Genomic DNA, 828,387 nt, shown 5'->3' with positions numbered 1-828,387 from the left:
CCTGATGCCTTCTGAACAGTGGAAAGGCATTATTGCCGTGAGCCGTGGCGGTCTGGTACCGGGCGCATTGCTGGCTCGTGAACTGGGTATTCGCCATGTCGATACCGTCTGCATCTCCAGCTATGATCACGATAACCAGCGCGAGCTGACCGTGCTGAAACGCGCTGAAGGCGACGGCGAAGGCTTTATCGTCATTGACGATCTGGTCGATACCGGCGGCACTGCCGTTGCGATCCGTGAAATGTATCCAAAAGCACATTTCGTCACCATCTTCGCCAAACCAGCTGGTCGTCCGCTGGTCAACGACTATGTTATCGACATCCCGCAGGATACCTGGATTGAACAGCCGTGGGATATGGGCGTGGTCTTCGTACCGCCGATTTCTGGCCGTTAATTACAGAACGAAATTATTTTTAACGCCCGGTGATGCCGGGCGTTGTTTTTTTAGCCTCCAGCGCGTTACAATGCCTCTATGTGACGTAATCATGGAGGCAGCGCGCAATGACCCAGGCGAATCTTAGCGAAACCCTGTTCAAACCTCGTTTCAAACACCCGGAAACGTCGACCCTTGTTCGTCGCTTCAACCCTGGCACTCAGCCTGCTGTGCAGTCCGCTCTGGACGGCAAAAACGTGCCGCACTGGTATCGCATGATTAACCGTCTGATGTGGATCTGGCGCGGCATTGATGCCCGTGAAATTCTCGACGTCCAGGCGCGCATCGTCATGAGCGAGGCCGACCGCACCGACGGCGATCTCTACGATACGGTCGTCGGCTATCGCGGTGGTAACTGGATTTACGAATGGGCGACGCAGGCGATGCTCTGGCAGCAAAAGGCCAACCAGGAGCAGGACCAGACCCTCAGCGGAAAGCACTGGCTCCACGCCGCCAACCTTTACAGCATCGCCGCCTATCCGCATCTGAAGGGCGACGATCTGGCGGAACAGGCGCAGGCGCTGGCAAACCGTGCGTATGAAGAAGCGGCCCAGCGTTTGCCGTGCAACGTGCGTGAACTGGAGTTCACCATTCCCGGCGGTGCGCCGGTCACCGGCTTTTTACACATGCCCCCTGGCGACGGCCCGTTCCCGACGTGATGATGTGCGGCGGGCTGGACTCCCTGCAGATTGATTATTTCAGCCTGTTTGAGCGCTACTTTGCACCAAAAGGGATCGCGATGCTGACGCTCGATATGCCGTCGATCGGGTTTTCCTCGAAGTGGAAGCTGACGCAGGACTCCAGCTTATTGCACCAGCATGCGTTAAAATCGCTCGAAAATATTCCCTGGGTGGACCACACCCGCGTGGCGGCATTGGCTTCCGGTTTGGCGCCAACGTCGCGGTACGCCTGGCATATCTGGAATCGTCGCGCCTGAAAGCGGGCCTGTCTTGGGCCGGTAGTTCATGCGCTGCTCAGCGATCCCACCCGTCAGGGGAGCGTGCCGGAGATGTATTTAGACGTGCTGGCGAGCCGCCTTGGCATGCATGATGCATCAGACGAAGCGCTGCGCGTTGAACTGAACCGTTATTCATTAAAGACCCAGGGCCTGCTGGGACGCCGCTGTCCGACGCCAATGCTGTCAGGTTTCTGGAAAAACGATCCTTTCAGCCCAGAAGAAGAGTCGCGTTTAATCACCTCGTCATCTTCCGATGGCAAGCTGCTCGAGATACCCTTCAGTCCGGTGTATCAGAATTTTGACAAAGCATTGAACGAGATTACACGCTGGATCACCAAGAGATTGTGTTAAGAGATTGCTAAATTTGACGGTTTGGTAAAACAGTGGCTTCACAAAAGGAGATCGCAATGACGTTACCGAGTGGACACCCGAAAAGTAGACTGATTAAGAAGTTCATGGCTCTTGGCCCGTATATTCGAGAAGAGCAGTGTGAAGAGAATCGCTTTTTTTTCGACTGCCTGGCTGTTTGCGTCAACGTGAAGCCTGCACCCGAAAAACGGGAGTTCTGGGCTGGTGGATGGAAATGAACGCGGAAGAGAAGCGTTTTACGTATAGCTATCACTTTGGCCTGTTTAACAAAGATGGCCACTGGGAAGCGACAACTATCAAGGACCAGGAAGTGATCGACCGCCTGGAGCTAACGCTGCGTGGATTCCACGACCGAGCGCGCGATCTGCTGGCGACCTTAGATTTAAAGCTCGAACCGGCTGATAATTTTACTAACCAGCTGGTCAAACTCTCCGCTTAACGCCTTTCCCGCAAAAAAGCGACAGACAATAAAAACCCGGCTGCTCTCGCGCCGGGTTTTTTTTCATTCATCGATATCAGAACTGGTAGGTCATACCCAGAGCGACGATATCATCGCTGCTCACGCCCAGTTTATTATCGTCATCAATCTGGTTGATTTTAATCAACAAACGCAGACATGTTTTTGTTGAAATAATAGGTCGCGCCGACGTCGATATATTTCACCAGATCTTCATCGCCGATGCCTTCAATATCCTTGCCTTTTGACTGGACATAGCCAAGGGACGGACGAAGACCGAAATCGAACTGATATTGTGCGACAACTTCGAAATTCTGCGCTTTATTCGCGAAACCACCGGAAATTGGCGTCATATTACGGGTTTCAGAATACATCGCCGCCAGGTAGATATCATTGGCGTCATATTTCAGACCGGTTGCCCAGGCTTCGGCTTTTTCGCCTTCACCGCGTGCCAGCAGGTTCTGTGCGTTGGTACGGTCAGAGTTGGTGTACGCACCGCTGACGGCGAAATCGCTGCCACCGAAATCATAGGTCAACGAGGTGCCGAAGCCGTCGCCGTTCTGTTTTTTCGCATCGCGGCCTTCGTTTTTGCCCTGATACTGCAGGGTCATGTCCAGGCCATCAATCACGCCGAAGAAGTCGGTGTTGCGGTAGGTGGCGAGGCCGGTGGCACGTTTGGTCATGAAGTTATCGGTCTGTGCCGACGAGTCGCCGCCGAATTCCGGGAACATATCAGTCCAGGCTTCCACGTCATACAGTGCGCCCAGGTTACGACCGTAGTCGAAGGAGCCGATATCTTTCAGCTTCAGACCGGCAAAGGCCAGTCGGGTTTTTTGCGTGGAATCACTCTCGGCTTTATTGCCGGAGAATTCTGCTTCCCAGCGGCCGTAACCGGTCAGCTGATCGTTAATTTGTGTTTCGCCTTTAAAGCCGAAACGGACATACGTCTGGTCGCCGTCTTTGGTATCATCATCACTCAGGTAGTGCATTGCTTTTACTTTGCCGTACACGTCCAGTTTATTTCCGTTCTTATTATAAACTTCAGCTGCGTGTACAGATGCGGAAGCCACAACGCCCATTACCACTAATGCCAGAGTGCTCTTTTTCATTTTCAATCCTGATGTTTTATAAAACGCGCTAATATTCGCTGAGCAATAAGATTCAGCTTATTACCCCGTGAAAAACAGGAAGGGTTTTATCGTCTGCGGGTGAACGTTTTATGACAAAGTAAGAATATGTTTAAAAAAGTCAGTTTTAATTTTTCAGTCATAAAACTGTCAAAATCTGCCGCTACGCTTCCTGATCCCGCGCAACAAAGTCGCGAGCTTTGTGCGCCAGCAGTTGGCAACGGCGCTGAGTCCTGTTAAAACGTCTGATTGACATCATTTTCCCTTATTGTTGAATGGCAGAGAATCATGAGTGACAGCCAGACGCTGGTGGTAAAACTCGGTACCAGTGTTTTAACAGGCGGATCGCGCCGCCTTAATCGCGCCCACATTGTTGAACTTGTCCGCCAGTGCGCACAGCTTCATGCCGCAGGTCATCGTATTGTGATTGTCACGTCAGGGGCGATTGCCGCCGGGCGCGAACATCTTGGCTACCCCGAACTCCCCGCCACCATCGCCTCTAAGCAGCTGCTGGCCGCGGTCGGGCAAAGCCGACTGATTCAACTGTGGGAACAGCTGTTCTCTATCTATGGTATTCACGTCGGGCAGATGCTTCTGACACGCGCCGACATGGAAGATCGTGAACGCTTCCTGAACGCGCGAGACACCCTGCGTGCGCTGCTGGATAACAACATCGTTCCGGTAATTAACGAGAACGATGCGGTGGCAACCGCTGAAATCAAAGTCGGCGATAACGATAATCTCTCTGCGCTGGCGGCGATTCTGGCCGGGGCAGACAAGCTGCTGCTGCTCACGGATCAGCAGGGGCTGTTTACCGCCGACCCGCGCAATAACCCGCAGGCGCAGCTGATTAAGGACGTTTACGGCATTGATGACGCGCTGCGTGCGATTGCCGGAGACAGCGTTTCCGGGCTGGGCACCGGCGGAATGGGCACCAAGCTGCAGGCCGCCGACGTGGCCTGCCGCGCGGGTATCGATACCATCATCGCAGCGGGCAGCCGTCCGGGCGTGATTGGCGACGTGATGGAAGGAATTTCCGTCGGCACCCGTTTCCACGCGCAGGCTTCTCCGCTGGAAAACCGCAAACGCTGGATTTTTGGCGCACCGCCAGCCGGTGAAATCACCGTCGATGAAGGGGCGACCGCCGCGATTCTGGAAAGAGGCAGCTCATTGCTTCCAAAAGGAATTAAAAGCGTGACAGGTAACTTCTCCCGTGGTGAAGTGATTCGTATCTGTAATCTTGAAGGTCGCGATATTGCCCACGGCGTCAGCCGCTACAACAGCGACGCGCTGCGCCGCATTGCCGGGCATCACTCACAGCAAATCGACGCCATCCTGGGCTATGAATACGGCCCGGTTGCAGTGCATCGTGACGATATGATCATTCGCTAAGGAGCCAATCATGCTGGAACAAATGGGCGCCGCTGCCAAAGCCGCCTCTTACAAACTGGCGCTCCTTTCCAGCCGCGAGAAAAACCGCGTTCTGGAAAAAATCGCTGATTATCTGGAAGCACAGTCTCAGCAGATCCTGCTCGCCAACGAACAGGATTTGGCCGACGCGCGTAACAATGGCCTGAGCGAGGCAATGCTCGACCGCCTGGCTCTGACGCCCGCACGTCTTAAAAGCATCGCGGATGACGTGCGCCAGGTCTGCAACCTCGCCGATCCGGTGGGGCAGGTGATCGACGGCGGGCTGCTCGACAGCGGCCTGCGCATCGAGCGTCGCCGCGTCCCACTCGGTGTGATCGGCGTGATTTATGAAGCGCGCCCGAACGTGACCGTCGACGTCGCCTCCCTGTGCCTGAAAACCGGTAACGCCGCCATTCTGCGCGGGGGTAAAGAGACGTGGCGAACCAACGCGGCCACCGTTAACGTCATTCAGCAGGCGCTGGAAGAGTGCGGCCTGCCAGCCGGTGCGGTACAGGCTATCGAAAGTCCGGATCGTGCGCTGGTGAATGAAATGCTGCGCATGGATAAATACATCGACATGCTGATCCCACGCGGTGGCGCGGGCCTGCACAAGCTGTGCCGCGAACAGTCGACCATTCCGGTGATCACCGGCGGGATTGGCGTGTGTCATATCGTGGTGGATGATAGTGCAGAGATCGCGCCTGCCCTGAAGATTATCGTCAACGCCAAAACCCAGCGCCCGAGTACCTGCAACACCGTTGAAACGCTGCTGGTGCATCAGGGTATCGCGCAGACGTTCTTACCTGCGCTGAGCAAGCAGATGGCCGAGAGCGGCGTGACGCTGCATGCAGATGAGAATGCGCTGGCGTTGTTGAAAGACGGCCCAGCGAAAGTGGAAGTGGTCAAAGCACAGCAGTATGACGACGAATATCTGTCACTGGATCTGAATGTGAAAGTGGTCGCCGATTTGGACGATGCTATCGCCCACATTCGCACCCACGGCACGCAGCACTCTGACGCGATTCTGACCCGCACCCTGCGCAACGCCGATCGGTTTATCAATGAAGTGGATTCTTCTGCGGTCTACGTGAATGCCTCAACGCGCTTCACCGACGGCGGCCAGTTTGGACTGGGCGCAGAGGTGGCAGTGAGCACGCAAAAACTGCACGCCCGTGGCCCGATGGGGCTGGAAGCGCTGACCACCTACAAGTGGATCGGCTTCGGCGATGATACGATTCGTGCGTAAATAAACGTGGGTGATGCAAAATTAGGCTTTTGATTCGCAAGGCTATTGACGCATCACCCCGTTAGTTTTAACCTTTTGCCCCGTGGTTACACTCGTAACCGGCCTCTCAGGGCCGATATAGCTCAGTTGGTAGAGCAGCGCATTCGTAATGCGAAGGTCGTAGGTTCGACTCCTATTATCGGCACCATGAAAATCAAGCAGTTACAACCTTACCTCTTCAGTAAAACTCTCTGATTTTCTTCTCGCGTACTTACTCGCGTACTTGTTTAGCATGATATAGCTTTCTCCAGCTGTTGCCTTTAACGATGCCCGATATCAGCATGGGAAAAATGTCGATAGATGAAAAAACATCCTCCCCAAAGTTGGGGGATGGATTGCTTCGTCCGTACCCATCTGTCTTAGACCCTTGACCTACATTTGCGTGGATGTGTTAGTTACCCTGATTTTTGCAGCATTAATTGGGTGCGATTTAATTAATGCGCTAAAAATGGAAATAAATGGACGGTATGCACAAGGTTGATAAGAAACGTGAGTATTTTATTTAACTTTTTATAAAGTATTTTTCTTTGCCTGTCTGTTTGGTGCTGGTATAAATCATCACGAAGCAAAACATATCCATCCAGGTTATTAGTAATCTCTATAGCCTATTGATACTCAAATGTTTTCGCTTGCCTGCCACCAATTGAGCTAACTTTTTCTCGCATCACTTTGTGATGGGGCTGTGCGCACCTTTGGTGGTCGCTTTTTAAACTAAGAGGATATTATGGCAGCAAAAATGACACCGTCTGGGAAAGTGATTGCACTGCATCAGCCGCAACGTTTAATCCGTATCGAGATGATGCTGCAATTACTGAATTGCAGCCGTACAACGCTATACCGCTGGGTCAAAGGTGGCGATTTTCCTGAGCCTCTAAAGCGTGGTGGACGAACGCTTGGTTGGCCTGCAAAACTTTATGAAGAGTGGCTTGAACGATTAAAGAACAAAGAAATGTCCTAAACCTGGTTTGGTCAACCTGTTGCTCGCTTGGTTATGGAACAAGATGAAACATAACATTCGTATATCGCCCAGCTTGATGCATTCTGAGACAAAATAAAAACCTTAAATATCAGTAACCCCTACGCCATTTTATGAAAGATAAAACTACGGTATTTAATAATATTAGCCCGGCTAAAAGCCCTTTCGATTATCCGCCTCAGGGTCAGTATTGTTTTGGTGATGTTTTATGGCCAGTACTTCCTGCAGAGCGAGATCAAGATGCGAATATCCTGAAAAGGATTTTTGAGACGATAGAACAAGCTTCTTTGCAAAGTAGTCGCTTTCTCGCTATACGCTATGATTTTCATTTGAAGGAATACTCTTCCGATAATAAAGCAATTAGCCGGTTTCATAGCTTAGTATTTCCCTGTTTATGGAAGAAATATCCGCGTTCATTTATCAGCTTTTTTTGGGTTCGTGAACAGGCTGAGTCCGATCCACAGCATTACCATTATCTACTCATGCTAAACGGCAATGTTGTAAAGCATTCTAAGAGAGTAAATCAGATAGTCATGGCGTGTTGGGAACAGGCAAATAGGGGGACCTGCTGGGTGCCAGATAACTGTTATTACTTAGTTAAGGATATCAGCTCCCATCGAGACTTACTGATGCGTACTAGCTATCTTGGCAAGAAGCGTACAAAAGAAACTATTGGTAAAGGAATCAAGCGGTTTGGTTGTGGCCTGCGAAAGCCTAAACCGACTAAACGTAAAGCTACAAACACAACAAGAATTGCTACTTTACCTTTAGTACCAAAGGAAAATACTGTCAATCAACTCGATGGAATGAATCGGTATCCCGGCTATCTGGATGCTTATTTTACAGGTGATGCTTCGCTGCTAATATACCATCAGCCACCAGCACACTCTGAGTTGTATGACCACACTAAATGGTGGAATCCACTTTCGCCGTTATGGGAAGGTCATAGAAGGAATTATTTGGCTGAGGTGATTATCACTGGTCTTAGCCTCTCACAATATGCGTACAAGTATCATCTTTCTACCAGCCGGGTATATGCCAATTTTAAACGAGTAGGAGGTCAAAGCTTAAAGATCATCCATTGGGCATGGCATCGTTATCGGTTTGCGCAAAGTAATAGTACATTGGATAATTATCTAAAAAATAACCGATTGCATCATAGAACCGCTAAAAGGCAGTTACAAAGGAAACCCATGAGTGAATTTTGGCGTGGTCATTTTGATAACTATTACCACCATTTCTGGCTGTACGGATGGAAAGTCACTGAGTATTGTCGGAAGTACAACCTCAATGCGAGCACTGCCCGTCGGTATCTGGTCGCTTTCCCATTTATAGGGATCATCGATCCGTTTGTTCTCCGTAGATGGCTCTAAGCAAAGAAGACTGGTTTTAGGAGAGTAGAATATCCGATAAATCAAACGACGAAGTTGTTTGGTAAAATAATTATAAAACAGAATGTTATCTTTGACTTATCAAACAGGTTAACGCTTCGTTGGTTATTAGTCATTTAAAATCAATTGATTACTTAGCATGGTGTTGTCGGATCATTTCATTTCGAAAGAGCTGCCGTATCACTGTGATGCATTTTAAAGCAATAGATGCCAGGAAAAGAAAAATGATCCGCTACTTCAGATGGCGACAATGATCCTGCATATACAGCGGCGTTAAGGTGCAATGGATCACTCCGTGGGATTAATTAAATCTTGAAGATGTCAGGTTAGTTGCAGAGTGTAGCCCCAAATGAGTCGGCATCTGCAGGATGCTGTCTGAACCTGAGCACCCGTTATTCGTATGCTGCCGAACCTGTAGTACGTGATACTGAACCACAGCAGCCACGAGTGGGTCAAATGAGCTGTGGCGGGAAAGGTGGGGTTTGTCTTGTGACATTATCCATGTAAAGGAAGAACTGGGGATAGTGCCTTGCAGCCCACCCCGCCGAAGTGGGTCCGATTAACGCAGACGCTCTATCTCTTTTTCCCAATGGTGGATAACTTCTTGTGCTCGCTGGTATCTAAACTTCAGCTCACTGGATTCTCTATCTGTATCAACTTGATTATAAAAATTCTGCTTAGCGTCAGCATCAAGGGCATTCCACATAATCGTAAATGATGCCCCCTGAGCCTCTGCCCGGCGTCTTTCAGCAAAGTTCCTTTCTGATCGCCTTGTTGCGTCCAAAAATTCGAATACTAAATTGAATGACACCAAAAAAGTTGTGATTATGACGGTTATAGGGGCGTTAAGCTTGAAGTAGTAGATAGCAACAGCATTAAGAGTAATTACGATCGCCGTATAAATAAGCGATATAATTAATGCCTTAGATAGTCTTCCCATGGGTTCCTGCGTTTAGCCTTTTCAATGAGTCAGATATTCTAGCGGGAGTAGCTGTGATCAGTTTATGTTAGCCACTACAATACGGCCAGTGTGCGGCTAACAATCTCTCTTGTGTCGAAAATTTAAAAAGTCATGTCCCTTTTAAAATGTCCTCAAAATCAGCGCTGCTTAGATCCGGTGCAGAGCATAACATATCCCTCGCCAATGCCCGGCGACGCTGAAGCAGTTCGTCCAGCGTTTCTTCAAACGTCGTGATTTCAGAGTCCATTACCGTCGGATAATACACATACACATCTTTTGTCTGGCCGATACGGTAAGCGCGGTCAGTTGCCTGATCTTCTTTTGCCGGATTCCAGCAGCGGGTGAAATGAATAACGTGGTTGGCTTTCTGAACGTTAACCCCAAACCCAACAGCGACAGTGGAGAGAATGATCACGCCAAAACCGGGTTGGGCCTGGAAATCATCAATCAATCTCTGGCGGCTATTCTGGCTCTGACTTTTAGTACTGGTATCGCCATTGATGATCACCGGACGGAAACCAAATCTCTGTTGAACAGCACGCTGTATTTCTCTCTGGAGATCGCGCAGCTCAGTAAAGATAATTACTTTGTCTTTGCTGGTGTGCTTAATTTCATCCAATGTTTTCAACATCCAGTTAAGCTTTGGCGACCCTTCCTGATAACGCGGCTCAGGGTTAACAACTGCCGGATGTGCACAAATGAGTTTAAGACGGTGTAATAACCCCAGCATTCCCGCACCGGCCTGCTGCATTCCCTCACTAAGTGCCTGCTGCTGTTGCCAGTTCGCTATCGAAGAAAGATAAAGTTGCTTTTGAGGACCAGAAAGCGGCAGCTGCTTACAGCTGACGACTTCGATTTTTTGCGGCAAATCACGCGCAACCTCTTCTTTCGTTCGACGTAATGTCTGGGGTTCAATGAGCGCTCGTAAGCTTTCAAGTCGCGCAGTATCACGACCCGCTTCGTTCTCAATAGGGCGAACATAGTTTTTGCCAAATTCATTGAGTGCCCCTAACAGACCAGGTTGAGCGAAATCAAAGAGGCTCCAGAGGTCTACAAGCGTGTTTTCGACAGGCGTGCCGGTACATGCCACTTTGAATCTTGCTTGTATCGCATTGGCTGCATGAGTGATTAATGCTGCCGGGTTCTTTATTTTTTGTGCCTCGTCGCAGACCATGATGGACCATGGCTGGCGGGCCAGTGAGAACTCCTGATCGCGAAGCGTTTCGTAGGTTGTCAGAATGATTTTCGCCTTACCCTGCCAGCCAGGTTTTAGCAAATTTTTGATTCCCTGAGACTGCAGATGAGCAGGAATAGCCTGTTTCGGGTATTTTACCGCTTTGATGGTGTCGCCATACAATTTCATCACCGAAATCCCAGAGGTGTAGAAGAAATTGTCGAGTTCGCGTTCCCAGTTATCCAAAAGAGAAACGGGGGCAACGATGAGGCTTGGTGCCTCGTCTGGGAATTTTTCAATGAACCAGACCAGGAAGCTCAGGATCTGCAGCGTTTTCCCCAGCCCCATATCATCCGCTAGCAGGCAACCTGCAGTTTCCTGAGGTGAACGAAGGAAAAGCTGCTGAAGCCAAGCCACCCCTTCACGCTGATGGTCTTTGAGTCGGATATGTTCTTTAAGGCTCAGAGGAATTTCAGGGTTAGCGTTACGTGCATTGAGAAGTGAATCGCGGCGCTGTTTGATGTAAGACACTTCATCAATGTTCTGTTCAATTTTGAGGACAGCCCGGGCGGCTATATCAACAGAACTATTCTCTGATTCCTGTGCTGCCTTTTGCTGTTTTTCCCAGTTCTTACTGAAGGTTTTCGCGGCATCCAGCGGCAACTCAGTATCATTCCAGGGGGAGATAATATGCGTTTCGCCAGTCGCTTCGGCCTGGGTTATTCTCTCCTGCAGTTCATCGAAATGTTGCAGGTTTTCAGGTTGCCAGTCCGTTAGCGTCTCCACCGAAAATGCGGAGAAATCGATGTCATCAGGAAGCCAGTTTTCGCTTTGCGCCTTGGTTAGCCAGGGAGAAGATATTTTTTCGAATTCACCGATGCCGATGACGCGATCGCCATATTTACCAAGATCCATGACATCGTTAAATTCTTTACCGTCAACCTCCTGTTGCCAACGCAACAACAGCGACTGGCAATCATGCCATTGTTGCTCAGTAAATTGGCTCAGTTCAAGCTCATAGCCCTGCCAGGATCCTGCTGGCATTTGTGCGGCAACACTTATCCCTAAGGCCTGAACAAATTTATCCAGTTCCCATGGCGCAGAGAAGAGGAATGACACCTCCGGTTGTGGCACCGGTGAGACAGGTTCCAGCACTAGCGTAATGTTCTCTATCTTATTCTCATCATTGATTTGGGGTTGAAGCCTAAAGTGATGAAAGAAAATATGGGCATCAAACAGTGCTTGTTCGTGTTCCTCGGGGGCAATAACACTGGCGGCATCTTCGCCCAGGAAAGTATAGGGGTTGCGAACAAAGGAAAGCGCTTCACTGCCGGCCACCCGACGACCTGGGATTGAGTGAATTGAATTCAGGACTTCTTTTACTTCGGGAGGGATGATGACATGGCTGAGTTCGCCGTTCTCCCCGGGTATACGATAGCTATCGTGAACCTGAGCGTTCTTATCAAAACTGCCGAGCCAGTTAGTGGGCTGGTCCTCGAAGTGTGGCTCAATCTCGATAACGGCAGTATCAGCAATCGTTGCCTTACGCAGGCGTAATGATAACGACGTCGGTTTGATAACGTGCGTCTTTTCTAAGTAGTCATCAAATTTTGCAGCAGCATGTTTTGCACATTTGCGAATAGCGGCCCATCCCAGCTGATTAGTGGTTTCGCCAGGCGTCTGAAGTTGCTGGGTACTAAGCTGCTCTATTGCCTGTAAGAGTGCCCAGTTTTCCTGCGATAACAGGTGCTGTTGATTTTCATAAGTAAAAATAGCGCCGGTACGACTGAAACGAATCGACTGGCGGGCAGAAATCGAAGTCCACTCCGCAATCCAGACACGAAAATCACTATCATTTAGCGCCCCTCGCGAACTCAGGCTTGCACGTAATGGTAATACCTCTGGGACGCCAATAAGAGGCAGGCTACTGGAGTGTTCCTCGTCTTCCACCAGGCGATACAAAGCATCCCAGCTCAATAACCAGCGGTCTGTAAGTGATATCAGATAGTCTTCTTCAGCCAGTTGCTCAAGCCAGGATGCCAGAGCCCAAAGCTCTGAGTCATCAACCAACGATTGTGGAAAACTGAGTCCGTTTTCCTCAATCTGGTACTGATTCTTCAGGTGGCGTTCTATCTGCTGACGGTTTCCCGTCAGTTTACTTAACAGGCGTTTCAGCATTATTTGATCCAATAGCGATGCGGTTCTTTGGTCACAGGGGCGAAACCGAGTCGAAGCAACTCTCTTTCTGTTGTGTCGTCAGCTGATTTGAGCTGAACGGACAGCACTCCACCTTTTTGTCGGTTATCGCTGACGATGCATGAGGTATTTTCAACCAGGCGCTGTATTGCTGTATCCCGCAATGGATTGATGATTTTGATGTCAGATACCGAGGCGGGTGAGGGCGCTTTGTTATCTACAAATTTGACGGGCTCTTCAGCCATCCAGCGGATACCCAGCTGACGTAATTCATCGTCATATTTCAGCATCCAGCCAGTGATTCGGGTCTTGTTGTACCCTTCGGCTCGTGGGGTATGTGGAAGACGAAGTACATTACGGTATTTATCTTTTAATTGGATATTAATATCCAATGAGTGTGACTCGGGGTTAAATGGAGCCTGACCCACCCGGTAGGCATACATCGCGTTCCCCGTCCCGGAAAATTCAACGAAAATGTAATCGTTAATTTGCATGATCATGGCGTTATCGAAACTACGCCCACCGCGCAGATGGCTCAATCTCCCACGATTCTCCTCGCGGAATTTCACAAAGTCGCTGCCACGATCTTGCCAGGCATCCGGTCCCATCACGATACGGGTAAATCCCATCTGGTTCGCGAAGCGTAGCCAATAGTGCAATCTGGCCTGGTCAACATCGCCATTGCCACGTAATAGCTCAAAGAAGTGCATCAGGTCTTGTTTTGCTAACCAGCCCCGCACCATCGCTGCGACGGGTTCAGAAACATACTGATGCCATTTGTTCTGTTGGCTTTTCAGCTGCGGGTTATCCCAGTATTCCAGTGCGGCCTGTTTCAGAGCGGAATGCGCTTGATCGCGATAGGTAGAATGGTAATAGCGGGTCAGCGTCGCCGTTATGATGTCATCGCGAAAACGTACCCACTGCGCCGCCAGGCCTAATAGCCAACTGATTTTGTCCAGATATTGCGGATCGTCCAGAGTATCAAGCTGCGCCAGCAACACCGTGAAAATACGCTTCCATAACCAGCTGCTATCGGGGATTTGCGCTATTTTTTCTAATGATGATAAAGAGTTACTCTCACCGGAAAGGAGCTGCTGGGATATCACACCGCCAGCTTGAGGCGTAAAAATGTCGTGATAAAACTCAATGGTTTTCATCCACGACTTTTCTCTGCGGATAGCGGCTTTTACTACGGGATACCCCTTGGCGATATGACCACGCAGCACACACCAGTGCGGGTTTATTTCTGGGGATTCGTGTTTATAGGCAAAATAACTTGAACAGAGTGCTGCCCAGTCCTTGCGTTTCAGTGTCCTGGATTCAATCTGTTTTTTGATAGCGCTGTCGACATGGGGAAAGAATGTATCATCCTCCAGTAATACTGGACTGTCAGGGTAGAGCGGATCGGTATCGGCGAGGCCATAAAACACCATCCGCCATTCACGTTCACTCAGTTCTTCCGCAAGACGAAAACGACGCAGGGCTGCCAGCCGCATTTCATGTGGGGGCGTGGGGATTTTCTCTGCTTTATCAAAGCGCTTTTCCATCTCATGGCCAGCAGAAGCCAGCGCGTGAAAATCATTGCGCAGATAATGATCCTCCTGCTGACTGGAGGACAGCTTAGCCGCAATGCGTTTTGCAAGAGAACTCAGCGCGGGCGTCATTGTGGCATTACCAGCTGGCAAACTTCTTTATTAACGACGGGAGGAAAATCCACCTCTTCGGCCCCATCACGTTTATCCTTCAGCCCAAAGAACTGCATGCGCAACTCAACGCGTCGACTGGCTTCTTTGCTTTCTTTCGCGTTATTAAACGAAACCCCACCGGCCAGGAAAAGCTTACGGATTTGGATCTGCTGCTCCGCTGAGATGCTGTTTTGCAAAGGGCTACGGCTATCGAGCAAACTGCACATTACCCATTCGGAACGTTGCAGCGAGAGGTGTAAATTGTAGAGATAGGAGCCGTCGGTATCGGTAAACCCTTCAATCACGATCTGCTTAAACCACTTTTTGCCTTCTTCGCTGTCAGAGGCCTCCAGCACCAGCGGAACGACATCTTGGAGTGCTTTTTGCCCTTCGGCATTCAGGAAAAAACGGTTGTGATCGAAACGACCCGCTTCCCCAAAGCTGATGCGGTTATCGTGGCAATCCACCACGATGGTTTTGTTCACGCTGCGGGCATGCAGCTCCAGACGCTCGCATAATCTGGCGATATCCTGCCCCCTGATTTTTTCCCCTTGCTCCGCGCGTTGAATACGCTGTGTAACGGAGCTCAGCGACGCGACCATCACCACCAGAAATAACACCATCATGGCGGTCATTAGATCGGCGTAAGAGATCCAGAAGGGCTTCTCAGCTTCATCACTGCGGCGCTTTTTAACGCCAAATGCATTCCCAAACATCAGCTGTCACCCCCTCAGGCACGCACGCGAGACAGAACGTCATCAAGCTCGCTGACGCTTTCTCCGATCTGTTCGACAGAGCCTGCAAGCAGATTAGAGGCTTTCGCCATTTCGACGTCCAGTTTGCCCAGCGTTTTATCCAGGCTGCGCGAAACACCTTCCGAGAAGTCTTCAAAGCCTTTGCCGAGCACGTCACTGACATTCTCCATGAAGGTCTGCGCTTCGCGGTTATAGCTCTGCAAGCGCTCTCCATGCTGTTTAAGATCGGTGATGAACTGGCTGCGGGTGGTTTGTTCAGACTGGGTATTTGCTGCGAGCAACTCCAGCATGGCAATGGATTTGCTGACAGCTTCACGATTGTTTCTGTAATCGGCTACTACCGAGGTGAGTTCGTTGGTGGCAAGCGAAAGCGATGAACCCGCCGATTGCGCTTTATTCAGTACGTCAGCCGTGAGGTGATTCGCTTCGGACACCTTATCGCCTGCATGCTCAAAGCGCTCGGCAGCGACACGCATTTTGTCCGCGCCGTTTTGCATATCCTGGATCTGGCGGTTGGTTTGTTCTGCGAGTTTGTTAAGTGTTTCAGTTGTACCCTGATGCTGGCTGGCAACGGTTTCAATCAACTGTTTGATCTGATCGTCTACTTCACTCATCACCTGCTGCGTCTGTTCGTGCAGGGACTGCTGATTAGCCTGCTGGTTTACTGATATTTGCTGCTGACCTTTATCAATCTGTCCAAACAAGCTACCTAACTGCTCACCGAGTGCTTCGACAGAAGTTGCCATTTTTTCCATTGTGGCACTTTGGCCCTGCTGTACTGAATTCTGAATGGCTTCAATAAAGGCAGACATATGCTCAGCCTGGGCTTTTTCCCGCGCTTCGCTGTCGGCAAACATTTTCTCAAGCTGGCGCGCCATGCGTTCGCCGGCACCTTCGCCTTCAGCGCCAATTTTGGCGACAGAGGACTGTAAGCTGGTAAGCATGTCATTCATGCCAGCCTGCATGGCCTGTTGGCCCGATTTCATTTCAGAAAGCAGTTGTTCAATTAACTGTGCGCTGCCCTGGCGGGAATCGTCGCTGACCTGACGCATATCCTGCAGCAGAGCGGAGAAGCCGCTTTGCATCGTCTGGATCGCGCCAACGGTTTGCCCCATCATTTCGTTGAGGTTGGTAAACTGCTGGCCAAAGGTGGTATCGAGCTTAGCCATAAATGCGGTCAGCACATCCTGCAGCATGTTCTGTACCATACCGCTTTGATCGCCGCTGGCGGTCTGAACTGCACCCGCAATTTTATCCAGCGGTGACTTCAGACTATTTTCGATTGCGCCGCTCACCTGGTCGGCAAACTGTGCGCCTGATTCACGGTAGGTGTTGCTCAATGTGTTCGCGAGACGTTCATTTTCAACTTTCTGGCTTTCAGCCAGATGCAGCAGCATGTCGCGAAGATCGGTAACCAGGCTCTCTTTCAGGTGGCGCGCCTGAGTGGCGCTTTCGTTGCTTGATTTCACCAGTGAGGCGAGATACTCCTCACCCACGCCGCTGTCATAGAGGGAATCAAGAGCTGCGGTGAATTGTTCCAGGTATTTGTAGCATTTCGCCAGATAAAATTTCTCTAGCCATGTGATTATGATTGAGAACCCAATCGCGAAAGCCGAGCCAAGGAAAGCATACAACACATCGTGCAGAAGGTTGTTGACGCTACTGGTGACCTGCTCCGGCGTGCTGGGGTCAAAATGGTTCAGCCCAATCATCAACCCATAGAACGTGCCGATAATCCCCACACCGGTCAGAATGCCGGGGAGATGCTTGAAGAATTCAGTGTTAAGCGGAATATCCACCAGCTGTTGTTCGGAGAAGTAGCTGGCACTGGGGGCAGTTGCGCGGATCCGCGCGATTTTTTCTTCGCTCCCCACGAGCTCACGCTGCAGGTGCAACGACTCCTCAAACTCGCTCCAGGCGTGTTTGAGTTCTGGCTGGATGAACAGGTTTTGCAAATGCTGAAGTTGCGCCTCTGGCTCATTCTTTTCAATGCTATTAATTGACTGTGTATATTTTTTCAGGCCGTTAACAATTTTCACCGCTCTGAAAAGATAAAACAGAATAAAGCAGAGAAAAGCAAAAGTGACGAGACCAATAACGGTTGCAGGCACCATAAAGGGCTGCACAGATGTCAGCGCCACTAAAATAGAATTAAGCCAGGACATAAGTTTCCCTGATATATTTTCAAAAATGACACGATAGAATTACCATCGACAACATTTCGATTACCTTTAATCAAAATTCACTTCGGTAATTCACTTCAGCAATAGGTGGTATGTCGTTCCGCAGTGTCCGGACAGGCCTGACGGTTCAGAGGATGAACGCGTGCATGAGGTCGAAGGGGCAATGCATACCAACGGAACGGCGGTTTAGTTTCCTATTATTCACCTCTCAAATGCAAACTTCTTTACGTTATGTCGTTTGTAATCATGACCGTTCCGGGTATGATTTTGCGAGTTACATTCCAATTTCGAATTGATGCCAGACTTTTCATTGCAAGCTGGCTGCGATCTCTGCCGAGGATTTTCATGAACAACGCCGAACAACAGTTCCTGAACGAGCTGGATAATAAATTCTGGAAGGCCGCCGACAAGCTGCGCGCCAATATGGATGCCGCCAACTACAAGCACGTGGTGCTGGGGCTTATCTTCCTGAAGTATGTATCCGATGCCTTTGAGGCTCGTCAGCAGGAGCTGATCACCCTGTTCCGCGATGTCGGCAACCCGGACAACATCTACGCCATGTCGCGCGACGGATACGACTCAGATGAAGAGTATGCGCAGGCAATTGCTGATGAACTGGAAGTCGAAGATTACTACACCGAGAAGAACATCTTCTGGGTGCCAAAAGCCGCGCGCTGGGACACGCTGAAAAACAAAGCCATGCTGCCGACCGGCACCGTGTTGTGGGTGGATGAAACCACCGGGAACGACGTCAAGCTGCGCTCTGTGTCCTGGCTGGTGGATAACGCGCTGGATGAAATCGAAAAAACTAACCCGAAACTGAAAGGTATTCTTGACCGCATCAGTCGCCATCTATTGGGTAACGAGGTCCTGACAGGGCTTATCAACATATTTTCTGATGCCAATTTCAGCAACCCGGAATATAACGGCGAAAAGCTCAACTTAAAGAGCAAAGATATTCTCGGCCACGTTTACGAATATTTCCTGGGGCAGTTCGCGCTGGCAGAAGGTAAGCAGGGCGGCCAGTATTACACGCCAAAAAGTATCGTCACCCTGATTGTTGAAATGCTGCAACCGTATAACGGGCGGGTGTATGACCCGGCGATGGGTTCCGGCGGGTTCTTTGTTTCCAGCGACCGCTTTATTGAAGAGCACGCGGGCGAGAAGCAGTACAACGCCGCCGAGCAGAAGCGCAATATCTCTGTTTACGGCCAGGAGTCCAACCCGACCACCTGGAAGCTGGCGGCAATGAATATGGCGATCCGGGGTATCGACTTTAACTTCGGCAGCAAAAACGCCGACACCCTGCTGGACGACCAGCACCCGGATCTGCGCGCTGACTTCGTGATGGCGAACCCGCCGTTCAACATGAAGGAGTGGTGGAACGCCAAGCTGGAAAACGACGTTCGCTGGAAATACGGCACACCGCCGCAGGGCAACGCCAACTTTGCGTGGATGCAGCACATGATCCACCACCTCGCGCCAAAAGGTTCGATGGCGCTGCTGCTGGCGAACGGTTCGATGAGCTCCAACACCAACAACGAAGGCGAAATCCGCCGTAACCTGATTGAAGCGGATCTGGTGGAATGTATGGTGGCGCTGCCAGGGCAACTGTTTACCAACACCCAAATCCCGGCCTGTATCTGGTTCCTGACCAAAGATAAATCCGGTGGCAACGGCAAAGCGCACCGTAAAGGTGAAGTGTTGTTTATCGATGCCCGCCAGATTGGCTATATGAAAGACCGCGTGCTGCGTGATTTCAGCCGCGAGGATATTGCCAAAATTGCTGAGACCTTCCATGCCTGGCAGACGGATAAAGAGTACGAAGACGAAGCCGGATTCTGTTTCTCGGCAACGCTTGAAGACATCCAGAAAAACGACTTTGTGCTTACTCCAGGGCGTTATGTTGGTGCCGCCGAGCAGGACGAAGATGATGAACCCTTTGCCGAGAAGATGGCACGACTGACTGCGCAGCTGAAAGAGCAGTTGGAAGAGAGCACGAAGCTGGAAGCACAGATTAAGGCGAATCTGGGGGGCTGGGTTATGAGTTCTAACTATAGAGATCAATGGGCTTCTGTTGGAGGCCATTTCCCTACTCACTGGCACTTCTTCAAACTTGAAGAACTCTTAGAAAACGCTAAAGGAATTGCTGTTGGAGTAATGTACCCCGGCGATCATACTGCAAAGGGTATTCCTCTAATTAAAGTTGGAGATGTTAAAGGTGGTTATATAGCATCGCAGCCAAGTTTTTTTATTAGTCCTGAAGTTGATGAGGAATACAAGCGTACTCGACTTAATGGAACAGAATTGTTAATTACGTTAGTTGGCAATCCTGGTGATTGTGTAGTTGTAGAACCACACATGGCAGGATGGAATGCAGCAAGGGCCTTGGCCGTTGTTCGTTTAAAAGATACTAATCTACGAGAATGGCTGAGATATATTTTGCTGAGTAAGCCAGCAAAACATCTTATCGATGCTCGTTTAAATACAACTGTTCAAAAGACTCTGAATTTAAAGGATATTAGAGAATTAGGAATCCCTATTCCTCCGAAGCATGAACGAGATGTGATCACCAAAATCATTTCGGCTATTGAACAAAAGACCATCGTAAACTCGGATACCAACCAAACCCTCGAACAAATGGCGCAAGCCCTGTTCAAAAGCTGGTTTGTAGATTTTGAACCGGTAAAAGCCAAAATCGCAGCGCTGGAAGCGGGCGGTTCGCAGGAAGAATCCACACTTGCGGCCATGACGGCGATTTCCGGGAAAGAGGCTGATGCGCTGGCGGTTTTTGAGCGTGAACACCCTGAGCAATATGCTGAGTTAAAAGCCACGGCAGAGTTGTTCCCGTCTGCGATGCAGGACAGTGAGTTGGGGAAGATTCCGGAAGGTTGGAACGTTTCAAATATAAAAGATAATGTTGATGTTAGAGATGGTACCCATGCTTCTCCAAAAGCAAGTGATTCGGGATATCATTTGGTAACATCAAAAAATATTACATCAGGATATCTTGATCGCCGTAGTTGTTATTATATTTCTGATGCGGATTATAATGATGTCAATAAAAGAAGTCGCGTATCTTGTGGTGATATTTTAATTAGCATGATAGGCACGGTTGGCGCTCTTTATTTTGTTGCTGAAAATAATGTCGACTACGCAATAAAAAATATTGGTCTTATACGAACGTCAGAGAGACATGACCTTCAGGCATTTATTTTCTATCATTTAAAAAGTAAGGAGGGCGCTAATTACATTCAGTCCAGATTGGCAGGGACCACTCAAAAATACCTTTCTCTTAAACAATTAAGAGAAATACCATTGGTCATGCCAACTCAGGATGTATTAGCAGCCTTCAATAAAAAAACATTTTTGCATGAAATTCATGCAAATCAAGAGATAGCTGAAACTCTTGCCAACATACGCGACACCCTCCTCCCCAAACTCCTCTCCGGTGAAATCACCCTGCCGGAAGCAGAGCAGGCGGTAAGCGAGGCGGAAAATGTATAAAGTCGATACGCCGACCAACAGTCTGCATTCCCTGCAAGAGGTGACGTTCAGTAGCCTCGGCTTTCGCGAGCGCGATCATTTGCAGGAGTGGCTGGCGAAAAATCCGCAGACGCTGACCAAAAAAGACGACAAAGAAGACGAACTGCTGATTATCCAGAAAGAGTTCGCTGGTTTTGACGACACCAAAGAGCGCCTCGATCTGCTTGCGCTCGATAAAAAAGGCAATCTGGTCATCATCGAAAACAAGCTCGATGACTCCGGGCGTGACGTGGTGTGGCAGGCCCTGAAATATGCCGGGTACTGCGCCAACCTGCGTCAGGAGAGCGTGGTAGAGATCTTCCAGCTCTATCTGGATCAGTACGATCCCAACGAGAACCGCCTAGCAGCAGACGTCATCGCCGAGTTTATAGGCTGGGAAAGCCTTAAAGAAGGGGTGCTCAACCGTAAAGGTACCCAGCGCGTCATTATGGTCGCGGCCAATTTCCGCAAAGAGGTCACCAATACCGCGCTGTGGCTGATGCAGTTTGGTATCCGCGCCCAGTGCTTCAAAGTGACCCCCTACCGTTTTGGTGAAGACGTGTTTGTCGATATCCGCCAGGTTATCCCAACCCCGGAAGCGGAGTCGTACATGATAGGCATGGCGCAGAAAGAGGCGGAAGAGCAGTCCACCTCCAGCAGTAGCGAACTGCAACAGCGTCATTATCTGCGCCGCGAATTCTGGACGATGGCGCTGGAAAAATTCCGCACCAGCCCCTGTACACTTTTTAATAACCGTGCCCCCTCAACCGATCACTGGCTGGCCGCCGGGTCGGGCGTCAGCGGCGTGCCGTTTGAGCTGATCTTTTCCCAGAAAGACGCTCGCGTGCAGCTCAATATTTCGCGCGGGGATGCGCTGGAAAACACCTGGTTATTTGAACGCCTGCAGGAACGCAAAACGCACATTGAATCGCTGTTTGGCGAGTCGCTCGACTGGCGTTTACTGCCAGAGCGAAAAAGCTGCCAGATCGTCTGTTCAAAGGCGTTTGACGGCGGCAATAAAGATGTCTGGCCTGCCATTATCGACTGGATGATGGATAGCATGAACCGTCTGGAAAAAGCGATCCGCCCGAGCCTGCTGGAACTGGCGATTGAGTTGAAACAGACCGGTATGATCACCGAGGGAGAGGAAGAGTAATGCTGAGCGAAGACGATTTAGAGCAGCAATGCCTGAAATGGTTTGCTGAACAGGACTGGGAAGTGCTGCACGGGCCAGATATCGCGCCGGATGGCGACAATCCGCTGCGTGCCTCATTCCATGATGTGTTTCTGCGCCCGGTGATACTGGAGCAGCTGCAAACCATCAACCCCCATCTCCCTGTTTCCGTGCTGGAAGAGGTGATACTGCGTATTACCCGCCCCGAAAGCCCGGATCTGGTCGTCAGCAATAAGGTCTTCCACCATCTGTTGCTCGACGGCGTGCCCGTTGAGTACAAACGTGAAGACAAGACGGTTCACGACAAAGCGCTGCTGATGGATTTTAACCATCCCGGCAATAACCGCTTTATGGTCGTGAACCAGGTAGCTATTCAGGGGATAAAGCAGGTTCGTCGCCCGGATATTATTGGCTGTATCAACGGCCTGCCGGTGGCGGTGATTGAGTTGAAAAGCCCGATTGATGCCAATGCCGATATCTGGGCTGCGTTTAACCAGCTGCAGACCTATAAAAACGAACTCAGCGACCTGTTTATCTGTAACGAAGCGCTGGTAGTGAGCGACGGGCAGAATGCGCGTATCGGCTCGCTGACCGTTGATGAAGAGCGCTTCCTGCCGTGGAAAACCGTGGCTAACGAAGACGACAAGCCGCAGTTTGACTGGCAGTTACAAACTGTCGTGAAGGGCTTCTTTAACCGTGCGCTTCTGCTCGATTACATTCGCTACTTTGTGCTGTTTGAATTTAACGGCAAACGGCTGATCAAGAAGATTGCCGCTTACCATCAGTTCCACGCGGTGCGTGAAGCCGTCGCGGCCACGATTGTGGCGTCGACCGGCAAACATCTGCCGCTGCGCAGTAATATTACCCCCGGCAGTAAAAAAGCAGGTGTGGTGTGGCATACCCAGGGCTCCGGCAAAAGTATCTCCATGTGCTGCTACGCCGGGAAGCTGCTGCAACAGGCGGAGATGAATAACCCGACCATTGTAGTGGTGACCGACCGCAACGATCTGGACGGGCAGCTCTACGCAACCTTCTGCCAGGCTCAGGATCTGCTGAAGCAAACGCCTTTACAGGCCAACGACCGCGACGAACTGCGCGAGCTGCTCAATGCCCGCGAATCTGGCGGCATCATCTTTACCACCGTGCAAAAGTTTGCGCCGCTGGACAACGAGCAGAGCCATCCGGCCCTCAACATGCGCAGCAATATTGTGGTGATTTCCGATGAAGCGCACCGCAGCCAGTATGGCCTGAGCGCCACGCTTGACCGTGAAACCGGGGTCTATAAATACGGCTACGCCAAACACATGCGCGACGCGCTGCCGAATGCGTCGTTTATGGGCTTCACCGGTACGCCAATTGCCTCTGAGGATAAAGATACCCGTGCCGTATTCGGCGATTACGTCTCTATCTACGATATTCAGGATGCGGTGGATGACGGCGCGACAGTGCCGATTTACTACGAATCCCGGCTGGCAAAACTCGACCTGAATCATGAGGAGCTGGAAACGCTCTCCGACCAGGTGGATGAACTGGTGGAAGATGAAGAGACGGGCCAGCAGGAGAAAACCAAAGGTGACTGGAGTCGTCTGGAAAAGCTGGTGGGTTCAGAGCCGCGTATCAAACAGGTAGCTGCCGATCTGGTTCAGCATTTTGAAACGCGCAACGCGGCCATGAACGGCAAGGCGATGATTGTCGCCATGAGCCGTAATATCTGCGTGAAGCTCTACGCTGCCATCACAGAAATCCGCCCGGACTGGCACAGCACGGATGTTGAGCAAGGCGCGATGAAAGTCATCATGACCGGTTCCGCGTCTGATGATAAGGATCTCCAGCCGCACATCTACAACAAACAGACCAAAAAACGTCTTGAAGCCCGCTTTAAAGATTTGAACGATCCGCTGAAGCTGGTGATTGTCCGTGATATGTGGCTGACCGGGTTCGATGCACCGTGCTGCCACACCATGTATATCGATAAACCGATGCGCGGCCATAACCTGATGCAGGCCATTGCGCGCGTTAACCGCGTGTTCCGGGATAAACCCGGCGGGCTGGTGGTGGATTACATTGGCATTGCCAACGAGCTGAAGCAGGCGCTGAAAACCTATACCGACTCAAAAGGGAAAGGGCAGACCACCGTGGATGCCCGGGAAGCCTTTGCCATTCTGCTGGAAAAAATCGACGTCATTCACGGGATGTTCGCACCTTCAGCGGGCAAACCAGGGTTTGATTACGCAGGATTCTCCCGCGATCCGTTGGCTTTCCTGCGAGAAGCGGTGAACTACATCCTTGGGCTTGATGACGGTAAAAAACGCTACCTCGACGTTTCACTGGCGATGAGTAAAGCCTGGTCACTTTGTAACACCCTGGACGAAGCAAAACCCCTGCAGGAAGAGTTCGCGTTTCTCTCTGCCGTCAGAGTGGGGCTTATCAAGCTGGATCCCAAGGAGAAATTTAGCCAGTCAGAAAAAAACTCCCTCTTGAGCAAGATTCTCGATAATGCCGTTGTTGCGACTGGCGTTGAGGATGTGTTTGCCCTGGCGGGATTAGATAAACCCAATATCGGGCTGCTGTCGGATGAATTCCTGGAAGAAGTGCGGGAAATGCCACAGCGTAATCTGGCGGTGGAACTGCTGGAAAAACTGATCAATGACGGCATTCATGCCCGTTCCGGTAATAATGTAGTGCAGCAAAAGAAATACTCCGACCGCCTGAAAGCCGTGCTGCTGAAATACAATAACCGGGCGATTGAAACCGCGCAGGTGATTGAAGAGCTGATCCAGATGGCGAAGGCGTTCCAGGAAGCGATGGCGCGCGATGATGCGCTCGGGCTGAACCCGGATGAAATCGCTTTCTATGATGCGCTGGCTGAAAACGAAAGCGCGGTGCGTGAACTGGGCGACGAGACTCTCAGAAAGCTGGCTATTGAGGTCACACGACAACTGCGTAAATCCACCACCGTAGACTGGCAGGTTCGTGAAAGCGTGCGTGCTCGATTACGTATTCTGGTGCGCCAGACGCTGCGTAAGTACAAGTACCCACCGGACAAAACACCGGGCGCCGTGGAACTGATTCTGAAGCAGGCGGAAGTGGTGTCGAACAGCTGGACGTCATAGCGACGTCCAACTTTTGATAGAGAGGGCAGAGTACCGCCCTCTGTTGTACCTGAAGAGTGAAAATAGTTCTGATTAAGCAGGCGAGGACCTCATTGCCAGGACTCAATGGCGGTGCTGAATGCTCCTTTTGATTCAGTTATTTTAAAACTTCTCCATTTACGATTTTTTCCATCAAGAATGAACAAATTGACCTCACAGTTGCAAAGTGAACAGAACCTCAGTACGCATCCATTGTATGATCTGTGGGGAATCCTTCGTCGGCGCTCAAATAAAATAACGCTTTCTGCGGGCCACCTGGCATTTAAACACCATGGTGTGAACGTGCAATTGTCGATCGATACCATCAGAAATATTAAGGTCAGACGCAGTTGGCTGTATTCTAATGTGTCTATTGGGGCAGATAGTGGAACCTATCGGCTTAATGGTTTCAATGTTCAGCAGCTCGAAATACTTATTCAAAAGATTCAACGTGCAGCGCTGGATATTTTTCAGCATAGCGCTGAGTGGCGGGAGCTACTTGAGGTTGTCGGACGCTATCAAAACGGTAATCACTATTTTTCTTCGTGGGAGTGGCGCGCTTTGTCACAGCTCACGTTGGTCAAAAAGCGTCTTTACGACCTTGATATTGATGCCGATTTTATTGCCCAGGAAAGCGATAACCCCATTGCGCAGCTGGCCCTGAAGTTATCAATGGACGATATTTCTGAATCGGGGCGACATCACTTTAACGAACGGGGCGTCCCGCAGCTAGTCTCATCGTATCAAACCTTTTTTGATAACATCGAATCACAACCCCTGAGTTCCCCTCAGCGTAAAGCTTGTGTCACGAATGAAGATCATACTTTAGTTGTTGCAGGTGCCGGGACGGGAAAAACGTCGACACTGATTGGGAAGGCAGGATATCTGTTGAAGGCTGGTTTAGCTCAGCCTGAAAATATCTTAATGCTGGCTTTTGGTAACAAGGCCGCGCGGGAAATGGCTGAACGTATTGCAGAGCGACTGCCGGAAAGTGGGGATAAATTAAAAGCGACTACCTTCCATGCGTTCGGCAATCGTATCGTCGCTCAAAGTGTTGGCATCAAACGTTCACTCACGCGCTTTGCTGAGCAAAATAATGAGCTACGACAATTTATTGAAGCGACTTTAGAAGCAGAAATAAGTCTCAGCGATGATTATAAAACCCAACTAGTTAAATATTTTGTTTGTTACAGTACACCTGGCCGTTGTGAATATGATTTCAATGCTATTGAAGAATATCATGAGTTTCTCCAAAGCTGCCGCCTGATCACCCTGACCGGGCAATGGGTTAAAAGTGTCGGCGAGTTACGGGTTGCGAACTATCTCTATTTGTATTCGGTTCCCTTTGCGTATGAGGCAAATTATGAGGTTAATACAGCAACCATAGAACGCCGCCAGTATAAGCCTGACTTCTACTTGCCAGTCAGTAAGACCTATATTGAATACCTTGGCGTAGATCGAGAGATGAGAACGGCCCCCTTTGTTGATCAGACCGCATATCTTGAAGGATTAGCCTGGAAGCGGAAACTGCATCAACAGCACAAAACCCGACTGGAAGAGTTATACAGCTACCAGTTGAGAGAAGGAACGCTGGAAGAAAATATCCTCGATTTACTTAATCGGGTGGAGGAGCCGCAGCATTTACGTGACACAGACACACTCCTGGATGAGCTTAAAAGCTCTGGTTCCTCGCCGTGGCAAGGCTTTATCGATTTGATGCTCCGTTTCCTTAGTCTTTTCAAGGAAGGGCAATTTTCGTTTTCAGATCTGCTGGCCTCACCCCAACGTATAGATACGGGGCGCACTCAGGCGTTTATTGCGTTATTTAAACCTGTCTACGATGCCTATGAAGCCCATCTCAAAGAGCAACAAGAAATGGACTTCAGCGATATGATCGCGGAAGCAACAACGGCACTTCAGGAAGGACAATTCCATCATCGCTATGACTATGTTCTGGTTGATGAGTTTCAGGATCTTTCGGGTGGGCGAGGGAAGTTGTTAAAGGCATTACTGGCCACCCGGGATAATATGCGGCTGTTTGCAGTAGGGGATGACTGGCAGGCTATTTATCGTTTCAATGGCTCAGACCTCCGCTTTTTTACCCGTTTTGATCATCAGTTTTCGCCTGCAAAAATGTTACCTCTGGACAAAAGTTATCGATTTAATAATCGTATTCATGAGCTCAGTTCCTCCTTTGTCACTCGCAACCCGGCGCAATTGAAGAAAGAGATCACGACGCATACCCAGGTGGAACATGCGGCCGTCCAACTCCTCGATATTCAGGAACAAATGGCTAATATCCACATTGCCGATCGTAACCAACGAAAAGCTGAGGCTTATCGTCAGCAAATCAGGAGAGCGCTCGCTCGTTGCCATCGCCGGGAAGTAAGGTTCAACAGTATCCGTCGCGCACCCGTCATGCTGATTGGTCGTTATCGTCTGGAAAATATGAGGGATCTTAAGGAGTTGGATCTGAAGGCGCTAATGTCCGAGTTTCCACTTCTTGATATTCAATACCAGACGGCGCATGCCAGTAAAGGCCTGGAAGCAAATTACGTGCTCCTGCTGGGGCTCGAAAAGGGGAGTTTTCCATCAGCCAAAGAAAATGATGAGTTGATAGACCTTCTTCTCCCGGAGCAAGAGCCATACCTGTTTGCCGAAGAGCGTCGGTTATTTTATGTCGCCGTTACTCGTGCCCGACACTATGTGTTTATGATCTTTGATAGCCAGAATACCTCAGCTTTCGTTGAGGAAATTGCAAAAATGGGTAAACAGCTCATTACGAAAAGTGATTCTCTTGAAGTCGGTCAATGGAGTTGTCCAGATTGTGAGTCCGGCTCCTTAACGGGCAAAGTGAGCCGCTATGATAAGAAATTCTATGTCTGCTCTCACTCACCAGCTTGTGATTACATGGCCAGTTCCTGCAAGCAATGCAGCTCACCGATGGTGATGCAAAATGGCATGCAAAGGGTATGTGCGAATCCCGAATGTCAGGAGATTGAAATTGTCTGTCGGCGCTGCGGTCTTGGCACCATGGTTAAGCGTAAGAACAAAGACGGCGGCGCTTTTTATGGCTGTAACCGATTTCGTCGGGATGAGGCAGACTGTTGTTATGAAAACATTACGAGCGAAGAGTTTGAGCGCAGAGTCGACACTGCAAAACGCCATGCAGCAATCATGCAGGAGAGATGATGAAATCTAAATATGATTGGATACGTAAAGCACAAAGATGTCTGCGGATGCTTTCAGAGCTGCATCGTCTTGGTTTTCAGCACCTCAGAGGGATGCCTTACTTCAATGCTCAGGGATTTAGATTCGCGATCGCCCCGCGACATTACTTTTCCGACAATGGTATTGCGATTCCAGCCGCGAAACTTTCAGATGAATTCGTCGCAATCACTGGCGCAGGTCACTATTTCAGCTGGACAGATACTGACGGTAATGATGCCCGTGCCTTGGCAGAAAAATTTATTACTCGTTTTCCTGATATCGCACTCGCTGGAAAAGGGCGTGATTGGGAGTATGCGGGCTGGCTATCAGAGCTCATTGGTTTTCTTGAACAGGGCGACATGATCCCAACCGTATGGTGGGAAGAAATGAACGGTCGGCCTGAGGATCTTTTAGCTCTGCCTGTCTGGGTCGAAGGGAAGGACAATATTGATTGGATAGGGGAGAGGTCTATTATTTCTCAAACGAATCCTCATTTCCCTTTGCCTGGCAAACCCGAGTCGTCCGGAAGTGAATGGTGGGGAAGGCAGCCCTATTGGACAGACGCCCTGCATGAGATGTCTCAAGCCATGCAGGATGGTGGCCGTCTGGTCACCATTGACGTAAAGAAAATTAGTGATCAGTTATTCATGGAGAATGGCCCTGCTTACAAGCTATTAAGCGCCATGAATTCTGTGTCGGAGCATGAAGGCTACGAGGGTTTTAAAGGCGCTCCCCGTCTTGTGTTGGCCTTGCTTTGGAAGCTGCAGGAAATGAGTGAGCAGCGAAACCGCTAAGATGAGTAAATAAGCAGTGCTGCCTGAAAGCACTGCTATAGTCATATTAATAAACAACACCAAAGTATTTTTCAGCACAAGACTGGCAACATGAGTTGCTCTGCATCCAACCGTTGATTTTGTACTGGCTACAGTGCTCGCACTGCCTGATATAGGTTTTTCTTTTCAACAGCTTTTTCACCTGTGCAGTGATTTGTTTCTCCGTCGCGTTTTCTGGCAGTCCGGCAAAAAGGATCTCAGTCGAAATTGGCCATTGGCCTTCCCAGTGGACATCTTTCACTTTGATAATAATTGGCTGACCGACGGTCATTTCGACGATTATGACATCGATTAGGCTTTCGGGAATTCCGTACATCTTTCTACCTCCTTTTCGTGTTACCTGGAATCAAATTGCACGGTAACAACGTTATCCTCACGATGTTGTTTATCCGCAGATACCTCGTGCTCCACAAATTCGCCCCACCTCATAAACAAGCCCTTAAGCTTCTCAGCCTGTTGGCCTACCTGGTAAGTACGTATCAATCTGTCTTTAGGCACATGGTTCAGAAGCAATTCGATGAGCCGTTCGGGTGCATCCAAATACTCAGCACAGCCCGTTGCTACGCTGCGTCGCAGATCATGAGGAGAGAATGCGGCGAGCTCACCAAGATATTTTTTACGCAGGCGCTCAAGTGCGCGGGTCACCGCATCCCCTGTAATCGCAAAACCGGGATTGCTGGTGGATTCAAAAACGAAAGCTCCTTCAGAGATGATCCTCTGCTTTTTCAGTATGGAAAGCGCCAAAGGATGCAGGGTAACGATGTGGCTTCTGCCATTTTTAGTTTCCGGGATTGTCCAACGGTCACCGCTAATTTGATCCCAACGCATCTCGCAGGCCTCAGAGCGGCGAACACCGGTCAGAATAATTAACCTTAAAGCATTGGCTACTGAAAGAGACAGCACCACACTTGCTGCAATTCCACGACCACCAGCAGCAATAGCACTTCCACCATTGGTTGCTTCTTCCAGCGCGGTCCATAACATTTTTAGCTCATCCTGGGGTAGCCAGCGCTCGCGTGGTTTGCCCATTGAAGCACCAAACATCGCGGGTTTAAGCAACCGAGCCGGATTATGATCGATAAGCCCTTCGAGGTTGGCGTGGTCGAGAGTCAGGTTAAGCAGTATGAGCCCTTTGCGGACACCTTCGGCACTGACCTTGCGCACATTGCTTAGATGAGCGAAAAGAAAAGAGCGGGATAAATCACAGACTCGAATTCGCCCTAGACCTTTCTCAAGATGGCGGCTGTATGTGCCTTTATAATCGGACAACGTACGCGGACTGATTGGCTTCGTGGCGATCCGAAATTCCAGCCACTTTTCCCATAGTTCGGAAAAAGTTAGCATTGTTTCATTGGCCTTTTTCTCTACAACGCGAGTATGGCGCGGATCGATTCCCTGTTTAACAAGTGCAATCGCTTCGGCGTGTGCTTCGCGAGCTTGGGCAAGTGACATTGCAGGGTATGAACCCAGCGTAATTTTGATCTGCTTACCGTTCAGATAAGGGCGATAAAGCCAGCTCTTTGTTTGGCTCCCAATTCTGGCCTCGACCGATAATCCCGGCCCCGCTTTAGATTGCACTTTAACGACGATTCGATTTTTGCCTTCCTCGGATTTCAGGCTGGCAACTTGTCGGTCTTGGGTGATTGTTTTTGGCTGTTCCATCTCATTCTCGCGTACTTGCTGGCGTACTTGTTTAGCATTGTATAGGGTGAAATGGGATGGAACAATTTAGAATAAAATAATGTACTATATTGTTGATATAGATAATGATTATTACCTTAAATGTAATGTAATGGAACATAATGAAAAATCAAAATTCTGGATTCGTAATGCGAAGGTCGTAGGTTCGACTCCTATTATCGGCACCATTCAAGCATCCTCCAAAATCTCAATCTAATTTCTGTAACCACTTCTCTTGGCGGATGGACGAACCTCGTGGCATTTCTTCGTCAGCAAAATATCCTTCAAATCTGTAGTCATAGGCTTTTCCTGCGTTCAGGTCCACGTTGCTACTATGCATCTCATTATCCCAAACGACTGGAACAAAACAGGATTAATGGCTCTATGTGTGTTTGTAGGTGAAAAAGTATCTTCCCAGCCCCACACCTCCTAACGCCCACGAACAACACCCGTAACTCAAGTAGTAAAAGACTGGCGTCGAGAGCTTTAAGCCCAAGCTAGAAATCAGCGATATCAAAATTATACCGCTGACATAAAAAGCGTTTAAACATCAAGTTTGCGGCCAGTCAGCCATTCCACCATCGCCGGGTCGCGGTGAGAGAAGAAGGCGCTGGTTGCGGTGTCGAGGGCAGCAATTTGCAGCATATCTTCAGAGCTGAGTTCAAAATCGAGAATGCTGATGTTTTCTTCCATACGTTCTTTGCGCACTGATTTCGCCAGTGAAACGATGCCCCGCTGGAAGATCCAACGCAGCACAACCTGACCCACGCTTTTGCCGTACTTCTGACCCATCGCGGTTAACACGGGGTGCTGGAAAAGGCCATTTCTCCCTTCTGCAAACGGTGCCCAGGCTTCCGGCTGAATGCCACGGCTTTGCATCCATGGAACGGCATGCAGCTGCTGGTTGAAGGGGTTAACTTCAATCTGGTTTACAGCAGGGGCCACTTTGTTGAAGGCGATAAGGTCGGCGAGTCTGTCAGGGTGGAAGTTACTCACGCCGATGGCGCGAATTTTACCGGCCTGCTGCAACTCTTCCATGGCCCGCCAGGCTCCATGCACATCGCCGTAAGGCTGGTGAATCAGATACAGGTCGACGTAATCAAGTTGCAGCCGATTCAGGGAGCGTTCGAACTGTGCTTTAGCGCCTTCGTAATGAGTATCCTGCAGCCACAGTTTGGTTGTGATAAAGAGTTCGTTACGTGCGATGCCGGTCTGTTTCAGCGCGTTCCCGACCTGAGTTTCATTCTGATAAGACGCGGCAGTATCGATCAGGCGATATCCCGTCTCGATGGCATCAATAACGGCTCTTTCGCATTCAGCAGCATCCGTCATCTGGAAGACACCAAAGCCCAGCAGGGGCATTTCAATACCGTTATTGAGTTTTACTGTTTGCATGACGTTATCCTTTAACTGTTGTGTTGGTTAAGCATAACGCAAACGTATTTATTCTATTAGAGGGATAATTAGCTAGGGTTTATTAGATGAATTCATTAATTGAATGGGTAGGGCCGTCCGCTTTGTGCCAGCAACATCACTGATACTGAAGGAGCAACGAGCACTCATTGAATACAGCGATATCGGCTCGATGTGCTGAGGGAAATAATCCTCTTTTTTTGTTCAATATAATATTTTTTACATGTCGCGCTATTTTCCACCTTGCGTCTTAAGTTTTAAGCTAATCATTATGAATTATTTATGAACGGGTTCGAACCCCTCACCTTGCCCGAAAGGTGATAATTTGTTAAATTATCCGCATTAGCGTCAAATACATTGAGTAGTAAACTGGCGCTAATTATAAAAAAATGAGTGATGGAGCCAAAATGAAGTATGCGTTTGCATTAATGTTGAGTATGGTATTGTCAGGTTGTACCGCAAATGATTGGATTGATGCTGCAAGTGGGATAATGCAGGCTAACGATCAACACGAAAAAGATTCAAGAAATCAGCGCATCAAAGACGCCAACAGGGCTGCAGGCTACTGATATCAAGGTGATTAAGACACTCCTCTTCTTGTATTTTCAACAGAAGAGGAATGGTATTCTAAGCAAATTTACTGACTAAATACTCCCTTCGCTCTCGCCTGTTGGCAGGAGATATAGCCATAATGTTTTCGCTTTCCATTCTTATCGAACGCCACATAAAAAGGCATCGTCTCTTCACCTTTCTTTAGCGTGTAATTAATGCAAGTCCCATTGATTTCTGGAACATTTATCTCACTGTCTGGTTTTCCACCTGCCGCAATAACTGAAGATTTTGTCGCATCAGCCGCATAGGTCGCTCGCACCAGAGGGTCATTATCAAATTTAATAAAACCGACACTGCAGGCCGTTAAAAAAGGAACAATTAAAATGGGTGTATAACGCATTGCATATCCTTGCAGAGAATATAATTACCTAAGAAACAAAATGACCAGGTCGATTTCTCTTGCCCGCCAAATTTACTTCGAAAAGATTATAAGAGCGTGACAGGAGGAAATACAATTACCGGCTATATAGTCACTGTATTTAATAGTTCTTTGTTAATCGTTTTAACCAGCAAAGGTAGCGACAAAATTTTTCTCTCAAAAAGGGTCTTATAAACGCTAATGCGCCGAAATGATGATGGGCTCTAACCTCATGACCGCTCATGCGTATTCCCCCTTACTGACTGACAGGTCATATCAGAAAATACAGAGCCTGACGGTCCCTACCGAACTTTGGGGTGTTGCAGCATTGTTAAATCTTCAGTAGGATCTTCGTTTTCGGAGAAGCACAATGTCAGTCACCGATGCCCTTCTGGCCTATACTCTTGCCGCCACGCTTTTGACGCTAACCCCCGGTCTCGACACCGCCTTGATCCTGCGAACCGCCGCGGCGGATGGCAGCAAAAAAGCCGTACACGTGGCACTGGGTATTGATACGGGCTGTTTTATCTGGGGCGCGCTGGTGGCGTTCGGGCTGGGAGCGTTACTGGCTGTTTCTGACGTGGCCTACTCGCTGCTGAAATGGTGCGGTGCGGCCTATCTTTGCTGGCTGGGGCTTCAGCTGCTGCTTCGTCCACGTCAGCAATTTACGCTCACCGCCGGGGAGAATGCGGGCAGTGGTAACGGCTTTATGCGCGGGATGCTCGGTAACGTGCTCAATCCGAAGATGGGCATTTTCTATGTCTCATTCCTTCCACAATTTATTCCCGCAGGGCATTCGCCCTTTGCCTGGACCTTTATGCTAGTTTCCATTCATGTGTTGATAGGCACGCTCTGGTCATTAACCCTGATTATCGCCACGGGCTATGCGTCTCGCGTGCTAAAAAAGCCGGCCGTGGTGAAGTGGATGGATAGAACCACCGGCGTGGTGTTTTTGCTGTTCGCCGCCAAACTGGCGATGAGTAAACGATAGGAAAGAACGGCACCAAAGGAAGTCTGCCAAAGGATTGGCAGGCTTTTGCGGCCGGTCTTCCCATCGGCGATAAATCTCCCTCGGTGTTCCAGTTCGGCATCTGTCTTCTGAATAAACCACAGCTCAGCAGGGGCATTTCAATAGATTACAGTTAGCGTGGCGTTTCCCTTAAACGGTTGGGTTGGAAAAGCCTAATGCGAACATGTTTACTGGAGTAGAGGCAAAATTAGCCAGGGCATATAAGTAAAATCCAGGGACAAACAGACATTCACTCGCACAAAATAATCTATCTTGTTGAAAATTATGTGATATTGATCCAGGGCAATGTCAACATTAGCAACTTAAGCTAAATTGTTATTCAAATTTGAACGAGCCTATATTGGTATTATGTTTTTAAGAGCTTTACTGTTTTGCCTTCTGTCATTCTCCTGCTTTGCAAACGCCTTAAATTTCTCCTCTACCTTTTTACAGCTTAATTGCCCACAACGGGGTCTGGTGGAAGTCATTCTTCACGTCTACGGTCACACGCAGGAAAGGTGGAAAGGAAACTTCGAAACGGGGGCCGGGCATAAACGCGCTGGTGATACCGAAATCATCCCTTTTGCGAATGGCGATACGCTTTTCCACTCAATATCCAGCGACTCATTTGGGTTTCAATACGCGGGCGAAGAGAAACTGTCCGTGTGCGCTAAAATTGATGAGCGCCCTGTTTATCCTTCATTTTAAAGGCAATCATTCATCCTGGCGCCTTGCTCGTTAAATCGGCAAGAGAGGTGCATCGATAGCCAGCGGTCATTTTGCGTTTAAACGATGCGGGAGCCAGGATGTTTAGCGCTGTAATTACTGGTCTGCCAGGTTACTTTTTGGGTTCAGTATGCGTTCCAGAAGCTTCCAGCCCAACTCTTTGCCCGTATGAAAGTTCTAACGTATTGCCGTCAGGGTCAGCGAAAAAGACAAAATATCCCACCGGATCACCAGCCTGAACCGGCTCTTTCCGCAACACACCCTCTGCTCGCGCCATCGCCACTTTTTGATCGATTGCTTCGATGCTTGAGCAAGCGACGCCAAGATGACCAAAACTTCCCAAAGGGGTATCAGTCACGACATCCGCCTGTACGAGGACCAGTGCAAATGGACGCGTTCGATCGCTGAGCCATGCCACCTGGCGTGCCTCTGGTACATCAGGCTCACGTCTGTGAACAACCTCCATTCCGGCGTAGCGGTGATAGAAATCAATACTCTTATCCAAATCCCTGACGACAAACGCCACGTGGGTAAATCCAACGTCCACCTGTTTCATAAACCGAGTCCTTCTGTCTGAGTTCCAGATAAGCATCTTAAAAGCTCAAGTTAGCTTCAGGTCAAGCCGGAAAGTGCTGTCTATTTACGCCATAAAATTGTGTTCGCACAGTGCGTCAAGCCAGATTTGCTGGGGAGGGGAGATGAGCAGGGGGAGGTGAGTGAGGATGCGTTCCCGGCGCGAACCACGGATGAGACGGTATTACGGGTTCGCGCCGGGGCAGTGTGTTTAATACTGCTTAATGACCATCAGGATCACACCAGGCATTCATTAACTGCACCAGGATGTATTTTAGCCCCAGCACAATGAGCAGGGAGAACAGAACTGTCACCACAATAATAGTCATCAGAAACTCCATGTAATCAGCTTTCTTCCCCAAAATCTTAGATCGTATTTTTCATTTGTCACGGTCCTGCAATCATTTTCCTTATCAGGGCGACACGAAGTATCCGTTCGGGTGCAGGAGCGGGTGATGCGCTGATATTTGTTGTTCAATTTTCGCTTCGTTTCAGGGGCAGAGGCTGATGACATCGTGTTATGGTCTTAATCGGGAGCGGTTCTGCGGTGTCCGGTTCGCGCGATGAGCGAACGGGCTGATAATGAGTCATGATGGGGAAAATGAATGATCAATGAATTGATTGCACTTTCTGCTATTGGTGTTGCTATTCTTTTTGGCGCAATGAGCCCGGGCATCAGCTTTCTTCTTGTTGCCCGCACGGCGATGTCCAGTTCGAGACGCGTGGCGTTATCTGTTGCGGCAGGTCTCGGTTTTGGGGCGCTTATATTTGCTGTCATAGCGTTAGCGGGCCTTCACACCCTGCTGACTTTGGTCCCCTCACTTTATACAGGCCTTAAAGTCGCCGGCGGATGTTATCTTTTATGGCTGGCGTTGAAAATTCTTCGTCGTCCTTCAAACCGCGTTATTGCTTCCACCGCGATAGATGAGGTCAGCGCCTCCAAAGCTTTTTTGACAGGCGTATTGACGCAAATCAGCAATCCTCATACTGCGCTGGTCTTTGCCAGTATCTTTTCCGCAGCCCTCAGCAAAAATATTCAGCCTGCTATGTACATCATCCTGCCCTTAATGGCATTCGTTATTGATGTGCTGTGGTATGCGATTGTCGCGTGCTTATTATCATCTGACGGGCCGCGTCTGGCTTACATTAAATACCGTAAATTTATAGATAAACTCAGCGGCGGTGTTATGGCCTTTCTGGGATTACGCCTGCTGCTAAAGTGAGTCAGACGATTTTCAGTCAATGGATGCGAGGAATTTAGTTCTGCTCCTCGCTTTCAGCAGAAATAGCAGCGATTCCTGTTGGCCATCTCGGATAAAGATGAATGCGTAAATATCATTACCATCAATCACTTGAATTGTCTGGGTGGTGCTGCAAGTCGTCACAGAGTTCTTGTAACTCATTGACCAGTCTTGCCACATGGAAACCGTCGCATACGGAGTGATGCACCTGAACGGCGAAAGGCAACAAGACTTTTCCATCTTGTTCGAAGTATTTTCCAAGCGTGAACATAGGGGCAAAAAAGTTCTTCATATTAGCCACATTGACGTTAAAGCTGGTAAAGGTTACCCAAGGAATACCGGATATGAAAAATATATTTTCCCGTGACTCTTCCTTAGGCCAATAAGCAGTATTATTACTGTACCGAGCCATGTCTTCTGAATATACTTTCTGGAAGTGATGAATATTGCCATCGTAGTGACTCCACAATGATGAAAAGGTCTCTGTTACATTATGGAAAATGGTATAGTTTGGATGAACTTCATCCCATACAATAAGCTCATTATCCTTCATCGCCATACGGAACTCCGGATGCCGATTTACGATTTTGGAAATGAGGAAAATCATCGTCGGATAAAATTTCCAGCCAGCCTCTTTAATATGTTTTAGCAACGCCGTAATGTCTAATTGAACAGTCTGATTAAAGGTCGATTGGGCGAAGGTCTGAAATATCTCAAAATGCTCCCTCCTTGCCCAACGAGATAAATCAACAGACGTATAATGTGGCGTTGTATTTTTCATCTTTTAACCTTTGATTCGCATTTATAAATAAGATGTTAGCATAAGATTTTTCGTCTATGAATGATGATTATGAGTCCCAAAACCTTTAGAGAACAAACGCATTTGCCACAGTCGTTCCTCCTTATACCGGAGCAAATAAAGGTGGAATATGTCAGAAGACCAGACCCGGTTGCGCAATCTTGTCGTGCTCTCCTGCCCGACAAATGTCGCAGGATTTCCGCCTGGCAGTAGCCTTCGTTGTGCCAGGAGATAGGGCGTGTCAGCTAGCCCTGCGGGGACAGGTCACTGAATGCACCTGTCGTTCAGCCAGAAAGTGCCGGAACTGCCATTGATAAAGGCTTTGTTGCGAGTGAGTCAGAAGTCAGGCAGACATTTTTTTCTCAATAATGTGGAATTTATCCAACAAACTGACAAACGTCAGGCTTGCATCAAAGCCCTCTCTCTTTACCACAACGCGGCCCTGGGCCTGCATGAAACACTAAGCATTAATATTTGTGTGGGTTTATTTGCGCTAACCAAACACATAGATTATTGTTTGTACAGACATGGTTAGATTTAATGCACTTAAAATAACAGTATCAACCTTGATTAATCATCACTAAACAACTAAAATTTCATAACGCATTGATTTTATGCATTAAATTATAATTTTCTTAATGCATTGTTATTCTCCAGACAGCATGTATAAATAGCATAATAACTAAATTATAATTCTTTTATATTTGACGGATGGGTAGATAAAATGAAGTTAATTGTCATGTTGTTCAGCTTAGTGATTGCGTCGCAGGCTATGGCGGGGGAGCTTCCCAAACCTACCGGGAAAGTCCTGTTAACCATGTCCGGTAATATCGAAAATACAAATGAAGAGGGCAAAGCCGTTTTTGATGTCGCCAGCCTTGAAAAGCTGGGTATGGTCAGTTTCCAGACCGCCTCTCCCTGGTACAATGGGCGCACAACCTTTACGGGTATTCCGCTGAAAAAACTCATGGATTACGTAGGCGCCAAAGGTTCTATCGTAAAGGTTACTGCACTTAATGACTACACCACCGTTATCCCTCTCAGTGACTTCCAAAAATACAATGTGATCCTTGCCTTAAAAATTAATGGCGAATACATGCGTGTTCGCGACAAAGGTCCGCTCTTCATCGTCTATCCCTATGACAGCGAACCTGAGCTGAATAATCAGGTGTTTTATTCAAGGTCAGCATGGCAGGTCAGCAAAATGAGCATTGAGTAGGATTTCAGAAGAACAACATGAACAGAATACTGGCTGCCATAATATTCTCTCTTTTTATATCTACAGGATATATCTCTTTTCTTGTGCACGAAAGACAGCAGGAATTGCAGAAACTGACGCACTACGCCAGTTCATGGTCTGCTGGACAGCTGGTCTCGGAGTATTATCGGTTCGAATCATGGCTCAGTCTTTACACTATTGATGAGTCGATGACACTCGACGATGTGCGCCTGCACCTCGATATTATGCTCAGCCAGAGTGATTTATTAAAGCAGGGAGATTTAGGGCAGTATATAAATAGCAATGAATCACTTCATGAGCTTGCTGTAAAACTCGACAATACCCTTAATTATCTGGATACACATCTTGAGACAATGACCCGTCCAGAACTCCAGAAATATCTAAGGGTAATGTATTCGCTTGATGGACCATTAAGCCGCCTTTCATCCGGTGCGTTGAACAAAGATCTGAATCTGATTAACAACGCCAACAGTAAAATTCAAACGCTGTACTCTATTTATTCAGCGATTTCTGTGCTGTTAATAATACTGAGTGCAATACTGGGTGTGCTGATTTTTTATCAAAATAGAAATATTCTCAAAGCTCATATTCAGGTTAAGAGTCTCGCTGGAGAGCTTCAGGAATCTAAAGAAAAACTGCAAATCCAGAATACCAAGCTGGAGTATGACGTCTATCATGACCCGCTCACAGAGCTGAGTAACAGACTGTTTTTCTGGGATAATTTAAACAAAACCATCAAGCTGGCAGACGCTAATAAAAGCTCCGTGACCGTGATGTTGTTTGATTTAGACCGATTCAAAGAGGTCAATGATACCTATGGTCATGATGCCGGTGATATGTTATTGCGTCTGATCGCTCAGCGACTTATTTCAATGGGGCTTCCGTCAGATATGCTGTATCGCTTAGGCGGGGATGAGTTTGCATTTCTCACGAGCGATCTGGCAGAAAGCCAGGCTGTTTCGATGGCGCAGAAAATATGTGATTGTATTAACCAGCCCTACACAATTTATAGCGCGGTTATAAATATAACCACCTGTGTGGGTATTGTTAACTCAGAAACTGAGCGTCGTTCCGACTATCTCTATAAATTTGCTGACCTGGCCCTTTATGAAGCAAAAAATGAAGGCGCTGGTAAGATTAAAGTCTTCCGCCAGCGCATGTTAGATAAGCTGCTGGAAAGCAGAACGCTTGAGCATGACATGGCGCTGGCGTTAGTGAATAAAGAATTCGTGGTTTATTATCAACCGATTGTGGATTCGTACAGTCGGGAAATTTACAGCTATGAAGCCCTTATTCGCTGGATGCATCCGCGAAAAGGTCTTTTATCGCCAGATACCTTTATTCCTGTTGCTGAAAAAACCGGAATGATTAGCGAGATGGGCAAATCGGTGCTTGAAATGGCCTGTCGGGAAGCGGCTTCCTGGGCTGTTCCGGTTAAAATTTCAGTAAACGTTTCTCCTGTGCAGCTCAGCAGCAAAACCTTTGCAGGAATAGTGATGTCTATCCTGAAAGAAACAGGGCTTGCGGCTGACCGTCTTGAGCTGGAAGTGACGGAGTCTTCTCTCTTTACCGACAACAATACGCCGCTGAATACGCTGAATAAGCTCAGAGCCCTGGGCGTGAAAATATCCATTGACGATTTTGGTACGGGCTACTCCTCTCTTTCCCGCCTGAGCCGACTTGCCTTTGATAAAATCAAAATAGACAAATCCTTTGTGAATTCGATATCCACACAGGGAGACGCCCTAAATATCATTAAACTCATCACCGGCATGGCGAAATCCCTCAGTATGAAAACGATTGCCGAGGGGGTTGAAACCCAGGAACAGCTGGAAAGTCTTCAGGCGCTGGGCTGCGATTTCGCACAAGGCTATCTGTTCAGTAAACCTCTGCCGTTTATCGCCGGAGAAATCAAAAACGGTGAATTCTCAAACGATCCTTCTACCCTGTTAAAGGCCCCGCATGGCTGAATAATCCCCATTGCGCGCGACCGTTCCTCGCGCTAAGCGGCCAGTCGCGTTCAACCGTTTTCCGCTGAGGCCAGTTCAATTTATACAACGGATGTTTGTATTGAGCCCTCAATAATGAGGGCTCAATGCTTCCTCTTTCTGATGCACTCATGCAGATCGTTTTCCTTAAGGAATTGACTGACAAAATCAGTGGAGGATGCACTGTTTTTCCGGCTTATTTCAGGGCACAAATCAGGCCGCATCTTCTGCAACGATGTCAATCTTTCCCCCTTTCCATCAAACAAAAAGTCTACAAAACTAGACATCTGTCGAATTTTCATCTTAAAGTCCCCCTCCGGGCACTAGACAAAACCATCGTCCGGTTATCAAATGGTTAAATAATATTTCGCTGGATGTAAAGAAGTGGCCCTGGAACTGAAAGGCCAGCAAACAATCCAGCGTTGACGTGCAACACGACACACCTCTTCGGGAGAACTATGCAATCCACTGTTAATCAAAAAGAAAGCCGAACTTTCTTCGGCCATCCTTACCCGCTTGGCTCGCTCTTCTTTACGGAAATGTGGGAGCGCTTCTCGTTCTACGGCATTCGTCCGTTACTGATTCTGTTTATGGCCGCGACCGTCTATGACGGTGGGATGGGGCTGGCGCGCGAAAATGCGTCGGCGATTGTCGGGATCTTCGCAGGCAGCATGTATCTGGCCGCGCTGCCGGGTGGCTGGCTTGCGGATAACTGGCTCGGGCAGCAGCGCGCCGTCTGGTACGGTTCGATTCTGATTGCGCTCGGCCATCTCTCCATCGCGCTCTCGGCTTTCATGGGCAACAACCTGTTCTTTATCGGCCTGATGTTTATCGTCCTCGGTTCCGGTTTGTTCAAAACCTGTATCTCAGTGATGGTCGGGACGCTCTACAAGAAAGGCGATGCGCGTCGTGACGGCGGTTTCTCGCTGTTCTACATGGGCATCAATATGGGTTCATTTATCGCGCCGCTGATCTCCGGCTGGTTGATTAAAACCCACGGCTGGCACTGGGGCTTCGGTATCGGCGGTATCGGGATGCTGGTGGCGCTGGTGATCTTCCGCCTGTTTGCCGTTCCTTCGATGAAACGCTACGACAGCGAAGTCGGTCTGGACTCCACCTGGAACAGCCCGGTGTCAAAGAAAAACGGCGTCGGCGCCTGGCTGCTGGCACTGGCGGTGGGTGTGGCGGTGATCGTCACGCTGATTGCTCAGGGCATCATTGTGATCAACCCGGTCGCGGTCGCCAGCATGCTGGTGTACGTGATTGCTATCTCGGTCGCGCTCTACTTTATCTGGCTGTTTGTCTTTGCCGGTCTGAACCGCAAAGAGCGTGCGCGCCTGCTGGTGTGTTTCATCCTGCTGGTTTCGGCGGCCTTCTTCTGGTCGGCGTTTGAGCAGAAACCGACCTCATTCAACCTGTTTGCGAACGACTACACCAACCGCATGATCGGCGATTTTGAAATCCCTGCCGTGTGGTTCCAGTCGATCAACGCCCTGTTTATCATCCTGCTGGCACCGGTCTTTAGCTGGGCCTGGCCGATGATGGCGCAAAAAGGTGTGCGTCCAAGCAGCATGACCAAGTTTGTTATCGGTATTCTGTGCGCAGCGGCGGGCTTTGGCCTGATGATGCTGGCGGCGCAGAACGTCCTCAGCAACGGCGGCGCGGGTGTCTCTCCGATGTGGCTGGTGGGCAGTATCCTGATGCTGACCCTCGGCGAACTGTGCCTTAGTCCGATTGGTCTGGCGACCATGACCCTGCTGGCCCCGGAAAGAATGCGCGGGCAAATGATGGGCCTGTGGTTCTGCGCCAGCGCCCTGGGTAACCTCGCGGCGGGCCTGATCGGTGGTCACGTGAAAGCCGATCAGCTGGATATGCTGCCGGACCTCTTCGCGCGCTGCTCCATCGCATTGCTGATTTGTGCCGCGGTCCTGGCGGTGCTGATTGTGCCGGTGCGTCGGATGCTGGAAAACGCGCAGACCAAAACAGAGTCAAAACCGGTGACCAACGCCTGATAAGCGATGAATTGAGTCCCAACAAACCGGCGCATCTGCGCCGGTTTTTTTGTTTTCAGCCCGCCGGGTAAGGTATAAACGTTCCAGAAACTTCTGAACACGAGACTCACGATGTCTGATGCCGCTGCCAAACATATCCTGACTATCTACGACACCCATGCCGATGCATTTGCGCGGTTACGTTCGCGTCATCTGATGGAAAAAGGCTGGCTCGATAAGTTTACCCGGCTGATCGGCGGCAAGGGGGCGATTCTAGATATCGGCTGCGGCAACGGGGTGCCGATAGCGGAACATTTTATCCGCCAGGGGTATCGACTGACGGGCGTTGATGGCGCGCCCGGCATGCTGGCGCGGGCGCAACAGGCGTTTCCCGATCAGCGCTGGCTGCATCAGGATATGCGCCAGATGGCGCTCAATGAGACCTTCGACGGGCTGCTCGCCTGGGACAGTTTTTTCCACCTCTCGCCTGACGATCAGCGTCAGATGTTCCCCATTTTTGCCCGCCACAGCCGCCCTGGCAGTGTGCTGATGTTCACCAGCGGCACGGACAACGGGATCGCCATGGGGGAGTTTGAAGGCGAGCCGCTGTATCACGCCAGCCTGTCGCCCGACGAATACCGGCAACGGCTGGCGGATAATGGTTTTGCGGTGATTGAGGTGATGTTTGAGGATCCGGCGTGCGGCGGGCACTCGGTCTGGCTGTGCCAGGCCCGGTAAGACTCACCCCGCCTCCAGCATCCCAAAGCTCACAATCCGCGATCTCCCCAGCTCTTTGGCGCGATACAGCGCCACGTCTGCCGCACGCAGCAGGTTGTCGCTCTGGGCGTGCTGCGGATAGCTGGCGATGCCGATCGACACATCGACCGGGCCAATCTCCGCCAGACCGTAGCGCAGCGCCAGGGCACGCACACCTTCGTAAATCTCCGTGGCGCAGGCGTGAGCACCTTCTTCGCCCGTGTCCGTCAGCAGTGCCAGAAACTCTTCGCCGCCGTAGCGGAAGGCGATGCCGTTGTCATGCACCGCACGCTGCACAATCGCCGCCACGCTTTTAATCACCTGATCGCCTGCCTCGTGGCCAAAGCGATCGTTAATACTTTTGAAATGATCGATGTCGATCATCAGGCAGCTTAACGGCTCGTTGTTGCGCATTGCCTGGCTCATCAGCGTCTGCATTTTGTCTTCAAGATGATGGCGGTTACGCAGGCCGGTTAAGGGATCGTAGAGCGCTTTTTCCAGCAGGGCGTCGCGCAGACGCTGGTTGGCGAGCGCCAGCCCGAGCGCTTCGGCCATCAGCTCAAGATAGGCGCGTGACGGGGTGGTTTCCGGAGTGATGTTCTGGAATGAGAGCAAACCGATGGCCTCGCCCTGAGCGATCAGCGGCACGCACAGCGACCGGTCCGCCGCCGATTCCGGCAGGTGATAGCAGGCGATATCCGGCTCACCGTTGACCGGCGGATGGCTCTGGCCGCGACGCACGGCCCAGCAATCATCAGGATGGAAGGGGGGATGTTTCTCCTCAGGCGTCAGCCACTGGGCGACACAGCGCATCTGCCACGGATCGCGATCGAGGATATACAGCTGCCCGCTAATGCCCGGCGCGATATTCGGCGCAAACAGCTGGGCGACGTTAATCACGTCGGTGAAATTCTCACAGCCCTGCAGCCGCTGCGTCATACGCGCCAGCAGTTCACGAATTGCCCAGTCCGCGTCGCGCTCTTTTTCCAGCTGCTGCCGCACCAGGCCGTTCTCGCGGAAAATGCGGATCGCCTGGGCCATATCGCCGATCTCATCGATCTGGCTAAAGTTAGGCGTCTCCACCGCGTAATCCTGCGATGCCAGGCGATGCACGACATCGCTCAGACGCACCACCGGGCGCAACACGCGGCGCTTTAAAATAAAGCCCATCACAAACAAAAAGAGCAGGGCGGTCAGGCCGACCATCACTTCTGACAGGGTGCGCAGAATGCGGGACTTTTTTGTCGCCTCTTCCACGGCGTTGTGGGCGCGGCGATCCAGCATCAGGCGGAATTGGTCGATCTGATTCTGCACCCGCTCCAGCTCCTGCTCGTAGGGCTTACTGTAGAGCAGAATCACGGCCTGTCTCTCATCGCCGCGCGCCATGCTGGCGAGCGCCGCCTGCTGCTCATCCTGCAACTCATCGACCACCTGTAACCCTTCATGCAGCAGCGCCAGCTCTTCGCCGGTCGCGCCGTTATCTTTGAGTCGGGAGAGCCGGTGCTCAATGGGCTTACGGGACTGATCTTTTTGCTGATAGTCCTTCAGGGCATCGGGATCTTTATTGATGACATACAGGCGTGCCAAATCCGACAGCGCCCAGGCATCCGTTTCGACCTCTTCGGTCAACTGATCAAATATCTGGCGCTGTTCAACGGCCTGTCGCTCGGCGTTATCGGCATTTGAGGCCAGCAGCATGACCACGCCGGAAGCGAGAGTCAGACACACCGTGACGCCGTAGGCCCAGTTGGTTATGGTGGCAATTCGCACCTGTTGGATCCTTTTCAGCCGTTAGTGGGATAGCGTTCTTGAAATTATAGGAAACGCCTGATTTGGCGTGACAAAAAAATGGCGGCCCGTGGCCGCCAGTCTGTTATTTATCGTCACGCTTTCACAAATCGGGAGGGTTTTTCCCCTCTTCGATGAACGCTTCGTCGATTTCGTCGACGTTCCCCGCGTGGTCGCGCCCGGAGAGCAAATTCCAGCAGGCGATAAACAGCGCGGCGACCAGCGGCCCGATGACAAATCCGTTGATGCCGTAAATCTCCATCCCGCCCAGGGTAGAGATCAGGATTAAATAGTCCGGCATTTTGGTGTCTTTTCCGACCAGCAGCGGACGCAGGATGTTATCCACCAGCCCGACGATGATCACGAAGAAGCCGACGATAAAGAACCCCTGCCACAGCTGCTGCGTGGCGAACAGGAAGATGGCGGCGGGCACCCAGATAATGGCCGAGCCGACGGCTGGGATGAGGGAGAGGAAGGCCATCAGCGCGCCCCACAGGACGCTGCCGTCGATACCGGCAATGTAAAAGGCGATCCCGCCCAGAATCCCCTGAACCACGGCCACCACGGCGGTGCCTTTAACGGTGGCGCGCGAGACGGCGGCGAATTTGGCGAACAGATGCTGTTTAACAAAATCGGACAGCGGCAGCGAATCGAGGATCTGGCGCACCAGATAAGGCCCGTCTTTGAGCAGGAAAAACAGCAAATAGATCATCACACCAAAGCTAATCGCAAAGCCAAACGTCCCTTTGCCGATTAAGAAGGCGCTGCCCGCCAGATATTGACCGCCCTTCAGCGCCACATCCGACAGCTTTTGCTGGATCTGGCTGGCGTTATCCAGGTTGTGTTCGACGAGGAAGTTCCGCGCCCAGTCCGGCAGGTGTGAAAACAGGCTCGCCACCACCTCCGGGAACTGCGGATTGGTGTGCTGGAGCTTGGTGTAAACCACGTTCAGCTCGATAGCCAGCGACGACAGGATCACGATCAGCGGCGTAAAGACGATCAGGCAGATCACCAGCAGCGTCAGCAGCGACGCCACACCGTTACGTTCACCCACCCATCCGCGCAGTTTGTTTTTCACCGGATGGAAAATGACCGCCAGGATTGACGCCCATAACACGGCAGAAAAGTAGGGTGCGAGAATATCGAAGAACGCCACTGAAACAATGGCGAGAATAAGAATGAAAAAACCTTTAGTCAGTCCGTTAAAGCGCATTAGCGAGTCCTGGTGGCTAAGAAACAGAGTCGACTATAGAACCCTTTGAGGGAATTACCAATTTTGTTACGGAGATCACCTTAACACCGGCGGTCGGGAAAACGCCGTGCGCCCGATAAAGCGCCCACGCATTACGCGTTTGATGAGATACGGGCCGCATTTGGCAACACCTTTATGTGTGAACTCCCCTCAGAACGTTACCACTTTCGACTGACCGAAGAAGTCAGCGCCCCGCGCCATGCTGTAAGTATCTGCTCTGTGGAGGTGCTTATGGCCTGGCGACCGATTCTCTACGTCATTCTCACTCATCACCCTCGTCTCAGCGCGCGCCGCGCCCGGCTGCGGCTGGTTCATGGCTAGCTTTTTGTTAACAATCACGGTATAACAAACCTTCTTTGGATGTTTAGATGTCCATACGTTTAGAAGGTAATATGCAAACAGAACAAGAAAATGGGCAGCTAAAGCGCACCATGAAAACCCGCCACCTGATTATGCTTTCGCTGGGTGGCGTGATTGGAACAGGGTTGTTTTTCAATACGGGTTACATCATTTCCACCACCGGTGCGGCCGGGACGCTGCTGGCGTATCTCATCGGCGCGCTGGTGGTATGGCTGGTAATGCAGTGCCTGGGGGAACTCTCCGTGGCGATGCCGGAAACCGGCGCGTTTCACGTTTATGCGGCGCGCTACCTCGGCCCGGCGACAGGGTATACGGTGGCGTGGCTCTACTGGCTCACCTGGACGGTCGCCCTCGGTTCGAGCTTTACCGCCGCAGGATTCTGTATGCAGTACTGGTTCCCGCAGGTTCCGGTATGGATCTGGTGCGTGGTCTTCTGCGCCGTCATTTTTGCCCTCAACGTCATCTCCACGCGCTTTTTCGCTGAAGGGGAATTCTGGTTCTCGCTGGTCAAAGTGATCACCATCATCGCCTTTATTATTCTGGGCGGGGCGGCTATTTTTGGTTTTATCCCGATGCAGGACGGCTCACCCGCGCCGGGGCTGACGAATATCACCGCAGAAGGTTGGTTCCCGCATGGCGGTCTGCCGATCCTGATGACGATGGTGGCGGTCAACTTTGCCTTTTCAGGGACGGAGCTTATCGGTATCGCGGCGGGCGAAACGCAGAACCCGCATAAAGTGATTCCGGTGGCGATCCGCACCACTATCGCGCGGTTAATCATTTTTTTTATCGGCACCGTGTTTGTGCTGGCGGCGCTGATCCCGATGCAGCAGGCTGGCGTTGAAAAAAGTCCGTTCGTGCTGGTGTTCGAGAAAGTCGGCATTCCCTATGCGGCGGATATTTTTAACTTCGTTATCCTGACGGCGATCCTCTCGGCGGCGAACTCCGGGCTGTATGCGTCGGGGCGCATGTTGTGGTCGCTCTCCAATGAAAAAACGCTGCCGCGCTGCTTTGCTCAGGTCAATAAAAACGGCGTCCCGCTGACGGCAATCTCCGTGAGTATGCTGGGTGGCGTTCTGGCGCTGTTCTCCAGCGTCATCGCGCCGGATACGGTGTTTGTCGCGCTCTCGGCTATTTCAGGTTTTGCGGTGGTGGCGGTGTGGATCAGCATCTGTGCGTCGCACTTTATGTTCCGCCGTCGCCATCTTCAGGCCGGGAAAGCGCTGGGCGATCTGCAGTATCGCGCGCCGTGGTATCCGCTGGTTCCGGTGCTGGGCTTTGTGCTGTGCCTGGTGGCCTGCGTCGGGCTGGCGTTTGATCCGACCCAGCGTATTGCCCTGTACTGCGGGCTGCCGTTTGTCGCCCTGTGTTATGGTGCCTACTACCTGACTCAAACCTCAAAAACCCAGGAGCCTGAACATGTCGCAGAATAATCCGCTTACCGCCCTCCTAGAAACACAGCCCTTTATCGTGCTGGACGGAGCGATGGCGACGGAACTGGAAGCGCGCGGTTGTCACCTTGCCGACAGCCTGTGGTCCGCCAAAGTGCTGGTGGAGAACCCGGAGCTGATCCGCGAAGTGCATCTCGATTATTTCCGCGCCGGCGCGCAGGTGGCGATTACCGCCAGCTATCAGGCGACGGCAGAAGGGTTTGCCGCACGCGGCTACGATGAAGCGCAATCCCGTGCGCTGATCGGCAAAAGCGTGGAGCTGGCGCGCAAGGCGCGTGAAGCCTGTCTGGCGGAAAACCCGCAGGCGGGCACGCTGCTGGTGGCCGGTTCCGTGGGGCCTTACGGCGCGTTTCTGGCGGACGGCTCAGAATATCGCGGGGATTACGTCCGAAGTGCTGCGGCGTTTACCGATTTTCACCGTTCGCGGGTGGAAGCCCTGCTGGATGCGGGGGCCGATCTGCTGGCCTGCGAAACGCTCCCCTCTTTTGCGGAGATCACCGCGCTGGCGGCGCTGCTGGAAAGCTATCCCCGCGCGAAAGCGTGGTTCTCGTTTACCCTGCGCGACAGCGAGCATCTGAGTGACGGCACACCGCTGCGAGAGGTAGTGGCTGCGCTGGCGGATAATCCGCAGATTGTGGCGCTGGGGATAAACTGTATTGCGCTGGAAAACACCACGGCGGCGCTTCAGTATCTGCACGCGCTGACGGATCTGCCGCTGGTTGTCTATCCGAATTCCGGTGAGCACTACGACGCGGTGAGCAAAACCTGGCACCATCACGGCGAAGCCTGTGAAACGCTGGCGGGGTATCTGCCGCAGTGGATTGCGGCAGGGGCAAAGCTGATTGGCGGGTGCTGTCGCACCACGCCGAAGGATATTGCTGAGCTTAAGGCTCTGCGCTAAGTATCGCCGGGTGGCGGCTTCGCCTGACCCGGCCTGTAAAACCCGCAGGCCCGGCACGCGTAACGCCGCCGGGCAAACTCACGCCGCGTCTGCCAGCACAAACATGCCGTACGGGTGGATCTCCAGGTAGTAATGGTCACCTTCGTTGGGCTGCAGACGCGTGGCGTTAACCTGCAGCAAAATCTCCTGCCCGTGCCACTCCACAATTACCTCGTACTGCGGCCCCATGTAGGCGACGTGACGAATAGTACAGCGCTGGCTGTCGTCTCCGCGTTCGCTCAGGGTGATGGCTTCCGGGCGCACGCCGACGGAGCCGGAACCTTCACGCGCAAAGTGCATCGGGCGCGGCAGACGATAGCCGTGGATCTCCACGTAATCGTCGCTAAAGCGGGCCGGGAACAGGTTTGCGTCGCCCATAAAGCTCGCCATAAAACGCGACGCGGGCTGGCGATAGAGATCCTGCGGCGAACCGATCTGCATAATATTGCCTTTGTTCATCACCAGCACCGTGTCCGACACCGCAAACGCCTCGCTCTGATCGTGCGTCACGTAGAGTGACGTGATATTGAACTGCTTTTGCAGCTCGCGAATTTTGTCGCGCATACTGCGGCGCAGGTTGGCGTCGAGGTTACTCAGCGGCTCATCAAACAGCAGCACTTTCGGTTTGAGGATCAGCGCGCGCGCGAGGGCCACGCGCTGCTGCTGGCCGCCGGAGATCTGATCGACATAGCGATCTTCAAACCCTTCCAGATCGACCATCGCCAGCGCCTCTTTCACCCGGGCTTTGGTTTCCGCGCGCGACACGCCGAGCATTTTCAGGCCGTAGCCGACGTTCTCCCCCAGCGACATATGCGGAAACAAGGCGTAAGACTGGAACACCATGCAGATATCACGCTGCTGGATGGAGCGATGAGTCACATCCTCGCCATCAATCAGAATCTGCCCTTCAGTCGGCTTTTCCAGCCCGGCGACCAGGCGCAGGACGGTGGTTTTCCCACAGCCGGACGGGCCGAGGAGCGTCACCATCTGTCCCTGCGGGATCGCCAGGTTGATGTTCTCGATAACGGTATTATTCCCGAAGCGCTTGGTGACATTGCGCAGTTCAACGAAATGTTTCTGAGTCATAGTTTTACGCCTGGTTTTTAGCTTTGGAACGGGAGGTACGCGCCTCACCGATCAGCCAGTCAAATAGGAAAATGATCGCCAGCATGACCACAATCAGGATTGAGCCGTAGGCAATCGCCACGCCGTATTCGCCGTCTTCCACGCGGTTCAAAATGTAGGCCGTGGCCACGCGGGTGTCTGGCGTGACGAGGAACACAATGGCGCTGACGGTAGTAATGGCACGCACGAAGCTGTAGATCAGCGCCGACAGAATCGCCGGGCGCAACAGCGGCAGCAGAATGTGGGTGATGGTGCGCAGGGAGCCCGCGCGCAGGCTAAGAGAGGCCTCATCGAGCGATTTGTCGATTTGCCCTAAGCCCGCAATCCCGGCGCGAATGCCGACCGGCACGTTACGCATCACCATCGAAATAATCACAATCGCCGCGGTGCCGGTGAGGTAAACCGGGGCGCTGTTAAAGGCCAGAATGTACGACACACCCGCCACCGTACCCGGCACAGCGAAGCACAGCATGGTGGTGAATTCGATGGTCTTTTTGCCTTTGAACTGCTGGCGCACGACGACCCAGGCGATCAGCAGACCAAAACCGGCGGTGATCGGCGCGGCGATCCCGGCGTAGAGCAGGGTATCGAGCAGTGAAGGCCATGCGCCGTCGCTCATGCCCTGGCCGAACAGCTTGATAAAGTTATCCAGCGTCAGGGTGTAATCCACGCCCCAGTTGACCGTAAAGCTGCCGTAGAAAATGCTGCCGTAAAGCAGGGCGTTAAAGGCGATCCACACCGTCAGCAGGGCGACCACGCTCCACACCAGCGTCACCGGCAGGGGCTGCACGTCGCCACGGTAGGATTTGCCGGAGACCGTGACGTACGAGCGCTTGCCGATCCACATATACTGAATGCAGAACACCAACAGGGAGAAGACCAGCAGGAACGCGCCGAGGGTGCTGGCGGCCTGATAATCGAGCTGCGAGCCGGTGATGTAGAAGTAGATTTGGGTGGCTAATACGTCGAAGTTACCGCCGAGCACCAGCGGGTTACTGAAGTCGGCCAGCGACTGGACGATGACGATCAAAAACGCGTTGGCGAGCGCCGGTTTCAGCAGCGGCACGAAGACGCCGTTAAAGGTCTGCCAGCGGCTGGCGCGCAGCGTATAGGAAGCCTCTTCCAGCGAGGGATGAATGGTTTTGATCGCGCCGTCGAGGATCATAAAAGCCATCGGGGTAAACGCCAGCACCTGCGCCAGCCAGATACCGGTGAAACCGTACAGCCAGTTGGTGTTGGTCAGGCCGAACCAGTCGACCATCAGCTCGGTGATGTAGCCGGAGCGGCCCATCATCAGCGTCACGCCTAAACCCACCACAAACGGCGGGGTGACGATCGGCAGGATCGAGAAGATGCGGCCAATGATGGCGCTGCGTTTCGCGATGCGGGTGGTGTAGATCGCCAGCACCAGCCCGAAGAAAGTACAGCCGATACCGACCGCAATCGACAGCAGCACGGAGTTGATAATCACCTGCACGATGTGCGCCTGGGACAGCACATTCATAAAGGCCAGCGGGGCGAACTCCCCGGCGTCGTTGGTGAACATCGGAATGAAAATCGCGATGCTCGGCCAGACGATAAAGATGCCGATCAGGGCCACAATGGTGATCAGCGAGCCAATCACAAAGCGGTCGCCGCCCAGCCACTCCAGACGCGTCAGCGCCAGGGTCATAATCGCGCCGAGAGCAACGAACAGCACAATGGTGGCGAAGCCTAATCCGCGTCCTTCCACCGTAGCGCTGACGACGATAAAGGCCATGCACAGCAGCGCCCAACCGGCGTCGAGATAGTGGCGGCTGCGCTGCTCGCGCTTCGCTTCGTTAAACGGCCGCACCAGCAGCAGGCTTGGCAGCAGATACCACAGCCAGCTGATATTGAAATGGGACCAGCTGTAGGCGTCGAGAATTTCCTCGCGCGTCGACTCCAGCAGGCCGTAATCGAGGCTCCAGCTCGGCAGCAGCGCAAACGCCAGCCAGCCGACTAAAACCCACAGGAATACCGCATCCCGTTTTTTGATGGGATGAAGAGCCAGTGTGTGTGACATAAGTTTTCCGGGTGTTGAGGAAAATGTTGGCCGGGTCACGCGCAGACGCCACCCGGCATTGACCACTTATCGCGGGCTTATTTACCCATCTTCACGTCGCTGACCCATTTGTTGATCAGCGCTTTGCGCACATCCGTTGAGCCGTACTTGTCCATGTCGTAGCTAATCAGCTTCAGATCGTCGAGTTTCAGGGAGTTCGGCGACGTCTCGGCGGTAGTGTTGGTCAGGATTTGGTAGGATTTGCCTTTCTTCCACGCCAGCTCCTGCGCCTCTTTTGACAGCACCCAGTCCACGAACAGCTTCGCGTTCTCTTCGTTACGCGCGCCTTTCAGAATGCTGACGCCGCCAATCTCATACCCGGTGCCTTCGCACGGTGAAATCAGCTCCAGCGGTGCGCCCTGTTCTTTTTCCAGCGAGTAGTCGTGCAGGAAACCAATGCCGATGGCCGTTTCACCGCGCGCGGCGTTACGCGCCGGGGCGATGCCGGATTTGGTGTACTGGGAGACATTGCCGTTGAGCTGTTTCAGGTAGTCAAACGCCTGATCTTCGCCCCACAGCTGCACGAAGGTTGCCAGCGCGGTATAGGCGGTGCCGGAGCTTTGCGGATCGGCGATCTGGATCTCGCCTTTGTATTCCGGTTTGGTCAGATCTTTCCAGCACTTCGGTACCGGCAGGTTTTTCTCTTTCAGGCGCTGGGTGTTGACGCCAAAGCCCAGAATACCGACGTAAACGGCAGAGGAGAGGTTGCCTTTGACCTTGGCGGGATCGCGGAATTTCTCCATGATCTGCTCAAGATTTTTTGATTTGTATGGCTGCAGCAGCCCCATTTCACCGGCCTGAGACTGAGGGTCCAGCGTGCCGCCGTACCAGACGTCTGCCTGTGGGTTTTTCTTCTCGGCATCGACTTTCGCCAGCGTACTGCCGGAGCCGTTGCGGATAAACGAGGTTTTGACGTCGTACTTATCGCCGAACGCTTTTGTTTCGACTTCGCACATTTCGTTAGTGGCGCTGCAATAGACCACCAGACGACCTTTGGCCTGTGCGGCACCGGTCAAGGTAGCCAGCGCGATCCCGGAAGCAATGAGGGTAGAGAGAAGCGTTGTTTTCATTATTCAGCCCTTTTAAGACGTTATGTGACTGCGAGAAGCGGTGATGCCCGACATCAGCAGCGGCATCAGTAATAAACCCATCAGTACGGCGGCGATGGAGAGCAAACTGAACATCCCCGACCAGCCGTAATGTTCAATAACCAGTGACAGCGGCCATCCGGCAAGCGACGCCCCCAGATAGGCAAAGACGCCGAGAAAACCGGTTATTGAGCCTGCCGCCTGCTTGTGTCCGCATTCGACGGCGGCAAGACCAATCAGCATTTGCGGCCCAAAGACAAAAAATCCGACCGCAAAAAAACAGATCGCCAGCAGGGCGTAGTGGTGAACCGGCGCCAGCCACAGTGCGGCGACAGAAACCATCAGGCCCAGCGTGAAGAGCAAAATCATCGGCGCACGTTGCCCGCTGAACAGAAGATCCGAGCCCCATCCGGCGAACAGCGCGCCGAGCAAACCGCCGACCTCAAACAGCATCACCGTCGCGTTGGCGCTGAGCAGATTGACGCCGTGGCTTTCCGAAAGCCAGATGTTCCCCCAGTCGTTCAGCGCGATGCGGATCAAATAGACCAGCACATAGGAGGCGCCGAGCAGCCAGATCATCGGGTTTTGCAGCATGGTGGTGCGTAACATCTGCCACAAACCCATCGGCGGACTTTGCTGCTCCTGGCGCAGCTCCAGCGGATCGTTGCGCCACTCCCCGACCGTTGGCAGACCCTCTTCCTGCGGTGTCCCCCGCAGTTGCGTGGTCAGCCAAATGCCGAGCACAATGCTGATAATCCCCGGTGTCAGCATCGCCGCCTGCCAGCCCCAGAGATGGGCGGCAAAGGCACATATCAGCGGAATAATCGCCCCACCGATGTTGATGGAGGTATTCCAGCATCCCCACCAGAAGCCGCGCTCGTTGCGCGAATACCAGTGAGTGAGCAGGCGCGCGCAGGGCGGCCAGCCCCATCCCTGAAAGAATCCATTCATCGTCCAGATGAAGAGCAGCAGGCCAAACGAATCGCTGAAGGTGAACAGCACGTTCAGCACGCCGGTGGCCAGCAGGCCGATCCCCATAAACGCCCGCTGTCCGTGGCGGTCATGCCACAGTCCGGCGGCAAATTTCGACAGACCGTAGCTCAGATAAAACAGCGATCCGATAAGCCCGATATCGCTTTTACTCAGCCCTAAATCCATCTGCAGGGCGGGCAGAACGTAATTGACGCTTTTACGCGTCAGGTAAAACGCCGCGTAGCCCACCACCATGCACAGCAACAAGCGTGGGCGCAGGGCCCGATAGCGTTGAGAAATCTGTTCAGCAGACAGTGCGTGCATGGCGTTCTCCGTTTGAGCTGACTGTAGGGAAGTGCAAGGCAAAAGGGATGAGAGAAAGTCTGGAGTGACTAAGACTTTTTCCTGGTTAGTGCGGTGTTTGTTGCAAAATTGTGGGCAGGTTAACAATTACGCGCGTGCCGCCCTGCGACTCAAGGGTAAATTCACCGCCCAGGGCGTGTACGCGCTCGCGCATGCCCTGAATACCAAAGCCGGGCGCATTGTCCGGTGCAATTCCGCTGCCGTTGTCCGTGACCTCCAGCAACAGGCGGCCATGGTGCTGGCGCAAGACGATCCGCACTTCGCTGGCGTCTGCGTGTTTGCTGACGTTATTCAGCAACTCCTGCAACAGGCGATAAAGGGTAAAGACCAGGGTTTCGTTTTGCGGCGGCGCGGCCAGCTGCCAGTCAAAACGGCAGTCGATGCCGCGCTCGGCGAAGGCGAATTCGTTCACCAGATGGTGCAGCGCCTCCTGAAGCGAGAGTTCATCCAGCACCGGCGGACGCAGCTGGCGCAACAGCTGGCGGGTCGAATGGTGGATGCGTCGCGCCAGCTCGTTGATCTGCCCGGCGGCTTCCACCGCCAGGGGGGTATCTCCCGCGCGTTTGACTAACTGGGACTGGATCTGAATCGCCGTGATGTTCTGGCCGATTTCGTCGTGCAGCTCGCGCGCCAGATGCTTGCGGGTATCTTCTTCCGTGTGGATCAGTTTTTCAGTCAGCGCCCGACGGGCCTGCAGCTCCGCTTCGAGCCTGCGGCGATAGTGATCGAGATTCAGTGCCAATTGCTGCTGACGGCTGATGGCGATCCCCAGCCCGATGCCCAGCAGGGACTGGGTGGCGAGAAAAATCTCCAGTTCCAGCAGGTCCGTAAACCCCACGCCCACCTGACGGGCAATGGTGATCATCATGCTGCCGAGCAGACCGGAGAGCACGCCGCCCTGCCAGCCAAATTTCCACGCCATCACCACGTTTGGCAGGAACACCACAATCAGCAGCAGGCGTTCCAGGGCGGGGGAGAGCACCATCTGAGTGCCGATCCCGATGATGAAAAACAGGCTGCACCAGATGATCAGCGACGTGCGCAGGGGCGGATTGGTCGTGTCCAGCCCGAGAAGATGGTAGCGATGCTGCTGGCGTAAAAACTCAAACACCAGATAGACGAACGGTGTCAGCAGCACGCCGCCGGTAAAAGAGGCCAGCCCCAGGAGCGTGGCGGGGCTTTGCAGAAACGGTGCGAGACACAGGGTTTGCAGCAGCGCGTTGACGCTCACCGCCGCAATCAGCAGCGACAGCCGCTGCCAGTACAGGGGAAAACGGTGCCAGTAGCGTTGCAGCGCGTAAGCACTGAGTAGCCCGAGGGGCGGCGCGGCCAGCATCAGATAGCTTGTCAGTAATTGCTCACTGTGCAGCCAGAGAATGGCGGCGAGCGTCGGCAATACCACGGCGGGCCAGAAACGGCGCGACAGGAGGATCAGCAGCGCCAGATAGACGCCCTGCGGCAGAAAAAGCACCGCCTGCTGGCCGTTGTGGGTGAGATAAAAACTGAGCGTCCACAGCATCAGCCAGCCGGTTCCCCAGGCCAGCATAATAAACAGGGAGAGAACAATGTGCCGCAGGGAGCGCCGCATTAGTGGCCCGTCAGCAGCTGATTGTCGAGAGCGAAATGCACCAGCTCAATGGTGCTGCTGCACTGCAATTTTCCCAGCACGTTGGCGCGGTGGACGTGAACCGTCTTATGGCTCAACTCGAGGGTAAAGGCGATGGCCTTGACGCTTTCGCCTTTTACCAGCAGGTCGAACACCTCCCGCTCACGCGGGGTGAGGACATCGAGCACTTTCGGCACCGGCTGGCCGCCACGCAGGGCTTTGACCGCGTCGGCGCAGAGATAGTGGCCGCCCATGCCGACGGAGCGCACCGCCTGCACCAGCTCTTCCGGGCCGCAGCGCTTGGTGAGATACCCGCTGGCTCCGGCGTCGAGCGCGCTTTGCACGAAAGCGGGTGTGTCATAGATGCTCAAAATGATGGCGCGAAACGTCGGGCGCTGCTGGCGCAGGCGCTTGAGCAGGCTAAGCCCGTTTTCATCGGGCATGGCGACATCCAGCACCGCGACGTCAATCTCGCTGTGGGTCAACGCCGACCAGGCGTCAGCCGCACTGCTGTACTGGCCTTCGACCACCAGGTCGTCCTCCAGATTTAACAGCTGCGCAAAACCCGACCGCACTACCACATGGTCATCCACCAGCACCACTTTGATCATTTCATCTACCCTGGCTGAATACTGGCTCTATGATGCCTGTCGCCACCCGGCTGGCAATCGTGTGCGCACGGATATGGAATGAATGTAACAAAATTGCAATAAAGACGTCGGGCGGCCAGTGCAGACGGAATGCTATCTGCACGAAATTCACTATCCTTTGCCACTTTTTTTCTAAAAACTGTTAGGAATTACAGATTCTTTTTTATTCCTTTATCAAAATTCCCGCGCCAGAAATACTGCTCCCATAACAAGAGAGGGGAACAGACATTATGGCAATTTCATCGCGTATAACATTACTCGGCGCACTGGCGCTGTGGGCATTTCAGGCGCAGGCGGTCGATGTGACCGTCGCGTATCAAACCTCCGCTGAACCGGCGAAAGTCGCGCAGGCGGACAACACCTTCGCCAAAGAGAGTGGGGCAAAGGTCGACTGGCGCAAGTTCGACAGCGGCGCGAGCATCGTGCGGGCGCTGGCGTCGGGTGATGTGCAGATCGGTAATCTCGGCTCAAGCCCGCTCGCCGTGGCGGCCAGCCAGCAGGTGCCGATTGAAGTGTTTCTTTTGGCCTCGCAGCTCGGCAATTCCGAAGCGCTGGTGGTGAAGAAAAATATCACTAAGCCCGAAGATCTGATCGGTAAACGCATCGCGGTGCCGTTTATCTCAACCACCCACTACAGCCTGCTGGCGGCCCTGAAACACTGGGGGATCAAGCCGGGTCAGGTGCAGATTCTGAACCTGCAGCCGCCGGCAATTATCGCCGCATGGCAGCGCGGGGATATTGACGGGGCCTATGTCTGGGCACCGGCAGTCAACGAACTGGAAAAAGACGGTACCGTGCTGACCGACTCGGAAAAAGTGGGTCAGTGGGGCGCGCCGACCCTGGACGTCTGGGTGGTGCGCAAGGATTTCGCCGAGAAACATCCTGAGGTGGTGAAAGCCTTCGCCAAAAGTGCCATCGACGCCCAACAGCCCTATATCGAAAATCCGGATGAGTGGCTGAAACAGCCTGCCAATCTGGAAAAACTCTCGCGCCTGAGCGGAGTGCCTGAATCCGACGTGCCGGGGCTGGTGAAGGGCAACACCTATCTGACGCCTGCGCAACAGGTGCAGCAGCTGTCCGGGCCGGTGAATAAAGCGATTGTCGATACCGCCGGGTTCCTCAAAGAGCAGGGCAAAGTGCCTGCGGTGGCGGCGGATTACAGCCAGTTCGTGACCGATCGTTTTGTGAAGTAACGGGAGGCCGTGATGCTGCAAATTACAAACCTGTCCGCCAGCTACGGCGGGAAACCTGCGCTGGACGATATCAATCTGACGCTGGATAGCGGTGAGCTGCTGGTGGTGCTTGGGCCATCCGGCTGCGGGAAAACCACGCTGCTCAATCTGATCGCCGGGTTTGTTCCGTATCAGCACGGCACCATTCACCTGGAAGGTAAACGTGTGGAAGGCCCCGGCGCCGAGCGCGGCGTGGTCTTTCAGAGCGAAGGGCTTCTGCCCTGGCGCAACGTGCAGGAGAACGTGGCCTTCGGTCTGCAATTAGCGGGAGCCGAGCGTGCCGGGCGTCTTGAGACGGCGCGCCAGATGCTGAAAAAAGTGGGGCTGGAAGGGGCGGAAAAACGCTTTATCTGGCAGCTCTCGGGCGGACAACGGCAGCGAGTCGGTATTGCCCGTGCGCTGGCAGCCAATCCGCAGCTGTTGCTGTTGGATGAGCCTTTTGGCGCGCTGGATGCTTTCACCCGCGAGCAGATGCAAACCCTGCTGCTGCGCCTGTGGCACGAAACGGGTAAGCAGGTGCTGCTGATTACGCATGATATCGAAGAGGCGGTGTTTATGGCCACCGAACTGGTGCTGCTGTCATCGGGACCGGGCCGCGTGCTGGAGCGCCTGCCGCTGGACTTTGCCCGCCGCTACGTGGCAGGGGAACCGGTGCGCAGCATCAAATCCGATCCGCACTTTATTGCTCAGCGCGAATACGTGTTGAGCCGTGTATTTGAGCAGCGGGAGGCGTTCTCATGAGCATTGTTTTTAGCGAAAAACGGGCCGGAAAACGTTTCACCCTCCGCTGGCCGTTTTCACGTCAGATCACCCTGAGCGCAGGCACCTTGCTGGTGTTGCTGGCGATATGGTGGGCGGTGGCGGCGCAGCAGTGGGTTAGCCCACTGTTTCTGCCCCCGCCGGGTCAGGTGTTGACGAAATTGGTCTCCATCGCCGGTCCGCAAGGCTTTATGGATGCGACCTTATGGCAGCATCTGGCGGCGAGCCTGGGGCGCATTCTGGTGGCGTTGCTGGCGGCGGTGACCGTCGGTATTCCGGTGGGGATTGCGATGGGGCTAAGCCCGACCGTACGCGGGATCCTCGATCCGCTGATTGAGCTTTATCGGCCGGTGCCGCCGCTGGCCTATCTGCCGCTGATGGTGATCTGGTTTGGTATCGGTGAGACCTCAAAGATCCTGCTGATCTATCTGGCCATTTTTGCCCCCGTCGCCATGTCGGCGCTGGCGGGGGTGAAGAGCGCCCAGCAGGTGCGGATCCGCGCGGCGCAGTCTCTGGGAGCCAGTCGCGCACAGGTGCTGTGGTTTGTGATTTTACCCGGCGCGCTGCCGGAGATTTTAACCGGCTTGCGCATTGGTTTAGGCGTGGGCTGGTCGACGCTGGTGGCGGCAGAGTTGATTGCCGCAACGCGCGGGCTTGGCTTTATGGTGCAGTCGGCAGGCGAATTTCTGGCGACGGATGTGGTGCTGGCAGGGATCGCGGTCATTGCCGTGATTGCCTTTAGTTTAGAACTGGGGCTGCGCGCGTTACAGCGTCGCCTGACGCCCTGGCATGGAGAGATACAATGAGTGAACGTCTGACCATTACCCCGCTGGGACCTTATATCGGCGCGCAGATTTCGGGCCTCGACGTGACGCGCCCCCTGAGTGATAACCAGTTTGAGCAGTTGTACCACGCGGTGCTGCGCCATCAGGTGGTCTTTCTGCGCGAGCAGGCGGTGACGCCGCAGCAGCAGCGCACTCTGGCACTCCGTTTTGGCGATCTCCATATTCACCCGGTCTATCCGCACGCGGAAGGGGTGGAAGAAATTATCGTGCTGGATACCCATAACGATAATCCGCCGGATAACGACAACTGGCACACAGACGTCACGTTTATCGAAACGCCGCCCGCCGGGGCGATTCTGGCGGCCAAGCTGCTGCCGGAAACCGGGGGCGATACTTTATGGACCAGCGGGATTGCCGCCTTCGAGGCGCTGTCGGCGCCGCTGAAACAGCTGCTGAGCGGTTTGCGGGCGGAGCACGATTTCAAGAAATCGTTCCAGGAATATAAGTACCGCAAAACGGAAGAGGAGCATCAGCGCTGGCAGGAGGCGGTCGCAAAACATCCGCCGCTGCTGCATCCGGTGGTGCGCACGCATCCGGTCACGGGCAAGCAGGCGCTGTTTGTGAACGAAGGCTTTACCACCCGAATTGTGGATCTGAGCGAGAAAGAGAGCGAGGCGCTGTTAGGGTTCCTGTTTGCACATGTGACGAAGCCGGAGTTCCAGGTGCGCTGGCGCTGGCAGCAAAACGATCTGGCGATCTGGGATAACCGCGTGACGCAGCATTACGCCAATGCTGATTATCTGCCGCAGCGCAGGATAATGCAGCGGGCGACGATATTGGGCGATAAGCCGTTTTATCGCGCGTCGTAATGGTACCGGGTAGCGCAACGCTTTCCTGCCCTGCGTTTTACAGGCCGGGTAGAGGAAGGCCGCCACCCGGCAAAAGCGTTAAAGATGGGCCTCAATATACCGCTGATACCGGTTCGCCTTCAGATAGCATAAATCCACCAGCACCAGCCCATCCACACAGTTGTTGAACGCCGGATCGCTGCCGAAATCGATAAACTGCACGCCGCCTGGCTCGCACAGTTCGGAATACTGTTTGTAGAGCGGGGGAATACCGCAGCCCAGATTCCCGAGCAGCGACTTGAGCTTTGTTAAATCCTCGACGTAATTCACGCCACCAAACTGCGCCAGTACATCAGGCAATGATGCCGGGTAGGGCTGGCGGGAGGCGGCCAACGGGTGACTGGCCGGGAACCACAGACGGTAAAACGCCACCAGCAGATCCCGTGCGGCGGGAGGCAGCCCACCGGAGATGGACACCGGGCCGAACAGATAGCGATATTGCGGGTAACGCGCCAGATAAGCCCCAATCCCTGACCATAGATAGTCCAGTCCACGGCGGCCCCAGTAGCGCGGCTGAATAAAGCTGCGGCCAAGCTCGATGCCGTGCTCCAGCACGTCCTGCATTTTGTCGTCGTAGTGAAACAGGCTGTAGCTGTACAGACCGTCAAGCCCATGATGCGCAAGCTGTTTTGCGGTGGGGATAAAGCGGTAGGCGCCGACAATTTCCAGCTCTTCGTCATCCCACAGGATCAGATGCAGATAATCATCGTCGTAGCTGTCGGTGTCGCGACGCTTACCGCTGCCCTCGTCCACGGCGCGAAAAGCGATCTCACGTAAACGCCCCAGTTCGCGCAGCAGGGGCGCGTCCTCTTGTCCGTCGCGTTGCCAGAGATAAATCCCTTTGCCATCGGCGGTTTTACCGAGGCATTCAGCCAGCGCCAGCTCGCGTTTTAGCGTGGCCCGATCTTCCGGGCGGGCGATAGCGCACTGGGTTTTGAACCTCCCCGGCAATCCCTTGCCAAGACGCATCACGTGCTGGCGGCATTGCTCGGCCATGTCACGGGGTGAAAGGGTTGAACTGGACCAGTGGCTCCAGGCAATCTGCTGGCCGATTTTTATCGGTAAGGTGCTGTGGCGGCGGCGGAACATCTGCTGCATTAACAGCAGCAGCGAAAGCGTCGGTGAGACCAGCGTGGAGGCATAAAACAGCAAACTGTTATGTGCCTGAATATGAACGGGCAGCAGCGGCGCGCGCAGTTTGCTGGCCAGTTTGATGAAGCCAGAATGCCACTTTTTATCGCGGATACCCTTGCGGGTCGGGCGTGAGACTTCGCCTGCCGGGAAAAAGATCAGCACACCTGCGTTTTGCAGGTGGTTTTCCATCTGCACTAGCGACGATTTCGCCGTTTTTCCGCCCATGTTGTCCACCGGGATAAACAGCGAGTTGAGGGGTTCGAGGTGCGTCAGCATTCGGTTGGTGACCACTTTCACATCGCGACGTACGCGGGAAACCGCATACAGCAGCGCCAGACCATCCAGCGTGCCGGTGGGGTGATTGGCAATAATAATCAGCGGGCCGTATTCGGGGATCTGTTCGAGGTCGCGTGCGCAGAGAGTGCAGAGAATATCCAGATGTTCCAGAATCTGCTCCACCATATCCAGCCCTTTCAGGTGGCGGTGTCGGGCGGCGAACTGCTGGAACTCGTCTTCGTAGAACAGCTTTTTTAACAGGCTTTTTTGCCAGGGGGCGGGCTTCGCCTGAGGCCAGAGATCGTCAAGAACGCTATCGAGACTGAACATGATGGTTTCTCCTGTCGTCTTGCCGAGACAGTAGAAGTACCCGATGTCGTTTGTATGGCAGTTTGATGAAGTTTCGTAGGGGCAGGAACAGGCCGGGCAGGGCGAAGCCGCCACCCGGCACATGGGCGAATTAACGCAGGATTTTCTTCTCGGCCAGATCCAGCGCGAAGTAGCTGAAGATCAGATCTGCGCCCGCGCGTTTGATCGCACCCAGGCTTTCGAGGATCACTTTCTCTTCATCGATCGCACCCGCTTGCGCGGCAAATTTGATCATCGCGTATTCGCCGCTCACCTGGTAGGCACCCAGCGGCAGCTCGGTACGCTCGCGGATGTCGCGCAGGATATCCAGGTAAGCCCCGGCTGGTTTGACCATCAGGCAATCGGCACCCTGGGCTTCGTCCAGCAGGGACTCGCGGATCGCTTCGCGGCGGTTGAGTGGGTTCATCTGATAGGTTTTGCGATCGCCCTTCAGCGCAGTGCCAGCCGCTTCGCGGAATGGGCCGTAGAACGATGAGGCGAATTTGGTGGAGTAGGACATGATCGCGGTATCGGTGAATCCAGCCGCGTCCAGCGCCTGGCGAATCGCCTGCACCTGACCGTCCATTGCCGCTGAAGGCGCAATGAAATCCGCGCCGGCTGCGGCAGCAACGACGGCCTGTTTGCCGAGGTTAATCAGGGTGGCATCGTTATCCACACCGTGATCGCAGAGCACACCGCAGTGGCCGTGAGAGGTGTATTCGCAGAAACAGGTGTCGGACATGACGATCATTTCCGGCACGGCCTCTTTGCAGATACGCGACATGCGCGCCACAAGGCCGTTTTCCTTCAGCGCATCACTGCCGGTGGCGTCCGTGTGGTGCGAGATCCCGAAGGTCATCACCGAGCGGATGCCCGCGTTGGCAATGCGCTCAATTTCTCGCGCCAGGTGTTTCTCCGGAATGCGCATTACGCCCGGCATGGCGTCGATGGCTTTGTAGTCATCGATCTCTTCTTCAACAAAAATCGGCAACACCAGATCGTTCAAACTGAGTGTTGTCTCTTCAAACATAGCGCGCAGCGCGGGGGATTTGCGCAGGCGACGGGGACGTGCAATTAAATCGGTCATGGGATGCCTGATGTCTGTAGAACAATAGCGCATATTGTACCTGAAATGACCGTTCGCTGTTTTACGAAAGTGGTGGTTTTGTTAGAAAAGCGGTGAGTAGTGCAGGGAAAAATGTTGCCAGCAGAGCAAGGGCATCCGGTTATTCTCTATTTGAAAGTAACCTGAGCAAAGCGTTTAATTTATTCATGATATTTCTTAGTGCTGCCATTCCTATTTTTATGACATATTTCATTGGGCATAAATATATTAATTAATATGGGTGAGATCGCATGTAATTCATTGTGTTTATGACGTTTTGATAATTTCTTATTTATATCCGCAGAACTCTTTTTGTTATTTGTCTGGATACGGACTTAATGGAATCATTCATTGAACCTTTTTGAAGTGAGGTCGCATAATTCCCACCGCACGATATTTAGTTGCACTTGTGTTTTTACGGACAAACTTGCTTACGTCCCTGAGGAGGGATTGACTCAATGCAAACATGGAAAAAGAAACTCGCCGTATCTCAAATTGCATTAGCCTGCACGCTGGCTATCGCTTCTCAGGCTAATGCTAAGGACATTTCCGGTACAACATATAATACCTTCGGCTATGACAACACGGTCTCTACCCCCTGGTTTGATGGGTATGCAGACTGGGGATATTCAGACGCCAGCCATGATGGCGATATTTATCCGGTCATCAATAAATCCACCGTGAATGGCGTTATTTCCACGTACTATCTGGACGATGGTGTGGGTGGTCGTGCCAATGCGCTGAGCATTTCAAACAGCACCATCAATGGAATGATCACCTCTGAGTGCAAGTCTGACACCTGCGCAGAGGGATTAGATGCGGACGGTACAACGCATTCTCAGTACGATCGTTTCAGCCTGACAGTAGATAATTCCACCATCAATGATACCTATGAGCATTATGCTTATGACGTTGTGAATGGTGATAAAACCGAAACCCATTATCTCGATACCTATGCCGCAGGTAATGCCATTACGCTGGACACTGAATCCGATATCGTTATCCAGAATAACTCCCACGTTGCGGGTATTACCCTAACTCAGGGTTATCAGCAGGTTGATAATACGCCTTATGATGACGGCGAAGGCGTAGCCAATAACAGCCATGTCTTTACGGATACGCTGGTGGTGAAAGATTCCGTGCTGACTTCGGGTGCCTACAGCGATCTGGGCACCAGCGGTTTCTATGGCCAAAGTGCGAAGCCAAGTGACTATGGCGAAACCAATGCCACAGCGGCGGACGATGCAGCGCTGATTGTTGCATCAAGCGGTGCAGACAACGCCATGCAGACTACCGCGACGTTTGATCACTCCACCGTTACTGGTGACATCCTGTTCTCCAGCACCTTCGATAACAACTTCTTCGAAAATGGCGATCCGGCGACGGATACGACAGATGATGGCGTCTATAACCCAACCACCAACGGCTGGGATGGCACCGATAAACTGGATGTGACCTTAACCAACGGCAGTAAGTGGGTTGGCGCAGCACAGTCCAGCGTTGAAGCTATCGGTACTGCACAGATGTACGGTCTGGGTTATACCGGCGTTGACTGGACTACGCTGTCACCAAATAGCATCTGGCCAGATTCAACCTACGATACTAACGCCCATGTCGCCGGTGAAGAGGTTTATCAGAGCGGCCTGTTTAACATCACTCTGGACAACGCGTCTGAGTGGGACACGCGTAAGCTCTCCAATATCGACACGCTGGCGGTGAAAAACCAGTCACAGGTCAATGTTGAAAACTCTGGGCTGCTGGCTGACAGCATCACCCTCACCAACGGGTCATCACTGAATATTGGCGATAGCGGTGGCGTGGCAACAAACAGTCTTTATCTCGACAGCTACAGCCAGGCTGCGCTGACGGAAGAGACCGCTGAGCTGTATGCCAACACCATTACCGTGGATAACGGTGCGGAACTGGCGCTTGGTCTGGGTCAGGTTGATACGCACAACATGGTGCTGACGGATGGCGGTGTGCTGAACGTGGCGAGCCGTGACTACGTGCTGAATTCCGACCTGAACAACGCTCGTTACGTTACCAACGATAAGAGCAAAGCCGATTACGACTACGGCGTGGTTGCGCTGAACTCCGACGGTCACCTGGCGGTGAACGGCGAAGCCGCAGGTAACTACAAAGTGCGTATCGACAATGCGACGGGTGCAGGTTCCATTGCTGACTATAAAGGCAATGAAGTCATTCGTGTCTATGACAACGATGCAGACACCCAGGCGACCTTCACCGCAGCCAACAAAGCCGATCTGGGCGCTTATACTTACCAGGCGCAGCAGCAGGGCGACAGCGTGGTGCTGCATCAGGAAGAGCTGACTGACTACGCGAACATGGCGCTCAGCATTCCTTCTGCAAATACCAATATCTGGAACCTGGAGCAGGATGCCGTGGGTAACCGTCTGACCAACAGCCGTCATGGCCTGGCAGACAAAGGCGGCGCGTGGGTGAGCTACTTCGGTGGCAACTTCGACGGCGATAACGGCGAAATCAGCTACGATCAGGATGTTAACGGCGTAATGGTCGGTCTGGACACGCAGATTGACGGCAATAACGCCAAATGGATCCTGGGTGGTGCAGCAGGCTTCGCGAAAGGCGACGTGAGCGATCATTCTGGTCAGGTTGATCAGGATAGCCAGACGGCGATGATCTACTCATCAGCGTACTTTGCTAACAATGTCTTTATTGATAGCTCACTGAGCTATACCCGCTTCAATAACGATCTCTCTGCCACCATGAGCAACGGCCAGTATGTGGACGGTAACACCACCACGGATGCCTGGGGCTTCGGTCTGAAACTGGGCTACGACTGGAAACCAAATACTTCTGGTTATGTCACGCCGTACGCCGCTGTGTCTGGGCTGTTCCAGTCTGGCGACGATTATCAGCTGAGCAACGACATGCGTATGGACGGTCAGTCCTACGACAGCATGCGTTATGAAGCAGGTATCGATGCGGGCTATACCTTCAACTACGGTGGCGAGCAGGCACTGACTCCGCACTTCACGCTGGCATACGTTTATGACGATGCAAGCAACGATGCGGATATCAACGGCGACAGCATCGACAACGGCGTGAAAGGGTCTGCTGTGCGTGTTGGCCTGGGCACTCAGTTCAGCTTCACCAAAAACTTCAGCACCTATACGGAAGCGAATTACCTTGGTGGCGGTGATGTTGACCAAAACTGGGGCGCAAACCTGGGTGTGAAATACACCTGGTAATGCCTGAATCGCGGGGAGGTTCCTCTCCCCGCGTTTTTAACTATAACGACAATAATGAAACAGCACCGATAAGTAAGGATAGCTTGAGGTCTGTATGAATCCTGATGCGAAACCCCTTTCTGAATTTAAACGGCTCGAGCAATGTCTGAAAGCCGAGAGCACACCCTTTAAAGCCTCTGCGCATAATATTATTTACCATGAATGCTTCGATAAAGAACAACATACCTTTGTCATACAGACGGGAATAGTGGCAATCCATCGTCGGCCCGACGATCTTCTCCTCGGAATAGTGACGACCCCTTTCATTCTTGGCCTCACGGCGGGAATGATGGAACACCAGCAGGAATATACGATGGTGGCACACTCATCCTGCAGCGGTTTTTATCTTCCGGCCGCCACAGCACGTCAACTTATTCAGCAATCTCATCTTTGGCATGACGCATTTTGCTGGCTGTCATGGATAAATCGAATATTAGAAAAGCGGGATATGCAGCTGGTCGGAAATAACTCCTACAGCCAGATTCGTGCCATGCTACTGGATATGGCGGAATGGGATGAAACACTGCGTTCTAAAATTGGTGTGATGAATCACATTCAGCGCAGTACGCGTATTTCGCGTTCCGTTGTGGCGGAGGTGTTGTCGGCTTTACGCCAGGGTAATTATATTAATATGAACCGGGGCAAACTGGTTAGCATCAACCGTTTGCCCGCAGAATATTAATTCGATCAGGATGCGGGAACGACCTGGGCTTTATTTCCGCTCAGTTCGGCCACCAGATTATTGATCCCATCACTCATATTGATAAACCGGGTATTTGGCGAGCGGGTGACGACCACGAACGCGCCGACATTTGACTGCGGAATCATCGCCATATAGGTGATGAATCCGCCGCCGCCGCCCGTTTTTTGAATAATACCCGGACGTCCATCTTTTGGAGCCATATAGACCCAGCCCATGCCCAGCGCATCGGCTTTGCCTGGGACATCCATGCCAATCACGCGATGAAGCTGATTGCGTTTATAAATCAGGGTCTGCATGCGATCGGCCTGATTGCTGCGGGCGTAGAAATCGGACGAGAGGAACTGCTGCATCCAGCGCATCATATCGCCGGGCGTGGAGTAAACCCCGCCGCTGCCAATCGCTGCCAGGGTGTTATTACACGGGCTTGCCCCTTTCTCCGCCACCATCAGGCGCTTGCACTGATCGGGAGACGGCGTAAAGGTGGTGTCTTTCATCCCCAAGGGCCGTGTGATCTGCTCTTCAAACAGCTGGGTATAAGGTTTTCCCGATGCCGTCGCCAGCGCATCGGCCAGCAGATCGAACGCCAGATTCGAATAGGCGGCCTGAGCACCAGGCGCGGATTTCAGTGTGGCGTTTGTCAGGTAGGTCCAGCGCTGTTCGCGCGTCGGCCAGACGAACACTGGGCGATGCGCCGCGCCGCCGGGCTGTTCACGCGGCAGGGCGCTGGTGTGCGTCGCCAGATTCACCAGCGTAATCGGTGTCCCTTGATAAGAAGGCACGCGCGACCCTGGTGGTGCGTATTTGCTTAAGGGATCGTTGAGTTTGACCACGCCCTGATCGAGCAGCTTCACCAGCATTTCGCTGGTCATTAGCTTGGTCAAAGAGGCAATGCGAATGACCGAATCAAGCTGTGGACGGACATTGCTGCCAGGACGCGTTTCACCAAAACTGCGAAACACACGCTGATTACCATCAATCACGACCAGCGCCATACCCGTTGCGCCACTGCCGTAATAGATAAGATTGGCGTAGCGGTCCGCGATATCAGAAGCGAAAACAGGTGCCGTCAGCGGCTGGGCAGCCTGGACAGACGTTAGGCTCACCGCACACAGCGCGGCGAAGGAAAGCAGACAACGTTTCAACGAAAAGCATCCATGAAGTGAATGAAAGAAGTAATGCGTATTTATACTACTAAACGGCCCGGTGCAAAGGGCCGAATTGCATAACGATAGCGGGAAAAACGTAACCACGGGTAAATAAGAACAATTTCGTTGCAATCAGTCTCCTGTTTTGTGACATCGGGCTTATGATAGGGGCTGGTATGACTCAATTCTTCGGAGACGGTGATGGCTGAAAAACGTGTGGTGATGGTGGTCGATATGCAGCAGGGCGTGTTTGCGACGCCTCGTATTCAACGCGAACAATGCGTTTCGCGAATCAATCAGCTTACGCACGCCGCCGATACGGTGATATTTATTCAGCACATCGAAGCGGGTGGACTGGAGGAGGGGAGCGAAGGTTTTGCGTTGCTGCCTGAACTGCATCAGCCAGCGGGGGCGTTTTATGTCACCAAAACCGCCTGCGATGCGTTCTATCGCACTCAGCTTGAGGCATTGTTAACAGAACACGGTATTCAGCAGTTCGTCATCTGCGGGTGTGCAACCGACTACTGCGTGGACACCACCCTCAAAAATGGCGTGAGCCGGGGCTATCACATCACGGTGGCGGAAGATGCGCATACCACCGCACATCGCCCGGCGGCCGAGGCGCAGGTGCTGATTAAGCACTATAACGAGGTCTGGGGCACCCTTAGCGCGCCGGGTAATGCGCCCACCGTGAAACTCACCGAAACAATTCTTGCCGGATGGCAGGCGAACTAACCTATAAACCACAGGTCTATTTTTTCTGCATGCGCCGGTGAGCGGCGCGTGGCGGGTTTTTCGTGTGGTATTTTGTTGAACACAGCAACGCCATAACAACAAGAAGGAAGCACCATGTTTAAGTCTTTTTTCCCAAAGCCGGGACCCTTTTTTCTCTCGGCGTTTATTTGGGCGCTGATCGCCGTCATTTTCTGGCAGGCGGGCGGCGGTGCGTGGATTGAGCGCATAACCGGCGCAACGGGCGATGTGCCTATCAGCGCGGCGCGCTTCTGGTCTCTCAGCTATCTGCTGTTTTACGCCTACTATGCGCTGTGCGTAGGGCTGTTTGCCCTGTTCTGGTTCAGCTATGCGCCGCATCGCTGGCAGTATTGGTCGATTCTCGGCACAGCGCTAATCATCTTTGTCACCTGGTTTTTGGTGGAGGTCGGCGTTGCGGTCAACGCCTGGTACGCGCCGTTCTACGATCTGATTCAGACCGCGCTCAGCTCCCCGCACAAAGTCACCATCAATCAGTTCTATCATGAAGTCGGGATTTTCCTCGGCATCGCGCTGATCGCCGTCATTATCGGTGTCATGAATAACTTCTTCGTCAGCCACTACGTCTTTCGCTGGCGTACCGCGATGAACGAACACTATATGGCGCACTGGCAGCAGCTGCGTCATATCGAGGGGGCCGCGCAGCGTGTGCAGGAAGATACGATGCGTTTTGCCTCCACGCTGGAAGATATGGGCGTGAGCTTTATCAACGCCATTATGACCCTCATCGCGTTTCTGCCGGTGCTCGTTACGCTCTCCGCGCACGTCCCGGAGCTGCCGATTGTCGGCCATCTGCCTTATGGTCTGGTGATTGCGGCCATCGTCTGGTCGCTGATGGGGACCGGGCTTCTGGCGGCGGTGGGGATAAAACTGCCGGGTCTGGAGTTCAAAAACCAGCGCGTGGAAGCCGCCTACCGTAAAGAGCTGGTCTACGGGGAAGATGACCCCGAACGCGCCTCACCGCCGACCGTTCGCGAGCTGTTTGGCGCGGTGCGTCGCAACTACTTCCGCCTCTATTTCCACTACATGTATTTCAACATCGCCCGCATCTTATATCTGCAGGTTGATAACGTTTTCGGTTTGTTCCTGCTGTTCCCGTCGATTGTCGCAGGTACGATTACGCTCGGTCTGATGACGCAGATCACCAACGTTTTCGGTCAGGTTCGCGGTTCGTTCCAGTATTTGATTGCATCATGGACTACGCTGGTTGAGCTGATGTCGATCTATAAGCGTCTGCGCAGTTTCGAACGCGAGCTGGACGACCAGAACTTGCAGGAAGTGACCAACACATTAGGTTAAAACAGGGAGTTGCTATGCCATTTGCCGTACCACGCGCGTTACCCTTATCACTGCTGGCCGCTCTCGTGCTGGCCGGATGCGCCGACAAAGGTGCCGCGCCGCTGAAAAAGGGCGAAAAGCCTGTTGATGTGGCAAGCGTGGTGCGTCAGAAGATGCCCGCCAGCGTCAAGGATCGCGACGACTGGGCAATCGTGCTGGCGAAAACCTTCAAGAGCCAGAAGATCGCCCCGACCGAGGAGAATATCTGCTCGGTGCTGGCGGTGGCGCAGCAAGAGTCCATGTACCAGACCGATCCGGCGGTGCCTGGGCTTAACAAAATTGCCTGGAAGGAGATAGACCGCCGGGCAGAAAAAATGCACATCCCGGTGTTCCTCGTCCACACGGCGCTCAAAATCACCTCGCCTAACGGCAAAAGCTACAGCGAGCGGCTGGATACGGTGAAAACCGAGAAACAGCTGAGCGCCATTTTCGATGATTTTATCGATATGGTGCCGATGGGGCAGAAGCTGTTTGGCTCGCTCAATCCGGTGCACACGGGCGGTCCGATGCAGGTCAGCATCGACTTTGCCGAGAAACATACCCGCGGCTATCCGTGGGAAATCGACGGCACGGTGCGCCAGGAGGTGTTTTCTCTGCGCGGAGGGCTGTGGTTCGGCACTTACCATCTCCTGAATTATCCCGCCAACTACAGCGCCCCACTGTATCGTTTTGCTGATTTCAACGCGGGCTGGTATGCCAGCCGTAACGCCGCTTTCCAGAATGCGGTAAACCGCGCGACGGGCGTGAAGCTGGCACTGGATGGCGATCTGATTGCTTACGGCAGCAGCGAGGCGGGCACAACCGAGCAGGCGGTGCGCAAACTGGCGATCAAACTGGACATGAGCAACAGCGAGATCCGCCGTCAGCTGGAGAAAGGGGACAGCCTGGCATTTGAGAAAACGGAACTTTATCAGCAGGTGTTTAAGCTGGCGGAGCAGAAGAGTGGCAACGCGTTGCCGAGAGAAGTTTTGCCGGGCATTCAGCTTGAAAGCCCGAAGATCACGCGCAATCTCACCACGGCGTGGTTCGCGAAACGCGTCGACGATCGTCGGGCTCACTGTATGTCACTGAACTAAACGTCAGTGATGACGGCGCCAGCGCAGCACCAGGGCTATCACGCCGAGGATGGCACAGCCTGCGAGAAACGGAATCAATCCGAAGATGGTGCTGACACCTAAACCAATTTCGACATGCGGTCGGCCTGTGTCCTGGACCTGCATCAGGTGTTCATAAACGCCCGGTGCATGCACCAGCATATTCAGAAGCTGTGACCCCGCCCAGAAACAGAACAGCACAAACAGGGCATAGGCGATGTTGCCGGACGTGGAGGTTCTCGGTTTTTTGCCACCAAAAATCGGCTTCGCCAATGTAAAGTCTGCCATAAAAACCTCCCCCTATTTCATTCTGGCAATGTGCCAGTCATACAAGGTGAGTCTGACAGGTCATAGCATTTGTCAATATCAGAATCGTGGTAATTTGGGCCAGGGAATGCTCCTGGTTTAGCAATTTATGTCTTACATCACATTTTGCTGACTTAAGTTAAATTGCGACGCATTTAAGAATTTCCGCATCCGCCACAGACCGCATGAGAAAACTGTGAGAGGATATCTTTTTATTCTGCCGGAGTTGCCATGAAGCTGTCTGCCAAACTACGCCGTGACTGGCATTATTACGCCTTTGCGATTGGCCTGATTTTTATTCTTAACGGTGTCGTTGGGCTGCTGGGATTTGAAGCGAAAGGCTGGCAAACCTATGCGGTAGGGCTGGTGACCTGGGTGATCAGTTTCTGGCTGGCGGGCTTTATTATCCGCCGTCGACCTGAAGAGCCGACGACGGAAACGGTCGAGAGCGCCGAAAAAGCGGATTAACCGTTTACGGAGCTTTTCAGGGCGCTGTCAGCAGCATGACGCTCCAGCGCCAGTTCGATCAGACGGGTGATCAAATCCGGATAACTGATACCGCTCGCCTGCCACAGTTTCGGGTACATGCTGATATTGGTAAAACCTGGCAGCGTATTGATTTCATTGATGATCACGTCATTCTCTGCCGTCAGGAACACGTCAACGCGCGCCATTCCGCCGCAGCCGAGTGCCTGATAGGCTTCAATCGCGATCGCGCGGATCTTGTCATTGATTTCCGGATCCAGCACCGCCGGGACCACTACCTGCGCCCCTTTATCATCGATGTATTTGGTGTCGTACGAGTAGAAATCACTGTTCAGCACCACTTCGCCACAGGTACTGGCTTGCGGGAAATCATTGCCCAGTACCGCGCACTCGATCTCGCGGCCTTTAATCCCTTGCTCAACCACCACTTTGTGGTCAAATTCAAACGCCAGACGCACGGCTTCGGTGAACTGTGCTTCGCTGGTCACTTTGCTAACGCCAACGGAAGAGCCCTGATTCGCCGGTTTTACGAAGAGCGGCAGGCCGAGCTGAGAAGTGATTTGGGCAAAGGTGTAGCGCTGGCGATTGGCGCGCGTGAGCGTCACAAAAGGCGCGATGTTCAGCCCGGCGTCACGCAGCAGGCGTTTGGTCACGTCTTTATCCATGCAAGCCGCAGAGCCAAGGACATCGGAGCCGACGAACGGCAGGTTCGCCATACGCAACATCCCTTGCAGGGAACCGTCTTCGCCCAGGGTGCCGTGTACAATCGGGAAAACCACGTCAATCTGCGACAGCGCTTGCGCATTCCCCGCGTTAATCAGCTGGCCCTGCACGACGCCCGGTACGGTGGCAACGCTGATCTCTGATGGATTCAGCGCGATATGCGCCGGATCGTCTGCGTTCAGCAGATACTGACTGGCATCGTTGACGTGCCACTGGCCCTGCTTATCAATACCCAGCAGTACGACATCAAAACGGCTCTTATCAATCGCATCAACGATATTTTTGGCCGACTGCAGCGACACTTCGTGTTCTGCCGATTTTCCCCCAAAAACAATTCCTACCCGCTGCTTCGCCATCTTCACTTTCTTCCAGTCTGACTCATCAAAGGCCATAACATACCACGATGTTCTGTGGGTTTCGCCGCCTTCTGCCATAATGTTTTGAGCTATTGACGAGGAGGGATTGTGCGAGGGAAAAGTGTGCTGGTTTGTCTGATTGTGGTGGGCGCGGCGGTGATGGGCTATCGCTGGCTGCCGTCGTATTACAACCCGTTTACCCCGCTTTCGCTCGACGATCCGCCGGGGAAAATCAGCCAGTTTAAGCTGCGTCGTTTGACGCCCGAAGCCTGTGTCAGTCTGCTGGAGCAGGCCAATCAAAAACAGCTCATCCAGACCCAGGCGCTGGCGAACAGTGCCGGAGAGTGCCCGCTCAACGGCGTCGTGCGGGTGCGCAGTTTCGGCCCGGTCTCCCTGAGCAGCAGCTTTATCGCCAGCTGCCCGCTGGCCCTGAGTTCCGCGCTGTTTATCCATCAAAAGGCCCGGCCGCTCACTCAGACGATGATGGGCAGCCCGTTGACGCGCGTGGAGCATCTCGGCAGCTTTGCCTGTCGCAATATCTACAACCGGCCTGATGCGCGTCGCAGCGAACATGCCAGCGCCGAAGCGCTCGATATCAGCGCGTTCCAGCTGGCAGACGGCGAGCGGGTGACGGTGCTGCGCGGCTGGCGCAACGACAAAACACAGCCCTGGCTGCGCGCGCTGCTGAGTGCCAGCTGCGATTACTACGGTAACGGGCTTGGGCCGGAGTATAACGCGGCGCACGCCAACCATTTTCACCTCGGAATGCGTGGTTTTGGCCTCTGCCGTTAAAGCATAATTCACCACCAAAAAGTGGATGATTTGTGACTTGTTTCACAAATATGATGACTGGGGAGATAAAACACCAAAGTTGTCGCTGCCGCACCTCTGGCGCTACGTGATGTGACGCAACTTGCTAATCTGTCGGCGAATTCGCCTAAAAATGAAGAGTTTGCCTGTTATGGAATCCTGGAAAGTCAACCTTATATCTGTCTGGTTTGGCTGTTTTTTCACCGGTCTTGCGATCAGCCAGATTTTGCCCTTCCTGCCGCTGTATGTCTCCCAGCTCGGCGTGTCGTCCCACGAAGCGCTGTCGATGTGGTCGGGTCTGACCTTCAGTATTACTTTCCTGGTTTCCGCCATTGTCTCGCCCATGTGGGGCAGCCTTGCGGATCGTAAAGGGCGCAAGCTGATGCTCCTGCGCGCCTCGCTGGGGATGGCGATCGCCATCCTGCTGCAGGCCTATGCCACTAACGTCTGGCAGCTCTTTCTCCTGCGCGGCCTGATGGGGCTGACGTCCGGTTATATTCCTAACGCGATGGCGCTGGTGGCGTCACAGGTTCCGCGCGAGCGCAGCGGCTGGGCGATCAGCACACTCTCCACCGCGCAAATCAGCGGCGTCATTGGCGGTCCGCTGATGGGCGGTTTTCTGGCTGACCACGTCGGCTTGCGCGCGGTGTTTTTCATCACCGCGATGCTGCTGGTGGTGAGTTTTCTGGTGACCTTGTTCCTCATTAAAGAGGGCGTGCGCCCGACGGTCAGCAAAGCCGATCGCCTGAGCGGTAAAGCGGTTTTTGCCACGCTGCCATACCCCGGCCTGATGATCAGCCTCTTTGTGACAACGCTGGTGATTCAGCTGTGCAACGGTTCCATCGGGCCGATTCTGGCGCTGTTTATCAAATCCATGGCGCCGGACAGCAACAATATTGCGTTCCTGAGCGGCATGATCGCCGCCGTGCCAGGCGTTTCCGCGCTGATCTCTGCCCCACGACTGGGTAAGCTCGGGGATCGTATCGGGACGGCGCGGATATTAATGGCGACCCTGATTATCGCCGTGGTGCTGTTTTTCGCGATGTCCTTCGTCACCTCGCCGTTCCAGCTCGGCGTGCTGCGCTTCCTGCTCGGATTTGCCGATGGGGCGATGCTGCCTGCGGTACAAACCCTACTGGTGAAATACTCAAGCGATCAGGTCACCGGACGTATCTTTGGTTATAACCAGTCATTTATGTATCTGGGGAATGTCGCAGGCCCGTTAATGGGCGCCACCGTTTCCGCGATGGCCGGATTCCGCTGGGTATTTGCCGCTACGGCAGTGGTGGTGTTGCTGAACGTTATCCAGCTCGCGATAGCATTACGCCGTCGCCGTCAGAAAATGGCGAATATCGCGAAGTAAAGAAGATATATTATGTATTAACTCAAAATAGGCGCTGTTATCAAAAATAATGGCGCCTGCTTTCTACTATTTTGCTGCCACGCAATCAGTTTTTATAATAGCAAAACGTTTCGCTGACGATAAATCATCGTTATTTGCGACATAGCGTGTTTTTTCATAAAGATAATACTTTTCGCCTCTTTGCAATAATCAACCGTAATGATACCGTCAGTAAAAACCTGATAAGGAAATAGCACGATGAAAAATCTCATTGCAGAGTTGCTGGTTAAGCTTGCCCAAAAGGAAGAAGAGTCAAAAGAACTGGTTGCCCAGGTTGAAGCGTTAGAAATCGTTGTCACGGCCCTTTTACGGCAAATGGCACAGACCGATCAGCAGGCGCTGATCCGAAGTATTGAGGGCGCGCTGGAGGATGCCAGGCCCGACTCTCAAGTGCCGATTCAGGATAGCGAAATGCTACAGCAATACGTAAAAAAGCTGTTGCGGCATCCTCGTAGTTAATCTGTCACAGAATCTAAAAACCTGTCATAGCATTGTCATAAGTTGTGCCTATAGTCGCTCTGTTTATTTTTATGTATTTGTACATGGAGAAATAAAGTGAAACAGAGCGCACTTTTCATCGCATTACTGCCTTTATTATTTACCCCTGCCATTTATGCCGACACTACGAATACCCAGGTGCTGGATAATCGCGCGGCTCAGGGAGATATCACGCAGCCGGGCGGCGCACGCCGTCTGTCAGAAGATCAAACCGAAGCGCTGCGTGCATCGCTAAATGATAAACCGGCTAAAAATATTATTTTGCTGATTGGTGATGGGATGGGCGATTCCGAAATCACCGCAGCGCGAAATTATGCCGAAGGGGCCGGCGGCTTTTTTAAAGGTATTGACGCATTGCCGTTGACCGGACAATACACCCACTACGCGCTGGATAAAAAAACCGGTAAGCCTGATTACGTGACCGACTCGGCGGCCTCCGCCACGGCGTGGACCACGGGCGTAAAAACCTATAACGGCGCGCTGGGCGTCGATATTCACGAAAAGGATCACCAGACCATTCTGGAGATGGCGAAGGCGGCTGGCCTTGCGACAGGTAACGTCTCAACGGCTGAACTGCAGGATGCAACGCCTGCGGCGCTGGTGGCGCATGTGACGTCGCGTAAATGCTACGGCCCGTCCGTGACCAGCGAAAAATGCCCGACCAATGCGCTGGAAAAGGGTGGCAAAGGCTCCATCACCGAACAGCTGCTGAATGTCCGCGCCGATGTGACGCTGGGCGGTGGGGCGAAAACGTTCGCGGAAACCGCGACGGCCGGGGAGTGGCAGGGCAAAACTCTTCGTGAACAGGCGCAGGCGCGGGGTTATCAGCTGGTGAGCGATGCCGCTTCACTGGCGGCGATCACCGAAGCGGGCCAGGACAAGCCGCTGCTCGGCCTGTTCTCAGACGGCAACATGCCGGTGCGCTGGGAAGGGCCAAAAGCCTCTTACCACGGCAACATCGACAAACCGGCGGTGACCTGCACGCCAAACCCGAAACGCGATGACAGCGTTCCGACGCTGGCACAGATGACCGACAAAGCCATCGCTTTGCTGAGCAAGGGGGAGAAGGGCTTCTTCCTGCAGGTTGAAGGCGCGTCGATTGATAAACAGGATCATGCGGCAAATCCGTGCGGTCAGATTGGCGAAACCGTCGATCTTGATGAAGCCGTGCAGAAAGCGCTGGCGTTCGCGAAGAAAGATGGCAACACCCTCGTGGTAGTGACCGCTGACCATGCGCACGCCAGCCAGATCGTGGCACCCGATACCAAAGCGCCTGGCCTGACTCAGGCGCTGAACACCAAAGACGGTGCGGTAATGGTGATGAGCTATGGCAACTCCGAAGGCGATTCCATGGAACATACCGGCACACAGCTGCGCATCGCGGCGTATGGCCCGCACGCGGCAAATGTGGTCGGGCTGACGGATCAAACGGATCTGTTCTACACCATGAAAGCCGCTCTTGGCCTGAAATAAAGCGATCGCCCGGCGGAAATCCCCTTCCGTCGGGTGGTATTTTTCCCGCCACGAACCAGACTTACTGTGAACCTTCACAAAAGGATGGTGTTATGAAACTGACTCTTACTGTAACCCTGCTCTCTTCTCTGCTCCTGATGTCTGTGGCGTCCGCCGCCGAAAAAACGCTCACTCCGCAGCAGCAACGGATGACCACCTGTAATCAACAGGCGACAGCCCAGACGCTGAAAGGCGATGCGCGTAAAACGTACATGAGCGATTGCCTGAAAAACAGTTCGTCGAAACCGGGCGAAAAGAGCCTCACGCCGCAGCAACAAAAGATGCGCGAATGTAACGGCCTGGCGACGCAGCAATCCCTGAAAGGGGAAGACCGCAGTAAATTTATGAGCGCCTGCCTGAAGAAATCCGCGTAGTCCTAACGGGTGAGCGGTGCCAGCGGCTCACCCGAAATTTCATACTTTCCCCACAACACCCGTCTCTATAATTTGGGAAATGTTTCAGAATGTTCCCAAAAATTATGAATGACGATAACTTTTACAATAAAGACGTCACGCGAGAAGAGTGGCCCCAGAACCTTTCTCAGGATGACCACCATCGTTCCGGAATCCGATTTGCCCGGCGGGTAAGACTGCCGCGGATGTTCGGGTTAGCGGCGATGTTTTTCCCCATCGCTGGTGCGCTGGTCGCTCAGTCTCCGCCTGGCCTCTGGTGGCTGGTGCTGGTGGGTTGGGCGTTTGTCTGGCCACATCTTGCCTGGCAGTTGGCTTACCGCGCCGCCGATCCGCGAGCCAGCGAAATAAAGAACCTGAAAGTCGATGCCATTATGGCGGGGATCTGGATGGGGCTGATGGGGCTGAATGTACTTCCCACGGCGGCACTGACAATAATGATAGGCATGAATCTGATGGGGGCAGGGGGCGTAAAATTGTTCACTGCTGGTGCAACCATGACGATTATTGCGGCCCTGATCACCCTGAAACTCACCGGCGTCTCTCCCACCTTTACCCTCTCTTCACAGGAACTCTGGCTGGCGCTGCCGGCGATGGTTCTCTACCCGATCTATTTTGCCTGGGTCAGCTATCAGACCGCCATCCGTCTGGCAGAGCACAAGCGCCGCCTGGAGCTGATGAGCACCCGCGACGGTATGACCGGCGTATTTAACCGGCGTCACTGGGAAATTTTATTGCGTAATGAATACGACACCTGTCGGCGCAGCCATCGCGAGGCGGCGATCCTGATTATCGATATCGATCATTTCAAGAGTATCAACGATACCTGGGGGCATGATGTGGGCGATGAGGCGATCATTGCCGTCACCCGACAATTGCAACTAGCGCTGCGCGCCGGGGATCTTATCGGGCGCTTCGGTGGTGACGAATTTGCGGTGATCATGAGCGGCACGCCAGCGGAGAGTGCCATTGCGGCCATGTCGCGTGTCCATGAGCGGCTGGCAACCTTAACGCTAGCCTGCGCGCCGCAGGTACGACTGCGGATAAGCGTTGGTGTGGCAACGTTAACGCCTGAATTTGGCCATTATCGCGAGTGGCTAAAAGCCGCCGATGTGGCGCTCTACAAAGCGAAAAATGCCGGACGCAACCGCACCGAAGTGGCAGCCTGACGCCCGGCGCGCGTCATCAGGATTTGCTGAGACTCTCTGATTTTTCCATGCACTTATTCATCGCTTCAATCACCGCCGAGCGGAATCCGCGCTCTTCGAGAACGCGCACGGCTTCAATGGTGGTGCCGCCCGGTGAACACACCATGTCTTTCAGTTCGCCTGGATGTTTACCTGTTTCCAGCACCATTTTGGCGGAGCCCATTACCGCCTGCGCGGCAAATTTGTAAGCCTGCGCGCGCGGCATCCCGCCGAGCACGGCGGCATCAGCCATCGCTTCAATAAACATGAACACATACGCAGGCGCGGAACCGCTGACGCCCACCACCGGATGGATCATCGATTCGGCAATCACTTCTGCTTCGCCAAAGCAGCGGAAAATGTTCAGCACATCCGCCACGTCTTCTGCTGTCACCAGCGCGTTAGGCGTCACGGAGGTCATTCCCGCATTGACCAGCGACGGCGTGTTTGGCATCGCGCGGACAATTTTTCGGTCGTGGCCCAGGGCGCGTGCCAGCTGATCGAGCGTCACGCCTGCCGCAATGGAGACCACCAGCGTGTCTTTGTTCAGGCTGGAGGTGATGTCGCTCAGCACTTTGATCATGATGTTAGGTTTAACGGCGCCAAAGACGATGTCGGCAATCTGTGCGACATCCTGTGCGCTTTCGGCAGCATTAATGCCGTATTCATCATGCAGCGCGGCAACTTTATCCGGTGACGGGGTATAGACCCAAATCTGCCCTGGCAATACCTGGCCGCTGGCAATCAGACCGCCGAGAATGGCTTTTCCCATATTGCCGCAGCCGATAAAACCGATTTTTTTGTCCATCACGTCTCTCCGTTATTATCCGTTGTGAGTTCTGATTTATAGCTTAACAACGAAAAGCAGGCGACAATAGCCACCAATGTCATCCAGGGGAGAAACTATGGCGATTTGGGTGGATGCGGATGCGTGTCCGAATGTCATTAAAGAGATTTTATTCCGCGCGGCTGAGCGCGTGCAGATGCCGCTAACGCTGGTGGCAAACCAGAATCTGCGTATTCCGCCGTCGAAATTTATCCGTTCAATGCGCGTTCCGGCCGGGTTTGACGTGGCGGATAACGAAATTGTGCGCCTGTGCAGCCCCGAGGATTTGGTGATTACTGCCGATATTCCTCTGGCGGCAGAGGTGTTGGAGAAGGGCGCAGCGGCGCTGAATCCGCGCGGTGAACGCTACTCACCGGCGACGATCCGCCAAAAACTGACCATGCGTGATTTTATGGATACCCTGCGGGCCAGCGGTGTGCAGACCGGTGGGCCGGATTCGCTCTTGCAGCGTGACCGCCAGCAGTTCGCCGCGGAGCTGGATAAATGGCTGCTGGAAGTGAAGCGCCGTACTGCGTAATGATAAGCATTGCTGTTTTGTGATATAGTGTGGCAACCGCAGGGTTGTCATCGCCTGGTGCTTTACAGTAAAGTTGACGTACCCGCTCATGCAATAATTTCTTTACAGAGAACAAGCGTTAAAAGCACGCCAGACGCTCTCTGTCATACAAACATAATCTTGTTGTAATCCTATTTTTACAGTTACCTTGCGTACTAGTTTAATGGTATTATTGCTCGTTTTTCGACATTACACACCGCAACCATGCGGTATCAAGGGGAACACCTGGCTATGACCCAACCCATCTTTTTAGTTGGCCCCCGTGGCTGTGGTAAAACGACTGTCGGCCTTGAACTGGCGCGTGTCAGTCAGAGCCAGTTTGTCGATACCGATCACTGGCTGCAAACTCAGGCCCGCCAGACCATTGCCGAGATTGTCGAAAAAGAAGGCTGGGAAAGTTTCCGCGCGCGTGAAAGCGACACGCTGGAAGCGGTAACCGCACCGTCGACCATCATTGCTACCGGCGGCGGCATTATCCTCGCAGAGCGTAATCGCCAGTTTATGCGCGAGAAAGGGATTGTGATTTACCTGTGCGCGCCCGTGTCTACGCTGGTGGAGCGCCTGGAAGCATTTCCGGAAGAGGGGCAACGCCCGACGCTGACCGGGAAACCAATCAGCGAAGAGGTGAGCGAGATCCTCGCCGAACGCGACGCCCTGTATCGCGAAGCGGCGCACCACGTGATCGACGCCGCACAGTCGCCGGAACAGGTCGTAAATCAGATTGTTACCGCCCTGCGTTTGGCTTGCGCCAGCTAGCAGGCGTCTATACTCATAGTTTAGCCGTTAAAAAAGGATGAACTATGCCAACCAGACCGCCATACCCACGTGAAGCGCGCATTGTCACTATTGAAAAAGGCACCGGTGCCCAAACCGTGACCTGGTATCAACTGCGTGCGGACCACCCAAAGCCGGACTCCCTGATCAGCGAACATGAAACTGAGCAGGAAGCGCTGGATGCCAAGCGCCGCTACGAAGATCCTGAAAAGTCCTGATACAAATCTGAAATCGATAACAACCGTGCCTGAATCACACTTTTAACTCAGCGTGAATGTTAAGTGGGGGTTAATATTTAGTTATTACAGTGAGATTCAGACCGGGCGTTGGATCTTTACATTTCGGTGTAGGGATATGCTGCTACGCTTTTGACCTGTTTAAGCTGAAACAAGAACCGCGCAGCGTATTGAGCTTGTGCCTGTATTATCGCAATGGTAGTGAAGAAAGGCGAAAACGATGAAGGCAACATTGGCGATCCTCACCATCGGGGTGGTCCCTGTCAGCGAAGTGTTACCGCTCTTAACTGAGCATGTCTCCGAACAGCAAATCACCCATCTTAGCCTGCTCGGCAAGATGAGTCGGGAAGAGGTCATGGAAGACTACGCACCTGCAGATAATGAGGTGACCCTGCCGACATTGTTAAGCGACGGTAAACTCGCGCATGTTTCACATCACAAAATCGAGCGTGCTTTACAGGGCGTGATCGAAGTGCTCGATAATCAAGGATATGACGTCATCCTGTTAATGAGCACCGCCCCGATTTCGGGTCTTATGGCGCGAAACGCTATCCTCCTTGAACCGATGCGGATTATCCCTCCGCTGGTGGCCTCGATTGTCGACGGGCATCAGGTCGGGGTAATTGTGCCGATTGCAGAGCTGCTGGAGAACCAGATAGCGAAGTGGAAAGTCCTGCAAAAACCGCCGCTGTTTGCGCTGGCAAACCCGATCTGGGATAGCGAAGCCAAACTGATATCGGCAGGACGTGAACTGCTGGAGCAGGGCGCCGACGTTTTGATGCTCGATTGTCTCGGTTTTCATCAGCGACATCGTGATTTGCTGCAAAAAGCCCTCGATGTACCGGTGCTGCTCTCAAACGTTCTGGTAACCCGTCTGGCGTCTGAATTACTGGCCTGATGATTTTGCGTGACAGGCACGGAGGATGGCCCCTATAGTGGATTTTTATCCAAAGACATAAGGGCCAGTTCATGCTTTCGAGTAACGAATACTTTTCCGGTAAAGTGAAATCCATTGGTTTTACCAGCAGCAGTACTGGCCGTGCCAGTGTGGGCGTTATGGCTGAAGGGGAATATACCTTTGGTACCGCAGAGCCTGAAGAGATGACGGTGATTAGCGGCGCGCTGAACGTGCTGTTGCCTGGCGAAACCGAATGGAAGGCGTACACCGCCGGAGAAGTCTTCAACGTCCCTGGCCACAGCGAGTTCAACCTGCAGGTTGCAGAGCCAACCTCTTATCTGTGCCGTTATCTGAAATAAAAAAAAGGCCGGGTAGCGTTGACGCTGACCCGGCCTGCTTTTCTGATTTGAGAATTTAGCGCTGCGCTTCGCCGCCTAAACCTTCCACCAGATTCTGAATCAATGCCGCCAGCTCACCCGTCATCAGGATAAAGTCCGCATCAAAACGCTGGGCGAAATCTTCACGATCGATATCTTCGTTTTGATCGCGCAACTCATCGCAGAACTTCAGACGCTTAATCGAGCCATCGTCGCACATCACGAACTGAATGCGCTGCTGCCAGTCGAGAGCCAGCTTGGTCACCAGTTTGCCGGCTTCGATATGGACTGCGATTTCGTCGCAGACCAGATCCTGCTTCTTCGCCCGGATCACGCCGCCATCTTCGAGGATCGCTTTTAGCTCGGCTTCGTCCAGCAGCTGGAAACCTTGCGCCGCGCTGCCGCTGCGAACCCATTCGGTGAGGGTCAGTTCAATCGGATTTTCCATCGCCAGCGGAACCACCGGCAGCGAGCCCAGGCTCTTACGCAGCAGAGCCAGCGTATCTTCTGCTTTCTTGGCGCTGGCGCAGTCCACCATGATCAGACCGTTCACGGTGTCGATCCACATCATGGTCTGGCTGAATCGGCTAAAGGCGCGAGGCAGCAGGGAGTGCAGCACTTCATCCTTCAGGGAATCTTTTTCCGTTTTTTTCAGCTTGCGGCCCTGTTCGGCCTCCAGCTTGAAGATCTTCGCTTCCAGCGCCTGCTTCACCACCGGTGACGGCAGGATTTTCTGTTCCTGGCGCGCGCAAAGAATGATTTGACCATTGGTTGTCGAGTGGGTCAGCGCATCGCTTTGAGAACCCATCGGAGAAACCCAACCGGTTTTTGCCATATCCTGGCTACCGCATGGGGTAAAGGTGTAAGCGGCTAACTGTTTTTCCATCTCTTCCGCACGCAGCGAAACGTCGCGGCTGAGACGGTAAACCATCAAATTTTTGAACCACAGCATGATAATTTCCACGGCCTTGTCGTTAAATCAGCGGGCATGATAACGAATTGTGGCAGTGCTTGCATTGCTAATCGGGTAGCCTGCTTCTACTCTGTTGATAATCAAAATAATGAGGAGAGTCCAGTGCGTATTGGTATTGATTTGGGCGGCACCAAAACAGAAGTCATTGCGCTGAGCGATCGCGGCGAGCAGCTCTTTAGACATCGTCTTCCGACGCCACGTGACGACTACCAGCAGACTATCGAAACCATCGCACAGCTGGTGGAAATGGCCGAAAAGACCACAGGGCAGACCGGCTCGGTTGGGATGGGGATTCCAGGCTCGATTTCGCCTTACACGGGCGTGGTAAAAAATGCGAACTCCACATGGCTCAACGGTCAGCCGTTTGATAAAGATCTGAGCGCGCGCCTGAACCGCGAAGTGCGGCTGGCAAATGACGCCAACTGCCTTGCTGTCTCCGAAGCGATTGACGGCGCGGCGGCGGGCGCACAGACCGTGTTTGCGGTCATTATCGGCACCGGCTGCGGCGCAGGCGTGGCTTTCAATGGTCGCGCCCATATCGGCGGCAACGGGACGGCGGGCGAGTGGGGGCACAATCCGCTGCCGTGGATGGACGAAGACGAACTGAAATACCGCGCCGAAGTACCATGCTATTGCGGCAAACAGGGGTGTATCGAAACCTTCATCTCCGGGACCGGATTTGCCACCGACTATCGTCGTCTGAGCGGACAACCGCTCAAGGGCAACGAAATTATGCGTCTGGTAGAAGAACAGGATGCGGTGGCCGAACTGGCGCTGAGCCGCTATGAAATGCGCCTGGCGAAATCCCTGGCGCACGTGGTGAACATTCTCGACCCGGATGTGATCGTGCTGGGCGGCGGGATGAGCAACGTCGACCGTATCTACACCACGGTTCCGCAGCTGGTGAAGCAGTGGGTGTTCGGCGGTGAATGCGAAACGCCGATCCGCAAAGCGGTACACGGTGATTCCAGCGGCGTGCGCGGCGCGGCGTGGTTGTGGCCTAACTGATCGTCCATAGTATTCTGCTGTGAAAAAGCCTGATGTAAATGTCAGGCTTTTTATTTTATCAGGAATGATAAGCGTTGCTGATAAATAGGTTTACATGGACTGTGTGTTTACATCGATATTGCATTTAAAGAAGATGAAATAATCTTTGCAGTGAACAGTCGCGGTGCTGGTCACTAGCATGCTTTTCTGCGATGGATTAACCGGAATAGAAACGGATTTTGACGTGCCGATATTGACACAGCCTTGTAATAAGAAAGCGGCAATCACCAACGAAATACAACCTGTTTTTTTCATTATAAGCCTCTCAAAATCTCAGTACGTTTTGCCTGGTATTCTTTGGTACTAATAAGTTTCTGAGACTTTAACTTATCCAGTTCTTCCAGTCGGGTTGCCACGGTTTCGTTGGCGGCAGGTGCTGGCGCTGCAACGGATGCCGTTGCGGGCACATTTTCCATCACCCCAACCGGCGTCATTTCTAGATTCACTTTGCAGGTGATAATAAACAGAATATCTTTGCAGCGTGCGGTGGCATTAGTATCAACAACAATATGATCGGCGCCGGGTTGTGGTGTGACCTGAATAGTTTTAGTGGTGGATACCGTTGCACAACCCGCCAGAGCAATCGGTAATAACACAGGAAGCAAATAGCGCATAAAGCCCTCAGTCAAATGTTGCTCCCGACCAGTGAATAATATCCACTGACCTGAATAAGCCAGATAATAAGAAACAAGAAATCAACCACAACGGAACGGTGGGTAATATGCGAGTTAGAAATATCTTATGGGAGCGAAAAACGTCGCCATAGGGTAAGTAATATTGAAAATGGATTTTTGATCACCGTCACACTTTTTGCGATTTGTCATCCCCTGACATAAAAGAATGGGGGCCGGAAAGCCCCCATTGATCGCGCTTACTCCACCGCAAAGGCTCTGTCTAACTTGCTGTAGCCCAGCCCGTTAATTTTCTTCACTTTGATCTGCACCGGTATGCGCTCTTTCATCGCCTCGACATGGCTGATGACGCCGATGGTTTTGCCCGTGGCGTTCAGGGCATCGAGCGCATCGAGCGCCGTATCCAGCGTTTCGCTGTCCAGCGTACCAAAGCCCTCATCAAGGAACAGGGAATCTATTCGCGTTTTATGGCTCACCAGATCTGACAGCGCCAGCGCCAGCGCAAGGCTTACCAGGAAACTCTCCCCGCCGGAGAGGGTGCGCGTATCGCGCACGGCGTCGGCCTGCCAGGTATCGACCACTTCCAGCTCCAGCGCATCGCTGGCCTTGCGTTGCAGCAGATAGCGCCCGTGCAGGCGGTTGAGCTGCTGGTTGGCCAGCCACACCAGATTGTCGAGGGTCAACCCCTGGGCAAATTTACGGAACCGGTCGCCGGTACTGGAACCGATCAGCGCGTTCAGATATCCCCAGTCATCCGCAAGACGCGCGGCCTCTTCAATCTGCTGCATCAAGCCCTGCTGATGAAGACGGTTATCGCTGTCCTGCTTCAGCTGCTGGCGGATCTCGCCCTGACGCGTCGTATTTTCGCGTAGCTGCTGTGCCAGTTGCTGTAATTGCGCCTGCAATGCCTGTACGTCCAAATCCTCCGGCAGCGCTTCCGGTTGCTTTTCCATATGCTCCAGACGCTGCTGATCCGCCTGTAAGGCCAGCGCAGAGGATTGCTGGAGCTGTTGTTCCAGCGTGTGTTTCAGCTGTTCCAGCTTGCGCACGGTATCGCCATCAAGCAGTGCGGAAAGGAACGCGGCTTCACTGGCAAAACTGCTCTCCTGAAGCGCAGTAGCAAACTGGGTTTGCAGCTGTGCCAGACGCTCGCGATCGCTCTGCTCCTGCTGTTGCAGGGTGGCGAGCTGGCTTTGCAGGGAGATGCAGTCGTTGTGAATATCGCGCCAGTTGTCGGGGACCGGCTCGTCCGCCGTTTCATCTTCGGATGCGGGCAGCGTGTCGAGAAGCGGCATCAGGGCGTTCATTTGTTCCTGAAGGGCCGTGAGCTGCTTCTGTTTTTCCTGCCACTCATTCGATTCGGTTTCACGCAGTGCCAGCCACGCGCTCTCTTCGCCCTCTTGCGGCGCGGTGAGAGCGAGCGGCATTAATGCGCTCAGCAAGGTCTGGCGCTGGGTATCAACCTGCTGCTGAATCTGGTGAATCTGCTGTTCCAGTTCGTTGAGCTGATTCTGCAAGGCCAGGCGTTGGCTGAGCTGATACAGCTGGCGCTCGTACTGCTCCTGCTCCTCCAGCCAGGGGGCAATATCTTCCTGAATGTTCAGGCTCGCCTTCAGTGACGCGCACACCGACTGCCACTCCTGTGTGAGCGCTTGCTCCTCCTGACTGATCGTCAGGGTCTCTGCGATTTCGCGCTCACGCTGGTCTATCAGCGCTTTCAGCTGTCCGCGCAGCAACAGTCCCTCTTCTTCAAGCCGTTTCACTTCGGCGTGCAGTTCATCGCGGCGACGTTGGTTAGCGCTAACCTCCAGCGCCTGATACTGCGCCACGGCAGGATGTTCGGTTGCACCGCACAGCGGGCAGGGTTTACCCGCCTCGAGGCTGGCGCGGTGCGCCTCCAGACCCTTGATTAGCGCTTCCTGTTCGCACAGGGTTTTCAAATCCAGATAGTGCTGGTTTTTCTCTTTGTACTGCTGGCGTCGCGCAGCCAGGGTTTGATCAAGCGTGGCCTGCGCGGCCAGGTCTTTTTCCTGCGTTGCCCGCATCTGTAACAGCCGTTTTTGCAGCGGCTGATAGCGGGCATGCAGTGTGGCGAGACGCTGACGCGTCGGGCGATACTGGACCTGATGCTCTAACGCCTGCGCGGTCTCTTCTGCGGATAGCGTCAGTGAAGTGAGCGGCAGCGCGGCCAGTTTTTGTTGCAGTTCAGTCAGACGCTTACCCAGCGCCACTGCCTGAGATTTATCCCGCTGCTGCTGGGTAAATAACGCACGCCAGCCGCCAATGTGCTGGCTCAACAGCCCGAAGTGGCTGTGTTCGTCGATCCAGCTGGCGAGCGATTTGTGCTGTGACTGGAGCCGCTCTGCCTCACGCATTGCGCCGTTACGGATCCGTGCCCGCTGCCCCTTGCGTGAAAGTAAGCGAGTATTTACTTCGGCAATCTGCTGCTGCGTGAGGGCGAGCGTTGACGCCTGCTCCTGCTGACGGTCCCAGAGCGGGCGCAGCGCCAGCGCAGGTTGTGCCTGCTGCAGTTTAAGCAGTTCCGGTTGGGCGTCGGCCTGTGCCTGTAACGCCTGTTGATGTGCCGATTGCGCACGTAGCTGTTCACGCGCCAGCTCTTCGCTGCGCACCAGCCACTGATGTTGTGCCTGGCGGTTTTGCTGTTCACTGAGCAGCGTTTTTTCTTCGTCAGTCAGTGCTTGCAAACCCTGATGGAGCTGCTGTTGCTGTTCTTCGCTCAGTAGCACCACGCCTGCCGCCTGCGCTTCGCGCATCTCCAGCTCGGTTCTTGCCGTTTTGTGTTTTTCAAACACCATGGCGGAGATTTGGCCGTAGATCTCGGTGCCGGTCAGCTCTTCCAGCAGCTCGGCGCGCTCTTTGGGTTTTGCATTTAAAAACGCCGCGAACTGCCCCTGGGAAAGAAGCATCGAACGGGTGAAACGGCCATAATCCAGCCCGGTCAGGGAGGCGGTAAGATCGAGTTTATCTTTCACCTTATCGGCGAGAATTTTGCCGTCTTCGCACCGGGCAAGCTCCACGCGCGGTGCCTGTAAGTTCCCGTCCGGCTGGTTACGGGCGCGGTTCTGGCTCCAGAATGCGCGATAGGTCACGCCTTTCACTTCGAACTCCACTTCGGCGAGGCACTCCGCCGTGTCGCGGGTCATGAGATCGTTTTGCGATTGCGACACCGTGTTCAGACGCGGCGTCTCGTGGTACAGCGCCAGGCAGATGGCATCGAGCAGGGTCGTTTTACCCGCACCGGTCGCGCCCGTTATAGCAAACAGGCCGTTGCTGGCAAACGGCTCGGCGGTGAAGTCGATTTTCCACTCGCCCTTCAGGGAGTTGAGGTTTTTCAGACGCAGGCTGAGAATTTTCATGCGTTGTTTTCCTCGTCATGCAGCGCGTGCAGGGTCTGGGTAAAGAGTTCGTTGAGGCGCGTGCGCTGTGCGTCGTCCAGCGCTTCCTGCGCCAGGCGGCGCTCAAATACCTCTTCCACGTTTAATTCGCTGAGGGTTTCGCGCTGCGCGCTTAAGAGAATTTTCTCGCGCTGTTCGCGGCTGCGGCGTACCAGCAACACCTCAACCGGCAGATCGTCGGTCAGGGTCTGAATTTTGCGCTGCATGTCGTGCAGATATTCATCGGTGCTGATTTCAATATCCAGCCAGACGGGAGGCGACTGTTCCACGCCGCGCCACTGTTCAAGTTGCGCAGAAATGGCGGCCAGATCGCCTTTGAGCATCGCCAGCGGTTGTGTCACCGGTACGGTTAACGTCTCGACCGCGCTCAGTTTGCCCTCGGCAAAACTCACCAGATGCACGCTTTTGCCTTTGCCGGTTTCATCAAAGCTGAGGGAGATCGGTGAGCCGCAGTAGCGGATATGCTCGCAGCCGCCAATGATCTGCGCGCGGTGAATGTGACCGAGCGCGATGTAATCCGCTGGCGGGAAATTCTGCGCCGGGAACGCATCCAGCGTACCAATATAAATTTCGCGTACCGCGTCACTTTTGCTGGCACCGACGGTGGTCAGATGCCCTGTAGCAATGACCGGCAGCGGCGCATCACCGCGCAGCGCACAGGCCTCGGCGTACTGCTGGTGATAATAGTCCGTGATGGCCTGCAGCAGATGCTGCTGTTTTTCGCCGCCGGAAAGCCCCGCCTGGCTCTGAACAATGTCACGCGGGCGTAAAAAAGGAATCGGGCAAAGCACGGCACCCGGCGTTCCGTCGCGTTTTTTGAGGATTTGCGGGGCATGTCCGGCGTTTGCCACTACAGTGGTATTCAGAAACGCAAGAATATCGCGGGATTCGTTGAGCGTGGCGACGGAATCGTGGTTGCCCGCGACGATCACCAGATGGCAGCCTGTTTGCTGCAGATTGACCACGAAGCGGTTATACAGCTCACGCGCATAGCTCGGCGGCGAGCCGGTATCAAAAATGTCCCCGGCAACGATGATCGCGTCCACCTCCTGCGACTGCGCCGTCTCCAGCAGCCAGTTCAGGAACGCTTCATGTTCGTCGGCGCGACTTTTGCTGTAAAAATTTTGCCCCAGATGCCAGTCCGAGGTGTGGAGTATGCGCATAACAGTTCCATGGCAAAAAAGGGTGAAGGGGATTATAAGCTTTCAGGGGCTGGAAAATAACCGCTGTAATAAAACAACAGTTTGCCATTCATGGTGGTAATGTTTTTCATAAATCTGTCATAAATCTGACGCATAATGGCGCCGCATTACAAACTGATACTTTAATAAGACAGGGCAAAGTATGGCGAGACGTATTCTGGTCGTAGAAGATGAAGCTCCGATTCGCGAAATGGTGTGCTTCGTGCTCGAACAAAATGGCTTCCAGCCGGTTGAGGCGGAAGATTATGACAGCGCGGTGAATCAACTCAACGAACCCTGGCCCGATTTGATTCTGCTTGACTGGATGTTGCCCGGCGGTTCTGGCCTGCAATTTATCAAGCACATTAAACGCGAAGCGATGACCCGCGATATCCCGGTGGTAATGTTGACGGCGCGCGGTGAAGAGGAAGATCGCGTGCGCGGTCTTGAGACCGGCGCGGATGATTACATCACCAAGCCGTTCTCGCCGAAAGAGCTGGTGGCGCGTATCAAAGCCGTCATGCGCCGTATTTCGCCGATGGCGGTGGAAGAGGTGATCGAAATGCAGGGGTTAAGCCTCGACCCGACCTCACATCGCGTGATGACCGGCGAAAACCCGCTGGATATGGGCCCGACAGAATTCAAACTTTTGCACTTCTTTATGACTCACCCGGAACGCGTCTACAGCCGTGAACAGTTGCTGAATAACGTCTGGGGGACTAACGTCTATGTCGAAGACAGGACGGTCGATGTCCACATTCGCCGCTTGCGTAAAGCGCTGGAACACAGCGGCCACGATCGTATGGTGCAGACGGTCCGCGGTACGGGTTATCGTTTTTCGACCCGTTTCTGAACAATGACAGGAGTGTGACGCGTGCTGGAACGTCTGTCATGGAAAAGGCTCGTTTTTGAACTGATCTTATGTTGTATTCCCGCCGCCATTCTGGGGGCGATTTTTGGTTATCTGCCGTGGTTTTTACTGGCGGCAGTGACCGGCCTGCTGGTCTGGCATTTCTGGAATTTACTGCGTCTCTCCTGGTGGCTGTGGGTCGATCGCAGCATGACGCCACCGCCCGGTAGCGGCAGCTGGGAGCCGTTGCTTTACGGCTTGCATCAGATGCAGATGCGAAATAAAAAGCGCCGTCGTGAGCTTGGAAGCCTGATCAAACGCTTTCGCAGCGGCGCCGAATCGCTGCCGGATGCGGTGATTTTGACCACCGAAGAAGGGACGATGTTCTGGTGTAATGGCCTGGCACAACAGCTGCTGGGGCTGCGCTGGCCGGACGATAACGGCCAGAATATCCTTAACCTCCTGCGTTATCCTGAATTCACCCTTTATTTGAAAAAACGCGACTTTACCCGCCCGCATAATCTGGTGCTGAACAATGGCCGTCATCTTGAGTTTCGCGTGATGCCGTACAGCGATCAGCAGTGGCTGATGGTGGCGCGCGATGTGACCCAGATGCACCAGCTCGAAGGGGCGCGGCGTAACTTCTTTGCTAACGTCAGCCACGAGCTGCGCACGCCGCTGACGGTGCTGCAGGGGTATCTGGAGATGATGCAGGAGCAGACGCTGGAGGGGGCGCCGCGGGAGAAAGCGCTGCACACCATGCGCGAGCAAACGCATCGCATGGAAGGGCTGGTGAAGCAACTGCTTACCCTGTCAAAAATTGAAGCGGCACCGACGCTGGCGATGAATGAAACCATCGACGTGCCGATGATGCTGCGGGTGGTTGAGCGGGAAGCCCAGACCCTGAGCCACAAAAGGCATCAGTTCACTTTTGAGCTGGACAGCAGTCTGAAGGTGCTCGGCAGCGAGGACGAACTGCGCAGCGCGATTTCAAACCTGGTCTATAACGCGGTGAACCATACGCCAGAGGGCACGCAGATTATTGTGCGCTGGCAGCGCGTCCCGACCGGGGCAGAGTTTAGCGTGGAGGACAACGGGCCGGGGATTGGACCGGAGCATATTCCGCGTCTGACCGAGCGTTTCTATCGCGTGGATAAAGCGCGTTCGCGGCAGACCGGCGGCAGCGGGCTGGGGCTGGCGATTGTTAAGCACGCCGTGAATCACCACGACAGCCGCCTTGATATTCAGAGTACGCCGGGCAAAGGCACGCGCTTCAGTTTTGTTATCCCGGAACGTTTAATTGCCAAAAAAAGTGCCTGACAGCGTGTGTGTCAGCCCTCCTTTCCACAGGCCAGCGTATGCTGGCCTGTTTGCTTTGCAGTCAAGCGAAACGTGAATGAATTTTATACGGCTGTTGCTTTTTTGTTCGCATGATTAGCCATGAGTTTTTCTTAACCTTAGAGGATTGTTCTGGTCTGAATTTTCATGCTGGCATATTGTTCTGGTTTTCAGATCCCTCCTTGCCTTTAAACGTTATAAGCGTTTAAATTGCGCCCCATATACTGTCATACCGACTGTATTTACGTGGTAAATCGAAAAACTATTCTTCGCCACGGCATGACGGGAGCATATCCCGCTGAAATTGAGTAAATTTTCCGCTGTATCGTCCCCTTTGGGATGGCGAAAATCTCAACGTTTTCAACACCACATCCACAGGCAGTAAGGTTCTATGACCCATCATTTAAAATCGCGTGACATCATCGCGCTGGGCTTTATGACTTTTGCGCTGTTCGTCGGCGCAGGTAACATCATTTTTCCTCCTATGGTTGGCCTGCAGGCGGGTGAACACGTCTGGACAGCGGCGATTGGCTTCCTGATTACTGCGGTTGGGCTTCCGGTTCTGACCGTGATCGCGCTGGCGAAAGTTGGCGGCGGCGTGGACAGCCTCAGCACCCCGATCGGTAAAGTGGCGGGCGTTCTGCTGGCAACCGTGTGCTATCTGGCGGTGGGTCCACTGTTTGCGACCCCGCGTACTGCAACGGTCTCCTTCGAAGTGGGGATTGCCCCCTGACCGGTGACGGCGCTCTGCCGCTGCTGATTTACAGCCTGGTCTACTTTGCGCTGGTGATTTTGGTCTCCCTCTATCCGGGCAAACTGCTGGATACCGTGGGTAACTTCCTCGCGCCAATGAAAATTCTGGCGCTGATCGTGCTGGCCGTTGCGGCCATCATGTGGCCCGCAGGCCCGATCAGCGAGTCGCTGGACGCCTACAAAACGGCGGCCTTCTCCAACGGCTTTGTGAACGGCTATCTGACCATGGACACCATGGGCGCGATGGTCTTTGGTATCGTCATCGTTAACGCCGCGCGCTCTCGCGGTGTGACCGAAGCGCGTCTGCTGACCCGCTACACCATCTGGGCTGGCCTGATGGCGGGCGTCGGTTTGACGCTGCTGTATCTGGCGCTGTTCCGTCTGGGCTCTGATAGCGCGACGCTGGTCGATCAAAACGCGAACGGTGCGGCGATCCTCCATGCCTACGTTCAGCACACCTTTGGCGGAGCGGGTAGCTTCCTGCTGGCGGTACTGATTTTCCTGGCCTGTCTGGTGACGGCTGTTGGCCTGACCTGCGCCTGTGCAGAGTTCTTCGCCCAGTATATTCCGCTGTCCTACCGCACCCTGGTGTTCATCCTCGGCGGCTTCTCAATGGCGGTTTCTAACCTTGGTCTGAGCCACCTGATTCAGGTCTCCATTCCTGTGCTGACCGCGATTTATCCGCCGTGTATCGTGCTGGTGGTGCTGAGCTTTACCCGTCCCTGGTGGAACAATTCGTCGCGAATTATTGCCCCAACGATGTTTATCAGCCTGCTTTTTGGTATCCTTGACGGGATTAAAGCATCCGCATTCGGTGGGATCCTGCCAGCCTGGACACAGCGTCTGCCGCTGTCAGAGCAAGGCCTGGCCTGGTTAATGCCGACCGTTGTCGCACTGGTTCTGGCTATTATCTGGGACCGTGCAGCAGGGCGTCAGGTGACTTCCAGCGCGCATTAATCAACGACAAATTGTTTAACCACGGGGCTTATGGCCCCGTGGTTTTTTGTTTTTTTCGAGTTGAATGGCAAGATTTAAATGGAAAGCACGAACAAACTCAAACGTGGGCTAAGTACCCGCCACATTCGTTTCATGGCGCTTGGCTCGGCAATCGGGACAGGCCTTTTTTATGGCTCGGCAGATGCCATCAAAATGGCCGGACCCAGCGTGCTGCTGGCGTACATTATCGGCGGCGTCGCGGCCTATATCATCATGCGCGCGCTGGGTGAAATGTCGGTACACAATCCGTCAGCCAGCTCTTTCTCGCGCTATGCCCAGGAAAACCTCGGCCCGCTGGCGGGCTACATTACCGGCTGGACCTACTGTTTCGAAATCCTGATCGTGGCGATAGCCGACGTGACGGCGTTCGGCATCTATATGGGCGTCTGGTTCCCGCTGGTGCCGCACTGGATCTGGGTGCTGAGCGTGGTGCTGATCATCTGCGCCATCAACCTGATGAGCGTGAAGGTCTTCGGTGAGCTGGAGTTCTGGTTCTCCTTCTTCAAAGTGGCGACGATTATCATCATGATTGTGGCGGGCTTTGGTATCATCATCTGGGGGATTGGCAACGGCGGGCAACCGACCGGCATCCACAACCTCTGGAGTAACGGCGGGTTCTTCAGCAACGGCTGGCTGGGGATGGTGATGTCGCTGCAGATGGTGATGTTTGCCTATGGCGGTATCGAAATTATCGGTATCACCGCGGGTGAGGCCAAAGATCCGGAGAAATCCATTCCGCGCGCCATCAACTCGGTGCCGATGCGTATCCTGGTGTTCTACGTGGGCACGCTGTTTGTGATTATGTCCATCTATCCATGGAATCAGGTCGGGACTAACGGCAGTCCGTTTGTGCTGACCTTCCAGCACCTGGGCATCGCCTTTGCCGCCAGTATCCTGAACTTTGTCGTGCTCACGGCGTCGTTCTCCGCCATTAACAGCGACGTTTTCGGCGTAGGGCGTATGCTGCACGGCATGGTAGAGCAGGGCAACGCGCCGAAAGTGTTTGCGAAAACCTCTCGTCGCGGCACGCCGTGGGTCACGGTGATGGTGATGACCGTCGCACTGCTGCTCTCGGTCTATCTGAACTACATCATGCCTGAAAACGTCTTCCTGGTGATTGCGTCTCTGGCGACCTTTGCGACGGTCTGGGTGTGGATCATGATTCTGATTTCGCAGATTGCGTTCCGCCGCCGTCTGCCACCGGAAGAGGTGAAAGCGCTGAAATTTAAAGTGCCGGGCGGCGTCGCGACCACGGTCGTTGGCCTGATTTTCCTGGTCTTTATCATCGGGCTGATTGGCTATCACCCGGACACCCGTATCTCCCTGTACGTGGGCTTTGCGTGGATTGTTCTGCTGCTGGTGGGATGGGCGTTTAAACGCCGCCGCGAGCGCCAGCTGGCCGAAGCGCAGTAACATAAAAATGCCGGGTGGCGCTCTGCTTACCCGGCAAACATGCTTTTCGCGATAAAACGCCTCCTCCCTCCACCTCCTCCCCCAATAAACCTTTTCATGATGAGTTATCCTCCACTACGCTGTGGCAAGGTGGCCTCAATTTCATCAAAGGGGATACGTGATGTTGAACGCCTGGCACCTTCCGGTTGCCCCATTTGTTAAGCAAAACAAAGACAACTTAGTGATTACGCTGTGGCTGACGGGAGAAAATCAGCCGGAGCGCGTCATGCTGCGCGCCGAAGTGGATAACGAAGAGACGGCGCTGTCTATGCATAAACAGCGCACGCAGCCGCAGCCGGGCGTCACCGCCTGGCGAGCCACCATTGATCTGTCCCAGGGCCAGCCGCGCCGTCGCTACAGCTTTAAGCTGCTGTGGAACAACCGCCAGCTGTGGTTCACCCCGCAGGGCTTTAGCCGTTTCCCACCCGCACGGCTGGAGCAGTTTGCCGTCGATTACCCGGACACCGGCCCGCACTGGGTGTACGACCAGGTCTTCTACCAGATCTTCCCTGACCGCTTTGCCCGCAGCCAGCAGCGCACGGCCGATCAGGATCAGGTCTATTTCCACCATGCGGCGGGCCACGACATTATCCGTAAAACCTGGGATGAGCCGCTGACAGCGCAGGCCGGCGGATCGACGTTTTACGGCGGCGATCTGGACGGGATCAGTGAAAAACTGCCGTACCTGAAAAAACTGGGGGTAACGGCGCTCTACCTCAATCCGGTGTTTAAAGCCCCGAGCGTGCATAAATACGATACGGAAGATTATCGCCACGTCGACGAGCAGTTTGGCGGCGACGAGGCGCTGCTGCGCCTGCGGGAGAACACGCACCGTGAAGGGATGCGCCTGATTCTCGACGGCGTGTTTAACCACAGCGGGGATTCCCACGCCTGGTTTGACCGCCACAATCGCGCCACGGGCGGCGCCTGTCACAATCCGGAATCTGCCCAGCGCGACTGGTACAGTTTTAACGAAGAGGGGCGGGCGCTCGACTGGCTGGGCTATCCGAGCCTGCCGAAACTCGATTTTCAGTCCCCGACGCTGGTTGACGAAATCTACGGCGGCGAAGACAGCATCGTGCGCCACTGGCTTAAAGCGCCGTGGAACATGGACGGCTGGCGTCTGGACGTGGTACATATGCTTGGTGAAGCGGGCGGCGCGCGGAACAATCTTCAGCACGTAACCGGCATTACCCAGGCGGCTAAGGCCGCGCAGCCTGAGGCCTTTGTGTTTGGCGAGCATTTTGGCGATGCGCGCCAGTGGTTACAGGCCGATGCGGAAGACGCGGCGATGAACTACCGTGGATTTACCTTCCCGGTATGGGGATTCCTCGCCAATACCGATATCTCTTACGATCCGCAGCACATCGATGCCCAGACCTGCATGGCGTGGATGAATAACTATCGCGCTAGCCTGTCCCATCAGCAGCAGCTGCGGATGTTCAATCAGCTCGACAGCCACGATACCGCGCGCTTTAAATCCCTGTTAGGTAAAGATGTGGCGCGCCTGCCGCTGGCGGTCACTTGGCTCTTTACCTGGCCGGGTGTGCCGTGCATCTACTACGGCGATGAAGTGGGGCTGGATGGCAACAACGATCCGTTCTGCCGCAAAACCTTCCCGTGGGAGAGTGAGAAACAGGACAAAAACCTGCTGGCGCTCTATCAGCGCCTGGCGAAACTGCGTAAACACAGCCAGGCGCTGCGCTACGGCGGCTGTCAGGTGGTCTATGCCCATGACAACGTGGTGGTGTTTGTCCGCGTCTATAACCAGCAGCGCGTGCTGGTGGCGATTAACCGCGGAGAGGCCTGTGAAGTGGTGCTGGACGACTCTCCGTTGCTCAATCTCCAGACCTGGTTACTGAAAGAGGGCAAAGGAGATATCCAGGAGGGCGTGCTGTCTCTGCCTGCCATTTCTGCCACGGTCTGGTTCGGTAATTAGCCCCTTTCTGCAACGGGCATACGCTGCCCGTTGCAGAATATTCCCCAAAGTCGTTCGGTTAAATTAAACAGAGCGGACAAATATCTTTAATATCCCGTCAATCAATTCTCGCTATACTCAATTTGCTTTATCAGTCAGGGCCCGACCACATATCGCACACATTTAGTTTTCTTTTAACGTATTGATTAAAAGGTACATTTATGTCTATCCGCGAACTGATTGACCCATCAAACTCCACGCTTATTTTTATTGATCACCAGCCGCAAATGTCGTTTGGCGTGGCGAATATTGACCGCCAACTCCTTAAGAATAATACGGTTGCACTGGCGAAAGCGGGCAAAATATTTGATGTGCCGGTTATCTACACCTCGGTCGAAACTAAAAGTTTTAGCGGTTATATCTGGCCGGAATTACTGGCTGTTCACCCGGACGTGAAACCGATTGAACGCACCTCGATGAACTCCTGGGAAGATGATGCGTTTGTTGCGGCAGTCAAAGCAACGGGCCGCAAAAAACTCATCATCTCGGCCCTGTGGACCGAAGTGTGCCTGACTTTCCCGGCGCTGATGGCGCTGGATGAGGGCTTCGAAGTCTATGTGGTAACTGACACCTCGGGCGGCACTTCCGTCGATGCTCATGAGCGTGCTATCGACCGTATGGTGCAGGCCGGTGCCGTTCCGGTGACCTGGCAGCAGGTACTGCTGGAGTACCAGCGCGACTGGTCTCGCAAAGAGACTTACGACGCGGTAATGGATCTGGTGCGTGAGCACAGCGGAGCGTACGGGATGGGCGTCGATTATGCCTATACCCTGGTTCACGGCGCGCCTGAGCGTAAAGCGTAAATCCCTCCCGGCGGGTTGATTGAACCCGCCATTTTCATCAGACCTGGATACTCTCATGGCGCAAAATTCACATGTGACGCTGGTGATCACCCATACCCTGCTGGCCGGACAGGCGGCGCGATACGAACAGTGGCTGGGCAAAATCATGCCCGTGGCCGCAGAATTTCCCGGACACCTCGGCGCGAACGTGATTCGCCCGACGGAAGGGCAAGATCTGTGGACGGTCATTATCCGCTTCGACACCCTCGAACACCTCTATGCCTGGACGCAGTCCGATACCCGTTCAGTGCTGGTCAAAGAGATTGAACCGCTGCTGGCCGAAGGGGACAAAACGGAAGTGCGCACCGAGGCCGCGTTCTGGTTTACGCCGCCGGAGACGCATGTGCGCAAGCCGAAACAGTGGAAACAGTTTCTGATGACGCTGATGGTGATTTTCCCCAGCACGCTCGTCGTACCGCAACTGACCGGCGCGCTGCTTCCAGGCCTGAAAGGGTCTTTATTCCTGCATTTGCTTAACGATGCTTGTGTGGTCGCGCTGGTGGTCTGGTTGTGGATGCCCATCGTGACCCGCCTGTTCGCCGGATGGCTGAAAAAAGCCTGATTCGGCTCAAAGGAGTACGTTATGTCTCAAACTGCCACACTGATCTTAACCAAAGGTCAGATCCACACCCTTGATCGTGAAAATCCGCTCGCTGAGGCGGTGGCCATTGCCAACGGCAAGATCCTCGCCACCGGCAACCACGACCGGGTGATGAGTTACGCCACCGAAGGGACGCAAATAGTTGATCTGAAAGGGAGCACGGTGATCCCCGGTCTCAACGATTCGCACCTGCACCTGATTCGCGGCGGGCTGAACTACAACCTTGAGCTGCGCTGGGAAGGCGTGCCGTCGCTGGCCGATGCCCTGCGGATGCTGAAAGAGCAGGCCGATCGCACCCCGACGCCACAGTGGGTGCGCGTAGTGGGCGGCTGGAGCGAATTTCAGTTTGCCGAACGGCGAATGCCGACGATCCAGGAGCTGAACGACGCGGCGCCGGACACACCGGTGTTTGTGCTGCATCTCTACGATCGTGCGCTGCTGAATCGCGCGGCGCTGAAAGCTGTCGGCTACACCAAAGAGACGCCAAACCCGCCGGGTGGTGAAATCGTCCGTGATAATAACGGCAACCCCACCGGGATGCTGATCGCCAAACCGAACGCGATGATCCTCTATTCCACGCTAGCGAAAGGGCCAAAACTGCCGCTGGAACAGCAGGTGAACTCGACGCGCCAGTTTATGCGTGAGCTTAACCGCTTAGGGTTAACCAGCGCGATTGATGCGGGTGGCGGCTTCCAGAATTACCCGGAAGATTACGAAATCATCGAAGAGCTGCACGCCAAAGAGCAGATGACGATTCGCATCGCCTATAACCTCTTTACCCAGCGGCCAAAGCAGGAGCTGGAAGATTTCGAACGCTGGACCGATATGCTCAAACCGGGACAAGGCACCGATTTCTATCGCGCCAACGGAGCGGGGGAAATGCTGGTCTTCTCGGCGGCGGATTTTGAAGATTTCCTGCAGCCGCGCCCGGATCTGCCTGAGGGGATGGAAGACGAGCTGGAGCGCGTGGTGCGTCATCTGGTAGAGCAGCGCTGGCCGTTCCGTCTTCACGCCACCTATGACGAATCTATCAGCCGGATGCTGGACGTGTTCGAAAAGGTGAACCGCGACATACCGTTTAACGGCCTGCACTGGTTCTTCGATCACGCGGAAACCATCACTGAGCGTAACATTGAGCGCGTAAAAGCGCTGGGCGGCGGGATTGCGGTGCAGCATCGCATGGCGTTCCAGGGCGAGTATTTTGTCGATCGTTACGGCAAAGAGGCGGTGAAACACACGCCGCCGGTCGCGAAAATGCTGGAGCTGGACGTGCCCGTGGGCTTAGGCACCGACGCTACCCGTGTGGCGAGCTATAACCCGTGGACGGCGCTGTACTGGCTGGTCTCCGGTCGCACCGTGGGCGGGCTGTCGATGTATGACGACAGTAACCGTCTGCCGCGTGATATCGCACTGGAATTGTGGACGGCAGGCAGCGCGTGGTTCTCCAGCGAGCAGGGCAAGAAAGGCCGCATCGTGGCTGGGCAGCTTGCGGATCTGGTGGTGCTATCGAAAGACTACTTCAGCGTGCCGGAAGAGGAGATCAAGGGCATCGAGTCGGTGCTGACGGTAGTGGATGGCAAAGTGGTGTACGCCGCCGGACAGTTTAGTCCGCTGTCGCCGCCGCCGATCCCGGTTCTGCCGGAGTGGTCGCCAGTGGTAAAAGTGCCGGGGCATTATCGCTCAGCGCCGCCAGTGGCCTCAAATGTCGGAGCGGTTGTGCAGATGCATCAGTGCATCGGCAGCTGCGGAGTGCATGGGCACCAGCACGGGATTGCACGCCAGTCGGGTATTCCGGTATCGGATGACCAGGCTTTCTGGGGCGTACTGGGCTGCTCGTGTTTCGCGTTTTAACCTGATGATGAGGCCGGGTGGGGCGAAGCTCACTCCCGGAACAGGGTTAAGAGAAAACAAAAAGGCTCGCCTAAGCGAGCCTTTTTTATCATCCGTGCCGATTACAGGCTGGAGACGTTTTCAGTCAGGTATTTAGCCACGCCGTCTGGAGACGCGTTCATGCCTTCTTTACCTTTTTCCCACTGAGCCGGGCACACTTCGCCGTGCTCTTCGTGGAACTGCAGCGCGTCAACCATACGCAGCATTTCGTCGATGTTACGACCCAGTGGCAGATCGTTCACTACCTGGTGACGCACGATACCGTTCGCGTCGATCAGGAAGGAGCCGCGCAGTGCAACGCCAGCGTCCGGATGTTCGATACCGTAAGCCTGCTGGATTTCGCGTTTGATGTCCGCAACCATTGCGTATTTCACTGCACCGATGCCGCCTTTGTCGACAGGGGTGTTACGCCATGCGTTGTGTACAAATTCGGAGTCGAAGGAAACACCCACAACTTCAACGCCACGTTTCTGGAACTCTTCGTAACGTTTGTCGAATGCGATCAGTTCAGACGGGCAAACGAAAGTGAAGTCCATTGGCCAGAAGAACAGAACGGTAGGTTTACCGTTGGTGTGCTGTTTGAAATTGAAGTTTTCAACGATTTCACCGTTGCCGAGAACGGCTGCAGCTGTAAAATCCGGAGCCGGACGAGTGACCAGAACCATGTGATTCTCCTGTAGTAACTAAGGTTATTTGGAACGCAACGCGGGCCAGTATAGAGAGTGTTCAGCATTAAGACAAAGAGGCGCTGACAATCGTTCAGCCAGTTTTTACCTATCAATCACACTTCTATTAAAGTTGTTTGTTTTTCGCCTGCGCCATCATGCGCGGATAGAACTGCCAGAAACGGGTCTCCAGCGCGTCGTAATGGGTGTCCAGATCCTGCCAGGAGTCGCGCAAGGCATCCAGCCGCGGACGGCGGCTCGCCATACCGTTCAGTACGCGCTGAATAAATTCCATCTCGCTGTAACGCTCAAGCCAGCGTTCGGACCAAAGATAGTCGTTCAGATTGACAAAGCGCGGCGGCGAGTCCGGGAGAATGAGCGCCACCTGCGAATGGGCATAGCGAACAAATTCCGGCAGCGGCAGCTCGGGTGAGAGCTGCGACCAGTGGCGTGAGAGAAAGTGATCCCACATCACATCCAGCGTAATCGGCGCCACACGCCGGGTTTCAGGGCGAAACCACGCCTTCGCTTCTGTCACTTCCGGCAGGTTATCGGTCAACACATCGATGCGACGATGCATGAAAATACCCTCCACTACCTCCTCGGAATAGTCGTCTGCTGGGTTGCCGCGAACAAAATCGGCCAGCAAATTGCCCGAAAGTGAGCTGTCGGCGAGGTGGGCGAGGTGCAGGTGTGCGAGAAAATTCATGCGTTTTGGTATCCGGATACGGCTAGTTGTTGCAGCAAAGAGGTGTGAGCACTAGACTAAGCCGCCTGTTTTTAAGTCACGAGTATAAGTCATGCGCGTCGCCGATTTCTCCTTTGAATTACCTGAATCCCTGATTGCCCACTATCCGCAGCCGGAGCGCAGTGGTTGCCGCTTGCTGTCGCTGGACGGGCCAACGGGCGCGCTGACGCACGGTACTTTCACCGATCTGCTCGATAAGCTCAACCCTGGCGATCTACTGGTCTTTAACAATACCCGCGTGATCCCGGCGCGTCTGTTTGGCCGCAAAGCCAGCGGTGGCAAGATTGAAGTGCTGGTCGAACGTATGCTCGATGACAAACGTATTCTGGCACATATTCGCGCCTCCAAAGCGCCGAAGCCGGGCGCTGAGCTGCTGCTGGGTGATGACGAAAGCATCAACGCCACCATGACGGCCCGTCACGGCGCGCTGTTTGAAGTCGAGTTTAACGACGAACGCCCGGTGCTGGATATTCTGAACGCCATCGGCCACATGCCGCTGCCGCCGTACATCGACCGCCCGGACGAAGACGCCGACCGCGAGCTGTACCAGACGGTCTACAGCGAAAAACCCGGCGCCGTTGCTGCACCGACTGCCGGTTTGCACTTTGATGAACCGCTGCTGGAAAAACTGCGCGAGAAAGGCATCGAGATGGCGTTTGTCACGCTGCACGTCGGCGCGGGGACGTTCCAGCCGGTGCGTGTGGATTCTATCGAAGACCACATCATGCACTCCGAATACGCGGAAGTGCCGCAAGAGGTGGTTGACGCTGTGCTCGCCGCCAAAGCGCGCAACAGTCGCGTGATTGCGGTCGGCACGACCTCCGTTCGTTCGCTGGAAAGCGCGGCGCAGGCGGCCAAAACCGACCTGATTGAGCCATTCTTTGGCGACACACAAATCTTTATTTACCCAGGCTATCAATACAAAGTGATCGATGCGCTGGTGACGAACTTCCATCTGCCTGAATCGACTTTGATTATGCTGGTGTCGGCGTTTGCCGGTTATCAGCATACAATGAACGCCTATAAGGCTGCGGTAGAACAAAATTATCGCTTTTTTAGCTACGGGGACGCGATGTTTATCACGTACAATCCGCAGGCTTTGAATGAGCGTGTCGGGGACTGATTCCGCGACACCGTATGAAAACGTCGGACTGTTTTTCTGACGCTGGAGAAAAAATGAAATTTGAACTCGATACCACCGACGGACGCGCGCGCCGTGGCCGCCTGGTGTTTGATCGCGGCGTGGTTGAAACGCCAGCCTTTATGCCTGTGGGCACCTACGGCACCGTAAAAGGGATGACGCCGGAAGAAGTTGAAGCGACCGGCGCACAGATTATCCTCGGTAACACCTTCCACCTGTGGCTGCGCCCAGGCCAGGAAGTGATGAAACTGCACGGCGATCTGCATGATTTCATGCAGTGGAAAGGTCCAATCCTGACCGACTCCGGCGGTTTCCAGGTGTTCAGCCTGGGTGATATCCGTAAAATCACCGAACAAGGCGTACACTTCCGTAACCCTATTAACGGCGATCCGATCTTCCTCGATCCTGAAAAATCCATGGAAATTCAGTACGATCTCGGCTCTGATATCGTGATGATCTTCGACGAATGCACGCCATATCCTGCAGACTGGGATTACGCGAAGCGTTCAATGGAGATGTCTCTGCGTTGGGCGAAGCGTAGCCGTGACCGTTTTGACGGGCTGGAAAACAAAAATGCGCTGTTCGGGATTATTCAGGGCAGCGTTTACGAAGATTTACGCGATATCTCTGTTAAAGGTCTGGTAGAGATAGGTTTTGATGGCTACGCTGTCGGCGGTTTGGCTGTGGGTGAGCCGAAGGAAGACATGCACCGTATTCTGGAGCATGTTTGCCCGCAAATCCCTGCGGATAAACCACGATACCTGATGGGCGTGGGTAAACCAGAAGATCTGGTTGAAGGTGTGCGCCGCGGCATCGATATGTTCGACTGCGTCATGCCAACCCGCAACGCGCGTAACGGACACCTGTTTGTTACCGACGGTGTGGTGAAAATCCGTAACGCGAAGCATAAAAATGACACCAGCACGCTGGATGCTGAGTGTGATTGTTATACCTGTCGTCACTATTCTCGCGCATATTTGTATCATCTTGATCGTTGCAATGAGATTTTAGGCGCGCGTCTCAATACCATTCATAACCTTCGTTATTATCAGCGTTTAATGGCTGGTTTACGTAAGGCTATCGAAGAGGGTAAATTAGAGAGCTTCGTGACTGATTTTTACCAACGCCAGGGTCGTGATGTTCCACCTTTGAACGTTGACTAATTTAATAATGAGGGAATTTGAATGAGCTTTTTTATTTCTGATGCGGTAGCAGCAACAGGCGCTCCGTCGCAGGGCAGCCCGATGTCTCTGATTCTGATGCTGGTGGTGTTTGGTCTGATCTTCTACTTCATGATCCTGCGCCCACAGCAGAAACGTACCAAAGAACACAAAAACCTGATGAACTCCATCGCAAAAGGCGATGAAGTGCTGACCAATGGCGGTCTGGTGGGTCGTGTGACGAAAGTGGCTGAAACTGGCTACATCTCTATCGCACTGAACGACACCACTGAAGTGGTTATCAAACGTGACTTCGTTGCTGCCGTACTGCCGAAAGGCACGATGAAGGCGCTGTAATCCAACTTTTCCCAAAGGGAACTGCCGTGTTAAACCGTTATCCTTTGTGGAAGTACATCATGCTGGTCGTCGTGATTATCGTCGGCCTGCTGTACGCACTTCCCAACCTGTATGGTGAGGATCCGGCCGTTCAAATCACTGGCGCGCGCGGTGTCGCCGCCAGTGAGCAAACGCTGATCCAGGTCCAGAAAACGTTACAAGAAGAAAAAATTACCGCTAAGTCTGTGGCACTGGAAGAGGGCGCAATTCTTGCTCGCTTCGACACCACCGACACGCAGCTCCGCGCACGTGAAGCGCTGATGGGCGTGCTGGGTGACAAATATGTCGTGGCGTTAAACCTTGCTCCTGCAACCCCGCGTTGGTTAGCCTCCATCAATGCAGAGCCGATGAAACTCGGTCTTGATCTGCGTGGCGGCGTTCACTTCCTGATGGAAGTGGATATGGATACCGCGCTCGGCAAGCTGCAGGAACAGAACATTGATAGCCTGCGCAGCGATCTGCGTGAAAAAAGCATTCCTTACACCACCGTGCGTAAGGAAGATAACTACGGTCTGAGCATCACCTTCCGTGACGCAACGGCTCGCGATCAGGCGGTCGATTATCTGGCTGCACGTCATCGCGATCTGGTGATTTCACGCCAGGGTAGCAATCAGCTGCGTGCCGTCATGACCGATACGCGTATGAGCGAAGCGCGCGAATATGCGGTTCAGCAAAACATCAATATCCTGCGTAACCGTGTGAACCAGCTGGGTGTTGCTGAGCCACTGGTACAGCGTCAGGGTGCTGACCGTATCGTGGTTGAGCTGCCAGGTATCCAGGATACCGCGCGCGCCAAAGAGATTTTGGGTGCGACAGCCACCCTGGAATTCCGCCTGGTGAACACCAACGTGGATCAATCCGCTGCGGCATCGGGTCGTGTTCCAGGTGACTCCGAAGTGAAACAGACACGTGAAGGTCAGCCGGTTGTGCTGTACAAACGCGTGATTCTGACCGGTGACCACATCACCGATTCCACTTCGAACCAGGATGAATACAACCAGCCACAGGTTAACATCTCGCTTGATAGCGCGGGTGGTAACATCATGTCCAACTTCACGAAAGATAACATCGGTAAACCGATGGCGACTCTGTTCGTGGAGTACAAAGACAGCGGTAAGAAAGATGCCAACGGTCGTGCGGTTCTGGTGAAAGAGGAAGAGGTGATTAACATCGCCAACATCCAGTCTCGCCTGGGCAACAGTTTCCGTATTACGGGCATCAACAACCCGAACGAAGCGCGTCAGCTCTCTCTGCTGCTGCGTGCCGGTGCGTTGATTGCGCCGATTCAGATTGTTGAAGAGCGTACTATCGGTCCAACGCTGGGTATGCAAAACATCACTCAGGGTCTGGAAGCCTGTCTGGCCGGTCTGGCGGTTTCAATCATCTTCATGCTCTTCTTCTATAAGAAGTTTGGCCTGATTGCGACTACCGCGCTGATTGCAAACCTGGTGCTGATCATCGGTATCATGTCCCTGCTGCCAGGGGCGACGCTGACCATGCCGGGTATTGCGGGTATCGTTCTAACCCTTGCGGTGGCGGTTGACGCCAACGTATTGATAAACGAGCGTATTAAAGAAGAACTGAGCAACGGTCGCTCCGTACAACAAGCGATCGATGAAGGCTATAAAGGCGCATTCAGCTCCATCTTCGATGCGAACGTGACAACACTGATTAAGGTTCTGATCCTGTATGCAGTGGGTACTGGCGCGATCAAAGGCTTTGCTATCACCACCGGTATCGGTGTGGCAACGTCAATGTTTACCGCTATTGTCGGCACCCGTGCCATCGTGAACCTGCTGTATGGCGGCAAGCGCGTCAAAAAGCTGTCTATCTGAGGAGTGCGTTGTGGCACAGGAATATACTGTTGAACAATTGAACCATGGCCGTAAAGTCTGGGACTTTATGCGCTGGGACTACTGGGCCTTCGGCATTTCAGGTTTCCTCCTGATTGTGTCTATCGCCATTATCGGTGTCCGTGGTTTTAACTGGGGTCTCGATTTCACCGGTGGTACGGTGATCGAAATTACCCTCGAAAAACCGGCTGATATGGACCAGATGCGTCTGGCGCTGCAGAAAGCGGGCTTCGAAGAGCCGCAGCTGCAGAACTTCGGCAGCAGCCGCGACATCATGGTGCGTATGCCTCCGGTTCACGATGCCAATGGCAGCCAGGAGCTGGGCAGCAAAGTCGTTAACGTGATTAACGAAGCGACCAGCCAGGATGCCACGGTTAAACGTATCGAATTCGTCGGCCCAAGCGTCGGGGCAGATCTGGCGCAGAATGGTGCGCTGGCACTGCTGGCCGCGCTGATCTCGATTCTGGTCTACGTTGGTTTCCGTTTCGAATGGCGTCTGGCGGCCGGTGTGGTTATCGCACTGGCGCACGACGTGGTTATCACCATGGGTGTGTTGTCTCTGTTCCATATTGAGGTTGACCTGACCATCGTGGCCTCGTTGATGTCGGTTATCGGTTACTCACTGAACGACAGCATCGTGGTATCTGACCGTATTCGTGAGAACTTCCGTAAGATCCGTCGCGGTACACCGTACGAAATCTTTAACGTTTCTCTGACCCAAACGCTGCACCGTACGTTGATCACATCCGGGACAACCTTGATGGTTATCCTGATGCTGTTCCTCTTCGGTGGCCCGATTCTGGAAGGCTTCTCGCTGACCATGCTGATCGGTGTGTCTATCGGTACGGCGTCTTCTATCTACGTCGCGTCCGCGCTGGCGTTGAAACTGGGCATGAAGCGTGAGCATCTGCTGCAGCAGAAAGTTGAAAAGGAAGGGGCGGATCAGCCGTCCATCCTGCCGTAACGGCAACAGCAATCTGATAACGGAATCCCGGTCGCAAGGCCGGGATTTTTTTATTACAGCTATCTCAAATTTGGTTACTCTCGCATTGTGAATCGCAATGACATGGAGTAATGCCGATGGTCACCCTTTCTTCCATTCCCCAGCCTGCCGTCTGGCATGGCGTGCCTTCTGTAACGTTGAGCGACGAAACCCTGCGTCAGCGAAAAGCCAGTGTACTGAGCAAGATGCAACAGCACGGGCTGGACGCGCTGATTGTCTACGCGGATAAAGAGCACGGCGGTAACTTCGAATATCTGACCGGTTTTATTCCCCGCTTTGAAGAGGCGCTACTGGTGCTGCAGGCTTCGGGGGAGGCGGTGCTGGTGCTGGGCAATGAAAACCTGAAGCTGGCCGCCCATGCACGGCTCACAAACCGGGTGATCCATGCTCCGTGGTTTTCGCTGCCCAATCAGCCGATGGATAACAAAAAACCGCTGCCGGAACTGCTGAAGGAAGCGGGCGTAACGGCAGGTAAAAAACTGGGGCTGGCGGGCTGGAAGCTGTTTACCGGCTCGGGCGACGATGTGCTTCAGATGTTTGATTTACCTGCTTTTATTGTCGATGCCATTCGCCTGGCGGGAGAGGGGACGGCGCAGCTGCGCAATGCCACGGGCATTTTTATCGATCCTGACGGCGGCGTGCGTACGGTCAACAACGCCAACGAACTGGCGCACTACGAATATGGTGCGAATCTGGCCTCAACGGCGATCCTCACGGCGTTAAATGCCATCGAACCCGGTAAAACCGAAAAACAGATCGCATCGCTGCTGGCGGCAGAAGGTCAGCCGAATAATGTCGTCACCATCGCCGCGACGGGCGACCGCTTTGCCTGGGCTAACCTATATCCCGGTGACAAAGTTATTCAGCGCGGTGATAAATTCTCCCTCACCACCAGCTACAAAGGTGGGCTGACCAGCAGAGCGGCGTATGTCGTGGCGAATGCGTCGGAGCTTGCGCCCGACGTCGCTGACTATCTCGATGTGGTGGCGAAACCCTATTTTTGTGCGGTTGTTGCCTGGCTTGAACATCTGCACATCGGGATGAAAGGCGGCGAGATCTATGACGTAATCGAGCGGATATTACCAAAAGCCGAGTATCACTGGCACCTGAATCCGGGGCATCTGGTGGCGGATGAAGAGTGGCTCTGTTCGCCCATTGGTCCCGGTTCGGCCGCGACCTTGAAAAGTGGAATGCTCCTGCAAATCGACATCATTCCGTCGAGAGCGGGATACGCCGGGGCAAGCATTGAAGATACCGTTGCGCTGGCGGATGTCACGCTGCGTCAGACGCTGGCAAGTGACTACCCCGCGCTCTGGCAGCGCATTGTGGCGCGTCGGGCATACATTGCCGAACACATCGGAATCAGGCTGCCGGATGAGGTGCTGCCGATGTCCAACACCGTCGGCTATTTACGTCCGTGGCTGCTGGATCAGGGCCGGGCGCTGGTCTGTAAATAACAAAAAAGCCAGCATTGCGCTGGCTTTTTGATGCCGGATGGCGGTTCGCTAATCCGGCCTGCGGCAGGATTAGAAGTTGTAACCTACAACCAGGTAACCACCCCAACCGGTAGAACGTACGCTGAAATCACCGTTACCGAAGTTCAGGCTCGCGTCGTCGTTCCACTGGCCACCGTTGTGCCAGTAACGAGCAACCACGGAGTAGTGCCAGTGATCGTAGTTCAGCGCCAGGATGTGGCTGGAGGCGATGGAGTCGTTGGTACGCGCTTTCTTACCGTTCAGGTCACGGAAGTCGTTGTCGCCCAAGTCTGAACCCCAGTCAAAGTTGGTGAAACCGATATAGCTCAGGTTACCGCCCCACAGCTGGGTAATTGGCACAAAGTATTTCACTTTGAAACGGTAGCCATCCCACTCGTTTTCGTTCGCGGCACCGTAGTTCTGCCACTGGTATTTGGCATACACGTTCATGGACAGGCTCATCGGCAGACCGGTGTCGATGTCAGTACCCAGACCCATGTACCAGGTGCTCTGACGGCCCGATGCGTTGCGGCCCATGTCGTAGATGTAGTTGTTCGCGACATACCACTCTTTGAACGGACCGAAGCTCAGGTCTGCGCCCGTCAGCTTGTCGATAGAGAAGCGCGGTTCGATTTCCATGAACAACGGAGAACCGTGGTTCCAGATACCTTTCGCATCGGTGTTACCACCGAAGAAGACCGGTGCATCGGCGTAACCGTAGAAATCAAACCAGTCTTTCTTGGCGAAAGCTTCGTACTCCAGATAGGTATCGTTGCGGATCTGTGGTCCGAAGCGGGTGTGGTAGCTACCAACCACGTTGACGCTCTGGTGCCACCAGTCGGAAACATATTCAGGTTTTGAATTTTCAGCTGCGTTGACAGCGAAAGAGGAAGACAGTGCCAGAACTGCACCGGCTGCTAATACTGTTTTTTTCATAATCATGCCACTGATTGAAAATCCCTTTCGGGATGTGAAAGATGCGCGAATTGCGTTTCTAAATATTTCGTGTTTCTGCGGAGCCTATTATAGGAATCCCTGCTCACAAAAATATGTGTTGTTTCACATATCTCTCATGCGCGTAATCGATTGCGTTCACGTTTGCGTACTTTAAACGGCGGGGATTGTAACGGCAATCATTTATCTTGCCAATGTTTCGGAATGTAAGAGAGAGCGGAACGCGGTAAACGTTCCGCTAAAGAGTGTTACTGGGCGGCAGGCTGAATATCGTGGATACGGATGAAACCTAACTGCTCTGGCGTGGTGCCGTTTAACTGCAGTGGGATATCGACATCGCTCGGTGCGAGCACGCTGGCAGGTGCGGTAATCAGCTGGTTTTGCACGTTAACCTCCTGATAGCTTTCGGTCGTTCCCTGCAGCTGGCCCCATTCGACCGTGCCGCTAAAGGCTGGCAGCGGATCGTTGGACTGGCCCTGGATGCGCAGGGTGGCGCGCGTGCCGTCGGCGTTAGGTGCCACATTGACCAGCGACATGCGCAGCGTACCAATTTGACTTTTCAACAGTGCAGGTGTGTTGGCGCCAGGCAACAGATAAACGCCGCTACTGGATTTCGCATTCAGGGCATTTTGCTGGGTGATTTTAACCGTTTCCTGGTTCAGCTTAGTCATCGCCGTGTTGAGCGTATTAACGCTCTGTTTCATCTGGCGAACTTCGCTTTGCTGTGCGCAGGCGCTAAGGGTGAAGAGGCTTCCCACCACGAGAATTCTTAGGTAACGTCTTGTCATTGCGTTTAATTCCTTGAAATAACGGATGTCCTAATGGTAGCCAGTAACTCGCCGTCAGGTATAGATCCTTTGTCTCAAAAGCGCTCTTCCTTTGTTGTCGGCCCAGTTCAGGGTAAAATAGAGTTCAGTTAACCAGATAGCCAGGACACCGTATGCATTGCCCATTCTGTTCCGCTGTGGATACCAAAGTAATCGACTCCCGTCTTGTAGGTGAAGGCTCCTCTGTCCGTCGTCGTCGGCAGTGTCTGGTCTGCAACGAACGTTTCACCACCTTCGAAGTGGCAGAGCTGGTGATGCCGCGCGTGGTGAAAAGTAACGATGTACGTGAGCCATTTAACGAAGAGAAGCTGCGCAGAGGGATGCTAAAAGCACTGGAAAAACGGCCAGTCAGCGCAGATGACGTCGAAATGGCGCTTAATCACATTAAATCGCATCTGCGTGGCACCGGCGAGCGCGAAGTGCCGAGCAAAATGATCGGCAACCTGGTGATGGAGCAGCTCAAAAAGCTCGATAAAGTGGCTTACATCCGCTTTGCTTCCGTCTATCGCAGCTTCGAAGACATCAAAGAGTTCGGCGAAGAGATCGCCCGCCTACAGGATTAAGCCCATGCAGGATGAGATTTACATGGCGCGAGCGATGAAACTCGCGCAGCGCGGACGCTTCACCACCCATCCCAATCCGAACGTGGGCTGCGTGATTGTCAAAGATGGCGTTGTTGTGGGCGAGGGTTTTCATTATCGCGCCGGTGAGCCGCATGCTGAAGTGCATGCGCTACGCATGGCGGGCGAAAAGGCCCGTGGCGCAACGGCCTATGTGACCCTTGAACCCTGCAGCCATCATGGCCGCACGCCGCCGTGCTGCGAAGCGTTAATTGCCGCAGGCGTGGCGCGCGTGGTGACCTCCATGCAGGACCCGAACCCGCAGGTGGCGGGGCGCGGTCTTTATCGCCTGCAGCAGGAGGGCATCGACGTCAGCCACGGGCTGATGATGAACGATGCTGAGGCGCTGAATAAGGGGTTTCTCAAGCGGATGCGGACCGGCTTTCCCTACATTCAGCTGAAGCTGGGCGCCTCTCTTGACGGTCGCACGGCGATGGCCAGCGGTGAAAGCCAGTGGATCACCTCCCCGCAGGCAAGGCGCGATGTGCAACGTCTGCGCGCGCAAAGCCATGCTATTCTCACCAGCAGTGAGACGGTGCTGGCAGACGATCCGGCGATGACCGTGCGTTGGGAAGAGCTTGATGCCGATACCCGGGCGCTCTATCCCGAGGAAAATCTGCGCCAGCCGCTGCGTATTGTGCTGGATCGTCAGAATCGCCTGACGCCCGAACACCGTATCGTGCAGCAGCCGGGTGAAACCTGGATTGCACGTACGCAAGAAGACAGTCGTGAATGGCCGAACGCGGTACGCAGCATTGTGGTGCCGGAGCATCACGGTCATATCGATTTGGTGGTGCTGATGATGCTGCTGGGTAAACAGCAGGTGAACAGCATCTGGGTCGAAGCCGGGCCTACGCTTGCCGGTGCGTTATTGCAGGCAGGGCTGGTGGATGAACTGATTGTCTACGTTGCGCCTAAACTGTTAGGTACCGATGCGCGTGGCCTGTTTGTGCTGCCCGGCCTTGAAAAACTGGCCGATGCGCCGCAACTCAAATTCAGCGAAATTCGGCAGGTTGGCCCCGACGTGTGCCTGCATTTAATCCCTGCGTGAGGCTTTCTGAAATAGAGAAGCAGTGCGCGAAGTATTATGATAAAATCCGCCCCCTGCGGGGCCAAATGAACCCGTAAAGGAAGAGTATGAATATTATTGAAGCTGCTGTTGCTACCCCGGACGCTCGCGTCGCCATCACTATTGCGCGTTTCAACAACTTCATCAACGAAAGCCTGCTGGACGGTGCGATTGACGCCCTGAAACGTATTGGCCAGGTTAAAGATGACAATATTACCGTTGTTTGGGTTCCAGGTGCCTACGAACTGCCGTTGGCAGCGGGCGCTTTGGCGAAAACCGGTAAATACGACGCGGTGATTGCGCTGGGTACGGTGATTCGTGGCGGTACTGCTCACTTCGAATACGTTGCGGGTGGTGCAAGCAATGGTCTGGCGCACGTGGCACAGGATGCTGAAATTCCTGTCGCATTCGGCGTACTGACTACTGAAAGTATTGAACAAGCCATCGAACGCGCTGGCACCAAAGCCGGTAACAAAGGTGCAGAAGCTGCACTGACCGCGCTTGAAATGATCAACGTATTGAAAGCCATTAAGGCCTGATTTTTTTGTAAGGGGAATTCCGTGAAACCTGCTGCTCGTCGCCGCGCCCGTGAGTGTGCCGTCCAGGCGCTCTACTCCTGGCAGTTGTCCCAGAACGACATCGCTGATGTTGAATACCAGTTCCTGGCGGAACAAGACGTCAAAGACGTTGACGTCCTGTACTTCCGTGAACTGCTGTCGGGAGTGGCGACTAATAGCGCGTATCTCGACGGTCTGATGAAGCCGTACCTGTCCCGTCTGCTTGAAGAGCTGGGCCAGGTTGAGAAAGCAGTGCTGCGCATTGCGCTGTTTGAGCTGTCTAAACGTCAGGATGTGCCATACAAAGTGGCCATCAATGAAGCTATCGAACTGGCAAAAACCTTCGGTGCTGAAGACAGCCACAAATTTGTGAATGGCGTGCTGGATAAAGCCGCACCTGCGATCCGTCCCCACAAAAAGTGATCCGCAAACCGGAGTTTCGCACTGCCGCCTGGCTGTGCGGCTCCGGTTTTTTTATTTTTATTTGCTGAGGCATAACGTATGGCATGCGGCGAATTCTCCCTGATTGCCCGTTATTTTGACCGCGTTCGTAGCTCCCGTCTTGATGTTGAAACGGGCATTGGCGACGACTGCGCACTTCTCAATATTCCCGAAAAACAGACCCTGGCAATCAGCACCGACACCTTAGTGTGCGGGCGCCATTTCCTGGCGGATATCGATCCGGCCGATCTGGCCTACAAAGCGCTGGCGGTGAACGTAAGCGATCTGGCGGCGATGGGCGCCGATCCGGCGTGGCTGACGCTGGCACTTACCTTGCCGAGCGTCGATGAAGCCTGGCTTGAAGCCTTCAGCGACGCGCTGTTTGAACAACTGAATTATTACGATATGCAGCTGATTGGCGGTGATACCACGGCCGGTCCGCTGTCGATGACGCTGGCGATCCACGGCTATGTACCAGTCGGACGCGCGCTAAAACGCTCGGGCGCGAAGCCGGGCGACTGGATTTATGTCACCGGTACGCCCGGCGACAGCGCGGCGGGGCTGGCGATTTTGCAGGATCGTTTAACCGTAAGCGACGCCGATGACGCAGCGTATCTGGTGAAGCGCCACCTGCGCCCAACCCCACGCATTCTGCACGGCCAGGCACTGCGCGAGCGCGCCAGCTCGGCGATCGACCTGTCTGACGGTTTGATTTCCGATCTCGGGCACATTCTTAAGGCAAGTGGCGTCGGGGCGCGAGTTGATCTCGATACCTTCCCGCTGTCAGAGCAGATGCGTAAACACGTCGAGCCTGAGCAGGCGCTGCGCTGGGCGCTTTCCGGCGGTGAAGATTACGAACTCTGCTTTACCGTCCCGGAGCTGAATCGCGGGACGCTGGATGTTGCGCTGGGCAATCTCGGTGCGCCGTTTACCTGTATCGGGCAGATTTTGCCTGAGAGCGAGGGGATGCAGTTTGTGCAAAATGGCACCCCTGTGACACTCGACTGGAAAGGGTACGATCACTTCGCGTGATGTCGTGCGGTTTGCTGCCGGGTCGCGCTGGGCTTCCCGGCTAACAAAATCACACGCACTGCAGGCCGGGTAAGGCGAAGCCGCCGCCCGGCTTTTTTTATTTAAATCCGACGACCGGATGTTGCTGATAGGGCGTTTCCAGCTCGGCAATCTGCTCCGGCGTCAGCGTCAAATCGACCGCATTCAGCAGTTCATCCAGCTGTTCTTCCCGCGACGTACCGATAATCGGTGCCGCCACTCCGCGTTTGCTCAGAAGCCACGCCAGCGCCACCTGCGCGCGGGTAGCCCCTGTCTCCTCGGCGATACCGGCCAGACGTTCGGCGATCAGCGCATCGCTCGCCTGGGTATCGTTATACAGATTTTTACCCACTTCATCGGAAACGGAGCGCGCGGTGGTTTCTCCCCACGGACGGGTTAAACGACCGCGTGCCAGCGGGCTCCACGGAATCACTGCCACGCCTTCCTGATAGCACAGCGGCAGCATGTCGCGCTCTTCTTCGCGATAGATCAGATTGTAGTGATCCTGCATAGTGACAAACCGCGCCCAGCCGTGCTGCTTCTGAAGATCCAGCGCTTCGGCAAACTGCGAGGCGTGCATTGACGACGCACCGATGTAGCGCGCTTTACCCGCTTTTACCACGTCGTCCAGCGCTTCAAGGGTCTCTTCTATCGGGGTGTTGTAGTCCCAACGGTGGATTTGCAGCAGATCGACATAATCCATGTTCAGGCGCTTCAGGCTGGCATCAATCGAACGCAGGATTTGCGCGCGGGACAACCCTTCAGTTAAATCGCCTGAGGGATAGTAAACCTTGGTGGCAACCACCACTTCGTCGCGACGGGTAAAATCACGTAGCGCGCGGCCCACAATCTCTTCGCTGCTGCCGTCGGAGTAGCTATTTGCCGTATCGAAGAAGTTAATGCCGCCGTCGAGGGCGTGTTTGATGATCAGGCGGCTGCTCTCTTCCGGCAGCGTCCAGGCATGGTTCCCCCGTTGAGGTTCGCCAAATGTCATACAGCCCAGACAAAGACGGGAAACCTTAAGATCTGTTTTTCCTAACGTGTTGTATTGCATGCTTCCACTCCTGCTGATTGCTTAAAATACTATCTTTAAGCATAGCAGGAGGGAAAAGAGGGGAGTTGTTACGCCAGCCAGCTGCGGATTTTCGCTTCAATTCCGGCAGCATCCAGGCCAATCGCCGCGCGGGCTTCGTCCTGAGTTCCTTGCGGAATAAAGTAGTCTGGCAGGCCGAGATTCAGCACCGGAACTGGCTTGCGATGTGCCATCAGCACTTCGTTCACGCCGCTGCCTGCGCCGCCCATAATGGCGTTCTCTTCCAGGGTGACCAGCGAATCGTGACGCGCCGCCATCTCCAGAATTAACGTTTCATCCAGCGGTTTAACAAAGCGCATATCCACCAGGGTCGCATTGAGCGATTCCGCGACTTTCGCCGCCTCTGGCATCAATGTACCGAAGTTGAGGATCGCCAGTTTTTCGCCGTGACGTTTAACGATGCCTTTCCCGATAGGTAATTTCGCCAGCGGTTCCAGCTCGACGCCCACGGCGTTGCCGCGCGGATAACGTACGGCGCTTGGGCCGTCCTGATAGTGATAGCCGGTAAAGAGCATCTGGCGGCATTCGTTCTCGTCGCTTGGCGTCATCACGATCATGTCCGGGATACAGCGCAGGAAGGAGAGATCAAACGCCCCCTGGTGCGTCTGCCCGTCGGCACCGACGATACCTGCACGATCGATAGCAAACAGCACCGGCAGCTTCTGAATAGCGACGTCGTGGATCACCTGATCGTAGGCGCGCTGCAGGAAAGTCGAGTAGATAGCCACAATCGGTTTATAGCCACCAATTGCCAGACCGGCTGCGAACGTCACCGCGTGCTGTTCGGCAATCGCCACGTCAAAATACTGGCCCGGGAATTTTTTGGAGAACTCCACCATGCCGGAGCCTTCACGCATGGCAGGCGTCACGGCCATCAGCTTGTTGTCTTTGGCCGCTGTTTCGCACAGCCAGTCGCCGAAAATTTTCGAATAACTTGGCATCCCGCCGCTGCTTTTTGGCAGACAGCCGCTGGTCGGATCGAATTTAGGCACGGCGTGGAAGGTGATCGGGTCTTTTTCCGCTGGCTCGTAGCCACGCCCTTTTTTAGTCATGATGTGCAGGAACTGCGGGCCTTTCAGGTCGCGCATATTCTTGAGCGTAGAGACCAGACCCAGCACATCATGCCCGTCAACCGGGCCAATGTAGTTAAAGCCCAGCTCTTCAAACAGGGTGCCGGGAACCACCATGCCTTTGATGTGCTCTTCGGTGCGTTTCAGCAGCTCTTTGATCGGTGGCACGCCGGAGAAGACTTTTTTACCGCCTTCACGCAGAGTGGAATAGAGTTTGCCGGAGAGCAGCTGCGCCAGGTGGTTGTTGAGCGCACCGACGTTTTCTGAGATCGACATTTCATTGTCGTTAAGGATCACCAGCATATCGGGCATGATATCGCCCGCGTGGTTCATCGCCTCAAACGCCATACCCGCCGTGATCGCACCATCGCCAATCACGCAGACGGTGCGACGCTGTTTGTTCTCTTTTTCCGCCGCCACGGCAATGCCGATACCCGCAGAAATTGATGTAGAAGAGTGGCCGACGCTTAAGACGTCGTACTCGCTCTCACCGCGCCAAGGGAACGGATGCAGCCCACCTTTCTGGCGGATGGTACCAATTTTATCGCGACGGCCGGTGAGAATTTTGTGCGGATAAGCCTGATGACCGACATCCCAGATCAGCTGGTCAAACGGGGTGTTGTAGACGTAGTGCAGCGCAACGGTCAGCTCCACCGTGCCAAGCCCGGAGGCGAAATGTCCGCTGGAACGACTCACGCTGTCGAGCAGGTAACGACGCAGTTCGTCGCTCAGCTTCGGCAGGCTCTCTTTCGGCAACAGACGTAACTCCTGGGTGGAGTCAACCAACGCCAGTGTCGGGTATTTGGCAATATCAAAACTCATCAAAGGCTCATCGAGATTTAGTATGTTTATTTATCACGCTGGATTATATAGTCCGCTAGCGCTTCCAGTGCCGAGGTATCAAGCGATTGTGCGGCCAGCAGATTCAGCGACTGGCGGGCATCATCGATCAGGTCCCGGGCTTTACGTTGGGCTTGCTCAAGGCCCAGCAGGGCGGGGTAGGTACTTTTGCCAAGCTGCTGGTCTGCACCCTGACGTTTTCCCAATATTGCAGTATCGCCCACCACATCCAGAATGTCATCCTGAACCTGGAAAGCCAGACCGATACTTTCGGCGTATCTGTCCAGAACGGGCAGGGCTTTACGCCCATGTTCACCCGCGCTCAGCGCGCCCAGGCGAACGGCTGCACGGATCAGCGCACCTGTTTTATGACGGTGAATGCGCTCAAGCTGTTCCAGATTAACCTGACGACCTTCCGCTTCCAGATCCAGCGCCTGACCACCGCACATACCAGCGATGCCGCTGGCCATCGCCAGCTCAGAAACCATCGCCAGACGGTCACGGTCGGCCACTTCAACCATCGGCGCATCGCTCAGAATAGAGAACGCCAGCGTCTGCAGAGCATCACCGGCCAGAATGGCGTTGGCTTCACCAAACTTGATATGGCAGGTCGGCTGGCCGCGACGTAAATCGTCGTCGTCCATCGCCGGTAAATCATCGTGGATCAGCGAGTAGGCATGAATGCACTCAACGGCGGCCGCTGGCGCATCCAGCGTGTCATTGCTGATGCCAAACATATTGCCCGTAGCATAGACGAGGAACGGGCGCAGACGCTTTCCACCTAAGAGTGCGCCATAGTGCATGGCTTCAACCAGTGGAGTGTTCTGAAAAGGCTGTGGTTCAATAAAACGACGCAGCGCGTCGTTGGCACGTTCCACACATTCCTGAAGCGCTTTGGCGAAATCCATTTACTCAGCGTCCGGTGTAAAAGGGGTTGTGGCGGCGTCTTCGCTATCGGACAGCAGAATTTGCACACGCTGTTCCGCCTGCTGCAATTTAACCTGCCCCTGGCGCGCAAGCTGCACGCCGCGTTCGAATTCATTGAGCGCGTCTTCCAGCGGCAGGTCGCCACTTTCCAGACGAGTCACAATTTGCTCCAGCTCACTCAGCGCAGTTTCGAAACTGGCTGGTGCGTCATTTTTCTTCGGCATAGTGAATGTAGACTCTCATATTTTCAGCCCCGTCATGGTAGCGGACTCGGGCGGATAAGCAAATAACGCGCAATGTGCACAGGAGCACCGCTATAGTGGTATACTTCCGCGCCTGGATGCAGCCACGGGTGTGGGCTGCTGTACTCTTTTCCATCACAAGCCTTTACGGGCTTGCCAACGAAACATTGCCGCCATGAAGTTTATCATTAAATTGTTCCCGGAAATCACCATCAAAAGCCAATCTGTGCGTTTGCGCTTTATTAAAATTCTGACCGGAAACATTCGTAACGTTTTAAAAAATTATGACGAAACCCTTGCCGTGGTTCGTCACTGGGATCACGTCGAAGTGCGCGCCAAGGACGAAAACAAGCGTCTGGATATTCGCGATGCGCTGACCCGCATTCCCGGTATTCACCATATTCTGGAAGTTGAGGACGTTCCGTTTACCTCACTGCACAATATTTTTGAACTGTCGCTTGCTCAGTACCGCGATCAGATCGAAGGCAAAACCTTCTGCGTGCGCGTAAAGCGTCGTGGTAAACATGAATTCAGCTCGATCGAAGCCGAACGTTATGTTGGCGGCGGTCTGAACCAGCACGTTGAAACGGCGCGCGTGAAGCTGACCAACCCGGAAGTGACCGTCAATCTGGAGATCGAAAACGATCGCCTGCTGCTGGTCAAAGGCCGCTACGAAGGGATTGGCGGGTATCCGATTGGGACGCAAGAAGATGTGCTGTCCCTGATTTCCGGTGGTTTCGATTCTGGCGTCTCCAGCTACATGCTGATGCGTCGCGGCTGCCGCGTGCATTACTGCTTCTTTAACCTGGGCGGTGCGGCGCACGAGATCGGCGTTCGTCAGGTCGCGCATTATCTGTGGAACCGTTTTGGCAGTTCCCACCGCGTGCGTTTTGTGGCGATCAACTTTGAGCCTGTGGTCGGCGAAATCCTCGAAAAAGTGGACGACGGCCAGATGGGTGTGGTGCTGAAACGCATGATGATGCGTGCGGCGTCGAAAGTGGCCGAGCGCTACGGCGTGCAGGCGCTGGTAACAGGCGAAGCCCTGGGCCAGGTCTCCAGCCAGACCCTGACCAACCTGCGTCTGATCGATAACGTCTCGGATACGCTGATCCTCCGTCCGCTGATCTCCCACGACAAAGAGCACATCATCGATCTGGCGCGCAAAATCGGTACGGAAGATTTTGCCCGTACCATGCCGGAATACTGCGGTGTGATCTCGAAAAGCCCGACCGTGAAAGCGGTGAAGGCGAAGATCGAAGCGGAAGAGCAAAACTTCGATTTCGAGATCCTCGAAAAAGTGGTTGCTGAAGCAACGAACGTTGATATCCGTGAAATTGCGCAGCAGACCGATCAGGACGTGGTGGAAGTGGAAACCGTAAGCGGATTCAGCGCCAACGACGTGATCGTGGATATCCGCGCCATCGACGAGCAGGATGCCAGCCCGCTGAGCGTGGAGGGCGTTGAAGTTGTCTCTCTGCCGTTCTACAAGCTGAGCACCAAGTTTGGCGATCTGGAGAAGGACAAAACCTATCTCCTGTGGTGCGAGCGTGGCGTAATGAGCCGCCTGCAGGCGCTCTACCTGCGCGAACAGGGCTTTACCAATGTGAAGGTATATCGCCCGTAAACAATGCCCTTCGGGGCGCGCTGCACGAACAGGCCGGGTAAGGCGAAGCCGCTACCCGGCTTTTTTATTTCCAAATTATGCGCCCATGGTAAAGTAACGATCCGTCAGGACGCCGCGAGGGTAGTATGCATAAATACCTGGAAATAAAAGAAAAGATAAAAAAGGATATTCTCGATCAGAAATATCGAATCGGAGAAAGTATTCCCTCCGAGCGCGATCTCGCCAGCGTGTATCACGTGACGCGGGTGACGGTACAAAAAGCGATGGCGAATCTGGTTCAGGAAGGGTATATCGAGCGCATTCATGGTAAAGGCATGTTTGTGCTGAAAAATACCGCCAGCAATATTTATATCCTCAACAATGAAAAGAGCGACAGCATTCTGGGGTTTTCTCGCGAATTCCAGGGGCGGGTCAAGGTCACCAGCCGCTTAATCACCTTCACGACTATTCAGGCCGATCCCTCACTAGCTCAACACCTTGAGATTAAGCCTGGCGACGACGTCTGGTTTATCCGCCGCGTGCGTCTTCTGGATGGGCAGCCGGTTTTGGTCGAAGACACCAATATTCCAGTGCAAACCATCGCGGTGATTCCACAGTCCGTTCTCGAAAAAGGATCGCTGTATGGCTATATCGAAGAGTACACCGGGAAAAAAATCAGCGATGCGGATTCGCTAATTGAAGCGGCGCTGTTCGACCGCGAGCTGGCTACGCTTCTGGATATTACACCGGGGCAAGCGATGCTGAAAATTACTGAAGTCACCCGCCTGAGTGATAAAAAAGCCTTTAACTATTCGATTAGCTATAACCGTGCGGATCTGTTTCGGGTTAAGAATCTACGCATTGAAAGATGACAGGCGCGAGCGCGCCTGTCGGAGCGTTTATAGCTGAGCTGCAGCGCCTTTATCTACCAGCATTTGCACCTGCGGATGGACTTTTAACAGGGTCGCCGGAATACTGGCGTCGATATCTGAGCGCAGAGTCTGCGCCACGATAGCGGCCTTTTTCTCACCGCTGGCCATCACAACCACTGACTTCGCCGCCAGAATCGTTTTCATCCCCAGAGAAATTCCCTGTTTCACGTCGCGCGCCTGGCCGAAATACTTCACGGAAACCGACTGGGTGACCTCATCCAGATCGACAACGTGACACTCCGTATCCTGTGCCGCGCCTGGCTCATTAAAGCCGATATGACCATTCATACCGATGCCGAGCACGATAATATCAATGCTTCCGTGGCCTGCGATGAAACGATCCACGCGGCGGCACTCCTGCTCAGGGTCGGTCGTTAGGCCGTCAAAGAAGCAGATTTGTTCATCTCGTAACGTCAGACGGCTAAAGAAATGCCCCCAGACCATCTCGCGACAGCTGCCCTTATCGGCTTTTCCCAGCCCCAGCCACTCATCGAGGCCGACAAACGCCGCGCGGGAAAAATCGACGTTGCCCTCTTCGCTGGCACGAACCAGAGCATCAAACACGCCCAGCGGCGTATCACCCCCGGCAATGCAGATCAGGGCATCCGGTTTGCGGGTGACGGTGTCGATCACGCGCTGGGCTACAGTGGCGCTGAGCGCCCGGTAATCTTCAACAATTTCAACGTTCATCGCAGTTCCTTAGCGTTTCGTGTATTGCGGCAAATAGGCGTGGTTCACTTCCAGATACTCATCGAGGATCTGCTCGGCAATGGCGGCGGAGGGCACGATGGGGTTGATGCTCAGCGCCAGCAGGGCGGTGGCATAATCTCCGGTGACGGCGGCCTCGACCGTCAGCTCTTCGTAGGCTTTGACACTCTGGATTAACCCGCGAATTTTCACCGGCAGTCTGCCGTAGGCCAGCGGATGGGCACCGTTTTTATCGATGACGGCATTGGTTTCCAGGGTGACGTGATCCGGCAGATCTGGCGTCGCGCCGTTATTCACTGTATTGACCACGTGCACTTCTTTTTTGTCGTTGAAAATCGAGCTGATGATCGAGCAGGCCGTGTCGGAGTACCACGCGCCGCCGCGCTGCTCCAGCTCTTTCGGCTTGTGGTTCAGGTTCGGGTCCTGGTACAGCTCAAACAGTTTGCGCTCGATTTCACGCGTTTGCTCACCGCGTGTGCCCTTATTTGCGGAATCGCGGATAGCCGTTTCCGTCATTTCGCGGGTCAGGAAGTAATACTTGAGATAGGAGATCGGATACATGTGCAGCGCGCGGGCAAAGCGTGCGGTAAAGCCGATATCCGGGATATTTTTCAGCGAATTATTGGCACTGCCAACGGCCAGTTTTTCGATAAAATCATCGGTACAATCGTCACCTTTCACGTAAATTTTATCGGCAAAGATCAGGTGGTTCAGGCCGATGATGCGCGCGTAGATATCCGCTTTGCGGACGTCGTAGGCTTTGGCGATGTCCATCATCATGCTGTTTGCACCGCTGCAGATCCCGATGGTCTTAATCGCAGAGTGACGAGTGATGGCTTCTGTCACAATGCCCGCCGGATTAGTGAAGTTGATAAGCCACGCGTTCGGACACCATTTTTCCATCGCTTTGCAGATATCCAGCAGCACAGGAATGGTGCGCTGGGCTTTCATAAAACCGCCTGGCCCGGTGGTTTCCTGGCCGAGCACGCCGTATTTCAGCGGGATTTTCTCATCGTTAATGCGCGCATCAAGGAAGCCGACGCGCAATTGAGTAGTGACGAAATCGGCATCTTTCAGAGCCGTTTCCCGATCCAGCGTCAGGTGAATGTTCATCGGAATACCCGCTTGCGCCACCATGCGCTGGGCGAGCTTGCCGACGATCTCCAGCTTCTCTCTCCCTTCTTCAATGTCCAGCAGGTAGAAATCGGTGACCGGCAGTTCGTCGTAGCGTTTGATAAATCCATCGATCAATTCCGGCGTATAGCTTGAGCCACCACCAATCGTGACAATTTTGAGCTTTTTCATCGTGAATCCTTTTTACAAGATGGGATCGGGGAGTTTTTCAGCTTCACGGCGCGAGTGTTCTTCCGCCGCTTCTGTTTCTAACTGTTTGCGTTCTGCAAGTTTGAAAAACGGCAGCCAGACGAGGGCTGAAATGGCAATGGTGCAGACTGACCAAATCACGGCAGGAATATTGCCTCCGGTGACAAACCAGGCCGCGAAAATAGGCGGCATAGTCCAGGGGATCTGCAGTACCGGGCGGCCAATAATGTCGAAATACATCAGCGCGTAAGTCGACGTACACAGAATCATCGGGGTTAAGGTAAAGGGGATCATCAGTAACGGGTTAAAGACAATCGGGCAGCCAAATATCACCGGCTCATTGATGCAAAATATTGCGGAGGGCAAAGAGAGTTTGCCGACCGATTTATACAGCTTGCTGCGCGAGCGCATCATCGCCATGACTAACCCAAGCGTCGCCCCGGTGCCGCCGAGACACATAAAGACGATATAAAACCCGTCGGCGGTGATGTGCGGAATAGGCTGGTGGTGTAAATAGGCCTGGGTATTTTCGGCGATGTATTTCAGGAAGATTGGTGCGGTGATACCGGAGAGCACGTTGTCGCCATGGATACCGCAACACCAGAGCAGTGAGATCAAAAAGATTAAGACCAGCATGCCGGGAAGCGATCCTAAGCCGGTGACCAGCGGGCTGAGAATAAGCGTAAAGAAATTATTAATATCGAAGTTAAGAATGACCCTAACGAACCAGATTAAGGTAATTGCCACTGCCGCCGGGATCAGGCTTGCGAAAGACTGGGCGACCGCAGGGGGAACGCCCTCGGGGAGTTTAATCACCACGTTATGATGAATAAAGAAACGGACAATTTGCACCGTCAGAATCGAGAGAATAATGGCGGAGAAAAGCCCGGCAGCTCCCAGGTTATCGACATTGAGCTGGTACTTATCGTTAAGCTGGGCCAGTAAAAAGACCACCATGGTGATGATGGCGCAGGTCAGGGCGTTGAGGCTGTACTCTTTCGCCAGGTTGTAGCTGATGCCGATGGCTGAAATCAGCCCGATGGCGCCGAAGGTCACGGCAACCGGTGCGCTGAGCTTCTCGGCGTAAGGGCCAAGCCAGTCGGTCCAGCCCGGAATCGGTAAATTCGCGAGGATCAGAAACAGACTGCCGGTAATGGTGAAGGGGAGCGTCAGGGCAATGCCGTTACGCACCGCCACCAGGATTTTGTTTTCACCGACGCGAATCAGGACAGGAATGACTCTGTTCTCAAGAAATGTAATCACATTGCTTACTCCAGAAGAGATTTCTGTTCTTCGCCATTCTTCATTTCCAGACCGCTTTAGTGGGCGAAGTGTTTAACTGGTATATGCCAGTTGAGGTGAGTTTTTCACGAAAGCCTGTGGCTGTCAAACAGGGGCCGAACGATGAGGGGAATCCATATCTCAATGAAATTACGCAGTTTTAATCACGGTGCACGGGCGTGATGAGAATCAGTGTCAGAAAGAAAGATAAGAATTGTGATTCCCGCCGCAATTATCAGCAGAGAAAATAAAGGCCGGCGCGATGGCCAGCCTGAGGGGGAAAACAGCGTCTATTTACGCTTCGTAGTAGTTATAAATCCCTGCGGCCATCACCAGCGAGGACGCGACCTCATAGGCTTTTTCTCGCCCAACAAGCAGATCGATAATCTTGAGTGCAAAATCAATCGAGGTCCCCGGCCCCTGGCTGGTCAGCAGGTTGACGCGCGGATCCCAGACCACCCGTTTATCGACCCACTGTCCCTCGGGGATGCGGTCTTTCAGCGCCGGGAAGCCGGTCATATTGCCGATGGGGAAGAGGTCATGGGGAACCAGTACGGTGGCTGCCGCAGCGCAAAGGGTGGCGACAATTCGCCCGGAGAGATGAAACTGGCGCACGGTTTCGACCAAAAGGGGGCTGTCACGAAAACACTCCGCTCCTTTCAGGCCGCCGGGCAGAACAATCACATCGAAATCGCCGTCCGCCACCTCGACCAGCGGTGCATCGGCCAGCAGCTTCACGCCGCGCGAGCAGACGATAGTCAGATTGCCATCGCTGGCGACGCTGGCGGTGGTGACGTTTATCCCGCCGCGAACCAGCAAATCAATGGTCGTGACTGCTTCTGTCTCTTCGCTACCAGGGGCGAGGCATACCAGTGCCGACGCGCTCATACTCACTCTCCTTACGTTTAACCAGGTCATACAGACGGATATTTTCCGGCACGTTGATACCATGTGCGCGGGCTCGTTTGAGCAGATAGCCGGTGATGTAGTCGATTTCTGTGTGCCGCTGTGCGCGCACATCCTGCAGCATCGATGAGATATTTTCAGCAGTGCTGTCGATAATCTGCTCGACGTAATAACGGATATCGTCTTCTGAGGTGTGGATGCCCTCACGCTCAATCACGGCCGCGACTTCAGCGCACAGGGCCGCCACTTCCTGCGGATGGTTTTTCAGTTCACCGTTCGGGCAGTCCAGAAGTGCCGTCAGCGGGTTGATCACGCAGTTGACCGCCAGTTTGCGCCACAGCTGTGGGCGAATGTTATTGTGCCAGGCCACGTCGGGCAGCACATGTTGCAGCACGTCGGCGAGATAGCTGTAATCGCCATCCTGCTCGCGCGCCGGTCCCATATGGGTGACGCCGCTTGCCACGTGGACGATGATATTACCGTCGCGACGGGCCGCATGGGTGGTGATCGCCATCAGCAGCGGTTGTGGGATGCTGTTGAGCTCTTCGAGGGTGCCCATGCCGTTATGCACCAGAAGAATGGGAGTGGTGCGGGGCAGGGTGTTCGCCAGCGCTCTGACGGCATCCGAGACCTGCCAGGCCTTAAGGGTAACCAGCAGCAGGTCGCTTTGCGCCAGGAAATCAGGATCGTTGGCGGTGAGCGATTCGTTAAAGATACTTCCATCTTCATCGATCAGGTTTACACTGCAATACGGCTGGGGGACGCGTAGCCAGCCTTGTACCTCGTGTCCATGTTTGCACAATGCGGTGAGCCAAAGCTGGCCCAGGGCTCCGCATCCGAGCACGGTAATTTTCATTGTTCCTCCTCACCTGCAACTGCGCCAGGCGTGTCGGTTAAGTATAGCGCCGTCAGCTAAGCTTCTGTTGAGTTATGCCTCGTTGCGGGTATTATGCAACGCAACAAAAGTAAAGGGAGAAGAAAAGATGCCATCTTTCGATATTGTTTCAGAAGTTGATATCCAGGAAGTCCGCAACGGTGTGGATAACGCCAGCCGTGAAGTTGAGTCACGTTTCGATTTTCGTGGTGTAGAGGCGAGTTTTGAGCTGAACGACGCGAATAAGACCATCAAGGTGCTGAGCGAGTCCGATTTCCAGGTCAATCAGTTACTGGATATTCTGCGTGCCAAGCTGTTAAAACGCGGCATTGAAGGGACGTCTCTGGATGTGCCGGAAGAGTTCGTGCACAGCGGCAAAACCTGGTTTGTTGAAGCCAAACTTAAGCAGGGTATTGAGAGCGCGATGCAGAAGAAAATCGTTAAGCTCATCAAAGACAGTAAGCTGAAAGTGCAGGCGCAAATTCAGGGCGAAGAGATTCGTGTCACCGGTAAAGCGCGCGACGATCTGCAGGCCGTTATGGCGCTGGTGCGCGGCGGCGACCTGGGACAGCCGTTCCAGTTTAAGAACTTCCGCGATTAAAAACGAAAATGCCCGGCAAGCCGGGCATTTTTTCAGGCTTTGATAGCCTGTTCCACTTCGAAGCGATTGGTGACTTTACTGTCGATTTTGACGTAAGCACTACGCTCTTCTGGGACGATCAGCACTTCGCTGACCCCTTCTGTTGTTTCCAGCCGCTGTTTCAGCGCGTCGCTTATCTCCACACCGTCCGGGATTTCCACCCGCAGGCTGCTTACGTAGCGCGGCTCTTTCATGGTGCTGGCAACCAGCAGCCAGACCATCGCCAGCAGCGCGCCGGCAAGAAACACGGTCTGCGAATCAAATAATCCGTCTACCCAGCCGCCGAACGAACCGCCGATGGCGACGCCCAAAAACTGGCTGGTGGAGTAAATGCCCATCGCCGTACCTTTGTATCCGGCTGGGGATTCTTTGCTGATTAACGATGGGAGCAGGGCTTCCATCAGGTTAAAGGCGAGGAAGAACAGCTGCACGCCCAGCACCAGCTCCCAGAAGTGCGGGCCGGATCCCCACAGCACAATTTCTGCGATTAATAACAGCGCCACACAGCCCAGGAAAACGCGCTTCATGCGGCGTTTTACTTCGGCGTAGATGATAAACGGCACCACGGAAACGAAGGAGATCAGCATCGTGACCAGATAAATCTTCCAGTGCTCCACCGCCGGGAATCCGGCTGCCGCCAGTTGGCCGGGGAGGGCCACGAAGGTGGACATCAACAGGATGTGCAGACACATGATGCCGAAGTTGAGCTTCAGCAAACGTGGTTCAACGATGACTTTACTGAAGCAGCCTTTCACCATGCCCGATTCACGGTTCAGAACGTGATTTTTACTGTCCGGCACCACCCAAATCGTTAGCGCAATGCCAATCGTCGCCAGCACGGCAATCATCCAGAAGAGGGCATTCAGGCCCAGCTTATGGGTAATGATCGGGCCAAGCACCATGGCAATAGCAAAGGTGACGCCAAAGCTGACGCCAATAAACGCCATCGCTTTGGTTCGGTTCTGTTCGCGGGTTAAATCCGAGAGCAGCGCCATTACGGCGGCGGCAATCGCCCCTGAGCCTTGCAGCGCACGGCCAAGAATAATGCCCCAAATGGAGTGTGACAGCGCGGCAATAATGCTGCCGAGGACAAAGATCAGCAGGCCGCCGACAATCAGTGGCTTACGGCCCACGCGATCGGAAAGCAGCCCGAAGGGGATCTGAAATATCGCCTGGGCCAGGCCGTAGATGCCAATTGCCAGACCAATTAACGCCTCGCTGGCGCCCTGAAGTGCCATACCATAGGTAGTCAGAACAGGCAGGACCATAAACATGCCAAGCATGCGCAGCGAGAAAACAGTCCCTAAACCCCAGGTTGCGCGCAGTTCGCCTGGTGTCATTTTATAATCGTTCATTACCACCTCTGTTCAAAAGCAGGCACTAGTGTAGGCGGGGTGTTAAGTGCGGTAAATAGGTGTTTGTTTAAGAGATATTACGGGGGCTAAACATTGCCGGTGGCGGCTTCATTTTACCCGGCCTGACGGTTACGCAGGCCTGTGCAAGCGGAGCGCGACAGGGCAAAAAAAAGCCGGGTTATCATCACCCGGCTTGTTCATATCAGCGTGCTTACCAGACGTAAGTCAGCAGATTGTGTGAATCAGGCACCATAAAGTCGACGGACATCATCACGGACAGGGAGGTGATAGCGACAATCGAGAACACAAACAGCTTACGTGCCCACACTTTATCGTCTTCCACTTTGTACCCGCGCAGCGCCATACCGAGCCACCAGACGCTCACCGCAGCAGCCACCACCAGATATTTGTATCCAGCGTAGCCTCCGAGAGAGAGCATCAGCGTCGCCACAGCGAAGGCGATGATGTACAGCGTGATGTGATTCTTGGCGACTGAAATACCTTTCACGACCGGCAGAACCGGGATGTTCGCTGCCTGATAATCCTTGAAGCGGAAAATCGCAATGGCGTAGGAGTGCGGCATCTGCCACAGGCTAAAGATAGCCAGCAGAATCAGCGCACCGCTGTCGAACTCGTTCGTGACGGCGCAGTAGCCAATCACCGGCGGCGCAGCGCCGGAGAGAGAACCAATCAGCGTACCGTAGACGGAGTGACGTTTCATATACAGGCTGTAGACGCCCACATACACCACGAAACCCATCACCCCCAGCCAGCAGGCCAGAGGGTTGGCACCAAACCACAGCAGCATAAAGCCAGCAAAGCCCAGCAAGGTGGCGTACACCAGCGAGACGGCAGGAGATATCAGGCCTTTGACAAGCACCCGATTCTTGGTCCTTTCCATCTTCCTGTCGATATCCATGTCGATGTAGTTGTTAAATACACAACCGGACGCAACCACCAGTGACACGCCAATCAACGTGGATGCGAAGAGGGTGTAGTCAATGCTGCCCTTAGAGGCCAACAGGAACCCTCCGATCACGGAGATCAGGTTGCCAAAGATGATGCCTGGTTTCGTTACTTGCAGGTATTGCTTAAACATACTCGCCGCTCTTAGTGAACCATCATGTTGTAGTTCAGGTTCCACATAATCCAGATGGAACCGACTACCAGGATAGCGATGATAATCACGGTAAAGATGAAGGCCGTCATGTTCCAGCCCTCATCGGATTTGGTGTTCATGTGCAGGAAGCAAACCAGATGCACCAGAATTTGCACCACAGCGGAGATCAGGACAGTGCCCAGAATCACCGTGTGAGAAGCCGTTCCGCTCATCACCATCCAGAACGGGAGCGCCGTCAGGATGATCGACAGGATGAAACCTGTCATATAGGTTTTCACGCTACCGTGGGAAGCGCCATGATCGTTAGTATGACTCATTACATCGCCCCCATCAGATAGACAACCGAGAACACGCAGATCCACACCACGTCCAGGAAGTGCCAGAACAGACTCAGGCACATGATACGGGTGCGGTTAGTATTGGTCAGGCCGCGACGATAAACCTGGAACATCAGCACCGCCATCCAGATCAGACCAGATGTTACGTGCAGACCGTGGGTCCCTACCAGTGCGAAGAACGCTGACAGGAAGCCACTGCGATCCGGGCCCATGCCTTCAGCAATCAGGTGATGGAATTCATAGAGCTCCATCCCGATAAATCCAGCACCAAACAACCAGGTCAACGCCAGCCAGGAGACAACCTGGCTCTTGTTGTTTTTGTACATGGCGATCGCCGCCATGCCGTAGGTGATGGAGCTGAACAGCAGCAGAGCGGTTTCAACCAGAACGAACGGCAGCTCGAAAATGTCCTTGCCAGTCGGGCCGCCCGCTGTGCCGTTCACCAGAACGGCATAGGTTGCGAACAGACAGCAGAACAGAATGCAGTCGCTCATCAGGTAGATCCAGAAGCCGAAGACTTTCATCGGCCCTGTATCGTGGTGCGCGTGGTCATGCGCATGGGCAGTTGGGTGCGCCAAAGTATCAGTTGCCATTTTTCAGCCCCGCTTTAGAAATCTCATCGAAATGCTGGTTTTCCAGTTTTTCGACTTCACGGACTGGTACGTAGTAGTCCACGTCCTCGTCAAAGCTCTTCACAATCCAGCTAATGATCACGCCAGCGAAGCTCGCGATCGCCAGCCACCAGATGTGCCAGATCATGGCGAAGCCAAATACCGTTGCGAAGGCGGCAATCACAATGCCCGCACCGCTGTTTTTCGGCATGTGGATCTCTTCGTAATGCTCAGGTTGCTTGTACGCTTCGCCTTTCTCTTTCATTTCCCAGAATGCGTCGCGCTCATGGATCTGCGGCACAATGGCAAAGTTATAGAACGGTGGCGGGGAAGAGGTTGCCCACTCCAGCGTACGGCCACCCCATGGGTCACCGGTCAGGTCACGGTTCTGCTCGCGGTCGCGAATAGAGACGTAGAACTGAATCAGCTGGCATGCGATACCCATTGCAATCAGTACCGCACCACAGGCTGCAACAACCAGCATTGGGTGGAACTGTGGATCAATCTGCTGGCTCAGGCGACGGGTCATACCCATGAAGCCGAGCACGTACAGCGGCATGAAGGCCACGAAGAAACCAACGATCCAGAGCCAGAACGCACGTTTGCCCCAGGTTTCGTTCAGCGTGAAGCCAAACGCTTTAGGCCACCAGTAAGTTACGCCAGCGAAGCAGCCGAAGACGACGCCGCCGATGATAACGTTATGGAAGTGCGCAATCAGGAACAGACTGTTGTGCAGAACGAAGTCAGCACCTGGTACCGCCAGCAGTACGCCGGTCATCCCACCTACAGAGAAGGTGACGATGAAGCCGATGGTCCACAGCATTGCTGAGTGGAACACGATACGGCCCTGATACATGGTGAACAGCCAGTTGAAGATCTTCACCCCGGTCGGGATGGCGATAATCATGGTGGTAATACCGAAGAAGGCGTTTACGTTCGCGCCCGCACCCATGGTGAAGAAGTGGTGCAGCCAAACGATGAACGACAGGACGGTAATACACACGGTTGCCCACACAAGTGAGGTATAACCAAACAGGCGTTTACGCGAGAAGGTCGCGGCGATTTCGGAGAACACACCGAAGACCGGCAGAACCAGGATGTACACTTCAGGGTGACCCCATGCCCAAATCAGGTTGATGTACATCATCATGTTGCCGCCCATATCATTCGTGAAGAAATGGGTGCCCAGATAACGATCCAGGGTCAGCAACGCGACGGTAACCGTCAGAATTGGGAAGGAGGCAATAATCAGGATGTTGGCGCACAGAGATGCCCAGGTAAATACCGGCATCTTGAACATGGTCATGCCAGGGGCACGCATCTTGATAATGGTCACGAAGAAGTTAATACCGGTCAGGGTCGTACCGATACCGGAGAGCTGAATCGCCCAAATCCAGTAATCGACGCCTACGCCTGGACTGTATTCAATTCCCGAAAGCGGAGGGTAAGCCAGCCAGCCGGTCTGTGCGAATTCGCCCACACCCAGTGACAGGTTAACCAGGATAACGCCGACAACCGTGAACCAGAAGCTCAGGTTGTTCAGGAACGGGAACGCTACGTCGCGCGCGCCGATTTGCAGCGGCACAACCACGTTCATCAGACCAATAACCAGCGGCATCGCCACGAAGAAGATCATAATCACGCCGTGCGCGGTAAAGATCTGGTCGTAGTGGTGCGGTGGCAGGAAGCCGGCCTCACCTGCCGAAGCAAGTGCCTGCTGGCTACGCATCATGATTGCATCGGCAAAGCCACGAATTAACATGACGATACCGACGATGCAGTACATGATACCGAGTTTTTTGTGGTCAACCGAAGTCAGCCACTCATTCCACAGGTAGCTCCACTTACCGAAGTAAGTGATCAGGCCCAGTAAGGCCGCGCCACCAATGATAATTGCAGCAATCGTAACCACGATAATCGGTTCATGGTACGGCACTGCATCCAGTGTCAATTTTCCGAACATTTTCTTCCTCGGCCCCTTAGTGAGAGGTTTCCGCGTGGCTCATGTCCATGCCTTCCATACCTTCGTGCGAGCTGTGCTCACCTTCTGGCTGAGTCATGTTCATGCTCTTCCCGTGGTCCATAAATTTGTTCACAACGTCTTTAAACAAATCAGGTTTCACGTTAGAGAAGTACTCCACCTTGTTGTATTCGCTAGGTGTTGCCACTTTCTCGAATGCCGCCATGTCAGACATGGTGTTAGTAGACTGTTTCGCTTTAGCGACCCACTGGTCGAAAGCGGCACGGTCCGGCGTCGCGATAGCTTTGAACTTCATACCTGAGAAGCCCGGGCCACTATAGCTGGCGGAGATACCGTCGTAGGTGCCTGCTTCATTCGCGATCAGGTGCAGGTTTGTCTGCATACCGGCCATCGCGTAGATCTGGCTGCCCAGACGCGGAATAAAGAAGGAGTTCATCACGGAGTTAGAAGTGACTTTGAACTGCACCGGAGTGTTCGCCGGGAAGGCGATTTCATTCACGGTAGCAATGCCCTGCTCCGGATAAATGAAGAACCATTTCCAGTCCATGGAGACCACTTCAATGGTAATCGGTTTTTCATCGTGAACCAGCGGTTTGCTCGGCTCAAGCGCGTGAGTGGTTTTCCATGTCAGCACGGCAAGGAACAGGATGATCAGGATAGGCACCGTCCAGACCACAGCTTCCACTTTATTGGAGTGTGACCAGTTAGGGCTATACTTCGCATCTTTATTGCTCGCACGGTACTTCCAGGCGAAACCAACTGCCATCAAAATGGCAGGAATAACGACAATCATCATCAGGCCGAAGGCCGTCAGAATCAGTGAACGTTGTTCCAGTCCAATCTGTCCTTTGGGGTCGAGAAGCGCAGAATCACAGCCACTGAGTAAAACAGTGCCTGCAAATAACGACAACCATCCCAAACTTTTATTGTATTTCCTAAGTGTCATTTAACGACCTCAATTCCACGGGGACCTGGTGGCGTTTAAAGTGTGGGGGCATTTTACGGGAAGGTTACATTACTGTAAACATCATTAGCCCTGTGTCAGGAAGGTGTTACCGGGTTCTGCCGCACGTGTCACATGTGTTGCAAATTATGTCTATTTTTAAGACAAAAGCCCGATGGTACGGGAGTTATAACGAAAGGGCTTACAAGGATACCGCAAACGGGGCAATTGGTATAACCATTGTTAAAAATAAACAATAAATTAACAAAAAAGCATCAATTAAAAGACAATTGAAATACGAAAATTTAATCTGCCAGAAGCTGAATCGTTTAACGAAAAATAGCGAAGCAGGGGAGGTTCCAATAATTTCCGGAACCTATCCAGCACAAAACAACAAATATTTTTTCTAGCCGAGGTCGGTTATTTCTCCGTTATAATTTCGTGTCGTTATTACCACGGTAAATAACCTTTCGGTTTTAGCTTCAGGTCAGCCGCGTTTTACGCAGTGCCATGAAATCGAGAAGACCCCCGGTGACAATCCCGATGACAGCAAGTAACCCGCCGACGTCCAGCAGGATCGCTTCAAACGGCAGTTCAAGCGCCGTGGAGGCGTTGATAATCAACAGGATCAGCCACAGCGCCAGCATCACACAGCCGACCAGCAACAGCCGCAGGGCAAAGCGATAAGCACCCTGATATTCCGTGCGCGGCATAAAGTGATCCGTCTTCTGGGTATATTCCAGCGTCTGTCGGCAGACGAGCAGCAATAATATTCCTGGGACCGCAGCAAAAACGGAGAACAGATAAAATGTCGGCCAGCCGTGCGCTTCGACAAACCAGCCTGCAATCGGCCCGACATACACACGGCCGACAGCGGATAGGGCTGAGAGCAGCGCAAACTGTGTCGCGGAAAACGACTTATTGCAGAGCGTCATTAACAGGGCGACAAATGCCGCTGTCCCCATCCCGCCGCACAGGTTTTCAAAGAACACGGCGGCAGCCATGCTGAACATCTGTTTATCGGTAATAGAGAGCAGCCAGTAACCGGCGTTGGAGACGCCCTGCAAAATGCCGAAAATCAGCAGGGCGCGGAACAGCGACAGACGCTGCATCAACACGCCGCCATACAGCGCGCCTAAAATGGTTGCAAACAGCCCCAGCGTTTTATTCACCACCCCGACTTCACCTGCATCAAACCCTACACCGCGAATCAGGAACGTGGTGGTCAGGCTCATGGCGAACGCATCGCCGAGCTTATAAAGGACAATCAGCAGTAAAATCAGCCAGGCGTTGTTGCGCCCGAAGAAGTCCCGCAGCGGTTCGGCGACGGCCTGTTCGAGCGTACGGGGAACCGGGATAACATCGCTCGGTTCAGGGGCGAAAAAGGTCGCAATAATGCACGGGATAAGCAGGGCGGCCATCAGCCAGTACATCCCCTGCCAGCCGAGATAGCGGTCGGCCAGCCACAGGGCTAACCCGCCGGACACCAGCATCCCCAGGCGGTAGCCCAGAACGCTAATCGCCGCGCCGGTCCCGCGCTCTTCTGCCGGTAGTACATCCGTTTTCCAGGCATCAAAAACGATATCCTGCGAGGCTGAACAGAAGGCGATCACCACCGCCAGGGCGGCCATCCAGCGTAATTGTGTTGACGGCTCCAGGAACCCCATTGCGGCGATCGCCAGCAACAGCAGAATCTGAGTCATCACCAGCCAGCCACGGCGTCTGCCGAGGAATGGCGGGGTATAGCGGTCCATCACCGGCGACCATAAAAACTTAAAGACATAGGCCTGGCCGACAAGGGAGAAGAAACCAATGGTTTTGAGATCGATATTCTCGACCGTCATCCAGGCCTGAAGCGTGCCGGAGGTGAGGGCGAGAGGTAAACCGGAGGCGAAACCAAGGATCAGCAATATCGCTGATTTTGGCTGCTGGAAAATGCGCAAGTAATGACTGGACATGTTTCTATATGACTGACCCGGCGAAGCGCCGGGTCAGTGTGCGGGATTAACGCGCGTTCTGCTTGATGAATTCGTGAATGCTGGTGTCCTGCGCCATATCGGCGATGGTATCCGTCAGCACGCTATTCACTGCGTTAGCAATGTTCTGGTTGGAGGCCTGGAAGGCACCTTCAACCGAGTAGCTTGCACGATAGTTTTTGTTCATCTTGTTGCCGTTCTTCGCGGTGGCGATGATGGCGATATCCGCTTTGGTGGAGATATTGTAACGCACGTTGCCCTGAGAAACGTCGGCATACAGATTGTTGACAATGATCTGCAGATCAACGGCACCGCTTGGGCCAACCATGTAACCGCGAGCGGTCATCTGTTTTTCGAGCACTTCCTGCAGCAGGAAGCGCAGGTCGCGGGAAGCGGTCAGCGTTACCTGTTGGTTGTCGCGAGTCACTTTTGCCAGCGCTTGATCCTGACGCTGATCGGCACCGTTGATACTCACGGTGACGCCCATCAGGCTCGGGTCCTGCTGTGGCAGGGTAATTTTTGGCGAAACGTCAATGGTGGTCGGCGGAGTGGCGCAACCAGCCAGCATGAAGAGAGCTACCAGCGGAAAGAAGAGTTTTTTTAACATTTCAGGTTCTCAACGGATCGTTAGCATATACAGAGAAAAATTGCCGCCATCATAACATCGCTAACGGCAAGGGGAAGTGGTCAACGCATGTAAATTCATCGTCTTGTCTGAAATCTGACCACCACTGACATTTTCTTTACTGCACCAGGGACAAAACGTATGAGGGAGACAGTGAACTTCATCCATTTGAATGAGGAAATCAGACGAAAGCTAAATATTTGTTGTCTTGATGTAATGGAAGCGGTAAAAGCGGCTAACATTTAAAGGGATGGGTGACATCTCAGCGTTGTCAGAGGAGTAATATCATGATGATACGTGAACAGATCGAAGAAAAACTAAGGACAGCGTTTAATCCCGTGTTCCTCGAAGTTGTCGATGAGAGCTACCGTCATAACGTGCCGGCCGGTTCTGAAAGCCATTTCAAAGTTGTACTGGTTAGCGACCGCTTCGTAGGGGAACGCTTCCTTAATCGTCACCGTATGATCTACGGAACGTTGACGGAAGAACTCTCCTCCACAGTGCATGCGCTGGCCCTTCATACCTACACCATTAAGGAGTGGGAAGGGTTGCAGGATACGATCTTCGCCTCACCACCTTGTCGGGGGCGGGAAGCATCGCGTAATCGATCCGGGTTGCAACCGCTGGAGTTTTTCCAGTATGTTGCATACAGAATGATGTCAAGACGGCCTGCGGGCCGTTTTGTTTTGTCTGCGTTTTGAACGTGTGGGGCGAATTTTAGGCCAAAAATAGCCTTAAATTGTGAAAAAAGCCGCAGCTAGATGCCCCAACCGTTCTCGACTCACCCAAGTGATGCCGCTATAATGCCGCGTCTTAATGAATGTCTTCGGGATGATTCTGGCGACAGGGAATGTGAATCTGCTAAATAGTGAGCATCCCGGTATTGCGAGACAAATTCAGAGTTGACCGAGCACTGTGATTTTTTTGAGGTAACAAGATGCAAGTTTCAGTTGAAACCACTCAAGGCCTTGGCCGCCGTGTAACGATTACTATCGCTGCTGACAGCATCGAAACTGCTGTGAAAAGCGAGCTGGTCAACGTAGCAAAAAAAGTACGTATTGACGGCTTCCGTAAGGGTAAAGTACCGATGAATGTCGTTGCTCAGCGTTATGGCGCTTCTGTTCGCCAGGACGTGCTGGGTGACCTGATGAGCCGCAACTTCATTGATGCCATCATCAAAGAAAAAATCAATCCAGCCGGCGCACCGAACTACGTTCCGGGCGAATACAAACTGGGCGAAGACTTCACCTACTCCGTAGAGTTCGAAGTTTACCCAGAAGTTGAGCTGAAGGGTCTGGACACCATCGAAGTTGAAAAACCAATCGTTGAAGTGACCGACACCGACGTTGACGGCATGCTGGATACTCTGCGTAAGCAGCAGGCGAACTGGAAAGACAAAGACGGCGCTGTTGAAGCAGAAGACCGTGTCACCATCGACTTCTCCGGCTCTGTAGACGGCGAAGAGTTCGAAGGCGGCAAAGCGACTGACTTCGTACTGGCGATGGGCCAGGGTCGTATGATCCCAGGCTTCGAAGACGGTATCAAAGGCCACAAAGCGGGCGAAGAGTTCACCATCGACGTGACCTTCCCGGAAGAATACCACGCTGAAAACCTGAAAGGTAAAGCAGCGAAGTTCGTTATCAACCTGAAGAAAGTTGAAGAGCGCGAACTGCCAGAACTGACTGAAGAGTTCATCAAACGTTTCGGCGTTGAAGATGGCTCCGTAGCCGGTCTGCGCGCAGAAGTGCGTAAAAACATGGAGCGCGAGCTGAACGGCGCCGTGCGTAACCGTGTGAAATCTCAGGCTATCGAAGGTCTGGTGAAAGCGAATGAAATCGACGTTCCTGCAGCACTGATTGACAGCGAAATCGACGTTCTGCGTCGCCAGGCTGCACAGCGCTTCGGTGGCAACCAGCAGCAAGCGCTGGAACTGCCTCGCGAACTGTTCGAAGAGCAGGCTAAACGCCGCGTTGTAGTCGGTCTGCTGCTGGGCGAAGTGATTCGTACCCACGAGCTGAAAGCTGACGAAGATCGCGTGAAAGGCCTGATCGAAGAGATGGCTTCTGCTTACGAAGATCCGCGTGAAGTGGTTGAGTTCTACGGCAGCAACAAAGAGCTGATGGACAACATGCGCAACGTAGCCCTGGAAGAGCAGGCTGTTGAAGCGGTTCTGGCTAAAGCAAAAGTGACTGAAAAAGCCACTTCTTTCAACGAACTGATGAACCAGCAGGCGTAATTCTGCCCCAACGGTTTAAAGTTTGAACAAAAACCCGTTGCCATTTGGTAACGGGTTTTTTTTATCGCAGTAATAGCCCAGGAAGAGTGCTAAAACGCCCTTTCAGTGTTAGCGTTACACCAAAAGATTGTTATGCTTGAAATATGGCGATGCCGTCCCCATAAGTGTGTAATCACGATGAATGAGACTGGCTGATAATCCGTCCATAAGGTTACAATCAGTACAGCAGGTATTTTCCAATTTTTATCCAGGAGACGGAAATGTCATACAGTGGCGAACGAGATAACTTTGCACCCCATATGGCTCTGGTGCCAATGGTTATTGAACAGACCTCTCGCGGTGAACGTTCTTTTGATATCTATTCCCGTCTGCTCAAGGAACGCGTTATCTTTCTGACCGGCCAGGTGGAAGACCATATGGCGAACCTGATCGTGGCGCAGATGCTGTTCCTGGAAGCGGAAAACCCGGAAAAAGACATTTACCTGTATATTAACTCCCCTGGCGGCGTGATCACTGCCGGGATGTCCATTTATGACACCATGCAGTTCATCAAGCCTGACGTCAGCACCATTTGTATGGGGCAGGCGGCATCGATGGGTGCGTTCCTGCTGACCGCAGGGGCAAAAGGCAAACGTTTCTGTCTGCCAAATTCCCGCGTGATGATTCACCAGCCGCTGGGCGGATACCAGGGACAGGCGACAGACATTGAAATTCATGCGCGTGAAATTCTGAAAGTGAAAGGGCGCATGAATGAACTTATGGCGCACCACACGGGTCAATCACTTGAGCAGATCGAGCGTGATACCGAGCGCGATCGCTTCCTCTCCGCATCAGAGGCAGTTGAGTACGGCTTAGTCGACTCCATTTTGACCCATCGTAATTGATGCCCACGGCGCGAGTGTGCCGCTATACTAAGGTAGGCGGCATTTTGCTTCACAGTAACTTGCGTCTGAGAATGGCATTTGCGTCGTCATGTGCGGCACAAAGAACTTAAAAAGAGGTTTGGACTCATGACAGATAAACGCAAAGATGGTTCGGGCAAACTGCTGTACTGCTCTTTTTGCGGCAAAAGCCAGCATGAAGTGCGAAAACTGATTGCCGGGCCGTCCGTGTATATCTGCGACGAATGTGTCGATTTATGTAACGACATTATCCGCGAAGAGATTAAAGAAGTAGCGCCTCATCGTGAGCGCAGCGCATTGCCGACTCCGCACGAGATCCGTCATCATCTTGATGATTACGTTATCGGCCAGGAACCGGCGAAAAAGGTGCTGGCAGTTGCAGTGTACAACCACTACAAACGTCTGCGTAACGGCGATACCAGCAATGGCGTTGAGCTTGGCAAAAGTAACATTTTGCTGATCGGCCCAACGGGTTCCGGTAAAACGCTGCTGGCCGAAACGCTGGCACGTCTGCTGGATGTTCCGTTCACCATGGCTGATGCTACCACGCTGACCGAAGCCGGTTACGTGGGTGAAGACGTAGAAAACATCATTCAGAAGCTGCTGCAGAAGTGTGACTACGACGTGCAGAAAGCCCAGCGCGGTATCGTATATATCGATGAGATCGACAAAATCTCTCGTAAATCCGATAACCCGTCCATCACCCGTGACGTATCGGGCGAAGGCGTGCAGCAGGCTCTCCTGAAGCTTATCGAAGGTACAGTTGCCGCCGTTCCACCGCAGGGTGGACGCAAACATCCGCAGCAGGAGTTCTTGCAGGTCGATACCTCTAAGATCCTGTTCATCTGCGGTGGCGCGTTCGCAGGGCTGGATAAAGTGATCGCCAACCGTGTTGAAACCGGCTCCGGCATTGGTTTTGGCGCGACGGTGAAAGCCAAGTCCGAGAAAGCGAACGAAGGCGAACTGCTGTCGCAGGTTGAGCCAGAAGATTTGATCAAGTTTGGTCTGATTCCTGAATTCATCGGTCGTCTGCCGGTAGTGGCAACGCTGAATGAGCTGAGTGAAGATGCGCTGATTCAGATCCTGAAAGAGCCGAAAAATGCGCTGACCAAGCAGTATCAGGCATTGTTCAATCTGGAAGGCGTGGATCTGGAGTTCCGTGACGAAGCGCTGGTCGCTATTGCGAAGAAAGCGATGGTCCGTAAAACGGGTGCGCGTGGTTTGCGCTCTATCGTTGAAGCGGCGCTGCTCGACACCATGTACGATTTACCGTCCATGGAAGATGTCGAAAAAGTGGTGATCGATGAATCCGTTATCAGCGGCCAATCTAAACCAATGCTGATGTATGGCAAACCGGAAGCCCAGCAGGCGTCTGGCGAATAATTAGCCAAATCATACAAGCAGTTAATCAAAAAGGGGGGATTTTATCTCCCCTTTTATTTTTCCTTATTCATAGCGTTGAATGTGTGGGAAACATCCCCATATACTGGTTACATGTTTATGGTTGTGTAACACAGTGACATGACCTGCTTACCTGGCGGACACTAAACTAAGAGAGAGCTCTATGAATCCTGAGCGTTCTGAACGCATTGAAATCCCCGTATTGCCGCTGCGCGATGTGGTGGTTTATCCGCACATGGTCATACCCTTATTTGTAGGGCGGGAAAAATCTATCCGTTGCCTTGAAGCCGCCATGGATCATGATAAGAAAATCATGCTGGTGGCGCAGAAAGAAGCATCAACGGATGAGCCGGGTGTAAACGATCTTTTCACCGTCGGGACCGTGGCCTCTATTTTGCAAATGCTGAAGCTGCCTGACGGCACCGTGAAGGTGCTGGTAGAGGGCTTGCAGCGTGCGCGTATCACTACGCTTTCTGATGATGGCGAACACTTCTCTGCCAAAGCGGAGTATCTTGAGTCGCCGCAGCTCGACGAGCGTGAGCAGGAAGTGCTGGTGCGCACGGCGATTAGCCAGTTTGAAGGCTATATCAAGCTGAACAAAAAAATCCCACCAGAAGTGCTGACGTCGCTCAATAGCATCGACGATCCTGCGCGTCTGGCGGACACCATCGCTGCACACATGCCGCTGAAGCTGGCTGATAAACAGTCCGTGCTGGAGATGTCCGACGTGAACGAGCGTCTGGAATATCTGATGGCGATGATGGAATCCGAAATCGATCTGCTGCAGGTTGAGAAACGCATTCGCAACCGCGTCAAAAAGCAGATGGAGAAATCCCAGCGCGAGTACTATCTGAACGAGCAAATGAAAGCCATTCAGAAAGAGCTCGGCGAGATGGACGACGCCCCAGACGAAAACGAAGCGCTGAAGCGTAAGATCGACGCGGCGAAAATGCCGAAAGAGGCAAAAGAGAAAGCTGAAGCAGAACTGCAGAAGCTGAAAATGATGTCTCCGATGTCGGCCGAAGCGACCGTGGTTCGCGGCTATATCGAATGGATGGTGCAGGTACCGTGGAATGCCCGTAGCAAGGTCAAAAAAGACCTGCGTCAGGCGCAAGAGATCCTCGATACCGACCACTACGGCCTTGAGCGCGTTAAAGACCGTATCCTTGAGTATCTTGCGGTTCAGAGCCGTGTGAACAAGCTGAAAGGCCCGATTCTTTGCCTGGTAGGGCCTCCTGGTGTGGGTAAAACCTCCCTAGGTCAGTCCATCGCCAAAGCTACCGGACGTAAATACATCCGTATGGCGCTCGGCGGCGTGCGTGATGAAGCGGAAATTCGCGGTCACCGTCGCACGTACATCGGCTCCATGCCGGGTAAACTGATTCAGAAAATGGCGAAAGTGGGCGTTAAAAACCCGCTGTTCCTGCTCGATGAGATCGACAAAATGTCTTCGGACATGCGTGGCGATCCGGCGTCTGCTCTGCTTGAAGTGTTAGATCCAGAACAGAACGTGGCGTTCAGCGATCACTATCTGGAAGTGGACTACGATCTCAGCGATGTGATGTTCGTAGCGACCTCCAACTCCATGAACATTCCGGCTCCGCTGCTGGATCGTATGGAAGTGATCCGTCTGTCCGGTTACACCGAAGACGAAAAACTGAACATTGCCAAGCGCCATCTGTTGTCGAAACAGATTGAGCGTAACGCGCTGAAAGAGAGCGAGATTACGGTCGACGACAGTGCGATTATCAGCATTATTCGTTACTACACTCGTGAAGCGGGCGTGCGTAGTCTTGAGCGTGAAATCTCTAAACTGTGTCGTAAGGCGGTTAAACAGCTTCTGCTGGATAAATCCCTGAAGCACATCGAGATCAACGGCGACAATCTGCACGAATATCTGGGCGTACAGCGCTTTGATTATGGCCGTGCCGATAACGAAAACCGCGTGGGCCAGGTGACCGGTCTGGCATGGACGGAAGTGGGCGGCGATCTGCTGACCATCGAAACCGCCTGTGTGCCAGGTAAAGGCAAGCTGACGTACACCGGTTCTCTGGGCGAAGTCATGCAGGAGTCCATTCAGGCAGCGCTGACCGTGGTCCGTGCGCGTGCGGAGAAGCTGGGTATTAATCCTGACTTCTACGAAAAACGTGACATTCACGTCCACGTTCCTGAAGGGGCTACGCCGAAAGACGGCCCAAGTGCCGGTATCGCGATGTGTACCGCGCTGGTCTCCTGTCTGACGGGTAACCCGGTGCGTGCTGATGTGGCGATGACGGGTGAGATCACGCTGCGTGGTCTGGTGCTGCCGATCGGTGGTTTGAAAGAAAAACTGCTGGCTGCACACCGCGGTGGTATTAAAACCGTATTGATCCCGCATGAGAACAAACGTGATCTGGAAGAGATTCCTGACAATGTTATCGCCGATCTGGATATCCATCCGGTGAAACGCATTGAGGAAGTTCTGAGCCTCGCGCTGCAGAATGAGCCCTCTGGAATGCAGGTCGTAACCGCAAAATAGTGACCTCGCGCAAAGAGCGCTAAGAAAAACAAGGCTGACAGGTGATTTCTCACTTGCCAGCCTTTTTTTGTATAGCTAATTTAGATTGCTGATTGGGTTAGCCATCAACAACGGGTGTTGTAAGGTCATGGCAGGCCTGATATAACTGCTGCGCGGTCGCGTCGTGAAGGATTCAGGCGCGATATAAATTATAAAGAGAGGAAGAGAACAGTGAATAAATCTCAACTGATTGACAAAATTGCTGCGGGTGCTGATATCTCTAAAGCTGCGGCTGGACGTGCGTTAGATGCATTAATTGCCTCTGTAACTGAATCTCTGCAATCCGGGGATGACGTTGCGCTGGTAGGTTTTGGTACTTTTGCTGTTAAAGAGCGTGCTGCCCGTACTGGCCGCAACCCTCAGACCGGTAAAGAGATCACCATCGCTGCCGCTAAAGTGCCAGGTTTCCGTGCAGGTAAAGCACTGAAAGACGCAGTAAACTGATCGCTTTCTCGTTCAAGGGAAGTTGAAAAGTACAAGGGCGCATCATTTGATGTGCCTTTTTTGTTTGTCCAGCGCGACTTTATGCGAGTTTATGCGCGTTGTGGGCTGACATTTACCCCGGTTTCTTGTCACAATACAACCTTACGCGCTGCGGTCAGGATTTTCCCCAGCGTGAGGTCACCAGTCACCTACAGCGGAGTGTGGTTTCACCATGATGGACAACTTACGCACGGCTGCTAACAGTCTCGTGCTCAAGATTATTTTCGGTATCATTATCGTGTCGTTTATTTTGACCGGTGTGAGTGGATACCTGATTGGCGGTAGTAGCAACTACGCCGCGAAAGTGAATGGCCAGGAAATCAGCCGCGGGCAGTTTGAAAATGCCTTTGCCGGGGAACGTAATCGCATGCAGCAACAGCTGGGCGAACAGTTCTCTGAGCTTGCAGCGAACGAAGGCTACATGAAAACCCTCCGTCAGCAGACCGTGAATCGTCTTATCGACGAAGCGCTGCTCGATCAGTATTCCCGACACCTGGGGCTGGGCATTAGCGATGAGCAGGTCAAAAAGGCCATTTTCGCGACTCAGGCTTTCCAGTCTAACGGTAAATTCGATAACTCCCGCTACACCGCCATCGTTAATCAGATGGGGATGACGCCGGATCAATACGCTCAGGCGCTGCGTAATCAGCTGACCACACAGCAACTGATTAACGCGGTAGTCGGTACCGATTTCATGCTTAAGGGCGAAACCGACGAGCTGGCAGCCCTGGTGGCTCAGCAGCGTGTCGTTCGCACCGCAACGATTGATGTCAACGCACTGGCGGCAAAACAGTCAGTCAGCGACGACGAGATCAAAGCCTACTACGAGCAGAACAAAAACAACTTCACCGCACCTGAGCAGTTCCGCGTGAGCTACATCAAGCTGGACGCCGCAGCGATGCCGGAAACAGCGTCTGACAGCGAAGTACAGTCTTACTACGACCAGCACCAGGATCAGTTCACTCAGGCGCAGCGTAACCGTTACAGCGTCATTCAGACCAAAACTGAAGCCGATGCTAAGGCGATTGTCGACGAGCTGGCTAAAGGCGCCGACTTTGCGACACTGGCGAAAACGAAATCCACCGACATCATCTCTGCGAAAAACGGCGGTGATATGGGCTGGCTGGAAGACGCTACTACGCCAGACGAGCTGAAAAACGCGGGCCTGAAAGAGAAAGGCCAGCTGTCCGGTGTGATCAAATCCTCTGTCGGTTTCCTGGTGGCGCGTCTGGATGATGTCCAGCCTGCGAAAACCAAACCGCTGGCTGACGTTCGCGATGATATCGCCGCGAAAGTGAAGCAAGAGAAAGCGCTGGATGCGTACTACGCGCTGCAGCAGAAAGTGAGCGACGCGGCGAGCAATGACAACGAATCTCTGGCGGGTGCTGAGCAGGCTGCTGGCGTGAAAGCCGTAGAAACAGGCTGGTTCGGTCACGACAACCTGCCTGAAGAGCTGAACTTCAAACCGGTTGCCGATGCCATCTTCAACGGTGGTCTGGTCGGTGAGAACGGTACGCCGGGCAGCAACTCTGACATCATCACCGTTGACGGCGATCGTGCGTTCGTTCTGCGTATTTCGGAGCATAAAGCCGAAACCATCAAACCGCTGGAGGCTGTGAAAGATCAGATTGCTACTCTGGTCAAACACAACAAAGCTGAACAGCAGGCGAAGCTGGATGCAGAAAAACTGCTGGCTGAGCTGAAAGCAGGTAAAGGTGATGCGGCGCTGAAAGCGGCGGGTCTGAGCTTCGGTGAGGCGAAAACCCTGAGCCGTACAGGTCAGGATCCGGTGAGCCAGGCGGCATTTGGTCTGAGCCTGCCTGCGAAAGACAAACCGAGCTTTGGTACGGCGTCTGACATGCAGGGCAACATCGTTCTGCTGGCGCTTGACGAAGTGAAAGCAGGCACCATGCCGGAAGAGCAGAAAAAAGCGATGGTTCAGGGGATCACCCAGAACAACGCCCAGATCGCTTTCGAAGCACTGATGAGCAACCTGCGCAAAGACGCTAAAATCAAGCTGGGCGATATCATCACGCAGCAGCAGTAATTACGGCGCTGCTCGCAGATTTTCGCAACGCACTGCAATATTTAAAGGCCGCTTACGCGGCCTTTTCCATTTCTGAAATCTGCTGTTTGTTGTTGTTTTTGAGGGCGGGTATTGTGGCTTCGCTGTCAACAAACAAGGAGAAAACAGCATGAAACATGGAATCAAAGCACTTTTAATGACGCTTGCGATCGCCACAACGGGGATGAGTTTTAGCGCACTGGCGGCGACACCGGCGGCGAAGGCGCATACTGTTGCGACGACGGCTGAAGCCACCACGCCGGACGCGGCAGCTTCCCAGCCTAAGGCGACAGCCAGCACTAAAGCGACCGACGACGAAGGTACCCGGGTAAGTATCAACTCTGCCTCGGCAGAGGATCTGGCGCGCGTCATGAATGGCGTTGGGCTGAAAAAAGCGCAGGCCATTGTCGGCTATCGTGACGAATACGGTCCGTTTAAAACCGTCGACGATCTGAAGCAGGTACCGGGGATCGGTAACGCGCTGGTTGAGCGCAACCTCACGCACCTGACACTGTAATCACACAATAACTTGCACAGTGGCAAAATTTTGCCAGGATAAAGAGGTCATACCAGTTATGACCTCTCATCCTATAACAATTTCAGGGCTAGTGCGCTATGCAGACTCAGATCAAAGTACGCGGTTACCATCTCGATGTTTACCAGCATGTGAATAATGCTCGTTATCTCGAATTCCTCGAAGAGGCTCGCTGGGACGGGCTGGAAAACAGCGAAAGCTTCCAGTGGCTCACGGCGCACAACATCGCTTTTGTGGTTGCCAATATCAATATCAACTACCGCCGTCCTGCGGTGCTGGGCGATCGCCTGACGGTGACGAGCCAGTTGCAGCAGTTAAATGGTAAAAGCGGCGTGTTGAGTCAGGTCGTGACGCTGGACCCGGAAGGGCAGGTGGTGGCTGATGCGCTGATTACCTTTGTCTGCATTGATTTAAAAACGCAGAAAGCGCTGCCGTTAGAAGGCGAGTTACGCGAGAAGCTGGATCTGTTAATCGAATAATATTGCGACCGGGTGAATGTCCTTCACCCGGCCGCGCCAGGGCTTATTTCACCCCGGTTTTTTTCTTCATCAGCGCCATCACTGCAGGCTTATCGGCCAGGTAATGATTCAGACCGTTGGCGCGCAGGTTACAGGCGGCACATTGCCCACAGCCGTCGCCTTTGATGCCGTTGTAGCAGGTCAGCGTTTCATTACGCACCAGATCCAGTTTGCCCCAGTAATCGGCTAACGCCCAGGTCTCGGCTTTATCGAGCCACATCAGCGGCGTTTCAAAGCGAATCTCTTTTGCCATACCCAGATCCACGGCGTGATTAAGCGCTTTCACGAACTCGTCGCGGCAATCCGGGTAGCCGGAAAAATCGGTTTCGCACACGCCGGTGATGATCGCCTCCGCTTTTACCTGGTAGGCATAAATCGCGGTGAGCGTCAGGAACAGGATGTTGCGGCCCGGTACAAAGGTATTGGGAATGCCGCTGGCATCAGGCTCATAGTCAGGGACAGGAATACTGTCGCGCGTCAGGCTGCTGACAGCCAGTTCGTTTAACAGCGTGACGTCCAGCACTTTATGCGCACGTGCGCCCAGTTTCAGCGCCAGTTCGCGGGCCACGTCGATTTCAGCGCGATGGCGCTGACCATAATCAAACGTCACACAATGCACTTCATCATATTGATGCAGGGCCTGAACCAGACAGGTGGTGGAATCCTGTCCTCCGCTGAACACGACGACGGCACGTTTCATAAATAGGTCTCAACAGTATCGGTAAAAACAATATGGTAACGTCTGGCACGCCTGGCGACCAGCTTCTTCACGCGTTCGGGGCAGGAAGCCAGGCCTGCGAAAAATCAAACCAGCCGCGGGTATTAAGGCGAATACCGTTCACTCCCGGCGGAGCGCTGATTTGATACTGATAGTTAAAGAGAGGCGTTAAAACCGCATTCTCCATCAGATGGGTGAAAATCGACTGCAAACCGCTGTGCCGCGTGTGCTCACTGACCTGCGTCTGTACCGCATCCAGCGTTGCCTGAAGATGAGCATACTGCGGTGCGCTGAGCAGATGCGGCCACAAGGTATCACAGCGCAACCACTGCTCAAGCGTATACCCCGGTGCTTCGCCGATCAGTCTGTCACCCATCATCAGATCCGCTTCGGCCAGATTGCCGCAGCCGTCCCAGGTTTTAGCATCATGGAAAATGACGTTGAGCGTACAACCCTGCTTTGCCAGATACTGTTTGAGCTGTTCAGCCATGGTGTGCAATTCAACGGGCAAATGGTAAATCAGGGTCAGCGTGTCGGGGAGAGGAACATCCCGCAACTGCGGCCATTCGGGAATGGTCCAGCCCGGCAGCAATTCGTGCGCGGGGTTAATCAGGTTTTCATCCAGTGGCAGGGTGTGCAGAAGCGTCGTGTGATGGATAATCGTGATGAGCCGCTGCGCCTGCCTTTTACTCAGGCGGCCACTCTGCTTCAGCGTGAGATAGCAAAAGCCAAGACTGGTGCTGCTGCTGACCAGACGCAGATTAGCCAGTTCGTCGGGCTGCCCTATCGCGATTTGTACCGGATGGCGACAGCTGGTGCCTAAATCCTGCTCAAACAGTTGCGGAGTGATCCAGTATTCAATGGCTTTGATCAACGGGTGGCTGAGATGGTATTGCTCATGGCTTTCCAGGCGCACCAGATCGGGTTCAAACACCGTTAACCGGAACGGGCCGCAGCCCGTCAGGGGACGCTCCGGATGGGCGAGACGGCTGCAATAACTGGCCAGACGATGCGCCAGCCAGTAATCAGGCTGATGCAATACAAAGGTCAGGCACTGAGGATGCGTTACCTCAACGTTCAGCACGCTGTTAAACAACCGTCGCAGGGCGGGGAGGGCAAAGAGTTCGAGCAGGCTCGCGCGCAGCTGTGCGGTTTCGACCTTATCGCCGTTGTGCCAGTGCAACGTCGAACGGATGTAAAAATGCCAGCGTAAGCCATCGGCTGACACTTCCCAGTGATGGGCAAGATCCCCGGCAGGTTCGCGGCTGTCGTCATCAAAGCGCGTCAGCCCGGAAAAGACCTGTCCGACCAGGTGCTGCTCCGCGCGTCCCGGCAAAAAGCCCGTATGGAGCGGATCAAGGGAACGGTAGTAGGGAATTCGCAGCGTGGGCGTATCGTTTTGCCACTGGCCGCCGAGGAAAGGGTGCAGCAAGGCGCGCAGCTCCGGTGCGGCCAGCTGCGCCAGCTCTAGCGCATCGTGCTGTTGTCCGCGCATCAGCGCCTGCTCCATCATCTCATTGCGCAGGCGGTCCGGGGTGACGTGAAAGGTTAATGTGCCGCGTTTGCCTCGCCCGGACTGTGCCCTCCAGCTCAGCCACCCAGCCTCCTGCGCCTGGCGCAACAGCGTACGCACGTGCCGCTCGCTGCAAAAGCAGCGTTCCGCCAGTTCCGCGACGGTAATTTGCTGCGGCTCACCGGCAGAGGGCTGCCAGAGGCGTTGAAACTGATTCAGTCTGTTGAGTTGACGCATCTTCGGTGCCCGTTGAAAAGTTAGTGCCAGTCATACGCCTGACAATGGTGACGCAGCAGATCCAGCAGTCGGCGCGCCGCGAACGTCAGCGGCGATTTTTGCGAATACAGCACGTGATACTCGGCCTGCGGAAGGCCGTCAATATTCAGCAGGCAGAGCTGATCCTGTAAACCGAACGGAGCCTGCATCGCACGCGCCACAATGGTCAGATAATCCGACTGTAACACCAGACTCAGCCCTGAGATCATCGAGTCCGTGCGCACGGGCGTTTCCGCCAGCTGTGGCAGAAAATCGTTCGCTGAAAGCCGAAGCTGCTGGTAATACCCCATATCGGTCTCCGGCAACACCCAGCGCGCATTTTGCAACGCATCGAAGGTGGTGGCCTGCGCCAGAGGATGGCCTTTGCGGGCAATAATGCCGAAGGAGGCATTGAACAGCGGCTCGCGCACGAGATCGTCCAGGGGTAAGCCTGGGCCTGCCGTCCCGACAGCGAAATCCAGTCGCCCCTCCCGCAGCGCGGGCAACAGCATCGAAAGCTGCCCCTCTTTCACCCGCAGCGTGGAGTGAGGAAGCTGCGTCCGGAAGGCGTCGTTTAGTGCCGGAAAGACCGTCAGGGCCAGCAGAGATGAAATGCCCATCGCCACCGCCCCCTGCGAAAACTGATCGATCTGGCGAATTTCATCGGCCGCTCGCTCCAGCTCCTCCAGAATAAACTGCATCCGCTGAGAAAAGGCCCGCCCGGTTTCCGTCAGCGTCATCCCCTGATTCCCGCGCACAATCAGCCGCGTCTCCAGAGTCTGTTCCAGTTCGCGCAGCGTTCTGCTGACCGCCGGTTGAGATTGCCCTAAGGCTCTGGCCGCACCGCGAATACTGCCGCTGCGGATAACCTGCTGGAAAACCTTCAGTTGCTGTAATTTCGGCAGATAGCGCAACCCGTACCCCTATCAGTAAAAAGTATCACCTGTACAAAAATTGTATCTTATGGCCGGGTGGCAAAGCTGCTAACGTCGAGGAAGAATCCACATAATCTGTTGTTGTTCAGTCTGTTATGTGATGCATGTCGCATTTTAATTTCACCTGTCGACAACTCTCTGGCGGGGTGATAACAAAAGGGATATCGGCTATGAAAAATCGTTTCCTGATGATCTTCCTGCTCTTTGTCGGTTATGTGGTGGTGTATCTCGACAAGACGGTGATGGGATTTGCGCTGTTGCCCATTGAACGTGAATTTGATCTTCGGCCTGAGCAGTTGGGTTATATCACCGGGATCTTCTTTCTCGCCTATTCCCTGTTTCAAATCCCCGCAGGCTGGCTGAACGATCGCTTTGGCTACAAGAAAGTGCTGAGCGTCTCACTCTGTCTGCTCGGCGGCTTCGCCCTGTGCTTTGGGATGCTGGGATTCGGCCTGGGGCTGCTGGTCACTTTTCGTTTTTTATCCGGGATCGGCCATTCCGGTTATCCCTGCTCCTGCGCCAAAGCGGTGGTCTCGAACTTCTCCCTGGAGAAGAGAACTTTCGCCCAGTCGATTTTGCTCTCCTCGGCCGGCTTCGCCATGACTGCCGGGCCGCTGATTGCGGTCTACAGCCTGAATTCCCTCGGCTGGCGCGGCTCTTTTTCGATCCTCGGTCTACTGGCCTTTGCGATTGCCGTCGCCATTATGCTGTGGGTGCCAAATCCGACGCCGGTCAAACCGCACACCGGCGCAGTCACAGGCTATCGTGAGCTGCTGAAAAATCCCATTGTGGTGCTGCTGTTTGTCGCGATCTTCTGCATCAACATTCCGTCCTACGGCCTGATGGCGTGGCTGCCGAAATATCTGGTGCAGCAGCGCGGAATGTCGCTGGATATTTCCGGGCTGGTGGTGGCCGCTGGAGGGCTGGGTATCTGGATCTCGTCGCTGGCGACGGGATGGCTGGTGGGGCGCTATATGCAGGGGAGGGAGCCAAAAGTGATTTTTTGCTGCGCGTTGCTAAGCGCAGTCTGCATCTGGCTGGTCTACACCTCCACTTCGGCGTTCACCGCCGGGCTGCTGCTGTTCTTTGGTTATGTTTTCCTGATGGCCGCTTTCGTGACCGTATTTACATTACCCATGAAACGATTGCCGCCGGAGGTGATGGGCGCGGCGATGGGGATTATCAACACCGGTGGGACGCTGGGCGGTTTTGTCGCCCCGATTGCAATGGGGTATTTGATTACCGTTAGTAGCGACTACCTCTCGACGTTTGTTTTTCTGGCGCTGGCAATGGTGGTTGCCGGGCTTGCCATGTTGCCGCTGGCGCTGAAAACGCGCCCCGCTTTGAGCGATGCGGCTTAACTGAGGAGACATGTGATGGCATTTACGATTGAAGCGATGCTGGCTGATGTGAAAGAGGACGTTTTGCGCTGGCGCAGACACATTCATGCTCATCCAGAGCTTTCATTTCAGGAGCATAAAACGGCGGACTATATTGCCGATGCGCTGGCCAGTTTTGGCGGTTTAACGCTGACGCGCCTGACGCCCAACAGCGTCATTGCCGATCTGAAAGGGGCGTATGACGGGCCATGCTATGCGCTGCGTGCCGATATTGACGCGCTGCCCATCCAGGAAGAGAACGACGAACCCTTTTGTTCGACGGTGCCGGGCGTGATGCATGCCTGCGGCCATGATGCGCATGCCGCCATGCTGCTCGGGGCGGCGAAAGTACTGACACAGTGTCAGTCGATGCTGCACGGCTCGGTGCGCTTTATCTTTCAGCACGCCGAAGAGGTGCCGCCGGGAGGCGCGCAGGAGCTGGTTGATCTCGGGGTGCTCGACGGGGTGGAAAAAATCTTCGGGCTGCACGTGATGCCGAATTTCCCGACGGGAGAAGTCGGGCTGAAAGAGGGCGTCTTCTGCGCCTCAACGGATAATTTTGATATCACCATTGTGGGCAAGGGCGGGCATGGCTCGATGCCGCATCTGTGCATTGATCCGGTGGTGATCGGCGCGGAAGTGGTGACGGCCCTGCAAAATGTGGTGTCACGTCGCACCGACCCGCTTCAGGTACCGGTCCTGACCATCGCCACCTTCCAGAGCGGAGAAAGCTATAACGTCATCCCGGAGCGCATCAAACTGGCGGGGACGTTGCGAACCCATCACGACAGCGTGCGTCAGCAGGTGCCACAGCAGATGGCGCAAATTATTGCGGGCATTACCGCCGCGCACGGCGCGCAGTTTACCCTGACCTGGACGCGGGGTTACGCCAGCGGCAATAACCATCCCGAGGCCTGTGCGATTGCCCGCAAAGTGATTCGCGCGACGCTCGGCGATCAGGCGCTGCGGGAGATTGCGCATCCCCTGTTCGGTGGCGAAGATTTCTCTTCCTATCAGCAAAAAGTACCGGGCTGCTTCCTGTTTATCGGCAGCGGCAATGAGCACATCGGGGCGACCTACGGCGTACATAATCCGCGCTTCCGTCTGGATGAAGCGGCGTTGCAGACGGGCGTCAGACTGCATGTCGGATTTATTCAGCACCTGCTTCTTAATCACGCCTGATTCTATCCCCCATCAAAACGCTGCACCCGCAGCGTTTTTTTACGCCTGTAGAAAACCCGGAACAATAATAATCATCTATTCACTATTACTTCCGTATATCGCGGGCAATACTGATACCCAGATTAACCCCATCACATTTTCGGAGTCATCATGGCGCGGCTTGCAGCATTTGATATGGACGGCACGCTCTTAATGCCGGATCACCGCTTAGGAGAGAAAACCCTGAGCACGCTGAAGCGGCTGCATGAGCGTGATATCACCCTGACGTTTGCCACGGGCCGTCATGTTCTGGAGATGCGCCACCTGCTCGGCAAACTGTCGATGGATGCTTTTCTCATCACCGGCAACGGTACGCGCATTCACTCGGTGGAAGGCGAAATGTTGCATCGTCAGGATCTGGACCCGGAAGTGGCAGATCTGGTGTTGCACAGCACCTGGGATACGCAGGCCAGTATTCACGTGTTTAACGACACCGGCTGGCTGACGGGCGAAGAGATCCCTGAACTGCTGAAAGCGCACGTCTACAGCGGTTTTCGCTACCAGCTGACGGATCTGCGCCGTATTCCTGCGCACTCGGTGACGAAAATCTGTTTCTGCGGCGATCACGACGATCTGTGCCGTCTGCGCATTCAGCTTAACGAAGCGTTAGGCGACCGTGCGAACCTGACCTTCTCGGCGGTGGAGTGTCTCGAAGTGCTGCCGGTGGGATGCAACAAAGGGTCTGCGCTGGCGGTCCTGAGCGACCACCTCGGTTTAACGATGCAGGATTGTATGGCATTTGGCGATGCCATGAACGACCGCGAAATGCTGGGCAGCGTAGGTCGCGGTGTGATTATGGGAAATGCGATGCCGCAGCTGATTGCTGAGCTGTCGCATCTCCCGGTTATCGGACATTGCCGTAACGAAGCGGTGTCCCATTTTTTGACTCATTGGCTGGATAAACCAAACCTCCCGTATTCCCCGAATAGTGAGACCCTTCCAGCAAGCCAGACGTCGATGTTTATCGGTCTGGCTTTTTTTATTTTGTCATCTGCGCTATTTGCGCTTTCCACGGCTCGATGTCGCCAATATTAGCTTTCACCCAGTCCGCGTTGTAGTAGGTGTCCAGATAGCGTTCTCCGCTGTCGCACAGCAGCGTGACGATAGAACCGGTCTTGCCCTCTTCGCGCATCCGTACGGCCAGCTGTAGCGCGCCCCACATGTTAGTCCCCGTGGAGGCCCCCACTTTACGGCCCAGCTGCGTTTCCAGCCAGTGAGCGGTGGCGACACTTGCCGCATCCGGCACACGCAGCATCTCATCGACCACATCAGGAATAAACGACGGCTCCACGCGCGGGCGGCCGATACCTTCGATTTTACTGCCCACCGGGCTGCGCAGACTGGCGTCACGGTTTTGCCAGTAGTCGAGGAACACGGAGTTTTGCGGGTCAACCACCATCAGTTTTGTATCGTAACCCTGGCAGCGAATATAGCGGCCAATGGTGGCAGAGGTCCCGCCGGTGCCCGCGCTCATCACGATGTATGACGGTTCCAGATGCGGTTCATTCTTCATCTGGCGGAAAATACTGTCGGCAATGTTGTTATTCCCGCGCCAGTCGGTTGCACGTTCGGCGAAGGTAAATTGATCCATGTAATGGCCGTTCAGCTCGCGGGCCAGCATTTCTGACGCGGCGTAGATCTCGCAGGCGCTTTCAACAAAATGACAGCGTCCGCCGTAAAACGCGATCTGCTCGATTTTGCGTTTTGCGGTGCAGGAGGGCATCACGGCGATAAACGGCAGGCCAAGCAGACGGGCGAAATAGGCCTCGGACACGGCAGTCGAACCCGACGATGACTCAATAATCGTGGTGCCCTCGTTGATCCAGCCGTTACACAGCCCATACAGAAAAAGCGAACGCGCCAGACGATGCTTCAGGCTGCCGGTTGGATGAGTGCTTTCATCTTTCAGGTAGAGCTGAATTCCGGAAAACCCCGGCAGGGCATGGCGGATAAGATGGGTGTCCGCCGAGCGCTGATAGTCGGCATTGATTTCGCTGATTGCGTGTTTGACCCAGGTGCTATTCATCGTGTGTATCCATTTGTCATTTTGTGCCTAGGATAACGAAAAGCACAGAAAAAATTGTTGCTATCTGGCCTTTAAAATAGAATGTCAGGAGAAAATTATTCTCTGTGAGGCGGGGTATGTTAGATAAAATTGACCGTAAGCTGCTCTCTCTGCTGCAAAAGGACTGCACCCTCTCTTTGCAGGCGCTCGCTGATGCCGTTAATCTGACCACCACACCCTGCTGGAAACGCCTAAAAAGACTGGAAGACGACGGCGTTTTGCTGGGCCGCGTGGCGCTGCTCGATCCCGAAAAACTGGGGCTTGGATTGACCGCGTTTGTTCTGATAAAAACGCAGCACCACAGCAGCGACTGGTACTGCCGGTTTGTCACCGAGGTTTCTGATATGCCCGAAGTGCTCGGTTTTTGGCGCATGGCAGGGGAATACGACTATCTGATGCGCGTGCAGGTGGCGGACATGAAACGCTATGACGACTTCTACAAACGGCTGGTCAACAGCGTGCCGGGCTTGTCGGATGTCACCTCAAGCTTCGCCATGGAACAGATTAAATACACCACCGCTTTACCCATTGAATAACTTCCAGGCCTTGCCGGAACAATACCTTCAGGAATTTACCGCGTGCGATTATTTGCTCAGTTAAGCTGGTACTTCCGCCGGGAGTGGCGACGCTATCTCGGCGCAGTGGCCCTGCTTATTATTATTGCCATTCTCCAGCTCATTCCGCCGAAAGTGGTGGGATATGTGGTGGACGGCGTCACAGAACAACATTACACCACCGCACGGGTGATGATGTGGATCGGCACGCTGGTCCTGACTGCGGTGATTGTCTACCTGCTGCGCTACGTCTGGCGCGTGCTGCTCTTCGGCGCGTCGTATCAGCTCGCCGTGGAGCTGCGCGAAGATTTTTATCGTCAGCTCAGCCGCCAGCATCCTGAATTCTACCTGCGCCATCGTACGGGCGATCTGATTGCACGCGCCACCAACGACGTGGATCGCGTGGTGTTTGCCGCCGGGGAAGGGGTGTTAACCCTGGTTGATTCGCTGGTGATGGGTTGCGCGGTGCTGATCGTAATGTCGACGCAAATCAGCTGGCAGCTCACCCTGCTGGCGCTGCTGCCAATGCCCATCATGGCGCTGGCCATCAACCGCTTCGGCGAACAGTTACACGAGCGCTTCAAGCTGGCCCAGGCGGCGTTCTCCTCTCTGAACGACAGAACGCAGGAGAGCATGACCAGCATCCGCATGATCAAAGCCTTTGGCCTTGAAGATCGCCAGTCGGCGCAGTTTGCCGCCGATGCCGCAGACACCGGCGCGAAAAACCTGCGCGTGGCGCGAATTGATGCGCGCTTTGACCCGACAATTTATATCGCCATTGGCACCGCCAATCTGCTGGCAATCGGCGGCGGGAGCTGGATGGTGGTTAACGGCTCCATGACCCTTGGTCAGCTGACCAGCTTCGCCATGTATCTCGGGCTGATGATCTGGCCGATGCTGGCGCTGGCGTGGATGTTTAATATCGTCGAACGCGGCAGCGCGGCGTACAGCCGTATTCGCGCGATGCTGGCGGAAGCACCGGTGGTGAACGACGGCAGCGAATCCGTGCCGGAAGGGCGCGGTGTGCTGGAGGTGGCGATTACGGCGTTTTCGTATCCGCAAACCGAACGCCCGACGCTGGAAAACGTCAACTTTACGCTGCGCCCAGGACAGATGCTGGGGATCTGCGGCCCAACCGGTGCCGGGAAAAGCACCGTGCTGTCGCTGATTCAGCGTCACTTTGATGTCACCCAGGGGGACATTCGTTTTCACGATATTCCCTTGACGCGCCTGCAGCTGGACGCCTGGCGCAGCCGCCTGGCGGTCGTCAGCCAGACGCCGTTTTTGTTCTCGGATACGGTTGCCAACAACATCGCGCTGGGCCATCCCACGGCGACGCAGGAAGAGATTGAGCACGTAGCGCGCCTGGCCAGCGTCCACGACGATATTCTGCGCCTGCCGCAGGGTTATGCCACCGAAGTGGGCGAGCGCGGCGTGATGCTGTCGGGCGGGCAAAAACAGCGTATTTCCATTGCGCGTGCGCTGCTGCTGAATGCCGAAATTCTGATCCTCGACGATGCGCTCTCCGCGGTCGATGGGCGCACGGAACACCAGATCCTGCATAACCTGCGTCAGTGGGGCGAAGGGCGGACGGTGATTATCAGCGCCCACCGTCTCTCGGCCCTGACGGAAGCAAACGAAATTCTGGTGATGCAGCACGGGCATATTGCCCAGCGCGGGCACCACGATCAGCTTGCGGAACAGCCCGGGTGGTATCGCGATATGCACCGCTATCAACAGCTGGAGGCGGCCCTGGACGATGCGCCAGATCTGAACGAGGAGGCCACCCATGCGTAAGTTTACCCAGCTGTGGCCGACCCTGAAACGCCTGCTGGCCTACGGTTCGCCGTGGCGAAAACCGCTCTCTATCGCGGTGGTGATGCTGTGGGTGGCGGCGATTGCCGAAGTCAGTGGCCCGCTGCTGATCAGCTATTTCATCGACAACATGGTCGCCAAAAGCTATCTGCCGCTGGGCCTGGTTGCCGGGCTGGGCGCGGCTTACGTCGGGCTTCAGCTGCTGGCGGCGTCGTTGCACTATGCTCAGTCGCTGCTGTTTAACCAGGCGGCGGTCGGCGTAGTGCAACAGCTGCGCACCGACGTGATGGATGCGGCCCTGCGCCAGCCCTTGAGCGAGTTTGATATCCAGCCCGTCGGCCAGGTGATCTCCCGCGTCACCAACGATACGGAAGTGATCCGCGACCTGTACGTGACCGTGGTCGCCACGGTGCTGCGCAGCGCCGCGCTCGTCGGCGCCATGCTGGTGGCAATGTTCAGCCTCGACTGGCGTATGGCGCTGGTGGCAATCACCATCTTCCCGGCGGTGCTGATCGTCATGGTGATTTACCAGCGTTACAGCACGCCGATTGTGCGTCGGGTTCGCGCCTATCTGGCAGATATCAATGACGGTTTTAACGAAGTCATCAACGGCATGAGCGTTATTCAGCAGTTCCGCCAGCAGGCACGTTTTGGCGAACGCATGGGTGAGGCGAGCCGCTCGCACTATATGGCGCGCATGCAAACCCTGCGTCTGGACGGTTTCCTCCTGCGTCCGCTGCTGAGCCTGTTTTCGGCGCTGGTGCTGTGCGGTCTGCTGATGCTGTTTGGTTTCGGCGCGGGCGGCACGATTGAAGTGGGTGTGCTGTACGCGTTTATCAGCTACCTCGGGCGTCTGAACGAGCCGCTGATCGAACTGACGACACAGCAATCCATTCTGCAGCAGGCGGTGGTCGCCGGTGAACGCGTCTTCGAGCTGATGGATCGTCCACGACAAACCTACGGCGACGACGAGCGCGAACTGAAAAGCGGCACGATCGAGATTGATCATGCCTCCTTTGCCTATCGCGAAGATCGTCTGGTGCTGCAGGACATTCATCTCGATATCCCGTCGCGCAGCTTTGTCGCGCTGGTGGGTCACACGGGCAGCGGTAAGAGTACCCTCGCCAGCCTGCTGATGGGGTATTACCCGCTTACGAGCGGTGAAATTCGTCTTGATGGCCGTCCGCTCTCCACCCTGAGCCACGACGTGCTGCGCAAGGGGATTGCGATGGTGCAGCAGGACCCGGTGGTGATGGCCGACTCCTTCTTTGCCAACGTCACTCTGGGCCGTCCGTTTAGTGAGGAACAGGTATGGGCGGTGCTGGAGAAAGTCCAGCTGGCAGATCTGGCACGCACCATGAGCGATGGGATTTACACAAAACTGGGCGAGCAGGGGAATAACCTCTCCGTGGGACAGAAGCAGCTGCTGGCGCTGGCGCGAGTCTTGATTGAAACGCCGCAGGTGCTCATTCTCGACGAAGCGACGGCCAGCATTGATTCCGGCACCGAGCAGGCCATTCAGCAGGCGCTGGCGGAAGTGCGGGAGAAGACCACGCTGGTGGTGATTGCGCACCGTCTGTCGACGATTGTTGATGCTGATACCATTCTGGTGCTGCATCGTGGGCAAGCCGTCGAGCGCGGCACGCATCGCGAGCTGCTGGAAGCGAAAGGACGTTACTGGCAAATGTACCAGCTGCAGCTGGCCGGAGAAGAGCTGGCCGCCAGCACGCGCGAAGAGGAGTCTCTGAGCGCCTGATGCACCAAAATTAAGCACCGCGCTAACAGGGATTTCTGTTGGTGCAAAAATGAAACGCACCATGCACTGTCATGGTGCGTTTTTTTTATCCATTTCTTCAGAAGAGCCATTTCCTGCCTTTGCCGCCTGATTTCTTCGCCTTTTCAAACTCTGGCACACCCCTTGCAATACCTCTGTTGTAAAACGCGGCCATTATCGAATTCTGACTGGAGAGGAACTATGAAGCTGGTTACGGTTGTCATCAAACCATTCAAACTCGAAGACGTTCGTGAAGCACTGTCTTCAATGGGGATTCAGGGACTGACGGTTACCGAAGTGAAAGGCTTTGGTCGTCAGAAGGGCCATGCGGAGCTTTATCGCGGAGCCGAATACAGCGTCAACTTCCTGCCTAAAGTGAAGATTGATGTGGCTATCGCTGACGATCAACTCGATGAGGTGATTGATGTGGTGAGCAAAGCGGCTTACACCGGAAAAATTGGCGACGGCAAAATTTTCGTTGCCGAATTGCAGCGCGTCATTCGCATCCGTACGGGCGAAGCTGACGAAGCTGCACTGTAAGTAACTCCTGGCACACAGTGATAGGGATCGAGAAAATGAAGAAAGCAACAATCAAAACAGCTCTGGGGTCTCTGGCACTGCTGCCGGGCCTGGCGATGGCGGCTCCTGCGGTAGCCGACAAGGCGGATAACGCCTTTATGATGATCTGCACCGCGCTGGTGCTGTTCATGACAATTCCGGGCATCGCGCTGTTTTACGGCGGTCTGATCCGCGGTAAGAACGTGCTGTCCATGCTGACGCAGGTCGCAGTGACTTTCGCGCTGGTCTGCGTCCTGTGGGTGGTTTACGGCTACTCGCTGGCCTTCGGCGAAGGCAACGCCTTCTTCGGCAACTTCAACTGGGCGATGCTGAAAAATATCCAGCTGACTGCCCTGATGGGGAGCTTCTATCAGTACATCCACGTGGCGTTCCAGGGTTCATTCGCCTGTATCACCGTCGGCCTGATCGTCGGCGCGCTGGCAGAACGTATTCGTTTCTCCGCCGTGCTGATCTTCGTGGTGGTGTGGCTGACGCTCTCTTATGTGCCGATTGCGCACATGGTCTGGGGCGGCGGTCTGTTGGCGTCTCACGGTGCGCTGGACTTCGCAGGCGGCACGGTGGTGCATATTAACGCTGCGGTTGCAGGACTGGTCGGGGCATACCTGATTGGCAAGCGTGTGGGCTTTGGCAAAGAGGCGTTTAAACCGCACAACCTGCCGATGGTCTTCACCGGTACGGCAATCCTCTATTTTGGCTGGTTCGGTTTCAACGCCGGTTCAGCAAGTGCTGCAAACGAAATCGCTGCGCTGGCCTTTGTGAACACCGTGGTAGCCACCGCAGGCGCAATCCTCTCCTGGGTGTTTGGTGAGTGGGTGGTACGCGGTAAACCATCCCTGCTGGGCGCCTGTTCCGGTGCGATTGCCGGTCTGGTTGGCATCACCCCGGCGTGTGGTTATGTCGGTGTCGGCGGCGCGCTGCTGATTGGTATCGTCGCCGGTCTGGCGGGTCTGTGGGGCGTAACGGCGCTGAAACGCGTTCTGCGTGTCGATGATCCTTGTGATGTGTTCGGTGTGCACGGCGTGTGCGGTATCGTTGGCTGCATCATGACCGGTATCTTCGCCGCGACGTCCCTCGGTGGCGTAGGCTACGCAGAAGGCGTGACCATGGGCCATCAGCTGCTGGTTCAGCTGGAAAGTATCGCCATCACTATCGTCTGGTCGGGTGTTGTGGCCTTCATCGGCTACAAACTGGCGGACATGACCGTTGGCCTGCGTGTACCGGAAGAGCAAGAGCGCGAAGGGCTGGATGTGAACAGCCACGGCGAGAATGCGTACAACGCCTGAGCAGATTGTGTTTCTCCTGTAGCAAAAAGCCTCCCGATGGGAGGCTTTATTTTTTCCCTCAGTCACGGTCCGTCACGAGAAGAGGGGCGAGGTGTGGGCTCAGATTAACCCCGGTTTCGCATTACCCCTTCCTGCACCGTAGAGGCAACCAGTACGCCCTCCTGCGTATAGAACTCACCGCGAACAAACCCGCGCGCGCTCGACGCCGACGTGCTTTCCACGCTGTACAGCAGCCATTCGTTCATGTCGAACGGACGATGGAACCACATGGAGTGGTCGATGGTCGCGACCTGCATCCCTTTTTCGAGGAAGCCCACGCCGTGCGGCTGCAGCGCCACCGGCAGGAAGTTGAAATCAGACGCATAGCCCAGAAGATACTGGTGAACGCGAAGATCCTGCGGCATTGCACCGTTGGCGCGGATCCACACCTGACGTTTTGGCTCGGCGATATGGCCTTTCATCGGGTTATGGAACTCGACCGGGCGGATTTCCAGCGGTTTATCGCACAGGAATTTCTCTTTCACCTGCGGCGGTAACAGATGCGCCAGCGCCCGGGCAATGTCCGTTTCCGATTTCAGTTCGTCCGGTGCCGGGGCAGGCGGCATCGTTTTTTGATGCTCATAGCCGCTTTCCGGTGCCTGGAATGACGCCGTCATATAAAAAATCGGTTTGCCATTCTGGATGGCCGCGACGCGGCGGGCGCTAAAACTGTTGCCGTCACGCAGCACTTCGACGTCATAGATTATCGGTTTTGCGCTGTCGCCAGGACGTAAAAAATAGCTGTGAAAAGAGTGCACCAGACGGTCTGCAGGCACGGTCTCTTTGGCGGCATACAGCGCCTGTCCCACCACCTGACCGCCGAAAACCTGGCGTAAGCCAAGGTCTTCGCTCTGCCCGCGAAAGAGTCCTTCTTCAATTTTTTCCAGATTCAGTAATGTCAGCAGATTGTTCAGTGCTTGACTCATAGTCGTCCTCAATAAAACGCCGTGGCGAAAGATAGGATGATTATAACGTAAAAAGGAGAGTGGTCCGATGGGTGCAATAATCTGAATAAGCGGCTGAAACCAGGCATATATAAGTGATATGTGCCACACTTAGTCACGTTATGTATTTGCTAACGACTCTTGGCGGGATCGATCCCGCTGGTGCATTGAAGATAAGGAGAACTCAATGAAACTCGTGCACATGCTTAGTGGTTTAGCGGTAGCGGTTGCTCTGTCTGCCTGTGCGGATAAAAGTGCCGACATCCAGACGCCAGCGCCAAACCCAAATGCCGCTGGAGCGACGACACAGCCAACCATGCAGCAACCTAACGTTTCCGGTACGGTGTGGATCCGCCAGAAAGTGGCCCTGCCACCGGACGCCGTATTAACGGTGACCCTGTCAGATGCTTCTCTGGCAGATGCGCCGTCTAAAGTGCTGTCGCAGAAAGCGGTACGTACCGAAGGGAAACAGTCACCGTTCAGCTTTGTGCTGCCGTTTAACCCGGCAGAAATCCAGCCGAACGCGCGTATCCTGCTGAGCGCAGCGATTACCGTGAACGACAAACTGGTGTTCATTACCGATACGGTACAGCCGGTGATCAACCAGGGCGGAACCAAAGCTGACCTGACGCTGGTTCCGGTTCAGCAGACTGCCGTGCCGTTACAGCAGGGCGGCGGTGCCGCGACGACGGTTCCGTCAACGTCGCCAACGCAGGTTAACCCGTCTTCTGCCGTGCCTGCACCGACACAGTACTAAGTCTGACCTTTGCCCTCTCCTTCGCGGGGAGGGCAGTTAATACACCCAGCGATACTTCTGCATATCAATCTTCCCTTTTCCTGACACCTGTACACCTTCAGACAGCAATGCCTGGCGCTGACGCTGCAAATCCGGCCCGGTCAGTGAAATTTCGCCCTGTCGATTTACCACCCGATACCAGGGCAGCGTACTCCCTTCCGGCAGACGTTTCAGCACGCCGCCGACCTGACGCGCCGCGCGCGGGGAACCGGCAAGCCTGGCGATATCACCATAGGTGGTGACATACCCTTCCGGAATCGAGGCCACAATTTGCCAGACCCGTTGGGGGAAAGAGTCATGTTCATCCATGGGCGCTCCTTTGGTAGGGTCATCGATTCTTCCGGAACAAGGGCGGGAAGTTCGGGTCTAATGTAGACAGGCATAATCGCGCAGTCCAGCGCAGATTTCATGCGGGGATGGGCATAATCTTGGATAAATTCCACAGTTTGCGCAATAAACCATCATCCGGTCGCGGTTAACTTGCAATTGCGATCCTGTGCAGGGATAATGCGCCAGCGCGTTGGGTAACAACGCTCTCAATGGGGGCTCTGTTGGTTCTCCCGCAACACTACTCTGTTTACCAGGTCAGATCCGGAAGGAAGCAGCCAAGGCAGATGACGTGTGTGCCGGGATGTAGCTGGCAGGGCCCCCACCCATTTCTGCCTCCCTGAAAAATTTCCCCCTTCAAAAATATTGCCCATGAATATAAAGGGGTTATGTAATATATCCTTCATTGCAATGAAATAATATTGTCATAAACCTGTAATAATAGACTGGCAAATTAATGTCGGGGTGTTTTTAATCCGTCATAAGCAAAAAATATATCAGTGGATTGCCCCGGTAACTTCGTGTATTAAATTAAATAACTTATTCCGAAGGGAAGTGATAAACATGGGCACTGCAGTCTTAAACGTAAAAATTGATGAAGCGCTAAAAGAGAGACTTCGTCATTATGCCGAAGCGAATAACGAGAATTTAAGCGTGACGACAGAAAAACTGCTGCTGCTGGCGTTTGAGGCAGTGGAAGAGGCGGGAGTAACGGAAGAGGATATTGATAATCAGCATACGGAAGAAGAGAGTGTGACTCCTTTTACTCCTAAAGAAATCAAAGGTCTACGCAAACTTCTGAAGAAGAGAAAATGAAACAACAACTGTCTACTGCCAACGACTACAAAGAGGCCTGCGATCTGCTTCGTTCAGGCTACGTAAAACACGTACGTCTTGGCTGGAATGTAGGAAGTGATGAGTTCTTTCGCATTGCGTCTGACTGGTGTGATACGGGCGCGAAAATAAAGAAAGAAGGAGAAAATTTCGTTATTTCTCTGAAAGGTTTTCCGATTCCTCCTCAGCACTGATGACAAACCTGTGAAAACTGCTGACTGCATCTAGTGCAGCCAGCAGTTTTTATTTCCCGCTGGTTATATTACGCCACGTTTTAAATAACGTTCACTTCTGTTCAGCGAGTTCCACAGCGGTTTAATTCGCAGTAGCGCGTTTTCCAGCTGCGCCGAATCCATTGAGAAAGGCACACGCAGATAGCGGTCAAACGCCCCGGAAAGCCCAAAGCGTGTGCCGGTGCCGAGATGAATTCCCAGCGTCTCCGCCCGCGCGCCGAGCTGCGTGGCGACCATCCCCGGCAGTTCCACCCAATAAGACAGCCCGCCCTCTGGCTCGTGAAAACGCCATTTCGGAAAATGCTCGCGCATTAACGCGCTGCAGCGATCGCGGCGTTCTGTCAGCATCTGCCGTCTTGCGGGCAGGAAAGTGGCGGCGTGCTCAATCAGCCACAGGGTGGCCAGCTGCTCCAGCAACGGCGATCCAAGATCGAGCGTATCGCGCGTCTGGGCCAGCGTGGCAATAGTGCGCGACGAGGCGCGGATCCAGCCCAGGCGTAATCCCCCCAGAAACTTTTGCCCGCCGAACCGAGGGTAATGACGTTGGCCTGCGGGTTAAATGCCGCCAGCGGCGGCGGGGGAGGCGCATCAAACCACAGGTCAACCATGGTCTCATCCACCACCAGCGTGGTGCGGGTTTGTGCGGCGATATCGGTGATGGTCTGGCGCGTGGCGATGTCCATGCAGCGCCCGGTGGGATTATGGAAATCCGGCATCAGGTACGCCAGTCGCGGCGCGGTTTGCGCCAGCGTCGCGGCAAAGCCATCCGTATCCCAGCCCGATTCCGGCAGCGCCACGCCAACAGGACGACAGGACGCGCCCTGGATTGCCGCAATCGCCAGCGGGTAAGTGGGATGATCCACCACCACCCGATCGCCTGGCCCGGTCAACATGCGCAGCACCAGCGCCAGGCCGCTGACCGCACCGTTGACCACCATGATTTCGTCTGCCCGCGTCGGCAGCCCGCGCGAGGAATAACGTGCGGCGATGGTTTCGCGCAGCTCCGGTAAGCCCAGCTGGTCATAACCCGTGTGTGAGAGATGTTGGGTCATGGCGGTGAGCGCGTGGGTATAAGCCTGGTGAATTTCCGGCCCGGCGCTGAGCGCGGCGGTTGAGAGGTCCAGCGCAGTGCTGATGGCCGCTCGCGTCGGGACGGCGTGGCTGTCCGGCAGAATAATGCGGGAGCCGCTGCCGTGGCGGCTCTCCAGATACCCGGCGTCGCGCAGGTGTGCCAGCGCGCTGGCAATCGTCGTGCGGCTCACGTTGAGCACCGTAGCCAGTTCGCGTTCACCGGGCAGGCGCGTATCGAGGGCCAGTCGGCCATCGAGAATCAACAGGCGCAGGGCGTCCGCCAGTTGTCGCCATAAAGGCGTGCGGGAGGAGGGCTGTTGCCAGTGGCCTAAGAGGCGCACCAGCGACTGGCTACCGAAGCGACGAGATGACATAAGCAGTCCACTATTTGAAAACTGGATATTAATCATAGAGCCATTTTCAGCCAGGATGAAAGCATAACTTTCTGGAGAACCATCATGCTGCGTCGCTTACTGCAACTTTACGTCGGACTGGGATTTTACGGGCTTTCTACGGCGATGTTTGTCCGCGCCGATCTCGGTGCCGATCCGTGGAACGTGTTCCATCTGGGCGTCGCCCGCATGCTGGCGATGGACATCGGCACGGTAATGATTTTGACCGGTGCGCTGGTGCTGCTGTTCTGGATCCCACTGCGTCAGCGCCCTGGCCTCGGCACTATCAGTAACGTCATTGTGATTGGTCTGGCGGCCGATGCGTCCCTGTCGCTGCTCCCGGAGATGAGTTCGCTGGTGGCGCGCAGCGCGCTGCTCATCTCCGCCGTGGTGGTCAATGCGCTGGCGACCGGAATGTACATCGGCGCAGGCTTTGGCTCCGGCCCGCGCGACGGCCTGATGACCGGCATTAACGCCCGCACGGGCTGGTCTGTGCGCAGCGTGCGTACGGCGATTGAAGTGTCGGTGTTGCTGATTGGTTGCGTGCTCGGCGGAACCTTTGGCGTGGGCACGGTCCTGTACGCGCTGGCTATCGGCCCGCTGATCCAGATCTGCCTGCCGTGGTTTCGTCAGAAGCCGCAGGTGACGCTGGTGCCAGAGCCGGAACGAATTGTTTAAACTGCGAAGCGCTCACATGCTTTACCCGCCGCGCTGTGCCAGAATACCGGCATCTCTCGCTACGATACGGAAAGCATGAAAGCCATCACTCTCTATGACGTTGCCCGCCTGGCGGGCGTTTCCTATCAGACGGTCTCCCGCGTAATAAACGACGCGGAGCACGTCTCCGCAAGGACCCGTGAAAAGGTGCAGCAGGCGATGGCTGAACTGCACTACGTCCCCAATCGCGGTGCGCAGCAATTGGCCGGAAAACGCACCCGCACGCTGGGGCTGATTACCACCGACCTGGCGCTGCATGCGCCCTCGCAAATCGCCTCTGCGGTAAAATCCCGCGCGGGTGAGTGCGGCGCAAGCGTGCTGATTTCGATGGTTGAGCATCCTGAGCGGTGCCAGGCGGCACTCCAGGAGTTACTGGCCCAGCGCGTGGAAGGCTTGCTGGTCAACGTTCCCCTCGACGATCCTCTCGCCGAACAGATTCGCCAGCTTGCCGCACCGGTGCCAGTGTTATTCTTCGACGTCTCCCCTGAAGCCAAAGTTCATCGCCTGGCCTTTGATGCGGAGCAGGGCGCTAAGCTTGGCGCTGAGCACCTGCTGTCGCTTGGGCACCGACGCATTGCCTTGCTCAGCGGGCCAGAGAGTTCCGTCTCGTCGCGCGCGCGTCTCGCGGGCTGGCAGGCGCGGCTGGCGCAGGACAATCTGGTTCCGTGCGCGATGGCCCATGGCGACTGGAGCGCGGCGTCAGGGTATGAAAAAGGTCATCAGCTACTGGCGGGTAGCGCTCTTCCTGATGCCATTCTGGTGGCGAACGATCAGATGGCCCTCGGCGTGATGCGCGCCTGTGCTGAAAAAGGGATAGCCGTACCGGGGCAGATGTCGGTGGTGGGATTTGATGATACCGCTGACAGCGCCTGGTTCTCCCCGCCGCTGACCACCATTCGCCAGGCGTTTCGCGTGGCCGGCGAGCGCAGCGTCGAGTGGCTCCTTTCCGGATCAACGGATGAACTCTGGCAAACGCAGCTTCCTGTCACGCTGGTGGAGCGCCACTCCAGCGCCCGTCACGCGCCCGATCAGGCCGATCGCGAAGCGCTGGCACAGCAGCTGAAATCCCTGGTGCTATTGGCTGAGCAACTGGCGCGGCACTGATCCTTTTGTGATCTGGCTCGCTTTGCCGTGGTCAGATCCTTTACCGATTTCTCTCACCAGGGCATTGTGACTTGAATTGTGAGCGCTTCGCAAAAGAGGTCATTATGTCTGTCGCATCCCCGCACTCTCTGCATTCTGTTTTAGCTCGTCGCGACTGGGAAAACCCCGGCGTCACTCAATGGCATCGGCTGGATGCCCACGCGCCGTTTCACAGCTGGCGCGATGAAACGCAGGCTCGCGATGAGCAGCCACCTTCGCACAAGCGGTTACTGAACGGCGACTGGCAGTTCCGCTTTTTCACGGCGCCAGAGCAGGTTCCTGAGCACTGGATAACAGAAGAGTGTGCAGAGGCTATCACCACGCCGGTGCCGTCAAACTGGCAGATGCAGGGCGTTGATACGCCGATCTACACCAACGTCACCTACCCGATCATCGTCAATCCCCCGTTTGTGCCCGCCGAGAACCCGACAGGTTGTTACTCGCTCACATTTGAGGTGGATGAAGAGTGGCTTAAGAGCGGACAAACGCGCATCGTTTTTGACGGTGTCAATTCGGCGTTTTATCTCTGGTGCAACGGCGAGTGGGTGGGGTATTCCCAGGACAGCCGCCTGCCGGCGGAGTTCGATCTCACGCCTGTACTGAAACCCGGCAGTAACCGCCTGGCGGTGCTGGTGTTGCGCTGGTGCGACGGGAGTTATCTGGAAGACCAGGATATGTGGCGGATGAGCGGGATTTTCCGCGACGTGTCGCTCCAGCATAAACCGGCCACTCACATTGCCGATTACCACTACGTCACCGAACTGAATGCGGATTACGATCGCGCAAAATTGCAGGTGGAAGTGGCCCTCGGCGGCGAGGCAGTGGCCGACAGCGAAGTGGTGCTGACGCTCTGGCAGGATGATGAACCGGTCGCGACGACGACTGCCCGACCAGGCTCTGCGATTGTTGATGAGCGCGGTAACTGGGCCGAGCGTTTACATGTCACTCTGCCGGTGGATCGCCCGGCGCTGTGGAGTGCGGAAACGCCTGCGCTTTATCGTCTGACGCTCGTTCTGCGTGACGGGCAGGGAAATCTGCTGGAAGTGGAGGCCTGCGATGTCGGTTTCCGCCGCGTGGAGATCAGCAATGGCCTGCTGAAAGTCAACGGTCAGCCGCTGCTGATCCGTGGGGTGAACCGCCACGAGCACCATCCCGAAAACGGCCAGGTGATGGATGAAGCGACCATGCGCCGCGATATCGAGCTGATGAAGCAGCATAACTTTAACGCCGTGCGCTGCTCCCATTACCCTAACCATCCGCTGTGGTATCGCCTGTGCGACCGCTACGGCCTGTATGTGGTGGACGAAGCGAATATTGAAACCCACGGCATGGTGCCGATGAGCCGTCTGGCGGACGATCCGCGCTGGCTACCTGCCATGAGCGAGCGCGTCACGCGCATGGTGCAGCGCGACCGCAATCATCCGTCGATCATCCTCTGGTCGCTGGGCAATGAGTCCGGCCACGGCGCCAATCACGATGCGCTCTATCGCTGGATCAAAACCACCGATCCGACGCGTCCAGTCCAGTATGAGGGCGGCGGGGCAAATACCGCCGCGACGGATATCGTCTGCCCGATGTACGCCCGCGTCGATCAGGATCAGCCGTTCCCGGCGGTGCCAAAATGGTCGATTAAAAAGTGGATCGGGATGCCGGACGAAACGCGTCCGCTGATCCTCTGCGAGTACGCCCACGCGATGGGCAACAGCTTTGGCGGGTTTGCCAAATACTGGCAGGCATTCCGCAGCCATCCGCGCCTGCAGGGCGGCTTCGTCTGGGACTGGGTGGATCAGGCGTTAACCAAAAAAGACGAAAATGGCCAGGCGTTCTGGGCCTACGGCGGTGATTTTGGCGATACGCCGAATGATCGTCAGTTTTGCCTGAACGGGCTGGTGTTCCCGGATCGCACGCCGCATCCGGCGCTGTTTGAAGCTCAGCGCGCCCAGCAATTTTTCACTTTCACGCTGGTGAGCTCTTCGCCGCTGGTGGTAGATGTGCACAGCGATTACCTGTTCCGCCACAGCGATAATGAATCCCTGCACTGGTGCATTATGCGTGACGGCGACGAGATGGCGAGCGGAGAGGTGCCGCTGTCCGTTGCGCCGCAAGGCACCCAGCGCATTGAAATGACTTTGCCTGAACTGGCCGCTGCGCCGGGCGAAGTCTGGCTGAATCTCGACGTTTTTCAGACCGCAGCAACCCGCTGGTCGCCCGCTAATCATCGCTGCGCCTGGGATCAATTCCCGCTGCCTGCGCCGTTGTCTGTGTCAGTGCCGGTTGCCGGACAGGTAAAACCGCAGCTGACGGTTAACGACGAAGTGCTGGAAGTGAGCCACCTGGATCAACGCTGGCATTTCGATCGCGCCAGCGGAAATCTGGTCCAGTGGTGGAACCGCGGTGCGCAAACACTGCGCTCGTCGCTCATCGACAACTTTACCCGGGCGCCGCTGGATAACGATATTGGCGTCAGCGAAGCGACGCGCATCGATCCGAATGCCTGGGTGGAACGCTGGAAAGCGGCGGGAATGTATAACCTCGCGCCGCGCGTGTTGCAGTGCGAAGGCGAGCAGCGTGCGCAGGAGGTGGCGATTACCACGCTTCATGCCTGGGAGTTTAACGGCAAAACGCTGTTCATTAGCCGGAAAGTCTGGACCATTGACAGCCACGGGGTGCTGCAAGGTGATGTGCAGATTCAGGTGGCAAGTGATATTCCACAACCGGCGCGCATTGGCCTGAGCTGCCAGCTGGCAGAGGCGTCGGCGTCCGTAAGCTGGCTGGGGCTCGGGCCGAATGAGAACTACCCGGACCGAAAACTGGCGGCGCGACAGGGGCGCTGGACGCTGCCGCTGGAGGCGCTGCACACGCCCTATATCTTCCCGACGGAAAACGGCCTGCGCTGCGATACCCGCGAGCTGACATTTGGCGCACACCAGTTGCAGGGCCATTTCCACTTTACGCTCAGCCGCTACAGTCAGCAGCAGCTGCGCGACACCACGCATCATCATCTGCTGATCGAGGAGCCGGGCTGCTGGCTGTCTCTCGACGCATTCCATATGGGCGTGGGCGGGGATGACTCGTGGAGTCCGAGCGTTTCGCCGGAGTTTATCCTCGCAGACCGTTCACTGCGTTACGCGTTTAGCTGGCGACAGGACTAAACTTAAATCCGTCAGAGGCGGCCACACCAGGTGGCCGCATGATCACTTCGGAGGTTTGACTCATGAAGTATGTTGATGGTTTTGTGGTCGCTGTTCCCGCGGAAAATAAGGAGGCTTATCGCGAGATGGCAGCAAAAGCGGCCCCGCTGTTTAAAGAATTTGGCGCGACACGGATCGTGGAGTGCTGGGCTGACGATGTTCCCGATGGAAAGCTCACCGATTTTCGCATGGCGGTGAAAGCGGAAGAGGGCGAAGAGGTCGTCTTTAGCTGGATTGAATATCCGTCAAAAGAGGTTCGCGATAAGGCGAACCAGCAGATGATGGCCGACCCGCGCATGAAAGAGTTCGGCGAGTCGATGCCCTTTGACGGTAAAAGGATGATCTACGGCGGATTTGCGCCGCTGCTGGATGAGTAATCCGTGCGCCCGGCGAGGCTCGCCGGGCATTACTCTGGATCGAGGTTATTCTCTGCCCACAGTATGAACTCAATTTTTGGCAAGGCCTTGCTGTACAACCAGCCCTGTCCGTACTGCACGCCGTGACGGCGCAGCCACTCAAGCTGTCCTTCTGTTTCAATCCCTTCGGCGACCATCGCCAGCTTCAGCGATTTAGCCATTTCGATAATGTGTGGCGTGACGTTTTTGTACTCCAGTGCGTCCACGAACGACTTGTCAATTTTCAGGATGTCCACGTCCAGATCCTGCAGATAGCTGAGGCTGGAGTAGCCGGTGCCAAAATCGTCGATATGAATCGGGTGGCCTGAGCGTCGGAAGCTGGCAATCGCGGGCGCGCTCACCTTCGGATCGGCAAATCCGCGCTCGGTCAGTTCAAGGGCAATCTGCTGCGGTGTGATCTGCCAGTGGTTCAGCAGGCGGCTAAGCAAGGGCGGCAATTCAGTGCAAAACAGATCGGCGGGAGAGAGGTTGATCGAAATATGCTGATCCGGATTGTGGCGCAGCCATTCGCCCATATCTTCAAACACTTTCTCGAACACCAGGCGGGTAAGTCTGGAGGTTAATCCGGTCTGTTCGGCCAGCGGAATAAAGATGTTCGGCGACAGCATACTGCCGTCCGGCTGCGGCCAGCGGACCAGGGCTTCTGCGCCGGTAATCTTACCCGTATCCAGCGCCACAATGGGCTGATAATGCACCACCAGTTCGCGGGCGTTGATCGCATCCAACAGGCGATAGCGTGGCGACTGCAAACGGCGCAACATGCGCAGGATAAACGCGGCGGCCAGTAAACTGATGAGCGCACCAAACGGGAACCAGAAAAGCAGCTGCTGGTGCCAGCTCGCTTTTAACGGTTTCAGGGAGGCCCAGGCGACCACGGCGTAGCGCAATTCCGGTACCTCTTTGACCACATACATGAAGCCATCATGCTGGAGACGCGTGAGATTCTGCGTATGGAGCTTTTTCCAGATCAGTGGGTCCAGCGGGTTGCTGCTGGCGAACACCCGATTACTGTCTTCGCCGACCAGCGCGGCATCAATCGGCCAGGAACCAAAGGGAATAACGTCAATCAGGGATGACGGGTCAATCACCACCATGTAGTGGCCTTTTCCCAGCATCAGCATGAAACGATTAACGTCCAGATCGTTTTGCGTCGTCAGCCAGGCGCGATAGCCATCGGCGGTGGTGCGCACAGGCGCAGGAAAAGGTACGGAGTTGCTGACCTGTTCAAGCGACGAGCAGATCGGCTTTTGGTCGACGACGTACATCACTTCCTGGACGTAACGCAGGGAGAACGCCACGCGGCGCATGTCGAGGAGATGTTCGTGACTGCAGGGCGTGCTTTGCAGGGGCTGGAGCTGTTTTAAGGCGGTTTTTCCCTGGCTTACGACTTTATCTGCACGAAGTAAGACGCGTGAGGAGTACCGGTCCAGCGCTTCGACGAAATTCTCTTCTGCCTGGCGGTGCGCCATCCAGACGCTCAGACAAATGGGGATCAGCACGGCAAAGATCAGAACACCAGTCACCAGACTGACCAGTTGGCGAGTTGTCATGCTAGGGTTTCCTTTCTGAGCCGCTGATTTACATTACCGCTGAATAATAATCTTATAGTATGCGGCAGAGTTTGATTTCATTCAGGTAAGGCTTATGAAAAAAAAAGAGTTTGTGACGCAAGATCTGCTGAGCAAAATTTACCAGGATACGACGCCCGGACCGCGTAAGCTGTCGCCGGAAAGACAGCTCGCCGAGGAGTACGGCGTGTCGCGTTTTACTATTCGCCAGGCGCTGGAAAAGCTGGTTAGCATCGGAGTGGTGCGGATTGTGCAGGGTTCGGGGATCTGGATCAACGAGCAGGCGCGCAATAACCCGCTGGTCTATAACTCGATCACGGAGAAACGCTTCGATCAGATCCGTTATCGGATGATCAGCCTGCATAAAACGCGCCCGGATCGCGCCGCGCAGCAGATTTTTGGGCTAGATGAGGAGAGTTTTATCTGGCACTTCTGCCGCCTGCGCTACGTCGATGATGCGCCGGTACAGCTGGAGATCTCCAGCATGCCGGTGGCGGATTTTCCCGATCTTAACCAGCAGGCGATTGAGCGATCGATTCAGCAGTACGTGCTGAGCAAAGGTTTCACCATTTCCCACATGCTGACCACCTATCGTGCAGTGAGCGTCAGCCGCGAACAGGCGGTGATTCTGGGCTGCAAGAAGGGCAGCCCGGCGATGCATATTAATAATCGCGGTATTCTCGACGGAGGACGCGTGTTCGAGGTGAGCGATATTATCGACATCAACTACACCTGTACTTACGTCATCCCCTACAACCGCGACAACTTAACCTGGCGGCAAAATCAGGGTGTATGAATCGCCCCATCGGGCAGGCGGCTCTGTGTCCACTCATGCGGGCGGTAGACAACCGGATGCGCCAGGGCCAGCTCCTCGTTGAAGCCCACGCCGATGCCGGCGTTGACAGGCGGATAGACAAATCCCTCTTTTGCCACCGGTGCGCCAGGGAAAACCGCATCCGTGGTTTGCGAACGGGGAATGAACTCCTGAATCGCCGCGTTATGCAGATGAATATTCAGATGGGTATTCACCGCCACGCCGATAGGCGTCATGTCGCCCGGCCCGTGCCACGCCAGACGCACGCCAAAGGCCTGACACAGATGTGCCAGTTTGATCGCCGGGGTGATGCCGCCGATCTGTGATACGTGACAACGGATGAAGTCGATACGACGATTGACGATCAGGTCGTGCCATTCTGCCGGGTTGTTGAACAATTCCCCCATCGCCAGCGGTACGCAGCTTTGCTGGCGCACCTGTTCAAGCCAGGCGCTCTGCTGCGGCGGCAAAATGTCTTCAATAAAATAGGGCTGGAACGGTTCGAGCAGTTTTGCCAGCTGAACGGCCTGCTGCGGGAACAGTCGCTCGTGGACGTCGTGTAAAATGTGCAGCTTCCAGCCATATTTTTCCCGCAGCGCGCGGAACATCTCGACGGTGTTCGCCATGTACTCCTGCTGATCGAACCAGGCGCCAGGCGTTGGATTATCCGGGGCGTGAATTGCCGAGGGCGTGCCGCCGTAAAAGCCAAGCTGACAGCGAATATGCCGGTAACCCTGCGCCAGCAGGGAATCCACGGAGGCGAACAGTTCTTCCAGCGTTTCGCCGCTGGCATGGCTGTAGGCGGGGATCGCGTCGCGGGATTTGCCGCCCAGCAGTTGATAGAGCGGCATGCCTGCCAGCTGGCCTTTGATGTCCCACAGCGCCATATCGACACCCGATATCGCATTGTTCATCACCGGGCCATTACGCCAGTAGGCGTTGACGTTCATCATCTGCCACAGATCTTCGATATTGTTCGCATCGCGACCAATGAGCAGCGGTTTGAGGTACTCATCCACCAGGGTTTTGACCGCCAGCGGACGCTGCTGAAAGGTGGCGCAGCCGTGGCCGGTGATCCCCTGGTCGGTGGTGACACGTACCGTCACCAGATTATGTCGGTCCGGGCGGGTAATAAAACATTCGATATTTTTAATCATCACAGGCGTCACGAAATAACTCCTTGGGGGCTCTGTGGGAATAGGTTATGGGGAATATCATCACCCTAAAAATGTTGGCGGGTAAACCGTTTTTTTGACTATTTATTTTGGTCAGTTATTTAACGGTAAAGTAATTAAAAAACATACCAATTTTAGATTGATGAGGGTTTTTAGGCTTTTGTTATGGCTAAGTGTGAGCGGAATCAAATTTTATTGGTTTGTTTTGTTGTGAGGGTTTAATTATCCTCATGGCAACATTAAAACGACAACAACATCCGGCAGGAGTCTTTATGGGGACGCAAGAAGCCATCAATAATATTATTCGTCTGGTCGGCGGCCAGGGGAATATAAATAAAGTCTGGCACTGCATGACGCGCTTACGCTTTGATCTGATTGACGATAATAAAGTCGATCAAAACGAGATTAAAAAACTGCCTGGCGTGCTGGGCGCGCAGCTGCAAAGCGATCAGTTTCAGGTGATTATCGGACCGAAGGTGAACAGCTGGTACGAGCAAATGCTCAGCGTGCTGGGCAATAACGACACCGCGACACCTGCGGCGACAAAAGGGCGTAAGAGCCTGGTGTCGCTGTTTATGGACACGGTGTCGGGCGTGTTTGGCCCGATCGTACCGGCGATTGCCGGGGCAGGGATGATCAAAGGTCTGCTGGCCGGGCTTATCGCCCTGAAAGTTGTTTCGGCGAAAAGCGACACGGTGATGGTGATCGATCTCATCGCCAGCGGCGTTTTTTACTTCCTGCCATTTTTCCTTGCCGTTTCGGCGGCGAAAATCTTTAAGACTAATGAATATCTGGCGGCGGCCGTTGCGGCCTGTCTGATGTATCCGTCGCTCATCGAAGCGGCGAAAGCGCTGGCCACGCATCAGGAGGGGGCGGTCAGCGCGATTTGGCTGCTGGATGTGATCCCGGTGTCGGTCTTTAACTATGCCTCCAGCGTGATCCCGGTGATTTTCTCTATTCTGGCTTTGAGCTACATCCACCGCTGGGTGGACAGCATCATGCCCGACGTACTGAAAACGGTCTTTACCCCGACGCTGACGCTGTTCCTCGGCGCACTGGCTGCGCTGGTGGTGATCGGGCCGATTGGCATCTGGCTCGGTAAAGGACTGGCGCTGTTTATCGAAGGCTTGTTTGGCGTGTCGGCGAGTTTCGCCGGGCTGGTGGTCGGCGCGATTCGTCCGGTGGCGATCCTCACCGGTATGCACCATGCAATGACGCCTATCGCGCTGCAAAACTTCAGCGATCGCGGCTACGACATGCTGATGCCAATGATGTTTATGGCTAACATGGCGATTGCCGGGGCGACCTTCGCAATCTGGCGTATCAGCCGCGATCGGCAGGAGCGCACCGTGACCTTATCTGCGGCCATTTCCGCTCTGCTCGGGATTACGGAACCGGCGCTGTTTGGGGTGCTGACGCGCTTCAAAAAAGCGTTTATCGCCGCCACCGTCGCCAGTTCTCTGGCCTCAGCGTTTATCGCGTTCTTTGGCGTTCGTCTCTACGGCTACATTCTGTCGAGCATTTTCAGCCTGCCGGCCTATATCGGGCCTTACTTTATCTTTGCGCTCTCGGGCGTGGTGATAGCGCTGGTGCTGTCGTTTGTCCTGACGACCATGCTGGTAGGGAAAGAACAGGCGGAAGAAAAGTAAGCTAAACCCTCGCCCGACGGCGGGGGTTGTTTTTTGTTCGCGACTCGGATACCATTTTGTTATGTTATAACAAAACATGACGAGATGACCATGAAAGCTGATATCCATCCGTACTACCGCACCGTCGTTTTCCACGACACCAGTGCGAACGAATATTTTAAAGTAGGTTCGACCATTAAGACCGACCGCGAAATCGAACTCGACGGCGAGACGTTTCCGTACATCACCATCGAGGTGTCATCGAAATCGCACCCGTATTACACCGGTAAGCAGAAAACCTTCTCGACCGAAGGCAGCGCGGCCCGTTTCCGTCAGCGTTTTGGCGGTTTCATTAATGCGAAACGAGGTTAATCATGCAGGTACTTAACTCGCTGCGCAGTGCAAAACAGCGCCATCCGGACTGTCAGATTGTTAAACGCAAAGGCCGCCTGTACGTGATCTGCAAAACGAATCCGCGGTTTAAAGCGGTGCAGGGACGTAAGAAAAGACGTTAGTTCTGTAGCATTCGCCAATTTTCCAGGGACTTTATCTGCTTGCCGTCGGCGCTGAAATTGTCGGCGGCAAGCCAGTTCTGAAAGGCGCGATTCCGCGTCTCCCACTCTTTATCTATGATTGAAAACCAGTCCGTATCGCGGTTGTGGCCTTTGGTCACCAGCGCCTGACGAAAACGCCCTTCATACTGAAATCCTAAGCGCAGCGCCGCGCGCCGTGATGGCTCATTAAGGCTGTTGCATTTCCACTCAACGCGACGATAGCCCAGCACCTCAAACACGTAGCGCATCAGTAAATACTGGGCTTCTGTGGACATCGGCGTGCGGCTCAGCAGGGGGGAGAAATGGACATGACCTACCTCCACCACGCCGTTTTTCGGATCGATGCGCATCAGCGCCAGCGTGCCGACGGGAGCCTGAGTCTGGTTGTCGATGACCGTGAAGTGAATCGGATCAGACAGCGCGCAGACGCTCTCGACCCACGCGGTAAACGCCTCTACGTTTGCATCCGGTTCACGCAACAGCCAGGTCCAGCTGCGGGTATCTTCCGCCAGATGGTATGCGGCGAACAGCGCGGCGGCGTGTTCCGGTCGTAGCGGCGTTAAGGTGCAATAGCGTCCGTTCAGCTCTACGCGCTCTGGATGCGGTCGCGGCTGCCAGTCGATTAGTTCATCGCCCACTGGCTGACCAAACTGGTTGAATTGATTCATCTTGATTCCCGTTGGCTTAAAGAGAGCCTCAGAGTAAGAAAAATGTGGCCCTGTAAAAAGGTCCACATGAGTGTGTTATGGTGGTACCACGGAGGGCGAGATGAACATTCCAGGCGACGACTTTTACACACTCATCACCCAGGCGCTGCAACGCCGTGGGGCAGAAACACTCCAGCGCACGCTGTATCGGGCATTGCGTGAGGCGATCCTGACCGGCAGATTGCAGGCCGACAGCCGGTTACCCGGCTCCCGTCTGATCGCCCAACAGTTAGCGATTTCGCGTAATACGGTGAACGGCGCACTGGAACAGCTGACGCTGGAAGGTTATCTGCTGCGCAACCGACAGGGTACGCGGGTGGCGCATCTCGCGCACAGTCACGCCGGGCAGTCATCGCAAGCGCTGGATATCACCCTTGCGCGCCGGGTGGGGAATCTTCCTGCGCCGACACCGCGTGGTACCCCGGTGCCCGCATTTACCCCCGGCACGCCTGCGATCAACTATTTCCCGCTGCCTCTGTGGCGGCGTCTGTACGATCGGGTTCTGCGAGAAGAGGGCAGTGCGCTGCTGGGCTACGGTTCACCGGCGGGTGAGCTTACGCTTCGTGAGGCGATTGCCCGTCATCTTGCGCTCTCGCGTGGCATCCAGTGTGACGCCAGCCAGATTGTGATCACCGAAGGGGCGCTGGAAGGCGTCAGTCTTTGTACCCAGCTGTTGAGTGAAACGGGGGATATTGCCTGGATTGAGGATCCGGGTTACGCCGGGGCGAAAAGCGTGTTTGCCAAATCGGGCCTGACGATGGTCGGTTTGCCCGTCGATGAAGAGGGCATGCGTCTGGAAACCCATGCGCACTCACCCAAACTGATATTCACCTCGCCGTCGCACCAGTTTCCCTACGGGAGCGTGTTAAGTATTAACCGGCGGCTGGCGCTGCTGGAGTTTGCCCGTCAGCACCATGCCTGGATTATCGAAGACGATTACGACAGCGAGTTTCGCTACAGCGGCGAACTGGTTCCGGCGATGATGGGGATGCAGGAGAACGCGCCGGTGGTGTATCTCGGGACGTTCAGTAAAACACTCTTTCCGTCGCTGCGTACCGGATTTATGGTGCTCCCGAAGGCGTTAGCCCGCGCTGCGCACCCGGCCATCGGCTCGCTGCTGCGCGGTGGGCATCGCGCCGAACAGCGCACCCTGGCGTTGTTTATCGAAGAGGGGCACTACGCGCGCCATCTTGCAGCGATGCGCAGGCTGTATCGCAAGCGCTACCGACAGCTACGCGAGGCGCTCGCCGCTGAACTGCACGTTCCACATCGGGTGCTGGCCGGTGAGGGCGGTATGCATCTGACCGTTGCTATTGATGGTGTGGATGATAAAGCGATTGTGCAGCAGGCAAGAGCCTTTCAGCTCGCACCGGCCGCCCTGAGCGGTTACTACCTTGATACAAACCAGGGACAAACCGGGCTGGTGCTGGGATACGGGAATACGTCAGCGTCGCAGTTTGCGCCTGGGATCAGGCGCTTGCAGACCCTGATTACGCAGTGGCAGGGCGAGAAAGGGTGAAGACGTCGTAGAACGACAGTTCACCTTTGGTGGAGATCATTTTCTGCAGTTTCGCCTTTTGCTCGTCTTCAACCTTTGGCGAATGCAAAATATTGCTGATCAGCTCCGACGGCACATAGCGCGTGTTGTACCACTCACCGTTATAGCAAACGCGGAAATCGAGCACATCGATATCTTCATAGCGATAGCGGGGATTAACGTCGAAAAAGAAAAAGCCGTTAAAGACGACGAAAAGCACCACCAGCAGCCAGACCGAGTCGATCAGCGTTTCTGAGAGCAGCATAACGACCAGCGTCGCCAGCAGTGCGGCATACATCGCCAGGAACAGGCCAGGGTGTTTACGGATAAAGCTAATGCTAAAGCGCGGGCGATTATCGCGCTTTTCGCGGGCATTCAGATCGTCGATGGTTTCAGTAAGCAGGCGCTGTATCTCTGTCATTTATAACCTTCATGAATTTTGCAAAATACAGGGGATCTGCCCATTTTAGGGGAGCGGTGGGGGTGAAAGAAGTAACAGTTATGGGCATAAAAACCATAACAGTTACCGGTTTCTGACTTAAAGCGTTTTGATGATCTTCGCCGGGTTACCCCCGACTACTACGTTACTCGGCACGTTTTTGGTGACCACCGCACCGGAAGCCACCACCACGTTATCGCCAATCGTGACGCCTGGGTTTATTACCGCGCGGCCACCGATCCACACATTATCACCGATGGTCACCGGTTTGCCTAATTCAGCGCCGCTGTTGCGTTCTGTGGCATCCAGGGGATGGGTGGCCGTGTAGATTTGCACGCCTGGTGCCAGCATACAGTTATCACCGATATGAATAGGGCAGACATCCAGCATCACGCAGTCGAAATTGGCGTAGAACGATTTACCGAGATAAATGTTATAGCCGTAATCGCAGCGAAAGCTTGGCTCGATATAGGCATCTTCTGCCTGGCCGAGAAGTTCCGTCAATATTGCCCGACGCTCAACTTTAGCATCGGGTTCCGTATGGTTATAACGATGAACCAGATGGCGCGCGCGCAGACGCTCTGCCCGCAATGTGTCATCAGAGGGGCGGTAAAGCTCACCGGCAATCATTTTCTGTTTTTCTTCACTCATGGGAAACCTCACGGGAATGGTCCTGACGCTACAGCGTAAAGAACCTCATCGTGAAAGGGAACGTTCCCATTAAGCTGATGTGATGATAATCACAACATTGTTGCCGACGTGCACGTTTGAAACGATGGGTCTGTTTGCCACGCAGGGATCGTATATCGAAAGGTGAATTCAGCGTAAGAAGGTAATGATATAACCTCAAAACAAAGCACTAGGTATTAACGGACAAATTTCCACACAGATACTGGGATTTTGTCATACAGTTTATTCATCGTTAACTCTGCAAGGCGGTGGTCGGCTGCTGAATAAAATACAGCCAGTTCATGATCGGGAAGTTCATATTTATTCTTTTCAATAACACGCTCCAGGGTGTCCAGTGACTGGCAGCGTCGCAAGCGCATCAAATAATCTGTCTTTGTTAATGGTTTATCAGACATAAATTCACCTTAGTAATTGTAATAATTTTAACATGAATGACTGACCGGGTTAGCTCTGCTCGCGTTGATGAAACAACGGAATAGGCGGTTTCCCGATTTACGCCATTTTTGCAAATCTTGTGTGTTAATGCCGTAACTGCTGAACAACATAAAGGTGTCGTCCAGATATTCATCAATTTGCTCAATCAATTTATTATCTTCATTGTACTTAATTTTATAATTAAGTGCGAAGGTTGCTATATGCTCTATGAGTTCATTTAGCTGCAAATTGATTGCGGAGGTCGGATCATTAACCCAGCCATGGTTACTTTCATCAAGATTGGCAAGGCAGTCATGGTACAAGGATTCGCAGAGAAATTTCAACTGCGCGATATCATGCCTTTTTGGCGAGTATTCGTCCATAGCGCATCCCCTTTTGAGTGATTCTTTACTCACCCGAGCAACGCTGTCGGGATGGATACAACTAGCTTACCTTAACGGGTGCTGTTTCCTGATGTCTTTAACTATAAGCCATGCTGATCAAGATTTCACCGCGCTATTACGAAAAATTACAATTAAAACGTTAGCCGCCGTTCGTCTCTGAATCTCCCTCATTCATAGTGTCAATTTTATCTAAATCATGGCAGAAATTTTGTCGGCTACCTTAGGATTCATCATGTTAGCTAAAACCTACACCTGAAATGTGGAATCCCAAATCTTCCTCATTACCTAAAACCGCCAGGAATAATCCTAATATCTTTAGGGCAAACGAAATAATTAAATAATTGCCGTAAGGATTAACGATGACTTTAAACAACAGAAGTTCAATGCGGTGACATAAAATAAATAAACGAACAATAAGCGTAATTTATGATTTTCGTCAGATAAAGAAAAAGGCCGCAATTTGCGGCCTTTTTAGCATGTGAAACCGGTATCAGTGATGATCTACTGAGTGACTGTGTTCCACATCTTCATTCTTGCGGCTAAAGCGGCGGCGTACCACCACGAAGAACACCGGAACGAAGAAGATAGCCAGTACGGTTGCGGTAATCATCCCGCCCATTACGCCGGTACCCACAGCGTTCTGCGCGCCGGAACCTGCACCGGTACTGATAACCAGCGGCATTACCCCGAGGATAAACGCCAGGGAGGTCATCAGGATTGGACGCAGACGCATACGTACCGCTTCCAGCGTGGCCTCAACGAGACCTTTGCCCTCTTTATCCATCAGATCTTTGGCGAATTCGACGATAAGTATCGCGTTCTTCGCCGACAAGCCAATGGTTGTCAGCAGGCCCACCTGGAAGTAAACGTCGTTGGTCAGGCCACGGAATGTCGCGGCCAGCAGCGCACCGATAACACCCAGTGGTACCACCAGCATGACGGAGAACGGAATCGACCAGCTCTCGTACAATGCTGCCAGACACAAGAACACCACAATCAGCGAGATGGCGTACAGGGCAGGGGCCTGGTTCCCGGACAGACGTTCCTGATAGGACATCCCCGTCCAGTCGTAGCCGATGCCGGAAGGCAGTTTCGCCGCCAGTTCTTCCATCAGGTTCATCGCTTCACCGGTACTTCTGCCTGGTGCCGCCTGACCAAGGATTTCCATCGATGGCAAGCCGTTGTAACGCTCCAGACGTGGTGAACCGTATTCCCAACGTGAAGTCGAGAAGGCGGAGAACGGAACCATCTGACCTTCGCTGCCACGCACATACCAGTTGTTGATATCGTTCGGCAACATACGGTACTGCGCTTCAGACATCACGTACACTTTCTTCACACGACCGCGGTCGATGAAGTCGTTGACGTAGCTACCGCCCCAGGCTGCGCCCAGTGTGGTATTGATGTCGCTGATAGACACGCCCAGTGCCTGTGCTTTTTCCTGGTCGATATCGATCTTATACTGCGGGGTATCTTCCAGGCCGTTAGGACGCACGCCGACCAGCAGATCAGGGTGTTTCGCCACTTCGCCAAACAGCTGGTTACGAGCCTGAGTCAGTTTCTCGTGACCCAAACCGCCCTGGTCGATCAGCTGGAAGTCGAAGCCGGTTGCCGTACCCAGTTCGACGATCGCTGGCAGGTTAAAGGCGAATACCATCGCATCTTTAATCTGCGAGAAGGTTCCCATCGCACGCCCGGTGATCGCTTCGACTTTGTTCTCATCGCCTGGACGCTCGCTCCAGTCTTTCAGAGAAACGAAGGCGATACCGGTGTTCTGACCACGACCCGCAAAGCCAAAGCCGTTAACCGCAAACACGGATTCAACGTTCGCTTTCTCTTTGGTGAGGTAGTAGTTGGTCACTTCATCCAGCACTTTCTGGGTACGTTCTTGCGAGGCACCCGCCGGAAGCTGTGCCATCGTCAGGAACACGCCCTGGTCTTCATCTGGCAGGAAAGAGCTTGGCAGACGAACGAACAGGAATGCCATGCCCACGACGATAATGATATAGAGCAGCAGATAACGACCAGTACTGCGCAGAATGTTGCCTACGCTGTCGGTGTAATGGTGCGTGCTCTTATCGAACATGCGGTTAAACCAGCCGAAGAAGCCTTTATGCTCGCCGTGGCCGCCTTTCTGAACAGGTTTCAGCATGGTGGCACAGAGGGCAGGGGTCAGAATCAACGCCACGAGAACCGACAGCGCCATTGCCGAAACAATGGTGATGGAGAACTGACGGTAAATCGCACCGGTTGACCCACCGAAGAAGGCCATCGGGATAAATACCGCAGACAGAACCATCGCGATGCCGACCAACGCGCCCTGGATCTGGCCCATGGATTTGCGCGTCGCTTCCTTCGGCGGCAGCCCCTCTTCGGCCATCACACGCTCGACGTTTTCGACCACCACGATGGCGTCATCCACGAGCAAGCCGATGGCGAGCACCATCCCGAACATCGTCAGGGTGTTTATCGAGAAGCCGAATATCGCCAGTATTGCAAAGGTCCCTAACAGTACGACCGGAACGGCGATGGTTGGAATCAGCGTCGCGCGGAAGTTTTGCAGGAACAGGTACATAACCAGGAACACCAGGATGATCGCTTCGACCAGCGTTTTCACCACTTCGTGAATAGAGATTTTAACGAACGGTGTGGTGTCATACGGGTAAACGATTTTCAGACCTGACGGGAAGAACGGCTCCATTTTCGCCAGTTCAGCACGGATCGCGGTCGCGGTATCCAGGGCGTTCGCACCGGTCGCCAGTTTAATCCCCAGACCGGAAGCCGGCTGGCCGTTAAACTTCGCCACGATGTCGTAGTTTTCACCGCCCAGCTCAACCTTCGCAACGTCGCGCAGGCGAACCTGAGAACCATCCTGATTGACCTTCAGCAGAATTTTGCTGAACTCATCGGCGGAGGTCAGACGGGTCTGCGCGATGATAGAGGCGTTCAACTGTTGCCCTTTCACCGGCGGTGTCCCGCCTAACTGACCGGCTGCAACCTGGGCGTTCTGCGCTTTAATCGCGCTAATCACGTCGACAGGGGTCAGCTGGAAGTTGTTCAGTTTGTTCGGGTCCATCCAGATACGCATCGCGTACTGGGAACCAAACAGCTGAACGTCACCCACACCTGAAGTACGACTGATGGCGTCCTTCATGTTGGCGCCCACGTAGTCGGAAATATCCTCCTGCGTCATGGTGCCGTTGGTGTTGATAACGCCGACAACCATCAGGAAGCTACTGGAGGATTTCTCCACGCTTACACCCTGCTGCTGGACTTCTTGCGGCAGTAACGGCATCGCCAGCTGCAGTTTGTTCTGCACCTGAACCTGCGCGATATCCGCATCCGTACCAGACTCGAAGGTCAGCGTGATCTGAACCGTACCGGTTGAGTCACTGTTGGAGGACATGTACATCAGGTTATCGATACCGTTCATGTTCTGTTCGATAACCTGAGTCACGGTGTCCTGCACCGTTTTTGCATCAGCCCCAGGATAGGTCGCGGTGATCGAAACTGCTGGCGGCGCAATCGTTGGATATTGCGCTACGGGCAGCTTCAGGATCGCCAGTCCCCCTGCAAGCATGATGATGATGGCGATCACCCACGCAAATATGGGGCGATCGATAAAGAAATTAGGCATGTCTTAACGGCTCCTGTTTAAGTTAAGACTTGGTTTGTTCTGACTGGCCACCGGCTGCGGCTTGTTGTTTATCGTCAGATTTGACTTCCTGCGCTTTCACCTGCGCGCCAGGACGTACTTTTTGCAAACCAGTGACAATCACGCGATCGCCATCTTTCAAACCGTCCGTCACCAGCCATTTGTCGCCAATCGCCTGCGTAGCAGTGATTTGACGCGTTTCGACTTTGTCATCCGCACCCACAACCAGCGCGCTGGCATCACCGCGTGGCGTACGTGTTACACCCTGCTGTGGCACCAGAAGTGCGGTTGGGTTGGTGCCTTCTTCAAGACGGGCACGCACGAACATACCTGGCAACAGCGTATGGTCAGGGTTCGGGAAGATTGCGCGTAAGGTGATAGAACCAGTGGTTTGATCGACGGTCACGTCAGAGAATTCCAGCGCGCCAGCCTGTGGGAATTTGATGCCATCGCTGGTCACCAGCTCCACTTTTGCTTTGCCGTTTTCTTGCTTCAGCGCACCGCTTGCCAGCTCTTGTTTCAGACGCAGGAAATCGTTGCTGGACTGCGTAACATCAACATAGATCGGATCAAGCTGCTGCACGGTAGCCAACGCGGTGGCCTGACCGTTCTGCACCAGCGCACCTTCGGTGACAGCTGATTTACCAATGCGACCGCTGATAGGGGAGGTCACTTTGGTGTACGCCAGGTTAATGCGTGCCGTTTCAACAGCGGCTTTTGCAGCGAGTACCGCAGCGTTAGCCTGTTGAGAATCGGCCAGCGCCGTGTCGTAATCCTGTTGGCTGATGTACTGCGTGCCGAGCAGCTTTTTATAACGGTTCAGGGTCACCTGAGAAATTTTGGCTGCCGCTTCGGCTTTCGCCAGGTCACCTTTCGCACTGTCGTACGAGGCCTGATAGGTTGCCGGATCAATCTGATACAGAGAAACACCCGCTTTGATATCACTACCCTCGGTGAAGTTACGTTTCAGGATAATGCCGCTAACCTGAGGACGAACTTCCGCAACGCGGTAAGCGCTTGTACGGCCTGGTAATTCTGTGGTGATTTGAAGAGGTTCAGTTTTCAGCGTAACGACACCGACTTCTGGCATCTGCTGTGCTCCTTGTTGAGCCTGTTTCTCATCACATCCTGTAAGCGCTAAGCCGCCTGAGAGCATCAGAACGATCGCCAGAGGCGTTAACCCTCTGTTTTTGTTCATATGTAAACCTCGAGTGTCCGATTTCAAATTGATCAATGGATCAAAAGTCCGCAAACCCATTGCTGCGTTTATATTATCGTCGTGCTATGGTACATACATTCATAAATGTATGTAAATCTGACTCCTGTAAATTCATTGACGTATGGCACGAAAAACCAAACAACAAGCGCTTGAGACACGTCAACACATCCTGGATGTGGCATTACGTCTGTTTTCGCAGCAGGGGGTTTCTTCAACCTCTCTGGCGCAGATTGCTCAGGCCGCTGGCGTCACACGGGGAGCGATTTACTGGCATTTCAAAAATAAGTCAGATTTATTCAGTGAAATTTGGGAGTTATCAGAATCCAGTATTACCGATCTTGAGACTGAGTATCGGGCAAAATTCCCTGACGATCCACTCTCAGTTCTGAGAGAAATTCTGGTCCATGTCCTTGAGGCGACGGTCATTGAAGAAAGACGCCGCCTGATGATGGAAATCATCTTCCATAAATGTGAGTTTGTCGGTGAAATGGCCGTAGTGCAACAGGCGCAGAGAAGCCTGTGTCTGGAGAGCTACGATCGCATCGAATATACTCTGAATCAATGCATTCAGGCGAATATGCTGCCGGAAAATTTACTCACCCGCCGCACCGCCATCCTGATGCGCAGCTATATCTCCGGGCTGATGGAAAACTGGCTGTTTGCCCCGCAGTCCTTTGACCTGAAACAAGAAGCACGCAGCTACGTCGCCATTTTGCTGGAGATGTGCCAGTTCTGCCCGACGCTGCGGATGGAGCCGGGCGCGCTGCCGGCCTGATCGGTACCAGGAATTCTCCTGGAGGATTGCCTTCGCGCTATTCTGCTTTCACCTGCCGTGATATCCTTCGCACCAGACTATTCCCGGTCATTTCTGACATCAAATTCATCACTATGCTGCACTACACTCGCTCGCAAAACCCTGTTTTTGTCCTGATCTTCGCCGTGCTTTTTTTCTTCACTACGGCTTCTGCCGTTTACGCTCGCGCTGAGAATAACAGCGACGGCCCGACGCGTGCGGATGTTCAGTCTCAGCTCGATACGCTGAACAAACAAAAAGAGCTGACCCCGCAGGAAAAACTGATTCAGGCCGATTTGACCGAGACGCTCGAAACCCTTGATAAAATTGAGCGCGTCAAAACCGAAACCGCCCAGCTGCGTCAGAAAGTGGCTGAAGCGCCGGAAAAAATGCGACAGGCGACCGCCGCGCTGAATGCCCTGAGCGACGTCGATAACGACGACGAAACCCGCAAAACCCTGGCCACGCTCTCGTTGCGCCAGCTTGAATCCCGCATGACTCAGGTGCTCGACGACCTGCAGACCGGGCAGAGCGATCTCGCCACTTACAACAGCCAGCTGGTCTCGCTGCAAACCCAGCCGGAGCGCGTGCAGAATGCCATGTACTCGGCCTCTCAGCAGCTCCAGCAGATCCGCAACCGCCTGAATGGCACCACGCTCGGCGAGGGGGCGCTGCGCCCGACTCAGCAAACGTTGCTGCTGGCCCAGCAGACGCTTCTCAATGCGCAGATTGACCAGCAGCGCAAAAGCCTTGAAGGCAATACCATTTTGCAGGATACGCTGCAAAAGCAACGGGATTATGTCACCGCCAATATTAATCGTCTGGAACACCAGCTCCAGCTCCTGCAGGAAGCGGTCAACAGTAAGCGCCTGACGCTAACCGAAAAAACCGCGCAGGAAGCCGTCTCGCCGGATGAAACCACCCGCATCCAGAACAACCCGCTAGTGAAGCAGGAGCTGGATGTGAACCATCAGCTCAGCCAGCGCCTGATTCAGGCTACCGAAAGCGGTAACTCGCTGGTTCAGCAAAATATCAAAGTGAAGAACTGGCTGGATCGCGCCCTGCAGGCCGAACGCAATATTAAAGAACAGATTGCGGTGCTCAAGGGCAGTCTGCTGTTATCGCGCATTCTGTATCAACAACAACAGACGCTGCCCTCCGCCGACGAGCTGGAAGACATGACCAACCGCATCGCGGATTTGCGTCTGGAGCAGTTTGAAATCAACCAGCAGCGTGATGCGCTTTTCCAGAGCGATGCGTTTGTCGCCAAAGTGGAAGAGGGCCATACCAGCGAAGTGAACGACGAAGTGCACGACGCGCTGCTGCAGGTGGTGGATATGCGCCGCGAGCTACTCGACCAGCTCAACAAACAGTTGGGCAACCAGCTGATGATGGCGATTAACCTGCAAATCAACCAGCAGCAGCTGGTGAGCGTGTCGAAAAGCCTGAAAGAGATCCTCACCCAGCAAATCTTCTGGGTTAACAGCAACAAACCGATGGACTGGGACTGGCTGAAGTCCTTCCCGGAGGCGCTGAAATCCCAGATTAAGAGCATGAAAATCACCGTGAACTGGGAGAAAGCCTGGCCTGCGGTAATGATTGCCTTCCTGGCCGGGCTGCCGCTGCTGCTAATTGCAGGGCTGATCCGCTGGCGTCTCGGCTGGCTCAAAAAATATCAGGCGAAGCTCGCCCATGAAGTCGGGCAACTGCGCAACGACAGCCAGCTCCATACGCCAAAAGCGATTCTTATCGATCTGATCCGCGCCCTGCCGGTATGCCTGTTTATTCTGGCGGCGGGGCTGATTCTGCTGACGATGCAGCTCAACATCAGCGATCTGCTGTGGGCGTTCAGTAAAAAACTGGCGCTATTCTGGTTGGTGTTTGGCCTGTGCTGGAAAGTGCTGGAAAAAGACGGGGTGGCGGTGCGTCACTTCTCAATGCCGGAGCAGCTCACCAGCCACTGGCGCCGCCAGATTGTGCGCGTGAGTCTGGCGCTGCTGCCGCTGCACTTCTGGTCCGTCGTGGCTGAACTTTCCCCGCTGCATCTGATGGATGACGTGCTGGGTCAGCTGGCGATTTTCCTCAACCTGCTGCTGATCGCCGTGCTGATGTGGCCGATGTGCCGCGACAGCTGGCGCGATAAAGAGTCGCATAATATTCGCCTGATCACCGTCACGGTGCTGGCGATTATTCCGCTGGCGCTGATGGTGCTCACCGCGACGGGCTATTTCTATACCACACTGCGCCTGTCGGGCCGCTGGATTGAAACCGTCTACCTGGTGATCCTCTGGAACCTGCTCTATCAGACAGTGCTGCGCGGGCTGAGCGTCGCGGCGCGCCGTATTGCCTATCGCCGTGCGCTGGCGCGTCGTCAGAATATGGTGAAGGAGGGCGCAGAAGGGGCGGAGCCGCAGGAAGAGCCGACTATCGCGCTGGAGCAGGTCAACCAGCAGACGTTGCGCATCACCATGCTGGTGATGGTGGCCCTGTTTGGCGTCATATTCTGGGCGATCTGGTCTGATTTAATCACCGTGTTTGCCTATCTCGACAGCATTACGCTGTGGCAATACAACGGCACCGAAGCCGGTGCGGCGGTGATGAAAAGCGTGACCATGGGCAGCCTGCTGTTCGCGCTGGTCTCATCGGTGGTGGCCTGGGCGTTAATTCGCAACTTACCGGGGCTGCTGGAAGTGCTGGTGCTGTCGCGCCTGAACATGCGCCAGGGCTCGTCTTATGCCATCACCACTATTCTCAACTATGTGATTCTGGTGGTCGGGGCGATGACCGTCTTCGGCTCGCTGGGCGTCTCATGGGATAAACTGCAGTGGCTGGCCGCCGCTCTGTCGGTGGGTCTGGGCTTTGGTTTGCAGGAGATCTTCGGTAACTTCGTCTCCGGTCTGATCATTCTGTTCGAACGCCCGGTGCGTATCGGCGATACGGTCACCATTGGCACGTTCTCCGGGACGGTCAGTAAGATTCGCATCCGCGCGACGACAATTACCGACTTCGATCGCAAAGAGGTGATCATCCCGAACAAAGCCTTCGTCACGGAACGTCTGATCAACTGGTCGCTCTCCGACACCATCACCCGCGTGGTGATCCGCCTCGGCGTGGCGTACGGATCGGATCTGGATAAAGTGAAAGAGGTGCTGCTGCGGGCCGCAACGGAACATCCGAAAGTCATGCACGATCCCGCGCCGTCCGTCTTCTTTACCACCTTCGGGGCGAGCACCCTGGATCACGAGCTGCGTTTATACGTGCGAGAGCTGCGCGATCGCAGCTATGCGGTGGACGAACTGAACCGCACCATCGATCGTCTGTGCCGTGAAAACGACATTAATATCGCCTTCAACCAGCTTGAAGTGCATCTGCGCAATGAGAAGGGCGACGAGCATACGGAAGTGAAGCGCGAGATGAAAGGCGACGATCCAACACCCGCCTGATCGAACGCCTTCTTTTTCAAGGAAGAGGGTCAGGGTGAGGGCGGTTGTCCCTCACTTTCCCTTCGAAATCGCGCCGCACAATCTCGAGTGCTTTCAGCACCGTCTCTGCCGGAAGATCATGATTTTCCAGCAGCATAATCAGATCGACGGCCAGTTTAATTTCGTCGGGGGCGTTTTCAAGCGACATGTTCAGCTCCATTTAGCGGGTCATACGCGCAATTACGCGCTCTATCTCATCCAGCGCCTGACGGCAGCGGGTGAGTCGTCCTTCCAGGGCGGAAATTTCCCGCATCAAACGCTGCTGCTCTTCCAGGGTTTCGCTCCCTTTCAGCTGCTGTTCGCGTTCGTTTTTCATCGCATAGAGACGACGTTCAAAATCCTGATGCTCCAGCCGCTTGCGCTGCCATTTTGCCGCGCCAGGCGAGGGCGTGTCCCACGCGCGAAGCGGCCAGGCGGTCATCTCCCGGTGCAGGGCAGTTATCTGTTCCACCAGATGTTCAGCCAGCCACGCCACCTGCTCGCGTTGCTGGCTCTCCACGGCGTGACGCAGCTCATCGAGATTATGTTGGGCTTCGTCGAGATAATCTTTTATCAACGTACTGCGTGTACGAAACAGCTGCCGGTCAAAGCGTGGTTTCAGCGTCGCGTGCTGCAATAGCGGTGATGCCTGCGCGCGCAGGGCAATCAGCTGATTTTGCAGCGTCTCTAAAAGCAAGGCTGTTTTCAATACGCTCTCCAGTGGTAAAGTAGCCGTTCAGTTTGATAACGATTCGCATTATGAAGCGTACTATTTTAATCATCATTGGCTGGCTTGCGGTAGTGCTGGGTACGCTTGGCGTGGTTTTGCCGCTGCTGCCCACGACGCCCTTTATTCTGCTGGCGGCCTGGTGTTTTGCCCGCTCGTCGCCGCGCTTTCATCAGTGGCTACTCTATCGCTCGTGGTTTGGCGGCTATCTGCGCCACTGGCAACAATACCGGGCGATGCCGCCTGGCGCAAAGCCTCGCGCAATTGCGGTGATCCTCGTGACCTTCGCCATTTCATTATGGCTGGTGAAGATGATGTGGGTGCGAATCCTGCTGCTGGTGATCCTCTCCTGTCTGCTTTTCTTTATGTGGCGAATCCCCGTCGTTGATGAAAAGCAACAAAAGCACTGAAGTGCAATGATGGCTGTTGCAATTATCCCGCGCAGCCAGTAAATTCGACCGTTTTCGAGCACAGGTGCGCCTGGTCAAAAGTTAAACACTTGTTACTTTGACCATCATGTTATGCGCGCCGTGAGTAACACCGTTTTTAACCAGGCATACATTTATGACCGCGACTGCGCAGCAGCTTGAATTTCTGAAAAACAGCATCAAAAGCATCCAGGACTATCCAAAACCTGGCATTCTTTTCCGTGATGTCACCAGCTTGCTGGAAGACCCGAAAGCGTACGCACTCAGCATTGAACTGCTGGTTGAGCGTTATAAAAACGCCGGGATCACCAAAGTAGTAGGGACGGAAGCGCGTGGCTTCCTGTTCGGCGCACCGGTTGCACTGGCAATGGGCGTGGGCTTTGTGCCGGTTCGTAAACCGCGCAAACTGCCGCGTGAAACCATTGCCGAGAGCTATGAGCTGGAGTACGGCACCGATCAGCTGGAAATTCACGTGGATGCGATCAAGCCGGGTGACAAAGTGCTGGTGGTGGACGATCTGCTGGCCACTGGCGGCACGATCGAAGCGACCGTGAAGCTGATCCGTCGTCTGGGTGGCGAAGTGACCGATGCGGCCTTCATCATCAATCTGTTCGATCTCGGCGGCGAACAGCGCCTGGAAAAACAGGGTATCACCAGCTACAGCCTGGTCCCTTTCCCGGGTCATTAATCCCTCATCCCGCAACCTCGCCCAATGGGTGAGGTTGTGTTAGCATTACCCCCCTGAATATCCACCTTCCAGCGTTGCAGAGCCTGCCCATGAGTTATCAGGTGTTAGCCCGAAAGTGGCGACCCCAAACCTTCGCTGACGTCGTCGGCCAGGAACATGTGCTGACCGCCCTGGCGAACGGTTTATCGCTAGGACGCATCCATCACGCGTATCTTTTCTCCGGCACGCGCGGCGTCGGTAAAACCTCTATTGCCCGTTTGCTGGCAAAAGGCCTCAACTGCGAAACCGGGATCACCGCCACACCCTGCGGTGTGTGTGATAACTGCCGGGAGATCGAGCAGGGGCGTTTTGTCGATCTCATCGAAATCGATGCCGCGTCGCGCACCAAGGTCGAAGATACCCGCGATCTGCTGGATAACGTGCAGTACGCGCCGGCGCGTGGTCGCTTCAAGGTCTATCTGATCGATGAAGTCCACATGCTGTCGCGCCACAGTTTTAACGCCCTGCTGAAAACGCTGGAAGAGCCGCCATCGCACGTTAAATTCCTGCTGGCGACGACCGATCCGCAAAAACTGCCGGTCACGATCCTGTCGCGCTGTCTGCAGTTCCATCTGAAGGCGCTCGACGTCGATCAGATCCGCGCGCAGCTCGAGCACATTCTCGATGAAGAGAAGATCACTCACGAACCGCGTGCGCTGCAACTGCTGGCCCGCGCGGCGGATGGCAGTCTGCGTGACGCATTAAGTCTGACCGATCAGGCGATTGCCAGCGGCGATGGCCAGCTCTCGACCGAGGCGGTGAGCACCATGCTCGGCACCCTCGACGACGATCAGGCCCTGTCGCTGATTGAAGCCATCATCGAAGCCAACGGCGAACGCGCCATGTCTCTGGTGAACGTCGCGGCCTCTCGCGGCGTGGAGTGGGAAGCACTGCTGGTCGAAATGCTGGCGCTGCTGCATCGCGTGGCAATGCTGCAACTTTCCCCGTCGGCGATCGGCGCGGACATGGCGACGATTGAACAGCGAATGCGTGAGCTTGCGCGCACGGTTCCACCGGCTGACGTACAGCTCTACTACCAGACGTTACTGATTGGCCGCAAAGAGCTGCCTTTCGCACCAGACCGCCGCATGGGCGTCGAAATGACGCTGCTGCGTGCGCTGGCGTTCCATCCGCGAATGCCGCTGCCCGAGCCTGAAGTGCCGCGACAATCCTACGCCCCCGTCGCACCGACGGCGGTGATGACGCCGCCACCGATGCCGCAGCACGCAGCGCCACCGCCTGGGCCGGACGTTCCGCTGCCGGATGCCACCAGTTCGGTGCTCGCCGCGCGCAGTCAGCTACAGCGTGCGCAGGGAGCAACCAAACCAAAAAAGAGTGAACCGGCAGCGCCAGGAAGAGCGCGGCCGGTTAACAACGCCGCACTCGAACGACTGGCATCGGTAACGGAGCGCGTCCAGTCGCGCCCGTCACCGTCGGCGCTCGAACAAAAAGCCCCGGCGAAGAAAGAGGCTTACCGCTGGAAAGCGACGACCATCACCGAAGAGGTAAAGGTAGAAGTCGCCACGCCAAAAGCGCTGAAGAAAGCGCTGGAGCATGATAAAACGCCGGAGCTTTCCGCGAAGCTTGCGGCGGAATCCCTTGAGCGTGACGCCTGGGCCGCTGAGGTCAGCCAGTTAAAGCTGCCGAAACTGGTCGAGCAGGTCGCGCTCAACGCCTGGAAAGAGCAGGACGGAAATCACATCCGTCTGCATCTGCGTCCGGGCCAGCGTCATCTTAATTCCGCCAGCGCACAACAGGTGCTGGCTGAGGCGCTCTCCACATTACAGGGCGCGCCGGTTGAATTGACTATCATTGAAGATGATAATCCGGCGATGCGCACGCCGCTGGAGTGGCGTCAGGCAATTTATGAAGAGAAGCTCGCGCAGGCGCGCGAGTCGATTATTGCGGATAACAACATCCAGACTCTGCGCCGTTTCTTCGACGCCGATCTGGATGAAGAGAGTATCCGTCCCATTTGACCGTGAGTCAGACTCCCGGTCGTTGTCCTTAACGTGACTACTTAAGAGAGAAGCCTATGTTTGGTGGTAAAGGCGGTCTGGGTAACCTGATGAAACAGGCCCAGCAGATGCAAGACAAAATGCAGAAAATGCAGGAAGAGATCGCACAGCTGGAAGTCACTGGCGAATCCGGTGCAGGTCTGGTCAAAGTGACCATCAACGGCGCGCATAACTGCCGTCGCGTGGAAATTGACCCAAGTCTGCTCGAAGACGACAAAGATATGCTGGAAGATCTGGTCGCTGCCGCATTTAACGATGCCGCGCGCCGTATCGACGAAACCCAGAAAGAGAAAATGGCCTCTGTCTCCTCCGGGATGCAGCTGCCGCCAGGCTTTAAGATGCCGTTCTGATGCAAACCAGTCCGCTGCTCACGCAGTTAATGGAAGCGTTGCGCTGCCTGCCGGGCGTTGGCCCGAAATCAGCGCAACGCATGGCGTTTACGCTTTTACAGCGCGACCGCAGCGGCGGGATGCGCCTGGCGCAGGCACTCACCCGCGCCATGTCGGAAATCGGTCACTGTGCGGACTGCCGTACCTTTACCGAGCAGGATGTGTGCAATATCTGTTCGAACCCGCGTCGTCAGGAAAACGGCCTGATTTGCGTGGTGGAGAGTCCGGCGGACATCTACGCCATAGAGCAAACCGGGCAGTTTTCGGGCCGCTATTTCGTGCTGATGGGCCATCTCTCTCCGCTGGATGGCATTGGCCCTGACGATATCGGTCTCGATCGCCTTGAGCAGCGTCTGGAATCCGAGACGTTGACCGAAGTGATCCTCGCCACCAACCCGACGGTGGAAGGCGAAGCGACCGCGAACTACATCGGTGAACTGTGCGCGCAGTACGGCGTGCAGGCCAGTCGAATCGCCCACGGCGTGCCGGTTGGCGGTGAGCTGGAAATGGTGGACGGCACCACGCTGTCTCACTCTCTGGCTGGGCGTCACAAGCTTATTTTCTGACCAAACGGAGGCTGGAACCCTGGCCTCCGCTTGAAATTCTTCCCCGCTATCCCCATCTCACTCTCAACGTGTTCAAACCCCATTAAATGGCATTGTTGAGGTCGATCTAGATGAAAGGACAAGAAACCCGTGGTTTCCAGTCAGAAGTAAAACAGCTTCTGCACCTGATGATCCATTCCCTGTATTCCAATAAAGAAATCTTCCTGCGTGAGCTTATCTCGAACGCCTCAGATGCGGCGGACAAACTGCGTTTTCGCGCGCTGTCCAACCCGGATCTGTATGAAGGTGACGGCGAGCTGCGCGTGCGCGTCTCTTTTGACAAAGAAAACCGCACCCTGACCATTGCCGACAACGGTATTGGTATGAACCGCGACGAGGTGATCGATCATCTCGGGACCATCGCGAAATCGGGCACCAAATCCTTCCTTGAGTCCATGGGCTCCGATCAGGCGAAAGACAGCCAGCTGATCGGCCAGTTCGGTGTGGGCTTCTACTCTGCCTTTATCGTGGCCGACAAAGTGACCGTGCGCACCCGTGCTGCGGGCGATAGCGCAGAAAACGGCGTGTTCTGGGAATCTCACGGTGAAGGTGAATACACCGTTGATGACATCACCAAAGCCGATCGCGGGACCGAGATCACCCTGCATCTGCGCGAAGGCGAAGACGATTTCCTGAATGACTGGCGCGTGCGCTCCATCATCGGCAAATACTCCGACCACATCGCGCTGCCGGTAGAGATCGAAAAAACCGAAGAAGTTGACGGCGAAACCGTAGTTTCATGGGAAAAAATTAACAAAGCCCAGGCGCTGTGGACGCGTAACAAGTCTGAGATTAAAGACGACGAATATAACGAATTCTACAAGCACATCGCCCACGACTTTACCGATCCGCTGACCTGGAGCCACAACCGCGTGGAAGGGAAGCAGGAGTACACCAGCCTGCTGTACATCCCGGCCCAGGCGCCGTGGGATATGTGGAACCGCGATCACAAGCACGGCCTGAAGCTGTACGTGCAGCGCGTGTTCATCATGGATGACGCCGAGCAGTTTATGCCGAACTACCTGCGCTTTGTGCGTGGCCTGATAGATTCCAACGATCTGCCGCTGAACGTCTCGCGTGAAATCCTGCAGGACAGCACCGTCACGCGTAACCTGCGTAACGCTCTGACCAAACGCTCCCTGCAGATGCTTGAGAAACTGGCGAAAGACGACGCTGAAAAATACCAGACCTTCTGGAAACAGTTCGGCCTGGTGCTGAAAGAAGGCCCGGCGGAAGATTCGTCGAACGTGGAAGCGATCGCCAAACTGCTGCGCTTTGCCTCTACGCACACCGACTCTTCCGAGCAGACGGTCTCTCTCGAAGAGTATGTGTCCCGCATGAAAGAAGGGCAGGAGAAGATCTACTACATCACCGCAGACAGCTATGCCGCCGCGAAGAGCAGCCCGCATCTGGAACTGCTGCGTAAGAAAGGCATCGAAGTCCTGCTGCTTTCCGACCGCATCGATGAGTGGATGATGAACTACCTGACCGAATTCGACGGTAAATCCTTCCAGTCCGTGGCGAAAGCTGACGAATCTATCGACAAGCTGGCGGATGAAGTGGACGAAACGGCGAAAGAGGCGGAAAAGGCGCTGGAGCCATTTGTTGAGCGTGTGAAAACCCTGCTGGGCGATCGCGTGAAAGAGGTACGTTTCACCCACCGTCTGACCGATACTCCGGCGATTGTGACCACCGATGCGGATGAAATGGGCACTCAGATGGCGAAACTGTTCGCCGCTGCGGGCCAGGCGATCCCGGAAGTGAAATACATCTTTGAACTGAACCCGGATCACCCGCTGGTGAAACGCGCGGCGGATACCCAGGACGAAACGCAGTTTAAAGAGTGGGTTGAGCTGCTGCTGGATCAATCCCTGCTGGCCGAGCGCGGCACGCTGGAAGATCCAAACCTGTTCATCAAACGTGTGAATGCGCTGTTGATGGCGTAATCACCCGGCCTCCCCTGGTCTTCTCCCTCTCCCCGAGGGAAAGGGCCAGGGTGAGGGCACCAAACCGCACTAACCTAAATAATCTCCCCCGTTAACCGTTTCAGCCGTCCCACCTTCCTTGAGCGATACCCGTTCTGATGGTATTGTTTAGCGCTTTTTGAAATATTGAACCAACTTTTGAGGGGATTTTCGCAATGCGTATTATTCTGCTTGGCGCTCCGGGCGCGGGTAAAGGAACTCAGGCTCAGTTCATCATGGAGAAATACGGTATTCCGCAAATCTCTACGGGTGACATGCTGCGTGCCGCTGTTAAATCTGGCTCCGAGCTGGGCAAACAAGCGAAAGACATTATGGACGCGGGCAAACTGGTGACTGATGAACTGGTTATCGCACTGGTAAAAGAACGCATCACTCAGGAAGATTGCCGCAACGGTTTCCTGCTGGACGGCTTCCCGCGTACTATTCCGCAGGCTGACGCCATGAAAGAAGCGGGCATCAACGTGGATTACGTTCTGGAATTCGACGTGCCTGACGAACTGATCGTTGACCGCATCATCGGTCGTCGCGTTCACGCTGCTTCCGGCCGCGTTTACCACATCAAATTCAATCCACCGAAAGTGGAAGGCAAAGACGACGTGACCGGCGAAGAGCTGACCACGCGTAAAGACGATCAGGAAGAGACCGTGCGTAAACGCCTGGTGGAATACCATCAGATGACCGCGCCACTGATCGGCTACTATTCGAAAGAAGCGCAGTCCGGTAACACCAAATACGCGAAAGTAGACGGCACCAAAGCCGTGGCTGACGTGCGCGCAGAGCTGGAAAAAATCCTCGGCTAATGTGCAATTTATCCGGCCTGCTTAGAATTCTGTAGGCCGGATAGGCGTTTACGCCATCCTCCGACAATCCCCGCTCCACCTATTGCTGCAATGGGTTCCGTTTCCCCGCTTTTCAGTTACAATCATTAGCTATTCAAATGGTTAAGAGGCGTGAATGAGTCAGGCGAAAACCGGCATCCTGCTTGCCAATCTGGGCACTCCAGAAGCACCTACCCCTGCGGCAGTTAAACGTTATCTGCGACAGTTTTTAAGCGACTCCCGCGTGGTGGATACGCCAAAATTGCTGTGGTGGCCGCTGTTGCGCGGTGTCATTCTGCCGATTCGTTCCCCCCGTGTGGCTAAGCTCTACCAGTCGGTGTGGATGGAAGAGGGCTCGCCGCTGATGGTCTACAGCCGTCGTCAGGAAAAAGCGCTGGCCGCCCGTTTACCGGATATGCCCGTCGCCCTCGGGATGAGCTACGGCAAACCGTCGCTGGAAAGCGCTGTCGACGAACTGCTTTCGCAGGACGTGGATCACATCGTGGTGCTGGCCCTCTATCCGCAATACTCCTGCTCGACGGTGGCCGCCGTCTGGGACGAACTGGCGCGCATTCTTGCCACCCGTCGCCGCATTCCAGGTATTACCTTTATCCGCGATTACGCCGAAAACGAGCTGTATATCGCGGCGCTGGTCAGCAGTGCGCGCGCCTCGTTTGAAAAACACGGCGAGCCGGATCTGCTGCTGCTCTCCTACCACGGTATTCCGCAGCGTTACGCCGACGAAGGCGATGACTATCCGCAGCGCTGTCGCGACACCACCCGCGAGCTGGTTTCTGCTCTTGGACTGCCGCCGGAAAAGGTGATGATGACCTTCCAGTCGCGCTTTGGCCGTGAGCCGTGGCTGACGCCATACACCGATGAAACGCTCAAAATGCTGGGCGAGAAGGGCGTGAAACATGTTCAGGTGATGTCGCCGGGCTTCTCGGCGGACTGCCTCGAAACCCTGGAGGAGATCGCGGTTCAAAACCGGGAGTTCTTCCTCGAAGCGGGCGGCACGAAGTATGAATATATTCCGGCACTTAACGACTCCCCGGAACATATTGAGATGATGGCGGCGCTGGTGACCGGCAGCCGCTAATCGCGCATTGGGCCGGGTTTGTGCTACCATTTCCGGCCCAATAGTCACTCGCAGCCCTGATCATGAAATTTCCCGGTAAACGCAAGTCCAAACACTATTTCCCCGTCAACGCCCGCGATCCGCTGCTGCAACAGATTCAGCCGGTCAAAGAAACTAACGCAGCCTGGGTGGTCGGTATCGATCAGACGCTGGTGGATATCGAAGCAAAAGTGGATGATGCGTTTGTCGCACGTTATGGGCTGAGTTCCGGGCATTCGCTGGTGATCGAAGATGATGTTGCCGAAGCCCTGTATCAGGAGCTGGTGCGCGAAAACCTGATCACGCATCAGTTTGCCGGTGGCACCATCGGCAATACCATGCACAACTATTCGGTGCTGGCCGATGACCGCTCCGTCTTACTGGGCGTCATGTGCCGTAATATCGAAATCGGTGGCTACGCCTACCGCTACCTCTGCAACACCTCCAGCCGTACCGATCTGAACTACCTGCAGGGCGTCGATGGCGCCATTGGCCGCTGCTTTACGCTGATCAGCGACGCCGGCGAGCGAACCTTTGCCATCAGCCCTGGGCACATGAACAAACTGCGCGCGGAAAGTATTCCGGAAGAGGTGATTGCCGGTGCCTCCGCGCTGGTGCTTACCTCCTATCTGGTGCGCTGCAAGCCCGGCGAACCGATGCCGGAAGCGACCATGAAGGCGGTGGAGTACGCGAAGAAATACAACGTGCCGGTGGTGCTGACGCTGGGCACCAAGTTTGTGATCGCCGATAACCCGGAGTGGTGGCAGGCGTTCCTGAAAGAGCACGTCTCGATTCTGGCGATGAACGAAGAAGAGGCTGAAGCTCTGACGGGTGAAAGCGACCCGCTGCTGGCCGCCGATAAGGCGCTGGACTGGGTAGACCTGGTGCTCTGCACCGCAGGCCCGATCGGGCTGTTTATGGCCGGGTTTACCGAAGAAGAGAACAAACGCAAAACCCAGCACCCGCTGCTACCGGGGGCGATTGCCGAGTTCAACCAGTACGAGTTCAGCCGCGCGATGCGCCACAAAGATTGCGTGAATCCGCTGCGTATTTTCTCGCACATTGCCCCGTATATGGGCGGACCCGAGAAGATCATGAACACCAATGGCGCAGGCGATGGCGCGCTGGCTGCCCTGCTGCACGACATCACTGCGAACGCCTATCATCGCACCAACGTCCCTAATTCGAGCAAACACCAGTTGAACTGGCTGACCTATTCGTCGCTGGCGCAGGTGTGTAAGTACGCGAACCGCGTGAGCTATCAAGTGCTGAATCAGCACTCCCCGCGCTTAACGCGTGGCTTGCCGGAACGGGAAGACAGTCTGGAAGAGTCGTACTGGGATCGTTGATGGTTTCCCTCGCCCTGACGGTGAGGGAAGAGTGTTCCCCCTCTCGCGTAGAGAGGGGGCAGAACGAAGACGTTTAACCCGTTACCGCCTCTTCAATTGGCGGCTTCTCGATCAATGTAATCATGGTATTGGCAATCTCACGTTCGCCCATCACCACCTGATTCGCCCCGCGTTCGGTAATGTATTCCACTTCATCGTCATAATGCGCGCGAGCAATGATCTCGATAGTCGGGCACTTCTCCCGTGCCTTGGTCACGATTTCACCCGCCTCGTAGCCGTTCGGAATGGTCAGCAGCAGCCAGCGCGCACAGTCCAGATGCGCCAGATTCATAATCTCTTCGTTCGCCGCATTACCCAGCACCGCGCGAATGCCGCGCGCGCGCAGCTCATCCACACGGGTGCGTGACGTTTCAATCACCACCAGCGGAATGCCCTGCGCCATCAGTTTCTCACCGAGCAGACTCCCGACGCGGCCAAAACCGACCAGCAGGGCGTGGTTGCAGATATCCACCGGGATTTGCTTCTCTTCTTCAATTGCTTCTTCCAGCGTCTGCTCTTCCAGCGTTTCGGTTTTATCGAGGTATTTCTCAAGCAGGGCAAACAGCACCGGGTTGAGCATAATGGAGAGGATCGCCCCCGCCAGCACCAGATTCTGCCCGGCCTGTGGCAGCAAGTTCAGCGCCATGCCGAGGCTTGCCAGGATAAAGGCAAATTCACCAATCTGCGCGAGGCTGGCGGCGATGGTGAGCGCGGTGCGCGGTGAGTGGCCGAACAGTCTGACCAGGCCGAATGCCACCACGGATTTACCGAAGATAATAATCGCCAGCGTGCCCAGCACGGCCAGCGGCTGCTCGATCAGGATTAGCGGATCAAACAGCATGCCGACGGAAACAAAGAACAGCACCGCAAACGCATCACGCAACGGCAGCGTATCGTGCGCCGCGCGGTGGCTCAGCTCGGATTCGTTCAGCACCATACCTGCGAAGAACGCACCCAGCGCAAAAGAGACGTCAAACAGCTCGACGGCGCCGAAGGCGATACCGAGCGCCAGGGCCAGCACCGACAGCGTAAACAGTTCGCGAGAGCCGGTTGCGGCGCTGCGGGAGAGGATCCACGGCACCAGACGGCGGCCCACCAGCATCATAATGGCGATAAAGGCGACCACTTTGCCGATGGTAATGCTCATATCCAGCGCCAGCGTGGCAAAGCCGACGTTATCTTGTTCAACCATACCGGCGACGGCAGGCAGCAGAACCAGCGTCAGGACCATCACCAGATCTTCAACAATCAGCCAGCCGATGGCGATTTGCCCGCGCTGGCTGTCTATCAGCTGCCTCTCCTCAAGCGCGCGCAGCAGCACCACGGTACTGGCGGTTGAGAGACACAGCCCGAATACAATACCGGTCATCAGCGACCAGCCAAGCAGAGCGGAAAGCGCCATCCCCAGCAACGTCGCCACGCCTATCTGGGCGATTGCGCCGGGTATGGCGATATGCTTTACCGCCATCAGATCCTTCAGGGAGAAGTGCAGGCCCACGCCGAACATCAGCAGAATCACGCCTAATTCCGCCAGTTCAGGAGCCAGTTTGGTATCCGCAACAAAACCCGGCGTAAACGGACCCGCCAGCACACCCGCTAATAAATAGCCCACGAGAGGAGAAATACGTAATTTGTTGGCAATCATGCCAAGGATAAAAGCGAGCACAAGTCCACCTACAATGGTGGTGATAAGCGGTGTGGCGTGATGCATTCCGTCTCCTTTCGTCGTGGGGTGTTCCATTTTTGGCGTAAAAACCAAAAAGCCGATTAATAGTTTATGACAATTTCGGCCATTATGTTTATGAATAATTGTTGAAATTTGAAGAAAACAGCAATAAGCGTTAAAAAAAGCAGATTAGGACAAATTACCGGAGGGATGAAGAGGAAAGCCTTATGGCAGTAGGTGAGAGGTGCGGCCAAAGTTTACTTTGACCGCAGAGAAACTACGCCTTATGGCGATAATCAGGCAGGAATATGGTCAGTATCCCCAGAAGTGGCAGGAAAGCACAGATTTTATAGACCAGGAAGATGCTCGTATGGTCTGCAACCAGCCCCAGCACAGCCGCACCAAGGCCTCCCATCCCAAACGCAAATCCGAAAAACAGCCCGGAAACCATGCCAATACGGCCCGGCATCAGCTCCTGAGCATACACCAGGATAGCGGAAAACGCGGACGCGAGAATAAAGCCAATGATCACGGTTAAAATCCCCGTCCATTCAAGACTTGCATAGGGTAAAACAAGGGTAAAAGGCGCTACGCCGAGGATAGAGCCCCAAATCACATATTTACGCCCAATTTTATCACCCACAGGGCCGCCAATGACGGTTCCCGCCGCAACCGCGAACAGGAAAGCAAACAGGTGGAACTGGGCGTTTTGCACCGATAATCCGAATTTCTCCATCAGATAAAAGGTGTAATAGCTACTGATGCTCGCCATATAGAAGTATTTCGAGAAAATCAGCACCAACAGGATACTCACCGCCAGGATGACCTTATCGCGCGGAAGCGGATTGATAATCACGGCTTTAGGTTTCCCCTTGTTTACCCGATGCTGAGCGGCGTACCAGCGGCTGATCTGGATCAGCACCACGATGGCCAGCAGCGCCGCGAGGACGAACCACGCAACGTTACCTTTCCCGTAGGGGGCAATGACCACGGCGGCCAGCAAAGGGCCGAGGGAGCTGCCAAAATTGCCGCCGACCTGGAACAGGGATTGCGCCAGCCCATGACGTCCACCTGAGGCCATACGCGCGACGCGCGAGGACTCCGGATGGAAGACCGACGAACCGGTACCCACCAGCGCCGCAGCCAGCAGCACCATCTCAAAGCTTCCTGCCAGTGCCAGCAGCACCAGCCCGCTCAGGGTAAAGCACATGCCAATAGGCAGCGACCACGGCATCGGATATTTATCCGTCCAGTAGCCGACTACCGGCTGGAGTAGGGACGACGCCATCTGGAAGGTCAGCGTAATCATCCCGATCTGCACGAAGGTTAATGAAAATTCTGACTGCAGCAGCGGATAGATCGCCAGAATCAGCGACTGAATCATATCGTTAAGCAGATGCGACAGACTGATGGCACCCAAAATACCAAATGCGGTGCGCGATTTCGGCGCGGACGCCGGGGTGCCCGTAACAGGCGGAGTCGATTCACTGATTGCCATAAATACCACGTCTATTATTAGGAGAAGTGCAGGATGTCATTATTATCCCGCTAACATACCTGTGCGCGAGATTTGAAGAAAGTCGCAATTCTGAAAACATATTTGTCTATTCTTCTTACTCATTGTAATTTTTGCGTTTGTCTTTTGGTCAGGGAGCGAGAATATGAAGTTAATGAAGCGAGGCGTCGCACTGGCGCTGATAGCCGCATGGGCGCTGGCAAGCCAGCCTGTGCAGGCGTACGAAAAAGATAAAACCTATAAAATAACCATTCTCCATACCAACGATCACCACGGCCATTTCTGGCGTAGCGAATACGGCGAGTACGGCCTGGCCGCACAAAAAACGCTGGTGGACGGTATTCGTAAAGAGGTGGCGGCTGAGGGCGGCAGCGTCCTGCTGCTGTCTGGCGGTGATATCAACACCGGCGTGCCGGAATCCGATTTGCAGGACGCCGAGCCGGATTTCCGCGGCATGAATTTAATCGGCTATGACGCGATGGCCGTCGGTAACCATGAGTTTGATAACCCGCTAACCGTTCTGCGCCAGCAGGAAAAATGGTCCAAATTCCCGTTCCTCTCGGCCAATATTTATCAGAAGAGTACCGGCGAGCGCCTGTTTAAACCCTGGGCCTTGTTCAAACGCGACGATCTGAAAATCGCGGTGATCGGGTTAACCACCGACGACACGGCGAAAATTGGTAATCCGGAATATTTCACGGATATCGAATTCCGCAAACCGGCTGACGAAGCGAAGCTGGTGATTCAGGAGTTGAATCAAAACGAAAAACCAGACGTGATTATCGCCACCACCCATATGGGGCACTACGACAACGGTGAGCACGGCTCGAACGCGCCTGGCGACGTAGAAATGGCCCGCAGCCTGCCAGCAGGCTCGCTGGCGATGATTGTGGGTGGTCACTCACAAAACCCGGTGTGCATGGCATCGGAGAATAAAAAGCAGGTTGATTACGTGCCGGGTACGCCGTGCGCACCGGATCGCCAGAACGGGATCTGGATTGTTCAGGCGCACGAGTGGGGCAAATACGTGGGGCGCGCAGATTTTGAATTCCGCAACGGCGAAATGAAAATGGTGCGCTACCAGCTGATCCCGGTGAACCTGAAGAAGAAAGTGACCTATGACGACGGGAAAAGTGAGCGCGTACTTTACACCCCGGAAATTGCTGAAAACGCCCAGATGCTGTCGTTGCTGACGCCATTCCAGAACAAAGGCAAAGCGCAGCTTGATGTGAAAATCGGTACGGTGAATGGCCGACTGGAAGGCGATCGCAGCAAGGTCCGCTTCGTGCAGACCAACATGGGCCGTCTGCTGCTGGCGGCACAAATGGCGCGCACCGGTGCTGATTTTGCCGTCATGAGCGGCGGCGGTGTGCGTGACTCCATCGACGGCGGCGATATTACCTACAAAGACGTGCTGAAGGTTCAGCCGTTCGGCAACATCGTGGTGTATGCGGACATGAGCGGAAAAGAGGTGATCGACTATCTGACCGCCGTTGCGCAAATGAAGCCGGACTCCGGGGCCTATCCGCAGTTTGCTAACGTTAGCTTTACGGCGAAAAATGGCACGCTTAACGATCTGAAAATCAAAGGTGAGCCGGTCGATCCCGCTAAAACCTACCGCATGGCAACATTAAGCTTTAACGCCACGGGCGGCGACGGGTATCCGCATATCGACAGCAAACCGGGCTACGTCAACACCGGCTTTATCGACGCCGAAGTGCTTAAGCAGTACATCCAGCAGAATTCTCCGCTGGATGTGAATGCCTACGAGCCGAAAGGCGAGGTGAGCTGGCAGTAACGGGCTATTTTGTTCGCCCTTTTTGAACTCGGGCAGTGCCAGGAATCCGTATGTACGATGTGTACGCGGGTTCCTGCGCTGTCCGGGTGTAGAGACTAAATTCACGCCTGAACGTTGGCCCGCTAAGCGGACAAGGCGTTTAATCCCGGCGCGCAATATCCGCGAACGTCGCATCCAGCATCTTCGCCAGATCGCCCGCCGCCAGCTCAATATCCAGCCCGCGCTTACCGCCGGAAATATAGATAGTGTCAAAGGTCTGCGACGGCGCATCAATCAATGTCGGCAGGCGTTTCTTCTGCCCGAGAGGGCTAATTCCACCCACCAGATAGCCGGTCGTGCGTTGCGCAACCATCGGATCGGCCATATCGACCTTTTTCGCGCCCAGCGCTTTGGCGACTTTCTTTAAATCCAGCTGACCGGCCACAGGCGTCACCGCCACGGCCAGGTGCTTCATATCACCGTTCACCGCCACTAGCAGCGTTTTATAGACCTGATCCGCGTTCAGGCCCAGCTTGCGCACCACTTCGTCACCAAAGTTTGTCTCACTGGGGTCGTGATCGTAGGTATGGATACGGAAAGGAATTTTGTTTTTTTCGAGTAATTTAACGGCGGGAGTCATAATGATCCTTCTTACCACAGACAATTTACGCGCCCAGCATACGCCTGACAGCTGTCTAAAAAATAGCACCATCTTGCGCAATAGTATTGGCAGTGATGGTTACTTTGAGCGACAATCGGCTCTGACCGAAGGTCTCCTTCGGCATAATAATAACGATGAAATTCCTCTTTGACGGGCCAATAGAAATATTGGCCATTTTTTTATTTCAACAATGACGGCAAATTCCCTTCGCCATACAAATGCAGCGCCCCCACGGCCACCACGTAACGGCCGGCGGGCAGAGCCTGCAACGTTTCTCGCCAGGCCTGATTGCGCTCATGCATCAGCACATCGTACAGCGATTCGCTGAAGGTCGAGGGCAATTCCAGCTTGCCGTTGGTCGGCGGCGTCTCCAGCCACCAGCTGATCATCATCTGCAACAGACGCGCGTTGGTGTGCCAGTGGGTGAGGGTATCATCCAGCAGCAGCAGGCCATCCTCAGGAAGCTGGCGCAAAAGAGCAACCTGACTGTCGGCGCCCTCCAGCTCAATAATGGCAAGATTACGCGCGCGCGCGGCGTTGAGGAGCTGGTAGTCGATACCGTACTCCCCGCGCAAACCCAGTCGTTGAGCCTGCGTCGCCTGCAACACCATGGCGATTTGCCACAGGGGCTGCGTTTCCAGAAGGGATAAAGAAAGCCCCAGCTCATAGGTCACACGTTCAAGCTCGGCGCGCTGCGATTCGTTGAGACGCTCGCTCAGCGGCGGCGGGATATCGAGATTGGCGAACGGCGATTCGCTGCCGGAAATATCGGCTTCGACGATCAGCGCATCGGCTTTGCGCAACAGTTGTACCAGTGCCGGTGGCAGGGGCGACATATCGCGCGTGCCCATATGTATACTGCCGACCAGGTGCAGATGCTGCCCGCCCGGGAGTGAAATATCCAGCCCCGGCCAGGGATAGCGGCGGGGAAACAAAGCGCGGAAGGTGGTTTTTATACGACTAAACAGACTCATACGCGCTCCATTGATGGAAAAGTTCATGCTAGCGCGTGGTGGCTGAAGGTGCAACTCCAGGCCGGGTTGGGCGAATCCGCCACCCGGCCTGCAGGTTTACTCTTTCGGTTTGAAGCGCAGCAACCGGTTCGCGTTGCTGACCACGGTTATGGACGAGAGCGCCATTGCTGCCCCGGCGACGACCGGGTTGAGCAAGGTGCCGGTCAGCGGCCACAGGATCCCGGCGGCAATCGGGATGCCAAATGCGTTGTAGATAAACGCACCGAGCAGATTTTGCTTCATGTTGCGCAGCGTGGCTTTCGAAATTGCCAGCGCATCGGCAACACCCATCAGGCTATGGCGCATCAGGGTAATCGCCGCCGTCTCAATCGCCACATCGCTCCCGCCGCCCATAGCGATGCCGACATCCGCCTGCGCCAGTGCGGGGGCGTCGTTTATGCCGTCGCCGACCATCGCCACCTGTCGGCCCTGACGTTGCAGTTTGATAATCGCATCGGCTTTGCCATCTGGCAGCACGCCCGCGATCACCTCATCGATACCTGCTTCTTTGGCAATGGCGTTGGCAGTGGTCGGGTTGTCGCCGGTGAGCATCACCAGACGATAGCCAGCCTGATGCAGACGTTTCAGCGCGGCCACGCTGTCGGCCCGCAGCGGATCGCGGATAGCGAACAGCGCTGCCGCTTTACCCTCGACCGCCAACAGCACCGGCGTAGCGCCCTGAGAGGCCTGGGCGGTTAATTCATCGTTCAGCGCAGCGGTATCAATGCCGTTTTCGTTGAGCAGTGCCTGATTACCAAGCAGCAGCGTGTGGCCATCGACTTCACCGCTGACCCCCAGCCCGCGCAGGGTGCGGAAGTTATTCACCTGCGGCAATGCTGCGTGACCAGCTTTCTCGAGAATCGCTCTCGCCAGCGGATGACTGGAGCCTTGCTCAAGCGCGGCGGCCAGACGTAAGGCATCTTCTTGCGTGACACCGACGGTTTTCACCGCCACGACCTGCGGTTTGCCTTCGGTGAGGGTGCCTGTTTTATCAAACACCAGCGTGTCGAGCGTACTGGCGCGCTGGAGGGCATCGGCGTCGCGAACCAACACACCAAACTCGGCGGCGCGACCAACGCCGGAAATAATCGACATCGGCGTCGCCAGTCCTAAAGCACATGGACAGGCGATGATCAGCACCGTGGTAGCGATGACCAGGGTGTAGACAATCTGCGGTGCCGGGCCAAAGACGTACCAGATGGCGGCGCTGAACAGCGCGATGCCGACCACCACGGGCACAAAAATGGCGGAAATTTTATCGGCGAGCTGACCGATCTCCGGCTTGCTGCTTTGCGCCTGGCGCACCATGCGAATGATGCGAGAAAGCGTCGTATGACTCCCGACAGCACTGGCGCGGAAAAGCACGCTGCCGTCCTGCACCACCGTACCGGCATGGACTGCATCACCGGCGGATTTTTGCTGCGGCACCGGTTCACCGGTCAGCATCGCTTCATCCAGCCAGGCTTCACCCTGAGTGATTTCACCGTCGACCGGCACGCGATCGCCTGTCGTTAAGCGCAGCGTCATGCCTGGCTGCACCTCGGCGAGCGGCAGGCTGATTTCACCCTCTTCCGTCACCACGCGGGCCGACGGTGGCGTGAGATCAAGCAGACGTTCCAGCGCTTTGGACGACCGCTGGCGCGCGCGCGCTTCAAGCATATGGCCTAAGTTGATCAGACCAATAATCATCGCGCTCGCTTCGTAATAGAGATGGCGTGCTTCCATCGGGAACCACTGCGGCCAGACGTTCACGCTCATGGAATAGAGCCACGCCGCGCCGGTGCCGAGGGCGACGAGTGTGTCCATCGTCGCGGTGCGGTTCTTGAGGCTCTTCCAGGCGCTGGTGTAGAAATGCCCACCGGCGAAGACCATCACACCAAGGGTGATCACACCAATCACCAGCCACAGCGTGCGGTTGTCGTCGGTGACCATCATGTTGTCGCCGAGCATTCCCCATACCATCACCGGAATACCGACCAGCAGGGCGACAATCGCCTGCCAGCGGAAGCGTTTCATGGTGGCGATGGCGGTCTCTTGCTGGCGTTCGCGGCGCTCGGCATCATCTTCAATGGCCTCTGCGCCGTAGCCGGCTTTTTCCACCGCCTGCACTAATTCTGCGGCTGACGCACTGCCCATAATCAGCGCAGTGCGTTCCGCGAGGTTTACCCGCGCCTGTGAGACGCCCGGTACCGCCTGCAACGCATTCTGTACGCGGGAGACGCAGCTGGCACAGCTCATGCCGTTGATCAGCAGCTGTTGGCTGTCGTCAATATCATGGGCTGCCGGAAGCTCAGAAGTGTCCGCTGTCAGTGCTTCCGACGGGGTTAATGACTCTGTCAGCGGATTAGCCTTTGGGTGGCTTAGCTCCGCCCCGTAACCTGCTTGTTTAACGGTATCGATCAGCGCGTCGGCGCTGGCGCTGCCAGTGACAACGGCGCTTTCAATCGTCACGTCTGCACTTTCAACGTCAGGACGTTGTTCGAGGCTCTCTTTGACACGTTTGACGCAGTGACCGCAGGTCAGGCCATCCAGCGTCAGGTTGATTGTGTGAGACATAGCAAAACTCCTGTATGATTATTCAGCCAACATACTCTTTCTAGAACAGTGTTATGAAGGTTAAACCTTCCATCAAGGGGAAGGTCAAGGGGGAAATGTGAATATCAGTGATGTGGCAAAAAAAACCGGGTTAACCAGCAAAGCGATTCGTTTTTACGAAGAGAAAGGGCTGGTCACGCCGCCGCTGCGCAGCGAAAACGGCTATCGCAGTTACACACAGCTGCACCTCGAAGAACTCACGCTTTTACGCCAGGCCCGGCAGGTGGGGTTTAACCTTGAAGAGTGCGGTGAACTGGTCCATCTGTTCAACGATCCTAAACGGCACAGCGCCGATGTGAAAAAGAGAACTCTGGAAAAGGTCGCGGAAATCGAGCGCCATATCCTGGAGCTGCAGGCGATGCGTGAACAGCTGCTCTCACTCGCCGAATCTTGTCCGGGGGATGACAGCGCCGACTGTCCGATTATTGATAATCTTTCCGGCTGCTGCCATCGTAAGGCCAGCGTTTAACGGGCTTTCACCCGAAGCGTAATGCCTTCAACCGCGATGACTTCAATGCGAGTCCCTGCCACGAGATCATCATCGGCTACCACTGGCCACGTGCTGTCACCGACGCGTACGTGTCCGCGCCCGTTAATTAACGTGGTATCCAGCGTATAGCGCTTACCCACCAGCTGTTGGCCGCGCTGATTTAGTGCGGCATCGGCAGGTTTTTGCTCGCGCACCTGGCGCGTTAGCCATCGATACCATAGCCAGGCGGCGACCAGCGTCAGCAGGGCGAAGAGGGCGCCTTGCCACTCCCAGCCAAAAGGTGCGATCCAGACCAGTAGCCCGGTGATGACCGCCGCGACGCCGCTCCAGAGCAGATACCCGTTGCCGCCCAGCATCTCAGCCGCCAGCAACAGCCCGCCCAGGCTGAGCCAGAAAACATGAGGGTGTGCTGCAATCATCTCAATCATTTTTTGCGCTCATCTCCGCTATTCTTGATAAGCTCCGCGATCCCGGCGATAGAGCCCATCAGGCTGCTGGCTTCCAGCGGCATCATCACCACTTTGCTATTGTTAGCGGAGCCAATTTTCTGCAGCGCATCGGTGTATTTCTGCGCCACGAAGTAGTTAATTGCCTGGATATCACCGGCCGCGATGGCCTCGGACACCATCTGGGTAGCGCGTGCTTCTGCCTCGGCGGAACGTTCACGGGCTTCTGCCTGTAAGAAGGCCGACTGGCGTTCCCCTTCGGCTTTCAGGATTTGCGACTGTTTCTCCCCTTCGGCTTTCAGGATCTCCGCCTGACGCACCCCTTCGGCCTCAAGAATGTATGCACGTTTGGTTCGCTCGGCTTTCATCTGGGCGTTCATCGACGAAATCAGTTCTGCCGGTGGGCGCACGTCGCGGATTTCGATACGGGTGACTTTAATCCCCCACGGATTGGTCGCTTCATCAACGATATGCAGCAGGCGCGTATTGATGTTGTCGCGCTGGGAGAGCATTTCGTCCAGCTCCATCGACCCCAGTACCGTACGGATGTTGGTCATGGTCAGGTTGATAATCGCCAGTTCCAGGTTGCTGACCTCATAGGCGGCTTTTGGCGCGTCGATCACCTGAATAAAGCAGACGGCGTCTATGGTGACGTTGGCGTTGTCTCGGGAGATGATCTCCTGGGAAGGGATATCCAGCACCTGTTCCATCATGTTGATTTTACGCCCAATACGATCCATGAACGGGACGATAAGACTCAGGCCTGGCTGTAGGGTGTTGGTGTAACGGCCGAAACGTTCGACCGTCCACTGATAGCCCTGGGGCACGATCTTTACGCCTGCCCCGACGATCACCAGCGCGACGAAAATAAGGATAGGGATGACGATCAACATGAAAACCTCCTGTTTTGCATTCCGTGGAGCAGCAAAAACTGCTCGTTTGTTGAACTTAAGTATATCGACTATTGCAGGGAAGTTCGCCTCCAATCCATTAACGTGGTTACAATATTGGAACGAAGCTGAATTAAAAAACGGGAAATAATATGAAGGATAATAATGCGCTTCTGGAACTCAGGAACGTGGGTTTTCGCGTGGGCGAAACCACGATATTGCAGCAGATTAGCTTCAACGTGCAGCCAGGGGAATTCAGGCTCATTACGGGCCCGTCTGGTTGCGGTAAAAGCACGTTGCTGAAGATTATCGCCTCACTCCTCAGCCCGACGGAAGGGCGAATTTTCTTTGAAGACAAGGACATCACGACACTCACACCCGAGCATTATCGCCAGCAGGTCTCCTACTGCGTGCAAACGCCCTCGCTGTTTGGTGAGACGGTGTACGACAATCTGATCTTCCCCTGGCAGATCCGCGATAAAGCCCCCGAACCGGAAAAATTCATTGCCGATCTGGCGCGTTTTAGTCTGCCAGCGGAAACTCTGACAAAGTCCGTAAACGAACTTTCCGGCGGTGAAAAGCAGCGCGTCTCGCTGATTCGTAATCTGCAGTTTCTGCCCAAAGTACTGCTGCTGGATGAAGTGACCAGCGCCCTCGACGAAAACAACAAACGCAACGTGAATGAGATCATTCATCGCTATGCCAAAGAGAACAACATTGCGGTGCTGTGGGTAACGCACGACGCCGGTGAGATTGCCCACGCAGATGAGGTGATTACCCTTCAGCCACAGGGCGGGAAGATGAAGGAGGAAAACCGTGAACGAGCATAATATTACCAACGAATCACTGGCGCTTTCGATGGTGCTGGTCCTGGTGGCGATTCTGGTCAGCCATCGAGAGAAGCTCGGTCTGGAAAAGGACATTGTGTGGAGCATTTGCCGGGCGGTCATTCAGCTGATTATCGTCGGCTATGTGCTGAAGTATATTTTCAACGTCAACCACGCGGTGCTGACGCTGCTGATGGTGCTGTTTATCTGCTTTAACGCCGCGTGGAATGCGCAAAAACGCAGTAAATACATCGACAAGGCCTTTATCTCTTCGTTTATCGCCATTACCACCGGCACGGCGCTGACGCTGGCAGTGCTGGTGCTGTCGGGATCGATTGAATTTTCCCCGATGCAGGTGATCCCGATTTCCGGGATGATTGCGGGTAACGCGATGGTGGCGGTGGGGTTGTGCTACAACAATCTCGGCCAGCGTTTTAGCAGCGAGCAGCAGCAGATCCAGGAGAAACTCAGCCTGGGAGCCACGCCAAAAACGGCGTCGGCGCGATTGATCCGTGAGAGTATACGATCGTCGCTGATCCCAACGGTCGATTCGGCGAAAACAGTTGGGCTGGTGAGTTTACCGGGAATGATGTCCGGGCTGATTTTTGCCGGTATCGATCCCGTGAAAGCGATTAAGTATCAGATTATGGTGACGTTTATGCTGCTCTCGACGGCCAGCCTGTCGACCATTATCGCCTGCTATTTAACCTATCGAAAATTCTACAACTCCCGCCATCAGCTGGTGGTGACGCAATTGAAAAAAGCAGAGTAACGCGTAGGTGTGTTGCCGGGCAGCATGTCGCTTGCCCGGCTTTCAGACTGGATTAGTAGAGCAGGGCGTAAAGCTGGCGGCGATACTTTGAGGCCAGCGCATCGCCGGTACCCAGTGCCGCCAGGATCTCCTGGAACATTTTACGCGCCTGGCCGTCAGCAGCTGCCAGATCCTTTTTCAGATGGCTAAACAGCAGCTCCAGCGCCTCTTCGTTACGCCCGACCTGATGAAGCTGTAACGCCAGCTGGCTGGCCAGCGCCGCATCGTCAGGGTTCTCGGCTACCTGCTGCTGCAACTGCTGGATTTCCGGCGTGTCAGCTGCCTGTTTCAGCAACTCAATTTGCGCTACCAGACCCTGATAACGGGTATCCTGATCCTGCAGCGGAATGGTTTTCAGCACCGCTTCAGCCTCTTCTGAACGATGCAGTTCAATCTGCGTCTGCGCCAGCAGCAGGCCAATCTGGCTGTCCTGGTTCGACATCTGCCACGCCTCTTTCAGCAGCGGCAGCGCTTCGTCGTGTTTGCCTTCCTGAATCAATGCCAGCGCCTGCTGCGCTTTCAACTCCTCTTCGCGCGGCAGCACTTTATCGAGCAGGGCGCGAACCGCCTCTTCGGGCTGCGGGCCCTGGAAGCCATCTACGGGCTGACCATTCTGGAACAGATAGACGGTTGGAATGGCACGCAGACCAAACTGGGAGGCCACCATCTGCTCGGCGTCGCAGTCCAGTTTTGCCAGCAGGAACTGACCGTTGTACTGCGCCGCCAAGCTTTCCAGCACCGGCGTCAGCTCCAGACAGTGCTGGCTGCGCTCGGACCAAAAATAGAACAGCACAGGTTTGGTCATCGACACTTCGAGTGTCTGGTGCAGGTTCGCTTCAGTGATGTTGACAATATTCTGTACGGACATACGGCATTCTCTTTTATCAATTTGACAAATACATGGGGGATGAGGAGCGTGGCTTCAACTCAACCGCGTAAAATTTTATCCATCATGCGCCCCGGCAGCAGACGTTTGAGCCAGCCCACGGCGTGGGTGACGAGGGTCACCGGGTAGCGTATTTTCGGGCGATCGCTTTCAAAAGCATGGCGCACTTTGGTGACAACTGCCTCTGGTCCGAGGGTAAAGCGTGCGGCAATGCCAGGGTTTTCGACCGGATTGTCGGACTGGGTTTGATTTACGTTTTCTGTGAAACGGGTGCGAATCGGGCCAGGCTCAATCAGGCTGACCTTTATACCGCTGTGGCGCAGCTCCATGCGTAAGGCATCTGACCAGGCCTCCAGCGCATATTTGCTGGCGGCGTACGCCCCACGGCCCGGCGTGGAGATCAGGCCCATCACCGACGAGGTCATCACAATGCGGCCTTCTCCGTGGGGCAGCATCGCAGGCAACAGCGCCATGGTCAGCTGGTGGATGCCAAAAAAGTTGGTGGAAAACTGCTGCTCAAGCTGCTCGCGCGAGATGGTTTGCAGCGGACCGTACACGCCAAAACCGGCGTTGTTAAACAGGCCGTACAGACGATTACCCGTGAGAGCGATCACCTCTGCGGCGGCGCGTTCAATGCTTTCTGGCGAGTCCAGATCCAGTAACACGCCCTGAAAACCTTTGCTGTTCATGCGTTCCACGTCTTCTTGTTTCCGGCATGCGGCGATTACCCAAAATCCCTGGCGCTTCAGTTCGAACGCGCTTTCAAGGCCAATTCCGCTGGAACATCCTGTAATTAAGACCGATTTTTGCATAACTTTACCTGTCAGGATCTCCGCTTAATTAAGAGTCATGTTTAACTAGAGGAGCCAGTCGAGTCGCCATCCAGTCTGCAATAAAGGGCTGGGCGTCGCGATTGGGGTGAATACCGTCATCCTGCATCCATTGCGGTTTCAGATAGACCTCCTCCATGAAAAATGGCAGCAGCGGAATATCGAATTCTTTGGCAAGCTTGGGATAGATGGCGCTAAAGGCCTCATTATAACGGCGTCCGTAGTTCGCAGGCAGACGAATTTGCATTAATAACGGCTGCGCGTTGGCGGCCTGAATATCCGTAATAATTTTGCGTAAGGTTTCTTCTGTCTGTTGCGGCTGGAATCCCCGCAGACCGTCGTTACCGCCCAGTTCGACCAGCACCCAGCGCGGTTGATGTTGTTTGAGCAAAGCAGGCAGACGCGCAAGCCCCTGCTGGGACGTATCGCCGCTGATGCTGGCATTCAGCACCGGCGTTTGGGTCTGCCACTTATCGTTGAGCAGCGCAGGCCAGGCGGCAGTGGCCGCCATCCGGTAGCCCGCACTCAGGCTGTCACCCAGCACCAGTAACGTGTCCGCCGCAGCGGCGCGAAAGGTCATCAGAATCAGAAACAGGAAGGGCAAATGCCAGCGGAAAACATTGTTGCAGTTCATCATCTTAAGAAGTCCGTCGGTCAGGGTGAGCACGAGCTATCCATCCTCACCGGAGTTGAACTCGTTGTCAAACGCGCTGAAACCATTGCGCTGATTGGTGAATCCGGTTCCGGTAAGTCCACCCTGCTGGCGATTCTGGCCGGGCTGGACGATGGCAGCAGCGGGGAGGTCAACCTGGTCGGTCAGCCGCTGCATAAGCTCGATGAAGAGGCGCGTGCGGCGCTGCGAGCAAAGCATATCGGCTTTGTGTTTCAGTCCTTCATGCTCATCCCGACCCTCAATGCGCTGGAAAACGTTGAGCTGCCGGGTCTGCTGCGCGGTGAAAACGCCAGTCAGAGCCGCAGCAGTGCAAAAGCGCTGCTGGAGCAGCTTGGGTTAGGCAAGCGTCTGGATCATCTTCCGGCGCAGCTTTCCGGTGGTGAACAGCAGCGTGTGGCACTGGCGCGGGCGTTCAACGGTCGCCCGGAGGTGCTGTTTGCCGATGAACCGACGGGGAATCTCGACCGGCAGACCGGCGATAAAATTGCCGATTTACTCTTCTCCCTCAACCGCGAGCACGGCACCACGCTGATTCTGGTCACCCACGATCCGCAGCTTGCCGCCCGCTGCGACAGACGTCTGCGTCTGGTTAACGGGCAATTGCAGGAGGAAGCATGATTGCACGTTGGTTCTGGCGCGAATGGCGCTCGCCCTCGCTGTTGATTGTCTGGCTGGCGCTGAGTCTGGCGGTGGCCTGCGTGCTGGCGCTCGGCAGCGTCAGCGATCGTATGGAAAAGGGCTTAAGTCAGCAAAGCCGCGAGTTTATGGCGGGCGACCGCACCCTGAGCAGCTCACGCGATGTGCCGCAGGCGTGGATCGATGAGGCGCGTAAACAGGGGCTGAAGGTCGGTCAGCAGTTGAGTTTCCAGACCATGACCTTCGCCGCTGATACGCCCCAGCTGGCGAGCGTGAAAGCGGTCGACGACATCTATCCCATGTACGGCGAGCTGCAAACCGAGCCGCCGGGCTTAAAACCGACGGCAGGCTCAGTGCTACTGGCCCCACGGCTGATGGCGCTGCTGAACCTGAAAACCGGCGACAGCATCGACGTGGGCGACGCCACGCTGAAAATCGCCGGGGAAGTGGTGCAGGAGCCGGATTCCGGCTTTAACCCCTTCCAGATGGCACCGCGTCTGCTGATGAATACCGCTGATGTGGCAAAAACCGGAGCCGTACAACCGGGCAGCCGCGTCACCTGGCGCTACAAATTTGGTGGCACGCCTGCGCAAATCGACGCCTACGAAAAGTGGCTGAAACCGCAGCTGAAACCGGAACATCGCTGGATTGGCATGGAGCAGGACGACGGCGCGCTGGGCAAATCCCTCGAACGCTCGCAGCAGTTTTTACTGCTCTCTGCGCTGCTGACCATGCTGCTGGCGGTTGCTGCCGTGGCGGTGGCGATGGGGCACTACTGCCGCAGCCGCTACGATCTGGTGGCGATCCTGAAAACCCTCGGCGCGGGCAGGGCGCAGCTGCGTAAGCTGATCGTCGGCCAGTGGCTGATGGTGCTGGCGTTGTCTGCTATCACCGGCGGGGCGATTGGGCTGCTGTTTGAAAAAGTGCTGATGATCCTGCTGAAACCGGTGCTGCCTGCCGCACTTCCGCCAGCCAGCCTGTGGCCGTGGCTGTGGGCCATGGGGGCGATGGTGGTGATTTCGCTGCTGGTGGGGCTGCGCCCTTATCGCCTGCTGCTGGCCACACAGCCGTTGCGGGTGCTGCGCAGGGATGTGGTCGCCAGCGTCTGGCCGCTGAAATTCTATCTGCCGGTTGTGGTGGCAGTGGTCGTGATGTTGCTCGCCTGGCTAATGGGCGGCAGCATGTTGCTGTGGGCGGTACTGGCCGGTGCCGTTGTGCTGGCGCTGCTGTGCGGCGTGCTGGGCTGGATGCTGCTGAACGTGCTGAAAGGGCTGACGCTGAAATCCCTGCCCGTGCGTCTGGCGGTGAATCGTCTGCTGCGCCAGCCGTGGTCCACCCTCAGCCAGCTGTCGGCATTTTCACTCTCCTTTATGCTGCTGGCGATGCTGCTGGTGCTGCGTGGCGATCTGCTTGACCGCTGGCAGCAGCAGCTCCCGCCGGAAAGCCCGAACTATTTCCTGATTAACATCGCGCCGGAGCAGGTCACGCCGCTGAAGGGGTTCCTGTCTGAGCATCAGATTGTGCCCGAGTCGTTCTATCCGATTGTCCGCGCGCGGCTGACGCAGATTAACGGCAAGCCGACGGAGGGGAATCAGGACGAGGCGCTTAACCGTGAGCTGAATCTGACCTGGCAGGACAAGCGTCCGGATCACAACCCGATTACCGCCGGAAACTGGCCGCCAAAAGCGGGTGAAGTGTCGATGGAAGAAGGGCTGGCTGCGCGGCTGAAAGTCGGTTTAGGGGATACGGTGACCTTCACTGGCGATACCCAGGACTTTAGCGCCAAAGTGACCAGTCTGCGTAAAGTAGACTGGGAAAGCCTGCGTCCGAACTTCTTCTTTATCTTCCCGTCCGGGGCGCTCGACGGGCAGCCGCAAAGCTGGCTGACCAGCTTCCGCTGGGAAAACGGCAATGGCATGCTGACGCAGCTGAACCGCGAGTTCCCGACGGTGAGCCTGCTGGATATTGGCGCGATCCTGAAACAGGTCGGCCAGGTGCTGGAGCAGGTAAGCCGTGCGCTGGAGGTCATGGTGGTGCTGGTCACCGCCTGCGGCCTATTGCTGCTGCTGGCGCAGGTGCAGGTGGGAATGCGACAGCGCCATCAGGAGCTGGTGGTGTACCGCACGCTCGGCGCGAGTAAATCCCTGCTGCGCACAACCCTGTGGTGCGAGTTTGCGCTGCTGGGGCTGGTGTCGGGACTGGTGGCGGCCATCGGTGCTGAAACCGCTCTGGCCGTGCTTCAGACCAAAGTCTTCGACTTCCCGTGGGAGCCGGACTGGAGGCTGTGGCTGATCCTTCCGGTCTCCGGCGCAGTGCTGCTCTCCTTGTGCGGCGGCTGGCTGGGAACGCGTCTGTTAAAAGGCAAAGCCCTGTTCCGTCAGTTTGCCAGTTAATTCCCTCACGTGATGATTACGCACCGGTTTATATACTGGTGTGTAATCATTTAGTAGCACAAATCGATAATACCCCCACTTTTAGCAGCACAAAACATTAAAAACCCAACACCACGGCTCGTTTAATTCCGGATATTATTTGTCTGCTAAATAATTAGCAGCGTGTCTATCAAGGAATAATAATGACCATAAAAAAAACAGCGCTGGCGGCAACGATCGGCGCGGCAGTGGCATTGGCGTCTTTCGCAGCACAAGCGGAAATCACCGTACTGAAACAAGATCCGCAGGCGGGCAACCCCCTGAGCCGTCTTAACTTCACCGTTGGCGGCAGTATTCGTCCTCAGTTCAACATGATGACGGGTGACGGCGACAAAGGTTCTTACAAGCGTAACGGCTTCGACGGCGGTACACGTTTCCGTTTCGCCGCAGATTACTACCTGTTCGATGACATCAGCTGGATAAGCTACTACGAGCTGGGTGTGAACATTCCGGCGCTGTTCGACTGGGATAATCACTACGCTGAAGGCGCGAACGACACCTCTCGCCGTATGCTCTACACCGGCCTGAAAAGCGATACCTGGGGTACGCTGACCTTCGGTCAACAGAACAGCGTCTATTACGATGTGGTGGGCGCGAAAACCGATATCTGGGACTACGACATGATCGGTCAGGCTCCGGGTAACGGCATCAACGGCGACTACGACGGCTCTTATCGTTCACGCAAAATGCTGAAATATAAGAAAACCGTGGGCGATGCCGATATCTACGCCTCCTACCTGTTTGAAGACGGTGAATACCTGCCGGGTAACGGCCTGCATTACAAACGTAAAGGCGGCGGTTCACTGGGTCTGGATTATCACCTGACTACCGACCTGACCTGGGGCGCGGCGTGGAACTATACCCGTGCGGATATGCGTAACCCGGACAACGGCGACAGCAAATCTTACGACCAGAATATCCTCGGTACGGCACTGAGCTGGACCCCGGACAACTGGACCTTCTCCGCAGGCGGCGGCTGGTATCAGAACTTCATGACCACCAAAAAAGTGTCCGTGAACGACTACTTTGCCGGTGATGCGTGGGGTATTGAATACTTCGCGGGCTACAAAATCCCGGTTGGCCAGTATGCGCTGAAATCTGTTCAGCCGTACGTGATGGGCGATCGTATTGAGTATGTGAATGGCCGCAACTACCAGCGCACCGATAATGGCGTGGGTGTGAGCTTCCAGCTGGATTACGGTTTCCGTGTTGATTACGAGCACGTCTTCACCTCCAGCACCGACGACCTGGGTGATATGAACCTGGTACGTCTGCGTTACGACTTCTAAGTCTGAACGTGTGGCCCCGGTGGCACGTTGCTACCGGGGCGACGAACTGTGCCGATCTCCCCGGTTATATACGCGCACGGTCTATCCTTTCCCATAAAACGCATATCCCAATTTCCTGCACATTCAACGACATATTCCGCAACATCATGAAATAATTTCAAGGACAGCCGCTTGTGATCTGTGTCATGTTAAACAGACTCTGCCCCGCATCGTACGGAGCATCACAACGTCACACCGCTTTGAAATGGAGATCTCATGGGAATTCGTCACACGTTTCGCGCCGCCGCCGGTGCGCTTTTGCTGCTCTGCGGTTTGCAGACCGCCCACGCTAACAGCGATCCGCACACCATTGTGTTTGGCGTCGCCCCAGGCCCTTACGGCGATATGGTGAAACAGGCCATTGCCCCCTCGTTGAAAGAGAAGGGCTACAAAGTCGTGGTGCGCGAATTCAGTGATTACGTGCAGCCAAATATGGCGCTCTCAAACGGCAGCATCGACGCTAACCTGTTCCAGCACTCGCTCTATTTTAATAAGTTCACGGCGGATAAAGGGCTGAAACTGACCAAATTACTCACCGTGCCGACCGCGGGAATGGGCTTTTACTCGCGCCAAATCAAGAGCCTGGATCAGCTTAAAAAGGGCGATATTGTGACCCTGTCAAACGACCCGACCAATCTCGCGCGCGGCCTGCGTTTCCTGCAGTCCCTGAAATTAATCACCATCAAAGACAACATCGATCCGACCAAAGCCTCTGAGCGCGATATTGCCAGCAACCCGAAAGGGCTGGTCTTCAAACCGCTGGAAGCCGCGCAGCTGCCGCGCACGCTTGATAGCGTCACGGCCTCGCTGGTGAACGGCAACTTTGCGATTGCCGCCGGGCTGGATCTCTCCAGCGCTCTGGCGCAGGAGCATCTCGATGAAAACCTGAAAAATATCATCGCCGTACGCACGGAAGATGCGGATAAACCCTTCGCGAAAGATATCGTGGCGGTGGTGCAGTCCCCGTCCTATCGCGCGGTGATCGACGATCCGAAAAACGTGTATACCGCTTTCCAGAAACCGGACTGGATGACGGCCGCAAAACCGTAATCGCGTAACCGATCGACAGGGCAGCCGAGTCTGCCCTTTTCGCATTTCTGAGGTAGTCATGATTGAGTTAGACAAGGTATGCGTCGACTTCCAGACAGGACGTGGACCTTCCACCCGTGCGGTTTCCGACGTCAGCCTGACGATTGCGGCGGGAGAGATTTTTGGCATTGTCGGCACCAGCGGCGCCGGGAAAAGCACGCTGCTGCGCACCCTTAATGCGCTCCAGCGCCCGAGCGCGGGCCGCGTGAATGTTAACGGCGTGGAGATTTCTGCCCTCGACGGCGTGAATCTGCGTAAAGCACGCCAGCGCATCGGTATGATTTTCCAGCATTTCAATTTAATGCATACCCGCACGGTGGCGCAGAACGTCGCGTTTAGCCTCAAAGCTGCCGGTTGGGTGCGCAGCAACATCGCCCCGCGTGTGGCGGAGATCCTCGCCCTGGTCGGGCTGACGGACAAAGCGAATCGCTATCTGGTGCAACTGAGCGGCGGGCAGAAATAGCGCGTGGGGATCGCCCGTGCGATTGCCAACCATCCTGACGTCCTGCTCTGCGACGAACCGACATCCGCGCTGGATCTGGAAACCTCGGCCACCATTCTGGCGCTGCTGAAGCAGATCAACCAGCAGATGGGGATCACGATCGTGCTGATCACCCATGAGATGAACGTGATCAAATCTATCTGCGATCGCGTGGCGGTGATGTCCGGCGGCGAAGTGGTGGAGCTGGGCGAGGTGTTTGACGTCTTTGCTCATCCGCAGCATCCGTTCACGCAGCAGCTGGTCTCCCATACTCTGAACCTGACCCTGCCGGAGCGGTTGCAGCAGCACCTGCCGGGGCAACTGCTGAAAATTCTGTTTATCGGTGATTCCGCCGAGCAGCCCGTGCTCTCGGATGTGGCGATCAAATTTGGCGTGGCGGTGAATATTCTGCACGGAAAAATCGAGTACATCGGTGAACGCGCGCTGGGGATTCTGGTGGTGCAGCTGACGGCGGATGACCCGTCCGTGGTGGCGTCTGCCGTGGAACATATTCGTCATCGTACAGCCCAGGTGGAGGTGATCCGTGGATGATTTAGTGGCCGATCTGGGCCTTGCGTTTAACGAAACCTTCCAGATGTTGAGCATCTCAACGGTGCTGGCGATAATTGGCGGCCTGCCGCTCGGCTTTTTAATTTTTGTCACCGACCGCCACCTGTTCTGGCAAAACCGCGCTGTCTATCTGGTGAGCTCCGTGCTGGTGAACATTATCCGTTCGGTACCGTTCGTGATCCTGCTGGTTCTGCTGCTGCCGTTGACGCAGCTGCTGCTCGGCAACACCATCGGTCCGATTGCGGCGTCGGTTCCGCTCTCCGTGGCGGCGATTGCGTTTTACGCCCGTCTGGTGGACAGCGCGCTACGAGAAGTGGACAAGGGGATCATCGAAGCGGCAGAAGCCTTTGGTGCCAGCCCGATGCGGATTATCTGCACTGTTTTACTGCCGGAAGCGAGCGCCGGGCTGCTGCGCGGCCTGACCATTACGCTGGTGAGCCTGATCGGTTACTCGGCGATGGCGGGAATTGTCGGCGGCGGTGGGGTAGGGGATCTGGCGATCCGCTACGGCTATTACCGTTACGAAACCCAGGTGATGGTTGTCACCGTGATCGCGCTGATCGTGCTGGTGCAGATTGTTCAGGTGCTGGGCGACTGGCTGGCGAAACGCGCCGATAAGCGCGATCGCCGTTAGAGAATCAGGCCGCCAGCCAGGCGGCCACCGCGTTAAATTCGCCCCGAAAGACAATTTTGTCGGCTTTTTTCGCCAGCTGAAAGCGGTACATCGGGTCGTAATAGTCATTGAGCAGTGGCGCAAGCCAGGAATAGTGCGCCTCGGTACGTCCGGTGCGCTGCTGCTCGATGAGCGCGGAATCAAGTAAGGCGCTGAACTCTGCAAACCGCTGTAACCCCAGACGGCGGCGGATGGCAAACAGACCGTGGTGCAGATAATCGGTGTACTCCTGCCAGCCTTTTTCTTCGCCGAATGCGGCTGAAAAATCCTGCCACATGTGCGCGAAATACTCCTCGCGCAGGCGTTCAAGACGAATATCAAAAGGATCGTCCACCACCACGATAGGCGATTCCGCCATGCGCTCGCGCAGACACTCCGGCAGATGGTTGGAGCCAATCATTCGGCCTTCGTCTTCCAGCACCCAGCGTGCGGCGTCCTTTTTCAGCAGCGCAACGGCCAGGTGATTTTCAAAACTGGCCTGCGACAGCTGGGCATTAAGCGTGCGGCCAAAGGATGAGCCGCGATGACGCGCCAGCCCCTCCAGGTCGATGCCCGACGCGTGCTGTTTAACCAGCAGCGTTTTGCCGCTGCCGGTACAGCCGCCAATCAGCACCATCGGCTTTTGCACCTGTTCGGCGGTGGCTTGGATCGCGGTCTGACGCAGGGCTTTGTAGCCGCCCACAATCAGCGGGTAATCAACGCCCACCGCGTTTAGCCACGCCTGGGCAATGTGCGAGCGCTGCCCGCCACGCGCGCAGCAGAGATAACCGCCAGGGTTAGCCAGGCAGGCGTCGCGCCAGGCGTTAATCCGCTCTTCCCGCGTGTCGCCGCTGACCAGACTATGGCCCAACGCCAGCGCGGCTTCTGGCCCCTGGCGTTTATAGCACGTGCCCACGGCGGCGCGTTCGTCGTCGGTCATCAGCGGCAGATTGAGCGCAGCAGGCATGGCGCCCTGGGTGAATTCGATCGGCGCGCGAACGTCGAGTAAAGGGGTATCGGCGGCAAGGATCGCGCGATAGTCCGTTCCATCGTTCATGAGAAGTCCTGAAGGAAACAAAACAGCAATAGGCGGGGATTTTACGCGCGTTGAAAGATGCCGGGGAAGGAAAAGATCAACTCCCCGGCATTTAGACCTTATTTGAGTTTGCTTTGCGCCCAGGCGATGCCGCTCGCGTACTCAGGTGGCAGCAGCGGAACCATCGCTTCGAGGGTGGCGCTCAGGCGGCCAGCGTCGTCATCGTTCAGATTGAGATGCCCGACTTTTCGGCCTTCGCGCACCTCTTTGTCGTACCAGTGCAGATGGACCAGCGGCAGTTTCAGCCAGTCATAATTCAGATCGGTACCGATGAGATTGATCATCACCGACGGGCTGTTCACCACCGGCTGCGGCAAAGGCAGATCGGTAATGGCGCGAAGATGCAGCTCAAACTGGCTGATAGAGGCGCCGTTTTGCGTCCAGTGGCCACTGTTATGCACGCGCGGGGCGAGTTCGTTGATCAGCAGACCGGCTGGTGTGATAAAGCACTCCATCGCCATGACGCCGACGTAGCCCAGCTCATGCATGATGGCTGAGAGCATATCTTCGGCCTGCGCCTGCTGAGCGGCGTTCGCCTGCGGGAACACCACGCTGGTGCGCAGAATGCCGTCCTGATGCAGGTTATGGGTCAGGGGATAAAACACCGTGCTGCCGTCATGGGCGCGCGCGCCAACCAGCGACACTTCGCCGCTAAAATTGATCCCCTGCTCGACGATACATTCGCCGTAGCACTCGTCCGGCAGCTCGGCGGTTTCGTTTGCACGCAAACGCCACTGGCCGCGCCCGTCGTAGCCGCCGGTGCGACGCTTCACGATCGCCAGCTCGCCGAGGGTCTCGAAGATAGCCGGCCATTCGCTTTTATCCGCCAGCAGTTGCCACGGGGCCGTCGCCAGGCCCAGCTTGTCGAACAGCTGTTTTTGCGTCAGTCGGTCAGCAATAATCGGGAACACATCGCGGTTCACGAAGGCGTTATGACGCGCCAGCTCGCGGGTTAACGCAGTTTCCGGCCAGCGCTCGATTTCAGCGGTGATAACGCTTTGCTGAAACGGCACGGCTTCCGGCTCAGCGTCCAGCCCGACGGGCCAGACGCTGATGCCCAGCGGCTCACCCGCCTGACGCAGCATTCGGCCCAGCTGACCGTTCCCGAGGACGCAGACTTGTTTCATGCCTCACCTCGCGGATCCGGATTCTCCAGCACCTCGTCGGTCTGGGCTTTACGCCACTCTGCCAGACGCTGATGCAGCTCTTTATCGTGTGTTGCCAGAATTTGTGCCGCCAGCAGTGCAGCGTTCGCAGCGCCCGCTTTGCCAATCGCCAGCGTACCGACCGGGATCCCGCGCGGCATCTGTACGATGGAATAGAGGCTGTCGACGCCGCTCAGGGCAGCACTTTGCACCGGCACACCCAGCACTGGCACCAGCGTTTTGGCGGCGATCATGCCTGGCAGATGTGCAGCACCGCCCGCACCGGCAATGATCACCTGATAGCCGTTCTCTTCTGCGCCTTCGGCGAAGCTGAACAGTTTATCGGGAGTACGGTGCGCGGAGACCACTTCAATATGATGTGGAACGTTCAGGATTTCGAAGATTTCGGCGGCAAACTGCATGGTAGCCCAGTCGCTTTTGGACCCCATCACGATGGCGACACGCGCCGGATTATTGCGGGAAGACATGCGTCTTAAAACTCCTGTGGGTGCGGAACACACTGCTTTGAGGGCACAGAGAATAGCATTAAATCACGAGCAGGAAAACGATTGCGTAGCGATGATTTCGGCAACAAAGAGAGGGGGATTAAAACGGGAAAGGGATCAGTTCTATACCGTCTGGTGTGACTTTTACCATCGAGCCTTCCGTATGCCACGCGCCTAACACGACGCGGTGCGCGGGCTCGCCGTTTGCGGATAGCGTGTGGACGTCCGGGCGATGGGTATGGCCGTGGATAAGCCATTGCACGCGATGTTTTTCCATCACCTCGATAACCGCCTGCGGATTCACATCCATGATGGAAAGGGATTTGCTGCTGTTGGCGGCTTTACTGCCTGCGCGCATTTTGGCAGCAATGCGGTTGCGGATAAACAGCGGCAGAGCGAGAAACAGGGTCTGAATCCATGGCGTATGGACTTTGGCGCGAAACGCCAGATAGCCGGTATCGTCGGTGCAGAGCGTGTCGCCGTGCATGATCAGCACCTGGCGACCGTAGAGATCGAGCACCTGTTCTTCCGGCAGCAGCGTCATGCCGCTTTCACGGGCAAAGCGTTTGCCAATCAGAAAATCGCGATTGCCGTGGATGAAGAAGCAGGGGACGCCGGAATCAACCAGCGCTTTGATGGCGGCGGCGATTTCACGGTGCAGAGGGTTGGGATCGTCGTCGCCAATCCAGGCTTCAAAGAGGTCGCCCAGAATGTAGAGCGCATCGGCAGAGCGGGCTTCGCCTTGTAAAAAACGCAGAAAACCGGCGGTGATCGCCGGTTCTTCTGTTTGCAGATGGAGGTCTGCAATAAAGAGTGTCGCCACCAATTACTCGCTGACGGTCACGCTGGTAATGATAACGTCTTCTTTAGGAACGTCCTGGTGCATACCGCTGCGGCCAGTTGCCACGCCTTTGATTTTCTCAACCACGTCCATGCCTTCAACCACTTCTGCGAATACGCAGTAGCCCCAGCCCTGCATGCTTTCGCCGGAGAAGTTCAGGAAGTCGTTGTCAGCCACGTTGATGAAGAACTGGGCAGTCGCTGAGTGTGGAGCCTGGGTACGCGCCATTGCCAGCGTACCACGGGTGTTTTTCAGACCGTTGTTCGCTTCGTTTTTGATCGCTTCTTTGGTTTCTTTCTGGTTCATGCCAGGTTCAAAACCGCCGCCCTGAATCATAAAGCCATTGATCACGCGGTGGAAAATAGTGTTGTTGTAGAAACCTTCGCGGCAGTAGTCCAGGAAGTTTTTAACTGTTTCAGGCGCTTTATCGTCAAAAGTTTTGATGACGATATCGCCATGATTAGTGTGGAAAGTAACCATTTTTGCATCCTGTTCCGGTATTGTGGTACGTCGACCTCTGTAAGGTCACAGATAAGAGGGCTGTTATAGCATAACCGTAAGACGGGATCATCTTGCATTGTGTGCTGATTCCGGTCTGAATTATGGGTATTATACAGACTTTATTATCCACACACGTCTACACGGAATCTTCGATGTTAAAAATCTTTAATACTCTGACGCGCCAAAAAGAGGAATTTAAACCTATCCATGCCGGGGAAGTCGGCATGTACGTGTGTGGTATCACTGTTTACGATCTCTGTCATATCGGTCATGGGCGTACTTTTGTCTCGTTCGACGTGGTCTCTCGCTACCTGCGTTTCCTGGGCTATACGCTCAAGTATGTGCGTAACATCACCGACATTGATGACAAAATCATTAAACGCGCTAATGAAAACGGTGAGAGTTTTGTCGCGCTGGTGGATCGCATGATCGCCGAGATGCACAAAGATTTTGATGCACTCAATATTCTGCGTCCGGACAGCGAGCCGCGTGCCACGCACCACATTCATGAAATTATCGATATCACCGAAAAGCTGATTGCTCGCGGTCACGCCTATGTTGCCGACAACGGCGATGTGATGTTCTCGGTGCCGACCGATCCGAACTACGGCCAGCTCTCTCGCCAGGATCTGGACCAGCTGCAGGCCGGTGCGCGCGTTGACGTCGTTGACGTGAAGCGCAACCCGATGGACTTCGTGCTGTGGAAAATGTCCAAAGCCGGTGAACCAAGCTGGCCATCCCCGTGGGGCGAAGGGCGTCCGGGCTGGCACATTGAGTGCTCGGCGATGAACTGCAAGCAGCTCGGCAAGCATTTTGATATTCACGGCGGCGGGTCGGATCTGATGTTCCCGCACCATGAAAACGAAATCGCTCAGTCCACCTGTGCTCACGGCGGCGAGTACGTGAACTACTGGATGCACTCCGGCATGGTGATGGTCGATCGCGAAAAGATGTCCAAATCACTGGGCAACTTCTTTACCGTGCGCGACGTGCTGAAATATTACGATGCGGAAACCGTTCGCTACTTCCTGATGTCCGGCCACTACCGCAGCCAGCTGAACTACAGCGAAGAAAACCTGAAACAGGCGCGTTCTGCGCTGGAGCGTCTGTACACTGCGCTGCGCGGCACCGACAAATCCGCCGCACCGGCAGGGGGCGATGCGTTCGAAGCACGCTTTATCGAGGTGATGAACGACGATTTCAACACCCCGGAAGCCTACTCGGTGCTGTTTGATATGGCGCGTGAAGTGAACCGCCTGAAAACAGAAGATATGGCTGCCGCGAACGCGCTGGCCGCTCATCTGCGTAAACTCTCTGCGGTGCTCGGCCTGCTGGAGCAAGAGCCGGAAGTGTTCCTGCAAAGCAGCGCACAGGCGGACGATGGCGAAGTGGCGGAAATTGAGGCGTTGATTAAAGCGCGTCTGGAAGCGCGTCAGGCGAAAGACTGGGCGGCTGCAGATGCGGCGCGTAATCGCCTGACAGAAATGGGGATTATCCTGGAAGATGGCCCGCAGGGCACCACTTGGCGTCGTAAGTAGGTCACTGTTACCCGGTCAATTCCGTAAAACAGTCAATAAAGCGCCCGACATGTTCGGGCGTTTTGCTATTTCTAGGCCGACTCCCGCGCAATCAGCTGCCCGGAAAGGGTGATCCGCTGCGTTTGCAGATCCGGCTCCTTCAGCTTGCGAATCATCAAACCGGCCGCCTGACGGCCTGTCTCTTCACTCGCCGACGACACATAGGTGAAGGACGGCGAGGTCAGATTCACATGAAGCATATCTTCAAACCCGACCAGCGCGACCTGCTGCGTCAGAAACACATCTTTCCCGACGGTACGCCCGACCTGATGAATCCCGGAAATCGAACCGATCATCGCATCCGGCGAATGGCACAGCAGGGCGGTGATGGTGTTGTTTTTTTCCAGCAGCTGACGGGTGATAAACCCCGCCGCCTGGGTATCGTCGCTACAGACCGGGGCGGACTCTTCGCGGTTTACCAGGCCGTATTGCGTCATCGCGCTGCGAAAACCGAGCAGGCGCTGCTCGCGGATCAGGCAGCCTTCCCGCCCGCCGATATAGGCGATATTACGATGCCCGCGCTCAATCAGATAACGGGTGGCGAGATTCGCCGCCTGGCGATTATCGCGCATCACCAGATTGCAGGTTTCATTCAGCAAGGACTGGGAGACCACGACCAGCGGTAACGGGCATTCGCGGATTTGCGCCGGAAGCGTGGAGGTTCGCGTATCGGACGCCAGATAGATCACCCCGGCGACGCCCTGCTGTTTAAACGAAAGCAGGCAGCGCTCAAGATGCTCGTGATCGTTAAGCGGCTGCCCGAGGAAAACCATATAGCCTTGCTTTTCCAGCTCCTGCACGATGCTCGCCATCACTTTGATGGAGAAACTGTCGCTGAAATCACGCAGGATCAGGCCGATAAGATTGGAGGTGTTGGCGCGAAGATTGGCGGCAGCGACGTTATGAATGTAGCCAAGCGTATTGATGGCAGCGTGGACTTTCTCAATCGTTGCCTCTGAGATTTTCCCTTTCTGACGTAACACCAGCGAGACGGTGGACACCGATACGCCTGCGTGTTTTGCGACATCAATAATGCTGACTTTCTTCAAACTCGCTCCCTGAAATTTCTCGATTATCAGCCAGATAAGACACGCCTCCCAGAGTACAGGAGACGTGCCGGTCCGGCATCTTATTATTTACCGATCATGGTGGACATGGTCTGGGCGATAAACTGTGCTCTGGCACCGAAAATCACCTGAATACCGTTATCGCCGACGAAGACGACGCCGCGCGCACCCAGACCGTTCAGCCCGTCTTTATCCACTTCATCACTCTTCGCCACTTCCAGACGCAGACGCGTGATACAGGAGCCGACGGAGTCGATGTTTTTCGCACCACCCAGCAGGCCGATGATTTCGGTCGCGATTTCGGTGTCGGTTTTGTCATCCGTGGTGGCGGTCACTTCCGTGCGGCCCGGCGTTTTGACGTCGAAACGGCGGATGACGAAGCGGAAGGTGAAGTAGTAGATCAGCGCCATAGGAATACCGATGATCACGGCGTTGAGGAAGTTAGTCTGATAGCCGTTGAACGACGGCAGGATACCAAACGAAATGTAGTCAATCAGGCCCGCAGAGAAGGATTTGGCGATGTGAGCGTGCAGAAGGTACATCGTCATGTAGGCCAGACCCGCCATAATAGCGTTAAAGACGTACAGGATTGGGGCCACGAAGATAAAGGTGAATTCCACCGGCTCGGTGATACCCGTCAGGAAGCAGGTTAACGCCGCCGAGAACAGAATACCGAAGGCGATTTTCTTATTCTTGGTGTGCGCTTCGTGATACATCGCCAGACAGGCCGCAGGCAGCGCGAACAGCATCAGCGGGAACTCGCCCTGCATGAATTTACCGGCGTTCTGGTAGGTGTCGCTGCTAAAGGATTTGGTCCCTTCTTCCAGCATTTTGAACCAGATTGTCTGATCGCCGTGGATCACCTGACCCGCCTGAGTGGTGTAATCGCCGAACGAGTACCAGAACGACGGATACCAGATGTGATGCAGGCCGAGCGGGATTAACGCACGTTCAACCAGACCAAAGATAAAGGTCGAGGCCGCCTGATTATCGCCGTTCACAATTACCGACAGGGCATCGATCCCCGCCTGAATATGCTGCCAGACATACGGCAGCAGCAAACCGAGAACGAATGACAGAAACGCAGTGGCGATGGCGACAAAACGTTTGCCGGAGAAGAAGCCGAGGAATTCCGGCAGCTGCATGGTGTGGAAGCGGTTATAACACCAGGCCGCAAGAATACCGCAGATAAGCCCGCCGAAAACGCCCATTTGCAGGGTCGGAATGCCCACCACCATGGCGTATTTCCCGCCCTGGGAGGCCATTTCCGGCGTAATGCTCAGAACGGTGCCGATGGTGATGTTAGTGACAAACACCGATACCGCCGCCGACAGGGCTGCGATCCCGGATTCAGATGCCAGGCCGACGGCAGAACCAATGGCGAACAACATCGGCAGGTTATCAAAAATAACCCCACCGGCGTTCATCATCAGCGGCATGTGGAATTTATCGCCGAAGGCTAACAGCAGGCCCGCAGCAGGAAGCAGTGAAATTGGCAGCATCAACGCGCGGCCAATCATCGATAACTTAGACAACGATTTAACAAACCCTGATATCAGACTCATGCTGATTTCCCCCGAGAAGCGCTTTGAGAGGCGCTGTTATTGTAAGTAGAACGTTTTAGTAGAACGTTCTACTTATCGTGAGAGAAGCCTGAAATTCGTGCAACTTAATTTTCACATTTCAACAAACGAAATAGTGATTCTTTGAAGTTGATCGAGAATTAACCGTTATGGTTGAGGGGAAATCAGGGAGCTGAGAGGGGGGGGAAATACCGGGCGGCAGAAATGCCTTACCCGGTCTACAAACACCAACCACGCGTCATTGGCCCGGCAAGCGAAGCGCCGCCGGGCCTTGAGCGACTCAGGCGGTAATGGTGATGCTCTGGTTTTCGAAGGTGACCGTCTGCCCTGCGACAATTTTGCAGCGCTTGCGGGTTTCAACCACGCCATCGACTTTAACCAGGCCGTTGGCGATGAAAATCTTCGCCTGTGCGCCGCTTTCGCTCCAGCCTTCCAGCTTCAGCAGATCGCACAGTTCAACGTGCGGGTGTTTACCTAATGAAAATGTTGCCATCTTACGCTTCCTCTGCGTCGTGATACTCAACGCATGCTTGCAATGTATTCTGAATCAGGGTTGCTACGGTCATTGGACCCACGCCACCCGGTACCGGTGTGATGTAAGACGCGCGCGCGGCGGCGTCTTCAAATACCACGTCACCCACCACTTTGCCGTTTTCCAGACGGTTAATACCCACGTCCACTACGATGGCGCCTTCTTTGATCCACTCGCCCGGAATAAAGCCCGGCTTACCGACCGCCACGATCAGCAGGTCGGCATTCTCGACGTGCTGACGCAGGTTTTTGGTAAAGCGGTGCGTCACGGTGGTGGTGCAACCGGCCAGCAGCAGCTCCATGCTCATCGGGCGGCCAACGATGTTGGATGCGCCAATCACCACGGCGTTCAGACCGTAGGTGTCGATGTTGTAGCGCTCCAGCAGCGTCACAATACCGCGCGGCGTACACGGACGCAGACGCGGTGCGCGCTGACACAGACGTCCGACGTTATACGGATGGAAACCGTCCACGTCTTTATCCGGTGCGATACGCTCCAGCACCTTCACGTTGTCGATGCCTGCAGGCAGCGGCAACTGCACCAGAATACCGTCGATCGCGTCGTCGGCATTCAGGGTGTCAATCAGCTCAAGCAGTTCTGCTTCGCTGGTGGTTTCCGGCAGATCGTAGGAACGGGAGACGAAGCCCACCTCTTCACATGCTTTACGTTTACTGCCGACATAAATTTGCGATGCCGGGTTGCTGCCAACCAGCACAACGGCTAACCCTGGAGCGCGTTTTCCGGCCGCTGTACGCGCCTTCACTTTTTCCGCGACCTCAGAGCGCACCTGCTGCGCAATCGTTTTACCGTCAATAATCTTTGCTGCCATCAGAGAGAGGATTCCGTCTGTAACGTTTGAAAGGGGGATTGCCTATATTTTGTCAGAAGCGAGGCCCGCTGTCAGTCACCCATTGAGAGATTTCCACAATCAGGCCCTAAACCCTGCTCATTGAATGGTCTTTTCCTAAGGGAAATTAGGATGTAGCCTGGAATTATCGCAGTGTTTTGACCTGTTTTAATATTTGTCCGTGGGCTACTTTGTTGCTTCCAAAATAAACTTTCAATTACGCAATTGAATGTGTTTTTTATTCCCGAATTAACCCGGGAAGGGCTTTTTACATTCCAAAGGAACAGATATGAAACTTAGCAATATTGCTTCTTCCGTCATTGCTTCGCTGGTATTGGTTGCGGGTGCAGCTCATGCAGCAGATCCCGTTTCCGTCAATGGCGGTACCGTTCACTTTAAAGGTGAATTAGTTAATGCGGCATGCGCAGTAAATACTGAATCTGCGGATCAGATCGTGACTCTGGGTCAATATCGTACCGCTAAATTCACGAAAGTGGGCGATACCACTTCTAATATTCCGTTCAACATTGAACTGAATGATTGCGATCCAGAAGTGGCTGCCACCGCTGCTGTTGCCTTCACCGGCCAGATTGATGCGACCGATAAAACCCTGCTGGCTGTAACCGCAGGCGATAACGACAACACGGCTAAAGGTGTTGGTATCGAGATTCTGGATAGCGCGTCCAGCACCCTGACACCAGACGGTGCAACCTTCTCCGCAGCGAAAACGCTGATCGCAGGGACCAACACCCTGAACTTCACCGCACGCTACAAATCGACTGCGGCAACCACTGAGCCTGGTCAGGCGAACGCGGACGCCACTTTCGTCTTGAAATACGAATAATCGGCTTTTCAGGGAAGACCGGGCCTCAGGGAAGAGGCCAGTTTGATCCACATCGAGGGCTAAGGATGACCAGAATTGGGCTTCTGTTTCTGCTGACGATTACTGCCGTACAGCCTGTGATGGCGCACCGCGTGGTGGTGGATGGCGGACGGGTACATCTCAAAGGTGAGCTGGTCAACGGCGGTTGCGCCGTGGCGCCCGAGAGTCAAAGCCTGCGCGTGGAGATGGGGCAGTATCGCACCAACGCCTTTCACGGTGTGGGCAGTTTTTCGACGGTGGATGTGCCTTTTACCCTGCGTCTGGTGGATTGCAGTGTGGATGTTTCCCGCACGGTCGGGATGATGTTTCAGGGCATTACGCCCGCTGAAGATCCGCAGGTTTTTCTGGCAACATCCCGTCCCGGCAACAGCCGCGTCAGTAGCGGGATTGGGCTGGCACTTTTTGATTCGCAGAAGCGACAGATTATTCCCAACGCCACCGCCAATAATATGCTGCCGATCGACACGCCCGAGCTGAACTTTCATTTCAGTGCGCGCTATCGGGCTATTTCAGAACACCTTGTGCCGGGCAATATTCAGTCGGATGTCTGGTTTACGTTGATTTATCCATAACGTCGTACACGCCTGCGAACTTAATAGTAAAGGTATTGTTGTGATGAACTCCTTAATAAAACCAGGACTGATCTTTTCGCTTATTTTGATGATGATTTCTCTGCCCGTTCAGGCATCCGGTGGGATTGCTCTGGGGGCGACGCGCGTGATTTATCCGGCCGACGCGAAACAGACATCGCTCGCGATCACGAACAGCAATAAACAAGAGCGCTATTTAATTAACGCGTGGATTGAAAACGATCGCGGGCAGAAAGAAAAAACCTTCGCGGTCACGCCGCCGCTGTTTGTCAGCGAACCCGACAGCGAGAACACGCTGCGCATTATCTATGCGGGGCCGCCGCTGCCAACGGACCGCGAATCCCTGTTTTACATGAACGTGAAGGCCATTCCTTCGGTGAACAAAGCCAACCTGGAAGGAAAAAACGTTCTGCAGCTGGCGATTCTGTCGCGTATCAAACTGTTTGTGCGACCAAAAAATCTGGCGATGCCGCCGGAAGAGGCGCTTTCGCAGCTGCACTTTGAACGCGCGGGCAACCACCTGAAAGTCAGCAATGCTTCACCCTATTACGTCACGCTGGTGAACCTGCAACTCGGCGGGAAGAAGCTGGAAAATATCATGATTGCGCCGAAAAATTCAGCCCAGCAGGCGCTACCTGACGGGGCCAGCGGCACGCTCTCCTGGCAGAGCGTGAATGATTACGGCGCGATTACTCCCGCGCGTCGCGTCAGTCTTTGAGCAGAGTCACAGTGATGAATCCTTCACGATGGCGTTACCGCCCGTGTGTGCTGGCCATAATGGCGGTGCTCTGCCCGGGGATAGCCTGGTCTGAGAACTATTTTAACCCCGCGTTTTTGTCCGATGACACGGCGGGCGTGGCGGATCTGTCGCGCTTTGAGCAGGGGCATCAGCAGGCGCCTGGCACCTATCGCGTGGATATCTGGCGTAACGATGAGTTTATCGGTACCCAGGATGTCCGCTTTGAGGCCGGGGATGAAAATACGCCTCCGGTCGCGGGCGGGCTGTCGCCGTGCATCACGCGCGCGATGCTGGACCGCTTTGGCGTCAACATCACTGCCTTCCCTGAACTTCTTAACGTGACCGGCGAAACCTGCGTTCCGCTGGCGACGGCGATCCCCGGCTCGGAGATTGGCTTCAATTTTGCCTCGCTGCGCCTGAACGTCAGCCTGCCGCAGGTGGCAATGCAGAACAGCGCGCGCGGCTATATTCCGCCGGATCAGTGGGACGAAGGCATACCGGCGCTGCTGCTGAACTACAGCTTCAGCGGCAACAAAGGCAATGACGCCGACAACAGCTACTACCTGAATCTGCAAAGCGGACTGAACTATGGCCCGTGGCGTCTGCGTAACAACGGTGCGTGGCGCTATACCGAGAGCAACGGGGAAAGCCATCGCGAGTGGCAGAACATCAGCACATCCGCCCAGCGGACAATCATTCCCCTGAAAAGCGAGCTGGTGGCTGGGGACAGCAACACCGGAAATGACGTGTTCGACAGCCTCGGTTTCCGCGGGCTGCGCATGTACTCCTCTGACAGCATGTACCCGGACAGCATGCAGGGCTACGCGCCGACCGTGCGCGGTATCGCCCGCACCCCGGCGAAAGTGGTGATCCGCCAGAACGGATATGTCATCTATCAGAGCTACGTGCAGGCAGGGGCATTTGCCATCAGCGATCTGAACCCGACGTCGTCGAGCGGCGACCTTGAGGTCACGGTTGAAGAGAAAGACGGCAACCCGCAGCGCTATACGGTGCCGTACTCCACGGTGCCGCTCTTACAGCGTGAAGGCCGCATGAAATACGATCTGGTGGCGGGGGATTACCGCAGCGGCAACGACGATCAGGACACGCCGTTCTTCACCCAGGGCACGCTGATTGCGGGGCTGAGCAATGGTTATACCCTGTATGGCGGCACCCAGCTCGCCTCGCGCTACAGCGCCATCGCGCTCGGTGCGGGGAAAAACTTTGGCGACTGGGGGGCGATTTCACTCGATGTCACCCAGGCGCGCAGCCAGCTGGCTGACGACAGTCGCCACGAAGGGCAATCTTTACGCTTCCTGTACGCCAAATCCCTGAACGGCTTCGGGACTAACTTCCAGCTGCTTGGCTATCGCTATTCAACCAAAGGGTTCTACACCCTGGATGACGTGGCGTGGAAAGCCATGGAAGGTTACCAGTACAGCGACAGCAAGGACGAGAATGGCGTGTCGGATGTGGTGAGTTATCACAATCTGACGTGGAACAAAAAAGGGCGCTTCCAGGTGAACATTTCCCAGTCGCTGGGGGATTACGGGTCGCTCTATGTGTCGGGCAGCGAGCAAACTTACTGGGGTACCAGCGATTCCAGCGTCTGGTATCAGCTGGGTTATGCCGGCGGCTGGCGAGGCGTGAGCTATTCCGTCTCCTGGTCGTGGAATCAGGCGGTGGGCATTGATGGCACAGACAAGCTGGCCTCGTTCAACGTGTCGGTTCCGTTCAGCCTGTTTACCCGTCACGGTTATCGCCGAGACAGCGCCTTCGATCGCGCCTACGCCACGGCCTCTGCCAGCCGCAACAGCAGCGGAGATACCACCTGGCAGACCGGCGTTAGCGGCACCTTGCTGGAAGATCGAAACCTGAACTACAGCGTGAGTCAGGGACACACCAGCACCAACGGTGCAAGCGGCAGCGCCAGCGCAAACTGGCAGGCCACCTACGGCACCTTCGGGGCCGGGTACAACTATTCCCGCGACCAGCACGATCTGAACTGGCAAATGTCAGGCGGCGTTGTAGGCCATGCGGACGGTGTGACCTTCAGCCAGCCGCTCGGGGATACCAACGTGCTAATCAAAGCGCCGGGCGCGTCCGGAGTGAATGTCGAAAACCAAACCGGTGTGAAAACCGACTGGCGGGGTTACGCCGTGATGCCTTACGCCACGGTCTATCGCTACAACCGCGTGGCGCTGGATACCAATACCATGAACAACAGTACCGATATTGAAAACAACGTCAGCAGCGTGGTGCCGACCAACGGTGCGCTGGTGCGTGCCAGCTTTGATACGCGCATTGGCGTTCGTGCGCTGCTGACCGTCATGCGCGGCAATCAGCCGTTGCCTTTTGGTGCCGTAGTGCGCGAAACCGGAAGCGGCGTCACCAGCATGGTGGGCGATGACGGGCAAATTTACCTCAGCGGGCTGCCGCTTAAAGGCGAGCTGCTGGTTCAGTGGGGCAACGGCGCCAGCGCCCAGTGCCACGCGCCGTACGTCCTGCCTGAAAAGAGCCTGCAACAGGCAATCACGATGAAGGAGATTCGCTGTGATTAAGAGTCGATACCTGATGGCCGCGCTGCTGGTAATGCTTCCTGTCACGCAGGCGCTGGCCACGGTTTGTACTAACGAAAACGGTGTGCCGACGGATATCTATTACGATCTGACGGATAAGTTTAATAGTTCCAATAACCAGATTGGGCAGATTGTCACGCTTGCGGAGAAATCCCAGTGGGTGGGGGTCAACGCGGTCTGCCCGAAAGGGACATCGGGCAACACCACCAAGCGCAGCTACGTGACCGATTTCCCGATCACCAGCACCATCGATGGCTACAAATATCTGAAGCTGAATGAGTATCTGGATGGCGCGATGAAGATCACCGACAGCTACTCCGGCGTGTTTTATCCGCCGCAGAATTTTATTCAGATGGGGAGCCACCCGAACGTCTCTAAAAATAAACCTTTCGGGGTGAAAGACTCGAATCTGGTGTTTCGCCTGAAGGTGACGCGGCGATTTATCAATATGGTGGAGATCCCGCGTCAGACGATGTTCCGGGTCTATGTTACGACCACCTCATCGGACCCGCTGACGACCCCGGTGTATACCATCAGCTACAGCGGAACCATTCAGGTGCCGCAAAGCTGTGCGATTAACGCCGGGAAGGTGGTGGAATTCGATTTTGGCGATATTGGCGCCTCGCAGTTTAGCCAGGCCGGGGCGGGAAATCGCCCGCAGAACGTCTCGCCTAAAACCCAGACCATCGCCATAAAATGCACTAACGTGGAGGCCAACGCCTACCTGACTATGCGAGTGGAAACGGAAAAAGTGTCCGGAAATGCGCTGGTTTCTGATAATCCTGATCTCGGTTTTATCGTCGCCAGCACGAACAATACGCCCCTGACGCCCAACAATCTCGCCAGCAAGATCCCGTTCCGCCTGGATGACAACGCCTCGGCAGTGGTTGGGATCACCGCCTGGCCGGTGAGCGTCACCGGGAATAAACCGAGCGAAGGGCGCTTCACCTCACGCGGCTATCTTCGCGTGGATTACGATTAAGGAGAGGGCGATGCGCATAGGGATTTTAGTTGCCGCTGTAGCCGTAGCCTTTATGCCTGTGAAAGGCGCGCTGGCGGCAAGCCCACTGGGCGAAATCAATATCGAACTGTACGGCAATATTATCGATTTTACCTGTGTGGCTGAGGGGAGCGACAGCGACAAATCGGTGACGCTGGGCACCTGGCCGACCAAACAGCTCAGCACCACGGGCAGCAGAACCCAGGCGATGCCGTTTACGCTGAAGCTGACCGGCTGCCCACCGGGTGCGGCGTCGATTACCTTTTCAGGAAAGACAGATCCGCAGGACCCAGAACTGCTGGCCTTAAACGATGCCAGCCAGGCGACGAATGTGGCGGTAGAAATACGCGATCGGGATAAAACGCGTCTGCCGTTACAGCAGGCGAGCCAGGATGTGGTGGTTGATGAGCAGGGAAATGCAGTTTTGAGTTTTTATGCGAATTATATCGCTACGGCAAATAATCCCCAGCCGGGGCGCGCAGATGCCGATGCGACCTTTATGATTAATTATAATTAAGCCTAAACACCCTCCCTGAAACTCACTGGAGTCTCAGGGAGGACTTTCAGATTAAAGCAGCTCGTGCGCTTTGGCATAATCAATCAGCTCTACAATAGTCTGCACACCTAATTTCGAGTAGATGTTGGACTTATGCGCACTAATTGTTTTGTTGCTAAGTAATAATTGCTGCGCGATTTCCTTGTTAGATAATCCATTGGCCAGATAACGCAAAACAGTCACCTCGCGGTTTGATAACGGCATGTCATTTATTGCTCCCCGGTGTGAGCCTTGATGATTTATAAAGCTCAGGGTCTCATAGGGAAAGAACGAATATCCAGAGAGCAACATTTCCACGGCGTTATAGATATCATTCAGATCTTTTCTTTTGCTCACAAATCCATTTGCACCTGCGCGCATGGCGCGGCCAGCGTAAAACGATTCTGATTTGGAAGACAAAAACAGAATTTTTATGTTGTCATCTAAGTTCTTGATTCTTTTTAGCAATGAAAACCCATCTGTGCCAGGTAATTCGATGTCGAGGATCACCAGATCGATAGGGTGATTGCGAATGTAGTCGAGTGCTTCATGGCTGTCTCCTGACTTGAGTTTAATCTCAATGCTTTTGTTTTTCTGGAGCAGGACTTCAATTGACATTCTGACGATAGGGTGCTCGTCAATAATGATGACGGATGCCGGTTTCATTTTTTATGCCTCAGGTTGTGAAAGCGCAATTGCAATCTGTGCAAAAGTGCCTGGTAAGCCGGAAGGATAATTCTGCAGATCCTTATACGGGGGTAATTCCCTGGAAAAAGCGTAAGCATCCTTGTTTGCATTCTGATAAAAAATGGCAGTAGCGCGTTGGCTTATTAATATTTTGGAAAGAGTAAAGGTATTTCTTATTCTCCTTTGGAACATGCTTATTATACCGTGTAAGTTTTCTCCGAAAAGCCTGTAAATTATTCAGGGTGTACTTATTAATATGATCTTCTGGAGACGGAAAGTGATTATTTTAAATTTGGGCTAAATCACCAGACATTCCTCTTAATGTGGATTATCCTATTTATGTAATTGCAAAAAATAATAGAATCCCCTCAATGTTAATTTAATGTTGCCATTTCACCCACGGTAAGCGGAATCTTCTGCGCCATCACGGCGGAAGATTTATTGCCGCTTTCCGCGCGAGACCTTCATTTGAAAGTGCTGTTCACCTTTCAGCAAAAAAAGCCGTCGATTGCAGAAGGATCTGCTGCCAGCAAGGGATAGCGTTTTTAGCGACTCATTGAATACTCACGTTTTTACATCGTTATCATCTTTTTAACGGATGAGATTAAAACTTAACTTCTGGATGAAAATGCTGTTTTTTGATCGCTACGCAGAGATTAACATCACGAGAAATCCTGGATTAGGAATAGTTGTAATCTTTGCATAAATGTTAATTTAAAACATAATTTTAATATTGTGCGTAAGTAATTTCTTAAAGGTCTTTAGGAATTAAGGGGTTATTCGGGAGAGGAGACAGAAAGGCGATGCAGCAGATGCAGTAATTCCTGACGATGGTTTAACCCTAATTTACTGAGAATTCGTCCCAGACGATAAACCACGCGGCTGTAAGGGCGCTGGCGAAAAAGCGCAATATTTCTTAGTGATTCCCCTGCGTCAGATATTGCAGGACAAACCACTCTTCTCTGGAAAAGTAGATGTGGCGATTATTCACGGGAGGGAGGGCGGTCGCTAACGCATGTTGCAGCGCCTGAGCCGGGAGCTGGCGCTCAAGCACATCAAAGGGACCGCTGGTTTTGCAAAACAGCCGGGCGTCATAATCATCAGCGCGTATCAGCAGGCTCACGGCAGTGTAGGGGGGATACAGAATGGCGCGCCGAAGCGTGGTGAGCATCTCCATCAGCGGCATCGTGCGGCTCTCCATATCGACAACCAGTCTGGCCGAGGGCCAGTTTTCCAGCGCGCTGAAGGCCGATTCGAGCGTGTCATATCCGCAGCAGTGTTTCAGGGGGGATGGGCCGTGCTGAATTCCTGCATGCAGGAAACGATCGTGGGTCACGAGAACGATAAAGGGGGCGTCGGGTCTGCGTGTCTGGTTGATGGATTGACTCAAATAAACAAGACGATCAAAAAAAGGGGCGCTGGAACGCGAATGTGAAAAACCCAGCGAATCGCTTCCTTTACGACGACGCCGATAGCGGCGTACGGTCATGCGCATAGATTCTCTCTCAGGCTAATGTCCTTTTTTCTTCAGACCAGCCTACAGACGGCCAGTAATATCCCTGACCGAATCCCGCTCCTGCCTGCAGCGCGTACTCCCGATCCCTGTTTGACTCAATACCTTCAATCAGCACATTGCTGGCGACCTGTGCGCAGAGATTTACCAGCTGGGCTAGCGCAGGCGAGCCTTTTTTTCGCCAGAACGCCATCTTATCGATCTTGACGCCACATAACGGTAAACGACAGCCTAAAAATGGACGAATAGAAGCCGTGTTTACGTCATCAAGCCAGAGATGGCATCCGCGTTCGACGAGCATCCACCAGTGGCGGGTTACGCGTTCACGCATGGGAGCCGGAAGTCTGAAGAGTGCGCTGGGTTCGACAATTTCAATATTCTGGCCGGCGTTAAGCAGCGGCAGGATTCGGGCGAAGGATTCTGGGTCACTCAATACGGTTATCGGCAGGTTGATAAAAAGGTTTTTAGCGTAAAGTGTGTTTTTTAACATGGCGAGCTGCAGTTCAAGCAGCCTAAGCGACTGTTTCACCGACTGTTGCTGAAAAAACGCTTCACTTTGCTCAGGGGAGGCGAGAAGGCTAAGCACTTCGCGCCCGACCACTCGCGAAGAGGAGAGAGCCACGATAGGCTCCAGCTTGATGCCGATAATCTCTGGCGAGACGCTACGCAGTGGGGGAAGATCGCATTCTGGCAAGCCGGAATGGTTAAGCGGGAATGGGGAGGTCACTACACTGTCCTGTTATCTTCCGGCTCCTCGGCGCCGGGATACCGGAGGCTAGTGTGAGAGCGATGGTCGGCAGAAAATACCAGGCGTTACTTAAACGGCGTTAAGCCTTTTCGTAGAGTCATCAAGTGGCAGAAAAATGAGAGGAATGTCGAAAAAACAGACGTATTGACGAGGGATAAACAGGGGGATGGTGAGAAGGCAGGCGATTGCGCTAAAAGGCATTGACTCACTAGCCATTGACCGTATAATTCCAGGCGTTTCACACCGCAAGTGCACGCTTCTCCGTGCGCCCTTAGCTCAGTTGGATAGAGCAACGGCCTTCTAAGCCGTAGGTCGTAGGTTCGAATCCTACAGGGCGTACCATTAAGTCACCGTTACTCACGCCATCACCACCTTAAGCAACTCCTCCACCGGTAGCGGTCGGCAAAAATAAAACCCCTGCAAGAAGTCGATCTGTTTAGCACGCAGATAGTTCGCCTGTACCTGTGTTTCCACCCCTTCGGCAATAATCTTTAGATGCATGTTTTTGGCCAGCGTAATCATGCAGTCCACGAGCCGTGTATCGGCACTGACGCCAATCTGGCTGATAAACATTTTATCGATCTTGATGAATTCCGGATTCAGGGCAGAAATGTATGACAGGTTCGAATAGCCGGTGCCAAAGTCATCCAGCGCGACAGAGATGTTGGCGCGCCGCAGGGCAGCAAACCAGTTGCTCAGCTGCGGGGTGAAATGCAGCGGGTGTCTCTCGGTGATTTCCATCACCACCTGACTCTGATTCGCGACGCATTTCTTTAACAGCTCGCAGGTGTCGATCTCGAAATTCGGATCGAGACAATTTTGCGCGCTGATATTAATGCAAATATAAGTTCCCACCGGGAAGTGCTGAATCGGGTGTTCGAGATCGGCAATCACCTGCTGGATAAGCTGATGGGTCAGCGAAATAATCAGGCCGTGTTGTTCTGCCAGCGGGATAAATACGTCGGGTGAAACATCGCCATAGGTGGGGTGCCGCCAGCGGGCGAGGACTTCGATGCCCGCGATTTTCCCGGTCTGCGCGTTGATAAACGGCTGATAAACAGGGGTGATTTGCTTTTGCGCGATGGCCGTTTTCAGGGTTTTCAACCCAGGCTGGGCGGGGATCGTTTTAAAGCGTGACAGACCGCGGATCAACGATGATCCCAGCCCGTTGAGAAACGTAGGATCTTTTTTAAGGGTGTTTTCCATAGGTCACTTTTATCGCGTTTTCGTCAGGCAAGCCGGGAAGGTTTACCTGACGAGAAGGGGGGAATCACAGGCTGGATTAGAATTTCACCCAGTCGTCCTGGTCGCTGACGCTCTCTTTTTTGCCGGGAGGGAGCGCAATAACATGCCCTTTGCCTGCCGGACGGCTCTCCTTAAGCTGGCGTGGGGTATTCGATACACGGAAGATCGACACCACCTTCTCTAGCTGCACGGCCTGATCTTCCAGCGAACTGGCCGCAGCGGAGGATTCTTCAACCAGCGCGGCGTTCTGCTGCGTAGTGGTATCCATCTCGGCCATCGCCTGCGCAATCTGCGAAATCCCACGGCTCTGTTCGTCCGTCGCGGTCGCGATTTCACTCATGATATCGCGCACCTGCGCCACCGATTTTTCAATTTTGAACATCGCGGCACCGGCGCCTTCCACCAGGTTAAAACCGGTATCGACGTGAACGGCGGATTCGTGGATCAGGTTCTCAATCTCTTTTGCTGACTGCGCGCTGCGTTGCGCCAGGGTGCGCACTTCGGCGGCGACGACTGCAAAACCTTTCCCCTGATCGCCCGCGCGTGCGGCTTCCACAGCGGCATTGAGCGCCAGAATGTTGGTCTGAAAAGCGATACTGTTAATCACCGTGGTGATCTCAGAAATGCGGTGCGAGCTGAGTCGCACATTTTTCATGGTATCGATCACTTTCTGGGAAATCAGGCTGCCTTCGCTGGCATTTTGCGACGCTTCTTCCGCCAGCAGGCGCGCCTGGTTAGCGTTTTCCGCATTCAGCGCGACGGTTGAGGTCAGCTCTTCCATGCTGGCTGCGGTCTCCACTACGGCAGCAGACTGCTGCTCGGTGCGTGATGACAAATCCATGTTGCCCGCGGCGATTTCCGTGGAGGAGCGGGCCACGCTTTCCACCCCTTCGCGCACGTCATTAATAATGCTTTTCAGGTTTTCGTTCATGGTTGAAACGGCCTGCATCAGCAGCCCAGGTTCGTCATGACGCGTGCTGGTCAACGTACTGGTGAGATCGCCTTTGGCGATTTGCTCTGCGACGCGCAAAGTTTCGTTTAGCGGACGGGTGATTGATGCGGTGATCCCCATTGCCAGCAGCAGGCCAAGGGCAATGCCAATGGCAGCCACAATGCTCATCTGCAGCCGGACGCCATCAACGGTCTCAACCACTTTCTGTTGCTGTCTGGCGAACATCGACTGAATAGTCTCAATCAGTGCCTCTGCTTTATCTGTCAGGGTTTCTGAGAGGGTCGATTGCTCTGCCCACACAACTTTGTAGTGGTCGAGTTCTGCAGCGATTGCCTGCATATCTTTAAGACTGTTGTTCAGCCAGGCGTTTTGATCTTCCGGCACAAACCGCAGCATCTCTGTTATCCCATTTTTGGCCGCGTCCAGACGCGTCAGGACGTTTTGTTTTGCCTCCTCCGTCGGGTGCTGCTTATAGAGAGAGACCTGGGAGTCAATATCGCTCAGGATGAAGGCCACCTGTGACGCAACCAGCGTCTGCTGTGGAGTTAACGCCGCGCTGCGGCTTAATTTCGATGCGATTTCAGAGTTATCGCACAGGGATTGCGTATTGAGTTTGCGCTCACTGTCCGTTTTTTCGCTCGCCGCTTTGGTAAACGGCGTCAGGGACGCGATGTAGTTTTTCACCGCAGCGTCCGTCTTATCCACGGAAACTTTTCCCTCAGGCGTCCAGGTGTAAGTTTCTAGCCGGGCGATCATATCCTGCATCGTCTGGGCGGCATCGTTGGTCTGATCGAGATACGCCTGGTCCTGCGTATACAGATAGTTCAGACGGGCCAGTCGCACGGCAGACAGTGCGTTAAACAGGCCGGTGGTATGTTCATTTTTCTCGACGCGATCCTGAATGCTCACCATCCCCAGCATTCCCGACAGCAGAATGGCCAGTGTCACCAATAAAATAGTCGAAAAGCCGAATAAGAGTTTTCGGCTGACTTTTAAATTTTGAAAACGATTCATTATACTCATCTATTTTTCCCGGGCCGGTTTTTACCGAGCGACAATATTTTTAGCTATGTTGCCATCATTAATGGAATGCAAAACATGAAACTGAAGAAGTAAAAAAAAGCCCTTTGCACTCAGGTACGAAGGGCAAAACCGCTGAGTTGACATCACTCACTCAGGGGATCAGACTTCTCCTCTTTTTTAACAGAGTGAGCAGGGAGTTCGCTCATTCTATAATATACGGGGACGACATCTTGGTAATTAATGATGTAACCATGCCCTCTAATATTGCGAATAAAGTCCTCGGGTAATCCAAGAAGATTCAGTTTGTTGTTCAGGTTATGGAGCACTTGCCATAAACGCTGGGTCGAAGGACTGAGGTTATTGTCCTCCCAGATCTTTTCGAACAACTCTTCTTTGGCGATGACTTTCTTACGACCATGTTCCAGCAGATATAGGAAAAGCCGTAACATCGTTTCGTTAAAATAGATTGATGCAAACGCCACACTTTTATCGTTGTGACTACCGGTAAGTCGGTACAGTCTGCGATTGGTAATATCGAAGTGAATTTCATCACCAATCATAAAGCCATATAGACGATAGCCCATCTCTTTATTCCTGCATTAGAGTCAACCTGACATACGCCGCTGGAAATACACTTTTCTAATAAACCATACATTTTATAAGGTGGATTATATGTATGCCGTTCGTGCTTTCCAATACACAACACTATGCGCTATAAGAAACCCTGTGTTGACGATTTGTTTATAGAGTTTCTATTTACATAAGTTGCATCTGTAGTGCTATGCACCTTGTTTTTTATGATTTCTGGAGATTAATGCTAAAAACGCGTAATGAATCAACCACTCAACATAAAGTCGCGAAGTTTTCTGGTTTTCAAGCATCAATGGCTGATTGTGAGTGTCGATGATCACGTTTCCTTCATCCATAGGTTTCCGATGCCACAACTTTAAGAATTGCCTGACAAAAACGTGAGTGAAGTTATATGATTTATACTGATTAAGAGGCTTAAGGCGCGAGCGAAGAGCGGTTTTTTGCATGAAGGTGTTTATTTCAACCTGCTGATATATAATAACTAAATTCTGAATCAGGTTTTCTATGTCAACTATCGATCGCACCATGAAAAAAGTGTACGTCATCAACGATACCTTGCTGTTTGAACCTGATTTGCGGCGCCTCGGTCCGCTGGACGGGTATCCCCAGAGGGCTACCACGCTTCATGGCCCGGTGAGCGAGTGCCTGCTTTTACTCCTGGAAAACAACAACCAGGTCGTGACGCAGCGGGTTCTGTTTGCCTCCATTTGGGAGAAACAGGGGGCGATTGTCAGTACCAATGCCCTTTACCAGACCATTTCCCAAATCCGCAAGGCGCTGAAATTTGCGGGGTTGGAAGAAAACATCATTAAGACCCTGCCTAAAGAGGGATTTAAGTCGATTGCCCAGCTGCGCGAAGGGGAACTGGACGAGTTTATTCGCCCGCAGACAACGGCGCTGGTTTCGGTTTTGCCCGAAGAATATCCCGTCGCAGAGGTTACGGCGGTAGCTGTTTCTGAGATGATTCGCAAACCCTCTTTTTTCCCGGCAAAGCTTGCCTATGGGGTGGCAGGCATTCTTTTTCTGCTCTCCTGCGCGATATCGTACTTTCTGATTAAAGAGGATAAGTCCTCTCTGACGCATTATCAGTCGGTGAGTCAATTTAACGGGTGTGACGTATATTCATCCTGGCGGGATAAAGAGAAAACCAGTGAAATGCTGGCGGGGCTGGCGAAACGCTATCCCATTCAGTGCAAACCCGGAGGGGTACTTTGGATGACCAGCAGTTTTTCGCAGCAGGCTCATTCGGTCATTATTTGCGACCGTCCGCTACAGGACAAAAATGCGCAGTGTGATTCCATTATTTACAGGCCGCAGAATTATGATGATGAATAAAATAACGCTGCGCTGGACGTTTATCGTTCTGGCCATTGCCGCACCCTTGCTTTATGCGTGGTATATTCATTACCAGCGTAATCACTTCAGCTGCGAAGCGCATGTAACGGTGGTAGACGATAATTATCTTCTTGACGTCATGATGGATTATTCATTTATGAACGGGGAGGGTAGCTATGCAACGTCTGGGGAATATACCCAGAAAGGCCAGCCACCTGTCGAAGTCAGTAATAAAATTGCGTTTAATTACTGGCGAGAAGCGGGGGATATTATTATGGTGTCCAGCGACACCAGTGGACGCCCAAAAAGAAATGAAGCCTTCAGGTTGGATGTCCCGGACTTTTTCCGTCTGCGCGATCGCGGCCTTAAAGTTCAGATAACGCCGGCGAACGCCTCCAGCTATTTCATTATCTACAGAAACGCCCCTGTTATTTATTGCGCAAAAGAGTAGATGCGGTGACCTAACGCTCTCTCATCCCTGCTTGTTTTATCTTGTTGCCCATTTTTACGCTTGATCATATAAAGATAATGAGTATAGTTCTCATTCTCTTTAGTGTTTGTGGGCAGCGACGGACGATTCCCGCATCAACAGTGAGCGCAGATCTCACACGGAACACTGAGTGTTAACGGTGGACTCTGCACTGGCCTCACAGCCTGTAAAACAACCTTAATCGCACAGCAGCATGCGACGCAGTTTCCCGCCTGATTCTCTTTTTGAACGGTAAAGGATGTTCCTGATGACAAAAAAATTGTCCGCGCTGGCGCTGCTTGTGGCTGCCTCTCTTTCCGGCTGCGCCGCGCAGCATGCCGCCAAACCTGCCCCTGAAGCCCACACCGCCGTAACCGCGCCTGCTGAAACCGGCGTGGTGAAGCGTGAACTGGCCGACGGCTTATACGAAATGGTGCTCAGTCCGAAAGGCGATGCGCTGTATGTCGCTAGCGCCGAAGGGTTTAAGGACGTGCAGGGCGGGGTGATCTACAAACTCGATCCCACTACGCTCAAAACCATTGGCCGCAGCCATACGGATCTGAAAAACTTTGCGCTGGCGATCTCCCCTGATGGCAGCACCGTCTATGCAACCAACTCGCTGGACGGCGGCATCAGCGCCATCAGCACCGCGGACGGCAAAGTGAAAAATCGTCTGCTGTTTACCGAGCGCAACAAAGAAGGGTTCCCGTACGGGGCGCGCCAGGTGCTGCTGCATGACGGCACCCTTTACATCGGCGGTGTCGCCGATCCGGCAGTGGTCTGGGTGGTGGATGCCGAAACGCTCAAGCTGAAAAAAACCATCAAAAATGCCGGGCAGTGGGTGACGGGGCTGCTGTGGTCTGAGCAGACTCAGCGCATATACGTGGCTAACGGCGGCGGCGAAATCCTGATTATCAATCCGCGCAACAATCGCATCGAAAAACGCTGGAAACCGCTCGGCGACAAACCGGCGCTGCTGCTTAACCTTGCAGAAGACAAGGCCACGGGTCGCCTGTTCGTGACCGATAACTCCAAAGCCAAAACCACACTGGTGCTGGATATCCATACCGGCGAAGTGATTAAGCAGCTCGATGTGGGCGATTCGCTGGCGGTGAAATTCAACGCTAAACGCAACGAGCTGTACATCACCCAGCGCGAAAGCGGAAAACTGCTGAGCCTGGATGCCACGACCTATGCCGTCAAACAGAGCTGGGATCTGCCTCCGAATCCAAACAGCCTGCTGCTGTCGGAAGATGGCCAGACGCTGTACGTCACCGTCAAACAGGCGTTCAACAAAGACCACTCCACGAACGGACCGGACAGCGTTGTCAGAATTTCACTGAAATAAACCTCTTATAAATTATCAGGCCCGGCGACGGGCCATTTTGCGCGTATGTTGAACGAGTTAATCATGAACAACACCAGAATGAACAAAACGCTGCTGGCGCTCGCCATCGGCGCGGTTACGCACTCCGCCTTTGCGGCGGATACTCCAAAAGAAGAGACCCTCGTGGTGCAGTCTGCGCCGGCCAGCGATTTCAAACCGGGCGGCGATCAGCTGGTGCCCGCCTTCCTTGACGGACAGGTCGCCAACGGTGGCCGGATGGGGATGCTCGGCCAGCAGAACGCGATGGACGTGCCTTTTAACATCATCAGCTACACCTCGAAGCTGGTGGAAGATCAGCAGGCCAAAACCATTGCCGATGTGGTCGCCAATGATGCGGGCGTGCAGTCGGTGCAGGGCTACGGCAACAGTGCGGAAAGCTATCGCATTCGCGGCCTGAAATTCGACGGCGACGACATGACTTTTGGCGGTCTCTCCGGCGTGCTGCCGCGTCAGGTGGTCGATACGCAGATGGTTGATCGTATTGAGATCTTCAAAGGCGCTAACTCCCTGATGAACGGTGCGGCAAGCTCCGGCGTCGGCGGGATGATCAACCTTGAGCCAAAACACGCGGGCGATACGCCGCAGGCCAAAATTGGCGTCGATTACACTTCTGATTCGCAGATTGGCACCACGCTGGACGCCGGTCGGCGCTTCGGGGAGAGTGACCAGTTTGGCGCACGCGTGAACCTGGTCCACCGCGAAGGCGAAGCACCTATCGCCAACGACCGCCGTCGCACGACGCTGCTCTCTACCGGGCTGGATTTCAAAGGCGACAACTTCCGCACCTCGCTGGACATGGGCTATCAGAAGAAAACTTTCCACGGCAGCGAAACGGGCGTCAACATTTCCGGGGTCGATTTCGTGCCGACGCCTCCGAAAAACGATCGTAACTACTCGCAGAAATGGGCCTACAGCAACATCGAAAACGAATTCGGCATGTGGCGCAGCGAGTATGACATCACCGATAGCTGGACGGCTTACACCGGGCTGGGCGCGCAGCACGCCCACGAAGAGGGGCTGTACAGCGGCGCAAAGCTGATGGATAAGAGCGGCAACGCCACGGCAACACGTCTGGATACCAATCGCATCAGCGACGCCGTGAGCGGCATGGCGGGCATTCGCGGTAACTTTGATACCGGTTTCGTGTCGCACAAGGTCAACGTGGGCTACTCCGCAATGACTAAAAACGAAAAAATCGCGTGGAAGATGTCGGCGGCAGCGGATAACCCGATCACCAACATCTATCACAATACCGGCGTGGATAAACCTGACAGCAGCAACTTCAATGGCTCCGGCGGTAATTACAGCGATCCGTTGACCAGCGGCCGCACCCGCACTCAGGGCTGGCTGCTCAGCGATACCCTTGGCGTACTCGACGACAAACTCTTGTTTACCGCTGGCGCGCGCCATCAAAAAGTGGTGATTCGCGGATACAACAAAATCACCGGTGCGGAAAACGACGCCGATGGCTTTGACGGCAGCCGCTGGATGCCAACTTACGGCGTGGTCTACAAACCGTGGGACGAACTTTCGCTCTACGCTAACCACACCGAAGCGCTGCAGCCGGGTAAAACCGCGCCAGACACCGCGACTAACTACGGGCAAAGCACCGGGATTGTTCACTCGAAGCAGAACGAAGTGGGCGTGAAAGCAGACTTCGGACGCGTGGGCGGCTCTTTGGCCCTTTTCGAAATCAAAATGCCGTCGGCGATCCTCGACAACGTGACCAAACACTACGGTCTGGATGCCGAGCAGCGTAACCGCGGCGTGGAGCTGAACGTGTTCGGCGAGCCGATGCTGGGAATGCGTCTGAACGCCAGCGCCACCTGGCTGCAGGCAGAAATGACCAAAACCAACAACGGGCTGAATCAGGGTAACAAGGTCATCGGCGTACCGAATTTCTATGCGGTGCTGGGTGCGGAATATGACATCAAACCGATCGACGGCCTGACGGCGACCGCGCGCGTGAACCACTCCGGCTCTCAGTACGCGGATCTGGCGAACAGCAAAAAACTCGACAGCTACACCACGCTGGATCTGGGCATGCGCTATCGCTTCGCGGTAAACCAGAACCAGAATCAAATGACCGTACGTGCCGGTATCGACAACGTGACGGACGAAAACTACTGGGCAAGCGTGGACGATTCCGGAACTTACCTGTTCCAGGGCGAGCCGCGTACCTTCAAAGTTTCCGTCGGCTACGAGTTCTAAGTTTTACCCTCGTTATCAGGGGCACGGATGCCCCATCCATTTCTTAAGCGTGCGCCAGCGCAAACGCAATTGCGGCGTGAACGGTCACGATCTGCGCGCGCGTACAGGCCTCTGGCGTGGTGCCGGGGCTGTCGGGATAAACTTCCGTGGTGGTGGTAAACGGAGCACCGGTAAGGGTGGCGCACAGATGATAGGCATGAATGTCATATTCCACCACGCCCTCGCTGACGACGATGAACTCCATCATTTTGCCATTCTCATCGGCAGGGGCGATATGGGTGACTTTCTTCACGGCGTCGATAATCGCCTGCTGGAAATCCAGGCGTGAATTCTGCGTATCGCTCACCAGATAGTAGCCATCGGGAATTGTCCCCGGCTCAAACGGCAGTCCGTCGCGCGCGGCCTTCGCCGGTCGGAACTCGCTCTCATCACTATCGGTGGTTTCGTGCAGATCAACGTGCAGCAGGAATTTGCCTTTCAGCGGGGCGGTTAACGCCATCAGCGCGCGGGCTTCTTCGCCTTCTCCTTGTGGCCAGAACTGGCGGTTGGTATCCACGGCTTCATAGGTCCAGCGAGTGATATGCTCGTAGGCCCACGGGCTAACGCACGGCACCACCAGTAGATTGATTTTCCCCGCATACTCATTCTGATACTCCGCCAGGAAGTTCAGCGCGCCCATCACACCACTGGTTTCGTACCCGTGAACACCGCCGGTAATCAGCGCGACGGGAAGGTTGTCGTCCCAGTCTTGTGACTTCACGGCCATCAGCGGGAAGGTCTGGTCGCCGTAGTGTAATTCGCCGTACTGACTCACGTCGTAGCGAGGCTTCAGGGCATTGATCGCGTCAAGCACGTCCGTCTGATAGCTGCGAAAACGCGTCTGGTTCTCGCGCCACTGCTGTTTTTCCGCCGCAGTCCATGGCTGGCCTGGCGTACCGATAAGGTAGAACTGTTTCTCAGTCATAGGTCACTCTGTCAGTGTAGGGTTCTCAACATCATACCCAGCCGCGCTTTTAAATTCATATGGGTATTTGAGCCGGGCCTGCAACTTGCTCCTGCTGACCCGAAGTGTTAAAAGGTGCCCCTTCCAATAAAAATACACAGGGGTCAGACGTGAAAGACGCGTCATCCGCTTCAGACAATGCGGTTTCTGAAGCCTCGTCGGAACAGACACCGACGCTGCAACGTGGTTTGCAAAATCGACATATTCAATTAATTGCCCTCGGCGGCGCGATTGGTACCGGACTGTTTCTCGGCATCGGGCCAGCGATTCAAATGGCCGGGCCTGCGGTACTGCTGGGATACGGCATTGCGGGCGTGATTGCCTTTCTGATTATGCGCCAGCTTGGTGAAATGGTCGTCGAAGAGCCGGTTTCTGGCTCTTTCGCCCACTTTGCTTACAAATACTGGGGGCCGTTTGCAGGCTTCCTGTCCGGCTGGAACTACTGGGTGATGTTCGTGCTGGTCGGCATGGCTGAACTCACCGCGGCTGGCATCTACATGCAGTACTGGCTGCCGGATGTCCCGACGTGGATCTGGGCCGCCGCCTTCTTCATTATTATCAACGCCGTAAACCTGGTGAACGTGCGTCTGTATGGCGAAACGGAATTCTGGTTCGCGCTGATCAAAGTGCTGGCGATTATCGGCATGATCGGCTTTGGCCTGTGGCTGCTCTTCTCCGGGCACGGGGGCGAGCGCGCGAACATCGATAACCTGTGGAAACACGGCGGTTTCCTCGCGACCGGCTGGAACGGGCTGATTATGTCCCTGGCGGTGATCATGTTCTCTTTTGGCGGGCTGGAGCTGATTGGGATCACGGCGGCAGAAGCGCGCGATCCGCACAAAAGTATTCCGAAAGCGGTCAACCAGGTGGTCTACCGTATTCTGCTGTTTTATATCGGTTCGCTGGTGGTTCTGCTGGCCCTCTACCCGTGGGTTGAGGTGAAATCCGATAGCAGCCCGTTTGTGATGATTTTCCATGATATGAACAGCAATCTGGTGGCATCGGCGCTGAACTTCGTCATTCTGGTGGCGTCGCTCTCGGTCTATAACAGCGGCGTCTACTCTAACAGCCGAATGCTGTTTGGCCTCTCCGTGCAGGGCAATGCGCCGAAGTTCTTAACGCGCGTCAGCCGTCGCGGGGTACCGGTCAATTCGCTGCTGCTCTCCGGGGGGATTACCTCGCTGGTGGTGCTGATCAACTATCTGCTGCCGAAAGAGGCCTTTGGCCTGCTGATGGCGCTGGTGGTGGCTACCCTGCTGCTGAACTGGATCATGATCTGCCTGGCGCACCTGCGTTTTCGTGCGGCGATGCGTCGTAAAGGGCGTGAGACGCAGTTCAAGGCGCTGCTCTACCCGGCGGGTAACTACCTGTGTATCGCGTTTCTCGGCATGATTCTGGTGCTGATGTGCACCATCGATGACATGCGTCTGTCGGCGTTCCTGCTGCCCGTGTGGGTGGTATTCTTGTTTGTGGCCTTTACCTTATCGCGCAGTAAAGCGCGCTAACAAAAAGCCCGCCGGCGGAGTCGCTGGCGGGCTTTCACATCATCTCATCAGAACAGATAACTCATACTCACTGAAACACTTCGCGGTTCGCCATACACCGCCGAGTCGTCGAGATACGAGTAATATTCCCGATCAAACAGATTGCTGACGTTGGCTTGTACCGCCAGCTGTTTGGTCAGCTGATACTTCGCGAACAGATCGACCAGCGGGTAGCTGCCCTGGTACAGGCGTTGGGTTTCGCCATCCGGCCCGGTCACGTCTTTATACACCCGGTTTTGCCAGTTCACGCCGCCGCCGACCGTCAGGTCCGGCAGTACCGGCACGCGATAGCGGCTGAAGAGTTTGAGCTGGGTCTGCGGTGCATAGCTGTTGAAGCGGCCATCCGTATCGGTGGCGACGTAGCGCGTGGCGCTGAAGGTCAGCTGCAGATCGTCGGTCACGGCGCCGTTCACTTCAAACTCGGCCCCTTTGCTCACCGCCCCTTTTGTTGCGCGATAGGCCTGCTCGCTGGAGCCGTTGACGAACTCTCCACTTATCGCCTCCGCCGCGTTTTCCTGCTCGATGCGGAATACCGCAACGTTGGTGCTCAGGCGACCGTCCATCCAGTCGGCTTTCAGGCCGGTTTCGTAGTTTTTGCCGGTCACCGGCGAGAGCCACGCGCCATCTTTGCTGCGCTTGGTCTGCGGCGCGAAAATCGAGGTGTAACTGGCGTACGCCGAAAGCGCGTCGGTGATATCGAACACCAGGCCGCCGTACGGGGTGGTGTTGTATTTACGCATATCGCCACTGCTGCCGTTAGTGCTGTACTGGGTGTAACGCGCGCCTAAAATCAGCGACAGGGGATCGGCCAGCGACAGGCGTGTCGCCGTGTAGGCTGATTTCTGACGCACGATGTCATCGGCGTTTTGATACCAGTCGCCCCACGCCGGTTCCGCCACGCTCCCATCCCAGTTGTTGTTAAAGATGCCCACGCTGTCCATCGGGCCATCCTTACTGAAGGTGGCGTTATGCTGGCGGCTGTAGCTGGCCCCGGCCATCAGCTGATGCTGGCGGCCAAGCAGTTCAAACGGGCCGCTGGCGTAGGAGTCAAAGGAGTCGAGGGTGCGTTTGCCGCGATCTTTGCTTCCCCAGCCGCTCGCGCCGTCGCCCGTGGTCGCGTCCGGATTGCCCATCACATAGAGCAGCGTATCGTTAAAGTTCTGCTCGCCGTGCGTGCCGTTGAAGCGCACCGACCAGCCGTTATCCCAGCTGTGGGAGAGGTTCGCGAACACCTTGCGGGATTCGATGGAATAGCCCGTCCAGTCCGCCGAGGTGTTGACGTTGCGATCGTAGTGGGTGCGCGAACCGTTGCTGTAGAGGCTCGGCAGGCCACCCCAGGTCGGGTTGGCGGTGTTGGTCTGCTGATAATCCCAGCCGAGTGAAAGGGTGGTGTGGTCCGTAAGATCCGCATCCATCACGCCGTAGAGAAATTTTTTGCGTTTACCGTAACGATCAAGCCAGCTGTCCTGATCCTGATAACCGGCGATCACCCGTCCGCGCAGGCTGCCGTCAGCGTTGAGCGGGGCAGAGAGATCGGCGACGTAGCGCTGCTTATTCCAGCTGCCATAGCTGGCGCTGACGTTGCCGGTCACGGTTTTGCTGTCGGCGCGTTTACGCACCATATTCACCGATGCCCCCGGATCGCCCGCACCGGTCATCAGGCCCGCTGCGCCGCGTACCACTTCGATACGATCGTAAATCGCCGTATCTTCCGTCGCATCGCCAAAGTTCCACGCGTCGCCCATGGACGTCGGGATGTCATCGTAGGAGAAGTTGGTGATCTCAAAGCCACGGGAGAAATAGTTCGAGCGCTCGCTGTCGATCTGCTGCGACGACACACCGGTGGCGTTGGTCAGCACCTCATCGATGTTTTGCAGGTCCTGATCCTTCATGCGCTGCTGCGTTACGACGCTCACCGACTGCGGGATATCGCGCGGGGCGAGCAACATTTTGGTCCCTGCGCGCGTGGTTTTAACCGCGTAATCCTGCTGCTCATCCACCGTGGTGTTTGCGTCGCCGTAAACCACCATCTCCTGTTCGCTTTTGTTCTCTGCCGCAAGCGCCGGGTGAACTACGGTCTGGATTGCCAGCGCGATAAGTGAAACCGCGAACGGTTTCGTGATTTCCTTGCCATTAAAAGAGGTCATGTTTCCTGTCCGGAAGAGTTGTTATGTGATTTTTTTTTTGAATGAGAATCGGAATCATAATTATTTAATGAATTAAGCGCAGACTAATTTATCGGGCAAATGTAACTAAATATGTAAATTCGGAGAAAGCGTGGGAGAAGGGGGCGGAAATTTAGATCGTGACCGTTCTCGCAGTTCTGTTTTGATCCGCAGGATCTTTATTTTGTAATCGATTACTTTTTATTTGACGAGGTTTGTAATCGATTACTTTTTAAGGGTGAGGCTTATCATGGTGTCAACAACTGAAAGTAGTGGAAAGGCGATAGCCCAGCATCGGCTGCTGGTGCCGCGGCTGTCGCTGATGATGTTCTTACAGTTTTTTATCTGGGGAAGCTGGTCGGTCACGCTCGGGCTGGTGATGACTCAGCACAACATGTCCCTGCTGATTGGCGATGCGTTCTCCGCAGGGCCCATTGCCTCGATTCTTTCGCCGTTTGTGCTCGGGATGCTGGTGGACCGCTTCTTCGCCTCGCAGAAGGTGATGGCAGTGATGCACCTCGCTGGCGCGGCGATTCTGTGGTTCGTGCCGGGGGCGCTGATCGCGGAAAACGGCGCGCTGCTGATCGGCCTGCTGTTTGGCTACACGCTCTGCTACATGCCGACGCTGGCGCTGACCAACAACATCGCGTTTCACAGCCTGGCGAACGTCGATAAAACTTTCCCGGTGGTGCGCGTCTTTGGCACCATCGGCTGGATTGTCGCCGGGATTTTCATCGGCGTGACGGGCGTGGCGTCGAGCGTGACCATTTTCCAGGTCGCGTCGGTAAGCTCCGTTCTGCTGGCGCTCTATAGCCTGACGTTGCCGCACACGCCAGCTCCGGCAAAAGGCATGCCCGTTGCCGTGCGCGATCTGTTCTGTGCGGATGCGTTCGCACTCCTGAAAACGCGCCATTTCTTTATCTTCTCCCTGTGCGCGATGCTGATCTCCGTTCCGCTGGGCACCTATTACGCGTACACCGCCTCCTACCTCGCCGACGCCGGTATCCGTGATGTCAGCACCGCCATGTCCTTCGGGCAGATGTCCGAGATCGTCTTTATGCTGGTCATCCCGCTGCTGTTCCGTCGCCTCGGGGTAAAATACATGCTGCTGATCGGCATGCTGGCGTGGTTTGTGCGTTACGCCTTCTTTGCTCTCGGCGTCAGCGAAGAGGGGCGCTTCCTGCTCTATCTCGGCATTTTGCTGCACGGCGTGTGCTATGACTTCTTCTTTGTCGTCGGCTTTATCTACACCGACCGCGTGGCGGGCGAAAAGGTAAAAGGCCAGGCCCAGAGTATGGTGGTGATGTTCACTTACGGCATCGGCATGCTGCTCGGCTCGCAGATTTCTGGCGCACTGTATAACAGCCTGGTGGCGGGGCAGGCCGTGCCGCAGGCGTGGGTCACATTCTGGTGGATCCCGGCGATAGCTGCCGCCGCGATCGCGCTGATTTTCCTTATCGCATTCAAATATGATGAAGATAAGGCGTAATTTTCTGGAGGTGTTATGAGGACGATTAAGGGACCGGGCATTTTTCTGTCGCAATTTATTGGCGAGCGTGCGCCGTTTAACTCCCTCGACGGGCTGGCGGGCTGGGCGGCAGCGAAAGGCTACAAAGCGCTGCAAATCCCCTGCAACCATCCACAGATTTTCGATCTGGAGCAGGCGGCGAACAGCCAGACCTACTGCGATGAGATCACCGGGATACTGGCCGGGCATGGGCTTGTCATCAGCGAATTGTCCACCCATCTGGAAGGGCAGCTTGTAGCGGTCAGTCCGGTCTACGGCGAGGCCTTTGACCACTTCGCGCCGCCTGCGGTACGCGGTAACGACGCGGCGCGCCAGGCGTGGGCAACCGCCAAAGTGAAACAGGCCGCTGCGGCGTCGGCGAAGCTCGGATTAACCGCCCACGCCACCTTTTCCGGTTCGCTGGCGTGGCCGTTTTTCTACCCGTGGCCGCCGCACAACGAGCAGCGGTTTCGCGATGCGTTTGCAGAGCTGGCACGCCACTGGCGCCCGATCCTCGACTACTTTGACGAGCACGGCGTCGATCTCTGTTTTGAGCTGCATCCGGGGGAGGATCTGCACGACGGCGTAACCTTCGAACGCTTCCTCGCGCTGGTCGACAACCATCCGCGCTGCAACATTCTCTACGATCCGAGCCACATGCTGCTGCAGCAGATGGATTACCTGACGTTTATCGATATCTATCACGCACGCATCAAGGCGTTTCACGTCAAAGACGCCGAGTTTCGCGCCAATGGACGCAGCGGCGTTTACGGCGGCTATCAGCCGTGGATTAACCGCGCCGGGCGTTTTCGCTCGCTGGGCGACGGGCAGATCGACTTCAACGGTATTTTCAGCAAGCTCACGCAGTACGATTACGACGGCTGGGCGGTGCTGGAGTGGGAGTGCTGCATGAAAGACGGCGACGTGGGGGCGAGCGAAGGCAGCGAGTTCATCCGCCGCCACATCATTCCGGTCTCTGGCCGCGCATTTGACGATTTCGCCGCTGGAGGCGCGCATGATTAACGTCGGGATCGTCGGCAGCGGCTTTATCGGCCCGGCGCATATCGAGGCCCTGCGTCGGCTGGGTGTTGTGCAGGTCGTCGCCCTGTGCGACGGCTCGCTTGAGCAGGCGCAGGAAAAGGCGCGGGCGCTGAATGTGCCGCATGCCTACGGCAGCGTGGACGAACTGCTTGCCCATCCGGGATTGCAGGTGGTTCACAACTGCACGCCCAACCACCTGCACGCGCAGATTAACCGGCAAATTCTGGGAGCGGCCAAACATGTGTTCTCTGAAAAGCCCCTGTGTATGACGCCGGAAGAGGCGCGGGAACTGGTGGAGCTGGCCGGGCGGGCGGGGGTGATCCACGGCGTGAGCTTTGTCTATCGCCACTTCGCGATGGTGCGCCAGGCGGCGAGCATGATGCGCGAGGGGAGCGTGGGGCGGCTGTTTGCCTCGCACGGCAGCTATTTGCAGGACTGGATGCTGCGGGAGACTGACTACAACTGGCGCGTCGATGCCGCTCTCGGCGGGGCCTCGCGGGCGGTGGCGGATATCGGTTCGCACTGGTGCGACACGGTGCAGTTTGCCACCGGACGACGCATTGTCGAGGTGATGGCCGATCTGTCGATCGTCTGGCCGACGCGCAAGGCAAACGTGGCGGGCAACCAGACCTTTACCCGCCAGGCCGACGCCGTGTATGCGGATAAAGCCGTCACGACGGAGGATTTTGGCTCGGTCCTGTTCCGCTTTGACGACGGCAGCAAAGGCAGTTTCAGCGTCTCGCAGGTCAGCGCCGGGCGCAAAAACCGCCTCAGTTTTGAAATCAACGGCAGCGAGCGTTCTGTGGCCTGGGATCAGGAAATTCCGCAGCAGCTGTGGATCGGGTATCGCGAGCAGGCAAATCAGACGTTGTCAGACGATCCGGGCCTGATGAACGCAGATGCCGCCGACAGCGCCCACTTCCCCGGCGGGCACATCGAAGGCTGGCCCGATGCGTTCAAGAATATGATGGCGCAGTTCTATCGTGCCGTGCAGGCAAATGCCCTGCCCGAGAAGCCACTTTTTGCGACCTTCCACGATGGCGCAAACGTGATGTATATCATTGATGCCATTGTTAAAAGCCACCAACAGCAGCGCTGGATACGCGTTGAGCGGTAACGTGCTGCCCGGTTCGCCGGGCAGCAAAATTATGTTAGCCTGATGAAAACGCTAACCGCAGGATGTGCCGTCGTTATGTCAATTCAGAAAATCGCTAAGCTCGCCGGTGTCTCGGTGGCGACCGTGTCGCGCGTGCTTAACAACAGCGACTCGGTGAAAGCGAAGAACCGCGAGCGCGTCTTGCAGGCGATTAAAGAGAGCAACTACCAGCCCAATCTGCTGGCGCGCCAGCTTCGTACCGCGCGCAGCTACATGATCCTCGTGATGGTCTCGAACATCGCCAACCCGTTCTGCGGCGAAGTGGTGAAAGGCATCGAAGAAGAGGCCGAGAAAAACGGCTACCGCATTTTACTGTGCAATTCCGGCTCGGATCTGCAACGGTCGCGCTCCGGCCTGAGCCTGCTGTCGGGCAAAATCGTCGACGGCATCATCACCATGGACGCGTTCTCGAAACTGCCGGAACTCTCCGCCCTCATCGGCAGTGCGCCCTGGGTGCAGTGCGCGGAATACGCCGACTCCGGCACCGTTTCCTGCGTGGGCATTAACGATGTGGACGCGTCGCAGCACGTGGTCAGCCAGCTGGCGGACGGCGGGCGTCGACGGATTGCGCTCATTAACCACGATCTCAGCTACAAATATGCCCGTCTGCGCGAGCGCGGCTACAAAAGCGTGCTGCATCTGCGCGATCTCGAGTATCAGGTGGTGGAGTATGCGAGCGATCTCAGCTCCAGCGCGGGCATGGCGGCAATGAACAAACTGCTGGCGAACAACCCGCCGGATGCGGTGTTTGCCGTATCGGACACCCTGGCAGCGGGTGCTTTGCGCGCCATCGAACAGGCCGGGCTGCGGGTTCCGCAGGACATCGCGGTGGTCGGTTTTGACGGCACGGAGCTGTCGGAGATGGTTTCCCCGCCGCTCAGTACCATTGAACAGCCGTCGCGGGATATCGGGCGCAAAGCGGTCGATCTGCTGCTGAATAAAATCGATAACCCGGATGCGCCGACGGAAAGGGTGATGATGGACTGGCGCTACGTGGCGCGCGCCAGTACCTGAGGGTTATTTCGCGAACGCGCCCGCCAGCGAGCGAATATCGTTCCCGGTGGGCGACTGATGAATTCGCAGGCCAAACTCTTCGACCACGGCGTAAATATGGTCGAAAATATCTGCCTGAATGGATTCATATTCCGCCCAAACCACGGTATTGGTAAACGCATATATCTCAATGGGTAAACCATTGGCGTCCGGTGCCAGCTGGCGCACCATCAGGGTCATATCTTTACGAATACGCGGATGGTTGCGAAGATATTCATTCAGGTACGCGCGGAATGTACCAATATTGGTCATTTTGCGCAGATTTAATACCGATTCCCCTTCACCATTTTCCTGATTCCAGAGATGAATTTCTTCGTGACGCGCCGCCATATAGGGCTTCAACAGTTTCGCCTGAATTAAACGCTGCTGCTCGTGCTCATCAAGAAAATGAATGCTGGTGGTATCAATGCTCAGGCTGCGCTTAATTCGGCGACCGCCGGAGGCTGACATGCCGCTCCAGTTTTTAAAGGAGTCCGATACCAGTGCCCAGGTAGGAATGGTGCTGATGGTGTTATCCCAGTTGCGCACTTTCACGGTGGTCAGGCCGATATCCGTCACCGCGCCATCCGCGCCGTATTTCGGCATCTCCAGCCAGTCGCCGAGCTTGAGCATGTCGTTCGCCGAGAGCTGAATACCGGCGACCAGGCCCAGAATCGGATCTTTAAAGACCAACATCAGTACCGCAGCCATCGCACCAAGACCGCTGATCAGAATCGCCGGAGACTGACCGATCAGCAGGGAGATCATCAGAATGCCGACGAGAATCGCACTCACTAATTTCACGCCCTGGAATATTCCTTTGAGCGGAAGCTGAGAGGCGGTTGCCAGCTTTTGCGACAAATTGAAGATCACATCTAATAACGAGAAGAAGGAGAGAAGGGCATAAACCATGACCCACAGTCGGGCGCAGGTGGTTAATATTTCAGCCGCTTCGCTGCCTTTTTGTAACCACAGCGCCGCCTGAACGTTGACGATTATCCCCTGAAGGGTAAAGGCCAGGCGGTGAAATAACTTATTCTGGGTAATGATTTGCAGCCACAAATGTGAGCTGGCCTGCGCCCGTTTTTCAAACAGACGCAGCACCACTTTGTGCAATATCAGATGGACAATAACGGCGGTGAGTAAAATGATGCCAAAGATTAACACCAGCGAAGTGGTGTGATTAATTTCAATTCCAAGCTCTTCAACCTGAGCAATTAATTCCTGCATAACGTCTCCTGAATATCCTCCTTTTATCATGACGGCTGCGTGTTTATTATGCAACCCGCGACGCTATGCAGGTGTTGTTATGACGCGGCAGGCAGCGGGCCGGCCTCCAGGCGGTGGCGCAACCACAGGGCAATGCCGCCAAGCGCCAGCATCATCACCACTTCAATACTCAGAAAACCGATCATCGCCTGCGGGTAATGGCCGCCGTTATGACGCGCAAAGGTCAGGAACAGGGTGCCAAGAATGGCGGGGCCGAGACCGAGTGTGGCCTGTTGCAGCGTGCTCAAGATTGCGCTTCCCGCGCCCGCGTCGCAGCTGCTGATATCGCGCATCCCAATCCGGTAAAAACTGTTGACGATCAGCGCCTGACCATAGCCAATCAGGATTGTGGCAGGGGCCAGCGTCAGCGCCGTATTTGCCTGGCCGAAGCGCCAGAAGGTGGCGATCAACAGCAGCAGGCCCGCGATCTGTACCGTCAGGCCGGTCATCAGAATGCGCCCCATGCTGTAGCGGGCAATCAGTTTTGGCGCGTACCAGGCGGAGACAAAATAGGCCACGCCGAGGGCGATAAAGCTATTTCCCGACTGCCACGGCGCCATCCCCAGCCCGGCCTGCATGGTCAGTGCCATGCAGAACATAAAGCCTGACCAGGCGCTGAAAAACAGCAGGGCGATCACCATCCCAAAGCGGATGCTGGTGAGTTTCAGTAAACGCGGGGGCAGCAGGGGATGTTCGCCGCGCTGCTGCTTACGCAACGCGCTGGCGCGCATCCACAGCATCAGCGGAACCACCGCGATCAGCGCCAGCTGCAACACCAGCGGCCAGTGGAGTTCCGGCCCGAGCGCCATCGGGAACAGCAGGCAGCACAGGATCACTGCCAGCAGGGTGGTTCCCTGCCAGTCGATGCGCGACGGCGTTTCGCGGCGAGTTTCCGGCACGTAGCGACGGCTCAGGGCCAGCACCAGCAGGCAAATCGGCACGTTGATAAAGAACGCGTTTCGCCAGCCCAGCCCGGCGATATCCGCCGACACCAGCCAGCCGCCGCCCATCTGGCCGACGATAAACGCAATTCCGCCGATGCCGCCAAACAGACTGATGGCTTTGGCGTGGGCCGTGCCTTTCAGGGTGACGTGCAGCGTGGCGAGGATCTGCGGCACGATCAGCGCCGCACCAGCGCCCTGCAATACGCGAGCGCCCAGCAGTTGCTCCACGCTTCCCGCCATGCCGCACAGCAGCGATGCCGCGCCAAAGGCGGCCACGCCCCACATAAACAGACGGCGGCGGCCAAGGTTATCGCCGAGCTTACTGCCCAGCGCGAGACAGACGGCGAAGGCCACGCCGTACAGTGCCACAATCAGCTCCAGCTCGGTGGCCGTGGCGTGCAGTGAGTGGGTGATCGAATCCAGCGCCACGTTGGTGATTGAGGTATCAATCAGCGGCAGCATCTGGCCTGTAAGCAGCAATATCAGGCCTGCGCGACCCGGTGAAACAACAGACGTATTCATGGTGACTCCATTGCGTCATTCAGCAGATGGACGTAGCATCGGTGATAATAAAAACGGGTACCAGTTCTTGCTTATACTGGTACTGGCACTACCACGCAGGTGGCCTTATGACGCTGATGACCGAACCCACTTCCTCTTTGCAGGACGACAACCGCAAGCAGCTTGGGGCCTTTTTACGCGCGCGCCGCGAAAGCCTCGATCCCCAGCGGCTGGGCCTGCCGCGCAGCGGTCGGCGCCGCACGCCGGGGTTGCGTCGCGAAGAGGTGGCGATGCTGGCGGATGTGGGGGTGACCTGGTACACCTGGCTTGAGCAGGGCAGGGACGTCAATCCCTCCAGCGCCGTCATGGTGGCGGTGGCGAAAGCCCTGCAGTGCACCGCCACGGAAACGCGCCATCTGTTTGTGCTGGCGGGGCTGCCGCCGGGCGAAGCGCCGCAGCAGACCGTGTGTGAGGGGATCAGCGAAGGCACGCGGCGTCTGCTGGATACGCTGATGCCGAAACCGGCCAGCATTCAGAAGCCGAACTTCGACATCGTGGCGTGGAACGACAGTTTTGGCCATCTGATGGGAGTGGATTTCAACGCCATTCCGCCGGAAGATCGTAACTGCATCTACCTCTTTCTCACCCATCCGGCGTGGCGCAGTCGACTCGGCAAACGCGATGACGTGTTGCCGATTTTCGTCTCCTACTTCCGCGCGGCAATGGCCGAGCATCGCGGCGAACCGCAGTGGGAAGCGCAGCTGGCGCGCTTCTTTGCCGTCTCCGCAGAGTTCGAGGCCCTGTGGCACCAGCGCTATGACGTGCGCGGCGTGGAAAATCAGCTGAAACTCTTTAGCCATCCGCAGCTGGGGGATTTTCAGCTTCAGCAGATGTACTGGTACTCCGCTCCGCGCAACGGCTCGCGGCTGCTGGTTTATCTCCCGGTGGACGACGCGGGCGAACATGCGCTCACGTGGCTGGCGGAACAGGCTGTTATACTCAACTAAATTTCACTCATTCAGGGACAGAACATGAACGTGACTCGCAAACAGGAACGCCTGCTGCGTCGGGCGCTCGTCGAATGGGAGCAGGAGGGCGCGCTCAGTGCCGATGAACACCAGCGGCTGGCGGGCACCCTCAAACGCGTGGCGATGGACTGGCAGCGACTCAGCCGTTACGCCTTCTGGACCGCACTGGCCTGCGTGATGATCGCCTTCGCCAGCCTGTTTGCTGACAGCGAGCTGATGGAACGTATCATCGCCTTTTTCTCCTTCTCTTTCGTTGCCCGCATCGGGCTGCCCGCCGTGCTGGCGGTGGCCTTTTATCTCTGGGGATTCAGCCGCCAGCGGCGAGAAACCCAGTGGCACTACAGCACGGAAGCAATTCTGTTTCTCGGCGTTCTCTTCACCGCCATTGCGCTCTGGCAGCTGGGCGAGCGGCTGGATAACGGCAGCGGGCATATCGCGCCGCTGTTCCTTGCGGGCTGCGTGGTTTACGGGCTGGTGGGCTTCTTTGGGCGCTCGGGGCTGGTGTGGCTCTTTTTCCTGCTGTCGCTCGGCAACTGGTTTGGGGCTGAAACCGGGTATATGTCTGGCTGGGGGGCCTACTGGCTGGGGATGAACTACCCGGTGCGGTTTATCTTCTTCGGCGGGGCGCTGCTGGCGCTGTGCTGGCTGCTGCGGGCGATGTTAATCAAACGTCACCTGTACACCACCAGTAAAGCGATGGGGCTGACGTACCTGTTTGTGGCCCTGTGGATCATGTCGATTTTTGGTAATTACGATATCGACAGCTGGTATGGCGTTACTCGCGCCGCGCTGCTGCCGTGGGCACTGCTTTTCGCCGTGGCCGCCATTGTCTGTATCTATATCAGCCTGAAAACCGACGACGGCATGCTGCGCGGTTTCGGCCTGACGTTTCTCGCCATCAACCTCTATACCCGCTATTTCGAATACTTCTGGGACGGGATGAATAAAGTGATTTTCTTCCTGATTCTGGCGGCGTCGCTGGCAGTGATTGGGCGTTATGCGGAGAGAATTTGGCACGCCGGAAACCAGCGTGCCCATGTCGATTAGCACTCAGTAATAATCGTGCTCAACGGCAGACGAGATTTTGGCAGAGCGGCGTTGAAATCTTCCACGCTGTGGTGGCCGACCGGCACAACGACCAGGCTGGTGAAGCCCTGCGCTTTCAGGCCGAACTCTTCGTCGAGGATGGCGGCGTCGAAACCTTCAATCGGCACCGCGTCCAGACCCAGCGCACCCACGCCCAGCAGGAAGTTACCGACGTTTAGGTAAACCTGTTTGGCCATCCACTGATCGTCATCTTTTAGATCGACGCGATGCATGTCGGCAAAGTAGCAGCGGCCCTTGTGGTTTGCGGCTTTCGCTTCTGGGGTCGCAAAACGCCCGTCGGCTTCTTCCTGATCCACGACGCGCTCCAGCCACGCATCGTCCATCGCGGTTTTTGCGCAGAAGACGACGACGTGGGACGCATCCAGCATTTTACGCTCGTTGAACACGTAAGTGCCTGCCGCTGATTTTGCCACGCGCGCTTTGCCCTCTTCGGTGCTGGCGACGATGAAATGCCACGGCTGTGAGTTGGTGCTGGACGGGCTGAACTGCAGCAGCGTTTTGATTTGTTCTGCCTGTTCTGCGGTCAACTTTTTGGTGGGATCAAATGCCTTGGTCGAGTGACGCTTCAGGGCAACTGAAATGATATCCATAACAACTCCTGGTCAATAAATTCGCCGTCTGCGGGCGAGAAAAGAGAGCAGATTACAAGGACTCACGGGAAAAGATAAGTGCCAGATATGCGCTTATACTGTTCGTCTGACATGAACAATCAGGCAGGGCGAATGCGCTTCTGATCTTTTATCGGCAGCTTATCTACCACCAGATTCCACGAGTCGAGAACCAAATCCGCCACCAGTTCTGGCGTGATATCGTCGGCTTCGTAGAGGGAGATCCAGTGCTTTTTGTTCAGATGATAGCCGGGTTCGATGCCGCGATAGATCTGCTGGTTGAGCAGTGATTTCTCCGGATCGGATTTCAGGCTGACATGCGCCCGCCCGTGGGCGACTGCCATCAGCATGAAGATCTTCCCGTTGATCTTAAACACGTCATATTCCGGGCCAAAGGGCCAGCAGTGCTCGGTAAAGGGCAATTCCAGCGCGACGCGTTTGGCGCAGGCCTGCAGGGATTTACTGTCCATTCACATCCTCGATGGCGAGCGCGCGCCACATGGATTCAAAGCCAAGGGATTTAAAATCACTCGCGCGGGACGGGTCGCGGGTGGCGAATTCCATCGTCGTTTCGGCAAGCGATAGGAAAATCGCATCGCCGAAGGTGCGAAACTCATCGGACATAAACACCTGGCGCACGGAGCGACGGCACAGCTCGTGCAGTTCCGGGAACATCTCATGCACCGCCTGTTCCGTTTCGGCGTTGATCTTTTCACTCACGCCGAGCTGGCGGATAGCGCCGTGGGCGACAGGGTTGCGAATCCCCCAGTCCACATAGCTGTTCCAGATATTGCGGGTATGTTCTTTCGGAGTGTTAATGGCGCGGTCCAGGTTTGCCAGCATGGTCTGGCAAAGATCCTGTTTCAGGTGCAGATAGAGGGCATTCAGCAGGTCGTCTTTAGTAGCAAAATAGCGAAACAGCGTGCCTTCAGCGACGCCCGCGTTACGGGCGATAAGCGCCGTCGATGCAGCAATCCCTGACTGCGCAAATGCAGCGGTTGCTGCCTCCAGTAACGCCTGTCTTTTATCTTCACTCTTCGGACGTGCCACTAAAATTCCCCTCCTGTCAATGTGTAAAACCCTGATTGAAACATGCTCTTTGCCACGCTGCAACGCGGAATGTCAAAGATCGAAAACGTCTTGACGACTTTATCATCATATCTATAATGAGTGCTTACTCACTCATAATCAAGTTCAACCCGCGCAAACCAACGGAAGGGGGCGCGTATTCGGGTCAGGATATGAAAAAGCCTCTTCTTCTTAGCGTGGTGTTTGTCATGATTATTGCTTCAGCGGCGAGTTTGCCGTTTGTGTTAAATGCCGGATTCGGTCAGCCGCCGCAGGGCGCACAGCTCAGTGAAGTGGAGGCCTCGCCACACTACCGCGACGGACAGTTCCACAATACGCTGCCGACGCCGGGCTACAACGGCGACAAAAATATGCTGGTGGCGATGTGGGAATTTCTGGTCAGCAAAACGGAAAACGCCCGTCCCGCTCAGCCGTTGCCGCTGGTGAAAACCGATCTGGCGGCGATTCCGCTGGAGCAGGAGACCCTGGTCTGGCTCGGGCATTCGTCGTGGTATCTGCAGCTGGCGGGCAAACGCATTCTGATTGATCCGGTCTTCAGCAGCTACGCCGCGCCGTTTTCGTTCCTCAACAAAGCCTTTGCCGGGGAATATCCGTGGCGCGCGGAAACGATGCCTGAGATCGACCTGCTGATCATCTCGCACGATCACTACGACCACCTTGATTACGCCACCATCAAGGCGCTGATGCCGAAGGTGAAGCGTGTGGTCACGCCGCTCGGCGTCGGGTCACATCTGCGCTACTGGGGAATGGACCCACAGATTATCGAAGAGCGCGACTGGAATCAGTCGGTGCGTATTAGCGATGAACTGACGGTACACGTGCTGCCCGCACGCCATTTCTCTGGTCGAGGGCTCAAACGCAATCAAACCCTGTGGGGCAGTTTTATGTTCGTCACGCCTGAGCAAAAGGTCTACTACAGCGGCGATTCTGGATACGGCCCGCACTTTAAAGCCATTGGTGAGCAGTTCGGCGAGGTCGATCTGGCGATCATGGAAAACGGACAGTACGACCAGGACTGGAAGTACATTCACATGTTGCCGGAAGAGACCGCGCAGGCCGCCGCCGATATCAACGCTAAAGCGGTGGTGCCGGGCCATTACGGACGCTTTGTGCTGGCAAAACACAGCTGGAACGACCCGGTAATTCAGCTGACGCGCGCAAGCCTGGATAAAAAGTATCGTCTGCTGACGCCGGAGCTGGGCGAGCCGGTCAGGGTGAATGATACGACGCAGCAATTTCGTGAGTGGTGGGAATAATGTTTAACCGACAAGCAGTAGAGGGGGAGAGCAGCATGACTATTTCCGCTCAGGTCATCGACACCATCGTTGAGTGGATCGACGACAATCTACATCAGCCGCTGCGCATTGAGGAGATCGCCCGTCACGCGGGGTACTCCAAATGGCATTTGCAGCGGTTGTTTATGCAGTACAAGGGTGAAAGCCTGGGGCGGTACATTCGCGAGCGCAAACTGCTGCTGGCAGCGCGGGATCTGCGCGAGTCCGACGAACGGGTGTATGACATCTGTCTGCGCTACGGGTTTGATTCCCAGCAGACATTTACGCGGATTTTTACCCGCACCTTTAATCAGCCGCCGGGTGCGTACCGCAAAGAGAATCACAGCCGCACGCATTAAAAGACGTGTGCGTTTGTATGCCGGGTGCGACGGTGCCGCCACCCGGCAATCGCTCACTACCAGCGATAATTCACCGTCGCCGTTACCGTACGACCAATCCCGTAGAAACACGCCGTATCGCTGGCGCAGGACGCCACATACTTGGTATCCGCCACGTTATTGACGTTGAACTGCACGCTGGCCCCTTTCAGGCTGCTGTTCAGCTCGCCCAGCTCATAGCTCATCATCGCGTCATACAGATCCACCGAGGCCACTTTGAAGGTGTTTTTCGCATCGCCATAGCTGGTGCCGATATAGCGCATCCCCACGCCCGCCGTCAGGCTTTTCAGCGCCCCGCCAGGCACGGTGTAGCTGGCGAAGGCCGACGCCATGTGCGCCGGAATACGCGCCGGGGTTTTGCCTTCGGTGCCTGCCACCGTGGTGCTCTGCGTGTCCGCATCGGTGTAGGTATACGACCCGATGAGGTTGATGCTCTCCATCAGCGTTGAGTGGATCTCGGCCTCCACCCCTTTGGAGCGCACTTCGCCCGCGTTTTCGAACCAGCCCTGGGCGCTGTTGTATGTCGCCACGTTGCTCTGGGTCAGATCGTACAGCGCCAGGGTCATCAGCGTGGAGTCGACCGGCTGATACTTCAGGCCGATTTCCGTCTGCTTGCCGGTCGTCGGTTTAAACGGTGCCACGCCCGGTGCACGGTTGGTTTGCAGGCTCGGCTCGAAGGAGGTGCTGTAGCTGACGTACGGCGAGAGACCAAAGTCGAACGCATACAGCAGCCCGGTGCGCCAGGTGAACTTGTTATCGTTCTGCTGGGTCGGCGCGCCGCCGGTGAAATCGGTGGTCCGCACTTCGGTCCAGTCGTAACGCCCGGACACCAGCCACTCCCAGTTATTCCAGCTCAGCTGATCCTGCAAATAGACGCCCATCTGGTCGAGGTTTTGCTGCTCGTCCGTCGCGGTGCTGAACGTGCTCTCATCGACGTTGATGCCATATACCGGCTTCGTCCAGTCGAGGTCATACTGTTTGCCCATCCCGCGTTCCAGCAACTGCTTATCTTTGCTGGTTTTGTAGTCCAGCCCGCCGAGCAGGGTGTGGCTCACATCGCCGGTAGTGAACAGGGATTCCAGCTGGTTATCGAGACCAAACTCGTTGGTGGTGCGCTCTTCATGCTGGGCGCGGCGGGTCAGCACCGTGCTGTCTGCCGCGCTGTTGGCGTACACCAGATAGCGATATTTCTGCTTGATCGAGGCGTAGCGGGCGTTCTGGCGGAAGGTGAGGTTATCGGCGAACTGATGTTCCAGCTCGTAGCCGATCATCGTCTGCTCGCGCCAGGACTGGTTGTAATCCGGATCGCTGACGTTAAAGTCGCGCGGAATGTAGCGCCCGTTGGCGCTGGTCACCGTGCCATAAGCGGGCAGGAAGTTGCGATAGCCCGCGTCAGGATCTTTCTGGTAGCTGGTCAGCAGGGTAAAGCGCGTCTGATCGTTAGGGTACCAGGTGATCGCCGGGGCAATCGCCATCCGCGTCTCTTTGTAATCCTCCACCTGGTTATGCTGCGTGCGGGCTATCCCGTTCACGCGATACAGCACGCGCCCATCGTCGGTGAGTGGGCCACCGAAATCAAACGCCCCTTCGGCGAGATCGTGATTGCCGGTGCGGAACTGCACGTTGTGGACAGGCTCACTGGTCGGACGCTTGCTGGTCATGCTGATCAGTCCGCCTGGGTTGACCTGACCAAACAGCACTGAGGCCGGGCCGCGCACCAGCTCGACGCGCTCCAGCAGCCACGGATCCATGGTGCCGGTTTGCGAGGAGGCCGTCGCGCCGTAGCTCAGCCCGTCGAGGAATTTCGGCACGTAGCTGAAGCCGCGCACGAACACTTCATCGTTACGGTTGGACGAGCCGCGGTATTCCGTAAACACCCCGGCGGAGTAGCGCAGGGCCTGTGACACGGACGTGACATCCAGCTGCTCCATCTGATCGCGCGTAATGACGGAAACCGACTGCGGCGTTTTCACAATATCGGCACTGGTTTTGGTCGCCGAAAGGGTTTTCGTCGCCACGATCCCCTTCACCGGAGCGGTCGGCTCCTGGCTGACACTCTGCGTGACCAGAAGCGTTTCTTCATTTGTTTCTGCCTGAGCCGCCACGCTGACGCTGGCCAGACTCAGCAACCAGAGTTGCATTATCTTATTATTTTTAAACATTTTTATTAAAATCCCTTAATTGCTATCGCCATAAAAACACCCTAATAACGGCTCAGATGATATTGCAAATTATTACCATTTGCATTAGCGTTGCTAGCAAATTTTGCAGGGGAACGAGTCGGTATGAAAAGGGCGTGGAGTGGGTTGCTGTTAGGGATAAGTACGCTGCCAGCACTGGCGGCAACGTGCGAGCATCCTTCCATTCAGGGGGAACAGAAAGGGAAATTCGATGCCAGCGGCGAGGTCTGTTTCGTCCTGCCCGCGCTCGATGAAAACTACGTTTCCGCGACGCTGAGCGGTGTAACCGATGCCAGGCTGCTGGACGGGCAAAACCGCCGTATTCGCACGCTGATTGAAAAGGGTCCCAGCGATGGCGAGCACTCACTGCTGTTTGCGCTGCCGGTGCAGCAGAGCACGTCTCTGGTGCTGCACGGGGAAGAGGGCAAGCCGTGGCGCTTTACGTGGCGGATGAAAGAGACGTCGCCACTCCCGCGCACGCAGATGCTCGAGCCAGAAAGCCCGACGCTGCAAACGCTGGCTAAAACGGTTGCTGCCGGTGGAGATACGCATGCGTTCTGGCAGGCGCAAATTCGGCAGGGAACGCCGATGGTGGAGCCGGTCGATGCCAGCCACAAGCGCGTGACGTTCTTATGGCGCGGCGCGCGGGATAACGTTTTTCTTCTCGGGTCGCCCGCAGGCGATCACGATCCGCTGTTTCGTCTTGGCAAAACCGACGTCTGGTTCCGCAGCTACGTGGTGCCGGCGGATACGATCATGCAGTACAAACTGGCACCGGACGTGCCGCGCGTGGAGGGCAGCGCACGCGATCAGCGCCGCGCCATTCTGGTGAGCGCGCAGGCCGATCCGCTCAATCCACAAACTTACGGCGATCAGCAGGCCGATCGCTGGAATCGCTATTCGCTGCTCGATCTCAGCCCCGCGCGCTACTGTTCTGCGCAGGCCGCCGCGCAGCCGCTTACCCATGGCTCGCTGACGCGCCAGCCGTTTACCAGTCATATCCTCGGTAACGCGCGGGAAGTGATGATTTACAAACCGCGCGGCGCACAGCCCGCACGCTGGACGCTGATCCTGTTCGACGGGCAGATTTACCAGGATGAGTACCATTTTGCCAATGTGCTCGACGGACTGATCGCCCGCCATCACCTGCCGCCGATCAACGTGGTGTTTATTGATAGCCTCGATCACGCCCGTCGCGGTAAAGAGCTGCCGCCGAATCCGAATTACGCCGATTTTATGGCGCAGGAGCTGCTGCCGTGGCTGCGCGGGCAGGGGATTGCGCTGCAACGGCAAAAGACGGTGCTGGGGGGATCAAGCTATGGCGGAATTGCGTCGTCCTGGGTGGCGCTGCGCTATCCGTATCTGTTCGGCAATGTGCTGAGTTTGTCGGGGTCGTACTGGTGGGCACCGAAAGAGGACGCGCCGGGCTGGCTCACGCGTCAGTATCAGCAGTCGCCAACGTATCCGATTCGCTTCTGGCTGCAGGCCGGGCGCTTCGAAACCTCCGGACCGGGCGGCGGGATCTATCGCAATACGGAAAAGTTTGAGCAGGTATTACGCGAGAAAGGCTATCGCGTGAGCTTCCATCCGTGGTCCAGCGGCCACGATTACGCGGCCTGGTGCGAAGCGCTGATCCACGGAATGCGCGATTTCACGGGGCTACGCGGTCAGTGAAAACCAGCGGCGCCAGATGAAACGCAGGACGAAAAATTCGATGGCGCCGAGCAGGATAAACCACAGACAGAACACCAGAGTGTAGAGCTGGTTCAGATCCATCAGATGAAACAGAGCGACCAGTTTCTGCGCCAGCGCCAGTCCGAATGATGGCGCGGGAAGCAGCAGGCAGGAGAGCAGCGCCATCAGCAAAATGCCTCCTGCCGTTAACAGCGATTCTAACGGGTGTTTCATATCAATGTTAATTGTCAGTTAAAAAAGTTATTGTCCGGCATCCTGCAACGTAAAGCAATATCATCCCGAAATTCACTTTCCTGATAAAAATAGAATAATTATTCCGGGAATATTCCTGATTTAATTAAACCTCGAATGAATGAATTCAATTATTCTGTGGTTATGTAAATAACTGTCATCATCAGGTGAATAATTTTACAAACGTATATGTGCTGTATCCAATTAACGTCGCAATAACAATGGCAACAACTATGTACAAAGCCAGGCGGCGCCCGCGATAAATCCCAAACATGCTCTCTCCTCGTTTAGATTGCGTTTAGAAATATTTTGTAAAAATCATCTCATCGAAATATTGAATGTGTGTTTTGAATAAGCCGGCGCTAATTATATTGCGGCAGAACAATTTACACCGCAAGAATTAACGCCATAAAAAATGAATTTAATAAAGCCAGAAAGGAATTCAGGCTTCCGTCCACCGGATATTGAAGGAATTGCATCAATGACCAAAAAGACTCACTCCCAGAATCGGCCATACCAGCAGACCATCGAGCAGGTACTGGCGCAAAAAAAGAGCCACGCCAACGGACTGGACCGTGCAGAAGCCCAGGCGCGTTTGCAGCAATATGGCCCAAATGCCCTGCCTGAGAAAAAAGGCAAACCGGCCTGGTTGCGTTTTCTCGCCCATTTTAATGACGTCCTGATTTATGTTCTTCTGGCCGCCGCCGTATTAACCGCTGTGATGGGTCACTGGGTGGACACGCTGGTGATTCTGGGCGTGGCGGTAATCAATGCCTTAATTGGTCATGTGCAGGAAAGTAATGCGGAGAAATCGCTGCAAAGTATTCGCAATATGCTCTCCAGCGATGCGCGTGTTATTCGTAACGGCGTCCATGAGACCATTCCAACCACGGATATTGTGCCGGGCGATATTATTGTCCTGCGCGCCGGGGATCGTATTCCGGCGGATATGCGTCTGATCGAGGCGCATAATTTACGCGTCGAAGAGGCGATTCTGACGGGTGAATCGACGGTAGTAGATAAACATACTCATCCGTTGCAGGGCGACTTATCGCTGGGTGACCGCACGAACCTGGTGTTCTCCGGCACCACCGTAAGCGCAGGTGGCGGTGTGGGCGTGGTTATCGCCACCGGCCAGGATACCGAGCTTGGTCACATCAACCAGATGATGGCCGGAATTGAAAAGCACCGTACGCCGCTGCTGGTGCAGATGGACAAGCTCGGCAAAGCGATCTTCGCCATTATTCTGGCGATGATGGCGGCGCTGTTTGTCTTCAGCCTGGTGTTCCGCGACATCCCAATGGGCGAGCTGCTGCTCTCTCTGATTAGCCTGGCGGTGGCCTCTGTACCGGAAGGTCTGCCAGCGATTATCTCGATTATCCTGTCGCTCGGCGTTCAGGCGATGGCGCGCAAAAAGGCGATTATTCGCAAGCTGCCAACCGTTGAAACCCTGGGGGCGATGACCGTGGTCTGCTCGGATAAAACCGGCACCCTGACCATGAACGAAATGACCGTTAAAGCAATTATCACCGCCGACTGCTGCTACCGCGTGGAAGGCAACAGCTACGAGCCAGTGGGCAACATCTATCTGGACGGCAGCAACGAGCCGGTGCACGTTCAGCAGGGCACGGTGCTGGAGCACTATCTGCGCACCATCGACCTGTGCAACGACAGCCAGATTATTCAGGACGAGCGCGGCCTGTGGGGTATCACCGGTGGGCCGACGGAAGGGGCGCTGAAAGTGCTGGCCGCCAAAGCCAATCTTGCGCCGGTCGTCACCAGCCTGATTAACAAAATTCCGTTCGACTCGCAGTACAAGTACATGAGCACCCACTACCAGATTGGCAGTGAGGAGCAGATCCTGGTCACCGGCGCGCCGGACGTGATTTTCGCCCTGTGCGACCAGCAGCAGACTCGCCACGGTGTCGACGCGTTTGACCGCGCCTGGTGGGAAACCGAGATGGAGCGTTATGCCAGCCAGGGGCTGCGCATGGTAGCTGCCGCGTACAAACCGGCGGCGGCCGACCAGCAGGGGCTGAGCCACGATGACCTGAACAACGGGCTGATTTTCCTCGGCATCGCCGGGATGATGGACCCGCCGCGTCCGGAGGCTATCGATGCCATCCACGCCTGTCAGCAGGCCGGTATCCGCGTGAAGATGATCACCGGCGACCACCCGCAGACCGCAATGAGCATCGGGCAGATGCTGGGGATCACCAACAGCGCGCAGGCTGTCACCGGCTATCAGCTGGAGAAGATGGACGACGCCGAGCTGGCGGATGCGGCGGTGGAGTACGACATCTTTGCGCGTACCAGCCCGGAGCATAAGCTGCGCCTGGTGAAAGCCCTGCAGGAGAAAGGTGAAATCGTCGGGATGACCGGCGACGGAGTGAACGATGCGCCCGCGCTGCGTCAGGCGGATGTCGGGATCGCCATGGGCATCAAAGGCACGGAAGTGACCAAAGAAGCCGCCGATATGGTTCTGACGGACGACAACTTCGCCACCATCGCCAGCTCGGTAAAAGAGGGGCGTCGCGTCTACGATAACCTGAAGAAAACGATTCTGTTCATTATGCCAACCAACCTGGCGCAGGGTCTGCTGATTGTGATTGCCCTGCTGGCGGGGAACATTATTCCGCTGACGCCGGTGCTGATTCTGTGGATGAACATGGCGACCTCCGCCACGCTCTCCTTCGGCCTGGCCTTTGAAGCCGCCGAGCGCAACATCATGAAGCGTCCGCCGCGTCAGACCGGTCAGCACGTGATGGATGCCTTCGCCGTCTGGCGCGTGGCCTTCGTCGGCACCATGATTGCGATTGCTGCCTTTGCGCTGGAAGCCTGGCTTGCGCCGCGCGGCCACAGCGCCGAGTTCATCCGCACCGTGCTGCTGCAGATGCTGGTGTGTGCGCAGTGGGTGTACATGATTAACTGCCGCAACAGCGATGGTTTCTCTCTGAACCGCGGTCTGCTGGCGAACAAAGGGATTTGGCTGGTAACGGGTGTGCTGTTCCTGCTGCAGCTGGCGATTATCTACCTGCCATTTATGCAGATGCTGTTCGGCACCGAAGCCCTGCCGCTGCGCTACTGGGGTGTTACCCTGGCGCTGGCTGGCGTGATGTTCTTCATCGTCGAAATTGAGAAGCGACTGACCCGCAGGTTCCGTAAGGCTGCATAACTTTTTGCCCTCACCCTCATCCTGACCTTCTCCACTGGAGCAGGCCAGGGTGAGGGAGACAATCACCTGAGGACTTCCCCATGAAATCCACCTTCCTGCGCACCGCTCTGGCGGTCGCACTTCTTTCCTGCACCCTGCAAACCGCTCTTGCCGCCGCCATTCCGGTGCGCGTCGCCAGCGTCGAGCAGACCACCCACGCCGCTGAGCGCCAGATCCCTGGCCGCATTGAGGCGATCCATACGGTAGAGCTGCGGGCGCGCACGGAAGGGGCGATTGCCAAAATCCATTTCCGCGACGGGCAGTACGTCAAACAGGGCGATCTGCTGTTCGAACTCGACGACGCGGAGCCGCGTGCGGCGGTGCGTCTGGCGCAGGCGGAAGTGAAAAGTGCCGAAGCCACCCTGCGCCAGGCGCAGCAGCAACTCACGCGTTTTCAAAGCCTGAAAACCGGCAACGCTATCAGCCGTAATGACGTCGACAATGCGCAGATGCAGCGCGACGTGGCCCGCGCGGCGCTGGAGCAGGCCAATGCCCGTCTCGAGGCGCGAAACGTCACCCTCGGTTTCACGCGGATAGTCTCACCCATCAACGGGCGTATGGGCCACAGCCGCTTCCATGTCGGCAGCGTAGTGAATCCATCGAGCGGCCCGCTGGTGGAGGTGGTGCAGCTTGACCCCATCCGCATTGCCTTCGCCCTGGAAGAGGGGGCATTTGCCGCGAAAGCCGGGCAGCATGCGGATATCACGGCGCTGAAACAGGCCTGGCTGGCGCAGATTCAGAACGGCGAGCAGCGTGAAAACGGCACCCTGACCTCGGTGGATAACCGTATCGATCCGCGCACCGCCAGCGTAATGCTGCGCGCCGAATTCGCCAATCCGCAGCACCGCCTGCTGCCGGGGGGCAACGTGAATGTCTGGCTGCGACCGCAGAGCGAGCAGGATTCGCTGGTGATCCCGGCGGCTGCGGTACAACAAAATGGCGACGGATTTTTCACCTGGGTAGTGAATGCCGACGGAAACGCTGAAAAACGCGCGCTCACGCTCGGCGGACAAATGGGCCAGCAGTTCACCGTGCAAAGCGGTGTTGAGGCGAATGAGCGCGTGGTCACCGACGGCGCGCCGCGACTGCAGCCCGGTGCTGCTGTCCAGATTCTGAATTAAGGAGCCACCATGCTGACGTTGTTTATCAAACGCCCGCGCTTTGCGATGGTGATTGCGCTGGTGATCACCTTGCTCGGGGCCATCGCCCTGAGGCTGATTCCGGTGGAGCAGTACCCGCAGATCACGCCGCCGGTGGTGAATGTGAGCGCCAGCTGGCCGGGTGCCAGCGCGGCAGATGTGGCAGAAGCCATCGCCACGCCGCTGGAAACCCAGCTTAACGGCGTGGATCACATGCTGTACATGGAATCGACCAGCTCCGATGAAGGCGCCTACAGCCTGAACATCACCTTTGCCGCAGGCACCGACCCGGATCTGGCGGCGATTGACGTGCAAAACCGCGTGGCGCAGGCTTTGGCGCAGTTGCCCGCTGAGGCGCAGCAAAACGGCGTCCAGGTGCGAAAACGCGCCACCAACCTGATGATGGGGGTAAGTCTTTACTCACCGGAAGGTACCCATTCGCCACTGTTTGTGAGCAACTACGCCAGCACTCAGGTGCGCGAAGCACTGGCACGCCTGCCGGGCGTCGGGCAGGTCCAGCTGTTTGGCGCGCGCGACTACAGCATGCGCATCTGGCTGCGTCCGGATCGTATGAACGCTCTCAACGTCACCACGGATGATGTGGCCCAGGCGCTGCACGAGCAGAACGTGCAGGGCGCGGCAGGCCAGGTGGGAACGCCGCCGGTCTTCAACGGGCAGCAGCAAACGCTCACTATCAACGGGCTGGGGCGTCTCAACGAAGCCGACGCCTTTGGCGATATCATTATTCGCGCCGGTGACATGGGGCAACTGGTGCGCCTGAAAGATGTGGCGACCATCGAGCTGGGATCGCGCAGTTACAGCTCTGGCGCGCAGCTGAACGGTCACGATTCTGCGTATTTAGGCATCTATCCGACGCCGTCGGCTAATGCCCTGCGCGTGGCCGAAGCGGTGCGCGGCGAGCTTGAGCGGCTCGCCACTCGCTTCCCGGCGGACCTGACCTGGGAAGTGAAGTTCGACACCACTGAGTTTGTGGCGGCGACCATCAAAGAGATTGGTGTCTCACTGGCCCTGACGCTGCTTGCCGTGGTGGTGGTGGTTTCCCTGTTTCTGCAAAGCTGGCGCGCGACGCTGATTGTGGTGCTGGCGATCCCGGTGTCGCTGATTGGCACCTTCGCGGTGCTCTACACGCTCGGCTATTCGGCGAACACCCTGAGTCTGTTCGCCATTATTCTGGCGCTCACCATGGTGGTGGATGACGCGATTGTGGTGGTCGAGAGCGTCGAAACGCTGATGGCGGAGGGGCAAAGCCGCACGGAGGCGACGGCCAACGCCCTGCGTCAGATTGCCGGGCCGGTGATCGCCACCACCCTGGTGCTGCTGGCGGTGTTCGTGCCGGTGGCGCTGCTGCCGGGAATTGTCGGCGAGCTGTATCGCCAGTTTGCGGTCACACTCTCCACCGCCGTAACCCTTTCAAGTATTGTGGCCCTGACGCTTACACCGGCGCTGTGCGCCTTATTGCTGCGCCCGCGCGTCGAACGTCCTGCGGCGATTTTCCGCGGCTTTAACCGGGCGCTGGATGCCACGCGGCAGGCTTACACCCGTCTGGTGGAGGTCTTTAACCGTCGCCCTGTGCTGGCACTGCTGGCGACCACCGGTGCGGCGGCCATCGTGGCGCTGAGTTTTACCGCCATGCCAAAAGGGTTCCTGCCGCAGGAAGATCAGGGCTACTTCTTCGCCAGCGTCCAGCTACCGGAGGCGGCATCCCTGGAGCGCACCGAAGCGGTGATGACGACGGCGCGCGAGCTGATTGCCGCCAATCCGGCGGTGGCGGATGTCATTCAGGTCTCGGGTTTTAATATTCTCAACGGCACCAGCGCCTCGAACGGCGGATTTATCTCGGTGATGCTGAAAGACTGGAGCGAGCGCCCGCCGCTCGACGAGGTGATGGGCGGGCTGCAACGTCAGCTGTTGGCCCTGCCGGAAGCGACTATCATGACCTTCGCGCCGCCGACGCTGCCGGGGCTGGGTAATGCCTCCGGGTTCGATCTGCGTATTCAGGCCCAGGCTGGGCAAAGCCCGGCGGAGCTGGAGCGCGTCACCCGCGAGGTGCTGGCGAAAGCCAACCAGCATCCGCAACTCACCCGCGTGTTTACCACCTGGAGCAGCAACGTACCGCAGCTGACCCTTGAGGTGGATCGCGAGCGCGCAGCACGTCTGGATGTGCCCGTGAGCCGCATCTTCAGCAGCCTGCAAACCGCCTTTGGCGGCACGCGCGCCGGGGATTTCAGCATTAATAATCGCGTTTACCATGTGGTGATGCAAAACGAGATGCAGTGGCGTGAGCGTGCGGAGCAGATCAGTGAGCTTTATGTGCGCAGCAATAACGGCGAGCGCGTGCGTCTGAGCAATCTGGTGACTATCACCCCGACCGTCGGTGCGCCGTTTGTGCAGCAGTACAACCAGTTCCCGTCGGTGTCGGTGAGCGGCTCAGCGGCGGCGGGCGTGAGCAGCAGCACGGCAATGGCGGCGATGGGCCAGTTGCTGAACGATACTCTGCCCGCCGGGTATGACTACGCGTGGAGCGGTATGTCGTATCAGGAGCAGCAGACGGGCAATCAGGCGATCTGGATTGTGCTGGCGGCGGTGGTGATGGCGTGGCTGTTCCTTGTGGCGCAGTACGAAAGCTGGACCTTGCCAGCAAGCGTGATGCTCTCGGTGCTGTTTGCCATCGGCGGCGCGCTGGTCTGGCTGTGGGTTGCGGGCTTTGCCAACGACGTGTACGTGCAGATTGGGCTGGTGTTGCTTATCGCCCTGGCGGCCAAAAACGCCATTCTGATCGTCGAGTTTGCCCGTGCGCGGCGCATCGACGGCATGGCGATTGTCGATGCCGCCCGCGAAGGGGCGTCGCGCCGCTTCCGCGCAGTCATGATGACCGCCGTGTCCTTTATTATCGGCGTACTGCCGATGATGCTGGCCTCCGGTGCGGGGGCGCAGAGCCGGCGCATCATCGGGACCACGGTGTTCAGCGGCATGCTGGTGGCGACCGTGGTCGGGATTGTCTTTATCCCGGCGCTGTTCGTGCTGTTCCAGCGTCTGCGCGAGTGGGGGCACTCACTTACGGGTGAGTAGTCCACAGCTCGCAGTGTTTTTGTACCAGCGAGGTCAGCGAACCGCCGTCGGCGATAAAATCCCGCATCCGCTGCGCCTCGCTTTTGCCCTGTTTTAACATCAGGGCAATTTCCGCAATCGCGCTTGTCGCGCCCACCTTATCGGCTGATGGCGCGACGCGCTCGAGCAGCCAGGCGATATCCTCGGCAATGGTTTTTTGTTCACCGCTGTTCACGTCGGTTAACATGCCATCCAGCCCATAGCGGCAGGCCTGAAAACGGTTGAAGTTATAGAGCAGGGCGTCCTGCGGCTGGTGCTTGTACGGACGTTCGGTTAGCAACCAGTGCGACGTCGCCTGAATCAGCCCGGCGATATTAATCGCGTGCGCCAGGGTCAGCGGTGTATCCATCACCCGCACCTCAACGGTGCCAAAATGCGGGCTGGGGCGGATGTCCCAGTGCAGATCTTTGATGCTGTCGATGGTGCTGGTATAGCTCAGGCGGCGAAACAGCCCTTCGAACTCCTGCCAGTTATTCACCCACGGCATTTTGCCGTTATCCGGAAACGCCGAGAAAATATTGAGCCGTGAGGAGGCGAATTGGGTATCGCTGCCCTGCATGTAAGGCGACGAGGCGGAGAGGGCAATAAAGTGCGGCACAAAGCGCGAAAGGCCATGCAGCAAGTAAATCGCCTCATCACCGTTCCGGCAGCCGACGTGAACATGCTGGCCGAAAACCGTCGCCTGCAAAATCAGGTAGCCAAACATCTCCAGCGTGCGGTTGTAGCGCTCGTCGTCGCACACCTCCTGACGCTGCCACTTCTGAAACGGATGCGTGCCGCCGCCGCAGATCTGAATATGCTGATCCGCCGCCGCGCGTAGGATCGCCTGTTGCATCGCGGAAAACTGCGCTGCCGCCTGATGAATGTCCTGGCACACGCCAGTGGCGATTTCGAGCATACTCTCGGTGATATCGTGTTTGACCTCACCGGCTTTGATATCGTTTTTTACGGCGGCAATCAGCGCCGAAGAGTCCTGGCTGAGATCGTACCCCGGCGGGTTCACCACCTGCAGTTCGAGTTCAATACCCAGCGTAAAAGGATCGGATACATGGAAGTCGGGTAGGGGCATGGCGTGCTCCGGTTGCGGGGATGAAATGAGTATAGACATCTCCTGCAAGCGGCGTGATTTGCGGCACTGATTAGGCCGATGCGGTGGCTATGCGTGAAATAGGGTAACCCGTAGCAGATGCCAGCGCGGCTACGCGTTTAAAAGACGGATTCCCATTTGGAGAGAGTGATTTGTAGAGCGATTCACGGGAAACCCCCGCGCGCTTCGCGACAGCAGTCATGCCTCCAGTGGCTTCAATAACGTGGCGTAGTGCCAGCATGAATGCCTCGTAACCCCCTTCTTCATCGATCTCAATTAATGCCTGGTGAAGATAGACAGGGGCAAATGCCGGATCGTCTTTCAGCAGTTGTACCATCGCATCATCGTGGAGAATGGATTTAGCCATTATTTCCTCTCATTACCTTGCTTTGTAGTCGTTAAGATAGATTAACGCAGTAGTAATATCGGCGTTTTGACTCTTCTTCGTCCCACACAACAACACCAGATTTACGCTGCCATCACTGGAGTCTGTTACATAACTAAAATACACCCGATACCCCGGCCCTTGAGCGATCCGCAACTCTGATATACCGTCGCGACACACTTTACAATCTCCGTAGTTGCCGGTTGCCATTCGGGCGATGCGTGTCGCTATCATGGCTTTGGCTATCGGGTCTTTGATACTGCGAAAGTACTCGTCAAAAGGGTTACGATCGTCAGCCGTTTTATAGTGCTTCACTATCGGCATGATTGTAGCCTGTGATTAACACTCATTTATTGTATCCTATAAGTTACGATTTACAAGATAAACGCCTTTACAGCAGATTCTATCTGCCCGGCACCTCGCGATAACATCATCAGTGTAATGGCGAGTAAAGCGATAACTACCTATTTTTTAAAGTTAATTTTCGGTTTGCGAGGCGCGTTCCAGAGAGGACACGCCGGTGGACGGTTACACCTTAACTGGCCAATTACGAAGCGGTACGTAGGCCCGTGCAAGCAACTTCCCCACCGGGCGATGGACTCGCATCCCACAAATTTATCGTCCAGACTTAACCCAAAGACGTAGTCTGCGCAGGCAATGTGCTTTACACTGCGCGCTGCAAAATTTGTGTTGATAAACGATTAATCAGGCGGTAATGGCGATGAACGGAACGATCACAACGTGGTTTAAAGATAAAGGCTTTGGATTTATCAAAGATGAAAACGGTGACAACCGGTATTTTCATGTGATCAAGGTTGCCAATCCTGAGCTGATTAAGAAAGACGCGGCGGTCACGTTTGAACCGACGACCAACAACAAAGGCTTGTCCGCGTATGCGGTGAAAGTGGTGCCGGAAAGCAAATACATTTATATCGCGGGCGAGCGTATTAAGCTGACGTCGATTAAATCTTTCCTGGTCTACAGCGAAGAAGTGCCTGCTGATTCGGGCATCGATAAAGAAAATGCGATCCTGTCCGTTGGCCTGCTGCTGAACAATATCCGTCCGAAATCTGCGGCGAAACCGGGTGAGATGCGCTCGGTGAAGAAACTGGCGATCACCACCTTCCAGGGGACGACGCTGATCTTCTCTGAAGATGAGATCGACATCGAGGCCACGGTGAAACTCCTCAAGTGATCCTGTGCCGAAATTCTGTGCCATTCATCAGCAGAATTTCGGCCTCACTCCTGCCTCAGTGCGCCGTGATGTACGGCTCCTTCACAAAATCGGTCAGCAGCCAGACCATATCATGCAGCAGCCCCGTTAACTCTTTTGCCACATTCGGTGGCAGAGTCCCTGCCAGAATAGCGTTCGTTAGCGCCTGAATGTAATCCAACAGCGTGGCGGTTTCTTGCCACAGATCCGGCACGTTTGAGCTGATTTTCTCGCCCTTAATCAGTTGCTCAATCAGGTACGGTGGAAGATCTTTATCGCACAGTTCGCGCAGCTGATTGAGCGCTTGCAGTAAACGCTCGCACAAGGCTTCGCGCGTTTTGCTGTCGTGGGTTTCGACCAGCACGCAGACAAATGAGGCGCAGAGATCGGCCACCTGGAATAAATCCGCCGTTTGCGGGAGCGGGGCGTTGAGAAGCTGCTGAATAACGCTTTCGTCAGATTGCGCGTAAAACAGGGTTGGGATAGTAGCCATTTGGCATCCTCATTATGCATGAAATAATTGACCACCCTGTAAGTCCCTGCGCTCAGGGAGGGGCAGCGCTGACGGAGGTAGGAATACCGTGCACAAAGAAAACGGCCAGCGTTTGCTGCTCCGCCAGCGCCACCGTAAGTTAACGGGGTATGCGCTGTCGCGAAAAAAATTATCGCTTTATGCCAACGGGTTCCTACGCCCGGTCGCGGATAAACCGCAACGCAGGCACTTTACGACCGAGGAAGGGCAAATAAAAGGCTAAACCCTGAGTTTCACAAGGTTACTTTTCGATTTGCGAGGCGCTTTCCAGAAAACACCTGTCGGGCGGTAGCCGGTCTGAAAGGGCAGACACTGGCCCACGTGAAACCTACCCCATCCGGTGCTCGCCGTTTCGCATCGCTTCACGATCAAAGACCCGTTGAATCTCGCCGTGCGCCATAAACGCCGCGCGGTCTGACATATGTGCAATCACATCCGCGTCGTGGCTCACCAGCAGATAGGTTATACCGTGCTGCTGTTTCAGGCGGTTCAGCAGATTCAGGATCTCCGCCTGCACCGACATATCCAGCGCCGAGGTTGGTTCGTCCAGCAGCAAGAGCTGGGGGCGCAGCAACAGGGCGCGGGCAATCGCCACACGCTGACGCTGGCCGCCAGACAGCTGATGCGGATAACGCTGGCCCGCGTCAGCCGACAGCCCCACCTGCTGTAACGCGTCGGCTACTTTCTCTGCAATCTGTGTTTCACCGTGAATTTTTAGCGGCTCTGTCAGCGTGCGTGAAAGGGTGTGATTGGGATGCAGGGACGCCCATGGATCCTGAAACACCATCTGCACGTTGCGCCGCAGCGCGCCGGTAAACCGGGCGTCGGGTTTCAGGTTTTCCCCGAGCAGCCTCACGTCGCCGCGCCACTGACGTTGTAGCCCGGCCAGCACGCGCAGAATGGTCGATTTTCCGCAGCCGGATTCCCCGATAAGACTGAAGGTTTCCCCTTTTTCGATGGCAAAGCTGGCCGACGATACCGCCGTTTTTTCGCCGAACGCCACCTGCAACTGACGGACATCAACGAGTGCCATGGCGTATCTCCTTGCGATCCAGCGTCGGTAACATTTGCCCATAGGTGCTGGCATCCGGGCGGCAGGTCCACAGCGTGCGGGTGTAGGGATGCGTGGCCTGCGGCAGTTCCCGCGCGGCCATCTCATCGACTTTTTCGCCCTGATACATCACCAGCACGCGGTCGCAATGTTCTGCCACCAGCGGTAAATCGTGACTAATCAGTAACATCGCCATCTGGCGCTCTTCGCACTGCTTCACCAGCAGTTCGAGGATTTGATTGCGCAGACGCGCGTCGAGGGCCGAGGTGGGTTCATCGGCAATCAGCACCTGCGGATTGTTGATGAGGGCAATGGCAATCATGACCCGCTGGCCCATCCCGCCGGAGAGTTCACCGGGATAGCGCGTCAGCACGCTCTGCTCCAGCCCGACGGCGTGGATAATGTCGCGAATACGCTCCTGCCGCTCCTTGCGGGAGAGAGACTGATGCAGCGTCAGCGACTCTTCGAGCTGCGCGGCGACGATTTTGGCCGGGTTGAGCGCATAGCGCGGGTCCTGAAGCACCATCGCAATGTCGTTGCCGCGAAGGCGCTGCCAGCCGCGATTATTCAGGGTCAGCAGATCGTGGCCCAGCACGTTAAGCTGCCGGGCACTGACCACGCCGGGCTTGCGCACCAGCCCCATCAGCGCCCTGGCCGACATGGATTTACCGGAGCCAGATTCGCCCACTAACGCCAGCCGTTCGTTGCCGAGGGTAAAACTCAGGTTGTTCACCACACGCGCGGCGGGGTAGTCGATATTCAGCGCATCGACGATAACGCGGGAGTCAGTCATGTTGCGGCTCCAGAATGTCGCGCAGGCCGTCGCCCAGCAGGTTAAACGCCAGGCTGGCGAACAGGATCGCGCCGCCAGGAATAGCGGCGATCCACCATTGATCGAAAATCACCTGCATGCCGTCGGCGATCATCGCGCCCCATTCGGCCATCGGCGGACGCGCGCCCAGACCCAGGAAGCCCAGCCCGGCGGCGGCCAGAATAATGCCCGCCAGATCCAGCGCCAGTCGCACTATCGCTGACGGCAGGCAGAGCGGCAGAATATGCCCAAGCAACAGACGCCCGCCGCGAATGCCCATCATCTCGGCAGCCGCCAGATAATCGCTGTGACGCAGACGCTGAATTTCACTCCGGGCCTGACGTGCATAGGCCGGCCAGGTGGTGAGCGCCAGCGCCAGCGCGCCGTTCACAAGGCCAGGGCCGAGCATGGCGACAAAGGCAAAGGCGAGGATCAGACGTGGCATCGACATCACCACGTCGGTAAAACGCATCAGCACACGCTCCAGCCAGCCGCCGTAGTAGCCGGACAAAATCCCGATCAGCAGCCCGGTGGGCAGGGTAATGATTGTCACCAGCGCCACCAGCCCAAGGGCGGGACGGCTGCCGTAGATCAGGCGTGAGAGCAGATCGCGCCCGAAACTGTCCGTGCCGAGCCAGTGCGTGGCGTTCGGTGCCTGCAGGCGTGCCGCCGCGTTCTGCCAGTTCGGATCGAGCGGAGCGAGCCACGGAGCAAACAGCGCGATCAGCAGCAACAGAACGATTGCGATAAGCCCGCAGAACGCAGCGGGAGAGCGGCGCAGTCGGCGCAGAAAAAGATAAAAAGGCATCAGCGCACCCTGGGGTCGGTGGCCCGCACAAGCAGGTCGGTCAGATTATTTATCAGCACAAAACAGACGCCAATCACCAGCGTACCGCCCATGATGGCGGTAGTATCGCCCGCGAATAACGCGGTGGTGAGATAGCGGCCAATGCCCGGCCATGAAAAGACGGTTTCGGTCAGCACTGCGCCTTCGAGCATGCTGGTGTAGGCCAGCGCGATTACCGTCAGTAGCGTGCTGCGAATATTGGGCAGCACGTGGCGCAGCAGAATCGCCATCTCTCCGGCACCTTTGGCGCGCGCGAGCAGGATGTACTCTTTGTTCATTTCGCTGAGGCACGCCGAGCGCGTCAGGCGGGTGATGCTCGCCAGGGAATAGTAGGCCAGCAGCAGCACCGGCAGCATCAGGTGGCTGAGGGCATTTTTAAACGCCTCGCGGTCTCCTGAAAGCCAGGTATCGATCAGCGCAAAACCGGTGCGCGGCTCCACGGTGTATTGCCAGATATCGTCCAACCGGCCCGGCCCGGCGCTCCATTGCAGCTTCGCGTAAAACAGCGCCAGCATGAGCAGCCCCAGCCAGAAAACAGGCACCGAGTTACCGAGCAGGGTGAGGGTGCGGATGATCAGATCCAGCGGTGAACCGGCAAAACGCGCACACAGCACTCCTGCAATAATTCCGAGCACGGAGCCGATAATCAGCGCCAGCGTGGCGAGTTCCAGCGTGGCGGGAAATGCGTGCAGCAGATCCTGCAATACCGGCTGTCCGGTGGCGCTGGCGGTGCCAAGATCGCCGTGAAACAGATTCAGCAGGTAATGCCAGAACTGCACCGGCAGGGGCTGATCCAGCCCGAGCTGGTGACGAACCTGATCGTACGTCGACTGGCTGGCGTGATCGCCGACGATCTGCAAGACACGATCGACGGGGGAAAATGCGGAGAGCGCAAACGTGACGAGCAGCAGCCCGAACAGCGTAAGGAGCAGGGTGAAAAGGCCCTGAACAACACGCATCACGTGGGAAGATAAAGGTGGCATGGAGAGAGCGTTATTCCTTTTGCCCGGTGGCGTTGTGCTGGCCGGGCCGACGTTTCACTGTGTTGTAGGCCGGGTGAGGCGAACCCCACCCGGCCATCAGGGCAGATTATTTAGTCACTTTATCGTACCAGACCATATCGGCATTCAGCCCTTGCTGGTACCCCTTCACATTATCGCGCACCACGATCTGGGTTTTGCCCTGATCGACAAACACGTACGGCGAATTATGCTGCAACTCCTGCTGCATTTTGGTGTACAGATCCAGGCGTTTTGCCGGATCGGGCTCGGCCACGGCGGCCAGCGTGGCTTTGGTCAGCTCGGGGATTTTCCAGCCGTTAAGACCGGCCACGGTGCTGGATTTCCCGTCGTTCCAGGCAAAGGCGCTGGCATTGGAGTGCGCATCGAAGTAATCCGGGATCCACAGGCGAATCGCCGCCTGGTGCTGTTTGGCGCGCACGCGCGCATACACCTGGCTGCCCGCAGCAGGCAGCAGATCCACCTTCACGCCGCCCTGGGCGAAGCTCGCCTGCATTGACTGCGCGATAGTGATAAACGGTGGTTTATTCTCCACGTCCAGCGTGAAGTGCGCGTCTTTAATACCCGCTTTGGCGAGGATCGCTTTCGCTTTGGCCGGATCGAATTTGAACGGATTATCTTCCAGTGCGCCCGGCAGCCCGACCGGCAGGAAGCTCTGATGCACAAAATACTGGCCCTTCAGCAGATCCTTAGTGATACCGTCGTAATCCACCAGCCAGCGCGACGCTTCCCAGAACGCCGGGTTGTTCAGCAGCGGGTTAGCGCTGTTTCCGGCGTTAAACACCAGGTAGTTCTGCTCGGCAGACGGGATGCTTAACACCTTCACACCCGCTTTGCCTTCCAGCGCGCTGATTTGGTCTGCGCCCAGATCGCGGGCCACATCTGCATCCCCCTGCTGAATCAGCAGACGGCGAGAGGCCGGGTCCGGGACGTTTTTAATAATGATGCTTTTGAGCTTCGGCGCGCCGCCAGGGGCGGTGTCGTTAGCTTCCAGCACGATGGCCTGATGCGGCTGGTAGACGCGCATTTTGTACGCGCCGCTGCCCGACGAGTGCATTTTCAGCCAGGTATTACCGAAGTCGTTGTCTTTCACATTCGCTGAAACCAGCTTTTCATCGACGATAGAGGCAATCGGCGTGGAGAGAATATTCAGCGCCACCGCCGGGCTGACGTCAGCCGTCCAGTGCAGTTGCAGCGTGTGGTCATCCACTTTTTTCAGCTGGCTGGCGATATTACCCGGCTCCCAGCCCAGCACGTTCAGAATAAAGGCCGGGGATTTGTTCAGGGTGATGGCGCGGGTGTAGGAGAAAATCACATCTTCCGGGCGCAGCGGGTTGCCGGAGGCAAATTTGGCGTCAGGCTTGAGTTTGATGGTCAGGGTTTTCGCTGCTGCGTCTGCTTCCCAGCTTTCCGCCAGAATCGGGGAAATTTTGGCCGGATTATCGCGGTCAGGCTGCACCAGACGCTGGTACAGGCTCGGCACGGTCTGGATGCTGGAAAGCTCGTTGGCTTCCGCGGGATCGAGGCTCACGATATCATCAAGCCCCTGAGCGACAACCAGCGTATTCGGCGGAGTAGCGGCGTTGGCGGCGGCTGACAGCGCGGCCAATACCAGTAACGGCAGCAGTTTTTTCGTCATAGCGATCCCTGAAAGAAAATGTGTTGTGATTGTTTTTGGCATCGCTACGTTAGGCCTGCCGTGAAAATCTTCAAAGTCTAAATTCTGCTTTGCTTATGCCATGGGGATATAACGCATGCAGATTGGCTATTAAGCGCTTTCCTTCACGCAGGGCTTTTCGCCTGCTTTTTGTCCTGATATAACAATTGCATTACATATCAGGGAGTCGCGGGCGTGCCGGAAATTAATCAACATGGTCAAGTCGTAAACGATATTGTTCCCCACTGGAAAGGCGCTTCGGTGTTGCGCCGAACGCCGCTGAACGGGCGATTCTGCCGTCTGGAGCCGCTGGACGCCACGCGGCACGCCGTGGATCTGTTTGACGCGTATGCTCTGGGCGATGACAGCGACTGGACCTGGCTTGCCAGCACACAGCCGGAGAGCGTCGACGCCACCGCGCACTGGCTGTTGGGCAAGGTGATGGACGATGCGCTGGTGCCTTACGCGGTCATTGATTTACGTTCAGAGCGTGCGGTTGGCGTGGTGAGTTATATGGCGATTGAGCGGCTGATGGGGTCGGTGGAGATCGGCCACGTGACCTGGTCGCGTAAGATGAAAAACTCTCCCATGGGAACGGAAACGGTCTGGCTGCTGCTGAAAAATGCCTTCGAACATCACTACCGCCGCGTGGAGTGGAAATGCGATTCGATGAATGTGGCGTCGCGGCGCGCGGCAGAGCGGCTGGGGTTTGTCTGGGAAGGGCGGCTGCGGCAAAAACTGATCCGCAAAGGGCGCAACCGCGACAGCGATATGCTTTCCATCATTAATACCGAGTGGCCGGAGCGCGACGCCGAACTGCGCGCGTGGCTGGCGGCGGAGAACTTCGACAGCGAAGGGCGCCAGATCCAGCGCCTGGAAGCGTTCAGGCAAGGAGTTGCGGAGGATATTCCCCGTTAAACTGCCCGGTCGGCTCCATGTAATTTTATGAAGAAATAAATAGCGGGTTTTGAAAGTAACAGGGAAGGCGGGTTAACGCTGAGGCGAATTATTCGCAGAGCAGCGTTATCACGCCAACGTTTTGCTGGCACCAGTGAAGGTGAAAAGCGTGGTTGTGCGAAAAACCGGCCAGCGGACGAGCCAGCGACAGGGTGAGCGTGCTGCGAGTCATCGCCGTCACGCAGGCGCTGTCAAAACCCATATAGGCGTTAACGCGCGGGAACAGGGCTTTAAACAGGCTCTCTTTGGCGCTGAAGACCAGCGTCAGGGCGAGGGCAAACGAATATCCCGCGCTCAGCAGAACACGCTTTTCCTGCTCGTTGATAATCCCGTCCTGAATCTCTACGGCTTCCTTTTCTGCAATCAGCGCTTCGCAGTCAATCCCCACCAGCGCGTTGTCGCGGCGCACCGCCAGCGCCAGCGCTTGGGTGCCGCTGTGAGAAATACTGCCCGCAAAACCGGTTGGCCACAGCGGTTCGCCGTTCACGCCGATACCGGGCACCGTGGTGATGCCAAAGGGCTGGAGCGCCTGGATGGCGGCGATGCGTCCGGCGAGGTGTTCCGCTTTGCGTTTGGCAGAGGCGTGGCTGAGGTCGGCGTGATGAGGCAGCCAGAGCAGATCGGCGTGATCAAAGGTGGAGGGATCGAAATCGATGCGGTGAAGCGAGACGCCGCCGAGTGTCAGCAGGCTGTGTGTGGTGTGCATCGGTCCCCCTGATAGAAAAAGCCCCCTTCGATGGAAGAGGGCATACAGTCTATCAGAAGTGGGTGTTAACGCTCATGTACCAGGTGCGACCCGGTTCGTTGTAGGTGTAAGCACCTGCACCGTACATGTACGCGCCCGTGGTGGCATTCCCGGTGGTCTGGGCATTACCTGCACGCCACTGGCGTTTGTCGAAGACGTTATCCACGCCGCCGGTCAGGCTGACGTATTTGGTTACGTCCCAGGTCGCGCTCAGGCCCACGATGCTGTACGGGCTGACTTCGTCTTTTTCAGACCCGCTCACCGGCTGGCCTTTGTAGTTGTATTTCTTCGGCTGCTGCTTGCCGTACCAGGTGAAGGTCGACTGCACCGACACATCCTGCTGTACCTGCCAGCTCAGGGTTGAGTTGAGCGTGTACTCTGGGATGATTGACAGACGATCGCCGGTCTCTTTGTTCTTACTTTGCAGCATGTAGGTGATGTTGTTGGTCCAGTTGACCGCATCCGTCACCGGCACGTTTAAGGAGCCTTCCAGCCCTTCTACGACGGCTTTCGGCACGTTTTCCCACTGGTAAATATCGGTGGAGACTTTGCCGGTAGAGGTCTGGCCGATTGGCGCATAGCCCGCTTCGATTTTGTCGCGATAGTCGTTACGGAACCAGGTTGCACCCGCCAGCCAGCCGTCGCGTTTCCACTCGAGGCCAATTTCTTTGTTGATGCTGGTTTCGGCTTTCAGATCGTCGTTACCCATCATGTAACAGCCGACGCCGTCACCGCTGGCGTAGCAGCCCTGGCCTTTGCTGTAGAGCAGGTAGTTCGGGTTGGTCTGGTACAGGCTCGGCGCTTTATACGCCCGGGCGATACCCATCTTCAGCGTGAAATCATCCCCCAGACCTTGCGACAGGTTCAGGGACGGGCTCCAGTTGTTACCCACGATAGTGTGATGATCGAAGCGCAGCGCCGGGGTCAGCATGGTGCTGTCGGTCAGCTCCATGTTGTTTTCGGCGAACAGGGAGAAGATCTCCGCCTTCGAATACGGGCTACGATCGTCGCTCATGCCAGGGATCGCGCCGCCCTGCTGGGTCTGGGAGTTAGAGGCGTAATCCTTCATGCGTTGCTGGTTCCACTCGGTCCCCAGAGTCAGGTTCTGGTTGACCAGGAAATCGAACGGCAGGTTAACTTCGCTGTGCAGGGTGACGTCGGAGAGATCCGTATCGGTAAATTTGTCGCTGTTGAACAGCCCTTCCAGACCGCCCGCCAGCCCTTCGCCGAGACGCGAGTTACGGGTGTGCTCGTATTGTGCCCAGTTGCTGGTGGTCACGCCGTTATCCCAGCCGCCGTTCCAGGTCACCGCCCAGTTCTGGCGATAAATACGGTTGGTCTCTTTGCCGTAATTCTTCTTCACCAGCCCGTTCGAGCTGTTGTCGTTGTTGGTGTTCTGGGTATCGCCCGCGTAGAGGTTATTCTGGCGGCTGTAGCCCGCTTCAAATTCCAGAGACTGCATTGGCGCGAAGTCCCAGCGCACCACGCCGTTGATATCTTTGTTTTCCACACCTTCACGACCGGCCGGCAGGGTATCGGCATACATTCCGGTACGGTCGGACTGATGGCCTTGGTTGATATCCCATGCGTCGGCCTGGGTTTTGTCCAGATTACCGAACATGCGGAAGCTGAAATCGCCGCCCAGCGGGCCGCTCAGGCTGAAGTTGGTGCGCTTGGTGGAGCCTTCGTCTTTATGCTCCGGCGCGTTCAGGTAGGTGTTCCACGAACCATGCCATTGGCTGTCGAATTTCTTGGTGATGATGTTCACCACGCCGCCCGCTGCGCCGTTACCGTAGCGCGCCGCCGCCGGGCCACGAATGACTTCGATGCGCTCGATCATCTCAGGCGGTACCCAGCCGGTGTCGCCGCGCGTATCACGCTCGCCGCGCCAGCCGAGACGGATGGAGTTACGGCTGGTGACGGGTTTGCCGTCGATCAGAATCAGGGTGTTTTCCGGGCCCATGCCACGAATATCAATCTGGCGGTTGTTACCGCGCTGACCGCTGGTGGAGTTACCGGTCAGGTTAACGCCTGGCATGGTACGAATGATTTCGGCCACGTCGCGAGCGGGAGGATTTTTACGAATTTCATCAGCCGTGATGGTTGAAACACCCGGCGCCTGCAGGTTTTGCTCGGCGGCGGTGATCACCATAGTATCTTCGTGCGCGGCACTGCTGGTGGTTTTGTCGTCTGCCATGGCTGGCATGGCCACGCCGTAAATCCCCAGATTGACCAGCAAGGCCAGGGAGTGAATCTTCTTATTCATTGTACGTCCTGCTTTTCGTTGCCGCGTCCCCTTGGCTCCATTCCCTAACGGGAGAGGAGGCGGCATGAATTATCACCGGCACGTTGCGTAAGCAGCCCTGTCCTCGAGCGCACACAATGCGTGGCATGGTTATTTTATGAGCGCGCTTCCCACAGCGCGGGCACTACGCTATTGCAAATGCAAATAGTTATCAATAATATTATCAATAATTTTTGTCATATAACAAAAAAGACGCGAAAAACATGAGGTTAAACGGGTGACGGCGCTAACAACGGGAAGTGATGCCTGGTGGCAGTCAAAAAAAGGGCCGGAAGCGGTCCGCGAAGGGGATAATTATCGTGTCACTTTCTGGTGGCGCGATCCCGGCGGAACGCAACTCACCTCGACGGTGCAGCGGGTGTGGATCTACATCACCGGCGTCACGGATCACCATCAAAATGCGCGTCCCCAGTCGCTCACGCGCCTTCCCGACACCGACGTCTGGCAGTGGCAGGGGGAATTCAGCCCTGAGTGGCGCGGCAGCTACTGTTTTATTCCCTCCGATAACGCCCAGGATTTCGACCAAACCGTCTTCACCGCCGACGCGCCCGATCGCATGGCGCTGCGTGAGGGCTGGCGCAAACTGCTGCCAAACGCGATTGCCGATCCGCTGAATGCCCAGAGCTGGCGCGGCGGACGCGGCCATCCGGTGTCGGCGCTGGAGATGCCGAATGCGCCCGTTCAGCCAGGCTGGAATCATCCCGAAACGCCATATTCTGCGCCGCACTGCATTCAGTGGCACAGCCCGCGTCTGGGGAATTCGCGCCGGGTGTGGATCTTCACCACGGGCGAGGAGCGCGTAGCCGAGCGCCCGCTGGCAATTCTCCTCGACGGCCAGTTTTGGGCCGAAAGTATGCCCGTCTGGCCCGCCCTAACGGCGCTGACAAACGAGGGGCAACTGCCTCCGGCGGTCTACGTGCTCATTGATGTGATCGACACCGCCCATCGCAGCCGCGAGCTGCCCTGCAACCCCGATTTCTGGCTGGCGGTGCAGGATGAATTACTCCCGCAGATTCACGCCATCGCGCCGTTCAGCCCACGAGCTGACCACACGGTCGTCGCCGGGCAAAGTTTTGGCGGCCTGTCCTCTCTGTACGCCGGGCTTAACTGGCCGCAGCGTTTTGGCTGCGTGCTCAGCCAGTCGGGCTCCTACTGGTGGCCGCATCGCGGCGCGCAGCAGGACGGGCTGCTTATCGAACAACTCAAAGCGGGTGAAAAATCCGCGCAAAATCTTCGCATCGTTCTTGAGGCGGGCCAGCGCGAGCCGCTGATTTTCCGGGCCAATCAGGCCATTTACGCCCAACTACAACACACACAGCAGTCGATTTTCTGGCGTCAGGTTGACGGCGGACATGATGCGCTTTGCTGGCGTGGCGGGCTGACGCAGGGGCTTATCACCCTCTGGCAGCCACTCATTCACTAACGCCAGGCAGGCGATTTTTTTCGACAGGAGTTTGGTATGGAATTCAGTAATCCCTTCGACAATCCGCAAGGGCAGTTCTCTGTGTTGCAAAACGAAAACGGTCAGTACAGCCTGTGGCCCGCGCAGTGCGCACAGCCTGCGGGCTGGCGTGAAGTGTGCGCCCCGCAATCCCAGGAGGCCTGCCAGCACTGGCTGGCAGAAAACTGGCAGACGCTGATCCCGTCCTTTTTTGCCGAGGAGAACGTATGAGCACGCATCTTCCTCTCGTGGCCGCCCAGCCGGGTATCTGGATGGCAGAACAGCTCTCCACGCTGCCTAATGCCTGGAGCGTGGCGCACTACGTTGAACTCAACGGCGAAATTAACGCGCCGCTGCTGGCGAAAGCGATTGTCGAAGGCATGATGCAGGCCGACACGCTGCGCACGCGCTTTAGCGAAGACAACGGCGAAGTGTGGCAGTGGATCGATGACGCCATGACGTTCGCCGAGCCGCAACGGGTCGATCTGCGCGACAGCGCCGATCCCCATGCCGCCGCCGTGGCGCTGATGGAGGCTGATCTTCAGCAAAACCTGCGCGTCGAGAGCGGCCAACCGCTGGCGTTTCAGTGCCTGATTCAGGTCGATAATCACCGCTGGTACTGGTATCAGCGCTATCACCACTTAGTGGTTGATGGCTTCAGTTTCCCGGCGATTACCCGCCAGATCGCCGCCATTTACGCAGCCTGGTCGAAAGGCGAGCCGACACCGCCAACGCCGTTCACACCTTTTGCCGAGGTGGTGGAAGAGTATCAGCGCTATCGCGACAGCGACGCTTTTCAGCGCGACGGCGCATTCTGGGCCGAGCAGCGTAAACAGCTACCGCCTCCTGTTTCGCTCTCCCCCGTGCCGCTGCCGGGGCGTGCTGCCACGACCGATATTTTACGTCTGAAGCTGGTCGCCGATCGTCGCGCGTTCAGCCAACTGACGGCCTCCTGCCCGCAGGTGCAGCGCACGGATCTGGCCCTCGCGCTGGTGGCCCTGTGGCTCGGGCGTTTAACCGGACGCATGGACTACGCGGCGGGCTTTATCTTTATGCGTCGCATGGGATCGGCGGCGCTCACCGCCACCGGCCCGGTGCTGAACGTGCTGCCGATGGCGGTTAACATTAACCCGCAGGACACGTTGCCGGAGCTGGCCCTGCGTCTGGCGAATCAGCTGAAAAAGATGCGCCGCCATCAGCGTTACGACGCCGAGCAGATTGTGCGCGACAGCGGCCGTGCCGCAGGAGACGAAGCCCTGTTTGGCCCGGTGCTGAACGTGAAGGTCTTTGATTATCAGCTGGATATTGATGGCGTTGAGGCCGTCACCCACACGCTGGCGACCGGCCCGGTGAACGATCTCGAACTGGCGCTGTTCCCGGACGAGCAGGGCGGTTTGAGCATTGAAATTCTGGCGAACAAACAGCGCTATGACCAGGCAACGCTCACCCGCCACGTGGCGCGCCTGAATGCGCTGCTGGCGCAGTTTGCCGCCAATCCGGCACTCGTCTGCGGCGAGGCGGAAACCGTCTCGGAAGCGGAGTATCAGCAGCTGGCGCAGATCAACGACACCGGCGTGATGCTCAAGGCGACCACCCTGAGCGCCCTGGTGGCGGAACAGGCGCGTAAAACGCCGGACGCCCCGGCGCTGGCGGATGCCCACCATGCGCTGAGCTATCATCAGATGCGCGAGCAGGTCATCGCGCTGGCGACGCTGCTGCGTGAACGCGGGGTTAAACCCGGTGACAGCGTGGCGGTGGCGTTGCCGCGCTCGGTCTTCCTGACTCTGGCGCTGCATGGGATTGTCGAGGCCGGAGCCGCCTGGCTGCCGCTCGATACGGGATATCCCGACGACCGCCTGCGGATGATGCTGGAAGATGCGCGCCCATCGCTGCTCATCACCACCGACGATCAGCTCCCGCGTTTTAGCGACGTGCCGGGCCTTGATAGCCTGTGCTACGACGCGCTACTGCCTGCGAGCGGCACTGAACCGCTGAATCTGAGCACGCCGGAACAGACCGCCTATATTATTTTCACCTCCGGTTCGACCGGACGTCCGAAAGGGGTGATGGTCGGGCAAACCGCCATCGTTAACCGCCTGCTTTGGATGCAAAACCACTACCCGCTGGACGCGCAGGATGTGGTCGCACAGAAAACGCCGTGCAGCTTTGACGTCTCCGTGTGGGAGTTCTGGTGGCCGTTTATTGCCGGGGCAAAACTGGTGATGGCCGAACCGGACGCCCACCGCGATCCGCTGGCGATGCAGCACTTCTTCGCCCACTACGGCGTGACCACCACGCACTTTGTGCCGTCGATGCTGGCGGCATTTGTCGCCTCGTTAACGCCGGAAAATGCGCATTGTTGCGCGAGTCTGAAGCAGGTGTTCTGCAGCGGGGAAGCGCTGCCGACAGATCTGTGCCGCGAGTGGGAAGTGCTCACGCACGCGCCGCTGCATAACCTCTATGGCCCGACGGAAGCGGCAGTGGACGTGAGCTGGTATCCGGCCTTTGGCGACGCGCTGGCGGCGGTGTCAGGCAACAGCGTGCCGATTGGTTTCCCGGTGTGGAATACCGGCCTGCGGATTCTGGACGCCATGATGCGCCCGGTGCCGTTCGGGGTGGCGGGCGATCTCTATCTGACGGGCATCCAGCTGGCGCAGGGCTATCTGGGCCGTCCGGATCTGACCGCCAGCCGATTTATCGCCGATCCTTTTGCGCCGGGCGAGCGGATGTATCGCACCGGTGATGTCGCCCGCTGGCTGGACAACGGCGCGGTGGAATACCTGGGGCGTAGCGACGATCAGCTCAAAATTCGCGGCCAGCGTATTGAGCTGGGTGAAATCGACCGCGCGATGCAGGCGCTGCCTGACGTGGCGCAGGCGGTGGCCCATGCCTGTGTCTTTAATCAGGCGGCCGCCACGGGTGGCGATGCGCGCCAGCTGGTGGGTTACGTCGTTTCCGAATCCGGCCTGCCGCTGGACCGCGAGGCCCTGCTCGAAGCACTGAAAGCGCAGCTTCCGCCGCACATGGTGCCGGTGGTGCTGCTGCAAATCAGCGAACTGCCCCTGAGTGCCAACGGGAAGCTCGATCGCAAAGCACTGCCGCTGCCGGAGTTAACCAGCAAAGCCTCGGGCCGCGCGCCGGAATCGGACACCGAAATGGCGGTTGCGCAGGCGTTCTCCGCGCTGCTCGGCTGCGAAGTGAATGATATCGAAGCGGATTTCTTTGCCCTCGGCGGCCACTCGCTGCTGGCTATGCGTCTCGCGGCGCAGCTCAGTCGTGCGTTCTCCCGCAAAGTCACGCCGGGGCAGATTATGGTCGCCTCGACGGTTAATCAGCTCAGCACGCTGCTGGAGTCGACCATCAGCGACGAGCAGGCTCAGCGTCTGGGGTACGAAACCCTCCTTCCGCTGCGCCAAAGTACGGGCCCGACGCTGTTTTGCTTCCATCCGGCGTCGGGTTTTGCCTGGCAGTTCAGCGTGCTGGCGCGCTACCTCAGCCCGCGCTGGTCAATTACCGGTATCCAGTCGCCAAGGCCAGATGGCCCTATGGCGCAGGGCGCGACGCTCGATGCGGTGATCGAACATCATCTGCAGACGCTACGCACCCAGCAGCCGAAGGGACCCTACTATCTGTTCGGGTACTCGCTCGGCGGAACGCTTGCGCAGGGTATCGCGGCACGTCTGCGTGAGCAGGGCGAAGCGGTGGCGTTCCTCGGCCTGCTGGATACCTGGCCGCCGGAGACGCAAAACTGGGCGGAAAAAGAGGCTAACGGGCTGGACCCGGAAGTGCTGGCAGAGATCGAACGCGAGCGCGAAGCGTTCATGGCGGCCCAGCAGGGGCAGGCGTCCGGCGAGCTGTTTAGCGCTATCGAAGGGAACTACGCCGATGCGGTGCGACTCCTGACCACGGCCCACAGTTCACGCTTTGACGGCAAAGCGACGCTGTTTGTCGCCGAACGCACGCGCACCATGGACCCGCAGCAGGCGTGGGCCCCATGGGTGAGTGAGCTGGAGGTCTATCGCCAGGATTGCGCCCACGTGGATATTATCTCTCCGCAGGCGTTTGAGCAGATTGGGCCGGTGTTGAAGGGTATTTTAGGGTAAGCACAGGTTTCTGCCCTCTTCTCAGGGAGAGGGCAGAAATGAGAGGAGTCAGACCGCGCGTTTCCCCAACGGTACCACCAGCGGCGTACCCGCCACCGGATCGTCAATAATCATGCAGCGCATGCCGTAAATCCGCTCGATAAGCTCCGGCGTGACAATCTCTTTCGGCGCTCCTTGCGCCACAATCTTCCCGTCGCGCAGGGCAATCAGGTGCGTGGCGTAGCGGCACGCCTGGTTGAGGTCGTGCAAAACTGCCGCGAGCGTATACCCCTGGGTGCGATTCAGATCGCTCAGCAGTTCCAGTAGATCAATCTGATGGCTGATGTCCAGCCAGGTAGTCGGTTCGTCGAGCAGCATGATCGCGGTTTCCTGCGCCAGCACCATCGCAATCCACGCGCGCTGCCGCTGGCCGCCGGACAGCGTATCGACACTCTGCGTCGCCAGATCCGTAATGCCTGTTGCCTGCATCGCACGCGCAACGGCCTCTTCATCCTCTTTGCGCCAGCGGGTAAACAGCGGCTGATGCGGATAGCGTCCGCGAGCCACCAGCTCGTGCACCGTAATATCCCCCGGCGTGGTGGCGTTTTGCGCCAGCAGACCAATCCGACGCGCGACCTCTTTGCTGGCAAAACTCTGGATCTGCTCGCCGTCGAGAAACACGCTGCCGTGCTGGGGCGTCATCAGGCGGCTCAGGGTACGCAGCAGGGTCGATTTTCCGCAGCCGTTCGGGCCGATAATCGCCGTGAAATGGCCGTCAGGAATCGAGACGCTCAGGTCGTCGACCACGATTTTTTTACCGTAGCCGAGGGTCAGTTTTTCGCCGCGCAAGCGGGAGGTGATGGCATTCATTTCTTGCGGGACTCCTGGACTAACAAGACGATGAGGTAAATCCCGCCAAGACTGACGGTCACCACGCCCACCGGAAGTTGATAAGGCATAAACAGCTGCTGGGCGCAAAGATCGGCGGCCAGTAAAAGTAATGCGCCGCACAGGGCTGCCTGGGTTACGCCCCAGCGCGCGGTGCCGCTGATGCGTCGCGCAATGTGCGGAGCGACCAGAGCAATAAACGAAATCGGGCCCGCGATGGCGGTGGAGGCGGCGGTTAATACCACGGCGACCAGCATCAGGGTCAGGCGCGAACGCTCCACGCTGACGCCCAGCGCACAGGCACTGTCATCGCCCATCTCCAGCAGCCGCATTCGGCGCACCAGCAGCCAGGCACAGATAAACATCAGGGCGATGATCGGCGTGGCGGGCAGGGTTTTGGCCCACGTCAGGCCGTTGAGCGAGCCGGCGTTCCACAGCCCCGCAGAGAGGGACGTTTCCATCGAGGCGTGCAGCAACAGCCAGGTGTTGAAGGCCATCAGCATGGCGCGAATGCCGATGCCGATAATGATCAGGCGGAAGGTTTCGATGCCGTTGCGCCAGGCGAGCGCCCAGACCAGCAGCGAGGTGAGAATACCGCCCGCCATCGCCGCGAACGCAATCGCCGTCAGATGCTGGCCAAACAGCACCATCGCCACCAGCACGCCGCTCCACGCCCCGGTGTTGAAGCCCATCACGTCCGGGCTGCCGAGCGGGTTACGCAGCAGAGACTGGAAAATTGCGCCGCTCACACCCAGCGCGGCGCCGACCAGAATTGCCATCATCACGCGCGGCAGACGCCACTCCGTCACCACCATGGTGATATTGCGCGGTGCGCTGCCGGTGAGGGCGTTAAACACCTGGCTGAAATCGAGGGTCACCGCGCCGCTGCGCAGGCTCCAGACGGCAATCAGCAGGCTGGCGGCCACCAGCAGCAGGCAGGAGAAAACTAAACGTCGGGACGGGGCCATCACAGGGCACCTCCGCGCTGGCGTCGAACCAGGAAAATCAGCACCGGCGCGCCAATAAATGCGCTGACCACCGAGACGCGCAGTTCGCCCGGTACCAGCACGCGGCCCAGAATATCGGCAAACAGCAGCAGCGTCGGCGTGGCGAGCAGCGTGACCGGCAGCAACCAGCGGTGATCGGACCCGACAATCCAGCGCGCCATGTGCGGCATCATCAGGCCAATAAAGGCAATCGGGCCGACGACCGCCGTTGCGCTGCCGCACAGCACGGTGATCGCCAGTAAACCGAGCAGCTGCGTACGCGCCACGCGGCTGCCGAGCGCGGTGGCGGTGTCTGTTCCGAGACTCAGGCTGTTCAGCGCCCGGCTGGAGAGCAGCGCGATGGCGGCGGCGATCAGCACCGGCAGCGTCACCACTTTCAGGGTTTGTAGCGTGCGAATATCCAGCGAACCGGCCTGCCAGAAGCGCAACTGATCCCAGACGTCCGGGTTGAGCAGGGCGATGCCGCTGGACAGACCTTCGAGTACCGCGCCGAGCGCCACGCCCGCCAGCGTCAGACGGACCGGGCTAAGCTGGCCGCCGCCCTGGCTGCCGGTAAAGGCCACCAGCAAGGACGCGGCGAGGGCGCCGCAGAAGGCCATCAGCAGTTGTTCGCCGGGGGAGGAAAAACCAAACAGCGCCGCGCCGAGGACGATAGCAAAACTGGCACCGGCGTTAACGCCGAGAATACCGGGGTCTGCGAGGGGATTGCGGGTCAGGGTTTGCATCAGCGCACCGGCGAGGCCAAGCGCCGCACCGGCCAGCAGCCCGGCAAGGGTGCGCGGCAGACGGGCGTCCAGCACAATAATGCAGTCTGCGCGTTGGCAGGTACCGGACAGGGCATCGACGATCGTGGATGCGGGCAGCGGTTTCGCGCCAACCAGCAGGCTGAGTGCAACAGCAAGAATGAGTAACAACAATAAAACGGGCACGGCAGCGGCGCGCACCGTCAAAGAGGAAGACGACATAGCAACATCCATGATTTGATAATGATAGTAATTATCGTTATCTATCTTATTTGGCTATGTTAGCATGTGCGGCCATGGAATTGGTAGAAAGTTAGACCACAAGGCCTTGTCATGAATCAAAAATCCTGGCTGCTCAACCTCAGCCTGCTGAAAACGCATCCGGCGTTTCGCGCCGTGTTTATCGCCCGTTTTATCTCCATTTTATCCCTTGGCCTGCTTGGCGTCGCCGTTCCGGTGCAGATCCAGGCCATGACTCACTCCAGCTGGCTGGTCGGGCTTTCCGTCACATTAACGGGCAGCGCAATGTTTATCGGCCTGATGGTCGGCGGCGTGCTGGCGGACCGCTACGAGCGTAAAAAACTGATCCTGCTGGCGCGCGGCACCTGCGGCGTGGGCTTCGTCGGGCTGTGCCTGAACGCCTTGCTCCCGGAGCCGTCGCTTATCGCCATTTACGCGTTAGGGCTGTGGGATGGATTCTTTGCCTCGCTGGGCGTGACGGCACTGCTGGCGGCGACGCCAGCGCTGGTTGGGCGTGAAAATCTGATGCAGGCCGGGGCGATCACGATGCTCACCGTGCGTCTGGGTTCGGTGATTTCGCCGATGGTCGGCGGCCTGCTGCTGGCGACCGGGAATGTTGCCTGGAACTACGGCCTGGCGGCGGCGGGGACCTTTATTACCACGCTCACCTTGCTGCGTCTGCCGCTGTTACCCCCTCCGCCGCAGCCGCGCGAACACCCGTTGAAGTCACTGATGGCGGCGATCCGTTTTCTGTTCAGCAATCCGCTGATTGGCGGGATTGCGCTCCTCGGCGGGCTGCTGACGATGGCGAGCGCGGTGCGCGTGCTTTATCCGGCGCTGGCGATAGAGTGGCAGATGAGCGCCTCGCAGATTGGCCTGCTGTACGCGGCAATCCCGCTCGGTGCGGCGTTTGGCGCCCTGACCAGCGGCAATCTGGCGCACAGCGCGCGGCCTGGTCTCATCATGTTGTCGGCGACGCTGGCATCGTTTATCGCCATCGCTTTCTTTAGCCTGATGCCATTCTGGGCGCTGGGCGTGGTGTGTCTGGCGCTGTTTGGCTGGCTGAGTGCGGTGAGTTCTTTGCTGCAATACACCCTGATTCAGACCCAGACGCCGGAAGGCATGCTCGGGCGGATCAATGGCCTGTGGACCGCGCAGAACGTGACGGGTGATGCAATTGGCGCGGCGATTTTAGGCGGGCTGGGGGTGATTATGACCCCGGTGGCGTCGGCGAGCAGCAGCGGTTTTGTGTTGGCCATCGTCGGGGTGATTTTATTGATGACGCTGGCAGAGTTACGCCGGTTCCGTCAGGAACCCGTTGTGATTGAAGAAGTATAAAATGCAGTGCCCGGTCAGGCGTAACCGCCACCGGGCACAACCGTCTTCGCTATTTGAATAACGTCTCTAAACGCTGCAACACCAGCATCGCACTGTAGTAATCCAGGCGGAAGGTCTCCGTGCCGAGCGCCCAGACGCGTTTGTTTTGCACCGCCGTCAGATGGGCCAGCAGCGGGTTAGCGTAAATCGCATCCACATCTTTCTGGTCACCCGCAAACAGGAACAACCCTTGTCCGTTCAGACCCGTCGCCAGGTTTTCACCGCCCAGCTGGATAATATCGTGGCGTTGGCCCTGGCTTTTGGATGTGTGTAGCCCGGCAGGCAGTTCAGCCAGCTGGAAGCCGAGCTGTTGCAGGAATTTCCCCTGCGCCGATTCGGTGGTCCACAGGTTCGCGCTGTGCGCAGCGGCGGTGTAGACGATGGCGTTTACCGGCTGTGGCGGCAGCTTCATTTTCTGTTTCACCTGCGCCAGCTGCGTGTCGAATTCCGCGATGCGGGCGGCAGCCTGCTTTTCCTGCCCGGTGATCGTGCCGAGCTGCGTCAGCAGTTCCTGCCAGCTTTTATCGTCGTAGTTAATCACCAGTGTCGGCGCGATAGCTGAAAGCTGATCGTACAGCGCGAGGGCCGAATCGCCGCCGGTAGCGCTGATCAGGATCAGATCCGGCATTTGCGCGGCCACGGCTTCTGCGCTCGGTTCGCCGATATAGAGGCGGGAGAGTTTGCGTGCTTTGGCGATATCGCCCCATTGGCGCATAAAGCCCTGCGCATCCGCCACGCGGTTGTTAGGGGTGGTGGCACCGCTGGCAATGACCGGCGCGTCAATCGCCAGCAGCGAGCCGGTGAGGGTCACGCTGGTGGAAACAATGCGGGTCGGTTTGCTTTCGAGGGTGTGCGTACCGTGGCTGTCGCTCACCTGGCGCGGCCAGTCGGCGGCGGTGGCTGAGGTTAGTCCTAAAACAAAAAGTCCTGCGAAAAGCAGGGTTTGACGACAAACGGCAGGGAGTTTCACAAAGCGGCATCCTGTTTTTGTTGAGGTTAATGCTTCTCATTTTCATGAATGCGCCGAAGGGATGCAAGCGATAGTCGCACAAGATGCGCTGTCGGCGGTTGACACCGTCGCGCTCTGCTATTAGGTTAGCCATCGAAAATATAAATGATAATTATTCGTACTGCGTTTATCATTTTTAAGGAGGATGATATGGATACGTCATTGGCTGAGGAAGTTCAGCACACCGCGACCACGCTGCAATCAGACAGCTTTTTCTTTATGTCGCCTTATCGCAGTTTTACCACGTCAGGCTGTTTTGCCCGTTTTTCTGAATCCGCCGTTGGCGGCGACGATCCGGCAGGTGCCTTCCAGCAAAAGCTGGCGCAGGCGTTTCAGCATGCCAAAGACAGCGGAATAAGCCACCCGATTATGGTCGGCGCTATTCCGTTCGATACCCGCAAACCGTCGTCACTGTTTATTCCGCAAAACTGGCAGACCTTTTCCCGCCCGGCGCGACAAAAATCCGCGCGTTATCTCCCAGGGGCGCAGGAGCTGTCCGTCACCCGACGCACCGAAATCCCCCTCAGCCCGTTTTTGAAGAGATGGTGGCCCGCGCCGCTGCGCTCACCGCTACGCCGCAGGTCAATAAAGTGGTGTTGTCGCGCCTGATTGATATCGCCGCTGACCAGAAGATTGACAGCGGGGCTCTGCTCGAGCGTCTGATCGCGCAGAACCCGGCGAGTTTTAACTTCCACGTGCCGCTCGAAGACGGCGGCGTGCTGCTGGGTGCAAGCCCGGAGCTGCTGCTGCGCAAAGAGGGGGCGCATTTTAGCTCGCTGCCGCTGGCCGGTTCCGCGCGTCGTCAGCCGGACGACATGCTGGATCGCGAAGCCGGTAACAAGCTGCTGGCCTCGGAAAAAGATCGCCACGAGCATGACCTGGTCACGCAGGCGATGAAAACCGTGCTCGAAAAACGCAGCCATCATCTGACCATGCCCTCTTCGCCGCAACTGGTGACGACGCCGACGCTCTGGCATCTGGCGACGCCGGTGGAGGGCGACGCGCACGACAACGAAAACGCCCTGACGCTGGCCTGCCTGCTGCACCCGACGCCCGCCCTGAGCGGTTTCCCGCATCAGGCGGCGAAACAGCTGATCGCGGAGCTGGAGCCGTTCGATCGCGAACTGTTTGGCGGCATCGTCGGCTGGTGCGACAGCGAAGGTAACGGCGAGTGGGTGGTGACGATCCGCTGCGCGCGCATTCATCAGAATTCTGTTCGCCTGTTCGCGGGCGCGGGCATTGTCCCGGCCTCTTCACCGGTCGGTGAGTGGCGCGAAACCGGGGTGAAACTCTCCACCATGCTGAACGTTTTTGGTCTGCACTGAGGAACCATCATGAGCATTCCCTTTACCCGCTGGCCCGAAGACTTTGCCCGGCGCTACCGCGAAAAAGGCTACTGGCAGGATCTGCCTCTGACCGATATTTTGACCCGCCACGCCGGGAGCGAGGCGACGGCGATTATCGACGGCGAGCGTCAGTACACTTATCGCCAGTTCCATCAGGCCGTCAACAATCTCGCCTCCGCGTTGCAGGCGCAGGGCGTGAAACGCGGTGAAACGGCGCTGGTGCAGCTCGGCAATGTCGCCGAGTTTTACGTCACCTTCTTCGCGCTGCTGCAGGTGGGCGTTGCGCCCGTAAATGCCCTGTTCAGCCATCAGCGCAGCGAACTGAACGCCTACGCCGCGCAGATTGAACCGGCGCTGCTGATTGCCGATCGCCAGCACGCGCTGTTCGCGGGCGATGAATTCCTGAATACCTTTGTCGATCAGCACCGCTCCGTGCGTGTGGTGTTGCTGCGTGGCGATACGGGCGAACATGCGCTTGAAGCTGCAATTGCGCGCCCGGCGGATAACTTTATCGCCAGCCCAACTCCGGCCGACGAAGTGGCCTTTTTCCAGCTCTCCGGCGGCAGTACCGGCACGCCGAAGCTCATCCCGCGCACGCACAACGATTACTACTACAGCATTCGTCGCAGCAACGAGATTTGCGCCATCAACAGCCAGACGCGCTACCTGAACGCGCTGCCTGCCGCGCATAACTACGCCATGAGTTCCCCCGGCTCCCTGGGCGTGTTCCTCGCGGGCGGCTGCGTGGTGCTGGCCACCGATCCGAGCGCCACACTCTGCTTCCCGCTGATCGAAAAACATCAGATTAACGTCACCTCGCTGGTGCCACCGGCGGTCAGCCTGTGGCTGCAGGCGATTGCCGAAGGGGCGGGCAATGCACAGCTCGCCTCGCTGGCGCTGCTGCAGGTGGGCGGGGCGCGTTTGTCTGCGACCCTTGCCGCACGTATTCCGGCGGAAATCGGCTGCCAGCTGCAGCAGGTGTTTGGCATGGCGGAAGGGCTGGTGAACTACACGGCGCTCGACGATTCCCCGGAAAAAATCATGAACACCCAGGGCCGTCCGATGTGTCCGGACGATGAAGTGTGGGTGGCCGATGAACAGGGCAATCCTCTGCCACGCGGCGAAGTGGGACGTCTGATGACGCGCGGGCCGTACACGTTCCGTGGCTATTTCAACAGCCCGGAGCACAACGCCAGCGCCTTTAACGCCGACGGTTTTTACTGCTCCGGCGATCTGATCGCCATCGATGAACAGGGTTACATCACCGTTCAGGGGCGCGAAAAAGATCAGATCAACCGTGGGGGCGAGAAGATTGCCGCCGAAGAGATCGAAAACCTGCTTCTGCGCCACGACGCGGTCATTCATGCGGCGCTTGTCAGCATGGAAGACAGCCTGCTCGGCGAGAAAAGCTGTGCGTATCTGGTGGTGAAAACCCCGCTGCGGGCGGTGGAGGTGCGGCGTTTCCTGCGTGAGCAGGGCGTGGCGGATTTCAAGCTGCCGGATCGTGTCGAAAGCGTGGATGCGCTGCCGCTGACGCCGGTAGGAAAAGTGGACAAGAAACAATTGCGCCTGTGGCTGGCCGAACGCGCCCAGGGCTGAGGAGTTAAAAATGGCAATTCCAAAATTAACCGGTTATGCGCTGCCAACGGCGGCCGATCTGCCAGACAACAAAGTGAGCTGGGCGTTTGAGCCGGAGCGCGCGGCGCTGCTGATCCACGATATGCAGGATTATTTCCTCAACTTCTGGGGCGATAACTGCCCGATGATGGAGCAAGTGGTGGCGAACATCGCCCAACTGCGCGATTACTGCAAAAAGCACAACATTCCGGTCTACTACACCGCGCAGCCGAAAGAGCAGAGCGATGAAGATCGCGCCCTGCTGAACGACATGTGGGGACCGGGCCTGACCCGTTCACCGGAGCAGCAGCGCATTGTCGCGGCGCTAACCCCGGATGAAGCCGATACGGTGCTGGTGAAATGGCGCTACAGCGCGTTCCACCGCTCGCCGCTGGAACAGATGCTCAAAGAGACGGGCCGCAATCAGCTGCTGATCACTGGTGTGTACGCGCACATCGGCTGTATGACGACCGCGACCGACGCTTTCATGCGCGATATCAAACCGTTCTTTATCGCGGATGCACTGGCCGATTTCAGCCGCGAAGAGCACCTGATGTCCCTCAAATACGTGGCGGGCCGAACCGGTCGCGTGGTGATGACTGACGAACTGCTGCCGTCCGTGCCGGCAAGCAAAGAGGCTCTGCGCGCCGTCGTGCTGCCGCTGCTTGATGAATCCGACGAGCCGATGGATGACGAAAACCTGATCGATTACGGTCTGGACTCCGTGCGCATGATGGCTCTCGCGGCTCGCTGGCGCAAAGTGCATGGCGATATCGACTTCGTGATGCTGGCGAAAAACCCGACCATTGATGCCTGGTGGGCGCTGCTTTCCCGCGAGGTGAAGTGATGGCCGGATTCGATTTTACCGGCAAAACCGTCTGGGTGACGGGGGCCGGAAAGGGCATCGGGTACGCCACGGCGCGGGCCTTCGTGGAGGCGGGGGCGCGGGTGACGGGTTTTGATCTCGCTTTTCCCGAGCAGGATTACCCGTTTGCCACTGAAGTGCTGAACGTGGCGGATGCTACCGAGGTGAACGAGGTTTGCGGGCGCGTGCTGGCGACCATCGATCGCCTCGACGTGCTGGTTAACGCGGCAGGGATTTTGCGCATGGGGGCGACGGATCAGCTCTCTCAGGACGACTGGCAGCAGACTTTTGCGGTTAACGTCGGTGGGGCGTTCAATCTGTTCCAGCAGACGATGGGCCAGTTCCGCCGTCAGCAGGGCGGGACGATTGTGACGGTCGCCTCTGACGCTGCGCACACGCCGCGCATCGGCATGAGCGCGTATGGCGCGTCGAAAGCGGCGCTGAAAAGCCTGGCCCTGACGGTCGGGCTGGAGCTGGCAGGCAGCGGCGTGCGCTGCAATATTGTCTCGCCTGGCTCGACGGATACGGACATGCAACGCACATTGTGGGTGAGCGACGACGCCGAGCAGCAGCGCATTCGTGGGTTTGGCGAGCAGTTTAAGCTCGGCATTCCGCTGGGTAAAATCGCGCGTCCCCATGAAATTGCCAACACCATTCTGTTCCTCGCCTCGGATCTGGCCAGCCACATCACGCTGCAGGATATCGTGGTGGATGGCGGCTCAACCCTGGGGGCGTAGATGATCTGGAAACGTCATTTGTCCCTCGAAGAGCTGAACGCCACCAGTCACAACACCATGGTGGCGCACCTCGGGATGGTTTACACGCGTATCGGTGACGACACGCTGGAAGCGGAAATGCCGGTGGATGCGCGAACGCATCAGCCGTTTGGTCTGCTGCACGGCGGGGCTTCGGCGGCGCTGGCGGAGACGCTCGGTTCAATGGCCGGTTTTCTGATGACCCGCGACGGGCAAAACGTGGTGGGTACGGAGCTGAACGCCACCCATCATCGCGCCGTGTCACAGGGCAAAGTGCGCGGTGTGTGTCAGCCGCTGCACCTCGGGCGTCAGAACCAAAGCTGGGAGATCGCGATCTTTGACGAGCAGGGGCGGCGCTGCTGTACCTGCCGGTTAAGTACGATGGTGCTCGGGTAATTTGGTTGCGTGGGATTGCCCGGTAAACGTACAGCCACCGGGCAATCTTCGTCTTACAGCATTGAAATCACCCGCTTTAACAGGCGAATGCGTGGCTCAATCGAGGCTTTATCCAGCCACTCGGCAGGGCTATGGAAACCGGCACCGATCGGCCCGAATCCGTCGAGAGTCGGAATGCCGAGCGCTGCCGTATGGTTAGCATCGCTGCCTCCGCCCACGGCCTGCCAGGTGATGTCGATTCCTTCCTCTTTGCCAGCCTTTTCCACCTGCTGCATCAGCACCTGAGTCGCTTCGCTGGCCGCCATCGCAGGCTTGTGATTAACGCGGTTAAGCGTGGTCGTCACTCCCTTCAGAAAACCGTTTTCGCACAGGGCGGTGAGCGCACGATGTACACGGGCGTCTTCGTCATTTTCCCAGAAACGCACATCAAGCTCCGCAACGGCGCTGTCCGCCACCACGTTTGCCGCGCTTCCGCCGTTGATCACCCCAACGTTGAGGGTGGTGCCGCGATCCCAGTCTGCCAGGGCATTGATGGCGATAACGCTGTTAGCGAGGGAGGTGATCGCCGAACGGCCTTTCTCCGGATCGTTCCCCGCGTGCGCCGCCACGCCGCTAAACGTCAGATGATATCCGGCCATCCCTTTACGGGCTTTCACCAGTGAGCCGTCGGCGCGGGCGGCTTCGCACACCAGCACGCAGCGGGCGCGTTTGGCCAGTCCGCCGATCCATTCGTGAGAGTAAACTGAGCCGGTCTCTTCGTCCGGATTCATCGCCACGGCAATGGAAAGGCGCGCTTTGTCGGCTGTATCCAGCTCGCGCATCGCCCACAGAATATTGAGTAACCCGCTTTTCATGTCCGAGACGCCCGGCCCGTACAGACGAGTATCATCCTCGCTCATCGGGCGCTCCGCGACGGTGCCCGGCGCAAAGACCGTATCCAGATGGCCCACCAGCAGGACATCCAGCTTTTCTGCGTCGGGTTTATTGCAGACCAGCACGCCCGGGCCGACCTGCTCACCAAGATTCACCCGCTCGGTGTGCCAGCCCTCCTGCTGCCACAGTGATTCCATAATGCCGGCAACGGTGGCAACGCCTGCCAGAGTCTGGGTCCCGCAGTCTACGTTCACCAGGGTTTTCAGTTCGTTGATGTAATGGTCAAGATTCATGGTTCCGTCCTGTTCAGAGAATAATGCGCATCAGCAGCATGGCTAAGAAGGCGTTGATGACCGAAATGGCAATCATCAGAGGAATGCGTTTGGCGCGGGTTCCGATCACGCCAAGAATGCGGCCCAGATACTGGACCTGAGAACCCATCAGATAGATGGCCGGGGCGAGAATTGCCAGATGTTCGCCGCTCAGAATACCTTTATCAAACAGGCCGATAGCGACACCAATACCGCCGCCCATCGACATCCAGCCGCCAATCAGCACTGCGGCCGCTTCACCCGGCAGGCCGAACAGGCCCATCAGCGGGGCGAAAATCATCCCCAGCCCTTTGAGTGCGCCGGTGATCTCCAGCGCTTTAATGATGATAAAAGCCATCACCACGTTCGGCAGGGTACTGCTGGTGGCGATGCTCCAGCCTTTACGCGCGCCCTCGACAAAAACATCGGTAATGACGGGATTGGATTGCGGTGCACTCATGAGGCTTCTCCTTCTGCCTGTTGGGCCACGGCGGCTTTGTTACCGGTGAGTAAGAGGATTAGGCGCAGGATGTTGGCGCCGACGATTTTCATGATGAACATCACGGCGACACAGGTGCCGATGGAGGTCGGGACGGCGGCGGTGCCGTCTATCGCGATCAGGGTGAATAAAATGGCGCCGGAGGAGAAGAAGTTGGTGATCATCGCCCCCGCCGAGAACTGGAACATCGCAAAGACGTCTTTCTCGTTTTCGCTGATTTGCCCTTCATCGGCGAGATTACGGGTGAGCGACGCGCCGACATCGGTGCTTTGCAGGCTGCCGATCAGCGCCAGTCCGGTGGTGCCCGGAATGCCAATCAGCGGGCGCAGCAGAGGCGTCAGCAGTTTACGCGCCGCCCGCAGCGCGCCGTAATGTTCCAGCACGTTGATCATGCCGAGTGCGAACATCACCGCCGGAATCAGCCCCAGCGCAAACAGAAACCCGTCCATCGCGCCGCTGCCGCCGGTACCGCGAAAGGCGCTGGTCGCCGTGGTCAGGGTACCGTCTTCGAGGCTGGCTTTGCTGACCACTTTGCCGAAAGCCCCGTTGAGCGTGGTGAAATCAAACACGCCGTACCACTCTTTTCCCCCTAACAGGCCGGAGAAGAAAACGGCGGCGAAAGCCAGCGCGAAATAGGCGCCTGGCCCTACCTTATAGTCCTGAGGTATTGAACTTTTCATATCCTTTTCCTTGTTAACGTGCGAATACACAAGGGTATTTTGTTGATTATTTGCTCAGATAAGATGATTCAAATCATTTCGACAGGGGGCTTTGCCAGGAAAAACCAAAAATGTGACGGGGGAGGAGAGAGGAAAACGCACGCAGAAGGCACGAAAGTGATCCGCTTAACACTGTGGCGTAAATATCTGGTTTGACCACACATTATTGCGTTTCAGAGTTGTTAAATTTTAAGCAGTGATCTAGAAACAAAATGTAACATCTCACTGTTTCACGCTAACGGACAACAACTATGAACAACTCAGGGAAATACCTCATCTGGGCAGTGCTCTCCGTTGTGGGCGCATTTGCTCTGGGCTATATCGCCCTCAACCGTGGTGAACAGATCAATGCGCTATGGATTGTCGTCGCTTCCGTCTGCATTTATCTGATCGCGTATCGTTTTTACGGGCGCTTTATTGCTGACAAAGTGTTGGCGGTAGATGGCACGCGCATGACACCTGCGGTTCGTCATAACGACGGGCTTGACTACGTCCCGACGGATAAAAAAGTGCTGTTCGGTCACCATTTTGCGGCGATTGCCGGGGCGGGGCCGCTCGTCGGGCCGGTGCTGGCGGCGCAGATGGGCTATCTCCCTGGGATGATCTGGATCCTCGCGGGCGTAGTGCTGGCCGGTGCGGTGCAGGATTTTATGGTGCTGTTCGTCTCGACCCGTCGCGACGGGCGCTCGCTCGGTGAGCTGGTGAAAGAGGAGATGGGCGCAACGGCCGGGGTGATCGCCCTGATCGCCACCTTTATGATCATGGTGATCATTCTGGCGGTGCTGGCGATGATCGTGGTGAAAGCCCTGACCCACAGCCCATGGGGAACGTACACCGTGGCCTTTACCATCCCGCTGGCGATTTTCATGGGGATCTACATTCGCTATATCCGCCCTGGGCGCATTGGCGAAGTGTCGGTGATTGGCCTGTTCTTCCTGGTCTTCGCGATTATCTCCGGCGGCTGGGTGGCGGAAAGCCCGACATGGGCGCCGTACTTTGATTTTACTGGCGTGCAGCTGACCTGGATGCTGGTGGGCTACGGTTTTGTGGCGGCGGTTCTGCCGGTCTGGCTGCTGCTGGCCCCGCGCGATTACCTCTCCACCTTCCTCAAAATCGGTACGATCGTGGGGCTGGCGATCGGGATTCTGATCATGCGCCCGACCCTGACGATGCCGGCGCTGACCAAATTTATCGACGGTACCGGCCCGGTCTGGACCGGTAACCTGTTCCCGTTCCTGTTTATCACTATCGCCTGTGGTGCCGTCTCGGGCTTCCATGCCCTGATCGCATCTGGCACCACGCCGAAGATGCTGGCCAATGAAAATCAGGCCTGCCTGATTGGCTACGGCGGTATGCTGATGGAGTCCTTCGTCGCGATTATGGCGCTGGTCTCTGCCTGCATTATCGATCCGGGCGTGTACTTTGCGATGAACAGCCCGATGGCGGTGCTGGCGCCGGCCGGAACCGTTGACGTGGTCGCCTCTGCGGCGCAGGTGGTGAGCGGCTGGGGCTTTGCGATTACGCCGGAAACCCTGACCCATATCGCTAACGAAGTCGGGGAGCAGTCGATTATCTCCCGTGCGGGTGGTGCGCCGACCCTGGCGGTGGGGATGGCCTATATTCTGCACGGCGCGCTCGGCGGGCTGATGGATGTGTCGTTCTGGTATCACTTCGCCATTCTGTTCGAGGCGCTGTTTATTCTAACGGCGGTGGATGCGGGGACGCGCGCGGCGCGCTTTATGCTGCAGGATCTGCTGGGGGTGATTTCGCCGAACCTTAAACGCACGGATTCGCTGCCCGCCAACCTGCTGGCAACGGCGCTGTGCGTGCTGGCGTGGGGTTACTTCCTCCATCAGGGGGTCGTCGATCCGCTCGGCGGGATCAATACCCTGTGGCCGCTGTTCGGTATCGCTAACCAGATGCTGGCAGGCATGGCGCTGATGCTCTGCGCGGTGGTGCTGTTCAAAATGAAGCGTCAGCGTTACGCGTGGGTGGCGCTGCTGCCAACGGCGTGGCTGCTGATCTGTACGCTCACCGCAGGCTGGCAGAAAGCGTTTAGCCCGGACAACAAAGTCGGCTTCCTCGCGATCGCCAATAAATTCCAGGCGATGATCGACAGCGGCAAGATCCCGGCGCAGTATACGGAGTCGCAACTGTCACAGCTGGTGTTTAACAACCGTCTGGATGCTGGGCTGACAATCTTCTTTATGGTGGTGGTTGTGGTGCTGGCGTTGTACTCTCTGAAGACCGCGCTGGCGGCACTGAAAGAAGACAAGCCGACCGCGAAAGAGACGCCATACGAGCCGATGCCAGAAAATCTGGATGAGATTGTGGTTCAGGCAAAAGGGGCACATTAATCATCATGCCGGGTGGGGCTTGCGCTCACCCGGCCTGCTATTTTCACCACTCCGGGAACCGAATCATGTTCGATACCTTATCCAAAGCAGGGAAATACCTCGGCCAGGCGGCCAAAATGATGATCGGCGTGCCGGACTATGACAATTATGTCGAGCATATGCGGGTTACGCATCCGGACCAGACGCCAATGACCTACGAGGAATTTTTCCGCGATCGTCAGGACGCCCGTTACGGCAGCAAAGGTGGGGCGAAGTGCTGTTAACCCTCTTTCGGGTGATACAGACTGATCTGCTCCTGCGTGCAGCCATAAATGGCCGCAAGTTTTTCACGCGTGCGCTTTTGCGGGCGTGAGTCGATCGCCTCGAGCTGTGAAACGGCAGACTGACTGATGCCCAGTTTGTCGGCAACGTCCTGTTGAGATAAGCCGCGCAAAATACGCCAGGCAGCCTGCAGACTGACATTTTCTTTATGCATCACGTCGCAGACATCACCCGGTAGCTCGACATCATCATAGGTATCGTGCTCACACTCGATATCTTCCAGATCGCTATCCCTCTCGTCATCGTTTTCCGACAGCTGTAAACACATGCGCGAATATTCATGCCAGGGGATCACCACAAACTGCGTTGTTCCTTCATCATCCTGAATTAGCTGAACAGCCATAGGGCACAATCTCCTCATGCAGATAAGTGGTTGAGGTTCTGCGTTTTTTGACCAACAAATCGATTTGAATCTACGCACTTTACACCCACATTTTTTATAAGGAAATAATAAGACTATTAGACAATTTCCGAATTTCTTATGGGCACTGTAAGGCACAGAATTTGCGGGTGAAAGAGGCAAAATAGATGGCTGCGAGGCCCCTCGCAAGCGCCTCCGTCAGGCGACAGAGGCGTGCAAAAAACCTGGAATCAGGCCGGCAAAAAAGTCTCAGGCATTGAGGCCGCCATCCACATCCAGACCGGTGCCAGAGATTTGTCCTGCCGCCGGGCTTGCCAGGAAGGTGACCGCCGCCGCGATATCTTCCGGCTGGCCGTAATGACCGATGGCGATCAGCTGGCGCTGAGAGTCGGCCTGCTCGCCATCTTCCGGGTTCATGTCGCTGTTGGTAGGGCCGGGATGGACCAGATTGACGGTGATGCCGCGCGGTCCCAGATCGCGGGCCAGACCTCGGGTCAGGGAGTTAAGCGCCGATTTCGTCATGGAATAGACTGCTATGCCCGGCTGGGCGACGCGGTTGGCGAGACAGCTGCCGATATTGATGATGCGCCCGCCGTCAGACAGATGGACCAGCGCGGCCTGAGTGGCGATCACCACGCCGCGAATGTTGACGTTGATAAGGGCATCAATGTCCGCCAGCGTCATGGACTCCAGAGGACCGCCGCGCGCAATCCCGGCGTTATTGACCAGAATATCCAGCCCACCGAGCGTGCGTGCCGCCTGCGTAACGGCATCCTGAATGGCCTCCGCGCTGGCGCTGTCTGCCTGAATGGCCTCGCTGTTTCGCCCCAGCGCCGCAATCTCTGCGGCGACGGCCTGGGCTTTATCAGCGGATTTTTCATACGTAATAACCACGTCGGCCCCGGCCTGAGCCAGGGATAGCGCGATGGCACGGCCCAAACCACGACTGGCGCCAGTAACCAGCGCCTTCTTACCCGTTAAATCGATCTGCATGATGACCTCGTTGCGAGAGTGGTGAGAATCATCATTAGGTATAGACGGTCGAAGCGATTAGCGGCTGAGGTTTTCCACCTTCACCAATGCGGCGTAAAGCGACTCGGGCGTAAGTGTCACCGGCAGAGAGTGAATCGACTCCACCGGGCGCAGCGTATGGGCGATCACCTTATCCAGTTCAGCGCGGTTGTTGATATCCACCTCCAGTTCGCGAAGGGTCGTTGGCAGATGAAAACGCTGATACGACGCAATTAACTGCGCGAGAACATCGTCCTGACCGAGCAGGGCGCTCTGCACCAGAATGCCGTAGGCCACTTTGGTGCCGTGGAGGAATTTTTCGGTCTGCGGCAGAACCGTTAAACCGTTATGCACCGCATGTGCAGCCGCCACGCGGGTATAGCGCTCGCCCAGCCCGCCAACCATCCCGCCACCGGCGATAATGGCGTCGACCACATCGCGAAATGCCTGGGTTTGTTCGCCGCGCGCCTGATCGGCCAGCGCCTGCTCGCTGCTCTCCAGCAGCACGTCGCGGATCGCCAGCGCGCCGTTAATGCCAAGCCGCACCGTCAGAGGCAGCGCTTCCGGTTTCGGTGCCAGCACCACCGCTTCGTACCATTTCGCCAGCGTATCGCCGATACCCGCCAGCAGGTATTCCGCCGGGGCGTTGAGGATGATCTGTGGCTCGACCAGCACCAGGAAGTTGGCGTCATCGAAAATCTCAAACTGAAGCGCCTGACCGGCGTCGTTGTACCACACGGACAGCGGCGTCCAGGCCGCGCAAGTGGCGGCGATAGTCGGAATGCCGACGAATGGCGCACCCAGACGACGCGCCACGGCTTTGACCGTGTCCATCACTGCGCCGCCGCCCACGCCGATCACCACGCTGACATCATCGCCCGCGTCATTCACCAGATGGGTGACATCGCGCTCGCTGCAGTGGCCTTTAAACAGCAGATGCTTCGCGCCTGCGGCGTGGAAGCTGTCAGGCAGGAACGGGCGGGCACCTTCGATGGCGCGTTCACCGTAAATCCACACCGCGCGGGACAGCTGTTCCGGGGTGAAGAAATCGCTCAGGCGCGCGAGGCTGCCGTTGTGGGAGAAATAGTTTGCCGGGCCGGGTACGACGCGAATATCAGTGTGACTCATGAGGGTGTCCTTTTTGCGAAGCGCTAACCCGATGTTATGTCTGGACATCCGGATGGCTAATAATATTTAGCTTTATCTTATGCCTTTTCTATCATTGCCAGTCAACCCGAGCTGTGAAAAATTCCATAAATCAAAATATTAAATAAGAAGGAATGACAGCGGATGGGTTCCAGTCGCCTTGAGATGCGCGGTATCAGCCTGGCCTTTTCCGGCTTTCAGGCATTGTCGCGCGTGGATTTCACCCTGACGGGCGGTTCTGTTCATGCGCTGACGGGGGCCAACGGGGCGGGGAAATCGACGCTGATGGCGGTGCTCTGCGGCACGCATGACCACTACGAGGGCGAAATCAGCATTAACAATCAGCCGGTGGCCATTCGTGAACCGCTGGACGCCAAGCTGCTGGGCATTCACCTGGTGCAGCAGGAGGTGGACGTGGCGCTGATCCCAGGCCTCAGTATCGCCGAAAACATTATGCTCGATAATCTGGCGCAGCCGGGCCATCGCTACCGCTGGCGCGCGATTCGCGAGCAGGCGCAGCAGGCCCTGGCGCAGCTGGATATCTCCCTTAATGTCCGTCGTTCCATCGATAGCTGCACCCTCGCCGAAAAGCAGCAAATTCTGCTGGCGCGGGCGTTGTCGCATCACTGCCGTTTTCTGATTCTGGATGAGCCGACCGCACCGCTGGACGCGCACGAAAGCGAGCGCCTGTTCGCGGTTGTCCGACGCCTGCAACAGCAGGGGATCGGCGTGGTGTTTATCTCCCATCGCATTCATGAGCTGAAAGCCATTTGCGACACCTTAACGGTGCTGCGCGACGGCAAGCTGATTGAGTCCGGGCCGATGGCGTCACTCTCCGGCGAAGACATCGTCGAGAAGATGCTCGGCCATGAGCTGAGTGATATTTATCCGCCTGCGCGACCGCCGCACAGTGATGAAACCTTGCTGCGCGTGGAAGGGCTGCACGACGAAGCGCTGCTAAAAGATATCTCCCTGCACCTGCGCAAGGGCGAAATTCTTGGCATTGCGGGGCTTGCCGGGGCGGGAAAAACCGAGCTGTGCAAAGCGCTGTTTGGCGCCTCGAAAAGCCGCGTCGATCGCGCAGAGCTGAACCATCAGCCGTGGCAGCCGCGCGATCCGGCGGATTCTGTACTGCGCGGGCTGGCGCTGGTGCCGGAAGAGCGGCGCAAAGAGGGCATTTTTATCGACGAGCCGGTGAGCATGAATCTGGCCGTTAGCGCAGATCACAGCTTCTCGCGCTGGAGCCTGTTTGGACATCGTCAGGCGTGGCGCTGGGCTGAGGAGGTGATCGCCCGCGTCGGTATTCGGGCGCGGGGCCGGGGCAGGTTTTACGTCGTCTGTCAGGCGGCAATCAGCAGAAAGTGGCGATTGGCAAATGGCTGCGCGGCAACGCCAGCGTACTGATTTTTGACGAGCCGACCAAAGGCGTGGACGTGAAGGCCAAAACCGATCTGTTCCAGCTGATTGATGGCCTGGCGCGCGAAGGCAAAGGGGTGATTTATGCCTCCGGCGAATTCGCCGAGCTGGTGGGGTTGTGCGACCGCATCTGCGTGCTGTGGGACGGGCGTATCGTGGCGGAAGTCGCCGGGGCGCAGGCCCGCGAAGAGACATTACTTTATTATTCAACCGGAGGTACGGCGTCGTGAGCAAGGCCCTTTCAGTGAATGCGACGGCGTCGGGCCGTCAGCAGTTTTTCGATTTTCTCTACAAATGGGGCATGTTGCTGACCGTTGTCGCGCTGGTGGCGATTTTTGGCATCGCATCGGACAACTTCCTCGATCCTTTTAACATCATCAATATTTTACGTTCCATCGCCATTGTGACAGTGATTGCCATCGGGGTGTCGATCTCCCTGACCGTCGGCGGGTTTGATCTCTCCGTAGGCTCGACGGCGTCGCTGGCCAATGCGCTGGTGATTTCACTCTTCGTCTGGCACGGCTTCGGCACCACCGAGTCGATTCTGATCACCCTGGCGCTCTGTACGCTGGTCGGGCTGTTTAACGCCTTCCTGATTGTCATCCTGCGGATTCCGGACATGCTGGCGACCCTCGCCAGTCTGTTTGTGATTCAGGGCGTGGCGATGACCTACAGCTACGGCGGATCGATTACCGAAAACATGGTGCTGCCGAGCGGCGACATGGCTGAAGGGACTATTCCGGCGGCGTTCGGGCTGCTCGGCCAGGTGCCGACCATTGTGATCATCATGCTGGTGGTGACGGCGCTGGCGCAGCTGGGCCTCTCCCTGACCACCCACGGACGACGCATGTACGCCATCGGCGGAAACCCGGAAGCGGCGCGTCTGTCTGGAATTCGCACCACGCGCTACAAAGTGGCGGCGTATGTGATTGCCTCTCTGCTGGCCGGGTTAGGCGGCATTTTGCTGGCGTCACGCATTGGATCTTCGCAGGTCAATGCGGGCGGCGGTTATCTGATGGACGCGGTAGCCGCGGCGTGGATTGGCTTCTCGCTGGCGGGTTCCGGTAAACCCAACGCGCTGGGAACCCTGGTGGGGGCGGTGATTTTAGGCGTGCTGTCGAACGGGCTGGTGATGCTCTCGGTTCCGTATTACGCCATGGACATTATAAAAGGGCTAGTGCTGGCAGTGGCACTGGCGATTACCTACATACAAAAACGTTAACAACACAATGGGATAACAGAATGAAAAAAATACCACTCTCTTTGATGGCGCTGGGGTTACTGACCGCGTTACCGGGTTACGCGGCCACCCCAGCACCCGTTCCGGCGGCGATTGCAAACCATGACGGTCCGATTCGTATCGCGGTGATCCGCAACCTTGGCTCCGACGACAACACCACGCAGTTTGTCTCGGGCGCGATTCAGGAAGGGAAAAAGCTCGGCTTTAAGGTCAGCACCTTTTTAAGCAACGGCGATGACGCCAAATTCCAGGATTTCGTCAACCAGGCTATCAGCCAGAAATATGACGGGATTATTCTCTCCCAGGGCCGCGATCCTTACTCCACGGCGCTGGTGAAAAAGGCCGTGGATGCCGGGATCAAAGTGGCGGTGTTTGATACGGCCGTCAACGGTGAGATTCCGGGCGTGACCGTCACTCAGCAGGATGATGCCTCCCTGACGAATCTCTCCTTCGGCCAGTTGGCGAAAGATTTCAACGGCAAAGCCAATATTATCAAGCTGTGGGTCGCGGGTTTTCCGCCGATGGAGCGCCGTCAGGCGGCGTACCAGGCGCTGCAAAAAGAGTATCCGGGCATCAAAGAGCTGGAGTCGATTGGTGCGGTGTCCTCTGACGTGCAGGGCGATACGGCGAACAAAGTGGGCGCGGTGCTGGCGAAGTACCCGAAAGGCCAAATCGATGCGATCTGGGGGACCTGGGATGCCTTCAGCCAGGGCGCTTACAAAGCGCTGAAAGAGAATGGTCGCACCGAGATCAAACTCTACAGCATCGATATTTCGAACCAGGATCTGCAGCTGATGCGTGAATCCGGCAGCCCGTGGAAAGTGAGCGTGGCGGTTGACCCGAAACTGATTGGTGCCACTAACGTGCGCCTGATCGCCAATAAAATCGCAGGTGAAACCACGCCAGCGACCTACGACTTTAAAGCGGCGGCAATTCCACAGGCACTGCTGGCGGCCCAGCCGGGTGCGGTCAATGTGGCATCACTCGGAAAAATCATTCCGGGCTGGGGCCAGACCGAAGATTTCGTCGCGCCGTGGTTTGCGACTCTGGAAGCGAAGAGCAAATAATATTGCCCGGTGGCGCTGCGCTAACCGGGCCTACGTTCTGTAGGCCGGAGAAGGCGTAGCCGCCATCCGGCAAAAGGAACGGATATGTCCTCTCAATTACCTACACCGGAATACAGCCGCAATATGCGGCTCATCGGTCACAGCGATCAGGGCGGTCGCCCGGACGGCGTTCAGCTGATGGTCCATCGCGGCTTTGCCTACATCGGGCATATGGTGTCGCAGGGCTTTTCCATCGTCGACGTACGCGACCCGAAAAATCCCAAAGCGGCGGGCTACGTGGCTGCGCCGCCGGGTACCTGGAATGTGCACCTGCAGGCCCATGACGATCTGTTACTGGTCATCAACGCCCGCGATCTGTTTGCCGACGCCCGTTTTGCCGATGAAAAGGTCTACTACACCCGCCAGGTAGGGCACACCGTCAGCGACGTGCAGGACAAAGGCTGGAGCGCAGGGCTGCGAATTTTTGATATCTCCACGCCGGACAAACCGCGTGAAATCAGCTTCTTGTCACTCGACGGGATCGGCATTCATCGCATCTGGTACGTCGGCGGGCGCTGGGCGTATGTCTCGGCGCTGATTGACGGCTTTACCGACTACATTTTCCTGACTATCGATCTTGCCGATCCGCGCAAACCGGAAGTGGCAGGCCGCTGGTGGCTGCCGGGGATGAATCAGGCGGCAGGCGAACAACCGGGCTGGCCGGAGGGCAAACGCTACGCGCTGCATCATGCGATCATCGCAGGCGATACCGCCTACGGCAGCTGGCGCGACGGCGGGCTGACCCTGCTGGATGTGAAGGACAGAACCCAGCCGAAGCTGATTAGCCATCGCAACTGGAGCCCGCCGTTTGGCGGTGGTACGCATACCGCGCTGCCGCTGCCCGACCGGGACCTGCTGGTGGTGCTGGACGAAGCGGTGCTCGATAACCAGGAGGACGGTGAAAAGTTGATCTGGCTGTTTGATATCCGCGAGCCGTCGAACCCGGTCAGTATCTCGACCTTCCCGCAGCCGGAAGAGACAGATTACGTGGCGAAAGGGGCGCACTTCGGGCCGCACAATCTGCATGAAAACCGACCCGGGAGTTTTATCAGTTCGACGCTGATATTCGCCACCTACCAGAATGCAGGCGTGCGCGCGTACGACATTTCGAATCCGTACCGCCCGGTGGAAACCGGCGCGCTGGTTCCGGCCGCGCCGGAAAAGATGATGGACACGCGCCCTCATCGCCCGCAGGTGATTCAGTCATGCGACGTGTTTGTGGATGCGCAGGGGATTATCTACAGCACGGATTACAACGGCGGGCTGTCGGTGATTGAGTATCTGGGATAGGTGTGACAGGCCGGGCAGGCGACATCGCCACCCGGCAAGAGTTACGGAATCAGCTGTACTGGCGAACACGCGCCACGAGTTCTTCGGCGCTGTCGATTCGGTCGGCAATCACAATCAACGCTCTGCCGAGCGTAATGGCGTGGCGCAGGCACTCGTGGCGCATTGCTTCGTCCGCAATGGTGTCGATATCCGCCACGTGCGACAGCCCAACGCTTCGGCGAATCAGCTCGGTGCCGCAAAAACCGATGGCATCGGTCCAGACCTTTTTCAGAAATTCCGACGCATAGCCCGGCACGCTCAGGGCCGCATCGCGGGTTTTTTCACGTGCCAGCGCCTGGAAACGTTCCGCGAAGGTGTTCCACAGCTCCTGAATATCCGTCAGGCGCTGCTCGCGGGCGGCAGCGGCATCGCGAATACCCAGATGGCCCGGCAGACCACAGAAGTTCAGCAGCAGATTGCCGATGGCGGTGCCGATATCAAAACCGATCGGCCCGTAATAGCCGAACTCGGCGTCAATCGCCTTCAGGCTGCCCTCTGCGACAAAAATCGAGCCGCTGTGAATATCGCCGTGCAGCAGCGCTTCGGCCTGCGAGAAGAAACGGTGCTTGAGCGAGGCGACGGCAATTTTCAGCCGATCGTCACTGCGCAGAGCGTCCACGTCCGCTTCCAGCGCCGCCGGATAGTTATTGCGCTCGTGGATCTGATACGGATCGTTAAAGAACAGATCCTCGGTGATCTCACACATTTCCGGGTTGATGTACTTCGCCACCTGCGCCTTTTTGACGTGCGGATGGAGGTAAAAATCGCTGGTGTGGAACAGGGTGTGAGCGAGATATTCCCCCAGCTGACGCGAAGCCTGCGGGTACCAGACGCCGCTAATCAGCTCGCCGCGCCAGATTTTATGGCTGGAGAGATCTTCCATCACCATCACCGCCAGCTCCGGGTCGTAATGGTGGATTTTGACCGTGTGCTGCGGGCTGTGCTGGTAGTGCTCGACCAGGGTTTGCGCTTCGAGGCGGGCGCGATCCAGCGTCAGTGGCCAGGACTCACCCACGCAGCGCACGTAAGGCAGCGCCTGCTTGACGATGATACGGCTGACGCCGTTGGCATCGAAAATTTTAAACACCAGATTGAGGTTGCCGTCGCCCACTTCCTGCGCCTCCACCAGCGATGATGGGTCATCAAGGCCGCCGAACTGCTTTGCATATTCCACGGCATCCTGGGCGGTAAAGGTACGGTATTGCGACATTGCCTGTTCCTCATCAGTTCTGGTAATAAAGACATTTAGACGTCTATACATCTGAATTTTATCCTGACACAATGTGATACAACAACGCAACAGAGAATTAACGACATGCAGACATTACAGACGACAAGCCTGCGGGTGGCGGGTAATCAGCTATTTATTCTCGACCAACAGGCGCTTCCGCAGGAGAAACGCTGGCTGGATGCCTCTACGGTAGAGGCGCTGGTCGGCCACATTCACGCGCTCAGAGTGCGCGGCGCGCCGTTGATTGGGCTGTCTGCGAGCCTTTTGCTGGCGCTGCTGGCCGAGGCAGGGAAAAGCCGCGACGAGCTGGCGTTGGCCCTCGACACTTTGCGGGCGTCACGCCCAACGGCCGTGAACCTGATGAACAATCTCGATCGCATGAAGCAGGCGCTGTGGCAGGAGGATTTTGTCCCTGCGCTGAGCGCTGAGGCCCTGCGTCTGATCGATGAGGACAAGCAGCTTTGCGATGCCATCGCCCGCGCCGGAAGCGAACTGGTGAAGCCTGGAAGCCGTCTGCTGACCCACTGCAATACCGGTGGGCTGGCGACTGCGGGCGTTGGTACGGCGCTGGGGGTGATTGCGGTTGCTCATCAGCAGGGAAAAATCGCCAGTGTCTGGGTGGATGAAACGCGCCCGCTGTTGCAGGGCGGCAGACTCACCGCCTGGGAACTGGGCGAATTGGGCGTGCCGTATCAGCTGATCACCGACTCTATGGCCGCCAGCCTGATGGCGAAAGGGCAGGTGGACGCAGTGTGGGTCGGGGCGGATCGCATTGCCGCCAACGGCGATGTGGCGAACAAAATCGGCACTTACTCACTGGCGGTACTGGCGAAATTCCACGGTATTCCCTTTTATGTTGCAGCACCGCAAACCACCCTGGACCCGAACTGTCCGAACGGCGATGCCATCCCTATTGAGCAGCGCGCGGCCAGCGAAGTAACGGGTGTTGCCGGGAGTTTTGGTGCGGTGCAGTGGGCACCGGAAGAGGCGAAAGTCTACAACCCGGCGTTTGACGTGACGCCTGCGGCGCTGATCAGCGGGTGGGTGCTGGATACGGGCGTGGTGTGGCCGGAAGCGGTGGCAAAAGGGGAATTCGCCTGAGAGCGGTTATCCTTTAGGGCATCCCCTTGGGAGGAAAGAAACGTGACCCGTGATTCTGCTTTAACGCTCGAACGGGTGAAGGATGGGGCATCGTGCTGGAGCGGCTGGTTGTTGATGCGAACGGACTGAAGCGCTAAAAGCGTCTACCGCTGTAAAAGCCGGGTCAGCGTTCGCGCCGCCCGGCAAAGCGCTTAAGCCAGTCGCGGATAGCCATCCGCGATTTCACTTCCCGTGAACTGCGCAATCCATCCTTCCGGGTTATCGAAAATGCGGATCGCGGTGAAGTTGGGTTCGGAACCCATATCAAACCAGTGCGGCGTGCCGGCGGGTACGGAGATGAGGTCATTTTTCTCGCACAGCACCTGGTACACCTGGTCTTCGATGTGCAGACAAAACAGACCAGCCCCCTCGACAAAGAAACGCACTTCATCTTCGCCGTGAGTATGTTCGTTGAGAAACTTCGCGCGCAGCGCCTCTTTCTGCGGGTTATCCGCGCGCAGGCTGATGACATCCCAGCTCTGATAGCCTTTCTCCGCCACCAGTTTATCGATCGCGTGCTGATACGCATTAATCACCGTTTCCGGTGCGGGATCGCGGCCTAAATCGCGGTCGGCTTCCCAGCGTTCAAAACGCACACCGCGGGCGTTGAGCTTTTCAGCGATATCACGGGCATCGGTGCTGTGCCACAGTGGGGCGCGGGTATCGGTGTCGGAATAAATGGTCAAAGCGCTCATGAAGGGATCTGCTCCGGATTAATCTCGTCGAATTGGTGTACCTGATGGTGGTGGCTCGCGCCATCGTCATCACCGCGAATCAGCTGCAGGGTACGAAAACCTGCCTGCTCAGCGGCGTCCAGCTCCTGGTGAATGTCCGAGAGGAACAGGATTTGCGACGGGGCGGCGCCGATCTGCGCGGCAATGGTGGTGTAGGACTGCACATCACGTTTCGCGCCCACGTGGGTATCGAAATAACCGCTGAACAGATGAGTAATATCACCTTCGTCGCTGTAGCCAAATAACAGTTTCTGCGCTGCGACAGAGCCAGAGGAATAAACATAGAGATCAATGCCTTGCGCTTTCCATTTTTCCAGCGCAGGCAAAACGTCCGGGTAGAGATGGCCCGTAAAATCGCCGTTGACGTATCCGTCCTGCCAGATGATCCCTTGCAGGGCCTTCAGGGCGGTGGATTTCCTGTCTTCATCCATAAACGTAAACAGGGTGTCGGTAAGCTCGCTGATGCTGGCGTGGGGGCCGGCGATTTCATCACGCAGATTGTCCAGAATGGATTTCACCGGTTCGGCGTACTGCTGGGCGGTGACAAACGCCGCCAGCCGCTCGCGCGCATAGGGGAATAGCACATTGTGGACAAAACGAATATCGCTGGTGGTCCCTTCAATATCCGTCACAATCGCGCGAATCATAATCTCTCCAGTTGTCGTAAACGCATTTCGCATTCAAATAAGAATTCAAGGCCTTCAAGGTGACGGCGGGCTTCGGCCACATCGCGTCCCCAGCAGGTTAAGCCATGACCGCGCAGAAGAAAACCATAATTAAGTGGGGTTTCCTGTGCGTAATGGGCGATTCGCGAGGCGAGGGCGTCAATATCCTGGTCGTTGTCGAACACCGGAATAACGAGGGTATCCAGATGGGTGGTCTGCCCGCTGAGGGATTTTTGCATCTCAAACCCGCTGATGCGCAGCTCGGCCGTTTTGGTCAGGCGCGACAGCACGGTGGCATTGACCGTATGCACGTGCAGCACCGCGTTGGCCTGTGGAAACAGGCGATAAATCAGCGTGTGCAAGCCCGTTTCCGCCGACGGTTTGCGCCCGGACGGCGCGCGGTTGGTGGCGATCTCCACTTGCAGGAAATCATCCGTTGTCAGGCTGCCCTTGTCTTTGCCAGATTCGCTCAGCCAGCACAGCGTGTCGTCCTGTCGCACGGACATGTTCCCGCCCGTCGCGGGGGCCCAGCCTTTGGCGCCAATCCAGCGGCAGGCGTCGACGAGTTGTGTGAGTTGCAGGTGGTCTGTCATTTTCCTTTACCCTCTCGGCAGGAATAATTATATGATTTAGACGTCTAAGCGTCTTGATTGCCAAAGACTAACATCGTGTTATAGTGGCAGCAACATAAGTATTACATGCAGGCACGACACAATGAGCAATAACCCGTTGATTCCGCAAAGCAAACTTCCCAATCTCGGTACCACCATCTTTACGCAGATGAGCGCGCTGGCCCAGGCGCATAACGCCATCAACCTTTCGCAGGGATTCCCTGACTTTGACGGCCCGACCTATCTGCAGGAGCGCCTGGCGCACCACGTGGCGCAAGGGGCCAATCAGTATGCGCCGATGACGGGCGCGCAGCCGCTGCGAGAGGCGATTGCCGATAAAACGGCTGAACTCTATGGCTACAAGCCGGACGCCAACAGTGAAGTGACGGTGACGGCGGGGGCGACAGAGGCGCTGTATGCGGCGATTACCGCGCTGGTGCGTACCGGTGATGAGGTGATTTGCTTCGATCCGAGCTACGACAGCTATGCGCCAGCCATTGAACTCTCCGGCGGCGTGGTCAAACGTGTTGCGCTTCAGCCGCCGCATTTTCGCCCCGACTGGCAGGCTTTCGCCGCGCTGCTGAGTGAGAATACCCGTCTGGTTATCCTTAATACGCCGCACAACCCGTCGGCGACCGTCTGGCGCAAAGCGGATTTCGCGGCGCTGTGGCAGGCGATTGCTGAACGTGAAATCTATGTGCTGAGCGACGAAGTCTACGAGCACATCTGTTTTGCATACGAGGGGCACGCCAGCGTGCTCGCCCATCCGCAGCTTCGCGAACGCGCCATCGCGGTGTCATCGTTTGGTAAAACCTATCACATGACCGGCTGGAAAGTGGGCTATTGCGTCGCGCCTGCGGCGATCAGCGCCGAGTTGCGTAAGGTGCATCAGTATCTGACGTTTGCCGTAAACACCCCTGCGCAGCTGGCGCTGGCGGATATGCTCCGCGCCGAACCAGAGCACTATCGTGAATTACCGGCGTTTTATCGCGCGCGACGGGATCGGTTTGTGAATGCGCTGAGCAACAGCCGGCTGGAAATTCTGCCGTGCGAAGGGACTTACTTCCTGCTGGCGGATTACAGCGCGATTTCCGATCTGGACGACGTCAGTTTTTGCCAGTGGCTGACCAAAGAGGCGGGCGTCGCCGCGATACCGCTGTCGGTATTTTGCGCCGACCCCTTCCCGCATAAACTGATTCGTCTCTGTTTTGCGAAGCAGGAATCGACGCTGTTAGCGGCGGCCGAGCGCCTGAACGCGCTGTGATTATTTAACGGTCCAGGCGTCTGAATAACGACGGTCTGCAAACAATTCCAGCAGGCCGTTGATCTGTTTCAGGCGCAGCACTTCGTCGCTGTCCATCCCAAGCTCCAGCCCGATTTTCTCATCGTCCCAGCCGAGCAACACCAGTTCCCGGACAATCTCCGACATCGAGTGGATTTGATGGCGCCCGCGCGCACGGTTGTGCCGAATGGTGGCGGCCATCCGGTCGAACTTCTCCTGCCGTTCTTTACGCAGGCAGGTGACGGGCAGATAGCCCTTCAACTGACGTTTTAACGCCGCCCGGTGGCTGCCAAGCTCACGCCGATGGAAACCGTCCACGATCTCGTAATTATGCGGGCCGTTTTCAGTGACCAGGATCGGCTGCGTAAAACCATCCAGCTCCAGCGATTTGCTGAGCAGGCGTTTTTCCGGCGGGGCCACGGTATTGGGGTTGTAATCGTTAGCGCTGATCTCTTCTTGTTTAATCCACAGTACGCAGTCGACGGGCTGTTCGTGAAAGGGGCTGAACTGGTGAATCGCCTGACGAAACGCGTTGATGGCCTCTATTTTCTTTTCTTCAGAAAGCGATTGCAGATAGTGCTCCATATCGTTAATTAATCGTTGTTGCATAAAATTCCCCACTGCTGGCGTTTGGTTTTCATTCGGTCACTGTAGCGCTGGTAATGCTTAGGTTTATTTGGGCTAAATGATAACGCCCGGCACCAATAATCATTATTAAGAAGTACTTTACAAATTCGCCGCCAGGAGGGAATGTCTTTTGAGCCAATATCCGCGTCCTGGGTATCCGGTATATTTTCCATGCCCTGTTTTTGATACCAGTGCAAATAGACGGCGATTTTGTTGCGATAATGTTCCGCCGTGGCGACAGGCATACTGTCGAGTAATAACAGGGCATATTCCTGCCAGCAAAGATGATCGGGTTTGAGAATTTTACGGTGGCCGTAAAAATGGTTGTCATGACCCGCGTATATGCCTCCGCTTCGCACACCGCTGACCCGCTCGCACATCGCCGCCCAGCGCTCCGGCTCCAGCACATGGTAGAGCCATAAGCCCTGGCGCTGCTCCGGGCCAAAGGGTTCGCAAATGCGCATATAGCGAAGTGGGACGCCCGCCTGGTACATCAGGTTGTACAGAGGGTTATAGCTGCAGCCGGTTTTGGCAAACCAGGTCCAGATATCGGCGGTTTTCCAGTCGTAGATGGGATACATATACCAGGCGTGGCCGCCGGGGGCGAAGGTGGTCCAGGGCTTGTCGTCCGCGAACCGCTGTTTGCGCGCGCTGGCGATACTCAGAAAGCGGTTATAGGACTCGTCAGCGCGAATGCCGATCAGCACCGCGGCAGGGCGTTTTTGCGCATACCAGTCGGAAAAGGCTCTGACGAACGATTCGAAGGTCATCCCTTGCTGATAGAAATCGAAATAGTGGGGATCGGTAATGGCGTCTTCCGGCGGCTGGCGGACCCAGTCGGAGCCCGGCTCCCAGCACTGCCACTCGGGCTGAAATTGTGACAGGGAGTTTTGCGTAGTGAGAGGCAATGCCACCCAGTAGAAGTGATCGATGACGTCGGAATAGTGCGCCCGCATGTTCTCGACATGTTCGATGGTGTAAGTAAATTGCGCCTCCCAGTCGATAAACAGAACGCTAATTTTCCGTTTCTGTTTACGCGCCCGCTGCGCCGTAAGATGCAACATAATGGTAGAATCTTTTCCACCGGAAAAAGAGACGCAGACTTTCGATAAGTTTTCGAGCGTCCAGTCGATTCTCTCTATTGCGGCGTCGAGAACATTCAGTTTAAGAGGATATTTATAGATGGACATAATCAATCTCTTTATGACTTTTTTTGCCATATCATTACTTCGTCGGGAATGACGTGGTGATAATAAAGCAATTCCCCTGCATGTAAAAAGAAAGTTGTCCTTAAATAAAATTTGATCGGGGAGTATCCCTGGTGTTTTGTGATAACACTCGGTTTTGTGCTGACTGAAATATTATGTTTCACAATATGCATTAAATAAAATACATTCATGAAAATGTTTCTGGCTATTAATAATAATTGGACTGCATGGGTTGCGGCGCATTAATAATAATTTTGTATTTTATAATGGGTAAATACAGCATCAAGGGCAAATTTATTTCCTCGCGAGAATAGAGGGGAGAAGGGCCGTCAACATCGTTATTCGGAAAAACCTATCACAGCCATAGACAGGAATGACCCGGTCGTGGATTGCTCAATGCCTGCCCGGGTGGTGTAATCGATACCGCTGTTACGACCTGACTCAGGTTCTGTAGAGCGCAACGCAACGCCAGCTCCGGCTGGCACTGAAGGTACCTACGGGGAATTCAGGTATCAGGGCCGCCCGTTGGGGCGGCCTTTTTACTTTTGGGCTACCCAACACCATTCACAACGTTGTCGGTTCGGGTTGTAAGGTATGACTGATTGATTTGATACGGCAAACGCATTAGCCCCATCAGTCAAAGTTCGTTACCTTACATCTCAACGAAAACACGGAGGAAGTACAGATGTCTTTGATTAACACTAAAATTAAACCTTTCAAAAACCAGGCGTTCAAAAACGGTGAATTCGTCGAAGTGACCGAGAAAGATACCGAAGGTCGCTGGAGCGTGTTCTTCTTCTATCCGGCAGATTTCACCTTCGTTTGCCCGACCGAACTGGGCGACGTAGCGGATCATTACGACGAACTGCAGAAACTGGGCGTGGACGTTTACTCTGTTTCTACCGACACCCACTTCACTCACAAAGCATGGCATGGCAGCTCTGAAACCATCGCGAAAATCAAATACGCGATGATTGGCGACCCGACTGGCGCCCTGACCCGTAACTTCGACAACATGCGTGAAGATGAAGGCCTGGCTGACCGCGCCACCTTCGTTGTTGACCCGCAGGGCATTATCCAGGCTATCGAAGTTACCGCTGAAGGTATCGGCCGTGATGCATCTGACCTGCTGCGTAAAATCAAAGCAGCACAGTACGTGGCGTCTCACCCAGGTGAAGTGTGCCCGGCTAAATGGAAAGAAGGCGAAGCGACGCTGGCGCCATCTCTGGACCTGGTCGGCAAGATCTAAATTTCCGTCGTCTTTCACGCCATAGCTGCGTTGGCGTCGCCTGCTTACCCCGGTCACTTACTTCAGTAAGTTCCCGGGGATTCACAGGCTAGCCGCCTTGCTCTGACGCGAAATACTTTGGAAATTGTTTCAGTTATGGGCGTGCCCACGCCCATTTCATTCCAGCACCATGATGCAAGTTGCATTCAGGCCGCCGTATAAGGCAGCTTGCATGATGACGTTTTAAGAGAGGGAAGAACAATGCTCGACACCAACATGAAAACCCAGCTCAAGGCCTACCTTGAGAAACTGACCAAACCTGTTGAGCTGATTGCCACGCTGGATGACGGCGCTAAATCGGCAGAAATCAAGGAACTGCTGGCGGAAATCGCCGAACTGTCACCAAAAGTGACCTTTAAAGAAGATAACAGCCTCGCGGTACGCAAGCCGTCATTCCTGATTACTAACCCAGGTTCTGACAAGGGGCCGCGCTTTGCCGGTTCTCCGCTGGGGCACGAATTTACCTCCCTGGTACTGGCGCTGCTGTGGACCGGTGGGCATCCGTCGAAAGAGGCACAGTCTCTGCTGGAGCAAATCAGCAACATCGACGGCGATTTTGAATTTGAAACCTATTACTCGCTCTCGTGCCATAACTGCCCGGACGTAGTCCAGGCGTTGAACCTGATGGCGGTGCTTAACCCACGCATCAAACATACGGCCATCGACGGCGGCGTGTTCCAGAACGAAATCACCGATCGCAACGTGATGGGTGTTCCGGCGGTATTCGTCAATGGTCAGGAGTTCGGCCAGGGGCGTATGACGCTGACGGAAATCGTCGCCAAAATTGATACCGGTGCCGAAAAACGTGCGGCGGAAGAGCTGAATAAACGCGATGTTTACGACGTGCTGATTGTCGGTTCCGGTCCGGCGGGTGCGGCGGCGGCGGTCTATTCTGCCCGTAAAGGCATTCGTACCGGCCTGATGGGTGAGCGTTTCGGTGGCCAGGTGCTCGACACCGTCGACATCGAAAACTACATCTCTGTCCCGAAAACCGAAGGTCAAAAGCTGGCGGGTGCCCTGAAAGCGCACGTTAGCGATTATGAAGTGGATGTGATTGATAGCCAAAGTGCCAGCAAACTGGTTCCGGCAGCGCAGGAAGGTGGCTTACACCAGATCGAAACGGCTTCCGGCGCGGTGCTGAAAGCGCGCAGCGTGATCATCGCCACCGGCGCGAAATGGCGCAACATGAACGTTCCTGGCGAAGATCAGTATCGCACCAAAGGCGTGACCTACTGCCCGCACTGCGACGGCCCGCTGTTTAAAGGTAAACGCGTGGCGGTGATTGGCGGCGGTAACTCCGGCGTTGAAGCGGCTATCGATCTGGCGGGTATTGTGGAACACGTTACCCTGCTGGAATTTGCCCCGGAAATGAAAGCCGATCAGGTACTGCAGGATAAAGTGCGCAGCCTGAAGAACGTCGATATCGTGCTGAACGCGCAGACGACGGAAGTGAAAGGCGATGGCAGCAAAGTGACCGGCCTTGAGTATCGCGACCGCGTCAGCGGCGATGTGCACAGCGTGCCGCTGTCAGGGATTTTCGTCCAGATTGGTCTGTTGCCAAACACCACCTGGCTGGAAGGCTCCGTTGAGCGTAACCGTATGGGCGAAATCATCATCGACGCCAAGTGTGAAACCAGCGTGAAGGGTGTCTTTGCGGCAGGCGACTGCACGACGGTGCCGTACAAACAGATTATCATCGCCACCGGCGAAGGGGCGAAAGCGTCATTAAGCTCGTTTGATTATCTGATTCGCACCAAAACAGCATAATAAAAGAAAGTAAGGCAGCACCTGCATCAGACAAAACCCCGCGCAAGCGGGGTTTTTCTTTTGGGCGTTAGCGAACGACCATCACCGGAATATGGGTGTGGCGAATCACGCTTGAGGCATTCGAGCCGAGCAGGTGGGTGCTGATGGACGGATTACGCGAGCCGATCACCACCACATCGGCTTTCAGTTCGTTCGCCATTTCATTGACCGCATCGCGAACGCTGCCGAAACGCACGTGGGTTTTAATCCGTGACGGGTCGAGGGTGAAATGGCCGACCATGGTTTGCAGCCGCGCTTCGGCTTCGTGCTGAAGATGCTCTTCAAAGCGGCGAACATCGGCTGCAAAGCGGTGCAGGCTCAGGCTGGCCGAACCGGGCAGGACGTGCAAGAGGTGAATCACGCCATCCTGCTGCGCCAGAAACTCAGCATGGCGGACGGCTTTGTCGCTCAGTTCCATTTCGAAAACATCAACCGGCATAATAATTGTCTGATACATACCCGTTTCTCCTTGTTTATAAACGCTCGATTCATTCAATCACAAAATAATATGGTTTTCTGATATCTGTCAGACACTTTTCATATCGTGGCGTTATTTGACGTTTCTTTGCGGAGTTGAGGCGGGGGTAAGGCTACCAGTGACGCTCAAGATATAGCACGGCCGTGACGATAATCGCCAGTAAAATTAAATAGATAAGAGAAATGACTTCTATCTCATCCATAGAAGACCCTGGGCCGTTGAAACGGATTAAGCCTGGATGAAGATAATTTTGGCTTCTATAGGAAATAAAGGTGATTTTACGGAAAGAGGATGCGGGTGCATCCTCTGGGAAACGCGGTTATGCGCTTATTCAGATGAGATTAACGAAGGTAATCGCCGGCCGCTTCTGGCTGGTAGAGCAGTTCCAGCACTTCCAGATGCGCGGAGGCGCCGCCCGGTAACTCCCAGTGAATGGTATCGCCGGTACGCAGGCCCAGCAGCGCGGCGCCGACGGGGGCGAGAACGGAAAGCTGCGTGCTGCTGTCGGTCATCTGCGCTGGATAGACCAGGGTGCGCGTGCGCTCATCGCCGGTGGTCAGATCGCGGAATTTCACCTGGCTGTTCATCGTCACGACGTCATGCGGCATGGTTTCCGGGGTACACATCTGTGCCCGGTCCAGCTCCGCATTCAGGGCGTCGGCAACCGGCAGTGAAGCAAACTCTGGTTTTTCCAGAAGGCGGTCGATACGTTCTGCGTCGAGTTCATTAATGATAATTGTGGGTCTGGACATTTATTACTCCATGTCGTTAATGCTGCGTGTACCGCAGAAACCAATCCAAAAGAAAACCCTCGCCGTCTGGCAGCGAGGGTTTTATCTGTTCTGATGATACTGGCTGTGCACGCAACTTTGAAGTGATCAATGTCACATTCGTTGCGCAGATGAATTTTATGATTGGAATGATTTCATCGCGGCTGCTGTACCGGGCCAAATCCCACGGCATAATGAGGTTCTGACTATTCACCGGAGAGCGTAATGTACTTTTATCAGCCTTCGCAGGGACATGGTTTACCGCACGATCCTCTGAACGCCATTATCGGCCCTCGGCCCATCGGCTGGATTGCCTCGCAGAATGCGTCGGGGCAAACCAATCTCGCACCCTACAGTTTCTTTAACTGTTTTAATTACCGTCCGCCCATTATTGGTTTTGCCAGCAGCGGCTGGAAGGACAGCGTGCGAAATATCGTCGAGACAAAAGAGTTTGTCTGGAACCTTGCCACACGTGAGCTCGCAGAGGCGATGAACGAAACCTCGGCCAGCCTTCCTCACGGAGAAGACGAATTTGCCTTTGCCGGGCTGACAAAAGCCGATAGCGCGCTGGTCAAAGTGCCGCGCGTGGCGGAAAGTCCGGTGAACTTTGAGTGCAGGCTGTCGCAATGTATCCAGTTGACTGGCGCAGATGGAACGGCCATCGATAGCTGGCTGGTACTGGGGGAAGTCGTCGGGATCCATATCGCCGAGTCGCTGCTGGAAGAGGGCATCTTCCAGACCGCAAAGGCCAACCCGATTCTGCGAGCGGGAGGCCCAACGGCTTACTATTCGATAAGCGAAGACCACCGCCTGGATCTGGTGCGCCCGGATGCGCGCAGGGGATAGTATGGCTGAGCGCCCCTTGCCCGCCGACCAGCAGTTTTTTGCCGACCTGTTGAGCGGTCTGGTACTCAATCCGCAGCAGCTGGGCCGCGTCTGGTTTGCGCATCGACCTGCCACGCTGCCTGCGGGCAGTGTGAGTATTGAGTGGCCACGGCTGGAGGTGGTGCTGCGTGGTGAATACGAGAACCGGCTTATCGCAGAGCAAAAGCTGATTGGGCAGGGGGATATGCTGTTTCTTCCCGCCCGTGCCGTGACGATGTCGACGTTTGAAAAGCCGGTCATGCTGCTGAGTATTGTCTTTGCCCCTTCCTGGCTTGGTCTGGCGTTTCACGACTCTCGTAGCGGGCAGACCGGGTATCCGCAGCGAAAAATAGAGTTGCCGCATCCGGAACGGGGCGAGCGCACGGCGATGCTGATGGCGCTGACTCATCTGAGCGCCTCGCCGCAGGACCAGGCCATTATTCAGCCCCTGACGCTGAGCGTATTGCACTGGTGCCGGAAGGTGGTTTCCACGAGGCCAGAGGCGGGTTTATCGCGCGGGGATTTTCTCTATCAGAGCATCTGCAACTGGGTACAGGAAAATTATGCCGGACCGGTAGCGCGTGAGAGCGTCGCCGCGCTGTTTACCATCACCCCTAATCATCTCTCCCGCCTGTTTTCGCAGCATGGAACCATGAGTTTTGTCGAGTATGTGCGCTGGGTGCGGATGGCAAAAGCGCGTACGATTTTACAGAAGTACCACCTGCCCGTGGGCGAAGTGGCGAAACGCTGCGGCTACCCTGACAGCGACTATTTTTGTCGACTGTTCCGGCGCCAGTTTGGCCTGACGCCGGGTGAGTACCGCGCACGTTTTCAGTAGTGGTCAGAAGCTGAGTTCAGCATTGAGCAAATCGAGGATCTGCTGCGGGGTATTTGCCGCAAACAAAGACTCGCGGAATGCTTTGTTCACCAGTTTTCGCGCCAGCTGAGAGAAGACTTTTACATGGTTTATCCCTTCCTGCGTGCCAAGCGTCAGCATAATCACCAGCTCCACCTCGCCCATATCTGACTCCCAGTCGATGGGCTTTTCCAGGCGTGCGATGCTAATGCTGGAGTGGCGTATCCACTGGGATTTGGTATGCGGAATGGCCACGCCGAAGCCCACGGCGGTGGTCACAATTTCTTCGCGCTGCCAGAGATCTTCTTCCAGCTCTAGCGGATTCTCCGTGCGCCCCTGAATAGCCAGATTGCCGCACAGAAACTGCAGAACCTGCTCCTTTGACGCGAGCGGTTCGTTCACCACGATATTCTCAAGCGCCAGCAGCGGGCGCGCAGGCTCTTGCGGTGTAAATTCGGCGAGCAGCGTCTCTATCTCCTCGGCGCTGCGGCATTCGCAGGCACTGTCGGCCAGCGCCTGGCAGGCACCGCTCTCAAGCTGGCGTAGCTGCGCTTTTACCGGCGGAATGCGCGGGCCGCTCATACTGAACTCATCAATCCCCAGCCCCAAAAGCAGTGGAAGATAGCGGCGTTCCCCGGCGAGTTCTCCGCAAATTCCCACCCATTTTCCGTGGCGGTGGGCGGTGGTAACAATCTGGCGCACCATGCGTAAAAATGAAGGCGTTATCGGATTATAGAGCGGCGACACGCGCGGGTTGTTGCGATCCACCGCGTAGAGATACTGGGTCATATCATTCGATCCGATGCTGAAAAAATCCACCTCATCGCAGAAGTGATCGATGATATAGCAGACCGAAGGTACCTCGACCATAATGCCCAGCGGCAGGTGGGAGGTATGGCGTAGCCCTTGTGCTTTCAGCGCTTCCTGCACGTTTCGCAACTCCTGTTTCACCCATAAAATCTGATCGAGGCTGTGCACCATGGGGATCATCAGCAGGGCGTTACCGCTCGCACCGGCCCGCAAAATGGCGCGCAGCTGCGTGCGAAAAAGATCGACAAACTCAGGGTAAATACGCACCGCGCGGTAGCCGAGAAACGGGTTCTCCTCTGGCGGAATATTGAGCCAGGGGATCTGCTTATCCCCGCCAATATCCATGGTGCGGAAGATGACCGGCTTGCCTTCGGCAGACAATAGCACCTGCTGGTAGGCTTCAAACTGCTCCTGCTCGTCCGGGGCGGCGTCGCGATCCATATACAGCATTTCTGTGCGAAACAGTCCTATGCCCTGCGCGCCATTGGCAAATGCGCCGGGTGCCTCCAGCGCGCTGCCGATATTGGCGGCGATCGCCACCGGGACATTATCCCGCGTCACAGCGGGAAGCCCGGCGTCTTTGATCTGCTGATGATGACGTTTGTCGGCAAGGCGCTGCGCCACGCTGTAGTACTGGCTTACGGCCTCGTCAGGGGCCACCACCAGCACGCTGCACACGCCGTCCAGAATCACCTGTTTGCCGATATCCGCAGCCAGCGATGCCACCGTGATCCCGCTCATCACCGGCACTGATGCCGCACGCGCCAGAATCAGGGTGTGCGAGGTGCGCCCGGTTTTCTCCAGGATCATCCCCTTAAGCTGGCGGGTGTCGAGGCTTAAAAACTGGCTGGGCGTGAGGTCTTCTGCCGCCAGAATGGTCGGCGTCTCGAGGGTAAAGGGGGTTGTTTGCTGAAGCTCAGGCCAGGTAATACTCAGCAGTTGTTCGCTGATGTCGCGGATATCGCTGACCCGCTCGCGAAGATAGTCACTGGCGGAAAGCGAGAGTTTGTCGCAGATCTGCTCCATATTGCGAATGATGGCATTCGCCAGGCTCAGGCGTTCTTCGACAATCAGACGACGGATATTCGCACCAAACTCGTCATCCTGAATAAGTGACAGATGGGCACTGATGATGGTTTTACTCTCGCCGTCAAGCCCACGCAGGCGCTGGTTGAGCTGTTCAGCGAGGGTCGCCAGGCTGTGCTCCAGACGCGTGATATCTTCCGGGCTTGCCGGACGCTGGCGATAGCGTTCGAGGTTATCGCTTTGCAAGCGGCGAAGGGTGCCCGAGCCAATGCCGCTGGCAAGCGTAATGGCCTCGCGTAAATGGGGATTGAGCCGCACCAGCGAGCGGGGAAGGGGATGCGCGATATGAGGTGCATCGCCCGACGGGATGCTGTCGCTATCGATAAACGCGACATTGAGATAATGCTCCAGCACACGTCTGGCCTGCTCTTCGTCGCTACCGTTGATTTCAAGCACACAGCTGTCGTTAAAGAGCGTACCGGTACTGATAAGCGCAAGCGAGCTTTTGGCATCCGCGTGGGTGTTCAGGCGCTTGTTGATAAAGCGGATGTCGCTGCGCCATGCGCTGCACTGCTCTTTCAGCGCCCAGGCCGGGCGAGCGTGCAGGCCGTTTGGCAACGGACAACAAAATTCAATCGATAACATGTTTACCTCCGTTCAACGTGAGATCAGCATCTGAAGTCCGTCAGATGATCCACGGTCTCACGATTCAGACGAGCCAGCAGGGCAACCAGCAGCTGGTGGGTATGGTCAATATCCTGGATGTCAGCAATGGATGCGGCACAATGACCGTGCCGGGTCGGCGGCCCGAGCACCACCGCCGGGACGCCGGTTCCGCAAAGATGGATTGCGCCTGCGTCGGTGCCGCCGTTGCTGAACATATCTTTTTGCAGCGCAATGCCCTGAGCCAGAGCCACCTCCTCAACGAAAGCGGTGAGCTTCGGCGGGGCAATGTGTGATTTGTCATACAGCACCAGCATGGGGCCGGCCCCCGTCTGACGGTGATTTGCTGAGCTGTAGTCGAAGTTTTTGGACCAGCAGGCGGTGTCCAGCACCAGGGCGAGGTCAGGATTCACGACCCTGCTTGCCGTCTGTCCGCCGCGCAGCCCGACCTCCTCGCTTGAGCTGGCAACCAGCCACACTTCACAGTCCAGCGGTATAGCGTGCAGCTCACGCAAAAGGGTAATCAGCAGATAGCAGCCGAGACGGTCGTCAAACGCTTTGCCCATCACCCGGCCGTGAGGAAGGGGCTGAAAAAGGGTGTCGAAAGTCACTCGATCGCCCGCATCAATGCCTGCCGCCAGCACCTCGTCGGCGCAGGCCGCCCCGATATCAACGCGCAAATTCTCTACCGTCTCGCCTTTCGTCTCGCCGTCCAGTAATCCGGGGATTTTCCGCCCGTCGCGCGTAGTGATTCTTACAGGCTGCAGAGTGCGGGCCATCATGCGGACATTGCCGACAGGCAACACCTCGATAGCCCCGTCTTTTGTCACGGAGCGCACAATAAAACCCACTTCATCCATATGGGCGCACACCATTACCTTCGGCCCGTCGCTGCGGTTGACGCGAATGAGCACCGAGCCTAGCCCGTCAAACCGGACCTCTTTCGCGTAACGTTGCGCTTCAGTCAGCAGGATATCGCGCACCTCTTGTTCAGAGGCGGCGATGGCATCTGCCTCACTCAGTTTGCGCAGAAGTTCTGTGTCCATTAACGTTCCCCTGTTGTCAGTAGCGTTTTGTCCATGGTGTAGAGAACCTCAGCGCCAGTGGGCGTCACCAGTACCACATCCTCAATACGCACCCCGCCCAGCCCGTCAAGGTAGATCCCCGGCTCAACGGTCAGCAGCATACCGGGCTGAAGCAGGGTGGTGTCGGTGGGAGAGAATCTCGGATTCTCATGCACATCGATACCAACCGCGTGCCCTGTGTTATGACCAAACTGCGGGCCGTACCCTGCGCGTTCGATAATTGTTCTGGCAGCAGTATCAACCTGGTGACAGGCGACGCCGGGGCGAATGGTGGCGATGGCGGCGAGCTGTGCCTCAAGCACCGTCTGATACACGCAATAGAGAGGATGGTCCTCAGGCTTCTGGCCGTGTCCGGCGACAAGGAATGTCCTCGTCATGTCCGAACAATATCCCTGGTGTTGGGCGCCAAAATCGAGAGTGACCATCTCTCCTGCGTTTATCACTTTGTCGGAGGCCTTACCATGCGGCAGCGCGCCGCGCGTTCCGCTGGCGACGATGGTATCGAAGGAGGGTTTATCTGCCCCCTGTTGCTTCATAAACCATTCCAGTTCCGCTGCCACCTCGCGCTCGCGCATACCGGACTGAATCACGCGACGAATATGCTGCGCCGCGCTATCAGCAATCCGGCAGGCCGCGCGAATCGAGGCGATCTCCTCAGCGGTTTTGATTTGCCGTAAGACGTCGAGGGAGATACTGCAAAGCTTCGCTTCCAGCGTATTGCGCCAGTGGGTTCCGGTCTGCCAGCTGACCTGTTCGCCTTCAAAACCCAGTGTGGCGATCCCTTCGCGGGCAATCAGCCGGTTCACTACCCTGGTGAGCGGGTTTTCTGCATCCAGCAGGTGCAGGTGATAGCCGCTCACACGGGAGGCGATGTCGCTGTAATAGCGAAAATCCGTCAGGATATGCGCGCTTTTATCTGTTATCAGAACAAAACCGGAACCGGTTGAAATACCCAGATGCGGCTGCTTGTTCTGGCGCGAGGAGATCAGCACGCCGTCCAGATTTTCAGCTGCAAGCCAGGCGCGCAGCCGTGTCAGTAATTCCATCTCATGACCTCGTTACAGCGTATCGACGGACAGTTTTCCGCGCTTATGCATATTGTTACGTATCAGCACCACCAGCAGGGCGGTAATCGTCGCGCCAACCAGAATGCTGAGCATGTAGGCTCCCAGGTTGGTAACCAGCGGCCATGCCCAGATAGCGGATTCCGGGAACCACTGCACGGCACCGAGCGCCGTTGCCGTCATCGCTCCGGCAATGGCGCCCACCATATAGGCCGGTAGGGTGGCGAGCGGGTTTTCCAGCAGGAAGGGAATTGCCCCTTCGCTGATACCCATGAACGCCAGAAACATTGCCGTTTTTCCCTGCGGGTAAAGCTGCGGGCTAAACAGACGTTTGCCGGTCAGTCGATGGTCGATTAACGTCGCCAGCCCCAGACCAATCGGCGGGATAACAATCGCGACGGCGCGGGAGGTGATCGGTAATACGTGATCGGTGGTTAGCCCAAGCCCGACAAATCCCGCCGCTTTGTTGATCGGCCCACCGAGATCAATGGCGGTCGCCGCCGCCATGCCGATGGCGTACATCATCGAGCCAGACTCGCCTGCAGCCAGCAACAGCGTGCGCATGCCTGCGTTCAGCCAGCCGCCAACAGGCGTAATGACGTAATACATCGCCAGCATCACAAACAGCGCGGAGAGAATTGGAATCAGAAAGGTGCTTTTAAACGCCAGCAGATACTGAGGAAGGTTAATTTTGTTGTTCAGCCATTTGACCAGATAGCCCGCCGCAATAGCGATAATCAACGCGCCAATAAAGGTAGATGGCACAGGTTTGGTGGCAAGCCAGGTGAGTTTTTCCGGGTCGAAATTTAGCACCAGCGTCGGCTGGGTGGAGACCAGCCCGCCGATAAAACCGGCCGGGAAGGCCAGCTTGCCGCCGATAGAGTTGGCGACAAAGGCAGAAAACATCGGGATCGCGAAGCTAAACAGCAGCCCGCCGAAGGATTCCGTCAGGTAACCAAACTTCAGCACCGACAGATTAAAACCCGTGAAGTGGCCGGAGTTCAGCGCATCCAGAATGCCGGTGTCTGGCGGGATCTCCAGCCAGACATAGGCGATGAGCTGCGAAATGGCGAGGATCACCCCGCCCATGATCAGCGTAGGTACCATGCGGGAAATTCCCGACATAATGTGCTGTGGAAGTTCTTTCCAGAAGGTATTGCCCGTTGCGGCGGGCGCGGGGGTGAGTGCGAGGGTATCGCCTTCGTGACCGTCCGACCGAACCGCACTGCGTTTTTTAATTGCCATAACCAGGACCCCTGAGGTGGAGGATTATTGTTGTTCTGCAGCAATCATTTCTTCGATTTCTTTCAGGGTTCCCGCCGCGTTTTTAATGGCGTCCTGAAGGGTAATTTCGTACACGTCCCGCGTTTCAAAGCGTTCGTTGTCTTCCGGGGTGATCGCGATGGCGTGAATAATAATGTCCGCCCCGGCGATATCCTGTGGCGTTAAGCGGTTCTGGATGCCATCCGCCCCCTGGGTTTCAATTTTGACTTCGTAGCCTGCTTCTACCGCGGCCTCTTCCAGCGCCTGAGCCGCCATAAAGGTATGTGCCAGACCCATCGGGCAGGCGCACAACGCAATCAGTTTTTTAGCCATGTGAACATTCTCCTGTAGATGACACCGCGATTATGGCGGGGAGGTTTCAGGGTTGTTTACCGGATAAATGATGCATTAGCTGGAGAGATGAGGCGTGAGATCAGAAGTGTGACGCTTATCGTCATATAAGGGAAAAGGATGAAACGCCGGGTGCGGGTGCCCCCGGCAGAAGATCAGTAGCCGACTTTATCAATGACAAACTGTTTGCCGCAGTTGCCAGGGTGCGGCTGGGGCGCAAACGACGCCGATGAGAGCGGCGCGTTGATGGTCGCGGCTTTGAGCGAAAGCTGCAGTTCGGTGAGATACGCCGGGTTATTGTTGCAGGTCAGCTTGACGGCTTTAACGGATTCTTTGCCCCAACTTTTGGCGACGGCCTCGTCAAAATCGCGGCGAGAAACCGTTTTGCCGTAATGATCAGCAAGGAATTTCCCCAGCGCGCTGCTTTTCACTTCCTGATTCATGCGCACCATAGTGCCAAAATAGGCGTCAGGATCGAACCCAAAGCAGACGCCGTGCTTGGCGTATTCATAGCGTTCCAGACAGGACTCTCCGCCCGCGCCCGGCATTACGCCGTTAAGTTTTGCGGCGGCTTCGAAGGAAAGCCCGGTTTCGGCAGCGGCGCATTTACGGCTGGCTCTGGCTTCTGGCATGTTGGGGACGGGGCGAGTGGCGCAGCCAAATCGCATCCAGCGGCGATCGTCCACCCCGCGCGAGGCGATAGATTTGGGCAGGCTCGGCCACAGGCCGTGAACCGTCAGAAAATCCGTTTTGGTTGTGCTCTCTTTTTGCAGGCGGCACTCGTCAGGCTCATTGCGGTTGCGGTCGTGCATGCTCTGGCAAAAACCGGTCTGCCAGGAGAGGGCAAGGACGTAGCGATCAAAATCGGCATATTGTGTGGCCTGAAGCGGCGCGGCATGTGCTGAGAAGGCGCACAGGGCAAGGGCGGTTGCACTGAACCGGATAACGATATCCTTCCTGAACATTTGAATTCCTGATGATTAAAGGGAAATTAATTCCAGGAACTTATTAAAGCACAAAAAGCGCCCGCAGGCGCTTTTTGTGCCCGACGACGCGGGCTGAGGGTAAGGCAGGGCTGGCTAGCGCAGTGTCACCAGGCCCATTCTTTTATCCCGCGACCGTACCCGGCACCAGGATTTCTGTTGCGATAATTACAATGACCAGGCCGACCAGTACCGGAACAGAGGTGCGTTTCACCACTTCGAACGGGGAGATTTTGGCCATACCGGCGACCGCAACCACCACGCCGGAAACCGGGGAGATAGTACGGCCCAGGTTGGAAGCCTGCAGCATTGGAATCGAAAGGTAGGCCGGGTTGATGCCGGACGAGTGAGCCAGTTTTGGAATCATCTCGACGAACGCATAGAACGGGGCGTTACCGGAGCCGGTCGTCATGGCGGCCAGCATCGTCAGGACAACCAGCACCAGCATCAGAATAATGCTGGCAGAGCCGAAGGAGGTGGCGATCGAGATCAGGCTCTGGATAAAGCCGATGGTGCTCAGGCCCTGGGCGAAAACGCCCGCCGCGACCAGCAGCATCACCACACCCGCAAAGGCGTCAGCCATCCCGCGATACGCCACTTCCAGGCCGGAGAACACTTTCTGAGTGTTAAAGCCGCGTACGAATTCCAGCACCGCCGCCAGCAGCATGCAGATCACCAGAATGGTAATAATGTGCAGCTGTGGGCCCCATTTACCATCGAAAATCAGTACGCCAATGATCGGCGTAAACGGCAGAATGGCGTAGAACGATGGCGCCGTGGTGGTGATTTCACTCACGTCCAGCATCTCGTGGCTGATGTTTTCTTTTTTATCGAGATACTTCTGCCAGAAATAGTGCGCAACCGCCATACCGATAATGGCGGCGATAGAGATCGGCAGGGTGGTTTTAAAGGCGAAATCAATCAGCGGCATTTCGGCGGCTTTTGCAGCCAATACCACGTCACCGGACGTTGGGGAGAGAATAATCGCGGCAGGGGAGGCGCAAATCGCCGCCGCGGCACCGCGGCTGATACCCACGTTCACCATCACCGGGAACAGCGTCGCCATCAGCAGAACGCCGAGACCGGTAGCGGAGGAGACCGCCAACGACATCAGGCACGCCACGAAATAGGCGGCAATCATCAGAATGTAGGGGGAGTTAATATATTGCAGCGGCTTTGAGGCCAGTTTGACAACCATATCATTGGCGCCGATATGGGTCATATACGCGGCGAAACCACACAGCATCATAATCATCATGCCGAGATCGCCACCGCGGCTCATCAGCAGAATTTTAATATATTCCACAATATCGGTGGCAGTATAACCGGTGCTGGTTTCGCTGGCCGGTAACACCTGGTGGCCCATTAGCGCACTAATAATAAGCAGCGTTAAACCGCCGACGAATAATACCCCGGTGGCGGAATAGCCTTTAATGATGTAGCGCGCAACGCCGACAATGACGACCACTCCGATGAGGAGTTCGATAACGGTAAGCATGGTTTCCCCTGTACGTGCGCTCCCCAGAGAGCACGGAAAATCAAAAAAATGAAGTGTTGAAATGTGCCGAATAAATGGGCAGTTCTTGCTGACTAAAATCAATAAAATGACTACTAAAACGGCCATCAACGATATTTTGCCACCACTACGTCATTTGTGTCACCACACTATTGACCGCAGCTATGATTATTATATGTCATTAAAATGATAATTAATTGTTGTGATATTTCGAAGGTTTTATCCGTGAAAGGATTAAGAACGTAAAACTATTTAAAATAGCTTTAATTTCAACACGCGCTGTTCTTATACTCGGCTTCCTTTTGCCACCCGACGACGCGAATATGCATGCCAGCTGGAGTTACCGCCTGCGCTTTCTGAAAAAACATCTGCTGATGTTTTTGTTCGCGTTCGGCTGGCTGCTGATTCAGAGCCAGGTCGCGGTTGCGTCCCATGATTGCTCCCTGAGCCCGCGCGGCGAAAGCGCCATGATCCAGCATATGGACATGATGACCACGCCGCTTCATCACGAGCTCAGCAACATTTCGCCTCTGTGTGAAAAACACTGCGTTCCGGATCAGGCGCAAAAAGATCCCGGGCAGGCGCAGGTGGTCGCGCTTCCTGCGACCATGACCATCACCTTAAATACCCCTTCATGCAGCGACGTTTCGCCGTCCGCATGGTCACTCACCCCTCCCGCAGCGGGGCCGCCGGCAACGATCCGTTTTTGCCGGTTCCGGGAATAGCTCTCTGTTAATTCGTTGAATTTATTTTTCTTTTACGATTAACAGGAGTTTTATCATGCGTGCAATTTTTGTCTCTGCGCTTACGGGCGTGCTGTTTTCCCTTATCTCTCTTTCCGTTCAGGCCACCGATCCGTCACCTGCAGCCCAACACTGGCAAGGCCAGGGCGTGGTTCAGGAGATCGCGCCACCCCAAATCATCCTCCAGCATCAGGCCATTCCTGAACTGCAGTGGCCCGCGATGACCATGCCATTTGTGCTGGCGAAAAGCGTGGATACCGCTTCGCTGAAGTCCGGCGATCGCGTCACCTTTACGCTCGAACGCGCGGGTGACGGCTTCCAGATTATCTCCCTGACGCCGCTGCGCTAAGGGAGGAGACCATGAAATATCAGACACTGAGCCTGTGGCTCGGTGGGGTGCTGCTCGGCTTTTTAAGCTCAGCGGTTCAGGCCCAGTCCTGGACGCTCGCGCAAACCCTGACCGAAGCCCAGCGCTATTCTGCGGAGCTTTCTGCCAGCCGCAACGAAGCGCAGGCGCTGGATATGATGGCGGATTCCGCTACTCAGCTGCCCGACCCTAAACTCAAATTCGGCATCGAAAACGTGCCGGTGCAGGGGAGTAATGACCAGCGGTTTACCCGCGAAGGGATGACGATGCAGCGCATTGGCATCATGCAAAGCTACGTGAGTGCGGAAAAGCGGGAGCGTAAATCGCAAACGTTACAGGCCCAGGCACGGGGTGTGGAGGCGAAGTCCGAGGCCATTCGCGCCGCGCTCCAGCGTGATACGGCGCAGGCGTGGCTCGATCTTGCGTTATCAAAGCAGGCACTCGCGACCGCCAAAAATCTGGTGAATGAAACCGAGCGTCAGCAGGGTGTGCAAAAGGCCAGCGTCGGCGCAGGAAGTGCATCGCCCGACAGCGTGCTCTCGCTGCAGATGACCCTAAGTGCGATGCGCGACAAAGTGACGCTCGCGAGCCGGGATGTTCAGCTGGCGCAAAGCCGCCTGTTCCAGCTCACCGGGCAAGCCATTACCGATGTGCAAGGCCCGCTGCCGCGCTATCAACGTTTACCCGCCGACGAAAAGACGCTGGAGGAGGCGATTGTCCGTCATCCGGAAGTGGAGGCCGCGCAGCGCGAGTCGGAAACGGCAAAAGCCCGCTCGGCCCAGTCGGCGATAGCGGCGATCCCCGACGTTGATGTGGAGGTGTTCTACGCCCATCGCGCCGAAGGGTATGACGATATGGCGGGCGTGATGTTTACCGTCGATCTGCCGCTGTTCCAGTCGCGCCGACAGGACAAGGACTATGCCGCCGAGGTGTCGCGATCGATGCAGGCCGTGGATCAGCTGACGTTGATTCAGCGAGAGCATGTCGCGCAGGTGCAGTCGCTGGTGGCGCAATACCAGGCCGCGCAGACCCTGTGGCAGCGCCAGCGCGATGACCTCCTGCCGCTCCAGCATCAACGGCTGGCGGTGCTGGCCGCACAGTACCGTTCCGGGCAGTCGGAACTCCCGGCGCTCCTTGAGGCACGTCGCAGCGTGCTCGACACCGAACTGGCTGCCAATCAGGCCGAGCGCGAGATGGCGCGGACCTGGGCGGCAATTCAATGGCTGATCCCGCAGGACATCACACAATGAAAATACTGACGTTAAGCGCAACCGCACTGGCCGTTTTGCTGGCTGCGGGCGGCGGCTATTACGCGGGGCAGCGCACGATGCATGCCGCTCCCGACGAGGCAAAACCGGCCGAGCGCAAAGTGCTCTACTGGTACGACCCGATGATGCCGGGTCAGCGTTTCGATAAGCCCGGAAAATCGCCTTTCATGGATATGGATCTGGTGCCGCGTTACGCCGACGAAGAGAAAGCGGCGACAGGCGTGGGGATCAGTGCCGAGCAGCAGCAAAACCTCGGGATGAAAACGGGCAAAGTGCAGAAGCGTGTGCTGGCGCAGCCTTTCTCGGCCTATGCGACGGTCTCGACCAATGAACGCAGCCTGACAATTTATCCGGCACCCGCAGCGGGCGTGATCGCAAAACTCTACGTGCGTGCGCAGCAGCAGCAGGTCAAAGCCGGTGAACCGCTGGCAGAGATCTGGGTTCCCCAGTGGACAACGGCGCAGCAGGAGTATCTGGCCGTACGTCAGCTCGGGGACGCGACGCTCACCCGCGCGGCGCGGGAGCGGCTGGCGCTGCAGTTTATGCCGGAAGAGACTATCCGCGCCGTCGAGCGCAGCGGGAAACCGCAAACCCGATTAACCCTGCGCGCCGACCGCGCCGGGTATGTCGTCAAGCTGGACGCGCGGGAAGGGGCGCAGGTGGCGGCCACCGCGCCATTATTTGAGATCGCCGCGCTGGATACGGTCTGGCTGGTTGTGGATTATCCGCAAACCCAGGCGCAATCCCTGACGGTCGGCAGCGAAATGAGTGCCACGTCCGAAAGCTGGCCGGGCGAGCGTTTTCACGGCACCGTCAGCGAACTGCTGCCGCAAATGGAAGCGACCACGCGCACGCTTCAGGCGCGAATCGTACTGGAAAACCCAGGCAATAAACTGAAGCCAGGCATGTTCCTGAATGTTTCTCGCGCAGAGCAAACGCGCGGTGCTGCGGTGCTTGCTGTCCCGGAAGAGGCGGTGATTAACAGCGGTGAATCGCAGCGTGTTTTACTGGCAACGGGCGATGGTTATTTCCGCCCGGTTAAGGTGACAACGGGAATGACGGCTGAAGGCTGGACCGAAATCACCTCTGGCGTGCAGGAGGGCGATACTGTGGTGACCTCCGGGCAATTCCTGATCGACTCGGAAGCGAGCCTGCGCAGCGCGCTGCCGGAGGTGACGCCATGATCGCCGCCGTCATTCGTGCTTCATTACGCAACCGGCTGCTGGTGATCCTCGCAGCCGCGATCATGGCTGGCTGGGGCTGGTGGGCGGTCCAGCGCGCGCCGCTGGACGCGCTGCCGGATCTCTCGGACGTGCAGGTGATCGTCAAAGCCAGCTATCCAGGCAAAGCGCCGCAGGTCATTGAGGATCAGGTGACCTGGCCGCTCACCACTTCGATGCTCTCCGTGCCGGGGCCAAAACCGTGCGCGGTTTTTCAATGTTTGGCGATGCCTATGTCTATGTGCTGTTCGAAGATGGCACCGATCTGTACTGGGCGCGCTCAAGGGTGCTGGAGTATCTGAGCCAGGTGCAGTCACAATTCCCGGCGGGGGTGAAAGTCTCTCTTGGGCCGGATGCGACAGGGGTCGGCTGGATTTATGAATATGCGTTGATCGACCGCACCGGCAAGCACAGCCTCGCCGATTTGCGGGCGCTGCAGGACTGGACCTTAAAGTTTGAGCTTAAAACCGTCCCCAACGTTTCGGAAGTCGCCAGCATCGGCGGCATGGTGCGCCAATATCAGATAGTGGCGTCGCCCGAAAAAATGCGTGCGCTGAATATTACTCACGGTCAGCTGGTGAGTGCCATTCAGGCGGCGAATAAGGAGAGCGGCGGCGCATTGCTGGAGATGGGGGAGGCAGAATACATGGTGCGCACCACCGGTTATCTGCGCTCGCTGGACGATTTCCGCAATGTGGTGCTCACGTCGCGTGACGGCAAACCGGTGCTGCTCAGCGATGTCGCGACGGTGAGCTACGGGCCAGAAATTCGTCGCGGAGTGGCGGAGCTGAACGGTGAAGGCGAAGTGGCGGGCGGCGTGGTGGTGATGCGTTACGGGCAAAATGCGCTGGAAACCATTCATGCTGTGAAAGATAAACTTCAGGCGCTGCAAAAAACGCTGCCGGAAGGGTGGAGATTGTGCCGGTTTACGATCGCTCAACGCTGATTGAAGAGTCGGTCAAAACCCTGACCCATAAACTGCTGGAAGAGTTTGCGGTCGTGGTGCTGGTGTGCGCGTTATTCCTCTTCCATTTCCGCTCGGCGCTGGTGGCGATCGTCTCGTTACCCTTAGGGATTCTGGGGGCGTTCGTGGTGATGCACTACCAGGGCATCAACGCCAATATTATGTCGCTGGGGGGATTGCGATTGCGATTGGCGCGATGGTCGATGCGGCGATTGTGATGATTGAAAACATGCACAAAGTGCTGGAGCAGTGGCGACACGATCATCCGGATCAGGAGCCTACCTCCGGCGATTACTGGCATCTGGCCGAGAGGGCAGCGGTCGAAGTGGGGCCGGCGCTGTTTTGCAGCCTGCTGATTATTACGCTGTCGTTCATCCCGGTCTTTTCCCTCGAAGCGCAGGAGGGCCGCATGTTCTCGCCGCTGGCTTTCACCAAAACCTGGTCGATGGCGGTGGCGGCTGGGCTTGGTATCACGCTGGTTCCGGTGCTGATGGGCTATTTCATTCGCGGCAAAATCCCGGATGAAAAGGCCAACCCAATAAACCGCTTTTTGATTCGGCTGTATGAGCCGCTGCTCGATAACGTTCTGCGCTTTCCCAAAACAACCCTGGCGCTGGCGCTGGTGCTTTTACTGGTGACGCTGTGGCCACTCAGTCGGCTGGGCAGCGAGTTTATGCCGCCGCTCAATGAGGGGGATCTGCTGTATATGCCGTCGACGCTGCCGGGCATTTCAGCGCGGGAGGCCAGTCGTCTGTTGCAGCAAACGGATCGGCTGATTAAGAGCGTTCCGGAAGTTGCGAGCGTGTTTGGTAAAGCCGGACGGGCGGATACGGCAACGGATCCGGCGCCGCTGACCATGATAGAAACCACGATCCACTTTAAGCCGCGCGACCAGTGGCGGCCTGGCATGACGCCTGAAAAACTGGTGGAGGAGCTGGATAAAACCGTCTCGGTCCCAGGTATTGCCAACGTCTGGGTGCCACCGATTCGTAACCGTCTGGACATGCTGGCGACGGGGATCAAGAGTCCGGTGGGGATTAAGGTGAACGGCAACAATATTGCCGATATCGAACGCGTCGCCGGGCAAATTGAGTCGATTGTGAAGCAGGTGCCGGGCGTGACGTCTGCGCTGGCGGAGCGGCTGGCGGGCGGGCGCTATGTCGATATTCGTATCGACCGGCAAAAAGCGGCGCGCTACGGTGTCTCCGTCGATGAGCTGCAGAGTATGGTCTCGACGCTGGTGGGCGGTGACAACATCGGAGAGGTGATTCAGGGGCGCGAGCGCTATCCCATCAACGTGCGCTATCCCCGCGATCTTAGGGATAACGTCGATAAGCTGCGGGTTCTGCCAGTAGTGACGGCAAACGGCAGCCAGATCGCGCTGGGGGAGCTGGCGGATATCCAGGTCACAGAAGGGCCGCCGATGCTGAAAAGCGAGAACGCACGGCTCTCGAACTGGATTTATGTCGACCTGCGCGGGCGGGATTTGAAGTCCGCTGTTGAAGAGATGCAGCAGCACGTCGCCGAACAGGTCACATTGCCGCAGGGTGTTTCTCTTTCGTGGTCCGGGCAATTTGAATATCTGGAACGCGCCACGGAAAAACTGAAACTGGTGCTTCCGGTTACGTTGATGATTATCTTTATTTTGTTGTGGCTGACGTTTAAGCGAATCGCGGATGTCTTATTAATAATGGGGACTTTGCCGTTTGCGCTTATAGGTGGCGTATGGCTGTTGTGGCTGCTGGGATATAATCTTTCCGTCGCGGGTGCTGTCGGATTTATAGCCCTCGCCGGGGTGGCTGCGGAATTCGGCGTTATTATGGTGCTGTATCTCAATCAGGCTCTGGATAAATATCCTGAGGGGGGAAACACGCAACTGATGCGTGCGATTCATGAAGGTGCAGTGCTGCGCTTGCGGCCAAAAGTGATGACGGTTGCCACGATCATGGCGGGATTGCTGCCCATCATGTGGGGCGGCGGAAGCGGCTCTGAGGTGATGCAGCGCATTGCAGCACCGATGATCGGCGGTATGGTCACAGCACCCTTATTATCCATGCTGGTTATTCCCGCTTTGTATAAATTGTTACATAAGCGTTAATTAATCTTTGCGCCCCGATTATTTCGGGGCGTTTTGTTGTTATTCACCAGGAATATTCCCACTTTTGAAAGTAAATAATTCGGATTAAGGGCGATGTTATTCAGTCTTCATTTAATTAATATTTGTTAAAATCGCCCCGAATACGAAAAATGGTAATTTCATTGTGACGATAAGAAATAATATTTTCCTGGTTATGTTGTTTGTTTTTGCTCAGCTCACCTTATCGGCTTCGGCGATGGCAGATGAGAAAGCGGCGGATAAAGGGTGGTTCTCAACCTTCACCGACAACGTAGCGCAGACCTGGAACGAACCTGAGCATTATGACCTGTATGTTCCGGCAATCACCTGGCACGCCCGTTTTGCTTACGACAAAGAGAAAACGGATCGTTACAACGAACGCCCGTGGGGCGCTGGTTTTGGTCAATCCCGCTGGGATGATAAAGGCAACTGGCACGGCCTGTACCTGATGGCGTTTAAAGACTCCTATAACAAATGGGAGCCGATTGGTGGTTACGGTTGGGAGAAGACCTGGCGTCCGCTGGCGGATGACAATTTCCACATGGGCCTGGGGTACACGGCGGGCTTTACGGCGCGTGATAACTGGAAATACATCCCGATACCCGTGCTGCTGCCGCTGGCGTCTATCGGCTACGGTCCGGCCACATTCCAGATGACCTATATTCCGGGTACCTACAACAACGGGAACGTTTACTTCGCCTGGATGCGCTTCCAGTTTTAACTGAAAAAAACCTGTCGATTGGCTGAAAAATGCACGCTTTTTGAATCGTAAAGCACAAACGGCCAGTCGATAAAATTAACGCGACTTTTGTCACTTTTTAACAAAGAACCGCTGGACAAAACGGCCCACAATTGTTGTACTGATACCCGACACAGCATTTGTGTCCATTTTTCATGTAAAGGTAATTTTGATGTCTAAGATTAAAGGTAACGTTAAGTGGTTTAATGAGTCCAAAGGATTCGGTTTCATTACTCCGGAAGATGGCAGCAAAGACGTGTTCGTACACTTCTCTGCAATCCAGACTAATGGTTTCAAAACCCTGGCTGAAGGCCAGCGCGTTGAGTTCGAAATCACTAACGGTGCCAAAGGTCCTTCTGCTGCTAACGTAACTGCTCTGTAATTCGAGCCGTTCAGCAAGAACTCCAAAACCCGCTCATTGAGCGGGTTTTTTTTGTGCTTTTTTAGAGCTAAAACAGATACATTTTCAGAAAGCTGGCGACGATAAGTACGCTCAGTAACATCATGCCTGCGCTCATCACTTTTTCTTTCATCTCATCACCCCTGGTCGATTTGTCGACAAGCGTGACAGAGAAAAATTAAGCTAACATTAATATGCCGGTGATTAGTGCGCGCTGGCGGCAGAAAATAACCAAAATGCGAGCGCGGTCATCGCAAACGAGCCGAGCATGTTGACGGCAATGTTTGTCAGTGCCCAGCCAAAACGCCCGTCCTGGAGCAGAAATACCACTTCAGCCGAGAAGGTGGAAAAGGTCGTTAACCCGCCGCAAAAACCGGTGGTGATCAATAATTTCCACATCGGATCGATGTGCGTCATGCGGTTAAACCACGCTAATCCCATACCAATGATAAACGCGCCGATCAGGTTCGCGGTGAGTGTACCCATCGGAATGGCCTGATGCATGGGGTTAAAACGCATGCTGAGAAACCATCGCGCAACGCTGCCCGTGCCGCCGCCAATAAATACGGCTAAAAGGAGTTGTAACACTGTCAATTCCTGCTATTGAATGAGTCAAAGTATTGAGTGTATCGCTAAGTGAAGCAGGGGGAAAATATGTATGTTGCGGTTGGGCAGTTCGCGGTTAGCCCATTCTGGGAGGAAAACGCCCGGCAGTGTGTCTCATTGATGGCACAAGCGGCGCGTCAGGGAGCCGCGCTGCTGGTTCTCCCGGAGGCGCTTCTGGCTCGTCATGATCAGGACCCGGACCTTTCGGTAAAGTCGGCGCAGCCCCTGGACGGCGGCTTTTTACAGCTGTTGCTGGATGAGAGCCAGCGCAACCGGCTCACCACGGTGCTGACGGTGCATGTCCCGACGACCGAGGGCAGGGCAGCCAATACCCTGGTCGTACTGCGCGAGGGGAAAATCATCGCGGATTACGCCAAGCTCCATCTCTATGATGCGTTTACTGTTCAGGAATCCCGCCTGGTTGATCCCGGCAGCCAGATCCCACCGCTGATAGACGTCGAGGGCATCAAGCTGGGGCTGATGACCTGCTACGATTTACGCTTCCCGGAGATGGCGCTGAACCTGGCGCTGGCGGGGGCGGAAGTCTTGGTGTTGCCCGCCGCGTGGGTCAGAGGGCCGCTCAAAGAGCATCACTGGGCGACGTTATTAACCGCACGTGCGCTGGACACCACCTGCTACATCGTTGCCGCCGGTGAGTGCGGTAATAAGAATATCGGCCAGAGCCGGATTGTTGATCCCCTGGGCGTGACGATTGCGGCAGCGGGTGAAGCGCCTGGCCTCTTCATGGCCGAGATAGATCCTGAGCGAATCGCGCAGGCGCGGCGGCAATTACCGGTTCTGACCAACCGACGGTTTGCGCCACCGCAATTAATGTGATGTTTTTTTCATCAGAGCTTGATTCACCTTGTTACAGATTGCTATTGTGTGCGCGCGTCGAATGTCCGTTAATAACATCAGGTTTTCTGGCGCTGTTTGCAGCCTGTTTTAAGTGAAGAAGGTATCTATGGGTGAGATTAGTATTACTAAACTGCTGGTGGTTGCGGCGCTGGTCGTCCTGCTGTTTGGTACCAAGAAGTTACGTACTCTGGGCGGAGACCTGGGTACAGCCATTAAAGGCTTCAAAAAAGCGATGAACGATGACGACACCACTGCTAAGAAAACGGCAGAGGGCGACGTCCCGGCTGAGAAGCTGTCGCACAAAGAGTAATGGCACTGTCCTTCCAGTTCTCTGGAAAGAAAAAAACCGGCGTAATAGCCGGTTTTTTTATGGGTGAAGTGTAATAAATTATTACTTCACTTCTTCGCCTTTCGCCTGCATATCCGCATGGTATGAAGAGCGAACGAATGGACCACAAGCCGCGTGGGTAAAGCCCATCGCCATCGCTTCGGCTTTCATTTCATCGAACTCATCCGGACTGACGTAGCGCTGTACCGGCAGGTGATGACGGCTAGGCTGCAGATACTGACCCAGGGTCAGCATCGTCACGCCATGGCGGCGCAGATCGCGCATCACTTCAATAATTTCGGCATTGGTTTCGCCCAGACCGACCATCAAGCCAGATTTGGTTGGAATGTGCGGATGCGCTTCTTTAAAGCGTTCCAGCAGCTTCAGTGACCAGTTGTAGTCTGCGCCCGGACGCACCTGACGGTAAACGCGCGGCACGTTTTCCAGGTTGTGGTTGAACACATCCGGTGGCGTGGCGGTAAGAATATCCAGCGCGCGATCCATACGACCACGGAAATCGGGCACCAGCGTTTCAATCTTAATGTTCGGGCTTTTCTCACGGATGGCGGTAATGCAATCTGCAAAGTGCTGCGCACCGCCGTCGCGGAGATCGTCACGGTCAACGGAGGTAATCACCACGTAACGCAATGCCATGTCGGCAATGGTCTGGGCCAGCTTCAGCGGCTCGTTGGCGTCAGGGGCGACCGGGCGACCGTGTGCCACGTCGCAGAACGGGCAGCGACGGGTGCAAATCGCGCCCAGAATCATGAAGGTGGCCGTACCGTGGTTGAAACATTCCGCAAGGTTCGGGCAAGACGCTTCTTCACAGACAGAGTGAAGGCCGTTCTTACGCATCGCCGCTTTGATACCCTGAATGCGTGACGAGTCAGCCGGAAGTTTGATTTTCATCCATTCCGGTTTTCTTAACAGCGCTTCGCGCTCCGTAACCACGTTTTTAACCGGGATAAGGGCCATTTTATCGGCGTCGCGGTACTTAACACCGCGTTCCATCACAATGGGTTTACTCATAGCGTGCGTGTTCCAGTTGCGAAATTCGAGGGAAAGCGTTTCAATTCAAGGGAATGTTGTATTTATCAACTATTTTTGAACGAACGACAGGCAGTATATCATTGATAAGGGCGATAAAGCAGCCTGTGAGGTCGCCAAATTGTAAAATAGTTGTTGTTTTGTGCCCTTTGTCCCCTGCGGGGCAGGGGCTTGCGCTGGAAGGGGCTTTAAAACGCCTGACGGATAATGTTAATCACGTTTTCCAGAACCGGGTCGCGCAGGCTCAGTTTATTGTAATGCAGCGCAATCTCAATAGATTCAGCATTTAGCGGCGCGTAGGGGATCTGTTCCAGCGGCCAGCACTGGCGCAGCAAGTTATAAAGGCGCGAAGGCATAATGGTGATCATGTCGCTGTTGCCCACCAGCGCCGCAATCGTAAACATATTGTAACTGCTGAAGTTCACCAGGCGATCCGGGAACAGTTCGTTAACGCGCTGGTGCAGCTGATTCAGGTTGTGCCCGTCATTCATGAACAGGGCGTACTCATATTCACGCAGATTTTCAGCCGTTGCCGTCTGGCTGAGGGCCGGATGATTTTTGCGACATACCAGCAGCAGCCCGTCGGCGTAAAGCACGCTGTGAGCCAGCGACCGTGCGCCAAAAGCATTGCTGTCGATAATCAGGTCAGTCTGGAACTGCGCGAGCTGGGTTTCCGTGTCGTTAACCGGAATATTGCGCAGCATCAGCTGCGGGGCTTCACGCTTAACCGCCTGATAGATAATCGGCAAGACCATCGCGCCGACGGAAGGCGACGTGCCTATCGTAATGGTGCGTTGTTTGTCATAGCTGCCAGTGAGATCCAGTGCACCGAGAATCGACTCCAGCCCCTGGCTGATGTACTCGTGAAGGTGCGTGGCGTAAGCGGTAGGGGTGACACCCTGACCTTTACGAATAAACAGCGGGTCAGGAAATATAGCGCGCAATTTCTGAATTGACTGGCTAATTGCTGAGGGGGTGAGATTAAGAATTTTCGCAGCATTAACGATACCCTTATGGACATATACGGCCTCAAAGATCGTCAATAAATTGAGGTCAATATTACGTAAAGTCCGAAAAACTTGCGGCTTGTCCTGACCGCCTGGCTCATTCAGTCGTTTAGCCGGTAAATTATTATAATCCACGCTGTCACTCCGTATTCATTCACAATATGAATGATAGTTGAATTTATATATTGTGCTTGTAGTGATTGGTAAAGTATTTTGTGGATGTCAATTGTTTAGGGAAATCAACTAACTGTGTAATTTTCAATCAAATGAAGGCCAGTTCGCAAGGTGGTATTCACGTACTGAAATTAAACGCAGCAAAATATGTGAACCTGCTCAAGCGCTTCGAAAATATAGAAACTATGGATTATTGTAAAGCGTAAATGCGGTAAATACGCGAAGGTCCATAAAATAAATGGACCATCATGTATAATATATTAAGCGGGAATATATTCGTGTGGTGGATTGTTTAGCAGCGCTAAAAGATTACTTACCAGCGACGGGCGAATAATATCTGGGGTGACATTTTCTACCCATTGGTGCATTTGGGTCATTTCCATTCCCGCATAACCACACGGATTGATGCGCAGGAAAGGCGAAAGATCCATATTGATATTGAGCGCAAGGCCGTGGAATGAGCAGCCCTTACGGATGCGCAACCCGAGCGAACAGATCTTCATCTCCCCGACATACACCCCCGGCGCATCGGCACGCGGATGGGCATCGATGCCGTATTCTGCCAGCGTATCCACTACGGTTTGCTCCAGCAGCGTGACCAGTTCGCGTACCCCGAGTTTGCGGCGTTTCAGATTCAGCAGGACATACATCACTTGCTGACCTGGTCCGTGGTAGGTCACTTGCCCGCCGCGATCGCTTTGAATAACCGGGATATCACCGGGAACCAGTACATGCTCTGCTTTACCTGCCTGCCCCTGGGTGAAAACCGGCAGGTGTTCGACCAGCCAGATCTCATCGGGCGTGTTGTCATCGCGTGAGTCAGTGAAATCATGCATAGCCTGAGAGACAGGCTCATAAGGTTGCAGCCCAAGATGGCGGACAAGAATTTTATCCTGATACAAAACAGCAACTCCGGGGGAGGTAGCGAGAAAAGGGTATGGGGAGTATATCACAGAGAGGGGAGCGGGTTACCCGGCAAAGCGGGTAACCACGAGGGGACTACAGCACCATACGGACGATTTCGATATTGCCGAGCTCTTCGTACAGGGTTTCGACCTGCTCAATATGCGTGGCAGTAATGGTGATGGAAACCGAGTGGTAGTTGCCCTTGCTGCTTGGTTTTACCGTCGGAGAGTAGTCACCCGGCGCATGGCGCTGTACCACTTCAACCACCTGGTCAACCAGCTCCGGCAACGCCTGACCCATTACTTTGTAAGTAAACGGGGTAGGGAATTCAAGCAGTTCGTTAAGTTTGGTTTTCATGTCAGCTCCGGCATTACATCAAAAAAATAATAACTCCCACGTGAAGGTGGGAGTTATCAGGATACCTAGTATATGGGGATCAAAATCACACTTTCAAGTGTTCAATTTTTAACCAAACCAGTGATGGAACATCAATTTAATGTAATCAATGATTTTGCCGAAGAAATTGCCTTCAGGAATTTCATCCAGCACCACCAGGGGACGCTGATCGATGGTTTTACCGTCGAGCTGGAAGTTGATGGTTCCCACCACCTGGTTCTTCTGCAGCGGCGCGTGAAGTTCGCTAGTGTTCAGCACGTAGCTGGCTTTCAGGTCTTTCATGCGACCACGAGGAATGGTCAGGTACAGATCTTTATCTACGCCCAGGGATGCGCGGTCGTTGTCGCCAAACCACACTGGCTCTGACGCAAATTCTTTACCGGCTTTCAGCGGATTCACGGTTTCGAAGAAACGGAAGCCCCAGGTCAGCAGTTTTTTACTTTCCGTTTCACGGCCTTTAAAGGTACGACCGCCCATCACCGCGGAGATCAGACGCATCTGGCCTTCAGTCGCGGAGGCCACCAGGTTGTAGCCTGCTTTATCCGTATGGCCGGTTTTGATGCCGTCGACGTTCAGGCTGTTATCCCACAGCAGACCGTTACGGTTGGTCTGGCGGATGCCGTTAAAGGTGAACTCTTTTTCTTTATAGATGGTGTATTCGTTCGGCACGTCACGAATCAGCGCCTGGCCAATCAGCGCCATATCACGTGCGGAGCTGTACTGACCGTCTGCGTCCAGGCCGTGTACGGTCTGGAAGTGGCTGTTTTTCAAGCCCAGCGCGGAAACGTAGCTGTTCATCAGGCCGACAAAGGCGTCCTGGCTACCGGCGGCGAAATCGGCCATGGCCACACAGGCGTCGTTACCGGACTGCAGGTTAATGCCACGGATCAGCTGAGAAACGGGAACCTGCATCCCTGGTTTCAGGAACATCAGAGAAGAGCCTTTAAACACCGGGTTACCGGTCGCCCAGGCATCGTTACCCACGGTGACCAGGTCAGTCTCTTTGAATTTACCCGCTTTCATCGCCTGGCCGATGACGTAGCTGGTCATCATTTTAGTCAGGCTCGCAGGGTCACGGCGCGAATCAGCGTTCTGTTCTGCCAGCACTTTGCCGGAGTTGTAGTCGATCAGGATGTAAGATTCCGCGTCAATTTGCGGAACGCCAGGGATCATGGTCTTGATATTCAGGTCATCGGCGTGAGCGGCTGAGAGAGCGGCTGCGCAAAGGGCCGTGGTCAGCGCCATGCGCTGCAAGAATCGAGCGGAGAGAGTGGTCTTCATGGTCAGAACTACGACATCCGTGATGGAATTAAAAAAAGTGCCTTACTATAGCAAATGCTATACAGGCAGGCATCCGACTTTCAGCATGAGATTGTGAACGTTGGTTACACAAACTGACAATTCGGATACCGCCGATTCATTACTTCGCAACAGCGATAAACGACTGTAACTGCGCTTCGTTTTGCAAACGCTGCTGCAACGACGCGGCCTGCGATTTGCTGGCAAAAGGCCCCATCTGGATACGCCAGACGGCACCGTTTTGTTCAACGCGGCCAGGTACGCCAAATTTCTGGCTCAGCTGCTGCTGATACTGCTGCGCACGCGCTTGATCGCTTACCGCACCGACCTGAACCACAAAATTGCCGCTGGCAGAAGTTGCCGCTGGCGGCGTCACCGCGGCAGGCGCGGTCACCGGCGCTGGCTGAGTGACAGGTGTGGCCGCAACGGGGGCTGGCGTTGGCTCACTGCCTTCCAGCACGCCGGAGGCCAGCGGTGTCGCTGCGCCCAGGAAACCGCTGCTGCTCACCGGTGCACCGGTGGAGTCGTCACTTTTCAGCGTATCGTTGCTGATGGCGCGCACATTATCCGGTGGCGTGGTGTCTTGCGGCAGGGAAGAGGCGCTCCCCATTCCACCGTTTAAATCCGGACGAGCGGGCAGGGCATAGGTCTGTTTGGCGACGGTCGTACACACGGTACCAGGGCCAGACAGCGTGCCGTCCTGCGCCACGATAATCGGATCGATGCGGACTTTAGTATTGTTGGAGGTATTCAGACGATCGGCTGCCGCGCGGGAGAGTGAAATCACGCGATCGTTACCGTAAGGGCCACGATCGTTAATGCGCACCACAATCATGCGGCCATTCGCCAGGTTAGTGACGCGCACATAGCTTGGGATAGGCAGCGTCGGGTGCGCGGCTGTGATCTGCGCCGGGTCGAAGGTCTCGCCAGAGGCGGTCAGGTTGCTGCCTGGCTCCGCGTCATAGATGGCGGCAAAACCGGCCTGACTGAAACGGGACGGGTCCTGAACGATCTTATAGCTCTTGCCGTCGCGTTCGTAATTCTGATTGGCGCCCGCGTTCAGCGGCTCATAAATCGGGTCCGCGCCACTGATTTCAACCACCGGACCGTTACAGACCGCAGGCTGCGGCGGCGCGATGGTTGCCTGTTGCTGACCATCATCACTTGAACAAGCTGCAAGTAAACTTGCTGCGATGCAGATACCCAGCCACTGCTTACGCATGGCGATCCCCTTATTTTTATACGCTTTTGGACAACATTTTTCTGTGGGTATGGATAGACATCACTATCCCAAACCCGGCCATCAACACGATCAGTGCCGAGCCTCCGTAACTCACCAGCGGTAATGGCACGCCTACAACCGGCAGAATCCCACTCACCATACCAATATTTACGAAGACATAAACGAATAAAATCAGCATCAAACCGCCTGCCATGACGCGACCGAAAGTGGTCTGCGCGCGCGCGGCGATCCACAGTCCACGCATGATCAGCAGGAGGTACAGGGCCAGCAAAATCAAAATACCGACCAGGCCAAGCTCTTCCGCCAGAACGGCGAAAATAAAGTCCGTATGGCGTTCCGGCAGGAACTCCAGCTGTGACTGTGTTCCGTGCAGCCAGCCTTTACCGCGCAAACCACCCGAGCCAATTGCAATCTTAGACTGAATAATATGATAGCCCGCGCCCAGCGGATCGGTTTCCGGATCGAGCAACATCATGACGCGCTGACGTTGATAGTCATGCATCAGGAAGAACCAAAGTATCGGGATAAAGGCGGCCACCAGCACCACCGCGATACCGATTAATCGCCAGCTCAAGCCAGACAGGAACAGCACGAACAGGCCGGAGAGCGCCACCAGAATCGACGTTCCCAGATCGGGCTGCGCCGCAACCAGCAGGGTCGGCAGGAAGATCAGCACCAGCGCGATGGCGGTATTTTTCAGCGACGGCGGACAGACGTCACGGTTGATAAAGCGTGCGACCATCAGCGGAACGGCGATTTTCGCAATCTCGGAGGGCTGGAAACGCACAATCCCGAGATCGAGCCAGCGCTGCGCACCTTTCGAAATCGCCCCGAATGCATCCACGGCGATTAGCAAAATAATACAGATAAAATAGAGGTAGGGCGCCCAGCCTTCATAGACGCGCGGCGGGATTTGCGCCATCACCACCATGATCACCAGGCCCATCGCGATCTGGCCAATCTTGCGCTCCATCATGCCAATATCCTGGCCGCTGGCGCTCCAGATTACGAGGGCGCTGTAGGTTAGCAATGCCAGCAGGATCAGCAGCATGGCCGGGTCGATGTGGATTTTGTCCCACAGCGATTTCTTATTTGGATTATCCGTCATGATTATTGGTCCTCCGCCGCAGAGGCGGCTGGGGTTTCAGCCGGCAGGTCGGTGTTGTTGTCGCCCAGCATAATGTGGTCGAGGATCTGGCGCATAATCGTACCTACCGCCGGACCAGCGCCGCCGTTTTCGAGAATAATCGCTACCGCCACCTGCGGCTTATCATAAGGCGCAAATGCGGTCATGAGTTTATGGTCACGCAGACGTTCAGCGATTTTATGCGCATTATAGGTTTCGTTGGCCTTCAGGCCGAAGACCTGTGCGGTACCGGATTTCGCCGCCACTTTATACGGTGCGCCCGCAAAATACTTATGCGCGGTGCCGTTTGGACGGTTGGCGACGCCGTACATCCCGTCTTTGGCGATTTCCCAGAAGCCGGAGTGGATATCACCCACCGGTGCTTCATGGGGCTGCGACCATGGAACCTGTTTGCCATCTTCGACGGTGCTCATCAGCAGGTGCGGTACTTTCACCACGCCGTCGTTGATGAGGATCATCATGGCTTTGTTCATCTGGATTGGCGTAGCGGTCCAGTAACCCTGGCCGATACCAACAGGAATGGTGTCGCCTTGATACCACGGCTTTTTAAAGCGTTTCAGCTTCCACTCGCGGGTTGGCATGTTCCCTGAGCGCTCTTCCGAGAGATCCACGCCCGTGTAGTGGCCGTAGCCAAATTTGCTCATCCACTCCGAGAGGCGGTCAATCCCCATGTCGTAGGCGACCTGATAGAAGAAGGTATCCGCCGACTCTTCCAGTGATTTGGTGACATTCAGGTGGCCGTGGCCCCATTTTTTCCAGTCACGATAGCGTTTTTCTGAGCCGGGCAACTGCCACCAGCCGGGGTCAAACAGGCTGGTATTGCGGTTGATCACGCCTGCGCTCAGGGCGGAGACGGCAACATACGGTTTGACCGTGGATGCTGGCGGATAGACGCCCTGGGTGGCGCGGTTCACCAGCGGAGTGTTCGGATCGTTCAACAGACCGGAATAGTCTTTGCTGGAGATGCCATCGACGAACAGGTTCGGATCGTAGCTTGGCATAGATACCAGTGCCAGAATGCCGCCGGTACGCGGATCGGTGACCACCACCGCTGCACGACTGCCTGCCAGCAGGGTTTCGATATACTGCTGGAGCTTAAGATCCAGCGTCAGATAGACGTCGTGACCGGCTTGCGGCGGCACCTCTTTCAGCTGGCGGATCACGCGGCCACGGTTGTTTACTTCAACCTCTTCGTAGCCCGTTTGTCCATGCAGCACGTCTTCGTAAAAGCGCTCAATGCCAAGCTTACCGATATCATGGGTAGCGGCGTAGTTTGCCAGTTTGCCGTCTTTGTCGAGACGATCGACGTCTTTATCGTTAATTTTGGAAACGTAGCCGATGACGTGAGTCAGCGCGGAGCCGTAAGGGTAGAATCGACGCTTATAGCCTTTGACCTCAACACCAGGGAAGCGGTACTGGTTCACCGCAAAGCGGGCGACCTGGACTTCCGTCAGATTGGTTTTCACGGCGATGGAGGTAAAGCGGTGCGAACGCGAACGCTCTTTTTTGAAGGCGGCGATATCGTCATCCGTGAGATCGACCACGCCTTTCAGCGCATCCAGCGTGTCCTGCACGTTATCGACTTTTTCCGGCATCATCTCGATTTGGTAGATGGTGCGGTTTAACGCCAGCGGCGTGCCGTTACGGTCGTAGATAATCCCGCGGCTGGGTGCGATGGGCACCAGCTTGATGCGGTTTTCGTTGGAGCGCGTTTGATAATCGGTGAAGCGGACGATTTGCAGATTGTAGAGGTTGGCGACGAGTACGCCAGACAGCAGCAAAATCCCGGTAAAAGCGACCAGCGCCCGGCGCACAAACAGCGCGGACTCAGCCGAATAGTCGCGAAAAGAATTCTGTAGTTTCATCCGCTGCTTAATTTGCCCTGGTCAATCATTACTCACGGTGATAAGGGTGGTTGGTAGTAATGCTCCACGCGCGATAGAGGCTTTCTGCGACCAGCACCCGAACAAGCGGGTGGGGCAGCGTCAGCGCGGAGAGGGACCAACTTTGTTCTGCGGCCGCTTTGCAGGCGGGGGACAACCCTTCCGGACCGCCAATCAACAGACTGACGTCGCGGCCATCCTGCTTCCAGCGCTCCAGTTCGTGCGCCAGCTGCGGCGTATCCCAGGGTTTGCCTGGGATATCGAGGGTTACAATGCGGTTCTTGCCAGCCGCTGCCAGCATTAACTCACCCTCTTTTTCGAGAATACGTTTGATATCCGCGTTCTTACCGCGCTTTCCTGCTGGGATCTCCACCAGTTCGAACGGCATGTCTTTGGGAAAACGGCGCAGATATTCAGTAAAACCCGTCTGTACCCAGTCCGGCATTTTTGTGCCGACGGCTACCAGTTGCAACTTCACGCATTAACCCCAGAGTTTTTCCAGCTCATACAGACGACGGCTCTCTTCCTGCATGACGTGGACGATCACATCGCCAAGGTCCACAACAACCCAGTCAGCAATGGCTTCGCCTTCTACGCCCAGCGGCATCAGGCCAGCTGCACGCGATTCCTGAACCACATGATCGGCAATAGAAGCAACATGACGTGTGGATGTGCCGGTGCAAATGATCATGCAGTCGGTGATACTGGATTTACCTTGAACGTCGATAGTGATGATGTCCTGACCTTTCAGGTCATCAATTTTGTCGATAACAAAATCCTGGAGTTCTTTACCCTGCAAGTTTTCCCCCTGGTGAGTGAAGTTGAGCAACGATTAAATGGATAGCCTGGCAGTATACCTTAACTGGCGGCTGTGTCGGGACAAATGTCACCTGACGGACTTTTAAAGGCGGGTATCATCCCATCCCCGGCCTGACAATGCATCGCCATTTTTGTAAAACAATTTCTATTTGGCAACGACTGGCAGGAAGTCAGGCTGCGGAGGATATCAGCCTGAAGAGGGCTGTCAATGGCGCGGCGGTGAATAACGCGAATTTTCGCGCTTCCCCTCATTCATCTGCGCTTTTCTGATACAACCCGTGTTGATGGATATAGTTGAGCACTGGCGCGGGCAGCATATCGTCGCAGGATAAATCCTGCTGAAGCCGTTCGCGAATCAGGGTGGCGGAGATATCAAACCACGGCGTCTCGGCCAGATAAATTTTACCGGCAGGCAGGGTGTGCAGATCTTCCACATCGTTTGTCAGATGGGTGTCCAGCCAGGCCTGATGCTGCTCTTCCTTCATGGTCAACGGATAACCCGGGCGACGGCAGACGATAAGATGGCTGTTTTGCAGAATGGTTTCGTATTGATGCCAGGAGGGGAAATTGAGCAAAGAGTCCTGGCCGATGATAAATCCCAGCGGTTGCGTCGGGCCGCGCTCAGCGCGCCACTCCTGCAACGTTTGCGAAGTATATGACGGCGTATCCCGGCGCAGTTCGCGCTCATCAAGTTGAAACAGCGGCTTATCGGCGATGGCCAGCGCCAGCATCTCTTTACGCTGTTCACTGGTCGCTTCAGGCTGCGGGCGGTGCGGGGGAACATTATTCGGCATGATGATCACGCGCTGCAGGCCAATCAGATTCGCCAGAATTTCGACCGGCTTCAGATGTCCATAATGGACCGGATCGAAGGTGCCGCCATACAACGCCTGTAAAGAACTCATATCAACCATCAATAAAGACGTCTGCCAGCGCCTTATGGCACAGCAGAAGGGAAAGACTTTCCAGCTCCGCCCAGACCGACTGACCGTAATCCTGCTTCAGCGTCAGTTCGGCGCGTGTCAGCAGATGCACTGCCTGACGAAGCTGCTCGGCGCTGAGGCGATTAACTGCCTCGGTGGTCATGGCGCGGCGGTTTTGCCAGACGCGATGTTTATCGAACAGGGCGCGCAGCGGCATGTTGGCCGACTGGCGTTTCAGGGTGTTGAGCAATAACAGTTCACGCTGCAGCGTACGCAGCAAAATCACCGGCTCACTACCTTCGAGCCGCAGCTGCTGCAAAATGTGCAGTGCGCGTTTGCTCTTGGCCGCCAGCAACGCATCGACCCAGTGGAAAGGGGTAAAGTGCGCCGCATCGTTCACCGCCTGTTCAACACGCGGTAACGTCAGTTTGCCGTCCGGCCACAGCAGTGACAGGCGATCCAGCGCCTGCGCCAGCGCCAGCAAATTGCCTTCATAGCAATAGCACAGCAGCTGATTGGCCGCGTCATCCAGCTGCAAATTGAGCTGCTTCGCCCGGACTGCCACCCACTTCGGCAGCTGCGCCTGTTCAGGGGTTTGGCAGGTCACCTGCACAGAATGGGCCGCGAGCTGCGTAAACCAGGCCGCATTTTCCTGCGCTTTGGTGAGTTTATTCCCGCGAACAATCAGCAGTAAATCGTTGTGCAGCAGGCTGACCAGCGTGGCGAGCTGTTCGTTAATCGCCGCATTCGGGCCATTTTCCGGCAGCTGGACCAAAATCGTCTGACGCGAGGCAAACAGGCTCATCGCCTGGCACAGGGAAAAGAGTGTCTGCCAGTCGGTGCTGTTGTCTATCTGGAAAGCGTGATGTTCATCGAAGCCCTGAGACGCGGCGACCTGGCGCACGGCATCCTGGCTTTCCTGAAGTAAAAGGGGATCGTTTCCGAGGAGCAGATACGCCGCGCGCAGCCCTTCATTGAGCTGCGCGCGGAGTTGTTCAGGATACAACCGAACCATTAGTTACCCAGCGTTCCGGTAACTTGCGGCGTGGTATCCAGTGGCACAGAGTGTTCCGTGCTGGTGTCTTTTGACGCCATCTGAATGCTTGGCAGTTTACGGATCAGCTGTTCCGCCGCCTTGTCGTACATTTCGTTGATGATAATTTGCTGCTCGGCATCTTTTGCCAGCGCAGTTTGTGGGTTATCAAAGAACGAACGGTAGACTTTGGTACTGATCGGGTAAATGTCTTTACCCGGCACCAGCACGGCAGCACTCACCGACATCACCATCTGGTATTCCGCCGTACGGCCATCCTGGAAGATGGACGCCGTGTCTTTGCTCAGCACGGAGCTCAATACACGGAACGATGGAACATCCTGACGCAATGTGCCTTTTTCGATCAGCTCAACGCCGTTAAGACGCAGCTGGTTACGAATGGCGCGGCTCAATGGGCCATTTGGATCCCCGGAATCGAAGATCATCGTTTTCATCTGAGGCGGCACTGCCGTGGTATTGCGCAGATGCCAGCCACAACCTGCGGTGACAAGCACCGCCAGAGATAAGAGTATTGTTGCCAGTTGTCGCACGTTTCCTCCCGCGCTTAGCCAACGACCAGATTCAGCAGTTTACCCGGTACATAGATCACTTTACGTACGGTAACGCCATCAAGGTACTTCGCAACCAGATGTTCCTGGCCTGCGCGTTCACGAACCTGTTCTTCCGTTGCATCGACGGCAACAGTAATTTTACCGCGCACTTTACCGTTAACCTGAACCACCACCAGCGTGGTGTTCTCAACCATAGCGGCTTCATCAGCAACCGGCCACGGTGCGTTATCGATATCGCCTTCACCTTTCAGCTCCTGCCACAAAGTAAAGCTGGCGTGAGGCGTGAACGGGTTCAGCATGCGAACAATAGCCAGCAGCGCTTCACGCATTAAGGCACGATCCTGCTCGCCTTCCTGCGGGGCTCTCGCCAGCTTGTTCATCAGTTCCATAATAGCCGCAATTGCGGTATTGAAGGTCTGACGACGACCAATATCATCGGTCACTTTTGCGATAGTTTTGTGAACATCACGACGCAGCGCCTGCTGATCTTCGCTCAGTGCCGCCACATTCAGTGCCGGAGCCTCACCCTGAGAGGTGTGCTCGTAAACCAGTTTCCAGACGCGTTTCAGGAAGCGGTTCGCGCCTTCTACGCCGGATTCCTGCCACTCCAGAGTCATATCCGCCGGAGACGCAAACATCATGAACAGACGCACGGTATCCGCGCCGTAGCGCTCTACCATGACCTGCGGGTCGATGCCGTTGTTTTTGGACTTCGACATTTTGCTCATGCCGGTATACACCAGCTCGTGGCCTGCCGCGTCTTTGGCTTTCACGATACGGCCTTTCTCGTCGCGCTCAACGATGGCGTCAACCGGGGAAACCCAGTTACGCTCGCCGTTTTCGCCGAGATAGTAGAACGCATCTGCCAGAACCATACCCTGACACAGCAGCTGTTTGGCTGGCTCATCAGAGTTCACCAGGCCCGCATCGCGCATCAGTTTGTGGAAGAAGCGGAAGTAGAGCAGGTGCATGATGGCGTGTTCGATACCGCCGATGTAGATATCCACCGGCAGCCAGTAGTTGGCCGCTTTGGCGTCCAGCATCCCTTCCTGATACTGCGGGCAAGTGTAGCGCGCGTAATACCAGGACGATTCCATAAAGGTATCGAAGGTGTCGGTTTCACGCAGGGCAGGCTGGCCGTTGACGGTGGTTTTTGCCCACTCAGGATCGGCTTTGATTGGGCTGCTGATCCCATCCATCACCACATCTTCCGGCAGGATCACCGGCAGCTGATCTTCAGGCGTTGGGATAACGGTACCGTCTTCCAGCGTCACCATAGGAATCGGTGCGCCCCAGTAACGCTGACGGGAAACACCCCAGTCGCGCAGACGATAGTTCACTTTACGCTCGCCCACGCCCAGCGCGGCCAGTTTGTCAGCGATAGCGTTGAAGCCCTCTTCGAAGCTCAGGCCGCTAAATTCGCCGGAGTTAAACAGGGTGCCTTTTTCAGTCAGCGCCTGCTCGGACAGATCCGGTTCAGAACCGTCGGCGGCCAGGATTACCGGCTTAATAGTCAGGCCGTATTTGGTCGCAAATTCGTAATCGCGCTGATCGTGGCCTGGAACCGCCATCACGGCACCGGTGCCGTATTCCATCAGCACGAAGTTAGCCGCCCAGACCGGGATTGCTTCACCGGTCAGCGGGTGAATGGCGTTAAAGCCCGTCGCGACGCCACGTTTCTCCATGGTCGCCATTTCGGCTTCGGCCACTTTGGTGTTGCGGCATTCGTCGATGAAAGCAGCCAGTTCAGGATTGGTCGCCGCCGCCTGCTGTGCCAGCGGGTGACCGGCAGCCACGGCCAGGTAGGTAGACCCCATGAAGGTGTCAGGGCGCGTGGTGTAAACCGTCAGTTTTTGATCGCTGTTCTGCACGTCAAAGGTGATTTCGACGCCTTCAGAACGGCCAATCCAGTTGCGCTGCATGGTTTTAACGGTATCTGGCCAGTGATCCAGAGTATCCAGGTCGCGCAGCAGTTCGTCGGCGTAAGCGGTGATTTTGATAAACCACTGAGGGATCTCTTTACGCTCAACTTTGGTGTCGCAGCGCCAGCAGCAGCCGTCGATTACCTGTTCGTTCGCGAGAACGGTCTGGTCGTTCGGGCACCAGTTAACGGCAGAAGTCTTTTTGTACACCAGGCCTTTTTTATACAGCTCGGTGAAGAATTTTTGCTCCCAGCGGTAGTATTCCGGGGTGCAGGTCGCCAGCTCGCGGCTCCAGTCGTAACCAAAGCCCAGCATTTTGAGCTGGTTTTTCATGTAGGCGATGTTGTCGTAAGTCCACGGCGCAGGAGCCGTGTTGTTTTTGACGGCCGCGCCTTCGGCTGGCAGACCAAACGCATCCCAGCCGATGGGCTGCAGCACGTTTTTGCCCAGCATACGCTGGTAGCGTGCAATCACATCACCGATGGTGTAGTTACGCACGTGGCCCATGTGTAGTCGACCAGAAGGATAGGGAAGCATCGACAGGCAGTAATACTTCTCTTTGCTCTCGTCTTCAGTGACTTCAAAGGTACGCTTCTCGTCCCAGTGTTGCTGGACTTTTGATTCTATCTCTTCCGGGCGGTATTGCTCTTGCATGGCAGCCAGTGGTCCTGTTCTCAATACAGCTACAAACGTAGCCAATGGATGTGGTATTTCAGATCCGCATAGCATAGCCCAAACGCCTGCGTCAAAACAGCCTTTCACGCAAATGCGTTAACGTCACGCGATGTGGCCCTGGCGACCGGTTCGTCCACCCAAAAGTGAGGGGCATCCATTTTTAGGCAGCAGGCTCGGCGCGCGTTTTATTATTCATATAGCGAGCGTAACTGGCGTTGACAATATAACTGACAGTAACCCGGTGTGAGTTGGTATCAGGTTTCATATTCAGATAATTGCCGCAGAGATTCGTTTTCTTTAATGTACTGAAAAGGCAGTAGATGAATTTTCTGGTCATGAAAAAACCATTCGCAATCGTAGCGTTGAATAATATCTCCAGGGTTAAAACAGATCCCGGAATCAGCGCGCACAATGGCATATTTTCCATTACTGAACATGACGCTGTGAATACAAAAAGGCTGGCAGGTTTCGCCAAGCCGTCGATTAGCTACAATATGACCTTCAATAAAAACAGCTTTCCTGGTTTTCATGATGATGGCCTCGGTTAAGGTTATCCTCCAATGCACCAGCATTCGGAGGGGCGGAAAAGTAATCCGCATGAGGGGCATTCAAGCACCGCATCCTTTCGCATCTTCCCCGCTTTTTGATCGGCCCTGTGGGAACAGACCGGGCAGGCCACGTGTACAGGCCGCTCTTTAAATTCCCGAAGGCCACTGGTATAGGACATAAATGAATACTCTTAAGGGTGGTTATTAATTATACGCTTTTATGCTGACGTTTACGGGTAATGTTTTCGGGCATTCATGGCGTAAAAGGGGACCGGGAATTCAGACAGGATTTATGATATAATACCCTTCCGTGAGAATTTTATAATGAAATCAGAAGACACCCTCGACTGGTACCCCGCACAATTACCGCCCGTCAAAATTATTTTAGGTGAAGCTGTCCTGGCTGTGGGTAAGCAGGGAAGGCCGATCAATACCCGAACGTTGCTCGAATATTTGCAAGTGATGCAAGCGCAGCAAAAAAAGCGGGATAATAAAATTGCGATGCAAACGGCAATTGATGTCCTCCGCGATAATCAGCGCATTAACGGCAGGTGTTAATGCGCCTGTTTTCAGAAATTAATTCTGAACAATCTCAACCGTATGAGATTGCCCATCCTTCATCAGCGGAATGCGGTCATCAGGCAGCATAACGCCATCAAGTCGTACCTGGTAGGCTTCATCACCCCGCGAAACCGTTATGTGATACTGACTATTCCCATGCTGATACGTCATGTTGAGTGACGGCCAGTCATGCGGTAACTGCGCATGTACGACAAAGGTTTCACCGTAGCGTTTTATCCCCAGCAACTCCTCTGTGAGCAGGCGATAGGCCCATCCCGCTGAACCGGTATACCAGCTCCAGCCCCCACGTCCGCTATGCGGCGCGACGCTGTAGACGTCGGCGCTCATGACGTAAGGCTCGGTTTTATACCGTTCAACGTCATCGGCCGTTAAAGCGTGGTTGATAGGATTGATCATCGACCACAGCTGCCACGCCCGCTCCGTATTGCCCATTCGGGCAAACGCCATCACCGCCCAGATCGCACCGTGGGTATATTGCCCGCCGTTTTCCCGCACGCCGGGCAGATAGCCCTGAATGTAGCCCGGATTCGGGCCGTGGCCATCGAACGGTGGCGTCAGCAGTTTGATAAGCCCGGCGTCGTTATCCACCAGCAGCTTATCCAGCGATTGCATCGCCCGCGCGCTGCGCACCGGATCGGCGGCTCCGGAGAGTACCGACCAGCTTTGGGCGATGGCATCAATTCGGCAGTCCTGAGAGGCCTTCGACCCCAGCGGTTCGCCGCCGTCAAAATAGCCGCGACGATACCACTCTCCATCCCAGCCGGAAGCCTCCAGGTTTTTCTGCAAACGTGAGGCTTGGGTGCGGCACAGTTCCGCTATCGTCCCGTCCTGACGCTGTTCAGCCAGATCCGCGAAGCGCTGCAAAATGTCGTACAGGAAGAACCCAAGCCAGACGCTTTCCCCTTTCCCCTCGATCCCGACCCGGTTCATTCCGTCATTCCAGTCGCCCGCGCCCATCAGCGGCAGACCGTGCTGTCCGAACTGCAAACCATGACGCAGGGCTTTCACGCAGTGCTGCCACAGCGTCTCTTCGACGGCGCTCACTATCGGCGTGTCGTAAACCGACTCTTCACCGGGCTGAAGCAGACGGCCTTCCAGATAAGGAATCTGTTGCTCAAGCACGCCGTTATCCCCGGTAGTCTCGACATAGTGACAAACCGCCAGCGGCAGCCAGAGATAATCATCCGAGCAGCGCGTGCGCACGCCGTTGCCGTGCGGTGGATGCCACCAGTGTTGCACGTCGCCCTCGATAAACTGCCGGGAAGCGCACAGCACAATCTGGTCCCGCAGGCGTTCAGGCGCGGCGTGGCTCAGGGCCAGCGTATCCTGGAGCTGATCGCGGAAACCAAATGCGCCGCCGGACTGATAGTACCCGCTGCGCGCCATCAGACGACAGGCCACCGTTTGATACAGCAGCCAGCCGTTGGTCAGCAGATTGACGGCACTGTCCGGGGTGTTGACCACGATGTTATCGAGCACGCTGTGCCAGTAACGGTGAACGTTGTTCAGCTCCTCGCGGGCGGCCTCTTCGTTGAGATAGCGATTGAGTAGCGTCTGCGCTTGCGCCGGATCGTCGCCCACTCCCAGCACAAAAATAAAGGTCTTGTGATCGCCGTCGATCACCGTGGCGGCCGATTGCACCGCGCCGCAAGGGTCCAGCCCGGCTCCGGTTTTATCCGACAGCCTGTGCAAGCGCATCGCCAGCGGATCGTGCAGGGAGCCGTTACGACCCAGAAACTCACGCCGATCGCCTGTCAGGGAGCAGTGGGCACCGCTGACCGCGAAAAATGCCGTACGGCCGCTGCCGTTGCCGCCGTAAAAGTTGTTCGCCATCACGCCGCAGCCGCCGTTGACGCTGGCCGCATGGGTCACAATATGGTGGGCCGACTGCGAGCGTGATTCACCCAGCGTCCAGGCCACGTATCCGGTGACGGAGAGTTTTCGTGTCCGCCCGGAGTTGTTGCTGAGCGTCAGGATCGCCAGTTTGACCGGCTCATGCTCGGCGACCAGCACCGTCAGCTCGCTGTCGATGCCGCTCTCCCGGTGGCCAAAGACGCTATAGCCGAACCCGTGGCGAGAGAGGTAATCCCCTTCACCGCGAAGCGGCAAGGTGGTCGGCGACCAGCACGCGCCGCTCTCTTCGTCGCGCAGGTAAAACACCTCTCCACCAGGGTCGCTGACGGGATCGTTTTCCCACGGCGTGATGCGATATTCATGGGCATTTTCATACCAGCTGTAGGCTTGCCCGGCCTCCGACAGCACGCTGCCGAAACGGGCATTGGCCAGCACATTTGACCAGGGGGCGGGCGTCGGGGCATTTTCCCGAAGGACAATCTGGTACTCGCGGCCATCCTGAGAAAAACCGCCGTGGCCGTTGAAATGCAGCAGTTGTCCCGTATCCGGCGTCCAGGGAATATGCTGAATAACGCCCGATCCGCCGTGCGCAATAAAGGGCGCAGGCACGGTTTTAAGGCTATGAATACGTTGATCCAGCTGTTCGTTCAATCCGCCTGCGCGATCGTCGAGATACAGGTGCGCGACGCTCATCAGCAGCAGTTTGTCCTCGGTGGAGAGATGTTCGCCGTTACGGACAAAAATCCCGCCCGATTTATCCAGCAGGCTCGCTTCTGAGCCGGCAAAAATCAGATCCATGATCTGATTTTGCAGCGCTTGCTGATAACCGCCGGGGCTTTCATTCAGGATCACCAGATCCACCGCCAGCCCTTTCAGCCGCCAGTAACGGTGCGCCTGAATCAGGGTGGTAATCGACAGAATGCTCTCTTCGCTGCTGATGCTGAGCAGCACAATCGGCAGATCGCCGGAAATCGCCCAGCCCCACAGGCCCGACTGGCCGCGTCGATTGCGGCTGAGGGTCTGGCTGTCGGCGCGCAACTCCTGGCACGGATACAGAATCGCACCGGCGAGCCGGTTAAACAGGGCGGCGTCATCTTCGTTGGCATTAATCTGGCGCAACACCACCAGGCTGTGCGACCAGGCAAGCTCAAAGACGCGGTCGGCGATCGGATGATCGCGATATTTTTCCAGCAGCGTCAGGCTCTGCTGGCGATTTTCGCTCACTCCATACAGGATATCGAAGGTGACCGGCTGGCCGGGTTGCAGGGTGATCGACTGGCGAATGGCCAGCACCGGGTCCAGCACCGAGCCAGAGGAGTTACTGAGCGGCCCGCTTTGTCCGATTGCCAGCGCATCTGCCGGATGCCTGCCGTGGCCAAGAAACGCCGCGCGGTCGGTTTCAAACGAGGCGCGAGGTTGACTGCTGCCCTGTACCACCATCATGTGGAACAACCAGGGACTTTTTTCATCCGGCGCGCGTGGACGTCGGTGGCACAGAATGGCGTTCTGAGCGGGCACCAGTTCAGTCTGGATAAACAGTTTGCTGAACGACGGATGCGCCAGATCGCTGTTCGCCGGTGCCAGCACCACTTCGGCGTAGGTCGTCAGCTCGATGGTGCGCGGCTGGCGGCCACGGTGCAGCAGCGTTACGCGCCGCAGTTCGATATCATCTTCCGGCGACACAACCACCTGAGTTTTCACACTCAGGGAGCCGAGCGTGCGCCGGAATTCCGCGCCCGCATCGGTAAAGATCACTTCGTCGCTGCTGTCCGCATCACCCATCGGCTGCCAGGTATTGCTCCAGATTTCGCCCGACTGCAGATCGCGGATATAACAGAACGCACCCCAGTTATCGCGGGTGGTATCGCTGCGCCAGCGGGTGAGGGCCAGATCGTTCCAGCGGCTGTAACTGCCGCCGGTGTGGGTCATCATCAGATGGTAATGACTGTTCGAGAGCAGCTGAACCTCAGGGATCAGGTTGTCCGGCGTGGTGAAAATCCTCGGCTCGTAGTGCACCGGTTTAACGCGCCCTTCGTGAGACTCAAAATGACGACGCGGGCTATAGAGATCGACCGCGTCCGGTACTCGTTCCTGCAACAGCAGGCTGGCAGACTGGAAGGCGGTGCTGGCCATAAACCGGTCGGCCATCGGCGCATCCAGCAGGACGTGCGCCAGCGCCTGAAACGCCATCCCCTGATGGTGCGCCATCCATGACTGCACCACCGCGTACAACTGTCCAGAGGCGAGACGCGACGGGGTGTAATCCAGCGCTTCATAAAAACCGAACTCCCCGCGCGCGCCGTTTTTTTCCAGACGGAGCAGGTTGTCACAGGCTTTTTGCGGCGCAATCATCAGCGCCAGCAGCGTGGCGTAAGGGGCGACGACCATATCGTCCGCCAGCCCACGACGCAGGCCGAGACCCGGCACGCCAAAGGCCTGATACTGATAGTTCTGTTGCACATCAAAGGCGTGATAGCCCGACTCCGACACGCCCCAGGGAACGCCGCGCTCTTTCCCCCAATGGATCTGGCGCATTACCGCCGACTGGCTCATCTCGTCCAGCAGGCTGCCGGGCCAGGTGGGCATCACCAGATTCGGCATCAGATATTCAAACATCGAACCGCTCCAGGACATCAGGGCGGTTTCGTTCTCAATGGTGGTAAACAGCCTGCCGAGCGCGTACCAGCTCTTCTGCGGCAGCTGGTTAGTGGCGATGGCGAGGAAACTGGTCAGACGAATTTCGGAGGGAAGCAGATCGTAGTGACTTTTATCCAGCATATTGCTGTCGCAGTTGTAGCCGATGCTGAGCAGGCTGGTCACTTCGCTGTAGAGGAACGTGAAATCCATCCGCGCATGCTCGTTCAGCCGCTGTTCCAGCTCGGTAATGATATTCAGGCGCATGCGTGCCAGGGTAATCGCCGAAGTGGAGGGCGTGCCTTCACCGCGGTGCGTCGCCTGAGCAAGCTCGCTCAAAGACGGCAGCGTCGGGGAGTCATAGGCGGGCGTTATCCAGCCCAGAAGATGCGACCATTCATGGCACAGCTGCACCAGCTGGCGCTGCAAATGCTCGATCCAGCGCAGAACCAGTTTGTCATCCTGATGGCACAGCGCCGTCAAATGGTTGCTTTGGGTACGCATCTGCTTCAGTTCGAGGTAAACCTGCGCCGGAGACAGGGCGTTAGCGTTCAGACAGTGTTTACGCAACAGCCGCAGCCCAGTCGGGGCGTGCTGTCCCCAGTGTTTTTCGAGGATACTCAGGGTATCGTTCAGCCCGGCCAGCACCTGCGTGCAGTTTAACACGGGCTGATTTCGCATGGCGGTCAGCCCTTCGCGCAGGGTCAGCAGGTGGCCCGCCATATTGCCGCTGTCGACGCTGGATACATAGCGCGGGCTAAGGGGCGCGAGGGTCTGGGTGTCGTACCAGTTATACAAATGCCCACGGAAATGCTCCATTTTATCCAGCGTGTCCAGGGTCAGCGTCACGCGCTGCAACACCTCGCCAATCGGCAGATAGCCAAAATCCCACGCCGTCAGGTTTGCCATCAACGAAAGGCCAATATTGGTCGGCGACGTTCGATGGGCAATCACAGGGTGGGGGATCTCCTGATAGTTATCCGGCGGCAGCCCGTTTTCTTTCGCGGTGGCAAAGGTTTCAAAAAAGGCCCAGATTTCGCGGCTCGTCTGGCGCAGCAGCAGCTTCTGTTCCTTGTTGGGGGAAAATGTCCGGCGGGCAGGCTGGCGGCTCATCCAGCTCAACAGCAGCGGTGTCAGGCACCACAGCAGGCTTAAGGGCAGCGCGATAAAGGAAAACATCGGCGCAATATGGGCGGTCAGGACGTTGAGAGCCACGCCGCAGGCGACATTCATCCACATCGCGCGATAAAAGCGGAGCGGTGAGGTTTTTGCCACATCGTCGTCTGGGCTGAAGCTGGCCCACTGGCTCAGATTGCGGTGGCTAAATCCCAGACGCCAGAACGTGACGGCAATAGCATACAGAGAATAGCCGGCCTCATGAGGCAGCGTCGCCACAGTCAGTCCGATGCGGGAAAGCCGCTTCAGGGCGCCGGAGGCGACCAGCAGCAGATGCTGCACAGTATGGCGCCGGGCAGGTTTATTGATCAGATCCCAGGCGACCGCCAGCCCGGTGGGCAAGAGCCACACCAGCGCCAGCACGCCCAGCCAGTAAAGGGGATTCGGCACCCACAGCAGGGTGCAAAACAGCAGCGCCAACAGGGATGGGGCAACCAGGCTACGGCGCAGGTTGTCGAATAATTTCCAGTACGACAGGGCGGACAGCGGGTTTTTATCGCGCGTGCCATCGGCTTTTCTGACGCGCGGTTTGAGCCAGTTCAGCAGTTGCCAGTCGCCGCGGATCCAACGGGTGCGGCGCGCGACATCTGAGAGATAGTTATTCGGGTACTGCTCATAGAGCAGCACTTCGCTTAACAGCCCCGAGCGGGCATAACACCCTTCCAGCAAATCGTGGCTGAGCACCAGGTTTTCCGGGCAGGTGTTTTGCGTGGCCTGCACAAAAATATCGACGTCGTAAATGCCTTTCCCGACGAAAGAGCCTTCGTTGAAAAGATCCTGATAGATATCGGAAGACATCATTGAATAGGGGTTATTCCCCGCAATGCTGCTGCACATGGCGGCATAGCGCCCTTGCCCGTTGCGGGGCATCTCTTCCGCCATGCCCGGTTGCAGAATGCCGTAGCCTTTGACCACCCGCTGGCGCGCGGCGTCATACTCTGGCCGGTTGAGTGGATGGGCCATGGTTGCGGCCAGCTTATGGGCGGTATCGCGCGGCAGAAGAGTGTCGCTGTCGAGCGTGATCACGTATTTGATCGGCGCCGGTCGCTGGTGGGCTGGCAGACCGGCGACGCTGGAAAACTGTTTATCGGGATGGCGTAACCAGCTGTTCAGCAGCGCCAGTTTTCCCCGTTTGCGTTCATAACCCATCCACACGCCCTGCTGTGGGTTCCATTCTGGGTTCCGGTGAAGCAGATAAAACAGCGGGCGGCTGGCCGGATAGCGGCGGTTGAGATCCTGAACGTGTGATATCGCCTGGTCGAGCAGGGCACTGTTTTGCGGTGAATATTCCTCTGCTGAATCGGCAAAATCGGTCAGGAGCGCGAAACAGAGATGATCGCTCTGATTGCCCAGCCAGCACACTTCCAGACGGGTGATGAGCTTGCTGATTCCGTCGGCGCTGGTGAGCAGGCAGGGGATGACCACCATCGTGGCTGACTCCGGCGGAATACCGCTGGAAAAGTCCATGCGCGGCAGCGGGCGCGGCGTACGAAAACGGGTCGTCGCTTCACTCAACAGGTCGCTGGCGAGCTGGCTGAGCACAATTATCAGCGGCAGTGCGAGGAGGATCAGCAGCCAGCCCATCCCCTGCTGCGCCGTGCGGTGCAGAATTTCAGCCGTCGCGGCGGTGGTCAACAGGCTCAGGCTGCCGAGCCATGACATCAGCGGAATCTGGTTGAAGCTGTGCCGCAGGCGAATCAGCCGCGACGCATCTGCCGTAAGCAGGATCTCCAGCTGCTGGCGGCCTTCGCCCTTCAGGTAATAGCCAATATGGGCGCCGGGTGTCTCGGGCGCATTTTCACTGGCAAGCGCCAGCACGCGGCGGGCAACTTCCGGCTCGCTAAAGCGGCTGTCTCGCGCCAGAACCTCAATGACGTGACGATAGTGATCGCGCGTATCGAAGTGCATCAGCGGATAAATGCCTGCCGGGTCCTGGCGCAACGTCTGCTCGACGACGCTCATGGCCTCGGCAAAATCCGCCCAGTTGGTTTCACTCAGCAAACGCAAGCCCGCGATGCTGTTGCTCACGGACAGCTGGCTGGCGGCTAACTGCTGGTTGAAGCGGTGGATCAGGGTATCGGTAGTGACTCCCTGTTCCGCCAGACGCTGTTCGACCCAGGTCAGCGGTAACGCCAGCATATTGCCGCGTCCCTGCAGACGGCGCACCAGCTCGGCGACAAACGCGCTGGTGAGCGGTGGGCTGGAGCGCGCCAGATCGGCGATCACCATGATCAGATCGGCGGGCGTGTTCTCCGCACATTCGAAAATGCGGGTGACCCAGCTATCCGCCAGATTGCGCTCCTGCTGGGCTTTAACCACGTCGATACTGACCCGGCGCAGATTCTCGATCAGCGCCAGGCGCAGCATGCCGGGCAGCGCCCAGACTTCGCCCAGCGTCAGCGGCGTTTCCTGCTGATAGGCGCTAATATAGCTGGTGAGGCTGGTGGCGTCCCAGCGCCCGTCGCCATGGGCAATCGCCTCGGCGGCAATGGCGTAAATTCGCGGGCAGTCATGAGGGGAGGCCAGCGCCGGAAGCCCTTTGCCGAAATTCTTCGGCAGATGCTGGCGCACGATGCGGATCTGCTCCTCAATCAGGTAGTAGTTGTCGAGCAGCCACTCACCGGCGGGCATTATCGTCGCTTTTTTACCGGCATTAAGGTCGTAGCAGTTTTGCGTAATGACTGCCTCGTTATCATCGAGGCGTTTGAGCAGGTAATAGGGCAGTTTGTCGGGCGACAGCTTGTGCGAACGCGCCAGTTTTTGACCGTAGCGCGCCATCTGCGCCGTCGAAAAAAGCTCGGCCTGCAGACTATTTTCTGGCACAGGCTCGTGCCCCTTCAGGGCAGAGACGTTGACAGGCGGAAGTGAACGGGAACGACTCCGCCACGATTTAAGGCTCATTTTCATAGGGTTGCTCTGGTGCGACATGAACGCGCAGGAGCAGTTGTGAAATCAGATCAGAAACGTTCTCTCAGGATGGGTGTGGGGCATCTTGGATTTAACAGCTGCTGGACTCTTACTTCAGTATAGAACACCGATGTTGCGCCAAAGGGCGCGCGTGCAATCAGCGTGGAGCAACAAACAGGGCTTTACAGCCGGGGCACAGCATGGCCTGTTTGAGACGAATTTTGGAGGTCGGGTGGGAGGACTTGAGGCCGCAGTGCGGGCAAGTCACGGTGGTGGTTGATGCGCCACCGATAAGCTTCATTGCGTAATCGAGAAGAGACATGATGATTAACCTTTCAATGAATGAGCTTCATCCTAGCACGAACTGTTCAAATACTGTGCACGGTATCGCATCACGCCTTTGCAGGAATTTACCCGGTCTGTGGTCGACCTGACAAAGCAGCGGCAAAATAAGGTCTATTATTAGAGACAGTTACTTACCCGGGAGGCGAAAGGATGAACAAGGTTGCTCAATTTTACCGCGAACTGGTTGCCACACTGACGGAACGCCTGCGTAACGGCGAACGTGATATTGATGCTCTTGTCGAGCAGGCGCGTGTTCGGGTTGTACAGACGGGTGAGTTGACGCGCACCGAAGTGGAAGAGGTGACGCGGGCCGTGCGCCGCGACCTTGAGGAGTTCGCGCGAAGCTACGAAGAGAGTCAAAACGACGTTACCGACAGCGTATTTATGCGGGTGATTAAAGAGAGTCTGTGGCAGGAGCTGGCAGATATCACCGATAAAACCCAGCTAGAGTGGCGCGAAGTGTTTCAGGATCTGAACCATCACGGCGTGTATCACAGCGGCGAGGTGGTTGGACTGGGCAATCTGGTCTGTGAAAACTGCCATTTCCATCTGGCGGTGTATACCCCGGACGTTCTGCCGCGCTGCCCGAAATGCGGCCATGACCAGTTCCAGAGACGGCCTTTCGAGCCGTAACATTAACGCCGGTGGCGCGACGTTTACCGGGCCTGCAAAACCGTAGGCCGGTTAATCGCAGCGCCGCCCGGCGCACTGATTAGGCGTAAAACTTCAGTCTCTCTGCCAGCAAATCTACAAACGCTTCCCGGTTGATATCCACCATCAGCGTGGTATTCGGCGTATTGCCCGTCAGGAAATAATAATCCACCACCGTCATGCCCTGAGTGTATTTCCCCTGGGTTTCAACTCCTACCCAACGATCAACGGTCGTGAAAATCTCCGGTTTCAGCAGCCAGGCGATGGTGCACGGATCGTGCAGCGGCGCGCCCTGGAAGCCCCATTTCTCGGTTTTGTGGTATTCCATAAAGAAGTCGAGCAGCTCAGCGACCGTGGTGGCAACAGGATTGCCAATTGCGCGAAAACGCGCGATATCTTCTGCCATGATCTGCGCCCGGTGGGTGACATCCAGACCGGCCATCACAATCGGGATGCCCGACTGGAAGACAATTTCTGCGGCTTCCGGATCGACGAAAATGTTGAACTCTGCCGCGGGCGTCCAGTTCCCCAGCCCCATCGCTCCACCCATGATCACAATCCGCGCGATTTTCGCGTGCAATTCCGGGTGGCTGTTGAGCAGCAGCGCCACGTTGGTTTGCGGGCCTGTCGCCACCAGCGTCACCGGCTCGTCGCTGTCTCGCAGTACGTTCGCCATCAGCTCAACCGCCGTGCAGTGTTGCGGTTCAAAGCCTGGTTCCGGCAGCGCCGGGCCGTCCAGCCCGCTCTCGCCGTGGACGTTATCGGCGATGATCAGATCGCGCATCAGCGGTTTCACCGCGCCGCCCGCCACCGGGATATCCATGCGATTGAGCAGGGTCAGCATGCGTAACACATTACGCAGGGTTTTGTCCGGGGTCTGATTTCCGGCGGAGGAGGTGACGGCTTTGAGGGCTAATTCCGGTGAGGCGAGGGCAAGGACAAGCGCGATAGCGTCATCATGACCAGGATCGCAATCGAGAATGATCGGCAGTGGCATAGGGTGCTCCATTTTTGGCGTTATTTTGTGACAAGGTTAACGCCGCAAGATGAAGCAGACGAGAAGAAGAGACCCAAAGCGTGAAGTGGTGCGCAATCCGAAGAGTGCGCACCCGGTTGATTAGTGCAGGATTTTGGCGAGGAAATCTTTAGCGCGATCGGATTGCGGGTTAGCGAAGAAGTCCTCTTTCGGCGAATCTTCGACAATTTTCCCTTCGTCCATAAAGATCACGCGGTTGGCCACTTTGCGGGCAAAGCCCATCTCGTGGGTCACCACCATCATGGTCATCCCTTCATGCGCCAGCTCTACCATCACATCCAGCACTTCGTTGATCATTTCCGGATCAAGCGCGGAGGTCGGTTCATCAAACAGCATGGCGATAGGATCCATGCACAGCGCGCGCGCAATCGCCACACGCTGCTGCTGACCACCGGAGAGCTGGGCCGGGAACTTATCGGCGTGAGCAGACAGCCCCACGCGTTCCAGCAGTTTTAAGCCTTTATCACGCGCCGCTTTTTTGTCGCGTTTAAGCACTTTTACCTGCGCCAGCGTCAGGTTCTCGATAATCGACAGGTGCGGGAACAGCTCAAAGTGCTGGAACACCATCCCGACGTGGGAACGCAGTTTCGCCAGATTGGTATTTTTGTCGTTCACCTTCGTGCCATCGACGACAATCTCGCCTTTCTGCACCGGTTCCAGGCCGTTGACGGTTTTAATCAACGTCGATTTACCGGAGCCAGACGGCCCGCATACCACAACCACTTCGCCTTTTTTCACTTCGGTGGAGCAGTCGGTCAGCACCTGAAAGTGCCCATACCATTTAGAAACATTTTTCAGGGAAATCATGAGACTGTCCTTTTCTTCAGCCAGGTAACCAACAGCGACGCGCTTAAACTAATTGCAAAATAAACTGCACCTGCGAACAGGATCATCTCAACCTGCGTACCGTCGCGTTCGCCGATAGTGGAGGCCGTACGGAAGAAGTCCGCGAGGCTCAGCACATACACAAGCGAGGTATCCTGGAAGAGAACGATGCCCTGCGTCAGCAGCAGCGGGACCATGGCGCGAAACGCCTGTGGCAGAATAATGAGCTTCATGGACTGCCAGTGGGTCATCCCCAGCGCCAGTGCTGCGCTCGATTGTCCGCGAGAGATGCTCTGAATACCCGCGCGAATAATTTCCGAATAGTACGCCGCCTCAAACATTGAGAACGCGACCATGGCAGAGATCAGGCGGATATCGGTTTTCGGCGACAGCCCCAGCACGTTTTGCAGCAGGCCGGGGACGATCAGATAAAACCACAGCAGCACCATCACCAGCGGAATGGAGCGGAAGACGTTGACGTAGGCGGTGGCGAACCAGGCGAAAGGCTTGAAGCTCGACAGGCGCATGACCGCCAAAATCGTGCCCCAGACAATACCAACCACGATCGCAATGGCGGTGATTTTTAAGGTAATAACCAGCCCGTCGAGCAGATAGGGCATGGCGGGAACAATGGAACTCCAGTCAAACTCGTACATTATTTGCCCCCCAGATTGCCCGGCAGGCGAGTTTTACGTTCAACCAGGTTCATCACCAGCATGATGAAAGCGTTAATCAGCACATAGGCCACGGTAATGGCGGTGAAAGATTCCCACGCGTGGGCGGAGTAATCCAGCAGCTTGCCTGCCTGCGCCGCCATATCGACCAGACCAATGGTGGAGGCGATGGCCGAGTTTTTCACCAGGTTCATCATCTCGGAGGTCATTGGCGGAACGATTACGCGATAAGCGTTTGGCAGCAGCACGTAGCGGTAGCTTTGCGGCAGCGTCAGGCCCATCGCCAGTGCGGCGTTCTTTTGCCCGCGCGGCAGCGACTGAATCGCGGCACGCACCTGCTCGCACACGCGCGCAGCGGTGAACAGGCCAAGGCAGAGCATCGAGGAGACAAAGAACTGAATATTCGGGTCCAGCTCAGATTTAAACCACATGCCGAGATTTTCCGGCAGCAGTTCAGGCACGACCAGATACCAGGTAAAGAACTGCACGATAAGCGGAACGTTACGGAACAGTTCGACGTACAGGGTACCCAGGGAAGAGAGAAAACGGTTCGGAACGGTACGTAAAATACCGAACAGGGAACCGACCAGGAAAGCGATTATCCAGGCCGTTATCGATAACGCAACGGTAACCTGAAAGCCGCTCCACAGCCAGCCAAGATAGGTGGTGTTGCCGAACGGGGCTTGTTGCAGAAAAATGCCCCAGTTCCAGTCTATTGACATAATAAACTCCAGAAAAAAAAGGGTAGCAGCGCTACCCTCGAAGATTGGTGAGAAGCTCAATGTTCGCGCTGAGTGGGGAACGACCACTCAACGTATAGTCTGTCCGCGCTTCCCGACAATCGAGAGGGCAGGAGATCCCGCCCCTTAATGGTTCTAATTAGTTAAGTGCTTTGTCATTTGGTTCTTTGAACAGGGCTTTCATGTCGTCAGACAGTTCAAAGTTCATGTTGAGATTTTTTGGTGGAATCGGGTTCTTGAACCACTTATCGAACCATTTTTCCGCTTCGCCGGAGGTCTGAACCTGAGCGATGGTGTCATCGATCAGCTTTTTGAAGCCCGCGTCGTCTTTACGCAGCATACAGCCGTATGCCTCTTTCGACTGCGCCGTGCCGACGATGTCCCAGTTGTCTGGTTTCTTCGCTTTTGCACGTTCGCCCGCCAGCAGCGCGTCATCCATCATGAATGCCACCGCGCGGCCGCTCTCCAGCGTACGGAAAGAGTCACCGTGGTCTTTCGCGCTGATGATGCGCATATCCAGTTTCTTCTCGTCGTTGAGCTTATGCAGCAGCACTTCAGAGGTGGTACCGGAGGTCACAACAACCGCTTTGCCTTTCAGGTCTGCGAAGTCTTTAATCTCGCCGCCTTTTTTGGTCAGCAGACGTGTACCGACTACGAAGATAGTGTCGGAGAAGGCCGCTTGTTTCTGACGTTCGAGGTTGTTGGTGGTGGAACCACACTCAAAATCGAAGGTGCCGTTTTGCAGCAGAGGAATACGGTTTTGCGACGTAATTGGAATCAGCTTCACCTGCAGGTCAGGTTTGTTGAGCTTTTTCTTGACCGCTTCTACGATCGCGTTGGAGTAGTCCTGAGAGTAGCCTACGACTTTTTGCGTGTTGTCGTAGTATGAGAACGGGACGGAAGATTCACGGTGGCCGACCACGATCACGCCATTTTTGGCAATCTTGTCGAGAGTGCTCCCGGCAGCCGGAGCGTCTTCAGCGTGAACGACGCCTGCGGACATCCCCATTACCAGCATTGCTGTGGCCAGTTTACGTAATTGCATACCCAACTCCTTTATTATCTGCGCCAATGACGCATTGATACCCATTGTGATGTTGTTATATCTCGCGCGATGCGAGTGCAGTGTTATGCAAGCTTGTTAACATTTAGTCTGGCTTAATGTAAAGATTTTGCTGCGTTATTGTTTATTTTTGCGAAGCGCGCCGCACCATTCAGAGGCAAAAATATCTGCCTGCACCGTTTCGGTGCTACCGATGAACTGCGGTGGTGCGCCAACGTTGCACGTTAAGCCAAACCACTGAATCTGTGATTTAACAAAGCAATAGGCGTGCCAGAAATGGGAGTCGAGGGGATTTGCCGGGTATCAGATGTGTCGTGCCAGGCCAGGCCTGGAAATGAGGGAATGAAGGCCCGGCAAGCGAAACGCCGCCGGGCACTGGGGGATTACTTACGACGCTGACGCAAACTCATTAACACAGCGCCAAAACCAAACAGAACCGTCAGGATCCACAGCGGCCAGTTGCCGGTACGAGCATACGGCGTGAGGCCGGAGGTTGGCGTGACGGTGGTTGTCAGCACGGCGCGTGTGAATTGCGGGATCATCGCCTGAATTTCACCCTGCGGACCAATCACAGCGGTAATGCCGTTATTGGTGCTGCGCAGCAGCGGACGGGCCAGCTCCAGGGAGCGCATGCGCGCCATCTGGAAGTGCTGCCACGGGCCAATCGACTTGCCAAACCAGGCATCGTTGGAGATGGTCAGCAGATAATCCGTATCGGGACGGAAGTTATCGCGCACCTGTTCGCCAAGGATGATTTCGTAACAGATCGCCGGGGTCAGCGCCAGGCCATGCGCATGAAGCTGCGGCTGGACATAAGGCCCACGGCTAAAGGACGACATTGGCAGATCGAAGAACGGCGCCAGCGGACGCAGAATCGTTTCCAGCGGTACAAACTCACCAAACGGAACCAGGTGGTTTTTGTTGTAACGATTCGCCGATTCGTAGCTGTACGGGTTGTCTTTGCCGAGCGTGATAATGGTGTTGTAGGTGTCGTAACGGTTCTGTTTGTTCAGACGCGCGTCGACAATCCCGGTGATCAGCGTGCTGTTCTTCGCGCGCAGCAGATCGTCCATCATGCTCAGGAAACGCTGCTGGTTGATCTCCAGATCGGGAATCGCAGACTCCGGCCAGATAATCAGGTCAGATTTGCCCATCTCTTTCTGCGTCGCATCGAGATAGATTTTCAGCGTATTGATCAGCTGGTTCTCATCCCACTTCAGCGACTGCGGAATATTGCCCTGTACCATCGACACCTGGGTCGCGCGCGCGGGCTCCAGAGTGAACCACTGGATAAAGCGCAGCGGGAAGGGAAGGGCGAACAGCACCACTGCCGCGACCAGCGGTTTCCAGTTGCGCTGCACCAGGGCCAGTACCAGCAGACCACTCACCACCATCAGCAGGAAGTTGATCGCCTCCACGCCCATCACCGGCGCCAGGCCTTTTAGCGGACCATCGATCTGGCTGTAGCCAAACTGCAGCCACGGGAAGCCGGTCAGCACCCAGCCGCGTAAAAACTCGGTGATTTGCCAGACCACGGGTGCCGCAATCGCCACGCGCAGCCAGCTGGTTTTCGGCCACAGGCGCGACAAAATCCCCGCGAAGAGACCGGTATACAGTGAGAGATACGCCGCCAGCAGCACCACCAGGAAGACGTTAACCGGGCCAGGCATACCGCCGAACTGGGCGATACTGACGTAAACCCAGTTAATGCCGGAGCCAAACAGGCCCAGACCCCAGAAGTAGCCGATGGCCGCAGCCTGAATCGGGCGGCGATTCAGCGTCAGCCCTTGTAACCCCATCAGTGAGAGGAGGGCGGCAGGCCAGATGTCATAAGGAGAAAAAGCCAGCGTTCCGCTGGCTCCGAGCAACAGCGCCAGCAGCAAACGGACGCGCTGGCGTTCAAGCAGTGGGGCAAATGCCATTTACATTAATCTTCCAGTTTTGGCACCGGGGAGTCGTCCGGCATTCTGACGTGAACCTGAATAATACGTCGGCTGTCGGCCATGGCGACCTTGAACTGGTAACCATCGATGTCAACGGACTCGCCGCGCGCCGGGAGATGGCCAAAGGCCTGCATCACCAGCCCGCCAATGGTATCCACCTCTTCATCGCTGAAGTGGGTGCCAAAGGTGTCGTTGAACTCTTCGATGGAGGCCAGCGCGCGCACGGTCCAGGTATGGCGGCTCAGCTGACGGAATTCGATATCGTCTTCTTCGTCGTACTCATCTTCGATTTCACCGACGATCAGTTCGAGAATATCTTCGATAGTCACAAGGCCGGAAACACCGCCAAATTCATCGATAACAATCGCCATGTGGTAGCGCTGGGAGCGGAACTCTTTCAGCATGCGGTCAACGCGCTTGCTTTCCGGGACCACCACCGCCTGGCGTAACACTTTTTCCATGCTGAAAGCTTCGGCATCGCTGCGCATAAACGGCAGCAGATCCTTGGCCATCAGAATCCCTTCAATGTGATCTTTGTCTTCGCTAATCACCGGGAAACGCGAGTGGGCTGATTCGATGATCACATCGAGGCACTCGTCCAGAGTCTGGTTGCGTTTCAGGGTAATCATCTGCGAGCGGGGGATCATAATATCGCGAACGCGCTGGTCGGCGATGTCCATGACCCCTTCGAGCATTTCGCGCGTATCTTCGTCGATAAGATCGTTCTGCCCGGAATCACGAATCAGCTCCAGGAGTTCATCACGGTTTTTCGGTTCGCCGTGGAACAGCTGGCTCAGAATGAGGGAGAAAAATCCCTTCTTACTGGTTGTCGTGTCGCTACTGTGTGAATTGTCGTCGCTCATGGCGTTTGTTAAGGGTTCTCTTGTGAGTTTAATGCGCGCCGCCGCAGGAAAGGTCCATATGCGGCGGCCTGATCGGTCAATAAAGCCTGATGCTTAACTGACTATTCTTTCTCGGCAATGTACGGATCCTCATAGCCCAGAGCAAGCATTATCTCTGTCTCGAGGGATTCCATCTCTTCCGCTTCTTCGTCTTCAATATGATCATAACCCAGCAGATGCAGACTGCCGTGGATAACCATATGCGCCCAGTGAGCGTCGAGCGGCTTTTGCTGCTCTTTCGCTTCCTGTTCAACCACCTGACGGCAGATAATCAGGTCGCCGAGCAGCGGCATTTCGATGCCCGGCGGCGCTTCAAACGGGAAAGAGAGCACGTTGGTCGGCTTATCTTTCCCGCGATAGGTCAGGTTCAGCTCGTGGCTCTCCGCTTCGTCGACCAGGCGAATCGTGACTTCTGACTCTTCCTGAAACTGCGGGATCACCGCATCCAGCCATGTTTGAAACTGACGCTCTTCCGGCAAACCGGAATTGTCTTCACAGGCTAGCTGTAAATCGAGGATCACCTGACTCATTTATTCTCATGCTCCTGGGCTTCGCGTTTTCGTTCCGCGGCCTGTTCTGCTTTACGTTTTTGTTCTGCTTCTTCCCACGCTTCATAGGCGTTGACGATGCGGGCGACCACCGGATGGCGCACCACGTCTTCACTGTTGAAGAAGTTGAAGCTAATTTCGTCTACTTCCGCCAACACTTCGATGGCGTGACGCAGACCGGATTTGGTGCTGCGCGGCAGGTCGATCTGGGTGATATCGCCGGTAATAACCGCTTTCGAGTTGAAGCCGATACGGGTCAGGAACATCTTCATCTGTTCGATGGTGGTGTTCTGGCTCTCATCGAGAATGATAAACGCATCGTTCAGCGTACGGCCGCGCATATAGGCGAGCGGGGCGACTTCGATGACGTTACGCTCGATCAGCTTTTCCACTTTCTCGAAGCCGAGCATTTCAAACAGGGCGTCATACAGCGGGCGCAGATACGGGTCTACTTTCTGGCTCAGATCGCCGGGCAGGAAGCCCAGTTTCTCACCGGCTTCAACCGCCGGGCGCGTCAGCAGGATACGACGAATATCCTGACGCTCCAGTGCATCGACGGCGGCGGCAACGGCCAGATAGGTTTTACCCGTCCCCGCCGGGCCAACGCCGAAGGTGATGTCATGGTCGAGAATATTGGCGATGTACTGCGCCTGGTTTGGCGTACGCGGCTTGATGACGCCACGCTTGGTTTTGATATTGATGGCCTTGCCGTAGTCCGGCACGCTTTCCGCGCTCTGCTCAAGCACTCGCGCTTCTTTAATGGCGAGGTGGATGTGCTCAGGCTCGATATCCTGAGTTTCGCCGCGCATCGGGGCGGTATCGACATACAGGCTTCGCAGAATATCCGCAGCGGCGTTGACGCAGATGGCGCGTCCGGTGAGTTTGAAGTGATTATCGCGACGATTGATTTCGATACCCAGACGTCGCTCCAGTTGTTTGATGTTGTCATCAAACGGCCCGCACAGGCTCAGCAGGCGAGCGTTGTCTGCTGGCTCCAGGGTAAGTTCACGCGTTTCTGTATTCAAACTGTTCCTCTTAATGTGTGTAGGGTCAGAGAGCAACGTGCCGAACTGACTTACAGACGAGTCGTCTTTACGAAATTATTCACGCCACAGTTTAAAGGCGCAAGCTTATGGTTGCATATTGGGGACGCAGAGGGGAAATACAAGGCCTGCCAGAGCGACAGGCCTGAATGGATCAAGGCTGGTAAACACCGACACCCAAATCGTTTTCTTTACGCGTGCGGGCAATAACAGACGCTGGCGTTTCGGCGACGCGCAGGCCCATTTCCGCTTCCGTACGCACCAGTTTGCCGCGCATGGAGTTGGTGAGCACTTCCTGGATTTCGATATCGACAAACTTACCGATCATGTCCGGAGTGCCTTCGAAGTTCACCACGCGGTTGTTCTCGGTACGCCCAGAGAGCTGCATCAGGCTCTTACGCGACGTGCCTTCCACCAGAATACGCTGCGTGGTGCCGAGCATACGGCGGCTCCAGGCGTTGACCTGCTGGTTGATACGCTCCTGCAGAATATAGAGACGCTGTTTTTTCTCCTCTTCCGGTACATCGTCCACCATATCGGCGGCTGGCGTGCCCGGACGCGCAGAGAAGATAAAGCTAAAGCTGGTGTCGAAATTGACTTCGCCAATCAGCTTCATAGTACGCGCGAAGTCGTCCGTGGTTTCGCCAGGGAAGCCGACGATAAAGTCGGAGCTAATCTGGATATCCGGGCGCGCTTCACGCAGCTTGCGGATGATGGCTTTGTACTCCAGCACCGTATGCGTGCGGCCCATCAGGTTCAGCACACGGTCAGAGCCGCACTGAACCGGCAGGTGCAGGAAGCTCACCAGCTCTGGTGTGTCGCGATAGACATCAATGATGTCATCGGTAAATTCGATCGGATGGCTGGTGGTAAAACGCACGCGGTCGATACCGTCGATGGCGGCAACCAGACGCAGCAGCTCGGCGAAGGTGCCCGTGGAGCCGTCGTAGTTTGCGCCACGCCAGGCGTTCACGTTCTGGCCGAGCAGGTTCACTTCACGCACGCCCTGGGCCGCCAGCTGGGCCACTTCAAACAGAATATCGTCGCAAGGGCGGCTGACCTCTTCACCGCGCGTGTAAGGCACGACGCAGTAGGTGCAGTATTTGTTGCAGCCTTCCATGATCGAGACGTAGGCACTTGGGCCATCGGCACGCGGCTCCGGCAGACGATCAAATTTCTCGATTTCCGGGAAACTGACGTCAACCACCGGGCTGCGATCGCCGCGCACTGAGTTGATCATCTCCGGCAGGCGATGAAGAGTCTGCGGGCCAAACACAATATCGACGTAATGGGCGCGTTGACGGATCAGCTTGCCCTCTTGCGAGGCCACGCAGCCCCCGACGCCGATAATCAGGTCCGGATTTTTCTTTTTGAGGAGTTTCCAGCGACCTAACAGGTGGAAGACTTTTTCCTGCGCTTTTTCACGGATTGAGCAGGTGTTAAGCAGCAGCACATCGGCTTCTTCTGCCACTTCAGTCAGTTGATACCCGTGGGTGGCATTCAGCAGATCGGCCATCTTCGATGAATCGTATTCGTTCATCTGACAGCCCCAGGTTTTTATATGGAGTTTTTTAGTCATCGACTTGCTCAGGCTCAGGATTGCAAGCCGCGTATTGTAATGCTTTGGTGGGGTTGTGACCAGTATGAAGGTTGGCTGCCTCAAGGGAGAAAAAATCCGGTAAACTTAAGGGATTCTCTTCAAAGGATTATTGACCATGACACTCCAGAAAACCGAAATCGCCGTGGTTGGCGGCGGGATGGTCGGCGGCGCACTGGCGCTGGGACTGGCACAACAGGGATTCCAGGTAACGGTGATCGAGCAGGCCGCTCCCCCCGAATTTGACGAGGCCCAGCAGCCGGACGTGCGGATCTCGGCGATCAGCGCCGCGTCGGTCGATCTGCTGCGCGGGCTTGGCGTGTGGGAGGCGATCCTCGCGATGCGCGCCCATCCGTATCGACGGCTGGAGACGTGGGAGTGGGAAACCGCGCATGTGACCTTTGACGCCGCTGAACTGAAGCTGCCGCTGCTGGGCTACATGGTGGAGAATAACGTTCTGCAGCTAGCCCTGTGGCAGGCGCTGGAGGCGCATGAGAACGTGACGCTGCGCGTTACGGATTCTCTGAAAGCGCTGCATCGCCATGAGGGCGGTTATTTGCTGGAGCTGGCTAACGGCGATGAACTGGCCGTGAAGCTGGTCGTGGGGGCCGACGGTGCGAATTCACAGGTGCGTCAGATGGCCGGGATTGGTATTCACGCCTGGCAGTATCAGCAATCTTGTATGCTGATTACCGTTAAATGTGAAAATGAGCCGGGCGACAGTACCTGGCAGCACTTTACCCCCAACGGCCCGCACGCCTTTTTACCGCTCTTTGGACACTGGGCGTCGCTGGTGTGGTACGACACGCCGGCGCGCATTCGCCAGCTGCAAAGTTTGTCGATGGATCAGCTGCAGCGCGAAATTGAAAAACACTTCCCGGCGCGTCTCGGCGTGGTGACGCCGGTGGCGGCGGGAGGATTCCCGTTAACCCGTCGTCACGCCCTGCAATATGCACAAGAAGGGCTGGCGCTGGTGGGGGATGCCGCGCATACCATTCATCCGCTGGCCGGGCAGGGCGTCAACCTGGGATATCGTGACGTCGAAGCGTTGTTATCGGTGATGAGCAGCGCGCGTGACCATGCGGAACCCTGGGCGAGTGCGGTTGTGCTGAAGCGCTACCAGACGCGTCGCATGGCGGATAACTTTTTGATGCAGTCGGGGATGGATCTGTTTTATGCGGGATTCAGCAACGATCTCGGCCCGGTGCGGATTCTGCGCAATGTGGGTCTGATGGCGGCCGAGCGAGCGGGCGGGTTGAAGCGTCAGGCATTGAAGTACGCATTAGGTCTGTAAGTTCTGTCTCCTCCCTCGTTGTTTTGAGGGAGGGGGATATCTCCAGAGCACAAAAACAAAAAAGCCCGCAGAGCGGGCTTTTTTGCTATTAAGTGGCTGGGGTACGAGGATTCGAACCTCGGAATGCTGGTATCAGAAACCAGAGCCTTACCGCTTGGCGATACCCCAACAGGGTGCGTTAAACAAACAACAATCTAACGACTTTTGAAATTGGCTGGGGTACGAGGATTCGAACCTCGGAATGCTGGTATCAGAAACCAGAGCCTTACCGCTTGGCGATACCCCAACAATTTTTTCTAGTTTATCGAAATAATCGATAAATTCCTAATTTGGTGGCTACGACGGGATTCGAACCTGTGACCCCATCATTATGAGTGATGTGCTCTAACCAACTGAGCTACGTAGCCAGACTGCTTTCTTCGATGGCTGGGGTACCTGGATTCGAACCAGGGAATGCCGGTATCAAAAACCGGTGCCTTACCGCTTGGCGATACCCCAATAACCGCGGAGAACCGCTAAATCGAAGAAGATGGCTGGGGTACCTGGATTCGAACCAGGGAATGCCGGTATCAAAAACCGGTGCCTTACCGCTTGGCGATACCCCATCCGTGCAACGCGGAACTGGAAATGGTGCGGGAGGCGAGACTTGAACTCGCACACCTTGCGGCGCCAGAACCTAAATCTGGTGCGTCTACCAATTTCGCCACTCCCGCAAAAAAAGATGGTGGCTACGACGGGATTCGAACCTGTGACCCCATCATTATGAGTGATGTGCTCTAACCAACTGAGCTACGTAGCCATCTTTTTTTCGCGTTACCTTATCGGCGTTGCGGGGCGCATTATGCGTATAGAGCTTTGCAGCGTCAATACCTTTTTCAACGAAAATGGCCGGATTGTGACTGTTTGGTTAGGTTGCGAACAGCGTGGCCGAATAATCGGCAATTATTGGTTATTAATCGTTTTTGTTCTGCAAAACACGAGGCATAAAAAAGGCCCCGAAGGGCCTGAGTACGATTCTGGCGGATTACTTATAGGCCGACTGGTGAACCCCTACCGCGCGTCCTGATGGATCGTTCATGGATTTGAACGATTCATCCCACTCGATGGCTTTCGCTGAAGAGCAGGCCACTGACGGGCCGCCAGGCACACACTCTGCCGCGCTTGCGACCGGGAAAAGTTCTTCGAAGATTTCACGGTACAGATACGCTTCTTTCGAGCCAGGCGTGTTGTACGGGAAGCGGAAGCTGGCGGTTTCCAGTTGTTGATCGGAAACCTGCTTCGCCGCCACCTCTTTCAGGGTGTCGATCCAGCTGTAGCCCACGCCGTCGGAGAACTGCTCTTTCTGACGCCATGCGACGCTTGCCGGCAGGTAAGATTCGAAACATTCACGCAGGATATGTTTCTCCATTTTACCGTTGCCGCACATTTTATCCTGCGGGTTGATGCGCATGGCCACGTCGAGGAATGATTTATCGAGGAACGGCACGCGGGCCTCCACACCCCAGGCGGACATCGCTTTGTTGGCGCGTGCGCAGTCAAACATATGCAGCGCCTGCAGTTTACGCACCGTCTCTTCGTGCAGCTCTTTGGCGTTTGGCGCTTTGTGGAAGTACAGATAACCGCCAAACACTTCGTCAGATCCTTCGCCCGACAGCACCATTTTAATGCCCATCGCTTTGATTTTACGCGACATCAGGTACATCGGGGTGGATGCGCGAATGGTGGTCACATCGTAGGTTTCGATGTGATAAATCACGTCGCGGATCGCGTCCAGACCTTCCTGCACGGTGAAGTGAATTTCATGGTGCACGGTACCCAGATGATTTGCCACTTCCTGCGCGGCTTTCAGATCCGGTGCACCTTCCAGGCCTACGGCGAAGGAGTGCAACTGCGGCCACCAGGCTTCAGAGCGCTCCCCGTCTTCCACGCGACGCGCAGCGAATTTTTTGGTGATCGCGGAAATCACGGAAGAGTCCAGACCGCCAGAAAGCAGCACGCCATAAGGCACGTCAGACATCAGGTGGCTTTTTACGGAATCTTCCAGCGCCTGACGCAGCGCGTTTTTGTCGGTGACGTTATCTTTCACCGCGTCGAAATCGAACCAGTCGCGCTGGTAATACTGACGGATTTCGCCGTCTTTGCTCCACAGGTAGCTGCCTGCCGGGAACTCTTTAATGGTGCGGCACACCGGGACCAGCGCTTTCATTTCAGAGGCGACGTAGAAGTTGCCGTGTTCGTCGTGACCCATATACAGCGGGATAATACCGATGTGGTCGCGGCCAATCAGATAGGCGTCTTTTTCGCTGTCATACAGTGCGAAGGCAAACATGCCTTGCAGATCGTCCAGGAATTCGGGTCCTTTTTCCTGATACAGGGCAAGGATGACTTCGCAGTCGGAACCCGTCTGGAACGCGTAGCGATCGCCGTATTCTGCGCGCAGCGCCTGATGGTTGTAGATTTCACCGTTAACGGCCAGCGCGTGAGTTTTTTTCTCGTTATACAGCGGCTGGGCACCGGCGTTGACATCAACAATCGACAGACGTTCGTGAGCCAGAATTGCTTTATCGCTTGCGTACACGCCGGACCAGTCCGGGCCGCGGTGACGCATCAGGCGAGAAAGCTCCAGTGCTTTTTTACGCAGTTCGCCCGCGTCAGTCTTGATATCCAGTACGCCAAAAATTGAACACATAACCTTCTCCGTTAACCCTGTTGCAGTGTGATGTTGCTTGCTTATGAAAATGCCGCAAAATACGGTGTGCGCGCAAGACTTTTACGGGCGAAAACGCAAATAACGCAACAGTCATTGTTGAATGTTGAAAAAAGAGTATGTCGTGAGCGGTTTTATTGATGATTATGCAATGAATGGCGTTTTTTATTAGATGGCGTTGCGTTTTTAAGGCCTGATAATGAGAAACCACGCTCAGCGGCGTGGTTTTTCGTCAGATAACGTCGATTTCAGCAACCGACGGGTAAATCCAGCTCGGCCTGAACGGCATGGCGTCAATGTCATCCAGGGTGGAGACGCCCGAGAGCACAAGGATCGTTTCAAGCCCGGCCTGGAAACCGGCCAGAATATCCGTACGCAGGTTATCGCCGACGATCACCGTTTGCTCGGAGTGGGCCTGCATTTTGTTGAGCGCCGCGCGCACAATCCACGGGCTAGGTTTGCCTACCACGAAAGGTTTACGGCCAGAGATTTTCTCGATGCCCGCGCAGAGCGCGCCGCACGCCGGGTAATATCCGCGCCCGTGGGTATCCGGGTTGGTGGCAATAAAGCGCGCGCCTGTTGCCACAAAATAGGCGGCTTTGTGCATCATTTCCCAGTTAAATGAACGGGTCTCACCCACGATGACGAAATCCGGGTTGACATCGGTGATGGTGAATCCGGCTTTATACAGCTCATGGATCAGCGCGCCTTCCCCGACCACGTAAGCCTTTTTCCCTTCCTGACGTTTCAGGAAGTCGGCGGTCGCCATTGCGGAGGTGTAAAACACGCTGTCCGGCACGTCGACACCGGCGGTGGCGAAGCGGTTGGCCAGATCCTGGCCGGTCTGCGACGGATAGTTAGTCAGCAGAACCAGCGGCATTCCCTTTTCCAGAATACGGTTCAGAAACTCAGCGGCACCGGGCACCGCAACGTTATCGTGCATCAGCACGCCGTCAATATCACAAATCACATTCTGAATGGTCATGGACTACCTGGCATCTCAAAAAAAGAAGGCGTAACTATAAAGGGCTGTTAGCTTTCCAGCAAACGCTGGAGCAGCAGACCGTTAAGCATGGCGCGTTTCACCAGCGCAAAAGCACCAATGGCGGAGCGGTGATCGAGCGTCGAGCGCACGACCGGCAGGTTCTGGCGGAAGGCTTTCAGCGCCTGAGTATTGATGCAGCCTTCGATGGCCGGAAGCAGCACTTTTTCCGCTTCGGTAATTTCACCGGCAATCACCACTTTTTGCGGATTAAACAGGTTGATTGCGATGGCGATGGTTTTACCCAAGTGGCGGCCGACCTGCTCAATCACTTCGCAGGCAAGGGCGTCGCCTTTGTTGGCCGCTTTGCAGATAGTGTTGATCTTGCAATCATCCAGGGTGATACGGCTCTGATAGCCCTGTTCAAGCAGATGACGCACCCGGTGTTCAATCGCTGCATTGGCCGCGACCGTTTCCAGACAACCGAAATTACCGCAGTGGCAGCGCTCGCCGAGGGGGTCGACCTGAATATGGCCAATCTCACCAACGTTGCCGTTACGGCCAATGAAAATGCGGCCGTTGGAGATGATCCCGGCCCCGGTACCGCGGTGTACGCGCACCAGAATAGAGTCTTCGCAATCCTGACTCGCACCAAAGTAGTGCTCCGCCAGCGCCAGGCTACGAATATCGTGGCCGACATAACAGGTGACGTTGAAACGTTTTTCCAGCGCGCCGACCAGCCCCCAGTTTTCGACCGGGATATGGGGCATATAGCGAATCACGCCGCTTTCCGGGTCGACCAGGCCTGGCAGGATCACTGAAATGGCGATCAGCTCGCGGATTTTACGCTGGCAGCTGTCAATAAACTGCGCGATGGTATTCAGCAGCGCATGTTCCAGCGTCTCCTGAGTTCGTTCGGGCAGGGGATAGTGCTCTTCCGCCACCACTTTGCTGCTCAGATCGTACAGGGTGAGCGTGGTATCGTGACGGCCAAGACGCACGCCGATGGCGTGGAAATTGCGAGTTTCGGTAATGATGGAGATGGCGCGGCGGCCCCCGGTGGAGGCCTGCTGATCGACTTCTTTGATCAATCCGCGCTCAATCAGCTGACGCGTGATTTTGGTCACACTGGCGGGGGCAAGCTGGCTCTGTTCGGCGATCTGAATACGCGAGATTGGACCATGCTGGTCAATCAGGCGATAAACAGCCGCACTATTGAGTTGTTTAACGAGGTCAACATTACCAATTTGAGCTTGTCCGCCAGATGTCATACTTTTACTTACTCAGTGACGACCTCGTTACCATTAACGATGGTCTTAATAATTTTATAATCGCGCGTGAAGGCGGTGAGGTTAGCCACCATGCCCGGTGCGATACCGCCCAGCTGTTTGTCCACGCCGATCGCGCGAGCCGGGTAGAGTGTTGCCATACGCAGCACTTCATCCAGCGCAATGCCGCAATGTTCAACCAGGTTACGAACCCCTTCGATCATCGTCAGCGCAGAGCCGCTCAGCGTTCCGTTCTCATCTACGCACAGTCCGTTGCGGTAGTATATTGTTTTACCAGCAAAAATGAACTGTTCAATATTTGCCCCTGCCGGTGCGGTAGCATCGGTGACCAGGCACAGCTTATCGCCTTTCAGGCGTTTCGCGTTGCGGATGTTGGTGTAATCCACATGCAGGCCATCAGCAATAATGCCACAGTAAACGTCCGGCTCATCAAGAATCGCACCGACCAGACCAGGTTCGCGGCCCGTAATGTACGGCATGGCATTATAAAGGTGGGTCGCAAAAGTAATGCCTGCGCGGAAACCGGTTTTCGCTTCGGCGAGTGTCGCATTGGAGTGGCCCGCAGAGACAACGATGCCTGCCGCCGCCAGTTTGCTGATCACATCCGGCCCGGTCATTTCCGGTGCCAGCGTGACTTTGGTGATCACATCGGCGTTAGCGCACATAAAGTCGACCAGCTCGGGGTCTGGCTTGCGCACGTAATTTGGGTTGTGGGTGCCTTTCTTCACAATGTTCAGCCAGGGACCTTCAAGGTGCAGACCCAGCGCCTGATGCGGGTATTTCGCCAGGTATTCACGCATCACGCGGATACCTTGCTTCATCAGGTTGTCATCGGAAGTAATCAGCGTTGGCAGATAGCTGGTGCAGCCTGATTTCTCATTGGCTTTCTGCATGATCTCCAGCGTTTCAACCGTGACCGCCTCTGGCGTGTCATTGAACTGCACGCCGCCGCAGCCGTTAAGCTGGACGTCGATAAAACCGGGGGAGATGATTGCTCCATTGAGTGAGCGCTGTTCGATCTCTGGCGGTAATTCAGCCTGCGGGCAGACACGTTCAATCAGGCCATTGGCGATAACAATCGCATGGTCATCCAGAATTTCATGGCCGGTATAAATCCGACCGTGGGTTAAAGCGTACATAACGACCCCCGGTTTAAAAAATCGACCGCCTCTCAGGGAAGAGGCGGCTCATCAATTACAGACCTTTAATGTTTTCAGCTTCTAACTCGTTGAAGTATTTCAGCGTCTTCACTTTCAGTTCCATGGTAGACGGCTCATCGCACACCACAACGGCTTTCGGATGCAGCTGCAGGCAGCTGATGGTCCACATGTGGTTAACGTTGCCTTCAACGGCAGCTTGCAGCGCTTGCGCTTTCACATTACCCAGCACCAGAATCATCACTTCTTCGGCATCCAGCAGGGTGCCCACGCCAACGGTCAGGGCGTATTTTGGCACCTGGCTTACGTCGCCATCAAAGAAGCGAGAGTTTGCCACGCGGGTGTCATGGGTCAGGGTTTTAATACGGGTGCGAGACGCCAGAGAAGAGGCCGGTTCGTTGAACGCGATGTGACCGTCGTTGCCCACGCCGCCCATGAACAGGTTGATTTTGCCATAAGAGCGGATTTTTTCTTCGTACTGGCGGCATTCTGCGTCAATATCAGGCGCGTTGCCATTCAGCAGGTTAATATTTTCAGCTGGGATATCAACGTGATCAAAGAAATTACGGTGCATGAAGCTATGGTAGCTCTCCGGATGCTCCTTCGGCAGGCCGACGTATTCGTCCATGTTGAAGGTGACAACGTGTTTGAAGCTAACCTGGCCTGATTTATGCATTTCGACCAGAGCTTTGTACGCGGTCAGTGGTGTGCCACCGGTTGGCAGACCCAGAACGAAAGGACGATCGGCAGTAGGTTTGAACGCGTTGATGCGGTTAACGATATGGCGTGCAGCCCATTTACCGACTTGTTCAGCAGTCGCCAGGGGAATCAGTCTCATTGTTCACCTCTAAAGTTAAAGTTAAAAAAAGTGGGCGGATGGCGCGCCTTGACCTGAAATAAGCGTAACCTGGATTACGCGAGGCAGGGGGCAATCCGACTTGATTTTTTGAATGATAAAATAAGTTTTCACTGTTAGCCAGCAAAAGGGAGGGTTAATAACGATATTTGGTGACAAAACTCACAAAAAGTATGCATTTAATTTGCGATACGAATTAATTTTTCACACACTCAGAATGCCAGTGATTCATCAACTGTATCGATAAGTTAGTGACACAATAAAAAACAGCTGAGAACGTGCCTTAAACGGGGTCTCATAGGGGGAAGCACAAGTGAGTATTCTAGGTTATTTACAAAAGGTTGGCCGCGCACTGATGGTGCCGGTCGCCACGCTGCCGGCGGCAGCAATTCTGATGGGTGTGGGTTACTGGATTGACCCGGTTAGCTGGGGTGGTGATAACGCGCTTGCGGCGCTGTTCATCAAGTCCGGTTCCGCCATCATCGACAATATGTCTGTACTATTCGCGATTGGTGTCGCTTATGGTATGTCCAAAGATAAAGACGGTGCAGCAGCACTGACCGGTTTTGTGGGCTTCCTCGTGTTGACCACACTCTGTTCTCCGGCCGCGGTTGCCATGATTCAGAAGATCCCGGTGGACCAGGTGCCTGCCGCGTTCGGTAAGATCAGCAACCAGTTCGTCGGTATCCTGGTGGGTATCATCTCTGCGGAACTGTACAACCGCTTCAGCGGCGTTGAGCTGCCGAAGGCGCTGTCGTTCTTCAGCGGTCGTCGTCTGGTGCCGATTCTGACCTCCTTCGTGATGATCGCCGTGGCGTTCATTCTGATGTACGTCTGGCCGGTGATCTTCGACGGTCTGGTGAACTTCGGTGAACACATCCAGAAACTCGGCTCTGCAGGGGCGGGTATCTACGCGTTCTTCAACCGTCTGCTGATTCCGGTCGGTCTGCACCACGCGCTGAACTCTGTGTTCTGGTTTGACGTTGCAGGTATTAACGATATCCCTAACTTCCTCGGCGGCGCACAGTCCATCGAAGCAGGTAAAGCGGTTGTCGGTATCACCGGTCGTTACCAGGCGGGCTTCTTCCCGATTATGATGTTCGGTCTGCCGGGTGCAGCGCTGGCCATCTACCACTGCGCACGTCCAGAGAACAAAGCAAAAGTTCTGGGTATCATGATGGCGGGCGCATTCGCGGCCTTCTTCACAGGTATCACCGAGCCGCTGGAATTCTCCTTCATGTTCGTGGCACCGGTTCTTTACGTTATCCACGCAGTGCTGACTGGTATCTCCGTATTCATCGCCGCATCGATGCACTGGATTGCAGGCTTCGGCTTCAGTGCAGGTCTGGTGGATATGGTTCTCTCTTCCCGTAACCCGCTGGCCACGCACTGGTGGATGCTGATCCCTCAGGGTCTGGTGTTCTTCGTGATTTACTACGTGGTGTTCCGCTTCACTATCACCAAATTCAACCTGATGACTCCGGGTCGCGAACTGGCTGTTGCCGGTAGCGAAGCAGATGGTCAGGACGTGAATGTGAGCGGTGACAAAGAGCAGGATGTTGCAGGTCTGGCGCGTCAGTACATCGCCGCTGTGGGCGGTTCTGACAACCTGACCGGTATCGACGCCTGTATCACGCGTCTGCGCCTCAGCGTCAAAGATTCTTCTCTGGTTAACGAAGCACTGGCAAAACGTCTCGGCGCATCCGGTGTGATTCGTCTGAACAAAACCAGCGTGCAGATTATTGTGGGCTTCGTGGCAGAAAAAATCGCTAACGCCATGAAAACCACTGGCCCGGTAGCCGCTTCTGAAGCTGCACCTGTCGCCGCTGCCCCCGCTGCTGCTAAACCGCAGGCTGTTCCTAACGCCACCACCATCGCCGCGCTGGTTTCTCCAGTCACCGGTGAAGTGGTTGCCCTGGAGCAGGTTCCTGACGAAGCATTCGCCAGCAAAGCTGTCGGCGACGGCGTAGCCGTGAAGCCAACGGAAAAAACCGTGGTCTCTCCAGCAGCCGGTACCATCGTGAAAATCTTCAACACGAACCATGCGTTCTGCCTCGAAACCGAGAAAGGCGCTGAGATCGTGGTCCACATGGGTATCGACACCGTTGCCCTGGGCGGTAAAGGCTTCACGCGTCTGGTCGAAGAGGGTGCCGAAGTGGTGGCAGGTCAGCCGATTCTGGAAATGGATCTGGACTTCCTGAACGCCAATGCGCGCTCCATGATCAGCCCGGTTGTTTGCAGCAATATCGACGACTTTAGCGGTCTGGTTCTCCAGGCGAAAGGTCAGGTTGTTGCCGGTCAAACGCCACTGTATGAGATTAAAGGCAAGTAATCGCTCCTGAGTAGAGTCATGCCTTAAGCGGCGGGGGATATCCTCCGCCGCTTTTTTTTGCAGCAATCCTCCCCAATATTCACCTCAAAGCCGTTTTTTGCATAACTAAAGGTTGTCACTACGTCCTGCTTATAAGATCATATGCCGTTATACGTTGTTTACGCTTTGAGGAATCCACGATGAGTGAGGCTGAAGCCCGCCCGAGTAACTTTATTCGCCAGATCATCGATGAAGATCTGGCCAGTGGTAAGCACACCACAGTTCATACCCGTTTCCCGCCGGAGCCAAACGGCTACCTGCATATTGGGCATGCGAAATCTATCTGTCTGAACTTCGGCATTGCGCAAGATTACCAGGGCCAGTGCAACCTGCGTTTCGATGACACCAACCCGGTAAAAGAAGACATCGAATACGTTGAGTCCATTAAGAACGACGTGCAATGGTTAGGCTTCAGCTGGTCTGGCGATATCTGCTACTCCTCGGACTATTTTGATCAACTGCACGCCTACGCGATTGAACTGATCAACAAAGGCCTGGCCTATGTTGATGAGCTGTCTGCAGATGAAATCCGCGAATACCGTGGCTCGCTGACTGCGCCGGGCAAAAACAGCCCGTTCCGCGATCGCAGCGTCGAAGAGAACCTCGCACTGTTCGAAAAAATGCGTGCCGGTGGCTTTGAGGAAGGTAAAGCCTGTCTGCGTGCGAAAATCGATATGGCATCTCCGTTCATCGTGATGCGCGATCCGGTGCTGTATCGCATTAAATTTGCCGAACACCACCAGACCGGCAATAAGTGGTGCATCTACCCGATGTACGACTTCACCCACTGCATCAGCGATGCGCTGGAAGGCATTACGCACTCTCTGTGTACGCTAGAATTCCAGGACAACCGTCGCTTGTACGACTGGGTGCTGGATAACATCACCATTCCTGTGCATCCGCGTCAGTACGAGTTCTCTCGTCTGAATCTTGAGTACACCGTGATGTCCAAGCGTAAGCTGAACCTGCTGGTGACCGACAAGCACGTTGAAGGCTGGGATGACCCGCGTATGCCGACCATCTCCGGTCTGCGTCGTCGCGGCTACACGGCGGCCTCTATTCGCGAGTTCATCAAACGTATCGGCGTGACCAAGCAGGACAACACCATTGAGATGGCCTCTCTGGAGTCCTGTATTCGCGAAGATCTGAACGAAAACGCCCCGCGCGCAATGGCGGTTATCGATCCCGTTAAACTGGTCATCGAAAACTACCCGCAGGGTGAAAGCGAGCAGGTCACTATGCCTAATCATCCGAGCAAGCCGGAAATGGGCAGCCGTGAAGTGCCGTTCAGCGCGGAGATTTGGATCGATCGCGCCGACTTCCGTGAAGAAGCGAACAAGCAGTACAAACGTCTGGTGCTGGGCAAAGAAGTTCGCCTGCGCAACGCGTACGTGATCAAAGCAGAGCGCGTAGAAAAAGACGCGGAAGGCAACATCACGACCATCTTCTGCACTTACGACGCCGAGACCCTGAGCAAGGATCCGGCGGACGGACGCAAAGTGAAGGGCGTCATTCACTGGGTCAGCGCGGCACACGCACTGCCGGTTGAAATTCGTCTTTACGATCGTCTGTTCAGCGTTCCTAATCCAGGCGCAGCAGAGGATTTCCTGGCGACCATCAACCAGGAATCATTGGTCATCAAACAGGGCTATGCAGAACCTTCCCTGAAAACGGCCGAAGCAGGCAAAGCGTATCAGTTCGAGCGTGAAGGTTACTTCTGCCTCGACAGCCGTTATGCAACCGCTACCAAACTGGTGTTTAACCGTACCGTCGGTTTGCGTGACACCTGGGCCAAGATTGGCGAGTAAGCCTGGTCAATGAGAGACAAACGCCGCATAACGCGGCGTTTTTTTTGCTTATCGATCATGCTTTTACTTTTCGCGTCTATTTTTAACATTAAAATTACACGTCAATGAGCTGCTACTTATTTTTTTTAATAAAGTTTCGCGTAACGTGAAATAAGCGAAATTAAAGTATGTAAGCGCTATCAATTATCATTACCTACTGAATTTAACCATTTTTTTCTGATTAAGCCTTGTCCCGAGTGATATGTTTCAAATCACTACCAATTATGTGCACTTCGTCATAATCCTGCATTTTGCCCACTGAAAAGCGTTGATAATTCGCGTCGCGAAAAATAGTCTAAAGGCGGTAGTTAATTCGAGGGTATTACAGACTACCCCTGACCATTTGGTCTTTTAGATTTTTCGCCGTTTAAGGCGCTTTTATTCGTCAAAGAGGAACAATCTATGCGTACGTTCAGTGGCAAACGTAGTGCGCTGGCGCTGGCTATCGCCGGTGTGACAGCAGTGTCGGGATTTATCGCGGCTCCGCAGGCTCAGGCAGCAGGCTTTATTGATGATTCAACGCTCACGGGCGGTATCTATTACTGGCAACGTGAGCGTGACCGCAAAGACGTCACCGAAGACAAATATAAAACTAACCTTTCTCACTCCACCTGGAACGCCAACCTGGATTTCCAGTCCGGTTATGCCGCTGATATGTTTGGCCTGGATATTGCCGCGTTTACTGCCATTGAAATGGCGGAAAACGGCGATAGCGCACACCCGAACGAAATCGCATTCTCCTCCAGTAATAAAGCTTACAAAGAAGACTGGTCGGGCGATAAGAGCGGTATCAGCCTGTATAAAGCGGCGGCCAAATTTAAATACGGTCCGGTATGGGCGCGCGGCGGTTATATTCAGCCAACTGGCCAGACTCTGTTAGCACCGCACTGGAGCTTCATGCCGGGTACTTACCAGGGCGCAGAAGCCGGGGCGAACTTTGATTACGGCGACGCTGGTGCGTTGAGCTTCTCGTATATGTGGACCAACGAGTACAAAGCGCCGTGGCACATCGAGATGGACAAGTTCTACCAGAACGATAAAAAGACGCGGGTGGAATATCTGCACTCACTCGGCGCGAAATATGACTTCAAAAATGATCTGGTACTGGAAGCGGCATTCGGTCAGGCAGAAGGCTACGTCGATCAGTACTTCGCCAAAGCCAGCTACAAATTCGATATCGTTGGCGGCCCGCTGACCACCAGCTATCAGTTCTACGGTACGCGCGACAAAGTCAGCGATGGCGGCGTAAACGATCTGTATGACGGCACCGCATGGCTGCAGGCACTGACCTTCGGCTACAAAATTGGTCAGGTAGATTTACGCCTCGAAGGAACTTACGTTAAAGCGGAAGGGCAGCAGGGCTACTTCCTGCAGCGTATGACGCCAACGTACGCCTCGTCTAACGGTCGTCTGGATATCTGGTGGGATAACCGTTCTGACTTCAACGCCGACGGCGAAAAAGCGCTCTTCTTCGGCGCGATGTATGACCTTAAAAACTGGAATCTGCCGGGCTGGGCGGTGGGCGCATCTTACGCCTACGCATGGGACGCGAAGCCAGCTGACATGGCGACGCCAGATGCCTACTACGATCCAAACTATCGTCTGAAAGAGTCTTCATACAGCCTGGATGCGATGTACACCCTGCAGGATGGTCGCGCCAAAGGCACCATGTTCAAACTGCACTTCACGCAATACGACAACCACTCCGATATTCCGAGCTACTCGGGCGGTTACGGCAACATCTTCCAGGATGAGCGTGACGTGAAATTCATGGTTATCGCACCTTTCACCATCTTCTGATGAACGATCTGGCGGGATTACTCCCGCCGGAATGGAGACCGACATGTTGAAGAAAATCGCATTCGTTGCTGTGTTGGCCGCAGGGCTGACCGCCTGCGCACAACCTCAGGCACAGAAAGAAGATTCTCGCCTGAAAGAGGCTTACAGCACCTGCATTAACACCGCTGAAGGCTCGCCGGAAAAAATCGAAGCCTGTCAGAGCGTACTGACGGTGCTGAAGAAAGAGAAAGCCCATGAGCAGTTCGCGACGCAGGAAAACATCCGCGTGATGGATTATCAGGCCTGCATTCAGGCGCGTAAAACCGGTAACGATCAGGAAGTGGCAAAACGTTGCGATCAGATCTGGAAAGAGATTCGCAGTAACAACACGACCACACCGTAAGCTAAAACGCATTTCATCTCAGGGGAACACGCCGTTCCCCTACATCACGCTAGGTAGATCTCTGTGTTGCCACTCCCACTCTTTCAGGATTTGTTGATTATTTTTATTTAGTGAAAAGCGTGCGCACTGGCATATTGTCACAAAAATGTGAGAGCACGTTCCCCAACAGATAAATTCTTCCTCCCATGTACAGGGGAAAGGATTAGTCTTCGAAACAGTCGAAATACTACGTACGGGTATCCCTTGAACAAGTGTCAACGGGATGCGTTTCCATTTTTACTATTTTTCGTCTCAACGGAGCGAGAACGACACCAGTGATTATTATTTCACCGCGAGAAACAGTGTTGGGTGTGGAATGCCGTGTCGGTAAAGTAGAGCACTCAATCAATGTCAATAACGGTACAGGACGCAGATAATCCAGCGCTTTAAGGTAATAGTGTTCTTCAATGTTATGCGACTTCCCTGCGATATCCTTTGTATTTTTGTTAAATAGATTAAGTACCCTACGTTATGAGGAAGAGTGTTACGGTAGTCAAAATATGCAACGTGAAAATTAACGAAAGGGTATTCTTTTAGTTTCAGATTGATAATTCTACAGCTTGTATTATAGACTTTATTTTCAAGGGTATTAAAGCACGGAAATATCTCTTTTGCTGACAAAATTACGTGGCTCCACACATTGTAAATATAAATGATTTATTACTAACTTATAAGTTTCCCTTTGTGTTGATGTATTTTTGCAGTGATTATTAGTCGTGGTTTCATTATTTGTATGAATAAATCAGGAAGATATTATGGCTCAACAGGGATTGAGATTTACGTTGAATATTGAGGGCTTGGCAGAAGAGGCGGTAGCTGTTGTCCGATTTGGCTTGCAACAAAAGTACTCTCAACCTTTTGTGCTGAACGTCGATATTGCCAGCAAGCTTGCTGATCTCACGGCTGTGAATTTTCTCGAAAAGAAGGCTGTGTTAACGATATTCCAGGGGGCCGAGGCACAGCGATATATTAGTGGAATTGTTACCAGCGTATCGCTTGGCGAGAACAACAATTGGCAGATGAGGTATCAACTGCGGATTTCCCCGCCCTTATGGCGCTGTGACCTTAGACAAAATTTCCGTATCTTTCAGCAGCAAGATATCCAGACTATTTCATCGCTACTATTGGCTGAGAATGAAGTGACTGACTGGACTCCTGTCTTCTATGAATCCCATCCCTCAAGAGAATTTTGCGTTCAGTATGGAGAATCGGACCTGGCGTTCTTAAACCGATTATGGTCCGAAGAAGGACTTTTTTATTATGACTGGCACGCCAATGGCGAGCCGAAGCAAAATATGGTCCTCACCGATGATATTGCAGGCACCGCAGCATTGGGAGAGATGCCTTTTAACCCAAACGCTGGATCGACGGAATGCATCAGTGAGTTTCGTTATCAGGCACAGATAAGACCATCCTCGGTAGAAATTCAGGACTACACATTCAAAGCACCCGGCTGGCAGGGGTATTACGGTCACAAGGGTGAGCATCTTAATGGGCAACATACGCAGTATGAGGTCTTTGATTATCCCGGTCGGTTCAAGGATGAGCAACACGGAGAAGATTTTGCTCGCTATCAAATAGAAGGTTGGCGACACAATGCTGAAATCGCCACAGGTCAAAGCAATTCGGCAAAGCTGTGGCCAGGAGTTCGCTTTACGCTTAGCGGTCATCCAGCGGCATCGTTAAATACTGAATGGCAGGTCGTTACAAGCCTTATAAACGGCGAACAGCCGCAGGCGGAACATGGCAGTCAGGGGCGGGGAACGACGATGAGCAATTATTTTAGTGTCATTCCAGCCGATCGAACCTGGCGGCCATTGCCGTTGGCAAAACCCCGAGTGGATGGCCCACAAAGCGCTTTTGTTACCGGTCCTGAAGGCGAAGAGATCTTTTGTGATGAACATGGGCGAGTACGGGTCCGGTTTCACTGGGATCGTTACAGTCCAGGTAATGAGGGTAGCTCGTGCTGGGTCAGAGTTTCACAGGCGTGGGCGGGGACAGGTTTTGGCAATCTGGCCATCCCACGTGTAGGTCAGGAAGTGATCGTCGATTTTCTGAATGGCGATCCTGACCAGCCTATCGTCATGGGACGAACTTATCATCAGGATAACCGCTCACCGGGAAGTTTGCCGGGCACAAAAACGCAGATGACCATTCGCTCAAAAACTTATAAAGGAAGTGGTTTTAATGAGCTGAAGTTCGAAGATGCGACGGGTAAAGAACAGGTCTATATCCATGCTCAAAAAGACATGGTCACCGAGGTTCTGCATGATCGAAACACTACGGTTAAAAATGATCATCAGGAAACTGTTTCTCATAACCAAAAGGTGAATGTAGGGCTCGGCCAGACAATTAGCGTCGGAAGCAAAAAAGAAGGCGGGCACGATCAGAGTCTTTTTATTACCCATGACCAGATCGTAAAGGTCGGCAACGATCAGACATTGACGGTTGGCAATGATCGACATATTCGTACCGGGAATGACGACCTGTTACAGGTGACTAATGATCGAAAAGTAACGGTTGAGGGGAAACAGGAACATAAAACAACCCGAGACCACATCTCCCTGGTACAAGGCCAAAAAAGTTTGACGGTCCAGGGGGATCTCGCCCAGAAGGTTGCCGGGGCGTTAGGGATCAGTGTAGCGGGAGATATTGTGCTGAAAAGCAGTGGGAGTATTAGCCTGCAAGCGGGAAATTCGTTTGTGGTTATCCATGCTGGTGGCGTCGATATTGTGGGCCCGAAGATTAATCTGAATGGAGGAGGTTGCCCGGGAAAGCCCGTTGAGCCGTTACAGCCTTCTGCCTTGACGGCTCAAAAGGAGGACTGGACTTCTCCAGACAATCAGCCTGGTGAGGATTCGCAGTTTGGTAATGCGGATAATTCTTCTGATGCAGGGAATAATGACGATACAAAATCAGACGAATATAGTTTGAGGTTCGCTTTGTCGGAAGATTTCGTTAGTAAACCTTATGTGTTAAAGGATAAAAATGGAAATACCCTTTCCCAAGGGGTTATTCCTGAAGATGGCCGTACACCAAGAATTAAATTCGATAAGCCAGATGAGTTAAATCTTACATTAGGAACTGTTGGATGGAATATGACTTCTCTGAATTCTGTTCCATCCTCTCAAGATAATCAAATTATAGAGTTTACTGAAGAGGAGTTAACGGCTCCTGATCCATGGTTTGACAAACTGGATACAAGTTATGGAGATTTTTTACCCGCAGATTTAGTCACTAAAATAATGGTTGGTGTTACAGGTGAAGAGTGATGCTTTTAAAGGAGATAAGATGCGTTCACTATTATTAGTGTTAGGATTATTTGTGATAGTCAGTGCTCATTCCACATGTCTTAAAATTGCAGATATCACTACGCTGACAGGTAAGTTGGTGATGAAAACCTATTCAGGACCTGATGACGTTCCGAAACCGTATAAAAGGTTCGTACTGGAATTAGACCGGCCATTGGATTGTGTAGTCGATATAGATGATACGTTTCCGGAATGGAATAAAGATGTTACGGTGATATTAACCACAGCAGCAATGTATGATGGTGTTCCAAAATATATAAATAAACATGTGTCGATAACAGGTGATGCTATTCTTGCCGATAATGCATATGATTTTACTGCGATTGTTATATTGTTAAGAGAAATTAATAACTATACTGAATTTGATAAGAAATGAAATCATGAAAAATATGAGTTTAAAATATAACGATGCTTCCCCAATGACTGATTTTATTACTGATGATAGCACACATTATTTACGAAGTGGAGGAACCATATGCTGGCGTTTCTTTAAGCCAAGTAATATAAGACCATAGAGATCGTCAATCAGTAATTCACTCAATACAGGGTAACATAATGACTAGAATTTCAATATTTTTTGTTTTATTAGTATGCTTATTTGTTCCTGGAGTGTCTATTGCTGGCTCTGCAGGAGGGTTATTTTTATTCATTATACCAATGGAATCGAACCTTTCTGAAAAAACTGTCATAGACAATTACTTCAAAAAAAACTATGGAGTCGATAATGCATTATCACCAACATGTGAGATTACATATCACAATAAAATTGAGCACGCCAGGCCAATGGTTGATGTTTTCTATTTGAAAACCCCAGTGAACGGTATCAATGAAACATTGTTAAGGAAATCAATTGAGAATGACAAAGACAAAAACAAACTAATGGTAGTTCTTAGCAAATTTAGAGATGACATAGTCTGGAATGGTTTTGATGCGATATTATTTTATAATAACGTTAATGATATCATTAATTTTTATAGTATATCTGCCATTTATAAAACAATGAATGTTCAAAATAGTTCGATTGCTGCTGCAGATGTCTTAGATGATAAGAAATTGGGCCAGGCAATATGTAAGGTTCTCGCTAAACTTCCTACACCAGCACCATAAAAAATTTCTTCTCTCTTATGTAAAATAAATGTGTAAAGCGGATAATTTAAATAAAATTTTCTTTGTAGTTAAATATATAATAAAATGGATACTCGCAAATTTCTTAAATCGAAATAGTCTTAACGCGTGAAGTACAAAATAAATTTATGGTTTATTTAGTGTGAATAATATGTGACATTTTTCAAGAGTCAAGCATGTAACATTATAGTTTACACAGTAGAAAATAACTCCCTATGCCCGGTTTTCATTCGAGATAATGGTATGCATCACGAATTAAGATGATAAATCGAAGTCTATGAAATTCAATGACCAAAGAATTTATTAATCATAAAGAGTTAACAAGCTTGATGTGATTTACAAATAATTTGTTATTTAAAATAATGGCTGGCGTTACAGGTGAAGAGTAATGACTTTAAAGGAGATAAGATGCGTTCACTATTACTGGTATTAGGATTATTTGTAGTATTTAGTGCTCATTCCACATGTCTTAAAATTGCAGATATCACTGCGATGAAAGGTACGTTGGTGATGAAAACTTATTCAGGCCCTGATGACGATACAAAACAGTATAAGAGGTTCGTACTTGAATTAGATAGGCCATTGGATTGTGTAGTCGATGTAGATGATACATTTTCTGAATGGAATAAAGATGTTACGGTGTTATTAACCGCAGAAAGAATGAATGATAAAGTTTCACAATATATAAATAAACACGTAGTTATATCAGGTGAGGCTATCCTTGCCGGAAGTGGATATCATTTTACAGCGATTGTGATGCTTTTAAGGGAAATAAGTAATTATGCTGAGGATGTTAAAAATGAAATTAAACGTGTGTGAGTAAAATCATGAGAAATATAAACGTAAACTATAACAATTCCTCACTAACAGCTGACTTTATCGCGGATGATGGCACACATTACTTAAGAAGTGGAGGTACTATTTGTTGGCGTTTCTTCAATCCAGGAAATATCAGACCTTCAAGAAGTTCGGTATGCGATTCCTTAAAAATTGGAGAGGGTAATACAAAAAGTGGGCCCTTTATGATTTTTCCAGATGATGCTACAGGATGGAAGGCGTTAAAGATGCTTCTGAAACTTACCTACAAAGATATGACTGTTAGGGATGTCATTTTCCGGTACTCTCCAAAACTAGATGGCAATAACCCTGCTGAATATGTAAAGAAAATATCTTTGAAAACAGGTATTCAACCTGATGAATATATCAGGGATTTAGATGACGTTACACTTGAGCGACTTATGGAAGCGATCAAGACTATGGAGGGGTATTACAATAACCAAGAAACACGCCGGGAACGGACCATCCCCACGACTAACATTCTGGTTTCAGATGGGAACACACCTATCGCTAATGAAAAATTAAAGGTAGTAATTGATAATAAGTCCTATGAGTGGTGCACCAATGATAATGGATATCTTCCGCCCATTGCCCATTTACCTGGACGAAGTGCATTAGATATTTTTTCCACAGGAGCAAACGGAAAAGAAGAAAAAGTGTACTCAGCGGTAGCAGGGCCCGCCAGTATAAGCCTACTGCTGATCAAAACGGGACAGGTATTTACTGCAAAAACAGGGGCTCATCAGGAAGGAGAGCGGGCAACAGAAGATTATATTGTAAAATCAGGTGATACCTTAAGTAAAATCGCAAGAAAATTTCACACAACGGTGAAACGAATCGCTGATTTGAATAGTATCTCAAATGTAGATGTCATCTCTGTCGGTCAAGAAATAAAGTTACCTGGTGGAATCAGTAAACCGCTTGCTGTAAAAAAACAGGCTTCCCAGGAACGTCCAAAAAAAATCCCTACCGGGACATCGGATAATGCTTACCCGCAGGCCAATGTCGGGAATGACTCCATTCAGGCACCGTGGATGGAAATCGCTATAAGAGAGGCGAAACAATGGCATGGGACAGGGGAGAGGAATATAGAAGATAATTATCATAAGCTCGCAGGTAGCCATGGTAAATTAACTAATACACCGTGGTGCGCCTCTTTTGTGACTTATTGTTTGGCTGAGGCTAACTATCTCCACGCGCGTGCAAACGCTCAATCATCACAATTTCCAGTAAATGAACCTGCACGATTTTATGAAATTAGTGAGCCTGTTTATGGCGCTATTATGGTAATGCGAAATTATAGTCAATCTACCAACAAATTTATTGGTAGTGGTCATATCTCTTTTGTCTATAGCCTAACCACATCGGGAAATATTGCAGCATTAGGAGGCAATCAGGGAGGAATTGATTTTGGCTACGGCACGATAAAACTTTCTGAATACCCTACGAATAAAAACAGTGCCGAGTTTGATTATAAATATCAGAAATTTTATAAATTTTACCTTCCTGTTGGGTATTATGATAATGAAAATAAATTAAGAATTATTGATGTTGATGAAGAAAATGCAACCAATTTTGGCATAGGAATTCAATCAAATAGCAATGAAGGTGGTGGATTATGATTAACAAAATCATTATATTTTTTATTTTAGTGATTAGTGTTTCTTATTCAAAACTGTCTATTTCTGGTGATCCTGGTGGTTTGTTTTTATATGTAATTTCTATGGAGTCTGATTTTAATGGTAAGTATTACATTGATAATTATTTTAGAAAACATTATGGATTAGATAATGAATTAGCCCCCTCATGTAAAATTTCTAGTGCTACAAGATCTTGGGAGGATCAACCAGCTGTCGATGTATATTACTTAAATAGCAAAATACCGGGGGTAGATAATGACCTATTAGAAAAGTCTATTGTAAACAAAAATTCAAGATCGAAATTAAGGAAACTTCTTGTTAATTTTAATGATAAAAGGATTCAGGGTGGTTTTGACGCAATACTATTTTATAAAATGAAAAATGCTGTTGTTTATTTTTACGGCTTGTCAGCTATTTATAAACCCGAACCACTGAAGAAATCGTCAATTGCTGTCAGAGATCTCTCGGATGAAACTAAGCTTGGAAATGCAATGTGTTTAGCGCTTGAAGGTCTCCCTACACCAGCACCATAGCAATTCGGTCAACTTAAGTTTGTCAATATTTTGGTTATGCTCAGGGTGCTCAGTAAATTCTTTAGCGAATAACCTAATGAATAGTGATCAATTAATTTGAATGATTTTTAAATGAATGCAGGTGAGTTATTAAGCTTTTTGGAGCGTGAAGAGTGTTTCCAGTGAACGAACCTGCACGACTTTATGAAATTAATGAGCGTGTTTATGGTGCTATTATGATAATGAGAGATTATTGTAAACCTACCAAACAATATATTGGTAGTGATTATATCACTTTTGTCGAGGGCCAAACTATGTCGGGAAATATTGCAGCACAAGTATGCAATCAGGGAGGAATTGATTTTGGCAACGGCACGATAAAACTTTCTGAATATCCTACGAGTAACAAAAGTGCCAAGTTTGATAATAAATATCAAAAATTTTATCATTTTTATCTTCCGGAGGGATACGCTGATAATGTTGCAGACTTGAACGTTATTAATATTGATGATGATAATGCTAAATTGTTTGGTATTGGTTAAAATCAGGTGAAAATGAAGGAGGTGGTTTGTGATGAATAAAAATATACTAAGGGTTCTTTTATTATTACTTTTTTCATACTCTAATATTTCTCTTGGCGGATCGCCAGGAGGCCTTATCTTATATGTTCACCCTTTATCTTCTGGATTAAAGTATAAAAAAGAAGTTGATGCATATTTTTATAAACACTATGGTGTGGATAATGAAAAGGCACCTTCTTGTAATGTGCGTTATAGTAATAGTACTCATGGCACATGGCCAGCTGTGGATGTCTTTTATCTTAAGAGGAGAGTTGATGAGATAAATGAGGCATTAATAGAGAATGCACTTAAAAACAAAAAGGAAAGGCGTAAATTGCGAGGAATTCTCTATAACTTTCGGGGAGAAAAAGTTAACTTTGGTTTTGATGGCATACTTATTTATGGGGAAACTGACGGAATCATCAGTTTTTATGGGGTGTCGTCTTTCTCCAAAAAAAATAGAGTGGTTGAGTCATCCCTTTCTGCCAATGATATAGCGGATGAAACGAAGTTAGGTTTGGCCTTATGCGGAATATTTTCTCGTCTTCCGGTTCCGGAAACCTAAATATTAAATACTAGAAATAACAATATATTGCAGCGAACAGCTTACAGAAGTGTATCGTCCAGGAAGAGATTTAAAGGAAAGTACTGAGTTGTTTTTGATGAAAAAAGACCACCTGTTGATGACAGGTGGTCTTTAACATTATATGAACCACAAATTATTTATCTGCAGTATCGTGTGCGTGCTCGTTTTCGCGGCAATCGCCTTCAGCACAATGACCATACAGGTACAGGCTATGGTTGGTCAGACGGATGCCATGTCGGGTGGCGATTTCACGTTGACGTGCTTCGATGGAGTCATCGCTGAATTCAATCACCTTGCCACAGTCGAGGCAGATCAGGTGATCGTGATGATGCTGTTGCGTCAGTTCAAAAACGGATTTACCGCCTTCGAAATTATGGCGGGTGACAATCCCGGCGTCATCGAACTGGTTCAGAACGCGGTATACGGTCGCCAGTCCAATCTCTTCGCCCATGTCGATCAGACGTTTGTATAAGTCTTCCGCACTGACGTGATGGTTGTCCGGCCCTTGCAGAACTTCCAGGATTTTTAAACGAGGAAGCGTAACTTTCAGGCCAGCCTTCTTTAATGCGGTATTGTTGTCAGTCATGCGGAATCTGTCCTGTTGCTAAACGATTCACTTCCTTAGAAGAAGTGACAGAAAATGCAGTTGGGATAATGCGTCTCATTATAGAACTGCCATGCCTAAATGAAAACTGCAAGTCTCAAGCAAAGTATGCTTATAAAAACGTGGTATCACCAACAAACTTGTTGGATGGCATCCACTTTAACCCGGGGACATTGTACAGGTATGAACACGAAAGTTAAAAATTTGTAGCAATTATTTTAATCGGTATTATCTATCAATGAGGTGCAACGTAGTCAGTTGCACCTCATCACTGCATTACGCGTTCAGGATGTCGTCGAGGTGCAGCTCTTCGCGGATCTGTTTTACCCACTTGTCGACGCGCTCAGCGGTCAGTTCTGGCTGACGGTCTTCGTCGATAGCCAGGCCGACAAAGTGGTCGTCATCCGCCAGGCCTTTAGAGGCTTCGAAATGATAACCCGCCGTTGGCCAGTGACCGACGATTGCCGCGCCGCGCGGTTCAATGATGTCGCGGATAGTGCCCAGTGCATCACAGAAGTATTCCGCGTAGTCTTCCTGGTCGCCGCAGCCGAAGAGGGCAACGAGTTTACCGTTGAAATCCACTTCTTCCAGCGTCGGGAAGAAATCATCCCAGTCACACTGTGCTTCGCCGTAGTACCAGGTTGGAATGCCAAGCAGCAGAATATCGTAACCTTCGAGATCCTCTTTGCTGCTCTTAGCAATGTCATGTACGTCGGCAACGTCTTTACCAAGCTGTTTTTGAATGTTTTTTGCGATGTTTTCGGTATTACCGGTATCGCTGCCGAAGAAAATGCCGATGATTGCCATGAGTGAAATAACCTCTTGAAACTTAATGGTATGGTGGCGCAAATTGTCCACGGATAAGGGCAATCATAGCAGAACAGGGAAGTCTGCGGAAACAGCTATCACGCGGGACTGCACTCTGTGCTACATGAAAGGGACAATTGAGGGGATTTTCAGACGATCACCTGGTGCTGCGCCATGCCTGAAGCTGTGCCATCAGCATCTCTTCAATCAGCTCGCTGCGGCTGATCTCGCGGGCATCGGCCAGTTCACTTAAGGCGTCGGCGGCCTCCGCGTTGAGTTTCAGCTCGACGCGTTTAAGCCCACGACTTTTGTCGCGTTTCAGCTGATTGCGCTTATTGATGCGCAACTGTTCATCACGCGAAAGCGGGTTGGTTTTTGGTCGTCCCGGTCGACGTTCAGTCGCGAACAGATCTAGTGTCGTGCGGTCCGTTTGTTCTTTGGCCATGATTCAGAGACTTCGGGGAAAACGAGCGGCCCTGCTATTGCCGGGGCGATGAGCGCGACATCATACATCACGGATACCTGCACGCCAACGACTGGTGGCCTGCGGGCAACCGGTCGCTGGCTTTTTAATCAAATCGCTTTATCAGAGAGATAGCGACGGATCGCCCGCAGCACGGCTTCGGGTTTTTCAGCGTGAACCCAGTGCCCGGCTCCGGCGATCACATGCGCACGCGCCTGTGGGAATTGCGCCAGCAGCGTATCGCGATAGGCGTCGGTGACGTACGGAGAATTGCCGCCGCGAATAAACAGGGTAGGGTGTGGCCAGGCCGGAACGGTCTGCCAGCCGACAATCTGAGGATACTGATCCCACAGCACCGGCACGTTAAAACGCCATGCGCCATCGACGAAAGATTTCAGCAGGAACTGCACCACGCCTTCTTCATCCAGATGTTCACGCATAATGGCTGCGGCCTGCTGACGTGTAGAAACGCCGGCCTCGGTCACGGCATTAATCGCCGCAAAGATTTCGTCGTGGCGACGCACGTCATAATCCACCGGGGCGACATCAATCACCACCAGCTGATCGATACGCTCCGGTGCCAGCGCCGTCAGGGCCATCACCGCTTTGCCGCCCATGGAATGGCCAATCAGCGTCGCTTTTTCAATCTGATTCGCATCGAGAGTATCCAGCAGATCCTGGGCCATCGCGCTATAAGTCATCTCCGGGCTGCGCTCGGAAAGCCCGTGGTTACGCATATCCACCTGCAAAATATCGCGATCGGCCACCAGATCGCGGGCCAGCACGCCCAGATTATCCAGGCTGCCAAAGAGGCCATGAACCAGTACGATGGGAGAATTATTGTTCGGCGATTGTGCAGATTGCGCTCGGCTATTCAATTTCATGGCAAAGTTCTTTTTTTACGTATGTCAGGTTAGGGTATTATGTTGACCATTCTGCCGCCCGGCTGCAAGGTTCCAGTTTAATCTGACTTTTGCCGCCACCCAGGTTTGACCCTATCCGCGGTTGGGATTAGCCCTTATAATCCCAACGACTTGTATTCAGATAAGATATTGCACTGGATTAAGATGAAAACAATCGAAGTTGATGATGAGCTCTATCAGTATATTGCCAGCCACACGCGACATATTGGCGAGAGTGCATCAGACATTTTACGGCGCATGCTGAAATTTTCCGCCGCCTCACAGCCTGCAACTCCGGTTTCTAAAGAGGTTCGTCAGCCAAATGTGGTCGCGGAAGCGAAAACTGTGGCGCCGGTGAAAGACAAAGTACGCGCGGTGCGTGAACTGCTGCTTTCCGACGAATACGCCGAGCAGAAAAAAGCGGTTAACCGCTTTATGCTGGTGCTGTCTACACTCTATTCACTGGATAACAAAGCGTTTGCTGAAGCCACTGATTCGCTTCATGGCCGTACCCGCGTTTACTTCGCGGGCGACGAACAGACGCTGCTTGCCAACGGCAATCAAACCAAACCTAAACATGTCCCTGGTACGCCGTACTGGGTGATCACCAATACCAACACCGGACGCAAATGCAGCATGGTCGAACACATCATGCAGTCGATGCAATTCCCGGCGGAATTGATTGAAAAGGTTTGCGGTACCATTTAACCCTTGCACAGGAAGGACCAGGCAATGGCAAATCACGATCGTGCGGGTCAGCCTGCACAACAAAGCGATTTGATTAACGTCGCTCAACTCACCGCGCAGTATTACGTACTGAAGCCGGAAGTGGGCAACGCAGAACACGCAGTGAAGTTTGGTACGTCTGGCCACCGCGGCAGCGCGGCGCGCCATAGCTTTAACGAACCGCATATTCTGGCCATTGCTCAGGCCATCGCGGAAGAGCGCGCTAAAAATGGCGTGACCGGTCCGTGCTATGTCGGGAAAGACACCCACGCGCTGTCCGAACCGGCGTTCATTTCCGTGCTGGAAGTTTTGGCAGCGAACGGTGTGGATGTCATCGTGCAGGAAGACAACGGCTTCACCCCGACGCCTGCGGTCTCAAACGCGATTCTGGTGCACAACAAAAAAGGTGGCGCGCAGGCTGACGGTATCGTCATCACCCCTTCGCACAACCCGCCGGACGATGGCGGTATCAAATACAATCCACCGAACGGTGGCCCGGCTGATACCAATGTCACCAAAGTGGTCGAAGACCGCGCCAACGCGCTGTTGGCTGACGGCCTGAAAGGCGTAAAACGTATCTCTCTGGATGCGGCGATGGCTTCCGGTCACGTGAAAGAGCTGGATCTGGTTCAGCCGTTCATCGAAGGGCTGGCCGATATCGTTGATATCGCCGCGATTCAGAAAGCGGGCCTGAAGCTGGGCGTGGATCCGCTCGGCGGTTCCGGTATCGAATACTGGAAGCGCATTGCCGAATTCTACAAGCTGGATCTGACTATCGTTAACGATCAGGTCGATCAGACGTTCCGCTTTATGCACCTCGATAAAGATGGCGCAATCCGCATGGACTGCTCCTCCGAGTGCGCAATGGCGGGTCTGCTGGCCCTGCGCGATAAATTCGATCTGGCCTTTGCCAACGACCCGGACTACGACCGCCACGGTATCGTTACTCCTGCGGGCCTGATGAATCCGAACCACTACCTGGCTGTGGCGATTAACTATCTGTTCCAGCATCGCCCACAGTGGGGCAAAGAGGTGGCTGTCGGTAAAACGCTGGTCTCCTCCGCGATGATTGACCGCGTGGTGAATGATTTAGGCCGTAAGCTGGTGGAAGTGCCAGTGGGCTTCAAATGGTTCGTTGACGGTCTGCACGACGGCAGCTTTGGTTTTGGCGGCGAAGAGAGCGCGGGTGCATCCTTCCTGCGTTTCGACGGTACGCCGTGGTCGACGGACAAAGACGGGATCATCATGTGCCTGCTGGCCGCGGAAATCACCGCCGTCACCGGCAAAAACCCGCAGGAGCACTACAACGAGCTGGCGGCTCGCTTTGGTGCGCCAAGCTATAACCGTATTCAGGCCGGTGCGACATCCGCTCAGAAAGCCGCGCTGTCTAAGCTCTCTCCAGAGATGGTGAGCGCTAACACGCTGGCGGGCGATCCGATCACCGCACGTCTGACGGCGGCACCTGGTAACGGTGCGTCAATCGGCGGTCTGAAAGTGATGACAGATAACGGCTGGTTCGCCGCGCGTCCGTCCGGTACGGAAGATGCGTACAAAATCTACTGCGAAAGCTTCCTCGGCGACGAACACCGTAAGCTGATCGAGAAAGAAGCGGTTGAAATTGTGAGTGAAGTGCTGAAGAACGCGTAAGTCTGCGGTCTGATCCCCTCAGCCGACAGGCGTGAGGAAAACATGAAAAACGGCAACCTCGGTTGCCGTTTTGCTTTTACCTCGCAGGCCCGGTGAGCAGTAATGCCCCCGGGCTTTTTTGTCGCTCTTAGCTGTGCTTATTCTTCAGCTCAAATCTTGGCGACACCAGACCGTACAGCGTCCAGCCCATAAACGTCACCATCGCCCCGTACAGCATCGCTTCCTGGCCGGAAGAGTAGAGCGCATAGAAGCTATATATCGCCCCAACCAGCGCCACGAAATTCGCAATCTTCGCTTTGCGGGGATCGACATTCGCCATTTTCTGAATAATCACCAGTGCGGCCATCGACAGAATGTACGGAATAATGTTGGTCACCACCGCCAGGTTCACCAGCACGTTGAACTGGCTGTTCAGCGACGGGCTAATGGTCATCAGCGACAACCCACTCTGGAAAATGACAATCGCCAGCATCCCCTGAATCGGTGCGTCGGACTTGCTAACGCGGGAGAATATTTTCGGGAAATATCCGGAGTCGGCAGAGGATTTAAACACCTGCGCGATGGTGAACTGCCAGCCGAGCAGCGAACCGCAGCAGGACATCACCATCAGGCCCATGATCACTTTCCCGACTTCCGGCGTGAACATCTGCGCAAACGCCAGGCCAAACGGCGCGGTCGAATTCGCCAGATCCATGTTCGGCACAATCCCGGCAATCACGTTGGTGGAGACGATGTAAATCACCGCAGCCCCAGCGTCCCGCCCAGTACCGCGATCGGCACGTTGCGTTCCGGGTTTTCCACCACCTCGGCGTTCGCACAGGCCGATTCCAGCCCAAGGAAAGCCCACAGCGTCATGGCGATTGAGGAACCGACCGCCGCGAAGAACGGCACGTGGTGCGGGTTCCAGGAGTTGGCGTACAGCGTCGGACTAAACCAGAACCAGCCGATAATGCACAGACCCACCACCGGGATGATTACCCCCAGACGGTGATACTGCTGATCTGCCCGGTGATACGGGCGCCGCCGAAGTTAGCGACGGTACACAGCCACAGCACGCCGATGGTCGCGATACCGATCTGCACCGGGCTCAGGGCGACGCCGAACAGCTCGGTGCCGTACCCGACCGCCGAAATCGCAATCGCGACGTTAGCGATCAGCAGCGACACACCGTAGGTATAGTTGGCCATAAAGTTGCCCGACTTGCCGAAGGCATACTCTGCGTAACCGCCCATCCCGCCGGACTTACGGCTGAACATCCCGCATTTGGCGAAAGCCCACGCCAACGCCATCGAGCCAACGGCGGTCACCAGCCAGGAGATAATTGAGATGGTACCGACTTCGGCGAGTTTGGTCGGGAGCATAATAATGCCCGAGCCCATCATATTGACCATGGTCAGGACGGTGAGCTGCACCACGCCCATCTTGTTGGATTTTTTACTCATAGTGTTTCCCCTTTCAGCAGCGCGGGCTGGGCGGCTGGCTGCTTAATCACGTAACAGCGAACCTGTTTGCGCCCGTCGCACTCTTCGACGTACACACCCTGGAGTTCCGGCGCGAAGCCCGGCAGAAGGTTAATCCCTTCTTCCAGCGCCGTGAAATAGCGCAGAACCGCGTCGCCCCACACTTCACCCGGCACCACGCACAGCACGCCCGGTGGGTAAGGGAGCGCGCCTTCCGCGGCAATACGGCCTTCTGCATCGCGCAGAGAGACCAGCTCCACTTCGCCGCGCAGATAGGCGTAGTTTGCCGCCTGCGGGTTCATTTTCACTTGCGGGAAATGCGCCTTGCGGAACATCTCTTTTTGCAGCTGTTTCACGTTGTGGCGGGCGTAAAGGTCATGCATCTCCTGGCAAATCTGGCGCAGAGAGTAACCGGCGTAGCGCTCAGAATGCTGCTTGTAGAGGGACGGCAGCACCTCTTTCAGCGGCGCATCGGTTTCCAGCAGTTTCTCGAAACGCACCAGTTGAGCGATCAGTTGCTGCAACTTGCCCATGTCCTCGGCAGGCGTCAGCAGGAACAGGATGGAGTTGAGATCGCATTTTTCCGGGACGATGCCGTTTTCGCGCAGGAAGTTAGCGAGGATGGTGGCCGGTACGCCGAAATCGTCGTATTCACCGGTACGGGCGTTGATGCCGGGCGTGGTCAGCAGGAGTTTGCACGGATCGATAAAATACTGATGCTCAGCGTAACCTTCGAAGGCATGCCAGTTTTCACCCGGCACAAAGTGGAAGAAGCGCAGATCCGTGGAGATCTCTGCCGTCGGCCAGCTTTCCCACAGCTTGCCATCTACTGTTTCAGGCACAAACGGGCGGATAAACTGGCAGTTTTGCAGGATCAGCTTGCGCGCTTCGATACCGTTCACCACGCAGTCCATCCACATGTTGCGGCCGCTCTGGCCCTCATGCATGCGGGCGTTAATGTCCAGCGCGGCAAACAGCGGATAAAACGGGCTGGTGGAGGCGTGCATCATGAAAGCGTTGTTCAGGCGTTTGTGCGGAACGTAGCGCTGCTGGCCTTTGATATGGCTGTCTTTTTTGTGGATCTGCGAAGTCTGAGAGAAGCCAGCCTGCTGCTTATGCACCGACTGAGTGACCAGAATCCCCGGATCGTTCTCGTTCAGCTCCAGCAGCAGCGGGGAGCAATCTGCCATCATGGGAATAAACTGCTCGTAGCCGACCCACGCCGAGTCAAACAGGATGTAGTCGCACAGATGACCAATCTTATCGACCACCTGACGGGCGTTGTAGATGGTGCCATCGTAGGTACCGAGCTGAATGACCGCCAGGCGGAACGGACGCTGATCGCGCATCCGGCCCGGAGCCACTTCGGCCACCAGCTCGCGCAGATAATTCTCTTCGAAGCAATGGGCGTCAATCCCGCCGATAAAGCCGTACGGGTTGCGAGCGGTTTCCAGATAGACCGGCGTTGCACCGGCCTGCAGCAGCGCGCCGTGATGGTTAGATTTATGGTTGTTACGGTCAAATAACACCAGATCGCCCGGCGTCAGCAGGGCGTTCAGCACCACTTTGTTGGACGACGACGTGCCGTTCAGCACGAAGTAGGTCTTATCGGCGTTGAACACTTTCGCCGCATGTTTTTGTGCCGTACAGGGCGCACCTTCGTGAATGAGCAGATCGCCCATCGCCACGTCGGCATTGCACAGGTCAGAGCGGAACAGCGTCTCGCCAAAGAAATCGACAAATTGATTACCGGCAGGGTGACGGCGGAAGAACTGACCGCCCTGATGCCCCGGGCAATCAAAGGCGCTGTTACCCTGTTTCACGTAATCTACCAGCGCGCGGAAGAACGGCGGGCGCAGCTGAGTTTCATACTTCAGCGCGGCGGCTTCCAGCTGGCGTCCGTAGAAATCGTTGCTGGTGTCGTTGCACTCAAATACGCCGTGAATGCGCGGTAAATATTCGGCCGGAACCATCTCTTCTTTATGAGTCGCGATAAATACCGGGATTCCAAAACCGGTGGCTTCTATTTCTTCAATGGTGCCATTAAAAATATCGCCGACGGCCAGTACTACGGCTGCCACATCAATATAATCGGTCGCACTGGCATCGACCATTTCCCGAGTGGTGGTGAAGCAGTCCGGGCAAGCACGGCTGGCAGCGATTTTTAGCATTTTCATATTTGTCTCTTTATTTTAGGCAATATTTGTCCTTCGACTTCGTATAAATAAGAAATCGAAATAGTCCGGAAAAAAAAGCAAAGAGGAGTCGCTGATAAAAAATCAGTGAATTGCTTTTTGATGAGTTAAATCCCAGGCCGTCCGGAAACGGAATAGACAGGATTTAAGGAAAAGGAGCGCAGCGCCCACAGGCAAATGCCTGTAAGTCAGGGTGTTTCAGGAAAACCTGTAAGCAGACGCGCCCTGGGTCGAAGGACTACCGGGCGTTGAAGAAGTGAAAGTCAAAGCTATTGCGGTGGGCGAACATCATAATATGCGTTGTTCGCCTTATATGCGGCATTAAACGATTATTGTTTTCCATGACTGTTTTTCCTTTCAGTAATTGAAAGCAAGGCCATTTTATCCATGAAAAGGCAGCAAACCGTGAAGAAGATCACCAATAACCGATTAAATCAGAAATAAATATTCGTTTTGCGTGAATAGAGCAGTGCATAACGCTGCTTTGTATTGATAATGTTAATACAATGTATTCCTTGTGTGTTTATTTAATTTAAAGAGGGCGGGAATACGTGTTTTCGTAATAATTAAAAAGGCAGAAATATGTTGTGCTAATTTAATTGAGTTAATTCTGAATGGTTATTCAAAGCATAAACCGATAACCGATACCGGTTTCAGTTAATAAATGGCGGGGGCGTGCGGGGTCAGCCTCAAGTTTTTGACGAAGGTGGCCCATATATATGCGTAAATAATGACTATGCTCAACGGCGTTCGGTCCCCAGACCTGATTAAGCAGCTGACGCTGGGTCAGCACTTTGCCGTGATTGTTAAGCAGCACGGCCAGCAGGCGAAACTCAATCGGGGTGAGGTGGATCTCTTGGGTACCGCGCAGAATTCGACGGGCAGGCAGATCGACCTGGATATCTGAAAAGGTAAACACCGGATCGGACGGCGTCGTCGCACTGTGGCGGCGCAGCGCCACGCGCAGGCGCGCCTGAAGTTCACCAATACCAAAAGGTTTGCTGAGATAGTCATCGGCCCCGGCGTCCAGCGCCGCAATTTTATCCGTCTCTTCGGCGCGGGCAGAGAGCACAATGATGGGCATTTGGCTCCACTGGCGCACTTCACGGATAAAATCGAGACCGTCGCCGTCGGGGAGGCCTAAATCGAGGATCACCAGGTCGGGTTTGCGGGTGGCCGCTTCGATAAGTCCCCGCTGTAATGTCCCGGCGTCATACACGCGCAAGCCGTCTCCCTCCAGCGCAGCGCGCAGGAAACGGCTAATGGCGAGTTCGTCTTCAACAATCAGGACGTTAATCACAAATCCTCGGGTAATTCATTCATTTCTGGCGGTACATCCAGCGGAAGTGTAACACAAAAACAGGCACCTCCTTCCGGTCGGTTGTGGGCGGTAATGGATCCGCCGTGCACATCGACAATCGCCTGACAGATGGCCAGCCCCAGCCCGACACCGGGAATGGCCGACTCTTTATTCCCGCGCGCAAACTTCTCAAAAATCGCGCTTTCCTGACCGAACGGAATGCCCGGCCCGTCGTCCCACACTTCAAGGCGCAGTGCCTGATGCGCGACGCCCGCCGTTAAACCAATCTCCGCTTTTGCGCCCGCGTATTTCGCCGCATTCTCCAGCAGATTAATCAGCACCCGCTCAAACAGCGGCCCGTCGACGTGGATCAGCGTGAGCGGTTCAGGCATGGCGAGGGTGATATGGCGACCGCCCAGCCCTGGCTCCAGCATTTGTAACGCGCTGCCGACCACCTCTTCCAGCGTCAGCCACTCTTTTTTAAGGTTAAACCCACCGGACTGAATACGCGCCATATCGAGCAAATTATTCACTAGCCGGGTGGTATTGAGCACGTGCTGGCGGATCTCGCTAGCCTGCAGAGCGTGAGGGGAATTCTCCGCCGCCAGATCGAGGGTCAGGATCTCCGACTGACCAAACAGCACCGTTAGCGGCGTGCGCAGATCGTGAGAGAGCGCCGCCAGCAGGGAGTTGCGAATACTTTCGCGCTCGCTCGCCAGCCGCGCCTGCTCTTCGCTGGTGGTCAGGGCCAGACGCTCCAGCGCGCTGGCAACCAGCAGGGTAAAGGTTTCCAGCAGACGCTGCTGTTCCGGGATCATCAGCTGTCGCAGATTCGACGGCTCAACAATCACCAGCCCCAGGGTTTTGTCGGCGCTGCGCAGGGGGAGAATCAGATAGGGCACGCCGGGCAGCGTATCGGTTCCGGCACCGGCGGGCAGCCCTTTGTCAAAACTCCAGCGGGCGATGGCTTCATCCCACGGCGTCATGCCGTTGGCGGAGGTGAGTGGGCGCAGTTTTCCGTGCTCGTCCGGGAGCAAAATCAGGCTGCTGGCCTGGAACGTGGAGCGAATAAACTGCTCGCTGGTCTGGACGATATCCAGCGGCGTGCGCCCGACGGCGAGCGATTTCGACATCTCATACAGATGGCGCGTGCGCTGTTCGCGGTAGCGGGCGATACGCGCCTGATAGCGCACGCCCGCGGTGAGATTACCAATCACCAGCCCGACGGTCAGCATCACGGCAAACGTCAGAATGTACTGCACATCCGACACCGCCAGCGTACCGCGCGGGGCGATGAAGAAGAGGTCAAAGCTGGCGACGTTAATGATCGTCGCCAGTACCGACGGCCAGCGCCCATAGAGCAAAGCCACCACCACCACACCGAGCAAATAGACCATCACCAGGTTGGCGGCGTCAAAGGCAATCAGCCATTGGCTTGCCACAATGGTTATCAGGGCGCAAAGCACCGTCGCCACCAGACAGCCTCTGAGCTGGATGCGCCATTTATCGCCAAAGCTGCGGGCGTCAGGCGTGCGGCTGGGAAGGGGGGCTGGTTTTTCGTCGAGTGCGACAATCACCAGATCCAGATCTGGCGCGCGTTTCGCCAGTTTGTCAGCGAAAGATTCGCGGCTGAACCAGCGGCGATGCTGACGACGCCCGATGACGATTTTGCCGAGATTATGTTCCCTGGCGTAGCGCAGGATGGCTTTATCTTCTGCCGGATCGGACAGGGTAGCGGTCTCCGCGCCTAACTCCTGGGCGAGGCGCAGGGCGCTGAGGATAGCGCGCCGCTGGTTTTCCGGCAGGGCGTGCAGGTGTGGGGTTTCGACGTAAACCGCATGCCAGGCGCTGCCGAATTTTGCCGCCAGTCGCGCAGCGGTACGCACCAGTTTCTCGTTGCCGCCGCTGTGCCCGATGCAGAGCAAAATAGCATCGCGGGTATGCCAGACGCGGTCCTGCCCCTGTCGGTCGCGCCAGGCGCGCATCTGATCGTCCACCCGATCGGCGGTGCGCCGCAGCGCCAGTTCGCGCAGGGCAATCAGGTTCCCTTTACGGAAAAAGTGCTCGATAGCGCGTTCGGCCTGCCCGGCGATATAGACTTTGCCCTCGTGCAGGCGCTGGCGCAGATCGTCCGGGGGGAGATCGACCAGCACCACTTCATCGGCGGAATCAAAAAAGGGATCGGGGACGGTTTCGCGCACCTGAATGCCGGTGACGCCGCTGACCACGTCGTTCAGGCTTTCCAGATGCTGCACGTTAACGGTGGTAAAGACGTCGATACCCGCTTCCAGCAGCTCTTCGACATCCTGCCAGCGCTTGGGGTGACGCGAGCCTGGCGCATTACTGTGCGCCAGTTCGTCCATCAGAATTAATGCCGGACGGCGGGCGAGGGCGGCGTCGAGATCAAACTCGGAGACCAGACGGCTACGATGGCTGATGCGACGTGCCGGCTGCGTCGCCAGCCCCTCCAGCAGCGCCGCCGTCTCTTTGCGCCCGTGGGTTTCCACCACGCCGATGAGAATATCCAGCCCCTGCGCCCGCAAACGCTGCGCCTCGGTTAGCATGGCGTAGGTTTTCCCGACGCCCGCGCAGGCGCCGAAAAACACTTTTAATTTGCCGCGATGCGCTTCAGCGGTCTGCTCAAGCAGCCGATCCGGATTCGGGCGCAGGGGCTCGTCGGTCATTTAGTTTTTCCTTAGCGCGTCCAGCGCCAGATTCAGCTCAACAATATTCACGACCGGCATGCCGATAAAGCTGACCAGCGGTTTTTGCGTGTGTTCAGCAACCAGTTTGCTGACCTGGTCGGTGGTCAGCCCGCGCGCGGCCGCCACGCGCGGGATTTGCCACGTCACAGCGGCGGGCGTCAGGCTATAATCCAGCCCGCTGGCCGAAGCGGTGACCAGTTCAACGGGCACCGTCGGGTTCGCCTGCGGGTTAGCCGCGCGCAGGGCGCTGACGCGTTCACTCACGGCTTTATCCAGTTCAGGATTACTTCCTGCCAGGTTGCTGCCACCCGATGCCATTGGATTATACGGGGTTTCAGCGGTGGCGGAAGGACGCCCCTGAAAGTAACGGGCATCGGTAAAATTCTGCCCAATCAGGCGCGAACCGCGGCTCTCACCGTTTTGCATAATCAGCGAGCCGTTGGCCTGATCCTTAAACCACCACTGGCCCAGCGCGGTGGTTACCAGCGGGTAAAGCCCACCGGTAATCAGCGACAGCAGAATAAACAGAAGTATAGCGGGACGTAACATAGTCATTTGATTTCTCTCTTAAACCAGTCCGAACAGGGTCAGTAACAGGTCGATAATTTTGATCCCGATAAAGGGCACCACTAATCCACCAAGACCATAAATCCACAGGTTGCGGCGCAGCATCGCGGCCGCCGTCAGCGGTTTATAGCTCACCCCTTTTAGCGCCAGCGGAATCAGGAAGACAATGATCAGGGCATTGAAAATCACGGCGCTGAGAATCGCCGACGCGGGCGAGTGCAGATGCATCACGTTCAGCGCGTTAAGCTGCGGATAGGTGGCAGCAAACGCGGCCGGGATAATGGCGAAATATTTCGCCACATCGTTGGCGATACTGAAGGTGGTGAGCGACCCGCGCGTCATCAGCATCTGTTTACCGATATGGACCACCTCGATAAGTTTGGTCGGGTTGGAGTCCAGATCGACCATGTTCCCCGCTTCTTTTGCCGCCTGGGTGCCGGAGTTCATCGCTACCGCCACGTCAGCCTGCGCCAGCGCCGGGGCGTCGTTGGTGCCGTCGCCGGTCATCGCCACCAGACGGCCTTCCGCCTGGTACTGGCGGATCAGCGCCAGCTTCGCTTCCGGCGTCGCTTCGGAGAGGAAATCGTCCACCCCCGCTTCGGCGGCAATGGCGGCAGCGGTAAGACGGTTATCCCCGGTGATCATCACCGTTTTGATCCCCATTTTGCGCAGCTGGGCAAAGCGTTCTTTGATACCGCCTTTGACGATATCTTTCAGGGCGATCACCCCCAGCACGTTAGCCCCTTCAGCGACCACCAGCGGGGTGGCACCCTGACGCGCCACGCTTTCCACCAGCTGATCGACCTGCGGGGGGAAGTGGCCGTTATTGGCTTCGATGTGGCGACGAATGGCGTCCACGGAGCCTTTACGGATCATGCGATCCTGAATATTAATTCCGCTCATCCGCGTCTGCGCCGTGAAGGGCACAAAGGTGGCGTGCAGGCTCTGCACGTCGCGCTGGCGCAGATTGAAGCGCTGTTTAGCCAGAATCACGATGCTGCGGCCTTCCGGCGTTTCATCCGCCAGCGAGGAGAGTTGCGCCGCATCGGCCAGCGTTTTCTCATCGACACCCGGCGCAGGCAAGAAGTCCGACGCCTGACGGTTGCCGAGAGTAATGGTCCCGGTTTTATCCAGCAGCAGCACGTCCACGTCGCCCGCCGCTTCGACCGCGCGGCCGCTGGTGGCAATCACGTTCGCGCCGAGCATCCGGCTCATCCCGGCCACGCCGATGGCCGACAGCAGACCGCCGATGGTGGTCGGGATCAGGCAGACCAGCAGGGCTACCAGCACCGTGACGCTCACCGCCGTGCCGCCGTAAGCGGAGAACGGCCACAGGGTGGCGGTCGCCAGCAGGAAGACGATGGTCAGGGCTACCAGCAAAATGGTGAGCGCGATTTCATTTGGCGTTTTGCGACGCTGCGCGCCTTCGACCATGGCGATCATCCGGTCGAGGAAGGTTTCGCCCGGATTGACGCTGCACTGGATCACCAGCCAGTCAGAGAGAATGCGCGTCCCGCCCGTGACCGAGGCAAAATCGCCGCCGGACTCACGGATCACCGGCGCGGACTCCCCGGTGATGGCGCTTTCGTCCACTGACGCGCCGCCTTCGATTACCTCCCCGTCGCAGGGGATAATATCGCCCGCTTCCACCAGCACCACGTCGCCTTTGCGCAGTTCATCGGCCGGGACGTGATCCATCTGTGCGCCGTATTTCGGTTCGCGCAATTTGCGGGCAAACGCAGTCTTTTTGACCCCTTTCAGGCTGTTGGCCTGCGCTTTGCTGCGGCCTTCCGCCAGCGCTTCGGCAAAGTTGGCGAACAGCACTGTAAACCACAGCCACAGGCTGATGGCCCCGGTAAACAGGGCGTCGCCCGTCAGGTGTCCGGTACTCATGGCGATGGCAAGCGCGGTGGTGACCACGCTGCCAATCCAGACGATAAACATCACCGGGTTGTGCCACTGCACGCGCGGGCTGAGTTTTTTCACCGCATCCATCAACGCCTGGCGAACCAGTGTCGGTTCTAAGAGGGCCAGTTGTTTACGACTCATGACTGATATCTCCGCTCTGTTAGCGTAAAGAAAGATGTTCCGCGACCGGGCCTAACGCGAGGGCGGGGATAAAGGTCAGGGCTCCGACCAGCAGGATGGTGCCAATCAGCAGGCCAATAAACAGCGCGCCGTGTGTCGGGAGCGTACCGGTTGAGGTGGGCTGAATTTTTTTACTCACCAGCGATCCGGCGATAGCCAGTACCGGCACGATCACCCCAAAGCGGCCCACGAACATGCAGAACGCCAGCAGGCAGTTCCAGAACGGAGAGTTGGCGCTTAATCCGGCAAAGGCGCTGCCGTTGTTGTTTGCCGCAGACGACACGGCGTAAAGCACTTCGCTAAAGCCGTGGATGCCTGGGTTGAAAATGCCGCTGCGCCCGGCCTCGGTCATTAGCGCCAGCGCGGTGCCCATCAGCACCAGCGCAGGGGTCACCAGGATGGCGAGGGCGGTCAGTTTCATTTCGCGCACATCGATTTTTTTACCCAGATACTCCGGCGTGCGGCCAATCATCAGCCCGGCGATAAACACCGCCAGCAGAACGAACAGCAGCATGCCGTACAGACCGGCACCGACGCCGCCGAAGACCACTTCGCCAATCTGCATCAGCCACAGAGGGATCATCCCGCCGAGGGCCGTGAAGGAGTCATGCATCCCGTTGACGGCGCCGCAGGAGGCCGCCGTTGTCACCACCGCGTACAGGCTGGTGGCGAGGATGCCGAAGCGGCTCTCTTTGCCTTCCATATTGATACTGCTGTCAGCGCCCAGCTGCAGGAAATGGCTGTTGCCGTGCCACTCCGCCCACATCACCAGCGCCGCGCAGACCACAAAGATAATCGACATCGCCCACAGCAACGTCCGGCCCTGACGGCGGTCATTTACCACATCACCAAAGGCGAAACAGAGCGCGGCGGGGATCAGGAAGATCGCCAGCATCTGCACGATATTAGTTAGCGCGGTCGGGTTCTCGAACGGATGCGAGGAGTTGGCGTTAAAGAAACCCCCGCCGTTGGTGCCCAGCATTTTGATCGCTTCCTGCGATGCCACTGGGCCCATCGGCAGCATCTGTTTCACGCCTTCAAGAGAGGTGTAAGACGAGTAGGGCAGCAGGTTTTGCAGGGTGCCTTGCTGAATAAAGAACAGGGCGATCAGCAGAGCAATCGGCAGCAGTAGCCACAGGGTAATGCGCGTGAGATCGACCCAGGCGTTGCCCAGAGTGCTGATTTTCTGGCGGGCGAAGGCGCGGATAAGAGCGAAGATCACCGCAATGCCGCTGGCGGCAGAGAGGAAGTTCTGCACCGTTAACCCCACCATCTGGCTGAAATAGCTGAGAGTGGTTTCACCGGCATACGACTGCCAGTTGGTGTTACTGACAAAGCTGACGGCGGTATTGAGCGCCAGATGCCACGACAGACCCGGCAGCTGTTGCGGGTTGAGGGGCAGAATGCCTTGCAGCATCAGCATCGCGAACAGCACCACCAGCCCGACGATATTCAGCAACACAATGGCGATCAGATACTGCCGCCAGTTCATCTCCTGGGTGTTGATCCCAAGTACGCGCCAGATCCCGTTTTCGACGCCCCCAATCACCGGCAGCGCGCCGCCGTTAATCATCCGCGCCAGCCAGCTTCCCAGCGGTCTTGCGAGCAGGAAAAGCACCAGCAGGAAGCTGGCGATCAGTAAAAATGCCTGGGCCACCATCAGAACGCCTCCGCATTAATCAGGGCATAAATCAGATAGCCCAACAACAGGAACACCAGCACGATGCCAGCAATCAGACCTGCACTCACAATTCACCTCCGGGTGACTTTTGTCGTTGTGCAAAAGGTAGGATTTATGGCGCAAAGATTTCGCAAAAATCAGCGGGGTGGGTGTAAAAAAAGTATAAAAATGACAAGACCCTGATTTAACTAATGGTAAGTATCTTGTTAACTTTTATGTAACTTAATTACAGGTGGAGTGTAAATATTCACTAAACGGATGAAAATAAGTGGTCGGATGAGTAGTAAAATTACAAACAAAGCGGTACTATTTTAGCCAGATAACCACTTTTGAAATTTCCGGATAACCTTTCCGGCCAGCTATAGGGGAGAAAATCATGGACCTGTATAAAGAGTTTCCAGCACATGTTGTCTTTTTACGTCGCACCTTCGCCGTAGTGGCCGGGATTGTGGCGCTGCCAGTGATGTTGTTCTGGAAAGACCGTGCACGTTTTTACAGCTATCTGCACCGCGTCTGGGCGAAAACCAGCGAGAAACCGGTATGGATGGACCAGGCCGAAAAAGCGACCTGCGATTTTTACTAACAAATAGCCACACAGCAATGTCGAACCGCCACAGCGATGTGGCGGTTTTTTTGTGTCCGTCGCTTTCCGCTCGCCCGCCGGGCAAAGGTTACACTTGCTCCTGTAACATAACTTAAACATTATAGAGTCAGATATCCCACGTTTAGGGATAGACGACGCGGTTTCGGCCTGCGGTCAGAAACGCTACGCTTAGGTTATGGACAATTATTCAGGAGTGTTATGACCACGCATCTGGTCTGGTTTCGCGCGGATCTGCGCCTTCATGACAACATCGCGCTCGCGGCCGCCTGCCGCTCTCAAGACGCCCGCGTGCTGGCCCTGTTTATCGCCACGCCCGAACAGTGGCGTGAGCACGGCATGGCCCCGCGACAGGCGGCATACCTGCGTGCGCATCTCAATGCCCTGCAGCAGGGGCTGGCGGAGAAGGGCATTCCACTGATTTATGAGGAAGTGAGCGACTTTGCCGCGCAGAGCGACAAAGTGCAGCAGGTCTGTGACGCGCACAACGTCACCCATCTTTTTTACAACTATCAGTACGAATTCAACGAGCAGCAGCGCGACCGACAGCTTGAAAACCGGCTTACTACGGTTGTGTGCCAGGGCTTTGACGACAGCGTGATGTTAGCGCCGGGCAGCGTCATGACCGGCAATCACGAGATGTATAAAGTCTTCACCCCGTTCAAAAATGCCTACCTGAAACGCCTGAAAGAGGGGCTTCCTGAGTGCGTCGCCGCGCCAGCGGCCCGAGGAGAGGCGCTGACCGTTTCTGCGGAGATCAACGTTGACTACCCTCAGCGCGATTTCGACTCGGACCACTTCCCACCGACCGAAAAGGCCGCGATTGCGCAGCTGCGCCAGTTCTGCAAACAGCAGGCCGCTGAGTATGAAGCACAGCGCGATTTTCCCGCCATCGAAGGCACCAGCCGTTTATCCGCCTGTCTGGCGTTGGGCGTGCTCTCCCCGCGTCAGTGTCTGCACCGCCTGCTGGCCGAACAGCCGCAGGCCCTCGACGGCGGGCCGGGGGCGGTATGGCTTAACGAGCTGATCTGGCGCGAATTCTACCGTCATTTGATGACGTATCATCCTGATTTATGTAAACATCGTCCCTTCATCCGCTGGACGGATAAGGTGCAGTGGCAACAGGATGACGCCCAGTTACAGGCGTGGCAAAACGGGCAGACGGGCTATCCGATAGTCGATGCGGCCATGCGTCAGCTTAACGAAACGGGGTGGATGCATAACCGCCTGCGGATGATCGTTGCCAGCTTCCTGGTGAAAGACCTGCTGATCGACTGGCGCGCCGGAGAGCGATATTTTATTTCTCAGCTGATCGACGGCGATCTGGCGGCCAATAACGGCGGCTGGCAGTGGGCGGCGTCGACCGGAACGGATGCCGCTCCCTATTTTCGTATTTTTAACCCGACAACCCAGGGACAACGATTTGACGCGACCGGCGAGTTTATCCGCCAGTGGCTACCTGAACTGGCCGACGTGCCGGGAAAATCGATCCATGAACCCTGGGTGTGGGCGGATAAAACGGGTGAAACCCTCGATTATCCGCGCCCGATTGTTGACCATAAACAGGCGCGAGTCGCCACACTGGCGGCCTATGAAGCCGCCCGCAAAGCGTAAGAGAGTAATGATGAAAAACAGCGAACTGGAAACCTTAATCAATGAAAAGCTGAACAGCGCCAGCTTCAGCGACTACGGCCCTAACGGCCTGCAGGTGGAAGGGCGTGAAACGGTGCAAAAGATTGTCACCGGCGTCACGGCGAGCCAGGCCCTGCTGGATGAAGCGGTGCGCCTGCAAGCGGATGCGGTGATCGTGCATCACGGCTATTTCTGGAAAAACGAAGCACCGATTATTCGCGGCATGAAGCGCAACCGCCTGAAAACCCTGCTGGCGAACGACATCAATCTGTACGGCTGGCACTTGCCGCTGGATGCGCACCCGGAGCTGGGCAATAACGTTCAGCTCGCTCAACTGCTCGGCATCACCGTGATGGGTGAAATCGAAGAGCTGCTGCCGTGGGGTGAGCTGTCCATGCCGGTTCCTGGCCTGGAACTTGCTTCCTGGATTGAAGCGCGTCTGGGCCGCCGTCCACTGTGGAGCGGTGATACCGGCCCGGATCTGGTGAAGCGCGTGGCGTGGTGTACCGGCGGCGGCCAGGGCTTTATCGACAATGCGGCGCGCTTTGGCGTCGATGCTTTTATTACCGGTGAAGTGTCCGAGCAGACCATTCACTCTGCCCGCGAGCAGGGGCTGCATTTCTACGCGGCAGGGCACCATGCCACCGAGCGCGGCGGCATCCGCGCCTTGAGCGAATGGCTGACGGAAAATACCGATCTCGACGTGACCTTTATCGATATTCCTAATCCTGCCTGATGAGAGGTGCGTAAGTGCAGCGAGCGCGTTGTTATTTATTAGGCGAAACGGCAGTGGTACTGGAGTTAGAGCCTCCGGTCACGATGACGACGCAAAAAAGGATCTGGCGCTTAACCCAGCGGCTGGGCGAAATCCCTGAAGTGGTCGAGGCCATTCCGGGGATGAACAACATTACCGTGGTGCTGCGCAATCCGCAGTCGGTGGCGCTGGACGCCATCGAGCGGTTGCAGCGCTGGTGGGAGGAGAGCGAGGCGCTGGAGCCGGAGTCGCGATTTATCGAGATCCCGGTGGTGTATGGCAACGCGGCTGGCCCGGATCTGGGCGATGTGGCGCGTCATGCGGGGCTGACGGAAAAGCAGGTCGTCGAGCTGCATGCCTCGGTGGACTACGTGGTGTGGTTCTTAGGGTTCCAGCCGGGTTTCCCGTATCTCGGCGGATTGCCAGAGCCGCTCCACACGCCCCGCCGGGGCGAGCCGCGCCTGATGGTCCCGGCCGGTTCCGTGGGAATTGGCGGGTCGCAGACCGGGGTTTATCCGCTCGCCTCGCCAGGGGGCTGGCAGCTTATCGGCCATACGTCCCAGGCGCTGTTTGATGCTAAACGCGAAGAGCCGGTGCTGTTGCGACCGGGCGATACCGTGCGGTTCGTGCCGCAGAAGGAGGGGGTATGTTGAAGGTGATTCGCGCGGGGTTATACACCTCGGTACAGGACGGCGGACGCACCGGGCTGCGCCAGTCCGGGGTCAGCTACTGCGGCGCGCTGGACAAACCGGCGTTGCAGATCGCCAACCTGTTGGTGGGCAACGATCCGAATGCCGCAGCGCTGGAGATCACCCTCGGGCAGTGCAGCTTTGAATTTGAACGTGACGGCTGGTTTGCCCTGACGGGCGCGGGCTGTGACGCGACGCTTGACGGCGCGGCGGTCTGGACCGGCTGGCGGCTGCAGGTGAAAGCGGGGCAGCGTCTGACGCTTCATCGCCCGACTCACGGTATGCGCAGCTATCTGGCGGTCGGCGGTGGGATAGACGTACCGGAAGTGATGAACTCGTTCAGCACCGATCTTAAAACGGGCATTGGCGGCTTTGAAGGGCGCCTGCTGAAGGATGGCGATAACCTGCCGCTGGGCAGCGAATCACGTCAATTTACCGACGCGCAGGGGGTGAAACAGCTCCTGTGGAGTAACCGCATTCGCGCCCTGCCCGGGCCGGAGTACCATGAGTTTGACCAGGCCTCGCAGGATGCCTTCTGGCGATTGCCGTGGCGGCTCAGCCCGCAGAGTAACCGCATGGGCTACCGTTTGCAGGGCCAGCAGCTGGCGCGTACCACCGACCGTGAAATGGTCTCCCACGGCCTGCTGCCGGGCGTTGTCCAGGTGCCACACAACGGCCAGCCGATTGTGCTGATGAATGATGCCCAGACCACCGGCGGTTATCCGCGTATCGCCTGCATCATCGAAGCTGATATGTACCATCTGGCGCAAATCCCGCTCGGACAGCCGATCCACTTTGTGCCCTGTACGCTGGAAGAGGCCCTCGACGCGCGCCGTGTGCAGCGGCAATTCATCGAACAACTGGCATGGAGGTTGAATGATCGTCGTTGATTTAAATGCGGATCTGGGTGAAGGCTGCGGGAGCGATGCCGAGCTACTGACGCTGGTGTCGTCGGCCAATATTGCCTGTGGCTTTCACGCCGGGGATGCGCAGACCATGCGCGAAAGCGTGCGAGGCGCGTTAAAAAACGGCGTGGCGATAGGTGCCCACCCGAGCTTTCCCGATCGGGAGAACTTCGGGCGCACGGCCATGAATCTGCCGCCGGAAACGGTTTACGCCCAAATGCTGTACCAGATTGGTGCGCTGGCGGCGATTGCCCGCGCCGAAGGGGGGCAACTGCGTCATGTAAAACCTCACGGAATGCTCTACAACCAGGCGGCAAAAGACGCACAGCTGGCTGACGCTATCGCCCGCGCGGTGCATGCGGTGGACGGCAATCTGATTCTGGTCGGGCTAGCGGGGAGCGAGCTGATCCGCGCCGGTGAGCGTTATAGCCTGGTGACCCGCGAAGAGGTGTTTGCCGATCGCGGCTATCGGGCCGACGGCAGCCTGGTGCCGCGCAGCGAGCCGGGGGCGCTGATTGCTGATGAAGAGCTGGCGCTGGCGCAAACTCTGGACATGGTGCAGCAGGGGCGGGTGAAAAGTACGAGCGGTGAATGGGCCTCTGTGCGCGCGCAGACGGTGTGCCTGCACGGAGACGGCGAACACGCGCTGGCGTTTGCCCGTCGCTTGCGCGCAGAATTTGAGTTAAATAATATAAAAATCAGTGCCTAAAGCACAAAACGCAAACACAACAAAACGCTATACAACAACAGGAAGGACAACATGGCAGAGACGCTTTCGCTCTGGCCACTCATCGGTATTGCGGTGATCGTGGTCGGGTTTATCTTACGTTTTAATCCGGTGCTGGTGGTGATTGTCGCCGGGATTGTCACCGGTGTGGCGGCGAATATGCCGGTCGCAACTATCCTCGAAAAGCTGGGCGAAGGGTTCCTGAATACCCGTAATCTGCCTTATATCCTGCTGATCCCGCTGGCCGTTATTGGCCTGCTGGAACGCCACGGGCTGAAAGAGCGCGCGCAGGCGTGGATTGCCAAAATCCACAGCGCCACCGCGGGGCGACTGCTGATTGTCTATCTGTTTGTGCGTGAAGCGACGGCGGCGATGGGGCTGACCAGCCTGGGCGGCCATCCGCAAATGGTGCGACCGCTGCTGGCTCCAATGGCGGAAGGGGCTGCGGAGAAAAAATACGGCGAACTGCCGGGCGCGGTGCGCTATCGCCTGAGGGCGATGTCGGCGGCGACGGACAACGTCGGGCTGTTCTTCGGTGAAGATATCTTTGTCGCCTTCGGGGCGATCATCTTTATGCATAACTTTATGCTGGAGTCCGGCGGAATTCAGACCGAGCCGCTGCACATTGCGCTGTGGGGCATTCCGACGGCAATCTGCGCCTTTATTATCCACGCCACCCGCCTGTGGCGACTGGACAAGCATCTTGAGCGCGAGCTGGCGAAAACCGCGCACACGCAGGGAGATGCCTAATGAATTTCCAGCAAAGTTATCTCTACTGGCTGGCAGGGCTGATCCTGCTGATCGTCGCCGTGATGTCGTTTCGCGATAAAGCGAACCCGCGTCGCATCACTACCGGCCTGTTCTGGGGTGTATACGGCCTGATTTTCCTGCTCGGTGACTGGACGTATCAGCTGGTGGGCGATAAGCGCACCGTGCATATTGCGGTCGGTCTGGCGGTGGTTGGGCTGGCGCTGATCGCCGGTTTTGGCGGCGTGCGTCTGGGCAGCTATCACCAGCGTAAACCCGAAGAGCGGGAGGCCAGCGCGAAGCGGCTCGGCAACCGTCTGTTCTATCCGGCGTTAGCCATTCCTGTGGTGACGGTGGTGGGCGTGCTGATGTTCAACCATGTGCCAGGATTGCAGGAAAATCTGTTCGGACCGGGTAACCATTCGACGCTGGTGACGCTGTTCTCAATGACCGCCGGGTCGCTGATTGGCCTCGCAATGGCGGTCAAAATGACGCACGAAAAAGTGCATCAGCCGTTGCAGGAGGCGCGCCGTCTGCTGGATTCCATCGGCTGGGCGTTTATCCTGCCGCAGATTCTGGCGACGCTGGGCCTGCTGTTTACCGCCGCTGGCGTGGGCGATGGCATCTCCTGGCTGACGAAAAGCTACCTGGCGGTGGACAGCCGCTTTATCGCCGTGGCGGTGTACACGATCGGCATGGCGCTGCTCACGATGGTGATGGGCAATGCGTTTGCGGCGTTCCCGATCGTGACGGCGGGGATCGGCATCCCGATCCTGGTGCTGCAGCATGGCGGTAACCCGGCGGTGATGGCGGCGATTGGCATGTTCTCCGGCTACTGCGGAACGCTGATGACGCCAATGGCGGCGAACTTCAACATCGTGCCCGCCGCGCTGCTGGAGCTGCCGGATAAAAATGCGGTAATCAAAGCGCAGGTGCCGACCGGCGTGCTGCTGCTGATTGCCAACGTGTTCCTGTTGTACTTCCTGATGTTCCTGTAAGGAGAGACGATGCGTAACGTTTTAGTCACCGGTTTTGAGCCGTTCGGCGGCGAGACCGTTAACCCTTCGTGGGAAGTGGTCAGGCAGCTTGAGGGGAGTATTATCGACAGCTGCCGCGTGGTGACGCGCCAGCTGCCCTGCGTTTTTGGTGAGTCGTTAAGCGTGCTAAATGCGGCTATCGATGAACTTGAACCAGCGGTGGTGATCGCGGTCGGACAGGCGGGCGGTCGTGTGGATGTGACCGTCGAGCGTGTCGCCATTAACGTGGACGACGCCAGGATTGCCGATAACCACGGCCAGCAGCCGATTGATGTGGCGATCGTCCCGGACGGTCCGGCGGCGTGGTTCAGTTCGCTGCCGATCAAAGCGATGGTGGCGGCGATGCGCGAGAAGGGGATCCCCGCCTCCGTTTCGCAGACGGCGGGCACCTTCGTCTGCAACCACGTCATGTACGGGCTGCTGCATAAAATCAGTGAAAAAACCGCTGTGAAGGGTGGATTTATCCATATTCCGTATCTGCCTGAACAGGCCGCAGCCCATCCGGGCGCACCGAGTATGGCGGCGCACACGGTGAAAGCGGCGCTGATCGTGGCGGTCGAAGTGGCCCTGCGCCAGACGTCTGATGTGAAAATCGTGGGCGGCGCGACGCACTAAACAAAGGACGATAAGATGCCAGAAGGTCCGGAGATCCGCCGCGCGGCGGATAGCCTGGAGGCGGCGATAAAGGGCAAACCACTGACCGATGCGTGGTTTGCTTTCCCTCAGTTAAAACCGTATGAAACGCAGTTGATCGGGCAAACCGTGACGCACATCGAGACGCGCGGCAAAGCGTTGCTTACCCATTTCAGCCATAACCTGACGTTATATAGCCACAACCAGCTTTATGGCGTCTGGCGAGTGATCAATGTGGGTGAGCAACCGCAAACCAATCGTGTCTTGCGCGTCAGATTGCAGACGGCGGAGAAGGCTATTTTGCTCTACAGCGCGTCGGATATCGAGATGTTAACGCCGGAGCAACTGCTCACTCACCCGTTCCTGCAACGGGTCGGGCCGGACGTGCTGGATATGCGCCTGACCGCAGAAACTGTGAAAGCGCGGCTGCTGTCGCCTGCCTTTCGCAACCGACAATTTTCCGGGCTGCTGCTCGATCAGGCGTTTCTCGCCGGGCTAGGTAACTATCTGCGCGTTGAAATTCTGTGGGAAGTGGGGCTGGCAGGTCAGCGAAAAGCGTCACAGCTCAATGAGAGACAGCTCGATGCGCTGTCTCATGCCTTGCTGGAGATCCCACGCCTCTCCTACAACACGCGCGGCGTGGTGGATGATAAAAAACATCACGGGGCGCTGTTCCGCTTTAAGGTGTTTCATCGGGAAGGAAAGCCGTGCGAGCGGTGTGGCGGGGCGATTGAACGAACGATGTTGTCGTCGCGACCGTTTTACTGGTGCCCGGCGTGCCAACAATAAAAACAAAACGGTAACCCGAAGGTTACCGTTTTTGGTATTAGCGTCCTCTCCAGTGTGAAGAAGATTAAGGTGCGGGCAGCAGGCCGCACCTCATCGCGCTTATTTGGTTTTCACATCAGACTTAAAATCACGCTGGTCGTAGCCGGTATACAGCTGACGCGGACGCGCGATTTTCATGCCTTCGCTGTGCATTTCGTTCCAGTGTGCAATCCAGCCGACGGTACGTGCCATCGCGAAGATCACGGTAAACATGGAAGACGGAATGCCCATCGCTTTCAGAATAATGCCAGAGTAGAAATCGACGTTCGGGTACAGTTTCTTCTCGATGAAGTACGGGTCGTTCAGCGCGATATGTTCCAGCTCCATCGCCACTTCCAGCAGATCATCTTTGGTGCCCAGCTCTTTCAGCACTTCGTGGCAGGTTTCACGCATCACGGTGGCGCGCGGGTCATAGTTTTTGTAAACACGGTGACCGAAGCCCATCAGGCGGAAGGAGTCGTTCTTATCTTTCGCACGACGCACGAACTCTGGAATGTGCTCAACGGAGCTGATCTCTTCCAGCATCTTCAGTGCTGCTTCGTTAGCACCACCGTGCGCCGGTCCCCACAGGGAGGCGATACCGGCAGCGATACAGGCGAACGGGTTCGCGCCTGAAGAGCCTGCGGTACGGACGGTGGAGGTCGATGCGTTCTGTTCGTGATCGGCGTGCAGGATCAGAATACGGTCCATGGCGCGCTCAAGCACCGGGTTAACCTCGTAGGTTTCGCACGGTGTGGAGAACATCATGTTCAGGAAGTTGCCTGAATAGGAGAGGTCGTTACGCGGGTAAACAAAGGGCTGGCCGATGGAGTATTTGTAACACATCGCCGCCATGGTTGGCATTTTGGACAGCAGACGGAACGCCGCGATATCGCGATGGCGTGGGTTATTCACGTCCAGAGAGTCGTGGTAGAACGCGGCCAGTGCGCCGGTAATCCCGCACATGACGGCCATCGGATGTGAATCACGACGGAATGCATGGAACAGACGGGTAATCTGCTCATGGATCATGGTGTGGCGGGTAACGGTAGTTCTGAACTCATCATATTGTTCCTGCGTCGGTTTTTCGCCGTTCAGCAGGATGTAGCACACTTCCAGATAGTTGGATTCGGTGGCTAACTGATCGATGGGGAAACCGCGGTGGAGCAGGATACCTTCGTCACCGTCGATGTAGGTGATTTTGGATTCGCAAGATGCGGTAGAGGTGAAACCAGGGTCAAAGGTGAATACTCCTTTGGAACCCAGTGTACGGATATCAATAACATCCTGACCGAGCGTGCCTTTTAGCACATCCAGTTCAATAGCAGTGTCACCGTTTAGGGTGAGCTTTGCCTTTGTATCAGCCATTTACGGTCTCCTTAGCGCCTTATGCTTAAGACCACGTTTTTACCAACTTGCTTTCAGCTGTTTATCACATCGTTACCGGTTTGTTATTTGGCTTACCGCTCAGCTCGCGAGGAGGAACCAGGGTACAGAGCTATGGCGCCTTGCAGGTAAACGTGTGAAAAATCAGAGAAACAACAGCAAATCAGTGTCTTCGCAGTCCGAATTATTCAAACCTGTATACCACTAATAACTGTCCTGATAACTTCGGTCAATACCATCACACTGTTACATAACTAAATCTCAGGTGAAAGAGAGACCTCATAACTTTTGCGCATTATATGCCTTTTCTGCTGTAGTTTGTAACAATAATGTTTAATCTTTGTCAAATCCGATGATTAAAATTTAAAATAATGTTGTTATCGTGACTCTGATCACTGTTCCGCATAAAACCCGACAAACTGTATGTAGGTTAATTGTAATGGTTTTGTGAACGACCTATACTGCCGCCAGGTCTCCGGAACACCCTGCAATCCCGAGCCACCCAGCGTTGTAACGTGTCGTTTTAGCATTTGGAAGCAATGTTTACCATGACGCGCAGTTATAGATATGGACGCTGCTTGACCCGCACGCAGACCGGAGGAAGGAAATCCCGTCGTCTTTCACGCTACAGGTGTGTTGGCTGCGTCAGGTCACCCCGGTCACACAGTTTACTGTGATGCAGGGGATTCCCGGACTTGCCGCCTTCCTGTAACGCGAATTCAAAGGGAATTATAAGAACAGCATGTGGGCGTTATTCATGATAAGAAATGTGAAAAAACAAAGACCTGTCAATCTGGATCTCAAAACGATCCGATTCCCCGTAACGGCAATAGCGTCCATTCTGCACCGTGTGTCCGGTGTGATCACGTTTGTGGCGGTCGGCATTCTGCTGTGGTTACTGGGTACCAGCCTCTCTTCTCCTGAAGGATTCCTCCAGGCCTCTGCCATTATGAGCAGCTTCTTCGTGAAATTTATCATGTGGGGCATTCTGACGGCGCTGGCATACCACGTTGTGGTAGGTGTTCGCCATCTGCTGATGGATTTTGGCTATCTGGAAGAAACCTTCGAAGCAGGTAAACGTTCTGCCAATATTTCATTTGTGATTACTGTCGTGCTTTCAATTCTTGCAGGAGTCCTCGTATGGTAAGCAACGCCTCCGCATTAGGACGCAACGGCGTACATGACTTCATTCTGGTCCGCGCTACTGCCATCGTCCTCACGCTTTACATCATCTACATGATCGGTTTCTTTGCGACCAGCGGCGAGCTGACGTGGGAAATCTGGAGCGGGTTCTTCGGATCTGCCTTCACCAAAGTGTTCACCCTGCTGGCTCTGTTCTCCATCCTTATTCATGCCTGGATTGGCATGTGGCAGGTGTTGACCGATTACGTTAAACCGTTAGGCGTTCGCTTGCCGCTGCAACTCCTGATTGTTGTGGCTCTGGTGGTTTACGTTATTTATGGATTTGTTGTGGTGTGGGGTGTGTGATGAAACTGCCAGTCAGAGAATTTGATGCTGTTGTGATTGGTGCCGGTGGCGCAGGTATGCGCGCGGCGCTGCAAATTTCCCAGAGCGGCCAGACCTGTGCGCTGCTCTCTAAAGTGTTCCCGACCCGTTCCCATACCGTGTCTGCGCAGGGTGGTATCACCGTCGCGCTCGGTAATACCCATGAAGATAACTGGGAATGGCATATGTATGACACGGTGAAAGGCTCCGATTACATCGGTGACCAGGACGCCATCGAATATATGTGTAAAACCGGCCCGGAAGCGATTCTGGAGCTAGACCATATGGGTCTGCCGTTCTCCCGCCTGGAAGATGGCACGATTTATCAGCGTCCGTTTGGCGGCCAGTCGAAAAACTTCGGCGGCGAGCAGGCGGCACGTACTGCGGCAGCGGCTGACCGTACCGGTCACGCGCTGTTGCACACCCTGTATCAGCAGAACCTCAAAAACCACACCACAATTTTCTCCGAGTGGTATGCGCTGGATCTGGTCAAAAACGAAGATGGCGCAGTGGTGGGTTGTACCGCGCTGTGCATCGAAACCGGTGAAGTGGTCTACTTCAAAGCCCGCGCGACCGTGCTGGCGACCGGCGGCGCAGGCCGTATTTACCAGTCCACCACCAATGCCCACATCAACACCGGTGACGGCGTTGGTATGGCGATCCGCGCAGGTGTGCCTGTGCAGGATATGGAAATGTGGCAGTTCCACCCGACCGGCATCGCCGGTGCGGGCGTTCTGGTTACCGAAGGCTGCCGTGGTGAAGGCGGTTATCTGCTGAACAAACACGGCGAGCGCTTCATGGAGCGTTATGCCCCGAATGCGAAAGACCTGGCGGGTCGTGACGTGGTGGCGCGTTCCATCATGATCGAAATCCGTGAAGGTCGCGGCTGCGACGGTCCGTGGGGCCCGCACGCGAAACTGAAACTGGATCACCTCGGTAAAGAAGTTCTGGAGTCCCGTCTGCCGGGCATCCTCGAACTGTCGCGCACCTTCGCGCACGTTGACCCGGTGAAAGAGCCGATTCCGGTTATCCCAACCTGCCACTATATGATGGGCGGTATTCCGACCAAAGTAACCGGTCAGGCGCTGACCGTGAACGAGAAGGGCGAAGACGTGGTGATTCCGGGTCTGTTCGCGGTTGGCGAAATCGCCTGCGTATCGGTCCACGGTGCTAACCGTCTGGGCGGCAACTCGCTGCTCGACCTGGTGGTGTTTGGTCGTGCGGTCGGTTTACATCTACAAGAGTCCATCGCCGAGCAGGGCGATCTGCGCGATGCCCGTGAATCGGATATCGAAGCCTCTCTCGAACGTCTCAACCGCTGGAACGGCAACCGTGATGGCGAAGATCCGGTCGAAATCCGTAAAGCGCTGCAAGAGTGTATGCAGCACAACTTCTCGGTATTCCGTGAAGGCGATGCGATGGCTAAAGGCCTTGAGCAGCTGAAAGCGATTCGTGAGCGTCTGAAAAATGCCCGTCTGGACGATACCTCCAGCGAGTTCAACACGCAGCGCGTCGAATGCCTTGAGCTGGATAACCTGATGGAAACTGCCTATGCAACGGCCGTCTCCGCAAACTTCCGCACCGAAAGCCGTGGCGCCCATAGCCGCTTCGACTTCCCGGATCGTGACGACGAAAACTGGCTGTGCCATTCCCTGTATCTGCCAGAGTCGGAATCTATGACGCGACGTCAAGTCAACATGGAACCGAAACTGCGTCCGGCGTTCCCGCCGAAGATTCGTACCTATTAATGCGGAGATAGGATAATGAAACTCGAATTCTCAGTTTATCGTTATAACCCGGATGTTGATGACGCTCCGCATATGCAGGATTACACCCTGGAAGCGGAAGAAGGTCGCGACATGATGCTGCTTGATGCGTTAATGCAGCTGAAAGAACAGGACCCAACACTGTCGTTTCGTCGTTCCTGCCGTGAAGGGGTTTGTGGCTCCGACGGCGTGAACATGAACGGCAAAAATGGCCTGGCCTGTATCACCCCGATTTCAGCGCTGCAGCGTTCAGGACAGAAAATTGTGATTCGTCCTCTGCCTGGCCTGCCGGTCGTTCGCGATTTGGTGGTGGACATGGGGCAATTCTATGCACAATATGAGAAGATTAAGCCTTACTTGTTGAATAATGGGCAAAATCCACCCGCTCGCGAGCATTTACAGTCGCCAGAGCAGCGTGAAAAACTCGATGGTCTGTATGAGTGTATTCTCTGTGCATGCTGTTCGACCTCTTGCCCGTCCTTCTGGTGGAACCCGGACAAGTTTATCGGCCCGGCTGGCCTGCTGGCCGCGTATCGCTTCCTGATTGACAGCCGCGATACCGAAACCGACAGTCGCCTTGAAGGATTAAGTGATGCTTTCAGCGTATTCCGCTGCCATAGCATCATGAACTGCGTCAGTGTATGTCCTAAGGGACTGAACCCGACGCGCGCCATCGGCCATATTAAGTCGATGCTGTTGCAGCGCAGTGCCTAAGTAATACCGCCGGATGGCGCTCCGCTTATCCGGCCTACTTTTATGTAGGCCAGTAAGCGGAACGCCACCGGGCAAAGAGACATTGTAGGAAACCTCTAAAAACTGCCCTGACAGGCAATAATTGAGGCGTTCAGAGCGAGACACGGTGCGGTTGACCGAAGTGGGTGAAAACCGCAACGACAGCGCCGCCTGAACGACGAAGATTATACAGACAGTTTTTAAAGGTTCCTTCGCGAGCCCAAGACAACATAAGAGCTCGCAGGTGAACCCCGGCACGTACACGAGGTGTGCGTGGTAGTTTCTACGGCGAAATAAGCATAAAAATGCTTAAGGGATCACGATGCAGAACGGCGCAATGAAAGCCTGGCTGGACTCTTCTTTCCTCTCTGGTGCAAACCAAAGCTGGATCGAACAGCTCTATGAAGACTTCTTAACCGATCCTGACTCAGTGGACGCTAACTGGCGTTCCATGTTCCAGCAGTTACCTGGCACTGGGGTCAAACCGGATCAATTCCATTCCAAAACACGTGATTATTTCCGTCGTCTGGCGAAGGATGCCTCACGTTACTCTTCCTCGATCTCTGACCCTGACACCAATGTGAAGCAGGTTAAAGTCCTGCAGCTCATCAATGCTTATCGCTTCCGTGGTCACCAGCATGCGAACCTCGATCCGCTGGGACTGTGGAAACAAGAACGTGTGGCGGATCTCGATCCGGCGTATCACGATCTGACCGAGGCAGATTTCCAGGAAAGCTTTAACGTCGGCTCTTTTGCCAGCGGCAAAGACACGATGAAGCTGGGAGAGCTGCTTGAGGCGCTCAAACAAACCTACTGCGGCTCCATCGGCGCAGAGTACATGCACATCACCTCCACGGACGAAAAACGCTGGATCCAGCAGCGCATTGAGTCGGTGACAGGCCACGCCAGCTTTAGCGTTGAAGAGAAAAAACGCTTCCTGAGCGAACTGACCGCAGCAGAAGGTCTGGAGCGTTACCTCGGTGCTAAATTCCCGGGTGCAAAACGCTTCTCCCTGGAAGGCGGCGATGCGTTAGTGCCGATGCTGAAAGAGCTGATCCGCCATGCGGGCAACAGCGGCACCCGTGAAGTGGTGCTGGGTATGGCGCACCGTGGGCGTCTGAACGTGCTGGTCAACGTGCTGGGTAAAAAACCGCAGGACCTGTTCGACGAATTCGCGGGCAAACATAAAGAACATCTCGGAACTGGCGACGTGAAGTACCACATGGGCTTCTCATCGGATATCGAAACGCAGGGCGGTCTGGTTCACCTGGCGCTGGCGTTTAACCCGTCGCACCTGGAAATCGTAAGCCCGGTGGTGATCGGTTCCGTGCGTGCGCGTCTGGATCGCCTGGACGAGCCAAGCAGCAACAAAGTGCTGCCAATCACCATTCACGGTGATGCGGCGGTAACCGGGCAGGGCGTCGTTCAGGAAACCCTGAACATGTCTAAAGCGCGTGGATACGAAGTGGGCGGTACCGTTCGCATCGTCATCAACAACCAGGTGGGCTTCACCACCTCGAACCCGTTGGATGCACGCTCTACGCCGTACTGTACTGACATCGGTAAAATGGTGCAGGCGCCAATCTTCCACGTGAACGCGGACGATCCGGAAGCTGTCGCTTTCGTTACCCGTCTGGCGCTGGACTTCCGTAACACCTTCAAACGCGATGTGTTCATCGACCTGTTCTGCTATCGCCGTCATGGCCATAACGAAGCGGACGAGCCGAGTGCAACCCAGCCGCTGATGTACCAGAAAATCAAAAAGCATCCGACGCCACGTAAGATCTACGCTGACAAACTGGAAGCCGACAAAATCGCGACCCTGGAAGATGCGACCGAGCTGGTTAATCTTTACCGCGATGCGCTGGATGCCGGTGAGTGCGTAGTGAAAGAGCTGCGTCCGATGAACATGCACTCCTTTACCTGGTCGCCGTACCTCAACCACGAGTGGGATGAGAGCTACCCGAACAAGGTCGAAATGAAGCGTCTGCAGGAGCTGGCTAAACGTATCAGCACGGTACCAGAAGCGATTGAAATGCAGTCCCGCGTGCAGAAAATCTACTCCGACCGTCAGTCAATGGCGTCCGGCGAGAAGCTGTTCGACTGGGGCGGCGCAGAGAATCTGGCGTACGCGACGCTGGTCGACGAAGGCATTCCGGTGCGTCTGTCCGGTGAAGATGCGGGCCGTGGGACCTTCTTCCACCGTCACGCGGTTATTCACAACCAGACCAACGGTTCAACGTACACCCCGCTGCAGCACGTGCATAACGGTCAGGGCCAGTTCAAGGTCTGGGACTCCGTGCTGTCCGAAGAAGCGGTACTGGCGTTTGAATATGGCTATGCCACCGCAGAGCCGCGCACCCTGACTATCTGGGAAGCGCAGTTCGGTGACTTCGCTAACGGTGCGCAGGTTGTTATCGACCAGTTCATCAGCTCCGGCGAGCAAAAATGGGGCCGTATGTGTGGGCTGGTGATGCTGCTGCCACACGGCTACGAAGGGCAGGGTCCGGAGCACTCCTCCGCGCGTCTGGAACGTTATCTGCAGCTCTGCGCTGAGCAGAACATGCAGGTCTGCGTGCCATCCACGCCAGCACAGGTTTACCACATGCTGCGTCGTCAGGCGCTGCGCGGTATGCGCCGTCCGCTGGTGGTGATGTCACCGAAATCTCTGCTGCGTCATCCGCTGGCGGTTTCCAGCCTGGATGAGCTGGCGAACGGGACCTTCCAGCCAGCGATTGGTGAGATTGACGAGCTGGATCCGCAGGCCGTGAAGCGCGTTGTGATGTGTTCTGGTAAGGTTTATTTCGACCTGCTGGAACAGCGCCGCAAGAAAGATCAGAAAGATGTCGCCATCGTGCGTATCGAGCAGCTTTATCCGTTCCCGCATCAGTCGGTGCAGGAAGCGTTGAAACCGTACGCACACGTGCATGATTTTGTCTGGTGCCAGGAAGAGCCGCTTAACCAGGGCGCATGGTACTGCAGCCAGCATCATTTCCGTGATGTGATTCCATTTGGGTCTGCCCTGCGTTACGCAGGTCGCCCGGCCTCCGCCTCTCCGGCGGTAGGGTATATGTCCGTTCACCAGAAGCAACAGCAAGATCTGGTGAATGACGCGCTGAACGTCGAATAATTTAAGGATACATAATGAGTAGCGTAGATATTCTTGTTCCCGACCTGCCTGAATCCGTCGCTGACGCCACGGTTGCGACCTGGCATAAAAAACCGGGCGATAGCGTTAAGCGCGATGAAGTGCTGGTAGAAATCGAAACTGACAAAGTGGTACTGGAAGTACCGGCATCGGCGGATGGCATTCTTGATGCAGTGCTGGAAGACGAAGGCACCACGGTGACCTCTCGCCAGATCCTCGGTCGCCTGCGTGAAGGCAACAGCGCGGGCAAAGAGTCCAGCGCCAAGTCTGAAAGCAAAGAGTCCACCCCGGCTCAGCGTCAGCAAGCGTCTCTGGAAGAGCAAACTAACGATGCACTCAGCCCGGCGATCCGTCGCCTGCTGGGTGAACACAATCTCGAAGCCAGCGCCATTAAAGGCACCGGTGTTGGCGGTCGTCTGACCCGTGAAGATGTGGAAAAACATCTGGCGAAAGCGCCTGCGAAAGAAGAAGCCAAAGCACCGGCGGCAGCCGCAGCAGCGCCTGCTGCACAGCCAGCGCTGGGCGCACGCAGTGAAAAACGCGTGCCGATGACGCGTCTGCGTAAGCGTGTGGCTGAGCGTCTGCTGGAAGCGAAAAACTCCACCGCGATGCTGACCACCTTCAACGAAGTCAACATGAAGCCAATCATGGATCTGCGTAAGCAGTACGGTGACGCGTTTGAAAAACGTCACGGTATCCGTCTGGGCTTTATGTCCTTCTACGTGAAAGCGGTTGTTGAAGCGCTGAAACGCTATCCGGAAGTGAATGCCTCTATCGATGGCGAAGATGTGGTCTACCACAACTACTTCGACGTCAGCATGGCGGTCTCCACGCCGCGCGGCCTGGTGACCCCGGTTCTGCGTGACGTTGATACCCTGGGCATGGCGGATATCGAGAAGAAAATCAAAGAGCTGGCGCTGAAAGGCCGTGACGGTAAGCTGACCGTTGAAGACCTGACCGGCGGTAACTTCACCATCACCAACGGTGGTGTGTTCGGTTCCCTGATGTCTACCCCAATCATCAACCCGCCGCAGAGCGCGATTCTGGGTATGCATGCCATCAAAGATCGCCCAATGGCGGTTGACGGTAAAGTGGAGATCCTGCCGATGATGTATCTGGCGCTCTCCTACGATCACCGTCTGATTGATGGTCGTGAATCTGTGGGTTATCTGGTGGCGATTAAAGAGCTGCTGGAAGATCCAACGCGTCTGCTGCTGGACGTGTAGTAGTTTTTGCCTCACCTGCCCTGTAGACCGGGCAAGCGTTGCGCTGCCGGTCTACAGGTTTGAAAAAAACGATTACCTGAAGGATGGATAGAACACATGAACTTACATGAATATCAGGCCAAACAGCTGTTTGCCCGGTATGGCTTACCGGCTCCGGTGGGTTATGCCTGTACTACCCCACGTGAAGCAGAAGAAGCCGCATCTAAAATCGGTTCCGGCCCTTGGGTAGTTAAGTGTCAGGTTCACGCTGGTGGCCGCGGTAAAGCGGGCGGTGTGAAGGTTGTGAAGAGCAAAGAAGAGATCCGCGCTTTTGCTGAACACTGGCTGGGCAAACGCCTGGTGACCTATCAGACAGATGCGAACGGCCAGCCGGTAAACCAGATCCTGGTTGAAGCAGCGACTGATATCGCAAAAGAGTTGTATCTCGGCGCGGTTGTAGACCGTAGCTCCCGTCGCGTGGTGTTCATGGCATCCACCGAAGGCGGCGTGGAAATCGAGAAAGTGGCTGAAGAGACGCCACACCTGATCCACAAAGTGGCTATCGATCCACTGGCAGGCCCTATGCCTTACCAGGGGCGCGAGCTGGCGTTCAAACTGGGTCTGGAAGGTAAACTGGTTCAACAGTTCACCAAGATCTTCATGGGCCTGGCGACGATCTTCCTGGAGCGCGATCTGGCGCTGATCGAAATCAACCCGCTGGTGATCACCACTCAGGGCGACCTGATCTGCCTCGACGGCAAACTGGGCGCTGACGGTAACGCACTGTTCCGCCAGTCCGATCTGCGTGAAATGCGCGATCAGTCTCAGGAAGATCCGCGTGAAGCGCAGGCTGCACAGTGGGAACTGAACTACGTTGCGCTGGATGGCAACATCGGCTGCATGGTTAACGGTGCGGGCCTGGCAATGGGCACCATGGACATCGTTAAACTGCACGGTGGCGAACCGGCTAACTTCCTTGACGTGGGCGGCGGCGCGACCAAAGAGCGCGTAACCGAAGCGTTCAAAATCATCCTCTCTGACGACAACGTGAAAGCCGTTCTGGTTAACATCTTCGGCGGTATCGTTCGTTGCGACCTGATCGCTGACGGTATCATCGGTGCGGTGGAAGAAGTGGGCGTGAACGTCCCGGTTGTGGTTCGTCTGGAAGGTAACAACGCTGAACTCGGCGCGAAAAAACTGGCTGACAGTGGCCTGAATATTATTGCAGCGAAAAGTCTGACGGATGCAGCTCAGCAGGTTGTTGCCGCAGTGGAGGGGAAATAATGTCCGTTTTGATTGATAAGAACACTAAAGTTATCTGCCAGGGCTTCACCGGAAGCCAGGGGACTTTCCACTCCGAACAAGCGATTGCTTACGGTACGCAGATGGTTGGCGGCGTGACGCCAGGCAAAGGCGGCACCACGCATCTGGGCCTGCCGGTGTTCAACACCGTGCGCGAAGCGGTAGAAGCGACGGGCGCAACCGCGACCGTGATCTACGTTCCGGCTCCGTTCTGCAAAGACTCTATTCTGGAAGCGATCGACGCAGGCATCAAACTGATCATCACCATTACTGAAGGCATCCCGACCCTGGACATGCTGACCGTAAAAGTGAAGCTGGATGAAGCGGGCGTTCGCATGATCGGGCCAAACTGCCCGGGCGTCATCACCCCAGGCGAATGCAAAATCGGCATCATGCCGGGCCACATTCACAAGCCAGGCAAAGTGGGCATCGTGTCTCGCTCCGGTACCCTGACCTATGAAGCAGTTAAGCAGACCACTGACTACGGTTTCGGCCAGTCCACCTGTGTGGGCATCGGCGGTGACCCGATCCCAGGCTCTAACTTCATCGATATCCTGAAACTGTTCCAGGAAGATCCGCAGACTGAAGCGATCGTGATGATCGGCGAAATCGGCGGTAGCGCGGAAGAAGAAGCTGCAGCTTACATCAAAGATCACGTCACCAAGCCGGTTGTTGGCTACATCGCGGGTGTGACGGCGCCAAAAGGCAAACGTATGGGCCACGCAGGCGCCATCATTGCCGGTGGTAAAGGCACAGCGGATGAGAAATTCGCCGCTCTGGAAGCCGCAGGTGTTAAAACCGTTCGCAGCCTGGCCGATATCGGCGAAGCGCTGAGCGCTATCATCAAGTAAATCCTCTCTGCTCTCCGCAAGGAGAGCTTTGACATAATAAATGTCCGTTTCGACATGGTTGGCCGCTGAAAAGCGGCCTTTTTTATGCCATTTATTTCTCGTTAAACCGTATACCGGCCAGGTTTTCAGTGTCGGCGTTTCGCTACCAGCGTGAAGTTGTAGTCGTCGCTATTGAATACGTTACGGCTGAACTCAAACACTCTGCCGTCTTTCAAAAACCCGCGAGAGACTTTTTCGAGGATCGGTTTTGCCGGATCGAGCGACAGGGCGGCGATCGCCTCTTCTGAAGGCATGACCGGCAACAGTTCCTGCTCGCTGCGATCGATAACCATCTTTTTGATCTGCTCAATATAGTGATATTTCGAGTTTTCCATCACCTCCCAGGTGAGGTCGGCAAACAGCGCCAGCGGCATCCAGGTCTCTTCCAGATTGACCGGTTTTTGCTTGATAAAGCGCACGCGTTTAACGTGCCAGACCTTGTCATCCGGGGCGAGCTGTAACTTTTCGGCAAGCCTTGCATCGGCTTTTATGACCTCAAACACTTTCACCTCGCTGTGGGTGTCGACGTTGCGGTCCGCCAGCTTTTCATAAAAACCGGTGAGCTGATAGATGTCGTAATTCACCCGCTCCTCTTTTACGTAAGAGCCGCTGCCCTGAATACTTTCAATAATCTGCTCTTCCGTCAGCCGCTTTAGGGCTTGCCTTATCGTCACGCGGCTGACACTGAACATCGCCTGAAGCGCTGATTCGGTGGGGAGCGCGTCACCCGGCTTCAGTTCGCCGCTGCTGATCTGTTCGCGCAAGGTGTCGGCGATCTGGCGGTACATCGGTTTCTGACTCATAAACGTCCGTTTTTGTATTGTTCAGGTAATACCATTCTTTTGAATTATGCCCTGAGTATTCGGATTGTAAATAATACAACAATAATACAAATTTAGCGGTTAAGTGAAAATGATCACATAAAGGTATCATCTGGTGTGCCAGAATCTGCCGTACATTAAAACGACAATTCTGTGAGGATCTGATGAACCTGACGACTCTGACTCATCCCCATGCAATCTTTCTGCATGCGCGATTTACCGATCGTGACGATGCGATCCGCCAGCTGGCACAGCGGCTGCACGATCTGGGAAAAATAGCCGATCCGGAGCGTTTTCTGGCTGATGTTTTACAGCGCGAAGCGCAGGGACCAACCGCGCTGGGTGAGGGGCTGGCGGTTCCGCACGGTAAAAGTGCGGCGGTGAACGAAGCGGCTTTTGCGGTCGCGACGCTGCGCAATCCGCTTGAGTGGGAGGGCGTTGATGGGCCTGAAAACGTCGAGCTGATTTTCCTGCTGGCGATCCCGCCTGCCGAAGCAGGGACCACGCACATGAAAGTGTTGACGGCGCTGACCACGCGTCTGGCCGATGATGTCTTGCGGGCACGTGTGATGGCGGCTGATACGCCCGACGCCCTGCTGGCCGCGCTGGACGAAGCACCCGAAGAGCAAACCGTGGCGCTGCTGTCAGATGCACCGACGATTGTTTGCGTCACGGCCTGCCCGGCGGGGATCGCGCACACGTATATGGCGGCGGAATACCTTGAGAAGGCCGGGCGCAAGCTTGGCGTCAATGTGATTGTCGAAAAGCAGGGGGCGAACGGCATTGAAGGGCGCTTAACGCCCCAGCAGCTCAAGGAGGCGAAGGCCTGCATTTTTGCCGCCGACGTGGCGATTAAAGATCATGAACGTTTTAACGGCATTCCTGCGCTGTCGGTCCCTGTGACCGAGCCGCTGCGCCACGCCGAAGCGCTGATCAATCAGGCGCTGGCCCTGAAAACTTCTGAGGTTCAACGGCAGCAACAACCCGACGCCGACGGGCGAAAAAGCCTGAAAGCGGAGCTGAAGCAGGCCTTGCTGAGCGGGATTTCGTTTGCCGTACCCTTGATCGTTGCAGGGGGCACGGTGCTGGCAGTGTCGGTATTACTGGCGCAAATGCTCGGTTTGCAGCACCTCTTCGATCAGGAGAATTCATGGCTGTGGATGTATCGCAAACTGGGCGGCGGGATGCTGGGCGTGTTGATGGTGCCGGTGCTCGCAGCCTATACCGCGTATTCGCTGGCAGATAAACCCGCGCTGGCCCCCGGTTTCGCGGCAGGACTTGCCGCCAACATGATTGGCTCCGGGTTTTTGGGCGCTATCGCCGGGGGTCTGATCGCGGGCTATCTGATGCGCTGGGTGAAAAATCACGTTCGTCTGAGCAATCGCTATAACGGTTTCCTGGTCTATTACCTCTATCCGGTGATAGGCACGCTCGGCGCCGGCAGCCTGATGCTGTTTGTGATCGGTGAGCCGGTAGCGTGGATCAATAACGCCCTGACTGCCTGGCTCAACGGACTGTCTGGCGCAAACGCGCTTCTGCTCGGCGCAATCCTCGGATTTATGTGCTCGTTCGATCTGGGCGGCCCGGTGAATAAAGCGGCCTACGCCTTTTGTCTGGGCGCGATGGCGAATGGGGTGTACGGCCCATACGCTATTTTTGCGTCGGTCAAAATGGTTTCTGCGTTTACCGTGACGGCCTCAACGCTCATCTCCCCGCGGCTGTTTAAACCTTTTGAAATCGAAACCGGAAAATCGACCTGGCTGCTGGGGCTGGCAGGGATCACCGAAGGGGCGATTCCGATGGCGATTGAAGATCCGCTGCGAGTGATTGGCTCGTTTGTGCTCGGCTCCCTGGTGACAGGCGCGATAGTCGGCGCGATGGGAATGGGGCTTTCCACTCCAGGGGCCGGAATTTTCTCCCTCTTTTTACTGCATCCCGCCGGACTGAGCGGCGTTGCGGCCGCAGCGGGCTGGTTTGGCGCCGCGCTGGTGGGGACCGCCATATCGACCAGCGTGCTGCTCCTTTGGCGGCGTCAGGCGGTAAAAAGCGGCAAATACATTCCCAATAGCATCATGCCTTAACTGGACAGGAAACGAAGATGAAAGCTGTATCTCGCGTTCACATCACGCCGCACATGCACTGGGACCGTGAGTGGTACTTCACCACCGAAGAGTCACGCATTTTGCTGGTCAATAATATGGAAGAGATCCTCACGCGCCTTGAGCAGGATGAGGAGTACAAATACTACGTGCTCGACGGGCAGACGGCGATTCTGGAAGATTATTTCGCGATAAAGCCGGAGAACAAAGCACGCGTCAAAGCGCTGGTGGAAGCCGGAAAGCTGATTATCGGGCCGTGGTACACCCAGACGGACACCACGATTGTTTCGGGCGAATCCATTGTGCGCAACCTGTTGTACGGAATGCGTGATTGCCTGGCCTTCGGCGAACCGATGAAAATTGGTTATTTGCCGGATTCCTTCGGCATGTCGGGTCAGCTTCCGCACATCTACAACGGGTTTGGCATCCATCGCGCGATGTTCTGGCGCGGCTGTTCTGAACGTCATGGCACCGACAAAACGGAGTTTTTGTGGCAGAGCAAAGACGGCAGCGAAGTGACGACACAGGTGCTGCCGCTGGGCTACGCGATTGGTAAGTACTTACCGGAGGACGAAGCCGGGCTGCGTAAACGGCTGGACAGTTATTTCGACGTGCTGGAAAACGCCTCGCTCACGAAAGAGATTTTGTTGCCGAACGGACACGACCAGATGCCGCTGCAGCAAAACATTTTTACGGTGATGAAGACGCTGCGGGAGATCTATCCCCAGCGGGAGTTTGTCATGAGCCGCTTCGAAGAGGTGTTTGCCCATATCGACGCTCATCGTGATGCGCTGGCGACGCTCAACGGCGAGTTTATCGACGGGAAATATATGCGCGTTCACCGGACCATCGGCTCCACGCGTATGGATATCAAAATGGCTCACGCCCGCATTGAGAACAAAATCGTCAATATTCTGGAGCCGCTCTCTACGTTGGCCTGGACGCTGGGCTTTGAGTATCACCATGGGCTGCTGGAGAAAATGTGGAAGGAGATTTTAAAGAATCACGCCCACGACAGCATCGGCTGCTGCTGTAGCGATAAAGTACACCGTGAGATCGCATCCCGTTTCGAGCTGGCGGAGGATATGGCCGACAATCTGATTCGTTTCACTTTACGTAAGATCGTCGACAACATGCCGCAAACGGATGAAGACAAACTGGTGCTGTTTAATCTTATGCCGTGGCCGCGCGAAGAGGTGGTCAATACTACCGTGCGCCTGCGCGCGAGCGCGTTCCGGCTGCTGGACGATAAAGGAAATGAAATTCCCTACTTTATCCGCGCCCGACGGGAGATCGATCCGGGCCTTATTGATCGGCAGATTGTGCATTATGGCAACTACGAGCCGTTTATGGAGTTTGATATCCAGCTGCGCCAGATTTTGCCTTCGATGGGTTATCGCACCCTTTATATCGAACCGCACGTCGCAGGAAAAATATTGCCGGGCCATGAGGCGACGACGGCGCTGCTGGAAAATGCTTTCTGGCAAATAGACCTGAATGATGACGGCACGCTGCGCCTGCGTGATAAAGACTCCGGCCTTATTTATGACCGCGTGCTGGAGATCGAAGAGAGTTCCGATGACGGGGACGAATACGACTATTCGCCGTCGCGGGAAGAGTGGCGGCTGACATCACGTGAGGCGCAGCATAGCGTCGAGGTGTTTCATGAAGCCTGGCAGAGCAGGGCGGTGATTCGAAGCCTTATGGCTATCCCGGCCAATCTGGCTGCGCGCTCTGCCCGCCGGCGAGACGGCCACCTGGGCATTGAAATTGAGGTCACGCTCAGCCATCACAGCCGACGTATCGACGTTGAGGTGCGCCTGGATAATCAGGCGGACGATCATCGGGTGCGGGTGCTCATTCCGACCCCCTTCAACACGGCAGAGGTGCTGGCAGACACCCAGTTTGGCTCGGTCGTCCGCCCCGTTCGTGATGAAGCGATGGACCGCTGGCAGGAAGAGGGCTGGAAAGAGGCACCGGTGCCGGTGTGGAACTTACTGAATTACGCTGTGTTACAGGAGGGGCGCCAGGGCATGGCGTTGTTCACCGAAGGATTACGCGAGTTTGAAATTGTCGGTGAGGAGAAGAAAACCTTTGCTCTGACGCTGCTGCGCGGCGTTGGGTTACTCGGAAAAGAGGATCTGTTATTACGCCCAGGCCGCCCCTCGGGAATAAAAATGCCGGTGCCAGATTCGCAGGTGAGGGGAGCGCTGCAGTGCCGTTTCAGCCTGTTTAACTTTTGCGGAACGCCTCTTAATGCGGGCGTTGCCCAGCAGGCCAGGGCCTGGCTGACGCCGATCCAGTGCTATAACAAAATCCCGTGGGATGCGATGAAGCTTAACAAAGCCAGCGTCGTCACTCCTGCGACCTACAGCTTATTGACCATGTCTCCCGTTGGCTGCCTGGTGGGGGCGTTGAAAAAAGCCGAAGATCGCGATGAGATTATCCTGCGGGTGTTCAATCCTTCCGAATCGGTTTGTTGTGATACCTCGTTCAGCTTCAGCCGTGAGATCAGCCGCTGTGCTGAAACGGGAATGGATGAAGAGATTCAGAAGGGCGATAGGGTCGTCAACGGGACGGCTGAAACCCTGCGGCCCTGCCAGTCCAGAACCTTTAGCATCAAACTTGCCTAAAAACCCGGCGAACGAATCAAAGGTCACATTTTTGTGACCTTTTCGTTTTCTAAATAGTCACGCCGTGGTGTTAATTTAAAGATTAATAAAAGTAAAATAGATGTTTCCGCTTCGACTGAAAACATCGCGATGGAAAGTCACGTTAAAGCAGCTATCCTTAAGTGTTTGTCAGTGAAAATGACCAGACGGCAAACAGCGTTAAAAAAAATCACTTCAATTTATTTTCATCTCTGTATTTGATAACCATCACCTTGCTTAAATCTACATGTCATTAACATTGATTTTACTATGGCTACTGCATTTAAACACCATTAACATAAAGTCGCGTTTTTGATTTAAATCAATGTTTAATGCTTGGAAAAACACCTCAAAAGGCGCTAAATTGTCGGCGATCAAACTGGCTGAAAATGTGTAAATTCGCTATATATTGATCACCGTCGTAAAACGTAAATCTCCTTCAATAAAAACCTGTTTATTGTAAGGGCTTTGCAGCGTATTATATTCGCGGGATCAATTAGAGTTTTTTCTTAACGTATTTGTAACCTTTCATCATGACTTTTTCCTCTAGTGAAGAAAATAAGTCACGACGAAGGGAACAGATAACTTTGTATTGGGGCATGTGTGTGAACCCGTCTCAGGGATTCACTCTCGGAGTCTTCATGCGATGAGCAAGGAGTCATGATGTTAGATATAGTCGAACTGTCGCGCTTACAGTTTGCCTTGACCGCGATGTACCACTTCCTTTTTGTGCCACTGACGCTCGGTATGGCGTTCCTGCTGGCCATCATGGAGACGGTCTACGTCCTTTCCGGCAAACAGATTTATAAAGATATGACCAAGTTCTGGGGCAAGTTGTTTGGTATCAACTTTGCACTGGGCGTGGCGACCGGCCTGACCATGGAGTTCCAGTTCGGGACTAACTGGTCTTACTATTCTCACTATGTTGGGGATATCTTCGGTGCGCCGCTGGCCATTGAAGGTCTGATGGCCTTCTTCCTCGAATCCACCTTTGTAGGTCTGTTCTTCTTCGGTTGGGACCGTCTGGGTAAAGTTCAGCACATGGCAGTGACCTGGCTGGTGGCCTTAGGCTCCAACCTGTCCGCACTGTGGATCCTGGTCGCTAACGGCTGGATGCAGAACCCGATCGCGTCTGATTTCAACTTTGAAACCATGCGTATGGAGATGGTCAGCTTTGCCGAGCTGGTCCTGAACCCGGTTGCTCAGGTGAAATTCGTTCACACTGTGGCCTCGGGTTATGTCTGCGGCGCGATGTTCGTTCTGGGCATCAGCTCCTACTATATGCTGCGCGGTCGTGACTTCGCTTTCGCCAAGCGCTCCTTTGCCATCGCGGCAAGCTTCGGTATGGCGGCAATCCTGTCTGTTATCGTGCTGGGTGATGAATCCGGTTACGAAATGGGTGACGTACAGAAAACCAAACTGGCGGCTATCGAAGCCGAATGGGAAACTCAGCCAGCTCCGGCGGCGTTTACCCTGTTTGGTATTCCTGACCAGGATGCGCAGGAAAACCGTTTTGCTATTCAAATCCCTTACGCCCTCGGCATCATCGCCACCCGTTCTGTTGATAAGCAGGTGACGGGCCTGAAAGATCTGATGGTGCAGCACGAAGAGCGTATCCGTAACGGTATGAAAGCGTACGGGCTGCTGGAGCAGCTGCGTTCAGGCTCTACCGATCAGGCTGTTCGCGATCAATTCAATGACGTGAAGAAAGACCTGGGTTACGGCCTGCTGCTGAAGCGTTATACCCCGAATGTGTCTGATGCGACTGAAGCACAGATTCAGCTGGCAACCAAAGACTCCATTCCACGCGTTGCGCCGCTGTACTTCGCGTTCCGTATCATGGTCGGTTGCGGCATCCTGATGCTTCTGATTATCGCGGCCTCCTTCTGGTCTGTGATTCGTAACCGTATCGGCCAGAAAAAATGGCTGCTTCGTACCGCGATGTACGGTATTCCATTGCCATGGATTGCTATCGAGTCCGGCTGGTTTGTTGCGGAGTATGGCCGTCAGCCATGGGCGATAGGTGAGGTGCTGCCAACGGCAGTGGCTAACTCATCCCTGACTGCGGGAGACCTGATTTTCTCCATGCTGCTGATTTGTGGTCTGTACACCCTGTTCCTGGTGGCCGAACTGTTCCTGATGTTCAAGTTCGCACGCCTTGGCCCGAGCAGCCTGAAAACCGGTCGCTATCACTACGAGCAGTCCAACGTGGCTACTCAGCCGGCACGCTAAGACAGGAGTCGTCAAATGATCGATTATGAAGTATTGCGTTTTATCTGGTGGCTGCTGGTCGGTATCTTACTGATTGGTTTTGCGGTCACGGACGGTTTCGACATGGGGGTGGGCATGCTCACCCGTTTCCTCGGTCGTAATGACACCGAGCGTCGAATCATGATCAACTCCATCGCCCCGCACTGGGACGGTAACCAGGTGTGGCTGATCACCGCGGGCGGCGCACTGTTTGCCGCCTGGCCGATGGTCTACGCGGCTGCGTTCTCCGGCTTCTATGTGGCGATGATTCTGGTGCTGGCATCCTTGTTCTTCCGTCCGGTCGGTTTTGACTACCGCTCGAAGATCGAAGATACCCGCTGGCGCAACATGTGGGACTGGGGCATCTTCATCGGTAGCTTCGTGCCACCGCTGGTGATTGGCGTGGCGTTCGGCAACCTGTTGCAGGGCGTTCCGTTCCACCTCGATGAGTATATGCGTCTGTACTACACCGGTAACTTCTTCCAGCTGCTGAACCCGTTTGGCCTGCTGGCGGGCGTGGTGAGTGTGGCGATGATCATTACTCAAGGTGCCACGTATCTGCAGATGCGTACGGTGGGTGAACTGCACCTGCGCTCCCGTGCCACCGCGCAGGTTGCGGCGCTGGTAACACTGGTCTGCTTCGCGCTGGCAGGTGTTTGGGTCGTATACGGTATTGATGGTTATGTGGTGACGTCTGCTATCAACCATGCTGCGCCGTCTAACCCGCTGACCAAAGAAGTTGCGCGTCAGGCAGGGGCATGGCTGGTGAACTTCAACAGCACTCCTGCGCTATGGGCTATCCCGGCTCTGGGTGTGTTGCTGCCGCTGCTGACGGTCCTGACCTCTCGTCTTGAGAAAGGCGCCTGGGCATTCGTGTTCTCTTCACTGACGCTGGCATGCATCATCCTGACTGCGGGCATTGCAATGTTCCCGTTCGTCATGCCATCCAGCACCATGATGAATGCGAGCCTGACCATGTGGGATGCGACGTCAAGCCAGTTGACGCTTAACCTGATGACGTATGTTGCTTGCGTGTTCGTACCGATTATCCTGCTCTACACCACCTGGTGTTACTGGAAAATGTTCGGTCGTATCACGAAAGAAGACATCGAAAGCAACACTCATTCCCTGTACTAAGTAAGGAGCTGAATATGTGGTATTTCGCATGGATTTTGGGGACGCTTCTTGCCTGTGCATTTGGTGTCATTACCGCGCTGGCGCTTGAGCATATCGAAGCGACCAAAACCGGTGAAGAAAAGCACTGATGATGAATGTTATCGCAAAGCTATATGCGGTAATGGACAAGCGCCCGCTAAGGGCGCTTTCCTTAGTGATGGCATTACTGCTGGCAGGCTGTATCTTCTGGGACCCGTCGCGCTTTGCGGCGAAGACGAGCGAACTGGAAATCTGGCATGGTTTCTTAATCATGTGGGCAGTTTGCGCGGGCGTCATTCACGGTGTGGGCTTTCGCCCGAAAGCCGTTCACTGGCAAGGCATTTTCTGCCCGCTGGTCGCTGATATTGTGCTTCTCGCCGGACTTGTTTTTTTCTTTAGCTGAATAAGAACTGTCCGTTAATCCTATGGGCTTACTCGAGCCCATAAAAATTTACTCTCCGTTTACTTTCCCCCATTCCAAACCATCATTCCCGCGCGTATAGTAGCGAAGTTTAAAAGCTCTAACTTTTGTTGCATTACCAGGATGTAAAGTGAATACAACGCTGTTTCGATGGCCGGTTAGGGTCTACTACGAAGATACCGATGCCGGGGGTGTGGTCTACCACGCCAGCTACGTTGCTTTTTATGAACGGGCACGCACTGAGATGCTGCGCCATCATCACTTCAGTCAGCAGGTTTTGTTGGCTGAGCGAGTTGCCTTCGTGGTACGCAAGATGACGCTGGAGTATTTTGCACCCGCCAGACTCGACGATATGCTCGAAGTCCAAACGGAAATAACATCAATGCGCGGGACCTCACTGGTTTTCACGCAGCGGATCGTCAACGCAGAGAACACAGTACTGAACGAAGCAGAAGTCCTGATTGTTTGTGTTGATCCACTCATCATGAAGCCTCGTGCGCTTCCTAAGTCTATTGTCGCGGAGTTTAAGCAGTGACTGACATGAATATCCTTGATTTGTTCCTGAAGGCTAGCCTTCTGGTTAAACTTATCATGTTGATTTTGATTGGTTTTTCAATCGCATCCTGGGCAATCATTATCCAGAGAACCCGTATTCTTAACGCTGCTGGCCGTGAAGCCGAAGCCTTTGAAGATAAATTCTGGTCTGGTATTGAGCTTTCTCGTTTGTATCAGGAAAGCCAGGGGCGCCGTGATAACCTTTCAGGCTCCGAACAAATTTTCTATAGCGGTTTCAAAGAGTTCGCTCGCCTCCATCGCGCAAATAATCATGCGCCTGAAGCGGTCGTTGAAGGGGCATCGCGTGCCATGCGCATCTCGATGAACCGTGAGCTGGAATCACTTGAAACACACATCCCGTTCCTTGGCACGGTAGGTTCCATCAGCCCGTATATCGGTCTGTTTGGTACCGTGTGGGGGATCATGCATGCCTTCATCGCACTGGGTGCGGTTAAACAGGCTACGCTGCAAATGGTTGCACCGGGCATCGCAGAAGCACTGATCGCGACCGCAATCGGTCTGTTCGCCGCAATTCCGGCAGTTATGGCGTATAACCGACTGAACCAGCGAGTGAACAAACTGGAACTGAACTACGACAACTTCATGGAAGAGTTCACTGCGATTCTGCACCGTCAGGCGTTTACCAGCACCGAGAGTAACAAGGGGTAAACCATGGCCAGAGCGCGTGGACGAAATCGTCGCGAACTTAAGTCCGAAATCAATATTGTACCGTTGCTGGACGTATTGTTGGTGCTGCTGCTGATCTTTATGGCGACAGCGCCAATCATCACCCAGAGCGTGGAAGTTGATCTGCCGGATGCGACAGAATCACAGGCGGTAAGCAGCAATGATGAACCTCCGGTTATCATTGAGGTTTCCGGCGTGGGGCAATATAGCGTTGTGGTAGAGAAAGATCGCATGGATCAGCTGCCGCCTGAGCAGGTTATTGCTGAAGCGCAGCGTCGCCTGACGTCGAATCCGAAAACGGTCTTCTTAATCGGTGGCGCCAAAGATGTGCCTTACGATGAAATAATTAAAGCGCTGAACTTGCTACATAGCGCGGGTGTTAAGTCGGTAGGCTTGATGACGCAACCGATTTAATTCTCTGCACAGTTTTTGGGAACCGATAGTGTCAAAGGCAACCGAACAAAACGACAAGCTTAAGCGAGCGATTATTATCTCCGCGGTGCTGCATGTGATTCTCTTTGCAGCGCTGATCTGGAGTTCGTTCGATGAGCATATTGACGCGTCAGCCGGCGGCGGTGGAGGCTCTTCCATCGACGCCGTCATGGTGGACCCAGGCGCGGTAGTGCAAAACTATAATCGTCAGCAACAGCAGCAGGCGAGTGCAAAACGGGCAGAAGAGCAGCGTGATAAACAGGCGCAACAGCAAGCCGAGGAGCTGCGTGAAAAGCAGGCCGCGGAGCAGGAGCGTCTGAAGCAGCTCGAGAAAGAACGTTTGCAGGCGCAAGAAGCGGCGAAGGAGCAGGCAGAACAGCAGAAGCAGGCTGAAGCTGCGGCCCAGAAAGCACAAGAGCAGCAAAAGCAGGCAGAAGAAGCGGCGGCCAAATCCGCTGCGGATGCCAAAGCAAAAGCGGACGCTCAGGCAAAACAAGCTGCTGACGCGGCGAAGAAAGCCGCTGCTGATGCTCAAAAAGTCGCAGAAGCGGAAGCCGCGAAGAAAGCCGCCGCCGACGCGCAGAAAAAAGCGGAAGCAGAAGCCGCCAAGAAAGCTGCTGCCGACGCACAGAAGAAAGCAGAAGCGGAAGCCGCGAAGAAAGCAGCCCAGGAAGCGGAGAAGAAAGCCGCTGCTGATGCTGCGAAGAAAGCGGCTGCAGCAGAGAAGGCCGCTGCTGAAAAAGCCGCCGCTGCTGAGAAGGCTGCGGCCGACAAAAAAGCCGCTGCCGCTGAAAAAGCTGCTGCAGATAAGAAAGCCGCTGCCGATAAAGCAGCAGCCGCTAAAGCCGCCGCAGCCAAAAAAGCGGCAGCAGAGAAAGCGTCGGCATCTGATGTTGACGACCTTTTCGGTGACCTGAGTTCAGGTAAGAATGCGCCGAAATCGGGCGGTGGGGCGAAAGGAAACGGCCAGCCAGCTAAAGACAGCGGAACGAGTGGGGCGAATGGTGGTGCATCGGGTGCGGACATCAGTGCTTACGCCTCGCAAATCCGTACTGCTATTCAGAGCCGTTTATACGGCGCTGATCTGTACGCCGGTAAATCTTGCGTCTTGCATATCAAGCTTGCGCCAGATGGACTGCTACTGGACGTAACCCAGGAAGGGGGCGATCCAGCGTTATGTCAGGCTGCTTTGACGGCTGCCAAAACGGCCAAAATTCCTAAACCGCCTTCACAGGCTGTTTATGAGAAGGTAAAAGATGCCAAACTGGACTTCAAACTGTGATGTTTTCCCGCTCAAAGTGGGAAATACAGGCTAAGGTTTGATGCTGGGGACGGGTAGTTTTGTCTATTTGAGTTTGTTAACATTCTGCTAAATTATCGTGGGTAACGTTACCCAGATAAGGGAGATATAATGAAGCAGGCATTACGTGTAGCAGTAAGTTTCTTTATGCTGTGGGCAGCCATGCTGCACGCAGAGGTACGCATCGAGATCACCCAAGGGGTGGACTCTGCGCGTCCAATTGGCGTTGTTCCGTTCCAGTGGGCTGGCCCTGGTGCTGCCCCTGAAGACGTTGGCGGCATTGTGGCGGCTGACTTGCGTAACAGCGGCAAATTCAATCCCTTAGATCGTTCTCGTTTGCCACAGCAGCCGGGTACCGCTCAGGAAGTTCAACCGGCAGCCTGGTCTGCGCTCGGTATTGATGCCGTGGTAGTGGGTCAAGTGACTCCAAATCCGGACGGTGGCTACACAGTGGCTTACCAGCTGGTTGATACTGGCGGCGCTCCAGGTACTGTTCTGGCGCAGAACTCGTATAAAGTGAACAAGCAGTGGCTTCGCTACGCGGGTCACACTGCGAGTGATGAAGTGTTCGAGAAGCTGACCGGTATTAAAGGTGCCTTCCGTACCCGTATCGCCTATGTGGTTCAGACCAACGGCGGCCAGTTCCCGTATGAACTGCGCGTCTCTGACTACGACGGCTACAACCAGTTCACCGTGCACCGTTCACCACAGCCGCTGATGTCTCCGGCCTGGTCTCCGGACGGTTCGAAACTTGCTTACGTGACCTTCGAAAGCGGTCGCTCTGCGCTGGTGATTCAGACTCTGTCCAACGGCGCTGTGCGTCAGGTTGCTTCGTTCCCGCGTCACAACGGTGCGCCAGCGTTCTCACCTGATGGGACTAAACTGGCATTTGCTCTGTCTAAAACAGGCAGCCTGAACCTGTACGTGATGGATATCGGCTCCGGCCAGATTCGCCAGGTCACAGATGGTCGCAGCAACAACACTGAACCTACCTGGTTCCCGGACAGCCAGAACCTGGCGTTCACGTCTGACCAGGCCGGTCGTCCTCAGGTGTACAAAGTCAATGTAAATGGCGGTGCACCGCAGCGCATCACCTGGGAAGGTTCACAGAACCAGGATTCTGATGTAAGCAGTGACGGTAAATTTATGGTAATGGTCAGCTCTGCTGGTGGCCAGCAGCACATTGCCAAACAAGATCTGGTAACGGGTGGCGTGCAAGTTCTGTCGTCAACGTTCCTGGATGAAACGCCGAGTCTGGCACCTAACGGCACGATGGTAATCTACAGCTCTTCTCAGGGGATGGGATCTGTGCTGAATCTGGTTTCTACAGATGGGCGTTTCAAAGCGCGTATTCCGGCAACTGATGGACAGGTAAAATCACCTGCCTGGTCGCCGTATCTGTAAATAATAATTAATTGATTACTAAAGGAATCATAGAAATGCAACTGAACAAAGTGCTGAAGGGGCTGATGATCGCTCTGCCTGTAATGGCAATCGCGGCGTGTTCTTCCAACAAGAATGCAAGCAACGACCAGAGCGGCGAAGGCATGATGGGTGCCGGCACTGGTATGGACGCTAACGGTAACGGCAATATGTCTTCTGAAGAGCAAGCGCGTCTTCAGATGCAGCAGCTGCAGCAGAACAACATTGTTTACTTCGATCTGGACAAGTATGACATCCGTTCTGACTTCGCTGCGATGCTGGATGCGCACGCAAACTTCCTGCGTAGCAACCCATCTTACAAAGTCACCGTAGAAGGTCATGCTGACGAACGTGGTACTCCTGAGTACAACATCTCCCTGGGTGAGCGTCGTGCGAACGCCGTTAAGATGTACCTGCAGGGTAAAGGCGTTTCTGCTGACCAGATCTCCATCGTTTCTTACGGTAAAGAAAAACCTGCAGTACTGGGTCATGACGAAGCGGCTTACTCCAAAAACCGTCGTGCCGTACTGGTTTACTAAGAGAATTGCATGAGCAGTAACTTCAGACATCAACTCTTGGGTCTGTCGTTACTGGTTGGAATAGCGGCCCCCTGGGCCGCTTTTGCTCAGGCACCAATCAGTAGTGTCGGCTCCGGCTCGGTCGAAGACCGTGTCACTCAACTCGAGCGTATTTCTAACGCTCACAGTCAGCTTTTAACCCAACTCCAGCAGCAGCTCTCTGATAACCAAAACGATATTGATTCTCTCCGTGGTCAGATCCAGGAAAGTCAGTATCAGTTGAATCAGGTTGTCGAGCGTCAGAAGCAGATCCTGTTGCAGATCGACGGCATGAGTAACGGCGGCGCTGCAGCGCAACCCGCGGCAGGCGATCAGAGCGGGGCGGCGACAGCCACTCCGGCACCGGCAGCAGATGCGTCAGCTTCGACAGGCGCGCCTGTACAGAGCGGTGACGCAAACACTGACTACAACGCAGCTATTGCCCTGGTGCAGGATAAATCGCGTCAGGACGATGCCATTGCGGCGTTTCAGAACTTCGTGAAAAAGTACCCTGACTCAACTTATCAGCCAAATGCGAATTATTGGCTTGGTCAGTTGAACTACAACAAGGGTAAAAAGGATGATGCGGCGTTTTATTTTGCCTCTGTGGTAAAAAATTACCCAAAATCGCCTAAAGCCCCTGATGCCATGTTTAAGGTCGGCGTCATCATGCAGGATAAAGGCGACAGCGCGAAAGCGAAGGCCGTTTATCAGCAGGTGGTCGCGAAGTACCCAGGCACCGAAGGTGCGAAACAAGCGCAAAAACGTCTTGGATCGATGGGTTGAGTGTCGCATGACCAGAAATCGCGTTATTTCTGGTCGTGCCGCCTGATTCGTAAGCAGTTAAGTGATCTTCGTCGAAATTTTTGTTGCGCTGAATTCTTAAATCAGTAATATATGCCGCCGTTGCCAAGGGATATCGAACAGCCCGAAAGCCGCGAAAAAAGTGGGTCGTTAGCTCAGTTGGTAGAGCAGTTGACTTTTAATCAATTGGTCGCAGGTTCGAATCCTGCACGACCCACCACTTAAGATTTTCCTGTAGTGCCCTGTAGTACGGCGTTGGGTGATTAGCTCAGTTGGTAGAGCACCTCCTTTACACGGAGGGGGTCGGCGGTTCGAGCCCGTCATCACCCACCATCGGGTCGTTAGCTCAGTTGGTAGAGCAGTTGACTTTTAATCAATTGGTCGCAGGTTCGAATCCTGCACGACCCACCAATACTACAAAATTCAGGCAACACCCGAATGGGTCGTTAGCTCAGTTGGTAGAGCAGTTGACTTTTAATCAATTGGTCGCAGGTTCGAATCCTGCACGACCCACCAGCCTGAATAAAAATTTGCAAGTCCCGAAAGGGGTCGTTAGCTCAGTTGGTAGAGCAGTTGACTTTTAATCAATTGGTCGCAGGTTCGAATCCTGCACGACCCACCAATGTAGAAAGGCGCCCTAAAGGCGCCTTTTTGCTATGTGCGATTCGGCAGGATTTTGATATGCGCGATTCGGCAGGATGAGAACCTGCTGCAGGTTCGGGTCGAACGCAGTGAGACACCGGAGCCGTTTGCGGCGACGGCCCGAAGGGCGAGCGAAACGAGTCATCCTGCACAACCCACCAGTGTAGAAAGGCGCCCTAAAGGCGCCTTTTTGCTATCCAAATATTGTGACTTTTTTCCCTCAACGCGCTATCTTGTTTAGTATACAAAACACAATTGTCGTACCTTTCGTTCATAACGCAAAAGAGAGACATTATTGTTAAGCCAGTAAAACGAGAAGCAATGATGAGCGTGATGTTTGATCCTGAAGCCGCAATCTATCCTTTCCCGCCTAAGCCCGTGCCTTTAAACCGGGACGAAAAACAGTTCTACCGTGAAAAAATAAAGCGCCTGCTGAAGGAGCGGGATGCGGTAATGGTCGCACATTACTACACCGATCCCGAAATCCAGCAACTGGCCGAAGAGACAGGCGGTTGTATCTCCGATTCTCTTGAAATGGCGCGCTTTGGTGCGAAACATCCAGCCTCGACGCTGCTGGTGGCTGGCGTTCGCTTTATGGGCGAGACGGCAAAGATCCTCAGCCCGGAAAAAACCATTCTGATGCCTACGCTCAATGCGGAGTGTTCTCTGGATTTAGGCTGTCCGATCGACGAATTCAGCGCGTTTTGCGATGCCCATCCGGACAGAACCGTCGTTGTTTACGCCAACACCTCCGCCGCTGTCAAAGCGCGTGCAGACTGGGTGGTCACCTCCAGTATCGCCGTTGAACTCATTGAGCATCTGGATAGTCTCGGGCAGAAGATCATCTGGGCGCCGGACAAACATCTGGGCAACTACGTGCAGAAGCAAACTGGCGCGGATGTGTTGTGCTGGCAGGGGGCGTGTATTGTGCACGACGAATTTAAAACTCAGGCGCTGGCACGCATGAAAGCCCTCTATCCTGACGCCGCGATCCTTGTCCACCCGGAGTCACCTCAGTCGGTAGTCGATATGGCTGATGCGGTGGGGTCCACCAGCCAGCTGATCAACGCCGCGAAAACTCTGCCGCAGCAGAAGCTGATCGTCGCTACCGATCGCGGCATCTTTTATAAGATGCAGCAGGCGGTTCCGGACAAAGAGCTGTTCGAAGCCCCAACAGCCGGAGAGGGCGCCACGTGCCGCAGCTGCGCGCATTGCCCGTGGATGGCGATGAATGGCCTGAAGGCGATTGCTGAAGGGCTGGAGTCAGGCGGTGCGGCACATGAGATCCATGTGGACGCTGCGTTGCGTGAGGGGCGTTAATTCCTCTTAACCGTATGCTCGATTTTGCGGCTACACTACGCTCCTGAGATGAGATAACGCGTATTAGTACGCTCTGGGGAAAAGATGGATTTTTTTAGCACGCAGAATATCCTGGTTCATATACCAATCGGGGCGGGCGGCTACGACCTGTCATGGATTGAAGCTATCGGCACCCTGGCGGGGCTGCTCTGCATTTGGCTCGCAAGTCTGGAGAAGATCAGCAACTACGCCTTCGGCCTGATTAACGTCACGCTGTTCGCGATTATCTTTTTCCAGATCCAGCTCTATGCCAGCCTGCTGTTGCAGCTCTTTTTCTTCGCCGCGAATATCTACGGCTGGTACGCATGGTCGCGGCAAAACAGCGCTCAGGAAGCGGAGCTACAGATTCGCTGGCTGACGCTGCCAAAAGCCATCGCCTGGCTCGCGGCCTGTGTCGTCGCCATTGGCCTGATGACGGTCTACATCAATCCGGTATTTGGATTCCTGACGCGCGTGGCAGTGTCGGTGATGTCCAGCCTGGGATTAAACGTCACTATGCCTGAACTGCAGCCCGATGCGTTCCCGTTCTGGGATTCCTGCATGATGGTGCTGTCGATCGCGGCGATGATTCTGATGACGCGTAAATACGTCGAGAACTGGCTGCTGTGGGTCATCATTAACGTGATAAGCGTGGTGATCTTCGCGTTGCAGGGCGTCTACGCCATGTCGCTGGAATATCTGCTCCTCACCTTTATCGCCCTGAACGGCAGCCGGATGTGGATTAACAGCGCGCGTCAGCGTGGCTCCCGCGCGCTATCCAGTTAATGGTGGTGATGGTGTGAATGGTCGGGCTGCGTCTCATTGAGATGGCAGTCCGGCCCGCTACAGGTCTGATACTCCATCTGAATAGTGGCGTGCGAAATCTCGTAGTGGTGCTCCAGGAAGTGCTGAATGCGACCCAGAAGTGCATCGTGGTCGTGCGGAGGGATCACCTGGACATGCAGGGTCATCACCGGTTTCTCGCCCACCAGCCAGACATGCACATGATGAACATCGCGCACTTCCGGAATATCCCGGCACAGCTTGCGCTTCAGCGCCGAAATATCCAGCGAAACGGGCGCACCCTCCAACAGTTCGTTCACACTCTCGCGTAACAATCCCCATGCACTGCGCAGCACCAGGCAGGAGACCAGCACCGACAAGATGGGGTCGATCGGTGTCCAGCCGGTGGAGATAATCACCAGTGCCGCCACAATCGCCCCGACCGAGCCCAGCAGATCGCCCAGCACGTGTAACGCGGCCGCGCGGACGTTGAGGTTTTTCTCTGCGCTACCGCGATGCAAAATCCAGAAGGCGAGGACATTGGCCAGCAGCCCGGCCACGGCAATCACCATCATCGTCATTCCGGCGACAGGCTGCGGATCGCGGAAGCGCTGGAACGCCTCCCAGACAATCAAAATCGTGATCACCACCAGCGCAATGGCATTGACGAAAGCGGCGAGGGTCGTGAGACGCAGCCAGCCGAAGGTGTGGCGCGCGTTAGGTGGACGGCGGGAAAACTGCACGGCGATCAGCGCAAACAGCAGCGCTGCGGCATCCGTAAGCATATGGCCCGCATCCGCCAGTAATGCCAGAGAGCCGGAAATCAGCCCGCCGATAACCTCGATAACCATAAACGTGGCTGTGACGCCGAAAGCCAGCATCAGACGTTTAGCGTTTTCGTCCCCTGGAGAGTGTGAATGCGAATGCGTGTGCGCCATGAACTCTGTCCTGATGAGTAATCATTCTAAGTGTAGATTTTTTAACATTTTGCACAAAAAAGAAAGGAGAGCCTTCGCTCTCCTTCATTTATCCGATCCGACTCGTATTACTGCGTTGTGCCATCGGTTTTGGTATCAACATCGTTGTTGATGCCGTTACCGGTTTCAACTTTCTTGTTGATGTCCGGACATTTTCCGTCTTTACACATCGAGTTTTTGTGAATTTCGTCCTTGGTCATCCCGTCATGATTCATGGTGCCCGAGTCGGTCCCGTTCGGGTGCAGCATGGTACCGCCGCTGGTTCCGCTGCCCGTGTTGATATTACTGTTATCAACATTGTTTGGCGCCACGTTCTGTTTGGCGTCCGGCGCGACCTGGCCTGCTGCAGCCGCAGCGTTCGCCTGGCCATTATTATCGGAACCCGTAGAATCTGCTGCAAGCGCTGCGCCGCTCGCCATGGTCAGGGTTGCTGTCAGGAAAAGGGTTGCCAGTTTAGTCATTTTCATCATGCTGCTCCTGTTCTGGTCGTTATTTGCTGGATAACTTCTTCCAACAGTGCATCCGCGAAATCAATCGCTGAGTGGTCAAAGATTCCATTATCTGAACTTATGTCAGGATGGAATCACGTTTAAATGCATAAACAGAGTGGTTACATTTAAAAAGTTTAGGGCAGATCTCGTTATTCGCTACTTTGTCGCGTTTTTTAGGGTAATTCCAGGAATTATCCGTGCGAAGTGTAAAAGCCCGTTTACACTTCCAGGCTGACAAGTTAGATTGAAAGGATTGCATTCATTACTAAAAATATGTCAGAGCCGGAACGATCATGAATTATCAGAACGACGATTTACGCATTAAAGAGATCAATGAGTTATTACCCCCTGTAGCGCTCCTTGAAAAATTTCCCGCCACGCAAAACGCTGCCAATACGGTTTCTCATGCCCGCAAAGCGATCCATAAGATCCTGAAAGGTAACGACGATCGCCTGCTGGTGGTGATTGGCCCTTGTTCCATTCACGATCCTGCGGCGGCAAAAGAGTACGCTGCGCGCCTGCTGACCCTGCGTGAAGAGCTGCAAGGTGAGCTGGAAATCGTCATGCGCGTCTATTTTGAAAAACCACGCACCACGGTGGGCTGGAAAGGGCTAATTAACGATCCGCACATGGATAACAGCTTCCAGATCAACGACGGGCTGCGCATCGCGCGCAAACTGCTGCTGGAAATTAACGACAGCGGATTACCGGCCGCAGGCGAGTTCCTGGACATGATCACCCCGCAATATCTGGCCGACCTGATGAGCTGGGGCGCGATTGGTGCGCGTACCACGGAATCTCAGGTTCACCGCGAACTGGCGTCGGGCCTCTCGTGCCCGGTCGGTTTCAAAAACGGTACCGATGGCACCATGAAAGTGGCGATCGATGCCATCAACGCCGCCGGTGCGCCGCACTGTTTCCTGTCGGTCACCAAATGGGGCCACTCAGCTATCGTCAACACCAGCGGGAATGGCGACTGCCATATCATTCTGCGTGGCGGTAAAGAGCCTAACTACAGCGCAAAACACGTCGCAGAAGTGAAATCGGGCCTCGAAAAAGCGGGTCTGTCACCGAATGTGATGATCGATTTCAGCCATGCCAACTCCAGCAAGCAGTTCAAAAAGCAGATGGAAGTGGGCGCGGACGTTTGCCAGCAGCTGGCTAACGGCGAGAAAGCCGTGATCGGCGTGATGATTGAAAGCCACCTGGTGGAAGGAAATCAGAGCCTGGAGAGCGGCGAGCCGCTGGTCTACGGGAAGAGTGTCACTGACGCCTGCATCGGCTGGGAAGATACGGACGCGATCCTGCGCCAGCTGGCAAACGCGGTTAAAGCGCGTCGCGGTTAATCCTTCTTAACCCAATAAAAAAGCGTGGATTGCTCCACGCTTTTTTTTATATCTGGCGAATCATTACTTCGCTTTACCCTGGTTTGCTACCGCCGCCGCTTTCGCTGCGATTTCGTCAGCGTTACCCAGATAGTAACGTTTGATTGGGTTGAAGTTCTCATCGAACTCATACACCAGCGGTACGCCCGTTGGGATGTTCAGTTCAAGGATTTCGTCTTCGCCCATCTTATCCAGGTATTTCACCAGCGCACGCAGGGAGTTACCGTGAGCGGCAACGATGACGCGCTCACCGCTTTTAATGCGCGGCAGAATGGTGTCGTTCCAGTAAGGCACAACGCGATCGATGGTCAGCGCCAGGCTTTCAGTCTGTGGCAGCTCAGCATCAGTCAGTTTCGCGTAACGCGGATCGTGGCCCGGATAACGCTCATCATCTTTGGTCAGCTCTGGTGGCGTTACCGCAAAACCACGACGCCACTGCTTAACCTGCTCGTCACCGTATTTTTCAGCGGTTTCAGCTTTGTTCAGCCCTTGCAGCGCACCGTAATGACGCTCGTTCAGCTTCCAGGATTTCTCAACCGGCAGCCAGGCCTGATCCAGTTCGTCCAGCACGTTCCACAGAGTGTGGATGGCACGTTTCAGCACAGAGGTATAAGCAAAATCGAAGCTGAAGCCTTCATCTTTCAACAGTTTACCTGCTGCTTTTGCTTCGCTTACGCCTTTCTCAGACAGATCAACATCATACCAACCGGTGAAGCGGTTTTCGTTGTTCCACTGGCTTTCGCCGTGGCGCACCAGGACCAGCTTAGTTACAGCCATATTGCACTCCTTAAGCTTATTGAATGATAACAATTCTCATTATATTGCCGTGATCGCTCAGGCGGCAACGCTTAACCCTAACCATAGCGAAAATAGTGGCCCAGTGTAAGATGCTTGTGAATTGAGGGTTATGATTTTGTCCGCGATCGACGCTATTTTCAGCAAGACGGACAAAAAAAGCCCTCAGCATGAGGGCCTGGCGGGATGTCGTTCGGGTGGCCGGGGAAACAACACGCCACTCAATATCGTTAACGGGCGAAAAACTGATAAACGGTCTCGCTCACATATTCCTGGCCCGGACGCAGAATGCAGTCAGGCTGCGGCCACTCGGCATGGTTAGGGCTGTCCGGCAGAAACTCACTTTCAAGCGCCATACCCTGCCAGTCGTGGTAATCGCCCTGTTCGCGCGCAGGCGTACCGCCGAGGTAGTTCCCGGAATAGAATTGCAGGGCGGGAGCGCTGGTATACACCGTCATTTGCAGCTTTTCGTCGGCGGACCACACCTGAGCGGCAGGATGGGTAGCATCTCCCTTCGCCTGCAGCAGGAATGCGTGGTCATACCCTTTCACGTTGCGCTGATGGTCGTCGCTCAGGAAATCCGTTGCGACGGTTTTCGCGCTGCGGAAATCAAAGCTGGTGCCCTCTACGGACTTCAGTCCTTCAAGAGGAATACCCATCGTATCGACCGGTAAATACGCATCGGCCAGGATCTGCAGTTTGTGATTGCGCACATCCGTCTGATCGCCGTCGAGATTGAAATAGGCGTGGTTGGTCAAATTGACCGGACAAGGCTGGTCGACCGTCGCACGGTATTCAATACTGATACGGTTATCGTCCGTCAGGCGGAAGAGGGCAGAGGCAGAAAGATTGCCGGGGAAGCCCTGATCGCCGTCGGCGGATTCCAGCGCAAACAGCACTTCGCTGTCATTCTGCTGCACGATACGCCAGCGGCGTTTGTCAAAACCTTCCATGCCACCGTGGAGCTGATTCTCGCCCTGGCTTGGCACTAAGGAATAGGTTTTACCGTCCAGAACGAAGCGGCTTTTGGCGATACGGTTAGCGTAGCGTCCGACAGAGGCGCCCAGGTAAGCCGCCTGGTTGACGTATTGTTCCGGCGATGCGCAGCCAAGCAGGGTCTCGCGCACGCTGCCGTCTGGCATGGGTACGCGGGCAGAGAGTAGCGTTGCGCCCCAGTCCATCACCGTTACCACCATTCCCCCGCTGTTACGCAGGGTCAGCAGGCGATACGGCAGACCGTCAGGGGCGAGGGTTGGCGTTTCGTTTAGCACTGTCCAGCTCCTTGGGTTGCTTTGCACACATAGAAAGTCTCTTTGATACCGGTTTTGGCTTCATACTGTTTCGCCACGGCATCCTGAACGGCGGGAACCAGCTCTTCCGGGATCAGCGCCACAATGCAGCCACCAAAACCGCCGCCGGTCATACGCACGCCGCCTTTCTCGCCGATGGTCGCTTTCACGATCTCAACCAGCGTATCAATTTGCGAAACCGTGATCTCGAAATCATCTCGCATGGAGGCGTGGGATTCCGCCATCAGTTCGCCGATGCGTTTCAGATCGCCTTTCTCCAGCGCAGAAGCTGCTTCCACGGTTCGGGCATTTTCGGTCAGAACGTGACGCACGCGTTTGGCCACGACCGGGTCCAGTTCGTGCGCAACTTTATTGAATTCGTTTAAAGAAACATCGCGCAGTTTAGGCTGCTGGAAGAAGCGCGCGCCGGTTTCACACTGCTCACGGCGGGTGTTGTACTCACTGCCGACCAGCGTGCGTTTGAAATTACTGTTGATAATCACCACCGCCGCGCCTTTCGGCAGGGAAACGGCTTTGGTGCCCAGCGTGCGGCAATCAATCAGCAGGGCATGTTCTTTTTTACCGAGCGCAGAAATTAGCTGGTCCATAATCCCGCAGTTACAGCCGACGAACTGGTTCTCCGCTTCCTGACCGTTGAGGGCGATTTGCGCCCCGTCCAGCGGCAGATGATAAAGCTGCTGGAAGACGGTGCCGACCGCCACTTCCAGAGAGGCAGAGGAACTCAGGCCAGCACCTTGCGGAACATTACCGGTGATCACCAGATCTGCGCCGCCGAAGTTTTTATTGCGCTTTTGCAGATGTTTAACCACCCCGCGCACGTAGTTTGACCACTGCTGGGTATCGTGAGCCACAATCGGCGCATCAAGGGAAAACTCGTCGATCTGATTGTCGTAATCGGCGGCAATCACCCGCACGTTGCGGTCGTCGCGTTTGGCGCAGCTGATGACGGTCTGATAATCGATCGCACAAGGCAGAACGAAACCATCGTTATAGTCGGTGTGCTCACCAATCAGATTGACGCGGCCAGGAGCCTGTATCGCGTGGGTGGCAGGGTAGCCGAATTTTTCAGCAAACAGGGATTGTGTTTTATCTTTCAGACTCATTTATTAGACTCCTGATTCGCGGTAGTGGACATCGCTGACGGCGCGCAGACGTTCTGCCGCCTGTTCTGCCGTCAGATCGCGCTGGGTTTCTGCCAGCATCTCATAGCCCACCATAAATTTACGCACCGTCGCGGAACGCAGTAGCGGCGGATAAAAATGGGCGTGTAACTGCCAGTGCTGATTCTCTTCGCCATTAAAGGGCGCGCCGTGCCAGCCCATGGAATAGGGGAAAGAGCACTGGAACAGATTGTCATAGCGACTGGTCAGTTTTTTCAGCGCCAGGGCCAGATCGTCACGCTCGGCATCGCTTAAATCGGTAATGCGCAGGACGTGGGCTTTTGGCAGCAGCAGCGTCTCGAACGGCCACGCCGCCCAGTATGGCACTACGGCGAGCCAGTGCTCGGTTTCAACGACCGTGCGGCTGCCGTCAGCCATCTCGCGCTGAACGTAATCCGCCAGCAGCGCTGACTGGTTTTCATCGTAATAAGCTTTTTGCAGACGATCTTCGCGCTCAACTTCATTTGGCAGGAAGCTGTTCGCCCACACCTGGCCATGTGGATGCGGGTTAGAGCAGCCCATCGCCGCCCCTTTGTTTTCAAAAACCTGCACCCACGGATAATCCTGTCCCAGCTCGGCGGTCTGCTGTTGCCAGGTGTTGATCACGTCGGTGAGGGCGCCGAGGCTCAGCTCCGGCAGCGTTTTGCTATGGTCCGGCGAGAAGCAGATCACCCGGCTGGTGCCGCGCGCGCTTTCGCAACGCATTAGCGGATCGTCACTTTCCGGGGCATCCGGCGTGTCGGTCATCAGGGCGGCAAAATCGTTGGTAAACACATACGTGCTCTGGTAATCCGGATTTTTATCGCCGGTGACGCGGGTATTCCCCGGACACAGGAAGCAGTCCGGGTCATGCTGAGGCAGCGTCTGTTTCGCCGGCGTCTCTTGCGCGCCTTGCCATGGGCGCTTCGCACGATGCGGAGAGACCAAAATCCATTGCCCGGTTAACGGGTTATAACGCCGATGCGGATGATCGACGGGGTTGAATTGCGTCATGTCGGATCCTTAATCCGGATAGCCCTGGGGATGGCGTGACTGCCAGTGCCAGGTATCCTGTGCCATTTCATCCAGTGTGCGCGTGACACGCCAGTTCAGCTCTTTGTCGGCTTTGGAGGCATCCGCCCAGTACGCGGGAAGATCGCCATCGCGGCGTGGCGCGAAGTGATACGCCACCGGTTTTCCGCAGGCTTTACTGAAGGCGTTAACCACGTCCAGCACGCTGCTGCCCACGCCAGCACCGAGGTTATAAATATGCACGCCGGGTTTATTCGCCAGCTGCTGCATCGCCGCCACGTGACCATCGGCCAAATCCATGACGTGAATGTAGTCGCGCACCCCGGTGCCATCTTCGGTCGGGTAGTCGTTGCCAAAAATTGCCAGCGAGTCGCGGCGGCCCACGGCCACCTGCGCGATGTAAGGCATCAGGTTATTCGGGATGCCCTGCGGATCTTCGCCCATATCGCCTGACGGATGTGCGCCAACCGGGTTGAAATAACGCAGCAGAGCGATGCTCCAGTCCGGCTGTGCTTTTTGCAGATCGGCCAGAATCTGTTCCACCATCAGCTTGCTTTTGCCGTACGGGCTTTGCGGCGTGCCGGTCGGGAAGCTTTCGACATAAGGAATTTTAGGCTGGTCGCCGTAGACGGTGGCCGATGAGCTGAAGATAAAGTTTTTCACGTTCGCGGCGCGCATCGCGGAGATCAGGCGCAGGGTACCGTTCACGTTGTTATCGTAGTATTCGAGAGGCTTAGCGACGGATTCGCCGACCGCTTTCAGGCCCGCGAAGTGAATCACCGTATCAATGGCGTGGTCGTGAAGGATTTCGGTCATCAGCGCTTCGTTGCGGATATCGCCTTCCACAAACGTGGGCTGTTTTCCGCCGAGGCGCTCAATGACGGGCAGCACGCTGCGCTTACTGTTGCACAGGTTGTCGAGGATGATGACATCATGGCCATTTTGCAGCAGTTGCACACAGGTATGACTTCCAATGTAACCGCTACCACCCGTTACCAGAACTCGCATATTTCGCTCCATTAGGCTTATGGTATGTAATAACCATAGCATAACAGAGACGTGAAAAGTGTGACATGGGATAAAATAGTGGAATCGGTTACACTGAATCACGCACGCGAATTTGTAATGAGATGGCCCATTATAAATCAAAGAGATAACAATGTATTACTGCAGGTTGTCTGAAAAAGAGGGGCACGCCCCTCTGAGAGAACGATCAGCGAATGCGGCTTAACTCATAGCGATAGTGCTCGCCGTCAGGAACAAACTCCAGCCGGTGGGTGATACAGGACGGCGCATCTTCCGCATGGTGGGAAACGAACAGCAGTTGTGTTTCGCCTTCGCTGATTAAAACGTCCACAAAGCGGCGTATCAGCTGGCGATTAAGCGGGTCGAGACCCTGCAGGGGTTCATCCAGAATCAGCACCGTAGGGTGCTTCACCAGCGCGCGGACGATCAGCGCCAGCCGCTGCTGTCCCCACGATAAACTGTGAAACGGCGCATCCGCCACGCGTTTATCCATCCCCAGAATATCCAGCCACTCCTGCGCCAGTTTGTGTTGTTTGTCAGAAACTGCCTGATAGATACCAATGGAGTCGAAATACCCCGACAAAATCACGTTTCGCACCGTGGTACTGACGCGGTAATCGAGGTGCAGGCTGCTGCTGACGTAGCCGATGTGTTTTTTGATATCCCAGATGGTTTCGCCACTGCCGCGACGACGGCCAAACAGCGTCAGATCGTTACTGTAACCCTGGGGATGATCGCCGGTAATCAGGCTGAGCAGCGTGGATTTCCCCGCGCCGTTGGGACCGGTGATCTGCCAGTGCTCGCCGGGGTTCACCGTCCAGCTCAGCCGATCGAGGATCGGGCGATCGTTATAAGAGACGGTACCGTTTTTCAGCTCGATGCGTGGCTGGTGGTTGTCCAGCAAATGCCGCGCCGAAGGGGCGTTTGGCTCGGGAAGTGCAATGCCGTCGAGTTTTTCGCTGTGCGCCAGCTGGGCGATCAGGGCCTGCTGAAGCAGCGCCTCTTTTTCGCCGGTTTCTGTCAGACAACAATCCGCCAGCACGCCCGCGTACTGCACAAAATCGGGGATCTCATCGAAACGGTTCAGAACCAGCACCAGGGTATAGCCCTGCTGATTCAGCGTCGCGAGCAAGGAGGCCAGCTGCGCGCGGGATTGCACATCCAGCCCGTCGAACGGCTCGTCGAGGATCAACAGATCCGGCTCGTTCATCAGCGCCTGGCAAAGCAGAGTTTTGCGCGTTTCTCCTGTCGAGAGGTACTTAAAGCGTCGCTCCAGCAGGCCAGTAATGCCGAAAAGTTCGGCCAGCTGCTGGCAGCGAGCAGCGTCTTTTCTTTCGTCCTGAATGATTTCTGCGGTGGTGCGGCCCGTATCCTCTTCGCCTGGGCTCAGCAGGTCGGTGTTATTGCGCTGCCACTCGTCGCTGACCAGTTTTTGCAGCTGTTCGAAGGACAGGCGCGTGATGCGGGTAAAACTGCACTGACGTTCGCCCTTAAGCAGGGTGAGCTCACCCGCAAGCGCGCGAGCCAGCGCGGACTTGCCGCTGCCGTTGGTGCCGACAAACGCCCAGCTTTCGCCGGCGCGCAAGTTGAGTTCGGGCAGTGAGAGAGTTCGTATGTCGCTAAGACGAAACGTGCCTTGCGAAATTTGCAATGATGACATGACTTATCCCATTTTTTGCAGCGATATGCATCAGGGATACTCACTGGCGGCAGGTTTGTCAACGCACTTAGCACAACGTGGCGATAATCACCCGGTCAGCATTAAAATATGCGGTGACGTCAGCGCCTTCCGATAAATCTTCTGCTTCGGCCAGCGGGACCGTGGCGCACAGCACTTGCCCGTCGGGCAGGGTCATAAGTACTTCGCTCTGTTCGTCGCCGCGCGCAATATGGCTGATCTTTCCGTGCAGCTGGTTATCGGCGTCTTGGGCCTGCTTTTCATCCAGCGTGATATTCACCCACGGCGCTTTCAGCAACACCAGCACTTCTTTGCCTTCGTCCAGCCCCAGTCGTTCGCCGCTCTGCGCGGTAATCGCCACTTTGAGCCGCGTCGTGCCGTCGGCCAGCAGAATATCCATGTGCTGCTGAACCTGGTCGCGATCGCGTGCGGTCACAGTGCCAAACCACTGGTTTCGCGCGCTGGTTTGCAGGGAGAAGCGGGAAATGGCGGCCAGCAGGCTGTCGAGGGGTAACGCGTCGTCATCGCTCAGGACGTCGAAGGCTTTTTGCTGGATCTGGGCCAGCAGATCGTAGAGCTGAATCAGGCGCTGGCCGTAGCGGGTTAGCATCGCGCCGCCGCCGCCCTTACCGCCGGTCGCCCGATCCACCAGCGTCTGTTCGCTCAGGCTGTTCATCTCATTGATGGCGTCCCAGGCACTTTTGTAGCTAATGCCCGCATTCTTTGCGCCCTGGCTAATTGAACCGGTTTGTTCTATCTGTTTAAGCAGGGCAATACGTCGCGGATCGGCGAAAAGCTTCTGCTGAAGTCGAAGGGTAAGGAGAATTTCGGCCTGCATAGACGGTGTCCTGGCAAAAAGCCTATTGTGACCCAATTGCCCGACAGCGCAAAGCCTACCGCACAAAAGGGGATGTTTTTCTGACTTTTCAGGTTAGAATACGCCATTCACAGTGTCTGGAGAAAACCATGTTAGAGTTGTTGAAAAGTCTGGTATTCGCCGTGATCATGGTACCCGTAGTGATGGCCATCATCCTCGGCGCCATCTACGGCCTGGGTGAAGTGTTCAACGTCTTTTCGAACATCGGTCACAAAGACCAGCCTAAAAAGCAGCATTAATTCCTCCCAAAACGCCCGGCCAGTCCGGGCGTTTTGCTCTCAAGTTTCTGCCTCTCCCGCCGATAGTAGTTTCAGAATCAGCTTTGTTTACCCCTTAAACGGTACGATTTAACGCTAGGTTATCCCTGCAGTTATCGTTATATTTGTCTGTATATAACGACACTCACAGGAGCTACAAATGGCACGTACATGGTTACGCCTTTTCGCAGGGGCAACACTGACACTTACCGTCGCCGGGCAGGTACTGGCTGACGAAGGGAAAATCACGGTCTTTGCGGCGGCGTCGCTGACCAACGCGATGCAGGACATTGCGGCGCAGTATAAAAAAGAGAAAAACGTCGATGTGGTTTCGTCGTTCGCTTCGTCTTCAACGCTGGCTCGCCAGATCGAAGCCGGTGCGCCTGCGGATCTGTTTATTTCTGCCGATCAGAAATGGATGGATTACGCGGTGGAGAAAAAATCGATCGATACGGCCACCCGTAAAACCCTGCTGGGTAACAGCCTGGTGGTGGTCGCGCCAAAAGCCAGCGCGCAGGGCGAGTTCACCATCAACAAAGAGACTAACTGGACCAGCCTGCTGAAAGACGGGCGTCTGGCGGTGGGCGATCCGGACCACGTTCCGGCAGGCATCTACGCGAAAGAAGCGCTGCAAAAACTGGGTGCGTGGGATACATTATCCCCGAAACTGGCTCCGGCTGAAGATGTGCGCGGCGCCCTGGCGCTGGTGGAGCGCAACGAAGCGCCGCTGGGGATTGTCTACGGTTCCGATGCGGTTGCCGGTAAAGGTGTGAAAGTGGTTGGGACCTTCCCGGAAGATTCGCACAAGAAAGTGGAATACCCGATCGCTATTGTTGATGGACATAAAAATGCGACGGTCAGCGCCTTTTACGACTATCTGAAAGGGCCTGAAGCGTCTGCCATCTTTAAACGTTACGGATTTACGACTCACTAATGATATTGACTGATCCTGAATGGCAGGCCGTGCTGCTGAGCCTTAAAGTCTCTTCCCTGGCAGTTGCCTTTAGTTTGCCCTTTGGGATCTTTTTTGCCTGGCTGCTGGTTCGCTGCCAGTTTCCGGGCAAAGCCCTGCTCGACAGTGTGCTTCATCTCCCTCTCGTGTTGCCGCCGGTGGTGGTTGGGTATTTATTGCTGATCGCGATGGGGCGACGCGGTTTTATCGGCCAGTGGCTGTATGACTGGTTCGGCCTGACGTTTGCGTTTAGCTGGCGCGGCGCGGTTCTGGCGGCGGCAGTGATGTCTTTCCCGCTGATGGTGCGTGCGATACGCCTGGCGCTGGAAGGGGTGGACATCAAGCTGGAGCAGGCGGCGCGTACTCTCGGTGCCGGGCGCTGGCGGGTGTTTTTCACCATTACGCTGCCCCTTACGTTGCCGGGAATTATCGTCGGTACGGTACTGGCGTTTGCCCGTTCTCTGGGTGAATTCGGCGCGACCATTACTTTTGTTTCAAACATCCCCGGCGAAACGCGGACCATTCCGTCGGCGATGTACACCCTGATTCAAACGCCGGGCGGGGAAGGGGCTGCCGCACGGCTGTGCATTATCTCCATTGTGCTGGCGCTGGTGTCGCTGCTGATTTCTGAATGGCTGGCGCGTCTGAGCCGCGAGCGGATGGGGAAATAATCATGCTGGAACTCAACTTTACTCAAACGCTCGGCAACCACTGTCTGGTGCTCAACGAAACGCTGCCCGCCAGCGGAATTACCGCCGTCTTTGGCGTTTCGGGCGCGGGAAAAACCTCGCTGATTAATGCCATCAGCGGGCTGACGCGCCCGCAAACCGGGCGGATCGCGCTGAACAATCGCGTGCTTCACGACGCGGAAAATAAGATCTACCTGGCCCCTGAAAAACGGCGCATCGGCTATGTGTTCCAGGACGCGCGCCTGTTTCCGCACTATAAAGTGCGCGGCAATCTGCGCTACGGCATGGCGAAAAGCATGGCCGGTCAGTTTGATAATCTGGTCACGCTGCTGGGCATTGAATCGCTGCTGGACCGGCTCCCGTCGTCGCTCTCCGGCGGTGAAAAACAGCGTGTGGCGATTGGTCGCGCGCTGTTAACCGCACCGGAACTCCTGCTGCTGGATGAGCCGCTGGCGTCGCTCGATCTGCCGCGTAAGCGCGAGTTGTTGCCTTATCTGCAACGCCTGGCGCGGGAAATTAACATTCCGATGCTCTACGTCAGCCACTCGCTGGACGAGATTCTGCATCTGGCGGACAACGTGCTGGTGCTGGAAAACGGCAGCGTGAAAGCCTTTGGGCCGCTGGAAGAGGTGTGGGGCAGCAGCGTGATGTATCCGTGGCTGCCGAAAGAGCAGCAGAGCAGCATCCTGAAGGTCAGCGTGCTGGAGCACCATCCGCACTACGCCATGACGGCGCTGGCGCTGGGCGATCAGCATCTGTGGGTCAATAAGATCGACAAGCCGCTGCAATCCGCGTTGCGTATTCGCATTCAGGCGTCGGATGTTTCTCTGGTACTTCAGCCGCCGTTGCAGACCAGTATTCGTAATATTTTGCGCGCGAAAGTGGCCCAGTGTGTGGATGATAACGGCCAGGTGGAAGTACAGCTGGAAGTGGGCAGCAGAAAGCTATGGGCGCGCATCAGCCCGTGGGCCAGGGATGAGCTTGGCATCAAACCTGGCCTGTGGCTTTACGCGCAGATCAAGAGTGTCTCGATCACCGCCTGATCACAGCAGATGGGTGTAAATGTACTGCGCGATGCTGTCGGTGGTGTTGTCGCCAATGACCACGTTGGCACGCGCTTTCACGGCATCGTCGGCATTGCCCATCGCCACGCCAGTGCCGGCAGCCTCCAGCATGCTGATGTCGTTGTAGTTATCCCCGAAAGCGATCACGTCTTTCATCGACCCGCCCTGAGATTCAACAAACTGCGTCAGGCGTTTGCCTTTGCTGTTGCCTTTACGCGCGATATCCACCTGATCGTGCCAGGACCATTCGCACTCCAGACCCAGCGTCTGCTCAACATGTTTCGCGAACGCGTTCAGCTTGTTCGTATCTTCGTCCGTCAGGGCAAATTTCCAGATAGCATCGACGTCGGCGGCCGCCTGGCGTAAAGATGACACCTGCGTAAAGACCGGACGCTGGGCCTCGGGCAGTGACAGCGCCCAGTTGCTGGTACGGATGACATGCCCGGTCGGGCGCTCATAGACCATGGCGTTATCCACGTACATCAGGCCGTGAATGGCGTGCTCATCCAGCAGATCAATCAGTTGTAACGCCTCAGTCACCGGCAGCGGATCGGACTCAAGAACCTTTTTTGCATGATAATCATACAAATAAGTGCCATTACAACAAATTGCAGGTGTATCTAACGCCAGTGCCTGATAAAAAGGATGAATGGCAACGTGATGTCGACCGGTAACAATCAGGAGTTGATATCCCGCTTCCTGAGCACGTTTCAGTGCTTCGAGCGAAGAGGGGAGCAGGGTTTTTTGCGGGGTTAACAGCGTACCGTCTAAATCCAGAGCAATCACACGCGAGGTCATTTGTTCTTCCGGGTTAATGTTGAATTATGGTCTTAGGGGATGGTACACCGAGAGGCGTGACCCACAAAATGCCAGGCTAAAATTCAGCATTCACCGTTAAAAAGTTAATCACTTTCACGCGCAGTGAGGAGAGGAGTATTCATGAAACAAACCGTTTATACCGCCAGTCCTGAGAGCCAGCAGATCCACGTCTGGCGTTTGAATGCGGAAGGCTCGCTCACGCTGGTGCAGGTTGTTGATGTGCCGGGACAGGTGCAACCGATGGTTGTCAGCCCGGATAAACGTTTTCTGTACGTAGGCGTGCGTCCTGAGTTTCGCGTGCTGGCCTACCGCATTGCACCGGACGATGGTGCCCTGACCTATACCGCCGAAGCGCCGCTCCCGGGCAGCCCGACGCACATCTCGACCGATCGCAAAGGCCAGTTCATCTTCAGCGGTTCTTACAATGCGGGCTGCGTGAGCGTCACGCGTCTGGAAGATGGCCTTCCGCGCGACACCGTGGAAGTGGTTGAAGGGCTGGAAGGCTGCCACTCGGCCAATATCTCTCCGGACAACCGCACGCTGTGGGTTCCGGCGCTGAAACAGGATCGAATCTGCCTGTTTACCTTGAGCGACGACGGCCATCTGGCTGCGCAGACTCCGGCGGAAATCACCACCGTTGAGGGCGCAGGCCCGCGCCACATGGTGTTCCACCCGAATCAGCAGTACGCCTATGTGGTGAATGAGCTAAACAGCTCTGTTGACGTGTGGGCACTGAACGATCCGAACGGCAAGATTGAACGCGTTCAGACCCTGGACATGATGCCGTCAGACTTTACCGACACCCGCTGGGCGGCGGATATTCACATCACCCCGGATGGTCGTCATCTGTACGCCTGCGACCGTACTTCAAGCCTGATTACCATTTTCAGTATCTCTGAAGATGGCAGCGTGCTGGCAATCGAAGGCTTCCAGCCAACCGAAACCCAGCCGCGCGGCTTTAATATTGATAACAGCGGTAAATTCCTGGTGGCGGCGGGGCAGAAATCCCACCACATCGCGCTGTATGAAATCAAAGGCGAGCAGGGCCTGCTGGAAGAGAAAGGCCGCTATGCCGTAGGCCAGGGCCCAATGTGGGTGGTGGTAAACGCGCACTAAGCGGCGTGAAACAAAAAACCTCGCATTTGCGAGGTTTTTTTATGCCCGGCGTTCGGGATTACTGCTTCGGCTCTGCAACCACTTTGCTGCCCAGACCGCGGTTGTTGTATTCCCACATGCGGTTGAAGTTAGCGTCGTTCAGGTTGCGCTGCACGTTTCCTTTATCATCCATCGCGCCGGTGTTACCGGAGTAAGGACGTTTGGAGATTGCCGCGTCGGCCCATGGTTTTGCCATGTTAAAGCCTTCGTTAATGACGCTGTCGCGGATCACGACCTGACCGTTGGTGGCAGAGTCGATGTCCAGCGAACGTCCCAGCTGCGCCACGCCGTCACCGGCTGCGGTAAAGCGGCTGTTAACGGCCAGGAAGCCGTAGAACATGTTGGACAGCGTTGCGGGTGCAAACACGTAACCTTCCTGCTGAGTACGGGAGTTCACCACGCGGAATTCGGTGTTATCAAACACCACTGCGCCGCGACCGGAGACGATATCCACATCACCTTCGATATAGCTGTTGGTCACCTGAGTACGGGTCAGACGGTTATTCTGCAGGGTGTTCTGCACACCGCTGTTGGTCACGAAGAAGGTGTTCTGACGACCCAGAATATTCACGTTGTTGATCTGAACTTTGTCGCCGTCAGTACGCAGCGCCACAGCCTGATGGTTACCCGCATCCACGCTGTCACCCAGGGTGTTCTGAATGGTCAGGTTCTGCAGTTGCAGGCCGTTGTTCTGCGACCAGAACACCGCCGAGCACATCATGCCGATAGTGGCGCTCTGCTTGCTCTGGCAGCTATCGAACATATACCACGCTGGTTTGCCCGGCATATATTTACCGGCCGGGTTCACCAGGTGACGCCAGGTGTTGCGGTCGATTTCAGAGTCGATCGCCAGACCGATTTTCACGTCAATCGCTTTATCACCGGTACCGTAAATCGTAATGCTGCCCGGTGCGGCGGGAACGTAGACCGTCCCTTCGTACTCGCCTGGCAGAATTGCGATGTACTGGCGTGATGCGCTGTGTTTCGTGATGGCAGCGTCAACGGCAGCCTGAATGCTGGTGTGCGTCACGCCCTGCGTGCCTGCCGGGCCAACCACGAAGTTAGGCTGCGCAGGAACGTTAATAGAAGAAGGCGTCCACGGTGCCGCGTTCGGGTCCATGGCAGTGTAATAATGTGCAGCGGTGAAGTTCTTCGCTTCGCCAGCAGACAGAATTGGGCGAGATGCCGTGCCTGGTGCGGCCTGCTCAGAGGGCAGCTGGTCAGGTGGCGTTGAGCTGCACGCTGACAGTGTCACGCCAAAGGCGAGTGCCAACGCCAGACGAGAAATCCTGGAAATGTTCAAGGGAAAGCTCCTTGCTTCGCGAGTCTTAACGGGATGATCGAAATAGCCTGCTTTTTTATACTAAGTTGAGCGAAACGGGAAGATGAAATACGAAAAAGTTGCATATTTCACCCGCGCCCGGCGGGGAAGTCGTCACAAATAAATAACAATTTCCGTAAAGCCGGTTGACACGGGCAAACGAATGAAAATAAATGTCTATACAACCCATGACAAGCGGAAGTCCTATGCATCAGCTTCATCCCGACGATCTTATCTGGCGTAACGCACGACTGGCGACCATGAACCCTGATGAACCCGCACCTTACGGCCTGCGTGACAACGCGGCTCTGGTGGTGCGCGGCGAGAGGATTGTGGCGATTATCCCTGAAACGGAGGTCCCAGCCACGCATGCTCATCAGGTCGATCTCGGGGGACGACTGGTCACGCCCGGTCTGATCGATTGTCACACCCATCTGGTGTTCGGTGGCGATCGCGCCGCAGAGTGGGAACAGCGTCTGAACGGCGTCTCTTATCAGACCATCAGCGCTCAGGGCGGCGGAATCAATGCGACCGTGGCTGCCACCCGCGAAAGCGATGAACCCTCATTACTGAAGCGGGCAGAACAGCGCCTGCATCGGCTGATGCAGGAAGGCGTCACCACCCTTGAGATCAAGTCAGGTTATGGCCTGAATGCGCAGACCGAAGAGAAAATGCTGCGCGTCGCCCAGACTCTGGCGCAAAGCCATCGGGTTGAAATCAGCCCAACGCTGCTCGCCGCTCACGCCGTACCCAAGGAGTACCGTCAGGATCCGGACGCTTATCTGACGCAGGTTTGCGAGCAGATCATGCCAACTCTCTGGCACGAAGGGCTGTTTGAAGCGGTGGACGTATTTTGCGAAAACGTCGGCTTCACGCTGTCGCAAACCGAACGGGTATTTCAAGCGGCCGCCGCGCTGGGCATTCCCGTCAAAGGCCATGTCGAACAGCTTTCCAGGCTGGGGGGCGCCGCATTAGTGAGCCGCTACCACGGCTGGTCCGCCGATCATATTGAGTATCTCGATGACGCGGGGGTCAACGCGATGGCGCACAGCGACACGGTCGCAGTGCTGCTACCCGGCGCGTTTTACTTCTTACAGGAACGTCAGCGTCCGCCTGTCGATCAGCTGCGTAAACAGGGCGTGCCGATGGCTGTCGCCACGGACTACAACCCCGGCACCAGCCCGTTTGCCAGCCTGCATCTGGCGATGAACATGGCCTGCGTGCAGTTTGGTTTAACGCCGGAAGAAGCATGGGCAGGCGTGACGCGTCACGCGGCACAGGCGCTGGGTCGGGGGGCCACCCACGGTCAGCTCAAGGCCGGTTTTGTCGCTGATTTCGTCATCTGGGATGCCGAGCGGCCGGTGGAAATGGTCTACGAGCCGGGGCGTAATCCGCTCTATCAGCGTGTGTTTCGAGGGAAAATATCATGACACTGTGGCGGCCAACGCCCGCTGATCTCTGGCAGGGGCGCGATGACAGCAGCGAAGCCAGCAACGCGCTGCGAATTTTTCAGACTATCGCCCAGACCGATCGTTTTGCGCCCCAAAGTTCAGGCATTGCGCTGTTAGGTTTCGAGTGTGATGCAGGCGTGCGGCGCAACCATGGGCGGACCGGTGCCGCGCAGGCGCCCGACGTATTGCGCAAAGCGCTGGCAAACATGGCCAGCCACAGCGGGCACGACACGCTGATCGATATGGGTACCATCGCCGTTGCGGGCGATCGGCTCGAAGATGCTCAGCGCGCGCTGAGTGATGCGGTGCTGGCCTGCCAACAGTCGGGTATGCGCACGCTGGTGTTTGGCGGCGGCCACGAAACGGCTTGGGCCCACGGTCGCGGAGTGCTGGATGCCTTTCCTCACGAACGCGTTGCGATTATCAATCTCGACGCGCACCTTGATCTCCGCAAGGCCGACCACGCCACATCAGGCACGCCGTTCCGCCAGCTCGCGCAGTATTGCGAGGCGCAGAACCGCGAATTTCAGTACGCCTGTCTGGGCGTCAGCCGGGCGGCGAATACGCAGGCGCTGTGGGACGAAGCGGCCCGCCTCAACGTGACGCTGGTGGAAGATCTCGATTTTCACCGGGAGGCGTTACCGGTGCTGGAAAGCGTCCTGGCGCAGGCCGACCGCGTCTATCTGACCATCGATCTCGACGTACTGCCTGCCGGTGAAATGCCTGCCGTCTCAGCCCCGGCGGCGCTCGGCGTGTCGGCCCTGGATATAATGCCGGTGATTGGCGAAATCTGTCGCAGCGGAAAACTGCAGGCAGTAGATTTGGTCGAGTTTAATCCGGTTTACGATCGCGACGGACAGGGCGCGCGGCTCGCGGCGCGTCTGGCCTGGCAAATTGCTCACTGGTGGGCATAAATCATTTTAAGGAGTAACAATGTTTTCACGCTCACCGAATCCGCCTTCCGGCGCGCCAGCCCCTTTCTACGAAAAGGTAAAACAGGCCATCAGCGAGAAGATCGCCACCGGCGTCTGGCAGCCGCACGACCGTATCCCTTCCGAGGCCGAACTGGTGGCGCAGTTTGGTTTCAGCCGTATGACCATCAACCGCGCACTGCGTGAACTCACGGATGAAGGGCTGCTGGTGCGTTTGCAGGGGGTGGGAACGTTCGTCGCCGAGCCGAAAGGGCAGTCGGCGCTGTTTGAAATCCGCAGCATTGCCGACGAGATCGCCTCGCGCAATCATCAGCACCACTGTGAAGTGCTGGTGCTTGAGGAGACACAGGCCAGTGCCGAGCAGGCGGTTGAGCTGAATGTCAAAGAGGGGGCGCGGATTTTCCACTCGGTGATGGTGCATTTCGAGAACGACGTTCCGGTGCAAATCGAGGATCGCTGCGTCAACGCCGAACGGGTGCCCGATTATCTTCAGCAGGATTATACCCAGACCACGCCCCACGCCTGGCTGTCGCAGGTCGCTCCGCTTACCGAGGGCGAACACATTGTCGAAGCGGTGCGTGCCACCCCGCAGGAGTGCGAAAGACTGCGCATTAAAGAGCACGACCCGTGCCTGCTGATCCGCCGCCGCACCTGGTCTTCCGGGCAGATTGTCTCGCACGCCAGACTGTTATTCCCCGGTTCCCGTTACCGGTTACAAGGCCACTTTATGTCATAGGTTTTCAAAGCGTGATAGCTAACACAATATAACAAAATTGTATCTTTATTGTTAAATCTGACCTTGTGCGTGGTTGTCTATACAAGTATATCTGTTTGTATCTTTCATCCCGTATGAGGACCACACAATGTCGTCAGGTAAATACCGTCAGCAGGATGTCCGCGCCCCGCGCGGCACCACGCTCACCGCCAAAAGCTGGCTCACCGAAGCGCCGCTGCGCATGTTGATGAACAACCTCGATCCCGACGTCGCCGAAAACCCTCACGAGCTGGTGGTGTACGGCGGCATCGGTCGTGCGGCGCGTAACTGGGAATGCTACGACGCCATTGTGGACGCGCTCACCAACCTCGAAATCGACGAAACCCTGCTGGTGCAATCCGGTAAACCGGTCGGGGTGTTCAAAACCCATAAGAATGCGCCACGGGTGCTGATTGCCAACTCAAACCTTGTTCCGCACTGGGCAACCTGGGAACACTTTAATGAGCTGGACGCCAAGGGGCTGGCGATGTACGGCCAGATGACTGCGGGCAGTTGGATCTACATTGGTAGCCAGGGCATCGTGCAGGGCACCTACGAAACCTTCGTCGAAGCCGGACGCCAGCACTATAACGGCTCCCTGAAAGGGCGCTGGGTACTGACCGCCGGACTGGGCGGCATGGGCGGCGCACAGCCGCTGGCAGCAACACTGGCGGGCGCCTGCTCCCTGAACATCGAATGTCAGCAGAGCCGCATCGATTTCCGCCTGCGCACCCGCTATGTCGATGAGCAGGCCGACAATCTCGATGACGCGCTGGCGCGCATTCAGAAATACACCGCCGAAGGCAAAACCGTGTCGATTGCTCTGTGCGGCAACGCGGCGGAGGTCGTTCCGGAACTGGTGGCGCGCGGCGTGCGCCCGGACCTGGTCACCGACCAGACCAGCGCCCACGATCCCCTCCACGGCTACCTGCCAAAAGGCTGGAGCTGGGAAGAGTACCAGCAAAAATCCCAAACCGACCCGGAAGGGACGGTGCTGGCCGCCAAACGCTCGATGGCTGAGCATGTGTCGGCGATGCTGGCGTTCAGCAAAATGGGCGTACCGACCTTCGACTACGGCAACAATATTCGCCAGATGGCGAAAGAGATGGGCGTGGAAAACGCGTTCGACTTCCCTGGTTTTGTCCCGGCCTATATCCGTCCGCTGTTCTGTCGCGGCATTGGCCCGTTCCGCTGGGTAGCGCTCTCGGGCGACCCGGAAGATATCTACAAAACTGACGCCAAAGTGAAAGCCATCGTCGCCGACGACGCGCACCTGCACCACTGGCTGGACATGGCGCGTGAACGCATCAACTTCCAGGGGCTGCCCGCGCGTATCTGCTGGGTGGGGCTGGAGTGGCGCCAAAAACTCGGCCTGGCCTTTAACGAAATGGTGCGCAGCGGCGAAGTCTCCGCGCCGATTGTGATTGGTCGAGACCACCTGGATTCCGGCTCAGTTGCCAGCCCAAACCGCGAAACCGAAGCCATGCAGGACGGCTCTGACGCGGTCTCTGACTGGCCGTTACTCAACGCCCTGCTGAATACCGCCAGCGGCGCGACCTGGGTTTCGCTACACCACGGCGGCGGCGTCGGGATGGGCTTCTCCCAACATGCGGGCATGGTGATTGTCTGCGACGGTACCGACGAAGCTGCCGCCCGCATCGCCCGCGTACTGCATAACGACCCGGCGACAGGCGTCATGCGCCATGCCGACGCGGGCTACGACATCGCGATTGACTGTGCGAAAGAGCAGGGGCTGAACCTGCCGATGGTCGCCGCCACACAAGGAAAACACTGATGAATGCACTGACTATTACGCCCGGCGCGCTGACCTTCGCTCACCTGCGCAGTGCCTGGCGCCACCCGGTTACGCTGACCCTGGATGAAAACGCCCATCAGGCGATCAACGACAGCGTCGCCTGCGTGGAAGCCATCGTCGCCGAAGATCGCACGGCCTATGGCATCAACACCGGTTTCGGCCTGCTGGCGCAGACGCGCATCGCCACGCACGATCTGGAAAACTTACAGCGCTCGCTGGTGCTGTCCCACGCGGCGGGGGTCGGCGAACCGCTGGATGACGAGATCGTCCGACTGATGATGGTGCTGAAAATTAACAGCCTGGCGCGCGGTTTCTCCGGTATCCGCCTGAGCGTGATTCAGGCGCTAATCGCTCTGGTCAACGCGCAGGTCTATCCGTGGATCCCGGCCAAAGGCTCGGTGGGCGCCTCGGGCGATCTGGCGCCGCTGGCGCACATGTCGTTGCTGCTCCTCGGCGAAGGCAAAGCACGCTGGCAGGGGCAATGGCTGCCCGCCAAAGAGGCGCTGCAAAAAGCCGGATTAACGCCAATTACTCTGGCGGCGAAAGAGGGGCTGGCCCTGCTGAACGGCACCCAGGCTTCCACAGCGTTCGCCCTGCGCGGTCTGTTCGAAGCTGAAGACCTGTTTGCCTCGGCAGTGGTGTGCGGTGCGCTGACCACGGAAGCCGTGCTCGGTTCGCGTCGTCCGTTTGATGCCCGTATCCATGAGGTGCGCGGCCAGCGCGGGCAAATTGATGCGGCGGCGATGTACCGTCATCTGCTGACCGACACCAGCGCAATTGCGGATTCGCACCATAACTGCGACAAAGTGCAGGACCCGTACTCCCTGCGCTGTCAGCCGCAGGTGATGGGCGCGTGTCTGACGCAAATTCGTCAGGCCGCCGACGTGCTGCTGGTGGAAGCGAACGCGGTTTCCGATAACCCTCTGGTGTTCGCCGAGCAGAATGATGTAGTGTCGGGCGGAAACTTCCACGCGGAGCCGGTGGCGATGGCTGCCGATAATCTGGCGCTGGCGATTGCCGAAATAGGTTCGCTCTCTGAGCGTCGTATCGCGCTGATGATGGATAAACACATGTCGCAACTGCCGCCATTCCTGGTGCGCAACGGCGGCGTAAATTCCGGGTTTATGATTGCGCAGGTGACGGCGGCGGCGCTGGCGAGCGAGAACAAAGCGCTGTCCCATCCGCACAGCGTGGACAGCCTGCCGACCTCTGCCAACCAGGAAGACCATGTCTCTATGGCGCCGGCGGCCGGGCGTCGTCTGTGGGAGATGGCCTACAATACGCGCGGCGTGATCGCGGTCGAGTGGCTTGCGGCGGTGCAGGGGATCGACCTGCGCGAAGGGCTGAAATCTAGTCCCCTGCTGGAGCAGGCGCGCCAGACGTTGCGAGAACACGTCACGCACTACGACGACGACCGTTTCTTTGCGCCGGATATTGATAAGGCGATGGAATTACTGAATGCGGGGAGCCTGGTGACGTTATTACCCGCGGTGCTGTAAAGCACAGCCCGGCAGCGCTGCGCTTGCCGGGTCTGTAAAACGACGTTTTCGTGATGAATGAACCGTACAGGCCGGGTGAGGCGACGCCGCCGCCCGGCTTTTTTACGAATACATCGCCGTAATCGACGCACTTCCCAGCGTGTGAAAATGCACGTTAAAGCCAACCATTGCGCCGCTCGCGCCTTCATCGACATCGATCTTCTCAACGTCCAGGGCATGAACGGTGAAAATATACCGGTGCGTCTCACCTTTTGGCGGCGCCGCGCCGCCATATCCCGCTTTGCCGAAATCGGTGCGGGTCTGAATGGCCCCTTCCGGCAATGCCGTTAAATCAGAGCCGGAGCCCTGCGGCAGCACGCGCGTGTCGGCGGGCAGGTTTGCGACAATCCAGTGCCACCAGCCGGAGCCGGTTGGCGCATCCGGGTCGTAGCAGGTGACGACAAAACTCTTCGTCCCCGGCGGAACATCATCCCAGGCCAGGTGCGGCGAAATATTATCGCCCTGATAACCCATGCCGTTAAACACGTGACGCTCGGGTAATTTTTCACCGTCGCGCAGATCCTGACTGATTATCTTCATGCGATTTCTCCGTACGTAGCCATGCAAAAAGTGTACTGCATAAAACAGCATACCGAAGCTAACGCGTTGGGTTAAATCGCAAAATGTGCGGGAATGTTAACAGCCTCATTCACCGCGCGGGTCAGCTTCTGCAGTTGCTCTGGGGTGATGATGTACGGCGGCATCAGGTAGATCAATTTACCGAACGGTCGCACCCACACGCCACGATCGACGAAGAAACGCTGCAATGCCGCCATGTTCACCGGATGGCGCGTTTCGACCACGCCAATTGCGCCCAGCACCCGCACGTCGGCCACGAACTCTGACTGCGCCGCGCTCGCCAGTTCACGCGTGAGTTGGGATTCAATCGCCGCAACCTGCGTCTGCCATTCGCCGCTTTCCAGAATAGCCAGACTTTCACTGGCGACCGTGCAGGCCAGCGGATTGCCCATAAACGTCGGGCCGTGCATAAAGCAGCCGGCTTCGCCGTCGCTGATGGTGTCGGCTACGTGACGGGTCGTGAGCGTTGCGGAGAGGGTCATGGTGCCGCCCGTCAGGGCTTTACCGAGGCACAAAATATCCGGGGCGATGTTCGCATGGTCGCAGGCAAAGAGCTTGCCGGTGCGGCCAAATCCAGTGGCGATTTCGTCGGCAATCAGCAGGATACCCTCCCGATCGCACATCTTTCGGATGCGTTTCAGCCACTCGGGATGATACATGCGCATTCCCCCCGCGCCCTGAACGACAGGCTCAAGGATCACGGCGGCAATCTCGTGGCGATGGGCGGCCATCAGACGGGCAAATCCGACCATATCCATTTCGTTCCACTCGCCGCCAAAACGGCTTTGCGGCGCCGGGGCGAACAGGTTTTCCGGCAGATAACCCTGCCACAGGCTGTGCATCGAGTTATCGGGATCGCAGACCGACATCGCGCCGAAGGTGTCGCCGTGATAGCCGTTGCGGAAAGTGAGGAAACGCTGGCGCGCCTCGCCTTTCGCCTGCCAGTACTGCAGCGCCATTTTCATCGCCACTTCCACCGCCACCGAACCGGAATCGGCGAGGAAAACGCATTCCAGCGCGTCCGGAGTCATGGAGACCAGCCGACGACACAACTCAATCGCCGGCTGATGGGTGATCCCGCCAAACATCACGTGGGACATCTGGTCAATTTGCGTTTTCATCGCCGCGTTCAGGCGCGGATGGTTGTACCCGTGGATGGTTGCCCACCAGGAGGACATCCCGTCGACCAGCGTTTCGCCGGTGGCCAGATGCAGTTCACACCCGTGCGCCGAGGCGACCGGATAAACGGGCAGCGGGCGGGTCATGGAGGTGTAGGGGTGCCAGATATGTTGCTTGTCGAAGGCGAGATCGTCCGGGGTCATAATCGACTTGTAAACCATTTTGAAAAGTTTTAGGTTTACAAGTATAAACCGAACCCACAATGAACTGAACCCCTTTTTGGAGAAGCCCGATGGCTAACCCTGTACGTTGGACAATGTCGCAAGTCACCGAATTATTTAATAAACCTTTCCTCGAACTGATGTTCGAAGCCCAGCAAATCCACCGCCAGCACTTCGATCCGCGCCATGTGCAGGTCAGCACGCTGCTGTCGATCAAAACCGGTGCCTGCCCGGAAGACTGCAAATATTGCCCACAAAGTGCGCGCTACAAAACCGGGCTGGAGGCCGAGCGGCTGATGGAAGTGGAGCAGGTGCTCGACTCGGCACGCAAGGCGAAAAACGCCGGTTCGACCCGCTTCTGCATGGGAGCCGCGTGGAAAAACCCGCACGACCGTGACATGCCGTATCTGGAGCAGATGGTGCAGGGCGTGAAAGCGATGGGGCTGGAAGCTTGCATGACGCTCGGTACGCTTAACGAAACGCAGGCGCAGCGCCTGTCGGCGGCGGGTCTGGACTACTACAACCATAACCTCGATACCTCGCCGGAATTCTACGGCAATATCATCACCACCCGCACCTACCAGGAGCGTCTCGATACGCTCGACAAGGTGCGCGACGCGGGGATTAAAGTCTGCTCCGGGGGGATCGTCGGCCTGGGTGAAACGGTAAAAGATCGCGCCGGTCTGCTATTGCAGCTGGCGAATTTGCCGACGCCGCCGGAAAGCGTGCCGATCAACATGCTGGTGAAGGTCAAAGGCACGCCGATGGCCGATAACGACGACGTGGATGCGTTTGATTTTATCCGCACGATTGCCGTCGCGCGCATCATGATGCCGACCTCGTTTGTGCGCCTCTCCGCAGGCCGTGAGCAGATGAGCGAGCAGACTCAGGCGATGTGCTTTATGGCGGGCGCAAACTCAATTTTCTACGGCTGCAAACTGCTGACCACGCCAAACCCGGAAGAGGACAAAGATGTCCAGCTGTTCCGCAAACTGGGGCTGAATCCGCATCAGACCGAGGTGTTGACGGGGGATAACGAGCAGCAGCACCAGCTGGAACAGCAACTTTTCAACGCCGACACCGAACAGTTCTACAACGCGGCAGCCCTATGACCTGGCAACACCGCATCGACGCCGCGCTGGAGGAACGCCGCGCGGCGGACGCATTTCGCTCGCGCTTGGCGGTCGAAAGCGGCGGGCGTTTTCTGACCCGCGAAACGCGCCGGTTCTGCAACTTTTCGAGCAACGATTATCTCGGCCTGAGCCAGCATCCGGCGATCATTCGTGCCTGGCAGCAGGGTGCGGAAACCTGGGGCGTCGGCAGCGGCGGGTCGGGGCATGTGACAGGCTATACCACCGCGCATCAGGCGCTGGAAGAGGCCCTTGCCGACTGGCTCGGCTATCCCCGCGCGCTGCTGTTTATCTCCGGTTTTGCCGCCAATCAGGCGCTGATTGCGGCCCTGATGGGAAAAGAGGATCGGATTGTCGCCGACCGCCTGAGCCACGCCTCCCTGCTCGAAGCGGCCAGCCTCAGCCCGGCGCAGCTGCGCCGGTTTGCCCATAACGACGCCGCCCAGCTCAACGCGCTGCTGGCAAAATCCTGCGACGGGCAACAGCTGGTGGTGACGGAAGGGGTCTTCAGCATGGATGGCGATTGCGCTCCGCTGGGTGAACTCCATGCCGCGGCACGCCAGCACAACGCCTGGATGCTGGTGGACGATGCCCACGGCGTTGGTGTGCTGGGCGCGGAAGGGCGCGGAAGTGCTGCCAGCCAGGCTGTCAAACCGGAGCTGCTGATTGTGACCTTCGGCAAAGGGTTTGGCATCAGCGGTGCGGCGGTGTTATGCAGCGAATCCGTCGCGGATTACCTGCTGCAATTCGCCCGCCATCTGATCTACAGCACCAGTATGCCGCCTGCGCAGGCCGTGGCGCTGCTGGAGGCACTGAGGGTTGTCCGCAGCGCAGAGGGCGAGCAGCGGCGAAACACTCTGGCTGCGCACATCCAGCGCTTTAGGGCGGGCGTGCGCGAGCTACCCTGGCAGATGACCGATTCGCAAAGTGCCATCCAGCCGCTGATTGTGGGCGAGAACAGCCGTGCCTTGCATCTGGCGCAGCAGCTTCGCGAGCGTGGCATGTGGGTGACGGCGATCCGCCCGCCAACCGTTCCGGCGGGTACCGCGCGATTACGCCTGACCCTGACGGCCGCACACCACACGCAGGATATTGATGATTTACTGGAGGCGCTGCATGACGCAGGTTAACAAGCAGGCCATCGCCTCTGCTTTCGGGCGGGCGGCGCAAAGTTATTCCCGACACGACGACCTGCAGCGCCGGAGCGCCCAGGGGCTGAAAACGCTGCTCGGCGAGGGGCGTTTCCACGCCGTGCTGGATGCAGGCTGCGGGCCTGGCGCAAACAGCCGTCTCTGGCGCGAGGCGGGCAGCCATGTGACGGCCCTCGACCTCTCCCCGCAAATGCTGGAACAGGCGCGCTACCAGCAGGCGGCCGATGATTATCTGGTGGGGGATATCGAGTCTATTCCGCTGCCGGACGCACAGTTTGACCTGGTCTGGAGCCATCTGGCGGTGCAGTGGTGCGCCAGTCTGCCGCAGGCGTTGCGCGAGCTGTATCGGGTCACGCGTCCCGGCGGCACGGTCGCCTTCACGACGCTGCTCGATAACTCTCTGCCGGAGCTGAATCAGGCCTGGCGTGCGGTGGATGAACGGCCGCACGCCAACCGTTTTTTACCGGAGCAGGCGGTGAACGACGCCCTCGCCGGGTGGCGCTACAGGGCCACCACGGAGGTCGTTACCCTCTCTTTCAGCGATGCCCTGAGCGCGATGCGCTCGCTGAAAGGGATTGGCGCCACCCATCTGCACGACGGACGGGCGCGAAAACCGCTCACGCGCGGCGAGCTAACGCAACTTGAGCTGGCGTGGCCGCGTGTGCGCGGGGAATTCCCGCTCTCTTATCAACTCTTTCATGGGATTATCGAACGTGACTGAACGCTATTTTGTCACCGGAACCGACACTGAAGTCGGTAAAACCGTCGCCAGCTCGGCGCTGTTGCAGGCAGCGCGTTTGCAGGGATTCATCACCGCCGGGTACAAACCGGTGGCCTCAGGCAGCGAGATAACGCCGGAAGGCTTGCGCAACTCCGACGCGCTGGCGCTGCAACGCCACAGCACGCTTGCACTGCCGTATCAGGCGGTGAATCCGTACACCTTCGCCGAGCCAACTTCTCCGCACATCATCAGCGCCGACGAGCAGCGTCCGATTGCGTTTTCGGTTCTCTCTGCGGGCCTGCGCGCGCTGGAGCAGCAGGCGGAATGGGTGCTGGTCGAAGGGGCTGGCGGCTGGTTTACGCCGCTCTCGGCGCATCAGACGTTTGCTGACTGGGTGCAGGAAGAACAGCTGCCGGTGATCCTGGTCGTGGGCGTTAAGCTTGGCTGTATCAACCACGCGATGCTCACCGCGCAAGCGATTCAGCAGGCCGGTTTACGCTTCGCAGGCTGGATCGCCAACGACGTGGTGGCCCCAGGTAAACGTCATCAGGAGTATCTTGCGACGCTGAAAAACGTGCTTTCTGCGCCGTTCCTCGGGGAGATCCCCTGGCTTGCTGAGGGCGCAGAGCAGGCCGAGACCGGGCAGTATCTCGATCTCAGCGTCTTGCATCCAGCGACATCCAGTGGGCGATAAGCTCATCATCCAGCTCGTTAACGTGGCCCTGAGCCACGTTACGCCCGCGATAGAGCACGCAAAAACGATCGGCCACCCGGCGAATAAACGACAGCTGCTGTTCCGCTAACAGCACCGTCATTCCCAGCTCCCGACTCAACCGCATCAGCAGCTGCCCAAGCCGGATGGCAAAGGTGCCTCCCGTGCCGTGCAGCGGCTCGTCCAGAATCAGCAGGCGAGGGCGGCAAATCAGCGCATTGGCCAGCGCCAGCTGGTACTGCTCGTCGGGTGACATCCCCGTCGCTCTGGCGTGACGCAGCGGCCAGAGCTGGGGAAACAGCTCGTAAATATCACTGCTCGCCGCCGCATCGGGCGCACCTTTGGCGCGCATGGCCACGTGCAGATTCTCCTCAACGGTGAGCTGCGAGAAAATACGCCGGTCCTGTGAGACATAGCCAATGCCCGGCATCGCGCACTGCTCAGGTGCAGCGCTGCTCAAATTGCACGGTGGCGCGCCCGCTTCATGCCAGATGATGGTGCCGCTCTCGATGGGCAACTGGCCGGTGATGCAGTTGATAAGCGTGGTTTTCCCCATACCCGGCAGCCCGATAACGCCTGTACACATCCCTGGCGGCAAATCCAGATCGACATTCCACAGCGTGTGCTGACTTCCATAGAACTGATTAACGGCGCGCAGACTTAGCATATTTCACTCCTTAAAACGCATGAGGGATGAGACGTCTCAGGATAATCTGCAAAACCCTTGCCATAACCGATGGCGTGGTTCGATATGCTGCACTTTTCAGATTTGGCTCACAGCCGTGAAAAGGGCGGGCTGTGCACAGAATGACGGAAATGTGATTAAGATCTCGCCAGTCGGTTATGCGCGGTGGGGCTGAATATCATCAAAAAAGAGCTATAAATATTTTTTACGGACATGCCCTTGGGAAAAACCGGGAATTTGCGGAGTCGCGGTCTGTACGGGCTGGAAGCACTTATCCACTATTCCTGTGGATAACCATGTGCATTAGAGTTAGAAAACCTGAGGCAAGCGAGAGAAGACGCGGCCTGCGCATGAATTGATGCGAAACGCGGCTTTAAGAAATATCTTCTATGAATTAACGAGTTAGACAAAAGCAATCATCGTCATGAAAGTGTCACTGACTGCCATAAAACTATCATTACGTGGCTTGACAAATGTTAAAAATAGAAATGTTCTGGGGATAACCGAACATTGCTGGTGTTTTATCTCGTCACAGCCTAAATTTTGGCCCCTTTCGCGCTCATCAGGCTGATGCTAATCCAGATATCCTTACACGCCACTGGTTTTACATCCAGTATTTATTACTGGCAAATTTGCCAGCCGCGAGTAAAATTACTCACCTGCCGCTTTTTCCGTCATCAGGTTGTCGCCCATGAGTAAATTGTTCAAACTGAATTCTGCTTTCCGTCCGTCTGGCGATCAGCCGGATGCGATCCGTCGCCTGAAAGAGGGGCTGGAAGACGGGCTGGCGCACCAGACCCTGCTGGGTGTGACCGGTTCGGGCAAAACCTTTACCGTTGCCAACGTGATTGCGGATCTGCAGCGCCCGACGATGGTGCTGGCGCCTAACAAAACGCTGGCGGCGCAGCTGTATGGCGAGATGAAAGAGTTCTTCCCGGAAAACGCCGTTGAGTATTTCGTCTCCTACTACGATTACTACCAGCCGGAAGCCTACGTACCCAGCTCAGACACCTTTATCGAGAAGGATGCTTCGGTCAACGAACATATCGAACAGATGCGTCTGTCGGCGACGAAAGCGCTGCTTGAGCGTCGGGATGTGATCGTGGTGGCGTCGGTCTCCGCCATCTATGGTCTGGGCGACCCGGACCTTTACCTCAAGATGATGCTGCACCTGACCATCGGGATGATTATCGATCAGCGCGCGATTTTACGCCGTCTGGCGGAGCTGCAGTATGCCCGTAACGACCAGGCGTTCCAGCGCGGTACTTTCCGCGTGCGCGGCGAAGTGATCGACATCTTCCCGGCAGAATCCGACGATCTGGCCCTGCGCGTTGAGCTGTTTGACGAGGAGGTCGAGCGTCTGTCGCTGTTTGATCCCCTGACTGGCCACGTTGAGTCGGTGATTCAGCGTTTTACCATCTACCCGAAAACCCACTACGTCACCCCGCGCGAGCGTATCGTGCAGGCGATGGAAGAGATCAAAGTGGAGCTGGCGGACCGCCGTAAGGTGCTTCTGGCTAATAACAAACTGCTCGAAGAGCAGCGCCTGAGCCAGCGTACGCAGTTCGATTTAGAGATGATGAATGAGCTGGGTTACTGCTCGGGCATTGAAAACTACTCGCGTTATCTCTCCGGGCGTGGTCCTGGCGAGGCACCGCCGACCCTGTTCGATTATCTCCCGGCTGACGGTCTGCTGGTGGTGGACGAATCTCACGTCACCATTCCGCAGATCGGCGGCATGTATCGCGGTGACCGCGCGCGAAAAGAGACGCTGGTGGAGTACGGTTTCCGTCTGCCGTCGGCGCTCGATAACCGCCCGATGAAATTTGAAGAGTTCGAGGCGCTGGCCCCGCAAACGATTTATGTGTCGGCCACGCCGGGGAACTACGAGCTGGAGAAATCCGGTGATGAAGTTATCGATCAGGTGGTGCGTCCAACGGGCCTGCTGGACCCTATTATCGAAGTTCGCCCGGTGGGAACGCAGGTGGACGATCTGCTCTCAGAGATCCGCGCTCGCGCATCGGTTAATGAGCGTGTGCTGGTCACCACGCTGACCAAACGTATGGCGGAAGACTTGACCGAATATCTGGAAGAGCACGGAGAGCGCGTGCGCTATCTGCACTCGGATATCGATACCGTTGAGCGTATGGAGATCATTCGCGATTTACGTCTTGGCGAGTTTGACGTGCTGGTGGGGATCAACCTGTTGCGAGAAGGTCTCGACATGCCGGAAGTGTCGCTGGTGGCGATTCTGGATGCCGACAAAGAGGGCTTCCTGCGTTCTGAGCGCTCCCTGATTCAGACCATTGGCCGCGCGGCGCGTAACATCAACGGGAAAGCGATTCTGTACGGTGACAAAATTACGGCGTCGATGGCGAAAGCGATCGGCGAAACGGAACGTCGTCGTGAGAAACAGCAGCAGTACAACGAAGAGCATGGCATCACCCCACAGGGGCTGAACAAGAAAGTGGTGGATATTCTGGCGCTGGGTCAGGGGATTGCGAAAACCAAAGGCCGCGGAAAAGCGCGTCATCCGGTTGAGGCTGATGCGGTGGAAGTGCTGCTGACACCGAAAGCGCTGCAGCAGAAAATCCACGAGCTGGAAGGGCAGATGATGCAGCATGCGCAGAATCTGGAGTTTGAAGAGGCGGCGCAGCTTCGCGATCAGCTGCATAAACTGCGCGATCTGTTTATCGCGGCGTCGTAACTCGCATTGCCGGGCGGCATTGCGTCTGCCCGGCTAACCGTTCGGATGCGTTGTCGGCCCGGTTAGCGTAACGCCACCGGGCGCAGTTCGGTTATCCCAACGCCTGAATCGCTTTTTCCAGCGCCAGGCGCAGCAAATGCCGGTCGTGGCGATATTTAATATCACTCGCTTCCAGCTCGGTCTGCACTACCACACGACCTTCCATTCCCGAAACATCCACCTTCGGCCCTACAACCACACCGTCGATAATTTTTTTACCGACGTACTGCTCCATCAGATTGAGTTTATCGGCAAGTGAAAGGCTGGCGGCGGCAGGGCTAAGCTCTTTCCCCAGATTACCGATATACACCATCGGCGCGGGTGTTCTGCGCAGCGCCTGAGCCAGCTCTTTTACCAGCAGCAGCGGCATCAGGCTGGTGTAAAAACTGCCAGGGCCGATGAGGATCAGATCCGCCTCGCTGATAGCTTCCACCGCTTCGCGCGTGGCAGGAACAGTAGGGTAGGTCATCAGCTCTTTGGGTGGGACTACCAGCTGGTCAATATTGACCTCGCCGTAAACTTCATGCCCTTCCATGTCGATCGCCATCAAATCGACCGGTTGTTCCGACATAGGAATCAGGAAAGCATCCACTTTCAGCAGATTTCGGATTAAATTGATCGCCTCAAGCGGGCGTACGCTCAGGTGATCCAGCGCCTTTAACATCAGATTTCCGAGGTTATGCCCGGAAAGTTCCCCGTTACCGCCAAAACGATACTCAAACATCGCCGATGCGACGCTTTGTTCGGTAATTAACTGGTTAAGACAGTTACGCATATCGCCCCAGGCGATACCGCCTTCTGAACGACGAATACGACCTGTTGAGCCACCGTTATCGGTGGTGGTCACGATCCCGGTGAGCCTGGAGCCCAGCGAGGATAATGACGACATAACCCGCCCCAGCCCATGCCCTCCGCCGAGAGCGACCACACGGTCAAGATCCGCAAAAGTGCGATTGCGCATACAGATTCCTTATGACATTTGATCCGCGTAACAGTAACCCAACTACCCCTAAAAGACGATGCCCGACCCCTGTCAAAATGACGTATATCAATGCGAAATATTGATTTTTACGTATTCTGTAGTGAAAGTGCACGATCAGGTCGCTATATATATAATTATATAGCGAAATCGGCGAATGGCGAAAGCGCCATTTCCGCGCTACTATCGGCATAACCCACGTTTTCAAATTTGAAAACATACACTCTAGCCCTGGCGCCTGTGTCACACGATATGGCGCCCTGGCCGTGACGGAAACGTCACCAGGGTACAGAAAGAAATGACTGTGCCTCCCGTACTGGAAAGGTGTACATGGCTTCTCAACTCACAGATGCTTTCGCGCGTAAGTTTTTCTATTTACGTCTGTCGATTACCGATGTGTGCAATTTTCGTTGCACCTATTGCCTGCCAGACGGCTACAAGCCGGGCAGCGTCACCAATAACGGATTTCTTTCCGTCGAGGAAGTGCGCCGCGTCACGCGTGCGTTTTCTGAGCTTGGCACGGAAAAAGTCCGTCTCACGGGTGGCGAACCCTCTCTGCGTCGTGATTTTCCCGACATCATCGCCGCCATTCGTGAAAACGAGAGCATTCGCCAAATCGCCGTCACAACCAATGGCTATCGCTTGGCCCGCGATGTGGCCCAGTGGCGCGATGCGGGTCTCACGGCCATCAATGTTAGCGTCGACAGCCTAGATGCGCGCCAGTTTCACGCCATCACCGGGCAGGATAAGTTTCGCCAGGTGATGGAGGGGATCGATGCGGCGTTCGAAGCCGGTTTCGACAAAGTCAAAGTCAATACGGTGCTGATGCGCGATGTAAACCATCACCAGCTCGACACCTTCCTCGCGTGGGTCAAACCCCGCCGCATTCAACTGCGTTTTATTGAGCTGATGGAGACGGGCGAGGGCAGTGACCTGTTCCGTCGTCATCATATCTCCGGCATGGTGCTGCGCGATGCGCTGCTAAAACGCGGCTGGATCCACCAGATTCGTCAACGCAGCGACGGCCCGGCGCAGGTCTTTTGTCACCCGGATTATGAAGGGGAAATTGGGCTTATCATGCCCTATGAGAAAGACTTCTGCGCCACCTGTAACCGTCTGCGCGTCTCGTCTGTGGGTAAGCTGCATCTGTGCCTGTTCGGCGACGGCGGCGTGGATCTTCGCGATCTGCTGGAAGACGATGCGCAGCAGGAGGCCCTCGAAGCGCGCATTTCTGCTGCTCTGACGCATAAAAAACAGACCCATTTCCTGCATCAGGGCGACACCGGGATTACACAAAACCTGTCTTACATCGGCGGGTAATCGGCTTAAAAGGAACCAGAAAATGAGTCAGGTCAGCGCTGAATTTATTCCGACGCGTATTGCTATTCTTACCGTTTCTGAACGTCGTGGTGAGGAGGATGACACCTCCGGCCACTGGCTGCGCGACGCCGCCCACGAGGCGGGGCACAGCATCATTGATAAAGCGATAGTGAAAGAGAATCGCTACGCCATTCGCGCTCAGGTCTCCCAGTGGATCGCCAGCGCAGAGGTGCAGGTGGTATTGATCACCGGCGGCACCGGTTTTACCGCAGGCGATCAGGCGCCAGAAGCGCTGCTGCCGCTCTTCGACCGCGAAATCCAGGGCTTTGGCGAAGTGTTCCGGATGCTCTCCTTTGAGGAGATCGGTACGTCCACGCTGCAGTCGCGCGCCGTGGCCGGGATCGCCAACAATACCCTGATTTTCGCCATGCCAGGCTCCACCAAAGCCTGCCGCACCGCATGGGAGAACATCATCGCTCCGCAGCTGGATGCCCGCACTCGTCCGTGTAATTTTCATCCTCATTTGAAGAAATAAGCTATGTCGCAATTGACCCACATTAACGCCGCTGGCGAAGCGCATATGGTGGATGTTTCCGCCAAGGCCGAAACGGTGCGTGAAGCGCGCGCCGAGGCTTTCGTAACCATGTTGCCAGAAACCCTGGCGATGATTATCGACGGCAGCCACCACAAGGGTGACGTTTTCGCTACCGCGCGTATCGCCGGAATTCAGGCCGCGAAACGTACCTGGGATCTTATCCCGCTGTGTCACCCGCTGATGCTCAGCAAGGTTGAAGTGAGCCTGCAGGCTGAGCCGGAGCACAACCGCGTGCGTATCGAGACGTTGTGCCGTCTGACCGGCAAAACAGGCGTCGAGATGGAAGCCTTAACGGCGGCGTCGGTTGCGGCGCTGACCATTTACGATATGTGCAAAGCGGTGCAGAAGGATATGGTGATTGGCCCGGTTCGTCTGCTGGCGAAAAGTGGCGGCAAATCCGGTGATTTCAGGGCGGACAATCATGATTAAAGTGCTTTTTTTTGCTCAGGTGCGAGAGCTTGTCAATACCGACAGCCTGACCCTCGAGATGCCGTTCGACAACGTCGAAGCCCTGCGTGCCCATCTGGCGGCGCAAGGCGATCGCTGGGCGCTGGCGCTTGAAGAGGGAAAACTGCTGGCGGCGGTGAATCAGACGCTGGTGGAGTTTTCCCATCCGCTTAACGCCGGTGACGAAGTGGCCTTTTTCCCGCCGGTCACAGGGGGTTAATCTTGGCTGACACGCGGATTATTGTTGGAGCGGAACGCTTCAATGTCGGCACGGAATACAGCTGGCTGGCCGAGCGCGACGAAGACGGAGCGGTGGTGACATTTACCGGTAAAGTCCGGAACCATAATCTGGGGGAGAGTGTGAGCGCGCTGACCCTCGAGTATTATCCGGGGATGACGGAAAAGTCGCTTGCCGCTATCGTGGAAGAGGCCCGTCAGCGCTGGCCACTTGGTCGTGTCACGGTGATTCACCGCGTCGGCGAAATGTGGCCTGGCGAAGAGATTGTCTTTGTTGGCGTCACCAGCTCGCATCGCGGTAGCGCGTTCGATGCCGGTGAATTTATTATGGATTATCTCAAAACCCGCGCGCCGTTCTGGAAGCGTGAAGCCACACCGGAAGGGGAACGCTGGGTGGAATCGCGTGACAGCGACAAGCAGGCTGCCAGCCGCTGGTAACCGGATGGCGCGGATGTGTTAATCTTAAAAGGTGTGCCCACTTAATCAGGAGTTATCATGGACCGATTTCCACGTTCGGATTCAATCGTTCAGCAGACGCGTAGCGGCCTGCAAACTTATATGGCGCAGGTGTACGGCTGGATGACCTGCGGCCTGCTGTTAACCGCGTTTATCGCGTGGTACGCAGCCAATACCCCCGAACTGATGATGTTTATCTTTTCCAGCAAAATCACCTTCTTTGGGCTGATTATCGCCCAGCTGGCGTTGGTTTTTGTGCTTTCCGGACTGGTGCAAAAGCTCAGTGCGGGCATGGCGACCACGCTGTTTATGCTCTATTCGGCGCTGACCGGCCTGACGCTCTCCAGTATTTTTATCGTCTACACCTACTCCTCTATCGCCAGCACCTTCGTGGTGGCCGGTGGGATGTTCGGTGCCATGAGCCTCTACGGCTACACCACCAAACGTGATTTGAGCGGTTTCGGCAATATGCTGTTTATGGCGCTTATCGGGATTGTGCTGGCGTCGCTGGTGAACTTCTGGCTGAAAAGCGAAGCGCTGATGTGGGCGGTGACCTACATTGGGGTGATTGTGTTTGTCGGCCTGACGGCGTATGACACTCAGAAGCTGAAAAACATCGGCGAGCAGATTGACGTGCGTGACAGCGGTAACCTGCGCAAATACGCCATTCTTGGCGCGTTAACGCTCTATCTGGACTTCATCAACCTGTTCCTGATGCTGCTGCGGATTTTCGGTAACCGCCGCTGATGGCTGTGCCCGGCGGCGCTTACGCCTGCCGGGCATGCAATTCGTCGTTTGGTCAGTGGACCGCCACCCGCATTTTGTTATTTCGCCATCGCTTTCTCATTCTTCGCCCGCAGCTTTTTCGCCCGACTCTCCAGAATCAAATAGCCGACCGTCGCCAGTGCCAGCGGCAGGAAGTAGTACAACATTCGATAGGCCAGCAGCGCCGCGATAATCGTGCCGTGCGACACGTGTTCCCCCGCCAGCAGGGCAATAAACACTGCTTCTAACACCCCGATTCCGGCCGGAATATGGACAATCACCCCGGCAATACTGCTCACCAGCAGCACGCCAAGCACGAAGAAATAGTTCACCTCTTCGCCAATCAGCAGCCAGATAATGGCCCCCATCACCATCCAGTTAGCGCTGGAGATCACCATCTGCACCAGCGCGAACTTCCACGATGGCAGCACCAGTTTCTGCCCTTTGACGGTCATATGACGGCGTTTAGCGAATGCGCAGGCCCAGAGATACGCCGCGATGATCAGCAGCAGGACGATGCCCAAAATCCGCAGCGTCGTTTCGTCGATATACCAGTGGGCCGGAAGCTGCACCACGCCAATGGTGAAAATCACCCCGCCGAGCAGGATATACCCGAGCCAGTTTGTGGTGATGCTTAGCGAGAAAATGCGCGTGATGGTACTGCCCGGCAGCCCGAGGCGCGAATAGAGGCGGTAGCGCATGCCGATGCCGCCCACCCAGGTGCTGAGGGTCAGGTTAAAGGCGTAGCAGATAAACGATACCAGCATGACCTGGCGTTTCGCCAGCTTATGCCCGCAGTAGGCGCGGCCCAGCAGGTCGTAGCAGCCGTAAATCAGATAGCTGACGATCACCAGCCCGACGGCGCTGAGCAGCACCAGCCGGTTGTAGTTGCGGATGACTTTCCACACCTCTTCCCAGTCAATTTTCTGCGCGTACACCACCAGCAGCACGGCAACAGCAATGAAAAACAGCCAGGTGAGAATGCGTTTAGCCAGCCGCCAGCGCGGATGTGATTTGCTCATTACGGTTTCACCCCTGAGTTTTCGGCTTCAACCCTGTCCTGGGTCTCCATTTCCGGCTGAACAGGCGCCGGCACCAGTGCGAGCTTGGGCGTATGAGCCGGCAGCCAGCCCACCAGCGCCGGGAAGTGGCGCAGGAAGTGGAACACCACCACGCTTTTGGTCAGATTCCACCAGGTGCGTTTCGGCACCATCGAATCATCTACTCGCACGCAATCGCGAGCGATAATGCCCGTAAGATTGTCGCGCAGGGTCTGGTTAAATGCGCGATCGTGGATGATCAGGTTAGCCTCCAGATTAAGGGACAGGCTCAGGGGATCGAGATTGCTGGAGCCAACGGTCGCCCAGTGATCGTCCATCAGCGCCACTTTTCCGTGCAGCGGGCGGCGGCGATACTCGTAAATCTGCACGCCACCTTTGACCAGATAGTCGTACAGCAGTCGCGCACCTACGGTGACAATCGGCATATCCGGCTCGCCCTGTACAATCAGTTTGACCCGCACCCCACGCCGTGCGGCATTGCGCATGGCATGCAGCAGACGGTAGCCGGGGAAGAAATAGGCGTTGGCGATGATCACTTCGCGCTTCGCATTGGCGAGCATCTTCAGATAGTGGCGTTCAATATCGTCCCGATGCTCGTCGTTATCGCGCCAGATAAACAGCGCCTGCGCCTCACCGGGCTGGCGGTTTTCTTCCGGGCGATGATGGCGTTTCCACCAGCGGCGCACCGCCGACTGCCCCGGCAGGTTTTCCAGCTCAAAGAGCAAGATATCCTGCACTACCGGGCCTTCGACTTTCACTGCATAATCCTGCTTCGCCTCCGGGCCGTAGTCGGACATGTGTTCGTCGGAGTAGTTGATCCCGCCCACGAACGCGACGTTGCCATCCACCACCACAATTTTGCGGTGCATCCGGCGAAAGACGTTGGTGCGCATGCCGAAGAGCGGCGGGCGCGGATCGTAATAGCGGAACACGACGCCTGCGGCGGTCAGCTCGTTGACGAAGCTGTCGCTGAGGTCGGGCGAACCGTAGCCGTCGAGCAGCACTTCGACTTTAACGCCGCGCTGAGCCGCGCGCAGCACGGCCTGATGGAGTTGACGGCCCACGTCGTCCTCGAACCAGATAAACGTTTCGAGAATAACTTTTTGCTCTGCCGCATCGAGGGCAGCAAAAACGGCGGGATAATACTCATCGCCATTTTCCAGCAGCGTAATTTGGTTACCTTCTCGCCATGAACTTTTCATAAGTGAATCTCCGCACTTAACGGGGCATGGTCAGACAGGTGACGCCAGCCGCGCAGCGCCAGGGTGCTCGGATGGCTGGCGTGGGCGTTTTTGACGTAAATGCGATCCAGGCGCAGCAGAGGAAAACTGACCGGGAAGGTGCGCGCCGGGCGGCCATGCGCCCGGGTAAAAATCTCATCCAGCCCGGAATCGGCCTTCAGCGGGCGGTTTGCGCGCTGTCGCCAGTCGTTAAAATCACCGGCGATAACCACCGGATCGTTATCCGGCAGCGAATTGACCCAGCGGGTCATCATCTGCAACTGTGCCTGACGGTGCGCTTCCCGCAGGCCGAGATGCACGCAGCCCACGTGAACCGGAAAGGCCAGATCCGGCGGTTTTATCCGACAGTAAAGCAGCCCGCGTTTTTCACTTTCTCCCACCGACACGTCGTGATTTTCATAATGTTCGATGGGAAAACGCGACAGCACCGCGTTGCCGTGGTGCCCTTCCGGGTAGACTGCGTTGCGGCCATAGGCATAGTCGCTCCACATGGTATCAGCCAGAAATTCGTAGTGGGTGGTGTCTGGCCAGTTCTCGACGTGCAGCGGGTGAATATCGTGCGCGCCCATCACTTCCTGCAGGCAGACGATATCCGCGCCGACGGTACGTACCGCGTCACGCAGCTCGGGTAAAATGAAGCGGCGGTTAAATGCCGTGAAGCCTTTGTGTGTGTTAATCGTCAAAATTTTGAGCGAAAAATGCCGGGTTTTTTGCGTCATATGCTCCTGCCAGCGTCACTATCCTGATGAAAATAAAGTGTAGTCGGCGTCACAAAAAGATGCGGTGTTACGGAATTTTCCGTAAAGTGCGGTACTCTGAACTAGCAGAGAAATATCCTTCAGGAGAGAAGCCATGAAGTGGCAACAACGCGTTCGTGTCGCAACTGGCCTCAGTTGCTGGCAGATAATGTTGCATTTACTGGTCGTGGCGGTACTGGTAATGGGCTGGAAGAGCGGCACGCTGGTGCATGTCGGCTTGGGATTATGTGCGATGTATGGCGTGACCGTGCTGTCGATGCTGTTTTTACAGCGTCACCACGACGCGCGCTGGCGTGAAGTGGGTGATGTGCTCGAAGAGCTCACCACCACCTGGTATTTTGGTGCAGCGTTAATCGTCCTGTGGCTACTGTCGCGGGTGCTGCATAACAACCTGCTGCTGGCCCTGGCGGGCCTGGTCATTCTGGCAGGACCCGCAGTGGTCTCATTGCTGACCAAAGAGAAAAAGCTAGGCGATATTGCGTCTAAACATCGCGTACGCCACTGAGCCTGTCGTGGCCGCTATGACCAGTAGCGGCCACAAACTTCCCCACACAATATCCAGACTCGCATCCTTCAGATAGATCTGCTTGGTGATATCGGTAAAGTGCCGAATCGGATTCACCCACGTCAGATCCTGTAGCCACACCGGCATATTCTCGACAGGCGAAACATACCCTGAGAGCAAAATCGCCGGCATCATAAAGACAAACACCCCGATAAATGCCTGCTGCTGCGTTGAGCAGAGCGCCGAAATCAACAGCCCGAATCCCACCAGCGACAGCCCATAAATCAGCATTGTGAAGTAAAACAGCGCCAGCGATCCGGCAAACGGAATTTGATACGCCCAGATACCGATCCCGAGCACAATACTGGCCTGGAAAGTGGCGACAATCAGCGCAGGCACGGCTTTGCCGACGAAAATCTGCCAGGTGGCGAGCGGGGAAACCAGTAGCTGATCCAGCGTCCCTTGTTCACGTTCGCGGGCGACGGAGAGCGACGTTACAATCATCACCCCAATGGTGGTGATCATCGCGATAAGCGACGGCACCACGAACCATTTGTAATCCAGGTTCGGGTTATACCAGTTGCGCACCACCAGCTCGCTGTTATTCGGCCTGGCTTTCCCCTCCATCAGCTCCTGCTGGTAATTCTTCACGACCTGCTGCAGGTAGTTGGCGGCGATTTGCGCACTGTTGGAGTTGCGCCCGTCGAGAATCAGCTGCATCGGCGCGGTTTGGGCATTATCCAGATTACGCGAAAAATCGGCCGGGAAACGCACCAGCAGCAGCGCCTTTTGCGTGTCGATGGTGGGCTGGATCTCCTGCGGACTTTTCAGCAGCAGCACATGGGTAAAGGCTTTGGCGCGGGCAAAACGCTGGGTCAGCTCCACGGAGTGTTTGCCGTTGTCTTCGTTGTAGACGGCGATGGTGGCGTTGGTCACTTCCAGCGTCGCGGCAAACGGAAACAGCAGAACCTGAATCAGCACCGGCAGGATCAGGATCGCGCGGGTTTGCGGTTCACGCAGCAGCGATTGCAGCTCTTTGCGAATTAATGTCCATAAGCGATGAAACATCGTGTCATCCTCGTGTCGGGTGGCGCTTCGCGACCCCGACCTACAAAATCACGTCGGCCCGGCAAGCCTCTCCACCGGACATGTTTTAGACGGCGTTTAATCCAGTCGCCGTTTCGTTTTCAACCACGTCAGGCCGATAAACATCACCGCCGACGCCATCAAAAACAGAATATTGACGATCAACACCGCCGGAATATTCCCCGCCAGGAACAGGCTTTGCAGCGTGTTCACAAAGTAGCGCGCCGGGATGATATAGGTCACCGCGCGGATAATGGCGGGCATACTGTCGATCTGGAAAATAAACCCGGACAGCATAATCGACGGCAGAAACGCCGCGTTCAGCGCCACCTGTGCGGCGTTAAACTGGTTGCGGGTGATGGTCGAAATCAACAGGCCCATGCCCAGGGTGCTGAGCAAAAACAGGCTGGTGATCAGGAACAGGAGAATCAGCGAGCCGCGATAGGGTACCTCAAGGATAAATACCGACACCAGCATACAGAGCAGCATCGCCAGCATGCCGAGGAAATAATAGGGGATGAGCTTGCACAGCAGCAGTTCCACGCGCGTCACTTCCGTGGATAGCAGGGCCTCCATGGTGCCGCGCTCCCATTCGCGGGCAATCACCAGCGAGGTGAGGATCGCGCCGATGACGGTCATGATTATCGTCACCGCGCCGGGGATAATAAAATGCTGGCTGATGGCGGCAGGGTTAAACCAGTAGCGGGTTTGCACGTCGATCAGCGGCTCAAACTTTTCGCCGCGATCTTCCGCTCGCTGCATCTGCCACAGCTGCCAGATCCCCTCGACATACCCCTGCACAAAATTGGCGGTGTTTGGCTCACTGCCGTCGGTGATCACCTGAATCGGTGCGTCGGTATTTGCCCGGGCCATATTGGCGGCAAAATCCACGGGGATCACCACCAGCCCACGAATTTTCCCGGCCTGCATCTTCTGGATCAGCGCCTCACGGTTATCGCTGATGGTGGCGTCGATGTAAGGCGAGCCGGTCATTGCATGGGTGAAATCGAGCGCTTCTTCGCTCTGCTGTTCCAGTAAAATCCCCACCCGCAGCTTGCTGGAGTCGAGGTTTATCCCGTAGCCAAAGATAAACAGCAGCAGCAGGGGGATCACCACCGCAATCAGCCAGCTGCTCGGGTCGCGCACGATCTGCCGCGTCTCTTTGACGCACAGAGCGCGCACCCGGCGCCAGGAAATCGCCTTAATGCTCATGGGCGTGCTCCTTATCCCAGTCGTTAATCAGGGTGATAAACGCTTGCTCCATGGTGGGATCGGGCTGCTCGTCGTCGGCCGCCTGGGCTTTTAAATCGTCCGGCGTGCCATGGGCAATCAGCTTGCCGCGATAGACCAGCCCGATGCGGTCGCAATACTCCGCTTCATCCATAAAGTGGGTCGTCACCATCACCGTGACGCCTTTCTCCACCATGCTGTTGATGTGCAGCCAGAACTCACGGCGGGTGAGGGGGTCGACGCCGGAGGTCGGTTCATCGAGAAACAGAATATCCGGCTCGTGCATCAGGGAGCAGGCCAGCGCCAGCCGCTGTTTAAAGCCGAGCGGCAGTTCGTCGGTGGCGTGCGAGGCAATATGGGTAAGACCAAAGGCATCGCTCATCCGGGCAATTTTTTCACTTTGCGCCCGCCCACGCAGGCCGTAGACCCCGGAGAAAAAGCGCAGATTCTGCTCGACGGTCAGATTGCTGTAGAGCGAGAATTTCTGCGCCATATAGCCCAGATGCTGACGGGCTTTGCCGGAGCTGACCTTCAGATCCATATCCAGCACCAGCGCTTTACCGGAGGTGGGCACCAGCAGGCCGCACATCATTTTAAAGGTGGTCGATTTCCCTGCACCGTTCGGCCCGAGCAGACCAAAAATTTCCCCGCGCTTCACGGCGAAATTGACGTTATCCGTCGCGGCGAAATCCCCGAACTTTTTGGTTAAGGATTTGGCTTCGATCACCGTCTCGCCGGGCGTACCCTCAACCGTATGCAGAATGGCCCCAGCGGCGACTCAGAGGTGCTGGCACCGCCAAGGAGGTCGATAAACGCATCCTCAAAGCGCGGGGCGGTCTCTTCTATCTCAATTTGCGGCATGCCCTGTGCCTGGCGGATATCGTCGGCGGTGGCCTCTTTTTTGAGGATCACGCGCACCGAACGCCCCTGAATCATGCCGTCGCTCACCTGCGGACATTTCAGTACCCGCTGCAACAGTTTGCGGTTTGTCTCATCGGGGCTGTGCAGGAGAAAACAGCGCCCGGACATCTGCTGCGTCAGCGCCGTCGGCTCGCCCTGATAGAGCAGTTCGCCTTCGTTCATCAGCAGGACGTCGCGGCACTGTTCGGCCTCGTCGAGATACGAGGTGCTCCAGAGGATCAGCATTCCGTCACCGGCCAGTTCGTGGACCATCTGCCACAGCTCGCGGCGAGAAATCGGGTCCACGCCGACGCCGGGTTCGTCCAGCAATAACACTTTCGGTTCGCCGACCAGGGTGCAGGCCAGCCCCAGTTTTTGCTTCATGCCGCCGGAGAGCTTACCGGCCAGCCGGTCGGTAAATGGCCCAAGCGAGGTAAATTCCAGCAAACGGGCGAAGGTTTTTTGCCGCGTTTCGCCCGTGACGCTGCGCAGATCGGCATACAGATTAAGGTTTTCCATCACCGTCAGATCTTCGTACAGGCCAAATTTCTGCGGCATATAGCCGAGCATCGCATGCAGTTCGCTGTCGTCTTTAATCGGGTCCAGCCCGAGGACTGAGGCCGTACCTTCGTCGGGTTTCAGCAATCCGGCGAGCATACGCATCAGCGTGGTTTTACCTGCGCCATCCGGCCCGACCAGCCCGGTGACATAGCCTTTTTGCAGGGTGCAATTAAGGGGTGCTACTGCGGGCTTATCCATGCCCGCAAAGCGTTTCACCAGATTATTGAGCTGGATAACCGCATCATTCATGTCGGTCCCCATCGTTGAATTTCACAGTAATTGGCATCCCCTGGCGCAGCGCGTCGTCAGCATCGGTCACAATAATGCGCAGGCGATAGACGAGGTCCGTGCGCAGGTCCGGGGTTTCAACGGTTTTTGGTGTGAACTCGGCGGTCGGAGAGACAAACCCGACTTTACCGTGATAGGGCTTATCGGGCCGCCCGTCGGTGTAGAGCAGCAGTTCGCGCCCTGGCTGGGCCTGATTCAGATTCGGTTCATCAATGTAGGCGCGCACCCATACCGGGCGGGTAAGGGAGAGCGTCAGAACGGTGCTGCCCGCGCTTAACATGCTGCCTGGCTCCACGGCGCGGGTCATCAGGGTGCCGTTGGACGGGGACACCAGCGTGGTGTCGTGCAGATCCAACTGCGCCTGCGCCAGCTGTGCCTGAGCCTGTTCGAGACTGGCTTTTGCCTGAGCGATATCCTGCGGACGGTTACCGGTGCGGTACTGGCTTAATTTGTCCTGGGCGGATTTCAGCGTGGCCTGGGCCTGATCGCGCGAGGAGCGGGCGTTTTCCAGATCGTTTGCGGAAATGGTGCGGCTTTTCCATAACCCCTGCTGGCGGTTGTAGAAGTTCTGCGCGTAATCAAACGCGGCCTGTGCCTGTTTAACGGCGGCTGCGGCCTGCGCGACCTCTTCATCGCGATAGCCCGCCAGCATCAGATCATATTGCGCCTGAGCCACGGACACGCTGGCTTTGGCCTGCATCAGCGCATTTTCGTACGGAGCTTTGTCCAGCTGGCCCAGCGTCTGCCCGGCGGTGATGGTATCGCCTTCGTCCACCGTGAGGGATTCCAGCCGCCCTCCGACGCGGAAGCTCATATTAAGAGTGCGGATATCCACGTTGCCGTAGAGCGTAAGACCGCGATCCTGCTGGCTCTGATACCACAGCCAGCCGCCGATCCCGGCTGCCAGTACAACGACCACCGCCAGTATGGCGACGACAGGTTTTTTCATGACTCCAGGCTCCTTTGCGTTAAACCTTGCAGGATCAGGTCGAGATGACAGGTGATGACCTGACTGATCTGCGCGGATTTATCCTCATCAAATTGTGTCCAGCCCGTGCGCAGCAGGATGGTTTCCCGGCCAAGGCGAAAAGCGAGCACTTCGCCGAGTAGCGCATGGGTATGCAAAATGGTCTGTGTGTCGCTCGCGTCGCGCCCGGTGTAGGCCGCAATCAGCTGCGTCAGGTGGGTGTGCATCGGCGCAATCACCTGATCGTGGACCCGCTGGTAGGCGGCGGTGGGCGAGAGCTGCTCCCGCGAAATAAACTTACTCAGATTCAGCGTGTCGTCGTGGGTGAGCAGGGCGATCATATTGTTGCAGGCGTTCAGGATAAGCGCGCGGATGGCGGCGCGATCCGGCGACGGCTCGCTAAGCAGCGCGGTGGCGGCGGCAACCTGTTCGTGAAAACGGCTGCCAATGAAATCGGCGATCCACTGGGCGCATGCGAGATACAAATCTTCCTTCGAACCAAAATAGTAGGTAATGGCAGCAATATTTTGCCCGGCCTGTGCGGCGATATCGCGGGTGGTGGCGTGCAGGCCATATTCGCCAAACTGGGCAAGTGCTGCGGCAATCAGCTGGCTTTTGGCCTGTTCACCTTTGGTGGTCGTCGGAGTTGGATTCATAGTGTCATTAAAAATTAATCAATCGATTGATTAAGATTATGTTTAAATTTTCACCTTGTCCAGTCGGGTGGAGCAATATTTTGTTGATGAATCCCGCCGGGATATTTTATGCGCCATGTCACAAAATCTGCTACACTCCGCTGCTTCGTGACATTGTGGTTTTTGTCCTACTCGTTTCGTCTTATCTCCCTGAAAACTACACCTGTGACGGTCGGGGCGGTTCGGAGTTTTTATGTCTTTTGATACCCTTGGCCTGAACCCGGAAATTCTGCGCGCTGTTGCAGAGCAGGGCTACGTTGAGCCAACCCCTATTCAGCAGCAGGCGATCCCTGCGGTGCTGGAAGGCCGTGACCTGATGGCCAGTGCCCAGACCGGCACCGGTAAAACGGCTGGCTTTACCCTGCCACTGCTGCAGCGTCTGGTTCAGAAAGAGCCTCACGCGAAGGGCCGTCGCCCGGTCCGTGCGCTGATCCTGACCCCCACCCGTGAACTCGCTGCGCAAATCGGCGAAAACGTCCGGGAATACAGCCGTTACCTCGACATCCGTTCGCTGGTGGTTTTCGGTGGTGTGAGCATTAATCCACAGATGATGAAACTGCGTAGCGGCGTTGACGTTTTAGTCGCCACGCCGGGCCGTCTGCTGGATCTGGAACATCAAAACGCGGTCAAACTGGATCAGGTTGAAATCCTGGTGCTGGATGAAGCAGACCGTATGCTGGATATGGGCTTTATCCACGATATTCGTCGCGTGCTGGCGAAACTGCCTGCACGTCGTCAGAACCTGCTGTTCTCCGCGACCTTCTCCGACGAGATCAAAGGGCTGGCGGAAAAACTGCTGCGTAATCCGCTGGAAATCGAAGTGGCGCGTCGCAACACCGCCTCTGAGCAGGTGACCCAGCACGTTCACTTCGTCGACAAGAAGCGTAAGCGGGAACTGCTGTCCCAGATGATTGGCGAAGGTAACTGGCAGCAGGTGCTGGTCTTTACCCGTACCAAACACGGTGCCAACCACCTGGCGGAACAGCTGAATAAAGATGGCATTCGCAGTGCAGCCATCCACGGCAACAAGAGCCAGGGGGCGCGTACCCGTGCGCTGGCCGATTTCAAATCGGGCGACATTCGCGTTCTGGTGGCAACGGATATCGCGGCGCGTGGCCTCGACATCGAAGAGCTGCCACACGTCGTGAACTATGAGCTGCCAAACGTTCCGGAAGATTATGTTCACCGTATTGGCCGTACTGGCCGTGCGGCGGCAACCGGTGAAGCGCTGTCTCTGGTTTGCGTCGATGAACACAAACTGCTGCATGACATCGAACGTCTGCTGAAAAAAGAGATCCCACGTATCGCCCTCGAAGGCTATGAAGTGGATGCTTCCATCAAAGCGGAGCCGATTCAGAACGGTCGCCAGCAGCGTGGCGGCGGTGGTCGAGGACAGGGCGGTGGTGGCCGAAGCCAGCAGCCGCGCCGTTCAGAAGGTGGCGCACCAAAAGCGGCAGGCAAACCGCCGCGCCGTACGGGTGACGCGAAACCCGCCGGGGAAAACCCATGGCGCAGCGGGGAAGCAAAACCCGCAGGCGAAGGCCAACGCCGACGCCGCCCGCGTAAACCTGCCTCCGCGCAGTAATCTGGAAGCCCGGCTCTAACGCCGGGCTTTTCTTTTTGCGACAACCCCGCGAACGTGCCACAATAGTGGCTGTTTATACAGTATTTCAGGTTTCCCGATGGCTTTAACCGCTGCGCTCAAAGCGCAAATTGCCGCCTGGTATAAGGCGCTGCAACAGCAGATCCCCGACTTTATTCCCCGAGCCCCGCAGCGGCAGATGATTGCCGATGTGGCGAAGACGCTCGCCGGGGACGACGGCCGGCATCTGGCGATCGAAGCACCCACCGGCGTCGGGAAAACCCTTTCCTATTTAATTCCTGGCATTGCCATCGCCCGCGAAGAGCAAAAAACGCTGGTGGTCAGCACCGCCAATGTGGCATTGCAGGATCAGATCTACAGCAAAGACTTACCGCTGCTGCGCAAAATTATCCCTGAGCTGCGGTTCACCGCCGCGTTTGGACGCGGGCGCTACGTGTGCCCACGCAATCTGTCGGGGCTTGCCAGTACCGAAGCGACCCAGCAGGATTTGCTGGCGTTTCTGGATGATGATCTCACCCCGAATAACAAAGCCGAGCAGGAGCTGTGCGCAACGCTGAAGGTCGATCTCGACGGCTATAAATGGGATGGTCTGCGCGATCACACGGATAAAGCCATCAGCGACGATCTGTGGCGTCGCCTGAGCACCGATAAAGCCAGCTGCCTGAATCGCAACTGCCATTACTACCGTGAATGTCCGTTCTTCGTTGCGCGTCGCGAAATCCAGGAGGCGGAAGTGGTGGTGGCTAACCATGCGCTGGTGATGGCGGCGCTGGAGAGCGAATCGGTCCTTCCCGATCCGAAAAACCTGCTGCTGGTTCTCGACGAAGGACACCATCTGCCGGACGTGGCGCGCGATGCTCTGGAGATGAGTGCGGAAATCACCGCGCCGTGGTTTCGCCTGCAGCTCGATCTGTTCTGTAAGCTGATTGCCACCTGCATGGAGCAGTTCCGCCCCAAAACCACGCCGCCCTTGGCGGTGCCTGAGCGGCTGAGCGCACACTGCGAAGAGATCTACGCCCTTATCGCCTCACTCAACACGATCCTCGATCTGTATCTTCCGGCCACCCAGGAAGCGGAGCATCGTTTTGCGATGGGTGAGCTGCCGGATGAGATCATGGAGATCTGCAAGCAGCTGGCGAAGCACCTGGAAAAGCTGCGTGGGCTGGCGGAGATGTTCCTCAACGATCTCAGTGAAAAAACCGGGACGCATGACGTAGTGCGCGTGCATCGCGTTTTGTTGCAGATGAATCGCGCATTGAGCATGTTTGAAAGCCAAAGCAAGCTGTGGCGGCTGGCGTCGATGGCGCAGGCCTCCGGCGCGCCGGTGACCAAATGGGCGACGCGGGAAGCCAAAGACGGGCAAATTCACCTCTTCTTCCACTGCGTGGGGATTCGCGTCAGCGATCAGCTGGAAAAGCTGATCTGGCGCAGCGTGCCGCACGTGGTGGTCACATCTGCGACGCTACGCTCCCTCAACAGCTTTTCGCGGTTGCAGGAGATGAGCGGTCTCAAAGAGAAAGCGGGCGACCGCTTTGTCTCGCTGGATTCCCCGTTTAACCACTGCGAGCAGGGCAAACTGGTGATCCCGAAAATGCAGCATGAGCCGCTGATGGAGCACGAAGAGCAGCATATTGCCGAGATGGCCGCCTATTTCCGCGAGCAGGTCGAAAGCAGGAAATACCCCGGCATGCTGGTGCTGTTTGCCAGTAATCGCGCGATGCAGCTGTTTTTAACCTATGTCACTGACCTGCGCTTATTGCTGCTGGTGCAGGGCGATCAGCCGCGCTACCGGCTGGTGGAAACCCACCGTAAACGCATTGATAACGGCGAGCGCAGCGTGCTGATCGGCCTGCAGTCCTTTGCAGAAGGGCTGGATTTGAAGGGCGACTACCTGACGCAGGTGCATATCCATAAAATCGCATTCCCGCCCATCGACAGCCCGGTGGTGATCACTGAAGGCGAGTGGCTGAAAAGCCTCAACCGCTATCCGTTCGAGGTGCAAAGCCTGCCTGCGGCATCATTTAACCTGATTCAGCAGGTGGGGCGACTGATTCGTAGCCACGGCTGCTGGGGCGAAATCGTCATTTATGACCGACGATTGCTGACCAAAAACTACGGCCAGCGCCTGCTTAACGCCTTACCGGTATTTCCTATCGAACAACCCGACGTACCGGAAGTGACAAAGCGGCCTACGAGCGTGGTGGCGGCGCGGAAAAAAGCGCCGGGTGCGAGACGACGAAGTCCCGGCAGAAAATAAGCAACACTATCGTTGATGGCTTTTTCAGGGCTATAGTGTGTCAATGATGTTGCCAGGAGAAATGTCGTGGATTATCGCAAAATTATCAAAGAGGTAGGGCGCGGGAAGAATCATGCCCGCGATCTGGATCAGGAAACCGCTCGCGCGCTCTACACCCACATGCTGAACGGCGATGTGCCGGAGCTGGAGATGGGCGGCATACTGATTGCCCTGCGCATTAAAGGCGAAGGAGAAGCAGAGATGCGCGGGTTTTATGAGGCGATGCAGGCGCAAACCTTCCGCCTGACGCCGCCTGTCGCCAAACCGATGCCGATTGTCATTCCCACCTATAACGGTGCGCGCAAACAGGCGAACCTGACGCCGCTGCTGGCGGTGCTGCTGAACAGACTCGGTTTCCCGGTCGTTGTGCACGGCGTCAGCGCCGATCCCACGCGCGTGCTGACTGAAACCATTTTTGAATTAATGGGCATTGCACCGACGCTTCATGCCGGACAGGCGCAGGCCAAACTCGAAGGCCATCATCCGGTCTATATTCCGGTGAGCGCGCTGTGCCCCCCTCTCGAAAAACAGCTGGATATGCGCTGGCGCATGGGCGTGCGTAACAGTGCTCATACGCTGGCGAAACTGGCGACGCCGTTTGAGGAAGATGCTGCGCTGCGTCTCTCCAGCGTCTCGCATCCGGAGTATGTCACTCGCGTGGCGGGCTTCTTCGCCGATATTGGCGGTAAAGGGCTGTTGATGCACGGCACCGAAGGCGAGGCGTATGCCAATCCGCAGCGCTGCCCGCAGATAACGCTTATCGACAAGCAGGGCACGCGCGTCGTGCTGGAGCGCGGTGAGGAGCCGGAAGGCGACGTCGTTCTGCCGACGGCAAAAGATGCTGAAACCACGGCTCGCTGGACCGAGCGTTGTCTGGCCGGGAGCGAACCGGTTCCGCACTCTCTGAAGCTACAGATGGCGTGCTGTTTGCTGGCGACGGGGGAGACGGATTCCGTCGAGGCTGGGCTTAAACGCGTGGCAGCGTTTTTCTAGGCAAAAAAAAGCCCGTCCGGTGAGGACGGGCAAACAAAGGGTAACAACAACAGGGTCAATGAGGGTTGGAGCAACTCGCCAGAGGGTATAGCGAGCGTGGAGCATAATTCGTTGGGTTATTTGTAGATAACCGCAGTACCGCTAAGTTTGTTGTTGGTGTTAGCAGAAGTGATGGTGTAACCACTTGCACCCGCAGCAGACGCTTTCTCAGCCAGTTTTGCTTCCAGACCATCCAGCGTGGTCGCGCCTTCAGCACTCACCACACCGATTTTATTCATGTTCTGCGCCTGAGCAGAAGTCACAGATTCCGCAGCGAACGCGCCAAATGACAGAGCAGACAGGGCAACAGCGGCAACAGCATATTTGATGGTTTTCATAGTTAATCTCTCGCAGGTTATTCTGTTAAGGGGACGATGTTTCGTCGATGTGATAAGTATCACGTTTTTTTGCGAAAGATAAAATCGAAGAGAATTGACAGCGTTGCTCAAAAAAATTGAATGACAAATAACTTATTGATTATTAATAAATTCAGAGCAGCGTTTTACAGTTCTTGTCGTTGCGCTTTACAGAGGGGGTAAAGAGGGCACGTTTTGCCACGCGGTCTTAAAAAAACCGTGAGCGTAAAGGTAACCGCTTGCGGCTTCGTTTAAGGTAAAGAAGAGTCAACGTAGCTGGCTGTCTTTCGATCCTCTGCGATTATATCCTGAATGTGAAGTGTTTTTTGAATCTTTACTCTGCTGGCATGCGATGCACAGCCTTACGCCTGGCATGGCTTTACGCCGCGCCTCTGGAATTATCTCCCCGCACTCTTCACACTCATACAGACTTTCACCCTGCGGTATCTCACCGCGAACGCGTGCGACAGCATCTTCAATTGTACTGTTGATCTGCTCGTTCACGGCATCGTCATTTGCCCAACCGGAAGCCATAGCTCTCTCCTGATGGAAGATAAACCCTCATAGAATGAATATGGGGTTGAAAAACGTACAGTCAAGAAAAGCGGGAAGAGAACTGCATCTTTTTAAACAGATGCAGTTCGTTGGGGGGAGACTATTTGTAGATGGTTGCTGTGCCAAACATACGATTGTCGCCGCTGGCGGATTCCACAACGAACCCTTTAGCCCCTTCCTGGCGGGCTTTCTCAGCCAGCTTATGCTGAAGATCGTCAAGATTCGCGGCGCCGGTTGCGGAGACTGTCCCTGCAGGACGTAGCTGGCTGGTATCGCTATCGGTCGTGAGCGGCTGAACGGACCAGGCGGGAAGCGAGGCGGTTGCGAGGGCTCCGGCAACAACGATGAGTGTCAGGTATTTTTTCATAATCACATCCTCTGAGTCTGAATGACAATGGGTGATTCAGATTAAGTTTAGAAGGATACGGAGTGTGATTTAGCGCAAAAATTTGATGGTGATCTGCTTATTTTTTGAACGATATAAATTGACAAATTATTGACAGATCATAGACATACAGGTTGCTGATTTTTGGCGATTTGTTGTGCCAGAAAGAGAGTTATTTACCGTTGGGTCATCAGAGGGTATCTTACGCCGCTGTGAAAAGGAGAATGCCATGACTGCCCAAAAGCCGGGATTACACCCGCGTAACCGCCATCGTAGCCGCTACGACATGAATGCACTGTGTCAAAGCTGCCCTCAACTGCAGGAATTTATCGTGCAGACCCCAGCGGGTGAACCCTCAGTTAATTTTGCCGACCCGCTGGCGGTAAAGGCGCTGAATAAGGCGCTTTTGGCCCATTTTTATGGCGTTGCGCAGTGGGACATTCCGGAAGGTTTTCTCTGTCCACCAGTGCCGGGACGCGCGGATTATATCCACCATCTCGCCGATTTGCTGGCGGAAGGCAATGGCGGTGAGATCCCGAAACAGGCGACGGTGTTAGATATCGGAACCGGTGCAAACCTGATTTACCCGCTGATTGGCGCGCATGAGTACGGCTGGCGTTTTACGGGCAGCGAAACGGGGCCGGAAGCCTTTGCCAGCGCCCAGGCGATCATCAATGGTAACGAGGGCTTAACCCGCGCCATCCGTTTGCGTCGCCAGAAAGATGCCTCCATGATTTTCAACGGCATCATTCATAAGAATGAAAACTACGATGCCACAATGTGTAATCCGCCGTTCCACGATTCGGCAGCCACCGCCCGCGCCGGTAGCGAGCGCAAGCGCCGCAATCTCGGCCAGGCGGAAGAGGGTGCGCTTAACTTCGGCGGCCAGCAGCACGAGCTGTGGTGCGAAGGGGGCGAAGTGGCCTTTATCGAGAAAATGATCGCCGAAAGTAAGCCGTTTGGCCGTCAGGTGAAATGGTTCACGACGCTGGTCTCTCGCGGCGATAACCTGCCGCCGCTCTACCGTGCACTGACTGACGTCGGCGCGGTGAAAGTGGTGAAAAAAGAGATGGCCCAGGGACAGAAGCAGAGCCGCTTCATCGCCTGGTCCTTTATGGATGACGTGAAACGCCGCCGACCCTTCTGATGCCTGTTGCCCGGTGGCGCTTGGCTGACCGGGCCTACAGGGTTGGCTCCTGCGGCGGCGGTGGTGACACCGGCGCGGGGAGCACCTGGTAGGTTTGCACCGGCGGTCGCACGTCGGCGATATCGAAGTGTTTCTTCACCATGCTGTCGAGGGCAAACCGCACCGTCCACTGCTTGAGCGGCTGGGTGGTGAACGAAACGCGCAGGGTAAAGGCGGTATTCGTCAGCCCGACAATCCCGGCAAACGACGGCTCACCGATCACCAGCCCGCGAATATCGTCCATCTCCATAAGCTCTTCAACCGCCGATTTCAGCGCCTGCTTCGCTTTATCCGCATCCTCATGCCGATCCACGTCGTAATTGGCCACCACCGACCCGATACCGCGCACAAAGTTGGCGAAGGTGGTAATCGATGACCACGGAATGATATGGTACGCGCCGGTGTCCTGGCGCACGCCCACGGAACGAATCGACATCCGCTCGACGGTGCCGGTTAACGGCCCAATCGTGACCAAATCGCCCGTATTCATCCCGTTCTCAAACTGAATAAAGATCCCGGTAATAATGTCTTTCACCAGGGTTTGCGACCCGAAGGAGATCGCCAGACCCAGCGCACCGGCACCTGCCAGCAGCGGAGCGATATTCACGCCGATTTCAGACAGCACAATCATGATGGTGATGGTACTGATGATCACCGCCAGTGCGTTGCGAAACAGAGTCAACAGCGTGCGTGCGCGAGCGCTGGGCAGTGGGCGGCCGTGAATATCGGACACCAGCCGATTTTCAATCAGGCTGGCGAGCAGCGTCCAGCCGATAGCCGAGAAGAACAGAATCAGCGCGATGCGAATTAAAATATCCACGGTTTTCTCGCCCGCGCCGTTGTGCATCCAGTTCCAGAAATCAAACAGACTCCAGGCGCTAAGCAGAAGCATCACGGCGATGCAGACGGTCAGGATACGCGCCACTTTCAGGGAGGCGGAGATCCAGCCATTCACCCGTTTTTGCAGTTCGGGATAATTTCGCTGTACCTGCGGGGAAAGGGTAATGGTTTTTGAGATCCAGCGTGAAAGCAGGCCGGAGACAAAGGCCGCGATGCCGATAATCGCCAGACTGTGGAAGGTGGCGCCCATCATAAATTTCAGGCTGTTACCCGGATCGAAGAGGGAGAAGAAGCACAGCACGATGAAATAGGCGCTTGCCAGCCAGTGCCACACCAGCGCGAACGCGCGGATAAACAGGCTGAAGAATGAGAGCGAGCGGTCCGCCAGGTGCAAAAGCCCGTTGGTAATCGCCTTTTTATTATGAAAAATCAGATACAGTGCCCAGACGGTAATCCCGAGCATGATCAGCACGTTTGCCAGGGCACCAATTTGCACGTTGACCTGATTCGAGATAATGGGTACCGCGACCAGCAGGCCGTAGCCAATCAGACCGCTTAGGATGCTCAGGCGTAGCGCCCAGTATTTGGCGCTTTCGTCATTGACGGTGAACGGGCGTAAATCCGGCACGCGCGGGCTAAATATCAGGCGTAACAGGGCTTTGAAGAACTCGATCAGGGCGAAGGCATTGAGGAAAAGGCTTTGCTGGAAGGCGATGGTTTGGCTTCCGGCATTTAGGTTATCGCTCAGTACCTGGCCCACAAACAGCGTCAGGGCCAGAATCAGTAAATCAATGACGAACGCGCCTGCAATCATGAGCGGCAGATGAAGCCAGCTGCTTTTCTCACGGTTTCTTCTGCGTCCCCACTCTCCCATTTTGCGGTATAGCGGCCACGCGCACAGCCGCGCCAGCCAGTAAAAAGCGAAGATCGCCCCGGCCAGCATCAGGAAGTGGCTGGCGGCGTTGCTGAATGTTTGTGGGTTGAAGGGTTTATGCGGGGAGCCAATCAGGTTGCGGTAGAGCTGTGCAAAGCGGGCGGAGAGGGCTTCGCCGTAATGCCGGCTGACGTCAGTCACATTCTCCAGCACGGTTTTTTCGCTTGTCACTTCAGGTGGCGTAATGCTGGGGACCGGCTCCTGCGGCGGCGTTTTCGCGACGGTGCGCAGCTGGTCGATCAGTTCTTTGCGCGAGGTGTCATTCTCCAGCACGTCGGCCAGCGCGCCATAGGCAGCTTTCTTTTGCTCAACGTCCGGCTCCGCAGCAGGCGTGTTCGACTGGGAGGCAGACGCGCCGGAGGTAACGCCCGGGAGGGTGACAGCCTGAGCGGGTGCACCGAACAGGCAAAGCAAAAGCAGCAGGATCCACGGCACGGCTTTCTCCGATGAAGAAAATGTTCAGCAAAATGATAAGTATAGATGGCAGGTGGGGGAGAGAAGTTTTTGGGAACAATCCGGCATAAAAAAGCCGGGCGACAGAGCCGCCCGGCTGGTGTGAAGCAACGGCGATGATTACGACACGTGCTGCAAGAATTCCTGCAGGCGCTGGCTAGGCGGGTTAGCAATCAGCTCTTGCGGATTACCGTCTTCCGCAATTCGCCCTTTATCAATGAAAATCAGCCGGGATGCCACTTTCTCGGCAAAGCCGATTTCATGGGTCACGATGACCATCGTCATCCCTTCTTCCGCCAGATCCTGCATAACCTTCAATACTTCGTGACGCAGTTCCGGATCGAGCGCGGAGGTTGGCTCATCGAACAGCATCATTTTCGGTTTTACTGCCAGCGCGCGGGCGATAGCCACACGCTGCTGCTGGCCGCCGGAGAGTTCGGACGGATAGTGGTGAGCACGCTCGGCAAGGCCGACTTTCGCCAGCAGCTCTTTTGCCAGCTTTTCAGCCGCCGCTTTGTTGGCACCGCGCACGCGCTGTGGACCAAACATCACGTTTTCCAGCGCCGTCAGGTGCGGGAACAGGTAGAACTGCTGGAACACCATACCCGCTTCCTGGCGAATCAGACGCTCGTCCACTTTCGGGTCGTTGACCTTCAGGCCATCAACGATCAGATCGCCGCTGGTGATCTCTTCAAGCTTGTTGATGCAGCGCAGCAGCGTCGATTTACCGGAACCTGACGGCCCGATAATGACGACAACTTCGCCCTGTTTGATGTCCAGATCGATGTTATGCAGCACCTGGGTTGGCCCAAAATGCTTGGAGACGTTTTTAAATTCAATCACAGGATTTTCATCCTTCTTTCAAGGCGACGCAGAACAAAGCTCAGCAGCAGCGTAATAATCAGGTAAACAACGGCCACAGCACTCCAGATTTCCAGTGCGCGGAAGTTACCGGCAATGATCTCCTGGCCCTGACGGGTCAACTCGGCCACGCCAATTACGATAAACAGCGAGGTGTCTTTAATACTGATGATCCACTGGTTACCGAGCGGCGGCAGCATACGGCGCAGCGCCAGCGGCAGGATCACGTGGCGGATGGTTTCGCGACGAGACAGCCCCAGCGCCAGACCCGCTTCGCTAAAGCCTTTATGAATCGACAGTACCGCGCCGCGCGTGATTTCCGCGATGTAGGCGCCGGAGTTGATCATAATGGTCACCACAGCGGCGCTGAACGGATCAATGCGCAGATCGGTGAAGGCCATTGGCAGGGCAAAGTAGATAAACATGACCTGGACGACGATAGGCGTTCCGCGGATCACTTCGATGAAAACCAGTGCGATGTGGTTTGCAATCCAGCCGCCGTAGGTGCGAGCGAAACCAGCCACGAGGCCGATAAACAACCCGCCAACCAGACCGAGGACCGAAATCCACAGGGTCATTTTGGCGCCTTCAAGCAAGAGAGGAATGGCAGGCCAGATGGCGCTCCAGTCAAACTGCATGATAATTTCCTGTTACCGTGGTTCTAAAAAGCAGGGGCGAAAGGTCGCCCCCGAGCGTACTTCTTCTTTTAAGAATAATTATTTTGGCTCAGTGCCGAACCATTTTTTGTAGATTTCGTTGTAGGTGCCGTTTTCACGCAGGGTTTTCAGCGCGCCGTTCACTTTGGTACGCAGATCGTCGCTGCCTTTCGGGAAGGCGATACCGTACTGCTGTGCTTCTAAAGACTCGCCAACCGCTTTGAATTTGCCGTTGCCCGCAGTTTTGATGAAGTACAGGATGTTTGGTGTGTCGTGCAGTACCGCGTCAGCGCGGTTGGTGCCCAGTTCCATGTAAGCGTTATCGATGTTCGGGAACTGACGCAGGTCTTTGGATTTGATGTTGGCTTTAGCGTAATCAACAGAGCCGGTGCCGCTTTTCACTGCAACCACTTTGCCGTCGAGATCTTTTACGCTTTTCACGTCGTTGTTATCAGCCTTAACCATCACCAGCAGGCCGCTTTTGTAGTAGCCGTCAGAGAAGTCGATCGCTTTTTTACGTGCGTCAGTGATGGTGATACCCGCCAGCGCAACGTCAACGTTTTTGGTTTGCAGTGCAGGGACGATACCGCTGAAGTCCATTGGCTTCAGGGTGTAATCAAGTTTAAGTTCCTTCGCGATAGCTGCCCATAGATCGACGTCAAAACCAACATACTGATCGCCCTGTTTGAATTCAAAGGGGACGAAGGCGGTGTCGGTTGCGACGATGAGTTTTTTATCTGCAGCGTGAGAGGACACGGCAAAAGCCAGGGTAAGTGCAGCCAGTGAAACTTTTAATACAGACTTCATAGCATTTCCTTTTATATCCACGGGGCGATCCCCTGCGAGAACAAACGGCTACATGAAAAAATCGTGCCAACATTGCAACTCATTGTTTTGCAAAGAGGATGATGTCATGTGTTGCACGGTAAACGGTGCAAACCGCTTTTGTTGCACCAAAATGGAGCGCTGTTTTGGTGCAGTCGGGTTTGCTTAGCCGACGGGTGGCTATTAAGCGCAGATAACGGCGATAAAACAATCTTTCGTTAACGATTTTGTGAGGTGATTATTACAACTAATTTACTTTTGCAGAAAGGGATAGCAAAAGTGTGCACCATAAACGTGCAAAACCCCCGCCGGGCGGCGAGGGTTTTATAGATAATTCGTATGGATTATTCGATGTTAGATTCGATAAACCACAGGAATTGATCCAGGTCGCGAGAAGCCGCGGTTAAGATATCTGCGGTGTCTTCGTCTTTGGTTTCGCCAATCGCTTTACGTACATCGTTCGCGACGATAGCGTAACGGTCAGCCAGCTCTTTCAGGTGATCCTGAACGGTGTGGATATCCAGCGGGTAGCTTTTCAGTGGCGTTTTGCTGTTAATCACCTGAGTGGTCCCCAGGGCAACACCGCCCAGCTGCACGGCACGTTCAGCCATGGTGTCCAGGTGGGTCACTAACGCAGTCCGGAAGCCATCCAGCATTTCATGAACGGCGATAAAGTTGGCGCCGCGCATATTCCAGTGGGCCTGTTTAGTGATCAACGACAGGTCAATGAACTGGATCACCTGGCGATTCAGCAGCTCAATCGTTGCTTTCTTATCGCTATCCGAGACATCGTTACGGGTATAAAGCAGATTAGACGCTTTCGTTTTAACCAGTTTAGCGGTACTCATAATCTCATATCCTCTTGATGTTTTATGTTCCAGGTAATTACCGGAAATAAGTATAGCACCGCTTTTATATTCTGCCGGGATGGCTGTGCCTATCGGTTTAATAGTGAAAGGGAAGGGGTTTGTATAACTCGTTGATATTAAGTGATTATGATTTATTTTATGCGGATGAGTCTTAATTACGCCCTCTTTTCATGGGCGACAGAGAATATTTCACCGTGATGACAAAATATGTAAGAAAATAAAACCAGGGGTAAGTTGGCCTCTATTCTGCATGGCTAAAAAAACCATGCAGAACAGGGAGCATTAATTGACGTCGATTTTCTTGATTTTGGTTTCAGGCCGCATGGTGAGCGTCGATCCCATTGACGCGGCAATAATTGAGCACAGCGCCAGCGTCTGAGTGAAGGTCAGGCTTTCTCCCAGGAAAACCATCCCCGACAGGGCGGCGAGCGCAGGTTCCATGCTCATTAGCGTGCCGAAAATGCGGGTTGGCAGGCGCGTCAGGGCAATCATTTCGAGCGAGTAGGGCAACGCGGTGGAGAGAACGGCGACCGCCAGACCTATCGGCAGAATGGACCACTGCCAGATGGATTCCGTTGCTTGCGCCATCCCAATCGGCACAAAGATGATCGCAGCGATGAGCGAGCCGAGCGCGACGGTGGCAGGGCCATGCTCTTCACCCGCACGCTGCCCGGTGAGGATATAGACCGCCCAGCAGGCTCCCGCACCGAGCGCCAGTGCGGCACCGGTTAAATCCACATGAGAGATGTTCTGCCCCAGCGGCAGCAGGAACCACAGGCCCAGCACGGCCAGCACCACCCAGACAAAATCGACGGGGCGACGGGAAGAGAAGAGCGCCACGGCCAGCGGGCCGGTGAACTCCAGCGCGACCGCGATGCCCAGCGGTACGGTCTGAATCGACAAATAGAACAGATAGTTCATTCCGCCGAGCGACAGCCCGTAAAAGAGCAGCGGCAGGCGTTGCTCTTTTTTAAATCTCAGCCGCCAGGGTTTAAAGATCACCACCAGAATTAAGGTACCCAGCGCAATACGTAGCGCCGTGACGCCAGGGGCGCCCACCAGTGGAAAAAGGGATTTTGCCAGTGATGCACCACTCTGAATGGACAGCATAGCGATGAGTATTACAACGATGGGCAACCAGACTGGCGCCTTGCGAGACATCCCAGGCATCCTTTCTCCTGTCAATTTGTGTCAAAGGGAGTAAAGGTCGCAGTGTAATTGAAATAATCAGGCAGCGGTTGAGACTTTGTTGAAAAAAAATGCCGCGAAATCCGTAGAATGAGCCACTATTGATGGATTAATAAGCTAAAAGATTAGGATTAATCTGGATGAATGTAATGGCGTTGACGCGCAAAATCAGCGTATAAATGTGGAAATTCAGTGTTTTTTGAACAAGATAGCTGACCTTTGAAATGTTCTGTTACATCAAAGGATCGGTTAGACAACACGAATCACAAAGAGTTTCACAAGATTTTTTGATATATTTAAAACTTACGGATTTACTTGAAGCACATTTGAGGTGGTTATGAAAAAAATTGCATGTCTTTCAGCACTGGCCGCTGTTCTGGCTGTTTCCGCAGGTACCGCTGTAGCTGCTACTTCCACTGTTACCGGTGGTTACGCTCAGAGCGATATGCAGGGCGTAGTAAACAAAGCTAACGGCTTCAACCTGAAGTACCGCTACGAGCAGGACAACAATCCGCTGGGCGTGATCGGTTCTTTCACTTACACCGAGAAAGATCGTTCTGAAGATGGCGCTTATAACAAAGCTCAGTACTACGGTGTTACCGCTGGTCCTGCTTTCCGCCTGAATGACTGGGCAAGCATCTACGGTGTTGTAGGTGTTGGCTACGGTAAATTCCAGCAGACTGAAAACGAAAGTCTGAACCGCACTGCTTCTACCAGCGACTACGGTTTCTCCTACGGCGCAGGTATGCAGTTCAACCCAATCGAAAACGTTGCTCTGGACTTCTCCTATGAGCAGAGCCGTATCCGCAACGTTGACGTTGGCACCTGGATCGCAGGCGTGGGTTACCGCTTCTAATCACTTCGGTGAGCCAGTAAAAAATCCGCCCAATGTGGCGGATTTTTTTTTGCCCTCTCCCAGTGGAAGAGGGTGCCAGACCGACGTCAGCTTACCTGCTTTTCACCTCAAAAACATCCGTGCCCAGATGGGTATACTCCACTTTCTGTAACTTGAAGTTGGTGATATAGACCGGCGGCGCTTTCTTGTTTGAAATGAACGAATAGCTGTTGGCGATCTCTTTTGCCGAAATTCCCGTCCATTGTGAGAAGAATTTCAGGAAATCATTGGCTGAACGACGCGCTTTGATGATGCGATGAGTTTTGTCATCGCTGGAGAGCACCATAAACGGCACCTGGAAGTTCTGCTGGAACTTATCGTCATGGGCCAGGTACTGCACCTCTTTGCCGCGCTCTTTAAACGCCAGACCGTGATCTGAGAAGTAGACCATCGAGAAACTGTCGCCGGTGTTGCGCAGCTGGGTATAGAGTTTACTCAGCAGATCGTCGGTTTGCGTCATGGTGTAGAGATAGCACGACGTCTCTTTCGACTGCACGAATTCCGCGTATTTCCCCTGAGTGCGATCGCAGGCCTGCGGGTGCGAGCCCATCAGATGCAGAACGATCAGCTGGGGCTGGGTGCGCTGGCTCGCGAAGACCTGCGACGTCATCTTCAGTAAGGCTTCGTCTTTGGTATTCTTATCGGCCTCAAAATCTCCGCTCTTCAGGAACTGCGCTTCGTCCGCACGTTTGGCAATGCTGGCGATGGCCGTGTCGTATTCACCGATCTGCCCCTGATTGGAGAACCACCAGGTCTGGAAACCGGCGCGGTTGGCCAGAGTCACGAAGTTATCCTGATACTGCGGTTTGCCATCGACCACACGGCTGAGCGTCAGGCCGAGCGATTTCTGCGTCGAGCCGCTTGCCGCGACATAATCGGTAAACAGGGTGCCGTTTACCGAGCTGGCAAACGGCGTGTTATCCCAGTGCCCGCCGAATGCGCCCAGCGCATCGCGGCGCGCGCTCTCGCCAATCACCACCACGTAGGTGTGATATTTCGGTTTGACCGCCAGCACGTTCCAGGTGTCTTTCATGTTCGACAGCTCCGCCATACGCGTCTGCTCATCGAGCACTTCTTTATTGTTCACCACAATATCTTTGACGAAGCGGAAAACCGGATAGCCGGTGTCTTTTAGCTTGAACACGCCACCCCACGCCAGGTTTTGCACCGGCGCGACAAAAAAGGTCGCCACGCCGATAACCAGGCACAGGTTTTCAATCATGCTCCACGGCTTTTTCTCCTGCGGTTTGCGGCGAACGGCAATCACCCCAAGAGCGAAAATAAACAGGCCGATGACGTAGCTGTACCACGGGAAGATCGTCAGGATCTCCGTGGACTCTTCCATATTGGTAGAGTGCAGCGCCAGCAGGGTGTTGAAGTTGGGGGCGCCGTACGCCTGACCAAACGGGTAGTACATCGCCGCGACGACCGAGCAGATCCCGACCACCACTTTTTGCGCACGCGGCGCGCTGCGCCACATCAAATGCAGCAGACAGGTAAAAGCGACGGCGTAGAGCAGGCTAAAGGGATAGCCCAGCGCAAAGTTAATGAGCAGCGATTGCAGAAAGTAGAATCCCGTCCACGGGCTTAAGGCCCGACTGCGGGTAATAAATGTTTCTTTCAGGGTTAAATTCATAGGTCACTATCATGAAAACGCCATGTGCTCACCCTGGCGTCGAGGGTCAAAGCCTGCCTGACAGTGCGTGGAGAGGGAATGAGGGTCCGCTTCAGCGAGCCGCAAATGGTGCAGGGCTGCAAGAAGATAGAGCCAGTCGGCATTCAGGTCAACAGTTGCTAAGAAGATGTTTTGCGAGAGGGATTACAAATCCGTAAAAAAGATCGGGAATTGAGGGCTAACAGGGCAGTTTGCGCGGAAAGTGTGACAGAAAAATGAAGCGGCGTACCGCGACGCCGCTTAGTGGGACGGTTTATCGTTTTGCTCTGATTTACCGTTAAACATATCGCACAGCATGTTCAACAGCATCAAGCGTACTTTAAAGGGAGAGTGGCTAAACACTTTCATACACCTCTTGAATTCGTTCATGTGACCTCCTGATTTCTGATCCCTTCGATCCGTGAAGGGTGACTGCATTACATACAGATATAGCACAGGCTATATTGTATAGCTATGGCTAATTCGTTAATTTTTTGTGCTTGTAGAGGGATCGTTTACACTGTGCGCTCAAGAAATATGACGCCAGGGGCGTCACCCACTGAGGAAGGACAATGAACCGTCGCGCAGGTAAGCCCATTACAAAAAAAAAGACGCAACTGGTGAATGTTGAAGAGCATGTTGAAGGGTTTCGTCAGGTGCGTGAGGCGCACCGTCGCGAGCTGATTGATGACTACGTCGAGCTGATTTCCGATCTCTTTCGTGAGGTCGGTGAAGCGCGTCAGGTGGACATGGCTGCGCGGCTTGGGGTGTCACAGCCTACGGTTGCCAAAATGTTAAAACGTCTGGCCTCGGTTGGGCTGATCGAAATGATCCCGTGGCGCGGCGTGTTTCTGACGCCAGAAGGGGAGAAACTGGCTCAGGAGAGCCGGGAGCGCCATCAGATCGTTGAAAACTTTTTACTGGTGCTCGGCGTGAGCGAAGACACGGCCCGTCGCGATTCGGAAGGGATTGAACACCACGTCAGCGAAGAAACGCTGGAGAAATTCCGCGAGTTCACGCGTAAATTTGGGTCCTCTGCTGAATGACCATTCCTGGACTGCGGGCACTCGCCCGCGATCGCTTTTTCCATCTTCTGCTATTGATTGGCCTTGGGCTGAGCTTTTTCGTCCCCTTTGCGCCTGCATCCTGGCCGGCGGCTATCGACTGGCACACCATTATTACCCTGAGCGGGCTGATGATGTTGACCAAAGGGGTGGAGCAGAGCGGCTACTTTGACGTCATCGGGCGCAAAATGGTGCGCCGCTTTGCCACCGAGCGCAAACTGTCGCTGTTTATGGTGCTCGCGGCGGCGCTGCTGTCGACCTTTCTGACTAACGATGTGGCGCTGTTTATTGTCGTGCCGCTGACCCTGACGTTACGCAAGCTGTGCGAGATCCCGGTTAACCGGCTGATCATCTTTGAAGCGCTGGCGGTTAACGCCGGATCGTTACTGACGCCAATTGGCAATCCGCAGAACATTTTGCTCTGGGGACGTTCCGGATTGTCCTTTGCGGCCTTCACCTGGCAAATGGCGCCGCTCGCGCTGGTGATGATGCTCTCTCTGCTGGTGGTCTGCTGGTTTGCTTTTCCGGCGAAACCGCTTCGCTATCACAGCAGTACCCAGGCCTCCCCGTGGAATGCGCGGCTGGTGTGGGGGTGTCTCGCCCTGTACATCATTTTCCTGACGGCCCTCGAACTTAAATATGCCCTCTGGGGCGCTCTGCTGGTGGCTGGCGGCTTCCTGCTGCTGGCACGGCGGGTGCTGATTAGCGTCGACTGGACGCTGCTGCTGGTCTTTATGGCGATGTTTATCGATGTGCATCTGCTGATCCAGCTGCCGGTATTGCAGGGCGCGTTGCACAGCGTGAGCGGACTCTCGCCGCTCGGCCTGTGGCTGACGGCCATCGGGTTATCGCAATTTATCAGCAATGTTCCCTCAACCATTCTGCTCATCAACTACGTGCCGCCAACGGTGCTGCTGGCCTGGGCTGTTAACGTCGGCGGTTTCGGGCTGCTGCCGGGATCGCTCGCCAATCTGATTGCGCTGCGTATGGCAAATAACCGCCGGATCTGGTGGCGATTCCACCTCTGGTCCCTGCCAATGCTGGTGTGGGCGGCCGCGGTCGGTTTCGGATTATTCCTTCTCATATAGTGCGCTAATTGTCAGCTTTTCCTGGCAAATGTATAGCAACGTCCTAACTTTAGTGAACGGCATAACTGTGATGCCGTTCACTGACAGGAACGTTGTTGGCATATGGCAGAGACAAACGAAAACGCTGAACAAAACGAAAGCGCAGATCAAAACGAAAAAAGCGAGCGCAAACGCCCGGGTAAAAAGCCTCTCATTATCCTTGGGATAGTAGTGGTGGTCATGGTTATCGTGGCGCTGGTGTGGTGGCTTCTGACCCGAAATGAAGAGACCACCGACGATGCGTTTACCGATGCAGACGTGGTGACTATTGCTCCGAAAGCGGCGGGCTACGTTACCGAACTGCGCGTGCGTGATAATCAGCGGGTGAAAAAGGGCGATCTGCTGGTCGTTATCGATCCGCGTGATACCACCGCTCAGCGCGATCAGGCGCAGGCGCAGTTAGGGCTGGCCGTGGCGCAGTTGCACCAGGCACAGGCCCAGTTGGCGCTCTCAAAAGTGCAATATCCGGCCCAGCGGGACGAAGCGAAAGCGCAGGTGCTGAAAGCGCAGGCGGATATGGCGAATGCGCAGGCTGAATATCGCCGTCAGCGCGGTGTCGATCCGCGCGCCACCACGCAACAAAGCATTGATTCTGCGAACGCCCAGCTGCGCAGCGCTCAGGCCGGTCTGGCCAGCGCCCAGGCACAGCTGGAAGTGGCGGAGCAGGTACAGCTCCAGATCCGCCAGCAGGAAACTAACGTCGAAGCGCGTGAACGCCAGGTCGATCAGGCGAAAGCTCAGCTCGAAACCGCCACACTGAATCTCTCTTACACCGAAGTGCGCGCCCCGTTTGATGGGTTTGTCACCAAACGTAACGTCCAGCCGGGTACCCTGGTGCAGGCCGGAACGGCGCTCTTTTCGCTGGTCTCACCGGATATTTGGGTAGTGGCGAACTTCAAAGAGTCGCAGCTTGAGCGTATGCGTCCGGGCAATAAAGTGGCGATCACCGTGGATGCCTGGCCGGACATGAAGCTGGAAGGGCATATCGACAGTATTCAGCAGGGGAGCGGTGCGCGTTTCTCGGCCTTCCCGGCGGAAAACGCTACCGGCAACTTTGTGAAAATCGTGCAGCGTGTTCCGGTGAAAATCGTGATCGACAAAGGGCTGGACCCGAACATGCCTCTGCCGCTGGGCCTCTCCGTTGAGCCGAAGGTCACGCTGGAATGACGGATCACAGCCACGACAACTGGCGGCCCGCCAGTAATCCCTGGGCGGTGGCGATTGTGGTCACGCTCGCGGTGTTTATGGAGATCCTTGATACCACCATCGTTAACGTGGCGCTGCCGCACGTGGCAGGCTCGCTCTCGGCAAGCTACGACGAGTCGACCTGGGTGCTCACCAGCTATCTGGTTGCCAACGGTATTGTGCTGCCCATCTCCGCGTTTCTGAGCCGGGTGTTTGGGCGCAAGCAGTTCTTCCTGATCTGTATTGTGATGTTCACCATCTGCTCCTTTCTGTGCGGTATCGCGACGGAGCTGTGGCAAATTATTCTGTTTCGCATCATGCAGGGCTTTTTTGGTGGCGGGCTTCAGCCAACGCAGCAGTCGGTGCTGCTCGATTACTTCAAACCCGAGGATCGCGGCAAAGCCTTTGGCCTGTCGTCGATTGCGATCATCGTCGCCCCGGTGCTGGGGCCGACGCTCGGCGGCTGGATCACCGATAACTACTCCTGGCGCTGGGTCTTTTTTATCAATATTCCCGTTGGGATCGTGACGGTACTGGCGATTTACCAACTGCTGGAAGATCCGCCCTGGGAGCGTAAATCCGAAGAGAAACTGAGCATCGACTGGACCGGGATTGGCCTTATCGCCCTGGGCCTCGGCTGCCTGCAGGTGATGCTCGATCGCGGCGAAGATGACGACTGGTTCTATTCAAACTTTATCCGCACCTTTGCGGTACTGACGCTTATTGGCATCATCGGCGCGATTTACTGGCTCCTGTATGCCAAAAAACCGGTGGTCGATCTGCGCTGCATGAAGGACAAAAACTTTGCCGTCGCCAGCCTCTTAATGGCCGGAATGGCGATGATTTTGTACGGCAGTTCGGTTGTGATCCCGCAGCTTGCCCAGCAGGATTTGGGTTACACCGCCACCTGGTCGGGGATGGTGCTCTCGCCCGGTGCAGTGCTGATTGTTCTGACCATTCCGCTGGTGTTAAAGCTGATGCCCGTCGTGCAGACGCGCTGGATCATCGCCTTTGGTTTTGCCTGTCTCGCGGTGTCGTTCTTCTGGTCGCGAACCCTGACGCCGGATATCGATTTCGAAACCCTGGTGCTGTTTCGTAGCGCCCAGTCGTTCGGGCTGGGGTTCCTGTTTGTTCCGCTCACCACCATTGCGTTTATTTCGATACCGAGGCGGCTTAACGCTGACGCCGCCGCGCTGTTCACCATGTTCCGTAACGTCGCGGGTTCGATTGGGATCTCGCTTTCCACCGCCGCAATCACGGAGCGTGCGCAGACGCACAGCGCGCATCTGGCCTATCACGCGTCGCCCTTTAACGAGCAGTTCCAGCTGGCGCTGCGGGAGTCGGCGCAGGCCATTCAGAACTTCACCACCCAGGTCGGCAATCCGCTGGATATCGCCACCGGACGCATGTACCAGACCATGATTGAACAGTCGCGCTTCCTGGCCTACGTGGACGTTTTCACGATCCTGAGCGCGGTGGCGCTAATACTGATCCCGTTTTGTTTGTTGCTCTCGCCGGTGAAAAGCGAGGGGAGTGCAGGAGCACATTGATGATGTACAGACGTTTATCCCCCTGTTTTTAATGCTGCTGTTAGCGGGGTGCGCCGTAGGGCCTGATTATCAGCCGCCCGCACCGCAGACGCCTACGACATGGAACGATCCTGGCGATGCGAGCGTGAAGTCACAAACGCAGAGCAGTGCGGTAAACCCGCGCTGGTGGAAAACGTTTGGCTCCCAGCAGCTCGACAGCCTGGTTGAGCGGGCGATTGCCGGAAACCTCTCGCTGCAGCAAACCGTCCTGCGCATCGCCGGTGCCCGCGAACAGATAAACCAGGCAGGCGGGGCGTTTTATCCCTCGGTGAACGGTAATCTGCAGGCGACCCGCCAGCAATTGGGGCTGGAGGGGGAGCTAAAATCGCATGGCGTTTACGATCAGCTGGATGACGTTGATCCCGATCTGAAAGGGGCGCTGGGGCCGCTCACCCAGCCGATAAATCTCTATCAGGGAAGTTTTGATGCCCAATGGGAACTCGATCTGTGGGGCAAAGTGCGCCGTCAGGTGGAAGGTGCCGAAGCCCAGCAGCGTGCGGCTATCGAACAGCGCAACGACGCCCTGGTCTCTCTGGAAGCGGAAGTGGCGCGGGCCTGGCTACAACTGCGCGGGGCGCAAAGCGTGATGGCGACGCTCAATACGCAAATTGAGAGCGCACAGCAAACGCTCGATCTGACGGAAAGCCGCCAGCGCGGCGGTCTGTCACCGCAGATGGACGTGGAGAACGCCCGCGCGCAGCTGGGCAATCTGGAAGCGCAGCTGCCGCAATATCAGGCCCAGGAGCGTCAGGCGATGAACGGTCTGGCGATTCTGCTGGGTAAACCGCCGGGTGCGCTGGACAGCGAGCTGCGTTCCGTCCAGCCGCTGCCCGCATTGCCTGACATTGTGCCGACAGGTATTCCGTCGACGCTCGCCCGTCGCCGCCCGGATGTGCGCGAGGCGGAGGCCAATCTTCACGCCGCGACGGCGCAAATTGGTGTCTCCGTTGCCGAGCTGTTCCCGAGCGTGTCGCTCTCCGGCCAGTTTGGCCTGCGCAACAGTGAAACCAACTGGCTCACCGACTGGAGCAGCCATTTCTATAGCGTCGGTCCGCAGGTGTCGATCCCGATTTTCCAGGGCGGACGACTGGTTTCGAGTGTCAAAGTGGCGCGCGCGCAGCAGGGCGCCGCCGTGCTCGACTATCGTCAGACGGTGCTCACCGCGCTCGGCGATGTGGAAAACGCGCTGGTGAGCTATCGCACGGACCAGCAGCGGGAAGCGGGCTTAGGCAAAACCATCGACGCACTGCAAAACGCGTTCGATCTGGCGAGCGACAGCTATCGTCAAGGGATCGCCAGCTTTATCGACGTGCTGGATGCTCAGCGCCAGCTGGCTCAGGCGCAGCAGCAGCGTGCGCAGTCGCAGGTGCAGAGTGCTCTCGATCTGGTGGCACTCTACAAGGCCCTCGGCGGAGGCTGGGAGCCGTATCAGCAGGTGAATTTGCCGGACTATTCGGTGTTTGGCGACGCCCCGCGCGGATAACGTTCAGAGGATTGGGCAAGAAACAAACAGGAACGCCACATTCGCGTTTTGCAGGCGCGGGGTATAACTGTCCGGCACCCATCAAACGAACATTGTGAGGAACGTCATATGCGTTATCAAAAACTGGGCAATACCGGTCTGTTTGTTTCTGAGCTTTGCCTTGGCACCATGACCTTCGGCGGGGAAGGTGGCATGTGGGGAAAAATCGGCCAGCTTCAGCAGAGCGATGCGGAAAAACTGGTTGGCCGTGCGCTGGATGCCGGAATTAACTTTATCGATACTGCGAACGTCTATTCAGAAGGGCGCTCGGAGGAGATCACCGGCCAGGCGCTGAAAAACCTCAAAATCCCGCGTGAAAACGTCGTTGTCGCCACCAAAGTGTTCGGTGAAACCGGCACCGCTGGCGTTAACTCACGCGGCAGTTCGCGCTATCACATCATCAGCAGCGTTAAAGAGAGCCTGCGCCGTATGCAGCTCGATCATATCGATCTCTATCAACTGCACGGTTTCGATCCGGCAACGCCGATCGAAGAGACGCTCTACGCCCTCGATAATCTGGTGCAACATGGCCATGTGCGCTACATCGGTGTCTCTAACTGGGCGGCATGGCAGATTGCGAAAGCACTGGGGATCTCCGAGCGTCTCGGGCTGGCGCGTTTTGCCTCGCTACAGGCGTACTACACCATTGCTGGGCGCGATCTGGAACGTGAACTGGTGCCGATGCTGCAAAGCGAAGGTGTCGGGCTGATGGTCTGGAGCCCGCTGGCGGGGGGTTACTGAGCGGCAAATACGGTCGTGACGGCCAGAGCGAGGCGGGTGGACGTCGTCTGGAATTCGATTTCCCGCCGGTGGAGAAAGAGCGCGCGTTCGACTGCGTGGACGTGATGCGCACCATAGCCGAAAGCAAAGGCATTTCAGTCGCGCAAATCGCGCTGGCGTGGCTGCTGAATCAGAAAGTGGTGAGCAGCGTTATCATCGGAGCCAAACGCGTGGATCAGCTGGATGACAACATCGCCGCAACGAATATTCGCCTGAGTGATGACGAACTGAAACAGCTCGACGCCGTTAGCGCACTGCCACGGGAATATCCGGGCTGGATGCTGGAGCGTCAGGGTGAATATCGCCAGAATCAATTGAAAGGGTAATGGCCATTATTCAGGCGGTACGGTGTTTATCTCGCATCTAATATCAACGAAGATGCTCGCAACGTCGGAGAAGTAAAAAGTGTCTGTATAAGGTTTACAATCAGACCTAACGAGATTGTTATCCGTACCCTCTGACTGATGTGAATCAATAAAGCCCCCTGTGGAGAGTCTCTGCAGGGGGCTTTTGCATGGCCAGGTTTTAACCCTGGTGGCAAAACTGTTTAAGGAGAGCGCCGACACAGCTGCCGGATTGATTTCTGCTGTAGAGTTGACAAACATAAGTCATTTATACTGGCGCGCTCACTATATAAAAGTGCTAAATAGTCATTTAGCAAAACTAAATAGTGATAACGCAGACATCAAAGCGTTAATATTTTACTATTGTAGATAAAGTTGTTTTGTCTAGTCCACATTCTTTCATTTTAGAAAGTGTTTCTCTAACCGTGGATGAATAAATATTCAGATTCATAAACAATGAAAATTAATCGATTGAAAAGCATTAATGCATACAGCGGGGGCGAATCAGTCTCGCCAGCGTTGGAATACCACTGTCACTCTCCTTGATATTTACCCATAGCCAGGCGCTGAGCCCTGTCTGGTACTCGTGGTAGTACAATTAACGCCCTGTATGCGATGTAAATTAAGTAGTTGAATGGTATGCCATTCGGTAGGCGTTTCCCCTCTGGTTTTAATGCTGCTGTAGGCTTCAGGACAGTGAAAATACAACGCAGCAAATGAATATTTACCGATGCCAGGGTATGGAGTGAGCGAGAGAAGTTGCCTGCTGTATGCAGGAAAGACTGACGTTCAGAGGAGTAACATAAATAGTTTACTGACCGCCTGACCTGGAGCACTAAAGTTTTTTCACAGAACGTGACGTGATTAGCGAGATGTATAAAGGATTGAGTATTCTCAAATGAACGCTAACTGATTATGGAAGATTATAGATGATTCATCATAAATTAAGTAAAGCAGAAATAGGCCGCATACGAATTTTTAATACAGTCATGAAAACGAAAAGCATGAGCCAGACAGCTTTTGCGCTGAGTATTTCGCACTCAAGCGTCTATCTGGCCATAAAAAAACTACGGCTTTTATATAACGATGTGCTTTTTTTCCGTGAAAAAAATTCGCTGATACCGACAGAATTTGCAAAGCGATTGCATACCGAGTCCCTGGCCATATTGAATAACCAGCAAGACGTTCAGTCTGCTAATGTGGAAACAGACAAACAACGTTTCGTCTTTGCCTGCGCGCCGCATATCGCTGCCACCGTTATCCCTGTCACCTATTTGTTGATGGAGCAATCCATCTCCTTTCCCCTGGAGCATACCGCTCTTCCCGTTTCGCCAGAGGGAAGGGCCGATTTGTTGTTGAGCAATAAGGCGGATGTTATTTTTGACTATGAGCCTATTCAACATGAAGACATTTTCTTCAAGCGACTGTTTAAGGAAGATTATGCGATTGTTTGCCGTAACGATCACCCGAGGCTTTCGGACTCGATCTCGCTGAAAGAATTTTCCTATGAAAAACAGGCGGCGCTAGGGTGTTCCTCACTTTTTGATAACTTACTGGATGAGGGGCAAACCGCAAACGTATTTTTCTCCAGTCATTACTATCTTGATCTGCTGGCAATGGTCGAGGTCAGCGATATTATTTGTGTTATTCCATTGAATATTTATTTGAAGCTTCACGCATCTTTTGATATCAAATCGTTAAATTATAAATTTAAATTGAATGTCAAAAAAACAAGTTTATACATTAACTATTTAAAAGATCCTTCCAGACGAAAAGATAAAAACGATTTGCTCAAAAAAATAGCAATGATGCGCTAACTTTTGAAGAGTAAAGCAGGGGGAAGGCTGTAGTGCTATGAAGGGAATAGCCATAATCGTTGTTCAGGCTATTCCCTTTGATTCACAACTCTTTGAATTTGTTAAGCACTTGTAAAAGCTCGAGAAAGTGTGGGCTTTTCAAGGAAGCTTTATTGTACGTCATATACATGGTGACGGGTTCCAGAGTGAAATTGCATTCCAGCACTTTAATATTGAAGCTGGACGCAAATTTTTCAGCAAACCAGGCGGGCACGAAACTGACCACGTCTGATTTTTCTACAATGGCGGCGTTAACAATAATGGAGCTGCTGCTAAAGAAAAAGTTGCGATCGCCTAAATACTCCATAATCCCCGTCTGAGTGCGTTTGACGTTTTCAGAACCGGCATTCAGGAAGCTGGAGGTTTCAAACGCCATCTCCTCATATGTCAGCGTCTTCTTTAACCGTGGATGATCCACCCGGCAAATAGGAACAGTCTGCTCAACCAGATACGGCTCAACCACGGTGGAAAAATTATAATAAGGCTTAGTGTCAAAGACGATATCGGCTTTGCGGTAAGTCAACGCATCTTCAATGGTATCCAGTAGTGCATCAGCGCTGATATGGCTTATTTCACAGTTAAGCCCTTCTTTTAGAACCTCAGCGCTGACATGAGGTAAGATGCGCATCGCCGCATAGGGCGTTGAGTGGACCACAAATTTGCTGCGGGTCGTTGTATCCTTGAAATAATCAAGGCTACCGAGTAGCTGCCTGAAACCTGCACGTAACTGATTATGCAAATTTTCTGCAATAGTGGTTGCCACAAGTCCTCTCCCTTCGCGGATAAAAAGGGGATCGGAGAAAAAACTGCGTAGCTTCGTCAATGACTGACTGACGGCCGAAGGGCTAACACACAGCAGTTCCGCCGCTTTAGATACGCTCTTGTGAACATAAATGGCTTCAAAGATTAAAAGAAGATTTAAATCAAATCCTTTGACCCTACTGATATTTGCGATAAGCGAATTTTCTGTCATTTTCAAATCCCTGATGAATGATGGACAAAGCTGTGACTTCACTCTGCGATATATTCACATAAAGAATAGTATAGCCACAGCTCAGCTCCTTTTTCTCGTGGTCTTAGAAAGAGACTTTCACATTTGCATTCGCGCTATATCCCTCGATGTCAGAACCAAAACCTTTCTGGTAACTCACATCAGCATTCAAGAGGGTATTCTCTCCAAGACTTACGGTGACGCCCGCTGCACTCTGCCACCAGTCTTTACCGAAATCTGCTCGCGTATGTTTATCGGCAATTTGCACGTTTGCTTCATCACCCATAACGCTTACGGCATTAATTGCTAAGTAAGGGGTCCAGTCTGGATTATCCATGAAGAAACGAAGCCCTGTCCGACCCTGTCCGTTACTCATGGAAACGCCTGATACTGAACTGATCTCGTCGTTAAAATCCTCGAGATTAAGGTACTGATAAATAATCTGCGCCTGAGGTTCTACTTTGAGATTTTGATAAAGAACAAATGGCTTACCCACTTCTACTGACAGTGCGGCACCATAGCCATTCTGACTGGCGTCATGGGTGCTGTCATAATCGGTTTTGTACCAGCTTCCCTGACCGACAACGTCAATGTACGCGCCCTCGTGGGTTTTCAGAGTGTAATACCCGCCTAAGCTGTAAATACGACTGTCAATGCTGCCAGTTTTTGTCGAGAGAGAGGGATTATGACGGCGTAAACTGTCTTCGGAATCTGTGGTTTGGCGGCCCAACGTCGCCATAATACCTGCACGAATTTCCCCGCCATCAGTGGTTTTATCCCACAATAAATCCTGACCAAACTGGATTAAGCTCATATCCGTATCATAGCTATAACGACCGGCATCATAGTTTGTATGTTGATACGCTGTCCGTGCCCATGTTTCGTCTGTGTGCATAACGTTACTGCCATTACGTTGATGATAAGTGCCGATAGCATCAAATCCATAATTCATGAGCAAAGTTGGGGCTGCGAGATAAGAAGGTACCTCTTCACGCCACGGCAGGTTTCCATCAGACGGAATTGGGGCAGGTGTCGGGTCCGGAATAGGATCGGGTTCCGGCGCCGGCTCGGGATCAGGGGTCGGTTCTGGTTCTGGAGCCGGGTCCGGATCGGGAACAGGATCTGGATCGGGCGTCGGGTCTGGATCAGGAGTAGGATCAGGAGTTGGGTCGGGTTCTGGCGTCGGGTCCGGATCGGGAACCGGGTCAGGAATAGCTTCGGAGCACGTATAATCAGCACAATCACTCAGGTACCAGTTTTCCCCTTCGCCGCTTGAAATGTCGCCTTTGTGCAACGTGTAGTTAAACGCGCCAGCAGAAACGGTGTTTCCAAGCGTAAAGGCGTTACTGCCCTCGGTATTGGTACCGTCGACCTGTATAACCTGAATGCCGTTAGCCGGGGTGTAATCACCCTGACCACCCGTATTGTTAACATACAGAATATTACTGCCGGTAACGTCACCCGTCACATGGATGGTATCGGTGGGGGAGTTACTATCATCGAGGAATGTATTGATGTGGTAAATACCATCACCGTTCATGTTGCCAGTGATATTCAACGTCGAATAAGCACTTCCTGTATGAGAGAAGAAGACATTCCCTGCGGAATTCAATGTATTAACCGTAGAATTATCAGGAATAACCCATTTACTGGTAGCATCTATGTTTACGCTATTAGTGGTCTCGGTTGCACCCTTCCATTGCGAGTCCGAATTCAGATAAACATCAACAAGGTTTCCCTGAGCCGCGATAATGTCACCCTCAAGGAGTGAATCACTGGCCGATAGGTTCACCTTGCTCGCAGTAATCACCCCGGTACTCGTATTGATAGTGCTGTTCGCACGCAACAAAATACCGCTGCCGCTGGTAATCGTTGAATGATCGTTCACATTGATTTGCTCATTCGCACCCGAAATGATGATTCCTTCGGCAGCGGCGCTGCTCAGGTCACTGTTAATAAGCGTGACTATCGCCGGGTTGTCCGCGTCAAACCCCGTTCCATAAATCGCGTTCGCATTGGCTCCCGTTGCACTCAGTTGGCTCCCTTTAAGCGTGATATTACTGTTTGCATATGAGCGTATTAAATCGGCATTCTCGCCCGAAGAGTGTCCAGTAACAGACTCCGCAGTAATGATGGCATCATTCATCGCCGCCAGCAGGTAACTACCCGTACCGGAGGTCGTAATTGAGGAGTTGCTGATATCAAGGATACCTGTGCAGGCGATGTTGGCGGAACACGCGGCGACTGCCGCAGCAGAACTATTTCCCTCTGTAACCAGCGTCATGTTGGAGGCCGTCAGGGTGACAGGCGGGAGCTGGTTATAGGTCATATCACCAGAGTCGACATACAAGGCATACGATTTATCCCCTGTCGTCTTAACAATATCGTTATCGATATGCATATTATTGCGAGCATCAATAGCGTTGGATCTGACGCCGTTCGTGATAAGTGTAAGATTGTTGGCCGTGAGACTGCTCTCTTTCCCCGATAAGAAAAAGGCCGTGATATTATCGCCATAGCTCTGATAAATACCGCCATCCAGCCGAACGTCACTGTAGGCGTTGGCATTAATCATTGTGCTGTTAATGCCCGTCAAATTGACGTGCCCATTGGTGATTGTTGCCACCGCTTTTTGGTTCGAATTCGAACCAATGGCATAAATAGCATTTTGATAGCCCGTGGAGGACTGATTGATAGTGAGATTATCAATCACTGCTGTAGATGAATCGAGCTGAATCCCATACATGGCATCACTGAGTGTAATAGTGACATTACTCAGATCGTTAGCGGAAGCGCCATAATGCAAAGAGATGCCAGTACCTGTAGAGTTAGTATCGGTAATACGAATATCATCACCATGAAATGAGGAACCGGCCCCACTGACATAAACCACATAACTTCTTGATTGATTCGCACTAATATCAGCATTATTCAATGTTGCTGATGCACCGGAGCTTATGTTGATGGTTCTGCTCGCGTTTTTGGTGTCAATAGCGGCATTGGTAAGGGTTAAATTGGCAAGGTTAGAAAGGTTAAACGCATAGGACTCTTTTCCTGAAGTAGATATAACTGATTTTTCAGGAATAAGCGTATCGCCAGCATTATTACTCCCCTGAACCTTAACTGCGGTTCCCGCACCGGTAATGATAAACGCAGGATCATTATCCGCTGTGGTTTCTGTTGAAGGTAAAAAGTTAAAAAAATGTTCTTTACCGTCGCTATAGGTTATGGATGCGTAAACACTCAAAGGAGAAAGCAGAAGCCAATAGAACGGCGTAAATAGCCATTTACCCTTTAATGAATAATCATTTTTTTTACATATTTCCATGTTTAAATTTCCTTATAAATCATGGTTAAAAAGATATTGTACCTACGCCAGAAGCCAGGCGTTCTCAAGAATTAAATAGCGAAACAGGAATCAGTATTATTTAAAGGATTTAGTCAGTCCGTTTTTACACACTGATAAGCGTATTATTATCTGTTCACTTAACATGAAGGCATAAAGTGTAACTGTCTGTTTAATACGCTAAAAAAAGGGTGCCTTCATTTGTGGTGTTCAAGAAGTAGCCAGGAATTGACAGGTGTTCACCAGCATTTACATTTATTAGCAATGTAAGAATAAAGTCAATAAATTAATACTTGCATACCTTAAGTTAAGCTTAATGCATCTGTAAGCATTACTGACTGTACCGCCATTAAGGTTTCCTGAATAATCCACTCCAACGTAGATGTCTGGCAAAGAGGCATCCGTAATGGTTGTTAGATTCATAAACTAACAATATATAATCTTGATAGGATAAAAATGAAAATGACTTCATGGTTCAAACTTACAGTGCTTGCTGCAGCTGCTGCTGCAACAATGGGCGCAAACGCAGCTGCTGTTAATACTGGTACTATCACTGTTAATGGCCGTATTAACACCACCGGCTGTGTTATTGATGCAGCAAGTACTTCTGCCGCAATTGAATTAGGTACCATTATTGCTGCTGACTTCGGTGGTACTAAGGGCGCTAAGTCTCCTGCGAAAGATTTTACCATTCACCTGACTCAATGTCCGGAAGCACAGGCAGGTGTTAGCCTCACCGCAAACGGTACAGCAGATGCAACTGATTCAAAACTGCTGGCTATCACTGGCGTAACCGGCATTGGCTTGGGTTTATATAACCCAGACGATACCCAAATTAATTTAAACAGCGCTTCTGCGGTAACAACCATTGATGCCACTTCACACGAAGCGAATATTCCACTGCGCGCAGCAGCGGTTTATACCGGTGGGACTGTGACTGAAGGTCAGTTCACTGCAACGACTAACTTCACCCTGACCTATAACTAATCACCGGCTGTCATTTATTTCCAGAAATACAGTCTGAGAAAATGGCAAAGGTTAAAAGGATTAAACCAATTATGAACATGAAAAAATTAAGTATTGCAGCAGTCGTAATGATGGGCTTTGGTGTTTCTGGCGCCCAGGCTATTGACGGCACCCTGAATTTTCACGGCACCGTAGCGTCCACCGCCTGTTCTGTTGCGGCCGGTTCTGAAGCCCTGGTTGTGCCAATGGATGCTGTGCCGATTTCATTGGTTAACGCACTGCCTGGCGCAGCTGTTACCAGCGCTAACCTGCAGAAGAGCTTCAGCATTAAGCTGGAAACCTGCCCAAGCGTTGTAGAAAACGTGTCGATCAAATTAACCGGTAAAACCTCATCCGGTTCTGGTGCCAACGTCTTTGTTGATTCCACGTCCTCTGGTGCTGCGAAATATGCAGGTTACATTATTACTGATGCTCAGAGCGGCGCAGTCATTCCTGCCAACGTTGTAACGCAGTACAGCACGCCACTGGTAGTCGGTAATAACAATCTGAACTACCGTGTTGGCTACGCGAAGACAGGGTCTACCACCCCTACCGCTGGTCCGATGGTTTCCGTAATCAACTATGAGCTGTCTTATCTGTAATAATCATTTGATGATTTAATTACTCTTAATACAAGTGACTTTTGATGACAAAAGTCACTATTTTTTTAACCAAAGAAGAAACTTATGAAAATGTTAGTCAAGTCTATTCTCGCTAGCGCATTGCTGGTAACGGCTATCCCAAGTTTTGCCGGTTTAACCGTTGGCGCAACTCGGGTTATCTTTACAGGCGATATGAAAGAGGCGTCTCTGCCTATTATGAATGGTGAAGATTCCTCAGTATATCTCATCCGTTCATGGGTCAGTACCGATAATGCGGGCGAGAAAGTCCCATTTATGACCACGCCGCCTCTTTTCCGAATTGAGCCGGGCCAAAATAACACCGTTCGTATTACGCAGACCTCCTCAAATTTACCGCAGGATAAAGAGTCTGTTTTCTGGATCAATACGCTGGCCATTCCACCAGAAGCGAAAGTGAAATCTGAAAACTCGTTGCAGTTCTCTCTGAATACGCGAATTAAACTTTTCTACCGACCTGTTGCGATCAATAAGCCGGAAGAAGTCAAACACGCCTATGAAAAAGTAACATTTAACTACGCTGGCGATTCGCTGGTAGCGAAAAACCCAACGCCATATTTTGTGAATATCTCGAGAATAAGTATTAATGGCCACGATGTGAAACAGGGTTACATGGTTGCCCCTGGCTCATCTGTCAATATCAAGGAGCCTGCAAGCAGCGGCACAATCACCTGGCAATCGATAAATGATTACGGTGGGTTGAGCGAAAAGGCGACCGCTAAATTCTAAACAACAATGTTGTTACCTGATTGATAAACGAAAATGCTGGATGTATGAATTATGGATGATAATAAAATAAAAAATATGTCAGGTAAATTTTCACAGAAGCTGTGTGAGGCTGATGGCAGCGATTTTAAAAAATCAAATTACGATTGCTTTCATTCTTTAGCAAAGCCAGCTTCTTTTTTTATCTTATTATCATTACCTGCTGCTTCTTTTGGTGCCGAATCATTTAACCCTGAAATGCTCAAAGCTATGGGGGGAGTAAGTGACCTGCAAGATGTGGACCTTAACTATTTTGCCGAGAAAGGCGGCCAAATGCCGGGTTCATACAAAGTCAATGTCTATCTTAACAACCAGCAGGTGGATTTGAGGACGGTTAATTTCGTCAGTCTGAAAGAGTACCCGGGCAAGCTTTATGGGCAACTCACGCCGGAAGAGCTGGTTGGTTACGGGGTGATTTTAGATACGTTCCCCGATCTCAAAGCGGCACCGCAAACTGAGATAATGACCAAACCGCTTAATGTGTATGTGAAAGATGCCACTGAAACGCTGGATTTAAACCGTATGCGCTATGACATTACGGTTCCGCAGGTGGGGGTGGATACGCGTCCACGTAATGCGATTGACCCGAAACGTTGGGAAGCAGGCATTCCGGCAATCATTCTCAACTACAGCTATTCGGGATCAACGACATCCAGGGACGACAGTGATTCCCAGAGTCACTTTGTGAACTTAAGAAGTGGAGCCAACGTCGGTCCATGGCGTTTACGCAATTACTCCACCTATAGCGAAATTCACAACTCGTCTGACAACGGGCATGGCAACAGTAGCGACAGTAACCAGCGTGAATTTCAGTCGATCAATACGTACGTACAGCGTGATGTCCAGTTTTTACAGGGTGGCCAGCTCACATTAGGGCAAACAGCAACGCCGGGCGACGTCTTTGACAGTATTCAGTTTACCGGGGCACAGCTCGCGTCTGACGATCAGATGCTGCCTGACTCGATGAGCCAGTTCGCGCCCACGGTCCGGGGTATCGCGAAATCAAACGCCCAGGTTACGGTTAAACAGAACGGTTATACGATTTATCAGACCAACGTTTCCCCGGGGGCTTTTGCGATCACCGATCTCTATCCGTCGAGTAACGGTGGTGATTTGGAAGTGACCGTGAAGGAAGCGGACAACTCAGAAACGAAATTTACCGTCGCGACCAGCTCGGTACCTATTTTGCAGCGCGAAAAACGCCTGAAATACAATCTGGTTATGGGTGAATATCGTACCGGCACTGACGATACGAAAACACCTCAGTTCATTCAGATATCAAATATTTATGGTCTCACATCACGGACGACCATATATGGCGGTGTACAATATGCCAATAATTATCGTGCCGTTACTGTCGGATTAGGCAGAGACTTAGGCGCGTGGGGGCGATCTCATTTGATGGTACTCAGGCCACCAGTCAGTTTGATGATAATTCCCTGGGGACGAAAAAAGGCCAGTCCTATCGTGCAATGTATGCTAAAAACTTTGAACGTACGGATACTAACTTAGAAATTGCGGGTTATCGCTATTCTACCAAAGGGTATTATTCATTCAGCGATGTTCAGGACTATCAGGCTGATCCTGATTCAGATAATGACTTTGATAATTATAATCGCTCACATAATCAGCGAAGTAAAATTCAGTTGACGATTAGCCAGTCTTTCGGCGACTACGGCTCAATTAATATTAGCGGTAGTCGGCAGAACTATTGGGGCGGTGATGGTGTAGAGAAACTTATTCAGTTAGGTTACTCAACGACTATCTATGGGGTGAGTCTGGGGCTGAATTATAACTATTCCAAAAATCCGGGAACTGCAGAAGCCGATAAAATTGTCGCATTTAATATGTCTGTGCCGTTCGATCTCTTATTGGGACATACCGGGGCATGGATGACCTATAATATGAGCAGTAACAAGAATGGCACGACATCTCAACAGGCAGGTATCAGCGGTAACTTATTGCAGGATAATAACCTGAGTTATGCCGTGCAACAGGGCTATGAAAACGAAGGTCAGGGTTCATCGGGGAATGCCTCTCTCGATTACAAAGGTAATCTGGGCGAAAGTAATCTTGGATATAACTATGATGATCATACTCAACAATGGACGTATGGCGTACAGGGCGGCGTGGTAATACATCAGAACGGTGTAACATTATCACAGCCTCTCAGCGATACAATTGCCCTTGTTAAGGCGCCTGATGCCGGTGGCGTGAATGTTAAGAATAATACCGGCGTTAAGACTGACTGGCGCGGATATGCAGTCGTACCGTACGTTCAGCCTTATCGTAAAAATTCAATTGAACTCGATACGCAAAGTTTTGGCGATGATGTAGACATGGATTTCAGCAGTCAGACGGTTATTCCAACGCGTGGCGCTGTTACCATTGCCGACTTTAAAACACGTGTTGGTCAGCGAGCGCTTATCCAGCTTCTGTTCTCCGGGAAGCCCGTTCCTTTCGGTGCGACGGTGACCTTAATGCAAGATGAAACAGATGATGACAAAATTATTACCGGCATCGTCAGCGATCAAGGCCAGGTGTATTTATCGGGTCTGCCGGAAGAAGGCAATTTAATGGTGAAGTGGGGCGATGACAGCAACCAGAAATGTAAGGCAAATTATGCGTTACGTTCTGATAAAAAGAGTGCTGATAGCGCTGAGCTGATCAAGCAAATCACAGCCCAATGTCATTAATATAATTAAGAAGGTAGCCAATGATGAATCAAGTAGTGAAGTTAAGGAAATATACGGCGGGAATTGTGTTTAGTATTCTTGGTCTGGCAGGGTTGCATCCTTTTGCAGCCTATGCGCAGGGTTCTTGTGAACTGACACCAACGACTCAGATGAAAAATCTGCACTCTATAGAAATTCCACATAATACGCCGGTCAATACCGTTGTATATTCGTCTTCATTTCAAAGACGTTATGTTGCAACATGCACTTCTGGCGGTTATCAAACCTATACAATGCTGGCATCACAGTATTCCGGTAAATCGCCGAAGATTATCAATGGCGATGCTGTTTTTCCGACTGCGATAACCGGTATCGGTGTTGCCGTGCGAGTTGACGGTAGACCATTAAATACTAATATCCTAACTAACCACACAGAAGAAAACCTGCAAACGCCTGATATTACATTTAAACTCTATAAAACGGGTAACACCACTTCGCCTTCACAAACCTTTAGTGGTGATTTATTGTCATACCAGGTCAACAGTTCCGCTGGAACTAAAGTTGCCGGCTACTACTCGCTCGCGGGGGGCCGCTGAGTCTGACCCCATGTAGTTTGGGTTATACCGGGACTCTTGGTGTTGATATGGGCACACTGTTTCCGGGTACGCTCAACGGAAAAGGTAACACGGCATCGCCTGTCAGTTTTAAGATCCCGTTAGATTGTGATGCCGGAACCCGGTTAAATATAAGTTTTGACGCGGCGTCGACAAAAGGGGACGGCATCATTGACCTGTCCAACAGTACCGCACGCGGTATTGGGATAAAACTCATGTACAATGATGCTGCGGTTAAATTTGGTCAGGATACCTATATTCAGACAACGCAAACAGGGGGAGTATTCAATATTCCTTTGACCGCAGCTTATACACAGACAGAAAACGACATCACCCCAGGTACAGTGAGCGCTGTTGCTAATTTCACTGTTTCCTATGAATAATATTGCGTAGGCAGAGTGATAATTACCCTTGAGGCCAACCAAAAACGTACGTAAAGTACGTTTTGAGCTAGAGTTATTTCCCATGGTAAAGCAATTAACGAATAATAATATCGCTTTAACAACGGTGTTTTTGTACGCGGAACACCTAAAACAGTGAGATTCGTCTGGTGGTAACCTTTGGGCATATTCTCACAGACAGCGCACTTTATTATATTTAACGAAGTCACCCGCGATTGTACGACATGTTGCCAGAAGAGCATTTTCAAAAAATGAACGTTCTAAAGGGACGAAATAAAGCTCTCGAAAATATTAATCACGAAAGGTATGTCAAGGAACGTCTTATGCTCTCTTTTAAAACAGAAAAGGTGGAAGCCGAACGACTGAAAATTTTTGATATGGTTATGCAAACCCAAAACCTGAGCCATGCCGCAGCGTCGTTGAATATATCCTACTCAAGTGTTCATCTGGCGATAAGAAAACTGCGGGTTTTATATAATGATTTGCTATTTATACACGATAAGAAAGCAATGGTGCCTACTGCTTTCGCCATTATGTTATATAATGAAATACAGGCATCGCTGTACAAGTCGCAGCCAAATAGCTTTATGAACAATGAAGAGCCAGACAATCTCCGTTTTGTTTTTTCCTGTGAATCACATATTGCTACCATCGTGACGCCCCTTGCTTTTCTGTCAATGCAGAATGTAGCACCATTCCCTTTGGTACATCTGCCTCTTCCGTCAACAGTACAGAATAAAAAGGATATCCTTCTTAAAAATAAAGTGGATGTCATTTTAGATTATGCCCCTCTTGAGCATGAAGACATTTTCTCTAAACGGTTGTTCAAAGAGGACTATGTGATTGTTTGCAGCAATAACCATCCCAGACTGTTGCAGTCAATTAGCCATAAAGAGTTTTGTCAGGAGAAACATGCGGTTCAGACGTCACCGTCTGGAGCTGATACGCAAACGAAATTTAGCAATGCGCATTGCGCACTCTTTAGCAGTCATAACTACCTTGATCTTTTGGCGATCGTTGAGGTCAGTGAATTGATTTGCGTTGTACCATTAAATATCTATCTGAAGTTAAACCTCGCCTTCAACATCAAAACATTAAGCTATAACTTCAAGTTGAATATTCAAAATACCAGCCTTTATATTAACTATCTGAAAGATCTCTTTCGTCCTGTCGAGAAAGCGTATTTGCTGGAAAAAATTAAGAAAATGAATTAAATGTTTTCGCAGCGTCAATAACATGCCCAAGGGTCTTCGCTGAGATCTTTACATTAACTTTTTCCGGACAATACTTTGTTGTTAGTTAATTATGTGAAAAATGTTATTGTTATGATGCAAAAAACGTAAGTGCGATTAAGCATTTGTGGTAAGTCTATTTTAGCTCCCCGCGTAATATTTGGAATTCCCCAACGATTTTAGTGTGTTACCTTCCACTGTTTTAAAATAATTAACAGCATTAGTGCTCCTTCATAAGTCCTTAAGTATATCTCACTACATGGTTTAAGTTGCCAGGGATACTATTGTCATTCATTCAATTAATCTTAATTGAATATCCCTTTTACTTATTAAGTGTGGTTTTATGAAAAAGTTAAATACCTATCTTGTATCATTGTTATGCGTGGCGCCTTTATCGTCTTTTGCTGCGGATGGCGACATCACCTTCACCGGTAAAGTGACTGCATCGGCCTGTACCCTTAAGGGCTTTAACGGTATGGCGTCTACCTCTTCAGTGATGACACTGACGACCGTAAGCCCTGAATCCTTTAATGGCGCAGGGGGTTATGCAGGCATGAAGGACTTCACTATCAACCTGCAGGATTGTGATATCACCACCATGAAAAATGCCCGCGTGGCTTTCAGCGGCACGCCCGACACCCTCGATAACGAAATATTGAAGAACACCGAAACCAACGGCCCTGCTGATGGCGTGGGTGTTGCTATTTTAGAGAATGATGGTGTCTCGCTGGTTGATATTAACGGCGGTATGCCTTCTCAGTCCCAGGCATTAAGTGCGGGCGACACCGAGCTTAAATTTAAAGTGGCCTATAAAGCTAACTCGGCCACGCCGGCCGTCACCCCCGGTAATGTCAAAGCGAAAACCTTTGTCGATATTACCTATAATTAATCTCCCTGTTATTTAATTTATTTTCTGGTTAATCATTTGTGATGAAAAAGCAGGCCTCTTTTGAAAAGACATCATTCCTATTTAATAATGAAGGCTTTCATTTTAGCGTCTGCTTTAGTTTCATCTTATTCTCTGGCAGCAGCCAGTGACAGCGCCTTTGACGCTGACTTCCTGCGCAAAGATTCCCAGGAAATACCTGAACAATTTTATCACCCGGACCAGGTGGACGCGGGGGTGAAAACCGCCGATATCGTGCTCAACGGCCATATTCTGTTTAAAACCAAAGTTGAATTTATTGCCACCCGAGCGGGTGAGAGCGCCACGCCCTGTCTGACCCAGGCGCTGCTGCATCAGATGGGGCTGGATACGCATCTCGACGCACTGGCGAAAGCGGGGAATGAAACCTGCTACGACTTCCTCAAAAAATGGCCCGATGCGCGGATCACTTACGACGAGTCGATGCAGCAGCTGGTTATCAGCGCCCCGCAGGCGGCGACAAATGTGGCCGGGCAGACCGAGATGATCGACCCGTCGCTGTGGGATAACGGTGTCAATGCCCTGCGTCTGGGCTATTCCGGCTACGTTTATCACACCGAAAACCACGGCGACGATTCAGGTTCGGGCAGCAGCGACAATGCCTTTCTGAGCCTGAACTCCGGCGTGAACCTCGGGAGCTGGCGTTTCTACAGCTTTGATACGTTTAACAAATCTGACCTGGGCTGGGAGCAGAACCACGACCGCGCCTATGCCGAGCGGGATATTGCGGCGCTGGTCTCACGCTTTACCGCCGGGGACGTGTATGCCAGCACCTCCAGCGACGTGCTGGGGATTTTACCCCTGCGCGGTGTGACGCTGGAAACCAACGCCCAGATGCTGCCGTCGGACACCTTTAACTACTCGCCGGTGATCCGCGGCGTGGCGCGCAGTAACGCCCGCATCGTTATCCGCCAGCGTGGCAACATTATCTACAGTGAAACCGTCGCCCCCGGCAGCTTCGCCATTAAGGATCTGAATAACGGCCAGATTGGTGCGGATTTAGACGTCACGGTGGAGGAGAGCGACGGCAGCAGGCAGCAGTTCACGGTGCCGTACACCGCGCTGCCGAACATGCTGCGCCCCGGTACCTGGCGCTACAGCCTGAGCGCGGGCCGCTATCGCGATGACGGGCTTTCTTATCAGCCCCTCGTGGCACAGGGCAGCCTGCAGTACGGCTGGGACCGGTTCACGCTCAGCGATTTGATTGTGGCGGGGGAAGGGTACCAGTCCATGGCCCTGAGCAGTGCGGTCAACCTCGGCGTGCTGGGCAGCGTGTCGCTCGACTGGGCGCTGGAGCGTCACCAGACGGCAACTGACAGCGACAGCACCGGGGACGAAGACATCAGCGACAACGGCCGCGCGCTGCGCCTGCTGTACGCCCGGCGTTTTGACAGCACCGACACCTCGTTGCAGGTGATGGGGTTTCGCTACCAGAGCAAAGATTTTATGGATTTCCCGGACTATGCCAGCTGGCGCTGGGGCGACAGCAACACCCGCAGTCACCGCAAAAACGAGGTGCAGGCCACCCTTAACCAGGGGATGGGCGATTTCGGCAACGGCTATCTGACCCTGCAACAGGACAGCTATTACGACTCGGATGCGCGCGACACCTCCCTGACGCTGGGCTACAGCTTCATGGTTAAATTCGTGAACGTCAGTCTGAACTACAGCTATCAGAAAAATTCCGGCGCGGGTGACGATAGTGATGATGACCGCCAGTTCTCGCTGAACTTATCGATACCGCTCGATGCGGGCGACCGCAACAGCCGCACCCTGTCGGTGAGCACCAACAGCAGCAATCATGACAGCGGCTCGCAGATGGCGACGGTATCCGGAACGGAGCTGGACAATGCCCTGAGCTATTCCGTGTCGGCCCAGCATGACAGCCGTGGGTATTCGCCCGCCGCGTCGATGGCGTATCGCAACAGCATGGTCAACATGAACGTCAGCGCCAGCACCAGCCGCGACAGCAGCCAGTACTCGGCAGGCGCCTCCGGCGGCGTGGTCGCCTACGGTGACGGCCTCGTGCTCTCGCAGCAGCTGGGGGACACCATCGCGATTATCGAAACGCCGGGGGCCAGAGACATCAGCGTGGAAGGCCAGCCGGGGGTCTCGACCAACCGCTGGGGACGTGCCGTGGTGCCGTCGGTGTCGGCCTATCGTGATAACCCGCTGTCGCTCGACACGCGTCACGCCGCCGACAACGTCGAGCTGATTGATGCCGGGCAGAACGTCATTCCGACCCACGGCGCCGTGGTTGTGCGCCGTTTTCAGACCAAAGTAGGACGCCGTGCGATCGTGATGTTATCACTCCCGGACGGCAAACCCGCCCCGTTTGGCGCCAGTGCGTGGCAGGAGAAGGAGCAGGTCGGCATGGTGGCCGATAACGGACTGTTGTACCTCAACGGCATTCTGGCCGACGGGAGCGCAACGCTGCATGTGGATCTGGGCAATCACGCTCAGTGCCAGTTCACATTACCGGATGCCGGCGGCCCTTCTGAGCCCTGGTACCAGCAAATTAATGCGGTTTGCCGCTAAGCAGAGAACATCATGAAATTCACTAAACTTGCCGTTCCCGCTCTGATGAGCCTCCTGTTACTGACGAATGCCGCCTCCGCGGCGGTGCGCCCGGCGCTGACCCGCGTGGTGGCCCTGGAAAGTGATAAAGAAACGTCGATTAAATTACTCAACGACGACACCACCCAGGACTACCTGGTTCAGTCGTGGGTGGAAGACCTGAAAGGCAGCGATAAAAACCTGCCGCTCATCCTCACGCCGCCGCTGTTTAAAATCGGGGCCGGGCGCGAAGGGAAGCTGCGTATGGTTATCCTGCCGGGCCGCATTCCGCAGGACCGGGAGTCGGTGTACTGGCTGTGGATCCAGGAAGTGCCGCCGGTCAGCAAAGTGAAAGGCAACCAGCTGCAGGTGGCGGTGCGCACGCGTCTGAAAATCTTCCTGCGCCCGACGACGCTGTCCGAAAAACCGGCTGAGACGGTCAGTAAACTGCAGTGGCAGGTGAGCCACGACGGCGGCAAAGCCTGGCTGGTAGTGAAAAACCCGACGCAGTATTACGCCAGCTTCTCTGAGCTTTCGGTCACGACTGGCGGCAGCGCGCAGCCCGTTGCGGATAAAAGGAGCATGGTACCGGCCAAAGGCGAAATGCGTTACGCGCTGCCGGCGGGCGTGAGCGGTAAAGCGGGCACGCTCAATTATTCGCTGATGAATGATTTCGGGGGGAATCCCCGGTTCAGCATCAGTCCCTGACATTCTGACGGACAGCGATTATGAAACTCTTGTGTAGCCTGCTGTTGTGTCTGCTGCCTGCCTTCAGTTGGGCAGGGGCGTTGCACTGTGATATTGACACCGGGGGGGCGCTGCCGTTCGCCCCCTTTACCCGGGAAAACCCGATTGCGGTGGACGAAGAAACACCCGACTACACCGTCGTGCTGTCGCTGGACTACGCGCAGTTTCTGCCCAACATGCGCCTGTCCTGTACCTCGGACGGCCAGGACCTGGACGCCCCGGCGAATTTCGACGGCAACATCACCCTCAGCCTCAGCACGGTGAATGATAAGGCGCTGGACTGGACCGGAGAGGCGCAGACCACCAACAACGGCATCAAAATGAAGATGTACATCAAGGCGGTGTCGTTAAGCGAAGAGACCCCGCCGGACAGCTATCCGTCTGCCCGTATGGTGCTGGGGAAACGCCTCGGTGTGGAATACCCGATTATTAACGGGAAAGAGGACTCGACGCTGGTGCAGTTTGGTGCCCAGTACAACGCCGGCAAAACCCTGTACCGGTTTGATAATAAATACAATTTCGCCATCGAATCGATGCGCGTGGAGCTGATTAAACTGGGCTGGGTGGATTACCGCTCAGAAGCGGTCATTCCGCCGGGGGCGCACCTCACGTTCTCCATTGACGGCCTGGGCGGCGCCTCAAGCGTGGACGTGCCGCTCGGATCGGGCGTCTATATGGCAGCGCCGTCGTGCTCGCTGGATAACAAACATCAAACTGTGGACCTGGGGGAATTTCGCAAAAGCAGCAGCGGTTCATTCCCGCGTGAAGGGAAGATGACCCGTTTTGGCATGGATTTTACCTGCAGCAGCTACACCAACAATGTCGAGTTTACCTTCGATGAACCCTACACCGTCCTTGCCGGACGAGACACGATCTCAGCCGTCAGCGTGCAAAATGGTCAAAAGCTGAAAGGCCTCGAGGTGGGACTCTATAACAGTGAAGGGAAAGTGGTGCGAATGGGCGTGAAGCAGAATATCGGAGTGGGGCAGAAAGGGAAAAATACGGCGTTTTTCCAGGCGGCGGCCATACAGACAGCCCCCGAGATAACCGACGCAAATGACAATACCTTTTCCGGGGATTTTACGGCAAAAGTGAATGTCACGATCACGTATTACTAGGGCAAGGGTAAGCGTTCATCACTTTCAACAATGATCGAATCCGAGAGAACCCTGTGCTGGTTTGAGAGAAACAGCAGGGCTTTCCGGCTTCTTTATTTCTATCCCGCTCACAAAAAACGATCCTTTCGGTTGCTTGATTTTTCATCTTTGCCTATATGACTAGTCATGAAAATTAAATGACTAGTCATATAGGGAGAGACCATGAAGCAATCACTGCCAGCTAACTTTTTATGGGGTAACTCGGTTTCCAGTATGCAGACCGAGGGGGCGTGGAACGAGGGTGGAAAAGGGATGTCGGTGTATGACATCCGCGAAGCCGGGGAAAATGCCTCTGACTGGAAAGTCGCCACCGATTCGTATCATCGCTACCAGGAAGATTTCGACCTGATGCAGGATCTGGGCATGAACTGCTACCGCTTCCAGATCTCCTGGAGCCGTGTCTGCCCGCAGGGTGACGGCGAATTCAACGAAGAGGGCATCGCGTTTTACGATCGCTTTATCAACGATCTCATCGCGCGCGGCATTGAGCCGATGGTCTGCCTGTACCACTTCGACATGCCGCTGGCCCTGGCGCAGGAGTACAACGGGTTTAACGATCGCCGGGTGCTGGACGCGTTTGTGCGCTACGGCAAAAAGATGATCGACTGCTACGGCGACCGGGTGAAGTACTGGCTGACCTTTAACGAGCAGAACATTTTCCATATGCCGGAAGCGTTCAGAGTCTCAGGCTACATGAAGGGCGAGCAAACCCTGCGCGAACTCTACGAAATCCAGCATCATACGATGGTGGCGCACATGGCGCTGACGGAGTATCTGCACCAGGCCAAACCGGGGCAGTTGATGGGCGGCATGCTGGCGCATCAACTCATCTATCCGGCCACCTGCAAACCGCGCGATATCTTCTGCGCTCAGCAGTACGACGAATTCCTCAACCAGAATCTGCTGCGCGTCTTTGCCGGTCAGGGGTATAGCCCGGCGGTGATGGCAGTGGTTGAACAGCAAGGATTTGGGGATATCTATCGTGAGGACGATTTGGCCCTGCTGGCGCGAACCAAAAACGACTACATGGCGTTTAGTTACTACGCAAGTAAAACCCTCGACAGCGACCCGATTCCGGAAGGCACGCCGGTGAACTACTACCTGGCCCATGGCGAGAAGAACAATCCGTTCCTGAAAGCCACCGAATGGAACTGGCAAATCGATCCGCTCGGTTTTCGCACCATTATCACCCGCTATTACAACGACTGGCGTCTGCCGGTCTTCCCGATTGAAAACGGTATCGGGGTGATTGAGTCCTGGGACGGGGTGAATCCGATAGAAGATGATTACCGCATCGATTATCACCGCAAGCATTTCGAGGCAATGAAAGCGGCGATCTTTGAAGACGGCGCGCAGGTGATAGGCTACCTCGGCTGGGGGTTGATCGACATCCTCAGCTCGCAGGGCGACATGCGTAAACGCTACGGCGTGGTGTACGTGAACCGCGAAAACCACGATCTCAAGGATCTGAAACGCGTGCCGAAAAAGAGCTACGCGTGGTTAAAACAGGCTATTCATAGCAACGGAAGCGAGCTGTAAGCCTTACGCTGCCGGACCGGTTTTTGTGACTGATTGATGGGAATATCCGCTATGTCTGATACAAAAATTACACCTGCGATGCAGTCGTTTGTCGACAGATTTGTTGAGTTCTCCGCGCGCCTGGCAAACCAGGTGCACTTACGTTCCTTGCGCGACGCCTTCGCCACGGTAATGCCGATCTTTATCCTTGCCGGTCTCGCGGTGCTGGTGAATAACGTGGTGTTTCCGTGGGTGTTCGAAGGGGAAACGCTCGCCCACTTCAAGGTGTGGGGTGAGGCAATTATCAACGGCACGCTGAACATCGCGGCGCTGTTACTCGCCCCGATGATTGCCTGGTCGCTGGCGCGCAACAAAGATTTCGACAACCCGGTTTCGGCAGTGGTTATCGCCGTAAGCAGTTTTATCATTATGATGCCGATGCAGCTCCAGCTGGTGCCCGTCGGCAGCCAGGCGACGGTGAATGTCACCCAGGTGCTGACGTTCAGCAATATCGGCTCAACGGGCATATTTGCCGGGGTGCTGATTGGTCTGATTTCAACGGAAGTGTTTATTGCGATTTCGCGCCTGAAAGTGTTGCACATTTCGCTGGGCGAGAACGTCCCGCCTGCGGTGAGCAAATCCTTTACCGCGCTGATCCCGACGATCATCACGCTTTCCCTGTTCGCCATTCTGGCGGCGCTACTGGCGAACGTGCTGCATACGGATCTGATTCACCTGATCACCCATTTTATCCAGCAGCCTCTCAGACTCATTAATACCAGTTTGCCCGGCACAATTTTTATCTACAGCTTTGGTAATTTCCTGTTTACGCTGGGTATTCACCAGTCGGTAGTGAACAGCGTCATTCTGGAACCGTTCCTGTTAATCAACACCAATGAGAACATGCTGGCCTTCGCCAACGGGCAGCCGATTCCGCATATCATCAATAACATTTTTGTCCCGACGTTCGGGATGATTGGCGGGACGGGCAGCACCATCTCGCTGCTGATCGCCATTTTTATCTTCTCACGGCAAAAATCGGCCAAACAGGTGGCGCGGCTGTCGCTGGCTCCGGGGCTGTTTAACATCAACGAACCGGTGATTTTCGGCCTGCCGATTGTCTTTAACCTGCCGCTGATGATTCCGTTTGTGCTGCTGCCAGCGATAGGGATTTACTTTGCCTGGCTGTGTACCACGCTCGGCCTGATGTCGCGCTGTGTGGTGATGATCCCCTGGACCACGCCGCCCATACTCAGCGCCTGGCTGGCGACGGCGGGGGACTGGCGGGCGGTGGTGGTTCAGTTGGCAATCATTGTATTTGGTGTATTCTTCTACCTGCCTTTCCTCAAGATTGCTGAGAGGGTGGCATTGAAAAACAGTGCGATAGCGGATTAATCATAAGGAAAAGGCGATGGCGGCGAAGTACATCACCATAGCGCGGGAAATTAAGAAACGCATTATTAGCCAGCAATATGCCGCCAATGAACCGCTGCCGGACCAGTTTGCGCTGGCGGCGGAGTTCAGCACCAGCCGGATGACCATTCAGCAGGCGATGCGCCAGCTGATTGTGGAAGGGCTGGTCTATACGCGACAGGGGCAGGGGACGTTCATTCGTAAAAACTTCCTGCAGCTTTCCCAGTGGGATCTCTCCGGCAGCGACTATTTCGGCGCTACTAAAACCTGGGAACATCTGGGCACGGTGAGCAGTAAAGTGGTCCATTTCGAACTGCGCTTTCCGAACGAGAAAGAGCAGTCCTCCCTGATGATAAGCGCCGATACGCCGATCTATGATTTTATTCGCCTGCGCAGCCTCAACGGTGAGCCGATGTCGCTTGATTCCACCGTCATGCCGTTGAATCTGGTGCCGGGGCTGAATAAAACCCATCTTGAAAGCTCGGTGTTCCAGTACGTGCAGGAGACGCTGGGGCTGAAAATTATGGGGTCATATCGGGTGGTGCGGGCGTTAAAACCGAACGCGCTGGATATGCAGCATCTGATCTGCGAGCAAACCGACCCGGTGCTGGAGGTGGAGCAGGTGATCTATCTGGAGGATGGCACGCCGCTGGAATACGCCCATTGCCACTACCGGTACGATCACGGTGGAATCGTCATCGTGAATAACGGGTAATAAAAAAGCGGGCTAAGCAGCCCGCTTTTTTGTTTGAAGCTGAGTCAATCAGTTCAGACGTACCGGCATACCGGAACGGTTCTGTACCGCCTGATCCACAACGGTGGTTTCAACGTCGGCCTGGCTGGTGACAGCCTGCACGTTGCTCTTCAGGGTAATCGGCACGATCTCGTTGTTGTTAATCTGATCTTCGCTGGTAGACAGCGGGTTGTGCACTTCGATATAGCGGCTGCCATCTGGCTCAGAGGTCGCTTTAACCGGTTCGTTGATGAACTGAACGCGGGTACCGACCGGCACATTCTCGAACAGGAACTTGATATCGTCGTTACGCAGACGCACACAGCCGTGGCTCACGCGCAGGCCGATACCGAAGTTGGCGTTGGTGCCGTGGATCGCATACAGACGACCAATGTACAGCGCGTACAGGCCCATAGGGTTGTCCGGGCCGGCAGGAACAACGGCTGGCAGCGGCTCACCGGCAGCGATGTACTCGGCGTGCATCTTGGCGGTTGGCGTCCAGGTTGGGCCTGCTTTCTTACGTTCTACTTTGGTGGTCCAGTTCAGCGGGGTGTCTTTGCCCAGCTGACCGATACCAATCGGCAGAACGATCACGGTATTGGTGCCTTTCGGGTAGTAATACAGACGCATTTCAGCGCTGTTGATCACGATACCTTCGTGGACGGTGTCCGGCAGGATCAGCTGCTGAGGAATGTTCAGCACGGTACCGGCTTTCGGCAGATACGGGTCAACGCCCGGGTTTGCTTCGAGCATGTTGGACAGGCCCAGCTGGTATTCAGCGGCATAATATTCCAGCGGCTGGGAGTTGCCTTCCGGAACAATAACCACCTGGTTTTGACCCACCAGACGGCTACCGTCTGTCGGCAGCGGATAAGTCACCGCAGAAGCGGTATTGCAAAAACCTACTACGGCTAACGCCGCCGCAAAAAGCGTTGATAATTTCATATTCATGTTATGCGAGGTATCTTTGCCACTCTGGCGATTAGTTGATGAGTCTGAATCATTGATGGGAGCGCATTATATGTGCATTCCCTCGCGCATGGAATTCAGATGTGTACGAAATCACATTTTTTTCGATTTTGTTAAAGTTTAGTGGTTGGTTGCAACACGGGATTTCAATTCGGAATTGTGGCATAATGCCGTGTTTATCACACTTTTTCGCAGGAATCTCCCCGTGTTAGTTACCAGCAACGTCACTATGCAGTTTGGCAGTAAGCCGCTGTTCGAAAACATTTCCGTCAAATTTGGCGGCGGCAACCGTTACGGCCTGATTGGTGCCAACGGTAGCGGAAAATCCACCTACATGAAAATCCTCGGCGGCGATTTAGAGCCGACGCTCGGCAACGTGTCGCTCGATCCGAACGAGCGTATCGGTAAGCTGCGTCAGGACCAGTTCGCCTTCGAAGAGTTTACTGTGCTCGACACCGTGATCATGGGACACGGGGAACTGTGGGAAGTGAAGCAAGAGCGCGACCGCATCTACGGTCTGGCTGAAATGAGCGAAGAAGACGGCTATAAAGTGGCCGATCTCGAAGTGCTTTACGGCGAAATGGACGGTTACTCTGCCGAATCCCGTGCCGGTGAACTGCTGCTCGGCGTCGGTATTCCGGTTGAGCAACACTACGGCCTGATGAGCGAAGTCGCACCGGGCTGGAAACTGCGTGTGCTTCTGGCGCAGGCGCTGTTCTCAAACCCGGACATTCTGCTGCTCGATGAACCGACGAACAACCTGGACATCGACACCATCCGCTGGCTGGAGCAGACGCTGAACGATCGCGACAGCACCATGATCATCATTTCGCACGACCGTCACTTCCTGAACATGGTCTGCACCCACATGGCCGACCTGGACTACGGCGAGCTGCGCGTTTATCCGGGCAACTACGACGAGTACATGACGGCTGCCACCCAGGCGCGCGAACGTCTGCTGTCTGACAACGCCAAGAAAAAAGCGCAGATTGCTGACCTGCAATCCTTCGTCAGCCGCTTCAGTGCTAACGCCTCTAAATCTCGTCAGGCGACGTCTCGTGCGCGTCAGATTGATAAAATTAAGCTGGACGAAGTGAAAGCCTCCAGCCGTCAGAACCCGTTCATTCGCTTCGAGCAGGACAAGAAACTGTTCCGTAACGCGCTGGAAGTTGAAGCGCTGGCGAAAGGTTTTGATAACGGTCCGCTGTTCAAAAACTTCAATCTTCTGCTGGAAGTGGGCGAGAAGATTGCGGTACTGGGCGCGAACGGTGTGGGTAAATCAACCCTGCTGAAAACCCTGGTGGGTGAACTGGCGCCGGACAACGGTACCGTGAAGTGGTCTGAAAACGCCCAGCTCGGTTACTACGCGCAGGACCACGAATTTGAATTCGAAAACGATCTGACCGTCTTCGACTGGATGAGCCAGTGGAAGCAGGAAGGCGACGACGAGCAGGCCGTGCGCGGCATTCTGGGCCGTCTGCTCTTCAGCCAGGACGACATCAAAAAGCCTGCCAAAGTGCTCTCCGGTGGTGAAAAAGGGCGCATGCTGTTCGGTAAGCTGATGATGGAAAAACCCAACATCCTGATAATGGACGAACCGACTAACCACCTGGACATGGAATCTATCGAATCCCTGAACATGGCGCTGGAAATGTATCAGGGCACCCTGATCTTCGTCTCCCACGACCGTGAGTTTGTAAGCTCCCTGGCGACCCGCGTGATTGAAATCACACCGGAACGCATCGTGGACTTCACCGGTAATTATGAAGATTACTTGCGCAGCAAAGGCATCGAAGGCTAATTTCCCGTCGTCTTTCACGCTGCAGATGCGTTGGCTTCACCTGTTCACCCCGGTCACTTACTTATGTAAGCTCCCGGGGATTCACCGGTTTGCCGCCTTCCTGCAGCGCGAAATACTTAGGAAAAGGCGCCATGCCTTTATCCCCTCTCCCAGTGGGAGAGGGTTAGGGTGAGGGCATCAGGCCGCACTACACCACCCACTCACCTCCTTCAACCCCGTTCACCCGCAGCGTACGTTTTTCCCCTGCAGGCAGCGACACCTTCAGCGCGTTCCACGCCGGACGATAATCGCCGCGTGCTGCGACCTTCAGATTGATTGTGGTGCCATCGCACACCATCTCCCACTCCAGCCACAGCGCATTTCCTTTCTGATAGCCCCAGCTCTCGCCATCGTCCTCAAACAGCTGGCCCGACGTTGTGCCCACGCCCTTCACAGGAAACAGTTTCAGCTCGCGGGTATCATCTTTCCCGGCGTTCACATGGGTAATGCGTTCGCTGAGCGGCAGCCCGGCCCCGGCGCGTACCAGCAGCGGCAGTTTTTCCAGCGGCGCATCGCGGACGATCCACTGGCCGCCGGAGAACCACTCGTGGGTGTAAAAATCGTACCAGCCTGTTTCGTTGTCCGGCAGCCAGAGGCGGCGCTCGCGCTGGCCTTGTTCAACGACGCTGGCAACCAGCAGATCGCGCCCGAGCAGGAAATCGTCACACTCTTCGAATGTCTGGGCATCATGCTCGTGATCGAGGAAAGTCGGACGCAGCATCGGCTCGTCATCGGCATGGGCCTGCCACAGCAGAGTATAAAGATACGGCAGCAGACGATAGCGCAGCTCAATTGCGCCACGGATCGCCGGCGTTACGCCCGGATACATCCACGGCTCGTTCACCGTGTGATCGTCATTCCACGAGTGAATGGTGAAACGCGGGTGCATCACGCCGTTCTGAACCCAGCGCACAAACAGCTCCGCGTCTGGCTTATCGCCGGAGAAACCGCCGACATCGTGGCCGACGTTGAACAGCCCGGAGAGACTCATCCCCAGCCCCATGCGGGTGTTATAGCGCAGGGTGTCCCAGTTGGTGCGGTTATCGCCGCTCCAGGTCTGGACGTAGCGCTGCATCCCGGCGCAGCCTGAGCGGGAGATCAGGTACGGACGTTTATCCGGCGCAAAGCGCTGCTGGGCTTCCATCGAGGCGCGCATCATCAGCAGCGGCATCACCGGGCGAATATGCTTGATGGCAATCTCCTGGCCAAAACCGTGGCAGCGCGCTTCGCCGTCCCAGACTTCAAACTCGTTGTTGTCGTTCCAGGTGGAGTCGATACCCATCTCCAGCAGCTGCGTGGTCACGCCTTCCTGCCACCATTTGATGGTCTGCGGATGGGTGAAATCGAGGTGAGAACCCTCGTCATCCCAGAAGCTTGAACGTTCCGGTGCATCGGTTTCTGAATCACGGATAAACAACCCGCGCTCCGCCACTTCGTTATAGCGCGGGTGGTCCTGCAGCAGGCACGGTTTGATGTTTGCCGCGAGTTTCAGCCCCGCGTCGTGGAACGCCTGGCTCATCACCTTCGGCTGCGGCACTTTGTCATAGTTCCAGTTGAAGACGTAGCGCTTGCCGTTGATGGAGGTGTAACCGGACGAAAGCTGGAACGAATCGCACGGAATCGCATGCTCCTCACACAGGCGGATAAAGTTCATCAGCTGGTTTTGCGCGTCCGGTGCGTCGGTGTAGTGCATGGTCGAACCGCTGTAGCCGAGGCTCCATTTCGGGCCGAACAGCGTTTTCCCCGTCAGCCGGACAAAAGCTTTGGTCACGTCCAGTACGCGTTTACCGGTGAAGATGTAGTAATCGATATCGCCCGCTTCCGCCTGCCAGCGGCGATATGCCGTGTGGTAGTTGTCGATTTCGTTACCCAGATCCAGCCAGCAGCTGCTCAGGTTGTCGTAAAACAGACCGTAGCTCACGTCGTCGCGGCGGGTGATAGTGAACGGAATATGCTTGTACAGGGGGTCGGTGCTGACGGCGTTATAGCCCATCGCGTCGAGGTTACGCATCTCGTAGCGTTTGCCGTTGCGCTGCAAATCACCCGCTTTTTCGCCCAGACCGTAAAAACGCTCGTCCTTGCGGCGGCTCAGATAGTGCGCCGCGCCGTCGCCGTGGGCGTTCAGCAGGTACGCGCTGGTCGGGCGGTCGTGCGCCAGCTCCAGCCATTCACCGTCCTCATTGCGGTAGTGCCACTCCAGCCACAGAGGCTGGTGGACGGTGACGCGCAGCTGTTCCGTCGCGACGACGAGTGTGTCGTCTTGCTGCGTGAGCGTCCACGTCGGGCAGCTAAATCCGCTGAGATCGTCGCGCTGGCGGCCCTCCCACGGCACGTCCTGAGCGGGCGCGATACTCCAGGTTTTATCCAGCGACAGCTCGCCTTTGCGTTTGATCAGCACGCGGAACAGATTCTCTTCCAGCACATACAGACACAGACGGTGCTGATTATCGACGAGCAGTTCCAGATGGTTCGCGGACTGTTCAAGAAGGGTCCAGTTTTTCAGGGTTTTCATATGCAATACATCCACTATCAGGCGCGCTTGGCGCGACGTTCAGCAATAAATGCTACCAGGAAAAATGCGCCAATCAGGTCAAAGAAGCCCATGGCAATGAAGAGCGGGTTGAAGCCGATTTTGTCGGCGGTGACACCAATTAACAGAGAGAACAAGAAGCTTGCGATCCACGCCGCCGAGCCGCGCATGCCGTTGACGGTGGCCATCTGGCCTTTGTCGAACGACTCCACCACCAGGGCGCTTAACATGCAGGAGATAATCTGGTGGCCGAAACCGCCAATCGAAATCAGTACGATGGTGACGTACGGGTCGCGAGTGATCGCCACGGCGGCCAGGGAGATCATCAGGAAGGCACCGGTGACGGAGCTGGCAACGACCGAGTTCACGCGAGTACAGCCGAACCAGCGGGTATACAGGCGGGTGAGGTAGCCGCTGGCCACGCTGCCCAGATCGGCGGCCAGGAACGGCAGCCAGGCGAACATCGCAATCTGTTTCAGATCCATACCGTGCTCTTTCGCCAGATACAGCGGTACCCAGAAGCTCAGCACGGCCCAGGCCGGTTCCGCCATAAACGCCGGAATGGCGATGCCGTAAAAACGCTTGTTTTTGGAGACGGTCTTCAGCGCAGTCAGGAACGGCATCTTCACGGCAGGGGGTTCGTTATCCTGCTTGATAAACGCCAGCTCGTCCTTGCCCAGATTCGGGTGCTGTTCCGGGTTATGGTAGAACGCCCACCACAGAATCACCCACAGCAGCGCCAGTACGCCGGTAAACATAAACGCACCCTGCCAGCCAAAAGAGGCATGGGCGAAGTAGATGATAGGCGGAGCCAGCATCGCGCCGATGGAGAAGCCAACGCCAGCCCAACCGGCGGCTACCGGACGCTCTGATTTCGGGAACCATTCGCCGATGGTCTTGGCGTTCGCCGGTGTGGCGGCCGCTTCGGACGCACCCATAAAGAAGCGCAGCACTGCCAGATGCAGCCAGCTGCTGGCACCGGCGTGGAAAATACACATCAGCGCCCAAATCCCGGCGCACACCATAAAGCCAATCTTCAGGCCAATCACGTCGATCAGCCAGCCGCACAGAGGCTGGAAGAGGGTATAGGCAATCTGGAAAGCACCCACGATCCATGAGTACTGTTCGGTGGTGATCCCCATGCTCTCTTTCAGCTCCGGCGCGAGGATACCTAACGAGTTACGGGTAATGTAGTTAACGGTGACGCCCAGTAAAAACAGCACCAGCACGTACCAGCGCAGATTCTTGATGACGCGGCGGGCTTTGCTTGCCACGACAGGGGTATTGATGTCCTGACTCATTTTTCTCTCCACAAGACGGACGGTAGGGGGATGAACGTATCGGGTGTCACACCTGTTTTATGCCTTTGATCGTTATCAGTTTTATGACTTCAAGTTGCTATACAACTAGTATGGAAGTGGTGTGACAAGTTCACCTTAAGGGAGAAAATGAGTGGGAAATAGCGGATTTTGTGCAAGCTTTCTCATAACTGCGCAGCTTATTTTGGCATGATGCCTTTTAAGCCTGCTGTTACCGCAATCTCACGCTATGAAAATTTTTTCATTTGGCAAATGGAGCGAGATCACAAAATGGATAAAAGACTCAAAATCGCGGAAATTGCCGCCCGTACCCAGCTCTCAATTAGCACCGTCTCCCGCGTACTGGCGGGGAAGTCCAATACCAGCGAAAAAGCACGCACTAAAGTGCTGGCCTGCGCGCGGGAGCTGGGGGTGATGGACGGCATGGCGGCCGGGCGACTGCTGCTTAACAGTCTGGTGGTCTTTGCTCCGCAGCGCGCGTTTGACGAGCGGTCCGACATCTTTTACTACCGCGTGATCCAGAGCGTGAGCAAAGGGCTGGCATCACATGAAGTCAGGCTCCGCTACTGCGCGCTGGAGGAGAACGACAGCGACGCGCAGCTTTTCCTGGCGCGTATGAATGAAGCGGATACCCAGGCGGCGATCTTGCTAGGTATCGACGATCCGCATATTCACGATCTGGCCGTCGATATCGGCAAGCCCTGCATGCTGATTAACTGCCGCGATCAGCGGATGCGGTTGCCCGCCGTGGCTCCCGATCATCGCGCCATTGGCGAGCGCGCGGCGGAGTATCTGTTCGAGATGGGGCACCGGGAAGTGATGAACGTCCTGTGCCTGCGGCGCTACACCATGGAGCTGCGCCTGGCGGGGATCCGCGACGGATGGCGGGGACATAATCTGAAATTTAATGACAAACGCGATCTGCTGGTGGTCCCGAGTTTCAGTGCCAAAGAGACCGAGCATCAGGTGAGCGAGTGGCTAAGTCAGATGCCGGAAAAAGCGCTACCTACCGCTTTTTTGGTCGGCGGAGATTTTATGGCGGAGGGCACCATTCGCGCGCTGCAGAAGCACGGCCTGCGCGTCCCACAGGATGTGTCGGTGATGAGTATTGACGGTTTTAATCTGGCCGCGATTCAGGATGTGCCCTTAACGGCGGTGCATGTCCCGCGCGACGAGCTGGGAACCGAAGCGGTGCATATGCTCCAGCAGAGGCTGATGCGCCCGGATGCGCCGGTCGGAACCTTATTACTGAACGGCACGCTGGCGGTGCGGGAGTCGGTACGGCGGATACGTCAGGGGAAAAGACGCACCGCCGTGGAGCGGGAAGGGCTGTACGACGCTTAGGCCATGCCGAGGGCGCGTTTACCGTGGATGTTGAGATCGTTCAGGGTAAAGCGGTCCTGCCAGTTTTTTTCGTAATCTTCGCGCGGGAAATCGCCCGGAGAAGCGCCGGTTTCCAGTGCCGCTTTCACCTTCTTCGCATAGGCGAGGTTTTTCTCGCACATCGGTGCGGCAGGAATGTACATCACGTTACCCCAGCCCTGCTGATTATCTACCGGTGCGACCGAGTGGATCACATCGCAGTGCCACCACACGGAATCCCCCGCGTCCAGTGCCGGAATGCTGGTTAACGCGTCGATGAGCAGCGGATGCCACTTCTCGGAAATCGGCAGAACGCGACCCGGCGCGACGCCGCAGAGTTCGTCTTCCGGCACATCATCCAGCAGCGGACGCAGCAGAATGTAGGCCATCGCTTCCGGGATCGGCACCACGTGCAGCAGACCCTGATTTGGGATCATATCCGACAGGGCAGTCCAGCCCTGGAAAGTACGGAACACCGAGCATTTGGTGGTGTTATCCACGGTGTACTCTTCCACTTCGGTGCGGTGCGCCGCATTCCACGGATCGTACTGATCGACATTGCCGTCAAACACGCGGGCAAACACCTGCTGATAGGCCGGCAGCAGCCAGCGTTCCAGCGCGCCGGAATCCGTATGCGCTCCCAGCCCTTTAGAGGTGGTTCCCGGTGGGCGACGGCGAATACGATCCGGGTAGATCACGCTGACGTCCGGGTTAAACCACTGCTTGCCGTTGCTCTCAAAAGTCCATAAACGGTTCAGGAACGATTGTACCTGCGCCATCTCTTCACTCTGACGCGCCTGCATCTGCGCCTGCGACCAGTAGATCGGGAAAATTTCCGGGCGCGATGCGGTTAAGGTGCCGAAGAAGTTGTCACCCGGCCCTTTATACACGTCGTCAAACTGGTTGAGATCGAGATAGTCGAGCATCGCGTTATCCCACGCCAGCGCCTGCTCGCGCGGGAAGTGACCTTTGATCACCGCACAGCCGCGGCGTTTTACCGCTTCACGCTGGGCCGTGGTAATCGTTCCGTTCTTTACGTCCTCGAACGGAATCACAGGCCAGACGGTTTCACCGTTATTCTTCATGGCGTTAATTTCCGCCACGCGTGTCGCAATCTTATCGCTGAGCCGGTCAAAAACGGCCTGAACGTCGCCGATCTGGGCACGCAATTCACGTTTTAACTGGCGAATGGCGGCTTTATGGTCCGCAGGCAAAATTTCACTGGAGAAGGTCATAACTGCCTCGCTATCTTTCATTCGAAAGTAAAAGTATCTACAAGTGATACTTTAAGTTAAAAATAAGTTAATGCAAGTTTAAAAACTTGACGGGCAGCACAGGATGAAAAAAGAGTGAGGTGCCGGAGCGTTGCCCCGGCAGGGGAGGAATCAGAGGTTAAAACGGAGCAGTTTTGTCGAGTACGGCCTGAATAACGTTCAGCGCGCCCTGGTGGTTATTGTCATCGGTGCTGAAGGTGCTGATCGTTTTGATGCTTTCCGCCGCATTGCCCATGGCAAAGGAGTATTTCACCAGCTTCAGCATTTCCGCGTCGTTCCCGCTGTCGCCAATGGCCACACACTCCTGCGGAGAGACCGACCAGCGTTTCAGCAGGCGGCTAATTCCGTTCGCTTTATGCAGGCCGGGAATGATCAAATCGACGAAGCCAAAGCCGCTGGTGACCGGTTTCATGATGCCATCTAACGAGACGTGCAGTTTGTCGATAAGACCAGGGATGTCGCTGTCCGGCAGGTTCAGGGAGAACTTGAACAGCACGTCGTCGATCTCATGATAATCGCTGATGCGCTGTAAGCGGTGGTAGTGTTTTGACATCAGCGCGACAAACTCGTCCGGCGCGTTTTGGCTGACGTAGGCGCTCTTAAGCCCACAGGCGACGAAGTTAAGCTGTTTGTCTTTCAGTAATTCGCCAATCACGATTTGCGATTCGTGACGCGTCAGTTCGCCGTGGAAAATCTGCTCGCCATGATCGAAGACCAGCGCGCCGTTTTCCGCCACGAAGGAGATCTGTTCTTTCAGTTCCGGAAAGAAGGAGATGAGCTGGTAATACTGGTTTCCGCTGGCGACCACGAACTCGATGTCACGGGCCTGAAGCTGCTGAAATTGCGCCATAAAGCGGTCACGATCGTACTGCTTGGCATCATCAAGGAAAGTTCCGTCCATATCGGTGACGATAACTTTTACGGTCATACATTGCTCTCCAGAATATTACTGCGACCAGCAACATTCTAATAACAATGTGACCCGAACCACAAATTTATTTCGAATGAAAGTAAACGCAAAACAGCAACCCAAGGGTTGCTGTTGTTGGTGTGCTCAGCCTCTCCCGCGTGGGAGAGGGGTTGCGGGTGGAAATTACAGCGTATGCTCGGTACGCGCAATAATGTCGTCCTGCGCATCCGGCGACAGGGCGGTGAAGAAGGCGGAATAGCCCGCGACGCGCACCACCAGGTCACGGTACTGGTCAGGGTGTTTCTTCGCTTCCAGCAGCGTTTCGCGTGACACGATGTTGTATTGAATATGCCAGCCCTTATGCACCTCGAAGAAGGTCCGCAGCAGAATCATCAGCTTCTGACGGTCCGAATCGTTTTCCAGCGTCGCCGGGTTCAGCTTCTGGTTCAGCAGCACACCGCCCAGAATCGCCTCCGTTGGCAGTTTGCCGACGGAACCGATCACCGCCGTCGGCCCGAGGTGGTCGGTACCGGATGCCGGACTGGCCCCTTCCGCCAGCGGAGTATGCGCCTTACGGCCATCCGGCGTTGCCATGGTTGCGGCGCCAAACGGCACGTTCGCGGAGATGGACGACGTACCGGCGTAGTAATTACCGCCAATTGGACCACGACCGTAGCGCGGGTTGTAATACTGCTTCAGCTCTTCGATATAGGTCTCATACGCACGGGCCAGCAGCAGATCCACGCTGTCATCGTCGTTACCGTATTTCGGCGCGCCGTTGATCAAACGCTGGCGCAGCTGCTCATGCGTCAGACCTTCGTAGTCCTCCGCCAGCGCTTTCGCCAGCTGCTGCTGACCAATCGCTCCCTGCTCGAACACCAGCTTTTTCACGGCGGCGAGGCTGTTGCCGAGGTTGGCGATACCCACCTGCAAACCCGATACCCAGTCATACTTCGCGCCGCCTTGCTTGATGCTTTTCGCGCGTTCGATGCAGTCGTCTACCAGCGCCGAGCAGAGAATATCGTGCACGTTCTCTTCCAGCATAGTGTCGACCACGTACTCAATTTCAATCGATTTGCGGGTGTAGTAGCGGATCTGGTTATCCCAGGCGGCCATCACGTCGTCGAAGTTGTCGAAATTGCCTGCAGACAGCGCTTTCTCCTGCGGCAGGAACACCTTGCCGCTGGTGGCGTCGCGGCCACCTTCCATCGCCGCCAGCATCACGCGCGCGAAGTTGATAAAACTCATGCCGGTGCAGCGATAACCCCACTTGCCGCCGACGGCGGTTTCGATGCAGCCGATTGCCGCGTAATCGTAGGCGTCCTCTTTTTCCACGCCGAGTTTAATGAACTCGGAGATGACGATTTCGTCGTTGTTAAACGCGGGCATCCCGAAGCCGCAGCGGATCACCTGCACGCAGGCGTCGAGGAAGTCGTTGCTCATGCCCGCGTGATAACGCACGCTCAGGTTTGGCTGGGTGGAGCGCAGGCGTCCGCAGGATTCCAGAATCGCGTAGGAGAGGGGGTTCACCGCGTCCATCGGCTCGCCGTTCACCAGTTTCTGACCGCCAATGGTGACGTTCTGATACAGCGGGCTACCCGCCGAGGCTTTAGAGTGCGAGCCGGAACGGATTTTGTTCACTTCCAGCAGCTTCAGCCAGCAGCTGTGCAGCAGCTCAATCGCATGTTCACGGTCGAGGGACTGATTCAGCTCCACGTCGCGGCGGTAGTACGGATAGAGATACTGGTCCATACGCGCGAAGGAGACCGAGTGGCCGTTGGACTCAATTTGCAGGATCAGCTGGATGAAATAGCACAGCTGTAGCGCCTGCCAGAAGGTTTTTGGCGGCTGGTGGGCAATGACATCGCAGTTTTCCGCCATTGCCAGCAGCTCGTCGCGGCGGCTTTCGCGGATCTCATTTTTCGCCATCTCACGCGCCAGATCGGCAAAGCGCTGAATGTGCAGCGTGACGGCTTCCAGTACGATATCAATCGCTTTCAGGAACTGATCGCCGTGCAAATCCTCCAGCACGGTCAGGTTGATGCGGGTACGACGCTCCGCGACTTTCGCGCGCAAGCCGTCGAGACCTTTCTCCAGCAGCAGCGGGAAGTTCACCGCAAGGTGTGCATCGCCGGAGGTCATGTTGCCTTCGGCTTTGATGATGCCGGTTTCCAGCAGCCCTTTTTGCACGTCGGTAAACATACCGTAGCAGCGATCCTGTACCGTCTGGCCGCGCCACCATGGGCAGACATCGTGCAGCACGCGCTTGTTCTCTTCGCTCACCGCAAAGCCAGCGCCCGGACGGTCGGCCAGATCGTCGATCTCTTTTTCAATCCACGAGACGGTGTATTCCGGGAAGATTGGCGCAGCGCGCACTTCGCTTGCCTGGTTGCCGATAATCAGCTCGTCGTGTTTGATCCAGATGGTGCGTTTTGCCAGATGATGCGCCAGCGCCAGCGCGCGACGCACCGGGATCGGTTTGTCCATGTGCTGCTGGTACATTTCGGTGTAATGCTGCGCGCGCTCGGTACAGACCGGCGGTTTCACGATATGCACCAGAGCGGTTTTGTGCGCCTTAATGCGGTCTGTCAGGGTGTTCAGATTCAGCTGTGTCATATCTTTATCCTCGTAGGGTCGCAGTTAACCCATTCTGGGCCGCAAACTGTTGGGCAAACTCCAGTAACTCAGGGTTATCGAGCGGTTTGTCAGGGGCAGAGTAGGGTTGGCCGAGCAGGGTGTATTTGTTCATGCCAAGGGTGTGGTACGGCAAAAAGTGGATATCGCGGACGTTCAGTTCGTCGGCGGCAAAACGGGTGATGGCTTTAATCGACGCTTCATCGGCGTTAAAGCCCTGAATCAGCGGGACGCGAATGGTCAGCTGTTTTCCGGCAGCGGCCAGGCGTTTTAAGTTCTCCAGCACCCGTTTTGCCGAGCCGTCAGTCCACTGTTTAAACACCTCACTATCGACATGCTTAAGGTCGGCGAGGAACAGATCGACATAGGGTAACGACGGTTCGATATAGTGCCATGGCACATGCAGACAGGTTTCGACCGCCGTGTGTATGCCCTGATCGTGGCTGGCTTTAAACAGAGAATGGGCCAGCTCCGGGCTCATAAAGGGTTCGCCGCCGGAGAGGGTGATACCCCCGCCGCTGCGATCGTAAAAAGGTTTATCGCGCAGTACGGTTGCCATAATATCGGCCACCTGTTTCTCTTCCCCACAGACCGTTAGCGCCTGGGTCGGGCAGCAGTCGGTGAGGGCGTCGAGATGGGCGTCATTGAGTTTTTCGCGATGGATGATCACTCCGTTCAGCGCACGGTCGATAATCCCTGGCGCAGCCTGCTGACACAGGTCGCAGCCTTCGAGGCACAGGCGGGCATCAAACAGCACATCCCGCGTGCGTGAGCGGCTCTCCGGGTTCTGACACCAGCGACAGCCGAGGGAGCAGCCTTTCAGGAACACCACGGTACGAATACCTGGGCCGTCGTGGGTGGAGTAACGCTGAATATTGAAGATCATATTTTCGCCTCTTGTTGCGTATGAAGATTAAATAACTTTCAAATGAAAGTTATTTTGATGTGCGTCAACTCTGAGGAAGGTTTTTACGTGGTAGTGTTACGGCAGGTTAATTTTGAGGGTGACATCATGGAATTTTATCTCGACACATCTGACGTAGCCGCAGTCAAAAAACTGGCACGCGTTTTCCCGTTAGCCGGTGTAACGACCAACCCTAGCATCGTCGCAGCAGGTAAAAAGCCGCTGGAGGTGTTGCTGCCGGAGCTGCATGACGCGCTCGGCGGAAAAGGGCGTCTGTTTGCGCAGGTGATGGCGACGACCGCAGAGGGCATGGTTGAAGATGCACGTAAACTGCGCGCCATCATTAACGATCTGGTGGTGAAAGTGCCGGTCACGGCAGAAGGGCTGGCGGCAATCAAAATGCTGAAAGCGGAAGGGATCCCAACGCTTGGGACTGCGGTGTATGGCGCGGCGCAAGGGATGCTGTCGGCATTAGCGGGCGCGGATTATGTCGCACCCTATGTGAATCGCCTTGATGCTCAGGGCGGCGACGGAATTCAGACCGTGGTGGAACTCCAGCAGCTGCTGACGCTGCACGCGCCGCACGCTAAAGTGCTGGCCGCCAGCTTCAAAACGCCGCGTCAGGCGCTGGATTGCCTGCTGGCCGGGTGTGAATCTATCACCCTGCCGCTGGACGTGGCGCAGCAGTTTATTAGCTCTCCGGCGGTGGATGCGGCGGTGGTGAAATTTGAGCAGGACTGGCAGACCGCGTTTGGGCGCACGTCGATTTGACCCAGTAAACCGGGTGCTGGCGTCGCCTCACCCGGTCAGCGTTACCCCCCGCACACCTCGCAGCCAGGATTACGCATCAATTTCATCTCACGAAACTGACAGGTCATCGCGTCGTACATCAGGATTTTTCCGGCGGCAGGTGTACCGTAATGGGCCAGCACTTTAATCGCTTCCATCGCCTGCAGTGAACCGATCACCCCCACCAGCGGCGCCATGACGCCTGCTTCCACGCAGCTGAGGGCGTTCTCGCCAAACAGTCGGCTCAAGCAGCGATAGCACGGCTCGCCATCCGCATAGGTAAAGACGGTGATCTGCCCTTCCATGCGGATCGCCGCCCCGGAGATCAGCGGTGTTTTATGGGCAAAACAACCCGCGTTGAGCTGATTGCGCACCGCCACGTTGTCGGTGCAATCGAGCACAATATCGTGCTGCGCGATGTGGGCGGACAGCGCGGCATCGTCCAGCATCGCATCAATGAGGGTAAAGTGAACATTCGGGTTGATCCGCGCCAGGGCATCGCGCGCCGAGATCACTTTCGGCTCGCCAACGGTCGCATCGCTGTGCAGTGTCTGACGCTGTAAGTTCGACACCGATACCGTATCGAAATCCAGCAGCGTCATCCTGCCAACGCCCGCTGCCGCCAGATACTGCGCAGCGGCACAGCCCAGCCCGCCAAGGCCGACGACCAGCACGTTTGCTGCTTTTAGCGCTTCCTGCCCGTCGAAATCAAACCCGCGCAGGACGATCTGACGGTTATAACGCAGCATCTCCTGATCGTTCAGCTCCACCGCCATTTTAGCCCCCGAACAGATGGTTAAAGGCTTCGACCTCAACCCATTCACCGGCTTCGACGTTGCCGCGCTCACGCTCCAGCACGATGAAGCAGTTACCCTGGCTGAATGAGCTAAAGATATGCGAGCCCTGATGCCCGGTGGTGCTCACTTCCAGCTCGCCGTCGGCGTTACGCGTCAGAATACCGCGCTGGAAATCCAGACGCCCCGGGGATTTTTTCAGTCGCGTTGCCGCCCGCACGCGCTGGCGAGGAGGCAAGCCTGAGGCGTTATCGCCGGAGAGTTTCGCCAGCAGCGGCTGCACCAGCTGATAAAAGGTCAGCGCCGCCGAAACCGGATTGCCCGGCAGACCGCAGAACCAGCTGTTAGCCAGCGTGCCAAAGGCAAACGGCTTGCCCGGTTTGATCGCCAGTTTCCAGAAGCTGATTTCGCCCAGCTCATCGAGAATGGTTTTGGTGTAATCCGCTTCGCCGACGGAGACGCCGCCGGAGCTTATCACCACGTCGGCTGCGTTATCCGCTTCGATAAAGGCCGCGCGCAGTTTTTCCGGATCGTCCGGAATGATACCGAGGTTGATCACCTCGCAGCCCAGCTGTTCCAGCATAAGATGCACGGCCAGACGGTTGGTGTCGTAGATTTGGCCCGCCTGCAATGGCTGGCCCGGCAGCTGCAGCTCGTCGCCCGTCGAGAAAAGCGCGACGCGCACTTTGCGCACCACGTCGATCTCCGCAATACCGAGAGAGGCCAGCACCGGCAGCTCTGCGACTGTCAGTTTGGTTCCGGCCGCGAACACCGTTGCGCCCTGGGCGATATCTTCCCCGGCGCGGCGGATGTTCTGATTCGCTTTAACGCTGGCGGTAAAACGCACGCCCGCGTCGGTCTGTTCGGTCTCTTCCTGCATCACCACCGCGTCGCACCCGTCAGGCACTGGCGCACCGGTCATGATGCGAATGCAGGTCCCCTGCGGCCACTCACCCGCGAACGGCTGACCGGCGAAGGCTTTTCCGGCGACCGGTAAGGCATTTCCCGCCTGAATATCTGCAAGGCGCACCGCGTAACCGTCCATCGCCGAGTTATCAAACCCCGGCACATTGAGCGGAGAGACAACGTCGCGCGCCAGCACTCGCCCAAAGCCGCGCAGCAAAGGCAGCGTTTCGTGCTCTTTCAACGGGGTGACGGGGGCGAGCATCTGCGTGAGTGCCGTTTCAAGCGGCATCAGTCCGGCGGTAAAATCCATGGTTTACTCCTGCGGGATAACAGCGAAAGCGGGCATTATGACAGAAAAGTGCCCCTAACTGTATGACACAGAGGGTGTAGTCTTTACATCACCCTTGCGTCTTTCTATATTCAAAATTCGTCTGAAGATCTGACAACGATAATGATATTTATAGAAAAAGCAGCGCCTCTGTGCTGATGGGTGATGGAAATGGTTAATGCGGTGATCGCAATTCACGGCGGCGCAGGGGCGATTACCCGTGCGAAGCTGAGTCCGGAGCAGGAAAAACGCTACGTTGACGCGCTTTCTGCCATTGTTGAAACGGGCCAGCGGATGCTGGAGGCGGGCGAGAGCGCGCTTGATGTCGTCACCGAGGCGGTACGTTTGCTGGAAGAGTGCCCGCTGTTTAACGCGGGTATTGGGTCGGTATTTACTCGCGACGAAACCCACGAACTGGACGCCTGCGTGATGGACGGCAATAGCCTGAAAGCCGGTGCAGTGGCGGGTGTCAGCCATCTGCGTAACCCGATTCTGGCGGCGCGTCTGGTTATGGAGCAAAGCCCGCACGTCCTGATGACGGGAGCTGGCGCGGAGCAGTTTGCCGCAGAAAACGGCATGGAACGGGTGCCTGCTGAGACCTTCTCGACGCCCGAGCGTTATCAGCAATTACTGGATGCGCGCAGCGCCGGGATCACCCAGCTCGATCACGCGGCACCGCTCGATGAGAGCACCAAAATGGGTACCGTTGGAGCGGTGGCGCTGGACAAAGCGGGCAATCTCGCGGCGGCCACCTCTACCGGCGGAATGACCAACAAATTACCGGGCCGGGTCGGGGACAGCCCTCTGCCGGGCGCGGGATGTTATGCCAACAACGCCAATGTGGCCGTGTCCTGCACCGGTACGGGCGAAGTGTTTATCCGCACGCTCGCGGCGTATGACATTGCCGCCTTGATGGATTACGGAAACTTAAGTCTGGCCGAGGCCTGCGAGCGCGTGGTGATGGAAAAACTCCCGGCGCTCGGCGGCAGCGGCGGGCTGATTGCTGTGGATCGTGAAGGCAACGTCGCGTTGCCGTTTAACAGTGAAGGGATGTATCGCGCCTGGGGTTATGCGGGCGATGCACCCTCGACGGGAATTTATCGTGAATAAGGGGAGCCTGCGTGCCGCACAGTAACGATCTGGACAGCCGGGAAGTTCTGGCCGTCCACAACCTGAACATCGCGTTTCAGGAAGAGCGGCGGCCTGTCCCGGCGGTAAAACAGCTTTCGTTCTCTCTCAAGCGGGGCGAAACGCTGGCGATTGTCGGTGAATCCGGTTCCGGTAAATCCGTCACGGCCCTGTCGCTGATGCGTTTGCTGGAGCAGGCCGGCGGGATGATAAACTGTGACAGCCTGCTTTTGCGCCGTCGCAACCAGCAGGTCATCGATCTCACCGAGCTGAGCCAGTCGCAAATGCAGAGCGTGCGCGGCGCGGACATGGCGATGATTTTCCAGGAGCCGATGACCTCGCTCAATCCGGTGTTTCCGGTGGGGGAGCAGATTGCCGAATCTATCCGCCTGCACCAGGGATTATCCCGCGAGCAGGCGCTGGCAGAGGCCAAACGCATGCTGGACCTGGTGCGTATTCCGGAAGCGCAGACCATTCTCGGGCGTTATCCGCACCAGCTCTCCGGCGGCATGCGCCAGCGGGTGATGATCGCCATGGCGCTGTCGTGCCGTCCGGCGGTGCTGATCGCCGATGAACCAACCACCGCGCTGGATGTGACAATTCAGGCGCAGATCCTGCAGCTCATCAAAGTGCTGCAACAGGAGATGGAGATGGGGGTGATTTTTATCACCCACGATATGGGCGTGGTGGCGGATATCGCCGACCGGGTGCTGGTGATGTACCAGGGCGAGGCCGTCGAAACGGGCAGCGTGGAGCAGATCTTCCACGCGCCGGAACACCCTTACACCAAAGCGCTGCTGGCGGCGGTTCCGCGTCTCGGGGCGATGAACGGCAGCGATTTGCCGCGTCGCTTCCCGCTGCTTTCGCCGGGCGTGGCGCAAAGCGAAGAGACCGAACAAGACACGGTGGTACCGGGCGAGCCGATACTGCAGGTGCGCGATCTGGTGACCCGTTTCCCGCTGCGCGGCGGGCTGCTTAACCGCGTGAAGCGCGAAGTGCACGCGGTGGAAAACGTCAGTTTCGACCTGTGGCCGGGTGAAACCCTGGCGCTGGTGGGGGAATCGGGCTGCGGGAAATCCACTACCGGACGGGCGTTGCTGCGTCTGGTCGACTCCCAGGAGGGCAGCATTACCTTTAACGGTGAGCGCATCGACACGTTGCCTGCCAGCAAACTACAGCACCTGCGCCGGGATATTCAGTTTATCTTCCAGGACCCTTATGCTTCCCTCGATCCGCGTCAGACGGTCGGCTACTCGATCATGGAGCCGTTGCGGGTGCATGGCCTGCTGAAAGGCGAAGAGGGGCAGCGGCGCGTCGCCTGGCTTCTGGAACGCGTGGGGTTGAAGCCGGAACATGCCTGGCGTTACCCACACGAGTTTTCCGGCGGACAGCGTCAGCGCATCTGCATTGCCCGCGCGCTGGCGTTGAATCCGAAGGTGGTGATTGCCGACGAATCCGTCTCGGCGCTGGATGTCTCCATCCGCGCACAAATCATCAACTTACTGCTCGATCTCCAGCGCGAGCTGGGCATCGCCTTTTTGTTTATCTCACACGATATGGCGGTGGTAGAGCGCATCAGCCATCGCGTGGCGGTGATGTACATGGGACAAATCGTGGAGATTGGCCCACGTCGCGCGGTGTTTGAAAACCCGCAGCACCCGTACACCCGCAAACTGATGGCCGCCGTGCCGGTGGCCGACCCGGCGCACCGGCACGGCCACCGCGTGCTGTTGCAGGATGAGATGCCGGGCAATATTCGTAAACGCGGCGAGGCGACGGAGCGTGTGGTCCTGCGCGAAGTGGGCCCCGGACATTTCGTGGCACCGCCGCATCAACACAACGCCTTTTCACGCTTATAGCTTTTGACAGACAGGGAACAACAGGAGAATACAATGACAAAATTTGTTGCTCGTTCATGGCTGTTAGCCGCGAGCGTGACGGCCGCGCTGGCGGCAACGCCTGCATTTGCGGCTAAAGATGTGGTGGTCGCCGTGGCGTCCAACTTCACCACGCTGGACCCGTATGACGCCAACGATACGCTGTCGCAGGCGGTGGCGAAGTCGTTCTATCAGGGGCTGTTTGGCCTTGATAAAGAGATGAAGCTAAAGAACGTGCTGGCCGAAAGCTATACCGTCTCCGATGACGGGCTGGTCTACACCATCAAACTGCGCAGCGGCGTGAAGTTCCAGGATGGGACTGATTTCAACGCTGAAGCCGTGAAGGTGAACCTCGATCGCGCCAGCAATAAAGAAAACAGTCTCAAGCGCTATAACCTCTACAAAAACATCGCCAGCACCGAGGCCGTCGATCCGACGACGGTGAAAATCACCCTCAAAGAGCCGTTCTCGGCGTTTATCAATATTCTGGCGCACCCGGCGACGGCGATGATCTCCCCGGAAGCGCTGAAAAAATACGGCAAAGAGATTGGTTTCCACCCGGTCGGCACCGGGCCGTACGAGCTGGTGACCTGGAATCAGACCGATTTCGTGAAGGTGAAGAAATTCGCCGGGTACTGGCAGAAGGGCCTGCCGAAGCTGGACTCTATCACCTGGCGTCCGGTTGTCGACAACAACACCCGTGCGGCGATGCTGCAAACCGGCGAAGCGCAGTTTGCTTTCCCGATCCCTTACGAGCAGGCGGCAATCCTTGAGAAAAACAGCAAGCTGGAGCTGGTGGCCAGCCCGTCGATCATGCAGCGCTACATCAGCATGAACGTGACGCAAAAGCCGTTTGATAATCCAAAAGTGCGCGAGGCGATCAACTACGCCATTAACCGTCAGGCGCTGGTAAAAGTGGCTTTTGCGGGCTATGCGACCCCGGCGACGGGCATTGTGCCGCCGTCGATTGCCTACGCCCAGAGCTATAAACCCTGGCCATACGATCCGGCGAAAGCGCGCGAGCTGCTGAAAGAGGCCGGTTTCCCGAACGGCTTTAGTACCACGCTGTGGTCATCTCATAATCACAGCACCGCGCAGAAAGTGCTGCAGTTCACCCAGCAGCAGCTGGCGCAGGTGGGCATCAAAGCGCAGCTGACAGCGATGGACGCGGGCCAGCGTGCGGCGGAAGTGGAAGGCAAAGGGCAGAAAGAGAGCGGTGTGCGCATGTTCTACACCGGCTGGACGGCATCAACGGGTGAAGCAGACTGGGCGCTCTCGCCGCTGTTTGCCTCGCAGAACTGGCCGCCGACGCAGTTCAACACCGCGTTCTACAGCAATCCGCAGGTGGATAAAGATCTGACGGATGCCCTGAAAACCACCAAAACCGACGAGAAAGCGCGTCTGTACAAGGATGCTCAGGATATTCTGTGGAAAGAGTCGCCGTGGGTGCCGCTGGTGGTGGAAAAACTGGTTTCCGCCCACAACAAGGCGCTGACCGGGTTCTACATCATGCCGGATACGGGCTTCAGTTTTGAAGACGCGGATTTGAAATAACAGAACTCATTCCCGCAGGCGATAGTCTGCGGGATGAGAGGGAAAGGCATGCTGAATTATGTTTTTAAACGCCTGCTGGGGCTGATCCCAACGCTGCTGATTGTGGCGGTGCTGGTGTTTCTGTTCGTCCATATGCTGCCCGGCGATCCGGCGCGACTCATCGCCGGGCCGGAGGCGGATGCGACGGTGATCGATATGGTGCGCCAGCAGCTGGGTCTTGATCGGCCGCTGTATGTGCAGTTCTGGCACTACATCACCAACGTGTTGCAGGGCGATTTCGGCATCTCGATGGTGTCGCGACGTCCGGTTTCTGAGGAGATTGCCAGCCGCTTTATGCCGACGTTCTGGCTCACTCTTGCCAGTATGATCTGGGCGATGATTTTTGGTCTTGCCGCAGGGATTATCGCCGCCGTCTGGCGCAACCGCTGGCCGGATAAGCTCGGCATGGCACTGGCCGTCACCGGGATCTCTTTCCCGGCGTTTGCGCTGGGGATGCTGCTGATGCAGATCTTCTCTGTCGAACTGGGCTGGCTGCCGACGGTGGGAGCGGATACGTGGAAGCACTACATTCTGCCGTCGCTCACCTTAGGCGCAGCGGTGGCCGCCGTGATGGCGCGATTTACGCGCGCCTCGTTCGTCGATGTGCTGAGTGAAGACTATATGCGCACCGCGCGCGCCAAAGGCGTGAGCGAAAAGTGGGTGATCCTCAAGCATGGCCTGCGCAACTCGATGATTCCGGTTGTCACGATGATGGGCCTGCAGTTTGGCTTCCTGCTTGGCGGTTCGATTGTGGTGGAGAAGGTCTTTAACTGGCCGGGCCTGGGTCGTTTGCTGGTCGATTCCGTCGACATGCGCGACTATCCGGTGATTCAGGCAGAGGTGCTGCTGTTTTCACTGGAATTTATTCTTATCAACTTAGTGGTGGATGTGCTCTATGCCGCCATTAACCCGGCTATCAGGTACAAGTAACATGCGATTGTTTAACTGGCGTCGTCAGGCCATTTTAAAGGCTATGCCGGGCTTAAAACCGGACCATATCCGCACGCCGTGGCTGGAGTTCTGGCGGCGATTTCGTCGTCAGCCGGTGGCAATGACCGCTGGACTGTTTGTGCTGCTGCTGATCGTAGTGGCGATTCTGGCACCCTGGATCACGCCGTTCGATGCCGAAAACTACTTCGATTACGATCGACTGAACGATGGCCCGTCAATGATGCACTGGTTTGGCGTGGACTCTCTCGGGCGCGATATCTTTAGCCGCGTGCTGGTCGGCGCACAAATCTCGCTGGCGGCAGGTGTTTTCGCGGTGCTGATTGGCGCTGCCATCGGTACGGTGCTGGGGCTGCTGGCGGGGTTCTACGAAGGCTGGTGGGACCGCATCATCATGCGTATCTGCGACGTGCTGTTTGCCTTCCCCGGCATTTTGCTGGCGATCGCCGTCGTCGCAATAATGGGCAGCGGGATGGCTAATGTGATCATCGCCGTGGCGGTCTTTTCCATTCCGGCGTTTGCCCGTCTGGTGCGCGGAAATACGCTGGTGCTGAAGCAGCAGACGTTTATCGAGTCGGCGCGCAGTATTGGCGCCAGCGATGCGACCATCTTGTTTAACCATATTCTGCCCGGCACGGTCTCGTCCATTGTGGTCTATTTCACCATGCGTATCGGCGTATCGATCATCTCCGCGGCGAGCCTCTCATTCCTGGGATTAGGCGCACAGCCACCGACGCCGGAGTGGGGCGCGATGCTCAATGAAGCGCGGGCTGACATGGTGATTGCGCCCCACGTGGCGATCTTCCCAAGCCTCGCGATCTTCTTTACCGTGCTGGCCTTTAACCTGCTGGGTGACGGCCTGCGCGACGCACTGGATCCGAAGATTAAAGGGTAGGGCTGAGGGCCGGACGTTGTAACATTGTAAAGAATGTTAATCAGTTGCGATTTATTGACCTGACGCATTAATCTGGTCAAAAAATGAGCTTATTCTGATCGTGCACAATGGCTGACAAGGGAGGAAATAGCATGTCCGTTGACAGACTGAAACGCGATCTACTGAACAAGCTGATCAATGCCCGGATTGACCTTGCGGCATACCTGCAGTTAAGGATGGCAAAAGGGTATATGTCAGTCAGCGAAAGCGACCATCTGCGCGATAATTGTTTTGAACTGTGTGACTACATGCGTGAAAAAGCGCCGATCCTGCGGGATTATTACGACGCTGATGAACAGCTTGTCCTGCAACGCGCGGCTGACGCGTTGTCAAAAGCTGCCGTATGCCTGATGACCGGACACCATGATTGTCCAACGTTTGTCGCCGTCAGCGCGGAGAAACTGGAGCACTCCCTGACGACACTGACTCTCTGCATTATGTGCCTGAAAGAGCACGCCGCGCTCCATCAGCACTAAACTCCGGGGGAGGCGACTCCCCCTTCTGATTAAGCTTTTGTAAAAGTGCTCACGCGCCCGAACGGCCTGGCTACTCTTTATGCCAAACGTCGAAAAAAGGAGTGCGTAATGCGCCGATCTTCGCTGATTCCTCTGTCTATCTTCTTTCTCTCCGCTTCCGTAATGGCGGCACCCGGCGCAGTCAACGTCGATGTGCTGCAAACTAAACTCGATCACCCGTGGTCGCTGGCCTTTTTGCCGGATAATCAGGGCATGCTGATCACCCTCAGGGGCGGGCAGCTCAAGCACTGGCAGGCGGGAAAAGGGCTGTCAGATCCGATAGTCGGGATACCGAAAGTGTGGGATAGCGGGCAGGGCGGTTTGTTGGACGTGGTGCTGGCTCCGGATTTTGAACAGTCGCGCCGCATCTGGCTCAGCTACGCCGAAGTCGGCAACGATGGTAAAGCGGGCACAGCGGTAGGATATGGCCGCCTGAGCGAGGATCTCTCGCGCGTCGAGGCCTTCCAGGTGGTGTTCCGCCAGATGCCAAAACTGTCGACGGGAAATCACTTCGGCGGGCGACTGGTGTTCGACGGAAAAGGCTATCTGTTTATCGGCCTGGGTGAAAACAATCAGCGTCCGACGGCGCAGGATCTGGATAAGCTGCAAGGGAAAGTGGTACGCCTGACGGATCAGGGCAAAGTGCCCGCGGATAATCCGTTCGTCGATAAAGCAGGCGCACGCCCGGAAATCTGGTCCTACGGCATCCGCAATCCGCAGGGGATGGCGATGAATCCCTGGACCGACGCGCTGTGGCTGAACGAGCACGGCCCGCGTGGCGGCGACGAGATCAACATCCCTGAAAAAGGCAAAAACTACGGCTGGCCGCTGGCGACGCACGGCATTAACTACAGCGGCCTGAAAATTCCGGAAGCCAAAGGCGAGCACGTCGAAGGCACAGAGCCGCCGCTGTTTGTCTGGAAAGTATCGCCCGCGGTGAGCGGCATGGCGTTCTACAACAGCGACGTCTTCCCGCAGTGGAAAAACAAACTGTTCGTGGGCGCGCTGAAAGAGAAAGACGTGATTGTCCTGAGTGTGGATGGCAATAAGGTGACGGAAGACGGGCGGATTCTGGGGGATAAAGGCAACCGCATCCGCGATGTGCGGGTGGGGCCGGATGGCTATCTGTATGTATTAACGGATGAATCAGACGGGCAACTGTTGAAAGTCAGCCCGTCCGGGGCGTGATTAGCTCACGGGGATCATGATCGCTTTTTGGAAGGCCGGGCGCGTTTTGAGTTGTGCGAACCAGCGCTCCAGATTTGGATACGATCCCCACTCCAGACCGATGTTGGTCAGGTTCCAGATAAACGGCGCGACAGCAATATCGCCCACGCCAAACGCGGAGCCTGAGAGCCACGGCTGGTTCGCGAGTGCGTCATCCAGCAGGGCAAACAGTTTTTCGCATGCCACTTTTCCGGCGTCGATCGCCGCATAATCACGCTCGGCTTCGGGGGTTCTGACCAGGCCCATCAGGATCGGGCGGTGCGCGGGGGAGAGCGTCTGGTTTGCCCAATCCATCCATTTTTCGCCCTCGGCACGGCGGGCAGGATTGTCCACCCACAGGCGATTTTGCCCGTACTGTGCTGCCAGATAGCGCACAATGGCGTTCGATTCCCACAGGGTTAAGTCGGTTTCATCGTCGCGAAGCAGCGGCACCAGTCCGTTGGGGTTCATCGCCAGATACTCGGCATCGTTATTCACGCCAAACTGCAAACCGGCCATGATCTGGTTAAACGGTAAATCCAGCTCTTCCAGCGTCCAGAGCACTTTCTTGACGTTGGTTGAATTGTTCCTGCCCCACAGCGTAATCATATTGACTCCTGAATGAGTGAAATAACCTGAGTGGTGAATCAAAGCCTGCGATTGCACATGGTGAGATAAACCTAACATTTACGCAACAGAAGACAAAAAAATCGCATCCGGGACAGCACCCCGGCCCGTTATTGCGTAAACTTTAAAAACTTTACCTGGTTTAGGTTTCTTTAGACTCATTAGTACGTTATTACTCATCGCTTCTTGCGACACGGTGATGTGACGTGATTTTTTAGAAAGGACACTCGGGTGGCATTTATGACGCATACAACTTCTTCTCTGCGCAGCCTGGCGGCAGGCTCCGCACTGCTTTTCCTGTTTTCCCCCACACTTTTTGCGGCTGAAACGGCGGCACCAGAAGCGCCTCCGGTCGACGCGCGCGCGTGGATCCTGATGGACTACGCCAGCGGCAAAGTGCTGGCGGAAGGCAACGCGGACGAACAGCTCGATCCGGCCAGTCTGACCAAAATCATGACCAGCTACGTGGTCGGGCAGGCGCTCAAAGCAAACAAAATTAAGCTCGACGACATGGTGACCATTGGCAAAGACGCCTGGGCCACCGGCAACCCGGCCCTGCGCGGCTCGTCCGTGATGTTCCTGAAACCGGGTGACCAGGTTTCCGTGTCGGATCTGAATAAAGGGGTGATTATTCAGTCGGGTAACGACGCCTGTATCGCGCTGGCGGATTACGTCGCGGGCAGCCAGGACTCCTTTATCGGCCTGATGAATGGTTACGCGCAAAAGCTCGGCCTGACCAAAACCACCTTCAAAACGGTCCACGGCCTGGACGCGCCGGGGCAGTTCAGTACCGCCCGTGATATGGCGCTGCTGGGCAAAGCGCTGATCCACGACGTGCCGGATGAATACGCCATCCATAAAGAGAAAGAGTTTACGTTCAACAAGATCCGCCAGCCGAACCGCAACCGTCTGCTGTGGAGCAGCAACGTGAATGTAGACGGCATGAAAACTGGCACCACGGCCGGCGCAGGCTATAACCTGGTGGCGTCTGCGACCCAGGGCGATATGCGTTTGATCTCCGTGGTGCTCGGCACCAAAACCGACCGCATCCGCTTTAATGAATCCGAAAAACTGCTGACCTGGGGCTTCCGCTTCTTCGAAACGGTGACGCCAATTAAACCTGACGCGACCTTTATCAGCCAGCGCGTATGGTTCGGCGATAAGAGTGAAGTGAATCTGGGCGCGGGTGAAGCGGGTTCTGTGACGATCCCGCGTGGTCAGCTGAAGAACCTGAAAGCGAGCTACACCCTGACCGATCCACAGCTGACCGCGCCGCTGAAAAAGGGCCAGGTGGTCGGCACGATCGATTTCCAGCTTAACGGCAAATCCATTGAGCAGCGTCCGCTGATCGTGATGGAAGCGGTGGAAGAGGGTGGATTCTTCAGCCGGATGTGGGACTTCGTGATGATGAAATTCCACTCGTGGTTTGGTAGCTGGTTCTCGTAAAAGCAAAACGATAACCGCAAGGTTATCGTTTTTGAGTGTTTGCCTCCTCCCCCGACGGGGGAGGGATAGGGTGAGAGCATCAGACCGCGCTGGCGGCCAAGTCCGGCAAAACCCCCCACTCAGTACATCAATTTAATCTGCTGCGCTTTGGCGTGTGCGACCAGCTCGTCATCCGGGCGGCAGTCGCTGACAATCGCATCAAAGCGTGCCAGATCGCCCATTCTTGCTGAACGCACTTTGCCAAATTTGCTGTGATCCACCACCAGCACATGATACTGCGCGGCGTTCATCGCCCAATGCTTCACCGTTAACTCTTCGAGGTTAAAACAGGTTGCGCCCTGGCGCACGCTCACGCCTGCCGCTGAGTAAAAGGCGATATCCGGACAGAGATTGCTCAGGGTGTCCTGAAGATTCAACGGTTTGAAAATGGCGTTGCTGGCGTGAAACTCACCGCCGCAGAGGATCACCCGACACTCAGGTTTCTCCTGGAGGGCCAGAAAGGTATTCAGGGAGTAGCACACCGCCGTGAACGGCAGCGCGTTATCAATGGCTTCGATAATCCATGGTGTGGTGGTGCCGCAGTCGAAAAACAGGGTCTGATGCGGTTGCACGAGGGAGGCGGCCAGCCGTGCGGCTTTGCGTTTTTCCTCAACCAGGCGGGTTTTTTGATCGCTCAGCAGATAGTGGCTGCCGCTGCGTGGCTCCAGCACGATATAGCCGCCGAGCAGCACCACGGGGGCACTCTCGCTGTTCAGGTCGCGACGGATGGTCATCTCGGAAACGCCGAGCAGAGTGGCAGCTTCTTTAAGATGCAGCTTATCGCTGCGCTTCAGGGCTTGCAGCAGCTGGGAGATGCGGTCGTCGCGTCGTGTTTCCATAGATCCTCGGGGCGAAAAGGTGAACCCCCACAATGTGGGGGTTCAAGTGTAACCTGTCGGACCGGGATTAGTCACGTATCCAGCCTTTGCGGATCGGGAGAGCAAAGCAGATACGGTAGACGCGCTGCAGCCCGCGATAAATCTGCTGTCCCATGATATTCCACAGGATTTGTGCGCTCAGGCAGCCCATCATTCCGACCAGCAAACCGCCCAGCATATCCAGCGGCCAGTGGACGCCGAGATAGACGCGCGACCAGGCAATGCCGAGTGCGATCGCCATCAGAACCACGCCCGACCAGACGCGGTGCCAGAACAAAAAGGCCAGTGCGAAGGTGAAAATCACGGTACCGTGATCGCTCGGGAAGGAGTCGTCAGCCGCATGGTGCAGGAAGTTCGAACCGATATGATCGACAAATGGACGGTCGTGCGGGAACAGATGCCCCAGCGTCCAGGAGGCGGTCATGCTAACCGCCAGCGCCATCGCCACCTTTATCACCAGCTGACGCTGCGCGCTGACCTGCTTGCGCGGCCCCCACAGCCAGAGTATCGCGATCAGCAAAGGCACGATGTTAATCAGATCCTTTGCCACAAATTTGGCAAACATAATCATCCACTCCGGTGACGCCGGGGTGGCATTAACCAGATAAAACAGTCCGTAATTGAGATTCTCTAGCATTCCAACTCACTCTTTTGCAAACCAGGCAGAAACAAGGCCGTAAGCCACGACCTGAGAAAACCAAACCCACCAACCTGCCCACAGGTTGTGAGAGAAGAAATGGGCACCGCGCATGACCTGGCCGAAGCCCATCGTCAGGCCCGCCACCGCACCCAGCGCCACAAAACACCACGCCAGACGAGGGCGCTCGCGCCAGAAGGCGAAAAACAGTCCCATCACCATAAAGCCGCTCGATGCGTGCCCGCCAGGGAAGCAACGACCGGGGCCGCTGCCATCAGGCGTACTGCTAAACAGCGGATACGAAACCGCTTTGCCGCCGTACTCCAGCAGATCCCACGGACAGCTGTGGTGGCTGGTACTTTTCAGCACACCGACCACCAGGGTGCCAAGGCCCATTAGCAACGCTCCGGTGACCAGCGGCATGTTGCGACGAAAGGCACCATAAATCAGCGCCACGGCCGCCGTCGCAATCGCAACGTACTTCGCTAGTCGATGGTTCAGCAGATCCAGCAGCGCGTTTTGCTGCAGCGGGAAATGGTGGCTGGCGGCGTCATACCAGAAACCCGTGATCCAGCGGTCGAGCGTCTCATCGCGCGAAAGCCAGGTAAACAGCACCGCCATCAGCAGTAGCGCGAAAAGCTGATAACCATAAAAGCGCACCGGTAAACGGTAAAGGGGTTTTATCTTAGTTGTCGGTGACTTAGATAAATCCGAAGGGGCAGTATGTTGAGCCATAATGACGTTCATTGACGGGAAATAGGCCCATCATAAAGGTGTCAACTTAAGGAAACCTTAAACGACGACGATATGTGCTTTATTTCTGTTTATCTTCGATAATTCACTATCTCGCGACCGGGCATTTCATTAAACTCATCGCGATTTTTTCATCAAAAAGAGACTGCATGTTAAACCGTTCTTCTTCCGGTAACCGTCTGGGTCGTCAGGCGTTACTTTTCCCTCTGTGTCTGGTGCTTTACGAATTCTCCACCTATATCGGCAATGATATGATCCAGCCGGGTATGCTGGCCGTGGTGGAGCAGTACAACGCCGGGATCGAGTGGGTACCGACATCCATGACCGCCTATCTGGCTGGCGGCATGTTTTTGCAGTGGCTGCTGGGGCCGCTGTCGGATCGCATTGGCCGTCGCCCGGTGATGCTGACTGGCGTGGTGTGGTTTATCGTCACCTGCCTCGCCATTCTGCTGGCACAAACGATTGAACAATTCACACTGCTGCGATTCTTGCAGGGGGTGAGCCTGTGCTTTATCGGCGCCGTGGGGTATGCCGCTATTCAGGAGTCCTTTGAGGAGGCGGTGTGTATCAAAATCACCGCCCTGATGGCGAACGTGGCGCTGATTGCGCCGCTGCTCGGCCCGCTGGTGGGCGCGGCGTGGGTGCACGTTGCGCCGTGGGAAGGGATGTTTGTGCTGTTCGCGGCATTGGCGGCGATTTCGTTCTTCGGCTTGCACCGCGCAATGCCAGAGACCGCCACTCGACTGGGCGAAAAACTGTCCCTTAAAGAGCTGGGGCGCGACTACAAAGAGGTGCTCAGAAATGGCCGCTTTGTGGCGGGCGCGCTGGCGACCGGGTTTGTCAGCCTGCCGCTGCTGGCGTGGATTGCCCAGTCACCGGTCATTATTATTAGCGGTGAGAAGCTCAGTAGCTACGAATACGGTCTACTGCAGGTGCCTGTTTTTGGCGCGCTGATTATCGGTAACCTGGTGCTGGCACGCCTCACTTCCCGTCGTAGCGTGCGTTCGCTGATCATTATGGGCGGCTGGCCGATTGTGGCCGGGCTGGTGGTTGCAGCGGTTGCGACCGTCGCCTCTTCACACGCCTATCTGTGGATGACAGCCGGGCTGAGTATTTATGCCTTTGGGATTGGGCTGGCGAATGCCGGGCTGGTGCGCCTGACGCTGTTTGCCAGCGAGATGAGTAAAGGCACCGTATCCGCCGCAATGGGGATGCTGCAGATGCTGATCTTTACCGTGGGCATTGAAGTCAGTAAACACGCCTACAGCTTTGGCGGTAACGGGCTGTTCAGCCTGTTTAACCTCGCCAATGGCGTGCTGTGGCTGGGGCTGATGGTGATGTTCCTGAAAGATAAACGCGTCGGTAGCGCGTTACAGTAAGTTGTTGCCCGGTGACGTTACGCTTACCGGGCAATTCGCGCGCTAGTTAAACGGCGCTTCCCCGTTCAACGCTTTTTCGATCACGTCCAGCACGCCTTCGTCGTTATTGTGCGGCGCTTCGAAACGCGCCACGGCTTTGATATGCGGCTTGGCGTTTGCCATCGCAAAGCTAAAGCCCGCCTGACGCAGCATCTCAACGTCATTCCCGCTGTCGCCAAACGCCACCACTTCGCTATCGTCGATACCCCAGTGCTGCTGCAAAATACGCAGCCCGTTCGCCTTGTGCACGCCTGGAATTATCAGATCGATATTGCCATGGCCGGTGGTGACCGGAACCATAATGTCGCTCAGTTCCTGATGGATCATCGCCTGCACGCGCGGGATTTCGCTGTCCGGCAGATTCAGCCCAAATTTGAAGAAGATGTCGTCAAGATGGTCAAAGTTATCAACCATTTCCAGACGATGGTAATACTTCGCTGCCATCTCTTTGAGGCTGTCGTCGTAAGATTTCAGGGTATAGGCGCTGCTCTTCCCGCAGGCGATCACTTCCACTTCCGGCAGAGAGCAGAGAAAACGCGCCACGGTGTCGAACTGGCTTTTGGTGAGTTCACCATTAAACACATCTTCGCGAGCGTTCACCACCCAGCCGCCGTTTTCGGCGACAAAAGCAATCTCATCGGCAATCTCCGGGAAAAAGGAGATGAGCTGGTAATACTGATTCCCGCTGGCAACCACAAAGCGAATATCTTGCGCCTTCATGCGCGCATACTGCGCCAGAAAGCGCTCGCGGTTATAGGTTTTGTCGTCGCTCAGGAAGGTTCCATCCATGTCGACGGCGATTAACTTAACGCTCATATCCCTTCTCCATTGCTGAATCTTGTGTTGTAGGTTTTGCCACGGCTTTTGCGACCAGCGCGGCGACAATGACCAGGGCTAACACCACCAGCATGGCGCTGCGTAACCCGTAATGTTCGCCGAGGAACCCGAGCAGCGGCGGGCCGACCAGGAAGGCGAGATAGCCGGTGGTGGCAACCACGCTGACGCGCGTCGGGGCGTCCGGGCCGGTATCGCTGGCGGCAGAAATGGTGAGCGGGAATCCGAGTGACGCACCGGCGCCCCACAGAATGACCGAAACACCGGCGATCCAGTCCACGTCGACAAAAATAATCAGCGCGATACCGAGCGCACCCATCATCGCGCTGGCGCGCACCACGGCTACGCGGCTGTAACGATCGATAAACCAGCCGCCGGTAAAGCGCCCGACGGTCATCCCGAGGGTAAACCCGGCGTAGATCAGTGAACCTGAGGTAGGGCTAAAACCGTGGCCATCGACCATCAGCAGCGGCAGCCAGTCGTTCGCGGAGCCTTCGGCAAACGCCATCGCCAGCACCACTACGCCAATCAGCATCAGCTGCATATCGCGATAAAAAGGTAACCCTTTCTCGGTCGACTTTTGCTCTTCCGCGCTGTTTTTGCCCGTGCCGTCAGGAATGAAAGTAATACCGGTCAAAATCGGCACAATACAGATAAGCGCCGCCAGTAAAATGTGCAGGCTCGCGGCGGTACCAAAAGCGGTCAACGCCATGCCCACACCGGCACCGGCCAGCGTGCCGAGGCTGTAGAAGCCGTGCATCATCGGCAGAACGGTTTTATTCAGCTCGCGCTCGACGGCGGCGCCTTCAACGTTAATCGCCACTTCTGCTGCGCCAAAGCTGCCACCAAAGACCATCAGACCAAAGGCAAACATTACCGGCGATGCAAACCACAGGGCGGCGCTGAGGATCAGCATGCCGACCACGGCGCTGCACATGGTGGTACGAATCACTTTACGCGTACCAAAGCGCTTTACCAGCCATGCCGAGCAGAGAATACCGCTCATCGAACCGATCGACAGACCAAACAGCACGATGCCCATTTCTGCCGTCGAGACCGACAGAATATCGCGGATCGCGGGGGTGCGCGTCGCCCAGGACGCCATCAGCAATCCGGGGATGAAAAAGAACATAAACAGTGCCCACAGGCGGCGCTGGAGGGCTTTACGGGGAGAGATCAACGTCATTGAGGAGCACCAGAAGTACAACACTAGCGACAACACTAGCAAGTTTGTGTACATTTGTACACAAACCGAAAGGGGAAAATATGAGCAGACGACCAAACGATCCGCAGCGTCGGGAGCGGATTCTTCAGGCCACCCTGGAGTCCATTGCAGAGCATGGCATCAATGCCGTGACGCACCGTAAAATCGCCAGCTGCGCGGGTGTGCCGCTGGGGTCGATGACCTATTATTTCGACGGGATAGACTCGCTGCTCGAAGAGGCGTTCACCGGCTTTACCCAGCAAATGTCGCTGCAATACCGCGAATTTTTTGCCGGTGTTACCGGCCCTGAAATGGCCTGTGAAGCGATCACCACGCTGATCCACAGCTCAGAAGTGACCACGCCGCATAATATGGAGCTGATGTACCAGCTGTATGCGCTGATGAGCCGTAAACCGGCGCTAAAAAAAGTGATGCAGGACTGGATGCAAACCAGCCAGAGCACGCTTGAGCAGTGGTTTGACCCGGTGACGACGCGTGCGCTCGATGCGTTTATCGAGGGCATGACCCTGCATTTTGTGACGGACCGGGAGCCGCTGTCACGCGAAGAGATCAGGGCGATGGTGAGGCGCATCGCAGGATTTTAGCATTAGCCGAGGGTCGCACCCGCCGTCACGTTGACCATCGTCGCGGTCATCGCTCGGGCATGTTCAGAGGCCAAAAATGCAATCACACCGGCCACCTGTGGCAGGGTTGGCAGCCGCTTGAGCATTGTGCTTTGCGCGGCACCTTCCATAAACTGCTCGACCGTCACTCCCATCGACTGCGCTTTTATCGCGAACAACTCTCCTGTGTAAGAACCCGCCTGAACCGCGCCGCTGATGGCATGAGAGCGCACGCCCGTAACGCGGATGTTCTTCGGCCCCAGTTCGCTGGCGAGCGCGTTAACGAACGCCTCAATGCCGCCGGTCTGCTCTGCCAGTTTCGCGGTTTGCTCAAGAACAGAACGTTCATCAAGGACGTCGATAACACGTGATTCAGCGATTCCACCAGCAGAACGGATGTCGTTAGCCACGCGCTCCAGCTTATCCCGATTCCGGGCGACGAGAAATATATGCGCTCCCTCTCGCGCCATTACTCGCGCGGTTTCGCTACCTATCGCGCCGCTTGCACCGAAAATGACAACGGTTTTGGTTTTCATCAGCATGGCCTTTTCTCAATTAAAGAGGCAGGGATAGTTCAAAGTATGGGTACAAATGGGGTAGGGGCAAGCGGACGAAACAGGAACCTGGTACTGCTTATATCATGGGGTAATGGTGCTAGTGCGACGGTGATATTGATGGCGCAGGAAAGTAGGGTGACGGAGCTGATTTGACATGGCTGTGAATTTCAGGCAACAAAAAACCCATCAACCTTGAACCAAAATGGCGGGGTTGATGGGCTCCACAAAATGGGGGACATCAAAGAAAAGCAGTGGCAATAGTTATGACTGCCTCATATACAAAAAGTTCTGCGCATCGCGAAAATAATTCGGTGATGCGCAAACTTCAGAGTTATCCGAGCGCGGGCCAGATAATGATGATCAGCGTACCGGCAAGCGTCAGCAGGACGTTGGCGATGGCGTACGTGCCTGCGTAGCCCAGCGCCGGGATGTTGCTGCGGGCGGTGTCGCTAATGATTTCCATCGCCGGTGCACAGGTGCGCGCGCCCATCATGGCGCCAAACAGCATTGCGCGGTTCATGCGCAGCACGTAAGCGCCGAACAGGAAGCAGATCACCACCGGCAGCAGGCTGACGATCAACCCGGCGACCAGCATCTGCCAGCCGACGGCACCCAGACTGTGTCCGATGCCGCTGCCTGCGCTCAAACCCACGCCCGCCATAAAGACCATCAGGCCGAACTCTTTCACCATGTTCAGCGCGCCCTGCGGGATATAGCCGAAGGTCGGGTGGTTGGCTCGCAGGAAGCCGAGCATGATCCCGGCGAACAACAAACCCGCAGCGTTACCCACGCCGAAGCTAAAGTTGCTGAACTGGAAGGTAATCATCCCAATCATCAGGCCGACAATAAAGAAGGCGCAGAAGGCGAGCAGGTCGGTAACCTGGCTGTGAATGGAGATAAAGCCGATGCGGTCGGCAACGGTTTTCACGCGGCGCGCGTCGCCGCTGACCTGGAGAACGTCGCCTTTGTTCAGCACGACGTTATCGTCAATGGGCATCTCAATCTGGCTGCGGATGACCCGGTTCAGGAAGCAGCCGTGATCCGTCAGCTTCAGCTGTGCCAGACGACGCCCGACGGCGTTATGGTTTTTCACCACAATCTCTTCCGTGACGATACGCATGTCGAGCAGGTCGCGGTCGAACACCTCTTTACCGTTACGGAAACTCGGGTCAAGGCGCGCGTGCGCGTCCGGGTAGCCGACCAGGGCGATATCATCCCCCATCTGCAGCACTGCATCACCGTCCGGGTTAGCCAGAATACCGTTACGGCGGATACGTTCGATATAGCAGCCCGTCTGGCGGTAGATACCCAGTTCGCGCAGGTTTTTGCCGTCGGCCCAGGCAACCAGCTCCGGCCCGACGCGATAGGCGCGAATGACGGGCAGATAGACTTTACGTTTGGTGTCGGTGTCCAGACCGCGCTCGCGCGCAATCTGCTGGGCGCTGGTCTGGAGATCCTGATGCTGCAGTTTAGGCAAATAACGCGCGGCGACGATAAGACTCACCAGCCCAATCAGATAGGTCAGGGCGTAGCCGAGACTCAGGTGGTCGAGCGCCAGCGAAAGCTGACCGCTCTCCATACCCGAGTGGCGCAACGTATCACCCGCACCGACCAGCACCGGCGTCGAAGTCATCGAACCGGCCAGCATCCCGGCGGTTAAGCCGATATCCCAGCCAAACAGTTTACCCAGCCCTAACGCTATCACCAGGGCGCTGCCGACCATCACCAGCGCCAGCATCAGATAATTTTTGCCATCGCGGAAAAAAATTGAAAAAAAGTTCGGCCCTGCTTCCACGCCAACACAAAAAATAAACAGCATAAAACCGAGATTAAGCGCATCCGTGTTAATGCTGAAATGCTGCTGGCCTAATAATAATGAGACCACTAAAACGCCAATGGAATTACCAAGTTGAACTGAACCCAGGCGTAATTTACCCAGACACAGTCCCAGTGCCAGTACAACAAATAATAACAGGATGTAATTCCCATTTAACAAATCTGCGACGTTTATATTCACGGAGGCTAACTTCTTGTTTACCGTTAAGCTGTTGAAAGAATGGGGGATTTAGGCTACTGTTTTATCCCATGTGAGTGAAGGGATTCTCCCTTTCGCCCATACAGAATATATCCCACAGAACAATAACTGGCCGATAGTCTAATCGTATTAGATATCCAGGGCCAGAAAAGATCGCGTAACAATCTATGAGCTTTGGCAAGGAATGCCACATTGCATTATCTGACTGGGCGTCCTCTGGACGAATGTGTATTCGATAGTGATGGAGTCAGGAGGATTTTTGAACATCAAGCGGAACTGGACAGGTGTCGTCTGCTGTTTTCTACTGTTTATCGCCGTATGCCTTTCTTTAGCCTTCCACGTGAAGGGGGCATTCAGGGCATCAGGCCATCCTGAACTGGGTTTACTCTTTTTCATTTTGCCAGGCGTGGTGGCGAGTTTTCTCTCGCGCGGGGGAGAAGTGGTCAAACCGCTGATTGGCGCGATGCTTGCGGCACCGTTATGTCTGGTGGTGATGCGTCTCGTTTTTGTTTCGCCGCGCTCGTTATGGCAAGAGCTGGCGTGGCTGTTGAGCGGGATTTTCTGGTGTGCGTTAGGCGCGCTCTGTTTTATGTTTGTACGCAGCCTGGTGCATCGCTGGCGACACAAATAAAAACGCCCTCCTGAGAGGGCGTTATCGCGTTACTGGGCTGCAAACAGTCCCAGATTTTCTTTCGCGTAGGCTTCGAAATCGGTGAAGCCGCCAATGTGCGTCTGATCGAGGAAAATCTGCGGAACAGTTTCAACAGGTTTACCCACGGTTTTTTCCAGATCGGCTTTGCTGATGCCTTCCGCATGGATATCCACGTAACGGAAGTTAAAATCATCGCGCTCGGCGGTCAGTTTTTCTGCCAGTTCTTTAGCGCGGACGCAGTAAGGGCATCCCGGACGTCCAAAAATCACTGCAAACATATCTCTCTCCTCAAAACGTAAGCCCGACGGCGAATGGCGCTTAGTGTGCCCGATAACCCTTGCTCATGGAAAGCAGGTTTTACCTGTCGCTTTAATACTTACAGACTATGTTTTGCCAATTACATCACACTTTTCTTTGCCTATACTGGCTGTCAAACCGCGTTCAGACAGACAAAAGAGAGACCCAATGACGCCGACTATTGATACCATTCGCGCCCACCGTTCCATCCGCCATTTTACCGATCGGCCAATCAGCGACGCCGAGCGCGAGGCGATCGTGGACAGCGCGAGAGCCACTTCCAGTTCCAGCTTTTTGCAGTGCACATCGATTATTCGTATCACCGACCCCGCAATGCGTGAAAAGCTGGTGACACTCACCGGCGGACAACCGCACGTGGCGCAGGCCGCAGAGTTTTGGGTGTTTTGTGCCGACTTCAACCGCCATCTGCAAATCTGCCCGGATGCCCAACTGGGCCTGGCGGAACAGCTGCTGCTTGGCGTCGTGGACACGGCGATGATGGCGCAAAATGCGCTGACGGCGGCGGAATCCTTGGGATTAGGCGGCGTGTACATTGGCGGCCTGCGAAACAATATCAACGACGTGACCGAACTGCTGGCGTTGCCAAAACATGTTTTACCGCTGTTTGGCCTGTGCCTCGGCTGGCCGGCAGATAACCCGGATCTCAAGCCGCGTATGCCAGCGGCGATGCTTGTGCACGAAAATCACTACCAGCCGGTGGATGCGCAGGTTCTCGCCCAGTATGACGAAGAACTCGCCAGCTACTATCTGTCGCGCGGAAGCAATAATCGCCGCGATACCTGGAGCGATCACATCCGTCGCACCATCATTAAAGAAAACCGTCCGTTTATTCTCGACTATTTGCATAAACAGGGCTGGGCTGTGCGTTAAGTCCATTCATCCTGTGCCAGCCTGCGTGTATGATACGCAGGCTTTTATCGAGTCTTTAGAGAGGTGCAGGGTGAAAATTGCCATTTTGTCCCGGGATGGAACGCTCTATTCGTGTAAACGTCTGCTTGAGGCAGCTAATAAGCGTGGCCATCTGGTTGAGATCCTCGATCCGCTGTCGTGCTATATGAACATCAGCCCGGCGGCGTCCTCGATACATTACAAAGGCCGCCATGTGCCGCACTTCGATGCGGTGATCCCCCGCATCGGCTCGCAAATTACCTTCTACGGCACCGCCGCGCTGCGCCAGTTTGAAATGCTCGGCAGCTATCCGCTGAATGAATCCGTCGCTATTACCCGTGCGCGTGACAAGCTCCGCTCCCTGCAACTGCTCGCCCGTCAGGGGATCGATCTGCCTGTCACCGGCATTGCCCATTCGCCGGACGATACCAGCGATCTGATCGACATGGTCGGTGGCGCGCCGCTGGTGGTGAAACTGGTGGAAGGCACGCAGGGTATCGGTGTGGTGCTCGCAGAAACGCGCCAGGCTGCCGAAAGTGTGATCGACGCCTTTCGTGGTCTCAACGCTCACATTCTGGTGCAGGAATATATTGAAGAGGCGAAAGGGCGCGACATTCGTTGCCTGGTGGTCGGCGACGAAGTGGTGGCCGCCATTGAACGTCAGGCGAAAGACGGTGATTTTCGCTCGAATCTGCACCGTGGCGGCGTGGCGCGGATCGCTGACATCAGCGATCGCGAACGCGAGATTGCCATCAAAGCGGCGCAAACCCTGGGGCTGGATATTGCTGGCGTCGATATTCTGCGCGCCCATCGCGGGCCACTGGTGATGGAAGTCAATGCATCACCCGGCCTTGAAGGCATCGAAAAAACCACCGGAATAGATATCGCCGGTAAAATGATCTCCTGGATCGAACGCCACGCCACGCCGGGCTTTTGCCTGAAAACGGGTGGTTAGGGCTGCATTTTTTGCGTAATCTAAGCGAAGTTTTTATCTAAGAGGCTGCACTGCTATGGATTTACAGGTCGTTCCAACACTGGATACGTTACGTCAATGGCTCGACGATGCAGGCATCACCTATTTTGAGTGTGATTCCTGTCAGGCGTTGCACCTGCCACATATGCAAAATTTCGACGGCGTGTTTGATGCCAAAATCGATCTGATTAACGACGTTGTGCTTTTCTCGGCGCTGGCGGAGGTCAAGCCCTCGGCATTACTGGCGTTGGCGTCTGATTTGTCGGCCATTAATGCCGGTTCTTTGACGGTGAAAGCATTTCTCGACATACAGGATGATAATCTGCCAAAGCTGGTGGTTTGCCAGTCTTTATTCGCCGGGGCAGGGGTGTCGTTCAAGCAGTTTGCCTGGTTTATGCGCCAGAGCGAAGAGCAGATTTCCATGGTCATGCTGGAAGCCAGCGCGCACCATTTACTCTTTACCACGGAAGAGGAAATGGAGAATAACGATTCACGTGAATCGTTCCTGCACTAAGCCTTTCCGACCTGCACGCAGTCGCTGCCATGGCGGCTGCACATCACAAAATTTTCCTCTGCCTGTAACCTTTCTTTAAAGAATTATTCACCTCATCGCAGGCCATTTCGGCTTATCACATAGACAGATCCTGCATAAAAAATTGATAAAAGGCGTTTTTTAATCTGGGCTATAGCCTGGGGCACGGGCTACAGTTATTCTTGCGGAGCTTAAAAAAGCGAGCAAAAACTGCCAAAAGATTTTTTCTTTTGCGTCAGGCAGAGCGACAAAGTATGCATGATTCTTGCATATCACCAATTGCATGGTTGTAGTTCGTTTGTTAACAACAGTTAACGAGCTTTCATAAGGAATAACGATATGATCGCCTTGAATAAAAAATGGTTATCGGGTCTGGTTGCGGGTGCTCTGATGGCTGTCTCTGCCGGCACGCTCGCTGCGGAACAAAAAACGCTGCATGTCTATAACTGGTCTGATTATATCGCGCCGGACACGGTTGCGAATTTCGAAAAAGAGACCGGGATTAAAGTGGTTTACGACGTCTTCGACTCTAACGAAGTGCTCGAAGGCAAACTGATGGCAGGTAGCACCGGCTTCGACCTGGTCGTGCCGTCAGCCAGCTTCCTTGAGCGTCAGCTCACTGCGGGCGTGTTCCAGCCGCTGGATAAAAGCAAGCTGCCAAACTGGAAAAACCTCGATCCTGAGCTGCTGAAGCTTATCGCCAAACATGACCCGGAAAACAAATTCGCCATGCCGTACATGTGGGCAACCACCGGCATTGGCTATAACGTCGACAAAGTGAAAAAAGCGCTGGGTGCAGATGCGCCAGTGAACAGCTGGGATCTGGTGCTGAAACCAGAGAACCTCGAAAAACTGAAAAGCTGCGGCGTCTCCTTCCTTGATGCGCCTGAAGAGGTGTTCGCCACCGTGCTGAACTATCTCGGCAAAGATCCGAACAGCACCAAAGCCGACGACTACACCGGCCCGGCGACGGATCTGCTGCTGAAGCTGCGTCCAAACATTCGTTACTTCCACTCCTCCCAGTACATTAACGATCTCGCCAACGGTGACATCTGCGTGGCGATTGGCTGGGCGGGTGACGTCTGGCAGGCAGCGAATCGCGCGAAAGAAGCTAAAAACGGCGTGAACATCTCCTATTCGATTCCGAAAGAGGGGGCGATGGCCTTCTTCGACGTCTTCGCGATGCCTGCGGATGCGAAAAACAAAGACGAAGCCTATCAGTTCCTTAACTATCTGCTGCGTCCGGACGTGATTGCGCATATTTCTGACCACGTCTTCTACGCCAACGCCAACAAAGAAGCGACACCGCTGGTGAGCGCGGAAGTGCGTGATAACCCGGGAATTTACCCACCGGCTGACGTGCGCGCCAAAATGTTCACACTGAAAGTGCAGGATCCGAAAATCGACCGCGTGCGTACCCGTGCGTGGACGAAGGTGAAAAGCGGTAAATAACAGCGGTTATGCACGCCGGGCACGCGTTGCGCTGCCCGGCAAAACGCACCGTTCGGGTGCGTTTGCACTATTTTAGATTTCTGCCGGAGAGCACCCCGTGAATGAAACCATCCCCCGCCCGCAGGCGAAAACCCGTAAAGCGCTGACTCCGCTCCTTGAAGTCCGTAATCTGACCAAATCGTTCGACGGCCAGCACGCCGTGGACGACGTCAGTCTGACGATTTATAAAGGCGAAATTTTTGCGCTGCTAGGCGCATCAGGCTGCGGGAAATCCACGCTGCTGCGCATGCTGGCCGGATTTGAACAACCGACGTCCGGACAAATTATGCTGGATGGTGTCGACCTCTCCCGCGTTCCACCTTATGAACGCCCGATCAATATGATGTTCCAGTCCTACGCGCTGTTTCCCCACATGACGGTGGAGCAGAACATTGCCTTTGGCCTCAAGCAGGACAAGCTGCCGAAAGCGGAAATCGCCGCACGCGTGGCGGAAATGTTGAGCCTGGTGCATATGCAGGAGTTTGCGAAACGTAAGCCGCATCAGCTTTCCGGCGGCCAGCGTCAGCGCGTGGCGCTGGCAAGAAGCCTGGCAAAACGCCCGAAACTGCTGCTCCTCGACGAGCCGATGGGGGCGCTCGATAAAAAACTGCGCGACCGCATGCAGCTCGAAGTGGTGGATATCCTTGAGCGCGTCGGTGCGACCTGCGTGATGGTTACCCACGATCAGGAAGAGGCGATGACCATGGCCGGGCGCATCGCGATCATGAACCGCGGCAAGTTCGTGCAAATCGGCGAGCCGGAAGAGATTTATGAACATCCGACCACCCGCTACAGCGCCGAGTTTATTGGCTCGGTCAACGTCTTCGAAGGGCTGCTGAAGGATCGTCAGGAGGACGGTCTGGTGATTGATTCGCCGGGGCTGGTGCATCCGCTCAAAGTCGATCCGGACGCGTCGATTGTCGACAACGTCCCGGTCTACGTGGCCCTGCGCCCGGAAAAAATCATGCTTTGCGAAGAGCCGCCTGCGGATGGCTATAACTTTGCCGTCGGCGAAGTGGTCCATATTGCCTATCTGGGCGATCTCTCGATCTATCACGTGCGCCTCAAAAGCGGGCAGATGATCAGCGCCCAGTTGCAGAATGAACACCGCTACCGTAAGGGGCTGCCGACCTGGGGCGACGAAGTGCGCCTGTGCTGGGATGCGGACAGCTGCGTTGTGCTGACGGTATAAGGAGTGGCCATGAATACACTTGAACCACCGGCCCGCGTGCAAAAATCGGGCGGTTTCGCGCAGTGGCTGACGCGCATGCAGATGGCGCATGGCCGTAAGCTGGTGATTGCCATGCCGTACGTATGGCTGATCCTGCTGTTCCTGCTGCCGTTTTTGATCGTCTTTAAAATCAGCCTCGCGGAGATGGCGCGCGCGATCCCGCCGTACACCAATCTGATGGAGTGGGCCGACGGCCAGCTGTCGATCACCCTTAATCTCGGGAACTTTCTCCAGCTCACGGACGATCCGCTCTATTTTGAAGCTTATCTGCAGTCGCTGCAGGTGGCGGCGATCTCGACGATCTGCTGTCTGGCGATGGGCTATCCGCTCGCCTGGGCGGTGGCGCACAGCAAACCCTCGACGCGCAACATCCTGCTGCTGCTGGTGATTTTGCCGTCGTGGACTTCATTCCTGATCCGCGTGTATGCCTGGATGGGCATTCTGAAAAACAACGGGGTGCTGAATAATGTCCTGATGTGGCTCGGCGTTATCGATCAGCCGCTGACGATTTTGCACACCAATCTGGCGGTCTATATCGGGATTGTGTACGCCTATCTGCCGTTTATGGTGCTGCCGATTTACACGGCGCTGACGCGGATTGACTACTCGCTGGTGGAAGCTTCGCTGGATCTCGGCGCGCGTCCGCTGAAAACCTTCTTCCAGGTGATTGTGCCGCTGACCAAAGGCGGGATTATTGCGGGGTCTATGCTGGTCTTTATCCCGGCGGTGGGCGAGTTCGTGATCCCGGAACTGCTCGGCGGCCCGGACAGCATCATGATTGGCCGCGTGCTGTGGCAGGAGTTCTTCAATAACCGCGACTGGCCGGTGGCGTCGGCGGTGGCGATTGTGATGTTGCTTCTGCTGATCGTGCCGATCATGTGGTTCCACAAACATCAGCAAAAACAGATGGGAGATCACGGATGAACAACTTACCGGTGGTGCGCTCCCCGTGGCGAATTGTGATTCTGGTGCTCGGCTTTACCTTCCTCTACGCGCCGATGCTGATGCTGGTCATCTACTCGTTTAACAGCTCCAAACTGGTGACGGTCTGGGCGGGCTGGTCGACGCGCTGGTACGGCGAACTGTTCCGCGATGACGCGATGATGAGCGCGGTGGGGCTGAGTCTGACCATCGCCGCCTGTGCGGCGACCATGGCGTCGATTCTCGGCACGATTGCAGCGATGGTGATGGTGCGTTTTGGTCGCTTCCGTGGCTCGAACGGCTTTGCCTTTATGATCACCGCGCCGCTGGTCATGCCTGATGTGATTACCGGTCTGTCGCTGCTGCTGCTGTTTGTCGCGCTGGCGCACGCCATCGGCTGGCCGGCTGATCGCGGCATGCTGACGATCTGGCTGGCGCATGTGACTTTCTGTACCGCCTATGTGGCTGTGGTGATTTCGTCGCGCCTGCGCGAACTGGATCACTCCATCGAAGAGGCGGCGATGGATCTCGGTGCAACGCCGCTGAAGGTCTTCTTCATCATTACGCTTCCGATGATCATGCCTGCGGTGATTTCCGGCTGGCTGCTGGCGTTTACCCTGTCCTTGGACGATCTGGTGATTGCCAGCTTCGTCTCCGGGCCTGGGGCGACCACGCTGCCGATGCTGGTCTTCTCCAGCGTGCGAATGGGCGTTAACCCGGAGATCAACGCCCTGGCGTCGATCATCCTCGGTGTGGTGGGTATTGTCGGTTTTATCGCCTGGTATCTGATGGCGCGGGCGGAAAAACAGCGTGTGCGTGATATCCAGCGTGCAAGACGCGGCTGAAGCATTTAAAATTCTCAATGAAGTGCCGCGCCTGTCGCGGCACTGTTTTTCAGGGAAGTAAAAACATTGGGACTGTTTACCAAATCACGACATTCGCATGCGCGCCTCAATGTACCTGCACTGGTGCAGGTAGCTGCGCTCGCCATTATTCTGATTCGCTGCCTGGATTTGCTGATGGTGTTTAACATGCTCGGCGTGCGGGGCGTGGTCGAATTTATCCATCGCAGCGTACAGACATGGAATCTGACGCTGGTCTTTTTCGCAAGCCTGGTGCTGGTGTTCGTCGAGATTTACTGCGCCTTTTCCCTGGCGAAAGGGCGTAACTGGGCGCGCTGGGTCTATCTCCTGACTCAGGTGATCGCCACGGGGTATCTGTGGGCCGCCTCGATTGGATACGGCTACCCTGAGCTGTTCAGTATTGCCGGGGAGTCGAAGCGGGAAATTTTCCGTTCACTGGTGATGCAGAAATTGCCTGATCTGTTGGTGCTGTTCCTGCTGTTTGTCCCGGCATCCAGCCGACGGTTCTTCCGCCTGCAATAATGTGTATAATCGCTGCCCTCGCGAACAATGAGGTTTTCCTATGCAGTGCGCACTTTATGACGCCGGTCGCTGCCGCTCCTGTCAGTGGATAGAACAGCCGGTTTCCCAGCAACTTACCGCCAAAATGGCCGATCTCCAGCAGCTGCTTGTTGAACATCCGGTCGCGGAGTGGTGCGCGCCCGTCAGTGGACCGGAGCAGGGCTTTCGCAATAAAGCCAAAATGGTTGTCAGCGGTAGCGTCGAAAGGCCGCTGCTCGGCATGCTGCATCGCGATGGCACGCCGGAAGATCTCACGGATTGTCCGCTCTATCCCGCTTCCTTTGAGCCGGTGTTTGCCGCGCTGAAACCCTTTATCGCCCGCGCTGGTCTGACGCCTTACAACGTCGCCCGTCAGCGCGGTGAGCTGAAATATCTCCTGCTGACGGAAAGCCAGCTCGACGGCGGGATGATGCTGCGCTTTGTGCTGCGATCTGAAACCAAGCTTAAACAACTGCGCGCAGCGCTCCCCTGGCTGCAACAGCAGCTGCCGCAGCTGAAGCTGATTACCGCGAACATTCAGCCGGTGCATATGGCGATCATGGAAGGGGAGAAAGAGATCTTCTTCACTGAACAGCAGGCGCTGGCCGAGAATTTCAACGGCGTGCCGCTGTGGATCCGCCCACACAGTTTCTTCCAGACCAACCCGGTGGTTGCCAGCCGACTGTACGCCACGGCGCGTGACTGGGTGCAGGCGTTAAACATCGATCATATGTGGGATCTCTTCTGCGGGGTTGGCGGGTTTGGCCTGCACTGCGCGACGCCGAACATGAAATTGACCGGGATCGAGATCTCCGCCGAGGCGATTGCCTGCGCGAAGCAGTCTGCCGCCGAGCTGGGCTTAACGGATCTCCATTTCCAGGCGCTGGACTCCACGCAGTTTGCCACGGGGCAGGGCAGCGTCCCGGACCTGGTGCTGGTGAACCCTCCGCGTCGCGGCATCGGTAAAGCTCTTTGCGAATACCTGAGCCAGATGGCGCCAAAAACCCTTATCTACTCCAGCTGCAATGCGCAGACCATGGCCAAAGATATCGCGATGCTGTCGGGCTATCGCGTCGAGCGGGTACAGCTTTTCGATATGTTCCCGCATACGGCGCACTATGAAGTGTTGACGCTGCTGACTCGCAGATAAAAAAGATAAGTCGGGTCAGCGCAGCGCCGCCCGACCCCCTCCCGCACAATCTTCAACAAAATGTGAACTCTTCCATGCCCTAAAATCAGGTAAGCTTGAACTATTCACGATGAAGTAAGGCTTACCGATGAAGCACATCCTGCTGGTGGAAGACGACAGCGATATTGCGTCACTGCTGCGATTAAACCTCGAAGACGAAGGCTATGCGATCACGCACGAAGCGGACGGCGCGCGGGCATTGCAATTGCTCGACCGCACCCACTGGGACGCGGTGATCCTCGATCTGATGCTCCCGAACGTGGACGGCCTGGAGATCTGCCGCCGCATCCGTCAGCTTACCCGCTATCTGCCGATTATCATCATCAGCGCCCGCAGCAGTGAAACCGACCGCATCACCGGGCTTGAAACCGGCGCCGACGATTACCTGGCCAAACCCTTCTCCGTGCAGGAGCTGATTGCCCGTATCAAAGCCCTGTTTCGCCGTCAGCAGGCGATGGGGCAGGCGCAGACCAGCGGCACGATTGTCGCGCACGGGCTGACGCTTGATCCGCTCGCCCGCAGCGTGCGTCTGCACGGCAAAGAGGTGGATCTCACGCCGCGCGAATTCGAGTTGCTCTGGTTTTTTGCCCGTCACCCCGGCGAGGTCTTTTCCCGGCTGGCGCTGCTGGAACAGGTCTGGGGTTATCAGCACGAAGGATACGAGCACACCGTTAACACCCACATTAACCGCCTGCGGATCAAAATCGAAAAAGATGCCGCCGAGCCGGAAATTATTCGCACCGTCTGGGGCAAAGGCTACAAATTTGCGGAACTGAACCATGATGCGACGTCTTAGCCTCAGTCAGCGGCTGACGCTGCTGTTTATCCTGCTGCTGATCCTCTGTGCCACCGTGGCCTGTGTGGTGCAACTCTACGCCAGCAAACAGTACGGTAACGCCATGGTGCAGCGTCTTTCCAGCAGTCTGGCGCAGCAGATCCTTCAGCGCGAGCCGGTGCTGGACGCCGAAGGGGGCGTTGACCGCAGCCGCCTGAAACCGCTGTTTGATCGGCTGATGACCTTTAATCCCAGCGTTGAACTGTACGTGATCTCACCCGATGGCGATCTGCTGGCCGACGCCGCACCGCCGGGGCATATTAAGCGGCAAAAAATCGCCATCGCGCCGCTGCAAACTTTTCTCAGTGGTACCAGCTGGCCGGTGTACGGTGACGATCCGCGCAGCCTGGATAAACAGAAAGTGTTTAGCGTAACGCCGCTGCGCCAGGACGGGGAGCTGCGCGGCTATCTGTATATTATCCTGCAGGGCGAGGAGTTTAACGCTCTGGCGGATATGGCATGGCACAAGACGCTCTGGAGCACGGTAATGTGGTCTCTGCTGCTGGTGGCGGGCTTTGCCCTGCTGGCGGGAGGACTGGTCTGGTACTGGGTCACGCGGCCGGTAAAAAGGCTGACGGCGGAAGTGTCCGGACTGGAGCAGGACAGTATCAGCGCCATTAAACAGCTGGCAGCGCAAACGCCGGTGCCAGGCTCGGCGGATGAAGTGACGCAGCTGCGTAATACGTTTATCGAGCTGGCGCGCCAGATCACCACGCAGTGGGACCGGCTGGCCGACAGCGACCGGCAGCGCCGGGAATTTATCGCCAATATCTCTCACGATTTACGCACGCCGCTGACGTCGTTACTGGGCTATCTGGAAACCCTGTCGCTGAAATCCGCCACCCTGAGCGCCGCGCAGCATCAGCAGTATCTGGCGACGGCGCTCAGACAGGGGCAAAAAGTGCGTCATCTCTCGCAGCAGCTGTTTGAGCTGGCCCGGCTGGAGCACGGCGGCATCAAGCCGCAGCGCGAGCGTTTTGCGATGGCGGAACTGATCTCTGACGTGGCACAAAAATTTGAACTGACCGCCCAGACGCGCCAGCTTCGGCTGCATATCGACGTGCCGGGGCCGCTGCCGCTGGTGTTTGCCGATGTGTCGATGATCGAGCGGGTAGTGACGAATCTGCTGGATAACGCCGTGCGTCATACGCCGTCGGGCGGCGATATCCGGCTCTCCGTGTGGCAGGAGAATGAACAGCTGCAGGTAGAAGTGACCGACAGCGGGCCGGGCATTGAGGCGTCGTTGCGCGAAGAATTGTTCCAGCGTCCCTCGGCGTTAAGCCAACAGGCGTCGCGGGAGAATCGCGGTGGGTTAGGGCTGTTAATCGTGAAAAAGATGCTGGAGCTACATGGGGGGGGAATCAGTCTGTTGGATTCTGAACCGGGGGCGACATTCCGCTTTTTTGTGCCGCTTTAAGAAAAACCGGGCGGCGCAACCGCCACCCGGCACTATCATTTTAAAATTACTGCGGGAACCACTGGTCGCTAATTTTCTGGTAAGTCCCGTCAGTTTTAATCGCTTTCAGCGCGCCGTTCAGTTTTTCCAGCAGGGCTTTGTTATCCGGGCGTACAGCGATACCCAGACCGGTGCCGAAATACTGCGGATCGGTCACTTTCTCGGTCGCGGTACCCAGCTGTGGATTGGTTTTCAGCCACTCGTTCACCACCGCCGTATCGCCAAAGACCCCGTCAATACGGCCATTTTTCAGGTCGATGATCGCATTCTGGTAGCTGTCATAGGCCACGGTTTTCACTTCCGGATGCTTATCCTGCAGGTATTTCTGGTGCGTGGTGCCGTTTTCCATCCCGATGCGTTTGCCTTTCAGCTGATCAAAAGAGGTGTAAGCCCCTTTCTTCGCAATCACCACCGCGGAGTTGGCGTAGTACGGGTCGGTAAAGGAGACCTGCTTGCTACGCTCTGGCGTGATGTCCATACCGGAAATCACCGCGTCATATTTTTTGAATTTCAGAGACGGGATCAGGCTGTCGAACGCGTGGTTAGTGAATGTGCAGTCGGCCTGCATCTGTTTGCACAGCGCTTTGGCGAGGTCGATATCAAAACCCACGATCTGGTTGCTGGCATCCAGCGATTCGAACGGCGGATAGGTCGCTGAAACGCCGAAATTGATTTTATCTGCAGCCGATGCGCCTGCGGCGAATGTTGCCAGTAATGCAGCCAGAACTAACTTTTTCATTTTAATGCTCCCGTCTGTCAATCTTGTCATTATGCGCCGTGTCTGCGGCATGGATGTACAATGCCAGTTAATGAATTTGTATGCAATATTTATGATTAAGTATTTTTATTGAAATAAAAAAAACGGGCAGTCGTTAGACTTACCCGTTTTCGTGATGCAGTGATTATGCAGTTAGTTTCGACGCTCAAAGGCCAGCGCTTTGTTCTCGATAAGACGCATCAGCAGGGTCAGCAGGCCGTTCACCACCAGGTAAACCAGACCGGCTGCGCCAAAGACCATCACATCATAGGTGCGTCCGTACAACAGCTGGCCGTGGCCCATTACTTCCATTAGCGTAATGGTGTAAGCCAGAGAGGTACTTTTAAACACCAGCACCACTTCGTTGGAGTAGGAAGAGAGTGCGCGTTTGAACGCATACGGCAGCAGGATCGCCAGCGTGTCTTTCTTGCTCATGCCCAGCGCCCCGCAGGACTGCCACTGGCCTTCCGGAATGGCGCGAATCGCACCATAAAACAGTTGCGTGGTATATGCCGCACTGTTCAGGGAGAGCGCAATCAGCGCGCACAGCCAGGGTTCAGACAGCAGATGCCAGAGAACAGGGTAGTTCTGCAGCGACGGGAACTGGCCCGGTCCGTAGTAAATCAGGAAGATCTGCACCAGCAGCGGCGTACCGGTAAACAGTGTGATATAGGCGCGAACCACCCACACCAGCACCGGCGTTTTCAGCGTCAGAACGATGGTGAAAAAGAGGGCCAGAATCAGTGCCACCACGATAGACGCCACGGTCAGCGTCAGGCTGGTGTGCAGCCCTTTCATCAGCTCCGGTAAATACTCAAGCATCAGCCTGGTCTCCGTTCAAAACGCGTTGCGCGCAGATCAATACGTTTGAGAACGTATTGGCTCAGCAACGTGATCACCAGGTAGATAGCCGCCGCAACGATATACCAGGTGAAAGGCTCCTGGGTGCGGGTGGCGATGCTTTTGGTTTGCAGCATTAAATCGTTCACACTAATCAGGCTCACCAGCGCGGTGTCTTTCAAAAGCACCAGCCACTGGTTGCCCAAACCTGGCAGGGCATGCCGCCACATCTGCGGCATCACCAGGCGGAAGAAAATGGCGGCTTTCGATAAGCCCAGCGCCTGGCCGGATTCCCACTGACCCACAGGCACCGCTTTCAGCGCGCCGCGCAGCGTCTGAGACGCATAGGCGGAGTAGAGCAGAGAAAGGGCAATCACGCCGCACAGGAACGGGCTGACGTCAAAGTTTTCAATCTGCATCTGCACCGGGATCTGCGCAAAGCCGAGATTAAGGGTAAAGCCGTCCGACAGCGTTAACAGCAGCTGTGAGGAGCCGAAATAGATAAACAGAACCACCAGGATTTCCGGCAGCCCGCGCAGAACCGTCACCAGCGCTGAGCCCGCCCATGCGACCGGGCGCCATTTGGCTGACTCCCACACCGCAAAGAACATCGCCAGCACAAGGCCGATAATGAGTGCGCAAACGGCAAGGCCGACGGTCATCCCGGCGGCACTTGCTAAAGGAAAAATTTCGTTCATCAGATCTTACTTCTGGAACCATTTGGAATAGATGGTTTCGTACGTGCCGTCTTTTTTCACTTTATCCAGCGCAGTATTGAGCTTCTGCTGCAGGTCAGTGTTGCCCTGACGAACAGCGATGCCCAGACCGGTACCGAAGTAATCTTTGTCTGTCACTTTATCGCCGATAGCGGCCAGTTTCGGATCGGCTTTCAGCCACTCGGTGACCACGGCAGTGTCACCGAACACGGCATCAATACGACCATTCTGCATATCCAGCTTGGCGTTCATGTAGCTGTCGTAAGGCACAACGGTGATTTCCGGGTGCTTATCGGTGATGAATTTCTGGTGCGTGGAGCCGTTCTGCATACCGACTTTTTTGCCTTTCAGCGCGGCGATATCCGCAATTTTGCCTTTCTGGCCGACGAACAGGGCCGAGTTTTCATAGTACGGCTGAGTGAACAGCACCTGTTTTTCACGTTCTGGCGTGATGTCCATTCCGGAAATTACCGCGTCGAAGCGACGGAACTTCAGGCTTGGGATCAGGCTGTCGAACGCCTGGTTGGTAAAGGTACAGGTGGCGTCGATCTCTTTACACAGCGCGTTCGCCAGATCCACATCGAAGCCCACGATCTTATTGCTGGCATCCATGGATTCAAACGGAGGGTAAGACGCTTCCATGGCAAAACGAATCGTCTGTGCTGCGGTAGCGGAAAGGCTGACGCTGGCAAGCAGCGCGGCTATCAGTACTTTTTTCATTGTCATTTTCCCTAACACATCAGTGAGATAAATAGTTTTTAAAGGCGTCGGTTTGCGGGGCGGTAAAGCAGCTCGCATCACCTTGTTCAACAATATGACCGTTTTCCATGTACACCACGCGGCTGGCGGTTTTGCGCGCCACTTCCACTTCATGGGTCACGATCACCTGTGTGATATTGGTTTCGGCCAGCTCGCGGATGATGCTGACGATCTGGGCGGTAATTTCCGGGTCCAGCGCGGCGGTAGGCTCATCGAACAGCAGTACCTGCGGCTCCATCATCAGCGCACGGGCAATGGCGACACGCTGCTGCTGTCCACCGGACAGGTGCAGCGGATAGCGATCGCTGTAAGGTTTTAAGCGCAGACGTTCGAGCAGCTTTTCAGCGCGGGCGAGGGCCTGATCTTTGCTTAAACCCAGCACGCGGCAGGGCGCTTCAATCAGGTTTTGCTGCACGGTGAGGTGCGGCCAGAGATTGTATTGCTGAAACACCATGCCGACGTTCTGACGCAGATCGCGGATCGCTTTATCAGAAGGGGCTTTGGCGAAATCGAAATGATTTCCGGCAATCGCGAGCGTGCCGGAACGTGGCATTTCAAGCAGATTGAGGACGCGCAGCAGTGAGCTTTTGCCCGCACCGCTTGGGCCGAGCAAAACCAGCGTTTCGCCCTCTGGGCAGTTCAGCGTGATGTCGAACAGCGCCTGGTGTGCGCCGTAGAAGCAGTTAATGCCGTTTAGTTGAATACTCATCGGGGCAGTCTTTACTCATCCAGGCAATCTATAGCAATTGAGGCCGCAGATAGTACCGTTGACAGAATAGTTATGCAATATTTATGCGTTAAAAGTTAAATATAAACCGTATTCAGGTTTAAACATAGCACAAAATAGCGAAGGGCATAGGGGGCGAGAATAAATGTCGGCATTCCTCGCGAAATGCCGCACATTTTACGGGGGAAACTTTTTTGTTTAACGATTTTCTATCGACTGGCGAAGCGTACCGGCTGGGGCGTGGACGCTGCCGCCGATGTAGCGCACGTCATCTATAGCCCAGCACTGGCCCTCACGGATCATCAGCACTTCATCCTGCCAGCTCTGGCTGCCTTGCGTCAGTTTGACTCGCAGCGGGATGTTGCGCGCATCGGTGTTTGGGATGGTAGAGGCGCTGGAGACGTCTGCGCGGTCAGGCAGCGTGGTGCGGCTGGAGAACGGATCGGATTTCAGCAGCGCGTTGTGCTGCGGATCGCGCGAGGCATCGTTAAGCAGTTTCGCCAGGTTGTCACTCAGGTACGGGCGCAGAGCGGTGAGATCGCTGCTGCGATGCGAAATGCGGTAATCATAGAACTGTTGAGCCACGGCATCCGGGCCGCCGTCAATGCACGGACCGCTGCGTGTCCCGATATCCTTAAAAGCCGGTGTCACCGTGGTGGTGCAGGCGCTGAGCAGCAGCGCGCACGGCACTAAAAGCGTCAAAGCAGAATAGCGCATGTTGATTTCCTTAATGATTAACTATCCTTTCAATAATAGCGTAACGAACCGATAATGCGGCTGAGTTAATCCGCTAACGCATTGAACGTTAAATAATCGTCATACTTCCGCATGCCGATGCATTTAACGCGTTCGTTCACCCGTTCACTGACTCACGTCAGCTACGGGGGATTCTCTCACGTGCCGCCTTGTGACTACGTGACTATTTTGAGTATTGAAGGAGATAAACATGCAATTTTCCACCACCCCGACTCTGGAAGGACAGCCGATTGTCGAGTATTGCGGCGTTGTCACCGGTGAAGCCATCCTTGGCGCGAACATCTTCCGCGACTTTTTTGCCGGGATCCGCGATATCGTCGGCGGGCGTTCGGGTGCCTATGAGAAAGAGCTGCGCAAAGCGCGGGAAATCGCGTTTAAAGAGCTGGGCGAGCAGGCCAAATCCCTGGGCGCGGATGCCGTTGTGGGCATTGATATCGACTACGAAACGGTCGGCAAAGACGCCAGCATGCTGATGGTGAGCGTCAGCGGTACGGCGGTGAAAACGCGCCGATGAAACGTTTGGGGTCCACGCTCCTGCTGGCGGTGTTGCTGGCAGGCTGCGCAGAGAAAGGGATTATCGATAAAGGGGCCTACGAGCTGGACACGCGGCATCAGGCGCAGGCGGCGTATCCGCGGATCAAAGTGCTGGTCATTCACTATACCGCCGATGATTTTGACAGCTCACTTGCGACGCTCACGGACAAAAACGTCAGCTCCCACTATCTGATTCCGGCCAGACCGCCTGAGCCGTCCGGCAAACCGCGTATCTGGCAGCTGGTGCCGGAGAAAGATTTAGCCTGGCACGCGGGGATCAGTTTCTGGCGCGGAACGAATCGCATCAACGATACCTCGATTGGTATTGAGCTGGAAAACCGTGGCTGGCAAAAGTCGAACGGCGAGAAAATCTTCACCCCGTTTGAACCGGCGCAAATTGCGGCGCTTATTCCCCTCGCCAAAGACATTATTGCCCGCTATGACATCAAACCGGAAAACGTGGTGGCCCATTCGGATATTGCCCCGCAGCGTAAAGACGATCCCGGCCCGCTGTTCCCCTGGCAGCAGCTGGCACAGCAGGGCATAGGTGCCTGGCCCGATCCCGCCCGCGTGACGTTTTATCTCAACGGAAAGTCGAAGTATGAGCGCGTAGAGACGGCAGCGTTGCTCGATCTGCTGGCGCGCTACGGCTATGACGTGCCGGAGAACAGCACCGAGGCGCAGCAAAAACGGGTGATTATGGTCTTCCAGATGCACTACCGTCCCCAGCTGTGGAACGGTATTGCCGATGCAGAAACGCTGGCGATTGCCAGCGCGTTGTTAGAGAAATACGGGCAGGGATAATTACCGGTGCAGTTTGCCGTGGTCGCGCAGCCAGGCTGCTGTGCGCACGATCCCTTCATCCAGCGTGACGATGGGCTGATAACCCAGCTCGGTTTCAGCGCGCGTGGTATCCAGCGTAAAATCGAAGTTAAGCTTTGACACGCCGTAGTGGGTCAGCGCCGGCTCTTTCGCCGATTTATTGCCAAAGCGCTCCATGCTGCGGGCGATCATGTCCAGCATCGGGTAGGGCACAGAACGAATGCGGCAGTGAATGTTCAGCTCATCGATCAGGCGCTGGACGATGCTGCGCAGCGTCTGCGGCTCGCCGTTGGTGATGTTGTAGGCGCGGCCGGACACCAGATGATCGCACTCGGACTGACTGGCCAGCCACATCGCGTGGATCGCATTCTCGTAGTAGGTCATATCCACCAGCGCATCGCCGCCGCGCGGCAGCAGCACGCTGCCGTAGTGGTGCATCATCTGCGCCAGACGCGGGATAAACACTTTGTCGTGTGGCCCAAACAGGCTCTGTGGACGCAGAACGGTGAAACGGGTGTGCGGGTTTGACTGCGCCAGCAGATCGATCACCTCTTCGCTGGCCGCTTTGCTGCGCGCAAACTCACAGGCGAAACGCGCCGGGCGGAAATCTTCCTGAATATCGCGATGGTGGTGATAATCAAAATAGAGCGACGGGGAGGAGATATGCACAAAGTTGCGTACGCCCCAGGCGACGGCCCATTCACCGAGGCGGCGAGTGGCGCGAACGTTAGCCAGGTCGAACGCCTGCTGCGTTCCCCAGGGAGAGGTAAAGCTGGAGCAGTGCCACAGTGTATCGATTCCGGCGAGCATGACTTTGGCCTGCGAAGACACCAGCTCTGTCAGATCGGCGTGGATGAATTCCGCGCCCATTTTTTGCAGGAGTTTACCCATCGCTTCGTTGCGACCGGTGGCTCTGACGCTGATGCCTTTCTGACGCAAAAACTCGACCGCATTTCGGCCTAAGCCGCTGGTGGCGCCGGTAACCAGTACCTTCATATCTATCCACTGTGTTGAAAAGAATTTCGTGCGCATTCTTCCGTGAATTACGTCACGATGCAATGGGAAAGGTGAAAGAATCAGAGTTTAAATCAGACTTTTTGCGTGATTCCTTCTGCAAGATGCGCAATACGCTTTGCCATCCCCCGGAAGATAAACAGGTGCGCTGGGATCATGAACAGCCAGTAGAACAGCCCTGGCATTCCGTGCGGATGCCACCAGGCGCGAACGTCCAGCTCCCGGTGATCGCCTTTGTCTTTTAGGGTAAAGCAGAGGCGGCCCAGACCCGGCGCTTTCATGCCGAACAATAGCGCCAGCTGTTTTTCCGGCTCAACGATGATCACCTTCCAGCTGTCCACGCTATCGCCCGTCTGCAAGTATGGGTGCGCAGGGCGGCCTTTTGCCAGTTTATGCCCGACCAGCAGATCCATCATCCCGCGCGTTTCCCAGAGAATATTGCCAAAGAAATAGCGCTCTTTGCCGCCGATCTGGTTGATCACCTCCCACAGCGCCGCCAGGCTGGCGGTTGTTTTCACCGTGCAACCGGCCTGTTTCGGGTAATAGCCGTATTCTGGCCGCCAGCGGGCAAAGGCCTGAGCGTCATAACCCCAGTCGCTGGAGTTCATCAGCTCCTCTTCCTCTTTGAGGGTGTTGCGTACCGCATCGTCAAAGCGGATCAGATTTTGTGGAATCAGCGCCCGCAGCTCGCGGTCGTCGGCCAGCAGATCGTGCTTCAGCCCCTGAATCAGCGCTTTGGCGGTCGTGGATGGAACGGAGGTGATGACATTCAAAAACCACACCGAAATCCAGCGGGTTGGGAAGGGGACGGGCACCAGCCAGCGACGACGGCCGCTGACGGTCATAAAGTGTTCGAACTGCTCCTGATAGCTCAGCACCTCCGGCCCGGCGGCTTCCAGCACGCGATGGCTTTCCGTCGGATGATTCAGCAGTTCGACCAGATAGTGCAGCAGGTTTTCCAGCGCAATCGGCGTGGTACGTGAGCGCACCCAGCGCGGCGGCGTGAGCACCGGCAGGTTATAGACCATATCGCGCATCACTTCGAAGGCGGCAGAACCCGCGCCGACGATAATGCCCGCCCGCAGCTCCGTCAGTGGGATCCCTGCGCTACGGAGCATTTCCCCTGTCAGCTGCCTGGCGCGCAGGTGGTCCGATTGCTCGTGTTCAGGAGCCTGTAAGGAACTGAGAAAAATAATCTGCTTTACCGGCGTTTGCAGCAGCGAGTCACGCACATTCAGCGCCACCTGACGCTCATGGGCGATAAAGTCACCGCCTTCGCCCATGCTGTGTACCAGATAATAGAGCGTATCGACGCCTTCCAGCAGCGTCGGTAGCTCTTTTGGCCAGTTGAGATCCACTGTGTGACAGGTGACTTTGGGCAGCGCGAGTTTTTGCAGCCGTTCCACATTACGTGCCACTGCCAGCACCTGATGTCCGTGCTGGCTGAGCGCCGTCGTCAGATGCTGACCGATATAACCGCTGGCACCAAGCACCAGAATACGTTGCGGCACGTTGTGCTCCTTAATGCTGTAAAAAGGCCTGCCAGTGTTTTACCACTTCCGCCAGCTGCTCGCGGCTCACGTCGAGATGCATCACCAGACGCACAACCGGCGAGGCGTTTATCAGCACGCCGTGCGCTTTCATATACTCACCCAGCGCCGCCGCGTTCTCTTCGCCAACGCGAACAAACAGCATATTGGTGTCGTGACGCATCACATCCGCGCCGATCTCGCGCAGCTGCGCCGCCATCCATGCCGCGTTATCGTGATCGTCTTGCAGACGGGCAACGTTATGTTTAAGCGCGTACAGCCCCGCTGCCGCCAGAATTCCGGCCTGACGCATGCCGCCGCCGGTCATTTTACGCCAGCGGTTGGCGCGCTTGATGTAGTCCGCATTGCCGACCAGCAGTGAGCCGACCGGCGTCCCCAGCCCTTTTGAGAGGCAAATGGTGAACGAATCGCAATACTGGGCGATCTCTTTTAGCTCGCAGCCATACTCCACGACGGCGTTAAAAATACGCGCGCCATCGACGTGCAGACCCAATTTGCGCTCGCGAGTAAACTCCCATGCGGCCTTCAGATACTCGCGCGGCAGCACTTTGCCGTTGTGGGTATTTTCCAGACTCAGGAGTTTGGTGCGGGCAAAGTGAATATCGTCGGCTTTGATTTTGGCGGCGACTTTGTCCAGCGGCAGGGAGCCGTCGGGCGCGGCATCAATGGGCTGCGGCTGAATACTGCCGAGCACCGCAGCGCCACCGGCTTCATACAGGTAGTTATGGGCACCCTGGCCGACGATATACTCTTCGCCGCGTTCGCAGTGGCTCAGCAGCGCCACCAGGTTCGCCTGGGTGCCGGTTGGCAGGAACAGCGCCGCCTCTTTACCGCTTAATTCGGCGGCGTAGCGCTGAAGTTCGTTTACGGTGGGATCGTCACCGTAAACGTCATCCCCGACCGGGGCGGCCATCATCTCTTCGAGCATGGCGCGGCTCGGACGGGTTACGGTATCACTGCGCAGGTCTATCATTTCACATCCCTATAGTTTTAAAGGTGATGTGAGATGTTTTACCTGAGCCAGTTGGTTTTTGCCAGTTCGATCACTTCGTCGCCGCGCCCGCTGATAATGGCGCGCAACATATACAGGCTAAAGCCTTTCGCCTGCTCCAGTTTGATCTGCGGCGGGATCGCCAGCTCCTCTTTGGCAACGACCACATCCACCAGCACCGGGCCGTCGATGGAGAAGGCGCGCTGCAGGGCTTCATCCACGTCCGCGGCCTTTTCCACGCGGATGCCGGGAATCCCGCAGGCTTCGGCGATCTTCGCGAAATTAGTGTCATGCAATTCGGTGCCGTCCGTCAGATAGCCCCCGGCTTTCATCTCCATCGCCACAAAACCTAACACGCTGTTGTTGAACACCACGATTTTAACCGGGAGTTTCATCTGCACGACGGAGAGGAAATCGCCCATCAGCATGCTGAACCCGCCGTCGCCACACATGGCCACCACCTGACGCTCCGGTGCAGTGGCTTGTGCCCCCAGCGCCTGCGGCATTGCGTTTGCCATCGAGCCGTGGTTGAACGAACCGATCAGGCGGCGTTTACCGTTCATTTTCAGATAGCGTGCCGCCCAGACGGTGGGGGTGCCCACATCGCAGGTAAAGATGGCGTCGTCGCTGGCAAAATGGCTGATCTGCTGCGCAAGGTACTGCGGGTGAATGGCTTTGTCGCTCGGTTTGGCGAGATCGTCCAGCCCTTTGCGCGCGTCACGGTAGTCGCTCAGGGCTTTGTCGAGGAACTTGCGGTCGGTTTTCTCTTCCAGATGCGGCAGCAGGGCGGCAAGCGTGGCTTTGATATCGCCCACCAGCGCCATATCAACCTTACTGTGCGCGCCAATGCTGCCGGGATTGATGTCGATCTGAATGATTTTTGCGTCGCTCGGATAGAACGCCCGGTACGGGAACTGGGTGCCGAGCAGCACCAGGGTGTCGGCGTTCATCATGGTGTGGAACCCGGACGAGAAACCAATCAGGCCGGTCATACCGACATCGTACGGGTTATCGTATTCCACATGCTCTTTGCCGCGCAGCGCGTGAACGATGGGGGCTTTTATTTTCCCGGCAAATTCGACTAACTCTTTATGCGCGCCCGCACAGCCGCTGCCGCACAGCAGCGCGATATTGCTGGAGTAGCGCAGCAGCTGCGCCAGCTTTTTCAGCTCCTCTTCCGCAGGCGTTACCACCGGCTGCGGGGCGTGATACCAGTGGGTGCTGGCCCCTTCGGGCGCGGCTTTGAGCGCAACGTCGCCCGGCAGAACCACCACCGACACGCCGCGATTGAGGATCGCCTTGCGCATGGCGATCGCCATGACCTGCGGGATCTGCTCCGGTGTGGAAACCAGTTCGCAGTAGTGGCTACATTCACGGAACAGCTCCTGGGGATGCGTCTCCTGAAAATAGCCGCTGCCAATTTCGCTCGACGGAATATGCGCCGCAATCGCCAGCACCGGGACGTGGTTGCGGTGACAGTCGAAAAGACCGTTAATCAGATGCAGGTTGCCCGGCCCGCACGAACCCGCGCATACCGCCAGCTCGCCCGTCAGCTGCGCTTCCGCGCCTGCGGCAAAGGCCGCCACCTCTTCGTGGCGCGTCGGCATCCAGTCAATGGTGCCCATTCGGTTGAGGCTGTCGCTTAAGCCGTTGAGAGAATCGCCGGTGACGCCCCAGATGCGTTTGACGCCAGCTTGTTCCAAGGTTTTTGCTACGTAGGCCGCTACGGTCTGTTTCATGGTTGTCCATCTCCGTTTTGTGATAACGCTTACAAGCTTAGAAGAAACTGGGCGTTATGCCCGTTTAATCCCCCTGATTAATAGTGACTTTCTTTGTACAACCTTTCGTCATATTCTGATGGCCTACAGGGTGAAAACAGGAATCATTTCAGATGGTTAAATCATTGTTAATTGCTGTTAATAGAACGCTAACGCATGATGATTTTGGCAAATTGTTATTACGTCTGGCGGTCGGCGGGTTGATGCTGTTTCACGGTTTACACAAGCTGTTTGGCGGCGTGGGGTTTATTAGCGGCATGCTGGTGGAAAAAGGGCTGCCGGGGTTTATCGCCTATGGCGTTTTGATTGGCGAAGTGGTGGCACCGGTTCTGATTGTGCTGGGGATCCTGACCCGTCCGGCGGCGCTGGTGCTGGCGTTTACGATGATCGTTGCCTGGCTGATGGTCGGTACCGGCAAAACCTTTGCGCTGGATGCGGTAGGCGCATGGGCGATTGAAAGTCTGGTCTATTTCTTCATTGGCGCACTGGCCGTGGCCTTTATGGGAGCAGGGCGTTATTCACTGGCGCGCGATCCGGCCTGGCGTTGAGAATACTAAAAAGCCCGGCAGCCTAATATCTACCGGGCCAGAAGAGGGTAGGCCGGGCAACCGCAAAGCTGCCCGGCACATTGTGCACAGTTTATGGTGCACAGTTTATGCCAGAACCAAATCACCCTGCGGATGACAAGAACAGGCCAGCACGTAACCCTCGGCAATTTCCGCATCCGTCAGCGTCATCGTACTGCTCACGGTGTAGTCGCCAGAAACCACTTTCGTTTTACAGCACCCGCACACGCCCGCGCGACAGGCCGCAACGACCGGAACGTTATTGCTCTCCAGCGCTTCCAGCAGCGTGGTACCGACGCGGCCGAAGAAGGTCTGCGCAGGCTGCAGTTTAGTGAATTTCACCCCGCTGGTGGCGGCTTCGGCCACTGGCGTGAAGAACTGCTCCTTAAAGAAGCGGGTCACGCCGAGCGCTTTCACCTCGTTCTCCACGATTTCCATATACGGCGCCGGGCCGCAGGTCATCACGGTGCGAGAGGCGATATCTGGCACGCTTTGCAGCAGTTCGCGGCTCAGACGGCCCGCGACAAATCCGTGAGTCGCGTTATTCTCGGCGACCAGGGTGACCGGATAATTGCGCCACTCGTCGGCGAAAATCACATCCTCCGGAGAGCGAACGCTGAAAATCACCTGTACGTCAGCCTGCGGACGGTTCTTCGCCAGCCAGCGACGCATCGACATCACCGGCGTCACGCCGCAACCCGCCGCCAGCATCAGGAATTTATCGTCAGCTTTATCGTCGCAGACGAAATCCCCCTGGGCGTCGGAGAGCCACAGATAATCCCCGCGCTTCACTTCGTTCGTCAGCCACTGTGAACCGGCACCGTCATCGATCCGACGCACGGTGAGCGTGATGTACTCACTCACGCCCGGCGTCGAGGAAAGGGTGTAGGCGCGAAGGGTGTCCGCAGAATTGCGGACACTCACCAGCGCATACTGTCCGGCGCGATACGGGTAAAAATCATGGCACAGCAGCGACAGCGTCCACACATCCGGCGTCTCCTGATGGATGTGATGAACCTGCATCCGCCACGGGCATTGTGAGGTAGGCATCGTCATGAAAAACTCCTTACGCGCTCAGCAGTTGCTGCATGTCTTCTTCTACGGTGGTCACGGAACGCAGACCAAATTTTTCGTTCAGCACCGCCAGCAGATCCGGGGTCAGGAAGCCCGGTGCCGTCGGGCCGGTCACGATATTGGTGACGCCCAGCGACAGCAGCGTCAGCAGGATCACGATCGCTTTTTGTTCGAACCAGGAGAGCACCAGTGACAGCGGCAGATCGTTCACGCCGCAGCCCAGTTTCTCGGCCAGCGTTACCGCCAGAATGATCGCCGAGTAGGCATCGTTACACTGACCGGCATCGATCAGACGCGGCAGGCCTTCGATATCGCCGAAGTCCAGTTTGTTGAAGCGGTATTTCCCGCACGCCAGGGTCAGGATCAGGCAGTCCTGCGGCACGCTGGTGGCGAAATCGGTGAAGTAGTTACGTTCGCCGCGCGCGCCGTCACAGCCGCCGACCAGGAATATATGACGCAGTTTTTCGCTGCTCACCAGGTCGATCAGGGAATCCGCCGCACCCAGCAGGGTTTCGCGACCAAAGCCGACGGTGATCAGGTGTTCAATTTCGCTGAACGGGAAGCCTGCCATCTGCTGCGCCTGGGTGATGACCGGTGTGAAATCATCGCCTTCGAGGTGGCTTACGCCCGGCCAGCCGACGATGCTGCGCGTCCAGATACGGTCGTCATAGGCACCGACGGTCGGATCGATGATGCAGTTGGAGGTCATGACGACAGGGCCTGGGAAGCGGGCGAACTCCACCTGCTGGTTCTGCCAGCCGCTGCCGTAGTTGCCGACCAGGTGCTTAAATTTACGCAGTTCCGGGTAGCCGTGGGCAGGCAGCATTTCGCCGTGGGTGTAGACATTCACACCCGTGCCTTCGGTCTGTTGCAGCAGGTTGTAGAGATCTTTCAGGTCGTGGCCGGAGATCAGAATGCATTTCCCGGCAGTGGCTTTGACGTTGACCTGAGTCGGCGTCGGATGGCCGTAGGTGCTGGTTTCGCCTGCATCCAGAATGCTCATCACTTTGAAGTTCATCTGGCCGATTTCCATTGAACACTCCAGCAGGGCGTTCATGTCGGAAGGCCAGGTGCCGAGCCACGCCATGATTTTGTGGTACTGGGCATAAATGTCGTTGTCGTACTGACCGAGAACGTGGGCGTGTTCCATATAGGCCGCCGCCCCTTTCAGGCCGTACAGGCACAGCAGACGCAGGCCGAGAATGTTCTCGCCAATCGCCGCTTTGTCTTTGTTCGGGGTGAATTCCGCCGCCTGACGCTGCAGTTCCCCCAGATCGTCACTCACCAGTTGCAGCCCAGCCATAGGGTTATCGACGGCAGCGTTCGCGTCCACGCTCAGGCTTTGCGCTTTCAGCGCTTCACGCAGGGCGATGGCTTCGCGCGCGTAGCCCACGATGCGAGGAGAGTCGAAGTTGACGTTGGTCAGCGTGGAGAAGAATGCGCGCGGCGCGAAGTTGTCGATATTGTGGTCGATAATGCCGTATTCGCGCGCTTTTACCGCCCAGGCGGAGAGGCCTTGCAGGGCTGCAATCAGCAGATCCTGCAGGTCAGACGTTTCTGCGGTTTTACCGCACATGCCCTGCGCGTAGGAGCAGCCGTTGCCAGCTGGGGTACGGATGGTTTGTTCACATTGCACACAAAACATAATCACACCTGTTAAAGTTATATTTTAGATACATGTTTAAGGTTATGCCTGTGACCGGACAGAGAAAAGGTCTTTCTTCGACAAAGTAAAGGGAGATTGATTTAACGCAATTTTGGCGGCAGAAGCCTACCGCCAGAGAGGTATTATGCGGTGAACAGCGCCATCAGAATCGGCACCAGCAGGCTCAAAATAAAGCCATGAACGATGGCGGCAGGAACCAGCTCCAGCCCGCCGGAACGCTGCAGAACGGGCAGGGTAAAGTCCATCGACGTCGCACCGCACAGGCCAACCGCTGTGGAGCGGCTTTTACGCACCAGCCCCGGAATGAGCATAATGGCGATCAGCTCGCGGCCCAGATCGTTAAAGAATGACGCGCTGCCAATCACCGGGCCAAAGGATTCGGTCATTAAAATCCCTGACAGGGAGTACCAGCCAAAACCGGAGGCCATCGCCAGCCCGGTTTTCAGCGGCAGGTCGAGAATAAACGCGTTAATCACACCACCAATCAGCGAACTGCCCACCACGACCACCGCGATAATCATTCCGCGTCGATTGAGTACAATCTGTTTCAGCGTCATGCCGTTATTGCGTAATTGAATACCGATCAGGAATAACAGGAAGATCAGGGTATATTCGCTGGCTTCGGTGGCGTGTTGTAAAAACGCTAAACCGGTCAGGCCAAGCAAAAAGCCGAGCACGACCACGCCGCACAGTTTTAATGACTCCAGCGCCATGGCAATTCGTGAGGGTAATTTTTCCTGTTGATGATGGTTTTTCCATGGCAATGCGCGCTCAAGCCAAAATAGCGCCACAATATTACACAGCAGAATCACCACAATAGTAACAACAGAATAATGGAGAATAGAGAGTAAATTAGCGGCCAGGTTATCCAGGAATGCGAGGCTTATTCCCATAAAAAACAGGATGACGTAGACAATCCAGCTGAGAAAGCGATTAATGAGTTTTAATGCCGACTCATGATGGAGGGGAATAAGATAGCCCACTACCAGCGGCAGCAGAATGATTAAGAGTCCTGAAAACATGAACAGCCGGGTCCTTTTGTGTGTCTGAATAGCGCCAGTGACACTACCCAATTCCGGTCTGCCAGTCAAAGTGCAAAATAAAGGCCGGGCGGCGGCGACGCCTTACCCGGCCTGGATGACTGCACCTGTTAGCCGGGTTCGCGACGTGCCACCCGGCATCACAGCCGTACACTCAGTCGCGTTTTTCCAGCAGCGTACGATACAGCAGCCCGCCCAGGATACCGCCGACAATCGGCATTACCCAGAACAGCCACAGCTGCTGCAGCGCCCAGCCACCCTGGAAGATCGCCACTGCGGTGCTGCGCGCAGGGTTCACGGAGGTGTTCGTTACCGGAATGCTGATCAGGTGAATCAGGGTCAGCGCGAGGCCGATAGCAATAGGGGCAAAACCGGCGGGTGCGTGTTTGTCAGTGGCACCGTGGATTACCAGCAGGAAGCCCGCAGTCAGGACGATTTCAATAACAATCGCAGACAGCATAGAGAAGCCGCCCGGAGAATGTTCGCCATAGCCGTTAGAAGCAAAACCGCTTGTCGCCGCGTCGAAGCCCGCTTTACCGCTGGCCACAACGTACAGGACCGCTGCCGCAATAATGCCGCCAACCACCTGCGCCACAATATAGCCAATCACGTCTTTCGCCGGAAAACGACCGCCAGCCCACAGGCCTAATGTCACAGCCGGGTTAAAATGCCCGCCGGAAATATGGCCGACAGCAAATGCCATCGTTAATACGGTTAAGCCAAAGGCTAATGCCACGCCCGCAAAACCAATACCTAATTCCGGGAATGCCGCAGCCAGAACGGCGCTACCGCAACCACCAAACACCAGCCAGAATGTACCAAAGCATTCTGCCGCTAATTTTCTAAACATAACCACCTCGTTAATTTCCGCACGCGGTCCTGCGCGCGGGCTACTAAATCGCCTAAAAGGGATGACGACTCAAAGAGCCATTATTTTAAAAACCAACAACACCCCTTCGCCAGTTAAATAAATCTGTTTAATTTGATTTATGGCAATGTGATGTTAATCCTTGTTCGGACTGTATGGATTTAAAGCATAGTCCAATTCGGAATGCGAAGTATCTTATGCCGGAAAATATGTTTCAAACGAAAGTCGTGGTGTAAATTCTGAATTTTAGGCTCCGTCCTGAAATAATCCGTCGATCTTAATGTGTCCTGTCACACCGCCTGCCGCTATACTGCTGATAACTTGAAGGAAAAAGTGAGCATTTCAGGGGGCATTATGTTTCTCGAACGTGTGGAGATCGTCGGGTTTCGCGGCATTAACCGTTTATCGTTAATGCTGGAACAGAACAACGTGCTGATCGGTGAAAACGCCTGGGGTAAATCCAGCCTTCTGGATGCGTTGACCCTGCTGCTTTCGCCGGAGGCAGACCTTTACAGCTTCGTTCGGGAGGACTTTTGGTTTCCGCCGGGGGATATTCAGGGGCGCGAGCACCATCTGCATATCGTTTTGACCTTTCGCGAGCTGGAGCCCGGTCGCCATCGCGTTCGCCGCTACCGGCCACTCTCTCCTTGCTGGACGCCCTCCGATGATGGCTATCAGCGTATCTTTTATCGCCTGGAAGGCGAGCTGGCGGAAGATGAGAGTGTGATGACCCTGCGCGGGTTTATGGATGCCCGTGGGCAGCCTATTCCGCTGGAGGATATTGACGCTCAGGCCGCCCATCTGGTGCGCCTGATGCCGGTGCTGCGCCTGCGGGATGCTCGCTTTATGCGCCGGATCCGTAACGGCTCGGTGCCTAATTTGCCCGACGTTGAAGTCACCGCCCGCGAGCTGGATTTTCTGGCGCGCGAGCTGGTGGCGCGTCCGCAAAATCTCACGGACGGGCAGATTCGCCAGGGGCTGTCGGCGATGGTGCAGTTGCTGGAACACTACTTTTCCGAACAGGGCACGACACAAACCCGCCACCGGCTGATGCGCAGGCGTTCTCACGATGAGCAGCGCAGCTGGCGCTATCTGGATATCATCAACCGTATGATCGACAAACCCGGTGGGCGCGCGCATCGGGTGATTCTGCTGGGGCTGTTCTCCACGCTGCTGCAGGCGAAAGGGTCGGTGCGGCTGGACCGCGACGCGCGTCCTTTATTGCTGGTGGAAGATCCGGAAACGCGGCTGCATCCGATCATGCTGTCGGTCGCCTGGCATCTCCTGAATCTGCTGCCCCTTCAGCGTATCACGACCACTAACTCCGGGGAATTGCTCTCTCTGACGCCGGTGGAGCATGTCTGCCGTCTGGTGCGTGAATCCTCGCGCGTCACCGCGTTTCGCTTGGGGCCGGGGGGATTAAGCCCGGAAGATGGCCGCCGTATCGCGTTTCATATCCGCTTTAACCGTGCGTCGTCGCTGTTTGCCCGCTGCTGGCTATTGGTTGAGGGGGAAACGGAGACCTGGGTGATCAACGAACTGGCGCGTCAGTGTGGACACCATTTCGACGCCGAAGGGATCAAAGTCATTGAGTTTGCCCAGTCGGGATTAAAACCGCTGATCAAATTTGCCCGCCGGATGGGGATCGAATGGCATGTGCTGGTGGATGGCGATGAGGCCGGGAAAAAGTATGCCAGTACCGTACGCGGTTTGCTGAACAACAACCGGGAAGAGGAGCGGGAGCACCTCACGGAATTACCGGCGATGGATATGGAACACTTTATGTATCGTCAGGGGTTTGACGATGTGTTTCACCGCGTAGCCATGATCCCCCGGGCGTGCCGATGAATATGCGGCGGGTGATCGCCAAAGCGATACATCGCTCATCGAAGCCGGATCTGGCTATTGAAGTGTCAGCGGAAGCAGGACGGAGAGGGGTCGAGGCGGTGCCGACATTACTGCGTAAAATGTTCTCCCGCGTGCTGTGGCTGGCACGCGGGAAAGCTGACTAGCGGCGGGTTGCCCGATTGATCTGCTCGATCAGGCTATCCAGCAGTTCATAGCGGCGACGGTATTCAGAGCGTTTTTTGCTCGCGATCTCTTCCATCGGTTTGCGCGCCATCTCGAGCGGTAGCTGGAAGTGACCGCTCGCCAGCGGTTCGCCACTCATTGAGCGCCAGAAACTGTCGTAATCCGCCAGAAGCTTGCCCTCTTTTTTCTTACGATAGCGCCAGCTGCGATAGATATGCGTGGCGTTGCTAACGGCCAAAATCTGCTCCACCGGGAACGCGGTGCCCAGCGTCATGGCGGCTTCCACCAGCAGACGTTTCGGGAACAGGCCATGACAGGCTTTGGTTGCACCCTGGATCAGCTCGTGAGGCACAAAGGCTTTTGCTCCTTGCAGGCCGCCGATAAACAGGGTGGTTTTCCCGTCGAGCTGACACAGGGTGAAGGTCATCTCGGCAAGCACCGTATTCTGGTGATCGCAGAAGGCCAGCGTTGCTTCGCCCTCTTTATCGAGGAACGCATCGGCACACAGGCGGATCGTAAACTGGCGTTCGTCTTTGCCGGTCAGCGTTAACAGGGTGACACCTTGTTTGGATAAATACCCGTTCATCAGCGTTGCCGGAAGGGTTTTGCTCATGGTCTGGTAGTGCCAGTTCAGCGCCTCGAGCGCGCGCTGACGACTCATGTCTACAGAGAGCCATGGGCGGTGCAGACGGCACGGCAGTCCTGGCTGCACTTTCAACATTTGCATTAAACGCGGTTGTTTTGCCAGGCTTGCCAGCAGGCGCGCAGTGCTGAACGGTGCCGCCAGCGAACGAAGCATGAATTTACGCCGATAGGAGGGGTTCTGCCACGCAAGCCCCGGTGTTAATTCGCCTGATGCAAGGCTCTGGAAAAGCTGCCATCCTGATTTTGGCTGCGACGGCTGTGAAGAAGGTAGATCGGCGATGGAAGACATGATTATTCCTGGCTTCTGGATGAGATCTCTATTTCAGCAGCCATTTAATCAACATCTCGTCAACAAATGAGGTGAGAGATAAAAAAACGGGGGTTTCGTTGAGGAACAGTTTAGATAGAATCGACATTTATAATTGCCAGAACATTTATTTGGAATATTTATGAATCTCAAGGGAAAACGCAGGAAGCTGTTTTTACTGTTGGCCGTCGTCGTGCTGGTGGGCGGATACTGGCTATGGCAGGTCCTCAACGCACCTGTGCCGCAGTACCAGACGCTGATTGTGCGGCCGGGCGAGCTGCAACAAAGCGTGCTGGCAACCGGTAAGCTGGATGCTCTGCGAAAAGTCGACGTCGGCGCGCAGGTCAGCGGTCAGCTTAAAACGCTGTCGGTTGAGATTGGCGACAAAGTGAAAAAAGGTCAGCTGCTGGGGGTGATCGATCCTGAGCAGGCAGAAAACCAGATCCGCGAAGTAGAAGCCACGCTTATGGAATTACGCGCCCAGCGCAGCCAGGCCGAAGCCGAGCGCAAGCTGGCACAGGTGACGCTTGGACGTCAGCAGGCGCTGGCAAAAACGCAGGCCGTTTCCCGTCAGGATCTGGATACCGCGACGACGGAACTGGCGGTAAAACAGGCGCAGATTGGCACCATTGACGCGCAAATCAAACGTAACCAGGCCTCCCTGGATACGGCCAAAACTAACCTCGACTACACCCGTATCGTGGCACCGATGGCCGGGGAAGTGACGCAAATCACCACCCTGCAGGGCCAGACGGTTATCGCCGCTCAGCAGGCGCCGAACATCCTGACGCTGGCGGATATGGGGACCATGCTGGTAAAAGCGCAGGTTTCCGAAGCCGACGTTATCCATCTTAAGCCCGGCCAGAAAGCCTGGTTCACGGTGCTGGGCGATCCAAATACCCGCTATGAGGGCGTGCTGAAGGATATTCTGCCGACGCCGGAGAAGGTCAATGACGCGATTTTCTACTATGCCCGCTTTGAAGTGCCAAACCCAAAAGGCGTGCTGCGTCTGGATATGACCGCGCAGGTGCATATTCAGCTGACGGGCGTGAAAGATGTGCTGACCGTCCCGCTGGCGGCGCTGGGCGAACCGGCAGGCAACAATCGCTATAAAGTGAAAGTGCTGCGTAACGGCGAAACCCGCGAGCGCGAGGTGGAGATTGGCGAGCGTAATGATACGGACGTCGTGATCGTCAAAGGACTCGAAGAGGGCGACGAAGTGGTGACGGGTGAAAGCCAGTCCGGGGCCGCGAAATGACGGCATTGCTTGAACTGAACGATATCCGCCGCAGCTATCCTTCCGGAGAGGGAGCGGTGGAGGTGCTGAAGGGTATCACCCTGCGCGTTGAAGCCGGGGAGATGGTGGCGATCGTCGGGGCGTCCGGCTCCGGAAAATCCACCCTGATGAACATTCTCGGCTGCCTGGATAAACCAACCAGCGGCACCTATCGTGTGGCGGGGACGGATATTTCCACCCTCGACAGCGATGCGCTGGCCAAACTGCGTCGTGAACACTTCGGCTTTATTTTCCAGCGCTACCATCTGCTTTCGCATCTGACGGCGGCGCAAAACGTGGAAGTCCCGGCGGTGTATGCCGGTGTGGAACGCAAGAAGCGCCTTGAGCGCGCCCATGCGCTGCTGACGCGTCTGGGTCTGGCCGAACGTGTGGATTATCAGCCGTCGCAGCTCTCTGGCGGCCAGCAGCAGCGCGTGAGTATTGCCCGCGCGCTGATGAACGGCGGGCAGGTGATTCTGGCCGATGAACCGACGGGCGCGCTGGACAGCCATTCCGGGGAAGAGGTGATGGCGATCCTGCATCAGCTGCGCGATCAGGGGCATACGGTGATTATCGTCACCCACGATCCGCAGGTGGCGGCGCAGGCGGAGAGAATCATTGAAATTCACGACGGTGAGCTGATAAGCAACCCGCCGGCGAAGAAAAATCACGTCGGTGTGCAGAAAACAATCCTGCCGCCGCCGACGGGCTGGGGGCAGTTTATCAGCGGATTCCGCGAGGCGTTAACCATGGCCTGGCTGGCGATGGTGGCGAACAAAATGCGCACATTGCTGACCATGCTCGGCATCATCATCGGCATTGCGTCGGTGGTGTCGATTGTGGTGGTGGGGGATGCGGCGAAACAGCTGGTGCTGGCGGATATCCGCGCCATCGGGACCAACACCATCGATGTCTATCCGGGTAAAGATTTTGGTGACGATGAACCGCAAAACCAGCAGGCGCTGAAGTATGACGATCTGGTGGCGCTGCAAAAACAGCCGTGGGTGAACTCGGCCACCCCAGCGGTATCGCAAAACCTGCGTCTGCGCTATGGCAATATTGACGTAGCGGCCAGCGCCAACGGCGTGAGCGGTGACTATTTTAACGTCTACGGGATGACCTTCAGCCAGGGCGCAACCTTTAACGCCGAGCAGCTTGCAGGTCGCGCGCAGGTGGTGGTGCTGGACGATAACTCGCGTCGTCAGCTGTTCCCGAATAAAACCAACGTCGTCGGTGAAGTGATTCTGGTCGGCAACATGCCCGCGACGGTGATTGGCGTGGCGGAAGAGAAGCAGTCGATGTTTGGCAGCAGTAAAATACTGCGCGTCTGGCTGCCGTACACCACCATTTCCGGGCGTATCATGGGGCAGTCGTGGCTTAACTCCATCACCGTGCGGGTGAAAGAGGGTTACGACAGCACTCAGGCCGAACAGCAGATCGAACGACTGCTCACCCTGCGCCACGGGAAGAAAGATTTCTTCACCTGGAATATGGACGGCGTCTTGAAAACGGCGGAAAAGACCACACGTACTCTTCAGATGTTCCTGACGCTGGTGGCGGTGATTTCGCTGGTCGTCGGTGGGATCGGGGTGATGAATATCATGCTAGTGTCAGTGACGGAACGCACGCGCGAGATTGGCATTCGCATGGCGGTTGGCGCGCGGGCAAGCGATGTGCTGCAACAGTTTTTGATTGAAGCGGTGCTGGTTTGTCTGGTGGGCGGTGCCTTTGGTATCACGCTTTCGATGCTGATCGCCTTTACGTTGCAGCTGTTTTTACCGGGCTGGGAGATCGGTTTCTCACCCTTTGCGCTGCTGACGGCATTTTTATGTTCGACGGCGACGGGCGTGCTGTTTGGCTGGTTGCCGGCGCGCAATGCGGCGCGGCTCGATCCGGTGGATGCGTTGGCTCGCGAGTGAGTTTTACCGGGTTACGCGCCGTCGCGCGACCGGTGCTGGAAATAAAAATGCCAGCCGATCGGGCTGGCATTTTGCCGACAGGATGTACACAATGAATCAGAGGGCTAAGCGACAGCTTCTGCTTCAATGGGCACAATGACACTGGCATGATTGCCTTTTGGCCCCTGATGAACATCAAACCGAACCGACTGTCCGGCTTTTAGTGTTCTGTATCCATCCATCTGAATGGTGGAATAGTGAGCGAAGATATCTTCGCCGCCGCCTTCAGGGCAGATGAACCCGAACCCTTTGGCGTTGTTGAACCACTTAACAGTACCCATTTCCATGCTTCGACATCCTTCGTATATCTTATTAAGTAAGATGGAATGAACCGGTGGTGGAGTGGGGGCTGTTCAAAACCTCGCCAACTCACGCTTGTACAATTTAGATAAACCAGCCTTATCGTCAAGTGTCAGGCGCTGGAGTTGGGACAATAATCAACCAAAATTTGAAGCAGTTAACGCTATTGACGGGAATGTGACAGACATCGCGGATGGCAGTAATAGATGTTTGTTATCTGATATCTGAGGTAGATTCAGAATATGTATCAATGCCTGTCAGCGAAAAATGTTCTGCCGGAAACCGTAACCGATGATGACGACTGACAATGGGTAAGACGAACGACTGGCTGGATTTTGACCAGCTGGCGGAAGACAAAGTGCGCGACGCGCTAAAACCGCCATCTATGTATAAAGTTATGTTAATGAACGATGATTACACGCCGATGGAATTTGTTATTGACGTGCTACAAAAGTTCTTTTCTTATGATGTTGAACGTGCAACGCAATTGATGCTCACCGTTCACTATCGCGGCAAAGCCATCTGCGGCATTTTTACTGCCGAAGTAGCCGAAACCAAAGTGGCGATGGTGAACGAGTATGCAAGGGAGAACGAGCATCCGTTGCTGTGTACGCTGGAAAAAGCCTGAAAAGGCATAAAATTGGGGGAGGTGCCTATGCTCAATCAAGAACTGGAACTCAGTTTAAACATGGCTTTCGCCAGAGCGCGTGAGCACCGTCATGAGTTTATGACCGTTGAGCACCTGCTGCTTGCACTGCTCAGCAACCCATCCGCCCGCGAAGCGCTGGAAGCCTGCTCCGTGGACCTGGTGGCGTTACGTCAGGAACTCGAAGCCTTCATCGAACAAACGACACCGGTGCTGCCCGTCAGCGAAGAGGAGCGCGACACTCAGCCGACGCTCAGCTTCCAGCGCGTGCTGCAGCGTGCGGTGTTCCACGTCCAGTCCTCTGGCCGTAGCGAAGTGACTGGCGCAAATGTGCTGGTTGCCATCTTTAGCGAGCAGGAGTCGCAAGCTGCGTACCTGCTGCGTAAACACGAAGTCAGCCGACTCGACGTGGTGAACTTTATCTCTCACGGAACGCGAAAAGACGAGCCTAATCAGGCGTCGGATTCCAGCAATCAGGTCAATAATAATGAAGAGCAAGCAGGCGGGGAGGATCGTATGGAAAACTTCACCACCAATCTTAACCAGCTTGCTCGCGTCGGTGGGATCGACCCGCTGATTGGCCGCGATAAAGAGCTGGAACGTGCGATTCAGGTCCTGTGCCGTCGTCGTAAGAACAACCCGCTGCTGGTGGGGGAATCGGGCGTGGGTAAAACCGCGATTGCTGAAGGGCTGGCCTGGCGTATTGTGCAGGGCGATGTTCCGGAAGTTATGGCCGATTGCACCATCTACTCGCTGGATATCGGTTCTCTGCTGGCGGGCACCAAATATCGCGGTGATTTCGAAAAACGCTTCAAAGCCTTGCTGAAACAGCTGGAACAAGACACCAGCAGCATCCTGTTTATCGATGAAATTCACACCATCATCGGCGCAGGTGCGGCGTCTGGCGGCCAGGTGGATGCGGCTAACCTGATCAAACCGCTGCTCTCGAGCGGCAAGATCCGCGTGATGGGGTCGACCACCTATCAGGAATTCAGCAATATCTTCGAGAAGGACCGTGCGCTGGCGCGCCGCTTCCAGAAAATTGATATTACTGAGCCGTCCGTTGAGGAAACGGTGCAGATTATCAACGGCCTGAAACCGAAGTACGAAGCGCACCACGACGTGCGTTACACCGCCAAAGCGGTGCGTGCGGCGGTGGAGCTGGCGGTGAAGTACATCAACGACCGTCATCTGCCGGATAAAGCGATTGATGTGATCGACGAAGCGGGCGCGCGTGCGCGTCTGATGCCGGCCAGCAAGCGCAAGAAAACCGTTAATGTGGCGGATATTGAATCCGTCGTAGCTCGCATCGCGCGTATCCCTGAGAAGAGTGTCTCTCAGAGCGACCGCGATACCCTGAGAAATCTCGGCGACCGCCTGAAAATGCTGGTGTTTGGCCAGGATAAAGCCATTGAGGCCTTAACCGAAGCCATCAAGATGGCCCGTGCCGGGCTGGGACACGACCATAAACCGGTCGGCTCCTTCCTGTTTGCCGGTCCAACCGGTGTCGGGAAAACCGAGGTAACGGTGCAGCTGTCTAAAGCGCTGGGCATTGAGCTGCTGCGCTTTGATATGTCCGAGTATATGGAACGCCACACTGTCAGCCGTTTGATTGGTGCGCCTCCAGGATACGTGGGCTTTGACCAGGGCGGCCTGCTCACCGATGCGGTGATCAAGCATCCGCACGCGGTTCTGCTGCTCGATGAGATCGAGAAAGCGCACCCGGACGTGTTCAACATCCTGCTTCAGGTGATGGACAACGGGACGCTGACCGATAATAACGGGCGCAAAGCGGACTTCCGCAACGTGGTGCTGGTGATGACCACCAATGCCGGTGTGCGTGAAACGGAACGCAAATCGATCGGCCTGATCCACCAGGATAACAGCACCGATGCGATGGAAGAGATCAAGAAGATCTTTACGCCAGAGTTCCGTAACCGTCTGGACAACATTATCTGGTTCGATCACCTGTCTACCGAGGTGATCCATCAGGTGGTGGACAAGTTCATCGTCGAGCTGCAGGTTCAGCTGGATCAGAAAGGCGTATCGTTGGAAGTGAGCCAGGAGGCCCGCAACTGGCTGGCCGAGAAAGGCTACGACCGTGCGATGGGCGCACGTCCGATGGCGCGAGCCATTCAGGACAACCTGAAAAAACCGCTGGCCAACGAACTGCTGTTTGGTTCGCTGGTGGATGGGGGTCAGGTGACCGTGGCGCTGGATCAGGCGAAAGGGGAGTTGACGTACGACTTCCAGAGTGCGCAGAAGCATAAGCCAGAAGCGGCACACTGAGTTATATCGCGTAAATAAAAGCCGGGTGAAAGCCCGGTTTTTTTATGCCTGTCTTTTACGGGTGCCGCATGTTGAACGCGTCAGGCTGTCGCATGTGACCGGTTCGGATATAACGCAGGCGGTGGTGAGGTCTCTGACGGTAATAGATTTTCGGCCTGGCGCGGTATATAGCGGAAATAAAAAAGGCCGGGGATTCCCCGACCTTTTTAAATTTCTCTACGCCTTTACTGGCGAAAACAATTAGCGACTACGGAAGACAATGCGGCCTTTGCTCAGGTCGTACGGGGTCAGCTCAACAGTCACTTTGTCGCCCGTCAGGATACGGATGTAGTTCTTGCGCATTTTACCGGAGATGTGCGCGGTTACCACGTGACCGTTTTCCAGTTCTACGCGGAACATGGTGTTAGGTAACGTATCAAGTACGGTACCCTGCATTTCAATATTGTCTTCTTTGGCCATCTAATCCTCTGGGGTATCACTACCAAGTTTTGAACCGGCAAGATAATGCCGAAATTCATCAATTAAGTAAAGAATTGCGCGTTTAAAACGCAACAAAACAGTTTCGGCGTATTGCCCAGTCGTCACGGTATAACCGTACGAGAAGCGCATTCGTAAAGGGGAGGCGACAGGATAAACGCAAGGACGTTATCTGGTGCGAAGGATTCCCAAACGGCGGCGGGGCAACAGGCTGAACCTACTCTGCGGCACCAATTATAACACTCCTCATCAGAAATGGGCGGAAAACATTTATGCCTGAGAGATAAAGAGCGTTCTGGGAACCCAAAAGTTCTGTGGCAGCTTCTGCAAACGCATGGCATCCAGCTGTTCCAGATAATGTCGGCGTGATATTTCAACGGCGCCCAGCGAGGCGGTGTGCTCGTTCAGCACCTGGCAATCCACCAGTTGACCACCGCGCAGAGAGAACTCCTGGCAAAAGACCAGCAGGGCCGTTTTGGAGGCGTTAATGGCGCGGCTGAACATCGACTCACCGCAAAACAAGGTGCCCTGCGCCACGCCGTACATGCCGCCAACCAGCGCCTCGTTTTCCCACACTTCGATGGAGTGGGCGTGGCCCAGTTCGTGTAAGCGATGATAAGCGTCGATAATATCGTGTGTGATCCAGGTGCCTTCATGACGATCGCGGGCACACCCTTCGATCACCTGCCCGAACGCGTGATTGAGCGTCACCCGATACGGGGATTTCGCATGGAAGCGTTTCATGCTGCGACTCAGGTGAAACTGCGCGGGCAACAGCACTGCGCGAGGATCTGGCGACCACCAAAGAATCGGATCGCCGGGTGAGAACCACGGAAAAATGCCGCGCTGGTAGGCCATCAGCAGACGCGCCGGGCTTAAATCACCGCCAAGCGCCAGTAGCCCATTGGGTTCACGTAGCGCCCCCTCTGGCGAAGGGAACGCAATATTATGACGAGAAAGCTGGACCAGGCGCATGACTGCGAAACTCCAATACGCGAGTTAGGATCGGTTCAAATATAGTCTACAGACGTTGTTTAAACTGGTAATAGCGACTCTGTTTCGCCAACAGCTCTGCGTGACTACCTTGCTCAATAATTTGCCCGTTGTCCATTACAATTATTTGGTCAAAATTCGCCAGTCCGCGCAGGCGGTGCGTCACCATCAGCACGGTTTTGTTTTTCATGACTTGCGCCAGTAAATCAAGGATTTGGCTTTCGGTTGTGGCGTCCAGACCTTCCGTCGGTTCATCCAGGAGCATCAGCGGCGCGTCATGCAACAGAGCACGTGCTACCGCCAGACGACGTAACTCTCCACCTGATAGCTGACGACCTCCTTCTCCGAGCCAGCTGTTTAAGCCGTCATCCTCGAGCAGTTTTTGCAGGCCGACCTGTTCCAGCACGGCGCTTAAGTCGCTGTCAGAGGCTTGCGGCGACGCCAGCAGCAGGTTATCGCGCAGCGTGGCGCTAAACAGATGCACGCGCTGCGGAACTACGCTGACAGCCTTACGCAGGGCGGGCTCGCTAAATTCCGTAAGCTGTGTGTCGTTAAAGCGAATTTCGCCCCGACTCGGGTCCCAGGCGCGGGTCAGTAATTGCAGCAGTGTCGATTTACCGCAGCCGGTTCTGCCGAGCACAGCAACGTGCTTGCCGGCCGGAACTGTCAGGCTGATGCCATCGAGCGCGTTTTGCGCCTGCCCGTCGTAGGCAAACGTCACGTCTTTCAGCTGCAGCGCCACGGACTGAGGAGCCACATCGTGCTGTGCGGTGAACGCCACTTCCGGCTTCTGTTCGGTAATCTGAGTAATGCGTACCGCCGAGGCAATCACCTGGCCGAGGTGCTGGAACGCGCCCGTTACCGGCGCGAGTGCTTCAAACGCTGCCAGCGCACAGAAGACAAACAGGGCGATCAGCGCGCCGGGCTGCGTATTTCCGCCCACGCCGCCTGATGCCATCCACAGCATCGCGATCACCGCAACACCGCCAATCAGCATCATCACCGCCTGGGACAGCGCCGTCAGCTCGGACTGTCGGCGCTGGGCTTCGTGCCAGTTCAGCTCCGTGCTTTCCATCTGAGCGCGGTAGCGGCGGCTGGCGCCGAAAATCGTCAGTTCTGCCTGGCCTTGCAGCCAGGATGTGAGCTGCTGGCGGTAGTCGCCGCGCAGACGAGTCAGATTTTCACCCGTGGATTTCCCCGCACGATAAAACAGCGGCGGCAGCAGGAGCAGCGTGAGCAGCATAATGCCGCCCAGGGTGAGGGCGATAGGCACGTCGAGCACACAAAGGCCCAGCGTGACGGTCACGATCACCACAAACGCGCCAACCAGCGGGGAGATCACGCGCAGATAGAGATGATCCAGCGTATCGACATCGGCCACCACGCGGTTCAGCAGTTCGCCCTGACGAAAACGCGCCAGCCCGGCAGGGGAGAGGGGCAGAAGTTTGCTGAAGGTGAAAATACGCAGGTGTTGCAGAACGCGGAAGGTGGCATCGTGGCTGACCAGACGCTCAAAATAGCGCCCGGCGGTACGGGCAATCGCAGTGCCGCGCACGCCCGCAGCGGGCAGCATGTAGTTAAAACTGTAGAGTCCGGCAACGCCCGCGACGGCAGAAGCCGACAGGAACCAGCCAGAGAGTGTTAATAATCCGATACTGGCCAGCAGGGTGACGATAGCCAGCACAATGCCCAGCGTCAGCATCCATTTATGGCGTTTATACAATGCGAGGTACGGCAGCAGGGCGCGCATTAAATATCCTCCTGACGATTAGCCAGCAGAGAGGCAAATGGCCCCTGCGCGGCGGCGAGCGTGGCGTAATCACCTTGTTCAACAATACGCCCGTTTTCCATTACCCAAATCTGATCCCAGTCGGCAATACCTTCGAGCTGGTGCGTGACCATCAGCGTTGTTTGCTGGCGAGAGGCATCATTCAGCGCCTGCATGACGCGCTGTTCACTGTGGGCGTCAAGGCTTGCGGCGGGTTCGTCGAGCAGCATTAACTGGCTTGGATTCAGCAATGCGCGCGCCACGGCGATACGCTGGGCCTGGCCGACGGAGAGTCCTGCCGCCTGATCGCCGACAACAGTGTCGACGCCGTTTGGCAGCAGCGGCAGAAACTCGCTGACCCAGGCGCGGTCGAGCACCAATTGCAGCTCATCTTCCCGGGCGTCGGGGCGGGCCAGCAGGACGTTTTCACGAAGCGTCGCGGCTGGCAGCTGTGGGTTTTGTCCCACCCAGCTTAGTTGCCTACGCCAGGCATCAGGCTCAAGCGAGCGCAGTTCCGTTCCGTTGATCTGCAGCGAGCCGGTATACGCCATAAAGCCGGATAACGTATTCAGCAACGAGCTTTTCCCCGAGCCGCTGATGCCAACCAGCACCACGCGCTGGCCCGCCGAGAGTGTAAAGTTGAGCGGCCCGGCCAATACTTTGCCTTCCGGCGACAGGATAGAAAAATCTTCGGCGTGAACGGTGATTGGCTCTTTGCTGTTGAGCGTGATATCTCCGCGCTCCGGGTGTGCCAGCGGCGTTTCAAGGAAGGTTTTCAGACTGTCAGCTGCGCCCACGGCCTGCGCTTTGGCGTGATAAAACGTCCCCAGATCGCGCAGCGGCTGGAAGAACTCAGGCGCCAGGATCAGGGCGAGGAAACCAGCTGACAGCGTTACCGCAGTGCCGTAGTGGCCAAAATCCAGCGCGCCAAGGTAGGAGAACCCAAAGTAAACCGCGACCAGCGCAATGGACAGCGAGGTGAAGAACTCCAGCACGCCGGAGGAGAGGAACGCCAGACGCAGCACTTCCATGGTGCGCTGACGGAAGTCCTGTGAGGCGAGACGGATATTATCGATTTCGGCTTCGCCACGACCAAAGACGCGCAACGTCTCCATTCCGCGCAGGCGGTCGAGGAAATGTCCGCTCAGGCGACCCAGCGCGAGGAAGTTACGGCGGTTGGCATCTGCCGCGCCCATGCCGACCATCGCCATGAACATCGGGATCAGCGGTGCGGTGCCGAGCAGAATCAACGCCGCCACCCAGTTAGAGGGGAAAATCGCGAGCACGATCAGCAGCGGAACACAGACTGCCAGCGCCATCTGGGGCAAATAGCGGGCGTAATAGTCGTGCATATCGTCGATCTGCTCAAGGATCAGTGTCGCCCAGCTACCGGCTGGTTTGCCCTGAATCCAGGCCGGGCCTGCTTCCTGGAGACGATCCAGAACCTTACGGCGGATTTCGTAGCGAATATTTTGTCCGGCGTGGAAGCCCACACGCTCGCGCAGCCAGACCACCCAGGCGCGAAGAACAAAGACCAGCACCAGCACGACAAACGGCATCAATAATGCCTCGCGCGGAATGTTCTCCATAATCATATGGTTAAGAATGCGGGCCAGCAGCCATGCCTGGGCAACAATCAACAAACCGCTGATAAGACCCAAAAGACGGGAAATAGTCAGCCAGCGGCGGGAAATAACGCTTTGCTGTTTAAGCCAGCGAGTTAACTCTTGTTGACGGGTTTTTTCCATTACGCGCTTTGCAGGTGAGTTATAAGAAATTAGACAACCGCATGTTACACGTGGGAAAAAATAAAGGCGACCAGTGGCCGCCTTTATTTACGTTTGTTACTGACTTGTAAAGATTATTTACTTAATTCAGCCAGCCCATCCAGGTAGCGTTCCGCATCCAGTGCAGCCATACAGCCGGTGCCTGCGGAGGTGATTGCCTGACGGTAAATATGGTCCATCACGTCGCCAGCGGCGAAGACGCCTGGGATGCTGGTCTGGGTCGCGTTGCCGTGAATACCAGACTGCACTTTGATGTAGCCGTTTTCAAGCTCCAGCTGACCGTCGAAGATAGCGGTGTTCGGGCTGTGGCCGATAGCCACAAACAGACCCGCCACTTCCAGCGACTCAATGTTGTCGCTGTTTTGCGTATCACGCAGACGCAGGCCGGCAACGCCCATCTGATCGCCAGTGACTTCTTCCAGCGTGCGGTGGGTGTGCAGCACGATGTTGCCGCTCTCCACTTTATCCATCAAGCGTTTGATGAGGATTTTTTCCGCGCGGAAGGTGTCACGACGGTGGATCAGATGCACTTCAGAGGCAATGTTTGCAAGATAAAGCGCTTCTTCAACCGCGGTGTTACCGCCGCCGATCACCGCCACTTTCTGGTTACGATAGAAGAAACCGTCGCAGGTGGCACAGGCAGAGACGCCACGGCCTTTGAACGCCTCTTCGGACGGCAGACCGAGATAACGCGCGGACGCACCGGTTGCGATAATCAGCGCATCGCAGGTGTACTCGCCGCTGTCGCCCGTCAGACGGAACGGACGGTTTTGCAGATCAACCTTGTTGATGTGATCGAACAGGATTTCGGTTTCGAATTTGATGGCATGTTCGTGCATACGTTCCATCAGCAGCGGCCCGGTCAGGTCGTTCGGATCGCCTGGCCAGTTTTCCACTTCAGTTGTGGTGGTCAACTGACCGCCTTTTTCCATGCCGGTGATTAATACCGGGTGCAGGTTAGCGCGTGCAGCATAGACCGCTGCGGTGTAGCCCGCAGGTCCAGAACCAAGGATTAGCAGCTTACTGTGTTTAGCCGTGCCCATGAGATCCCCATTGTTGTTGGCAGACATTTGCTCGGATTGTAGGGAATTTGTTGCCTTAAAAAAAGAGCACAGCAATTTTGTAAACGATTTGTGTAATAGCCGGGGACGATGAGGCGGCCTTTTTGGGCGTAATAACTTCACACTATCGGTGAAAAACGGTCGTTTATACGGCGTCAGAATGAGGATTAATACCCGGTCGCAATGAATAACTGGCATGTTGTACTAAAAAACGATGTTTTGCTTTGACAATCCCCTGCGCTTTTGCGAAAACATTGAAGGAAGAAAAAAAGCCGCGCTAACGTTGTGTCGCATAGACATGCACGGAAACGCCATTTTTACCGGGTCAGTGAAATCTACGCATGGTGTGGACAGATGCCATGCGTGATGTCGGTGACAGCCTTCTGGCAACGGTCTTCTCACCGTAGAACCCGAATCTGCATCGCGTACAAACTATAAAAGGCGATGTGATAAGCAACGGGTACAGGCTCTGAACAGTGATGTGCACAGGGTCCAGGCAGGAGTAGGGAAGGAATACAGAGAGACAATAATAATGGTAGATAGCAAGAAGCGCCCTGGCAAAGATCTCGACCGTATCGATCGTAACATTCTGAATGAATTGCAAAAGGATGGGCGTATTTCCAACGTCGAGCTTTCAAAACGTGTGGGACTTTCTCCGACGCCATGCCTTGAGCGTGTGCGCCGACTGGAAAGACAGGGTTTTATTCAGGGCTATACGGCTCTGTTGAACCCGCATTATCTGGATGCCTCACTTCTGGTATTTGTTGAGATTACTCTGAATCGTGGCGCGCCGGATGTGTTTGAGCAATTTAACACCGCTGTGCAAAAACTTGAAGAAATTCAAGAATGTCATCTGGTTTCTGGTGATTTCGACTACCTGTTGAAGACCCGTGTACCGGACATGTCAGCCTATCGTAAACTGCTGGGTGAAACCCTGCTGCGACTGCCTGGCGTGAATGACACCCGCACCTATGTGGTGATGGAAGAGGTCAAACAGAGCAATCGTCTGGTTATTAAGACGCGCTAATACGGAACAGGTGCAAAATCAGCGTAATTTGATTACACTCCTGTTAATCCATACAGCAACAGTGCCGGGTATCCCGGCGCTGTTGTCCGTTTTAGCAAACAGGCAGGAAATGCCTGGTACCTGGAGAGCCTTTTTTGAGCCAGGAATATACTGAAGACAAAGAAGTCACGTTAACGAAGTTAAGCAGCGGGCGCCGACTCCTTGAGGCGTTACTGATTCTTGTTGCCCTTTTTGCCGTCTGGTTGATGGCCGCCTTACTCAGTTTCAATCCTTCCGATCCCAGCTGGTCACAAACGGCATGGCATGAACCGATCCATAATTTGGGCGGGGTGCCTGGCGCATGGCTGGCGGACACGCTGTTCTTCGTGTTTGGCGTGATGGCCTATACCATTCCGATCATTATTGTCGGCGGGTGCTGGTTTGCCTGGCGTCATCGTCAGAACGAAGAGTACATCGACTATTTTGCCGTTTCGCTGCGGTTGATTGGCGCGCTGGCGCTCATCCTCACGTCCTGTGGGCTGGCCGCGATTAACGCCGATGATATCTGGTATTTCGCCTCCGGTGGCGTGATTGGCAGCCTGCTGAGCACGGCGCTCAAGCCTATGCTTCACAGCAGTGGTGGCACCATTACGCTGCTCTGTATTTGGGCTGCCGGGCTTACCCTCTTTACCGGCTGGTCGTGGGTGAGCATCGCCGAGAAACTTGGCGGCTTTATCCTCAATATTCTGACTTTCGCCAGTAATCGCACCCGTCGTGATGACACCTGGGTGGATGAAGAAGAATACGAAGATGACGACTATGAAGAAGAGACGTCATCCGCTAATCGTACTGAATCTCGCCGTACGCGCATTATGCGTGGTGCGCTGGCGCGTCGTAAACGCATCGCTGACAAATTCACCAATCCTGTGGCGCGTAAAACGGACGCTGCACTCTTCTCCGGCAAGCGCATGGATGATGATGAGCAGATCTCCTACAGCGCGGGCGGTGTTGCTGCCGATCCGGATGACGTGCTGTTCTCCGGCAATCGGGCGACGCCGGGTGATTTCGATGAATACGATCCGCTGTTAAACGGTCATTCCGTTACGGCACCTGTTGCCGCTGCGGCTGTTGCGACGACGGCTGCGCAAGCCTATGCCGCACCTGTCGAAGCTGTCATGCCTGCTGCGCCGGTGCAGACACCCGAGCCTGCAATGCAGCAGCCTGTAGTCGACTGGCAAACGGCGCCAGGCGTTCACACGCCAGAACCCACCATTGCCCCTGAGCCAGAAAGCTACGTGCCCGTTCAGCCGCAAGAGATGCAACCGCAAGAACAGTGGCAGCAGCCGTATCAGCCGGAGCCGATTTACGAACCAGAAACTTATCAGCAGTATGCTGAGCCTCAGGTTCAGACTTACCAGGAATACACGCCTGAGCCCGTCGTCGAGCCGCAGGTTGAAGTGGAAGAGGTCAAACCGGCCCGTCCACCGATGTACTATTTTGAAGAAGTGGAAGAGAAGCGTGCCCGTGAACGCGAGCAGCTTGCGGCCTGGTATCAGCCTGTGCCGGAGCCAGTGAGTGAGCCTGTTGTCACGCCTTCTGCGTCGCCTGCGTCCTTTGGTACACCCGATCTCGACCCGACCGCATCCGTGGCACCTGTTGCGGCTGGTATTAAGCAAGCGACTGCCTCTGCGGCAGCGACAGCTGCGGCCGCCGCGCCAGTGTTCAGTCTGGCAACGGGTGGCGCGCCGCGTCCTCAGGTTAAAGAGGGTATCGGTCCGCAGTTGCCACGTCCAAATCGTGTGCGCGTTCCGACCCGTCGCGAGCTGGCGTCCTACGGGATTAAACTGCCTTCCCAGCGTATGGCGGAGGAAAAAGCGCGCGATCCTGATGACATGGATGATGCCGACGAAATGCAGCAGGACGAACTGGCCCGCCAGTTTGCTGCTCAGCAACATCAGCGCTACGGCGAAGAGTATCAGCCGGGTGTTCAGAACGACGAAGATGATGCCGCCGAAGCGGAGCTGGCTCGTCAGTTTGCCGCCTCGCAGGAGCAGCGTTACTCTGGCGAACAGCCAGCCAATGCGAATCCTTTCTCTCTGTCAGATTTTGAATTCTCACCAATGAAAGATCTGGTGGATGACACGCCGAGTGAACCGCTGTTTACGCCGAGTGTTATGCCGGAAGCTGAACCGCCGCGCCAGCACTATGCGCCTGCTCAGCCTGCGCACGTTCCACAACCTGCCGCTCCACAGCAGTATGCGCAACCGCAGCAGCCCGTTGCTGCACCACCGCAATACGCGCAGCCGCAGCAGCCCGTTGCTGCACCACCGCAATACGCGCAGCCGCAGCAGCCCGTTGCTGTGCCACCGCAATACGCGCAACCGCAGCAGCCCGTTGCTGCACCACCGCAATATGCGCAACCGCAGCAACCTGTCGCACAGCCGCAGGAGAGCCTGATTCACCCGCTGCTGATGCGTAATGGTGACAGCCGTCCTGTGCAACGACCGACTACGCCGCTGCCGTCGCTGGATCTCTTAACCTCTCCGCCGACGGAAGTTGAGCCGGTGGATACCTTCGCGCTGGAGCAAATGGCGCGTCTGGTTGAAACACGTCTGGCCGATTTCCGTATCAAAGCGGATGTTGTGAACTACTCGCCAGGCCCGGTTATTACGCGCTTCGAGTTAAACCTGGCACCTGGTGTTAAAGCGGCACGTATTTCTAACCTGTCACGCGATCTGGCACGCTCCCTGTCAACCGTGGCTGTGCGTGTGGTTGAAGTCATTCCAGGCAAACCATACGTGGGCCTGGAACTGCCGAACAAGAAACGCCATACCGTTTATCTGCGCGAAGTGCTGGATAACGCCAAGTTCCGCGATAATCCGTCGCCACTCACCGTGGTGCTGGGCAAAGATATCGCGGGCGAGCCTGTGGTGGCCGATCTGGCGAAAATGCCGCATCTGCTGGTTGCAGGGACCACGGGTTCCGGTAAATCCGTGGGTGTAAACGCCATGATCCTGAGCATGCTGTACAAAGCGCAGCCGGAAGATGTGCGTTTCATAATGATCGACCCGAAAATGCTGGAACTGTCTGTCTATGAAGGCATTCCGCATCTGCTCACCGAAGTTGTGACCGATATGAAAGATGCCGCCAACGCACTGCGCTGGAGCGTCAATGAGATGGAACGCCGCTACAAGCTGATGTCGGCTCTGGGCGTGCGTAATCTTGCCGGTTATAACGATAAAATTGCTGAAGCTGCGCGCATGGGGCGTCCGATCCCGGACCCATACTGGAAGCCGGGCGACAGCATGGATGCCCAGCATCCGGTTCTGGAAAAACTGCCGTATATTGTGGTGCTGGTGGATGAATTCGCCGACCTGATGATGACCGTGGGCAAGAAAGTGGAAGAGCTGATAGCCCGACTGGCGCAGAAAGCCCGTGCGGCAGGTATTCACCTGGTGCTCGCGACGCAGCGTCCATCCGTTGATGTCATCACCGGTCTGATTAAAGCGAACATTCCAACGCGTATCGCCTTCACCGTTTCGAGCAAAATCGACTCCCGTACTATCCTCGATCAGGCCGGTGCAGAATCGCTGCTTGGCATGGGTGATATGCTCTTTTCCGGCCCTAACTCCACGACGCCAGTGCGTGTTCACGGTGCTTTCGTGCGCGACCAGGAAGTCCACGCCGTGGTCCAGGACTGGAAAGCGCGCGGTCGTCCTCAGTACATTGACGGCATCACCTCTGAAAGTGAAAGCGAGAGCGGCGGTGGCGGTTTTGATGGTGCGGAAGAGTTGGACCCGTTATTCGACCAGGCAGTTAACTTTGTGACTGAAAAACGTAAAGCCTCGATCTCGGGCGTACAGCGTCAGTTCCGCATTGGCTACAACCGTGCCGCACGCATCATCGAACAGATGGAAGCGCAGGGCATTGTGAGCGAGCAGGGGCACAACGGTAACCGCGAAGTGCTGGCACCACCGCCGTTCGAGTAATCTGTCGCCGATTGCAAAGATGGGTAAATCAGCAAAAATTAAGCATTTTCTTCTGTCGCCTGCCTGCGGGCAGGTCCAGAATAGAGGACAGAACCCCATTCGGGGATGACGAATTTAAGGATTAATAATGAAAAAAATCGCAATCGTCGGAGCACTACTGACCAGCTTTGTTGCCAGCAGCGTCTGGGCTGATGCCGCAAGCGACCTTAAAAGCCGCCTGGATAAAGTCAGCAGCTTCCATGCCAGCTTCACACAGAAAGTGACGGATGGTAGCGGTAATGCGGTGCAGGAAGGTCAGGGCGATCTCTGGGTGAAACGTCCTAATCTGTTCAACTGGCACATGACGCAACCGGATGAAAGTATTCTGGTTTCCGATGGCAAAACCCTGTGGTTCTACAATCCGTTTGTTGAGCAGGCGACGGCAACGTTGCTGAAAGACGCGACCAGCAATACACCGTTCATGCTCATCGCCCGTAATCAGACCAGCGACTGGCAGCAGTACAACATTAAACAGAATGGCGATGATTTTGTACTGACGCCGAAAGGCAATAACGGCAACCTCAAGCAGTTCACCATTAATGTGAGCAGCAACGGGACTATCAATCAATTCAGCGCCGTTGAGCAGGATGAGCAGCGCAGTAGCTACCAGCTCAAGTCTCAGCAAAATGGCGCTATTGACGCATCGAAATTCACCTTTACCCCGCCGCAGGGCGTAACGGTGGACGATCAACGCAATAAGTAAGAGGCGTGAGTGGGCAACCTGTCGCTCGATTTTTCTGACAATGCGTTTCAACCTCTGGCCGCGCGTATGCGGCCAGAAAATTTAGCGCAGTACATTGGCCAGCAGCACCTGCTGGCTTCCGGGAAACCGTTGCCGCGCGCTATCGAAGCCGGGCATCTGCACTCGATGATCCTCTGGGGGCCACCCGGTACGGGTAAAACTACCCTGGCCGAAGTGATTGCTCGCTATGCAGATGCGGACGTTGAGCGCCTTTCTGCCGTCACGTCAGGCGTGAAAGAGATCCGCGAAGCCATTGAGCGCGCCCGTCAAAACCGCAATGCCGGTCGTCGTACGATCCTGTTTGTCGATGAAGTCCATCGTTTCAATAAGAGCCAGCAGGATGCATTTCTGCCGCACATTGAAGATGGCACGATCTTTTTTATCGGTGCGACCACCGAAAACCCCTCCTTTGAACTCAACTCGGCGCTGCTGTCGCGTGCGCGCGTCTACCTGCTGAAATCGCTCACCACGGACGATATCGAGCAGGTACTGACTCAGGCGATGGAAGATAAATCGCGCGGCTACGGCGGTCAGGATATCGTTCTGCCGGATGATACCCGTCGTGCGATTGCCGAACTGGTCAATGGCGATGCGCGCCGGGCATTAAACACGCTGGAAATGATGGCCGATATGGCCGAGCTGGACGCATCCGGTAAGCGGGTGCTGAAGGCGGAGTTACTGACCGAAATTGCCGGAGAGCGCAGCGCGCGTTTCGACAACAAAGGCGATCGTTTTTACGATCTCATTTCGGCGTTACACAAATCCGTACGAGGCAGTGCGCCAGATGCTGCGCTCTACTGGTATGCACGCATTATTACCGCCGGTGGCGATCCGCTCTACGTCGCGCGCCGCTGTCTGGCGATTGCATCCGAAGATGTCGGTAATGCCGATCCGCGCGCCATGCAGGTGGCGATTTCTGCCTGGGACTGTTTTACCCGCGTAGGCCCGGCGGAAGGCGAGCGCGCCATCGCCCAGGCGATTGTCTATCTGGCCTGTGCGCCGAAAAGTAATGCTGTCTACACCGCGTTTAAAGCAGCGATGTCCGATGCTCGCGATCGCCCTGACTATGATGTGCCAGTGCATCTGCGTAATGCGCCGACCAAACTCATGAAAGAGATGGGTTACGGCCAGGAATATCGCTATGCCCACGATGAGCCGAACGCCTATGCCGCCGGGGAGGAATATTTCCCGCAGGAAATGGCACAAACGCGCTATTATCGCCCGACTAACAGAGGTCTTGAAGGCAAGATTGGCGAAAAGCTCGCCTGGCTTACCGGACAGGATCAAAATAGCCCTATAAAACGCTACCGTTAGCGCGATCGTTGCGGTAATGTTGGCAATGTATCCCTGTGACCGCAGGCTGTGGTCACTTTTCCTCTTTTAATTCGATAAGCACAGGATAAGCATGCTCGATCCCAATCTGCTGCGTAACGAGCCAGACGCAGTCGCTGAAAAACTGGCACGCCGGGGCTTTAAGCTGGATGTAGATAAGCTGCGCGCTCTTGAAGAGCGTCGTAAAGTTCTGCAGGTACAAACTGAAAATCTGCAGGCTGAGCGTAACTCTCGATCGAAATCCATCGGCCAGGCGAAAGCACGCGGGGAAGACATTGAGCCATTGCGTCTGGAAGTGAACAAACTGGGTGAAGAGCTGGATCAGGCGAAAGCTGAACTGGATGTTCTTCAGACCGAAATTCGTGATATCGCTCTGGCGATCCCGAACATTCCTGACGATAGCGTTCCTGTCGGCAAAGACGAAAATGACAACGTTGAAGTGAAACGCTGGGGTACCCCGCGTGAATTCGACTTCGATGTGCGCGATCATGTCACCCTCGGTGAAATGCACGCGGGTCTGGATTTTGCCGCTGCGGTGAAACTGACCGGTTCTCGCTTTGTGGTGATGAAAGGCCAGATCGCGCATCTGCACCGTGCGCTGGCGCAGTTCATGCTGGATCTGCATACCGAGCAGCATGGTTACAGTGAAACCTACGTTCCGTATCTGGTTAACCACGATACGCTGTACGGTACTGGCCAGTTGCCGAAATTTGCAGGCGATCTGTTCCACACTCGTCCGCTGGACGAAGAAGCAGACAGCAGCAACTATGCGTTGATCCCAACGGCTGAAGTGCCGCTGACCAACCTTGTTCGCGATGAAATCATCGACGAAGACGATCTGCCAATCAAACTGACTGCACACTCTCCGTGCTTCCGTTCTGAAGCGGGTTCCTACGGTCGTGATACCCGTGGTCTGATTCGTATGCACCAGTTCGACAAAGTCGAGATGGTTCAGATCGTTCGCCCGGAAGAGTCGATGGATGCGCTGGAAGAGATGACCGGCCATGCAGAGAAAGTGCTTGAACTGCTGGGTCTGCCGTACCGTCGTATGGCGCTGTGCTCGGGTGATATGGGCTTTGGTGCCTGTAAAACCTACGACCTGGAAGTTTGGGTCCCTGCGCAGAACACCTACCGCGAAATCTCCTCCTGCTCTAACGTCTGGGATTTCCAGGCACGTCGCATGCAGGCGCGTTGCCGCAGCAAATCTGACAAGAAAACCCGTCTGGTTCATACCCTGAACGGTTCTGGTCTGGCTGTGGGCCGTACGCTGGTTGCGGTGCTGGAAAACTACCAGCAGGCAGACGGCCGTATTGAGATCCCTGAAGTGCTGCGCCCGTACATGAAAGGCCAGCAGTACATCGGTTGATTTGCCCTAAAACAAAAAAGCGCCTGATGGCGCTTTTTTTATGCCTGCGTTTTGACTCCAGACAATAACTTATCCTCCTAAAGTAGTAATACTCATCTCACTCATTATTAGCATAAAAATCTAATAACGAATCAAATCTTTATATAAAAAACTATATAGCGGCGTGTGCCGCACCTTTATTTATTTGTGAGCAACCAAAGTGAGTTTCTATGAAAATCAAAGCGCCTGATGCTCTTCTGGCTGCCGAGGTGAGTCGTCGCGGGTTAGTCAAAACGACGGCGATTGGTGGCCTGGCCGTTGCCAGCAGCGCGTTCACTCTCCCTTTTTCACGGATGGCAACCGCGGCTGAAGCTATCGCGCCGCTGAGTGCCCCGGATAAAGTGGTCTGGAGCGCCTGTACCGTCAACTGTGGCAGCCGTTGCCCGCTGCGGATGCACGTTGTCGATGGCGAAATCAAATATGTCGAAACCGACAACACCGGGGATGATAACTACGAAGGGTTACATCAGGTTCGTGCCTGCCTGCGTGGTCGCTCGATGCGTCGTCGTGTTTACAATCCGGATCGCCTCAAATATCCCATGAAACGCGTGGGCAAACGCGGTGAAGGCAAGTTTGAGCGCATCAGCTGGGAAGAGGCTTTTGATACCATCGCCGGGAATATGCAGCGACTGATCAAAGAGCACGGCAACGAATCCATCTATCTGAACTACGGTACCGGCACGCTCGGTGGCACCCTGACTCGCTCCTGGCCACCGGGAAAAACGCTGATTGCCCGTCTGATGAACTGCTGCGGTGGTTATCTCAATCACTATGGTGATTACTCCTCTGCACAGATCGCCGAAGGGCTGAATTACACCTACGGCGGCTGGGCCGACGGCAACAGCCCGTCCGATATCGAAAACAGCAAACTGGTGGTTCTGTTCGGCAACAATCCGGGTGAAACGCGTATGAGCGGCGGTGGGGTGACCTATTACCTCGAGCAGGCGCGCGCCAAATCTAATGCTCGGATGATCATCGTCGATCCGCGCTATACGGATACCGGCGCCGGTCGTGAAGATGAATGGATCCCGATTCGCCCCGGTACCGATGCGGCGCTGGTGAATGCGCTGGCGTGGGTGATGATCACAGAGAATCTCGTCGATCAGCCATTCCTCGACAAATACTGTGTCGGGTATGACGAGAAAACCTTGCCGGCCAGCGCCCCGGCTAACGGTCATTACAAGGCGTATATCCTTGGAGAGGGCAGCGATGGCGTGGCGAAAACGCCGCAATGGGCATCCACCATCACAGGCATTCCCGTTGAGCGTATTGTGCAACTGGCGCGTGAAATTGGCTCGGCGAAACCAGCCTATATCAGCCAGGGATGGGGTCCGCAGCGTCATGCGAACGGTGAAATTGCCACTCGCGCGATTTCGATGCTCTCAATTTTAACGGGCAACGTCGGCATCCACGGCGGTAACTCCGGCGCGCGTGAAGGCTCTTATTCTTTGCCATTCGAACGCATGCCAACGCTGGAAAACCCGGTGCAGACCAGTATCTCCATGTTTATGTGGACCGATGCGATTGAACGCGGCCCGGAAATGACGGCCCTGCGTGACGGGGTGCGCGGCAAAGATAAACTGGATGTGCCGATCAAGATGATCTGGAACTATGCCGGTAACTGCATTATCAATCAGCATTCAGACATCAACCGCACGCATGACATCCTTCAGGATGACAAAAAATGCGAGATGATTGTGGTGATCGACTGCCATATGACCTCGTCAGCGAAATATGCCGATATCCTGCTGCCGGACTGCACCGCCTCTGAGCAGATGGACTTCGCGCTGGATGCCTCCTGCGGCAACATGTCGTACGTCATCTTTGCCGACCAGGCAATCAAACCGCGCTTTGAATGCAAAACCATCTACGAGATGACCACGGAACTGGCTAAACGTCTCGGCGTTGAGCAGCAGTTCACGGAAGGCCGCACTCAGGAAGGGTGGATGCGTCATCTGTATGAACTCTCCCGCAAGGCGATGCCTGAACTGCCTGATTTTGACACCTTCCGTAAGCAAGGGATGTTCAAGCAGCGCGATCCGCAAGGGCATCATGTGGCCTATAAAGCGTTCCGTGAAGATCCGCAGGCGAATCCACTGACTACGCCGTCTGGCAAAATCGAGATTTACTCTGAAGCACTGGCAAAAATTGCCGCCAGCTGGGAGCTGCCAGAAGGGGATGTCATCGATCCATTGCCGATCTATACCCCTGGTTTTGAGAACTATAACGATCCGCTCACCGCCAAATACCCACTGCAGCTCACCGGTTTCCACTATAAATCGCGCGTTCACTCTACCTATGGCAACGTCGATGTGCTGAAAGCGTCGTGCCGCCAGGAGATGTGGATGAACCCGATGGATGCGCAGAAACGTGGCATTGCCAATGGCGATCGCATTCGTATCTTTAACGATCGCGGTGAGGTGCATATCGAGGCGAAAGTGACGCCACGTATGATGCCAGGTGTGGTCGCGCTGGGGGAAGGGGCCTGGTACAACCCGGATGCCAATCGCATCGACCAGGCAGGCAGCATTAACGTGCTGACCTCGCAGCGCCCGTCGCCTCTGGCGAAAGGCAATCCGTCCCACACGAACCTCGTTCAGGTTGAAAAGGTATAAGGAGTAACCGATGACTACCCAGTATGGATTTTTCATTGATTCCAGTCGTTGCACCGGTTGCAAAACCTGCGAGCTGGCGTGTAAAGATTACAAAGACTTAACTCCTGATGTCAGCTTCCGCCGTATCTACGAATACGCAGGCGGCGACTGGCAGGAGGACAACGGCGTCTGGAATCAGAACGTGTTTGCCTACTATCTGTCGATCGCCTGTAACCACTGCGAAGATCCCGCGTGTACCAAAGTGTGCCCAAGCGGCGCGATGCACAAGCGTGACGACGGTTTTGTGGTGGTGGACGAAGATGTCTGCATCGGCTGCCGCTACTGCCATATGGCCTGCCCGTACGGCGCGCCGCAGTACAACGCTGCGAAAGGCCACATGACCAAATGCGACGGCTGCCACAGCCGCGTCGCAGACGGTAAAAAGCCAGTCTGCGTGGAGTCCTGCCCGCTGCGCGCGCTGGACTTTGGCCCGATTGAAGAGCTGCGTCAGAAACACGGTCAGCTTGCCGCTGTCGCGCCGCTGCCGTCTGCGCACTTCACGAAGCCAAGTATCGTTATTAAACCAAATGCCAATAGCCGTCCGACGGGTGATACCACCGGCTACCTGGCCAATCCGAAGGAGGTGTGAGATGGGAAGTGGATGGCATGAATGGCCGTTGATGATTTTCACCGTCTTCGGACAGTGCGTGGTGGGCGGGTTTATTGTCCTCGCTCTGGCATTGCTTAAAGGTGATTTACGCGCTGAACAGCAACAGCGTCTGATACTGGGTATGTTCGGCCTGTGGGTTCTGATGGGGATTGGCTTTATCGCCTCCACGCTCCACCTCGGCTCGCCGCTGCGCGCATTTAACTCCCTGAATCGTATCGGCGCCTCTTCGCTCAGTAATGAAATTGCGAGTGGGGCGATCTTCTTTGCTGTCGGTGGTCTTGGCTGGCTGCTGGCAGCACTGAAGAAGTTACCGTCAGGGCTGCGCGGTGTGTGGCTGATCGTGACCATGGTGCTTGGGGTCGTCTTTGTCTGGATGATGGTACGCGTCTATAACACCATCGATACCGTTCCTACCTGGTACAGCGTCTGGACACCAATGAGCTTCTTCCTGACCATGTTTATTGGTGGTCCGCTGCTGGGCTTCCTGCTGCTGCGCGTGGCGGGTGTCGATGGCTGGGCAATGCGCCTTCTGCCGGCGGTATCACTGCTGGCGCTGGTGATCAGTGCAATGGTTGCGCTGATGCAGGGCGCTGAGCTGGCGGCTATCCATAGCTCTATTCAGCAAGCGTCGGCGCTGGTACCGGATTACGGTTCGCTGATGGCCTGGCGTATCGCACTGCTGGTTGCGGCTCTGGCCTGCTGGGTAATCCCGCAGGTGAAAGGATATCAACCGGCCGTTCCGCTGCTGTCTCTGGCCTTCGTGCTGGTACTGGCAGGGGAGCTGATTGGTCGCGGTGTGTTCTACGGTCTGCATATGACGGTAGGTATGGCTGTCGCCAGTTAAACGATCGTTTGGTTATATCGAGCCGGGGCAATTGCTCCGGCTTTTTTATTTTCTATCATGAAATTTTTCAACTGAGCGCGGCCGTTAATTTGCCTCAGAGATTAATAAAAACAATCAGATAATTATTACGTATTGTATTGGCTGCGCACGGAGGATGAATTTTTTAAATCGACAGCGAACAAATCGTGCGAGGCCGCTAACTGCATGGATTGACTTTGTTTTTGCCGGTGGCATGATGCGCTCGAATCTTTACTTCCTCACGGTTAAAATCCATGACCACCTACACCCGCCCAGTGCTGCTCTTGCTCTGTGGCCTGCTTTTGTTGACCCTGGCGATAGCGGTATTAAATACGCTCGTCCCGCTTTGGCTCGCCCATGAAAACCTTCCGACATGGCAGGTGGGTATGGTCAGCTCATCCTATTTTACCGGTAATCTGCTGGGTACTTTGCTGACCGGTAAACTGATCAAACGCTTCGGGTTCAACCGCAGTTATTACCTGGCCTCGCTGATCTTTGCGGCCGGTTGCGTTGGTCTGGGCGTGATGGTCGGATTCTGGAGTTGGATGAGCTTCCGTTTTATCGCTGGCGTCGGCTGCGCGATGATCTGGGTGGTGGTGGAAAGCGCACTGATGTGCAGTGGGACATCCCGCAATCGTGGCCGCTTACTGGCGGCGTACATGATGGTCTATTACGTGGGGACGGTGCTGGGTCAGTTGATGATCAGCAAACTGCCTACCGATTTGATGAGCGTCCTGCCGTGGGTAACCGGTATGGTGCTGGCGGCGATTCTGCCTCTGCTCTTTACCCGAATTGTGAACCAGGGCAGCGAACATCAGGAAGCGACGCAAGTCTGGCCGATGCTCAGATTGCGTCATGCACGCCTGGGTATCAACGGCTGTATTATCTCCGGGATTGTACTCGGCTCGCTGTACGGCCTGATGCCGCTCTACCTGAATCATAAAGGTGTAAGTGATTCCGGTATTGGTTTCTGGATGGCTGTGATGGTCAGCGCGGGCATCGTAGGGCAATGGCCTATCGGTAAACTGGCTGATAAATTTGGTCGTCTGCTGGTGCTGCGCGTGCAGGTTTTCGTGGTGATCATGGGCTGTCTGGCTATGTTGAGCAATGCGGCGATGGCCCCGGCGCTGTTTATACTGGGGGCTGCGGGCTTTACGCTCTATCCGGTAGCGATGGCCTGGGCCTGTGAAAAAGTCGAGCATCACCAGCTGGTGGCGATGAATCAGGCACTGCTTCTGAGCTATACCATCGGCAGCCTGCTGGGGCCGACGTTTACGTCCATGCTGATGCAGAGCTATTCCGATAATCTGCTGTTTATCATGATCGCCAGCGTGTCGTTTATCTATCTCCTGATGCTGCTGCGAAAAGCAGGGGAGCATCCGACGCCAGTGGCGCATGCCTGATACAAAAAAGCCCGGTGCATATTGCCCGGGCTTTTGTCATTCAGACCTCTTTTAGTACATCACTTTGTGACCATACTGTTCGAGAATGCCTTTGACGCGTTCCATCGTCTCTTTCTTAGGTGGTTTAACGCCGTCGAGTTTGTATTCTTCACCCATCGCCACCCACTTGTGTTTGCCCAGCTCGTGATAGGGCAGCAGCTCGATTTTCTCGACATTGCCCATGTCGCGGGTAAATTCGCCGAGGCGATGCGCGGAGTCATCATCATCTGACCAGCCCGGAACCACCACATAGCGAATCCAGGTTTTGATCCCTTTATCGGCAATGTATTTGGCAAATTCCAGAGTACGGTGGTTCGAAACCCCAACCAGATTCTGGTGGATCTCATCGTTCATCTGTTTCAGATCGAGCATCACCAGATCGGTCACTTCAAGCAGTTCATCAATCACCGGATCGTAGCGACGGACAAAACCGTTAGTGTCCAGGCAAGTGTGAATACCTTCTTTGCGGCAGGCACGGAACCAGTCGCGAACGAATTCAGCCTGCAGGATTGCTTCGCCACCTGAGGCCGTCACGCCACCACCGGATGCATTCATAAAGTGGCGATAGGTGACCACTTCTTTCATCAACTCTTCAACGGTGATCTCTTTGCCGCCGTGGGTGTCCCAGGTGTCGCGGTTGTGGCAGTACAGGCAGCGCATCAGGCAGCCCTGGAAGAAGGTAATAAAGCGGATGCCTGGGCCGTCGACGGTGCCACAGGATTCAAAGGAGTGAATGCGACCAATAGTTGACATTGCGGTGATATCTCCAGATTCGGTCCGTCCGGGACCTGTTTATGTGCATAGCTCATCGGCTATGTCGAGTCTGTTTTGGCTGTTATCCATTAAGTATATAGATAGCGGACAAAAGAGACTGGTGTGGAGAGGGCGTTAAAAAGGCCCCACTGACGTGGAGCCTTTATTGTACGCTTTTTACTGCGTGATTTCAGTCAATTCCAGTTAGATGGATTGAGTGAAAGTACGGGTAATAACGTCCTGCTGCTGTTCTTTAGTCAGGGAGTTAAAACGTACTGCGTAGCCAGATACACGAATGGTCAGCTGCGGATATTTTTCCGGGTTTTCCATCGCGTCGAGCAGCATTTCACGGTTCATCACGTTCACGTTCAAGTGCTGACCACCTTCGATGGAAGATTCGTGATGGAAGTAACCGTCCATCAGACCTGCCAGGTTGGTTTTACGCACTTCGTCGTCTTTACCCAGCGCATTTGGAACGATGGAGAAGGTATAAGAAATACCATCTTTCGCGTAAGCAAACGGCAGTTTAGCAACGGAAGTCAGAGAGGCAACTGCACCTTTCTGGTCACGACCGTGCATTGGGTTAGCACCTGGACCGAATGGAGCGCCAGCGCGACGACCGTCTGGGGTGTTACCGGTTTTCTTACCGTACACAACGTTAGAAGTGATGGTCAGAACAGACTGAGTCGGGATAGCGTTGCGGTAGGTAGTCAGTTTCTGAATTTTCTTCATGAAACGTTCAACCAGGTCAACGGCCATGTCATCGACACGAGAGTCGTTGTTACCAAACTGCGGGTATTCGCCTTCGATTTCGAAGTCAGTCGCCAGACCATCTTCGTCACGAATTGGTTTAACTTTCGCATATTTGATAGCAGACAGGGAGTCAGCTGCAACGGACAGACCTGCGATACCACATGCCATGGTGCGAACCACGTCACGGTCGTGCAGAGCCATCAGAGAAGCTTCGTAGCTGTACTTGTCGTGCATGTAGTGGATGATGTTCAGGGCGGTGACATATTGCTTAGCCAGCCAGTCCATGAAGTGATCCATACGGTCCATCACTTCGTCGAAGTTCAGAACGTCGCCTTTGATTGGTTCAGATTTAGGACCAACCTGGATTTTCAGTTTTTCATCAACGCCGCCGTTGATTGCATACAGCATGGTTTTCGCGAGGTTAGCACGAGCACCGAAGAACTGCATTTGCTTACCAACAACCATTGGGCTTACGCAGCAAGCGATAGCGTAGTCATCGTTGTTGAAGTCAGGACGCATCAGATCATCGTTCTCGTATTGCAGAGAAGAGGTATCGATGGAGACTTTAGCAGCGAATTTCTTGAAGTTCAGAGGCAGTTTTTCTGACCACAGAACAGTGATGTTCGGTTCCGGAGACGGACCCATGGTGTACAGGGTGTTCAGGAAACGGAAGCTGTTTTTGGTTACCAGAGTACGGCCATCAACGCCCATACCACCGATAGATTCAGTTGCCCAGATTGGGTCACCGGAGAACAGCTCATCATATTCTGGGGTACGCAGGAAGCGAACCATACGCAGTTTCATGACCAGGTGGTCAATCATTTCCTGTGCGTCTTGCTCGGTGATTTTGCCTGCTTTGATGTCACGTTCGATGTAAGCATCCAGGAAGGTGGATACGCGACCGAAGGACATTGCTGCGCCGTTCTGAGACTTAACAGCAGCCAGGTAGCCGAAGTAAGTCCACTGGATAGCTTCCTGAGCGTTGGTAGCAGGACCAGAGATATCGCAGCCATATTTAGCAGCCATTTCTTTGATCTGACCCAGCGCACGGTGCTGTTCAGAGATCTCTTCACGCAGACGGATAGTCGCTTCCAGGTTTACGCCGTTTTCCAGGTCAGATTGCAGTGACAGGAACTGTGCGTATTTGTCTTTCAGCAGGAAGTCGATACCGTACAGTGCAACGCGACGGTAGTCACCGATGATACGGCCACGGCCATACGCATCTGGCAGACCAGTCAGAACACCGGATTTACGGCAGTTCAGGATGTCTTTGGTATAAACGTCAAACACGCCCTGGTTGTGAGTTTTGCGGTAGTCGGTGAAGATTTTCTTCAGCATTGGGTCCAGCTCGCGATTGTACGCTTTGCAGGAACCTTCAACCATTTTGATGCCACCGAACGGGATAATCGCACGTTTCAGTGGTTTTTCAGTCTGCAGACCAACGATTTTCTCAAGGGCTTTGTTGATGTAGCCAGCGTCGTGAGAAGTGATGGTAGAGGCAACGGAAGTATCGAAATCAACTGGCGCGTGAGTGCGGTTTTCCAGTTTGACGCCTTCCATAACATTGTCCCACAGCTTGGTTGTTGCGTCAGTAGCACCAGCCAGGAAGGATTCGTCACCTTCATACGGGGTATAGTTTTTCTGAATGAAGTCACGTACGTTGACTTCTTTCTGCCAGTCACCTTTCGCAAAACCTTCCCAGGCTGTGGCTAACTTTTCATTAAGCTCGGACATGTGATACCTACCTTCTTAAGTGGATTTTTCTTTACTGCCTGAGAAACCATCAATGATGATTGTCGCCACGCAGGTAAATGACCCAGTATGTCAACCCAACCAGCAGACCCCCACCGATAATGTTCCCAATAGTGACAGGGATCAGGTTATCTGTGATGAAGTTCATAATAGTCAGGTGAGAGAAACTTTCCGGGGTTGAACCAACTGCAGTCCAGAACTCCGGGCTCGCAAAGTTGCGGATTACGATACCCATCGGGATCATAAACATGTTTGCGATACTGTGCTCAAAGCCGCTGGCAACGAACATCGCAACCGGCAGAACCATAATCATGGCTTTGTCCATCAGGCTGCGGCCAGAGTAGCTCATCCAGACTGCCAGGCAGACCATCAGGTTTGCGAGGATGCCGAGAGCGACGGCTTCGATAAAGGTGTGATGCATTTTATGGTCAGCGGTTTGCAGGACGTTGAGTCCCCAGCCACCGTTGGCGGTCATATACTCGCCGGATAACCACATAAGCAGTACAAAGAGCAAACAGCCAATCAGGTTGCCAACGTAGACATTAATCCAGTTGCGCGCCAGCTGACCCCAGGTGATTCTTCCGCTCGCTTTTGCCACCACGATAAGCACCGTTGAGGTAAAGAGGTCGGCGCCGCAAATGACGCACAGAATCAAGCCCAGTGAGAAACAGATACCGCCAATCAGTTTCGCAATACCGAAAGGCATCGCAGCAGTACCGGTTGTCGCAGTGATGTAGAAGACGAAGGCGATGGAGATGAACACACCAGCGGTAATCGCCAGATAGAACGTCGTCATCGGGTGTTTCGTTGCTTTATAGACACCCGCTTCTTCGGCAACTTTGGCCATCGCAGCTGGGAGTAATAGATCAAAAGGGTTGTCAGCTTTCACACTAACTCTCTCTTTATTAAGTCGGCGACGAGATACTAACAAAGCATTATAGAAGAGAAATTGATATAGATCATATCTCGCCTGGCTTATAGGCCCGCAAAGCGCATGGTTTTGCAACAAATGCGGAGTAAGTTTTTGATTATCCGTATAAAAATAAATTTTAAAAGTTATGAAAAGAGTTGAATTATTTCCTGTAACCTCTCCCGAAGCAGTTAATTAAAATGGAGTAATTACCCTAAAAAGTAACAGTAAAGCCCAGGTAAGCATAATTATATTTACCTGTAATTAACTTTATTATTACAATCAAAATTCATTGCAAAAGAAATAAAAAAACGGGGCAATGAAATTGCCCCGTAATATAGCCCAGACGTTGAAATACGCCTACTGTCTGTAATGCTATGTGCGCTTATTTTGACCAGTAGGCCGCTTTCGCGCGCTGCAGTTTTTCGTAAGCTCTGAGCAGTGACTGATGCGCCGGGAAGGCTTTCAGATCGCTATCGACAGCCTGAAGGCCATAGAACGGCGCTTCACCGCTCAGTGCGGCGCTGGCGGCTTCAACAGCGTCGGCACCGTACATACGCACGAACGCATTGAGATATTGCAGCGGCTGACGATCCTCTTCCTGAGACAGGAGTAGCAGGGTCTGCAGGCAACGATAATAGTTAGCGCGCTCAGGGCTGAAGACCGACTGGTTGTACTCAATGGTCCATTCCGTCCAGGCCAGAGCCTGATCCAGATCGCCACCGGCCAGGGCCAGCATGGATTTCAGCTCGCCCACACGCAGGGTGTACCAGCCATTGTCTTTGCCGGTTGCCAGGCCCAGCAGCTCGCGTACGCGGGTAAGATCGTCGTGGCCTTCGTCGTCCAGCTGGGCGATCAGGTTCAGATAATCCTCTTTTTCCCACTCGCTACCCGGCAGAGCCAGCAGCGTTTCGCGCAGATGGCTGCCCATGCTGTTGTTGGCAAGCCACAGATCTTCTGCCGGATAAATGTCGGACATGCCTGGCACGATAATACGGCAAGCGTAGACGCTCAGGTGTTCGTAATCGGCGATGTACACTTCTTTATCTTCTGCTTTGAAGATTGCCATCAGCGTGGCGAACTCTTCTTCCGTGGTGCCGGAGAAACTCCAGTCCACGAATTCATAGTCGGCGTCCTGCTTGAACATATCCCAGGAGATCAAACCGCTGGAATCGATGAAGTGCGTTTCGAGGTTGGTGTGTTCGCCCACTTCTTCGTCGTCAAACGTTGGCGGGGTAAAGACATCGAGATCTTTCAGGCTACGGCCCTGAAGCAGCTCGGTGACGGTACGTTCCAGCGCCACGCCGAAGTCAGGGTGGGCGCCAAACGACGCGAAGCAAGTGCCGTTCGCCGGGTTGAATAGCACCACGCAGATTACCGGGTATTTACCGCCCAGAGAGCCGTCGTAAGCAAAAATTGGGAAGCCTTCTGCTTCCAGTTTAGCGATAGATTCCACCACGCCCGGATAGCGCGCCAGAACCTCGCTCGGGATTTCCGGCAGGCTGATGGACTCGGCGATAATACGGTTTTTGATATGACGCTCAAACACCTCGGACAGCCCCTGTACGCGGGCTTCGTTACGGGTGTTACCTGCGGACATGCCGTTGGACACGTACAGGTTACCGACGATGTTCATCGGGATATAAACAGTGTGATCGTCAGACTGACGGGTAAACGGCAGGGCGCAGATACCACGCTCGTCGTTACCGGACTGCAGATCGACCAGCATACCGGCGGTCAGTTCGTTATCCGGATCGTAGAACTTGCGCAGACGTGCATCCAGAATGCCTTCCGGCAGCGTGTCATCTTCCGTCAGCGGGAACCACTTTTCGTTCGGGTAGTGTACGAACGGGCCGTTGGCGATAGTCTCGCCCAGCCAGAAATCAGCGAAGAAGTAGTTGGTGGACAGGCGCTCAAAATACTCACCCAGGGCAGATGCCAGAGCCGCTTTTTTGGTGGCGCCTTTACCGTTGGTAAAGCACAGCGCACAGTCGGTGTCGCGAATATGGACAGACCAGACGTGAGGTACCGGATTGAGCCAGGAGGCTTCTTCGATATTAAAACCCAGGTCGGTCAGTTTCTGCTGGAAGCGAGCGATGGAATCTTCCAGAGCGGCGTCTTTGCCGGGGATAAATGTTTGAGTCATGGCGATCACTTTTATCGTACGTAAAGCGCGCAATGATACGGGTTTTGCGTGGCAGGCGCTATCTTCGCGAGGAGAAGAGCGAAAATAAAAGACTCAGCTATGCTTATCAGCAGTAACTTACTGTTAAGGCGAATAAAAATGAAAGCGTTCGATCTTCAGCGGATGGCGTTCGACAAAGTCCCGCTTGAGTTCTTAGGGGAAGTGGCTTTGCGCAGCCTCTACACATTTATTCTGGTGTTTCTGTTTCTCAAAATCACAGGGCGGCGCGGCGTACGGCAGATGTCGCTGTTTGAAGTCCTGATCATTCTGACACTCGGCTCTGCGGCCGGAGACGTCGCGTTTTATGACGATGTGCCAATGATTCCGGTGTTGATCGTTTTTGTCACGCTGGGCTTGCTCTATCGGCTGGTGATGTGGCTGATGTCGAAAAGCGAAAAAATCGAGGATCTGCTGGAAGGCAAGCCGGTGGTGATTGTCGAAGAGGGGCAACTGGCCTGGGAGAAGGTTCGCAGCGCCAACATGACTGAATTTGAGTTTTTCATGGAGCTGCGCTTAAACAGCGTGGAACAGCTGGGCCAGGTGCGGCTGGCAATCATGGAAACGAACGGGCAGATTAGCGTCTACTACTATGACGACGATGACGTGAAGCCGGGTTTATGCATTTTACCGGATGAATACGTGGAACGCTTTACCACCGTCCCGGAGGCGGGAGAGTACGCCTGTCGACGCTGTAGCCATGTTCTGACGATGCAGCCGGGCGATCATCAACTTTGCCCTCGCTGTGCGAATCCAGTATGGACGAAGGTGAGCCGGGCTAAACGCGTCACCTGACAGCCAATTTGTCGGTTTTGTGACAAGGCGCTGGCAGATTGTTTTGTGTGAGCGGAGACACATTTTCCCGGTCATAAGTTTTAGACATTGCGGCGCGTGTCACTGAATGATAAAACCGATATCCACAGTTATAACTTATGGCTTTTAGCGTGGTGAGGGTAAATGGCTCAGGTCTTTAATTTCAGTTCAGGTCCGGCAATGCTACCGGCGGATGTGCTTAAACAGGCTCAGCAGGAGCTTTGCGACTGGCAGGGTCTCGGTACATCAGTGATGGAAATTAGCCATCGTGGAAAAGAGTTTATCCAGGTGGCGGAAGAGGCAGAAAAAGATTTTCGCGATCTGCTGAATATTCCCTCGAACTACAAAGTATTATTCTGCCACGGCGGCGGGCGCGGTCAGTTTGCCGGCATCCCGCTGAATCTGCTCGGTGACAAAACCACCGCAGACTACGTTGATGCCGGCTACTGGGCCGCCAGCGCAGTGAAAGAAGCCAAAAAATACTGCGCCCCGAATGTTATCGACGCCAAAATCACTGTTGATGGCCTGCGCGGCGTGAAGCCGATGAGTGAATGGCAGCTGTCCAGCGACGCGGCCTATCTTCACTACTGCCCGAACGAGACTATCGACGGGATCGCCATTCACGAAGAGCCGAACTTTGGCGACAACGTCGTTGTCACGGCTGATTTATCCTCAACCATTCTCTCTGGCCCACTGGATGTCAGCCGCTACGGCGTGATTTATGCTGGCGCGCAGAAGAACATTGGCCCGGCTGGTTTAACGTTAGTGATTGTCCGCGAAGATCTGCTGGGCAAAGCGCACCAGGCCTGCCCGTCGATTCTGGACTATACCGTTCTGAATGATAACGACTCCATGTTTAACACCCCGCCGACCTTCGCCTGGTATCTTTCTGGCCTTGTCTTCAAATGGCTGAAGAAAAATGGCGGTGTGGCGCAGATGGACAAGATCAATCAGCAAAAAGCGACCCTTCTGTACAGCGCGATTGATGGCAGCGGCTTCTATCGCAACGACGTGGCCAGCGCGAATCGTTCTCGCATGAACGTGCCGTTCCAGTTGGCTGACAGCAATCTTGATAAGCTGTTCCTCGAAGAGTCCTTCGCGGCGGGTCTGCATGCCCTGAAAGGCCACCGCGTGGTCGGCGGCATGCGTGCTTCCATCTACAATGCGATGCCGCTGGAAGGCGTCAAAGCGCTGACTGATTTTATGGCCGACTTCGAACGTCGCCACGGTTAATTGCGCGAGTTTTCACCCCCGTAGCCTCGCTGCGGGGTTTTTATTATGTTGATTTGAGAGTTAAGTTTCATGGAATCCCTGACGTTACAACCGATCGCGCGGGTAGATGGCACCATTAATCTGCCTGGTTCAAAAAGTGTCTCGAACCGCGCCCTGCTGCTGGCTGCTCTGGCAAATGGCACCACTGTTCTCACTAACCTGCTGGATAGTGACGACGTTCGCCATATGCTGAATGCGCTGAACGCGTTAGGTGTTCAGTACACGCTGTCAGCCGATCGTACGCGTTGTGAAGTGACGGGCAACGGCGGTGCGCTGCAAACTGTCGACGAGCTGGAGTTGTTTCTCGGCAACGCGGGTACGGCGATGCGCCCTCTGGCGGCGGCGCTGTGCCTGGGCAGCAACAATGTTGTGCTGACCGGCGAGCCACGCATGAAAGAGCGCCCGATCGGTCATCTGGTGGATGCCCTGCGTCAGGGCGGCGCGCAGATTGACTATCTGGAGCAGGAAAATTACCCACCACTGCGTCTTCGCGGTGGATTTACGGGCGGCGAAGTCGCAGTAGACGGTAGCGTTTCCAGCCAGTTCCTGACGGCGCTGCTGATGACGGCACCGCTGGCATCTCAGGATACGGTGATCACCATCAAAGGGGATCTGGTTTCCAAACCCTACATTGATATCACCCTGCATCTGATGAAGACGTTTGGCGTCGAGGTGGAAAACCAGGCGTATCAGCGCTTCGTGGTGCGTGGTGCGCAACAGTATCAGTCACCGGGCCACTATCTGGTGGAAGGGGATGCGTCATCCGCCTCCTATTTCCTCGCCGCCGGTGCGATTAAAGGCGGCACGGTGAAAGTCACCGGTATCGGGCGTAACAGCGTTCAGGGCGACATCCGCTTTGCCGACGTGCTGGAAAAAATGGGCGCAGTCATCACCTGGGGCGATGATTTTATCGCCTGTACCCGCGGTGAGTTGAACGCGGTCGATATGGACATGAACCATATTCCTGATGCGGCGATGACCATTGCTACAGCAGCACTGTTTGCCAAAGGCACCACAACGCTACGTAATATCTATAACTGGCGCGTAAAAGAGACGGACCGCCTGTTCGCGATGGCGACGGAGCTGCGTAAAGTGGGCGCTGAAGTGGAAGAGGGCGAAGACTACATTCGCGTGACGCCACCAGCCAAACTGCAGGTTGCAGAGATCGGTACATACAACGATCACCGTATGGCGATGTGTTTCTCGCTGGTGGCCTTGTCCGATACGCCAGTGACCATTCTGGACCCGAAATGCACCGCAAAAACGTTCCCGGACTATTTCGAACAGCTGGCGCGCATTAGCACACTTGCCTGATTCTTCCCTGGATGAGACAAAAAAGCCGACCACGAGTCGGCTTTTTTTATGTCCCGTTTCAAACTTTTTTCATGACATCGTGGAGTGCTATCTTCCCGTGAACGTTGTGGGTTAATCCATAATTTTTCAATATGTTAATCAACGGAAGATAGATATGAAAAATCGTAAACTGCTTTTATCTCTGGCCATTGCCGCTACGCTTCTTGCTGGCTGTAAAAATATGAACGGCGTCGATCCTAACGGGATCGCGAGCGCCGGTATGTCGGCCTATAAAGCCGCGACGCTCTCTGACGCCGATGCCAAAGCCATCGCCAACGGCGGCTGTAAAGAACTGGACAGCCAAAATGAGATTGCGGGCGCTTCAAGCAAATATACCAAGCGCATCAATAAAATAGCGAAGGCCCTAGGGAATAATATTAACGGCACCCCAGTTAACTATAAGGTCTATTTGACCAGCGACATCAACGCCTGGGCAATGGCCAATGGCTGCGTTCGTGTGTACAGCAGTCTGATGGACATGATGACGGACAATGAAGTTGAAGGGGTGTTAGGCCATGAGCTGGGGCACGTGGCGCTGGGCCATTCCCGTAAAGCGATGCAGACGGCCTATGCGACTGTTGCCGCTCGCGATGCTGTTTCGGCAACCAGCGGGGTGGCGTCTCAGCTCACGCAGTCTCAGTTAGGTGATATTGCGGAAGGGGCGATAAATTCTGCATTCTCGCGCAGTCAGGAGTCTGAGGCAGATGATTTCTCCTACGATTTACTCAAACAACGTAAAATCAGCACCGCGGGTTTAGCCAGCAGTTTCGATAAACTGGCTGCCCTCGACAGCGCCCACGCTAAATCCCTGTTTGATTCTCATCCGCCATCGACAGAACGTGCGCAGCATATCCGCGACCGTATTGCGGCAGATAAGAAGTAACGCTTTGACTTACGGGCTGGTTTTACGCCAGTCCGTCCTTTGATGCCTATTTCTTCTACACTCACCTTCAAACATTCCGTTATTTGCAAGCAACATTAACGGTTGCGGGCAATGGCGCGTATAATGCGCGGCGTTTGTGTAACTGACGCCTTTAATTAAGGAGAGAACGATGACAGCAATTGCCCCGGTAATTACCATTGATGGGCCAAGCGGTGCGGGTAAAGGCACCTTGTGCAAAGCGATGGCGGAAGCATTGCAATGGCATCTTTTAGATTCGGGCGCGATCTATCGCGTACTGGCGTTAGCGGCGTTGCATCATCATGTGGACATGGCTTCTGAAGAGGCGCTGGTGCCTCTGGCTGCGCACCTTGATGTCCGCTTTGTGTCGACCAACGGCAATCTTGAAGTCATCCTTGAAGGGGAAGACGTGAGCGGTGAAATCCGCACCCAGGAAGTGGCAAATGCGGCTTCTCAGGTGGCGGCGTTCCCGCGCGTTCGTGAAGCGCTCTTACGTCGTCAGCGCGCCTTCCGTGAAGCGCCGGGCCTGATTGCGGATGGTCGTGACATGGGAACGGTGGTGTTTCCTGATGCGCCGGTGAAAATTTTCCTTGACGCTTCCTCGGAAGAACGTGCGCAACGTCGTATGCTTCAGTTGCAGGAAAAGGGCTTTAGTGTTAACTTTGATCGCCTTTTATCCGAGATAAAAGAGCGCGATGACCGCGATCGTAATCGTGCTGTAGCGCCACTTGTTCCGGCAGACGATGCCTTAGTGCTCGATTCTACCCGATTAACTATTGAGCAAGTGATTGAAAAAGCGTTACAATACGCGCGCCAGAAATTGGCACTCGCTTAATCGCGACAGATTCGTAGTGCCCCGCTGCAATGGATTGACGGTGGGTATGTGAAACAACCCCATCCGGCATGGAGCCAGGTGGACGTTATATTAACCTGAAGATTAAACATGACTGAATCTTTTGCTCAACTATTTGAAGAATCCTTAAAAACAATCGAAACCCGTCCGGGTTCCATCGTTCGTGGTGTTGTTGTTGCTATCGACAAAGATATCGTACTGGTTGACGCCGGTCTGAAATCTGAGTCTGCCATTCCGGCAGAGCAGTTCAAAAACGCCCAGGGCGAGCTGGAAATCCAGGTTGGTGACGAAGTTGACGTTGCACTGGATGCAGTAGAAGACGGCTTCGGTGAAACTCTGCTGTCCCGTGAGAAAGCTAAACGTCACGAAGCTTGGATCACGCTGGAAAAAGCTTACGAAGAAGCTGAAACTGTAGTCGGTGTTATCAACGGCAAAGTTAAAGGTGGCTTCACTGTTGAGCTGAACGGTATTCGCGCGTTCCTGCCAGGTTCTCTGGTAGACGTTCGTCCGGTTCGCGACACGCTGCACCTGGAAGGCAAAGAGCTTGAGTTCAAAGTAATCAAGCTGGACCAGAAGCGTAACAACGTTGTTGTTTCTCGTCGTGCCGTTATCGAATCCGAGAACAGCGCAGAGCGCGATCAGCTGCTGGAAAACCTGCAGGAAGGCATGGAAGTTAAAGGTATCGTTAAGAACCTCACTGACTACGGTGCATTCGTTGATCTGGGTGGTGTTGATGGCCTGCTGCACATCACCGACATGGCGTGGAAACGCGTTAAACACCCAAGCGAAATCGTGAACGTTGGCGACGAAATCACTGTTAAAGTGCTGAAGTTCGACCGCGAGCGCACTCGTGTATCCCTGGGCCTGAAACAGCTGGGCGAAGATCCATGGGTCGCTATCGCTAAACGTTACCCAGAAGGTACTAAACTGACTGGTCGCGTTACCAACCTGACCGACTACGGCTGCTTCGTTGAAATCGAAGAAGGCGTTGAAGGCCTGGTGCACGTTTCCGAAATGGACTGGACCAACAAAAACATCCACCCATCCAAAGTTGTTAACGTTGGTGATGTAGTGGAAGTGATGGTTCTGGATATCGACGAAGAACGTCGTCGTATCTCCCTGGGCCTGAAACAGTGCAAAAACAACCCATGGCAGCAGTTCGCGGAAACCCACAACAAGGGCGACCGTGTTGAAGGTAAAATCAAGTCTATCACTGACTTCGGTATCTTCATCGGCCTGGACGGCGGCATCGACGGCCTGGTTCACCTGTCTGACATCTCCTGGAACGTTGCAGGCGAAGAAGCAGTACGTGAATACAAAAAAGGCGACGAAATCGCTGCAGTTGTTCTGCAGGTTGACGCAGAACGTGAGCGTATCTCTCTGGGCGTTAAACAGCTCGCAGAAGATCCGTTCAACAACTGGGTTGCACTGAACAAGAAAGGCGCAATCGTAAACGGTAAAGTGACTGCAGTTGACGCTAAAGGCGCAACCGTAGAACTGGCTGACGGCGTTGAAGGTTACCTGCGCGCTTCTGAAGCTTCACGTGACCGCGTTGAAGATGCAACTCTGGTTCTGAGCGTTGGTGACGACGTTGAAGCTAAATTCACCGGTGTTGACCGTAAGAACCGTGCAATCAGCCTGTCTGTTCGTGCTAAAGACGAAGCTGATGAGAAAGATGCAATCGCAACTGTTAACAAACAGGAAGATGCAGGTTTCTCTAACAACGCAATGGCTGAAGCTTTCAAAGCAGCTAAAGGCGAGTAATTCAAGTTCTCTAAATCGTTTGGGCGGTAACAAGGCAACGAGCCTGAGAGCCCCAGCCACTTACTTAAGTAAATGACTGGGGTGGAACAGGCGAAGTTAACGCAGTGACCGCTCGAAGGATGACGAGCAGACTTGACAGATTGCAGGATTCGTTCTGTAATCAATAACAAAGGGCGGCTACGGCCGCCCTTGTTTAATAAGCTGTTCAGCTAATTGGTTTGAAGGAACCGGAGGAATCATGACCAAGTCAGAATTGATTGAAAGACTTGCCAGCCAACAATCGCACATCCCCGCAAAAGCAGTGGAAGATGCAGTGAAAGAGATGCTAGAGCATATGGCCTCGACTCTTGCACAAGGCGAGCGCATTGAAATCCGCGGTTTCGGTAGTTTCTCTCTGCATTATCGTGCTCCACGAACCGGGCGTAACCCGAAGACTGGCGATAAAGTCGACCTGGAAGGCAAATACGTTCCGCACTTTAAGCCGGGTAAAGAACTGCGCGATCGCGCCAATATTTACGGAAACTGAGTTTTAGCCTTCGGGCGAGCTGGGTTTTTCAAAAGAAAGCACCTTCGGGTGCTTTTTCTTATCTATTTTTAAATATCTGAAGCAGCGCTGCAACTCAGCATGGCTTTTTCTGCAACCTGAAAGATTCTCTTCGGCAATGGCTGCAATCGCGTATTTTCTTGCCTGACTAGCCCAACTCCATACAGCAAACTGTCCCTAAACAGGGAGGTATGTGTGGGTATTCCGGTCATCAGTGCATGTTTAATTTCAGCTATCTTGCCATTACTTTGGCTGCCTTCGCTCCCCGGTTTGCCAGCCGTCTGGGTGTGCATTGCAGTTGGCATCTTACTGGCACTGCAACGTCTGGTTTATCTGCGGTATGCGGGGCTATGGCTGGTATTTTTTGCCTGGGGAGTCTTGGCGGCGCTGGAGTGCGTATGGCCGATGCAAAACCTGACGGCCGGGCCACAGCGGGCAGAAATCGTCATCACAGGTACAGATGGCGCCACCACCCATCAGGCCAGGATTGTCAGCCTTGGCGGCAAGCCCTGGTTTTCGATGACAGGTGTCACACTCTACGGAAATTTCTTACCGCAGGCGGTCTGTGCAGGACAACGCTGGGCGGTGACGCTGCGTCTTCGCGCGGTGCATGGTGAGCTTAATGAAGGCGGTTTTGATTCGCAGCGCTATGCGCTTGCTTCGCATCAGCCTCTGACCGGTCGCTTCACTCATGCCGAGGCGATTGATACCACGTGCAGCCTGCGGTCCCGCTATCTAGCATCTCTATCCTCATCGCTCTCACCCTATACATGGGGTTCTGTCATTCTTGGGTTGGGAATGGGGGAGCGTCTGGCAGTCTCACAAGAAGTGAAAAAATTGATGCGTGAGACCGGGACTTTGCACCTGATGGCGATTTCGGGTCTGCACATTGCACTTGCGGCCTCGATTGTCTGGCTCATCGTTCGTGGACTTCAATTTTTACTCCCATGCCACTGGATTAACTGGCGCACACCATTACTCTCCGGAGTCTGCTTCGCGGCGTTTTATGCCTGGCTTACGGGTATGCAGCCGCCAGCGTTACGGACCGTTGTCTCTCTTACCGTGCTGGCATTGCTGCGTCTGAGTGGACGGCAATGGTCACCGTGGCAGGTCTGGTTATGTTGTGTCGCGGCGATCCTGTTTATCGATCCATTGGCCGTACTTTCACAAAGCCTGGCACTCTCCGCCTTCGCCGTTGCAACCCTTATTTTCTGGTATCAGTGGCTGCCCCTGCCAAAATGGCAACTTCCGCGGTGGTTAAAACCTCTGCCAGCACTGTTGCATTTGCAACTTGGGATGCTGTTTTTACTACTGCCGCTACAGGTCAGCATTTTTCATGGCATGAGTCTTTCTTCTGTAATCGCGAATCTCTTTGCCGTGCCGCTGGTTACATTCATATCCGTCCCCTTGATCCTGGCCGGAATGTTGCTGCATCTTTGTGCGTTGAATGTATTGGAAATCAAGGTCTGGTTTCTGGCTGATAAATCGCTGGATCTGCTTTTTGGATTGCTAAAAAAATTACCGGATGGCTGGATTGATATTGATGAGCGCTGGCTCGCCGTCACCTGCCTCCCGTGGATTACCGTGATGGCATGGCGTTTACGTGCCTGGCGGTCAGTCCCCGCAGTCTGTCTTGCAATAAGCGTATTGCTGACGTTTCCCTTATGGCGCTCTCAGAAAACCGAGGGCTGGACGGTGCATATGCTGGATATCGGTCAGGGACTGGCCATGGTAGTTGAGCGACAGGGAAGGGCGATTTTGTATGATACCGGCTTAGCCTGGCCGGGGGGCGACAGCGCACAACAGCAAATTATCCCCTGGCTGCGCTGGCACCATCTGACGCCAGAAGGGGTGATTATCAGTCATGAACACATGGACCATATTGGCGGATTACACTCTCTGCAAAAAGCATGGCCGTCAATATGGATAAGAAGTCCGCTCGACTGGGGCGGACATCAGCCCTGTTTTCGTGGCGAGCAATGGCAGTGGCAGGGCCTGACCTTTACAGCGCATTGGCCGCCGAAAGGGTATCAGGTGCAGGGAAATAACCGCTCGTGCGTAGTGAAAATTGACGACGGTGAGCACAGCGTATTACTCACCGGCGACATTGAGGCAAAAGCCGAGCAACTGATGTTAAGTCATCGTTGGCAATATCTAACGTCTACACTTATCCAGGTGCCGCACCATGGGAGTAATACCTCGTCATCGCAGACGCTCATTCAGCGCGTGGAAGGGAAGGTCGCTTTGGCCTCTGCGGCACGTTACAACGCATGGCATTTTCCGTCAGCAAAAGTCGTTCGACGCTACAAAAAGGAGGGCTATTCTTGGCTCGATACACCGCAATCTGGGCAAATATCGGTACGTTTTTCGCCACATGGCTGGCAAATCCGACGCTTACGAGATCAAATTTTACCTCGTTGGTATCATCAGTGGTTTGGCGCGCCCGTCGATAACGGGTAGAATATGCGGCTATTTCAACAAATGCTGGTTTTTTGAATGCATAACGACAAAGATCTCTCCACGTGGCAGACCTTCCGCCGACTCTGGCCGATGATTGCACCCTTTAAAACAGGTCTGATCGTGGCGGGTGTCGCGTTAATCCTCAACGCAGCAAGTGATACCTTCATGCTATCGCTCCTCAAACCGTTACTGGACGACGGTTTTGGTAAAACGGATCGCTCAGTGTTGCTATGGATGCCTCTGGTGGTTATCGGATTGATGATCTTACGTGGCGTCACCAGCTATATCTCCAGCTACTGTATTTCCTGGGTATCGGGAAAAGTGGTCATGACCATGCGCCGTCGACTGTTCAGCCATATGATGGGTATGCCGGTCTCCTTCTTTGATAAGCAATCCACCGGGACCTTGCTGTCGCGCATCACCTACGATTCTGAGCAGGTTGCGTCGTCTTCATCCAGCGCCCTGATTACCGTAGTGCGTGAAGGCGCATCGATCATCGGCCTGTTTATCATGATGTTCTACTACAGCTGGCAGCTGTCGATCATTCTCATCGTGCTGGCGCCAATTGTCTCGATCGCTATCCGCGTCGTCTCCAAGCGTTTCCGCAACATCAGTAAAAACATGCAGAACACCATGGGGCAGGTGACCACCAGCGCAGAGCAGATGCTGAAAGGCCACAAAGAAGTGCTTATTTTTGGCGGTCAGAATGTCGAAACCAAGCGCTTTGATAAGGTCAGCAACAAAATGCGTCTGCAAGGGATGAAAATGGTTTCGGCCTCTTCCATCTCCGATCCGATCATTCAGCTGATTGCCTCTCTGGCGCTGGCATTTGTACTGTATGCCGCGAGCTTCCCAAGCGTCATGGAAACCTTAACCGCTGGTACCATCACCGTGGTCTTCTCGTCGATGATTGCACTGATGCGTCCGCTGAAATCTCTGACGAACGTCAACGCCCAGTTCCAGCGCGGTATGGCCGCCTGCCAGACGCTGTTTAGCATTCTGGATACGGAACAGGAAAAAGACGAAGGCAAACGCGTGATCGATCGCGCCAACGGTGACGTTGAATTCCGTAATGTGACCTTTACTTATCCAGGCCGCGAAACGCCTGCGCTGCGTAATATCAACCTGAACATTCCGGCTGGTAAAACGGTTGCGCTGGTGGGTCGCTCTGGTTCAGGTAAATCGACCATTGCCAGCCTGATGACCCGTTTCTATGACATCGACGAGGGCGAAATCCTCCTTGATGGTCACGATCTGCGGGAATATACCCTGCAGTCGCTGCGTAATCAGGTCGCGCTCGTCTCGCAGAACGTTCATCTGTTCAACGATACGGTCGCCAACAACATTGCTTACGCCCGTACCGAAGAGTACAGCCGTGAAGCCATCGAAAACGCCGCGCGTATGGCCTACGCGATGGACTTCATCAATAAGATGGATAACGGTCTTGATACCGTGATCGGCGAAAACGGCGTGCTGCTCTCCGGCGGTCAGCGCCAGCGTATTGCGATTGCCCGTGCGCTGCTGCGTGACAGCCCGATTCTCATCCTCGACGAAGCCACTTCGGCACTCGATACTGAGTCTGAACGCGCCATTCAGTCGGCGCTGGATGAACTGCAGAAAAACCGCACCTCGCTGGTGATTGCGCACCGTCTGTCGACTATCGAGCAGGCGGATGAAATCGTGGTTGTGGAAGACGGTCTGATCGTTGAACGCGGAAGTCATGCGGATCTCATTGAGCATCGCGGCGTTTACGCTCAGCTTCATAAAATGCAGTTTGGCGCATGATTGCACGCATCTGGTCCGGGGAATCACCTCTCTGGCTACTGCTGTTGCCGCTCTCCTGGCTATACGGCCTGGTGAGCGGCATCATCCGTTTGTGCTATCGCCTGGGGCTGAAAAAAGCCTGGCGAGCACCGGTGCCGGTTGTGGTCGTCGGGAATCTTACCGCCGGCGGCAACGGTAAAACGCCCGTTGTGATCTGGCTGGTGGAACAGCTGACAAAACGGGGTGTGCGTGTCGGCGTGGTCTCACGGGGTTACGGTGGAAAAGCCGAGCAGTATCCACTGCTCCTGACCTCTCAGACCACCACGGCGCAGGCCGGAGACGAACCGGTATTGATCTTTCAGCGTACCGGGTCGCCTGTCGCTGTCTCTCCTAATCGCAGCGAAGCTGTTCAGGCATTGCTGGCCGAACATCCGCTGCAAATTATCATCACCGACGACGGCTTACAGCATTACGCCCTTGCGCGAGACAAAGAGATCGTGGTGATTGACGGTGAGCGTCGTTTCGGCAACGGCTGGTGGTTACCTGCCGGGCCAATGCGCGAACGTGCGTCTCGTTTGCGCTCCGTCGATGCCGTTATTGTGAACGGTGGCGAAGCACAGTCTGGCGAAATCCCGATGGCCTTAAAGCCCGGACAGGCAGTCAATCTGCTGACCGGTGAACAGCGGGACATAACCGCGTTGCCTTGTCTGGTCGCCATGGCCGGTATCGGTCATCCTCCGCGTTTTTTTGCCACCCTGGAAAGCGGCGGGGCCAAGCTTGAAAATCGAATTCCTCTCGCCGACCATCAGGCGCTGACGCTGGAGAGCGTTGAACCTCTGGCTACTTCTCACCAGAATCTGATCATGACCGAAAAAGACGCCGTTAAATGCCGCGCCTTTGCCAAAGCCAACTGGTGGTATCTGCCCGTTGATGCACAGCTCAGCGGCGAACAGCCAGAACGCCTGCTCCAGGAACTGATAGCGCTGGTGCGCTAAGTCGAATGCGGTTCTGGTAGCGCGATGACTTACAGGAAAACGCATGTCACTACCGCAACTCTCACTTAGCGCCGCCCGCCATTTGCATCTTGCCGCGCAAGGTCTACTGAAAAAGCCCCGCCGTCGCGCACAGCCTGCCGATATTCTATCTGCAATCCAGCGCATGTCCCTGCTGCAAATCGACACCATTAATATTGTTGCCCGCAGTCCCTATCTGGTGCTTTTTAGCCGCCTTGGGAATTATCCGGCTCAGTGGCTTGATGATGCGCTGAGCCGGGGCGATCTGATGGAATACTGGGCGCATGAAGCCTGTTTTCTGCCGCGTACCGATTTCGGGCTGGTGCGCCATCGCATGCTCGCGCCGGAGAACATGGGCTGGAAGTACCGGAAGGAATGGATGCAGGAAAATGCCGACGAAATAGACCAGCTGATTGCGCATATTCAGGACAATGGCCCGGTGCGTTCTGCCGATTTCGAACATCCGCGTAAAGGCACGAGCGGCTGGTGGGAGTGGAAACCACATAAGCGTCATCTGGAGGGGCTGTTTACCTCGGGAAAAGTCATGGTGGTGGAGCGACGCAATTTCCAGCGCGTGTACGATCTCACCCACCGGGTGATGCCGCACTGGGACGACGAACGCGATCTGCTGGACCAGGCCGCTGCCGAAGCGATCATGCTGGAAAACAGTGCCCGTAGCCTGGGGATTTTTCGTCCGCAGTGGCTGGCGGATTACTATCGTCTGCGTCAGCCGGCGCTGAAACCGCTGCTTGAACGCTGGCAGGAAAACCAGCGCGTCGTGCGCGTCGAGGTCGAAACGCTGGGGGAAATGTGGCTCCATGCCGATCTCCTCCCGCTTCTGCCGCAGGCTCAGGCCGATAAGCTGACCGCGACGCATAGCGCCGTATTGTCGCCGTTCGACCCGGTGGTCTGGGACCGTAAACGCGCAGAACAGCTGTTTGATTTTACCTATCGCCTCGAATGTTACACGCCCGCGCCGAAACGCCAGTTCGGCTATTTCGTCTTACCGCTGCTGCATAAGGGGCGGTTGGTCGGACGGATGGACGCGAAAATGCACCGCAAAACAGGCGTGCTGGAAGTCATTGCGTTGTATCTGGAAGCGGGCGTTAAAGTCAGTGCAACGCTTGAAAAAGGTCTCACGTTGGCACTCAATGATTTCGCCATCTGGCAGCAGGCCCGACAAATCACTTTGGGGCGACTGCCGCACGGGTTATTTGAGGGCTGTCGGAGTGGCTGGGAAATAGACATAGCCTGAAAAAGGAATGTGGTAAGCTTTAGCGATTACCTATACGGAGGAACTATGGATCACCGTTTACTTGAAATTATTGCCTGCCCGGTGTGCAACGGCAAACTGTATTACAGCCAGGATAAGCAAGAGCTGATTTGCAAACTGGATAATCTGGCTTTCCCGTTTCGTGACGGCATTCCTGTCCTGTTGGAAACCGAAGCCCGTACGCTGGCGGCAGAAGAGAGCAGACCATGAGTTTTGTTGTCATCATTCCGGCACGATTCGCATCCACCCGTTTACCGGGCAAACCGCTGGTCGATATTAACGGTAAGCCGATGATTGTTCACGTTCTCGAGCGAGCACGTGAATCGGGTGCCGAGCGCGTGATTGTGGCCACGGATCATGAAGAGGTTGCACGTGCGGTCGAAGCGGCGGGCGGCGAAGTGTGCATGACGCGCGCGGACCACCAGTCGGGCACCGAAAGGCTGGCCGAAGTCGTCGAAAAATGCGGTTTTAGCGATGACACGGTAATCGTTAATGTGCAGGGCGACGAGCCGATGATCCCGGCGGTGATTATCCGCCAGGTCGCGGAAAACCTCGCGCAGCGCCAGGTCGGAATGGCAACACTGGCCGTGCCGATTCACCACGCGGAAGAAGCGTTTAACCCCAATGCCGTCAAAGTGGTGATGGACGCGGAAGGTTACGCGCTCTACTTCTCCCGTGCGACTATTCCCTGGGATCGCGATCGTTTTGCGCAGTCTAAAGAGGCCATTGGCGATACTTTCCTGCGTCATTTGGGCATTTACGGCTACCGTGCGGGCTTTATTCGCCGCTACGTGACCTGGGCACCAAGTCCGCTGGAGCACATCGAAATGCTCGAGCAGCTGCGCGTGCTATGGTACGGCGAAAAAATCCATGTGGCTGTTGCACAGGAAGTGCCTGGAACCGGCGTCGATACCCAGGAAGATCTCGAACGCGTACGCGCGGAACTGAAATAAATCATTCGCATCCCCCCGTTCTGGGGGATGTTCTACCGCCTCGTTTTTATCGCATTTTTCTACGTTCAAATTGATCTCATAAGGGTGACATCTGTCAGCTACACGCTCATTATGAAAGCAGTAGTTTTGATGGGGGTAATCTCATATGGAACAGTTGCGTGCTGAGCTGAGCCACCTGCTGGGTGAGAAACTCAGTCGGGTGGAGTGCGTGAGTGAGAAAGCGGACACTTCCCTGTGGTCGCTGTACGACAGTAACGGAAATCCCATGCCGTTAATGGCGAGAAGCTTTACCTCCCCCGGCGTCGCCAGGCAGCTGGCCTGGAAAATGTCGATGCTGGCACGTAGCGGGACGGTGCGGATGCCGACGGTGTATGGGGTTATGACCCACGAAGAACATCCCGGCCCGGATGTGCTGCTGATTGAGCGCCTGCGCGGTGTTCCAGTCGAAGCGCCCGCAAGAACGCCGGATCGTTGGGAGCAGCTCAAAGATCAGATTGTCGAAGGGCTACTGTCCTGGCATCGACAGGACAGCCGTGGGCTGGTCGGGCCGGTAGACAGCACTCAGGAAAACCTTTGGCCACTGTGGTATCGCCAGCGGGTCGAAGTGCTCTGGGGCACGCTCAACCAGTTCAACAATACCGGCCTGAGCATGCAGGATAAGCGTATTTTATTCCGCACCCGCGAATGTTTGCCGACGATGTTTGAGGGCTTTAACGATAACTGCGTGCTGGTTCACGGCAACTTTACCCTTCGCAGTATGCTGAAAGACGCCCGAAGCGATCAGCTTCTGGCGATGGTAGGGCCGGGGATTATGCTGTGGGCACCGCGCGAATATGAACTGTTCCGCTTAGGCGAAAGCGCGCTGGCAGAGAGCTTAATGTGGCACTATCTGCAGCGAGCGCCAGTCTCGGAATCTTTCCTCTGGCGCCGCTGGCTGTATCTGTTGTGGGATGAAGTCGCGCAGCTCGTTAATACCGGGCGTTTTAACCGCGCGAACTTCGATATGGCTACAAAATCACTCCTGCCCTGGCTCGCCTGACGAGCCTTTGAGCCACTGCCAGAGTCGCCCGAGGGATTCATACCCGACGCGATCGCTGTGCATCAGCCAGACCGGCGACGGGATCACGCGCTCCCAGGGATTGAGCGGCGCGTCGATCGCCAGCTGATTCGCCGGTGCGGGCAGGGGATGCAATCCGGCATGTTCAAAGAAAATCATCGCCCGCGGCAGATGCGAGGCGGACGTCACCAGCAGGAAAGGCGCATCGCCGATAGCCTGTTTCACGGCAGCGGCCTCTTCTTCCGTATCTTTCGGGCTATCAAGGGTAATAATCGCCGATCGCGGCACGCCAAGCGATTCTGCCACCCGCGCCCCAGCCTCTGCGGTGCTGACCGGATTCGTTTTAGCGGCGGCACCCGTAAAGATCATTTTCGATCCCGGATTGCTCAGCCACAGTCGGATCCCTTCGTTGAGGCGCGGCAAACTGTTGTTAATCAGGTTGGAACTGGGCGCCCATTTATCGTCCCAGGTATAACCGCCGCCCAAGACCACGATGTACTCTACTTTCTGATTTTCCTGCCACGTCGGGTACGTGTTTTCGATGGGGCGCAACAACCTGTCCGCCACCGGTTGCAGGCTTAACAGCAGCAGCGCCAGCCAGCCGGTGGTGATCACGATTTTGCCACTTCGCTGAAAACGGGTGAACCAGATCAGCAGCAGCCCGAGCGCAATGAACATCAGCAGGAGAGGGAGGGGAAGCATCATCCCTCCAATGTATTTCTTTAGGGTAAAAAGCATCCTTTTTGGTTCCTTTTTTAACCATACAGCAGGTGATTACACGCGATATTACACCAGAGAGGTTCATTCTCCGCGCGGGTGTGACAAAATAGCGGTTTTGCTGCTAGCGGATGGAACTCTCCCAATGCGGGATCGCAATTTTGATGACATCGCGGAAAAGTTTTCGCGGAACATTTACGGCACCACCAAGGGGCAGTTACGTCAGACGATCCTCTGGCAGGATCTGGATAACGTGCTGGCCACCTTTGGTGACCGAAAGTTGCGGGTACTGGATGCGGGCGGCGGTGAAGGTCAGACGGCCATTTTAATGGCGCAGCGCGGCCATCACGTCACGCTTTGCGATCTTTCTGCTGAAATGGTAGCGCGTGCGAAACGCGCGGCAGAAGAGAAAGGTGTGAGCGACAACATGCATTTTATACATTGCGCCGCTCAGGACATTGCGCAGCATTTGGAAACGCAGGTTGATCTGATATTGTTTCATGCTGTGCTGGAATGGGTCGCCGAACCTCAGGAAATGTTAAAAACTCTGTGGTCTGTGCTCACGCCCGGCGGCGCGTTGTCGCTGATGTTCTACAATGCTAACGGCCTGCTGATGCGTAACGTGCTGGTGGGCAATTTCGGCTATGTGCAACAGGGCATGTATAAAAAGAAACGGCGCACGCTTTCGCCGGATTTTCCACGCGATCCGCAGCAGGTCTATGGCTGGCTGGAAGTGATGGGGTGGGAGATCACCGGGAAAACGGGCGTCAGGGTTTTTCATGATTATCTGCGCGATAAACAAAAACAGCATGACTGTCTTGACGCTTTAACAGAAATAGAAACGCGGTATTGCCGTCAGGAACCCTTTATCAGTCTTGGGCGATATATTCACGTCATCGCGCGCAAGCCGCAGAAGCAAGGATAATTTATGAGTGAATTTTCCCAGACAGTCCCCGAACTGGTTGCCTGGGCCAGGAAAAACGATTTCTCCATCTCGCTGCCGGTAGACAGGCTCTCTTTCCTGCTGGCGGTCGCCACACTTAACGGCGAACGTCTGGATGGAGAAATGAGCGAGGGTGAACTGGTGGATGCGTTCCGCCATGTCAGTGATGCGTTTGAGCAAACCAGCGAAACCATTAGCGTGCGTGCCAACAACGCGATCAACGAGATGGTGCGTCAACGTCTGCTGAACCGCTTTACAAGCGAACAGGCGGAAGGAAACGCCATCTATCGTCTGACACCGCTGGGCATCGGCATTACGGACTATTACATCCGTCAGCGCGAATTCTCCACGCTGCGCCTCTCTATGCAGCTGTCGATCGTGGCGGGCGAGCTTAAACGGGCGGCGGATGCTGCGGACGAAAATGGGGATGAATTCCACTGGCATCGAAATGTCTACGCGCCGCTGAAATACTCGGTGGCCGAAATTTTCGACAGTATCGATCTCACCCAGCGTCTGATGGACGAGCAGCAGCAGCAGGTGAAAGACGATATCGCACAGCTGCTGAATAAAGACTGGCGTGCGGCGATCTCCAGCTGTGAGCTGCTGTTGTCTGAAACGTCCGGGACCCTGCGAGAGCTGCAGGACACGCTGGAAGCTGCAGGGGATAAACTCCAGGCGAATCTGCTGCGCATCCAGGATGCGACGCTGGCGCATGACGATCTGCATTTTGTCGATCGCCTGGTCTTCGATTTGCAAAGCAAACTCGACCGTATTATCAGCTGGGGACAGCAGTCGATCGATCTGTGGATCGGCTATGACCGCCACGTGCATAAATTCATCCGTACCGCCATCGACATGGACAAGAACCGCGTGTTCGCCCAGCGTCTGCGTCAGTCGGTACAAAGCTATTTCGATGCGCCATGGGCGCTGATCTACGCCAACGCCGATCGTCTGCTGGATATGCGCGACGAAGAGATGGCGCTGCGTGACGAAGAGGTCACCGGCGAACTGCCGCCGGATCTGGAGTTTGAAGAATTCAACGAAATTCGTGAGCAACTTGCCGCGATGATCGAAGAACAGCTGGCTGTCTACAAAACCAGACAAGTGCCGCTGGATCTCGGCCTCGTGGTGCGCGACTATCTGGTGCAATACCCGCGTGCGCGCCATTTTGATATCGCCCGCATCGTCGTCGACCAGGCCGTTCGCCTGGGCGTCGCGCAAGCAGATTTCACCGGACTGCCGCCGAAGTGGCAGCCGATTAACGATTACGGAGCCAAGGTACAGGCGCATGTCATTGACAAATATTGAACAAGTGATGCCAGTTAAACTGGCCCAGGCGCTGGCAAATCCGTTATTTCCGGCGCTGGACAGCCAGCTGCGTGCCGGTCGTCACATTGGTCTTGACGAGCTGGATAATCACGCTTTTCTAATGGACTTCCAGGAGTATCTGGAAGAGTTTTATGCCCGTTACAACGTTGAGTTGATCCGCGCGCCAGAAGGCTTTTTCTACCTGCGCCCGCGCTCCACGACGCTGATCCCACGCTCTGTGCTGTCTGAGCTGGACATGATGGTGGGCAAAATTCTTTGCTATCTCTACCTCAGCCCGGAACGTCTGGCCAACGAAGGCATCTTCACCCAGCAAGAGCTGTATGACGAGCTGTTGAGCCTCGCAGACGAAGGCAAGCTGCTTAAGCTTGTGAACAACCGTTCCACCGGGTCGGATCTTGACCGCCAGAAGTTACAGGAAAAAGTGCGCTCTTCCCTGAACCGCCTGCGCCGTCTGGGGATGGTCTGGTTTATGGGCCACGACAGCAGCAAATTCCGCATTACCGAATCCGTGTTCCGCTTTGGCGCTGATGTGCGCACTGGCGATGACCCGCGTGAAGCGCAGCTGCGCATGATCCGCGACGGTGAAGCCATGCCAATCGAAAATAATTTGCAGCTCAATGATGAGAATGAAGAGAGTCAGCCGGATAGCGGGGAGGAAGAGTAATGATTGAACGCGGTAAATTTCGTTCGCTAACGCTGGTTAACTGGAACGGTTTCTTTGCCCGAACCTTCGATCTGGATGAGCTGGTCACCACGCTCTCCGGCGGTAACGGGGCGGGTAAATCCACCACCATGGCAGCGTTCGTCACGGCGCTGATCCCTGATTTGACGCTGCTGCACTTCCGTAATACCACCGAAGCGGGCGCGACGAGCGGGTCTCGCGATAAAGGTCTGCACGGTAAGCTGAAGGCGGGCGTCTGTTATTCGGTGCTGGATGTGATCAACTCCCGCCACCAGCGTGTGGTGGTCGGTGTTCGCCTGCAACAAATTGCGGGCCGCGACCGTAAAGTCGATATCAAACCTTTCGCCATCCAGGGGCTGCCAACGTCGGTACAACCGACGTCGCTGTTGACGGAAACCCTTAACGATCGTCAGGCGCGCGTGCTGCCGCTGAATGAACTGAAAGAAAAGCTCGAAGCGATTGAAGGCGTCCAGTTTAAACAGTTCAACTCGATCACTGATTATCACTCGCTAATGTTCGATCTGGGCGTTGTCGCGCGTCGTCTGCGCACCGCGTCGGACCGCAGCAAATACTATCGCCTGATTGAAGCCTCCCTGTACGGCGGGATTTCCAGCGCCATCACCCGCTCCCTGCGCGACTACCTGTTGCCGGAAAACAGCGGCGTGCGTAAAGCCTTCCAGGACATGGAAGCGGCGCTGCGTGAAAACCGCATGACGCTGGAAGCGATTCGCGTCACCCAGTCTGACCGCGATCTGTTTAAACATCTGATCAGCGAAGCGACCAACTACGTGGCGGCGGACTACATGCGTCACGCCAACGAGCGTCGCATTCATCTGGATAAAGCGCTGGAGTACCGCCGCGAGCTGTTTACCTCTCGCAAGCAGCTGGTGGCTGAGCAGTACAAACACGTTGAGATGGCCCGCGAGCTAGGCGAACACAACGGTGCCGAAGGCGATCTGGAAGCCGATTATCAGGCGGCCAGCGATCATCTGAATCTGGTGCAAACTGCCCTGCGTCAGCAGGAGAAAATCGAGCGCTATGAAGCCGATCTCGATGAGCTGCAGATCCGTCTCGAAGAGCAAAACGAAGTGGTGGCAGAAGCCGCCGATATGCAGGAAGAGAAAGAGGCGCGCGCCGAGGCCGCCGAGCTGGAAGTGGATGAGCTGAAAAACCAGCTGGCCGACTACCAGCAGGCTCTCGATGTTCAGCAAACCCGCGCCATCCAGTACACCCAGGCATTACAGGCGCTGCAACGCGCGAAAGAGCTGTGCCATCTTCCGGACTTGACGCCGGATAGTGCCGACGAGTGGCTGGAGACCTTCCAGGCAAAAGAACAGGAAGCGACGGAGAAATTGCTCTCCCTCGATCAGAAAATGAGCGTGGCGCAGGCCGCGCACAGTCAGTTCGAACAGGCATATCAGCTGGTTGCGGCGATCAACGGCCCGCTGGCGCGCAGTGATGCCTGGGAAGTGGCGCGCGACTTGCTGCGCGATGGCGTCAATCAGCGCCATCTGGCGGAGCAGGTTCAGCCGCTGCGTATGCGTCTGAACGAGCTGGAACAGCGTCTGCGTGAACAGCAAGAGGCGGAACGCCTGCTGGCCGAATTCTGCAAGCGCCAGGGTAAGCATGTCGATATCGACGATCTGGAAACGCTGCATCAGGAACTGGAAGCGCGTATCGCGTCTCTGTCTGACAGCGTCTCCAGCGCGAGCGAGCAGCGCATGGTTCTGCGCCAGGAGCTGGAACAGCTGCAGTCCCGCACTCAGACGCTGCTGCGACGTGCGCCAGTCTGGCTGGCCGCGCAAAGCAGCCTGAACCAGCTGAGCGAGCAGTGTGGTGAAGAGTTCGAGTCTAGCTCAGAAGTAACCGAATACCTGCAACAGCTGCTTGAGCGCGAGCGCGAAGCCATTGTTGAGCGTGACGAAATCGGCGCGCGTAAAAATGCCGTCGATGAAGAGATTGAACGTTTAAGTCAGCCAGGCGGCGCGGAAGATTCGCGTCTTAATGCGCTGGCGGAACGTTTTGGTGGCGTGCTGCTGTCCGAAATTTATGACGACGTCAGCCTTGAAGATGCGCCGTATTACTCTGCGCTGTATGGCCCGTCCCGTCATGCGATCGTCGTGCCGGATTTATCGCTGATTGCTGATCAACTGGAAGGGCTGGAAGAGTGTCCGGAGGATCTCTATCTGATCGAAGGGGATCCGCAGTCCTTCGATGACAGCGTGTTCAGCGTCGATGAACTGGAAAAAGCGGTGGTCGTGAAAGTTGCCGATCGCCAGTGGCGTTATTCTCGCTTCCCGACGCTGCCGATCTTTGGTCGCGCCGCGCGTGAAAACCGCATTGAAAACCTGCATGCCGAACGTGAAACCCTGTCTGAACGCTTTGCGACCCTGTCGTTTGACGTGCAGAAAACCCAGCGTTTGCACCAGGCCTTCAGCCGCTTTATCGGCAGCCACGTTGCGGTTGCCTTTGAGCCGGATCCAGAAGCCGAGATCCGCAAACTCAATACCCGTCGCGGCGAACTTGAGCGCGCCCTGAGCAATCATGAAAATGATAATCAGCAGAGCCGCGTACAGTTTGAACAGGCGAAAGAGGGCGTTGCCGCCCTGAACCGTATCCTGCCGCGTCTGAATCTGCTGGGTGACGAAACCCTCGCCGATCGCGTGGATGAAATTCAGGAACGCCTGGATGAAGCTCAGGAAGCCGCGCGCTTTGTCCAGCAGCACGGCAATCAGCTCGCAAAACTGGAGCCTGTGCTGTCGGTTCTGCAAAGCGATCCGGAACAGTATGAACAGCTGAAAGAAGATTATGCGTACTCCCAGCAGGTGCAGCGTGATGCGCGCCAGCAGGCGTTCGCACTGACCGAAGTGGTGCAGCGTCGCGCGCACTTTGGTTATAGCGACTCGGCCGAAATGCTGAGTGGCAACAGTGATTTGAACGAAAAACTGCGCCAGCGTCTGGAGCAGGCAGAAGCAGAACGTAGCCGCAGCCGCGATGCGCTGCGCAGCCACGCCGCACAGCTGAGTCAGTACAATCAGGTGCTGGCATCGCTGAAAAGCTCCTTCGACACCAAGAAAGAGCTGCTCACCGATCTGCATAAAGAGCTGCAGGATATCGGTGTTCGCGCGGACAGCGGGGCGGAAGAGCGTGCGCGCATTCGCCGCGATGAGTTGCACAGCCAGCTGAGCAACAACCGTTCACGCCGTCACCAGCTGGAAAAAGCCCTGACACTGTGCGAAGCGGAGATGGATAACCTGACCCGTCGCCTGCGTAAGCTGGAACGCGATTACCACGAGATGCGCGAGCAGGTCGTGACCGCCAAGGCGGGCTGGTGTGCGGTGATGCGCATGGTGAAAGACAATGGCGTCGAGCGTCGTCTGCACCGTCGCGAGCTGGCCTATCTCTCTGGCGATGAGCTGCGTTCGATGTCGGATAAAGCGTTGGGTGCTCTGCGTCTTGCGGTGGCGGATAACGAACATCTGCGCGATGTGCTGCGTATGTCTGAAGATCCAAAACGTCCTGAGCGCAAAATTCAGTTCTTCGTGGCGGTTTATCAGCATCTGCGTGAACGTATTCGTCAGGACATCATTCGCACAGACGATCCGGTCGAAGCGATCGAACAGATGGAGATCGAACTGGGTCGCCTGACAGAAGAGCTGACCTCCCGCGAACAGAAGCTGGCCATCAGCTCTCGCAGCGTGGCGAACATTATTCGCAAAACGATCCAGCGCGAGCAGAACCGTATCCGGATGCTCAACCAGGGTCTGCAGAGTGTGTCGTTCGGCCAGGTGAACAGCGTTCGTCTGAACGTTAACGTCCGTGAAGCGCACGCCACGCTGCTGGATGTGCTCTCTGAGCAGCACGAGCAGCATCAGGATCTGTTTAACAGCAACCGTCTCAGCTTCTCCGAAGCGCTGGCGAAACTGTATCAGCGCCTGAATCCGCAGATTGATATGGGCCAGCGTACGCCGCAAACCATTGGTGAGGAGCTGCTGGATTACCGTAACTATCTGGAAATGGAAGTTGAGGTTAACCGTGGTTCTGACGGCTGGCTGCGTGCAGAATCCGGCGCACTTTCTACCGGCGAAGCGATCGGTACCGGGATGTCGATTCTGGTGATGGTCGTGCAAAGCTGGGAAGATGAAGCGCGCCGCCTGCGTGGCAAGGATATCTCGCCGTGTCGCCTGCTGTTCCTCGATGAGGCCGCGCGTCTGGATGCCCGTTCAATCGCGACGCTGTTCGAGCTGTGCGACCGTCTGGATATGCAGCTGATTATCGCGGCACCTGAGAACATCAGTCCGGAAAAAGGCACCACGTACAAACTGGTGCGTAAAGTGTTTAATAATACCGAACATGTTCACGTCGTGGGGCTGCGCGGTTTCGCGCCGCAGCCGCCGGAGTCGTTACCGGGTACGGCTGACGCGTCTTAACGCGTTTTGATAAAAAGGGCGGCACACAGGTGCTGCCCTTTTTATTTGCTTAACTTGCGCTCAGGGCTGCGTTATCTTTAAACTTCTTTACATAAGGCAAGGCAGTAGCGTCTATGCCTTTCTATACTGAAGAAAAGCCCCGGTGTTGTGGGCAGGTCGTAAAGCAAACAGGGGGCAAGGGATGTTGCTAAAGAAAATTCATGGTCGTCAGCTGTCCGCACTCAGTGTGTGCCTGACGTTAATATTCGCTCCACTGTTTAATGCCCAGGCTGATGAGCCTGAAGTGGTTCCTGTCGACAGTTCGGCGACGATGGGCGCACAACCCACTTCGCTGCTGCAACCACTGGAACAATCTTCCGCGACCGCCATTATGGCAGGTATCAAAACGCTGCCTGCGGATGTGGATACGCAAGCCGTGCGCCAGCAGCTGCAATCCGGACTGCCGTCCGGCTACACGCCCGCCTATCTTAATCAGTTGACCTTACTGTATGCCGCGCGCGAGATGAAACCGATGTGGGACGATCGCGATGCGGTACGTGCTTTCCAGCAGCAGCTGGCGGAAGTGGCTATCGCCGGTTTCCAGCCGCAGTTTACCGCGTGGGTTGAGCTTCTGACTGACCCGACGGTGACGGGGATGGCGCGCGACGTAGTTCTTTCTGATGCCATGATGGGCTATCTGCAGTTTGTGGCGGGTATTCCGGTCAATGGCACTCGCTGGCTGTACAGCGAAAAACCTTACAAGCTGGCGACACCCGCACTCTCTGTGATCAACCAGTGGCAAGTGTCGCTGGATAAGAGCACGCTTGTGCGCTTTATCGCCAGTCTGGCACCGGCCCATCCGCAATATGCCACCATGCATCAATCGTTGCTGCAACTGGTGGCGGATACACGCCCATGGCCGCAGCTGCGTGGCACCACTACGCTGCGTCCAGGACAGTGGAGCAGTGATGTTCCTGCGCTGCGCGAAATTCTTCGCCGCTCTGGTGAGGCCGATGCAGGGCCGAAAATTGCGCTGCCAGGCGACGACCCGCAAAGCGTAGTGGTCAGCCCATCAGCGCCTGTACAGAAGAAAAAATCTGCCGTTCCGGCCGATAAACCTGCTGCCTATGACCGCGAACTGGTTGCTGCAGTAAAAGCGTTCCAGACGGCTCAGGGCCTGGGGGCTGACGGGGTCATTGGACAGTCAACGCGCGACTGGCTGAACGTATCACCGGCGCAGCGCGCAGGCGTACTGGCCCTGAATATTCAGCGTTTACGCCTGCTTCCAGGAACCCTTTCTACCGGAATTATGGTGAACATACCGGCCTATTCGCTGGTTTATTACCAGAATGGCAGCGAAGTGCTGGCCTCCAGAGTCATTGTCGGACGACCGGATCGTAAAACGCCGATGATGAGCAGCGCGCTGAACAACGTGGTGGTGAATCCGCCGTGGAACGTCCCGCCGACGCTTGCGCGCAAAGATATTCTGCCGAAGTTGTGGAATGACCCGGGTTATCTCGAACGCCACGGTTATACGGTGATGCGCGGCTGGAACAGCAATCAGGCCATTGATCCGTATCAGGTCGACTGGTCGACGATTACGGCGTCAAACCTGCCTTTCCGCTTCCAGCAGGCTCCGGGTGAGCGTAACTCGCTTGGCCGCTATAAATTTAATATGCCAAGTTCCGATGCAATCTATCTGCACGACACGCCCAACCACAACCTGTTCCAGAAAGATACGCGCGCGCTGAGTTCTGGCTGTGTTCGCGTAAATAAGGCCTCCGAACTGGCGAATATGTTGTTGGGTGACGCAGGCTGGAACAACACGCGGATATCTGATGCGCTGAAAGAAGGGAATACACGCTACGTGAATATTCGGCAAAACATTCCGGTCAATCTTTACTATCTGACGGCGTTTGTTGGTGCTGATGGACGTACCCAATATCGTACAGATATTTACAATTACGATCTCACCGCGCGATCTGGCGCACAAATTTTGCCAAAAGCCGAACAATTAATCAGGTAAATGAAGTAGTTCGGGAAAAATGATTGTCGTAAGTTATGGTAGAGAAGGGGCTATATCGCTGTAAGCCCCGTATCTACTGGGGTTGGGTGCCTTGACGTTGGCTGTTCTGGCGGTTATGGTGCCCTTCGTGCGCTAAGCATATTTACGATAACATTGACCTGTAGACCTGATTATCATGGACAAATTTGACGCTAATCGCCGCAAGCTGCTGGCGTTAGGTGGTGTTGCGCTGGGCGCAGCGGCCATCTTACCGACGCCAGCATTTGCCACCCTCTCGACACCACGTCCGCGTATTTTAACGCTCAACAATCTTCACACTGGTGAGACGTTAAAAGCGGAGTTTTTCGATGGCAGAGGCTATATTCAGGATGAATTAGCAAGACTCAACCATTTTTTCCGTGATTACCGCGCGAATAAAATAAAAGCCATCGACCCAGGATTATTTGATCAGCTTTTCCGCCTCCAGGGCCTGCTCGGAACCCGCAAGCCGGTGCAACTCGTTTCCGGTTATCGCTCTATTGATACCAATAACGAACTGCGCGCCCATAGCCGTGGGGTAGCCAAAAAAAGCTATCACACCAAAGGACAGGCGATGGACTTTCATATTGAAGGCGTTTCATTAGCCAATATTCGCAAAGCTGCGTTATCTATGCGCGCAGGTGGTGTAGGATATTATCCACGTAGCAACTTTGTGCATATTGATACCGGGCCAACACGGCACTGGTAATAATGAAGGAGCAGTATGAACTATCGTATTATTCCGGTGACTGCGTTCGCCCAGAACTGTTCATTAATCTGGTGTGAACAAACCAAACTGGCCGCGCTTGTCGATCCCGGCGGAGATGCTGAGAAGATCAAGCAGGAAGTCGACGCGTCCGGCGTGACGCTGATGCAGATTTTGCTGACCCATGGTCACCTCGACCATGTGGGGGCTGCGGCAGAGCTGGCACAACATTACGGTGTGCCAGTCATTGGACCGGAAAAAGAAGATGAGTTCTGGCTGCAGGGCTTGCCTGCCCAAAGCCGTATGTTTGGTCTCGATGAGTGTCAGCCTCTGACGCCCGATCGCTGGCTGAACGAAGGCGAGAGCGTTAACGTCGGAAACGTGACGCTACAGGTGTTGCATTGCCCGGGCCATACGCCGGGGCACATCGTCTTCTTTGACGATCAATCGCGTTTGCTCGTCTCGGGTGACGTGATTTTCAAAGGCGGCGTAGGACGCAGCGACTTCCCGCGCGGCGACCACGGTCAGTTGATTCAGTCGATTAAACAGAAGTTATTGCCGTTAGGTGATGATGTGACGTTTATTCCAGGCCATGGCCCACTGTCGACGTTAGGATATGAGCGGGTGCACAACCCGTTCCTGCAAGATGAAATGCCTGTCTGGTAAACCCCATTAAAAAAGCCTGCTATCAGCAGGCTTTTTTGTCACTACAAGTACCGATTTTACAGTACAGCGACAATCGCTTCGCACAGCGGTGCCATGTTGTCTGGCGTCATTCCCGCGACGTTCACACGTCCAGAAGCGACAGCATACACACCAAACTCTTCGCGCAGACGCAGAACCTGTTCTTTGGTCAGGCCGCTAAACGAGAACATACCGTTCTGTTTGATGATGAAGCTGAAGTCACGATCCGCCCCTTTTTCTGCCAGCGTGTTCACAAACAGCAGACGCATGCGCTGGATACGTTGACGCATGTCATTCAGCTCTTGTTCCCAGATGGCGCGCAGGGCGTCATTGCTGAGGATGGTTGCTACGACAGACGCACCGTGTGCCGGTGGGTTGGAGTAGTTAGCACGAATCACCGATTTCATCTGGCTGAACGCACGATCAACGGTTTGCTCATCGGCTGCCACCAGCGTACAGGCGCCTACACGCTCATTGTACAGACCAAAGTTCTTGGAATAGGAGCTGGCGACGATCAGTTCCTGATGAACAGCAGCAAAGGCGCGCAGGCCCTCTGCATCTTCTTCGAGACCGCGAGCAAAGCCCTGGTAGGCGAAGTCGAAGAGCGGCAGCCAGCCTTTTTCTACAGACAGTTTTGCCAGCTGTTCCCACTGTTCCAGCGTCGGATCGATACCGGTTGGGTTGTGGCAGCAGCCATGGAACAGCACCACGTCACCCGCCTGTGCTTCGTTCAGGCTGGAGAGAAGGCCGTCAAAGTCGAGCGTATGGTTTGCCGCGTCATAATAAGCATATTCACGCACTTCCAGCCCCGCAGAGTTAAACACGCTCTTGTGGTTCGGCCAGCTTGGGTTGCTCACCCAAACGCGCTTCACAGCGGTGTTTTTCGCGAGGAAATCCGCCGCGACGCGTAATGCGCCGGTACCGCCAGGCGTCTGGGCTGTGCGGGCACGCTTATCGCTAACAATCGTGCTGCCTTTTCCAAACAGCAGCTCCTGAGTGCAGCGACCAAATTCCGGGATACCGTCGATACCGAGGTAGTTTTTGGTGTTTTCGTTTTCCAGCAGATACTGCTCAGCTTTTTTAACGCTGGTCAGGACCGGAGTCTTGCCGGTTTCATCTTTATAGACACCAATACCCAGGTTGATTTTTCCAGGGCGGTCATCGGCACGAAACAGATCGGCCAGGCCCAGAATAGGGTCGGCAGGGGCGGCGGTAATGTTCTCAAACATGACGAGGTTCCATTGTGATTACAGAAGTGAAATCCGCTATCAGGTTAACGGTAGATTTACAAAATGCCAACCGTTTGCGACGAAAAGCGTGCGCCTTTTCAAAAGTCGCTACTTTTTGCTTTCAGCCATAAAAAAAACAGGACCGAAGTCCTGTTTTTAAGGCATTTAGCAGAGAGGGCTGCTTATTAGAACTGGTAAGTCACACCAACAGTTGCCTGGTTGTCTGAACCAACCCAGCTTGTCGCTGCGTCTTCGTCATCCAGCAGGTTGAAGCGGTAGTCACCGTATACGTTGAAGTTTTTGTTGAAGTAGTAAGTTGCGCCAGTGGTGATGTATTTCGCCAGGTCACGGTCGCCGATACCGTTCAGGTCTTTGCCTTTTGACTGAACGTAAGAAACGGAAGGACGCAGACCGAAGTCGAACTGGTACTGTGCAATCACTTCGAAGTTCTGAGTTTTGTTAGCAACGTTGAAAACATCGCCATCAGCATCTGGGGTATTAGAACCGGTGCTATTGCCCAGGATGCTCATGTTGCGAGTTTCAGCATACACGGTTGCCAGGTAGAGGTTATTAGCGTCATATTTCGCGCCAACAGCCCAGGATTCAGCCTGGTCACCTTTACCGTCTTGTTTTTGCTCCAGAGTACGGTTTGCAGTGCTGTACGCACCGATCAGACCGAAGCCTTCACCGAACTCGTAACCCAGAGACAGGCCAACGCCATCGCCGTTTGCTTTGCGCAGATCGTTGTCGCGGTCGTTTTTACCCTGATACTGAACACCGAAGCTCAAGCCATCAACCAGACCGAAGAAGTTGCTGTTACGGTAGGTCAGCAGGCCAGTAGAACGGCTGGTCATGAAGTTATCAGTGTATGCGCCACCCCAGGTCTCGCCGGAGAAAGATGGAGCCATATCGGTGTAAGACTCGACATCGTAAACGATACCGTAGTTACGACCATAGTCCAGGGAACCTGCTTCAGATACTTTGATACCTGCGAATGCCAGACGGGTCACGTTAGTCTGATCGCCTTCCGCAGCGCCAGCGCGAGCACGGTATTCCCACTGACCGTAACCAGTTACTTGATCGTTAACCTGAGTTTCACCTTTGAAGCCAATCTGGCCATAAGAGGAGTCAGCGTTTTTGTGTTCACCGGAAGTGGTGAAACCATGTTCGCCAACAACCTTACCGTAGAAGTCCAGTTTGTTGCCGTTTTTGTTATAGATTTCTGCAGCGTTTGCTGCACCGGCTACCAGCAGGGCAGGGATAACCACTGCCAGGATATTGCGCTTCATCATTATTTATTACCCTCATTGGTTTTTTTATGACACTCGCCACTGCCCACAATAAATTCTGTCAATAAATATTTCCGGAACTATTGATGAGAGTTTGGTGTCTTTATGTATCTGACAGGCATCTTTCCATTCATATAACCGTTTCGCTAGCCTGAAAGTGCTACAAAGATAAAGATTGAGTAACAAAAAGAAATTATGTGTAACTAAATGTGTATTATTCGGAACTTTGTGAAGCACCTCAAATTTCGGAACTGATTGCTGAATAAAAACACTAACCCATTCCTATATATATGAATTGCTTATATTTAATTTTGATAAAGGCTTTTCGTATCAACAGAAGTTAAACAATGCACTTTTTCTTATTGTATACATTAGCCATCCAGAGGGCTGTGTAAGTGGGTATTTTTTGTGCTAAAGCACGCAAAGGTAATAAGACGCAATAAGAATGTGGTTTATTTTTTGTTCGTAGATATTTCATGGAAATAAAACGTAACAGGTGGAATATTTGGCGGGGTTGCACTTTGAAGATACTGACTTTCAACTGACATAAACTGACAGTACAGAATAAAATAACGGCCAGCAGTTGCTGGCCGTTATTAATTATGAGGATTAGAAACTGGCGTTACGCGGAGTACGTGGGAATGGAATCACGTCACGCACGTTCTGAACGCCGGTGACGTATGCAATCAGACGTTCAAAGCCCAGACCGAAGCCTGAGTGCGGCACGGTGCCATAACGGCGCAGGTCGCGATACCAGCTGTAATCCGCTGGATTAAGGCCCATCTCTTCCATACGCGCGTCCAGTACGTCCAGACGCTCTTCACGCTGAGAGCCACCGATGATTTCACCGATGCCCGGCGCCAGCACATCCATCGCTGCCACGGTCTTACCGTCTTCGTTAAGGCGCATGTAGAAGGCCTTAATGTCTTTCGGATAGTTTTTCACGACCACCGGTGCTTTGAAGTGTTTCTCAGCCAGGTAGCGTTCGTGTTCAGAAGATAAATCCACGCCCCAGTAAACCGGGTTCTCGAATTTCTCACCGCATTTTTCCAGGATCGCTACCGCGTCGGTGTAATCGACCTGCGCGAAGTCCGCAGAGACGAAACGCTCCAGACGGGCAACCGCATCGCTGTCGACACGCTCGGCGAAGAATTTCATGTCGTCTGCACGCTCTTCCAGAACCGCTTTGAAGACATACTTCAGCATCGCTTCTGCCAGGGCGGCCGCGTCATTCAGATCGGCAAACGCCACTTCCGGCTCCAGCATCCAGAACTCCGCCAGGTGGCGGCTGGTGTTGGAGTTTTCAGCACGGAAGGTTGGGCCGAAGGTGTAGATTTTTGACAGGGCGCAGGCGTAGGTTTCGCCGTTAAGCTGGCCGGATACGGTCAGGAACGCCTCTTTACCGAAGAAGTCCTGGTCGAAATCCACTTTGCCTTCTGGTGTGCGCGGCAGATTTTCCAGATCCAGCGTAGAAACGCGGAACATTTCGCCCGCACCTTCGGTATCGGACGCGGTGATCAGCGGCGTGGAGACCCAGAAGTAACCCTGCTCGTCGAAGAAGCGGTGCAGCGCTTGCGCCAGCGTGTGACGAACGCGTGCGACGGCACCAATCATGTTGGTACGCGGGCGCAGGTGAGCCACTTCACGCAGATATTCGATGCTGTGGCGTTTTGCCGCCATTGGATAGGTGTCTGGATCTTCAACCCAGCCGGTCACTTCAACAGACGTTGCCTGGATTTCAAAGCTCTGACCCTGGCCTGGAGACGCAACCACGACACCCGTCACGATAACGGAACAGCCGGTGGTCAGGCGCAGAACTTCGTCATTGTAATTGGGCAGAGAATTATTAATAACGGCCTGTACAGGATCAAAGCAGGAACCGTCATAGACGGCAAGGAAGGAGATGCCAGCTTTAGAATCTCGGCGAGTACGCACCCATCCGCGCACGGTGACTTCTTGGTCAACGGCGACGCGGCCCTGGAGTACGTCGGCTACAGGCACAACGCTCATAATATTCTCTCTGTTAATAGTCGGAAAAAATAGACACTTGTTCACCCTTATAGGGGGATATCTATGTTACCTGGCATCCGCCATCAGACAAGCAGATTTCGCAGAGAAAAGAGAGAAATTAGTAAAAATTTGGACGGGGGGCCGATAAGCCCCCCTGAAGAGGATTAACTGGCTTTCTTAATCTGTGGCAGATCGAAGGCTTTACGCAGTGCGCGCACGAAGGCTTTATCGTGGCAGATGGTTTTACCCGGGCTATCAGAGAGCTTGGCGACCGGCTTGCCGTTACATTCCACCAGTTTGATGACGATATTCAGCGGTTTTACCTGCGGGATATCGCACGTCAGGCGGGTGCCGATGCCAAAGCTGAGGTTAACCCTGGAGGAGAACTGGCGGTAAAGATCGACCGCTTTTGTCAGATCCAGATTGTCGGAAAAGACCAGCACTTTGGTGAGCGGATCGATGCCGAGCTTCTGATAATGGGCGATTGCTTTCTCACCCCATTCAACCGGATCCCCGGAGTCATGGCGCAGACCCTGATAGCGATTGGCAAATTCCGGGCCGAAATCGCGCAGGAATGCATCCATGGTAATACAGTCGGTGAGGGCAATACCCAGCTGATCGGGATACTCATCAAGCCATGCGGCGAGCGCCGCGCGCTGGCTGGTGGCAAGATCGGGGCTAATCTGCTGATGCGCCTGGAACCACTCGTGAGCCTGCGTGCCCATCGGCGTCAGATTACGGCGACGCGCCAAATCATAGTTGCTGGTTCCGACAAACCACGGCTCTTGCTGCAGACGTTCCACAATCGCCTGCTGCACTTCGCGGGAGAAACGACGGCGCGTGCCGAAATCCATCAGTCGGAAACGGGACATATCAATCGATTCTGTCATCTGGTGGAAATCAACCAGCTTGCTTTCCAGCGTCGCCAGCGCCTGTTCAACGCTCGCTTCGGGAGAACGGTAGCGGTGCACAATCTCGCTTATCACCGCCAGCAGCGGCACTTCCCACATGATCACTTCACGCCACGGGCCGGCGAGGCGAATGTGCAGCCTGCCATTATTGTTGGTGACGGTAACCTGTTCGGGGTTGTAGCGGAAATCGCGCAGCCAGTTGAGATAGTCGGCTTTGAAGAAAGGGAGACCAGAGAGCCACTGGTATTCGTCGTCCTGAAGAGTCAGATGCTGCATGGCATCGACCTGTTCACGGATGGTATCAGCGTAAATACCGAGCAGGTCATCACCGCGGCAGCGAAATTCAGCCGCTACCTCTACATCATAGTAATGGTGAAAAACGGCTTGCTGCATATGCAGTTTATACGCATCGGTATCCAGCAGTGTATGCAGAACAGGGGAAGCGAATTGAGTCATAGGTGCGCAGTAGCATCCTCTCACGGGAGCGTTTAGTACAATAAACAACTATTGAAACCGCTGGAGTATACCTTGTTTAGCGATTTATTGAACCCCGATCACAACATAAGCTGCCGTTATGGTCGAGGGCATTTCGTGCCCCGTGTTATACAAATGTAGCAAAAATGGTTTTTCCGCCTGAAAAGATGAACATTCTGCGTAGCGCGTTTTACACAACAGGAATAGACTGGATTCGTTATTCGACAAACGATGCATAAGGTTTTCTATGACACAACAGCCACAAGCCAAATACCGCCACGACTACCGTGCGCCGGAATACCTGATTAGCGATATCGATCTGACTTTTGACCTGGATGCCACCAAAACCGTTGTCACGGCCGTAAGCCAGGTCACACGCCAAAGTGCGACGGCTGTTCCGCTGCGTCTCGATGGCGAAGACCTGACGCTGGTCTCAGTCCACGTGAACGACGAAGCCTGGTCTGACTATAAAGAAGAAGAGAACCAGCTGGTCATCAACAATCTGCCAGAGCGTTTCTCCCTGCGCATCGTGACTGAAATCAGCCCGGCGTCCAATACGGCGCTGGAAGGCCTGTATCAGTCAGGCGTGGCGCTTTGCACCCAGTGCGAAGCCGAAGGTTTCCGCCATATGACCTGGTATCTGGACCGCCCGGACGTTCTGGCGCGTTTCACCACCAAGATCATTGCCGATAAAAAGCGTTATCCGTATTTGCTCTCCAACGGTAACCGTGTGGGGCAGGGCGAGCTGGAAAATGGCCGTCACTGGACACAGTGGCAGGATCCGTTCCCGAAACCTTGCTACCTGTTTGCCCTGGTCGCGGGTGATTTCGACGTGCTGCGCGATACCTTCAAAACCCGTTCCGGTCGCGACGTCGCGCTGGAGCTGTTTGTCGATCGTGGCAACCTTGACCGCGCGCCGTGGGCGATGACGTCCCTGATTAACTCTATGAAGTGGGACGAAGAGCGTTTCGGCCTGGAGTACGATCTCGACATCTATATGATCGTCGCCGTCGACTTCTTTAATATGGGCGCGATGGAGAACAAAGGCCTGAACGTCTTTAACTCCAAATATGTGCTGGCCCGTACCGACACCGCCACCGATAAAGATTACCTCGATATCGAACGCGTGATTGGTCACGAGTATTTCCACAACTGGACCGGGAACCGCGTCACCTGCCGCGACTGGTTCCAGCTGAGCCTGAAAGAGGGGCTGACCGTGTTCCGCGATCAGGAGTTTAGCTCCGATCTGGGATCACGCGCCGTCAACCGCATCAGCAATGTGCGCACCATGCGCGGCCTGCAGTTTGCCGAAGACGCCAGCCCAATGGCGCACCCGATTCGCCCTGACAAAGTGATTGAGATGAACAACTTCTACACCCTGACGGTGTACGAGAAAGGTTCTGAAATCATTCGTATGATCCACACCCTGCTCGGCGAAGAGAACTTCCAGAAAGGGATGCAGCTCTATTTCGAACGCCACGACGGCAGCGCGGCGACGTGTGACGATTTCGTGCAGGCGATGGAAGATGCGTCCAACGTCGACCTGTCGCATTTCCGCCGCTGGTACAGCCAGGCCGGTACGCCGATTGTCAGCGTTAAAGATGACTACAATCCGGAAACCGAACAGTACACCCTGACCATCAGCCAGCGCACGCCGCCGACAGCTGAGCAGGAAGAGAAGCACCCGCTGCACATTCCGTTTAGCATCGAGCTGTACGATAACGAAGGCAACGTGATCCCGCTGCAGAAGGGCGGTCATCCGGTGCATCACGTGCTGAACGTGACCCAGGCAGAACAGACCTTTATCTTTGATAACGTTTACTTCCAGCCGGTTCCGGCGCTGCTGTGCGAATTCTCCGCACCGGTGAAACTGGAATATAAGTGGAGCGATCAACAGCTCACCTTCCTGATGCGTCATGCGCGCAACGATTTCTCCCGCTGGGATGCGGCGCAGAGTCTGCTGGCGACCTACATCAAACTGAATGTGAACCGTCATCAACAGGGCCAGCCGCTGTCGCTCCCGGTTCACGTTGCCGATGCGTTCCGCGCTATTCTGCTGGATGAGAAAATCGATCCGGCGCTGGCCGCAGAGATCCTGACGCTGCCGTCCGCGAGCGAAATCGCCGAGCTGTTCGAGATTATCGATCCCATCGCCATTACCGCCGTGCGTGAAGCCCTGACCCGCACGCTGGCGACCGAACTGGCCGATGAATTCCTGGCCATTTACAACGCCAACAAGCTTGACGAATACCGTGTGGAACACGCGGATATCGGCAAGCGTTCCCTGCGTAACACCTGTCTGCGCTATCTGGCATTCGGTGAAACGGAACTGGCGAACACGCTTGTCAGTAAGCAGTATCACGAAGCCGATAACATGACCGACGCCTTAGCGGCCCTGGCGGCGAGCGTGGCGGCAGAGCTGCCGTGCCGTGATGCGCTGATGCAAGAGTACGATGATAAGTGGCATCAGGACGGCCTGGTGATGGATAAGTGGTTTATCCTGCAAGCCACCAGCCCTGCAGCGGATGTGCTGAGCCAGGTACGCAATCTGCTCAAACACCGCTCTTTCACCATGAGCAACCCGAACCGCGTGCGTTCCCTGATTGGCGCGTTTGCCAGCAGCAACCCGGCGGCCTTCCATGCGGAAGACGGCAGCGGTTATCAGTTTATGGTGGAAATGCTGACTGAGCTCAACAGCCGTAACCCGCAGGTGGCATCGCGTCTGATTGAGCCGCTGATCCGCCTGAAACGTTACGACGCAGCGCGTCAGGCGAAAATGCGTGCTGCGCTTGAGCAGTTAAAAGGGCTGGAAAATCTGTCGGGCGATCTGTTCGAGAAGATTACGAAGGCGCTGGCCTGACGTTAATGCCAGGTAGCACTGGTAAGTAAAAACAAAACGGCAACGCAAGTTGCCGTTCTTTATGGGTTTAACCGTTTTCTGCGGGAGAGGCTTTCAAGCATTGCCTTCTTTATGCATGACGCCGGGCCTTCTCTTCAGTTGCCCCACGCTTCATCACTCTCTCCAGCACTTCTGCTTCCAGCTCTGCCAGCCTTACAGAACCGAGCCGTCGTGGACGGGGAATATCCACCGCCAGATCCAGGCCGATTTTGCCTTCTTCAATTAACAGCACCCGATCCGCCATCGCCACGGCTTCACTCACATCATGCGTCACCAGCAGTACGGTAAAACCGTGCTCCTGCCACAGGGAGGCGATCAGATCCTGCATTTCGATGCGCGTCAGGGCATCAAGCGCCCCGAGCGGTTCGTCCAGCAGCAGCAGGCCTGGCCGATGGATCAACGCGCGCGCCAGTGCCACACGCTGTTTTTGGCCGCCGGAGAGGGCAGCAGGCCACTCGTCCGCACGGTTTTCGAGGCCGACGGCGCGCAGCGCCTGACGTGCGTTATCCCGCCAGTTACCTTTCAGCCCCAGCCCCACGTTGTCGATAACCGTTTTCCACGGCAGCAGGCGCGCATCCTGAAACATCATGCGGGTATCGTCCTGAATATCCGCCAACGGCGTATTGCCCGCCAGCAATTCTCCGCCGTTCGGTGCCTCCAGCCCGGCAAGCAGCCGCAGCAGGGTGCTTTTGCCCCCGCCGCTGCGCCCGACAACCGCAACAAATTGTCCGGCAGGGACATGCAGATCCAGCGCGTTCAGGATAGTGTTATCGCCGTAGCGTTTGGTGACACCGTTAAGCAGCAGCGGTGTCCCCTGAGTTAAACGAGCCGTATTCATGCGTTTGCCTCCTTCGTGGAATAGGCCGGGTTCCAGCGCAGCCAGCTTCGCTCAAGCCACTGGGCACTGACGTCGGCGAGTTTGCCGAGCAGGGCGTAAAGAATGATGGCCACCACCACCACGTCGGTTTGCAAAAATTCGCGGGCGTTCATCGCCAGATAGCCGATCCCGGAGTTGGCCGAGATGGTCTCCGCCACAATCAGTGTCAGCCACATCAGACCGAGGGCGAAACGCACGCCGACCATAATCGATGGCAGCGCGCCCGGCAGGATCACATGGACAAACAGCGCAAAGCCGGACAATCCGTAACTGCGCGCCATCTCCAGCAGCCCACGATCGATATTACGAATGCCGTGCCAGGTGTTGATGTAAATCGGGAACAGCGTACCGAGGGCCACCAGGAAAATCTTGGCGCTCTCGTCGATGCCAAACCACAGAATCACCAGCGGGATTAATGCTAAATGCGGGACGTTACGCAGCATCTGAATTGACGTATCCAGCAAACGCTCGCCCCAGCGGGAGAGGCCGCTGATAAGCCCCAGCGTCAGGCCAATCGAGCCGCCGATTGAAAAGCCTATTAGCGCACGCCAGGAGCTGATCGCCAGATGCTGCCACAGCTCACCGCTCGAACTGAGCGACCAGAACGCCTCCACCACGCCCTCCGGAGAGGGCAGAATACGGCTCGACAACCATCCCACGGACGAGGCGATTTGCCAGACAATCACAATGCCGACGGGCAGAAACCAGGGGGCCAGACGCAGCAGCCATTTTTGGGATGGATTTGCCATACGTACCTCGTTAGCTCTGCGCGACTTTTCGCGGGATAAACTCATTCGCTACGGCTTCGCCCTGAAGCTGGAGCGCGCGCGGCTGCGGGATTTCCGGGATAGCCACATCCAGATGCGGGAACAGCAGTTCGCCGACGTTGTATGCTTCTTCCAGATGCGGATAGCCAGACAAGATAAAGCTGTCGATACCCAGATCGGCATACTCGTTGATCCGCGCCGCGACCGTAGGGCCATCGCCCACCAGCGCCGTACCCGCGCCACCGCGAACCAGGCCTACACCCGCCCACAGATTCGGGCTGATTTCGAGATTATCTTTGTTGCCTTTATGCAGGGAGGCCATCCGGTGCTGCCCTACGGAATCAGTCTTCGCAAAGGCTGCCTGCGCTTTGGCAATGGTGTCATCGTCCAGATGAGAAATCAGCCGGTCGGCGGCCTGCCAGGCTTCGGCGTTCGTTTCTCGCACGATGACGTGCAGGCGAATGCCGAAGCGCACTTTGCGCCCATGCGCGGCGGCTTTGGCGCGCACCTGCTCAATTTTCTCTTTCACCAGCTCAGGCGGCTCGCCCCAGGTCAGATAGAGATCAACCTGTTCAGCGGCCAGATCCTGCGCGACATCTGACGATCCGCCAAAGTAGAGTGGGGGACGCGGCTGTTGCACCGGCGCAAACAGCAGCTTCGCATCGCGAACGTGTATATGTTTGCCCTCGTAGGTGACGGTTTCGCCCTCCAGCAGACGGCGCCAGACGCGGGTAAATTCCGCGGAAGCCTCGTAGCGCTCCGTGTGATCGAGGAACACGCCGTCGGCGGCCAGCTCCTGCGGGTCGCTGCCGGTCACCAGGTTAAACAGGGCGCGGCCATTGGAAAGGCGATCCAGCGTCGCGGCCTGACGGGCGGCAACGGTTGGGGAGACCACGCTCGGGCGCAGGGCCACCAGGAATTTCAGGCGCTGCGTGACCGGGATCATCGAAGCGGCCACCAGCCATGCATCCTCGCAAGAGCGCCCTGTCGGGATCAGCACGCCGGTAAAACCGATTCTGTCGGCGGCCTGCGCGATTTGCTGCAGATAGCCGTAGTCCACCGGGCGCGCGCCCTCTTCGGTGCCAAGATAATGCCCATCACCGTGGGTCGGTAAAAACCAGAACAGATTCAGACTCATGATTTCGATCCTTCTTTGTCAGAGGGTTGCCAGATACGCTCGCGAATATCGATTTTTTTCGGCACGAGACGGTTCTCGTAGAACAGATCTGCGGTTTGCTGCTGCAGGACAGCGGTTTTAGCGTCGACGGGCTTAATCACCGTCGTCGGGCGATGATCCAGATAGCTGGCGATCACCGGCTCCGGCAGGCCCATGGTTTTGGCGAGCAGGGCGATGCTTTCCTGACGCTGACTCTGAGTCAGCGCATCCGCCTCGCTAAAGGTCTGCAGCACACCCTGAACAAAGACGCCGTTCTTTTCCGCATACGGGCGCGCGGCAAGATAGAACGAACCGGTCTGCTTCAGCGTTTCGCCATCTTTCAGCACCCGAACGCCGCCCTGTAATAAGGCGGCAGAGTAGTACGGGTCCCAGATCGCCCAGGCATCAACATTATTTTGCTGGAACGCCGCGCGGGCATCCGCCGGGGTTAAGTAGACTGGCTGAATATCCTTGAACGTCAGACCCGCCTGTTGAAGGGCGCGCAAGAGCAGGTTGTGGGAGCTGGAACCTTTTTGGAAGGCGACTTTGTGGCCTTTCAGATCGGCGACGGTTTTGATCGGGCTGTTTTCAGGCACCAGAATCACTTCCGCTTTCGGCTTTGGCGGCTCGACGCCGACATAAACCAGATCCGCTCCGGCAGCTTGGGCAAAAATAGGAGGGATGTCGCCGGTACTGCCCAAATCAATACTGCCGACGTTCAGCGCCTCCAGCATCTGCGGCCCGGCCGGGAACTCGATCCATGAGAATTTTGTGTCCGGATAGCGCTTCTCCAGCAACTGATGGCTTTTCGCCAGCACCATGCTGACGCTGCCTTTTTGATATCCGATACGCAGGCTTTCAGGCGCCGGTTCCGCCGCCTGTGCAAGTGCAGAAATAGCGAACAGGGCGGTCAGAAGATATTTAAACATGGGCGACTCCTTTCAGACGGCCAAAGGCGGGGGCTTGCACATCGCGGCGATGCAACGCCTGCCAGAAGGTTTCCAGCGCGCTATCAAGGCGCAGGTGCAGGTTCGGGGTAAACTGCGGTTTATGCTGGTAATCGATCACCTGAGAGTCATCGGCAAACACCCCGTGCAGGATCTCCTGGGCTTTGAGGGCATTCAGGACTGGCTTGAGGGCGTAATCCACCGCCAGCATGTGCGCAACGGTGCCGCCGGTCGCCAGCGGAAGAACCACTTTTCCCTCCAGCGCACGTTCAGGCAGAAGATCGAGCAGGGTTTTCAGCGCGCCAGAGAAAGAGGCTTTATAGATCGGTGTCGCCACGATCAGCCCGTCGGCCCCTTTAAGCTGTTCGATCAGGGCCTGTAATGCCGGGCTGTCGAAACGGGCATAAAGAAGATCTTCCGGCTCAAAGTTTTGCAAGTTCCAGTGGCACACCTCGACGTTCAGCGAGTTGAGCTGTTCGCGGGCGTATTCCAGCAGGGCGCTGGAGCGAGAAGGGAAACGCGGACTTCCGGCCAACGTGATGACGCGCATGTTTGCTCCTTATAACTATTTGTTTGCTTTTATCTAACATTCATAACAATTTTCACGAGTGTGACATTGCACGGTTATTCCACTAAATGATTTATCTGAAATTAAAATGCCGAAAATTGCATAAGAAAGAGGCAGAAAGGAAAACGATTGCGCTTTACGATGATTTTTTGCCACAGGTCAATTCCCTTTCCTGGCGCGATCGCTGATAATCCGTGTCCGGTTTGCATACCGGAATCCAGGAGAGTTCATGTACTACCCCTTCGTTCGTAAAGCCCTTTTTCAGCTCGATCCAGAGCGCGCTCATGAATTGACATTCCAGCAGTTACGCCGCATTACAGGAACGCCTCTTGAGGCGCTGGTGCGCCAGAAAGTGCAGGAAAAACCTGTCCAGTGCATGGGCCTGACGTTTAAGAACCCACTGGGTCTGGCAGCAGGTCTCGACAAAAATGGTGAGTGCATTGACGCCCTTGGCGCGATGGGGTTTGGCTCCATCGAAGTGGGCACCGTGACGCCGCGCGCGCAGGACGGGAACGACAAGCCGCGCCTGTTCCGCCTGGTTGAAGCAGAAGGTTTGATCAACCGAATGGGCTTCAATAACCACGGTGTTGATCATCTGGTAGAGAACGTTAAAAAAGCCCATTTTGACGGTGTGCTAGGAATTAATATCGGCAAAAATAAAGATACGCCGGTTGAGCAGGGTAAAGATGACTATCTGATTTGTATGGAAAAAGTCTATGCCTATGCCGGTTATATCGCGATAAATATCTCTTCGCCAAATACCCCTGGCTTGCGTACGCTGCAATATGGTGAAGCGCTGGACGATCTGTTAAGTGCGATTAAAAATAAACAGAATGAACTCCAGGCGACCCATCATAAATATGTTCCGATTGCCGTTAAGATCGCCCCGGATCTTTCTGTCGAAGAATTGATCCAGGTTGCCGACAGTTTGGTTCGCCATAATATTGATGGTGTTATTGCCACCAATACTACGCTCGATCGCTCCCTCGTGCAGGGAATGAAAAACTGCGACGAAATGGGTGGCTTAAGTGGTCGTCCGGTACAATTAAAAAGCACCGAAATTATTCGTGCCTTGTCGGCGGAATTAAAAGGTCGCTTACCGATCATCGGCGTGGGCGGGATCGACTCTGTCATCGCGGCTCGCGAGAAGATGGCGGCAGGTGCCTCACTGGTGCAAATCTATTCCGGCTTTATTTTTAAAGGCCCACAATTGATTAAAGAAATCGTTAATCATATCTAATCTTTTCTCCATATCAGACAACCAGGGCTTTATTTCCAGCCCTGGTTGTTTTATATTCCGTCTTTGTTGCTTATTTAGACATTATGGTCTTTTATTATTGATGTTATAAACGAAGCGATAATTTGGACATTTTAAGAACAGGACGTTGTGGGGAAGGAGAGGAAAATGCGAATAAAACCTGACGATAACTGGCGCTGGTATTTTTGCGAAGAGCACGATCGAATGATGCTCGATTTAGCCAATGGTATGTTATTTCGCTCTCGTTTTGCTCGCCGAATGCTGACCCCGGATGCGTTTGCACCCTCAGGCTTTTGTGTTGACGATGCAGCCCTGTTTTTCTCTTTTGAAGAGAAATGTCGCGATCTTATTCTCTCTAAAGAGCAGCGTGCCGAGCTGGTGCTGAATGCGCTGGTGGCGATTCGCTTCCTGAAACCGCAGATGCCAAAAAGCTGGCACTTTCTTGCTCACGGGCAAGCATGGTCCCCGGTCACCGGCGATGCGGCCTGCGTCAATCTCAGCGATACTTCGGAAGAGGTGAGTTTGCTGGTGGTTGAGCCGGGCGAAAACGCCGCGCTCTGTTTGCTGGCGCAACCCGGCGTGGTGATTGCCGGGCGCACAATGCAATTGGGTGATGCGATTAAAGTGATGAACGACCGGCTTAAACCGCAACTGCGTATGGATTCCTTTAGCCTCGAACAGGCTGTTTAGCGCTCTAGCTGCAACGACGTTTTCGGAATGCAGCTACAGCACAGAATCGTACCATCTTCGCTTACGGCTGATTTCTTCAGCGCCGTCACTTCGCCATCGACCAGAGTGATGCGACAGCTTCCACAGATCCCCGCACGACACGAATAGGGCACGCGGATCCCCGCTTGTTCCAGCTGTTCAAGCAGTACCTGCTGATTATTCCCCGGTAAGGTTTGTCCCTCCCACTGAAGCGTCACTTTTGTGACAGGCTGCGTTTCAGCTTCAAGCGCTTCTTCTTCCGGCCCTGGGCCGTAAACTCGGGCAGGACCTGTTGCGAGGATCTCAATCTCGTCGCCGACGCGAATCACGCCGCTGGAGCGTGGGATCAGGTTCTGACCAAAATCGACATCGCCGTTATCCTGTGCAGTGCGGAAAGACTGCAAGGTTTTCAGCGGCTCGCCGGAAGGGTGTTTTTGCCCTTTTTCCGGGCTGATAGTGGTGAAAATGCAGCGGCTGCACGGTTTCACCACATCAAAGATCACGCTGCCGATACGGATCACTTTCCAGGTATCTTCTTCCCAGGCCTGTGCGCCCGTCACGACCAGATTCGGGCGGAACTGCTCCATCTGCACGCTGGCGGAACAGCGGTTTTGCAGATCGCGCAGGGAGGCGTCATTCGTCAGCAGATAGGGAAAACCGTCGGCAAAGGAGAGGGGAACGGCTTCGAAAAGCTTCACGCGGCGCGTAAGCTCCGGGCCGACCCAGCGCAGCTGCACCGCGCGGGAGAAGAAACCGCTCAGCCAGGTGTTAATCTCTTCCGGGGCGATGCGGGCGGTAAAATGGTTACCCCACACTTCTGTCGGGGCATCAACGGGGGCAAAATCAGTAAAGCGTGCAATCACGCTTGAGCCATCCGGCGCCGTCAAATGCAGGCCGTCGTGCAGCGGAGCCGGGATAAAACGCACCATCTGTGGGAACTGGCGGGCGGTGATGAAGGTGCCGTCCGGTTCGGTAATCATAAAAATGCGATCGAAGGCAAAGCCGCTGACGTCAGCAAGCGCGTGGGTCAGGCCAATACCACGCATGGATTTGACTGGATGAATAAAAAGCCTGGATAACGTCGCCACTGTTCACGCCCTCGAACGATTTGAAAATAAGCCTTCAACTTTATGACATAGAGCGCATATTAGCTATAATGCGCAGCAATTTTCTACGAGTAATAAGTGACGATATGAATTCTCTGTTTGCCAGTACGGCCCGTGGGCTGGAAGAGCTGTTAAAAACTGAACTGGAAAGCCTTGGCGCGCTTGAGTGTCAGGTGGTTCAGGGTGGTGTCCACTTTGAGGGCGACACACGGCTTATTTACCAGAGCCTGATGTGGAGTCGCCTGGCGTCGCGCATCATGTTGCCGCTGGGTGCCTGCAAGGTCTACAGCGACCTTGATCTGTATCTCGGTGTGCAAGCGATCGACTGGACAGAGATTTTCGCCCCGGGTGCGACCTTTGCCGTGCATTTCAGCGGGCTGAACGACGAAATCCGTAACAGCCAGTACGGTGCACTGAAGGTGAAAGACGCCATCGTCGACAGCTTCACGCGTAAAAATCTTGAGCGCCCGAACGTCGATCGTGAAAATCCCGATCTGCGCATCAACGTGTGGCTCAATAAAGAGACCGCCAATATTTCTCTGGATCTCTGCGGCGAAGGCCTGCACCAGCGCGGTTACCGCGATCGCGCCGGTATTGCGCCGATCAAAGAAAACCTGGCTGCGGCCATTGTGATGCGCTCTGGCTGGCTGCCGGGCACGCCGATGATCGACCCAATGTGCGGTTCCGGCACCTTGCTGATTGAAGCGGCCATGCTGGCCACCGACCGCGCGCCAGGGTTACATCGCGGGCAGTGGGGCTTTAGCGGCTGGGCACAGCATGATGACGCCATCTGGAAAGAGGTCAAAGCCGAAGCGCAGGTCCGTGCACGTAAAGGCCTGGCTGATTACACCTCCCGTTTCTACGGCTCGGACAGCGACGCTCGCGTAATTGAACGCGCGCGCAGCAACGCCCGCCGCGCTGGTATCGGCGAACTGATCGACTTCGAGGTGAAAGACGTCTCCCAGTTAACCAACCCGCTGCCGAAAGGCCCTTACGGTACGGTGATCAGTAACCCGCCGTACGGCGAACGTCTCGATAGCGAACCGGCGCTGATTGCGCTGCACAGCCTGCTGGGTCGCACCATGAAGGATTATTTCGGCGGCTGGAATCTGTCGTTGTTTAGCGGTTCTCCAGAGCTGCTGAGCTGCCTTCAGCTCCGCGCCGAGCGTCAGTTCAAAGCCAAAAACGGCCCGCTGGACTGCGTACAGAAAAACTACCATCTGACCGAGAAAGATGGCGACAGCAAGCCATCGACGGTGGCAGAAGACTACGCTAACCGTCTGCGTAAGAATCTGAAGAAATTCGAAAAATGGGCGAAACAGGAAGGCATTGAATGCTATCGCATTTACGATGCCGATCTGCCGGAATATAACGTTGCGGTTGACCGCTATGCGGACTGGGTCGTGGTGCAGGAATACGCTGCGCCGAAAACCATTGATGCCCAAAAAGCGCGCCAGCGTTTGCTGGACATCATCGCGGCGACAATTGGCGTGATGGGCATTGCGCCGAACAAACTGGTCCTGAAGACCCGTGAGCGTCAGAAAGGGACCAATCAGTATCAGAAAATGGGCGATAAGGGCGACTTTATCGAGGTGGGCGAATACAATGCGCGCCTGTGGGTGAACCTGACAGACTATCTCGACACCGGTCTGTTCCTCGATCACCGTATTGCGCGTCGTATGCTGGGCCAGATGAGCAAAGGGAAGGACTTCCTGAACCTGTTCGCTTATACCGGCAGCGCCAGCGTTCATGCGGGCCTGGGCGGTGCGCGTAGCACCACCACGGTAGACATGTCGCGTACCTATCTGGAGTGGGCTGAGCGCAACCTGCGTCTCAACGGCCTGACCGGTCGTCAGCATCGTCTGCTGCAGGCCGACGTACTGGGCTGGCTGCGCGATACGGATGAACAGTTCGATCTGATCTTCATCGATCCGCCGACCTTCTCCAACTCCAAGCGTATGGAAGACACCTTCGACGTTCAGCGCGATCACCTGCGTCTGATGACCGACCTGAAACGTTTGCTGCGTAAAGGCGGCACCATTATGTTCTCGAACAACAAACGCGGCTTCCGCATGGACAATGACGGGCTGGAAAAACTGGGGCTGAAAGCACAAGAAATCAGTCAAAAAACGCTGTCTCAGGACTTCGCCCGTAACCGTCAAATTCACAACTGCTGGTTGATTACCGCAGTCTGAAAGGAAATTTAAATGTCATTAATTAGCATGCACGGCGCATGGCTGTCCTTCAGCGATGCGCCACTTCTCGACGATACAGAACTGCACATCGAAGACAACGAACGCGTCTGTCTGGTGGGCCGTAACGGCGCGGGTAAATCCACGCTGATGAAGATCCTCAACCGTGAGCAGGGTCTGGACGATGGACGTATCGTTTATGAGCAGGATCTGATCGTTTCTCGTCTGCAACAGGATCCGCCGCGCAACGTCGCAGGCAGCGTCTATGATTTTGTCGCCGAAGGGATCTCCGAGCAGGCCGAATACCTGAAGGGGTATCACGATATTTCGCATCTGGTGATGACCGATCCGAGCGAAAAAAACCTCAACGAGATGGCGCGCCTGCAGGATTTGCTGGATCACCACGGCCTGTGGCAGCTGGAAGACCGCATCAATGAAGTGCTTGAGCAGCTTGGCCTTGAAGCCGATATGGCGCTGGCTTCTCTGTCTGGTGGCTGGCTGCGTAAAGCGGCGCTGGGCCGCGCACTGGTCTGCGGGCCAAAAGTGCTGCTGCTCGATGAACCGACGAACCACCTGGATATCGAGACCATCGACTGGCTGGAAGGGTTCCTGAAAACCTTCAATGGCACCATTATCTTTATCTCGCACGACCGCTCGTTTATCCGCAATATGGCCACCCGTATTGTCGATCTCGATCGCGGCAAGCTGGTCACGTATCCGGGCGATTACGACACTTATCTGCTGGAAAAAGAAGAAAACCTGCGCGTTGAAGAGCTGCAAAACGCCGAGTTTGACCGCAAACTGGCGCAGGAAGAGGTGTGGATCCGTCAGGGCATCAAAGCGCGTCGTACGCGTAACGAAGGCCGCGTGCGTGCCCTGAAAGCGATGCGTAACGAACGCAGTCAGCGCCGTGAAGTGATGGGCAGCGCGAAGATGCAGGTCGAAGAGGCCTCTCGCTCAGGCAAAATTGTCTTCGAAATGGAAAACGTGAACTACCAGGTCGACGGCAAAGTGCTGGTGACTGATTTCTCCGCGCAGGTTCAACGCGGCGATAAAATTGCGCTGATCGGCCCGAACGGCTGCGGTAAATCCACACTGTTGAAATTGATGCTGGGCCAGCTACAGGCTGACAGCGGCCGCGTTCACTGCGGGACTAAACTGGAAGTGGCCTATTTCGATCAGCACCGTACTGAGCTTGATCCTGAAAGAACGGTGATGGATAACCTGGCAGAGGGCAAGCAAGAGGTGATGGTTAACGGTAAACCGCGCCATGTGCTGGGCTATCTGCAGGACTTCCTGTTCCATCCAAAACGCGCCATGACGCCTGTTCGCGCGCTCTCCGGCGGGGAACGTAACCGACTTCTGCTGGCGCGTTTGTTCCTGAAACCCAGCAACCTGTTGATTCTCGATGAACCGACGAACGATCTGGATGTCGAAACCCTGGAACTGCTCGAAGAGCTGATCGACGGCTATCAGGGCACCGTGATGCTGGTGAGCCACGACCGTCAGTTTGTAGACAACACCGTCACCGAATGCTGGATTTTTGAAGGCGAAGGTCGTATTGGTCAGTATGTGGGCGGTTATCAGGACGCGCGTGGGCAACAGGCGCAATCCTTAGCGCATAAACAGTCCAAATCTAAAACGGGATCGCAACCGCCTGTCGCAAAAGCAGAAACTGTCAAAAAGCCGACGGTTAAAATGAGCTATAACCTGCAGCGCGAGCTGGAAGGATTGCCGCAGCGTCTTGAAGAGCTGGAAACGCAACTGGAAGCATTACAGGCTCAAGTTGCTGATGCATCCTTCTTTAGCCAGCCACACGACTATACTCAGAAAATATTGGCAGAGCTTTCCCAGGCCGAAAAGGCGCTGGAAGAGGCATTTGAGCGCTGGGAGTACCTTGAGGCACTCAAAAACGGCGCATAAACAGGGATACCCGATGTGTGATCAGCACCATGCCGACCGGCATATTTTATGCTCGCAATGCGATATGCTCGTGGCGCTGCCTGAGATGGGTCACGGACATAAGGCGGCATGCCCCCGTTGTGGGGCAACGCTGACGACAGAGTGGGACGCGCCAAGGCAGCGTCCCACTGCTTATGCGCTTGCGGCACTGTTTATGCTGCTGCTCTCGAATCTTTTTCCGTTCATCTATATGAAAGTCGGCGGGATGACCAGCGAAGTCAATTTGCTGGAGATCCCAGGCGTCATGTTCTCGGAAGATTACGCCAGCCTTGGCACTTTCTTTCTTCTCTTTGTGCAAATCGTTCCGGCGTTTTGCCTGGTCGTGATTTTACTGCTGGTAAACCGCGTCCGGATGCCCATTAAAGTCAAAATCCTGCTTGCCCGGATTCTTTTCCAGCTGAAAAGCTGGGGGATGGCGGAGATTTTCCTCGCGGGGATTTTGGTCAGTTTTGTGAAGCTGATGGCCTATGGCGATGTCGGCATCGGCAGCAGTTTTGTTCCCTGGTGTCTGTACTGCATGCTACAGCTGCGCGCTTTCCAGTGCGTCGACCGTCGCTGGGCCTGGGATGATATTGCGCCTGCGCCAACGCTAAACCAGACCGTTAAAGTGGGCGTGCCCGGAATTCGCCAGGGATTACGCTCCTGTACGTGCTGCACCGCCATTCTGCCTGCTGATGTGGAAGAGTGCCCGCGTTGTGGCACCAAGGGGCATGTGCGGCGCAAAAACAGTCTGCAATGGACGATGGCCTTACTGGTCACCTCCATCATGCTTTATCTGCCGGCCAACATTTTACCCATTATGATCACGGATCTGCTGGGAGATAAAATGCCTTCGACGATCCTGGCCGGGGTAGTGTTGCTGTGGGGCGAGGGATCTTATCCGGTGGCGATGGTGATTTTCATTGCCAGTATTATGGTTCCCACCTTAAAGATGATCGCGATTGCCTGGCTGTGCTGGGATGCCAAAGGCCATGGAAAGCGCGACAGCGAACGCATGCATCTGATTTATGAAGTCGTCGAATTTGTTGGCCGCTGGTCAATGATCGACGTGTTTGTGATTGCCGTTCTCTCCGCGCTGGTGCGCATGGGTGGACTGATGAGTATTTATCCCGCTATGGGCGCGCTGATGTTTGCGTTGGTCGTTGTCATGACGATGTTTGCGGCCCTGACTTTCGACCCGCGTTTATCCTGGGATCGTGAGCCAGAGTCAAGCCATGAGGAAGAGTGAAAGCATGGAAAATAAGAGTGGAGAGGCGAAAGTGCAGAAGGTCAAGAACTGGTCGCCGGTGTGGATCTTCCCCATCGTCACAGCGCTGATCGGAGCCTGGATCCTGTTTTATCATTACAGCCATCAAGGGCCGGAAGTGACGCTGATCACGACTAACGCCGAAGGCATTGAAGGGGGCAAAACCACCATCAAGAGCCGCAGCGTTGACGTGGGTGTCGTTGAGAGTGCGACGCTGACTGACGATCTCACGCACGTTGAAATCAAAGCGCGCCTTCATTCCGGCATGGAGAAGCTGCTGCATGGCGATTCCGTCTTCTGGGTGGTCAAACCGCAGGTAGGACGCGAAGGGATCAGCGGCCTGGGTACGCTGCTTTCCGGGGCTTACATTGAGCTTCAGCCCGGCGCGAAGGGCAGCCAGCCTGGACATTATCAACTGCTGGATGCACCGCCGCTTGCGCCGCCAGACGCGAAAGGTATCCGGGTGACCCTCGACAGCAAGAAAGCGGGGCAGCTCAGCCCTGGCGATCCGGTGCTGTTCCGTGGTTACCGCGTGGGCTCGGTGGAAACCAGTACCTTCGATGCGCAAAAACGCACTATCAGCTATCAGCTGTTTATCAATGCGCCAAACGACCGTCTGGTGACCAGCAACGTACGCTTCTGGAAAGACAGCGGTATCGCGGTGGATCTGACGTCGGCGGGGATGCGCGTAGAGATGGGTTCTCTGACCACGCTGTTTGGCGGCGGGGTGAGTTTTGACGTGCCTGAGGGGATGGATCTGGGGCAGCCGGTCGCACCTAAAACCGCGTTCAGACTGTTTGACGATCAGAAAAGCATTCAGGATGCGCTCTATACCGATCATGTCGACTATCTGATGTTCTTCAAGGACTCTGTTCGCGGCCTGCAGCCAGGTGCCCCGGTGGAATTCCGTGGTATCCGCCTGGGTACAGTAGGTCAGGTGCCGTACTTTGTGCCGGGTCTGAATCAGGTGCTGGATGACGACTATCGTATCCCGGTGTTGATCCGCATTGAACCAGAACGGTTACTGGCCCAGATTGGTCAGAACCAGGACATCGGCACGCATATTAATCAGCTGTTGAGTCGCGGGTTACGTGGCTCGCTGAAAACCGGCAACCTGGTGACGGGCGCCCTGTATGTGGATATGGACTTCTATCCGAAAGCGCCAGCGATTACCGGTGCGCGTGAATTCGGTGGTTATACCATTATCCCAACCGTCAGCAGCGGTCTGGCGCAGATCCAGCAGCGCCTGATGGAGACTCTGGATAAGATTAACAACCTGCCGTTGAATCCGATGCTTGAGCAAGCGACCAACAGCCTGACGGAAAGCCAGGCCACGATGCGTCGTCTGCAAACCACACTGGATAACATCAACAAAATTACGGCTAACCAGTCGATGCAGCAGCTTCCGCAGGATATGCAGAAAACGCTGCGTGAGCTTAACCGCAGTATGCAAGGCTTCCAGCCAGGTTCGGCGGCGTATAACAAGATGGTGGCGGATATGCAGCGCCTGGATCAGGTCCTGCGCGAACTGCAGCCGGTTCTGAAAACGCTGAATGAGAAGAGCAACGCGCTGGTATTTGAAGCGAAGGACAAAAAAGATCCTGAGCCGAAGAGGGCAAAATAATGAAAAAATGGCTATTAATCGTCGGAGCACTGGTTTTAACGGCCTGTAGTTCAGGAAGCGATACCAAGAGTTACTACCAGTTGCCGATGGGGGCTCAGACGGGCGGGCAAAGCAGCGCCAGCCAGGGACATCGCCTGCTGTGGGTTGAGCAGGTCACGATCCCCGATTCCCTCGCCGGCAACGGTGTGGTGTATCAGACCAGCGACGTGCAGTATGTGATTGCGAATAACAATCTGTGGGCCAGCCCGCTGGATCAACAGCTGCGCAATACGCTGGTGGCGAACCTGAGCAGCCAGTTGCCCGGATGGGTTGTTGCCTCACAGCCTTTGGGCAGCGACCAGGATACCCTCAACGTCAATGTGACGGGTTTCCATGGACGCTACGATGGCAGAGTGGTGATCAGCGGTGAGTGGCTGCTAAACCATCAGGGGCAGCTGATTAAGCGCCCGTTCCATCTTGAGCTGAAACAGCAGGAGGATGGTTACGACGCTATGGTGAAAGCCCTGGCCCAGGGCTGGGCACAGGAATCTGCCAGCATCGCCCAGGAGATTTCTCGCCTGCCATAAGCAAAATTCATGATGTTAAGCCGCCATCCGCGTTTCGCTGATGGCGGCTTTTTTTTCGGTTTTTGTTCAGGCTGTTACTTGTTCCAGCTCACAATTTTTGTACAAATGATCTTCTGTGTAGCTCACAAATATGACACTGGCGTGAATTTTGCGCATTGACGCATGGCGTGATTCGGGTTATTCGTTATCTGTGTTTGCACGTTTTGCATACACTGTTTTCTTTCCACCAGACCAAAGAATGAGGGAAACGAGGCATGAAGAGACAGAAACGAGATCGCCTGGAAAGGGCTCATCAACGTGGTTATCAGGCTGGCATCGCTGGACGCTCAAAAGAAATGTGTCCTTATCAGACGATAAATCAAAGGTCACAATGGCTGGGAGGCTGGCGAGAAGCCATCGGAGACAGGGTACTTCTTGCTTGATAACGTCTCTTTAAAAACAGAAACCTCCGCCATGCGGAGGTTTCGCCTTAGTTGCTCAAGCACTACTTAAGCAAAATCAGAACGCAGAAGTGTCCTGGAACAGACCGACTTTCAGGTCACTGGCGGTATAGATCACACGGCCATCAACCAGCACTTCACCGTCTGCCAGACCCATCACCAGACGACGGTTCACGATGCGTTTGAAGTGAATACGGTAGGTAACTTTCTTCGCGGAAGGCAGAACCTGACCGGTGAATTTCACTTCACCCACGCCCAGCGCGCGACCTTTACCTTCGCCGCCCAGCCATCCGAGATAGAAGCCAACCAGCTGCCACATCGCATCCAGGCCTAAACAGCCAGGCATTACCGGATCGCCGATAAAGTGGCAACCGAAGAACCACAGGTCTGGATTGATATCGAGTTCCGCTTCCACGTAACCCTTGTCAAAGTTGCCGCCGGTTTCGGTCATTTTCACGACACGGTCCATCATCAGCATGCTAGGTGCCGGTAACTGCGGGCCTTTAGCGCCGAACAGTTCACCACGACCAGAGGCAAGAAGATCTTCTTTTGTATAGGATTCGCGTTTATCTACCATGTTCTCAGTAAGCCTTATTTTAGTGAAGCACGCAGGATAGCTAACACGTGTACGCTGAACAAGTCCGATCAGTTCGGGCTAAACCAGCTTAACCAGCGTAACGGCCATGGATAACGATGACGAGCATCCTGTTGCATCGCCTGCGCGATACGCTCCTGGATAGTTTGCATCAGCGTTGTTTGCACTTCGCCATCCCAGACCTGATTTGTCAGTAAGGGTAGCGCATCCGTGACATCGTCGATGGCCCAGATACTGAATTGCTCTGCATACACCGCATCCAATACCGCCTGGCTCAGGCTCAGATGGCGTGCGTTTGGCGCAGGAATAATCACGCCCTGTTTGCCACTCAATCCACGCTGCTGGCATATAGAGAAGAAGCCTTCGATTTTCTCATTCAGACCGCCAACCGGCTGAGCGCGACCAAACTGATCGACAGAGCCGGTGATAGCAATGCTCTGGTTAACCGGCACATCCGCAAGCGCACTGATAACAGCACAAAGCTCGGCCATAGACGCGCTGTCGCCGTCCACTTCACTGTAAGACTGCTCAAAGGTCAGTGAGGCGGAGAAGGGCAGCTGTTGCTCCAGCTGAAGCTGTGACATCAGGAAGGCCTGCATAATCATCATGCCTTTAGCATGAATGTTGCCGCCCAGCTCGGCTTTGCGCTCAACGTCAGTAAATTCGCCGTCGCCAATGTGGATGACGCAGCTGATACGTGAAGGTTCGCCAAAGGCACGCGGATGACCAGGGAACTCAATGACGGACAGGGCGTTGATTTGCCCCACACGCTCGCCTTCGGTTTCCACGAGGATCTGTTCCAGCAGGATTTCATCCTGCATACGATCCGCGAGATATCCTTCCCGCCATTCGCGCTGTGCCAGCATCTGGGCGAACTGCTCACCGGTAAAAGTACCCGGCCCGCTAATGACACCTGTTTCGCGCAGTTGCTTGCTGATCCACAGCGGACAGAGTGGCAGAGTTTCCTGATCGCCCGTGTCACGTGCAGCTTCACGAATAAGACCTGTCCAGGCATCTGCGGCAGGGATCGGAAGAGCATAACGTGCCGCGACGGCCAGCACCCATTGGCACCATTGCGTCACGTCGTCTGCATCGGCGATCTGGATGTTATCTTCAAATTCGGTGTATACGGCCTGATCGGCAAGTTCCGGTTCCATCTCCTGGAAATCCGCCAGAGACTCACGATCGCCTGTCAAAATCACTTTCAGTGACAGAGGCATCGATGGAATAGCGACAGGCAGCGGGCGGGACTCATCATAGGCAATCCAGTCGAAACGCTGATGCGCCACAATGTTCTTCAGACGCATCCACAGCAGCGGCTGTGCAAGCAGCGTTCGCAGAGAGATGATCAGGACACCGCCATTGGCTTTGTGCACCAGTCCCGGCTGGATACTGAGCTGACCGTTAAAGTGACGAAGACAGCCAAACAATTGCTCCGCTTCGGCCCACTCGGCGGTAATGACCTCGCCGGTAGCGGCAAAATTATTATCAGCCTGCGTGGCGGGTTCGAAAGTGACATCACTTCCCACGATACGATATTGTCCGCCAAAAACGGTGTCCGTTTCTGGTTGCAATTGACGCACGGCATCGGCCATCAGAGCCAGGTATTCAGCTTCTTCTGGCGCCTTCAGTAACATGAAGGGGGAGGTTGTCCATGGGCTTAACGTCTGTTCAAGCGCGTAATGTAAACGCGGTTGCGTATCGCTAAGGATGAAGTCGTGTTCTTTTGCGAGGTCTGGCTGTGCAAACAGTTCCTGATAGCTCTCAGTATCAGGAACCAGGTCACGCCATGCTAGTTTCGTAATGGTCAAAGTTGATGTTTTTTAGTTAGATGTAAAACGGTGGATTATACCGCAAGCCTTGACCCATTCCCACGTGGTATTAGGGATTTCAGGCGGGGAATGCGCGGTAAGGGGTCACTGGATATGATTTCTTTTCAGCAGATTGCCAAAAAACTGATATTCTGAACATAGTTACGAGGTAACACTGAGATCGCGATGAAATATCAACAACTGGAAAATCTCGAAAGCGGCTGGAAATGGAAGTATCTGGTCAAAAAGCATCGAGAAGGCGAGCTGATCACCTGCTACATCGAAGCCAGTGCTGCAAAAGAAGCGGTAGATTTATTGCTGACCCTCGAAAATGAGCCGGTGCAGGTCAACGGCTGGATCGAGAAACACATCAATCCTGCTCTGCTAAACCGCATGAAGCAGACCATTCGTGCGCGCCGCAAACGCCATTTCAACGCGGAGCATCAGCATACCCGTAAGAAGTCTATCGACCTGGAGTTTATGGTCTGGCAGCGATTAGCGGGGCTTGCTCAACGGCGCGGGAAAACCTTATCGGAAACGATCGTGCAGCTCATTGAAGATGCGGAGCATAAAGAGAAATACGCGAGCCAGATGTCTACGCTTAAAAATGACCTTCAGGCGATGCTGGGTAAAAAATAGTTTCTCATTTTCTTCAGCCAATAAAAAACCCCGCATAGCGGGGTTTTTTTATAAGACGATAACTTATGCCGCAGGCTGAGTTACAACGTCTTTGATACCTTTAACTTCGATCTCAACGCGACGATCTGGTGCCAGGCAGTCGATCAGTGCAGCGCGAGCTTTCACGTTGTCACAGGTATTGCCAGTCACTGGGTTAGATTCGCCCATACCACGTGGGGAGATCTTGTTAGCTGGGATACCTTTAGATACCAGGTAATCAACTACAGACTGAGCACGTTTCTCGGACAGGTTCTGGTTGTATGCGTCAGAACCGATACGGTCGGTGAAGCCCAGAACAACTACAGAACCATCTTTAGGGTCGAGGTTGCTCAGCTGGGTGTACAGCTGATCCAGTGCCTGCTGACCTTCTGGTTTCAGAGTTGCTTTGTTGAAGTTGAACAGAACGTCAGACTTCAGAGTGAAGTGCTTGGTCTGTACTTCTGGAGCTGGAGCCGGAGCTGGAGCAACGATCGGAGCTGCATCTTCCTGCTGGCCGAAACGGTAGGAAACACCTACGCTCAGCATGCCGTTGTCAGGACGAACGCCAACGGTGTTACCGTCGCCGATGTTGTTAACCCACTGGTATTCCAGACGGGTAGCGATGTCACGGGTCATTGCCCACTCTACGCCACCAGCGAATACTGGAGAAACACCAGTGTCGTGGTCGTCGCCAGAACGGCTGTTGCTGGAGTCAGCGCGCCATACCATGCCGCCCAGACGAGTATAAACGTCCAGATCGTCAGTCACTGGGTAACCCAGTTTAGCGGTCAGCTGTACGCCTTGAGCTTTGAATGCGCCGTTAACGGTGTCGCCTTTGTATGGCATACGACCTAACCAGTCGTAACCCATTTCAAAGCCAACATACGGGTTAACCTGATAGCCACCAAACGCACCTGCACCGAGCTGGCTTTCGTGAGTTGGGCCATCGTTGTTCAGGGAGCTGTTGTACCAGCCAGTGTCGTGGAACTGAGACCAGCCCAGTTTGCCACCTGCATACCAGGTATTATCTTTCGGAGCGGCCTGCGCTACGGTAGCGAAGCCAGCCAGTGCCACTGCAATCGCGATAGCTGTCTTTTTCATTTTTTGCGCCTCGTTATCATCCAAAAATCGCCATGAAGATCTCGTCGAGAAATCACGGTTAAATCCTTCACCGGGGGGCGAGCTCAAACTAGTAACTCTACCGATATCTTCGGCTTAGACCGAGCACCCCTGGCGATGTAAAGTCTACAACGTAGTTGAAAACTTACAAGTGTGAACTCTGTCAGGCATATGAAAAAAAAAGTTCCGTATACAAAATATTTAACATTTTTTGCGAGTATTTTATGCAGTAAAATTAACGGAAACCGCGCCAGACAAGCGTTGACGAAGTTTTTAGTCAGGGAACTATTTGCACTTACGACTGTCAAAAAAAGTTCCAGGAATACTCTTAAATTTACTCAATGATACAAATTAGAGTGAATTTTTAGCCCGGACAGGTGTCCTCTGCCGAGAGAATCAAGACGAATTGGGCGCATAATGAACCCGATCGCATCACCTTCTTCAGCAGCTTCAGCCAGACGAAAATGCTCTTCCTCCGTCAATTCCTCTGACAACCAACCGATTACCACACTGTAATTTCCGGTGCGCAAAGCGCGAACCATCGAATCAACCGTATGACATGGCGAAACCAGGCTGCTCTGCATCATTTTGGTGAGCGGCAGACCCGCCGACTGCACCCATTCGCGGCTCAATTTCTGCTGCGGGGTTAACCACAGCTGCCAGCGTGACTGCTGACCAAGTTGTTGTAAAAGCGGCAATAAAAGCAGCTGCGTCATCAAGGGCTGGTCTTCGCGATATACGATTTCACTGATCAAACCGGTAGAAACACGCCCGGAGGTTTTCTGCGCGCCATTACCCGCGGAAGAAGAAAAAGAGGTTAAGCGATTTGCATAGTCTGAAGTGTGCATAATCATTCCAGCCCTGTAGTTACTGTATGAATATACAGTAACCCCTGTACGTCTAAAGATCAACCTCATTTTCGGAAAGCGTCTCGCAAAATTGGTTCGATATTGGCGTGTCCTGCAAAATAATCTTGCCGAGTGACAATAAGTTTTCTATTTTCCTGCTAACGGATCCGGTAGTAAGAAAAACACATCGTTAATGTTTGATTTATATGGTGAATATCATGAAAAAGATATCTTATGAACGGATCTATAAGTCCCAGGAATACCTCTCTCCGTTGGGTGAAATCCATCATCGTGCCCTTTTCGGTGGGTATACCCTGGCGGTGAATGAAGCCGTGTTTGCGATGGTCTCTGATGGCGAGCTTTACCTGCGTGCCTGTGAACAAAGCGCTCAGTACTGTGTAAAACAGTCCTCTTCATTTTTAACCCTGTTGAAACGGGGTAGGCCTGTACTGCTGAACTATTACCGGGTGGATGACGGGCTATGGCAGGACAGGGAAAGGTTATTGCAACTTTCCAGTTTTGCACTTGAAGCCGCCCGTCAGGAGCGCTCTCTACGGCATCAGAGGCGGCGACTCAAAGATTTGCCCAACCTGACGTTTCAGATTGAAGTGCTTCTCTGCGAAGCTGGCGTCACCAGCGAAACCATGCTGAGGGCGCTAGGGGCAGAGGAGTGCTGGCTGAAAATCAGGGCCAGAAATAAGAACCTGGGGATCAGAGTGTTGTTTGCGCTCGCAGGGGCAATAGAAGGAACGCATGAAGCTGCGCTCCCGACGGTCAGACGCCGGGAGCTAACGGAGTGGTTTAATGCGCTTCCTGTACTGCCGGATAATCATTCCGATAGGTAGCAATCTGCTGCTGCAACCGGCAGATTTCGGGCAGAAGTGCAATGAGCAGACCGATTTGTTGGAGTATGAGTGGCGCCTTGTTATCCGTACCAGGATCGCAATGCGCAATGCGCTGGCTCAGTTCGTCTATGGCACTCTGCACGCGCGGTTCGTCTGCGGGACGATGATGGAGAGCATCGTCAACGTAGCATACCGCGTCATCCAACAGAGCGAGGATGTTCGGATCGGTTAGCTGCTCACGATGCGCGCCCAACGTTGAAATGTAACTGGTGAAGGTGTGGTTCAGACACAGCAGACGAAAGGCGACTTCCCGGATTTCTGCGGTAGCACGCGGCTCCGTTGACATGTTTGACACCACCGACGCCAGTTCTGCATCGCGGTTATGGGCATCCCGTCGGGCAATGCGATACGCCAGACGGTTATCGCGGCCCTGATGATATTGCTCAAGGATCGCATCCAGATAGCGACAGTTCGCATTCATGGCGAGATCCAGGGCGCGTGGCAGATTGCGAAAACGCCAGTCCGGCCAGATAAAACTGACCGCGGCCCAGGCAATCGCGCAGCCTATCAACGTATCGATCACGCGTGGCAGGGCGACTTCGAACCCTTCGCCCAGCAGGTTAAAGCACAGCAGCACCAGCAGGGTAATAAACATGGTGGCATGGGCATACTGAACATTACGGAAGGCGAAGAACAGCACGCCCGTAATGACTATCAGGATCAGTTGCCCTTCAACGGAAGGAACAAAGTACAGCACCGGCAGGCCGATTGCGACGCCGACCAGCGTGCCGATCACGCGTAGCGCCAGTCGATGGCGGGTGGCGTTATAGTTCGGCTGGCAAACAAACAGACTGGTGAGCAAAATCCAGTAGCCGTGATGCAGGCCGGTTATCTGGATAAAGGCGTAACCGACGCACAGCACAGCAGACATTCTCACGGCATGGCGGAACAGCGCCGATTCCGGCGTGAAGTTGCGGCTTAACCGCAGCCACATGTCCGCGAAGCCGTGCGGACTGTCATCGGCAAGCTGATTTTCGACCTCACTACCCGGCACTGACAGCGCCTGTTCAGACTGAATAGTCGCTAGCTGCGCATCGATGGCGCGTAAATTGCTGAGCAAGAACCCCAGCGCTTTCATCTGTTCTGGCGATGTGCCGCTGGCCTGCACCCGATCGAGCGCCGCATCAAGATGGCTGAACGCACGCTCGAAGCGAGGGTCATGCTGGTAGGGGGTTCGCAGCAGAATCGATCGCGCAAGTTGCTGGCAGGCCTGAGACTGCATCGACAGCATCCGCTGGAAGCGGAACATCACGTCGCTATAGCGAAACTTCTCGCGCAGCGCGGCGTACTGGATATGCGATGAGCTGGCGCGCTCATGTATATCCTGGGCGACGAAGTAGTAATGCAGCGTTTGCCGCGTGCCGCGCTGGCCGCGATCGCCACGAAGACGCGTCAGCAGAGAGGCTTTGGTTTGATTCAGCGTGGTAACCAGTTGGCCGTTAGCCAGCGCCAAATCGTAAAGCGGCGCCTTGCTCTCTTCTTCAATGTCGGGATCGAAAAGCCTGGATTTCAGTTCCAGGTAGTGCGCCAGCTGCTCGTAGCTGCGGGCGAGATTATCCTGCAAGGGGCGAATCGGAAAGATAAGGTGACCGGTTAAGGTCAGCAGGTTATACCAGATTGCGCCCACCAGCAGCAGCAGGGGCTGCTGATACCACTGGTCGTAAAGGGAAACGCCCAGCATGGTATAGATCGCAATCAATAACGCGCCAAAGGCAATCGTGGCGTAGCGCTGCCCCAGCCCGCCCAGCAAAATAAAACCGCTGGTCGAGATCATCAGCCCAAGGGCAAAAAGCCAGGGCCACGGGAAGAGCAGTTCTACAGACGCGGAGGCGATGAAAAAGCAGATCAGCGTAATCACCAGGTTACGCAGCCGCCCGGCCAGACGATCGTCCAGATCCGCCAGTGCTCCGGCTACCACTCCCAGAGTGAGAGGGATCGTGAGCTTAATCTCACCCAGCCACCACGGCACGGCAGCCGCACCGCAAAGCGCGATAAAAATCCTGACGTTATAGAGCCAGGCACTGTTCCATGTGTATCTGCGAAGCAAAGGGCTTAGCATAAAGGCGGCGTATCCTTATTTACTGAAAACGACGACGGGCATTGGCTTCACGTGCGGCCCGGGCGACTTCCACGGGAACCACGCGGCGACCGACGGGCCAGAGCGCAATCGCGGCAATCTTGAAGTTGGCGATACCGACCGGGATACCAATAATCGTAATACACTGGGTAATCCCGACCGCGATGTGCATCAGGCACAACCACCAGCCAAAGAAGATCAGCCATAAAATATTAAGCAACGTGCCGCCGGTATTCATCAGCACACTTTTGCTGTCCGGGTTGAGTTCATCAACGTGAACCGCTTCATTTCCGTAGGGCACCAGGGAGAGTTTGGTGATCTCCCAGCATGAACGCGTCAGGGGAAGCGTGAAGATCAGCACGATGCTGACAAGAGTGGCGAAAAGCCAGGAAAGAGTGGTGGCAAAACCGCCAAGGACAAAATTCAAAATATTCAGAACGGTACGCATAAACCCTCACTTCCTTTCGATATGATTAAAGCCTGATGATTGTAACGTTTTTTTAGGCTGGAGCACCTGAAAACTGGCGGTTAAACTAATGAGCAAACTATCACTTCGTGGATCAGGCTGGACATGGAACTAAAAGCAACATCATTAGGCAAGCGCCTGGCGCAACATCCGTACGACAAGGTTGTCCTTCTCAACGCCGGGGTGAAAGTTTCCGGCGAACGCCACGAATATCTTATTCCATTCAATCAGTTGCTGGCCATTCACTGCAAGCGCGGCCTGGTGTGGGGCGAGCTGGAGTTCGTCCTGCCTGCCGATAAAGTCGTGCGTCTGCACGGTACGGAATGGGCTGAAACTCAGCGCTTTCATCATCATCTGAATACCCTCTGGCAGCAGTGGAGCGCAGAGATGAGCCAGGTGGCCGAGCAAGTATTGCAGCAGGTTTTGGCGGATATCGCGCAGAGTCAGGAGCAAAAAAAATGGCTGACCCGCGCCCAGACGGCGGGGATGCAGCAGCGCATTCAGCAGGCGCTGACCGCGCTGCCACTGCCTGTTTCTCGTCTTGATGAGTTTGAAAATTGCCGTGAACCGTGGCGCAAATGTAAAGCATGGCTGACGGATATCGACCGAAGCCGACTGGCGCACAACCAGGCCTGGACGGATGAGATGCTGACCCAGCACGCTGAGTTTTTCAAAAATATCGAATCGTCGCCGCTAAATCCGGCTCAGGCGCGTGCGGTGGTGAACGGAGAACACTCGCTGCTGGTACTTGCGGGCGCGGGCAGCGGTAAGACCTCTGTGCTGGTGGCGCGAGCCGGATGGTTGCTCGCACGGGGTGAAGCAACGGCGGATCAGATTTTACTCCTGGCCTTTGGCCGCAAGGCGGCGCAGGAGATGGACGAACGCATTCAGGAACGTTTGCACACGCGTGATATCAGCGCGCGAACCTTCCATGCGCTGGCGCTGTATATTATCCAGCAGGGCAGCAAAAAAGTGCCGGTTATCAGTCAGCTGGAAAACGATACCCAGGCCAGGCTGTCGCTGTTTGTCACCACCTGGCAGCAGCAATGCAGTGAGAAAAAGGCGCAGGCAAAAGGGTGGCGGCAGTGGCTGGAAGAAGAGTTGAACTGGACTGTGCCGGAAGGCAGTTTCTGGCAGGATGAGAAACTGGCGCGCCGCCTCGGTTCACGCCTCGATCGCTGGGTAAGCCTGATGCGCATGCACGGTGGCTCGCAAGCGGAGATGATTGAGAATGCGCCAGAAGAGGTGCGGGCGCTGTTTTCCAAACGCGTCAAACTGCTGGCTCCGCTTCTCAAAGCCTGGAAATCAGCGCTGAAAGAAGAGAATGCTGTGGATTTCTCGGGTCTGATTCATCAGGCGATTATCATCCTCGAAAAAGGGCGTTTCGTGAGTCCGTGGAAGCATATTCTGGTGGACGAGTTTCAGGATATCTCTCCGCAGCGTGCGGCGCTGCTGGCGGCGCTGCGCGCGCAAAATAAACACACCTCACTCTTCGCGGTGGGCGATGACTGGCAGGCAATTTACCGCTTTAGCGGTGCACAGCTGTCGCTGACCACGGCGTTCCACCACTATTTTGGCGAGGGTGACCGCAGCGATCTCGACACCACGTACCGTTTTAACTCGCGCATCGGCGAAATCGCCAACCGCTTTATTCAGCAGAACCCCCATCAGCTGGTGAAACCCCTGAACAGTCTCTCCGCCGGGGATAAAAAAGCGGTGACGCTGTTGCCGCAGGATCAGCTGGAACCCTTGCTGGATAAGATGAGTGGGTATGTCAAAGCCGAGGAGCGGATTTTGGTGCTGGCGCGTTATCACCATCTGAAACCGGCGATCCTCGAGAAAGCCGCCACGCGCTGGCCTAAGCTCACGCTCGATTTCATGACCATCCATGCCAGCAAGGGGCAACAGGCGGATTACGTGATTGTCCTTGGGCTACAGGAGGGGAGTGACGGCTTCCCGGCACCGGCTCGGGAATCGGTGATGGAGCAGGCGCTGCTGCCTGTGGTAGAGGATTTCCCGGATGCAGAAGAGCGACGTCTTCTGTATGTGGCCATCACGCGCGCACGGCATCGCGTCTGGCTGTTGTTTAACAAAGACGAACCCTCACGCTTCGTGGAGATTCTGAAGAGTATCGATGTGCCGGTGGCGAAGAAGCCTTAAGGATAAAAGCCGGGACAGGCGGAGCCGCCGCCCGGCAAACACTTACTTCAAGCGCTCAGCCAGATAGCGCGGATAATCCGGAATCAGGATCTCAATCGGCGCGTTGAACTGCGGTGACTCAATAATAAAGTCCGCAGTAGAGAGGTTAGTGGCGACCGGGATATTCCAGACGGTTGCCAGACGCAGCAAGGCCTTCACATCCGGATCGTGCGGCACCGCGTTCAGCGGGTCCCAGAAGAAAATCAGCACATCAATTTTTCCTTCCGAAATCTGCGCGCCTACCTGCTGGTCGCCGCCCATCGGGCCGCTCAGCATGGCGTTCACGTTCAAGCCGGTTTCACGTTGGATCAGATTGCCGGTGGTGCCCGTTGCCGAAAGGGTGTGCTTTTCAAGCAGGGCCTGGTGGCGCTGAACCCAGTTCAGCAGCATTTTTTTGCAGTGATCGTGCGCGACCAGAGCAATGTGTTTGCGCTCTGGCAGGGTACGTGTCGTCAGTTCCATAATCTCTTTCCGTCAGGTTCAGGTTAACTGGCTACACGATGACGGGAACCGCCTGAGGCTGCAAGAGAAAGGGCAAAAAAATGCGGCTTAAGACGAAGGTTGTTGCTTTGCCCACTGTAAAAATCGCGTGCGGGTGTCGGGATCGGCCTGCTGGAACCAGAATTTGAGGCGCTGCTCGGTAAGCGTCTGCGACTGCGGCGGAATCACGTCCAGCTCCGAAACACCGGACAGCAGCGTGCTGTCATCCGCCATCATGGTTGCAAATTTCGGCAACGACGCCGTTTTTCCCGCTTTGTTATAGCGCTCCGTATCCGCTTCGTAATCCAGCCCCTTCGGCGTTTTAGTGAGGGCCAGAATATCCAGTTTCACCGGAATGGGCATCGCATCGCCATCGAGCAATTCCAGTTTCGGTGCGGCCTCAAAGGCGTCGGACTCTTTTTCCGTTTCCAGCCGCGGTAGATTAAAATTAACCTGACTGATCTTCTGCGTGTTGAAGCTCACCACCAGCGGCGGGGAGATATAGAGACGTTGTTCATGGTTGGAGAGGCGAATGTTTTTTTCGACGCGAAAGACGATCTGGTGCGGCCCGTTATCCAGCTCAATACTGTCGGCACCGCGCAGGAGCGAGCTGGACACTTTTTTACCGTCCAGCACCAGCAGATCGATGTCGGTAGATAATCGCAGCGTCGTGGCATATACGCAGACCGGCATCAATAATGCAATCACAGCAGAGGCAATGCCGGTCTTCATAGGATGCTCCTGTCGAAAAGTCTTTCGTAGTAATAATGTATCTAAATTTTTCGATAAACACGTTTACTAACATATAGACATATTCCCGGGTTTTGCCCTCATACAGATGTATGGGATGAATGGTTGCCTGATGTGCTTTGACGTACACTTAAAAAAAAGCCAGGAGAAACATTATGAAAGAGAACGATATTGTCGGCATTCTGACCTCGACCCATACCATTGCGCTGGTGGGCGCCAGTGATAAACCCGATCGCCCGAGCTATCGGGTGATGAAATATCTTCTCGACCAGGGCTATCACGTCATCCCTGTTTCACCAAAAGTCGCGGGTAAAACTCTGCTGGGGCAGCAGGGGTACGCCACCCTTGCGGATGTGCCTGAAAAGGTGGACATGGTGGATGTGTTCCGTAACTCCGAGGCGGCCTGGGGTGTGGCGCAAGAGGCGATTGCCATTGGCGCGAAAACCCTATGGATGCAGCTGGGCGTAATTAACGAACAGGCGGCCGTGCTGGCGCGCGATGCGGGATTAAACGTGGTGATGGATCGCTGCCCGGCGATTGATATTCCGCGTCTGGGTCTGGCGAAGTAATAAAAAAAGCCCGAGCGATTCGGGCTTTTTTCAGATTAGTTCCGCAGGCGCGGGGCCTGGAGCTGTTTGCGGATGGTCTGGGCCAGTTCATCCATTGAAGGCTGCTCCGGATGTTCCTTTTGCAGCTCACTGCTTAACTGCGCTTCGGCGAGATAAGTGTGAACCGGCTGGCCATCGTCGTCTTCCATAACCACATGGTACCAGGGCGCGGCGCGAAGCTCGGCGTTTACCGCCAGCTCATCCGCTGACGGTTCATCAAGGGAGTATTCCGGGTCAATATCCACCACCACACCCAGATACCCTAACAGGGAGTGGCGCACCTGCTGGCCGATACCGTATTTGCTGGCAATCATAGTCACCTCCCGGGAAATGTTACTTACATCAGATGTATGGGCAACATTCCACTTTTCAAGCTACATGACGCGACAGGCAAACCCTTTGAGATACAGCCCTTCCGGGTAGGTAGCGATCACCGGATGATCGGCCGCCTGACGGAACTGCTCTATAAATTGTACATCACGGCCCGCATCTACAGCGGCATCTGCGATCAGTTTCTGAAATAAATCGGTGGTCATCAGGCCTGAGCAGGAGAAGGTCAGCAAAATGCCGCCTGGATTGAGCAACTGAATGGCAAGCATGTTGATGTCTTTATAGCCACGGCAGGCGCCCATCAGCTGGCTTTTGTTTTCCACGAACTTCGGCGGGTCCATCACGATGACATCGAATTTCTCCCCCTGATCGCGGTATTTGCGCAGCAGCTTGAACACGTCATCGCGGACAAATTCGGCTTTGCTCAGATCCAGCTTGTTCAGCTCAACGTTCTGTTTCGCCACGTCCAGCGCTTCCTGCGAGGTGTCGACGCTGACCACCTGGCTGCACCCGCCCATCAGTGCCGAAACGGCAAATCCGCCGGTGTAGGAGAAGCAGTTCAGCACGCGTTTATTCGCAACGTACTGGCGCGTCGCCAGGCGGCTGTCGCGCTGATCGAGGTAATAGCCGGTTTTATGGCCACCCTGGATGTCGACGTACAGCTTCATACCATGCTCTTCAATGGGCAGCAGGGCAGGCGGCAGTGCACCGGTGACCGGACCTTGCGTCAGCTCCATTCCCTCTTTTTTACGCACCGCAACATCGCTGCGATCGTAAATAGCGCAGTCAGGGTAAAGGCCCTGCAGGGCACTGATTAACGCGGCGCGCTGATACTCTGCGCCTGCGCTCAGGAGCTGAAGCACCAGGAAGTTGCCGAAGCGGTCGATGGTCACGCCCGGCAGACCGTCGGACTCGCCGGCAATCAGTCGATAGCTGTCCAGCCCGTCACGTTTCGCCAGCCAGTCACGCCACTCCTGCGCCTGCTGTAAACGGCGGGTGAAGAAGGCGATATCGATGGTTTCGTCTTTATCAAAGCTCCAGACGCGCGCACGGATCTGTGAGGCAGGCGAGTATGCGCCGCGCGCTAACCATTTCCCCTGATGGTCAACAATATCGATGGTTTCACCGAGGCTGGCTTTCCCTTCCATGCGGGCAACGGCACCAGAAAACACCCAGGGATGACGGCGCAATAATGATTTCTCGCGCCCTTTGGCTAACACTAAACGTACACTCATAATTTGCTATTCTGTTGATTCAATGAATTGGCGGCCATTTTCCCGAGTTCAGTGGGGAAATGCAACGCGCCAGACAGGATTAAGGGGAACGATGATGTCAAAAGTCTGCACAATCGCCTGGGTTCACGGCACCGTTCAGGGCGTCGGGTTTCGCTACAGTACGCAGCGCGAAGCGTTACAGCTTGGGCTGACGGGCTATGCGCGCAATATGGATGACGGCAGCGTGGAGGTGGTGGCCTGTGGCGACGCTGAGCAAGTCGAAAAACTGGTCGCCTGGCTGAAAGCGGGCGGGCCACGCAGTGCACGGGTTGAAAGGGTATTAACCGAACCGCATCAACCCGGCCGCGACTATGTGGATTTCGGTATTCGCTATTAAATACACTTCACGGGCTTGGGCAAACCGGCGATTTTGGTCGCCTGTTTCGCTGGCCCTTTCGGGAACAGGCGATACAGATAGCGGCTATTGCCTTTCTCTTCGCCAAACTTGTTAGCCATCGCCTTCACCAGCATACGGATGGCGGGAGAGGTGTTGAATTCCAGATAGAAGTCGCGCACAAAGCGCACCACTTCCCAGTGCTCCGGCGTCAGGGTAATAGCCTCTTTCTCGGCAATCACCTCGGCAAGGCCTTCGCTCCACTGACTGCTCTCTTTCAGATAGCCGTCGTTATCGGTTTCTATCTCTTTACCTTCAAAGCTCAACATAGTCATTCACACGTCAATCGAAAACCCGCGCAGTGTACCAAAAAACAAAGCCCCGCATAAGCGGGGCTTGATTCGACGTACTGTCTGTTAATCGCGGCTGGCGAAGCCCAGGATGCTCAACAGGCTGACGAAAATGTTGTACAGCGACACATACAGGCTCACGGTAGCGCGAATGTAGTTCGTTTCGCCGCCATGAATGATGTTGCTGGTTTCATACAGGATCGCCCCGGAGGAGATCAGGATGAACACCGCGCTAATCGCCAGGTGCAGGGCAGGCAGCTGCAGGAAGATGTTTGCCACCATGCCGACCAGTACAATCACGATACCCGCCATCAGCATTCCGCCGAGGAAAGACATGTCTTTACGGGTCGTCAGGACGTAAGCGGAGCAGCAGAAGAACACCAGTGCCGTACCACCCAGCGCCATGCCAATCACATCACCCATGCCCGCAGACAGATAGGCGTTGAGGATTGGCCCCAGGATATAACCCAGGAAGCCGGTGAAAGCGAACGCAGACAGAATACCAATCGGTTTGTCAGCGGTTTTGTAGGTCAGGAACATCAGACCATACATGCCCACCAGCGTCAGAATCAGGCCCGGAGACGGCAGCATCAGCACGGTACTGGCCGTTGCGGTCATGGCGGAAAACGCCAGGGTCAGGCTGAGCATGAAATAGGTATTGCGCAGCACTTTGTGGGTGCTGAGTAGCGATGTGCGGTCGCGTGAAGAACTAATAATACGATCCATGAGTCACTCTCTTATGACAGATGTAATTAACGGCAAGAATAAGAAAGGTCTTGCCAGTTACAAAGTGGTTTTACCCATCTTTACTCAGCACCTTAAGGCCTGTGCTGGTGCTTTGTTTCAAAGAAATCCATTTCAACAGAATGAATATCGGTTTGACGAATTTAATCAGATCAACATCTTATAGGTTACTGAAAAATATTGCCTTATTTATCTTTGAGCGCTAAGAGTGAATACGCATCGTCAAAAACCCACAATAAGGCGAAACAATGAAATCAGCATCACGCACTCACTTTACACTCTCTTTACTGACGGCAGGGATCTTGTGCGCCAGCACAACGGCCTGGGCGGCCAGTGTACCAGCAGGAACGCAGCTGGCAGAGAAACAGGAACTGGTCAGGAATAACGGCAGTGAGCCGGCATCGCTCGATCCCCACAAAGTCGAAAGCGATGTCGAATTCAATATTATCAGTGATTTGTTCGAAGGGCTGGTGAGTGTCTCACCGGCGGGGGAAATTCAGCCGCGCCTGGCAGAGAAATGGGAGAATAAAGACAACACCGTCTGGACCTTCCACTTGCGTCCTGGCATAACCTGGAGTGACGGCTCTGCTATTACCGCTCAGGATATTGTCTGGAGCTGGCAGCGTCTGGTTGATCCTAACACCGCGTCACCCTACGCCAGCTACCCTGGCAACATGCATATTGTGAATGCGACCGATATCGCGCAGGGCAAGCAAAAGCCAGACACGCTGGGCGTGAAGGCAATTAACGACACCACCCTCGAAGTGACGCTGACACAGCCGAATGCGGCGTTCCTCGCCATGCTGGCGCACCCGTCGCTAGTGCCGGTCGATAAAGTGCTGATAAGCCGCTTCGGCGACAAGTGGACCAAACCCGAGCACTTTGTCAGCAGCGGCGCGTACAAACTCTCACAGTGGGTGGTCAACGAACGTATCGTTGCTGAGCGTAACCCGCGCTACTGGGATAACGCCCACACGGTGATCAATAAAGTGACGTATCTGCCGATCACCTCTGAAGCCTCGGACGTGAACCGCTACAAAGCGGGTGAGATTGATATCGTCTATACGGTGCCCATCAACCAGTTTGCCCAGTTGAAGAAAACGCTGGGCGCAGAGCTGGATGTCTCCCCGCAGCTTGCCACCTATTACTACGAATTCAACACCACTCGCCCACCGTTCAACGACGTGCGCGTACGTAAAGCGTTAAACATGGCCCTGGATAAAGACATCATTGCCGAGAAAGTATTAGGGCAGGGACAGCGCCCGGCGTGGGTGATCAGTCAGCCGGACATCGGCGGCGTGAAACTTAAGGCGCCGGAGTACGCGAGCTGGCCAATCGACAAACGCATCGCAGAAGCGAAAAAACTGCTCAGCGAAGCGGGATTCAACGACAGCCATCCGCTCAGTTTCAATTTGCTCTATAACACGTCGGAATCCCATCAGCGTATCGCCATCGCCGCCAGTTCCATGTGGAAGAAAAATCTTGGCGTGGAAGCGAAGCTGCAAAACCAGGAGTGGAAAACCATGCTGGACACCATGCACACGCACAATTTTGATGCCGTGCGCTACGCCTGGATTGCCGACTACGATGACGCCGCAACCTTCCTGAACAATTTCCGCACCGGCGACAGCGAAAATACCAGCCAGTACAGCAACCCGGCCTATGACAAAGCACTGGTGGATGCGGCGAAAGCGAAAACCACCGAGGAGCGCGGCAAGTTCTACCAGCAGGCGGAAGACCTGTTGGGCCAGGATGTGCCCGCTATTCCGGTGTATCACTACGTCCGTACGCATTTAATTAAGCCATGGGTGGGTGGATTTACGCCGGATAAACTGGGTTATTACTTCACGAAGGACATGTACATCAAAAAGCATTAAGCCGTAAATGGGCTATTTTGTGCTGACAAAATAGTCAATGCGTTGTTATTTCAACCAATTAACACCGTTTTGGCTATTTTTGAAGCAAACGAACACATTGATGCTTTACACGAAGTACGGAGGTGTTTATAGTGCGCCCCATACCGGAAGCGTGGCCGAGCGGTTGAAGGCACCGGTCTTGAAAACCGGCGACCCGAAAGGGTTCTAGAGTTCGAATCTCTACGCTTCCGCCAAATACGAAAAAAGGGGTTACCGAAAGGTAACCCCTTTTTTTTTGCTCTCTTTTCATCAGAATCTTCTTTGGCTCAGTCTATAGCCTGTTCAGACGTTGCCAGCAACTCACGTAAAGGAGAGTTTTAGCCCGATGAAGGGCGGGACGTTACCGATGTGGTTGAATGATGGGAATGTTGATCACTGCACGTCGAAGGATGTTGCGAGAGCCGGGGGCGCATTCCCGGCTCTCACGAGGCTTTTGTTTAGACTAGGCGCCTGTCACTCCAGACCCAGCGTGTACTGCGCGATTTTGAAATAGATAATCAGGCCTGTTCCGTCGATAAAGGTGGCGATAAACGGCGCGGATACCACGGCAGGGTCGATGCCGCAGCGTTTTAGCACCATCGGGATCACTGACGAGACAATGGCGCTCCAGAGGGTGATGCACACCAGCGTTAAGCTCACGATAAGCGTAATGTCCATTCCAATGCCCATCATCCAGGCGCGCACACAGCCTGCCAGACCGAGCGTAACGGCAATCATCACCGAGGTGGTCATCTCTTTACGCAGCACGCGTCCCAGGTCTTTCAGCCCAACTTCACCCAGCGCCATCGCACGGACCAGCGTGGAGGTAATCTGCGTGCCGCTGTTGCCGCCGGTGCCAATGAGCAACGGAATAAAGAACGCCAGGGCGATCGCGGATTCGAGAGCATCTTCAAAATGCTGAAGCACGGTGCTGGTGTAGGCCTCTGCGACGAACAGCAGCAGCAGCCATACGGCACGTTTTTTCCAAAGCTGCACGGCGCTGGTTTCGAGGTAAGGCCGCTCCAGCGGCAGCGTTGCCCCCTGGCGCTGCGCATCTTCCGTCACGTCATCTTCCAGCAAATGCGCAATTTCACGTTCGGTGAGACAACCCACCAGTTTCCCGTGGGTGACCACCGGTACCACGTCAACACCGGCATGGCTCAGCAGGGCGGCCACTTCTGCACGCTCATCGTCGGGTTTAACCTGCAAAAACTGAGAAACCATCAGCGCGCTAACGGCCTGAACGGTATTGGCTTCCTGTAATAACGTTCTGACCGAAATCATTCCGGCCAATCGGCCATTATTTTCAATAAAAATATGCGTTGGAATATCGTCATCTTTTAATTGTGCGAAGAAATGTTCACGCGCCAGCGCGACACATAATGACGCGTCGAGGACAATAAAATCGGTATTCATATATTGCGCGATGGCGCTGTCGTTAAATGCCGGAAGTGAATTATGGATGGTGTAAGACATAGTGAATTCCCTTTGAATATAATTATCTCTCAGGGGCGAGCAAGACAGGGCATGTCGAAGAGGAGATCCCCACGTCCTGGGTTCAGCACTGTACACCGTATCCCCGAAGGGAAGTTATACTGACAAAGCCTTGATTCGACAGTGCCTGTTTTACCCTGTGTAGTTTCTCTCGAAACCACCAGAGCGATAACGTGTATTTGTACAGGAGCCTCGCCATAACGAGATCGTAGTAAAGCGGTAGGGATAATACGCCAGTTTTTAAATGCTGCTTTAAAATATCAATAATGTTGACGAACGGTTTAAGTTAAATATATTTAATCCGCGTTGAGGTTTTATTTAATTCATTTCACTTTAAATAGCAGATTCCCCTTTCTAAAGAGGCGCTGCGATGGAATGGCTCAATAATTTGCTTAATCATTTTGCACACTATCCGGCGCAGCTGTTCGCCTTGCTGGCGGTAATGGCGTTCTGCAAATCAACGGTGTTTGTCTCCTCCATTCTTCCGCCCGCGTCGCTGATGTTGCTTGGTGGGATTACCGTCAGTCAGACAACGCTTTCGCCCGTGCTGGCCTGGCTTGCCGTGGTGACGGGTGCGACGTGCGGCTCAGTGTTGAATTACCATCTGGGGCAGCTCATGGGCAATACGCGGATGATGATGCGCCTGAGTGCAAAACATGCCGATCGCTTTTTACGCATCCAGCATCAGTTAGAGAAAAACAGCGTGGCAGTGTTATTCACCGCCCGTTTTCTGGCGGTGCTGCGCTACATCGTACCGCTGGCGGCGGGGATGCTCAGAGTGAATGTCGGGAAGGTTTACGCGGTGAGCCTGATCTCTGCCGCCGTCTGGGCGGCGCTGTATGTCGGCGCGGTGATCGGCATCAGCGCCGGGTTTTCTCCCGGAGGGCTTTAGCCGTCCACGCGAATCACACGTATTCCAGCCACATCATCCGTTTACTGGCGATCTGCGTATTTTGCCCGTTTATGCTGATATAGCAGCGCGTCCGCCTTCAGCATTGCCTCCTCCAGAGTATCACCCTCGCGCATCTGGTAACTCCCCCAGGAGAACGCCACCATTTTTTCCGTATCAATGGTCTGCAAATAACCTTGTATGCGTTCAATCATATCCCGGGAGCGGTCAATATTATTGTCGATCAGAATTAAACAAAACTCATCGCCGCCGAGCCGGATTCCGTAATCGCTTTTGCGAATCGACTGAGCCAGCGCCAGCCCCAGGGACTGAATCGCCTTATCACCCATATGATGGCCTAAGGTGTCATTGATTCTTTTGAGTCCATCGCTATCGATAGCAATCACCGTGACCGGAATATTTCTCTCCACCAGTAACTGAATTTTTTGGTTGAGTTCTGGCGTGATCACTTTGCGGTTATACAGCCCGGTTAACACATCGGTAATATTGTCGCGTGAGAGTAATTTCTGACGGATAAACTGTTTGCGGGCATAGCGCAGCAGCATCACGGTAGCCAGGACATAAAGCAGTACCAGCCAAAAAGTCAAAATCACCACGTAAATCGCATCGAGCTTAACGTGCAGGGTATAGTACTGCGTCATTTTATCTTTATAATTAATCAGATCTAGCGACCTAAGAATCGGCTTATGGAAAATGATATTCCCCCCGGTGGTATTATCCGTGACATACAGGGAGAGGAATTTCCACAATATTGGGCGGTCAGGGGTAATAAATGATGTGGCCAGATCGTGAATATTAATGTCGGTGATCAGCAAACCTTTTATTTTTCCATCAAAAAATACCGGTTTGATCATGCTAATAATATTTCGCCTGGTATAGGCATCTTTATAAATGTGAGTCACAATATTTTCGCCCTGGATCAGATCTTCCAGCGCGTTATCATCTATCGTAATGGTGTTCGGGTTGTTTGCGAGATTGATTCTGTCCCCGTCGGCCACCAGCCAGTTACCAAAGGTGTAATCAAACGTGTTCACCAGATGGTTGATGTAAATATAGTTGTTTACGAGGTCAATATAATATCGGGTACTATTAAATGCGTAGCCCGTATAGTTGGAAAAAGTGTATTTTGACGAGGCAACTGTCGCCGTCATATTAATGACGGGCAGGGCGGGTACATCCTGCCCCCAGGCTTCGCAGGCGGTATTTCGCGTCTGAAGGGTCCCCTCCAGAAGAATGGTCGTTCTCGCCACCAGATTAAAGCCTTTGATCTCGCCAACAGTTTCAACATTCTTGCACAGCGATTTGGCTTTTTCTTTAGTATTCACGCCTGAGGCCGCTTGTTTAGAAAACGCGCGAGATAAACGATAGGCGATATCCTCATTAATAAATTCTTCATGGAAAAGGGCCGATTTCCCGTTCTCGGCAATGTAACCCATATAACCATGAAGATTCTTTACTTCATGTGAAATTAACGTTGCGAATATTGACGTTGTGCAGGCAATGATAATTATCGTTGCAGTGATATATTTACGTTGTGACAAGAAGGTTAATTCCTTTGCAATACCACCTAAGACTTTTCGTAAGTATAACATTGAAACAGACTATTATTCAGTGAAGTTATATTTGGATGCTTATTAAACCAGGCGCGATATACCGGCACGAATTCCGCTATATCGCGCCTGTGAAATTACAGACTCCCGGTTCCGCCATCCACCAGCAGGTCGATCCCCACGGTATAGCTGGACTCATCGGACGCGAGATAGAGCGCCGCTTTCGCCAGTTCCTCTGGTGTACCCATTCGCCCAAGTGGGACCAGGCTTGCGATATCCCCCTGCAGCGCTTTCTGTGCCTCTGCGCTCAGCCCCAGTTTGTTCAGCGCCGGGGTTTCTACCGGACCTGGGCTTAAGCCATTCACGCGAATGCCACGTGGCAGAAGTTCCGCTGAAAGCGTCCGCGCCAGCGACAGCAGACCTGCTTTACTGGCTGCGTACACGCTGCTGGTGGGTAAGCCAATCCGCGCGCTCACCGAGCCGCACAGGATCACCGAAGAGGGGTTATTCAACAGCGGCAGCAGGGCCTGCACCAGAAAGAACGGGCCTTTGAGGTTAATGCCCATCAACCGATCCCACGCCTCTTCGCGCCACTCTTCCAGCAGCCCGTGCGTCACATCACCGGCGTTGATAAACACCGCATCCAGTCGCGGCCAGCGTGCGGCGAGGGTATCTGCCAGCTTTTTCTGCCCCGCGATATTCCCGGCGTCGGTAGCGATCACCCAGGCGTTGTCCCCCAGCACGCGCTGGGCCTCGGCCAGAGTGTCCGGGTTACGTCCGGTCACCGCGACGTGTGCTCCTTCGGCGATGAACGCCTGCGCTGTCGCCAGACCGATGCCGCTGGTACCCCCTGTAATAAGCGTATATTTACCTGCTAAACGACCCATGGTTATCTCCTGAAATGTCACTGGAGAAAGCACTATAGAAACGTTAGTATCCAAAAGAAACCAGGTACCATTTGGATACTAATGAGGCGAAGGGTGTGCTATGGCGCAAACAGGCGAACTAACCTGCGAAAAAAATTCTGCGACGGAATCCTGTCCGATGACGCAGTTTGTGAATTTGATTTCGGGCAAATGGGCGATCCCTATTCTCTATCGTTTGATAGTGCTGAACAGCCCGGTGCGTTTTGGCGATTTGCTGCGCGCCGCCGCGCCCATCACTCAAAAAGAGCTGACCAAACAGCTGCGATTATTTGAACAGCGTGGGCTGGTGTCGCGCACCATTTATCCGGAAATCCCGCCGCGAGTGGAGTATCAGATCACGGCGTTAGGGTTGACGTTGCAAAGCGCGCTCTCTCCGCTGGCCGCCTGGATGCGGGAGTACGGCGACCAGCTGGAGCGCTAGTTTAACGACTAATATAACGCGGGGCCGGGACGCCGGTGCGCGCGCTGTTGAACAGGGCCAGACGCGCCTCTTCATAGTCCTCCCACAGCTGCACATCGTGCATTGGCGGGATAGTAATCAGTTCACCCTGATCCAGCCCGGCCAGCGCCGCATCGACCATATTGTCGGTGGTCATCACCGATCCTTCCGGCAGATCGTTCATCGAGACACCCGAAATTTCCCAGATTTCAGTCGCGGTGGCGGCAGGTAACACGGCCTGAATCCGCACGCCGCTGTCGGCAAACTCTTCCTGCAAACCGCGCGTAAAGTTGAGCACCCACGCTTTGGTGGCGCTGTAGAGCGCGCTGCCCGCACGGGCGTGAATTGACAGCACCGAGGCGATATTGATCAGCGTACCGCGACGGTTTTCCGCCAGACGTGGAAGAACCGCGAGCGTCAAACGCATCAGCGCAGTCGTGTTGAGAGTATTGATGGCCTGATGCGAAGCGGCATCACTGGCGAGGAACGGTGCCATTTGCGCCGTGCCTGCATTATTGACCAGCGTGTCGATGGCGGTATTACTGTGCAGCACTTCCTCGACGGCGCGGATCCCCGTCTCTTGCGTCAGGTCAGCAACCAGAATCTCGACGTTAACGCCATAGCGTTCACGCAGTTGCGATGCCAGCGCGTTCAGACGATCTTCCCGGCGGGCGACCAGCACCAGGTTGATGCCCCGCGCAGCGAAACGATCGGCGTACACCGCGCCAATTCCGGATGATGCCCCTGTGATCAACGCGGTCGAGTGTTGAGTTGTCATTGCGTGTTACCTCAAAGCGGAGTGGGTTAATGGTTTCAACATGAAACTGAATCAACTGTGAGATATTTGGTTTTATAATGCAACCAATTTGCGGGGATTATTTTTATTCTGCGGTCAGAAGGAGGACGAAGGTACCGCTAATGTATTGAAAATAAGGGCTAAGGGAGCTTTGGAACCACTTCGTCCGGCGTCAGTTCGCGGCCATCGTGCGCGATAAGCGCCAGCTTACGCAGCGGCTGACGGTGTTCGGCATCCACCAGCACGCTTCCCAGCTCGTTTTCCGCGAACAGAAATTCATTGCCCCACTGGGACAACGCCACCAGCACCGTCTGCAGGGCACGGCCTTTATCGGTCAGGACATACTCCTGCCAGGCGCTGCCGTCGGAGGCGGGCTGCAATACCAGAATCTCTTCTTCCACCAGCAGCTTGAGGCGCGTGGCAAGCATATTTTTGGCGATGCCGAGGCTTTTCTGGAACTCCCCAAAGCGCTTCAGCCCGCGCAGGGCGTCACGCACAATCAGCAGCGACCACCAGTCGCCGATAATATCGAGCGAACGGGCGACGGGGCAGGTACTCTCTTCAAGACGGGTTCGTTTCACAGTCACTCCTGAGGTTGATAGTTTTATTATAAAACCTTTTTTCGCCCGCGTAAAAAGAGATAACTATCAGTTTGAGAAATGGTTCCCGGAAATATGTCATCAATCTGTCACAATCACATCGACGATAATAATACGTGAGGAACAAGGGATGAGAAAAACACTACTCGCTATTGCAGTGGCTGGCACCGTAACAATGACCTCTGGCGTTCAGGCGCAACCGGCCCCGGAAGGCTATCAGTTGCAGCAGGTTTTAATCATGAGCCGCCACAACCTGCGCGCGCCGCTGGCGAATAACGGCAGCGTGCTGGAGCAGTCCACGCCGGGCAAATGGCCGGAATGGGAGGTGCCGGGCGGGCAGCTCACCACCAAAGGCGGCGTGCTCGAAGTCTATATGGGCCATTACATGCGTGAATGGCTGGCGGAGCAGGGGATGGTGACCACTGGCGAATGCCCACCGGCTGACGCGGTCTATACTTATGCCAACAGTCTGCAACGTACCGTCGCGACCGCGCAGTTCTTTATCACCGGGGCTTTCCCGGGCTGTGATGTGCCGGTGCATCATCAGGAAAAAATGGGCACCATGGACCCGACCTTTAACCCGGTGATCACCGATAATTCGCCGGAGTTCCGCGAAAAAGCGGTCAAAGCGATGGAGACCGAGCGTCAGGGCATGAAGCTGGATGAGAGCTACAAGCTGCTGGAGCAGATCACCAAATACACCGATTCCCCGTCCTGCAAAGAGAAAAAAGAGTGCTCTCTGACCGAGGCTAAAGACACCTTCACCGCCGATTATGAAAAAGAGCCGAGCGTCTCTGGTCCACTTAAAGTGGGCAACTCGCTGGTGGATGCCTTTACGCTGCAGTATTACGAAGGTTTCCCGCTGGATCAGGTGGCGTGGGGCGAAATCAAGACGGACCAGCAGTGGCGTGTCCTGTCACAGCTGAAAAATGGCTATCAGGATTCTCTTTTCACCTCCACGGAAGTGGCGCGAAACGTCGCCAAACCGCTGGTGAAATATATCGATAAGGCACTGGTCACCGATCAGGCGAAAGCACCGAAAATCACCGTGCTGGTGGGGCATGACTCCAACATCGCATCGCTGCTGACGGCGCTGGATTTCAAACCTTATCAGCTGCATGACCAGCACGAACGCACGCCGATTGGCGGGAAGATTGTCTTCCAGCGCTGGCATGATAAGAGTGCGAATCGTGACCTGATGAAAATTGAGTATGTTTATCAAAGCTCAGAGCAGTTGCGAAACGCCGATGTGCTGTCGCTGAAATCTCCGGCGCAGCGTGTGACGCTCGAACTGAAAGACTGTCCGGTGGATACCAACGGTTTCTGCCCGATTGATAAATTTAATACGCTGATGAACGACGCGGCGAAATAAGTAAAAACCCCCCGCTTCGGCGGGGGCAACGGTCAGACGTTTTTACGTTCGATGGTTTGCTCGCCCCAGAAGAGCGAGTCTTTGTCTGTTTTGTCGAAGGCACGGACCAGCACTTCATCGCTCCCGTCCTCCCAGATTTTCTCCGCCAGCTTCTCGTCATATTCCGCGACTTCAAAGATCGCCTCGGCAATTTCTGGAGAGGTATTGCGTAAACTTGCCCACTCACCGACGTGATGAGCTTTGGATTGTTGAGTTGGCATGCTTGTCCTCCTGTTGAGGTTAACCGTTCAGTTTTTTCGCGAGGCCCGCGACGTGCTCACCCTGATAACGGGCGATGGCCAGCTCTTCCTGGCTTGGCTGACGCGAACCGTCGCCGCCAGCAATGGTGGTCGCCCCGTACGGTGTCCCGCCGCGCACCTGTGAAACATCAAACAATTCTTGCGCACCGTAGCCAATCGGCACAATCACCATCCCGTGATGGGCAAGGGTAGTCCAGGTGGAGGTGATCGTCTGCTCCTGGCCGCCGCCGGTCCCGGTTGAGCTAAAGACGCTGGCCAGTTTGCCGTACAGTGCGCCTGACGCCCACAGCCCGCCGGTCTGATCCAGGAAGGTACGCATCTGCCCGGACATGTTGCCAAAGCGCGTTGGGGTACCAAAGATGATGGCGTCATAGTCGGCCAGCTCTTGCGGGGTTGCCTGCGGCGCATTCTGTGTTTTACCGCCCGCTTTTAGAAACGCCTCGGCGTTCATGGTTTCCGGTACGCGTTTCACCACGACCTCAACACCATCCACTTTACTTGCGCCTTCCGCCACCGCATGAGCCATGGTTTCAATGTGTCCATACATGGAATAATAGAGCACCAGAACTTTTGCCATCTTGCATCACTCCTCGATTGTGGTTTCTGGCAGCGAATCGCTGCGTTCTTTTAAAGATAAGACGCCACGGCCAGACTGCAAACCTGAAAGCCATTTCTTTGATTTATAACAAGATATCTAAGACGATTCCTTGTAGCAAAATGAAACATTTTTAAGAAATCGCGTTTCCTGAATGATAAGAGGAGCTTATTGGTCTCGCTTTCGCGATCTCACACGAATGGCTGATTTCATGTTGCAGAATATTACCGTTTACTGGCTGGATCGGCTCATTCCACTAAGCTTAGTTTCACGCGACGCAGACAAAGGTACTGACCTTGTGTCGTCAGGTGAAAGAATCCTCTTTTACTGAATGCAGTATGATGTCTAATGTTTCATATTCTGGAGGTTCGAGATGGCAAACCATCGTGGTGGGTCAGGTAATTTCGCTGAAGACCGTGACAGAGCATCAGAAGCAGGTCGTAAAGGTGGCCAGCAGAGCGGGGGCAACTTCAAGAATGACCCGCAGCGTGCATCTGAAGCTGGCAAAAAAGGGGGCAAAAACAGTCATGGGAGCAGTAATAAGAGTTAGCGTCTCCCCATTTCAGTGTCACCCAACCTGAAATATCCCCCTGCCGCCGGGTTTCCCGGCGGTTTTTTCGTTTCATGACATTGAACTGTAACCAAAGCCATCGCACACTAGCGGATTGACTCTTGTTGCAGGTAGCTCATGTCCTCCTCTCGTTACGCCTTTTCCATCAAACCCCAGGAAGCGATCCTGATTCTGATCACCATGTTCTGGGGCGGTACGTTCCTCGCGGTGCAATACGCGGTGACGCTTAGCGATCCCTTTTTCTTCGTCGGGCTACGTTTTGCCACGGCGGCGATTGCGGTGGCGCTGATTTCACTGAAAACCCTGCGCGGACTGACCCTGAAAGAGTTACAGGCTGGTGTGGCGATTGGCGTTGCTATCGCGATGGGCTACAGCCTGCAAACCTGGGGTTTACAGACGATCCCCAGCAGCAAATCGGCGTTTATTACCGCGATGTATGTTCCGCTGGTGCCGCTGCTGCAGTGGCTGTGTCTGGGCAGAATGCCGGGGCTGATGTCCTGCGTGGGTATTGTGCTGGCGTTTATTGGCCTGATCCTGCTTGCAGGGCCGGGTGACAACCTGCTGGCGATGGGGCCGGGTGAAATTATTACGCTGATTGGCGCGGTGGCGATCGCGGCGGAAATTATTCTGATCAGCGCCTGGGCTGGAAAGGTCGACGTTAAACGCGTGACCGTCGTGCAGCTGGCGACGGCCTCAATAGTGGCCTTTATCGCGATGGTACCTGCGGGCGAATCGGTGCCGCCGATGTCCACCGGGCTGGTGGTTGTGGCGCTCGGTCTGGGGATTTTCAGCGCCATTATTCAGGTGACAATGAACTGGGCGCAGCGCAGCGTTTCGCCCACGCGCGCAACCGTCATCTACACCGGTGAACCGGTCTGGGCCGGTATTTTTGGCCGTCTGGCGGGCGAACGCTTGCCGCTGCTGGCGCTGTTAGGTGCGGCGTTTATCGTGCTGGGTGTGCTGGTCAGTGAGTTAAAGCTAAAAAAGAGACGTCGTGAAGCGGCCGATCTGACCCTCGAATAACGCGGTATTGCACCTGAAGCGCGGCCATTCACTCTGCCAGCGCTATCCTGTGCCGGGTAAGGCGACGCGCCATTACCCGGCACAAACCTTCTGTCAGGAATCCTGACGCACCACTTCAGCCTGAGTAACCTCAGCCGTGCGCCGACTCAACAGCGCATTCAGTAAAATTGCGCCAAACGTCGCCGTCCCAATCCCGCCCAGAGTAAAGCCGCCGAGCGTCAGCGCGAAATCCCCTGCGCCAAGCACCAGCGTTACGGAGACCATAATCAGGTTGCCGTTCTGGTTGAGATCCACGCGGTTCTGCACCCAGATGCGGGCGCCTGCCACGGCAATCAGACCAAACACCACAATCGATGCTCCGCCAATCACCGGCGCCGGAATGGTGTGGATCAACGCCCCGAATTTCGGAGAAAAGCCCAGCAGCAGGGCAATCACCGCCGCGGCGACAAACACCAGCGTGGAGTAAACCTTGGTCACCGCCATCACGCCGATATTCTCCGCGTATGTCGTCACGCCGCTGCCGCCCACGGCGCCAGAGAGCATCGTGGCCAGCCCGTCACCCACGAAGGCGCGCCCCATGTACGGGTCCATGGGACGCCCGGTCATTCCAGCGACCGCTTTGAGATGGCCTAAGTTTTCCGCCACCAGAATCACCGCGACCGGCGCGATAAGCATCATCGCCTGTCCGCTAAAGGTGGGGGAGGTGAGGTGCGGCAGACCAAACCAGGCGGCGTTTTGCACCAGCGTAAAATCGACCGGTTTACCCAGCCCCAGCACGCTGGTCATCAGGGCATACACCAGGCAGGCCGCAATTAGCCCCACCAGGATCAACAGCCGCTGAATCATTCCTCGGGTAAATACCGCGACCAGACCAATGCACAGCACCGTCACCGCCGCCATCCAGCTATCAAAAGACGAGCCGGAGACGCTTTTCACCGCGATAGGCGCGAGATTCAGGCCAATCGCCATCACCACCGCCCCGGTCACGACCGGCGGCATCAGGCGTTCGATCCAGCGGGTGCCGACCTTCATCACCACCAGCCCAATCAGGGTGTAGATAAACCCGCAGGCGATAATGCCGCCGAGGGCGATACTAAGATTGGGGTTGATGCCCTGGCCGTTATAGCCCGTGGCGGCGATCACCACACCGACAAAAGCGGCACTTGAGCCAAGATAGCTCGGCACGCGCCCGCCGGTGATGAAAAAGAACAGCAGCGTGCCAATCCCCGACATCAGGATCGACAGATTCGGATCAAGCCCCATCAGAATGGGCATCAGCACCGTCGCGCCAAACATGGCGACCGCATGCTGAACCCCCATCACCACGGTGGGTATGACGGGAAGCCTCTCATCCGGCGCGACCACGCCGCGTTCAGTGGAGGTCGAGGTTAACTGCCAGTGGGGAAAACTGAACAAGGCCATGAGCTGTCTCCTTAAGGAGGGTTAACAGGCGGGTCGCAGGAGTGCGTGATAGCCGCGGTCAAACCACACCAGTCCCTGCGGCGCGGGGTGGCGGGTAATGGAGACAATGTCGCAAAACAGAATGTCGTGGGTACCAACGCTGACCACCTGGCTGATGCGGCAGTCAAACGACGCCAGAGCCTCCTCCAGCCGTGGGCAGCCCGTTTCACCGGTCTGCCAGTTTGCCGCCGCGAAGCGTTCCGCCATCGGCGTTTTCCCGCCGAACAGGTTAGACAGCGGCTCTTGTCCGGCGCAGAGGGTATTGACGCACAAGGTGCGGTTTTCGCTAAACGTCGGCCAGACGGACGCGCCGCGATTCAGGCACACCAGCAGCGTGGGCGGTGAGTCGGTCACGCTGCACACGGCGCTGGCGGTAAATCCCGCCTTTCCGGCAGGGCCATCGGTGGTGATGATATTCACCGCCGCGCTGACGCAGGCCATCGCGTCGCGAAAGGTTTGTTGATCCGGTACGCTCATGTTTGCTCCTTACGCCAGCCCGCAGGCATCTTCAAAGGTCAGACGCGGCAGTCGGGCATAGACTTTGCTCGCATCGCCATACCCGATATTGATCAGCAGATTGCTTTTCAGGCCGGTGCCGGTGAAAAAGGCTGCATCCACTTTTTGCGGATCAAAGCCGGACATCGGCCCGGTATCCAGCCCCAGAGCGCGACAGGCGAAAATCAGATAGGCCGCCTGCAGAGAGCTGTTGCGAAACGCCGTCTCCTGGGCGAGTTCCGGGCTGGTGGTAAACCAGCTGCGGGCATCGCCGTGGGGGAACAGTTCAGGTAAGCGCTCATAAAATTCGCTGTCCCACGCCACGATCGCCGTGACGGGGGCGGCAAGGGTTTTTGCCAGGTTGCCGCTGGAGAGGGCCGGCGCCAGTTTTTCTTTGCCTTCGGGCGTACGAACAAACACGATCCGCGCGGGGGAGCAGTTGGCGGAGGTCGGTCCCCATTTCATCAGGTCGTAAATCTCACGCAGCGTCTCATCGCTGACCGGAATATCCTGCCAGCCGTTGTGCGTTCGGGCGTCGGTAAAGAGCGTTTTCAGCGCGCTCGGGTTTATGGCTTCGCTCATGGCGGCTCCTTATAGCACTTTTTCACGCGTATGCAGCAGGCTGGCAAGCCCGTTCAGCAGCAGCGTATTAAACGTATCGGGATCGGTGACGTTGCAGGCGTGTCCGCCCTGGCGCATCACCACTTTTTCACTGTGGGGCAGCGCGGCGTGCAGCGCAGACGAACAGACGGCGGGCACCAGCAGATCGTCTGCGGAGCAGATCACCTGCACCGGGCAACGAATCCGCGCCGCATTCCGGCTAAAATCCGCCTGTTTCAGGGCCTGAAGCCGACGAAGCAGATTTGCTTTCCCCTGGAAGTGGGCGAGCGCCAGCGCCTCTTCGGCCTCCATGCGCGGGCCACGGGCCGCCATCCAGTCTGCGGGGTAGAGAAACAGGGGCTGTGCCTCCACCCAGGCCTGCGCGCCGCCCGCATGCAGCAGACGCTCGCGGATCTGAAAGCAGCGGCGGGTATGGGCGTTTAACGTTAGCCAGCCGTTGACGGACACCAGCGCGGTGAGCGCCTCAGGGTGATCGAGTGCTAACTGCAGGCCGACCAGCGCCCCCAGCGCGTGTCCCACCACGCAAAAGCGCGGAATGCCTGCCTCTGCCAGCGCCAGATACAGCTCCTGCGCCATCTGCGCGAGAGAGTAGCCCTCGGGCAACGCCTCGGGATTATTCCCGGTCCCACGCTGGTCGTAGCACACCACCTGATACTCTTGCTCCAGCACCGCCAGCTGCGGCAGCCAGTAGCCACCCGCGCCACCCAGCCCGGCAATGAGAACCACCACCGGCGCACCGGCGTACGGGGGCGGTGAAACGGATATTTTCATGGCAACCTCATTTTCCGATATGCGCAACGGTGGCGATTTCGACCAGCGCCTCGGGCTTTACCAGTCCGCACTGGATGCAGAACCGTGCCGGTTTGTCGCCGGGGAAAAACTCGGCGTAGATTTCGTTAATCGCGGCGTAGTTTTTCCAGTCGGTGATAAAAATGCTGTTGAAGGTCACGTCCTCCATCGTTCCACCCGCCGTTTCGATAACGCTCCTGATGGTCTCGAGAACGTGACGGGTTTGCGCCTTTGGGTCGTCGGGATAAACCACGTTGTTGTGCTTATCAAACGGCAGCGTGCCGGAGACATACACCACGCTGTCGGCGAGCGTGCCGGGTACAAAGGGCGCAATCGGCGTGCTGGTGCCTGCGGGAATGATCACGGATTTCGGCATAGTGTGGCTCCTCAGGCGATACGGGCTAACGATGGCGGGGAGACGGCATCGCAAAACTCGGCGACGGTGCTGACCCAGCCAAAAAAGGTTTCGATATTGAACAGGGCGGCCTGCTGCGCGAACTCCGGCCCGGCCTGATGCGTTGCGTCTGCCAGCACCACGCCGAAATACTCCAGGAAAAAGCCGTCGCGCAGGGTCGATTCCACGCAGACGTTGGTGGCGATCCCGGTGAAGACCAGGTGGCGAATGCCACGGCTGCGCAGCAGGCTGTCGAGCGGGGTGTTGAAAAAGCCGCTGTAACGCGGTTTGGGCAGCACGATATCGCCGGGCTGCGGCACCAGTTCATCCACCAGCTGGTAATCCCAGCCACCTTTTGCCAGCAGTTTGCCCTGTAGCTCCGGCTGCTTGCGCATGGTTTTCAGCGCGTTGGATTTGTGGAAGTTAGGCGAACCGGGGCCACCGGCTTCCACGTACTGATCGTCCCAGCCGTTCTGAAACCAGATAATCAACATGCCCGCCGCGCGGGCGGCGGCAATGGCGGTATTGATGTTGTCGATCACCGGGCGGGTGGCCGAGACGTCAAATCCGGCCAGATCCAGATAACCGCCCTGGCTTGCGTAGGCGTTTTGCATATCCACCACGATCAGCGCGCTATGCTCAGGCGCAAAGGTGATGGCTTCCGGGCGTGCCTGTAACGTCGTCATTACGCGACCTCCCTGGTGACGGCGGGAATATGTGCGCGGCACTGCATTAGCGGCTGAATGCGCTCGCCAAAGGTCTCCACGCCAGTAAGGAAATCGTCAAAGGTTAGCAACACGCCTTCGGCACCGGGCACGCTGGCAACTTCATCAAGCATTCGCGCCACATTGGCGTAAGAGCCGACCAGCGTGCCCATGTTGATGTTAACCGCAGAGGTCGGGTCTGCCATCTGGCGCACGTTGGTGTCCGATCCGGAACGCGTGTCTTTCTGGCTCTGTTCCGTCAACCAGCTCAGGGCTTCTTCATCGGCTCCGGCTTTGTAGTGCTCCCATTTCGCCCGCGCGGCCTCGTCGGTTTCGTCGGCGATCACCATAAACAGCACATAAGAACCGACCTCGCGCCCGGTTACTTCCGCCGCTTCTTTCATCCGCGCTGCAGTCGGCGCGAAGGCGGCCGGGGTGTTGACGCCTTTGCCGAAGCAGAAGTTGAAATCTGCGTGCTGCGCCGAGAACGCCATGCCTGCGTCGCTTTGTCCGGCGCAGATCACTTTCATCGGCGTGGAGGGCTGCGGGCTGACGCGGCAGTCGTTCATGGTGAAGTAATCGCCCTTGAAATCGCTCTTGCCGGTGCCCCACAGATCGCGCAGGACCTGCACGTACTCGGTAAGATAGTCATAGCGACGCGAGAAATACTCATCGCCCGGCCACAACCCCATCTGCTCGTATTCCGGTTTTTGCCAGCCGGTCACCAGATTCACGCCGAAACGACCGCCGGAGATAGAGTCAATGGTCGACGCCATTCGCGCCACAATCGCCGGGGGCAGGGTGAGGGTGGCGGCCGTCGCGTAAATCTGAATGCGCGACGTTACCGCCGCCAGGCCCGCCATCAGCGTGAAGGACTCCAGATTGTGATCCCAGAATTCGGTTTTACCGCCGAAACCGCGCAGCTTAATCATCGAGAGCGCAAAATCGAAATGGTAATGCTCCGCCTTTTGCACAATGGCTTTGTTCAGCTCGAAGGTCGGCATGTACTGCGGCGCGTGGGAGGAGATTAGCCAGCCGTTATTGCCGATAGGGACGAATACGCCAATTTTCATCACGAACCTCTCTTCAACTCAGTGTGGGGTGAAAGTCAGACGTGGCGCTGCATCCTGCATTTCCTGTTCAGCCTCGTGATGGTGGTTTTGCAAAGGGAATGCCAGTTTTGAAAATGGCTTTGTTGTTAGTGTGTTAACTGATAGTTGTTAAAAAGATGCCGGTAAAAGTGGACTAACTGGTCAAAAGCGATGCACACAAATCAGGCAGTTATGCGCGATTGAGGTGCAGAATGTCGTGAGAAGCGAGGGGTTTTGCTATGCTGAACGCACATCAACAAGGAGAGCAGGCATGACACAAGGCGCAGTGCAAACAGCAGGTAAACGTTCGCGGGCGGTGAGCGCCAAGAAGCAGGCCATTCTGAAAGCCGCACTGGAGACCTTTTCCCGGTTCGGCATTCACGGCACGCGTCTGGAGCAGGTGGCGGAGCTGTCCGGCGTGTCGAAAACCAATCTGCTCTACTACTACCCGTCGAAAGAAGCGCTCTATGTCGCCGTTCTGCAGCAAATTCTCGATATCTGGCTGGCGCCGCTGAAAGCGTTTCGCGAAGAACTGACGCCGCTGGTGGCGATCAAAGAGTACATTCGCCTCAAGCTGGAGGTCTCCCGCGACCATCCGCAGGCGTCGAAGCTGTTCTGCATGGAGATGCTGCAGGGTGCGCCGCTGTTGCAGACGGAACTGACGGGGGATTTAAAGCAGCTGATCGACGACAAATCGGCCATCATTGCGGGCTGGGTGGCGAGCGGAAAGCTGGCGCCAATCGATCCGCAGCACCTGATTTTCATGATTTGGGCCTCGACCCAACACTACGCTGACTTTGCCAGCCAGGTTGAAGCCGTGACCGGAAAAACGCTCCAGGATGAAGCGTTTTTCCAGAGTGCGGTGGATAACGTGCAGCGTCTGATTATTGAAGGGATCCGCCTGCGTTAATTGCCTGGCGGCAGCGGGCAGCTTAAATCGCCTTCTTCGCACTGCATCAGCGAGGCCAGAAAAGCCTCGCGCTCGACGGTTTTTTCCGTCATGCACTGATTAATGATCATCGGCTGGATGCTGCCGCCTTCGGTGCCGGAACCGGCAAAGGCGCAGTCGGCATCACGCAGTCCAATCCACGCCTGCTGGGCCTTTTTCAGTAAATCACGCTGGGGCACGGCAGCACGCTTCATCACGGCCAGGTACGTCTGATTCAGTTTTTTATCTGCCGCCTGATATTGCTGGCCGGTGCAGGTATTCAGATCGGTCTGGGTGGTCGCACTGGCACACTCATCCGCCAGCGCGTTAGCGCTGAAGAGCAATACCGCGCCGGCAATCAATACTCGTTTCATTTTACCCTCCGTATAAAAAAGCCGGACGCGCTACGCTTATCCGGCCTACGGGTTCATTGTAGCTATACGATTAGCCGATTGTCATCAGGCTGGCGTTACCGCCTGCGGCCGCCGTGTTGACGCTAAGAGAGTGCTCAACGTACAGACGCTCCAGCAGCAAATTGGTTTCACCGCGCGCGAAGCCCTGCACCGACACAATCGCGCCATCGCGCGCTGCTACCTGCTCGCACAGCTCACGCAACTGATCGGAATCGCCGTGGTAAATCACGGCGTCGAAGGCCTGCGTGGTGATCACGTCCGGTTTTGCGAAGGTGATGCGCGCAGACACCTCTTTCGGCAGCTGTTTGGCGAGATCGCGGTGCAGACCGTCCTCTGGCCACAGCACTTCACAGCCCGTTGCCGCAGCGGCAGCCAACTGGACCAGCGCGTCCTGTTCGTTGTCGGCGATGCACAGCACGCGCTCGCGCGGCATCAGCGTCCAGGTGTTGCGCTCGCCGGTTGGGCCGGGCAGCAGACGCTGAGTACCGGCCTGCGCCTGTTCGCCATACTGCTGGCACAGGGCGTGCAGTTCAGGGCGTTTTTCCGCCCATTTGGTCAGCGCCTCCAGCGGCTGTGTCAGCAGCGTTTTCAGCTGCGCATCCACCGGACGTTCCGCATCCTGACGCGCCAGGGTCACGCCGAGGGCGTTCTCCGGACGGTTCGCCAGCAGACGATAGAGATAGAGCGGGCCACCGGCTTTCGGACCGGTGCCGGACAAGCCTTCGCCGCCGAACGGTTGCACGCCGACCACCGCGCCCACCATGTTGCGGTTGACGTAGAGGTTGCCGACTTTCGCGCTGCCCGTCACCTGAGCGATGGTTTCGTCGATACGGGTATGCACGCCGAGGGTCAGGCCATAGCCGGAGGCGTTAATCTGATCGACCAGCGCCTCGAGGTTGTTGCGGCTGTAGCGCACCACGTGCAGCACCGGGCCGAAGACCTCTTTTTTCAGCTCGTCAAAGCTGGAAAGCTCAATCAGCGTCGGCGCAATAAAGGTACCGGTGTTCCATTCGCGGGCGTCTTCGCTGTTCTCGCGAACCGCCTGGAAGACCGGACGGCCTTTGGCACGCATCGTCTGAATGTGCTGTTCGATATTGGCTTTGGCTTCGGCGTCAATCACCGGGCCAATGTCCGTGGTCAGTCGGCCTGGGTTACCCATCCGGCATTCTGCCATCGCACCGCGCAGCATTTTCAGCGTGTGGTCGGCGATATCATCCTGCAGGCAAAGCACGCGCAGGGCGGAGCAACGTTGTCCGGCGCTGTCGAAGGCCGAGGCCAGCACGTCCACCACCACCTGCTCGGTCAGGGCGGAAGAGTCGACGATCATCGCGTTCATCCCGCCCGTTTCGGCGATCAGCGGTGTCGGACGCCCCTGCGGATCGAGACGGGTGGCGATGTTGCGTTGCAGCAGCGTTGCCACTTCCGTGGAACCGGTAAACATCACACCGCGCACGCGGTTGTCAGACGTCAGCTGAGCGCCGACGCTTTCACCGCGCCCTGGCAGAAGCTGTACCACGCCTGCCGGAACACCGGCTTCGAGCAAGATCTGAATACCCTGAGCGGCAATTAGCGGCGTCTGTTCAGCGGGTTTCGCCAGCACGCTGTTACCGGCGGCAAGCGCGGCAGCAATCTGGCCGGTAAAGATCGCCAGCGGGAAGTTCCACGGGCTGATACAGACTACCGGACCCAGCGGGCGGTGAGTTTCATTATCGAAGTCGTTGCGTACCTGACCGGCGTAGTAGTGCAGGAAGTCGACCGCTTCGCGCACTTCGGCGATGGCGTTGCTGAAGGTTTTCCCGGCTTCGCGCACCAGGATGCCAATCAGCTGTTGCATTTGGCCTTCCATCAGCACGGCGGCGCGTTCGAGAATCGCGGCACGCTCCTGCGGCGGCGTTGCGAACCAGATTGGCGCATTGTTGACGGCGTTTTCCAGCGCCAGCTCGACTTCCTGGGCGGTGGCTTCGCGGGCAAAACCGACGATATCTTTCGGCTCAGCCGGGTTGATCACCGGCTGCATGTCGCCTGCGTCAACGGGCTGTTCTAGAATCGGCTTCGCCTGCCATTTCTGCAGGGCGCTGTTGAGCAGGGCGGAAGACAGGGATGCCAGACGGTGTTCGTTCGCCAGATCCAGACCCGCTGAGTTGGTGCGATCGCTGCCGTACAGCTCACGCGGCAGGGCAATTTTCGGATGCGGCAGGCCGAGCTGGCCCTCCTGCGCTGCCATTTTTTCCACGGCCTGCACCGGATCGGCAACCAGTTCATCAAGCGGCAGCGTGGTATCGGCAATACGGTTGACGAAGGAGGTGTTCGCGCCGTTTTCCAGCAGACGACGCACCAGATAGGCAAGCAGCGTTTCGTGCGTGCCAACCGGAGCATAGATACGGCACGGTCGGTTCAGTTTGCCTTCCGCCACTTTACCGGTGACCTGTTCGTACAGCGGTTCACCCATGCCGTGCAGGCACTGGAACTCGTACTGGCCCGGATAGTAGTTTTGCCCGGCCAGGCTGTAGATCGCCGCCAGCGTATGGGCGTTGTGGGTGGCGAACTGCGGGTAAATCAGGTTCGGCACGTTAAGCAGTTTTTTCGCACAGGCGAGGTAAGAAACGTCGGTGTAGACCTTACGGGTGTAGACCGGATAGCCTTCCAGCCCCTCCATCTGCGCACGTTTGATTTCGCTGTCCCAGTAGGCGCCTTTTACCAGACGGATCATCAGGCGACGGCGGCTGCGGGAGGCGAGGTCGATCAGATAATCAATCACAAACGGGCAGCGTTTCTGATAGGCCTGAATGACGAAGCCGATACCGTTCCAGCCCGCCAGCTCTGGCTCGAAGCAAAGTTTTTCCAGCAGATCGAGGGAGATCTCCAGGCGGTCGGCCTCTTCGGCATCGATATTAATCCCGATATCGTACTGGCGCGCCAGCAGAGTCAGGGATTTCAGGCGCGGGTAGAGTTCATCCATTACGCGATCGTACTGAGCGCGGCTGTAGCGTGGGTGGAGGGCGGAGAGCTTGATGGAAATCCCCGGCCCTTCGTAAATGCCGCGACCGTTCGAGGCTTTACCAATCGCGTGGATCGCCTGCTGGTACGAGACCATATAAGCCTGCGCATCGGCGGCGGTCAGGGCCGCTTCACCGAGCATGTCGTAAGAGTAGCGGAAGCCTTTATCTTCCAGCTTGCGGGCGTTGGCCAGCGCTTCGGAGATGGTTTCACCGGTGACGAACTGCTCGCCCATCAGACGCATCGCCATGTCCACGCCTTTGCGGATCAGCGGTTCGCCGCTCTTACCGATAATGCGGTTCAGGGAGCGGGAAAGGTTGGCTTCGTTATGGGTGGAGACCAGTTTACCGGTAAACAGCAGGCCCCAGGTGGCGGCGTTGACGAACAGCGACGGGCTGCGGCCAATGTGCGAGTGCCAGTTACCGTTGCTAATTTTGTCGCGGATTAATGCATCGCGCGTGGCTTTGTCCGGAATACGCAGCAGCGCTTCCGCGAGGCACATCAGCGCCACGCCTTCCAGCGAGGAGAGGGAGAACTCCTGCAGCAGTCCCTGCACCATACCGGCGCGACCACTGGCAGATTTCTGATTACGCAGTTTGTCGGCGAGCTGATACGCCAGGCTGTGCGCCTGGGACGCAATCGGCTCCGGCAGACGTGCCTGCTCCAGCAGCATCGGCACGGCGTCGGTTTCGGCGCGACGATACGCGGCGGTGATCGCGGCGCGGCTCACGGACTGCGGCAGGATCTGCTCGGCAAAGTCGAGGAACGGCTGGTGGTTCTCTTCGGCGATGGCGGCGGCGTCTTCGCTTTCGTTGGCGGCACCCGCCAGCAGGGCAGGCAGTTCCGGTAAGTCGTCTTCGTTTTCCAGACGTTCCAGATAATTAAAAATGGCCTGTTTAATCAGCCAGTGCGGCGTGCGGTCAATGCGGGTTGCAGCGCTCTTAATCCGTTCGCGGGTCGCGTCATCCAGCTTAACCCCCATGGTGGTCATGCCCATGCCAGTAACTCCTGTTGATCTTTAGTGATGTTCGTTCGTTAGCGTGAAATATCCACCATGTTGCAACTTTGTGCAACCGTGTTAAATGTGACCTGGACTGCAAGCTGAAAAATGAATGGATTGTTAACGATAAGTAAGCTGGTAAATACGATGAGAGTCTGCGTCTGAAGCCCGTTTTTATGCGGCACTTAACACTTTTAAAAGGTGCAACCCGTAAAAGCGTGAGCGAGTGCAACCTATACGAAAGACCTATAAATCCAGGGATGAATTTGATGTAAATGCAGTGTTAAATCATTTGTGCATGTGGAGCGCTTACGGCAGGATACGCGCGCCCAACCGAAATACACTCATGATTATCACGTTCCGATAATCGAATAATAAGGCAGCCCGGACGGCTGTCGCTCGATATTTTTGGAGATTTTAAATGGCTATTAGCACACCGATGCTGGTGACATTTCTCGTTTATATTTTTGGCATGATCCTGATAGGGTTTATTGCATGGCGTTCGACCAAAAACTTTGACGACTATATTTTAGGTGGGCGGAGTTTAGGGCCCTTCGTGACCGCGCTGTCAGCGGGCGCTTCCGACATGAGCGGCTGGCTGCTGATGGGGTTACCGGGCGCGATTTTCATCTCCGGGATTTCCGAAAGCTGGATTGCCATCGGCCTGTGTATCGGGGCATGGATTAACTGGAAACTGGTGGCCGGGCGTTTGCGTGTTCACACCGAAGTGAACAACAACGCGCTGACGCTTCCGGACTATTTCACCAGCCGTTTCGAAGATAAAAGCCGCGTGCTGCGTATTATCTCCGCGCTGGTGATCCTGCTGTTCTTCACCATCTACTGTGCGTCCGGGATTGTCGCCGGGGCTCGTCTGTTCGAAAGCACTTTCGGCATGAGCTATGAAACCGCACTGTGGGCCGGTGCTGCAGCCACCATCCTTTACACCTTCGTCGGTGGCTTCCTGGCCGTGAGCTGGACGGATACCGTGCAGGCGAGCCTGATGATTTTCGCCCTGATCCTGACCCCGGTGATTGTGATTATTACCGTCGGCGGGTTTGGCGATTCGCTGGAAGTGATCAAGCAAAAGAGCATTGAAAACATCGATATGCTCAAAGGGCTGAACTTCGTGGCCATCATCTCACTGATGGGCTGGGGCCTGGGCTACTTCGGCCAGCCGCACATTCTGGCGCGTTTCATGGCGGCGGATTCTCACCACAGCATCGTGCATGCGCGTCGTATCAGTATGACGTGGATGATCCTGTGCCTGGCGGGTGCGGTCGCGGTCGGCTTCTTCGGCATTGCGTACTTCAATAACAACCCGGCGCAGGCGGGGGCGGTGAACCAGAACGCCGAGCGCGTGTTTATCGAGCTGGCGCAGATTCTGTTTAACCCGTGGATTGCCGGGATTTTACTGTCGGCGATTCTGGCGGCGGTGATGTCGACCCTGAGCTGTCAGCTGCTGGTCTGCTCAAGTGCTATCACAGAAGATCTGTATAAGGCCTTCCTGCGTAAAGGCGCGAGCCAGAAAGAGCTGGTGTGGGTCGGACGCTTTATGGTGCTGGCGGTGGCGCTGGTCTCTATCGCGCTGGCTGCAAACCCGGAAAACCGCGTGCTGGGCCTGGTGAGCTACGCCTGGGCGGGCTTCGGTGCGGCCTTTGGTCCGGTGGTGCTGTTCTCGGTACTCTGGTCACGTATGACCCGAAACGGCGCGCTGGCGGGGATGATCATCGGTGCGGTGACGGTTATCGTCTGGAAACAGTTCGCGTGGCTGGGCCTGTATGAAATCATTCCAGGCTTTATCTTCGGCAGCATCGGGATTGTGGTGTTCAGCCTGCTGGGTAAAGCGCCGTCGGCGGCTATGCAGGAACGTTTTGCCGAAGCGGATGCGCATTACCACACGGCACCGCCGGTAAAGTTACAGCCTGAATAAGCATAAACAGGTTTTCAAAGCCGGGTAAGGCGTCATCGCCGCCCGGCTTTTTTTTCTGTCAGAACTGCACGCAGACCGGTTGATCAACGCGCATCACCGACTCCTGCGCAAACCGGGATTTGTAGATTCCGCGTAATGCTTCGATATTGCTCTCGCTCTGAGCATCTTTCCCGTGGATCAGCATCAACGCTTTGCTTGGCTCACGCGCCACTTTCCCGTCATTGCCCAGCCATTGTCCGCGCGCATCAAACACCGTTAAGCCATCGCGAAAACGCGGCGTCACGTCCTGATCGACAAACTGCTGCCACTCCTGCCCGCTGATGGCGGCACCCGCCGGACGATTCAGACCGAAATAGAGCGTGGTTTGCTGCATCTGGTTATCCACTTTGCAGGTGGCGTCAGGAGCCGTATGCGAGGGGGCGTTGCAGCCGGCCAGCATGAAAAGTGCGGCAACCATAAGCCCTGTTTTGATGGTCATTGTTCGCTATCCTCATTGTTATTATTGCAAGAAAAAGCCGGGTGGCGCTAACGCTGACCCGGCCTGCATATCATCTGTTCGACAAACGGTGTTAAAGCACCAGCCCCGCAAAACTTGCCGACAGCAAGCTCACCAGCGTTGCGCCATACACCAGACGCAGACCAAAGCGAGATACCACGTTGCCTTGTTTCTCGTTCAGCCCTTTGATCGCCCCGGCCACGATGCCGATAGAGGCAAAGTTGGCGAACGACACCAGGAAGATAGAGAGAATGCCCAGCCCGCGCGGTGTCATTTGACCGGCAATTTTTTGCAGCTCAATCATCGCCACAAATTCATTCGCCACCAGTTTGGTCGCCATAATACTGCCCGCGTTCAGCGCATCACTCAGGGGAATGCCCACCAGCCACGCCAGCGGATAAAACACATAGCCGAGGATCTGCTGGAAGCTCATTCCAAACAGGCTGGAGAAGAGGGCGTTGACGGCGCTAATAAGGGCAATAAAGCCAATCAGCATCGCCAGAATAATCATCGCCACTTTAAAACCGGCCAGAATATACTCGCCCAGCATCTCAAAGAAGCTCTGGGATTCGTGCAGTTTTTCCAGTTTGATTTCCGGCTCGGCTTCCGGGCTTGCCGGGTTAATGACCGACAGAATAATAAAGGTGCTGAACATATTGAGGATCAGCGCCGCGACCACGAATTTCGCATCAAGCATGGTCATATAAGCGCCGACGATCGACAAGGAAACGGTGGACATCGCCGTCGCCGCCATGGTGAACAGGCGACGAGACGAGAGATCGCCGAGCACCCCTTTGTAAGCAATGAAGTTTTCCGACTGGCCGAGAATCAGTGAGCTGACGGCGTTAAAGGATTCCAGCTTGCCCATGCCATTCAGTTTTGACAGCTGGGTGCCGATCAGACGAATAAAAATCGGCAGAATTCGCCAGTGCTGAAGAATACCGATCAGGGCAGAAATAAAGATAATCGGACACAACACGCCGAGGAAAATGAACGCCAGCCCTTTTTCACCCATTCCGCCAAAGACAAAATTGGTGCCCTCCGCGGCAAATTTCAGCAGGGATTCAAAGAAACCGGAGACATATTTAATCACGAAGAGACCGCTTTCGGCGTGCAGGAAAAAGAACGCCAACGCAATTTCAATCACAATAAGCTGTAAAACATAACGAATACGAATTTTTCGGCGGTCGAAACTCACCAGCCAGGCGAGCGCAAGAATAATGACCAGCGCCAGCAGGAAATGAACAAAGTTATACATTTTGAATTTTCAGCAGGTAAACGAAGCGCTTATTTAGCCATAGGGCACGGGAACCGTAAATGGGCATTTACGTTATAAGTTATATACATAACGGTAACGATCGTAACTATTAACCGGCGATGGATTTACAACTGGTCATTAAAACCTGACACAATTCGCTTGTTTTTCTTTCTGCCGTAATGATAATCACTATCACAGTTATTTACCTTTCTTTGCACCAGTTGACCGCGATAAACATTTAAGGTGTCGGCATGTTTGTTCCATTTCTCATTATGTTACGTGAAGGGCTTGAAGCGGCCTTAATTGTCAGTCTGATTGCCAGCTACCTGAAGCGCACCCAGCGCGGCCGTTGGATTGGTGTGATGTGGATTGGCGTCATTCTCGCCGCCGCACTCTGTTTAGGTCTCGGGATCCTGATTAACGAAACCACCGGTGAATTCCCGCAAAAAGAGCAGGAGCTGTTCGAAGGAATAGTGGCGGTGATTGCCGTGGTGATCCTCACCTGGATGGTGTTCTGGATGCGCAAAGTCTCGCGTAACGTCAAAGTGCAGCTGGAGCAGGCGGTCGATCACGCGCTGCAAAAGGGCAACCACCACGGCTGGGCGCTGATTGGGATGGTCTTTTTCGCCGTCGCCCGCGAAGGGCTGGAGTCAGTCTTCTTCCTGCTGGCGGCGTTCCAGCAGGACGTAGGGATCTGGCCGCCGCTCGGCGCGATGCTGGGTCTCGCCACCGCGATTGTGCTGGGATTCATGCTCTACTGGGGCGGCATTCGCCTGAACCTTGGCGCGTTCTTCAAATGGACCAGCCTGTTCATTCTGCTGGTCGCCGCCGGGCTGGCAGCAGGGGCGATTCGCGCCTTCCACGAGGCGGGCCTGTGGAACCACTTCCAGGATGTTGCGTTCGATTTCAGTAATACGCTCTCCACCCACTCTCTGACCGGTACCCTGCTCGAAGGCATCTTCGGCTATCAGGAAACGCCGAGCGTCAGCGAAGTGGCGATGTATTTCATCTATCTCATTCCGGCGCTGGTGCTGTTCTTTATGCCATCACGCCCCAGTACTCAGCCGTCGCGTACTGCGCCCTGAAGTGCTTCGTGTTGTTTATACATACTTTTAGAAAGGAAAGGGTCATGGCAATTCAATTTCGACGTACTGCATTACAGGCAGGTGTGGCAGCGCTGTTTGCGTATGCATTCTCAGCGGGCGCGGCAGATGTTCCTCAGGTGAAAGTCACCGTGAACGATAAACAGTGTGAGCCGATGACCATCACGGTCAACAGCGGTAAAACCCAGTTTATCATTCAGAACCATAGCCAGAAGGCGCTGGAGTGGGAAATCCTCAAAGGCGTGATGGTGGTGGAAGAGCGTGAAAACATCGCGCCAGGCTTTACCCAGAAAATGACGGCTAACCTGCAGCCGGGCGAATATGACATGACCTGCGGCCTGCTGACCAACCCGAAAGGCAAGCTGATCGTCAAAGGCGAAGCCACGGCGGATGCGGCGAAAGGCGAAGCGCTGCTGAGTCTGGGCGAGGCGATCACCGCCTATAAAGCTTACGTGACCAAAGAGACCGCAGACCTGGTTGCCGGTACCAAAGCCTTTACCGACGCGGTAAAAGTGGGTGATATCGAGAAAGCCAAATCTCTGTACGCGCCAACGCGCCAGCACTACGAGCGTATCGAACCGATTGCCGAGCTGTTCTCTGACCTCGACGGCAGCATCGACGCCCGTGAAGATGATTACGAGCAGAAAGCCGCCGATCCGAAATTCACCGGCTTCCACCGTCTAGAGAAAGCGCTGTTTGGCGACAACTCCACCAAAGGGATGGAGAAGTACGCGGAGCAGCTGAATACCGACGTGCTGGATCTGCAAAAACGCATTAGCGAGCTGGCTTTCCCGCCGTCAAAAGTGGTGGGCGGCGCGGCTGGCCTGATTGAAGAAGTGGCGGCCAGCAAAATCAGTGGCGAAGAAGATCGTTACAGCCACACCGACCTGTGGGACTTCCAGGCGAACGTTGACGGTGCGCAGAAGATTGTTGACCTGCTGCGTCCGCAGCTGCAGAAAGACAACAGCGAACTGCTGGCGAAAGTGGATGCCAACTTCAAGAAAGTGAATACCATTCTGGCGAAGTACCGTACCAAAGACGGGTATGAGACTTACGACAAATTGACGGACGCCGACCGGAATGCGCTGAAAGGGCCAATCACGACGCTGGCGGAAGATCTGGCACAGCTGCGTGGCGTACTGGGTCTGGACTAAGCATTATGAGTAAACATCACGAAATCGACGTCGCAGAACCGTCGCGCCGTCGATTGTTAAAAGGGGTGGGGGCGCTTGGCGGCGCGCTCGCTCTGGCGGGGGGTTGCCCGGTGGCGCATGCGGCCAAACCGCAAAGCGCGCCGGGAACCCTCTCCCCGAATGCGCGCATGGAGACGCAGCCGTTCTACGGCGAACATCAGGCCGGGATCCTGACGCCACAGCAGGCGGCGATGATGGTGGTGGCGTTTGATTCGCTGGCGAGCGATAAAGCGGATCTGGAACGTCTGTTCCGTTTGCTGACGAAGCGAATTGCGTTTCTGACGGCAGGCGGCCCGGCGCCGGAAACGCCGAATCCGCGGATGCCGCCGATGGATTCGGGTATTCTGGGGCCGTTTATCGCCCCGGATAATCTGACGGTCACGGTTTCCGTTGGCGAGTCGCTGTTTGACGGCCGCTACGGGCTTGAGAAACAGAAACCGAAAACGCTGCAAAAGATGACGCGTTTTCCGAATGATTCTCTCGATGCCGCGCTCTGTCATGGCGATCTGCTGATCCAGATCTGCGCTAACACCCAGGATACGGTGATCCACGCCCTGCGCGATATCATCAAGCACACGCCGGATCTGCTCAGCGTGCGCTGGAAGCGGGAAGGGTTTATCTCCGATCACGCGGCGCGCAGCCAGGGAAAAGAGACGCCGGTCAACCTGCTCGGCTTTAAAGACGGAACGGCCAACCCGGACAGCCGCGATGCGGCGCTGATGAAAAACGTGGTCTGGACCACGGCGGATCAGGGCGAACCGGCGTGGGCGGTGGGCGGCACTTATCAGGCGGTGCGTATTATCCAGTTCCACGTGGAGTTCTGGGATCGCACGCCGCTGAAAGAGCAGCAAACCATTTTCGGTCGTGACAAGCAGAGCGGTGCGCCGCTGGGCATGAAAAACGAACACGATGTGCCGGATTACGCAAACGATCCGGACGGCGATACCATCGCGCTCGACAGCCATATTCGTCTGGCGAACCCGCGAACGCCGGAAACCGAGTCCAGCCTGATGATGCGTCGTGGTTACAGCTATTCGCTGGGCGTGACCAACTCCGGGCAGCTGGATATGGGCCTGCTGTTTGTCTGCTATCAGCACGATCTGGAGAAGGGCTTTTTAACCGTGCAGAAGCGGTTAAACGGCGAGGCGCTGGAAGAGTACATAAAACCCATCGGCGGCGGCTATTTCTTTGCTCTGCCGGGCGTGCGCGATAACACCGCGTATCTCGCGCAAGGGCTGATCGAAGCCTGATTATTCTCCCCGCCACCCGCGCGGGGAGATTATTTTTTCCTATGACCCTCACTGTTATATTTCTGTCATATTTCTGTATGAGACTGAACTCAGCTGCAGGGCGAGTCTGAAAAAGTTGCGTTCAGGTAAAAAAGATGTTGCATTTGTGATAAATCCTGATGTACTTAATATAAGACAGCGGTAGTTCCCGGCAGTGATAACGATTCACTATGGAGATCGCGAATGGTTGGGTCCTGTACTGGACAAGTTAAACATAACAACCGCAGCACCCGGCGCGGAGGCTCTGACTCCGGCAGCGATTTCTTCACCACAAAATTCTCCTCCCCAATACCTCAAAAGAACTTATCCGGCGTGCAGAACGGTGCGCGTAGCCGTTTTGCATCGTCATTCCAAAAGGCAAGCAAGGGCTTACAAGGAAGCCAAACCTCAGATGTTCGTGCGCATAATCGCGCTGCCAACGGCGCGTGTGATGAATACCAACAACTCAAGGTGCTATCCATGGGAAGACAAAAAGCAGTGATCAAAGCTCGTCGCGAAGCAAAACGTGTGCTGAGACGGGATTCACGTAGCCATAAACAGCGTGAAGAAGAGTCGGTCACCTCGCTTGTGCAGATGAGTGGCGGCGTAGAAGCAATTGGCATGGCGCGAGACAGCCGTGATAACTCCCCAATTGCCGCCCGCAATGAAGCTCAGGCGCACTACCTGAATGCTATCGAGAGTAAACAGCTGATCTTCGCAACCGGTGAAGCCGGATGCGGGAAAACGTGGATAAGTGCTGCCAAGGCGGCGGAGGCTCTGATTCATAAGGATGTGGACAGAATTATCGTCACCCGTCCGGTATTGCAGGCCGATGAAGATCTCGGCTTCTTGCCCGGCGATATGTCAGAGAAGTTTGCCCCGTATTTCCGGCCTGTCTATGACGTGCTGGTGAAACGCCTGGGGGCTTCTTTTATGCAGTACTGCCTGCGACCAGAGATTGGTAAGGTGGAAATCGCGCCGTTCGCCTATATGCGCGGACGTACATTTGAAAATGCGGTCGTTATTCTCGACGAGGCTCAGAACGTGACCGCAGCGCAAATGAAGATGTTTTTAACGCGCCTCGGGGAAAACGTGACCGTTATCGTCAACGGCGATATCACCCAGTGCGACCTGCCGTCGGGTGTCAAATCGGGCCTGAGCGATGCGCTGGCACGTTTTGTGGAAGATGACATGGTTGGGGTGGTGCGTTTCAACAAAGATGATTGCGTACGCTCGGTTCTGTGCCAGCGCGCACTGCTTGCCTACGACTGAATTTGCTGCTGATGACAAAGCCCGGGAAACCGGGCTTTGCTTTCTGGGGAACCCAAACGACAGACGAAAAAAAAGCCCGCATTTTCATGCGAGCTCTTCTCTAAATATGGCGGTGAGAGAGGGGTTCGAACCCTCGATACGTTGCCGTATACACACTTTCCAGGCGTGCTCCTTCAGCCACTCGGACACCTCACCGTATTGTTTCGCTGCCTGACCTCTCGGGGGCAACGGGGCGCTACTATAGGGAGTTGCGTTAAAACGGTCAAGCAAATTTTATGCCCGAGTGGCTGTTCGGTTAAGCAATAATCACCTCTGCCGGTTTACGCTCACATCTGACCAAAACGACCGGAATTAAAATCACCGATCGCCTCTGCGATTTCGGTTTTGGTGTTCATCACGAACGGACCGTAACCGACAATCGGCTCGTTTAACGGCTCGCCGGACATCAGCAGCACTTTTGCGTCACGGGTGGCCTCAAGGTGCAGTTTATCTCCGCTCTGGCTCAGCACCACCAGCTGGGCTTCACCGGCTTCGGTGGTGCCATTCACTGTGATACTGCCTTCGACCACCACCAGCGCTGTGCTCCAGCCATCCGGCTGGTTCAGGCTCAGATGGCCGCCCTGATGCAGGGCAATGTCCCACACGTTCAGGGGCGAGAAGGTGTGCGCCGGACCTTGTGTATCGCCATACTGACCGGCAATCACCCGCAGCTCGCCGCTGTTATCGGGCAGCGCCACGACCGGGATCGCCGCTTTGGTGATGCTCTGGTAGCCCGGTGTGGCCATTTTGTGCTTCGCCGGAAGGTTGACCCACAGCTGCATCATCTTCAGCTCACCGCCCTGGCGCGAGAAAGCATCGGCGTGAAACTCTTCATGCAAAATGCCCGCACCGGCGGTCATCCATTGCACATCGCCCGGACCAATCACGCCACCTTTACCGGTTGAATCGCGATGCTCCACGTCGCCGGAGTAGACAATGGTCACCGTTTCAAAGCCGCGATGGGGATGCTCATCCACACCGCGTTTCACGCCGTCGCCGGGGAAGACGTGCGGGCCTGCATAGTCCAGCAGCAGGAAAGGGCTGAGGGCTTCGCCGTGAGTCTGGTAAGAGAACATTGAGCGTACCGGGAAACCGTCGCCCACCCAGTGGGGACGCGGTGCGGTATAGACGCCAGTAACCTGTTTCATGTTTTTCTCCTGCTGTTCGGTTGATGTGTATTAGCTTATATTCGACATTAATAACCCGGTAGAGTGTTAAATTAATACTCACTGTTCCATAAACAGGACGATGGAGGCGAAATGCAGGATCTGAATGATTTTGCGTGGTTTGTAAAAGTGGTGGACCACGGCGGATTTGCCGCGGCAGGGCGGGCCTGTGATTTACCGAAATCCCGCCTCAGCCGTCGAATTGCGCAGCTTGAAGAGCGGCTGGGCGTGCGATTAATACAGCGCACCACGCGGCAGTTTACCGTCACCGACATCGGCCATACCTTTTATCAGCACTGCAAAGCGATGCTGGTAGAAGCCGAGGCGGCGCAGGAGGCCGTTGCCGCTCTACAGGCAGAGCCGCGCGGAATGGTGCGCATAACCTGTCCGGTAACGCTGCTGCATGTCCATATTGGCCCGATGCTGGCGCGATTTATGGTCCGCTATCCGGGCGTGAATCTGCAGCTGGAAGCCACCAACCGGCGTGTGGATGTGGTGGCGGAGGGGATTGATGTGGCGATTCGCGTAAGGCCACGGCCCTTTGACGATAGCGATCTGGTCCTGCGTGTGCTCGCCGATCGCGGTCACTGTCTGGTGGCGAGCCCGCAGCTGATTGAACGGCTGGGTACACCGACAGCGCCTGCTGAACTCAGCCAGTGGCCCGGACTGAGCATGGGGGCGGGCAAGCAGGTTCACAAATGGGCGCTGACCGGGCCTGCGGGCGCGAAGGCGGAGATCCACTTTACGCCGCGTTATATCACCTCCGATATGCTGGCGCTGCGCGAAGCGGCATCGGCTGGCGTCGGCGTGGTCCAGTTGCCTGTTTTAATGGTGAAGGAGCAGCTGGCGCGCGGTGAGCTGGTCAGGGTACTGAGCGAGTGGGAGCCGCAGCGGGAAGTCATTCACGCAGTGTATCCTTCGCGGCGCGGGCTATTGCCTTCTGTGCGCACGCTGGTGGATTTTCTGGCCGAAGAATACGCGCGGATTGTCGAGGAGTAGACCCAAACGACAGACGAAAAAAAAGCCCGCATTTTCATGCGAGCTCTTCTTCAAATATGGCGGTGAGAGAGGGGTTCGAACCCTCGATACGTTGCCGTATACACACTTTCCAGGCGTGCTCCTTCAGCCACTCGGACACCTCACCGTATTGTCATCCCGTTGTTGCTGGGACGGGCGCTAATGTAAGTAAAAGGGGCATCGCCGTCAATCAACTTTTTCAGTTATTTGGCGTGTTTAGATAAAGTTTCAGCAATGTGATTCCTGAATGTGCTGAAAGCGCTTTTTTTATCATCAACACACCCTGCGCAATATTTGTTATCCTGATAATCCTCTTGAAAACACATATAAAACATCGCAATAAAAAGCAGGAGTCATTTATGGATATCATCTTTTACCACCCGACGTTTGATACCCCTTACTGGATTAAGGCGCTGTCGACAGCCATTCCGGGCGCGCGCGTGCGTGAATGGAAGCGGGGCGATAACGAACATGCGGATTATGCGCTCGTCTGGCATCCGCCGGTGGAGATGTTGCAGGGGCGCAATCTGAAAGCGGTCTTCGCCCTCGGCGCGGGCGTGGATTCCATCCTGAGCAAATTAAAAGCGCATCCGGAAATGTTGCCAGAACATATTCCCCTGTTCCGCCTCGAAGATACCGGTATGGGCCAGCAAATGCAGGAATACGCGGTGAGCCAGGTTCTGCACTGGTTCCGCCGTTTTGACGACTATCAGGCGCTGAAGCAACAATCGCGCTGGGAACCGTTAGCCGATTATCAGCGCGAAGATTTTACCGTCGGCCTGCTGGGTGCGGGCGTGCTGGGATCAAAAGTGGCGGAAGGCCTCGCGCCGTGGGGATTCCCGCTGCGCTGCTGGAGCCGCACGCGCAAGACCTATCCTGGCGTGGAGAGCTTTGCCGGTCATGACGAACTGCCGGCCTTCCTGAAAGGGACGCGCGTGCTGATCAACCTGCTGCCAAATACGGCAGAGACGGTCGGGATTATCAATCAGGATCTGCTGAACCAACTGCCGGATCAAAGCTATGTGATGAACCTGGCGCGCGGCGTGCATCTGGTGGAGGCGGATCTGCTTAAAGCGCTCGACAGCGGTAAGCTGAAAGGGGCGATGCTGGATGTCTACAGCCGCGAACCGTTGCCGGAAGAGAGCCCGCTGTGGGCGCATCCGCGCGTGGCGATGACGCCGCATATTGCCGCAGTCACCCGCCCGGCAGAAGCCGTGGATTACATCGCCCGCACGATAGCGCTGCTGGAGCAGGGGAAAGCCGCGACCGGACAGGTCGACAGGCAGCGAGGCTACTAACCGCAACCCGGCTTTTGCCGGGTTTTTGCTGATATTCGCCGGGTATACCTGCTATCCTTGGGGTAAAACATCAGAGGAGAGAGAGATGTATCCCGTAGACCTGCATATGCACACCGTCGCCAGCACCCACGCGTACAGCACCCTTCATGACTACATCGCGCAAGCCAAACTGAGAGGGATTACGCTTTTTGCGATCACCGATCACGGCCCGGATATGGCTGATGCGCCGCACTACTGGCACTTTGTAAATATGCGCATCTGGCCTCGTCTGGTGGATGGCGTCGGGATACTGCGCGGCATCGAGGCGAACATTAAAAACACGGACGGCGAGATCGACTGTACTGGCCCGATGCTGACCTCTCTGGATCTGATTATCGCCGGTTTTCATGAACCGGTGTTTGCTCCTCAGGATAAAGAAACCCACACCCAGGCGATGATCGCGACGATTGCCAGCGGCAACGTCCACATCATCAGCCACCCTGGCAACCCGAAATTCCCAATCGACATTCAGGCGGTCGCCCAGGCGGCGGCAAAACACCGCGTGGCGCTGGAAATCAATAACTCCTCCTTTACCCATTCGCGCATTGGCAGCGAAGCCAACTGTCGCGCAGTGGCGGCGGCGGTGCGAGATGCTGGCGGAATGGTGGCGCTGGGCTCTGATTCCCACACCGCTTTTACGCTGGGGGAATTTGGCGAGTGCCGGAAAGTGTTAGATGAAGTCGGGTTCCCGGAAGAGCGTATTCTTAACGTTACCCCGCGTCGGATGCTGGATTTCCTCGAATCGCGTGGCATGCCACCGATCGCTGAATTTGCTGAACTTTAATACAGTCATGGAATAAATAAATGAACGAGTTTTCAATCCTTTGCCGCGTACTGGGCACCTTGTACTATCGCCAGCCGCAAGATCCGCTGCTGGTTCCGCTCTTTACGCTGATTCGCGAAGGTAAGCTTGCGGAAAACTGGCCGCTGGAGCAGGACGAGCTACTGCAACGCCTGCAAAAGAGCTGCGATATGCAGCAGATTTCGGCGGATTATAACGCCCTGTTAGTGGGCGAAGAGGGGCGCGTTTCTCCGTATCGCTCTTCCTGGGAAGAGGGGGCGACGGAATCTGAAGTGCGCGCGTTCCTTTCCGAGCGCGGTATGCCCCTGAGCGATGCGCCTGCCGACCATATCGGCACGCTGCTGCTGGCGGCCTCCTGGATTGAAGATCACGCCGGTGAAGATGAAAGTGAAGCTCTGGAAACGCTGTTTGGCGATTACATTCTCCCCTGGTGCGGTGCTTTCCTCGGTAAGATTGAAGCCCACGCCACATCTCCTTTCTGGCGCACCATGGCACCGCTGACCCGTGAAGCGATCTCCGCCATGTGGGACGAATTACAGGAAGAGAACGAAGAGTGATTTGAATCACATATTCAATGTAACGATACATTTTGATTTGAACAAAATGTGCTCGTGATCTCATTTCACTGGCGCGTATCTGATAAGATGCGCGCCATGAATATATTACTTTCCATTGCCATTACGACAGGGATGCTCTCCGGAATCTGGGGATGGGTTGCCGTGTCTTTGGGACTGCTCAGCTGGGCGGGTTTCCTCGGCTGTACCGCCTACTTCGCCTGTCCGCAGGGCGGACTGAAAGGGCTGTTTATCTCGGGCTGCACCATGATGAGCGGCGTTGTCTGGGCATTGATTATCATGCACGGCAGCGCGCTTGCGCCGCATCTTGAGATCGTCGGCTATATGATGACTGGCGTAGTGGCTTTTTTGATGTGCATTCAGGCAAAACACCTGCTGCTCTCTTTTGTTCCTGGAACTTTCATTGGCGCATGCGCGACCTTTGCCGGGCAGGGCGACTGGAAAATGATTATTCCGTCGCTCCTTCTGGGACTGGTGTTTGGCTACGCGATGAAAAACAGCGGATTGTGGCTGGCGGCCCGGCGAGAGCGGGCGCAGGAGAACGGCACGGTATTGAGCAAATAAAAAAGCGAGGCCTTAGCGCCTCGCTTTTTCGTTGTGCTTTCTGTATCAGGATTCTGGAGGCACCGACATTTCGCGGTATTTCACCAGAACCTCATTTTTCACGTCATTTTTATTCTGCAGATCCCACAGTCCGCGATCGATCCCGTCGTTAATCAGGAAAATAACCCCTGTTTCGATGGCCGACATCAGACACATCATCACCGGTTCATTCGAGGTGTAGCCGATTTCACCTTCCAGCAGACGCTGGTAGTCGATGAAGCGGAAGACACCGGCCTGAACTTCATAGGAGAGAATCGTTTTGCTGGTGGTGACCGATGACAGCACTTCACCGGTGCTCACGTTAACCACGCGCAGGTTGACGGCAATCTGGTCGAGCTGGTACTGCGTGTCCGCCCCGATACCGAAATAACGCGCCCCGACACCGCCCGATTTCACGTTACTTTCGTAGCCGATAATCGAGCCTTCAACCATGACGTTCGCGGCAACCAGCGACTGCAACGGTACGCGGTTATTAACCTCAACGGTGCCGTTTTCCTGAGCCGCACGAATGATTTTGCGTTCGTTCAGCAGGTTTTGCAGCCCCTGGCGTTCCAGAGGAATAAACCAGCGTGAATCCTTGAGCGCAGTCACCAGCATGGCGGTGGCACTTTGTGGAACAGCCGTCGAGAAGTTACTTGCCGGATACGGTTTGAACTGGCCCGTTTCATCCTGAATATTATAAACCGAGACAAATATCTTACCGGTTGGCGCCGGCAGATGCGTCAGGTCGCGATAGCTTTGCGCCCGGGGCATCAGCGTGGGTTTAGCGGCTTCTTTAGGTGGAGCAGTTAAACAACCGCTCAATAAGCACACTGCAACAAGAATCAGTAAGCGCTGCATGATTGTTGTCCTTATTTCGTGGTTGTTTAAAAATCAGTTGAATCGGTTGCGAGACCCGATACCTGAATGGTGGACGTTTTGCCCGTTTTTCGGTCGGTCACATTCAGCTGCAGTTGCCCGTCTTTATTGGCAATATCGACAATAAAATCGTTGGTCACCATGCGGCCAGGTTTGCCGGTATTAATATTCGTGAGCAAGCCACCTAATATTTGCGACTGAATAGCCTGAGTGAAGTTATCCAGTGCAGACGGTGTTTCAATACCAAAGTCATCGTCATAGCTAGGGTCTTTATAGGAGTTTTGGGCCTGGGCTTCATTGAGCATAAAAGCCCCGTTATTTGGATTGCCACCAAAATTTGGGTTACGGAACTGGAAAGTCATATTCCCGGCCCAGCTTAACGGTGCAATCAGCATTAACGAAATCACTGTGTGTGCGAGACGCATTACAGCCTCCGGAGATTAATATCGCTAGAATTCATCTTTTGCTAAATCGCCAGTGCTCAGCAGAGCCTTATCGATTTGCAGACGATTTACCGCTTCTTCAGTTTGTGCCAGTGCAAAACTGATGTTTTTGTCAAAGTCTCTTTTCGTTGGGAATAAAAATGTCTGGTACACCACGTCCTGATTAACCGTTATGGTGATCCAGCTTCCCCATCGAGCACTGGGTCGCTCATTGATTGTTAAGTTGCCTGGATAATCACTTTCCCATTTGTCGCTAAATGCCCGATAAAAATCGTGGCCGATAGATGAGACGGTGTGGTCAGTTAATAATCCGGGCACTTCCACTTCAACAGCGTGAAGATTTCCGGCAGCGAGCAGAAAGCCGACTGCCGCGATCCAACTCGACGTGCGTTTCATGTTATTAACGCCTGAGGTTATCGTTTGCCCATGAAACAGCCTGAGTCCTGTTTTTAACAGCTATCTTCTTGAAAAGATTATAGAGATGTGTCTTCACTGTATTTTCGCTGATAAATAACGAACGGGCGATTTCAATATTTGAAGAACCAATGCGTAATTTATTCAGAATCTCTTTTTCGCGATGCGTCAGCAAAGCCGACTCTGAACTGTTATAGCGATAATTTCCGGAGTGAGTGATGAGGTAGCTGGCCAGTTTTTGTGAAAAGTAACACTCTCCACGCAAAATACCCTGTAACCCTTCCACCACACGCGTCTCGTCTTCAGTGACGTAAAAGACGCCGTTGATATGCGGCCAGCTTTCAATATCCCGGAAAGGATACTCATCAGGTGTATTCAATAATAACACGCGGATATTATTGTTTTTCCTGCTTAAGTTATCCTGCCAGTAATGGATAAGCTTTTTATCAGCTTCCATCATATCGAAGAGAATGATGCTGCCAGGAGCAATATCATCATAAGAACGTTGAATATTGTGCAATTTCCCGTTCAGTGACAGAGACTGCTTCAAATGTTGTAATAAGGCTGTCGCTTGTAAAGAAGGCTTTGTGATCAACAGTAATGTATGACCATGTAAACTATGGACTTCATTAAACATGATGAAACCCCACTTTTTTTATAACACCTGGCAGCTGTCCCCCGATATATTCGGGGGACACCAGAAGTACTGACAGATGTTGCACTGCTGTGTGTAGAATCAGACCATAACCTCCAGGAGGAGGTAAATATTAAAAATAATTCGTACTGCTGATTTCAATCTAGCTATTACGATTTTTAAATCAAGTGTTAATGGTGTAACAGAATGTAAAAATCAATATTAATTTGTGAATTTAAGGCATTTAAAAAGTTCAGTAATGATAAAAAAGTTGTACATGATAATAATGCTGCACACATTTTAAAAATCATACAAATTATTGCAATCAGTTGATTTTAATATCAATTGATTATTTTGTATTTGGTTGTTGCAGGTATGAGAGAGATGAAAATTCTAAGACTTTGCATGCTAACAGAAAGCTCTTAAGAAATCGTACGTCTTGTGACAGAGGTGTCGCGGAATGTTGTCGACGAAGCGCGAAGGGCAGACGCGACGGGGGCGATAAGCGCTTCCTTAACGAAGCGCAAACAGGCTGTCAAAATAATATTTAAAAAACTAACTTACGCTGCTGACTGGTAATTTTGGCATTAATTAATACTTTGAGGTGACCCATTAAATAAAAATAACACTCGCGGGTGAGATATTTAAATTGTTTCGGTAGACATACTCTTCATCGTAACGCGGCGTTAACAAAAAACGAATCGCGTTAACACCAAGCCATTTATTTATTACCAGGTCCAGGTGACAACATGAAAAACAGAACGTTATTTATGATGTTTACATTACTGGGTGCGCCTGGGTTAGCGATCGCGGCAGATCCGGATTTGGCAGTCTCGGAATATAACTTCGCGATTAATGAATTAAGCAAGTCTTCATATAATCAGGCAGCCATTATTGGTCAACAAGGTTCAGGTAATAATGCTGACGTTCGCCAGGGCGGTTCTAAATTACTGTCCGTTGTTTCTCAGGATGGCGGGAACAACCGAGCGAAAGTTGATCAATCAGGGACTTATAACCTCGCTTATATCGATCAGTCCGGTAACGGTAATGATGCGAGTATTAAGCAAGGGGCTTTTGGTAATACCGCGATGATTATCCAGAAAGGCTCGGGTAACAAAGCGAATATTACCCAGTATGGTACGCAAAAAACAGCAGTTGTAGTACAGAGACAGTCGCAAATGGCAATTCGCGTTATCCAACGCTGACTATTTACGACGACTTAAATCAATCCGATGGGGGTTTACCATGAAACTTTTCAAAGTGGCAGCAATTGCAGCAATCGTAGTTTCTGGCAGTGCTCTGGCTGGTGCGGTTCCACAATATGGCGGCGGCGGTGGTGGTTGGGGTGGCGGTAATAGCGGCCCGAACTCAACTCTGAGCATTTACCAGTACGGTGGCGGCAACTCAGCTGTTGCCTTGCAAACTGACGCTAAAAATTCTGACCTGACGATTACTCAGCACGGCGGCGGTAACGGTGCTGATGTAGGACAAGGTTCTGATGACAGTTCCATTGACCTGCTGCAGAAAGGCTTTGGTAACAGCGCAACCCTCGATCAGTGGAACAGTAAAGACTCCACCATCAGTGTTAAACAGTTCGGCGGCGGCAACGGCGCGGCAGTGGACCAGACCGCTTCCGGGTCAACTGTAACTGTGCATCAGGTTGGCTTCGGCAACAACGCAACTGCGCATCAGTATTAATTTCGAATCTGTACTACAAAAAAACAGGGCATTTGCCCTGTTTTTTTTCGGGAGTTTATCATGCACACCTTATTACTCCTTGCTGCGCTCTCGAGCCAGATCACCTTTAAAACCACCCACGACGGGGATATGACCACCATCATTCCTCAGGTTATTTTGACTGAACCCTGCGTGTGTCAGGTGCAAATTATTTCTTCTCGGGAAGGGCTTGGGGGTCAAAGTACGTCTAGCCAGCGCAGCACCCTCTCTATTCCCGCGAATCAACCGATCGATTTAACCCGTCTGAGTCTGAATATTAACCCTAAAGATTCCGTGAGAATTGTCGTTAATGTCTCTGACGGGCAATCGCTTCATTTATCGCAACAATGGCCGGGTTCTGAATGAAATATTCACGAAATCAATATATTGGATAATTTGGCGGTTCCCAATGAATGTTTCTATGATTTGAATAAGGAATGCGTGACCCCTCAAGGATGATTTCTCATTGAGGAGCCAACCATGGCAGCGTCCATAGTAAAAAGTATTATTTCAGCAGGTATTGTTGTTTTATCGGCACTGACTCCAGCATTAGCTGCGACAACGGTTAACGGCGGTGTGATTCATTTTCGCGGGGCAATTGTGGAAGACCCCTGTGAGATTTCACCACACAATAATCAGTTTGCGCTGTCATGCCCGCACGAAGGACGCGTGCAAACCACCCAGGTAAGTTACGGTGATGCCCTGCGGGGACACAACCCTTACCCAGATGTCGCCACGGTAAGTATGAAATATATCAATCCGGAAAAAACGCTGGCTGTTTTGCAAGTCAGCTATCGCTAAAACAAAGCCCTCCCGTTTCCCGACCGGAGGGCTTTTCTTATCAATTACTTCTTCCCAACTGACCGCTGCTATACACTTAACAAAGAGATCGGTAGTAGAGGGTTAGATATGAGACCGCACATTGAAGTTGTCCTCGGGGACATCACCACGCAGCACGTTGATGTCATTGTCAATGCCGCCAATCCTTCGCTGATGGGCGGTGGCGGCGTCGATGGTGCCATTCATCGTGCCGCCGGGCCACAGCTGCTGGAAGCCTGTAAAATTGTTCGTCAGCAGCAGGGTGAGTTAGCGCCAGGACATGCGGTGATTACGATTGCAGGCGATCTGCCTGCCAAAGCAGTTATTCATGCGGTAGGCCCGATCTGGCAGGGCGGAGAGCATCATGAGGCGCGAAGCCTGGAAGATGCCTATCTGAATTGTCTGCGCCTGGCGGCCGCCAATGGCTATCAAACTATCGCCTTCCCGGCGATCAGCACCGGTGTCTACGGTTTTCCCAAGGCTGCTGCGGCGGCCATCGCGGTGACGACGGTTTCAGACTATCTCACCCGCAAGCCGTTACCGGAACGGGTATACTTTGTTTGCTATGATGACGAAAATGCCCGACTTTACCAACGACTCCTTACCCAGCGAGGAGAGGATCTCGACGCATAACACGCGACTCGGGCGTGCTATCGCGCCCGTCAATGCCGAACATCCGGGGATGTGTGGGCTGCTTCCTCTGGATGACAGCCTGGACGCGTTTGCCTGTCGCTACAGGCTTGCAGAAATGGCCGAGAAGACGCTGGATGTGCAGTACTACATCTGGGAAGACGATATGTCGGGGCGTCTGCTGTTTTCCGTGCTACTCGCTGCGGCATCGCGCGGCGTGCGGGTCAGGCTCTTGCTTGACGACAACAATACGCAGGGACTGGATGCTATCCTGCGCTTGCTCGATTCCCATCCCAATATCGACGTCCGGCTGTTTAACCCTTTCTCTTTCCGCACCCTGCGGGCGCTGGGTTATCTCACTGATTTCGCCCGACTTAACCGCCGAATGCACAATAAAAGTTTCACCGTCGACGGTGAAGCAACCATTGTGGGGGGCCGAAATGTCGGGGATGCCTATTTTGGGGCAGGGGAGGCGCCGCTCTTTTCCGATCTGGATGTGATGGCCATCGGGCCTGTGGTGGCGGATGTCACGGACGATTTCGAACGCTACTGGAACAGCGCCTGCGTCTCGCCCCTGAAGCAGGTGCTTGAGCTGTCGGAGGAGGAGATTGAAATGCGTCTCCATCCGCCGGAAGAGTGGTATCAGAATGACATTACCCAGCGGTACCTGGATAAACTCGAGTCCAGCCAGTTCATCACCCGGCTTGAAGCGCGCAATCTGCCGCTTATCTGGGCGAAAACCCGTCTGCTCAGCGATGATCCGCGTAAGGGGCTAGGACGGGCGAAGCGCCATTCCCTGCTGCCACAGCGTCTGCTGGATGTTATGGGCTCGCCGGTTGAGCAGATCGATATTATCTCTTCCTATTTTGTCCCGACACGCGCCGGCGTGGCGCTACTGCTGCAAATGGTGCGCAAGGGCGTCAAAATCGCGATTCTTACCAATTCGCTGGCGGCAAACGACGTGGCGGTGGTGCATGCGGGATATGCCCGCTGGCGCAAAAAACTGCTGCGTCATGGGATTGAACTCTACGAGCTGAAACCGACGCAGGATTTTGTCCCAGGCCTTCGGGATCGCGGCCTGACGGGGAATTCCGGCTCCAGCTTACATGCTAAAACCTTCAGCATTGATAACGAAAAAGTGTTTATCGGCTCGCTGAATTTTGATCCGCGCTCGACGATGCTTAACACCGAAATGGGGTTTGTCATTGAAAGCGAAACCTTGGCGCGCCTGATCCACCGACGTTTTCTGAAAAGCCGTCAGCATGAGGCGTGGCAAATCCGGCTGGATAAATTCGGGCGTTTAAACTGGGTGGAGCAAAAAGAGGGCGAGGAGATTGTGCTCAAGAAAGAGCCGAAAACGCGCTTCTGGCAGCGGGTGCTGGTGCGGCTCGCCTGGTGGCTGCCGGTGGAGTGGCTGCTGTAGACGCGCCGGAAGCCCGGCGCGACAGGGGCGTTAAGCGGCTTTGACGCTCTCCGCTTTGTTTTGCGGTTTACCGGAAAACAGGAAACGCAGCAGGGGAATTCGCAGATGAATTTCGTACAGCAGGATGGCAATCCCCACCACAAACACCAGACCGGTGAAAAAGCCTAATGCGTTAGAACGAATGTGCGGGGTGATATATGCACCAAAAAAGAGCGTCAGCGGGTGGTGAACCAGGTAGATAAACAGCGACGCGTTGACGAAATAGGTCACCCGCGCGGATTTGAAGTTCAGCAGGCGATGCCCCAGCGCAAACACCACGTTCACCATCCACAGCCCCAGCAGCATCGTAATCACGCTTTCTGTTTCATACATCCACGCATCGCCACTCCCATAACGCTGATTGAGCAGATAGGCCGCAAAGGCGAGGGCTGAACCGACGGCGCACCATGGCGATGGCGTGGTGAACAGCGCTTTGAGCTTCGGTGAGATGAACGCCAGCGCACCCAGCATAAAGAAGGGGATGTAGAACAGGGTTTGCATCACGACGAAGTTAAACAGCCCATCGCTCAGTACTGGCGGATAAACCATAAACAGAATACGGCGAATCGCGCCATAAGCGATACCCAGCACCAGGAAGTGCAGGGAGAGCTTGCCATAGGTGAGGTGGGGGAAATGCGATTCGTGATGCCGGCTAAGATGGCGGCGCAACTTGCTGAAAATCCACAGGCTCACGGTCGTCATCACCACCAGCACCAGCAGGAACCACAGGTGCGAAACCAGCTCCCAGACCAGGGTGTTGTATTTTTCATAGAGCGACAGGTTTTGCCAGTTTTCCGCTTTGCCTTTTACGTACTGCAACATGATGAACTGGGGCAGTGTCAGCAGCGGGATGGCGGTCAGCATCGGAATGCCGACGCGCTCGACGCGCACTTTCCACCAGCGCTTCATCGGATAGCGCAAAAACAGCATGTAGGAGAAATAGCCGGAAATGACGAAGAACACCTGCATGCGGAAGGAGTGAATAAAATCGTTAAACAGTGTCAGCCACCATGAGGGCTCTATACTGTTAACGTGCCAGGTGTGGCTGGAGTAAATCAGTGAGATGTGAAATGGGATCCCCAATAGCATCAGCCATGCCCGGATCGAGTCGAGGAAATATTCACGTTGTACAGGTACAGTGGTCATATAACTTTGTGCATTCTCAGACTTTTCGCCTTATCCATAAGGCTAATAGTGGTTACATTCGAAGCCAACCCTACACCAAGACCGACACCCTGTCTCCAGGATAAGCACGCAAAGTGAAGAGTGGGTTCTTCTCGTTGCTTAATCCATGAGCCAGCCGCTGAACAAAGCAGTGATAATGTTGTCGGATTGCCTGAATTTCCAGTAAAATGGATCGGATCGAATTAAGCACACAAAGGGGGAAGTGCTTACTTATTATGAAACATAAACCACAAATGATGAAAATGCGTTGGTTAGGTGCAGCAGTATTGTTGTCACTGTATACCTCTTCTGCATGGTCTTTTTCCATCGATGATGTCGCAAAACAGGCAAAATCGCTGGCCGACAAGGGCTATGAGGCGCCAAAAAGTAACCTGCCCTCCGTTTTCCGCGACATGAAATATGCGGACTATCAGCAGATCCAGTTCAATCACGATAAAGCGTACTGGAACAACATTAAAACCCCGTTCAAGCTTGAGTTTTATCATCAGGGTATGTATTTCGACACCCCGGTTGCCATCAATGAGGTGACGGCTACTGCGGTGCGTAAGATCAAGTACAACCCGGATTATTTTAATTTTGGCGATGTGAAACACGATAAAGACACCGTTAAAGACCTGGGATTTGCAGGCTTTAAAGTGCTTTACCCCATCAACAGCAAAGATAAAAACGACGAAATTGTCAGCATGCTGGGGGCCAGCTATTTCCGCGTGATCGGTTCCGGCCAGGTTTACGGTCTCTCTGCGCGTGGTCTGGCAATCGACACGGCGCTGCCGTCTGGTGAAGAATTCCCGCGTTTTCGTGAGTTCTGGATCGAGCGTCCAAAACCGACGGACAAACGCCTGACTATCTACGCACTGCTGGACTCCCCGCGTGCAACCGGTGCCTACCGTTTTGTGATCATTCCAGGTCGTGACTCGGTTATCGACGTGCAGTCCAAAGTTTACCTGCGCGACAAAGTGGGCAAACTGGGCGTTGCGCCACTGACCAGTATGTTCCTGTTCGGGCCGAACCAGCCCTCTCCGGCGACCAACTTCCGCCCGGAACTGCACGACTCTAACGGCCTGTCTATTCTTGCGGGCAACGGCGAGTGGATCTGGCGTCCGCTGAACAACCCGAAACACCTGGCGGTCAGCAGCTTTGCGATGGAAAACCCGCAGGGCTTTGGTCTGCTCCAGCGCGGTCGTCAGTTCTCTCGCTTTGAAGATCTCGACGATCGTTACGATCTGCGTCCAAGCGCCTGGGTCACGCCGAAAGGGGACTGGGGTAAAGGGAAAGTCGAGCTGGTTGAAATTCCAACCAACGATGAAACCAACGACAACATCGTCGCTTACTGGACGCCGGATCAGCTGCCGGAAGCCGGCAAAGAGATGAACTTCAAGTACACCATCACCTTCAGCCGCGATGAAGACAAACTGCATGCGCCGGACAACGCGTATGTGATGCAGACGCGTCGCTCAACGGGCGATGTGAAGCAGTCGAATCTCATTCGCCAGCCTGATGGTACCGTGGCGTTTGTGGTCGACTTCGCCGGTCAGGATATGAAAAAACTGACGCCGGATACGCCTGTCACGGCGCAAACCAGCATCGGTGACAATGGTGAAATCGTTGAGAGCACCGTGCGTTACAACCCGGTAACCAAAGGGTGGCGTTTAACCCTGCGCGTAAAAGTGAAAGATCCTAAACAGACCACTGAAATGCGCGCTGCGCTGGTCAATGCCGATCAGCCGCTGAGTGAAACCTGGAGCTATCAGCTACCTGCCAATGAATAATACATCTGAATATATCGATGCCATGCCGCTGACAGATATTGAGAAAGCGGCGCTGCCTAAGAGCGACATCCGCGCGGTTCATACCGCGCTGGATGGCGAGCATCACGAATTTACCCGTGATGACGATACGCCACTGGGATCCGTTAAGGCGCGTCTGGAGCAGGCCTGGCCGGATTCGCTGGCGGAAGGGCAGCTGGTTAAAGACGATGAGGGGCGCACCCAGCTGCAGGCTATGCCGAAAGCGACGCGCTCTTCCATGTTCCCGGACCCGTGGCGCACCAACCCGGTGGGCCGCTTCTGGGATCGTCTTCGCGGTCGCGATGTGGCGCCGCGCTATTTGTCTCGCCTGACCAAAGAACAGCAGGCGTCTGAGCAGAAGTGGCGTACCGTCGGCACCCTTCGTCGCTACACCCTGCTGGTTCTGACCCTGGCGCAAACCGTGGTCGCCACCTGGTACATGAAAACCATCCTGCCTTATCAGGGCTGGGCGCTGATCAATCCGGCCGACATGGTAGGACAGGATCTTTGGGTCTCCTTCATGCAGCTCCTGCCGTACATTCTGCAAAGTGGGATCCTCCTGCTGTTTGCGGTGTTGTTCTGCTGGGTCTCCGCCGGTTTCTGGACCGCGCTGATGGGCTTCCTGCAACTGCTGATGGGGCGTGACAAATACAGCATTTCAGCGTCGACGGTTGGGGATGAAGCCTTAAATCCCGAGCACCGCACTGCGCTGATCATGCCTATCTGTAACGAAGACGTTGACCGCGTATTCGCGGGTCTGCGCGCGACCTGGGAGTCTGTAAAGGCGACCGGCAACGCCGAGCATTTCGACGTCTACATCCTGAGCGACAGCTACAACCCGGACATCTGCGTGGCTGAGCAAAAAGCGTGGATGGAACTCATCGCGGAAGTGCAGGGCGAAGGGCAGATTTTCTACCGTCGCCGCCGTCGTCGTGTGAAGCGTAAAAGCGGTAACATCGATGACTTCTGCCGCCGCTGGGGTAATCAGTACAGCTACATGGTGGTGCTGGACGCCGACTCCGTGATGACCGGTGAGTGTCTGACTGGCCTGGTGCGCCTGATGGAAGCGAACCCGAACGCCGGGATCATTCAGTCATCGCCGAAAGCCTCCGGTATGGACACGCTGTATGCGCGCTGCCAGCAGTTTGCGACCCGCGTTTACGGCCCGCTGTTTACCGCCGGTCTGCACTTCTGGCAGCTAGGTGAATCCCACTACTGGGGCCACAACGCCATTATTCGTGTACAGCCCTTCATCGAACACTGTGCGCTGGCACCGCTGCCGGGCGAAGGCTCGTTTGCGGGTTCCATTTTGTCTCACGACTTCGTGGAAGCTGCGCTGATGCGCCGCGCAGGCTGGGGCGTGTGGATTGCCTACGATCTGCCTGGCTCCTATGAAGAACTGCCGCCGAACCTGCTGGATGAGTTAAAGCGTGACCGCCGCTGGTGTCACGGCAACCTGATGAACTTCCGTCTGTTCCTGGTCAAAGGGATGCACCCGGTTCACCGCGCCGTGTTCCTGACGGGGGTAATGTCTTATCTGTCTGCGCCGCTGTGGTTTATGTTCCTGGCCCTGTCGACCGCACTTCAGGTTGTCCATGCCCTGACCGAACCGCAGTACTTCCTGCAACCGCGCCAGCTGTTCCCGGTGTGGCCGCAGTGGCGTCCTGAACTGGCGATTGCGCTCTTTGCGTCAACCATGGTGCTGCTGTTCCTGCCTAAGCTGCTGAGTATCATTCTTATCTGGTGCAAAGGCTCGAAAGAGTTTGGTGGTTTCTGTCGCGTGACGCTTTCCCTGCTGCTCGAAGTGCTGTTCTCCGTGCTGCTGGCCCCGGTACGTATGTTGTTCCACACGGTGTTTGTGGTCAGCGCGTTCCTCGGTTGGGAAGTAGTCTGGAACTCGCCGCAGCGTGATGATGACTCCACGCCGTGGAGCGAAGCCTTTATGCGTCATGGCTCGCAGATGCTGCTGGGTCTGGTGTGGGCTGCCGGAATGGCATGGCTGGATTTACGCTTCCTGTTCTGGCTGGCGCCGATTGTGTTCTCGCTGATTCTGTCGCCGTTTGTCTCCGTGATTTCCAGCCGTTCAACGGTAGGATTACGTACCAAACGCTGGAAACTGTTCCTGATCCCGGAAGAGTACTCCCCGCCGCAGGTGCTGGTGGATACCGACAAGTATCTGGCAATGAACCGCAGCCGCTCGCTGGACGATGGCTTTATTCATGCGGTGTTTAACCCGTCGTTTAACGCCCTGGCCACCGCAATGGCAACGGCGCGTCACCGTGCAAGCCAGGTGCTGGAGATCGCCCGCGATCGCCACATCGAGCAGGCGCTCAACGAAACGCCGGAAAAACTGAACCGCGACCGCCGTCTGGTGCTGTTAAGCGATCCCGTGACGATGGCGCGTTTGCACTACCGCGTATGGTCCTCTCCGGAGAGATACTCTTCGTGGGTGAACTACTACTCGACGATAAAGCTGAACCCGCTGGCCCTGAAGGCGAAGTAAGCCGAACGACAATAAAAATACCGGCCAAGGCCGGTATTTTTTTATATGAGGTTTGAATGCGAATACTCATCGTGGTGATGATGGCGCTGCTGCTCAGCGGCTGCGGCAGCATTATCAGCCGTACCATTCCCGGTCAGGGCCATGGCAACCAGTACTATCCCGGCGTGCAATGGGACGTTCGTGACTCCGCATGGCGTTATGTCACGATTATCGATCTGCCGTTCTCGCTGGTCTTCGACACGCTGTTGCTGCCCATCGACGCCCAGCACGGCCCTTACGAATAGGGCTGATTAACGCTCGTCCCACTCATCCGCTGCGGTTTGCCCCTCTTCGGTATCCAGCGGCGGCTCAAGCTGAAACTCACCCTCATCCCATTCATGGAGGGTGTTTTCTTCCTGCCACTCCTGACGCAGCTCGATCTCTTCATAATCACCGTCGAACACCGCCTGAGCTGCTTGACCACTCAGCACGGGCAGGCATTCACCGTCTTCCCCCTCGTCTGCAAAGAATTCGGCCTGCCACATGATATCGCCATCCTGCAGGACATATTTTTGAATATTGAGTTGTTGGATGTCCGCATCCTCTTCCTCGACGTTGGTGTTGTCGGCGAGGAACTCTTCACGGGCGGCATCAATCGCTTCTTCCAGCGTGGCATACATGGTCATCGGTTTCTCCCTGTGATTCGCAGTGGTGTTCAGGGAAAGAATAGCTGATTCTCTGATTTTGCAAGTATGAATGGGGCAATAAGTTGTCAGGAGGATGCATTAAGGGCAGGCCGCGAGGCGCGGGCCAGACTCCACCAGGAGTAAATGGCGTTAAAGAGCACGACGCTTGCCGTCACAATAAAGACCGCGCGGAAGCCAAAGCTGGCGGAGATCCCGGCGCCGACCAGTGGGCCGGTGACGTTACCAATATCGCGAAACGACTGGTTATAGCTGAAGATTCGCCCGGCGATTTGGTTTGTCGAATTGTAGACCAGCAGGGTTTGCACTGCCGGAAGCAGTGCGCCGTCAGCGGCGCCCAGTAAAAAGCGCAGCACGCCGAGTTGCCACGGGGTTTGCACGAAGGACATCGGGATCAGCAGCAGAACCGAGATCACCAGCGCGGCAATCAGGATCTTCTCCGGGCCGATACGATCGCCAAGCTTCCCGAGACGCGGTGCGCTCAGCAGCGCCGCAACGCCCGGCACGGAGGCTATCATGCCGCTAATAAACGCGATATTGCTGACATTCCCGGCCAGTTCGCGCACATACAGCGTCAAAATCGGGGCGATCGATCCGGTCGCCACCTGGATAATCATCGTCGTCACGAACAGGCTCAACACCAGCTTCGGGTTTTTCAGCGAGCCGATAACATCGCGCGCATGCAGCATCTCTTTTTTCGACACCGGCGTGAAGTTTTCGCGAATAAAGAACGCTGTCAGCAGGAAGCAGGCAAAGAGCACGCTGGCGGTGATGAAAAACACGGGACGCAATCCGTAGGTATCGGCCATCAGCCCCCGGCGAGCGGACCCAACAGTGCGCCACTGACGCCGCCGGTCGATAAGGTGCCGAGCGCCCACCCGCTTTTATGGCGAGGAATTTGCGTGGCGATAAGGGCGTTAGCGTTAGGGACAAATCCACCTAATAGGCCCAGTAGCGCGCGCAAGATCAGGAACTGCCAGATATTCTGCGCCATCCCCATCAGCACCATGATAATCGCCATCCCGAGCGCAGAACGCAACAGCATGATCTTGCGCCCCTTGCGGTCGGCAAGCCCGCCCCAGAAAGGAGAGGCAATGGCTGAGAACAGGAAAGTGATACTGAATACCAGACCGGACCACATATTCAGTGCGCTATGGCCCGTCACGCCGAGTTGCTCGACATACAGCGGCAGGAAAGGCATCACCAGGCTAAATCCGGCTCCGGTTAAAAAACAGCCGAGCCAGGCCACGACGAGGTTACGTTTCCAGTTTATGGGGGCATCTGAGGGCGACATAGCATTCCGCATTGCGATAAAAGAAGATAGTAAGCTTGCTAATTATGCGCCTGGGGGATGATTGCTGCAATGCGAAGGGCTTTTAAAGCTAAAAGCGATGCGGCCTGAACGACCGCAAGGAGGTTAGTTAGTAGCGGGAAGGCATGCCTTGTGGACGCGTCTTAAAGCGGCGATGCAGCCACATATACTGCTCCGGCGCGTGCATGATGCATTGCTCAATGATGCCGTTCATCCAGCGGGCCGTGGTTTCTGCATCATCCAGCGGCGGTGTGCGCTCTGGCTCAAGCATCATCAGCTCGTAGCCTTTTCCGTCTGGTTTACGACGCGGAACAAAAGGCACAACGGCGGCTTTAGACATACGGGCCAGCATCCAGGTACCGGTGGTGGTCGCCGTTTCCTGAACGGCAAAGAAAGGGACGAACACGCTGGATTGCTTACCGTAATCGTGGTCAGGGGCATACCAGATCACTTCACCGTTTTTCAGCGCGCGGATCATCCCTTTGAGGTCTTTACGGTCAATCATGCTCTTATTGGAGCGCATACGGCCCCAGGTTTGCAGAAGATCGATCACCGGATTATCGTTCGGGCGATAGACGCCGATGCCGGGAGCCTGCATGCCAAACATCCTTGCGCCTATTTCGAGCGTCAGGAAGTGAATGCCAATCAGCAGCACGCCGGTTTTTTCCGCCTGCAGGGTATGCACTGGCTCCATGCCTGTTCCGGTCACGTCAAACCAGCGCGCCATACGTTTATCGGGCCAGAACCAGGCCATTCCGGTTTCCATCAGACCCATGCCGACAGATTCGAAATTCTTGCGCAGCATCCGCTCGCGCTCCTGTTCGCCCATGTCTGGAAAACAAAGTTCCAGATTGCGGTTCGCAATCTTGACGCGTCGTTTCATAAAGCGCTGAGCGAGATGACCAAGACCGCAACCGATGCGATAGATCACCGGATAGGGAAGTTGAACCAGCATCCATAAAAGGCCGATGCCGGCCCAGGTTGGCCAGTAACGTGGATGAAGCAACGCCGTTGAAAACTGAGGTAATCGGGTCATGTCTTTCCTGTCTTTTTCGTCCTTATGCCAGCATTCTCGCATTTTTTAAATACATAACCAAAACGAAAGGGCGCCAAATGAACGCTTTTGCAGCAATTGTTGCTACTTTATTTTCTGGATGAGGGAAATGTAGCGCAAAATGTGGGGATGTAAATTCTCATTGTATGCTATATGATGCCGCCGATTTTCTTTCTCTTAACGATTGCAGGAACCGTACACCATGCCAGTGTTACACAACCGCATTTCGAATGAGACCTTGAAAGCACGCATGCTGGCGGAAACCGAAGCGCGTGTAACCATCTCATTCTACAAATATTTTACCATTGAAGAGCCGCAGGTCACCCGCGACGCACTCTATAAAGCCTTTGAAGCGCTGAAGGTATTTGGCCGCGTATATCTGGCTCATGAAGGGATCAACGCGCAGATCAGCGTGCCAGAAAGTAAAGTAAACGCCTTCCGCGATTTTCTTTATGGTTTTGATCCCGCTCTCAACAACGTGCGCCTGAACGTTGCCCTCGATGATGACGGGAAATCCTTCTGGGTGCTGCGCATGAAAGTGCGTGAGCGCATCGTGGCCGACGGCATCGACGATCCGACGTTCAACGCCGCTGATGTCGGCGAATATCTGAAAGCGGCAGAAGTGAACGCCATGCTGGACGATCCTGATGCCGTGTTTATCGATATGCGCAACCACTACGAATATGAAGTAGGCCATTTCGAAAACGCGCTGGAAATCCCGGCGGACACATTCCGCGAGCAACTGCCGAAAGCCGTGGAGATGATGCAGGAACACAAAGATAAAAAAATTGTGATGTACTGCACCGGCGGTATTCGCTGTGAAAAAGCCAGCGCCTTTATGAAACACAGCGGTTTCAATAAAGTCTGGCATATCGAAGGCGGGATTATTGAGTACGCCCGTCGCGCGCGTGAGCAGGGCCTGCCGGTGCGTTTTATTGGTAAGAACTTCGTCTTTGACGAGCGTATGGGCGAGCGCATCTCCGAAGATGTGATCGCGCACTGTCATCAGTGCGGTACGCCGTGTGACACCCACACCAACTGCAAAAATGACGGCTGCCATCTGCTGTTTATTCAGTGTCCGAGCTGTGCCGAGAAGTTCAGAGGCTGCTGTAGCGAGCTGTGTAGCGAAGAGAGCGTACTGCCTGAAGAAGAGCAGCGCCGCCGTCGCGCAGGGCGAGAAAACGGCAACAAGATTTTCAATAAATCGCGTGGTCGTCTGAATACCAAACTGGGCATCCCTGACCCGGAATAAATAAGAAATCCCGGCGCAAAATGCGGCCGGGATTTTTTTTATCAGGACTTCTGCTGCACGCCTTCCACGGAAATAATCAGATCCACTTCCTGCGATGCCGGGCCTAAATCGGTGGTGATGTTGAAATCTTTCAGACGGATTTTACCCTCAGCCTCAAAGCCAGCGCGTTTGCCGCCCCACGGATCATCCCCCTGACCAATGAGTTTCGCATCGAGGGTGACAGGTTTCGTCACGCCGTTCAGGGTCAGATTGCCGGTGATATCCAGATCATCTCCGTCCTTTTTCACTTCCGTTGAGGTAAATGTCGCCTGCGGGAATTTCGCCACGTTGAGGAAATCCGCGCTGCGCAGATGTTTATCACGCTCTGCGTGGTTGGTATCGAGGCTGTTGGTATTGATGGTCACATTCACTTTATCTGCGGCGGGATTTTTCTCGTCAAAGGTAAAAGTGCCGTCGAAATCTTTAAAGGTGCCGTACAGCCAGCTGTAGCCCAGATGCTGAATACGGAAATTCACGAAGGCGTGCTGGCCCTCTTTATCGATTTTGTAATCAGCGGCCACGGCGGAGCCGGTGACAAATACCAAAGAACCTAACGCGATACCCAGCAGGTGTTTTTTCATTTTATGCTCCAGAGTCTACAGACGATCGGCCCAGCATGCGCTTGAGCGTGGCGTCTTTATCGATGAAATGATGTTTAAGGGCCGCAAGGCCGTGCAGGACAGAAAGAATCACGACGCCCCAGGCAAGCCAGAGATGCACCTGGCCTGCCAGATCGGCCTGGGAACCGGCATCCGCCAGGGTAGCCGGAACCTCAAAGAGACCAAAGACGCTGATCGGTTTACCGTCGGCTGTCGAAATCAGATACCCGCTAATCAAAATGGCAAACAGCAGGCCATACAGGGCGATGTGAGCGGCGATGGCGCTCAGTCGCGTCAATTTGCTGTAGCTTTTTAGCGCCGGTGGAGGAGGGGAAATGTGACGCCAGACAATACGGACCACCAGGCTCATCATCAACAGGATGCCAATGCTTTTGTGCAGTTCAGGCGCCTGGTGATACCAGCCGTCGTAATAGCTAAGCGTCACCATCCACAACCCTAAGCCGAACATGCCATAAACCGCGAGAGCAATTAACCAGTGCAAGCATATGGATATTATTCCATAGCGTGCAGAAGAATTACGCAGCTGCATAATGATGACCATCCCTAATTAATTTGAAGGGTAAAAATGGCCTGTGAAAAGGTTTATTGCAACTGATATTTAAGCATTAGGAATATTCATTTTTCTATTTCAATATTTTTGATTGTGTAACGCGATTCTGATTCAATTCATTCGTGTTTAAGTGGCTGCTCTTAGGTGGGAAAGGGTTTTCGGGTGTTGTGGGGTAATCAAATTATTTGCGGACAGATTAAGGTAATATAAAGTATTGTCAATTATCGTCAGCGTGTCTTTTCAGAAAAATACAATATAAATAACATCGATGATGGCAAGCATTGACCATAGAAAAATATAGAGCATCAAATGCTCGCGGATATTGTTTACCAGATAATCAAAGATCCTGCGCATTATCTCTGTCCGACGATATAAAGAGAAAGGCCCCGACGGGTCGGAGCCTGAAAAGAGGATTATCCGCCAAAACGCGCGAGAGAGAAGGGGGCCAGATCAAACTGCGGAGTGATACCCTGCGCAAACTGCGCGGCGATTTCACCCAGCACGGAGGCGAATTTAAACCCGTGTCCGCTTAGCCCGGTGATCAGCAGCGTATTGTCGTGGCCAGGAAGCGTATCGATAATAAAATCTTCATCCGGAGTGTTGTCGTACGTACAGGCGGCACCGTACAGTAGCCCGCCCACGCCGGGTAGCACATTGCGCAGGAAGTTGAACGCCTCGGAACCATCGCCCGGCAAAGCACCGAACGCTTTGCGCTCCTCCGGGGAGGAGATGATCTGCCCGCCGTTATGCTTACCAATCTTGAGTGCGTCTTTTTCAGACGGGAAGCCGTAAAACTGATCGCCATTCGGCAGCTCGCCGGTAAAGGCCGGGAATTTATTCTGGGTGCTGAAACGCCCGTCGGCCTGGAACCAGGAGAAAACTTTACGCACCGGCTGAACCGGCAGCTCAGGCATCAGTTTCGTGACCCATGTCCCGGCACTGACCAGCAGGCGGGAGGCGGTATAAGGCCCTTCCGGCGTCTCAACGGTAACACCGTCGTCACTATGCTGGATGGCCGTGACCGGGCAGTTAAAGAGCTGAGCGCAGCCCGCTTTTTCCGCGAGGGAGACCCAGGTTTTGATGGCGGTTTCGCAATGCAGTACGCCGGAGTTGGCTTCAAAGAGTCCGATGTAATCCTCGGGAACGGTGATCTCTGGCCAGCGTTTCATGACGGCTGCGGCGTCGAGGCGTTCTACGTCGAGATTGAATTCGCGGGCACTGTGCTCCACGTTCGCCAGGAATTCCGAGTGCGCAGGACCGAGATTCACCACGCCCGTGCGCTCGAAAATTTTATCTTCGGTCAGGGCTGATAATTCATCCCAGAGTTGTTGCGCCCGCAGTACCAGCGGAACGTAGCGCTCGCCTTCGCCATAGGCATGGCGGATGAGGCGGGTGTCGCCGTGATGGCTCCCCTCAGCATGCGGAGGAAGGTGGGAATCAATCATCAGGACGTTCAGGCCAGCAAGGGTTGCGTAATAACCCGCAGCAGAGCCGACGGAGCCGCTGCCTAAAATAATCAAGTCGTATTTCATGAGTATCTCTTAAACCAGGACTTAAGTTTGCAGAGTAAATAAGATGAAAGGCTTATTCAAGGGAGAAATAAATGAGGCACCCCTTAGGTGCCTGTTGAGTGAATGTAGGGCATAAAATTAATGCCGACGATACTCATTTTCCTGGTAGTCGCCAGACTCTATTTTGGCAATACCTGCCTCTAAAATAGAAATAAACTGACGGGCGACATCTGTGGTCAGCCACAGTGTCTGTCCAACTTCCGCTTCTTCACGGCTAGGCTGATTCGGGGTCTGGTAGTGCAAACGCAGCATCAGCGCATCGTAGCTGTCTACGGTACTGATGTCCCATCCGACAAGTGGATGAGTCTGGATGACTTCATTATTCTTTTCCATCATAACCCCGTAATACGTGTGAGAAGACAACGACTGTGAGGTTCAATGCGTGTTTTTCTGAAGCAACTTCAGTATATCAATAAATAAGGGATATGAAGGGAAAAATAAACAGCCCGCAACCTAAATTTCTGCTTTTTAGGATTGTTTGAACAATAAAACGCCATCTTATTCACGTTTTTTTAAGAAGATACGCAATTAATTTGAACTTATTTAATCGGCATAAAAAAAGCCGGGGCGACCCGGCAAAAAATGACAATGAGGGAGTTTGAATTAATCGGTGATGAACCAGTCGTCGGCGCTTTCCCAGGTTTCTTGCAGGATTTCGCTAATGCGATCTTTATCCTCTTTTGCCCCACCGAGGACGGAAAGATTGTTCGCGGAGGCGTAACGGACGGTGACAGCCCCTTCCTGATCGGGGAACGTGCTGTTGATGCGACGGGAGAGTTCTCCGGCCAGCGCATCCAGCGCGCCAGCAGGCAAAGTGGTTGTTTTGGCGATAGTCACTTCGATACGCATAATTGCCCCCTGTGTAATATACTGTTTATTTATACAGGCATTATATTGAACTTACAACAGGGGGCGATAAAAAATTACTGTTTAACCGTCCAGTTAACGGTTTCACCGGCCAGGAACGGGATCAGCGTGTCGTCTGTCAGGGCGATAGTATCGACGACCTGGCTCTGTTTGCGTTCCAGCTCGATAAAGGTTTCATTCACCGGCAGGCCGTAGAAGCGCGGGCCGTTCAGGGAACAGAAGGCTTCGAAGTGCTCCAGCGCGCCCATCTCTTCAAATACCGTGGCGTAGCTGGCCAGCGCCGTTGGGGCGTTGAAACAGCCCGCACAGCCGCAGCTGGCCTCTTTACGATGACGCGCGTGCGGGGCGGAGTCGGTTCCGAGGAAGGCGCGGGTAAAACCGCCGGCGACCAGTTCACGCAGCGCCTGCTGGTGGATATTGCGCTTGAGGATCGGCAGGCAGTACAGGTGAGGGCGCACACCGCCGACCAGCATGTGGTTACGGTTGAACATCAGGTGCTGAGGGGTGATTGTCGCGGCGAGCAGATCGTTGCCGTCGCGCACATATTCGGCCGCGTCTTTGGTGGTAATGTGCTCAAAGACCACTTTCAGCCCCTGCAGACGCTGGCGCAGCGGTTCCATCACGGTCTCGATAAAGCGTGCTTCGCGGTCAAAAATATCGATATCGGGATGCGTCACTTCGCCGTGGATAAGCAGCGGCATGCCCAGTTTTTCCATGCGTTCCAGGACCGGCATAATAGCATCCGTGCTGGTCACACCGTGGCTGGAGTTGGTGGTGGCATTGGCCGGGTAGAGTTTGGCGGCAGTGAACACGCCTTCATTAAAGCCGCGTTCGACTTCGTTCGGGTCGAGCGAATCGGTGAGGTAGCAGGTCATCAGCGGGGTAAAATCATGGCCTGCCGGAACGGCATCGAGAATGCGCTGACGGTAGGCAATTGCGGCATCAACGGTGGTGACTGGTGGAACCAGGTTAGGCATGACAATCGCGCGGCCATAGATTTCGCTGGTGTAAGGGACAACGGTTTTCAGCATGTCGCCATCGCGCAGATGGATATGCCAGTCGTCAGGGCGGCGGATTTTCAGAACCTGGGGATGTGCAGTCATTGATATGCTCCGGCTTATCAGGAATCAGTCATAAGGATGGCTGTTTTTGCCGGACACAAATCATAAGGGGAAACGTTTTCGTTTGCACACATTTCCGTTAAATAGCAGTGTAAAAAAAGGGCGCACACGGCGCCCTCTCGATTAATTCGTAAACGGGATGATAATTTCACCCGGTTTCACTTCAATCCCCTTGGCGTATTTCTTCGCCAGCGCTTCACCTTTGCTTCTGTCCTCGCTCAGCACATAGGCAGGCTGCTGATTGAAATAGTTCCGCAGCGACTGGTTCAGATACGGCATCAGGGTTTGCAGCACCGGTTTCATTTTCTCCGGCGTCACTTCGGCATCCACGATCTCCATTTCCTGAAGATAGATGGCCCCTTTCTCTTTGTTAAAGACCGGCAGCGCTTTCAGTTTCAGCTTAATGTTCGCTTTCTGGCTGCCAAACAGGGAGTTCATATCCAGTTTGGCGTCGCCGGAGAGCGTGACTTTATTCGGCTCTTCGCGGCCAATCTGGCTGACGAGTTGATTGAGTACGATATGGGCATCGGCGACGCCGGGCACACCGATATCTTTGGAGAAGTTATTGTGTTTTTCCAGCGCCTGATTAATTTCCTGCTCACTAACGCTGTATTGCGTAAGCTGGTTACAACCGACCAGCAGGCCGCTGATAACTAACGCAGCAGCAATGACAATCTTTTTCATGGGGTTCCTCAACATGATGTCGGCGCTCTTGTCCTGACGCCTCAGTATGTCAGGGGGGTATACCAGTTACCAGCAGAAAAACCTGATATTCGGGGGCGAAAGTGGACCTTCCGCCCGTCGGAATACGTGCTCAGACCATCAGGCCCCGGGTTCGAGCATCCCGCTCGCGCTGCGTTTCGGGCTGAACTGCCACCACAGGGCGATGAGGGTGATAAAGCCTACAACGCCCAGCATCACCCACGGCAATTCCGGTTGATTCAGCGCTTTCCCTGCATCGAACAACCAGCCGCCACCGGCGTATCCGAGCGCACCGCCAAAGGCCAGCCCCAGTCGGCTAAAGCCCATATAGCTGCCGCGCGCACGCGGATCGGCAAGCCCGGCGCTGAGGGTTTCACGCGCCGGTTCGGCAATGATCGACCCAATGTAGAAGGTGCAGATCAGAATAAAGAGCTGTTGTAAGGTGCCGACCAAACCAATCGGCATCATGCTTAACGTCATCAGCAGCAGGCCCGCCATCAGGCGATGCTCAAGGCGAAAACGTTTTTCGCTCCAGCGTGCGATTGGGTAGAGCAGGGTCAGCGACAGGCAGGCTTCGATGGCATACATCCATTTGACGGCCGCAGGCGAACCGGCAATATCGTTAACCATAATGGGCAGCATCAGCATTACCTGCACCGCCAGCATGTAATAGCCCGTCAGCGTCAGCACGTAGGTGACGAAGCGTTTATCGGCCAGCACACGGCCCAGCCCTTCACGCACGGGCGCTTTCACCGTCGAGAGTTTCCAGGCGGGCAGCAGCCAGGCGTTAAATGCCGCGCAGAGGATAAACAGCACCGCGCCGGTGGCGCACACCAGACGGAAATCATATTGCAACAGCCAGCTGCCGAGCAGGGCGCCGACCACCGCACCGGCGCTGTCCTGCATCATCAGCAGCGAGAAAAAACGCCCGCGATGCTGAGGGCGAATCAGTTTCACGACCAGCGCGGTACGCGGCGGATCAAACAGCGTGCCGCCAATCCCGGAGAGAAAACAGGAGAACCACAGCAGCCAGGGATCGTGCGCGATGCCCATGGTGGCAAATCCGGCGGCCCGTAGCAGCATGCCGGTGACAATCATCGGTTTTGCGCCGAAGCGGTCGGCAATCGCACCGCCAAACACGCCAAGTCCCTGCTGGACAAACTGACGCAAGCCCAGGGCAATACCGACCATTAATGCCGCCCAGCCCATTTGATCGACAAAGCGAATGGAGATCAGTGGGAAGACGACAAAAAAGCCGAGCACGACCAGCATGTTATCGACGAGCAGAAAATATTTGCCCAGGCTCCGGGCTTGCGATACGCGAGACATTTTCCCTCCAGGGAAAAATCACGTCATCCTGCTGACAGCCCCGAAAAGGCAGTCTGAAGGCTTAAGTGTAGAGAAAGATGAGCACGCTAATATTCTGCGTGGTTGCGAGGCGTTTTCCCACACCGCCAGCGACAATATTTTTTTATCAAAAGGGTGGTTTGATTCAGCTTTTTAATCGAATTTTGTGAAATCTGTGAAAAAGGGTATGTCACTGTTTTCACAGAAAGCACCGGCGCAGGTATAGTAAAGCTAACAGGTAGAGCAGAAGTAACGGGAAGGAGTGGTAACGATGTTTGGCTATCGCAGTAACGTGCCAAAAGTGCGCCTGACAACAGACAGACTGGTCGTTCGTCTGGTGCATGAGCGTGATGCCTGGCGTCTGGCGGATTATTACGCCGAGAATCGCCAGTTTTTAAAGCCCTGGGAACCCGTTCGGGATGAAAGCCACTGCTATCCCTCCGGCTGGCAGGCTCGCCTGAGTATGATTGCCGAATTCCACAAGCAGGGCAGTGCCTATTATTTCGCGTTGCTCGACCCGGAAGAGAAGGAAATCATCGGGATCGCTAATTTCTCGAACGTGGTGCGCGGATCGTTTCACGCCTGTTACCTCGGCTACTCCATCGGCCAGAAATGGCAGGGCCAAGGGCTGATGTTTGAAGCCCTGACCAGCGCGATCCGCTATATGCAGCGCTCTCAGCACATCCACCGCATTATGGCCAACTATATGCCGCACAATCAGCGTAGCGGCGATTTGCTGGCGCGGCTTGGGTTTGAAAAAGAAGGCTACGCGAAAGATTATCTGTTGATCGACGGCGAGTGGCGCGACCACGTGCTGACGGCGTTAACCACCAAAGAATGGACCGCAGGTCGCTAAGGAGCACCCATGAAATATCAGTTAACTGCCACAGAAGCGCGGGTGATTGGCTGCCTGCTGGAAAAACAGGTCACGACGCCAGAGCAATATCCCCTGTCGGTCAATGCGGTGACGCTGGCCTGTAACCAGAAAACCAACCGTGAGCCGGTGCTCAACCTGAGCGAGCACGAGGTACAAGAGCAACTGGATGCGCTGGTTAAACGCCACTATCTGCGCACCGTCAGTGGGTTTGGCAACCGCGTCACTAAATATGAACAACGTTTTTGCAATTCCGAATTTGGCGATCTGAAACTGAACAGCGCCGAAGTGGCGGTGATCACCACCTTGCTGCTGCGCGGGGCGCAAACGCCGGGTGAATTGCGTTCCCGCGCCGCACGAATGCATGAATTCAGTGATATGCAGGAAGTGGAGCAGACGCTGGAAAATCTCGCCTCACGCGAAGATGGCCCGTTTGTGCTGCGCCTGGCGCGTGAGCCGGGCAAACGCGAAAGCCGCTACATGCATCTTTTCAGTGGCGACGTTGAAACCCTCATCAATGTGGTAGAAGCGGTTTCGCCCGCTGAGGACGAGAGTCTTGCCGCGCGGGTCGACGCGCTGGAAAACGAAGTGGCGGAACTCAAGCAGCGCCTCGACTCCCTGCTGGCGCATTTAGGAGACTAACGGTGACAACATTACGCATTGGCGTGGTCGGCCTCGGCGGGATCGCGCAGAAAGCCTGGCTGCCGGTTCTGGGCGCGGCGACCGACTGGACGCTGCAAACCGCATGGTCCCCGACGCGGGAAAAAGCGCAGCGAATCTGCGATACCTGGCGAATTCCTTATGCTGCCTCCATGGCGGATCTGGCGCACGACTGTGACGCGGTATTCGTTCATACCTCGACCGCGACGCACTATCAGGTGGTGAGCGAATTGCTCAACGCCGGTGTTCACGTTTGTGTCGATAAACCGCTGGCCGAGAATGTGCAGGACGCCGAGCGTCTGATTGAGCTGGCGGCGCGCAAAAATCTGACGCTGATGGTCGGGTTCAATCGCCGGTTCTCGCCGCTGTATCAGGATCTCAAATCCCGGCTTGGCACGGCGGCATCGCTGCGCATGGATAAGCATCGCACCGACAGCATTGGCCCGAACGATCTGCGCTTTACGCTGCTGGATGATTATCTGCATGTGGTCGATACGGCCCTGTGGCTGACCAACGGTAATGCACAGCTGAAAAGCGGCACCCTGCAAACCAACGATCAAGGGGAGATGGTATATGCCGAACACCATTTCGCGGTGGACACAATTCAGGTGACCACCAGCATGCATCGTCGTGCGGGAAGTCAGCGCGAATCCGTGCAGGCGATCACCGATGGCGCACTCATTGATGTAACCGATATGCGCGAATGGCGTGAAGAAAAAGGGAGCGGGGTGGTGACGCGGCCAATCCCTGGCTGGCAAAGCACGCTGGAGCAGCGCGGGTTCGCCGGTTGTGCGCGTCACTTCATCGAGTGCGTGCAAAATCAGACGGTTCCTGAAACTTCGGGCGAACAGGCGATTCTGGCGCAACGCGTCATTGAAAAGCTCTGGCGCGAGGCGATGAGCGAGTAGAAACTGTTTAACCCCTGTAACATCTGCGGATAGTAATTCGCTTAAATACGGGTAGACTAAGCGCACTTTTCACGCCTGCTATGCAGGCGTTTTGCCGTGTGGTTGTGGAAATTCACGTTAATGAACTTATTAAAATCGCTGGCAGCAGTCAGCTCGATGACCATGTTTTCTCGCGTGCTGGGTTTCGCGCGCGATGCGATTGTGGCGAGAGTGTTTGGCGCGGGGATGGCGACTGACGCCTTCTTTGTGGCGTTCAAACTGCCGAACTTACTGCGCCGAATTTTCGCCGAAGGGGCATTCTCCCAGGCGTTCGTGCCGATTCTGGCGGAATACAAAAGCAAGCAGGGCGAAGACGCGACCCGCGTGTTTGTCTCCTATGTCTCGGGCCTGCTGACACTGGCTCTGGCGATTGTCACGGTGATCGGGATGCTGGCCGCACCGTGGGTGATTATGGTGACCGCGCCGGGCTTTGCCGACACGGCGGATAAATTCGCCCTGACGACGCAGCTTCTGCGCATTACCTTTCCTTATATTCTGCTGATTTCGCTGGCGTCGCTGGTCGGGGCGATCCTCAACACCTGGAACCGCTTCTCCGTCCCGGCGTTTGCACCGACGTTTTTAAACGTCAGCATGATCGGTTTTGCCCTGTTTGCGGCACCGCACTTCCATCCGCCGGTGCTGGCCCTGGCGTGGGCGGTCACCGTCGGCGGCGTGCTGCAGCTCGCTTATCAGCTTCCGCATCTGAAAAAGATCGGCATGCTGGTGCTGCCGCGCATTAACTTCCGCGATGCGGGTGCGATGCGCGTGATCAAGCAGATGGGCCCGGCGATCCTCGGCGTGTCCGTGAGCCAGATTTCCCTGATTATCAACACCATTTTCGCCTCCTTCCTGGTGTCAGGTTCCGTGTCGTGGATGTACTACGCCGACCGCTTGATGGAGTTCCCGTCCGGGGTGCTGGGCGTGGCGCTGGGGACGATTCTGCTGCCGTCGTTGTCGCGAAGCTTTGCCAGCGGCAATCATGATGAATATTGTCGCCTGATGGACTGGGGTTTACGCCTGTGCTTCCTGCTGGCGCTGCCAAGCGCCGTGGCGCTGGGGATTCTGGCGAAACCCTTAACGGTTTCATTATTCCAGTACGGCAAATTCAACGCGTTCGATGCATTAATGACCCAGCGCGCACTGGTGGCGTATTCCGTCGGCCTGATGGGGCTGATTGTGGTGAAAGTGCTGGCGCCGGGCTTTTATTCGCGTCAGGACATCAAAACGCCGGTCAAGATTGCGATTGTGACGCTGGTGATGACCCAACTGATGAACCTCGCGTTTATCGGGCCACTGAAGCATGCGGGTCTGTCGCTGTCGATCGGTCTGGGGGCCTGTCTGAACGCCGGGCTGCTCTACTGGCAGCTGCGTAAGCAGAAAATTTTCACTCCGCAGCCGGGCTGGATGAGTTTCCTGGTGCGTCTGGTGATTGCGGTGGTGGTGATGGCGGCGGCGCTGGTCGGGATGATGTATGTGATGCCGGAATGGTCTCTGGGCACCATGCCGTATCGTCTGCTGCGCCTGATGGCTGTTGTGGTCGTGGGAATTATTGCCTACTTCGCTACACTTGCGGTGCTCGGCTTTAAGGTGAAAGAGTTCGCTCGCCGGACGGCATAAACGACTAAAGGGGAGTTCACCAGAGGGTGCTCCCCATTTCCCACTTCATCTCTTCACTGAAGCGTTAAATCGAAATCTTCTTCCCGCCACCGCGCGAGCTGGATGTCTGGCCATTGGCGCCATACAGCCCCGGCTCCTGATGAGGTTTTAACACCTCAAGCGCCTGCTGGTTGCGTTCAATTTGCCCCTCTAACAGCCAGCCGTTGTGCTGGTTGAGATCGCGAAGGTGCTGCGTTTTTTCTGTGATGGTCTGCCAGCGCTCAACGATATCGTCGTTGGCGCTGCGACGTGGATCTTGCTCCGCGCGGCGCTGCTGCTCCAGATAGTCCAGGGTAGCCAGCAGCGAGCTTTTATCTTCAGTAATGCGCTGCAGTGCGCTGCCGCTGACATAGCCTGCGGATAACTGTTGTTGCTCGGCATCCATCACCGTCTTCAGATCGTTCAGGACTACCGTCATTTGATCCAATATTTCTGACAGTCGACTCATACGGTTATTTACTCTGAAGGAAGTTCTGCGTTTCGTTAATCAGCGCATCAGCAATTTTGCTGGTGTCCATTTTCAGTTCGCCGTTACGAATCGCGGTTTTCAGCGCTTCGACGCGTTCCATGTTGATATCGTTCGTGCCTGGCTGCATCAGTTTTGACTGTGCATCACTTAACGTGACGCTGGTGCTGTTGGCCGTGGACGATTTTTCCAGACGCGCTTTAAGGGCTGGCGCGTCGTTCGTTTCGCGAGGTTGTACAGTGCTAACCGGCTTCAGGGGCGATGTACGATCAATGCTCATAGTGTTGTCCTCATAGAGGTTCGCGGCGTTGGCGCCTGATATAATCATCTGATGATTATTTATCGGCAGCTGCCGCGATATCTTTAAAAAGATTATAGGTTAATCAGAATATTCCCATCAGAACCGACGGTTCCGCTAACCACCTGACCTGAAGACATCCTAACGCGTGCGTTTTGGGCGACCGCAGCGTTGTTCAGCGCCTGGCCTTCGCTATTAATGCTAAAGCCATCTCCGTTCGCCACCACCATCACGCGCTGTCCGGCTTTAATGCGCCACGCCTGACGCAGCATCGACAGCTGGATGGCTTGCCCTGGCGCCAGATCGCGCAGGCTCACCGAATCCTGTGCCTGGTTAATATCCAGCATGGTGCGCGGCGGAAGTTGATCCAGGCGTCCGCGCTTTAATTCTACATGAGCGGGCTGTAAAACGCTGCCGCGTGCGATGGGCTGAGCGGCGACAACATAGTTGCCTGTCGCCTGAACCATAACCTGCAAAAAGCGTTTCTCATTATTGCAGCGGGCCAGCACGTTCACATTACCCCACAGCCGGGTACCGCCGCTGATGCTGAACGAGGGTTGTTCGCAAGTGGGCAGGAGATTCGGCTGCGTTCGAATATCGACTTTGACCTCATCGCTTAACCCCGCCAGACGCTCAGCAAAAAAAGCGGTCAGCAACACATTCAGCCCCAGCGCTGAAGACTGGGTACTGAACAGCAGTAAGGTAACGGCAAGGCCATTTTTGAACGTCAGCATCTCACTTTCCCGCGGTTCCTGGATTTAACAGGATTCTACCCCTAAGGCTTTCCCATCAACGCAACAAATAGCGACGCATTTTGCGTTTATTCCTTCGATAAGGAAGACGGGTTGAGATTTAAGCTACATGCTGAAATTTCGCCATCAGCGGAGGAGACATGCTCGATAAACTCGACGCCGCGTTACGTTTTCAACAGGAAGCGCTCAATCTGCGCGCCCAGCGGCAGGAGATCCTGGCCGCCAATATCGCGAATGCCGACACCCCAGGGTTTCAGGCGCGCGATATTGATTTTTCTACTGAGCTTAAAAAAGTGATGGAGCGTGGTCGGGCCGAAGGGACGGGTGTTGCCCTTGCGCTGACCTCTTCACGCCACATTCCCGCTCAGGCGATGACTGCGCCGTCCACCGATTTACTTTATCGCATTCCTGATCAGCCATCCCTGGACGGTAACACCGTCGATATGGACCGGGAGCGCACCCAGTTTGCCGATAACAGCCTGCAGTATCAGATGGGGCTAACCGTGCTCGGTGGACAGATTAAAAGCATGCAGAGCGTCCTGCAGGGGGGCAACTAATTCATGGCCTTACTGAATATTTTTGATATCGCGGGTTCAGCCCTGACCGCGCAGTCTCAGCGTCTGAACGTCGCCGCCAGTAACATGGCGAACGCCGACAGCGTGACCGGACCCGATGGTCAACCCTATCGCGCCAAACAGGTGGTCTTTCAGGTCAATGCTGCGCCGGGCGCGGCAACCGGCGGCGTGAAAGTGGCCGATGTGGTTGAGAGCCAGGCCCCGGACAAACTGGTGTATGAGCCAGGCAACCCGCTGGCGGATGCGAGCGGCTACGTGAAAATGCCAAACGTCGATGTGGTCGGCGAAATGGTGAACACCATGTCAGCGTCGCGCAGCTATCAGGCGAACGTTGAAGTGCTCAATACCGTGAAGAGCATGATGCTCAAAACGCTCACTCTCGGCCAGTAAAGGAGACACGAATGTCCATCGCCGTCAATGTGAATGACCCGACCAACTCCGGCGTCGCCAGCACCAGTGGGGCCACTGGCTCCAGCTCGCTGACCGGTAACAGTGCTGCCGATCTACAGGGCAGCTTTTTGACGTTACTGGTTGCGCAGCTGAAAAACCAGGACCCGACGAACCCGATGCAGAACAACGAACTGACCACGCAGCTTGCGCAGATCAGTACCGTGAGCGGCATCGAAAAGCTCAATACCACGCTGGGTTCCGTTTCCGGTCAAATCGACAATAGCCAGTCTTTGCAGGCCGCCAACCTGATCGGCCACGGTGTGATGATCCCAGGGACCACTATCCTGGCAGGGACCAGCACCACCGACGGAAGCAGTACCACCACGACCACGCCATTTGGCGTTGAGCTGCAGCAACCGGCCGATAAAGTCACCGCCACCATCACCAACAAAGACGGTGTTGTGGTGCGCACGATCGACATTGGTGAGCTGAAAGCGGGCGTTCATACCTTTACCTGGGATGGCAGCCTGACGGATGGCACAACGGCACCGAACGGTTCTTACAAAGTGGCGATTTCTGCCAGCAACGGGACGACTCAGCTGGTGGCTCAGCCGCTGCAATTCGCTCTGGTGCAGGGGGTGATTCGCGGCTCTGATGGTAACAAACTGGATTTGGGTACTTCTGGGACCACCACGCTCGACGAAGTTCGGCAGATTATTTAAGCCTTAACACTTATCAGGAGTAAGTCATGGCCTTTTCTCAAGCGGTCAGCGGCCTGAATGCTGCGGCCACCAACCTGGACGTCATTGGCAACAACATTGCCAACTCCGCGACCTACGGTTTTAAATCTGGCACAGCATCTTTCGCAGATATGTTCGCCGGTTCCAAAGTGGGTCTGGGCGTTAAAGTTGCGGGTATTACCCAGGACTTTACCGATGGCACCACCACTAACACCGGCCGTGGGCTGGATGTGGCCATCAGCCAGAACGGTTTCTTCCGTATGGTCGATGAAAACGGTTCTGTTTTTTACAGCCGTAACGGTCAGTTCAAACTCGACGAAAACCGTAACCTGGTCAACATGCAGGGTCTGCAGCTGACGGGCTATCCGGTTGCGGGCACACCGCCAACGGTACAGACCGGTGCGAACCCACAGGCGATCTCAATTCCAAACACGCTGATGGCGGCGAAGTCCACCACCACCGCGTCTCAGCAGATCAACCTGAACTCCACCGATGCGACGCCGACGGTGACACCGTTCGACCCGACAAACGTCGATTCTTACAACAAAAAAGGGACCGTGACGGTCTTTGACAGCCAGGGTAATGCGCACAACATGAACCTGTTCTACGTCAAAGACACCGCTGCGAACAGCTGGAAAGTCTATGCGCAGGATGGCAGCGTGGCGGGCAGCACCCCCTCTCTGGCCACCACGCTGACCTTTAACGCCAGCGGCGTGCTGACAGGCGGTGGACAGGTCAACATCACCACTGCGACCATGCCGGGCGCAACCCCTGCAACCTTCGCGATGAGTTTCACCAACTCCATGCAGCAGAACACCGGTGCGAACAACATCGTGGCGACTAACCAGAACGGTTACAAGCCGGGCGATCTGGTGAGCTACCAGATCAACGATGACGGCACTGTAGTGGGTAACTACTCCAACGAACAGACCCAGGTTCTGGGCCAGATCGTGCTGGCGAACTTCGCCAACAACGAAGGTCTGAAATCCGAAGGCGATAACGTCTGGTCTTCCACTCAGTCCTCTGGCGTGGCGCTTCTCGGCACCGCCGGTTCCGGTAACTTCGGTACGCTGACCAATGGCGCGCTGGAAGCATCCAACGTCGATCTGAGTAAAGAACTGGTGAACATGATTGTCGCGCAGCGTAATTATCAGTCGAACGCGCAGACCATCAAAACTCAGGACCAGATCCTCAACACGCTGGTCAACCTGCGTTAATCGTCTAACGGGATGATGTAATGGATCACGCAATATATACCGCGATGGGCGCAGCCAGCCAGACGATGAATCAGCAGGCTGTGACCGCCAGTAACCTGGCGAACGCCTCAACACCGGGCTTTCGTGCGCAGCTGAATGCGCTGCGCGCCGTGCCGGTGGAAGGGCTTTCGCTGCCAACGCGTACGCTGGTTATCGCCTCAACGCCGGGTGCCGATATGACGCCTGGTCAGATGGATTACACCTCGCGTCCGCTGGACGTTGCACTTCAGCAGGACGGTTGGCTGGCGGTGCAAGCGGCTGATGGCTCAGAAGGCTATACCCGCAACGGTAATATCCAGGTGGATGCCAACGGTCAGATGACCATTCAGGGGCATCCGGTTATTGGCGAAGCGGGTCCGATTACGGTGCCGGAAGGCTCGGAAATCACTATCGCGGCGGACGGGACCATTTCGGCCCTCAACCCCGGTGATCCGGCGAACACCATTGCCCCGGTCGGTCGACTGAAGCTGGTCAAAGCGGAAGGCAATGAAGTGACGCGCGGCGATGACGGGATGTTCCGTCTGAGCCAGGCAGCACAGGCAACGCGTGGCCCGACCTTGCAGGCTGACCCAAGCATTCGCGTGATGTCCGGCGTGCTGGAAGGCAGTAACGTCAAACCGGTTGCAGCCATGACCGATATGATCGCCAGCGCCCGACGTTTCGAAATGCAAATGAAGGTTATCACCAGCGTGGATGAAAACGCCGGCCGTGCTAACCAACTGCTGTCTATGAGTTAATAGGATTTCTTATGATCAGCTCTTTATGGATCGCGAAAACGGGTCTCGACGCGCAGCAAACCAATATGGATGTCATCGCCAACAACCTGGCGAACGTCAGCACCAATGGTTTTAAGCGTCAGCGTGCCGTGTTCGAAGATTTGCTTTATCAAACCATTCGTCAGCCGGGCGCGCAGTCGTCCGAGCAGACCACGCTGCCGTCAGGGCTGCAGATTGGTACGGGTGTGCGTCCGGTTGCGACCGAACGTCTGCACAGCCAGGGCAACCTGTCCCAGACCAACAACAGCAAAGACGTGGCAATCAAAGGTCAGGGTTTCTTCCAGGTGCAGCTGCCTGACGGAACCTCAGCCTATACCCGCGATGGCTCGTTCCAGGTGGATCAGAATGGTCAGCTGGTGACCGCCGGTGGTTTCCAGGTTCAGCCTGCGATCACCATTCCGGCTAACGCCCTGAGCATTACCATCGGACGTGACGGTGTGGTCAGCGTGACCCAGCAAGGGCAGGCCGCGCCTGTTCAGGTTGGACAGCTGAACCTGACGACGTTCATGAACGATACCGGTCTGGAAAGCATTGGTGAGAACCTCTACACCGAAACCCAGTCCTCCGGTGCGCCGAATGAAAGTACGCCGGGCCTGAACGGTTCCGGGCTGCTGTATCAGGGCTATGTCGAAACCTCTAACGTCAACGTGGCGGAAGAGCTGGTGAACATGATCCAGGTTCAGCGCGCGTATGAAATTAACAGTAAAGCAGTGTCGACGACCGACCAGATGCTGCAAAAACTGACGCAACTCTAAGGTGTAGTCCGGTGCGGTAAACCGCACCGGCTCCCTGTTTTCGAAGATGAAGGCAATGCAAAAAAACGCGGCGTTTCGTTATCCAATACTGACTGTCCTGGCCGTTACCCTCAGCGGTTGCGCCTTGATCCCGTCAAAACCTTTGGTAGAGGGTGCGACTACCGCCCAACCCGTTCCCGGCCCAACGCCGGTGGTGAACGGCTCCATTTTCCAGTCCGCACAGCCGATTAACTACGGTTATCAACCGCTGTTCGAAGACCGTCGCCCGCGTAACGTCGGCGATACCCTGACCATTGCGCTGCAGGAAAACGTCAGCGCGAGCAAAAGCTCCTCGGCGAATGCCAGCCGCGACGGCAAAACCAACTTTGGTTTCGATACCGTTCCACGCTATCTGCAGGGCCTGTTTGGCAATGCGCGTGCCGATGTGGAAGCCTCTGGCGGTAACAGCTTTAACGGCAAAGGCGGCGCCAATGCCAGTAACACCTTCAGCGGTACGCTGACGGTGACCGTTGACCAGGTTCTGGTGAATGGCAATTTACACGTAGTGGGTGAAAAACAGATCGCCATCAATCAGGGCACTGAATTCATTCGCTTCTCCGGTGTGGTTAACCCTCGCACCATCAGTGGCACCAACACCGTACCGTCCACCCAGGTGGCGGATGCGCGCATTGAGTACGTCGGCAACGGCTACATCAACGAAGCGCAGAATATGGGCTGGCTGCAACGCTTCTTCCTTAATTTATCGCCGATGTAAGCGAGGTGACCTATGTTTAAATCCCTCTTCGCAATGGTGTTGGTCCTGGTGGCGACATGCGCCCAGGCTGACCGCATTCGCGATCTCACCAGTGTACAGGGCGTACGTGAAAACTCATTGATAGGCTATGGCCTGGTGGTTGGCCTGGACGGAACGGGCGACCAGACCACCCAGACGCCGTTTACCACTCAGAGTTTGAATAACATGCTGTCCCAGCTCGGGATCACCGTCCCGACGGGCACCAACATGCAGCTGAAAAACGTGGCAGCGGTAATGATCACCGCGTCCTACCCGGCCTTTGCGCGCCAGGGGCAAACCATCGATGTGGTGGTTTCTTCAATGGGTAACGCCAAAAGTCTGCGCGGCGGGACGCTGCTGATGACCCCGTTAAAAGGGGTGGACAGCCAGGTCTACGCGCTGGCACAGGGTAACATTCTGGTCGGCGGCGCGGGGGCATCGGCGGGCGGCAGCAGCGTGCAGGTGAACCAGCTGAACGGCGGGCGTATCACTAACGGGGCGATCATCGAGCGTGAACTGCCAACGCAGTTTGGCGCCGGGAATACCATCAACCTGCAGCTGAATAATGAAGACTTCACTATGGCGCAGCAGATTGCCGATACCATCAACCGCAGCCGTGGTTTTGGAAGCGCGACGGCGCTGGATGCACGTACCGTGCAGATTCGCACCTCGACCGGCAGCAGCAACCAGGTGCGCATGCTGGCGGATATCCAGAATATGGAAGTCAACGTTCCGCTGCAGGATGCCAAAGTGATCATCAACTCCCGTACCGGGTCCGTGGTGATGAACCGCGAAGTGACGCTGGACAGCTGCGCCGTGGCGCAGGGCAACCTCTCCATCAGCGTCAACCGCTCGGCTAACGTTAGCCAGCCGGATACGCCGTTTGGTGGTGGTCAGACGGTGGTGACGCCACAGACGCAAATTGATATGCGCCAGAGCGGCGGCTCGCTGCAAAGCGTGCGCTCCAGTGCCAACCTGAACAACGTGGTTCGTGCGCTGAACGCGCTGGGGGCGACGCCGATGGATCTGATGTCGATTCTGCAATCCATGCAAAGTGCAGGATGCCTGCGCGCCAAACTGGAAATCATCTAATGCTCGGCGATAGCAAACTGATGGCAAGTGCGGCCTGGGATGCCCAGTCGCTCAACGATCTGAAAGCCAAAGCAGGCACCGATCCGGCGGCGAACCTCCGCCCGGTTGCCCGCCAGGTGGAAGGGATGTTTGTGCAGATGATGCTGAAAAGCATGCGAGAAGCGCTGCCGAAAGATGGCATGTTCAGCAGCGACTCGACGCGACTCTACACCAGCATGTATGACCAACAGATTGCCCAGCAGATGACCGCCGGTAAGGGGCTTGGCCTCGCCGATATGATCGTGAAACAGATGCAGGCGGCGCAGGGTGTTCAGCCCGATGAGCAAACCCAGCAGGTGCCGATGAAGTTTGATCTTGAAACGGTGACCAGTTATCAGAACCAGGCGCTGACGCAGATGGTGCGTAAAGCCATGCCGAAACCGACCGCCAGCAGCGATGAGTCGCTGTCGGGCGACAGCAAAGACTTCCTCGCTCAGCTTTCGCTCCCGGCGCGTCTGGCCAGTGAGCAGAGCGGGGTTCCGCACCACCTGATTCTGGCGCAGGCCGCGCTGGAATCCGGCTGGGGGCAGCGTCAGATCCGCCGTGAAAACGGCGAGCCGAGCTTCAATATTTTTGGCGTCAAAGCGTCGTCAGGCTGGAAAGGGCCGACCACGGAGATCACCACCACCGAATTTGAAAACGGTGCGGCGGTGAAGGTCAAAGCAAAATTCCGCGTTTACAGCTCCTATCTTGAAGCCTTGTCAGATTATGTCGGGTTGTTGAGCCGCAATCCGCGCTACGCTGCGGTCACGCAGGCCGCGACGGCGGAGCAGGGGGCGCAGGCGTTGCAGAACGCAGGCTACGCCACCGACCCGCAGTATGCCCGCAAACTGACCGGTATGATTCAACAGCTTAAAGCGATGGGTGAGAAAGTCAGCAAGGCTTACAGCACCGATATCGAAAATCTGTTCTAAGGACTCAAGTTTGCGCGCGCGATGTCGATAATCCTAATCAGGACTCGTGTCTGAAAGTTTAAAAAGGAACCTCAATGTCCAGTTTGATTAACAGCGCTATGAGTGGCCTCAGTGCGGCACAGTCGGCACTGAACACCGTCAGCAACAATATTTCCAGTTATAACGTGGCCGGGTATACCCGTCAGACCACGGTGCTGGGTGCAGCGAACAGTACATTGACCGGCGGTGGTTGGGTTGGCAATGGTGTTTATGTTTCGGGCGTACAGCGCGAATATGATGCGTTCATCACCAACCAGCTGCGTGCAGCACAGACTCAGAGCAGCGGCCTGACCACGCGTTATCAGCAGATGTCGAAAATCGACGATGTGCTGTCTGATACCACTAACTCCCTGTCCACCACGCTGCAGGGCTTCTTTACCAGCCTGCAAACACTGGTGAGTAACGCGGAAGATCCGGCGGCGCGCCAGACTGTTCTCGGCAAAGCGGATGGCCTGGTCAATCAGTTCAAAACGACCGACCAGTACCTGCGCGACCAGGATAAGCAGGTAAACACTGCGGTTGCGACCAGCGTGGATCAGATTAACTCCTATGCCAAACAGATTGCGAATCTGAACGATCAGATTTCACGTCTGACCGGCGTGGGCGCAGGGGCTTCCCCAAACAATCTGCTCGATCAGCGCGATCAGCTGGTGAGCGAACTGAACCAGATCGTGGGTGTGGAGGTCGCGGTACAGGACGGCGGCACCTACAACGTCTCATTCGGTAATGGTTACACCCTGGTTCAGGGCAGCACGGCTAACCAGTTAGCGGCGGTACCGTCGAGCGCCGATCCTGCGCGCACCACCGTGGCGTATGTGGATTCCCTCGCCGGTAATATCGAAATTCCCGAGAAGGTGCTGAACACCGGCTCATTGGGCGGTCTGTTAACGTTCCGCGCAGAAGACCTGGATAAAGCGCGTAATACGCTGAACCAGCTGGCGCTCTCGTTTGCTGACGCCATGAACCAGCAGCACGAGAAAGGCTTTGATGCCAATGGTGATGCGGGCGGCAAATTGTTCGATATCGGCTCTCCAGCGGTGACCGGCAATAGCAAAAACAGCGTGCCAGGTGCGGCCGTCACGGCCACTATCGCGGACAGCTCTAAAGTTCAGGCGACGGATTATAAGCTTGAATTTAACGGCACTGACTGGACCGTCACCCGTAGTGCTGACAAAACCTCATTCACGGCTACGCCAGATGCCAGCGGCAACATGACGTTTGACGGGGTCACCGTGAATGTCAGCGGTAGCGCAGCCACGAAAGACAGCTTTACGGTGAAACCGGTAGTTGACGCTATCGTGAACATGGATCTGCTGATCAGCGATGAATCCAAACTGGCGATGGCAGGTTCGGCGACGGGCGGTGAGAGTGATAACGTCAACGGGAAAGCGCTGCTGAATCTGCAAAGCAGCAAAGTGGTCGGTGGCAACAAGACCTTTAACGATGCTTATGCCTCACTGGTCAGTACCGTTGGCAGCACCACGTCTTCACTGAAAACCAGCGCTGCGACCAAAACAAATGTGGTGACACAGCTGAGCAATCAGCAGCAGTCTATCTCCGGGGTTAACCTCGACGAAGAGTATGGCAACTTGCAGCGTTTCCAGCAGTATTACCTTGCGAATGCGCAGGTTCTGCAGACTGCCAGTACGCTCTTTGATGCGTTAATTAATATTCGCTAAGGCCGAGGTGAACGATGCGTATTAGCACCCAAATGATGTACCAGCAAAATATGCGTGGGATCACTGAGTCCCAAAGCAAATGGCTGGGTTATGGCGAGCAGATGTCCACCGGTAAGCGTGTGAACCGCCCGTCGGACGATCCGATTGCCGCGTCGCAGGCCGTTGTACTGTCTCAGGCCCAGTCACAGAATAGCCAGTTTGCTCTCGCGCGTACGTTTGCGACTCAGCGCGTGTCGCTGGAAGAGAGCGTGTTAAGCCAGGTGACGACGGCAATTCAGTCTGCGCAGGATAAAATCGTGTATGCGAACAACGGCTCCCTGAGTGATATCGACCGGGCGTCTGTGGCAACCGATCTGCAGGGTATTCGCGATCAACTGGTCAACCTGGCCAATAGCACCGACGGCAATGGTCGTTATATTTTTGCGGGCTTTAAGACCGACACCGCACCGTTTGATCAGACAGACGGCAGCTATAACGGTGGCAGTACGGCGATCACTCAGCAGGTGGACTCTGCACGCGATATGCAGATTAGCCATACTGGCTCGGAAGTGTTTGAAAAGTTTACCAGCAATGCCAAGCCAGAGCCTGACGGCAGTGCCCAGGAAACTAACCTGTTTAAGATTCTGGATAACGCCATCGCTGCGCTGAACACACCCGTAAGCGGCGACCAGGCTAAGACAGATGCCCTTGTGGCAAATATCGATAAAGCCAACCGTGGACTGAGTAATTCCCTGGATAACGTGCTGACCGTGCGTGCCGATCTGGGCACCAAGCTCAACGAACTCGATAAGCTGGATGCACTGGGTGATGACCGCGCGCTGGGTCAGACTCAGCAGATGAGTGATCTGGTGGACGTGGACTGGAACGCGGCGATTTCGTCTTACACCATGCAGCAAGCAGCACTTCAGGCCTCTTATAAAGCGTTCAGTGATATGCAGGGGATGTCTCTGTTCCAGCTGAACAAGTAACATTTTGACCTTTTAGAACATGTCTTGAAACTGGATATGTTTTGTCTGCCCAACCCGGCGTGCCGGATTGGGCTTTTTTTTAGCGATTTTGCGCCTGCACGCTGACCAGCCGCGCGCTTTCTATTAAGCGGATCAGCACCGCCGCCGCACCACACACCGTTGCCAGCATCACTACGCCTTGCCAGCCCGCCAGGGCGTACACTTTGCTGCCCAGCGCCGAGCCGAGCGCCATCCCGATAAACACCACCGTAAACAGCAGCGCATTGAGCCGCCCACGCGCCTGGGGTTCGAGGCTATAGACCAGGTTCTGATGCGCGACCAGGCTGGACTGCAGCCCCAGGTCAAAACCGATCGCGGAAATCGCGATCAGAACGAGTTGTCCGTGGCTGCCCAAAGCGGGCATTAAAAACATCAGCGCAAACGAAATAGTCACCAGCGCGGCACCCAGTTGGGTCACTCTGCCCGCACCGAGTTTATCCGCCAGGCCTCCGGCCAGCGGGGCAGCCAGCGCACCTGCGGCACCGGCAATCCCAAATCCACCAGCCACCGCGCTACCGAGGTGGTAACGTTCCAGCAGCATCACCGCTAGCGTTGACCAGAACGCGCTAAAGGCAATAGAGAGAAAACCTTGGGCCAGCGCCGCACGACGCAGGGCCGGGTAGCGGCGCCACAGGTGCTCCATCGAGCGCATCAGGGCCGGATAGCTGAGCGTAGAGTGAACCGCAAAACGCGGTAATACAGCCCACATCACCATACCGATCATGGCGATGCTGACGGCGGCAAGTTGATACATCACCCGCCAGCCGAACGCTTCACCCACAACACCGCTGACGGTACGCGACAGCAGAATACCCAGCAGCAGGCCGGTCATTACCGTCCCGACGGTTTTTCCCTGTTTGCCTTCCGGGGCAAGAATAGCCGCCGCCGGGACGATGTCCTGCGCCATGGTTGCCGCCATACCAATAAGCAGGCTGGCCAACAATAACGAGTGAAGCTGCCCGGTCAAGCTACAGCCCAGCAGAAAGAGCGCCAGTGCTGCGCTTTTAACGAGAATTAAGGTTCGGCGATCGTGACGGTCGCCGAGCGGCAGCAGGAAAAGGATGCCAAGGGCGTAGCCCGTCTGCGTCAGGGTCGGCACCAGTCCCATCCCTTCGATACTGAGGTGTAAATCGGTGCCCATTAACGGCAACAGCGGCTGAGCATAATAGATGGATGCAACGCTAAACCCGGCGCCAATGGCCAGGATAAAAATAACCCAGCGGCTGGTGACCTGGGTAAGGGTGGCAGTGTTCATTTGATGTACCTCATTCATGGAGTGAGGCTATTTTTATGCATTCAGGCTTGAGGCGGTAGCCAGCGGGATGGTAAAACGACTATACGTTAAACGTATCATCAAAATAATCATGAAGCGAACAGAGCGTATAGACAGAGTGGAACTGATGCGCACCTTTGCGCGTATCGTGGAATCGGGATCGCTCTCTGCCGCAGCACGGCAGCTGGGGACCACGCAGGCGACCGTTAGCCGACGCCTGCAGTCGCTGGAAACCCTCCTCGGCGTGCGTTTGCTGTTACGCACCACCCACGCCACCAAGCTCACCGATGACGGCGAGCGCTGCTATCAGCATGCCAGAAAAGTGATCGACAGCTGGCTCGCGCTGGAGGATGAGGTGGGGCAGTCGGAGGATGAACCTGTTGGCACCTTGCGTGTGCGGGCGCCCCATGCGTTCGGGCAGGAACAGCTTCTGGCACCACTGAGCCAGTTTTTAATGCGTTATCCGCAGCTTTCTGTCGACTGGATGCTATACGACAGATCGGCGGATTTTCTGAGTGATAACATCGACTGCGCGATCCGCGTAGGGGCGGAGATCGACCCTAATACGGTATCGGTGCTGCTGGCCGAAGTCCCACGCTGTGTGGTTGCGGCGCCCGAGCTACTGGCCCGTCATGCCATGCCTGAGGTCCCCGACGATCTCACTGCGCTTCCCTGGATTGCCCTCAACACCTTTTATCATCAGCATATTGAGCTGTTTGACGGAGCTTCGCCGCAGACTGCGCGAGTGGCAATTTCGCCGCGTCTGAGCACCGACAGCCTGTATGTAACGCGTACCATGGCGTTGAATGGATTAGGCGTGGCGGTGGTCTCGAGCTGGACCGTGGAACAGGATATCCGCGAGGGAAGGCTGGTGCCTCTTTTGCCGGGCTGGCAACCCGCTGCGCTGCCGGTGCACCTGGTTTATCCGTGGTCGCGCTATTACCCCGCGCGATTGAGGCGTTTTCTGGAAATGATGCGTGAGGTGATGCCACAAATCGTCGGAATGCGAAAACCCCTCCCGTAAAAAGCCAAAAAAAAGCCGACCACGAGGGTCGGCTTTTCATCAGAACGGCGGGTTATTCAACCGGATTCGGGCGAGTCGCCGGAGCCGTTGCCTGGTGAGTGGCGCTATGACCACCTGCAGAACCACGACCGTCGAAATCGAACGCAGGGCGTACCCAATCGCTATGACGTGGTGCTTCTGGCACGTATTCCGGTGCTGGCGCGCGAGTCATCGGTGCGGTTGCATGGTGATGCTCAGCAACGACAGCGACAACAGGCTCTGGTTTCACAACCGGTGCGGGAACCGTTGCTTGTGGAGCCGGGGTAACATCGACAGGTTGCTCAGCAACCGCTTCAGTCACTACGTCTTCTTCAACCACCTCGGCTGCCGGTTCTGCGTCTTCTGCAACCTGTTCAGCCACCACAACATCTTCTTGGGCGATGAACTGAGGCTGCTCGTCGACAGGCGCGGCAATCACTTCCGGATGAGTTGTCTCGATCTCAGCGGTTTCAACAACCTGCTGAGGTTCTGCCGCTGGCTCGAAGTCAACAACGGGCTGGGCGTCGGCCACGATCTGCGGTGCTTCTTCAACGACCACGGCGGCGGCTTCGGTAGCGGCTACAGGTGCAACGATTGGCTCAACGGTTTCTGCAGCAACGTTTTGCTCTTCAACCTGCTGCTCCTGAGGACGGGCAACCGGGTAGCGGATCCAGACTTTGCCGGACGCCATTTCTGGTGACGCACAGGCGACAGTCAGAGGCATCGGTGACTGAGTCGGGTAACGCTCGTCACGGTAACGACGACGACGCTGACCGCTCACGCGCAGGTGACGCGGAGAGCGACGGGAACGACGCGGCATACCGTTGTTATCACGCGCTTCGCCATTGTCATCATGCTCAGCGACCGTATCGACAACCGCAGGCAAGTCCAGTTTCGCCAGCTGCGTGTTCTGAGCGGTTTCAACAACCGGTTCAGCGGCGGCAACGGTAGCGACTTCGGCCTGTTCAGATGCAAAGCGAACTTTCTGCGACAGTTGACGCTGCTTACGGCGCGGCATCACCTGAACGCGTTCTTCCTGATCGGCATCCTGTTCAACAGGTGCTTCGGTGTTGACAACTTTCGCTTCCTGCTGCGCCTGACGTTTATCGTCATTGCGACGGCGGTTGCGTTCGCGACGTGGCTGCTGCTCGTCACGCTGTCTGGTTTTTTCAGACTCTTCGCCCGCCTGCTGGCGAATTTCGCGATCTTCCACATTCTGCTGCTGTGGCTTCTCGCGACGGTTGCGACGATTATCTTCGCGCGCTTCACGACCTTCGTTGTTGTCGGAACGGTTATCGCGCTCACCACGGTTGTCACGGTCGCCACGATTATCGCGGTTGTCACGACGGTCACGATCGTTACGATCGCGGCGGTTGTTCTGACGCTTACGACGATCCTGCGGACGCTCTTGTTTCTCTTCTTTCGGCGCAACTTTTGGCTGCTCCGGCTGAGGCTCTTCACCGGCGAACATTTTCTTCAGCGCACTGAAGAAGCGGCCCAGCAGACCTGGTTCAGCAGGCTTATCACTGGTTTCAGCAGGTTTCTGCGCAGCGGCTTTCGCTGGCGCTTTTTCCTGAACAGGCGCCGGTGGGGCTTCTGGCATGATGAAGGTCGCCAGCGCCGGTTGTTCTGGCAGCTTGCGCTCGGCCGGTTCTGCATCAGACGGCATCGCCATCTCTTCTTCATGCAGTTTTGGCAGCAGGTAGCTCAGGGTGCTGGTCTCTTCGCCTTTGCGCACGCGCAGGACGGAGTAGTGCGGGGTCTGCATCTGATCGTTTGGTACGATGATGCAGCGCACGCCGCCCTGACGGGTTTCAACGGCACTCACCGCTTCACGTTTTTCGTTCAGCAGGTAGGAGGCAATTGGCACCGGAACAATGGCGTGAACCTCTTTGGTGTTCTCTTTCAGTGCTTCTTCTTCGATGAGGCGCAGAATAGAGAGGGAGAGAGATTCGTTGTCGCGCACGGTACCCGTACCGCTACAACGCGGACAGACGTGGTGGCTTGATTCACCCAGCGACGGGCTCAGGCGCTGACGAGACATCTCCAGTAGGCCAAAGCGAGAAATATGGCTGATCTGAATACGTGCACGATCCTGACGCACCGCTTCACGCAGACGGTTCTCAACGGCGCGCTGATGGCGAACCGGAGTCATGTCGATGAAGTCGATAACGATCAGGCCGCCCAGGTCACGCAGACGAAGCTGACGGGCAATTTCATCTGCGGCTTCAAGGTTGGTGTTGAAGGCGGTCTCTTCGATATCACCGCCGCGGGTTGCGCGTGCGGAGTTGATGTCGATGGCGGTCAGCGCTTCGGTGGAGTCGATAACAATAGAACCGCCGGACGGCAGACGCACTTCACGCTGGAAGGCGGACTCAATCTGGGATTCAATCTGATAGTGGCTGAACAGCGGAATTTCACCGGTGTACAGTTTAATTTTGCTGGTGAAATCTGGACGACCCAGTGCTGCGATGTGCTGGCGAGCCAGCTCAAGCACTTTCGGGTTATCAATCAGAATTTCGCCGATGTCCTGACGCAGATAATCGCGGAAAGCACGGACGATAACGTTACTTTCCTGGTGAATCAGGAACGGAGCCGGGCGGCTTTCTGCGGCTTTCTGGATTGCTTCCCAGTGCTTTAGACGGAAGCCTAAGTCCCACTGCAGCGCTTCGGCAGATTTGCCCACGCCTGCGGTACGAACGATAAGGCCCATGCCATCAGGCAGTTCGAGGCTTGCCAGCGCTTCTTTCAGCTCGGTACGGTCGTCGCCTTCGATGCGGCGAGAGATACCGCCCGCACGCGGGTTGTTCGGCATCAGAACCAGATAGCTGCCTGCCAGGCTGATAAAGGTGGTCAGCGCAGCGCCTTTGTTGCCGCGCTCTTCTTTATCAATCTGAACGATAACTTCCTGGCCTTCGCGCAGCACATCTTTGATGTTCGGACGACCGTGGGAGTTGTAATTGGCAGGGAAGTATTCGCGGGCAATTTCTTTAAGAGGAAGGAAACCGTGACGCTCAGCGCCGTAATCGACGAATGCGGCCTCAAGGCTTGGTTCAATGCGGGTGATTTTGCCTTTGTAAATGTTCGCTTTTTTCTGTTCGTGTCCAGGACTTTCGATATCCAGATCGTACAGACGCTGCCCATCCACGAGGGCGACACGCAACTCTTCTTGCTGAGTTGCGTTGATTAACATTCTTTTCATCGTAACTTACTCATTATTCTTACATTGACGACTAAGCTGCGGGCAAGGTGACGCTTTCCGGGGTTTGAACCGATGGCCTCGTGACTATTGACGTCGCCAACCTCACGGTTGTCGCTCGCTTAAGAGGCGCAAAGTGTCGGTTGCCTGTATTTCATACGGAAATACAGCGCAATTATCAGGGGAACAGCCTGGGAACACTCTCCAGAGAAGATTCCATTTACCGGTAAGTACTGCAACCCGCAGCCCGCTAACTGTCTGAAAGATCAATACGTCTTACGCCATTGCTGCGTGGATGATCGGTCAGACAAAATGGGTCATTCCGTCGACATCCTTACTTAACCAGGATTTAACACGGAAAACGGATTCATTATTCCATTGCTAACCCGGTTATAGCAAGATGACTTTTACCATTTATCACCCGGTTACTCACAGTTTCTCCACTTCAACGAGAGGATTGGTTTAATAACCACCAAATCGATTGCGCGTGAACAAACCTGCCCGGGCAAAAGTAAATATAAGCATAGAAAAATGAGTGGCGCTAATGCGTATCGATATTTAGAATCGCCAACCATGAAAACAGAGACTCCATCCGTAAAAATGGTTGCTATCGCCGATGATGAAGCGGGGCAACGAATCGATAACTTTTTACGCACCCAGTTGAAAGGCGTGCCAAAAAGTATGATTTATCGCATCTTGCGCAAAGGCGAGGTGCGGGTAAATAAAAAGCGCGTGAAACCTGAGTACAAACTCGAAGCGGGCGATGAAGTGCGTATTCCGCCGGTGCGCGTCGCTGAACGTGAAGAAGAGGCGGTTTCGCCGCATCTGCAAAAAGTCGCCGCGCTGACTGACGCTATCCTTTATGAAGACGATCATATCCTGGTGCTGAATAAACCCTCCGGCACGGCGGTGCACGGCGGCAGCGGTTTGAGCTTTGGCGTGATCGAAGGCCTTCGCGCCCTGCGCCCGGAAGCACGTTTCCTCGAGCTGGTTCACCGTCTGGACCGCGATACCTCTGGCGTGCTGCTGGTGGCCAAAAAACGCTCGGCGTTACGTTCGCTGCACGAGCAGCTGCGCGAAAAGGGCATGCAAAAGGACTATCTGGCGCTGGTGCGCGGTCAGTGGCAGTCCCATGTGAAAGTGGTGCAGGCACCGTTGCTGAAAAACATTCTGCAAAGCGGTGAGCGCATTGTGCGGGTGAACAGCGAAGGTAAACCGTCTGAAACTCGCTTTAAAGTAGAAGAGCGTTACGCGTTTGCGACACTGGTGCGTTGTAGCCCGGTGACCGGCCGTACCCACCAGATTCGCGTGCATACGCAACATGCCGGACATCCCATTGCGTTTGATGACCGCTACGGCGATCGTGAGTTTGATAAACAGCTGGCCGGAACGGGGCTGTCGCGTCTCTTCCTGCACGCTGCGGCGCTGAAATTCACCCATCCTGGCACAGGTGAAGTGATGCGCGTCGAAGCGCCGCTGGATGACCAGCTGAAACGCTGTCTGAAAGTGTTACGCGGTTAAATATAGGCCGGGTGGCGCTGTGCTTACCCGGCTTACCAAAACAGGGCCGTTTACGGTCAGGCAGAAAGCGGATTGAAGTGCTCGCGTCTGAGCATCTGGCATAACGCAATCAACGGTAAACCGACCAGCGTATTTGGGTCGCGCCCGTCCAGTTTTTCAAACAACGCAATCCCCAGACCTTCACTTTTGAAGCTCCCTGCGCAATTAAGCGGGCGCTCTTTGCGCACATAATCCTCAATCTCCTGATCGCTCAGGTGGCGGAAGTGAACGTCAAAGGGTTCGCATTCCGTTTGCAGATGGCCCGTGGCGGAGTTGTAAAGCGCAAGGCCGGTGTAAAAGGTAACAATGGTGCCTCGGGCTTTCATGAGCTGCAGGCGCGCGTTCTCTTCGGTGTGAGGTTTACCCGTAATTTCACCATCGAGCACGCAAACCTGATCGGAGCCTATAATCAGATGGTTGGGATAGCGAGCGGCCAGACTTTGCGCTTTTTCCTGTGCCAGACGCAACACCAGATGACGCGGAGATTCAGCGTGATGCGGCGTTTCGTCAGCGACGGGGGCGGCACATTCAAACGGGATCCCCAGCTTTTCAAGCAACGCGCGGCGGTATGACGAAGTGGAAGCAAGCACGAGATTTGGCATATTTTTTTCACCAGATATAGCGTATCGATGCCAGCCATTTTAAACTACAGGCCGCAATGTGTGCGAATAATTGGCAAAAGGCAGCCCTGGTTGCCTTTTTCTTTGACTCTATGACGTTACAAAGTTAATATGCGCGCCCTATGCAAAAGGTAAAATTACCCCTGACTCTTGACCCGGTTCGTACGGCTCAAAAACGCCTCGATTACGAAGGTATTTATACCGCCGATCAGGCTGAACGTATCGCCGAGTTTGTGGTCAGTGTGGACACTGATGTGGAATGCTCCATGTCGTTCGCTATCGATAACCAGCGCCTGGCCGTTCTGAACGGTGATGCAAAGGTCACGGTAACGCTCGAGTGCCAGCGTTGCGGGAAACCGTTCACACGTCATGTTCACACAACGTATTGTTTCAGTCCGGTTCGTTCTGACGAACAGGCTGAAGCACTCCCGGAAGCGTATGAGCCGATTGAGGTTAACGAATTCGGTGAAATCGATCTGCTGGCAGTGGTTGAAGATGAAATCATCCTCGCCTTGCCGGTAGTTCCGGTGCATGATTCTGAACACTGTGAAGTGTCCGACGCGGACATGGTCTTTGGGGAACTGCCTGATGAAGCGCAAAAACCAAACCCATTTGCCGTATTAGCCAGCTTAAAGCGTAAGTAATTAAGGAGTAAGGTCCATGGCCGTACAACAGAATAAACCAACCCGTTCCAAACGTGGCATGCGTCGTTCCCATGACGCGCTGACTGCAGTTACCAGCCTGTCTGTAGACAAGACTTCTGGTGAGAAACACCTGCGTCACCACATGACTGCCGACGGTTTCTACCGTGGCCGCAAGGTAATCACTAAGTAATCACGCGCTACTCAACGAATTTTACCGTGCGGGACGCCTGCATCGTGAAAGACGAAGAGTAAACGTGATGAAGCTTAGTGAGGCATTCCCCGCGAAAGCGGGGGATACACCGAACCGGGCAGCGAAGATACCTTGACACGTCTAACCCTGGCGTTAGATGTCATGGGAGGAGATTTCGGGCCTTCCGTGACAGTGCCTGCAGCATTGCAGGCACTGAATTCTAATTCGCAACTCACACTTCTTTTAGTCGGCAATCCCGACACCATCACGCCATTACTTGCAAAAGCTGACTTTGAACAACGTTCACGTCTGCAGATTATCCCTGCGCAGTCAGTTATTGCCAGTGATGCCCGGCCCTCGCATGCGATCCGCAACAGTCGCGGAAGCTCAATGCGAATTGCGCTGGAACTGGTAAAAGAAGGGCGGGCTGAAGCCTGCGTCAGCGCCGGAAATACCGGTGCGCTGATGGGACTGGCGAAATTAATGCTCAAGCCCATAGAGGGGATTGAGCGACCTGCGCTGGTGACGGTGTTGCCGCATCAGCAGAAGGGCAAAACGGTGGTGCTCGATCTGGGCGCTAACGTCGATTGCGATAGTACGATGCTGGCCCAGTTTGCCATTATGGGCTCGGTGCTGGCAGAAGAAGTGGTGGGAATTGTGAATCCCCGCGTTGCGTTGCTGAATATCGGTGAAGAAGAGACCAAGGGTCTTGATAGCATCCGTGATGCCGCAGAATTGCTAAAATCCATGCCGTCAATCAACTATATTGGCTATCTTGAAGCTAATGAATTATTGACCGGAAAGACCGATGTTCTGGTGTGTGACGGGTTCACCGGCAACGTTACGTTAAAGACGATGGAAGGGGTGGTTCGAATGTTTCTTTCCCTGCTCAAATCGCAGGGCGAAGGCAAAAAAAGGTCCTGGTGGCTGATTTTATTAAAGCGTTGGTTACAAAAAAGCCTGGCGCGGCGATTCAGTCACCTCAACCCCGACCAGTATAATGGCGCCTGTCTGTTAGGATTGCGCGGCACGGTGATTAAGAGTCATGGTGCGGCCAATCAGCGAGCCTTTACCGTCGCGATTGAACAGGCAGTGCAGGCGGTGCAGCGACAAGTCCCTCAGCGGATTGCCGCTCGCCTGGAATCTGTATTAGCTAAAAGTGACTGAGCGTACATGTATACGAAGATTTTAGGTACCGGCAGTTTTCTGCCTGAACAAGTGCGAACCAACGCCGATCTGGAAAAAATGGTCGATACGTCTGACGAGTGGATTGTCACCCGCACAGGTATTCGTGAACGCCGTATCGCCGGTCCAGATGAAACAGTAACCACGATGGGCTATGAAGCGGGCCTTCGCGCGCTGGAAATGGCAGGTATTGATAAAGACGAGATCGGTCTGATCGTAGTCGCGACTACGTCAGCACCTAACGCCTTCCCAAGCGCAGCCTGTGAGATTCAGGCCAAGCTCGGCATTAAAGGCTGCCCGGCGTTTGACGTTGCGGCGGCCTGCGCAGGTTTTACCTATGCGCTGAGCGTTGCCGATCAATACGTGAAGTCTGGCGCGGTGAAATATGCGCTGGTGATTGGTGCAGACGTGCTGGCACGCACCTGCAACCCGGAAGATCGCGGAACGATCATTATTTTTGGTGATGGTGCGGGCGCTGTACTGTTAGGTCAGTCAGAAGAGCCGGGCATTATCTCGACGCATTTACATGCCGATGGTCGCTATGGTGAGCTGCTGACGCTGCCTAACGCCGATCGCGTGAACCCGGACAGCTCCATTTACCTGACCATGGCAGGCAATGAAGTGTTCAAAGTTGCGGTCACGGAACTGGCGCACATCGTCGATGAGACGCTGGAAGCGAACAATCTTGAGCGCTCTGCGCTGGACTGGCTGGTGCCGCATCAGGCGAACCTGCGTATTATCAGCGCCACGGCCAAAAAGCTGGGCATGTCCATGGATAACGTTGTTGTGACCCTCGATCGTCACGGCAACACCTCTGCGGCGTCGGTACCCTGCGCGTTTGACGAAGCGGTACGCGATGGACGAATTAAACGAGGCCAACTGGTCTTGCTTGAAGCCTTTGGTGGCGGTTTCACCTGGGGCTCCGCGCTGGTTCGTTTCTAATTAAGGATTAAAAATGACGCAATTTGCTTTTGTGTTCCCGGGTCAGGGTTCTCAGTCGGTTGGGATGTTGTCTGAATTAGCGGCACAGTATCCAATTATTGAAGCGACTTTCCGTGAAGCATCAGACGCTCTGGGCTACGATCTCTGGGCGCTGACTCAGCAGGGTCCGGCGGAAGAGCTGAATAAAACCTGGCAGACGCAGCCTGCATTGCTTACCGCATCCGTTGCGTTGTGGCGTGTCTGGCAGCAGCAGGGCGGTAAAGCGCCTGCAATGCTGGCAGGCCATAGCCTGGGTGAATATTCTGCACTGGTATGTGCGGGCGTCATTGGTTTTGCCGATGCCGTGCGTCTGGTCGAAATGCGTGGCAAATTCATGCAGGAAGCGGTTCCGGAAGGGACTGGTGCGATGTCCGCCATTATTGGTCTGGATGATGCTTCGATTGCCAAAGCGTGCGAAGAATCAGCCGAAGGGCAGGTTGTTTCACCGGTGAACTTCAACTCACCGGGCCAGGTTGTCATTGCGGGCAACAAAGAAGCCGTTGAGCGCGCAGGCGCAGCCTGTAAAGCGGCGGGCGCGAAGCGCGCACTGCCACTGCCGGTGAGCGTCCCGTCTCACTGCGCACTGATGAAACCGGCTGCTGAAAAACTGGCGGCTGAGCTGCAAAAAATCACTTTTAACGCACCAACGGTTCCGGTCGTGAATAACGTTGATGTGAAATGCGAAACGGCGCCGGAAGCGATTCGCGATGCGCTGGTTCGTCAGCTTTACAGCCCAGTGCAATGGACCAAAACCGTTGAGTTTATGGCCGCACAGGGCGTTGAGCACCTGTATGAAGCAGGCCCGGGTAAAGTCCTGACCGGTCTGACCAAACGTATTGTTGATACCCTGACGGCATCGGCCATTAATGAGCCAGACGCCCTGTCAGCGGCACTCGCGCAATAAAAGAGGATTACCATGAGTTTTGAAGGAAAAATCGCGCTGGTAACGGGCGCAAGCCGCGGTATCGGACGTGCAATTGCTGAGACCCTGGTCGCGCGTGGCGCGAAAGTCATTGGTACTGCGACCAGTGAGAAGGGCGCTCAGGCGATTAGCGACTATTTAGGTGCGAACGGAAAAGGTCTGATGCTGAATGTGACCGATGCTGCATCTATCGAATCTGTTCTGGAAAATATTCGCGCAGAGTTTGGCGAAGTGGATATTCTGGTAAATAATGCCGGTATCACTCGCGACAACTTACTGATGCGAATGAAAGACGACGAGTGGGACGATATCATCGAAACCAACCTGTCATCTGTATTCCGTCTGTCAAAAGCGGTAATGCGAGCTATGATGAAAAAGCGTCATGGCCGTATTATCACTATCGGTTCTGTGGTTGGTACCATGGGAAATGCTGGTCAGGCCAACTACGCTGCGGCGAAAGCGGGTCTGATTGGGTTCAGTAAATCGCTGGCGCGCGAAATCGCGTCACGCGGGATTACTGTAAACGTTGTTGCTCCGGGCTTTATTGAAACGGACATGACGCGTGCGCTATCTGACGATCAGCGTGCGGGTATTCTGGCGCAGGTTCCTGCGGGTCGCCTCGGTGGCGCTCAGGAAATCGCCAGCGCGGTTGCATTTTTAGCCTCTGACGAAGCGAGTTACATCACTGGTGAGACTCTCCACGTCAACGGCGGGATGTACATGGTTTAACCACGATCGAAAATATTTGCGTTATTAGGGCGAATGGCCTCAAAATAACGTAAAATCGTGGTAAGACCTGCCGGGATTTAGTTGCAAATTTTTCAACATTTTATACACTACGAAAACCATCGCGAAAGCGAGTTTTGATAGGAAATTTAAGAGTATGAGCACTATCGAAGAACGCGTTAAGAAAATTATCGGCGAGCAGCTGGGCGTTAAGCAGGAAGAAGTTGTGAACTCCGCATCCTTCGTTGAAGACCTGGGCGCAGATTCTCTTGACACCGTTGAGCTGGTAATGGCTCTGGAAGAAGAGTTTGATACTGAGATTCCGGACGAAGAAGCTGAGAAAATCACCACCGTTCAGGCTGCCATTGATTACATCAACGGTCACCAGGCGTAAGTGAACATCTCCAGGCGGTCATTCGACCGCCTGAGTTTTATCTTTTTTAGTCCCACGAATCCTTTTTTTTATCCCTCCCTGGAGGACAAACGTGTCTAAGCGTCGTGTAGTTGTGACCGGACTTGGCATGTTGTCTCCTGTCGGCAATACCGTAGAGTCCACCTGGAAAGCTCTCCTTGCCGGTCAGAGCGGCATCAGCCTAATCGACCATTTCGATACTAGCGCCTATGCAACGAAATTTGCTGGCTTAGTAAAGGATTTTAACTGTGAAGAGATCATCTCGCGCAAAGAACAGCGCAAGATGGATGCCTTCATTCAATATGGAATTGTCGCTGGCGTTCAGGCCATGCAGGATTCTGGCCTTGAGATTACGGAAGAGAACGCAACCCGCATTGGCGCCGCTATTGGCTCCGGGATTGGCGGCCTTGGCCTGATCGAGGAAAACCACACCTCTCTGGTGAATGGTGGCCCGCGTAAGATCAGCCCATTCTTCGTTCCGTCCACGATTGTTAACATGGTGGCTGGTCACTTGACCATCATGTTTGGCCTCCGTGGCCCAAGCATTTCTATCGCAACTGCCTGTACGTCTGGTGTGCATAACATCGGTCAGGCCGCGCGTATCATTGCTTATGGTGATGCAGACGCTATGGTTGCCGGTGGTGCTGAAAAAGCCAGTACTCCGCTGGGCGTTGGTGGTTTCGGTGCGGCGCGCGCGCTGTCTACCCGTAACGACAATCCTCAGGCTGCGAGCCGTCCGTGGGACAAAGACCGTGATGGTTTTGTTCTTGGCGATGGTGCTGGCATGATCGTACTTGAAGAGTACGAACACGCGAAAAAGCGTGGCGCGAAAATTTATGCAGAAATCGTTGGTTTCGGCATGAGCAGCGATGCCTATCACATGACCTCTCCGCCGGAAGATGGCGCGGGTGCGGCACTGGCGATGGTGAACGCGATTCGCGACGCGGGTCTCGAGCCGGGCCAGATTGGCTATGTTAACGCCCACGGCACCTCGACGCCTGCAGGCGATAAAGCAGAAGCGCAGGCCGTTAAGTCTGTATTTGGTGATGCTGCCAGCCGTATTATGGTCAGTTCCACCAAATCCATGACCGGTCACCTGCTGGGTGCTGCAGGTGCAGTAGAGTCCATCTACTCCATCCTGGCCCTGCGCGATCAGGCTGTTCCGCCGACCATCAACCTGGATAACCCGGATGACGGTTGCGATCTGGACTTCGTTCCACACGAAGCGCGCCAGGTTAGCGGTCTGGAGTACACGCTGTGTAACTCCTTCGGCTTCGGTGGCACCAACGGTTCTCTGATCTTTAAAAAGATCTAAGTTCCGCTGCCCGGTTGCGATAAATGAAAAGGTCCGCTTGTCGGGCCTTTTTTATTCGGTTTTCTTCCCTTGTCCTGCATTATTCATCCTGCCAAACTATCGGGTCACGAAAAAGGAGCCTCCATGTTCTTAATCAATGGCCAGCAGCAGGATTATCTTCCCGCGAGCGACAGGGCGACCCAGTTTGGCGACGGCTGCTTCACTACGGCACGCATTGCTGAAGGCGAGGTCTGTCTGCTTGCCGCACATCTCCAGCGTCTGCAAATGGCCTGCGAAAAGTTGCTGATCCCGTTTAATCACTGGGCAGAGCTTCAGCGTGAAATGATCGACCTGGCTAAAGGCAACCCTCGCGGCGTGCTGAAAGTCATTATCAGCCGGGGGGCGGGCGGACGCGGCTATAGCGGGGCAAGTTGCCTGAATCCCACTCGAATCCTCTCTGTTTCAGCTTATCCCACGCACTACGACGTATGGCGTCGCGACGGCATCAGCCTGGCGCTCAGCCCGGTTCGCCTGGGCCGTAACCCCTCGCTTGCAGGGATAAAACATCTCAACCGACTTGAGCAGGTGCTGATCCGCGCTCATCTTGAACAGTCAGACGCCGATGAGGCGCTGGTTCTTGACAGCGAAGGTCTCATTACGGAATGCTGTGCGGCCAATTTACTGTGGCGACAGGGTCATGACGTATTCACCCCTAAGATGGATCAGGCCGGTGTGAATGGCATCATGCGACAGTTTTGTTTGCAGCATCTGGCACACTCCGGTTTTCGCGTTGTCGAAGTTCACGCAGGCGAAGAGGCACTGCGGGATGCCGATGAGGTGGTCATCTGCAATGCATTAATGCCCGTCGTGCCGGTTCGAGCGTATGCTCAAAAGCAATGGTCGTCGCGTGAGTTGTACTCGTTTTTAGCCCCACTGTGTGAGCAAACAAGATAGTCATGAAAAAAATGTTGCGCTTTGTCCTCCTCCTTATCGTCGTGATGGCTATCGCTGGCGGCGTGGGAGTCTGGAAAGTTCGTCAGATGGCGAACAGTCACATTCTGATTAAAGAAGAGACCGTATTCACGCTGAAAGCGGGTACCGGGCGCCTGGCGCTGGGCGATCAGCTTTACGGCGATAAAATCATTAACCGCCCACGAGTATTCCAGTGGCTGCTGCGTCTTGAGCCGGAGCTTTCGCATTTTAAAGCGGGGACCTATCGCTTTACGCCGGGCATGACGGTGCGTGAAATGCTTGAACTGCTGGAAAGCGGCAAAGAGGCGCAATTCCCGCTGCGATTCGTCGAAGGCATGCGCCTGAGCGACTACCTCAAACAGCTGCGCGATGCGCCCTACATCAGCCATACGCTGAAAGATGACCAGTACGCGACCGTCGCCGAGGTGCTGAAGCTCGAGCACCCCGAGTGGGTGGAGGGCTGGTTCTGGCCTGATACCTGGATGTATACCGCAGGCACTACGGACGTCGCCATTCTCAAGCGCGCACACAAAAAAATGGTTACCGCCGTTGAGAAAGCGTGGGAAGGGCGCGCGGAAGGTCTGCCGTATAAAGATCAAAATCAGTTTGTCACCATGGCCTCGATTGTCGAAAAAGAGACGGCCGTCGCCAGCGAGCGCGATCAGGTGGCATCGGTCTTTATCAATCGTCTGCGTATCGGCATGCGGCTGCAAACGGACCCTACGGTGATTTACGGAATGGGTGAGAACTACGCCGGGAAGATAAGCCGTAAGGATCTGGAAACGCCAACGGCGTATAATACCTACGTGATTAGCGGTTTGCCGCCAGGCCCAATCGCGACGCCGAGCCAGGCATCACTTGATGCCGCCGCACATCCGGCACACACACCGTATCTCTATTTTGTGGCTGACGGAAAAGGGGGGCATACCTTTAACACCAACCTTGCCAGCCATAATCGCTCTGTTCAGGACTATCTGAAGGCACTTAAGGAAAAAAATGCGCAGTAATTACATCGTCATAGAGGGGCTGGAAGGCGCCGGGAAAACCACCGCACGTAACGTGGTGGTCGACACACTGAAAGAGCTGGGCATCGGGGAGATGGTTTTCACCCGCGAGCCGGGCGGGACTGTGCTTGCCGAGAAGCTGAGAAGCCTGGTGCTGGATATCAAATCCGTCGGGGACGAAGTGATTTGCGATAAAGCTGAAGTGCTGATGTTTTACGCCGCCCGCGTGCAGCTGGTCGAAACGGTGATCAAACCGGCGCTGGCAGAAGGGCGCTGGGTGATTGGTGACCGTCACGATCTCTCGACCCAGGCCTATCAGGGCGGTGGACGCGGTATCGATCAGGCCATGCTTGCAACGCTGCGCGATGCCGTGCTGGGCGATTTCCGCCCCAATCTGACGTTGTATCTGGACGTCACCCCGGCCGTGGGCCTGAAACGCGCCCGCGCGCGCGGTGAACTGGATCGTATTGAGCAAGAGTCGCTGGATTTCTTTAACCGCACCCGTGCGCGCTATCTTGAACTTGCCGCGCAGGACAGCTCGATTCGTACCATTGATGCGACGCAATCCCTTGAGGATGTCACCCGTTCGATCCGCGAAACGGTCACTGCGTGGGTACAGGAGCAGCAGGCATGAAATGGTACCCATGGCTGCGTCCGCACTTTGATCAGCTGATTAGCAGCTATCAGTCCGGTCGGGGGCATCATGCGTTACTGATTCAGTCGTTACCCGGCATGGGTGATGACGCCCTGATTTATGCGATTACGCGTTTTCTGATGTGTCAGCAGCCGGAAGGCAGTAAAAGCTGTGGCAAATGCCGCGGCTGCCAGCTGATGCAGGCGGGGACGCACCCGGACTACTACACGCTGGAGCCGGAGAAGGGCAAAAGCTCACTCGGGATCGATGCGGTGCGTGAAGTCAGCGAAAAGCTGTATGAGCACGCCCGTCTCGGCGGGGCGAAAGTAGTTTGGCTGAAGGATGCGGCGCTGCTGACGGAAGCTGCCGCGAATGCGCTGCTCAAAACGCTGGAAGAACCACCGGTGAACACCTGGTTCTTCATGTCCTGCCGTGAGCCGGGCCGATTACTGGCCACATTGCGCAGCCGTTGCCGACTTCATCACCTCGCCGCACCCCAGGAATTATGGGCGTTAAGCTGGCTTGAGCGGGAAGTGACGGTGTCACAAGATGCAGCGTTAACCGCGCTGCGCCTGAGCAGTGGCGCACCTGCCGCCGCCCTCGAACTGCTGCAAAAAGAGACCTGGGCACAGCGAGTACAGCTTTGCGATGCCCTGAGCGGCACGCTGGAGAGCCGGGACTGGCTAAGTCTGTTAAGCGCGCTGAACCACGAACACGCGCCCGCGCGGCTGCACTGGCTGGCATCTCTGCTACTGGACGCCCTCAAATTACAGCAAGGCGCACAGCTTCTGAGCAATACCGACGTTTGGCCGCTGGTCAATACGCTGGCGAATCAGCTGTCGGGGGCCATACTGCGTGCGATCTTCCACGACGTCAGCGTGTGCCGCGAACAACTCTTAACCGTAACCGGCGTGAATCGCGAGCTGTTACTCACGGACCTGTTACTGCGTACGGAACATTACCTGCAACCAGGCACACAGCTGCCTGCTTCCCATCTCTGAGAGAGACATCATGTTTTTAGTCGACTCACACTGCCATCTCGATGGCCTGGATTATCAATCACTGCATAAAGACGTGGACGACGTACTGGCGAAAGCTGCCGCCCGCGATGTGAAATTCTGTCTGGCGGTCGCCACCACTTTACCGGGATACCGCGCAATGCGCGATTTGGTGGGTGAGCGCGATAACGTGGCCTTTTCCTGCGGCGTGCATCCGCTCAATCAGGATGAAGAGTATAACGTTGAGGATCTGCGCCGTATGGCAGCGGAAGAGGGCGTGGTCGCGATGGGGGAAACCGGGCTGGACTATTTTTACACGCCAGAAACGAAATCCCGCCAGCAGGAGTCCTTTCGCAACCACATCCGCATCGGACGCGAGCTGAACAAGCCGGTTATCGTCCATACCCGCGATGCGCGCGCCGATACGCTGGCGATCCTGCAGGAAGAAAAGGTGACGGATTGCGGTGGCGTACTACACTGTTTCACAGAAGACAGAGAAACAGCGGGCAAGCTGCTTGATTTAGGGTTTTATATCTCGTTTTCCGGGATCGTGACGTTCCGTAATGCTGAACAACTGCGTGATGCCGCGCGTTATGTGCCTCTCGACCGCATTCTGGTGGAAACAGATTCTCCTTATCTGGCACCGGTGCCGCATCGCGGTAAAGAGAACCAGCCAGCCATGACGAGAGATGTGGCCGAGTACATGGCCGTCCTGAAGGGCGTCAGCCTCGAAGAGTTGGCACGTGCCACCACGGAAAACTTCGCTAATTTGTTCCACATCGCCTCCGCCCGCCTGCAATCTGTTTGAAACACCTGTTTTTTTTAGGCTCGTAATTAATAAACAAAGCGAGTAAAGTTCACCGCCTTATTTAGGGCGGTGACGGTGTTTTTAGACATATCTGGAAATGCTTTTTGTAAATTACTGAAAGTTTTTCGATCGTCTGAGGCTGAAACGTGATAGCCGTCAAACAAAGTCACAGGGATTTATTTTACTCTGTGTAATAAATAAAGGGCGCTTAGATGTCCTGTCCACGGCGCGGTTCTCCCCCGTGCCCATGCGTGAAAGCGTAAAAAAAGCACAAATACTCAGGAGCACTCTCAATTATGTTTAAGAATGCATTTGCTAACCTGCAAAAGGTCGGTAAATCGCTGATGCTGCCAGTATCCGTACTGCCTATCGCAGGTATCCTGCTAGGCGTAGGTTCTGCAAACTTCAGCTGGCTGCCAGCCGTAGTTTCACACGTGATGGCCGAAGCAGGCGGTTCTGTTTTTGCTAACATGCCGCTGATCTTCGCCATCGGTGTCGCTCTGGGCTTCACCAATAACGATGGTGTATCTGCTCTGGCTGCGGTTGTTGCTTACGGCATCATGGTGAAAACCATGGCTGTGGTTGCGCCACTGGTTCTGCATTTACCTGCTGAAGAGATCGCAGCGAAACACCTGGCGGATACCGGTGTTCTCGGCGGTATCATCTCCGGTGCTATTGCAGCCTACATGTTTAACCGCTTCTATCGCATCAAGCTGCCAGAGTATCTGGGCTTCTTCGCGGGCAAGCGCTTCGTACCGATCATCTCTGGTCTGGCTGCGATCTTCATGGGCGTTGTGCTGTCCTTCATCTGGCCTCCGATTGGTACGGCTATCCAGACCTTCTCTCAGTGGGCTGCATACCAGAACCCGGTTGTCGCGTTCGGTATCTACGGTTTCGTTGAGCGCTGCCTGGTACCATTTGGTCTGCACCACATCTGGAACGTTCCATTCCAGATGCAGATTGGTGAATACACCAACGCCGCAGGTCAGGTATTCCACGGTGATATCCCACGTTACATGGCAGGTGACCCAACTGCAGGCAAACTGTCTGGCGGCTTCCTGTTCAAAATGTACGGTCTGCCGGCTGCTGCGATTGCTATCTGGCACTCTGCTAAACCAGAGAACCGTGCAAAAGTGGGCGGTATCATGATCTCCGCAGCGCTGACCTCGTTCCTGACCGGTATCACCGAGCCGATCGAGTTCTCCTTCATGTTCGTTGCGCCGATCCTGTACGTTATCCACGCGATTCTGGCAGGCCTGGCATTCCCAATCTGTATCCTGCTGGGTATGCGTGACGGTACATCCTTCTCGCACGGTCTGATCGACTTCATCGTTCTGTCCGGTAACAGCAGCAAACTGTGGCTGTTCCCAATCGTTGGTGCGTGCTACGCAGTGGCGTACTACACCATCTTCCGCGTGCTGATCAAAGCACTGGACCTGAAAACGCCAGGTCGTGAAGATTCTACTGACGATGCGAAAGCGACCTCTACCAGCGAAATGGCTCCTGCTCTGATTGCAGCATTCGGCGGCAAAGAAAACATCACTAACCTGGACGCGTGTATCACTCGTCTGCGTGTGAGCGTTGCTGACGTGGCTAAAGTTGACCAGCAGGGTCTGAAAAAGCTGGGCGCAGCGGGCGTTGTTGTTGCAGGTTCGGGTGTTCAGGCAATCTTCGGGACTAAATCCGATAACCTGAAAACCGAAATGGATGAATACATCCGCAGCAACTAAGTTGTGACCTGGGGAGACTAAGGCAGCCGAATGGCTGCCTTTTTTATTGGCTAGCCTACGCTCACTGGCGTTGCGTTTACCGGGCGTATGGGTTGTGTAGATAGGGTAAGCGTAAGCACCACCCAACGTTTATCCCAATAAAAAAAGGGAGCCTTTCGGCTCCCTTCGTATTCACGGCTAAATCACGGCGAACTTAGAAACTGTAGCTTCCGCTCACAGAGAAGTTACGTGGTGTGCCATAGACACCGTAGGTGCCCAGGTAATCGTAATACTCTTCGTCAAACACGTTGTTCAGGTTGCCCTGAACCGAGAAGTTTTTGGTGACCTGATAGCGGGTAAAGAGATCGACCACGGTATAGCCGTCCTGAGTAATCTGCTTCACGCCGTTCGGGCCGTTATCGATATCCTGCCAGGTTTTGTTCTGCCAGCGAGCGCCACCGCCCACGGTCAGCTCAGGCAGCATTGGCAACTGGTAGCGCGTAAACAGTTTCAGTGATGTACGCGGCTGGCCAGGGTTTACTGCGGCGCCATTCTCATCATCTGCAATGTAACGGCTTCCACCAAAGGTCAGCTGCCAGTTATCGGTTAACGCGCCGTTCAGTTCAAATTCGATACCTTTACTGACGGTACCATCCACAGATTTATACGCCGACTGGCCGCCGGAGCCTGGGATCGTCGTTCCGGTATTAACGGCCACGTTGTCCTGCTCGATACGGAAGACAGCAACCGTCGCGGTCAAACGGGTGTTGAACCAGTCGCCTTTCACACCGGCTTCATAGCTCTTGCCGGTGGTCGGATCGATAAACTTGCTGTTGATATCGCGCTGGCCCGTTGGCTGGAAGATAGAGGTATAGCTCCCGTAGACCGACCAGGTATCGTCGATGTCATAGATCAGGCCAGCGTATGGCGTGACGTCATCGAACTTCGCGTTGCGGATTTCGTCCGGTTGACGCTCCAGGTTGTACTTTGCGCTCCACTCGGTGTAACGCGCGCCGAGGATCAGGTGCAGCGGATCGGCCAGTGACAGGCGGGTGGCGCCATAGACTGATTTCTGGCGGATGACATCGCGCTGATAGAGCGAGAAGCCGGACCAGCTCGGATCAGCCAGTTTGCCGTTGTAATCGTAAATGCTGCCGACATCCATCAGGCCATAGTTATCGTTAACCGGATAGGAGTTGTCATAGTTATTGCGCTGACGGCTGTAGCTGCCGCCAAACATGACTTCGTGCTGACGGCCCAGCAGCTCATAGCCGCCGCGCACGAACGCATCCACAGAGTCCTGTTTACGTTCGCCCCGGTTCCAGCCGCCCCAGGCGCCGTACCAGCTGGAGGCATCGTACAGACCGGTTGTTTTATCCGGATAACCGTCGATGTACATCAGCTTGCTGTCAAAATTGGTTTCCGCATGCATGGCGTTAACTTTGGCTTCCCAGCCGTTATCAAAGCGCTGCGTCAGGTTAGCGAAGACCTTGGTGGAGTCGTTGTTGGAGTAGGTCCAGTCGGCCGCCGTGTTAAAGCCGCGGCGGAAATCGGTTTTGCTGCCATCGCTGAACATGGACGGGAAACCGCCCCAGGTCGGGCTGTCCTCTTCGCTCTCCTGGTAGTCATAGCCCAGGGAGAGGGTGGTGGAGTCCGTAATGTCTGCGTCGAGGATGCCGGAGACAAATTTCTTACGATAGTGGTTACGTTCAACCCAGGAGTCGCGGTCTTCGTAACCGGCGATCACGCGCCCGCGCACATTGCCGGATTCCGTCAGCGGTGCCTGCAGATCCATCACGTAACGCTGTTTGTCCCAGCTGCCGTAGGTGGCGGAGACGTTGCCTTTGAACTCTTTGCTGTCGGCGTGTTTACGCACCATGTTGACGTAGGCAGATGGGTTACCCGTTCCGCTCATCAGGCCGGCTGCGCCGCGCACCACTTCGATTTTGTCGAAAATGGCCGTGTCGCCTGCGGTATCACCAAAATTCCAGCGGTTATCGAGGAAAGTGGGCATATCTTCATAGGCAAAGTTGCTGATGAAGAAACCGCGAGAATAGAAGTTGGTACGGCTGGTATCGATGCGAGAC

720 protein-coding genes, 17 tRNA genes, 2 other RNA genes, 24 pseudogenes, 2 riboswitches and 1 other annotated feature (1 of these 766 only partly in view) are annotated in these 828,387 nt (G+C 55.2%); of the genes and pseudogenes, 418 read left to right on the top strand and 345 right to left on the bottom strand.

The window, feature by feature from the left end:
- Window position 1: 1 nt before the first annotated feature.
- From gpt to crl, 3 pseudogenes are all read left to right on the top strand, one after another.
- Window positions 2–394: pseudogene (gene gpt, locus DAI21_RS00005) on the top strand (xanthine phosphoribosyltransferase); the annotation flags it as partial.
- Window positions 395–501: 107 nt separating this feature from the next.
- Window positions 502–1,742: pseudogene (frsA, locus tag DAI21_RS22245) on the top strand (esterase FrsA).
- 56 nt (window positions 1,743–1,798) lie between these two features.
- Window positions 1,799–2,199, top strand: a pseudogene (gene crl, locus DAI21_RS22240) (sigma factor-binding protein Crl).
- A 76-nt stretch (window positions 2,200–2,275) separates the two neighbouring features.
- Here crl and phoE read toward each other — a convergent pair.
- Window positions 2,276–3,326: pseudogene (gene phoE, locus DAI21_RS22235) on the bottom strand (phosphoporin PhoE).
- 306 nt (window positions 3,327–3,632) lie between these two features.
- Between phoE and proB the strand changes: the two are divergent.
- The 5 genes from proB (at window position 3,633) to DAI21_RS22210 (ending at window position 8,388) form a co-directional block, all read left to right on the top strand.
- Window positions 3,633–4,736, top strand: a complete 1,104-nt coding sequence (gene proB / locus DAI21_RS22230) for a glutamate 5-kinase (protein ID WP_100777506.1) — start codon at window positions 3,633–3,635, stop codon at window positions 4,734–4,736.
- A 10-nt stretch (window positions 4,737–4,746) separates the two neighbouring features.
- Entirely contained in the window at window positions 4,747–6,000 is a 1,254-nt protein-coding gene (proA, locus tag DAI21_RS22225; RefSeq protein WP_107702201.1) for a glutamate-5-semialdehyde dehydrogenase, read from the top strand.
- A gap of 111 nt (window positions 6,001–6,111) precedes the next feature.
- Window positions 6,112–6,187, top strand: a tRNA-Thr gene (locus tag DAI21_RS22220).
- Between the two features lie 576 nt (window positions 6,188–6,763).
- Entirely contained in the window at window positions 6,764–6,997 is a 234-nt protein-coding gene (locus DAI21_RS22215; protein WP_107702200.1) for an AlpA family transcriptional regulator, read from the top strand.
- Window positions 6,998–7,128: 131 nt separating this feature from the next.
- Window positions 7,129–8,388, top strand: a complete 1,260-nt coding sequence (locus tag DAI21_RS22210) for an inovirus-type Gp2 protein (protein ID WP_107702199.1) — start codon at window positions 7,129–7,131, stop codon at window positions 8,386–8,388.
- Between the two features lie 577 nt (window positions 8,389–8,965).
- On the opposite strand, the gene DAI21_RS22205 is transcribed toward DAI21_RS22210, so the two are convergent.
- The 5 genes from DAI21_RS22205 to zorA1 form a co-directional block, all read right to left on the bottom strand.
- On the bottom strand, window positions 8,966–9,346 hold the full coding sequence (locus DAI21_RS22205; RefSeq protein WP_107702198.1) for a hypothetical protein: 381 nt from the start codon (window positions 9,344–9,346) through the stop codon (window positions 8,966–8,968).
- A gap of 130 nt (window positions 9,347–9,476) precedes the next feature.
- Entirely contained in the window at window positions 9,477–12,719 is a 3,243-nt protein-coding gene (zorD, locus tag DAI21_RS22200; RefSeq protein ID WP_107704206.1) for a type I Zorya anti-phage system protein ZorD, read from the bottom strand.
- A complete protein-coding gene (gene zorC, locus DAI21_RS22195; protein WP_107704205.1) occupies window positions 12,719–14,401 on the bottom strand; it encodes a type I Zorya anti-phage system protein ZorC in 1,683 nt (560 codons plus the stop codon). Before zorC ends, zorD begins: the two co-directional genes overlap by 1 nt.
- Window positions 14,398–15,138: a type I Zorya anti-phage system protein ZorB1 gene (gene zorB1 / locus DAI21_RS22190; protein WP_107704204.1), complete on the bottom strand. Its 741-nt coding sequence runs from the start codon at window positions 15,136–15,138 to the stop codon at window positions 14,398–14,400. The genes zorC and zorB1 overlap by 4 nt, the downstream gene beginning before the upstream one ends.
- Window positions 15,139–15,152: 14 nt before the next feature.
- Complete coding sequence (zorA1, locus tag DAI21_RS22185) at window positions 15,153–17,342, bottom strand: type I Zorya anti-phage system protein ZorA1 (RefSeq protein WP_107704203.1); 2,190 nt, start codon at window positions 17,340–17,342, stop codon at window positions 15,153–15,155.
- Between the two features lie 363 nt (window positions 17,343–17,705).
- Between zorA1 and DAI21_RS23115 the strand changes: the two are divergent.
- The 7 genes and pseudogenes from DAI21_RS23115 (at window position 17,706) to DAI21_RS22160 (ending at window position 29,194) form a co-directional block, all read left to right on the top strand.
- Window positions 17,706–19,414, top strand: a pseudogene (locus tag DAI21_RS23115) (type I restriction-modification system subunit M).
- A pseudogene (locus DAI21_RS23560) lies at window positions 19,404–20,265 on the top strand (restriction endonuclease subunit S); the annotation flags it as partial. The pseudogenes DAI21_RS23115 and DAI21_RS23560, both read left to right, overlap by 11 nt.
- A complete protein-coding gene (locus DAI21_RS23555; protein WP_370447051.1) occupies window positions 20,241–20,867 on the top strand; it encodes a restriction endonuclease subunit S in 627 nt (208 codons plus the stop codon). The pseudogene DAI21_RS23560 and the gene DAI21_RS23555, both read left to right, overlap by 25 nt.
- Window positions 20,860–22,041: a DUF4268 domain-containing protein gene (locus tag DAI21_RS22175; protein WP_107704201.1), complete on the top strand. Its 1,182-nt coding sequence runs from the start codon at window positions 20,860–20,862 to the stop codon at window positions 22,039–22,041. The genes DAI21_RS23555 and DAI21_RS22175 overlap by 8 nt, the downstream gene beginning before the upstream one ends.
- The gene (locus tag DAI21_RS22170) at window positions 22,041–25,172 is read left to right on the top strand and encodes a type I restriction endonuclease subunit R (RefSeq protein WP_107704200.1); all 3,132 of its coding nucleotides are present in this window, start codon (window positions 22,041–22,043) and stop codon (window positions 25,170–25,172) included. Before DAI21_RS22175 ends, DAI21_RS22170 begins: the two co-directional genes overlap by 1 nt.
- A gap of 105 nt (window positions 25,173–25,277) precedes the next feature.
- Window positions 25,278–28,382, top strand: coding sequence for a UvrD-helicase domain-containing protein (locus DAI21_RS22165; protein ID WP_234419508.1), 3,105 nt, complete (start codon window positions 25,278–25,280; stop codon window positions 28,380–28,382).
- Complete coding sequence (locus tag DAI21_RS22160) at window positions 28,379–29,194, top strand: hypothetical protein (protein WP_234419507.1); 816 nt, start codon at window positions 28,379–28,381, stop codon at window positions 29,192–29,194. Before DAI21_RS22165 ends, DAI21_RS22160 begins: the two co-directional genes overlap by 4 nt.
- Window positions 29,195–29,240: 46 nt before the next feature.
- Here the strand turns inward: DAI21_RS22160 and DAI21_RS22155 are convergent, their stop codons facing one another.
- The 3 genes from DAI21_RS22155 to DAI21_RS22145 all read right to left on the bottom strand — a co-directional run bounded on the left by DAI21_RS22155 (window position 29,241) and on the right by DAI21_RS22145 (window position 32,308).
- A complete protein-coding gene (locus DAI21_RS22155; RefSeq protein WP_107704198.1) occupies window positions 29,241–29,549 on the bottom strand; it encodes a hypothetical protein in 309 nt (102 codons plus the stop codon).
- Between the two features lie 20 nt (window positions 29,550–29,569).
- Window positions 29,570–30,895 carry a site-specific integrase gene (locus tag DAI21_RS22150; protein ID WP_107704197.1) on the bottom strand — a complete coding sequence of 442 codons (1,326 nt, stop codon included), beginning with the start codon at window positions 30,893–30,895 and terminating at the stop codon, window positions 29,570–29,572.
- A 561-nt stretch (window positions 30,896–31,456) separates the two neighbouring features.
- On the bottom strand, window positions 31,457–32,308 hold the full coding sequence (locus DAI21_RS22145) for an aldo/keto reductase (protein WP_107704196.1): 852 nt from the start codon (window positions 32,306–32,308) through the stop codon (window positions 31,457–31,459).
- A 425-nt stretch (window positions 32,309–32,733) separates the two neighbouring features.
- On the opposite strand from DAI21_RS22145, the gene DAI21_RS23105 reads away from it, so the two are divergent.
- A complete protein-coding gene (locus DAI21_RS23105) occupies window positions 32,734–32,895 on the top strand; it encodes a hypothetical protein (RefSeq protein ID WP_164971797.1) in 162 nt (53 codons plus the stop codon).
- Between the two features lie 68 nt (window positions 32,896–32,963).
- On the opposite strand, the gene DAI21_RS22140 is transcribed toward DAI21_RS23105, so the two are convergent.
- Window positions 32,964–33,278, bottom strand: coding sequence for a hypothetical protein (locus DAI21_RS22140; RefSeq protein WP_107704195.1), 315 nt, complete (start codon window positions 33,276–33,278; stop codon window positions 32,964–32,966).
- A 388-nt stretch (window positions 33,279–33,666) separates the two neighbouring features.
- Between DAI21_RS22140 and DAI21_RS22135 the strand changes: the two genes are divergently transcribed.
- Entirely contained in the window at window positions 33,667–34,287 is a 621-nt protein-coding gene (locus DAI21_RS22135) for a LysE family translocator (protein WP_107704194.1), read from the top strand.
- A gap of 465 nt (window positions 34,288–34,752) precedes the next feature.
- Here the strand turns inward: DAI21_RS22135 and DAI21_RS23550 are convergent, their stop codons facing one another.
- Window positions 34,753–34,914 (bottom strand): hypothetical protein, encoded by a 162-nt coding sequence (locus tag DAI21_RS23550; protein ID WP_159075445.1) that lies wholly within the window; start codon window positions 34,912–34,914, stop codon window positions 34,753–34,755.
- A 229-nt stretch (window positions 34,915–35,143) separates the two neighbouring features.
- Window positions 35,144–35,587: a VOC family protein gene (locus tag DAI21_RS22125; protein ID WP_107704192.1), complete on the bottom strand. Its 444-nt coding sequence runs from the start codon at window positions 35,585–35,587 to the stop codon at window positions 35,144–35,146.
- A 622-nt stretch (window positions 35,588–36,209) separates the two neighbouring features.
- Between DAI21_RS22125 and DAI21_RS22120 the strand changes: the two genes are divergently transcribed.
- On the top strand, window positions 36,210–36,827 hold the full coding sequence (locus DAI21_RS22120; RefSeq protein ID WP_107704191.1) for a LysE family translocator: 618 nt from the start codon (window positions 36,210–36,212) through the stop codon (window positions 36,825–36,827).
- A gap of 121 nt (window positions 36,828–36,948) precedes the next feature.
- Here DAI21_RS22120 and catA read toward each other — a convergent pair whose 3' ends face one another.
- A complete protein-coding gene (catA, locus tag DAI21_RS22115; RefSeq protein ID WP_107704190.1) occupies window positions 36,949–37,626 on the bottom strand; it encodes a type A chloramphenicol O-acetyltransferase in 678 nt (225 codons plus the stop codon).
- A gap of 742 nt (window positions 37,627–38,368) precedes the next feature.
- Between catA and DAI21_RS22105 the strand changes: the two genes are divergently transcribed.
- From DAI21_RS22105 to DAI21_RS22085, 4 genes are all read left to right on the top strand, one after another.
- Window positions 38,369–38,863: a molybdopterin-dependent oxidoreductase gene (locus DAI21_RS22105; protein ID WP_100777496.1), complete on the top strand. Its 495-nt coding sequence runs from the start codon at window positions 38,369–38,371 to the stop codon at window positions 38,861–38,863.
- Window positions 38,864–38,880: 17 nt separating this feature from the next.
- Complete coding sequence (locus tag DAI21_RS22100; RefSeq protein WP_107704188.1) at window positions 38,881–40,854, top strand: bifunctional diguanylate cyclase/phosphodiesterase; 1,974 nt, start codon at window positions 38,881–38,883, stop codon at window positions 40,852–40,854.
- Between the two features lie 476 nt (window positions 40,855–41,330).
- Window positions 41,331–42,884 (top strand): peptide MFS transporter, encoded by a 1,554-nt coding sequence (locus DAI21_RS22090; protein ID WP_107704186.1) that lies wholly within the window; start codon window positions 41,331–41,333, stop codon window positions 42,882–42,884.
- A gap of 111 nt (window positions 42,885–42,995) precedes the next feature.
- Complete coding sequence (locus tag DAI21_RS22085; RefSeq protein WP_107704185.1) at window positions 42,996–43,601, top strand: class I SAM-dependent methyltransferase; 606 nt, start codon at window positions 42,996–42,998, stop codon at window positions 43,599–43,601.
- 3 nt (window positions 43,602–43,604) lie between these two features.
- Here DAI21_RS22085 and DAI21_RS22080 read toward each other — a convergent pair whose 3' ends face one another.
- On the bottom strand, window positions 43,605–45,389 hold the full coding sequence (locus DAI21_RS22080) for a diguanylate cyclase (protein ID WP_107704184.1): 1,785 nt from the start codon (window positions 45,387–45,389) through the stop codon (window positions 43,605–43,607).
- A gap of 121 nt (window positions 45,390–45,510) precedes the next feature.
- Window positions 45,511–46,620: an AI-2E family transporter gene (locus DAI21_RS22075; RefSeq protein WP_100777491.1), complete on the bottom strand. Its 1,110-nt coding sequence runs from the start codon at window positions 46,618–46,620 to the stop codon at window positions 45,511–45,513.
- A 431-nt stretch (window positions 46,621–47,051) separates the two neighbouring features.
- Here DAI21_RS22075 and mmuP point away from each other — a divergent pair, with 431 nt between their 5' ends.
- Window positions 47,052–48,452: an S-methylmethionine permease gene (mmuP, locus tag DAI21_RS22070; protein ID WP_107704183.1), complete on the top strand. Its 1,401-nt coding sequence runs from the start codon at window positions 47,052–47,054 to the stop codon at window positions 48,450–48,452.
- Window positions 48,439–49,371 carry a homocysteine S-methyltransferase gene (mmuM, locus tag DAI21_RS22065; protein ID WP_107704182.1) on the top strand — a complete coding sequence of 311 codons (933 nt, stop codon included), beginning with the start codon at window positions 48,439–48,441 and terminating at the stop codon, window positions 49,369–49,371. Before mmuP ends, mmuM begins: the two co-directional genes overlap by 14 nt.
- A 78-nt stretch (window positions 49,372–49,449) precedes the next feature.
- Here mmuM and fbpC read toward each other — a convergent pair whose 3' ends face one another.
- From fbpC to DAI21_RS22035, 6 genes are all read right to left on the bottom strand, one after another.
- Window positions 49,450–50,496, bottom strand: a complete 1,047-nt coding sequence (gene fbpC, locus DAI21_RS22060) for a ferric ABC transporter ATP-binding protein (protein ID WP_100777488.1) — start codon at window positions 50,494–50,496, stop codon at window positions 49,450–49,452.
- 4 nt (window positions 50,497–50,500) lie between these two features.
- Window positions 50,501–52,579 carry an iron ABC transporter permease gene (locus DAI21_RS22055; protein WP_107704181.1) on the bottom strand — a complete coding sequence of 693 codons (2,079 nt, stop codon included), beginning with the start codon at window positions 52,577–52,579 and terminating at the stop codon, window positions 50,501–50,503.
- A gap of 77 nt (window positions 52,580–52,656) precedes the next feature.
- Complete coding sequence (locus tag DAI21_RS22050; RefSeq protein ID WP_100777486.1) at window positions 52,657–53,688, bottom strand: ABC transporter substrate-binding protein; 1,032 nt, start codon at window positions 53,686–53,688, stop codon at window positions 52,657–52,659.
- Between the two features lie 12 nt (window positions 53,689–53,700).
- Window positions 53,701–55,002, bottom strand: a complete 1,302-nt coding sequence (gene uhpC, locus DAI21_RS22045; protein ID WP_107704180.1) for an MFS transporter family glucose-6-phosphate receptor UhpC — start codon at window positions 55,000–55,002, stop codon at window positions 53,701–53,703.
- Window positions 55,003–55,087: 85 nt separating this feature from the next.
- A complete protein-coding gene (locus tag DAI21_RS22040; RefSeq protein WP_107704179.1) occupies window positions 55,088–56,629 on the bottom strand; it encodes an MASE1 domain-containing protein in 1,542 nt (513 codons plus the stop codon).
- The gene (locus DAI21_RS22035) at window positions 56,629–57,258 is read right to left on the bottom strand and encodes a response regulator transcription factor (RefSeq protein ID WP_107704178.1); all 630 of its coding nucleotides are present in this window, start codon (window positions 57,256–57,258) and stop codon (window positions 56,629–56,631) included. The genes DAI21_RS22040 and DAI21_RS22035 overlap by 1 nt, the downstream gene beginning before the upstream one ends.
- Before the next feature lie 269 nt (window positions 57,259–57,527).
- Between DAI21_RS22035 and tauA the strand changes: the two genes are divergently transcribed.
- From tauA to tauD, 4 genes are read left to right on the top strand one after another with little or no spacing between them, the layout of a single operon-like run.
- Window positions 57,528–58,490 carry a taurine ABC transporter substrate-binding protein gene (gene tauA, locus DAI21_RS22030; RefSeq protein ID WP_095280932.1) on the top strand — a complete coding sequence of 321 codons (963 nt, stop codon included), beginning with the start codon at window positions 57,528–57,530 and terminating at the stop codon, window positions 58,488–58,490.
- A 12-nt stretch (window positions 58,491–58,502) separates the two neighbouring features.
- Window positions 58,503–59,270 (top strand): taurine ABC transporter ATP-binding subunit, encoded by a 768-nt coding sequence (gene tauB, locus DAI21_RS22025; protein WP_107704177.1) that lies wholly within the window; start codon window positions 58,503–58,505, stop codon window positions 59,268–59,270.
- A complete protein-coding gene (gene tauC / locus DAI21_RS22020; RefSeq protein ID WP_107704176.1) occupies window positions 59,267–60,094 on the top strand; it encodes a taurine ABC transporter permease TauC in 828 nt (275 codons plus the stop codon). Before tauB ends, tauC begins: the two co-directional genes overlap by 4 nt.
- Window positions 60,091–60,942, top strand: coding sequence for a taurine dioxygenase (gene tauD / locus DAI21_RS22015; RefSeq protein ID WP_107704175.1), 852 nt, complete (start codon window positions 60,091–60,093; stop codon window positions 60,940–60,942). The genes tauC and tauD overlap by 4 nt, the downstream gene beginning before the upstream one ends.
- Before the next feature lie 78 nt (window positions 60,943–61,020).
- Here the strand turns inward: tauD and DAI21_RS22010 are convergent, their stop codons facing one another.
- Together DAI21_RS22010 and hemB are read right to left on the bottom strand one after the other, a co-directional pair.
- Window positions 61,021–62,721, bottom strand: a complete 1,701-nt coding sequence (locus DAI21_RS22010) for a lysophospholipid acyltransferase family protein (protein ID WP_107704174.1) — start codon at window positions 62,719–62,721, stop codon at window positions 61,021–61,023.
- Window positions 62,722–62,851: 130 nt separating this feature from the next.
- A complete protein-coding gene (hemB, locus tag DAI21_RS22005) occupies window positions 62,852–63,826 on the bottom strand; it encodes a porphobilinogen synthase (protein WP_100777467.1) in 975 nt (324 codons plus the stop codon).
- Window positions 63,827–64,302: 476 nt separating this feature from the next.
- Here hemB and DAI21_RS22000 point away from each other — a divergent pair, with 476 nt between their 5' ends.
- Together DAI21_RS22000 and DAI21_RS21995 are read left to right on the top strand one after the other, a co-directional pair.
- Window positions 64,303–67,077 (top strand): autotransporter outer membrane beta-barrel domain-containing protein, encoded by a 2,775-nt coding sequence (locus DAI21_RS22000; RefSeq protein WP_107704173.1) that lies wholly within the window; start codon window positions 64,303–64,305, stop codon window positions 67,075–67,077.
- A gap of 94 nt (window positions 67,078–67,171) precedes the next feature.
- Window positions 67,172–67,798 (top strand): helix-turn-helix domain-containing protein, encoded by a 627-nt coding sequence (locus DAI21_RS21995; RefSeq protein ID WP_102104334.1) that lies wholly within the window; start codon window positions 67,172–67,174, stop codon window positions 67,796–67,798.
- Window positions 67,799–67,803: 5 nt separating this feature from the next.
- Here the strand turns inward: DAI21_RS21995 and ampH are convergent, their stop codons facing one another.
- On the bottom strand, window positions 67,804–68,961 hold the full coding sequence (ampH, locus tag DAI21_RS21990; RefSeq protein WP_102104333.1) for a D-alanyl-D-alanine-carboxypeptidase/endopeptidase AmpH: 1,158 nt from the start codon (window positions 68,959–68,961) through the stop codon (window positions 67,804–67,806).
- 204 nt (window positions 68,962–69,165) lie between these two features.
- Here ampH and DAI21_RS21985 point away from each other — a divergent pair, with 204 nt between their 5' ends.
- The 3 genes from DAI21_RS21985 to DAI21_RS21975 all read left to right on the top strand — a co-directional run bounded on the left by DAI21_RS21985 (window position 69,166) and on the right by DAI21_RS21975 (window position 72,149).
- Entirely contained in the window at window positions 69,166–69,699 is a 534-nt protein-coding gene (locus tag DAI21_RS21985) for an isochorismatase family protein (RefSeq protein ID WP_100777463.1), read from the top strand.
- Between the two features lie 114 nt (window positions 69,700–69,813).
- Window positions 69,814–71,034 carry a peptide antibiotic transporter SbmA gene (sbmA, locus tag DAI21_RS21980; RefSeq protein ID WP_102104331.1) on the top strand — a complete coding sequence of 407 codons (1,221 nt, stop codon included), beginning with the start codon at window positions 69,814–69,816 and terminating at the stop codon, window positions 71,032–71,034.
- A gap of 14 nt (window positions 71,035–71,048) precedes the next feature.
- Window positions 71,049–72,149 carry a DUF1615 domain-containing protein gene (locus DAI21_RS21975; RefSeq protein ID WP_107704172.1) on the top strand — a complete coding sequence of 367 codons (1,101 nt, stop codon included), beginning with the start codon at window positions 71,049–71,051 and terminating at the stop codon, window positions 72,147–72,149.
- A gap of 3 nt (window positions 72,150–72,152) precedes the next feature.
- Here DAI21_RS21975 and DAI21_RS21970 read toward each other — a convergent pair whose 3' ends face one another.
- Window positions 72,153–72,455, bottom strand: a complete 303-nt coding sequence (locus tag DAI21_RS21970) for a DUF2755 family protein (protein ID WP_100777460.1) — start codon at window positions 72,453–72,455, stop codon at window positions 72,153–72,155.
- Between the two features lie 249 nt (window positions 72,456–72,704).
- Between DAI21_RS21970 and DAI21_RS21965 the strand changes: the two genes are divergently transcribed.
- On the top strand, window positions 72,705–72,941 hold the full coding sequence (locus DAI21_RS21965; protein ID WP_102104328.1) for a DUF2754 domain-containing protein: 237 nt from the start codon (window positions 72,705–72,707) through the stop codon (window positions 72,939–72,941).
- Here the strand turns inward: DAI21_RS21965 and ddlA are convergent.
- Entirely contained in the window at window positions 72,938–74,038 is a 1,101-nt protein-coding gene (ddlA, locus tag DAI21_RS21960) for a D-alanine--D-alanine ligase (protein ID WP_102104414.1), read from the bottom strand. The two genes, DAI21_RS21965 and ddlA, sit on opposite strands and share 4 nt — an antisense overlap.
- A 108-nt stretch (window positions 74,039–74,146) precedes the next feature.
- Between ddlA and DAI21_RS21955 the strand changes: the two genes are divergently transcribed.
- The 6 genes from DAI21_RS21955 to adrA all read left to right on the top strand — a co-directional run bounded on the left by DAI21_RS21955 (window position 74,147) and on the right by adrA (window position 79,839).
- Window positions 74,147–74,830 carry an extensin family protein gene (locus tag DAI21_RS21955; protein WP_107704171.1) on the top strand — a complete coding sequence of 228 codons (684 nt, stop codon included), beginning with the start codon at window positions 74,147–74,149 and terminating at the stop codon, window positions 74,828–74,830.
- Between the two features lie 169 nt (window positions 74,831–74,999).
- Window positions 75,000–76,211, top strand: coding sequence for a multidrug efflux MFS transporter (locus DAI21_RS21950; RefSeq protein ID WP_107704170.1), 1,212 nt, complete (start codon window positions 75,000–75,002; stop codon window positions 76,209–76,211).
- 237 nt (window positions 76,212–76,448) lie between these two features.
- Window positions 76,449–76,709, top strand: a complete 261-nt coding sequence (gene iraP, locus DAI21_RS21945) for an anti-adapter protein IraP (RefSeq protein ID WP_100777456.1) — start codon at window positions 76,449–76,451, stop codon at window positions 76,707–76,709.
- Window positions 76,710–76,805: 96 nt separating this feature from the next.
- On the top strand, window positions 76,806–78,221 hold the full coding sequence (gene phoA, locus DAI21_RS21940) for an alkaline phosphatase (protein WP_107704169.1): 1,416 nt from the start codon (window positions 76,806–76,808) through the stop codon (window positions 78,219–78,221).
- A 92-nt stretch (window positions 78,222–78,313) separates the two neighbouring features.
- Entirely contained in the window at window positions 78,314–78,634 is a 321-nt protein-coding gene (gene psiF / locus DAI21_RS21935; RefSeq protein WP_102104324.1) for a phosphate starvation-inducible protein PsiF, read from the top strand.
- A gap of 89 nt (window positions 78,635–78,723) precedes the next feature.
- Window positions 78,724–79,839 carry a diguanylate cyclase AdrA gene (gene adrA / locus DAI21_RS21930; protein WP_107704168.1) on the top strand — a complete coding sequence of 372 codons (1,116 nt, stop codon included), beginning with the start codon at window positions 78,724–78,726 and terminating at the stop codon, window positions 79,837–79,839.
- A gap of 16 nt (window positions 79,840–79,855) precedes the next feature.
- Here the strand turns inward: adrA and proC are convergent, their stop codons facing one another.
- Window positions 79,856–80,665 carry a pyrroline-5-carboxylate reductase gene (gene proC, locus DAI21_RS21925; protein WP_102104322.1) on the bottom strand — a complete coding sequence of 270 codons (810 nt, stop codon included), beginning with the start codon at window positions 80,663–80,665 and terminating at the stop codon, window positions 79,856–79,858.
- 97 nt (window positions 80,666–80,762) lie between these two features.
- Here proC and DAI21_RS21920 point away from each other — a divergent pair, with 97 nt between their 5' ends.
- From DAI21_RS21920 to ppnP, 5 genes are all read left to right on the top strand, one after another.
- Window positions 80,763–81,221 (top strand): YaiI/YqxD family protein, encoded by a 459-nt coding sequence (locus DAI21_RS21920; protein WP_107704167.1) that lies wholly within the window; start codon window positions 80,763–80,765, stop codon window positions 81,219–81,221.
- A 270-nt stretch (window positions 81,222–81,491) separates the two neighbouring features.
- Window positions 81,492–82,016, top strand: coding sequence for a shikimate kinase AroL (gene aroL, locus DAI21_RS21915; RefSeq protein WP_102104321.1), 525 nt, complete (start codon window positions 81,492–81,494; stop codon window positions 82,014–82,016).
- A 44-nt stretch (window positions 82,017–82,060) separates the two neighbouring features.
- Window positions 82,061–82,252 carry a protein YaiA gene (gene yaiA, locus DAI21_RS21910; RefSeq protein ID WP_100777449.1) on the top strand — a complete coding sequence of 64 codons (192 nt, stop codon included), beginning with the start codon at window positions 82,061–82,063 and terminating at the stop codon, window positions 82,250–82,252.
- Between the two features lie 238 nt (window positions 82,253–82,490).
- Window positions 82,491–83,168, top strand: coding sequence for an AroM family protein (locus DAI21_RS21905; RefSeq protein WP_100777448.1), 678 nt, complete (start codon window positions 82,491–82,493; stop codon window positions 83,166–83,168).
- A 71-nt stretch (window positions 83,169–83,239) separates the two neighbouring features.
- On the top strand, window positions 83,240–83,527 hold the full coding sequence (ppnP, locus tag DAI21_RS21900; protein ID WP_100777447.1) for a pyrimidine/purine nucleoside phosphorylase: 288 nt from the start codon (window positions 83,240–83,242) through the stop codon (window positions 83,525–83,527).
- Between the two features lie 55 nt (window positions 83,528–83,582).
- Here ppnP and rdgC read toward each other — a convergent pair whose 3' ends face one another.
- Entirely contained in the window at window positions 83,583–84,497 is a 915-nt protein-coding gene (gene rdgC, locus DAI21_RS21895) for a recombination-associated protein RdgC (RefSeq protein WP_100777446.1), read from the bottom strand.
- A 123-nt stretch (window positions 84,498–84,620) separates the two neighbouring features.
- Here rdgC and mak point away from each other — a divergent pair, with 123 nt between their 5' ends.
- Complete coding sequence (mak, locus tag DAI21_RS21890; protein WP_107704166.1) at window positions 84,621–85,526, top strand: fructokinase; 906 nt, start codon at window positions 84,621–84,623, stop codon at window positions 85,524–85,526.
- A 293-nt stretch (window positions 85,527–85,819) separates the two neighbouring features.
- On the opposite strand, the gene DAI21_RS21880 is transcribed toward mak, so the two are convergent.
- The 3 genes from DAI21_RS21880 to sbcD form a co-directional block, all read right to left on the bottom strand.
- Window positions 85,820–86,179 (bottom strand): SHOCT domain-containing protein, encoded by a 360-nt coding sequence (locus DAI21_RS21880; RefSeq protein WP_107704164.1) that lies wholly within the window; start codon window positions 86,177–86,179, stop codon window positions 85,820–85,822.
- Between the two features lie 257 nt (window positions 86,180–86,436).
- Window positions 86,437–89,574: an exonuclease subunit SbcC gene (gene sbcC, locus DAI21_RS21875; protein ID WP_107704163.1), complete on the bottom strand. Its 3,138-nt coding sequence runs from the start codon at window positions 89,572–89,574 to the stop codon at window positions 86,437–86,439.
- A complete protein-coding gene (gene sbcD / locus DAI21_RS21870; protein ID WP_107704162.1) occupies window positions 89,571–90,776 on the bottom strand; it encodes an exonuclease subunit SbcD in 1,206 nt (401 codons plus the stop codon). The genes sbcC and sbcD overlap by 4 nt, the downstream gene beginning before the upstream one ends.
- A gap of 181 nt (window positions 90,777–90,957) precedes the next feature.
- Here sbcD and phoB point away from each other — a divergent pair, with 181 nt between their 5' ends.
- From phoB to DAI21_RS21830, 8 genes and pseudogenes are all read left to right on the top strand, one after another.
- On the top strand, window positions 90,958–91,647 hold the full coding sequence (gene phoB / locus DAI21_RS21865) for a phosphate response regulator transcription factor PhoB (RefSeq protein WP_095280962.1): 690 nt from the start codon (window positions 90,958–90,960) through the stop codon (window positions 91,645–91,647).
- Window positions 91,648–91,668: 21 nt separating this feature from the next.
- Window positions 91,669–92,964 (top strand): phosphate regulon sensor histidine kinase PhoR, encoded by a 1,296-nt coding sequence (gene phoR / locus DAI21_RS21860; RefSeq protein WP_102104313.1) that lies wholly within the window; start codon window positions 91,669–91,671, stop codon window positions 92,962–92,964.
- A gap of 409 nt (window positions 92,965–93,373) precedes the next feature.
- Window positions 93,374–94,692 (top strand): annotated as a pseudogene (gene brnQ / locus DAI21_RS21855) (branched-chain amino acid transporter carrier protein BrnQ).
- A 78-nt stretch (window positions 94,693–94,770) separates the two neighbouring features.
- A complete protein-coding gene (gene proY / locus DAI21_RS21850) occupies window positions 94,771–96,144 on the top strand; it encodes a proline-specific permease ProY (RefSeq protein WP_100777440.1) in 1,374 nt (457 codons plus the stop codon).
- Between the two features lie 160 nt (window positions 96,145–96,304).
- Window positions 96,305–98,122: a maltodextrin glucosidase gene (gene malZ, locus DAI21_RS21845; protein ID WP_107704161.1), complete on the top strand. Its 1,818-nt coding sequence runs from the start codon at window positions 96,305–96,307 to the stop codon at window positions 98,120–98,122.
- Window positions 98,123–98,322: 200 nt separating this feature from the next.
- Window positions 98,323–98,964 (top strand): hydrolase, encoded by a 642-nt coding sequence (locus tag DAI21_RS21840; RefSeq protein ID WP_100777438.1) that lies wholly within the window; start codon window positions 98,323–98,325, stop codon window positions 98,962–98,964.
- Window positions 98,965–99,019: 55 nt separating this feature from the next.
- Complete coding sequence (locus DAI21_RS21835; RefSeq protein WP_100777437.1) at window positions 99,020–99,565, top strand: antibiotic biosynthesis monooxygenase; 546 nt, start codon at window positions 99,020–99,022, stop codon at window positions 99,563–99,565.
- 21 nt (window positions 99,566–99,586) lie between these two features.
- The gene (locus DAI21_RS21830) at window positions 99,587–101,455 is read left to right on the top strand and encodes an amidohydrolase (protein WP_100777436.1); all 1,869 of its coding nucleotides are present in this window, start codon (window positions 99,587–99,589) and stop codon (window positions 101,453–101,455) included.
- A gap of 101 nt (window positions 101,456–101,556) precedes the next feature.
- Here DAI21_RS21830 and DAI21_RS21825 read toward each other — a convergent pair whose 3' ends face one another.
- Both DAI21_RS21825 and acpH read right to left on the bottom strand, forming a co-directional pair.
- A complete protein-coding gene (locus DAI21_RS21825) occupies window positions 101,557–102,159 on the bottom strand; it encodes a peroxiredoxin (RefSeq protein ID WP_100777435.1) in 603 nt (200 codons plus the stop codon).
- Between the two features lie 127 nt (window positions 102,160–102,286).
- Complete coding sequence (gene acpH, locus DAI21_RS21820; protein ID WP_100777434.1) at window positions 102,287–102,868, bottom strand: ACP phosphodiesterase; 582 nt, start codon at window positions 102,866–102,868, stop codon at window positions 102,287–102,289.
- Window positions 102,869–102,959: 91 nt separating this feature from the next.
- Here acpH and queA point away from each other — a divergent pair, with 91 nt between their 5' ends.
- The 6 genes from queA to DAI21_RS21790 all read left to right on the top strand — a co-directional run bounded on the left by queA (window position 102,960) and on the right by DAI21_RS21790 (window position 109,917).
- Complete coding sequence (gene queA, locus DAI21_RS21815) at window positions 102,960–104,030, top strand: tRNA preQ1(34) S-adenosylmethionine ribosyltransferase-isomerase QueA (RefSeq protein ID WP_107704160.1); 1,071 nt, start codon at window positions 102,960–102,962, stop codon at window positions 104,028–104,030.
- Between the two features lie 53 nt (window positions 104,031–104,083).
- Window positions 104,084–105,211, top strand: a complete 1,128-nt coding sequence (gene tgt / locus DAI21_RS21810; RefSeq protein WP_100777432.1) for a tRNA guanosine(34) transglycosylase Tgt — start codon at window positions 104,084–104,086, stop codon at window positions 105,209–105,211.
- Between the two features lie 21 nt (window positions 105,212–105,232).
- Window positions 105,233–105,565, top strand: coding sequence for a preprotein translocase subunit YajC (gene yajC / locus DAI21_RS21805; protein WP_064325012.1), 333 nt, complete (start codon window positions 105,233–105,235; stop codon window positions 105,563–105,565).
- Window positions 105,566–105,591: 26 nt separating this feature from the next.
- A complete protein-coding gene (secD, locus tag DAI21_RS21800) occupies window positions 105,592–107,439 on the top strand; it encodes a protein translocase subunit SecD (RefSeq protein ID WP_107704159.1) in 1,848 nt (615 codons plus the stop codon).
- A 10-nt stretch (window positions 107,440–107,449) separates the two neighbouring features.
- Entirely contained in the window at window positions 107,450–108,421 is a 972-nt protein-coding gene (gene secF / locus DAI21_RS21795) for a protein translocase subunit SecF (protein ID WP_100777430.1), read from the top strand.
- Window positions 108,422–108,531: 110 nt separating this feature from the next.
- On the top strand, window positions 108,532–109,917 hold the full coding sequence (locus DAI21_RS21790; protein WP_107704158.1) for a M24 family metallopeptidase: 1,386 nt from the start codon (window positions 108,532–108,534) through the stop codon (window positions 109,915–109,917).
- Between the two features lie 69 nt (window positions 109,918–109,986).
- Here the strand turns inward: DAI21_RS21790 and DAI21_RS21785 are convergent, their stop codons facing one another.
- Both DAI21_RS21785 and DAI21_RS21780 read right to left on the bottom strand, forming a co-directional pair.
- On the bottom strand, window positions 109,987–110,871 hold the full coding sequence (locus DAI21_RS21785; RefSeq protein ID WP_102104413.1) for a nucleoside-specific channel-forming protein Tsx: 885 nt from the start codon (window positions 110,869–110,871) through the stop codon (window positions 109,987–109,989).
- A gap of 266 nt (window positions 110,872–111,137) precedes the next feature.
- Entirely contained in the window at window positions 111,138–111,677 is a 540-nt protein-coding gene (locus DAI21_RS21780; RefSeq protein ID WP_100777428.1) for a DUF3251 domain-containing protein, read from the bottom strand.
- Window positions 111,678–111,829: 152 nt separating this feature from the next.
- On the opposite strand from DAI21_RS21780, the gene nrdR reads away from it, so the two are divergent.
- The 5 genes from nrdR (at window position 111,830) to thiL (ending at window position 115,435) form a co-directional block, all read left to right on the top strand.
- A complete protein-coding gene (gene nrdR / locus DAI21_RS21775; protein WP_064325018.1) occupies window positions 111,830–112,279 on the top strand; it encodes a transcriptional regulator NrdR in 450 nt (149 codons plus the stop codon).
- 4 nt (window positions 112,280–112,283) lie between these two features.
- Window positions 112,284–113,387, top strand: a complete 1,104-nt coding sequence (gene ribD / locus DAI21_RS21770; protein WP_107704157.1) for a bifunctional diaminohydroxyphosphoribosylaminopyrimidine deaminase/5-amino-6-(5-phosphoribosylamino)uracil reductase RibD — start codon at window positions 112,284–112,286, stop codon at window positions 113,385–113,387.
- Between the two features lie 86 nt (window positions 113,388–113,473).
- On the top strand, window positions 113,474–113,944 hold the full coding sequence (ribE, locus tag DAI21_RS21765) for a 6,7-dimethyl-8-ribityllumazine synthase (protein WP_100777426.1): 471 nt from the start codon (window positions 113,474–113,476) through the stop codon (window positions 113,942–113,944).
- A gap of 21 nt (window positions 113,945–113,965) precedes the next feature.
- Complete coding sequence (gene nusB / locus DAI21_RS21760; protein WP_100777425.1) at window positions 113,966–114,385, top strand: transcription antitermination factor NusB; 420 nt, start codon at window positions 113,966–113,968, stop codon at window positions 114,383–114,385.
- Between the two features lie 78 nt (window positions 114,386–114,463).
- The gene (gene thiL / locus DAI21_RS21755) at window positions 114,464–115,435 is read left to right on the top strand and encodes a thiamine-phosphate kinase (protein WP_107704156.1); all 972 of its coding nucleotides are present in this window, start codon (window positions 114,464–114,466) and stop codon (window positions 115,433–115,435) included.
- Between the two features lie 97 nt (window positions 115,436–115,532).
- Here the strand turns inward: thiL and DAI21_RS21750 are convergent, their stop codons facing one another.
- The 4 genes from DAI21_RS21750 to xseB all read right to left on the bottom strand — a co-directional run bounded on the left by DAI21_RS21750 (window position 115,533) and on the right by xseB (window position 119,607).
- The gene (locus DAI21_RS21750; protein ID WP_107704155.1) at window positions 115,533–116,507 is read right to left on the bottom strand and encodes an aldo/keto reductase; all 975 of its coding nucleotides are present in this window, start codon (window positions 116,505–116,507) and stop codon (window positions 115,533–115,535) included.
- 68 nt (window positions 116,508–116,575) lie between these two features.
- Entirely contained in the window at window positions 116,576–118,438 is a 1,863-nt protein-coding gene (gene dxs, locus DAI21_RS21745; protein WP_102104304.1) for a 1-deoxy-D-xylulose-5-phosphate synthase, read from the bottom strand.
- Window positions 118,439–118,464: 26 nt separating this feature from the next.
- Window positions 118,465–119,364: a (2E,6E)-farnesyl diphosphate synthase gene (gene ispA, locus DAI21_RS21740; RefSeq protein WP_107704154.1), complete on the bottom strand. Its 900-nt coding sequence runs from the start codon at window positions 119,362–119,364 to the stop codon at window positions 118,465–118,467.
- Window positions 119,365–119,607 carry an exodeoxyribonuclease VII small subunit gene (xseB, locus tag DAI21_RS21735; protein ID WP_100777420.1) on the bottom strand — a complete coding sequence of 81 codons (243 nt, stop codon included), beginning with the start codon at window positions 119,605–119,607 and terminating at the stop codon, window positions 119,365–119,367.
- A 193-nt stretch (window positions 119,608–119,800) separates the two neighbouring features.
- Between xseB and thiI the strand changes: the two genes are divergently transcribed.
- Window positions 119,801–121,249, top strand: coding sequence for a tRNA uracil 4-sulfurtransferase ThiI (gene thiI / locus DAI21_RS21730; protein WP_102104302.1), 1,449 nt, complete (start codon window positions 119,801–119,803; stop codon window positions 121,247–121,249).
- A gap of 125 nt (window positions 121,250–121,374) precedes the next feature.
- Window positions 121,375–122,100: a GntR family transcriptional regulator gene (locus tag DAI21_RS21725; protein ID WP_107704153.1), complete on the top strand. Its 726-nt coding sequence runs from the start codon at window positions 121,375–121,377 to the stop codon at window positions 122,098–122,100.
- A 27-nt stretch (window positions 122,101–122,127) separates the two neighbouring features.
- Here DAI21_RS21725 and DAI21_RS21720 read toward each other — a convergent pair whose 3' ends face one another.
- The 5 genes from DAI21_RS21720 to panE all read right to left on the bottom strand — a co-directional run bounded on the left by DAI21_RS21720 (window position 122,128) and on the right by panE (window position 127,234).
- Window positions 122,128–122,850, bottom strand: a complete 723-nt coding sequence (locus DAI21_RS21720; protein ID WP_107704152.1) for a glucosamine-6-phosphate deaminase — start codon at window positions 122,848–122,850, stop codon at window positions 122,128–122,130.
- Between the two features lie 9 nt (window positions 122,851–122,859).
- Entirely contained in the window at window positions 122,860–124,173 is a 1,314-nt protein-coding gene (locus DAI21_RS21715; RefSeq protein ID WP_107704151.1) for a 6-phospho-beta-glucosidase, read from the bottom strand.
- A gap of 12 nt (window positions 124,174–124,185) precedes the next feature.
- Window positions 124,186–125,454, bottom strand: a complete 1,269-nt coding sequence (locus DAI21_RS21710) for a PTS sugar transporter subunit IIC (RefSeq protein ID WP_102104298.1) — start codon at window positions 125,452–125,454, stop codon at window positions 124,186–124,188.
- Between the two features lie 312 nt (window positions 125,455–125,766).
- A complete protein-coding gene (gene yajL, locus DAI21_RS21705) occupies window positions 125,767–126,360 on the bottom strand; it encodes a protein deglycase YajL (RefSeq protein WP_107704150.1) in 594 nt (197 codons plus the stop codon).
- Complete coding sequence (panE, locus tag DAI21_RS21700; RefSeq protein ID WP_100777413.1) at window positions 126,323–127,234, bottom strand: 2-dehydropantoate 2-reductase; 912 nt, start codon at window positions 127,232–127,234, stop codon at window positions 126,323–126,325. Before panE ends, yajL begins: the two co-directional genes overlap by 38 nt.
- Before the next feature lie 127 nt (window positions 127,235–127,361).
- Here panE and DAI21_RS21695 point away from each other — a divergent pair, with 127 nt between their 5' ends.
- The gene (locus DAI21_RS21695; protein WP_095280993.1) at window positions 127,362–127,853 is read left to right on the top strand and encodes a YajQ family cyclic di-GMP-binding protein; all 492 of its coding nucleotides are present in this window, start codon (window positions 127,362–127,364) and stop codon (window positions 127,851–127,853) included.
- A gap of 32 nt (window positions 127,854–127,885) precedes the next feature.
- Here DAI21_RS21695 and DAI21_RS21690 read toward each other — a convergent pair whose 3' ends face one another.
- The 8 genes from DAI21_RS21690 to DAI21_RS21655 form a co-directional block, all read right to left on the bottom strand.
- Window positions 127,886–129,247 (bottom strand): MFS transporter, encoded by a 1,362-nt coding sequence (locus DAI21_RS21690; protein WP_107704149.1) that lies wholly within the window; start codon window positions 129,245–129,247, stop codon window positions 127,886–127,888.
- A gap of 211 nt (window positions 129,248–129,458) precedes the next feature.
- The gene (gene cyoE / locus DAI21_RS21685) at window positions 129,459–130,346 is read right to left on the bottom strand and encodes a heme o synthase (protein ID WP_100777411.1); all 888 of its coding nucleotides are present in this window, start codon (window positions 130,344–130,346) and stop codon (window positions 129,459–129,461) included.
- A gap of 11 nt (window positions 130,347–130,357) precedes the next feature.
- Window positions 130,358–130,684 (bottom strand): cytochrome o ubiquinol oxidase subunit IV, encoded by a 327-nt coding sequence (locus tag DAI21_RS21680; protein WP_100777410.1) that lies wholly within the window; start codon window positions 130,682–130,684, stop codon window positions 130,358–130,360.
- On the bottom strand, window positions 130,684–131,298 hold the full coding sequence (locus DAI21_RS21675) for a cytochrome o ubiquinol oxidase subunit III (protein WP_095280996.1): 615 nt from the start codon (window positions 131,296–131,298) through the stop codon (window positions 130,684–130,686). The genes DAI21_RS21680 and DAI21_RS21675 overlap by 1 nt, the downstream gene beginning before the upstream one ends.
- Window positions 131,288–133,279 carry a cytochrome o ubiquinol oxidase subunit I gene (gene cyoB, locus DAI21_RS21670; RefSeq protein ID WP_100777409.1) on the bottom strand — a complete coding sequence of 664 codons (1,992 nt, stop codon included), beginning with the start codon at window positions 133,277–133,279 and terminating at the stop codon, window positions 131,288–131,290. Before cyoB ends, DAI21_RS21675 begins: the two co-directional genes overlap by 11 nt.
- A 16-nt stretch (window positions 133,280–133,295) precedes the next feature.
- Window positions 133,296–134,243 carry a cytochrome o ubiquinol oxidase subunit II gene (cyoA, locus tag DAI21_RS21665; protein ID WP_100777408.1) on the bottom strand — a complete coding sequence of 316 codons (948 nt, stop codon included), beginning with the start codon at window positions 134,241–134,243 and terminating at the stop codon, window positions 133,296–133,298.
- Between the two features lie 479 nt (window positions 134,244–134,722).
- Entirely contained in the window at window positions 134,723–136,198 is a 1,476-nt protein-coding gene (ampG, locus tag DAI21_RS21660) for a muropeptide MFS transporter AmpG (protein ID WP_102104295.1), read from the bottom strand.
- A gap of 46 nt (window positions 136,199–136,244) precedes the next feature.
- The gene (locus DAI21_RS21655) at window positions 136,245–136,823 is read right to left on the bottom strand and encodes a lipoprotein (protein WP_100777406.1); all 579 of its coding nucleotides are present in this window, start codon (window positions 136,821–136,823) and stop codon (window positions 136,245–136,247) included.
- Window positions 136,824–137,128: 305 nt separating this feature from the next.
- Between DAI21_RS21655 and bolA the strand changes: the two are divergent.
- The 9 genes and pseudogenes from bolA to DAI21_RS21610 all read left to right on the top strand — a co-directional run.
- Window positions 137,129–137,428, top strand: a pseudogene (bolA, locus tag DAI21_RS21650) (transcriptional regulator BolA); the annotation flags it as partial.
- Window positions 137,429–137,778: 350 nt separating this feature from the next.
- On the top strand, window positions 137,779–139,077 hold the full coding sequence (gene tig / locus DAI21_RS21645) for a trigger factor (protein ID WP_100777404.1): 1,299 nt from the start codon (window positions 137,779–137,781) through the stop codon (window positions 139,075–139,077).
- Between the two features lie 260 nt (window positions 139,078–139,337).
- On the top strand, window positions 139,338–139,961 hold the full coding sequence (clpP, locus tag DAI21_RS21640; protein WP_003021624.1) for an ATP-dependent Clp endopeptidase proteolytic subunit ClpP: 624 nt from the start codon (window positions 139,338–139,340) through the stop codon (window positions 139,959–139,961).
- A gap of 126 nt (window positions 139,962–140,087) precedes the next feature.
- Window positions 140,088–141,362 carry an ATP-dependent protease ATP-binding subunit ClpX gene (gene clpX / locus DAI21_RS21635; RefSeq protein ID WP_095281003.1) on the top strand — a complete coding sequence of 425 codons (1,275 nt, stop codon included), beginning with the start codon at window positions 140,088–140,090 and terminating at the stop codon, window positions 141,360–141,362.
- A 181-nt stretch (window positions 141,363–141,543) separates the two neighbouring features.
- Window positions 141,544–143,898, top strand: coding sequence for an endopeptidase La (gene lon / locus DAI21_RS21630; RefSeq protein ID WP_100777403.1), 2,355 nt, complete (start codon window positions 141,544–141,546; stop codon window positions 143,896–143,898).
- 210 nt (window positions 143,899–144,108) lie between these two features.
- Window positions 144,109–144,381, top strand: coding sequence for a nucleoid-associated protein HU-beta (gene hupB / locus DAI21_RS21625; RefSeq protein WP_010428111.1), 273 nt, complete (start codon window positions 144,109–144,111; stop codon window positions 144,379–144,381).
- A 211-nt stretch (window positions 144,382–144,592) separates the two neighbouring features.
- A complete protein-coding gene (gene ppiD, locus DAI21_RS21620) occupies window positions 144,593–146,467 on the top strand; it encodes a peptidylprolyl isomerase (protein ID WP_107704148.1) in 1,875 nt (624 codons plus the stop codon).
- Between the two features lie 148 nt (window positions 146,468–146,615).
- Complete coding sequence (locus DAI21_RS21615; protein WP_102104292.1) at window positions 146,616–147,002, top strand: helix-hairpin-helix domain-containing protein; 387 nt, start codon at window positions 146,616–146,618, stop codon at window positions 147,000–147,002.
- A 98-nt stretch (window positions 147,003–147,100) separates the two neighbouring features.
- On the top strand, window positions 147,101–147,499 hold the full coding sequence (locus tag DAI21_RS21610; RefSeq protein WP_095281007.1) for a YbgC/FadM family acyl-CoA thioesterase: 399 nt from the start codon (window positions 147,101–147,103) through the stop codon (window positions 147,497–147,499).
- A gap of 43 nt (window positions 147,500–147,542) precedes the next feature.
- On the opposite strand, the gene queC is transcribed toward DAI21_RS21610, so the two are convergent.
- The 3 genes from queC to DAI21_RS21595 all read right to left on the bottom strand — a co-directional run bounded on the left by queC (window position 147,543) and on the right by DAI21_RS21595 (window position 150,938).
- Window positions 147,543–148,238 (bottom strand): 7-cyano-7-deazaguanine synthase QueC, encoded by a 696-nt coding sequence (gene queC, locus DAI21_RS21605; protein ID WP_107704147.1) that lies wholly within the window; start codon window positions 148,236–148,238, stop codon window positions 147,543–147,545.
- A gap of 67 nt (window positions 148,239–148,305) precedes the next feature.
- Entirely contained in the window at window positions 148,306–150,006 is a 1,701-nt protein-coding gene (locus DAI21_RS21600; RefSeq protein ID WP_107704146.1) for an SgrR family transcriptional regulator, read from the bottom strand.
- A 20-nt stretch (window positions 150,007–150,026) separates the two neighbouring features.
- Window positions 150,027–150,938 (bottom strand): LysR substrate-binding domain-containing protein, encoded by a 912-nt coding sequence (locus DAI21_RS21595; protein ID WP_107704145.1) that lies wholly within the window; start codon window positions 150,936–150,938, stop codon window positions 150,027–150,029.
- A gap of 191 nt (window positions 150,939–151,129) precedes the next feature.
- On the opposite strand from DAI21_RS21595, the gene DAI21_RS21590 reads away from it, so the two are divergent.
- The 3 genes and pseudogenes from DAI21_RS21590 to cof form a co-directional block, all read left to right on the top strand.
- On the top strand, window positions 151,130–152,320 hold the full coding sequence (locus tag DAI21_RS21590) for an MFS transporter (protein WP_107704144.1): 1,191 nt from the start codon (window positions 151,130–151,132) through the stop codon (window positions 152,318–152,320).
- 15 nt (window positions 152,321–152,335) lie between these two features.
- Window positions 152,336–153,520, top strand: a complete 1,185-nt coding sequence (locus DAI21_RS21585; protein ID WP_107704143.1) for an amidohydrolase — start codon at window positions 152,336–152,338, stop codon at window positions 153,518–153,520.
- A gap of 150 nt (window positions 153,521–153,670) precedes the next feature.
- Window positions 153,671–154,483, top strand: a pseudogene (gene cof, locus DAI21_RS21580) (HMP-PP phosphatase); the annotation flags it as partial.
- 55 nt (window positions 154,484–154,538) lie between these two features.
- Here the strand turns inward: cof and DAI21_RS21575 are convergent.
- The gene (locus DAI21_RS21575) at window positions 154,539–155,585 is read right to left on the bottom strand and encodes a PLP-dependent cysteine synthase family protein (protein WP_107704141.1); all 1,047 of its coding nucleotides are present in this window, start codon (window positions 155,583–155,585) and stop codon (window positions 154,539–154,541) included.
- A 116-nt stretch (window positions 155,586–155,701) separates the two neighbouring features.
- Between DAI21_RS21575 and DAI21_RS21570 the strand changes: the two genes are divergently transcribed.
- The 5 genes from DAI21_RS21570 to amtB all read left to right on the top strand — a co-directional run bounded on the left by DAI21_RS21570 (window position 155,702) and on the right by amtB (window position 161,629).
- Window positions 155,702–156,160: an Lrp/AsnC family transcriptional regulator gene (locus DAI21_RS21570; protein ID WP_102104285.1), complete on the top strand. Its 459-nt coding sequence runs from the start codon at window positions 155,702–155,704 to the stop codon at window positions 156,158–156,160.
- Between the two features lie 42 nt (window positions 156,161–156,202).
- Window positions 156,203–157,975 carry a SmdA family multidrug ABC transporter permease/ATP-binding protein gene (locus DAI21_RS21565; protein ID WP_107704140.1) on the top strand — a complete coding sequence of 591 codons (1,773 nt, stop codon included), beginning with the start codon at window positions 156,203–156,205 and terminating at the stop codon, window positions 157,973–157,975.
- Entirely contained in the window at window positions 157,968–159,749 is a 1,782-nt protein-coding gene (locus DAI21_RS21560) for a SmdB family multidrug efflux ABC transporter permease/ATP-binding protein (RefSeq protein WP_107704139.1), read from the top strand. Before DAI21_RS21565 ends, DAI21_RS21560 begins: the two co-directional genes overlap by 8 nt.
- A gap of 219 nt (window positions 159,750–159,968) precedes the next feature.
- Window positions 159,969–160,307, top strand: coding sequence for a P-II family nitrogen regulator (gene glnK / locus DAI21_RS21555; RefSeq protein ID WP_012016323.1), 339 nt, complete (start codon window positions 159,969–159,971; stop codon window positions 160,305–160,307).
- A gap of 35 nt (window positions 160,308–160,342) precedes the next feature.
- Window positions 160,343–161,629 (top strand): ammonium transporter AmtB, encoded by a 1,287-nt coding sequence (gene amtB / locus DAI21_RS21550; protein WP_100777392.1) that lies wholly within the window; start codon window positions 160,343–160,345, stop codon window positions 161,627–161,629.
- A gap of 104 nt (window positions 161,630–161,733) precedes the next feature.
- Here amtB and tesB read toward each other — a convergent pair whose 3' ends face one another.
- Window positions 161,734–162,594: an acyl-CoA thioesterase II gene (gene tesB, locus DAI21_RS21545; RefSeq protein WP_107704138.1), complete on the bottom strand. Its 861-nt coding sequence runs from the start codon at window positions 162,592–162,594 to the stop codon at window positions 161,734–161,736.
- Window positions 162,595–162,799: 205 nt separating this feature from the next.
- On the opposite strand from tesB, the gene DAI21_RS21540 reads away from it, so the two are divergent.
- Window positions 162,800–163,369 carry a YbaY family lipoprotein gene (locus DAI21_RS21540; protein WP_100777390.1) on the top strand — a complete coding sequence of 190 codons (570 nt, stop codon included), beginning with the start codon at window positions 162,800–162,802 and terminating at the stop codon, window positions 163,367–163,369.
- Window positions 163,370–163,405: 36 nt separating this feature from the next.
- Here the strand turns inward: DAI21_RS21540 and DAI21_RS21535 are convergent, their stop codons facing one another.
- Complete coding sequence (locus DAI21_RS21535; RefSeq protein WP_107704137.1) at window positions 163,406–163,717, bottom strand: MGMT family protein; 312 nt, start codon at window positions 163,715–163,717, stop codon at window positions 163,406–163,408.
- Window positions 163,718–163,957: 240 nt separating this feature from the next.
- Here DAI21_RS21535 and ffs point away from each other — a divergent pair.
- The 3 genes from ffs to DAI21_RS21520 all read left to right on the top strand — a co-directional run bounded on the left by ffs (window position 163,958) and on the right by DAI21_RS21520 (window position 164,763).
- Window positions 163,958–164,054: signal recognition particle sRNA small type (gene ffs / locus DAI21_RS21530), an RNA gene on the top strand.
- 245 nt (window positions 164,055–164,299) lie between these two features.
- Complete coding sequence (locus DAI21_RS21525) at window positions 164,300–164,551, top strand: hypothetical protein (RefSeq protein WP_107704136.1); 252 nt, start codon at window positions 164,300–164,302, stop codon at window positions 164,549–164,551.
- Window positions 164,548–164,763, top strand: a complete 216-nt coding sequence (locus tag DAI21_RS21520; RefSeq protein WP_014069144.1) for a hypothetical protein — start codon at window positions 164,548–164,550, stop codon at window positions 164,761–164,763. The genes DAI21_RS21525 and DAI21_RS21520 overlap by 4 nt, the downstream gene beginning before the upstream one ends.
- Window positions 164,764–164,826: 63 nt before the next feature.
- On the opposite strand, the pseudogene DAI21_RS21515 reads toward DAI21_RS21520, so the two are convergent.
- Window positions 164,827–166,247 (bottom strand): annotated as a pseudogene (locus DAI21_RS21515) (PLP-dependent aminotransferase family protein).
- An 84-nt stretch (window positions 166,248–166,331) separates the two neighbouring features.
- Between DAI21_RS21515 and DAI21_RS21510 the strand changes: the two are divergent.
- From DAI21_RS21510 to DAI21_RS21495, 4 genes are all read left to right on the top strand, one after another.
- Window positions 166,332–166,943, top strand: a complete 612-nt coding sequence (locus DAI21_RS21510) for a YitT family protein (RefSeq protein WP_107704135.1) — start codon at window positions 166,332–166,334, stop codon at window positions 166,941–166,943.
- Window positions 166,944–167,018: 75 nt separating this feature from the next.
- Window positions 167,019–168,086, top strand: coding sequence for a LacI family DNA-binding transcriptional regulator (locus DAI21_RS21505; protein WP_107704134.1), 1,068 nt, complete (start codon window positions 167,019–167,021; stop codon window positions 168,084–168,086).
- A 104-nt stretch (window positions 168,087–168,190) separates the two neighbouring features.
- Window positions 168,191–171,277, top strand: a complete 3,087-nt coding sequence (locus DAI21_RS21500; RefSeq protein WP_107704133.1) for a beta-galactosidase — start codon at window positions 168,191–168,193, stop codon at window positions 171,275–171,277.
- A gap of 62 nt (window positions 171,278–171,339) precedes the next feature.
- Window positions 171,340–171,693, top strand: coding sequence for a DUF1428 domain-containing protein (locus DAI21_RS21495; RefSeq protein WP_102104278.1), 354 nt, complete (start codon window positions 171,340–171,342; stop codon window positions 171,691–171,693).
- A gap of 29 nt (window positions 171,694–171,722) precedes the next feature.
- On the opposite strand, the gene DAI21_RS21490 is transcribed toward DAI21_RS21495, so the two are convergent.
- Window positions 171,723–173,282 carry an EAL domain-containing protein gene (locus DAI21_RS21490; RefSeq protein WP_107704132.1) on the bottom strand — a complete coding sequence of 520 codons (1,560 nt, stop codon included), beginning with the start codon at window positions 173,280–173,282 and terminating at the stop codon, window positions 171,723–171,725.
- 94 nt (window positions 173,283–173,376) lie between these two features.
- Between DAI21_RS21490 and DAI21_RS21485 the strand changes: the two genes are divergently transcribed.
- Window positions 173,377–174,096 (top strand): GntR family transcriptional regulator, encoded by a 720-nt coding sequence (locus tag DAI21_RS21485; protein WP_100777381.1) that lies wholly within the window; start codon window positions 173,377–173,379, stop codon window positions 174,094–174,096.
- Here DAI21_RS21485 and DAI21_RS21480 read toward each other — a convergent pair.
- Window positions 174,084–175,283 carry an enolase C-terminal domain-like protein gene (locus DAI21_RS21480; RefSeq protein ID WP_107704131.1) on the bottom strand — a complete coding sequence of 400 codons (1,200 nt, stop codon included), beginning with the start codon at window positions 175,281–175,283 and terminating at the stop codon, window positions 174,084–174,086. The two genes, DAI21_RS21485 and DAI21_RS21480, sit on opposite strands and share 13 nt — an antisense overlap.
- Before the next feature lie 278 nt (window positions 175,284–175,561).
- On the opposite strand from DAI21_RS21480, the gene DAI21_RS21475 reads away from it, so the two are divergent.
- From DAI21_RS21475 to ykgO, 3 genes are all read left to right on the top strand, one after another.
- A complete protein-coding gene (locus tag DAI21_RS21475) occupies window positions 175,562–176,938 on the top strand; it encodes a PTS transporter subunit EIIC (RefSeq protein WP_107704130.1) in 1,377 nt (458 codons plus the stop codon).
- A 90-nt stretch (window positions 176,939–177,028) separates the two neighbouring features.
- A complete protein-coding gene (locus DAI21_RS21470) occupies window positions 177,029–177,289 on the top strand; it encodes a type B 50S ribosomal protein L31 (RefSeq protein ID WP_095281030.1) in 261 nt (86 codons plus the stop codon).
- A 2-nt stretch (window positions 177,290–177,291) separates the two neighbouring features.
- Window positions 177,292–177,432, top strand: coding sequence for a type B 50S ribosomal protein L36 (ykgO, locus tag DAI21_RS21465; RefSeq protein ID WP_005125190.1), 141 nt, complete (start codon window positions 177,292–177,294; stop codon window positions 177,430–177,432).
- Here ykgO and DAI21_RS21460 read toward each other — a convergent pair.
- Complete coding sequence (locus DAI21_RS21460; protein WP_107704129.1) at window positions 177,429–178,139, bottom strand: GNAT family N-acetyltransferase; 711 nt, start codon at window positions 178,137–178,139, stop codon at window positions 177,429–177,431. The two genes, ykgO and DAI21_RS21460, sit on opposite strands and share 4 nt — an antisense overlap.
- 100 nt (window positions 178,140–178,239) lie before the next feature.
- On the opposite strand from DAI21_RS21460, the gene DAI21_RS21455 reads away from it, so the two are divergent.
- Window positions 178,240–179,697, top strand: coding sequence for a PLP-dependent aminotransferase family protein (locus tag DAI21_RS21455; RefSeq protein WP_107704128.1), 1,458 nt, complete (start codon window positions 178,240–178,242; stop codon window positions 179,695–179,697).
- On the opposite strand, the gene DAI21_RS21450 is transcribed toward DAI21_RS21455, so the two are convergent.
- From DAI21_RS21450 to acrA, 6 genes are all read right to left on the bottom strand, one after another.
- Window positions 179,669–180,136, bottom strand: coding sequence for a YlaC family protein (locus tag DAI21_RS21450; RefSeq protein WP_100777376.1), 468 nt, complete (start codon window positions 180,134–180,136; stop codon window positions 179,669–179,671). The genes DAI21_RS21455 and DAI21_RS21450 overlap by 29 nt on opposite strands.
- 117 nt (window positions 180,137–180,253) lie before the next feature.
- Window positions 180,254–180,805: a maltose O-acetyltransferase gene (gene maa / locus DAI21_RS21445; protein WP_107704127.1), complete on the bottom strand. Its 552-nt coding sequence runs from the start codon at window positions 180,803–180,805 to the stop codon at window positions 180,254–180,256.
- 215 nt (window positions 180,806–181,020) lie between these two features.
- Window positions 181,021–181,239: an HHA domain-containing protein gene (locus tag DAI21_RS21440; RefSeq protein WP_012016344.1), complete on the bottom strand. Its 219-nt coding sequence runs from the start codon at window positions 181,237–181,239 to the stop codon at window positions 181,021–181,023.
- A 27-nt stretch (window positions 181,240–181,266) separates the two neighbouring features.
- Window positions 181,267–181,641, bottom strand: a complete 375-nt coding sequence (tomB, locus tag DAI21_RS21435) for an Hha toxicity modulator TomB (protein ID WP_100777374.1) — start codon at window positions 181,639–181,641, stop codon at window positions 181,267–181,269.
- Between the two features lie 511 nt (window positions 181,642–182,152).
- A complete protein-coding gene (gene acrB, locus DAI21_RS21430) occupies window positions 182,153–185,299 on the bottom strand; it encodes a multidrug efflux RND transporter permease subunit AcrB (RefSeq protein WP_100777373.1) in 3,147 nt (1,048 codons plus the stop codon).
- Between the two features lie 22 nt (window positions 185,300–185,321).
- Window positions 185,322–186,515, bottom strand: coding sequence for a multidrug efflux RND transporter periplasmic adaptor subunit AcrA (gene acrA / locus DAI21_RS21425; protein WP_100777372.1), 1,194 nt, complete (start codon window positions 186,513–186,515; stop codon window positions 185,322–185,324).
- 142 nt (window positions 186,516–186,657) lie between these two features.
- Between acrA and acrR the strand changes: the two genes are divergently transcribed.
- Both acrR and mscK read left to right on the top strand, forming a co-directional pair.
- A complete protein-coding gene (gene acrR, locus DAI21_RS21420) occupies window positions 186,658–187,311 on the top strand; it encodes a multidrug efflux transporter transcriptional repressor AcrR (protein WP_107704126.1) in 654 nt (217 codons plus the stop codon).
- A gap of 107 nt (window positions 187,312–187,418) precedes the next feature.
- The gene (mscK, locus tag DAI21_RS21415) at window positions 187,419–190,772 is read left to right on the top strand and encodes a mechanosensitive channel MscK (protein WP_102104411.1); all 3,354 of its coding nucleotides are present in this window, start codon (window positions 187,419–187,421) and stop codon (window positions 190,770–190,772) included.
- 16 nt (window positions 190,773–190,788) lie between these two features.
- Here the strand turns inward: mscK and rsmS are convergent, their stop codons facing one another.
- Together rsmS and priC are read right to left on the bottom strand one after the other, a co-directional pair.
- Window positions 190,789–190,959, bottom strand: coding sequence for a pleiotropic regulatory protein RsmS (gene rsmS / locus DAI21_RS21410; RefSeq protein WP_107704305.1), 171 nt, complete (start codon window positions 190,957–190,959; stop codon window positions 190,789–190,791).
- A gap of 12 nt (window positions 190,960–190,971) precedes the next feature.
- Complete coding sequence (gene priC / locus DAI21_RS21405; protein ID WP_107704125.1) at window positions 190,972–191,499, bottom strand: primosomal replication protein N''; 528 nt, start codon at window positions 191,497–191,499, stop codon at window positions 190,972–190,974.
- 50 nt (window positions 191,500–191,549) lie between these two features.
- On the opposite strand from priC, the gene DAI21_RS21400 reads away from it, so the two are divergent.
- The 9 genes from DAI21_RS21400 to DAI21_RS21355 all read left to right on the top strand — a co-directional run bounded on the left by DAI21_RS21400 (window position 191,550) and on the right by DAI21_RS21355 (window position 200,953).
- Window positions 191,550–191,927, top strand: coding sequence for a DUF454 family protein (locus DAI21_RS21400; protein WP_100777368.1), 378 nt, complete (start codon window positions 191,550–191,552; stop codon window positions 191,925–191,927).
- A gap of 154 nt (window positions 191,928–192,081) precedes the next feature.
- The gene (gene apt / locus DAI21_RS21390) at window positions 192,082–192,633 is read left to right on the top strand and encodes an adenine phosphoribosyltransferase (RefSeq protein ID WP_010428187.1); all 552 of its coding nucleotides are present in this window, start codon (window positions 192,082–192,084) and stop codon (window positions 192,631–192,633) included.
- Between the two features lie 89 nt (window positions 192,634–192,722).
- Window positions 192,723–194,651 (top strand): DNA polymerase III subunit gamma/tau, encoded by a 1,929-nt coding sequence (dnaX, locus tag DAI21_RS21385; RefSeq protein ID WP_107704124.1) that lies wholly within the window; start codon window positions 192,723–192,725, stop codon window positions 194,649–194,651.
- Window positions 193,981–194,045, top strand: a sequence feature (DnaX frameshifting element). Its footprint overlaps the gene before it by 65 nt.
- 56 nt (window positions 194,652–194,707) lie before the next feature.
- The gene (locus DAI21_RS21380) at window positions 194,708–195,040 is read left to right on the top strand and encodes a YbaB/EbfC family nucleoid-associated protein (protein ID WP_052283815.1); all 333 of its coding nucleotides are present in this window, start codon (window positions 194,708–194,710) and stop codon (window positions 195,038–195,040) included.
- Complete coding sequence (gene recR / locus DAI21_RS21375) at window positions 195,040–195,645, top strand: recombination mediator RecR (protein WP_100777366.1); 606 nt, start codon at window positions 195,040–195,042, stop codon at window positions 195,643–195,645. Before DAI21_RS21380 ends, recR begins: the two co-directional genes overlap by 1 nt.
- A gap of 110 nt (window positions 195,646–195,755) precedes the next feature.
- Entirely contained in the window at window positions 195,756–197,630 is a 1,875-nt protein-coding gene (htpG, locus tag DAI21_RS21370; protein WP_102104268.1) for a molecular chaperone HtpG, read from the top strand.
- A 194-nt stretch (window positions 197,631–197,824) separates the two neighbouring features.
- Window positions 197,825–198,469 carry an adenylate kinase gene (gene adk / locus DAI21_RS21365; protein WP_100777364.1) on the top strand — a complete coding sequence of 215 codons (645 nt, stop codon included), beginning with the start codon at window positions 197,825–197,827 and terminating at the stop codon, window positions 198,467–198,469.
- A gap of 154 nt (window positions 198,470–198,623) precedes the next feature.
- On the top strand, window positions 198,624–199,586 hold the full coding sequence (hemH, locus tag DAI21_RS21360) for a ferrochelatase (protein ID WP_102104267.1): 963 nt from the start codon (window positions 198,624–198,626) through the stop codon (window positions 199,584–199,586).
- A gap of 62 nt (window positions 199,587–199,648) precedes the next feature.
- Window positions 199,649–200,953: an inosine/guanosine kinase gene (locus DAI21_RS21355; RefSeq protein WP_100777362.1), complete on the top strand. Its 1,305-nt coding sequence runs from the start codon at window positions 199,649–199,651 to the stop codon at window positions 200,951–200,953.
- Window positions 200,954–201,026: 73 nt separating this feature from the next.
- Here DAI21_RS21355 and ybaL read toward each other — a convergent pair whose 3' ends face one another.
- Both ybaL and DAI21_RS21345 read right to left on the bottom strand, forming a co-directional pair.
- Window positions 201,027–202,703: a YbaL family putative K(+) efflux transporter gene (ybaL, locus tag DAI21_RS21350; RefSeq protein WP_100777361.1), complete on the bottom strand. Its 1,677-nt coding sequence runs from the start codon at window positions 202,701–202,703 to the stop codon at window positions 201,027–201,029.
- Between the two features lie 232 nt (window positions 202,704–202,935).
- Window positions 202,936–204,156, bottom strand: coding sequence for an MFS transporter (locus DAI21_RS21345; RefSeq protein ID WP_100777360.1), 1,221 nt, complete (start codon window positions 204,154–204,156; stop codon window positions 202,936–202,938).
- Window positions 204,157–204,319: 163 nt separating this feature from the next.
- Here DAI21_RS21345 and ushA point away from each other — a divergent pair, with 163 nt between their 5' ends.
- Window positions 204,320–205,972, top strand: coding sequence for a bifunctional UDP-sugar hydrolase/5'-nucleotidase UshA (gene ushA, locus DAI21_RS21340; RefSeq protein ID WP_107704123.1), 1,653 nt, complete (start codon window positions 204,320–204,322; stop codon window positions 205,970–205,972).
- A gap of 139 nt (window positions 205,973–206,111) precedes the next feature.
- Here ushA and ybaK read toward each other — a convergent pair whose 3' ends face one another.
- The 3 genes from ybaK to copA all read right to left on the bottom strand — a co-directional run bounded on the left by ybaK (window position 206,112) and on the right by copA (window position 210,181).
- The gene (gene ybaK, locus DAI21_RS21335; RefSeq protein WP_100777358.1) at window positions 206,112–206,591 is read right to left on the bottom strand and encodes a Cys-tRNA(Pro)/Cys-tRNA(Cys) deacylase YbaK; all 480 of its coding nucleotides are present in this window, start codon (window positions 206,589–206,591) and stop codon (window positions 206,112–206,114) included.
- Between the two features lie 200 nt (window positions 206,592–206,791).
- Window positions 206,792–207,586 carry a TraB/GumN family protein gene (locus DAI21_RS21330; RefSeq protein ID WP_107704122.1) on the bottom strand — a complete coding sequence of 265 codons (795 nt, stop codon included), beginning with the start codon at window positions 207,584–207,586 and terminating at the stop codon, window positions 206,792–206,794.
- A gap of 96 nt (window positions 207,587–207,682) precedes the next feature.
- Complete coding sequence (gene copA, locus DAI21_RS21325; RefSeq protein ID WP_107704121.1) at window positions 207,683–210,181, bottom strand: copper-exporting P-type ATPase CopA; 2,499 nt, start codon at window positions 210,179–210,181, stop codon at window positions 207,683–207,685.
- A 97-nt stretch (window positions 210,182–210,278) separates the two neighbouring features.
- On the opposite strand from copA, the gene cueR reads away from it, so the two are divergent.
- Entirely contained in the window at window positions 210,279–210,689 is a 411-nt protein-coding gene (cueR, locus tag DAI21_RS21320) for a Cu(I)-responsive transcriptional regulator (protein WP_100777355.1), read from the top strand.
- Here the strand turns inward: cueR and DAI21_RS21315 are convergent.
- Both DAI21_RS21315 and DAI21_RS21310 read right to left on the bottom strand, forming a co-directional pair.
- Entirely contained in the window at window positions 210,686–211,138 is a 453-nt protein-coding gene (locus DAI21_RS21315; protein WP_100777354.1) for an NfeD family protein, read from the bottom strand. The genes cueR and DAI21_RS21315 overlap by 4 nt on opposite strands.
- On the bottom strand, window positions 211,135–212,049 hold the full coding sequence (locus DAI21_RS21310) for an SPFH domain-containing protein (RefSeq protein ID WP_100777353.1): 915 nt from the start codon (window positions 212,047–212,049) through the stop codon (window positions 211,135–211,137). The genes DAI21_RS21315 and DAI21_RS21310 overlap by 4 nt, the downstream gene beginning before the upstream one ends.
- Window positions 212,050–212,198: 149 nt before the next feature.
- Here DAI21_RS21310 and fetA point away from each other — a divergent pair, with 149 nt between their 5' ends.
- Together fetA and fetB are read left to right on the top strand one after the other, a co-directional pair.
- Window positions 212,199–212,876 (top strand): iron ABC transporter ATP-binding protein FetA, encoded by a 678-nt coding sequence (gene fetA / locus DAI21_RS21305; protein ID WP_100777352.1) that lies wholly within the window; start codon window positions 212,199–212,201, stop codon window positions 212,874–212,876.
- Window positions 212,863–213,645 carry an iron export ABC transporter permease subunit FetB gene (gene fetB, locus DAI21_RS21300; RefSeq protein ID WP_100777351.1) on the top strand — a complete coding sequence of 261 codons (783 nt, stop codon included), beginning with the start codon at window positions 212,863–212,865 and terminating at the stop codon, window positions 213,643–213,645. Before fetA ends, fetB begins: the two co-directional genes overlap by 14 nt.
- Before the next feature lie 52 nt (window positions 213,646–213,697).
- Here fetB and DAI21_RS21295 read toward each other — a convergent pair whose 3' ends face one another.
- Genes DAI21_RS21295 through tesA form a run of 3 tightly spaced genes read right to left on the bottom strand, consistent with a single transcriptional unit; the run spans window position 213,698 to window position 216,037 of the window.
- Complete coding sequence (locus tag DAI21_RS21295) at window positions 213,698–214,552, bottom strand: co-chaperone YbbN (protein ID WP_102104260.1); 855 nt, start codon at window positions 214,550–214,552, stop codon at window positions 213,698–213,700.
- A gap of 59 nt (window positions 214,553–214,611) precedes the next feature.
- Window positions 214,612–215,382: an SDR family oxidoreductase gene (locus DAI21_RS21290; RefSeq protein ID WP_100777349.1), complete on the bottom strand. Its 771-nt coding sequence runs from the start codon at window positions 215,380–215,382 to the stop codon at window positions 214,612–214,614.
- 28 nt (window positions 215,383–215,410) lie between these two features.
- The gene (tesA, locus tag DAI21_RS21285; RefSeq protein ID WP_100780759.1) at window positions 215,411–216,037 is read right to left on the bottom strand and encodes a multifunctional acyl-CoA thioesterase I/protease I/lysophospholipase L1; all 627 of its coding nucleotides are present in this window, start codon (window positions 216,035–216,037) and stop codon (window positions 215,411–215,413) included.
- Between tesA and ybbA the strand changes: the two genes are divergently transcribed.
- From ybbA to DAI21_RS21255, 6 genes and pseudogenes are all read left to right on the top strand, one after another.
- Window positions 216,005–216,691 carry a putative ABC transporter ATP-binding protein YbbA gene (gene ybbA, locus DAI21_RS21280; RefSeq protein ID WP_100777348.1) on the top strand — a complete coding sequence of 229 codons (687 nt, stop codon included), beginning with the start codon at window positions 216,005–216,007 and terminating at the stop codon, window positions 216,689–216,691. The genes tesA and ybbA overlap by 33 nt on opposite strands.
- Window positions 216,688–219,102, top strand: a complete 2,415-nt coding sequence (gene ybbP / locus DAI21_RS21275; RefSeq protein ID WP_102104259.1) for a putative ABC transporter permease subunit YbbP — start codon at window positions 216,688–216,690, stop codon at window positions 219,100–219,102. Before ybbA ends, ybbP begins: the two co-directional genes overlap by 4 nt.
- A 176-nt stretch (window positions 219,103–219,278) precedes the next feature.
- The gene (locus DAI21_RS21270) at window positions 219,279–220,430 is read left to right on the top strand and encodes a porin (RefSeq protein WP_199908256.1); all 1,152 of its coding nucleotides are present in this window, start codon (window positions 219,279–219,281) and stop codon (window positions 220,428–220,430) included.
- A gap of 255 nt (window positions 220,431–220,685) precedes the next feature.
- Window positions 220,686–221,519, top strand: a complete 834-nt coding sequence (locus DAI21_RS21265) for a MetQ/NlpA family ABC transporter substrate-binding protein (RefSeq protein ID WP_107704119.1) — start codon at window positions 220,686–220,688, stop codon at window positions 221,517–221,519.
- Between the two features lie 58 nt (window positions 221,520–221,577).
- Window positions 221,578–222,591, top strand: a pseudogene (gene sfbB, locus DAI21_RS21260) (virulence-associated ABC transporter ATP-binding protein SfbB).
- Entirely contained in the window at window positions 222,584–223,243 is a 660-nt protein-coding gene (locus DAI21_RS21255) for a methionine ABC transporter permease (RefSeq protein ID WP_100777343.1), read from the top strand. The pseudogene sfbB and the gene DAI21_RS21255 overlap by 8 nt, the downstream one beginning before the upstream one ends.
- Window positions 223,244–223,247: 4 nt before the next feature.
- Here DAI21_RS21255 and mnmH read toward each other — a convergent pair whose 3' ends face one another.
- From mnmH to ppiB, 5 genes are all read right to left on the bottom strand, one after another.
- Window positions 223,248–224,318 (bottom strand): tRNA 2-selenouridine(34) synthase MnmH, encoded by a 1,071-nt coding sequence (mnmH, locus tag DAI21_RS21250; protein WP_107704118.1) that lies wholly within the window; start codon window positions 224,316–224,318, stop codon window positions 223,248–223,250.
- Between the two features lie 98 nt (window positions 224,319–224,416).
- On the bottom strand, window positions 224,417–225,484 hold the full coding sequence (gene purK, locus DAI21_RS21245; RefSeq protein WP_107704117.1) for a 5-(carboxyamino)imidazole ribonucleotide synthase: 1,068 nt from the start codon (window positions 225,482–225,484) through the stop codon (window positions 224,417–224,419).
- On the bottom strand, window positions 225,481–225,990 hold the full coding sequence (purE, locus tag DAI21_RS21240; RefSeq protein WP_100777340.1) for a 5-(carboxyamino)imidazole ribonucleotide mutase: 510 nt from the start codon (window positions 225,988–225,990) through the stop codon (window positions 225,481–225,483). The genes purK and purE overlap by 4 nt, the downstream gene beginning before the upstream one ends.
- Before the next feature lie 118 nt (window positions 225,991–226,108).
- Complete coding sequence (lpxH, locus tag DAI21_RS21230) at window positions 226,109–226,831, bottom strand: UDP-2,3-diacylglucosamine diphosphatase (RefSeq protein ID WP_107704304.1); 723 nt, start codon at window positions 226,829–226,831, stop codon at window positions 226,109–226,111.
- Window positions 226,832–226,834: 3 nt separating this feature from the next.
- Window positions 226,835–227,329, bottom strand: coding sequence for a peptidylprolyl isomerase B (gene ppiB / locus DAI21_RS21225; protein WP_107704116.1), 495 nt, complete (start codon window positions 227,327–227,329; stop codon window positions 226,835–226,837).
- A 173-nt stretch (window positions 227,330–227,502) separates the two neighbouring features.
- On the opposite strand from ppiB, the gene cysS reads away from it, so the two are divergent.
- Window positions 227,503–228,888: a cysteine--tRNA ligase gene (cysS, locus tag DAI21_RS21220; protein ID WP_107704115.1), complete on the top strand. Its 1,386-nt coding sequence runs from the start codon at window positions 227,503–227,505 to the stop codon at window positions 228,886–228,888.
- A 71-nt stretch (window positions 228,889–228,959) separates the two neighbouring features.
- Here the strand turns inward: cysS and malI are convergent, their stop codons facing one another.
- The 4 genes from malI to folD form a co-directional block, all read right to left on the bottom strand.
- Window positions 228,960–229,976 carry a Mal regulon transcriptional regulator MalI gene (malI, locus tag DAI21_RS21215; protein ID WP_102104251.1) on the bottom strand — a complete coding sequence of 339 codons (1,017 nt, stop codon included), beginning with the start codon at window positions 229,974–229,976 and terminating at the stop codon, window positions 228,960–228,962.
- A gap of 83 nt (window positions 229,977–230,059) precedes the next feature.
- A complete protein-coding gene (locus DAI21_RS21210) occupies window positions 230,060–231,559 on the bottom strand; it encodes a PTS transporter subunit EIIC (protein WP_100777337.1) in 1,500 nt (499 codons plus the stop codon).
- A gap of 298 nt (window positions 231,560–231,857) precedes the next feature.
- Complete coding sequence (gene ybcJ / locus DAI21_RS21205; protein WP_107704114.1) at window positions 231,858–232,070, bottom strand: ribosome-associated protein YbcJ; 213 nt, start codon at window positions 232,068–232,070, stop codon at window positions 231,858–231,860.
- A gap of 1 nt (window position 232,071) precedes the next feature.
- On the bottom strand, window positions 232,072–232,938 hold the full coding sequence (gene folD, locus DAI21_RS21200) for a bifunctional methylenetetrahydrofolate dehydrogenase/methenyltetrahydrofolate cyclohydrolase FolD (protein ID WP_102104250.1): 867 nt from the start codon (window positions 232,936–232,938) through the stop codon (window positions 232,072–232,074).
- Window positions 232,939–233,245: 307 nt separating this feature from the next.
- Here folD and fimA point away from each other — a divergent pair, with 307 nt between their 5' ends.
- The 6 genes from fimA (at window position 233,246) to sfmF (ending at window position 239,264) form a co-directional block, all read left to right on the top strand.
- Window positions 233,246–233,800, top strand: a complete 555-nt coding sequence (gene fimA, locus DAI21_RS21195) for a type 1 fimbrial major subunit FimA (RefSeq protein ID WP_100777334.1) — start codon at window positions 233,246–233,248, stop codon at window positions 233,798–233,800.
- A 65-nt stretch (window positions 233,801–233,865) separates the two neighbouring features.
- On the top strand, window positions 233,866–234,411 hold the full coding sequence (fimI, locus tag DAI21_RS21190) for a type 1 fimbrial protein subunit FimI (protein ID WP_102104249.1): 546 nt from the start codon (window positions 233,866–233,868) through the stop codon (window positions 234,409–234,411).
- Between the two features lie 43 nt (window positions 234,412–234,454).
- Window positions 234,455–235,147, top strand: a complete 693-nt coding sequence (gene fimC / locus DAI21_RS21185; RefSeq protein WP_107704113.1) for a type 1 fimbria chaperone FimC — start codon at window positions 234,455–234,457, stop codon at window positions 235,145–235,147.
- 14 nt (window positions 235,148–235,161) lie between these two features.
- Window positions 235,162–237,729 carry a fimbrial biogenesis usher protein gene (locus DAI21_RS21180; protein ID WP_107704112.1) on the top strand — a complete coding sequence of 856 codons (2,568 nt, stop codon included), beginning with the start codon at window positions 235,162–235,164 and terminating at the stop codon, window positions 237,727–237,729.
- 13 nt (window positions 237,730–237,742) lie between these two features.
- Entirely contained in the window at window positions 237,743–238,729 is a 987-nt protein-coding gene (gene fimH, locus DAI21_RS21175) for a type 1 fimbria D-mannose specific adhesin FimH (protein WP_107704111.1), read from the top strand.
- A 10-nt stretch (window positions 238,730–238,739) separates the two neighbouring features.
- Window positions 238,740–239,264 (top strand): fimbria assembly protein, encoded by a 525-nt coding sequence (gene sfmF, locus DAI21_RS21170; protein ID WP_107704110.1) that lies wholly within the window; start codon window positions 238,740–238,742, stop codon window positions 239,262–239,264.
- A gap of 51 nt (window positions 239,265–239,315) precedes the next feature.
- Here sfmF and fimZ read toward each other — a convergent pair whose 3' ends face one another.
- The 3 genes and pseudogenes from fimZ to DAI21_RS21155 all read right to left on the bottom strand — a co-directional run bounded on the left by fimZ (window position 239,316) and on the right by DAI21_RS21155 (window position 242,209).
- Window positions 239,316–239,948: a fimbria biosynthesis transcriptional regulator FimZ gene (gene fimZ, locus DAI21_RS21165; protein WP_100777328.1), complete on the bottom strand. Its 633-nt coding sequence runs from the start codon at window positions 239,946–239,948 to the stop codon at window positions 239,316–239,318.
- A gap of 797 nt (window positions 239,949–240,745) precedes the next feature.
- Window positions 240,746–241,464: pseudogene (locus tag DAI21_RS21160) on the bottom strand (helix-turn-helix transcriptional regulator).
- A 10-nt stretch (window positions 241,465–241,474) separates the two neighbouring features.
- Window positions 241,475–242,209 carry an EAL domain-containing protein gene (locus DAI21_RS21155; protein WP_234419506.1) on the bottom strand — a complete coding sequence of 245 codons (735 nt, stop codon included), beginning with the start codon at window positions 242,207–242,209 and terminating at the stop codon, window positions 241,475–241,477.
- Between the two features lie 286 nt (window positions 242,210–242,495).
- Here DAI21_RS21155 and DAI21_RS21150 point away from each other — a divergent pair.
- Window positions 242,496–242,572 (top strand) — tRNA-Arg (locus DAI21_RS21150).
- A gap of 15 nt (window positions 242,573–242,587) precedes the next feature.
- Here DAI21_RS21150 and DAI21_RS21145 read toward each other — a convergent pair.
- The 3 genes from DAI21_RS21145 to DAI21_RS21135 form a co-directional block, all read right to left on the bottom strand.
- Window positions 242,588–243,436 carry an EAL domain-containing protein gene (locus DAI21_RS21145; protein WP_107704109.1) on the bottom strand — a complete coding sequence of 283 codons (849 nt, stop codon included), beginning with the start codon at window positions 243,434–243,436 and terminating at the stop codon, window positions 242,588–242,590.
- A 76-nt stretch (window positions 243,437–243,512) separates the two neighbouring features.
- The gene (locus DAI21_RS21140) at window positions 243,513–245,441 is read right to left on the bottom strand and encodes a methyl-accepting chemotaxis protein (RefSeq protein WP_234419505.1); all 1,929 of its coding nucleotides are present in this window, start codon (window positions 245,439–245,441) and stop codon (window positions 243,513–243,515) included.
- 152 nt (window positions 245,442–245,593) lie between these two features.
- Entirely contained in the window at window positions 245,594–246,034 is a 441-nt protein-coding gene (locus tag DAI21_RS21135) for a winged helix-turn-helix domain-containing protein (RefSeq protein ID WP_102104243.1), read from the bottom strand.
- A 541-nt stretch (window positions 246,035–246,575) separates the two neighbouring features.
- Between DAI21_RS21135 and DAI21_RS21125 the strand changes: the two genes are divergently transcribed.
- From DAI21_RS21125 to DAI21_RS21110, 4 genes are all read left to right on the top strand, one after another.
- Window positions 246,576–247,376: a transcriptional regulator gene (locus DAI21_RS21125; RefSeq protein ID WP_159075444.1), complete on the top strand. Its 801-nt coding sequence runs from the start codon at window positions 246,576–246,578 to the stop codon at window positions 247,374–247,376.
- The gene (locus DAI21_RS21120) at window positions 247,363–247,827 is read left to right on the top strand and encodes a hypothetical protein (protein ID WP_146003455.1); all 465 of its coding nucleotides are present in this window, start codon (window positions 247,363–247,365) and stop codon (window positions 247,825–247,827) included. Before DAI21_RS21125 ends, DAI21_RS21120 begins: the two co-directional genes overlap by 14 nt.
- A 286-nt stretch (window positions 247,828–248,113) precedes the next feature.
- Window positions 248,114–249,193 (top strand): YncE family protein, encoded by a 1,080-nt coding sequence (locus tag DAI21_RS21115; protein WP_107704105.1) that lies wholly within the window; start codon window positions 248,114–248,116, stop codon window positions 249,191–249,193.
- A 63-nt stretch (window positions 249,194–249,256) separates the two neighbouring features.
- On the top strand, window positions 249,257–251,443 hold the full coding sequence (locus tag DAI21_RS21110; protein ID WP_107704104.1) for a TonB-dependent siderophore receptor: 2,187 nt from the start codon (window positions 249,257–249,259) through the stop codon (window positions 251,441–251,443).
- A gap of 43 nt (window positions 251,444–251,486) precedes the next feature.
- On the opposite strand, the gene DAI21_RS21105 is transcribed toward DAI21_RS21110, so the two are convergent.
- The gene (locus DAI21_RS21105; protein ID WP_107704103.1) at window positions 251,487–252,407 is read right to left on the bottom strand and encodes a M14 family metallocarboxypeptidase; all 921 of its coding nucleotides are present in this window, start codon (window positions 252,405–252,407) and stop codon (window positions 251,487–251,489) included.
- Window positions 252,408–252,556: 149 nt separating this feature from the next.
- On the opposite strand from DAI21_RS21105, the gene pheP reads away from it, so the two are divergent.
- On the top strand, window positions 252,557–253,951 hold the full coding sequence (gene pheP / locus DAI21_RS21100; protein WP_107704102.1) for a phenylalanine transporter: 1,395 nt from the start codon (window positions 252,557–252,559) through the stop codon (window positions 253,949–253,951).
- Window positions 253,952–253,998: 47 nt separating this feature from the next.
- On the opposite strand, the gene fhuE (DAI21_RS21095) is transcribed toward pheP, so the two are convergent.
- Window positions 253,999–256,137: a ferric-rhodotorulic acid/ferric-coprogen receptor FhuE gene (gene fhuE, locus DAI21_RS21095; protein WP_107704101.1), complete on the bottom strand. Its 2,139-nt coding sequence runs from the start codon at window positions 256,135–256,137 to the stop codon at window positions 253,999–254,001.
- Between the two features lie 268 nt (window positions 256,138–256,405).
- Here fhuE (DAI21_RS21095) and DAI21_RS21090 point away from each other — a divergent pair, with 268 nt between their 5' ends.
- The 4 genes from DAI21_RS21090 to DAI21_RS21075 all read left to right on the top strand — a co-directional run bounded on the left by DAI21_RS21090 (window position 256,406) and on the right by DAI21_RS21075 (window position 260,873).
- Entirely contained in the window at window positions 256,406–257,644 is a 1,239-nt protein-coding gene (locus DAI21_RS21090) for an MFS transporter (RefSeq protein ID WP_107704100.1), read from the top strand.
- 15 nt (window positions 257,645–257,659) lie between these two features.
- A complete protein-coding gene (locus DAI21_RS21085; protein ID WP_107704099.1) occupies window positions 257,660–258,685 on the top strand; it encodes a sugar phosphate isomerase/epimerase in 1,026 nt (341 codons plus the stop codon).
- Window positions 258,678–259,820, top strand: a complete 1,143-nt coding sequence (locus tag DAI21_RS21080; RefSeq protein WP_107704098.1) for a Gfo/Idh/MocA family protein — start codon at window positions 258,678–258,680, stop codon at window positions 259,818–259,820. The genes DAI21_RS21085 and DAI21_RS21080 overlap by 8 nt, the downstream gene beginning before the upstream one ends.
- Before the next feature lie 75 nt (window positions 259,821–259,895).
- Window positions 259,896–260,873 carry a LacI family DNA-binding transcriptional regulator gene (locus DAI21_RS21075; RefSeq protein WP_102104233.1) on the top strand — a complete coding sequence of 326 codons (978 nt, stop codon included), beginning with the start codon at window positions 259,896–259,898 and terminating at the stop codon, window positions 260,871–260,873.
- A gap of 3 nt (window positions 260,874–260,876) precedes the next feature.
- On the opposite strand, the gene DAI21_RS21070 is transcribed toward DAI21_RS21075, so the two are convergent.
- The gene (locus DAI21_RS21070) at window positions 260,877–262,121 is read right to left on the bottom strand and encodes a mechanosensitive ion channel family protein (RefSeq protein WP_100777306.1); all 1,245 of its coding nucleotides are present in this window, start codon (window positions 262,119–262,121) and stop codon (window positions 260,877–260,879) included.
- Window positions 262,122–262,198: 77 nt separating this feature from the next.
- Window positions 262,199–263,626: an MFS transporter gene (locus DAI21_RS21065; RefSeq protein WP_107704097.1), complete on the bottom strand. Its 1,428-nt coding sequence runs from the start codon at window positions 263,624–263,626 to the stop codon at window positions 262,199–262,201.
- A 107-nt stretch (window positions 263,627–263,733) separates the two neighbouring features.
- Between DAI21_RS21065 and DAI21_RS21060 the strand changes: the two genes are divergently transcribed.
- Both DAI21_RS21060 and DAI21_RS21055 read left to right on the top strand, forming a co-directional pair.
- A complete protein-coding gene (locus tag DAI21_RS21060; RefSeq protein ID WP_100777304.1) occupies window positions 263,734–264,612 on the top strand; it encodes a helix-turn-helix transcriptional regulator in 879 nt (292 codons plus the stop codon).
- A 24-nt stretch (window positions 264,613–264,636) separates the two neighbouring features.
- Window positions 264,637–265,680, top strand: a complete 1,044-nt coding sequence (locus tag DAI21_RS21055; protein WP_102104231.1) for a DUF2157 domain-containing protein — start codon at window positions 264,637–264,639, stop codon at window positions 265,678–265,680.
- On the opposite strand, the gene nfsB is transcribed toward DAI21_RS21055, so the two are convergent.
- The 3 genes from nfsB to DAI21_RS21040 all read right to left on the bottom strand — a co-directional run bounded on the left by nfsB (window position 265,677) and on the right by DAI21_RS21040 (window position 267,398).
- Window positions 265,677–266,330, bottom strand: a complete 654-nt coding sequence (nfsB, locus tag DAI21_RS21050; protein ID WP_107704096.1) for an oxygen-insensitive NAD(P)H nitroreductase — start codon at window positions 266,328–266,330, stop codon at window positions 265,677–265,679. The two genes, DAI21_RS21055 and nfsB, sit on opposite strands and share 4 nt — an antisense overlap.
- Before the next feature lie 119 nt (window positions 266,331–266,449).
- A complete protein-coding gene (locus DAI21_RS21045; protein WP_107704095.1) occupies window positions 266,450–266,818 on the bottom strand; it encodes an MmcQ/YjbR family DNA-binding protein in 369 nt (122 codons plus the stop codon).
- Window positions 266,808–267,398: a TetR/AcrR family transcriptional regulator gene (locus DAI21_RS21040; RefSeq protein ID WP_100777300.1), complete on the bottom strand. Its 591-nt coding sequence runs from the start codon at window positions 267,396–267,398 to the stop codon at window positions 266,808–266,810. Before DAI21_RS21040 ends, DAI21_RS21045 begins: the two co-directional genes overlap by 11 nt.
- Window positions 267,399–267,589: 191 nt before the next feature.
- Here DAI21_RS21040 and DAI21_RS21035 point away from each other — a divergent pair, with 191 nt between their 5' ends.
- Together DAI21_RS21035 and DAI21_RS21030 are read left to right on the top strand one after the other, a co-directional pair.
- Window positions 267,590–268,693, top strand: coding sequence for an MBL fold metallo-hydrolase (locus DAI21_RS21035; RefSeq protein WP_107704094.1), 1,104 nt, complete (start codon window positions 267,590–267,592; stop codon window positions 268,691–268,693).
- Window positions 268,694–268,728: 35 nt separating this feature from the next.
- The gene (locus DAI21_RS21030) at window positions 268,729–269,070 is read left to right on the top strand and encodes a RamA family antibiotic efflux transcriptional regulator (protein ID WP_020885132.1); all 342 of its coding nucleotides are present in this window, start codon (window positions 268,729–268,731) and stop codon (window positions 269,068–269,070) included.
- A gap of 56 nt (window positions 269,071–269,126) precedes the next feature.
- Here the strand turns inward: DAI21_RS21030 and DAI21_RS21025 are convergent, their stop codons facing one another.
- On the bottom strand, window positions 269,127–271,271 hold the full coding sequence (locus DAI21_RS21025) for a TonB-dependent siderophore receptor (RefSeq protein ID WP_107704093.1): 2,145 nt from the start codon (window positions 271,269–271,271) through the stop codon (window positions 269,127–269,129).
- A 123-nt stretch (window positions 271,272–271,394) separates the two neighbouring features.
- Here DAI21_RS21025 and DAI21_RS21020 point away from each other — a divergent pair, with 123 nt between their 5' ends.
- Window positions 271,395–272,963 (top strand): alpha/beta hydrolase-fold protein, encoded by a 1,569-nt coding sequence (locus DAI21_RS21020; protein ID WP_107704092.1) that lies wholly within the window; start codon window positions 271,395–271,397, stop codon window positions 272,961–272,963.
- On the opposite strand, the gene DAI21_RS21015 is transcribed toward DAI21_RS21020, so the two are convergent.
- Window positions 272,949–273,197 (bottom strand): DUF1158 domain-containing protein, encoded by a 249-nt coding sequence (locus DAI21_RS21015; RefSeq protein ID WP_100777296.1) that lies wholly within the window; start codon window positions 273,195–273,197, stop codon window positions 272,949–272,951. The two genes, DAI21_RS21020 and DAI21_RS21015, sit on opposite strands and share 15 nt — an antisense overlap.
- 499 nt (window positions 273,198–273,696) lie before the next feature.
- Here DAI21_RS21015 and DAI21_RS21010 point away from each other — a divergent pair, with 499 nt between their 5' ends.
- The 3 genes from DAI21_RS21010 to DAI21_RS21000 all read left to right on the top strand — a co-directional run bounded on the left by DAI21_RS21010 (window position 273,697) and on the right by DAI21_RS21000 (window position 280,658).
- Window positions 273,697–276,390, top strand: a complete 2,694-nt coding sequence (locus DAI21_RS21010; protein ID WP_107704091.1) for a cation-transporting P-type ATPase — start codon at window positions 273,697–273,699, stop codon at window positions 276,388–276,390.
- A gap of 80 nt (window positions 276,391–276,470) precedes the next feature.
- On the top strand, window positions 276,471–277,550 hold the full coding sequence (locus tag DAI21_RS21005; RefSeq protein ID WP_100777294.1) for an efflux RND transporter periplasmic adaptor subunit: 1,080 nt from the start codon (window positions 276,471–276,473) through the stop codon (window positions 277,548–277,550).
- Window positions 277,551–277,559: 9 nt separating this feature from the next.
- Complete coding sequence (locus DAI21_RS21000) at window positions 277,560–280,658, top strand: efflux RND transporter permease subunit (protein ID WP_107704090.1); 3,099 nt, start codon at window positions 277,560–277,562, stop codon at window positions 280,656–280,658.
- On the opposite strand, the gene DAI21_RS20995 is transcribed toward DAI21_RS21000, so the two are convergent.
- The 3 genes from DAI21_RS20995 to DAI21_RS20985 all read right to left on the bottom strand — a co-directional run bounded on the left by DAI21_RS20995 (window position 280,645) and on the right by DAI21_RS20985 (window position 282,493).
- Complete coding sequence (locus DAI21_RS20995) at window positions 280,645–281,766, bottom strand: YbdK family carboxylate-amine ligase (protein ID WP_107704089.1); 1,122 nt, start codon at window positions 281,764–281,766, stop codon at window positions 280,645–280,647. The genes DAI21_RS21000 and DAI21_RS20995 overlap by 14 nt on opposite strands.
- A 70-nt stretch (window positions 281,767–281,836) precedes the next feature.
- A complete protein-coding gene (locus tag DAI21_RS20990) occupies window positions 281,837–282,151 on the bottom strand; it encodes a DNA-binding protein (RefSeq protein ID WP_100777291.1) in 315 nt (104 codons plus the stop codon).
- Window positions 282,152–282,163: 12 nt separating this feature from the next.
- Window positions 282,164–282,493 carry a type II toxin-antitoxin system RelE/ParE family toxin gene (locus DAI21_RS20985; protein WP_100777290.1) on the bottom strand — a complete coding sequence of 110 codons (330 nt, stop codon included), beginning with the start codon at window positions 282,491–282,493 and terminating at the stop codon, window positions 282,164–282,166.
- A 391-nt stretch (window positions 282,494–282,884) separates the two neighbouring features.
- On the opposite strand from DAI21_RS20985, the gene DAI21_RS20980 reads away from it, so the two are divergent.
- Window positions 282,885–283,364: a cold-shock protein gene (locus DAI21_RS20980; protein ID WP_107704088.1), complete on the top strand. Its 480-nt coding sequence runs from the start codon at window positions 282,885–282,887 to the stop codon at window positions 283,362–283,364.
- Between the two features lie 55 nt (window positions 283,365–283,419).
- On the opposite strand, the gene DAI21_RS20975 is transcribed toward DAI21_RS20980, so the two are convergent.
- The 6 genes from DAI21_RS20975 to DAI21_RS20950 form a co-directional block, all read right to left on the bottom strand.
- Window positions 283,420–283,875 (bottom strand): hypothetical protein, encoded by a 456-nt coding sequence (locus tag DAI21_RS20975; RefSeq protein WP_107704087.1) that lies wholly within the window; start codon window positions 283,873–283,875, stop codon window positions 283,420–283,422.
- 367 nt (window positions 283,876–284,242) lie between these two features.
- Window positions 284,243–284,947, bottom strand: a complete 705-nt coding sequence (locus DAI21_RS20970; protein WP_107704086.1) for an ABC transporter ATP-binding protein — start codon at window positions 284,945–284,947, stop codon at window positions 284,243–284,245.
- Window positions 284,934–285,758 carry an ABC transporter ATP-binding protein gene (locus DAI21_RS20965; RefSeq protein WP_107704085.1) on the bottom strand — a complete coding sequence of 275 codons (825 nt, stop codon included), beginning with the start codon at window positions 285,756–285,758 and terminating at the stop codon, window positions 284,934–284,936. The genes DAI21_RS20970 and DAI21_RS20965 overlap by 14 nt, the downstream gene beginning before the upstream one ends.
- Complete coding sequence (locus DAI21_RS20960; RefSeq protein WP_102104219.1) at window positions 285,751–286,584, bottom strand: ABC transporter permease; 834 nt, start codon at window positions 286,582–286,584, stop codon at window positions 285,751–285,753. Before DAI21_RS20960 ends, DAI21_RS20965 begins: the two co-directional genes overlap by 8 nt.
- Window positions 286,584–287,606, bottom strand: a complete 1,023-nt coding sequence (locus DAI21_RS20955; RefSeq protein WP_107704084.1) for an ABC transporter permease — start codon at window positions 287,604–287,606, stop codon at window positions 286,584–286,586. The genes DAI21_RS20960 and DAI21_RS20955 overlap by 1 nt, the downstream gene beginning before the upstream one ends.
- 106 nt (window positions 287,607–287,712) lie before the next feature.
- On the bottom strand, window positions 287,713–289,281 hold the full coding sequence (locus DAI21_RS20950; protein WP_107704083.1) for an ABC transporter substrate-binding protein: 1,569 nt from the start codon (window positions 289,279–289,281) through the stop codon (window positions 287,713–287,715).
- 213 nt (window positions 289,282–289,494) lie between these two features.
- Between DAI21_RS20950 and DAI21_RS20945 the strand changes: the two genes are divergently transcribed.
- Window positions 289,495–290,217, top strand: a complete 723-nt coding sequence (locus DAI21_RS20945) for a GNAT family N-acetyltransferase (RefSeq protein ID WP_107704082.1) — start codon at window positions 289,495–289,497, stop codon at window positions 290,215–290,217.
- Window positions 290,218–290,305: 88 nt separating this feature from the next.
- On the opposite strand, the gene entD is transcribed toward DAI21_RS20945, so the two are convergent.
- The gene (gene entD, locus DAI21_RS20940; RefSeq protein ID WP_107704081.1) at window positions 290,306–290,962 is read right to left on the bottom strand and encodes an enterobactin synthase subunit EntD; all 657 of its coding nucleotides are present in this window, start codon (window positions 290,960–290,962) and stop codon (window positions 290,306–290,308) included.
- Window positions 290,963–291,014: 52 nt separating this feature from the next.
- The gene (locus tag DAI21_RS20935; RefSeq protein WP_107704080.1) at window positions 291,015–293,267 is read right to left on the bottom strand and encodes a TonB-dependent siderophore receptor; all 2,253 of its coding nucleotides are present in this window, start codon (window positions 293,265–293,267) and stop codon (window positions 291,015–291,017) included.
- A 250-nt stretch (window positions 293,268–293,517) separates the two neighbouring features.
- Between DAI21_RS20935 and fes the strand changes: the two are divergent.
- The 3 genes and pseudogenes from fes to entF form a co-directional block, all read left to right on the top strand.
- Window positions 293,518–294,729 (top strand): annotated as a pseudogene (fes, locus tag DAI21_RS20930) (enterochelin esterase); the annotation flags it as partial.
- A 36-nt stretch (window positions 294,730–294,765) separates the two neighbouring features.
- Window positions 294,766–294,978 carry an MbtH family NRPS accessory protein gene (locus tag DAI21_RS20925; RefSeq protein WP_100777279.1) on the top strand — a complete coding sequence of 71 codons (213 nt, stop codon included), beginning with the start codon at window positions 294,766–294,768 and terminating at the stop codon, window positions 294,976–294,978.
- Entirely contained in the window at window positions 294,975–298,850 is a 3,876-nt protein-coding gene (gene entF / locus DAI21_RS20920) for an enterobactin non-ribosomal peptide synthetase EntF (protein ID WP_107704078.1), read from the top strand. The genes DAI21_RS20925 and entF overlap by 4 nt, the downstream gene beginning before the upstream one ends.
- Window positions 298,851–298,898: 48 nt before the next feature.
- Here entF and fepC read toward each other — a convergent pair whose 3' ends face one another.
- From fepC to fepD, 3 genes are read right to left on the bottom strand one after another with little or no spacing between them, the layout of a single operon-like run.
- Window positions 298,899–299,699 carry an iron-enterobactin ABC transporter ATP-binding protein gene (gene fepC / locus DAI21_RS20915; protein ID WP_100777277.1) on the bottom strand — a complete coding sequence of 267 codons (801 nt, stop codon included), beginning with the start codon at window positions 299,697–299,699 and terminating at the stop codon, window positions 298,899–298,901.
- Window positions 299,696–300,688, bottom strand: a complete 993-nt coding sequence (gene fepG / locus DAI21_RS20910; protein ID WP_107704077.1) for an iron-enterobactin ABC transporter permease — start codon at window positions 300,686–300,688, stop codon at window positions 299,696–299,698. The genes fepC and fepG overlap by 4 nt, the downstream gene beginning before the upstream one ends.
- Complete coding sequence (fepD, locus tag DAI21_RS20905; protein WP_107704076.1) at window positions 300,685–301,689, bottom strand: Fe(3+)-siderophore ABC transporter permease; 1,005 nt, start codon at window positions 301,687–301,689, stop codon at window positions 300,685–300,687. The genes fepG and fepD overlap by 4 nt, the downstream gene beginning before the upstream one ends.
- 111 nt (window positions 301,690–301,800) lie before the next feature.
- Between fepD and entS the strand changes: the two genes are divergently transcribed.
- The gene (gene entS / locus DAI21_RS20900) at window positions 301,801–303,045 is read left to right on the top strand and encodes an enterobactin transporter EntS (protein ID WP_100777274.1); all 1,245 of its coding nucleotides are present in this window, start codon (window positions 301,801–301,803) and stop codon (window positions 303,043–303,045) included.
- 49 nt (window positions 303,046–303,094) lie between these two features.
- On the opposite strand, the gene fepB is transcribed toward entS, so the two are convergent.
- Window positions 303,095–304,054: a Fe2+-enterobactin ABC transporter substrate-binding protein gene (gene fepB / locus DAI21_RS20895; protein WP_107704075.1), complete on the bottom strand. Its 960-nt coding sequence runs from the start codon at window positions 304,052–304,054 to the stop codon at window positions 303,095–303,097.
- Window positions 304,055–304,243: 189 nt separating this feature from the next.
- On the opposite strand from fepB, the pseudogene entC reads away from it, so the two are divergent.
- From entC to entH, 5 genes and pseudogenes are all read left to right on the top strand, one after another.
- A pseudogene (gene entC, locus DAI21_RS20890) lies at window positions 304,244–305,418 on the top strand (isochorismate synthase EntC).
- Between the two features lie 9 nt (window positions 305,419–305,427).
- Window positions 305,428–307,038, top strand: a complete 1,611-nt coding sequence (entE, locus tag DAI21_RS20885) for a (2,3-dihydroxybenzoyl)adenylate synthase EntE (RefSeq protein ID WP_107704074.1) — start codon at window positions 305,428–305,430, stop codon at window positions 307,036–307,038.
- Between the two features lie 10 nt (window positions 307,039–307,048).
- A complete protein-coding gene (locus DAI21_RS20880) occupies window positions 307,049–307,903 on the top strand; it encodes an isochorismatase (RefSeq protein WP_107704073.1) in 855 nt (284 codons plus the stop codon).
- The gene (entA, locus tag DAI21_RS20875; RefSeq protein WP_107704072.1) at window positions 307,903–308,658 is read left to right on the top strand and encodes a 2,3-dihydro-2,3-dihydroxybenzoate dehydrogenase EntA; all 756 of its coding nucleotides are present in this window, start codon (window positions 307,903–307,905) and stop codon (window positions 308,656–308,658) included. Before DAI21_RS20880 ends, entA begins: the two co-directional genes overlap by 1 nt.
- Window positions 308,659–309,072: a proofreading thioesterase EntH gene (gene entH / locus DAI21_RS20870; protein WP_100777268.1), complete on the top strand. Its 414-nt coding sequence runs from the start codon at window positions 308,659–308,661 to the stop codon at window positions 309,070–309,072.
- Window positions 309,073–309,125: 53 nt separating this feature from the next.
- Here the strand turns inward: entH and DAI21_RS20865 are convergent, their stop codons facing one another.
- From DAI21_RS20865 to DAI21_RS20855, 3 genes are read right to left on the bottom strand one after another with little or no spacing between them, the layout of a single operon-like run.
- Entirely contained in the window at window positions 309,126–310,238 is a 1,113-nt protein-coding gene (locus DAI21_RS20865) for a M20 family metallopeptidase (protein ID WP_107704071.1), read from the bottom strand.
- Between the two features lie 13 nt (window positions 310,239–310,251).
- On the bottom strand, window positions 310,252–310,716 hold the full coding sequence (locus tag DAI21_RS20860) for a YjiG family protein (protein WP_100777266.1): 465 nt from the start codon (window positions 310,714–310,716) through the stop codon (window positions 310,252–310,254).
- Window positions 310,713–311,435, bottom strand: coding sequence for a nucleoside recognition domain-containing protein (locus DAI21_RS20855; protein WP_100777265.1), 723 nt, complete (start codon window positions 311,433–311,435; stop codon window positions 310,713–310,715). Before DAI21_RS20855 ends, DAI21_RS20860 begins: the two co-directional genes overlap by 4 nt.
- 290 nt (window positions 311,436–311,725) lie before the next feature.
- On the opposite strand from DAI21_RS20855, the gene cstA reads away from it, so the two are divergent.
- Together cstA and DAI21_RS20845 are read left to right on the top strand one after the other, a co-directional pair.
- Complete coding sequence (cstA, locus tag DAI21_RS20850) at window positions 311,726–313,831, top strand: pyruvate/proton symporter CstA (protein WP_100777264.1); 2,106 nt, start codon at window positions 311,726–311,728, stop codon at window positions 313,829–313,831.
- A gap of 65 nt (window positions 313,832–313,896) precedes the next feature.
- Complete coding sequence (locus DAI21_RS20845) at window positions 313,897–314,094, top strand: YbdD/YjiX family protein (protein WP_100777263.1); 198 nt, start codon at window positions 313,897–313,899, stop codon at window positions 314,092–314,094.
- On the opposite strand, the gene DAI21_RS20840 is transcribed toward DAI21_RS20845, so the two are convergent.
- The 3 genes from DAI21_RS20840 to DAI21_RS20830 all read right to left on the bottom strand — a co-directional run bounded on the left by DAI21_RS20840 (window position 314,091) and on the right by DAI21_RS20830 (window position 316,652).
- The gene (locus DAI21_RS20840; RefSeq protein ID WP_107704070.1) at window positions 314,091–314,495 is read right to left on the bottom strand and encodes a helix-turn-helix domain-containing protein; all 405 of its coding nucleotides are present in this window, start codon (window positions 314,493–314,495) and stop codon (window positions 314,091–314,093) included. The genes DAI21_RS20845 and DAI21_RS20840 overlap by 4 nt on opposite strands.
- A 267-nt stretch (window positions 314,496–314,762) precedes the next feature.
- Window positions 314,763–315,506: an SDR family NAD(P)-dependent oxidoreductase gene (locus DAI21_RS20835; RefSeq protein WP_100777261.1), complete on the bottom strand. Its 744-nt coding sequence runs from the start codon at window positions 315,504–315,506 to the stop codon at window positions 314,763–314,765.
- 57 nt (window positions 315,507–315,563) lie between these two features.
- The gene (locus DAI21_RS20830) at window positions 315,564–316,652 is read right to left on the bottom strand and encodes an oxidoreductase (protein WP_100777260.1); all 1,089 of its coding nucleotides are present in this window, start codon (window positions 316,650–316,652) and stop codon (window positions 315,564–315,566) included.
- A 162-nt stretch (window positions 316,653–316,814) separates the two neighbouring features.
- Here DAI21_RS20830 and DAI21_RS20825 point away from each other — a divergent pair.
- The 4 genes and pseudogenes from DAI21_RS20825 (at window position 316,815) to DAI21_RS20810 (ending at window position 321,722) form a co-directional block, all read left to right on the top strand.
- A pseudogene (locus DAI21_RS20825) lies at window positions 316,815–318,316 on the top strand (sugar ABC transporter ATP-binding protein).
- Complete coding sequence (locus DAI21_RS20820) at window positions 318,313–319,308, top strand: ABC transporter permease (protein WP_107704069.1); 996 nt, start codon at window positions 318,313–318,315, stop codon at window positions 319,306–319,308. Before DAI21_RS20825 ends, DAI21_RS20820 begins: the two are co-directional and overlap by 4 nt.
- A gap of 20 nt (window positions 319,309–319,328) precedes the next feature.
- Window positions 319,329–320,393: a sugar ABC transporter substrate-binding protein gene (locus tag DAI21_RS20815; RefSeq protein WP_107704068.1), complete on the top strand. Its 1,065-nt coding sequence runs from the start codon at window positions 319,329–319,331 to the stop codon at window positions 320,391–320,393.
- An 84-nt stretch (window positions 320,394–320,477) separates the two neighbouring features.
- Window positions 320,478–321,722, top strand: coding sequence for an LVIVD repeat-containing protein (locus DAI21_RS20810; protein WP_102104199.1), 1,245 nt, complete (start codon window positions 320,478–320,480; stop codon window positions 321,720–321,722).
- Window positions 321,723–321,771: 49 nt separating this feature from the next.
- Here DAI21_RS20810 and mtnK read toward each other — a convergent pair whose 3' ends face one another.
- On the bottom strand, window positions 321,772–322,971 hold the full coding sequence (mtnK, locus tag DAI21_RS20805) for an S-methyl-5-thioribose kinase (RefSeq protein WP_107704067.1): 1,200 nt from the start codon (window positions 322,969–322,971) through the stop codon (window positions 321,772–321,774).
- A gap of 105 nt (window positions 322,972–323,076) precedes the next feature.
- Here mtnK and mtnA point away from each other — a divergent pair, with 105 nt between their 5' ends.
- Window positions 323,077–324,093 (top strand): S-methyl-5-thioribose-1-phosphate isomerase, encoded by a 1,017-nt coding sequence (mtnA, locus tag DAI21_RS20800; protein ID WP_107704066.1) that lies wholly within the window; start codon window positions 323,077–323,079, stop codon window positions 324,091–324,093.
- A gap of 191 nt (window positions 324,094–324,284) precedes the next feature.
- On the opposite strand, the gene DAI21_RS20795 is transcribed toward mtnA, so the two are convergent.
- The 3 genes from DAI21_RS20795 to DAI21_RS20785 are packed head-to-tail and all read right to left on the bottom strand — an operon-like array spanning window position 324,285 to window position 326,124.
- Window positions 324,285–324,827: an acireductone dioxygenase gene (locus tag DAI21_RS20795; RefSeq protein ID WP_100777253.1), complete on the bottom strand. Its 543-nt coding sequence runs from the start codon at window positions 324,825–324,827 to the stop codon at window positions 324,285–324,287.
- Entirely contained in the window at window positions 324,824–325,513 is a 690-nt protein-coding gene (gene mtnC / locus DAI21_RS20790; protein ID WP_107704065.1) for an acireductone synthase, read from the bottom strand. Before mtnC ends, DAI21_RS20795 begins: the two co-directional genes overlap by 4 nt.
- Window positions 325,510–326,124, bottom strand: coding sequence for a methylthioribulose 1-phosphate dehydratase (locus DAI21_RS20785; RefSeq protein WP_100777251.1), 615 nt, complete (start codon window positions 326,122–326,124; stop codon window positions 325,510–325,512). The genes mtnC and DAI21_RS20785 overlap by 4 nt, the downstream gene beginning before the upstream one ends.
- A gap of 121 nt (window positions 326,125–326,245) precedes the next feature.
- Between DAI21_RS20785 and DAI21_RS20780 the strand changes: the two genes are divergently transcribed.
- Entirely contained in the window at window positions 326,246–327,406 is a 1,161-nt protein-coding gene (locus DAI21_RS20780; RefSeq protein ID WP_107704064.1) for a pyridoxal phosphate-dependent aminotransferase, read from the top strand.
- Here DAI21_RS20780 and DAI21_RS20775 read toward each other — a convergent pair whose 3' ends face one another.
- Window positions 327,407–328,033, bottom strand: a complete 627-nt coding sequence (locus tag DAI21_RS20775; RefSeq protein WP_107704063.1) for a ParB/RepB/Spo0J family partition protein — start codon at window positions 328,031–328,033, stop codon at window positions 327,407–327,409. It abuts the gene before it with no gap.
- On the bottom strand, window positions 328,018–329,241 hold the full coding sequence (locus DAI21_RS20770; protein WP_107704062.1) for a phosphoadenosine phosphosulfate reductase: 1,224 nt from the start codon (window positions 329,239–329,241) through the stop codon (window positions 328,018–328,020). Before DAI21_RS20770 ends, DAI21_RS20775 begins: the two co-directional genes overlap by 16 nt.
- Window positions 329,242–329,944: 703 nt before the next feature.
- Between DAI21_RS20770 and ahpC the strand changes: the two genes are divergently transcribed.
- The gene (gene ahpC, locus DAI21_RS20765) at window positions 329,945–330,508 is read left to right on the top strand and encodes an alkyl hydroperoxide reductase subunit C (protein WP_100777247.1); all 564 of its coding nucleotides are present in this window, start codon (window positions 329,945–329,947) and stop codon (window positions 330,506–330,508) included.
- Window positions 330,509–330,748: 240 nt separating this feature from the next.
- Entirely contained in the window at window positions 330,749–332,314 is a 1,566-nt protein-coding gene (gene ahpF, locus DAI21_RS20760; RefSeq protein ID WP_100777246.1) for an alkyl hydroperoxide reductase subunit F, read from the top strand.
- Between the two features lie 67 nt (window positions 332,315–332,381).
- Here ahpF and uspG read toward each other — a convergent pair whose 3' ends face one another.
- The 3 genes from uspG to rnk form a co-directional block, all read right to left on the bottom strand.
- Window positions 332,382–332,810: a universal stress protein UspG gene (uspG, locus tag DAI21_RS20755; protein WP_100777245.1), complete on the bottom strand. Its 429-nt coding sequence runs from the start codon at window positions 332,808–332,810 to the stop codon at window positions 332,382–332,384.
- 133 nt (window positions 332,811–332,943) lie between these two features.
- The gene (gene yldA, locus DAI21_RS23440; protein ID WP_276528585.1) at window positions 332,944–333,033 is read right to left on the bottom strand and encodes a small membrane protein YldA; all 90 of its coding nucleotides are present in this window, start codon (window positions 333,031–333,033) and stop codon (window positions 332,944–332,946) included.
- 139 nt (window positions 333,034–333,172) lie between these two features.
- On the bottom strand, window positions 333,173–333,583 hold the full coding sequence (gene rnk, locus DAI21_RS20745) for a nucleoside diphosphate kinase regulator (RefSeq protein WP_100777244.1): 411 nt from the start codon (window positions 333,581–333,583) through the stop codon (window positions 333,173–333,175).
- 243 nt (window positions 333,584–333,826) lie between these two features.
- On the opposite strand from rnk, the gene DAI21_RS20740 reads away from it, so the two are divergent.
- Window positions 333,827–334,447, top strand: coding sequence for a flavin reductase family protein (locus tag DAI21_RS20740; protein ID WP_107704061.1), 621 nt, complete (start codon window positions 333,827–333,829; stop codon window positions 334,445–334,447).
- Between the two features lies 1 nt (window position 334,448).
- Window positions 334,449–335,303 carry a helix-turn-helix transcriptional regulator gene (locus tag DAI21_RS20735; protein ID WP_107704060.1) on the top strand — a complete coding sequence of 285 codons (855 nt, stop codon included), beginning with the start codon at window positions 334,449–334,451 and terminating at the stop codon, window positions 335,301–335,303.
- Between the two features lie 3 nt (window positions 335,304–335,306).
- Here DAI21_RS20735 and ptsP read toward each other — a convergent pair whose 3' ends face one another.
- The 7 genes from ptsP to dcuC form a co-directional block, all read right to left on the bottom strand.
- Entirely contained in the window at window positions 335,307–337,802 is a 2,496-nt protein-coding gene (gene ptsP / locus DAI21_RS20730) for a phosphoenolpyruvate--protein phosphotransferase (RefSeq protein WP_107704059.1), read from the bottom strand.
- A gap of 23 nt (window positions 337,803–337,825) precedes the next feature.
- On the bottom strand, window positions 337,826–338,866 hold the full coding sequence (ypdE, locus tag DAI21_RS20725) for an aminopeptidase (RefSeq protein WP_107704058.1): 1,041 nt from the start codon (window positions 338,864–338,866) through the stop codon (window positions 337,826–337,828).
- Entirely contained in the window at window positions 338,866–339,951 is a 1,086-nt protein-coding gene (ypdF, locus tag DAI21_RS20720) for an aminopeptidase (protein WP_107704057.1), read from the bottom strand. The genes ypdE and ypdF overlap by 1 nt, the downstream gene beginning before the upstream one ends.
- Before the next feature lie 12 nt (window positions 339,952–339,963).
- Window positions 339,964–341,214: a PTS fructose transporter subunit IIC gene (locus DAI21_RS20715; RefSeq protein ID WP_107704056.1), complete on the bottom strand. Its 1,251-nt coding sequence runs from the start codon at window positions 341,212–341,214 to the stop codon at window positions 339,964–339,966.
- A gap of 24 nt (window positions 341,215–341,238) precedes the next feature.
- On the bottom strand, window positions 341,239–341,565 hold the full coding sequence (locus DAI21_RS20710) for a PTS fructose transporter subunit IIB (RefSeq protein ID WP_102104187.1): 327 nt from the start codon (window positions 341,563–341,565) through the stop codon (window positions 341,239–341,241).
- 173 nt (window positions 341,566–341,738) lie between these two features.
- A complete protein-coding gene (rna, locus tag DAI21_RS20705) occupies window positions 341,739–342,548 on the bottom strand; it encodes a ribonuclease I (RefSeq protein ID WP_107704055.1) in 810 nt (269 codons plus the stop codon).
- 142 nt (window positions 342,549–342,690) lie between these two features.
- Window positions 342,691–344,064, bottom strand: a complete 1,374-nt coding sequence (dcuC, locus tag DAI21_RS20700) for an anaerobic C4-dicarboxylate transporter DcuC (protein WP_102104185.1) — start codon at window positions 344,062–344,064, stop codon at window positions 342,691–342,693.
- A 341-nt stretch (window positions 344,065–344,405) separates the two neighbouring features.
- On the opposite strand from dcuC, the gene DAI21_RS20695 reads away from it, so the two are divergent.
- The 7 genes and pseudogenes from DAI21_RS20695 (at window position 344,406) to cspE (ending at window position 351,881) form a co-directional block, all read left to right on the top strand.
- Window positions 344,406–344,807, top strand: a complete 402-nt coding sequence (locus DAI21_RS20695) for a hypothetical protein (RefSeq protein WP_107704054.1) — start codon at window positions 344,406–344,408, stop codon at window positions 344,805–344,807.
- Between the two features lie 55 nt (window positions 344,808–344,862).
- Window positions 344,863–345,174, top strand: coding sequence for a copper-binding protein (locus DAI21_RS20690; protein ID WP_107704053.1), 312 nt, complete (start codon window positions 344,863–344,865; stop codon window positions 345,172–345,174).
- An 11-nt stretch (window positions 345,175–345,185) separates the two neighbouring features.
- Window positions 345,186–346,442 (top strand): TolC family protein, encoded by a 1,257-nt coding sequence (locus DAI21_RS20685; RefSeq protein ID WP_107704052.1) that lies wholly within the window; start codon window positions 345,186–345,188, stop codon window positions 346,440–346,442.
- Window positions 346,439–347,644, top strand: a complete 1,206-nt coding sequence (locus tag DAI21_RS20680) for an efflux RND transporter periplasmic adaptor subunit (protein ID WP_107704051.1) — start codon at window positions 346,439–346,441, stop codon at window positions 347,642–347,644. The genes DAI21_RS20685 and DAI21_RS20680 overlap by 4 nt, the downstream gene beginning before the upstream one ends.
- A pseudogene (locus DAI21_RS20675) lies at window positions 347,641–350,742 on the top strand (efflux RND transporter permease subunit). Before DAI21_RS20680 ends, DAI21_RS20675 begins: the two are co-directional and overlap by 4 nt.
- A gap of 193 nt (window positions 350,743–350,935) precedes the next feature.
- Window positions 350,936–351,481 carry a lipid IV(A) palmitoyltransferase PagP gene (gene pagP, locus DAI21_RS20670; RefSeq protein ID WP_100777236.1) on the top strand — a complete coding sequence of 182 codons (546 nt, stop codon included), beginning with the start codon at window positions 350,936–350,938 and terminating at the stop codon, window positions 351,479–351,481.
- Between the two features lie 190 nt (window positions 351,482–351,671).
- Entirely contained in the window at window positions 351,672–351,881 is a 210-nt protein-coding gene (cspE, locus tag DAI21_RS20665; RefSeq protein ID WP_000034826.1) for a transcription antiterminator/RNA stability regulator CspE, read from the top strand.
- A 222-nt stretch (window positions 351,882–352,103) separates the two neighbouring features.
- On the opposite strand, the gene crcB is transcribed toward cspE, so the two are convergent.
- The gene (crcB, locus tag DAI21_RS20660; RefSeq protein ID WP_100777235.1) at window positions 352,104–352,487 is read right to left on the bottom strand and encodes a fluoride efflux transporter CrcB; all 384 of its coding nucleotides are present in this window, start codon (window positions 352,485–352,487) and stop codon (window positions 352,104–352,106) included.
- A gap of 66 nt (window positions 352,488–352,553) precedes the next feature.
- On the opposite strand from crcB, the gene DAI21_RS20655 reads away from it, so the two are divergent.
- Window positions 352,554–353,342, top strand: a complete 789-nt coding sequence (locus DAI21_RS20655) for a deaminated glutathione amidase (protein ID WP_107704050.1) — start codon at window positions 352,554–352,556, stop codon at window positions 353,340–353,342.
- A 127-nt stretch (window positions 353,343–353,469) separates the two neighbouring features.
- The gene (gene tatE, locus DAI21_RS20650) at window positions 353,470–353,673 is read left to right on the top strand and encodes a twin-arginine translocase subunit TatE (protein ID WP_100777233.1); all 204 of its coding nucleotides are present in this window, start codon (window positions 353,470–353,472) and stop codon (window positions 353,671–353,673) included.
- A gap of 81 nt (window positions 353,674–353,754) precedes the next feature.
- On the opposite strand, the gene lipA is transcribed toward tatE, so the two are convergent.
- The 16 genes from lipA to DAI21_RS23545 all read right to left on the bottom strand — a co-directional run bounded on the left by lipA (window position 353,755) and on the right by DAI21_RS23545 (window position 369,464).
- Window positions 353,755–354,720, bottom strand: a complete 966-nt coding sequence (gene lipA / locus DAI21_RS20645) for a lipoyl synthase (protein ID WP_102104176.1) — start codon at window positions 354,718–354,720, stop codon at window positions 353,755–353,757.
- A 206-nt stretch (window positions 354,721–354,926) separates the two neighbouring features.
- Window positions 354,927–355,880, bottom strand: coding sequence for a YbeF family transcriptional regulator (locus tag DAI21_RS20640; protein WP_107704049.1), 954 nt, complete (start codon window positions 355,878–355,880; stop codon window positions 354,927–354,929).
- 299 nt (window positions 355,881–356,179) lie between these two features.
- Window positions 356,180–356,821, bottom strand: a complete 642-nt coding sequence (gene lipB, locus DAI21_RS20635) for a lipoyl(octanoyl) transferase LipB (protein ID WP_107704048.1) — start codon at window positions 356,819–356,821, stop codon at window positions 356,180–356,182.
- A gap of 97 nt (window positions 356,822–356,918) precedes the next feature.
- The gene (ybeD, locus tag DAI21_RS20630) at window positions 356,919–357,182 is read right to left on the bottom strand and encodes a DUF493 family protein YbeD (protein ID WP_095281214.1); all 264 of its coding nucleotides are present in this window, start codon (window positions 357,180–357,182) and stop codon (window positions 356,919–356,921) included.
- A 108-nt stretch (window positions 357,183–357,290) separates the two neighbouring features.
- Window positions 357,291–358,502 carry a D-alanyl-D-alanine carboxypeptidase DacA gene (gene dacA, locus DAI21_RS20625; protein ID WP_095281215.1) on the bottom strand — a complete coding sequence of 404 codons (1,212 nt, stop codon included), beginning with the start codon at window positions 358,500–358,502 and terminating at the stop codon, window positions 357,291–357,293.
- A gap of 139 nt (window positions 358,503–358,641) precedes the next feature.
- Window positions 358,642–359,742: an endolytic peptidoglycan transglycosylase RlpA gene (rlpA, locus tag DAI21_RS20620; protein WP_107704047.1), complete on the bottom strand. Its 1,101-nt coding sequence runs from the start codon at window positions 359,740–359,742 to the stop codon at window positions 358,642–358,644.
- A gap of 16 nt (window positions 359,743–359,758) precedes the next feature.
- The gene (mrdB, locus tag DAI21_RS20615) at window positions 359,759–360,871 is read right to left on the bottom strand and encodes a peptidoglycan glycosyltransferase MrdB (RefSeq protein ID WP_100777228.1); all 1,113 of its coding nucleotides are present in this window, start codon (window positions 360,869–360,871) and stop codon (window positions 359,759–359,761) included.
- A 2-nt stretch (window positions 360,872–360,873) separates the two neighbouring features.
- The gene (mrdA, locus tag DAI21_RS20610) at window positions 360,874–362,775 is read right to left on the bottom strand and encodes a peptidoglycan DD-transpeptidase MrdA (RefSeq protein WP_100777227.1); all 1,902 of its coding nucleotides are present in this window, start codon (window positions 362,773–362,775) and stop codon (window positions 360,874–360,876) included.
- 28 nt (window positions 362,776–362,803) lie between these two features.
- Window positions 362,804–363,271, bottom strand: a complete 468-nt coding sequence (gene rlmH / locus DAI21_RS20605) for a 23S rRNA (pseudouridine(1915)-N(3))-methyltransferase RlmH (protein ID WP_014069327.1) — start codon at window positions 363,269–363,271, stop codon at window positions 362,804–362,806.
- A 3-nt stretch (window positions 363,272–363,274) separates the two neighbouring features.
- The gene (gene rsfS, locus DAI21_RS20600) at window positions 363,275–363,592 is read right to left on the bottom strand and encodes a ribosome silencing factor (RefSeq protein ID WP_100777226.1); all 318 of its coding nucleotides are present in this window, start codon (window positions 363,590–363,592) and stop codon (window positions 363,275–363,277) included.
- 268 nt (window positions 363,593–363,860) lie between these two features.
- On the bottom strand, window positions 363,861–364,526 hold the full coding sequence (gene nadD / locus DAI21_RS20595; protein ID WP_142503630.1) for a nicotinate-nucleotide adenylyltransferase: 666 nt from the start codon (window positions 364,524–364,526) through the stop codon (window positions 363,861–363,863).
- The gene (gene holA / locus DAI21_RS20590; RefSeq protein ID WP_100777225.1) at window positions 364,519–365,550 is read right to left on the bottom strand and encodes a DNA polymerase III subunit delta; all 1,032 of its coding nucleotides are present in this window, start codon (window positions 365,548–365,550) and stop codon (window positions 364,519–364,521) included. The genes nadD and holA overlap by 8 nt, the downstream gene beginning before the upstream one ends.
- Window positions 365,550–366,119, bottom strand: coding sequence for an LPS assembly lipoprotein LptE (lptE, locus tag DAI21_RS20585; protein ID WP_102104171.1), 570 nt, complete (start codon window positions 366,117–366,119; stop codon window positions 365,550–365,552). The genes holA and lptE overlap by 1 nt, the downstream gene beginning before the upstream one ends.
- A 14-nt stretch (window positions 366,120–366,133) precedes the next feature.
- Entirely contained in the window at window positions 366,134–368,716 is a 2,583-nt protein-coding gene (gene leuS, locus DAI21_RS20580) for a leucine--tRNA ligase (RefSeq protein ID WP_149044981.1), read from the bottom strand.
- A gap of 275 nt (window positions 368,717–368,991) precedes the next feature.
- Window positions 368,992–369,267, bottom strand: a complete 276-nt coding sequence (locus tag DAI21_RS20575) for a hypothetical protein (RefSeq protein ID WP_199908234.1) — start codon at window positions 369,265–369,267, stop codon at window positions 368,992–368,994.
- Window positions 369,268–369,287: 20 nt separating this feature from the next.
- Entirely contained in the window at window positions 369,288–369,464 is a 177-nt protein-coding gene (locus tag DAI21_RS23545) for a YnfU family zinc-binding protein (protein ID WP_215628780.1), read from the bottom strand.
- Window positions 369,465–369,609: 145 nt separating this feature from the next.
- Here DAI21_RS23545 and DAI21_RS20570 point away from each other — a divergent pair, with 145 nt between their 5' ends.
- Window positions 369,610–369,843 carry a hypothetical protein gene (locus DAI21_RS20570; protein ID WP_100777222.1) on the top strand — a complete coding sequence of 78 codons (234 nt, stop codon included), beginning with the start codon at window positions 369,610–369,612 and terminating at the stop codon, window positions 369,841–369,843.
- 18 nt (window positions 369,844–369,861) lie between these two features.
- Here DAI21_RS20570 and DAI21_RS20565 read toward each other — a convergent pair whose 3' ends face one another.
- The gene (locus DAI21_RS20565) at window positions 369,862–378,438 is read right to left on the bottom strand and encodes a GH36-type glycosyl hydrolase domain-containing protein (protein WP_107704046.1); all 8,577 of its coding nucleotides are present in this window, start codon (window positions 378,436–378,438) and stop codon (window positions 369,862–369,864) included.
- Between the two features lie 157 nt (window positions 378,439–378,595).
- On the bottom strand, window positions 378,596–378,760 hold the full coding sequence (locus DAI21_RS23100) for a YnfU family zinc-binding protein (protein WP_164971751.1): 165 nt from the start codon (window positions 378,758–378,760) through the stop codon (window positions 378,596–378,598).
- A gap of 173 nt (window positions 378,761–378,933) precedes the next feature.
- Here DAI21_RS23100 and DAI21_RS20560 point away from each other — a divergent pair, with 173 nt between their 5' ends.
- The gene (locus DAI21_RS20560) at window positions 378,934–379,416 is read left to right on the top strand and encodes a zinc ribbon-containing protein (protein WP_100777220.1); all 483 of its coding nucleotides are present in this window, start codon (window positions 378,934–378,936) and stop codon (window positions 379,414–379,416) included.
- Window positions 379,417–379,495: 79 nt separating this feature from the next.
- On the opposite strand, the gene rihA is transcribed toward DAI21_RS20560, so the two are convergent.
- The 10 genes from rihA to miaB form a co-directional block, all read right to left on the bottom strand.
- Window positions 379,496–380,431, bottom strand: a complete 936-nt coding sequence (gene rihA / locus DAI21_RS20555; protein WP_107704045.1) for a pyrimidine-specific ribonucleoside hydrolase RihA — start codon at window positions 380,429–380,431, stop codon at window positions 379,496–379,498.
- Between the two features lie 120 nt (window positions 380,432–380,551).
- On the bottom strand, window positions 380,552–381,277 hold the full coding sequence (locus tag DAI21_RS20550) for an amino acid ABC transporter ATP-binding protein (protein WP_107704044.1): 726 nt from the start codon (window positions 381,275–381,277) through the stop codon (window positions 380,552–380,554).
- Window positions 381,274–381,951 carry a glutamate/aspartate ABC transporter permease GltK gene (gltK, locus tag DAI21_RS20545; RefSeq protein ID WP_100777217.1) on the bottom strand — a complete coding sequence of 226 codons (678 nt, stop codon included), beginning with the start codon at window positions 381,949–381,951 and terminating at the stop codon, window positions 381,274–381,276. The genes DAI21_RS20550 and gltK overlap by 4 nt, the downstream gene beginning before the upstream one ends.
- Window positions 381,951–382,691, bottom strand: coding sequence for an amino acid ABC transporter permease (locus DAI21_RS20540; protein WP_102104168.1), 741 nt, complete (start codon window positions 382,689–382,691; stop codon window positions 381,951–381,953). The genes gltK and DAI21_RS20540 overlap by 1 nt, the downstream gene beginning before the upstream one ends.
- A gap of 157 nt (window positions 382,692–382,848) precedes the next feature.
- Complete coding sequence (locus DAI21_RS20535) at window positions 382,849–383,754, bottom strand: amino acid ABC transporter substrate-binding protein (protein WP_146003453.1); 906 nt, start codon at window positions 383,752–383,754, stop codon at window positions 382,849–382,851.
- Window positions 383,755–384,155: 401 nt separating this feature from the next.
- On the bottom strand, window positions 384,156–385,694 hold the full coding sequence (gene lnt / locus DAI21_RS20530; RefSeq protein WP_100777215.1) for an apolipoprotein N-acyltransferase: 1,539 nt from the start codon (window positions 385,692–385,694) through the stop codon (window positions 384,156–384,158).
- Window positions 385,695–385,699: 5 nt separating this feature from the next.
- Window positions 385,700–386,578: a CNNM family magnesium/cobalt transport protein CorC gene (corC, locus tag DAI21_RS20525; protein WP_100777214.1), complete on the bottom strand. Its 879-nt coding sequence runs from the start codon at window positions 386,576–386,578 to the stop codon at window positions 385,700–385,702.
- 101 nt (window positions 386,579–386,679) lie between these two features.
- Entirely contained in the window at window positions 386,680–387,147 is a 468-nt protein-coding gene (gene ybeY, locus DAI21_RS20520; protein WP_100777213.1) for an rRNA maturation RNase YbeY, read from the bottom strand.
- Window positions 387,144–388,190 carry a PhoH family protein gene (locus DAI21_RS20515; RefSeq protein ID WP_181827485.1) on the bottom strand — a complete coding sequence of 349 codons (1,047 nt, stop codon included), beginning with the start codon at window positions 388,188–388,190 and terminating at the stop codon, window positions 387,144–387,146. Before DAI21_RS20515 ends, ybeY begins: the two co-directional genes overlap by 4 nt.
- 172 nt (window positions 388,191–388,362) lie before the next feature.
- Window positions 388,363–389,787, bottom strand: a complete 1,425-nt coding sequence (miaB, locus tag DAI21_RS20510; protein WP_100777211.1) for a tRNA (N6-isopentenyl adenosine(37)-C2)-methylthiotransferase MiaB — start codon at window positions 389,785–389,787, stop codon at window positions 388,363–388,365.
- A 136-nt stretch (window positions 389,788–389,923) separates the two neighbouring features.
- Between miaB and ubiF the strand changes: the two genes are divergently transcribed.
- Window positions 389,924–391,099: a 3-demethoxyubiquinol 3-hydroxylase gene (gene ubiF / locus DAI21_RS20505; RefSeq protein WP_107704043.1), complete on the top strand. Its 1,176-nt coding sequence runs from the start codon at window positions 389,924–389,926 to the stop codon at window positions 391,097–391,099.
- A gap of 93 nt (window positions 391,100–391,192) precedes the next feature.
- Here ubiF and DAI21_RS20500 read toward each other — a convergent pair.
- From DAI21_RS20500 to nagB, 12 genes are all read right to left on the bottom strand, one after another.
- A tRNA-Gln gene (locus tag DAI21_RS20500) sits at window positions 391,193–391,267 on the bottom strand.
- A 43-nt stretch (window positions 391,268–391,310) separates the two neighbouring features.
- A tRNA-Gln gene (locus tag DAI21_RS20495) sits at window positions 391,311–391,385 on the bottom strand.
- Between the two features lie 44 nt (window positions 391,386–391,429).
- Window positions 391,430–391,506: transfer RNA gene (locus DAI21_RS20490), tRNA-Met, on the bottom strand.
- Window positions 391,507–391,522: 16 nt separating this feature from the next.
- Window positions 391,523–391,597, bottom strand: a tRNA-Gln gene (locus DAI21_RS20485).
- Between the two features lie 32 nt (window positions 391,598–391,629).
- Window positions 391,630–391,704: transfer RNA gene (locus DAI21_RS20480), tRNA-Gln, on the bottom strand.
- Window positions 391,705–391,727: 23 nt separating this feature from the next.
- Window positions 391,728–391,812 (bottom strand) — tRNA-Leu (locus tag DAI21_RS20475).
- A gap of 9 nt (window positions 391,813–391,821) precedes the next feature.
- Window positions 391,822–391,898 (bottom strand) — tRNA-Met (locus DAI21_RS20470).
- A 225-nt stretch (window positions 391,899–392,123) separates the two neighbouring features.
- Window positions 392,124–393,788, bottom strand: coding sequence for an asparagine synthase B (gene asnB, locus DAI21_RS20460; protein WP_102104404.1), 1,665 nt, complete (start codon window positions 393,786–393,788; stop codon window positions 392,124–392,126).
- Window positions 393,789–394,038: 250 nt separating this feature from the next.
- Complete coding sequence (locus DAI21_RS20455; RefSeq protein WP_100777208.1) at window positions 394,039–394,791, bottom strand: HAD-IIA family hydrolase; 753 nt, start codon at window positions 394,789–394,791, stop codon at window positions 394,039–394,041.
- A gap of 47 nt (window positions 394,792–394,838) precedes the next feature.
- Window positions 394,839–396,059, bottom strand: a complete 1,221-nt coding sequence (locus tag DAI21_RS20450; protein WP_100777207.1) for an N-acetylglucosamine repressor — start codon at window positions 396,057–396,059, stop codon at window positions 394,839–394,841.
- A gap of 8 nt (window positions 396,060–396,067) precedes the next feature.
- Window positions 396,068–397,216, bottom strand: coding sequence for an N-acetylglucosamine-6-phosphate deacetylase (gene nagA, locus DAI21_RS20445; protein WP_102104165.1), 1,149 nt, complete (start codon window positions 397,214–397,216; stop codon window positions 396,068–396,070).
- Between the two features lie 55 nt (window positions 397,217–397,271).
- Window positions 397,272–398,072, bottom strand: coding sequence for a glucosamine-6-phosphate deaminase (gene nagB, locus DAI21_RS20440; protein WP_100777205.1), 801 nt, complete (start codon window positions 398,070–398,072; stop codon window positions 397,272–397,274).
- 331 nt (window positions 398,073–398,403) lie between these two features.
- Between nagB and nagE the strand changes: the two genes are divergently transcribed.
- The 12 genes from nagE to DAI21_RS23000 all read left to right on the top strand — a co-directional run bounded on the left by nagE (window position 398,404) and on the right by DAI21_RS23000 (window position 413,079).
- Window positions 398,404–400,422: an N-acetylglucosamine-specific PTS transporter subunit IIBC gene (gene nagE, locus DAI21_RS20435; protein ID WP_102104164.1), complete on the top strand. Its 2,019-nt coding sequence runs from the start codon at window positions 398,404–398,406 to the stop codon at window positions 400,420–400,422.
- A gap of 179 nt (window positions 400,423–400,601) precedes the next feature.
- The gene (glnS, locus tag DAI21_RS20430; protein ID WP_100777202.1) at window positions 400,602–402,269 is read left to right on the top strand and encodes a glutamine--tRNA ligase; all 1,668 of its coding nucleotides are present in this window, start codon (window positions 400,602–400,604) and stop codon (window positions 402,267–402,269) included.
- 441 nt (window positions 402,270–402,710) lie between these two features.
- Window positions 402,711–404,108: a chitoporin gene (gene chiP, locus DAI21_RS20425; protein WP_100777201.1), complete on the top strand. Its 1,398-nt coding sequence runs from the start codon at window positions 402,711–402,713 to the stop codon at window positions 404,106–404,108.
- A 46-nt stretch (window positions 404,109–404,154) separates the two neighbouring features.
- Window positions 404,155–404,490: a ChiQ/YbfN family lipoprotein gene (gene chiQ / locus DAI21_RS20420; protein WP_107704300.1), complete on the top strand. Its 336-nt coding sequence runs from the start codon at window positions 404,155–404,157 to the stop codon at window positions 404,488–404,490.
- Between the two features lie 794 nt (window positions 404,491–405,284).
- Entirely contained in the window at window positions 405,285–407,801 is a 2,517-nt protein-coding gene (locus DAI21_RS20415; protein WP_107704041.1) for a type VI secretion system Vgr family protein, read from the top strand.
- Between the two features lie 19 nt (window positions 407,802–407,820).
- Window positions 407,821–408,216, top strand: a complete 396-nt coding sequence (locus DAI21_RS20410) for a hypothetical protein (RefSeq protein ID WP_107704040.1) — start codon at window positions 407,821–407,823, stop codon at window positions 408,214–408,216.
- A 179-nt stretch (window positions 408,217–408,395) separates the two neighbouring features.
- Window positions 408,396–408,947, top strand: coding sequence for a hypothetical protein (locus DAI21_RS20405; protein ID WP_159075443.1), 552 nt, complete (start codon window positions 408,396–408,398; stop codon window positions 408,945–408,947).
- Between the two features lie 426 nt (window positions 408,948–409,373).
- Complete coding sequence (locus tag DAI21_RS20400; protein WP_107704038.1) at window positions 409,374–409,784, top strand: DUF4431 domain-containing protein; 411 nt, start codon at window positions 409,374–409,376, stop codon at window positions 409,782–409,784.
- Window positions 409,781–411,424: a LysM peptidoglycan-binding domain-containing protein gene (locus DAI21_RS20395; protein WP_107704037.1), complete on the top strand. Its 1,644-nt coding sequence runs from the start codon at window positions 409,781–409,783 to the stop codon at window positions 411,422–411,424. Before DAI21_RS20400 ends, DAI21_RS20395 begins: the two co-directional genes overlap by 4 nt.
- Window positions 411,421–411,975, top strand: coding sequence for a hypothetical protein (locus DAI21_RS20390; RefSeq protein WP_107704036.1), 555 nt, complete (start codon window positions 411,421–411,423; stop codon window positions 411,973–411,975). Before DAI21_RS20395 ends, DAI21_RS20390 begins: the two co-directional genes overlap by 4 nt.
- A gap of 161 nt (window positions 411,976–412,136) precedes the next feature.
- Window positions 412,137–412,496 carry a hypothetical protein gene (locus DAI21_RS20385; RefSeq protein ID WP_159075442.1) on the top strand — a complete coding sequence of 120 codons (360 nt, stop codon included), beginning with the start codon at window positions 412,137–412,139 and terminating at the stop codon, window positions 412,494–412,496.
- A 28-nt stretch (window positions 412,497–412,524) separates the two neighbouring features.
- Entirely contained in the window at window positions 412,525–413,079 is a 555-nt protein-coding gene (locus DAI21_RS23000) for a hypothetical protein (protein ID WP_159075441.1), read from the top strand.
- 154 nt (window positions 413,080–413,233) lie between these two features.
- On the opposite strand, the gene fur is transcribed toward DAI21_RS23000, so the two are convergent.
- The 4 genes from fur to ybfF all read right to left on the bottom strand — a co-directional run bounded on the left by fur (window position 413,234) and on the right by ybfF (window position 415,858).
- Window positions 413,234–413,686 (bottom strand): ferric iron uptake transcriptional regulator, encoded by a 453-nt coding sequence (gene fur / locus DAI21_RS20375; protein ID WP_107704033.1) that lies wholly within the window; start codon window positions 413,684–413,686, stop codon window positions 413,234–413,236.
- 294 nt (window positions 413,687–413,980) lie between these two features.
- Window positions 413,981–414,511: a flavodoxin FldA gene (fldA, locus tag DAI21_RS20365; protein ID WP_059178645.1), complete on the bottom strand. Its 531-nt coding sequence runs from the start codon at window positions 414,509–414,511 to the stop codon at window positions 413,981–413,983.
- A 157-nt stretch (window positions 414,512–414,668) separates the two neighbouring features.
- The gene (gene ybfE / locus DAI21_RS20360; RefSeq protein WP_102104162.1) at window positions 414,669–414,956 is read right to left on the bottom strand and encodes a LexA regulated protein; all 288 of its coding nucleotides are present in this window, start codon (window positions 414,954–414,956) and stop codon (window positions 414,669–414,671) included.
- 128 nt (window positions 414,957–415,084) lie between these two features.
- Window positions 415,085–415,858, bottom strand: coding sequence for an esterase (gene ybfF / locus DAI21_RS20355; RefSeq protein WP_107704032.1), 774 nt, complete (start codon window positions 415,856–415,858; stop codon window positions 415,085–415,087).
- 183 nt (window positions 415,859–416,041) lie between these two features.
- Here ybfF and seqA point away from each other — a divergent pair, with 183 nt between their 5' ends.
- Together seqA and pgm are read left to right on the top strand one after the other, a co-directional pair.
- Window positions 416,042–416,584 carry a replication initiation negative regulator SeqA gene (gene seqA / locus DAI21_RS20350; protein ID WP_100777197.1) on the top strand — a complete coding sequence of 181 codons (543 nt, stop codon included), beginning with the start codon at window positions 416,042–416,044 and terminating at the stop codon, window positions 416,582–416,584.
- Between the two features lie 24 nt (window positions 416,585–416,608).
- Window positions 416,609–418,249: a phosphoglucomutase (alpha-D-glucose-1,6-bisphosphate-dependent) gene (gene pgm / locus DAI21_RS20345; RefSeq protein WP_100777196.1), complete on the top strand. Its 1,641-nt coding sequence runs from the start codon at window positions 416,609–416,611 to the stop codon at window positions 418,247–418,249.
- Window positions 418,250–418,376: 127 nt separating this feature from the next.
- Here pgm and potE read toward each other — a convergent pair.
- From potE to kdpF, 9 genes and pseudogenes are all read right to left on the bottom strand, one after another.
- Window positions 418,377–419,691, bottom strand: a pseudogene (gene potE / locus DAI21_RS20340) (putrescine-ornithine antiporter).
- Window positions 419,688–421,886 (bottom strand): ornithine decarboxylase SpeF, encoded by a 2,199-nt coding sequence (speF, locus tag DAI21_RS20335; RefSeq protein WP_107704031.1) that lies wholly within the window; start codon window positions 421,884–421,886, stop codon window positions 419,688–419,690. The pseudogene potE and the gene speF overlap by 4 nt, the downstream one beginning before the upstream one ends.
- A gap of 256 nt (window positions 421,887–422,142) precedes the next feature.
- Window positions 422,143–422,247, bottom strand: coding sequence for a leader peptide SpeFL (gene speFL / locus DAI21_RS20330; protein ID WP_106875989.1), 105 nt, complete (start codon window positions 422,245–422,247; stop codon window positions 422,143–422,145).
- A gap of 279 nt (window positions 422,248–422,526) precedes the next feature.
- Entirely contained in the window at window positions 422,527–423,204 is a 678-nt protein-coding gene (gene kdpE, locus DAI21_RS20325) for a two-component system response regulator KdpE (protein WP_100777193.1), read from the bottom strand.
- The gene (gene kdpD, locus DAI21_RS20320; RefSeq protein WP_107704030.1) at window positions 423,201–425,888 is read right to left on the bottom strand and encodes a two-component system sensor histidine kinase KdpD; all 2,688 of its coding nucleotides are present in this window, start codon (window positions 425,886–425,888) and stop codon (window positions 423,201–423,203) included. Before kdpD ends, kdpE begins: the two co-directional genes overlap by 4 nt.
- Window positions 425,889–426,464, bottom strand: a complete 576-nt coding sequence (gene kdpC / locus DAI21_RS20315) for a potassium-transporting ATPase subunit KdpC (protein ID WP_102104158.1) — start codon at window positions 426,462–426,464, stop codon at window positions 425,889–425,891. It lies immediately after the preceding gene.
- Between the two features lie 12 nt (window positions 426,465–426,476).
- On the bottom strand, window positions 426,477–428,525 hold the full coding sequence (gene kdpB / locus DAI21_RS20310) for a potassium-transporting ATPase subunit KdpB (RefSeq protein WP_100777190.1): 2,049 nt from the start codon (window positions 428,523–428,525) through the stop codon (window positions 426,477–426,479).
- Between the two features lie 19 nt (window positions 428,526–428,544).
- Window positions 428,545–430,224, bottom strand: coding sequence for a potassium-transporting ATPase subunit KdpA (gene kdpA, locus DAI21_RS20305; RefSeq protein WP_107704029.1), 1,680 nt, complete (start codon window positions 430,222–430,224; stop codon window positions 428,545–428,547).
- A complete protein-coding gene (gene kdpF / locus DAI21_RS20300; RefSeq protein WP_003858638.1) occupies window positions 430,224–430,313 on the bottom strand; it encodes a K(+)-transporting ATPase subunit F in 90 nt (29 codons plus the stop codon). Before kdpF ends, kdpA begins: the two co-directional genes overlap by 1 nt.
- A gap of 308 nt (window positions 430,314–430,621) precedes the next feature.
- Between kdpF and DAI21_RS20295 the strand changes: the two genes are divergently transcribed.
- The 10 genes from DAI21_RS20295 to nei all read left to right on the top strand — a co-directional run bounded on the left by DAI21_RS20295 (window position 430,622) and on the right by nei (window position 438,759).
- Complete coding sequence (locus DAI21_RS20295) at window positions 430,622–430,828, top strand: YbfA family protein (protein ID WP_095281257.1); 207 nt, start codon at window positions 430,622–430,624, stop codon at window positions 430,826–430,828.
- A 219-nt stretch (window positions 430,829–431,047) separates the two neighbouring features.
- Window positions 431,048–432,460, top strand: coding sequence for a deoxyribodipyrimidine photo-lyase (phrB, locus tag DAI21_RS20290; protein WP_107704028.1), 1,413 nt, complete (start codon window positions 431,048–431,050; stop codon window positions 432,458–432,460).
- A 10-nt stretch (window positions 432,461–432,470) separates the two neighbouring features.
- A complete protein-coding gene (locus DAI21_RS20285) occupies window positions 432,471–433,214 on the top strand; it encodes a type 2 GTP cyclohydrolase I (protein WP_100777187.1) in 744 nt (247 codons plus the stop codon).
- 14 nt (window positions 433,215–433,228) lie between these two features.
- Window positions 433,229–433,885, top strand: a complete 657-nt coding sequence (pxpB, locus tag DAI21_RS20280; protein WP_107704027.1) for a 5-oxoprolinase subunit PxpB — start codon at window positions 433,229–433,231, stop codon at window positions 433,883–433,885.
- Window positions 433,879–434,811: a 5-oxoprolinase subunit PxpC gene (pxpC, locus tag DAI21_RS20275; protein WP_100777185.1), complete on the top strand. Its 933-nt coding sequence runs from the start codon at window positions 433,879–433,881 to the stop codon at window positions 434,809–434,811. Before pxpB ends, pxpC begins: the two co-directional genes overlap by 7 nt.
- Window positions 434,801–435,535 (top strand): 5-oxoprolinase subunit PxpA, encoded by a 735-nt coding sequence (gene pxpA, locus DAI21_RS20270; RefSeq protein WP_107704299.1) that lies wholly within the window; start codon window positions 434,801–434,803, stop codon window positions 435,533–435,535. Before pxpC ends, pxpA begins: the two co-directional genes overlap by 11 nt.
- A 51-nt stretch (window positions 435,536–435,586) precedes the next feature.
- Window positions 435,587–436,303 (top strand): DUF969 domain-containing protein, encoded by a 717-nt coding sequence (locus DAI21_RS20265; RefSeq protein WP_107704026.1) that lies wholly within the window; start codon window positions 435,587–435,589, stop codon window positions 436,301–436,303.
- Window positions 436,303–437,298, top strand: a complete 996-nt coding sequence (locus DAI21_RS20260) for a DUF979 domain-containing protein (protein ID WP_100777182.1) — start codon at window positions 436,303–436,305, stop codon at window positions 437,296–437,298. Before DAI21_RS20265 ends, DAI21_RS20260 begins: the two co-directional genes overlap by 1 nt.
- A 9-nt stretch (window positions 437,299–437,307) precedes the next feature.
- Complete coding sequence (gene pcp, locus DAI21_RS20255) at window positions 437,308–437,952, top strand: pyroglutamyl-peptidase I (protein WP_107704025.1); 645 nt, start codon at window positions 437,308–437,310, stop codon at window positions 437,950–437,952.
- 15 nt (window positions 437,953–437,967) lie between these two features.
- Complete coding sequence (gene nei, locus DAI21_RS20250; RefSeq protein ID WP_102104150.1) at window positions 437,968–438,759, top strand: endonuclease VIII; 792 nt, start codon at window positions 437,968–437,970, stop codon at window positions 438,757–438,759.
- A gap of 99 nt (window positions 438,760–438,858) precedes the next feature.
- Here nei and DAI21_RS20245 read toward each other — a convergent pair whose 3' ends face one another.
- Complete coding sequence (locus DAI21_RS20245; protein ID WP_102104149.1) at window positions 438,859–440,145, bottom strand: citrate synthase; 1,287 nt, start codon at window positions 440,143–440,145, stop codon at window positions 438,859–438,861.
- A 760-nt stretch (window positions 440,146–440,905) separates the two neighbouring features.
- On the opposite strand from DAI21_RS20245, the gene sdhC reads away from it, so the two are divergent.
- From sdhC to sucD, 8 genes are all read left to right on the top strand, one after another.
- A complete protein-coding gene (gene sdhC, locus DAI21_RS20230; RefSeq protein WP_164971833.1) occupies window positions 440,906–441,310 on the top strand; it encodes a succinate dehydrogenase cytochrome b556 subunit in 405 nt (134 codons plus the stop codon).
- Window positions 441,304–441,651 (top strand): succinate dehydrogenase membrane anchor subunit, encoded by a 348-nt coding sequence (gene sdhD, locus DAI21_RS20225; protein WP_100777177.1) that lies wholly within the window; start codon window positions 441,304–441,306, stop codon window positions 441,649–441,651. The genes sdhC and sdhD overlap by 7 nt, the downstream gene beginning before the upstream one ends.
- The gene (gene sdhA, locus DAI21_RS20220; RefSeq protein ID WP_107704024.1) at window positions 441,651–443,417 is read left to right on the top strand and encodes a succinate dehydrogenase flavoprotein subunit; all 1,767 of its coding nucleotides are present in this window, start codon (window positions 441,651–441,653) and stop codon (window positions 443,415–443,417) included. The genes sdhD and sdhA overlap by 1 nt, the downstream gene beginning before the upstream one ends.
- A gap of 15 nt (window positions 443,418–443,432) precedes the next feature.
- Window positions 443,433–444,149: a succinate dehydrogenase iron-sulfur subunit gene (locus DAI21_RS20215; protein WP_100777175.1), complete on the top strand. Its 717-nt coding sequence runs from the start codon at window positions 443,433–443,435 to the stop codon at window positions 444,147–444,149.
- A gap of 340 nt (window positions 444,150–444,489) precedes the next feature.
- Window positions 444,490–447,297, top strand: a complete 2,808-nt coding sequence (gene sucA, locus DAI21_RS20210; RefSeq protein WP_100777174.1) for a 2-oxoglutarate dehydrogenase E1 component — start codon at window positions 444,490–444,492, stop codon at window positions 447,295–447,297.
- A gap of 14 nt (window positions 447,298–447,311) precedes the next feature.
- Window positions 447,312–448,541 carry a 2-oxoglutarate dehydrogenase complex dihydrolipoyllysine-residue succinyltransferase gene (odhB, locus tag DAI21_RS20205; RefSeq protein ID WP_100777173.1) on the top strand — a complete coding sequence of 410 codons (1,230 nt, stop codon included), beginning with the start codon at window positions 447,312–447,314 and terminating at the stop codon, window positions 448,539–448,541.
- 96 nt (window positions 448,542–448,637) lie between these two features.
- Window positions 448,638–449,804 (top strand): ADP-forming succinate--CoA ligase subunit beta, encoded by a 1,167-nt coding sequence (sucC, locus tag DAI21_RS20200; RefSeq protein ID WP_059355295.1) that lies wholly within the window; start codon window positions 448,638–448,640, stop codon window positions 449,802–449,804.
- On the top strand, window positions 449,804–450,673 hold the full coding sequence (gene sucD / locus DAI21_RS20195) for a succinate--CoA ligase subunit alpha (RefSeq protein WP_095281274.1): 870 nt from the start codon (window positions 449,804–449,806) through the stop codon (window positions 450,671–450,673). Before sucC ends, sucD begins: the two co-directional genes overlap by 1 nt.
- A gap of 125 nt (window positions 450,674–450,798) precedes the next feature.
- On the opposite strand, the gene DAI21_RS20190 is transcribed toward sucD, so the two are convergent.
- Window positions 450,799–451,515, bottom strand: a complete 717-nt coding sequence (locus DAI21_RS20190; RefSeq protein ID WP_107704023.1) for a GntR family transcriptional regulator — start codon at window positions 451,513–451,515, stop codon at window positions 450,799–450,801.
- A gap of 182 nt (window positions 451,516–451,697) precedes the next feature.
- On the opposite strand from DAI21_RS20190, the gene mngA reads away from it, so the two are divergent.
- The 21 genes and pseudogenes from mngA (at window position 451,698) to pnuC (ending at window position 468,632) form a co-directional block, all read left to right on the top strand.
- Window positions 451,698–453,614 (top strand): PTS 2-O-a-mannosyl-D-glycerate transporter subunit IIABC, encoded by a 1,917-nt coding sequence (gene mngA, locus DAI21_RS20185; RefSeq protein WP_107704022.1) that lies wholly within the window; start codon window positions 451,698–451,700, stop codon window positions 453,612–453,614.
- Window positions 453,615–453,631: 17 nt separating this feature from the next.
- Window positions 453,632–456,265 carry a mannosylglycerate hydrolase gene (gene mngB, locus DAI21_RS20180; RefSeq protein WP_107704021.1) on the top strand — a complete coding sequence of 878 codons (2,634 nt, stop codon included), beginning with the start codon at window positions 453,632–453,634 and terminating at the stop codon, window positions 456,263–456,265.
- A gap of 681 nt (window positions 456,266–456,946) precedes the next feature.
- The gene (gene cydA / locus DAI21_RS20175) at window positions 456,947–458,515 is read left to right on the top strand and encodes a cytochrome ubiquinol oxidase subunit I (RefSeq protein WP_100777169.1); all 1,569 of its coding nucleotides are present in this window, start codon (window positions 456,947–456,949) and stop codon (window positions 458,513–458,515) included.
- A 15-nt stretch (window positions 458,516–458,530) separates the two neighbouring features.
- Window positions 458,531–459,670 carry a cytochrome d ubiquinol oxidase subunit II gene (cydB, locus tag DAI21_RS20170; RefSeq protein ID WP_107704020.1) on the top strand — a complete coding sequence of 380 codons (1,140 nt, stop codon included), beginning with the start codon at window positions 458,531–458,533 and terminating at the stop codon, window positions 459,668–459,670.
- Window positions 459,671–459,684: 14 nt separating this feature from the next.
- Window positions 459,685–459,798, top strand: coding sequence for a cytochrome bd-I oxidase subunit CydX (gene cydX, locus DAI21_RS20165; protein ID WP_095281280.1), 114 nt, complete (start codon window positions 459,685–459,687; stop codon window positions 459,796–459,798).
- Window positions 459,799–459,800: 2 nt separating this feature from the next.
- On the top strand, window positions 459,801–460,091 hold the full coding sequence (gene ybgE, locus DAI21_RS20160; RefSeq protein WP_100780748.1) for a cyd operon protein YbgE: 291 nt from the start codon (window positions 459,801–459,803) through the stop codon (window positions 460,089–460,091).
- Between the two features lie 148 nt (window positions 460,092–460,239).
- Window positions 460,240–460,644, top strand: a complete 405-nt coding sequence (ybgC, locus tag DAI21_RS20155) for a tol-pal system-associated acyl-CoA thioesterase (RefSeq protein WP_032617092.1) — start codon at window positions 460,240–460,242, stop codon at window positions 460,642–460,644.
- Window positions 460,641–461,333 carry a Tol-Pal system protein TolQ gene (gene tolQ, locus DAI21_RS20150; RefSeq protein ID WP_100777167.1) on the top strand — a complete coding sequence of 231 codons (693 nt, stop codon included), beginning with the start codon at window positions 460,641–460,643 and terminating at the stop codon, window positions 461,331–461,333. The genes ybgC and tolQ overlap by 4 nt, the downstream gene beginning before the upstream one ends.
- Window positions 461,334–461,336: 3 nt before the next feature.
- Window positions 461,337–461,765, top strand: a complete 429-nt coding sequence (tolR, locus tag DAI21_RS20145; RefSeq protein ID WP_100777166.1) for a colicin uptake protein TolR — start codon at window positions 461,337–461,339, stop codon at window positions 461,763–461,765.
- Window positions 461,766–461,793: 28 nt separating this feature from the next.
- Window positions 461,794–463,065 carry a cell envelope integrity protein TolA gene (gene tolA, locus DAI21_RS20140; protein WP_102105252.1) on the top strand — a complete coding sequence of 424 codons (1,272 nt, stop codon included), beginning with the start codon at window positions 461,794–461,796 and terminating at the stop codon, window positions 463,063–463,065.
- A gap of 129 nt (window positions 463,066–463,194) precedes the next feature.
- Entirely contained in the window at window positions 463,195–464,487 is a 1,293-nt protein-coding gene (tolB, locus tag DAI21_RS20135) for a Tol-Pal system beta propeller repeat protein TolB (protein WP_107704019.1), read from the top strand.
- Window positions 464,488–464,522: 35 nt separating this feature from the next.
- Window positions 464,523–465,044 carry a peptidoglycan-associated lipoprotein Pal gene (gene pal / locus DAI21_RS20130; protein WP_003858578.1) on the top strand — a complete coding sequence of 174 codons (522 nt, stop codon included), beginning with the start codon at window positions 464,523–464,525 and terminating at the stop codon, window positions 465,042–465,044.
- Between the two features lie 9 nt (window positions 465,045–465,053).
- A complete protein-coding gene (cpoB, locus tag DAI21_RS20125) occupies window positions 465,054–465,848 on the top strand; it encodes a cell division protein CpoB (protein WP_107704018.1) in 795 nt (264 codons plus the stop codon).
- A 162-nt stretch (window positions 465,849–466,010) separates the two neighbouring features.
- Window positions 466,011–466,086: transfer RNA gene (locus DAI21_RS20120), tRNA-Lys, on the top strand.
- A 37-nt stretch (window positions 466,087–466,123) separates the two neighbouring features.
- A tRNA-Val gene (locus DAI21_RS20115) sits at window positions 466,124–466,199 on the top strand.
- Between the two features lie 2 nt (window positions 466,200–466,201).
- Window positions 466,202–466,277 (top strand) — tRNA-Lys (locus DAI21_RS20110).
- Window positions 466,278–466,306: 29 nt separating this feature from the next.
- Window positions 466,307–466,382, top strand: a tRNA-Lys gene (locus DAI21_RS20105).
- A 30-nt stretch (window positions 466,383–466,412) separates the two neighbouring features.
- Window positions 466,413–466,488 (top strand) — tRNA-Lys (locus tag DAI21_RS20100).
- Between the two features lie 56 nt (window positions 466,489–466,544).
- Window positions 466,545–466,669, top strand: a non-coding RNA gene (locus tag DAI21_RS20095) — RtT sRNA.
- Between the two features lie 163 nt (window positions 466,670–466,832).
- Window positions 466,833–467,875, top strand: a pseudogene (gene nadA, locus DAI21_RS20090) (quinolinate synthase NadA).
- Between the two features lie 37 nt (window positions 467,876–467,912).
- Window positions 467,913–468,632: a nicotinamide riboside transporter PnuC gene (pnuC, locus tag DAI21_RS20085; RefSeq protein WP_107704017.1), complete on the top strand. Its 720-nt coding sequence runs from the start codon at window positions 467,913–467,915 to the stop codon at window positions 468,630–468,632.
- Here the strand turns inward: pnuC and zitB are convergent.
- Complete coding sequence (gene zitB / locus DAI21_RS20080; protein WP_107704016.1) at window positions 468,629–469,567, bottom strand: CDF family zinc transporter ZitB; 939 nt, start codon at window positions 469,565–469,567, stop codon at window positions 468,629–468,631. The genes pnuC and zitB overlap by 4 nt on opposite strands.
- A gap of 107 nt (window positions 469,568–469,674) precedes the next feature.
- Window positions 469,675–470,073, bottom strand: coding sequence for a YbgS-like family protein (locus tag DAI21_RS20075; RefSeq protein WP_100777159.1), 399 nt, complete (start codon window positions 470,071–470,073; stop codon window positions 469,675–469,677).
- 317 nt (window positions 470,074–470,390) lie between these two features.
- On the opposite strand from DAI21_RS20075, the gene aroG reads away from it, so the two are divergent.
- Window positions 470,391–471,443 carry a 3-deoxy-7-phosphoheptulonate synthase AroG gene (aroG, locus tag DAI21_RS20070; RefSeq protein WP_102105245.1) on the top strand — a complete coding sequence of 351 codons (1,053 nt, stop codon included), beginning with the start codon at window positions 470,391–470,393 and terminating at the stop codon, window positions 471,441–471,443.
- Between the two features lie 63 nt (window positions 471,444–471,506).
- Here the strand turns inward: aroG and gpmA are convergent, their stop codons facing one another.
- The 7 genes from gpmA to modE form a co-directional block, all read right to left on the bottom strand.
- Window positions 471,507–472,259 (bottom strand): 2,3-diphosphoglycerate-dependent phosphoglycerate mutase, encoded by a 753-nt coding sequence (gene gpmA / locus DAI21_RS20065; protein WP_102105244.1) that lies wholly within the window; start codon window positions 472,257–472,259, stop codon window positions 471,507–471,509.
- A 248-nt stretch (window positions 472,260–472,507) separates the two neighbouring features.
- Window positions 472,508–473,548, bottom strand: a complete 1,041-nt coding sequence (gene galM, locus DAI21_RS20055) for a galactose-1-epimerase (protein ID WP_107704015.1) — start codon at window positions 473,546–473,548, stop codon at window positions 472,508–472,510.
- On the bottom strand, window positions 473,542–474,690 hold the full coding sequence (galK, locus tag DAI21_RS20050) for a galactokinase (RefSeq protein WP_107704014.1): 1,149 nt from the start codon (window positions 474,688–474,690) through the stop codon (window positions 473,542–473,544). The genes galM and galK overlap by 7 nt, the downstream gene beginning before the upstream one ends.
- Before the next feature lie 3 nt (window positions 474,691–474,693).
- A complete protein-coding gene (gene galT / locus DAI21_RS20045) occupies window positions 474,694–475,740 on the bottom strand; it encodes a galactose-1-phosphate uridylyltransferase (RefSeq protein ID WP_100777154.1) in 1,047 nt (348 codons plus the stop codon).
- 9 nt (window positions 475,741–475,749) lie between these two features.
- Window positions 475,750–476,766: a UDP-glucose 4-epimerase GalE gene (gene galE, locus DAI21_RS20040; protein WP_100777153.1), complete on the bottom strand. Its 1,017-nt coding sequence runs from the start codon at window positions 476,764–476,766 to the stop codon at window positions 475,750–475,752.
- A 205-nt stretch (window positions 476,767–476,971) separates the two neighbouring features.
- Window positions 476,972–478,444: a molybdate ABC transporter ATP-binding protein ModF gene (gene modF, locus DAI21_RS20035; RefSeq protein WP_107704013.1), complete on the bottom strand. Its 1,473-nt coding sequence runs from the start codon at window positions 478,442–478,444 to the stop codon at window positions 476,972–476,974.
- A gap of 67 nt (window positions 478,445–478,511) precedes the next feature.
- Complete coding sequence (gene modE / locus DAI21_RS20030; protein WP_107704012.1) at window positions 478,512–479,300, bottom strand: molybdenum-dependent transcriptional regulator; 789 nt, start codon at window positions 479,298–479,300, stop codon at window positions 478,512–478,514.
- Between the two features lie 128 nt (window positions 479,301–479,428).
- Between modE and DAI21_RS20025 the strand changes: the two genes are divergently transcribed.
- From DAI21_RS20025 to modC, 4 genes are all read left to right on the top strand, one after another.
- Complete coding sequence (locus tag DAI21_RS20025) at window positions 479,429–479,578, top strand: AcrZ family multidrug efflux pump-associated protein (protein WP_072241805.1); 150 nt, start codon at window positions 479,429–479,431, stop codon at window positions 479,576–479,578.
- Between the two features lie 178 nt (window positions 479,579–479,756).
- Window positions 479,757–480,530 carry a molybdate ABC transporter substrate-binding protein gene (gene modA, locus DAI21_RS20020; protein WP_107704011.1) on the top strand — a complete coding sequence of 258 codons (774 nt, stop codon included), beginning with the start codon at window positions 479,757–479,759 and terminating at the stop codon, window positions 480,528–480,530.
- Window positions 480,530–481,219, top strand: a complete 690-nt coding sequence (modB, locus tag DAI21_RS20015) for a molybdate ABC transporter permease subunit (RefSeq protein ID WP_100777149.1) — start codon at window positions 480,530–480,532, stop codon at window positions 481,217–481,219. Before modA ends, modB begins: the two co-directional genes overlap by 1 nt.
- Window positions 481,220–481,221: 2 nt before the next feature.
- A complete protein-coding gene (gene modC, locus DAI21_RS20010; protein ID WP_100777148.1) occupies window positions 481,222–482,280 on the top strand; it encodes a molybdenum ABC transporter ATP-binding protein ModC in 1,059 nt (352 codons plus the stop codon).
- On the opposite strand, the gene DAI21_RS20005 is transcribed toward modC, so the two are convergent.
- A complete protein-coding gene (locus DAI21_RS20005) occupies window positions 482,281–483,099 on the bottom strand; it encodes a pyridoxal phosphatase (protein ID WP_107704010.1) in 819 nt (272 codons plus the stop codon). It lies immediately after the preceding gene.
- Window positions 483,100–483,240: 141 nt separating this feature from the next.
- Here DAI21_RS20005 and pgl point away from each other — a divergent pair, with 141 nt between their 5' ends.
- Window positions 483,241–484,236: a 6-phosphogluconolactonase gene (gene pgl, locus DAI21_RS20000; RefSeq protein ID WP_100777146.1), complete on the top strand. Its 996-nt coding sequence runs from the start codon at window positions 483,241–483,243 to the stop codon at window positions 484,234–484,236.
- A gap of 58 nt (window positions 484,237–484,294) precedes the next feature.
- Here pgl and DAI21_RS19995 read toward each other — a convergent pair whose 3' ends face one another.
- Window positions 484,295–485,578: a putative acyl-CoA thioester hydrolase gene (locus tag DAI21_RS19995; RefSeq protein ID WP_107704009.1), complete on the bottom strand. Its 1,284-nt coding sequence runs from the start codon at window positions 485,576–485,578 to the stop codon at window positions 484,295–484,297.
- Window positions 485,579–485,802: 224 nt separating this feature from the next.
- Here DAI21_RS19995 and hutI point away from each other — a divergent pair, with 224 nt between their 5' ends.
- From hutI to hutH, 5 genes are all read left to right on the top strand, one after another.
- Window positions 485,803–487,026: an imidazolonepropionase gene (gene hutI / locus DAI21_RS19990; RefSeq protein WP_107704008.1), complete on the top strand. Its 1,224-nt coding sequence runs from the start codon at window positions 485,803–485,805 to the stop codon at window positions 487,024–487,026.
- On the top strand, window positions 487,023–487,961 hold the full coding sequence (hutG, locus tag DAI21_RS19985; protein ID WP_107704007.1) for a formimidoylglutamase: 939 nt from the start codon (window positions 487,023–487,025) through the stop codon (window positions 487,959–487,961). The genes hutI and hutG overlap by 4 nt, the downstream gene beginning before the upstream one ends.
- Window positions 487,962–487,980: 19 nt before the next feature.
- Window positions 487,981–488,715 (top strand): histidine utilization repressor, encoded by a 735-nt coding sequence (locus tag DAI21_RS19980; RefSeq protein ID WP_100777142.1) that lies wholly within the window; start codon window positions 487,981–487,983, stop codon window positions 488,713–488,715.
- A 127-nt stretch (window positions 488,716–488,842) separates the two neighbouring features.
- A complete protein-coding gene (gene hutU, locus DAI21_RS19975; protein WP_107704006.1) occupies window positions 488,843–490,528 on the top strand; it encodes a urocanate hydratase in 1,686 nt (561 codons plus the stop codon).
- Window positions 490,528–492,048: a histidine ammonia-lyase gene (gene hutH / locus DAI21_RS19970; RefSeq protein WP_107704005.1), complete on the top strand. Its 1,521-nt coding sequence runs from the start codon at window positions 490,528–490,530 to the stop codon at window positions 492,046–492,048. Before hutU ends, hutH begins: the two co-directional genes overlap by 1 nt.
- Before the next feature lie 102 nt (window positions 492,049–492,150).
- Here hutH and DAI21_RS19965 read toward each other — a convergent pair whose 3' ends face one another.
- On the bottom strand, window positions 492,151–492,627 hold the full coding sequence (locus tag DAI21_RS19965; RefSeq protein WP_100777139.1) for a kinase inhibitor: 477 nt from the start codon (window positions 492,625–492,627) through the stop codon (window positions 492,151–492,153).
- Between the two features lie 71 nt (window positions 492,628–492,698).
- Window positions 492,699–494,006, bottom strand: coding sequence for an adenosylmethionine--8-amino-7-oxononanoate transaminase (bioA, locus tag DAI21_RS19960; protein ID WP_107704004.1), 1,308 nt, complete (start codon window positions 494,004–494,006; stop codon window positions 492,699–492,701).
- 71 nt (window positions 494,007–494,077) lie between these two features.
- Here bioA and bioB point away from each other — a divergent pair, with 71 nt between their 5' ends.
- Genes bioB through bioD form a run of 4 tightly spaced genes read left to right on the top strand, consistent with a single transcriptional unit; the run spans window position 494,078 to window position 497,702 of the window.
- Window positions 494,078–495,118: a biotin synthase BioB gene (bioB, locus tag DAI21_RS19955; RefSeq protein ID WP_100777137.1), complete on the top strand. Its 1,041-nt coding sequence runs from the start codon at window positions 494,078–494,080 to the stop codon at window positions 495,116–495,118.
- Window positions 495,115–496,266, top strand: coding sequence for an 8-amino-7-oxononanoate synthase (bioF, locus tag DAI21_RS19950; RefSeq protein WP_107704003.1), 1,152 nt, complete (start codon window positions 495,115–495,117; stop codon window positions 496,264–496,266). The genes bioB and bioF overlap by 4 nt, the downstream gene beginning before the upstream one ends.
- Entirely contained in the window at window positions 496,253–497,008 is a 756-nt protein-coding gene (gene bioC / locus DAI21_RS19945) for a malonyl-ACP O-methyltransferase BioC (protein WP_107704002.1), read from the top strand. The genes bioF and bioC overlap by 14 nt, the downstream gene beginning before the upstream one ends.
- A complete protein-coding gene (bioD, locus tag DAI21_RS19940; protein WP_199908233.1) occupies window positions 497,001–497,702 on the top strand; it encodes a dethiobiotin synthase in 702 nt (233 codons plus the stop codon). The genes bioC and bioD overlap by 8 nt, the downstream gene beginning before the upstream one ends.
- On the opposite strand, the gene DAI21_RS19935 is transcribed toward bioD, so the two are convergent.
- Complete coding sequence (locus tag DAI21_RS19935) at window positions 497,665–498,387, bottom strand: ABC transporter ATP-binding protein (protein WP_107704000.1); 723 nt, start codon at window positions 498,385–498,387, stop codon at window positions 497,665–497,667. The two genes, bioD and DAI21_RS19935, sit on opposite strands and share 38 nt — an antisense overlap.
- 709 nt (window positions 498,388–499,096) lie before the next feature.
- Between DAI21_RS19935 and uvrB the strand changes: the two genes are divergently transcribed.
- A complete protein-coding gene (gene uvrB, locus DAI21_RS19930; RefSeq protein WP_102105221.1) occupies window positions 499,097–501,112 on the top strand; it encodes an excinuclease ABC subunit UvrB in 2,016 nt (671 codons plus the stop codon).
- A gap of 91 nt (window positions 501,113–501,203) precedes the next feature.
- Here the strand turns inward: uvrB and yvcK are convergent, their stop codons facing one another.
- Entirely contained in the window at window positions 501,204–502,112 is a 909-nt protein-coding gene (gene yvcK / locus DAI21_RS19925; RefSeq protein WP_100777131.1) for a uridine diphosphate-N-acetylglucosamine-binding protein YvcK, read from the bottom strand.
- Window positions 502,113–502,339: 227 nt separating this feature from the next.
- Window positions 502,340–502,473: riboswitch (molybdenum cofactor riboswitch) on the top strand.
- On the opposite strand from yvcK, the gene moaA reads away from it, so the two are divergent.
- The 6 genes from moaA to DAI21_RS19890 all read left to right on the top strand — a co-directional run bounded on the left by moaA (window position 502,461) and on the right by DAI21_RS19890 (window position 505,932).
- A complete protein-coding gene (gene moaA, locus DAI21_RS19915; RefSeq protein WP_100777130.1) occupies window positions 502,461–503,450 on the top strand; it encodes a GTP 3',8-cyclase MoaA in 990 nt (329 codons plus the stop codon). It overlaps the preceding riboswitch by 13 nt.
- Window positions 503,451–503,472: 22 nt before the next feature.
- Window positions 503,473–503,985: a molybdenum cofactor biosynthesis protein B gene (moaB, locus tag DAI21_RS19910; protein WP_100777129.1), complete on the top strand. Its 513-nt coding sequence runs from the start codon at window positions 503,473–503,475 to the stop codon at window positions 503,983–503,985.
- A 3-nt stretch (window positions 503,986–503,988) separates the two neighbouring features.
- Complete coding sequence (gene moaC / locus DAI21_RS19905; protein ID WP_100777128.1) at window positions 503,989–504,474, top strand: cyclic pyranopterin monophosphate synthase MoaC; 486 nt, start codon at window positions 503,989–503,991, stop codon at window positions 504,472–504,474.
- Window positions 504,467–504,712 (top strand): molybdopterin synthase sulfur carrier subunit, encoded by a 246-nt coding sequence (gene moaD, locus DAI21_RS19900; protein ID WP_107703998.1) that lies wholly within the window; start codon window positions 504,467–504,469, stop codon window positions 504,710–504,712. Before moaC ends, moaD begins: the two co-directional genes overlap by 8 nt.
- Window positions 504,713–504,714: 2 nt before the next feature.
- The gene (gene moaE, locus DAI21_RS19895; protein WP_107703997.1) at window positions 504,715–505,167 is read left to right on the top strand and encodes a molybdopterin synthase catalytic subunit MoaE; all 453 of its coding nucleotides are present in this window, start codon (window positions 504,715–504,717) and stop codon (window positions 505,165–505,167) included.
- A gap of 57 nt (window positions 505,168–505,224) precedes the next feature.
- Window positions 505,225–505,932, top strand: coding sequence for a Bax inhibitor-1/YccA family protein (locus DAI21_RS19890; RefSeq protein ID WP_100777125.1), 708 nt, complete (start codon window positions 505,225–505,227; stop codon window positions 505,930–505,932).
- Between the two features lie 77 nt (window positions 505,933–506,009).
- On the opposite strand, the gene DAI21_RS19885 is transcribed toward DAI21_RS19890, so the two are convergent.
- The 3 genes from DAI21_RS19885 to DAI21_RS19875 are packed head-to-tail and all read right to left on the bottom strand — an operon-like array spanning window position 506,010 to window position 508,971.
- Window positions 506,010–506,972, bottom strand: a complete 963-nt coding sequence (locus DAI21_RS19885) for a YbhN family protein (RefSeq protein ID WP_102105216.1) — start codon at window positions 506,970–506,972, stop codon at window positions 506,010–506,012.
- Window positions 506,972–508,213: a cardiolipin synthase ClsB gene (clsB, locus tag DAI21_RS19880; protein WP_100777123.1), complete on the bottom strand. Its 1,242-nt coding sequence runs from the start codon at window positions 508,211–508,213 to the stop codon at window positions 506,972–506,974. The genes DAI21_RS19885 and clsB overlap by 1 nt, the downstream gene beginning before the upstream one ends.
- Window positions 508,210–508,971 carry an endonuclease/exonuclease/phosphatase family protein gene (locus tag DAI21_RS19875; RefSeq protein WP_102105215.1) on the bottom strand — a complete coding sequence of 254 codons (762 nt, stop codon included), beginning with the start codon at window positions 508,969–508,971 and terminating at the stop codon, window positions 508,210–508,212. The genes clsB and DAI21_RS19875 overlap by 4 nt, the downstream gene beginning before the upstream one ends.
- Before the next feature lie 133 nt (window positions 508,972–509,104).
- Here DAI21_RS19875 and DAI21_RS19870 point away from each other — a divergent pair, with 133 nt between their 5' ends.
- Window positions 509,105–509,515 (top strand): YbhQ family protein, encoded by a 411-nt coding sequence (locus tag DAI21_RS19870; RefSeq protein ID WP_100777121.1) that lies wholly within the window; start codon window positions 509,105–509,107, stop codon window positions 509,513–509,515.
- Here the strand turns inward: DAI21_RS19870 and DAI21_RS19865 are convergent.
- The 5 genes and pseudogenes from DAI21_RS19865 to cecR all read right to left on the bottom strand — a co-directional run bounded on the left by DAI21_RS19865 (window position 509,477) and on the right by cecR (window position 515,203).
- Window positions 509,477–510,583 (bottom strand): ABC transporter permease, encoded by a 1,107-nt coding sequence (locus DAI21_RS19865; RefSeq protein ID WP_107703996.1) that lies wholly within the window; start codon window positions 510,581–510,583, stop codon window positions 509,477–509,479. The genes DAI21_RS19870 and DAI21_RS19865 overlap by 39 nt on opposite strands.
- A gap of 96 nt (window positions 510,584–510,679) precedes the next feature.
- Window positions 510,680–511,813, bottom strand: coding sequence for an ABC transporter permease (locus DAI21_RS19860; RefSeq protein ID WP_100777119.1), 1,134 nt, complete (start codon window positions 511,811–511,813; stop codon window positions 510,680–510,682).
- A pseudogene (locus DAI21_RS19855) lies at window positions 511,803–513,541 on the bottom strand (ATP-binding cassette domain-containing protein). Before DAI21_RS19855 ends, DAI21_RS19860 begins: the two are co-directional and overlap by 11 nt.
- Entirely contained in the window at window positions 513,534–514,529 is a 996-nt protein-coding gene (gene hlyD, locus DAI21_RS19850) for a secretion protein HlyD (protein ID WP_100777117.1), read from the bottom strand. The pseudogene DAI21_RS19855 and the gene hlyD overlap by 8 nt, the downstream one beginning before the upstream one ends.
- Window positions 514,526–515,203 (bottom strand): transcriptional regulator CecR, encoded by a 678-nt coding sequence (cecR, locus tag DAI21_RS19845; protein WP_102105213.1) that lies wholly within the window; start codon window positions 515,201–515,203, stop codon window positions 514,526–514,528. The genes hlyD and cecR overlap by 4 nt, the downstream gene beginning before the upstream one ends.
- 232 nt (window positions 515,204–515,435) lie before the next feature.
- On the opposite strand from cecR, the gene rhlE reads away from it, so the two are divergent.
- The 3 genes from rhlE (at window position 515,436) to ybiB (ending at window position 520,134) form a co-directional block, all read left to right on the top strand.
- Window positions 515,436–516,827: an ATP-dependent RNA helicase RhlE gene (gene rhlE, locus DAI21_RS19840; protein ID WP_102105212.1), complete on the top strand. Its 1,392-nt coding sequence runs from the start codon at window positions 515,436–515,438 to the stop codon at window positions 516,825–516,827.
- A 97-nt stretch (window positions 516,828–516,924) separates the two neighbouring features.
- A complete protein-coding gene (gene dinG / locus DAI21_RS19835; RefSeq protein WP_107703995.1) occupies window positions 516,925–519,102 on the top strand; it encodes an ATP-dependent DNA helicase DinG in 2,178 nt (725 codons plus the stop codon).
- Between the two features lie 66 nt (window positions 519,103–519,168).
- The gene (gene ybiB, locus DAI21_RS19830) at window positions 519,169–520,134 is read left to right on the top strand and encodes a DNA-binding protein YbiB (RefSeq protein ID WP_107703994.1); all 966 of its coding nucleotides are present in this window, start codon (window positions 519,169–519,171) and stop codon (window positions 520,132–520,134) included.
- Between the two features lie 116 nt (window positions 520,135–520,250).
- On the opposite strand, the gene ybiJ is transcribed toward ybiB, so the two are convergent.
- The 3 genes from ybiJ to mcbA all read right to left on the bottom strand — a co-directional run bounded on the left by ybiJ (window position 520,251) and on the right by mcbA (window position 521,451).
- Window positions 520,251–520,511, bottom strand: a complete 261-nt coding sequence (gene ybiJ, locus DAI21_RS19825) for a DUF1471 family protein YbiJ (protein WP_100777112.1) — start codon at window positions 520,509–520,511, stop codon at window positions 520,251–520,253.
- A gap of 285 nt (window positions 520,512–520,796) precedes the next feature.
- On the bottom strand, window positions 520,797–521,063 hold the full coding sequence (locus DAI21_RS19820) for a DksA/TraR family C4-type zinc finger protein (RefSeq protein WP_100777111.1): 267 nt from the start codon (window positions 521,061–521,063) through the stop codon (window positions 520,797–520,799).
- Window positions 521,064–521,184: 121 nt separating this feature from the next.
- The gene (gene mcbA / locus DAI21_RS19815; RefSeq protein ID WP_100777110.1) at window positions 521,185–521,451 is read right to left on the bottom strand and encodes a DUF1471 family periplasmic protein McbA; all 267 of its coding nucleotides are present in this window, start codon (window positions 521,449–521,451) and stop codon (window positions 521,185–521,187) included.
- A 247-nt stretch (window positions 521,452–521,698) separates the two neighbouring features.
- Here mcbA and rlmF point away from each other — a divergent pair, with 247 nt between their 5' ends.
- Entirely contained in the window at window positions 521,699–522,616 is a 918-nt protein-coding gene (rlmF, locus tag DAI21_RS19810; protein ID WP_159075440.1) for a 23S rRNA (adenine(1618)-N(6))-methyltransferase RlmF, read from the top strand.
- 34 nt (window positions 522,617–522,650) lie between these two features.
- Here the strand turns inward: rlmF and ybiO are convergent, their stop codons facing one another.
- The 6 genes from ybiO to rhtA all read right to left on the bottom strand — a co-directional run bounded on the left by ybiO (window position 522,651) and on the right by rhtA (window position 529,263).
- Window positions 522,651–524,864, bottom strand: coding sequence for a mechanosensitive channel protein (ybiO, locus tag DAI21_RS19805; protein WP_107703992.1), 2,214 nt, complete (start codon window positions 524,862–524,864; stop codon window positions 522,651–522,653).
- A gap of 138 nt (window positions 524,865–525,002) precedes the next feature.
- Window positions 525,003–525,725, bottom strand: coding sequence for a glutamine ABC transporter ATP-binding protein GlnQ (gene glnQ / locus DAI21_RS19800; protein WP_100777107.1), 723 nt, complete (start codon window positions 525,723–525,725; stop codon window positions 525,003–525,005).
- Window positions 525,722–526,381: a glutamine ABC transporter permease GlnP gene (gene glnP / locus DAI21_RS19795; RefSeq protein ID WP_095281341.1), complete on the bottom strand. Its 660-nt coding sequence runs from the start codon at window positions 526,379–526,381 to the stop codon at window positions 525,722–525,724. The genes glnQ and glnP overlap by 4 nt, the downstream gene beginning before the upstream one ends.
- Window positions 526,382–526,459: 78 nt before the next feature.
- Window positions 526,460–527,206: a glutamine ABC transporter substrate-binding protein GlnH gene (gene glnH / locus DAI21_RS19790; protein WP_100777106.1), complete on the bottom strand. Its 747-nt coding sequence runs from the start codon at window positions 527,204–527,206 to the stop codon at window positions 526,460–526,462.
- Between the two features lie 362 nt (window positions 527,207–527,568).
- Complete coding sequence (gene dps / locus DAI21_RS19785; RefSeq protein WP_100777105.1) at window positions 527,569–528,072, bottom strand: DNA starvation/stationary phase protection protein Dps; 504 nt, start codon at window positions 528,070–528,072, stop codon at window positions 527,569–527,571.
- Between the two features lie 303 nt (window positions 528,073–528,375).
- Window positions 528,376–529,263 (bottom strand): threonine/homoserine exporter RhtA, encoded by an 888-nt coding sequence (gene rhtA, locus DAI21_RS19780; protein WP_100777104.1) that lies wholly within the window; start codon window positions 529,261–529,263, stop codon window positions 528,376–528,378.
- A gap of 355 nt (window positions 529,264–529,618) precedes the next feature.
- On the opposite strand from rhtA, the gene ompX reads away from it, so the two are divergent.
- Window positions 529,619–530,137, top strand: coding sequence for an outer membrane protein OmpX (gene ompX, locus DAI21_RS19775; protein WP_100777103.1), 519 nt, complete (start codon window positions 529,619–529,621; stop codon window positions 530,135–530,137).
- A gap of 91 nt (window positions 530,138–530,228) precedes the next feature.
- Here the strand turns inward: ompX and DAI21_RS19765 are convergent, their stop codons facing one another.
- Window positions 530,229–531,812 (bottom strand): phosphoethanolamine transferase, encoded by a 1,584-nt coding sequence (locus tag DAI21_RS19765; RefSeq protein WP_100777101.1) that lies wholly within the window; start codon window positions 531,810–531,812, stop codon window positions 530,229–530,231.
- 279 nt (window positions 531,813–532,091) lie between these two features.
- A complete protein-coding gene (gene mntS / locus DAI21_RS19760) occupies window positions 532,092–532,220 on the bottom strand; it encodes a manganase accumulation protein MntS (protein ID WP_107703991.1) in 129 nt (42 codons plus the stop codon).
- 182 nt (window positions 532,221–532,402) lie between these two features.
- Here mntS and mntR point away from each other — a divergent pair, with 182 nt between their 5' ends.
- From mntR to DAI21_RS19725, 7 genes and pseudogenes are all read left to right on the top strand, one after another.
- Window positions 532,403–532,876: a manganese-binding transcriptional regulator MntR gene (mntR, locus tag DAI21_RS19755; protein WP_100777099.1), complete on the top strand. Its 474-nt coding sequence runs from the start codon at window positions 532,403–532,405 to the stop codon at window positions 532,874–532,876.
- Entirely contained in the window at window positions 532,873–533,982 is a 1,110-nt protein-coding gene (locus tag DAI21_RS19750; RefSeq protein ID WP_107703990.1) for an anion transporter, read from the top strand. Before mntR ends, DAI21_RS19750 begins: the two co-directional genes overlap by 4 nt.
- A 102-nt stretch (window positions 533,983–534,084) precedes the next feature.
- The gene (locus tag DAI21_RS19745) at window positions 534,085–535,188 is read left to right on the top strand and encodes an HlyD family secretion protein (protein ID WP_107703989.1); all 1,104 of its coding nucleotides are present in this window, start codon (window positions 534,085–534,087) and stop codon (window positions 535,186–535,188) included.
- The gene (locus DAI21_RS19740; protein ID WP_107703988.1) at window positions 535,185–536,756 is read left to right on the top strand and encodes a DHA2 family efflux MFS transporter permease subunit; all 1,572 of its coding nucleotides are present in this window, start codon (window positions 535,185–535,187) and stop codon (window positions 536,754–536,756) included. Before DAI21_RS19745 ends, DAI21_RS19740 begins: the two co-directional genes overlap by 4 nt.
- A 31-nt stretch (window positions 536,757–536,787) precedes the next feature.
- Window positions 536,788–538,278, top strand: coding sequence for an efflux transporter outer membrane subunit (locus tag DAI21_RS19735; RefSeq protein WP_107704298.1), 1,491 nt, complete (start codon window positions 536,788–536,790; stop codon window positions 538,276–538,278).
- A gap of 108 nt (window positions 538,279–538,386) precedes the next feature.
- Window positions 538,387–539,423: pseudogene (locus DAI21_RS19730) on the top strand (aldo/keto reductase).
- A gap of 947 nt (window positions 539,424–540,370) precedes the next feature.
- Window positions 540,371–541,258, top strand: a complete 888-nt coding sequence (locus DAI21_RS19725; RefSeq protein WP_107703987.1) for a LysR family transcriptional regulator — start codon at window positions 540,371–540,373, stop codon at window positions 541,256–541,258.
- An 82-nt stretch (window positions 541,259–541,340) separates the two neighbouring features.
- On the opposite strand, the gene DAI21_RS19720 is transcribed toward DAI21_RS19725, so the two are convergent.
- Both DAI21_RS19720 and DAI21_RS19715 read right to left on the bottom strand, forming a co-directional pair.
- Entirely contained in the window at window positions 541,341–542,270 is a 930-nt protein-coding gene (locus tag DAI21_RS19720) for a LysR family transcriptional regulator (RefSeq protein WP_107703986.1), read from the bottom strand.
- Between the two features lie 103 nt (window positions 542,271–542,373).
- Window positions 542,374–545,616: an autotransporter outer membrane beta-barrel domain-containing protein gene (locus DAI21_RS19715; protein ID WP_107703985.1), complete on the bottom strand. Its 3,243-nt coding sequence runs from the start codon at window positions 545,614–545,616 to the stop codon at window positions 542,374–542,376.
- 474 nt (window positions 545,617–546,090) lie between these two features.
- Between DAI21_RS19715 and DAI21_RS19710 the strand changes: the two genes are divergently transcribed.
- The 15 genes and pseudogenes from DAI21_RS19710 (at window position 546,091) to DAI21_RS19645 (ending at window position 561,995) form a co-directional block, all read left to right on the top strand.
- Window positions 546,091–546,621: a fimbrial protein gene (locus DAI21_RS19710; RefSeq protein ID WP_102105197.1), complete on the top strand. Its 531-nt coding sequence runs from the start codon at window positions 546,091–546,093 to the stop codon at window positions 546,619–546,621.
- Window positions 546,622–546,692: 71 nt separating this feature from the next.
- Complete coding sequence (locus DAI21_RS19705; RefSeq protein ID WP_159075439.1) at window positions 546,693–547,241, top strand: fimbrial protein; 549 nt, start codon at window positions 546,693–546,695, stop codon at window positions 547,239–547,241.
- 84 nt (window positions 547,242–547,325) lie between these two features.
- Window positions 547,326–548,006 (top strand): molecular chaperone, encoded by a 681-nt coding sequence (locus DAI21_RS19700; protein ID WP_107703983.1) that lies wholly within the window; start codon window positions 547,326–547,328, stop codon window positions 548,004–548,006.
- A gap of 51 nt (window positions 548,007–548,057) precedes the next feature.
- A pseudogene (locus tag DAI21_RS23540) lies at window positions 548,058–550,381 on the top strand (fimbria/pilus outer membrane usher protein); the annotation flags it as partial.
- Entirely contained in the window at window positions 550,382–550,738 is a 357-nt protein-coding gene (locus tag DAI21_RS23535; protein ID WP_370447050.1) for a FimD/PapC C-terminal domain-containing protein, read from the top strand.
- A gap of 20 nt (window positions 550,739–550,758) precedes the next feature.
- Entirely contained in the window at window positions 550,759–551,313 is a 555-nt protein-coding gene (locus DAI21_RS22995) for a hypothetical protein (protein WP_159075438.1), read from the top strand.
- A 17-nt stretch (window positions 551,314–551,330) separates the two neighbouring features.
- Complete coding sequence (locus DAI21_RS19685) at window positions 551,331–551,714, top strand: fimbrial protein (RefSeq protein ID WP_370447038.1); 384 nt, start codon at window positions 551,331–551,333, stop codon at window positions 551,712–551,714.
- Window positions 551,715–552,055: 341 nt separating this feature from the next.
- The gene (locus DAI21_RS19680; protein ID WP_159075437.1) at window positions 552,056–552,946 is read left to right on the top strand and encodes a LysR family transcriptional regulator; all 891 of its coding nucleotides are present in this window, start codon (window positions 552,056–552,058) and stop codon (window positions 552,944–552,946) included.
- Window positions 552,947–553,307: 361 nt separating this feature from the next.
- Entirely contained in the window at window positions 553,308–553,853 is a 546-nt protein-coding gene (locus tag DAI21_RS19675; RefSeq protein WP_107703978.1) for a fimbrial protein, read from the top strand.
- Between the two features lie 87 nt (window positions 553,854–553,940).
- On the top strand, window positions 553,941–556,427 hold the full coding sequence (locus DAI21_RS19670; protein ID WP_107703977.1) for a fimbria/pilus outer membrane usher protein: 2,487 nt from the start codon (window positions 553,941–553,943) through the stop codon (window positions 556,425–556,427).
- 12 nt (window positions 556,428–556,439) lie between these two features.
- Window positions 556,440–557,153, top strand: coding sequence for a molecular chaperone (locus tag DAI21_RS19665; RefSeq protein WP_234419504.1), 714 nt, complete (start codon window positions 556,440–556,442; stop codon window positions 557,151–557,153).
- Window positions 557,154–557,173: 20 nt separating this feature from the next.
- A complete protein-coding gene (locus DAI21_RS19660) occupies window positions 557,174–558,310 on the top strand; it encodes a fimbrial protein (RefSeq protein ID WP_234419503.1) in 1,137 nt (378 codons plus the stop codon).
- A 201-nt stretch (window positions 558,311–558,511) separates the two neighbouring features.
- Window positions 558,512–559,888, top strand: a complete 1,377-nt coding sequence (locus DAI21_RS19655; RefSeq protein WP_107703976.1) for a glycoside hydrolase family 1 protein — start codon at window positions 558,512–558,514, stop codon at window positions 559,886–559,888.
- Window positions 559,889–559,939: 51 nt separating this feature from the next.
- Entirely contained in the window at window positions 559,940–561,262 is a 1,323-nt protein-coding gene (locus DAI21_RS19650; protein WP_107703975.1) for a PTS sugar transporter subunit IIC, read from the top strand.
- A 16-nt stretch (window positions 561,263–561,278) separates the two neighbouring features.
- Window positions 561,279–561,995: a GntR family transcriptional regulator gene (locus tag DAI21_RS19645; protein ID WP_107703974.1), complete on the top strand. Its 717-nt coding sequence runs from the start codon at window positions 561,279–561,281 to the stop codon at window positions 561,993–561,995.
- A 48-nt stretch (window positions 561,996–562,043) separates the two neighbouring features.
- On the opposite strand, the gene ldtB is transcribed toward DAI21_RS19645, so the two are convergent.
- Window positions 562,044–562,964: a L,D-transpeptidase gene (gene ldtB, locus DAI21_RS19640; protein WP_100777079.1), complete on the bottom strand. Its 921-nt coding sequence runs from the start codon at window positions 562,962–562,964 to the stop codon at window positions 562,044–562,046.
- 223 nt (window positions 562,965–563,187) lie between these two features.
- On the opposite strand from ldtB, the gene DAI21_RS19635 reads away from it, so the two are divergent.
- The gene (locus DAI21_RS19635; RefSeq protein ID WP_100777078.1) at window positions 563,188–564,783 is read left to right on the top strand and encodes an ABC-F family ATPase; all 1,596 of its coding nucleotides are present in this window, start codon (window positions 563,188–563,190) and stop codon (window positions 564,781–564,783) included.
- A 187-nt stretch (window positions 564,784–564,970) separates the two neighbouring features.
- On the opposite strand, the gene DAI21_RS19625 is transcribed toward DAI21_RS19635, so the two are convergent.
- Window positions 564,971–567,334 (bottom strand): TIM-barrel domain-containing protein, encoded by a 2,364-nt coding sequence (locus DAI21_RS19625; RefSeq protein ID WP_159075436.1) that lies wholly within the window; start codon window positions 567,332–567,334, stop codon window positions 564,971–564,973.
- A 17-nt stretch (window positions 567,335–567,351) separates the two neighbouring features.
- Entirely contained in the window at window positions 567,352–568,653 is a 1,302-nt protein-coding gene (locus DAI21_RS19620; protein ID WP_100777076.1) for an MFS transporter, read from the bottom strand.
- 288 nt (window positions 568,654–568,941) lie between these two features.
- On the opposite strand from DAI21_RS19620, the gene DAI21_RS19615 reads away from it, so the two are divergent.
- Entirely contained in the window at window positions 568,942–570,015 is a 1,074-nt protein-coding gene (locus DAI21_RS19615) for a LacI family DNA-binding transcriptional regulator (RefSeq protein ID WP_159075435.1), read from the top strand.
- Here the strand turns inward: DAI21_RS19615 and DAI21_RS19610 are convergent.
- The 4 genes from DAI21_RS19610 to DAI21_RS19595 form a co-directional block, all read right to left on the bottom strand.
- On the bottom strand, window positions 570,012–571,268 hold the full coding sequence (locus DAI21_RS19610; protein ID WP_107703971.1) for a DUF1479 domain-containing protein: 1,257 nt from the start codon (window positions 571,266–571,268) through the stop codon (window positions 570,012–570,014). The genes DAI21_RS19615 and DAI21_RS19610 overlap by 4 nt on opposite strands.
- Before the next feature lie 157 nt (window positions 571,269–571,425).
- On the bottom strand, window positions 571,426–572,235 hold the full coding sequence (locus DAI21_RS19605; RefSeq protein WP_107703970.1) for a Cof-type HAD-IIB family hydrolase: 810 nt from the start codon (window positions 572,233–572,235) through the stop codon (window positions 571,426–571,428).
- Window positions 572,236–572,400: 165 nt separating this feature from the next.
- Complete coding sequence (locus DAI21_RS19600; protein ID WP_107703969.1) at window positions 572,401–574,833, bottom strand: formate C-acetyltransferase/glycerol dehydratase family glycyl radical enzyme; 2,433 nt, start codon at window positions 574,831–574,833, stop codon at window positions 572,401–572,403.
- 4 nt (window positions 574,834–574,837) lie between these two features.
- Complete coding sequence (locus DAI21_RS19595) at window positions 574,838–575,737, bottom strand: glycyl-radical enzyme activating protein (RefSeq protein ID WP_107703968.1); 900 nt, start codon at window positions 575,735–575,737, stop codon at window positions 574,838–574,840.
- 126 nt (window positions 575,738–575,863) lie between these two features.
- Between DAI21_RS19595 and fsa the strand changes: the two genes are divergently transcribed.
- Complete coding sequence (gene fsa / locus DAI21_RS19590) at window positions 575,864–576,526, top strand: fructose-6-phosphate aldolase (protein WP_102105258.1); 663 nt, start codon at window positions 575,864–575,866, stop codon at window positions 576,524–576,526.
- A 41-nt stretch (window positions 576,527–576,567) separates the two neighbouring features.
- On the opposite strand, the gene moeB is transcribed toward fsa, so the two are convergent.
- Together moeB and moeA are read right to left on the bottom strand one after the other, a co-directional pair.
- On the bottom strand, window positions 576,568–577,320 hold the full coding sequence (gene moeB / locus DAI21_RS19585) for a molybdopterin-synthase adenylyltransferase MoeB (RefSeq protein ID WP_107703967.1): 753 nt from the start codon (window positions 577,318–577,320) through the stop codon (window positions 576,568–576,570).
- Window position 577,321: 1 nt separating this feature from the next.
- Window positions 577,322–578,554, bottom strand: coding sequence for a molybdopterin molybdotransferase MoeA (moeA, locus tag DAI21_RS19580; RefSeq protein WP_107703966.1), 1,233 nt, complete (start codon window positions 578,552–578,554; stop codon window positions 577,322–577,324).
- 189 nt (window positions 578,555–578,743) lie between these two features.
- Between moeA and iaaA the strand changes: the two genes are divergently transcribed.
- The 7 genes from iaaA to DAI21_RS19545 all read left to right on the top strand — a co-directional run bounded on the left by iaaA (window position 578,744) and on the right by DAI21_RS19545 (window position 586,755).
- Window positions 578,744–579,682: a beta-aspartyl-peptidase gene (gene iaaA, locus DAI21_RS19575; protein ID WP_107704295.1), complete on the top strand. Its 939-nt coding sequence runs from the start codon at window positions 578,744–578,746 to the stop codon at window positions 579,680–579,682.
- 11 nt (window positions 579,683–579,693) lie between these two features.
- Entirely contained in the window at window positions 579,694–581,559 is a 1,866-nt protein-coding gene (gene gsiA, locus DAI21_RS19570; protein WP_102105177.1) for a glutathione ABC transporter ATP-binding protein GsiA, read from the top strand.
- A gap of 33 nt (window positions 581,560–581,592) precedes the next feature.
- Window positions 581,593–583,131, top strand: a complete 1,539-nt coding sequence (gene gsiB, locus DAI21_RS19565; RefSeq protein WP_107703965.1) for a glutathione ABC transporter substrate-binding protein GsiB — start codon at window positions 581,593–581,595, stop codon at window positions 583,129–583,131.
- A gap of 48 nt (window positions 583,132–583,179) precedes the next feature.
- On the top strand, window positions 583,180–584,100 hold the full coding sequence (gsiC, locus tag DAI21_RS19560) for a glutathione ABC transporter permease GsiC (RefSeq protein WP_100777066.1): 921 nt from the start codon (window positions 583,180–583,182) through the stop codon (window positions 584,098–584,100).
- Window position 584,101: 1 nt separating this feature from the next.
- On the top strand, window positions 584,102–585,013 hold the full coding sequence (gene gsiD, locus DAI21_RS19555) for a glutathione ABC transporter permease GsiD (RefSeq protein WP_095281372.1): 912 nt from the start codon (window positions 584,102–584,104) through the stop codon (window positions 585,011–585,013).
- A gap of 131 nt (window positions 585,014–585,144) precedes the next feature.
- Entirely contained in the window at window positions 585,145–585,528 is a 384-nt protein-coding gene (bssR, locus tag DAI21_RS19550) for a biofilm formation regulator BssR (protein WP_100777065.1), read from the top strand.
- Between the two features lie 108 nt (window positions 585,529–585,636).
- Window positions 585,637–586,755: a PQQ-dependent sugar dehydrogenase gene (locus DAI21_RS19545; protein ID WP_107703964.1), complete on the top strand. Its 1,119-nt coding sequence runs from the start codon at window positions 585,637–585,639 to the stop codon at window positions 586,753–586,755.
- Here the strand turns inward: DAI21_RS19545 and DAI21_RS19540 are convergent, their stop codons facing one another.
- Window positions 586,756–587,382, bottom strand: a complete 627-nt coding sequence (locus tag DAI21_RS19540) for a glutathione S-transferase family protein (protein WP_107703963.1) — start codon at window positions 587,380–587,382, stop codon at window positions 586,756–586,758.
- Window positions 587,383–587,640: 258 nt separating this feature from the next.
- On the opposite strand from DAI21_RS19540, the gene dacC reads away from it, so the two are divergent.
- A complete protein-coding gene (dacC, locus tag DAI21_RS19535; protein WP_100780743.1) occupies window positions 587,641–588,846 on the top strand; it encodes a serine-type D-Ala-D-Ala carboxypeptidase in 1,206 nt (401 codons plus the stop codon).
- Between the two features lie 119 nt (window positions 588,847–588,965).
- On the opposite strand, the gene deoR is transcribed toward dacC, so the two are convergent.
- The 3 genes from deoR to DAI21_RS19520 all read right to left on the bottom strand — a co-directional run bounded on the left by deoR (window position 588,966) and on the right by DAI21_RS19520 (window position 591,135).
- On the bottom strand, window positions 588,966–589,724 hold the full coding sequence (gene deoR, locus DAI21_RS19530) for a DNA-binding transcriptional repressor DeoR (protein ID WP_102105172.1): 759 nt from the start codon (window positions 589,722–589,724) through the stop codon (window positions 588,966–588,968).
- Between the two features lie 67 nt (window positions 589,725–589,791).
- Window positions 589,792–590,400, bottom strand: a complete 609-nt coding sequence (gene ybjG, locus DAI21_RS19525; RefSeq protein ID WP_107703962.1) for an undecaprenyl-diphosphate phosphatase — start codon at window positions 590,398–590,400, stop codon at window positions 589,792–589,794.
- Window positions 590,401–590,406: 6 nt separating this feature from the next.
- Window positions 590,407–591,135, bottom strand: a complete 729-nt coding sequence (locus DAI21_RS19520) for a phosphatase PAP2 family protein (protein ID WP_107703961.1) — start codon at window positions 591,133–591,135, stop codon at window positions 590,407–590,409.
- A 167-nt stretch (window positions 591,136–591,302) separates the two neighbouring features.
- Between DAI21_RS19520 and DAI21_RS19515 the strand changes: the two genes are divergently transcribed.
- A complete protein-coding gene (locus tag DAI21_RS19515) occupies window positions 591,303–592,532 on the top strand; it encodes an MFS transporter (protein ID WP_102105170.1) in 1,230 nt (409 codons plus the stop codon).
- Window positions 592,533–592,574: 42 nt separating this feature from the next.
- On the opposite strand, the gene DAI21_RS19510 is transcribed toward DAI21_RS19515, so the two are convergent.
- A complete protein-coding gene (locus tag DAI21_RS19510; RefSeq protein ID WP_107703960.1) occupies window positions 592,575–593,387 on the bottom strand; it encodes a Cof-type HAD-IIB family hydrolase in 813 nt (270 codons plus the stop codon).
- Window positions 593,377–594,591 carry an MFS transporter gene (locus DAI21_RS19505; protein WP_107703959.1) on the bottom strand — a complete coding sequence of 405 codons (1,215 nt, stop codon included), beginning with the start codon at window positions 594,589–594,591 and terminating at the stop codon, window positions 593,377–593,379. Before DAI21_RS19505 ends, DAI21_RS19510 begins: the two co-directional genes overlap by 11 nt.
- A gap of 80 nt (window positions 594,592–594,671) precedes the next feature.
- Here DAI21_RS19505 and DAI21_RS19500 point away from each other — a divergent pair, with 80 nt between their 5' ends.
- A complete protein-coding gene (locus tag DAI21_RS19500; protein WP_100777056.1) occupies window positions 594,672–595,214 on the top strand; it encodes a TetR/AcrR family transcriptional regulator in 543 nt (180 codons plus the stop codon).
- 2 nt (window positions 595,215–595,216) lie between these two features.
- On the opposite strand, the gene DAI21_RS19495 is transcribed toward DAI21_RS19500, so the two are convergent.
- Both DAI21_RS19495 and DAI21_RS19490 read right to left on the bottom strand, forming a co-directional pair.
- On the bottom strand, window positions 595,217–595,774 hold the full coding sequence (locus DAI21_RS19495; protein ID WP_107703958.1) for an SDR family oxidoreductase: 558 nt from the start codon (window positions 595,772–595,774) through the stop codon (window positions 595,217–595,219).
- 346 nt (window positions 595,775–596,120) lie between these two features.
- Entirely contained in the window at window positions 596,121–597,806 is a 1,686-nt protein-coding gene (locus tag DAI21_RS19490; protein WP_100777054.1) for an aspartate:alanine antiporter, read from the bottom strand.
- A 277-nt stretch (window positions 597,807–598,083) separates the two neighbouring features.
- On the opposite strand from DAI21_RS19490, the gene DAI21_RS19485 reads away from it, so the two are divergent.
- Window positions 598,084–598,455, top strand: coding sequence for an inner membrane protein YbjM (locus tag DAI21_RS19485; protein ID WP_107703957.1), 372 nt, complete (start codon window positions 598,084–598,086; stop codon window positions 598,453–598,455).
- 29 nt (window positions 598,456–598,484) lie between these two features.
- Here DAI21_RS19485 and DAI21_RS19480 read toward each other — a convergent pair whose 3' ends face one another.
- Window positions 598,485–598,754: a GrxA family glutaredoxin gene (locus DAI21_RS19480; protein WP_095281388.1), complete on the bottom strand. Its 270-nt coding sequence runs from the start codon at window positions 598,752–598,754 to the stop codon at window positions 598,485–598,487.
- Between the two features lie 187 nt (window positions 598,755–598,941).
- On the opposite strand from DAI21_RS19480, the gene nfsA reads away from it, so the two are divergent.
- The 11 genes from nfsA (at window position 598,942) to DAI21_RS19425 (ending at window position 609,674) form a co-directional block, all read left to right on the top strand.
- Window positions 598,942–599,664 (top strand): nitroreductase NfsA, encoded by a 723-nt coding sequence (gene nfsA, locus DAI21_RS19475; RefSeq protein WP_100777052.1) that lies wholly within the window; start codon window positions 598,942–598,944, stop codon window positions 599,662–599,664.
- A gap of 70 nt (window positions 599,665–599,734) precedes the next feature.
- Entirely contained in the window at window positions 599,735–600,637 is a 903-nt protein-coding gene (rimK, locus tag DAI21_RS19470) for a 30S ribosomal protein S6--L-glutamate ligase (protein ID WP_107703956.1), read from the top strand.
- A 55-nt stretch (window positions 600,638–600,692) separates the two neighbouring features.
- The gene (locus DAI21_RS19465) at window positions 600,693–601,169 is read left to right on the top strand and encodes a YbjN domain-containing protein (RefSeq protein ID WP_100777050.1); all 477 of its coding nucleotides are present in this window, start codon (window positions 600,693–600,695) and stop codon (window positions 601,167–601,169) included.
- Between the two features lie 357 nt (window positions 601,170–601,526).
- A complete protein-coding gene (potF, locus tag DAI21_RS19460; RefSeq protein WP_100777049.1) occupies window positions 601,527–602,639 on the top strand; it encodes a spermidine/putrescine ABC transporter substrate-binding protein PotF in 1,113 nt (370 codons plus the stop codon).
- 97 nt (window positions 602,640–602,736) lie between these two features.
- Complete coding sequence (gene potG / locus DAI21_RS19455; protein ID WP_100777048.1) at window positions 602,737–603,870, top strand: putrescine ABC transporter ATP-binding subunit PotG; 1,134 nt, start codon at window positions 602,737–602,739, stop codon at window positions 603,868–603,870.
- A gap of 9 nt (window positions 603,871–603,879) precedes the next feature.
- Complete coding sequence (potH, locus tag DAI21_RS19450) at window positions 603,880–604,833, top strand: putrescine ABC transporter permease PotH (RefSeq protein WP_100777047.1); 954 nt, start codon at window positions 603,880–603,882, stop codon at window positions 604,831–604,833.
- Complete coding sequence (gene potI, locus DAI21_RS19445; protein WP_100777046.1) at window positions 604,830–605,675, top strand: putrescine ABC transporter permease PotI; 846 nt, start codon at window positions 604,830–604,832, stop codon at window positions 605,673–605,675. Before potH ends, potI begins: the two co-directional genes overlap by 4 nt.
- A gap of 42 nt (window positions 605,676–605,717) precedes the next feature.
- Entirely contained in the window at window positions 605,718–606,215 is a 498-nt protein-coding gene (locus tag DAI21_RS19440) for a YbjO family protein (protein WP_228483451.1), read from the top strand.
- Window positions 606,216–606,255: 40 nt separating this feature from the next.
- Window positions 606,256–607,383: a 23S rRNA (uracil(747)-C(5))-methyltransferase RlmC gene (gene rlmC, locus DAI21_RS19435; RefSeq protein ID WP_107703955.1), complete on the top strand. Its 1,128-nt coding sequence runs from the start codon at window positions 606,256–606,258 to the stop codon at window positions 607,381–607,383.
- A gap of 127 nt (window positions 607,384–607,510) precedes the next feature.
- Window positions 607,511–608,218 carry a response regulator transcription factor gene (locus DAI21_RS19430; RefSeq protein ID WP_100777043.1) on the top strand — a complete coding sequence of 236 codons (708 nt, stop codon included), beginning with the start codon at window positions 607,511–607,513 and terminating at the stop codon, window positions 608,216–608,218.
- Window positions 608,202–609,674: a sensor histidine kinase KdpD gene (locus DAI21_RS19425; RefSeq protein ID WP_107703954.1), complete on the top strand. Its 1,473-nt coding sequence runs from the start codon at window positions 608,202–608,204 to the stop codon at window positions 609,672–609,674. Before DAI21_RS19430 ends, DAI21_RS19425 begins: the two co-directional genes overlap by 17 nt.
- Window positions 609,675–609,720: 46 nt before the next feature.
- Here DAI21_RS19425 and artJ read toward each other — a convergent pair whose 3' ends face one another.
- From artJ to DAI21_RS19395, 6 genes are all read right to left on the bottom strand, one after another.
- Window positions 609,721–610,452: an arginine ABC transporter substrate-binding protein ArtJ gene (artJ, locus tag DAI21_RS19420; RefSeq protein WP_100777041.1), complete on the bottom strand. Its 732-nt coding sequence runs from the start codon at window positions 610,450–610,452 to the stop codon at window positions 609,721–609,723.
- Window positions 610,453–610,623: 171 nt separating this feature from the next.
- Window positions 610,624–611,292 carry an arginine ABC transporter permease ArtM gene (gene artM / locus DAI21_RS19415; protein ID WP_107703953.1) on the bottom strand — a complete coding sequence of 223 codons (669 nt, stop codon included), beginning with the start codon at window positions 611,290–611,292 and terminating at the stop codon, window positions 610,624–610,626.
- Window positions 611,292–612,008, bottom strand: coding sequence for an arginine ABC transporter permease ArtQ (gene artQ, locus DAI21_RS19410; RefSeq protein WP_100777039.1), 717 nt, complete (start codon window positions 612,006–612,008; stop codon window positions 611,292–611,294). Before artQ ends, artM begins: the two co-directional genes overlap by 1 nt.
- A 6-nt stretch (window positions 612,009–612,014) precedes the next feature.
- Window positions 612,015–612,746 (bottom strand): arginine ABC transporter substrate-binding protein ArtI, encoded by a 732-nt coding sequence (artI, locus tag DAI21_RS19405; RefSeq protein WP_102105164.1) that lies wholly within the window; start codon window positions 612,744–612,746, stop codon window positions 612,015–612,017.
- 19 nt (window positions 612,747–612,765) lie between these two features.
- Complete coding sequence (gene artP / locus DAI21_RS19400) at window positions 612,766–613,494, bottom strand: arginine ABC transporter ATP-binding protein ArtP (protein ID WP_100777037.1); 729 nt, start codon at window positions 613,492–613,494, stop codon at window positions 612,766–612,768.
- 216 nt (window positions 613,495–613,710) lie between these two features.
- Window positions 613,711–614,229, bottom strand: a complete 519-nt coding sequence (locus tag DAI21_RS19395; RefSeq protein ID WP_107703952.1) for a lipoprotein — start codon at window positions 614,227–614,229, stop codon at window positions 613,711–613,713.
- 229 nt (window positions 614,230–614,458) lie between these two features.
- On the opposite strand from DAI21_RS19395, the gene DAI21_RS19390 reads away from it, so the two are divergent.
- A complete protein-coding gene (locus tag DAI21_RS19390) occupies window positions 614,459–614,782 on the top strand; it encodes a heavy metal-binding domain-containing protein (RefSeq protein WP_100777035.1) in 324 nt (107 codons plus the stop codon).
- On the top strand, window positions 614,779–615,606 hold the full coding sequence (locus DAI21_RS19385; RefSeq protein WP_107703951.1) for an N-acetylmuramoyl-L-alanine amidase: 828 nt from the start codon (window positions 614,779–614,781) through the stop codon (window positions 615,604–615,606). Before DAI21_RS19390 ends, DAI21_RS19385 begins: the two co-directional genes overlap by 4 nt.
- Here DAI21_RS19385 and DAI21_RS19380 read toward each other — a convergent pair whose 3' ends face one another.
- From DAI21_RS19380 to poxB, 4 genes are all read right to left on the bottom strand, one after another.
- Window positions 615,607–616,620, bottom strand: a complete 1,014-nt coding sequence (locus DAI21_RS19380) for an NAD(P)-dependent oxidoreductase (protein WP_100777033.1) — start codon at window positions 616,618–616,620, stop codon at window positions 615,607–615,609.
- A 92-nt stretch (window positions 616,621–616,712) separates the two neighbouring features.
- The gene (locus DAI21_RS19375) at window positions 616,713–618,149 is read right to left on the bottom strand and encodes an SDR family oxidoreductase (protein WP_107703950.1); all 1,437 of its coding nucleotides are present in this window, start codon (window positions 618,147–618,149) and stop codon (window positions 616,713–616,715) included.
- Between the two features lie 10 nt (window positions 618,150–618,159).
- Window positions 618,160–619,161 (bottom strand): low-specificity L-threonine aldolase, encoded by a 1,002-nt coding sequence (gene ltaE, locus DAI21_RS19370; RefSeq protein ID WP_107703949.1) that lies wholly within the window; start codon window positions 619,159–619,161, stop codon window positions 618,160–618,162.
- 38 nt (window positions 619,162–619,199) lie between these two features.
- Entirely contained in the window at window positions 619,200–620,918 is a 1,719-nt protein-coding gene (gene poxB / locus DAI21_RS19365; RefSeq protein ID WP_100777030.1) for a ubiquinone-dependent pyruvate dehydrogenase, read from the bottom strand.
- 152 nt (window positions 620,919–621,070) lie between these two features.
- Between poxB and DAI21_RS19360 the strand changes: the two genes are divergently transcribed.
- Window positions 621,071–621,505, top strand: a complete 435-nt coding sequence (locus DAI21_RS19360) for a DoxX family protein (RefSeq protein ID WP_100777029.1) — start codon at window positions 621,071–621,073, stop codon at window positions 621,503–621,505.
- 105 nt (window positions 621,506–621,610) lie between these two features.
- Here the strand turns inward: DAI21_RS19360 and hcr are convergent, their stop codons facing one another.
- The 4 genes from hcr to aqpZ form a co-directional block, all read right to left on the bottom strand.
- Complete coding sequence (hcr, locus tag DAI21_RS19355; RefSeq protein ID WP_102105160.1) at window positions 621,611–622,579, bottom strand: NADH oxidoreductase; 969 nt, start codon at window positions 622,577–622,579, stop codon at window positions 621,611–621,613.
- A 10-nt stretch (window positions 622,580–622,589) separates the two neighbouring features.
- A complete protein-coding gene (hcp, locus tag DAI21_RS19350; RefSeq protein WP_107703948.1) occupies window positions 622,590–624,242 on the bottom strand; it encodes a hydroxylamine reductase in 1,653 nt (550 codons plus the stop codon).
- A 143-nt stretch (window positions 624,243–624,385) separates the two neighbouring features.
- Entirely contained in the window at window positions 624,386–625,285 is a 900-nt protein-coding gene (locus DAI21_RS19345) for a lysine exporter LysO family protein (protein WP_100777026.1), read from the bottom strand.
- A 172-nt stretch (window positions 625,286–625,457) separates the two neighbouring features.
- Window positions 625,458–626,159, bottom strand: coding sequence for an aquaporin Z (gene aqpZ, locus DAI21_RS19340; protein WP_255409590.1), 702 nt, complete (start codon window positions 626,157–626,159; stop codon window positions 625,458–625,460).
- A gap of 366 nt (window positions 626,160–626,525) precedes the next feature.
- Here aqpZ and DAI21_RS19335 point away from each other — a divergent pair.
- A pseudogene (locus DAI21_RS19335) lies at window positions 626,526–628,183 on the top strand (ATP-dependent endonuclease).
- Here DAI21_RS19335 and DAI21_RS19330 read toward each other — a convergent pair.
- A complete protein-coding gene (locus DAI21_RS19330) occupies window positions 628,180–629,136 on the bottom strand; it encodes a VirK/YbjX family protein (RefSeq protein WP_107703947.1) in 957 nt (318 codons plus the stop codon). The pseudogene DAI21_RS19335 and the gene DAI21_RS19330 overlap by 4 nt on opposite strands.
- A 160-nt stretch (window positions 629,137–629,296) precedes the next feature.
- On the opposite strand from DAI21_RS19330, the gene macA reads away from it, so the two are divergent.
- Both macA and macB read left to right on the top strand, forming a co-directional pair.
- Window positions 629,297–630,412 (top strand): macrolide transporter subunit MacA, encoded by a 1,116-nt coding sequence (macA, locus tag DAI21_RS19325; RefSeq protein WP_100777022.1) that lies wholly within the window; start codon window positions 629,297–629,299, stop codon window positions 630,410–630,412.
- A complete protein-coding gene (gene macB / locus DAI21_RS19320; RefSeq protein ID WP_107703946.1) occupies window positions 630,409–632,349 on the top strand; it encodes a macrolide ABC transporter ATP-binding protein/permease MacB in 1,941 nt (646 codons plus the stop codon). The genes macA and macB overlap by 4 nt, the downstream gene beginning before the upstream one ends.
- Window positions 632,350–632,453: 104 nt before the next feature.
- Here macB and cspD read toward each other — a convergent pair whose 3' ends face one another.
- Window positions 632,454–632,675 carry a cold shock-like protein CspD gene (gene cspD, locus DAI21_RS19315; RefSeq protein ID WP_100777020.1) on the bottom strand — a complete coding sequence of 74 codons (222 nt, stop codon included), beginning with the start codon at window positions 632,673–632,675 and terminating at the stop codon, window positions 632,454–632,456.
- 320 nt (window positions 632,676–632,995) lie between these two features.
- Between cspD and clpS the strand changes: the two genes are divergently transcribed.
- The gene (gene clpS, locus DAI21_RS19310) at window positions 632,996–633,316 is read left to right on the top strand and encodes an ATP-dependent Clp protease adapter ClpS (RefSeq protein ID WP_025912927.1); all 321 of its coding nucleotides are present in this window, start codon (window positions 632,996–632,998) and stop codon (window positions 633,314–633,316) included.
- Window positions 633,317–633,343: 27 nt separating this feature from the next.
- Complete coding sequence (gene clpA / locus DAI21_RS19305) at window positions 633,344–635,623, top strand: ATP-dependent Clp protease ATP-binding subunit ClpA (protein ID WP_100777019.1); 2,280 nt, start codon at window positions 633,344–633,346, stop codon at window positions 635,621–635,623.
- Between the two features lie 240 nt (window positions 635,624–635,863).
- Here the strand turns inward: clpA and infA are convergent, their stop codons facing one another.
- From infA to trxB, 6 genes and pseudogenes are all read right to left on the bottom strand, one after another.
- Window positions 635,864–636,082 (bottom strand): translation initiation factor IF-1, encoded by a 219-nt coding sequence (infA, locus tag DAI21_RS19300; protein ID WP_002211347.1) that lies wholly within the window; start codon window positions 636,080–636,082, stop codon window positions 635,864–635,866.
- A pseudogene (locus DAI21_RS23530) lies at window positions 636,010–636,183 on the bottom strand (hypothetical protein); the annotation flags it as partial. The gene infA and the pseudogene DAI21_RS23530, both read right to left, overlap by 73 nt.
- Window positions 636,184–636,370: 187 nt before the next feature.
- On the bottom strand, window positions 636,371–637,075 hold the full coding sequence (aat, locus tag DAI21_RS19295) for a leucyl/phenylalanyl-tRNA--protein transferase (RefSeq protein WP_100777018.1): 705 nt from the start codon (window positions 637,073–637,075) through the stop codon (window positions 636,371–636,373).
- Window positions 637,076–637,121: 46 nt separating this feature from the next.
- Window positions 637,122–638,843, bottom strand: a complete 1,722-nt coding sequence (gene cydC, locus DAI21_RS19290) for a cysteine/glutathione ABC transporter ATP-binding protein/permease CydC (RefSeq protein WP_107703945.1) — start codon at window positions 638,841–638,843, stop codon at window positions 637,122–637,124.
- Entirely contained in the window at window positions 638,843–640,609 is a 1,767-nt protein-coding gene (gene cydD, locus DAI21_RS19285; protein WP_107703944.1) for a cysteine/glutathione ABC transporter permease/ATP-binding protein CydD, read from the bottom strand. The genes cydC and cydD overlap by 1 nt, the downstream gene beginning before the upstream one ends.
- 113 nt (window positions 640,610–640,722) lie before the next feature.
- A complete protein-coding gene (gene trxB, locus DAI21_RS19280; RefSeq protein WP_181827557.1) occupies window positions 640,723–641,691 on the bottom strand; it encodes a thioredoxin-disulfide reductase in 969 nt (322 codons plus the stop codon).
- Window positions 641,692–642,241: 550 nt separating this feature from the next.
- Here trxB and lrp point away from each other — a divergent pair.
- From lrp to DAI21_RS19230, 9 genes are all read left to right on the top strand, one after another.
- On the top strand, window positions 642,242–642,736 hold the full coding sequence (gene lrp / locus DAI21_RS19270) for a leucine-responsive transcriptional regulator Lrp (protein ID WP_000228473.1): 495 nt from the start codon (window positions 642,242–642,244) through the stop codon (window positions 642,734–642,736).
- 134 nt (window positions 642,737–642,870) lie between these two features.
- Window positions 642,871–646,704 (top strand): DNA translocase FtsK, encoded by a 3,834-nt coding sequence (ftsK, locus tag DAI21_RS19265; protein ID WP_107703943.1) that lies wholly within the window; start codon window positions 642,871–642,873, stop codon window positions 646,702–646,704.
- 127 nt (window positions 646,705–646,831) lie between these two features.
- Complete coding sequence (lolA, locus tag DAI21_RS19260; protein ID WP_100777013.1) at window positions 646,832–647,446, top strand: outer membrane lipoprotein chaperone LolA; 615 nt, start codon at window positions 646,832–646,834, stop codon at window positions 647,444–647,446.
- A gap of 9 nt (window positions 647,447–647,455) precedes the next feature.
- Window positions 647,456–648,799, top strand: a complete 1,344-nt coding sequence (rarA, locus tag DAI21_RS19255; RefSeq protein ID WP_100777012.1) for a replication-associated recombination protein RarA — start codon at window positions 647,456–647,458, stop codon at window positions 648,797–648,799.
- A 91-nt stretch (window positions 648,800–648,890) separates the two neighbouring features.
- A complete protein-coding gene (serS, locus tag DAI21_RS19250) occupies window positions 648,891–650,183 on the top strand; it encodes a serine--tRNA ligase (RefSeq protein ID WP_100777011.1) in 1,293 nt (430 codons plus the stop codon).
- 209 nt (window positions 650,184–650,392) lie between these two features.
- Window positions 650,393–652,837 carry a dimethylsulfoxide reductase subunit A gene (gene dmsA, locus DAI21_RS19245; RefSeq protein WP_107703942.1) on the top strand — a complete coding sequence of 815 codons (2,445 nt, stop codon included), beginning with the start codon at window positions 650,393–650,395 and terminating at the stop codon, window positions 652,835–652,837.
- A 10-nt stretch (window positions 652,838–652,847) separates the two neighbouring features.
- On the top strand, window positions 652,848–653,465 hold the full coding sequence (locus DAI21_RS19240) for a DMSO/selenate family reductase complex B subunit (protein ID WP_107703941.1): 618 nt from the start codon (window positions 652,848–652,850) through the stop codon (window positions 653,463–653,465).
- Between the two features lies 1 nt (window position 653,466).
- A complete protein-coding gene (locus DAI21_RS19235; protein WP_102105148.1) occupies window positions 653,467–654,330 on the top strand; it encodes a dimethyl sulfoxide reductase anchor subunit family protein in 864 nt (287 codons plus the stop codon).
- Window positions 654,331–654,602: 272 nt separating this feature from the next.
- Entirely contained in the window at window positions 654,603–655,751 is a 1,149-nt protein-coding gene (locus tag DAI21_RS19230; protein ID WP_102105147.1) for an MFS transporter, read from the top strand.
- A gap of 51 nt (window positions 655,752–655,802) precedes the next feature.
- Here DAI21_RS19230 and pflA read toward each other — a convergent pair whose 3' ends face one another.
- The 4 genes from pflA to ycaO form a co-directional block, all read right to left on the bottom strand.
- Window positions 655,803–656,543: a pyruvate formate lyase 1-activating protein gene (gene pflA / locus DAI21_RS19225; protein WP_100777006.1), complete on the bottom strand. Its 741-nt coding sequence runs from the start codon at window positions 656,541–656,543 to the stop codon at window positions 655,803–655,805.
- A gap of 204 nt (window positions 656,544–656,747) precedes the next feature.
- Complete coding sequence (gene pflB, locus DAI21_RS19220; RefSeq protein WP_100777005.1) at window positions 656,748–659,030, bottom strand: formate C-acetyltransferase; 2,283 nt, start codon at window positions 659,028–659,030, stop codon at window positions 656,748–656,750.
- A gap of 49 nt (window positions 659,031–659,079) precedes the next feature.
- Window positions 659,080–659,937 (bottom strand): formate transporter FocA, encoded by an 858-nt coding sequence (focA, locus tag DAI21_RS19215; RefSeq protein WP_123429160.1) that lies wholly within the window; start codon window positions 659,935–659,937, stop codon window positions 659,080–659,082.
- Between the two features lie 406 nt (window positions 659,938–660,343).
- The gene (gene ycaO / locus DAI21_RS19210; protein WP_100777003.1) at window positions 660,344–662,104 is read right to left on the bottom strand and encodes a 30S ribosomal protein S12 methylthiotransferase accessory factor YcaO; all 1,761 of its coding nucleotides are present in this window, start codon (window positions 662,102–662,104) and stop codon (window positions 660,344–660,346) included.
- 138 nt (window positions 662,105–662,242) lie between these two features.
- On the opposite strand from ycaO, the gene DAI21_RS19205 reads away from it, so the two are divergent.
- From DAI21_RS19205 to DAI21_RS19140, 14 genes are all read left to right on the top strand, one after another.
- Window positions 662,243–662,935 (top strand): DUF421 domain-containing protein, encoded by a 693-nt coding sequence (locus DAI21_RS19205; RefSeq protein WP_100777002.1) that lies wholly within the window; start codon window positions 662,243–662,245, stop codon window positions 662,933–662,935.
- A gap of 162 nt (window positions 662,936–663,097) precedes the next feature.
- On the top strand, window positions 663,098–664,186 hold the full coding sequence (serC, locus tag DAI21_RS19200; protein WP_107703940.1) for a 3-phosphoserine/phosphohydroxythreonine transaminase: 1,089 nt from the start codon (window positions 663,098–663,100) through the stop codon (window positions 664,184–664,186).
- Window positions 664,187–664,255: 69 nt separating this feature from the next.
- Window positions 664,256–665,539: a 3-phosphoshikimate 1-carboxyvinyltransferase gene (gene aroA / locus DAI21_RS19195; protein ID WP_107703939.1), complete on the top strand. Its 1,284-nt coding sequence runs from the start codon at window positions 664,256–664,258 to the stop codon at window positions 665,537–665,539.
- Window positions 665,540–665,693: 154 nt separating this feature from the next.
- Window positions 665,694–666,461, top strand: coding sequence for a M48 family metallopeptidase (locus DAI21_RS19190; protein ID WP_107703938.1), 768 nt, complete (start codon window positions 665,694–665,696; stop codon window positions 666,459–666,461).
- A 169-nt stretch (window positions 666,462–666,630) separates the two neighbouring features.
- A complete protein-coding gene (gene cmk, locus DAI21_RS19185; protein ID WP_100776998.1) occupies window positions 666,631–667,314 on the top strand; it encodes a (d)CMP kinase in 684 nt (227 codons plus the stop codon).
- 108 nt (window positions 667,315–667,422) lie between these two features.
- Window positions 667,423–669,096, top strand: coding sequence for a 30S ribosomal protein S1 (rpsA, locus tag DAI21_RS19180; protein WP_100776997.1), 1,674 nt, complete (start codon window positions 667,423–667,425; stop codon window positions 669,094–669,096).
- Between the two features lie 238 nt (window positions 669,097–669,334).
- On the top strand, window positions 669,335–669,622 hold the full coding sequence (gene ihfB / locus DAI21_RS19175; protein ID WP_012016828.1) for an integration host factor subunit beta: 288 nt from the start codon (window positions 669,335–669,337) through the stop codon (window positions 669,620–669,622).
- A gap of 213 nt (window positions 669,623–669,835) precedes the next feature.
- Window positions 669,836–672,100 (top strand): ComEC family protein, encoded by a 2,265-nt coding sequence (locus DAI21_RS19170; RefSeq protein ID WP_107703937.1) that lies wholly within the window; start codon window positions 669,836–669,838, stop codon window positions 672,098–672,100.
- Window positions 672,101–672,136: 36 nt separating this feature from the next.
- Window positions 672,137–673,885 carry a lipid A ABC transporter ATP-binding protein/permease MsbA gene (gene msbA, locus DAI21_RS19165; protein ID WP_100776995.1) on the top strand — a complete coding sequence of 583 codons (1,749 nt, stop codon included), beginning with the start codon at window positions 672,137–672,139 and terminating at the stop codon, window positions 673,883–673,885.
- Window positions 673,882–674,859: a tetraacyldisaccharide 4'-kinase gene (gene lpxK / locus DAI21_RS19160; protein ID WP_107703936.1), complete on the top strand. Its 978-nt coding sequence runs from the start codon at window positions 673,882–673,884 to the stop codon at window positions 674,857–674,859. The genes msbA and lpxK overlap by 4 nt, the downstream gene beginning before the upstream one ends.
- A gap of 43 nt (window positions 674,860–674,902) precedes the next feature.
- The gene (locus DAI21_RS19155; protein WP_107703935.1) at window positions 674,903–676,132 is read left to right on the top strand and encodes a winged helix-turn-helix domain-containing protein; all 1,230 of its coding nucleotides are present in this window, start codon (window positions 674,903–674,905) and stop codon (window positions 676,130–676,132) included.
- Between the two features lie 45 nt (window positions 676,133–676,177).
- The gene (gene ycaR / locus DAI21_RS19150; RefSeq protein ID WP_095281446.1) at window positions 676,178–676,360 is read left to right on the top strand and encodes a protein YcaR; all 183 of its coding nucleotides are present in this window, start codon (window positions 676,178–676,180) and stop codon (window positions 676,358–676,360) included.
- Window positions 676,357–677,103, top strand: a complete 747-nt coding sequence (kdsB, locus tag DAI21_RS19145; RefSeq protein ID WP_100776992.1) for a 3-deoxy-manno-octulosonate cytidylyltransferase — start codon at window positions 676,357–676,359, stop codon at window positions 677,101–677,103. The genes ycaR and kdsB overlap by 4 nt, the downstream gene beginning before the upstream one ends.
- 145 nt (window positions 677,104–677,248) lie before the next feature.
- Window positions 677,249–678,142 (top strand): YcbJ family phosphotransferase, encoded by an 894-nt coding sequence (locus tag DAI21_RS19140; RefSeq protein ID WP_100776991.1) that lies wholly within the window; start codon window positions 677,249–677,251, stop codon window positions 678,140–678,142.
- On the opposite strand, the gene elyC is transcribed toward DAI21_RS19140, so the two are convergent.
- Window positions 678,119–678,898 carry an envelope biogenesis factor ElyC gene (gene elyC, locus DAI21_RS19135; protein WP_107703934.1) on the bottom strand — a complete coding sequence of 260 codons (780 nt, stop codon included), beginning with the start codon at window positions 678,896–678,898 and terminating at the stop codon, window positions 678,119–678,121. The genes DAI21_RS19140 and elyC overlap by 24 nt on opposite strands.
- Before the next feature lie 124 nt (window positions 678,899–679,022).
- Here elyC and cmoM point away from each other — a divergent pair, with 124 nt between their 5' ends.
- From cmoM to DAI21_RS19095, 7 genes are all read left to right on the top strand, one after another.
- Window positions 679,023–679,802, top strand: a complete 780-nt coding sequence (cmoM, locus tag DAI21_RS19130; protein WP_107703933.1) for a tRNA uridine 5-oxyacetic acid(34) methyltransferase CmoM — start codon at window positions 679,023–679,025, stop codon at window positions 679,800–679,802.
- A gap of 3 nt (window positions 679,803–679,805) precedes the next feature.
- The gene (mukF, locus tag DAI21_RS19125) at window positions 679,806–681,128 is read left to right on the top strand and encodes a chromosome partition protein MukF (protein ID WP_107703932.1); all 1,323 of its coding nucleotides are present in this window, start codon (window positions 679,806–679,808) and stop codon (window positions 681,126–681,128) included.
- Window positions 681,109–681,813 (top strand): chromosome partition protein MukE, encoded by a 705-nt coding sequence (gene mukE, locus DAI21_RS19120; RefSeq protein ID WP_100776987.1) that lies wholly within the window; start codon window positions 681,109–681,111, stop codon window positions 681,811–681,813. The genes mukF and mukE overlap by 20 nt, the downstream gene beginning before the upstream one ends.
- Window positions 681,813–686,261: a chromosome partition protein MukB gene (gene mukB / locus DAI21_RS19115; RefSeq protein WP_100776986.1), complete on the top strand. Its 4,449-nt coding sequence runs from the start codon at window positions 681,813–681,815 to the stop codon at window positions 686,259–686,261. Before mukE ends, mukB begins: the two co-directional genes overlap by 1 nt.
- 181 nt (window positions 686,262–686,442) lie before the next feature.
- A complete protein-coding gene (ldtD, locus tag DAI21_RS19110) occupies window positions 686,443–688,266 on the top strand; it encodes a L,D-transpeptidase (RefSeq protein WP_107703931.1) in 1,824 nt (607 codons plus the stop codon).
- A 175-nt stretch (window positions 688,267–688,441) separates the two neighbouring features.
- Window positions 688,442–688,993, top strand: coding sequence for a YcbK family protein (locus tag DAI21_RS19100; RefSeq protein ID WP_181827572.1), 552 nt, complete (start codon window positions 688,442–688,444; stop codon window positions 688,991–688,993).
- Window positions 688,994–689,008: 15 nt separating this feature from the next.
- Entirely contained in the window at window positions 689,009–689,656 is a 648-nt protein-coding gene (locus tag DAI21_RS19095; RefSeq protein WP_100776983.1) for an MBL fold metallo-hydrolase, read from the top strand.
- Window positions 689,657–689,712: 56 nt separating this feature from the next.
- On the opposite strand, the gene DAI21_RS19090 is transcribed toward DAI21_RS19095, so the two are convergent.
- From DAI21_RS19090 to pncB, 4 genes are all read right to left on the bottom strand, one after another.
- Window positions 689,713–690,903, bottom strand: coding sequence for an amino acid aminotransferase (locus DAI21_RS19090; protein ID WP_100776982.1), 1,191 nt, complete (start codon window positions 690,901–690,903; stop codon window positions 689,713–689,715).
- Window positions 690,904–691,088: 185 nt separating this feature from the next.
- Window positions 691,089–692,195 (bottom strand): porin, encoded by a 1,107-nt coding sequence (locus DAI21_RS19085; RefSeq protein WP_107703930.1) that lies wholly within the window; start codon window positions 692,193–692,195, stop codon window positions 691,089–691,091.
- A gap of 606 nt (window positions 692,196–692,801) precedes the next feature.
- Window positions 692,802–694,202 (bottom strand): asparagine--tRNA ligase, encoded by a 1,401-nt coding sequence (asnS, locus tag DAI21_RS19070; protein ID WP_100776978.1) that lies wholly within the window; start codon window positions 694,200–694,202, stop codon window positions 692,802–692,804.
- A 164-nt stretch (window positions 694,203–694,366) separates the two neighbouring features.
- Window positions 694,367–695,569 (bottom strand): nicotinate phosphoribosyltransferase, encoded by a 1,203-nt coding sequence (gene pncB, locus DAI21_RS19065; RefSeq protein ID WP_102105764.1) that lies wholly within the window; start codon window positions 695,567–695,569, stop codon window positions 694,367–694,369.
- 265 nt (window positions 695,570–695,834) lie between these two features.
- Here pncB and pepN point away from each other — a divergent pair, with 265 nt between their 5' ends.
- A complete protein-coding gene (pepN, locus tag DAI21_RS19060) occupies window positions 695,835–698,447 on the top strand; it encodes an aminopeptidase N (RefSeq protein WP_107703928.1) in 2,613 nt (870 codons plus the stop codon).
- A gap of 109 nt (window positions 698,448–698,556) precedes the next feature.
- On the opposite strand, the gene ssuB is transcribed toward pepN, so the two are convergent.
- From ssuB to ssuE, 5 genes are read right to left on the bottom strand one after another with little or no spacing between them, the layout of a single operon-like run.
- The gene (gene ssuB, locus DAI21_RS19055; protein ID WP_107703927.1) at window positions 698,557–699,324 is read right to left on the bottom strand and encodes an aliphatic sulfonates ABC transporter ATP-binding protein; all 768 of its coding nucleotides are present in this window, start codon (window positions 699,322–699,324) and stop codon (window positions 698,557–698,559) included.
- The gene (ssuC, locus tag DAI21_RS19050) at window positions 699,321–700,112 is read right to left on the bottom strand and encodes an aliphatic sulfonate ABC transporter permease SsuC (RefSeq protein WP_107703926.1); all 792 of its coding nucleotides are present in this window, start codon (window positions 700,110–700,112) and stop codon (window positions 699,321–699,323) included. Before ssuC ends, ssuB begins: the two co-directional genes overlap by 4 nt.
- 10 nt (window positions 700,113–700,122) lie before the next feature.
- Window positions 700,123–701,268: an FMNH2-dependent alkanesulfonate monooxygenase gene (ssuD, locus tag DAI21_RS19045; RefSeq protein ID WP_100780698.1), complete on the bottom strand. Its 1,146-nt coding sequence runs from the start codon at window positions 701,266–701,268 to the stop codon at window positions 700,123–700,125.
- Complete coding sequence (locus DAI21_RS19040; RefSeq protein ID WP_107703925.1) at window positions 701,265–702,215, bottom strand: sulfonate ABC transporter substrate-binding protein; 951 nt, start codon at window positions 702,213–702,215, stop codon at window positions 701,265–701,267. The genes ssuD and DAI21_RS19040 overlap by 4 nt, the downstream gene beginning before the upstream one ends.
- Window positions 702,208–702,783, bottom strand: coding sequence for an NADPH-dependent FMN reductase (gene ssuE / locus DAI21_RS19035; protein WP_100780696.1), 576 nt, complete (start codon window positions 702,781–702,783; stop codon window positions 702,208–702,210). The genes DAI21_RS19040 and ssuE overlap by 8 nt, the downstream gene beginning before the upstream one ends.
- A 247-nt stretch (window positions 702,784–703,030) precedes the next feature.
- Here ssuE and pyrD point away from each other — a divergent pair, with 247 nt between their 5' ends.
- On the top strand, window positions 703,031–704,041 hold the full coding sequence (pyrD, locus tag DAI21_RS19030; protein ID WP_107703924.1) for a quinone-dependent dihydroorotate dehydrogenase: 1,011 nt from the start codon (window positions 703,031–703,033) through the stop codon (window positions 704,039–704,041).
- Window positions 704,042–704,206: 165 nt separating this feature from the next.
- On the top strand, window positions 704,207–704,749 hold the full coding sequence (gene zapC / locus DAI21_RS19025; RefSeq protein WP_100780694.1) for a cell division protein ZapC: 543 nt from the start codon (window positions 704,207–704,209) through the stop codon (window positions 704,747–704,749).
- On the opposite strand, the gene DAI21_RS19020 is transcribed toward zapC, so the two are convergent.
- The gene (locus DAI21_RS19020) at window positions 704,746–705,855 is read right to left on the bottom strand and encodes a YcbX family protein (protein ID WP_107703923.1); all 1,110 of its coding nucleotides are present in this window, start codon (window positions 705,853–705,855) and stop codon (window positions 704,746–704,748) included. The genes zapC and DAI21_RS19020 overlap by 4 nt on opposite strands.
- A 104-nt stretch (window positions 705,856–705,959) precedes the next feature.
- Between DAI21_RS19020 and rlmKL the strand changes: the two genes are divergently transcribed.
- The 6 genes from rlmKL (at window position 705,960) to rmf (ending at window position 713,885) form a co-directional block, all read left to right on the top strand.
- Window positions 705,960–708,068 carry a bifunctional 23S rRNA (guanine(2069)-N(7))-methyltransferase RlmK/23S rRNA (guanine(2445)-N(2))-methyltransferase RlmL gene (gene rlmKL, locus DAI21_RS19015; protein WP_107703922.1) on the top strand — a complete coding sequence of 703 codons (2,109 nt, stop codon included), beginning with the start codon at window positions 705,960–705,962 and terminating at the stop codon, window positions 708,066–708,068.
- 12 nt (window positions 708,069–708,080) lie between these two features.
- Window positions 708,081–709,988 carry an ABC transporter ATP-binding protein gene (locus tag DAI21_RS19010; protein ID WP_107703921.1) on the top strand — a complete coding sequence of 636 codons (1,908 nt, stop codon included), beginning with the start codon at window positions 708,081–708,083 and terminating at the stop codon, window positions 709,986–709,988.
- Between the two features lie 13 nt (window positions 709,989–710,001).
- On the top strand, window positions 710,002–711,255 hold the full coding sequence (gene pqiA, locus DAI21_RS19005; RefSeq protein WP_100780690.1) for a membrane integrity-associated transporter subunit PqiA: 1,254 nt from the start codon (window positions 710,002–710,004) through the stop codon (window positions 711,253–711,255).
- A 4-nt stretch (window positions 711,256–711,259) separates the two neighbouring features.
- Window positions 711,260–712,897 (top strand): intermembrane transport protein PqiB, encoded by a 1,638-nt coding sequence (gene pqiB, locus DAI21_RS19000; protein ID WP_100780689.1) that lies wholly within the window; start codon window positions 711,260–711,262, stop codon window positions 712,895–712,897.
- Complete coding sequence (gene pqiC, locus DAI21_RS18995; protein WP_102105591.1) at window positions 712,897–713,463, top strand: membrane integrity-associated transporter subunit PqiC; 567 nt, start codon at window positions 712,897–712,899, stop codon at window positions 713,461–713,463. The genes pqiB and pqiC overlap by 1 nt, the downstream gene beginning before the upstream one ends.
- A gap of 254 nt (window positions 713,464–713,717) precedes the next feature.
- Window positions 713,718–713,885: a ribosome modulation factor gene (gene rmf, locus DAI21_RS18985; protein WP_100780687.1), complete on the top strand. Its 168-nt coding sequence runs from the start codon at window positions 713,718–713,720 to the stop codon at window positions 713,883–713,885.
- 76 nt (window positions 713,886–713,961) lie between these two features.
- Here the strand turns inward: rmf and fabA are convergent, their stop codons facing one another.
- Both fabA and DAI21_RS18975 read right to left on the bottom strand, forming a co-directional pair.
- The gene (gene fabA, locus DAI21_RS18980) at window positions 713,962–714,480 is read right to left on the bottom strand and encodes a bifunctional 3-hydroxydecanoyl-ACP dehydratase/trans-2-decenoyl-ACP isomerase (protein ID WP_064325594.1); all 519 of its coding nucleotides are present in this window, start codon (window positions 714,478–714,480) and stop codon (window positions 713,962–713,964) included.
- A 68-nt stretch (window positions 714,481–714,548) separates the two neighbouring features.
- Window positions 714,549–716,309 carry a Lon protease family protein gene (locus tag DAI21_RS18975; protein ID WP_107703920.1) on the bottom strand — a complete coding sequence of 587 codons (1,761 nt, stop codon included), beginning with the start codon at window positions 716,307–716,309 and terminating at the stop codon, window positions 714,549–714,551.
- Window positions 716,310–716,495: 186 nt separating this feature from the next.
- Here DAI21_RS18975 and matP point away from each other — a divergent pair, with 186 nt between their 5' ends.
- On the top strand, window positions 716,496–716,948 hold the full coding sequence (gene matP, locus DAI21_RS18970; RefSeq protein WP_100780685.1) for a macrodomain Ter protein MatP: 453 nt from the start codon (window positions 716,496–716,498) through the stop codon (window positions 716,946–716,948).
- A 63-nt stretch (window positions 716,949–717,011) separates the two neighbouring features.
- Here the strand turns inward: matP and ompA are convergent, their stop codons facing one another.
- Window positions 717,012–718,067, bottom strand: coding sequence for a porin OmpA (ompA, locus tag DAI21_RS18965; protein ID WP_107703919.1), 1,056 nt, complete (start codon window positions 718,065–718,067; stop codon window positions 717,012–717,014).
- A 356-nt stretch (window positions 718,068–718,423) separates the two neighbouring features.
- Window positions 718,424–718,933, bottom strand: a complete 510-nt coding sequence (gene sulA, locus DAI21_RS18950) for an SOS-induced cell division inhibitor SulA (protein WP_102105589.1) — start codon at window positions 718,931–718,933, stop codon at window positions 718,424–718,426.
- Between the two features lie 218 nt (window positions 718,934–719,151).
- On the opposite strand from sulA, the gene DAI21_RS18945 reads away from it, so the two are divergent.
- On the top strand, window positions 719,152–719,778 hold the full coding sequence (locus DAI21_RS18945; protein ID WP_107704294.1) for a TfoX/Sxy family DNA transformation protein: 627 nt from the start codon (window positions 719,152–719,154) through the stop codon (window positions 719,776–719,778).
- On the opposite strand, the gene yccS is transcribed toward DAI21_RS18945, so the two are convergent.
- Window positions 719,735–721,897, bottom strand: coding sequence for a YccS family putative transporter (gene yccS / locus DAI21_RS18940; protein WP_107703918.1), 2,163 nt, complete (start codon window positions 721,895–721,897; stop codon window positions 719,735–719,737). The two genes, DAI21_RS18945 and yccS, sit on opposite strands and share 44 nt — an antisense overlap.
- Before the next feature lie 19 nt (window positions 721,898–721,916).
- Window positions 721,917–722,363, bottom strand: coding sequence for a YccF domain-containing protein (locus DAI21_RS18935; RefSeq protein ID WP_107703917.1), 447 nt, complete (start codon window positions 722,361–722,363; stop codon window positions 721,917–721,919).
- Window positions 722,364–722,486: 123 nt separating this feature from the next.
- On the opposite strand from DAI21_RS18935, the gene helD reads away from it, so the two are divergent.
- Window positions 722,487–724,541: a DNA helicase IV gene (gene helD / locus DAI21_RS18930; RefSeq protein ID WP_107703916.1), complete on the top strand. Its 2,055-nt coding sequence runs from the start codon at window positions 722,487–722,489 to the stop codon at window positions 724,539–724,541.
- 42 nt (window positions 724,542–724,583) lie between these two features.
- Here helD and mgsA read toward each other — a convergent pair whose 3' ends face one another.
- Together mgsA and DAI21_RS18920 are read right to left on the bottom strand one after the other, a co-directional pair.
- Window positions 724,584–725,042, bottom strand: coding sequence for a methylglyoxal synthase (gene mgsA / locus DAI21_RS18925; protein ID WP_100780679.1), 459 nt, complete (start codon window positions 725,040–725,042; stop codon window positions 724,584–724,586).
- 87 nt (window positions 725,043–725,129) lie between these two features.
- Entirely contained in the window at window positions 725,130–725,792 is a 663-nt protein-coding gene (locus tag DAI21_RS18920) for a DUF2057 family protein (protein WP_100780678.1), read from the bottom strand.
- 173 nt (window positions 725,793–725,965) lie between these two features.
- Between DAI21_RS18920 and DAI21_RS18915 the strand changes: the two genes are divergently transcribed.
- A complete protein-coding gene (locus tag DAI21_RS18915; RefSeq protein WP_100780677.1) occupies window positions 725,966–726,379 on the top strand; it encodes a CoA-binding protein in 414 nt (137 codons plus the stop codon).
- A 35-nt stretch (window positions 726,380–726,414) separates the two neighbouring features.
- Here DAI21_RS18915 and hspQ read toward each other — a convergent pair whose 3' ends face one another.
- On the bottom strand, window positions 726,415–726,732 hold the full coding sequence (hspQ, locus tag DAI21_RS18910) for a heat shock protein HspQ (RefSeq protein WP_100780676.1): 318 nt from the start codon (window positions 726,730–726,732) through the stop codon (window positions 726,415–726,417).
- A gap of 60 nt (window positions 726,733–726,792) precedes the next feature.
- Window positions 726,793–727,983 (bottom strand): 23S rRNA (cytosine(1962)-C(5))-methyltransferase RlmI, encoded by a 1,191-nt coding sequence (rlmI, locus tag DAI21_RS18905; protein WP_107703915.1) that lies wholly within the window; start codon window positions 727,981–727,983, stop codon window positions 726,793–726,795.
- Between the two features lie 94 nt (window positions 727,984–728,077).
- Here rlmI and yccX point away from each other — a divergent pair, with 94 nt between their 5' ends.
- Window positions 728,078–728,359, top strand: coding sequence for an acylphosphatase (gene yccX, locus DAI21_RS18900; RefSeq protein WP_107703914.1), 282 nt, complete (start codon window positions 728,078–728,080; stop codon window positions 728,357–728,359).
- On the opposite strand, the gene tusE is transcribed toward yccX, so the two are convergent.
- The gene (gene tusE / locus DAI21_RS18895) at window positions 728,356–728,685 is read right to left on the bottom strand and encodes a sulfurtransferase TusE (protein ID WP_100780673.1); all 330 of its coding nucleotides are present in this window, start codon (window positions 728,683–728,685) and stop codon (window positions 728,356–728,358) included. The two genes, yccX and tusE, sit on opposite strands and share 4 nt — an antisense overlap.
- Before the next feature lie 87 nt (window positions 728,686–728,772).
- On the bottom strand, window positions 728,773–729,432 hold the full coding sequence (gene yccA / locus DAI21_RS18890) for an FtsH protease modulator YccA (RefSeq protein ID WP_107703913.1): 660 nt from the start codon (window positions 729,430–729,432) through the stop codon (window positions 728,773–728,775).
- A 266-nt stretch (window positions 729,433–729,698) separates the two neighbouring features.
- Here yccA and DAI21_RS18880 point away from each other — a divergent pair, with 266 nt between their 5' ends.
- Both DAI21_RS18880 and DAI21_RS18875 read left to right on the top strand, forming a co-directional pair.
- Complete coding sequence (locus tag DAI21_RS18880) at window positions 729,699–731,327, top strand: ABC transporter substrate-binding protein (protein ID WP_107703911.1); 1,629 nt, start codon at window positions 729,699–729,701, stop codon at window positions 731,325–731,327.
- A gap of 145 nt (window positions 731,328–731,472) precedes the next feature.
- Window positions 731,473–731,560, top strand: a tRNA-Ser gene (locus DAI21_RS18875).
- A 259-nt stretch (window positions 731,561–731,819) separates the two neighbouring features.
- Here the strand turns inward: DAI21_RS18875 and DAI21_RS18870 are convergent.
- The gene (locus DAI21_RS18870; protein ID WP_102105583.1) at window positions 731,820–732,821 is read right to left on the bottom strand and encodes a magnesium transporter; all 1,002 of its coding nucleotides are present in this window, start codon (window positions 732,819–732,821) and stop codon (window positions 731,820–731,822) included.
- Between the two features lie 60 nt (window positions 732,822–732,881).
- A riboswitch (M-box (ykoK) riboswitch) is annotated at window positions 732,882–733,051 on the bottom strand.
- Window positions 733,052–733,209: 158 nt separating this feature from the next.
- Between DAI21_RS18870 and DAI21_RS18865 the strand changes: the two genes are divergently transcribed.
- Entirely contained in the window at window positions 733,210–733,731 is a 522-nt protein-coding gene (locus DAI21_RS18865; RefSeq protein ID WP_102105582.1) for a DedA family protein, read from the top strand.
- Between the two features lie 41 nt (window positions 733,732–733,772).
- On the opposite strand, the gene dgcJ is transcribed toward DAI21_RS18865, so the two are convergent.
- A complete protein-coding gene (dgcJ, locus tag DAI21_RS18860) occupies window positions 733,773–735,290 on the bottom strand; it encodes a diguanylate cyclase DgcJ (protein WP_234419502.1) in 1,518 nt (505 codons plus the stop codon).
- 146 nt (window positions 735,291–735,436) lie between these two features.
- Window positions 735,437–736,186, bottom strand: a complete 750-nt coding sequence (locus DAI21_RS18855; protein WP_107703909.1) for an SDR family oxidoreductase — start codon at window positions 736,184–736,186, stop codon at window positions 735,437–735,439.
- Window positions 736,187–736,286: 100 nt separating this feature from the next.
- Here DAI21_RS18855 and DAI21_RS18850 point away from each other — a divergent pair, with 100 nt between their 5' ends.
- Window positions 736,287–736,646 (top strand): helix-turn-helix domain-containing protein, encoded by a 360-nt coding sequence (locus DAI21_RS18850; RefSeq protein ID WP_100780665.1) that lies wholly within the window; start codon window positions 736,287–736,289, stop codon window positions 736,644–736,646.
- A gap of 1 nt (window position 736,647) precedes the next feature.
- On the opposite strand, the gene DAI21_RS18845 is transcribed toward DAI21_RS18850, so the two are convergent.
- Window positions 736,648–737,442 (bottom strand): SDR family oxidoreductase, encoded by a 795-nt coding sequence (locus tag DAI21_RS18845; RefSeq protein ID WP_107703908.1) that lies wholly within the window; start codon window positions 737,440–737,442, stop codon window positions 736,648–736,650.
- Window positions 737,443–737,600: 158 nt separating this feature from the next.
- The gene (locus DAI21_RS18840; protein ID WP_102105578.1) at window positions 737,601–738,041 is read right to left on the bottom strand and encodes a helix-turn-helix domain-containing protein; all 441 of its coding nucleotides are present in this window, start codon (window positions 738,039–738,041) and stop codon (window positions 737,601–737,603) included.
- A 148-nt stretch (window positions 738,042–738,189) separates the two neighbouring features.
- Between DAI21_RS18840 and agp the strand changes: the two genes are divergently transcribed.
- Entirely contained in the window at window positions 738,190–739,431 is a 1,242-nt protein-coding gene (gene agp, locus DAI21_RS18835) for a bifunctional glucose-1-phosphatase/inositol phosphatase (protein WP_107703907.1), read from the top strand.
- A gap of 32 nt (window positions 739,432–739,463) precedes the next feature.
- On the opposite strand, the gene DAI21_RS18830 is transcribed toward agp, so the two are convergent.
- Both DAI21_RS18830 and wrbA read right to left on the bottom strand, forming a co-directional pair.
- Window positions 739,464–739,691 carry a YccJ family protein gene (locus DAI21_RS18830; protein ID WP_100780661.1) on the bottom strand — a complete coding sequence of 76 codons (228 nt, stop codon included), beginning with the start codon at window positions 739,689–739,691 and terminating at the stop codon, window positions 739,464–739,466.
- 19 nt (window positions 739,692–739,710) lie between these two features.
- Window positions 739,711–740,307: an NAD(P)H:quinone oxidoreductase gene (wrbA, locus tag DAI21_RS18825; RefSeq protein WP_100780660.1), complete on the bottom strand. Its 597-nt coding sequence runs from the start codon at window positions 740,305–740,307 to the stop codon at window positions 739,711–739,713.
- A 391-nt stretch (window positions 740,308–740,698) separates the two neighbouring features.
- Here wrbA and DAI21_RS18820 point away from each other — a divergent pair, with 391 nt between their 5' ends.
- Window positions 740,699–740,875, top strand: a complete 177-nt coding sequence (locus DAI21_RS18820) for a general stress protein (RefSeq protein WP_100780659.1) — start codon at window positions 740,699–740,701, stop codon at window positions 740,873–740,875.
- 138 nt (window positions 740,876–741,013) lie between these two features.
- Window positions 741,014–741,919 carry a DMT family transporter gene (locus DAI21_RS18815; RefSeq protein ID WP_102105576.1) on the top strand — a complete coding sequence of 302 codons (906 nt, stop codon included), beginning with the start codon at window positions 741,014–741,016 and terminating at the stop codon, window positions 741,917–741,919.
- Between the two features lie 93 nt (window positions 741,920–742,012).
- Here DAI21_RS18815 and rutG read toward each other — a convergent pair whose 3' ends face one another.
- Genes rutG through rutA form a run of 7 tightly spaced genes read right to left on the bottom strand, consistent with a single transcriptional unit; the run spans window position 742,013 to window position 747,456 of the window.
- Complete coding sequence (gene rutG / locus DAI21_RS18810; RefSeq protein WP_107703906.1) at window positions 742,013–743,341, bottom strand: pyrimidine utilization transport protein G; 1,329 nt, start codon at window positions 743,339–743,341, stop codon at window positions 742,013–742,015.
- Window positions 743,342–743,362: 21 nt separating this feature from the next.
- Window positions 743,363–743,857, bottom strand: a complete 495-nt coding sequence (gene rutF, locus DAI21_RS18805) for an NADH-dependent FMN reductase RutF (protein WP_107703905.1) — start codon at window positions 743,855–743,857, stop codon at window positions 743,363–743,365.
- Window positions 743,858–743,866: 9 nt separating this feature from the next.
- Window positions 743,867–744,457, bottom strand: coding sequence for a malonic semialdehyde reductase (locus DAI21_RS18800; RefSeq protein WP_102105573.1), 591 nt, complete (start codon window positions 744,455–744,457; stop codon window positions 743,867–743,869).
- Between the two features lie 9 nt (window positions 744,458–744,466).
- On the bottom strand, window positions 744,467–745,267 hold the full coding sequence (gene rutD, locus DAI21_RS18795) for a pyrimidine utilization protein D (protein ID WP_107703904.1): 801 nt from the start codon (window positions 745,265–745,267) through the stop codon (window positions 744,467–744,469).
- 7 nt (window positions 745,268–745,274) lie between these two features.
- On the bottom strand, window positions 745,275–745,661 hold the full coding sequence (gene rutC, locus DAI21_RS18790) for a pyrimidine utilization protein C (protein WP_107703903.1): 387 nt from the start codon (window positions 745,659–745,661) through the stop codon (window positions 745,275–745,277).
- An 11-nt stretch (window positions 745,662–745,672) separates the two neighbouring features.
- Window positions 745,673–746,365: a pyrimidine utilization protein B gene (rutB, locus tag DAI21_RS18785; RefSeq protein WP_107703902.1), complete on the bottom strand. Its 693-nt coding sequence runs from the start codon at window positions 746,363–746,365 to the stop codon at window positions 745,673–745,675.
- Window positions 746,365–747,456, bottom strand: a complete 1,092-nt coding sequence (rutA, locus tag DAI21_RS18780; protein WP_102105570.1) for a pyrimidine utilization protein A — start codon at window positions 747,454–747,456, stop codon at window positions 746,365–746,367. The genes rutB and rutA overlap by 1 nt, the downstream gene beginning before the upstream one ends.
- A 289-nt stretch (window positions 747,457–747,745) precedes the next feature.
- Between rutA and rutR the strand changes: the two genes are divergently transcribed.
- A complete protein-coding gene (gene rutR / locus DAI21_RS18775) occupies window positions 747,746–748,384 on the top strand; it encodes an HTH-type transcriptional regulator RutR (RefSeq protein ID WP_107703901.1) in 639 nt (212 codons plus the stop codon).
- Here the strand turns inward: rutR and DAI21_RS18770 are convergent.
- Together DAI21_RS18770 and putA are read right to left on the bottom strand one after the other, a co-directional pair.
- On the bottom strand, window positions 748,381–748,776 hold the full coding sequence (locus tag DAI21_RS18770; protein ID WP_107703900.1) for a lysozyme inhibitor LprI family protein: 396 nt from the start codon (window positions 748,774–748,776) through the stop codon (window positions 748,381–748,383). The genes rutR and DAI21_RS18770 overlap by 4 nt on opposite strands.
- 70 nt (window positions 748,777–748,846) lie before the next feature.
- Window positions 748,847–752,809, bottom strand: a complete 3,963-nt coding sequence (gene putA, locus DAI21_RS18765; protein WP_107703899.1) for a trifunctional transcriptional regulator/proline dehydrogenase/L-glutamate gamma-semialdehyde dehydrogenase — start codon at window positions 752,807–752,809, stop codon at window positions 748,847–748,849.
- Window positions 752,810–753,233: 424 nt separating this feature from the next.
- Between putA and putP the strand changes: the two genes are divergently transcribed.
- Window positions 753,234–754,742: a sodium/proline symporter PutP gene (gene putP, locus DAI21_RS18760; RefSeq protein ID WP_100780647.1), complete on the top strand. Its 1,509-nt coding sequence runs from the start codon at window positions 753,234–753,236 to the stop codon at window positions 754,740–754,742.
- Between the two features lie 58 nt (window positions 754,743–754,800).
- Here the strand turns inward: putP and DAI21_RS18755 are convergent, their stop codons facing one another.
- Together DAI21_RS18755 and DAI21_RS18750 are read right to left on the bottom strand one after the other, a co-directional pair.
- Window positions 754,801–755,220: a DUF3574 domain-containing protein gene (locus DAI21_RS18755; RefSeq protein WP_107703898.1), complete on the bottom strand. Its 420-nt coding sequence runs from the start codon at window positions 755,218–755,220 to the stop codon at window positions 754,801–754,803.
- Between the two features lie 91 nt (window positions 755,221–755,311).
- Entirely contained in the window at window positions 755,312–756,496 is a 1,185-nt protein-coding gene (locus DAI21_RS18750) for a NupC/NupG family nucleoside CNT transporter (RefSeq protein WP_107703897.1), read from the bottom strand.
- A gap of 251 nt (window positions 756,497–756,747) precedes the next feature.
- On the opposite strand from DAI21_RS18750, the gene efeU reads away from it, so the two are divergent.
- The 4 genes from efeU (at window position 756,748) to phoH (ending at window position 761,332) form a co-directional block, all read left to right on the top strand.
- Window positions 756,748–757,581, top strand: a complete 834-nt coding sequence (gene efeU, locus DAI21_RS18740; protein WP_100780644.1) for an iron uptake transporter permease EfeU — start codon at window positions 756,748–756,750, stop codon at window positions 757,579–757,581.
- A 44-nt stretch (window positions 757,582–757,625) separates the two neighbouring features.
- A complete protein-coding gene (gene efeO, locus DAI21_RS18735; protein WP_107703896.1) occupies window positions 757,626–758,753 on the top strand; it encodes an iron uptake system protein EfeO in 1,128 nt (375 codons plus the stop codon).
- A 5-nt stretch (window positions 758,754–758,758) separates the two neighbouring features.
- Entirely contained in the window at window positions 758,759–760,042 is a 1,284-nt protein-coding gene (efeB, locus tag DAI21_RS18730; protein WP_107703895.1) for an iron uptake transporter deferrochelatase/peroxidase subunit, read from the top strand.
- A 498-nt stretch (window positions 760,043–760,540) separates the two neighbouring features.
- Complete coding sequence (phoH, locus tag DAI21_RS18725) at window positions 760,541–761,332, top strand: phosphate starvation-inducible protein PhoH (RefSeq protein ID WP_174348619.1); 792 nt, start codon at window positions 760,541–760,543, stop codon at window positions 761,330–761,332.
- Window positions 761,333–761,439: 107 nt separating this feature from the next.
- Here phoH and DAI21_RS18720 read toward each other — a convergent pair.
- Together DAI21_RS18720 and DAI21_RS18715 are read right to left on the bottom strand one after the other, a co-directional pair.
- Window positions 761,440–761,527: transfer RNA gene (locus DAI21_RS18720), tRNA-Ser, on the bottom strand.
- A gap of 131 nt (window positions 761,528–761,658) precedes the next feature.
- On the bottom strand, window positions 761,659–762,519 hold the full coding sequence (locus DAI21_RS18715; protein WP_107703894.1) for a pirin family protein: 861 nt from the start codon (window positions 762,517–762,519) through the stop codon (window positions 761,659–761,661).
- A 111-nt stretch (window positions 762,520–762,630) separates the two neighbouring features.
- Here DAI21_RS18715 and DAI21_RS18710 point away from each other — a divergent pair, with 111 nt between their 5' ends.
- Window positions 762,631–763,536 (top strand): LysR family transcriptional regulator, encoded by a 906-nt coding sequence (locus tag DAI21_RS18710; RefSeq protein ID WP_107703893.1) that lies wholly within the window; start codon window positions 762,631–762,633, stop codon window positions 763,534–763,536.
- 57 nt (window positions 763,537–763,593) lie between these two features.
- On the opposite strand, the gene DAI21_RS18705 is transcribed toward DAI21_RS18710, so the two are convergent.
- Window positions 763,594–763,681: transfer RNA gene (locus DAI21_RS18705), tRNA-Ser, on the bottom strand.
- Between the two features lie 232 nt (window positions 763,682–763,913).
- Between DAI21_RS18705 and ghrA the strand changes: the two genes are divergently transcribed.
- From ghrA to DAI21_RS18685, 4 genes are all read left to right on the top strand, one after another.
- Window positions 763,914–764,852 carry a glyoxylate/hydroxypyruvate reductase GhrA gene (gene ghrA, locus DAI21_RS18700; RefSeq protein ID WP_107703892.1) on the top strand — a complete coding sequence of 313 codons (939 nt, stop codon included), beginning with the start codon at window positions 763,914–763,916 and terminating at the stop codon, window positions 764,850–764,852.
- Between the two features lie 85 nt (window positions 764,853–764,937).
- Window positions 764,938–765,675, top strand: a complete 738-nt coding sequence (locus DAI21_RS18695; RefSeq protein ID WP_100780637.1) for a phosphatase — start codon at window positions 764,938–764,940, stop codon at window positions 765,673–765,675.
- Window positions 765,676–765,695: 20 nt separating this feature from the next.
- Window positions 765,696–766,250, top strand: coding sequence for a molecular chaperone (locus DAI21_RS18690; RefSeq protein WP_107703891.1), 555 nt, complete (start codon window positions 765,696–765,698; stop codon window positions 766,248–766,250).
- 96 nt (window positions 766,251–766,346) lie between these two features.
- The gene (locus tag DAI21_RS18685) at window positions 766,347–766,832 is read left to right on the top strand and encodes a DUF1097 domain-containing protein (protein WP_234419501.1); all 486 of its coding nucleotides are present in this window, start codon (window positions 766,347–766,349) and stop codon (window positions 766,830–766,832) included.
- Between the two features lie 45 nt (window positions 766,833–766,877).
- Here DAI21_RS18685 and csgG read toward each other — a convergent pair whose 3' ends face one another.
- From csgG to csgD, 4 genes are read right to left on the bottom strand one after another with little or no spacing between them, the layout of a single operon-like run.
- Window positions 766,878–767,711 carry a curli production assembly/transport protein CsgG gene (gene csgG, locus DAI21_RS18680; protein WP_100780634.1) on the bottom strand — a complete coding sequence of 278 codons (834 nt, stop codon included), beginning with the start codon at window positions 767,709–767,711 and terminating at the stop codon, window positions 766,878–766,880.
- Window positions 767,712–767,737: 26 nt separating this feature from the next.
- Window positions 767,738–768,154: a curli production assembly/transport protein CsgF gene (csgF, locus tag DAI21_RS18675; protein ID WP_100780633.1), complete on the bottom strand. Its 417-nt coding sequence runs from the start codon at window positions 768,152–768,154 to the stop codon at window positions 767,738–767,740.
- 24 nt (window positions 768,155–768,178) lie between these two features.
- Window positions 768,179–768,568 carry a curli production assembly/transport protein CsgE gene (csgE, locus tag DAI21_RS18670; RefSeq protein WP_100780632.1) on the bottom strand — a complete coding sequence of 130 codons (390 nt, stop codon included), beginning with the start codon at window positions 768,566–768,568 and terminating at the stop codon, window positions 768,179–768,181.
- 4 nt (window positions 768,569–768,572) lie between these two features.
- A complete protein-coding gene (csgD, locus tag DAI21_RS18665; protein ID WP_100780631.1) occupies window positions 768,573–769,223 on the bottom strand; it encodes a biofilm master transcriptional regulator CsgD in 651 nt (216 codons plus the stop codon).
- A 746-nt stretch (window positions 769,224–769,969) separates the two neighbouring features.
- Here csgD and csgB point away from each other — a divergent pair.
- From csgB to DAI21_RS18635, 6 genes are all read left to right on the top strand, one after another.
- Window positions 769,970–770,425 (top strand): curli minor subunit CsgB, encoded by a 456-nt coding sequence (csgB, locus tag DAI21_RS18660; protein WP_107703889.1) that lies wholly within the window; start codon window positions 769,970–769,972, stop codon window positions 770,423–770,425.
- A 40-nt stretch (window positions 770,426–770,465) separates the two neighbouring features.
- On the top strand, window positions 770,466–770,918 hold the full coding sequence (csgA, locus tag DAI21_RS18655; protein ID WP_100780629.1) for a curli major subunit CsgA: 453 nt from the start codon (window positions 770,466–770,468) through the stop codon (window positions 770,916–770,918).
- Window positions 770,919–770,978: 60 nt separating this feature from the next.
- Complete coding sequence (gene csgC / locus DAI21_RS18650; RefSeq protein WP_100780628.1) at window positions 770,979–771,302, top strand: curli assembly chaperone CsgC; 324 nt, start codon at window positions 770,979–770,981, stop codon at window positions 771,300–771,302.
- Between the two features lie 114 nt (window positions 771,303–771,416).
- Window positions 771,417–771,737: a type 1 fimbrial protein gene (locus DAI21_RS18645; protein ID WP_102105557.1), complete on the top strand. Its 321-nt coding sequence runs from the start codon at window positions 771,417–771,419 to the stop codon at window positions 771,735–771,737.
- Window positions 771,738–771,845: 108 nt separating this feature from the next.
- Complete coding sequence (gene ymdB / locus DAI21_RS18640; protein ID WP_100780626.1) at window positions 771,846–772,388, top strand: O-acetyl-ADP-ribose deacetylase; 543 nt, start codon at window positions 771,846–771,848, stop codon at window positions 772,386–772,388.
- Window positions 772,324–773,808, top strand: coding sequence for a phospholipase D family protein (locus tag DAI21_RS18635; protein ID WP_198520758.1), 1,485 nt, complete (start codon window positions 772,324–772,326; stop codon window positions 773,806–773,808). Before ymdB ends, DAI21_RS18635 begins: the two co-directional genes overlap by 65 nt.
- A gap of 30 nt (window positions 773,809–773,838) precedes the next feature.
- Here the strand turns inward: DAI21_RS18635 and mdoC are convergent, their stop codons facing one another.
- Window positions 773,839–774,993: a glucans biosynthesis protein MdoC gene (gene mdoC, locus DAI21_RS18630; RefSeq protein ID WP_107703888.1), complete on the bottom strand. Its 1,155-nt coding sequence runs from the start codon at window positions 774,991–774,993 to the stop codon at window positions 773,839–773,841.
- A 272-nt stretch (window positions 774,994–775,265) separates the two neighbouring features.
- On the opposite strand from mdoC, the gene mdoG reads away from it, so the two are divergent.
- From mdoG to DAI21_RS18610, 3 genes are read left to right on the top strand one after another with little or no spacing between them, the layout of a single operon-like run.
- Complete coding sequence (gene mdoG, locus DAI21_RS18620) at window positions 775,266–776,801, top strand: glucans biosynthesis protein MdoG (protein ID WP_100780903.1); 1,536 nt, start codon at window positions 775,266–775,268, stop codon at window positions 776,799–776,801.
- Window positions 776,794–779,322 carry a glucans biosynthesis glucosyltransferase MdoH gene (gene mdoH / locus DAI21_RS18615; RefSeq protein ID WP_102105554.1) on the top strand — a complete coding sequence of 843 codons (2,529 nt, stop codon included), beginning with the start codon at window positions 776,794–776,796 and terminating at the stop codon, window positions 779,320–779,322. The genes mdoG and mdoH overlap by 8 nt, the downstream gene beginning before the upstream one ends.
- A 56-nt stretch (window positions 779,323–779,378) precedes the next feature.
- Window positions 779,379–779,606, top strand: a complete 228-nt coding sequence (locus DAI21_RS18610) for a YceK/YidQ family lipoprotein (protein ID WP_100780622.1) — start codon at window positions 779,379–779,381, stop codon at window positions 779,604–779,606.
- 6 nt (window positions 779,607–779,612) lie between these two features.
- Here the strand turns inward: DAI21_RS18610 and DAI21_RS18605 are convergent, their stop codons facing one another.
- From DAI21_RS18605 to DAI21_RS18595, 3 genes and pseudogenes are all read right to left on the bottom strand, one after another.
- Complete coding sequence (locus tag DAI21_RS18605) at window positions 779,613–779,987, bottom strand: MysB family protein (protein ID WP_100780621.1); 375 nt, start codon at window positions 779,985–779,987, stop codon at window positions 779,613–779,615.
- A gap of 86 nt (window positions 779,988–780,073) precedes the next feature.
- Window positions 780,074–781,299: pseudogene (mdtG, locus tag DAI21_RS18600) on the bottom strand (multidrug efflux MFS transporter MdtG).
- A gap of 127 nt (window positions 781,300–781,426) precedes the next feature.
- Complete coding sequence (locus DAI21_RS18595) at window positions 781,427–782,353, bottom strand: Kdo(2)-lipid IV(A) acyltransferase (RefSeq protein WP_107703887.1); 927 nt, start codon at window positions 782,351–782,353, stop codon at window positions 781,427–781,429.
- A 220-nt stretch (window positions 782,354–782,573) separates the two neighbouring features.
- Between DAI21_RS18595 and DAI21_RS18590 the strand changes: the two genes are divergently transcribed.
- Window positions 782,574–783,623: a rhodanese-related sulfurtransferase gene (locus tag DAI21_RS18590; protein WP_100780618.1), complete on the top strand. Its 1,050-nt coding sequence runs from the start codon at window positions 782,574–782,576 to the stop codon at window positions 783,621–783,623.
- 41 nt (window positions 783,624–783,664) lie between these two features.
- Here the strand turns inward: DAI21_RS18590 and DAI21_RS18585 are convergent, their stop codons facing one another.
- From DAI21_RS18585 to mdtH, 9 genes are all read right to left on the bottom strand, one after another.
- Window positions 783,665–784,243 carry a YceI family protein gene (locus tag DAI21_RS18585; protein ID WP_102105551.1) on the bottom strand — a complete coding sequence of 193 codons (579 nt, stop codon included), beginning with the start codon at window positions 784,241–784,243 and terminating at the stop codon, window positions 783,665–783,667.
- Between the two features lies 1 nt (window position 784,244).
- The gene (locus DAI21_RS18580; protein WP_100780902.1) at window positions 784,245–784,811 is read right to left on the bottom strand and encodes a cytochrome b; all 567 of its coding nucleotides are present in this window, start codon (window positions 784,809–784,811) and stop codon (window positions 784,245–784,247) included.
- 261 nt (window positions 784,812–785,072) lie between these two features.
- Complete coding sequence (locus DAI21_RS18575; protein WP_100780616.1) at window positions 785,073–785,186, bottom strand: YceO family protein; 114 nt, start codon at window positions 785,184–785,186, stop codon at window positions 785,073–785,075.
- A gap of 59 nt (window positions 785,187–785,245) precedes the next feature.
- Window positions 785,246–786,364, bottom strand: a complete 1,119-nt coding sequence (solA, locus tag DAI21_RS18570) for an N-methyl-L-tryptophan oxidase (RefSeq protein WP_107703886.1) — start codon at window positions 786,362–786,364, stop codon at window positions 785,246–785,248.
- A gap of 117 nt (window positions 786,365–786,481) precedes the next feature.
- Entirely contained in the window at window positions 786,482–786,736 is a 255-nt protein-coding gene (gene bssS / locus DAI21_RS18565) for a biofilm formation regulator BssS (protein WP_095281565.1), read from the bottom strand.
- Between the two features lie 270 nt (window positions 786,737–787,006).
- Window positions 787,007–787,252 (bottom strand): DNA damage-inducible protein I, encoded by a 246-nt coding sequence (dinI, locus tag DAI21_RS18560; RefSeq protein ID WP_100780614.1) that lies wholly within the window; start codon window positions 787,250–787,252, stop codon window positions 787,007–787,009.
- Between the two features lie 74 nt (window positions 787,253–787,326).
- A complete protein-coding gene (pyrC, locus tag DAI21_RS18555; protein WP_107703885.1) occupies window positions 787,327–788,373 on the bottom strand; it encodes a dihydroorotase in 1,047 nt (348 codons plus the stop codon).
- Between the two features lie 141 nt (window positions 788,374–788,514).
- On the bottom strand, window positions 788,515–789,075 hold the full coding sequence (locus DAI21_RS18550; protein WP_100780612.1) for a lipoprotein: 561 nt from the start codon (window positions 789,073–789,075) through the stop codon (window positions 788,515–788,517).
- 138 nt (window positions 789,076–789,213) lie between these two features.
- The gene (gene mdtH / locus DAI21_RS18545) at window positions 789,214–790,422 is read right to left on the bottom strand and encodes a multidrug efflux MFS transporter MdtH (RefSeq protein ID WP_100780611.1); all 1,209 of its coding nucleotides are present in this window, start codon (window positions 790,420–790,422) and stop codon (window positions 789,214–789,216) included.
- A 289-nt stretch (window positions 790,423–790,711) separates the two neighbouring features.
- On the opposite strand from mdtH, the gene rimJ reads away from it, so the two are divergent.
- The 4 genes from rimJ (at window position 790,712) to murJ (ending at window position 794,538) form a co-directional block, all read left to right on the top strand.
- On the top strand, window positions 790,712–791,296 hold the full coding sequence (rimJ, locus tag DAI21_RS18540; RefSeq protein WP_100780610.1) for a ribosomal protein S5-alanine N-acetyltransferase: 585 nt from the start codon (window positions 790,712–790,714) through the stop codon (window positions 791,294–791,296).
- A gap of 9 nt (window positions 791,297–791,305) precedes the next feature.
- Entirely contained in the window at window positions 791,306–791,956 is a 651-nt protein-coding gene (locus DAI21_RS18535) for a YceH family protein (RefSeq protein ID WP_100780609.1), read from the top strand.
- 2 nt (window positions 791,957–791,958) lie between these two features.
- The gene (locus tag DAI21_RS18530; RefSeq protein ID WP_107703884.1) at window positions 791,959–792,882 is read left to right on the top strand and encodes a Gfo/Idh/MocA family protein; all 924 of its coding nucleotides are present in this window, start codon (window positions 791,959–791,961) and stop codon (window positions 792,880–792,882) included.
- A 120-nt stretch (window positions 792,883–793,002) separates the two neighbouring features.
- On the top strand, window positions 793,003–794,538 hold the full coding sequence (murJ, locus tag DAI21_RS18525) for a murein biosynthesis integral membrane protein MurJ (RefSeq protein ID WP_107703883.1): 1,536 nt from the start codon (window positions 793,003–793,005) through the stop codon (window positions 794,536–794,538).
- A 64-nt stretch (window positions 794,539–794,602) separates the two neighbouring features.
- On the opposite strand, the gene flgN is transcribed toward murJ, so the two are convergent.
- From flgN to flgA, 3 genes are all read right to left on the bottom strand, one after another.
- Entirely contained in the window at window positions 794,603–795,025 is a 423-nt protein-coding gene (gene flgN / locus DAI21_RS18520) for a flagella biosynthesis chaperone FlgN (RefSeq protein ID WP_100780606.1), read from the bottom strand.
- Between the two features lie 4 nt (window positions 795,026–795,029).
- On the bottom strand, window positions 795,030–795,323 hold the full coding sequence (flgM, locus tag DAI21_RS18515; protein ID WP_100780605.1) for a flagellar biosynthesis anti-sigma factor FlgM: 294 nt from the start codon (window positions 795,321–795,323) through the stop codon (window positions 795,030–795,032).
- 92 nt (window positions 795,324–795,415) lie between these two features.
- Window positions 795,416–796,075 carry a flagellar basal body P-ring formation chaperone FlgA gene (gene flgA / locus DAI21_RS18510; RefSeq protein ID WP_107703882.1) on the bottom strand — a complete coding sequence of 220 codons (660 nt, stop codon included), beginning with the start codon at window positions 796,073–796,075 and terminating at the stop codon, window positions 795,416–795,418.
- A gap of 158 nt (window positions 796,076–796,233) precedes the next feature.
- Between flgA and flgB the strand changes: the two genes are divergently transcribed.
- The 11 genes from flgB to flgL all read left to right on the top strand — a co-directional run bounded on the left by flgB (window position 796,234) and on the right by flgL (window position 806,088).
- Complete coding sequence (gene flgB / locus DAI21_RS18505; protein WP_100780603.1) at window positions 796,234–796,650, top strand: flagellar basal body rod protein FlgB; 417 nt, start codon at window positions 796,234–796,236, stop codon at window positions 796,648–796,650.
- Window positions 796,651–796,653: 3 nt separating this feature from the next.
- Entirely contained in the window at window positions 796,654–797,058 is a 405-nt protein-coding gene (gene flgC, locus DAI21_RS18500; protein WP_100780602.1) for a flagellar basal body rod protein FlgC, read from the top strand.
- 11 nt (window positions 797,059–797,069) lie between these two features.
- Window positions 797,070–797,780, top strand: coding sequence for a flagellar hook assembly protein FlgD (gene flgD, locus DAI21_RS18495; protein ID WP_100780601.1), 711 nt, complete (start codon window positions 797,070–797,072; stop codon window positions 797,778–797,780).
- Between the two features lie 26 nt (window positions 797,781–797,806).
- Entirely contained in the window at window positions 797,807–799,015 is a 1,209-nt protein-coding gene (gene flgE, locus DAI21_RS18490; RefSeq protein WP_100780600.1) for a flagellar hook protein FlgE, read from the top strand.
- Window positions 799,016–799,035: 20 nt separating this feature from the next.
- Window positions 799,036–799,791 (top strand): flagellar basal body rod protein FlgF, encoded by a 756-nt coding sequence (locus DAI21_RS18485; RefSeq protein WP_107703881.1) that lies wholly within the window; start codon window positions 799,036–799,038, stop codon window positions 799,789–799,791.
- A gap of 11 nt (window positions 799,792–799,802) precedes the next feature.
- Window positions 799,803–800,585, top strand: coding sequence for a flagellar basal-body rod protein FlgG (flgG, locus tag DAI21_RS18480; protein ID WP_064325681.1), 783 nt, complete (start codon window positions 799,803–799,805; stop codon window positions 800,583–800,585).
- A gap of 55 nt (window positions 800,586–800,640) precedes the next feature.
- Window positions 800,641–801,339, top strand: a complete 699-nt coding sequence (gene flgH / locus DAI21_RS18475; protein WP_100780598.1) for a flagellar basal body L-ring protein FlgH — start codon at window positions 800,641–800,643, stop codon at window positions 801,337–801,339.
- A gap of 12 nt (window positions 801,340–801,351) precedes the next feature.
- Entirely contained in the window at window positions 801,352–802,449 is a 1,098-nt protein-coding gene (locus DAI21_RS18470) for a flagellar basal body P-ring protein FlgI (protein WP_100780597.1), read from the top strand.
- Entirely contained in the window at window positions 802,449–803,402 is a 954-nt protein-coding gene (gene flgJ / locus DAI21_RS18465) for a flagellar assembly peptidoglycan hydrolase FlgJ (protein WP_107703880.1), read from the top strand. The genes DAI21_RS18470 and flgJ overlap by 1 nt, the downstream gene beginning before the upstream one ends.
- A 74-nt stretch (window positions 803,403–803,476) precedes the next feature.
- Window positions 803,477–805,120 (top strand): flagellar hook-associated protein FlgK, encoded by a 1,644-nt coding sequence (gene flgK, locus DAI21_RS18460; RefSeq protein ID WP_107703879.1) that lies wholly within the window; start codon window positions 803,477–803,479, stop codon window positions 805,118–805,120.
- A 14-nt stretch (window positions 805,121–805,134) separates the two neighbouring features.
- Window positions 805,135–806,088 carry a flagellar hook-associated protein FlgL gene (flgL, locus tag DAI21_RS18455; protein ID WP_102105544.1) on the top strand — a complete coding sequence of 318 codons (954 nt, stop codon included), beginning with the start codon at window positions 805,135–805,137 and terminating at the stop codon, window positions 806,086–806,088.
- A gap of 79 nt (window positions 806,089–806,167) precedes the next feature.
- Here flgL and DAI21_RS18450 read toward each other — a convergent pair whose 3' ends face one another.
- Window positions 806,168–807,382 (bottom strand): MFS transporter, encoded by a 1,215-nt coding sequence (locus tag DAI21_RS18450; protein WP_107703878.1) that lies wholly within the window; start codon window positions 807,380–807,382, stop codon window positions 806,168–806,170.
- A gap of 67 nt (window positions 807,383–807,449) precedes the next feature.
- Here DAI21_RS18450 and DAI21_RS18445 point away from each other — a divergent pair, with 67 nt between their 5' ends.
- Entirely contained in the window at window positions 807,450–808,424 is a 975-nt protein-coding gene (locus DAI21_RS18445) for a LysR family transcriptional regulator (RefSeq protein ID WP_370447037.1), read from the top strand.
- Window positions 808,425–808,476: 52 nt separating this feature from the next.
- On the opposite strand, the gene rne is transcribed toward DAI21_RS18445, so the two are convergent.
- Window positions 808,477–811,644, bottom strand: coding sequence for a ribonuclease E (gene rne / locus DAI21_RS18440; protein ID WP_107703877.1), 3,168 nt, complete (start codon window positions 811,642–811,644; stop codon window positions 808,477–808,479).
- Window positions 811,645–812,214: 570 nt separating this feature from the next.
- Between rne and rluC the strand changes: the two genes are divergently transcribed.
- Entirely contained in the window at window positions 812,215–813,162 is a 948-nt protein-coding gene (gene rluC, locus DAI21_RS18430; RefSeq protein WP_181827608.1) for a 23S rRNA pseudouridine(955/2504/2580) synthase RluC, read from the top strand.
- A 56-nt stretch (window positions 813,163–813,218) separates the two neighbouring features.
- Here the strand turns inward: rluC and DAI21_RS18425 are convergent, their stop codons facing one another.
- Window positions 813,219–813,803, bottom strand: a complete 585-nt coding sequence (locus DAI21_RS18425) for a nucleoside triphosphate pyrophosphatase (RefSeq protein ID WP_100780589.1) — start codon at window positions 813,801–813,803, stop codon at window positions 813,219–813,221.
- A gap of 140 nt (window positions 813,804–813,943) precedes the next feature.
- Between DAI21_RS18425 and yceD the strand changes: the two genes are divergently transcribed.
- From yceD to ptsG, 14 genes are all read left to right on the top strand, one after another.
- Window positions 813,944–814,465: a 23S rRNA accumulation protein YceD gene (gene yceD, locus DAI21_RS18420; RefSeq protein ID WP_100780588.1), complete on the top strand. Its 522-nt coding sequence runs from the start codon at window positions 813,944–813,946 to the stop codon at window positions 814,463–814,465.
- A 16-nt stretch (window positions 814,466–814,481) separates the two neighbouring features.
- Complete coding sequence (gene rpmF, locus DAI21_RS18415; protein WP_071844907.1) at window positions 814,482–814,655, top strand: 50S ribosomal protein L32; 174 nt, start codon at window positions 814,482–814,484, stop codon at window positions 814,653–814,655.
- A 132-nt stretch (window positions 814,656–814,787) separates the two neighbouring features.
- Window positions 814,788–815,822, top strand: a complete 1,035-nt coding sequence (plsX, locus tag DAI21_RS18410) for a phosphate acyltransferase PlsX (protein WP_206732569.1) — start codon at window positions 814,788–814,790, stop codon at window positions 815,820–815,822.
- Between the two features lie 6 nt (window positions 815,823–815,828).
- Window positions 815,829–816,782, top strand: a complete 954-nt coding sequence (locus DAI21_RS18405; RefSeq protein WP_102105540.1) for a beta-ketoacyl-ACP synthase III — start codon at window positions 815,829–815,831, stop codon at window positions 816,780–816,782.
- A gap of 13 nt (window positions 816,783–816,795) precedes the next feature.
- On the top strand, window positions 816,796–817,725 hold the full coding sequence (gene fabD, locus DAI21_RS18400) for an ACP S-malonyltransferase (RefSeq protein ID WP_107703876.1): 930 nt from the start codon (window positions 816,796–816,798) through the stop codon (window positions 817,723–817,725).
- A 12-nt stretch (window positions 817,726–817,737) separates the two neighbouring features.
- Window positions 817,738–818,472, top strand: coding sequence for a 3-oxoacyl-ACP reductase FabG (gene fabG, locus DAI21_RS18395; RefSeq protein ID WP_100780584.1), 735 nt, complete (start codon window positions 817,738–817,740; stop codon window positions 818,470–818,472).
- A 154-nt stretch (window positions 818,473–818,626) separates the two neighbouring features.
- The gene (gene acpP, locus DAI21_RS18390; RefSeq protein ID WP_003857954.1) at window positions 818,627–818,863 is read left to right on the top strand and encodes an acyl carrier protein; all 237 of its coding nucleotides are present in this window, start codon (window positions 818,627–818,629) and stop codon (window positions 818,861–818,863) included.
- A gap of 91 nt (window positions 818,864–818,954) precedes the next feature.
- On the top strand, window positions 818,955–820,196 hold the full coding sequence (gene fabF / locus DAI21_RS18385) for a beta-ketoacyl-ACP synthase II (protein ID WP_100780583.1): 1,242 nt from the start codon (window positions 818,955–818,957) through the stop codon (window positions 820,194–820,196).
- 123 nt (window positions 820,197–820,319) lie between these two features.
- Window positions 820,320–821,129 carry an aminodeoxychorismate lyase gene (pabC, locus tag DAI21_RS18380; RefSeq protein WP_107703875.1) on the top strand — a complete coding sequence of 270 codons (810 nt, stop codon included), beginning with the start codon at window positions 820,320–820,322 and terminating at the stop codon, window positions 821,127–821,129.
- A 2-nt stretch (window positions 821,130–821,131) separates the two neighbouring features.
- A complete protein-coding gene (yceG, locus tag DAI21_RS18375; RefSeq protein WP_100780581.1) occupies window positions 821,132–822,154 on the top strand; it encodes a cell division protein YceG in 1,023 nt (340 codons plus the stop codon).
- Complete coding sequence (tmk, locus tag DAI21_RS18370) at window positions 822,144–822,785, top strand: dTMP kinase (protein WP_100780580.1); 642 nt, start codon at window positions 822,144–822,146, stop codon at window positions 822,783–822,785. Before yceG ends, tmk begins: the two co-directional genes overlap by 11 nt.
- On the top strand, window positions 822,782–823,786 hold the full coding sequence (gene holB, locus DAI21_RS18365) for a DNA polymerase III subunit delta' (protein WP_107703874.1): 1,005 nt from the start codon (window positions 822,782–822,784) through the stop codon (window positions 823,784–823,786). Before tmk ends, holB begins: the two co-directional genes overlap by 4 nt.
- 10 nt (window positions 823,787–823,796) lie before the next feature.
- A complete protein-coding gene (locus DAI21_RS18360) occupies window positions 823,797–824,591 on the top strand; it encodes a metal-dependent hydrolase (protein WP_107703873.1) in 795 nt (264 codons plus the stop codon).
- A gap of 296 nt (window positions 824,592–824,887) precedes the next feature.
- Window positions 824,888–826,321 carry a PTS glucose transporter subunit IIBC gene (gene ptsG, locus DAI21_RS18355; protein WP_100780577.1) on the top strand — a complete coding sequence of 478 codons (1,434 nt, stop codon included), beginning with the start codon at window positions 824,888–824,890 and terminating at the stop codon, window positions 826,319–826,321.
- Window positions 826,322–826,514: 193 nt separating this feature from the next.
- Here the strand turns inward: ptsG and fhuE (DAI21_RS18350) are convergent, their stop codons facing one another.
- Window positions 826,515–828,387 carry the 3' portion of a ferric-rhodotorulic acid/ferric-coprogen receptor FhuE gene (gene fhuE, locus DAI21_RS18350; protein WP_107703872.1) on the bottom strand. Its footprint extends 338 nt past the window's final position, so only the last 1,873 of its 2,211 coding nucleotides appear in the window; its start codon lies beyond the right edge, outside the window; it ends in the stop codon at window positions 826,515–826,517.

The organism is Lelliottia sp. WB101, from assembly GCF_003051885.1.
GTDB classification, from domain to species: domain Bacteria; phylum Pseudomonadota; class Gammaproteobacteria; order Enterobacterales; family Enterobacteriaceae; genus Enterobacter; species Enterobacter nimipressuralis.
Note: the sequence above shows the minus strand (reverse complement) of the source record. Positions and strands in the feature narration are given on the sequence as shown.

Bases quoted from the DNA above. Each gene is read 5' to 3' on its own strand.
- efeB (WP_107703895.1), top strand. From the start codon at position 758,759: ATGAGTAAACATCACGAAATCGACGTCGCAGAACCGTCGCGCCGTCGA.
- rpsA (WP_100776997.1), top strand. From the start codon at position 667,423: ATGACTGAATCTTTTGCTCAACTATTTGAAGAATCCTTAAAAACAATC.
- DAI21_RS21525 (WP_107704136.1), top strand. From the start codon at position 164,300: ATGGGCACTGCAGTCTTAAACGTAAAAATTGATGAAGCGCTAAAAGAG.
- rutG (WP_107703906.1), bottom strand. From the start codon at position 743,341: ATGGCCTTGTTCAGTTTTCCCCACTGGCAGTTAACCTCGACCTCCACT.
- DAI21_RS20285 (WP_100777187.1), top strand. From the start codon at position 432,471: ATGAAAAACAGCGAACTGGAAACCTTAATCAATGAAAAGCTGAACAGC.
- lnt (WP_100777215.1), bottom strand. From the start codon at position 385,694: ATGGCATTTGCCCCACTGCTTGAACGCCAGCGCGTCCGTTTGCTGCTG.
- poxB (WP_100777030.1), bottom strand. From the start codon at position 620,918: ATGAAACAGACCGTAGCGGCCTACGTAGCAAAAACCTTGGAACAAGCT.
- dxs (WP_102104304.1), bottom strand. From the start codon at position 118,438: ATGAGTTTTGATATTGCCAAATACCCGACACTGGCGTTGGTTGACTCC.
- rihA (WP_107704045.1), bottom strand. From the start codon at position 380,431: ATGCCACTGCCGATCATTCTCGATTGCGATCCTGGTCATGATGACGCT.
- DAI21_RS20775 (WP_107704063.1), bottom strand. From the start codon at position 328,033: ATGCAACAACGATTAATTAACGATATGGAGCACTATCTGCAATCGCTT.
- DAI21_RS20710 (WP_102104187.1), bottom strand. From the start codon at position 341,565: ATGGCTAAAAAACTGATTGCGTTGTGCGCCTGCCCGATGGGTCTGGCA.
- DAI21_RS21675 (WP_095280996.1), bottom strand. From the start codon at position 131,298: ATGGCAACTGATACTTTGGCGCACCCAACTGCCCATGCGCATGACCAC.
- DAI21_RS19155 (WP_107703935.1), top strand. From the start codon at position 674,903: ATGTCACTACCGCAACTCTCACTTAGCGCCGCCCGCCATTTGCATCTT.
- DAI21_RS19675 (WP_107703978.1), top strand. From the start codon at position 553,308: ATGAAAAAGTTAAATACCTATCTTGTATCATTGTTATGCGTGGCGCCT.
- DAI21_RS18405 (WP_102105540.1), top strand. From the start codon at position 815,829: ATGTATACGAAGATTTTAGGTACCGGCAGTTTTCTGCCTGAACAAGTG.
- DAI21_RS20740 (WP_107704061.1), top strand. From the start codon at position 333,827: ATGTACTTTTATCAGCCTTCGCAGGGACATGGTTTACCGCACGATCCT.
- DAI21_RS22210 (WP_107702199.1), top strand. From the start codon at position 7,129: ATGAAAGATAAAACTACGGTATTTAATAATATTAGCCCGGCTAAAAGC.
- DAI21_RS19720 (WP_107703986.1), bottom strand. From the start codon at position 542,270: ATGACAGAAAATTCGCTTATCGCAAATATCAGTAGGGTCAAAGGATTT.
- cstA (WP_100777264.1), top strand. From the start codon at position 311,726: ATGAACAACTCAGGGAAATACCTCATCTGGGCAGTGCTCTCCGTTGTG.
- sucA (WP_100777174.1), top strand. From the start codon at position 444,490: ATGCAGAACGGCGCAATGAAAGCCTGGCTGGACTCTTCTTTCCTCTCT.
- DAI21_RS18755 (WP_107703898.1), bottom strand. From the start codon at position 755,220: ATGACCATCAAAACAGGGCTTATGGTTGCCGCACTTTTCATGCTGGCC.
- solA (WP_107703886.1), bottom strand. From the start codon at position 786,364: ATGAAATACGACTTGATTATTTTAGGCAGCGGCTCCGTCGGCTCTGCT.
- cyoE (WP_100777411.1), bottom strand. From the start codon at position 130,346: ATGTTTAAGCAATACCTGCAAGTAACGAAACCAGGCATCATCTTTGGC.
- rlmI (WP_107703915.1), bottom strand. From the start codon at position 727,983: ATGAGTGTACGTTTAGTGTTAGCCAAAGGGCGCGAGAAATCATTATTG.
- DAI21_RS19385 (WP_107703951.1), top strand. From the start codon at position 614,779: ATGAAACGTTTGGGGTCCACGCTCCTGCTGGCGGTGTTGCTGGCAGGC.
- DAI21_RS19430 (WP_100777043.1), top strand. From the start codon at position 607,511: ATGAAGCACATCCTGCTGGTGGAAGACGACAGCGATATTGCGTCACTG.
- zorB1 (WP_107704204.1), bottom strand. From the start codon at position 15,138: ATGTTTGGGAATGCATTTGGCGTTAAAAAGCGCCGCAGTGATGAAGCT.
- flgA (WP_107703882.1), bottom strand. From the start codon at position 796,075: ATGCTGACGTTCAAAAATGGCCTTGCCGTTACCTTACTGCTGTTCAGT.
- DAI21_RS20980 (WP_107704088.1), top strand. From the start codon at position 282,885: ATGGCGATGAACGGAACGATCACAACGTGGTTTAAAGATAAAGGCTTT.
- aat (WP_100777018.1), bottom strand. From the start codon at position 637,075: ATGCGCCTGGTCCAGCTTTCTCGTCATAATATTGCGTTCCCTTCGCCA.
- DAI21_RS21510 (WP_107704135.1), top strand. From the start codon at position 166,332: ATGCTGCGTCGCTTACTGCAACTTTACGTCGGACTGGGATTTTACGGG.
- gsiC (WP_100777066.1), top strand. From the start codon at position 583,180: ATGCTGAATTATGTTTTTAAACGCCTGCTGGGGCTGATCCCAACGCTG.
- DAI21_RS22170 (WP_107704200.1), top strand. From the start codon at position 22,041: ATGCTGAGCGAAGACGATTTAGAGCAGCAATGCCTGAAATGGTTTGCT.
- yccA (WP_107703913.1), bottom strand. From the start codon at position 729,432: ATGGATCGTATTATTAGTTCTTCACGCGACCGCACATCGCTACTCAGC.
- DAI21_RS18935 (WP_107703917.1), bottom strand. From the start codon at position 722,363: ATGCGTACCGTTCTGAATATTTTGAATTTTGTCCTTGGCGGTTTTGCC.
- fabD (WP_107703876.1), top strand. From the start codon at position 816,796: ATGACGCAATTTGCTTTTGTGTTCCCGGGTCAGGGTTCTCAGTCGGTT.
- DAI21_RS21690 (WP_107704149.1), bottom strand. From the start codon at position 129,247: ATGAACGATTATAAAATGACACCAGGCGAACTGCGCGCAACCTGGGGT.
- pyrD (WP_107703924.1), top strand. From the start codon at position 703,031: ATGTACTACCCCTTCGTTCGTAAAGCCCTTTTTCAGCTCGATCCAGAG.
- csgC (WP_100780628.1), top strand. From the start codon at position 770,979: ATGCACACCTTATTACTCCTTGCTGCGCTCTCGAGCCAGATCACCTTT.
- yceG (WP_100780581.1), top strand. From the start codon at position 821,132: ATGAAAAAAATGTTGCGCTTTGTCCTCCTCCTTATCGTCGTGATGGCT.
- sfmF (WP_107704110.1), top strand. From the start codon at position 238,740: ATGCGCATAGGGATTTTAGTTGCCGCTGTAGCCGTAGCCTTTATGCCT.
- DAI21_RS18590 (WP_100780618.1), top strand. From the start codon at position 782,574: ATGCCAGTGTTACACAACCGCATTTCGAATGAGACCTTGAAAGCACGC.
- rmf (WP_100780687.1), top strand. From the start codon at position 713,718: ATGAAGAGACAGAAACGAGATCGCCTGGAAAGGGCTCATCAACGTGGT.
- glnS (WP_100777202.1), top strand. From the start codon at position 400,602: ATGAGTGAGGCTGAAGCCCGCCCGAGTAACTTTATTCGCCAGATCATC.
- DAI21_RS21880 (WP_107704164.1), bottom strand. From the start codon at position 86,179: ATGCGCTATTTGCTTCCTGTGTTATTACCGATTGCTCTGGCGGGTTGT.
- moaB (WP_100777129.1), top strand. From the start codon at position 503,473: ATGAGTCAGGTCAGCGCTGAATTTATTCCGACGCGTATTGCTATTCTT.
- DAI21_RS20695 (WP_107704054.1), top strand. From the start codon at position 344,406: ATGCATGCCAGCTGGAGTTACCGCCTGCGCTTTCTGAAAAAACATCTG.
- pagP (WP_100777236.1), top strand. From the start codon at position 350,936: ATGTTGTTTGTTTTTGCTCAGCTCACCTTATCGGCTTCGGCGATGGCA.
- DAI21_RS18635 (WP_198520758.1), top strand. From the start codon at position 772,324: ATGACGAAAATGCCCGACTTTACCAACGACTCCTTACCCAGCGAGGAG.
- csgD (WP_100780631.1), bottom strand. From the start codon at position 769,223: ATGTTTAATGAAGTCCATAGTTTACATGGTCATACATTACTGTTGATC.
- pepN (WP_107703928.1), top strand. From the start codon at position 695,835: ATGACACAACAGCCACAAGCCAAATACCGCCACGACTACCGTGCGCCG.
- odhB (WP_100777173.1), top strand. From the start codon at position 447,312: ATGAGTAGCGTAGATATTCTTGTTCCCGACCTGCCTGAATCCGTCGCT.
- gltK (WP_100777217.1), bottom strand. From the start codon at position 381,951: ATGTACGAGTTTGACTGGAGTTCCATTGTTCCCGCCATGCCCTATCTG.
- DAI21_RS21830 (WP_100777436.1), top strand. From the start codon at position 99,587: ATGTCTCAAACTGCCACACTGATCTTAACCAAAGGTCAGATCCACACC.
- DAI21_RS20965 (WP_107704085.1), bottom strand. From the start codon at position 285,758: ATGACTGACTCCCGCGTTATCGTCGATGCGCTGAATATCGACTACCCC.
- ykgO (WP_005125190.1), top strand. From the start codon at position 177,292: ATGCAGGTACTTAACTCGCTGCGCAGTGCAAAACAGCGCCATCCGGAC.
- DAI21_RS21015 (WP_100777296.1), bottom strand. From the start codon at position 273,197: ATGAAACACCCGTTAGAATCGCTGTTAACGGCAGGAGGCATTTTGCTG.
- DAI21_RS20680 (WP_107704051.1), top strand. From the start codon at position 346,439: ATGAAAATACTGACGTTAAGCGCAACCGCACTGGCCGTTTTGCTGGCT.
- nagB (WP_100777205.1), bottom strand. From the start codon at position 398,072: ATGAGACTGATTCCCCTGGCGACTGCTGAACAAGTCGGTAAATGGGCT.
- DAI21_RS23100 (WP_164971751.1), bottom strand. From the start codon at position 378,760: ATGTCTCTTCTCGATTACGCAATGAAGCTTATCGGTGGCGCATCAACC.
- gpmA (WP_102105244.1), bottom strand. From the start codon at position 472,259: ATGGCTGTAACTAAGCTGGTCCTGGTGCGCCACGGCGAAAGCCAGTGG.
- DAI21_RS19480 (WP_095281388.1), bottom strand. From the start codon at position 598,754: ATGTTTGCAGTGATTTTTGGACGTCCGGGATGCCCTTACTGCGTCCGC.
- DAI21_RS21400 (WP_100777368.1), top strand. From the start codon at position 191,550: ATGAAGCGTACTATTTTAATCATCATTGGCTGGCTTGCGGTAGTGCTG.
- rdgC (WP_100777446.1), bottom strand. From the start codon at position 84,497: ATGCTGTGGTTCAAAAATTTGATGGTTTACCGTCTCAGCCGCGACGTT.
- DAI21_RS20975 (WP_107704087.1), bottom strand. From the start codon at position 283,875: ATGGCTACTATCCCAACCCTGTTTTACGCGCAATCTGACGAAAGCGTT.
- DAI21_RS20560 (WP_100777220.1), top strand. From the start codon at position 378,934: ATGAACAAGGTTGCTCAATTTTACCGCGAACTGGTTGCCACACTGACG.
- DAI21_RS19715 (WP_107703985.1), bottom strand. From the start codon at position 545,616: ATGGAAATATGTAAAAAAAATGATTATTCATTAAAGGGTAAATGGCTA.
- gsiD (WP_095281372.1), top strand. From the start codon at position 584,102: ATGCGATTGTTTAACTGGCGTCGTCAGGCCATTTTAAAGGCTATGCCG.
- DAI21_RS21315 (WP_100777354.1), bottom strand. From the start codon at position 211,138: ATGATTGAGATGATTGCAGCACACCCTCATGTTTTCTGGCTCAGCCTG.
- pqiC (WP_102105591.1), top strand. From the start codon at position 712,897: ATGAAAAAATGGCTATTAATCGTCGGAGCACTGGTTTTAACGGCCTGT.
- acpP (WP_003857954.1), top strand. From the start codon at position 818,627: ATGAGCACTATCGAAGAACGCGTTAAGAAAATTATCGGCGAGCAGCTG.
- thiI (WP_102104302.1), top strand. From the start codon at position 119,801: ATGAAGTTTATCATTAAATTGTTCCCGGAAATCACCATCAAAAGCCAA.
- DAI21_RS21750 (WP_107704155.1), bottom strand. From the start codon at position 116,507: ATGCAATACAACACGTTAGGAAAAACAGATCTTAAGGTTTCCCGTCTT.
- pcp (WP_107704025.1), top strand. From the start codon at position 437,308: ATGCGTAACGTTTTAGTCACCGGTTTTGAGCCGTTCGGCGGCGAGACC.
- DAI21_RS21060 (WP_100777304.1), top strand. From the start codon at position 263,734: ATGACGCTGATGACCGAACCCACTTCCTCTTTGCAGGACGACAACCGC.
- chiP (WP_100777201.1), top strand. From the start codon at position 402,711: ATGCGTACGTTCAGTGGCAAACGTAGTGCGCTGGCGCTGGCTATCGCC.
- cydX (WP_095281280.1), top strand. From the start codon at position 459,685: ATGTGGTATTTCGCATGGATTTTGGGGACGCTTCTTGCCTGTGCATTT.
- rnk (WP_100777244.1), bottom strand. From the start codon at position 333,583: ATGTCCAGACCCACAATTATCATTAATGAACTCGACGCAGAACGTATC.
- DAI21_RS18425 (WP_100780589.1), bottom strand. From the start codon at position 813,803: ATGCCAAATCTCGTGCTTGCTTCCACTTCGTCATACCGCCGCGCGTTG.
- sdhC (WP_164971833.1), top strand. From the start codon at position 440,906: ATGTGGGCGTTATTCATGATAAGAAATGTGAAAAAACAAAGACCTGTC.
- DAI21_RS19545 (WP_107703964.1), top strand. From the start codon at position 585,637: ATGCGCCGATCTTCGCTGATTCCTCTGTCTATCTTCTTTCTCTCCGCT.
- ypdE (WP_107704058.1), bottom strand. From the start codon at position 338,866: ATGGACACAGAACTTCTGCGCAAACTGAGTGAGGCAGATGCCATCGCC.
- DAI21_RS21655 (WP_100777406.1), bottom strand. From the start codon at position 136,823: ATGTTAAAAAAACTCTTCTTTCCGCTGGTAGCTCTCTTCATGCTGGCT.
- DAI21_RS21720 (WP_107704152.1), bottom strand. From the start codon at position 122,850: ATGAACGTTGAAATTGTTGAAGATTACCGGGCGCTCAGCGCCACTGTA.
- dcuC (WP_102104185.1), bottom strand. From the start codon at position 344,064: ATGCTTACCGTTATCGAACTCCTCATCGGAGTGGTCGTCATTGTCGGC.
- speFL (WP_106875989.1), bottom strand. From the start codon at position 422,247: ATGGAAAACAATAATCGTTTAATGCCGCATATAAGGCGAACAACGCAT.
- DAI21_RS18710 (WP_107703893.1), top strand. From the start codon at position 762,631: ATGCAGGATCTGAATGATTTTGCGTGGTTTGTAAAAGTGGTGGACCAC.
- rlmF (WP_159075440.1), top strand. From the start codon at position 521,699: ATGACTGCCCAAAAGCCGGGATTACACCCGCGTAACCGCCATCGTAGC.
- DAI21_RS20535 (WP_146003453.1), bottom strand. From the start codon at position 383,754: ATGCAATTACGTAAACTGGCCACAGCAATGCTGGTAATGGGGATGTCC.
- ybbA (WP_100777348.1), top strand. From the start codon at position 216,005: ATGCCAGCGGAAAACATTGTTGCAGTTCATCATCTTAAGAAGTCCGTC.
- rlpA (WP_107704047.1), bottom strand. From the start codon at position 359,742: ATGCGTAAGCAGTGGCTGGGTATCTGCATCGCAGCAAGTTTACTTGCA.
- csgE (WP_100780632.1), bottom strand. From the start codon at position 768,568: ATGAAACGCACGTCGAGTTGGATCGCGGCAGTCGGCTTTCTGCTCGCT.
- pgm (WP_100777196.1), top strand. From the start codon at position 416,609: ATGGCAAATCACGATCGTGCGGGTCAGCCTGCACAACAAAGCGATTTG.
- DAI21_RS20860 (WP_100777266.1), bottom strand. From the start codon at position 310,716: ATGAGTGCACCGCAATCCAATCCCGTCATTACCGATGTTTTTGTCGAG.
- DAI21_RS20815 (WP_107704068.1), top strand. From the start codon at position 319,329: ATGAAAAAAATACCACTCTCTTTGATGGCGCTGGGGTTACTGACCGCG.
- holA (WP_100777225.1), bottom strand. From the start codon at position 365,550: ATGGTTCGGTTGTATCCTGAACAACTCCGCGCGCAGCTCAATGAAGGG.
- sdhD (WP_100777177.1), top strand. From the start codon at position 441,304: ATGGTAAGCAACGCCTCCGCATTAGGACGCAACGGCGTACATGACTTC.
- DAI21_RS21575 (WP_107704141.1), bottom strand. From the start codon at position 155,585: ATGAATAGCACCTGGGTCAAACACGCAATCAGCGAAATCAATGCCGAC.
- glnH (WP_100777106.1), bottom strand. From the start codon at position 527,206: ATGAAGTCTGTATTAAAAGTTTCACTGGCTGCACTTACCCTGGCTTTT.
- DAI21_RS18920 (WP_100780678.1), bottom strand. From the start codon at position 725,792: ATGAAGACCGGCATTGCCTCTGCTGTGATTGCATTATTGATGCCGGTC.
- macB (WP_107703946.1), top strand. From the start codon at position 630,409: ATGACGGCATTGCTTGAACTGAACGATATCCGCCGCAGCTATCCTTCC.
- nei (WP_102104150.1), top strand. From the start codon at position 437,968: ATGCCAGAAGGTCCGGAGATCCGCCGCGCGGCGGATAGCCTGGAGGCG.
- aroL (WP_102104321.1), top strand. From the start codon at position 81,492: ATGACCCAACCCATCTTTTTAGTTGGCCCCCGTGGCTGTGGTAAAACG.
- ybaK (WP_100777358.1), bottom strand. From the start codon at position 206,591: ATGACTCCCGCCGTTAAATTACTCGAAAAAAACAAAATTCCTTTCCGT.
- infA (WP_002211347.1), bottom strand. From the start codon at position 636,082: ATGGCCAAAGAAGACAATATTGAAATGCAGGGTACCGTACTTGATACG.
- flgC (WP_100780602.1), top strand. From the start codon at position 796,654: ATGGCCTTACTGAATATTTTTGATATCGCGGGTTCAGCCCTGACCGCG.
- DAI21_RS18945 (WP_107704294.1), top strand. From the start codon at position 719,152: ATGAAAAAGATATCTTATGAACGGATCTATAAGTCCCAGGAATACCTC.
- fepD (WP_107704076.1), bottom strand. From the start codon at position 301,689: ATGTCGTCTTCCTCTTTGACGGTGCGCGCCGCTGCCGTGCCCGTTTTA.
- DAI21_RS22120 (WP_107704191.1), top strand. From the start codon at position 36,210: ATGATCAATGAATTGATTGCACTTTCTGCTATTGGTGTTGCTATTCTT.
- tig (WP_100777404.1), top strand. From the start codon at position 137,779: ATGCAAGTTTCAGTTGAAACCACTCAAGGCCTTGGCCGCCGTGTAACG.
- rimJ (WP_100780610.1), top strand. From the start codon at position 790,712: ATGTTTGGCTATCGCAGTAACGTGCCAAAAGTGCGCCTGACAACAGAC.
- DAI21_RS19425 (WP_107703954.1), top strand. From the start codon at position 608,202: ATGATGCGACGTCTTAGCCTCAGTCAGCGGCTGACGCTGCTGTTTATC.
- xseB (WP_100777420.1), bottom strand. From the start codon at position 119,607: ATGCCGAAGAAAAATGACGCACCAGCCAGTTTCGAAACTGCGCTGAGT.
- ybaL (WP_100777361.1), bottom strand. From the start codon at position 202,703: ATGCATCACGCCACACCGCTTATCACCACCATTGTAGGTGGACTTGTG.
- DAI21_RS23105 (WP_164971797.1), top strand. From the start codon at position 32,734: ATGAAGTATGCGTTTGCATTAATGTTGAGTATGGTATTGTCAGGTTGT.
- DAI21_RS21560 (WP_107704139.1), top strand. From the start codon at position 157,968: ATGCGTAAGTTTACCCAGCTGTGGCCGACCCTGAAACGCCTGCTGGCC.
- mgsA (WP_100780679.1), bottom strand. From the start codon at position 725,042: ATGGAACTGACGACACGTACCCTGCCAGAGCGCAAACACATTGCTCTG.
- cydC (WP_107703945.1), bottom strand. From the start codon at position 638,843: ATGCGCGCCCTGCTGCCGTACCTCGCATTGTATAAACGCCATAAATGG.
- DAI21_RS21450 (WP_100777376.1), bottom strand. From the start codon at position 180,136: ATGACAGAGATACAGCGCCTGCTTACTGAAACCATCGACGATCTGAAT.
- thiL (WP_107704156.1), top strand. From the start codon at position 114,464: ATGGCATGCGGCGAATTCTCCCTGATTGCCCGTTATTTTGACCGCGTT.
- putA (WP_107703899.1), bottom strand. From the start codon at position 752,809: ATGGGCATGACCACCATGGGGGTTAAGCTGGATGACGCGACCCGCGAA.
- DAI21_RS20405 (WP_159075443.1), top strand. From the start codon at position 408,396: ATGACTAGAATTTCAATATTTTTTGTTTTATTAGTATGCTTATTTGTT.
- rluC (WP_181827608.1), top strand. From the start codon at position 812,215: ATGAAAACAGAGACTCCATCCGTAAAAATGGTTGCTATCGCCGATGAT.
- csgF (WP_100780633.1), bottom strand. From the start codon at position 768,154: ATGCGTCTCGCACACACAGTGATTTCGTTAATGCTGATTGCACCGTTA.
- DAI21_RS22040 (WP_107704179.1), bottom strand. From the start codon at position 56,629: ATGCGGCGCTCCCTGCGGCACATTGTTCTCTCCCTGTTTATTATGCTG.
- DAI21_RS22035 (WP_107704178.1), bottom strand. From the start codon at position 57,258: ATGATCAAAGTGGTGCTGGTGGATGACCATGTGGTAGTGCGGTCGGGT.
- cyoA (WP_100777408.1), bottom strand. From the start codon at position 134,243: ATGACACTTAGGAAATACAATAAAAGTTTGGGATGGTTGTCGTTATTT.
- DAI21_RS21540 (WP_100777390.1), top strand. From the start codon at position 162,800: ATGAAACTCGTGCACATGCTTAGTGGTTTAGCGGTAGCGGTTGCTCTG.
- ppiD (WP_107704148.1), top strand. From the start codon at position 144,593: ATGATGGACAACTTACGCACGGCTGCTAACAGTCTCGTGCTCAAGATT.
- DAI21_RS19190 (WP_107703938.1), top strand. From the start codon at position 665,694: ATGAAAAATCGTAAACTGCTTTTATCTCTGGCCATTGCCGCTACGCTT.
- moaC (WP_100777128.1), top strand. From the start codon at position 503,989: ATGTCGCAATTGACCCACATTAACGCCGCTGGCGAAGCGCATATGGTG.
- asnS (WP_100776978.1), bottom strand. From the start codon at position 694,202: ATGAGCGTTGTGCCTGTAGCCGACGTACTCCAGGGCCGCGTCGCCGTT.
- DAI21_RS20215 (WP_100777175.1), top strand. From the start codon at position 443,433: ATGAAACTCGAATTCTCAGTTTATCGTTATAACCCGGATGTTGATGAC.
- DAI21_RS21120 (WP_146003455.1), top strand. From the start codon at position 247,363: ATGATGATGAATAAAATAACGCTGCGCTGGACGTTTATCGTTCTGGCC.
- queC (WP_107704147.1), bottom strand. From the start codon at position 148,238: ATGAAACGTGCCGTCGTCGTGTTCAGCGGAGGACAGGATTCCACCACC.
- DAI21_RS18585 (WP_102105551.1), bottom strand. From the start codon at position 784,243: ATGAAAAAACACCTGCTGGGTATCGCGTTAGGTTCTTTGGTATTTGTC.
- DAI21_RS21460 (WP_107704129.1), bottom strand. From the start codon at position 178,139: ATGAATCAATTCAACCAGTTTGGTCAGCCAGTGGGCGATGAACTAATC.
- elyC (WP_107703934.1), bottom strand. From the start codon at position 678,898: ATGCTTTTTACCCTAAAGAAATACATTGGAGGGATGATGCTTCCCCTC.
- mdoH (WP_102105554.1), top strand. From the start codon at position 776,794: ATGAATAATACATCTGAATATATCGATGCCATGCCGCTGACAGATATT.
- DAI21_RS20450 (WP_100777207.1), bottom strand. From the start codon at position 396,059: ATGACATCTGGCGGACAAGCTCAAATTGGTAATGTTGACCTCGTTAAA.
- DAI21_RS18880 (WP_107703911.1), top strand. From the start codon at position 729,699: ATGAAATCAGCATCACGCACTCACTTTACACTCTCTTTACTGACGGCA.
- tmk (WP_100780580.1), top strand. From the start codon at position 822,144: ATGCGCAGTAATTACATCGTCATAGAGGGGCTGGAAGGCGCCGGGAAA.
- DAI21_RS21920 (WP_107704167.1), top strand. From the start codon at position 80,763: ATGGCGATTTGGGTGGATGCGGATGCGTGTCCGAATGTCATTAAAGAG.
- iaaA (WP_107704295.1), top strand. From the start codon at position 578,744: ATGGTTAATGCGGTGATCGCAATTCACGGCGGCGCAGGGGCGATTACC.
- DAI21_RS21210 (WP_100777337.1), bottom strand. From the start codon at position 231,559: ATGAGTCTGATATCAGGGTTTGTTAAATCGTTGTCTAAGTTATCGATG.
- hspQ (WP_100780676.1), bottom strand. From the start codon at position 726,732: ATGATTGCCAGCAAATACGGTATCGGCCAGCAGGTGCGCCACTCCCTG.
- DAI21_RS19330 (WP_107703947.1), bottom strand. From the start codon at position 629,136: ATGTCTTCCATCGCCGATCTACCTTCTTCACAGCCGTCGCAGCCAAAA.
- DAI21_RS21785 (WP_102104413.1), bottom strand. From the start codon at position 110,871: ATGAAAAAAACAGTATTAGCAGCCGGTGCAGTTCTGGCACTGTCTTCC.
- galK (WP_107704014.1), bottom strand. From the start codon at position 474,690: ATGAGTCTGAAAGATAAAACACAATCCCTGTTTGCTGAAAAATTCGGC.
- DAI21_RS21585 (WP_107704143.1), top strand. From the start codon at position 152,336: ATGGCATTTACGATTGAAGCGATGCTGGCTGATGTGAAAGAGGACGTT.
- dinI (WP_100780614.1), bottom strand. From the start codon at position 787,252: ATGCGTATCGAAGTGACTATCGCCAAAACAACCACTTTGCCTGCTGGC.
- rutF (WP_107703905.1), bottom strand. From the start codon at position 743,857: ATGAGCGTACCGGATCAACAAACCTTTCGCGACGCGATGGCCTGCGTC.
- DAI21_RS19700 (WP_107703983.1), top strand. From the start codon at position 547,326: ATGAAAATGTTAGTCAAGTCTATTCTCGCTAGCGCATTGCTGGTAACG.
- ptsG (WP_100780577.1), top strand. From the start codon at position 824,888: ATGTTTAAGAATGCATTTGCTAACCTGCAAAAGGTCGGTAAATCGCTG.
- DAI21_RS22090 (WP_107704186.1), top strand. From the start codon at position 41,331: ATGCAATCCACTGTTAATCAAAAAGAAAGCCGAACTTTCTTCGGCCAT.
- DAI21_RS20810 (WP_102104199.1), top strand. From the start codon at position 320,478: ATGTCCTCTCAATTACCTACACCGGAATACAGCCGCAATATGCGGCTC.
- DAI21_RS21495 (WP_102104278.1), top strand. From the start codon at position 171,340: ATGAAGTATGTTGATGGTTTTGTGGTCGCTGTTCCCGCGGAAAATAAG.
- DAI21_RS18695 (WP_100780637.1), top strand. From the start codon at position 764,938: ATGTATCCCGTAGACCTGCATATGCACACCGTCGCCAGCACCCACGCG.
- adrA (WP_107704168.1), top strand. From the start codon at position 78,724: ATGTTCCCAAAAATTATGAATGACGATAACTTTTACAATAAAGACGTC.
- kdpC (WP_102104158.1), bottom strand. From the start codon at position 426,464: ATGACTATGTTACGTCCCGCTATACTTCTGTTTATTCTGCTGTCGCTG.
- mngB (WP_107704021.1), top strand. From the start codon at position 453,632: ATGAAAGCTGTATCTCGCGTTCACATCACGCCGCACATGCACTGGGAC.
- DAI21_RS21440 (WP_012016344.1), bottom strand. From the start codon at position 181,239: ATGTCTGATAAACCATTAACAAAGACAGATTATTTGATGCGCTTGCGA.
- DAI21_RS19705 (WP_159075439.1), top strand. From the start codon at position 546,693: ATGAACATGAAAAAATTAAGTATTGCAGCAGTCGTAATGATGGGCTTT.
- DAI21_RS18750 (WP_107703897.1), bottom strand. From the start codon at position 756,496: ATGTATAACTTTGTTCATTTCCTGCTGGCGCTGGTCATTATTCTTGCG.
- ybfF (WP_107704032.1), bottom strand. From the start codon at position 415,858: ATGAAATTGAATAGCCGAGCGCAATCTGCACAATCGCCGAACAATAAT.
- tauC (WP_107704176.1), top strand. From the start codon at position 59,267: ATGAGCATTGTTTTTAGCGAAAAACGGGCCGGAAAACGTTTCACCCTC.
- DAI21_RS20005 (WP_107704010.1), bottom strand. From the start codon at position 483,099: ATGACCTCGCGTGTGATTGCTCTGGATTTAGACGGTACGCTGTTAACC.
- pnuC (WP_107704017.1), top strand. From the start codon at position 467,913: ATGGATTTTTTTAGCACGCAGAATATCCTGGTTCATATACCAATCGGG.
- potI (WP_100777046.1), top strand. From the start codon at position 604,830: ATGAACAACTTACCGGTGGTGCGCTCCCCGTGGCGAATTGTGATTCTG.
- fimC (WP_107704113.1), top strand. From the start codon at position 234,455: ATGAACTCCTTAATAAAACCAGGACTGATCTTTTCGCTTATTTTGATG.
- DAI21_RS19205 (WP_100777002.1), top strand. From the start codon at position 662,243: ATGAAAGCGTTCGATCTTCAGCGGATGGCGTTCGACAAAGTCCCGCTT.
- helD (WP_107703916.1), top strand. From the start codon at position 722,487: ATGGAACTAAAAGCAACATCATTAGGCAAGCGCCTGGCGCAACATCCG.
- DAI21_RS21680 (WP_100777410.1), bottom strand. From the start codon at position 130,684: ATGAGTCATACTAACGATCATGGCGCTTCCCACGGTAGCGTGAAAACC.
- DAI21_RS21485 (WP_100777381.1), top strand. From the start codon at position 173,377: ATGAAAAAAAAAGAGTTTGTGACGCAAGATCTGCTGAGCAAAATTTAC.
- murJ (WP_107703883.1), top strand. From the start codon at position 793,003: ATGAACTTATTAAAATCGCTGGCAGCAGTCAGCTCGATGACCATGTTT.
- artQ (WP_100777039.1), bottom strand. From the start codon at position 612,008: ATGAACGAAATTTTTCCTTTAGCAAGTGCCGCCGGGATGACCGTCGGC.
- DAI21_RS23545 (WP_215628780.1), bottom strand. From the start codon at position 369,464: ATGTCCTATACCAGTGGCCTTCGGGAATTTAAAGAGCGGCCTGTACAC.
- purE (WP_100777340.1), bottom strand. From the start codon at position 225,990: ATGTCTTCCCGCAATAATCCGGCGCGTGTCGCCATCGTGATGGGGTCC.
- DAI21_RS20655 (WP_107704050.1), top strand. From the start codon at position 352,554: ATGTATGTTGCGGTTGGGCAGTTCGCGGTTAGCCCATTCTGGGAGGAA.
- DAI21_RS18855 (WP_107703909.1), bottom strand. From the start codon at position 736,186: ATGGGTCGTTTAGCAGGTAAATATACGCTTATTACAGGGGGTACCAGC.
- iraP (WP_100777456.1), top strand. From the start codon at position 76,449: ATGAAAAATCTCATTGCAGAGTTGCTGGTTAAGCTTGCCCAAAAGGAA.
- tauD (WP_107704175.1), top strand. From the start codon at position 60,091: ATGAGTGAACGTCTGACCATTACCCCGCTGGGACCTTATATCGGCGCG.
- cmoM (WP_107703933.1), top strand. From the start codon at position 679,023: ATGCGGGATCGCAATTTTGATGACATCGCGGAAAAGTTTTCGCGGAAC.
- DAI21_RS18870 (WP_102105583.1), bottom strand. From the start codon at position 732,821: ATGTCTTACACCATCCATAATTCACTTCCGGCATTTAACGACAGCGCC.
- efeO (WP_107703896.1), top strand. From the start codon at position 757,626: ATGGCAATTCAATTTCGACGTACTGCATTACAGGCAGGTGTGGCAGCG.
- DAI21_RS21290 (WP_100777349.1), bottom strand. From the start codon at position 215,382: ATGCAAAAATCGGTCTTAATTACAGGATGTTCCAGCGGAATTGGCCTT.
- mukE (WP_100776987.1), top strand. From the start codon at position 681,109: ATGTCATTGACAAATATTGAACAAGTGATGCCAGTTAAACTGGCCCAG.
- DAI21_RS20985 (WP_100777290.1), bottom strand. From the start codon at position 282,493: ATGCCGATAGTGAAGCACTATAAAACGGCTGACGATCGTAACCCTTTT.
- DAI21_RS20190 (WP_107704023.1), bottom strand. From the start codon at position 451,515: ATGAGTCAGAAACCGATGTACCGCCAGATCGCCGACACCTTGCGCGAA.
- queA (WP_107704160.1), top strand. From the start codon at position 102,960: ATGCGCGTCGCCGATTTCTCCTTTGAATTACCTGAATCCCTGATTGCC.
- DAI21_RS18645 (WP_102105557.1), top strand. From the start codon at position 771,417: ATGGCAGCGTCCATAGTAAAAAGTATTATTTCAGCAGGTATTGTTGTT.
- DAI21_RS18485 (WP_107703881.1), top strand. From the start codon at position 799,036: ATGGATCACGCAATATATACCGCGATGGGCGCAGCCAGCCAGACGATG.
- hemB (WP_100777467.1), bottom strand. From the start codon at position 63,826: ATGACCGATTTAATTGCACGTCCCCGTCGCCTGCGCAAATCCCCCGCG.
- DAI21_RS20990 (WP_100777291.1), bottom strand. From the start codon at position 282,151: ATGGCTAAATCCATTCTCCACGATGATGCGATGGTACAACTGCTGAAA.
- DAI21_RS19725 (WP_107703987.1), top strand. From the start codon at position 540,371: ATGATTCATCATAAATTAAGTAAAGCAGAAATAGGCCGCATACGAATT.
- proA (WP_107702201.1), top strand. From the start codon at position 4,747: ATGCTGGAACAAATGGGCGCCGCTGCCAAAGCCGCCTCTTACAAACTG.
- lipA (WP_102104176.1), bottom strand. From the start codon at position 354,720: ATGAGTAAACCCATTGTGATGGAACGCGGTGTTAAGTACCGCGACGCC.
- fimI (WP_102104249.1), top strand. From the start codon at position 233,866: ATGACCAGAATTGGGCTTCTGTTTCTGCTGACGATTACTGCCGTACAG.
- rhtA (WP_100777104.1), bottom strand. From the start codon at position 529,263: ATGCCTGGGATGTCTCGCAAGGCGCCAGTCTGGTTGCCCATCGTTGTA.
- pxpC (WP_100777185.1), top strand. From the start codon at position 433,879: ATGTTGAAGGTGATTCGCGCGGGGTTATACACCTCGGTACAGGACGGC.
- cydB (WP_107704020.1), top strand. From the start codon at position 458,531: ATGATCGATTATGAAGTATTGCGTTTTATCTGGTGGCTGCTGGTCGGT.
- DAI21_RS21035 (WP_107704094.1), top strand. From the start codon at position 267,590: ATGAAAAAGCCTCTTCTTCTTAGCGTGGTGTTTGTCATGATTATTGCT.
- DAI21_RS21975 (WP_107704172.1), top strand. From the start codon at position 71,049: ATGCCATTTGCCGTACCACGCGCGTTACCCTTATCACTGCTGGCCGCT.
- sdhA (WP_107704024.1), top strand. From the start codon at position 441,651: ATGAAACTGCCAGTCAGAGAATTTGATGCTGTTGTGATTGGTGCCGGT.
- ppnP (WP_100777447.1), top strand. From the start codon at position 83,240: ATGCTTTCGAGTAACGAATACTTTTCCGGTAAAGTGAAATCCATTGGT.
- DAI21_RS19740 (WP_107703988.1), top strand. From the start codon at position 535,185: ATGACGGATCACAGCCACGACAACTGGCGGCCCGCCAGTAATCCCTGG.
- DAI21_RS20950 (WP_107704083.1), bottom strand. From the start codon at position 289,281: ATGACGAAAAAACTGCTGCCGTTACTGGTATTGGCCGCGCTGTCAGCC.
- DAI21_RS21780 (WP_100777428.1), bottom strand. From the start codon at position 111,677: ATGACAAGACGTTACCTAAGAATTCTCGTGGTGGGAAGCCTCTTCACC.
- leuS (WP_149044981.1), bottom strand. From the start codon at position 368,716: ATGCAAGAGCAATACCGCCCGGAAGAGATAGAATCAAAAGTCCAGCAA.
- DAI21_RS20540 (WP_102104168.1), bottom strand. From the start codon at position 382,691: ATGTCAATAGACTGGAACTGGGGCATTTTTCTGCAACAAGCCCCGTTC.
- DAI21_RS19495 (WP_107703958.1), bottom strand. From the start codon at position 595,774: ATGCTGATGAAAACCAAAACCGTTGTCATTTTCGGTGCAAGCGGCGCG.
- DAI21_RS21610 (WP_095281007.1), top strand. From the start codon at position 147,101: ATGCAGACTCAGATCAAAGTACGCGGTTACCATCTCGATGTTTACCAG.
- DAI21_RS18575 (WP_100780616.1), bottom strand. From the start codon at position 785,186: ATGCGCAGGATCTTTGATTATCTGGTAAACAATATCCGCGAGCATTTG.
- clpS (WP_025912927.1), top strand. From the start codon at position 632,996: ATGGGTAAGACGAACGACTGGCTGGATTTTGACCAGCTGGCGGAAGAC.
- efeU (WP_100780644.1), top strand. From the start codon at position 756,748: ATGTTTGTTCCATTTCTCATTATGTTACGTGAAGGGCTTGAAGCGGCC.
- maa (WP_107704127.1), bottom strand. From the start codon at position 180,805: ATGAGTGAAGAAAAACAGAAAATGATTGCCGGTGAGCTTTACCGCCCC.
- DAI21_RS19140 (WP_100776991.1), top strand. From the start codon at position 677,249: ATGGAACAGTTGCGTGCTGAGCTGAGCCACCTGCTGGGTGAGAAACTC.
- DAI21_RS20830 (WP_100777260.1), bottom strand. From the start codon at position 316,652: ATGAGTCACACTGATATTCGCGTCGTACCCGGCCCGGCAAACTATTTC.
- copA (WP_107704121.1), bottom strand. From the start codon at position 210,181: ATGTCTCACACAATCAACCTGACGCTGGATGGCCTGACCTGCGGTCAC.
- tesB (WP_107704138.1), bottom strand. From the start codon at position 162,594: ATGAGTCAAGCACTGAACAATCTGCTGACATTACTGAATCTGGAAAAA.
- DAI21_RS19390 (WP_100777035.1), top strand. From the start codon at position 614,459: ATGCAATTTTCCACCACCCCGACTCTGGAAGGACAGCCGATTGTCGAG.
- pflA (WP_100777006.1), bottom strand. From the start codon at position 656,543: ATGTCAACTATTGGTCGCATTCACTCCTTTGAATCCTGTGGCACCGTC.
- lon (WP_100777403.1), top strand. From the start codon at position 141,544: ATGAATCCTGAGCGTTCTGAACGCATTGAAATCCCCGTATTGCCGCTG.
- DAI21_RS19520 (WP_107703961.1), bottom strand. From the start codon at position 591,135: ATGGCTCAACATACTGCCCCTTCGGATTTATCTAAGTCACCGACAACT.
- flgN (WP_100780606.1), bottom strand. From the start codon at position 795,025: ATGAGTCGACTGTCAGAAATATTGGATCAAATGACGGTAGTCCTGAAC.
- rhlE (WP_102105212.1), top strand. From the start codon at position 515,436: ATGTCTTTTGATACCCTTGGCCTGAACCCGGAAATTCTGCGCGCTGTT.
- DAI21_RS19010 (WP_107703921.1), top strand. From the start codon at position 708,081: ATGTCATTAATTAGCATGCACGGCGCATGGCTGTCCTTCAGCGATGCG.
- flgK (WP_107703879.1), top strand. From the start codon at position 803,477: ATGTCCAGTTTGATTAACAGCGCTATGAGTGGCCTCAGTGCGGCACAG.
- DAI21_RS19085 (WP_107703930.1), bottom strand. From the start codon at position 692,195: ATGATGAAGCGCAATATCCTGGCAGTGGTTATCCCTGCCCTGCTGGTA.
- ghrA (WP_107703892.1), top strand. From the start codon at position 763,914: ATGGATATCATCTTTTACCACCCGACGTTTGATACCCCTTACTGGATT.
- DAI21_RS20845 (WP_100777263.1), top strand. From the start codon at position 313,897: ATGTTCGATACCTTATCCAAAGCAGGGAAATACCTCGGCCAGGCGGCC.
- msbA (WP_100776995.1), top strand. From the start codon at position 672,137: ATGCATAACGACAAAGATCTCTCCACGTGGCAGACCTTCCGCCGACTC.
- yajL (WP_107704150.1), bottom strand. From the start codon at position 126,360: ATGAGCGCGTCGGCACTGGTATGCCTCGCCCCTGGTAGCGAAGAGACA.
- mrdB (WP_100777228.1), bottom strand. From the start codon at position 360,871: ATGACGGATAATCCAAATAAGAAATCGCTGTGGGACAAAATCCACATC.
- modE (WP_107704012.1), bottom strand. From the start codon at position 479,300: ATGCAGGCCGAAATTCTCCTTACCCTTCGACTTCAGCAGAAGCTTTTC.
- DAI21_RS21985 (WP_100777463.1), top strand. From the start codon at position 69,166: ATGGCTGAAAAACGTGTGGTGATGGTGGTCGATATGCAGCAGGGCGTG.
- miaB (WP_100777211.1), bottom strand. From the start codon at position 389,787: ATGACTAAAAAACTCCATATAAAAACCTGGGGCTGTCAGATGAACGAA.
- DAI21_RS20960 (WP_102104219.1), bottom strand. From the start codon at position 286,584: ATGCCTTTTTATCTTTTTCTGCGCCGACTGCGCCGCTCTCCCGCTGCG.
- DAI21_RS22050 (WP_100777486.1), bottom strand. From the start codon at position 53,688: ATGAAAACAACGCTTCTCTCTACCCTCATTGCTTCCGGGATCGCGCTG.
- DAI21_RS18595 (WP_107703887.1), bottom strand. From the start codon at position 782,353: ATGACCCGATTACCTCAGTTTTCAACGGCGTTGCTTCATCCACGTTAC.
- DAI21_RS20690 (WP_107704053.1), top strand. From the start codon at position 344,863: ATGCGTGCAATTTTTGTCTCTGCGCTTACGGGCGTGCTGTTTTCCCTT.
- fsa (WP_102105258.1), top strand. From the start codon at position 575,864: ATGGAATTTTATCTCGACACATCTGACGTAGCCGCAGTCAAAAAACTG.
- mukF (WP_107703932.1), top strand. From the start codon at position 679,806: ATGAGTGAATTTTCCCAGACAGTCCCCGAACTGGTTGCCTGGGCCAGG.
- entS (WP_100777274.1), top strand. From the start codon at position 301,801: ATGAATCAAAAATCCTGGCTGCTCAACCTCAGCCTGCTGAAAACGCAT.
- pqiB (WP_100780689.1), top strand. From the start codon at position 711,260: ATGGAAAATAAGAGTGGAGAGGCGAAAGTGCAGAAGGTCAAGAACTGG.
- acpH (WP_100777434.1), bottom strand. From the start codon at position 102,868: ATGAATTTTCTCGCACACCTGCACCTCGCCCACCTCGCCGACAGCTCA.
- DAI21_RS20955 (WP_107704084.1), bottom strand. From the start codon at position 287,606: ATGCCACCTTTATCTTCCCACGTGATGCGTGTTGTTCAGGGCCTTTTC.
- DAI21_RS18830 (WP_100780661.1), bottom strand. From the start codon at position 739,691: ATGCCAACTCAACAATCCAAAGCTCATCACGTCGGTGAGTGGGCAAGT.
- DAI21_RS21380 (WP_052283815.1), top strand. From the start codon at position 194,708: ATGTTTGGTGGTAAAGGCGGTCTGGGTAACCTGATGAAACAGGCCCAG.
- aroA (WP_107703939.1), top strand. From the start codon at position 664,256: ATGGAATCCCTGACGTTACAACCGATCGCGCGGGTAGATGGCACCATT.
- ldtB (WP_100777079.1), bottom strand. From the start codon at position 562,964: ATGAATATGAAATTATCAACGCTTTTTGCGGCGGCGTTAGCCGTAGTA.
- mtnC (WP_107704065.1), bottom strand. From the start codon at position 325,513: ATGATTCGCGCGATTGTGACGGATATTGAAGGGACCACCAGCGATATT.
- DAI21_RS20715 (WP_107704056.1), bottom strand. From the start codon at position 341,214: ATGGCAATTAAAAAACGCAGTGCGGTTCGGTCGGACGGTCACGAAGGC.
- mcbA (WP_100777110.1), bottom strand. From the start codon at position 521,451: ATGAAAAAATACCTGACACTCATCGTTGTTGCCGGAGCCCTCGCAACC.
- DAI21_RS21055 (WP_102104231.1), top strand. From the start codon at position 264,637: ATGAACGTGACTCGCAAACAGGAACGCCTGCTGCGTCGGGCGCTCGTC.
- DAI21_RS21115 (WP_107704105.1), top strand. From the start codon at position 248,114: ATGACAAAAAAATTGTCCGCGCTGGCGCTGCTTGTGGCTGCCTCTCTT.
- ihfB (WP_012016828.1), top strand. From the start codon at position 669,335: ATGACCAAGTCAGAATTGATTGAAAGACTTGCCAGCCAACAATCGCAC.
- DAI21_RS20685 (WP_107704052.1), top strand. From the start codon at position 345,186: ATGAAATATCAGACACTGAGCCTGTGGCTCGGTGGGGTGCTGCTCGGC.
- modB (WP_100777149.1), top strand. From the start codon at position 480,530: ATGATATTGACTGATCCTGAATGGCAGGCCGTGCTGCTGAGCCTTAAA.
- amtB (WP_100777392.1), top strand. From the start codon at position 160,343: ATGAAGAAAGCAACAATCAAAACAGCTCTGGGGTCTCTGGCACTGCTG.
- DAI21_RS20865 (WP_107704071.1), bottom strand. From the start codon at position 310,238: ATGAATCTTGACCATTACATCAACGAACTGAAAACCCTGGTGAACGTA.
- kdpB (WP_100777190.1), bottom strand. From the start codon at position 428,525: ATGAGTCGTAAACAACTGGCCCTCTTAGAACCGACACTGGTTCGCCAG.
- DAI21_RS21970 (WP_100777460.1), bottom strand. From the start codon at position 72,455: ATGGCAGACTTTACATTGGCGAAGCCGATTTTTGGTGGCAAAAAACCG.
- ldtD (WP_107703931.1), top strand. From the start codon at position 686,443: ATGTTGCTAAAGAAAATTCATGGTCGTCAGCTGTCCGCACTCAGTGTG.
- DAI21_RS19670 (WP_107703977.1), top strand. From the start codon at position 553,941: ATGAAGGCTTTCATTTTAGCGTCTGCTTTAGTTTCATCTTATTCTCTG.
- DAI21_RS19395 (WP_107703952.1), bottom strand. From the start codon at position 614,229: ATGCGCTATTCTGCTTTGACGCTTTTAGTGCCGTGCGCGCTGCTGCTC.
- DAI21_RS21725 (WP_107704153.1), top strand. From the start codon at position 121,375: ATGCATAAATACCTGGAAATAAAAGAAAAGATAAAAAAGGATATTCTC.
- ribD (WP_107704157.1), top strand. From the start codon at position 112,284: ATGCAGGATGAGATTTACATGGCGCGAGCGATGAAACTCGCGCAGCGC.
- purK (WP_107704117.1), bottom strand. From the start codon at position 225,484: ATGAAACAAGTCTGCGTCCTCGGGAACGGTCAGCTGGGCCGAATGCTG.
- hutI (WP_107704008.1), top strand. From the start codon at position 485,803: ATGCATCAGCTTCATCCCGACGATCTTATCTGGCGTAACGCACGACTG.
- htpG (WP_102104268.1), top strand. From the start codon at position 195,756: ATGAAAGGACAAGAAACCCGTGGTTTCCAGTCAGAAGTAAAACAGCTT.
- bioF (WP_107704003.1), top strand. From the start codon at position 495,115: ATGACCTGGCAACACCGCATCGACGCCGCGCTGGAGGAACGCCGCGCG.
- DAI21_RS21345 (WP_100777360.1), bottom strand. From the start codon at position 204,156: ATGGCAATCAGTGAATCGACTCCGCCTGTTACGGGCACCCCGGCGTCC.
- DAI21_RS19890 (WP_100777125.1), top strand. From the start codon at position 505,225: ATGGACCGATTTCCACGTTCGGATTCAATCGTTCAGCAGACGCGTAGC.
- DAI21_RS19820 (WP_100777111.1), bottom strand. From the start codon at position 521,063: ATGGCTTCCGGTTGGGCAAATGACGATGCCGTGAACGAGCAGATCAAC.
- DAI21_RS21470 (WP_095281030.1), top strand. From the start codon at position 177,029: ATGAAAGCTGATATCCATCCGTACTACCGCACCGTCGTTTTCCACGAC.
- sucC (WP_059355295.1), top strand. From the start codon at position 448,638: ATGAACTTACATGAATATCAGGCCAAACAGCTGTTTGCCCGGTATGGC.
- DAI21_RS21355 (WP_100777362.1), top strand. From the start codon at position 199,649: ATGAAATTTCCCGGTAAACGCAAGTCCAAACACTATTTCCCCGTCAAC.
- DAI21_RS21310 (WP_100777353.1), bottom strand. From the start codon at position 212,049: ATGTTGATCGTCATCCCTATCCTTATTTTCGTCGCGCTGGTGATCGTC.
- bssR (WP_100777065.1), top strand. From the start codon at position 585,145: ATGTCCGTTGACAGACTGAAACGCGATCTACTGAACAAGCTGATCAAT.
- cysS (WP_107704115.1), top strand. From the start codon at position 227,503: ATGTTAAAAATCTTTAATACTCTGACGCGCCAAAAAGAGGAATTTAAA.
- DAI21_RS21025 (WP_107704093.1), bottom strand. From the start codon at position 271,271: ATGTTTAAAAATAATAAGATAATGCAACTCTGGTTGCTGAGTCTGGCC.
- hutH (WP_107704005.1), top strand. From the start codon at position 490,528: ATGAATGCACTGACTATTACGCCCGGCGCGCTGACCTTCGCTCACCTG.
- DAI21_RS22165 (WP_234419508.1), top strand. From the start codon at position 25,278: ATGGCGGTGCTGAATGCTCCTTTTGATTCAGTTATTTTAAAACTTCTC.
- tomB (WP_100777374.1), bottom strand. From the start codon at position 181,641: ATGGACGAATACTCGCCAAAAAGGCATGATATCGCGCAGTTGAAATTT.
- sbmA (WP_102104331.1), top strand. From the start codon at position 69,814: ATGTTTAAGTCTTTTTTCCCAAAGCCGGGACCCTTTTTTCTCTCGGCG.
- DAI21_RS20390 (WP_107704036.1), top strand. From the start codon at position 411,421: ATGATTAACAAAATCATTATATTTTTTATTTTAGTGATTAGTGTTTCT.
- bioB (WP_100777137.1), top strand. From the start codon at position 494,078: ATGGCTAACCCTGTACGTTGGACAATGTCGCAAGTCACCGAATTATTT.
- entE (WP_107704074.1), top strand. From the start codon at position 305,428: ATGAGCATTCCCTTTACCCGCTGGCCCGAAGACTTTGCCCGGCGCTAC.
- cmk (WP_100776998.1), top strand. From the start codon at position 666,631: ATGACAGCAATTGCCCCGGTAATTACCATTGATGGGCCAAGCGGTGCG.
- DAI21_RS21000 (WP_107704090.1), top strand. From the start codon at position 277,560: ATGCTGACGTTGTTTATCAAACGCCCGCGCTTTGCGATGGTGATTGCG.
- DAI21_RS19710 (WP_102105197.1), top strand. From the start codon at position 546,091: ATGAAAATGACTTCATGGTTCAAACTTACAGTGCTTGCTGCAGCTGCT.
- DAI21_RS19610 (WP_107703971.1), bottom strand. From the start codon at position 571,268: ATGACCTTCTCCAGTGAAATTTTGCCTGCGGACCATAAAGCCGCCATT.
- dmsA (WP_107703942.1), top strand. From the start codon at position 650,393: ATGAAAATCAAAGCGCCTGATGCTCTTCTGGCTGCCGAGGTGAGTCGT.
- moeB (WP_107703967.1), bottom strand. From the start codon at position 577,320: ATGGCGGTGGAGCTGAACGATCAGGAGATGCTGCGTTATAACCGTCAG.
- acrB (WP_100777373.1), bottom strand. From the start codon at position 185,299: ATGCCTAATTTCTTTATCGATCGCCCCATATTTGCGTGGGTGATCGCC.
- ppiB (WP_107704116.1), bottom strand. From the start codon at position 227,329: ATGGTTACTTTCCACACTAATCATGGCGATATCGTCATCAAAACTTTT.
- DAI21_RS20455 (WP_100777208.1), bottom strand. From the start codon at position 394,791: ATGACCATTCAGAATGTGATTTGTGATATTGACGGCGTGCTGATGCAC.
- bioC (WP_107704002.1), top strand. From the start codon at position 496,253: ATGACGCAGGTTAACAAGCAGGCCATCGCCTCTGCTTTCGGGCGGGCG.
- tolR (WP_100777166.1), top strand. From the start codon at position 461,337: ATGGCCAGAGCGCGTGGACGAAATCGTCGCGAACTTAAGTCCGAAATC.
- ltaE (WP_107703949.1), bottom strand. From the start codon at position 619,161: ATGATAGACCTGCGCAGTGATACCGTAACCCGTCCGAGCCGCGCCATG.
- flgM (WP_100780605.1), bottom strand. From the start codon at position 795,323: ATGAGCATTGATCGTACATCGCCCCTGAAGCCGGTTAGCACTGTACAA.
- DAI21_RS21005 (WP_100777294.1), top strand. From the start codon at position 276,471: ATGAAATCCACCTTCCTGCGCACCGCTCTGGCGGTCGCACTTCTTTCC.
- uhpC (WP_107704180.1), bottom strand. From the start codon at position 55,002: ATGCACGCACTGTCTGCTGAACAGATTTCTCAACGCTATCGGGCCCTG.
- DAI21_RS18690 (WP_107703891.1), top strand. From the start codon at position 765,696: ATGAACGAGTTTTCAATCCTTTGCCGCGTACTGGGCACCTTGTACTAT.
- ushA (WP_107704123.1), top strand. From the start codon at position 204,320: ATGAAGTTAATGAAGCGAGGCGTCGCACTGGCGCTGATAGCCGCATGG.
- DAI21_RS19645 (WP_107703974.1), top strand. From the start codon at position 561,279: ATGGCGGCGAAGTACATCACCATAGCGCGGGAAATTAAGAAACGCATT.
- DAI21_RS21905 (WP_100777448.1), top strand. From the start codon at position 82,491: ATGAAGGCAACATTGGCGATCCTCACCATCGGGGTGGTCCCTGTCAGC.
- ybbP (WP_102104259.1), top strand. From the start codon at position 216,688: ATGATTGCACGTTGGTTCTGGCGCGAATGGCGCTCGCCCTCGCTGTTG.
- zitB (WP_107704016.1), bottom strand. From the start codon at position 469,567: ATGGCGCACACGCATTCGCATTCACACTCTCCAGGGGACGAAAACGCT.
- agp (WP_107703907.1), top strand. From the start codon at position 738,190: ATGAGAAAAACACTACTCGCTATTGCAGTGGCTGGCACCGTAACAATG.
- DAI21_RS21695 (WP_095280993.1), top strand. From the start codon at position 127,362: ATGCCATCTTTCGATATTGTTTCAGAAGTTGATATCCAGGAAGTCCGC.
- pabC (WP_107703875.1), top strand. From the start codon at position 820,320: ATGTTCTTAATCAATGGCCAGCAGCAGGATTATCTTCCCGCGAGCGAC.
- DAI21_RS20780 (WP_107704064.1), top strand. From the start codon at position 326,246: ATGAGCAATAACCCGTTGATTCCGCAAAGCAAACTTCCCAATCTCGGT.
- putP (WP_100780647.1), top strand. From the start codon at position 753,234: ATGGCTATTAGCACACCGATGCTGGTGACATTTCTCGTTTATATTTTT.
- DAI21_RS20925 (WP_100777279.1), top strand. From the start codon at position 294,766: ATGGAATTCAGTAATCCCTTCGACAATCCGCAAGGGCAGTTCTCTGTG.
- recR (WP_100777366.1), top strand. From the start codon at position 195,040: ATGCAAACCAGTCCGCTGCTCACGCAGTTAATGGAAGCGTTGCGCTGC.
- zapC (WP_100780694.1), top strand. From the start codon at position 704,207: ATGCGAATAAAACCTGACGATAACTGGCGCTGGTATTTTTGCGAAGAG.
- artI (WP_102105164.1), bottom strand. From the start codon at position 612,746: ATGAAAAAAGTACTGATAGCCGCGCTGCTTGCCAGCGTCAGCCTTTCC.
- ribE (WP_100777426.1), top strand. From the start codon at position 113,474: ATGAATATTATTGAAGCTGCTGTTGCTACCCCGGACGCTCGCGTCGCC.
- DAI21_RS19680 (WP_159075437.1), top strand. From the start codon at position 552,056: ATGCTCTCTTTTAAAACAGAAAAGGTGGAAGCCGAACGACTGAAAATT.
- mmuP (WP_107704183.1), top strand. From the start codon at position 47,052: ATGCAAACAGAACAAGAAAATGGGCAGCTAAAGCGCACCATGAAAACC.
- ispA (WP_107704154.1), bottom strand. From the start codon at position 119,364: ATGGATTTCGCCAAAGCGCTTCAGGAATGTGTGGAACGTGCCAACGAC.
- DAI21_RS20075 (WP_100777159.1), bottom strand. From the start codon at position 470,073: ATGAAAATGACTAAACTGGCAACCCTTTTCCTGACAGCAACCCTGACC.
- modA (WP_107704011.1), top strand. From the start codon at position 479,757: ATGGCACGTACATGGTTACGCCTTTTCGCAGGGGCAACACTGACACTT.
- macA (WP_100777022.1), top strand. From the start codon at position 629,297: ATGAATCTCAAGGGAAAACGCAGGAAGCTGTTTTTACTGTTGGCCGTC.
- malZ (WP_107704161.1), top strand. From the start codon at position 96,305: ATGTTGAACGCCTGGCACCTTCCGGTTGCCCCATTTGTTAAGCAAAAC.
- DAI21_RS19885 (WP_102105216.1), bottom strand. From the start codon at position 506,972: ATGAGCAAATCACATCCGCGCTGGCGGCTGGCTAAACGCATTCTCACC.
- fbpC (WP_100777488.1), bottom strand. From the start codon at position 50,496: ATGACTCAGAAACATTTCGTTGAACTGCGCAATGTCACCAAGCGCTTC.
- proB (WP_100777506.1), top strand. From the start codon at position 3,633: ATGAGTGACAGCCAGACGCTGGTGGTAAAACTCGGTACCAGTGTTTTA.
- moeA (WP_107703966.1), bottom strand. From the start codon at position 578,554: ATGGATTTTACCGCCGGACTGATGCCGCTTGAAACGGCACTCACGCAG.
- DAI21_RS19595 (WP_107703968.1), bottom strand. From the start codon at position 575,737: ATGATCTTCAATATTCAGCGTTACTCCACCCACGACGGCCCAGGTATT.
- DAI21_RS19380 (WP_100777033.1), bottom strand. From the start codon at position 616,620: ATGAAGGTACTGGTTACCGGCGCCACCAGCGGCTTAGGCCGAAATGCG.
- DAI21_RS19235 (WP_102105148.1), top strand. From the start codon at position 653,467: ATGGGAAGTGGATGGCATGAATGGCCGTTGATGATTTTCACCGTCTTC.
- DAI21_RS21995 (WP_102104334.1), top strand. From the start codon at position 67,172: ATGAATCCTGATGCGAAACCCCTTTCTGAATTTAAACGGCTCGAGCAA.
- panE (WP_100777413.1), bottom strand. From the start codon at position 127,234: ATGAAAATTACCGTGCTCGGATGCGGAGCCCTGGGCCAGCTTTGGCTC.
- DAI21_RS22075 (WP_100777491.1), bottom strand. From the start codon at position 46,620: ATGCGCTTTAACGGACTGACTAAAGGTTTTTTCATTCTTATTCTCGCC.
- DAI21_RS21070 (WP_100777306.1), bottom strand. From the start codon at position 262,121: ATGCAGGAATTAATTGCTCAGGTTGAAGAGCTTGGAATTGAAATTAAT.
- DAI21_RS22085 (WP_107704185.1), top strand. From the start codon at position 42,996: ATGTCTGATGCCGCTGCCAAACATATCCTGACTATCTACGACACCCAT.
- nadD (WP_142503630.1), bottom strand. From the start codon at position 364,526: ATGGTTGATATGAGTTCTTTACAGGCGTTGTATGGCGGCACCTTCGAT.
- DAI21_RS22105 (WP_100777496.1), top strand. From the start codon at position 38,369: ATGAAGTTAATTGTCATGTTGTTCAGCTTAGTGATTGCGTCGCAGGCT.
- entA (WP_107704072.1), top strand. From the start codon at position 307,903: ATGGCCGGATTCGATTTTACCGGCAAAACCGTCTGGGTGACGGGGGCC.
- speF (WP_107704031.1), bottom strand. From the start codon at position 421,886: ATGAAAATGCTAAAAATCGCTGCCAGCCGTGCTTGCCCGGACTGCTTC.
- DAI21_RS19980 (WP_100777142.1), top strand. From the start codon at position 487,981: ATGTTTTCACGCTCACCGAATCCGCCTTCCGGCGCGCCAGCCCCTTTC.
- DAI21_RS21505 (WP_107704134.1), top strand. From the start codon at position 167,019: ATGAAAGCCATCACTCTCTATGACGTTGCCCGCCTGGCGGGCGTTTCC.
- entH (WP_100777268.1), top strand. From the start codon at position 308,659: ATGATCTGGAAACGTCATTTGTCCCTCGAAGAGCTGAACGCCACCAGT.
- DAI21_RS19875 (WP_102105215.1), bottom strand. From the start codon at position 508,971: ATGACGCAAAAAACCCGGCATTTTTCGCTCAAAATTTTGACGATTAAC.
- DAI21_RS18470 (WP_100780597.1), top strand. From the start codon at position 801,352: ATGTTTAAATCCCTCTTCGCAATGGTGTTGGTCCTGGTGGCGACATGC.
- DAI21_RS19650 (WP_107703975.1), top strand. From the start codon at position 559,940: ATGTCTGATACAAAAATTACACCTGCGATGCAGTCGTTTGTCGACAGA.
- DAI21_RS22155 (WP_107704198.1), bottom strand. From the start codon at position 29,549: ATGTACGGAATTCCCGAAAGCCTAATCGATGTCATAATCGTCGAAATG.
- folD (WP_102104250.1), bottom strand. From the start codon at position 232,938: ATGGCAGCAAAGATTATTGACGGTAAAACGATTGCGCAGCAGGTGCGC.
- DAI21_RS21265 (WP_107704119.1), top strand. From the start codon at position 220,686: ATGGGAATTCGTCACACGTTTCGCGCCGCCGCCGGTGCGCTTTTGCTG.
- DAI21_RS22215 (WP_107702200.1), top strand. From the start codon at position 6,764: ATGGCAGCAAAAATGACACCGTCTGGGAAAGTGATTGCACTGCATCAG.
- ybeY (WP_100777213.1), bottom strand. From the start codon at position 387,147: ATGAGTCAGGTGATCCTCGATTTACAGCTAGCCTGTGAAGACAATTCC.
- proC (WP_102104322.1), bottom strand. From the start codon at position 80,665: ATGGACAAAAAAATCGGTTTTATCGGCTGCGGCAATATGGGAAAAGCC.
- DAI21_RS22010 (WP_107704174.1), bottom strand. From the start codon at position 62,721: ATGTTCAGTCTCGATAGCGTTCTTGACGATCTCTGGCCTCAGGCGAAG.
- dacA (WP_095281215.1), bottom strand. From the start codon at position 358,502: ATGAAGACCACTCTCTCCGCTCGATTCTTGCAGCGCATGGCGCTGACC.
- matP (WP_100780685.1), top strand. From the start codon at position 716,496: ATGAAATATCAACAACTGGAAAATCTCGAAAGCGGCTGGAAATGGAAG.
- ybfE (WP_102104162.1), bottom strand. From the start codon at position 414,956: ATGGCCAAAGAACAAACGGACCGCACGACACTAGATCTGTTCGCGACT.
- DAI21_RS20025 (WP_072241805.1), top strand. From the start codon at position 479,429: ATGTTAGAGTTGTTGAAAAGTCTGGTATTCGCCGTGATCATGGTACCC.
- mdoC (WP_107703888.1), bottom strand. From the start codon at position 774,993: ATGACCACTGTACCTGTACAACGTGAATATTTCCTCGACTCGATCCGG.
- rutC (WP_107703903.1), bottom strand. From the start codon at position 745,661: ATGCCGAAATCCGTGATCATTCCCGCAGGCACCAGCACGCCGATTGCG.
- lolA (WP_100777013.1), top strand. From the start codon at position 646,832: ATGAAAAAAATCGCAATCGTCGGAGCACTACTGACCAGCTTTGTTGCC.
- zorD (WP_107704206.1), bottom strand. From the start codon at position 12,719: ATGCTGAAACGCCTGTTAAGTAAACTGACGGGAAACCGTCAGCAGATA.
- fhuE (WP_107704101.1), bottom strand. From the start codon at position 256,137: ATGACCTCTTTTAATGGCAAGGAAATCACGAAACCGTTCGCGGTTTCA.
- DAI21_RS22125 (WP_107704192.1), bottom strand. From the start codon at position 35,587: ATGAAACAGGTGGACGTTGGATTTACCCACGTGGCGTTTGTCGTCAGG.
- hutG (WP_107704007.1), top strand. From the start codon at position 487,023: ATGACACTGTGGCGGCCAACGCCCGCTGATCTCTGGCAGGGGCGCGAT.
- DAI21_RS20265 (WP_107704026.1), top strand. From the start codon at position 435,587: ATGGCAGAGACGCTTTCGCTCTGGCCACTCATCGGTATTGCGGTGATC.
- ahpC (WP_100777247.1), top strand. From the start codon at position 329,945: ATGTCTTTGATTAACACTAAAATTAAACCTTTCAAAAACCAGGCGTTC.
- dnaX (WP_107704124.1), top strand. From the start codon at position 192,723: ATGAGTTATCAGGTGTTAGCCCGAAAGTGGCGACCCCAAACCTTCGCT.
- DAI21_RS22160 (WP_234419507.1), top strand. From the start codon at position 28,379: ATGATGAAATCTAAATATGATTGGATACGTAAAGCACAAAGATGTCTG.
- DAI21_RS22145 (WP_107704196.1), bottom strand. From the start codon at position 32,308: ATGCAAACAGTAAAACTCAATAACGGTATTGAAATGCCCCTGCTGGGC.
- galE (WP_100777153.1), bottom strand. From the start codon at position 476,766: ATGCGAGTTCTGGTAACGGGTGGTAGCGGTTACATTGGAAGTCATACC.
- sbcC (WP_107704163.1), bottom strand. From the start codon at position 89,574: ATGAAAATTCTCAGCCTGCGTCTGAAAAACCTCAACTCCCTGAAGGGC.
- bssS (WP_095281565.1), bottom strand. From the start codon at position 786,736: ATGGAAAAGAATAATGAAGTCATCCAGACTCATCCACTTGTCGGATGG.
- DAI21_RS18610 (WP_100780622.1), top strand. From the start codon at position 779,379: ATGCGAATACTCATCGTGGTGATGATGGCGCTGCTGCTCAGCGGCTGC.
- ybjG (WP_107703962.1), bottom strand. From the start codon at position 590,400: ATGCTAGAGAATCTCAATTACGGACTGTTTTATCTGGTTAATGCCACC.
- DAI21_RS19615 (WP_159075435.1), top strand. From the start codon at position 568,942: ATGGATAAAAGACTCAAAATCGCGGAAATTGCCGCCCGTACCCAGCTC.
- DAI21_RS18850 (WP_100780665.1), top strand. From the start codon at position 736,287: ATGGCGCAAACAGGCGAACTAACCTGCGAAAAAAATTCTGCGACGGAA.
- galT (WP_100777154.1), bottom strand. From the start codon at position 475,740: ATGACGCAATTCAACCCCGTCGATCATCCGCATCGGCGTTATAACCCG.
- ssuE (WP_100780696.1), bottom strand. From the start codon at position 702,783: ATGCGCGTCATCACGTTGGCCGGAAGTCCGCGTTTCCCTTCTCGCTCC.
- serC (WP_107703940.1), top strand. From the start codon at position 663,098: ATGGCTCAGGTCTTTAATTTCAGTTCAGGTCCGGCAATGCTACCGGCG.
- rlmC (WP_107703955.1), top strand. From the start codon at position 606,256: ATGCAGTGCGCACTTTATGACGCCGGTCGCTGCCGCTCCTGTCAGTGG.
- DAI21_RS19965 (WP_100777139.1), bottom strand. From the start codon at position 492,627: ATGAAGATAATCAGTCAGGATCTGCGCGACGGTGAAAAATTACCCGAG.
- dacC (WP_100780743.1), top strand. From the start codon at position 587,641: ATGACGCATACAACTTCTTCTCTGCGCAGCCTGGCGGCAGGCTCCGCA.
- mnmH (WP_107704118.1), bottom strand. From the start codon at position 224,318: ATGAACGATGGAACGGACTATCGCGCGATCCTTGCCGCCGATACCCCT.
- cydD (WP_107703944.1), bottom strand. From the start codon at position 640,609: ATGGAAAAAACCCGTCAACAAGAGTTAACTCGCTGGCTTAAACAGCAA.
- adk (WP_100777364.1), top strand. From the start codon at position 197,825: ATGCGTATTATTCTGCTTGGCGCTCCGGGCGCGGGTAAAGGAACTCAG.
- pal (WP_003858578.1), top strand. From the start codon at position 464,523: ATGCAACTGAACAAAGTGCTGAAGGGGCTGATGATCGCTCTGCCTGTA.
- DAI21_RS19230 (WP_102105147.1), top strand. From the start codon at position 654,603: ATGACCACCTACACCCGCCCAGTGCTGCTCTTGCTCTGTGGCCTGCTT.
- DAI21_RS20770 (WP_107704062.1), bottom strand. From the start codon at position 329,241: ATGTCCATCTATAAATATCCTCTTAAACTGAATGTTCTCGACGCCGCA.
- potH (WP_100777047.1), top strand. From the start codon at position 603,880: ATGAATACACTTGAACCACCGGCCCGCGTGCAAAAATCGGGCGGTTTC.
- hutU (WP_107704006.1), top strand. From the start codon at position 488,843: ATGTCGTCAGGTAAATACCGTCAGCAGGATGTCCGCGCCCCGCGCGGC.
- mukB (WP_100776986.1), top strand. From the start codon at position 681,813: ATGATTGAACGCGGTAAATTTCGTTCGCTAACGCTGGTTAACTGGAAC.
- zorC (WP_107704205.1), bottom strand. From the start codon at position 14,401: ATGACGCCCGCGCTGAGTTCTCTTGCAAAACGCATTGCGGCTAAGCTG.
- DAI21_RS20735 (WP_107704060.1), top strand. From the start codon at position 334,449: ATGGCTGAGCGCCCCTTGCCCGCCGACCAGCAGTTTTTTGCCGACCTG.
- DAI21_RS18715 (WP_107703894.1), bottom strand. From the start codon at position 762,519: ATGAAACAGGTTACTGGCGTCTATACCGCACCGCGTCCCCACTGGGTG.
- DAI21_RS20260 (WP_100777182.1), top strand. From the start codon at position 436,303: ATGAATTTCCAGCAAAGTTATCTCTACTGGCTGGCAGGGCTGATCCTG.
- DAI21_RS21030 (WP_020885132.1), top strand. From the start codon at position 268,729: ATGACTATTTCCGCTCAGGTCATCGACACCATCGTTGAGTGGATCGAC.
- pqiA (WP_100780690.1), top strand. From the start codon at position 710,002: ATGTGTGATCAGCACCATGCCGACCGGCATATTTTATGCTCGCAATGC.
- ymdB (WP_100780626.1), top strand. From the start codon at position 771,846: ATGAGACCGCACATTGAAGTTGTCCTCGGGGACATCACCACGCAGCAC.
- sucD (WP_095281274.1), top strand. From the start codon at position 449,804: ATGTCCGTTTTGATTGATAAGAACACTAAAGTTATCTGCCAGGGCTTC.
- DAI21_RS20880 (WP_107704073.1), top strand. From the start codon at position 307,049: ATGGCAATTCCAAAATTAACCGGTTATGCGCTGCCAACGGCGGCCGAT.
- DAI21_RS21615 (WP_102104292.1), top strand. From the start codon at position 146,616: ATGAAACATGGAATCAAAGCACTTTTAATGACGCTTGCGATCGCCACA.
- DAI21_RS22055 (WP_107704181.1), bottom strand. From the start codon at position 52,579: ATGTCACACACACTGGCTCTTCATCCCATCAAAAAACGGGATGCGGTA.
- fetA (WP_100777352.1), top strand. From the start codon at position 212,199: ATGAAGGATAATAATGCGCTTCTGGAACTCAGGAACGTGGGTTTTCGC.
- tauB (WP_107704177.1), top strand. From the start codon at position 58,503: ATGCTGCAAATTACAAACCTGTCCGCCAGCTACGGCGGGAAACCTGCG.
- DAI21_RS19745 (WP_107703989.1), top strand. From the start codon at position 534,085: ATGGCAGAGACAAACGAAAACGCTGAACAAAACGAAAGCGCAGATCAA.
- DAI21_RS21105 (WP_107704103.1), bottom strand. From the start codon at position 252,407: ATGACTGAGAAACAGTTCTACCTTATCGGTACGCCAGGCCAGCCATGG.
- rpmF (WP_071844907.1), top strand. From the start codon at position 814,482: ATGGCCGTACAACAGAATAAACCAACCCGTTCCAAACGTGGCATGCGT.
- DAI21_RS18865 (WP_102105582.1), top strand. From the start codon at position 733,210: ATGGAATGGCTCAATAATTTGCTTAATCATTTTGCACACTATCCGGCG.
- DAI21_RS22135 (WP_107704194.1), top strand. From the start codon at position 33,667: ATGTCAGTCACCGATGCCCTTCTGGCCTATACTCTTGCCGCCACGCTT.
- DAI21_RS19505 (WP_107703959.1), bottom strand. From the start codon at position 594,591: ATGACGTTGATCTCTCCCCGTAAAGCCCTCCAGCGCCGCCTGTGGGCA.
- DAI21_RS19090 (WP_100776982.1), bottom strand. From the start codon at position 690,903: ATGTTTGAGAACATTACCGCCGCCCCTGCCGACCCTATTCTGGGCCTG.
- entF (WP_107704078.1), top strand. From the start codon at position 294,975: ATGAGCACGCATCTTCCTCTCGTGGCCGCCCAGCCGGGTATCTGGATG.
- DAI21_RS18770 (WP_107703900.1), bottom strand. From the start codon at position 748,776: ATGAAACGAGTATTGATTGCCGGCGCGGTATTGCTCTTCAGCGCTAAC.
- mmuM (WP_107704182.1), top strand. From the start codon at position 48,439: ATGTCGCAGAATAATCCGCTTACCGCCCTCCTAGAAACACAGCCCTTT.
- DAI21_RS19500 (WP_100777056.1), top strand. From the start codon at position 594,672: ATGAGCAGACGACCAAACGATCCGCAGCGTCGGGAGCGGATTCTTCAG.
- DAI21_RS20835 (WP_100777261.1), bottom strand. From the start codon at position 315,506: ATGCAGATCGATTTAACGGGTAAGAAGGCGCTGGTTACTGGCGCCAGT.
- phoH (WP_174348619.1), top strand. From the start codon at position 760,541: ATGGGAAGACAAAAAGCAGTGATCAAAGCTCGTCGCGAAGCAAAACGT.
- fabA (WP_064325594.1), bottom strand. From the start codon at position 714,480: ATGGTAGATAAACGCGAATCCTATACAAAAGAAGATCTTCTTGCCTCT.
- ybiJ (WP_100777112.1), bottom strand. From the start codon at position 520,511: ATGAAAACCATCAAATATGCTGTTGCCGCTGTTGCCCTGTCTGCTCTG.
- uspG (WP_100777245.1), bottom strand. From the start codon at position 332,810: ATGTATCAGACAATTATTATGCCGGTTGATGTTTTCGAAATGGAACTG.
- mngA (WP_107704022.1), top strand. From the start codon at position 451,698: ATGAACCTGACGACTCTGACTCATCCCCATGCAATCTTTCTGCATGCG.
- DAI21_RS19040 (WP_107703925.1), bottom strand. From the start codon at position 702,215: ATGTTTAAATATCTTCTGACCGCCCTGTTCGCTATTTCTGCACTTGCA.
- ahpF (WP_100777246.1), top strand. From the start codon at position 330,749: ATGCTCGACACCAACATGAAAACCCAGCTCAAGGCCTACCTTGAGAAA.
- DAI21_RS20575 (WP_199908234.1), bottom strand. From the start codon at position 369,267: ATGAAAACCAGGAAAGCTGTTTTTATTGAAGGTCATATTGTAGCTAAT.
- zorA1 (WP_107704203.1), bottom strand. From the start codon at position 17,342: ATGTCCTGGCTTAATTCTATTTTAGTGGCGCTGACATCTGTGCAGCCC.
- uvrB (WP_102105221.1), top strand. From the start codon at position 499,097: ATGAGTAAATTGTTCAAACTGAATTCTGCTTTCCGTCCGTCTGGCGAT.
- DAI21_RS21500 (WP_107704133.1), top strand. From the start codon at position 168,191: ATGTCTGTCGCATCCCCGCACTCTCTGCATTCTGTTTTAGCTCGTCGC.
- csgA (WP_100780629.1), top strand. From the start codon at position 770,466: ATGAAACTTTTCAAAGTGGCAGCAATTGCAGCAATCGTAGTTTCTGGC.
- mrdA (WP_100777227.1), bottom strand. From the start codon at position 362,775: ATGAAACTACAGAATTCTTTTCGCGACTATTCGGCTGAGTCCGCGCTG.
- DAI21_RS21075 (WP_102104233.1), top strand. From the start codon at position 259,896: ATGTCAATTCAGAAAATCGCTAAGCTCGCCGGTGTCTCGGTGGCGACC.
- rutR (WP_107703901.1), top strand. From the start codon at position 747,746: ATGACACAAGGCGCAGTGCAAACAGCAGGTAAACGTTCGCGGGCGGTG.
- DAI21_RS21065 (WP_107704097.1), bottom strand. From the start codon at position 263,626: ATGAATACGTCTGTTGTTTCACCGGGTCGCGCAGGCCTGATATTGCTG.
- ubiF (WP_107704043.1), top strand. From the start codon at position 389,924: ATGACACTCCAGAAAACCGAAATCGCCGTGGTTGGCGGCGGGATGGTC.
- DAI21_RS20970 (WP_107704086.1), bottom strand. From the start codon at position 284,947: ATGGCACTCGTTGATGTCCGTCAGTTGCAGGTGGCGTTCGGCGAAAAA.
- DAI21_RS20565 (WP_107704046.1), bottom strand. From the start codon at position 378,438: ATGAAAATGAGCCTTAAATCGTGGCGGAGTCGTTCCCGTTCACTTCCG.
- serS (WP_100777011.1), top strand. From the start codon at position 648,891: ATGCTCGATCCCAATCTGCTGCGTAACGAGCCAGACGCAGTCGCTGAA.
- DAI21_RS19515 (WP_102105170.1), top strand. From the start codon at position 591,303: ATGTTAAACCGTTCTTCTTCCGGTAACCGTCTGGGTCGTCAGGCGTTA.
- DAI21_RS20400 (WP_107704038.1), top strand. From the start codon at position 409,374: ATGCGTTCACTATTACTGGTATTAGGATTATTTGTAGTATTTAGTGCT.
- ypdF (WP_107704057.1), bottom strand. From the start codon at position 339,951: ATGGAATTACTGACACGGCTGCGCGCCTGGCTTGCAGCTGAAAATCTG.
- kdsB (WP_100776992.1), top strand. From the start codon at position 676,357: ATGAGTTTTGTTGTCATCATTCCGGCACGATTCGCATCCACCCGTTTA.
- rna (WP_107704055.1), bottom strand. From the start codon at position 342,548: ATGTTCAGGAAGGATATCGTTATCCGGTTCAGTGCAACCGCCCTTGCC.
- fimZ (WP_100777328.1), bottom strand. From the start codon at position 239,948: ATGAAACCGGCATCCGTCATCATTATTGACGAGCACCCTATCGTCAGA.
- DAI21_RS22205 (WP_107702198.1), bottom strand. From the start codon at position 9,346: ATGGGAAGACTATCTAAGGCATTAATTATATCGCTTATTTATACGGCG.
- DAI21_RS21520 (WP_014069144.1), top strand. From the start codon at position 164,548: ATGAAACAACAACTGTCTACTGCCAACGACTACAAAGAGGCCTGCGAT.
- DAI21_RS19860 (WP_100777119.1), bottom strand. From the start codon at position 511,813: ATGAGCATTAAGGCGATTTCCTGGCGCCGGGTGCGCGCTCTGTGCGTC.
- rutB (WP_107703902.1), bottom strand. From the start codon at position 746,365: ATGACGACGTTACAGGCACGCCCGGAAGCCATCACCTTTGCGCCTGAG.
- DAI21_RS21835 (WP_100777437.1), top strand. From the start codon at position 99,020: ATGGCGCAAAATTCACATGTGACGCTGGTGATCACCCATACCCTGCTG.
- ssuC (WP_107703926.1), bottom strand. From the start codon at position 700,112: ATGGCAAATCCATCCCAAAAATGGCTGCTGCGTCTGGCCCCCTGGTTT.
- modC (WP_100777148.1), top strand. From the start codon at position 481,222: ATGCTGGAACTCAACTTTACTCAAACGCTCGGCAACCACTGTCTGGTG.
- corC (WP_100777214.1), bottom strand. From the start codon at position 386,578: ATGAGCGACGACAATTCACACAGTAGCGACACGACAACCAGTAAGAAG.
- DAI21_RS21590 (WP_107704144.1), top strand. From the start codon at position 151,130: ATGAAAAATCGTTTCCTGATGATCTTCCTGCTCTTTGTCGGTTATGTG.
- ycaR (WP_095281446.1), top strand. From the start codon at position 676,178: ATGGATCACCGTTTACTTGAAATTATTGCCTGCCCGGTGTGCAACGGC.
- artJ (WP_100777041.1), bottom strand. From the start codon at position 610,452: ATGAAAAAGTTAGTTCTGGCTGCATTACTGGCAACATTCGCCGCAGGC.
- hlyD (WP_100777117.1), bottom strand. From the start codon at position 514,529: ATGAAAAAACCTGTCGTCGCCATACTGGCGGTGGTCGTTGTACTGGCA.
- pncB (WP_102105764.1), bottom strand. From the start codon at position 695,569: ATGACTCAATTCGCTTCCCCTGTTCTGCATACACTGCTGGATACCGAT.
- DAI21_RS21455 (WP_107704128.1), top strand. From the start codon at position 178,240: ATGAACATTCCAGGCGACGACTTTTACACACTCATCACCCAGGCGCTG.
- nfsA (WP_100777052.1), top strand. From the start codon at position 598,942: ATGACGCCGACTATTGATACCATTCGCGCCCACCGTTCCATCCGCCAT.
- DAI21_RS19625 (WP_159075436.1), bottom strand. From the start codon at position 567,334: ATGAAAACCCTGAAAAACTGGACCCTTCTTGAACAGTCCGCGAACCAT.
- DAI21_RS19605 (WP_107703970.1), bottom strand. From the start codon at position 572,235: ATGACCGTAAAAGTTATCGTCACCGATATGGACGGAACTTTCCTTGAT.
- DAI21_RS21950 (WP_107704170.1), top strand. From the start codon at position 75,000: ATGGAATCCTGGAAAGTCAACCTTATATCTGTCTGGTTTGGCTGTTTT.
- yaiA (WP_100777449.1), top strand. From the start codon at position 82,061: ATGCCAACCAGACCGCCATACCCACGTGAAGCGCGCATTGTCACTATT.
- cecR (WP_102105213.1), bottom strand. From the start codon at position 515,203: ATGAATCCAACTCCGACGACCACCAAAGGTGAACAGGCCAAAAGCCAG.
- DAI21_RS21135 (WP_102104243.1), bottom strand. From the start codon at position 246,034: ATGGGCTATCGTCTATATGGCTTTATGATTGGTGATGAAATTCACTTC.
- DAI21_RS18800 (WP_102105573.1), bottom strand. From the start codon at position 744,457: ATGAGCGAAGCCATAAACCCGAGCGCGCTGAAAACGCTCTTTACCGAC.
- DAI21_RS19935 (WP_107704000.1), bottom strand. From the start codon at position 498,387: ATGCTAAGTCTGCGCGCCGTTAATCAGTTCTATGGAAGTCAGCACACG.
- DAI21_RS20935 (WP_107704080.1), bottom strand. From the start codon at position 293,267: ATGAATAAGAAGATTCACTCCCTGGCCTTGCTGGTCAATCTGGGGATT.
- flgB (WP_100780603.1), top strand. From the start codon at position 796,234: ATGCTCGATAAACTCGACGCCGCGTTACGTTTTCAACAGGAAGCGCTC.
- fur (WP_107704033.1), bottom strand. From the start codon at position 413,686: ATGACTGACAACAATACCGCATTAAAGAAGGCTGGCCTGAAAGTTACG.
- DAI21_RS18915 (WP_100780677.1), top strand. From the start codon at position 725,966: ATGAAAGAGAACGATATTGTCGGCATTCTGACCTCGACCCATACCATT.
- DAI21_RS19655 (WP_107703976.1), top strand. From the start codon at position 558,512: ATGAAGCAATCACTGCCAGCTAACTTTTTATGGGGTAACTCGGTTTCC.
- DAI21_RS19620 (WP_100777076.1), bottom strand. From the start codon at position 568,653: ATGAGTCAGGACATCAATACCCCTGTCGTGGCAAGCAAAGCCCGCCGC.
- yceD (WP_100780588.1), top strand. From the start codon at position 813,944: ATGCAAAAGGTAAAATTACCCCTGACTCTTGACCCGGTTCGTACGGCT.
- DAI21_RS21715 (WP_107704151.1), bottom strand. From the start codon at position 124,173: ATGAAAAAGCTCAAAATTGTCACGATTGGTGGTGGCTCAAGCTATACG.
- kdpA (WP_107704029.1), bottom strand. From the start codon at position 430,224: ATGGTGGCCCAGGCATTTTTACTGATCGCCAGCTTCCTGCTGGTGCTT.
- tauA (WP_095280932.1), top strand. From the start codon at position 57,528: ATGGCAATTTCATCGCGTATAACATTACTCGGCGCACTGGCGCTGTGG.
- modF (WP_107704013.1), bottom strand. From the start codon at position 478,444: ATGTCATCATTGCAAATTTCGCAAGGCACGTTTCGTCTTAGCGACATA.
- DAI21_RS18685 (WP_234419501.1), top strand. From the start codon at position 766,347: ATGAATATATTACTTTCCATTGCCATTACGACAGGGATGCTCTCCGGA.
- DAI21_RS19735 (WP_107704298.1), top strand. From the start codon at position 536,788: ATGCTGCTGTTAGCGGGGTGCGCCGTAGGGCCTGATTATCAGCCGCCC.
- seqA (WP_100777197.1), top strand. From the start codon at position 416,042: ATGAAAACAATCGAAGTTGATGATGAGCTCTATCAGTATATTGCCAGC.
- aroG (WP_102105245.1), top strand. From the start codon at position 470,391: ATGAATTATCAGAACGACGATTTACGCATTAAAGAGATCAATGAGTTA.
- wrbA (WP_100780660.1), bottom strand. From the start codon at position 740,307: ATGGCAAAAGTTCTGGTGCTCTATTATTCCATGTATGGACACATTGAA.
- DAI21_RS19100 (WP_181827572.1), top strand. From the start codon at position 688,442: ATGGACAAATTTGACGCTAATCGCCGCAAGCTGCTGGCGTTAGGTGGT.
- DAI21_RS20550 (WP_107704044.1), bottom strand. From the start codon at position 381,277: ATGATTTCCCTGAAAAATGTTTCTAAATGGTATGGGCACTTTCAGGTG.
- moaA (WP_100777130.1), top strand. From the start codon at position 502,461: ATGGCTTCTCAACTCACAGATGCTTTCGCGCGTAAGTTTTTCTATTTA.
- DAI21_RS21790 (WP_107704158.1), top strand. From the start codon at position 108,532: ATGCCGATGGTCACCCTTTCTTCCATTCCCCAGCCTGCCGTCTGGCAT.
- asnB (WP_102104404.1), bottom strand. From the start codon at position 393,788: ATGTGTTCAATTTTTGGCGTACTGGATATCAAGACTGACGCGGGCGAA.
- psiF (WP_102104324.1), top strand. From the start codon at position 78,314: ATGAAACTGACTCTTACTGTAACCCTGCTCTCTTCTCTGCTCCTGATG.
- artM (WP_107703953.1), bottom strand. From the start codon at position 611,292: ATGCTTGAGTATTTACCGGAGCTGATGAAAGGGCTGCACACCAGCCTG.
- pflB (WP_100777005.1), bottom strand. From the start codon at position 659,030: ATGTCCGAGCTTAATGAAAAGTTAGCCACAGCCTGGGAAGGTTTTGCG.
- DAI21_RS21535 (WP_107704137.1), bottom strand. From the start codon at position 163,717: ATGGATGAACATGACTCTTTCCCCCAACGGGTCTGGCAAATTGTGGCC.
- rsmS (WP_107704305.1), bottom strand. From the start codon at position 190,959: ATGTCGCTTGAAAACGCCCCCGACGAAATTAAACTGGCCGTCGATCTG.
- glnK (WP_012016323.1), top strand. From the start codon at position 159,969: ATGAAGCTGGTTACGGTTGTCATCAAACCATTCAAACTCGAAGACGTT.
- ybeD (WP_095281214.1), bottom strand. From the start codon at position 357,182: ATGAAAACCAAACTTAACGAACTGCTTGAATTCCCTACCCCGTTTACT.
- DAI21_RS22140 (WP_107704195.1), bottom strand. From the start codon at position 33,278: ATGCGTTATACACCCATTTTAATTGTTCCTTTTTTAACGGCCTGCAGT.
- kdpD (WP_107704030.1), bottom strand. From the start codon at position 425,888: ATGACCGACGAGCCCCTGCGCCCGAATCCGGATCGGCTGCTTGAGCAG.
- DAI21_RS22150 (WP_107704197.1), bottom strand. From the start codon at position 30,895: ATGGAACAGCCAAAAACAATCACCCAAGACCGACAAGTTGCCAGCCTG.
- fldA (WP_059178645.1), bottom strand. From the start codon at position 414,511: ATGGCAATCATCGGCATTTTCTTCGGCAGCGATACCGGTAATACCGAA.
- acrA (WP_100777372.1), bottom strand. From the start codon at position 186,515: ATGAACAAAAACAGAGGGTTAACGCCTCTGGCGATCGTTCTGATGCTC.
- DAI21_RS19660 (WP_234419503.1), top strand. From the start codon at position 557,174: ATGAAACTCTTGTGTAGCCTGCTGTTGTGTCTGCTGCCTGCCTTCAGT.
- DAI21_RS21330 (WP_107704122.1), bottom strand. From the start codon at position 207,586: ATGAGTCTGTTTAGTCGTATAAAAACCACCTTCCGCGCTTTGTTTCCC.
- DAI21_RS18820 (WP_100780659.1), top strand. From the start codon at position 740,699: ATGGCAAACCATCGTGGTGGGTCAGGTAATTTCGCTGAAGACCGTGAC.
- bioA (WP_107704004.1), bottom strand. From the start codon at position 494,006: ATGGTTTACAAGTCGATTATGACCCCGGACGATCTCGCCTTCGACAAG.
- DAI21_RS18580 (WP_100780902.1), bottom strand. From the start codon at position 784,811: ATGCAGCTGCGTAATTCTTCTGCACGCTATGGAATAATATCCATATGC.
- fepC (WP_100777277.1), bottom strand. From the start codon at position 299,699: ATGAATGCCATCACCTCCCGCTTGCGCGGCGAAAAACTGACCCTCGGC.
- DAI21_RS21295 (WP_102104260.1), bottom strand. From the start codon at position 214,552: ATGTCCGTACAGAATATTGTCAACATCACTGAAGCGAACCTGCACCAG.
- DAI21_RS21110 (WP_107704104.1), top strand. From the start codon at position 249,257: ATGAACAACACCAGAATGAACAAAACGCTGCTGGCGCTCGCCATCGGC.
- yvcK (WP_100777131.1), bottom strand. From the start codon at position 502,112: ATGCGCAATCGCACTTTTGCGGATCTTGACCGTGTGGTCGCTCTCGGC.
- rne (WP_107703877.1), bottom strand. From the start codon at position 811,644: ATGAAAAGAATGTTAATCAACGCAACTCAGCAAGAAGAGTTGCGTGTC.
- DAI21_RS20840 (WP_107704070.1), bottom strand. From the start codon at position 314,495: ATGGCTGTTCAGCTAATTCAGGATGATGAAGGAACAACGCAGTTTGTG.
- csgG (WP_100780634.1), bottom strand. From the start codon at position 767,711: ATGCAGCGCTTACTGATTCTTGTTGCAGTGTGCTTATTGAGCGGTTGT.
- clpX (WP_095281003.1), top strand. From the start codon at position 140,088: ATGACAGATAAACGCAAAGATGGTTCGGGCAAACTGCTGTACTGCTCT.
- DAI21_RS22000 (WP_107704173.1), top strand. From the start codon at position 64,303: ATGCAAACATGGAAAAAGAAACTCGCCGTATCTCAAATTGCATTAGCC.
- DAI21_RS19095 (WP_100776983.1), top strand. From the start codon at position 689,009: ATGAACTATCGTATTATTCCGGTGACTGCGTTCGCCCAGAACTGTTCA.
- DAI21_RS18815 (WP_102105576.1), top strand. From the start codon at position 741,014: ATGTCCTCCTCTCGTTACGCCTTTTCCATCAAACCCCAGGAAGCGATC.
- mtnA (WP_107704066.1), top strand. From the start codon at position 323,077: ATGCAGACATTACAGACGACAAGCCTGCGGGTGGCGGGTAATCAGCTA.
- DAI21_RS21010 (WP_107704091.1), top strand. From the start codon at position 273,697: ATGACCAAAAAGACTCACTCCCAGAATCGGCCATACCAGCAGACCATC.
- yccX (WP_107703914.1), top strand. From the start codon at position 728,078: ATGTCAAAAGTCTGCACAATCGCCTGGGTTCACGGCACCGTTCAGGGC.
- nfsB (WP_107704096.1), bottom strand. From the start codon at position 266,330: ATGGATATCATTTCAGTTGCCCTGAAGCGTCACTCGACCAAGGCATTT.
- DAI21_RS19360 (WP_100777029.1), top strand. From the start codon at position 621,071: ATGGTTAAATCATTGTTAATTGCTGTTAATAGAACGCTAACGCATGAT.
- DAI21_RS18550 (WP_100780612.1), bottom strand. From the start codon at position 789,075: ATGAAAAAGATTGTCATTGCTGCTGCGTTAGTTATCAGCGGCCTGCTG.
- DAI21_RS21080 (WP_107704098.1), top strand. From the start codon at position 258,678: ATGATTAACGTCGGGATCGTCGGCAGCGGCTTTATCGGCCCGGCGCAT.
- tgt (WP_100777432.1), top strand. From the start codon at position 104,084: ATGAAATTTGAACTCGATACCACCGACGGACGCGCGCGCCGTGGCCGC.
- DAI21_RS21475 (WP_107704130.1), top strand. From the start codon at position 175,562: ATGGGGACGCAAGAAGCCATCAATAATATTATTCGTCTGGTCGGCGGC.
- mntS (WP_107703991.1), bottom strand. From the start codon at position 532,220: ATGAACGAATTCAAGAGGTGTATGAAAGTGTTTAGCCACTCTCCCTTT.
- glnP (WP_095281341.1), bottom strand. From the start codon at position 526,381: ATGCAGTTTGACTGGAGCGCCATCTGGCCTGCCATTCCTCTCTTGCTT.
- DAI21_RS21840 (WP_100777438.1), top strand. From the start codon at position 98,323: ATGTCTATCCGCGAACTGATTGACCCATCAAACTCCACGCTTATTTTT.
- trxB (WP_181827557.1), bottom strand. From the start codon at position 641,691: ATGGGCACGGCTAAACACAGTAAGCTGCTAATCCTTGGTTCTGGACCT.
- DAI21_RS18450 (WP_107703878.1), bottom strand. From the start codon at position 807,382: ATGAACACTGCCACCCTTACCCAGGTCACCAGCCGCTGGGTTATTTTT.
- DAI21_RS21085 (WP_107704099.1), top strand. From the start codon at position 257,660: ATGAGGACGATTAAGGGACCGGGCATTTTTCTGTCGCAATTTATTGGC.
- mtnK (WP_107704067.1), bottom strand. From the start codon at position 322,971: ATGTCGCAATACCGTACCTTTACCGCCCAGGATGCCGTGGAATATGCA.
- DAI21_RS22100 (WP_107704188.1), top strand. From the start codon at position 38,881: ATGAACAGAATACTGGCTGCCATAATATTCTCTCTTTTTATATCTACA.
- rutD (WP_107703904.1), bottom strand. From the start codon at position 745,267: ATGAAAATATCCGTTTCACCGCCCCCGTACGCCGGTGCGCCGGTGGTG.
- ampG (WP_102104295.1), bottom strand. From the start codon at position 136,198: ATGTCCAGTCATTACTTGCGCATTTTCCAGCAGCCAAAATCAGCGATA.
- DAI21_RS18605 (WP_100780621.1), bottom strand. From the start codon at position 779,987: ATGACCATGTATGCCACGCTGGAAGAAGCGATTGATGCCGCCCGTGAA.
- DAI21_RS19345 (WP_100777026.1), bottom strand. From the start codon at position 625,285: ATGTTTTCAGGACTCTTAATCATTCTGCTGCCGCTGGTAGTGGGCTAT.
- cyoB (WP_100777409.1), bottom strand. From the start codon at position 133,279: ATGTTCGGAAAATTGACACTGGATGCAGTGCCGTACCATGAACCGATT.
- entD (WP_107704081.1), bottom strand. From the start codon at position 290,962: ATGCACACCACACACAGCCTGCTGACACTCGGCGGCGTCTCGCTTCAC.
- phoB (WP_095280962.1), top strand. From the start codon at position 90,958: ATGGCGAGACGTATTCTGGTCGTAGAAGATGAAGCTCCGATTCGCGAA.
- ycaO (WP_100777003.1), bottom strand. From the start codon at position 662,104: ATGACTCAAACATTTATCCCCGGCAAAGACGCCGCTCTGGAAGATTCC.
- fimA (WP_100777334.1), top strand. From the start codon at position 233,246: ATGAAACTTAGCAATATTGCTTCTTCCGTCATTGCTTCGCTGGTATTG.
- flgH (WP_100780598.1), top strand. From the start codon at position 800,641: ATGCAAAAAAACGCGGCGTTTCGTTATCCAATACTGACTGTCCTGGCC.
- flgE (WP_100780600.1), top strand. From the start codon at position 797,807: ATGGCCTTTTCTCAAGCGGTCAGCGGCCTGAATGCTGCGGCCACCAAC.
- ptsP (WP_107704059.1), bottom strand. From the start codon at position 337,802: ATGTTATCGATTGAATTTTGTTGTCCGTTGCCAAACGGCCTGCACGCT.
- DAI21_RS21045 (WP_107704095.1), bottom strand. From the start codon at position 266,818: ATGGACAGTAAATCCCTGCAGGCCTGCGCCAAACGCGTCGCGCTGGAA.
- DAI21_RS18535 (WP_100780609.1), top strand. From the start codon at position 791,306: ATGAAATATCAGTTAACTGCCACAGAAGCGCGGGTGATTGGCTGCCTG.
- DAI21_RS20415 (WP_107704041.1), top strand. From the start codon at position 405,285: ATGGCTCAACAGGGATTGAGATTTACGTTGAATATTGAGGGCTTGGCA.
- DAI21_RS21600 (WP_107704146.1), bottom strand. From the start codon at position 150,006: ATGCGTCAACTCAACAGACTGAATCAGTTTCAACGCCTCTGGCAGCCC.
- DAI21_RS21570 (WP_102104285.1), top strand. From the start codon at position 155,702: ATGTTAGATAAAATTGACCGTAAGCTGCTCTCTCTGCTGCAAAAGGAC.
- DAI21_RS19510 (WP_107703960.1), bottom strand. From the start codon at position 593,387: ATGAGCGTTAAGTTAATCGCCGTCGACATGGATGGAACCTTCCTGAGC.
- holB (WP_107703874.1), top strand. From the start codon at position 822,782: ATGAAATGGTACCCATGGCTGCGTCCGCACTTTGATCAGCTGATTAGC.
- moaD (WP_107703998.1), top strand. From the start codon at position 504,467: ATGATTAAAGTGCTTTTTTTTGCTCAGGTGCGAGAGCTTGTCAATACC.
- DAI21_RS18845 (WP_107703908.1), bottom strand. From the start codon at position 737,442: ATGACAACTCAACACTCGACCGCGTTGATCACAGGGGCATCATCCGGA.
- hcr (WP_102105160.1), bottom strand. From the start codon at position 622,579: ATGACGATGCCTACCTCACAATGCCCGTGGCGGATGCAGGTTCATCAC.
- DAI21_RS19865 (WP_107703996.1), bottom strand. From the start codon at position 510,583: ATGTTTCATCGCTTATGGACATTAATTCGCAAAGAGCTGCAATCGCTG.
- cspE (WP_000034826.1), top strand. From the start codon at position 351,672: ATGTCTAAGATTAAAGGTAACGTTAAGTGGTTTAATGAGTCCAAAGGA.
- phrB (WP_107704028.1), top strand. From the start codon at position 431,048: ATGACCACGCATCTGGTCTGGTTTCGCGCGGATCTGCGCCTTCATGAC.
- DAI21_RS21020 (WP_107704092.1), top strand. From the start codon at position 271,395: ATGAAAAGGGCGTGGAGTGGGTTGCTGTTAGGGATAAGTACGCTGCCA.
- DAI21_RS22175 (WP_107704201.1), top strand. From the start codon at position 20,860: ATGTATAAAGTCGATACGCCGACCAACAGTCTGCATTCCCTGCAAGAG.
- sbcD (WP_107704162.1), bottom strand. From the start codon at position 90,776: ATGCGCATACTCCACACCTCGGACTGGCATCTGGGGCAAAATTTTTAC.
- DAI21_RS21180 (WP_107704112.1), top strand. From the start codon at position 235,162: ATGAATCCTTCACGATGGCGTTACCGCCCGTGTGTGCTGGCCATAATG.
- clpA (WP_100777019.1), top strand. From the start codon at position 633,344: ATGCTCAATCAAGAACTGGAACTCAGTTTAAACATGGCTTTCGCCAGA.
- pyrC (WP_107703885.1), bottom strand. From the start codon at position 788,373: ATGACTGCACATCCCCAGGTTCTGAAAATCCGCCGCCCTGACGACTGG.
- deoR (WP_102105172.1), bottom strand. From the start codon at position 589,724: ATGGAAACACGACGCGACGACCGCATCTCCCAGCTGCTGCAAGCCCTG.
- tusE (WP_100780673.1), bottom strand. From the start codon at position 728,685: ATGTTGAGCTTTGAAGGTAAAGAGATAGAAACCGATAACGACGGCTAT.
- DAI21_RS20795 (WP_100777253.1), bottom strand. From the start codon at position 324,827: ATGAGCGCTTTGACCATTTATTCCGACACCGATACCCGCGCCCCACTG.
- fimH (WP_107704111.1), top strand. From the start codon at position 237,743: ATGGCCGCGCTGCTGGTAATGCTTCCTGTCACGCAGGCGCTGGCCACG.
- flgL (WP_102105544.1), top strand. From the start codon at position 805,135: ATGCGTATTAGCACCCAAATGATGTACCAGCAAAATATGCGTGGGATC.
- potF (WP_100777049.1), top strand. From the start codon at position 601,527: ATGATCGCCTTGAATAAAAAATGGTTATCGGGTCTGGTTGCGGGTGCT.
- gsiB (WP_107703965.1), top strand. From the start codon at position 581,593: ATGACAAAATTTGTTGCTCGTTCATGGCTGTTAGCCGCGAGCGTGACG.
- rutA (WP_102105570.1), bottom strand. From the start codon at position 747,456: ATGAAAATTGGCGTATTCGTCCCTATCGGCAATAACGGCTGGCTAATC.
- ompA (WP_107703919.1), bottom strand. From the start codon at position 718,067: ATGAAAAAGACAGCTATCGCGATTGCAGTGGCACTGGCTGGCTTCGCT.
- cpoB (WP_107704018.1), top strand. From the start codon at position 465,054: ATGAGCAGTAACTTCAGACATCAACTCTTGGGTCTGTCGTTACTGGTT.
- DAI21_RS21965 (WP_102104328.1), top strand. From the start codon at position 72,705: ATGAAGCTGTCTGCCAAACTACGCCGTGACTGGCATTATTACGCCTTT.
- nrdR (WP_064325018.1), top strand. From the start codon at position 111,830: ATGCATTGCCCATTCTGTTCCGCTGTGGATACCAAAGTAATCGACTCC.
- DAI21_RS20785 (WP_100777251.1), bottom strand. From the start codon at position 326,124: ATGACAGACCACCTGCAACTCACACAACTCGTCGACGCCTGCCGCTGG.
- ybcJ (WP_107704114.1), bottom strand. From the start codon at position 232,070: ATGGCAACATTTTCATTAGGTAAACACCCGCACGTTGAACTGTGCGAT.
- DAI21_RS19465 (WP_100777050.1), top strand. From the start codon at position 600,693: ATGGATTTACAGGTCGTTCCAACACTGGATACGTTACGTCAATGGCTC.
- artP (WP_100777037.1), bottom strand. From the start codon at position 613,494: ATGAGTATTCAACTAAACGGCATTAACTGCTTCTACGGCGCACACCAG.
- mdtH (WP_100780611.1), bottom strand. From the start codon at position 790,422: ATGTCTCGCGTATCGCAAGCCCGGAGCCTGGGCAAATATTTTCTGCTC.
- rlmKL (WP_107703922.1), top strand. From the start codon at position 705,960: ATGAATTCTCTGTTTGCCAGTACGGCCCGTGGGCTGGAAGAGCTGTTA.
- lpxK (WP_107703936.1), top strand. From the start codon at position 673,882: ATGATTGCACGCATCTGGTCCGGGGAATCACCTCTCTGGCTACTGCTG.
- DAI21_RS20570 (WP_100777222.1), top strand. From the start codon at position 369,610: ATGAAATCAGAAGACACCCTCGACTGGTACCCCGCACAATTACCGCCC.
- DAI21_RS18445 (WP_370447037.1), top strand. From the start codon at position 807,450: ATGGTAAAACGACTATACGTTAAACGTATCATCAAAATAATCATGAAG.
- DAI21_RS19540 (WP_107703963.1), bottom strand. From the start codon at position 587,382: ATGATTACGCTGTGGGGCAGGAACAATTCAACCAACGTCAAGAAAGTG.
- dps (WP_100777105.1), bottom strand. From the start codon at position 528,072: ATGAGTACCGCTAAACTGGTTAAAACGAAAGCGTCTAATCTGCTTTAT.
- ssuB (WP_107703927.1), bottom strand. From the start codon at position 699,324: ATGAATACGGCTCGTTTAACTCAGGGGACACCGCTGCTGCTTAACGGT.
- hcp (WP_107703948.1), bottom strand. From the start codon at position 624,242: ATGTTTTGTGTGCAATGTGAACAAACCATCCGTACCCCAGCTGGCAAC.
- DAI21_RS19240 (WP_107703941.1), top strand. From the start codon at position 652,848: ATGACTACCCAGTATGGATTTTTCATTGATTCCAGTCGTTGCACCGGT.
- tatE (WP_100777233.1), top strand. From the start codon at position 353,470: ATGGGTGAGATTAGTATTACTAAACTGCTGGTGGTTGCGGCGCTGGTC.
- ddlA (WP_102104414.1), bottom strand. From the start codon at position 74,038: ATGGCGAAGCAGCGGGTAGGAATTGTTTTTGGGGGAAAATCGGCAGAA.
- hemH (WP_102104267.1), top strand. From the start codon at position 198,624: ATGAGTCAGGCGAAAACCGGCATCCTGCTTGCCAATCTGGGCACTCCA.
- DAI21_RS19765 (WP_100777101.1), bottom strand. From the start codon at position 531,812: ATGAATTTAACCCTGAAAGAAACATTTATTACCCGCAGTCGGGCCTTA.
- yldA (WP_276528585.1), bottom strand. From the start codon at position 333,033: ATGGATGAGATAGAAGTCATTTCTCTTATCTATTTAATTTTACTGGCG.
- ssuD (WP_100780698.1), bottom strand. From the start codon at position 701,268: ATGAGTCTGAATCTGTTCTGGTTTTTACCGACCCACGGTGATGGGCAT.
- yccS (WP_107703918.1), bottom strand. From the start codon at position 721,897: ATGCTAAGCCCTTTGCTTCGCAGATACACATGGAACAGTGCCTGGCTC.
- clsB (WP_100777123.1), bottom strand. From the start codon at position 508,213: ATGAAAAGTTCATGGCGAGAAGGTAACCAAATTACGCTGCTGGAAAAT.
- flgJ (WP_107703880.1), top strand. From the start codon at position 802,449: ATGCTCGGCGATAGCAAACTGATGGCAAGTGCGGCCTGGGATGCCCAG.
- tesA (WP_100780759.1), bottom strand. From the start codon at position 216,037: ATGATGAACTGCAACAATGTTTTCCGCTGGCATTTGCCCTTCCTGTTT.
- mdoG (WP_100780903.1), top strand. From the start codon at position 775,266: ATGATGAAAATGCGTTGGTTAGGTGCAGCAGTATTGTTGTCACTGTAT.
- tolB (WP_107704019.1), top strand. From the start codon at position 463,195: ATGAAGCAGGCATTACGTGTAGCAGTAAGTTTCTTTATGCTGTGGGCA.
- acrR (WP_107704126.1), top strand. From the start codon at position 186,658: ATGGCACGAAAAACCAAACAACAAGCGCTTGAGACACGTCAACACATC.
- DAI21_RS22995 (WP_159075438.1), top strand. From the start codon at position 550,759: ATGATGAATCAAGTAGTGAAGTTAAGGAAATATACGGCGGGAATTGTG.
- DAI21_RS20410 (WP_107704040.1), top strand. From the start codon at position 407,821: ATGCGTTCACTATTATTAGTGTTAGGATTATTTGTGATAGTCAGTGCT.
- lrp (WP_000228473.1), top strand. From the start codon at position 642,242: ATGGTAGATAGCAAGAAGCGCCCTGGCAAAGATCTCGACCGTATCGAT.
- DAI21_RS19665 (WP_234419504.1), top strand. From the start codon at position 556,440: ATGAAATTCACTAAACTTGCCGTTCCCGCTCTGATGAGCCTCCTGTTA.
- cspD (WP_100777020.1), bottom strand. From the start codon at position 632,675: ATGGAAATGGGTACTGTTAAGTGGTTCAACAACGCCAAAGGGTTCGGG.
- DAI21_RS19870 (WP_100777121.1), top strand. From the start codon at position 509,105: ATGAAGTGGCAACAACGCGTTCGTGTCGCAACTGGCCTCAGTTGCTGG.
- catA (WP_107704190.1), bottom strand. From the start codon at position 37,626: ATGAAAAATACAACGCCACATTATACGTCTGTTGATTTATCTCGTTGG.
- csgB (WP_107703889.1), top strand. From the start codon at position 769,970: ATGAAAAACAGAACGTTATTTATGATGTTTACATTACTGGGTGCGCCT.
- DAI21_RS20855 (WP_100777265.1), bottom strand. From the start codon at position 311,435: ATGAAAAGTTCAATACCTCAGGACTATAAGGTAGGGCCAGGCGCCTAT.
- proY (WP_100777440.1), top strand. From the start codon at position 94,771: ATGGAAAGCACGAACAAACTCAAACGTGGGCTAAGTACCCGCCACATT.
- flgG (WP_064325681.1), top strand. From the start codon at position 799,803: ATGATCAGCTCTTTATGGATCGCGAAAACGGGTCTCGACGCGCAGCAA.
- ompX (WP_100777103.1), top strand. From the start codon at position 529,619: ATGAAAAAAATTGCATGTCTTTCAGCACTGGCCGCTGTTCTGGCTGTT.
- nagA (WP_102104165.1), bottom strand. From the start codon at position 397,216: ATGTACGCTTTAACCCACGGTCGGATTTATACCGGCCATGAAATTCTG.
- DAI21_RS20995 (WP_107704089.1), bottom strand. From the start codon at position 281,766: ATGCCCCTACCCGACTTCCATGTATCCGATCCTTTTACGCTGGGTATT.
- DAI21_RS21490 (WP_107704132.1), bottom strand. From the start codon at position 173,282: ATGACAACTCGCCAACTGGTCAGTCTGGTGACTGGTGTTCTGATCTTT.
- DAI21_RS19600 (WP_107703969.1), bottom strand. From the start codon at position 574,833: ATGACACAGCTGAATCTGAACACCCTGACAGACCGCATTAAGGCGCAC.
- DAI21_RS23535 (WP_370447050.1), top strand. From the start codon at position 550,382: ATGGATTTCAGCAGTCAGACGGTTATTCCAACGCGTGGCGCTGTTACC.
- DAI21_RS21090 (WP_107704100.1), top strand. From the start codon at position 256,406: ATGGTGTCAACAACTGAAAGTAGTGGAAAGGCGATAGCCCAGCATCGG.
- sulA (WP_102105589.1), bottom strand. From the start codon at position 718,933: ATGCACACTTCAGACTATGCAAATCGCTTAACCTCTTTTTCTTCTTCC.
- fabG (WP_100780584.1), top strand. From the start codon at position 817,738: ATGAGTTTTGAAGGAAAAATCGCGCTGGTAACGGGCGCAAGCCGCGGT.
- DAI21_RS21145 (WP_107704109.1), bottom strand. From the start codon at position 243,436: ATGGAAAACACCCTTAAAAAAGATCCTACGTTTCTCAACGGGCTGGGA.
- DAI21_RS21825 (WP_100777435.1), bottom strand. From the start codon at position 102,159: ATGGTTCTGGTCACTCGTCCGGCTCCGGATTTTACAGCTGCAGCCGTT.
- DAI21_RS20245 (WP_102104149.1), bottom strand. From the start codon at position 440,145: ATGGCTGATACAAAGGCAAAGCTCACCCTAAACGGTGACACTGCTATT.
- dinG (WP_107703995.1), top strand. From the start codon at position 516,925: ATGGCTTTAACCGCTGCGCTCAAAGCGCAAATTGCCGCCTGGTATAAG.
- DAI21_RS20295 (WP_095281257.1), top strand. From the start codon at position 430,622: ATGGACCTGTATAAAGAGTTTCCAGCACATGTTGTCTTTTTACGTCGC.
- mntR (WP_100777099.1), top strand. From the start codon at position 532,403: ATGAACCGTCGCGCAGGTAAGCCCATTACAAAAAAAAAGACGCAACTG.
- ybgE (WP_100780748.1), top strand. From the start codon at position 459,801: ATGAATGTTATCGCAAAGCTATATGCGGTAATGGACAAGCGCCCGCTA.
- clpP (WP_003021624.1), top strand. From the start codon at position 139,338: ATGTCATACAGTGGCGAACGAGATAACTTTGCACCCCATATGGCTCTG.
- DAI21_RS18360 (WP_107703873.1), top strand. From the start codon at position 823,797: ATGTTTTTAGTCGACTCACACTGCCATCTCGATGGCCTGGATTATCAA.
- flgD (WP_100780601.1), top strand. From the start codon at position 797,070: ATGTCCATCGCCGTCAATGTGAATGACCCGACCAACTCCGGCGTCGCC.
- yajC (WP_064325012.1), top strand. From the start codon at position 105,233: ATGAGCTTTTTTATTTCTGATGCGGTAGCAGCAACAGGCGCTCCGTCG.
- DAI21_RS19750 (WP_107703990.1), top strand. From the start codon at position 532,873: ATGACCATTCCTGGACTGCGGGCACTCGCCCGCGATCGCTTTTTCCAT.
- cydA (WP_100777169.1), top strand. From the start codon at position 456,947: ATGTTAGATATAGTCGAACTGTCGCGCTTACAGTTTGCCTTGACCGCG.
- pgl (WP_100777146.1), top strand. From the start codon at position 483,241: ATGAAACAAACCGTTTATACCGCCAGTCCTGAGAGCCAGCAGATCCAC.
- DAI21_RS21140 (WP_234419505.1), bottom strand. From the start codon at position 245,441: ATGAATCGTTTTCAAAATTTAAAAGTCAGCCGAAAACTCTTATTCGGC.
- apt (WP_010428187.1), top strand. From the start codon at position 192,082: ATGACCGCGACTGCGCAGCAGCTTGAATTTCTGAAAAACAGCATCAAA.